This window comes from Candidatus Accumulibacter similis (assembly GCA_013347225.1).
Classification (GTDB): Bacteria; Pseudomonadota; Gammaproteobacteria; order Burkholderiales; family Rhodocyclaceae; genus Accumulibacter; species Accumulibacter similis.
This window is the reverse complement of sequence record CP054595.1, coordinates 1,669,624-2,592,369: the sequence shown is the minus strand read 5'-3', so window position 1 is coordinate 2,592,369 and position 922,746 is coordinate 1,669,624. Positions and strand designations below refer to the sequence as shown.

General features: G+C 66.5%; 774 protein-coding genes, 9 tRNA genes, 27 pseudogenes and 2 riboswitches (2 of these 812 cut by a window edge). Of the genes and pseudogenes, 408 read left to right on the top strand and 402 right to left on the bottom strand.

Annotation, left to right across the window (positions count from 1 at the left end; genetic code table 11):
* From HT579_11755 to HT579_11730, 6 genes are all read left to right on the top strand, one after another.
* A protein-coding gene (locus HT579_11755) for an FHA domain-containing protein (protein QKS29520.1) crosses the window boundary here: on the top strand, window positions 1-54 show its 3' portion. Its footprint begins 1,182 nt before the window's first position; the window shows 54 of its 1,236 coding nt (coding positions 1,183-1,236); its start codon lies beyond the left edge, outside the window; it ends in the stop codon at window positions 52-54.
* 270 nt (window positions 55-324) lie between these two features.
* On the top strand, window positions 325-909 hold the full coding sequence (locus tag HT579_11750; GenBank protein ID QKS29519.1) for a Uma2 family endonuclease: 585 nt from the start codon (window positions 325-327) through the stop codon (window positions 907-909).
* A 49-nt stretch (window positions 910-958) separates the two neighbouring features.
* Window positions 959-1,399 (top strand): hypothetical protein, encoded by a 441-nt coding sequence (locus HT579_11745; GenBank protein QKS29518.1) that lies wholly within the window; start codon window positions 959-961, stop codon window positions 1,397-1,399.
* A 675-nt stretch (window positions 1,400-2,074) separates the two neighbouring features.
* A complete protein-coding gene (locus tag HT579_11740; protein ID QKS31623.1) occupies window positions 2,075-2,575 on the top strand; it encodes an MAPEG family protein in 501 nt (166 codons plus the stop codon).
* A 266-nt stretch (window positions 2,576-2,841) separates the two neighbouring features.
* Window positions 2,842-3,642: a methyltransferase domain-containing protein gene (locus HT579_11735; protein ID QKS29517.1), complete on the top strand. Its 801-nt coding sequence runs from the start codon at window positions 2,842-2,844 to the stop codon at window positions 3,640-3,642.
* A 16-nt stretch (window positions 3,643-3,658) separates the two neighbouring features.
* Window positions 3,659-4,768, top strand: coding sequence for a carotenoid 1,2-hydratase (locus HT579_11730; GenBank protein ID QKS29516.1), 1,110 nt, complete (start codon window positions 3,659-3,661; stop codon window positions 4,766-4,768).
* A 21-nt stretch (window positions 4,769-4,789) separates the two neighbouring features.
* On the opposite strand, the gene HT579_11725 is transcribed toward HT579_11730, so the two are convergent.
* Window positions 4,790-6,316, bottom strand: coding sequence for a mechanosensitive ion channel (locus HT579_11725; GenBank protein QKS29515.1), 1,527 nt, complete (start codon window positions 6,314-6,316; stop codon window positions 4,790-4,792).
* Between the two features lie 83 nt (window positions 6,317-6,399).
* A complete protein-coding gene (locus HT579_11720) occupies window positions 6,400-7,683 on the bottom strand; it encodes a molybdopterin molybdotransferase MoeA (protein QKS29514.1) in 1,284 nt (427 codons plus the stop codon).
* Between HT579_11720 and HT579_11715 the strand changes: the two genes are divergently transcribed.
* Window positions 7,682-7,819 (top strand): hypothetical protein, encoded by a 138-nt coding sequence (locus HT579_11715; GenBank protein QKS29513.1) that lies wholly within the window; start codon window positions 7,682-7,684, stop codon window positions 7,817-7,819. The genes HT579_11720 and HT579_11715 overlap by 2 nt on opposite strands.
* Here HT579_11715 and moaA read toward each other — a convergent pair.
* From moaA to HT579_11700, 3 genes are all read right to left on the bottom strand, one after another.
* Window positions 7,797-8,888 carry a GTP 3',8-cyclase MoaA gene (gene moaA / locus HT579_11710; GenBank protein QKS29512.1) on the bottom strand — a complete coding sequence of 364 codons (1,092 nt, stop codon included), beginning with the start codon at window positions 8,886-8,888 and terminating at the stop codon, window positions 7,797-7,799. The genes HT579_11715 and moaA overlap by 23 nt on opposite strands.
* A gap of 112 nt (window positions 8,889-9,000) precedes the next feature.
* On the bottom strand, window positions 9,001-9,654 hold the full coding sequence (locus tag HT579_11705; protein ID QKS29511.1) for a TIGR04282 family arsenosugar biosynthesis glycosyltransferase: 654 nt from the start codon (window positions 9,652-9,654) through the stop codon (window positions 9,001-9,003).
* Window positions 9,629-10,336, bottom strand: coding sequence for a TIGR04283 family arsenosugar biosynthesis glycosyltransferase (locus tag HT579_11700; protein QKS31622.1), 708 nt, complete (start codon window positions 10,334-10,336; stop codon window positions 9,629-9,631). The genes HT579_11705 and HT579_11700 overlap by 26 nt, the downstream gene beginning before the upstream one ends.
* A gap of 345 nt (window positions 10,337-10,681) precedes the next feature.
* On the opposite strand from HT579_11700, the gene HT579_11695 reads away from it, so the two are divergent.
* Both HT579_11695 and HT579_11690 read left to right on the top strand, forming a co-directional pair.
* Window positions 10,682-11,509 carry a formylglycine-generating enzyme family protein gene (locus HT579_11695; protein ID QKS31621.1) on the top strand — a complete coding sequence of 276 codons (828 nt, stop codon included), beginning with the start codon at window positions 10,682-10,684 and terminating at the stop codon, window positions 11,507-11,509.
* A gap of 377 nt (window positions 11,510-11,886) precedes the next feature.
* Window positions 11,887-16,503, top strand: coding sequence for an EAL domain-containing protein (locus tag HT579_11690; protein ID QKS29510.1), 4,617 nt, complete (start codon window positions 11,887-11,889; stop codon window positions 16,501-16,503).
* A gap of 711 nt (window positions 16,504-17,214) precedes the next feature.
* Here the strand turns inward: HT579_11690 and HT579_11685 are convergent.
* The gene (locus tag HT579_11685) at window positions 17,215-17,745 is read right to left on the bottom strand and encodes a low molecular weight phosphotyrosine protein phosphatase (GenBank protein ID QKS29509.1); all 531 of its coding nucleotides are present in this window, start codon (window positions 17,743-17,745) and stop codon (window positions 17,215-17,217) included.
* A 104-nt stretch (window positions 17,746-17,849) separates the two neighbouring features.
* On the opposite strand from HT579_11685, the gene HT579_11680 reads away from it, so the two are divergent.
* Window positions 17,850-18,122, top strand: a complete 273-nt coding sequence (locus tag HT579_11680) for a hypothetical protein (GenBank protein QKS29508.1) — start codon at window positions 17,850-17,852, stop codon at window positions 18,120-18,122.
* A gap of 39 nt (window positions 18,123-18,161) precedes the next feature.
* Here the strand turns inward: HT579_11680 and der are convergent, their stop codons facing one another.
* From der to HT579_11620, 12 genes are all read right to left on the bottom strand, one after another.
* Window positions 18,162-19,610: a ribosome biogenesis GTPase Der gene (der, locus tag HT579_11675; GenBank protein ID QKS29507.1), complete on the bottom strand. Its 1,449-nt coding sequence runs from the start codon at window positions 19,608-19,610 to the stop codon at window positions 18,162-18,164.
* Window positions 19,607-20,743: an outer membrane protein assembly factor BamB gene (gene bamB / locus HT579_11670; protein ID QKS31620.1), complete on the bottom strand. Its 1,137-nt coding sequence runs from the start codon at window positions 20,741-20,743 to the stop codon at window positions 19,607-19,609. Before bamB ends, der begins: the two co-directional genes overlap by 4 nt.
* A gap of 2 nt (window positions 20,744-20,745) precedes the next feature.
* Window positions 20,746-21,429, bottom strand: a complete 684-nt coding sequence (locus tag HT579_11665; protein QKS29506.1) for a tetratricopeptide repeat protein — start codon at window positions 21,427-21,429, stop codon at window positions 20,746-20,748.
* A complete protein-coding gene (gene hisS / locus HT579_11660) occupies window positions 21,429-22,727 on the bottom strand; it encodes a histidine--tRNA ligase (protein QKS29505.1) in 1,299 nt (432 codons plus the stop codon). The genes HT579_11665 and hisS overlap by 1 nt, the downstream gene beginning before the upstream one ends.
* Window positions 22,724-23,968, bottom strand: a complete 1,245-nt coding sequence (gene ispG / locus HT579_11655; protein QKS29504.1) for a flavodoxin-dependent (E)-4-hydroxy-3-methylbut-2-enyl-diphosphate synthase — start codon at window positions 23,966-23,968, stop codon at window positions 22,724-22,726. Before ispG ends, hisS begins: the two co-directional genes overlap by 4 nt.
* A 25-nt stretch (window positions 23,969-23,993) precedes the next feature.
* Window positions 23,994-24,911 (bottom strand): helix-turn-helix domain-containing protein, encoded by a 918-nt coding sequence (locus HT579_11650; protein QKS29503.1) that lies wholly within the window; start codon window positions 24,909-24,911, stop codon window positions 23,994-23,996.
* On the bottom strand, window positions 24,908-25,708 hold the full coding sequence (pilW, locus tag HT579_11645) for a type IV pilus biogenesis/stability protein PilW (GenBank protein ID QKS29502.1): 801 nt from the start codon (window positions 25,706-25,708) through the stop codon (window positions 24,908-24,910). The genes HT579_11650 and pilW overlap by 4 nt, the downstream gene beginning before the upstream one ends.
* Window positions 25,705-26,820 carry a 23S rRNA (adenine(2503)-C(2))-methyltransferase RlmN gene (gene rlmN / locus HT579_11640; protein QKS29501.1) on the bottom strand — a complete coding sequence of 372 codons (1,116 nt, stop codon included), beginning with the start codon at window positions 26,818-26,820 and terminating at the stop codon, window positions 25,705-25,707. Before rlmN ends, pilW begins: the two co-directional genes overlap by 4 nt.
* A 28-nt stretch (window positions 26,821-26,848) precedes the next feature.
* Entirely contained in the window at window positions 26,849-27,277 is a 429-nt protein-coding gene (gene ndk / locus HT579_11635) for a nucleoside-diphosphate kinase (protein QKS29500.1), read from the bottom strand.
* Between the two features lie 363 nt (window positions 27,278-27,640).
* The gene (locus tag HT579_11630) at window positions 27,641-28,924 is read right to left on the bottom strand and encodes a TRAP transporter large permease subunit (GenBank protein ID QKS29499.1); all 1,284 of its coding nucleotides are present in this window, start codon (window positions 28,922-28,924) and stop codon (window positions 27,641-27,643) included.
* A complete protein-coding gene (locus HT579_11625) occupies window positions 28,921-29,619 on the bottom strand; it encodes a TRAP transporter small permease (GenBank protein ID QKS29498.1) in 699 nt (232 codons plus the stop codon). The genes HT579_11630 and HT579_11625 overlap by 4 nt, the downstream gene beginning before the upstream one ends.
* An 83-nt stretch (window positions 29,620-29,702) precedes the next feature.
* Entirely contained in the window at window positions 29,703-30,716 is a 1,014-nt protein-coding gene (locus HT579_11620; protein ID QKS29497.1) for a TRAP transporter substrate-binding protein, read from the bottom strand.
* Window positions 30,717-30,897: 181 nt separating this feature from the next.
* Here HT579_11620 and HT579_11615 point away from each other — a divergent pair, with 181 nt between their 5' ends.
* Entirely contained in the window at window positions 30,898-32,889 is a 1,992-nt protein-coding gene (locus HT579_11615) for a PAS domain S-box protein (GenBank protein QKS29496.1), read from the top strand.
* Window positions 32,886-33,485 carry a response regulator transcription factor gene (locus tag HT579_11610; protein ID QKS29495.1) on the top strand — a complete coding sequence of 200 codons (600 nt, stop codon included), beginning with the start codon at window positions 32,886-32,888 and terminating at the stop codon, window positions 33,483-33,485. The genes HT579_11615 and HT579_11610 overlap by 4 nt, the downstream gene beginning before the upstream one ends.
* A 61-nt stretch (window positions 33,486-33,546) precedes the next feature.
* Here HT579_11610 and scpB read toward each other — a convergent pair whose 3' ends face one another.
* The 5 genes from scpB to HT579_11585 all read right to left on the bottom strand — a co-directional run bounded on the left by scpB (window position 33,547) and on the right by HT579_11585 (window position 41,354).
* Entirely contained in the window at window positions 33,547-34,326 is a 780-nt protein-coding gene (gene scpB, locus HT579_11605) for a methylmalonyl-CoA decarboxylase (protein QKS29494.1), read from the bottom strand.
* A 35-nt stretch (window positions 34,327-34,361) separates the two neighbouring features.
* The gene (locus HT579_11600; protein ID QKS29493.1) at window positions 34,362-36,263 is read right to left on the bottom strand and encodes a potassium transporter Kup; all 1,902 of its coding nucleotides are present in this window, start codon (window positions 36,261-36,263) and stop codon (window positions 34,362-34,364) included.
* Between the two features lie 257 nt (window positions 36,264-36,520).
* Window positions 36,521-37,879 (bottom strand): tRNA lysidine(34) synthetase TilS, encoded by a 1,359-nt coding sequence (tilS, locus tag HT579_11595; GenBank protein ID QKS31619.1) that lies wholly within the window; start codon window positions 37,877-37,879, stop codon window positions 36,521-36,523.
* A gap of 106 nt (window positions 37,880-37,985) precedes the next feature.
* Window positions 37,986-38,954 (bottom strand): acetyl-CoA carboxylase carboxyltransferase subunit alpha, encoded by a 969-nt coding sequence (locus tag HT579_11590; GenBank protein ID QKS29492.1) that lies wholly within the window; start codon window positions 38,952-38,954, stop codon window positions 37,986-37,988.
* Window positions 38,955-39,149: 195 nt separating this feature from the next.
* Window positions 39,150-41,354: an SLC26A/SulP transporter family protein gene (locus tag HT579_11585; protein ID QKS31618.1), complete on the bottom strand. Its 2,205-nt coding sequence runs from the start codon at window positions 41,352-41,354 to the stop codon at window positions 39,150-39,152.
* Window positions 41,355-41,664: 310 nt separating this feature from the next.
* On the opposite strand from HT579_11585, the gene HT579_11580 reads away from it, so the two are divergent.
* Together HT579_11580 and HT579_11575 are read left to right on the top strand one after the other, a co-directional pair.
* The gene (locus tag HT579_11580) at window positions 41,665-42,762 is read left to right on the top strand and encodes a toll/interleukin-1 receptor domain-containing protein (GenBank protein QKS29491.1); all 1,098 of its coding nucleotides are present in this window, start codon (window positions 41,665-41,667) and stop codon (window positions 42,760-42,762) included.
* Window positions 42,759-44,003 carry an OmpA family protein gene (locus HT579_11575; GenBank protein QKS29490.1) on the top strand — a complete coding sequence of 415 codons (1,245 nt, stop codon included), beginning with the start codon at window positions 42,759-42,761 and terminating at the stop codon, window positions 44,001-44,003. The genes HT579_11580 and HT579_11575 overlap by 4 nt, the downstream gene beginning before the upstream one ends.
* A gap of 24 nt (window positions 44,004-44,027) precedes the next feature.
* Here the strand turns inward: HT579_11575 and HT579_11570 are convergent, their stop codons facing one another.
* The gene (locus tag HT579_11570) at window positions 44,028-44,618 is read right to left on the bottom strand and encodes a CHRD domain-containing protein (GenBank protein QKS29489.1); all 591 of its coding nucleotides are present in this window, start codon (window positions 44,616-44,618) and stop codon (window positions 44,028-44,030) included.
* A gap of 585 nt (window positions 44,619-45,203) precedes the next feature.
* Between HT579_11570 and ppc the strand changes: the two genes are divergently transcribed.
* Entirely contained in the window at window positions 45,204-47,957 is a 2,754-nt protein-coding gene (gene ppc / locus HT579_11565; GenBank protein ID QKS29488.1) for a phosphoenolpyruvate carboxylase, read from the top strand.
* Between the two features lie 77 nt (window positions 47,958-48,034).
* On the opposite strand, the gene HT579_11560 is transcribed toward ppc, so the two are convergent.
* From HT579_11560 to HT579_11505, 12 genes are all read right to left on the bottom strand, one after another.
* Entirely contained in the window at window positions 48,035-48,652 is a 618-nt protein-coding gene (locus HT579_11560) for a DNA-3-methyladenine glycosylase 2 family protein (protein QKS31617.1), read from the bottom strand.
* Window positions 48,653-48,770: 118 nt separating this feature from the next.
* Window positions 48,771-49,277 carry a universal stress protein gene (locus HT579_11555; protein ID QKS29487.1) on the bottom strand — a complete coding sequence of 169 codons (507 nt, stop codon included), beginning with the start codon at window positions 49,275-49,277 and terminating at the stop codon, window positions 48,771-48,773.
* Between the two features lie 206 nt (window positions 49,278-49,483).
* Window positions 49,484-51,628, bottom strand: coding sequence for an SLC26A/SulP transporter family protein (locus HT579_11550; protein QKS31616.1), 2,145 nt, complete (start codon window positions 51,626-51,628; stop codon window positions 49,484-49,486).
* A 225-nt stretch (window positions 51,629-51,853) separates the two neighbouring features.
* Window positions 51,854-52,570: a hypothetical protein gene (locus HT579_11545; GenBank protein ID QKS29486.1), complete on the bottom strand. Its 717-nt coding sequence runs from the start codon at window positions 52,568-52,570 to the stop codon at window positions 51,854-51,856.
* Between the two features lie 123 nt (window positions 52,571-52,693).
* Window positions 52,694-53,455, bottom strand: a complete 762-nt coding sequence (locus tag HT579_11540) for a hypothetical protein (protein ID QKS29485.1) — start codon at window positions 53,453-53,455, stop codon at window positions 52,694-52,696.
* A 128-nt stretch (window positions 53,456-53,583) separates the two neighbouring features.
* A complete protein-coding gene (locus tag HT579_11535) occupies window positions 53,584-55,065 on the bottom strand; it encodes a CHAD domain-containing protein (GenBank protein QKS29484.1) in 1,482 nt (493 codons plus the stop codon).
* 501 nt (window positions 55,066-55,566) lie between these two features.
* Entirely contained in the window at window positions 55,567-56,226 is a 660-nt protein-coding gene (locus tag HT579_11530; protein QKS29483.1) for a DUF47 family protein, read from the bottom strand.
* A gap of 2 nt (window positions 56,227-56,228) precedes the next feature.
* A complete protein-coding gene (locus HT579_11525) occupies window positions 56,229-57,269 on the bottom strand; it encodes an inorganic phosphate transporter (GenBank protein QKS29482.1) in 1,041 nt (346 codons plus the stop codon).
* 422 nt (window positions 57,270-57,691) lie between these two features.
* On the bottom strand, window positions 57,692-59,122 hold the full coding sequence (locus tag HT579_11520; protein QKS29481.1) for a sigma-54-dependent Fis family transcriptional regulator: 1,431 nt from the start codon (window positions 59,120-59,122) through the stop codon (window positions 57,692-57,694).
* The gene (locus tag HT579_11515; GenBank protein QKS29480.1) at window positions 59,123-61,690 is read right to left on the bottom strand and encodes a CHASE domain-containing protein; all 2,568 of its coding nucleotides are present in this window, start codon (window positions 61,688-61,690) and stop codon (window positions 59,123-59,125) included.
* 505 nt (window positions 61,691-62,195) lie between these two features.
* On the bottom strand, window positions 62,196-66,551 hold the full coding sequence (locus HT579_11510; protein QKS29479.1) for a PAS domain S-box protein: 4,356 nt from the start codon (window positions 66,549-66,551) through the stop codon (window positions 62,196-62,198).
* A gap of 8 nt (window positions 66,552-66,559) precedes the next feature.
* Complete coding sequence (locus HT579_11505; GenBank protein QKS31615.1) at window positions 66,560-67,705, bottom strand: ABC transporter substrate-binding protein; 1,146 nt, start codon at window positions 67,703-67,705, stop codon at window positions 66,560-66,562.
* A 232-nt stretch (window positions 67,706-67,937) separates the two neighbouring features.
* Between HT579_11505 and HT579_11500 the strand changes: the two genes are divergently transcribed.
* Window positions 67,938-68,873 carry a DMT family transporter gene (locus HT579_11500; GenBank protein ID QKS29478.1) on the top strand — a complete coding sequence of 312 codons (936 nt, stop codon included), beginning with the start codon at window positions 67,938-67,940 and terminating at the stop codon, window positions 68,871-68,873.
* On the opposite strand, the gene HT579_11495 is transcribed toward HT579_11500, so the two are convergent.
* The gene (locus tag HT579_11495) at window positions 68,834-69,880 is read right to left on the bottom strand and encodes a hypothetical protein (GenBank protein QKS29477.1); all 1,047 of its coding nucleotides are present in this window, start codon (window positions 69,878-69,880) and stop codon (window positions 68,834-68,836) included. The genes HT579_11500 and HT579_11495 overlap by 40 nt on opposite strands.
* Window positions 69,881-69,939: 59 nt before the next feature.
* Window positions 69,940-70,302, bottom strand: coding sequence for a DUF2917 domain-containing protein (locus tag HT579_11490; GenBank protein ID QKS29476.1), 363 nt, complete (start codon window positions 70,300-70,302; stop codon window positions 69,940-69,942).
* A gap of 292 nt (window positions 70,303-70,594) precedes the next feature.
* Here HT579_11490 and HT579_11485 point away from each other — a divergent pair, with 292 nt between their 5' ends.
* A complete protein-coding gene (locus tag HT579_11485; protein QKS29475.1) occupies window positions 70,595-72,013 on the top strand; it encodes a PLP-dependent aminotransferase family protein in 1,419 nt (472 codons plus the stop codon).
* A 16-nt stretch (window positions 72,014-72,029) separates the two neighbouring features.
* On the opposite strand, the gene HT579_11480 is transcribed toward HT579_11485, so the two are convergent.
* From HT579_11480 to HT579_11455, 6 genes are all read right to left on the bottom strand, one after another.
* Window positions 72,030-72,899 carry a hypothetical protein gene (locus tag HT579_11480; protein ID QKS31614.1) on the bottom strand — a complete coding sequence of 290 codons (870 nt, stop codon included), beginning with the start codon at window positions 72,897-72,899 and terminating at the stop codon, window positions 72,030-72,032.
* 366 nt (window positions 72,900-73,265) lie between these two features.
* The gene (locus HT579_11475; GenBank protein QKS29474.1) at window positions 73,266-75,065 is read right to left on the bottom strand and encodes an ATP-binding cassette domain-containing protein; all 1,800 of its coding nucleotides are present in this window, start codon (window positions 75,063-75,065) and stop codon (window positions 73,266-73,268) included.
* A gap of 14 nt (window positions 75,066-75,079) precedes the next feature.
* On the bottom strand, window positions 75,080-75,475 hold the full coding sequence (locus HT579_11470; GenBank protein ID QKS29473.1) for an MAPEG family protein: 396 nt from the start codon (window positions 75,473-75,475) through the stop codon (window positions 75,080-75,082).
* A 928-nt stretch (window positions 75,476-76,403) separates the two neighbouring features.
* Window positions 76,404-77,114: an RDD family protein gene (locus HT579_11465; GenBank protein QKS29472.1), complete on the bottom strand. Its 711-nt coding sequence runs from the start codon at window positions 77,112-77,114 to the stop codon at window positions 76,404-76,406.
* Window positions 77,111-77,890: a hypothetical protein gene (locus tag HT579_11460; GenBank protein ID QKS29471.1), complete on the bottom strand. Its 780-nt coding sequence runs from the start codon at window positions 77,888-77,890 to the stop codon at window positions 77,111-77,113. The genes HT579_11465 and HT579_11460 overlap by 4 nt, the downstream gene beginning before the upstream one ends.
* Before the next feature lie 73 nt (window positions 77,891-77,963).
* A complete protein-coding gene (locus HT579_11455) occupies window positions 77,964-79,274 on the bottom strand; it encodes a DUF58 domain-containing protein (GenBank protein QKS29470.1) in 1,311 nt (436 codons plus the stop codon).
* 209 nt (window positions 79,275-79,483) lie between these two features.
* Here HT579_11455 and HT579_11450 point away from each other — a divergent pair, with 209 nt between their 5' ends.
* Window positions 79,484-80,704 carry an MFS transporter gene (locus HT579_11450; GenBank protein ID QKS29469.1) on the top strand — a complete coding sequence of 407 codons (1,221 nt, stop codon included), beginning with the start codon at window positions 79,484-79,486 and terminating at the stop codon, window positions 80,702-80,704.
* 49 nt (window positions 80,705-80,753) lie between these two features.
* Here the strand turns inward: HT579_11450 and HT579_11445 are convergent, their stop codons facing one another.
* The 5 genes from HT579_11445 to HT579_11425 form a co-directional block, all read right to left on the bottom strand.
* Window positions 80,754-81,743 carry a MoxR family ATPase gene (locus HT579_11445; GenBank protein QKS29468.1) on the bottom strand — a complete coding sequence of 330 codons (990 nt, stop codon included), beginning with the start codon at window positions 81,741-81,743 and terminating at the stop codon, window positions 80,754-80,756.
* 10 nt (window positions 81,744-81,753) lie between these two features.
* Window positions 81,754-82,887, bottom strand: coding sequence for a DUF4350 domain-containing protein (locus HT579_11440; protein ID QKS29467.1), 1,134 nt, complete (start codon window positions 82,885-82,887; stop codon window positions 81,754-81,756).
* The gene (locus tag HT579_11435) at window positions 82,884-84,395 is read right to left on the bottom strand and encodes a DUF4129 domain-containing protein (GenBank protein QKS29466.1); all 1,512 of its coding nucleotides are present in this window, start codon (window positions 84,393-84,395) and stop codon (window positions 82,884-82,886) included. The genes HT579_11440 and HT579_11435 overlap by 4 nt, the downstream gene beginning before the upstream one ends.
* Window positions 84,385-85,368: a stage II sporulation protein M gene (locus HT579_11430; protein QKS29465.1), complete on the bottom strand. Its 984-nt coding sequence runs from the start codon at window positions 85,366-85,368 to the stop codon at window positions 84,385-84,387. The genes HT579_11435 and HT579_11430 overlap by 11 nt, the downstream gene beginning before the upstream one ends.
* Window positions 85,369-85,450: 82 nt before the next feature.
* On the bottom strand, window positions 85,451-86,182 hold the full coding sequence (locus tag HT579_11425) for a trypsin-like peptidase domain-containing protein (protein QKS29464.1): 732 nt from the start codon (window positions 86,180-86,182) through the stop codon (window positions 85,451-85,453).
* Between the two features lie 320 nt (window positions 86,183-86,502).
* Here HT579_11425 and HT579_11420 point away from each other — a divergent pair, with 320 nt between their 5' ends.
* Window positions 86,503-87,294 (top strand): caspase family protein, encoded by a 792-nt coding sequence (locus HT579_11420; protein ID QKS29463.1) that lies wholly within the window; start codon window positions 86,503-86,505, stop codon window positions 87,292-87,294.
* A 124-nt stretch (window positions 87,295-87,418) separates the two neighbouring features.
* Here the strand turns inward: HT579_11420 and nagZ are convergent, their stop codons facing one another.
* From nagZ to HT579_11365, 11 genes are all read right to left on the bottom strand, one after another.
* Complete coding sequence (gene nagZ, locus HT579_11415; GenBank protein QKS29462.1) at window positions 87,419-88,447, bottom strand: beta-N-acetylhexosaminidase; 1,029 nt, start codon at window positions 88,445-88,447, stop codon at window positions 87,419-87,421.
* Window positions 88,444-88,821, bottom strand: coding sequence for a holo-ACP synthase (locus HT579_11410; protein QKS29461.1), 378 nt, complete (start codon window positions 88,819-88,821; stop codon window positions 88,444-88,446). Before HT579_11410 ends, nagZ begins: the two co-directional genes overlap by 4 nt.
* The gene (locus HT579_11405; protein ID QKS29460.1) at window positions 88,818-89,573 is read right to left on the bottom strand and encodes a pyridoxine 5'-phosphate synthase; all 756 of its coding nucleotides are present in this window, start codon (window positions 89,571-89,573) and stop codon (window positions 88,818-88,820) included. Before HT579_11405 ends, HT579_11410 begins: the two co-directional genes overlap by 4 nt.
* Window positions 89,570-90,286, bottom strand: a complete 717-nt coding sequence (gene recO, locus HT579_11400) for a DNA repair protein RecO (GenBank protein QKS29459.1) — start codon at window positions 90,284-90,286, stop codon at window positions 89,570-89,572. The genes HT579_11405 and recO overlap by 4 nt, the downstream gene beginning before the upstream one ends.
* A 38-nt stretch (window positions 90,287-90,324) precedes the next feature.
* Window positions 90,325-91,209, bottom strand: a complete 885-nt coding sequence (gene era, locus HT579_11395) for a GTPase Era (protein ID QKS29458.1) — start codon at window positions 91,207-91,209, stop codon at window positions 90,325-90,327.
* Window positions 91,206-91,877: a ribonuclease III gene (gene rnc / locus HT579_11390; GenBank protein QKS29457.1), complete on the bottom strand. Its 672-nt coding sequence runs from the start codon at window positions 91,875-91,877 to the stop codon at window positions 91,206-91,208. Before rnc ends, era begins: the two co-directional genes overlap by 4 nt.
* Window positions 91,874-92,245 (bottom strand): DUF4845 domain-containing protein, encoded by a 372-nt coding sequence (locus tag HT579_11385; protein ID QKS29456.1) that lies wholly within the window; start codon window positions 92,243-92,245, stop codon window positions 91,874-91,876. Before HT579_11385 ends, rnc begins: the two co-directional genes overlap by 4 nt.
* 12 nt (window positions 92,246-92,257) lie before the next feature.
* On the bottom strand, window positions 92,258-93,046 hold the full coding sequence (gene lepB, locus HT579_11380; GenBank protein QKS29455.1) for a signal peptidase I: 789 nt from the start codon (window positions 93,044-93,046) through the stop codon (window positions 92,258-92,260).
* 12 nt (window positions 93,047-93,058) lie between these two features.
* Window positions 93,059-94,849 carry an elongation factor 4 gene (gene lepA, locus HT579_11375; GenBank protein ID QKS29454.1) on the bottom strand — a complete coding sequence of 597 codons (1,791 nt, stop codon included), beginning with the start codon at window positions 94,847-94,849 and terminating at the stop codon, window positions 93,059-93,061.
* Window positions 94,850-95,262: 413 nt separating this feature from the next.
* Window positions 95,263-96,291 (bottom strand): hypothetical protein, encoded by a 1,029-nt coding sequence (locus HT579_11370; GenBank protein ID QKS29453.1) that lies wholly within the window; start codon window positions 96,289-96,291, stop codon window positions 95,263-95,265.
* A gap of 92 nt (window positions 96,292-96,383) precedes the next feature.
* Window positions 96,384-96,671: a hypothetical protein gene (locus HT579_11365; protein QKS29452.1), complete on the bottom strand. Its 288-nt coding sequence runs from the start codon at window positions 96,669-96,671 to the stop codon at window positions 96,384-96,386.
* A 317-nt stretch (window positions 96,672-96,988) separates the two neighbouring features.
* Here HT579_11365 and fabI (HT579_11360) point away from each other — a divergent pair, with 317 nt between their 5' ends.
* The 5 genes from fabI (HT579_11360) (at window position 96,989) to HT579_11340 (ending at window position 106,049) form a co-directional block, all read left to right on the top strand.
* Window positions 96,989-97,822 carry an enoyl-ACP reductase FabI gene (gene fabI / locus HT579_11360; protein ID QKS29451.1) on the top strand — a complete coding sequence of 278 codons (834 nt, stop codon included), beginning with the start codon at window positions 96,989-96,991 and terminating at the stop codon, window positions 97,820-97,822.
* A gap of 144 nt (window positions 97,823-97,966) precedes the next feature.
* Window positions 97,967-100,846 carry a M10 family metallopeptidase C-terminal domain-containing protein gene (locus HT579_11355; protein ID QKS29450.1) on the top strand — a complete coding sequence of 960 codons (2,880 nt, stop codon included), beginning with the start codon at window positions 97,967-97,969 and terminating at the stop codon, window positions 100,844-100,846.
* Between the two features lie 271 nt (window positions 100,847-101,117).
* Complete coding sequence (locus tag HT579_11350; GenBank protein ID QKS29449.1) at window positions 101,118-104,420, top strand: hypothetical protein; 3,303 nt, start codon at window positions 101,118-101,120, stop codon at window positions 104,418-104,420.
* An 83-nt stretch (window positions 104,421-104,503) separates the two neighbouring features.
* On the top strand, window positions 104,504-104,653 hold the full coding sequence (locus HT579_11345; protein ID QKS29448.1) for a hypothetical protein: 150 nt from the start codon (window positions 104,504-104,506) through the stop codon (window positions 104,651-104,653).
* Window positions 104,654-104,993: 340 nt separating this feature from the next.
* On the top strand, window positions 104,994-106,049 hold the full coding sequence (locus HT579_11340) for a hypothetical protein (protein ID QKS29447.1): 1,056 nt from the start codon (window positions 104,994-104,996) through the stop codon (window positions 106,047-106,049).
* 32 nt (window positions 106,050-106,081) lie between these two features.
* On the opposite strand, the gene HT579_11335 is transcribed toward HT579_11340, so the two are convergent.
* The 6 genes from HT579_11335 to rpoE form a co-directional block, all read right to left on the bottom strand.
* Window positions 106,082-107,266, bottom strand: coding sequence for an acetate/propionate family kinase (locus HT579_11335; GenBank protein QKS29446.1), 1,185 nt, complete (start codon window positions 107,264-107,266; stop codon window positions 106,082-106,084).
* A 1-nt stretch (window position 107,267) separates the two neighbouring features.
* Window positions 107,268-108,680 carry a bifunctional enoyl-CoA hydratase/phosphate acetyltransferase gene (locus HT579_11330; GenBank protein ID QKS29445.1) on the bottom strand — a complete coding sequence of 471 codons (1,413 nt, stop codon included), beginning with the start codon at window positions 108,678-108,680 and terminating at the stop codon, window positions 107,268-107,270.
* A 32-nt stretch (window positions 108,681-108,712) separates the two neighbouring features.
* The gene (locus HT579_11325) at window positions 108,713-108,973 is read right to left on the bottom strand and encodes a glutaredoxin family protein (GenBank protein QKS31613.1); all 261 of its coding nucleotides are present in this window, start codon (window positions 108,971-108,973) and stop codon (window positions 108,713-108,715) included.
* Window positions 108,973-110,418 carry a DegQ family serine endoprotease gene (locus tag HT579_11320; protein QKS29444.1) on the bottom strand — a complete coding sequence of 482 codons (1,446 nt, stop codon included), beginning with the start codon at window positions 110,416-110,418 and terminating at the stop codon, window positions 108,973-108,975. Before HT579_11320 ends, HT579_11325 begins: the two co-directional genes overlap by 1 nt.
* A 91-nt stretch (window positions 110,419-110,509) precedes the next feature.
* Window positions 110,510-110,923: a SoxR reducing system RseC family protein gene (locus HT579_11315; protein QKS29443.1), complete on the bottom strand. Its 414-nt coding sequence runs from the start codon at window positions 110,921-110,923 to the stop codon at window positions 110,510-110,512.
* Between the two features lie 80 nt (window positions 110,924-111,003).
* A complete protein-coding gene (gene rpoE, locus HT579_11310; GenBank protein QKS29442.1) occupies window positions 111,004-111,603 on the bottom strand; it encodes an RNA polymerase sigma factor RpoE in 600 nt (199 codons plus the stop codon).
* A gap of 218 nt (window positions 111,604-111,821) precedes the next feature.
* On the opposite strand from rpoE, the gene HT579_11305 reads away from it, so the two are divergent.
* From HT579_11305 to HT579_11270, 8 genes and pseudogenes are all read left to right on the top strand, one after another.
* A complete protein-coding gene (locus HT579_11305; protein QKS29441.1) occupies window positions 111,822-113,042 on the top strand; it encodes an efflux RND transporter periplasmic adaptor subunit in 1,221 nt (406 codons plus the stop codon).
* A gap of 6 nt (window positions 113,043-113,048) precedes the next feature.
* On the top strand, window positions 113,049-116,240 hold the full coding sequence (locus HT579_11300; GenBank protein ID QKS29440.1) for a multidrug efflux RND transporter permease subunit: 3,192 nt from the start codon (window positions 113,049-113,051) through the stop codon (window positions 116,238-116,240).
* Window positions 116,233-117,669 (top strand): efflux transporter outer membrane subunit, encoded by a 1,437-nt coding sequence (locus HT579_11295; protein QKS29439.1) that lies wholly within the window; start codon window positions 116,233-116,235, stop codon window positions 117,667-117,669. Before HT579_11300 ends, HT579_11295 begins: the two co-directional genes overlap by 8 nt.
* Before the next feature lie 138 nt (window positions 117,670-117,807).
* Window positions 117,808-118,707: a polyphosphate kinase 2 gene (gene ppk2, locus HT579_11290; protein ID QKS29438.1), complete on the top strand. Its 900-nt coding sequence runs from the start codon at window positions 117,808-117,810 to the stop codon at window positions 118,705-118,707.
* A 57-nt stretch (window positions 118,708-118,764) separates the two neighbouring features.
* Entirely contained in the window at window positions 118,765-119,130 is a 366-nt protein-coding gene (locus tag HT579_11285; protein QKS29437.1) for a hypothetical protein, read from the top strand.
* Window positions 119,131-119,183: 53 nt separating this feature from the next.
* Window positions 119,184-119,471, top strand: coding sequence for a hypothetical protein (locus HT579_11280; GenBank protein ID QKS29436.1), 288 nt, complete (start codon window positions 119,184-119,186; stop codon window positions 119,469-119,471).
* 40 nt (window positions 119,472-119,511) lie between these two features.
* Complete coding sequence (locus tag HT579_11275; protein ID QKS29435.1) at window positions 119,512-120,936, top strand: DUF2252 domain-containing protein; 1,425 nt, start codon at window positions 119,512-119,514, stop codon at window positions 120,934-120,936.
* Window positions 120,933-122,317, top strand: a pseudogene (locus tag HT579_11270) (SulP family inorganic anion transporter). Before HT579_11275 ends, HT579_11270 begins: the two are co-directional and overlap by 4 nt.
* Here HT579_11270 and HT579_11265 read toward each other — a convergent pair.
* Entirely contained in the window at window positions 122,307-123,479 is a 1,173-nt protein-coding gene (locus tag HT579_11265; GenBank protein QKS31612.1) for an RtcB family protein, read from the bottom strand. The pseudogene HT579_11270 and the gene HT579_11265 sit on opposite strands and share 11 nt — an antisense overlap.
* A 404-nt stretch (window positions 123,480-123,883) precedes the next feature.
* Here HT579_11265 and HT579_11260 point away from each other — a divergent pair, with 404 nt between their 5' ends.
* Window positions 123,884-124,576 (top strand): DUF2461 domain-containing protein, encoded by a 693-nt coding sequence (locus HT579_11260; GenBank protein ID QKS29434.1) that lies wholly within the window; start codon window positions 123,884-123,886, stop codon window positions 124,574-124,576.
* A 183-nt stretch (window positions 124,577-124,759) separates the two neighbouring features.
* On the opposite strand, the gene HT579_11255 is transcribed toward HT579_11260, so the two are convergent.
* The gene (locus HT579_11255) at window positions 124,760-126,289 is read right to left on the bottom strand and encodes an AMP-binding protein (GenBank protein ID QKS29433.1); all 1,530 of its coding nucleotides are present in this window, start codon (window positions 126,287-126,289) and stop codon (window positions 124,760-124,762) included.
* Window positions 126,290-126,861: 572 nt separating this feature from the next.
* Between HT579_11255 and HT579_11250 the strand changes: the two genes are divergently transcribed.
* Both HT579_11250 and HT579_11245 read left to right on the top strand, forming a co-directional pair.
* Window positions 126,862-128,328: a metal transporter gene (locus tag HT579_11250; GenBank protein ID QKS29432.1), complete on the top strand. Its 1,467-nt coding sequence runs from the start codon at window positions 126,862-126,864 to the stop codon at window positions 128,326-128,328.
* A 139-nt stretch (window positions 128,329-128,467) separates the two neighbouring features.
* Window positions 128,468-129,244, top strand: a complete 777-nt coding sequence (locus HT579_11245) for an enoyl-CoA hydratase (GenBank protein QKS29431.1) — start codon at window positions 128,468-128,470, stop codon at window positions 129,242-129,244.
* 212 nt (window positions 129,245-129,456) lie between these two features.
* On the opposite strand, the gene HT579_11240 is transcribed toward HT579_11245, so the two are convergent.
* A complete protein-coding gene (locus HT579_11240) occupies window positions 129,457-132,045 on the bottom strand; it encodes a PHB depolymerase family esterase (GenBank protein ID QKS29430.1) in 2,589 nt (862 codons plus the stop codon).
* Between the two features lie 268 nt (window positions 132,046-132,313).
* Between HT579_11240 and HT579_11235 the strand changes: the two genes are divergently transcribed.
* The 6 genes from HT579_11235 (at window position 132,314) to HT579_11210 (ending at window position 137,356) form a co-directional block, all read left to right on the top strand.
* Complete coding sequence (locus tag HT579_11235; protein QKS31611.1) at window positions 132,314-133,021, top strand: glutathione S-transferase N-terminal domain-containing protein; 708 nt, start codon at window positions 132,314-132,316, stop codon at window positions 133,019-133,021.
* 72 nt (window positions 133,022-133,093) lie between these two features.
* The gene (locus HT579_11230) at window positions 133,094-133,714 is read left to right on the top strand and encodes a glutathione S-transferase family protein (GenBank protein QKS29429.1); all 621 of its coding nucleotides are present in this window, start codon (window positions 133,094-133,096) and stop codon (window positions 133,712-133,714) included.
* Between the two features lie 95 nt (window positions 133,715-133,809).
* Complete coding sequence (locus HT579_11225) at window positions 133,810-134,661, top strand: alpha/beta fold hydrolase (protein ID QKS29428.1); 852 nt, start codon at window positions 133,810-133,812, stop codon at window positions 134,659-134,661.
* A gap of 70 nt (window positions 134,662-134,731) precedes the next feature.
* Window positions 134,732-135,280: an inorganic diphosphatase gene (ppa, locus tag HT579_11220; protein ID QKS29427.1), complete on the top strand. Its 549-nt coding sequence runs from the start codon at window positions 134,732-134,734 to the stop codon at window positions 135,278-135,280.
* A 65-nt stretch (window positions 135,281-135,345) separates the two neighbouring features.
* Window positions 135,346-136,956 (top strand): NAD+ synthase, encoded by a 1,611-nt coding sequence (locus tag HT579_11215; protein ID QKS29426.1) that lies wholly within the window; start codon window positions 135,346-135,348, stop codon window positions 136,954-136,956.
* 61 nt (window positions 136,957-137,017) lie between these two features.
* On the top strand, window positions 137,018-137,356 hold the full coding sequence (locus tag HT579_11210; protein QKS29425.1) for a P-II family nitrogen regulator: 339 nt from the start codon (window positions 137,018-137,020) through the stop codon (window positions 137,354-137,356).
* Between the two features lie 95 nt (window positions 137,357-137,451).
* Here the strand turns inward: HT579_11210 and HT579_11205 are convergent, their stop codons facing one another.
* Window positions 137,452-138,021 (bottom strand): Smr/MutS family protein, encoded by a 570-nt coding sequence (locus tag HT579_11205; GenBank protein ID QKS29424.1) that lies wholly within the window; start codon window positions 138,019-138,021, stop codon window positions 137,452-137,454.
* A 68-nt stretch (window positions 138,022-138,089) separates the two neighbouring features.
* A complete protein-coding gene (gene trxB / locus HT579_11200) occupies window positions 138,090-139,055 on the bottom strand; it encodes a thioredoxin-disulfide reductase (GenBank protein ID QKS29423.1) in 966 nt (321 codons plus the stop codon).
* A 163-nt stretch (window positions 139,056-139,218) separates the two neighbouring features.
* On the opposite strand from trxB, the gene HT579_11195 reads away from it, so the two are divergent.
* From HT579_11195 to HT579_11160, 8 genes are all read left to right on the top strand, one after another.
* Complete coding sequence (locus tag HT579_11195; protein ID QKS29422.1) at window positions 139,219-139,926, top strand: Crp/Fnr family transcriptional regulator; 708 nt, start codon at window positions 139,219-139,221, stop codon at window positions 139,924-139,926.
* A gap of 23 nt (window positions 139,927-139,949) precedes the next feature.
* Window positions 139,950-142,484, top strand: coding sequence for a DNA translocase FtsK 4TM domain-containing protein (locus tag HT579_11190; protein ID QKS29421.1), 2,535 nt, complete (start codon window positions 139,950-139,952; stop codon window positions 142,482-142,484).
* Window positions 142,481-143,101: an outer membrane lipoprotein chaperone LolA gene (gene lolA / locus HT579_11185; GenBank protein QKS29420.1), complete on the top strand. Its 621-nt coding sequence runs from the start codon at window positions 142,481-142,483 to the stop codon at window positions 143,099-143,101. Before HT579_11190 ends, lolA begins: the two co-directional genes overlap by 4 nt.
* An 87-nt stretch (window positions 143,102-143,188) precedes the next feature.
* Window positions 143,189-143,265, top strand: a tRNA-Val gene (locus HT579_11180).
* A 308-nt stretch (window positions 143,266-143,573) separates the two neighbouring features.
* Window positions 143,574-144,002 (top strand): RNA polymerase-binding protein DksA, encoded by a 429-nt coding sequence (gene dksA / locus HT579_11175; GenBank protein ID QKS29419.1) that lies wholly within the window; start codon window positions 143,574-143,576, stop codon window positions 144,000-144,002.
* Window positions 144,003-144,036: 34 nt separating this feature from the next.
* Complete coding sequence (locus HT579_11170) at window positions 144,037-144,993, top strand: adenylate/guanylate cyclase domain-containing protein (protein QKS29418.1); 957 nt, start codon at window positions 144,037-144,039, stop codon at window positions 144,991-144,993.
* 120 nt (window positions 144,994-145,113) lie between these two features.
* A tRNA-Asp gene (locus HT579_11165) sits at window positions 145,114-145,190 on the top strand.
* 265 nt (window positions 145,191-145,455) lie between these two features.
* Window positions 145,456-147,558, top strand: a complete 2,103-nt coding sequence (locus HT579_11160; protein ID QKS29417.1) for a LysM peptidoglycan-binding domain-containing protein — start codon at window positions 145,456-145,458, stop codon at window positions 147,556-147,558.
* 68 nt (window positions 147,559-147,626) lie between these two features.
* On the opposite strand, the gene HT579_11155 is transcribed toward HT579_11160, so the two are convergent.
* The 4 genes from HT579_11155 to HT579_11140 all read right to left on the bottom strand — a co-directional run bounded on the left by HT579_11155 (window position 147,627) and on the right by HT579_11140 (window position 154,337).
* On the bottom strand, window positions 147,627-149,681 hold the full coding sequence (locus tag HT579_11155) for an ABC transporter ATP-binding protein (GenBank protein QKS29416.1): 2,055 nt from the start codon (window positions 149,679-149,681) through the stop codon (window positions 147,627-147,629).
* Window positions 149,678-151,117 (bottom strand): ABC transporter permease, encoded by a 1,440-nt coding sequence (locus HT579_11150; protein QKS29415.1) that lies wholly within the window; start codon window positions 151,115-151,117, stop codon window positions 149,678-149,680. Before HT579_11150 ends, HT579_11155 begins: the two co-directional genes overlap by 4 nt.
* A complete protein-coding gene (locus HT579_11145) occupies window positions 151,117-152,094 on the bottom strand; it encodes an ABC transporter permease (GenBank protein ID QKS29414.1) in 978 nt (325 codons plus the stop codon). Before HT579_11145 ends, HT579_11150 begins: the two co-directional genes overlap by 1 nt.
* Window positions 152,095-152,171: 77 nt before the next feature.
* Window positions 152,172-154,337 carry an ABC transporter substrate-binding protein gene (locus HT579_11140; protein QKS29413.1) on the bottom strand — a complete coding sequence of 722 codons (2,166 nt, stop codon included), beginning with the start codon at window positions 154,335-154,337 and terminating at the stop codon, window positions 152,172-152,174.
* Between the two features lie 191 nt (window positions 154,338-154,528).
* Between HT579_11140 and fabI (HT579_11135) the strand changes: the two genes are divergently transcribed.
* The 3 genes from fabI (HT579_11135) to HT579_11125 all read left to right on the top strand — a co-directional run bounded on the left by fabI (HT579_11135) (window position 154,529) and on the right by HT579_11125 (window position 158,105).
* On the top strand, window positions 154,529-155,329 hold the full coding sequence (fabI, locus tag HT579_11135; GenBank protein QKS29412.1) for an enoyl-ACP reductase FabI: 801 nt from the start codon (window positions 154,529-154,531) through the stop codon (window positions 155,327-155,329).
* A 193-nt stretch (window positions 155,330-155,522) separates the two neighbouring features.
* A complete protein-coding gene (locus HT579_11130) occupies window positions 155,523-157,517 on the top strand; it encodes a nicotinate phosphoribosyltransferase (GenBank protein QKS29411.1) in 1,995 nt (664 codons plus the stop codon).
* A 36-nt stretch (window positions 157,518-157,553) separates the two neighbouring features.
* Window positions 157,554-158,105 carry a phosphoribosyltransferase gene (locus HT579_11125; GenBank protein QKS29410.1) on the top strand — a complete coding sequence of 184 codons (552 nt, stop codon included), beginning with the start codon at window positions 157,554-157,556 and terminating at the stop codon, window positions 158,103-158,105.
* Between the two features lie 40 nt (window positions 158,106-158,145).
* Here HT579_11125 and HT579_11120 read toward each other — a convergent pair whose 3' ends face one another.
* Complete coding sequence (locus HT579_11120) at window positions 158,146-158,979, bottom strand: class I SAM-dependent methyltransferase (protein QKS29409.1); 834 nt, start codon at window positions 158,977-158,979, stop codon at window positions 158,146-158,148.
* Between the two features lie 444 nt (window positions 158,980-159,423).
* Here HT579_11120 and HT579_11115 point away from each other — a divergent pair, with 444 nt between their 5' ends.
* From HT579_11115 to HT579_11070, 10 genes are all read left to right on the top strand, one after another.
* Window positions 159,424-160,398: an amidohydrolase family protein gene (locus HT579_11115; protein ID QKS29408.1), complete on the top strand. Its 975-nt coding sequence runs from the start codon at window positions 159,424-159,426 to the stop codon at window positions 160,396-160,398.
* 111 nt (window positions 160,399-160,509) lie between these two features.
* Complete coding sequence (locus HT579_11110) at window positions 160,510-161,553, top strand: hypothetical protein (protein ID QKS29407.1); 1,044 nt, start codon at window positions 160,510-160,512, stop codon at window positions 161,551-161,553.
* Between the two features lie 9 nt (window positions 161,554-161,562).
* Window positions 161,563-164,448, top strand: a complete 2,886-nt coding sequence (locus HT579_11105) for an SUMF1/EgtB/PvdO family nonheme iron enzyme (GenBank protein QKS29406.1) — start codon at window positions 161,563-161,565, stop codon at window positions 164,446-164,448.
* Between the two features lie 289 nt (window positions 164,449-164,737).
* Window positions 164,738-165,430: a hypothetical protein gene (locus tag HT579_11100; GenBank protein ID QKS29405.1), complete on the top strand. Its 693-nt coding sequence runs from the start codon at window positions 164,738-164,740 to the stop codon at window positions 165,428-165,430.
* Window positions 165,431-165,645: 215 nt separating this feature from the next.
* The gene (locus HT579_11095; protein QKS29404.1) at window positions 165,646-166,197 is read left to right on the top strand and encodes an N-acetyltransferase; all 552 of its coding nucleotides are present in this window, start codon (window positions 165,646-165,648) and stop codon (window positions 166,195-166,197) included.
* 400 nt (window positions 166,198-166,597) lie between these two features.
* Window positions 166,598-168,259 carry a DUF262 domain-containing protein gene (locus tag HT579_11090; protein QKS29403.1) on the top strand — a complete coding sequence of 554 codons (1,662 nt, stop codon included), beginning with the start codon at window positions 166,598-166,600 and terminating at the stop codon, window positions 168,257-168,259.
* Window positions 168,260-169,465 carry a type II toxin-antitoxin system HipA family toxin gene (locus tag HT579_11085; GenBank protein ID QKS29402.1) on the top strand — a complete coding sequence of 402 codons (1,206 nt, stop codon included), beginning with the start codon at window positions 168,260-168,262 and terminating at the stop codon, window positions 169,463-169,465. It abuts the gene before it with no gap.
* A gap of 148 nt (window positions 169,466-169,613) precedes the next feature.
* Entirely contained in the window at window positions 169,614-170,402 is a 789-nt protein-coding gene (locus HT579_11080) for a hypothetical protein (GenBank protein QKS29401.1), read from the top strand.
* The gene (locus HT579_11075) at window positions 170,338-170,586 is read left to right on the top strand and encodes a type II toxin-antitoxin system prevent-host-death family antitoxin (protein QKS29400.1); all 249 of its coding nucleotides are present in this window, start codon (window positions 170,338-170,340) and stop codon (window positions 170,584-170,586) included. The genes HT579_11080 and HT579_11075 overlap by 65 nt, the downstream gene beginning before the upstream one ends.
* Window positions 170,586-170,840, top strand: coding sequence for a Txe/YoeB family addiction module toxin (locus HT579_11070; GenBank protein ID QKS29399.1), 255 nt, complete (start codon window positions 170,586-170,588; stop codon window positions 170,838-170,840). The genes HT579_11075 and HT579_11070 overlap by 1 nt, the downstream gene beginning before the upstream one ends.
* A 127-nt stretch (window positions 170,841-170,967) precedes the next feature.
* Here the strand turns inward: HT579_11070 and HT579_11065 are convergent, their stop codons facing one another.
* From HT579_11065 to HT579_11030, 8 genes and pseudogenes are all read right to left on the bottom strand, one after another.
* Complete coding sequence (locus HT579_11065; protein ID QKS29398.1) at window positions 170,968-173,910, bottom strand: SUMF1/EgtB/PvdO family nonheme iron enzyme; 2,943 nt, start codon at window positions 173,908-173,910, stop codon at window positions 170,968-170,970.
* A 157-nt stretch (window positions 173,911-174,067) separates the two neighbouring features.
* Window positions 174,068-174,403: pseudogene (locus HT579_11060) on the bottom strand (nucleotidyl transferase AbiEii/AbiGii toxin family protein).
* Between the two features lie 32 nt (window positions 174,404-174,435).
* Window positions 174,436-175,164: a type IV toxin-antitoxin system AbiEi family antitoxin domain-containing protein gene (locus HT579_11055; protein QKS29397.1), complete on the bottom strand. Its 729-nt coding sequence runs from the start codon at window positions 175,162-175,164 to the stop codon at window positions 174,436-174,438.
* A 202-nt stretch (window positions 175,165-175,366) separates the two neighbouring features.
* Window positions 175,367-176,512 (bottom strand): acyl-CoA dehydrogenase family protein, encoded by a 1,146-nt coding sequence (locus HT579_11050; protein QKS29396.1) that lies wholly within the window; start codon window positions 176,510-176,512, stop codon window positions 175,367-175,369.
* Window positions 176,513-176,526: 14 nt separating this feature from the next.
* Entirely contained in the window at window positions 176,527-177,351 is an 825-nt protein-coding gene (locus tag HT579_11045) for an SDR family oxidoreductase (GenBank protein ID QKS29395.1), read from the bottom strand.
* 99 nt (window positions 177,352-177,450) lie between these two features.
* The gene (locus HT579_11040; protein ID QKS29394.1) at window positions 177,451-178,638 is read right to left on the bottom strand and encodes a lipid-transfer protein; all 1,188 of its coding nucleotides are present in this window, start codon (window positions 178,636-178,638) and stop codon (window positions 177,451-177,453) included.
* 31 nt (window positions 178,639-178,669) lie between these two features.
* On the bottom strand, window positions 178,670-179,500 hold the full coding sequence (locus tag HT579_11035; GenBank protein ID QKS29393.1) for a DUF3313 domain-containing protein: 831 nt from the start codon (window positions 179,498-179,500) through the stop codon (window positions 178,670-178,672).
* Window positions 179,501-179,729: 229 nt separating this feature from the next.
* Window positions 179,730-180,578 (bottom strand): lytic transglycosylase domain-containing protein, encoded by an 849-nt coding sequence (locus HT579_11030; GenBank protein QKS29392.1) that lies wholly within the window; start codon window positions 180,576-180,578, stop codon window positions 179,730-179,732.
* Between the two features lie 276 nt (window positions 180,579-180,854).
* Here HT579_11030 and ettA point away from each other — a divergent pair, with 276 nt between their 5' ends.
* From ettA to HT579_10935, 19 genes and pseudogenes are all read left to right on the top strand, one after another.
* A complete protein-coding gene (gene ettA, locus HT579_11025) occupies window positions 180,855-182,519 on the top strand; it encodes an energy-dependent translational throttle protein EttA (protein QKS29391.1) in 1,665 nt (554 codons plus the stop codon).
* Between the two features lie 428 nt (window positions 182,520-182,947).
* Window positions 182,948-183,283 carry a hypothetical protein gene (locus HT579_11020; protein QKS29390.1) on the top strand — a complete coding sequence of 112 codons (336 nt, stop codon included), beginning with the start codon at window positions 182,948-182,950 and terminating at the stop codon, window positions 183,281-183,283.
* Between the two features lie 13 nt (window positions 183,284-183,296).
* Window positions 183,297-183,599 carry a hypothetical protein gene (locus tag HT579_11015; GenBank protein QKS29389.1) on the top strand — a complete coding sequence of 101 codons (303 nt, stop codon included), beginning with the start codon at window positions 183,297-183,299 and terminating at the stop codon, window positions 183,597-183,599.
* A gap of 53 nt (window positions 183,600-183,652) precedes the next feature.
* On the top strand, window positions 183,653-183,955 hold the full coding sequence (locus HT579_11010; protein QKS29388.1) for a hypothetical protein: 303 nt from the start codon (window positions 183,653-183,655) through the stop codon (window positions 183,953-183,955).
* On the top strand, window positions 183,952-185,223 hold the full coding sequence (locus HT579_11005) for a hypothetical protein (protein ID QKS29387.1): 1,272 nt from the start codon (window positions 183,952-183,954) through the stop codon (window positions 185,221-185,223). The genes HT579_11010 and HT579_11005 overlap by 4 nt, the downstream gene beginning before the upstream one ends.
* A 127-nt stretch (window positions 185,224-185,350) precedes the next feature.
* Window positions 185,351-186,028 carry a hypothetical protein gene (locus HT579_11000; protein QKS29386.1) on the top strand — a complete coding sequence of 226 codons (678 nt, stop codon included), beginning with the start codon at window positions 185,351-185,353 and terminating at the stop codon, window positions 186,026-186,028.
* 104 nt (window positions 186,029-186,132) lie between these two features.
* Window positions 186,133-187,620, top strand: coding sequence for an AAA family ATPase (locus HT579_10995; protein QKS29385.1), 1,488 nt, complete (start codon window positions 186,133-186,135; stop codon window positions 187,618-187,620).
* 89 nt (window positions 187,621-187,709) lie between these two features.
* Window positions 187,710-188,408, top strand: a complete 699-nt coding sequence (locus HT579_10990) for a hypothetical protein (GenBank protein ID QKS29384.1) — start codon at window positions 187,710-187,712, stop codon at window positions 188,406-188,408.
* Window positions 188,409-188,611: 203 nt separating this feature from the next.
* A complete protein-coding gene (locus HT579_10985) occupies window positions 188,612-191,341 on the top strand; it encodes a DEAD/DEAH box helicase (GenBank protein QKS29383.1) in 2,730 nt (909 codons plus the stop codon).
* A 275-nt stretch (window positions 191,342-191,616) separates the two neighbouring features.
* A pseudogene (locus HT579_10980) lies at window positions 191,617-192,465 on the top strand (site-specific integrase).
* 10 nt (window positions 192,466-192,475) lie between these two features.
* Window positions 192,476-193,633 carry an IS91 family transposase gene (locus HT579_10975; GenBank protein QKS29382.1) on the top strand — a complete coding sequence of 386 codons (1,158 nt, stop codon included), beginning with the start codon at window positions 192,476-192,478 and terminating at the stop codon, window positions 193,631-193,633.
* 364 nt (window positions 193,634-193,997) lie between these two features.
* Window positions 193,998-194,714 (top strand): hypothetical protein, encoded by a 717-nt coding sequence (locus tag HT579_10970; GenBank protein QKS29381.1) that lies wholly within the window; start codon window positions 193,998-194,000, stop codon window positions 194,712-194,714.
* 300 nt (window positions 194,715-195,014) lie between these two features.
* Complete coding sequence (locus HT579_10965; GenBank protein ID QKS31610.1) at window positions 195,015-195,989, top strand: c-type cytochrome; 975 nt, start codon at window positions 195,015-195,017, stop codon at window positions 195,987-195,989.
* Between the two features lie 351 nt (window positions 195,990-196,340).
* Entirely contained in the window at window positions 196,341-197,579 is a 1,239-nt protein-coding gene (locus HT579_10960; protein ID QKS29380.1) for an L-serine ammonia-lyase, read from the top strand.
* 566 nt (window positions 197,580-198,145) lie between these two features.
* A complete protein-coding gene (locus tag HT579_10955; protein QKS29379.1) occupies window positions 198,146-198,544 on the top strand; it encodes a GFA family protein in 399 nt (132 codons plus the stop codon).
* 166 nt (window positions 198,545-198,710) lie between these two features.
* Window positions 198,711-200,306, top strand: a complete 1,596-nt coding sequence (locus tag HT579_10950) for a hypothetical protein (GenBank protein ID QKS29378.1) — start codon at window positions 198,711-198,713, stop codon at window positions 200,304-200,306.
* A gap of 274 nt (window positions 200,307-200,580) precedes the next feature.
* Entirely contained in the window at window positions 200,581-202,776 is a 2,196-nt protein-coding gene (gene katG, locus HT579_10945; protein QKS29377.1) for a catalase/peroxidase HPI, read from the top strand.
* Window positions 202,777-202,963: 187 nt separating this feature from the next.
* A complete protein-coding gene (locus HT579_10940; protein QKS29376.1) occupies window positions 202,964-203,173 on the top strand; it encodes a hypothetical protein in 210 nt (69 codons plus the stop codon).
* A 150-nt stretch (window positions 203,174-203,323) separates the two neighbouring features.
* Window positions 203,324-203,767, top strand: coding sequence for a hypothetical protein (locus HT579_10935; GenBank protein QKS29375.1), 444 nt, complete (start codon window positions 203,324-203,326; stop codon window positions 203,765-203,767).
* 265 nt (window positions 203,768-204,032) lie between these two features.
* Here HT579_10935 and HT579_10930 read toward each other — a convergent pair whose 3' ends face one another.
* Window positions 204,033-204,290: a hypothetical protein gene (locus tag HT579_10930; GenBank protein QKS29374.1), complete on the bottom strand. Its 258-nt coding sequence runs from the start codon at window positions 204,288-204,290 to the stop codon at window positions 204,033-204,035.
* A gap of 413 nt (window positions 204,291-204,703) precedes the next feature.
* Window positions 204,704-205,960, bottom strand: coding sequence for a D-amino acid dehydrogenase (locus HT579_10925; protein ID QKS29373.1), 1,257 nt, complete (start codon window positions 205,958-205,960; stop codon window positions 204,704-204,706).
* A gap of 514 nt (window positions 205,961-206,474) precedes the next feature.
* Between HT579_10925 and HT579_10920 the strand changes: the two genes are divergently transcribed.
* The 3 genes from HT579_10920 (at window position 206,475) to HT579_10910 (ending at window position 208,111) form a co-directional block, all read left to right on the top strand.
* Window positions 206,475-207,065, top strand: a complete 591-nt coding sequence (locus HT579_10920) for an SCO family protein (GenBank protein QKS29372.1) — start codon at window positions 206,475-206,477, stop codon at window positions 207,063-207,065.
* Window positions 207,066-207,083: 18 nt separating this feature from the next.
* Window positions 207,084-207,506: a DUF1318 domain-containing protein gene (locus tag HT579_10915; protein QKS29371.1), complete on the top strand. Its 423-nt coding sequence runs from the start codon at window positions 207,084-207,086 to the stop codon at window positions 207,504-207,506.
* A gap of 146 nt (window positions 207,507-207,652) precedes the next feature.
* The gene (locus HT579_10910; GenBank protein ID QKS31609.1) at window positions 207,653-208,111 is read left to right on the top strand and encodes a copper chaperone PCu(A)C; all 459 of its coding nucleotides are present in this window, start codon (window positions 207,653-207,655) and stop codon (window positions 208,109-208,111) included.
* Between the two features lie 11 nt (window positions 208,112-208,122).
* Here HT579_10910 and HT579_10905 read toward each other — a convergent pair whose 3' ends face one another.
* Window positions 208,123-208,740, bottom strand: coding sequence for a hemolysin III family protein (locus HT579_10905; GenBank protein ID QKS29370.1), 618 nt, complete (start codon window positions 208,738-208,740; stop codon window positions 208,123-208,125).
* A gap of 328 nt (window positions 208,741-209,068) precedes the next feature.
* Between HT579_10905 and HT579_10900 the strand changes: the two genes are divergently transcribed.
* Together HT579_10900 and HT579_10895 are read left to right on the top strand one after the other, a co-directional pair.
* Window positions 209,069-210,550 carry a DUF2868 domain-containing protein gene (locus HT579_10900; GenBank protein QKS29369.1) on the top strand — a complete coding sequence of 494 codons (1,482 nt, stop codon included), beginning with the start codon at window positions 209,069-209,071 and terminating at the stop codon, window positions 210,548-210,550.
* Complete coding sequence (locus tag HT579_10895; protein ID QKS29368.1) at window positions 210,547-212,037, top strand: GTPase domain-containing protein; 1,491 nt, start codon at window positions 210,547-210,549, stop codon at window positions 212,035-212,037. Before HT579_10900 ends, HT579_10895 begins: the two co-directional genes overlap by 4 nt.
* 71 nt (window positions 212,038-212,108) lie before the next feature.
* Here HT579_10895 and HT579_10890 read toward each other — a convergent pair whose 3' ends face one another.
* Both HT579_10890 and HT579_10885 read right to left on the bottom strand, forming a co-directional pair.
* Entirely contained in the window at window positions 212,109-212,966 is an 858-nt protein-coding gene (locus tag HT579_10890) for an amino acid ABC transporter substrate-binding protein (protein ID QKS29367.1), read from the bottom strand.
* A 357-nt stretch (window positions 212,967-213,323) separates the two neighbouring features.
* Window positions 213,324-213,959 carry a DUF937 domain-containing protein gene (locus HT579_10885; GenBank protein QKS29366.1) on the bottom strand — a complete coding sequence of 212 codons (636 nt, stop codon included), beginning with the start codon at window positions 213,957-213,959 and terminating at the stop codon, window positions 213,324-213,326.
* Window positions 213,960-214,507: 548 nt separating this feature from the next.
* On the opposite strand from HT579_10885, the gene HT579_10880 reads away from it, so the two are divergent.
* The 4 genes from HT579_10880 to HT579_10865 all read left to right on the top strand — a co-directional run bounded on the left by HT579_10880 (window position 214,508) and on the right by HT579_10865 (window position 219,688).
* The gene (locus tag HT579_10880) at window positions 214,508-214,744 is read left to right on the top strand and encodes a GlsB/YeaQ/YmgE family stress response membrane protein (GenBank protein QKS29365.1); all 237 of its coding nucleotides are present in this window, start codon (window positions 214,508-214,510) and stop codon (window positions 214,742-214,744) included.
* A 301-nt stretch (window positions 214,745-215,045) separates the two neighbouring features.
* The gene (locus HT579_10875; protein ID QKS29364.1) at window positions 215,046-215,306 is read left to right on the top strand and encodes a hypothetical protein; all 261 of its coding nucleotides are present in this window, start codon (window positions 215,046-215,048) and stop codon (window positions 215,304-215,306) included.
* 412 nt (window positions 215,307-215,718) lie between these two features.
* Window positions 215,719-217,032, top strand: coding sequence for an ATP-binding protein (locus HT579_10870; protein ID QKS29363.1), 1,314 nt, complete (start codon window positions 215,719-215,721; stop codon window positions 217,030-217,032).
* On the top strand, window positions 217,010-219,688 hold the full coding sequence (locus HT579_10865; protein QKS29362.1) for a tetratricopeptide repeat protein: 2,679 nt from the start codon (window positions 217,010-217,012) through the stop codon (window positions 219,686-219,688). Before HT579_10870 ends, HT579_10865 begins: the two co-directional genes overlap by 23 nt.
* A gap of 226 nt (window positions 219,689-219,914) precedes the next feature.
* On the opposite strand, the gene HT579_10860 is transcribed toward HT579_10865, so the two are convergent.
* From HT579_10860 to HT579_10810, 11 genes are all read right to left on the bottom strand, one after another.
* Window positions 219,915-220,661 carry a DUF2894 domain-containing protein gene (locus HT579_10860; protein ID QKS29361.1) on the bottom strand — a complete coding sequence of 249 codons (747 nt, stop codon included), beginning with the start codon at window positions 220,659-220,661 and terminating at the stop codon, window positions 219,915-219,917.
* Window positions 220,654-221,298, bottom strand: a complete 645-nt coding sequence (locus tag HT579_10855) for an OmpA family protein (protein ID QKS29360.1) — start codon at window positions 221,296-221,298, stop codon at window positions 220,654-220,656. Before HT579_10855 ends, HT579_10860 begins: the two co-directional genes overlap by 8 nt.
* On the bottom strand, window positions 221,298-223,469 hold the full coding sequence (locus HT579_10850; GenBank protein QKS31608.1) for a DUF802 domain-containing protein: 2,172 nt from the start codon (window positions 223,467-223,469) through the stop codon (window positions 221,298-221,300). Before HT579_10850 ends, HT579_10855 begins: the two co-directional genes overlap by 1 nt.
* Window positions 223,469-224,248, bottom strand: a complete 780-nt coding sequence (locus tag HT579_10845; GenBank protein QKS31607.1) for a DUF3348 domain-containing protein — start codon at window positions 224,246-224,248, stop codon at window positions 223,469-223,471. Before HT579_10845 ends, HT579_10850 begins: the two co-directional genes overlap by 1 nt.
* 241 nt (window positions 224,249-224,489) lie before the next feature.
* Entirely contained in the window at window positions 224,490-225,965 is a 1,476-nt protein-coding gene (locus HT579_10840) for a hypothetical protein (GenBank protein ID QKS29359.1), read from the bottom strand.
* 10 nt (window positions 225,966-225,975) lie between these two features.
* Window positions 225,976-227,496 (bottom strand): cytochrome c, encoded by a 1,521-nt coding sequence (locus HT579_10835; protein QKS29358.1) that lies wholly within the window; start codon window positions 227,494-227,496, stop codon window positions 225,976-225,978.
* Between the two features lie 36 nt (window positions 227,497-227,532).
* Window positions 227,533-229,686, bottom strand: coding sequence for a hypothetical protein (locus tag HT579_10830; protein ID QKS29357.1), 2,154 nt, complete (start codon window positions 229,684-229,686; stop codon window positions 227,533-227,535).
* Window positions 229,687-229,724: 38 nt separating this feature from the next.
* Complete coding sequence (locus tag HT579_10825) at window positions 229,725-230,570, bottom strand: hypothetical protein (GenBank protein ID QKS31606.1); 846 nt, start codon at window positions 230,568-230,570, stop codon at window positions 229,725-229,727.
* Between the two features lie 64 nt (window positions 230,571-230,634).
* Window positions 230,635-233,247, bottom strand: coding sequence for a cytochrome c (locus HT579_10820; GenBank protein QKS29356.1), 2,613 nt, complete (start codon window positions 233,245-233,247; stop codon window positions 230,635-230,637).
* A 399-nt stretch (window positions 233,248-233,646) separates the two neighbouring features.
* Complete coding sequence (locus tag HT579_10815; GenBank protein QKS29355.1) at window positions 233,647-234,075, bottom strand: hypothetical protein; 429 nt, start codon at window positions 234,073-234,075, stop codon at window positions 233,647-233,649.
* A 196-nt stretch (window positions 234,076-234,271) separates the two neighbouring features.
* Window positions 234,272-234,343 carry a hypothetical protein gene (locus HT579_10810; protein QKS31605.1) on the bottom strand — a complete coding sequence of 24 codons (72 nt, stop codon included), beginning with the start codon at window positions 234,341-234,343 and terminating at the stop codon, window positions 234,272-234,274.
* Window positions 234,344-234,381: 38 nt separating this feature from the next.
* Here HT579_10810 and HT579_10805 point away from each other — a divergent pair.
* Window positions 234,382-234,978, top strand: a pseudogene (locus HT579_10805) (transposase).
* 5 nt (window positions 234,979-234,983) lie between these two features.
* On the opposite strand, the gene HT579_10800 reads toward HT579_10805, so the two are convergent.
* Window positions 234,984-235,418: a hypothetical protein gene (locus HT579_10800; GenBank protein ID QKS29354.1), complete on the bottom strand. Its 435-nt coding sequence runs from the start codon at window positions 235,416-235,418 to the stop codon at window positions 234,984-234,986.
* 364 nt (window positions 235,419-235,782) lie between these two features.
* On the opposite strand from HT579_10800, the gene HT579_10795 reads away from it, so the two are divergent.
* The 8 genes from HT579_10795 (at window position 235,783) to HT579_10760 (ending at window position 243,118) form a co-directional block, all read left to right on the top strand.
* On the top strand, window positions 235,783-237,228 hold the full coding sequence (locus tag HT579_10795; GenBank protein ID QKS29353.1) for a permease: 1,446 nt from the start codon (window positions 235,783-235,785) through the stop codon (window positions 237,226-237,228).
* Window positions 237,222-237,455 carry a TM0996/MTH895 family glutaredoxin-like protein gene (locus HT579_10790; GenBank protein QKS29352.1) on the top strand — a complete coding sequence of 78 codons (234 nt, stop codon included), beginning with the start codon at window positions 237,222-237,224 and terminating at the stop codon, window positions 237,453-237,455. The genes HT579_10795 and HT579_10790 overlap by 7 nt, the downstream gene beginning before the upstream one ends.
* Window positions 237,456-237,537: 82 nt before the next feature.
* Window positions 237,538-238,437 (top strand): glycine--tRNA ligase subunit alpha, encoded by a 900-nt coding sequence (gene glyQ, locus HT579_10785; protein ID QKS29351.1) that lies wholly within the window; start codon window positions 237,538-237,540, stop codon window positions 238,435-238,437.
* Between the two features lies 1 nt (window position 238,438).
* On the top strand, window positions 238,439-240,511 hold the full coding sequence (locus HT579_10780) for a glycine--tRNA ligase subunit beta (GenBank protein QKS29350.1): 2,073 nt from the start codon (window positions 238,439-238,441) through the stop codon (window positions 240,509-240,511).
* On the top strand, window positions 240,508-241,044 hold the full coding sequence (gene gmhB / locus HT579_10775) for a D-glycero-beta-D-manno-heptose 1,7-bisphosphate 7-phosphatase (GenBank protein QKS29349.1): 537 nt from the start codon (window positions 240,508-240,510) through the stop codon (window positions 241,042-241,044). Before HT579_10780 ends, gmhB begins: the two co-directional genes overlap by 4 nt.
* A complete protein-coding gene (locus HT579_10770) occupies window positions 241,044-241,787 on the top strand; it encodes a 1-acyl-sn-glycerol-3-phosphate acyltransferase (GenBank protein ID QKS29348.1) in 744 nt (247 codons plus the stop codon). The genes gmhB and HT579_10770 overlap by 1 nt, the downstream gene beginning before the upstream one ends.
* Window positions 241,771-242,535 (top strand): M48 family metallopeptidase, encoded by a 765-nt coding sequence (locus HT579_10765; protein QKS29347.1) that lies wholly within the window; start codon window positions 241,771-241,773, stop codon window positions 242,533-242,535. Before HT579_10770 ends, HT579_10765 begins: the two co-directional genes overlap by 17 nt.
* Window positions 242,536-242,635: 100 nt before the next feature.
* On the top strand, window positions 242,636-243,118 hold the full coding sequence (locus tag HT579_10760) for a phosphate-starvation-inducible PsiE family protein (GenBank protein QKS29346.1): 483 nt from the start codon (window positions 242,636-242,638) through the stop codon (window positions 243,116-243,118).
* A gap of 730 nt (window positions 243,119-243,848) precedes the next feature.
* Here the strand turns inward: HT579_10760 and HT579_10755 are convergent.
* From HT579_10755 to HT579_10740, 4 genes are all read right to left on the bottom strand, one after another.
* Window positions 243,849-246,824, bottom strand: a complete 2,976-nt coding sequence (locus tag HT579_10755) for a response regulator (protein QKS29345.1) — start codon at window positions 246,822-246,824, stop codon at window positions 243,849-243,851.
* A 90-nt stretch (window positions 246,825-246,914) separates the two neighbouring features.
* Window positions 246,915-247,577, bottom strand: a complete 663-nt coding sequence (locus HT579_10750) for a response regulator transcription factor (GenBank protein QKS29344.1) — start codon at window positions 247,575-247,577, stop codon at window positions 246,915-246,917.
* Window positions 247,574-248,086 (bottom strand): HAMP domain-containing histidine kinase, encoded by a 513-nt coding sequence (locus HT579_10745; GenBank protein QKS29343.1) that lies wholly within the window; start codon window positions 248,084-248,086, stop codon window positions 247,574-247,576. Before HT579_10745 ends, HT579_10750 begins: the two co-directional genes overlap by 4 nt.
* A complete protein-coding gene (locus HT579_10740) occupies window positions 248,087-249,481 on the bottom strand; it encodes a PAS domain S-box protein (GenBank protein QKS29342.1) in 1,395 nt (464 codons plus the stop codon).
* Between the two features lie 662 nt (window positions 249,482-250,143).
* Here HT579_10740 and gloA point away from each other — a divergent pair.
* From gloA to HT579_10670, 14 genes are all read left to right on the top strand, one after another.
* A complete protein-coding gene (gene gloA, locus HT579_10735) occupies window positions 250,144-250,530 on the top strand; it encodes a lactoylglutathione lyase (GenBank protein QKS29341.1) in 387 nt (128 codons plus the stop codon).
* A 4-nt stretch (window positions 250,531-250,534) separates the two neighbouring features.
* Window positions 250,535-251,137, top strand: a complete 603-nt coding sequence (locus HT579_10730) for a hypothetical protein (protein ID QKS29340.1) — start codon at window positions 250,535-250,537, stop codon at window positions 251,135-251,137.
* A gap of 229 nt (window positions 251,138-251,366) precedes the next feature.
* Window positions 251,367-252,278: a beta-propeller fold lactonase family protein gene (locus HT579_10725; protein QKS31604.1), complete on the top strand. Its 912-nt coding sequence runs from the start codon at window positions 251,367-251,369 to the stop codon at window positions 252,276-252,278.
* A 2-nt stretch (window positions 252,279-252,280) separates the two neighbouring features.
* Window positions 252,281-253,030: a polysaccharide deacetylase family protein gene (locus HT579_10720; GenBank protein QKS29339.1), complete on the top strand. Its 750-nt coding sequence runs from the start codon at window positions 252,281-252,283 to the stop codon at window positions 253,028-253,030.
* Window positions 253,027-254,028 carry a sterol desaturase family protein gene (locus HT579_10715; GenBank protein QKS29338.1) on the top strand — a complete coding sequence of 334 codons (1,002 nt, stop codon included), beginning with the start codon at window positions 253,027-253,029 and terminating at the stop codon, window positions 254,026-254,028. The genes HT579_10720 and HT579_10715 overlap by 4 nt, the downstream gene beginning before the upstream one ends.
* Window positions 254,018-254,533 (top strand): bifunctional (p)ppGpp synthetase/guanosine-3',5'-bis(diphosphate) 3'-pyrophosphohydrolase, encoded by a 516-nt coding sequence (locus tag HT579_10710; GenBank protein QKS29337.1) that lies wholly within the window; start codon window positions 254,018-254,020, stop codon window positions 254,531-254,533. Before HT579_10715 ends, HT579_10710 begins: the two co-directional genes overlap by 11 nt.
* A 105-nt stretch (window positions 254,534-254,638) precedes the next feature.
* Window positions 254,639-254,986: a hypothetical protein gene (locus HT579_10705; protein QKS29336.1), complete on the top strand. Its 348-nt coding sequence runs from the start codon at window positions 254,639-254,641 to the stop codon at window positions 254,984-254,986.
* Window positions 254,987-255,514: 528 nt separating this feature from the next.
* On the top strand, window positions 255,515-256,060 hold the full coding sequence (locus HT579_10700) for a hypothetical protein (GenBank protein ID QKS29335.1): 546 nt from the start codon (window positions 255,515-255,517) through the stop codon (window positions 256,058-256,060).
* The gene (locus tag HT579_10695; protein QKS29334.1) at window positions 256,057-257,469 is read left to right on the top strand and encodes a DASS family sodium-coupled anion symporter; all 1,413 of its coding nucleotides are present in this window, start codon (window positions 256,057-256,059) and stop codon (window positions 257,467-257,469) included. Before HT579_10700 ends, HT579_10695 begins: the two co-directional genes overlap by 4 nt.
* A gap of 211 nt (window positions 257,470-257,680) precedes the next feature.
* Window positions 257,681-260,491: an ornithine decarboxylase gene (locus tag HT579_10690; GenBank protein QKS29333.1), complete on the top strand. Its 2,811-nt coding sequence runs from the start codon at window positions 257,681-257,683 to the stop codon at window positions 260,489-260,491.
* A 66-nt stretch (window positions 260,492-260,557) separates the two neighbouring features.
* Entirely contained in the window at window positions 260,558-262,015 is a 1,458-nt protein-coding gene (locus tag HT579_10685) for a biotin carboxylase (protein QKS29332.1), read from the top strand.
* 16 nt (window positions 262,016-262,031) lie between these two features.
* Window positions 262,032-263,033 carry a hypothetical protein gene (locus HT579_10680; protein ID QKS31603.1) on the top strand — a complete coding sequence of 334 codons (1,002 nt, stop codon included), beginning with the start codon at window positions 262,032-262,034 and terminating at the stop codon, window positions 263,031-263,033.
* Window positions 263,034-263,059: 26 nt separating this feature from the next.
* Complete coding sequence (locus HT579_10675; GenBank protein ID QKS29331.1) at window positions 263,060-263,965, top strand: glutamate/aspartate ABC transporter substrate-binding protein; 906 nt, start codon at window positions 263,060-263,062, stop codon at window positions 263,963-263,965.
* A gap of 125 nt (window positions 263,966-264,090) precedes the next feature.
* Window positions 264,091-264,615, top strand: a complete 525-nt coding sequence (locus tag HT579_10670; GenBank protein QKS29330.1) for a hypothetical protein — start codon at window positions 264,091-264,093, stop codon at window positions 264,613-264,615.
* A 135-nt stretch (window positions 264,616-264,750) separates the two neighbouring features.
* Here the strand turns inward: HT579_10670 and HT579_10665 are convergent, their stop codons facing one another.
* The 3 genes from HT579_10665 to HT579_10655 all read right to left on the bottom strand — a co-directional run bounded on the left by HT579_10665 (window position 264,751) and on the right by HT579_10655 (window position 268,731).
* Complete coding sequence (locus HT579_10665; protein ID QKS29329.1) at window positions 264,751-265,746, bottom strand: carbon-nitrogen hydrolase family protein; 996 nt, start codon at window positions 265,744-265,746, stop codon at window positions 264,751-264,753.
* Between the two features lie 186 nt (window positions 265,747-265,932).
* Window positions 265,933-267,240 carry a 4-aminobutyrate--2-oxoglutarate transaminase gene (gene gabT, locus HT579_10660; protein QKS29328.1) on the bottom strand — a complete coding sequence of 436 codons (1,308 nt, stop codon included), beginning with the start codon at window positions 267,238-267,240 and terminating at the stop codon, window positions 265,933-265,935.
* 36 nt (window positions 267,241-267,276) lie between these two features.
* Complete coding sequence (locus tag HT579_10655) at window positions 267,277-268,731, bottom strand: NAD-dependent succinate-semialdehyde dehydrogenase (protein QKS29327.1); 1,455 nt, start codon at window positions 268,729-268,731, stop codon at window positions 267,277-267,279.
* Between the two features lie 163 nt (window positions 268,732-268,894).
* On the opposite strand from HT579_10655, the gene HT579_10650 reads away from it, so the two are divergent.
* Complete coding sequence (locus tag HT579_10650; protein ID QKS29326.1) at window positions 268,895-270,406, top strand: PLP-dependent aminotransferase family protein; 1,512 nt, start codon at window positions 268,895-268,897, stop codon at window positions 270,404-270,406.
* Between the two features lie 24 nt (window positions 270,407-270,430).
* On the opposite strand, the gene HT579_10645 is transcribed toward HT579_10650, so the two are convergent.
* On the bottom strand, window positions 270,431-270,874 hold the full coding sequence (locus HT579_10645) for a universal stress protein (protein ID QKS29325.1): 444 nt from the start codon (window positions 270,872-270,874) through the stop codon (window positions 270,431-270,433).
* Between the two features lie 631 nt (window positions 270,875-271,505).
* On the opposite strand from HT579_10645, the gene HT579_10640 reads away from it, so the two are divergent.
* Window positions 271,506-273,128 carry an ABC-F family ATPase gene (locus HT579_10640; protein ID QKS29324.1) on the top strand — a complete coding sequence of 541 codons (1,623 nt, stop codon included), beginning with the start codon at window positions 271,506-271,508 and terminating at the stop codon, window positions 273,126-273,128.
* Window positions 273,129-273,154: 26 nt separating this feature from the next.
* Here the strand turns inward: HT579_10640 and mnmA are convergent, their stop codons facing one another.
* From mnmA to HT579_10625, 3 genes are read right to left on the bottom strand one after another with little or no spacing between them, the layout of a single operon-like run.
* On the bottom strand, window positions 273,155-274,255 hold the full coding sequence (gene mnmA, locus HT579_10635) for a tRNA 2-thiouridine(34) synthase MnmA (GenBank protein ID QKS29323.1): 1,101 nt from the start codon (window positions 274,253-274,255) through the stop codon (window positions 273,155-273,157).
* A gap of 24 nt (window positions 274,256-274,279) precedes the next feature.
* On the bottom strand, window positions 274,280-274,909 hold the full coding sequence (locus HT579_10630) for a hypothetical protein (protein ID QKS29322.1): 630 nt from the start codon (window positions 274,907-274,909) through the stop codon (window positions 274,280-274,282).
* On the bottom strand, window positions 274,897-275,352 hold the full coding sequence (locus HT579_10625) for an NUDIX hydrolase (protein ID QKS29321.1): 456 nt from the start codon (window positions 275,350-275,352) through the stop codon (window positions 274,897-274,899). Before HT579_10625 ends, HT579_10630 begins: the two co-directional genes overlap by 13 nt.
* A 107-nt stretch (window positions 275,353-275,459) precedes the next feature.
* Here HT579_10625 and HT579_10620 point away from each other — a divergent pair, with 107 nt between their 5' ends.
* From HT579_10620 to HT579_10590, 7 genes are read left to right on the top strand one after another with little or no spacing between them, the layout of a single operon-like run.
* Window positions 275,460-276,380: a branched-chain amino acid transaminase gene (locus tag HT579_10620; GenBank protein ID QKS29320.1), complete on the top strand. Its 921-nt coding sequence runs from the start codon at window positions 275,460-275,462 to the stop codon at window positions 276,378-276,380.
* 26 nt (window positions 276,381-276,406) lie between these two features.
* Window positions 276,407-276,604 (top strand): zinc-finger domain-containing protein, encoded by a 198-nt coding sequence (locus tag HT579_10615; GenBank protein ID QKS29319.1) that lies wholly within the window; start codon window positions 276,407-276,409, stop codon window positions 276,602-276,604.
* Between the two features lie 43 nt (window positions 276,605-276,647).
* A complete protein-coding gene (gene waaF / locus HT579_10610) occupies window positions 276,648-277,664 on the top strand; it encodes a lipopolysaccharide heptosyltransferase II (GenBank protein QKS29318.1) in 1,017 nt (338 codons plus the stop codon).
* A complete protein-coding gene (locus HT579_10605; GenBank protein QKS29317.1) occupies window positions 277,661-278,104 on the top strand; it encodes a nuclear transport factor 2 family protein in 444 nt (147 codons plus the stop codon). Before waaF ends, HT579_10605 begins: the two co-directional genes overlap by 4 nt.
* Window positions 278,101-279,075 carry a hydrolase gene (locus HT579_10600; protein ID QKS29316.1) on the top strand — a complete coding sequence of 325 codons (975 nt, stop codon included), beginning with the start codon at window positions 278,101-278,103 and terminating at the stop codon, window positions 279,073-279,075. Before HT579_10605 ends, HT579_10600 begins: the two co-directional genes overlap by 4 nt.
* A 1-nt stretch (window position 279,076) precedes the next feature.
* On the top strand, window positions 279,077-280,456 hold the full coding sequence (locus HT579_10595; protein QKS29315.1) for a phosphomannomutase/phosphoglucomutase: 1,380 nt from the start codon (window positions 279,077-279,079) through the stop codon (window positions 280,454-280,456).
* A 42-nt stretch (window positions 280,457-280,498) separates the two neighbouring features.
* Window positions 280,499-281,755 carry an EAL domain-containing protein gene (locus tag HT579_10590; protein ID QKS29314.1) on the top strand — a complete coding sequence of 419 codons (1,257 nt, stop codon included), beginning with the start codon at window positions 280,499-280,501 and terminating at the stop codon, window positions 281,753-281,755.
* Window positions 281,756-281,792: 37 nt separating this feature from the next.
* Here the strand turns inward: HT579_10590 and HT579_10585 are convergent, their stop codons facing one another.
* The 7 genes from HT579_10585 to HT579_10555 all read right to left on the bottom strand — a co-directional run bounded on the left by HT579_10585 (window position 281,793) and on the right by HT579_10555 (window position 293,273).
* On the bottom strand, window positions 281,793-283,094 hold the full coding sequence (locus HT579_10585) for an outer membrane protein transport protein (protein QKS29313.1): 1,302 nt from the start codon (window positions 283,092-283,094) through the stop codon (window positions 281,793-281,795).
* 89 nt (window positions 283,095-283,183) lie between these two features.
* Entirely contained in the window at window positions 283,184-285,286 is a 2,103-nt protein-coding gene (locus tag HT579_10580; GenBank protein QKS29312.1) for an MBL fold metallo-hydrolase, read from the bottom strand.
* Window positions 285,287-285,535: 249 nt separating this feature from the next.
* Window positions 285,536-287,035 carry a lytic transglycosylase domain-containing protein gene (locus HT579_10575; protein ID QKS29311.1) on the bottom strand — a complete coding sequence of 500 codons (1,500 nt, stop codon included), beginning with the start codon at window positions 287,033-287,035 and terminating at the stop codon, window positions 285,536-285,538.
* Entirely contained in the window at window positions 287,032-287,517 is a 486-nt protein-coding gene (locus tag HT579_10570; GenBank protein ID QKS29310.1) for an NUDIX domain-containing protein, read from the bottom strand. The genes HT579_10575 and HT579_10570 overlap by 4 nt, the downstream gene beginning before the upstream one ends.
* Window positions 287,514-288,548, bottom strand: coding sequence for a low specificity L-threonine aldolase (locus HT579_10565; GenBank protein QKS29309.1), 1,035 nt, complete (start codon window positions 288,546-288,548; stop codon window positions 287,514-287,516). Before HT579_10565 ends, HT579_10570 begins: the two co-directional genes overlap by 4 nt.
* Window positions 288,549-288,638: 90 nt before the next feature.
* Window positions 288,639-291,254, bottom strand: coding sequence for an alanine--tRNA ligase (alaS, locus tag HT579_10560; GenBank protein ID QKS29308.1), 2,616 nt, complete (start codon window positions 291,252-291,254; stop codon window positions 288,639-288,641).
* Between the two features lie 93 nt (window positions 291,255-291,347).
* On the bottom strand, window positions 291,348-293,273 hold the full coding sequence (locus HT579_10555) for a beta-propeller domain-containing protein (protein QKS29307.1): 1,926 nt from the start codon (window positions 293,271-293,273) through the stop codon (window positions 291,348-291,350).
* Window positions 293,274-293,578: 305 nt separating this feature from the next.
* Between HT579_10555 and HT579_10550 the strand changes: the two genes are divergently transcribed.
* Together HT579_10550 and HT579_10545 are read left to right on the top strand one after the other, a co-directional pair.
* On the top strand, window positions 293,579-294,325 hold the full coding sequence (locus HT579_10550; protein QKS29306.1) for a hypothetical protein: 747 nt from the start codon (window positions 293,579-293,581) through the stop codon (window positions 294,323-294,325).
* On the top strand, window positions 294,322-294,882 hold the full coding sequence (locus HT579_10545; GenBank protein QKS29305.1) for a hypothetical protein: 561 nt from the start codon (window positions 294,322-294,324) through the stop codon (window positions 294,880-294,882). Before HT579_10550 ends, HT579_10545 begins: the two co-directional genes overlap by 4 nt.
* A 38-nt stretch (window positions 294,883-294,920) precedes the next feature.
* On the opposite strand, the gene HT579_10540 is transcribed toward HT579_10545, so the two are convergent.
* Genes HT579_10540 through HT579_10530 form a run of 3 tightly spaced genes read right to left on the bottom strand, consistent with a single transcriptional unit; the run spans window position 294,921 to window position 297,384 of the window.
* On the bottom strand, window positions 294,921-296,312 hold the full coding sequence (locus HT579_10540; GenBank protein QKS31602.1) for a sensor histidine kinase: 1,392 nt from the start codon (window positions 296,310-296,312) through the stop codon (window positions 294,921-294,923).
* A 2-nt stretch (window positions 296,313-296,314) separates the two neighbouring features.
* Entirely contained in the window at window positions 296,315-296,977 is a 663-nt protein-coding gene (locus HT579_10535) for a response regulator transcription factor (GenBank protein QKS29304.1), read from the bottom strand.
* Complete coding sequence (locus HT579_10530) at window positions 296,977-297,384, bottom strand: PepSY domain-containing protein (GenBank protein ID QKS29303.1); 408 nt, start codon at window positions 297,382-297,384, stop codon at window positions 296,977-296,979. Before HT579_10530 ends, HT579_10535 begins: the two co-directional genes overlap by 1 nt.
* Before the next feature lie 110 nt (window positions 297,385-297,494).
* Between HT579_10530 and HT579_10525 the strand changes: the two genes are divergently transcribed.
* The 3 genes from HT579_10525 (at window position 297,495) to HT579_10515 (ending at window position 300,009) form a co-directional block, all read left to right on the top strand.
* Complete coding sequence (locus HT579_10525) at window positions 297,495-297,917, top strand: DUF1924 domain-containing protein (protein ID QKS29302.1); 423 nt, start codon at window positions 297,495-297,497, stop codon at window positions 297,915-297,917.
* Window positions 297,918-298,075: 158 nt separating this feature from the next.
* Complete coding sequence (locus tag HT579_10520) at window positions 298,076-298,567, top strand: diheme cytochrome c (protein QKS29301.1); 492 nt, start codon at window positions 298,076-298,078, stop codon at window positions 298,565-298,567.
* 143 nt (window positions 298,568-298,710) lie between these two features.
* Window positions 298,711-300,009 carry a ferric reductase-like transmembrane domain-containing protein gene (locus HT579_10515; GenBank protein ID QKS29300.1) on the top strand — a complete coding sequence of 433 codons (1,299 nt, stop codon included), beginning with the start codon at window positions 298,711-298,713 and terminating at the stop codon, window positions 300,007-300,009.
* Window positions 300,010-300,142: 133 nt separating this feature from the next.
* Here HT579_10515 and HT579_10510 read toward each other — a convergent pair whose 3' ends face one another.
* Together HT579_10510 and HT579_10505 are read right to left on the bottom strand one after the other, a co-directional pair.
* Window positions 300,143-300,412 carry a hypothetical protein gene (locus HT579_10510; GenBank protein QKS29299.1) on the bottom strand — a complete coding sequence of 90 codons (270 nt, stop codon included), beginning with the start codon at window positions 300,410-300,412 and terminating at the stop codon, window positions 300,143-300,145.
* Between the two features lie 255 nt (window positions 300,413-300,667).
* Window positions 300,668-302,833 (bottom strand): fatty acid cis/trans isomerase, encoded by a 2,166-nt coding sequence (locus HT579_10505; GenBank protein ID QKS29298.1) that lies wholly within the window; start codon window positions 302,831-302,833, stop codon window positions 300,668-300,670.
* 160 nt (window positions 302,834-302,993) lie between these two features.
* On the opposite strand from HT579_10505, the gene HT579_10500 reads away from it, so the two are divergent.
* Window positions 302,994-305,033 (top strand): hypothetical protein, encoded by a 2,040-nt coding sequence (locus HT579_10500; protein ID QKS29297.1) that lies wholly within the window; start codon window positions 302,994-302,996, stop codon window positions 305,031-305,033.
* A gap of 150 nt (window positions 305,034-305,183) precedes the next feature.
* Here the strand turns inward: HT579_10500 and HT579_10495 are convergent, their stop codons facing one another.
* Window positions 305,184-306,386, bottom strand: coding sequence for an aspartate/tyrosine/aromatic aminotransferase (locus HT579_10495; GenBank protein QKS29296.1), 1,203 nt, complete (start codon window positions 306,384-306,386; stop codon window positions 305,184-305,186).
* A 174-nt stretch (window positions 306,387-306,560) separates the two neighbouring features.
* On the opposite strand from HT579_10495, the gene uvrB reads away from it, so the two are divergent.
* On the top strand, window positions 306,561-308,645 hold the full coding sequence (gene uvrB, locus HT579_10490; protein ID QKS29295.1) for an excinuclease ABC subunit UvrB: 2,085 nt from the start codon (window positions 306,561-306,563) through the stop codon (window positions 308,643-308,645).
* 24 nt (window positions 308,646-308,669) lie between these two features.
* On the opposite strand, the gene HT579_10485 is transcribed toward uvrB, so the two are convergent.
* Both HT579_10485 and HT579_10480 read right to left on the bottom strand, forming a co-directional pair.
* Entirely contained in the window at window positions 308,670-309,227 is a 558-nt protein-coding gene (locus HT579_10485; GenBank protein QKS29294.1) for a hypothetical protein, read from the bottom strand.
* Between the two features lie 35 nt (window positions 309,228-309,262).
* The gene (locus tag HT579_10480) at window positions 309,263-309,805 is read right to left on the bottom strand and encodes a hydrolase (GenBank protein QKS29293.1); all 543 of its coding nucleotides are present in this window, start codon (window positions 309,803-309,805) and stop codon (window positions 309,263-309,265) included.
* A gap of 295 nt (window positions 309,806-310,100) precedes the next feature.
* Here HT579_10480 and HT579_10475 point away from each other — a divergent pair, with 295 nt between their 5' ends.
* Window positions 310,101-310,631: a hypothetical protein gene (locus tag HT579_10475; GenBank protein QKS29292.1), complete on the top strand. Its 531-nt coding sequence runs from the start codon at window positions 310,101-310,103 to the stop codon at window positions 310,629-310,631.
* A gap of 167 nt (window positions 310,632-310,798) precedes the next feature.
* Here the strand turns inward: HT579_10475 and acnA are convergent, their stop codons facing one another.
* Window positions 310,799-313,504, bottom strand: coding sequence for an aconitate hydratase AcnA (gene acnA / locus HT579_10470; protein QKS29291.1), 2,706 nt, complete (start codon window positions 313,502-313,504; stop codon window positions 310,799-310,801).
* A gap of 377 nt (window positions 313,505-313,881) precedes the next feature.
* Here acnA and HT579_10465 point away from each other — a divergent pair, with 377 nt between their 5' ends.
* Together HT579_10465 and HT579_10460 are read left to right on the top strand one after the other, a co-directional pair.
* The gene (locus HT579_10465; protein ID QKS29290.1) at window positions 313,882-314,607 is read left to right on the top strand and encodes a PEP-CTERM sorting domain-containing protein; all 726 of its coding nucleotides are present in this window, start codon (window positions 313,882-313,884) and stop codon (window positions 314,605-314,607) included.
* A gap of 22 nt (window positions 314,608-314,629) precedes the next feature.
* The gene (locus HT579_10460; protein ID QKS29289.1) at window positions 314,630-316,072 is read left to right on the top strand and encodes an HDOD domain-containing protein; all 1,443 of its coding nucleotides are present in this window, start codon (window positions 314,630-314,632) and stop codon (window positions 316,070-316,072) included.
* A 220-nt stretch (window positions 316,073-316,292) separates the two neighbouring features.
* Here HT579_10460 and HT579_10455 read toward each other — a convergent pair whose 3' ends face one another.
* The gene (locus HT579_10455) at window positions 316,293-317,189 is read right to left on the bottom strand and encodes a LysR family transcriptional regulator ArgP (protein QKS29288.1); all 897 of its coding nucleotides are present in this window, start codon (window positions 317,187-317,189) and stop codon (window positions 316,293-316,295) included.
* A gap of 98 nt (window positions 317,190-317,287) precedes the next feature.
* Between HT579_10455 and HT579_10450 the strand changes: the two genes are divergently transcribed.
* Window positions 317,288-317,911 carry an amino acid transporter gene (locus tag HT579_10450; protein ID QKS29287.1) on the top strand — a complete coding sequence of 208 codons (624 nt, stop codon included), beginning with the start codon at window positions 317,288-317,290 and terminating at the stop codon, window positions 317,909-317,911.
* Window positions 317,912-318,064: 153 nt separating this feature from the next.
* Here the strand turns inward: HT579_10450 and HT579_10445 are convergent, their stop codons facing one another.
* The 3 genes from HT579_10445 to HT579_10435 form a co-directional block, all read right to left on the bottom strand.
* Window positions 318,065-318,472, bottom strand: coding sequence for a hypothetical protein (locus HT579_10445; protein ID QKS29286.1), 408 nt, complete (start codon window positions 318,470-318,472; stop codon window positions 318,065-318,067).
* 7 nt (window positions 318,473-318,479) lie between these two features.
* A complete protein-coding gene (locus tag HT579_10440) occupies window positions 318,480-318,638 on the bottom strand; it encodes a hypothetical protein (protein ID QKS29285.1) in 159 nt (52 codons plus the stop codon).
* Between the two features lie 239 nt (window positions 318,639-318,877).
* Entirely contained in the window at window positions 318,878-319,348 is a 471-nt protein-coding gene (locus HT579_10435; GenBank protein ID QKS29284.1) for a hypothetical protein, read from the bottom strand.
* Window positions 319,349-319,519: 171 nt separating this feature from the next.
* Here HT579_10435 and HT579_10430 point away from each other — a divergent pair.
* From HT579_10430 to HT579_10415, 4 genes and pseudogenes are all read left to right on the top strand, one after another.
* A pseudogene (locus tag HT579_10430) lies at window positions 319,520-320,009 on the top strand (hypothetical protein).
* Between the two features lie 52 nt (window positions 320,010-320,061).
* A complete protein-coding gene (gene mutS, locus HT579_10425; protein QKS29283.1) occupies window positions 320,062-322,611 on the top strand; it encodes a DNA mismatch repair protein MutS in 2,550 nt (849 codons plus the stop codon).
* The gene (locus tag HT579_10420) at window positions 322,608-323,552 is read left to right on the top strand and encodes a metallophosphoesterase (GenBank protein QKS29282.1); all 945 of its coding nucleotides are present in this window, start codon (window positions 322,608-322,610) and stop codon (window positions 323,550-323,552) included. Before mutS ends, HT579_10420 begins: the two co-directional genes overlap by 4 nt.
* Window positions 323,553-323,763: 211 nt before the next feature.
* Window positions 323,764-324,897: an ABC transporter substrate-binding protein gene (locus HT579_10415; GenBank protein ID QKS29281.1), complete on the top strand. Its 1,134-nt coding sequence runs from the start codon at window positions 323,764-323,766 to the stop codon at window positions 324,895-324,897.
* Between the two features lie 16 nt (window positions 324,898-324,913).
* Here the strand turns inward: HT579_10415 and HT579_10410 are convergent, their stop codons facing one another.
* From HT579_10410 to HT579_10400, 3 genes are all read right to left on the bottom strand, one after another.
* Complete coding sequence (locus HT579_10410) at window positions 324,914-326,962, bottom strand: ferrous iron transporter B (GenBank protein QKS29280.1); 2,049 nt, start codon at window positions 326,960-326,962, stop codon at window positions 324,914-324,916.
* A gap of 157 nt (window positions 326,963-327,119) precedes the next feature.
* Complete coding sequence (locus tag HT579_10405; protein QKS31601.1) at window positions 327,120-327,617, bottom strand: peptidylprolyl isomerase; 498 nt, start codon at window positions 327,615-327,617, stop codon at window positions 327,120-327,122.
* Window positions 327,618-327,619: 2 nt separating this feature from the next.
* The gene (locus HT579_10400) at window positions 327,620-328,090 is read right to left on the bottom strand and encodes a peroxiredoxin (protein ID QKS29279.1); all 471 of its coding nucleotides are present in this window, start codon (window positions 328,088-328,090) and stop codon (window positions 327,620-327,622) included.
* A 218-nt stretch (window positions 328,091-328,308) separates the two neighbouring features.
* Here HT579_10400 and HT579_10395 point away from each other — a divergent pair, with 218 nt between their 5' ends.
* On the top strand, window positions 328,309-329,019 hold the full coding sequence (locus HT579_10395; GenBank protein QKS29278.1) for an SIMPL domain-containing protein: 711 nt from the start codon (window positions 328,309-328,311) through the stop codon (window positions 329,017-329,019).
* A 50-nt stretch (window positions 329,020-329,069) separates the two neighbouring features.
* On the opposite strand, the gene ftsB is transcribed toward HT579_10395, so the two are convergent.
* The 5 genes from ftsB to HT579_10370 are packed head-to-tail and all read right to left on the bottom strand — an operon-like array spanning window position 329,070 to window position 333,597.
* A complete protein-coding gene (gene ftsB / locus HT579_10390) occupies window positions 329,070-329,489 on the bottom strand; it encodes a cell division protein FtsB (protein ID QKS29277.1) in 420 nt (139 codons plus the stop codon).
* A 23-nt stretch (window positions 329,490-329,512) separates the two neighbouring features.
* Window positions 329,513-330,796 carry a phosphopyruvate hydratase gene (gene eno, locus HT579_10385; protein ID QKS29276.1) on the bottom strand — a complete coding sequence of 428 codons (1,284 nt, stop codon included), beginning with the start codon at window positions 330,794-330,796 and terminating at the stop codon, window positions 329,513-329,515.
* A gap of 28 nt (window positions 330,797-330,824) precedes the next feature.
* Window positions 330,825-331,121, bottom strand: a complete 297-nt coding sequence (locus HT579_10380; GenBank protein ID QKS29275.1) for a DUF1330 domain-containing protein — start codon at window positions 331,119-331,121, stop codon at window positions 330,825-330,827.
* Complete coding sequence (gene kdsA, locus HT579_10375) at window positions 331,118-331,957, bottom strand: 3-deoxy-8-phosphooctulonate synthase (GenBank protein QKS29274.1); 840 nt, start codon at window positions 331,955-331,957, stop codon at window positions 331,118-331,120. Before kdsA ends, HT579_10380 begins: the two co-directional genes overlap by 4 nt.
* Entirely contained in the window at window positions 331,954-333,597 is a 1,644-nt protein-coding gene (locus HT579_10370) for a CTP synthase (GenBank protein QKS29273.1), read from the bottom strand. Before HT579_10370 ends, kdsA begins: the two co-directional genes overlap by 4 nt.
* A 246-nt stretch (window positions 333,598-333,843) precedes the next feature.
* Between HT579_10370 and HT579_10365 the strand changes: the two genes are divergently transcribed.
* Both HT579_10365 and dmeF read left to right on the top strand, forming a co-directional pair.
* Window positions 333,844-334,113, top strand: coding sequence for a metal-sensing transcriptional repressor (locus tag HT579_10365; GenBank protein QKS29272.1), 270 nt, complete (start codon window positions 333,844-333,846; stop codon window positions 334,111-334,113).
* Window positions 334,114-334,133: 20 nt separating this feature from the next.
* Complete coding sequence (dmeF, locus tag HT579_10360; protein ID QKS29271.1) at window positions 334,134-335,216, top strand: CDF family Co(II)/Ni(II) efflux transporter DmeF; 1,083 nt, start codon at window positions 334,134-334,136, stop codon at window positions 335,214-335,216.
* A gap of 303 nt (window positions 335,217-335,519) precedes the next feature.
* Here dmeF and HT579_10355 read toward each other — a convergent pair whose 3' ends face one another.
* A complete protein-coding gene (locus tag HT579_10355; protein ID QKS29270.1) occupies window positions 335,520-336,329 on the bottom strand; it encodes a PEP-CTERM sorting domain-containing protein in 810 nt (269 codons plus the stop codon).
* Between the two features lie 404 nt (window positions 336,330-336,733).
* The gene (locus tag HT579_10350; GenBank protein QKS31600.1) at window positions 336,734-337,057 is read right to left on the bottom strand and encodes a cytochrome c; all 324 of its coding nucleotides are present in this window, start codon (window positions 337,055-337,057) and stop codon (window positions 336,734-336,736) included.
* 122 nt (window positions 337,058-337,179) lie between these two features.
* Here HT579_10350 and HT579_10345 point away from each other — a divergent pair, with 122 nt between their 5' ends.
* From HT579_10345 to HT579_10320, 6 genes and pseudogenes are all read left to right on the top strand, one after another.
* On the top strand, window positions 337,180-337,365 hold the full coding sequence (locus tag HT579_10345; GenBank protein QKS29269.1) for a hypothetical protein: 186 nt from the start codon (window positions 337,180-337,182) through the stop codon (window positions 337,363-337,365).
* The gene (locus HT579_10340) at window positions 337,349-338,449 is read left to right on the top strand and encodes an FtsX-like permease family protein (protein ID QKS31599.1); all 1,101 of its coding nucleotides are present in this window, start codon (window positions 337,349-337,351) and stop codon (window positions 338,447-338,449) included. The genes HT579_10345 and HT579_10340 overlap by 17 nt, the downstream gene beginning before the upstream one ends.
* 7 nt (window positions 338,450-338,456) lie before the next feature.
* Window positions 338,457-339,235: pseudogene (locus HT579_10335) on the top strand (HAD-IC family P-type ATPase).
* Window positions 339,148-339,746 (top strand): annotated as a pseudogene (locus tag HT579_10330) (sulfite exporter TauE/SafE family protein). The pseudogenes HT579_10335 and HT579_10330 overlap by 88 nt, the downstream one beginning before the upstream one ends.
* Before the next feature lie 253 nt (window positions 339,747-339,999).
* Window positions 340,000-340,598: pseudogene (locus HT579_10325) on the top strand (nitrous oxide reductase accessory protein NosL).
* A gap of 74 nt (window positions 340,599-340,672) precedes the next feature.
* Window positions 340,673-341,104: pseudogene (locus HT579_10320) on the top strand (nitrous oxide reductase accessory protein NosL).
* Window positions 341,105-341,145: 41 nt separating this feature from the next.
* Here HT579_10320 and HT579_10315 read toward each other — a convergent pair.
* Both HT579_10315 and HT579_10310 read right to left on the bottom strand, forming a co-directional pair.
* Window positions 341,146-341,472 carry a cytochrome C gene (locus HT579_10315; GenBank protein ID QKS29268.1) on the bottom strand — a complete coding sequence of 109 codons (327 nt, stop codon included), beginning with the start codon at window positions 341,470-341,472 and terminating at the stop codon, window positions 341,146-341,148.
* A 100-nt stretch (window positions 341,473-341,572) separates the two neighbouring features.
* Entirely contained in the window at window positions 341,573-343,252 is a 1,680-nt protein-coding gene (locus HT579_10310) for a c-type cytochrome (protein ID QKS29267.1), read from the bottom strand.
* A gap of 208 nt (window positions 343,253-343,460) precedes the next feature.
* Between HT579_10310 and cobA the strand changes: the two genes are divergently transcribed.
* Window positions 343,461-344,249: a uroporphyrinogen-III C-methyltransferase gene (gene cobA, locus HT579_10305; GenBank protein QKS29266.1), complete on the top strand. Its 789-nt coding sequence runs from the start codon at window positions 343,461-343,463 to the stop codon at window positions 344,247-344,249.
* Here the strand turns inward: cobA and menA are convergent.
* The 11 genes from menA to HT579_10250 form a co-directional block, all read right to left on the bottom strand.
* Window positions 344,246-345,136, bottom strand: coding sequence for a 1,4-dihydroxy-2-naphthoate octaprenyltransferase (gene menA / locus HT579_10300; protein ID QKS31598.1), 891 nt, complete (start codon window positions 345,134-345,136; stop codon window positions 344,246-344,248). The two genes, cobA and menA, sit on opposite strands and share 4 nt — an antisense overlap.
* 272 nt (window positions 345,137-345,408) lie before the next feature.
* Window positions 345,409-345,494 (bottom strand) — tRNA-Leu (locus HT579_10295).
* 358 nt (window positions 345,495-345,852) lie between these two features.
* On the bottom strand, window positions 345,853-347,133 hold the full coding sequence (locus HT579_10290) for a phage major capsid protein (GenBank protein ID QKS29265.1): 1,281 nt from the start codon (window positions 347,131-347,133) through the stop codon (window positions 345,853-345,855).
* Window positions 347,102-347,707, bottom strand: a complete 606-nt coding sequence (locus tag HT579_10285) for a hypothetical protein (GenBank protein QKS29264.1) — start codon at window positions 347,705-347,707, stop codon at window positions 347,102-347,104. The genes HT579_10290 and HT579_10285 overlap by 32 nt, the downstream gene beginning before the upstream one ends.
* A 213-nt stretch (window positions 347,708-347,920) precedes the next feature.
* Window positions 347,921-348,364: a transposase gene (locus HT579_10280; protein ID QKS29263.1), complete on the bottom strand. Its 444-nt coding sequence runs from the start codon at window positions 348,362-348,364 to the stop codon at window positions 347,921-347,923.
* Between the two features lie 454 nt (window positions 348,365-348,818).
* Window positions 348,819-350,390 carry an AAA family ATPase gene (locus HT579_10275; protein ID QKS29262.1) on the bottom strand — a complete coding sequence of 524 codons (1,572 nt, stop codon included), beginning with the start codon at window positions 350,388-350,390 and terminating at the stop codon, window positions 348,819-348,821.
* Window positions 350,387-350,671, bottom strand: coding sequence for a hypothetical protein (locus HT579_10270; GenBank protein QKS29261.1), 285 nt, complete (start codon window positions 350,669-350,671; stop codon window positions 350,387-350,389). Before HT579_10270 ends, HT579_10275 begins: the two co-directional genes overlap by 4 nt.
* Window positions 350,672-350,924: 253 nt before the next feature.
* A complete protein-coding gene (locus HT579_10265) occupies window positions 350,925-351,554 on the bottom strand; it encodes a hypothetical protein (protein ID QKS29260.1) in 630 nt (209 codons plus the stop codon).
* On the bottom strand, window positions 351,554-351,817 hold the full coding sequence (locus HT579_10260) for a hypothetical protein (GenBank protein ID QKS29259.1): 264 nt from the start codon (window positions 351,815-351,817) through the stop codon (window positions 351,554-351,556). Before HT579_10260 ends, HT579_10265 begins: the two co-directional genes overlap by 1 nt.
* 79 nt (window positions 351,818-351,896) lie before the next feature.
* A complete protein-coding gene (locus HT579_10255; protein QKS29258.1) occupies window positions 351,897-353,012 on the bottom strand; it encodes a site-specific integrase in 1,116 nt (371 codons plus the stop codon).
* A gap of 386 nt (window positions 353,013-353,398) precedes the next feature.
* Window positions 353,399-353,483: transfer RNA gene (locus HT579_10250), tRNA-Leu, on the bottom strand.
* Between the two features lie 124 nt (window positions 353,484-353,607).
* On the opposite strand from HT579_10250, the gene queA reads away from it, so the two are divergent.
* From queA to HT579_10230, 4 genes are all read left to right on the top strand, one after another.
* Window positions 353,608-354,639 (top strand): tRNA preQ1(34) S-adenosylmethionine ribosyltransferase-isomerase QueA, encoded by a 1,032-nt coding sequence (gene queA / locus HT579_10245; GenBank protein ID QKS29257.1) that lies wholly within the window; start codon window positions 353,608-353,610, stop codon window positions 354,637-354,639.
* Between the two features lie 1,315 nt (window positions 354,640-355,954).
* Entirely contained in the window at window positions 355,955-358,888 is a 2,934-nt protein-coding gene (locus HT579_10240; GenBank protein QKS31597.1) for a DEAD/DEAH box helicase, read from the top strand.
* Window positions 358,889-359,136: 248 nt separating this feature from the next.
* Window positions 359,137-360,579: an ATP-binding protein gene (locus HT579_10235; protein ID QKS29256.1), complete on the top strand. Its 1,443-nt coding sequence runs from the start codon at window positions 359,137-359,139 to the stop codon at window positions 360,577-360,579.
* On the top strand, window positions 360,576-361,163 hold the full coding sequence (locus HT579_10230; GenBank protein QKS29255.1) for an RloB domain-containing protein: 588 nt from the start codon (window positions 360,576-360,578) through the stop codon (window positions 361,161-361,163). Before HT579_10235 ends, HT579_10230 begins: the two co-directional genes overlap by 4 nt.
* 107 nt (window positions 361,164-361,270) lie before the next feature.
* Here HT579_10230 and HT579_10225 read toward each other — a convergent pair whose 3' ends face one another.
* The 9 genes from HT579_10225 to HT579_10185 form a co-directional block, all read right to left on the bottom strand.
* Window positions 361,271-362,131, bottom strand: coding sequence for an acyl-CoA dehydrogenase (locus HT579_10225; GenBank protein QKS29254.1), 861 nt, complete (start codon window positions 362,129-362,131; stop codon window positions 361,271-361,273).
* A 1-nt stretch (window position 362,132) separates the two neighbouring features.
* Window positions 362,133-362,582 (bottom strand): MaoC family dehydratase, encoded by a 450-nt coding sequence (locus HT579_10220; protein ID QKS29253.1) that lies wholly within the window; start codon window positions 362,580-362,582, stop codon window positions 362,133-362,135.
* Window positions 362,583-362,809: 227 nt separating this feature from the next.
* A complete protein-coding gene (locus tag HT579_10215) occupies window positions 362,810-363,787 on the bottom strand; it encodes an NADPH:quinone oxidoreductase family protein (protein QKS29252.1) in 978 nt (325 codons plus the stop codon).
* Between the two features lie 152 nt (window positions 363,788-363,939).
* Window positions 363,940-365,694 (bottom strand): crotonyl-CoA carboxylase/reductase, encoded by a 1,755-nt coding sequence (gene ccrA / locus HT579_10210; GenBank protein ID QKS29251.1) that lies wholly within the window; start codon window positions 365,692-365,694, stop codon window positions 363,940-363,942.
* Window positions 365,695-365,706: 12 nt separating this feature from the next.
* The gene (locus HT579_10205) at window positions 365,707-366,723 is read right to left on the bottom strand and encodes a methylmalonyl Co-A mutase-associated GTPase MeaB (protein QKS29250.1); all 1,017 of its coding nucleotides are present in this window, start codon (window positions 366,721-366,723) and stop codon (window positions 365,707-365,709) included.
* Window positions 366,724-366,730: 7 nt separating this feature from the next.
* On the bottom strand, window positions 366,731-368,749 hold the full coding sequence (locus HT579_10200) for a protein meaA (GenBank protein ID QKS29249.1): 2,019 nt from the start codon (window positions 368,747-368,749) through the stop codon (window positions 366,731-366,733).
* Between the two features lie 2 nt (window positions 368,750-368,751).
* Complete coding sequence (locus HT579_10195; GenBank protein QKS29248.1) at window positions 368,752-369,939, bottom strand: MaoC family dehydratase N-terminal domain-containing protein; 1,188 nt, start codon at window positions 369,937-369,939, stop codon at window positions 368,752-368,754.
* A gap of 42 nt (window positions 369,940-369,981) precedes the next feature.
* A complete protein-coding gene (locus tag HT579_10190; protein QKS29247.1) occupies window positions 369,982-371,661 on the bottom strand; it encodes an acyl-CoA/acyl-ACP dehydrogenase in 1,680 nt (559 codons plus the stop codon).
* Between the two features lie 39 nt (window positions 371,662-371,700).
* The gene (locus HT579_10185; GenBank protein QKS29246.1) at window positions 371,701-373,143 is read right to left on the bottom strand and encodes a phosphoenolpyruvate kinase; all 1,443 of its coding nucleotides are present in this window, start codon (window positions 373,141-373,143) and stop codon (window positions 371,701-371,703) included.
* Between the two features lie 1,131 nt (window positions 373,144-374,274).
* Here HT579_10185 and HT579_10180 point away from each other — a divergent pair.
* The 13 genes from HT579_10180 to HT579_10120 all read left to right on the top strand — a co-directional run bounded on the left by HT579_10180 (window position 374,275) and on the right by HT579_10120 (window position 391,019).
* Window positions 374,275-375,495 (top strand): 2-methylfumaryl-CoA isomerase, encoded by a 1,221-nt coding sequence (locus tag HT579_10180; protein ID QKS29245.1) that lies wholly within the window; start codon window positions 374,275-374,277, stop codon window positions 375,493-375,495.
* Window positions 375,496-375,561: 66 nt separating this feature from the next.
* Window positions 375,562-376,605 carry a CoA ester lyase gene (locus HT579_10175; protein QKS29244.1) on the top strand — a complete coding sequence of 348 codons (1,044 nt, stop codon included), beginning with the start codon at window positions 375,562-375,564 and terminating at the stop codon, window positions 376,603-376,605.
* 33 nt (window positions 376,606-376,638) lie between these two features.
* Window positions 376,639-377,697, top strand: a complete 1,059-nt coding sequence (locus HT579_10170) for a MaoC family dehydratase (protein QKS29243.1) — start codon at window positions 376,639-376,641, stop codon at window positions 377,695-377,697.
* Window positions 377,698-378,327: 630 nt separating this feature from the next.
* Window positions 378,328-378,924 carry a 2-oxoacid:acceptor oxidoreductase family protein gene (locus HT579_10165; GenBank protein ID QKS29242.1) on the top strand — a complete coding sequence of 199 codons (597 nt, stop codon included), beginning with the start codon at window positions 378,328-378,330 and terminating at the stop codon, window positions 378,922-378,924.
* Window positions 378,917-380,170 carry a pyruvate ferredoxin oxidoreductase gene (porA, locus tag HT579_10160; protein ID QKS29241.1) on the top strand — a complete coding sequence of 418 codons (1,254 nt, stop codon included), beginning with the start codon at window positions 378,917-378,919 and terminating at the stop codon, window positions 380,168-380,170. Before HT579_10165 ends, porA begins: the two co-directional genes overlap by 8 nt.
* An 11-nt stretch (window positions 380,171-380,181) precedes the next feature.
* A complete protein-coding gene (locus tag HT579_10155) occupies window positions 380,182-381,195 on the top strand; it encodes a pyruvate ferredoxin oxidoreductase (protein QKS29240.1) in 1,014 nt (337 codons plus the stop codon).
* Window positions 381,195-382,817: an NAD(P)-binding protein gene (locus HT579_10150; GenBank protein ID QKS29239.1), complete on the top strand. Its 1,623-nt coding sequence runs from the start codon at window positions 381,195-381,197 to the stop codon at window positions 382,815-382,817. Before HT579_10155 ends, HT579_10150 begins: the two co-directional genes overlap by 1 nt.
* A 163-nt stretch (window positions 382,818-382,980) precedes the next feature.
* Complete coding sequence (locus HT579_10145) at window positions 382,981-385,713, top strand: pyruvate, phosphate dikinase (GenBank protein QKS29238.1); 2,733 nt, start codon at window positions 382,981-382,983, stop codon at window positions 385,711-385,713.
* Window positions 385,714-385,892: 179 nt separating this feature from the next.
* Window positions 385,893-387,008: a tRNA guanosine(34) transglycosylase Tgt gene (gene tgt, locus HT579_10140; GenBank protein ID QKS29237.1), complete on the top strand. Its 1,116-nt coding sequence runs from the start codon at window positions 385,893-385,895 to the stop codon at window positions 387,006-387,008.
* A gap of 52 nt (window positions 387,009-387,060) precedes the next feature.
* A complete protein-coding gene (gene yajC / locus HT579_10135) occupies window positions 387,061-387,387 on the top strand; it encodes a preprotein translocase subunit YajC (protein QKS29236.1) in 327 nt (108 codons plus the stop codon).
* A 60-nt stretch (window positions 387,388-387,447) separates the two neighbouring features.
* Complete coding sequence (gene secD, locus HT579_10130; GenBank protein QKS29235.1) at window positions 387,448-389,325, top strand: protein translocase subunit SecD; 1,878 nt, start codon at window positions 387,448-387,450, stop codon at window positions 389,323-389,325.
* Window positions 389,326-389,337: 12 nt separating this feature from the next.
* Complete coding sequence (gene secF / locus HT579_10125; GenBank protein ID QKS29234.1) at window positions 389,338-390,282, top strand: protein translocase subunit SecF; 945 nt, start codon at window positions 389,338-389,340, stop codon at window positions 390,280-390,282.
* 44 nt (window positions 390,283-390,326) lie between these two features.
* Window positions 390,327-391,019, top strand: coding sequence for a cytochrome b/b6 domain-containing protein (locus tag HT579_10120; protein QKS29233.1), 693 nt, complete (start codon window positions 390,327-390,329; stop codon window positions 391,017-391,019).
* 71 nt (window positions 391,020-391,090) lie between these two features.
* On the opposite strand, the gene HT579_10115 is transcribed toward HT579_10120, so the two are convergent.
* The 4 genes from HT579_10115 to purB form a co-directional block, all read right to left on the bottom strand.
* Window positions 391,091-391,546, bottom strand: coding sequence for a cytochrome c (locus HT579_10115; GenBank protein QKS29232.1), 456 nt, complete (start codon window positions 391,544-391,546; stop codon window positions 391,091-391,093).
* A gap of 242 nt (window positions 391,547-391,788) precedes the next feature.
* The gene (locus HT579_10110; protein QKS29231.1) at window positions 391,789-392,109 is read right to left on the bottom strand and encodes a DUF2322 family protein; all 321 of its coding nucleotides are present in this window, start codon (window positions 392,107-392,109) and stop codon (window positions 391,789-391,791) included.
* A gap of 3 nt (window positions 392,110-392,112) precedes the next feature.
* Window positions 392,113-392,442: a hypothetical protein gene (locus tag HT579_10105; protein ID QKS29230.1), complete on the bottom strand. Its 330-nt coding sequence runs from the start codon at window positions 392,440-392,442 to the stop codon at window positions 392,113-392,115.
* Entirely contained in the window at window positions 392,442-393,809 is a 1,368-nt protein-coding gene (gene purB, locus HT579_10100) for an adenylosuccinate lyase (GenBank protein QKS29229.1), read from the bottom strand. Before purB ends, HT579_10105 begins: the two co-directional genes overlap by 1 nt.
* Window positions 393,810-393,933: 124 nt before the next feature.
* Between purB and HT579_10095 the strand changes: the two genes are divergently transcribed.
* Window positions 393,934-394,542 (top strand): glutathione S-transferase, encoded by a 609-nt coding sequence (locus HT579_10095; protein QKS29228.1) that lies wholly within the window; start codon window positions 393,934-393,936, stop codon window positions 394,540-394,542.
* Between the two features lie 121 nt (window positions 394,543-394,663).
* Here the strand turns inward: HT579_10095 and motB are convergent, their stop codons facing one another.
* Together motB and motA are read right to left on the bottom strand one after the other, a co-directional pair.
* A complete protein-coding gene (gene motB / locus HT579_10090) occupies window positions 394,664-395,620 on the bottom strand; it encodes a flagellar motor protein MotB (GenBank protein QKS29227.1) in 957 nt (318 codons plus the stop codon).
* Between the two features lie 32 nt (window positions 395,621-395,652).
* Entirely contained in the window at window positions 395,653-396,510 is an 858-nt protein-coding gene (gene motA, locus HT579_10085) for a flagellar motor stator protein MotA (protein QKS29226.1), read from the bottom strand.
* A 246-nt stretch (window positions 396,511-396,756) separates the two neighbouring features.
* On the opposite strand from motA, the gene HT579_10080 reads away from it, so the two are divergent.
* A complete protein-coding gene (locus HT579_10080) occupies window positions 396,757-397,302 on the top strand; it encodes an NUDIX hydrolase (GenBank protein QKS29225.1) in 546 nt (181 codons plus the stop codon).
* Here HT579_10080 and HT579_10075 read toward each other — a convergent pair.
* The 10 genes from HT579_10075 to HT579_10030 form a co-directional block, all read right to left on the bottom strand.
* Entirely contained in the window at window positions 397,299-397,724 is a 426-nt protein-coding gene (locus tag HT579_10075) for an energy transducer TonB (protein ID QKS29224.1), read from the bottom strand. The genes HT579_10080 and HT579_10075 overlap by 4 nt on opposite strands.
* Before the next feature lie 584 nt (window positions 397,725-398,308).
* Window positions 398,309-398,449 carry a DUF3149 domain-containing protein gene (locus tag HT579_10070; GenBank protein QKS29223.1) on the bottom strand — a complete coding sequence of 47 codons (141 nt, stop codon included), beginning with the start codon at window positions 398,447-398,449 and terminating at the stop codon, window positions 398,309-398,311.
* 15 nt (window positions 398,450-398,464) lie between these two features.
* Entirely contained in the window at window positions 398,465-399,004 is a 540-nt protein-coding gene (locus HT579_10065) for a FixH family protein (GenBank protein QKS29222.1), read from the bottom strand.
* Window positions 399,001-400,416, bottom strand: coding sequence for a cytochrome c oxidase accessory protein CcoG (gene ccoG, locus HT579_10060; GenBank protein ID QKS29221.1), 1,416 nt, complete (start codon window positions 400,414-400,416; stop codon window positions 399,001-399,003). Before ccoG ends, HT579_10065 begins: the two co-directional genes overlap by 4 nt.
* Before the next feature lie 299 nt (window positions 400,417-400,715).
* The gene (ccoP, locus tag HT579_10055; protein QKS29220.1) at window positions 400,716-401,621 is read right to left on the bottom strand and encodes a cytochrome-c oxidase, cbb3-type subunit III; all 906 of its coding nucleotides are present in this window, start codon (window positions 401,619-401,621) and stop codon (window positions 400,716-400,718) included.
* Complete coding sequence (locus HT579_10050; protein QKS29219.1) at window positions 401,618-401,812, bottom strand: cbb3-type cytochrome c oxidase subunit 3; 195 nt, start codon at window positions 401,810-401,812, stop codon at window positions 401,618-401,620. The genes ccoP and HT579_10050 overlap by 4 nt, the downstream gene beginning before the upstream one ends.
* Window positions 401,813-401,816: 4 nt before the next feature.
* Window positions 401,817-402,431, bottom strand: coding sequence for a cytochrome-c oxidase, cbb3-type subunit II (ccoO, locus tag HT579_10045; protein QKS29218.1), 615 nt, complete (start codon window positions 402,429-402,431; stop codon window positions 401,817-401,819).
* Window positions 402,432-402,444: 13 nt separating this feature from the next.
* Entirely contained in the window at window positions 402,445-403,872 is a 1,428-nt protein-coding gene (gene ccoN / locus HT579_10040) for a cytochrome-c oxidase, cbb3-type subunit I (GenBank protein QKS29217.1), read from the bottom strand.
* 291 nt (window positions 403,873-404,163) lie between these two features.
* Window positions 404,164-404,376 carry a cbb3-type cytochrome oxidase assembly protein CcoS gene (gene ccoS / locus HT579_10035; GenBank protein QKS29216.1) on the bottom strand — a complete coding sequence of 71 codons (213 nt, stop codon included), beginning with the start codon at window positions 404,374-404,376 and terminating at the stop codon, window positions 404,164-404,166.
* 6 nt (window positions 404,377-404,382) lie between these two features.
* On the bottom strand, window positions 404,383-406,839 hold the full coding sequence (locus HT579_10030) for a heavy metal translocating P-type ATPase (protein ID QKS29215.1): 2,457 nt from the start codon (window positions 406,837-406,839) through the stop codon (window positions 404,383-404,385).
* Window positions 406,840-406,933: 94 nt separating this feature from the next.
* On the opposite strand from HT579_10030, the gene HT579_10025 reads away from it, so the two are divergent.
* From HT579_10025 to ispH, 5 genes are read left to right on the top strand one after another with little or no spacing between them, the layout of a single operon-like run.
* On the top strand, window positions 406,934-407,857 hold the full coding sequence (locus tag HT579_10025) for a bifunctional riboflavin kinase/FAD synthetase (GenBank protein ID QKS31596.1): 924 nt from the start codon (window positions 406,934-406,936) through the stop codon (window positions 407,855-407,857).
* 8 nt (window positions 407,858-407,865) lie between these two features.
* Window positions 407,866-410,694, top strand: a complete 2,829-nt coding sequence (ileS, locus tag HT579_10020; protein QKS29214.1) for an isoleucine--tRNA ligase — start codon at window positions 407,866-407,868, stop codon at window positions 410,692-410,694.
* Window positions 410,681-411,175 (top strand): lipoprotein signal peptidase, encoded by a 495-nt coding sequence (locus tag HT579_10015; GenBank protein QKS29213.1) that lies wholly within the window; start codon window positions 410,681-410,683, stop codon window positions 411,173-411,175. Before ileS ends, HT579_10015 begins: the two co-directional genes overlap by 14 nt.
* 53 nt (window positions 411,176-411,228) lie before the next feature.
* Entirely contained in the window at window positions 411,229-411,687 is a 459-nt protein-coding gene (locus tag HT579_10010) for an FKBP-type peptidyl-prolyl cis-trans isomerase (protein QKS29212.1), read from the top strand.
* Window positions 411,688-411,697: 10 nt separating this feature from the next.
* A complete protein-coding gene (gene ispH / locus HT579_10005) occupies window positions 411,698-412,621 on the top strand; it encodes a 4-hydroxy-3-methylbut-2-enyl diphosphate reductase (GenBank protein QKS29211.1) in 924 nt (307 codons plus the stop codon).
* A gap of 18 nt (window positions 412,622-412,639) precedes the next feature.
* Here the strand turns inward: ispH and HT579_10000 are convergent, their stop codons facing one another.
* Complete coding sequence (locus tag HT579_10000; protein QKS29210.1) at window positions 412,640-413,464, bottom strand: TonB family protein; 825 nt, start codon at window positions 413,462-413,464, stop codon at window positions 412,640-412,642.
* A gap of 200 nt (window positions 413,465-413,664) precedes the next feature.
* On the opposite strand from HT579_10000, the gene HT579_09995 reads away from it, so the two are divergent.
* From HT579_09995 to HT579_09955, 9 genes are all read left to right on the top strand, one after another.
* The gene (locus tag HT579_09995; protein ID QKS29209.1) at window positions 413,665-414,123 is read left to right on the top strand and encodes a prepilin-type N-terminal cleavage/methylation domain-containing protein; all 459 of its coding nucleotides are present in this window, start codon (window positions 413,665-413,667) and stop codon (window positions 414,121-414,123) included.
* The gene (locus tag HT579_09990) at window positions 414,120-414,701 is read left to right on the top strand and encodes a type II transport protein GspH (GenBank protein ID QKS29208.1); all 582 of its coding nucleotides are present in this window, start codon (window positions 414,120-414,122) and stop codon (window positions 414,699-414,701) included. Before HT579_09995 ends, HT579_09990 begins: the two co-directional genes overlap by 4 nt.
* A complete protein-coding gene (gene pilV, locus HT579_09985; protein ID QKS29207.1) occupies window positions 414,701-415,171 on the top strand; it encodes a type IV pilus modification protein PilV in 471 nt (156 codons plus the stop codon). Before HT579_09990 ends, pilV begins: the two co-directional genes overlap by 1 nt.
* Before the next feature lie 6 nt (window positions 415,172-415,177).
* Window positions 415,178-416,254 (top strand): PilW family protein, encoded by a 1,077-nt coding sequence (locus tag HT579_09980; GenBank protein QKS29206.1) that lies wholly within the window; start codon window positions 415,178-415,180, stop codon window positions 416,252-416,254.
* Window positions 416,248-416,898 carry a hypothetical protein gene (locus tag HT579_09975; protein ID QKS29205.1) on the top strand — a complete coding sequence of 217 codons (651 nt, stop codon included), beginning with the start codon at window positions 416,248-416,250 and terminating at the stop codon, window positions 416,896-416,898. The genes HT579_09980 and HT579_09975 overlap by 7 nt, the downstream gene beginning before the upstream one ends.
* 29 nt (window positions 416,899-416,927) lie before the next feature.
* On the top strand, window positions 416,928-423,047 hold the full coding sequence (locus tag HT579_09970) for a PQQ-binding-like beta-propeller repeat protein (protein QKS29204.1): 6,120 nt from the start codon (window positions 416,928-416,930) through the stop codon (window positions 423,045-423,047).
* Between the two features lie 352 nt (window positions 423,048-423,399).
* The gene (locus HT579_09965) at window positions 423,400-424,116 is read left to right on the top strand and encodes a DUF1194 domain-containing protein (GenBank protein ID QKS29203.1); all 717 of its coding nucleotides are present in this window, start codon (window positions 423,400-423,402) and stop codon (window positions 424,114-424,116) included.
* A gap of 604 nt (window positions 424,117-424,720) precedes the next feature.
* Window positions 424,721-425,224, top strand: coding sequence for a TlpA family protein disulfide reductase (locus HT579_09960; protein ID QKS31595.1), 504 nt, complete (start codon window positions 424,721-424,723; stop codon window positions 425,222-425,224).
* A gap of 210 nt (window positions 425,225-425,434) precedes the next feature.
* Complete coding sequence (locus HT579_09955; protein ID QKS29202.1) at window positions 425,435-426,535, top strand: transglutaminase domain-containing protein; 1,101 nt, start codon at window positions 425,435-425,437, stop codon at window positions 426,533-426,535.
* A 44-nt stretch (window positions 426,536-426,579) separates the two neighbouring features.
* On the opposite strand, the pseudogene HT579_09950 reads toward HT579_09955, so the two are convergent.
* From HT579_09950 to leuC, 7 genes and pseudogenes are all read right to left on the bottom strand, one after another.
* Window positions 426,580-429,644: pseudogene (locus HT579_09950) on the bottom strand (DUF4145 domain-containing protein).
* Between the two features lie 61 nt (window positions 429,645-429,705).
* Window positions 429,706-430,866 carry a Fic family protein gene (locus HT579_09945; GenBank protein QKS29201.1) on the bottom strand — a complete coding sequence of 387 codons (1,161 nt, stop codon included), beginning with the start codon at window positions 430,864-430,866 and terminating at the stop codon, window positions 429,706-429,708.
* Window positions 430,867-430,984: 118 nt separating this feature from the next.
* A pseudogene (locus tag HT579_09940) lies at window positions 430,985-431,482 on the bottom strand (SAM-dependent DNA methyltransferase).
* Window positions 431,483-431,558: 76 nt separating this feature from the next.
* Entirely contained in the window at window positions 431,559-432,620 is a 1,062-nt protein-coding gene (gene leuB / locus HT579_09935; GenBank protein ID QKS29200.1) for a 3-isopropylmalate dehydrogenase, read from the bottom strand.
* A gap of 67 nt (window positions 432,621-432,687) precedes the next feature.
* Window positions 432,688-434,247, bottom strand: a complete 1,560-nt coding sequence (locus HT579_09930; GenBank protein QKS29199.1) for a citramalate synthase — start codon at window positions 434,245-434,247, stop codon at window positions 432,688-432,690.
* A gap of 4 nt (window positions 434,248-434,251) precedes the next feature.
* Window positions 434,252-434,833, bottom strand: a complete 582-nt coding sequence (leuD, locus tag HT579_09925; GenBank protein ID QKS29198.1) for a 3-isopropylmalate dehydratase small subunit — start codon at window positions 434,831-434,833, stop codon at window positions 434,252-434,254.
* 1 nt (window position 434,834) lies between these two features.
* Window positions 434,835-436,244, bottom strand: coding sequence for a 3-isopropylmalate dehydratase large subunit (gene leuC, locus HT579_09920; protein QKS29197.1), 1,410 nt, complete (start codon window positions 436,242-436,244; stop codon window positions 434,835-434,837).
* Window positions 436,245-436,752: 508 nt separating this feature from the next.
* Here leuC and HT579_09915 point away from each other — a divergent pair.
* The 5 genes and pseudogenes from HT579_09915 to HT579_09895 all read left to right on the top strand — a co-directional run bounded on the left by HT579_09915 (window position 436,753) and on the right by HT579_09895 (window position 441,940).
* Window positions 436,753-437,985 carry a hypothetical protein gene (locus tag HT579_09915; protein QKS29196.1) on the top strand — a complete coding sequence of 411 codons (1,233 nt, stop codon included), beginning with the start codon at window positions 436,753-436,755 and terminating at the stop codon, window positions 437,983-437,985.
* A gap of 155 nt (window positions 437,986-438,140) precedes the next feature.
* On the top strand, window positions 438,141-438,884 hold the full coding sequence (locus HT579_09910; protein ID QKS29195.1) for an alpha/beta fold hydrolase: 744 nt from the start codon (window positions 438,141-438,143) through the stop codon (window positions 438,882-438,884).
* Window positions 438,868-440,010: an aminopeptidase gene (locus tag HT579_09905; GenBank protein QKS29194.1), complete on the top strand. Its 1,143-nt coding sequence runs from the start codon at window positions 438,868-438,870 to the stop codon at window positions 440,008-440,010. The genes HT579_09910 and HT579_09905 overlap by 17 nt, the downstream gene beginning before the upstream one ends.
* 240 nt (window positions 440,011-440,250) lie before the next feature.
* Window positions 440,251-441,149 (top strand): annotated as a pseudogene (locus tag HT579_09900) (energy-coupling factor ABC transporter permease).
* Complete coding sequence (locus HT579_09895; protein ID QKS31594.1) at window positions 441,146-441,940, top strand: ABC transporter ATP-binding protein; 795 nt, start codon at window positions 441,146-441,148, stop codon at window positions 441,938-441,940. Before HT579_09900 ends, HT579_09895 begins: the two are co-directional and overlap by 4 nt.
* 148 nt (window positions 441,941-442,088) lie before the next feature.
* Here the strand turns inward: HT579_09895 and HT579_09890 are convergent, their stop codons facing one another.
* Genes HT579_09890 through HT579_09875 form a run of 4 tightly spaced genes read right to left on the bottom strand, consistent with a single transcriptional unit; the run spans window position 442,089 to window position 444,593 of the window.
* A complete protein-coding gene (locus tag HT579_09890) occupies window positions 442,089-442,952 on the bottom strand; it encodes a hypothetical protein (protein ID QKS29193.1) in 864 nt (287 codons plus the stop codon).
* Window positions 442,953-442,986: 34 nt separating this feature from the next.
* The gene (locus HT579_09885) at window positions 442,987-443,445 is read right to left on the bottom strand and encodes a hypothetical protein (protein QKS29192.1); all 459 of its coding nucleotides are present in this window, start codon (window positions 443,443-443,445) and stop codon (window positions 442,987-442,989) included.
* A 59-nt stretch (window positions 443,446-443,504) separates the two neighbouring features.
* Window positions 443,505-444,128 carry a hypothetical protein gene (locus HT579_09880; protein QKS29191.1) on the bottom strand — a complete coding sequence of 208 codons (624 nt, stop codon included), beginning with the start codon at window positions 444,126-444,128 and terminating at the stop codon, window positions 443,505-443,507.
* A gap of 36 nt (window positions 444,129-444,164) precedes the next feature.
* Window positions 444,165-444,593, bottom strand: coding sequence for a hypothetical protein (locus HT579_09875; protein QKS29190.1), 429 nt, complete (start codon window positions 444,591-444,593; stop codon window positions 444,165-444,167).
* A 367-nt stretch (window positions 444,594-444,960) separates the two neighbouring features.
* On the opposite strand from HT579_09875, the gene HT579_09870 reads away from it, so the two are divergent.
* The 6 genes from HT579_09870 (at window position 444,961) to HT579_09845 (ending at window position 450,319) form a co-directional block, all read left to right on the top strand.
* A complete protein-coding gene (locus tag HT579_09870) occupies window positions 444,961-445,368 on the top strand; it encodes an NUDIX domain-containing protein (protein ID QKS29189.1) in 408 nt (135 codons plus the stop codon).
* A 309-nt stretch (window positions 445,369-445,677) separates the two neighbouring features.
* Window positions 445,678-445,881, top strand: a complete 204-nt coding sequence (locus HT579_09865; protein ID QKS27483.1) for a peptide chain release factor 2 — start codon at window positions 445,678-445,680, stop codon at window positions 445,879-445,881.
* A protein-coding gene (prfB, locus tag HT579_09860) for a peptide chain release factor 2 (GenBank protein QKS29188.1) occupies window positions 445,798-446,902 on the top strand; the annotation gives its coding sequence in 2 pieces (ribosomal slippage) (window positions 445,798-445,878 and window positions 445,880-446,902; 1,104 coding nt in all). The genes HT579_09865 and prfB overlap by 84 nt, the downstream gene beginning before the upstream one ends.
* Before the next feature lie 89 nt (window positions 446,903-446,991).
* Window positions 446,992-448,515 (top strand): lysine--tRNA ligase, encoded by a 1,524-nt coding sequence (gene lysS, locus HT579_09855; protein QKS29187.1) that lies wholly within the window; start codon window positions 446,992-446,994, stop codon window positions 448,513-448,515.
* Between the two features lie 33 nt (window positions 448,516-448,548).
* Window positions 448,549-449,793 (top strand): FAD-dependent 5-carboxymethylaminomethyl-2-thiouridine(34) oxidoreductase MnmC, encoded by a 1,245-nt coding sequence (gene mnmC, locus HT579_09850; protein ID QKS29186.1) that lies wholly within the window; start codon window positions 448,549-448,551, stop codon window positions 449,791-449,793.
* Entirely contained in the window at window positions 449,786-450,319 is a 534-nt protein-coding gene (locus HT579_09845) for a hypothetical protein (protein ID QKS29185.1), read from the top strand. Before mnmC ends, HT579_09845 begins: the two co-directional genes overlap by 8 nt.
* A 76-nt stretch (window positions 450,320-450,395) precedes the next feature.
* Here the strand turns inward: HT579_09845 and nhaR are convergent, their stop codons facing one another.
* The gene (gene nhaR, locus HT579_09840) at window positions 450,396-451,307 is read right to left on the bottom strand and encodes a transcriptional activator NhaR (GenBank protein QKS29184.1); all 912 of its coding nucleotides are present in this window, start codon (window positions 451,305-451,307) and stop codon (window positions 450,396-450,398) included.
* Between the two features lie 116 nt (window positions 451,308-451,423).
* Here nhaR and HT579_09835 point away from each other — a divergent pair, with 116 nt between their 5' ends.
* The 9 genes from HT579_09835 to HT579_09795 all read left to right on the top strand — a co-directional run bounded on the left by HT579_09835 (window position 451,424) and on the right by HT579_09795 (window position 459,202).
* The gene (locus HT579_09835; GenBank protein ID QKS29183.1) at window positions 451,424-451,780 is read left to right on the top strand and encodes an HPF/RaiA family ribosome-associated protein; all 357 of its coding nucleotides are present in this window, start codon (window positions 451,424-451,426) and stop codon (window positions 451,778-451,780) included.
* Entirely contained in the window at window positions 451,777-451,974 is a 198-nt protein-coding gene (locus HT579_09830; GenBank protein QKS29182.1) for a hypothetical protein, read from the top strand. Before HT579_09835 ends, HT579_09830 begins: the two co-directional genes overlap by 4 nt.
* Window positions 451,971-452,954, top strand: coding sequence for a TerC family protein (locus tag HT579_09825; GenBank protein ID QKS29181.1), 984 nt, complete (start codon window positions 451,971-451,973; stop codon window positions 452,952-452,954). Before HT579_09830 ends, HT579_09825 begins: the two co-directional genes overlap by 4 nt.
* On the top strand, window positions 452,951-453,457 hold the full coding sequence (locus HT579_09820; protein ID QKS29180.1) for a universal stress protein: 507 nt from the start codon (window positions 452,951-452,953) through the stop codon (window positions 453,455-453,457). The genes HT579_09825 and HT579_09820 overlap by 4 nt, the downstream gene beginning before the upstream one ends.
* Before the next feature lie 181 nt (window positions 453,458-453,638).
* The gene (locus tag HT579_09815; protein QKS29179.1) at window positions 453,639-454,298 is read left to right on the top strand and encodes an ion transporter; all 660 of its coding nucleotides are present in this window, start codon (window positions 453,639-453,641) and stop codon (window positions 454,296-454,298) included.
* Window positions 454,299-454,351: 53 nt separating this feature from the next.
* Window positions 454,352-457,090, top strand: a complete 2,739-nt coding sequence (locus HT579_09810; GenBank protein ID QKS29178.1) for an HAD-IC family P-type ATPase — start codon at window positions 454,352-454,354, stop codon at window positions 457,088-457,090.
* A gap of 81 nt (window positions 457,091-457,171) precedes the next feature.
* Window positions 457,172-457,477 (top strand): type II toxin-antitoxin system HigB family toxin, encoded by a 306-nt coding sequence (locus HT579_09805; GenBank protein ID QKS29177.1) that lies wholly within the window; start codon window positions 457,172-457,174, stop codon window positions 457,475-457,477.
* 1 nt (window position 457,478) lies between these two features.
* Complete coding sequence (locus tag HT579_09800; protein QKS29176.1) at window positions 457,479-457,859, top strand: transcriptional regulator; 381 nt, start codon at window positions 457,479-457,481, stop codon at window positions 457,857-457,859.
* Between the two features lie 446 nt (window positions 457,860-458,305).
* The gene (locus tag HT579_09795) at window positions 458,306-459,202 is read left to right on the top strand and encodes a hypothetical protein (GenBank protein QKS29175.1); all 897 of its coding nucleotides are present in this window, start codon (window positions 458,306-458,308) and stop codon (window positions 459,200-459,202) included.
* A gap of 393 nt (window positions 459,203-459,595) precedes the next feature.
* Here the strand turns inward: HT579_09795 and HT579_09790 are convergent, their stop codons facing one another.
* The 4 genes from HT579_09790 to HT579_09775 all read right to left on the bottom strand — a co-directional run bounded on the left by HT579_09790 (window position 459,596) and on the right by HT579_09775 (window position 462,359).
* A complete protein-coding gene (locus HT579_09790; GenBank protein QKS29174.1) occupies window positions 459,596-460,033 on the bottom strand; it encodes a hypothetical protein in 438 nt (145 codons plus the stop codon).
* A 13-nt stretch (window positions 460,034-460,046) separates the two neighbouring features.
* Entirely contained in the window at window positions 460,047-460,442 is a 396-nt protein-coding gene (locus tag HT579_09785) for a CBS domain-containing protein (GenBank protein ID QKS29173.1), read from the bottom strand.
* Between the two features lie 64 nt (window positions 460,443-460,506).
* Entirely contained in the window at window positions 460,507-460,854 is a 348-nt protein-coding gene (locus HT579_09780; protein QKS29172.1) for a transcriptional regulator, read from the bottom strand.
* 5 nt (window positions 460,855-460,859) lie between these two features.
* Window positions 460,860-462,359 (bottom strand): DUF1538 domain-containing protein, encoded by a 1,500-nt coding sequence (locus HT579_09775; GenBank protein ID QKS29171.1) that lies wholly within the window; start codon window positions 462,357-462,359, stop codon window positions 460,860-460,862.
* Window positions 462,360-462,796: 437 nt separating this feature from the next.
* Here HT579_09775 and HT579_09770 point away from each other — a divergent pair, with 437 nt between their 5' ends.
* Window positions 462,797-464,257: a TrkH family potassium uptake protein gene (locus HT579_09770; protein ID QKS29170.1), complete on the top strand. Its 1,461-nt coding sequence runs from the start codon at window positions 462,797-462,799 to the stop codon at window positions 464,255-464,257.
* Between the two features lie 56 nt (window positions 464,258-464,313).
* Here HT579_09770 and HT579_09765 read toward each other — a convergent pair whose 3' ends face one another.
* Window positions 464,314-465,561, bottom strand: a complete 1,248-nt coding sequence (locus HT579_09765; GenBank protein ID QKS29169.1) for an HlyC/CorC family transporter — start codon at window positions 465,559-465,561, stop codon at window positions 464,314-464,316.
* Complete coding sequence (locus tag HT579_09760; protein ID QKS29168.1) at window positions 465,562-466,962, bottom strand: HlyC/CorC family transporter; 1,401 nt, start codon at window positions 466,960-466,962, stop codon at window positions 465,562-465,564.
* A gap of 670 nt (window positions 466,963-467,632) precedes the next feature.
* On the opposite strand from HT579_09760, the gene HT579_09755 reads away from it, so the two are divergent.
* Window positions 467,633-468,952: an HlyC/CorC family transporter gene (locus tag HT579_09755; protein QKS29167.1), complete on the top strand. Its 1,320-nt coding sequence runs from the start codon at window positions 467,633-467,635 to the stop codon at window positions 468,950-468,952.
* A gap of 65 nt (window positions 468,953-469,017) precedes the next feature.
* On the opposite strand, the gene HT579_09750 is transcribed toward HT579_09755, so the two are convergent.
* On the bottom strand, window positions 469,018-470,757 hold the full coding sequence (locus HT579_09750; protein ID QKS31593.1) for a Na/Pi cotransporter family protein: 1,740 nt from the start codon (window positions 470,755-470,757) through the stop codon (window positions 469,018-469,020).
* An 84-nt stretch (window positions 470,758-470,841) separates the two neighbouring features.
* Window positions 470,842-471,315 carry a universal stress protein gene (locus tag HT579_09745; GenBank protein ID QKS31592.1) on the bottom strand — a complete coding sequence of 158 codons (474 nt, stop codon included), beginning with the start codon at window positions 471,313-471,315 and terminating at the stop codon, window positions 470,842-470,844.
* A gap of 511 nt (window positions 471,316-471,826) precedes the next feature.
* Here HT579_09745 and HT579_09740 point away from each other — a divergent pair.
* Window positions 471,827-473,350: an HlyC/CorC family transporter gene (locus HT579_09740; GenBank protein QKS29166.1), complete on the top strand. Its 1,524-nt coding sequence runs from the start codon at window positions 471,827-471,829 to the stop codon at window positions 473,348-473,350.
* Between the two features lie 15 nt (window positions 473,351-473,365).
* Window positions 473,366-474,622, top strand: a complete 1,257-nt coding sequence (locus tag HT579_09735) for an HlyC/CorC family transporter (GenBank protein QKS29165.1) — start codon at window positions 473,366-473,368, stop codon at window positions 474,620-474,622.
* A gap of 104 nt (window positions 474,623-474,726) precedes the next feature.
* Here HT579_09735 and HT579_09730 read toward each other — a convergent pair whose 3' ends face one another.
* Both HT579_09730 and HT579_09725 read right to left on the bottom strand, forming a co-directional pair.
* Window positions 474,727-475,383: a zeta toxin family protein gene (locus HT579_09730; GenBank protein QKS29164.1), complete on the bottom strand. Its 657-nt coding sequence runs from the start codon at window positions 475,381-475,383 to the stop codon at window positions 474,727-474,729.
* Window positions 475,380-475,565, bottom strand: coding sequence for a hypothetical protein (locus HT579_09725; GenBank protein ID QKS29163.1), 186 nt, complete (start codon window positions 475,563-475,565; stop codon window positions 475,380-475,382). The genes HT579_09730 and HT579_09725 overlap by 4 nt, the downstream gene beginning before the upstream one ends.
* A gap of 512 nt (window positions 475,566-476,077) precedes the next feature.
* Between HT579_09725 and HT579_09720 the strand changes: the two genes are divergently transcribed.
* Entirely contained in the window at window positions 476,078-476,875 is a 798-nt protein-coding gene (locus HT579_09720) for an alpha/beta fold hydrolase (protein QKS29162.1), read from the top strand.
* A 139-nt stretch (window positions 476,876-477,014) separates the two neighbouring features.
* Window positions 477,015-478,661, top strand: a complete 1,647-nt coding sequence (locus HT579_09715; protein QKS29161.1) for a PAS domain S-box protein — start codon at window positions 477,015-477,017, stop codon at window positions 478,659-478,661.
* Between the two features lie 25 nt (window positions 478,662-478,686).
* Here the strand turns inward: HT579_09715 and HT579_09710 are convergent, their stop codons facing one another.
* Complete coding sequence (locus HT579_09710) at window positions 478,687-479,373, bottom strand: HAD-IA family hydrolase (GenBank protein QKS29160.1); 687 nt, start codon at window positions 479,371-479,373, stop codon at window positions 478,687-478,689.
* Window positions 479,374-479,448: 75 nt separating this feature from the next.
* Complete coding sequence (locus HT579_09705) at window positions 479,449-479,901, bottom strand: pyridoxamine 5'-phosphate oxidase family protein (GenBank protein QKS29159.1); 453 nt, start codon at window positions 479,899-479,901, stop codon at window positions 479,449-479,451.
* Between the two features lie 269 nt (window positions 479,902-480,170).
* Here HT579_09705 and HT579_09700 point away from each other — a divergent pair, with 269 nt between their 5' ends.
* Both HT579_09700 and HT579_09695 read left to right on the top strand, forming a co-directional pair.
* Window positions 480,171-480,560 carry a hypothetical protein gene (locus tag HT579_09700; GenBank protein ID QKS31591.1) on the top strand — a complete coding sequence of 130 codons (390 nt, stop codon included), beginning with the start codon at window positions 480,171-480,173 and terminating at the stop codon, window positions 480,558-480,560.
* The gene (locus HT579_09695; protein ID QKS29158.1) at window positions 480,557-481,543 is read left to right on the top strand and encodes a CapA family protein; all 987 of its coding nucleotides are present in this window, start codon (window positions 480,557-480,559) and stop codon (window positions 481,541-481,543) included. The genes HT579_09700 and HT579_09695 overlap by 4 nt, the downstream gene beginning before the upstream one ends.
* A gap of 10 nt (window positions 481,544-481,553) precedes the next feature.
* Here the strand turns inward: HT579_09695 and HT579_09690 are convergent, their stop codons facing one another.
* Window positions 481,554-482,459: a cobalamin biosynthesis protein gene (locus HT579_09690; GenBank protein QKS31590.1), complete on the bottom strand. Its 906-nt coding sequence runs from the start codon at window positions 482,457-482,459 to the stop codon at window positions 481,554-481,556.
* A 304-nt stretch (window positions 482,460-482,763) separates the two neighbouring features.
* Here HT579_09690 and HT579_09685 point away from each other — a divergent pair, with 304 nt between their 5' ends.
* Window positions 482,764-483,690, top strand: a complete 927-nt coding sequence (locus HT579_09685; protein QKS29157.1) for a hypothetical protein — start codon at window positions 482,764-482,766, stop codon at window positions 483,688-483,690.
* Between the two features lie 30 nt (window positions 483,691-483,720).
* Here HT579_09685 and HT579_09680 read toward each other — a convergent pair whose 3' ends face one another.
* Both HT579_09680 and HT579_09675 read right to left on the bottom strand, forming a co-directional pair.
* A complete protein-coding gene (locus tag HT579_09680; protein QKS29156.1) occupies window positions 483,721-484,377 on the bottom strand; it encodes a hypothetical protein in 657 nt (218 codons plus the stop codon).
* Between the two features lie 22 nt (window positions 484,378-484,399).
* A complete protein-coding gene (locus HT579_09675) occupies window positions 484,400-485,851 on the bottom strand; it encodes an NAD-dependent succinate-semialdehyde dehydrogenase (protein ID QKS29155.1) in 1,452 nt (483 codons plus the stop codon).
* Window positions 485,852-486,236: 385 nt separating this feature from the next.
* On the opposite strand from HT579_09675, the gene HT579_09670 reads away from it, so the two are divergent.
* Window positions 486,237-486,731: a C40 family peptidase gene (locus tag HT579_09670; GenBank protein ID QKS29154.1), complete on the top strand. Its 495-nt coding sequence runs from the start codon at window positions 486,237-486,239 to the stop codon at window positions 486,729-486,731.
* 123 nt (window positions 486,732-486,854) lie between these two features.
* On the opposite strand, the gene HT579_09665 is transcribed toward HT579_09670, so the two are convergent.
* The 4 genes from HT579_09665 to HT579_09650 form a co-directional block, all read right to left on the bottom strand.
* Window positions 486,855-487,376 carry a hypothetical protein gene (locus HT579_09665; protein QKS29153.1) on the bottom strand — a complete coding sequence of 174 codons (522 nt, stop codon included), beginning with the start codon at window positions 487,374-487,376 and terminating at the stop codon, window positions 486,855-486,857.
* Complete coding sequence (locus HT579_09660) at window positions 487,345-487,566, bottom strand: hypothetical protein (GenBank protein ID QKS29152.1); 222 nt, start codon at window positions 487,564-487,566, stop codon at window positions 487,345-487,347. The genes HT579_09665 and HT579_09660 overlap by 32 nt, the downstream gene beginning before the upstream one ends.
* A 137-nt stretch (window positions 487,567-487,703) precedes the next feature.
* On the bottom strand, window positions 487,704-488,090 hold the full coding sequence (locus HT579_09655; GenBank protein ID QKS29151.1) for a hypothetical protein: 387 nt from the start codon (window positions 488,088-488,090) through the stop codon (window positions 487,704-487,706).
* A 207-nt stretch (window positions 488,091-488,297) separates the two neighbouring features.
* Window positions 488,298-488,600, bottom strand: a complete 303-nt coding sequence (locus HT579_09650) for an excalibur calcium-binding domain-containing protein (protein QKS29150.1) — start codon at window positions 488,598-488,600, stop codon at window positions 488,298-488,300.
* A gap of 430 nt (window positions 488,601-489,030) precedes the next feature.
* Here HT579_09650 and HT579_09645 point away from each other — a divergent pair, with 430 nt between their 5' ends.
* The 8 genes from HT579_09645 to HT579_09610 all read left to right on the top strand — a co-directional run bounded on the left by HT579_09645 (window position 489,031) and on the right by HT579_09610 (window position 497,206).
* Window positions 489,031-489,387 carry a hypothetical protein gene (locus tag HT579_09645; GenBank protein ID QKS29149.1) on the top strand — a complete coding sequence of 119 codons (357 nt, stop codon included), beginning with the start codon at window positions 489,031-489,033 and terminating at the stop codon, window positions 489,385-489,387.
* A 100-nt stretch (window positions 489,388-489,487) separates the two neighbouring features.
* On the top strand, window positions 489,488-490,717 hold the full coding sequence (locus HT579_09640; protein ID QKS29148.1) for a TolC family protein: 1,230 nt from the start codon (window positions 489,488-489,490) through the stop codon (window positions 490,715-490,717).
* Window positions 490,714-491,214 (top strand): hypothetical protein, encoded by a 501-nt coding sequence (locus HT579_09635; GenBank protein ID QKS29147.1) that lies wholly within the window; start codon window positions 490,714-490,716, stop codon window positions 491,212-491,214. Before HT579_09640 ends, HT579_09635 begins: the two co-directional genes overlap by 4 nt.
* Window positions 491,211-492,338, top strand: a complete 1,128-nt coding sequence (locus HT579_09630) for an HlyD family efflux transporter periplasmic adaptor subunit (GenBank protein ID QKS29146.1) — start codon at window positions 491,211-491,213, stop codon at window positions 492,336-492,338. Before HT579_09635 ends, HT579_09630 begins: the two co-directional genes overlap by 4 nt.
* Window positions 492,339-492,345: 7 nt before the next feature.
* Complete coding sequence (locus tag HT579_09625; protein ID QKS29145.1) at window positions 492,346-495,483, top strand: efflux RND transporter permease subunit; 3,138 nt, start codon at window positions 492,346-492,348, stop codon at window positions 495,481-495,483.
* Window positions 495,484-495,518: 35 nt separating this feature from the next.
* The gene (locus HT579_09620; protein QKS29144.1) at window positions 495,519-495,908 is read left to right on the top strand and encodes a hypothetical protein; all 390 of its coding nucleotides are present in this window, start codon (window positions 495,519-495,521) and stop codon (window positions 495,906-495,908) included.
* Window positions 495,886-496,356 (top strand): DUF411 domain-containing protein, encoded by a 471-nt coding sequence (locus HT579_09615; protein ID QKS29143.1) that lies wholly within the window; start codon window positions 495,886-495,888, stop codon window positions 496,354-496,356. Before HT579_09620 ends, HT579_09615 begins: the two co-directional genes overlap by 23 nt.
* 211 nt (window positions 496,357-496,567) lie before the next feature.
* The gene (locus tag HT579_09610; GenBank protein ID QKS29142.1) at window positions 496,568-497,206 is read left to right on the top strand and encodes a hypothetical protein; all 639 of its coding nucleotides are present in this window, start codon (window positions 496,568-496,570) and stop codon (window positions 497,204-497,206) included.
* 778 nt (window positions 497,207-497,984) lie between these two features.
* Here the strand turns inward: HT579_09610 and HT579_09605 are convergent.
* The 7 genes from HT579_09605 to HT579_09575 all read right to left on the bottom strand — a co-directional run bounded on the left by HT579_09605 (window position 497,985) and on the right by HT579_09575 (window position 506,523).
* Window positions 497,985-498,341, bottom strand: coding sequence for a cupin domain-containing protein (locus HT579_09605; GenBank protein ID QKS31589.1), 357 nt, complete (start codon window positions 498,339-498,341; stop codon window positions 497,985-497,987).
* A gap of 271 nt (window positions 498,342-498,612) precedes the next feature.
* Window positions 498,613-499,863 (bottom strand): cupin domain-containing protein, encoded by a 1,251-nt coding sequence (locus HT579_09600; GenBank protein ID QKS29141.1) that lies wholly within the window; start codon window positions 499,861-499,863, stop codon window positions 498,613-498,615.
* Between the two features lie 9 nt (window positions 499,864-499,872).
* On the bottom strand, window positions 499,873-501,006 hold the full coding sequence (locus tag HT579_09595; GenBank protein ID QKS29140.1) for a cupin domain-containing protein: 1,134 nt from the start codon (window positions 501,004-501,006) through the stop codon (window positions 499,873-499,875).
* A gap of 10 nt (window positions 501,007-501,016) precedes the next feature.
* Window positions 501,017-502,825, bottom strand: coding sequence for a GMC family oxidoreductase (locus tag HT579_09590; GenBank protein ID QKS29139.1), 1,809 nt, complete (start codon window positions 502,823-502,825; stop codon window positions 501,017-501,019).
* Between the two features lies 1 nt (window position 502,826).
* Entirely contained in the window at window positions 502,827-503,867 is a 1,041-nt protein-coding gene (locus HT579_09585; GenBank protein ID QKS29138.1) for a gluconate 2-dehydrogenase subunit 3 family protein, read from the bottom strand.
* Window positions 503,868-503,991: 124 nt separating this feature from the next.
* Entirely contained in the window at window positions 503,992-505,902 is a 1,911-nt protein-coding gene (locus tag HT579_09580) for an alpha amylase C-terminal domain-containing protein (GenBank protein ID QKS29137.1), read from the bottom strand.
* A gap of 192 nt (window positions 505,903-506,094) precedes the next feature.
* Window positions 506,095-506,523, bottom strand: coding sequence for a hypothetical protein (locus tag HT579_09575; protein ID QKS29136.1), 429 nt, complete (start codon window positions 506,521-506,523; stop codon window positions 506,095-506,097).
* A gap of 265 nt (window positions 506,524-506,788) precedes the next feature.
* On the opposite strand from HT579_09575, the gene HT579_09570 reads away from it, so the two are divergent.
* Both HT579_09570 and HT579_09565 read left to right on the top strand, forming a co-directional pair.
* Window positions 506,789-506,876: transfer RNA gene (locus HT579_09570), tRNA-Ser, on the top strand.
* A gap of 241 nt (window positions 506,877-507,117) precedes the next feature.
* Window positions 507,118-507,627, top strand: a complete 510-nt coding sequence (locus HT579_09565) for a hypothetical protein (GenBank protein QKS29135.1) — start codon at window positions 507,118-507,120, stop codon at window positions 507,625-507,627.
* Window positions 507,628-507,703: 76 nt separating this feature from the next.
* Here the strand turns inward: HT579_09565 and HT579_09560 are convergent, their stop codons facing one another.
* Together HT579_09560 and HT579_09555 are read right to left on the bottom strand one after the other, a co-directional pair.
* Window positions 507,704-508,342, bottom strand: coding sequence for a hypothetical protein (locus HT579_09560; protein ID QKS29134.1), 639 nt, complete (start codon window positions 508,340-508,342; stop codon window positions 507,704-507,706).
* A gap of 117 nt (window positions 508,343-508,459) precedes the next feature.
* Window positions 508,460-509,242 (bottom strand): hypothetical protein, encoded by a 783-nt coding sequence (locus HT579_09555; GenBank protein QKS31588.1) that lies wholly within the window; start codon window positions 509,240-509,242, stop codon window positions 508,460-508,462.
* A 631-nt stretch (window positions 509,243-509,873) separates the two neighbouring features.
* Between HT579_09555 and HT579_09550 the strand changes: the two genes are divergently transcribed.
* Entirely contained in the window at window positions 509,874-514,463 is a 4,590-nt protein-coding gene (locus HT579_09550; protein QKS29133.1) for a hypothetical protein, read from the top strand.
* A 177-nt stretch (window positions 514,464-514,640) separates the two neighbouring features.
* Here HT579_09550 and HT579_09545 read toward each other — a convergent pair whose 3' ends face one another.
* The 4 genes from HT579_09545 to HT579_09530 form a co-directional block, all read right to left on the bottom strand.
* Window positions 514,641-515,021 (bottom strand): hypothetical protein, encoded by a 381-nt coding sequence (locus HT579_09545; GenBank protein ID QKS29132.1) that lies wholly within the window; start codon window positions 515,019-515,021, stop codon window positions 514,641-514,643.
* Complete coding sequence (locus tag HT579_09540; protein ID QKS29131.1) at window positions 515,018-517,612, bottom strand: hypothetical protein; 2,595 nt, start codon at window positions 517,610-517,612, stop codon at window positions 515,018-515,020. Before HT579_09540 ends, HT579_09545 begins: the two co-directional genes overlap by 4 nt.
* A 12-nt stretch (window positions 517,613-517,624) precedes the next feature.
* The gene (locus HT579_09535; GenBank protein QKS29130.1) at window positions 517,625-517,876 is read right to left on the bottom strand and encodes an AlpA family phage regulatory protein; all 252 of its coding nucleotides are present in this window, start codon (window positions 517,874-517,876) and stop codon (window positions 517,625-517,627) included.
* A 201-nt stretch (window positions 517,877-518,077) separates the two neighbouring features.
* Window positions 518,078-519,244 (bottom strand): hypothetical protein, encoded by a 1,167-nt coding sequence (locus tag HT579_09530; GenBank protein ID QKS29129.1) that lies wholly within the window; start codon window positions 519,242-519,244, stop codon window positions 518,078-518,080.
* A gap of 328 nt (window positions 519,245-519,572) precedes the next feature.
* Between HT579_09530 and HT579_09525 the strand changes: the two genes are divergently transcribed.
* From HT579_09525 to HT579_09510, 4 genes are all read left to right on the top strand, one after another.
* Window positions 519,573-522,797, top strand: a complete 3,225-nt coding sequence (locus tag HT579_09525; GenBank protein ID QKS31587.1) for a DEAD/DEAH box helicase family protein — start codon at window positions 519,573-519,575, stop codon at window positions 522,795-522,797.
* Entirely contained in the window at window positions 522,794-527,890 is a 5,097-nt protein-coding gene (locus tag HT579_09520) for a hypothetical protein (GenBank protein QKS29128.1), read from the top strand. The genes HT579_09525 and HT579_09520 overlap by 4 nt, the downstream gene beginning before the upstream one ends.
* Window positions 527,890-533,844, top strand: coding sequence for a DEAD/DEAH box helicase (locus tag HT579_09515; GenBank protein ID QKS29127.1), 5,955 nt, complete (start codon window positions 527,890-527,892; stop codon window positions 533,842-533,844). The genes HT579_09520 and HT579_09515 overlap by 1 nt, the downstream gene beginning before the upstream one ends.
* A 156-nt stretch (window positions 533,845-534,000) precedes the next feature.
* Window positions 534,001-535,281, top strand: coding sequence for a hypothetical protein (locus HT579_09510; GenBank protein QKS29126.1), 1,281 nt, complete (start codon window positions 534,001-534,003; stop codon window positions 535,279-535,281).
* 68 nt (window positions 535,282-535,349) lie between these two features.
* Here HT579_09510 and HT579_09505 read toward each other — a convergent pair.
* The 6 genes and pseudogenes from HT579_09505 to HT579_09480 form a co-directional block, all read right to left on the bottom strand.
* Window positions 535,350-535,526, bottom strand: a pseudogene (locus HT579_09505) (integrase).
* 91 nt (window positions 535,527-535,617) lie between these two features.
* Window positions 535,618-536,874, bottom strand: a complete 1,257-nt coding sequence (locus HT579_09500; protein QKS29125.1) for an integrase arm-type DNA-binding domain-containing protein — start codon at window positions 536,872-536,874, stop codon at window positions 535,618-535,620.
* Window positions 536,875-537,370: 496 nt separating this feature from the next.
* Window positions 537,371-538,714 (bottom strand): fused MFS/spermidine synthase, encoded by a 1,344-nt coding sequence (locus tag HT579_09495; GenBank protein QKS29124.1) that lies wholly within the window; start codon window positions 538,712-538,714, stop codon window positions 537,371-537,373.
* A 36-nt stretch (window positions 538,715-538,750) separates the two neighbouring features.
* On the bottom strand, window positions 538,751-539,626 hold the full coding sequence (locus HT579_09490) for an HDOD domain-containing protein (GenBank protein QKS29123.1): 876 nt from the start codon (window positions 539,624-539,626) through the stop codon (window positions 538,751-538,753).
* Between the two features lie 135 nt (window positions 539,627-539,761).
* Window positions 539,762-541,102, bottom strand: a complete 1,341-nt coding sequence (locus HT579_09485; GenBank protein QKS29122.1) for a pseudouridine synthase — start codon at window positions 541,100-541,102, stop codon at window positions 539,762-539,764.
* 64 nt (window positions 541,103-541,166) lie between these two features.
* Window positions 541,167-541,751 (bottom strand): hypothetical protein, encoded by a 585-nt coding sequence (locus HT579_09480; GenBank protein ID QKS29121.1) that lies wholly within the window; start codon window positions 541,749-541,751, stop codon window positions 541,167-541,169.
* Between the two features lie 366 nt (window positions 541,752-542,117).
* On the opposite strand from HT579_09480, the gene HT579_09475 reads away from it, so the two are divergent.
* Window positions 542,118-544,019 carry a DUF342 domain-containing protein gene (locus HT579_09475; GenBank protein QKS29120.1) on the top strand — a complete coding sequence of 634 codons (1,902 nt, stop codon included), beginning with the start codon at window positions 542,118-542,120 and terminating at the stop codon, window positions 544,017-544,019.
* 39 nt (window positions 544,020-544,058) lie between these two features.
* On the opposite strand, the gene cphA (HT579_09470) is transcribed toward HT579_09475, so the two are convergent.
* From cphA (HT579_09470) to HT579_09445, 6 genes are all read right to left on the bottom strand, one after another.
* On the bottom strand, window positions 544,059-546,641 hold the full coding sequence (gene cphA, locus HT579_09470; GenBank protein QKS29119.1) for a cyanophycin synthetase: 2,583 nt from the start codon (window positions 546,639-546,641) through the stop codon (window positions 544,059-544,061).
* Between the two features lie 78 nt (window positions 546,642-546,719).
* Window positions 546,720-548,891 carry a cyanophycin synthetase gene (gene cphA, locus HT579_09465; protein QKS29118.1) on the bottom strand — a complete coding sequence of 724 codons (2,172 nt, stop codon included), beginning with the start codon at window positions 548,889-548,891 and terminating at the stop codon, window positions 546,720-546,722.
* 163 nt (window positions 548,892-549,054) lie between these two features.
* A complete protein-coding gene (locus HT579_09460; GenBank protein ID QKS29117.1) occupies window positions 549,055-549,528 on the bottom strand; it encodes a DUF1854 domain-containing protein in 474 nt (157 codons plus the stop codon).
* Window positions 549,525-551,849 carry an ABC transporter ATP-binding protein gene (locus tag HT579_09455; protein QKS29116.1) on the bottom strand — a complete coding sequence of 775 codons (2,325 nt, stop codon included), beginning with the start codon at window positions 551,847-551,849 and terminating at the stop codon, window positions 549,525-549,527. Before HT579_09455 ends, HT579_09460 begins: the two co-directional genes overlap by 4 nt.
* A 79-nt stretch (window positions 551,850-551,928) precedes the next feature.
* The gene (locus tag HT579_09450) at window positions 551,929-552,684 is read right to left on the bottom strand and encodes a fused MFS/spermidine synthase (protein QKS29115.1); all 756 of its coding nucleotides are present in this window, start codon (window positions 552,682-552,684) and stop codon (window positions 551,929-551,931) included.
* 82 nt (window positions 552,685-552,766) lie between these two features.
* The gene (locus tag HT579_09445; protein QKS29114.1) at window positions 552,767-553,753 is read right to left on the bottom strand and encodes a helix-turn-helix transcriptional regulator; all 987 of its coding nucleotides are present in this window, start codon (window positions 553,751-553,753) and stop codon (window positions 552,767-552,769) included.
* 307 nt (window positions 553,754-554,060) lie between these two features.
* Between HT579_09445 and HT579_09440 the strand changes: the two genes are divergently transcribed.
* The 5 genes from HT579_09440 to HT579_09420 all read left to right on the top strand — a co-directional run bounded on the left by HT579_09440 (window position 554,061) and on the right by HT579_09420 (window position 562,811).
* Entirely contained in the window at window positions 554,061-559,838 is a 5,778-nt protein-coding gene (locus HT579_09440; GenBank protein ID QKS29113.1) for a choice-of-anchor D domain-containing protein, read from the top strand.
* A 67-nt stretch (window positions 559,839-559,905) separates the two neighbouring features.
* Window positions 559,906-560,187 (top strand): hypothetical protein, encoded by a 282-nt coding sequence (locus HT579_09435; GenBank protein ID QKS29112.1) that lies wholly within the window; start codon window positions 559,906-559,908, stop codon window positions 560,185-560,187.
* Window positions 560,188-560,192: 5 nt separating this feature from the next.
* Window positions 560,193-560,510 carry a hypothetical protein gene (locus tag HT579_09430; GenBank protein ID QKS29111.1) on the top strand — a complete coding sequence of 106 codons (318 nt, stop codon included), beginning with the start codon at window positions 560,193-560,195 and terminating at the stop codon, window positions 560,508-560,510.
* A 110-nt stretch (window positions 560,511-560,620) separates the two neighbouring features.
* Window positions 560,621-562,159: a murein biosynthesis integral membrane protein MurJ gene (gene murJ / locus HT579_09425; GenBank protein ID QKS29110.1), complete on the top strand. Its 1,539-nt coding sequence runs from the start codon at window positions 560,621-560,623 to the stop codon at window positions 562,157-562,159.
* A 22-nt stretch (window positions 562,160-562,181) separates the two neighbouring features.
* The gene (locus HT579_09420; protein ID QKS29109.1) at window positions 562,182-562,811 is read left to right on the top strand and encodes a YbhB/YbcL family Raf kinase inhibitor-like protein; all 630 of its coding nucleotides are present in this window, start codon (window positions 562,182-562,184) and stop codon (window positions 562,809-562,811) included.
* Between the two features lie 117 nt (window positions 562,812-562,928).
* Here the strand turns inward: HT579_09420 and HT579_09415 are convergent, their stop codons facing one another.
* The 7 genes from HT579_09415 to HT579_09385 form a co-directional block, all read right to left on the bottom strand.
* Window positions 562,929-565,352: a sodium-translocating pyrophosphatase gene (locus HT579_09415; GenBank protein ID QKS29108.1), complete on the bottom strand. Its 2,424-nt coding sequence runs from the start codon at window positions 565,350-565,352 to the stop codon at window positions 562,929-562,931.
* 275 nt (window positions 565,353-565,627) lie between these two features.
* Complete coding sequence (gene adk, locus HT579_09410) at window positions 565,628-566,281, bottom strand: adenylate kinase (protein QKS29107.1); 654 nt, start codon at window positions 566,279-566,281, stop codon at window positions 565,628-565,630.
* A 131-nt stretch (window positions 566,282-566,412) separates the two neighbouring features.
* Window positions 566,413-567,177, bottom strand: coding sequence for a 3-deoxy-manno-octulosonate cytidylyltransferase (gene kdsB / locus HT579_09405; protein ID QKS29106.1), 765 nt, complete (start codon window positions 567,175-567,177; stop codon window positions 566,413-566,415).
* Window positions 567,178-567,200: 23 nt separating this feature from the next.
* The gene (locus HT579_09400) at window positions 567,201-567,377 is read right to left on the bottom strand and encodes a Trm112 family protein (protein ID QKS29105.1); all 177 of its coding nucleotides are present in this window, start codon (window positions 567,375-567,377) and stop codon (window positions 567,201-567,203) included.
* Window positions 567,358-568,404: a tetraacyldisaccharide 4'-kinase gene (locus tag HT579_09395; GenBank protein ID QKS29104.1), complete on the bottom strand. Its 1,047-nt coding sequence runs from the start codon at window positions 568,402-568,404 to the stop codon at window positions 567,358-567,360. Before HT579_09395 ends, HT579_09400 begins: the two co-directional genes overlap by 20 nt.
* Window positions 568,404-568,820 carry a biopolymer transporter ExbD gene (locus tag HT579_09390; protein QKS29103.1) on the bottom strand — a complete coding sequence of 139 codons (417 nt, stop codon included), beginning with the start codon at window positions 568,818-568,820 and terminating at the stop codon, window positions 568,404-568,406. The genes HT579_09395 and HT579_09390 overlap by 1 nt, the downstream gene beginning before the upstream one ends.
* 15 nt (window positions 568,821-568,835) lie before the next feature.
* On the bottom strand, window positions 568,836-569,444 hold the full coding sequence (locus HT579_09385) for a MotA/TolQ/ExbB proton channel family protein (GenBank protein QKS29102.1): 609 nt from the start codon (window positions 569,442-569,444) through the stop codon (window positions 568,836-568,838).
* A 303-nt stretch (window positions 569,445-569,747) separates the two neighbouring features.
* On the opposite strand from HT579_09385, the gene HT579_09380 reads away from it, so the two are divergent.
* Together HT579_09380 and HT579_09375 are read left to right on the top strand one after the other, a co-directional pair.
* On the top strand, window positions 569,748-571,118 hold the full coding sequence (locus HT579_09380; protein QKS29101.1) for an exodeoxyribonuclease VII large subunit: 1,371 nt from the start codon (window positions 569,748-569,750) through the stop codon (window positions 571,116-571,118).
* Between the two features lie 250 nt (window positions 571,119-571,368).
* The gene (locus tag HT579_09375) at window positions 571,369-571,956 is read left to right on the top strand and encodes a superoxide dismutase [Fe] (GenBank protein QKS29100.1); all 588 of its coding nucleotides are present in this window, start codon (window positions 571,369-571,371) and stop codon (window positions 571,954-571,956) included.
* Window positions 571,957-572,176: 220 nt separating this feature from the next.
* On the opposite strand, the gene ssb is transcribed toward HT579_09375, so the two are convergent.
* Both ssb and HT579_09365 read right to left on the bottom strand, forming a co-directional pair.
* Window positions 572,177-572,656, bottom strand: coding sequence for a single-stranded DNA-binding protein (ssb, locus tag HT579_09370; GenBank protein QKS29099.1), 480 nt, complete (start codon window positions 572,654-572,656; stop codon window positions 572,177-572,179).
* A 49-nt stretch (window positions 572,657-572,705) separates the two neighbouring features.
* A complete protein-coding gene (locus tag HT579_09365) occupies window positions 572,706-573,911 on the bottom strand; it encodes an MFS transporter (GenBank protein ID QKS29098.1) in 1,206 nt (401 codons plus the stop codon).
* 71 nt (window positions 573,912-573,982) lie between these two features.
* Here HT579_09365 and uvrA point away from each other — a divergent pair, with 71 nt between their 5' ends.
* The 4 genes from uvrA (at window position 573,983) to HT579_09345 (ending at window position 578,296) form a co-directional block, all read left to right on the top strand.
* Complete coding sequence (gene uvrA / locus HT579_09360; protein ID QKS31586.1) at window positions 573,983-576,886, top strand: excinuclease ABC subunit UvrA; 2,904 nt, start codon at window positions 573,983-573,985, stop codon at window positions 576,884-576,886.
* Window positions 576,887-577,123: 237 nt separating this feature from the next.
* A complete protein-coding gene (locus tag HT579_09355) occupies window positions 577,124-577,408 on the top strand; it encodes an HU family DNA-binding protein (GenBank protein QKS29097.1) in 285 nt (94 codons plus the stop codon).
* A 223-nt stretch (window positions 577,409-577,631) separates the two neighbouring features.
* Complete coding sequence (locus tag HT579_09350; protein ID QKS29096.1) at window positions 577,632-578,147, top strand: hypothetical protein; 516 nt, start codon at window positions 577,632-577,634, stop codon at window positions 578,145-578,147.
* A gap of 73 nt (window positions 578,148-578,220) precedes the next feature.
* Window positions 578,221-578,296: transfer RNA gene (locus HT579_09345), tRNA-Ala, on the top strand.
* A 379-nt stretch (window positions 578,297-578,675) separates the two neighbouring features.
* Here HT579_09345 and HT579_09340 read toward each other — a convergent pair.
* Genes HT579_09340 through mtnA form a run of 3 tightly spaced genes read right to left on the bottom strand, consistent with a single transcriptional unit; the run spans window position 578,676 to window position 582,064 of the window.
* On the bottom strand, window positions 578,676-580,304 hold the full coding sequence (locus HT579_09340) for an NAD(P)/FAD-dependent oxidoreductase (protein ID QKS29095.1): 1,629 nt from the start codon (window positions 580,302-580,304) through the stop codon (window positions 578,676-578,678).
* Window positions 580,305-580,344: 40 nt separating this feature from the next.
* The gene (locus HT579_09335; GenBank protein ID QKS29094.1) at window positions 580,345-580,992 is read right to left on the bottom strand and encodes a class II aldolase/adducin family protein; all 648 of its coding nucleotides are present in this window, start codon (window positions 580,990-580,992) and stop codon (window positions 580,345-580,347) included.
* Complete coding sequence (gene mtnA / locus HT579_09330) at window positions 580,985-582,064, bottom strand: S-methyl-5-thioribose-1-phosphate isomerase (GenBank protein ID QKS29093.1); 1,080 nt, start codon at window positions 582,062-582,064, stop codon at window positions 580,985-580,987. Before mtnA ends, HT579_09335 begins: the two co-directional genes overlap by 8 nt.
* 339 nt (window positions 582,065-582,403) lie before the next feature.
* On the opposite strand from mtnA, the gene HT579_09325 reads away from it, so the two are divergent.
* The 6 genes from HT579_09325 to HT579_09300 all read left to right on the top strand — a co-directional run bounded on the left by HT579_09325 (window position 582,404) and on the right by HT579_09300 (window position 590,404).
* Window positions 582,404-583,567, top strand: a complete 1,164-nt coding sequence (locus HT579_09325; GenBank protein ID QKS29092.1) for a patatin-like phospholipase family protein — start codon at window positions 582,404-582,406, stop codon at window positions 583,565-583,567.
* Between the two features lie 298 nt (window positions 583,568-583,865).
* Window positions 583,866-585,542 (top strand): AMP-binding protein, encoded by a 1,677-nt coding sequence (locus HT579_09320; GenBank protein QKS29091.1) that lies wholly within the window; start codon window positions 583,866-583,868, stop codon window positions 585,540-585,542.
* A 101-nt stretch (window positions 585,543-585,643) separates the two neighbouring features.
* The gene (locus HT579_09315) at window positions 585,644-586,267 is read left to right on the top strand and encodes a CDP-alcohol phosphatidyltransferase family protein (protein ID QKS31585.1); all 624 of its coding nucleotides are present in this window, start codon (window positions 585,644-585,646) and stop codon (window positions 586,265-586,267) included.
* A gap of 24 nt (window positions 586,268-586,291) precedes the next feature.
* A complete protein-coding gene (locus HT579_09310; protein QKS29090.1) occupies window positions 586,292-588,040 on the top strand; it encodes an alpha/beta fold hydrolase in 1,749 nt (582 codons plus the stop codon).
* Window positions 588,037-589,410, top strand: coding sequence for a phosphatase PAP2/dual specificity phosphatase family protein (locus tag HT579_09305; GenBank protein QKS29089.1), 1,374 nt, complete (start codon window positions 588,037-588,039; stop codon window positions 589,408-589,410). The genes HT579_09310 and HT579_09305 overlap by 4 nt, the downstream gene beginning before the upstream one ends.
* A gap of 19 nt (window positions 589,411-589,429) precedes the next feature.
* Entirely contained in the window at window positions 589,430-590,404 is a 975-nt protein-coding gene (locus HT579_09300; protein QKS29088.1) for a phosphatidate cytidylyltransferase, read from the top strand.
* A gap of 13 nt (window positions 590,405-590,417) precedes the next feature.
* Here the strand turns inward: HT579_09300 and HT579_09295 are convergent, their stop codons facing one another.
* Together HT579_09295 and HT579_09290 are read right to left on the bottom strand one after the other, a co-directional pair.
* The gene (locus tag HT579_09295) at window positions 590,418-591,014 is read right to left on the bottom strand and encodes a nuclear transport factor 2 family protein (protein ID QKS29087.1); all 597 of its coding nucleotides are present in this window, start codon (window positions 591,012-591,014) and stop codon (window positions 590,418-590,420) included.
* A gap of 148 nt (window positions 591,015-591,162) precedes the next feature.
* Complete coding sequence (locus tag HT579_09290) at window positions 591,163-591,540, bottom strand: cupin domain-containing protein (GenBank protein ID QKS29086.1); 378 nt, start codon at window positions 591,538-591,540, stop codon at window positions 591,163-591,165.
* Between the two features lie 162 nt (window positions 591,541-591,702).
* Between HT579_09290 and HT579_09285 the strand changes: the two genes are divergently transcribed.
* The 5 genes from HT579_09285 to HT579_09265 all read left to right on the top strand — a co-directional run bounded on the left by HT579_09285 (window position 591,703) and on the right by HT579_09265 (window position 597,184).
* Window positions 591,703-592,623 carry a LysR family transcriptional regulator gene (locus HT579_09285; GenBank protein ID QKS29085.1) on the top strand — a complete coding sequence of 307 codons (921 nt, stop codon included), beginning with the start codon at window positions 591,703-591,705 and terminating at the stop codon, window positions 592,621-592,623.
* A 197-nt stretch (window positions 592,624-592,820) separates the two neighbouring features.
* The gene (locus HT579_09280) at window positions 592,821-595,148 is read left to right on the top strand and encodes a TonB-dependent receptor (GenBank protein QKS29084.1); all 2,328 of its coding nucleotides are present in this window, start codon (window positions 592,821-592,823) and stop codon (window positions 595,146-595,148) included.
* Window positions 595,149-595,255: 107 nt separating this feature from the next.
* Window positions 595,256-595,888: an energy transducer TonB gene (locus HT579_09275; protein ID QKS29083.1), complete on the top strand. Its 633-nt coding sequence runs from the start codon at window positions 595,256-595,258 to the stop codon at window positions 595,886-595,888.
* Between the two features lie 151 nt (window positions 595,889-596,039).
* The gene (locus HT579_09270) at window positions 596,040-596,759 is read left to right on the top strand and encodes a MotA/TolQ/ExbB proton channel family protein (GenBank protein QKS29082.1); all 720 of its coding nucleotides are present in this window, start codon (window positions 596,040-596,042) and stop codon (window positions 596,757-596,759) included.
* A complete protein-coding gene (locus HT579_09265; GenBank protein QKS29081.1) occupies window positions 596,756-597,184 on the top strand; it encodes a biopolymer transporter ExbD in 429 nt (142 codons plus the stop codon). The genes HT579_09270 and HT579_09265 overlap by 4 nt, the downstream gene beginning before the upstream one ends.
* An 83-nt stretch (window positions 597,185-597,267) precedes the next feature.
* Here HT579_09265 and HT579_09260 read toward each other — a convergent pair whose 3' ends face one another.
* From HT579_09260 to nifH, 7 genes are all read right to left on the bottom strand, one after another.
* The gene (locus tag HT579_09260; protein ID QKS29080.1) at window positions 597,268-598,242 is read right to left on the bottom strand and encodes a hypothetical protein; all 975 of its coding nucleotides are present in this window, start codon (window positions 598,240-598,242) and stop codon (window positions 597,268-597,270) included.
* Window positions 598,243-598,254: 12 nt separating this feature from the next.
* Window positions 598,255-598,980: a dinitrogenase iron-molybdenum cofactor biosynthesis protein gene (locus tag HT579_09255; protein QKS29079.1), complete on the bottom strand. Its 726-nt coding sequence runs from the start codon at window positions 598,978-598,980 to the stop codon at window positions 598,255-598,257.
* Between the two features lie 17 nt (window positions 598,981-598,997).
* Window positions 598,998-599,195 carry a 4Fe-4S dicluster domain-containing protein gene (locus HT579_09250; GenBank protein ID QKS29078.1) on the bottom strand — a complete coding sequence of 66 codons (198 nt, stop codon included), beginning with the start codon at window positions 599,193-599,195 and terminating at the stop codon, window positions 598,998-599,000.
* 23 nt (window positions 599,196-599,218) lie between these two features.
* A complete protein-coding gene (gene nifT, locus HT579_09245) occupies window positions 599,219-599,443 on the bottom strand; it encodes a putative nitrogen fixation protein NifT (GenBank protein ID QKS29077.1) in 225 nt (74 codons plus the stop codon).
* 64 nt (window positions 599,444-599,507) lie between these two features.
* Complete coding sequence (nifK, locus tag HT579_09240) at window positions 599,508-601,076, bottom strand: nitrogenase molybdenum-iron protein subunit beta (GenBank protein QKS29076.1); 1,569 nt, start codon at window positions 601,074-601,076, stop codon at window positions 599,508-599,510.
* A 62-nt stretch (window positions 601,077-601,138) separates the two neighbouring features.
* The gene (gene nifD, locus HT579_09235; protein ID QKS29075.1) at window positions 601,139-602,641 is read right to left on the bottom strand and encodes a nitrogenase molybdenum-iron protein alpha chain; all 1,503 of its coding nucleotides are present in this window, start codon (window positions 602,639-602,641) and stop codon (window positions 601,139-601,141) included.
* Window positions 602,642-602,722: 81 nt separating this feature from the next.
* Complete coding sequence (nifH, locus tag HT579_09230; protein QKS29074.1) at window positions 602,723-603,631, bottom strand: nitrogenase iron protein; 909 nt, start codon at window positions 603,629-603,631, stop codon at window positions 602,723-602,725.
* A 644-nt stretch (window positions 603,632-604,275) separates the two neighbouring features.
* Here nifH and HT579_09225 point away from each other — a divergent pair.
* Window positions 604,276-604,440 (top strand): hypothetical protein, encoded by a 165-nt coding sequence (locus HT579_09225; protein ID QKS29073.1) that lies wholly within the window; start codon window positions 604,276-604,278, stop codon window positions 604,438-604,440.
* A gap of 199 nt (window positions 604,441-604,639) precedes the next feature.
* On the opposite strand, the gene HT579_09220 is transcribed toward HT579_09225, so the two are convergent.
* From HT579_09220 to nifL, 8 genes are all read right to left on the bottom strand, one after another.
* A complete protein-coding gene (locus tag HT579_09220) occupies window positions 604,640-605,014 on the bottom strand; it encodes a (2Fe-2S)-binding protein (GenBank protein QKS29072.1) in 375 nt (124 codons plus the stop codon).
* A gap of 39 nt (window positions 605,015-605,053) precedes the next feature.
* On the bottom strand, window positions 605,054-605,341 hold the full coding sequence (locus HT579_09215) for a (2Fe-2S)-binding protein (protein ID QKS29071.1): 288 nt from the start codon (window positions 605,339-605,341) through the stop codon (window positions 605,054-605,056).
* Between the two features lie 31 nt (window positions 605,342-605,372).
* A complete protein-coding gene (locus HT579_09210) occupies window positions 605,373-606,689 on the bottom strand; it encodes an FprA family A-type flavoprotein (protein QKS29070.1) in 1,317 nt (438 codons plus the stop codon).
* Complete coding sequence (locus HT579_09205) at window positions 606,625-607,116, bottom strand: hypothetical protein (GenBank protein QKS29069.1); 492 nt, start codon at window positions 607,114-607,116, stop codon at window positions 606,625-606,627. The genes HT579_09210 and HT579_09205 overlap by 65 nt, the downstream gene beginning before the upstream one ends.
* Before the next feature lie 3 nt (window positions 607,117-607,119).
* Window positions 607,120-607,398: a 4Fe-4S dicluster domain-containing protein gene (locus HT579_09200; protein QKS29068.1), complete on the bottom strand. Its 279-nt coding sequence runs from the start codon at window positions 607,396-607,398 to the stop codon at window positions 607,120-607,122.
* A gap of 10 nt (window positions 607,399-607,408) precedes the next feature.
* Window positions 607,409-608,941 (bottom strand): nitrogenase cofactor biosynthesis protein NifB, encoded by a 1,533-nt coding sequence (nifB, locus tag HT579_09195; GenBank protein QKS29067.1) that lies wholly within the window; start codon window positions 608,939-608,941, stop codon window positions 607,409-607,411.
* A gap of 284 nt (window positions 608,942-609,225) precedes the next feature.
* Window positions 609,226-610,836, bottom strand: a complete 1,611-nt coding sequence (gene nifA / locus HT579_09190) for a nif-specific transcriptional activator NifA (protein QKS29066.1) — start codon at window positions 610,834-610,836, stop codon at window positions 609,226-609,228.
* Window positions 610,833-612,392, bottom strand: coding sequence for a nitrogen fixation negative regulator NifL (nifL, locus tag HT579_09185; protein ID QKS29065.1), 1,560 nt, complete (start codon window positions 612,390-612,392; stop codon window positions 610,833-610,835). Before nifL ends, nifA begins: the two co-directional genes overlap by 4 nt.
* Before the next feature lie 266 nt (window positions 612,393-612,658).
* Between nifL and rsxA the strand changes: the two genes are divergently transcribed.
* Genes rsxA through HT579_09150 form a run of 7 tightly spaced genes read left to right on the top strand, consistent with a single transcriptional unit; the run spans window position 612,659 to window position 618,052 of the window.
* Entirely contained in the window at window positions 612,659-613,276 is a 618-nt protein-coding gene (gene rsxA, locus HT579_09180) for an electron transport complex subunit RsxA (protein ID QKS29064.1), read from the top strand.
* Window positions 613,252-613,797: an RnfABCDGE type electron transport complex subunit B gene (locus HT579_09175; GenBank protein QKS29063.1), complete on the top strand. Its 546-nt coding sequence runs from the start codon at window positions 613,252-613,254 to the stop codon at window positions 613,795-613,797. Before rsxA ends, HT579_09175 begins: the two co-directional genes overlap by 25 nt.
* A gap of 39 nt (window positions 613,798-613,836) precedes the next feature.
* Complete coding sequence (gene rsxC / locus HT579_09170) at window positions 613,837-615,366, top strand: electron transport complex subunit RsxC (protein ID QKS29062.1); 1,530 nt, start codon at window positions 613,837-613,839, stop codon at window positions 615,364-615,366.
* A complete protein-coding gene (locus HT579_09165) occupies window positions 615,363-616,445 on the top strand; it encodes an RnfABCDGE type electron transport complex subunit D (GenBank protein ID QKS29061.1) in 1,083 nt (360 codons plus the stop codon). Before rsxC ends, HT579_09165 begins: the two co-directional genes overlap by 4 nt.
* Entirely contained in the window at window positions 616,442-617,071 is a 630-nt protein-coding gene (gene rsxG, locus HT579_09160) for an electron transport complex subunit RsxG (protein ID QKS29060.1), read from the top strand. Before HT579_09165 ends, rsxG begins: the two co-directional genes overlap by 4 nt.
* Window positions 617,068-617,742 (top strand): electron transport complex subunit E, encoded by a 675-nt coding sequence (locus HT579_09155; GenBank protein ID QKS29059.1) that lies wholly within the window; start codon window positions 617,068-617,070, stop codon window positions 617,740-617,742. The genes rsxG and HT579_09155 overlap by 4 nt, the downstream gene beginning before the upstream one ends.
* A 31-nt stretch (window positions 617,743-617,773) precedes the next feature.
* Complete coding sequence (locus tag HT579_09150) at window positions 617,774-618,052, top strand: RnfH family protein (GenBank protein ID QKS29058.1); 279 nt, start codon at window positions 617,774-617,776, stop codon at window positions 618,050-618,052.
* Between the two features lie 277 nt (window positions 618,053-618,329).
* On the opposite strand, the gene HT579_09145 is transcribed toward HT579_09150, so the two are convergent.
* From HT579_09145 to HT579_09135, 3 genes are all read right to left on the bottom strand, one after another.
* A complete protein-coding gene (locus tag HT579_09145) occupies window positions 618,330-618,995 on the bottom strand; it encodes a DNA-3-methyladenine glycosylase I (protein QKS29057.1) in 666 nt (221 codons plus the stop codon).
* A gap of 7 nt (window positions 618,996-619,002) precedes the next feature.
* Window positions 619,003-621,201, bottom strand: a complete 2,199-nt coding sequence (locus HT579_09140) for a thioredoxin domain-containing protein (protein QKS29056.1) — start codon at window positions 621,199-621,201, stop codon at window positions 619,003-619,005.
* A 282-nt stretch (window positions 621,202-621,483) separates the two neighbouring features.
* Entirely contained in the window at window positions 621,484-622,350 is an 867-nt protein-coding gene (locus tag HT579_09135; protein ID QKS29055.1) for a YicC family protein, read from the bottom strand.
* A gap of 103 nt (window positions 622,351-622,453) precedes the next feature.
* Between HT579_09135 and HT579_09130 the strand changes: the two genes are divergently transcribed.
* The 5 genes from HT579_09130 to HT579_09110 are packed head-to-tail and all read left to right on the top strand — an operon-like array spanning window position 622,454 to window position 626,892.
* Window positions 622,454-623,413, top strand: coding sequence for a serine/threonine protein kinase (locus HT579_09130; GenBank protein ID QKS31584.1), 960 nt, complete (start codon window positions 622,454-622,456; stop codon window positions 623,411-623,413).
* Entirely contained in the window at window positions 623,410-624,333 is a 924-nt protein-coding gene (locus tag HT579_09125) for a serine/threonine-protein phosphatase (protein QKS29054.1), read from the top strand. The genes HT579_09130 and HT579_09125 overlap by 4 nt, the downstream gene beginning before the upstream one ends.
* Before the next feature lie 8 nt (window positions 624,334-624,341).
* Entirely contained in the window at window positions 624,342-625,070 is a 729-nt protein-coding gene (rph, locus tag HT579_09120) for a ribonuclease PH (protein QKS29053.1), read from the top strand.
* A complete protein-coding gene (gene rdgB / locus HT579_09115; protein QKS29052.1) occupies window positions 625,067-625,654 on the top strand; it encodes an RdgB/HAM1 family non-canonical purine NTP pyrophosphatase in 588 nt (195 codons plus the stop codon). The genes rph and rdgB overlap by 4 nt, the downstream gene beginning before the upstream one ends.
* Window positions 625,654-626,892 carry an oxygen-independent coproporphyrinogen III oxidase-like protein gene (locus HT579_09110; GenBank protein QKS29051.1) on the top strand — a complete coding sequence of 413 codons (1,239 nt, stop codon included), beginning with the start codon at window positions 625,654-625,656 and terminating at the stop codon, window positions 626,890-626,892. Before rdgB ends, HT579_09110 begins: the two co-directional genes overlap by 1 nt.
* Window positions 626,893-626,930: 38 nt before the next feature.
* On the opposite strand, the gene HT579_09105 is transcribed toward HT579_09110, so the two are convergent.
* Window positions 626,931-628,082, bottom strand: a complete 1,152-nt coding sequence (locus HT579_09105; protein ID QKS29050.1) for an ankyrin repeat domain-containing protein — start codon at window positions 628,080-628,082, stop codon at window positions 626,931-626,933.
* 89 nt (window positions 628,083-628,171) lie between these two features.
* Between HT579_09105 and HT579_09100 the strand changes: the two genes are divergently transcribed.
* Window positions 628,172-628,693 (top strand): energy transducer TonB, encoded by a 522-nt coding sequence (locus HT579_09100; protein ID QKS29049.1) that lies wholly within the window; start codon window positions 628,172-628,174, stop codon window positions 628,691-628,693.
* Here HT579_09100 and trmB read toward each other — a convergent pair.
* Genes trmB through thiS form a run of 3 tightly spaced genes read right to left on the bottom strand, consistent with a single transcriptional unit; the run spans window position 628,652 to window position 630,417 of the window.
* Window positions 628,652-629,395, bottom strand: coding sequence for a tRNA (guanosine(46)-N7)-methyltransferase TrmB (gene trmB, locus HT579_09095; GenBank protein QKS29048.1), 744 nt, complete (start codon window positions 629,393-629,395; stop codon window positions 628,652-628,654). The genes HT579_09100 and trmB overlap by 42 nt on opposite strands.
* A 2-nt stretch (window positions 629,396-629,397) precedes the next feature.
* Window positions 629,398-630,192 (bottom strand): thiazole synthase, encoded by a 795-nt coding sequence (locus HT579_09090; protein QKS29047.1) that lies wholly within the window; start codon window positions 630,190-630,192, stop codon window positions 629,398-629,400.
* Between the two features lie 24 nt (window positions 630,193-630,216).
* Complete coding sequence (thiS, locus tag HT579_09085; GenBank protein QKS29046.1) at window positions 630,217-630,417, bottom strand: sulfur carrier protein ThiS; 201 nt, start codon at window positions 630,415-630,417, stop codon at window positions 630,217-630,219.
* A 154-nt stretch (window positions 630,418-630,571) separates the two neighbouring features.
* On the opposite strand from thiS, the gene HT579_09080 reads away from it, so the two are divergent.
* Window positions 630,572-631,096, top strand: a complete 525-nt coding sequence (locus HT579_09080) for a lipocalin family protein (GenBank protein ID QKS31583.1) — start codon at window positions 630,572-630,574, stop codon at window positions 631,094-631,096.
* A 173-nt stretch (window positions 631,097-631,269) separates the two neighbouring features.
* Here the strand turns inward: HT579_09080 and HT579_09075 are convergent, their stop codons facing one another.
* Entirely contained in the window at window positions 631,270-633,564 is a 2,295-nt protein-coding gene (locus HT579_09075; protein ID QKS29045.1) for an SUMF1/EgtB/PvdO family nonheme iron enzyme, read from the bottom strand.
* A 225-nt stretch (window positions 633,565-633,789) separates the two neighbouring features.
* Between HT579_09075 and HT579_09070 the strand changes: the two genes are divergently transcribed.
* Entirely contained in the window at window positions 633,790-634,032 is a 243-nt protein-coding gene (locus tag HT579_09070; protein QKS29044.1) for a hypothetical protein, read from the top strand.
* Between the two features lie 37 nt (window positions 634,033-634,069).
* Here the strand turns inward: HT579_09070 and HT579_09065 are convergent, their stop codons facing one another.
* Window positions 634,070-635,221 (bottom strand): alanine--glyoxylate aminotransferase family protein, encoded by a 1,152-nt coding sequence (locus HT579_09065; GenBank protein QKS29043.1) that lies wholly within the window; start codon window positions 635,219-635,221, stop codon window positions 634,070-634,072.
* 187 nt (window positions 635,222-635,408) lie between these two features.
* Here HT579_09065 and HT579_09060 point away from each other — a divergent pair, with 187 nt between their 5' ends.
* Window positions 635,409-636,365 (top strand): DUF808 domain-containing protein, encoded by a 957-nt coding sequence (locus HT579_09060; protein QKS29042.1) that lies wholly within the window; start codon window positions 635,409-635,411, stop codon window positions 636,363-636,365.
* A 6-nt stretch (window positions 636,366-636,371) separates the two neighbouring features.
* Here the strand turns inward: HT579_09060 and HT579_09055 are convergent, their stop codons facing one another.
* The gene (locus HT579_09055) at window positions 636,372-636,950 is read right to left on the bottom strand and encodes a peroxidase-related enzyme (protein ID QKS29041.1); all 579 of its coding nucleotides are present in this window, start codon (window positions 636,948-636,950) and stop codon (window positions 636,372-636,374) included.
* Between the two features lie 293 nt (window positions 636,951-637,243).
* Between HT579_09055 and HT579_09050 the strand changes: the two genes are divergently transcribed.
* The gene (locus HT579_09050) at window positions 637,244-638,716 is read left to right on the top strand and encodes a patatin-like phospholipase family protein (protein ID QKS29040.1); all 1,473 of its coding nucleotides are present in this window, start codon (window positions 637,244-637,246) and stop codon (window positions 638,714-638,716) included.
* A 142-nt stretch (window positions 638,717-638,858) separates the two neighbouring features.
* Here HT579_09050 and HT579_09045 read toward each other — a convergent pair whose 3' ends face one another.
* Window positions 638,859-639,740 (bottom strand): DMT family transporter, encoded by an 882-nt coding sequence (locus tag HT579_09045; GenBank protein ID QKS29039.1) that lies wholly within the window; start codon window positions 639,738-639,740, stop codon window positions 638,859-638,861.
* Window positions 639,741-640,560: 820 nt separating this feature from the next.
* Here HT579_09045 and HT579_09040 point away from each other — a divergent pair.
* Window positions 640,561-641,169, top strand: coding sequence for a hypothetical protein (locus HT579_09040; GenBank protein QKS29038.1), 609 nt, complete (start codon window positions 640,561-640,563; stop codon window positions 641,167-641,169).
* Window positions 641,170-641,260: 91 nt separating this feature from the next.
* On the opposite strand, the gene HT579_09035 is transcribed toward HT579_09040, so the two are convergent.
* Complete coding sequence (locus tag HT579_09035; GenBank protein QKS29037.1) at window positions 641,261-641,791, bottom strand: DUF2062 domain-containing protein; 531 nt, start codon at window positions 641,789-641,791, stop codon at window positions 641,261-641,263.
* A 175-nt stretch (window positions 641,792-641,966) separates the two neighbouring features.
* Between HT579_09035 and HT579_09030 the strand changes: the two genes are divergently transcribed.
* From HT579_09030 to HT579_09015, 4 genes are all read left to right on the top strand, one after another.
* Window positions 641,967-642,269, top strand: coding sequence for a DUF2249 domain-containing protein (locus tag HT579_09030; protein QKS29036.1), 303 nt, complete (start codon window positions 641,967-641,969; stop codon window positions 642,267-642,269).
* Between the two features lie 66 nt (window positions 642,270-642,335).
* Entirely contained in the window at window positions 642,336-643,454 is a 1,119-nt protein-coding gene (locus tag HT579_09025) for a hypothetical protein (GenBank protein QKS29035.1), read from the top strand.
* 286 nt (window positions 643,455-643,740) lie between these two features.
* On the top strand, window positions 643,741-644,328 hold the full coding sequence (locus HT579_09020; GenBank protein ID QKS29034.1) for a GGDEF domain-containing protein: 588 nt from the start codon (window positions 643,741-643,743) through the stop codon (window positions 644,326-644,328).
* 99 nt (window positions 644,329-644,427) lie between these two features.
* Window positions 644,428-645,912 (top strand): threonine synthase, encoded by a 1,485-nt coding sequence (locus HT579_09015; GenBank protein QKS29033.1) that lies wholly within the window; start codon window positions 644,428-644,430, stop codon window positions 645,910-645,912.
* 19 nt (window positions 645,913-645,931) lie between these two features.
* Here the strand turns inward: HT579_09015 and HT579_09010 are convergent, their stop codons facing one another.
* Together HT579_09010 and HT579_09005 are read right to left on the bottom strand one after the other, a co-directional pair.
* Window positions 645,932-646,069 carry a hypothetical protein gene (locus tag HT579_09010; GenBank protein ID QKS29032.1) on the bottom strand — a complete coding sequence of 46 codons (138 nt, stop codon included), beginning with the start codon at window positions 646,067-646,069 and terminating at the stop codon, window positions 645,932-645,934.
* Window positions 646,070-646,230: 161 nt separating this feature from the next.
* Window positions 646,231-647,088 carry a carboxylating nicotinate-nucleotide diphosphorylase gene (locus HT579_09005; protein QKS29031.1) on the bottom strand — a complete coding sequence of 286 codons (858 nt, stop codon included), beginning with the start codon at window positions 647,086-647,088 and terminating at the stop codon, window positions 646,231-646,233.
* A 58-nt stretch (window positions 647,089-647,146) separates the two neighbouring features.
* On the opposite strand from HT579_09005, the gene HT579_09000 reads away from it, so the two are divergent.
* On the top strand, window positions 647,147-648,625 hold the full coding sequence (locus tag HT579_09000; GenBank protein ID QKS29030.1) for an FMN-binding glutamate synthase family protein: 1,479 nt from the start codon (window positions 647,147-647,149) through the stop codon (window positions 648,623-648,625).
* 123 nt (window positions 648,626-648,748) lie between these two features.
* Here the strand turns inward: HT579_09000 and HT579_08995 are convergent, their stop codons facing one another.
* On the bottom strand, window positions 648,749-649,306 hold the full coding sequence (locus HT579_08995) for a hypothetical protein (protein ID QKS29029.1): 558 nt from the start codon (window positions 649,304-649,306) through the stop codon (window positions 648,749-648,751).
* Window positions 649,307-649,356: 50 nt separating this feature from the next.
* Window positions 649,357-649,917: a cob(I)yrinic acid a,c-diamide adenosyltransferase gene (locus HT579_08990; GenBank protein QKS29028.1), complete on the bottom strand. Its 561-nt coding sequence runs from the start codon at window positions 649,915-649,917 to the stop codon at window positions 649,357-649,359.
* 49 nt (window positions 649,918-649,966) lie between these two features.
* Between HT579_08990 and hyi the strand changes: the two genes are divergently transcribed.
* Window positions 649,967-650,821 carry a hydroxypyruvate isomerase gene (gene hyi, locus HT579_08985; GenBank protein QKS29027.1) on the top strand — a complete coding sequence of 285 codons (855 nt, stop codon included), beginning with the start codon at window positions 649,967-649,969 and terminating at the stop codon, window positions 650,819-650,821.
* 41 nt (window positions 650,822-650,862) lie between these two features.
* Here hyi and aceK read toward each other — a convergent pair whose 3' ends face one another.
* Window positions 650,863-652,614 (bottom strand): bifunctional isocitrate dehydrogenase kinase/phosphatase, encoded by a 1,752-nt coding sequence (gene aceK / locus HT579_08980; protein ID QKS29026.1) that lies wholly within the window; start codon window positions 652,612-652,614, stop codon window positions 650,863-650,865.
* A 357-nt stretch (window positions 652,615-652,971) separates the two neighbouring features.
* On the opposite strand from aceK, the gene icd reads away from it, so the two are divergent.
* From icd to HT579_08965, 3 genes are all read left to right on the top strand, one after another.
* On the top strand, window positions 652,972-654,201 hold the full coding sequence (icd, locus tag HT579_08975; GenBank protein ID QKS29025.1) for an NADP-dependent isocitrate dehydrogenase: 1,230 nt from the start codon (window positions 652,972-652,974) through the stop codon (window positions 654,199-654,201).
* A gap of 397 nt (window positions 654,202-654,598) precedes the next feature.
* Window positions 654,599-655,498, top strand: a complete 900-nt coding sequence (locus HT579_08970) for a DUF4399 domain-containing protein (GenBank protein ID QKS29024.1) — start codon at window positions 654,599-654,601, stop codon at window positions 655,496-655,498.
* 302 nt (window positions 655,499-655,800) lie between these two features.
* Window positions 655,801-656,418, top strand: a complete 618-nt coding sequence (locus HT579_08965; GenBank protein ID QKS29023.1) for an ankyrin repeat domain-containing protein — start codon at window positions 655,801-655,803, stop codon at window positions 656,416-656,418.
* A gap of 324 nt (window positions 656,419-656,742) precedes the next feature.
* Here the strand turns inward: HT579_08965 and fadD are convergent, their stop codons facing one another.
* Complete coding sequence (gene fadD / locus HT579_08960) at window positions 656,743-658,419, bottom strand: long-chain-fatty-acid--CoA ligase FadD (protein ID QKS29022.1); 1,677 nt, start codon at window positions 658,417-658,419, stop codon at window positions 656,743-656,745.
* Window positions 658,420-658,691: 272 nt separating this feature from the next.
* Window positions 658,692-659,015, bottom strand: a complete 324-nt coding sequence (locus HT579_08955; GenBank protein QKS29021.1) for a ferredoxin family protein — start codon at window positions 659,013-659,015, stop codon at window positions 658,692-658,694.
* Between the two features lie 195 nt (window positions 659,016-659,210).
* On the opposite strand from HT579_08955, the gene trxA reads away from it, so the two are divergent.
* From trxA to HT579_08935, 4 genes are all read left to right on the top strand, one after another.
* Window positions 659,211-659,537, top strand: coding sequence for a thioredoxin TrxA (gene trxA, locus HT579_08950; protein ID QKS29020.1), 327 nt, complete (start codon window positions 659,211-659,213; stop codon window positions 659,535-659,537).
* Window positions 659,538-659,734: 197 nt separating this feature from the next.
* A complete protein-coding gene (gene rho / locus HT579_08945; GenBank protein ID QKS29019.1) occupies window positions 659,735-660,991 on the top strand; it encodes a transcription termination factor Rho in 1,257 nt (418 codons plus the stop codon).
* Window positions 660,992-661,203: 212 nt separating this feature from the next.
* Window positions 661,204-661,419 carry a 50S ribosomal protein L31 gene (gene rpmE / locus HT579_08940; protein QKS29018.1) on the top strand — a complete coding sequence of 72 codons (216 nt, stop codon included), beginning with the start codon at window positions 661,204-661,206 and terminating at the stop codon, window positions 661,417-661,419.
* Between the two features lie 87 nt (window positions 661,420-661,506).
* Window positions 661,507-663,171, top strand: coding sequence for a glycosyltransferase family 39 protein (locus HT579_08935; protein QKS29017.1), 1,665 nt, complete (start codon window positions 661,507-661,509; stop codon window positions 663,169-663,171).
* A 31-nt stretch (window positions 663,172-663,202) separates the two neighbouring features.
* On the opposite strand, the gene orn is transcribed toward HT579_08935, so the two are convergent.
* Window positions 663,203-663,748 carry an oligoribonuclease gene (gene orn, locus HT579_08930; GenBank protein ID QKS29016.1) on the bottom strand — a complete coding sequence of 182 codons (546 nt, stop codon included), beginning with the start codon at window positions 663,746-663,748 and terminating at the stop codon, window positions 663,203-663,205.
* A 44-nt stretch (window positions 663,749-663,792) separates the two neighbouring features.
* Here orn and HT579_08925 point away from each other — a divergent pair, with 44 nt between their 5' ends.
* From HT579_08925 to HT579_08910, 4 genes are read left to right on the top strand one after another with little or no spacing between them, the layout of a single operon-like run.
* Window positions 663,793-665,031 (top strand): M48 family metallopeptidase, encoded by a 1,239-nt coding sequence (locus tag HT579_08925; protein QKS29015.1) that lies wholly within the window; start codon window positions 663,793-663,795, stop codon window positions 665,029-665,031.
* A complete protein-coding gene (locus HT579_08920) occupies window positions 664,979-665,401 on the top strand; it encodes a 4a-hydroxytetrahydrobiopterin dehydratase (protein QKS29014.1) in 423 nt (140 codons plus the stop codon). The genes HT579_08925 and HT579_08920 overlap by 53 nt, the downstream gene beginning before the upstream one ends.
* Entirely contained in the window at window positions 665,398-666,264 is an 867-nt protein-coding gene (gene rsgA / locus HT579_08915) for a ribosome small subunit-dependent GTPase A (protein ID QKS29013.1), read from the top strand. The genes HT579_08920 and rsgA overlap by 4 nt, the downstream gene beginning before the upstream one ends.
* A 22-nt stretch (window positions 666,265-666,286) precedes the next feature.
* Window positions 666,287-666,565: a polyhydroxyalkanoic acid system family protein gene (locus HT579_08910; GenBank protein QKS29012.1), complete on the top strand. Its 279-nt coding sequence runs from the start codon at window positions 666,287-666,289 to the stop codon at window positions 666,563-666,565.
* 33 nt (window positions 666,566-666,598) lie between these two features.
* Here the strand turns inward: HT579_08910 and HT579_08905 are convergent, their stop codons facing one another.
* The gene (locus tag HT579_08905; GenBank protein ID QKS29011.1) at window positions 666,599-666,859 is read right to left on the bottom strand and encodes an acyl-CoA-binding protein; all 261 of its coding nucleotides are present in this window, start codon (window positions 666,857-666,859) and stop codon (window positions 666,599-666,601) included.
* Between the two features lie 17 nt (window positions 666,860-666,876).
* On the opposite strand from HT579_08905, the gene HT579_08900 reads away from it, so the two are divergent.
* Window positions 666,877-668,448 (top strand): wax ester/triacylglycerol synthase family O-acyltransferase, encoded by a 1,572-nt coding sequence (locus HT579_08900; protein ID QKS29010.1) that lies wholly within the window; start codon window positions 666,877-666,879, stop codon window positions 668,446-668,448.
* A 219-nt stretch (window positions 668,449-668,667) separates the two neighbouring features.
* On the opposite strand, the gene HT579_08895 is transcribed toward HT579_08900, so the two are convergent.
* The 4 genes from HT579_08895 to HT579_08880 form a co-directional block, all read right to left on the bottom strand.
* On the bottom strand, window positions 668,668-669,441 hold the full coding sequence (locus HT579_08895) for a hypothetical protein (GenBank protein ID QKS29009.1): 774 nt from the start codon (window positions 669,439-669,441) through the stop codon (window positions 668,668-668,670).
* A 49-nt stretch (window positions 669,442-669,490) separates the two neighbouring features.
* Window positions 669,491-670,138, bottom strand: coding sequence for a TetR family transcriptional regulator (locus HT579_08890; GenBank protein ID QKS29008.1), 648 nt, complete (start codon window positions 670,136-670,138; stop codon window positions 669,491-669,493).
* 108 nt (window positions 670,139-670,246) lie between these two features.
* Window positions 670,247-671,464, bottom strand: a complete 1,218-nt coding sequence (locus HT579_08885; protein ID QKS29007.1) for a patatin-like phospholipase family protein — start codon at window positions 671,462-671,464, stop codon at window positions 670,247-670,249.
* A gap of 212 nt (window positions 671,465-671,676) precedes the next feature.
* Window positions 671,677-672,270 carry a phasin family protein gene (locus HT579_08880; protein QKS29006.1) on the bottom strand — a complete coding sequence of 198 codons (594 nt, stop codon included), beginning with the start codon at window positions 672,268-672,270 and terminating at the stop codon, window positions 671,677-671,679.
* A gap of 177 nt (window positions 672,271-672,447) precedes the next feature.
* Here HT579_08880 and HT579_08875 point away from each other — a divergent pair, with 177 nt between their 5' ends.
* From HT579_08875 to dacB, 18 genes are all read left to right on the top strand, one after another.
* Complete coding sequence (locus tag HT579_08875) at window positions 672,448-674,433, top strand: SDR family oxidoreductase (GenBank protein ID QKS29005.1); 1,986 nt, start codon at window positions 672,448-672,450, stop codon at window positions 674,431-674,433.
* Window positions 674,434-674,584: 151 nt separating this feature from the next.
* Window positions 674,585-675,004, top strand: a complete 420-nt coding sequence (locus HT579_08870) for a ProQ/FinO family protein (protein QKS29004.1) — start codon at window positions 674,585-674,587, stop codon at window positions 675,002-675,004.
* Between the two features lie 101 nt (window positions 675,005-675,105).
* Window positions 675,106-675,666, top strand: a complete 561-nt coding sequence (locus HT579_08865; GenBank protein ID QKS29003.1) for a hypothetical protein — start codon at window positions 675,106-675,108, stop codon at window positions 675,664-675,666.
* A gap of 520 nt (window positions 675,667-676,186) precedes the next feature.
* Entirely contained in the window at window positions 676,187-677,170 is a 984-nt protein-coding gene (locus tag HT579_08860; protein ID QKS31582.1) for a glycosyltransferase family 2 protein, read from the top strand.
* 100 nt (window positions 677,171-677,270) lie between these two features.
* Window positions 677,271-677,894 (top strand): acyltransferase, encoded by a 624-nt coding sequence (locus tag HT579_08855; protein ID QKS29002.1) that lies wholly within the window; start codon window positions 677,271-677,273, stop codon window positions 677,892-677,894.
* A 163-nt stretch (window positions 677,895-678,057) separates the two neighbouring features.
* A complete protein-coding gene (locus tag HT579_08850; protein ID QKS29001.1) occupies window positions 678,058-678,789 on the top strand; it encodes a WbqC family protein in 732 nt (243 codons plus the stop codon).
* 17 nt (window positions 678,790-678,806) lie between these two features.
* Complete coding sequence (locus HT579_08845) at window positions 678,807-680,024, top strand: ATP-grasp domain-containing protein (protein QKS29000.1); 1,218 nt, start codon at window positions 678,807-678,809, stop codon at window positions 680,022-680,024.
* Between the two features lie 20 nt (window positions 680,025-680,044).
* Window positions 680,045-680,839, top strand: a complete 795-nt coding sequence (locus HT579_08840) for an amidohydrolase family protein (GenBank protein QKS28999.1) — start codon at window positions 680,045-680,047, stop codon at window positions 680,837-680,839.
* Window positions 680,836-682,494: a glycosyltransferase family 39 protein gene (locus tag HT579_08835; GenBank protein ID QKS28998.1), complete on the top strand. Its 1,659-nt coding sequence runs from the start codon at window positions 680,836-680,838 to the stop codon at window positions 682,492-682,494. The genes HT579_08840 and HT579_08835 overlap by 4 nt, the downstream gene beginning before the upstream one ends.
* Before the next feature lie 240 nt (window positions 682,495-682,734).
* Entirely contained in the window at window positions 682,735-683,115 is a 381-nt protein-coding gene (locus tag HT579_08830; GenBank protein QKS28997.1) for an EamA family transporter, read from the top strand.
* A gap of 69 nt (window positions 683,116-683,184) precedes the next feature.
* Window positions 683,185-684,309, top strand: coding sequence for a dTDP-4-amino-4,6-dideoxygalactose transaminase (rffA, locus tag HT579_08825; protein QKS28996.1), 1,125 nt, complete (start codon window positions 683,185-683,187; stop codon window positions 684,307-684,309).
* Between the two features lie 240 nt (window positions 684,310-684,549).
* On the top strand, window positions 684,550-685,329 hold the full coding sequence (locus HT579_08820) for a tetratricopeptide repeat protein (GenBank protein QKS28995.1): 780 nt from the start codon (window positions 684,550-684,552) through the stop codon (window positions 685,327-685,329).
* Between the two features lie 148 nt (window positions 685,330-685,477).
* Window positions 685,478-685,554 (top strand) — tRNA-Arg (locus HT579_08815).
* A 328-nt stretch (window positions 685,555-685,882) separates the two neighbouring features.
* Entirely contained in the window at window positions 685,883-686,779 is an 897-nt protein-coding gene (rfbD, locus tag HT579_08810; GenBank protein ID QKS28994.1) for a dTDP-4-dehydrorhamnose reductase, read from the top strand.
* Window positions 686,780-686,812: 33 nt separating this feature from the next.
* A complete protein-coding gene (rfbC, locus tag HT579_08805; GenBank protein ID QKS28993.1) occupies window positions 686,813-687,361 on the top strand; it encodes a dTDP-4-dehydrorhamnose 3,5-epimerase in 549 nt (182 codons plus the stop codon).
* A 161-nt stretch (window positions 687,362-687,522) separates the two neighbouring features.
* Window positions 687,523-688,215 (top strand): Crp/Fnr family transcriptional regulator, encoded by a 693-nt coding sequence (locus HT579_08800; protein ID QKS28992.1) that lies wholly within the window; start codon window positions 687,523-687,525, stop codon window positions 688,213-688,215.
* A 41-nt stretch (window positions 688,216-688,256) separates the two neighbouring features.
* Window positions 688,257-689,735 carry a CHAD domain-containing protein gene (locus tag HT579_08795; protein QKS28991.1) on the top strand — a complete coding sequence of 493 codons (1,479 nt, stop codon included), beginning with the start codon at window positions 688,257-688,259 and terminating at the stop codon, window positions 689,733-689,735.
* Between the two features lie 170 nt (window positions 689,736-689,905).
* Window positions 689,906-691,231: a D-alanyl-D-alanine carboxypeptidase/D-alanyl-D-alanine-endopeptidase gene (dacB, locus tag HT579_08790; GenBank protein QKS31581.1), complete on the top strand. Its 1,326-nt coding sequence runs from the start codon at window positions 689,906-689,908 to the stop codon at window positions 691,229-691,231.
* Window positions 691,232-691,237: 6 nt separating this feature from the next.
* On the opposite strand, the gene HT579_08785 is transcribed toward dacB, so the two are convergent.
* Genes HT579_08785 through HT579_08740 form a run of 10 tightly spaced genes read right to left on the bottom strand, consistent with a single transcriptional unit; the run spans window position 691,238 to window position 702,644 of the window.
* Complete coding sequence (locus HT579_08785; GenBank protein ID QKS28990.1) at window positions 691,238-692,230, bottom strand: HupU protein; 993 nt, start codon at window positions 692,228-692,230, stop codon at window positions 691,238-691,240.
* Window positions 692,227-693,687: a sigma-54-dependent Fis family transcriptional regulator gene (locus HT579_08780; GenBank protein QKS28989.1), complete on the bottom strand. Its 1,461-nt coding sequence runs from the start codon at window positions 693,685-693,687 to the stop codon at window positions 692,227-692,229. Before HT579_08780 ends, HT579_08785 begins: the two co-directional genes overlap by 4 nt.
* Window positions 693,684-695,414 (bottom strand): hydrogenase maturation protein, encoded by a 1,731-nt coding sequence (locus HT579_08775; protein ID QKS28988.1) that lies wholly within the window; start codon window positions 695,412-695,414, stop codon window positions 693,684-693,686. The genes HT579_08780 and HT579_08775 overlap by 4 nt, the downstream gene beginning before the upstream one ends.
* Before the next feature lie 13 nt (window positions 695,415-695,427).
* Window positions 695,428-696,417 carry a hydrogenase expression/formation protein HypE gene (gene hypE / locus HT579_08770; GenBank protein ID QKS31580.1) on the bottom strand — a complete coding sequence of 330 codons (990 nt, stop codon included), beginning with the start codon at window positions 696,415-696,417 and terminating at the stop codon, window positions 695,428-695,430.
* 56 nt (window positions 696,418-696,473) lie between these two features.
* Entirely contained in the window at window positions 696,474-697,619 is a 1,146-nt protein-coding gene (gene hypD / locus HT579_08765; GenBank protein QKS28987.1) for a hydrogenase formation protein HypD, read from the bottom strand.
* Window positions 697,620-697,677: 58 nt separating this feature from the next.
* A complete protein-coding gene (locus tag HT579_08760) occupies window positions 697,678-697,926 on the bottom strand; it encodes a HypC/HybG/HupF family hydrogenase formation chaperone (GenBank protein QKS28986.1) in 249 nt (82 codons plus the stop codon).
* Window positions 697,927-697,939: 13 nt separating this feature from the next.
* A complete protein-coding gene (gene hypF / locus HT579_08755; GenBank protein QKS28985.1) occupies window positions 697,940-700,240 on the bottom strand; it encodes a carbamoyltransferase HypF in 2,301 nt (766 codons plus the stop codon).
* A 1-nt stretch (window position 700,241) separates the two neighbouring features.
* The gene (gene hypB, locus HT579_08750; protein QKS28984.1) at window positions 700,242-701,288 is read right to left on the bottom strand and encodes a hydrogenase nickel incorporation protein HypB; all 1,047 of its coding nucleotides are present in this window, start codon (window positions 701,286-701,288) and stop codon (window positions 700,242-700,244) included.
* Window positions 701,289-701,305: 17 nt separating this feature from the next.
* Entirely contained in the window at window positions 701,306-701,647 is a 342-nt protein-coding gene (hypA, locus tag HT579_08745) for a hydrogenase maturation nickel metallochaperone HypA (protein QKS28983.1), read from the bottom strand.
* Window positions 701,640-702,644, bottom strand: a complete 1,005-nt coding sequence (locus HT579_08740) for a nickel-dependent hydrogenase large subunit (GenBank protein QKS28982.1) — start codon at window positions 702,642-702,644, stop codon at window positions 701,640-701,642. Before HT579_08740 ends, hypA begins: the two co-directional genes overlap by 8 nt.
* 138 nt (window positions 702,645-702,782) lie before the next feature.
* Between HT579_08740 and ccmA the strand changes: the two genes are divergently transcribed.
* The 11 genes and pseudogenes from ccmA to HT579_08685 all read left to right on the top strand — a co-directional run bounded on the left by ccmA (window position 702,783) and on the right by HT579_08685 (window position 711,662).
* Complete coding sequence (gene ccmA, locus HT579_08735; protein QKS28981.1) at window positions 702,783-703,424, top strand: cytochrome c biogenesis heme-transporting ATPase CcmA; 642 nt, start codon at window positions 702,783-702,785, stop codon at window positions 703,422-703,424.
* Window positions 703,425-703,432: 8 nt separating this feature from the next.
* Window positions 703,433-704,101 carry a heme exporter protein CcmB gene (ccmB, locus tag HT579_08730; GenBank protein QKS28980.1) on the top strand — a complete coding sequence of 223 codons (669 nt, stop codon included), beginning with the start codon at window positions 703,433-703,435 and terminating at the stop codon, window positions 704,099-704,101.
* Window positions 704,102-704,851: a cytochrome c biogenesis protein CcsA gene (gene ccsA, locus HT579_08725; protein QKS28979.1), complete on the top strand. Its 750-nt coding sequence runs from the start codon at window positions 704,102-704,104 to the stop codon at window positions 704,849-704,851.
* Window positions 704,852-704,855: 4 nt separating this feature from the next.
* Window positions 704,856-705,083, top strand: coding sequence for a heme exporter protein CcmD (gene ccmD / locus HT579_08720; protein ID QKS31579.1), 228 nt, complete (start codon window positions 704,856-704,858; stop codon window positions 705,081-705,083).
* Entirely contained in the window at window positions 705,080-705,559 is a 480-nt protein-coding gene (ccmE, locus tag HT579_08715) for a cytochrome c maturation protein CcmE (GenBank protein QKS28978.1), read from the top strand. Before ccmD ends, ccmE begins: the two co-directional genes overlap by 4 nt.
* Window positions 705,560-705,575: 16 nt before the next feature.
* Window positions 705,576-707,579 carry a heme lyase CcmF/NrfE family subunit gene (locus HT579_08710; protein ID QKS28977.1) on the top strand — a complete coding sequence of 668 codons (2,004 nt, stop codon included), beginning with the start codon at window positions 705,576-705,578 and terminating at the stop codon, window positions 707,577-707,579.
* 13 nt (window positions 707,580-707,592) lie between these two features.
* Window positions 707,593-708,177, top strand: coding sequence for a DsbE family thiol:disulfide interchange protein (locus tag HT579_08705; GenBank protein QKS28976.1), 585 nt, complete (start codon window positions 707,593-707,595; stop codon window positions 708,175-708,177).
* On the top strand, window positions 708,174-708,659 hold the full coding sequence (locus HT579_08700) for a cytochrome c-type biogenesis protein CcmH (GenBank protein ID QKS28975.1): 486 nt from the start codon (window positions 708,174-708,176) through the stop codon (window positions 708,657-708,659). Before HT579_08705 ends, HT579_08700 begins: the two co-directional genes overlap by 4 nt.
* Before the next feature lie 120 nt (window positions 708,660-708,779).
* Window positions 708,780-709,994, top strand: a complete 1,215-nt coding sequence (gene ccmI / locus HT579_08695) for a c-type cytochrome biogenesis protein CcmI (protein ID QKS28974.1) — start codon at window positions 708,780-708,782, stop codon at window positions 709,992-709,994.
* 142 nt (window positions 709,995-710,136) lie between these two features.
* A pseudogene (locus HT579_08690) lies at window positions 710,137-710,721 on the top strand (NapC/NirT family cytochrome c).
* A gap of 101 nt (window positions 710,722-710,822) precedes the next feature.
* The gene (locus tag HT579_08685; GenBank protein QKS28973.1) at window positions 710,823-711,662 is read left to right on the top strand and encodes a hypothetical protein; all 840 of its coding nucleotides are present in this window, start codon (window positions 710,823-710,825) and stop codon (window positions 711,660-711,662) included.
* 122 nt (window positions 711,663-711,784) lie between these two features.
* Here the strand turns inward: HT579_08685 and HT579_08680 are convergent, their stop codons facing one another.
* Window positions 711,785-712,609 (bottom strand): DNRLRE domain-containing protein, encoded by an 825-nt coding sequence (locus HT579_08680; GenBank protein QKS28972.1) that lies wholly within the window; start codon window positions 712,607-712,609, stop codon window positions 711,785-711,787.
* Window positions 712,610-713,126: 517 nt separating this feature from the next.
* Between HT579_08680 and HT579_08675 the strand changes: the two genes are divergently transcribed.
* The 4 genes from HT579_08675 to cobO all read left to right on the top strand — a co-directional run bounded on the left by HT579_08675 (window position 713,127) and on the right by cobO (window position 716,865).
* Window positions 713,127-713,942 (top strand): PEP-CTERM sorting domain-containing protein, encoded by an 816-nt coding sequence (locus tag HT579_08675; GenBank protein ID QKS28971.1) that lies wholly within the window; start codon window positions 713,127-713,129, stop codon window positions 713,940-713,942.
* 269 nt (window positions 713,943-714,211) lie between these two features.
* Window positions 714,212-714,398: riboswitch (cobalamin riboswitch) on the top strand.
* Window positions 714,399-714,440: 42 nt separating this feature from the next.
* The gene (gene bluB / locus HT579_08670) at window positions 714,441-715,199 is read left to right on the top strand and encodes a 5,6-dimethylbenzimidazole synthase (GenBank protein ID QKS28970.1); all 759 of its coding nucleotides are present in this window, start codon (window positions 714,441-714,443) and stop codon (window positions 715,197-715,199) included.
* A 63-nt stretch (window positions 715,200-715,262) separates the two neighbouring features.
* Window positions 715,263-716,291, top strand: coding sequence for a threonine-phosphate decarboxylase (locus HT579_08665; GenBank protein QKS28969.1), 1,029 nt, complete (start codon window positions 715,263-715,265; stop codon window positions 716,289-716,291).
* Entirely contained in the window at window positions 716,278-716,865 is a 588-nt protein-coding gene (gene cobO / locus HT579_08660; protein ID QKS28968.1) for a cob(I)yrinic acid a,c-diamide adenosyltransferase, read from the top strand. Before HT579_08665 ends, cobO begins: the two co-directional genes overlap by 14 nt.
* A 27-nt stretch (window positions 716,866-716,892) precedes the next feature.
* Here cobO and HT579_08655 read toward each other — a convergent pair whose 3' ends face one another.
* The 10 genes and pseudogenes from HT579_08655 to HT579_08610 form a co-directional block, all read right to left on the bottom strand.
* A complete protein-coding gene (locus HT579_08655; GenBank protein QKS31578.1) occupies window positions 716,893-717,969 on the bottom strand; it encodes an IS630 family transposase in 1,077 nt (358 codons plus the stop codon).
* A 152-nt stretch (window positions 717,970-718,121) separates the two neighbouring features.
* Window positions 718,122-719,204 carry an HNH endonuclease gene (locus tag HT579_08650; protein QKS28967.1) on the bottom strand — a complete coding sequence of 361 codons (1,083 nt, stop codon included), beginning with the start codon at window positions 719,202-719,204 and terminating at the stop codon, window positions 718,122-718,124.
* Window positions 719,185-721,110 (bottom strand): AAA family ATPase, encoded by a 1,926-nt coding sequence (locus tag HT579_08645; protein ID QKS28966.1) that lies wholly within the window; start codon window positions 721,108-721,110, stop codon window positions 719,185-719,187. The genes HT579_08650 and HT579_08645 overlap by 20 nt, the downstream gene beginning before the upstream one ends.
* Window positions 721,111-721,160: 50 nt before the next feature.
* Entirely contained in the window at window positions 721,161-722,777 is a 1,617-nt protein-coding gene (locus HT579_08640; protein QKS28965.1) for a restriction endonuclease subunit S, read from the bottom strand.
* A 35-nt stretch (window positions 722,778-722,812) separates the two neighbouring features.
* On the bottom strand, window positions 722,813-725,308 hold the full coding sequence (locus HT579_08635; protein ID QKS28964.1) for an N-6 DNA methylase: 2,496 nt from the start codon (window positions 725,306-725,308) through the stop codon (window positions 722,813-722,815).
* Window positions 725,309-725,317: 9 nt separating this feature from the next.
* The gene (locus HT579_08630; GenBank protein ID QKS28963.1) at window positions 725,318-728,071 is read right to left on the bottom strand and encodes a DEAD/DEAH box helicase family protein; all 2,754 of its coding nucleotides are present in this window, start codon (window positions 728,069-728,071) and stop codon (window positions 725,318-725,320) included.
* A gap of 54 nt (window positions 728,072-728,125) precedes the next feature.
* A complete protein-coding gene (locus tag HT579_08625) occupies window positions 728,126-728,713 on the bottom strand; it encodes a hypothetical protein (protein QKS28962.1) in 588 nt (195 codons plus the stop codon).
* 25 nt (window positions 728,714-728,738) lie between these two features.
* Window positions 728,739-730,019 carry an AAA family ATPase gene (locus HT579_08620; GenBank protein ID QKS31577.1) on the bottom strand — a complete coding sequence of 427 codons (1,281 nt, stop codon included), beginning with the start codon at window positions 730,017-730,019 and terminating at the stop codon, window positions 728,739-728,741.
* Between the two features lie 78 nt (window positions 730,020-730,097).
* A pseudogene (locus HT579_08615) lies at window positions 730,098-730,859 on the bottom strand (formylglycine-generating enzyme family protein).
* A gap of 812 nt (window positions 730,860-731,671) precedes the next feature.
* On the bottom strand, window positions 731,672-733,273 hold the full coding sequence (locus HT579_08610) for a DUF4062 domain-containing protein (protein QKS28961.1): 1,602 nt from the start codon (window positions 733,271-733,273) through the stop codon (window positions 731,672-731,674).
* Window positions 733,274-733,556: 283 nt separating this feature from the next.
* Between HT579_08610 and HT579_08605 the strand changes: the two genes are divergently transcribed.
* Complete coding sequence (locus tag HT579_08605; GenBank protein ID QKS28960.1) at window positions 733,557-734,108, top strand: YaeQ family protein; 552 nt, start codon at window positions 733,557-733,559, stop codon at window positions 734,106-734,108.
* 690 nt (window positions 734,109-734,798) lie between these two features.
* Here HT579_08605 and HT579_08600 read toward each other — a convergent pair.
* On the bottom strand, window positions 734,799-735,152 hold the full coding sequence (locus tag HT579_08600; GenBank protein QKS31576.1) for a hypothetical protein: 354 nt from the start codon (window positions 735,150-735,152) through the stop codon (window positions 734,799-734,801).
* 306 nt (window positions 735,153-735,458) lie between these two features.
* On the opposite strand from HT579_08600, the gene HT579_08595 reads away from it, so the two are divergent.
* Together HT579_08595 and HT579_08590 are read left to right on the top strand one after the other, a co-directional pair.
* Window positions 735,459-735,896, top strand: coding sequence for a DUF2384 domain-containing protein (locus HT579_08595; GenBank protein QKS28959.1), 438 nt, complete (start codon window positions 735,459-735,461; stop codon window positions 735,894-735,896).
* Window positions 735,893-736,603, top strand: coding sequence for an RES family NAD+ phosphorylase (locus tag HT579_08590; protein ID QKS28958.1), 711 nt, complete (start codon window positions 735,893-735,895; stop codon window positions 736,601-736,603). The genes HT579_08595 and HT579_08590 overlap by 4 nt, the downstream gene beginning before the upstream one ends.
* A gap of 411 nt (window positions 736,604-737,014) precedes the next feature.
* Here HT579_08590 and HT579_08585 read toward each other — a convergent pair whose 3' ends face one another.
* The 3 genes from HT579_08585 to HT579_08575 all read right to left on the bottom strand — a co-directional run bounded on the left by HT579_08585 (window position 737,015) and on the right by HT579_08575 (window position 740,553).
* Window positions 737,015-737,713, bottom strand: a complete 699-nt coding sequence (locus HT579_08585) for a DUF4239 domain-containing protein (GenBank protein ID QKS28957.1) — start codon at window positions 737,711-737,713, stop codon at window positions 737,015-737,017.
* A 622-nt stretch (window positions 737,714-738,335) separates the two neighbouring features.
* Window positions 738,336-739,691, bottom strand: a complete 1,356-nt coding sequence (locus HT579_08580) for an APC family permease (protein QKS28956.1) — start codon at window positions 739,689-739,691, stop codon at window positions 738,336-738,338.
* A gap of 10 nt (window positions 739,692-739,701) precedes the next feature.
* Entirely contained in the window at window positions 739,702-740,553 is an 852-nt protein-coding gene (locus tag HT579_08575) for a methyltransferase domain-containing protein (GenBank protein ID QKS28955.1), read from the bottom strand.
* A gap of 634 nt (window positions 740,554-741,187) precedes the next feature.
* Between HT579_08575 and HT579_08570 the strand changes: the two genes are divergently transcribed.
* The 4 genes from HT579_08570 to HT579_08555 all read left to right on the top strand — a co-directional run bounded on the left by HT579_08570 (window position 741,188) and on the right by HT579_08555 (window position 744,955).
* On the top strand, window positions 741,188-742,207 hold the full coding sequence (locus HT579_08570) for a hypothetical protein (protein QKS28954.1): 1,020 nt from the start codon (window positions 741,188-741,190) through the stop codon (window positions 742,205-742,207).
* Between the two features lie 125 nt (window positions 742,208-742,332).
* The gene (gene pgaB / locus HT579_08565) at window positions 742,333-743,583 is read left to right on the top strand and encodes a poly-beta-1,6-N-acetyl-D-glucosamine N-deacetylase PgaB (GenBank protein QKS28953.1); all 1,251 of its coding nucleotides are present in this window, start codon (window positions 742,333-742,335) and stop codon (window positions 743,581-743,583) included.
* Window positions 743,580-744,530, top strand: coding sequence for a glycosyltransferase (locus HT579_08560; GenBank protein ID QKS28952.1), 951 nt, complete (start codon window positions 743,580-743,582; stop codon window positions 744,528-744,530). The genes pgaB and HT579_08560 overlap by 4 nt, the downstream gene beginning before the upstream one ends.
* A gap of 197 nt (window positions 744,531-744,727) precedes the next feature.
* A complete protein-coding gene (locus HT579_08555; protein ID QKS28951.1) occupies window positions 744,728-744,955 on the top strand; it encodes a hypothetical protein in 228 nt (75 codons plus the stop codon).
* A gap of 241 nt (window positions 744,956-745,196) precedes the next feature.
* Here the strand turns inward: HT579_08555 and HT579_08550 are convergent, their stop codons facing one another.
* Both HT579_08550 and HT579_08545 read right to left on the bottom strand, forming a co-directional pair.
* Window positions 745,197-746,084, bottom strand: coding sequence for a DUF2950 domain-containing protein (locus tag HT579_08550; GenBank protein ID QKS31575.1), 888 nt, complete (start codon window positions 746,082-746,084; stop codon window positions 745,197-745,199).
* A gap of 32 nt (window positions 746,085-746,116) precedes the next feature.
* Window positions 746,117-747,751, bottom strand: a complete 1,635-nt coding sequence (locus tag HT579_08545; GenBank protein ID QKS28950.1) for a DUF3300 domain-containing protein — start codon at window positions 747,749-747,751, stop codon at window positions 746,117-746,119.
* A gap of 273 nt (window positions 747,752-748,024) precedes the next feature.
* Here HT579_08545 and HT579_08540 point away from each other — a divergent pair.
* From HT579_08540 to HT579_08530, 3 genes and pseudogenes are all read left to right on the top strand, one after another.
* A pseudogene (locus HT579_08540) lies at window positions 748,025-748,132 on the top strand (IS110 family transposase).
* Window positions 748,133-748,273: 141 nt separating this feature from the next.
* Window positions 748,274-748,504: a type II toxin-antitoxin system Phd/YefM family antitoxin gene (locus HT579_08535; GenBank protein ID QKS31574.1), complete on the top strand. Its 231-nt coding sequence runs from the start codon at window positions 748,274-748,276 to the stop codon at window positions 748,502-748,504.
* The gene (locus tag HT579_08530) at window positions 748,501-748,902 is read left to right on the top strand and encodes a type II toxin-antitoxin system VapC family toxin (GenBank protein QKS28949.1); all 402 of its coding nucleotides are present in this window, start codon (window positions 748,501-748,503) and stop codon (window positions 748,900-748,902) included. The genes HT579_08535 and HT579_08530 overlap by 4 nt, the downstream gene beginning before the upstream one ends.
* Before the next feature lie 138 nt (window positions 748,903-749,040).
* Here HT579_08530 and HT579_08525 read toward each other — a convergent pair whose 3' ends face one another.
* Both HT579_08525 and HT579_08520 read right to left on the bottom strand, forming a co-directional pair.
* Complete coding sequence (locus tag HT579_08525) at window positions 749,041-749,439, bottom strand: hypothetical protein (protein QKS28948.1); 399 nt, start codon at window positions 749,437-749,439, stop codon at window positions 749,041-749,043.
* A gap of 14 nt (window positions 749,440-749,453) precedes the next feature.
* On the bottom strand, window positions 749,454-751,115 hold the full coding sequence (locus HT579_08520) for a DUF4157 domain-containing protein (protein QKS28947.1): 1,662 nt from the start codon (window positions 751,113-751,115) through the stop codon (window positions 749,454-749,456).
* Window positions 751,116-751,465: 350 nt separating this feature from the next.
* Here HT579_08520 and HT579_08515 point away from each other — a divergent pair, with 350 nt between their 5' ends.
* The 15 genes from HT579_08515 (at window position 751,466) to HT579_08445 (ending at window position 767,152) form a co-directional block, all read left to right on the top strand.
* Complete coding sequence (locus HT579_08515) at window positions 751,466-752,752, top strand: cobyrinate a,c-diamide synthase (GenBank protein QKS28946.1); 1,287 nt, start codon at window positions 751,466-751,468, stop codon at window positions 752,750-752,752.
* Between the two features lie 36 nt (window positions 752,753-752,788).
* Window positions 752,789-753,008, top strand: a riboswitch (cobalamin riboswitch).
* A 114-nt stretch (window positions 753,009-753,122) separates the two neighbouring features.
* On the top strand, window positions 753,123-753,800 hold the full coding sequence (locus HT579_08510) for an energy-coupling factor ABC transporter permease (GenBank protein ID QKS28945.1): 678 nt from the start codon (window positions 753,123-753,125) through the stop codon (window positions 753,798-753,800).
* Window positions 753,797-754,138, top strand: a complete 342-nt coding sequence (locus HT579_08505) for an energy-coupling factor ABC transporter substrate-binding protein (GenBank protein QKS28944.1) — start codon at window positions 753,797-753,799, stop codon at window positions 754,136-754,138. Before HT579_08510 ends, HT579_08505 begins: the two co-directional genes overlap by 4 nt.
* Window positions 754,128-754,868, top strand: a complete 741-nt coding sequence (gene cbiQ / locus HT579_08500; GenBank protein QKS28943.1) for a cobalt ECF transporter T component CbiQ — start codon at window positions 754,128-754,130, stop codon at window positions 754,866-754,868. The genes HT579_08505 and cbiQ overlap by 11 nt, the downstream gene beginning before the upstream one ends.
* Entirely contained in the window at window positions 754,868-755,761 is an 894-nt protein-coding gene (locus HT579_08495) for an ABC transporter ATP-binding protein (protein ID QKS28942.1), read from the top strand. The genes cbiQ and HT579_08495 overlap by 1 nt, the downstream gene beginning before the upstream one ends.
* Entirely contained in the window at window positions 755,761-756,549 is a 789-nt protein-coding gene (cobM, locus tag HT579_08490; protein QKS28941.1) for a precorrin-4 C(11)-methyltransferase, read from the top strand. The genes HT579_08495 and cobM overlap by 1 nt, the downstream gene beginning before the upstream one ends.
* Window positions 756,546-757,475: a sirohydrochlorin chelatase gene (locus HT579_08485; GenBank protein ID QKS28940.1), complete on the top strand. Its 930-nt coding sequence runs from the start codon at window positions 756,546-756,548 to the stop codon at window positions 757,473-757,475. The genes cobM and HT579_08485 overlap by 4 nt, the downstream gene beginning before the upstream one ends.
* A gap of 17 nt (window positions 757,476-757,492) precedes the next feature.
* Window positions 757,493-758,170 carry a precorrin-8X methylmutase gene (locus tag HT579_08480; protein ID QKS28939.1) on the top strand — a complete coding sequence of 226 codons (678 nt, stop codon included), beginning with the start codon at window positions 757,493-757,495 and terminating at the stop codon, window positions 758,168-758,170.
* The gene (locus HT579_08475; GenBank protein ID QKS28938.1) at window positions 758,167-759,309 is read left to right on the top strand and encodes a cobalt-precorrin-5B (C(1))-methyltransferase; all 1,143 of its coding nucleotides are present in this window, start codon (window positions 758,167-758,169) and stop codon (window positions 759,307-759,309) included. The genes HT579_08480 and HT579_08475 overlap by 4 nt, the downstream gene beginning before the upstream one ends.
* On the top strand, window positions 759,296-760,606 hold the full coding sequence (cbiE, locus tag HT579_08470; protein QKS28937.1) for a precorrin-6y C5,15-methyltransferase (decarboxylating) subunit CbiE: 1,311 nt from the start codon (window positions 759,296-759,298) through the stop codon (window positions 760,604-760,606). Before HT579_08475 ends, cbiE begins: the two co-directional genes overlap by 14 nt.
* Window positions 760,603-761,400, top strand: a complete 798-nt coding sequence (gene cobI / locus HT579_08465) for a precorrin-2 C(20)-methyltransferase (protein ID QKS28936.1) — start codon at window positions 760,603-760,605, stop codon at window positions 761,398-761,400. The genes cbiE and cobI overlap by 4 nt, the downstream gene beginning before the upstream one ends.
* A 25-nt stretch (window positions 761,401-761,425) precedes the next feature.
* Entirely contained in the window at window positions 761,426-762,580 is a 1,155-nt protein-coding gene (locus tag HT579_08460) for a cobalamin biosynthesis protein (GenBank protein QKS28935.1), read from the top strand.
* Window positions 762,577-763,554 (top strand): precorrin-3B C(17)-methyltransferase, encoded by a 978-nt coding sequence (cobJ, locus tag HT579_08455; protein QKS28934.1) that lies wholly within the window; start codon window positions 762,577-762,579, stop codon window positions 763,552-763,554. Before HT579_08460 ends, cobJ begins: the two co-directional genes overlap by 4 nt.
* Window positions 763,555-763,708: 154 nt before the next feature.
* Entirely contained in the window at window positions 763,709-765,901 is a 2,193-nt protein-coding gene (locus tag HT579_08450) for a DNA polymerase III subunit epsilon (GenBank protein ID QKS28933.1), read from the top strand.
* Between the two features lie 351 nt (window positions 765,902-766,252).
* Entirely contained in the window at window positions 766,253-767,152 is a 900-nt protein-coding gene (locus HT579_08445) for a LysR family transcriptional regulator (protein QKS28932.1), read from the top strand.
* 98 nt (window positions 767,153-767,250) lie between these two features.
* Here HT579_08445 and HT579_08440 read toward each other — a convergent pair whose 3' ends face one another.
* From HT579_08440 to HT579_08425, 4 genes and pseudogenes are all read right to left on the bottom strand, one after another.
* Window positions 767,251-768,690, bottom strand: a complete 1,440-nt coding sequence (locus HT579_08440) for a dihydrolipoyl dehydrogenase (GenBank protein ID QKS31573.1) — start codon at window positions 768,688-768,690, stop codon at window positions 767,251-767,253.
* Window positions 768,691-768,760: 70 nt separating this feature from the next.
* Window positions 768,761-770,830 carry a pyridoxamine 5'-phosphate oxidase family protein gene (locus tag HT579_08435; GenBank protein ID QKS28931.1) on the bottom strand — a complete coding sequence of 690 codons (2,070 nt, stop codon included), beginning with the start codon at window positions 770,828-770,830 and terminating at the stop codon, window positions 768,761-768,763.
* A gap of 25 nt (window positions 770,831-770,855) precedes the next feature.
* Window positions 770,856-771,491: a glutathione S-transferase family protein gene (locus HT579_08430; protein ID QKS28930.1), complete on the bottom strand. Its 636-nt coding sequence runs from the start codon at window positions 771,489-771,491 to the stop codon at window positions 770,856-770,858.
* Window positions 771,492-771,904: 413 nt separating this feature from the next.
* Window positions 771,905-772,210, bottom strand: a pseudogene (locus HT579_08425) (type II toxin-antitoxin system VapC family toxin).
* A 4-nt stretch (window positions 772,211-772,214) separates the two neighbouring features.
* Here HT579_08425 and HT579_08420 point away from each other — a divergent pair.
* Complete coding sequence (locus HT579_08420) at window positions 772,215-772,553, top strand: transposase (GenBank protein ID QKS28929.1); 339 nt, start codon at window positions 772,215-772,217, stop codon at window positions 772,551-772,553.
* Window positions 772,554-772,615: 62 nt separating this feature from the next.
* Here the strand turns inward: HT579_08420 and HT579_08415 are convergent, their stop codons facing one another.
* Together HT579_08415 and HT579_08410 are read right to left on the bottom strand one after the other, a co-directional pair.
* Entirely contained in the window at window positions 772,616-773,095 is a 480-nt protein-coding gene (locus HT579_08415) for a VOC family protein (GenBank protein QKS28928.1), read from the bottom strand.
* 103 nt (window positions 773,096-773,198) lie between these two features.
* Window positions 773,199-773,396 carry a hypothetical protein gene (locus tag HT579_08410; GenBank protein QKS28927.1) on the bottom strand — a complete coding sequence of 66 codons (198 nt, stop codon included), beginning with the start codon at window positions 773,394-773,396 and terminating at the stop codon, window positions 773,199-773,201.
* An 806-nt stretch (window positions 773,397-774,202) separates the two neighbouring features.
* Between HT579_08410 and hyfB the strand changes: the two genes are divergently transcribed.
* Genes hyfB through HT579_08380 form a run of 6 tightly spaced genes read left to right on the top strand, consistent with a single transcriptional unit; the run spans window position 774,203 to window position 781,424 of the window.
* On the top strand, window positions 774,203-776,233 hold the full coding sequence (gene hyfB, locus HT579_08405; GenBank protein ID QKS31572.1) for a hydrogenase 4 subunit B: 2,031 nt from the start codon (window positions 774,203-774,205) through the stop codon (window positions 776,231-776,233).
* Window positions 776,230-777,177, top strand: coding sequence for an NADH-quinone oxidoreductase subunit H (locus HT579_08400; GenBank protein QKS28926.1), 948 nt, complete (start codon window positions 776,230-776,232; stop codon window positions 777,175-777,177). Before hyfB ends, HT579_08400 begins: the two co-directional genes overlap by 4 nt.
* Before the next feature lie 10 nt (window positions 777,178-777,187).
* On the top strand, window positions 777,188-777,847 hold the full coding sequence (locus HT579_08395) for a formate hydrogenlyase (protein QKS28925.1): 660 nt from the start codon (window positions 777,188-777,190) through the stop codon (window positions 777,845-777,847).
* A gap of 1 nt (window position 777,848) precedes the next feature.
* The gene (locus tag HT579_08390; protein QKS28924.1) at window positions 777,849-779,303 is read left to right on the top strand and encodes a hydrogenase 4 subunit F; all 1,455 of its coding nucleotides are present in this window, start codon (window positions 777,849-777,851) and stop codon (window positions 779,301-779,303) included.
* Window positions 779,304-779,307: 4 nt separating this feature from the next.
* Complete coding sequence (locus HT579_08385; protein QKS31571.1) at window positions 779,308-780,900, top strand: NADH-quinone oxidoreductase subunit C; 1,593 nt, start codon at window positions 779,308-779,310, stop codon at window positions 780,898-780,900.
* Window positions 780,900-781,424, top strand: a complete 525-nt coding sequence (locus tag HT579_08380; protein QKS28923.1) for a formate hydrogenlyase — start codon at window positions 780,900-780,902, stop codon at window positions 781,422-781,424. The genes HT579_08385 and HT579_08380 overlap by 1 nt, the downstream gene beginning before the upstream one ends.
* A gap of 659 nt (window positions 781,425-782,083) precedes the next feature.
* Here HT579_08380 and HT579_08375 read toward each other — a convergent pair.
* The 4 genes from HT579_08375 to tsaE all read right to left on the bottom strand — a co-directional run bounded on the left by HT579_08375 (window position 782,084) and on the right by tsaE (window position 785,290).
* Window positions 782,084-782,746, bottom strand: coding sequence for an SDR family oxidoreductase (locus HT579_08375; GenBank protein QKS28922.1), 663 nt, complete (start codon window positions 782,744-782,746; stop codon window positions 782,084-782,086).
* A 509-nt stretch (window positions 782,747-783,255) separates the two neighbouring features.
* Window positions 783,256-783,331: transfer RNA gene (locus tag HT579_08370), tRNA-Thr, on the bottom strand.
* 130 nt (window positions 783,332-783,461) lie between these two features.
* The gene (locus HT579_08365) at window positions 783,462-784,832 is read right to left on the bottom strand and encodes an N-acetylmuramoyl-L-alanine amidase (GenBank protein ID QKS28921.1); all 1,371 of its coding nucleotides are present in this window, start codon (window positions 784,830-784,832) and stop codon (window positions 783,462-783,464) included.
* Window positions 784,787-785,290: a tRNA (adenosine(37)-N6)-threonylcarbamoyltransferase complex ATPase subunit type 1 TsaE gene (gene tsaE / locus HT579_08360; GenBank protein QKS28920.1), complete on the bottom strand. Its 504-nt coding sequence runs from the start codon at window positions 785,288-785,290 to the stop codon at window positions 784,787-784,789. The genes HT579_08365 and tsaE overlap by 46 nt, the downstream gene beginning before the upstream one ends.
* Between tsaE and queG the strand changes: the two genes are divergently transcribed.
* Entirely contained in the window at window positions 785,285-786,412 is a 1,128-nt protein-coding gene (gene queG / locus HT579_08355) for a tRNA epoxyqueuosine(34) reductase QueG (GenBank protein QKS28919.1), read from the top strand. The two genes, tsaE and queG, sit on opposite strands and share 6 nt — an antisense overlap.
* 45 nt (window positions 786,413-786,457) lie before the next feature.
* Here queG and HT579_08350 read toward each other — a convergent pair whose 3' ends face one another.
* The 4 genes from HT579_08350 to phoU form a co-directional block, all read right to left on the bottom strand.
* Window positions 786,458-788,098: an electron transfer flavoprotein-ubiquinone oxidoreductase gene (locus HT579_08350; GenBank protein QKS28918.1), complete on the bottom strand. Its 1,641-nt coding sequence runs from the start codon at window positions 788,096-788,098 to the stop codon at window positions 786,458-786,460.
* A 126-nt stretch (window positions 788,099-788,224) separates the two neighbouring features.
* Window positions 788,225-789,583: a phosphate regulon sensor histidine kinase PhoR gene (gene phoR, locus HT579_08345; protein ID QKS28917.1), complete on the bottom strand. Its 1,359-nt coding sequence runs from the start codon at window positions 789,581-789,583 to the stop codon at window positions 788,225-788,227.
* Window positions 789,580-790,305: a phosphate regulon transcriptional regulator PhoB gene (gene phoB, locus HT579_08340; GenBank protein QKS28916.1), complete on the bottom strand. Its 726-nt coding sequence runs from the start codon at window positions 790,303-790,305 to the stop codon at window positions 789,580-789,582. The genes phoR and phoB overlap by 4 nt, the downstream gene beginning before the upstream one ends.
* Complete coding sequence (phoU, locus tag HT579_08335) at window positions 790,302-791,000, bottom strand: phosphate signaling complex protein PhoU (GenBank protein QKS28915.1); 699 nt, start codon at window positions 790,998-791,000, stop codon at window positions 790,302-790,304. Before phoU ends, phoB begins: the two co-directional genes overlap by 4 nt.
* A gap of 331 nt (window positions 791,001-791,331) precedes the next feature.
* Between phoU and HT579_08330 the strand changes: the two genes are divergently transcribed.
* The 7 genes and pseudogenes from HT579_08330 to HT579_08300 all read left to right on the top strand — a co-directional run bounded on the left by HT579_08330 (window position 791,332) and on the right by HT579_08300 (window position 798,791).
* The gene (locus HT579_08330; protein QKS31570.1) at window positions 791,332-794,124 is read left to right on the top strand and encodes a monovalent cation/H+ antiporter subunit A; all 2,793 of its coding nucleotides are present in this window, start codon (window positions 791,332-791,334) and stop codon (window positions 794,122-794,124) included.
* Window positions 794,124-794,450 carry a Na+/H+ antiporter subunit C gene (locus HT579_08325; GenBank protein ID QKS28914.1) on the top strand — a complete coding sequence of 109 codons (327 nt, stop codon included), beginning with the start codon at window positions 794,124-794,126 and terminating at the stop codon, window positions 794,448-794,450. Before HT579_08330 ends, HT579_08325 begins: the two co-directional genes overlap by 1 nt.
* On the top strand, window positions 794,450-795,961 hold the full coding sequence (locus HT579_08320) for a monovalent cation/H+ antiporter subunit D (protein QKS31569.1): 1,512 nt from the start codon (window positions 794,450-794,452) through the stop codon (window positions 795,959-795,961). Before HT579_08325 ends, HT579_08320 begins: the two co-directional genes overlap by 1 nt.
* Entirely contained in the window at window positions 795,961-796,452 is a 492-nt protein-coding gene (locus tag HT579_08315) for a Na+/H+ antiporter subunit E (protein QKS31568.1), read from the top strand. Before HT579_08320 ends, HT579_08315 begins: the two co-directional genes overlap by 1 nt.
* Window positions 796,446-796,715 (top strand): K+/H+ antiporter subunit F, encoded by a 270-nt coding sequence (locus HT579_08310; GenBank protein ID QKS28913.1) that lies wholly within the window; start codon window positions 796,446-796,448, stop codon window positions 796,713-796,715. Before HT579_08315 ends, HT579_08310 begins: the two co-directional genes overlap by 7 nt.
* Window positions 796,712-797,152 (top strand): Na+/H+ antiporter subunit G, encoded by a 441-nt coding sequence (locus HT579_08305; protein ID QKS28912.1) that lies wholly within the window; start codon window positions 796,712-796,714, stop codon window positions 797,150-797,152. Before HT579_08310 ends, HT579_08305 begins: the two co-directional genes overlap by 4 nt.
* A 188-nt stretch (window positions 797,153-797,340) precedes the next feature.
* Window positions 797,341-798,791: pseudogene (locus tag HT579_08300) on the top strand (CBS domain-containing protein).
* 23 nt (window positions 798,792-798,814) lie between these two features.
* On the opposite strand, the gene HT579_08295 reads toward HT579_08300, so the two are convergent.
* Window positions 798,815-799,090: an ArsR family transcriptional regulator gene (locus HT579_08295; GenBank protein ID QKS28911.1), complete on the bottom strand. Its 276-nt coding sequence runs from the start codon at window positions 799,088-799,090 to the stop codon at window positions 798,815-798,817.
* Window positions 799,091-799,470: 380 nt separating this feature from the next.
* Here HT579_08295 and HT579_08290 point away from each other — a divergent pair, with 380 nt between their 5' ends.
* The 4 genes from HT579_08290 (at window position 799,471) to HT579_08275 (ending at window position 804,541) form a co-directional block, all read left to right on the top strand.
* A complete protein-coding gene (locus HT579_08290) occupies window positions 799,471-799,869 on the top strand; it encodes a group II truncated hemoglobin (GenBank protein ID QKS28910.1) in 399 nt (132 codons plus the stop codon).
* Between the two features lie 85 nt (window positions 799,870-799,954).
* A complete protein-coding gene (gene typA / locus HT579_08285) occupies window positions 799,955-801,796 on the top strand; it encodes a translational GTPase TypA (protein ID QKS28909.1) in 1,842 nt (613 codons plus the stop codon).
* 60 nt (window positions 801,797-801,856) lie between these two features.
* On the top strand, window positions 801,857-803,500 hold the full coding sequence (locus tag HT579_08280) for a 4-hydroxyphenylacetate 3-hydroxylase (GenBank protein ID QKS28908.1): 1,644 nt from the start codon (window positions 801,857-801,859) through the stop codon (window positions 803,498-803,500).
* 144 nt (window positions 803,501-803,644) lie between these two features.
* On the top strand, window positions 803,645-804,541 hold the full coding sequence (locus HT579_08275; GenBank protein QKS28907.1) for a transporter: 897 nt from the start codon (window positions 803,645-803,647) through the stop codon (window positions 804,539-804,541).
* A 109-nt stretch (window positions 804,542-804,650) separates the two neighbouring features.
* On the opposite strand, the gene HT579_08270 is transcribed toward HT579_08275, so the two are convergent.
* The 4 genes from HT579_08270 to HT579_08255 all read right to left on the bottom strand — a co-directional run bounded on the left by HT579_08270 (window position 804,651) and on the right by HT579_08255 (window position 807,695).
* Window positions 804,651-805,049: a DUF3301 domain-containing protein gene (locus tag HT579_08270; protein ID QKS31567.1), complete on the bottom strand. Its 399-nt coding sequence runs from the start codon at window positions 805,047-805,049 to the stop codon at window positions 804,651-804,653.
* A gap of 94 nt (window positions 805,050-805,143) precedes the next feature.
* Window positions 805,144-805,941, bottom strand: coding sequence for a GAF domain-containing protein (locus tag HT579_08265; protein QKS28906.1), 798 nt, complete (start codon window positions 805,939-805,941; stop codon window positions 805,144-805,146).
* Between the two features lie 70 nt (window positions 805,942-806,011).
* Window positions 806,012-806,788: a PEP-CTERM/exosortase system-associated acyltransferase gene (locus HT579_08260; GenBank protein ID QKS31566.1), complete on the bottom strand. Its 777-nt coding sequence runs from the start codon at window positions 806,786-806,788 to the stop codon at window positions 806,012-806,014.
* 112 nt (window positions 806,789-806,900) lie between these two features.
* Window positions 806,901-807,695 (bottom strand): long-chain N-acyl amino acid synthase, encoded by a 795-nt coding sequence (locus HT579_08255; GenBank protein QKS28905.1) that lies wholly within the window; start codon window positions 807,693-807,695, stop codon window positions 806,901-806,903.
* A 629-nt stretch (window positions 807,696-808,324) separates the two neighbouring features.
* Between HT579_08255 and HT579_08250 the strand changes: the two genes are divergently transcribed.
* On the top strand, window positions 808,325-809,134 hold the full coding sequence (locus tag HT579_08250; GenBank protein QKS28904.1) for a PEP-CTERM sorting domain-containing protein: 810 nt from the start codon (window positions 808,325-808,327) through the stop codon (window positions 809,132-809,134).
* Window positions 809,135-809,255: 121 nt separating this feature from the next.
* Here the strand turns inward: HT579_08250 and HT579_08245 are convergent, their stop codons facing one another.
* From HT579_08245 to HT579_08235, 3 genes are read right to left on the bottom strand one after another with little or no spacing between them, the layout of a single operon-like run.
* Window positions 809,256-810,125 (bottom strand): ThiF family adenylyltransferase, encoded by an 870-nt coding sequence (locus HT579_08245; GenBank protein ID QKS28903.1) that lies wholly within the window; start codon window positions 810,123-810,125, stop codon window positions 809,256-809,258.
* Window positions 810,126-810,151: 26 nt separating this feature from the next.
* Window positions 810,152-811,192, bottom strand: coding sequence for a methyltransferase domain-containing protein (locus tag HT579_08240; GenBank protein QKS28902.1), 1,041 nt, complete (start codon window positions 811,190-811,192; stop codon window positions 810,152-810,154).
* Between the two features lie 13 nt (window positions 811,193-811,205).
* Entirely contained in the window at window positions 811,206-812,279 is a 1,074-nt protein-coding gene (locus tag HT579_08235) for a hypothetical protein (GenBank protein QKS28901.1), read from the bottom strand.
* Between the two features lie 170 nt (window positions 812,280-812,449).
* On the opposite strand from HT579_08235, the gene HT579_08230 reads away from it, so the two are divergent.
* Together HT579_08230 and HT579_08225 are read left to right on the top strand one after the other, a co-directional pair.
* Window positions 812,450-813,685 carry an ABC transporter permease gene (locus tag HT579_08230; GenBank protein ID QKS28900.1) on the top strand — a complete coding sequence of 412 codons (1,236 nt, stop codon included), beginning with the start codon at window positions 812,450-812,452 and terminating at the stop codon, window positions 813,683-813,685.
* A gap of 32 nt (window positions 813,686-813,717) precedes the next feature.
* The gene (locus HT579_08225; GenBank protein QKS28899.1) at window positions 813,718-814,929 is read left to right on the top strand and encodes an ABC transporter permease; all 1,212 of its coding nucleotides are present in this window, start codon (window positions 813,718-813,720) and stop codon (window positions 814,927-814,929) included.
* Window positions 814,930-814,990: 61 nt separating this feature from the next.
* On the opposite strand, the gene HT579_08220 is transcribed toward HT579_08225, so the two are convergent.
* The 3 genes from HT579_08220 to HT579_08210 all read right to left on the bottom strand — a co-directional run bounded on the left by HT579_08220 (window position 814,991) and on the right by HT579_08210 (window position 819,737).
* Window positions 814,991-816,460 (bottom strand): nickel-dependent hydrogenase large subunit, encoded by a 1,470-nt coding sequence (locus HT579_08220; protein ID QKS28898.1) that lies wholly within the window; start codon window positions 816,458-816,460, stop codon window positions 814,991-814,993.
* 340 nt (window positions 816,461-816,800) lie between these two features.
* Window positions 816,801-817,556, bottom strand: a complete 756-nt coding sequence (locus HT579_08215) for an ankyrin repeat domain-containing protein (protein QKS28897.1) — start codon at window positions 817,554-817,556, stop codon at window positions 816,801-816,803.
* A 321-nt stretch (window positions 817,557-817,877) separates the two neighbouring features.
* On the bottom strand, window positions 817,878-819,737 hold the full coding sequence (locus tag HT579_08210; GenBank protein ID QKS28896.1) for an EAL domain-containing protein: 1,860 nt from the start codon (window positions 819,735-819,737) through the stop codon (window positions 817,878-817,880).
* A gap of 205 nt (window positions 819,738-819,942) precedes the next feature.
* Between HT579_08210 and HT579_08205 the strand changes: the two genes are divergently transcribed.
* Window positions 819,943-821,760, top strand: a complete 1,818-nt coding sequence (locus HT579_08205) for a PAS domain-containing protein (GenBank protein ID QKS28895.1) — start codon at window positions 819,943-819,945, stop codon at window positions 821,758-821,760.
* Between the two features lie 439 nt (window positions 821,761-822,199).
* Here the strand turns inward: HT579_08205 and HT579_08200 are convergent, their stop codons facing one another.
* From HT579_08200 to HT579_08190, 3 genes are all read right to left on the bottom strand, one after another.
* Window positions 822,200-824,908 (bottom strand): EAL domain-containing protein, encoded by a 2,709-nt coding sequence (locus tag HT579_08200; GenBank protein ID QKS28894.1) that lies wholly within the window; start codon window positions 824,906-824,908, stop codon window positions 822,200-822,202.
* Window positions 824,909-825,233: 325 nt separating this feature from the next.
* The gene (locus HT579_08195; protein ID QKS28893.1) at window positions 825,234-825,905 is read right to left on the bottom strand and encodes a response regulator transcription factor; all 672 of its coding nucleotides are present in this window, start codon (window positions 825,903-825,905) and stop codon (window positions 825,234-825,236) included.
* Window positions 825,906-825,910: 5 nt separating this feature from the next.
* Complete coding sequence (locus HT579_08190; protein QKS31565.1) at window positions 825,911-826,075, bottom strand: EAL domain-containing protein; 165 nt, start codon at window positions 826,073-826,075, stop codon at window positions 825,911-825,913.
* Window positions 826,076-826,240: 165 nt separating this feature from the next.
* Between HT579_08190 and HT579_08185 the strand changes: the two genes are divergently transcribed.
* Window positions 826,241-828,079, top strand: coding sequence for an IS1634 family transposase (locus HT579_08185; protein ID QKS28892.1), 1,839 nt, complete (start codon window positions 826,241-826,243; stop codon window positions 828,077-828,079).
* A 93-nt stretch (window positions 828,080-828,172) separates the two neighbouring features.
* Here the strand turns inward: HT579_08185 and HT579_08180 are convergent.
* The 7 genes and pseudogenes from HT579_08180 to HT579_08150 form a co-directional block, all read right to left on the bottom strand.
* Window positions 828,173-830,002, bottom strand: a pseudogene (locus tag HT579_08180) (EAL domain-containing protein).
* A 153-nt stretch (window positions 830,003-830,155) separates the two neighbouring features.
* Window positions 830,156-830,599: pseudogene (locus HT579_08175) on the bottom strand (GAF domain-containing protein).
* A gap of 42 nt (window positions 830,600-830,641) precedes the next feature.
* Window positions 830,642-831,118 (bottom strand): annotated as a pseudogene (locus HT579_08170) (PAS domain-containing protein).
* Window positions 831,113-831,868: pseudogene (locus HT579_08165) on the bottom strand (transporter substrate-binding domain-containing protein). The pseudogenes HT579_08170 and HT579_08165 overlap by 6 nt, the downstream one beginning before the upstream one ends.
* A 169-nt stretch (window positions 831,869-832,037) precedes the next feature.
* Window positions 832,038-832,436, bottom strand: a complete 399-nt coding sequence (locus HT579_08160; GenBank protein QKS28891.1) for a hypothetical protein — start codon at window positions 832,434-832,436, stop codon at window positions 832,038-832,040.
* Window positions 832,437-832,515: 79 nt separating this feature from the next.
* Window positions 832,516-833,979: a 4-hydroxy-3-polyprenylbenzoate decarboxylase gene (gene ubiD / locus HT579_08155; protein ID QKS28890.1), complete on the bottom strand. Its 1,464-nt coding sequence runs from the start codon at window positions 833,977-833,979 to the stop codon at window positions 832,516-832,518.
* Window positions 833,980-834,080: 101 nt separating this feature from the next.
* Complete coding sequence (locus tag HT579_08150) at window positions 834,081-834,683, bottom strand: hypothetical protein (protein QKS28889.1); 603 nt, start codon at window positions 834,681-834,683, stop codon at window positions 834,081-834,083.
* 275 nt (window positions 834,684-834,958) lie between these two features.
* Here HT579_08150 and thrH point away from each other — a divergent pair, with 275 nt between their 5' ends.
* From thrH to HT579_08110, 8 genes are all read left to right on the top strand, one after another.
* Window positions 834,959-835,585, top strand: coding sequence for a bifunctional phosphoserine phosphatase/homoserine phosphotransferase ThrH (thrH, locus tag HT579_08145; GenBank protein ID QKS28888.1), 627 nt, complete (start codon window positions 834,959-834,961; stop codon window positions 835,583-835,585).
* Between the two features lie 8 nt (window positions 835,586-835,593).
* Window positions 835,594-836,466, top strand: a complete 873-nt coding sequence (purU, locus tag HT579_08140; protein QKS28887.1) for a formyltetrahydrofolate deformylase — start codon at window positions 835,594-835,596, stop codon at window positions 836,464-836,466.
* Between the two features lie 49 nt (window positions 836,467-836,515).
* Complete coding sequence (locus HT579_08135) at window positions 836,516-838,465, top strand: ATP-binding cassette domain-containing protein (GenBank protein QKS28886.1); 1,950 nt, start codon at window positions 836,516-836,518, stop codon at window positions 838,463-838,465.
* A gap of 36 nt (window positions 838,466-838,501) precedes the next feature.
* On the top strand, window positions 838,502-838,915 hold the full coding sequence (locus tag HT579_08130) for a hemerythrin family protein (GenBank protein QKS28885.1): 414 nt from the start codon (window positions 838,502-838,504) through the stop codon (window positions 838,913-838,915).
* Between the two features lie 213 nt (window positions 838,916-839,128).
* Window positions 839,129-840,904, top strand: coding sequence for a diguanylate cyclase (locus tag HT579_08125; GenBank protein ID QKS28884.1), 1,776 nt, complete (start codon window positions 839,129-839,131; stop codon window positions 840,902-840,904).
* A 110-nt stretch (window positions 840,905-841,014) separates the two neighbouring features.
* On the top strand, window positions 841,015-841,215 hold the full coding sequence (locus tag HT579_08120) for a hypothetical protein (protein ID QKS28883.1): 201 nt from the start codon (window positions 841,015-841,017) through the stop codon (window positions 841,213-841,215).
* Between the two features lie 13 nt (window positions 841,216-841,228).
* Window positions 841,229-841,561, top strand: coding sequence for a cell division protein ZapA (locus HT579_08115; protein QKS28882.1), 333 nt, complete (start codon window positions 841,229-841,231; stop codon window positions 841,559-841,561).
* A 1,033-nt stretch (window positions 841,562-842,594) separates the two neighbouring features.
* Window positions 842,595-843,920 carry an SIR2 family protein gene (locus HT579_08110; GenBank protein QKS28881.1) on the top strand — a complete coding sequence of 442 codons (1,326 nt, stop codon included), beginning with the start codon at window positions 842,595-842,597 and terminating at the stop codon, window positions 843,918-843,920.
* 224 nt (window positions 843,921-844,144) lie between these two features.
* On the opposite strand, the pseudogene HT579_08105 reads toward HT579_08110, so the two are convergent.
* The 7 genes and pseudogenes from HT579_08105 to HT579_08075 all read right to left on the bottom strand — a co-directional run bounded on the left by HT579_08105 (window position 844,145) and on the right by HT579_08075 (window position 849,463).
* Window positions 844,145-844,556: pseudogene (locus tag HT579_08105) on the bottom strand (SDR family oxidoreductase).
* Between the two features lie 189 nt (window positions 844,557-844,745).
* The gene (locus tag HT579_08100) at window positions 844,746-845,678 is read right to left on the bottom strand and encodes an alpha/beta hydrolase (protein ID QKS31564.1); all 933 of its coding nucleotides are present in this window, start codon (window positions 845,676-845,678) and stop codon (window positions 844,746-844,748) included.
* Between the two features lie 140 nt (window positions 845,679-845,818).
* Window positions 845,819-846,430: a cytochrome b/b6 domain-containing protein gene (locus HT579_08095; GenBank protein QKS28880.1), complete on the bottom strand. Its 612-nt coding sequence runs from the start codon at window positions 846,428-846,430 to the stop codon at window positions 845,819-845,821.
* Window positions 846,431-846,511: 81 nt separating this feature from the next.
* On the bottom strand, window positions 846,512-846,838 hold the full coding sequence (locus HT579_08090; protein ID QKS28879.1) for a PepSY domain-containing protein: 327 nt from the start codon (window positions 846,836-846,838) through the stop codon (window positions 846,512-846,514).
* Window positions 846,839-846,999: 161 nt separating this feature from the next.
* Window positions 847,000-848,127 carry a trypsin-like peptidase domain-containing protein gene (locus HT579_08085; protein QKS28878.1) on the bottom strand — a complete coding sequence of 376 codons (1,128 nt, stop codon included), beginning with the start codon at window positions 848,125-848,127 and terminating at the stop codon, window positions 847,000-847,002.
* Between the two features lie 67 nt (window positions 848,128-848,194).
* A complete protein-coding gene (locus HT579_08080) occupies window positions 848,195-848,497 on the bottom strand; it encodes a MerR family transcriptional regulator (protein QKS28877.1) in 303 nt (100 codons plus the stop codon).
* Window positions 848,498-848,500: 3 nt separating this feature from the next.
* Window positions 848,501-849,463: a DnaJ domain-containing protein gene (locus tag HT579_08075; protein ID QKS28876.1), complete on the bottom strand. Its 963-nt coding sequence runs from the start codon at window positions 849,461-849,463 to the stop codon at window positions 848,501-848,503.
* 154 nt (window positions 849,464-849,617) lie between these two features.
* On the opposite strand from HT579_08075, the gene HT579_08070 reads away from it, so the two are divergent.
* From HT579_08070 to eno (HT579_08060), 3 genes are all read left to right on the top strand, one after another.
* A complete protein-coding gene (locus HT579_08070) occupies window positions 849,618-850,052 on the top strand; it encodes an Hsp20/alpha crystallin family protein (GenBank protein ID QKS28875.1) in 435 nt (144 codons plus the stop codon).
* Window positions 850,053-850,064: 12 nt separating this feature from the next.
* Entirely contained in the window at window positions 850,065-850,439 is a 375-nt protein-coding gene (locus HT579_08065; protein QKS28874.1) for an Hsp20/alpha crystallin family protein, read from the top strand.
* A gap of 614 nt (window positions 850,440-851,053) precedes the next feature.
* Window positions 851,054-852,352 (top strand): phosphopyruvate hydratase, encoded by a 1,299-nt coding sequence (gene eno, locus HT579_08060; GenBank protein QKS31563.1) that lies wholly within the window; start codon window positions 851,054-851,056, stop codon window positions 852,350-852,352.
* 366 nt (window positions 852,353-852,718) lie between these two features.
* Here eno (HT579_08060) and arsJ read toward each other — a convergent pair whose 3' ends face one another.
* Window positions 852,719-854,017, bottom strand: a complete 1,299-nt coding sequence (arsJ, locus tag HT579_08055; protein ID QKS28873.1) for an organoarsenical effux MFS transporter ArsJ — start codon at window positions 854,015-854,017, stop codon at window positions 852,719-852,721.
* Window positions 854,018-854,114: 97 nt separating this feature from the next.
* Window positions 854,115-855,125 carry an ArsJ-associated glyceraldehyde-3-phosphate dehydrogenase gene (locus HT579_08050; GenBank protein QKS28872.1) on the bottom strand — a complete coding sequence of 337 codons (1,011 nt, stop codon included), beginning with the start codon at window positions 855,123-855,125 and terminating at the stop codon, window positions 854,115-854,117.
* A gap of 252 nt (window positions 855,126-855,377) precedes the next feature.
* On the opposite strand from HT579_08050, the gene HT579_08045 reads away from it, so the two are divergent.
* The 3 genes from HT579_08045 (at window position 855,378) to sigZ (ending at window position 857,752) form a co-directional block, all read left to right on the top strand.
* Window positions 855,378-855,713, top strand: coding sequence for a helix-turn-helix transcriptional regulator (locus HT579_08045; protein QKS28871.1), 336 nt, complete (start codon window positions 855,378-855,380; stop codon window positions 855,711-855,713).
* Between the two features lie 235 nt (window positions 855,714-855,948).
* Window positions 855,949-857,190: an ACR3 family arsenite efflux transporter gene (gene arsB, locus HT579_08040; GenBank protein ID QKS28870.1), complete on the top strand. Its 1,242-nt coding sequence runs from the start codon at window positions 855,949-855,951 to the stop codon at window positions 857,188-857,190.
* Between the two features lie 19 nt (window positions 857,191-857,209).
* Window positions 857,210-857,752, top strand: coding sequence for an RNA polymerase sigma factor SigZ (gene sigZ / locus HT579_08035; protein QKS28869.1), 543 nt, complete (start codon window positions 857,210-857,212; stop codon window positions 857,750-857,752).
* A 166-nt stretch (window positions 857,753-857,918) separates the two neighbouring features.
* Here the strand turns inward: sigZ and HT579_08030 are convergent, their stop codons facing one another.
* Window positions 857,919-858,287, bottom strand: a complete 369-nt coding sequence (locus HT579_08030; GenBank protein QKS28868.1) for a VOC family protein — start codon at window positions 858,285-858,287, stop codon at window positions 857,919-857,921.
* A gap of 271 nt (window positions 858,288-858,558) precedes the next feature.
* On the opposite strand from HT579_08030, the pseudogene HT579_08025 reads away from it, so the two are divergent.
* Window positions 858,559-859,416 (top strand): annotated as a pseudogene (locus tag HT579_08025) (permease).
* 65 nt (window positions 859,417-859,481) lie between these two features.
* A complete protein-coding gene (locus tag HT579_08020) occupies window positions 859,482-860,732 on the top strand; it encodes a thioredoxin family protein (GenBank protein QKS31562.1) in 1,251 nt (416 codons plus the stop codon).
* Window positions 860,733-861,114: 382 nt separating this feature from the next.
* Here the strand turns inward: HT579_08020 and HT579_08015 are convergent, their stop codons facing one another.
* The 3 genes from HT579_08015 to HT579_08005 all read right to left on the bottom strand — a co-directional run bounded on the left by HT579_08015 (window position 861,115) and on the right by HT579_08005 (window position 862,712).
* Window positions 861,115-861,816, bottom strand: a complete 702-nt coding sequence (locus HT579_08015; protein ID QKS28867.1) for a hypothetical protein — start codon at window positions 861,814-861,816, stop codon at window positions 861,115-861,117.
* A gap of 76 nt (window positions 861,817-861,892) precedes the next feature.
* A complete protein-coding gene (locus HT579_08010; GenBank protein QKS28866.1) occupies window positions 861,893-862,270 on the bottom strand; it encodes a hypothetical protein in 378 nt (125 codons plus the stop codon).
* An 85-nt stretch (window positions 862,271-862,355) separates the two neighbouring features.
* Complete coding sequence (locus HT579_08005; protein QKS28865.1) at window positions 862,356-862,712, bottom strand: hypothetical protein; 357 nt, start codon at window positions 862,710-862,712, stop codon at window positions 862,356-862,358.
* Window positions 862,713-862,863: 151 nt separating this feature from the next.
* On the opposite strand from HT579_08005, the gene HT579_08000 reads away from it, so the two are divergent.
* The gene (locus HT579_08000) at window positions 862,864-863,004 is read left to right on the top strand and encodes a hypothetical protein (GenBank protein QKS28864.1); all 141 of its coding nucleotides are present in this window, start codon (window positions 862,864-862,866) and stop codon (window positions 863,002-863,004) included.
* Between the two features lie 30 nt (window positions 863,005-863,034).
* On the opposite strand, the gene HT579_07995 is transcribed toward HT579_08000, so the two are convergent.
* The 4 genes from HT579_07995 to HT579_07980 form a co-directional block, all read right to left on the bottom strand.
* A complete protein-coding gene (locus tag HT579_07995; protein ID QKS28863.1) occupies window positions 863,035-863,718 on the bottom strand; it encodes a hypothetical protein in 684 nt (227 codons plus the stop codon).
* Window positions 863,719-864,444: 726 nt separating this feature from the next.
* Window positions 864,445-865,431, bottom strand: a complete 987-nt coding sequence (locus HT579_07990) for an IS5 family transposase (GenBank protein QKS28862.1) — start codon at window positions 865,429-865,431, stop codon at window positions 864,445-864,447.
* Window positions 865,432-865,823: 392 nt separating this feature from the next.
* Complete coding sequence (locus HT579_07985) at window positions 865,824-866,444, bottom strand: HNH endonuclease (protein ID QKS31561.1); 621 nt, start codon at window positions 866,442-866,444, stop codon at window positions 865,824-865,826.
* 1,186 nt (window positions 866,445-867,630) lie between these two features.
* The gene (locus HT579_07980) at window positions 867,631-869,736 is read right to left on the bottom strand and encodes a DEAD/DEAH box helicase (protein ID QKS28861.1); all 2,106 of its coding nucleotides are present in this window, start codon (window positions 869,734-869,736) and stop codon (window positions 867,631-867,633) included.
* On the opposite strand from HT579_07980, the pseudogene HT579_07975 reads away from it, so the two are divergent.
* Both HT579_07975 and HT579_07970 read left to right on the top strand, forming a co-directional pair.
* Window positions 869,657-870,346, top strand: a pseudogene (locus HT579_07975) (IS5 family transposase). The gene HT579_07980 and the pseudogene HT579_07975 overlap by 80 nt on opposite strands.
* 55 nt (window positions 870,347-870,401) lie before the next feature.
* A pseudogene (locus HT579_07970) lies at window positions 870,402-871,555 on the top strand (IS3 family transposase).
* A 490-nt stretch (window positions 871,556-872,045) separates the two neighbouring features.
* Here HT579_07970 and HT579_07965 read toward each other — a convergent pair.
* Window positions 872,046-872,121, bottom strand: a tRNA-Asn gene (locus HT579_07965).
* Between the two features lie 430 nt (window positions 872,122-872,551).
* Between HT579_07965 and HT579_07960 the strand changes: the two genes are divergently transcribed.
* Window positions 872,552-873,694: an HD domain-containing protein gene (locus tag HT579_07960; GenBank protein ID QKS28860.1), complete on the top strand. Its 1,143-nt coding sequence runs from the start codon at window positions 872,552-872,554 to the stop codon at window positions 873,692-873,694.
* A gap of 126 nt (window positions 873,695-873,820) precedes the next feature.
* The gene (aroG, locus tag HT579_07955; protein ID QKS28859.1) at window positions 873,821-874,900 is read left to right on the top strand and encodes a 3-deoxy-7-phosphoheptulonate synthase AroG; all 1,080 of its coding nucleotides are present in this window, start codon (window positions 873,821-873,823) and stop codon (window positions 874,898-874,900) included.
* Between the two features lie 136 nt (window positions 874,901-875,036).
* Here aroG and rpmG read toward each other — a convergent pair whose 3' ends face one another.
* From rpmG to radC, 3 genes are all read right to left on the bottom strand, one after another.
* Window positions 875,037-875,192, bottom strand: a complete 156-nt coding sequence (gene rpmG / locus HT579_07950) for a 50S ribosomal protein L33 (protein QKS28858.1) — start codon at window positions 875,190-875,192, stop codon at window positions 875,037-875,039.
* A 14-nt stretch (window positions 875,193-875,206) separates the two neighbouring features.
* Window positions 875,207-875,440 carry a 50S ribosomal protein L28 gene (rpmB, locus tag HT579_07945; GenBank protein QKS28857.1) on the bottom strand — a complete coding sequence of 78 codons (234 nt, stop codon included), beginning with the start codon at window positions 875,438-875,440 and terminating at the stop codon, window positions 875,207-875,209.
* A gap of 87 nt (window positions 875,441-875,527) precedes the next feature.
* Entirely contained in the window at window positions 875,528-876,205 is a 678-nt protein-coding gene (gene radC, locus HT579_07940; protein ID QKS28856.1) for a DNA repair protein RadC, read from the bottom strand.
* A gap of 177 nt (window positions 876,206-876,382) precedes the next feature.
* Between radC and coaBC the strand changes: the two genes are divergently transcribed.
* A complete protein-coding gene (coaBC, locus tag HT579_07935) occupies window positions 876,383-877,576 on the top strand; it encodes a bifunctional phosphopantothenoylcysteine decarboxylase/phosphopantothenate--cysteine ligase CoaBC (protein QKS28855.1) in 1,194 nt (397 codons plus the stop codon).
* A complete protein-coding gene (dut, locus tag HT579_07930; protein ID QKS28854.1) occupies window positions 877,576-878,037 on the top strand; it encodes a dUTP diphosphatase in 462 nt (153 codons plus the stop codon). Before coaBC ends, dut begins: the two co-directional genes overlap by 1 nt.
* 26 nt (window positions 878,038-878,063) lie before the next feature.
* Here dut and HT579_07925 read toward each other — a convergent pair whose 3' ends face one another.
* Both HT579_07925 and HT579_07920 read right to left on the bottom strand, forming a co-directional pair.
* Window positions 878,064-878,537 (bottom strand): disulfide bond formation protein B, encoded by a 474-nt coding sequence (locus tag HT579_07925; protein QKS31560.1) that lies wholly within the window; start codon window positions 878,535-878,537, stop codon window positions 878,064-878,066.
* A 27-nt stretch (window positions 878,538-878,564) separates the two neighbouring features.
* Window positions 878,565-879,728, bottom strand: coding sequence for a fatty acid desaturase (locus HT579_07920; protein ID QKS28853.1), 1,164 nt, complete (start codon window positions 879,726-879,728; stop codon window positions 878,565-878,567).
* 166 nt (window positions 879,729-879,894) lie between these two features.
* Here HT579_07920 and HT579_07915 point away from each other — a divergent pair, with 166 nt between their 5' ends.
* The gene (locus HT579_07915; GenBank protein ID QKS28852.1) at window positions 879,895-880,617 is read left to right on the top strand and encodes a winged helix-turn-helix domain-containing protein; all 723 of its coding nucleotides are present in this window, start codon (window positions 879,895-879,897) and stop codon (window positions 880,615-880,617) included.
* The gene (locus HT579_07910) at window positions 880,604-882,016 is read left to right on the top strand and encodes an ATP-binding protein (protein ID QKS28851.1); all 1,413 of its coding nucleotides are present in this window, start codon (window positions 880,604-880,606) and stop codon (window positions 882,014-882,016) included. The genes HT579_07915 and HT579_07910 overlap by 14 nt, the downstream gene beginning before the upstream one ends.
* Before the next feature lie 66 nt (window positions 882,017-882,082).
* On the opposite strand, the gene HT579_07905 is transcribed toward HT579_07910, so the two are convergent.
* Complete coding sequence (locus HT579_07905; GenBank protein QKS28850.1) at window positions 882,083-882,241, bottom strand: hypothetical protein; 159 nt, start codon at window positions 882,239-882,241, stop codon at window positions 882,083-882,085.
* 8 nt (window positions 882,242-882,249) lie between these two features.
* Here HT579_07905 and HT579_07900 point away from each other — a divergent pair, with 8 nt between their 5' ends.
* The gene (locus tag HT579_07900; protein ID QKS28849.1) at window positions 882,250-882,447 is read left to right on the top strand and encodes a hypothetical protein; all 198 of its coding nucleotides are present in this window, start codon (window positions 882,250-882,252) and stop codon (window positions 882,445-882,447) included.
* Window positions 882,448-882,626: 179 nt separating this feature from the next.
* Here HT579_07900 and HT579_07895 read toward each other — a convergent pair whose 3' ends face one another.
* From HT579_07895 to HT579_07875, 5 genes are all read right to left on the bottom strand, one after another.
* Window positions 882,627-883,943, bottom strand: a complete 1,317-nt coding sequence (locus tag HT579_07895; GenBank protein ID QKS28848.1) for a mechanosensitive ion channel — start codon at window positions 883,941-883,943, stop codon at window positions 882,627-882,629.
* Window positions 883,940-885,199, bottom strand: coding sequence for an RsmB/NOP family class I SAM-dependent RNA methyltransferase (locus HT579_07890; protein ID QKS28847.1), 1,260 nt, complete (start codon window positions 885,197-885,199; stop codon window positions 883,940-883,942). Before HT579_07890 ends, HT579_07895 begins: the two co-directional genes overlap by 4 nt.
* Before the next feature lie 2 nt (window positions 885,200-885,201).
* Window positions 885,202-886,239, bottom strand: coding sequence for a DUF3108 domain-containing protein (locus HT579_07885; protein QKS28846.1), 1,038 nt, complete (start codon window positions 886,237-886,239; stop codon window positions 885,202-885,204).
* On the bottom strand, window positions 886,224-886,886 hold the full coding sequence (locus HT579_07880) for a phosphoribosylglycinamide formyltransferase (GenBank protein QKS28845.1): 663 nt from the start codon (window positions 886,884-886,886) through the stop codon (window positions 886,224-886,226). The genes HT579_07885 and HT579_07880 overlap by 16 nt, the downstream gene beginning before the upstream one ends.
* Before the next feature lie 116 nt (window positions 886,887-887,002).
* The gene (locus tag HT579_07875; protein QKS28844.1) at window positions 887,003-887,638 is read right to left on the bottom strand and encodes a DedA family protein; all 636 of its coding nucleotides are present in this window, start codon (window positions 887,636-887,638) and stop codon (window positions 887,003-887,005) included.
* 1,203 nt (window positions 887,639-888,841) lie between these two features.
* Between HT579_07875 and miaA the strand changes: the two genes are divergently transcribed.
* Window positions 888,842-890,524: a tRNA (adenosine(37)-N6)-dimethylallyltransferase MiaA gene (miaA, locus tag HT579_07870; protein QKS31559.1), complete on the top strand. Its 1,683-nt coding sequence runs from the start codon at window positions 888,842-888,844 to the stop codon at window positions 890,522-890,524.
* 3 nt (window positions 890,525-890,527) lie between these two features.
* Here the strand turns inward: miaA and fetB are convergent, their stop codons facing one another.
* The 3 genes from fetB to ppk2 (HT579_07855) all read right to left on the bottom strand — a co-directional run bounded on the left by fetB (window position 890,528) and on the right by ppk2 (HT579_07855) (window position 893,280).
* Window positions 890,528-891,331, bottom strand: a complete 804-nt coding sequence (gene fetB / locus HT579_07865; protein QKS28843.1) for an iron export ABC transporter permease subunit FetB — start codon at window positions 891,329-891,331, stop codon at window positions 890,528-890,530.
* Window positions 891,328-891,933 carry an ATP-binding cassette domain-containing protein gene (locus tag HT579_07860; protein ID QKS28842.1) on the bottom strand — a complete coding sequence of 202 codons (606 nt, stop codon included), beginning with the start codon at window positions 891,931-891,933 and terminating at the stop codon, window positions 891,328-891,330. Before HT579_07860 ends, fetB begins: the two co-directional genes overlap by 4 nt.
* 87 nt (window positions 891,934-892,020) lie before the next feature.
* The gene (ppk2, locus tag HT579_07855) at window positions 892,021-893,280 is read right to left on the bottom strand and encodes a polyphosphate kinase 2 (protein QKS28841.1); all 1,260 of its coding nucleotides are present in this window, start codon (window positions 893,278-893,280) and stop codon (window positions 892,021-892,023) included.
* Window positions 893,281-893,580: 300 nt separating this feature from the next.
* Between ppk2 (HT579_07855) and HT579_07850 the strand changes: the two genes are divergently transcribed.
* Entirely contained in the window at window positions 893,581-894,768 is a 1,188-nt protein-coding gene (locus HT579_07850) for an ABC transporter substrate-binding protein (protein ID QKS28840.1), read from the top strand.
* Window positions 894,769-894,919: 151 nt separating this feature from the next.
* Window positions 894,920-898,585, top strand: a complete 3,666-nt coding sequence (locus HT579_07845) for an EAL domain-containing protein (GenBank protein ID QKS28839.1) — start codon at window positions 894,920-894,922, stop codon at window positions 898,583-898,585.
* Window positions 898,586-898,646: 61 nt separating this feature from the next.
* On the opposite strand, the gene HT579_07840 is transcribed toward HT579_07845, so the two are convergent.
* Both HT579_07840 and HT579_07835 read right to left on the bottom strand, forming a co-directional pair.
* The gene (locus HT579_07840) at window positions 898,647-899,972 is read right to left on the bottom strand and encodes an anaerobic C4-dicarboxylate transporter (protein ID QKS28838.1); all 1,326 of its coding nucleotides are present in this window, start codon (window positions 899,970-899,972) and stop codon (window positions 898,647-898,649) included.
* A gap of 102 nt (window positions 899,973-900,074) precedes the next feature.
* Entirely contained in the window at window positions 900,075-901,472 is a 1,398-nt protein-coding gene (locus HT579_07835) for an aspartate ammonia-lyase (GenBank protein QKS28837.1), read from the bottom strand.
* Window positions 901,473-901,844: 372 nt separating this feature from the next.
* Here HT579_07835 and HT579_07830 point away from each other — a divergent pair, with 372 nt between their 5' ends.
* The 6 genes and pseudogenes from HT579_07830 (at window position 901,845) to HT579_07805 (ending at window position 906,195) form a co-directional block, all read left to right on the top strand.
* Window positions 901,845-902,123, top strand: a complete 279-nt coding sequence (locus HT579_07830) for a hypothetical protein (protein QKS28836.1) — start codon at window positions 901,845-901,847, stop codon at window positions 902,121-902,123.
* Between the two features lie 24 nt (window positions 902,124-902,147).
* Window positions 902,148-902,710: pseudogene (locus HT579_07825) on the top strand (transposase).
* Window positions 902,711-902,873: 163 nt separating this feature from the next.
* The gene (locus HT579_07820; GenBank protein ID QKS28835.1) at window positions 902,874-903,548 is read left to right on the top strand and encodes a two pore domain potassium channel family protein; all 675 of its coding nucleotides are present in this window, start codon (window positions 902,874-902,876) and stop codon (window positions 903,546-903,548) included.
* Between the two features lie 303 nt (window positions 903,549-903,851).
* Window positions 903,852-904,514, top strand: a complete 663-nt coding sequence (locus tag HT579_07815) for a sigma-70 family RNA polymerase sigma factor (GenBank protein QKS28834.1) — start codon at window positions 903,852-903,854, stop codon at window positions 904,512-904,514.
* Window positions 904,511-905,353 carry a cupin domain-containing protein gene (locus HT579_07810; protein QKS28833.1) on the top strand — a complete coding sequence of 281 codons (843 nt, stop codon included), beginning with the start codon at window positions 904,511-904,513 and terminating at the stop codon, window positions 905,351-905,353. The genes HT579_07815 and HT579_07810 overlap by 4 nt, the downstream gene beginning before the upstream one ends.
* Window positions 905,354-905,745: 392 nt before the next feature.
* Entirely contained in the window at window positions 905,746-906,195 is a 450-nt protein-coding gene (locus HT579_07805; protein ID QKS31558.1) for a hemerythrin family protein, read from the top strand.
* A gap of 126 nt (window positions 906,196-906,321) precedes the next feature.
* On the opposite strand, the gene HT579_07800 is transcribed toward HT579_07805, so the two are convergent.
* Window positions 906,322-906,618, bottom strand: coding sequence for a DUF2502 domain-containing protein (locus tag HT579_07800; GenBank protein ID QKS28832.1), 297 nt, complete (start codon window positions 906,616-906,618; stop codon window positions 906,322-906,324).
* A gap of 61 nt (window positions 906,619-906,679) precedes the next feature.
* The gene (locus HT579_07795; GenBank protein ID QKS28831.1) at window positions 906,680-907,195 is read right to left on the bottom strand and encodes a dual specificity protein phosphatase family protein; all 516 of its coding nucleotides are present in this window, start codon (window positions 907,193-907,195) and stop codon (window positions 906,680-906,682) included.
* 293 nt (window positions 907,196-907,488) lie between these two features.
* On the opposite strand from HT579_07795, the gene HT579_07790 reads away from it, so the two are divergent.
* The 3 genes from HT579_07790 to HT579_07780 all read left to right on the top strand — a co-directional run bounded on the left by HT579_07790 (window position 907,489) and on the right by HT579_07780 (window position 909,981).
* Window positions 907,489-908,571, top strand: a complete 1,083-nt coding sequence (locus tag HT579_07790; protein QKS31557.1) for a PQQ-dependent sugar dehydrogenase — start codon at window positions 907,489-907,491, stop codon at window positions 908,569-908,571.
* Entirely contained in the window at window positions 908,571-909,044 is a 474-nt protein-coding gene (locus HT579_07785; GenBank protein QKS28830.1) for a YkgJ family cysteine cluster protein, read from the top strand. The genes HT579_07790 and HT579_07785 overlap by 1 nt, the downstream gene beginning before the upstream one ends.
* A gap of 130 nt (window positions 909,045-909,174) precedes the next feature.
* Window positions 909,175-909,981 (top strand): protein-L-isoaspartate(D-aspartate) O-methyltransferase, encoded by an 807-nt coding sequence (locus tag HT579_07780; GenBank protein QKS28829.1) that lies wholly within the window; start codon window positions 909,175-909,177, stop codon window positions 909,979-909,981.
* A gap of 48 nt (window positions 909,982-910,029) precedes the next feature.
* On the opposite strand, the gene HT579_07775 is transcribed toward HT579_07780, so the two are convergent.
* The 3 genes from HT579_07775 to HT579_07765 all read right to left on the bottom strand — a co-directional run bounded on the left by HT579_07775 (window position 910,030) and on the right by HT579_07765 (window position 914,265).
* Window positions 910,030-913,050 (bottom strand): ankyrin repeat domain-containing protein, encoded by a 3,021-nt coding sequence (locus HT579_07775; protein QKS28828.1) that lies wholly within the window; start codon window positions 913,048-913,050, stop codon window positions 910,030-910,032.
* A 301-nt stretch (window positions 913,051-913,351) separates the two neighbouring features.
* Complete coding sequence (locus tag HT579_07770; GenBank protein QKS28827.1) at window positions 913,352-913,933, bottom strand: plasmid pRiA4b ORF-3 family protein; 582 nt, start codon at window positions 913,931-913,933, stop codon at window positions 913,352-913,354.
* Window positions 913,930-914,265 (bottom strand): hypothetical protein, encoded by a 336-nt coding sequence (locus tag HT579_07765; protein QKS28826.1) that lies wholly within the window; start codon window positions 914,263-914,265, stop codon window positions 913,930-913,932. The genes HT579_07770 and HT579_07765 overlap by 4 nt, the downstream gene beginning before the upstream one ends.
* A gap of 124 nt (window positions 914,266-914,389) precedes the next feature.
* Between HT579_07765 and HT579_07760 the strand changes: the two genes are divergently transcribed.
* From HT579_07760 to HT579_07750, 3 genes are all read left to right on the top strand, one after another.
* Window positions 914,390-914,977: a malonic semialdehyde reductase gene (locus HT579_07760; protein QKS28825.1), complete on the top strand. Its 588-nt coding sequence runs from the start codon at window positions 914,390-914,392 to the stop codon at window positions 914,975-914,977.
* A gap of 288 nt (window positions 914,978-915,265) precedes the next feature.
* Entirely contained in the window at window positions 915,266-915,838 is a 573-nt protein-coding gene (locus tag HT579_07755) for a PEP-CTERM sorting domain-containing protein (GenBank protein ID QKS28824.1), read from the top strand.
* A 323-nt stretch (window positions 915,839-916,161) separates the two neighbouring features.
* On the top strand, window positions 916,162-916,650 hold the full coding sequence (locus HT579_07750; protein ID QKS28823.1) for a DUF1499 domain-containing protein: 489 nt from the start codon (window positions 916,162-916,164) through the stop codon (window positions 916,648-916,650).
* A gap of 93 nt (window positions 916,651-916,743) precedes the next feature.
* Here HT579_07750 and HT579_07745 read toward each other — a convergent pair whose 3' ends face one another.
* The 8 genes from HT579_07745 to HT579_07710 form a co-directional block, all read right to left on the bottom strand.
* Window positions 916,744-917,496 (bottom strand): amino acid ABC transporter ATP-binding protein, encoded by a 753-nt coding sequence (locus HT579_07745; GenBank protein QKS31556.1) that lies wholly within the window; start codon window positions 917,494-917,496, stop codon window positions 916,744-916,746.
* A gap of 4 nt (window positions 917,497-917,500) precedes the next feature.
* Window positions 917,501-918,154 carry an amino acid ABC transporter permease gene (locus tag HT579_07740; protein ID QKS28822.1) on the bottom strand — a complete coding sequence of 218 codons (654 nt, stop codon included), beginning with the start codon at window positions 918,152-918,154 and terminating at the stop codon, window positions 917,501-917,503.
* Between the two features lie 6 nt (window positions 918,155-918,160).
* Window positions 918,161-918,964: an amino acid ABC transporter substrate-binding protein gene (locus tag HT579_07735; protein QKS28821.1), complete on the bottom strand. Its 804-nt coding sequence runs from the start codon at window positions 918,962-918,964 to the stop codon at window positions 918,161-918,163.
* A 222-nt stretch (window positions 918,965-919,186) separates the two neighbouring features.
* Window positions 919,187-919,993, bottom strand: coding sequence for a phosphate ABC transporter ATP-binding protein (locus HT579_07730; protein QKS28820.1), 807 nt, complete (start codon window positions 919,991-919,993; stop codon window positions 919,187-919,189).
* 89 nt (window positions 919,994-920,082) lie between these two features.
* Window positions 920,083-920,898 (bottom strand): phosphate ABC transporter ATP-binding protein, encoded by an 816-nt coding sequence (locus HT579_07725; GenBank protein QKS28819.1) that lies wholly within the window; start codon window positions 920,896-920,898, stop codon window positions 920,083-920,085.
* Window positions 920,892-921,782 carry a phosphate ABC transporter permease PstA gene (gene pstA / locus HT579_07720; GenBank protein QKS28818.1) on the bottom strand — a complete coding sequence of 297 codons (891 nt, stop codon included), beginning with the start codon at window positions 921,780-921,782 and terminating at the stop codon, window positions 920,892-920,894. Before pstA ends, HT579_07725 begins: the two co-directional genes overlap by 7 nt.
* A 3-nt stretch (window positions 921,783-921,785) precedes the next feature.
* Entirely contained in the window at window positions 921,786-922,736 is a 951-nt protein-coding gene (pstC, locus tag HT579_07715) for a phosphate ABC transporter permease subunit PstC (protein ID QKS28817.1), read from the bottom strand.
* On the bottom strand, window positions 922,736-922,746 hold the end of the coding sequence (locus HT579_07710; GenBank protein QKS28816.1) for a hypothetical protein. 1,051 nt of this gene lie beyond the right edge of the window; the window shows 11 of its 1,062 coding nt (coding positions 1,052-1,062); its start codon lies beyond the right edge, outside the window; the stop codon is at window positions 922,736-922,738. The genes pstC and HT579_07710 overlap by 1 nt, the downstream gene beginning before the upstream one ends.

Here is a 922,746-nt window from a genome sequence, read left to right as displayed (position 1 = left end):
GGCGATGTCGTGCGCATCGCCGACTGCGACGAGTTCCGCTTTCTCGAACTCTAGGCTTCCTACACGGCCGGCCCCGACGGACGACGATGACGATCGAGCGGTGCCCGGGGCGATCGCCGCCAGCGCTGCAAGCGTCCGAAGCGCGTGTGTTTCTCCATGCCCGTCCGCCGCGGCGCTGGCAGACGGGAAGACTTTTCCGGGGCGCCGGCAGCGGGCTGGCGGATTGACACCCCTTTGCGCGGTCCCTACACTCGTCCTGCTGCGCCTGGATTGGTCATCCGTCCGCGCGAGCCAAGCGCAAACTGCTTCGCAGGGGAGGCCTGCATGGGTTACATGAGCCAGCTGATGGACCGGGCGCGACACCGCATCAGCGTCGGCGACTATCACAGGATGGCCGAAGCCGGTGTGTTCGGGCACCAGGACAGGGTGGAACTCATCGAGGGAGAGGTCTTCGACATGGCCCCGATCGGCAGCCAACACGCCTATGTCGTCAACCAACTGGCGCGCCTGTTCACGCTCGCCGCCGGCCAGGACTGCCTGGTCAGCACGCAGAATCCGATCCTCCTCGGTGATCGCTCTGAACCGCAGCCCGACCTGGCCCTGCTCAAACCCGGCGACTACATGGCGCGCCTCCCCGGCCCAGCGGATGTCCTGTTGGTCGTCGAGATCGCCAGCTCTTCCATCGACTACGATCGGGGCGTGAAACTCGAGCTGTACGCGCGTCACGGCATACCCGAAGTGTGGCTGCTTGACCTGACAGGCAACGAATTGCTCGTTTTTCGAGACCCGGACGGCGGAACGTATCGGTCGAGCGAAGCACCGCGCGCGGGGGATCCTGTCAGGCCGCTGCTGTTGCCGGGGATTGAGTGGAGGCTGGGCGAGGGGAAGACGTGGGCCGTTCCCTTTTGACCACTCAGCACCTCGCGACAGGAATGAATGCCAAGCAAAGGAGCCGTACATGCAACCGCAACCCCAACGCCCGACCGGAGCCTTCATCGGCGCATCGTGGGCTGCCCTCCTCGTGGGTGCCATTGCCTACCTGACGGGCCTCTGGAACGCCAGCATGGCGCTCAACGAGAAGGGCTACTATTTCACGGTTCTCATGTACGGCCTGTTCTCGGCCGTTTCGCTGCAGAAGTCGGTGCGCGACCGGCTCGAAAGCATCCCTGTGACCGCCATCTACTACGGCCTGTGCTGGGTCTCCCTGCTGCTGGCGGTGCTCCTGCTCACCATCGGGCTGTGGAATGCCACACTGCTGGCGTCCGAGAAGGGCTTCTACGCGATGTCCTTCCTGCTCAGCCTGTTTGGCGCCGTCGCCGTGCAGAAGAACATCCGCGACCTGGCCCACTGCAAGGAAGAACCGGCCCCCCAAAGCCCGGCGACGCTGCCGGAGGAGTGAGGCCGAGTCGTGCGAAGGCAGCGGTCCTGGTCGAGCGGGTGTCGGAGGCAGCCCTGCCGTGGCCATCGCCAGCCGCAGGGTGAGGCCCATCGTTCCCACGCTCAGCACCGACAAGCGCTGTACTTCTTTCGCCGTGAGGGCGACCGGCAAGCGCCTGAAAGCGTTGCCCACACGGCATCGTCGAGCGACGGAAGCTCGCTGCCAAGCACTTCCTTGTGCAGCAACGGCAACGCACGCTTCGCCCGGTTCTGCGCCGACGCCGCGACGCCCCCTGTGATCACAAGGCGCATGCGGAGGGCTTCGACTTGCCGGGCGCCCCTCTTCACGCGGATGTCGCTTGTCGTGAAAGACCATGCCGTGACGGACCCGTGGCAGCAGGCCTGCTCGGTCGGCATGCTCCATATCAAGGGACTGTTCCCCGCTCGAAGATGACGACGCCGAACCCATCGGTTCAGGGGACCGCCGGCAAGCTGCGCTTGCCGGTTCCCTCCGCCCTACGTGCTCCGGCGGCCCCTGAACTCAAACGTTCAGTCCAACGAGGTTCATCTGCCACGGACGTACCAGCGGCAAGGCCGGACGCTTTCGGCGCGGCAGATGAACGCCATTCGCTGGCAGCACGACATGGCACACAGGAGTCGCCACTTGAATAGCGAGCAACGCGGCGTGGCAATTGGCATGGCATCGGCCTTGTTGATGGCGTTGGTCTTCTTCACCCTTGCTGCAATCTTTGGAGAGGCCCGCATTGCCCCGGGCGCATCCGTCGAGTTCCGCCTGGAACTCCTTGCCGTATCTCTGATGGCACCTGCGGTCTCACTGTTCATCTGTATCGCCCGATTGGCCAAGCATCGTTTCTTCACGCCCGAAGACATCAATGGCAGCGCCCTTACCGAGGGAACCACACGTGCCAGGCTACTTCAAGCGCTTCTGCAAAACACCCTGGAGCAAGTGGCGCTCGCATTGTCCGTGTATTCTGCTTGCTCATTCACATTGCCAGGTCACCTCCTCGGTCTCATTCCGGCGGCGGCCGCGATGTTCGTCGTTGGTCGGGTTCTGTTCTACATCGGCTACTCGGGCGGCGCACCTTCAAGAGCGTTTGGCTTCGCTTTCACCTTTTACCCAACGATTCTTCTAGGGGGTATCGCCGTCTACTTTCTGGGGGTCCGCTTTGCTGCCTGACAAGCTCGGTTTCAAGGACGGCGAAACAAGGCGCGTGCCCCATTTGCCGTTCTCCGTGAGTAGATGTCACATGCGCTACCGGGCGTTTGAGGCTTCGATCGAGGGGACGTGTCCCACCTAGCACTTCATTCTCGTGGTGCGTCGGCAGGTGGCCCCGCCCGGCCCTCGAACCCTCCGCCGACATGGATCGGGGGACGGCAGCAGCGGACCACGATCTGGTCTCGCCGGGACGTCTACCCAGTCCCCTTTGCCAAGAGGAGCCGAAAGTGAAGGCTGACGATGAGATCCGCCGTTCCCCCGCGAACGGCCGGCTGTGGGGCGCGCGGGCCCGCGACTGGGCGGAAGTGCAGGAGGGACAGTGCAGAGCTGCCTATGAGGCAGTGCTTGACGAGCTTGCCCTTCGTCCGGGAAGCAGTTACTGCGATGTCGGTTGCGGCGCCGGGATGGCCGCCCTGCTGGCTGCACGTCGCGGCGCAGAGGTTGCAGGCGTCGATGCCGCTGAAGGCCTCCTCGCAATCGCCCGTGAACGCGTTGCCGTCGCGGATTTTCGCCTTGGCGACCTGGAACAACTGCCATTCGCAGACGGCAGCTTCGACTTCGTCACTGGCTTCAACGCCTTTCAGTTTGCCGCCAATCCGCTTGCCGCCCTCGTCGAAGCCAGGCGGGTTGCGAAGCCAACTGGCCGGGTCGTCGTCCTGACATGGGGCGACCCGCAAGGAATGGACGCGGCAGCACTGCTCACGGCGCTCAAGCCACTGTTGCCGTCGCCAGCGGCTGCAGCACCGGGCCCCTTTGCCCTGTCCGACGAGGGTGCCTTGATGACCCTTGCCGAGTCTGCCGGCCTGACGGTCCTGAAGCTTGCGGAGTTCGCCTGCGAGTGGCGTTACCGGGATCTGCACACCGCGCTGCGCGGACTGGGCTCTTCGGGCGTCGCAGCAAGGGCGGCGGAACACAGCAGCGTCGAGGCCGTCGATGCGGCGCATGCAGCGGCATTGGCGCCCTTCCGGTGCGATGATGGCAGCTATCGCCTGGGCGCCTCGTTCCGCTGGCTCCTCGCTGCCCCCTGACTGAAACGGCCACGCCATGCGCCGCCGCAGCTTCCTCGCCACTCCCCTGCTGTTGCCGAGCCTGACGGGCACCGCGGCGGCGGCCGCCAGCGCCGTCGACTACCCGGCGGTGAAGGCCGGCGTCGAGCTGGTCTTCCCGCGCGATCATGGCGCCCACCCGGACTTTCGCACCGAATGGTGGTACGTCACCGGCGCCCTCGACGCGCCACAGCCTGATGTCGGCTTCCAGTTCACCTTCTTCCGCAGCCGGCCGGGAATCGCCGAAGGACTGCGCTCACCGCTCGCCGCACGCCAGATCGTCTTCGCGCACGCCGCCCTGACGATTCCCGGCGAGGGCCTGCTGCACGCCGAACGCGCTGCCCGCGCCAACCTCGGCGCCCGCTTCTCCAGCCACGACCTGGACGTCGGCATCGGCGCCTGGCGGATGTTCCGGCAGGAGATCGGTGGCCGCGAGTCGTTGCAGTTGCGCATGCAGGGCCCGCAGTTTTCCTGGGAGCTGTCGCTGAACCCATCGCAACCGCTGCTGCTGCAGGGCGATGCGGGCCATTCGCGCAAGGGACATACGCCGGATTTGGCGAGCCACTACGTCAGTTGGCCGCAATTGCGGGTCGCCGGGACGCTGCTGCGGCAGGGCCGGCGACACGCAGTCGACGGCCGCGCCTGGTTCGACCACGAATGGTCGACCACGCTGCTCGGCGGTGGCGCCGTCGGCTGGGACTGGCTGGGAATCAACCTGGGCGATGGCGGCGCGCTGATGGCTTTCCGCATGCGCGACGCCGCCGGCTCGACGCTCTACGCGCACGCCGCCTGGCGCGATGCCGACGGCCGCCTGCAGCAGTTCGCCAGCGAGCAGGTTCACTTCACGCCGTTGCGCCACTGGCAATCGCCGCGCAACGGCGCCCGCTACCCGGTGGAGATCGAAGTCCGCTTCGGCGAACACAGCATCCGCACGCGCCCGGCCGTCGACGACCAGGAGTTGTCGACCACCCTGCCGACGCCGGTGAGCTACTGGGAAGGCCTGGTGCGCGTCGAGGGCAGCCTGAGCGGTCGCGGTTACCTCGAAATGACCGGCTATGCGGGCCGCCTGCGCGTCGGCGGCGCCGCTGGCCACCGCCTGCCGGCCTGAGGAAGGCGGCAGCGCCCGCCGTCAGAGCCCGAGGAAGGCGCGAATCCTGTCCAGCATGCCGATCTCGGGCTTCGTCCCGCCCGTCGTCTCCGCGACGTAACGGTGCGAAAAGTCGTTCATCTCCTGCTCGCGGCGGGCGAGGATGCCGGCGAACGCTTCAGCAATCGCCGGCCGCGACTGGATCAACTGCTGCACCGTCGCCTGGTCGAGACGATAGCAGACGAGATCGCTGCGGGCGATGACCGTGTCGCGGCGCAGTTCGCCGGTGAGGACGCCGCGCTCGCCGAAGGTGCTGCCGGCCTCGATGGTGCGGAACAGCTGCCGCGGCTGCTCCGGGAACTGCAGCCACACGTCCGCCTCGCCGGCGGTCAACAGATACAGCCAGTGGGCGACGTCACCCTGCCGGTAGATCACGTCACCGCTGACGAAGGGCGCATGGATGAGGTGCGCGCTGATGGTCAGCAGTTCGTCTTCCTGCAGGCTCGAGAAGATCTCGAAGCGGCGCAGGTCGGCCAGCCGCCGTTCGCGTTCGCGCCGCTGGATCGACTTGCGATGCGCCTCGTTCTCCTTCGTCACCAGCAGCGATTGCTCCGGCACGGCCAGTTCCATGCCGCCGCGCTGCAGGGCGGCGAGCAGGTGCACGCGCACCGCCGAGTCGGTCGGATCGTCGGCCTGCGGGTCGATCATCCAGTAGCGCAACGCATAGCGCGCGTAACCCGGACCGAACTCCATCAGGACGCAGGATGGCCGGGGATCGTCGGCAACGTTCGGAATCTCGGCGACGCTGATCGCCGTCTCGACGGCAGCGATCACCTGCGTCGGCGGTGAATCGTAGGTCAGGTTGAACCACACCCAGCGCCGCCACGGCCAGCTTGCAACTTCCTCGCGGCCATAGACCGTGAAGCGGCCACGCATCAACTGGCTGTTGGGCACCACCACCACCTCGCCGTTGCGTGTCCGGATCGTCGTCTGCCGCCAGCGCACCTGCGCCACCCGGCCGTTGATGTCGTCGATGCGGATCCAGTCACCGGTGCGCAACGAGTTGTCGAGCTGCAGCGCCACGCCGGCGAGGATGTTGCCGAGGGTATCCTGCATGGCGAATGCGAGCACGGCGGTGATCACCGCCGAGGTGGTCAGCAGGCTCGACGGATCGAGGCCGACGAAATGCAGCCGGGCGAGGATGAACACGGCGTATACCAGCAGGACGCTGATGTCCTCGGCGATGCGTGCGACGACGATCCCGACGCGCGGCAGGATCGCCCGGAAGACGAAGATCGCGACGAGCCGGAACAGCGCCATTCCCGAACCGATGACGAAGATCTCGTGCAGCATCACCGCCAGCCGCGAGTAGTCGAGCGCTTCGAGAACGGCACCAAAAAGCTGGCCGATCAGGCAGAGGAGAAAGACGACGAAGGTCGCCGCCACCCGCCGGCGTTCCTTCTCCAGCATTCGCAACGACAGCAGCGTCACGCCGACGGCAGCAACGATGACGTACTTCGTCTCCGGCAGCCAGAAGTAGGCCCAGATCTTCTGCAGCATCAGGTCCATCGCTCACCACCCCAAATGCCAGGTCGCCACGTTGCCCCCTTGCGCGGCCGCCATGACCGGCGCCGCCACCGGCTGGCAGGAACTCAGATCAGCCCGTCGAAGAGCTGCACCTCGACGACATCGCCGGCAGCGACCGGGCCGCGCTCGTGACCGAGGACGATGAAGCAGTTCGCCTCGACCATCGAGCGCAGGATCCCCGAGCCCTGGGCAGCGGCGGGCCGGACGCGCCAGCCGCCGGCGGTCTGGCTGAGGATGCCGCGCTGGTACTCGCTGCGCCCCGGCAGCTTCTTCAGGCTGTGCTCGCACACCGCCGGCAGCAGCGGCACGACGGGCGGCGGATCGGCACCCATCAGCCGGTAAAGGGCCTCGCGGACGAACTGGTAGAAGGTCACCATCACCGCCACCGGGTTTCCCGGCAGCCCGAACAGCCAGGCACCGCCATCGGCATTGCCGGCAGCGCCGCCGATGCGGCCAAAGGCCAGAGGCCGCCCGGGCTTCATGGCGATCTTCCAGAACAGGACTTCGCCCAGTTCGGCCATCAGCGGCCTGACGAAATCCGCCTCGCCGACCGACACGCCGCCGCTGCTGATCACCACGTCGGCCGCCGCAGCCGCCTGGCGGAAGACATCGGCGAGCAGTGGCGGATCGTCGGCGACGACGCCCAGGTCGAGCAACTCGCAGCCCATCCGGCTGAGCATGCCGAACAGGGTGTAACGGTTGCTGTCGTAGACCTCGCCGTCGGCCAGCGGCGTGCCGATCGAGCACAGCTCGTCGCCGGTCGAGAAGAAGGCAACGCGCAGGCGCCGGAAGACGCTCACCTCGGCGAAACCGAGCGAAGCCATCAGCCCCAGCTCGGCCGGCCAGATCAGCCGGCCGGCAGTCAGCGCCGGCCGGCCGAGCGCCAGATCCTCACCCGCCAGGCGGATGTTCTGACCCCGGCGCTGGCCGCCCGGGATGACGATGCGTTCACCATCGACGCGCACGACTTCCTGCATCACGACCGTATCGCAACCGGACGGCGGCACCGCGCCGGTCATGATGCGCACGCAATCGCCGGCTGCCACGACGCCGGCGTAGGGGCGGCCGGCCATGGCGCTGCCAACGAGGCGCAGCGACGTCTCGCCGGCAGCATCGAGGTCGGCGTGCCGCAGCGCGTAGCCGTCCATCGCCGAGTTGTCGGCAGCGGGAACGTTGCACGGGGCGATCAGGTCACGCGCAAGCACGCGGCCGAGCGCGCTGCGCAGCGCGACGCGCTCGCAGGCAAGCCGCGGGCGCAACTGGCTGTGGATGTAAGCGCGCGCCTGCTCGACGGCGAGCGCTTCGGGATCGTGATCGTCGAGGCAACTGAAACGGGAGGAAAGGCTCATGGCAAACTCACTGACGGCTGACGGGCGGGTCTCGGTGGAGCAGTGGGCGGCGCTCGCCGTGGCTGCGCGGCAGGACGCCGCTGCGCCGGGCGGCGACGATCTGCTGCAACCGCTCAGCCGCCGGTCATCGACATGAAGCGCAGCACCTGCGGCACCGCCATCTGGTTGCCGAAATCGTGCCCCTTGGCCTTGATTCCCATGCCGTCGATGATCGCCGCGCGCAGCGGTTGCTGCTCGATCGGATGCGCCCGCAGGATCGGCAGCAGTGGCACGGCGCCGTTGCTGCCGAGACAGGGGTAGAGTTCGCCACGGGCGGTGATGCGGACCCGGTTGCAACTGTCGCAAAAATTGTGGCTGTGCGGCGAGATGAAGCCGACGCGCGTCGCGCTGCCCGGAATCCGCCAGTAGCGCGCCGGGCCGCCACTGCTTTCGGCGGAAGGCACGAGTACGTGGCGCGTCTGCAGGCGGGCCAACGCCTCGTCGCTGCCGAAGAAGCGGTTGTCGCGCGCATGGCCGACGTCGCCCAGCGGCATCTGCTCGATGAACGAGATGTCGATGCCCCGCCCGACGGCGAAGTCGACGAGATCGATCAGTTCGTCGTCGTTCACGTTGCGGATCATCACCGTATTGATCTTCAGGCGGTCGAAGCCGGCCGCCTGCGCCGCATCGAGGCCGCGCAGGACCTTCGCCAGGTCGCCGACGCGGGTGATCTGGCGGAAGCGCTCGGGTTGCAGGGTGTCTAGGCTGATGTTGATCCGCCGGACGCCGGCCGCCCGCAACTCCGGCGCAAAGCGTTCGAGCTGCGAGCCGTTGCTGGTCATCACCAGTTCGCGCAGACCCGGCAGGCGCGCGATCCGCTGCAGCAACCAGACGACGTTGTGCCGCACCAGCGGTTCGCCGCCAGTGATCCGCACCTTGGTGACGCCGAGTTCGACAAAGGTACTGGCGACGCGCAGGCACTCCTCGAGCGTCAGCACCTGCGCGCGCGGCAGGAACTCCATCTCCTCGGCCATGCAGTAGTTGCAGCGGAAGTCGCAGCGGTCGGTGACCGACAGCCTGATGTAGCTCACCTGCCGCCCGTAGCGGTCGATGAGGGGCGCCGGCGGCTGCCGCTGATCGGTGGGCAAGCGCTCCGGTGACGGCAGAGTCGCACCGCCGGCCGGCGGATCGGCAACGTCGTCTGGCGGCAGTGATTCAATGCGCATCGGCGAGACTCCTGCGGACGTGCCGTGGAGAAGAAAACGGAGGGCACCGTGGCGGCGGATTATAGCCCACTTCCACCGACCACCGGCCGCCGCGACGAGCGCCGACGGGGAATCATCCGCTCCATGCGGCAAACCCCTCGCAGCCGGCAAGGCGCCGCAGATCGCCGGGCCGATCGACATCCCACAGCGCAGGCAGCTCCAGCCAGCGCAGCCCGGCGCCGGCCAGGCGCGCGCGCGTCTGCGCCATCACCCGCTCGCTGCCCCAGTCGATGCCGGCAAACAGCGACGGTTGCGGGCGGCGCAGCCCGACGAGGACATAGCCGCCGTCCTCGGCCGGGATGAAGACCGCGTCATGCCGGCCCGCCGCCTCGTCGCGCAACGCGGCGGCAGCCGCAAGCAGATCGGCCGGCTGCAGGGCCGGACAGTCGCAGCCGATCAGCAACAGCGGACCGGAGTGGGCGGCAAAGGCGGCCACCATTCGCTCGCCGAGATCGCCGGCTGCCTGCGACCACAGTTCGACTCCGCAGCACCGCTGCAGGGCGCGGAAGAAGCGCTGCCGGGCATCCGGTGCCGCCCAGACGCAGACCCTGCCGATCGCCGCCTGCCGCGCGACTGCCAGCGCGTGCAGGGTCAGGCGGCGTTGCAGCCGCGCTGCGGCGACCGCGCCGAGCGCCGGAATCAGCCGTGTCTTCGTCGCGCCCGGCAGCGGCGCGCGGCTGAAGACGGCGATCGCCAACTCTTCAGTCCTGTCGCGGCGAGTAGCCATAGCGTACCGCCAGACGCCGCGGATCGGCGCCGAAGAAATAGCTGGCGCGCAGACGCCACATCAGCAGGATCGTGCGCAGCACGCCGTGCTTCTGCCAGCGGCGCGCCGAGGTCAGAACCGGCTGGCGCAGGCACGCCGGTCGCCCCACCCGCTTCAGGCGCTTCGCCAGCGCGATGTCCTCCATCAGCGGCAGGTCGGGAAAGCCGCCAAGCCGCTCGAAGACCTCACGGCGAACGAAGACGGCCTGATCGCCGGTGGCGATTCCGGTCAGCCGCGAGCGCCAGTTCATCATCCGCTCGACGACGCGCAGCAACGGCTGCGGACCGTCGATGCGCACGTCGAAGCGGCCCCAGGCGGCGCCGGCCGCCAGCGCCGCGCGGATCAACCCGGCAGCCGCCGGCGGCAGGCGGGTGTCGGCATGCAGGAAAAGCAGCACCTCGCCCCGGCTGGCGGCGGCGCCGACGTTCATCTGCGCCGCCCGGCCGCGCACCGAGTCCAGCACCCGGTCAGCGAGCGCGCGCGCGCGCCGCGCGGTGCCGTCGGCACTGCCGCCGTCGACCACCAGCAGTTCCGCTCCTTGCCGCCGCAGCGCAACCAGCTCGCCCAGTTGCGCCGCGATCGTCGCCGCTTCGTCGAGCACCGGCACGATCACGGATAGCCACGGATCGCCCTGCGGGCTCATCGCGAACTGCGGCGAGACAGGCTGCTCGGCGCTCGCTGCCGCCTTCGTCGCACGCGGACAGGTCATTGATTCATCCTCCACGGGCTGCATCTTAACGCAGCGTCGACCGTGCGGACACGGCCGCCGGCAGGGCAGCCAGCAGGTGCGGCGACGGCTGGCCAGACGACCGCCTGCGTCGGTGCACGGTGGCTGGCGCCCGGGTATCGCCGCCGTGCGCAGCGCCAAGGCGCCCGGCGTGAGAAAAGCCCGCTCCGCCCGGCATTGCTTCAGGGTATAGTGCTCCGTGCGGGCCGGCGACCGCTCCCTGACGAGTCGGCACAACCGCCCATCGCAGCGATGCCCATGATGAACTCCCCTGACCTTCCCAGAGCAAGCCGGCCAGACGCAGCCGGCATTCCTTTCGCTGTCCCCGGCGCTGAAAGGCAAGCCGATGACGCCGTCGGGCCCTGCCTGACGCTCAGCATCGGCAACGCCTGGCAAGGCTTCCGCTGGATTCCGCCCGGCTGCTTCGTGATGGGATCGCCGGTCGACGAAGCCGAGCGGGGCAGTGCCGAAGTCCTGCACGAGGTGCGGCTGAGCCGCGGCTTCTGGCTCGCCGACACGGCCTGCACGCAGGCACTGTGGATGGCCGTATGGCCGGTCAACCCAAGCCATTTCGCGGATGATGCGCGCAATCCGGTGGAGAACGTCGCCTGGCATGACGCGCAGCGCTTCATCGGCGAACTCAACCGCCGCCTGCCGGGTTTGCAGGCGCGCTTGCCGACCGAGGCGGAATGGGAGTATGCCTGCCGCGCCGGTACGACGACACCCTTTTCCTTCGGCACGACGGTTTCGACCGACGAGGTCAACTACCACGGCGGCTTCCCCTATCCGGGCGGCGAACCGGGCCCCTATCGCCAGCGCACGCTGCCGGTCGGGTCGCTGCCGCCCAACGCTTGGGGACTTTACGAGATGCACGGCAACGTCTGGGAATGGTGCGAGGACTGGTACGCCGATTACCCGACGGAGCCGCAGATCGATCCGCGTGGCCCGACCTTCGGCAAGATGCGCGTCCTCCGCGGCGGCACCTGGAGTGACCCCGCACGCTACGCCCGCTCCGCCACCCGCAGTCGCATCGAACCAGCCTATCGTCCGCGCAGTACCGGCTTCCGGCTCGTCCTTGGAGCGCGCTGAGCGGTTGCGGACGAATAGTCACCGGCGGTCGCCGCTCGCCTGCCGCTTGCGTGGGAGCCGCGACACCTTGCCCGGCAGGGGGGCGGCGGGGCACCCCCGCGTCACTGCCGGCAGGCCGTGCGGACAGTGGCTTCAGGACCGCCACCCCTGCCCCGGGGGCCGTCGCCCGTCGCCGCGGTGGCGCTGGCTTGCCGACGGCCCGCAGATGCTCGAGAGCCCGACTGCGCGGTACAATCGCCGCCACGGCAAGCACGCAGCGCGACGCCCTGGCACGCGCAGCGCCGCAGCGGCGGGGAACCGGCAACGTGCGGCACCTGTCAATGGGCCAGTTCGACAGCGCTTCAGCACCCACAACCATACGACTGAAAGAAGAACTGATGAACATCCCCAGCGCGGAGGAACCGAAGAAGAGGCGCGCGACCGTTCGCCGTCCGGCGGCGGTCGCCAACGCCGCCGGCACCGACGGCCAGCACGCACGCGCCGACGAGCGGCCGTTCATCATCGGCATCGGCGCCTCGGCCGGCGGCCTCGAGGCGCTGAGCCTGCTGCTGCCGGGCCTGCCGAAGAACCTTGGCCTCACCTATGTCGTCGTCCAGCACCTGTCCCCCACCTATCGCAGCATGATGTCGCAGTTGCTCGGTCGCGAGACGACGATGCCGGTCCGCGATATCGAGGATGGCATGTCGCCGGAGCCCAACACCGTCTACATCACGCCGCCGAATCGCAACCTGACGCTGACCGGTGGCCACTTCCGGCTCGTCGAGCCGGCGCGCGAGTCGATGCCGAAGCCCTCGGTCAACCGCTTCTTCGCCTCGCTGGCGGAGGAGATCGGCGAGTCGACGATCGGCATCATCCTCTCCGGAACCGGTTCCGACGGCGCTGCCGGCATCCATGCGATCAAGGCGGCGGGTGGCTTCACCTTCGCGCAGGATCCCGAGACCGCCAAGTACAGCGGCATGCCGCAGTCGGCGATCGACACCGGCAGCGTCGACTGGATCCTGCCGCCCGAGAACATGGGTGCCGAGATCAGCCTGATCGTCCTCAACCGTGGCCTGATCCCGGTCGCGACGCAGGCGGCGAGTGCTCCGGCGACGCTGAAGACGCTGCTCGGCAAGGTGCGCAGCCGGACCAAGGTCGATTTCTCGCAGTACAAGGAGCCCACCCTGTGGCGGCGAATCGAGCGGCGGATGGCAGCCAACCATGTCAGCACGCTGCATGACTATCTGCAGGTGGTCGACCAGACGCCGGTCGAACTCGACAAGCTGTGCAAGGACATCCTGATTTCGGTCACCGCCTTCTTCCGCGACACCGATGCCTTTGCCCGCCTCGACAAGGTGGTTGCCGAGATTCTTGGCGGCAAGCAACCCGGCGACGACATCCGCGTCTGGGTTGCCGGCTGCGCCACCGGCGAGGAAGCCTATTCGCTGGCCATCCTGTTTTCCGAGCGCCTCGGCGCTGCCTTCGACCAGTATCGGCTGCAGATCTTCGCCACCGACATCGATCTCGATGCGATGGCGCTCGCCCGCCGCGGCGTCTTTGCCGCATCGAGCCTGGCGCACATGGACCGTGGCCGCATCCGCGCCCACTTCACGCCGCACGGCGATCGCTACGAGATCAACAAGAACCTGCGCGACGTGGTCATCTTCGCCCGCCAGGATCTGGTGCAGGATCCGCCGTTTCTGCGGCTCGACCTGGTGAGCTGTCGCAACGTCCTGATCTACTTCCAGAGCGAGCTGCAGGCGCGGTTGCTGTCGGTGTTCCATTACGCGCTAAACCCCGGCGGCTATCTCTTTCTCGGCAAGTCGGAGGGAATCTTCCAGCAGGAAGCGCTGTTCGGGGTGGTGGACAAGGATGGGCGCCTGTACCGGCGGCATGGCGTAAGCACGCGGTTGCCGTTGCTGCGCACCGAGATGCAACCGCCGGCAGCCGGTCTCAACCAGCACCAGCGGGTCGGCAAGCCGGCGACGCCACCGGCTTTCGAGAACATCCTGCTCGAGGCCGCCGGGCGTTACTTCATCCCGACCAGCATCCTGATCAACGGCAAGTTCGAGATCCGCCACATCCACGGCGACGCCAGCCGGCTGCTCAACGTCTCGCCCGGCAAGCCGGCCTTCGACCTGATCTCGCTCATTCGGCGCGAACTGCGCACCGAAGTGCAGGTGCTGATGCGCCAGGCGCAGGTGAAGCAGGCGGTCGCCTACGGACGTCCGCGCCACATCAAGGCGCTCGACCCCACGCGCGGCGTTCGCCTGTCGGTGCACCCGCTGCCGGCGATGGGCAGCGAAGCACTGTTCATGGTCTGCATCGAATGGATCCAGCCGGCGGCGGGCAGGAGCGCCATCGAGGACACCAACAACAACAGCACCGACAAGGAACTGGAGGATGAACTCGCGGCGACCCGCGAGCACCTGCAAACGGTCGTCGAGGAACTCGAGACCTCGAACGAGGAGATGCAGGCGCTGAACGAGGAAATCCAGGCGTCGAACGAGGAGATGCAGGCCTCGAACGAGGAACTCGAAGCATCGAACGAGGAACTGCAGTCGACCAACGAGGAGCTGGCGACGGTCAACGAGGAACTGCAGATCAAGACCGCCGAGACGCAGGAACTCAACATCGAGCTGGAATGCATCCAGAACAGCGTCGACTACCCGCTGCTGGTGCTCGACCGCAACCTCGGCCTGCAGCGTTTCAACAGCGCCGCGGCGCGGCTTTTCAAGCTGGGTGCGGCACAGAGCGGCCGTCACCTGCGCGACCTGCCGCTGCCGCCAGGCATGCCCGATCTGGTTGCGAACAGCCAGCAGGTGATCGAGTCGCAGACAGCTCTCGACTGCCAGATCGTAAACGCCGACCGCCGGCACTATGCGTTGCACATCGTGCCGCTGTTGCGCGACACACAGCGCATCGCCGGCGTCATCCTGCTGTTTGCCGACAACACCAACCTCTACGAGATCGAGCGCTCGGCGCGCGAGACGCAGGTGCGGCTGCTCGCCGTGATCAACAACTCGGTTTCGCTGATGGCCGTCAAGGACGCCTCCGGGCGCTACCAGTTCGCCAATCCGAAGTTCGAGGCGACCTTCGATTTCGCCGGCGGCGAGGTCATTGGCAAGACCGACCTGCAGCTCTTCCCGGCCGAGGTCTGCGCGGTCTTCCGCGAGAGTGAACTCGAAGCGATGCGCCTGCGGCAGGGAATCGAACGCGAGGAAGCGCTGCCGCTGCCGGGCGGGCCGCGTCATTTCCTGGCCGTGCGCTTCCCGCTGCTGGATGACGATGGCGCGATCACCGGCCTGTGTTTCCAGGCCACCGACATCACCGCACGCAAGGAGGCCGAAGACAGCCTGCGCTTGGCGGCGATGGTCTTCGACCGCGCGTCCGAAGGAGTGATGGTCACCGACACCGAGCAGCGCATCCTGACGGTCAATGATGCCTTCACCGTCCTCACCGGATTCACCCGTGAGGAAGTCATCGGCGAGAAGCCAAGCCTGCTGCGCTCCAACCTGACACCGCCCGAGCTCTATCAGGACATGTGGGAGCGCATCAACCGGCTCGGTGTCTGGCAGGGCGAGATCTGGAACCGGCGCAAGAACGGCGAGCCGTTCCTCGAGTGGCTGTCGATCAACACGGTCAAGGACAAGAACGGCAAGGTGGTGAACTATGTCGGCATGTTCAGCGACATCACCAAGGTGCGCGAGTCGCAGCAGCGCATCGAGTACCTGGCGACGCACGACGAGCTGACCGGACTGCCCAACCGGGCGCTGTTCAACGACCGCCTGCATCTCGCCCTGGCGCGCGCCGAGCGCTCGCACGAGAGCATGGGCGTCGTCTTCATCGACCTCGACAACTTCAAGGTCGTCAACGACACCCTTGGTCACGTCACCGGCGACCGCCTGCTCAAACAGGCGGCGATGCGGCTGCTCGACTGTGTCCGTTCCGAAGACACGGTGGCGAGGCTCGGTGGCGACGAGTTCGTCGTCCTGCTCGAGACAACCGACCGCAGGGAAGCGACGCGAACCGCCGAACGCCTGCTCAGTGCGCTGAGTGCCAGCTACCATTTCGAAGAACACGAATGCTTCGTCAGTGCCAGCATCGGCCTCAGCATGTTCCCCGAGGACGCCGCCGATGCCGGCGCGCTGATGCGCAATGCCGATTCGGCGATGTATCGCGCCAAGGACCACGGCAAGAACGCGTTCCGCTTCTTCACCGCCGATCTCGCCCGGCATGCCGCGCGCCGACTCACCCTCGAGGCGGGCTTGCGGCGGGCGATCGAGGCTGGAGAGCTGACCGTCTGCTACCAGCCACAGGTCATCCTCGACAGCCAGCAGCTGATCGGCGCCGAGGCACTGGTACGCTGGCAGTATAACGGCGAAACGATCGAGCCAGTGGAGTTCATCCCGGTCGCCGAGCAGAGCAACCTGATCGTCGCACTCGACGAGTGGGTTCTTGGCGAGGTCTGTCGGCAGATCGCGCTCTGGGAGCAGATGGGGTTGGCGAAGGTGCGCATCAGCGTCAACATCTCGGCCCGACATTTCCGCAAGGAAGGCATGGCCAGCGACCTGATGCGGATCGTCAGCACGCACGGCGTCGCGCCGCAGCGACTGTGCATCGAGATCACCGAAGGCGTCCTGATGGACTTTGACCGCGCGCAAAGAATGCTCGCCGAACTGGTGGCCTGCGGCCTGACGATCAGCATCGACGACTTCGGCACCGGCTTCTCGTCGCTCTCGTACCTCAAGCGCTTCCCGATCCACGAACTGAAGATCGCCCGCAGCTTCGTCGACGGCATCTCGACCAGCGCCGACGACCGCGCGATCGGCTCGGCAATCATCGCCCTGGCGCGCAATCTGGGGATGAGTGTCGTCGCCGAGGGAGTCGAGGATGCAGACCAGCACGCCGAACTCGACGCGTCGGGCTGCCACCACGGCCAGGGCTTTCTCTACTCCAGGCCACTGACAGCCGACGATTTCGCGCGGTGGCTGCAGGCGCGGCAAGCGAACTGATTGCGGACCCGGCGAACGGCGGCACGCGCGGCAACGCTCCCAACGAACTGCCGGCGACGGCGCGGCTGCGCTATACGCTCGACGCGACGGATTCGATCGTCGCGGTGGCGGGTGATTGGGATCGCTTTGCGCTGGCCAATGGCGGCGAATCGATCCTGGCTGCACGGGTCATCGGCCGCCGGCTGGACGATTTCATCAGCGGCGACGTCACGCGGATGTTCGTCCGCGCCATGTTGATGTCCGCCAGGACGCTCAAACGCGAAGTGCAGCGGTCGTATCGTTGCGACTCGGCACGGATGAAGCGGCTGATGCAGATGACCATCATGCCGCGCGAGGGCAATTGGCTCGACGTCTGTCATCACCAGCTTCACCAGGAACCCTGGCAGCAGCCGCCGCCCATCGTCACCGCAGCGAGCGGTGGCGCTGCGACTTTCGTCAAGCGCTGCAGCATGTGCAACCGGATTCGCGTTCGCCAGGAGTGGAGAGTGGACCGAGCTCGATCACCACCTGCAAACCGCTTTCCCGACGCCAGTGGTCAGCCTGACGGTGGTGTTGGGGTACGGGTTCTGTCCGGATTGCCTGCGGGGAGTCGTGCTGCGATTGCCGCCAGCGACAGCGGCGATCCGCGATGGCAAACCTGCCCCGCCGGCAGGGAAGGCACCCGGCTGATGCCAGGCGCCCGGCACCGTCCAGCGCGCAGGCAGCCCGCCTTCAGTCGCTCTGGCGGTCCGGGCTTTCTGCGTTGGCGGGCAGTTCGGAAACGGCGCCGTCGAGCAGTTGCTGCTCGATGCTCTCGACCAGCCCCTGCGCAGCATCCTCGATCATGTCAAGGACAAGGTCGAAACCATGGCCAAGGCCGTAGTAGGGATCAGGCACTTCGTCGTCGTCGAAGCTCTTCGAGTAGCTCATCAGCAAGCCAAGCCGGTCGTGCTTGTCCGGTTGACAGATTCGCTTGAGGACTTCCAGGTTGTTGCGGTCCATGGCAAGGATCTGGTCGAAATACGTCAAATCCTGCGATGCGACCTTGCGCGCCCGCATCTCGGAGAGGTCATAGCCGCGCACCGCAGCCGCCCGCTGCGTCCTCTGATCCGGTGCCTCACCGGCATGGTAGCCATGGGTTCCTGCCGAATCGACCTCGACCCGGTCCTGCAGGTTCTTCGCTCGCAAGAAATGGCGGAAAACGCCTTCTGCCGTTGGCGATCGGCAGATGTTTCCCATGCAGACGAACAGAACCTTGATCACCTTCAGTTTTCCGGATACCGTGAAGCCCGCCTCGGGTCGCTGCGACCCGGACGGCAGCAGCAGCGAGACGCACGCCGGGCCCAGGCGCGACTGGCCAAGGCGCTATGATCGGTGGAAACGCTCGCGAGCGCAACAGCAAAACCCGAATCCGCGATCGCGCCGGGCCCGGCCTGGCGGTCAGTGGCAAGGAACTCGGCGCGACGCTGATCGGCGAGGCGAGCGAGTTGCTCGACAAGTCGCGGGCGGCTCTTGCCCGGGCGGGCGACAGCATCGTCGGCGACGGCTCCGACGGCAGCCCCGCCAGTTCGGACGGCAGCAGCGGCGACATTGGCAGCGATGCCGGCAACCCGACCGGCGAAGCCCCCGACAAGGGCTGAGCGCCGCGGTCGCGGCGGTCGCCGGCCGGTCGGGACACTTCAGCTTCGGCCCGGAACCTTCCGTTTGACCGCCAACCGCGCCGCCGGCGCCGGTCTTGCGGGGCCAGCCGCAGCCGCCTTTCCCCGCACGACCGGCGCTGCGCTGCGGCGGTTCTGCTCGGCCGCCGGCCTGTCGGCAAAGGGATTGCTGCTGACGTTGAACTGGATCTGCAGCGGCGTCCCCTGCAACTTGAAGACATCTCGGAAGGCGCGCTCGAGGTAGCGGCGATACGACTCTGGCACCTTGTCGAGTGCGTTGCCGTGGATCACGATCAGCGGCGGGTTGCGGCCGCCCTGGTGGGCGTAGCGCAGCTTCGGCCGGAACTGACCGCTGCGCGGCGGTGCCTGCCGGGCGACGGCATCGATCAGCGCACGGGTCAGTTGCGGTGTCGGCAGGTTGACGGTGGCGGCCTGGTGCGCGGCATCGACCGAGCGGAAGAGCGTTTCAAGGCCCTGCCCCCGAAGCGCCGAGACGTAGTGAAAGCGCGCAAAGTCGATGAACGACAGTTGGCTTTCGAGAGCGACCTTGATCTGCTCGCGGAGGTAGGGATCGAGCCCGTCCCACTTGTTCACCGCGACGACCAGCGCGCGCCCGGATTCGCGAATGAAGGCCGCAATGTGCGCATCCTGGTCGGAAATATCCTGCCGCGCGTCGAGCACGAGGACCACCACCTGCGCTCCTTCGATCGCCTGCAGCGTCTTGATCACCGAGAACTTTTCGATCGTCTCGAAGACCTTGCCGCGGCGCCGCAGACCGGCGGTGTCGATCAGGCTGTAGCGACGGCCAGCACGCTCGAACTCGACTTCGATCGCATCGCGGGTCGTCCCCGGCTGGTCAAAGGCGATCACCCGCTCCTCACCGATGAGGGCGTTGATCATCGTGCTCTTGCCGACGTTCGGCCGGCCGACGATCGCCACCCGGATGGAATCGGCCGCGCCCGCCTCCGGCGGCGGCTCAGGCAAGGGCTGCAGCGCCAGTTCCATGAGTGCCCGCACGCCTTCGCCATGCGCCGCCGAAATCGCGACCGGTTCCCCGAGACCCAGCTCATGGAAATCGGCAGCGACGACCCCGGGACTGAGACCTTCCGCCTTGTTGACCGCAACCAGGACGGGGCGAGCCGACCGCCGCAGGCGATTGGCGATTTCCTTGTCGAGCGCGGTGACGCCACTGCGGCCATCGACGAGGAAGAGGATGGCATCGGCCTCGTCGATCGCCTGCTCGGTCTGTCGCGCCATCTGGTGGACGATGCCATCGCGGGCAAGCGGTTCGAAGCCACCGGTGTCGACGACCAGGTAGGGTTTGCTGCCCAGCCGCCCGTGCCCGTAGTGGCGGTCACGCGTGAGGCCCGGGATGTCGGCCACCAGCGCGTCGCGCGTCCGCGTCAGGCGGTTGAAGAGCGTCGACTTGCCGACGTTGGGTCGCCCGACGAGGACGATGCTCGGTTTCATTGCGCTTCGATCGCGAGCACACTGCCCTTGCTCGTCTGCGCCAGCAGACTGTTCCCGAGGCGCTGCAGCGGCGCCCGGATCGGGCTGCCATCGCTCTCCAGGCGAGCGACGAAGGAGCCATCGTCGCGGCTCAGGAAATGGACCACGCCCTTCGCATCGCCGACCACGACCATGCTGCGCAGCGGCTGCGGGGCGGTCAGTCGGCGCAGGAAGAGCTTGTCCTGCTTCCAGAGACTGGCGCCACTCGCCTTGTCGAGGGCATGCACCGCACCCTTGTCGTCTGAGACGTAGACGTAACGGCTGTCGACCCCGAGGCCGGCAGCACTCGAGATCTCGCGCGACCAGATCAGGCTGCCGTTACCGAGATCGAAACAGGCGATGCGCCCCTGGAAGGCAGCGGCACAGATCATCCGGCCGTCGATCACCGGCGCACTGGTGACGTCGGCGACGCGATCGAGCTCGGTGGCTCCCTTCGGCAGCGCGACGGTGCCCTCCCAGAGCGGCGCGCCGTTGTCGAGGCTGACGGCCATCAATTTGCCGCCGGGAAAGCCGACGAAGACGTACTTCTCGACGATCAGTGGCGCTGCGGTGACCCGCAGCGACAAGGGTGTACTCGGCCGCTGGTACAGCCACCGGCGCTTGCCGTCGCTGGCATCGTAGGCCGCCAGACGATGGTCGACGGTGCGCACGATCACGACGTTCGAACTCAGCGCCGGTGGCGCCACCACCTCGCTGCTGGCCTTCGCCTTCCACAGCGGGCTGCCGTCGAAGGCCGAAAAGGCGAGCACCTCGCCCTTCGCGGTACCGACGACGAGCATGCGCGCGTCGGCACCGACGCCGCCCGAGAGCGGCACCTCGGCCTTGATCCGCCACGCCGGCTGCCCGTCGTCAAGGCGAACGATCGTCCCGTCGCGGGCCGCGGCATAGACGGTCGAGCCGACGATCGCCGGCACGAGCGTGTAGTCCTCGCTCCTGCCGACGCCATCCGACCACAGGACGCGTGCCTCGACGCTGGCCTGGATCGGCTGCAGCTCGGCCATTTTCGGCCCGCTGCTGCTGAACGGATTCAGCGCATCGAGCGTCGAACACCCGGCAACGGTTGCCGCAAGCGCCGCGGCCAGCAGTGGTCGCATCATCAACCCCGCTCCCCAAGTGCATCGAGCTTGAGCTGCAGCGATTCGCGATAGGCGGCGTTGGCCTGGCCATCCTGCAGCGAGTTCCTTCCCTTGCCACCGCCGTCGACTGCGTCGAGTGCGGCCAGGGCCGCCTGGTACGCCGCCCGCGCCTCGCCAGCCTTGCCCTGTGCGGCCAGGACATCGCCACGGGCGTCGGCGAAGCGCGCCGCGAATCCGGCAGCCGGAGCGCCCTCGAGCAGCTTCAGCGCCTCGTCGTAAGCCTTCTCGTCGAGCATCAGGGCCGCCAGCCGCAAGCGCGCCACATCGCGCAGTCCATCCTTGCCATGGTCGACCACCCAGGCGAGTTGCACCCGCGCCGTCTTGACATCGCCGGCATCGACCAACACGCGCGCGGTCTTCAGCGCAGCCAGTGACGCATAGGCCGTGCCGCCGTACTTGTCCGCCAGTTCGCCACTCGCCGCCTTGATGCGCTGCGCATCGTTGCTGGCGATCGCTTTCTGCAGGCTCGAAAAAACCACCGCCGCCTGCGCCGACTGCTGCCGCTCGTACCAGTTCCAGCCCTGCCAGGCGAGAGCCGCGAGCGCCGCAGCGGTGATGATGCCGGTCACCAGACTGCCGTACTGCTTCCACCATGCCTTCAGCTCGGCGATCTGTTCCTGTTCTTCGAGGTCGTAGGTAGCCATCAAGCTTCTTCCCAATCAACTATTGCATCGATGATCTCGTCGGCCAGGCGGTCAACGCCGACGCGTCGCTGTTCGTTCGACTGCCCGTCCGCGGCGCGCAACGGCTTCAGGCTCGCCTCGCCGGCGCTTGCCTCGTCGTCGCCGATGATGACGGCGAAAGCGGCGCCCGAGGTGTCGGCCTTCTTCATCTGCGACTTGAAACCGCCCCCGCCGCAATGAAAGAGGACATCGATGCCGCGATCGCGCAGCGACTCGGCGACCCGCGCCGCCAGCCGCGACGCCGCCACACCCTGGTGCACGACATAGACGTCCACCGGCTGCGACCCGGCAGCGCCACCAGCCTCACGGATCAGCGTCGTCAGCCGCTCGACGCCCATGGCGAAACCGCAGGCAGGCGACGCCCTGCCGCCGAGTTGCTCGACCAGCCCGTCGTAGCGACCGCCGGCGCAGACCGTTCCCTGCGCCCCAAGGCGATCGGTCACCCATTCGAAGACCGTCAGATTGTAATAGTCGAGGCCACGCACCAGACGCGGGTTGATCGCGAACGGCTGCCCGGCATCGCGCAGCACCTGCTGCACGCCTTCGAAGTGTGCCAGCGATTCGTCGCCGAGATGATCGAGCAGCCGCGGCGCGCCGACAATCACCTCCTGCAGCGACGGGTTCTTGCTGTCGAGAATGCGCAGCGGGTTGCTGTAGAGGCGCCGCCGGCTGTCCTCGTCGAGCAGCGCACTGTGCCGTTCGAGGTAGGCAATCAGCTCGGCGCGATGGCGTGCGCGCTCGGCCGGCTGCCCGAGCGTGTTGAGCTGCAGGACGATCCCTTCGAGCCCGAGGTCATCCCACAGGCGGGCACCCATGAGGATCTGCTCGGCGTCGATGTCGGGTCCGGGAAAACCAAGCGCCTCGACGCCGACCTGGTGGAATTGGCGATAGCGCCCCTTCTGCGGCCGCTCATGGCGGAACATCTGGCCCGTGTAGTAGAGCCTCTGCGGCTGCTGCGCCACCAGGTTGTGCTGGATCACCGCCCGCACGCAACCGGCCGTCCCTTCAGGGCGCAGCGTCAGCTGCTCACCGTTGAGGCTGTCGACGAAGGAGTACATCTCCTTCTCGACGATGTCGGTCACTTCGCCGATGGCACGCTTGAACAGCGGCGTCGGCTCGACGATCGGCAGGCGAATCGGTCGGTAACCGTAACTGCGCAGCCAGGAACGGACCGCTTCATCGAAACGGTCCCAGAACTCCGCCTCGTCGGGCAGGATGTCGCTCATCCCGCGCAGCGACTGGATCTTGCTCGTGCTCATCGAACGACAGACTTTCTCTGGTAGGTGCGCGCCACGTACGCATCGACGATGGCGGTGAATTCCTCGGCGATGTGCTCGCCGCGCAGCGTCACCGTCTTCACGCCATCCTCGAACACCGGCGCCGCCGGCACCTCGCCGGTACCCGGCAGGCTGATGCCGATGTTGGCGTGCTTGCTTTCCCCGGGCCCATTGACGACGCAGCCCATCACCGCCAGCGTCATGTTCTCGACGCCGTCGTGCTCGATCCGCCATTGCGGCATCCGGCGCCGGACATGCTCCTGGATCGACTGCGCCAGTTCCTGGAAAAAGGTGCTGGTCGTCCGGCCGCAGCCCGGACAGGCGACGACCATCGGCGTGAAGGCGCGCAGCCCCATCGTCTGCAGCATCTCCTGCGCGACGACCACCTCCTGGGTCCGTGCCCCGTCGGGCTCGGGAGTCAGCGAGACACGGATGGTGTCGCCGATCCCCTCCTGCAGCAGCACCGCCATCGCTGCCGTCGACGCAACGATGCCTTTCGACCCCATGCCGGCCTCGGTCAGCCCCAGATGCAGGGCGTAATCGCAGCGCCGCGACAACTCGCGGTAGATGGCGATCAGGTCCTGCACGCCCGAGACCTTGCATGACAGGACGATGCGCTCGCCCGGCATGCCGAGCGCCTCGGCGCGCGCTGCCGACTCGAGTGCCGAGACGACCATCGCCTCGCGCATCACGGCGACGGCAACCTGCGGCACCGCTCGCCGCGCGTTCTCGTCCATGATGCGTGCCAGCAGATCCTGATCGAGGCTGCCCCAGTTGACACCGATGCGCACCGGCTTCTCGTAGCGACAGGCGATTTCGATCATCTGCGCGAACTGCTCGTCCCGCTTGCGGCCATGACCGACATTGCCCGGATTGATGCGGTACTTGGCAAGTCCCTCGGCACACTCCGGATGGTCGGCAAGCAGGCGGTGTCCGTTGTAATGGAAGTCGCCGATCAGCGGCACATCGACTCCCATCCGGGCGAGTTGCTCGCGGATCGGCGCCACCGCGGCAGCGGCTTGCGGCGTATTGACCGTCACCCGCACCAGTTCCGATCCGGCGCGTGCCAGCTCGGCACACTGGATCGCCGTGCGGACGATGTCGGCGGTGTCCGTGTTGGTCATCGACTGGACGACCACCGGCGCCGCACCACCGATCGTCACCTGCCCAACCCGAACCGGCCGCGTCGGCCGGCGCGGCGTGCCCTCGGCTGCTGCGCTCACGCTCCGCTCACCACTTGCCGCCGACTCATTCGACCGTCAGCCGGGCCACATCACCCTTGCTGTGCGGCGCCAGGTCGATCAAGCGGCCGCGATACTGCACCGTCACCTGCGTCGCGTTGCCGATCACCAGCGAGAAAGGCGCCTGCCCCACAATCTCGCGCTGACTCGCCGCAGGCATCATCCCGGAAACGATCATTTGACCCATGGCATCGCGCACTTCAACCCACGCCGACTGGGCGAACGAGAGTCGAAGCTCGCCGCCGCCAGCGGCCGCCGCGCTTGCTGACGACGAGGCTGCCGCCAGCACCGTTGCGTTCGGAGCATTGACGGTGGTCACTGATTCGGCAGCGGCAGCACGCGTCGTCGACTCGACGGCTGCCGGGGGCGCCGGCTCTGGCTGCGCGCGCTCCGCCCGCGGTGCCGCCGACCGGCTCTCGATCAGCTCGCCCATCCGCAGCTGCCACTGATCCAGAGGGGCGAAGAAGTAGACCAGAACCGCCAGCCCGAGCAGCAGCAGGCCGGCAAGAGCGGCCAGGTAATCCCGCCGCTCGGCCCGTCGCCCCGAGGGCGGTGGCAGGTGGGCGCTGGTTCCGGCCGACGCGGCGAGCTGTGGCTTCTGCTGCAGTTCGGCGGCATCGAGACCGCGCATCAGTTGCTCGACGTCCAGACTGAACAGACGCGCGTAGTTGCGCACGAAACCGCGGATCATCGTGTTGCCCGGCAGGACTTGCCATTCCTCGTTCTCGAGCGCTGCCACCTGCCCCTGTCCCAGCTTGAGCGACTGCGCCACCTCGGCCAGGCTCAGCCCGCGTGCCTCGCGCGCCGCGCGCAGTTGTTGCCCGACGCCGCCGGCGACGGCTGGCACTGCGCCTGCCGCCACCCCTGCCGCGGCGTCAGCCGGGCGCTCTTCCGGCGGCAGCGGGAGAATGCCCTGCTCACTCATTCCGGTTTTCCCTTCAGCAATTCCTGCGCCTCGGGCGAGAGCGGGAACTTTCGCCGCAACTGGCTGGTGTAGCGGGCTTCGGCCGAACGGTTGCCCAGCGCCCGTTCGATTCGCACGCCGAGCCACAACGCCTCGGCGTTTGGCTCGTTGTGGCGCAGGAGATCGCCGAGTTCCTGGCGCGCCAGCTCGAGGTCGCCCTTGCGATAGTTGATGTTCGCCAGTTCGAGCAGCGCCTGCGGGTTCCCCGGCAGGATGCGCAGGCTCTGCTGCACGTAACCCTCGGCAGTGGCGAGGTCACCGATCCTGGCATAACAGCTGCCGGCATTGAGGTACGCCTTCTCCGGCGTCTTGTAGAGCGGGTTCGTCATTGCCGCCTGAATATGGCCGAGTGCTTCCTTTTCGCGCCCCACCTGGCAGAGGAACCAGCCGTAATTGTTGTTGATCTCCGGATCCTTGCCGTCGATGCTGAGCGCACGGCGAAAATCCTGGTCGGCCAGTTGCAGCTCGCGGATGCGGTACGCCGCCAGTCCGCGCATGCTGTAGGCGGTCGCATAATCGGGATCGGTGAGGATGGCGATGCTCAGCTCCTCGAGCGCGACCGTCAGGTTGCCGGCCTGCAGATACATTGCGCCGAGTTCGGTATGCAGCTTGGCGCGTGTGCGCGGATCGCGCGGTTTCGTCGGCGGCCGTGAATCCACCTCGTCTTCGGCGGGCTTCTTCGCCACCGGCGACACCGATCCCGAGGAACAGGCAGCAAGGCCCAGGCAGACGACCAGACAGAGGAACGCCCGTCTCATGCGCGCGCCCCTCGCGGCAACAACTCGAGAACGAAGCTGCGGCTGCTCCGCTGCGTCCGGTCGCGCACCTGCCCGGCCAGTTGACCGCAGGCGGCGGCGATGTCGTCGCCGCGCGTCCTGCGCGTCGTCGTGACGATGCCGCCGGCGAGCAGGATTTCCGCGAAGCGACGCACCCGTAGCGCCGGCGAGCGCCGATACGGCGAGCCCGGGAAGGGGTTGAAAGGAATCAGGTTGAACTTGCACGGCACCTCACGCGTCAGCGCCAGCAGCGTACCGGCCTGCGCATCCGAGTCATTGACGCCGTCGAGCATGACGTACTCGAAAGTGATGAAATCGCGCGGCGCCCGGTCGAGATAGCGCTGGCAGGCGGCCAGCAGCGCGCGCAAGGGATACTTGCGATTGATCGGCACCAGTTCGTCACGCAGCCGGTCGTCCGGAGCGTGCAGCGAAACTGCCAGCGCCACCGGGCACTCGTCGCGCAGACGATCCATCGCCGGCACCAGACCGGATGTCGACACCGTGACGCGGCGACGCGAGAGCCCGTAGGCGTTGTCGTCGAGCATCAGCCGCAGTGCCCGCACGGTATTGTCGAGATTCGCCAGCGGTTCGCCCATGCCCATCAGGACGACGTTGCTGATCAGTCGCTCGCCATTCGCCGGATGTTCGCGCCAGGCACCCAGCGCATGCCGCACCTGCCAGAGCTGGCCGATGATCTCCGCCACCGTCAGGTTGCGGTTGAAACCCTGCTTGCCCGTTGCGCAGAAGGAACAGTCGAGCGCACAGCCGGCCTGCGTCGATATGCACAGCGTGCCGCGTTCCTCCTCGGGGATGAAGACGGACTCGACGGCATTGCCGCCGCCGACGTCGAACAGGAACTTGCGCGTACCGTCGTCGGCCAGCCGGTCAGCGATGACCGGCGGTGGCTGGACGACCGCCAGCAGCTCGAGCTTCTCGCGCAGGCTGCGGGCGATGTCGGTCATCGCCGAAAAGTCCGCCTGGCCGCAGCGATGCAGCCAGCGCAGCACCTGCCGCGCACGAAACGGCTTCTCGCCCTGGTCGGCGAAGAAAGCCGCCAGTGCGGCGGCATCGAAATCGAGCAGGTTGACTGCCATGACGACCGACGCGACGCGTCCGCAGAGGCTAGCGACCGGCGTAGACGCTCATCTCGGGAAAGAAGAACGCGATTTCGACCTTCGCCGTCTCCGGCCCGTCGGAGCCGTGCACAGCATTGGCGTCGATCGACTCGGCGAAGTCGGCGCGAATCGTTCCCGGCTCGGCCTTCTTCGGATCGGTCGCGCCCATCAGTTCACGGTTCTTGGCGATCGCATCGTCGCCCTCGAGCACCTGGATCATGACCGGGCCCGAGGTCATGAAATCAACCAGATCCTTGTAGAACGGACGCTCCTTGTGCACGGCGTAGAAGGCACCGGCCTCCTGCGGTGACAGCCAGGCCATCTTCGCCGCAATCAGCTTCAGCCCGTTGGTTTCGAAACGGGAATAGATTTTGCCGATGACGTTCTTCGCAACGGCGTCTGGCTTGATGATGGAAAGGGTGCGTTCGCTGGCCATGGATCACTCTCCGGATGGGGTGGAAGAAGAAAAACGACACGAAATCATATTGCTAGACACATAACTTGAGGATTATACCAAGACTCGGGCACGAATGCCGGCGGCGATGCAAATTGGGCCTCAATGAAGGCCGGCGGTTCCGGCCGGCAGCGGCCCCGCGCCGGCGACAGCGGCCTTGCCACGGCATCCCGAGCGCCGGTCCGGGCCTGCCCCGGTGAGACGGTACGGCAAGGAACCACGCCAGCCCCGCGCTGGCGCGCCCGCAACCCCCCCCACGCGCGCCTCGCGACCGCCACGGAAAACGGGGCGCACACGGTTTCCGCGCGCGCCCCGACGGAGCCAGCCTCGATCGGCGAACGCCTCCTACATCATGCCGAGCGTCTTCGGCAGCCAGAGCGACATGATCGGCACGTAGGTGACGACGACCAGGAAGACGAGCATCGACAGCAGCCACGGCCAGACGGCGACGGTCAGTTCGGTGATGCCCATCTTGGTGATGCCGGAAGCGACGTAGAGATTGAGCCCAACCGGCGGATGGCACATGCCGACCTCCATGTTCACCACCATCAGGATGCCGAAGTGCACCGGATCGATGCCCAGCTTGATCGCCACCGGGAACAGGATGGGCGCGAAGATCAGCACGATCGACGACGGTTCCATGAAGTTGCCGGCGAGGAGCAGGATGATGTTCACCGCCAGCAGGAAGGCGATCATTCCCAGTCCGTGCCCGAGCATCCAGTCCGCGAGCGCCTGCGGGATGTTCTCGTTGGTCATGATGAACGAGAAGAGGACGGCATTGGTGATGATGTAGAGCAGCATCGCCGACATGTTCGCCGAGTTGAGCAGCACCCTCGGCACGTCCTTCATCGTCAGATCCTTGTATACGAAGACGGCGACGACGAAGGCGTAGACCGCGCTCATCGCCGCTGCCTCGGTCGGCGTGAACATGCCGCTGTAGATGCCGCCCATGACGACGACGATCAGGAACAGGCCCCATGCCGACTCGCGGAACGACTTCAGGCGCTGCGCGAAGGAGGCCTTCGGCATGCGCGGGTAGTCGAACTTCCTTGCCCGGTACCAGGTGACGCCGCCCAGGGTCATCGCCAGCAGGATGCCCGGGATGACGCCGGCCATGAACAGCGCGCCGACCGAGGTGTTGGTCGCCACCGAGTACATGACCATGACGATCGACGGCGGAATCAGGATGCCGAGTGCACCCGAGGTGGTGATGACGCCGGCGCCGAAGCGGTTCGGGAAGCCCGCCCGGACCATCGCCGGCATCAGGATCGAGCCGATGGCGACGACCGTTGCCGGCGACGAGCCCGACACCGCGGCGAACAGTGCGCACGCCATCACCCCGGCAAGCCCGAGGCCACCGTACCAGTGGCCGACGACATCGGTCGCGAACTTGATCATCCGTCGCGCGACGCCGCCGTGTGTCAGGAAGTTGCCGGCGAGGATGAAGAACGGAATCGCCATGATCTCGAACTTCTCGATGCCGGTGAAGAGCTTCAGGGCGACCGATTCGAGCGGCACCTGGGTGAACATGAAGAGGAAGCTGAGTACCGTCAGGCCGAGCGAAATCGAGATCGGCATGCCGGTCAGCATCAGGACCAGCAGGATGACAAAGATGATGATGGCGTTCATTTCTTCTCTCCTCCCTGACCGGAGCGGTCTTCCGGATGGTGTTGCGGATACTTCAGGTCATGCGGGTGCAGGTTGTCCTCGAGCCGGAAGGTCTCGGCAACGTCGGGATTCTCCTCGAGGCCGTCGACGTGGCCATGATCGTGGTGCGGCAGTTCGCCGGTGCGGATGAAGCTCCAGGTCACCTGCAGGAAGCGGAAGCACATCAGCGACGAACCGAGCGGAATGGCACTGTAGACGATCCACGTCGGCCACTCGAGGTCGGGCGTCGTCGGCCCTTCGGGTACGTCACCGACGTCCCAGCCAAGCAAGGTGTAGGAGGCATAGTGGAAGCCGTTCTCCCAGACGAAGTGCGCCCCGAGCGTGCCGACGATGCCGGTGAACAGCGCACCGGCGAGCAGGCCGAAAATGACGAACTTGCCGCGCGTCTGCTCGTTCATGCGGTTGATCAGCACATCGACCCCGACGTGGATGCCGGTTCGCACGCCGTAGGCGGCGCCGAACTTCGCCATCCAGACGAACATGATGATGCACAGCTCCTGCGCCCAGCCGAAATTCAGCGACAGCAGCCAGTCCTGCAGGCCGGGAATCGACATTCCCGAGAGATAGCGATGCACGACCGACAGGAAGATGATCGTCGTTGCCGCCCCCATGAGGAAGGTGATCAGCCACTCCTCGAGGTGGTCCAGTAGCTTCATAGAGAATGTCTCCTCCGACTGCCTGAAAAAAGGCCCGCTGGGTCAGGCATCCCAACGGGCCGTTTCCCTCCTCCCGGCCGCGATCAGAACTTGGTCGGATCGAAGCCCGTCTCCTTGTAGACCGATTGCAGCAGATCCTTGCCGATGCGCGATTCCATCTTCACATGCACCGGTGCCAGCACCTTCTTGAAGGCGGTCTTCTCGTCGGCGGTCAGCGTGTACACCTGCGTCTTGCCGCTCTTCCTCACACCTTCCAGATCCTTGTCGTTCTGCTCCTTGGCGATCTTGTTGGCGTAGACGGTCGATTCCTTCATCGCCTGCTCGAGCTGGCCGCGAACGTCAGCCGGCAGACCCTCCCAGAACTTCTTGTTGGCGATCACCGCGTAGCCGAGATAGCCGTGATCGGTCAGCGCGAGATGTTTCTGCACTTCGTACATCTTCTGCGTGTAGAGGTTGGAGATCGGGTTCTCGGTGCCATCGACGACACCGGTCTGCAACGCCTGGTAGACCTCCGAGAAAGCCATCACCTGCGGCAGCGCGCTCAGCGCGCGGATCTGTTCCTCGAGCACCTTCGACGACTGGATGCGCAACTTCTTGCCCTTCAGGTCGGCCGGCATCTTGATCGGCGTGTTGGCCGAGAACGACTTGAAGCCGTTGTCCCAGAACGCCAGCCCGACGACTCCCTTCGGCTCGAGCTTCTTCAGCAGGCTCTGGCCAACCGGGCCCTGCGTCACCTTGTGCAGTTCCTCGTAGTTGTCGAAGATGTACGGCAGGTCGAACAGTTCGAATTCCTTGACGCCGAGCGGGCCGAACTTGGCCAGCGAGGGGGCGAGCATCTGCACCGCGCCGAGCTGCAGCGCCTCCATCTCTTCCTTGTCCTTGTACAGCGTCGAGTTGGCGTAGACCTCGACCTTGACCTTGCCCTTCGTCAGCTCGCCTGCCCGCTTGGCGAAGTACTCGGCGGCAAGTCCCTTCGGCGTATCGTGCGCCACGACGTGGCTGAACTTGATGACGATCGGCTGCTGGGCGACGGCGGTGAAAGGGGTCGCGGCCAGCGTGCAGGCAGCCAGACCGAAGAACAGCTTGGCAAGTCTCATGTCTTCTCCTCCTTGGGAATGATTTCGGATTGGTGACAACCGGTACTGCAGCGACGACTATCACAGAAAAGCATGCCGGCGAACATTGTGGAAATCCGCAATGCGCTGACGATGGTGACCGGGCGGCGCCCGCCGGCGGGCGCCGCCCGACCGCTGAGGAAGTTCGGTAAGATGTCCGCCGATGAGGCAGACACACCTTCCCTACCAGTACGACCGGCGCCGACCGCCGCCACTCAGATGGTCGACCTGGTATCTCTTCGCCCTGAAGCTGGCGACGGGACTGCTGCTGGTCCTGCTGATTGCCCTGCTCTGGCTGCTGCACCGCAACGAAATCGACGAACAGCGCTCGACTCTGATCGCCGATGTCCTCTGGCTCGAGCAGACGCTGCGCTTCCACCTCGAAGGGAACGCCGACCAGCTGCAGCAACTGGCGCTCGACCTGACGCGAGCGGCCAGTCCGGCAGAGTTGTTCGACCTGCGCGCCCGCCACCTCCTGAGGAACAGTCCCGAATTGCGACAGCTGCTGTGGCTTGACCGGGCCGCGAAGGTGGTGCACGGCATGCCGACCTTGACCCTGCCACGCGACGGGGACTCCGCGTTCGGCGACAACCCGGTCAGCCGCTCGCTCGAACTCGCCCGCCTCGGCAAGCCGATCTACAGCGATGCCTTCCGCACCATCGAGGCAGCCCAGTTCGAGGTCTATGTGCCGATCTTCGATGACGGCGTGTATCGCGGTGCACTGCTTGCGGTGTACTCGCTGAACGGGCTGCTGAAACACCAGATCCCGTGGTGGTTTGCCGAAAAGTATCAGGTACGGGCGGTGGATGGCAACGGCAGCCTGCTCGCCAGCAAGTCGCGCATCGACGCTTCGCCGACGACGCTGACGCACCCGATCAGCCTCGACCCGCCGGGCTATGGCATGGTTCTGCAGGTGACCGCCTACCGCAGCCCGGGCAATCTGGCGCAGACTCTGATCGCCACCCTGGTCATCGTCCTGGCGGCGGCGGTGTTCTGGAGCCTGTGGGCGGTGCGCGGGCTGATCCAGCGGCGGCTTTTGGCGGAACAGGCGCTGCGCTCGGAGTACGCCTTCCGCAAGGCGATGGAGGATTCGCTGATGGTCGGCATGCGGGCGCGTGATCTCGAGGGCCGCGTCACCTACGTCAATCCCTCGTTCCTGCGCATGGTCGGCTTCACGGCCGACGAGCTGATCGGCAGGGCACCACCGATGCCCTATTGGGCACCCGAGGAAATGGAACGGACGCTGCAGGTGCACAACAAGATCCTGCAGGGCGACGCGCCGCACGAGGGCTTCGAGATCCGCCTGATGCGCAAGGACGGCAGCCGCTTCGACGCGCTCATCTACGAAGCGCCGCTGATCGACGCGGACGGCCGGCAGAGCGGCTGGATGGGGTCGATCATCGACGTCACGGCGCGCAAGCAGGCCGAGGAAGTCGCCCGCCAGCAGCAGGAAAAGCTGCAGGTCACCGCCCGCCTGGTGACCATGGGCGAGATGGCCTCGACGCTGGCACACGAACTGAACCAGCCGCTGGCGGCGATCACCAGCTACAACGCCGGCTGCCTGAACAAGCTCGACTCCGGCAACTTCAGTCGGCAGCAGATCCGGGACGCACTCGGCAAGCTGGCGGTGCAGGCGCAACGCGCCGGCCAGATCATCCGGCGCGTGCATGATTTCGTGCGCAAGAGCGAACCGAAGCTCGCTCCCTGCGACCTCGCCGAGGTGATCGATGACAGCGTCGGATTCATCGAGGCGGCGGCGAGGAATCGCGGCGTGCGCATCGTGCGCGAGATCCAGGGCATGCGGCCGGAACTGCTGGCCGACCCGGTGATGCTCGAGCAGGTGCTGCTCAACCTGATGCGCAACGGCATCGAGGCAATGGCCGGGCTGCCGGCGGAGCGCCGGCGACTGACGATCAAGCTCGGCCAGTTCGACACGCAGATGGAAATCCGGGTCGTCGACCGCGGCCCCGGCATCCCGCCCGAACTGCTGGAGAAACTGTTCACCCCGCTCTTCTCGACCAAGGCCGACGGCATGGGAATGGGTCTCAACATCTGCCGCTCGATCATCGAGTTCCACCACGGCCGCCTGTGGGTCGAAGCCAACCCTGAAGGCGGTTCGATCTTCGTCATCACCCTGCCGATCAACCGACAATGACTCCCTGCGCCCATCTGATCGACGACGACGACGCCATCCGCGACTCGCTGGCCTGGCTGCTCGAGTCCTGCGGCGTCGCCTGCCTCAGCTACCCGTCGGCGGAGGACTTCCTCGCCGACTGGCTTCCTTCGTTCTCCGGCTGCATCCTGCTCGACATCCGCATGGGCGGCATGAGCGGGCCCGAACTCTTCGAGGTCCTCTGCGAGCGCGGCTGCCGCATGCCGGTGATCTTCCTCACCGGCCACGGTGACGTGCCGATGGCAGTGGCAGCGCTGAAGAAGGGAGCCTTCGACTTCGTCGAGAAGCCGTTCAACGACAACGAACTGGTCGACCGGGTCGTCGAGGCGCTGAAGCTCGACGCGACGCAGCGTCTCGCCGCCTCCGACGCCGACTCGCTCAGCGCCCGCCTCGGCCGTCTGACGACCCGCGAGCGCGAGGTCATGGAACTGGTCCTCGCCGGCAAGCTCAACAAGCTGATCGCCGACGAACTGCAGATCAGCATGCGCACGGTAGAGGTCCACCGCGCGAATCTCTTCGAGAAGATGGGCGTGCGCACCGCCGTCGAACTCGCGCAACTGCTCGCCGGCAAGCGCTGACGCTGGCGGTCTGCGCCGGCGCTGCAGGCCGTGGCGGCCGACAACCGGACCGGCGCGGAGGTCAGCGGCCGAGAAAGCGGGGCTTGCGCTTCTCGGCAAAGGCTGCCAGTCCCTCCTGATAATCGTGGCTGTCGTAGACCTCGCGCCGCAGCCCCTGGATTCTTTCGAACAACTCCGGCGTCACCGAGCGGGCGCTCGACAGGAGGCGCAGTTCCTCCTTCATGACCGCGATGCTCAGGGGTGAATTGGCGACGATCTTCTCGGCCAGGCTGTAAACGAAGGGCTCGATCTCGTCGGCCGGGCGTACGTAGTTCACCACGCCGAGGTTCAGTGCCTGCGCAACGGGAATCGGCTGGGCGGTGAACAGCATTTCCTTGGCCACCGGCAGCGGAATCATGTTCAACACGGTCAGCAGACCGCCGAGGTTGTAGGGAACACCGAGCTTGGCCGGCGTGATCGCGAAGCTTGCGTCCGGGGTCGCCACCAGAATGTCGCACGCCATCGCCACTTCGCAGGCACCACCCCAGACGCCGCCCTCGATGAGGGCCACAACCGGCGCCGGGTATTCCTGGATCGCCCGGATGAGAACCCGCAACGGGTCGCTCCAGCCGAGCGGATCGCGACCACCGGTGGGCAGCTCGCTGACATCGTGCCCGGCCGACCAGACCTTGCTGCCGGCGGGAGCGCGCAGCACGATCGCCCGCATCGCCTGCTCCCGGAAAGCGCCGAGCGCCGTCGTGATCTCGACGATCAGCGCCTCGCTGAGCGCGTTGCGCCGCGCCAGGTGATTCATGACGATGGTGCCGACCGCGTCCCGGGTTTCCGTAATGATCAGTGCCACAGCATCCCCCAAAGCGCCTGCCGAACAGGCGAGAATTACGACAACTCCACCTGTGCGCCGAGTTCGACGACCCTGTTCGGAGGAATCTTGAAGAAGGCTGTGGCGGTATCGGCATTGCGGAACATCCAGGTGAACAGGATCTGCCGCCAGTACGCCATCCGCGCACGCCCGGAGATCGGCATCGTGACAACCGTCTCGCGGCCCAGGAAGAACGAGGTTTCCATCATCTCGAACGGCAGTCCCAACGCACCGCATTCCTCCAGCACCTTGGGTACATCGGGATCGTCCTTGAAGCCGTAGCGGACAAAGACACGGTAGAAACCGGCGGGCAGCGGTTCGATGCGGATGTTCTGGTCCTCGACATGCGGCACGTCCTCGGTCACGACATTGAGCAGCACCACGCGCTCGTGCAGGACCTTGTTGTGATAGAGGTTGTGCAGCAATGCCCGCGGAACACCATGTGGCTCGGCAGTCATGAAGACCCCGGTACCGTCGACGCGATGTGGTCCGCCCGCGGCGAGGCTGCCGATGAAGGCGTTGAGCGGGACCGAATCCTTCTGCAAGCGTTCGTAGAGGAGCTTGCGACCCAGCCGCCAGGTCGACAGCAGCGCGAACACGGTGCAGCCGAGCGCCAGCGGGAACCAGCCGCCATCGAGGATCTTGATCACGTTGGCGGAGAAGAAAGCGAAGTCGATGATGATGAAGCAGACCAGGAAGAGCGCCGCGCGCGGCCAGTTCCATTGCCACAGCGCGCGCACGACGACGAAGGCGAGGACGGTGTCGATCATCATCGTCAGCGTGACAGCGATGCCGTAGGCCGACGCCAGGTTGGACGACGAACGGAAGCCCAGGACGACGATGATCACCGTCAGCAGGAGCAGCCAATTGATGTTCGGCACGTAAATCTGCCCCTTCTCGCGTTCCGAGGTGAACTTCACCTGGATGCGCGGACAGTAGCCGAGTTGCATCGCCTGGCTGGTGAGCGAGAAGGCGCCCGAAATCACTGCCTGCGAGGCGATCACGGTGGCCGTCGTGGCGAGGATGACGAGCGGGATGAGCAGCAGTTCGTCCGGGGCGAGCAGGAAGAAGGGACTCTCGATCGCCTTCGGGTCAGCGAGGATCAGCGCGCCCTGGCCGAGATAATTGAGGTAGAGCAGCGGAAAGACGAAGGCGAACCAGGCCCACTTGATCGCCCGCCGGCCGAAGTGTCCCATGTCGGCGTACAGCGCCTCGCCACCGGTGATCGCCAGCACCACCGAGCCGAGCGCCAGGAAGGCCATGCCGACATGCTCGATGCAGAACGACAGCGCGTACCAAGGGTTGATTGCGACCAGCACCGACGGATGTTGAACCACGTTCCAGAACCCGAGGACACCGAGCGTGGCAAACCAGAACATCATCACCGGACCGAACAGGGCGCCCACCGCGGCCGTGCCATGCCGTTGGAAGACGAACAGCACCACCAGAATGGTGATGGTGATCGGCAAGACGTAGGGCTTGAGCATCGGTGTCGCCACTTCCAGCCCCTCGACCGCCGACAGGACGGACATCGCCGGGGTGATCACCGCATCGCCGTAGAACAGCGCGGCGCCGAAGATCCCCAGCGCCGACACCAGCCAGAGAACCCGCGGCGCGGCGTTCGCCGTTCGCAGCGCCAGCGCCGTCAGCGCCATGATGCCGCCCTCGCCCTTGTTGTCGGCGCGCATGATGAACAGCACGTACTTCAGCGAGACGGTGATCGTCAGCGCCCAGAACACCAGCGACAGGATCCCGAGGACATTGGCCTGGGTGACCGCCAGCGGATGGTGGCCGCCGAACACCTCCTTCATCGTGTACAGCGGGCTGGTGCCGATGTCGCCAAAGACGACTCCCATCGCCGCCAGCGCGGTCGTCGCCAGTCCCGTCGTCTCGCCGTGCGGCGCGGCCTCTGCAGTCATGTGCCTCCCAGAAACAATGTCGTCAGGGCAAAACCCTTTCCCGGCTGGGCCTCCCCAGCCAGCCGGGTCATTCCCTGATCCGTTCCTCGTCCAGCCCGCGTGCGGGCCCGCTGTTGCGATGCAGCATCAGCGCTGATTATAGGGCGCCCGGCAACCCTCAGCAATGCTCTCTTGCCGACCTTCGGTGTCCACGGGATACCGTTCTGCCCCCAGCGCCGGTGCGCCGCTGCACCCGCAAGTCGACCGAGCGAGCCACCTCAACCGGGTTCCCGCGGCAATGCCAGCGCAACCGCGGGCGGACGCTCCTCCCGTCGCTGCACCGTGATGGCGATGCCGCCTTCCCCGGGCGCGCAGGCGAACGCGACGTCGACACCGAGGCCGGCCACCCAGGCGACGCGTTCGCCGCAGCACAGCAGTGGCAGACGCTCGCGCTCCCAGGGCGGCACCCCGGTTTCCTGCAACAGCTTGCGCAGGGCGCGGCGCGGCCGCCGCGGGTCGGGCTGCAGCTCTTCGCCGCCCATCCTCGTCCGCAGGCAGACGGCGGCGTCGCCGAGCAGCCGACGGCTGATGCCGGCGCCAACCGTCGCCACGAAGGACAGCCGATCGGCACCCCAGGCCAGTTCCGGCTCGCCGCGCCATGCCAGGGGCACGGCAGGGACCGGCCGCCGCCTGCCAACGATGTACAGCTCGCCGCGATAGACCCGCAGTTCGCCATCGACGGTGCCGACACAGGTCGCCGACGCCGCCTCGACGCTCGCCAGTTGTCGCAGCGCTTCGTCGAGCCAGCGGCTGTCAGGCGCCCGCAAGCCGGCGCCATGCAGCTCGTGACGCAACAGGTTGCGCGCCCGCGCGGCACTCAGGCGATTGAAGCGCGGCAGATCGATGCGGCCCTCCCTGCCGGCGACCAGCGAACGATCGATCACCGCAAGTTCATCGAGCAGTTGCGCCGCCTCGGCAAAGTGGCCGGCGGCGCGCGTCAGCGACTGCGCGGCGGCCGGAAACTGCTGCTCGATGCACGGCAGGACCGCGTGCCGCAGGTGGTTGCGGCGATGACGACGATCGGCGTTGCTCTCGTCCTCGACCCAGGTCAGCCCCTGCTCGGCCGCATGGGTTGCGATCGTCGCGCGCGGCACGCCGAGCAGCGGCCGGATCAGCCGCGGACCGGCAGCCAGTCTTCTCTCGGCGGGCATGCCGGCGGCGCCGCGCACGCCAGCGCCGCGCAAGAGCCGGAAGAGGACGGTCTCCGCCTGGTCGTCGCGATGGTGTGCGAGCGCCAGCCAGTCCGCCGGGCAGAGCGCGAAGACCTCCTGTCGTTGCCGCCGTGCCGCCGCCTCGAGCCCCTCGGCAGTGGCCAGCGACACCTGCACCCGCTCGACCGCCAGCGCCACGTCGAGCCGTTCGCAGAGCTGCCGGCAGAAGTCCGCCCAGGCGTCGGCATGCGGACTCAGACCGTGATGGACATGCACCGCCGACAGTTCGCAAGCCAGCCCCGCCGTGCGCAGAAGGCTAAGGCCGTGCAGCAGCACGACCGAGTCGAGACCACCGGAGAGCGCGACGCAGACGCGTCGGCGACGCGCCAGACGCGGCTCGAGAAAACGCCGGAGAATCGTCGCCAGCGCGGGTTCGGCCGTACCGCTCACCTGCCCTGACGGAGTCGATGAATCGTCTGCGCGACCGGTCGGCAACCTCGCCGGCTCCCCGAGAACTCTCCCGTGCGCCGGCTCAGCCGGGCTGCAGTTCCCTGACCGCTCCGTACGACAGGATTCGGTCAAGGCGTTGCCGCAGGAGTTCGGCCAACGGCACCCCCCGGAGCTGCTGCAGCGACGCGCGCAGGGCCTGCTGCAGGCTCGCCGCCATCGCCTCGTGGTCGCGGTGCGCGCCGCCGACGGGCTCGGCGACGATGCGGTCGACCAGCCCGAGCGATTGCAGCCGCTGCGCGGTGATGCCCATGATCTCGGCCGCCTCGCTCGCCTTCTCGGCACTCTTCCAGAGAATCGAGGCGCAGCCCTCGGGCGAGATCACCGAGTAGGTCGCGTACTGCAGCATCTGCAGGACATCACCAACACCGATCGCCAGCGCGCCACCCGAACCGCCTTCACCGATCACCGTGACGATGATCGGCACCTGCAGTTCGGCCATCACGTAGAGGTTGCGCCCGATTGCCTCCGACTGGCCGCGCTCCTCGGCGTCGATGCCGGGATAGGCACCGGGCGTGTCGATGAAGGTCAGCACCGGAATGCCGAACTTCTCGGCCAAGCGCATCAGGCGCAGCGCCTTGCGGTAACCTTCCGGCCGCGGCATGCCGAAGTTGCGGAACAGCTTCTCCTTGGTATCCCGCCCCTTCTGGTGACCGATGACCATCACCGACTCGCCGTCGAGCCGCGCCAGACCGCCGACGATCGCATGATCGTCGGCAAACGCCCGATCGCCGTGCAGTTCCTCGAAGTCGGTGAAGATCAGGTTGAGGTAGTCGAGCGTGTACGGACGCTGCGAATGGCGCGCCACCTGACAGACCTGCCACGGCGTCAGCCGCGAATAGATGTCACGGGTGAGGATGCGGCTCTTGTCTTCGAGGCGGCCGATCTCTTCCGAAATATCGACCGCCGACTTCTCCTGGGCGAAGCGCAGCGCTTCGATCTTGCTCTCCAGGTCGGCAACCGGTTGTTCAAAGTCGAGGAAGCTGGTTTTCATCGGGCCCCGCCGGGATGGCGCGTCAGTGGGTTGCGAAGCGCGCAATTGTAACCTGAAAGCCACTGGCCTCGCTGCCGGCGCAGGCGGCGGCGAGGCGCCGAATCGAAGCCCGGCGACGACCGGCGACCGATCCGGATGCGATCGCCGGCGCGCCATCCCAAGCCACGTCAGCAGCGGGAGCGACGAAGACCGGAATCATTCCTGCATCGCCAGCAGTTCCCTGTCGGCATAGCCAAGGCGGAACGCGAGCACGCGCGCCACCCCCTCGATGAGCTGGAAGGCGAGTCGCCGATGCTGCTCACGCAGCATCTCGAAGTCCTCGCGCCGCAGCACGTAGACTTCGCTGTCCTCGGTGGCCGTGGCATCGCTGCTGAAGCGCGCGGCGTGCGTGATGAAGGACATGCCGCCGACGAAGTCGCCACGACCGTAGGTCAGGCGATGCCGGGTGAGGTTGGTCCCCGGAACCGGTACCGAGATGCGCACGGCGCCCTTGCGGATGAGGAAAAGCTGATCGGCGGCATCGCCAGCCGAGAATACCCTCTCGTCGCGCGCCACCACACGTCGCTCCAGGCATTCGACCAGCGCCACCAGTGCATCCTCCTTGACGTCCTTGAAGATTTCCATCTCCCACACCTCCAGCGGCGGCAGTTCGGCGCTGCGCTGGGCGCTTTCGCCAAGCACCTGGTCCTCGATCCACTCGACGGCGTCGTCCATTTCCTGGAAGACCCTGACCTGCGGGCTGTCATTGGTCAGGTCCATCTGCGTGAAGAGGTCGGCGATGTTGCGCCCGTTCGGCAGGGTGTGCGTCAGGCTGCTGAAGATGAGGAAGGCACCACGTTCGCTCAGAGAGTCGCGAATCTGGCTCAACAGATGCACGGCCGTGACGTCGACCGACTGCACCCGGCGCATGTCGAGCAGGACGTACTGGCGCTTGCCGAGCTCCGGCTCGAGCGCGCTGAACAACTGGTCCTTGGTACCGAAGAACAGGCTGCCCTGCAATTCGAGCATGATCGTCTGCTCGCTCCGCCGCTCGAGCAGTTCCATCTCGTGCCCGAGGCGGACCCGCTTCGAGAAGCGGCTGCCACCATCGACCTTGTTGCGAATGACCGTGCTGCCCAGTTGCTCGCGAATGAAAAGGAACATCGCCAGCGCGATGCCGACGGCCGAAGCGGCGATCAGGCTGTAGGCCAGGGCGACGATGACGACGACGACGATCACGACGAAGTCGAGAATCGTCCATGGCGACTGCAGCAGGTGCAGGCTGTGGCGGTCGATCATCCGTACGCCGACGACCAGCAGGATGCCGGCCAGCGCCGCTACCGGGATCCAGGCGATGAATGCGCCGAGCGCGAGAAAGGCGAGCAGCGCCAGTACCCCTTCGGCGATCCCCGAGACGCGCGTCTGGCCGCCGCTCGCCAGGTTGACCAGCGTCGCCCCCATCTGGCCGGCACCGGGCATGCCGCCGGCGCACGCCGAAACCACGTTCGCCGCACCCTGCGCCACCAACTCGCGGTTGGAATCATGCCGGCTGCGGGTCAGCGCGTCGAGCACCACCGCCGTCTTCAACGTGTCGATCGACAGCAGGACGGCGAGCGTCAGCGCCGTGCCCATCAGGCCGCCGATCTGGCTCAGCTTGAGTTCGCCGATGTCACGCCAGCGTCCGGTGATCGCCTCGAGCATGCTCGACGCCGAACCGCCGAGAGGGCCGATGATCATCTTGTTGCCCTCGAGCACGAGCAGCGATTCGTCGACGAAGTGCGCCAGCCCGAAATAGGTCGCGATGCCGGCCAGCAGGCCGAGAATCGCTGCCGGCACGGCCCGCGTCAGCAGTGGCGCGCCGACCATCACCGCCGCCGTGACGCCGCCGATCAGCGCGCTCTGCCATTGCCAGTTCTCGGGCGAGATCAGCGTCCGCCACAGTGGAACATTGCCGAAGACGCCGAGGAACTTGGGGATCTGACTGCCGATGATGATCAGGCCGACGCCGGTGAGGTAACCGCTGACAACCGGAAACGGGATGTACTTGATCAGGCTGCCGATCCCCATGAAGCCCAGGAGGAGCTGGATCACTCCGGCCACGAGACCCAGTGCCGTCAGCATGAGAACGATGAAAAGCGGGTCGACGTCCTGCCGCACGAGTTCGATGGCGAACGCAGACAGCACTGCCGCCGCCGGCGCACACGGCGCCGTGATCAAGCGGTTGGTGCCGCCGAGAGCCGGCGCGACGAGCCCGAGTGCGGTCGCGCCGAGAATTCCGGCGAGGGCACCGAGGCCAGCGTAGGCGGGGCCAATCGAGGCGTAGATGGTGACGCCGAAAGCGATCGCCGAAGGCAGTGCGACCAGCATCGCCGCCAGCCCGCCCCAGAAATCGCCGACCAGCTTGTCGTTCTTGACCGTCATCGACAGTTCCATGACCCGCCCCCTTCATCAGACATCTTGCGCGCTCCAGGCAAGCTTGCTGCCGTCTCCCGCCGCCCCGTGGCGGACGGCGATTTCCGACAGAACCACTCAGGAATTCGTGATTCTAGCACGATCAACACCGATTTTCCCCGAACGGCGCACGCAACCCGCATTATTTGGTCTGGATGCACATGTTTCGTTCGTCGCTACGGGACCGGGCGCGATGCGGGAAAATCCCGCAGACCGGCCATGCTGCCGAACGAGGGCTGCTGTAACATGGTCTGAATGGACTCATGCGGGGGAACGGCAGGTGGCAGACATCTTTCTCAGCTATGCCAGCGAAGACCGGGCGACGGCCGGCCAAGTGGCATGCCAGCTCGAGGCGGTCGGCTTCAGCGTCTGGTGGGACCGCCAGATCCCGGCCGGAATGACCTGGCGGCAGGTGATCGAGTCGGCATTGAACGACATGGGCTGCATGGTGGTTCTCTGGTCGACGGATTCGCTCGCCAGCACCTGGGTCAGTGAGGAAGCCGAGGAGGGCCGCATGCGCGGCAAGCTGGTACCGGCACTCCTCGAGCCCGTCCTGCCACCGCTGGGTTTCCGCGGCATCCAGGCAGCCGATCTGGTGGACTGGGACGGTTCCGCCGAAGCGGCCGGCTTCCGTCACCTGGTGGCGGGCATCGAAGCGCTCCTCGCACCCCGAAGAGGCGTCAGACCGGTCGCCGCGACGGCGAGCGCCAGGGCGCCCGGCGGCGGCGGCCGCGCGCGCCTGCTGGCCGTCGCTGCTGCCTGCCTGCTCCTCCTCCTGCTGACCGCCGGCACCTGGTACTGGCTCGGCCAGAGCGAGCCGGACGCAGCATCCCCGGCACGCAGCGGCGACGCAACCGTGTCGGGCAAGGACGCCTCGCCATGGCCCGGCACGGCGGCACCGGCGACGACGGCAGCAGGCGGGTTGCGGTCCCGCGCTGGAGGCAGCGGAGCGGACAGCGCACCGACGCCGAAGCAGGACCAGACAATCGCCGCCGCGGAGACCGCCCGCGCCCCCGGGGCAGGCGACTCGCCACCCCCAGCCAACTCGGGCGGTCGCGCCAGCATGCCCGGGCCGGCCAGCACGGGCGGCTTCGAGTCCGGGCGCGACAGTCAAGCCGCCGGCAAGGTGGCGACGAGTTCGGGCGCAGCGCCCGTCGCCGGCAGCCAGGCGAAACCGGCCAGCGACCCGACACCGACGCCACCGGCTGCCGCGGTGGCCGACGCCGGCGGCGCCAGCAGCATCAGCAGGCCCGCCAGGCGGGCAGCCGAGCCCGCCGCGCGCCCCGCCCGCTGCCGCGACCTCCTCGAGCGCCAGAGCCTGGGCGACCCCTTGGGTGCCGACGAGCGGGCCTACTTTCAGAAGGAGTGCAGAACATGAACCCTCACTGTCGGATCACCGGTCAGCCGCGCTGGCTCGGCCGCTGGCTGCTGCCCGCAGTCGCCAGCCTGGGGCTGATCGCCTGCCAGGTGCCACCGCAACGTGACGTCGCGCAAACGGCGGTGCCGCCAGCCGCCGCGCCTGCGCCGATCGCCTTCGACAACGCCGTACTCAAGGCTGCCAATGAGCTGTTGAGCAGGGTGCCACTGCCGCCGACCAGCGGCCAACGGCTGGCACTGCTGATCGACCCGCTGGTGGACGGCGTGACCGGCAGCCAGTCGCTCGCCACCCGGTCGATGGAACAGAGGATCGTCGACCTGGTGCGTCGTGACTACCCGCAACTCGAGGTCCAGGCCTTCAGCAGCAGCAACCTCGCCGGCCAGCCGCTGGTGCTTGTCGGCACCTTTACGCCGATCAACAACGCCGCCGGCCAGCCGACCGGCGACCGCGATGCCTTCCGCATCTGCCTCGCGCTTGCCGACCTGAAGACCGGCAAGGTCATCAGCAAGGGCGTCGCCCGCGCCAGCCCCGACGGAGTGAAGACGACGCCATTGCCCTTCGACGCCGACAGCCCCGCCTGGACCCGCGACGCGGCGATCGACGGTTACATCAGGACCTGTCAGGGCAGCAAGGCGGGCGACCCGATCAATCCGGTCTATGCCGCACGGATCATGGTGGCAGCGCTGCTCAACGACGCCGGCAACGCCTACAACGGCCGTCGCTACCACGAATCGCTCGAGCTTTACCGGCGCGCCCTCAACACCGCCGGTGGTGATCAACTGCGCGCGCACAACGGCGCATACCTGGCGGCCTGGAAGCTGAAACGACGTGACGAAGCGACCCTGGCCTTTGCCCGGCTGGTGGACTACGGTCTCGCCAATCGCCAGCTCGCCTTGAAGTTGCTCTTTCGCCCGGGTTCGACCCAGTTCATCGCCGATGCACAGATCAGCGGCCCCTACCCCCTGTGGCTCAACCAGATCGCACGGCGCAGCGCACAGAACAGGGCCTGCCTCGAGATCGTCGGCCACACCAGCCGCAGCGGCCCCGAGCCGATCAACCAGAGGTTGTCGGTCCTGCGGGCGCAGGCGATCAAGGACCGTCTCGACAGTGCCGAGCCGCTGCTCGTCAAACGCACGGTTGCCAGCGGCGTCGGCTCACGTGAGAACCTCGTCGGCACCGGCAGTGACGATGCCGGCGACGCCCTCGACCGTCGCGTCGAGTTCCGGGTGATCGACTGCTGAGGCCGCCCCCGGCTGCGCGTGCCCTCAGAGGCGGCGCCGCCCGCAGCGGGTCAGCACCAGCGCTCCGATGCCCATGGCGCCGAGGAGCAGCGAAGCGGGCTCTGGGACGCGCTCGGGGAAGGCGCGGATCTCGCCACCCGGGAAAGCGTTGGTGTGGATGTTGAAGTACGCCGTGCCGGCATCGAGGCCGGCAAACAGCGCAGTGCGCGCGCCGGCAACGGTCCCGCCACCGAAGTTGTTGACGAACGCGGCGGTGAAGCTGGTCGCCAGGTCGAGGTCGATCAGCGCCGAGTAGGCTCCCGCCGATACGCCCCCAGGAAAGCCGGGCAGCGTCCCCGGGGTCACTGCCACGCCGACCGTCCCAGTGCCTGCCGCAGCCGTACAGCAGTGGATGTGCGCGACCGTCGTGACACCCGAAAGACCGGCAAAGCCGGCGTAGATCGACAGATCGTTGGTCGCATCGTCGAACTTCAGCTTGACGATGCCTGAACCGGTGGCGCCCGGGGCTTCCGGACCGAGATCCGCGGCGTAGGTGTATACGGTGGCCGAGGCCAGGGTGGAAGCCAGGCTCAGGGTTGCCGCCAGAAAACAGGATTGCCATGAACGTGTGCGCATCGGGTAGTCTCCTCTGTCAGGCTGGTTGTCCGCATGGCTTGCCTCACGGCCGCCGCGTGCTCGGGTCGAGCGGACGCGCGACCAACCCACCGGCACCTTCGCGCGAGTCGGGCACCCCGCCCCCCTCCAGAACGGAGCAAGATCTGCGCCATCGGTTGCAAGGCATTGTTTGCATGAGCTTGCAGCCTGCGTGCACGGTGCCGCTGTAAAAAAATCCGACAGAATCACTCGGAGAATCGTCGCTACAGCCGGATGCGCGCAACCGGCCGCCGGATAACGGCACCAGCTCACGCGCGATCGACAGTCCGAGCCCGGTCCGACCGAGGCACCGGGTCGTCCGCTGATCGGCCTGCGCGCAGGCTCCGAAGGTCGGCGCCTGCTTCTCCGCTGCAAGGCCGATGGACCGTTGATAGGGGCTGCCAGGTACCGTAAAGTCGCACCCTGGATGCTCCGCGGCGCCCGTCGGCCGCCGTTCAGCAGCGAAAGGATGTGCCTGTCGTCGGTGTCCGGCCCCTCCCCTTCCGTCACGGTGAGGTGCTTCGGTCGCCGACAGCGCGAGCACGGAAACCACCACAGGAGAAGAAGATGCCCGAGGACCCCAACATCGACAAGGATGTTCCGCTGCGCGACGACATCCGGCTGCTCGGCCGCATCCTTGGCGACACGCTGCGCGCGCAGGAGGGCGAGGCGAACTTCGAGCTGGTCGAACGCATCCGCGTCAGCGCCATCCGCTTCCATCGTGACGATGACAGCAGCGCTCGCCAGGAGCTGACGGCAATTCTCGACAGCCTCTCGCGCCAGCAGACGCAGACCATCGTCCGCGCGTTCAGCTATTTCTCGCACCTGGCGAACATCGCCGAGGACCAGCATCACATCCGTCGTTCACGCGCCCACCTGATCGCCCAATCGCCAGCGCACGAGGGCAGCCTCGCGCACGCGCTGCAACGTGCCGAAATGGCAGGCATCGATGCGGCACGGCTGCGCAGCTTCTTCGATGCGGCGTCGATCGTGCCGGTGCTCACCGCGCACCCGACCGAGGTGCAGCGCAAGAGCACGCTAAACGCCCAGCGCGAGATCGCCGACCTGCTGCAACAGCGAGACCGCTGCCAACCCACCCCCGAGGAACAGGACGCACTCGACGAGGGACTGCGGCGCGCCGTTCTCGGACTCTGGCAGACGCGCATGCTGCGCAACACGCGCTTGCTGGTCCTCGACGAAGTGATCAACGGACTGTCGTACTACGACTACACATTCCTGCGCCAGTTGCCGCGCCTCTATGACTGGCTCGAGGATCATCTGGCGACAACGCACGCCGGACTGCGCAACGCCGAACTGCCGGCATTCATGCGCCTGGGAAGCTGGATCGGCGGCGACCGTGACGGCAATCCCTTCGTCACGGCAGAGGTGACGCGCGAAACGCTGCGTCTGCAATCGGTGCGCGCGCTGCGCTTCCATCTCGACGAGGTGCACGCCCTCGGCGCCGAGCTGTCGCTCGCCGACGGCCTGATCAGCGTCTCCGAAGCGCTGCAGGGACTGGCCGCGCGCTCGCCGGACTCTTCCGTCGCCCGCGCCGACGAACCGTACCGACGCGCGCTGACCGGTGTCTATGCACGCCTGGCGGCGACGGCGCGCCGCCTCGACGGCGTCGAGCCGGAGCGACACGCGGTTGGCGAAGCGGCGCCCTACGCCGACGCCGACGAATACGCCGGCGAGCTCGACATCCTCCACCGCTCGCTGGTCGCCAACGGTTCGGCGCTGCTGGCACGCGGCCGCCTGCGCGAGTTGCGGCGTGCGGCGCGAGTCTTCGGCTTCCACCTGGCGTCGCTCGATCTGCGGCAGAACTCGGAGGTGCACGAACGCGTCGTCGGCGAACTGCTGGAAACGGCGATGCCGGGCACCGCCTACCGCGAACGTGACGAAGCCGGGCGCGTCGCTCTGCTGCTGGCGGAGATCGGCTCGGCACGGCCGCTCGCCTCGGCACACCTGGAGTACTCCGAGGAGACGCGCGATGAACTCGAGATCTTCCGTACCGCCGCGGCCGCGCAGCAGGCCTACGGTGCCGAGGCGATCGAGAACTACATCATCGCCAAGACCGACGGCGTCTCCGACCTGCTGGAAGTGGCCCTGCTGCTGAAGGAATGCGGCCTGCTGCTGCCGTCAGCACAGACCCTGGCGGTGAACATCGTTCCCTTGTTCGAGACCATTCCGGATCTGCGCAACTGCCCGCGTATCATGGACGAACTGCTGTCGCTGCCCACCTACCGCCAGTTGCTGCGCAGCCGCGGCGACCTGCAGGAGATCATGCTCGGCTACTCCGACAGCAACAAGGATGGCGGCTTCCTGACCTCGGGATGGGAACTGTACAAGGCAGAGATCGCCCTCGTCGAGGTCTTCGCGCGGCACGGGGTCAAGCTGCGCCTTTTCCATGGCCGCGGCGGCTCGGTGGGCCGCGGCGGCGGCCCGAGTTACCAGGCCATCCTCGCCCAGCCCGGCGGCGCCGTGCAGGGCCGGCTGCGGGTCACCGAACAGGGTGAGGTGATCGCCAGCAAGTACTCGAATCCCGAGCTCGGCCGGCGCAACCTGGAGATCGTCGCCGCCGCCGTTCTCGAAGCCACCCTGCTCGCCCCGCCCGACGCCGCGCCACGCGCGCACTATCTCGAGACGATGGAAGCGCTGTCGCAGTCGGCGCACCGCGCCTATCGCTCACTGGTCTACGAGACCGCAGGCTTCGAACGCTACTTCTGGGAATCGACGGTGATCTCCGAGATCGCGCATCTGAACCTCGGCAGCCGGCCGGCCTCGCGCCGGAAGTCGACCGCCATCGAGGATCTGCGGGCGATCCCGTGGGTTTTCAGTTGGGCGCAGTGCCGCTTGCTGCCCGGCTGGTACGGCTTCGGCAGCGCGCTGCGCGACTTCCTCGCGGCGCATGCGGATGGCCTGCAGGTGCTGCAGCAGATGTATCGCGAGTGGCCCTTCTTCCGCACCCTGCTGTCGAACATGGACATGGTGCTGGCCAAGAGCGACCTCGCGATCGCCGCGCGCTACGCCGAGCTGGTCGGCGACCCGGCCCTGCGCGCGGCCATCTTCCCCCGCCTGCAGGCCGAGTGGCAGGCCACGGTCGACGGATTGCTGGCGATCAGCGGGCAAAGCCGACTGCTCGCCGACAACCCCTTGCTCGCGCGCTCGATCCGCCACCGCTTCCCCTACCTCGATCCGCTGAATCACCTGCAGATCGAGTTGATCAAGCGCCTGCGCGCCGGCAGCGAGGACGAACACGTCAAGCGGGCGATTCACCTGACGATCAACGGCATCGCCGCCGGCCTGCGCAACAGTGGTTGAAGCGTTGCCAGCGCTGCACGCCTGCCGGCCGCCGGGGAAGCTGCCGCCGCTGCGGCCAGCCGGCCGATGGCGGCGCCTCAGTACTCGACCGGCAGCGGGTCGAGGCTGCGCCAGAGATACCAGGTGGCGACCGAGCGCCACGGACGCCAGCGCTCGCCATGCTCGACGAGCACCCGCCGCGGCGGCCGTTCGCCGGCGTAATAGTGGATCGCCACCGCGCGCTGCAGTCCGAGATCGTCGAGCGGCAGGACATCCGGTCGCAACTGGTTGAAGATCAGGAACATCTCGGCGGTCCATACGCCGATGCCGCGAACCCTCGTCAGCTCGGCCACCAGTTCGCCGTCGCCCATCCGCGACCACTGGCTGACGTCGATCTGCCCGCTGGCGAAGTGCCGGGCAAGGTCGATGACGTACTCGGCCTTGCGCGCCGACAGGCCGCAGCCGCGCAAGCCGTCGCGCGTGCTGGCGAGAACGCTTTCCGGCGTTAGTTCCGGCACCGCCGCCTGCAGGCGCGCCCAGACGCTGTCGGCCGCCTTGACCGAGATCTGCTGGCCGACGATCGAGCGCAGCAGCGTGACGAAGGGATCACCGCGCGAAACCAGTGCCATGCCGGCGAAGCGCTCGACGAGACTGCCGAGAACCGGATCGGCCAGCGCCAGCTCGGCGGACGCCTGCTGCCAGTAAAGGGGGGTCAGCACGGATTTGCCCGGGCAGCGCGCCTGCTGGCGGCGCGCCGGAACTTCTCCGCAGACTCGGCGGCGCCGCTCCCTGGCAGTTCCCGAAAACGGCGGCCGGACCCGGCTGCCGCTCCGATCAGGCCCTTTTCCGTTCCTTCTCCCGGGCCTTCTCCTTGGCCTTGCGGCGGCTCGCGTCGACCTCGGGCGGGCGGTAGACCAGAACCGGAATGCTCGAATGGGTCAGCACGCGGTAGGTCTCGCTGCCGAGCAACAGCGATGTCAGGCCACCGCGGCCATGCTTGGACATGAATATCAGGTCGCAATCGTTGTCCTCGGCGACGTTGACGATCGCCTCCCAGGGCGAGTCGCTGGCCACCGAAAGCGTCGTGCATTCGACCCCCGCCTCCTTGCACAGCTTCCTGATGAAGCCGAGATACTCCTTCGACTTGCCGTCGGAACCCGCCACCAGGTGATCGAGGACGGCTGGCTCCACCAGGTCACCGATGTTGTCGGTGTTGCCCAGTGGCTTGGCATAGAGGGCGGTGATCGTTGCATTGGCCGCCTTGGCAAAAGACACCGCGCGTTCAGCGGTGTCGCGTGACAGTTGACTGCCGTCAGTCGGCAGCAGGATATGCTGGAACATTCATTCTCTCCCAGGGGGTGGCCGCCATCCCGTCCCCGCGGCGCGCGCCTGATGATACCCGAAATCGACCACCGATCGCCGATTCCGGAGCGATAGCAGCACTTCGCCGCGGCGGGCCCGCGCGGCAGCGGACCCGCGCCGGCATCCCGCCGACGGGATCGTCGGTACGGCAGCAGCCGCAGGACGATCTCCGGCACACCCCGGAGCTACTCCTGCATGGCCATCAGTTCCTTGTCCGAGTAGCGCAGGCGCAGGGCCAGAACCTTGGCAACCGCCTCCACCAGATGGCAGGCCAGGCGCTTGTGCTCTTCCCGCAGCTTCTCGAACTGTTCGCGCTGCAATACGAAGAGCTCGGTCTCCTCGAGCGCAGTGGCGTCGTTGAAGCGGGTCATCTGCGACAGGAACGCCATGCCGCCGAAGAAGTCGCCACGGCCATAGGTCAGCGCGTGGTGACCCGACGCCTCGCCGTTGGCCGGCAGCGTGATGCGAACCGCACCCCTGCGGATGAGGTAGAGCTCGTTGCCCGGATCGCCAAAGGCGTACACCTTGCCACCCTTGTCGATCGTCCGCCGTTCGAGACAGGCCTCGAGATCGATCAGCGTCTCTTCCTTGTGGTCGCGGAAGAGTTCGAGGTCGTTGAGTTCCAGCGCCGCCACGGTCGGATCCTGCGCCGGACTCTGGCCGAGGATCTGGTCTTCGATCCACTCGATCGCGTCGTCGAGTTCGGGGAACACCTTGACATGCTCGGTCATCCGGGTGAGCTCCATCTGGTCGAAGAACTCGGCGATGTTGCGTCCGTTCGGCAGGACGTGCGACAGGCTGCTGAAAATCAGGAAGGCATCGCGTTCGATCAGCGAGTCACGAATCTGGCTCAGCAGGTGCACGGCGGTCACATCGACCGACTGCACCCGGCGCATGTCGAGAACGACGAAGCGACGCCGGGCAAGCTCGGGCTCGAGCGCCGTGTACAACTGATCCTTGGTGCCAAAGAACAGGCTGCCCTGCAACTCGAGGATAGCCGTCTGATGCCCCTGGGCTTCGAGCAACTCCATTTCGTGACGCAGGCGCACCCGCTTCGAGTAGCGGCTGCCGCCATCGAGCTTGCGACGGATCACCGTACTGCTCAGCTGCTCGCGGATGAAGAGGAACATCGCCAGGGCAATGCCGACGCCCGAGGCGGCGATCAGGCTGTAGCCGACGGCGACCACGACCACGGCAACGATCACCATGAAGTCGAGCAGCGTCCATGGCGACTCGAGCAGGTGCAGGCTATGCCGATCGATCATCCGGATGCCGACGACGATCAGGATGCCCGCCAGCGCTCCCACCGGGATCCAGGCGATGAAACTCCCGAGAGCGAGAAAGGCGACCAGTGACAGGACACCTTCGACGACGCCCGACACCCGGGTCCGGCCACCACTCGCCAGATTGACCAGCGTCGCGCCCATCTGCCCGGCGCCCGGCATGCCACCGGCGCACGCCGAGGCAACGTTGCCGAGGCCCTGCGCCACCAGTTCCCGGTTGGAGTCGTGGCGACCCCGCGTCAGGGCATCGAGAACGACAGCCGTCTTCAGTGTGTCGATCGACAGCAGTACCGCGAGCGTGAAGGCTGTCCCGAGCAGGCTGCCGATCTGGCTCAGCTTGAGCTCGCCGATTTCCTGCCAGCGGCCGGTGATCGCCTCGAGCATGCTCGAGGCCGTGCCACCGAGCGGACCGATGATCATCTTGTTGCCTTCCATCAGCAGCAGCGATTCGTCCATCGAGGCCAGGCCGAAATAGCTCAGCACACCGGCCAGCAGCCCGAGGATCGCCGCCGGCACGACGCGCGTGAGCAGCGGCGCACCGAGCATCACCCCTGCCGTGACGAGCCCGATCAGTGCGCTCTGCCACTGCCAGAGCTCGGGCGAGATCAACGTCCGCCACCACGAGGTGCCACTGGGCGCGCCCAGGAACTTCGGAATCTGGCTGCCAATGATGATCAGTCCGACGCCGGTCAGGTAGCCGCTGACGACCGGGAAGGGGATGTACTTGATCAGGCTACCGATGCCCATGAAGCCGAGAAGCAACTGCACGACCCCGGACACGAGGCCAAGGGCGGTCAGCATGAGGACGATCGACGGCGCCGCGACACCGTGCTGCACGAGTTCGATGGCAAAGGCCGACAGAACTGCCGCTGCCGGTGCGCATGGCGCCGTGATCAGCCGGTTGGTGCCGCCGAAGGCCGGCGCCACCAGCCCCAGGGCGGTCGCCCCGAGGATCCCCGCCAGCGCGCCCAGGCCAGCGTAGCTCGGACCGATGGCAGCGTAGATGGTGACCCCGAAGGCGATCGCCGATGGCAGCGCGACCAGCATTGCCGCCAGTCCGCCCCAGAAGTCGCCGACCAGCTTGTCGTTCCTGAGTGCGAGCGTCAATTCCACAGGCTCACGCCCCCTTCTGCATGGTGTTGGAGTACCACCGAGCAGTCTGTTCGCTGCCGCATCGCCCAGCCGGGCTGCCGGCTGCGGTCACGCAACGGAACGGCAACGCCGATGGCGGTGGGCCGAGTGCCCGCGCCCACGCGAGCAGCGAGCGACGCATCAATGCGCATGCGCGACAGCAGCGGCGCTGCCACTCCCATCCATGCTGCGGAGCGCAAGCGCGCTGGCCACGCCCTCGGCCTGATCGGCGAGTCGATCGATCTCCTCGACGAACTGCGCGAGCAGAAGCCGCGCCTTGACGTCGAGCGCCTCGTCGGCAAGTATCCGGCGCAAGAGGGCTGAGGACAGGCGGTCCGCCCGCGCTTCATGCCAGCCCACAGTGCGGCTGTCCGCATCCGCCACTGGCTGCGGCCAGCCCTGCGGGCCGGAGCGGCTGGCCTCGACCAGGACGTCGATGGCGGCGCAGACCTCGTCGGTCAGTTCCTGCACGTCGGCAATCAGAGGTGACGGCACACGCCGGCCGCAACGGGTAAACCCGCACTCGATGGCGAAACCGGTGATCTGACGTTTCATGTCCTTCAACAGGCGGCTCAGGCCGGTCAGCGGCTCGGTCATGGCTGAACCGACACTGCGTGGCGACTGCGCAGCGTGACGCATCTCCAGCGTCTGCTGCATGTCGTCGAGCGTGCGCACGATATCGGCAATCCGTCGCGCGAGCTGCCAGCAGGCTCTCTCGGAACCCTCACGCAGGTAGGCGTCTACCGCTGACCTGAAGATCATGCTCGCATCGGCTACGCCGTCGAGATAACCGTCAAGAGTGGTTCCGATCGACGTCGAGACGGCGGACCGCCCTGCCACTCGAACCTGAGTCTCCATGATTACTTCTCCTGAACAAAAAAATGAAGCTGCTTGTACGTGATCTGCGTCTGCCTGCCTGAGGTGGTCGCTGGCACCTGCGGAGAGGATGGCGCTGCGCTCAGACCGCGGCAGAAGCCGGGTTCACGACCGAGCCAGGCCCGCGTCGCCGAGCCTGAAGCCGGTGCCTCCGTCGGCCAGTCGCTGCGAAAGGCGCAACAGAATTTCCGCGGCGCCAGCCAGCTCGCGAACGACGTCGCTCAGCGCCGCATGCATCGGCGTGAGCCAGGATGCGCCCGCGCCGACGTGTGGCCCGTGCATCGGCAGCGGTTGTTCCGCCGGCGCGGACGGCGCACCTGCGGCCGCCGGCGACAGCAGTTCCAGCAAAGCCAGCCCGCGATAGCTGCCAAGGGGATTCCTGCTGCCCTGGGCATCGTCGGCATCGAACTGCGCGGACGGCCAGCCGCGCGCGAGCCCGGCGTAGCCTTCCTGCAGAGTCTCGCCTTCGCGCCGGATCTGACGCAGCATCCGGGCCAGCAACCCGTCGCCGCCGGGCTGGCCGGCGTGGCGAACCGTGGCGCTGCGAAACAGCCCAGCGGCAGCGCGGTCGAGACTTTCCATCGTCCAGGCGACGTCCTCAAGGCCGTGCCACTGGTCGGCAAGCGCAGCGATGGCACTGCGACTGCGATACCAGAGCTCCTCGCGGCGCTGATCGAGCTCGAACAGCCGCAGCGAGTGCGCAGACTCCCGTCCGTGCAGGACGTCCTCCGCCGCTCCGGCCAGCCTGACCACCGTCAGCGCCTGTTGCTCGATCGTGCTGAACAGACCGGACAGTTTCCGGCCGGGGGAACTCGGTCTCGCTCTGCGCACCACCGCCGTCATTTCGATCATCGTCACTGAATTCACCTGTCTCTTCTTGCCTTCGGGATGCCAGGGCAGCCTGCCAACTCCGGTCACCCGCAGCGCCTGCGCTCCATACTCACGACACCGTGCTCCACAGAGCGGGGGACTTGCCCCCGCCGCCCTGCCACCGGTCAGGAATGCGGTTGCCAGGGAACCCGCTGCCCGTAGAACTCACCAAGCAGCCCCTCGAGCTGCGGCAGCAGACCATCACTGCGCGTCTCCAGCCAGCACCGGATGCGATCCCCCGGATCGCCGGGGAGCGCCTCATCGATCAGCTCACGCGCCACCGCCAGATCGTTGAGCTGGCCGAGCATCTCCTGCAGACCGCTGGCCGAGAGGTGGTAGTTGCGCAGCAGCTCGCCGGGAAACAGCGGCGCGAAGAACTCGAGCGCATAGCGCAGTCGCTTGTACGCCACACGCAGACGATGACGCGCGGTCGCGTCGCTGGTCAGCGCTTCCTGCGCGAGTTGCCAGACTTTCCGCGCCCTCTTGTCCAGGCACCTGGGAGCAAAGACTTCCAGCCGGCGACCTTCGCGCTCGGGCAATGCGAGAACGGCTGCGGTGAAGTCGAGCAGGAGGCGCGAATACTCGCCCGAACCCAGCGTGCTGGCCGCAACCTGACGACTGACTGCACAGCGGCGGCCGGCGTAGTGCGCCAGCTCGGCGGCCTGCGGGCATGCAGGGAACGCTGCAACGATCGTCGGCAGGGTCTCGGCAAGAAAGACGTCCCAGTTTCGCGTTTCGCCGAGCTGCCTCGCCAGCGCCTGCCAGAGCGGATCGAAGTCGGCCACGAAAGCCATCGGCAGTCGTGGCTTCCAGACGCGAATGGCCGAACGCAGCCGACGGATGGCAACCCGCGCCTGGTGGACGAACTCCGGGTTGTCGCTCTCGCAGACACCCTTCTCGTTGCTCTGCAGGTGCTTGAGGCAAGCCAGCGCGATCGTGCGAAAGCCGGCGGTCACGGTCATGGCGGCGTCGGTCTCCACTGGCGCTGCCTTGACGACCTGCAACTCCTGGTCGGCAAGCACGCCGTAACCCCGCTGGAACTTGCTCGCTGGCTCCGGATGCAGCGCAAGCTCGGCCTGCAGCTCGCCGGCGGTCGAGAAGAGGTCGGCAACACCGCCCGCAAGCAGTTCGAGGCCAACCTCACAGATCGGCTGCCGCCGGCCCTCCGCCTCGATCCAGCCGCGATCGAGTGCCAGTTCGATGCGCACGCCGTCGCGCGGCTCGAGCACCCACGCGCTGCGTGTGAAGCTCGTCGTGAACGCGGGTCGCAGTTCTTCGCGCAAGGACTCGAGCCATTCGCGCAGCGAGCCATCGTCTACATGCGAGAAGTCCAGGTCGCCGAGGCTGCCGCTCGTCACCCAATGGCGACGTCCGGCGCTCAGCCCTTCCGCTGGACTCACGCGTTTCACCGACGACAGCCATTGGCGCCCCTGCTTGCGGTAGCCAACGACCACCCGCTCCCGGCGCAGACGCTGGTCGGGGGTGTCGTAGTAGGTCTTGACCACCCGCTCACGAATCGGCTTGGCATCGGTCAGCAGACGATGTCGGGCGAGGCGGCTGGCAACGCCGGGCGTCAGTGAAAGATTGAGTTCGGTTTCCATGCCCATCTTCAAGCTCCTGAGAAATGAACTGGCATTGCAGCCACGGCAGCACGAGGTGCACCCGCTGCTTTCGCTGGGTGGCGCTGCAAGGTCTCGTCAAGCTGATGAAGCACAAGCCGTGCCAGGCAGTACAGCACACACAGAAACGCGAAAAAACAGGCTCTCCGGTGTCGCTCGCAGCCTTCCCGACGAGTTCTACCCGGTGCAACAAAATGAGCGACAGAACTCCCATCTGGACTCGACGGCAGTCGATTTCCGTTGCCAAATCAGATTCTTGGTGAACCGCCTCGGGGGTCGGCGATGACTGCAAAGGTTACACCTCCGGCAGAGCGCCGAGCGGTCATGGCGGGCACGACCGAAGCCGCGCGCACCGGACAGGCGAACGCAGGAGAGGAATGTCCGGAGACGCGGAGCGGAGCCAGGCGGATCACCGCGCCTGGCTGCGTGTGGCGGAGCGCGCACGGTGCTGCCTGCTCCGTGCGCGTCCAGGTGAGGCGTTGGCGGGGATCAGCAGAGCTTGACGACGATGTCGAGCAGCGTGCTGTTGCAGATGTTGAGACGATCTCCGGCGCGCAGCAGCTGATTGTAGATTTCCTTGCGACGGAAGATGTTGCGGAAGTCGTCGTCGTTGAACAGTTCGGCGAGAGCACGACGGTGGGTGCGCGTCAGACTGCGAACCGCCCTGTCGGATTTCTCGGCATCGGCGCGGCCCGCCTTCGGGTCGCTCGCCAGGCGGCCGTAGCCCGCCGCCACGGCCTCGGCGCCATCCTTCAGGCAGACTGCCATCTCCAGGCAATACTTGTCGGCCTTCAGCGCCAGAACGTCCGAGTCCATCTCGACGACGATCGTCTTGCAGCTGTTGATGATCTCGTCGAGGTTGATGATCGCCCGGTGCAGATCCTCGCGGTCGATCGGTGTCGAGAAAGCCTCGTTGAGCAGTGTCAGGTTGCGCACCTTGAGTCGATCCCCCTCGTACTCGGCATCGACGATCCGCTTTGCGACTTCGGAGGTGCCGGAGCCCATGTAGTCCACGAGCAGAGCTGCGCTGTGGCCCACCTGCGCACTCTGTTCGGCGAGCAGCGCAAAGAAGTTGGGTACCTTCGGAAAGACACGGTGCAGGATGCGGCGGGTGAGCGAGGTTGAGGCGGTAGCGGCGGCGTTGGACATGTTCAGGCCTTTAGGAGAAAGAGGTTGACGATGGCGAAAGTCTGGATGGCAACCAGGGCCGAGCCCGGAATCGTGATCAGCCAGGTGATGCCGATATCCTTGGCCTTCTTCCAGCGAACTGCTTTCGGTCGCTCCGACGCACCAATGCCCATGATCGACGTCGAGACGACGTGCGTCGTGGACACCGGTGCCCCGATCACCGATGCGGTGAGGATCACGACCGCCGAGGTCAGTTGCGAGCTCAGCGCGTGAATCGGGCGTACGCGATAGATGGCAAAGCCGAGGGTGCGAACGATCCGCCAGCCACCGGAGAGGATGCCGAGAGTGATCGCGACGGCGCAAGCCAGCATCACCCAGAACGGCACCTCGAAGCTCGGGATGAAGCCGCCCAGCAGCAGCGCCAGGGTCAGCATTCCCATGCTCTTCTGTGCGTCGTTGGCACCGTGCGAGAAGGCGAGCCCGGCGGCGGTGACAAACTGCGCGTAACGCAGACCCTTGTTGGCCGATGGCGTGGCGGTGAACAGAAGGATGTTCAGCAGGCGCAACATCAGGAATCCCGCCCAGAAGCCGATGATCGGCGACAGGACCAGGCTGGCGAGCACCTTCATGATGCCCGTCAGCTGACCATGCATCATCTGCGAGAATCCCCAGACGACGTTGTCGACTCCTGCCGAGACGACAACGGCGCCGATCAGGCCGCCGACGAGTGCGTGCGAGGAAGAGGAAGGGATGCCGAAGTACCACGTACCAAGGTTCCAGACGATGGCGCCGACCAGTCCGCTGATCAGGATGGCCAACGACAGAACGGCCTGCACGTCCCCGAGGGTGACGAACTTGCCGATCGTGTTGGCAACCGCGGTCCCGCCCAGCAGCGGGCCGAGAAACTCGAAGGTACCGACGATGATGACCGCCTGGATCGGCGTCATGGCGCGCGATGCGATGATCGTCGCGACGATGTTCGCCGCATCATGAAAGCCGTTGGTGTAGTCAAAGAAGAGGACGATGGCGACCGTCAAGATCGTCAGGATCAGCAATGTGCTCATGCAGCGGCCCTATGTAATTGTTGTCTTGGATTCCCTCGCACCCGACAGGCGCCGAGTCTCTGCGAAAGCACGATCCATGCCAATCCGGGAAAGGCGCGCGGTTTTCCATTAAACCATATCGTTAGATGATATCCCGGGTATTCCGCGGGCTCGCCCAGGGGGTGTAACGGAATGCACGGCCATTCACTCGCATGGCATCATCCTGGAGGGTTTATCGTTTTCTTCCAGAAAGTTGCGCAACCGTGCAAAAAGATGTTCGCAATGTCGACAGCGCACACCCCCCCGGCGGCAGCCGGACACGCGGACGCCATCGCCGGTTGGCTGCGGATTGGCTGCCGCGGGCGCCGCACCGGCAATGCGAAGCGCTCGCATGCGCCGGTGTCACCTGGGGAAGTCGCCCGTCGGCAGACGCCGACGGGCGTTCAGGACTCGACTCGCGTCGCGCGCCGGGCCAGGCGCCGGTTGAGCGCCGGCCGGGAAAGGCCGAGCAGGGTCGCGGCAACCCCCTGGTTTCCCTTCGCCCGCTTGAGCGCTTCCGCGACCAGTGCCTCCTCGACTTCGTCGAGCGTCGGAAAGCGGCCGGGAATGACGATCGGCATTTCGCTCGCGGCGTCACTCGGCGGATTCTCGGCGCCAGCCTTCTGCTGCTTCTGGATGGCTTGACGGAAGCTGTCCATCGCCAGGATCGGTCCACCGCGATGCAGGGCCATCGCATTGAAGACCATCGCCCGCAGCTCGCGGACATTGCCGGGAAAATGATGGTTCGAAAGCAGCGTGATGAGCTCGTTCGACGGTTCCGGAGCAGGCTTGCGGATCAGTGCCGCCGCCTCGTCGAGGAAGTGCTGCAGCAGCAAGGGGATGTCTTCCTTGCGCTGCCGCAGCGGCGGCACCTCGACCTGATGCACCGAGAGGCGGAAGAAGAGATCCGAGCGAAAGCGGTTCTGGCGCATCATCTGTGCCAGGTTGCAGTTGGTGGCGCAGACCACGCGCGCGTCGCTCGGCCGTGCGACGTCCGAGCCGAGCGGGAAGTACATGTGCTCCTGCAGCAGTCGCAACAACTTCACCTGCGACGCCATCGACAGGTCGCCAATCTCGTCGAGGAACAGCGTCCCGCCGGCAGCCTGGGCGATGAGTCCGGCGCGCGACTGGTCGGCGCCGGTGAAGGCGCCCTTCCGGTGACCGAACAGTGTGTCCGAGAACAGGGTATCGTCGAGACCGGCCACGTTGACCTGTACGAACTGGCCGCCAAGGCCGCTGAGCTTGTGCAGTGCGTGCGCGAACATCTCCTTGCCGGCACCGGTCTCGCCGCAAATCAGCACCGGCTCCGCGGTCCCGGCGACCGCCTCGAGGTACTGGAAGAGCGCCCTCATCTTGCGGCTGTTGGTGACGATGCCGGCGAACGCTTCGTTGTTCTGCAGGCAGTCCGAAAGCAGGTAGCGTTTGAGCACCCCCATCTGCCGACGCAGCGAGTGCACTTCCAGGGCATGCCGCACGCTCGCCACCAGCCGGCTTTCCTCGACCGGCTTGACGAGGTAGTCGAACGCTCCCTCCTTCATGCTGCTGACCGCAGTCTCGACATCCAGCGCGGCAGTCATGACGATCACCGGGACCTCGGGGTAGAGGTGCACGATATCCGGCAGCAGCTTGCTGCCGCTGACATGCGGCATCGAGAGATCGAGCAGTACGGCGCTCGCCGGCTGCACCTCGAGGGCCGGCAGCAATTCGCGGCTGTCGCCCACCATCTCGACCCGGGTCACGCCAGCACTGCGCAGGACGGCGGCGGTGGCGTGCAGGACGGACTCCTCGTCATCGACGAGGAAGACCGGCAGGCTGGCAAACGGTTTCTCCTTCATTCATTCCTCCCTGGCAATCGGCAGATCGACGCTCACCGTCGTCCCGAGGTCGGTGTTCGACTCGAATCGCAGCCCACCCCCATGCTTCTCGACGATCGACGACGAGATCGACAGTCCGAGACCGGTGCCGCCACTCTCCGCCTTGGTGGTGAAGAAAGGCTCGCCGAGCTGCGCCATCACATCCTCGGGAATTCCCTTCCCCTGGTCCGCCACCTCGACGATCAGCCGGCCTTCGGCCGGGTTGGCCGTCGCCGAGACCCGGACCGCACGGCTGCGATCCGGCAGCGACTCGAGCGCATTGACGATGATGTTGATGAACACCTGTTCGAGTTGCTGTACGTTCCCTCGCACCAGCGGCAACGGATCCGGCAGGTCCAGGGTGAAGCAGTCGGTACATTTCCTGATCCGCGTATCGAGGAGAGTCGCGACGGCTTGCAGGATCCTGCCGACGTCCGCCAGTTCGTCCATGTGGCCGCGATCCTGCTTGCCCAGATGCTTGAGATTGTCGACGATCTTCTGGATCCGCTTGGCGTTCTCGGCGATGTCGTTCATGCCGCGGGTGATCGTCTGCCGTGCCTGGGCAAAGCCGAGCCCGGCGAGCAGGAAGTCTCCCTGCTCCTCCTCATACTCGTCGAGAATCGGCAAGGCATCGTTCCAGATGCGTGCCAGCAACCCGGCATTGGCCAGGATCGCATGATTGGGATTGTTGATCTCGTGTGCGATGCCGGCCGACAGCACGCCCAGTGAAGCCAGCCGCGAGCTGCGGATCGCCTGCCACTGCAGCTTGCGGTTTTCGGTGATGTCGCTGATCACCACCATCGCTGCCTTCACCGTCGTCGCCGAGCTGATCGGGACCATCCGGACCTCCCACCACGTATCGCCGCTGGAGCGATACTGCAGGTGCTCGATCCGTCCGCTGGCAAAGACGTGCCGCAGTCGCTGCAGATAGCCAGGACGCACCTCGGGCGGCAGGATCAGCGGCGAGCGCTTCTCACCCGCGGCGCCTGCGGGGTGGGGCCAGGGCCGGTTGCTGAGCAGGATGTTGGCCTCGCCGTCGACGGTGAAGATGAGGTCGGGCGAGTGGTTGAAGAGCGTGCGCAACCTGGCCTCCGAGTCGCGCAGCGCATCCTCGGCCAGCTTGTGCTCGGTGATGTCCTCGAGAAAGCCGACGATGCGGACCAACTCGACACCTGGCTCACACACCGGAAATCCACAGACACGCAGCCAGCGCAATGCATGATCGCCACCCGTGAGCGGCAACACGATGCTGAAATGCCCTCCCTCGCGCCGCAACTGGCTGATCGCGTCGACCAGCCTGGCACGATCGTCGGGAGCGAAGACGTCGAACAGGACTGCCGCGGCGGGATCGTCGAGTCTCGCTTCCGGACCGGCAATCTTCCTGAACGCCGGACCGATGTACTCCAGTCGTGCCGCGTCGGGGCTGATCGCCCAGAAGACGACATCCACCGTCTCCGCAAGCTGGCGGAAGAGTTCCTCGCGCTCGTAGATCGTCTGCGTCAGCTGGATCCGGTTGTCGAGCTCGCGGCGACTGCGCACCAGGTAGAGGCCGAGCAGTGCCGTACACACCAGACCGCCGACCAGGACCGACCAGTGCGCCTTGGTGAAGGCCTCGGCACTGCGGAAGGTATGCGTGGCAACGCAGGTCACCGTCCACTTGCGATCACCAACGGGAATCGTCACCACCATTCGCGGTTGTTCCTCGTCCGCTTCCGGCAGCAGCCCGCTGGCGGCAGCGACCGCGCGCGGCTCCAGCCGGCTGGCATAGAAATGGAGAAACTGTGCTTCGCCCTCGGCCGAAGCGTCACGCACCAGCACCTCGACTCCGCGCGGCTCGAGCAGACTGATCGCGACATGCACCAGTTCCTCGATGTCGTACACACCGATGACGAAGCCCAGCGGATCGGCCGGCTCGGCAGCACGCCGCGGCTGACCCGGCGCATAGACCGGCAGGGCGGCGTAGATGACGTGCGCCACCTTCTCGCCCGGGCGCTCCAGCCGCATGCGGCCGCTCACCGCCACCTGGCCGCTCGCCCGCGCCCGCCGGAAAAGCTCGGCCAGCTCGCCCTTCTCGTTGAGGTCAACCCCTGGCGTCGCTATCGGCGCCTTGCGCGAAGCCGACAACAGAACCGGCAGGCGCAGTTGCTCGATGGGCACGGGCGACGCTGCCGCGCTGTCCGCACCCCGTGCCGACCTCGCACCCGGCGCCGTCGCCGGCAGCGGCTGCCGCGACGAGGTCAGCAGCGGCGCCCAGAGAAGCCCCTCGATGTACGAGTGCCGCTTGAGCACCGAATCAGTGAACAGCAGGAACTCCTTTTCATCGATACCGTGTGCCGCATAGAACAGCCCGCGTATTTCGAGCAGGGCGTCCAGCGCCTGTTCGGCGACCGCCCGCACCGACTGGATGCGGTCTCCGGCCGCCCATTCGAACTCCTTGAAGTGGCTGGCCTGCAGTTCCTGCCGAACGTTCCACGACGAGAGACAGGTCAGGAAAAGCCCACCGGCCGCCACCAGGTAGGCAGCGACATACTTTCTCAGATTGTTGAACATCGCTACCGATCGCAGGGTTCCTCACCTGGGCGTCGCCGACGGAATGCTCGGCAACCCCACCGCTTCACTCCTTCGAGCTTAACAGAAACGAGCACCGGCCCACATTGCCGTCACCCGCCGCCAAGCGCCGCCGCAGCTGCGCTGCGGCAAGGCCGGCCAGCGCAAGAGCCGCTTGACACTTCTCGGCGGGAGCGCCGGAAAGGAGCGAACATTCTTCCGCCGAACCCGCTCGCCAGCCACCGGCGCGGCCGCGCGCGACGCAGCCGCCCTGCTCTCGGGCGCCGTCGCGCCGGCGCCCGAGAGCTGTCACGCAAAACGCGCCGCCAGTGCGCTGCGACGGAAAGCTGGCAGCATCGGCAGCAACGGATCAGGCTGCGACAAGAGCACCGTGCCTATGACGTGAATGCCGCCGACGCTGTGCCGGCGGCGACCAGGCGGGGACAAGGCCGCAACCGGTGGGCGCGGCACCACCGCGCAGCCAGCGCTGCCCGCGCTGCTCACCGTCTCACTCGGCCACCCCCCGCTCAGGGGCTCTGCGTGGCAGATTGAGCGTAAAACTGCTGCCCACGCCGGGCGTGCTTTCCACCTCGATCGTTCCGCCGAGGACGCCGGTGACCAGATTGTAGGCGATGTACAGTCCAAGGCCACTGCCACCCTGGCCGAGCCGTGTCGTGAAGAAGGGTTCGAAGATACGCTTCAGCGTCGCTGACGGCATGCCGACGCCGTCGTCGCGACAGCACAGCAGCACCTGCGTCTCGCCGACGGCAGTCGCCTGCAGCAGGATCCGCCCGCCCGCGATGTCGGCCAGGCCATGGCTGACCGCGTTGCTGACGAGGTTGGCGATCACCTGCTCGAGCGGCCCCGGGTAGCTGTCCAGCAGCAGTCCGGCGGGGATATCGACATCGATCCGGTGCGGGCTGTGCTTGAAGCTCAGGCGCAGCGCGCTCAGCATTTCCTCGACCGTCTGCCGCAGATCGAAGACCCGGCGGCGGGCGCTGCTCTGGTCCACCGCCACCTGCTTGAAGTGACCGATCAGATCGGCGGCGCGGGCGCTGTTGCGCTCCAGGAGCTCGACGGCCTCGCGACCTCGGCCGAGAAAGCGGTCGACCTGCGAGCGGCGCAGGCTGCCCGAGTCGACCGCCGCGGCGAAGCCCCGCAACTCCTCGGCCAGCAGGCTGGCAACGACGCGACTGTTGCCCAGCGGCGTGTTCAGTTCGTGCGCAACGCCGGCCACCAGATTGCCCAGGGCCGCCAGCTTCTCGGTCTGCAGGAGTTGTTCCATCGCCTGGCGCAGCTCGCGCGTCCGTTCGCTGACCAACTCCTCGAGGTGCTCCCGATGACGCTGCAGCTCTTCTTCGGCCCGCTTGCGGTCGGTGATGTCGAAGATCAACGACAGCAGAACATCCTGCTCGCCAAGGCGGATGATCTCCCCCGAATAAAGCGCTTCGCGGATATCGCCGGTCTGTGTGCGAAAACGCGTCGGCAACTCGCGGCAGGCACCCTGCGCACGCAACTGCGCGACCATCTGCTCGCGTGCCCCGGCATCCGCCCAGATTCCCAGTTCCACCGAACTGCTGCCAATCAGCTCCGCTCGCGAGTAGCACAGCATGCGCTGCAGTTGCTCGTTCACGTCGTGGTAGCGGCCCGTGTCGATGGCACTGATCGCCATCGGCGCCGGACTCGAGTGGAACGCTTTGGCGAAACGCTCCTCACTCTCGCGAACTGCCGCCTCGGCCCTCTTCTGCTCGGTGACGTCGGTACCGACACTGAAGACCTCGACCACCTGTCCCCAGTCGTTGAACACGGCCCGGTTCGTCCAGGAAACCCAGACCCGCTCGCCGTTGCGGCGCATGTTCTCGTTGACGTTGTGGGCGAACGCCTCCGGCCGCTGGCAGATGCGCTCCATCATCGGCAGCAGTTCCTCGCCATCAAGCGCGGCCACCGGGACGATCGTGCCGACGACATGGTGCCCGATCAGTTCGTCCTCGGTATAGCCGAAGAACTGCAGCCCGTACTCATTGATGAAGGTGATCTCGCCCGCTGGATTCCAGCGCAGGATGATGCTGTTCGCGTTCTCGACCAGCTCGCGGTATTTCATCTCGCTGGCCAGCAGCGCACGCTCCGATCGCCGGCGCTCGGTGATGTCGTTGGCCAGCACGAGTTCAGCCCGCCGCCCCTCGTAGGACAGGGCGTGCGACACGATCTCGACATCGATCAGTTCGCCATTCTTGCGCCGGTGGCGCCAGAAGCCGGTGTAGTCACCGACCTCCTCGACGGCGACGATGTCCTCGGCAAGCAGCGGCGTCCGCTCGTCGGCACCGAGGTCGAGAATGCTCATGTTGAGGAATTCGGCGCGCGAGTAACCATAGGCCGCGATCGCCGCCTGGTTGACGGTCAGGAAAGCCAGGGTTTCGGTGTCGAACACCCACATCGGGTGCGGATTGCTGTCGAAAAGCAGGCGGTAGCGCGCCTCGCTGTCACGCAGCGCGGCATCGGCCCGATCACGCTCGCCACGTGTGCGCAGCACCGAGATGCCGAACGACAGGTCGCCCGCCAGTTCGCCGAGCAGCGCAACTTCCGCTGCGTCGAATGCGCCGACGACCGCAGCGTAGATGATCAGCGAGCCGAAGTCCTCGCCGCCGGCATGCAACGGCAGCGCACACAGGGCGGCATAGCCACGCTCGCGCGCCTGCTCCCGCCAGGGCGCGAACCGCGGATCGCTCGCCAGGTCCTTGATGACCAGAGCCTCACCATCAGGCCTGAGGTGTCCCGCGGCGCCTGGTCCAGCCTCGCCAGCGGCGCAATTCACAGTTCCTTGCTCGAGATGGCCCACTTCGTGGCCGGCCCAGGCCAGCGGCCGCAGCGGCTGCACTGCGTCGGGCTCCGCACGACCGACCCACGCCATCCGGTAGCCACCGATGTTCACGACGATCGCGCAGAGCGTATCCAACAAGTCCTTCTCGTCGCTGGCGCGAATCAGCGCCTGGTTGCAGTCGCTGATCATCCGCAGTTGTCGGTTCAGCCTGTGCAGTTCTTCCTCGGCACGCTTGCGTTCGCTGATATCGATGACGATTCCCTGGTAATGGCCAATTTCACCGTCTTCGTTGCGTTCGGCCGCCGTCCGGTCATCAACCCAGTGGATCGAACCGTTCCGGGCGACGATGCGGTATTCCTGGCTGAAGTGATCGCAGCCTTGTCGCTCATGTTCCGCCAGTTCCCGGGTGACGCGCTCGACATCGTCGCGATGGATCAGCATTGCGAAAGGTATCGATCCATCGAGCAGATCGGCGGCCGTATAGCCGAACTGCCTGACGTTGTCGGAAACGAAGACGGTCGGCCAACCGGCTTCCGCTCGCCAGCGAAAGACGACCGCCGGGCTGTTCTCGACCACGAGGTTGGCCTGCCGCACGGCCTCGTCCGCCCGGTTGCGCTGCGTGATGTCGCGCGCCGTCCCACGATAGCCGACGAAGCGCCCGGCGTCGTCGAACAGCGGCTGCCCATTGACCGAAAACCAATGCCACGACCCGGATTCGGAGCGCAGTCGGTACTCGAAGTCGCGAAACGGCTGATGTGCCTCAAGGAGAGCCCGATGTTCCTGCCATTCCGACGCCATCAGGCCGCTCGGCAGCTCCCAGCGCGTCCTGCCAAGAGCCTGCCGCAGGTTGATCCCGGTCCGCTCGAGCGCCGACATCGCGGTGCCGAAGGACAGGTAGGTGAAGCGGAACTGCTCGTCCTGCTCCCAGAACCAGTCGGAAGCCAGTTGCGAAAGGTCGCGGAAGCGTGCCTCACTGGCGCGCAACTCCAGCTCGCGCTGGCGGATCGCCTGCGACATGCGATCGAGATCGGCAGCCAGACGGTCGAGCTCCCTGATCTTCAGCAGCGGCCAGGGGCGACCGTAATCGCCGTCGGCAATGGCGTGTGTCTGGTCGGTGTAGCGACCGATGCGCTGCGCGCTGCGGCGGGCAAGCAGCAGGCTGGCGCCGCTGGCCAGCAGCAGCGCCAGCAACACGCCGGCGGCGAGCATCCAGAGGCTGGCCCGGAACGGTCGCAGGGCATCGGTCCGTGGTTGCGCCACGAGCACTGTCCACCCCAGTCTCGGTATGCTGACCAGAGCCGCCATGAATTGTTCGCCGTCGAGTTCGAGATCGTGCCGCTCGAAGCGTCCACGCAGCGCTTCGTCGACGATCGGCAGGTGACCGAGATTGACCTGCTGACCGCCGAGACGGCTCTGTGAATGCGCAATGATCTGGCCGCGACGATCGAGAACCATGGTCAGCATGCCCGTTTCCGTCGGCAGGCCGCCGAGAAACTCCGAGAGGCGGTCGATCGCCACTTCACCGATCAACACGTGGTCACCGACCGGGATCGCCAGGCTGACCGCCAGCCGTGCGCTGACCACCGAGAGGAAGACCTCTGACCAGACCTGTGCCTGCCGGCTGCGTGCCTCGTGCAGGACGCTCCAGCGCGAGAGGTCGACGCCGACCAGATCGTCGCGCTGCACCTGTTGCCGAGGCGGTAGGGCAACGGCCAGCACGGAATCGTCGGCGGCAGCGACGTAAAGCGCCTCGAAAACGGCGCCGGAGCTGCCGTGGGCATCGAGAAGCGCCTGCAACCGCTGTCGCTGCGGCCAGCCGCCCGATCCGACATGAGCTGCCAGGGCGGACATTTCCCGCGCGGCACCGCGCAGGTACTCCTCGACCTGGCCGGCGATGGCGCGGGCAAGAACCTCATGCCGCGCCTCGATCCCGGCGATCACCTGCGGCAGGAGGACCTGCAGCAGCAGCGCGGCAACCAGTAGCAGCGGCAGCACGCCGGCGACGATGAAGCGCCACGCCAGCCATTGCCAGAGAGGTCGCGCCACGCCTGCTCCTAGTCCACGACCGCCAGACGCCCGTCGCGCACCACGGTCATGAACACGCCCAACTGCACGTCGCCGAAATCGTCGAAAACAATCGGCGCCTGCAGACCGTCAAAGCGGCGGACACTCAACAGCGCCTCCTTGACGCTCTGTTCGCCCTGGCGTCGCGCCAGCGCCTCGAGCAGCACATTGGCGGCGTCGAAGGCGAGCGTACCGCCGAAGCCCGGCTCGCGGTGGAAACGTTCGCTGTAGGCTTCGCGAAAAGCCAGGTAGCGCGGCTCCTCGCTGCTGCGGTTGAAGTTCTGGCCAACCATCAGCCCCTCGACAGCCCTGCCGCCAAGTTCCAGCAGGCGCTCGGTGGCGGCCCATTCGGCGGCAAGGATCGGCAGGCCGCTGCCCAGCTTGCGGATCTGCTGGCACAACAGGGCCGTGTCGACCGAATTGGCGACGATCAGGATGCCGTCGGCGCCACTGCTCAACAGCTCCTCGGCGAGCTGCCGCAACGACTTCTCGCCACCCGATTCGAAAGCGATCGTCTTCAGCAACTGCCCGCCACCGCCCTCGAAGGTGGCCCGGAAGCCGCCGAGCCAGGTCTCGCTGTAGGCCCGGTTACCGACGTCGTAGGCCACCGCCATGCGCCGCTGGCCCGGCTTGCGCTGCAGATGGCGACGCGCGACTTCGGCGGCATTGGCATGATTCGACGAACCGACGCGGAAGAAGTAGTCGTCGCGACCGCTGAGGTCTTCGGTCGAGACCGTCGGGCTGATCATCAACAGCTTCGCCTCGTTGGCAATCGGCACCGTCGCCATCGCCATGGCACTGGTCATCGGCCCGACGACCGCGACGACACCCTGATCGATCAGCTCGCGCAGGGCACGTGCCGCCGCCTCGGGATTCTGCTCGTCGTCCCGGACCAGCAGCCGCACCGCCCGCCCGCCGACGCCACCCTCCTGGTTGCGTAGATCCACGGCCAGCTGCACCCCGTCACGACCGGCAATGCCGAGATCGGCCACGCGCCCGGAGCTGCCACCGATGAAGCCGATGCTGATCGGTTCGGGTGGTGGCGCACAACCGGCCAGCAGCAGTGCCAGAACAGCGACAAGCACCGTTGTCCGACGCCCACTTCGCCCCCGATGCATCCACGCGTTCTTCCCCATCGCCCGCACCGTCGCCCCCTTCACCGCGAAAAGGCCCACTTTACCGGTATTTCCCGCCCGCCGGTACCGCCGGCACGCGCGGCACAAGGCTTCGCCGCTGCCGCCTGGCGGCGGCCCGCCCGCCAGCGCCGTCGCCGACGACCGACGGGGCAACCGGAATCGCCCGTATGCAACCCGCGGCAAGCCCGCTTTGGCAGTAGAATCCAGCCTCCGTTCGCGCCCGGACACGTCGATGCAATCGCTCTGGATGGTCGTCGCCAGCCTCCTCTTCGCCTGCATGGGGGTCTGCGTCAAACTGGCAGCGGCGAGCCACTCGGCAGAGGAGATCGTCTTCTACCGCAGCATCCTGTCGCTGCTCGTCATGTTCGTGCTGGTCCGCCTGCGCCGGGTGCCACTGCGGACGCCCCACTGGCGCTGGCAGATCAGCCGCGGAGCGGTCGGCTTCGCGGCCCTGATCGCCTACTTCTGGGCGATCACCTTGCTGCCGCTGGCCACTGCCGTCACCCTGAACTACAGCTCTGCGATCTTCCTGGCGCTTTATCTGGCAGTCGCCGGGCAGCGACCGACTGGCGGCGCCTTCGGCGCACTGGCGCTCGGCCTCGCCGGTGTCAGCCTGCTGTTGCGGCCGAGCTGGAGTGCCGACCAGATGCTCGGCGGTCTCCTCGGCCTGGCTTCCGGGGTGCTGGCAGGGCTGGCCTATTTCAGCGTTCGTGAACTGGGTCACCGGGGCGAGCCCGAGACCCGGACCGTCTTCTACTTCTCGCTCGTGTCGTCGGTTGGCGCCACCTGCTGGCTGGTTTGGTCAGAGCTGCATCCGGTCGACCTGCGCAGCGGCAGCCTGCTGTTCGGAGTGGCTGCCTTCGCCACCGCCGCTCAACTGGCCATGACGCGCGCCTATGCCGCCAGCCGCACCCTGCTGACGGCGGCTCTGGCCTACAGTACGGTCATTTTCGCCAGTTTCTTCGGCATCGTCCTCTGGCATGAAACCCTCGACCGCTGGTCCTGGATGGCGATCGGGCTGATCGTCCTGTCGGGCGTCGCCACGACCCACTTCTCGCCGCCGGCTCCGCGGCGGCAAACGGTGCCCCAGGCCGCGCCAGCGGCGGCACGCGACCCACAACCATCCGCTCAGCGCATCGGGAAGGCGCGCGCCAGCAAGCTCTCGTAGATCGTCTGTGCCGCTTCGCAGCAACGCCCGTTGCCGGTCGCCAGCAGGTCGGCGTAGACCAGTGCCGGTGCCACCGTCTGCGGTGCCGCGGCCACGGTTGCGCCCCAGAACGGCTTGCGCAGTTCCAGCAGTCCCTGGTAGGCGGCCGGACCAGCCGGGGCAAGATGCCCGTCCCCAACGAGTCGCGCCGGCAGCCTGTCGCCGTAAATGGTCAGGACCCCCGGCTGCAGATCGCACCCGAGCAGCTTCGCCGCCGGCTCTCCTCCCCAGCGCACATGTGCCGGATGCAGATGCCAGTCGGGCCAGCCGGCAAAGTTCCCGGCCACGTAACGGCCGCTCAGGGTCCGCCCACGCAGACCGACGGCGTAGGCCTGCGCCCATTCGTCGAGCAGGCGCTTGCTTGCGTTCAGACGCCGCTGTCTATTCTGCACCAGCAGCGACTCATCGCGCTGCAGCTCGGCAACCACCGCTGGCAACGACCCGAGCGCGACGTTGGCCGCCGCGGCGATCGTCCGGTACGGTGCGGCCGCCAGTTGCGGGTCGCAGATCAGCGCGAAGAGCACCTTCAGCCGGCTGTTGCTGAAACCCCGGCTCGCGCGCAGTGCGATCTGCTTCGCATCCGGCTTGCGGCCCTTCACCAGGACCAAGAAGGCGGCTGTCTCCAGGTAGGCGTTGCCGGCTGCATCGGCAAACTGCTGCTGGCTCTCCTGCAGGCGATCGGCCAGGGGCAGGCTGACATGGTCGGTGATCAGCAACGCCGGTGGCTGGCCCGCATCGACCGGTTGCCGCAGTTGCGCCAGCACGGCGCCCAGGCTACCCTGCGTCAGCCGCCTCTTGACGACGGCCGAGTAGGTGCTGCTGCCCCGCCCTCGGGCAACACGCACCCAGGTTCCAGCCTTCTCTTCCGGCCGCGCCGGGACATCAGCCTTTACTGACACCGCCAGACTGTGCGCGCGCAACGCCTGCACTGTCCGTTCGAGAACGACGCCTGCTTCTGCCGTCTTCATCGCGCCTCGCCACATGCTGAATGAACAGGCGCAGATTATGAACGACAATCCGCCGGCGCTCAAGCTCCACCGGCGTTGACTGATCGCCCGCGCCACCCCAGCAGCGGACGCCAGTCGAGCGCCAGCAGCGTGAGCGAGCGGTGGCGCCAGCGGCCAGGGACGTGCCACCACAGAGTCGGCCAGCGACGCGCCGGCGGCTCAAGCCGGACGCGTGCCGTGCCGATGGCCTCGAGCAGGGCCAGGCCGTTGCTGCGCACCCGGTGGCTCTCGCCCGCCGTGAGGAGGATGTCGCCCGCTTCGCCAGCGACCGTCAACCAGGCGACACCGGCGGTACAGGTGACGCGAACGCCGCGCGCCGAGCGCAGCCGCAGTGGCCTGTTGTCAGAGAGGCAGAGCTGACTGTTGCACGGATCGAGGTTCATGGCATGTCTCCTTGTCTTGCGTTGAAGGTCGTGTCGCCAACCGGGATGACCGGCTGCTCCGCGCGCCTGCGGACAATCCCGTACGCCGGTGCGCGGCGGGCCGTCGACGGCAGGCAGCTCGCGATGACATCGGCCGCCCTGGCGGGGTGCCTTGATGACGATCGGACAGCAGCAGTGTATGGCGATCGCCAGACGTGGTACAGTCACAAACTGGATGAATTGTTAGCAACACAGTTGGCTTATTTTTTGACTGTGCCTGTCGTCATCGCGGACAACTGTACTGGAGAGATGAATGGAGACCGAACCGCTGCGCTACGAGAGACTGGCCGAGGATCTGCGCGGCATCATCGCCGCCGGCAACCTGCAGCCCGGCGAGCGGCTGCCGTCGGTACGACGCCTTTCGCGCGAGCGCCGCCTGTCGGTATCGACCGTGCTGCAGGCGTTGCACCAGCTCGAGGATCGCGGACTCGTCGAGGCGCGGCCGCAGTCGGGCTACTTCGTCCGCCATCCCGGTGTCCGGCGCGCGCAGCCCGACAGCCGGTCGACGCCGGAGACGCCGGTGGTGGTCGATGTCAGCCAGCGCCTGATGCGCGTCCTGCAGGCCGGAGTGGCGCCGGGCATGGCGCCGTTGGCAGCGGCCCTGCCGGCTCCCGGCCTGCTGCCGCTGCCCTCGCTGCAGCGGCTCTACGCCGGCGTCGTCCGGCGCCATCCACGTCTCCTCGCCGGCGGCAGCCACATCAACATGGACGAACCGGCTCTCGTGCGCCAGTTGCTGCTGCGCTCGGTCAGTTGGGCCGGCCCACTGGCTGCCGGCGAGTTCATCATCACCAATTCCTGCACCGAAGCGCTCGCGTTGTGCCTGCGGGCGGTGACCCGTCCCGGTGACACGGTGGCCGTCGAATCGCCGGGCTACTATCTGATGCTGCAGCTGCTCGAAACGCTCGGTCTCAAGGCGCTCGAGATACCGACCGACCCCGGCCGCGGGCTGTCGATCGAGGCCCTCGAGCTGGCGACACGCGATGGCCGGGTCGCCGCCTGCCTGCTGGTTCCAAATGCCAGCAATCCACTCGGCAGCATCATGCCCGACGAGAACAAGCGACGGCTGGCCAGACTGGCCGCAGAACGCGGCCTCGCGGTGATCGAGGACGACATCTACGGCGACCTCCATTTCGCCAACGAACGCCCGCGGCCGATCAAGGCCTTCGACGAGAGCGGCCAGGTGATGCTCTGTTCGTCCTTCTCGAAGTGTCTCTCGCCGGCGCTGCGGATCGGCTTCGTCGCCGGCGGGCGTTACCGGTCGCAGATCGCCCTGCAGAAGACGATCGGCAGCGGCGCCACGAATCCGGTCACGCAACTGGTGCTCGCCGAGTATCTCGCTTCAGGTGCCTGCGAGCGTCACCTGCGCACCCTGCGGCGCGCCTACCAGCGGCAGGTCGATGCCATGCGCGCGGCAGTGGGCAAGTATTTCCCGGCAGAGACCCGGATCACCGAGCCGCAAGGGGGCTTCGTGCTGTGGGTCGAACTGCCGGCGGAAATCGATGCCAGTGCACGCTTCGAGCGGGCGATCGCCGCCGGCGTCGCCTACGTACCGGGCGAACTCTTTTCCGCCAGCGGCATGTACCGCAACTGCCTGCGCCTGAACTGCGGCAACCCGCACACAGCGGAGATCGACGACGCCGTCCGCCGTCTCGGCGAACTGCTGAGCCGCTGACCACGGCACGCCGGCTTCAGTGCGCCTGTGCCGCCCGACGTTCGACGAGCAGCACGCGCCCACGGCCCTGTTCGGCGACCAGAAGACGCCCCGGCGCCAAGGCCAGAACGGTCTGTGCCGAGCGCAGACCGCGCAGAATGACGTGCAACCGACCGGAGCGGTCGAGCAGCAACAAGCGCGCCCGATGCGTCGCGTCCTCGCTGATCCACAGCCCTTCTTCATCGCACATCAGGAAGCCCGGCGCGTTCAGCTCGTCAAGCAGTACCGGATCGCTGCCGTCAGCCAGCCAGCGCCGGACGCTGCCGGCTCCCCTGCCCTTTCCCTTCAGCGTATAGAAGAGGTCGCCATTGCCACAGATCGCCACCCCCTCGGCCTCGGCCAGACCGCTGCGCATGACGCTGAGCTGCTTGCTGAGCGGATCAAAGCGCAGCAGTCGCCCATCCTCCGCCAGGTCCTCGATGGCATAGAGGGCCTGGCCGTCGCTCGCAAGCCCTTCAACACGCTGGCCGACGAACAGGTCTGTGCTCCGCCCCTCATGGAACCAGATGACCGGCAGGTCGCCGCCCTCTTGGCTGACCACGAGGCCACCGCGAAACGAGAGCAACCCATCGGGTTTTGAGAGCCCCCCGCGCACTTCTGCGACTTTGCCCTCCGGGCTCCGCCGGAACAGCGACCCACGGCCGTTGTCGAGTTCCTTCGTCCACAAAAGCGACCCATCGCGATCGATGGCCAGGGCACTGACCTGCGGCAGTTCATCAAGGTGGACCCGATACGCCCAGCCGTCGGCCGCCATCACCGGATGGAAACGTTGCCAGGCGAGGAACGACAGTCCCCCCGCCAGCGCGGCGGCACCGGTTGCCAGCAGCAAGCGTCGCCAGGCAGCCATCGATACGGGCAGCAATCCGTTGCCGGTCAAGAACATTCTCCTCGAAAAGCAGGAACCCCGGGGAAAGCCGAGCTTCTCCCGCCTGCGACGGCCGCATCCTGAACCCGACTCCTGAAGGCGGGCTTAAGTGTCCATGGCGCCGACGATCGTCCGGCACCATCGCTCCACCTGCAAGTCCTTGGCTGCGGCCCGGGCGACACGCCAGCGATGCAGCCTGCCGGCGCAGTGGCGGTGGAGCATGCGGCTGAATGGCTGCCCTGCCTTGCTGCCCGAAGCCGTGCTCGCCGCTCACCGGCCCGCGGCCGCATCCTGGACTCCGGCCCACCCTGCATCCCGGCCCGCCGGCAAACACTGCTGCAGCTCCGCTCAGGCAGCAAACTGCAGCGCCGCCAGCCTCGCGTACAGACCACCGCTCGCCACCAGCAGTGCGTGCGTTCCGTCCTCGACCACCCGGCCATGATCGACAACGATGATGCGCTCGGCGCGCTGCACCGTCGCCAGGCGGTGGGCGACGATGATCGTCGTGCGGCCGGCCATTGCGACCTCGAGGGCCGCCTGCACGGCGCGCTCGCTTTCCGCGTCGAGGCTGCTGGTCGCTTCGTCGAGCAACAGCAACGGCGCGTTCTTCAACATCGCCCGCGCGATCGCGATGCGCTGCCGCTGCCCGCCCGAGAGGCGCAGGCCGCGTTCACCGACGACGGTGTCGTAGCCCTCGGGCAGACGCCGGACGAAGTCGTCGACGAAGGCGGCGCTGGCGGCCGCCCGGATCTCGTCGGGCGCAGCGCCCGCTCTGCCATAGGCAATGTTGTCGGCAATGCTGCCGGAGAAGATCACCGCCTCCTGCGGCACGACCGCGATCCGCCGCCGAAGCTCGGCGAGTGACAGTCGCCGCAGGTCCACGCCGTCGACCAGAATGGCGCCGCCAGCGACGTCGTAGAAACGCTGCACGAGCTGCAAGATTGTCGTCTTGCCGGCTCCCGACGGCCCGACCAGCGCCACCGTCTGCCCGGTCGGGATGCTGAGCTCGAGCCCGTTCAGAACCTGTGCCGTCGGCCGCGACGGATAGGCGAACTGCACCTGGCTGAAGCGCAGCGGCAGGCCCCCGGCTGGCTCCGCCAGGCTGACCGACTGCGCCGGCTCGGCGATCGGGGAATGCGCGGCGAGCAGTTCCATCAGGCGCTCGGTGGCGCCGGCAGCGCGCAGCAGATCGCCCCAGACCTCGGCCAGCACGGCAACGCTGCCGGCAACGACCATCACGTAGAGCGCCGTCTGGCTCAACTGGCCGGCACTCATTTCGCCCGCCAGCACCGCCCGGACGCCACCGTACATCCCGTAGAGCAGCGAGGCGAAGACGCCGATGATGACAAATCCGGTCAATGCCGAGCGCGTGCCGGTCCGCCGCATCGACGCGACAAAGGCCTCTTCGTTGGCGCGGCCGAAGCGCTCGGCTTCGGCCGTCTCGCGACCGTAGCTCTGCACAACCGGGACCGCGTTCAGCACCTCGCCGGCGATGCCGCCGGTGTCGGCCAGCCGATCCTGGCTGGCGCGCGAGAGCTTGCGCACGCGCCGCGCGATCAGCACCGCCGGCAAGACGACGAGGACGATGATGCCGGCTACCGACAGCATCAGCCGCGGCGTCGTCGTCAGCAGCATCGTCAGGCCGCCGAGCAGCAGTACGAGGTTGCGCAGCCCCATGCTGACGCTGGAGCCAACCGCATGGTGAATGACCGTCGTATCCGCACTCAGGCGCGAGAGGACTTCGCCGGTCTTCAGCGTCTCGAAGAATTGCGGACTCTGTCGCAGCACGTGCGCATAGACCGCCTGGCGCAGGTCGGTGGTGACGCGCTCGCCGATCCAGCTCACCATGTAATAGCGGGCAGCGGTTGCCAGCCCGAGGAGCAGCGAGACGGCGAAGAGGAGCAGAAAATGCTCGCGAATCGTTGCCAGTTGCTCCTCCGGCGCGCCCCCGGGCGGCCTCGCCAGGGCACCGTCGACCAGCAGCTTGACGGCGTAAGGAAGCGCCAGCGTCGCCCCGGCAGCCAGCAGCAGGAACAACAGGGCCAACCCGACCCGCCCGCGGTAGCGGGCGACATGGGGCAACAGGTCGCGCAGCGGCTGCAAGCGGCGGGTCACTGCCTGCGACCCGCCGACCTCACCGGCAAGCACCGCCGCGCCCCGGCTCAGACGAGCATTCCGCGCAGGACGCCGTAGGCACCGCCGATGCCCAGGGCGCCGAAACAGAGCATCGAGACCAGGAAACCAGCGCCGCGCGTCGTCGGCTGGCGCGCGTAGGCGATCGCGTACCAGACCCGCGCCGCCAGCCAGACTCCGCCGAGCACCGTCGCCCAGGGACTCGAGACGCTGCTGGCAAACACCCACAGCACCGGCAGGAAGGCAAGGCTGTTCTCGACGGTGTTGGCCTGGATGCGGTAGGCGATCTCGAACTGCGGGTGGCCGCTGGTTGCCGGCGCCTTGATGCCGAAGCGGATGCGACAGCGACCGACGTAGGCGGCGCAGGCAAAGAGCAGAAAGGAGGTGGCGAGGGTCACCAAGGTTGGGCCGGGGTAGTCGTTCATGGCAGCGATCCGCGCAGGGAGTGAGTGCGCACAGACAACGAAACGGCCGGGAAATTCAGCCCGCCAACCTGCCGAGCGGGGAGCTGCCTCTGCGGGCGAAGCGTTCCCGCCTCGCCGTCGACGCCACCGAGCGGCGGACCGGCAGCGGCAGGCCTTCCCCGCCAGCAGCGGTCTGCGCGTCGCCCCGGCTCGGCCTGCCGGACGTCTACCCACTGCCGGGCAGACCGAAGACAATGGAGGACAAAGTGCGTTCGTCCGCTCGGGAAACCGGATCGCAAGCAACAGCTTGTCATGGACCATCGTGCGCGCGAGCCGCGGGCTTCGGATGCCCGGAAGCGCGCAGGCGGCGGCGCAGCCGTCCTGGCGCCAGGACCGCCCTGACCTGCTGCAGCGAGCCCCGCCGCCCGGCGGCATTCGAGCAGCGCTGGCATGGCGCCGCGTCGCCGACCAGCACCGGTAGAGGACCCTTGCCGTGAGCAGCACCGCGTTATCCACCGTCGGCCGGTTTCCGGTTCGTCGCAAGCGACCGAACCGGCCGGCCGTGGATAACGCTCCTCGCCTTTTGGCGTCCACTAAACGGATACCGGTCCAACTCCAGTCACCGGCATTGCCGGACGAAGCCCGGGTCACGACGAAGCCACCGTTGTAGGTCGCCACGCTCGGCTGGTACTGGGTCGAGGAGACGGCCGTGTTGATCCGCGACTCGCCACCGAGGGCGACGCCGCTGGCGCTGTAGCGCCGGGCGTAGATGCCCCAGCCGCTGCCATCCGCGCCACCATCGTCGGCCCAGACGATGACGAAGCTGCCATCGGACAGCGCGGCGAAACGCGCATCGGTCTGATTGTTGCCGCTGGTGATATTGACCCGGAACTCGGGGCCGATCCGGGCGCGGCGCCAGTGGGCCTGGGCAGTGAAAGTGAAGGGAAACTCAGGCCGTCGGTCTGCCGAGCAGGAAGTTGCCGATGCGCCGCAGTCGAAGCTCTGCCGCCGAGCCGTCGACGCCGCCGAGCAGCGGGCCGGCGGCGGCAGCCAGTTCGACTACCCGCTCCGGCGTCAGCAGGGGCGCCCGCTGGCTGAACTCGATCAGCACGAGTTGCTCCTCGCGGCTGAGGGCGAACAGTGGCGGCTCGCTGCCTACATCGACGCTGCTGACCACCGCCGGCCGGCGGCCACTCTCGACGTACACCACCAGCGTCCCGGCGGCGAGATCGCCGAGCCGTTTGCCGTCGGCGTTGAGGAGGCTGCAGACGAAACCCGTGGCATAGAGCAGCGGCAGGAAGTCGACGGCGCGCAGTGTGTTGCGGATGAACGCGGCGTTGCTGCCGACCGGCCGCCCGTCGTCGTGCACCACCGCCAACCCGCACGCCCTCTTTCCCGGTGTCTGCCCGCGGAACCAGACCTCGAAGACGACCGGATAGAACCATTCGAGCACGAAGGCTCCGAGCAGAAGCAGACCGGCCCCGAAATCGCCGAGCCTCACCGCGAGGATGACGAGCAACAACCAGACGGCGAAACGGATGAGGAAATCGATCAGCCAGGCGCGCGCGCGCACCACCGGACCGGCGAGCCGCAGGTCGATGACGCAACCCTCGGGGGTCGCCAACCGGCGAACGGTATCCAGACGCACCGCCGCCGTCATTCGTCGAAGAAGATGTCGCGATAGGCAGCGTACAACGAAGCGTACAGCACCGGCAGCAGCAGCAGCCAGCCGAGCAACAGCGGCAGGCTGGCGCATACCGCCAGCAGCAGGACGAGCACGCCGTAGACCATGAACGGCGGGAAGTTGCGCAAGGCGACACGCAGACTGGTCCAGATCGCCTGGCTGGCCGAGAAATCGTGCAGCATGACGAGCGGCGGCGCCAGCCAGACGGCCATCGCCAGTGGCGTGAACACCAGGATCATCACCCCGACCGAAAGCAGGAAGGTCCACACCGCCGCCTCCTCGTCCGCACCGGCCGCCGTTCCCAGCGCCACCGCACCGGTCAGGGCGGCGAACACGCCAATGATGATGGCCATGGCCAGCAGGCCGAGGAGATAGAGCAGGCCAACCATCAGCAGCGTGCCCGGACGACGCGAGAAGCCGGCAAAGAGGTGCGAGAAGCGGATACCGTCGCCGTCCTCGATGGCGCGGCAGCCGATGCTGAGCCCGCCGATGAACACCGGTGCCAACAGGTTCACGGCGACGTTCAGCAGCGGGATGCTGCCGAGGATGAGCAACACGGCCATGCAGGCGAGCGCGATGCCGATCCAGGTGCCCGGGGCCGTGCGAAAGATCGCCCAGCCGCGCTGCAGCCAACGGTAGCCGTGGCTGAGCGGCACCAGGCGTCCCTCGGCCCGGAAGTCGTCGGCGGCCAGGTCGCCATGGTCCTGCAGCCGCGCCACCGGCGCCTGAAACGGATTGTCCTGCATGCTCATAGCGCCCCCCGCGCCGCCCCCATCGTCACCATCGTCACCGGGGCGCTGCCGCGCCGCCGCCCGCAGGCGCGTACTATAGCGTGCCCGCGCGCTTTCTGGCCCGGTAATGGTTGATCAGGGCAACCGGCAACTCGCCGGCACTCACGTCCAGGATCTCGACGCCGCCGTGACGCAGCAGGGCCAGCTGCCGCTGGCGTGCCTGCAGGTACTCGAGACCGGCAGCACGCATCAGCGCGGCGGCGAAGTCCTCGACCGGCGCCTCGAGGACTTCGTCGAGAACCGGTTCACGCAGGCTGGCGACGCTCACCGCGTGCCGGCGGCGCAACTGCCGTACTGCCGGCAGCAGCGTATCGTCGTCCTCGTCGCGCAGGTTGGTGACCAGAATCACCAGCGCCCGCTTGCGCAGATGATGGCTCAGCGTCTCGCTGGCAGCGAGATAGTCCGGTACCTGCAGCGACGGTTCCAGATCGTACACCGCGTTCATCAGCGTGTTGACCGTCGCCACCGTCTTGCCCGGCAGCAGAACGCGCGGCCGCGCATGACCGAACGTGGAGAGGCCGACTGCATCCCCCTGGCGCAGAGCCACCCAGGCGAGCAGAAGGAGTGCGTTGAGAGTATGGTCGAAGTGCGACAGATCGCCGTCGCGGGCGCGCATGCGGCCGCTGCAGTCGAGCAGGAAGACGATCTGCTGGTCACGCTCGTCGGCGTACTCACGCGAGATCAGGCGGCCAACGCGCGAACTCGCCTTCCAGTCGATCTGCCGCGGCGAATCGTCCTGGCGGTAGTCGCGCAACTGCTGGAACTCCAGCCCCTGACCGCGCCGCCGCCGCTGCAGGATGCCGATCTGCGACAGCCGGTTGTCGGTTGCCAGCAGTGTGTAGTGGGCAATGCGCGCGAAATTCGGGTACACCCGCACCTCATCGCGAACAGCCAGCCGCTCCTGCAGCTGCCACAGGCGCAGTGGCGACGAGCGCCGCAGCGTGATGCCGTCGAAACACTGTCGGCCGCGCTCGCTGACCGCCACGCGGTAGCTCAGGGACAGCCAGCGTCCGCGCGCGACCGCGAAACGCAAGGGCAAGCCGTCGCTGGCAAACGCCGCCGGGTGGCCGTCACTCAGCCAGCCGTCGGCATCGCCGCCATCACAGCGCAGACGCAGCGCGACGGTCTGCCACGTACCCACCGGCATCGCGTGTGCCAGTTGCCGCCGTACGCTGACATCGCCACGCCTGCTGCGGGCAGCCAGTGCATCGGCCGCCGCCAGCGCAGCCAGAGCGACGCCGGCGACCTGCCACAGCAGCAGCCACGCGGGCACGACGACAGCGGCCACCGCCAGCAACAGCCAGCAGCCGGCGGCAAGCATCAGCGGACGGTCGGGCAGCAGCATGCGGCATTTCACTCCGTCAGGGAGATCAGTCTCGTGAACACCAATCAGCGAAGCGCACAGCAGGGTCCGCCGTCGTCTGCAAGCCCATCTGTCACTCCTTCGTCGACCCGATGACGGCAATTATGGGCTTCCTGTTTTCAGATTCGCCGACTACCGGCTATATTGTCCGGAAATTTCCGCCCCGCCGGCTGCCCACCGAAAGTCTCGCCATGTTCCGCACCCTCACCCGACCCGATGTCCTCGGCACCACGCTGGCAGCCGCCGCCATCCTGATGGTCACCATGGGCACGCGCCAGTCGCTCGGGCTCTTCGTCAGTCCCTTGAACAGTTCGACCGGCCTCGGCATCGCCACCATCAGCCTGGCCCTGGCGGTCGGGCAATTCACGTGGGGCGCCATCCAGCCACTGGCCGGCGCCGTCGCCGACCGCTACGGCCCCCGCGCCGTGCTGATCGCGGGCCTGCTGCTGCTCGCACTCGGCAGTGCAGGCACCCCGTTCATGAGTTCCGGTTTCGGCCTCATCGTCTCCCTCGGTCTGCTCTCGGCCATCGGTTCGGGCGCGGGCAGCTTCTCGGTGCTGATCGGCGCGGCGGCGCAGCGCCTGCCGATCGAATCGCGCGCTGCCGCATCGGGCGTCATCAACGCCGGCGGCTCGTTCGGCCAGTTCGTCTTCGCTCCGATCCTGCAGAAGCTGATCCAGAGCATTGGCTGGATGGGAGCGATGTGGTCGATGGCGTTGATCGCACTCGCCGCGCTGCCGCTGGTCGGCCGGCTGTCCCGGCCGATGCAGAAGCCTGCGCAGCATCACGCCGAAGCCGACAACGGCCTGCGGCACGCGCTCGGCGAAGCCCTGTGCGACCGCAGCTACCTGCTGCTGCACCTCGGCTTCTTCACCTGCGGCTTCCACATCGCCTTCCTGGTCACCCACCTGCCCGGCGAGGTCGACCTGTGCGGACTGCCGCCAAGTGTCGCCAGCTGGTCGCTGGCCATCATCGGCCTGGCCAACATCTTCGGCAGCCTATACGCCGGATCGTGCGTCGCCAAGTACCGCAGCAAGTACGTCCTGGCGGCCATGTATGGCTCGCGCGCCTTGCTGATCGCCTGGTACCTGCTGATGCCCCGCACCGACGTGACCTTCTACATTTTCGCCGCCGGCCTGGGATTCACCTGGCTGGCCACCGTGCCGCCGACCGCCGCCATCGTCGGCAAGCTGTTCGGTGTCCGCTATCTCGCCACGCTGTTCGGGCTGACCCTGCTCTCGCACCAGATCGGCGGTTTCCTCGGCGCGTGGCTGGGCGGCCTGGCGATCAGCCGCATGGGCGACTACACATGGATGTGGTACGCCGACATGGCGCTCGCCGCATTCGCCGCGTTCGTCAACCTGCCGATCCGCGAAGCCCCGGTAGCTGGGGTTGCGGTGGCTGCCCGCTGAAGAAGCTTGCACGACGGGAACCCTGGAACAGCTGAGGAACCGCCCGACCCTAGAGGCGTGGCGCCGGCACGCGCTCGAGCAGCGACTGCAGGAGGTCATCGGCGGTCATTCCTTCGATCTCGGCCTCGGCGCTCGGCGTCACGCGATGGCGCAGAGCCGGCAGGGCCACCGCCTTGACGTCGTCGGGGGTGGCGAAGCCACGACCGCCGATCAGCGCCCGCGCCCGCGCCGCGCGCACCAGCGCGATCGGGCCGCGCGGCCCGGCACCGCTGGCCAGGCCGGGTGTATCGCGACTGCCGCGCACGATCGCCACGGCGTAGGCGAGGACGCGATCGTCGAGCGCCACATGCGCTGCCCACCGTTGCAGCCCGACGACCGTTTCCGGCTGCACCAGCGTCGCCACCGCCTCGACGTCGAGATCGGCACCCGTCTTGGCGCTGGTCACCTGGCGCGTGAGGGCGATCTCTTCGCCCTCGCTCGGGTAATCGATGCGGATCTTCAGCAGGAAGCGGTCGAGCTGCGCTTCCGGCAGCGGATAGGTTCCCTCCTGCTCGATCGGATTCTGCGTCGCCAGGACCATGAACGGCTGCGGCAGGCGCGACGTGTTGCCTTCCAGCGTCACTTGCTTCTCCTGCATCGCTTCGAGCAGCGCCGACTGCGTCTTGGCCGGTGCCCGGTTGATCTCGTCGGCCAGCAGCAGGTGCGTGAACACCGGGCCCTGCCGGGTGACGAAGCGGGCCGTCGCCGCATCGAACAGCGTATGCCCGACAACGTCGGAAGGCATCAGGTCGGGTGTGAACTGGATGCGCCGCGTGTCGCCGGCGAAGGTCCTCGCCAAAGCCTTGACCAGCAGTGTCTTGCCGAGGCCCGGCACGCCCTCGATCAGTACATGTGCATCGGCAAGGAGAGCGATCAGCACCTCGTCGATGACCGCCTGCTGGCCGATCACCGCTTTCGCCATCTCGCCGCGCAACGCCGCGAGCAACTGTGCGGCCTGCTGCAACTGGTCTGCGGAGAGGGGGACGACCGGGCTGTTCATGGCGGATATCTCAAAGGACACGTTCGAGCTCGCGCAGCGTGCGCAGGGCATCGGTGAAGGTGTGCGGGCTGTCGGCGGGACCAGCCAGCGCTGCGGCGATGCGCGCCACCGGCACGCCCGAGAGCGCTGCCAGCTGGCTGGCCTGCGCCGCCGGCGGCCGGCCAGCGATTCCTGGCCGGCGCTGCGCGAGGCGGCTGCGGAAATGCTCCCGGGCGGCCGGCAGCAATGCCGCCAGCTGGCCGCAACGCCACAGGTAGCGACCGACCGCCGCCAGGTGCTCGCGCAGCTCGCGGCGTTCCGGCGCCGCCTCGGGCTGCAGGCTGCCGAAGCGGGGAACGATGCGCCACAGCCACAGCAGCACCAGGAGCAGCGTCGCGACCGCCGCCGCGCGGGCGTTCTCGGCGATCCATTCGAACAGCGTCGGCATCTGCAGCCGCGACAGCAGCAGGACCTGCGGCGGCGATGCGCCCTGGTTGCGGCTGATCAGCGTCCAGTAGAACTCGGCGTGGTCCAGTTCGCCGATCTGCCGGTTGCCGAGCTGCTGGTCGAGTTCGCTGGCCACCGTCAGCCACCCCTGACCGATGCGGAACTGCAGCATCTGCGCTCCCTGGTCGCCCTCACCAGCCGACCAGACCGGCTGCCGCTCACCGGTGGTCAGGACCTGCCAGCTGGCGGCGACCTGCAACGGACGACCGCCGCCAGGCGGCAGCACCGCGATCGACGCTGGGCGGCGACGCAGGTCTTCCGCTCGCTCCGTCCGACGGCCCACGCCGACACTGTCGAGCAAGGGATCGGCGAGCTGCGGCGCTTCCGCCACCGCGATCAGGTGCCCCCCCGCCTCGACCCAGGCCAGCAGTCGACGCAGACGCTCCGGCGGCAACAGGTGGCCGCGCCGGCGATCGAGAAAGAGGGTGCTTCCCGCTGGCGGCTGGTCAAGCACGCGCGCATCCGACCGCCGGGTCAGCTTGCCGCCCATGCCGGCGGTCAGGCGCTCGAGTGCCAGATACGGATTGCGCCGCGCCTCGACATGCGGCGCCTCGCGTACCGACACCGGTACCCGCTCGAGACGATTGAGGAGCCAGCCTGCGAGCAGCCCCGTGGCCAGCAGCGCCAGCAGTGCTGCCGCCAGCCATCGTTTTCTCATCGCTGGCCACCACCGCTGCTGCCGAAATGCCGTTGCCAGGCCGCCAGCAGTTCCTCGCCGCGCCGACCAGGCAGTGGCCTGCCGCCATACGCGACCAGGCGCCAGGCCTCGATGACCTCGGCAAAGCACCTCTCCACCGCCACCGGCACCTGCCCGGCAACCCGCTGCAGGCAGTCTTCCTCGGTGTCGCCGGCAGCGAAGCCGATCTGCCTCTGCGCGATCAGGCTGCGCAGCGCACCGCGGTAGAGCAGGCTCAGCGCCTCGACGGCGGCGCCTCGGGCCAGCGCCGCAGCCGCCACCGGCGCCACCTCGACGGGCAACGACTCGGGCCGCAGGTCTACACCGGCGACGAACTCGGGCTGCCGCTGCGGGCCCGTCGGCGCCGACCGCCGCCGGTAACGCACGAGCAGCAGGACCAGCACCGCCAGGGCCAGCCCGGTGAACAGCCACAACAGTCCGCGCAGGAACTCCGCCAGGCTCTCGGCGAGCCCCGCCAGCACCGCCAACCAGCTGTGCCCCGGCTCGCCGGACGGGCTCTCGTGTCGCCGCCAGTGCCAGCGCCAGTCGTGACGGAGCTGCCCGAAGACCGGATCGGCGAGAACCGCATCGATCACCGCCCGCGCCGCTGCCGGCGGCTTGGCCGGCAGCGGCGCGGGCGCGGCGACGCCGGCTGGTGGCGCAGTGGCCGCCAGCGCCGGTACCGGCACCAGCCAGCACGTGCCGGCTACAAGCAGAACCAGCAACGGTGGTGCGCTGACGACGCCGGCAGCGAGTCGCTGCGCCAGCCGCCGCAGACCAAGCTCGATGTCCCAGCCCTCGAGTTCGCTGCGCCGGTTGAGGTAGAGCGAAAAGCCGGAAGCAACGTAGAGCGGCTCGACGATCGTCTCGGCGAGCATGAAGCCAAGAGTTCCGACCAGATGGCGCGCCGGCGATTCCTCATCGCTGAACCAGTCCCACAGTGACCAGTCCGGATGCTCGCCGGGAACGAGGGCAAGCAACAGGAGCAGCAGCGACAGCAGCAGGACCGACGACATGTTGGCGCAAAAGAAGGTCAGCCAGACCGCATGGCCGCGGCAGCGCCGGCCGAGCAGCGCGAAGCGGGCACGGGCCGCGGCGTCGCGCTGTTCCTCGAGCTGCCACACCGGCAGCAGCAGCGAGCGCGCGAGGCTGAAGCGGCGCAGGCTGAGTCCCGAGATCAGCCCGGGCGCGCGCAGCAGACGCGGCAGCCCGCGCAGCACATCGCGGACGCTGCAGGCTTCGCCAAAGAGTAAACGGCTGCAGACGTGCAGCAGCACGCGGTCGAACAGCGGCTCCAGCCACCACAGCAACGGGATCACGTACTCCGGCCAGGGCCAGAAAGCGAGGAGCAGCAGGCCGGCCAGCCAGTAGGTCGCGAACCAGGTGCCGTAGATGCGCGGAGCCCACTGCCGCAGCATGACCTGTCCGAGGTCGATCGCCTCCCAGGCGCTGCGCCGGCGCAGGCCGACGGCGATGTCCTCAAGCCGCACGGACCCGCCCAGCGAACAGCAGGTAAGCCCAGGTCAGCACCCACAGCGCGCCGCCGACCGCGACCTTGGAGGCAAGCGGGATATCGGGCCGGGGTGACCAGAAGGCTTCGATGAAGGCAGCGAGCAAGGTCAGCGCGGCCGCACCGTAGAGCAGCTTCACCGCCACGCGCGCGTGCTGCCGCAGTGCCGCCAGCCGCGTCTGCCGCCCGGGAGCGACCAGCGCCGTGCCGAGCTTCAGCCCGGCCGCGCCGGCCAGCACGGCACCAGTCAGTTCGAAAGCGCTGTGGCCGGCAACGAATCCCCAGAAAGTGGACACGTAACCGATCTGCGTCAGGTGACCGGCGATGGCACCGATGTGCAGCCCGTTGTACACCAGGTAAAAGACCGTCCCGAGACCGAACGCGACGCCACCGGCAAAGGCCTGGAAGTCGATGCGCACGTTGTTGGCAATGTAGAAGCCCCACATCGCCCACTCGCTGCTGGCCGCGCGCGGCCGTCCGAGGTGATGCGCCACCGGCGAATACATGTCCTCGATCTCGCCCACCGCCTCCGGGGAAAGCAAGAGGAAGGCGGCGTCCGGCCAGCCCTGGATCAGCAGCAGGAAGCCCAGCAGCGGTACGCAGAGCAGCAGGCCGGCAGCGAGCACAAGCCGCCACTCGCGCCGCACGAGTGCCGGCAGGTCGCCGCCGAAGAAACGTCTCCAGGCGTGGCCCTGCGGCTCGCCGGCACCGTAGATGCGCTGATGCGCCGCCAGCACGCGACGATGCAGATCCGCCGCCAGCGCCGCCGAGTAATTGCGATCGAGCACCAGCGCCAAGTCGTGGCACAGCCGCCGAAAGCGCTGCGGCAGTCCGGCCGCGCCGGCGGCATCGCCATCCGGCGCGGCCGTGCGCGGCCTCCCCGCTGCTGCCAGCCAGCGGTCCCAGGCCTCCCATTCCGCCGCTCGTCGGGCAATGTATTGGCGTTCCTTCACGATGCCCTCCAGATGATGCGGCCGATGATGAGGGATACGCCGGCAAAGGGCAAGGGTCGGCAGCGGACCCCGGCGCGGCCTCTCAGCCAGCGGTCAGCGTCATCAGGATGTCGGCGTACCAGACACAGTTGAGACCGAGCGCCTCGTCCAGTTCGAGGTCGCGCGAACCCACGTCGAGTCGTGCCGAGTGCACGCCCAGCAGCAGCCATGGCAGCCAGGCACGGCCCGCATCGCCGGCTGCCATGCGCATCACCACCGGCGCACCACTGGTGCCGCGATGCGTTCGCGCGTCGGTCAGGAAGTAGCCCTCGCCCTTGAAGCGCAGCCCCCAGGGCGAGGCCAGCACCGCCTGGCGAACGACCGGCATGTGGTGCAGGGTGTCGTGAAAACCGAGCGGGAAACCGACCACCAGCAGCGAGCCGCCGATCTCGACGTGATGCCAGCGGCCCGGCAGGTTCCCGGGGCCGAAGGCGGCGAGCAGGGTTCGCACCGGCAGGGCGCTGCGCTCGATCTCGATCACCGCCACGTCGATGTCGCCGGCGGAATCGCTGCCCTGCCGCCAGAGGCTGCGGCCGTTGCGGTACAGGGGAATCGAGAAGCTGATCGACTCGGCCAGATTGGCCGGGTCGACATGCAGCTCGATCTCGATGCGGTCGGGAAAATGCCGGCTCGGCCTGTCGATCAGCACGTGCCGGCTGCTGACCAGGAACAGCCGCTCGTCGCGGGCGAAAAAGAAGCCGCTGGCATTGGTCAGTGGTTGCTGCTGCACGAACGTGCTGATGCGCGTCGCAGCAAGAAGGATGGAGTCGATCATCGGCGAGGGGACGCGAAAGCGGTCGGGGGGTCCAGCTTACCCCCGAAACGGGCAAGTCGGCGAATACCCGGCCGCAGCGCACAGGCTGTCGTGCGCACGAACCGTGCTCCTGCAGCCAGACGGCCAGCCTGGTGCGCCCGCCGGGTGCACGCCGGCGACCCTGGCACGAACCGCAGCCGCGTTGCCGCGACGGACGATGAAAAGGCCTCGACGAGCGGCCGATATCGACTATCCTTCAGTCGTTGCAGGCAAGGCAACGCCGCGGAATCGACCGGCAGCGTCGCTGCCGGCGCTTCCCAACTCGACACAGGAGAGTCCCGATGAGCAAGCACGCCCTATGTATCGGCATCAACGACTACCCCGGCACGCAGAACGATCTCTCTGGCTGCGTCAATGACGCCAATGACTGGGCTGCGGCACTCGCCGCGCGCAGTTTCGACGTTCTCAAGCTGCTCGATTCCCAGGCCACCAAGGCGGCCATGGTCGCCGCCATTGAGGGCCTCGTCGGCAAGGCGGTCAGCGGTGATACGGTCGTCATCACCTATTCCGGTCATGGCACCTGGGTGCCCGATCGCGATGGTGACGAACCGGATCAGCGTGACGAAGCGCTCTGCCCATGGGACATCGGCCAGGGCAAGGTGCTGCTCGACGACGAGTTGCACCTGCTGCTGGCGAAGCGCGCCACTGGCGTTCGCATCGTCCTGATGTCGGACAGCTGCCACTCCGGGTCCGTCACCCGTGGCGACAGCTCGGAACTCGATCCCGGCATGCCGCGCGCCCGCTTCCTGCCGCCGCAAGCATGGCTGCGCGATGTCGAGTTGCCGACCGCAACCCCGCGGCGGCTGGCCGGTGGCATCGCCCGCTCGGGTGGCGACCTGCTGATGGCGGGCTGCCTCGACAGCCAGTTCAGCTGGGATACGCGCTTCAATGGACGACCGAACGGTGCGTTCACCTACTACGCCCTGAAGACACTGGCGAAGCTTGACGCCGGCGCCTCCTACGCCCAGTGGTTCAAGGCCATCACGCCGGCCTACCTGCCGACCAACCAGTTGCCGCAGAACCCGCAGCTGTTCGGCTCGGCTACCGCCCGCAAGTGGAAAGTCTTCAGCTAGCCAGTCCGTAAACGGAAGTCCGTTCCTCGTCACACCGGGCAAGTGCCGCCGGCGCCAGTGCTTCGGCGGCCTGATCCACCGGACCGACGGGTCCTGCCCGCCGGCGGCAGGGCGGCGGCTGCCCTCAGGTGGCGAGCGAGCTGGCGGCCGCGACGCCGGCAAGGTACTCGGCGTCGTCCTGCAGAGCGGCCCGGTCGACGACGGCGGTCGACGGCGACAGTCGCTCGACCCGCCGCGCCCGCCGCGGATCGGCCGGCGGCCGCCATTCGGCAAGCAGTTCGCCGACCGCATCCGGCGAGTTGCAGACCAGCAGCAGGTCGCAACCCGCCTGCCAGGCGGCCGTGCAGCGGCCGACGATGCCGCCGGCGAAGCTGGCGCCGGCCATTGACAGGTCATCGCTGAAGATCACCCCGTCGAAAGCCAGTTCAGTACGCAGCATGTCGATCCAGAAGGGCGAGAAGCCCGCCGGACGGGCGTCAAGCAGCCGATAGATGACGTGCGCCGGCATCACGGCGTCGAGCTGCAGCCGGCGGTAGGGCTCGAGGTCGGCCGCCATCTCTGGCAGTGGGCGCTCGTCCATCGGCAGGTCGACATGCGAGTCGGCGGCGACCCAGCCGTGGCCGGGGAAATGCTTGCCGCAGGCGGCCATGCCGGCGCGGTGCAGGCCATCGACCAGCGCCCCGGCAAGTTCGCTGACCGCCCGCGGATCGCCGTGGAAGGCACGATCACCGATGACCGTACTCCGCCCCCAGTCGAGATCGAGCACCGGCGTGAACGACAGGTCGACACCGCAGGCGCGCAGTTCGGCCGCCAGCACGTAACCGATGCGCCGCGCCGCCAGCCGCGCCGCCTCGGGCTGCCGGTCCCACAGCTCGCCGAGACGACGCATCGGCGGCAGCCGGCTGAAGCCACTGCGGCAGCGCTGTACCCTGCCCCCCTCGTGGTCGATGCCGATCAGCAGCGGCGGCGAGCGCAGCGAATGCACTTCGGCGGTCAGTTGCGCGAGTTGCTGGGGCGACTCGTAGTTGCGCGCAAAGAGGATCAGGCCACCGACCAGCGGGTGCCGCAGGCGCTCCCTTTCCAGCTCGGAAAGGTGGCAGCCGGCAAGGTCGATCATCAGCGGGCCGGGTGCAAGCAGGGGAATGGTGCTCATGACTGCTCCATGACGACGAAGGCGACCGCGTAGTCGGTCTCGTCGCTGATCGACAGGTGGGCGACGAGCCGGCGTTGCTCGATGTGCGCGGCCAGCGCGGGCGCGTAGGTGAAGACCGGCCGGCCGCGCGCATCGTGCGCAATGCCGATGTTCGGCAGCGTCGCCGGCGCGACGAGGCCGATGCCGAGTGCCTTGCCCAGCGCTTCCTTGGCGGCGAAGCGCTTGGCGAGAAAACGCGCCGGATCGCGCACACCGGCAAACTCGGCGCACTCCTCCGGCGACAGGATGCGGCGCAGCGCACGCTCGCCATGGCGCGCGTGCAGGCTGCCGAGGCGGGCGACGGCGACGATGTCGGTGCCGACACCGACGATCATCGGACGCGCGCCTGCGCTTCACGCAGCAGGCGCTTCATTTCGCGCACGGCCTCGCGCAGGCCGACGAAGACCGCCCGGCTGATGATCGCATGGCCGATGTGCAACTCGCGGATGCCGCAAAGCTGCGCGACCGGCTGCACATTGAAGTAGTTGAGCGCATGGCCGGCGTTGAAGCGCATGCCGAGCTGGCGAATGGCCTCGCCGGCGCCACGGATCTGCTCGAGTTCGGCGAGTACCGGCGGGCTTTCCGGATCGCGCCCCTGGGTATAGAACGCATGCGCGTAGGGGCCGGTGTGGATTTCGCAGACGCGCGCGCCGATGCGCGCTGCCGCCTCGACCTGCGCCAGGTCGGCGTTGATGAAGACGCTGCTGACGATGCCGGCATCGGCGAGGCGGCTCACCACCTGGCGCAGCCGGGTCTCCTGCGCGACGACATCGAGGCCGCCCTCGGTCGTCACCTCGTGCCGCCCCTCGGGTACCAGCATCGCCATCTGCGGCTTGATCCGGCAGGCGATGGCGATCATCTCGTCGGTCGCCGCCATTTCCAGGTTGAGTTTGATCTGCGCCAGCGCGTGCAGCTTCTCGACGTCGGCATCCTGGATGTGACGGCGGTCCTCGCGCAGGTGGATGGTGATGCCATCGGCGCCACCGAGGTGCGCTTCGACTGCGGCCCAGACCGGGTCGGGCTCGTAGGTGCAACGCGCCTGCCGGATCGTCGCCACGTGGTCGATATTGACGCCAAGTTCGATCATAGTTCCTGTAGCTCCCTGAAAATCCGGCGGCTGACGAGACTCCGGCCGCCGGTGTAGTGCCCGATCAGCGTCCGCATCAGTTGCTTGGCCTCGGCCAGCGAACGCGGATCGGAAAAATCCTCGCGTGCCAGATCGAGCAGCGTGCGCCCGCTCAGCGTCAGCGGCGATGCCAGCGGAGCGGGCAGGCGTACCGGGCCGCGTTCGATCTCGTAAGCGTAATTGGCATCGGCCTCGACCGCGGCGCCGGCGACATCGGCCTCGAGGGTCGGCCCGTAGCCGAGTTCGCGCAGCAGGGCCCGCTCGAAACGGCGCAGATCGGCCTCCTGCGCGCCATCGGCAAAGCGGCGCAAGGTTGCGGCGTAGACTGCGAACAGGGCGGCATGGGCGTCGGCGCGCGGCAGCAGGTGCATCAGCAGTTCATTGAGATAGTAGGCGCAGAACAGTGCCTTGCCCGCCAGCAGCGGCTGCCCGCCCTGCCACTCGGCCCGGACCAGTGTCTGCACCTCGCCGCGGCCGGCCCAGGCCAGCTCGAGCGGCTGAAAGGCGAGCAGCACCCCGCGCAGGAGCGAACGCGGCCGCCGCGCACCACGCGCCAGCAGGGCGACCCGCCCGTGGTCGCGCGAGAAGACGTCGACGATCAGGCTGGTCTCGCTGTACGGGTAGGCATGCAGGACGAAAGCCGGCTGCCCATCGACCCTGTGCCGCTGGTTCACCCGCCGACTCGTTCGCCAGTCATCGGTGACACTGGGGCCTAATCGTAACCAAGGGTCTTCAGCATGCGCTCGTCGTCGGCCCAGCCCGACTTCAGCTTGACGAAGACTTCGAGGAAGACCGGCCCGCCGAACAGCCGCTCCATGTCGTGTCGCGCCTCCGTGGCGATGCGCTTGACGACCTCGCCTCCCCGGCCGACGACGATCGGCTTGTGTCCCTCGCGATCGACGAGGATGGCCGCGCTGATGCGGCGCAGGCCGCCGTCGACGACGAAGCGCTCGATCTCCACCGCCACGGCGTACGGGAGTTCGTCGCCGATCAGGCGAAACACCTTCTCGCGAATGTACTCGGCAGCCAGGAAGCGTTCGCTGCGATCGGTCAGATCGTCCTCGGCAAACAGCAGGCCCTCGTTCGGCAGGTGCTTGCGGGCCTCGGTCAGCAGCACCTCGAGCTGGTCGCCGCGCGTCGCGCTGACCGGAATGATCGCCGTGAACTCGCCCTCGCCCGCCAGGCGGGCGAGAAAGGGCAACAGCCGGGTCCTGTCGGGCAACTGGTCGATCTTGCTGACGACGATGATCAGCGGCCGGTCGGCCGGCACCAGCCTGCGGACCTGGCGGTCGCGCTCGTCGAAGCGGCCGGCCTCGACGACGAGAAAGACGACATCGACCTCAGCCAGCGCCTGCCGCACGCCACGGTTCATGGCGCGATTGAGCGCGTTGCCGTGGCGCGTCTGGAAGCCCGGCGTGTCGACGAAGACGTACTGCGCGTCGGCGCGGGTGAGAACGCCGATGATGCGATGCCGCGTCGTCTGCGCGCGCCGCGAAACGATGCTCAGCTTCTCGCCGACCAGCGCATTGAGCAGCGTCGACTTGCCGACGTTCGGCCGGCCGACGATGGCAATCTGCCCCGAGCAGCGCTCGCTCATCGGCTGTCCAGCGCCGCCAGCGCCCGCTCGGCCGCCATCTGCTCGGCAGCCCGCCGGCTGGCACCGCGTCCCTCGGTGCGGATGCCGAGGCTGTCGATGACGCAGGCGACACGGAACTGCTGCGCGTGCGCCTCGCCTTCGGTCCCGGCCAGCCGGTACTGCGGCAGGGCCAGCCGGATTCCCTGCAGGTGTTCCTGCAGGCGCGTCTTCGCGTCCTTTCCCCCCTGCCCCGGTGTCAGCCGTCCGAGGACCGAGTCATAACGGCGGACAATGACCGCGCTCGCCGCATCGAAGCCGGCGTCCAGCCAGAGGGCTCCGAACAGCGCCTCGAGGGCATCGGCAAGGATCGACGGCCGCTGCTGTCCACCGCTCTTCTGCTCGCCTTCGCCAAGGCGCAGGCAATCGCCAAGCGACAGGGCCAGTGCCTGCTGGTGCAGGCTGTCCTGGCGAACCAGGCTGGCGCGCAAGCGCGACAGATCACCTTCGGGCAGATCCGGAAAGCGCATGAACAGGCTGCGGGCAATCACGGCATTGAGAATCGCGTCACCAAGGAACTCCAGCCGCTCGTTGTGCGGCGAGCAATAACTGCGATGGGTGAGCGCGGTTTGCAGCAGCTCCTGATCCCTGAAGACGTAGCCGAGCGCCCGCTGCAGCCGGGCGACGGTCACGGGCCGTAACCGCGACCCGACGTCGAGCTGCGGAACTCGATCAGGAGGCTGACGTTGCCGACGAGATGAACCTTGCGGTTGTAGGCAAAGGCGATCACCACCTGATTCTCTTCCTTGAAGATGTCGAGGTCCGCCGGCCCGATCGTCTTGATGTGCTCGACTTCGGCGTACTTGCTGAAAGCCTGCCTGACCTCGGGCACGGTCTTGCCCGCAGACTCCGAGGCGACCGCCTTGACCACCCGCTTGATCTTGTAATAGTCGATGACCTCGGGCAGGACGCGAATCCCGACGATGGCGACGAGCGAGATCACCACGCCCCACAGAATCAGGGCCGAGAGCGCCAGGCCGCGCTGACGATTGCCATTCATGATGCCAGCTCCTTACCTGAACGAGCCGATCCTCGACAGGTCGCTGAAGTTCAACCAGATGAAGAATGCCTTGCCGACGATGTTCTGCTCCGGGACGAAGCCCCAGAAGCGGCTGTCCTTGCTGTTGTCGCGGTTGTCGCCCATGACGAAATAGTGGCCCGGTGGTACCTTGCACACGACACCGGCAGTATTGTAGGAACAATCCTGGCGGTTGGGAAACGGCGACGGCGCCGGAATGTAGGGTGGCGCATCGGCATCGTTGAGGGTCCGGTACTCGGCCCCATCGAGTCTTTCGATGAACTGGCGCGAGTAGTAGAGCCGCTCCGTGTGCAGGTAATCGTCGATGCGCTGCGTCGCCACCGCCTCGCCATTCACCGTCAAGCGCTTGTTCTGGTAGGCGACGGTGTCGCCCGGCAGGCCGACGACGCGCTTGATGTAGTCGAGCGAGGGATCTTCGGGGTAGCGAAAGACGATCACGTCGCCACGCTGCGGGCTGTTGATGTCGATGATCTTCCAGTTCGCCACCGGCAGGCGGATGCCATATGTGTACTTGTTGACGAGAATGAAATCACCGACCTGCAGGGTGGGAATCATCGAACCGGAGGGAATCTTGAACGGTTCGACGAGAAAGGAGCGCAGCACGAAGACGACCAGGATCACGGGAAAGAAGCTGGCCCCATACTCGACCCACCACGGGTCCTTGGCGTCGGCTGGCCGCCGCTTGCGCAGGACCAGGGTATCGGCCAGCCAGACGGCCCCGGTGAGCAGCAGCAGGATCAACAGGATCAATGCGAAATTCACTTGCCCTCTCCTCTACTTGCCGACCCGCAACACGGCGAGGAAGGCTTCCTGTGGAATCTCGACCGAGCCCACCTGCTTCATTCGTTTCTTGCCCGCCTTCTGTTTCTCGAGCAGCTTCTTCTTGCGCGTGATGTCACCGCCGTAACACTTGGCGAGGACGTCCTTGCGCATCGCCTTGACGTTCTCGCGGGCGATGATGTTGGCGCCGATCGCCGCCTGGATCGCGACATCGTACATCTGGCGCGGGATCAGCTCGCGCATCCTGGCGGCCAGTTCACGCCCGCGATGAACCGAATTCGCCCGGTGCAGGATGATCGACAGCGCATCGACGCGCTCGCCGTTGATCAGCACGTCGAGCTTGACGACGTCGGCGGCGCGATATTCCTTGAAGTCGTAGTCGAGCGAGGCGTAACCGCGCGAAACCGATTTCAAGCGGTCGAAGAAGTCCATCACCACCTCGGCCATCGGCATCTCGTAGACCAGTTGCACCTGCCGGCCGTGATAGTGCATGTCGATCTGGTTGCCGCGCTTCTGGTTGCACAGGGTGATGACGTTGCCGAGATAATCCTGCGGCACGAAGACCGTGGTGGTGATGATCGGCTCGCGGATCTCCTCGATCCTGCCCGGATCCGGCAGCTTGGCCGGGTTCTCGACGCTGATCAGGCTGCCATCGCGCAGCAGGACTTCATAGACGACGGTCGGCGCGGTGGTGATCAGGTCCTGGTCGAACTCACGCTCCAGCCGCTCCTGCACGATTTCCATGTGCAGCAGGCCGAGGAAGCCGCAACGGAAACCGAAGCCGAGCGCCTGCGACACTTCCGGCTCGTAACGCAGCGAAGCATCGTTGAGCTTCAGCTTCTCCAGCGACTCGCGCAACGCATCGTACTGATTCGACTCGACCGGATAGAGGCCGGCGAAGACCTGCGACTTGATTTCCTTGAACCCCGGCAGCGCCGCGGCTGCCGGCCGGTCGATCAGGGTCAGCGTGTCGCCGACCTTGGCCGCCTGCAGCTCCTTGATCCCCGAGATGACGTAGCCGACCTCGCCGGCACGCAGTGCATCGCGTGCCACCGCCTTCGGCGTGAACACGCCGACCTGTTCGCAGAGGTGGGTCGAGCCGGTCGCCATCAGGCGGATGCGGTCCTTGCTGCGCAGACTGCCGTCCACCACCCGCACCAGCATCACGACGCCGACGTAGTTGTCGAACCAGGCGTCCACCAGCAGGGCCTTCAGCGGCGCCGCGGGATCGCCCTGGGGTGCCGGGATGCGCTCGATGATCGCCTCGAGGATCTCCTCGACGCCGACCCCGGTCTTCGCCGAGGCGAGAATCGCTTCCGAGGCATCGATCCCGATGACGTCCTCGATCTCCTGCCGCGCCTTGTCAGGCGTTGCCGACGGCAGATCGATCTTGTTCAGTACCGGCACGACGTCGACGCCGAGTTCGATCGCCGTATAGCAGTTGGCGACGGTCTGCGCTTCGACGCCCTGCGAGGCGTCGACGACCAGCAGAGCGCCTTCGCAGGCGGAGAGCGAACGCGACACCTCGTACGAGAAATCGACGTGCCCGGGCGTGTCGATCAGGTTCAGGTTGTACACCTGGCCACTGCGCGAGCGGTACTGCAGGGACGCGGTCTGTGCCTTGATGGTGATCCCGCGCTCGCGCTCGATGTCCATCGAGTCGAGCACCTGCGCCTCCATCTCGCGGTCCGAGAGACCACCGCAGAGGTGGATGATGCGATCCGCGAGCGTCGACTTGCCGTGATCGATGTGCGCGATGATGGAGAAGTTACGAATGTGCTGCATCTGCATTAGGCTTGCATCAAGCGATCCCGAACGACCTCGTTAGACTTCCAGTTGCCTGACCTGCCGGCCCCTCATGGCCAGCCTCCTGCACTTCTCCCCCGAACCTCCGGGGAAGCGGCAGCTCCTCCACAGCGACGGGCAATGGCTTGCGCGAACTCGCAGAATCTCTCCTGATGCCGGTCGGGCACGCGTCCAGTTGCACCTGTCGGCAGCGACCCGCAACGCCCCAGCGCCCGACCACTGAACGGCGAGCTGGCTGCGCGAGCGAGCCGGGCTCCCGGGTGGCGGCGGATTATACCTTGAAGTCGCCTGCCGACGCGGCAAGCTTTGCTGCCGCCGGTCGTCGACCCGGCCAATATCGGCTGCGAAGGGCGGCAGGGCGACGCGACGGGAGCGCTCAGCCGCGAGCCTCGTCAGAGGTAGCGCGAGGCATCGGCGAAGTTGATCTGCCGCGGCGCCGGCAGGTCGCTGCGCGCCACCCGCGCGATGACGAAGGCGCGGCGCATCGGCGGCGTTCCGCTCAACGTGGCGACGGCGAAATCGACCTCGGCAGCCGGCTCGCTGCTGCCCGACCCGAGGACGACGTTCATCGGACTGAGCCGCAACCGCTGCGGCTCGATCCGCAGGCAGGCCTGCGGCTTCGCCAGCACGTTCTGCAGGCATTCGAGTTCGGCCTGCAGCGCCGACTCACCACCACCGATGGCTGCCAGCTGTCGCTCGTTCTCGAGCAGTTCCGCCTCCAGCCGGGACTGCTCGGCAGCCGCCGCCGGCGCCTCGCCGAACATCGATCCGAGACCCGGTCCGTGCTGCTGCAGCAGGCGCAGGCGGGCCCGGATCAGCGAGCGATTGCCCTGCAGTTCCTGCCGCTCACTCCGCTCTTCGCCGATCTGTGCCAGGGCGTGGGCGACCAGATACTCGAACACCTGGACGCCAATGGCACGGCGCAGCAGCGCCTCGTCACGGTCGCAGATGCGCGTCCGGTGATCGCTGAAGCTGACGCTGGTCTGGGCGACATCGCGCTGCACGACGTCGCCTTGCAGCGCCATCCCGAACACCCGCTGCTCCGTGAAAGCCATGCCGAGAACGAGGTACGCCTCATCGAGTTCGGGAGAGCCTGCGAACAGCGCCCGCAGGTTGTCCGCCTGGCCAAGGAGCGACGCGACATCCGTCGGCGCGACGAAGAACGCACGCAATGCGGGATCGGCAGACCATGCCGACTGCGACAGCGGTCGTACCGCAGGCAGTGCCGGGATCTGGGTGCGCAGGAAGGCGATCATCGTCTCGACCGCCGGCGCCAGGCGCCTGTGGTGATCGGGGAGCAGCTTCAGGCGCGGGTTGGTGAGTTCGATCGCCTTGTCGACAGCCCAGCGAACCGTCTCGTCGGACACCCGCTCGGCGTCCAGCTGCGCCGTCCGGTTTCTGAACCAGTCGACAATTCCCATTTCCTCTTCCTCCACCCGACCGCACAGGCCGGCCCGACGACCGCGGGCGATCGCTGCCGCACACCGCGGCGGTCGAGGCGGCGCGTCGTCAATTACTTCTTCGGCGCCTGCGACTTGCCCACCTGCACACCCTGCTCGTAAGCGCGCTGCTCCTTCTGTTTCTGCTGGTCGTAAAGATAGCCACCGGCAGCGCCGATCGCCGCGCCGCCCGCGGCCCAGCCCCAATCGCCGGTGACCGCCCCCACTGCAGCACCGACGCCAGTACCGATCGCCGCCCCGCTGAGGGTGCGCTGCTCGGTCGTGCTCATCCCGGCGCAACCTGTCAACGCCAGCGCACACGCCACTGCCGGAACGATTGCCAGTCTTCTGTTCATCACCATGGTTCCTCGAGTTCGTTGCACATGCCTTCACCAGCGGTCCAAGTCCTGCAGCGGCCATGGGCGCCGGCCCAGGCCGCTTCGTCATCGGCACCGCTGCACACTCTACGCCCGCGCCGGGTCTCCTGCAACAGCGGCGATCGGCCTCGACCCGGGGCCGCTGCGCTACAATGTCGATGCTGACATCCGCGGTTTCGCGGCCGCCTCTTGCCGCAGCGGCGGCCGCCCGGCGCAGCCATCGGACTGGCCGTGAAGCCGGGCGCGCAACGCCGCACCGTCTACCGGCAAGCCCTGCCCATCACCACTACGGAGACCCGACCATGACCCACCTGAACCCGACCGAGGAGTTCTTTCGCGAACTCGCCGAGAAGGTGAAGGGCCCCGGCGGCGCACTCGAAGGCAAGAAGGCGTTGGTCCTCGGCATCGCCAACAACGAGTCGATCGCGTATGGCTGCGCGCTCGCTTTTCGCGCGATGGGCGCCAGTGTGGCGATGACCTACGTCAACGAAAAGTCGCGGCAGTATACGCAGGCGCTCGCCGACCACCTCGGCGTCGACCCGGCGCTCTATCTCCCCTGCGACGTCCGCATCCCCGGGCAGCTCGAAGCCGCTTTCGCGGCCATCGAGAAGACCTGGGGACGGCTCGACATCGGCCTGCACTCGATTGCCTTCGCGCCACGCGAGGATCTGCACGGCCGCGTCACCGACTGTTCGCGCGACGGCTTCCTGATGGCGATGGACGTCTCGTGCCACTCGTTCATACGCATGGCGAAGCTCGCCGAACCGCTGATGAAGAACGGCGGCGCGTTGTTCACGATGAGTTACTACGGTGCCGAGAAGGTGGTCGACCGCTACAACCTGATGGGGCCGGTGAAAGCGGCGCTCGAGGCATCGGCGCGCTACCTCGCCGCCGAGCTGGGACCGAAGGGGATTCGCGTGCACCCGATCTCGCCCGGACCGATCCGCACCCGCGCGGCCAGCGGCATCGACCGCTTCGACGAACTGATGGAGATCGCCGTGAAGCGCGCTCCGAGCCACATGCTCGTCAGCATCGAGGATGTCGGCATGGCAACCGCTTTCCTCGCATCGGACTACGCGAAACTGATCACCGGCGAGACGATGCACATCGACGGCGGCTACCATGTCGTCGGCTGAGGCATCGAGGTTGGCTGGCCCCCCGCGCTCTCTGCCGGCCAGCGTCGCCGCCGGCGGGCGCGCACCGTCGCCTCGGCCGCCTGGCGTCGTGGCACGACGACCGCGTAGCGGCAGCCCGCCGCCGACCGCAGAGAGACTCCGCGAGTGACCAGTCCGACGTCCACCATGCCGGCCAGCGCCGTTGCCAACTCCGGGGACATGTTGGTCGATGCGTTGCTCGGCGGGATGAAGTGGGGGAACGCCGGCGCTGGCGTTGGTGCAACGATCGGTTACAGCTTCCCCGGCGCCGGCGGGAACGCCGTCTGGGCGGCGCCGGCGGCGTACGGATCGCCGCACAATGAACCCGCCACCGCCTCGGCCCTCAGTCCGGCAAACCAGGCTGCGACACGCCTGGCGATGCAGGCGTGGGCAAACCTCGCCAACCTGAGCCTGGTAGAAGTCGGCGAAAGCGCGACGGACGTCGGCGACATCCGTCTCGCCCACACGGCCGACCCCGCCATCGCGCCCTACTGGGGGTGGTCGCTGTATCCGAACGATTACTGGCCGGCTGGCGGCGACATCTGGATCAATGTCTCCCAAGCCACCACGGACTGGTCGTCCGGCACGAATGATTTCTCGTCGCTGCTGCACGAGATCGGACACAGCCTCGGTCTGAAGCATCCCTTCGACGACCAGCCGGTCCTGCCGCCGAGCCTGGACAACGAGCAGTACACGCTGATGGCCTACGAAAGCCATCCCCACGGTCTGTTTCGCGATGTCGTCGATCATGGTGGCGGGTCCTATTCCTGGACCTACTTCACCGTCACGCCGCGAACGCCGATGCTCTACGACATCGCCGCCATCCAGTATCTGTACGGCGCGAATACGAGCTACCACTCCGGCGACGACGTCTATGGCTTCGACCCCGAGTCGCCTTTCTTCATGACGATCTGGGACGCCGGCGGGATCGACACGCTGTCGGTGGCCAATTTCTCGCGCGCCTGTACGCTCGACCTGCGCGCCGGCCACTTCTCGCGCATCGCCATCGAGTCGGACCCACTGCCGGCCGGCGCATCGGGGCCCGTGGCCACCTACGACGGCACCGACAACCTGGCGATCGCTTTCGGCGTGCTCATCGAGACCGCCATCGGTGGTTCCGGTGGCGACCTGCTCATCGGCAATTCCGCGGCAAACCTCCTCGATGGAGGTGACGGCAACGATACGCTCGACGGCGCCGAGGGTGGCGACACCCTGAAGGGCGGCGGCGGCGTCGATTCGATGAGCGGCGGCGACGGCAACGACTTCTACTATGTCGACCACGCCGGCGACGTCGTCAGCGAGACCAGCGGCGCCGCTGGCGGCATCGACCTCGTGTTCACCACCGTCGCCAGCTACACGCTCGGCGCGCACGTCGAGAACGCCCGCATCCTCGCCACCGGCGCCGCCAACCTCACCGGCAACGCCCTCGACAACCTCCTCTACGCCGGCATCGGGAACAACGTCCTCGACGGCGGCACCGGCAGCGACACCGTCACGTGGATCTCCGGCGTCAGCGGCGCCAGCGGCGTCACCGCCAGCCTCGCCAGCGGCAGCGCCAGCGGCTCCGGCAACGACACCCTGATCGGCATCGAGCACCTGATCGGCTCGTCGAACGCCGACCGCCTCACCGGTAACGGCAACGCCAACAGACTCAGCGGCGGCCTCGGCAACGACACCCTGGACGGCGGCGCCGGTGCCGATTCGATGACCGGCGGCGACGGCAACGACTTCTACTATGTCGACCACGCCGGCGACGTCGTCAGCGAGACCAGCGCCGCCGCTGCTGGTGGCATCGACCTCGTGTTCACCACCGTCGCCAGCTACACCCTGGGCGCGCACGTCGAGAACGCCCGCATCCTCGCCACCGGCGCCGCCAACCTCACCGGAAACGCCCTCGACAACCTCCTCTACGCCGGCATCGGCAACAACGTCCTCGACGGCGGCACCGGCAGCGACACCGTCACCTGGGTCTCTGGCGTCAGCGGCGCCAGCGGCGTCACCGCGAGCCTCGCCAGCGGCAGCGCCAGCGGTTCCGGCAACGACACCCTGATCGGCATCGAGCACCTGATCGGCTCGTCGAACGGCGACCGCCTCACCGGTAACGGCAACGCCAACAGACTCAGCGGCGGCCTCGGCAACGACACCCTCGACGGCGGCGCCGGCGCCGATTCGATGACCGGCGGCGACGGCAACGACTTCTACTATGTCGACCACGCCGGCGACGTCGTCAGCGAGACCAGCGCCGCCGCTGGCGGCATCGACCTCGTGTTCACCACCATCGCCAGCTACACCCTGGGCGCGCACGTAGAGAACGCCCGCATCCTTGCCACCGGCGCCGCCAACCTGACGGGCAATGCCCTCGACAACCTCCTCTACGCCGGCATCGGCAACAACGTCCTCGACGGCGGCACCGGCAGCGACACCGTCACCTGGGTCTCCGGCGCCAGCGGCGCCAGCGGCGTCACCGCCAGCCTCGCCAGCGGCAGCGCCAGCGGCTCCGGCAACGACACCCTGATCGGCATCGAGCACCTGATCGGCTCGTCGAACGCCGACCGCCTCACCGGTAACGGCAACGCCAACAAACTCAGCGGCGGCCTCGGCAACGACACCCTCGACGGCGGTGGCGGTGCCGATCGTCTGCTTGGCGGGCTTGGCAACGACAGCCTCATCGGAGGCAGTGGGTCCGATGTCTTCCGCTTCGACACCCTGCCGGATGCCGCCAGCAACCGCGACACGATCAGCGACTTCAGCGTCCCCGACGACACCATCGAACTCGAGAACGCCGTCTTCGGCTCGCTCGCCGCCACCGGCACCCTCGCCGCCGGCTCGTTCCGCTCCGGCGCCGGCTTCAGCAGCGCCGCCGACGCCGACGACTTCGTCATCTACGACAGCAGCAGCGGCGCTCTGTCCTACGACGCCAACGGCAACGCCGGCCCTGCCCCGGTGCAGATCGCCACCCTCGCCGCGGGTCTCGCGTTGAGCCACCTCGACTTCGTCGTCACTTGAAGTCGGCAGCCTCTGCCGCCGCTTGCCGGCGGCAGAGGCGCCATCGCGTCGCGACGCAACCAGCGCAGACCTCACGGAACGACGCCCTGCCCGCGCCCACTGCTTCCCGAACCCCCATCGGCACCCCTGCCAACCCGGCTGCCGCTTGTCCCGCCAGCAAAAGCACGGTAGCCTTGCCGCCGCGAATCGCCGGCCAGCGCGCCGGCGTCGCACATCCTGCGACGCATCACGAGCGCCCGCAAGCGGCGCCAACAGGGGGAGGCAACGACGCTTGGGAAAGTTCTCATCGCCGCGGCTGCCGCGGGTGCATGGCCGTGAGCGCCTGTTCCGGCTGATCGACGACGGGCTGCAGGCAGCCGCCGTGTGGATCACCGGTTGCGCCGGCGCGGGCAAGACCACCCTCATCGGCAGCTACCTCGACAGCCGGCAACGCACCGCGTTCTGGTATCAGGTCGATCGCGGCGACGTCGATGCCGCCGGCTGCTGCCACTTCCTGCGGCAGGCGACCGCGAGCACGACTGCGGCCGCCGCCGGCAGCATGCTGCCGCTCGATGCACTCGCCAGCGCCGATCGGCGGGCCTTCTTCCGGCGCTACTTCGCCGACCTCTACGGCGGATTGTCCGCTCCCGCAACGCTGGTCTTCGACAACGCGCAGGAAGCGCTCGCCGCGCCGACCTTCCGCGCGCTGCTCGTGGCCGCGATCCACGAGGCCCCGGCCACCGTCCGCCTGCTGGTCGCCAGCCGGGTACGACCGCCGCCAGAATTCGCGCGCTTGCTCGCCCATGGCGAACTGGTAATGCTCGACCCGGACGAACTCCCCTTCACCGAAGACGAATCGCTCGCCGTGCAGCGATTGGCGCGGCCGCTCGCCGGCACCCGGTCGCTGAGCCACATGAGCCGACTGCACCAGCTCAGCCGCGGCTGGCCGGCCGGACTGAAGTTGCTGCTGCAGTTGCCGCAGGCGCAGGCCAGCGAACTGGACGCCGGCACCACCGCCAACCAGGAAGCGCTCTTCACCTACCTGGCGGGCGAGATCTTCGAGCAGCAACCGGCCGCCGTGCGGCACATCCTGCTCGAACTCGCGCACTTGCCACGCATGAGCGCCCGGATGGCCGAGGAGTTGTGCGGCAGCGCGCAGGCGGCCGAGATCCTCGCGGCGATGCATCACGACAGCGTCCTCACCACCCTGCACGGCACGGCCGAACGGGTGCAGTACGAATTCCACCCGCTGCTGCGCGAGTTCCTGCGCCGCCGCGCCCTGGCGCAACTCGCCGGCGACGAGCAGGCACGCCTGCGCCGCCGCGCCGCCGCCCTCCTGGTCGGGTCTGGCGACCTCGAGTCCGCCGCCCGACTCCTGGTCGACGATCAGCACTGGGACGAGCTGCGCGAGCTGGTCGGCAACGCCGCCGCATCGCTGCTGCGCATGGGAGCCCACCGCACCCTCGCCGACTGGCTGCAGGCGCTGCCACGCGGACTGCGCGACGATCACCCGTGGTTGTGCTACTGGTACGGCGAGGCCGAACTGCACTTCGATCCGCCGCTGGCACAGGAGCGCTTCGCGCAGGCCTACCGGCTGTTCCGCGAGCAGGGGGACGGCGACGGCGCCTATCTCGCCTGGTCGGCGAGCGTCGACCTGATCTGCCTCGAGTGGGCCGACTTCAGTCAGCTCGACTACTGGCTGGATGAGGTCGCGTCGCTGCGCGCGTGTTTCGGCGAACCTCCGGCTGCGCTGCACGAACGCTTCACGGCAAGCATGTTCAGCGCGCTGATGTTCCGCCGGCCGCAGGACCCCGACATCCACGCCGTTGAACAGCGCCTGCTGGGGCTGGTCGAGCAGTGCACCGACCCTGGCCGGCGCCTGCTTCTCGGCTGCAACCTGCATATCTACTACGCCGCCTGCGTCGGCCGCCACGGCGAACTCGAGCGGCTGATGAACGCCCTGCGGCCGCCCGACGCAACCGCGCTGCCGCCGGTCTTCGCCGTCCTCTGGGAAGCGCTGCAGGCGATGCACGACTGGCGCCATGGGCGTTGCGCGCAGACGATCAGCACGGTTACGCGGGCGGTTCGCCTGGCGCGCGAGCACGGCTTGCGCATGTGGGACTTCCTGCTCGCCGCACTCGAGGTGTATGGATGGATCAACGATGGCTTCGCCGACCGCGCACAGTTGGCGTTGCAGCGCTTCGAGCGGACGATCGAACCCCGGCGCAAGGTCGATCTGGCGCACTTCGACTACCTGAAGACGCTGGCACGACTCGTCGCCGGCGACGGCGTCGGCGCGCTCGCCGCCGCCGACTCGGCAAACGCGATCGCCGATCGCTACGGCGGCACACATCAGCACGCGCTGGGTCGTCTGTCACTGGCGCAGGCGCTGCACGCCTGCGGGCGGGCCGGCGAAGCCTGGCGGGTCCTCGAGAGTGCCCGCCGCTACGGCGATCTGATGCAGGGCGAGATCATCCGCTACGAGATCAACCTGTGTGAAGCGACTTTCGCCCTCGCTGCCGGCGACGAGGCGCGCTGCGCCGGCGCGCTGCAGCGCGCCTTCAGCGTCGGCGCGCGACAGGATTACCGCAACCACCACCACTTCTTCCCCGCCGAGATGGCCCGCCTCTGCGCCTTCGCCCTCGAACACGACATCGTCCCCGACTTCGCCCGCCGCCTGGTCGGCATCCGGCGCCTCAAGCCGCCGCGCATCGATCTGCCGCAGTGGCCGTGGCAGGTGCGCATACACACGCTCGGCCGCTTCAGCCTGGTCGTCGCCGGACAGCCGGTCAGCGCGGCCGACGGCCTGCAGCAGAAGCCGCTCGAACTGCTGCGCGTCCTGATCGCGCTGGGCGGCCGGGCGATCCGGATCAGCGACGTGATTCGCGAGATCTGGCCGGCGGACGCAACGATCGACGGCGAGAACCCCGCACCGACGAGGCGGAGCCGGCGTCCGCAGTTGGTCGCGGGCGAGGCGGCGGTCGGCAGGCGCGAGCGTGGCGCTTTCGACAGCGCCCTCTCGCGCCTGCGGCGCATCCTCGGCGGCGACGGCGAGCCCGATGACCTGGTGCTGGTCGAGGACGGCCTGCTGCGGCTCAATTCCGACTTCTGCTGGGTCGATCTCTGGTGTTGCCAGCGGCTGCTGGGAAACGTCCGCGCGCTGCTCGATGCGCCCGATCCGCCGCCGGCGGTCGAGCTGCTGGCACCCGCGCGCGAGCTTCTGCGCCACTACCAGGGCGATTTCCTGGCCCGCGAAGCGCCGCTGCCGTGCATCACCCGCCTGCGCGACGACCTGCGCCAGCACGTGGTCACCACGCTTGCCGATCTCGCAAGCGTTCTCTGTCGCGGCAGCCTGCACGACGAGGCAGCCAGGCTGTTTGAGCGGGCGACGGCTATCGACCCCTGCCGCGAGCGGCTCTACCGCGACTGGATGATCTGCCTGCAGCAGCAGGGCGAATTTGCTGAAGGACTGCGTGTCTACCGGCGCTGCCGCGAGCTGCTCGCCGATCGCCTCGACAGCCGCCCGTCGGAGGCCACCGAGGCGCTGCATCGTGCACTCCGGGAAGCGTCCGCCAGCGCCGGCGCGCCGGACTGAGACGCAGAGCGGTCGCTCGCCAGCCAACATGGCCATCGACTGCAGGTACGTCCAACCGCCGTGTCATCGGCTGGATTGATTCCTTGCGGATCCGGCAAGCGGACCCAGAGACCAGCAGCCGTGGTCTCTTCGCTTTCATGGCGGGCAACGACAGTGTCGCCGATGAAGTCGGGCTGGTCGACCCGCATGGCGATGCGGCGCCGCCTGCCGTCACCGCCTGGCATGCCTTGTAAGGTCTCGGCGGCGGTCAGGACGGTAACCGGATGGTTTGGCTGGACGAGGAGTTCACCAACCTGGCGGCAGCGGCGTGGTAGCGGGCAGACACGCGGATCGGACGCCGGACCGCGTCCGGAGGACCTGCGTGATGCCAGCGAGGCATCCCGGAAGGTGCCCCGGAGCCCGCGATGCATGCTGCACGTAAGAAGAAGATCGCCCGCCACGGCCCTTTGTCATCTGCTACTTTCAGCGGTGAGAAACCACCGTCTGCAAGCCCTGGTGGCGTGATCGTGCCGGCCTGCGAACACTTCACACAGCTCCCGCATGGGTCATGCCACCGTTTTTCCTGGAGCGCACATGTCTCGCGTCATCTCGGTCGACGACATCATCATCAGCAAGGCCGCTACCCATGTGGTGTTCAGAGTGCGCCTGTCCGAAGCCGATCCACGGGCTCCGGTGACGCTGCGGTGGACGCTCATCGGGCTGACTGCAGCAAGCGGCCACGAGCGTGACGATGCGTTCGGGATACTGACTTTCGCCCCGGGAATCGTCGACCGGACCATCAGCGTCCCGATGGCGAACAGACGGGTATCGGCAGGGACGGAGACACTCGCGCTGATCATCTCGTCACCGAGCGCAAATGCCGTCATCGGCAACACCGTGGCGATCGCGACGATCATCGACTACGAGGCGGCGGTGGGCACGCCCATGGTGAGGATCGCCGACTGCGTGGTGGACGGCTCGATGCGGGAAGCGACCTTCATCGTGACCCTTGACCGACCATCGACTGGCGTCGTATCGATGCGTTACGCGACGCAGGACGCTGGCGCGGTGGCCGGGTGCGACTACGCCGCGACCAGCGGCAGCCTGAACTTTGCGCCTGGCGAAACGGCGAAGAGGGTCAAGGTGACCCTGCTCGGCATCACGATCGCCGAGTCGCTGGAAGCGTTCAGCCTCGTCCTGTCGGCGTTGACCGGCGCGACGACGCTCGACCCGGTGGGAACGGCGATCATCGCCAGCCACGACGCCCCGCAGTTGACGACGCCAAGCATCGCAGCGGGCGACATCGTCATCGGCAGAGGCGGGACACCCGGCTACGCTCGCGGGCCAGTCCACAGACAGAACGGCGACACGCCGGCGACGGATCACGGCACCGCCAACGGCGGCGCTGACGCTGATTTCGTGGATGGGTCCGGCTGCCTGACTCCTGGCCCCGGCGAAATGCTCAGGACGATGCGGCTGACACTGATCAGCGACAGCACCGACGAGCCGGGCCACCGACGAGCGTCACCGGGTTGTCTCTTTGCGGCGCGAGCGCGGCAGCGACGATCGCTCGCCAGCAGGCAACGGCGGCGATCTGCAACGAAGATGCGGCGCCCCGGACGCCGGAGGTACGGGTTGGCGATGCCGTAGAAAACAAGGACCCGCTCCGGCGCCCGCGCCGTTCAGAGCGCCAGCAACTGCCGCGTGTGACGGGCGATCATCAGTTCCTCGTTGGTCGGCAATACCCATGCCGAGGCCTCGCGACCGCCGCGGCTGATGCACGGGCCTCCCGCCTCATTCGCTTCGCGATCGATCTCGATTCCGAGCCAGGCCGCCTTCTCGCAGACGAGTTCGCGAATGCGGGCACTGTTCTCACCGATACCGGCAGTGAACACCAGCGCATCGAGCCCGCCGAGGACGGCGGCGAGCGCGCCGAGTTCACGACCGATGCGGTACACGAAGTGCTCGATCGCCAGCCTGGCCCGCGCTTCCTCGCTCGCCAGCAGAACCCGCATGTCGTTGCCGATCCCCGACAGGCCGAGCAGACCCGAGTGCTTGTAGAGCAGATCCTCGATCTGTTTGGCGCTCATTCCCTCCTGCTGCATCAGGTAAAGGACGATGCCGGGATCCATGTTGCCCGGCCGCGTACCCATCAGCAGGCCGTCGAGCGCGGTGAAACCCATCGAGCTGCCGACGCTGCGGCCGTCGCGCATCGCGCACATGCTGGCACCGCTGCCGAGGTGGGCGACGACTACCCGGCCGCCGGCGATCGCCGGCGCGACGCCTGGCAGGGCGCCGGCGATGTACTCGTAGGACAGTCCGTGAAAGCCGTAGCGGCGCACCCCGCGCTCGAAGTACTCGTAAGGCAACCCATAGAACTGCGCGACCCTCTCCTGTGTCTGGTGGAAGGCGGTGTCGAAACAGGCGACCTGCGGCAGATCGGGCTGCACCTCCTGCACGGCGCGGATCGCCGCCAGATTGTGCGGCTGGTGCAGCGGCGCCAGCGGGATGAAGTCCTCGAGGCGGCGCATCGACGCGGGCGTTACCAGCAGGGGCGCCGCGTAATCGGGGCCGCCATGCACCACGCGGTGACCGACACCGGCCAGCACGCTGCCCTGGAAGCGTGCGCGAAGCAGCCCGGCGATCCGCTGCAGTGCCTGCGCATGGCCGCCCACCTCGCTCTTGTCCCATTTTTCTTCAGCGATCGGCTTGCCGGCGCCATCCTTGACCTTCAGCCGCGGTGCGGTGCCCAGTCCCTCGATCTGGCCGACCGCGACGGCTTGCAACTCACCTGCCCCAGGGATGGCGAACAGCGAGAACTTGAGGCTCGAGGAGCCGGCATTGAGAACCAGAATCAGCTTGTCCATGTCAGGTTCCTGCCTTGATCGTCGCCTGGCCGGCCGCGGCGCTGGCCATCAGGACGGCAACCGCACACGACGCGAGCTTGGTGCGCCGGTTGTCGGCGCGACTGGTGAGGATGATCGGCACGCGCGCGCCGAGGACGACGCCAGCGCCGTCGGCATTGCTCATGAAGGTGAGCTGCTTGGCCAGGATGTTGCCGGCAGCAAGGTCGGGAACGACGACGATGTCCGGATCACCGGCAACCGGCGAATCGATCTTCTTGATGCGGGCCGCTTCCTTGCTGATTGCGTTGTCGAGAGCCAGCGGTCCATCGAGGATCGCACCGCTGATTTGGCCGCGGTCCGCCATCTTGCACAGCGAGGCGGCATCGGTGGTGCAGGCCATGCGTGAATTGATCGACTCGACGGCACAGATGATCGCCACCTTCGGCCGTTCGATGCCGAGAACATGCGCCAGGTCGATCGCGTTCTGGCAGATGTCGCGCTTGGTGTCGAGATCGGGGGCGATGTTGATCGCCGCGTCGGTCACGATCAGCGGCTTGTGATAGGTCGGGACGTCCATCAGGAAGGCGTGCGTGATGCGCCGCTCGGTGCGCAGGCCGGTGGTCTTGCTGACCACCTCGGCCATCAGCTCGTCGGTATGCAGGCTGCCCTTCATCAATGCCGCAGCCTGCCCGAGGCGCACCAGTTCGACCGCCCGGAAGGCGGCAGCGTGGCTGTGCGGCACGTCCTCGACCTGCACGCCGGCGAGGTCGAGGCCGGCCTGCTCCGCCACCGCACGCAGGCGCGCGACGGGCGCGACGAGGATCGGCTCGATCAACCCCTCGCGTTTCGCCTGCAGTGCCGCGCCGAGCGACGACTCGTCACACGGATGGGCAACGGCGACCGATACCGGCGGCAGTTGCTGACAGCGCTCGACGAAGCGTCCGAAGTTGTCGTGGCTCTGGATCGAGATTTTGGCCGCGTCCGGACGTTCCATGCGCACCTTGAGCTGCGGCGCGATCACCCGCGCGGTGCCGGTCATGATCGTCTCGCCGCGGCCGTTGATGCCAAGGCAGGCAAAGCGGACTTGCCGGCTGGCCGGATCCCTGGCCGTGGCGGTGATCGAGATCGTCACCTGCTCACCGATCGCCAGCGGTGCCAGGAACTCGAGATCCTGTCCCGAGTGCACCGTCCCCGGACCGGGAAGCTGCCTGCCGAGCAGACCGGAGACCTGCGCGCCGAGCCACATGCTCTGCGCGCCGAGGTCGCCCGGCCCGATCTGCCGGTCGAGTTCGCTGTCGAGCCGGGTCGGGCTGAGGTCGCCGGAGACGGCGGCGAACAGCTGCACGTCATCCAGGCTCAGGGTGTGGGTGATGCTGGCGCTGTCGCCGATGCTGATTTCGTCGAAACAGCGATTCTCAAGAATCTCTGAAGTCATGGTCCGCTCGCTTGAGATGGTGGCAATGGCTGTCATTCGCCGGGAAAGCCGATCCCGCGCAGGCAATCACGCACCCTGCCCGCGTCAAGGAAATAGTGACACAGCTCGACACCATTGTGCAGCAGAAGCGGCACCAGTTCATCGTAACGTTCCACCAGCGCCGGATCGTCGTCGACGTCGAGCACTTCGACCTCGGCGCCGAACTCGGCGGCAAGCGGCGCAAGCGCTGCCTCCATGTCGGAACAGAGATGGCAGAAGGAGCGCGAAATGAGCGTCAGCTTGATCGCCCGCATCACTCGCCGCGCTTCTCCGGAATTGCCTTGAGGGTGACGAAGGTCTGCAGCTCGCCGCGCCGGACCAGCAGGGTGACGCTGGCCGACTTGTCGAACTGTCCGAGCAGGCGGTTGAACTGCTCGACACTCTTCAGCTCGATGCTCTCGCCGCGCGCGATCAGCGCCAGCAGGATGTCGCCCGGTCGCAGTTCGGCCCTGGCTGCCATGTTGCGCACATCCTCCACCAGCAGGCCGGCATCCACCTTGAGTTCACGCTTCTGCTCCGCCGTCAGTTCCGACACCACCAGCCCGAGGCGATTGGCCGCCCTTTCGGCCGGCTTGACGCTGCGGCTGCTGCGGCTGGCAGTCTTCTCCTCGACCGGAATCTCGGCGACGACGACCACGAGATCGCGTGTCGCGCCCTTGCGCCAGACCTGCATCGTCGCCTTGCTGCCCGGCTTGGTGGCACCGACGATGCGCGGCAGGTCGCCCGAACTGGCGATCGGCTTGCCGTCGAACCGCAGAATCACGTCGCCGGGCTCGACTCCGCCCCTGTCCGCCGGTCCGCCCTTTTCGACCGCGTTCACCACTGCTCCCTGCGCCTTGGCGAGGCCAAAGGACTCGGCCAGCTCCTTGGTCACCTCCTGGATGACGACACCGATGCGACCCCGGCTGACCTTGCCGGTGGCCCGCAACTGCCCCTGCACCTCCATCGCGACATCGATTGGAATGGCGAAGGAAATGCCCATGAAGCCACCCGAGCGACTGTAGATCTGCGAGTTGATGCCGACCACCTCGCCCTTCATGTTGAACAGCGGTCCGCCCGAATTGCCGGGATTGACGGCGACGTCGGTCTGGATGAAGGGCACGTAGTTTTCCTGCGGCAAAGAACGGCCCTTGGCGCTGACGATGCCGGCGGTCACGCTGTTGTCGAAGCCAAATGGCGAACCGATCGCCACCACCCACTCACCGACCTTGAGAACACCCGGGTCACCGAGGCGCACCGTTGGCAGACCGGCAGCATCGATCTTGATCAGTGCCACGTCGGTGCGTTTGTCGGTGCCGATGACGCGCGCCTTGAACTCGCGCTTGTCGGTCAGGCGAACGAGGATCTCGTCCGCCGAGTCGACGACGTGCGCATTGGTCAGGATGTAGCCGTCGGCGCTGATGACGAAGCCCGAACCCAGCGACCGGCTCTCGAACTCGCGCGGCACTCCGGGAAATCCGGGCATCCCCGGCTGGCGGGGAATGAAGCGGCGGAAGAATTCGTACATCGGGTCGTTCTCGTCGAACGGGAAGGGCTGCGCTCCCTTGCCGCCGCTGCGTTGCGTCTGCGTGGTGCTGATGTTCACCACGGCCGGCCCCTGTTTCTCGACGAGTTCGGTGAAATCGGGCAATCCCCGGTTCTGTGGCAGTGCCGGCAGCGAGACGAGCACGAAGAAGAAGGCAAGAAGGAATCGTTTCATGGCTCCCGCGGTCTCCTGGTTCAGGTCTGGGGTGACTCGACTGGCACCCAGAATGGACGACTGGACGTCAATGGGGATCCCGGCCGGAAAATCAAGGCCGGATCGATGGCTGCAGCCCACGGTCGTTGCGCCAGCGCCACTGCGCCCGCCGCAGCAACAGCCAGCCGAGCAGCAGGCCGGCAAGCGCGCCGCCGATCGCTCCCGCTTCGCCCGCGATCGCCGAACCGCCAAGCGCTCCGGCAAGCAGTGCCAGCAGCGGCTGCACGTAGGCATGCAGCGCGCTGCGACCGAGCGAACCGCCCGCCAGGACGATCTGCACGCGCTCGCCAGGCTGCCGGTGGTCGGGGTTCGGCACGCTGAAGGTACGCGGCACATGACAGAAGAGCCCGCCTTGATGGCCTCCGCAGCCACCCGGTTGCCGACAGCGACCGCAACCCGTGTCGTCCATGCGGATCGTCGCCTCCTCGCCAGAGATCGCCACCACCGTTCCCCAGGCTTCATTCATCGCCGGTTCCTGCCCGTCCGCCGGCACTCGCGGGGCAATGCGGGCTGGCTGCGACCACACCAGGCGCTCCCTGCCCATCTCTACCAGCGGCGATCAGCGGAGATGTCGAGCAGCGGCCGCAACTTCTCGGCGACCGCTTCGCGCGCCCGGAAAATGCGCGAACGGACGGTGCCGATCGGGCAGTTCATCGTGCTGGCGATCTCTTCATAGCTCAGGCCGTCGATCTCGCGCAGGACGATCGCGTGGCGCAACTCTTCCGGCAGCGCCTCCATCGCAGCGTTCACCGTCTCGCCGATCTGCCGCGTGAGCAACAGGCTCTCCGGCGTGTTGATGTCGCGCAACTGGCTCGCGTCCTCGAACACCTCGGCCTCCTCGGCGTCGAACTCGGTCCAGGTCGGTGCCCGGCGTCCCTGGGCGACAAGGTAGTTCTTGGCGGTATTGATCGAGATGCGGTAGAGCCAGGTGTAGAAGGCGCTGTCGCCGCGAAACGACGGCAGTGCGCGGTAGGCCTTGATGAAGGTTTCCTGCGACACATCCTCGACCTCGACCGGATCACGCACGAAGCGCGAAAGCAGGCGCGCGACCTTGCGCTGGTACTTCGCGAACAGCACCTCGAAAGCGCGCTCGTCCCCCGCCTGCGCACGTTCCACCAGGAGCTGGTCAGTTTCGCGTTCGCTCATGCTCTGCGGCCTTCCTGTGCCATGTCGATGCCGAATGAGCGACGAGTATAGCGCATGCATTGAGGCCGGTTCGTAACAGCGCATGACCGGCGTGGCCGGGCCACTGGCTGCCGGCAGCAGCATGCCAGGGAAATTGAACCTCTGGATTCGCCCGCCGTGATGACCCATAATCTCAGTCCTCGCCCCAGTGCCTCAACCCAGCGCCCGCAGGAGCCGCCATGAATTTCCCCCATTTGCCCCTCCCGTGCCGCCCTCTAGGCCTTGCTGCCGCCCTTGCCGGCCTGCTGCTCGTCGCTGCTGCCGGCTGCAGCGAGAAGAAGGCCGCGACGCCGGCAGTGCCGGTTGTAGACGTCGTCAAGGTGGTGCAGAAGGACGTGCCGATCTACATGGAGTGGATCGGCTCGCTCGACGGCAACGTCAATGCCGTCATCCGGCCGCAGGTGACGGGCTACCTGGTGAAACAGAACTACCGCGAAGGCGACCTCGTCAAACAGGGGCAGCCGCTGTTCGAGATCGACCCGCGCACCTTCGAGGCCGCGGTCGATGAGGCCAAGGGACTGCGCGCGCAGCAGGCCGCCCGGTATGAGACGACCAAGGCGAACCTCGCCCGCATCAAGCCGCTGGCGGCGCTCAATGCGGTCAGCCAGAAGGATCTCGATGACGCCACCGGTGCCGACCTTTCCGCCAAGGCGGCACTCGAGGCGGCCGACGCTTCGCTCAAGACGGCCAGAATCAACCTCGGGTTCACCAGGATCACCTCGCCGGTCACCGGCATCGCCGGCATCGCCAAGGCGCAGATCGGCGACCTGCTGAGTCCGAGCATGCCGACCGAGCTGACGACGGTGTCCACCGTGGACCCGATCAAGGTCTATTTCAACATCAGCGAGCGCGAGTATCTCAAGGTGGCGACCGCCGCCACCGCCCGGGGAACGAAGAACGAACACGTACCGCTGGAACTCTTCCTCGTCGATGGTTCGCTTTACCCGCATCCCGGCAAGTTCTATGTGCTCAACCGGCAGGTCGACCCGAGCACCGGCACTTTCAAGGCGGCAGCCCTGTTCCCCAACCCGAACAGTCTCCTGCGCCCCGGGCAGTACGGCAAGGTGCGGGCAACGATGTCCGTCGAGAAGGGCGCGCTGCTCGTGCCGCAACGCGCGGTCACCGAGATTCAGGGCAAGTACCTGCTGGCCGTCGTCGGCACCGACAACAAGGTCGACATCCGGCCGGTAAGCGTCGGCGAGCGAATCGGCAGCGACTGGCTCATCAGCAACGGCCTGCAGCCCGGCGAGACGGTGATCGCCCAGGGGACGCAGAAGGTGCGTCCGGGGATGGTGGTCGAGCCCAGGCCCTTCGTTGCCGAAGCGACCGCCGCAGGCACACCGGCGGGCAAGACCTCGCCAGAAGCAGCCGACAAGCCGGCAGCGGCGAGCAAGGGGTAAAGGGCCATGTCGAAGTTTTTCATCAACCGGCCGATCGTGGCCATGGTCATCTCGATCCTGATGACCATCGTCGGTCTCGTCGCCATGTCCGGATTGCCGACCGCCCAGTTTCCGGACATCGTGCCGCCGGAGATCAAGGTCACCAGTACCTACACCGGCGCCGACGCGCTGACCGTCGAACAGGCGGTGTCCACCCCGATCGAGCAGCAGATGTCGGGCGTCGACAACATGAACTACATGTACTCGATCAACGCCAACAACGGCCAGTCGACGCTGACCGTGAACTTCGCGCTCGGCACCGACGCCAACACCGACCAGTTGCTCGCCCAGATGCGCGAAGGCCAAGCCGAGTCGCAACTGCCCTCGGACGTGCGCAACTACGGTGTCACCGTGGCGAAGTCGACCTCGTCGCCGTTGATCATGTTCAGCCTCTACTCGCCGAACGGCACCTACGACAACGTATTCCTCGCCAACTACGCCTACATCAACATCAACGACCAGATGACGCGGGTCAGGGGCATCGCCAGCGTCACCGTGTTCGGTGCCGGCCAGTACGCGATGCGCCTGTGGGTACGGCCCGACCAGCTGGCGAAGCTGAACATCACGATTCCGGAAATCGTCAACGCGGTCAATGCGCAGAATGCCGTCAATCCAGCCGGAACGATCGGTGCCGAGCCGGTCCCGCCGGGCCAGGAGTACACCTACGCGGTGCGCGCCCAGGGCCGGCTGGAGAATGTCGAGGATTTCGGCAAGATCGTGCTGCGCGCCAACCCCGACGGCTCGATCGTGCGTGTCGAGGATGTGGCGCGCATCGAGCTCGGTGCGCAGACCTACAGCCAGCAGGGGCGGCTCAACGGCAAGCCGGCGGCGCTGATCGCCCTCTACCTGATGCCGGGCGCGAACGCCCTCGATGCAGCCGATGGCGCCAAGAAGCTGATGGAGAAGATCAAGCAGAGCTTCCCACCCGACCTCGACTATGTCGTTTCCCTCGACACGACGCTGTCGGTCACCGAGGGCATCAAGGAGATCCAGCACACCCTGCTCGAGGCTCTGGTGCTGGTGATGATCGTCGTCTTCCTCTTCCTGCAGGGCTGGCGGGCAACGCTGATCCCGCTGCTGGCGGTGCCGGTGTCGCTCGTCGGAACCTTCATGCTCTTCCCGCTGTTCGGTTTCTCGATCAACACGTTGTCGCTGTTCGGCTTGGTGCTGGCGATCGGTCTGGTGGTCGACGACGCCATCGTCGTCGTCGAAGCCGTCGAGCACCACATCGAGCACGGCATGACGCCGAAGGATGCAACCATCCGGGCAATGGAGGAGGTCACGGGACCGGTAATCGCCATCGCCGTCATCCTCGCCGCCGTCTTCGTGCCGACCGCCTTCATCCCTGGGATCACCGGCCAGCTCTACCAGCAGTTCGCGGTGACGATCGCCATCTCGGTGATCATCTCGGCGTTCAACGCGCTGACGCTCAGCCCGGCTCTCTGCGCGATGCTGCTCAGGCCCAAGGTCAAGGGCAGCGGCCCGCTGCAGAGGTTCTACGACGGCTTCAACCGGGTCTTCGGCCGCGTTACCGACGGCTACGTCGGTATCTGTCGCATCGCCATCCGCCGCAGCCTGATCAGCCTCATCTTTCTGGCCGCCGTCGCCGGGGGAGCAGGCTTCTTCGGCAAGATCCTGCCGGCCGGCTTCCTTCCGGACGAGGATCAGGGTTACGTCTTCGCCGGCGTCCAGCTCCCCGATGCCTCGTCGCTGCAACGGACGTCGGAAATCGCGGCCCAGGCCGAGGAACTGATCATGTCCACGCCGGGAGTGAAGTACGTGACCACCGTCGTCGGCTACAGCATGCTGAGCCAGGTCACGAACACCTACAGCGCCTTCTTCTTCATCACCCTCGATGAATGGTCGGCGCGCAAGAAACCCGACGAACAGTACGAGGCGATCAAGGCCGAATTGACGAGGAAGCTCTCCGGGATCTCCGGTGCCATCGCCTTCGCCTTCCCTCCGCCCGCAATCCAGGGAGTCGGTACATCGGGTGGGGCGACCTTCATTCTCGAGGACCGTGCCGGCAAGGACATTGCCTTCCTCGCCGAAAACACCAACCGGTTCGTCGAGGCGGCAAAGAAGCGCCCGGAACTGGCCAGCGTTTCCACTACCTTCCGGCCGACGGTGCCGCAGCTGTTCATCGACGTGGACCAGGACAAGGTGCTCAAGCAGGGCGTCAGCCTCAGCGACGTCTACAAGACGTTGCAGAGTTTCCTCGGCAGCGGCTTCATCAACTACTTCAACCGCTTCGGCCGCCAGTGGCAGGTCTACGTTCAGGCCGAGGGCGACTACCGAACCGACATCGAAAACGTCGGCCAGTTCTACGTGCGCAACAACAAGGGCGAGGCGGTGCCGCTGTCGGCGCTGACGTCGGTGCGCAACATTTCCGGGCCGGAGTTCACGATGCGCTACAACCTGTACCGCAGCGCGCAGATCAACGCCTCGGCAGCGCCCGGCTACAGTTCGGCGCAGGTCATGCGGGCCCTCGAGGAAGTCTTCGCCGAAACGATGCCGACCGAGATGGGCTTCGACTACATGGGCATGTCGTATCAGGAACAGAAGGCACAGCAGGGCGTTTCGCCGGTCGCCATCTTCGCCTTTTCGCTGCTCTGCGTCTTCCTCATCCTCGCCGCCCAGTACGAGAGCTGGTCGCTGCCGTTCTCGGTGCTGCTCGGCACCCCGATCGCCGTCGCCGGGGCGTTCATCGCGCTGCTGTGGCGCGGCCAGGAACTCAACGTCTACGCGCAGATCGGCTTGGTGATGCTGATCGGCCTGGCGGCAAAGAATGCGATCCTGATCGTCGAGTTCGCCAAGATGGAGTATGAAAAGGGCGAACTGTCGCTCGTCGAAGCAACGCTCAAGGGCGCCCAGCTCCGCCTGCGGCCGATCCTGATGACCTCCTTCGCCTTCATCCTCGGTTGCGTGCCGCTGGCAATCGCCAGCGGTGCCGGCGCCCTCTCACGACAGGTGATGGGCAGCGCCGTCATCGGCGGCATGCTGGCGGCGACCGGCATCGCCATCTTCCTGATTCCGGTGACTTTCTACGTCGTCGAGAGGATATCGCACAAGGGCGACACCGGCGTCGCGCACGACGCCGGAACGGCCACCAGCGCACCGGCGACCGCGAGCGACAAGGAGGAGGAGCGCCATGGGTAAGCCACTGTTCGTCGCCCTGCTGGCACTGCTCGCCAGCGGCTGCATGGTCGGCCCCGATTACGTCCGCCCGCCGCTCGACGCACCGGCCGGCTGGCGCCTCAGCGACCAGGACGCGCGCGCCCTCGCCAACACCGCCTGGTGGGAACAATTCGCCGATCCGGTGCTCAACGACCTGGTGGCGACGGCACTGCGCGAGAACAGGGACCTGATGATCGCCAGCGCCCGCGTCGAGCAGTTCGCCGGCAACTACGGCTTCGTTCGTTCCGGCCTCTTCCCGCAGCTTGGCGCCAGCGCCGACGCGCGCCGGCAGCGGGATGTCGGAGCGGTGGTACTCGGCGCCGGGCAGGACAATACGTTCAGCACCTACAACGTCGTGCTCAACGCCAGTTGGGAGATCGACATCTGGGGCCGCATCCGGCGCCAGACCGAAGCCGCGCGCGCGCAGCTGCTGGCGAGCGAGGAAGGCCGGCGCGGCGTCATCCTGTCGCTGGTCGGCAGCGTCGCCGGTGCCTACGTCAACCTGCGCGACCTCGACCGGCAACTCGAGATCGCCCGCGCAACCGCCAAGAGCCGCGGCGAGTCGTACGAACTCTTCAAGCTGCGCTTCGCAGGCGGCCTCATCTCGGTGCTCGAACTGAGCCAGAACCGGTCGCAGTACGAGGAAGCGCTGGCGACGATTCCACCGCTCGAGAAAGCCATCGCGCAGCAGGAGAACGGGCTCAGCGTCCTGCTCGGACGCAACCCCGGGGCGATCCCGCGCGGGAAGAGCATCGATCAGCTCACACTGCCGGCCATCCCGGCCGGACTGCCGTCCGAACTCCTCGAGCGGCGACCCGACCTGCGCCGCGCCGAACAGGATTTGATCGCCGCCAATGCCCTGATCGGCGCCGCCAAGGCGGCGTACTTTCCGACGATCTCGCTCACCGGCCTCTTCGGCTACTCGAGCACCAGCCTGGGCAACCTCTTCCAGGGCGAGAACAAGGTGTGGAACTACGGCCTGCCGATCAGCATGCCGATCTTCACCGCCGGCGCGCTGGCAGGGCAGTTGCAGTCTGCCGAGGCGGCGCAGCAGCAAGCGCTGTTCGCCTACCAGAAAGCGATTCAGGAGGCCTTCCGCGAGGTCAACGATGCGCTCATCAACCAGGACCGCACGCGCGAACAGTTGCACGCGCAGCGGCGTCAGGTTGAAGCGCTGCGACAGTACGCCGCCACCGCCCACCTGCGCTACGACAACGGCTACACGAGCTACATCGAGGTGCTCGACGCCGAGCGCAGTCTGTTCAATGTTCAACTACAATATACACAGACGCAGCAGGCGGAATTCCAGGCGATGATCAATCTCTACCTGGCCATGGGCGGCGGCTGGGTGAATGAAGCGGACCAGCTTGCCAGAACGGCGAACGATGCCGCAGCGGCGAAGGAACGATGAGCGCGGCAGATTCCGGGCGGTGACCGAGTCCCCTGCCCGGCCCGCCACGAGCGGCGCCGGATTGCCTGCCCCGGACTGATACCGGGCCGGCGCTGCCCCGTATTGCAGCGCCAGGATGTAGCCTCAGAGGAGAGAAGCATGGGCAAGAAGGGCAAGTCGGCGAAGAAGGAAAAGGTCGGGAAGGCCGGCAGCAGCAGCGTTCAGACGGCAGCGGCGGCAGCGGCGGCAGCGGCGGCAGGGGAAGCAGCGGAGCAGCCGCCGCGCAAGATGTCGTCGAAGGAATACTACAAGGAGCTCGAGAAGCTCGAGGCTGAACTCGCGCATCTGCAGAGCTGGGTGATCGAAAAGGGACTCAAGGTGGTGATCGTCTTCGAAGGTCGTGACGGCGCCGGCAAGGGCGGTACGATCAAGGCGATCACCGGCCGCGTCAGCCCGCGCGTCTTCCGCGTCGTCGCCTTGCCGGCGCCGACCGAGCGCGAGAAGACGCAGATGTACGTGCAGCGTTACCTGCCACACCTGCCGGCAGCGGGCGAAGTGGTGATCTTCGACCGCAGCTGGTACAACCGCGCCGGCGTCGAACGGGTGATGGGTTTCGCCAGCGACGAGCAGGTGCAGGGATTCCTGCGTCTGGCACCGCTGTTCGAGAAGCTGATGGTCGATGGCAACCAGATCATCCTCCGCAAGTACTGGCTCGAAGTCGACATGGACGAGCAGACCCGCCGCCTCGAGGCCCGCATCACCGACCCGCGCAAGCAGTGGAAGCTGTCGCCGATGGATCTCAAGTCGTACAGTCGCTGGTACGACTACTCGCGTGCCCGCGACGACATGTTCAGGGCCACCGACACCGACTGGGCACCCTGGTTCGTCGCGCGTTCCGACGACAAGAAGCGCGTTCGCCTCAACATCATCAAGCACCTCCTGGGCAGCATTCCCTACGAGACCGTCAAGCAGCCGAAGATCAGCCTTCCCAAGCGGCAGAAGCCGGGCGACTACGAGGACCCCGGACTGCCGCTGAAGTACGTTCCCGAAGTCTACTGAACACCCTTGCAACTGCCGGCGGTCCGACGGTCGCCGGCACCACCGGAGGTCCCCAACATGCGTATCGTTCTTCTTGCCGCCGCCACCGCGCTCGCCGCCACCGCGCACGCCGTGCCGCCCGACCAGTACCGCATCCACAACGCCGGCGAACTGGTGAAGGTCTGCAGCGTGCCGGTCTCGGATCCCGACCATGCGACCGCGCTGGCCTTCTGCCATGGCGTGCTGGCAGGCGCCTATGGCTACTACGATGCATCGACGCAGGAGGCCGATCGCTTCGTCTGCGTTCCCGATCCGAGCCCCAAGCGCTCGCAGGTGGCGAGTGACTTCGTCGCCTGGGCCAACGCCCGGCCGCAGTTGATGAACTCGGGAGCGATCGACACCCTCTTCCGCTTCGCCGGCGAGAAGTTCCCTTGCCGCAAGTAGCGCGCCGCGGCGAGAGGCCGCGTGGACAGACCACAGACATGAGGAGCAGGACGATGAAACACGGATTGATCGGCGTCCCGCTGCTGGCGGGCATGCTCGCCATCGGCGGCTGTGCCAACATGAGTTCGACCGAGCAGCGTACGCTGAGCGGGGCAGCGATCGGCACCGGCGTCGGCGCCGTGATCGGCGCGGCGACCGGCGAGTGGGCGTGGGCGGCGGGCGGCGCAGCGATCGGAGCTGCCGGCGGCTATCTCTACGACCAACAGCGGCAGAGGGAGCAGCGCGCCTACCAGCAGGGCGTGCAGGCAGGCAAAGCGAAGGCACCACCGGCGAAGCAGTGATCCCGCGGGTGTTTTCTTCTCAACAGGGAGGATGGTCGAGATGCCGAAGATTGGGTTCGCTGAAAGGCAGGAAGGCGGCACCGAACACGGCAGAACGGCGGCCCTCTCGCCGCAGGAACGTCGTGCGCAGGGAAGTGCGCTGCGCGAGGCGGTGCCGCGCGAGGCCCATGGCGGCTGGAAGGCGCCGCGGAAACGACGCGATCCGATCGAGGCACTGGTGGCATCGAACGAGGGGCGAATGCCCGAACTGGTGCCGATCCGCTTTGGCCGGATGCTGCAGTCGCCGTTTACCTTCTATCGTGGGTCGGCGGCGATCATGGCCGCCGATCTGGCGTCCACGCCCAACTCCGGTCTGCGGGTGCAGGCCTGCGGTGACGCGCATCTGCTGAACTTTGGCGGCTTTGCGACACCCGAGCGGCAGGTGGTCTTTGACGTCAATGACCTCGACGAGACGCTGCCGGCGCCCTGGGAGTGGGATCTAAAACGCCTGGCGGCGAGCGTCGTCATCGCCGCGCAGTATCTGCGCCTGCACGAAAGCGAGGCGGCACGCGCGGCGACAGCGACGGTGCGCGCATATCGCGAACGGATGGCCGACTATTCGTCGATGCGCGCGCTCGATGTCTGGTACGACACCATTCCGCTCGCACGCGCCATGGCCGAGATGAGCGGCAGCGACGCCAGGCTCAGGAAGCTGGTCGCGAGACGGCTCGCCAAGGCGCGTCAGCAAAGCGCTGCCGAGAACGTCTTCCTCAAGCTCGCCGAGCATCACGGGTCGCTGCCGAAGATCCGGGACAACCCGCCACTGGTCTTTCATCCCAGCGAGGAACAGGCGCCGGGAATGCGGACGCAGTACCGCGAAGCCCTGACGCTCTACCGCGATTCGTTGCCGGAGCACGTGCGCGTTCTCTTCGACCGCTTCCAGTTGTGCGACGTCGCGATCAAGGTCGTCGGCGTCGGCAGCGTCGGCACCCAGTGCCTCGTGGCGCTGTTCATGGCCGCCGACAATGACCCGCTGTTCCTGCAGATCAAGGAGGCCCGGGAATCGGTACTCGAGCCGCATGCGGGTCCGAGCCTGCATGCCAATCACGGCCAGCGCGTGGTTGCCGGCCAGCGCCTGATGCAGGGGGCGAGCGACATGTTCCTGGGCTGGACGACTGGAAGCAACGGCCGCCACTACTACTTCAGGCAGTTGCGCGACGTCAAGATCAGTGCCATCGTCGAAGGATGGGACGCCGACCTTCTCACCACCTACGGCCGGCTCTGCGCCCGCGCCCTGGCACGCGCGCACGCGCGCTCGGGCGACGCGGCACTGATCGCCGGCTACATGGGTTCGAGCGCCACCTTCGACGACGCGATCTGCGAGTTCGCCGTCGAGTACAGTGACCAGAATCAACGCGACTATCGCGCCTTCGTGAAGGCAGTCCGCGAAGGACGACTCGAAGCGCTGGTCGAAGAGAGCGCTTGAGTCCGGCGCCGGTCACCGACTCATCGCGATCCGCGACCGCGCACGCAGGCCAAGCCCCGCTTGGCCGCTGGCGCGCGGCGTTTCCACCGGCGCAGTGGCTGGCTGCGTATCACAAGGAGTGGCTGGCCAACGATGCGATCGCCGGCGTGACGCTGGCAGCCTACGGCATCCCGGTGTCGCTCGCTTACGCCTCGCTCGCCGGGCTGCCGCCGCAATGCGGCATCTACTGCTATCTGGTCGGCGGGCTGTTCTACGCGCTGTTCGGCTCGTCGCGGCAGCTGGCGATCGGTCCCACCTCGGCGATCTCGATGCTCGTCGGCGTCACGGTCGCCGGCATGGCGCAGGGCGATCCGGATCGCTGGGCCTCGATCGCCGCACTGACGGCGCTGGTCATCGCCGCGATGTGCTTGCTGGCTTGGCTGTTTCGCCTGAGTTCGCTGGTCAACTTCATCAGCGAGACGATTCTCCTGGGCTTCAAGGCCGGTGCGGCGCTGACGATCGCCATGACCCAGTTGCCCAAGCTTTTCGGGGTCGAGGGTGGCGGGCACGGCTTCTTCGGGTCGGTCGCCGTCCTCGCCGGCCAGCTCCCAAATACCAACCTGGCCGTTCTCGCTTTCGGTCTGGCCGCTCTGGCGGTGCTGCTGCTCGGTGAAAGATTCCTGCCCGGGCGCCCGGTGGCGCTGTTCGTCGTGGTCGCCGCGATCCTCCTGCTGTCGCTGACGCCGCTCGGCGAGCTCGGCTTCAAGGTCGTCGGCGGCTTGCCGCAGGGCCTACCAGACTTTCATCTGCCTGAGTTGCGCGTGCGTGACGTCGACGGGGTGATCCCGCTGGCCTTTGCCTGTCTGCTGCTGGCCTACGTCGAAAGCGTGTCGGCTGCCCGCGCACTGGCGCAGGCACGCGGCTACGAGATCGATGTCCGGCAGGAACTCCTCGGTCTCGGCGCGGCGAACCTGGCTGCAGGACTCTTCCAGGCCTACCCGGTGGCCGGCGGCCTGTCGCAATCATCATGGAGCGCAACCCGGACAACGCGGTCGTCCCGGGGGCGCTGCTCTTCCGCGTCGAGGCCGCCCTGCTCTACTTCAACGTCGAGCATGTGCGCGATGCCATCTGGCAGCGCATCCGCTCGACCCCCGAGACCCTGACGCTGGCGGTATTCGATCTGTCTACTTCGCCAACCGTCGATCTCGCCGGCGCACGCATGCTGGCCAAGCTGCACACGGAGCTGCAGGCGGCGGGAATCCGCTTGCGGCTGGTGGCTGCGCACGCGGCGGCGCGCGACATCCTGCGCGCGGAAGGGCTCGAGGAAAGGATCGGCGACCTCGGCCGCAGGACCAGCGTCGCCGATGTCGTCGATGAATTCCAGGCGCGCCTCAGCCCTTGACGCACACCACCTGCCGCAGCGTATGCACGACCTCGACCAGCGAGCGCTGTGCGTGCATCACGGCGTCAATGTCCTTGTAGGCCATCGGTATTTCGTCGATCACGTCCTTGTCCTTGCGGCACTCGACGTGCGCGGTGGCACGTTCCTGGTCGGCGACGGTGAAGCGGCGGCGCGCCTCGTTGCGGCTCATGATGCGGCCGGCACCGTGGCTGCACGAGCAGAACGATTCCGGATTGCCGAGGCCACGGACGATGTAGCTGCGCGCCCCCATCGAGCCGGGAATGATGCCGAGCTCGCCGCGCCGGGCCGACACCGCGCCCTTGCGGGTGACGAAGACCTCGGCGCCGAAGTGTGTCTCCTTCTGCACGTAGTTGTGGTGACAGTTCACCGCCTCGACGTCGACGGCGAACGGTTTGGCGATCACCAGCCGCGTGGCGGCGATCAGGTTCGCCATCATCGCTGCACGGTTGTGACGTGCGTAATCCTGTGCCCAGTCGACCGCCTCGACGTAGTCGGCAAAGTGGGCACTGCCTTCCTCGAGGTACGCAAGATCGCGATCGGGAAGGTTGGCGAGATGCTGCCGCATGTCAGCCTGTGCCAGCGCGATGAAGGTGCTGCCGATGGCATTCCCGACGCCACGCGACCCCGAGTGCAGCATCAACCAGACCCGGTCGGCTTCGTCGAGGCAGACCTCGATGAAGTGGTTGCCCGTTCCCAGCGTTCCCAGGTGGTTGTGGTTGTTGGTGTTCTTCAGGCTCGGGTACTTCTCGACCAGCCGCCGGAAGCGCGGCAGCAGTTCCATCCAGAGTGCGTTGACCAGCGGCGGCGGGTTGTCCCAGCTGCCTTCGTCGCGCCGTCCGCGACCGACAGTGCGGCCATGCGGTATCGCGCGCTCGATGGCGCTGCGCAGTCCGTGCAGGCTGTCGGGCAGGTCGACAGCGGCCAGCGTCGTGCGCGTGGCGATCATGCCGCAGCCGATGTCGACGCCGACCGCGGCCGGAATGATCGCACCGCGCGTCGGGATGACACTGCCGATCGTCGACCCCTTGCCGAGATGCACGTCCGGCATGACAGCCAGGTGGCGGAAGATGAAGGGCAGGCGCGCAGTGTTGATCAACTGCTGACGTGCCTCGTCCTCGACCGGCACGCCCTCGGTCCACATCCTGATGGGCGCTGCGCCGGGAACGCGTACGGTCTCGACCGCCTCATCGCCGCGAACGATCGCCTGCATGCAATGCTCCTCGTGTCTGCCACCTGCGCCGCGATCTTACGACAATGCTGCCGTCGCCGCCCACCGCCTGTTGCTGCCCGTCGTCGCTGCCTGCCGCGCGCAGCCGAACGGCCGCGCGCACGGGGCATGGCTATCTGCCAGAGGGCTGCGCCGCCCGCGCTCCGGCGCGGCAATCGCCGGCAGCAGCGGCGGTCCATGCCTGTACAACGGCATCGACCGGCAACCTGACGGGCTGCGGCAATGCGGATGGTCTTTACCGGCCGTGCGGCACGCGCAACAATGCGGGCGCAGAGCGCCCGCTCCCCCAACCACCTTGCCAGCGAGGAGGGATTGCCATGTTCAGCCAGGCCACGTTCAACTTCCTTGACGAACTTGCGGCCAACAACGAGCGTTCGTGGTTCACCACCAACCGGGAGCGCTACGAAGCAGTGGTCCGCGCGCCCGCGCTCGACTTCATCGCCGCGATGGCGCCCGAGTTGCAGGCATTCGCCCCGCATTTCCGCGCCGATCCACGGCCGACCGGCGGCTCGCTGATGCGGATTCACCGCGACACGCGCTTCAGCCTCGACAAGCGTCCCTACAAGACCAACGTCGGCATCCAGTTCCGACACGAACTCGGCAAGGACGTCCACTCAGCGGGCTTCTACATGCACCTCGCGAGCGACGGCTGCTTTTTCGGCGCCGGTTGCTGGCATCCCGATCCCGCCGCGCTCGCCGGCATCCGCGCCCGCATCGCCGATCACCCGCAGCGCTGGTTTGCCGTGCGCGACGACCCGCAATTCAGCGCGCACTGGGTGCTGGCAGGCGACAGCCTGAGCCGGCCGCCGCGCGGTCATGCCGCGGACCACCCGGCGATCGACGACATCCGACGCAAGGACTTCATCGGACTGGCACCCCTGTCGTTCGCCGAAGCCACAGGCGAGGGTCTGGTCAGCCTTGCCGCGCAACGCTTCGCTGCCGCGATGCCGCTTCTGGACTTCCTCTGCCAGCCCGATGCGAACTCCGGCAGCAGCAACCCGGCCGCGTGAGCGATCAGCGGACGGCCTCCAGCAGGCATTCATCCGCGCCCGCGTGGCGGCTGCGTCCGGCCGCGGCACCGACCTTTGCTTGGCAGTTGGCCCGGGGGTTCAGCTGCACCGACATCGCGCCACCCCGGCCAGCAAGACTGCCGGGGCAAACCGGCCGGCGAGCCGTCCGCGAGGCAATCGAGTCTACTGTCCCCGTGCTTGGTAGGCGTCGCGCATCTCGCGCTTGAGCGTCTTGCCGGCAGCGTTGCGCGGGAAGTCGTCCATGATCTCGACGGCGTGCAGCCGCTGGTAGCGCGCGCCGACGCGGTCGTTGATCCAGTCGCGCAGTTCCCTGGCGGTGGCATTGGCGCCGGCGTGCAGCAGGACGGCGGCGACCGGCGTCTCGCCCCATTTCTCGTGCGCGACCCCGAACACGGCGACTTCACGGATCGCCGGGTGACGCGCTGCGACTTCCTCGATGTCCTTCGGGTAGACCTTGACGCCGCCACTGTCGATCATGTCCTTCTTGCGGTCGACAAGGTAGAGGTAGCCCTCACCATCGGCGTAGCCGAGATCGCCGGTATGGAGCCAGCCATCGCGGATCGCCTGGTCGGTGAGGTCGGGCCGGCCGTGGTAGCCGAGCATCAGTGACGGGCCGCGGCCGACGATCTCGCCGACCTCGCCGGCTTCGGCGTCGCTGCCGTCCTCGCGCACGATGCGCATCTCGTAGAAACAGGGCGGCGAGCCGACCGACCCCGCCTTGCGCAGCGACTGCGTGCGGTCGAGAATCGTCCAGAAGCCTTCGGTCAGTCCGTAGAGTTCGTAGAAGCGGTCCGGCAGGAGGCGGTTGAGCTGATCCTTGTGCTCCTGGTGGAGCGGCGCGCCGAGCGAGAGGATCATTTCCAGCGAGGCGAGCTTTGCCGGCGAGAAGTTCGGCGCATTGAGCACGGCGATGATCTGTGCCGGCACCATCATCGTGTGCGTGACGCGTTCGCGGGCGATGATCTCGATCGCCTCGGTGGCGTCGAACTGGCGCTGCAGGACGTAGCGCGCGCCGAGATAGAAGCAGGGCATCAGGGTGACGAAGGCACCGTTGAAGACGATCGCGCCGGTGTGCAGAACGACCGACTCCGGCCGCATCCGCCACGCCGCCGCGAACAGCGTGCAGTACATCGAGCGCACGAAATGGCTGTGCATGATGCCCTTCGGCAAGCCGGTGGTGCCACTGGTGTACATGATGTTGAACAGTTCGTCCTGGGCCACTTCCACCGTGCTGTGGCCGCCTTCCGGGCAACTGTTGAGCAGCGCCCGGTAATCCGGGAAATCACCACTGGCCCCGTCCACCAGCAGGATGCGGTCGGCGCGCAGTTGCGGCAGTTCGTCGCGGACCTGCTGCAGCATCGGCGCCAGCGCGCGCTGCGTGATCAGGCAGACGGCACCCGCGTCGCGCACCAGGCTGGCCAGACCGGAGGCCATCAGCAGCGGGCTCAGCGGCACGAGAACGGCACCGATCGCCGGAACCGCCCAGTAGATCTCGAGCAACTCCCGGCAGTTGGCAAGAACCGTCGCAACTCGCTCGCCGCGGCGCACGCCAAGCCACTGCAACAGGCTGGCGCAACGGTCGACACGGGCAGCGAAGTCACGCCAGTTCAAGCGCTCCTGTTCGAAGACGACTGCCACCTCAGCGGGCCGATAGGCCGCGTGGTGACTGATCAGTGTCGCTAGTTGCAGCATCGTGTCCTCCCTCCGGCGAAGCCGCGGCGGGCCCATCTGTCGACCTCCGGCATCGCCGGCTGAGTCCCATCGCAGCGCAACAGAAGCGTAGCATACATCGCCTGCCAGGCGACTGGAACGGCTGCCGCCAGGGCATCCTGCAAACGGCTCGAGAGGACCGCGCGGAGACCCGTCGCGAGGACACTGCAAGCCAGAATTGACGGCCCTGCAGCGTCGTTCGCGCGGCCCCGGTCGGCCCCCTGCATGCAGGCGCGAAAGCGCGTGAACAAATCCCGCGCAGAGGAGTAGAATGTATTGTGCGCTGCGCAATCGAGCGTGGCCGAGCGGATCGCGCGGGCATGTCGCTGGTACTCGAACGCGTTGCAAAAACGAAGCCGATGGCGGTGTTGGCCGACCATCGGTGCGAGAGTTTGCCAGGCCCGGGAGTCGGCGCCCGTGTAGCGACGGAAACGGATTCGGTGAATCGTCGGTGTCCGCCCTGGCGGCGGCACCAGGGTAAGCGCGGGTGGCCCCACTGCGGGCCGACCTTTTTTTGACTCAGGTATCACGTCTAATTGCTGGAGGTTGGAAAAATGAATGCACTGCTAAGGGAAATGCCCGATTTCACCACAAGCTGGTGGAGGTATACGCTGGCGATGATGCGCGCTTCGAACCGTGAGGTCAGCGAGTTCAACGACAACCTGTTCATTGCCGCACACATCGCGATGACCGCCGCCCGCGACAATCCGCTGAGCATGCTGGAGACCTTCGAAATCCTCGAGCACAACGTCGGCATGGCGCGCAAGGGCCTCGCCGGAATGCAGGACAAGATGGCCGACTACGCCTTTGACCAGATGGAGGAAGCAACCCGCGCCTTCCTCAACACGGTGATGAACGCGGAAGGCGAGAAGCTCGGCGGCTACATGCGGCGTGAAGCCGAAGTGATGGAGGCGGTATCCAACTTCAACGAACAGATCGAGGCGATCGCCGATGAGTTCGGCTTCCACTTCAATACCTCGAACTACCGGCTGGTGCACGAGACCGACGCCTTCGAGCTCTATCAGGTTCTGCCGCTGAAGAAAGGCGTCGAGGTTCGCAGCGATCTCAAGCCGGTGATCCTCGTGCCGCCGTACATGCTCGGCGTGCATATCCTCTCCTTCCTGCCCTACGAGAACAAGAGCTACAGCCACTCCTTCGCCAACGAGGGCATCCCGACCTACGTCCGCGTCGTCAAGGACATCATGACGAACGAGAAGGTCCAGACGATGACTCCGGAACAGGACTGCGAGCAGACGCGCGAACTCTGCGCCAAGGTCATGGAGCTCAACGGCGGCAAGAAGGTGACCCTCAACGGCACCTGCCAGGGCGGCTACATCTGCCTGATGAACGTACTCTCGGGCAAGCTGCAGGACGTCTGCGACGCGCTGATCACCAACGTGACGCCGGTCGACGGCACCTACAGCGATGCCATCAGCGGCATGCCGACGATGCACCATGACTTCATCACGACGACGCTGCCAAGCGGCAACAAGGTGGCCAATGGCTATCTGCTGAGCCTCGGCATGCGTTTCGTCGCCATCGACCGCGAGTCGCCGCTGGTCAAGGTCCTCGACCAGGCCTCGCTGCAGCGCGCCACCGACCTCAACCCGGGCAAGACGCCGGCGGCCCTCTTCCGCTGGCTGCTCAAGGAGCGCGTACACCTGCCGCTGGCGATCGCCAACATGAGCTCGCACACCTTCCAGGATGCGATCGCCGACGATGGCACGCTGCCCGTGAAACTGTTCGACAAGCCCCTCAACATCAAGGGCCTGATCGACCTCAAGGTGCCGTGGTACCAGAACTACGCGATCAAGGATGACCTCGTCACACCGCCCTGCGCCACGGCAGGCAACAAGTTCCTCGAAGGCTGGGACGGTCTCGAGTCGGTCGCCTTCTTTGGCGGCCACGTCGCCATCCTGACCAGCCCGTACGGCAAGAAGTCGCCGGTCAATGGCTCCTTCAAGGACGCCAACGGCAAGGAAGTGCGCGGCCCGGTCAAGTTCCAGATGGACCTCGCCTGACCCTGTCCTGGCAATCGCTGTCGGCCCCCCGCACTGAACACACCGGGGGGCCGCACACCGCGTGCGCTCCCGTCCCGACTCCGGGTTGACGGGAGCCGCGCTCCCCTATCGAAACTTCCATCACAGGAGTTCTCTGCTCATGACCTACGTCAACATCATCACCGAAGTGCGCGGCAAAGTCGGCCTGATCACGCTCAACCGCCCGAAGCAGCTCAACGCGCTGAACGATGACCTGATGGACGAACTGGGCGACGCACTCGGCGGCTTCGAGGCCGACGAGAACATCGGCGCCATCGTCATCACCGGTTCGGAAAAGGCATTCGCCGCCGGTGCCGACATCACGGTGATGCAATCACTGTCGTACATGCAGGCCTACAAGGGTGACTTCATCACCCGCAACTGGGACACGCTGAAGAGCTGCCGCAAACCGGTCATCGCTGCCGTCGCCGGTTATGCGCTCGGGGGTGGCTGCGAACTGGCGATGATGTGCGACATCATCCTCGCTGCCGATACAGCGCAGTTCGGGCAGCCGGAGGTCCGCCTCGGCATCCTGCCGGGTGCCGGCGGCACGCAGCGCCTGCCGCGCGCGATCTCGAAGGCGAAGGCGATGGAAATGTGCCTCGCTTCGCGCAACATCGACGCCGTCGAGGCCGAACGCGCCGGTCTGGTCTCGCGCGTCGTTCCCGCCGACAAGCTGCTCGACGAGGCGATGGCGACCGCCAGCAAGATCGCCGGCTTTTCGCTGCCAGTGGTGCTGATGATCAAGGAGTGCATCAACCGGTCATACGAGAGTTCGCTCGCCGAGGGGCTGCTCTTCGAGCGCCGCACCTTCCACTCGGCGTTTGCCCTCGACGACCAGAAAGAGGGCATGGCAGCCTTCGTCGAGAAGCGCAAGCCCGTGTTCACCAACCGCTGACCGCCACAGTCAAGCGCCGCCAGCAACCCGCAGACCGGCATTGTCCGGCCGGGCGGGCGGCGCCCCGCGCCGGGGTCGCGCAACGAACCCCGGCGCCAGCGCCCTCACCTGCACTCGCCCGCTGATCGGCCGACCCAGCAGGCACCTGCCTCCGTTGCTTGTGCCCCGCACGTTCGATCGCCGCCGCTTCGCCGCCATCCCTGGACGACGGCTCAGCAGGGAGCCAGATCGACAGCGTTCTCGATCAACACCTGGTCTACCCAGACGCTGGCATGCACCGAGCTGTAGATGTTCGAATAGGCGGCGACCTCGAGCGTCAGCGTCACCGTCCGATTGGCAAAGCGCGCCAGGTCGATGCCTGACTGGCGCAGCCACTCACTCTCCTGGTGCAGCATGCCGATCGCCGTCACCTCATCGACGACGATGCCATCGATCAGTATCCGGAAGCTGGCGCTGGTGTAGTCATTCACCGCGGCGCTGAGATCGAGTCGCCGCAGGTAGCTCAACTCCGGCCGTGGGCCGAGTTCGATGCGCCGCGAGATCGAATGCGCATGCGGCCCGAGCGCCCCCCGCTCGCCTGACGAAGCGTGGCCGTAGAGCATCGAGCCGCCGCCCAACGCGCGCGGGTCGTCCAGCAACATCTCCCAGCCGCTTCCTTCCCAGCCCGCAGCCTGTAACCTGGCTGCGGGCGTCGACGCCGCCGCAGAACGCTGGCTGACCGCCTTCAGTGCGCCAGCCGCCTCGAGCGCGGTCGAGATGATTCCCGGCACATCGATGCCAAGCGGTGCACCGCTGGTCGGGCGGCTGGCCGTGGCACCACTCTTGAGCAGACCGGCTGCCTCCAGCGAAGCGGATATGATGCCGTGCACGTCGAGACCGAAAGGCCGCCGGCTGCCGCTGCCCTGCTCCGCATCGGCAGGACGGCGGCTGGCCCCGGACGCGGACGGCGCCTCCTGCTGCTGCGCATCGCCACCATTGGCCAACGGCTTCGCCCGCGCCTGCCCCGCCGCCGTGGCACCCGCCGGCGCATCGCCGCTCGGTGGCACCGCGGCTGTTGCCGCGGTCTCGTGCGCCGCCTGTGCCGGTTGTTCGGCGAGCAGCCCCCAGAAGTCGGCTATGCGATGCGTCGAGGAAATGCCGACAGCGTTGAAGAACGGCGCCGCGGTGCCGCACTGATGCGGCGCCGGTCCGGGATCGAGCGGCGCGCCGTGCGCCATGCCGGTGACGGTGTAGGACTCGATGACCTCCTCACCCGTGGTCGACAGCCAGACCCGTCGCGGATAGCCGCTCACCGTCATCTCGAGCGTCGGCTGCAGTGGCACTGCGTGCAGGTCGCTCCACTGCTTGATCAGCTCTTCGGCGTTGACCGGCTTGACTGCCGTATCGGCGTCGCCATGCCAGACCGACAGTTTCGGCCACGGTCCCTGGTGCGGCGAGGCCGCACGCACGCGCCCACCCCATTCGGCCGGAGCCAGGTTGCGGCCCTGGAAGATCGTCTCCAGCCCCTCCTGCATGCCTTTCGCTGCCCGATACGGGACGCCGGCGATCACCGCACCGCCGGCGAAGAGCTCCGGATGGGTCGCCAGCATGACGGCTGTCATGGCACCGCCGGAAGACGTGCCGGTAACGTAGATCCGACGGCGGTCGAGCGAGTGCGCGCCCAGCATGTGCTCGACCATCTGCCGGATCGACTCCGGTTCCCCTTGGTTGCGCTCGATGTCTTCCGGCTTGAACCAGTTGAAACAGCGCAGCGGATTGTTGTTCCATTGCTGCTGCGGCAGCAGGAGCGCAAAGCCGTGACGATCGGCGAGCGTAGACCAGCCGCTGCCCTTGTTGTACGAAGCCGCGCTCTGGGTGCAACCGTGCAGGACGACGACCAAGGGCGCCTGCGCCGGCAGCTCCGCCGGAACGTACTCGTACATGCGCAGTTCGCCGGGATTGGCGCCGAAACCGGTGACTTCGCGCAGCCGACTCTCCTGCCGGTCGACCTGTTCCGACCACGCCTGTACGGCGGCCAGTGCCGTCAGGAGTTTCTCCCAGCGGCTGCCATGCGGCGTCTTCGCCGCCAGTTGTGCCATCTTGGCAATCGAGGCCACCTTGTGGCCCAGTTTGTTCAGCATCGGATTGCTCCTGTTGTCGGTTACGGTGGTAAGCACGCCGATCTCGATCAGTTTTCGGACCGGCAGGAAGACGGCGTGGAAGAGACCCGGATCGGCAGTCCCGCCGCGTTGTGGATCGAGCCAGGCCGGCGGCGGCGAGTCGCCGCCGAGACCGTAGTTGTGGCTGATCACTGCGCGCCGGCCCTGCCACCAGGTGCTGAACTGCAGCGAGGCCACCGGGCAACCACGGTTGACCCAGACGCCGAACAGCTCGCTGGCAACCAGGGCGCGCGTATCTTCGCCACTGGCAAGTTCGAGCAGGCCCGCCAGGGCGTCGGCAAATGACAGGCCCTCCAGCGCCAGCCAGCACACCGGCTGCTGCTCGGCGCCGCTGGCGGGCAGAGCCGGCCCGAAGAGCACCCGTGGCGTGCTGCCACCCGGCGCCACCGTCGTTGGCCGCAGGTCGGCATAACAGCGGATGGCTTCGATGGTCTGTGACTGCTGCGGCGCGGCCATCGCCCCAAGCAGCAACTGCGCGGCGTACTGCGGCGTCGCTGCCGGCGAGCCCCTGCCCCGCGGTCCGGGAGGCACCAGCCCGCCGGTGACCATCAACGTCACGCGAAAGCGCAGGTCACGACGTGACTCGCCGAGGATGTCGGCCAGCCGCTCGCTGAATTCATATCGTGCAAGTCCATTCACCATGTGACAACGATAGCACGCTCCGCGAACGATTGCACGCATTTTTTAAGTAAGTGATGTCTTTTAATTTTCTGCCCGCTTCTGCTCATCGCCTGCCATACAGGCAGCGCCGACGACGGGCATTCGCGCCGGATCGCAGCCGCTGCACCGCCAGCCACGACACGATGGCCGGCACCTGCCGGGGCGATGATTCTGCTACGATGACGGCACCCATGCGCGCAACGCCGGTCGGCGGCAGCAATTGCCCCGATCCAACCAGCGAACCCTGACGATGATCGATCTCTACACTGCTGCAACGCCGAACGGCCACAAGATCTCGATCGCCCTCGAGGAACTGGCGCTGCCGTACACGGTGCACACGCTCGATCTGGCGCAACGCGAGCAGAAGCAGCCCTGGTTCCTGGCGATCAACCCGAATGGCAGGATTCCGGCGATCGTCGATCGGGCGGCGGCCGACTTCGCGGTCTTCGAGTCCGGCGCCATCCTCATCTACCTTGCCGAGATGACCGGCCGCCTGCTGCCGCGGGATGCGCGCGGACGCTCGTGCGTCCTGCAGTGGCTGATGTTCCAGATGGGTGGCATTGGCCCGATGATGGGCCAGGCGAACGTCTTCTACCGCTACCTGCCGGAGAAGATCCAGCCGGCGATCGACCGCTACCAGGGCGAATGCCGCCGGCTGTTCCAGGTTCTCGACGGCCGCCTGCGCGACAACGAGTTCCTTGCCGACGACTACTCTATCGCCGACATCGCCAACTGGGCCTGGGTGCGAACGCATCGCTGGTCGGGTATCGAGATCGACGACCTGCCGCACCTGCAGCGCTGGCTCAAACAGATTCGCGCGCGACCGGCGGTGCAGCAGGGCATCGCCACCCCGCCGTCGGCGCTCGACCGTGACGCCAGCGACGACGAGGCGCGCAAGTTCGTCGAGGGAGCCCGCCAGATGGTCGAGATGGGCCAGTCGCCACGGGCTGGCGGCTGATGCCGCGCGAACATCCTGCCACCAGGAACCGACTTCCCCCACCACCGTTTCAACACATTTTGCGAGGCACACATGAAGCTCTTCGTCTCACCGCGGGCACCCAACCCGCGCCGCGTCCTGATGTTCATTGCCGAGAAGCGACTGCAGGGAATCGAGACGGAAATCGTCGACCTGTCGCGGGGCGAGCATCGCGAAGCTGCCTTCCGTGCCCGCAGCCCCCTGTCCAAGGTACCTGCCCTGGAACTCGACGACGGCCGCACGCTCGGCGAGTCGCGGGCGATCTGCACCTACCTCGAGGGCCTGGCGCCCGAACCGAACCTGATGGGAAACGATTTCGCCGAGCGAGCCTTCATCGAGATGGCTGACCGGCGCGTCGAACTGTACCTGTTCGGCTGCATCGCCAACTGGATCCGCCACTGCCATCCCGGCCTGGCACCGCTCGAGCAGCCGCAGTTTCCCGACTTTGGACGTTCGCAGGGCGAGAAGCTGCGGCAGATTGCGGGCTGGCTCGATGCCGAACTCGAGCGCCAGCCCTTCGTTGCCGGCGGCCGATTCACCATCGCCGACATCACCGCCTTCTGCGCCATCGAGTTTGCGCGCGGCCTGATGCGCTTCCAGCCTGGCCACGAGGGTCTGCACCACCTGCAGACCTGGCGTGACCGCATCGCCGAACGACCAAGCGCCAGCGCCTGAACGACACCCGCGCACCAACCACGGCCCGCTCGGCGGCTTGCGTGGCGACGCAGCCCTTCCCGTGACGGTCAGCGCGCACCCCTCGGACAACACCAATGGCTCGACGCACGATACACCTCCTCCGGCATGCAACGGCCACACCATCCCGCTGGCCGCCGCTGCTGTTCCTGCATGGCGGCTACGTGGACTCGAGATGCTGGCTACCGAACTTCCTTCCCTACTTCGCCAGCCGTGGCTACGACTGCCATGCCGCCGACCTGCCGGGGCACGGCCGCAGCGAGGGGCGCGAGTGCCTCGACCGGCTCGGCCTCGACGACTACCTCGCCGACATCACGCCGGTGGTCGAAGGACTGGACAGCAGGCCGGTGGTCATCGGCCACTCGATGGGCGCCCTCCTCGCCGAACGACTGCTCGAGCGATCCCTTGCCGAAGCTGCGGTCCTGATATCACCGGTACCGCCAAACGGGACGCTGGAGTCGTCGCTGAGCCTCTTCCTGCGCCACCCGGAGTTCATCGGTGCCGTGGCCCGCATGAGCAGCGGTGTCTTCGACGACGATGGAATGCGCCTCCTGCGCGACGTCTACTTCACGCCGGCAACGGATCCCGACGAACTCCAGCGACTGGTGCGGATCGTGCAGCCGGAATCTGCCCGCGCCATCGCCGACATGGCCATGCTTGGCTGGCGCTGGCCTTTGCCACCACGCCGGCGACCGGTACTGGTGCTCGGCGGCGAACTGGACGTGGTCTTTCCGCCTCATCAGGTCCGCCGCGTCGCCCGCCGCTGGCAAGCCGACCTCCAGATCATCCCCGCCGCCGGCCACGCGATGATCCTCGATCACCACTGGCAGAGCTGTGCCGCGCGCATCCTCGGCTGGTTGCACCAAACCCGTTCGGCTGCTCCGATGGCGGCAACCGACGGTGGCCGGACGGGCATGGCATCACGGTAGAAGATGACGCGCAGGCGTGGGGTAGCGGCGTATAATCGAGACTCCGACCAACAGCAGAGAGAACACGAACATGGGCCTCGATCGCGTGCCCTCCGGCAAGTCGCTTCCGAACGATTTCAACGTCATCGTCGAGATTCCGATGCATGCCGATCCGGTCAAGTACGAAGTGGACAAGGACAGTGGTGCGGTCTTCGTCGACCGCTTCATGTCCACCGCCATGCACTACCCCTGCAACTATGGCTACATTCCGCACACCATCGCCGGCGACGGTGACCCGGTCGACGTTCTGGTGGTGACGCAGTTTGCCCTGCCGCCGGGGGTCGTCGTGCGCTGCCGGCCAATCGGTCTGCTGGCGATGGAGGACGAGGCCGGACCCGACGGCAAGCTGCTCGCCGTTCCGGTGGACAGCCTGACGCCGATGTATCGCGACATCGAGTCGCCACGCGATTTTCCGCAGATGGTCCTCGACCAGATCGCCCACTTCTTTGCCCATTACAAGGATCTCGAGCGTGGCAAGTTCGTCAAGGTGATCGGCTGGCTGGGCACTGACGAGGCGAAGAAGGAGATCATGGAGGGCGTGCGGGCGTATGCCGAGGCGAAGGAAAAGCCGGCCTTCTAGACTTCCCACTCCGACTGTTCGCTGGAGGGGCGCGCGAGCGCCCCTTTTTGCCGGGAGCCAGCCAGATGTCAGTACGAATCGCCATTGCCCAGATCAACGCCACGGTCGGCGACTTCAGCGGCAACCGCGCGCGCATCGTCGACTTCGCCCGCCGCGCCCGGCAGCAGAACGCCGAACTGCTGCTGACGCCGGAACTGGCACTCTGCGGCTACCCTCCCGAAGACCTCCTGCTGCGCGACGACTTCTGCAGCGCCTGCGAGAGCGAGCTGGAGGTGCTCGCCGGCGAGTTGCCCGACATCGCCGTCCTCGTCGGCCACCCCGAGCAGCGCGACGGGCGCCGCTACAACGCCGCGACGCTGCTCAGCGGCGGCCGTCGTGTCGCGACCTACCACAAGCAGCGATTGCCCAGCTACGAGGTCTTTGACGAGGAGCGCTACTTCGATTCCGGTGCTGCACCCTGCATTCTGACGCTCAACGGGCTGCGCTGCGGGGTCAACATCTGCGCCGACGTCTGGGAAGCCGGCGCTGCCGACCTCGCCCGCGAGGCAGGCGCCGACGTGCTGCTGGTGCTCAATGCCTCGCCCTACCACATCGGCAAGCGCGAGCGACGCACCGAGGTCCTGCGGCAAAGGATCAGCAGCACCGGCCTGCCGGTGGTCTACGCCAACCTCGCCGGTGGCCAGGATGAACTCGTCTTCGACGGCGGCTCGTTTGTCCTCGACTCGCGCGGGACGCTCCGCTGCCAGCTGCCGCAGTTCGAGGAGGCGCTGGGGATCGTCGACTTCGTTGACGGTGAGCCGCAGCCGACGACCATCGTCGACCCACCCTGCCAGGAAGCGGAGATCTATCAGGCACTGGTCCTCGGCGTTCGCGACTATCTGGGCAAGAATGGCTTCCCCGGGGCGATCATCGGTCTCTCGGGCGGCATCGATTCGGCGTTGACCCTCTGCGTGGCGGTCGACGCGCTCGGTGCGGACAAGGTGCGGGCGGTAATGATGCCTTCCCCCTATACGGCCGAGCTGAGCCTCAGCGAAGCACGCGAGATGGTGCGTCTGCTCGGCGTCCGCTATGACGAGATCGCCATCGCACCGGCTATGGAGACCCTCGCCGGCATGCTCGAGGGACAGTTCGCCGGCCTGCCGGCGGATACGACCGAAGAGAACCTGCAGGCACGCATACGCGGCATGATCCTGATGGCCCTGTCGAACAAGACCGGCTCGCTGGTTCTGACGACCGGCAACAAGTCGGAAATGGCAGTCGGCTACTGCACCCTCTATGGCGACATGGCGGGCGGCTTCGCCGTCATCAAGGACATCGTCAAGACCCTCGTGTACCGCATCTCGCGCTGGCGCAACACCTGTTCGCATGTCATTCCCGAACGCATCATCAGCCGCCCACCGTCGGCCGAGCTGAAACCGGACCAGACCGACCAGGACAACCTGCCGCCCTACGCGGTGCTCGACGCGATCGTCGAGGCCTACATGGAGAAGGACCTCAGCCCGCGCCAGATCATTGCCGAGGGCTTTGCCGCCGCCGACGTGCGGCGTGTCGTCCATCTGCTGAAGATCAGCGAGTACAAGCGTCGCCAGGCGCCGGTCGGAATCCGGGTCACGCAACGCGGTTTCGGCAAGGACTGGCGCTATCCGATCACCAACCGCTACCGTGACCCATACTGATCGTTTGTCGGTGCGCGATTTCTGATAGGATTTCCTTGTGATCTTTCCAGGAGCCGAGACCATGAAAAAAATTGAAGCGATCATCAAGCCGTTCAAGCTCGACGAGGTGCGTGAAGCGCTGTCCGAAATCGGCGTCACCGGCCTGACCGTCACCGAGGTCAAGGGCTTCGGTCGCCAGAAGGGCCACACCGAACTCTATCGCGGAGCCGAGTATGTGGTCGACTTTCTGCCCAAGGTGAAGATCGAGATCGTCGTCACGGATTCCGCCACCGAGGGGGCGATCGACGCCATCGTCAAGGCCGCACGTACCGGCAAGATCGGCGACGGCAAGATTTTCGTCAGCAGCGTCGAGCAGGTCGTGCGCATCCGTACCGGCGAACTCGACGAGTCGGCGATCTAGACGGCGCCAGGGCTCTCGCCGGGGCAGCCGCGGCGGCGAGACGGTCTACGGCAGCGCAGGCAGCCAGCGACGACGGTCGTCGCCGGAACTCTCCGTCAGGGCAGCCGGCGCGGCTGGACGCCCGACTTCAGCAGCACCCAGAGGGCACCGTCGCCACCATCGTTCGGCGGGGCGTGACAGAAGGCCAGCACCTCCCGGTGACGACCCAGCCAGACCTTGACCAACTGCCGCAGGATCGCTTCACGCCCCGGCGATCCGTGGCCGCGGCCATGCACGATGCGCAGGCAGCGCTTGCCGGCGCTGAGCGCCGCGGCGACGAACTGGGCCACTTGGGAGTGCGCCTGCTGCCGGTTCAGTCCGTGCAGGTCGATGTGGCCCTGAATGCTCCAGCGGCCCCGACGCAGGTCGCGCAGCACGCTGCGCGGCACGCCGCCACGCAGGAAGGAGTCGGCGCCACCCAGGTCGAGCCAGTCATCGATGGCCAACGAGCCGTGCAGCAGCTCGGCAAGGACCGCCGCTTCGTCGATCTCGCTCTGCCGCGGCCGCGGACTTGGCTTCGGCCCGTCGAGGCTGACGCGGTCGGGCTGGCGCAGAGGTCGCGCACCGTCAACGGCAGCGAGGAAGGCAGCCCGATCCTCCGGGCTGTGACGACTGAACTGACTCATCGCCGGCGTCGCTTCTGATGCCCCTGGCCAACCTACGTTCGGCACCTGGCAGCGCCACGGGCGGGCTCTCAGCCCGCCAGGCCGAGACTGTCCAGGTAGCGCTCGGCATCGAGCGCCGCCATGCAACCACTGCCGGCAGAGGTGCACGCCTGGCGATAGATGTGGTCCTGCACGTCGCCGGCGGCAAAGACGCCGGCGACCGATGTCGCGGTGGCGTTGCCCTGATGGCCGCCATGCGTCAACAGGTAACCGCCTTCCATCGCCAGCTGACCGGCAAAGAGCTCCGTGTTCGGCCGGTGGCCGATGGCGATGAAGACTCCCATCACCGGAAGGTCTTCGGTCTCGTTCGTCAGCTTGCTGCGAATACGGATCCCGGTTACCCCGGACTGGTCGCCGAGAACCTCGTCGAGGGTGCAGTTCCAGCGAATCGTCACCTTGCCCGAGCTTTCCCGGGCGAACAGCTTGTCCTGCAGGATCTTCTCGCTGCGCAGTTTGTCGCGCCGATGCACCAGCGTCACGTGACTGGCGATGTTGGCGAGGTACAGCGCTTCCTCGACCGCAGTGTTGCCGCCACCGATGACTGCCACCGGCTGTTCGCGGTAGAAGAAGCCGTCGCAGGTGGCGCAGGCCGACACCCCGCGCCCGGCAAACGCGTCCTCGGACGGCAGGCCCAGGTACTGCGCCGACGCACCGGTGGCGATGATCAACGCATCGCAGGTGTAGGTGGCCATGTCGCCAACCAGCGTGAAAGGCCTCTGGGTGACCTGTGCCGTGTGGATGTGGTCGAAGATGATCTCGGTTTCGAAGCGCCGCGCGTGCTCCTCGAAGCGCTGCATCAGTTCGGGCCCCTGTACGCCCTGCGCGTCGGCCGGCCAGTTGTCGACGTCGGTGGTGGTCATCAACTGGCCGCCCTGTGCCATGCCGGTGACCAGCACGGGCTTCAGGTTGGCACGTGCAGCATAGACGGCGGCAGTGTAGCCGGCGGGGCCCGATCCGAGGATCAGCAGGCGGCAATGGCGGGTTGCTTGGCTCATGTTCAGTCACTCTCCGGGTGGGTCAGCGGAAAATTATAACCGTCATCGCTGGCCTGCCTGCTCCAGCCGCTACCACCGGTTAACGTCGAAAACCTGCAAAGTGCCTTATAATCGGCGCGCAAGCCCTTGATAGAAATCATTTCACTTGACGGAAGAACCGCCCATGAACACTCAGGTCGAACAACCCAGAAGAGGCCCCAGCCTGACCCTGCTGCACAGCATCCCGATCTTTGCCGGCGTTCCCGATACGCAGCTCGAACAGATCGCCAAGGTCGCCTTTCACCGTCGGGTCGCTCGCCAGACGACGATCGTTCGCGCCGGCGACAGCACCGACTCGCTCTACGTCCTGATCAGTGGCGGCGCCAAGGTGCTCAACAGCGACGAAGAGGGCCGTGAAGTGATTCTGACCCTGCTCGGCCCCGGGGAGTTCTTCGGCGAAATGGGACTGATCGATGGCAGCCCGCGTTCGGCCGATGTCGTCGCCACCGAAGCCTGCGAACTGCTCGTGATCACCAAGGGCGATTTCAAACGCTGCCTGGCGGAGAACTTCGACCTCTGCCTGAACATCATGAAGAGCCTGGTGCAGCGGTTGCGCGAAGCCGACCGCAACATCGAGAGCCTGGCACTGCTCGACGTTTACGGCCGCGTCGCCAAGCTGCTGCTCGATTTCTCGGAAGAAGAGCGCGGCCAGCGCGTCATCCGCAAACGGGTGACGAAACAGGACATCGCGAAGATGATCGGCGCCTCACGCGAAATGGTCAGTCGCGTCATGAAGGATCTCGAGAACCGTGGCTACTTCCGTGTCGAGGAGGGTCGCACGGTGATTCTCGACAAGCGAGCGCCCTCTTCGGTGAGCGCCGAGCGCTCCTGACCAAAATTTTTCAGAACCCGCCAATGGCATTGTTGAGCAAACTCGGCAGCAGGATCCCCTACCCGTCCCGACCATCGAGCCCGCTGCCGGAGAAGATCGCCGTGCTGCTGCGCGAGTCCCGCTGGCTCGTCCTGATCGTTGTCGTCAGCTTCCTTGCGCTCTCGCTCTGGGGTTACGACCGCGCCGATCCCGGCTGGTCGCATGCCGTGCACAGCAGCATGCTGCACAACCCGGCAGGGCGCAGCGGCGCCTGGCTGGCCGATGTCCTGCTCTACCTCTTCGGCCTCTCCGCATGGTGGTGGATCCTGCTCCTGCTGGTCACCGTTGGCTGGGGCTACCGGCGGCTCGAGGGACAGCATGCCGGCGACAGACGGCCGCTGTTGATCTCGCTCGCCGGTTTCGTCGTCCTCATCATTGCCAGCAGCGCACTCGAGACGCTGCGCTTCTACACCATCAAGGCCAGCCTGCCGGTCGGCCCCGGTGGCGTCACCGGCATCGAGTTGGGTGCCTTCGCGGTCCGCTACCTCGGCTATACGGGCGCCACACTGGCACTCGTGGCGATGCTGCTGCTCGGCTGGAGCATCTTCACCGGCATGTCGTGGATCACCGCGGCGGAACGGATCGGCACGCTGTTCGAGCGCGTGCTGCTGGCAATAGGCGGCCTCTACGGACGCTGGCAGGATCGGCGCATCGGTCGCGAGGTGGCGCGCGAACGCGAAGCCGTGGTCGAACTCGAGAAGAAGCGTGGCGACGGCCACGAACCGGCGCCGGCGGAGATGCCGCCGACGGCCGCCCGGACGGCTTCGCGACCGGCACGGAGCGGCAGTCGCGACGCTGCGGTCGAGCCGACCCTGAACCGCGAGGTGGGGGCCGATTCGGGCAATGCCAGGGAGCCAGCCGAGCCCTTCCTCGGCGACGCGGCGAGCACGCCCCTGCCGGGTGACGAAGCCGACGGAACCGCCACCGGACGCGAACCGGAAGCACCCGCCGCACGCGTCCTGCCGGCGAAGGTGGAGAAGCGGATCGACCGCGAAAGGCAACCGCCGCTGTTCCCGGAGGCCGTCGAGGGCGGCATGCTGCCACCGCTGCACCTGCTGGAACCGGCGCCACCGCAGAGTGCCCGCGTCAGCCCGGAGACCGTCGAATACACCTCGCGGCTGATCGAACGCAAGCTGGCCGATTTCGGCGTCCAGGTCGCAGTCACCGCTGCCTACCCCGGGCCGGTCGTCACACGCTACGAAATCGAGCCGGCGGTCGGCGTCAAGGGCGCCCAGATCCTCAATCTGGCCAAGGATCTGGCGCGCTCGCTGTCGCTGGTCTCGGTGCGCGTGGTGGAGACGGTTCCCGGCAAATCGTCGATGGCACTCGAACTGCCGAACCCGAAGCGACAGACGGTTCGCCTGCTGGAGATCATTGCCAGCAAGGAATACAGCGACATGAACTCGCCGCTGACGATGAGCCTCGGCAAGGACATCGGTGGTCAGCCGCTGGTCGTCGACCTGGCCAGGATGCCGCACCTGCTGGTGGCCGGAACGACCGGCTCCGGCAAGTCGGTGGGCATCAACGCGATGATCCTGTCGCTGCTCTACAAGTCGGAGCCCGACCAGGTGCGGCTCATCCTGGTCGACCCCAAGATGCTCGAACTGTCGATCTACGAGGGCATCCCGCACCTGCTGGCGCCAGTCGTCGTTGACATGAAACAGGCAGCCAACGCGCTCAACTGGTGCGTCGGCGAGATGGACAAGCGCTACAAGCTGATGTCGGCCATGGGGGTGCGCAACATCGCCGGCCTCAACCAGCGCATCCGCGATGCTGCGCGAAATGGTGAGAAGATCGCCAATCCGGTGTCGCTGACGCCGACTTCACCCGAGCCACTGAGCACCCTGCCCTACATCGTCGTCGTCATCGACGAGCTGGCGGACCTGATGATGGTCGCCGGCAAGACGGTCGAACAGCTCATCGCCCGCCTCGCCCAAAAGGCCCGCGCCTCGGGAATCCACCTGATTCTCGCCACGCAGCGACCATCGGTCGATGTCATCACCGGCCTGATCAAGGCCAACATCCCGACCCGCATCTCGTTCCAGGTCTCGTCGAAGATCGACTCACGCACGATCCTCGACCAGATGGGCGCCGAGACCCTGCTCGGCCAGGGTGACATGCTCTATCTGGCTCCGGGCACCGGCTACCCGACGCGTGTCCATGGAGCCTTCGTCGCCGACGACGAGGTGCACCGGGTGGTCGACCACCTGAAGAAGACCGGCGCGCCGGATTACGTCGACGCGGTCCTGGTCGGCTCCGCCGGCGACGAGGACGCCGATGCCGGCAGCGCCGACAACGGCGGCCCCGACACCGATGGTGAGGCTGATCCCGTCTACGACCAGGCCGTCGAGGTGGTGCTGAAGAACCGCCGCGCTTCGATCTCGCTCGTGCAGCGACACCTGCGGATCGGCTACAACCGTTCCGCCCGTCTCATCGAGGCGATGGAGAAGGCCGGCCTGGTTTCTGCCATGGATGCGCGCGGCGGTCGCGAGGTTCTCGCGCGCAAGGAAGACGAATGAACTGGCGCCTGCCGCTCGGCCTGACGCTGTGCGTCCTCGTTGCGAGCAACCCGGCTCGTGCCGCGGCCATCGACAAACTGCAGCACTTTCTCGACACGACGCGAACGCTGCGCGCCGATTTCGCCCAGACCGTCGTCGCGCGCAACGGTCGGCTGCCGCAGAAATCGAGCGGGGTCATGATGTTCTGGCGTCCGGGCAAGTTCCGCTGGCAGATCGACAAGCCTTACAGTCAACTGGTGATCGGCGATGGCGAGAAGATCTCGATCCATGACCCGGACCTGCGCCAGGTGACCGTCCGCAAGGCCGGCGCCGCGCTCGGCGGCACGCCGGCCTCGCTGCTCGCCGGCGAACGCACTATCGACCGCGACTTCAGCCTGCGCGAAGCGGGCGAACGGGACGGGCTCGAGTGGCTCGAGGCAACCCCCAGAGCCGCCGACAGCGGCTTCGCAAAGGTACGCGTCGGCTTCTCCGGCAGCGAACTGCGGGCGATGGAACTGCTCGACACCCTTGGCCAGACGACGATGCTCGTCTTTTCGCGAGTCGAGATCAACCCCCGCTTGCCGCCATCACTGTTCCGCTTCACGCCCCCGGCCAACACCGACGTGATCGGCGACTGAGAACTCGTACGATCATGCTTGACTTGAAGGTGCCGCCCCGTATAATGCGCACTTCCCTGAAATCACGTGCAGCTTGGGCGTTGATGAAGGCGCGTAGCTCAGCTGGTTAGAGCACCACCTTGACATGGTGGGGGTCGTTGGTTCGAGTCCAATCGCGCCTACCAGGCGTTTCCGGTTCCAGGTCGCTGGCAGCACGCCCTGCGCGGCCACGGATCGCACTGAAATGTAGTCACACCGCCTGCCGGCGGTTTTTTTTGTCTGTGCCGAAGGCGGACAATGCGCTACCATCAGCTGTCGTCAGCGCGCCTTTGCGGCACCGTCGCCTGACGGCGCCGGTCGGCCAACGCCACGGTGCATCGAGCGGGGCGATGGCAGCTCGTTGCCGCGTCGGCCGCCATGACTCTGTGATCGGGGAGGCTGGACTCCCCGGTCCCATCGTCGGTGATCTGTCAGCAAGTAAAGGAGTCACAACATGGACGAGTCGACTGCGCAAGCGAACGAACTGACCGAGACGGCGCTGCTGTCAGCGCCTGAGGATCAGTACATGTCTCCCGGGCAGATCGCCTTCTTCCGCCGCCGGCTGCTTGCCGAAGAGCAGGCGCTGCTGTCGGCCGTCAAGGAGACGGCGGGCCACCTGCAGGAAGCCGAGATCAGTTCGGACTGGAACGACCGCGCCAGCGCCGAGGAAGAGCACACGCTCGAGCTGCGTGTCAGGGATCGCGAGAGAAAGCTGCTGCGAAAGATCCGCGACGCGCTGAAGCGCATTGACGAGGGCAACTACGGCTGGTGCGAGGAGACCGGCGAGCCGATCGGCATCGCCCGCCTGCTCGCCCGGCCGACGGCCGCCTTGTGCCTCGAAGCGCAGGAACGTCGCGAGCAGTACAAGCGCCGCTTCGGCTGACCGGCCTGCTCGTCGAGGAAGGAAAAGGCGGGTCATGAAACTGCGCAGTCCGAAAGTTCCTGCGCCGGACCGCCCGTCGGCGGCATCTGCTCCGGAGTCGGTGTCGGCGACGGTTCTTTTTGCCGACATCTGCGGCAGCAGCCGGCTGTTTGAAGACTACGGCGACTGGCAGGCCCGCCAGATCGAGAGTCGCGTGCTCGATACCCTCAAGGAGAAGACCGGCGAATTCGACGGTACGGTCATCAAGACGATCGGCGACGAGATCATGAGCCGCTTCCCGGACGCCGAACGTGCAGTCAACGCGGCCTGCGAAATGCATCGGGCACTGCGGGACGACCTCTCGCTGCTGGACTTCAACATCGCCGTCAAGATCGGGCTGCAACACGGACCGCTGCTCGTCGAGCCGGACGACCTCTTCGGCGACGCGGTGAATGTCGCGGCCCGCATGGTCTCGCTGGCGCGGGCCGACCAGATCATCACCACCCTCGACACCACGCGCCGGCTACCGGATGAACTGCAGCAGATGACGCGCAGCCTCGGTCTGTCGCGCGTCCGCGGTCGCCGGCGTGAGGTCGAGATCGTCGAGATGATCTGGCAGGAGCCCGGCACCGTCACCCAGCTCGTCGGCCCGGGGCCGCAGAAGGAACTGCGCCAGTCGCTGTGCTCCCGCCTGCTTCTCGCATACCGCGGTACCCGCTTCGAAGTGCGCGACGACTCGCCGCCATTCACCATCGGCCGCGGCGACCGCAACCTGCTGGTCGTCGACCAGGAACAGGTATCCCGCTACCATGCCGACATCCACTTTCGTCAGGGCAGGTTCATCCTCGTCGACGGCAGCACCAATGGCACCTACCTGCGTCTCGACAACGGCGAGCGCTTCTTCGTCCAGCGCGAGGAGTTCGTTCTGCATGACCAGGGCGACATCTCGCTCGGCGAAGCCGTACGCGATGGTGACCCCTGCCTGATCCGCTTCGAGTGTCTTGCCGCCTGATGCGCCCTGCCGCAGCTCTTGCTTGCCGGCAGGAATCCGCTATAATGCGCAGCTCGAACGGCGGGCAGCCATTGGGGCCGCCGGACCCGGATGCCCGACACGGGCAGTCCGATGCAGCAAGGAGTGGTAGTTCAGTTGGTCAGAATACCGGCCTGTCACGCCGGGGGTCGCGGGTTCGAGCCCCGTCCACTCCGCCAGAATCGAGTACCCAAGAGCCCAGCCAGCCTGGGCTCTTTCTTTTTGCGGCCGGCGCACCCAAGCGCGTCGCCGGACCGGCCGCCGCGGCCGCGGAACGCGGCCAGCCGCTGCACCACCGGCAGCGAACTTTTCGCCGCGCCACTTGTCCACTCGCACCTTCGCTTTGGTCTATAATCATGCGCTTGCAGTTTCACCATTCGACCAGGTGATCCCACTGAGCGGGGATGAACTGGCGCCCGCCCGAAAAGAGAACAGGAAGTACGGATGACGCCACGAATCGCATTTGCTCTTGCTCTTGCCCTGTCTTCCGGCGCTGCTGCGGCCGGCGATTCAACCGACCAGGGCACCCAGGCAACCGATCGGCCGACGGCCAGCAGCGCGTCCCAGCGGACACCGGGCCTGCTTCCTGACAGCCAGACGGAGGCGGCCGAGGCGCTGCCGGTGGTCGAACTCGTCGCTCCGGGGCAACTCGCCGAGACCATCGATCTGACCGCCGAGCCGGACGAACTGTTCCAGCGCATCCGGCGCGGCTTTGCGATGCCGAACATCAACAACTCGCTTGTCCTGCACCACCAGCAATGGTTCACCAATCGTCCCGAGTCACTGCGCCGCATGGTCGAGCGCAGCAGCCGCTACCTGCATCACATCGTCGAGGAACTCGAAAGGCGCGGCATGCCGATGGAGCTTGCGCTGCTGCCGATGGTAGAAAGCGCCTACAACCCGACGGCGTATTCGCGCAGCCATGCGTCGGGCCTCTGGCAGTTCGTCCCGGCGACCGGCAGGCAGTACAAGCTGGAACAGAACTGGTGGGTGGACGAACGCCGCGACATCGTCGCCTCGACGGCCGCCGCGCTAGAGTACCTGCAGTACATCTATGATCTCCACGGTGACTGGCACCTCGCGCTTGCCTCCTACAACTGGGGCGAAGGTGCCGTCGGCAAGGCGATCAACAGGAACCGCGCCAACGGCCTGCCGACCGATTACCTCAGCCTGACGATGCCCGAGGAAACCCGCCACTACGTCCCCAAGCTGCAGGCCCTGAAGAACATCTTCAGCAACCCGAACGCGCTCGCCAGCCTCAACCTCCGCGGGGTTCCCAACCGCCCCTACTTCGCCACCGTCACCAAGTCGGCCGACATCGACGTCGAGCTGGCAGCCCGCCTTGCCGAGATGCCGGTACGCGAGTTCGTCGCCCTCAATCCGGCGCACAACCGCCCGGTGATCAAGTCCGACAAGCCGCTGGTCATCCCGGCACACAAGCTTGACACCTTCGTCAGCAACCTCGAGGCACACGAGGAGAGTGAAAAGCCGTTGTCGTCATGGCAGGCCTACACGCTCCGCGCCGGCGAGAAGCTCGAACAGGTCGCACCGCGCTTCGGCCTCACGGTCGCCAACCTGAAAGCGGTCAACGGCATCAACGGCAGCATCAGGGTGACGGCGGGACACACCCTGCTCGTGCCGGCACAGGAAGGTGTCAGCGCCGGCGAGCAACTGGCGAGCCTGCCGACCGAGGCGGCACCGCCGCTGGCGAGCGAACAGCCGCGGCCGCCCGCAGCCGTCGCGCAGGCGCCGCGCCTGCCGCAGCCGGAGGTCGCGCCGCCGGCCGTCGCCAGCCGCACGCACGTCGTCCGCAAGGGCGAGACGCTGCATGCCCTGGCCCAGCGCTATGGCATGACGATGGCCGAACTGCGGCAGATCAACAAGCTGCGCGCCGACCAGGTGAACGTCGGCAGCAAGCTGCTGGTCGCCGCCGCCGAGCCGGCAGCGAAGCCGGCGGCGCAGCGCGGCACGGTGAGCGAGACGGAATCGCGGCCAGCCGCAGAAACTGCAGCAGCGGGCCGCACCTCCAGCAGCAGCCACCTCGTCCGCAAGGGTGAAACACTCAGCGAGGTGGCCAGTCGCTACGACATGAGCGTGGCCGAACTGAAGCAGCTCAACAAGCTGCGCGCGAACCAGGTCAATGCCGGCACCCGCCTGCTGGTCGCGGCCGCCGAGCCAGCCAGGGCACCGTCCGGCAAGGCGCGCAACGAGCCGGCCGACAGCCGCCAGGAAGCGAGCGGCGGCAAAGCCGCCAGCGCGGCGGCGGCGAAGGCGTCCGAGCGCACGACGAACAAGGCCGACGACGGCAGGCAACAACTGGCGGCCAAGGAAGAGAAAACCGGCAGGCGGGCCGACAAGGGCGCGGAAACGGCCCGCAAGCCGCTCAAGCTCGCCCAGTACACGATCCGCCGCGGCGACACGCTGGGCTCGATCGCCAAGCAGTTCCGCGTCGAGAAGGATGACCTCCTGCGCTGGAACCGCATCCAGACCAACGACATCAAACCCGGACAGCGGCTGACGATCCAGCTCGTGCAGAACACCTACTGATCGCCGCCCCCGGTCGCCACCCCGCAGCGCCGCCGCCAGGCGGCGTTGTCACGTCTGCAGCAGCGACTTCAATCCGCTTCGCCCGCCGGCGGATAGAGGTGGCAATGCACCACATGCGTTGCCGACAGCCGGCTCGGCGGCGGATAGTCCTGACGGCACAGCTCGCTCGCCTGCCGGCAACGGGGATGGAAATGGCAGCCGGCCGGTGGCGCCGCCGGTGAGGGAATCTCGCCCGGCAGGCGGATGTACTCGTTCGCCACGTCGAGGCGCGGGCTCGGCACTGCCGACAGCAGTGCGCGCGTGTACGGATGCCGCGGCGAGCGCAGCACCTCGTCGACGCGGCCATTCTCGACGATGCGGCCGAGGTACATGACCGCCACTTCATGCGCCAGATGATCGACGACGGCAAAGTTGTGGGTGATGAAGAGATAGGCCAGCCCGAGTTCGTCCTGCAACGTCGCCAGCAGGTTGAGAATCTGCGCCTGCACCGAGACATCCAGCGCCGACGTCGGCTCGTCACAGATCACCAGATCCGGTTGCACGGCCAACGCCCGGGCGATCGCGATGCGCTGCCGCTGGCCGCCCGAGAACTCGTGCGGGTAGCGCCCGGCGGCTTCCGCCGGCAGGCCGACCTGCTGCAGAACGGCGGCGATCGCCGCCGCGTTCGTCGCCCGCCGGCCCGCTGCCGGCCCGCCGGCTGCCAACGTGCGCATGCCTTCGGCGATGATCTCGCCGACCGACAGGCGTGGATTGAGCGAGGCGAAGGGATCCTGGAAGATCATCTGCATGTGCCGCCGCAACGCCCGCCGTGGGCTGCTGGCAGCACCGCCGAGTTGCTCGCCGAGCAGGCGCACGCTGCCGCCACTGGCCGGCAGCAGTTGCAGGATCGCCTTGCCGACCGTCGTCTTGCCGCAGCCCGACTCGCCGACCAGCGCCAGCGTGCGGCCACGGGCAAGCGCCAGCGAGACGCCGTCCACCGCCCGCACGTGCCCGACGGTGCGCTGCAGGATGCCGCGCCGGATCGGGAAATGCACCCGCAGATCATCCACCGCCAGCAGCGCCGGTGCCGCCGCGACGACCGCGAGTGCTTCGCCAGCGGCGGCGACTCCGCCACCGTCTCGCCCGCGCGACGCCAACCCATCCTCGAGGTGGCAGCGCACGCGATGATCGACCGCCACCTGCCGCCACTGCGGCGACTGTTGCCGGCACAACTCCCAGGCATGCTCGCAGCGGGCGGCAAAACGGCAGCCGGCCGGCATCGCCGACAGCGGCGGCACCTGGCCGGGAATCGTCTGCAACTGGCCGCCGCGGCGCGCCAGGTCGGGCAGCGCGGCGAACAGCTTCTGCGTATAGGGATGTCGCGGGGCGGAGAAGAAGGCCCCGCGCGGCGCTTCCTCGACGATCTCGCCGGCATACATGACGCCGACGCGCGTCGCCATCTGCGCGACGACGCCGAGGTCGTGCGTGATCAGCAGCATGCCCATCGCCCGCTCCGCCTGCAGCCGGCGCAGCAGCTCGAGAATCTGTGCCTGGATCGTCACGTCGAGCGCCGTCGTCGGCTCGTCGGCGATCAGCAGGCGCGGCTCGCCGGCCAGTGCCATGGCGATCATCACCCGCTGCTTCATGCCGCCGGAGAGCTGGAACGGGTACTCGACCAGCCGCCGCGGCGCGTCGGCGATGCCCACCGCCAGCAGCAGGTCGAGCGCCGTCGCCTGCGCCGCCGCGCCGCTCAGCGCGCGATGCCGCGCCAGCACCTCGGCAAGTTGCCGACCGACCGTGAGAACCGGGTTGAGGCTCGTCGCCGGCTCCTGGAAGATCATCGCCATGCCGCCACCGCGCACCGCGCGCATCTCCGACTCCGGCAGCCGCAACAGGTCACGGCCGCCGAAGCGCACCTCGCCGGCGACGATCCGGCCGGCGGCCGGCAACAGGCGCAGCAGCGCCAGCGCCGTCGCCGACTTGCCGCAGCCGGACTCGCCGAGCAGCGCCAGCGTCTCGCCGGCAGCCAGTCGCAGGTCGATGCCATCGACCGCCGCCAGCATCGAGCGCCCATGCGCGAAGGCGACGCGCAACTGCCTGACCGCCAGCAGTTCTTCCCCTCGCGGGCTCTGCGGCGCGCTCATGGCGCACCCGCGAGACGCGGGTCGAAGGCGTCGCGCACGGCATCGGCGAAGAGGTTCGCCGCCAGCACGAGCGAAAACATGAAGCAGAACGCCGCCGACAGCGACCACCAGACCATCGGCTCGCGCGCCAGTTCGAGGCGGGCATTGTTGATCATCGTGCCGAAGCTGATCATCGTCGGGTCGACGCCGATGCCGACGTAGGAAAGCACCGCCTCGGCCAGCACCAGGCTGGAAAAATCCATCACCAGCGCGATGGTGACGATGTGCATGAGGTTCGGCACGATATGCCGGCCGATGATGCGCAGGCTGGAAACGCCGAAGGCCTGCGCCGCCTGGATGTACTCGAGTTCGCGCAGCTTCAGCGTCTCGCCGCGCAGCAGACGGCAAAGCCCGGTCCAGCTGGTGACGCCGAGAATGAAGCAGAGGGCCAGCAGACGCAGGTCGGCGCGTTCGGCGGCGGTGGCGAACCACTGGGGATGGGTGTCGATCAGCACCTGCATCATCAGCACGGCAGCGGCGATCAGCAGCACGCCGGGAATCGAGCTCAGCGTCGTATACAGGTACTGGATGAGGTCGTCGACCCAGCCACGGAAGTAGCCGGCCAGGACGCCGAGCAGGACCGACAGCGGCAGCATCACCAGCGTCGTCACGAGGCCGATGACGAGCGCCGTGCGGACGCTCTTCAGCACCTGATAGAGGACGTCCTGACCGACCTTGTCGGTGCCGAAGACATGGTAGTCGGTCGCCAGCAGCGCCACCGGCATCGCCAGCAGCAGCAGCGCGGCGAGCGCCGCCAGGACCGCGCTCCAGGCGAAATCGCCGTCGCTGCGCCAGAGTCGCCGCCATGCCTGCCGCCAACCACTGCCCTGCGCGCGCGCGACGCCACCGCAGACGGCGACCGCGACCGCCGCCCAGGCGAGCAGCGCCAGGCCCAGCGCCCGCAGCACACGCCCGGCGACATCGGCATCACGCCGTTCCTCGTCCGCCCCGAGGTGGGCACCGCCGTAGCGCAGCCGGGGATGGTCGCGCGTCTGCTGCAGGCGGCCGTCGCTGCCGCGCACCTCGATCGTTTCCTTGGCGTGCGCGCGCGTCGCCAGCGGCTCCGAGTAAGTCTTCTCGTTGCGCGTGCGCAGCGGCGTCAGCAGCGCGTCGAGCAGCGACAGCACCTCGACCGCGTATGCCGCCGGCTGCGCCGGCGCCCGCTGCCCGTCGTCAGCCGCCAGGCGCGGTCGATAATGCAGCGAATCGAGCAGGCCGACGACCGCGAAGGCGAGCAGCAGCGTCGCCGACGCCATTCCCGCCCGGCTGCGGCCAACGCGCTGCCAGGCCGTGCGCCACAACGGATTGCGCCCCGACAGCCAGCCGAGCCCGGCGGCCAGCAGCAGCAGCGACCAGATCAGCACATCGGACCAGAGGATGACGGGCAGGAAGGACATCAGTTGAAGCGTATCCGCGGATCGACGAAGGTGTAGGAAAGGTCGGTGAGAATCAGCCCGACGATGTAGAGCAGCGAACCGATGAAGACCATCGCCCGGACGACGGCGAAATCCTGCGCGTTGATCGCGTCGATGGTGTAACTTCCGAGACCCGGAATGCCGAAGAACGACTCGGTCAGCAGCGAGCCCATGAAGAGCAGCGGGATGACGACGACGACGCCGGTGAGGATCGGGATCAGCGCGTTGCGCAGTACGTGCCGGAACAGCACGGCGGCCTCGGCCAGCCCCTTGGCGCGCGCCGTGCGCACGTAGTCGCGGGCGATCTCCTCGATGAAGATCGTCCGGTACCAGCGCGTCGACGAACCGATTCCCGAGACGACGCCGATCAGCACCGGCAGGATGACGAACTTCCAGGCGTCGAGACCGCCGCCGTAACCCGAGATCGGCACCAGCTTCCACAGCTTGCTGACCAGGTACTGGCCGCCGATGATGTAGAACAGACCGGAGATCGACATCATCGCGACGCACAGCACGACGCCCCAGAAGTCGAGGTAGGTGGCGCGGAAAAAGGTCAGCAGCAGGGCAAAGGAGACGCTCACCAGCAGGCCGATGATGAAGGTCGGCAGGGCGATGGCCAGCGACGGGCCCATGCGCGTGACGATCTCGCGCGCGATGTCGCGGCCGTCCTCGGCGCGACCGAAGTCGCCGACAAACATGCGCACCGACTTGCTGAAGAAGATCGTCTCGCTCAGCATCGCGCTGCCGCTTGCCTCGTCGTTGAAGAACAACGGCTTGTCGTAGCCCCGTTCCGCCTTCCAGCGGTCGATCGCCTCGGGCGTCACGCGCTTGACGCCGAGTTGCATGCGCGCCATGTCATCCGGGGTATTGACGACGAAGAACAGGGCAAAGGTGATCAGGTTCACCCCGATGAGGATCGGCAGCGCATAGAGCAGGCGACGGATGATGTAGGCGAGCATGGTCGATGCCTATGGCGCAGGCCGCCGCCGGCGGTTGCCGTCAGCGGCACGGCGGCAGGGTGGCAGCGCGTGCCGCATCAGCGGGCCGTCCCGCGTTCGCGGCGGCGATAGCCGATCGCCGCCGGCAGCACCAGCGCCAGCAGCAACGCGGCGAGCAGCGCCAGCGGCCAGAGTACCGGCCGGTTCCACTCCTGCCGCAGGCGCTGCCGCTCGGCGACATCGATGCGCTGGTACTTGAGGATGTTGTTGCCGACATCGGTCGGCTTGCGGTTGCGCAGCCAGACCTGGCCGAGCGTGTAGCTCTTCGGATGGAAGCCGTAGATCCAGGGCGCGTCATGCTGCAGCAGCGCGATCGCCTGGCGGATGATCGCCAGCCGCTCGGCAGCGCGGGGTCCATCGCTCTCGAGATTCTTCATCTGTTCGAAGAGGCGGTCGAACTCCGGGTTGGCGTAGTTCGAAGCGTTCTCGCCGGCCTTCGCCAACTTGCCCTCGCTGCCGGCGAGCAGGAAGAGGAAGTTCTCCGGATCCGGGTAGTCGGCGTTCCAGCCGAGGTAGTAGAGCTGAACCGCGCCCTTGCGGATCTTCTCCTGGAAGCGGTTGAAGTCGGTCGAACGAACGACGAGCTGGATGTCGAGCCGGGCGAACTGCCGTGTCAGCCAGTCGAGGCGCGACTTCTCGCCCATGCCGCCGGTCGTCGTGTCGAGGTTGAGCACCAGCGGTTCGCCGCTGCCGGCGTGGCGCCCGTTCGGCCAGCCGGCCTCGGCCAGCAGCCGCCTCGCTTCCGCCAGCGGCTTGCGCTGCGCGCGCCCGTCGACCCAGTCGTAGACCACCGGATTGATCCCCTCGCGGCCCTCGACGTAACCGAAGATGCCCGGCGGCAGCGGGCTCGTCGCCGGGATGCCGCGGCCGTTCATGAAGATCGAGATGAACTCCTCCTGGTCGATGGCGATCGACAGCGCCTGCCGCAGCTTCGTCGCCTCTTCGCCAAGGCCACCGACGACCGGGTCGAGCATGTTGAAACCCATGTAGAAGATCGACGCGCGCACGCTCGTCAGCAGACTGATCCCCTTGTCGCGCATCTCGTCGGTCAACTGCACGTCACCGCCGACCGCCAGCCGCACCGCCTGGTCGAAGCTGTCGGAGGAAATCCCGGAGGCATCGTAATAGCCCTGCAGGAACTTGTTCCAGTACGGGATGCTCTCCTTCTCGCGCGAATACACCGCCTGCTCGATGAACGGCAGCGGCCTGCCGCAGTCGGCGAGCAGCCCCGCCGCCGCGTCGCCCGGCTCGCCCTCGCAGGGATAGGTCTCGCCGTGGAAGTTCGGGTTGCGCTCGAGCACCATGCGGCTGTTCGGGTTGTTCCGCGTCAGCATGAACGGCCCCGTACCGACCGGATACCAGTCGAGCGTGAGGTTCTTCTCCGCCATTCCCGGCTGGTGGTAAAAACGGTCGACCTCGCGCGGCACCGGGGCAAAGAAGGGCATCGCCAGCCAATATACGAACTGCGGATACTTGCCGTGCAGACTGATGCGGTAGGTGTGCCGGTCGACGCGGCTGACGCCGGTGAGCGGAAAGCGGTCGAGGTCGATCCAGGCGCCGGCCGGCAGCTTCTTCGCCTCCTCCTGCAGCGCCGCCCCCAGCTCGCGCAGGCCGACGATGCGCTCGGCCATCATGCTGAAGATCGGCGAATGCAGCCGCGGGTGTGCCAGCCGCTTGATCTCGTAGATGTAGTCGTCGGCGGTCAGCTCGCGGCTGCCGCTGTGCGCGAAGTCGCCCAGCCTGTCGATGCCGCGCAGCTGCTCGCGATCGCTGGCGCGGTACAGGGGCTCGCCGGCGGCATCCAGCGCGAAAGCCGGATGCGGCTGGTAGCGGATTCCCGGGCGGATGCGGATCTCGTAGACGCTGACGGCGATCGCCGCCGCCGGCGCGTCGGCCGGCAGCTCGCGGCCGCTGGCGTCGAAGTAGCGCGGCACCGGCACCGCCTCGCTGGTCAGCGGAATCAGCGTATACGGCCGCTTCAGGTAGTGGTACTGCAATGGCGGCTCGTAGATCTGCGCCGTGAACGTGATCTCGTCCTCGGTGTAGGACTGCACCGGATCGAGATGCTTGGGACGCTCGGTGAACGCGGCGTAGAGGATGTTCCGGCCGCGCTCGGCGCGTGGGTACGGATCGTTCTGCTCGCTGCCGCAGGCACACAGCAGCAGTGCGACGATCGACAGCAGGGCACGACGAAAACGGGGCATGGGCGGCAGTTTATCGCGAACCGGCTGCGCATGGGTCGCCGCGACCCACCGCCGCAAGGTCCCCGCGGTGACGGCGGCTGCCGCAGCGACGACAGTCCTCCGGGTGCCGCGTGGAATCCTTTATAATCGCGCGGTCAACAAGATTCGAACAACGAGCTGAGCGGCCAGCCAATTTTCGTTACGGAGAACACATGGGATTCCTCGCAGACAAGCGCATCCTGATCACCGGCGTGCTGTCGAAACACTCGATCGCCTACGGTATCGCCAGGGCCTGCCATCGGGAAGGTGCGCGGCTGGCTTTCACCTACCAGAACGAGCGCTTCAAGGATCGCCTGACGAAGTTCGCCGCCGAGTTCGGCAGCAACCTGATCTACCCCTGCGACGTCAGCGAAGACGCCGAGATCGAGCAGCTGTTCGCTGACCTGGGGCAGCAGTGGGATGGGCTCGACGGCCTCGTGCACTCGATCGCCTACGCCCCCGGTGAAGCGATCGAAGGCGACTTCCTCGACGGCATCACCCGTGACGCCTTCCGCATCGCGCACGACGTCTCCTCGTACAGCTACCCGGCGCTTGCCAAGGCCGCGCGGCCGCTGCTGTTGCGGGGCCACAACCCGGCCCTGCTCGCCCTCTCCTACCTCGGCGCCGAGCGCACCCTGCCCAATTACAACACCATGGGCCTCGCCAAGGCGAGCCTCGAGGCCGCCACGCGCTACCTCGCCTTCTGCCTCGGACCGCAGGGAATCCGCGCCAACGCCATCTCGGCCGGCCCGATCAAGACCCTCGCTGCCTCGGGCATCGGCAGCTTCTCCCGCCTGCTCGCCTACAACGCGCACAACGCCCCACTGCGGCGCAACATCACCATCGACGAGGTCGGCAACGCGGCCGCCTTCATGCTGTCCGATCTCGCCAGCGGCATCACCGGCGAGATCATGTACGTCGACGGCGGCCTCAACACCACCGCCCTCGGCAACCCGGAGCCGCTGCCCGCCTGAACTCCAGGCCGGGATCGTGGTGCAGGAGGCATTCCGCCTGCCGTTTGACCCATTCGGCGCGGCCGGAAGCGTCGCCAGGACCAGTGGTCCCGCGCCCACGGGGCGATGAACCGCTGCTCCGCGGCAGGCGACGATCGGACACGCGAGGGTGTATGCTCTCGCTCATGGACGGTGCCGGCCGCCGGGCGAAACGATGGCGGCGCCGGCACGAGGCGGGAAGCAAGGGCGATGGAGGATTCCGCGGCATGGCAGTCAGTGCGACCGGCGATCTGGGGCTGCGGGCCGGCGACGCGCTGATCGTCGTCGACCTGCAGAACGACTTCCTGCCCGGCGGCAGTCTCGGCGTTCCGCATGGCGACGAGGTCGTGCAGGTGCTCGGCGAGTGCGTTCGGCGCTTCCTCGCGCGCGGTCTGCCCGTACTTGCCACGCGCGACTGGCATCCGGTCGATCACTGCTCGTTCCGCGCGCAGGGCGGCCCGTGGCCACCGCACTGCATTGCCGGCACAGCGGGAGCCGAGTTTGCCCGCGACCTCTGGCTGCCGCCAGCCGTCGGCGTCGTCTCGAAGGCGACCGAGCGCGATCGCGAGGCGTACTCGGCATTTGCCGGCACCGACCTTGCGCAGCGTCTGCGCCGGGCTGGCTGCAAGCGCCTTTTCGTCGGTGGGCTGGCGACCGAATACTGCGTCCTGAGTACCGTTCGCGACGCCATCGGCGAAGGCCTGGCCGTCGTGGTGCTGCTCGACGCCGTGCGCGCGGTGAACGTGCAGGAGGACGACGGTGCGCGCGCACTGGCCCAGATGTCGGCGCTGGGCGCACGCATGGCCGTTTTCGAGGAGTTGCCCGAGTGAATCCGGAAAGCCTGCTGCTGACCGACCTCTACCAGTTCACCATGTTGCAGGCCTATTTCGCGCGCGCCATGAACGAGACGGCGGTATTCGAGTTCTTCGTCCGCAAGCTGCCGGAACAGCGCAACTTTCTCGTCGCCGCCGGCCTCGAACAGGTGCTCGACCATCTCGAGAACGCCCGTTTCTCGGCCGACGAACTGGACTGGCTGCGCGACTGCGGGCGTTTTCGCCCGGATTTCGTCGCTTCGCTCGCCGACTGGCACTTCAGCGGCGACGTCGATGCGCTGCCCGAAGGCACGCTGTGCTTCGCCGACGAGCCCCTGCTGCGCGTCATTGCGCCGACTCGCGAGGCGCAGCTCGTCGAAACGCGGATCATCAACCTCCTGCAATTCCAGACGATGATCGCAGCCAAGGCGGTCCGCTGTGTCCTCGCCGCCGCCGGCCGCACGCTCGTCGATTTCGGCCTGCGCCGATCGCATGGCGCCGAAGCCGGCCTCCTCTCAGCCCGCGCCAGCCATCTCGCCGGTTTCACCGGCACCGCGACGGTCCTCGCCGGGAAGCGCTGGGGAATTCCGCTCTTCGGTACGATGGCCCACTCGTACATCGAGGCGCATGACAGCGAAAGCGAGTCGTTCGAGCATTTTGCCCGCTCGCAACCCGCCGGCTCGACCTTGCTGATCGACACCTATGACACCGAGCAGGCGGCGCGCAAGCTCCTCACACTGCTCCCGAAGCTGGCGGCCGAAGGGCGGCAGGTCAACGCGGTCCGCATCGACAGCGGCGATCTCGGCGAACACGCACGGCGCGTGCGCGCCATCCTCGATGCTGGTGGACAGGCACAGGTGCGGATTCTGGCGAGCGGCAACCTCGACGAATACGGCATTCGCGACCTGCTGCAGGCGGGCGCACCGATCGACGGCTTCGGTGTCGGCACGCGCATGAACACCTCCGCCGACAAACCCTATCTCGACTGCGCCTACAAGCTGCAGGAGTATGCCGGGACACCACGCCGCAAGCGATCGGAAGGCAAGCTGACCTGGCCCGGTCGCAAGCGGATCTGCCGCCGCTACCATGCCGACGGGACGATGGCGGGCGACACCCTGACGGTCGTCGGCGACCAGCAGGCGGCGGGCGATCTCCTGCTGCCGGTGATGCGCAACGGGCGGCGACTCGCTCCCTCGCCCCCGCTCAGCGCCGTGCGCGCGCACTTGCGCGACGAACTCGCCCGCCTGCCCGAACCGCTGCAACGCCTGGCAGCCGCACCACCCTATCCGGTGACCGTCGCGCCTGCCCTGAAGCAGCTCGCCGAAGCTGCCGACCGCGCGACTGGCCTGCAACCCTGAGCTGCAGACTCCGCCACCCCTGCGAAATGCCAGACGATGAACCAGAATACCCGCTTCTGCATCTACGACGAACGGCAGCTCGAACCGGTACTGGACAGCATGGCGGCCCGCCTCGCCGCCTTGCTGGGCAACGACGACGACATCGTCCTCGTCGGCATCCGGCGCCGCGGCGCGCCGCTGGCCGAACGGCTTGCCGAACGTCTGGCCAGACGTGGTGTGCAGCCGGCGCTACGACTCGAGCTGGCCGTCAAACGCTACGGCGACGATCTGAGCCTGCTCTATCCGCAGACCCGGCTCAGCGAAGACACGGCATCGACCGTCGCCGATCTCGACGGACGGAACGTGCTCGTCGTCGATGACGTGCTCTACCGCGGTCATTCGCTGCTTCGTGTCGTCCAGCACCTGGTCCAACGCGGCGCCGCGCGGATCGTCAGCGCAGTCCTCGTCGATCGCGGTGTCAGCCTGCTGCCGATCCATGCCGACGTCGCCGGCCTGCGACTCGACATGCCCGCGGGCTCGATCGTCGAAGTTCACGTGCCACCCTACGAGGCCGACTTCTCGATCGAACTGGTGCGTCCGGGCGCCTAGCGCCGGAGCAGCGCCCGCTGCCTGGCCGCCGCCACCGTCTTCATTCGCGGACGAGGCACATCGTCACGTGCAGGCAGCCGAACAACGGTGGTGCGATGCGGTTGCATTCCGCCAGATCGCGAAGGTGCGCCCGGCGGCCGCGGCGAATCGCCCACCGCGGGTTGAGCGCGAGCAGCGGGAAAGCCCATTTCGAGCGGCCGAGCGTCCCCTGCACCGCCTCGATGCGAAACCGCCTGCCGATCAGCTCGAAGTTCCTGCGCTCGAACGGCCACTCCCAGGCGGCGTCGTTCTGGAACGGCCGGAAAATCGCCCGCAGCAGCCGTGACGCCCAGAAGGTGTTCAGCGGATCGTAGGTGATCATCCTGCCGCCGGGCTTCAGCCGCTGCTGCGCGGTCGCCAGGAACAGGTCGAAATCCTCGAAATGGTGGGCGACCCCGAGCGCGTAGATGATGTCGAAGTCCCGCTCGGCGAAGTCGTCGGCAAGGAAGTCGGCGCGATACGAACGCGCATGCTGCAGACCCTCCGCCAGCAGTGCCTGCTGGAAGCTCGCCGCCAGCCGCTCGCTGAGGTCGATCGCGTGGTACTCGCGACAGCGCCGGGCGATATCGATCGACAGCGCGTTGCCGCAACCGACGCCGAGGTCGAGGACCTTGCTGCCCGCCAGGTCGCCGAGCCACACCTGGTGCAGATCGTCCGCCGCACTGCCGATTCCGGTTTCCTGGCGGAAGCGGTGCAGGCTGTCGCGCACCGCGCCCCAGATGCGCACCGGCAGGCTCTGCCGGTCGCGCTGCACGTACAGGTCGTGCTCGTAGAACTCGGCCTGCTGGCGATTGATCTCGAGCAGCCGCTGCCGTGACGATTCTTCGTTGTTCATCGATGACGCATTCGATCGGGTGCCCGCGCAACGCGAGCGTGGCGGCCGCAGCCGGAGGCCGCCGATTATCGCACCGTTCACCGTGGCGCACGCGGTCGGCGCGGCTCGCTCCCGCTTCCCGGGCATCGCCGCCGCAAGCACTCCTCGAGCTCTCGTCCGGACGATCGACCAGCCGCCTGCCGCGTTCTCGCCTCTGCGCCTTCGTCGCCTTTTCCGCCTGCTGCCGCGCGGCCCATGCAGGAACCGTCGACGACGACCTGCGTCCGGCGGCCCGGCTGCACAGGGCCGGCGGCCCGGCGGCTGCCTGCGGCCAGGGTGCGGGATTTGCATACCGCCACGGCGTTTCCTATCCTGATTGTGACATCCCCGATGCAAAGGGCGGCGCCAGCGTCGCACGACGCGACGCGGCGAGACCGCCCTCCTGTCAATGTGTGAGGAGCGACAATGGAATCCGCCTCATTCCTTCCCTTGCGGCGTCTCCGCCGCTGGACCACCTCCCTCTGGCTCGTTGCCGCCTTCGCGCCACCACTGGCAGCAAATCCGGCCGCCGCTGCCGAGGCTGTCCTCGGCGTCGACGGTGCCGGCAGGCTGCCGATCATCGACAGCCACTACCACGTCGTCCAGGGTTTCGACGGCGCCGATCTGCTGGCGGTGATGGACCGCAACGGCGTGCGCCTGACCGGCGGCGCCGGCGGCAACAACATGCCCGCGATGATGGCGCTGGGCCAGCGCTTCATCAGACCCGCGGGCCAGCATCCGTGGAAGAGTACGCACCGCAACCTCGACGCGACGGAGTTCGCCAGCCCCGACACCCCCGCCGTGCAGCAGATGCTGACCACCATCGAAGGCGAACTGCGTGACCGCGGCGCACGCGTCATCGGCGAGATCCACGTCAATGCGCTGACCACTGCCGCCGACCCGACCAGCCGCTTCAAGGTGGTGGCAGACAGCGGCACGCTGCAGGCGCTGTTCGCCCTCGCTGCCCGCTACGGCCGGCCACTCAACATCCATGCCCAATGGAACCACCCGGACACCGTCCGGCAGGTGGGCGCGCTGGCCGCGTCCAGCCCGCAGGCGCGGCTGATCGTGTCGCATTGCGGCAGCGTCTCTTCGGCAGCCGACATGCGCCGCTTTTTCGAGCAATACCCGAACACCGCCTGCGATCTCTCGGCGCGCGGCTGGCCGCTGCAGAAGAACCGCTACACCGTCTACGACGACCGCACGCTCGAGCGCGACTGGCAGCAACTGATCGAGGACCACCCCGACCGCTTCGTCGTCGGTGTCGACCTGGCCGGGAACCCGCAGGACTACGAGGCCAGCGTGCAGGCGATCCGCAACGGGCTGCTCGCCAACCTGACGCCGGCGACGGCCGAGAAGGTCGCGCACGGCAACGCCGAAGCCTGGTTCGGGCTGCGCTGAAGGCACGCCCGCGGGCAGACGCGGCCCGCCGCCTCTGCCCGCGCGACCGCTTGCCTTTGGTCCTGGTGCAGTGTAGGGTTTCGGCGACGCCAACTCGCCGGAGCCTGCAGGATGCCGACCACCGCAATCACCACCCGCAGGATCTTCCTCGCCTCGTCGGCCGAACTCGCCGACCATCGGCGCGAGTTCGAGATGGCCGTCAGGCGCAGGAACGACCTCTGGATCGAACAGGGAGCCTACCTCCGCCCGATCGTCTGGGAGGACTTCCTCGACGCGCTGTCGAAGACCCGCCTGCAGGACGAGTACAACCGTGAAATCCGCCGGTGCGACGTCTTCGTGATGCTCTACCGCAGCAAGGTCGGCCGCTATACCGAGGAAGAGTTCGCGACCGCCGTCGGTCAGTTCCAGGCGACGAGCAGGCCGTTCATCTTCACCTACTTCTGCGATTCGCCCGACGACCGTGCAACCGCCAGCGCCGGCGATCTGCAGAGCCTGCACTCGTTCCAGCAGAAGCTCAGGGAGCTCGGCCACTTCCAGACCGTCTACAGCAACACCGACCAGCTCTGCCGCCACTTCGGCGATCAACTCGAGAAGCTCGCGGCCAACGGTTTCGTGAGGTTCGAGCGCGATCGCGAAGCGGGCGACGGAGCCGACCACATCCGCCAAGCCGTCGTGCACGGCAACGGTGCCATCGCGCAGGGCGACGGACCGGCGCTCGCTGCCGGCGCCGTCTTCATCGCCGGCAACCACCGCGGGCCGATCCACACCGGCCCGCGCATCGAAACCGGCGGCGGTGCCTACGTCGGCGGCAACGTCAAGGCCGGCGGCGATTTCGTCGGCCGTGACCGCATCGTCACGCAGGGCGTCCCGGCGAGCGAGATCGGGGCGCTCTTCGCGCCGCTGCTCAGCGCGGTCAGCGAACACGCGGAGCCGCGCAGCCAGGCCGAGGCGCGGCAGCGACTCGCCGAGATCGAGGCCGAAGTGGCAAGGGGCGAGCAAGCCGACGACAGCCGCCTCGCCCGGCTGCTCGATGCTCTGGCCGCGCTGGTACCCGGCGCGGTGGCTTCGCTCGTGAGCACTTTCGCCTCACCGCCACTCGCTGCCGCCGTCGGCCCGGTGACGAGGTTCGTGCTCGGCAAATTGCAGGCACCCTGAGGCGACGCAATGGCCAGCGAACCCACCACGCCGGGCAGCGCCGACGACATCTTCCGGCTGCAGCGCCAGATCGCCGAACTGCAGGCGCAACTCGCGGCGCGGCAGCAGGGCGACGCAGACCACCCCGCGCAGGCGATCGACACCGGCGGCGGCGCAGCCGTCGCCGGCGCGGTCAACGCCGGCGGGCATTTCATCGGTCGCGACTTCGTCCAGGTCATCAACCGGATCGTCCACCACGGTGAAGACCCGGCCGAGGCCAAGGCGGTCATCGCGCATTATCTCGCCGCGCTCGCCGGCGAGCTTGCGGGCCTCAGGCTCGGCGAGATCGACCTCAGCGCCAGCGACGGCCGGCGCGAGCCGCTGCAGCTCGCCGACGTCTACGTGCCGCTGGCGACGCAACTGCACATCCCGCAGGAGATGACTCTGGCGCAGTGGCTGCAGCGCAGCCGCAGCGCGGTGCGCAACGCGCGTGCGGAAATGGAGGAGAAACGCGCGACGCGCGCCGTGCCGGCGCTCGAGGCGCTGGCGGAACACCGCGAGCTGACGCTGCTCGGCGCCGCCGGCAGCGGCAAGAGCACCTTCGGCGCCAGCGTCCTGCTGGCGCTGGCGCAGGCCTGGCAGGGGCACGACGAGGTGCTCGCCAGCCTCGGCGAGCAGTGGCGCCACGGTGCGCTGCTGCCGATCCGCGTCGTCCTGCGCCGCTTCGCCGAGCAGCTCCCCGCCGGCGCGGCGGCACACGCCGGCGACCTCTGGGATTTCATCGGCCGCGACCTCGACGCCAGCGGCTACGGCCTCTCGCCCGAGACCAAGAGGTTCGTGCAGCGGATCGCCCGCGACCACGGCGCGCTGATCGTCCTCGACGGCCTCGACGAATGCGGCGACGACGCCAGCCGGCAGCGCGTCGTCGGCGCCGTCAGGCAGTTGATGCGCGGTGCCGGCGATCGCTGCCGCTTCCTGTTCACCGCCCGCCCCTACGCCTGGCCCGCCGGCGCGGACCCGGCGCAGGGCGTCTACGCGCTCGCCGATTTCGACGACGGGCAGATCGAGCGCTTCATCCGCGGCTGGTACGCGACCCTCGTCCGGCGGCAGTGGCTGTCGCCCGGCGACGCCGAACGCAAGTGCGACGACCTGCTCACCGCCCGCCATCGCCCGGACCTCAAGCCGCTGGCGCGCAACCCGCTGCTGCTGACGCTGATGGCCTCGCTGCACGCCAGCCGCGGCCGCCTGCCCGACGACCGCGCCGATCTGTACAACGACTCGGTCGACCTGCTGCTGCTGCGCTGGAACCGGCAGATCGGCGCCGACAGGGCACTGCTCGATGCCCTCGAGATGCCGACGCTGAAGCTCGCCGACCTGCGGGAGACCCTCGAGGAACTGGCGTTCACGGTGCATGCCGAGAGCGTCGTCGCCGACCGCGACCTCGGCGCCGCCAGGGCTGGCCCGGGCGACGCCGGCGGCACCGCCGACATCGCTGAAAGCCGTCTGCTGCTCGCCTTCCGGCCGCTGCTCGGCGGCAGTTGGGACAAGGCCGCCATCGTCGTCGACTACATCGAGAAGCGCGCCGGGCTGCTGCTCGGCCAGGGCGAACGCCACGGCGAGCGGCAGTTCGCCTTCCCGCATCGCACCTTCCAGGAGTTTCTCGCCGCCTGCCATCTCGCGGCACGACCGGAATTCGCCGCCGACTGCGCGCGCCTGGCGCGCGAGGCGCCGGGACACTGGCAGATCGTCCTGACGCTGGCGGCACGAGTCGCCAGGTCCGAGCGCGGCGCGACCGCCGCCGACGAGCTGATCGGCGGCACGAGCATCGACGACTTTCGCCGCGAGAAGACTCCGACGGCCGCCGACTGGAGCTGCGCGCTGCTCGCCGGCATGCAGTTGCTCGAGATCGGCGTCGACGCCGTCCGCCAGCGTGACCGCACGCGCGCGATCGCCACCCGCGTCGCCGGCTGGCTCGCCGCCTCGCTGCCGGTGCCGCCGGCCGACGGCGGCGTCGCCGCCCGGCAGCGCGCGCTCGCCGGCGACGTGCTGGCGCGGCTCGGCGATCCGCGCCGGCATCTGCTCGAAGTCGACGCGATGCGCTTCGCGCAGGTTCCTGCTGGCGCCTTCTGGATGGGAGAGCCAGATGACAGGGATGCGCCGCTGCACCCCAATGAGACGCTCGACTACGACTACTGGATCGCCGAGGCACCGGTGAGCGTCGCGCAGTTCGCCGCGTTCGTCACGGCCGGCGCCTACTCGGAGCATGACGCGGCCGCGCTGCGCGCGCCGGCGAACCGGCCGGTCGTGAACGTCAATTGGCACGATGCGCGTGCCTTCTGCGCCTGGCTGACCGAGCTCTGGCTCGAGCGGCTGCCGGCCGGCTGGGCCGTCTCTCTGCCGTCGGAACCCGAATGGGAAAAGGCGGCTCGAGGCGGACTGCAGATCCCGCGTGCGATCCGGCTGGAGAGCATCGCCCAGGGATTCGCAGCCAGCGACGCGCCGCTTCGGGACAACCCGTTGCCAAGACGCAGCTACCCCTGGGGCGACGACTGGGGCGGCGAGTGGGCCAATGCGGAGATGAGCATCGGCGACACGAGTACCCCGGGCATCTTCACGGGCGGCCAGAGCCCGTATGGCTGCGAGGACCTCGGCGGCAACGTCTGGGAGTGGACGCGAAGCCTCTGGGGTACCGATTGGCAGAAGCCGGACTTCGTCTACCCGTATGACGCCAACGATCGGCTACGCGAGGATCCGGGGGCACCGGACGACGTGTGGCGGGTCGTGCGCGGTGGCTCGTGGGTCGGTCTCCGGGCCGATGCGCGCTGTGGCATCCGCAGCAGGTATCCCCCGGACGACCGCTTTGGCCACTTCGGTTTTCGCGTGGTGTTGCGTTCTTCCCCTGTTCTTCCGCTCTGATCTCTGCTCCCTCTGTACTCTGTCACTCCGGGATCTCCGACTCTGGAGGGGGTGCGGGGGAGACTTCCCCCGCCGCGCGCAGCGCGGCCCGTCTGTTTCTTTGCCAGCTCGCGCAGCCGGCAGCCGCAGCCACCCAGAGCCGCGCCCTGCCCGTCCGATGGCAAAGATTCGAGCGAGGAAGCGGGGACGCTGAACCGAGCACTGAGCACGGCTTTCCTGCCCGAAACGCAACTCATGAGGCGCAGACTCCACCTTGAAACCTGGTTCATCAGTGAGACGATCACTCCATATGCTCCGCCAACTCGCCCATTTGCCGCATGCCCTCGCCGCGGTCTTCGTGCTCTTGCCAACGGCCGGTCATTCAGGCGAGCCGCTCCCCGATCCCGTGCACGCTGCACTTCTGCAACATATTCCCGATGCGATCGCCGTTGAATGGAAAAGTGGATTCCTCAACGCAGACAAAGAAGACGATGTCGTAGCCATTGTCCGCACCAATGAGGCATCAACCGACGGCCTGCGCGCCGAAGTTCTGGTCGTCTTGTACGGCAGCCCCGGTGGCACTTTCAGTCTGGTGGCCAGGTCCCTCCCATGGATTCCCCATGAAAGGAACTGGTACGACTTGAGCATGGGCAAGAGATCGACGTTTCTCAGGTATGGCTGCAATGCTCTCTGTGGAAACTCCGTAACGGAGGGGCACTTCCAGTTCAAGGATGTGAACGGTACCTTTTCGCTGATTGCAGAGAGGAGAAGAACGTTCACGAATCCCACGGTCAATGACGATAGCTACGGGGAAAGCGTGAATTACCTGGGCCAACGCGCCATTCTCTGGCGGGTTTCCGGCAAGGAGCGCAGAGACGTCCGGATCGATCTCAAGAAGTCAAGGCTTCCTTCGTTGGAGGCATTCGACCCATCGAATGATGACCATCGGCCAAGAGAGATTCGACGCCATCTCGATGAGAGATTCAAGCATGTCCGGCCTTGAGCGGCAACGCGGTGGAGATCTGAATGGCGGTCGATGCAGCACGCAGGTGTTCCTGGCGAGCGCGTCCGGGCAAGCGGCTGCGCCTCCCCCGAGAGAGCCAGGGCGGCTACCGGGAGCGTCATCGCGGCCGTTGGAGAGCAGAGGGCTGCAGGTTGAAGACACCTTCCGCTCAGCCACCGGCAACGAGTCGAGCATGGAGGGGATGGTGAACCGTCATGCGGATTGAACTGCGGCAGGCGGCTGCGGCCGATTTCCAGGCGATCGCGGACCTTGCGCTGGCCGCGTTCGGCGCTGCGGAAGGGCCGCAGATCGTTCGTCTGATTGGCGACCTGTCGGCAGACCCGACGGCCCGGCCCGTGCTGTCGCTGGTTGCCGCCGCCAGTGGAAAGATCGTCGGCCACGTGCTGTTCAGCAAGGTCGGGATCGGTCCACCTGGCCCGGACGTTGCGGCGGCAATCCTTGCTCCTCTTGCCGTCCATTCAGACTTCCAGTCGCGGCAAATCGGCGGCCGACTTGTCGCAGCGGGGCTGCGGCAGCTTGCCGACGCCGGGATTGCCCTTGTCTTCGTTCTCGGTCATCCGTCCTATTACCCGCGCGCCGGATTTTCAGCGGCCGGGCGCAAGGGTTTCCAGGCACCCTACCCGATCCCGCCCGGGAACGCCGACGCCTGGATGGTCAAGGAACTGCGTCCCGGGACGATCGGCAACACGCGTGGCCAGGTCATCTGCGCCGATGCGCTCGCTGATCCGGGATACTGGCGCGAATGACTCTCGACCACCAGCCGGCGCTGCGCACGAGCGCCGCCGGCAACAAGGTCCGCTCGCTGCCGGCGCGACGGCGATGACGGCCCGCGGCCAGGGCTCACACTCCGGAATCTCCGACTCTGGCGGGGGTATGGGGGAGAATCCTCCCGCCGCGGAGCGCGGCCCGGATCTTCTTGCCAGCTCGTGCTGCCGGCAGCCGCAGCGGACCAGAGCCGCGCCCTGCCCGGGCGACGACAAAGGCCTGAAGGCCCCGGCACACCGAACCGTCACCCTCCCGTCACCGCCGCCGGTGCGCGCCACCGCCCACCCCCGATCGCCAGCCCCAGATCGCCAGCAACCGGCGCCGTGCGCGAACGCGGGGCATGTGAAACAATGCCGCCGTATGCCAACCACGATACCCGCGATGGCCGCCAACAACCGCAGCCCCGGCACGCCACTCGACCGACGCCCCGAGGCGCGCACCTTCAGCGTCCAGGACCTGCTCGAGGCGGTCGCCCGTGGCCGGATTCGCATTCCGAGTTTCCAGCGCGGCCTCAAGTGGGACCGCGCGGATGCCAGGCTTCTGCTCGAAAGCCTCCATCGCGGCTACCCGGTCGGCACGCTGCTGCTCTGGGAAGCCACAGCGCCAGCGGGAGAAGGCCGCATCGGATCGCTCACCCTTCCCGCACCGGCAATGGAGAACGCCCTCTGGGTCGTCGATGGCCAGCAACGGATCGTCTCGCTCGCCCGCGTGCTGCTCGCTGCCGAGCCGGACCAGGACGCGTTCGCCCTCTACTTCGATCTCGACCGCAGCGACTTCGTCATTCCTCCCGCCGCCGGCAGGCGCCGTGCCGACCCTTCGCGCTGGCTGCCGCTGACCGTCGTGCTCGATTCGGAAAGGCTGATGCACTGGCTGCTCGAGCACGCCGCTGGCGCCGACAGTCGCCCACGGCGTGACACGGCAGTCCAGTTGGGACGGCGCCTGCGCGAGTACGAGATTCCCGCCTACGTTGTCCGCAGCGACGACGAAAGCATCCTGCGCGACATCTTCAAGCGGATCAATTCGGCGGGCAGGTCGCTCGACGATGCAGACGTCTTCGACGCCCTCAATGGCTCGCGTTCCCGCAGCCGTCCATCGACGGTCGCCGAGATCTCGTCCGAGCTGGAAGAACTGGGCTTCGGGCACATCGAAGAGCGGATTCTGCACCGGCTGCTGCGCGTCCTGATCGGGCTGCCGGTCGTCGAAGGTGCACGCGACGAGCCGCCTCGCCTGGCTGACGCAGAGGCCGCGGAGGCGTACCGGCTCACCGCGGCCACCGCCAGCCGGATCATCCTCTTCCTCAGGAACGATGCCGGTATCGCGCACTACGAACTGCTGCCCTACAAGCAGGCCTTCGTGACCCTGGGCCGATTCTTCCACCTCCATCCGCAGCCGTCGCGTCGCTCGTGCCAGCGGCTGGCGCGCTGGATCTGGCGCGGCGCGCTCAGCGGTGCGCACCAGGGGGACACGGTCTCGACGCGCAAGGTCCTGGCGCGCATCCTCCGGGACAGCGAGGATCGATCGGTCGATGGCATGCTGGAGATGATCGGCCCACCGCCGTCGCTGCTTCCCGACGTCAGCGACCGCTTCAACTTCCGCTTCGCCACCGGCAAGCTGCTGACGCTGGCGCTGCTCAGCCTCGAACCACGCGATCTGACGACGGGAGAACGGCTGACTGCCGGACAACTCCTGCGCCGCGGGCAGGCGGCGCACGATCCGTCGGCGCTGTTGCAGATCCTGCCGCGGCGTCCCGGCCGCAACGACGAAGCGCTGCAATCGGCGGCGAACCGGCTCCTCCATCCGCCGGCTCCGGGCGGAGTGCGCCGCTTGCTGGCCGGCACCACCGATGAAGCCATGCTGGCCTCGCATGGCATCAGCGAAGCGGCGCGCGAGCGCCTCGTCGACAGCGATGGCGCGGCTTTCCTGAAACTGCGCGCAGAATGGCTGCGACCGCGGGTACAGGCCTTCTTCGATCGCCGCGCCGGCTGGGGCGAGCCAGACCGGCCGAGCATTGCGTCGCTGATCATCGACGACGAGGAGGCCTGAGTGGCGCAGCATCTCGCCGTCTGGCTGAACGATTCCCACGTCGGCCAACTGCTGCTGACGCGCAACGATGGTTGCGAGTTCAGGCTGCTCGAGTCGTACCGGAGCGCGTATCCGCGGCCCGTCCTCGGCCAGCAGTTCGTCGACGATCCGGAGCACGTGCATTCCTCGCGGCAGCGAACGCCAGCGTGGTTTTCCAACCTGCTGCCGGAAGGTCCGCTGCGCGAGTTGATCGCCCGGCAGGCCGGCGTCGCGGTCCATCGCGAGTTCTTCCTGCTGCAGCACCTCGGCGAGGATCTGCCCGGCGCCGTGCGCATCGTCGCCGACGATCCGCTCGCGCAAGGCGAAGACGCCGCCGCGCCGGAGGCTCCCGCCATCCCGCGCGAGGACCACTGGCATTTCTCGCTGGCGGGCGTGCAACTCAAGTTCTCGGCGCTGCAGGCTGGACGCGGGCTGACCATCCCGGTCAGTGGTACCGGTGGCGACTGGATCGTCAAGCTGCCGGATGCGCGTTTTCCGGGTGTACCGGAGAACGAACACGCGACGATGCGCTGGGCACAAGCCAGCGGCATCACGATCCCGGAAATCCACCTGGTGCCGGTGGCGGAGATTTCCGGCCTGCCAACGGCAGCCACCGCCTTCGCCGGGCAGGCGGCTCTGGCCGTCCGCCGCTTCGACCGCCCCGCGACAGGCAAGCGTGTGCACATCGAGGACTTCGCGCAGGTTCTTGGCCTCTACCCCGAGCAGAAGTACGCCCAGTTCAACTACGAAACGCTGGCCAACGTCGTCTATCGCCTCGCCGGAGAGGCCGATCTCGACGAATTCATCAGGCGGCTGGTTTTCGTTGTCGCCGCCGGCAACGGCGATGCGCACCTCAAGAACTGGAGCCTGATCTACCCCGACGGCATCAACGCCAGGCTTGCGCCCGCTTATGACCTGGTGTCGACCATCGCGTACAGGGCCGACGACCAACTGGCGCTCAACCTCGCACGCTCGAAGCGCTGGCAGGACGTCACGCGCGAATCCTTCCTGCGTCTCGCGCGCCGGATTGGCGACGACGAGACGCGGATGGCCAACCGTCTCGAGCGCGCGCGGGCAAGCATCCTGGCGGCATGGCACGACGCCGGCGACGACTGGGGCTACACGAAGCAGGCGCGCGACCGGATTGCGTCGCAGCTTGCGCGCGTACCGCTGTTTGCCGTCGGCTGAAGCCGGCGCACGCGCCTCGGGCCTGCCGGTTTGCCGACACAACGATCCGGAGCACGACTGGCGCGCCGGATCGCACTGCGGCAACGCTTGCCGATCACCTCCGCGCAGTGTAGGGTTTCGCCGACTTCACCCCGCCGGAGCCTGCCGCATGCCGACCACCGGGACCACCATCCGGAAGATCTTCCTCGCCTCGTCGGCGGAACTCGCCGACCATCGCCGCGAGTTCGAGATCGCCATCAACCGCAAGAACAGGCTCTGGATCGCCGAGGGCATTTTCCTCGACCTCGCCATCTGGGAAGACTTCCTCGACGCGCTTTCGAAGACCCGCCTGCAGGACGAGTACAACCGTGAAATCCGCCAGTGCGACGTTTTCGTGATGCTCTACCGCAGCAAGGTCGGCCGCTACGCCGAGGAAGAGTTCGAAAACGCAGTCGGGCAGTTCCAGGCGACGAGCAAACCGTTCATCTACACCTACTTCTGCGATTCGCCCGACGACCGGGCAACCGCCAGCGCCGAGGATCTGCGGAGCCTGCACTCGTTCAGGGCGAAGCTGAACACGCTCGGCCATTTCGAGACCCGGTACGCCACCACCGCCGAACTCTGCGCCCACTTCGTCAGGCAGCTCGACAAGCTCGCGGCGAACGGCTTCGTCGAGTTCGTTCGCGATGCCGAAACGACCGGCAGCGTCGTCGACAACAACCGCGGAGCGATCAGCACCGGCAGGCGGATCGATGCGCGGCCAGGACGGGATGCGCGTGGCGACCGCTGCGCGGAGTCCAGGATTCCCTTCAGGACACGGGCACGCCATCGGGCATTGAGCAGTCCACGCCGCTTGCGTACAATGAACCGTACAACAACACCGGAATCCCGTGATGGACGCCATCAGCTACAGCGCCGCGCGCGCCAACCTCGCCCGGACGATGGAGCGGGTCTGTGACGACCACGAGCCGCTGATCATCACCCGCAACGGCGAGCCCTCGGTCGTCATGCTCTCGCTCGAGGACTACCGGGCGCTCGAAGAAACGGCCTACTTGCTGCGCAGCCCAGCAAACGCGAGGCGGCTGCTCGACGCGGCAGCGCAACTGGCTGAAGGAAAGGGTAGCGAGCGGGAACTGCTCTGATGCGACTGGTGTTCGCCGACACGGCCTGGGACGACTACCTCCACTGGCAGAAGCACGACCGCAAGATGGCCGAGCGGATCAACAGGCTGATCCAGGATGTGATGCGCGAACCCTTTGCCGGCGTCGGCAAGCCCGAGCCGCTGCGACACGCGTTGTCGGGTTTCTGGTCACGCCGGATCACCGACGAGCACCGCATGGTGTACCGTGTCGACGGTGAAGATCTACTGATCGCGCAGCTTCGCTACCACTACTGAGCTTCGCGGCCCATCCGATCCCGCGGCGCAGCGGCTGAACCCGCGCTGCGCGCGGCGGGGGAAGTCTCCCCCGCACCCCATCCAGAGTCGGAGATCCCGGAGTGACCGAGCGCAGAGCGAGCAGAGATCAGAGCGGAACAGGGGAAAAACGCAACACCACGCGAAAACCGATGCGGTCATTGCGGAAATCCGGGGGTCCCCTGCGGCGGAGGCCACAGCACGCACCGTCCCGGAGATTGCCCCACGAGCCGCCGCGCACGACCCGCAGCACCTCATCGCCAGCCCGGAGATCCTCCCGCCCGGGCTCATCGACCAGGTCCGCATAGGCGAAATCCGGCATCCCGGGATCGGTACCCCAAAGGCTGCGCGTCCACTCCCAGACGTTGCCCGCCATGTCGTACAGGCCAAAACCGTTGGCAGCGAAGCAGCCGACCACCGACGTGTCGCCGATCGCCGAACCTTCATGATTCGCGCGCCGGCCGTCGCCGTCATCGGCATCGTCACCCCACGGAAACACCGCGCCACGCAAGCCACCGCGCGCCGCTTTCTCCCATTCCAGTTCGCTCGGCAGCGCCACCCGCCAGCCCTGCTCGCGCACCAGCGCGGCGACGCGGCTGCCGGCGAGAGCCGGTGACGTCGCGAGCATCCCGTTGAGCCAGTCGCACCAGGCCAAGGCCTCGTGCCAGCTCACCAACCGCACAGGACGGCTGTCGGGGTCGGCAAGTGCATCCGCGTCGCCGATCGCATGACCCGTCGCCGCGACGAACGCACGGAACTGCGCGACGGTCACCGCGTAGCGGGCGATGTGGAACTCGCGCGTCGGAGTCGGCAGCTCGTTGATCTCGTCGTCGTACACCTCGCCGCCGGCAATGCGCGCGACCCGTTCGCGATCGGCGCTGCTGGTGCCGATGACGAAGTCCGGGTCGGCGGCGATGCGGACGAAACCGAGCATCTCGTCGGCCGGCAGGAAGAAGCGCTGCGGATCGAAGCGCGGATCGCCGAGCTGCGACAACCGGTCGCCGGCGCGCGCGCGCAGCACCGCCCGCGCGCCGGCGAGGGCGTCGGCGTCGTCGAGCAGCGTGACGATCCGTCGCGCGCAGTCGGCGCGCAGCGGCTCGCCACTCTCGCGCCACTCGCTGGCCGCCGTCGCCGCCAGTTCGGCGGCGGCGATACGCGCGTCGGCATCATCCCCGGCGACGGCCAGCGCGCGCAACAGCTCGCGCGCCGAACGCGCCGCGTGCGTCGCCTGATGGCCGGCGAGCAGCAGGATCGGCTCGCGCCACCACGGGTCAGTCAGCCGGCCGGCGACAAAATCGAGCATCCGCTCGCGCGACTCGCGACCGATGACTTCGCTGAGGTAGCGGGCGACGAGGAATTCCTGCAGCGCGAGGTGCAGGAAGCGATACGCGCCGTCGCGCTCCTCGAGGACGCTGCCGCGCTGCCGTGCCTGGCGCAGGAAGTCGTCGATTCGTGGCAGGAACTCGGCTTCGCCGCGCAGGATCGCGCGCAGCGCCGGCTCCTCGATCTCGCGCCCCTGGTCGGCGCCCTGCTGGTGCATGTGAAAGGCGAGATGCTGCGCCATGTCGCGGTACAGCATCCAGTCGAGCGACAGTTCGCGCTTGTCGGTCTCGTCATGACCGTAATCGACCTGCAGCAGCGCGTTGATCGCCTTGTCGAAGAGGTCGGCGCGCTGCTCGGGCAGCGTGCGGTTGTTGAGGTGCACGATCAGCAGCAGGCGCACCAGCAGCGGGCTGTCGACGAGCCGCGGCGCGCCCTCGCCGAGGCGCCGCCGGCGGTCGGCCTCGAGCCGGACGATGCCGGCGAGGAGATCCGCGCTGCGCTCGTTGCGGCGCACGCTGTCCTGCGGGTGGATGCAGGCGTAGGCCTGGCGCACCATCGGCACGACGTGTTCGTCGTGATCGAGCGGCTGCACGTCGATCTGCCGGAAGTCGCCGCCGAGCGCGGTGCCGCCGCTGCGCCAGGCGATCGTGCGGCAGGTGACGATGACGCGCATCGCCCGCCGACCGCCGACGAGGTTCTCGACCGACTGGCGGACTTCGGCGCGCTCGCCCTCGTTCGCCACTTCGTCGAGCCCGTCGAGCAACAGCAGGACGTTGTTCCCTTCGTTGAGCAGGCGGACGAAGAAGTCGTCCGGCAGCTCGAACGGCGCTTCGCGGCTGATCAGGTGATGCGAGATGAAGTGCGCCAGGGTGCGTTCGCGCGCTGGCGCGCCGGCCGGCAGGTGGCGCCGATGGCGGGCGAAGGACGCGAGCGGGACGAAGATCGGCAGCAGCAGGTCGGCCGGCGCCAGCCGCAGGCCGAGCCGCGAGCGCGCCGGCTCGGCTTCGCCGGCGAGCAGCGACGAAGCGAGTGCCCAGGCGATGTGCAGCAGGACGGTCGTCTTGCCGCAGCCCGGACCGCCGATGATCGCCAGGCGATTGCCGAGGGCAAGCACCTCGCTCAGCGCGAGGTCGCTCGCGTCGCCGGTCGACGGGTCGCCACCGCTTTCGTCGTCCACCTCGCCCGCCACGTGCCGGCGGGACTGGCGCATGCGGGCATCGCCGCCGCTTTCGTCCGGCGGGCGCAGCGAGCGCGCGCGCAGCGGCACGTAGGCGGTATCGAGCGGCAGGGCGACGACCGGCGACGCTCCCGAGCGCTCGATCCCGCGCAGCTCGATGCTCTGCGTGCGCTCCTGCAGCCAGGCGAGATAGGCACCCACCTGGCTGGCGAGCAGGCGCTTGCCGGCCGCATCGCTGCCGGCAGCGCCGCAGTAGTTGCTGACGATCTGCGTCTGGATGATCGTTCCGCTGTGGTCGCCGCCGATCTTCACCGCGCCGGCGCCGAGCGCGTCGCCCGTTCCCTGCGCGACGGCGCCGTCACGGCCGACCGCGGCCTGCCGCGCGCCGGGGGCAAGCGACTCCGCCGGCAGCGATGGCCCGCCGCCACACCCGGCCGCGCTCGCTCCGGCGGCGATCGCCCCGACGGCGGCCTCGAAGGTTGCCGCGTCGATGAACCCGGCGGCCAGCGCCTGCCGCAGCCCGTCGATCGCCGGCTGGTCGTTGTCGCTCACCTCTGGTCCTCCCGTGCCGGGTGTGTGGGCGCATCAAAGGACATCGAAACCGGCCTGGCGAGATCCAGGGGACCGTCTGCCGACTGTCCACGCCCCTGGGCGCCCGGCCCCGACTGTGGCCCCCACCCGCAGCGCGTCGAACGCGCCTTCAGCGAATTCAGCATACTGTTCCCAGGATTGCGAAAGAATCAGCCAGCGACTTCGGGGGGCCAAAGAGCACTTCATGAGGTGGTCGATTGTGTGCGGCAAGGTAGGCGACGAAACCGCGTCGGACCGACAGCGTGATGCCTTCCTCCTTGAGCAGGAGCATGACGTCAAACCAGTCACGTGGATGATTTCGATCGAGGGCCGCCACCAGTTTGCCGCCGTATAGCTCCTCGGGAGCCAGAAACGGGAGACGAAGATCGGCCTTCAGATGATCCCGCGCAGCCGTCACCATGCGCATCGTGACAACAGGATGAATCGTGCCGCGCAATACCTGATTGATCTCAACCAGTAGACGGACGACATCGAGATACTCTTTCTTCATTTCAATACCAGCCATCCTTCGGGGGTCTTGCTCACCCAGGCGCCTTTTCCTTTGGCCGGCAGGTCTGCTGCGAACAGTGCGTCTGCAAACGGTAGCCTCAACTCTCTGCTCAGCAGCAGACAGAGCCGCACTGTCTTGACGCTCGTACAGTGCTCAAGGAGGGTCAGCAGGACCTCGGCACGCATTCCGTAAGCGCCTTCCATGATGGCGCGCGCCTCGACAAGGCTCTGGCGGGGTCCGACTTCGCTCAACATTTCCAGCAGCCCGCGCTCTGGATCGGAAGCAAGAGGTGCCATCTTCGCGTCGCCAAATCCGCCAACAGCCACAAGCGACTCGGGAATCTCATCGAACAGCCGCTTGCGGCGATAGACGGCCGCAAACGGTTTGGCAAACCAATCAGGCAGGCGCGCGGAATCCCATCCGAAGAGTTCCAGAGGCGATTCTGGGCGGACAAAGTGCTGGATTCCATGCCATGCCAGGGCAGTTCGCCCTCCCACGTGGCAGCCGGGGAGGCGCGCTTCAAGGATCTTCAGGCTCGCATGCAGATCCAGCGGACCAGGTCGAGCGTAAAGACCTTGCGCGACACGCGTCAACCAACCCGAGCGCGCGTAGTGGCCTGCCAGATCTTCGGATACGCCCAGGTCTCTGAGGTGGGCGAGCGTTACCGGATACCCGGCGGGCAACAGGGTGACTTCATTTAGATAGTTGCCAGATTTCTTATCCACGCTACGATTCTATAGACTTTTCTATATCGCGCAAGCGGGTTGTCCATTCATCTGGTTCGGCTCCAGCATGTCGGGGTTTTGCATGGAGGCACGCTCGTCACCGAGCGCGCCCGCCACCCATCCCCTGCGCCCACAGCGGCGGCGCGCCGAACGCTGGCCGCCCTCGCCGGTCGCCCGCACCGACCGCCCCGCACCCACCGCCTCACGGCAACTGCCGGGCGATCAGCTCCTTCATGATTTCGTTGCTGCCGCCGTAGATGCGCGCGGCGCGGGCGTCGGTCCAGGCGCGGGCGATCGGGTAGTCGAGCATGCAGCCGTTGCCGCCGTGCAGTTGCAGGCAGGCGTCGAGCACCTTGCACTGCAGGTCGGTGCACCAGTACTTGGCCATCGACGCCGCCGTCGCGTCGAGTTCGCCGCGGACGAAGAGTTCGATGCAGCGGTCGACGAAGACGCGCGCCACCTGCACCTCGGTCAGCGCCTCGGCGAGTGTGAAGCGGGTGTTCTGGAACTGCATGATCGGCTGCCCGAAGGCCTGGCGTTCGCGGCAGTAGCGGCTGGTCCATTCGATCGCCGCTTCCGCCTGCGCGACGGCGGTGATCGCGATCTGCAGCCGCTCCCACGGCAGCTCGTTCATCAGGTGGGCGAAGCCGCCGTTCTCGTCGCCGAGCAGGTGGTCGAGCGGCACCCGCACGTCGTCGAAGAAGAGTTCGCCGGTGTCCTGCGCGCGCATGCCGATCTTCTTCAGCCGCCGCCCGCGACTGCAGCCGGGCCAGCGCATGTCGACCAGCAGCAGGCTGATCCCCTTGCCGGCAGCGGCCGGATCGGTCTTGGCGACGACGACGACGAGGTCGCAGAGCGAGCCGTTGGTGATGAAGGTCTTGGCACCGCTGAGGACGTAGTGCGCGCCGTCGCGCAGCGCCGTCGTGCGCAGCCCCTGCAGGTCGGAACCGGCGCCGGGCTCGGTCATGGCGATGGCGCCGACCAGCTCGCCGCTCGCCATTGGCGGCAGGTACTGCTGGCGGATCGCCTCGCTGCCGTAGTGCAGCAGGTAGGGGGCGACGATCTCCGAATGCAGCCCCCAACCGAGCAGGTTCTGCACCGCGTTGCGCGCCAGTTGCTCGAAGAGGACGACGCTGTACAGCTTGTCGGCGCCGGCGCCGCCGTACTCCTCGGGCAGCGACGAGCAGAGGAAGCCGGCGGCGGCGGCGCGCAGCCAGAGTTCGCGGTCGACGCAGCCCTGCTCCTCATAGCGCTCGTAATGCGGCGCCACTTCGACCGCGATGAAGCGGTCGAGCGCCGCCGCGTACTGCCGGTGACCGTCGTCGAAGAGCGTGCGGGCGATCGTCATCGGGTCGCCCCCGCCTAGATGCGGAAGCCACCGCCGCAGACGAGCAGTTCGCCCGAGACGTAGTTGGCTTCCGGATAGCAGAGCATGACGATGGCGCCCGCCGCCTCCTCCGGCGTGCCGCCCCGGCCGAGCGGAATCATCGCCGCCATCTGTTTCAGCAGGTCGGGGTTGACGCCGGCCTTGATCTGCCGGCCCTCGATGTCGAGCACCGCGTCGCCGGCGGCGGCACTCGTCAGCCGCGTGTTGATCAGGCCGAAGGCGACGCAATTCACGTTCACGCGGTAGCGCCCCCACTCCTTCGCCAGCGTGCGCGTCAGGCCGACGATGCCGGCCTTGGCGGCGGCGTAGTTGGCCTGCCCGGCGTTGCCGCCAACACCGGCGATCGACGACACATTGACCACCTTGCGGAAGATTTCCTGGCCGCTGTCGCTCTCGCTCTTCGCGGTGGCGCGGAAGAAGTCGGCCGCCGCGCGCAGGATGCGGAAGGGCGCCGTCAGATGGACGTCGAGCATCGCCTGCCATTGCTCGTCGCTCATCTTCTGGACGACGTTGTCCCAGGTGTAACCGGCGTTGTTGATGATGATGTCGAGGCCGCCGAACTGGCTGAGCGCCGTCTGCACGAAGCGCTCGGCGAAATCGGCGGTGGTGACGCTGCCGACGCAGGCGACCGCCTGGCCGCCGGCCGCGACGATGTCGCTGACGGTCTCTGCCGCCGGTGCGGTGTCGACATCATTGACCACCACATGCGCGCCCTCCGCCGCCAGCTTGAGCGCCACCGCGCGACCGATGCCGCGGCCGGAGCCGCTGACGATCGCCACCTTGCCTGCGAGTTTTGCCATGAATTGCTCCCTGTCGATTGAAATCGCATCCGGCGACGGCCACCGCCGGCGTTCGCCGCGGCCCGCCACCGGGCTGCCGCGTCGTTGCCCGGCGACGGCTCAGGCGGCGCGCTGGTAGAGCGTCACGACGCAGGCGCCGCCGAGCCCGAGGTTGTGCTGCAGCGCGATGCGCGCGCCCGCCACCTGCCGTTCGCCGGCTTCGCCGCGCAACTGCTCGACCAGTTCGGCGCACTGCGCGAGCCCGGTGGCGCCGAGCGGATGCCCCTTGCACAGCAGGCCGCCCGAGGGGTTGGTCACCACCCTGCCGCCGTAGGTGTTGTCGCCGTCGGCGACGAACTGCTCGGCGCCGCCCTCGGGGCACAGGCGCAGCGCCTCGTAGCTGATGACCTCGTTCTGGGCGAAGCAGTCGTGCAACTCGACGACGTCGATGTCGCCGGGACCGATCCCCGCCTGCTCGTAGACGAGGTCGGCCGCCTCGCGGCTCATGTCGGCGCCGACCAGCGCCAGCATGCTGCGCTTGTCGAAGGTTCCCGGACGGTCGGTGGTCATCGCCTGTGCGGCGATCAGCACGCGCCGGTCGAGATTGCGGCGCGCGGCAAATGCGGGCGAGACGATGATCGCCGCCGCCGCGCCGCAGGTCGGCGGGCAGGCCATCAGCCGCGTCATGCCGGCCTCGGCACAGATCAGCGGCGCCGCCAGGACCTCTTCCTCGGTCACCACCTTGCGCAGCAGCGCGCCGGGGTTGTGCGCGGCGTGCCGGCTGGCCTTGGCGCGCACGCGCGCGAAAAGCCTCGCCGTCGCGCCGTGGCGCTGCATGTATTCGACGCCGGCACCACCGAAGTAGCGCAGCGCCAGCGGCACCGGGTAGGGGGCGATCGCGGCGCAGAGCTCGTCGAAACGCGCGAAGGGCGACGGCCGGTCGCTCCAGTGCTCGGTCAGCGCGCCGGGCCGCATCTGCTCGAAGCCGAGCGCCAGCACGCAGTCGACCGCGCCGGACTCGACCAGTTGCCGTGCCAGGAAGAGCGCGGTCGATCCGGTCGAACAGTTGTTGTTCACGTTGACGATCGGGATGCCGCTCATGCCGACACCGTAGAGCGCGCGCTGGCCGGAGGTCGAATCGCCATAGACGTAGCCGACGATCGCCTGCTGCACGTCTTCATAATCCAGGCCGGCATCGGCGAGCGCCCGCCGCGTCGCCGCCGCGGCCATCAGATCATAGCTCTCGGTCGCCCCCGGCTTGCCGAAGGGTATCGCGCCGACACCCGCCACCACCGCCTTTCCCTGCATCGCCTGCTCCTTCCCGATTCCTGCGGCGCGGCTATTTCGCCGGCCTGACGCCACGCAGCACGGCGAAGCGATCGGCGATCAGCTTCGCCCACTTGTCGAAGGCGTTCTGCGCGTAGGCCCAGGCCTGGAACGAGTTCATGTAACCCTTGACCCAGGTGTCGGTCGCACCCTCGGCGCCCTCCTCGACCGCCGCCGCATACTTGCGGCCGATCTGCGCGTCGGCGCATTCGGCGAGAATCCGGTTCGTCGCGCCGTCGGTGAACTGGATCTCCATGCCGGTCTCGCCGAGGTACGGCGTCGACCCGGCGGGCCTGCCGCTGGCCGGACCGGAGGCCAGTTCGGCGGTGAACGCGTAGGGGATCGCCGTTCCCATCAGGCTGCGGCTGACCTGCGTCGGTACCAGGTTGGTCACTGCGATGCGCAGCACGATGACCCCCGGACCCGGCTGCTCGACGACCTGCATCTGCGGCTTCAGCGCCTTCACCAGCGAGGCGTGGAAGTAATCGACGAGCGCCTTCAGTTCGGTCGGATCGATCCCCTGTTGCTGGTCGGCCTTGAGGGTGACGACGATACGGTTGATCAGCACCTTGTCGTAGGCCTTGAGATCGAGCCCGGGCTGCCGCCAGCAGAGGGTGCCGTCAGCCCCCGGCGACGGCGCCAGCGCCTTGTAGTCGGTGAGGAAGCCGCTGCGCGTGATGCGTGCCGGGTCGCTGACCGTGACGTTGGTCGCCGGACCGGCGCAGCCGGCGAGCAGCAGCGTTGCCGCCAGGCAGTGAACGGTGCCGCGCACGCGGCGGTCCGCGCGCCGGCACGAAGAATTGCCCGGGGCGACGGCGGGATGAAGTCGATGCTCGGCGGTCATGATCGTTCCTCTGGTTGCAATATGGACATTGTACCGCCGCAGCACGCCGTTCCGGCAGACGACGACCTCGACGCCCGCAACGCCCGGCGTTGACCGGCGTTCGCTCGCTTGCGATGGCACTGGTTCATGCGCCGGCAGATGCCGGCGGCGGCCTGAACGCGCAGGCGACGCATCGTCGGACGCAGGCCGGCTGGATCGCTGACGGCGCCGCGGCGACGGCAGGCCGGCATCAGCGCGCCGGAGCCGTTTCGGGGACGTCGCGCCGCCCGGGCAGCTTCATGTAGATGCGCTGGCCGCCGGCCGCCGAACGGGTGAAGATCGATGGCGGTGCCGCCTTCCGAGTCAGCGTGCTGCCCTGGTAGAGCTGATGGAACTGCGTCACGAGCTGGACGTAGCTCATCGTTTCCGGGTATGGCGGCACCTGGTTGCGGTGCTGCTGCACGGCTCCCTGACCGGCGTTGTAGGCGGCCAGAACCAGTTGCGGATCGTTCGGGAACAGCTTGCCGAGGTCGCGCAGGTAACGCGCGCCGATGCGGATGTTGGTCTTCGGATCGGCCAGCTTTTCCTCCAGGCTCTGCTGCCGATCCGCCTGCAGGCCGTACTGCCCGGCGGTCGCCGGCATTACCTGCATCAGTCCGATGGCGCCCTTGGGTGATACGGCATCTGGGTTGAAGGCGGATTCGGCAGCCATCACCGCCTTCAGCAGCGCGGCATCGACGGCGAACTCGTCGCTCGCGCGCTTGATCAGCGGTTCGAACTTCTTCAGGTTGGGATGCTGCGACAGGTAGCGCAGCAGCTCCGGCTTGCCTGGCCCGCTCAGTGCCGACAGCGACGTGCGCGCGGCGTCGCCCTGCAGGAAGAGCTTGTAACGCGAATCGAGCTGTTCGGTCGCGAAGTGCGCGATCCCCTGCTCGTCGACGTAGCCCCAGATGCTGGCGGCGGCGCCTGCCGGCAACAAGCCATGCAGCAGCACCAACAACACGCCACAGAGCGCAGCCCGCCAGCGCAGGTGCCGGCGACCGGCGGCGCGGACTCGGCCCGCGATTGCGACTGCCGGCGGATGGAAAATGGATGTCATGCGGGACTTGCCTTCAGCGCTGCCGCCTCGCCGGCCTGCAGGACACTGCGGCTGGCAAGCGGCGGCGAGATCGCCGGCCGTCGATGCCCGGATCGGCGCGACAGCTTGAGTATGCCCGGCGGCTGCGAGCGCTGTCAATCGCCCTGCCGGGCAGCAGCGCGGCAGGGCAATCCATCGCCTGCAACGCGCAGCGGCAGACTCGGGTAAACTCGCGCCTTCGCCGCCGGCACTGCCGCCGGTCTCCCGCAACCCGTTCCCGACTTCCGATCGACAGCCATGGCTCAATATGTATTCACGATGAACCGGGTGGGCAAGATCGTCCCGCCCAAGCGCCAGATCATCAAGGACATCTCGCTCTCCTTCTTCCCCGGTGCCAAGATCGGCCTGCTCGGCCTCAACGGTTCGGGCAAGTCGACGGTGCTGCGCATCATGGCCGGCGTCGACCGCGACATCATCGGCGAGGCGACGCCGATGCCCGGGCTGAAGATCGGCTACCTGCCGCAGGAACCGCAGCTCGACCCGGGCAAGACCGTCCGTCAGGAGGTCGAATCGGGTCTCGGCGAGGCCTTCGCCGCGCAGGCGATGCTCGACGCCGTCTACGCCGCCTACGCCGAACCCGACGCCGACTTCGACAGGCTCGCCGAAGAGCAGGCGCGGCTCGAGGCGATCATCGCCAGCAGCGGCGCCGACCTCGACAACCAGCTCGAACTCGCCGCCGACGCGCTGCGCCTGCCGCCGTGGGAGGCACTGATCGGCAATCTCTCGGGTGGCGAAAAGCGCCGCGTCGCGCTCTGCAAGCTGCTGCTCTCGAAGCCCGACATGCTGCTGCTCGACGAGCCGACCAACCACCTCGATGCGGAATCGGTCGAGTGGCTCGAGCAGTTCCTCGTCCGCTTTCCCGGCACGGTCGTCGCCGTGACGCATGACCGCTACTTCCTCGACAACGCCGCCGAGTGGATCCTCGAACTCGACCGTGGCCAGGGAATCCCGTGGAAGGGCAACTACTCGAGTTGGCTCGAGCAGAAGGAGGCACGCCTGGAGACCGAATCGCGCCAGGAGGCCGGACGCATCAAGGCGATGAAGCAGGAACTCGAATGGGTGCGACAGAACCCGAAGGCACGGCAGGCGAAGAGCAAGGCGCGGCTGGCGCGCTTCGAGGAGCTGTCGAGCGTCGAATACCAGAAGCGCAACGAGACACAGGAGATCTTCATCCCGGTCGGCGAGCGCCTCGGCAGCAAGGTGATCGAGTTCCGCAACGTCAGCAAGTCGTTCGGCGACCGCCTGCTGCTCGACCGGATCAGCTTCAGCGTGCCGCCGGGAGCGATCGTCGGCATCATCGGCCCGAACGGCGCCGGCAAGTCGACGCTGTTCCGCATGCTCACCGGCAGCGAGCAGCCCGATTCGGGCGAGATCGAGATCGGCGAGACCGTCCGCCTCGCCTACGTGGACCAGAGCCGCGACTGCCTCGACGGCAACAGGACGGTCTTCGAGGAGGTCTCGGGCGGCGCCGACACCCTCACGGTCGGCAAGTACGAAACCTCGGCGCGCGCCTACATCGGCCGCTTCAACTTCAAGGGCGCCGACCAGCAGAAACACGTCGGCCAGCTTTCGGGCGGCGAACGCGGCCGCCTGCACATGGCGAAGACGCTGATCGCCGGCGGCAACGTCCTGCTGCTCGACGAGCCGTCGAACGACCTCGACGTCGAGACGCTGCGCGCGCTCGAGGATGCGCTGCTCGAGTTCGCCGGCTGCGTCCTCGTCATCTCGCACGACCGCTGGTTCCTCGACCGCATCTGCTCGCACATCCTCGCCTGCGAGGGCGATTCGCAATGGACCTTCTTCAACGGCAACTATCACGAATACGAGGAAGACAAGCGACGCCGCCTCGGCGACGAGGCCGCCCGCCCGAAACGGATCCGCTACCGGCCGATCACGCGCTGAGGCGCTGCGGTGGGCTACGGTCCGGGTCGTTACGGGAATGGAAGCACCCGACGACCGGGCGCGCCATTCTCTATGGCGCGTAGACCGCTGGGGCAAGTGCTCCGCGCCAACGGCTCGAGTCTCTGGACAACCCGCGCCCCGGTGACCAAGCTGGCGTCAGCAAAGAGGTTTTCCGTCGACGGGTGCTGGCTCCACCGCGACTGCGAGGGGTCGTCCCCGGTCGAGTCTGGTGCATATTCCGCTGACCGTGGTGTCTACCGCGCACCGTCTCGGGGTGTTGATGGAAGAAAGTCGTTGTTCATCAGACCGTTGCGCTGGAGACTCGCGGTTATGCACCGGCTTGCGGCGCAGGCTGCACCAGCGAACGCCCCTCGGGTCGGCGGGATCTGCACCGGATTTGGTGTTCACTAAACGTTAGGGGTTCAAAAATGTCTATCCGAAAAATAGCAGCCGCACTGTTGTACTTACCATCCATGTTCGGCATGTCGCTGATGATGATCAGCGCTGGAATCTTCCACTTTTTTACAGCCATCGTTGCATATGGCCTTGCAGGTCCTGGATTGTGGGGCTTTGTGGCTGCAGGTGCCGCTTTTTCTTTTCCAATCGTCGCCGAAATCGTGGTTTTTATCAGTGTCTGGAATGTTACTGGCGAAATGGTAAATAAGTATTCCATTTGGCTGTATATGTGGCTGGCATTCCTTCTTATTCTTGTCGCACTAATGGCTATAAGCGTTTGGCTTTTCGGCAAAGAGAAGAACAATTAAATACAGGTGACCTATGACCAATGACTCGCTGTTGCTCATCGCCATATTCTTACTTGGTGTAGTTGTTCTGGTCGGCATCTTGGTAACCAAGAAGCCTGGGTTTGGAAAATTCACCACGAGCACTTTGCTTCTCGCCATGGTGTTTATTTCAGCTGCTCTGTTTTTCGCAGCAGGCAAAATTGATTCACCCCTATTTGGGCAAATTGCATTTGCCGTACTTGGTTTTGCTGGCGGCCTGCTTGCCAATAAAGAGACCGCCCCTAACCCGGCGCTCCAGAGGGACGCTCCGCCGGCAACGCCGGCTCCGCGCCCCTGAGCTCTACGTTGGGCATCAAAGAGGTACCTTGTCTCGATCCAGAAGGAGTAAAAATGATCATCATCGAACCCCGAGAGGGCACTGCGACGGAACTTCTTGAGCTTGCCGATCAGTTCCCTGGACTTGTAACTAAGGCTTCAAATCGCGCAATCGATGGATCTGCTACCGGGATAACTATATTGATCTCAGCGGCAGCACTTGCAATACCTGAGATCAGGAAAGTCGCAATCGAGATCATTCGCGCACGCGCCAGTCGAAGCATCACGTATAAAGGCGTAAAGCTTCAGGGCTACAGTGCTGAAGAAGCTGAAAAGATTGTCAGCCAACTTTCAACAGAGCGGAAACAGCAATCATGATTTCAGCTTACCTCGAAGCGACGAGGATCCTTTACCATGACGTGGACCCACGTTTAAAAACGGCGTACCGAACGCTCTACGAAAAAACCATCAAAGCAAGTAGCCTGCGCCTTAAAGATCACGCCCCAAAATTTCACGTGGTACACAGCCTAAACAAGCAGGCCGAGGTCGCAACGGTCGGCGGCGATGTGTATCTTGTATATGATCAGTACCTTGGGCAAACCATTAGTGAATTGTCGAGAATATTTTATTCTGCCGAAGATCCATGCGACGCTCGAGCGTTTGCTTTCCGAATTTATGCGGAAGCCTATGTCACCGCAGGCAACGCAGATATGGCAATATTCTCCGCATACCTGCATTCAATCAAATACAACCAGTCGCACAAATATAAAACACTGGAGACAATTGAAACCAAAGAAAGGCGAGCGCAATCTGTAATCGTTCAAGAAGCATTTATTATTGCTCATGAGTTTGCACACTATCTGTGGTCGATGCGCCAAGTGAACGAGGGCGATCTGGATTGCCTGAGAGATCGAATTGCCGAGGATGCAAAACCCATAACCAATCGCGAGAAAATAATAGAAAGTCACTTGGACGATCTATCATTTCAGTATCACGGAAAGAATATTCCGCACAGTGAAAATATTCTGACAGATGAGGATCGGGAGCGCGACAGAGTGCTACGAGCAGAATTGCATGCAGACTTTGACAAAATTGATGCTGAACGCATGAGGATGGCAATTGAGCTTAAGCAGAATGAAGCCTTTCTCGAAGAACTTTGGTCGGATTGGTCGGCGGCGCAGGCATGCTTAGATATATTTTATGACGAACTCGCGCCAGAGATTCTCATTGAAGCCGTTCATCTAGCATTGGAGAACTTAACTACCGTCACTGTGGCAACGAAATATGCCCTTTCACTAACTAATACTGACGGAGACGTGGCGGATGAAGAAGATTCCAGTGCGCATGTCAAGGCTGTGGCGCTCAGGAAACGTATTCTTCGAAAAGAGATTGGAGAATGGGCTGCCGAGCACTTCCAAGATGGTCTCGCGATCACACATAACATACTTCGGCAGGCAAACGAAAGATACATGCGGTATGTCAGAGATCCCATTACATTAGACGTTCCAGCTCGATTTAATCGCGCGTCACAGCTCAGTCCTGAATCACTTAGAAAATTCTGCGAGACGCTTGCGAGCGTCGCCCCCAATCAATGCGACGTGATGACGATTCTTCACACTTGCCCATTCGCCGAAGCCGCCGAATGAGATTAGGTGCGCGAAGTTGAAGCAATTGGCGTCGCACTTCAAGTTGGAGCCGGCCATGCCCAACCCATCCTTCAAGCGGACCTGCCTACGGCAGGCCGCTTAAGTCAAACGTTAGCCGTTCTATCCCATGCGTACTCGACCGCTAGACGGAGAGGAATTTCAGGCCCTGCTGAGAGCCTTCGGTTCGCACAAGGTCAGATACCCGCTTTGGGACTTCATCCGCATTGCAACCTTCATTTCCGTACCGCTATTTCTCCTTTTCGCTTCCGTGTCGATTCTGGCCGAGAATCGAACGGTTCAGGATGCGTTATGGCGAGGTGTCCCGGTCTTGTTGTTTGGGCCCATTTTTCTCCTGATTCAGCGAGTAGCCCGTGGACACAACCGCCCCTCTGACCCGTTCGCACGGGCGCACGAAGACATGAGGGCGGGCATTTGCCAGATTCGCGAGTTTCATATCTGCCGCGCATGGTCACTCATCGACCAAGGCAACGACGACAACCCGGACTACCTCGCCGAGACCGACGGCGGCAAGTATGTCGCCCTTTCCGCTCACTACATTAGACAGCAACTTCCGCTTCGACGCCGACTCGAAATCCATGAACTGCCGAAATCCAGGGCGACCGTTGCAATCACGTTTTCCGGGGAAGAAGTGCCGCTCGATTCGACAGTTATCAGGACTGACTGCGTTTGGCGCAACGACGATCTTCCGTGGGAACGACCAATTGCCGCGAAACGCCTTCCTGAAAAAGCTCAGAAGGCTGTTCTCTCGTCCACTAAATCGAATGACAACACACGCAACGGCTAACCCGCCGGTCGAGAGGGACCGCCGGCAAGCTGCGCTTGCCGGTCCCCTCCGCTTCGCTCCGGCGGCCCCTAACCTAGCACGTTATGCGTCACAAGGAATCGTCCATGAAACTAAGAATGAAGATTCATAAGATCAAGTCGATATCGGATCTCGAAATCGAATTCCCTGTGGATAAAGGGCTGTATGCCATAACGGGGCAAAACGGCTCCGGCAAGAGTACCGTAGTTACCTGTGCATCCACAGTTTTCTTCAACATAAGCATGAAGGATTACCTTGGCGCAACTGATTCGGACGCTTCGATTAATTTCGAATTAAACGGGGCGACACGAACTTGGAATAAAAATGACAAGGGCCGATGGGTCAAAAACTCAACAGGTGGGATGAGCATAAAGGGCTTCTACGAAGGAAGCATAATCTTTGGAACCCGATTCAGAAACACCAGCTACCACATATTAAAGAAACTTGACAGACTTGACAGTCAACAACTCAAACCTGCCGATGAGTTCATCAGAGAGAATCTCGGAAAAATACTTCATAACAACAAAAACTTCTACGAGAAACTCTTTCGGATTAGCAACTCAGACACCAGCGATGACATTCAATTTAGCGGGGATATCTTCTATTACGAAAAAGGCGGTCGCCGAGTCAGTCAGTTTCACATGTCAACGGGCGAAAATCTTCTTGTCAGCATATTGCACTCCATAAACCTAAGAAACAACGACAGAGCCAGCCTTGACAAACCATGTATTTTGTTTTTGGACGAAGTGGAACTGGCTTTACACCCGTCATCCCTAAAAAGACTAGTTAATTTCCTTAAGGAAATGTCAATCACCTACAACTACGCGATTTACTTTTCAACCCATTCGATTGAATTGATTGGCGGAATTAAACCTGAAAACATTTTTTTCCTAGAAAGACACAGCGATGGATCTATAGAAATTTTAAATCCGTGCTATCCAGCATACGCTACAAGAATACTCTATGACCACTCTGGCTATGACTACATATTCTTAGTGGAGGATGATCTCGCCAAAGAGGTAACCTCTAGACTTTTGAGAGACAACAACCTCTTGTCTAGCAAACTGGTGCACGTATTGCCATGCGGCGGCTACACAAACGTAATTGATTTGGCAAAAGAGGTCGTTAGCAGCAATTTGGTTGGCAAGAACTCAAAAATATCGGTAATACTTGATGGAGACATCAAGGCAGAGGCCCAGAAATACATAGCAAAACATGGAATTAGCAACAACATACCGATTAGTTATTTGCCGATTGAGAGTCTTGAAAAGTTCCTAAAGAGCACGCTTCACGATAATGTAGATCACTCTCTTTTTAGGCTTTTGAACGATTTTGTATTTCATCAAGTCAGCCTAACGGAAATTATTGACAACTATCGGTCGGAGGTTGATTCAACTCATGACAAAGGCGGGAAAAAACTGTACTCCAGGATTGACAGCGAACTAAGAAATCGAAATAAGAGCAGATCAGACTTGGTTGAAATGGTTGTCAATTTTCTAGTTACCAAGAACGACCATGAGCTTCAGAAGATCGTGGAATTCCTGTCGCGGCAACTTTCGGCCAGTGCCGCATAACCCTGCAGTCGAGCGGGACAGCCACAAGCTGCGCTTGTGGTTCCCTCCGCTTCGCTCCGGCTGCCCCTCACTTCCACGTTAGGCGTCTCATGCGCGATGTACAGGCTCACCTCTCCGACCTAAGACAATCGCACTGCCACGAGATTGACGTCGGCGGACTCTTCACTCGTAACGCTGTCGTCCATAAGTGGAAGGCCCCATGGCGGCTTTTGCTCCTGCGCGAAGCGGCGTCTTGGCGACTGTGCGAATTGGCCCAGCAATCACTGGACCTCTCCCGCGCCGGAAGCACACTCGGGGCGAGAATCTTGCTCCGGTCTGCGTTCGAGACACTTGCTTTGCTTATCTTCTCCGCTCAGTCCATGCGCTCCGTTGTGAGTGGCGCACTGTCTTTCAACGAGTTCTCCAAGAAGACCTCAAACCTACTGCAGGGCTCGCGAGATAAGTCAACACCTTTTGAATCCATCAACATCCTTGCAGCCTTGAAAGTGGCAGACAAGCGATACCCTGGCCTAGAGTCTTGGTACGCTGACCTATGCGAGACTGCTCACCCAAACTTTCAAGGAATGATCCACGGCTATTCAACATCTGACCCAAAGGAGTACGTTACCCAGTTCAAGAGTCGCTGGACCGAGTTATACGGCGCACTTCATGAGAGTGCACTTCAAGCATGCCTGGTAGTTTTCGAAGCCGAGTACAACCAAGAATGGGTCGCAGCTTTTGAGGCACTCGAGCGCTGGATCGAGGAGAACGATGAAGAACTTGAGGCCAACAGGTCGAGAGACGCCTAACCCCTCGCTCAAGCTGACCCGCTACGGCAGGCACTGTAAGCCCGGCCTGAGCCACTTGTACTATCGTCTCAGGCCGGGCTTACAGTACCTGCCTCCGCGGGCAGCTTAGCTCGAACGTTATGTGGCATAGAAATCGTGTGCGCCCATAAAATCCATGCAGATAAAGCGCGGCATTCTGCTGCGGGTCTCTTAGAGAGAAAACAGTGAAAATATCCGACCTGGATGAATTCGGCGTAGATGGGTGGTTGCGCCACCGGCTGAAGAGTTGGGGGATAGAATCCTTGACTGAAATTCAGCAGCGGTCATTTTCCGCTGGCGTTGCTGCTGGGCGCAGCTTAGTTGTCAGTGCGCCCACATCGTCAGGTAAGACGTTGGTGGGTGAAGTTGCCGTTTTGTGTGCACTGAGATCTGGTGTCAGGGCAATTTACCTAGTTTCCCACAAAGCGCTCGCAGATCAGAAATACCTCGATTTTGTTGCGCGCTTCGGTGAGGGTTCCGCAGAACCAATAGCTTCAGTTGGTCTAAATACAGGAGATCGTACAGAGGGAGACATTGATTCGCTGTTAATGGTTGCTACCTATGAAAAGGCTCTGGGCTTGTTCTTGAGCGGGCAGTTGAAGCCTAACAATGCGCTGGTTGTTGCGGATGAGTTGCAGATTCTTGCAGAGTCTGGGCGTGGCCCAGATATTGAATCGCTTTGTTCAGCCTTGCGGCAGCGTGGAGTTAAGCAATTCGTAGCGCTTACTGCGACGGTCGACAATCCCGAAGACATTGCGGGATGGATGGGGTGTGATCTTGTTCGGAGCACACGTCGAGATGTGCCTCTATATCAGGAAATCTGGTACGGCGGCCGCGTGCACCAGACTAGGTTTGGTGATGAAGATGGCCAAGAACTACGCGGTGAGACGGTCGCAACGAATGACGTTGGGGCAGTGGTCAATCATGTACTTAGGCTTGGTCGTGGCCCTGTTCTGGTATTTACCGAAAGCCGTCGCGAAGCGTCGACTTTTGCTACTGAATTCGGCCAGAGTCGGCCTCGCGTAGGAATCGGCATGGCCATGGCCCAACAACTGGATTTCTTCTCGGAACCAACAGAGTCATCAGATCAACTTCGTGAGAATGCGGAGCGTCGTGTTGCGTTCCACACGGCGGATCTTTCTCCGCAGGAGCGCCAAGTTATCGAGAGTGGCTTTACGGATGGTAAGTTTGAGGTTTGTTTCGCCACATCGACGCTCGCGGCCGGGGTCAATTTCCCATTTCGGACAATTGTATTCTCGAAGCTTACCTATCGGTGGGGAGATCGAGCGGGAACCCACATTGTTAGGTCTGACTACCGCAATATGTCTGGGCGGGCAGGCAGACTTGGCATGCACCCTGACGGATTCGCTGTATTGCTTCCTCAAAACAGTGTCGAACTCGCACATGCAAATATGCTGGTGCGCCCCGACAACGATCGACTTGAATCGCAGTTGGTGAATCTCAGCCTGCGAAAATCCATTCTGATGCTGATTGCGTCTGGGCTGGCTAGCAGTTTTACTGAGGTTATGGCGTTCTTCGAGAACACGCTTTACTGGTATCAAACCCTGAACCGGAATCCGCAAAAACTGACAGCACTTGCTACTGAAAGCCGTGCTGTGGTCGAGTGGCTACATTCCAACGGGCTAGTCCGTGATCAGGCCGGCACCTTGTTCATAACCCCTTTGGGGAATGCTGCCGCAATGTCCGGTCTGCTCCCAGCCACGGCAGTCAAACTTGCTGCAATGCTGCGACTAGTCGGGCCAAGCCTCGCAACGAATTTCGACGAGTGGATTCCCGGATTGATATATGCGGCATGTGCAAGTGACGAATTCACAGCGGAACGGCCATCGCGGTTTTTTCCCTATCCGGCACCCATGACTTACGAGTCCGTAACATTTTGGGGAACGAAGCGCTTACCCGTAGAGTTGGATCGTAATAATCTGAAACTGGCGCACTGTGCTCACGCAGTCGCGCTCTACGCCGAGGGATTAGCGGATCGCAAGATAGCGCACATCACCCACGTGCCGGGCGGGATGATTCACCGGCTCGCTTTGGATGTGGCTTGGGTCCTTGATGGCATGCATAAGCTTTCAACTACTCCTGAGCTTGGCTGCCCCCAAGCAGTCAGCAATCAAATTGCAATGTTGGCTCGCAGGGTTAGGTGGGGGGCCCCTACGGAAGCTCTGGACGTCTTGCGGGTCGCAGAGCGGCACGGAGTACCTGGCTTTGGCCGGCAACGTGTTATGGGCCTTATCGCGCAGGGGATTGCGACACTTCACGATGTATTGGGAACCGCAAAAGATAAGCTCACGCAATTGCTGAGGAGCGAACCGCGAGCACAAGCCCTTATTGATGCTGTATGCAGTACTGTTGGTTTGGGGCCAAGCAGGCTTGCTGCGGCGCACCACAGAACTGGGCAGGAGTTGGGTATCGAGCGGAAAGTGAAGGAATGCAACGATAGCCTTGGTACGGCCTATGAAGCAGCAATTGCCGCACTTATGCAAGTTGAGGCTGCATGGGCTGTAACTGTGCTTGATGACGGTACGCGACAAAACGTACCCGACCTACTTATCGAGTTGGGAACACAAAGAATCCTGCTGGAGTGTAAGACGTGCACAAAGTCTCCTGCGCTTATCAAAAAGGAAGAAGCATGGGCTGTTATACAAAAGGCAGCTGATTTTGATGCTGATATGCGACGAGTTACTTTGGGGAAGCCGGCGTTCGACGAGACATCCAAGAAGAAAGCTGCAGCTTCGGACGGAATAACGCTGGTCGAGCATGGTGTGTTCACGGAGGGTCTCTTGCGGGTGCACAGCGGCACGCTGACACCGGCCGAATTCTTGACCTGGCTGGGCACTCCTGGGGTAGCTGAGATTGAACGGCTTGGCGGGGATCCAACTTATCTTGATAAATAGAGGTTGTGGTTGAGGCGAAACTCAGTATTCGTGTGCGCTGCCGCATAACAATTCGCTGCAGGCGCGACGGCCCTGACGGGCCGCGGCCTGAGCTCAAACGTTGAACTAAAGCGCTGCGCGCTGGAGTAGGCCCCCGGCGCGTCGGTCTCCTCCCTCTTTCGCTTCCAGCTTTCGTTCTCGCGGTCGAGGGCTCGACGCCCCTTTCCCAACTCACTCGTTAATCCTCGATCCTCCTCGCTGCGGGGGACGTCCCCGCAGCAATCGAGGAGATGGTCATGAGTGAGCTGCGTGAACGGATGAGCAACGCGATGTGCCTGCGGGGAATGGCGCCACGGACGCAGGAAGCCCATATCGGCGCGGTGGCCGATCTGGCGATGTTCTACCACCGATCGCCGGCCGAGTTGCAGGTCGAGGAGGTGCAGGCCTACCTGCTGCACCTGATTCGCGACCGCAAGCTTGCCTACGCCAGTGTCAACCAAGTCTCGTGTGCGCTGCGCTTCCTTTATCGGCGGGTGCTCGGTCGTCCGGAAGCTGGGTTCGACATCCCGATGGCGAAGGTGCCCAAACGGCTGCCGCAGATCCTCTCGCGCGAGGAGGTCGCGCGCCTGATCGACGCCGCGCGGACCCTGCGCGGGCGAACGCTGCTGATGACCCCCTACGCCGCCGGCCTGCGGGTGTCCGAAGTGTGCCGCCTGCAGGTCGGGGACATCGAGAGCGCCGCCGATCGCATGTGCCTCAAGGTCCGCCACGGCAAGGGCGGCAAGGATCGCTACACGCTGCCGTCGCCGCGTCTGCTCGCAGCCCTGCGGATCTACTGGCGCGACACCCGGCCGCAGCGGTGGCTGTTCAGCAACCGCACCGGCAGCGGCCCGATGGAGATCCAGACCGCGTAGCGGATCTACTACGCGGCGCGCAACGCCGCCGGCATCGCCCCTGAAGGCGGCATCCACGGTCTGCGCCACGCCTTCGCCACGCACCTGCTCGAAGGCGGCGTCGATCTCTACAGCATCGGCCGCCTCCTCGGCCATGATCATCTGTCGACGACCGCGCGCTATCTGCATCTGGCGCGCGCGAAGCTGACCGGCAACACCTCGCCCCTGGAACTGCTCGACCCGCCCACTTGAGTCGGCGCCGGTGACGCTGGCCGAGGTCTTCCGCCGGTACGGGCCGGCCTATCTCGCCAGCCACGTCCTGTCGTCGGCCAGGGCGAAGGTCTGGCGGGCGATCGTCGCGTGTCGCACGGCCGTTCTCGGCGGCCACGTCGAGACCTGCGACTGCTGCGGGGCGACGCGACACGTCCATCACTCGTGCCGCAACCGCCACTGCCCGCAGTACCAGACCCGCGCCAGGGAGGAGTGGCTGGCGAAACGGCGCCAGGAGCTGTTGCCGGTGCCGTACTTCCATCTGGTGTTCACCCTGCCGCATGCGCTGCACGCGCTGATCGGTCAGCGCTCGCGGGTGATCTACGAGATCCTCTTCGGCGCGGCATCGGCCACCCTCGGCGAGTTCGGCGCCAATCCGCGCTGGCTGGGCGGCAAGCTGGCGTTCTCGCTGGTGCTGCATACCTGGAAGCAGGACCTCGGGCGGCACGTGCATGTGCACGCCCTGGTCGCCGGCGGGGCGCTGACCCCCGCCGGGGAATGGAAGTCGCCGAAGCGCGGCTTCCTGTTTCCGGTCAAGGCGCTGTCGCGGGTCTTCCGCGGCCAGTTCATCGCGGCGCTGGGCGAGGCCCGAGGCGCCGGCCAGCCGTTGGCCGAAGCGCTCGCCGACGAGAAGGTCTGGCGCGCCCTGCGCCAGCAGTTGCTGCGGCACGACTGGGTGGTCTACGCGAAACAGCCGCTCGGTGGGCCGGAGCAGGTGCTCGAGTACCTCGCTCGCTACACGCATCGCGTGGCGATCTCGAACGAGCGTCTCGTCGGCATGGACGAGACCGCAGTGCGCTTCCGGGTGCGCGCAACGCCGGGGAAACGCGTGCTCCGGTTGCCGCCCGCGGAGTTCATCGAGCGCTTCCTGCTGCACGTGTTGCCGGGCGGTCTCAAGCGGATTCGGCACTACGGCCTGCTGGCGCCGGCGGCGAAGGCGACGAAGCTGGCGCTGGCGCGGCAGGCCTTGTCGGTGCCGGCACCCGATCCGCTGGTCACGGCGACGGTGGAGGAGTTCCTGCAGCGCGTCGGACGCGCCGCGTGGGCGCGCTGTCCGCACTGCGGCGCGGGTCGGTTCGTGCCGACGGCGGCGATTCTGCCGCTGCGCCAGCCGACGCCGCTGGGCGTCTCGGTTCACGGCCCGCCATGAGAAGCACCAAGGCGTGGCAAGGGACTTGCTGTGGGCGATGGCGGTGCCGACTGCCAGGGGGTGGCGCGTCACCGGCTCGTCGAAGGCTCCATTTCCGCGCTGCTCGCCGTCGGTGGGAGTGGCTGGTTCGCTCCAGTCACCTGCTCGCGAGCGGCGGTACGCCGGCCGTCTGCCTCGGGCCCAGCCGTCTGGGTCTTGCCCGTGACTTGACCGGCGGCACGGGACGCTTACAATCCCCATAAGTACCGCCGTCGAGGCGCTTCAGTCCAACGAGGTTTATCTGCCGCGGATGCGCCAGCGGCAAGGCCGGACGCTTTCGGCGCGGCAGATAAACGCTATTCGTTTAGGGCACACGGGAGGAAGTGTGGCAAGCATCGTATGGGGAAGGCATCCGCAAGAGGCCTATGACAATCCGTACGAATATGAGGCTCAGGAGCAATTCCTGAGAGAGGCGACGGCGTTGCTAGGCGACCTCAATATTCGTTTAGATCGCCATACGATGGAGTTTCACAAAAACGATGTATCGCTCGCGAAGGCGACTTGGATGCTTGCTCTAGATCTAGTTGACTCACTCTTAGAATGCGCAAAATTACTTGGCGAGAAGAGGCATCGCGCTGCGGCCAGGCTGTTCCGAGACTCGGTAGAAACAATCGATCTACTTCGCGTCTTAAACTCCAATACTCCAAGAAGCGCCAAGGCCCTTGAGCAGTGGTATAGAAATGAATCCATACCACATCGCGAGTCGAGAAAGTATCTGGAGGAGACTGAGGGCCCTGAAGCAGCCAAGCGGCGCAGGGCTTTCTATGATGAACTGTCCAAGTTTACGCATCGAACCTACAGGGCATTGGCTGATAGTTATTCGCTTGGACAAGGCGACATGATGGTTCACGATAGCCATTCAATGTCTGTTCTTGTATTGCCACAAACTATCGCCGCTTACCTTGCGGTACTTGCTGATCTTATTCAACAGGCGGCAGGATGCCTCTCGGAGGTCGGGGCCTTGCCTGAACAAGAAGTTACGTATGCTTGGCTCACTTCGCTTGAAACACACACAGTGCCGCGTCGCTTTGCAATGAATTAGGTTGGTGTGAGTGTGCCCTCTCAAGTAAGTCATCTCAAGTGATTGATTTGTATACACCTCGCAATGACTTACTTCGGGACGATTTGCGGCCGCGGCCCGATTACTTCGCTAACCATTCGCTGCAGGCGCGACGGCCCTGACGGGCCGCGGCCTGAGCTCAAACGTTGCGCGTCATCGGGTGTGGTGACCTGAGTGCCTTGACGCATTGAGACTGTGTCGCGTGCAAGAATGCGATTCGACGAAACAACCTGCGCAAGGGGTGCCCAGATGAGGATTGGCAAGGCAATCTCTGTATCTGCAATGTTCTTCACGCTCGCCCTGACCAACCTTCCGACCTCCGCAGAAGGGCGCGGTGGCGTCTCGGGCACCCCCACCGCCGCGGACACGGCGTTTCCCGCATGGGCCTATCCTTGGGATCCGAATGTCGAGCTGCCTCCCGGAGATGATGAGCCGCGGCGGGTGCCAGGCAGCTCGGCAACTTTCTCGATGGCGCAGGCGCGGGATCTGTATTTCGCACCCGACTGGCATCCGGATGATCACCCTCCAATGCCGGAAATCGTGGCGCGCGGTCGAAAGCCCGCTGTCCGTGCTTGCGGGTCGTGTCACCGTACAGAGGGGACCGGTGGGCCTGAAAACGCGAGCCTCGCTGGACTGCCGGCCGCCTATATCCTGCAGCAGCTTGCGGACTTCAAGAGCGGCGCCAGGAAGGCGTCCGGTCCAGCCAGGGGTCCGGTTCTGCTGATGCTGGCAAACGCGAAAGCGCTCACGGAAGAAGAGATGCAAGTGGCAGCCGACTATTTTTCCCGGTTGAAGCCCAAAGCACTCATCACGGTCATTGAAACTGATGTTGTGCCGATGACCCGTCTGAATCGAAACCACTATGTCGCGTTGACCTCTGGCGAGAAAGAGCCGATCGGTCAGCGCATCGTCGAGGTACCGGTAGATCCGGAGCGATTCGAACTTCGTGATGCACATTCGCCATTCATCGCGTACGCCCCGGCTGGAAGCATTGCACGAGGCGAGGCGCTGGCGAGGACCGGTGGTAACGGCAAGACCGTCGCGTGTGCCACCTGTCACGGTCCCGAGCTCAAAGGCGTCGGACCAATACCCTCGATTGCCGGCCGATCGCCGAGCTACGTGGTGCGGCAACTCCATGACTTCAAGGCAGGCACGCGGGCGGGTAGCCTGAGCGCTCTGATGCGGCCCACGGTCGCGCAGTTGACCGCCGAGGACATGGTCGCGCTGGCGGCCTATCTCGCATCATTGGCGCCGTGAGCCATCTTCTGCATCAGACGGTTTCTCGGACCGGACCAAAAGTGAGGCATGGTGCTGACCATGGCGCCGACGCAACGGTGGGCAATCCGTAGTGCCAGGGCGAGCCGCCCAGCCGGATTCCTCGCACCGCTTGAACTTCCAGCCGTGCGCAGGGACACACTGGTGGGGACTGGCGGTGGAGGCAGGCGTACCCCGACTGCGACCCACGGCGACAGTCGCCATGAACCGGGGGATCGACGAACTCCAGGCGGACGCAGGGCACGGCGGCGAGCACGGCCAGCGGCAGGCAGCACTTTGCTGGTCGGGAGCCATTGACGATTTCGCAGGACTCGGGAGAAGCGGAGCAAGCCGATGAAATCCCTGCACGAGCTCTTTCGCATCGGCCTCGGCCCCTCGAGCAGCCACACCATGGGGCCGCGCTTTGCCGCCACGGCGTTCAAGGCCGCCAACCCGACGGCGGCACGCGTGCGCGTCACGCTCTACGGCACGCTTGCCGCCACCGGCCGGGGCCACCTGACCGATCTGGCGGTCAGCGCGCCGTTCTCGCCGACGCCGGTCGACATCGTCTGGCTGCCCGCCCTGTCGTTGCCGCGTCACCCCAACGGGATGCAGTTCGAGGCACTCGACGCCGGCGGCGGCGTGCTGGCGGCGCGCGTCGTGTACTCCGTTGGCGGCGGCGCCCTGCTCGACGAGGACGGGCAGCCCGACGGCAGCGGCGAGATCTATCCGCATGCCGGCATGGACGCGGTTCTTGACGAAACCGAACGCGAAGGCCTGTGCATCTGGGAGATCGTCGACCGCCACGAAGGGCCGGCGATCTGGTCCCACCTGGCCAGCGTCTGGGAGAGCATGCAGCGGACGATGGCGACCGGCCTCAACGCCGAAGGGCGTTTGCCCGGGACACTGCACGTACCGCGCAAGGCTTCGGCCTATCACGCCCGCGCGCAGAGCCTCGCGGGCTACTTCGGCCAGACCGCTCTGCAGTTCGCCTACGCACTGGCGGTGTCGGAAGAGAATGCCGCCGGCGGCGAGGTGGTGACGGCGCCGACCTGCGGTGCCTGCGGCGTGTTGCCCGCGGTCCTCTTCTTCCTGCAACGGAATGCGCGGCTGCCGGACGGGAAGATTCACCGCGCGCTGGCGACGGCCGGGATGATCGGCAACATCGTCAAGCGCAACGCGTCGATCTCGGGGGCCGAAGTCGGCTGCCAGGGCGAAGTCGGAACGGCCTGCGCGATGGCCGCCGGCGCCGCCGCGCAACTCCTGGGGGGTTCGGTACGGCAGATCGAGTATGCGGCGGAGATGGGACTGGAACATCATCTCGGGCTGACCTGCGACCCGATCGGCGGCTATGTGCAGATTCCCTGCATCGAACGCAATGCCATCGCCGCCGTCCGCGCTGTCGATTGCGCGACCTACGCCCTGCTCTCGGACGGCCACCACATCGTCTCTTTCGACGAGGTGGTCCGGACGATGTGGGAGACGGGCCGCGACCTCAAGGCTGGTTACCGCGAGACCGCGCGCGCTGGCCTGGCGCGGGTCCACGCCCTGCGCAGGAAGGACGCCAGGAGTTTCCACGGCATGGGCAGTTGAGCGCTGCGACCGCAGTGCGGCCGGCGAGCATCGCCGCTCGCCAATCGCCGCTCGCCTGGCCATTGGGCGGCCGGCCCGGACGACCCGGGCGCGCCGCACCGCGAGCGCGGCCGGCTTCGGCACGGCACCCTGCAGCCGGCAGCGGCCCGGCCAAGGTCCAATGCAACAACGCGTTCTTGCGACGCAATGACGCCTTCTTCCGGGCCCATCCGCAAGCGCCGGCATCGAGCGGGGCACCCGGCACACGCAGGAACAGCTTCAGTTTCGGCCAGTGATTCTGCCTGTACGGGATCGCCGATCGTCTGCCCGATGGAAGGACCCGCAACCGCGCAGGGCAACGCATCGGCTTCCTCGCTGCCGATTGACGCAAGGCCCGTGAGGCTTACAATGTGCCCAACGCCACCTCGCGGCGCTGGTATCCAACGAGGTGCGTCTGTCGCCGCAGCCCAACTCCATTCTCCTGGCCTCACGGCGTACGTTCCATTCGCAGTCGATCCGGGTTCGTTGACCTTTGCACCTTGGCCGATGCTGCGTGACCAGGGTGCCGATTCAGAGGAGATTCTTCCATGACCCTTTCCGGACGGTGCCTGTGTGGCGCCATTCGCTATCAGCTTTCGGGTACGCCCAGGGTCGTCGCCTTGTGTCATTGTCGCGACTGCCGGCGAAGCGCGGGCGCGCCGGTGGTGGCTTGGGCAATGTTTCCCGAGAACGCCCTGACCATGACGCAAGGACAGCCGAAAACGATCAACTCATCCGGCACGGCGATGCGCAGCTTCTGCGCCGACTGCGGGACCGGGTTGTTCTACCGGAATGCGGCGGTTCTTCCTGGAATCGTCGACGTACAGTCGGCAACACTGGACGATCCCGAAGCGCTGCCGCCAACCGTGCAGGTTCAGACCGCCGAACGGCTCGACTGGATGCAGCACGTTCATGAGCTTCCTGGGTTCGAGAGATTTCCGTCTTGAACGCAAGCTCCGGATCCACCCGCATGCCAGCGAATCGGGCAGGCGGAGCCCGCCCTGCCCTCGCGCCCCAGACCGCCACCAACCGTACGGTTCCGCAGTAGACGGTCTGCGAGTTGGCGCTCTCGACGACGGTGCCGGATGACAACAACCATCACGGAGACACCACATGCCCCTGATCAATCGCAGTTCGATGTCGATCCACTGGCGGATCTTCACGCCCGATGACCGGACGCGCGCGTTCGGCATCGCCCCGGCCTATGAAGGGACGATCGCCGCTGGCGGTCAGGCCGGCATCGGCTACAGCGCTTCCCGCTTTCAGCTCGAGATTCGTGATCGGCCGCCGCTCTCGGTGATTCCACCCAGCCGCATTCTCGTGCCCGCCGGGCCGCCGGGAATCGTCGGTGAACTCTATCGCTCGAGCGACATGCTCGAGTACCTCGGTGGCTCCGAGTTGCGACTGACGACCCACGAGGTCGTCGATGTGCCCGGCTTCCTGCCGAGCACGCACGGCTTTCGCTTTGCCAACAGCTTCCCGGCCAATACGGCGCACGTCAGCGTTCGCGTCGGCAGCGTCGACATGGCGATCGGCGACGCCGCGAACGGACTGTGCGGTGGCATGGTGTACGCGGTGCGCGACCATTTCCACGCCGGCATGCCGCTTCCGGCGCACAAGGCGGGGCCCGTCTCGGGTGTGCTGTATGAGTACCTCGTCGGTCGGCTGTACGACAGTTTCGACGGCCTCGGCTGGACCGAGTACCTGCGGCTGATGAGCCCGGGATGCAGCGCCGGCGAACGGGCACGAACGGCGTATTTCACCGCGCTGCCGAGCATCGAAAGCGATATCCGGAACGGCGCGCCGTCGCCGATCGGCCTCGTGCAGGTGAATACCGACGATCCCTTCAAGGTGGGCAACAATCACCAGGTGCTGGTCTACGGCTTCGAGCGGAACGGACGCCGCGTGCGTTTGCGGATCTACGACCCGAACCACCCCGACCGCGACGACATCACGCTGGATTTCGACACCAGCGTGACACCGCCGGTCTTCTCCTACACCGTGCCTCCCGGCGGCGACGGCCGGATCTACAGCTTCTTTTGCCACCGCTATCAACAGCGGCAGCCGCCGCCGGCGGATCAGATTCCGCCCTGGATCGACTTTCCGTTTCCCAACCCGCTGGCGGAAGGGGCGAACGACATCATCGTCGCCAATGGCTGGTTGGGTCTGCTGCGGATCGAGCGGGTGTTCGGCAACCGCTTCAACGGCACGATCTATGGCCAGCGGATGGAAGGCGAGTGGAATCCCGCTACGCGCGCCATTCGCTTCACCCGTTTTCTCGGCCCAGGCTACGAGCAGCTCTATACGGGCGTTCTCGAGCTCGACCCCGAGACACGCAACCTGACGGGGCGCCTGTCGGGGTCCTTCCAGGAAATTCACGGCGACGTGACCGGGCAGGCCTCGTATGACTGGCGTGCCGCACCACGCCTGCTGGTCGACGGCAACGGCTGGCAGACGGAACTGCGCCTGCACCGCCTTGACGGCGACGGCAGCGTTGCCGGCGAGATGTACGGTGACGCGGTCGACGGACGCTGGGACCACGCTGCGCAGCGACTGCACCTGACGCGCCGCTCCGCCGATGCGAACTACGCGCAGGAATGGACGGGCCGCCGTACCGACGGCCTGACCTTCGCAGGTGACTTCCAGGAGATCGTCCGCGGTGTTCGCCAGGCGCGACAGTATCGCTGGATGGCCTTCGATCGGCGCTGAGCGTGGCGAGCGAGCAACAGCGTGATCGGGCCGTTTGCTTTCTGCCGATGGTGTCGCCCGCGGCAGACGACAGGCAGCGGCGTGGCGACGAGCAGAAGCGATCGTCGAGATCGGGGCCTGCCTCGACTCGGCGCTGCCGCAGCAGCGGATCGATGAGAACGAAGACCCGGCGAGCTGACGCCCAAGGCGGCGCTGCGAGGAGCGCGCCGCAGGCGTCGCGCGCCGGACCTTCACCCCTGGCGCGGCAACGCGCACCCCGCAAAGGAGAACGAAGATGAGTGAGAACGGCAAGTGCCCGATGACAGGAAGATCCGCTGCAGCAACCGCGGGCAGAGGCACATCGAATCGACAGTGGTGGCCCGGGCAGCTCAACCTCGGCATCCTGCACCAGCACGCCCCGGCCTCGAACCCGCTCGGTGCCGATTTCAACTACGCCGAGGAGTTCCGAAAGCTCGATTTCGCGGCGCTGAAGCAGGATCTGTACGCGCTGATGACCGACTCACAGGACTGGTGGCCGGCCGACTGGGGCCATTACGGCGGCCTCTTCATCCGCATGGCGTGGCACAGCGCCGGCACCTACCGCACCGCAGACGGACGTGGCGGCGCCGGCACCGGCAACCAGCGTTTTGCACCGGTCAACAGCTGGCCCGACAACGGCAACCTGGACAAGGCACGCCGCCTGCTCTGGCCGATCAAGCAGAAGTACGGCAACCGGATCTCCTGGGCCGACCTGATGATTCTCGCCGGCAACTGCGCGCTGGAGTCGATGGGCTTCAGGACCTTCGGTTTCGCTGCTGGCCGTCCCGACATCTGGCAGCCCGAGGAAGACATCTACTGGGGCCGGGAAGAAACGTGGCTGGGCAATGCCCGCTACGAGGGCGAACGCGATCTGGAAAAGCCGCTGGCCGCGGTGCAGATGGGCCTGATCTATGTGAACCCGGAAGGACCCGACGGCAACCCGGACCCCGTAGCCTCGGGCCGCGACGTGCGCGAGACCTTCGCCCGCATGGCGATGAACGACGAGGAGACCGTTGCCCTCGTCGCCGGCGGCCACACCTTCGGCAAAGCGCACGGCGCTGGCGACCCGGCGCTGGTCGGGCCGGAACCGGAGGCAGCGCCCATCGAGGAGCAGGGCCTCGGCTGGATCAACCGTTTCGGCACCGGCAAGGGAGCGGACACGACCACGAGTGGCATCGAAGGCGCATGGAAGCCCAACCCGACGAGATGGGACAACGGCTACTTCGAGATGCTCTTCGGCTACGAGTGGGAGCTGGTGAAGAGCCCGGCCGGCGCCTGGCAGTGGCTGGCGCGGGATGTCAGGGAAGAACACATGATTCCCGACGCCCACGATCCGACGAAGAACCACCGGCCGATGATGACCACCGCCGACCTGTCATTGCGTTTCGATCCCATCTATGAACCGATCGCCCGCCGCTTCCGCGAGGATCCACAGGCTTTCGCCGATGCGTTCGCCCGCGCCTGGTTCAAGCTGACCCACCGCGACATGGGTCCCAAGGCGCGCTACCTGGGCCCCGAGGTGCCGGCCGAAGACCTCATCTGGCAGGATCCGCTGCCCGCCGTCGATCACCCACTGATTGACTCCGGCGACATCGCCGCGATCAAGGCCAGGGTGCTGGCCTCGGGCCTGTCGGTAGCCGAACTGGTGTCGACCGCCTGGGCCTCGGCCTCCACCTTCCGCGGCTCGGACATGCGCGGCGGTGCCAACGGCGCGCGGATTCGCCTGGCGCCGCAGAAGGACTGGGAAGCCAATCAGCCGGCGCAACTGGCCAGGGTGCTGGGCATCCTCGAAGCCATCCGGCAGGACTTCAACGGCACCCGGACGAACGGCCGGCGCGTCTCGCTGGCGGACCTGATCGTCCTCGCCGGCTGCGCCGCCGTCGAAGCGGCGGCCGCCGCTGCCGGACACGCTGTCGACGTGCCCTTCATCCCGGGCCGCAGCGACGCCTCGCAGGAACAGACCGATGTGGAATCGTTCGCCGTGCTCGAGCCCGAGGCCGACGGTTTCCGCAATTACCAGAAGAAGGCCTCGTCCGTTCCTGCCGAGGAACTGCTGCTGGACAGGGCGCAGCTGCTGACCCTCAGCGCCCCCGAAATGACGGTGCTCGTCGGCGGCCTGCGCGTGCTGGGTGCCAACGTCGGCGGTTCGTCGCATGGCGTCTTCACGACACGCTGCGGCAGCCTGAGCAACGACTTCTTCGTGAACCTGCTCGACATGGGCACGGTGTGGAAGCCCATGTCCGCTGCCGCGGACACGTTCGCAGGATGCGACCGCAGGACAGGCGCGCAGCGGTGGACCGGCACCCGCGTGGACCTGGTTTTCGGCTCCAACTCCCAACTGCGGGCGCTGGCCGAAGTCTACGCGCAGGACGACGCCCAGGACCGGTTCGTGCGCGATTTCGTCGCGGCCTGGAACAAGGTCATGAACCTGGACCGCTTCGATGTCACCTGATCAAGGTGTGGGGGTGGACACCGGCTCCTGACCGAGCGCGGGAGCGCGCCAGCGTTCAGCCGCTAGCGGCTGAACGCGACCGGTGCAGCGAGCTGCCGCGGCCAGTGGCGGCTGCACCTCTGACCCCGGCAGCTGGCGACGCTGGCAGGCGCGCGGGGCGCGTGCCCTGCCACCACCTAGAACTGCCATGAATGGAGCACCCGACGACGGCGGCTGGAAGGAGGTCCATCGGCGCTACGTCGCGCTGGAACGTACGTGGTCGATGGCCGATGCAGCGGAACCCGTGGCTCGCCAGTTCTTCCGGCGCATCGTCCACGGTCACCGCAGCAAGTCGGCGATCGAGCGCGAATTCCACGAGTTTGGCTTGCAGCCGCCGTCGCCCGCCGTCCTCGAGTAGGCGTTCTGCCTGCAACGCCTGCTGTGCCCGACCGATCGCGACCGTCCTGGCGGACGGCATCCGGTACTCTTCGACCAGTACGTAGCAGACACGGTATGGTTCAGGCAGCAGACGGGGCTGCGCTTCGAGGATCCCGATGCGGACTTTCCGGTGACCGCTGCATCGATCTATCCGTCGCTCGATCCGGTTCTCGCTGCCCTCATCGGCACGCCGCCGTCAAGCTCCGGCGTGCTGCGCAGCACGCCGGCCGGCGACGCTCGCGAGCCGCTGCACGGCGATGACTACTGGGAGATCGCGCAATCATGGTGTCGCCGCGAAGGACTCCTGGTGGATGCCTACCACGCGGACAGCTTGCGGGTGGTCTGCGATGTGCACGCCCGCCTGCAGGAACAGCCCGATCAATTCGCACTCCCCGAGCGGAGTCTGGCGCGCCTGCAGGATGCGGTCGACCTGGTCATGCAGGCGCCGCGCAGCGGCAGGTTCATCACCGCGCAGGAAGCGCTGCGCTGGAGCCTGTCCCGCCTGCCACCACCCAGACGGGTCGTTCTGCAGGACATCATTGCTGCTTGCGCCCATGCGAGGGATTCATGCTGACCTCACCGACACACCTGCGGGACACCCTCGTCGAGCACGACTCGCACGCTGCCGTGGTCGCCCAGGAATCAGCGGCGCAACTTCGGTACCAGGCTGGGCAATTCCGAACTGCGCCGAGCCGCAGCGCTCCATGCAATCCAGCGCGCGGGCAACCTGGCAGGAAACGCCTGCCCGCCACCAACTCCGAGGACGATATTTCGTTGCCGGCCGAGTGCCTCGGCGAACGCCCACGCGGGACACGGGCGAACTCGCGTCGGCTGCAGGGTCAGCAAGCTCGCGCCGATGGCCCGCGCCCTCGCCTGCTCGCCGCCTGGGCCTGCCACTGCTGGCGGTAGTCGCCGGCATGCGCCTCGATCCATGCCAGGGCGCGGAGATCGCGCTGCTCGCCGGGAAAGCGCTGCAGATAGGCCTCGATCACGGCCAGTTGCGTCTGCAGGAACTCCGTCTCCGGCGATTGCGCGTCCGCAAAGCTGTCTGCAGGACCGGGAAGAGACCAGTTGGCCGGGTCATCGGGCATGTCCATGCTCTACTCCCAACAACGCGAGTGGCCGTTGCAGCGGCAGCCCGGAGCACGCACTGGCAGCTGCCGATTGACGACGTCTCGTCAATCGACGATCCTGACAGCGGGCGCAAACTCGCCGGAGAAAATAGTTACAATCAGATTTAACTGCACCGCCTAACTTACTGTAGCGTTGGATTATTGTCGCATCGCCGAGCAGTGGCTTGTCAATGGCGGCGGGCCGCTGACGGCGGTCTTTCGTCGTCAACGATGCAAATCCGCGACACGAGCCAGGTGCCGCGCCGCCACTCCAGCGTGCAGTCATGAACTGCCGGCACTCTCCGGCTCGGCGAGCGCATGCACGTCGCCCCGATCCTCGGCCCTCCTGCCGCGCATGCGAGACGTGCGAGTCGCACGCGCAACCGTCCACTGCAGGCTCAGGCGCTGGCGAGGAGGAACGGGGCCGGATCGATGCAGCATTGGCGGCCGCTGAGGCAATCTGCCAGCAGGTCGGCGCTGCCTGCGGCCAGCGTCAGGCCGAGGGCACCGTGGCCGATGTTCACATACAGGTTGTCATGGCCAATGCGGTCGATCAGCGGCCGCCCGGAAGGGGTCGCCGGCCGCAGGCCTGCCCACGGCGTCGCCTGCTCGTAGTCGCCCGCCTGCGGAAAGACCTCGCGCGCCTGGCGAATGAGCGTCGCCAGCCGGCGCGCCGGAATGTCGGTGCGCTCGTTGCCCATGTCGACCATCCCGGCGACGCGCAGGCGGTCGCCGAGGCGGGCGAAGACGATCTTGTTCCGGCTGTCGGTGATCGACAGCGCGGGCGCCACGCCGCGAGCGCAGTCGAGCGTCAGCGAGTAGCCCTTGAGGCCGAGCAGCGGGACCCGCAGCCCCATGCCGGCGAGCAGATCGCGGCTCTCGAGACCACCGGTGAGAACGAAGTGGTCGGCAACGATCTCCGCATCGGGCACCAGCAATGCCGCGATGCGTCTCCCCGCCAACCGCCGCCCGCGTACCGGGGCTCCGTAACGGATTTCGCCGCCGCCACTGCCGATCAGCGCCGCGAGGTGCACGCACAGCGCGTGGCTGTCGATGACGTCCTCGGATGGTGTGTGGATGCCGCCGGCGAGCCGCTCCTCCAGTCCTGCCAGCGCCGGCTCGACGGCAGCACATTCGGCGGCGTCAAGGGCGAACTGCTCGCAGCCGAACTGCGCCTGCAGGCTGAGTTGCCTCTGTGCGGCGTGATAGGCGTCGGCATCGCGATACACGACGAGCTTGCCGTTCTGCCGATAGTGCAGCGCCGCTGCGGGCGACTCGTGCAGCAGTGCGTGCAGGCAGCGGCGCGACAGGAAGCCCAGCGCCAGCAATTGGCGCGTCGTCTGCCGCGCGCGCGCCGTCGTGCAGTGGGCCGCGAAGCGGCAGCACCAGTGCCAGAAGCGGGGCGACAGCGACGGCCGGAAGCAGAGCGGTGCGCTGGCGTCGAGCAGGTAGCCTGGAAAGCGGCCGAGGGCTGCCGGTTCGGCCAGCGGCGCGACGTAGCTGTACGACAACTGTGCGCCGTTGGCGAAACTCGTCGCCAGGCCGGGGCCGTCGCGGCTCTCGAGCAGCGTCACGCGATAACCCTCGCGCAGAAGTCGCCAGGCGGAAAACAGCCCGACGATGCCAGCACCGACGATACAGACATGTTGGCTCATCGGCCCGCCGTCACCTCGCCACAGCCCTGCCGGGCATCGACACACGCCGTGTGCACTGCCTGACGCCGCCATGCCGCCGCGCGACCCACGCCAGCCGCCTGGCGGCAGCGCGCCGATGGGGCGGCGGCGGAGAACCCGGTCTGCATGGCGACTGTCCTTCCTGATGGGTGAAAACAGGGATGGCTGTGCCGGCATCGTGGACAGTCATCGGCAGGCTCTCGCGGGCAGCAATCGCCAGCAACGAAGGATAGCGAAGATCATCCGGCTGCGGCAGCAAACCGATCAGCAAGGGACCGCTTGCCCGCGCGCAACCGGTCGGCACGGGCTGCAGGGCAGCCGGCTGCCGGCGCGCGTGCTCTCCGCGCGGGCGGCCTGACGGCGAAAAGAGCGACGAAAACGGGACAACCTGCGCGCCAGACCTTGCCCGGAAGCCTTTCGCGAACGACAATGGCAACCCGCACGACGATCCCGCTGGCGTTCCCGCCGCGACCTGCCGTGCCGCAACCCGAAGACGATGAAGACATTGCCGACCCTCGCCCGCCTGCTCCTGCTCCTCAACCTCTTGCTCGCCGCCTGCTCGGGGCCGCCGGGCTTCAAGTCGACCGACATCTCCGGCGTCGACTGGGGCAAGGAACTGGCGCTCACCGACCACCACGGCCAACCGCGCCGGCTGGCCGACTTCAAGGGCAAGGCGGTGATCGTCTTCTTCGGCTACACGCAATGTCCGGATGTCTGCCCGACGACGCTGCTGTCGATGCGCGACGTGGTCGATCGTCTCGGCAGCGACGGCCAACGCGTGCAGGTTCTCTTCGTCACGCTTGACCCGGCGCGTGACACGCAGCAGTTGCTCGCCGAATACGTGACCGCATTCAACCCGGGTTTCATCGGCCTGCGCGGCGACGAGGCGACAACCGCGGCGGCGGCGCGGGAATTCAAGGTCTTCCATGCGAGGCAACCGGGCAGTACCCCTGACAGCTACAGCATCGATCACTCGACCGGCAGTTACGCTTTCGACCCGCAGGGCCGCCTGCGGCTGCTCGTCCGTCACGGCGAGGCACCCGAGAATGTCGCCGCCGACCTGCGGCTGCTGCTTGCCGGCAAGTGATCACCCAGGAGTCCCGACATGAAACGCCTTCTGCTGCTGCTCGCCTTTCTCGCCCTGCCGGCTGCCGCGGCGCCGAGCCCCGACCAGGTCAATCTCGATCTCGGGACGCCACCGGTGGTGATCGTCAAACACAGCCTCGCGCAGCGCGCCTCGCGCCTCGTCCGCTTCTACGATGCCGGCATCATCGGTCTCGGTGCCGACGGCATGGTGAAGCTGCGCGATGCGAGCCGGCTCAACCTGGCGCAACGCCAGATCGCCGAGAAGCTGATCGACAACGAGAACCCCGACCGCAACTCGCTGATCTACGCGCTCGCCGAGGGGCATGGTGGACAGGGCTGGGAGCCGGCGGTGCGCGCTGCGCAGATCCAGCGCTGGAAGGCGCAATGGCACTCCGGGTGGTGGGTCGAGGACGCGCAGGGCCGGTGGTCGATCAAGCCCTGAGCATGGCAGCCATCGCCAGTCCCCGCAGCCTGGCCCGGTGACCGGCTGCCCGCGGCTGCGACACCTTGCCGCAGAACGATGCGCAAGTAGCAGTTTATAATCGATTTCCCTGAAAAAGAACGGAGGCTGGCGTGAACAAGAGGCAAATGATTTCCGCGTCGCTGCTGCTTTTCGGCCTTGGCTCGGCCGCGGCACTGGCCGCCGATGTCGAAGTGCGCAACGCCTGGGTGCGTGGTACCGTCGCCGGCCAGCAGGCCACCGGCGCGTTCATGGACATCAGCAGCAAGTCCGGCGCGACGCTGGTCGGCGCCAGCAGCCCCGCCGCCGCCGTGACCGAGATCCACGAAATGAAGATGGACGGCCAGGTGATGCGGATGCGCGCCGTTCCGCGCCTCGAGCTGCCGGCCGGCAAGACGGTGCAGCTCGGCCCGAGCGGCTACCACGTGATGTTGATCCGGCTCAAGCAGCCGTTGCAGAAGGGCGAATCGGTACCGCTGGCGCTGCAGGTCGAAGGCAAGGACCGCAAGGTCGAGACGATCGAGGTCAAGGCCGAGGTGCGCGACCTCACCGCCGCTGCTTCGCCGGCGGGCGAACACAGCCACTGAGCGCCGACAGCTCAGAGCACGTAGAGCAGGATGGCGACGTACTGGGCAGCGCTGCCGGCGAGAACGAAAAGGTGCCAGATGCCGTGCGCGTGCGGCAACCGCGAGTCGAGCGCGTAGAAAATGATTCCCACCGTGTAGGCCACGCCACCGACTGCCAGCCAGACGAAGCCGGCGGTGCCGAGCGCCCGCAGCAGGGGCAGCAGCGCCGCCAGCACCGCCCAGCCCATGACGACATAGATCACCACCGACAGCACGCGCGCCTCGCTCTTCAGCCAGAATTCCTGCACCGAGCCGACGACCGCCAGACCCCAGACGACGGCGAGCAGCGACCAGCCCCAGGGGCCGCGCAGGGTGACGAGGCAGAAAGGCGTGTAGCTGCCGGCGATCAGCAGATAGATGCTCTGGTGGTCGAGCTTCTGGAAGATCTCCTTGGCACGGCCACGAAAGCTGTGGTACAGGGTCGAGAAGCTGTAGAGGAGGACGAGGGTCGCCCCGTAGATCGAAACGCTGACGATCTTCCACGGGTCGCCGGTCCGCGCCGCGAGCACGATCAGGACGACCCCGCCGACCAGCGCCAGCACCGCCCCGAGCAGATGCGTCCAAGCATTGAGTTTTTCACCATGGTACATGCGCCCCCGCCCCAACCTGGAGAATTCCCGGCGCGCCCCGCAGTCGGGCGCTGCCCGGACAGCCGGCTGAACGGCCATGCAGGCCATTGTCGGGGATTGCCTCTGCACCGGTCAATGCAATCGATGGTTCAGTGACAGAATGTCGAATTGAACGATGGTAGACGGATCGCCGCGACTGCCCGGCCTCGCGATTGATCGCGCGGCCGCGCCGAGGCCGGCCATTCGGTGACGACGGCGATTCACTGACCGTATACTGGATTCCTCGACAACGCTGCGGCGGCCAGGCTCCCTTCCCGGCAGCCCCCTCTGCCTTCCTCCACCCGACAAGATGCGGCCCATCAAGTATTCCGTCCCTGAATCGGAAGCGATCGAGATCGTTGCGGTGCGGGCTTTCGAGACGGCCGACGGTTCGCATGCGCTGTGGTCCGATGCCGACCGCGCCTGGGCCAGCCGGGCCGCCGCCGAGGCCGTCGGCGAAGGAGCAGCGGACGCGGAGTTCCTCGCCGAGCGCGCGCGGCTGGCGCTCGGGCGCATCGGCGAGCGGTTCCCGGTCATCCTGCGCGCCGTGCGCGCGCTGCGCTGGCGGCCCTGGCTGCCCGGCACGATTGCCGTCTTCGCCTTCCTCGGCGGCCTGCTGGTCGACCGCATCGGCGGTGGCCAGCGAATCAACGTGCTGATGCCGCCGGTGCTGGCACTGCTCGCCTGGAACCTCGTCGTCTACCTGCTGCTGTTGGTGCGCCTGTGCCTGCGCCGCCCCGGCGATTCGCTGCCGCAACCGTGGCGCAGAGCCATTGGCCGGATCGCGACGGGGCTGCGGCAGCCGCATCCAGGAGCCGAACTCGGGGTTGCCGTCGGCCGCCTGAGCGGCGACTGGAGCCGCCTCTCGGCAGCACTGCACGGCGCCCGCGCCGCGCGCACCCTGCACCTGGCGGCGGCGCTGCTGGCGGCCGGCGTGCTCGCCGGCTGCTACCTGCGCGGCATCGCCCTCGCCTACCAGGCGGACTGGGAGAGCACCTTTCTCGCTGCCGCCGACGTGCATCGGCTGCTCGCCATCGCGCTCGCGCCCGGCGCCGCGCTGAGCGGGATTCCCGTGCCGACGGCGGGCGAGATCGAAGCCATCCGCGCGCCCGCCAGCGAGAACGCCGCGCGCTGGCTGCACCTGCTGGGGGCAACAGTCGTCGCTGTCGTCATCGTCCCGCGCCTCGTGCTGGCGCTGCTCGCCTGGCTCGTCGAGCGCCGCCGTTCGGCCGGCCTGCCGATCGACTTCGCTGAACCGTACTTCGATCGCCTCCTGCGTGACTACCGCGGCGGGCCGCTGCGACTGCGTGTCGTACCCTACAGCTACACGCTGCCGCCCGCCGCGGCAAACGGCCTCGAACGGGTCGTCGCCCGCGCGCTCGGCGGCAACACCCTGCTGACGATCGCCCCGCCGGTGCGCTACGGTGACGAGGATGCGCTGCTCGATGCCGGCACGCGCAACGGCAGCGGCGACCTCGTCGCCCTGTTCAATGCCACGGCGACGCCGGAACGCGAGGCGCACGGCGCTTTCCTGCAGGCGCTCGGCCAGCACAGCGGCGCCAACGGACGCCTCGTCGCGCTGGTCGACGAGGGCAGCTTTCTCGCCCGTGGCCGCGAGACGGTGCGAGTCGAGGCACGCCGCGCTGCCTGGCGCGAACTGTGCGCGACGCTGCGGATCGGCTGCGTCTTCGCCGACCTGGCAACGATCGCCACCGCCGGCAGCAGCGGCGCCGCCAGCCTCGGCGAAGCGGCCAGCGCGCTCGCCGACAGCCTCGGGGGGCACAGCCGATGAGCGCCGACGCCCGCGCCGTCGCCCTGTCGCTGATCTCGCACACCAATGCCGGCAAGACGACGCTGGCGCGCACCTTGCTCGGGCGCGACGTCGGCGAGGTGCGCGACGCCGCACACGTCACCACCGAGGCGACCCCCTACCCGCTGATCGACACCGCCGAGGGCGATGCACTGCTGCTCTGGGATACCCCCGGTTTTGGCGACAGTGCGCGCCTGGCACGACGGCTGGCACAGCAGGGGAATCCGATCGGCTGGTTCCTGTCGCAAGTCTGGGACCGTTTTCGCGACCAGCCCTTCTACCTCTCGCAACAGGCGGTGCGCAACGTTCGCGACGAGGCCGATGTCGTCCTCTACCTGGTGAACGCCGCCGAGTCCCCCGCCGACGCCGGCTACCTGGCGCCCGAGCTCGACGTGCTGGCGTGGATCGGCCGGCCGGTCGTCGTCCTGCTCAACCAGACCGGACCGCCCCGGCCACGCACGGAGGAGCAGGCGGACGTCGAACGCTGGCACGCGGCGCTCGGGGACCGACCCTTCGTCCGCCAAGTGCTGGCGCTGGACGCCTTCGCCCGTTGCTGGGTGCAGGAGATCGTCCTCCTGCGGGCACTCGCATCGGCGATCGCTGCCGACAAGGCTGCCGCCTACCAGCGTCTGGTCGCCGCCTGGACGAGCCGGCGCGAGCGGCAGTTCGCGCAGGCGATGGCGGCCCTGGCGACGGCAATCGCCGGCGCCGCCTGCGACAGCGAAACGCTCGCCACCCCGCGCCTGCGCGACCAGCTGCGCACGGCGCTGCGCTCGGTGATCGCCGGTGACGACGAAGACGTCGAGCGGCAGCGCGCCGCGCACGCGCTGGCCAGCCGCCTCGACGACCGCCTGCGTGCCAGCACCGATCGCCTGCTCGTCATCCACGGCCTCGCCGGCCACGCCGCCGACGCAGTCCGTGCGCGCATCAGCGAGCACCTGCGGACGCAGGCACCGCTGCACACCGGCAAGGCCGCTGCGGTTGGTGGCGTCGTCTCCGGTGCCCTCTCCGGGCTGGCAGCCGACCTCGCCGCCGGCGGCCTGACCTTCGGCGCCGGCACGCTGCTCGGTGCGCTCGCCGGCGCCGCCGGCGGTGCCGGTGTGGCGCGCGGCGTCAACGCGCTGCGCGGCCGCAGCGCGACACGGCTCGGCTGGGACGACGAACTGCTCGAGCGCCTGGTCGTCTCGGCCTTGCTGCGCTATCTGGCGATTGCCCACTTCGGCCGCGGCCGCGGCGAGTGGTCGGAAAGCGAATACCCGCCGTTCTGGCGCGAACTGGTCGAGGAACTGGTCGCCGCCCGCCGCCCGGCCCTGGCCGCTCTCTGGGAGCAGCGGCCGCCCGCCGGCAAGGCGACGAGCACCAGCGAGGACATGCTCGCGGCAAGCCTGTGCCGACTGCTCGCCGACACCGCGCGCGCGGTGCTCGAACGGCTCTACCCGGGCGCGATCAGCGGCGCGGCAAGCGATTGAGCAGCCGCTTTCCGACCGCTGCGGCCAAGCTGCCGGCGCGAGCGCGGGGCTCGGCGCCGGCCGCCGTTTCCTTACTCGGGCAGGCCGTTGAGCAGGAACATGGCCTGCAACGCATCGCCCGGCTTGCCGAAGGGCTCGAACCAGCGCTTGACGATCGGGCCGATCTCGCCCGAGCGATAGAGGCGGGCCAGCGTCCGGTCCACCGCCAGCCGGAGATCGTCATCGCGGCGCATCATCAGGCCGTAGGGCTCGTAGCTGAACTGCATCTCGGCCAGCGCGAACGGCTGCCCCTTGCCACGAATCAGCGCCGTCGTGACGAGGACGGTGCGATCGGCAGCGTAGGCAGTCGCAGTCTTGTCGGTCAGCGCCCTGATCGCCGCGTCGTGGTCCGGCACCCGGATCAGCAGCATGCCGAGCTTGCCCGCCTTGATCATCTGGTCGAGCGTCTTCTCGGTCGTCGTGTCGGCGACGACCGCCACCCGCTGGCCTTTCAGCGATTCGACCGTGGTCGGCACCTCGCCCTCGCGGAAAAGCAGGCCGGCACCGTCGACGAAGGTCATCAGGCTGAAATCGAAGTCGGCCCGACGCGAAATGGTCTGTGTCGTGTTGCCGCATTCGAGGTCGATCTCGCCGTTCTTCAGCGCCGTGAAGCGGCTGTGGGCCGTCACCGGCACCCAGCGAACGTCGAGCTTCGGCAGGTTCAACTGCTTGCCGATGTCGTCGGCGACGAGGCGGCAGAGGTCGACGCTGTAGCCACGCGGCTGTTTGTCGTCGCCGGTGAACGAGAAGGGGACCGAGTTTTCGCGGTAGCCGAGCTTCAGCGTGCCGCTCTGCTTGATCCGCGAGAGGGCCGATTCCGACGCGCTGACCGGCGCGGCAAGGGCAAGACTCGCGGCAAGACCGGCAAGCAGCAGGGTTCTTTTCAGCATGATGGGTTGTCCTTGATGTGGGTTGGGGGTGACGATCCGCGCGGCAGGCCTGCCGCCGGCGCGGCAAGTATGCCGAAGAAGGGGGTTTCTTTCCACCTCTGCGGGGGTATCGCCCGCCACCGCGCTACGCCAGGCGGTGGCGATGGGAGAGGTTGAGGACGAAAACACTGCGCGGGGGATCGCCGGCGTCGTTCGCTCTCCCGGACCGAGAGGCGCTTGTCCTCACTCCGGGCAGCCGCGCAAGGGATGCGGCGCGCAAGCCCGCGCCGGCCCTCGCCAGCCCGGCTACGACGTCCGGCCCGTCGCTCGCGCACGCCGGCAATACGGGCCGGCGCGCGACGGGTCATTCACTACCGCTCAGCCGCCGCCGAACTGCCGCGTCAGGTTGGCGACGCTGGCGACGAGTTGGTCGAGATCGGGCACCTGGCCGTCCGGCGTGACGCGGTCGATGACGTCCGGCAGGAGTCGTGCCAGTCCGGCGCCGGCCTCGGCTTCGCTGACGCCCGCCTGACGGGCGATCTGCGCCAGCATGTCTGCGCCGAGCACCTGGCCGACCGCCTCCGGTGGCAGCGGCAGGTTGGCGCCGGTAGACACCCACGAACTTGCCTGCTCGCCAAGACCCGCCCGCTGGAACTGCTCGAGCAGCGCCCCCAGGCCACCGGCACCACCTGCACCACCTGCGAGCACGCCGCCGAGCACCGACCCCAGCCCACCTGCACCCGCGCCGCCTCCAGTCCCGCCGAGCATGCCGCCGAGAACGTCGCCCAGACCACCCCCCTGGCGGCCGCCGCCGAGCAGACCGCCGAGCGCATCACCGAGGCCACCGCCGCCACTGGCCGACGCTGCGCCGCCCTGCCTGTTCAGCAGCATCCCGAGCACCACCGGCAACAGCGCCGTCAGCAGCTGGCTGCCCCCGCCCGCCTGGCCGTCGGCCGGCGAAGCGCCGCCGCTGTTCCCGAGTACGCCGCCAAGTATTCCGTCCAGCAATCCCATGTTGCATCCCTTCGAGATGTCCGATCAAGCCGCCGCGCGACGGGAGGAACCCCGCCACATCCACGCCCACCTCTCCTGCCACCCCGCCGGCAACCGTTCGCGAGGCCGGCGCGGATGCCGTCAGGCCGTGGAATCCGCCGTACCGCCGCGCAGCACCGCGGGCCAGGATGGAGGCGGCCCACATGATGACAGACTCGATGCCGCAAGCAAACAGCCATGCTCCGGGCGCTGCCGACGACAGTGCTGACGACCATGCAAGGCCGGGAGCCAGACACGCCAGTCGGCGACCTTGCCATCGTTCACAACGCGGGGCAGAATGATGAGCAGTCTGCCTGTCGGCAAGGCCGCGGCCCAAGCCTGAACTTCCCGCCAAACCGACCGGCGACGGGAAGGCGGCGACCGAGGGCAGGTTTGACCACGCTGGCGCAGCCATCGGCGAGGTCGCCACGAGCCTCAAGGACAAGCTCCCGGGCAAGAGCTGAGCCACTTGACAACGGCCGTCCCGTCCGCGGCAGGACGGTCGGCCCCCTACCCTGCAGGACAAGAGAATGGACCTCATCGTTACCCTGATCGTCGGCCTCGTCGTCGGCGCCATCGCCAAGTTGCTCATGCCCGGCCGCGACCCGGGCGGAGTCATCGTCACCACGCTCCTCGGCATCGCCGGCGCCTTCGTCGGCAATTTCGTCGCTCGGGGCCTGGGACTGCACGCGCCGGTCGGCTGGATCGGCTCGATCCTCGGCGCCATGCTGATCCTCTTCGTCTACCGCCTGCTGAAGAGGCGCTGAACCCGGCGGGCATCCGCCCGCGCGCAGCGCTGTGACCCAACCACAACGGCGGATTCCTGTATCGCGCCGTAACCGACCGGCAACGGCAGGCCGGGAGTGCAGGCTCACGGCAACCGGCACGGCACTCGCGGCGTCAATGGCACAACAGCCAGCGGCCGGCGCATCGGTGACGGCGGGGCGCCGCCGACCCGGTCCTGGCGAGCTGTCGTTGACGCCCAAAGAGACTCCGAAGGCCTGGAGGATAGCCGCCCCCTGGCGCACAATCAGGGCGCGCCAGCAGATTCCCCGGAAGCCGTGAGCGATGCCAGAACGCCCCGTTCCACAAGAATCTTGCGTCGCCTTGTCGCTCGCCGGCGACCAGCGCGAGCTCGTGCAGGCCATCGCGCAGGCGGTCGAGGATCGACTGGGTCGTGGCCGCGTCTTTCTCGAGGAGTGGTTCGAGCACTACATTGCTGGCGACGACGCGGACCTGAAGCTGCAGGAGATCTACGCCCGCAGGTGCCAGTTGCCGGTCGTGTGCGTCTCCCGGCAACACCTATGGGCAGCAGGGACATCCCGCTGACAGAGATCCTGAACATGTGGCCGCCGCGCTCTCGTATCAGCGACGCACGCGGAAGGCCGTGCGGTCCTGACTCAGTGCGAGCGGCCTGCGCATCAGGCTGGCGCTGCAACCGGCATCCGCCTCTCGGTCTTTCGCTCCGATCAGAAAAAGCGCCAGTCTTTCAGGCGCTTGTCGGACCAGGGCGGTGGCGACGCTCCTTTCGCTTGCGCGGCCTGTTGCAGGACCGCAGACGATCGATGGCTTGCCGTTGACAGGGTACGAGCGACCGAAGATACTGCCTCGCGTGCTGCCGAAACTCCCGTGCCTTGCGTTTGCCCAGGGCACCCCTGGGTCGATGGCTCAGGTTGCAGGGCTGCAGTGGCTGTGCGACGCCCGCTCCTCGGCCTTGGTCCGACGCCACGGAGACTGATCGATGCCCCTTAGCGCCCAAACTCGCGAACAACTCAAGACGCTGTACAACGCACTTGCCGATCGTGTGCTCGAACCCGGTGATCCGGTCTATGTGGCGCAGGTGAACTGCCAGGGCTTCAGCGATGCGATCGAGGAGATCGCCACCGAGATCGAATGGCAGGACGGCGGTGGCGTGTGCCTGTTTACCGGCCAGCGCGGTACCGGCAAGAGCACCGAGCTCAAGCGCCTCAAGAAGCGCCTCGAGGATGGCGGCACGGTGGTCTTCTACGCCGACCTGTCGGAGTTCCTGTTGCTCACCAAGGAGGTCGAGATCAGCGATTTCCTGGTCTCGGTGGCAGGCGCGATGTCGGAGAGGGTGCAGGCGGTCTACGGTGCGTCGCCGGGAAATCGCAGCTACTGGGACCGCTTCCGTGAGTTCATGCAGACCAAAGTCGAGATCAGGGAATTCGCCGCCCGATTGCCCGGCGTGGACATCAAGGCAGCGCTGAAGAGCGATCCGGATTTCAAGCACCGCGTGCAGGAAGCGGCACGCGGTCATGTGGCGCAACTGGCGCGCGAAGCGCACGACTTCCTTGCCGAGGCGGTGCTTTTCGTTCGCGAGAGAGAGTCTGACCCGGCGCGCAAGGTGGTCCTGCTGATCGATTCGGTCGAGCGGATTCGCGGCGTCGGCAGCGAGGCCATGGCCGTCTACGAGAGCGTCCGCAATCTCTTCTTCGGCCACGCCGAACTCTTGCGCGTGCCCTTGCTGCACATCGTCTATACGATTCCACCTTACCTGTCGGTACTCGGCCCCGGCGCCGGGGCTCTGATGGGCGGTGCGGTGCCGCGCCGGCTGGTCAGCACGCACGTCTTCAGGGACCGCAGCCGCGAACCCGATCCCGACGGGTTGGCGGTGCTGCGCACCGTCGTCGAAAGGCGCCATCCCGATTGGTCACGGCTGTTTGAGCAGAAGGCACTAGACCAACTGGCGATCAGCTCCGGCGGTGACCTGCGCGAATTCTTCCGCCTGATCCGGCTTTGTCTGCCGGCGGTGCGCGACGAGTCGCAACTGCCGCTGTCACCCAGTGCCGTCAAAGGGGCCGAGAACGCGGCGCGCAGCGAGATGCTGCCGATCCCGGGCGAGCACCTGCTCTGGTTGCAGCGCATCGCCCGAACCCACGACACCTGTCTCGAGAAGGACAGCGAGTTGCCGACACTGGCGCACTTCCTCGACAACCGCCTGGTGCTGAACTACCGCAACGGCAGTGACTGGTACGACGTGCATCCGCTGTTGCGCGAACTGGTCGACGCCCATGTCGCCCGCACTGGCGCTTGACGCGCCGACCGAACGCGTTGCCGTCACTCTGCTGCGTCACCTCGAGTGGCAGCACGATGGCTTCTCGCTGGTGTTCGTGTTCGCCGACGTCGGTCCCTCGCTGCAACTCGCCGACTGGCTGGATCAGCGTCTGGCGATGCAGGGCCGGGCGCTGCGTCGGCACGAAGCGAAGGACAGCTTCGTGCATGACCCGGAGGCGGCGGTCGACGCGCTGGTCGGCCGTCTTGCCGAACTCTCGGCGCAGCCGGGCGGTGTGTGGTATGCGATTCAGCGCCATCCCGGCGACGCGCAGTGGAACCGCGCCCGCACGCTGTTCCTGGCGCGCCTCAACGAACGCCGCTTCCTCCTCGAGCGCGACCTGAAGCGGCCGCTGGTACTGGTCCTGCCGGCGCATTTCCGTGCCGAGACGCGCGCCATGGCCCCGGACATCTGGCACAAGCGGGACCTCAGCGAGGAGTTGCGCTGGCTGCGCGACGCCGTGCCGACGTCTGTACCGGTTACCGTGGAGCCGTTGGCAACGCGTGTGGCAGCGGACGGTTCCCTGCCGGCATTTGCCGAATGGCAACGGATGGCGTCAGCATCGGCGGCCGAGCAGGCCTTCCTGCCGACGGCCTGGTCAGCCAGCAACGAACTGCTCGCCGCCGGACGGCCCGGCGACGCCGAGCACGTTGCCCGCGGCGCACTGTCGCTGGCCAGGCGCCGTGCCCAGGCGAGACCCGATGGGTCGAGCGACCGCGACCTGTCGGTGTCGCTCAGCAACCTCGGCCGCGTGGCAGAGGCGCAGGGCGACTGGACGCAGGCCGACGCGGTGTACCGCGAAAGCCTGGCGCTCAGTCGCCAGCTCGTCGAGCGGCTGGGCGGCACGCCGGAGTCGCTGCGCGACCTGTCGGTGTCGCTCGACAACCTCGGCAGCGTCGCACAGGCGCAGGGCGACTGGACGCAGGCCGACGCGGTGTACCGCGAAAGCCTGGCGCTCAGTCGCCAGCTCGTCGAGCGGCTGGGCGGCACGCCGGAGTCGCTGCGCGACCTGTCGGTGTCGCTCGACAACCTCGGCCGCGTGGCACAGGCGCAGGGCGACTGGACGCAGGCCGACGCGGTGTACCGCGAAAGCCTGGCGCTCAGACGCCAGCTCGTCGAGCGGCTGGGCGGCACGCCCGAGTCGCTGCGCGACCTGTCGGTGTCGCTCAACAACCTCGGCCGCGTGGCACAGGCGCAGGGCGACTGGACGCAGGCCGACGCGCTGTACCGCGAAAGCCTGGCGCTCAGACGCCAGCTCGTCGAGCGGCTGGGCGGCACGCCCGAGTCGCTGCGCGACCTGTCAATCTCGCTCGACAACCTCGGCCGCGTCGCACAGGCGCAGGGCGACTGGACGCAGGCCGACGCGCTGTACCGCGAAAGCCTGGCGCTCAGTCGCCAGCTCGTCGAGCGGCTGGGCGGCACGCCCGAGTCGCTGCGCGACCTGTCGGTGTCGCTCAACAACCTCGGCCGTGTGGCACAGGCGCAGGGCGACTGGACGCAGGCCGACGCGCTGTACCGCGAAAGCCTGGCGCTCAGTCGCCAGCTCGTCGAGCGGCTGGGCGGCACGCCCGAGTCGCTGCGCGACCTGTCGGTGTCGCTCAACAACCTCGGCAGCGTCGCACAGGCGCAGGGCGACTGGACGCAGGCCGACGCGGTATACCGCGAAAGCCTGGCGCTCAGACGCCAGCTCGTCGAGCGGCTGGGCGGCACGCCCGAGTCGCTGCGCGACCTGTCGGTGTCGCTCGACAACCTCGGCCGCGTCGCACAGGCGCAGGGCGACTGGACGCAGGCCGACGCGCTGTACCGCGAAAGCCTGGCGCTCAGTCGCCAGCTCGTCGAGCGGCTGGGCGGCACGCCCGAGTCGCTGCGCGACCTGTCGGTGTCGCTCAACAACCTCGGCCGTGTGGCACAGGCGCAGGGCGACTGGACGCAGGCCGACGCGCTGTACCGCGAAAGCCTGGCGCTCAGTCGCCAGCTCGTCGAGCGGCTGGGCGGCACGCCCGAGTCGCTGCGCGACCTGTCGGTGTCGCTCAACAACCTCGGCAGCGTCGCACAGGCGCAGGGCGACTGGACGCAGGCCGACGCGGTATACCGCGAAAGCCTGGCGCTCAGACGCCAGCTCGTCGAGCGGCTGGGCGGCACGCCCGAGTCGCTGCGCGACCTGTCGGTGTCGCTCGACAACCTCGGCCGTGTGGCACAGGCGCAGGGCGACTGGACGCAGGCCGACGCGCTGTACCGCGAAAGCCTGGCGCTCAGACGCCAGCTCGTCGAGCGGCTGGGCGGCACGCCCGAGTCGCTGCGCGACCTGTCAATCTCGCTCGACAACCTCGGCCGCGTCGCACAGGCGCAGGGCGACTGGACGCAGGCCGACGCGCTGTACCGCGAAAGCCTGGCGCTCAGTCGCCAGCTCGTCGAGCGGCTGGGCGGCACGCCCGAGTCGCTGGATGATCTGGCGGTGTCGCTGCTCAACGCCAGCGCAATTCCTCCCGGCGATGCTGCGGCGCGCGCCGAGGCGGTCGATATCTACCGTCGGCTCTGCACACGGTTTCCCGACACGGTGCGCTATGCGCAGCGCCTGCAGGCGCTGTCGGGTGAGAATGGTGCGCCCCTGGGAAGCGGGACCATGCCTACGAGTTGACGGCGGAAACAGCGGCGTTCGCGACGCAGCCGATCTGCCAGAAATGCTGGTCTTCCCGGCCGGGAGCTTCCTGACGGGCTCGCCGACGAGCGAGGCGGGGCGAAGCGCGGGCGAAGAGCAGCGGCGCCAATGCCCACCGTCCTCGCCACGACGGGCGCCCACGCCGCGCATCGACCGACCGTGATGCTGGCACTTCCGCGGGCGCGAGCACCGTCGCCCGCGCCGCTCATTTCCTCTTCGCGCCTGTCGTCAACGGCGTCGTTCCCGCCCCGCGCCTGCCTTTCCGGCTGCCCTCGTCGAGCCGCAGCAGGGTGTCGGCATGGGACACGAAACGCTTGAGGTAGCCGGGCGACAGGTCGCGCATCGACGACAGCGCGCTGAGCACGAGCATGTGCGAATTGAGCGGCCCGGCGTTCGCGGGGGCCCGAGCGATGGCTTGCACCGCCTGCCGCTCGGCGCTGCGCTGCGCCCAGGTGCTGCGGAACAGACGCAGGCTTTTCAGCTCGCCAGGCGCTCCGTCCTCGCCGTTCGGGCCCGCGGCATCCTCCTGCGCCGATGGTCGCGCGCCGCAACGCGCCAGCTCGGCCAGCGGCGAACGACGCTCGTCGCCTTCGAGCCCGGCGACGCGACGTGCGACGCCGGCGAAATCCGCCGCCACGAACAGTCGTTGCAGCTCATCGGCAGCGTCGGGATGCCGCCGGACGGCGCGCTCGATCGTCTGCCCGGCCTCGTCGCGCGTGCGTCGAACGCGCCCGCTGCAGGCCGCCAGCGCCTCGCCCAGCCGGCCTTCGAGAATTCGCCTGACCTCGCCTTCGTGCGTGCGCAGCCGCCGCGCCAGCGCCTCGATGAAATGGAAACGCAGCGGATCGATTCGCCCGGCGCCGCTGCTGCGCAAGGCCGCGATTTCCGCTTCGCGATCGTCTGCCCGACTGGCGCCCGTGTGCCCGATCTCACCCTGCCCCGGCTCAGCCATCGGCCGGTTTTCCCGGGTTGGCGGAGCGCGGCACCGGCGCCATCTCGACTCGCCGGTTGCGCGACCGCCCACGGTCGTCGGCGTTGGAAGCCACCGGCTGCTCGGCGCCGAAAGCCGCCGCGAAGACCAGCGACGACGGCATCCCTTCGTCGATCAGTGCGCGGGTGACGGTCAGTGCCCGCTGCGCCGACAGTTCCCAGTTGTCGGCGAAGCGGGTGCTGCCCTGATGGATCGGCACATCGTCGGTGAAACCGCTGACCATCAGCAGTTCGTTGCGCTCGCCGAGGTAGACGCGCAGCGGCGCGACCAGGCTCTTCAGCAGCAGTCGGCCCTCGGGCTGCAACTGCGCCGAGTTGAAGAGGAAGAGGACGCTGCCGCTGATGCCGATGCGGCCGTCGTTGAGGCTCACCCGACCGGCCGTGATCGGGATCGCCAGTGCCTTCTCCAGCGCCATGCGGCGCTGCTCCTCCTGCTTGCGCTTCTGCACCTCACTCTCGAGGTGGGTCGCCAGTTCGAGCTGGACGCCGAGGACGCCGATCAGGATCAGCACGAAAGCGCCCAGCAGCCCGGACATCAGGTCGCCGAAGACGGTCCATACGGGAGCGATCTGCTCGACGCCGGCGTCGCTGTCGTCCATCAGTCGGGCCGCTCGCCGTGCGATGGCGCCTTGTCGCCAAGCTGGCGCAACTCGGCGACGACCTTCTCCTGCGCCATGAGCGAGAGATCGATGAGTTCGCGCGCCTGCGCAACGTAGTACGCGAGTTGCTCGTCGCTCCTCGCCGTCGATTGGTCGAGCGCCACCTCGATCCGCTGCAGGCTGGCGATCAGCTTCTCGTTGCCGGCGGCGAACGACTGGACTGCGAGAGCGAAGGCTTCGCCGAGGCTGGCGACTTCGGCGGCGCTGCCGCCGAGTTGCGCGGCGACTTCGGCAAGCCGCGCCGATCCCGCGTCGACCTCGTCGGCGAAGCGGCTGCCGGCGGTGCCGAGCAGCGCCGCCGACGAAGTGACCAGCGAGTCGATCGTCGTCCGCTGTTCGCTCGCCGCACGGTCGATCGCCGCCAGCAGCGAATCGAGCGTCTGCATGGTGCGGGCGCGCTCGTCGAGAAGCCTGTTGTCCCGTTCCAGGCTGCTGCTCATCTCCTGGCGCAACTGCGCGATGAGTTCGGCAGCGGCACGCGGCGCCTCCGACGCGCTGGCGATCAGACGTTGCAGCGGCTCTTCGAGCGCCGCACCAAGCGTCTGCAGGTGCAACGCCAGTGCCGCCTGCAGTTCGCCCAGCCGTTCGACCGCGGCGTCGCCGCGGCGGGCCTCGGCATCGCGCAGGGCCCCAAGTTCGCTACGCCAGAGCCCCGCCATCTGGTCCATGCGCTCGCCGTGGCCAGCGATCCAGTCGGCTTCGCCAGCGATGCGCGAGCGGACGAGGTCTTCGGCGCAGGTGAGGAGCCGCGCCGTCTCCTCCAGCGTCCGGGCGGCATGGGCCTGCGCCTGCTCGCTGACCGCCTGCGCGGTCTTCTCGAGCGTCGCGCAGAGTTGCTGCTGCCGGGCCAGCATCTGCGCTTCCGCCGCCTGCCAGTCACTGCGCGCCGCCGCCGCCAGATCTGCCAGCGATCCGGTCCACGCTGCGAAGCGTTGTCTCTCGGCGGCGGCCTGGTTCGCCAGCGAGGTGGACAAGGTCTCGCCGACCGCTGCCAGCAGCGCCTGCGAACGCTGCTCGAGGCGCGCGTCGAATGCCGCCAGCGAGTGCTCGATGCCGGCCAGCAGGCGATCACTGGTGCCGCGCTGCGTTTCCAGCACCTCGGTCCACGTCTGCGCGACACTCTGCGCGGTCTCGCCAAAGCGCGCAGCCAGCCCGCCGAGCTGTATCCCTGTCGACTCGATCACCCTTTCGTGCGCCAACCTCGTTTCACGGGCAATCGCCGCCATCGCACCTTCGACCGCCGGCCTGATGTTCTCGCCGGCGACACGGGCGCTCGCGCGCAGGCTGTCGTCGAGTGCTGCGGCGACCGAGCGGGCGAGGCCGTCATAGGCAGCCTGGACCTCGCCGTGGAAGCGCTCCTGGCCGGCGACGAGGCTCTCGCCCAACTGCGTCTGGCGGCGCTCCATCTGCTCCATCAGGGCCTGCAGCCTGTCGACCACGGCCGGCATCGCCTGCGCCTGCAACTGCAGTGCCCGGAATCCTTCCTGGCGCTGCTGGCTGAACGAGAAGGCGTGCAGGGGGCCGGTGGCGATCCGCGCATCGAGCAGTTGCGCCGCCAGAGCCCTGTCGCGGCGGCTCAGCGCCGAGATCAGTCCGAGCATTGCCGACGCCGCAACACCCGCCACCGAGGTGCCGAAAGCCAGCCCCAGGCCCCTGATCGGCGTCGCCAGCTCGGCGCGCATGGCCTGCAGGTCGGTGGTCCCGTGCAGCGCCGCGACCACTCCGTCGAGGGTGACCACCATGCCAAGGAAGGTGCCGAGCATCCCGAGCATCACCAGCAGCCCAACCAAGTACGGGGTCAGCGCCGGACCGGGCAAGCCGATCCGCTCGCCCTCGATGCGCAGGCGAACCGGGTTCTGCAGCGATGGATGCAGCCGGCCAAGCCAGTCGGCGAGACTCGCAAGCTGCTCGGGAATCGCCGCCAGCGCCTGCGCCAGCGACGCGGTGGCGCGACGAAAGTCGAGAAGCTCGAGCGCGCCGAGGAGGTAGACGACGGCGATGACCAGCGTCATCAGCAACGCCAGCGGATTCGCCGCGACGAAACCGGCACCGACCCAGGCGACGACCGCGGCGCCCGACAGGAAGGCGAGAGCGCAGATGCTTCTGTTGATCAACGCCGGCCCGCCTCGTCGTGCCATGCTTCAACGAGCCCGAGCGCCGGCTGCAGGCGCAGATCCAGCTCGGCGATCAGCACCGACTGCAGTTCGTCGCGAAAGGTCGCCAGCCAGCCGCCGGGCTGCATCCACAGGCCCGGATCATCGGCCTGCTCGTCGTCGTTCAGTCTCTGCCGATGCGCCGCCAGCAATTGCCCGAATCGCTTCTCGAGCAGCGCCGGCAGCGTCGTCGCCAGCAATTGGCGCTCGCGGGCGGCGAGGACTCGGTCGAGCGCCTCGTCCAGGATCGCGAGCCGCCGCAGTCTTGCCGAGGCCGGCGCCAGCGCGCGTCGAAGGCTGCCGCGCAACGCTCGCACCCCAGCTTCCATCTCGGTCTGCAGGGCCAGGTGAAAGCGACGATACGGTCCGTAGGCAGCGGCGATTTCCGGCTCGACGCCGGGTTTCGGCGATGGCAGCCGGATGCGGCTGCCCCTGCTGCCGACAGGCGAACAACTCGCGGTGATCAGGTCAACCAGCGCGGCGCGCACGCGCGCATAGTTGTCGGCGGCGGCGACTCCGGCGGCGGGCTGCAGCGCCGGTGGCGCCGGCACCATCGCCGACCCTGCGCTCTGCGCGCCATGGAGCGTGATCGCGTCGGCAACGCCCAGCCACTGACCGAGTCTCTCGGCAGGAAACTGCCTCGACCCGCTTGCTTCGACGAGCGACAGTCCAGCGAGCAGATGGATCAGCCGCGAACGGTTGAAATCTGTCCGCGGCAAGGCTTGCGTCGTACCGATCTGCGTGCTCCTGATGGGACTGGAAGGAGCGGTAGCGTACTACATCTTCAAGACCGGACCAACCGGGCGGGGCGACACAGGACGACGCAGGACGATTGGCAGCGGCCGCCCGGGCCAGGCGGTGGAACGGCCCGGCTACCCTGCTGCCGCTCCGGCGCGGCCAGGTGCCGCTCCCGCGCAGTAGCACCCAGCCACGATCCGGCACAGTCCGTCCACCTCGTTCCGGCCCCCCCGGCCCACCTCACAAGGTCTTCAGGTATTCCAGCAGCGCCTCCTTCTCGGTCGCCGACAGTTGGGTGCCGAACTCGTGCCCCTGATTGCCACCACCCCGAGTCTGCGTATCCAGCCTCGTGCCAACGCGCTGCGCGGCCTCGCCGTCGCTGACAAAGCCGACCTTCTTCTGGTCATAGACGTCGTAGCCGCGCCAGAATACCGGCGGGCGCCTGGCGACGGGTTCGAGCAGGTCGTGCAGCGTCGGCACCGAACCATTGTGCAGGTAGGGCGCCTTCAGCCAGATGCCGTCGAGGAAGGCTGCGACATAGCCCTGCGGGTCGGCCTCGACGAGTCCGCGGCGTTCGAGACCCATTTCCCTGACGACCTGGTTTGCCTTGATTGCCGCCGCCTTGTTCCAGGAATCGATGCGGCCCCGGTCCGTACCGACCTCGGCCAGTGGCAGCGGCCGGCCGGTCAGTTCGCTGTCATGGCAGCGGGCGCAGTGGGCGACGAACAGCGGCTTGCCGGCGGCCGCCCTGGCGGCGTCGATCGCGAAGGGGTACTTCGGCGCCGGCAGCTGCGCGAGGTAGCCGTGCAGCCATTTCACCTGCTCGACGAACTCGTCCCGGTTCGCCGGTGCGGCGCCGAGCAGGCCCAGTGCCGAGTCCATGATCACCGACCAGGCGTCGTGGCTGTCGCCAGCGTAGTTCATGCGGTGCCCCTGATCCCAACGGTACTTGCCGAGGTTCCACACCGAAGGCATGTCGGTGGGACCAAAAGTGTCGTCCATCGGCGCGCGGATCATGAAGTACTTGGTCAGGTTCATCGCATCGTCGCGACCGCGACCCCATTCAGGGAAATCGGCGCGGTAGATCCAGGCAAACTGCGCCTCGCGTTCGAGCAGGCGCTTCTTGGTGATCGGAATGATGAAGAAGCGGTAGAGCAACCTGTCGATGACGTCCAGTTCGGTGACGCGATTGATCTCGGCCATCAGGATGTCGGCGTTGAAACGCGGATCCTTGGCGCAGTCGATCAGGTAACGGAAGAAGGCCTCGACGTTGGTGGTGTGCGCCGGGCCGGCGACGACGAAGGTCGGGTTGGCATCCGCGGCGGCGCGGATGCTGGTCGTGTGGCAGACGGCGCAGTTGTTGGCGACGCGGGGAAAGCCGATGGTTTTCTTCGTGAAACCGATCGGCAGTTCCTGCCCCAGTTCCCACGGCACGCCGAGCGCGGCGTAGCCGCCGGGAGCGATGCGGCCATCCTGCCGCAGCTTCTCGGGGAAGACACGCGGCAGGACGTAGAAGATCCAGTACGGCACGCCGGCGTCGTGCTCGGCGCCGATCGATCCGTACTTGAAGCGCATTTCGGGCGTCGCGCCGACCCAGTCGGGTTGCGGATGCTCGCGGAAGCCGCGGTCGTAGCCGATCATGGCGCCGAGGATGCCGACGACGACGGCCAGGATGGCGATTGCCCGGACCCAGGGCTTGCAGGCGCAGATGCTCATCGTGACGTCCTCAGAAGGTTTTCAGGAATTCGACCAGCGCCGCCTTGTCGGCAGCCGACAGTTCGGTGCCGTAGGCCCGCCCTTCATGGCCGGTGTTGGCGTTGCCCGGCAGCCGCGTGTCGAAGCGGAACAACGACCGGCCGTCGACCTCCGACCGGTCGGAAACGAAGCCGACCCGCACCGGGTCGTAGAGGTCGTTGCCGCGGTAGAAGACCGGCGGCCGCTTCGCCGCCGGCTCGAGCAGGTCGCGCAGGCTGGGGACCGATCCGTTGTGCAGGTACGGCGCCCGCAGCCAGAGACCGTCGAGCGGCATGTTGGCGTAGCCGTGCGTCTTCTGGAAGTGCGTGAAGCGCCACGGATAGCCGGCGTAGAGCGTCGCCTGGTTTACCGCCAGGGTGTAGGTGTACGAATCGAGGCGTCGGCGGTCGGTGCCGATCTCGGCCACCGGCACCACCTTGCCGACATGCTCGCCGCTGAAATCGCTGCCTGAGGCACCGTGACAGGCGGAGCAGTACTGCTGGTAGAGCGGCGCGCCACGCGCCGCGAGTTGACGGTCGATGGCGAAGAAGCCGTCGAAGGCTGGCGGCGTGGCGTCCAGGAGCCAGTCCTCGACGCGCCGGATGCGCGCCAGGTCGATCGTCGGCGGCGTCGTCCCGGTGCCGAAGGCAGCGCTCTTGTTGCGCTCCTCGACGGTGGTGTTGTTGCCGTCCCAGTGCAGTTGCATCTCGCGCGGCTGCTTGCGCTGGCGCTGCCGCCAGATCGACGGGAAGTCCGCCGGCGCGTCGAGCTCCCGCGGGTCGAGGTGCGCCATCGGGAAATTGAAGATGACCTTCGCCGAGTTGAAGGTGTCGACGCGCCCCGGGCCCCATTCGTGCTGCCTGAAGACCCAGTCGAATCGTCCGGCAAGCGCCAGCACCCGGTCGCGCATGATGGCGATCGCCACCGGATAGACGAGCATCCGGTCGAGGAGATCGAGCTGGCCACCCTGGCGCTCGATTTCGGGCAGGATGTATTCCTTGGCGAACCTGGGGTCGGCGGCGCAGCGGAAGAAGAACTCCTCGAAACCCTTCATGTTGAAGGTGGCCGCCGGCATGCCGAGAATGATCTGCGGCGGCTCATCGGCAGCGGTGCGCACGGTGCTCGTATGGCAGACGGCGCAATTGACGAAGACGCGGTCGATCCCCTGGTAGCGGCGGCGCGAGGTGCCGACCGGAACGTCGCGCTCGCTGCCGTCGGCATTCTTCTCGAAGACCATGCCGAGCGACTGGTAGCCCCGGCCCGGCAGGTACTGCGGACAGATCTCGGGCAGCGCGCGCCAGATCCAGTAGGGGAAGCCCATCTCGTGCTCGCCGCCGGTCGAACCGTACTTGAAGTGCTCGACGACGCTTTCATGATCCACCGGCACGTCGTCGCCGAAGCGCCGCAACAGCCACAGCGCGACGAGCAGCGGAATGATCACGGTGACGACGAAGAGGATGATGAAGCGCCTCCTCCAGGGGTTCTCCACCGGCTGTGTCTGGTTGTCATGCATCTTCTTCTCTCCGGATCGTCGGTCGTTCGGGGTCGTTCAATGCACCGGCAGGCATGGCCGCAAGGCTTCGTAGCCGCCGGCGAGCAGGCGCTCGAGTTGCGCTGGCTGCCCGCTCTCGGCGCGCAGCCAGCCATCGACCTGTGCGAGCAGCGCCTTGCGCGCCGGACTGTTGCGCCAGCCGTCGCTGTCAGTGCCAAAGACCGGCAACAGGCTCTCCGGCGGCATGGGCGTCTTCTGCCGCCGCGCCGGCGGCTCGTCGGCCATGGCCAGGCGCACGTAGAGGCGCGGCGCGCAGTGACGCAGTCTGGCCGCGACCTCGTCGGCGTTGCCCTGGAGGAAGTTCGGCGGGAAGGTCTCGGCGCTCTGGTGGCAGGCGGCGCAGTAGGGCTGGAAGCTGCGGCTGGCCGGATCGCTGCCGGCAACTCCCGGCGCGGCGGCGGCAAGCTCGAGGCGCGCCGGTGGCAGCAGGGCTGCTGCCTGGCAGCAGACGGCCGGTGCGTGCGCACCGAGTTCGGCAAACAACGCCTGGAACAGCGGCTGCCGCGGGAAGACCGTCGCGCCGAAGAGCGCGGCAGCTGCCGGACCGGCGAGCAGCCGGTCGATCGCCCGCTGCGCGACGGCGAAATCGTGGCGCAGGCGGATGCCGACCTCACCGCTGACGCGGTCCGCGCCCTGCCTCAGATCGAGGCCGACGATGGCATCACCGGCGGCGCTGCGCGGCACCTCGCCGGCACCGCCGCTGCGCGGCTGCAGGGTCGCCCGCGTCGCCGTCGGCTTGCCGCTGGCGATCAGCTCGATGCCCGTCAACGCCGTGCCGCCGGGCAGCATCAGGCGCGTCAGCACGCCAGCCAGCGGCCGCCCGCCGCGCAGCTCCAGGCGGCCTTCAACGACGCCCTCGCCCGGACCACCGCAACGAAGCTCGCGGCGGCTGCCGGCAGCGTTGTCTTCGAAACGGCACGGCAGCCTGATCTCGCTGCCGGCAACCTTCACCGCGCCAGCGAGGGCCGCCGCCAGCCGCTGCCGGTCGGGAGCGGCGACGAACTCGCCGAGGCCGGCCGTGGCGCGTCGCAGCGCGTCGGGCGAGTCCGGCAGCCAGACCTCGGCCGCGTTGCGTGGCAGCAGCGGGTCGAAGGCGGCGGCGACATGCGACAGGGCGACGCGGCGCTCCGGATCGGCCGGCAACCCGGCGACGCCCGACAGCGGGTCGCGGTTCGGCAGATCGGGGTTGCCGACGGCGAGACCCTGCGGCCAACGGCGACGTGCTTCGTTCCTCAGCGGTGTGGCGACGGCGTCGGCAAAGGCCGCGTCGCCCGCCCAGACCTGGCTGCCCGACAGCGCGTGGCGCAGGCTGGCGGCGAACAGTCCGGCGCGACAGCGCTGCGCGGCCGGCTCGTCGCCGCCGCAGCCCTGGCGCCAGAGAAGCTGCGTCAGGGCGAAGCCGTTGGCGCGATCGCTGGCGTTGTCGATGGCGTAAGGCAGGTCGACGCCGCGCCTGGCGGCGATGCCGTGGAAGTTGCCGCCACTGGCCAGCAACTCGCTGGCGACGCGCGGATTGGCGTTGGTTTCATCCCACAGCGCGCGGGCAAAGATCGGTGCGCCGTTCTGATGGCAGGCGAAGCACAGCAGGCGGTTGGCGTGGAAGACGCGCGGCCTGCCGCCGGCGCGGTAGTCCTTGACGAGCTGGAACTCGAAGCGCCCCTCCTCCTCGTTGTAGCTGATCACTTCGAGGACTGCCGAGCGCTCCTGATAGCCAATGTAGAGTCGGTCCTTGAGCAGCAGCGCCGCCGCGTTCGCCGGCTGGCCGTCGACGGCGGCGACGACACGCGGAAAGGCGAAGTGGTCGGGAGCGGCCGCCGTACGCTGCAGCGAGCGGCCGAGCGGAATGAGGACAGTCTTCACCGCCGGCAAGGAGCCGTCGGCCGCCCGCTGCAGTTGCGCCTCGATTCGCGCCAGCAGGGCCGAGAACGGGAACGGCAGCTCGATCTCCGCCTGCGCGCCGCGACCGACGGCAAACAGACGGTCGAACAGCGAACGCCCGCGGCGCGGCAGGTTGTCGCCCGGACGCGTCGGGTCGACCACCCACACGGGCGCAGCGTGCTCAGCCGCCGGACTGGCGTTTGCACTCGTCAGCGAGCACGCCAGTCCGAGCAGCGCTGCCGGGAAGAGACGCCGCAACCGCCGCCGGCTCATCGGGTACCTTCACTTTCTTCAGCCAGCTCTGGCGGCGATCAGGAGGGGGCAGCGGCAAGCGTCCGCACCTGGGTTCCCGGCCAGCACTCCTGCTGCACCTTGCCGGTGCGGACGAACTCCTCGCGCAGCCGGTCGTCGGTGGCCTTGTCGTAGAGCGTGAAGTTGAGCGCGAAGCCACGGTCGAGGTAGGCACGCCCGAGGTAGAAGCCGGGACGGAGCATGCGGATCTCATCGCGCACGCGCAGGCCGCGACGGCCGGCGAGATAGTCCGGCTTCTCCTGGTAACCAGCGATCTCGTCGCTGAAGAAGTAGTCGATGATGATCGATTCGCGACGGGCGTCGAGCAGGCTCTGACCACAGTACAACCTGGCGGGAAAGAGAAGCCACGTTTCCTTGCCGCCGTAGCTCATCTTTGCCGGTTCGCCTTCGACCAGCCCGGCCTTCTTCAGGAGCGAGAGATCCTCGATGCGGTTGCGCAGCACCCGTTCATCGCGGTAGAAGACCTTGCCGCGCCACAGGGTCTCGCCGACATCTTCGACCACCAGCCCCTTCAGATGCAGCACGCTGCCGGCAAAGCCGCCGACGATCTCCGACAGGCGGAACTTGCCGCTCTCACCACGCGGCAGCAGGATGCGGCCGTCGAAGGCGCCATCGGGGATCGGTCCGGCCGGCAGGCGGGCGTAGATCTGGTCAAGCTGCTCCTGGTCGAGCGTCGCCAGGTATTCCGGCGTGACCCGGGCCAGCTCGGCCGGCGCGATCGGGAACTTGTGGTCGACCTGTGCCAGGTCCATTTTCGAGTGTTGGCTCTGGTCGTAGGGAGCAAAGGCAATCTTCGGCGGTTCCGGCTTGCCGCAGGCGGCGAGCGCCAGGACGACGCAGGCGATGGCGAAGCGGCCGAGGCTGGCGGCGGCGATGTGCTGAGTGTTCATCTGCTGACCCTCCCGTTGGCTAGAGCGTCGCCAGGAAGGCGGTGAGCGCCATCTTGTCGGCCGGCGAGAGATCCTCGCCAAAGCGATGCCCCTCGTTCTCGATTTCCTGCGTGCAGGTCTGGTAGTTGGCGCTGATGAAATCACGCTGCTCGCGCAGGATATCGACGAAGCGCGCCGGGTTCTTGACGATGTCGTCAGCCATTGCCTGCAGAGTCGGCACGAGTTGCTTCTTGCCGGCTGCCTCGAGCTTGGCCGGGTCGCGCTTGGCGAGGAAGAGGTCGCCGACCAGTTGCTTGTGCGTCAACCCGTTGAGGAAACCAGCGCTGGTGCCCGCCGGGATCTGCACCTGGCCAAAACCGAGCAGTGGCTTCTCGATCGTGCCGTCGAGCGGCCGCACGCCGACGTCGATCAGCAGGTCGGCGTTGGTCAGCGTCCGCTTGCGGCCGCGCTCCTGCGGATTCAGGAGGTCGTGCATCGAGCGCCGATAGAGCGTGAAGCGGCCCTCGACGCTCGGGTCGTAGCGCAGGCAGTCGGGCTGCTCCGGCAGCAGCTTGCCGCCCGCATCGACGTAGCGGGCACGATGAAAATCGTTCGCCTTGTTCGCCGGCTTGCCGCAGATTTCGGGACCGATGGCGTTGTTGTGCATGAACGGCGCACTCGCCCAGACATTGACCAGCGAGATGTTGCGATAGAAGCCGCGGCCGCCGTCCTTCAGTTCGTCGCGCTCGGGAATGTCGGCGACGAGCGGCTGCCGGCGCAGCGTCTCGGAGCCATACTCCATGTACAGGTGGCCGGCCTTGTGGTTCGAATGCAGTGCCCGGCAACGGAAGGTACCGACCTCGGTCACCGCCGTCGGCCGGTCGTTGCCCAGGAAGTCGGCACGTACCTTGCGTGGATGCTCTTCGTTGGCGGCGGCGAAGTCGCGATTGCGGAACGGGCCGCCGACACTTTCCGGGATGCTGGAGTGGCAGCGGGCGCAGTTGTCGGCGAAGACGAGCTGGCCACGGCTGACGGCCCCCTTGCCGAATTCCTTCTCGAGATCGGCAATGAAATCCGTCCGCGTATAGGTGGCTGCCGGGTTGGCCGCCTTGCGCGCCCGCGCGCGCGCGGCCTCGAGGTCGGTCTGGTCGGATTCGGCGGAAGCGAAGAAGTCGAGCAGATTCTGCAGGCGATCCTCGATCGCCCTGAACTCGGGGCAATCGCGCCGGCACTGGCCGATGTTGAACGGTGTCTGGGCAAAGCCGCGCTGCGCCGGGTCGACCTGGCGCATGTCGGCGAAGTGGTTGACCCAGCACTGCTCGGAACACGAGCCGATGTTGAAGTAGACGCGCTGGATCGCTTCCAGGGCGCCGATCGAGTCCTCGCCGCCCTTCAGGATGTGGTGTACGCCCGGCAGCACGACTTTCCGGCCGCCGAGATTGACCGGCGTCGTGTCGTCGTCACGCGTGCTCTTCAGCCAGCACTTGCCGCTGCGACCCGGCTCGCACCAGCACTTGTCGTCGTCCTTCTCGGCGCCGCAGGAGGCGGTCTTGCGCCACTTGCTGACCACCTCGCCCTGGAACACCGGCCGCTGGGCGACATTGACGAGGGCGTTGATCGTCCCCGGATTGTTGATCTGGTCGTGCGAAATCGCCGAGGTATCGGTCACCCCCGGGCGGGCGTGCGCGAACATCTGGTATTCGAGGCTGCTGATCGGCATCCCCGAACCGAGGAGTTCGGACATGCGCGTGTACTGGTTGCCGACCAGCCCCTTGATGTTCTCCCATTTCGGTTTCGCCGGATCGGCCGGTGGGTTGAGCGGATCGAAGGCGATGTGGCACGAGCCACACGAGGTGCCGATCAGGAACGGGGGTTCGATCGACGCATCTGCCAGCCTGCTTACCCGCTGGTCCGATTCGATGCCGGTCTTCACCGCCAGCGGTCGCGAATAGCCGCTCCAGTCCGCCATGCTGCCGTTGAGCTGCTGCCAGCGGGCGGCGTCGAAGCGTGGATTGGGAAACTTGCGAATTCCAAGGGCACCGGTCGAGGTGCCAAATTTGAGGTCGCAGGCCGAGTGTCGCTGGTCGAGCTTGCCGCCCTGGCTGTGTGGATCGTCGGCGTCGAGCGCGGCGTCCTTGAGGCCGCAGGCGGGGTCGACGTAGCCGCTCCTGCCGACGTACTTGAGCAGCACGTCGTCCCCCGGGCACCAGTCGAAGCCGTAGGTCTCGTCGAGCGACTTCGCCGGACAATCGGCTTCGCCCGGCCGGCAGCAGGCGGGGTCGTTGATGATTCCCCAGGCCCAGAAGCGATCGTCGCGCTGGTCCGCGCGCAGCACGCGGAACCAGTCGACGAGGACACCGATTCGCTGCTGGAAGGTGTACGTGTGGAAGCGGTCGTTGCCCGCCGTTGCCTTGAACCAGATCAGCCGCCCGACGCATTCCGACTCGCTGAGCCCCTCACGGGCGCAGGCCTCGCGGTACGGTGCATCCTGATCCACGACCGATGCCTCCGGCGACGCAGGCGTCGCCGCGGCAACCAGCGCGGCCGGCGCATTCTGTGCCTGCGCAACCCCCACGGTTCGCTGCTGCGAAAGGCCGAAGCCGGCGCCGACGATGACGATGGCCGCAATCGCGGCGATCAGAACACGTTTCATGCTGTCCCTCCTGATAGGCATGCTGTTGGGCAGGCGACTGGTTCAGCGTTGTTGTTGTCGCCACGACTCCGTTCGGGTCATTTGCCCATTGACGTTCGTACCGGCGTCGCTGCTGGAGGTTCCATAGAGTTGTCAAATGACCATGGAGGTCATCGGCAAACCGGATAAGCGAGGTGCTGGGCACACGGACGCCGAATGCCGAGCCGCCACGACAGCCGGGCACAGGCCGACAGCACGATGAGCGTTGGCGCGACGGTGAAAAGGAAAACACCGCGGGAAGAGCGGGGCTGGTGCGCGAAACGCGGAGTAAGTCGCCTCAATGCCCTGGTGCTTACGCACGACTCGGCCAGAACTGGCCGCCGCGGCCGTCGACACGGCCACTGCCGCCTGTCCGTCCAGTCAGTGGGTCTGCTGTGCAGCCGCACCCTCCGCTGACGGCGCCGCGCCTTGTGCGGCCTGGGCCTGCGCCGCAGCAGCGCTGCGCAACAACTGGTTCAACTGATTGGCCAGGTTGGCGACGGTGTCGATGCTCAATGCCATGCGGCATGCGAGTGTGCCGCCGATGGCTTCCGGTACGGTCACACCAGGCTGCCCAAGCCGAGCCAGATTCGCGATCGTTTGCGGTTCGAGAAAGCCAAAGTCGATGAATACGACACCGGTCCCGGCTTGAACGGTCGTGAAATTGGAAAATACCGGTTGTTGGGAGTGCTCGACCGGCTGCAGGCGCACCGCCACCGTAACCGCCTGCGGGACGGCTGGGGCCGGCTTGGCGACATCGGCATCAGGCAGGGCCTGAGCATCGGTCGGGGATTCCTTGTTGCTCTTCATGGGGATTTCTCTCGTCTCTTAAGGGGTTGGGAAAGCACGCATCTACCGGCGACGCTGTCGCTCGGTGAGAGGGGCTGCGCAGCGCACCTTCCGCAGCGACACGGCGGAGGCGGCTGCCGGCAAAGCGAATTTGACACCATCTTGTCCCAGGCGATCCGTGCGTTACTCCCTCCCCGCCGCCGCACCTTCCTGTCGCTTACCGCCCTGCGGGCTTCATCCTGCGCATCGACGACCCAAGACCGGCGACGGCAAGCCCGAGCAGAGCCAGAGAACCCGGCTCCGGAACACCTCTGAAATCGCGGCATCTCGGTCACATCCGGGACGATCTTCGCCTTCCACAAGCTGCCCCTGCGGCTGTACCTCGCGGCGGCGATCCTGTTCACCAACGCCGTCAAGGGCATTTCTGCCCTGCAGGTGGGCCGCGACCTGCGGGTATCGCACAAGACCGCCTACGTTCTGCTGCACAAGATTCGCGAGAGCCTGCTGGTGGGCCGGGACGAATGCGCCCTGTCGGGTGCGGTTCATGTGGACGGGGCGTACGTGGGCGGGAAGGTCCGGCCGGAGAACAGGAAGGAAGACCGGGTAGACCGCCGCCTGGCCGAGAATCAAGACGCGGACAAGCGCTGCATCCTGGTGATGCGTCAGGTGCACGGCGAGGCGGAAGTGGCGGCCGGCAACGCCGGCGCCAGGAAGACGCTGACCTTCAGCCAGATCCACAAGATGGCGCCGAAGTATCTCGACAACTACGCCAACGAGATGGCCTACCGGGAAGACGCCCGGCGCTGGAGCAACGGCGACATCTTCCGCGATAGCTTCGGCAAGTGCGCCCGGGCCCTGGTGAGCCGGGACTGGTGCGGGTACTGGCAGGGCAACCACCGCCAGGGGGAAAGCCTGGCGGTGTGAAGCGGTCAGGCGACGGCCCAGGTGGCACCGTGCCCGTCACCGCCGGCAAGGATCAGGGTTCCGGTACGCTCCGGGCGACGCACCACGTCAATGGCGTTCTTCCGCATCTGCTCGATCGTGACGGTGGTCGCTTCCAGTCCCCGGCGGGCCGTCAGCGCTTCGCCGATCTGGCGGCTGCTCAGCGCCGCGCCTTCGGCCTCGCGGAAGATGTCGAGAACCATGCGCTGGCATTCGCCCGGCCGGAAGAAGCGGTTCCGCACCCTATGGCCCTTGGCCCGGATCGTCCCCAGGTCGATTTCCGGGGAAAACAGCTTGAGGGTCGCGTCGAGGTGGGCCAGATCGTCCGCCAGGCGTCCCATCTCCTTCCGGTGATGCTCGATCAGCCCCGCCAGCTCCGCGCGCTTGGTGATCAGGGCCGCAACGACGTGGCTCTCAGCCATGAGAAATGCTCCCGTTCAGTGAAAACGAAAGCATTCTCGTCGAGCAGGCGGCCGGGTGCCGGGGGTGGTTGCTCCATAATGCCGTGAAATCGTCGAGGAAGAGTTCCGCATCGTAGTAGTAGTCGCCGCCGCCGCTCACCACGCCAGAACCAATCGTCTAGTGACCGGTTGCTGGCAGGGTGTACAGGAAGTTGCCGCACCCTGAGGTGGCCGACGCTCCCGCGCCAAGCGCCCCTGGGAAGCAGCCGCCGCCTGTCGTGCATCCGCCCCGGCCTGCGTCCTTTGCCGGGTTGCCGCGTCTACACGGGAAGGAAAACTGGCGCACAATGCTGTCTGCGTCGCGCTGCCAGGAGGGATACCGGCAATGGAATTCGTGTTCAACGCACTGCAGGGTGGCGTGGCCAGTCTGGCCGCCTATCTCGCGGCGCACGTCCTTCTCTGTCTGGTGCCGGCTTTCTTCATCGCCGGCGCGCTTTCGGCTCTGGTGCCGCAGCAGTCGATCATCCGCTTTCTTGGCCCGGCGGCGCCGAAAGGTGTGTCCTACGCGGCCGCTGCCGGCGCCGGCAGCCTGCTCGCGGTGTGTTCCTGCACCATCCAGCCGCTGTTCGCCGGCATCTACCGCAAGGGCGCTGGACTCGGGCCGGCGATCACCTTCCTCTTCTTCGCTCCGGCGGCCAACGTCCTCGCGCTCTCGTATACCGGGGTCGCTCTCGGCGCCGAGTTTGCCATCGCGCGCATCGTCCTCGCGCTGGCTTTCGGTGTCGGCATCGGCATGATCATGGCGGTGCTCTTCCGCGACAGCTCCCCCACCCCCGCCGCACCGGATGCGGTCTTCGCCGGCGGCGATGGCATCCCGCGGCACGTTCTGCACTTCCTCGGCACGCTGCTGGCGCTGCTGCTGGCGGGAACGCTGCAGCTGGACTCCCTCGCCACCGTCGTCTGGCAAGGGGAGTGGCGTTGGTCGCTCGCGCCGCTGATGCAGGCGACGCTCGATCGCTGGGTGCCGATCAACGAGGCGATCGGAGCCGAAGGGTTGAGCCTGCAGGGAACCGTGCTGATCGGGCTGCTCGCGCTCATCGGCGGCAGCGCCTGGCGCGGGCTGGGACAGGCGGACCGTGGCTGCAACCAGCTCACCTGGGTGACGCTGGCGCTGGTCGGCCTGACCCTGGTCTTCGCCGCCAGCGGCGTCCGCGTCACCGGCAGCGGACTGACGCTCAGCCTCAACGCTCGCAGCCTCGTCGTCTGCCTGCTCTGCCTGCTGCTGCTGCCGCAGGCCCGCCGCTTCGAAGCCTGGGAGATGCAGCAATGGCTGTGGGAAAGCTGGCGCTTCGTGAAGCAGATTTTCCCCCTGCTGGTCGTCGGCGTCTTCCTGGTCGGCGTCATTCGTGTCTTCATCCAGCCACAATGGATTCAGGCGGTTGCCGGCAGCAACACCGTCCTCGCCAACCTCGCCGGCGTCACTTTCGGCGTCTTCATGTACTTCCCGACGCTCGTCGAGGTGCCGATCGCCAGAATGTTCCTGTCGCTGGGAATGCACCCCGGACCGCTTATCGCCTACCTGATGTCCGACCCCGAACTGTCGCTGCAGAGCATCCTCATCACCTCGGCGATCATCGGCCGTCTGCGCGCGTGGACCTACGTCGGGCTCGTCGCCGTCTTCTCGACGCTTGCCGGGCTGAGTTTCGGTGCCTGGACCGATGGCACGCCCCTCGGGCTGCTGGCCCTCCTCCTCCTTTCCTTCATCGCCGCCTTGGTCACCATCCTTCGCCGGATCGACCGGCGGCAACACCCTGGAGTACCCCCATGCTGATCAAGATCCTCGGTAGCGGCTGCGCCAAGTGCGAGCGCCTCGAACAACTCGCTCGCGAAGTAGTCGCCGAGCGCGGGCTGACGGCGACTTTCGAGCACGTCCGGGAGATGGACCGGATCATGGCCTATCCGGTCATGACGACGCCGGCGCTGGTCGTCGACGAAGTCGTCAAGGTTTCCGGCCGGCTGCCGAGCAAGGCGGAACTTGCCGGCTGGCTGCAGGGCTGAACGCCCGGCGGAAAATCGTCGTCAGCAGGGCAGGACGAAAGGAAGTAAAATCCCGCCTTCTCGTCCTGCCCGCCAATCTCTCATGCCTACCTTCCAGGAAGTCATTCTGCGTCTCCAGGGTTTCTGGGACAAGCAGGGCTGTGCACTGCTGCAGCCCTACGATATCGAAGTCGGTGCCGGTACCTTCCACACTGCGACCTTCCTCCGCGCCGTCGGGCCCGAGCCGTGGAACGCAGCCTACGTGCAGCCGTCGCGGCGACCGAAGGACGGGCGCTACGGCGAAAACCCGAACCGCCTGCAGCACTACTACCAGTACCAGGTGGTGCTGAAGCCCTCCCCCACCAACATCCAGGATCTCTACCTCGAATCGCTGCGCGCACTCGGCATCGACACCGCGCAGCACGACATCCGCTTCGTCGAGGATGACTGGGAAAGCCCGACGCTGGGCGCCTGGGGACTCGGCTGGGAGGTCTGGCTCGACGGCATGGAAGTCACCCAGTTCACCTATTTCCAGGAGGTCGGCTCGCTGCCCTGCCGGCCCGTGCTTGGCGAGATCACCTACGGCATCGAGCGGCTGGCCATGTATCTGCAGGGCGTCGAGAACGTCTTCGACCTGGTCTGGGCCGAGGGCCCGGGCTACCGCGTGACCTACGGCGACGTCTACCACCAGAACGAGGTCGAGCAATCGAAGTACAACTTCGAGCAGGCGAACGTCGAGCTGCTGTTCCGCCACTTCGGCGAGCACGAATCCGAGGCGCGCCGTCTGATCGCCGCCGGCCTCGCGCTGCCTGGCTACGAGATGGTCATGAAGTGCTCGCACACCTTCAACCTGCTCGATGCCCGCGGCGCCATCTCGGTCACCGAACGGGCCGCCTACATCGGCCGCGTGCGCGCACTGGCGCGCGAAGTCGCGCAGGCCTACCACGACTCGCGGCAGGCGCTCGGCTTCCCGATGTGCCACAGCAGCGGCGGAGCGCAATGAGATGAACGACACGATCCTGATCGAGCTGCGCACCGAAGAGCTGCCGCCGAAATCGCTCAAGCTGCTGTCGGACGCCTTTGCCGAGGCGGTCTTCGCCGCCCTCAGGGCGCAGGACTTCGCGACTGCCGACAGTGTCTGCACACCCTACGCGACGCCCCGCAGGCTGGCGCTGACGATCACCGAGGTCGCCAAACGCCAGCCCGACCGCGTACTGGAGAAGAAGGGGCCGGCCGTGGCCGGCGCCGTCGACGCCGCCGGCAAGCCGACCCGGGCACTCGAGGGCTTCATGCGCGCCGCCGGCGTCAGCTTTGCGCAACTGCACCGGACCACCGACGCCAGGGGCGAGTACTTCGTCGCCCGGCGCGAGCAGAAGGGCGAAGATCTGTCGGTACACCTCGCCGCGATCGTCGCCCAGGCCGTCAGGAAACTGCCGATCCCGAAAGTGATGCGCTGGGGCGATTCCGATCACCAGTTCGTGCGACCGGTGCACAGCCTTGTTCTCCTGCATGGCAGCCACGTCGTCGCGGGCGAGGTTCTCGGACTGGGCAGTGGCCGGACAACGATGGGGCACCGCTTCCTGTCCGCCGGCGAGATCAGCATCGAGCGGGCGGATGACTACCCGGCGCGGCTCGCCGCCGGCAAGGTCATCGCCTCCTTCGACGAGCGCCGCGCGCTGATCGCGACGCAGCTCGAAGCGGCAGCGGCCAGGCTCGGCGCCCGCATCAACCCGGCGGCGGCGCTGCTCGACGAAGTGACGGCATTGGTCGAATGGCCCGCCGTCTATGTCGGCGAGTTCGAGGCCGAGTTCCTCGAGGTACCGCAGGAGTGCCTGGTCCTGACCATGCAGCAGAACCAGAAGTACTTCCCGCTGCTCGACCCGGCAGGCAGGTTGCTGAACCGCTTCCTGATCGTCGCCAACATGCAGGTCGACGACCCGAGCCACATCATACGCGGCAATGAGCGCGTCGTTCGGCCGCGACTGGCGGACGCACGCTTCTTCTTCAACCAGGACCGCAAGGCGGGTTTCGCCAACCGCGTCATGCGACTGGGCGCCGTCGTCTATCACAACCGCCTCGGCTCGCTCGGTGATCGCGCGCAGCGTGTCGGCCGCGTCGCGCGGGCGATCGCCGAGAAGCTTGGCGCCGACGGCAATCTCGCCGAGCGCGCGGGAATGTTCGCCAAGATCGACCTGCTCACCGACATGGTCGGCGAGTTCCCCGAACTGCAGGGAATCATGGGCCGCTACTACCTGCTGCACGAAGGCGGCCTGCCCGTGGTGGCCGACGCCATCGAGCAGCACTACCGGCCACGCTTTGCGGGCGACTCGCTGCCGCATGGCAACATCGCCTGCGCCGCCGCACTCGCCGACAAGCTCGACGCGCTCGTCGGCTTCTTCGGCATCGGCGTGGTGCCGACCGGCGACAAGGATCCCTTCGGCCTGCGGCGCGCCGCCCTCGGGGTCCTGCGCATCCTCATGGAAACGCCACTGCCGCTCGACCTCGGTGCGCTGATCGCCGACGCCCGCGACGCGCTGCTGAGCCAGGGAATCGAGCTCGCGGCGGTCGATGAAAGCCTGCTGGCATTCATGCTCGACCGGCTGCGCGGCATGCTGCGCGATGCGGGTCATGCCGTCGACATCGTCGAGGCAGTACTGGCACAACGGCCGTCGCGGATCGACCTGGTTCCCGCCCGACTGGCCGCGGTGCGCGAGTTCCAGGCGCTCCCCGAAGCGCTGGCGCTGGCCGCCGCCAACAAACGTATCGGCAACATCCTCAAGAAAGCGGACGAGGATCTGCCTGAACCGGACATCGCTCTGCTCGAGGAGCAGGCGGAGAAAGCCCTCTTCGAGCGAGTCGTCCTGCTGACCCCGCTGGTCCGCTCGCACGTCGCCAACGAGGACTACGCCGACGCGCTGAAGGTACTCGCCGCGGTGCGCAGCGAGGTCGACCGCTTCTTCGACGAAGTGATGGTCAACGTCGATGAGCCGCTGCTGCGCGGCAACCGTCTCGGCCTCCTGAAAGCGCTCTACGAGCAGCTCAACGCCGTCGCCGACATCTCGAAGCTGGCCGTATGAAGCTGGTCATCCTCGATCGCGACGGCGTCATCAACCACGACTCGAAGCAGTTCATCAAGTCGCCGGCTGAGTGGCGCCCGATCCCCGGCAGCCTCGAGGCGATCGCCCGCCTCAACCAGGCCGGCTATCGGGTGGTGGTGGCGACCAACCAGTCGGGCATCGGCCGCGGCCTCTTCGACATGGATACGCTCAACGCCATCCACGACAAGATGCACCGGGCGGTGCTGGCAGCCGGCGGACGCATCGACGCGATCTTCTACTGCCCACACGCGATCGACGCCGGGTGCCACTGCCGCAAACCGGCGACCGGCATGTTCGAGCGCATCGCCGGCTGCTTCAACATCGACCTGCCCGGGACACCGGCGGTTGGCGATTCGCTGCGCGACCTGCAGGCAGCCGTCGCCGTTGGCGCGCTGCCGCTGCTGGTGCTGACCGGCAAGGGAGCGCAGACGCAGATCGACGGCGGTCTGCCGGACGGCACCCTGGTCTTCGCCGATCTGGCGGCTGCCACCGACCACATCCTGCTCCTCTGATGGCCACCGTGCGCACGGCGCTCTTCATGGTGCTGGTCGGTCTGTGGACGATCCCCTTCGGGATCCTCGTCACGCTGGCGATCGCCCTGCCGATGGCCAGCCGCTACCGCGTCATCGAGATCTGGCGCAAGGGGTTCATGGCGCTCTGCCGCCGCCTCCTCGGGCTGCGTTACCGCGTCCTCGGGCGCGAGAACCTGCCCGCGACGCCGGCGGTGGTGATGGCCAAGCACCAATCGGCCTGGGAGACGGTGGGACTGCAGGATATCCTGCCTCCCTTGGTGTTCGTCCTCAAGAAGGAGTTGCTGCGGATCCCGTTCTTCGGCTGGGGACTGGCGGCGATGAAGATGATCTCGATCGATCGCGCGGCGGCCAAGGACGCGCTGAAGCAGGTCTTCGAGCAGGGCAAGGAGCGACTCGCTGCCGGCTACTGGGTGGTGATCTTCCCCGAAGGCACCCGCGTCGAACCCGGCGAGACCGCGCGCTACAAGCCCGGCGGCGCCCATCTCGCGCTGCGCGGCGGCAGCCTGGTCGTCCCGGTGGCGCACGATGCGGGCGAGTTCTGGCGCAAGAGCGTCTTCGCGGTCTCCCCCGGCACCATCACCGTCAGCATCGGGCCGCCGATCGATCCCGCCGGCAAGTCGGCGGCGCGCATCAACGCCCTCGCCGCAGCCTGGATCGAGGCCGAGATGCGGCGCATTTCGCCACACCGTTATCCGGCTGCCGCCGATGCCGTGGCTGCCTGAGAAGGCAAGCGCCGGTGGCCGGCTGCCGGCTGCCAGCGAGACCCAGCGGACGATCGAACTCGGCGAGCGGACGGTCGCCTATGTCCTGCGCCGCAGCCGGCGGCGCACGATCGGCCTGTCGATCGATCATCGCGGCCTGCGCGTCGGCGCCCCGCCACGCGCCCCAGTGCATGAAGTCGAGTCCATCCTCCTGCGGCACGGCGAATGGATCGGCCGCAAGCTCGACGAGTGGCACGCGCGGCGACCGGCACGACCGCAGGCCATCAACGATGGCCTGCGGTTGCCCTTCCTCGGTCAGGCGCTGGACATCCGCCTGGCGATTGGCGGCAATCGCTGCCTGTGGAGCCTGCACGCGGGCGGAGCGACGCTGACCCTCTGCCTGCGCACACCTGCAGACGCGCAGCGGGTCCTCGAGCGGGCACTGCGCGCAAGGGCGCGCGAACTCTTCGCCGAACGGCTGGCGCATTACGCACCGTTGCTGGCAGTCGTGCCACCGCCACTGAGCCTGTCCGCCGCACGCACCCGCTGGGGCAGTTGCAGCACCCGCAGCGGCATCCGTCTGAACTGGCGACTGCTGCATTTTCCGTTGCCGGTGATCGACTATGTCGTCGTGCACGAGCTGGCACACCTGCGCGAGATGAACCACAGCCCGCGTTTCTGGGCGATCGTCTCTGGTGTCTGCCCCAACTGGCAAGCGTTGCGGGTCGAACTGCGGGTACTCGGCAAGACGCTTCCGGGCCTCGCGTAGGGCCGCTGCACGGACCGCGCCACCTTCGGCGATGGGTCATGACGATCGACGAGGCCGCGGCTCGCCGGCATGGACGTTCCTCGAATCATGGGAGGCAGCAATGAAGGATCTGCAAACGGAAACCGACACGCCATACCAAGCCTTTCCCGATGAGCCGCTGATACGCCGCCTCCGCGGCAGCATCCGCCATGCGGCACGCGTACTGGCGGTGCTGATGGTCCTGGTGATCTGGTGGGGTGTCGCCGACGTGGTCTATGTGCTCTACAGCCGGGTCATAGTGCACCCCTATTTTTTGCTCGAGATCAGCGATATTCTCGCCACCTTCGGCGCCTTCATGGCCGTACTGATCGCCATCGAAGTGTTCGTCAACATTGTGAGCTACCTGCAGGAAGACGGACTGCACCTCGACATCGTTCTGGCAACCGCCTACATGGCCGTTCTGCGCAAGATCGTCATCCTCGATTACAAGGAAATCAGTCCGGACTACGTCTACGCCACTGCCGCACTCGCCCTGGCATTGTCGGTGGGCTACTACCTGACCAGATCGCTGCACCGAACGCAGGCGAATCCGAATGGACCGTGACTGAAGCCGGTGAGCTTGTGCATGGAGTTCCTGCTGGTGAGGTTGGGATTGGCACTCACCAGGGACCTCGGCTTGGCGTCCTGCCATGTCCATCAACGGAGCTTGCCGCGCTGGCGTTGACGCGGTGCGACACTCACGTGCGCAGACGCCTGCGGCAACCCGAGCCGGCGACGTCGGGCCGCTCGTCTTCCAGTTCGCAATGGCCAACGCGTGGACGCTGGAGTCCCTGCCGCAAGCGCGCGATTCGCGAATCGCCCTGCGCTCGTGCGCGCCGGGCGAGTGGAGCAAGCTGCTGGGTCTGGATCGGGTTCCTGAAGTGCGCACCCTGTGCGAGGAGATCGGGCTCCTGCTTCAGGGCGCTCGGACCGGGAAAGGGAGCGCCGACCTGCGTTGGCGCCGAATGGCGCTGATCGGCTGCGCCGGTGCGGACCACCGCTTGCCGGGTCACCCGCTTCAATGCCCGTGCGTGTGGGCAGCATGTTCGACGGACTGATCCTCGTCGATCGGGAAGCTCAAGGCGCTGCGAAGCCTCTTGCCATGACGCAGCCAGCCGCGCCCATTTGCCATGATCCCGCCGGTGACGAAGCGGCCCTGGCTGTCTTCGGTGCCGAAACCGGCGTTGTGTGCTGGCAGGCCTGGCTGACCGTCGCAGGGCGTGTGCTGCCCCCCGCCACCGCGACCAAGCCGCCACTCGGCAACCGGTGTCGCCCGCGACCGGCGAGTGGGAATCTCAGGCGGGCAGGACGGTAGACGCCAAGCCCCGCGACAATTCGGCGAGCGCTTGCGCCAGCGCCCACAACTCGTCGTCAAGGTGACCGGAGGAAAGCTCGGACGGACTCCTGTCGCTCAGCTGAAGCTCGATCCGGCTGGCGGTCGACCGGATCGCGTCCGCGCCGAGCGTCGCCGCAGCTCCCTTGAGCGAATGTGCCAGGCGACGCGCCTCGACGAAACAACCGGCGCGGAGGTTCTCCCGGATCGCCACCGGATCGTGCACGTGATCCTGCACCAACCGTTCGAGCAGTTGCCGGTAGCGGGCACGCTTGCCCCGCAGGCAGGTCAAGCCCGCGGCGATGTCGAGGCCCGCCATCACCGGGAAATCGGCCTCCTCCTCCGGAAGGGTCGGCGGAGGCGCCCCGGCGCGGTCGGGCGTCCTGGATGGCTGGGGCACGCCGACCGGCAGCGGCAACCATTGGCGCAGGGCCGTATACAGGCGTTCCGGGACGACCGGCTTGCCCAAGTGACCGTTCATGCCTGCCTTGAGGCAGCGCTGGCGATCCGACTCGAAGGCATTGGCCGTCATGGCGAGGATCGGCGTCTTCTGGTAACCCGCCAAGCGTCGTATCGCCCGCGTCGCTTCAAGCCCGCCCATCACCGGCATCTGCATGTCCATCAGGATCAGGTCGTAGTGCCGTTCGAGAGCCATGCTCAGCGCCACCCGGCCGTCCTCCGCCACGTCCGCCTGCAACCCCGCAGCCGTCAGCACATCGAGCATCACCTCCTGATTGAGGGTATTGTCCTCGACCAGCAGGAGCTTGCATCGGGCATAGAGCGACAGGTCGCTCGCCGAACCCTTCCCGGTGCCGGCTGTAGCGCCATCCGTGGTGTCCGCGGGCAAGCCGGCGAGCAATCCCCGCAGCACCTCGACCAGATAATCTGCGTCGGCGGGCAGCGGCACGATGGCATCGAAGAAACCTGACTTCTCCTCGGGTTGATCCGCAGGCAAGTTGCCAACGCCAAACGCCCAGACCCGGTGGGGCCGCACCGTCTGGCCGCCAGATCCCAAGAGCGGCGTGGCGGTTGCTGCTTCCAGCAGCTCATCGAGGAAGGCCCCGTACCCGACGCAGACAATGAAATCGTAGGGCCGGCCGGCCCTGGCCGCTACGTCGATGCGCGTCAGCAATTGATGCACCGCATCCGCTTGCTGGACATGGATGCCTTGCCGAGCCAGGATGTGGCGGATCTGCTCGAGATCCCCGGTCTCGGCACTGATCAACATCGCGCGCCGGCCATTGAGCTTCGCCCGGCTGGCCAGGAATGGCTGAGGGACGGCCTCTGGCAGCGTCGTTTCGAACCAGAACGTGCTGCCGCGTCCGGGTTCGGTCTCTGCGCCGACTGCTCCGGCCATCAGGCCGGCAAGCTGGCGACAAATCGCCAAGCCCAGTCCACAGCCGCCATGCTTGCGTGTCGTCGAACCGTCCTCCTGTACGAAGGGCCGAAAGATGCGGTCTGCCTTGGCTGGATCGAAGCCGCAGCCGGTATCGCGCACGGCGAAGCGGATGCGGTGCCCGGCCACATCTTCCCCCACCCGGTGCACGGTCAGGGCGACCTCGCCCCGGTCGGTGAACTTCACGGCATTGCCAGCAAAGTTGACCAGAATTTGCCCGAGCCGCAAAGGATCACCCAGCACGCGCTCCGGAACCCCGGGGCCGATCTCCACCAGCCACGCAATCCCCTTGTCGCGCAAGCGTTCTTCAACCTGGCTCGAAACCGTATCAAGGACGCTCGCCAGCATGAACGGCGTCCTCTCGATTTCGATCTTGCCTGCCTCGATCTTGGCGAGGTCGAGGATGCTGCTGATGAGGGCCAGCAAGTGCTGCGAAGACGACACGATCCGCTGCAGCCGCCTGCGCTGGCCAGGCTCACGAATGTCCTTGAGCATCAGCAGCGACGACGCGACGACCGCGTTCAATGGCGTGCGAATCTCATGGCTCATGTTGGAGAGAAATTCGGTCTTGGCCTGCGCGGCCTTCTCGGCCGTCGCCAGGGCATCGGCCAGTTGCCTTGCCATCGCGATGCTGTCGCTGACATCACGATTCGACGCGCGGCGGCCCTGGAATTGGCCATCGTCGTCGAACACCGGTTGGCAGACATGCTCCAGCCAGCGCCAGTTGCCCCCGGGGTCCCGGATGCGGAATGTCATCTCATGCCAACCGGCGTCGGCAGACCCGCCGCAGAGATGCTTGCCCACCACCGCTGCATCGTCCGGGTGGGTGATCGACAGCAGCAGGCCCGGGTTGTCGAAAAACGCCTTGGCGTCATGACCGGTGATGCGCAGGCACGAGGGTGAACAGTAGCGCATCTCGCCGTCGGGAGCGGTCCAGGTTTCCCAATCGCAGGTATAGTCCGCGATGAGCCTGTTCCGCAGTTCCAACTCGCCGACCAGGGTCTCGTGATGCTCCGCCATCTCGCTGAAATGCGCGTACATGTCGATCAGCGCATGGCTCAGGGCCAGCCGGGCCGGGTCCATCGCGCAGCTTCCGATGCTTTCGAAGGCGGCGTGCGGCGCCATGCCATCGCCGATGCCGTGCAACTGCCGAGCCAGATCCTGGTCCTCGCCGAGGATGTGGAACACGACCCAGTGGGTGATGAATCCCAGCAGCTTGCGCCCGCTGGCACCACCGCGGCTCAGGCAGGCGGCCGCCATTTCCTCGACTTCGGCGGCGAAGCGCCGGTGTGCCTCGTGGTGCTTGGCGATGTGCCGCGGGTCGACGCCCTGGCTGCTCATCAGTTCTTCTTCGCTGGCGAAATGCCGGTCGGCATAATCACGCAACTGGTCGAACAGCTCGGCGATTCCGTCCGGCACCTGGTCGCCAGCCGTGGCCAGCAATGGGGCCAACTCGTTGACGCGCTCGACCAGCCAGCGATGCTGGCTGTCCACCGATTCGATACCGGTTTCGAAGTGCGAATTCCAACCCAGAAGGGACATGGCTCCGTCAAGGTGCGCGCGTGCCCAGTGGGCACATCTCATGCAGCGATACTAGGCTCCCATGCGTTTCAGGGCTAGGGGTGCCATCCCTTAGGTGGAGACCCTTAACGAAGCAAGCAGTTCGATGAGCCTTGCCGTCGGCAGCCCGCCCTGTTCACAACAACGCTGCCAGTCCTGGACCGAAGCGGCCTCTAGCTTGAGCAGCAGTCGCGAACGATGGGCCTCGATGGTTCTCAGGCTCAAGCCCAGGATCTTGGCAATGGCCCAGTTGCGAATCCCCTGCAGCGCAAAGCCCAGAATCTCACGCTCACGCCCGGTCAGGCGTTGCAGGACGCAGAGCACTTGTTCTTGAAGTTGCCAAGCCTGGAAACGAGCAGTCTCCTCCTGCCAACAGGCGGCAAGCCTGCGCAGCAGCAACCTGCCATCGGCCGGCTTGAGCAGGAAGTCGACCGCGCCGGCCCGCAACGCGACCAGCGCATCCGGCAATTCGCCATGGCCCGTCAGGAAGAGGATCGGGATCGTGCCGCCTGCCTCGACGAGGCGACGCTGCAAGGCCAGGCCATCCAGCCCCGGCATGCGAAGATCGAGAATCACGCAGCCGGCAAGCGCCGCAATGCTTTCCGCGACGGCATCAAGAAAAAACTCTGCACTCGCAAACCCTTGCGTTGGATAACCGGCCGATTCCAGCAGCGACACCAGCGCGTTGCGGACATCTGCGTCGTCATCGACGACGTACACCAGCAGGCTCCTCATGCACGCGGTCCACCGGCAATCTCTTCGATGGCCGGCAGCGTGAGGCGGAAGCGCGCTCCGCCGCCCGGCGGAACCTCGTAGGCCAGCGCGCCGCCGAGCGACCGGGCCAGGGAGTGGCTGATCGCCAGCCCCATGCCGAGACCGCCCGGCTTGCTGCTGACAAAAGGCTGGAACAGGCGCGGAACCAGTTCTGCCGGCACCCCGGGACCATTGTCGTCGACCTGGAGGCAGACGCTGCGTGCCACCTCGAACACCTCGATGACGATCCTGCACAACCTGCCTGGAGTGTGAACCGATTGGCAGGCCTCCACCGCATTGCGCAACAGGTTGAGCACGATCTTCTCGATCTGCAGGGCATTGCCCGCAACCTGGGGCAAATCGCCGGGCAAACGCACCTCGATCTCGCCGGCGAACGGCCGACCGGCCTGACATTGCACGACGACTTCTTGCAGGAGCGCAGCCAGATCGAAGGCTTCCGGCGTGCGCTCGGCCTGGCGGAGGAAGCCCATCTATTCATGCACGACACGGCCCGCGCGCTGCGCGCCTTGGGCGATGCCCTCGAGTGCACTTGCCACCGGTACCACCGGAACCGGATCGCAGCCGTGCAACTGTTGGCGAGCGGCCTCGGCCAACGTGGTGATGGCGTTCAGCGGCTGGTTCAATTCATGTGCGATGCCGGCGACGGTCTGATGTGCCACCTGGAGAGCCAGCGTCCGCTCCATCTCTTCCCGATGCTGCCGCACCAACGCTTCGGCCTGCTTGCGCGGCGTCGCGTCGCGCATCATGACATGGACGGCGCGGCGCCCCTGGTATTCGATGGCCGCCGAAACGCCGTCGACGGGCAATGGCGTGCCATCGCAGCGATTGATCTCGACCTCAGCAATGGGGCTCACCCCTCCCGGCTTCAGGGCACGCCCGATCCGCCCTCGCAGCATTGGGTGCGACCGCGGGCTGGTCAGAGACCAGACATCCCGGCCGAGCAATTCCTGTTCGGAGGACGCCAGAAACAGTCGGACGCTGGCCGGATTGGCCATGACGACACGCTGGTCGAAAAAGATCAGGATGGCATCGGGCGCCGACTCGACGACCGTGCGGTAACGCGCTTCGCTTTCCTGCAATGCCAGTTCGGCCTGCTTGCGGGCGGTGATATCCAGTAGCGTACCGGCGATCCGGATCGGCTGTCCCTGCGCATCGGTGCTGAAGACCCGCCCGCGGTCATGCAGCCACACCCAGCTGCCATCCCTGTGACGCAGACGGTACTCGATGTCGACATGTCGCAGGTCGCCTGTGACAATGCGATCGTAGTGCGACTGTATGCGCGGCAGGTCTTCCAGGTTGACGCGATCCATCCAGGCCGCCACCGACATCGCGAGTTCCCCGGGGGCATACCCCAGCAGAGCCAGGTACCGGTCATTGACCTCGGCGCGGCCGCTCGGCAGGTGCGCATCGTAGGTGCCCAGGCTGGCACCGACCAGCGCGAGTTCAAGCTCTTCATGAGCTTCAGACAGTTGTGCCTCGATACGCCTGCGGTCGGTGATGTCCTCGAAACAGGCAAACGCACCGACAAGCTTGCTCTTGACCCGCAACGGACTGGCATGAACCCGGAGCCAGCGCCGTTCTCGTCTGGCCCGGCTCGTTACGCCCATGATGACATCCCTGACCGGCGCCCCGGTTTCCAGGCAGATCATCACCGGGTGCTGTTTGCCGGGAAATGGACCGCCGTCTGCGCTCACTGCCCGCCATTCCGCGTCCATGGCGGTCTCGCCGGTGATCTCGGCAAGGCTCAGCCCGAGAATTTCCGGCGCCGTTTCGTTCGCAGCAACGACGCGGCCAGCATGATCATAGACGACAACCCCCTCCAGCAGGGAATCGAACAAGGCCGTGAGCAGGGCTTGATCCAGCAAGTACGCAGTATCGGGCGAGCTTTTCACGAGGATGGACGGGTCGGCGGATGAACCCGAATTATGACGGCTTGTCGGGACCCTGCACTACCGTAGCGACACGTAAACCCGCGGCAAACCAGCAACGCCCGCTGGCAACGGCGTACCATCGCCGCTGAGGAACCCGCGTTGCGCGCAAGCGGGTGAGTCAGCAGGGCGGCCGCCGGTGCCTTGACAAATCAATGACCCGCAACCCAGACAAAACAGGAGGCTGCAACGAAGCGCAACGACGTGACCGGAATGGTCGTCGGCACCGGGATCCAGAAGGGCATCAAGTGGCGCAACCTAACCAGCAAGCTCGGATTGTCCAGGGAATCGCTGACGGCCAGCTGCCTCGGCGAGATGAGCTTCGACAAGAACCACGCGACCACCATCGGCCGGATCTTCAGCCTGCCTTCCGCAGCAGTGGCTCTGCTGCAGGCGGTGCCCTGCAATGCGAGCCCAACGCGGCCGGCGACCGGGTTAATATCGTGGTGTCCGGCAAGTTCCTGTCCTGCAAGACGTACTGATCAGTCGTTCCCCTTGCCACCCTTCGATTTGCTATCCTCCCATGCGTGCCACGCGCCGCATCAATCGGCAGTTGCGGCGTGCCCTGGCACTCAAGTCCAATCCGGTGAGGAACTGCCATGAGAATCCTGCATACCATGCTGCGCGTCGGCGATCTCGATCGCTCGATCGCCTTTTACACCGAGATCCTTGGCATGCGCGAGTTGCGCCGCCAGGACTATCCGGGCGGGCGCTTCACCCTCGCCTTTGTCGGCTACGGCCCCGAGTCGGAGGGAGCCGTCCTCGAACTGACGCACAACTGGGATACCGCTGCGTACGAGATCGGCAACGGCTTCGGCCATGTGGCGATCGAGGTCAACGACGCCTACGCAGCCTGCGAGCAGATCCGGGCGCGCGGCGGCAAGGTCGTTCGCGAGGCCGGGCCGATGAAGCATGGCACGACGGTGATCGCCTTCGTCGAGGATCCGGACGGCTACCGCATCGAGCTGATCCAGAGAAGGGGTTGAGGCCGTGACATTCCCGGCCTTCTTCGCACAGGTGCCATCGATCACACTGCGCGACCGCCTCGCCGACTTCCTCGGTGCCGCTGCCGGCGGGCTGATCGAGTACCGCTATGCCGACGCCGTCCGCCTCGCCGGTCACTCGTGCCCGACCGTCGCCGGCAGCTACCTGTTGAGCCACCGTGCGCTGCGCGCCCTCTACGGCGACGAGCCACCGCTGCGCGGCGAGATCGCCGTTGACTTCCGCGAGGCCGCGGAGGCCGGTGTCAGCGGCGTCATGGCGGCGGTCGTCGGCCTGCTCACCGGCGCAGCCGGAGCCGGCGGCTTCAAGGGTCTGGCCGGACGATTCGTCCGCCGCGACCTGCTGCGTTTCGCGCAGGAGCTGCCCGGCGGGATCCGCTTCCGGCGCCTTGACAGCGGGCAGAGCGTCACGGCAACGCTGCAGCTCGCGCAGGTCCCCGCCGATCCCCGTCTGCCATCGTTGCTGCAGCGGCTGCTCGCCGGTGACGACGACCCGGCGACCAGCGAGCTGTTCGCCAACCTGTGGCAGGATCGGGTGCGCCGCATCCTGCTCGATCATTTCGACGATCCGCGACTGCTGGTTCTGGCGTAAGCGGCGAGTTTCCTTCAGAATCACGCTCCGGACGAGGCGTCTCCGGCACCCCGACGGCGACTGCTGCAACTCGCCGGCTGCAGCCCGTTCGCTGCGACGGCGCGAGGTTCGCCGACAATATCGTGTCCCCAACCGGAGTCTGCCTGACGTGATTCGCCGCCATCCCGCATGCCGCCGTCGTCGGCTGGCCCGAGCGCTGGCGCTCGTCCTGCTGGTCTGCGGCAGCCCGATGACGGCGCATGCCGGCCTGGCGATCGCCCTCAATTCGGCTGACGGCACGATCAGCCTGATCGATACAGACAGCTACAAGGTCACCGGCAAGATCAACGTCTGCAAGGAGCCGCATCATCTGATGCCGACTCCCGACGACAAGTCGCTGATCGTCGCCTGCGCCGCATCCAACCAGCTCGTCTTCTTTGACCCCGTGACCGGCAAGGAGCAACGGCGCGTGCGCGACATCTCCGACCCCTACCAGCTCGGCTATTCGCCGAACCGCAAGTGGTTCGTCGCCACCTCGCTCCGCCTCGACCGCGTCGACATCTACGACCCTGCCGACTTCCGCCTGATCGCCCGCCTGCCGGCACCGAAGACACCGTCGCACATGGCCTTCGACGATGCCAGTCAGTTCGTCTTCGTCACCCTGCAGGACTCGAACGAGGTGATGGCAATCAGCCTGCCGACGCAGAAGATCGCCTGGGTGATGCCGGTCGCGGCGACGCCGGCGGGTATCGTCATGTCGCCGGACAATCGCCACCTGCTCGTCGCCAGCATGGGCGAGGGGGTGGTCGAGGTGATCGAGTGGCGGACACGCAAGAGCGTGCGCAGGATCGCCACCGCGACGGCGGCGCACAACCTGCAACCGAAGGGTGACGGACGCCATTTCTACGTCTCCAACCGCAGCATCGACGGCAGCATCTCGCTGCTCGACACGCAGACGATGAGCGTCGTCGAGAAGTACGACGTCCCCGGTGGCCCCGACGACATGATGGTCCGCGCCGACGGCAAGGAACTGTGGGCGACCGCCCGCTTCGCGCGCAAGGTGCAGGTCGTCGATCTGGTGAGCAAGCAGCTCAAGCTGTCGATCCCGGTCGGCAGTTCGCCGCACGGGGTCTTCTTCCTCAACCACGCCGGGCTGAGGTGAGGATGTTGCGGCTTCATTCCGTCCTCGCCGTGGCAATCGGACTGGCAACGGCAGGCGTGACCATCGCCGGCACGCCGCCGTCGCCTGAATGCAAGGGAACGCTCTACCTGACCTTCGACACCGGCAACATGCGCGACGCCGAACTGATCGCCGACACGCTGGCGCGACATGGCGTCAAGGCAACATTCTTTCTTGCGCAGGAGAAGACGACGCGCGGCGACAGCGCCCTCGATGCCGGCTGGGCACCCTACTGGCGAGCGCGCGTCGCCGAAGGCCACGCCTTCGGCAGCCACACCTGGCGGCATGGCAGTTTTCGTGCCGACAGCGGTGCGCTGGTGCGCTACCGGCTGCAGGACGGCAACAGCGAGACGCTCGACGCAGCCGGAGTCTGTGCCGAGTTGCAGCGGCCGGACACGCGCTTCCAGGAACTCACCGGCCGCCGCCTCGACCCCCTCTGGCGAGCGCCCGGAGGACGCACGACGCCCAACACGCTGGCCGCGGCCCAGGCCTGCGGCTACCGCCATGTCGGCTGGGCGGCAGCCGGCTTCCTCGGCGACGAGCTGCCGTCGGAAACCCACCCCAATGCGATGTTGCTGCAGCGCGCTCTCGAGCGTCTTCGCGACGGCGACATCGTCATGGCGCATCTCGGCATCTGGTCACGCAAGGATCCGTTCGCGCCGATGTTCGAGCCGCTGATCGCCGGCCTGAAGGCCAGAGGCTTCTGTTTCGCCACCCGGCGAGGCCAGACATGATCGACGCGCTGACCGAGGCCTTCGTGCGCGTCCAGGGCTGGATGTTCGATCGGCTGGTACAGCCACCGCTGCTCGCCCTCGGGCTCGGCAGCCATCTCGAAATGGCGTTCGACGGCATCCAGTTCTTCCTCGCCGGCGTGCTGCAGATCGGTGTCGCCTACCTGCTGCTGCGGCCGCTCGAGGCCTGGCGCCCGGTCGAGGTGTGGCCGGACCGCCGGGCGGTGCGCGTCGATGTGCTCTACTCGCTGCTCGATCGCCTGGGAATCATTCCGCTGGCGGTGTTTGCGCTGCTGGCACCGCTCTTCGCCGCCATCGATGGCTGGCTGCGCCTGCACGACATCATCCCGCCGCAGCTCGAAGACTTCTTGCCGGCACTTGAGACGAGGCCACTGCTCTGTTTTCTCGTCTATCTCCTTGTTCTCGACTTCGCCGAATACTGGCGCCATCGGCTGTCGCATGTCCTGCGCTGGTGGTGGGCGCTGCACGCGATCCATCACAGCCAGCGGCGGATGACCCTGTGGACCGACAGCCGCAACCATCTGCTCGAGGACCTGATCGGTGGCTTCTGGTTCGCCAGCATCGCCCTGCTGATCGGTGTGCCGCCCGGGCAGTTCATCGGCCTGCTGCTCGTCGTCAAGACGGTCGAGAATCTCGCCCACGTCAATGCCCGCCTCTCGTTCGGCAGCCGTGGCGAAAGGCTGCTGGTCAGCCCGCGCTACCACCGCTGGCACCACGCGCTGGAGCTACCGGCGGGCGACCGGTACCGTCATGGCTGCAACTTCGCCGTCCTGCTGCCGGTCTGGGACCAGCTCTTCGGCACTCAGTACCGTGGGCAGGAGCTGCCGCGCTGCGGCCTCGCCGGCGACCCGCTGCCACCTGACGCCGCCAGCAGTGGCTTCTGGCGACAGCAGCGGCAAGGACTGCAGGCCTTCGCTGCCGCCCTGTGGTCGCGCGACAGCGCGGCGGACGGGCAACGGGAAGGCACGCATGCTCGATGAAGCCCGCGCCTTCGCCTTCCGCGCGCACAGCGGCCAGATGTACGGCACCCGCCCCTATTCCTGGCATCTCGAGGCTGTCGCCGAATTGCTCGCTCCCTACGGCGTGCAGGCGCAGGTCATCGGCTACCTGCACGATGTCGTCGAGGACACGGTGGTCAGCGAGGACGACGTGCACGCCCGCTTCGGGCCCTTCATCGGCGAATGCGTCGGCCTGCTCACCGACGCGCCCGCCCCAACTCGCGCCGAGCGCAAGGCACGGACGCATGCCCGTCTGGCGCGCGTCGGCAGCGGCCCGGCGGAACTGGCACTGGTGGTCAAGGCTGCCGACCGCCTGGCGAACGTCCGCAGTTGCGTCGCCGACGACCGGCAGGTTCTCTGGCACACCTATCGCCGCGAGCATCCGGCCTTCCGTGAGGCCGTCTACCGCGCCGGCCTCTGCGACCCCCTGTGGCGCGAACTCGACATGCTGCTGGCTCCCGCACAGCTGGCGACGAGCGATGACTGAGGCAAGTCGCAGCACGCTGCCGCCGCAACCCGCGTCGCCGGTCAACCGGGCGCAGCCCGGGTCCACCCCGCAGCCGCTCGGCCGGCGAGCTCGGCGCAAGAGCCCATGATGGCAACCCAGCGTCGCGCACTGATTGCCCTTTGCGTACTCCTCGCGGCCTGCACGCCAGGCCCCGAGAAGGCAGGGGAACTCACCCGCGTCTCGATGCAGGAGTATTTTCGCTACGAGCCGCAGTTCAGGGATCAGGGTATCGAAGTCCTCGCGGTCCGCGTCACCGGCGGGCAGGACAGGCAGTTCGAAGGCGTGGCGACCATCCGACACGCCGGCAAGAGCCACGAGGTACCGGTGATCATCGTCCTCGATGCCGTCAACCTGGCCTGGTTTGCCCAGCCAGGCGGACTCGCCTTCTTGGCCGGTCAACGGCCCGACGGCGCGCAGCAAGTCCCGCGATAGGCTGCCATTGCCGGCGCCGAACTGCACCACAATCAGGAGAGCCGTCGTTACCGGCGAGGGCGCGACCTGCCGGCAGCCGACATCCGGGAACAGGCAGGTTTCACCTCGCCGCTTGGTCCGGAACTGGGGCGACCACTCGCCACCAGGTCGCCGCTTGCTGTGCGCCACGGCAGAGACAGGCAACTTCGGCCCAGGCGCAATCCATATGGCAAGTCTCTGGGTGATTCCTGGCAATTGAGCCTCCGAGATCAACGGAAATCTTCCTAGCGGCCAGTTGCTTGCCCATCAGCTACGACATTGGCAATTGACCGGGTGGCGCGCTGCGCAATGAGAAAGTCATTGACCGTCTATAATTCAAAGTGCTAGCCTGATTTTCATCACGGTTGGGGACGCCGAGAAAGAACACGCTGGCGAACCGGACGCTCGTTGGTTTACCGCTTCTCTCTGCACAGGAGGCATGCCATGCGTTGGTCAAGCAACTCATCCAGATCCCTTGGCTCGCGAAGTATCGCTGTCGTCGGCGTTCTCATGATGACCGCCTGCGGCCAGCCCGCGAGCCCACCGGCGAGCCAGACGGCGAGTCAGGCGGCGAGTGCGCCGGCGACGAGCGCAGCGGACGACGTCCGCAGCTTCAGCGGCAACTGGACCGTCACCGGTAATCGCCGCGTCATGAACCTCCTGCCGGGACAACAGGCGGTCATCTTCCAGGTCAGCGGTTCGATGATGCTGAGCGGCAAGCAGCGACTAAATCGCGCTTTCCAGTCAGAGGCAATGGGCTTCTCCGACACCACCACCGGCCTGCAAGGGCGGAGCGTGTGGACGGATGAGCATGGCGACAAGGTCTTCAGCGAGTTGAGCGGCGAAGGCTTCGGCCCCAGCCAGTTGATCGAAGGCAAGTTCACCGGCGGCACGGGTCGGTACACAGGCATCAGCGGCGAATACAGCTTCAAGTGGCAGCGCCTCGGCGCCATCGAAGGCGACGAACTCGCGGGCCGGGTCGTCGGTCTCCAAGGGTCGGCGCGCCTCGGCTCGCCGAATGTGAATTCGCCCACCGCCGCAGGAGGTTCAAGATGAGTACGACTGCTTTCGGAGCGAAAGGAATCCTGAAATTGGTGGCCCTCCTGGCCCTGTTCCTCGGTCTCTGGTTCACGCCCGTTCCCGAGGGACTGACGCGTGAGTCCTGGCATCTCTTTGCGATCTTCGCCTCCGCCATCTTCTCGGTGGTGATCAATGTCTTTCCGCTGTTCACCTCGGCGCTGATAGCGGTCGCGGTCGTCGTGCTCACGGAGACCCTGACTCCGGCCAAGGCCTATGGCGCCTTTGCCAACGCGATCGTGCTGCTGGTGGTGACCGCCTTTCTGGTCTCGCAGTCAGTGGTCAAGAGCGGACTCGGCAAGCGGATCAGCCTGTACGTGGTTTCGTTGTTCGGGAAATCGACGCTCGGCCTGGCGTACAGCATCTTCATCACCGACACCCTGATCGCACCCGGCTTCCCGAGCAATACCGCGCGCGGTGGCGTACTCTTCCCGGTCATCCTGGCGCTGGCGAACAACGGCGGCTCGACACCCGACGACGAGAAGACGCGGCGGTTTGGCGGCTACCTGATGTTTTGCGGCATGGCCAGCCTGGCCATCACTTCGGCGCTGTGGTTCACCGCCACCTCGGGCAACCCAGTCGGAGCGTCGCTGGCCGCCGAACAGGGACTGAAGGTGGATTTCGCGTCCTGGCTGCTCGCCTCCTGCGTTCCGTGTCTGGTGGTGATCGCATTGCTGCCGGCGCTGCTCTATCGGCTCTATCCACCCGGGATCACCGCGACTCCGGAGGCACCGGAGCGCGCCCGCCAGGAATTGCGCAAGATGGGGCCGATGTCGCGCGACGAGTGGATCACGGCGATCACTTTCATCCTCATGATCACCGGCTGGGTGCTGGCCGCGCCCTTCAAACTCAACCTGACGGCGATCGCCTTCGCCGGCTTCGCCGTGCTGATGATCTCCGGCGTCCTGACGTTGGAGGACATGCACCAGCAGGGTGGCACACTGGTCACTTTCATCTGGCTGGCGGTGCTCTTTGGCATGAGCGGGCAGCTCAACGAAATGGGGTTCATGGGCTACGTTGGAGAGCGGCTGGCTGTCGGCCTCAAAGGCCTCGCCTGGCCAGCGGCCTATGTCGCCTTGCTGACGATCTACGTGTTCCTCCACTTCGGTTTCGTCAGTCAGAACGCTCAGGTCCTGGCGCTGCTCGGGGTGTTTCTTGACGTCGGGGTGAAATCGGGCGTTCCGGTTCACTTGATGGCCTATGCGCTGCTCTTCGCCAGCAGCTATTTCTCGGTCATCACGCCTCAGGGCGGCAGCCAGAACATCATCTTCGTCGCCAGCGGCTATCTCAAGCAGGGAGAACTGTACCGCTTGGGAATGCTGACGACTCTCTTCTGCCTGCTCGTCTTTCTCGTCATCGGCACGCCCTGGATACTCTGGGTTGGATGACCCATCCTGCCTGTTGCCATGCGAACGGCAGCCACGGTATCGACCGGCTTCACTTCACCCATCCCGCCTTGGCACGAGACGATGACGAGGCGGGCACACGCCCTGGGCGGGGCCGCGCAGCGTGAACCAACGCGGCGCGGGCGGCTGCAGCGCCATCAGCATCGCTACACGACCGGCGGCGAAGCACCGCCGACGCCTTTGGAGACAAGTCATGAATACACCTTCTTCCGCCGGCAGCAAAGCTTCTGCACCCCTGAGTCGCCACCGCAGCGTCTGGGAAGTGCGGACGGAGAGCTGGATCGATCTGGTCGATGAGCTGTCGCAACTCGCCAACCCGACCGGCGAGAAGAGGGATCGCGACGCACGGCTGGCGCATGTGCACGAATTGACCGACATCCTGGCGCCGATCGAAGTCTGCTGGGCGTATCCAGGCCGCCTTGCCTTCGCCGAACTGTGCGGCTTCATCAAACGCGGCGAGCTGGCGCATGCGGCAATCCTCGCTCGCCGCCACCACCGCATCCTGGCCTCGCTGACCTATCGCCACGGTAGCCCCGGATCCACCAGCGACGCCGACCTGCCGACGCAGATGGAAACCGAAAGGGAGTTCCAGACACAGATGCGATGCCCCTACTTCGAGGTCCTGTGGGTCGATGACCTGCCGGCTGACGAAGAGGAGTCGCTGCGCCGCCGTGTGCGCAGCCGGCGTCGCCTCGACGACGATTTCATCTTCGACATCGTCGTCGTGCCGACCTTCGAGGATGCCCTCGTCGCGTCGATGGTGAACTTCAACCTGCAGGCCGTGGTAATCGGCTACGGCTTTCCCTACCGCTCGCTCTACGTTCCGGAAATCGTGACGCGTCGCTTCTTTGAAGGCCTCGAAGTCAGTGGCGAAAACATGCCGGAATCCGAGCGCGCCCAGTTGCTCGGCCAGCAGATTGCCAGGCTGCGGCCTGCGCTCGATCTCTACCTGGTGACGGACGCCAGGGTCGAAGATGTCGCCGCCAAGGCGGCAGCGACCTTCAAACGCATCTTCTTCGGCGAGGAAGATCAGCTTGAACTGTATTACTCGATCCTCAAGGGTGTTGCCGAGCGCTACGAGGCACCGTTCTTCAATGCGCTGCGCGAGTACGCCAAGCAGCCTACCGGCGTTTTCCACGCGCTGCCACTGGCACGCGGCAAGTCGATCATGAATTCGAACTGGATTGGTGACCTGGGCGAGTTCTATGGCATGAACCTGTTCATGGCCGAAACCTCGGCGACCGCCGGCGGCCTCGATTCACTGCTCGAGCCCACGAGTTCGCTGAAGCTGGCGCAGGAGTACGCCGCGCGTGCCTTCGGCGCGCGCCGCACCTTTCTCGCCACCAATGGCACCTCGACGGCCAACAAGATCGTCGTCCAGGCGATGGTCCGGCCCGATGACATCGTCCTGGTGGACCGCAACTGCCACAAGTCGCACCATTACGGCATGGTGCTGGCGGGCGCGCAGATCACCTACCTCGAGGCCTATCCGCTGCACGAGTACTCGATGTACGGCGCGGTGCCGATCCGCCACATCAAGGAAACGCTGCTCGAAATGCGCCGTGCCGGAACGCTCAACCGGGTGCGCATGGTTCTGCTTACGAATTGCACCTTCGACGGCATCGTCTACGACGTCGAGCGGCTGATGCTGGAATGCCTGGCGATCAAGCCCGATCTGGTATTCCTCTGGGACGAGGCGTGGTTTGCCTTTGCTCGCTTCCACCCGGTATACCGGCAGCGCACCGGCATGGCGGCGGCCGCCAAGCTGACCGAAATGTTCCAGAGCGAGGCCTATGCCCAGCGCTACGCCGAATTCGCCAGCAGTTTTGACGCCGATGCCTGGGCCGATGACGAACGGGTGCTCAACACGCGCCTGCTGCCCGACCCGAACAAGGCGAGGGTGCGGGTCTACGCCACGCAGTCCACGCACAAGACACTGACGGCGCTGCGCCAGGGTTCGATGATCCATGTCTGGGATGTGGACTTCAAGGACAAGGCCGAGGAGGCCTTCCACGAAGCCTACATGACGCACACCTCGACCTCCCCCAACTACCAGATCCTCGCCACCCTCGACGTCGGCCGCCGGCAGATGGAACTCGAAGGCTACGAACTGGTGCAGCGCCAGCTCGAACTGGCCATGAATCTGCGGGAGCAGGTCAAGGCGCATCCACTCCTGCAACGCTATTTCCGCTTCCTGACGGTGGTTGATCTGGTACCCGAGGAGTTTCGCGAGTCCCATGTCGAGTCGCTGTACAACGTCGAGACCGGCTGGGTTAACCTGTTCAAGGCCTGGCACACCGACGAGTTCGCGCTCGACCCGAGCCGGGCGACGCTGGCCATCGGCCTGTCGGGGATGGATGGCGACACGATGAAGAACAAGTACCTGGCGGACAAGTACGACATCCAGATCAACAAGACCTCGCGCAACACGGTGCTCTTCATGACCAACATCGGCAGCACTCGCTCGACGATCGCCTACCTGATCGAGGTCCTGGTGAACATCGCCCGCGACATCGACGAGCGGGTCGCCGACATGAGCACACTCGAACGTCGGATCCACGAAAGGCGCGTGCGTTCGCTGACTGTCGAGCTGCCGCCGCTACCCAATTTCTCATGTTTCCACACCGCCTTCCGCGGCCGCAGCGTAGACGGTGGCACCGAGACCCGCGATGGCGACATCCGCAGTGCATTTTTCCTGGGTTACGACGAGGGGAACTGTGAATACCTCCTCATGGACGAGACCGACAAGGCAATCAAGGGCGGACGCAAATGCGTTTCCGCCCAGTTCGTCATCCCCTATCCGCCCGGTTTCCCGATCCTGGTGCCGGGACAGGTGATCAGTCCGGAGATCCTGACCTTCATGCAGGCGCTCGATGTGCGGGAGATCCACGGCTTCCGGCCCGAGCTGGGTTTTCGCATCTACACCGAGGCCGCGCTGCAACGTTCCGCTCGGGCGAATGCGGTATGGACGGCGCAGATCAATGCGCAGGCCGAACCCGGTTGAATCGGCCGGCGGCGGTCAGCGCCAACAAAGCAGTTTCATGGCAGTCACCATCACGAGGAGAAGACAATGGCCCACACCGTCAAGAATGTTGCCGACCTGCTGCTGCTGTTCCACCGCAACGAGCGCCCGATCTACTTCATCAGCGCCACCAACTTCAACCTGCTGGGAATGGATCGCTGGGTCAACCGCTTCCGTTACATCAGCTACATCGATTGCTTCGATGGCCGGCATCCGAATGTGTTCGTGCCACCGGAGTCGCCGCACGCCGAGTTCGAATCCATCGAGGACATCAACAACTATCTGCTGCAGCACAAGGACGTGGTCGACCTGATCGAGCGCCGCGGTGGCAATCCGGTAGCGACCTTCCTGATGTTCGACGAGAAGACCGAGTCACTGGCCAAGGAACTCGGCATGGAAGTCTGGTTTCCGCCAGCCAAGCTGCGCCAGCGCCTGGACAACAAGATGGAAACCGTGCGCATCGGCAACAAGGTTGGTGTCCTGTCGGTGCCCAATGCCCTCGAGAAGGTGAGCAGCTACGCCAGCCTCAGGGAGACTTGCGAGCGCAACGGCCTGGGGCATGACCTGGTGATCCAGTCGGCCTATGGCGACTCTGGCCACACTACCTTCTTCATTGCGTCCGAAGAGGATTTCAACAAGTACAAGGACGAAATCATCAACGACCCCGAGGTCAAGATCATGAAGCGCATCAACTGCCGTGGCGCGACGCTCGAAGCCTGCGCCACCCAGTCGGGCACGCTGGTCGGTCCACTGCTGACGGAAGTGGTCGGTGCCCGCGAACTGACGCCCTACAAGGGTGGCTGGTGTGGCAACGAGGTGTTTCCCGGCGCCTTTACCGAAGATGTGCGTGCGAAGTGCCGCGACATGGCGGAGCGCTTCGGCAACCAGTTGCTGGAGGAGGGTTACCGGGGTTATTTCGACCTCGATTTCCTGATCGACCAGGACACCGGCGAGGTCTACCTCGGCGAACTGAACCCGCGCGTGTGTGGCGCCAGCCCGATGACCAACCATGCAGCGCATGCCTATGCCGATGCGCCGCTGTTCCTGTTCCACCTGCTCGAGTTCTCCGGCGTGCCGTTCGACCTGAACGTGCGTGAAATCAACGATCGTTGGGCGCAACCGCACTTCATCGATTCCTGGTCGCAGGTGGTGATGAAATATACCGAGAATCACGTCGACCAGGTCACGCACGCGCCCGCCACCGGCATCTATCGCATGGGCGAAGACGGCGGGGTCAGCTACCAGCGCTTCGACTACAACCGCAGGGCCATCGATACCGAGCGCGAAGCCTTCTTCCTGCGCATCACCGGCCCGGGGGACTATCGTTACGAGGGCGCCGACCTGGGTATCCTCATCACCCGCGGCCGCGCCATGGACGACAACTTCAAGCTCAACCTGCGCGCCCGCGACTGGATCCGCGGCATCAAGAACTACTACGCCGGCAAGCCCATCATCACCACCCAGCATGAGGCCGCACCAGAGCCGGGTGCGTTCAAGATTCTCTGACGTGCTCCATTCCGACATGCCCATCCATCAGCGCTTCGCGGCGCTGGTGGAGGACCGGCCCGGCGAGGGGTGGCAGGCGCTGTTCGAGCGCTGCTGGTCGGGATACCGTGACTGGTACCTGCGCAGCGGCGTCTTCGAACGACCCAGCTATCTGGACTGTCGGCGCGCGCTGCGTCAGCACATGCCGGAACTGGTGCCTGTCTGGGAGCGCCTGGTCGACTTGGCTGGCGCTGGTGACATCGAGGCCCGTGTTCTCTCGCTTTGGTGTCCGCCGGCCTACATTGCCGGCTGCTCGCAAGGGATCTGGATCGACCCCAGCCATCAGCAAGGACCGGCCCTCCTGCGCAACTATGACTATTCTCCCGCGCTGCTGGAGGGCAACTGGCTGGCTACACGCTGGTGCGGTCACCAGGTTCTGGCCATGGGGGATTGCCTGTGGGGTGCGCTGGACGGAATGAACGAAGCGGGCCTGGCCGCGTCACTGAGCTTTGGTGGCAGGAATCAGGCGGGCAAGGGCTTTGGGATCCCTCTGGTCGTCCGCTACCTGCTCGAAGTGTCGAGTACCGTGGAAGAGGCTTGCGCTGTCCTCAAGCGCGTTCCCGTACACATGTCGTACACCATCACCCTGCTGGACGGTGCGGCCCATTGGGCAACCGTGTTCGTGGGGCCGGACATCGCCACCTATGTCACGCGTCGCCGGGCCATCAGCAACTTCCAGCACCAGGTGGATTGGCCCCAGCACGCCAAGGCCACCTTTGCAGTGGAACGTCTGGTCGCCATGCAGCAGTTGGTGGAGCGGCCTGGAACCTTGTCCGAAGCAACGGCCGCACTGCTGCAACCGCCGCTGTTCCAGACCAGTTACCGGCGCGGCTACGGCACGCTGTACAGCGCGGTGTACCAGCCGGCAATCCACAGTGTCGTGCTGTTTTGGCAAGACCAGCGCTGGCAGCAGTCGCTGCTCGCGCCGCTCGCCGGCGAGCGCGAGATCGTGTTTCCGACTGGCCCTGCCACACCCTGAAGCAATTTGAAAAGGAGACAGGCACAATGTTCACAATCTCACGGCGCTTCGCCATTGCTGCAACGCTCGCCACTGCGCTTGCTTCGGCGCCAGCCCTGGCGCAGGAACTGACCGGTACGTTGAAGAAGATCAAGGAGACCGGGGTCATCACGCTGGGACATCGCGAGTCGTCGATCCCATTCTCGTACTACGACGACAAGCAGCAGGTCGTCGGCTACTCGCAGGAAATGATGCTCAAGGCGGTGGATGCGATCAAGGCCGAACTGAAGCTTGCCAAGCTCGATGTCAAGCTCGTTCCCGTCACTTCCGAGAATCGCATCGCGCTCGTCCAGAACGGAACCGTTGACCTGGAATGCGGTTCGACGACCAACACCCTCGAGCGTCAGAAACAGGCCACCTTCTCGAACACCATCTTCGTCGTCGGCAACCGCCTCATGGTCAAGGCCAAATCGGGGATCAAGGACTTTTCCGACCTGGCCGGCAAGACCGTGGTGACGACCGCCGGCACCACCTCCGAGCGTCTGCTGCGCAAGATGAACGACGGCAGCAACAGCAAGATGAAGATCATCAGCGCCAAGGATCATGGCGAAGCGTTCCTGACCCTGGAAAGCGGCCGTGCGGCGGCCTTCGTGATGGATGAAGTGTTGCTCTACGGCGAACTGGCAAAAGCCAAGAACGCCAGCGAGTGGGCGGTGGTCGGTACGCCGCAGTTGTATCAGGCCTATGCCTGCATGATGCGCAAGGATGACCTGGCGTTGAAGAAGATCGTCGATGGCGCGCTCGCCAAAGTGATGACCTCAGGCGAAGCCGACACGATATACGCCAAGTGGTTCCTGCAGCCGATCCCGCCGAAGGGCCTGAACCTCAACTTCCAGATGTCGTACGCCCTGAAGAAACTCTACAAATCACCCAACGACAAGGCCTACGACTAGGTTTCGCGTTGGCGACGAAGCTTCCTCCGGCGCCCTGCAGCGCCGCAGGAACCAACGCTGAAACACCACGGCAAGCGAGGCGACAACGACTCAGGAGCAGAGGCCGACGCCAGCCCCGTTGATCGATGGCGCGGAAGGAAGCGAGAAGGCCGTGGAGCGCAAGAAGTCGACCAGCAGGATATCCAAATGCGGCCTGCCTCAAGGACCTCGGGAAGCTGCAGGCGCTACTCGTTCATCTCCAGTCCTGGCTGATCGCAAAGGGCCTCAAGGTCATCCTGGTCTTCGAAGGCCGCGGTGCGGCCGGCGACAGCGGCACGATCAAGGCGATGACCGCGCGCGTCTTCCGCATGGTCGCGCTGCCGACGCCGAGCGAACGCCAGAAGAACCAGCTGTACTCACAGCGCCACATCGAGCAGTTCCCGGCAGCCGGCGAAGTGATCATCTTCGACCACAGCCGGTACAACCGCATCGGAGTCGAATCGGTGATGGGCTTCGTTCGTGATGGTCAGGTGGAGCCTCTCCTCAGCATGACGCCGATGCTCGAAAAGGCAGCCGTGAAGGAAAAGGGCATCATCCTGTACAGGTACTGGCTGGACGTGTACATGGCCGAGCAGACGCGGCGCCTCGAGCACATCCCGGAAGTACATTGAGCGCGCAGCCAGCCGCCAGTCGGTACCGTGGATGGCCGCCGCAGGAAGACCGCGGCAGCCACCGGCTGCCGGGCCGTGGGGCTGCCGCCGCGCCGGGTGCGAGTACTGGCCGCCGCCGGTGCAGCGCCGGTCGGATCAGATGTGGGCGTGCAGCAAGGGCATCGCCTCAGCCGATGCGAGCGTCGTGCCGGCATCGCCGGCAATGCCGCCCAGCCCGGCGATGCAGCCGGCACCTGCCGCAGTCGCTCGCTCAGGCGGCAGTGCGCGATCGGACCGTGAGCCGCGCGATGGCTTGATCAGCGGCCCCAGGCTGTCGAGGTAGTCGGTCCTGCCCAGATGCTTCTGGTAGACGGGAAACTCGATCGGCCGGTCACGGAAGCTCTTAAGCGTCTGGCCGAGGCCGCGGATGCCCACCTCGCGCTCGCGGCGAACCCGCGACAGGTCGATTTCGACTGGCATGGTCTCTTCGCCTCCCCCTGCTTCGTGAATGACGTAGCCGGAGGGGCCGACGATGATCGACCTCCCCGTGCCGCAATCGCCGACCCCGTTGACATCGAAGAAGTAGCACTGGTTGATCGTTGCGCTGGCGCGCGCGATCGGCAGTTCGACATCACGGTCGATGGTGTCGGTCATCGTCGGATGGAGGATGCACTCGGCGCCCATCGACACCAGGGTCCGCGTAGTCTCCGGGAACCACATGTCGTAACAGATCGAAACACCAAAGCGCCCGACATCCGGCACGTCGAAAACACAGAACTCGGTCCCGGGCCTGATTCCCATTTCGTAGGGCAGGAAGGGGAACATCTTGCGGTAGCGCGCCACCACATGGCCATTCGGATCGATCACCGGGGCTGTGTTGTAGATATCGTCACCCACCCGCTCGAACAGCGAGCCCGGAAGCAACCAGAGTCCGTGCCTTGCCGCCATCTGGCAGAAAGCCAGTTCGGCCGGTCCACCGGTGGGCTGGGCGTGGCGCGGCGCCGGGCCGAACGGCGCCAGTTCGCTGAACACCACCATCTGCACCCAGGGGAAACGTGCCACCAACACATCCAGCTTGTGCCCCATGGCATCGATGTTGGCGTGCTCCATCGAGATGTTCATCTGGATTCCGGCAATTGAGAAAGGAACCATCACTGAGCGTCTCCTTGCGCCTGAACTGATTGTACGAGCGGCAACAGTCGGAAGCGGCGCCGGGCGCAGTCATCGGCGTCGCCTTCGCTGCCGATGGTAGCACGCACCTGCCTGCGCCGCCCGGCTTTGACGGGCAGCGGCGCAGGCGGCCACGAACCAGCGTCGGCCTGCGCCGCGAGCGGATCATCAGGCGCCGACTTCCCGCAGGGACGCCTCGATGATGTCCAGTCCCTCGTCGAGAACGGCATGCGGGATGGTCAGCGGCACCATCACCCTCAGGACGTTGCCATGCGGCCCGCAGAGCAGGAGCAGCAGACCGCGTTTCGCCGCTTCGTTCTTCAACGCGGTGGCGATGTCCGCCGCCGGCCGCTGCGGGTCGCCATTGTGACAGAACTCCACCGCGGTCATCGCGCCGAGTCCGCGGACCTCGACGATCGACGGAAAGCGCGCCATCATGGACCCGAAGCGCGCACGCATCCGCTCCCCGAGCGCCATCGAGCGCGCGCAGAGCCGCTCTTCCTCGACGGCGTCGAGCACCGCCAGCGCGCCGGCTACCGCTACCGGGTTGCCGGCATAGGTCGAACCCAGGCCACCAACGTCCGCCGCGTCCATGATCTCCGCCTTGCCGACCACGGCGGCGACGGGAAGGCCACCACCGAGGCCCTTGGCCATGGTGATGATGTCGGGCTCGACGCCGTAGTGTTCGCTGGCGAACATCTTGCCACAGCGGGCAATCCCGGTCTGCACTTCATCGGCAACGAGAAGGATGCCATGGCGGTCGCACAGGGCCCGCAGCCGGCGCAGGAAGCCCAGCGGAGCCGGAACATAGCCACCCTCTCCCTGCACCGGCTCGATGAAGATCGCAGCGACCCGCGAAGCCTCGATACTGGTGGCGAACAGTCGCTCGATGGCCGCGATCGAATCATCTTCCGAAACCCCTTGCAGGGCGTTCGGGAACGGGACATGGAAAATCTCGCCAGGGAATGGGCCGAACTTGATCTTGTACGGTGCAACCTTGCCGGTCAGCGCCATGCCGAACATCGTCCGGCCATGGAAGCCACCGCCAAAGGCGATCAGGCCAGAGCGGCCGGTTGCCGCGCGAGCGATCTTGACCGCGTTCTCGACGGCCTCGGCACCGGTGTTGACGAGGAAGGACTTCTTCGGTGTGCTGCCCGGAGCGGCAACATTCAGCCGCTCACAGAGTTCGACGTAAGCTTCGTAGGCAACCACCTGGAAGCAGGTGTGGGTGAAGGACTGCAACTGCTGACGCGCGGCTTCCATGACCCGCGGATGGCAGTGGCCGGTATTGACGACGGCGATTCCAGCGCAGAAGTCGATCCAGCGCCGCCCCTCGACATCCCAGATTTCGGCATTCTCCGCCCGCTCGGCGAACAGCGCGTGCCCCTGGCCGACGCCTCGTGGCAACGCCGCTGCGCGGCGGCTCATCAGGTCGCCGTTGGTTTTCAGGGGCAGTTTCTCGTTCGGTGCATTCATGTTGATCTCCTGTGAGGATTGAATCGGATAGACGGCTCAGTTGATGCCACCGATACAGAGGTACTTGATTTCGACGTAGTCCTCGATGCCGTACCGGGAACCTTCGCGGCCGAGTCCGGACGACTTCATGCCACCGAACGGCGCCACCTCGGTCGAGATGAGCCCGGTGTTGATGCCAACCATGCCGTACTCCAGGGCACTGGCGACGCGCAGGCTGCGCGCCAGGTTCTCGGTGTAGAAGTAGGACGCCAGTCCGTATTCGGTGTCATTGGCCATCGCCACCGCCTCGGCCTCGGTGGTGAAGCGGAACACCGGGGCCACCGGCCCGAACACTTCTTCGCTGGCGAGCCGCATTTCGCGGGTCACGCCGGCGAGGATGGTCGGCTCGTAGTAGGTTCCACCGAGACCGTGGCGCCGGCCCCCACAGACGACACGGGCGCCCAGGGAACAGGCGTCGGCGACCAGTTCCTCGACCTTGAGGATGGCCGCGTCATCGATCAGCGGCCCCTGTGTCACGCCATCGTCGATGCCATTGCCGACGCGCAGCGCGGCCACGGCAGTCGCGAGCCTGGCGACGAAGGCATCGTGGACACCGTCCTGGACCAGCAGGCGGTTGGCGCAGACGCAGGTCTGGCCCGTGTTGCGATACTTGGAGAGCATCGCTCCCTGTACCGCAGCGTCGAGGTCCGCGTCGTCGAAGACGATGAACGGCGCGTTGCCTCCCAACTCGAGCGAAAGCTTCTTGATCGTCGGCGCACACTGCTGCATGAGAATCCGCCCGACTTCGGTCGATCCGGTGAAGCTGAGCTTGCGCACGGTCGGGTTGGCGCACAGTTCGCCACCGATGGCGACTGGATCGCCGGTCAGTACATTGAATACGCCCGCCGGGATGCCGGCCCGCTCGGCCAGTTCGGCCAGCGCCAGTGCCGACAGCGGGGTCGCCTCGGCCGGCTTCAGGACGATCGTGCAGCCCGCGGCGAGCGCCGGTCCGACCTTGCGCGTGATCATCGCGGCCGGGAAGTTCCACGGCGTGATCGCAGCGCAGACGCCGATCGGCTCCTTGCTGACGAGGACGCGCTTGTCGGCGTGATGCGCCGGAATCACATCGCCGTAGAGGCGCTTGCCTTCTTCGGCGAACCACTCGATGAACGAGGCAGCATAGACGATCTCGCCGCGCGCTTCGGCAAGCGGTTTGCCCTGCTCGGCCGTCATCAGCCGCGCCAGATCTTCCTGATTGGCAAGCAGCAGTTCATGCCAGCGGCGCAGGAGCCTGGCCCTCTCGCCGGCCGTCCTGGCACGCCACCCGGGCTGCGCCACGCGCGCCGCCTCGATGGCGCGACGGGTCTCGATCACGCCCGCGTCGGGAACACTCGCCAGTTGCTCCCCGGTCGCCGGGTTGCTGACGGCGAAGGTCCGCGCACTGTCGGCGCCGACCCACTGCCCATCGATGTAGCACGCCTGCCTGAGCAGTGATCTGTCGCTGAGTTCCAATGGCTTGTCTCCTTGTGGCTGGTGCAAACGGCAAGAAACGTCCACCCGCTGAGCAGGCTGTCCGTGTCGCCCGCTGCGGATTGGCCAGACTGTACCGGTGCAAATGGTCCCTGGAAGAACCAATTGCTGCGACAATGACGATACCAATTTGGTGAGACCACGGATGGACAAGTCGCTCAGCGCCGAACTGATCCGCACGCGGCTCGAGAGCCTGACCAGCGAATCCGGTTCACAGGCCAGCCTCTACCTCGCGATTCGCCGCCTGATCCTCGATGGCGAACTGCCGCCGGGCACACCGCTGCCTCCCAGCCGCGTTCTATCGGCCGACGTCGGTCTCAGCCGCAGCACCGTGGTCAGGGCCTACGAGAAGCTGCGCGTCGAGGGCTATCTGCAGAGCTGCGGCGGCTCCGCCACACTCGTGTCGGAGGCACTGGCACTGGCCCCACCGGGCCGAGTGCGGCGGGATCGCCCCTGGCGCCAGGGCAGGCCGCTGTCAAGACGGGGTGCAGAGATCGCGCGCCACGCAACGAGCAGCCCGATCCAGAGTGGCGCCTTCGTTCCCGGAGTGCCCGACGTCGGCCTCTTCCCCTTCGCCACCTGGCGACGGCTGCTGGCCAAGTATACGAACTTCGAACACCGCCACCTGGCCCGTTACGGGCACGGCGGCCATGGACCGCTGAAGGCGGCTCTCGCCGAGTACCTGCGGGCGTCACGGATGATGTCGTGCTCGCCGCGCCAGATCCTGATCGTAAACGGTTCGCACCAGGCCATCGACCTCTGTGCGCGCATGCTGTGCGATGAGAAGGATCGTGTCTGGATGGAGGATCCGGGGTACTGGGGCGCCAGCAACGTCCTGCGGGCGAGCGGACTGCAGCTCGAGCCCATCCCGGTCGATGAGCAGGGAATGGCACCGCCGGCGGCGCCGGTGTCACCGCCGCGGCTGATCTTCGTCTCGCCGTCAAGCCAGTACCCGAGCGGCGTCGTGATGTCGTTGAACAGGCGAATCAAGCTGCTCGAACTGGCCGAGGAACACAACGCGTGGATCATCGAAGACGACTACGACAACGAGATCCGCTTTCATCCTTACGCCATCGGCTCGCTTTTCGGCCAGGCGCGGTCGCAGCGGGTCATTTATCTGGGCACGTTCAGCAAGACGATGTTCCCGGGGCTGCGACTGGCCTACCTGGTGGTTCCCGAGGACCTCGCCGAATCCTTCGCCACCGGCAATGCGGAACTCTATCGGGAAGGACGCATGATCGAACAGGCCGCCCTCGCCGAGTTCATTGACGGCGGCCACCTCGGCGCGCACCTGCGGCGGGTTCGCAACATCTATCAGGAGCGCCGCAACGTCCTGCGCAAGGCAATCGAATCCCGCCTCGGCAACCTGGTGAGCACGACCGGTGGACTGGCCGGCCTGCACCTTCCCTACTTCTTCAGGCAGCCGATCGACGACGTGTCCCTGGCCCGCGAGATGCTCGAAGCGGGGATCGTCGTGCGCCCGTTGTCGATGTACTACGCCGATTCCGGTCAGCAGCGCTCGGGGATGATCCTCGGTTTCGCGGCGGTCGACTCCGGGGTCATCGAGGCTGCCGCACCACGCCTCTGCGCCGCGGTCGAGCGGCGAAGCCAGGACGGTGGATCATGCCCCGAGCCATCGGCCACGGGGCACGGCTGATCGCCGGCAACCGCAGACGGTGGGCTAGCGGTAGACGATCACCGGCACCCGTGCGTGCGACAGCACCTTCTGCGTCACGCTGCCGAGCAGCAGCTTCTTGACCTCGCTGCGCCCGCGCGACGCCATGAAGATGGCATCGCAACGCTTCTTCTTCGCGGCATCGATGATTCCTTCGTAGGTGATCACCGGCTTGGTGATCAGCCCGACATACTCGACACCAGCCTCCTTGGCGGCCTGGTCGATCTCGTCGAGATACTTCTGTCCGGTCGTACGCGCCAAACGGTCGAGCTTGGTCACCATTTCCTTGTTCATCAATTCGCCGTCACCGAAGGCGGCGGGCTGCAGGAAAGGTATGGCGTAGTAACCCGTCACCTTCGCCCCCAGCGACTGCGCCAGTTTGACACCGGCCTTGATCGCCTTGCGCGACACTTCCGAGCCATCGGTCGGAATGAGGATGTTCTTCAACATATGGCTTGCTCCCGGTAGGCCTCGCGTTGACACGGGCGCAGCCCCCGCATTCCCCCACGCCGGACGGCAAGTACGGGTTGCAGGCACCGTGTCGCTGGCCAGTGGTTGCTGAAGGGCGGGAACAGCCGGAGTCGCCCCCCCCGCTGCCCATCCCACCTCTCCTCCCCGGCCGACTTGGCGTAAACGGGAAGAAGGAAGCAAGACGACACGGCAGTATAGGCCGGCTCGAAAAACAGAGTCAATCGCGCACCGCGGGGCGTGGCAGGAACCGGCAGCGGCGGCTGAACCGGCCAAGTCGGCAACCCGCGCCAGCCCTGAAGCATGACCGGCGAAGCCCAGTGGCAGCAAGGCCTGGCAGCAACCGCGAAACAAAACCTTCGCCAAGGGTGGCCCCGCGCCAGTCGCTTTTTCGGTTGCACCCCCCCGGCGCCCATCATGCCGGTGGGCAGCTCGAGCCTGCGGTACAATTGCCTGCTTTCGCCGGACGATGGGCGTTGCCTGGCGCCGCCCCGGTGGCGACCCGGCTGGCGGCAGGTCGCCGCGGCTGGACGCCGCGCCGTTGCCCACCCGCGGTCCATCGCCATCCTTTCTCGCCCGACTTTCGCGCATCCGATCTTCCAGAGGTTCCTTCGTGCTCATAGCCAACAACATCACCATGCAGTTCGGGGCCCGCCCCCTGTTCGAGAACGTCTCCCTCAAGTTCGGCGAGGGCTATCGCTATGGACTGATCGGCGCCAACGGCTCGGGCAAATCGACCTTCATGAAGATCCTGGCACGCGAACTCGAGCCGACTGCCGGCAACGTCACCAAGGACGTCCACGAACGCCTGGCCTACCTGCGCCAGGACCAGTTCGCCTTCGAGGAGCAGCGGGTGATCGACGTCGTCATGATGGGACATGAGGAAATGTGGACCTGCATGCTCGAGAAGGACGCCATCTACGCCAACCCGGATGCCACCGAGGCCGACTACATGCACGCCGCCGACCTCGAAGCCCGTTTTGCCGAGTACGGTGGCTACAGCGCCGAGTCGCGCGCCGGCGAACTGCTGCTCGGCGTCGGCATTCCGGCAGCGCAGCACCATGGCCCGATGAGTGATGTCGCACCCGGCTGGAAACTGCGCGTCCTGCTGATCCAGGCGCTGTTCGCCGACCCGGACATCCTGCTCCTCGACGAGCCGACCAACAACCTCGACATCGGCACGATCCGCTGGCTGGAAAACGTGATCAACGAGCGCAACAGCACGATGGTCATCATCTCGCACGATCGCCACTTCCTCAACCAGGTCTGCACGCACATGGCGGACCTCGATTACGGCAAGATCACCGTCTACCCAGGCAACTACGACGACTTCATGGAGGCCTCGACGCAGGCCCGGCAACGACAGCAGAGCGCCAACGCCAAGGCGAAGGAGCGGATCGCCGAACTGCAGAGCTTCGTCCGCCGCTTCTCGGCGAACGCATCGAAGGCCAAACAGGCCACCTCGCGCCTGAAGCTGATCGACAAACTGAAACCCGAGGACGTCAAACCGTCGTCGCGCCAGTATCCGTGGATCCGCTTCGAGTTCGACGACAAGGAGAAGCTGCACCGGCAGGCGGTCGAGATCCAGAATCTCGGATTCGCCTATCACGGTGCCGAGCGGCCAATCTTCAGCAAGCTCGACCTCAGCCTCAACGGAGGTGAGCGTCTGGCGATCATCGGCGAGAACGGCGTCGGCAAGACGACTCTGCTGAAGCTGCTGCTGGGCGAACTGCAGCCGCAGCGCGGCAGCATCAAGTGGGCCGAGAAGGCGCGCCCGGGCTACTACGCGCAGGACCACGCGCTGGACTTCGACAGCGATCTCAGCCTGACCGACTGGATCGCCGGCTACGCCCGCGGCAGCGCCGACGAGGGCGACGATCTGGCGACGCTGATCCGCGGCACCCTCGGCCGCCTGCTGTTCTCGGGCAACGAGGTGCAGAAGCCGGTACGCGTCATCTCCGGTGGCGAGCAGGGGCGGATGATCTTCGGCAGGCTGATGCTGCAGCGGCCGAACGTGCTGGTGATGGACGAACCGACCAACCACCTCGACATGGAATCGATCGAGTCGCTCAATACCGCGCTCGAGAAGTTCAAGGGAACGCTGATCTTCGTCTCGCACGACCGCGAGTTCGTCTCATCACTGGCGACACGGGTGCTCGAGATCCGCCCCGACGGCACGCTCGTAAACTACCTCGGCAACTACGAGGACTACCTCGCCAGCCAGGGTCTCGCCTGAAGCGACGCGCCGCTTCGCGGCAACCCTCAGGCGATGACGCCGCCACCGAGGCAGACCCGGCTCTCGTACACCACCACCGACTGCCCCGGAGTCACCGCCCACTGCGGCTCGGCGAAGCGGATCCGGCAGGCATCCGCCGCCACCCACTCGATCTCACACGGCGCGTCGGCCTGCCGGTAGCGCGTCTTCGCCGTATACACCCAGTGCGCGTGCGGCGGCTGAGCGGACACCCAGGACAGATCGCGGGCCGTCAGCTCTTCGCTGAGCAGCGCTGGGTGATGATGGCCCTGCACGACATGCAGCACGTTGTTGACGATGTCCTTGCCGGCGACGAACCAGGCGTCGTGGTCGCCGCTCGCGCCACCCCTGCCGCCCTTGACGCCGCCGATGTGCAGCCCCTTGCGCTGGCCGATCGTGTGGTAGGCGACGCCGTCGTGCTCACCGAGGACGCGGTCGTCGTCGAGGCAGCGAATCTCGCCCTTCTGCGGCGGCAGGTAGCGCATCAGGAATTCCTTGAAGGGTCGCTCGCCGATGAAGCAGATGCCGGTCGAGTCCTTCTTGAGCGCGACATGCAGGCCGGCATCGGCGGCGATCCGGCGCACCTCGCGCTTGTACAGACCGGCGAGCGGGAACAGCGTCCGCGCCAGATGCTCCTGCTGCAGCCGATGCAGGAAATAGCTCTGGTCCTTGGTGCCATCCTCGGCCTTGAGCAACTGCCAGGCGCCCTCGAACTCGCGCACGCCGGCGTAGTGACCGGTGGCGATGCAGTCGGCGCCGATCGTCGCAGCGTGCTCGAGGAAGGCCTTGAACTTGATCTCGGAATTGCAGAGGACGTCCGGGTTCGGCGTCCGTCCCGCCTCGTGCTCGCGCAGGAAATGTGCGAAGACGCGCTCGCGGTACTCGGCGGCGAAGTTCATCACCTCGACGTCGATGCCCAGCGTATCGGCGACACTCATCACATCGACCAGATCCTGCCGCGACGCGCAGTGCTCGTCGGTATCGTCGTCTTCCCAGTTCTTCATGAACAGACCGACCACCCGCCAGCCCTGCTGCTTGAGCAGCAGCGCGGCCACCGCCGAATCGACGCCGCCGGAAAGGCCGACGACCACTGTACTTCCTTCGTTCATCTCTGTGTCCCTGCAGCCATCGGCTCACGGGCCGGCAGCCGGCGCCCCGCTGGCCAGCGAGGCCATCGCGGCCAGCGAACTCTCTTCCTCGCCGCCGCCGGCGAGCCATTCCGGCAGCGGCATCACCACCGCCGGCCGGCCATTGTCGCGAAACCAGCTATCGACGACATAGTGCCCCGGTGCGCCGGCAGCCTCGTCCGGCGTCGCTGCTTCTGGCCGCTGCCCGATCTGTGCCGAGAAGTGTGCAGCAACAAGATAGCGGGTCCGCTGCACCGGTTCGAGCACCTCATGGAAGCGCAACCAGCCACGACGCTCGAGCAGGCGCAGCAGTCGGGTGGTCGTCGTCGAGTGGTCGATGCAGTCCATGCGGCCGTCGATCCCGTCGTCGGCAACATTGCCGCCACGGTCAGCGGCGATCGCCGTCTGCTCACCCGCCCAGGCGAGCAGCCAGCCGATCACCAGTGACAACCGGTCGCGTTCGTCGGCAGCGTCGCCGGCCGCCAGGAGAAAGGCCCCCACGAGCGCGAGCTGCCGTTCAGTGTAGCGCACCTCAGCATCCTGCAGGCAACCGTAGTTGTAGCAGACCCACAGCGTGTCGTCGCCCGCAGCCGTCTGCGCCAATGTCGCCAACAGCAGTGCGATCAGCCAGCGCATGGGAAATGGTTGAGAAGCTGCAGTGGGTAACGCCTGCCGGCCAGCCAGTCGTCGATGCAGCGCAGGACCATCGGACTGCGGTGCTGCGCCTGCCGCGCCCGGATTTCGTCAACCGTCAGCCAGTGTGCCGCCAGGATGCCGGCGTCGAGCTGCCGCGCGGGATCATGGTCGACGATCTCGCCGGCGAAGGCAAAACGCAGATAGGCGAGATCGCCGGCGCCGGTGGGATAAAGGTAGATGCCGACCAGCGAGTCGGGGCGCATCGTGTACGCAGTCTCCTCGAGGGTCTCGCGAACGGCCGCGTCGAGCAGCGACTCGCCCCGGTCGAGATGGCCTGCGGGCTGGTTGAAGCGGATGCCGTACTCCGTTTCCTCTTCGACAAGCAGGAAGCGGCCATCGCGTTCGAGCACCGAGGCGACGGTGACGTTCGGTTTCCAGATCATGTCGGGAGCCCAGCGGGGGTCGGCGAAGCCGCCATTTTACCGCCAACCGGGGGGCGAAATCGGCTAGAATTTCCGCTTCAGGTTTACCGGCACGAGGGGAGAAGAGGATGTCCATGGCGGATCGCGACGGCTTCATCTGGTACGATGGCAAGCTGGTCCCATGGCGCGAGGCCACGACCCACGTGCTGACCCATACCCTGCACTATGGCATGGGCGTCTTCGAGGGTATCCGCGCCTACAGGGCGGCCAGAGGCACGGCGATCTTCCGCCTCGCAGAGCATACAGAGCGCCTGTTCAACTCCGCCTACATCTTCCAGATGAAGATGCCCTACGACCGTGAGACCCTGCTCGAAGCCCAGAAGGAAGTGGTGCGCGCGAATGGCCTCGAGTCGTGCTACATCCGGCCGATCGTCTTCTACGGCTCGGAAGCGATGGGCATCGCCGCCACCGCGATCAGCACGCATGTCGCCATCGCCGCCTGGCCGTGGGGCGCGTACCTCGGTGCCGAAGGAATGGAGAAGGGCATCCGCGTCAAGACCTCGTCCTTCACCCGCCATCACGTGAACATCAACATGTGCCGCTCGAAGTCGGTCGGCACGTACACCAACTCGATCCTCGCCCACCAGGAGGTGGCGCACGACGGTTACGACGAGGCGCTGCTGCTCGACGTCGACGGCTACGTCGCCGAAGGTGCCGGCGAGAATGTCTTCATCGTCAAGAAGGGCAAGCTGTACACACCCGACCTGACGTCGTGCCTCGAGGGAATCACGCGCGCCTCGGTACTCGAACTCGCCGACGAACTCGGCATTCCGGTAATCGAGAAGCGCATCACGCGTGATGAGGTCTATTGTGCCGACGAGGCCTTCTTCACGGGTACAGCCGCCGAAGTCACGCCCATCCGCGAACTCGACAATCGCCAGATCGGCGCCGGCCACCGCGGCCCGATCACGACGAAAATCCAGAGCCTGTTCTTCGACTGCGTCAACGGCCGCGTGCCGGCGCACGAAGACTGGCTTGCCTACGTCTAACCGCTGCCTGCAAGGTTACCAGGAAGATGTCCCAGAACGACCAACCGAAGCCCATCGCGGTCACCGCTCACGACCTGCCGCTGCACTGCCCGACGAAGGATGCGCCGCTCTGGGCCCGGCACCCGCGCGTCTTCCTCGACATCACCCAGAGCGGCGAGGTCACCTGCCCCTATTGCAGCGCCCACTACGTGCTGCAGGGCGGCCTCCCGAAAGGCCACCACTGAGCCTCCGCTACCCGAACACGGGTAGCGCACCGCACAGGCAGCGATGAAAGCTCTCGTCGTCGCACCTTCGTGGATTGGTGACTCGGTGCTGGCGCAGCCGCTGTTCATCCGGCTGCACGAACGCATCCCCGGCCTGCAGATCGACGCCCTGGCACCGCGCTGGGTGGCGCCGGTCCTCGAACGGATGCCGCAGATCGACCGCATCATCGACAGCCCGTTCGCGCATGGTGAACTGTCGCTGCGGACACGCCACCGCGTCGCCCGGGAGCTGGCACGCCGCGGCTACCAGCGCGCCTATGTCCTGCCCAACTCGCTCAAGTCGGCCCTGATCCCGTTCCTTGCCGACATCCCCGAACGCATCGGCTTCGTCGGCGAAACCCGCTATGGGCTGATCAACCACCGGCACACGCTGGACAAGAAGCTGCTGCCGCAAATGGCGGAGCGCTTCGCCCAGCTCGCCGAAGCGCCGGGAGCGCCATTGCCGCGCCCGCTGCCGCTGCCGTGCCTGCGCACCAGCCCGGCGCAGCGCATCGAGACGCTGGCAGCGCTCGGAGTCAACCTGCCAGCGAAGCTGGCGGTCTTCTGTCCCGGCGCCGAGTACGGGCCAGCGAAGCGCTGGCCGGCCAGGCATTTTGCTGCCCTGGCAGCCGCCCTGGCGCGGCACGGCTACGCCGTCTGGCTGCTCGGGTCGGCCAAGGACAGGCCGGTCGGCGAGGAGATTCTCGACCATGCCAGCCCCGGCAGCCTGCCGCTCAATCTGTGCGGCACGACGACCCTGGCGCAGGCGATCGACCTGCTCGGCGCCGCCTCGCTGGTAGTCTGCAATGATTCCGGCCTGATGCACGTGGCGGCGGCCCTCGGCCGCCGCGTGGTCGCGGTTTACGGCTCGTCGTCGCCCGGCTTCACGCCGCCCCTCTCGGACCAGGCGACCATCATCAGTCTCAATCTCGCGTGCAGCCCCTGCTTCAAACGGCAGTGTCCGCTTGGCCACCTCGACTGCCTGCAGCAGCTCACACCGCAGCGTGTGCTCGCAGCCTGCCTCGGCGGAGCCGCCGCATGATGGTCATCTTCGCCACGCCCGAGGATGTCGAGGCCGCCTTCTACGAAGCCATCGCCCGCGCCGACCTGGGCGCCCTGATGAGCGTCTGGGCCGAAGACGAGGAGATCGTCTGCATTCACCCGACGGGCCAGCGCCTCGTCGGCGCCGACGCGATCCGCGACAGCTGGCGCAGCATCTTCGCCAACAACCCCCGCCTGTCGGTGCGACTGAGCCGCGGCGTCCGCTGGAGCGGCATGCTGCTGTCGGTGCACACGGTCGTCGAGATGCTGTACATCGGCGATGACCGCACAGCGCACGGCCCGATGCTCGCCACCAACGTCTTCCAGCGTGGCGCCAGCGGCTGGCGACTGCTGGCGCATCACTCATCGACCGCAGCCGAGCGCGAAGCCGCCGAGGGCGACGGCAGCGGCGACCGCAACACCCCACGGACGCTGCATTGATCCCGTATCGCGCCCCTGGCTGGCTGCCCGGCGGCCACCTGCAGACCATCCACCCACTGCTCATCCGCCCCGACGCGCTGCCTTACGACCGCCAGCGCTGGGAGACGCCGGACGGCGACTTCATCGACCTCGACTGGCTGGCCGCCCCCGGCGGCGCGTCGGCGCAGCACGATGCGCCGACGCTGCTGGTGGTCTTTCACGGTCTCGAAGGCAGTTCGAACAGTCACTACGTGCTGACGCTGCTGGCCGCTGCGGCAGCGATCGGCTGGGCGGCGGTGGCAGTCAACTTTCGTGGCTGTTCTGGCGAGAGCAATCGGCTGCCGCGCGCCTACCATTCGGGCGACAGCGAGGAGATCGACTGGATCCTGCGCCGTCTGCGGGCAGCCTTCCCGGCGCGCCGGCACTACGCCGTCGGCGTTTCGCTCGGCGGCAACGCGCTGCTCAAGTGGCTGGGCGAACGCGGAACCGCGGCGAGCACTTGCCTGCACGCGGCGGCCGCCGTCAGCGCCCCGGTCGATCTCGCCGCGTGTGGTCATCATCTCGCGCGCGGCTGCAACCGTATCTACACCTGGCACTTCCTGCACAGCCTGAAGCGCAACGCCGCCAGCAAGCTGCGACGCTACCCGGGCCTTTTCGACGAGCGACGGATGCGCGCGGCCAGAAACCTGTACGAATTCGACGATGTCGTCACCGCACCGCTGCATGGTTTCGCCGGCGCCGACGACTACTGGCGACGGGCGTCGAGCAAGCAGTGGCTCGCCGGGATCCGGCTGCCAACGCTGCTGCTGCATGCCGTCAACGACCCCTTTCTGCCGCCGCAGGCGCTGCCCGCCCCCGGCCAGGTCGGCGGCAGTGTCCGCATCGACTTCCCGCGCCAGGGTGGCCACGTCGGCTTCGTCACCGGCAGTCCGCCGGGGCAGCTGGTGTGGTTGCCCCAACGAATCCTGCACTACTTCCAGCACGAGGTGTGAAATGAACGCTTCCCTGCCACAGGAAATCTTCAAGGCTTACGACATCCGCGGCATTGTCGGCCAGACGCTGACGCCGGCCATCGTCAGCCGCATCGGGCATGGACTTGGTTCGCTGGCGGTCGAGCGTGGCCAGCGCGCGATCGCGGTTGGCCGCGACGGACGGCTGTCGGGCCCGGAGTTGGCGGAAGCATTGATGGCCGGCATCCGCATGGCCGGCATCGACACCATCGACGTCGGCTGCGTGCCAACACCGGTCGTCTACTTCGCGGCGCACGAACTCGGCTGCCACAGCTGCGTCGCCGTCACCGGCAGCCACAACCCGCCCGACTACAACGGACTGAAGATGGTCATCGGCGGCGAGACCCTGGCCGGGGAGACGATCCAGGGCATCCGGCTGCGCGTCGACGCCGACCGCCTGCAGCACGGCGCGGGCCAGGCAAGCAGCGCCGCAGTGCAGCCGGCGTACCTGGCGCGGATCACCGGCGACGTCCGCCTGGCGCGGCCGATGAGGATCGCCATCGATTGCGGCAACGGGGTCGCCGGCGGCATCGCGCCGCAACTCTTCCGGGCACTCGGTTGCGAACTCGTCGAACTGTTCTGCGAAGTCGATGGCAGCTTCCCCAACCACCACCCCGATCCGTCGAAGCCCGAGAACCTGCAGGACCTGATCCGGGCGCTGCGCAACGGTGAGGCGGAAATCGGACTCGCCTTCGATGGTGACGGCGACCGTCTCGGAGTCGTCACCCGGGACGGCGGAATCATCTATCCCGATCGCCAGTTGATGCTCTTTGCCGCCGACGTCCTGCGCCGCTGTCCCGGCCAGCCGATCATCTACGATGTCAAGTGCACCCGTCTGCTGGCGCCATGGATCCGGCAGCACGGCGGCGAGCCCCTGATGTGGAAGACCGGTCATGCGCTGGTCAAGGCGAAGCTGAAGGAAACCGGATCACCGCTGGCGGGCGAAATGAGTGGCCACGTCTTCTTCAAGGAACGCTGGTTCGGCTTTGACGACGGCCTCTATGCCGGCGCCCGCCTGCTCGAGATCGTCTCGCAGGCGGCCGACGCCAACGCCGTCCTGCATTCGCTGCCCGACAGCAGCTCGACACCCGAACTCAACATCAGCATGCGCGAGGGCGAACCGTTCGCACTGATCGAGGAGTTGCAGCGCCAGGCGCACTTCGCGGGCGCACGCGAGATCATCGGCATCGACGGTCTGCGCGTCGAGTACGCCGACGGTTTCGGCCTCGCCCGCCCGTCCAACACGACGCCGGTCGTCGTCCTGCGCTTCGAGGCCGACTCGGCCGCCGCGCTGGCGCGCATCCAGGCGGACTTTCGCCGCGTCTTCCACGAGGCGCGGCCCGATCTGCATCTGCCCTTCTGACCCGTCGTCAGCCACCCGGGATACCGCCAAGGACGAGCCACCGTGATCACCGAGCAGTCCCTGCAGAAATCCTTTCTCTTCCGCCAGCCGATCGTCAGCCGGCAGCAGGAGCTCGCCGGCTATCAGCTCCTGCTGCGCAGGGCAGAAGGCGACGGCGACGAACAGCAGCAGACCCTGACCACGGCCGCGCTCTGCGCCGCCTACCTGGAACTGGGAATGCAGAGCGCTCTCGGCAACAGCTCTGCCTACCTCGGGATCACCCCCGACTTCCTGGAGCAGGAGGCGCTCGAGCTGCTGCCGGCAGCCGGCGTAGTGCTCGAACTGCTGCTCGATCGCCCGCCGGACAAGACGGTCCAGACCCGCTGCCGCTGCCTGCGTGACCGCGGCTATGTGCTGGCACTCGGTGACTACCGCGGCATCGATGATCGCAGCCGGCCGCTGCTGCCGATGGTCGATGTCATCAAGATCGACGCCCGCGCGACGGACGAGCGCACGCTGGCCAACCTCGCCGGCTCGTTGCGCAACCTGCCGATAAAGCTGCTGGCGCAGGGTGTGGACAGCCGCGAATTGCTGGAGCGTTGCAGCAACCTCGGCTTCGCGCTGTTTCAGGGCCGCCATTTCGCGCAGGCCGAGATCGTCAGCGGCCGCCGCCTGTCGGCTTCGCAGGCGGCACTGATTCGCCTGATCAACCTCGTCGGGCGCGACGTCGATGTGGCGTTGATCGAGGACGCCTTCAAGCACGAGCCGGCGCTGACGCTCAACCTGCTGCGTGTCGTCAACTCGGTCGGGCACCGCGGCAACCGCCTCTCGCAACCGGTGACCTCGCTGCGGCATGCGATCAACCTCTTCGGCCGACGGCACCTGCAACGCTGGCTGTCGCTGTTGCTGCTCGCACCGGGCAGCAACAGCAGCGACCCGGCGCAGTCACCGCTGCTGCAGGTGGCGGCGCTGCGCGGACGAATGATGGAGCTGCTGATCGCCGTCGACCCGTCCGGCGAGAATGGCAGGCTGGCCGACCTGGCCTTCATGACCGGCATCCTGTCGATGATGCCGGCAGCGCTCGGACTGCCGATCGACGAGATTCTCGGCCAGATCGCCGTCGAGGACGAGGTTCGCGCCGCGCTCTGTGAGCACACCGGCTTGCTGGGGGGCATCCTCGCTCTGCTCGAGCATTTCGACAGCGACGATGCACGCGGCTGCGACCTGCTGCTCGGGCAATTGCCGGGGCACCTGGATCGTCAGACGCTCAACACCTGCCTCAGCGTCGCGCTGCGCTGGCTGAACGGCAACGGCGGGTAGGCGCACCCAGCAGGGTGACAGGCCGTGAGCGGCCAAGTCAAAACTTGTAGCTGACGCTGGCTGCGAGGAAGAGAATGCCCGCTGGCTGGTCATAGGAGCCGGCCAGGTTGCCGCGGCCGCCAGCAACGACGGGCTGCCCCGTCAGACTGGTCTTGAGCGATCCGGCATAGAGATACTCCAGGCTCACGCCCCAATTGAAGTTTCTGGATTCCACCACCTGCGCGCCCAGCCCGAAACGCCAGGCGTCATTGGCCGGGATGGCGGGGGGAATATCGTTGCTGTCCTGGAACTCGCTGTCGTAGGCGATGCCGCCCATGAGCATGACCCGTTCGCTGGCTCGATATTGAGCCCCGCCGGCCAGGTGCCACGTGTCCTTGTAATTGCGGTCGGCGGTGAGCGCAACCGGGTTGTTGGCGTCGATGCCGACGTCGACTTCGCCGAACCTCGACCATTGCTGCCATCCGACACTGCCGAGCAGCGACCATCTGGGGTTGACCTCATGGTAGAGGCCGGCATTGACGCCCTGCGGTACGGTGATGCCGAGGTCGACCCTGGCGTTCTGCAACCCGGTCGCGCCCAGCACAGCTCCGAGGAGAGGACCGGTGCCGGACCACTTCGGCCGTGTCGAGAAATCGAGCTTGACCGGGGAGTTGTAGGTGAGCCCGACGCGGGTCCCGGGGTCGAATTCATAGAGCAGTCCGAGATTGCCACCGAAACCCCAGACGTTGTCGTCGAGTTCGAGCTGGCCGTCTGGGCCGAAGATGTTGTTGACGCCAACTTTGGTCTTGAACATGCCGCGCATCGCGTTGACCGACGCGCCGATGGAGAGTTGTTCATTGACACGGTAGGCCACGGCCGGCACGAAGGAGACGCCGATCAGCGTCGACTCCTGAGTGCGGTAGCGCCCGGCCCAGGAGTCGCTGTACTTGATCGACAGCCCGAAGTTGCCGGTCAGCGCCATGCCAACCTTGAGATCGGGCGAGATGCTGTGGGAGTAGAAAACGCCGCCGCCGGGGAACCAGCCGATGGCGTTGCCGCCACCGTCGGTGCCCAGCCGGGGCGAGGTAGCCGCCGGGTCGACCGAGAAGTTGGCGCGCCCGTACAGCGCCTGCAAACCCAGCGTGACCTGCTCGCCCTCCAGGCGCGTCATGCCCGCCGGGTTGGTGAAAACCGTCGCCGCATCCTGCGCACGGGCAGCATAGCCGGCCGAAGCGAGGCCGACATCGGCGGTCCCGATCTCGTAGAGCAGCAGGCCGCCGGCCTGGGCGGACGCGCTGGCCAGCACGGACGCGGCGCAGATCCCCAAGGTGATGAAATGCCTCGAAATGTTTCTTTTCATGTCACAGCATTCCTGCAAATCCGTTGAATTGCCTCATGCCCCGCCCCTCGTGCGCCTGACGGCACACCTGCGGGGCATTCTGGCGCGGATCAGTCGTGGTCGTCGAAAACCACAATCTCGAACGGCTTGGGTGCCTTGGCCGGCGTCTTTGGCGCAGTGCCCGGCATGATCTCGAAATCCGGCGTAAAGGCCACGAGGATGGCGCGCAGCTGGTCGAAGCCGGTGCGGTCGCCGTCAAATCTTGCCTTGCCGGCGGCGATCAGGTCGTCGAACGACGCAACGCCCATCATCACGCGGTTGAGGTCGGCGCGATTCACCGTCACGGTCAGGTCCGGTTTCGGCGCCTGGAAACCCTTGATCGTCGTGAGCGTCGCATTACTCATTTCGACGACGAATTTCTCGCCGTTGTCGGGCGTCATCAGGTTGATCGTGAAGCGCAGTCCATCGGCCCGCTTTGGATCCATGCTGATGCCGAGGAAGTCGAGCCATTGCTCGGTCGACATGGCTCGAATCGTGTCCGGCCCGGTCGACCTTGGCGCGGCACCGCCCGGCTGGCCGTGGCGCAGTTCGAAGGCGCCCTGCAGGAAATTGTTGCGCACGCTGGTGCTCTCCGCTTGGTAGCCCAGTTGCTCGAAGGCGTCCGCGAGCAAGCGGCGTGCCTCCTGGTTGCGCGGCTCGGCAAAGGCAAGTTTATTGAGGATTTCCGTGGCGTGCAGGTACTTGCCCTGCGCGATCAGGGCGTTGCCTTTGGCGATGATCTTTGCCGATCCCCCCATCATCTCGACATAGAGCGGCGCCGAGTCCTTCGGCGAGAGCGGAATCAGGTTGGTCGGGTTGCCGTCGAAGTGGCCGAGGAAGCGGTTGACCACGCCGCGCACGTTGTTCTGCACGTCGCCGTGGTAGCTGCGTACCGACCATTGCTGCTGCAGGCTCTTCGGCACTTCGTAGACGTTGTGGATCTCGTTGATCGTGACGCCGCGATTGGCATGATGCAGCGTCTGGTTGTTCAGGTTGGCGTAGGCGTCACGCTGGGCACGCATCACTTCCTGTATGCGGTCGTTGCCCCAGCGCGGCCAGCTGTGCGAGGCGAACATCACCTCGGCCTCGCCACCGAACTGGTAGAGCGCCGCGTTGATGTGCTTCTGCCAGTTGTGCGCGTTGCGCACCGCCGCGCCACGGATCGTGTAGATGTTGTGCACCGTGCCGCTAATGTTTTCCGCCGCCCAAAACGCCTTGAACTGCGGGAAATAGGTATTCATCTCAACCGGCGCCTCGGTGTCCGGCGTATTCTGGAATACCATCTTCACGCCGTCGAGGGTGATTTCCTCGAAGTCCTTGCTGACGATCCGGTTCGGTGCGATGAGGCCGACATTGCCGATGGCAATGTTCTTGCCGATGGCCTGGTCGACGTGGCCGTGCGGGTCACGAGGCAGGAGCATGGAATACTGCCATTGCAGGCGCCGCGACATCGCGTTGCCGGCGAAGACGTTTTCGGCGATCGCCGCCTCGAGGAAACGCTCGGGCGCGATGACCACCACCTTGCCGCTCGCGACATCGGCTTCCTCAACGACGCCACGCACGCCGCCGAAGTGGTCACCGTGGGAGTGCGAATAGACGACACCGACCACCGGCCGTTTGCCGAGCTTTTCGTTGATGAACTCGAGCGCCGCACGGGCCGTCTCCTTCGCCGTCAATGGATCAAAGATGATCCAGCCGGTGTCGCCCTTGATGAAGCTGATGTTGGCGAGGTCGTAGCCGCGCACCTGGTAGATGCGGCCGGGCAGCACTTCGTACAGCCCGTAGGCCATGTTGAGCACGGCCTGGCGTTGCAGCGACGGATGGATGGTCTCGAAGTCCTTGCCACTCAGCAGCCAGCCGTAACTGCCCATGTCCCAGGCGACGTGGCCGGCATCGGCCATGATCCTGGTGTAGGTCGGCTCGGCGATGAAGCCCTTCCTGGCTTCGTCGAAATCGCGCTTGTCGGCGAAGGGCAGCGATGCCTTCTGGCCATTGCGCAGTTCCAGCGTGAATCGAGACGCCGGTTTCCCGAGGGTATCGAAGTGGGTAGTCGCGCTTGCCCGCTGCTCCACCGCCTTCAGCCCGGCACCCGGTGTCTGGGCCAGGGCGATGGCCGGCAGCAGGCCGGCGAGCAGGAAGCTCAGTTTGCGGGGTGCGTCGAGGATGGTGGTCATGGGGTCTCCTTGTGTTTGACTCGAGCCGGCGCCGCGTCGGGCGACCAACCCTCGGAGCCCGCAGTATGGGATATCCAGCACAACCTGCACAAGTGTTCACGGCTCCGACAGGCCCTGCGCTGCCCGGGCAACAAGCATGATTCGAGGACAGCGCGCCGACATCGGTGGTCTGCTTCTTGGCACACGAACCCGCCTGACGCCGCCGCCGGGTAGCCGGCCACCGCCGCCTGCCGCAACACCGGACGCCGATCATCGTGCCGGATCAGCACCGCTGAAACACTTGCCCACTTCGAGCTCCTTGCCTGCCTTCACGGCCAGGTATTTCTGCAGGAAGGAACTGTCGATCTCGCGCAGGCCGGCGCGCTGCGTGGGCTGCCGGTAGCGGTTGAGGTGCCCGGGCCCGCCGTTGTAGACGGCGTAGGTGGCACGGGCGAGATCATCGGCATCGCCAGCCGCCGCGGCCTCGCTCCGCGCCAGCGCATAGTCACGCAGATAGTGGTGCAGGATCTCGGCGCCAGCGCGGCCGTTGTAAGCAACGTCGCCATGCAGCCCCGCGACATCGTAGAAGCCGCGCCAGACACGCGGGTACACCTGCATCAGGCCGACTGCGCCGATCCCCGATTGAATCGGCTGCACCTTCCCCTTGCGGCGAACGAACTGCCGCCAGCAACTTTCCTGCCACGCAGTCGCGAGCACCAGGTCGCGGTAGAGTTCGTTGAAGCGAGGCTCGATTGCCCGTCCGGCACCTTCCCGCTGTTGCCAGGTGGCATCGGCAATGCGCTGCAGCAACGTCCGCATCGCCGGCAGATAGTCGGGCAGGTCGCTGCGTGTCGGCAGCCAGTCGTTCAGGCGCCGGGCCAGCGCCGCCGTCTCCGGGTCGATCGCCAGCTGCGCCGGCGCTGGCGCGGCGAAGGCACTGGCAATGAACCAGCGCGCGTTGTCGGCTGTTGCCGCCGGCAGGCTCGAGCGGAGCAGCCGGCTCGGCTGCGCGGCCGGCAGCGGCGGCCCGAAACCGAAGAGCAGCCGCAGATCCGGGTCGAGCGCCAGATCGTAGGCCAGCGGATCGCCGGCGCTCTCCGGAAGCACCAGGCGGGCGAGTTCGCGCAGCGCCTGCGGTGTCACCCGCAGGCCAATCGCGTCGCCGAGCGCCTGCGCCGCCCGCAGCGCATCACCGGCCTCGAGGAGGGCGCGCAGCGACTTCGCCGCCTGGCTGTCGAGTTCCTGCACCAATTGTCGCAGCTCCGGCGCCAGGCGATCCCAACTGAGGAGGAAGAGCTCGCGCAACGGCTCGGGAACGGGCACGTCGCTCGCCAGCAGTGCCACCCCGTCGTGGCGGCCACTGAGCAGGACCAACAGGAACCGCTGCCGGCGAGCGGCGTCGTCCGACTCGCCAGCGGTGTGCTTGACCAGCCGCGTCAGCACGGCATCCCAAAGCTCGGCAGCCTCGACCTTCGACACCGCCGGCCGCGGCCGGCGGAGATCGGCGGCGGGTTTTCCACTCTGGCGCAGGACTTCGCCAACCACCTCCCACGGATTGGGGCCGGAATCGCGTGCCAGCGCCGGCATCGCCATGCCGGCCAGCAGAAGCGGCAGCAGCGTGCAGGATCGCGTCATCGCCGACTGCAGCTTGCGCCCTCCCGGACCCCGTCCGAGGAGAATCCTGCCAGCGGCCGTGGCACGACCGACGAGCGAGCGGACCGCACCGGCAACACGAACACGCACAGCCGTGGCAGCGCCGAGGGCTGTCATCGACGCCGTCCCTGCAGCCAGTCCCTGACCGCCAGCCCGGTCCCGAAATCCCAGGGCTTGAGTTTATCCGGAGCGATCAGCCGGAACTCGGCGAGTTCCTCGTTGAGCCGGATCTCGCCGTGCGCGCGCAGATGGTAGGCGATGACCACCTCGTGCCTGCGGGCGAAGGGATAGACGCCGATCAGCGTCGCCCTGCCGGCAGTGAGCCCCAGTTCCTCGCGCACTTCGCGCGCGACGCCGGCGGCCGGATCCTCACCGCGTTCGAGGAAGCCGGTGATCAGGCCGAAGGCACCGGGCGCCCAGGCGTGGTTGCGGGCGAGCAGGATGCGGCCCTCATACTCGACCAGCGCCGCCAGCACCGGCGCCGGATTGTCCCAGTGGACGAAACCGCAGCGCGCCGCGCAGACGAGCCGCTCGCGGCCGCCTTCCTCGCCGGCGACGAGGAAGGCGGCGCAACGCGGGCAGAAACGCCAGTCGCTCATTCGCCGCCGGCCGCCAGCTCGCGGATGTCGGCCAGCAGTCGATCGACCGTCTCCGGCGCGGTGTCCCAGCCGCACATGAAGCGGCTACCGCCGGCGGCGATGAAGTTGTAGAACAGCCAGCCGCGCGCGCGCAGGCCGGCGTCGATGCGCTCGGGCAGGTGCACGAAGACGCCGTTCGCCTGCACCGGAAAGATCGCCGGCCAGCCGGTCGCCTCGGCCAACCCGCCGGCCAGCCGCCGCGCCATCGCGTTGGCGTGCGCGGCATGGCGCAGCCAGGCGCCGTCGTCAAGAATGCCGAGCCACGGTGCCGAGAGGAAGCGCATCTTCGACGCCAGCTGTCCGGCCTGCTTGCAGCGGTAGGCGAAATCCTCGGCCAGGCGGCGGTCGAAGAACAGCACGGCCTCGCCGACCGGCAATCCCATCTTGGTGCCGCCGAAACAGAGGACATCGACGCCGGCGCGCCAGGTGACGTCGGCCGGGCTGACGCCGAGACCGGCAACGGCGTTGGCAAAGCGCGCACCATCCATGTGCACGCGCAGGCCATGTTCGCGCGCCGTGTCGGCGATGGCGCGCAGTTCGTCCGGCCGGTAGACGGTGCCGACCTCTGTCGCCTGCGTGAGCGTCACCACCTTCGGCTTCGGATAGTGGATGTCGCTGCGCCGCGTGACCGCCTCGACGATCGTCGCCGGCGTCAGTTTGCCCTGCTCGCCGGCGACCGGCAGCAGCTTGGCACCGTTGGAGAAGAACTCCGGCGCCCCGCACTCGTCGGTGGCGACGTGCGCCAGCTGGTGGCAGATGACGCTGTGGTAGGACTGGCAGAGAGCCGCCAGCGCCAGCGAATTGGCCGCCGTGCCATTGAAGACGAAATAGACGTCGCAATCGGTTTCGAATACCGCCCGCAGGCGCTCGGCGACGCGCAGAGTCCACTCGTCGTCACCGTAGGAACGGGCGTGGCCGTCGTTCGCCGCCAGCAGGGCGCTCAGTGCCTCCGGACAGACGCCGGCGTAGTTGTCACTGGCGAAGTGCTGCATCGCCGTGCCTCGTCCCGCAACGCGCTCGCCGGTTGGCACTCCGGCCCGGCGCTCGGGCGCCACATCGCCGCGCGCCGCCGTCGCGACGGCTCAAAGCCGCTGCTCGACCCAGGCACGCACCGACGCCAGCGCTGCCGGCAGCTTCGCCGGTTCGCTGCCGCCGGCCTGCGCCATGTCGGGACGGCCGCCGCCCTTGCCTCCGACCTGCTGCGCGACCATGTTGACCAGCTCGCCGGCACGCACCTTGCCGGTCAGGTCGGCGCTGACGCCGGCGATCAGCGTGATCCGCCCGCCACTGACCGACGCCAGGACAACGGCAGCGCTCTTCAGCTTGTCGCGCAGCGTGTCGATCGTCGAGCGCAGGGTGTTGACGTCGGCGCCTTCGACGACCGCCGCGACGACATGCGCGCCCTTGACGGCGACCGACTGCGCCAGCAGATCGTCGCCCTGCGACGACGCCAGCTTCTGCTTCAGGCGGGCGAGCTCGCGCTCGAGCGAACGGACGTTGTCGAGCACCTGCGCCAGCTTGGCCGGCATCTCTGCCGGCGGCGCCTTGATCGCTGCCGCAGCTTCGGCGAGCAGCGCCTGCTGCTCCTGCACCAGCGCCAGCGCACCATCGCCGGTGACCGCCTCGACGCGCCGGACGCCGGCGGCAACGCCGCTTTCGGCGACGATCTTGAACAGACCGATGTCCCCGCTGCGCTGCACATGCACGCCGCCACAGAGCTCCTTCGACGAGCCGATGGTCACCACGCGCACCTCGTCGCCGTACTTTTCGCCGAAGAGCATCATCGCGCCTGCCCGCCTGGCCTCGTCGATCGGCAGCACCGCCGCCTCGCGCGCGGCGTTGGCGAGGATCTCTTCATTGACCAGGATCTCGACGCGGCGAATCTGCTCGGCAGTCATCGGCGCGTTGTGCGCGAAATCGAAACGGGTCCGCTCGGCATCGACCAGCGAGCCCTTCTGCTGCACGTGCGCGCCGAGCACCTCGCGCAACGCCTTGTGCATCAGGTGCGTCGCCGAATGGTTGCGCACCGTGCGGGCGCGCGCGACGACGTCAACCCGCGCCGCGACCCGGTCACCGACGCTGATGCGGCCGGTCCGGACGACTCCCTGGTGGCCGAAGACGGCGGCCTGGATTTTCTGCGTATCCTCGACGGCGAAGATCCCCTGCGGGCCCTGCAGCGCGCCACGGTCGCCGACCTGGCCGCCGGACTCGGCATAGAAGGGGGTGTCGTCGAGGACGACGACGCCCAGCTCGCCCTCGTTGAGCTGCTCGACGGCGCTGCCATCGCGGTACAGAGCGAGTACGCTGCCGTTGCACTCGAGCGCCTCGTAGCCATGGAAGGCGGTTTCCGGGCCGCTGTATTCGAGTGCCGCCGCCATGCGGAACTTGCCGGCCGCGCGCGCCTGCTCCTTCTGCTGTGCCATCGCCGCGTCGAAGGTGGCGACATCGACCCGCACGCCACGCTCGCGGCAGACGTCGGCCGTCAGGTCGAGCGGGAAACCGAAGGTATCGTGCAGCTTGAACGCGGTCTGCCCGTTGAAGACGCCGTTGCCAGCCAGCGCCGCGAGTTCGCCCTCGAGGATTCCCATGCCGTGCTCGATGGTCTCGAAGAAGCGCACCTCCTCCTGCCGCAGCACCTCGACCACGCGTGCCTGGCTGCTCAACAGCTCGGGATATGCTCCACCCATCTCGACGACCAGGTCGGGCACCAGTCGATGGAAGAACGGCGCGCGCGCGCCGAGCTTGTAGCCGTGCCGGATGGCGCGCCGGATGATCCGCCGCAGGACGTAACCGCGCCCCTCGTTGCCGGGAATGACGCCATCGGCGATCAGGAACGAGCAGGCGCGGATGTGGTCGGCGAGGACGCGCAGCGAGGGGCTGTCGAGGTCGGTCGCCGCCGTTTCGCGCGCGGCGGCGGCGATGAGGTTGACGAAGAGGTCGATCTCGTAGTTGCTGTGCACGTGCTGCAGGACCGCCGCTGTCCGCTCGAGCCCCATGCCGGTATCGACCGATGGCTTCGGCAGCGGGTGCATGACGCCCGCCTCGTCGCGGTTGAACTGCATGAAGACGTTGTTCCAGATCTCGATGTAGCGGTCGCCCTCCTCGTCCGGCGATCCAGGCGGCCCGCCCGGAATTCCCTCGCCGTGGTCGTAGAAGATCTCGGTGCATGGCCCGCAGGGACCGGTATCGCCCATCATCCAGAAGTTGTCCGAGGCGTAGCGCGCACCCTTGTTGTCGCCGATCCGCACCACCCGCTCGGGCGGCACGCCGATGTCGCGCGTCCACAGGTCGTAGGCTTCGTCGTCCTCGGCATAGACGCTCACCCAGAGTCGCTCGGGCGGCAGCCTGTAGACGTCGACCAGCAGTTCCCAGGCGTAGCGGATCGCGTCGCGCTTGAAGTAGTCGCCGAAGGAGAAGTTGCCGAGCATCTCGAAGAAGGTGTGGTGACGCGCCGTGTAGCCGACGTTCTCGAGGTCATTGTGCTTGCCGCCGGCACGGACGCACTTTTGCGAGGTCGTCGCGCGCAGGTAGGGCCGCTTGTCGAAGCCGAGGAAGACGTCCTTGAACTGGTTCATGCCGGCATTGGTGAACAGCAGCGTCGGATCGTCGTGCGGCACGAGCGAACTCGAGGCAACGATCTGGTGGCCTTTGGATTCGAAGAACCTGAGGAACTTCTCGCGGATTTCAGCACTCTTCATTGTCGTCGTCAGGGGGTGGGGCGCGTTCAGGGAGTTGCGATTCTAACTTGAAAGTCGCGCCGACGACCGCTTTCGCCGACCGCAAGGGGCCGGCTAGGGCGCCACCTGCTGTACGACCGGCGCGAAATCGAGCCGCCGCCTCTCGACGATCCGCTGCGGCCCGACCCGGCCTTCGACGATCTCGTAACCGATCAGCGCGAAGACGCGCGAGCCGATGAAGAGCGGTCGCGAGTTGCCGTACCAATCCACGCACGAGGCCCGGCAACCGTCGCCGCGCTCAGCCGCCGCGCGCCGACCGTCGAGCGTGCCGAGTTCGCTCAGCGCCAGGCCCCGGTTGCGCAGGAACAGCACCGCCGCCGATGCCTGGCGCAGCTGCCGGCCGGCAGCCTCGCCGCCGCCGCTGATCGGCAGGCCGAGGAATCCATCGTCCTCGCCGACCGGCTTGTAGAAGAAGCCATGGCTGCGCGTCTCGCCCTGCGCCGCGTCCCCGCGTGTGTACCGGTCGACGGTCACCGGCAGGCGTCCGAGACGGACGCTGCTGAACTGCAGGTCGCGACCGTCGCTGCCGACGACCAGCGCGTTGCTGCCCAGCGCTTCGATCCGGTCGACCGCGTGCGGCAGCGGCAGCTCGTAGACCCTGCCCTCGGCATGGCGCACCACGTAGAGCCCGGCCCGCTGCGTGGCCCGCGGCGCCCGCCAGCCACTGCCGCCGCCATAGAGCAGGAAGGGACCAACGAAGCGGTTCTGCAGGGCCTTGTCCGCGACCGGCGGCAGCCGGCGATAGGCGGCTGCCGGTGCCGCCTCGCGGCCGTCGGAAAAACTCGCCAGCGGCACGCGCAACAGCGCCAGATCGCCGCCACCCCGTTCGACTTCCCACATGCCGTCACCGCCACCGTCCGCCCGCAACAGGACGTTCAGCATGCCCCCCGCGTCCTCGTGGAAGGAGAACTGGTCGATCGGGCTGCCGCTGGCCTTCAGCGCACTCGGCGGCGAACCGTCGAGCGGAATGCGGAACACCGCCGACGCCGGCTGGCCGGCGTCGCCACCGCGCCGCGGTTGCGTCGCCCACACGAAGACCGAACGCGGCGAGACGTGGAAGACGCGCCCCGGCGGGCCAAGGACGGCGGTACTCTGGCAGTCGACCTGCGGCGCCGCCAGCTCGCAGATCGTCACGCTGTGCAGCGCCACGCCGGCGAAGGGATCGAGCGGCTCGTCGCTGCGGTAGATCCGCGTTGCCGGCGCGATGCGCCGGAAGTCGGCCGGCGACGCCCCCGGCCGCCACCGGCGCAGCGCCGGGAAGGCGGCATGCGGATCACCCCAGGGATTGAGGAAGTGTGGCGAATAGATCACCAGCCGGCTGCCGATCAGCCGGCTGGCGTAGTTGCGCGACGAATAATAGTCGTTCGAGCGCAGGTGCAGGGTGCTGCGGTGGGCGATCCGGCCGGCGCGCGAAATGTCGAAGACACCGATCTCGGTACCGCCGCGTGCGTAACTGAAACCGATGACGACGATGGTGTCGCCCGCAATCAGCATTTCGTCGTACCAGGCGCCAGCGGGATCGATTCCCTGCCCCCAGGCATCGACCACCGCCACCGGCCGCAGTTCGTCGTCACCGACACGCACCGTGAACAGGCGCCCGCGCCGCAGGATGACGAGATGATCGCCATGCAGCTTGACGATGCCGCCCTCATCGACGCCGGCGTGCTGCACGTTGGTCAGCGAATCGGCGGTCGCCGCGGCCACCTCCTTGGCAAGGGCAGCCGGTGCTGCCGCCGGGGCAGCCTGCGCCAGCGCCGCCGACCCACCGGCGCTCTGCCGGGCGCGCTGCTCGCCGCGTCGGCGCTCGGCCTCGTCGACCCACCGCCGAAAGAGCGCCGCGAGTTCGGGCTCGCCGCTGAAGGGCCTGAGCGTTCGCTGCGGCGCCGTCGGGTCGGAGGCAGGGGTCGCCGCTGCCACCGGCAGCGCAATGACGGCCGCGACGATGGCGGCCCGGAGGGACTTGCGGAGATGGCGTTTCATGGTCGACCTTTCGAGGTGGATGCAGGGGCGTAAACGAGCGCCGCCGGCAAACGGGGTCAAGTCCCCGCGCGCGCGCCGACCCGCTTGCCGGCGGCAACTCGTCTGCTGGCAAGGGAAATCAGGTCGCCTGCTGCAGACGCCCCTCTCGCCCATCGTGGCACCCGTTGGTCCCATGTTCATGTTCCATGGCGCGGTGGCGGCTGTTTCGGCCACGGGCGCAGCGGAGAAAACGCCTTGCCGGGCGGGCAAAATGGATGCGCGGGCAGACATTTGGTCCTAAACTGCGACCGTCTGCAAGAAAACCAATGGAGGACATCATGGAGGGTCTGGGCAGGGTGCGACCAACGGCACGGGTCGCGTCGATCATCATTGGCGCCGCCGCGCTCGCGTCCTGCGTGACGCCGCCGTACAGCGAAACACCCCTGGCAACCAACTTCCCGACGTCGGAACAACCCAAGCTGCAGGCCGCGGCCCACTGGACGAGCGTTGCCGATGGCGCTGCCGAAGCGCTCGTCGCCTCGCTCGGCCTTGGTGCCTCCTGCGCCGCCGCCCCCGCCCCGTGCCCGCCCGTCTTCGTCCGCCCGCCGGCACAGCAGACCGCCTTCGCGAAGGGCTTCCACTCCGCCTTGATCACCGCGCTGGTGCGGCAGAAGGCCGCCGTCAGCCACGCACCCGCCGGTGCGATCAGCCTCGACATCGACATACAGACCGTTCGCTTCTCGCCCAACCGGCGAGACGGACGCTTCCTGCCGCTGAGCATACCCTACGCCGGCGGCTGGGCGGCCTACGGCCTGGCGAAGCATGCCGCGCCGGCAGTTGCCGGCGCCGCTGGCGCCGTTGTCATTGGCGGCCTCGACATCTATCGCTGGAACATTTCCGATTGGGCCAGCGGCCCGACGCCGCAAACGGAGGTCATCGTCACCGTTTCCGCCAGCGACGCCACGCGCTACCTCGGCCGCGTCAGCAACGTCTATTACGTCGCCGACGGCGATGCTTCGCTCTACGTCGGCCCACCGCAGCTCTACAGCGTCCCCGTCGGAGGCGACCGATGAAAGCACCCGCTCTCGCCGCCGCGCTCGTCGCCTGCCTCGCCGCCGGCTGCGCCACCGAAACCTCCCGCCAGCGCGTACCCGAACCCACTTACGCCGCGGCGGCGAACAGCGAACTCGTCGCCACCAACTATCGCGCCGCCGACGCCCTCATGGCGCACTTCGGCGGCACTCCCGCCAGCGGTCCGCTGATCGTCGCCACCGTCGTCAACATCGATGCCCTCGAGTTGTCCTCGACGCTCGGCCGCATGATCTCCGAACAGGTTTCCGCGCGCTTCTCGCAACGGGGCTGGCTGATGGTCGAAATGAAGCTGCGCGGATCGATCTACATGCGGCGCGGCGAAGGCGAACTGATCCTGACACGCGAGATCAGCGACATCGCGCGCACCAACCAGGCGCAGGCGGTCATCGTCGGCAGCTATGCCGTCGGCGCCACCGCCGTCTATGTCAATCTCAAGATCGTCCAGCCCGTCAGCAACGCCGTCCTGTCCGCCTACGACTACGTCCTGCCGGCGAATCAGGAGATCCGCACCATGCTTGGCCGCAACATCGGTCGCTGAGGGCGTCGAAACGGGGTCAGGACGGGCGCTTTCCCGGCTCAGGCAGCGGCCGGCAGGGTCAGGGTGACACGCAGGCCGCGCAGCGGCGAGACCGCCAGGTCGACGCTGCCACCGTAGAGACGAGCGAGTTCGTCGACGATGGCCAGACCGAGGCCCGAACCCGGCGTCCGCTCGTCCGCCCGCACGCCCCGGCCGAGAACCGCGTCGCGCTGCGCCGCGGTCAGTCCGCTGCCGTCGTCGTCGATCGTGATGCGCAGCACCTCGCCGTCCCGCTGCGCCGCCAGCTCGACGCGCTGCGCCGCCCACTTGCAGGCGTTGTCGAGCAGGTTGCCGAGCATCTCCTGCAGATCCTGCACTTCGCCGCGAAAGGCCAGTGTCTCCGGGATCACCGACACCTGCAGCGCGAGTGGACGCTCGGCATGAATCCTGCGCATCGTCCGCAGCAGGCCGGCAACCACCGGCGCCAGCAGCGTCCGTACCGCCGCGCCATGCGTCGCGGCCGCGGCCTGCGCCCTGGCGAGGTGGTAGTCGACCTGTCTCCGGGCCAGCGCCACCTGTTCGGCGATCATCCTCGACTGCTCATCCTGCCTGCCGTGGGCAGCGTTGGCGAGAACGCTCAACGGCGTCTTCAGGGCGTGTGCGAGGTTGCCGGCCTGGGTGCGGGCGCGCTCGACGATCTCGCCGTTGCGCGCGAGGACGCCATTGAAATCCTCGACGAGCGGCATCAGCTCGGCAGGAAAGCTTCCTTCGAGACGCTCCGCGGCACCCTCGCGCACCCGTCCGAGCGCGACACGCAGCCGGCGCAGGGGTGCCAGACCAACTGCCACCTGCACGACAACCGCCAACCCCAGCCCGCTGCCGAGCAGCCCGAGCGACAGCCAGAGCGCGCCGCTGAAACGGGCCACCGGCTCGGCGATCAGGCGCTCGTCCGCGGCGACGATCAGCCGCCAGCGGGCCGCGCTGGCGGCTGCCGCGGCCTCGAAACGCACGCTGCGTTCGACCAGCCCGAGCGTCGAACCGACGGGCCCGGCCAGCCGGTGCCGGTGCATCTCGCCATCGGCAAGGCCGTCGGCCGGCAGGGCGAGGACGCTGTCCCACAGCGAGCGTGAACGCAGGACGCCAGTCGCCACCGCGCTGCCGTCGCCGGCGAGGTGATCGATCTGCCAGTACAGGCCGCCGTAGGGCCTGCTCAACCGCGGGTCGCTCAACGCCATCGCGAGCGCGGCCCGCCCCTGCTCGTCAACGGTGAAGCTGGCAGTGAGCTGGTCGAGATGGCTCTGCAGGCTGGCGTGGAACTGCTCGGCAACATGGTCGCGAAACAGCCTGTCGAGACTCAGGCCGGCAACCACGAGTGAAGCCGCGACCCAGAACAGGGTGCCCACCAGCAGGCGGACACGCAGCGAGCCGCGCAAGGCGGCGACGCGGGCCATCTTCACGGTCGCTCGAGCAAGCGATACCCGAGGCCGCGCACGGTTTCGATCAGGCCGGGCGGCAGCTTCTTGCGCAGGCGGGCGATGAACACCTCGACGGTATTCGAATCGCGATCGAAATCCTGCGCGTAGATGTGCTCGATCAGCTCGCTGCGCGACACCAGTTCGCCGGCGTGGTGGATCAGGTAGGCCAGTACGCGGTACTCGTGGGCGGTCAGCGCGAGCACCTGTCCACCCACCATCACCCGACCGTTGCGCGTGTCCAGCAGCAGCGGTCCGCAGGCGATCTCGGCACTGGCATGTCCGCCGGCACGGCGGATCAGTGCGCGCAGGCGGGCGAGCAGTTCCTCCATGTGGAAGGGCTTGGTCAGGTAATCGTCGGCACCGGCGTCGATGCCGGTGACCTTCTCGTGCCAGCCGTCGCGGGCCGTGAGGATCAGCACCGGCATCGTCCGGCCACCGGCGCGCCATTTGCGCAGAACCGTCAGGCCATCCATCCGCGGCAGGCCCAGGTCGAGCACGACGGCGTCGAAGGCTTCGCTGTCGCCCATGAAACGCGCGTCGACCCCGTTGTCAGTGCAGTCGACGACATAGCCCGCGGCGCGCAGGCTGCTGACGAGCTGTGCATTGAGGGTCGGCTCGTCTTCGACGACGAGAATGCGCATCAGTGACGGTCTCCGTCTCGTTCCCGCTGCCGGAGGTCGATCAGGCTGCCGTCACGGGCATCGACCTGCAGTCTGTTCAGCGCCCCACCACGACGCAGGAGCTTGATCTCGTACACCCAGCGGCCGTCCTTGCGCTCCAGCTCGACCTCCATGACCTGCCCGGGGTGGTTTCGTTCGAGGCGATCGAGGATCGTCCGCAAGGGCAGGATCTCGCCCGCCTCCAGAGCCTGGCGCGCGCGGTCGTGGTCGTGATCCTCGCCACGCCGGTCGCCGCCGGCGACGGCCGCTCCGGCGCCGAGGACAAGCAGCAGCGCTGCACCGGCGAGGGCGGCATCGCCGCCGCGGCGGCACGATCTTCGATTCCCTTCCACGGCAAGCTGGCCCCCTGATTGCACGGTGTCCTCCATTCCCTTTCTACCTTCACCGGGGTGAACGCAGGATGAACGGCGAATTCACCTTGCGTTCATTTCGCTGCCCGTATCCTGCGCCTCATCCCGACCAGACAACGGAGACCCGCATGAACCGCAGGAAAACCCTTGGCGCGCTGGCCGCAATGCTGGCGCTCAGCCTGTCGTCTGCCGCCACCGCCGCGGCACACACCGAAGTGCTGGCCCAGCATGCCGCCGCCGCGAAAGCTGCCAACCCGGCCTTCGCCGGCTTCTCCGTCGAACGTGGCCGGCTGCTGCATGCCCGTTCCTTCGCTGGCGGCAAGCCGGAAACGCCGGCCTGCACCTCGTGTCACGGCAACGACCCGCGTGCCGCCGGTCGAACACCCAGCGGCAAGAACATCGACCCGCTCGCCATCTCCGTCTCACCGGCACGCTACACCGACCCGGCGAAGGTCGACAAGTGGTTCCGGCGCAACTGCATCGAGGTCCTCGGCCGCGAGTGCAGCGCGCTCGAAAAAGGCGACTGGCTGAGCTACGTCCTCAGCCAGTAGGCTGCCAACCCGCCATCCCGCCAACGGCCATGAACCGTCGACACACCCCGGGGCAAGCATGCCATGCCGCTGCCCCTCGTCCCCGGCCCTGCTGTCGCGGCCGAGCAAGGGAAGGCGCGTGCCTTGCTGGCTTCCCTTTCACGTCAAGGAGTTCCCCAATGAACGCTGCCGCCCGGCCGCTCGCCATCGGCCTGCTCGTCCTCGCCTTCTCCGCCATCGTCCTCGGCCGCGCGCAAGCCGGCGGTGGGCACTACTTCCCGCCGGTCGCCGAGCCGCTGGTCAGGGAAGAGTGCGGCAGCTGCCACCTCGCCTTCGCACCGTCGATGCTACCCGCTCGATCCTGGACACGCCTGCTGGCCGACCTGCAGAACCATTTCGGTGACGACGCCAGCGTCGACGCCGCCACCGCCGCGCGCATCGGCGACTACCTGACTGCCAACGCCGCCGACAGCGGCGGCCGTCGCCACGGCGAGAAACTGCTGCGCGGCGTCGGCGCCGCCAGTTCGCCGCTGCGCATCACCGAGCTGCCGAAGTGGGTCAAGGAGCATCGCGAGATTCGCGACGCCGAATGGCGGCGCCGCGAGATCGGCAGCCGGGCCAATTGCACCGCCTGTCACCGCGACGCCGAACGCGGCTACTACGACGACTGAGAGATGCTGCGGAAGACAACGTGCGCGGGCCGCGATCTGCGACCCGCGGCAGCAACCCGGCAATGCCGCCGGGCGGTTGATGAGCAAGCGCTCGCCTCGCGCTCCCGGCGGCAATCAGGTATCGACTCCCTGCAGGAATCATCATGAAGAAACTTCTCGTTCTTCTCGTTGCGCTGGCCACACTCGCCTGGAGCTACGATGTCGCACTCTCCACCAGTCCGCCGGGGGCGCACCCCCTCTGGGTCCTGCGGCAGGAGGCACTCCATCTCAGCGGCCTGCTGTCGGTCTCCCTGATGTCGCTGGCGATGTTTCTGGCAACCCGGCCAGCCTGGCTCGAAGGGCCGCTGGGCGGCATGGACCAGGTCTACCGTGCGCACAAATGGGCCGGCATCCTGGCGGTCGCTTTCGCTGCAATGCACTGGCTGATCGAGCTCGCGGGCGACCTTCTGAAAACCGCAATCGGCCGCGCCGGACGCCTGCCGAAAGTGAAGTACGAGGGACTTCTCGAAGTCCTGCGCGACCTCGCCGAGGACATGGGCGAATGGGCGATCTACGGCGTTCTGCTGATGCTGGCGATCACTCTCTGGCAACGCTTCCCCTACCGGCCGTGGCGCTGCGTGCACCGCGCGATGCCGGTGCTCTATCTGATGCTCGCCCTGCATGCCGCCCTGCTGGCTCCGCCCGACTACTGGCTGCAGCCGGTGGGTGCGCTGCTCGCCGTGCTGCTCGCGGCCGGCATCCATGGCGCCGTGCGCTCGCTTGCCGGCCTGATCGGCCGCGAGCGAACGGTGGGCGGCGAGATCATCGAGGTCGAGCGACCGGCAGCCGATGTACTGCGCCTGCGCTGCCGTCTCGACGCCCGCTGGCGCGGGCACCGTGCGGGTCAGTTCGCCTTCGTCACCTTCGATGAGCGCGAAGGCGCGCACCCATTCACCATCGCCAGTGCCGATCGCGGCGACCGCGTGGTCAGCTTCGCGATCAAGGCGCTCGGCGACCATACCGCGCGCCTTGCCGACGACCTGCATCCGGGCCAGCCGTTGCGCCTCGAAGGACCCTACGGCCGCTTCGAGCTCAGCCGCTGCGACCGGCGTGCGCAACAGATCTGGATCGCCGGCGGCATCGGCATCACACCCTTCCTTGCCTGGCTCGAATCGCTGCAGGGCGCCCCGGAGACCGCACCGGCCGCCGAACTGCACTACTGTATCCGGGATCACCGCACCGACGCCTTCGTCACCCGCCTGCACGAGCTGTGCGCCCGCCTGCCGTCCGTGCGCCTGCAGGTGCACGACAGCGGCCGCGGCGACGGCCTGACCAGCTGGAATCCGGGCGACGTGCGTAGCGCGGAAGTCTGGTTCTGCGGCCCGGCCGGCCTCGCGCAGACGATCAGGAAGATCCTCCCGCGCCGCCTCCGTTTTCATCAGGAAGCCTTCGCGATCCGTTGAGGGACCGGCGTGCCGAGGGTCGCAGCGCCAGCGCCGGTCTCGAAACGCCGCGACGAGCTCATCGGCCTGCCCCGCCTTTGCCCTGATGGCCATCGTCCCACAACAAACGGCAAGCAGACCGCCGCCTACGCCTCTAGTCGCGGTGGTGCATCCGGCTCGGTGAAGCCGGCGGACGCACGAAGCCTCGGTAAGCGCCGCAGCGATCCCAGTAGCCGTTTTCCTGGTAAGAGTCCGACCAGTACCAGCACAGTCCGGGCGTCGGCGGCTGCGGCGTACTGCCGCGTGCGGCGGCGGCGATCACCACGCCTGCGACGATCTCGCCCGTGCGGTCGCGATTGCGATCCCAGCGGCCATAGCGCACCTCGGGCAAGCCGAGGATCGATGAACGTCGGCGCCCCGACATGATGGAGTCTAGAGTTTCCTGACGTTCTTCTGAAATGTCAAAGATTGGCCTCCAGTCCCCGCGACAAGGCGGAGGATTTCCCATTCCCGGTCGATCGGCATTCACGGGTGCCTGTACTCAGGACGCGGCATCTGTTCTCCGGGACAATTCGCAATCCGGTGACAGTATTGCGAATCAGGCGGATGAATCAGCCCTCATGTCGCCCGACTGTGCGCAGTGTCTTGCCCCGACACCGACGCGGTCATCGGCAGCGGCTCAACGGTTCTCGAGCCGGTTGTAGTCCAGCAGCCCGGCAGTCGCCGGCGCCAGCTGGAGGTGCGTCGCCTGCAGTTCGTCGCTGTACTGCCAGAAGGCGGGATCGCTGCGGCGAACGGCGAAGCGGTCGGCGAGCGCGCGGTAGTCGTCCTCGCTGGCCAGCTGCCCGATCGCGCCGGCCAGATCACCGATCTCCGATCGCTGCACGCGGTAGATGGCGTTCGGATAGGCGCCGACGAAGCCACGGGCAATGGTCAGCGTGTTCTCTTCAGGCAGCAGTTCGCGTCCCTCGCGCAGCAGGCTCGAGACGTTGCTGTGGCCCGTGTTGCGCAGCAGGGTCAGGTAGCGCGGTGCGCGCGCTCCATCCTCGATGCGCAGGATCACCAGTTCCGGCATCCACGACAGCGCCGGGCCGCGCACTGCGGCGAGCAGTGCGAGATCAGCCTGCAGCGCGGCATCGCCGAGTCCGGCAAGCTCGTACCGGCGGTCGGCGGCCGGCGCCAGACGCTGCTGCAGCAGGCCGAAGAACTCGCGCCGGGAATCGCCACCCCGGAACGTGATCCCGGTCTCGACATCGAAGCGTGCCAGGCTGCCATAGACGTGCTCCTTGACGTCGTCGCTGGCGCCACGGTACCAGTAATCGCGCACCGCCGGCCGCTGTGCCAGCGGCAGGAAGCCAAGAAAGTTGAACTCACCCTCCATGCGCATGAAATCCATGTACAGGCGCGAGAGCAGCTGGTGGCCGACGTTGCCGTAGACGTCGAAGCCGGCCACGAGCAGATAATGAATGCGTTCGAGCAGTGGGTAGCCGATCACCCAGCCGGTCTTCGGCACATCGCCGACCAGACCCCTGACGACCGAGGCGCTGTCAAAGTGGCGAAAGACCGTCAGCGCGGCGTTCGGGTTGCTGCCGTCCCCATCCCAGATCCAGCTCAGCGCGGGCCGGCCCCGCTGGTCCGCGAGAGCCCCGAGATGATCCGACTTGTCCTGCAGGTACCGCTGCTCCTTCTTCGCGTACTCGCGCCACGGTCCGATGATTGCCGCATCGCTGCCCTGCGCCGTGGGCAATTCGAGGAACCGCGACTCGCGAGCGAGAAACTCGTCGGCAGCCTGCCCGGAGCCATCGTTGGCAAGAAAGAAGACCCAGAAGCGATCCTCGATCACGTTCAACGCCACCTGCCCGCGACAGACCGGCCCCTTGATGAAGCCCATGATGCTGAACTCCGCCTCGTCGAGCATGAACTGGTAGCGCGCCCTGACCGGCAAATCCCGAAAGGTGACGAAGGGGTTGGCGCCGGCGGCGAGCGAGTATGGCGGCAGCTCGCCTACCGCGTAGACAGGCTGCAGGAAGAGTTCGCGCCAGCGCGCCAGGCGCTTCGCGCCGAGGGCGTAGGGCATGTGCGTCTTGTCGACGATGCTCTCCTTCTCGCGCTCGAGGCGGTAGTGGAAGCGCTCGCCGCCGGGGTCGTCATACGGCCGGCGGCTGGCGATCGGGTCGATCGGCTGCCCCGGCGGCGTGCGCGACCGGACGAGGCGGAAGAAGTGCTGCTGCGGATCGCCGTCGAAGTACAGGTGGGCGAGGAAAAGGTGCTCGTAGATGTAGCGACTGACCAGCCGCTCCTTGCGCGAACCACCGTTGAAGAAGCGTTCCCATTCGGCCACCTGTCGCTCGACAGCCGCCGGCAACGGCGGCAGCCCTTCGAAGGGCGCACCCTGCTCGAGCCAGGCGCGCAGAGTGGCGAACTCGCCGTCGCTCACCGCGGGCAGCCCAAAGGGCATTCCCCACAGCGGCTTGGCGGCAGCGAACGAGTCGTACTCCTCGATCCGCGGGCACTGCTGCGCACGGTCGAGCGAGAAATCGAAGGTCGGCGGCAGCACCGCGGTCTCCGGCAGCGGGTGGCTGTGCTTGAGCTGCAGCGCGCGGTAGATGACGCTCGCCGCGAGGTTGGCCGCCGGCGTCGGCGCACGCTCGTTGAGGACCGGAAAGAAACCCTGCGTCCGCCACTCGGACGCCTTGCCGGCGTCAACGAACAGGCGCGACGGTGCCGGCGGGACATCGAAGCGCTGCGGGTCGGCAGGCCCGTACTGCTGGTCGAGCGTGTGCCGGGTGATGACGGCACAGCCGCTGAGGACGGCGATCGACAGCAACAGAAGCCTCTTGTCCATGGTCGTAGCGCAATATGTGGACGGGAGAACGGCCCGTGCTCGCAAACGGGCGATTCCTGACGAGGAACGAAGGATAGCGAATCCGGCACCAACTGCGCCAGCCCGGAGTGGGGAGGAAGAATGGCGGAAGAAGGCGCGACGCCAAAACAGGCGAAAACCCGTGTTTGCCGCGCGCCGGAACACGGTTTCCACGATAATAGCGACGGGAGGAAAGCGAACATGCGGGATTCCGAACAAGCCCACCAACTGCTCCGATGACCCGGCCGGAAGAATGACATCTGAACCGCTCGACCCAACTCTGGTCTTTGCCAGGACCGCTGCCGGCGAGGAAGCCATGGCGCAGCGGACGCGGGTCGTCCAGCGCAACAATCGCATGGTGCTCATTCTCGTCGACGGCAACGCGACGGTTGCCGACCTGTGCGAGAAGACGGGCAACGTGCAACTCACCGAGAATGCGCTGATCGAGCTGGAAGGCGATGGCTTCATCGAGCGCCGCGCCGAGACGAAGTCGGTCTGGCGGTTCACCGGCAACGTGGGCAGCCGCAAGCAACCGCAGGCACCACGGCCGCACTCGGAATTCTCGACCTTCGGCCCGAGCGGGGTGTCGACACCGGCCAGCTCGGGCCTTTCGGGCACGCCGGAAACGCAGATCATTCCCTTCCCGAACGTGCGGCCCGGCAGACCAGCACCGCCGGCGGCCGCGCCGGCAGCGAGCGGGCCGGCACCGAGCACGCTGACACCGGGCACCCTGACGCCGAGCACGCTTGGCCCGGGCTCGTCGACGCTGGGCACCAGCAACGCGTCGATCGTCGCGGACGAACTGGCCGCTGAATCGGTCATGCCAGCAACGCCCGCGACCGGCGACCGCCCGCCGCTCCTGACGCGCCTGCGAACGTGGCTGGCACGTGGGCGGGAGGAGGCAGGGCCGGACTTGAGGCCAATTCGCCGGGGCCGCCGGCGCTGGACGCTGACCTGGCCGATGGCCACCATGCTCGGACTGGTGCTGCTCGGTGCGGCATTGCTGGTCGGCGCTCTGCTCTTCCCCTACGCCAGCTATCTGCCCGAGGTCGAAGCGGCCCTGGCCCAGAGCAGCGGTCGCCCGGCGCGGATCGGTGCCATGCGCATCAGCATCTATCCCCGACCAGGACTGCTGCTCGAAGAGGTGCGCCTGGGTGACGACGGCGCGGCCGATCAGCTCAGCATGGCTTCGTTGCGCCTGCGGCCGCAAGTGGCCACGTTGCTGTCGCCCCAAGTGGTCTTTCGCGAGGCCGAGCTGATCGGCATCACGCTGTCGGCCGCGACCTTCGACGGCCTGGCGCAGGCCCTCGCCGCGTCGGCCACGGGATCGGCACGTGCCAGCGTCATCCAGGTCTCGCTGTCCGACGCCGCGATCACGTTTGGCGACCTTGCGGTTGCCGGCCTCGCTGGCCAGTTGCAGCTCACCGCCGATCATCTGCTGGAATCCGCTTCGCTGCACTCGGCCAGCAAGAACCTGCAGGTCGAACTGAAACCCATGACCGGCGGCGGCGTGACCGTCAAACTCGAGGGGATCGCCTGGCGGCCTGCCCCGAAGTCTCCCTATCTCTTCGACTCACTGGAGCTGCAGGGACGGATCTCGGGACCCGAGTTCATGATCGACCGCCTCGAAGGACGGATCTTCGACGGCGTGCTGCGCGGCAGCAGCATCCTGCGGATCGGCAACAAGGCCGCGGTGACCGGAGACATCGCCTTCGAGCGGATCAACACCGCAGCGCTGGTGGCGGCCCTCGGTTTCAACGGCCGCATTGGCGGCGAAGCCAAGGGCAAGCTGAGCTTCTCGAGCAGCGCCGACAGCCTGCCGGACGCGATCGCCCGGTCGCAAGCCGGCGGCAGCTTCACCATCCACCGCGGACACCTGGGCGGCCTCGATCTGGCCGAGGCGGTACGCCGCTTCTCGGTGGTACCGCTGACGCTCGGCGGAGCGACCCGCTTCGAGGAATTGTCGGGCGTTGTCACCCTGACGCCCGGGGCGCTGCGCTTGTCGCGTCTCAACCTGAGCGCCGGACTGATGCACGCGACGGGGCAGATCGAGGTCAGCCGCGAACTGCAACTGCGCGGGCGGATGGACGTCATGATGACGCGTCGCCGCGCCGACTACACGGCGATGCCGGTGCTGATCAGCGGTGCCCTGGCGTCGCCGCTGACCCAGACGGCGCACTGACCGGCATCGTCAGCCGCCGGCCCGCTACGGGCATACGCCAGCCGCGCGATCTGCTGCGGCCGCCGGTGCGCTGCCGCAGCGACGCCACGAACCCGCGCAGCAGATGCGGCCGGACAGCCACCTGGCACGGCGAGCTGCCGCACGCGCGCCTTACAGCACCGTCGCGATCGCCTCGGCGACGTAATCGACGTTGCGCGTGTTGAGCGCCGCCAGGCAGATGCGGCCGGTACTGACCGCGTAGATGCCGAACTCGTCACGCAGGCGGTCGACCTGCGCCGCGGTCAGGCCGGTGTAAGAGAACATGCCGCGCTGCCGGTTGATGAACGAGAAATCGGCGCTGACACCGACGCCGTGCAGACGCTCGACGAGGCCGAGTCGCATGTCGAGAATGCGCTGGCGCATCTGCGCCAGTTCGTCTTCCCACAGCCGGCGCAGTTCGGCACTGGCGAGAACCGCTGCCACGACGGCGCCGCCGTGGGTCGGCGGGTTCGAGTAGTTGGTGCGCACCAGGCGCTTGATCTGCGACAGCACGCGAGCCGTCTCGTCATGACTGGCGGTGACCACCGACAGCGCACCGACCCGCTCGCCGTAGAGCGAGAACGACTTCGAGAAGGAACTGGCGATGAGGAACTGCAGGCCCGAGGCAGCGAACAGATCAAGGGCAACGGCATCCTCCCGGATGCCGTCGGCGAAACCCTGGTAGGCGATGTCGATGAAGGGCACCAGCCCGCGCGCAGCGACAACGTCGATGACTTCGCGCCACTGCGCGGCAGCGAGATCGGCGCCGGTCGGATTGTGGCAACAGGCGTGCAGGACGACGATCGATCCTGCCGGCAGCGCGTTCAACCCCGCCTTCATCGCCGCGAAATCGACGCCACGCGTCAGCGCATCGTAGTAGGGGTAGGAGTCGACGCGGAAACCGGCAAACTCGAACAGTGCGCGGTGATTCTCCCAGCTCGGGTCGCTGATGTAGACCGTCGCCTCGGGCAGCAACCGGCGCAGGTAATCGGCACCCACCTTGAGACCGCCGGTGCCACCGAGCGCCTCGATGGTCAATACGCGACCGTCGGCGAGCAGCGGCGACTGCTCACCGAAGAGCAGCTTCTGCACCGCCTGGTTGTAGGCGGGCATACCGTCGATCGGCTGGTAGCCGCGTGGCGGCATCGCCTCCAGACGCGCCTTCTCGGCGAGCTTCACCGCCGCCAGCAACGGCACCTTGCCACCGTCGTCGAGGTAGACGCCGACGCCCAGATTGACCTTCGTCGCCCGGTTGTCGGCATTGAACGCCTCGGTCAGGCCAAGGATGGGATCCCGTGGAGCCATCTCCACGGCAGCAAAGATCGAAGCGGTCATGGTCTGTTCGTCCTGTAAACGGTGAGCAAGCGGGCGGTGGGCCACTGGCAGGCGATCCGCCGATTCGGGCAAGCACGCACAACGAGCACCGGCAACGCCATCCTGCCTGACAGGGAATCTGCCTGCCGGCTCGCCGCGCCGACCAGTGCTCGCAAAAAAACGTAGAATTCTAGCATGGCCAAACAAGCACACACTGACGGGAGGCCCCCTTCGCTGACCTTCGAGGGCAGCCCGTTCCGGCTCTACCAGCCATTCCAGCCGGCCGGCGACCAGCCGCAGGCGATCGAACGGTTGCTCGCCGGCCTGCGCGACGGTCTCGCCTTCCAGACCCTGCTCGGCGTCACCGGCTCGGGCAAGACCTACACCATGGCCAACGTCATCGCCCGCAGCGGCCGCCCGGCGCTCGTCCTGGCACCGAACAAGACGCTGGCGGCACAGCTCTACGCCGAGTTCCGCGAGTTCTTCCCCGACAACGCCGTCGAGTATTTCGTCTCCTACTACGACTACTACCAGCCCGAGGCCTACGTGCCGTCACGCGACCTGTACATCGAGAAGGACTCGTCGATCAACGAGCACATCGAACAGATGCGCCTCTCGGCCACCAAGAGCCTGCTCGAACGGCGCGACTGCGTGCTGGTGGCAACGGTGTCGTGCATCTACGGCATCGGCGACCGCGACGAATACCACCGCATGATCCTCACCATGCGCGTCGGTGACCGGCTGGGGCAGCGCGAGATCATCAAGCGACTGACGGCGATGCAGTACGAGCGCAACGAGACCGATTTCCGCCGCGGCAGCTTCCGCGTCCGCGGCGACGTCGTCGACGTCTTTCCGGCCGAGCACGCCGAGCAGGCGATCCGCATCTCGCTCTTCGACGACGAGATCGACGGCCTGCAGCTCTTCGACCCGCTGACCGGCCACCTGCAGAGCCGCCTCCTGCGTTTCACCGTCTTTCCGTCGTCGCACTACGTGACCCCGCGCGAGACGGTCTTGCGGGCAATCGAAGCGATCAAGGTCGAGTTGTCCGAACGGGTTGCCGGCTTCCAGGCCACTGGCCGCCTCGTCGAGGCGCAGCGGATCGAACAGCGCACCCGCTTCGATCTCGAGATGCTCGACCAGGTCGGCTTCTGCAAGGGCATCGAGAACTACTCCCGCCATCTCTCGGGACGCCAGCCCGGGCAGCCGCCGCCAACGCTGATCGACTATCTCGCCGCCGATGCCCTGCTGTTCATCGACGAGTCGCATGTCGCGATATCGCAGGTCGGCGGCATGTACAAGGGCGACCGATCACGCAAGGAGAACCTCGTCGAGTACGGCTTCCGCCTGCCCTCGGCGCTCGACAACCGGCCGCTGCAGTTCGCCGAGTTCGAGGCGCTGCTGCGGCAGACGATCTTCGTCTCGGCAACGCCGGGCGACTACGAGGCGGCGCACCAGGGACAGGTCGTCGAACAGCTCGTGCGCCCGACCGGGCTGGTCGACCCGATGCTGCTCGTGCGCCCGGCCTCGACGCAGGTCGACGACCTGCTGTCCGAAATCCGGCGCCGTGCCGAAGCCGGCGAGCGCGTCCTGGTGACCACCCTGACCAAGCGGATGGCGGAGGACCTGACCGACTTCCTCAGCGACCACGAAGTGCGCGTCCGCTATCTGCATTCCGACATCGATACCGTCGAGCGCGTCGAGATCATCCGCGACCTGCGCCTCGGCAAGTTCGACGTCCTCGTCGGCATCAACCTGTTGCGCGAGGGCCTCGACATCCCCGAAGTGTCGCTGGTCGCCATCCTCGATGCCGACAAGGAAGGCTTCCTGCGCTCCGAGCGATCGCTGATCCAGACCATCGGCCGTGCCGCCCGCCATCTGCACGGGACCGCCATCCTCTATGCCGACCGGGTGACCGGATCGATGCAGCGGGCGATCGCCGAAACCGAACGGCGCCGGCAACGGCAGCTTGCCTTCAACGACAGCCACGGCATCGTTCCGACCGGCATCAGCAAGCGGATCATCGACATCATCGACGGCGTCTACGACAGCGACAGCGCGCACAAGGAACTCAAGGCCGCGCAGCGCCAGGCCAGCTACGAGGCGATGAGCGAGAAGGAACTGGCGCGCGAACTGCGCCGCCTGGAAAAGGAGATGCTCGACTGCGCCCGCAACCTCGAGTTCGAGAAGGCCGCCGCCGCACGGGACGAACTCTTCCGCATCCGCCGCCAGGTTTTCGGCATCAGCGGCGAGGAAAGCGCCCCAACCGCACCCCCGGCGTAGGCGGTGACGGCACGCCGCGCGGGCTCATGGGCGAGCCGCCGCGCCATCGGCAGCGGCGGCGAAGCCAGCGATCGCGAGTTGCTCGCCGGCGATCGCCTGCGAGTCGACGACGCGATGCAGGAGCGCGCAGGCGACCCGCCAGCGAGCCCGTCCACAGAGCAGCGTCACCGTCTTGTCGTTCAAACGCAGCACCGTTCCGCTGCGCTCCTGCTGATCGCGATCGATGAAGACGAGGACGTCGCCGACCGCCACCTCGTTGCGGCCAAGGCCGCGCCGGACCTGCTCGCGAATCTGCACGTCGGCATTGTCGACATTGATCGACGCATAGTGCATCAGCCACCGCTTCTGGCTCTCGAGGTCGAGTACCAGCACCTGCTTGCGTCGCAGTTCGAGCACCTGCGCCTTGCGGCCGGCATTGAGTTGCCCGTCGAAGTACTCGACGATCTGCCCGACGCGAAGCCGCGAGCGAATCGCCTCGATCCATTGCGGCTGATCGATGACGCGGTCGATGGCGGCGCGCATGCGGTACAGCTCGAACGCCGAGGCCTGATTCATGGCCTGCAGCACCTCCGAAAAATCCATCCCTCGATTCCCTTCCGGTGCAGGCTGGAGCCGGTTCAGCGGATGAACTCGCGGCTGAGCGAGCGAAAGAGGTCGCTCCCCGCCTGCCGCAGCCACTCGAAGACGACCATCTCGCGCGACACGATGTCGGCGCCGTGGCGGCGCATGCGCTCGACCGCCAGCGCCTTGTCGCTGGCACGCCGCGAGCCGATCGCCTCATCGACGACGAAGACGTTGCGGCCGGCTGCCAGCAGGTCGAGAACCGTCTGCTGCACGCAGACATGCGCCTCGGTGCCGGCGACGATGAACTGCGGCCGATCGCCACCGGCAAGCTGCAGGAGCCTGCCGTCAGCAAGCGCCGAGAAGTGCATCTTTTCGATCACGCACTCGTCCGGCAGCAGGCGGCGCAGGTCGGACATCGTCGGCCCGAGGCCTTTCACATACTGCTCGGTACAGATCACCGGCACCTGCAGGCGCTGCGCGACGCGCGTCAGCCAGATGCTGGCCGCAAGCACCGAAGCGGCATCATGGATCGCCGGCTGCAGCCGCTCCTGCAGATCGACGAGCAGGAGAACGGAACGATCAACGGACATCAACATCGACAAGCCCTCCCGTGAGTCAGGACACCGCGGCGCGAAGCCGCACGGCCACCGGACGGCACGCCGGCAGATGGCAGGGGAGAAAGGCCCCGACCGCCGGCGCGGCGCGCCGTGGCGAGTCGGGTGCGATGGCGCAGCCTGCACTGCGCGGCATCGGCAGCGATGTTAATCGTTGTTCCGACCTGGCGCCAAGGACTGGCGGTTAGCGAAGCCAAAAAAGAATTGCTGCGGCGCAACACAAGTACTATATTTCTTCTTGGCGGAATCCTTCCGCCAACGGTTGTACGAGAAACTGATGTATATCGTTGATGATCCCACCCTGGCGCTGATCTCCCGCTTCGTCGGTGACAGAGAACGCCCGGAACTGTCGGACGAGGACTTCTTCCGGAGGCAGCTGGCAACCGTCGAAGCGTACGTTGCCGCCTTTCCGGAAGCCGAGCGCGAGGAACGGGCGCTGTCCTGGATCGAAGACAACGCCCGCCTCTATCGGCAGCAATGGCAGAAGCAGGCCGCCGTCGCCATGCTGCAGGCGGCTCGCTGCCCGGACTGCCCGCTGAACGGCAGCGAACGGCAGACGCCCTGCACCATCCACGAGCGCTGGCTGGAATTGCTGCGCCGCTACGCCGGCAACCAGCTCAGCTCGCACGACTACGTCGAACAGAGTCTGGCGCTGCTCGCCCGGCACAAGGCTGGGCTGCGCGCCGGCCGCGCGCGCTGCGCGGCACCCGCTGCGGAGCTGATGCCCGACGCCGGCGCCGGCGGCAACCGCCAGCGCTGCACCGACGACGCCCAGCCGACGCCTGCCGGCTCCGCAGTGCCTTCCTGACGCGACCGGCACCGGCCCCGACGCCTCATGCATGAGGCATTGTGCTGCGCAACACGCCCGGGTTGCCGCCGCGCCCCGTTGTCGGCCGGCCAGCGCCACCGCGAACAGCGACCCAGACGGTGACCGCCAAGCCACACCGGCCCAGCCGACATGCCGGCGGCAGCGCCTCACGGCCCGGCAAGCAACTGGCCAAGCACGAAGGGCAGGATGCCACCGGCACGGTAATAGCTCACCTCGATCGGCGTATCGATGCGGCAGAGCAGCGCACACTCGCGTCGCTCGCCGTCGGCCCGCGTGATCACCAGTGCGACCGTCTGCATCGGCGACAGCCCGCTGGCCAGCCCGGTGATGTCAAAGCGCTCGTCGCCGCGCAGGCCGAGCGAGGCGGCCGACTCGTCGCCGATGAACTGCAACGGCAGGACGCCCATGCCGACCAGGTTGGCGCGGTGGATCCGCTCGTAGCTGCGGGCGATCACCGCGCGCACGCCGAGCAGTCGTGTTCCCTTGGCGGCCCAGTCGCGCGACGAGCCGGTACCATACTCCTCGCCGGCGACGACGATGCTGGGTATCCCCCGCTCCAGGTAGCTCATCGCCGCATCAAAGACCGTCGTCGCCTGCCCGTCGAGCAGCGTGTAACCGCCCTCTCGCCGACGGCCATCGGCATCGGGCGGCAGCATCAGGTTGCGAATCCGGACATTGGCAAAGGTGCCGCGCATCATCACCTCATGATGGCCGCGGCGGGAACCGTAGGAGTTGAAATCGGCGCGCTCGACCCCCTGTGCGCGCAGCCACTGCCCCGCCGGCGTCGCCTCGCCGAACGAGCCGGCCGGCGAGATGTGGTCGGTGGTCACGGAATCGCCGAGCAGCAGCAGCGCGCGGGCACCGCGGATGTCGCCGGTCGCCTGTGGCGGCAGCTCGAAGAACGGCGGCCGGGCGATGTAGCTCGACGCCGGCCAGTCGTAGACCTCACCGCCGGGCGCCGGGATCGCCTGCCACAGATCCTGGTCGGCGCTGACATCGGCGTAGCGCCGACGGAACGTCTGTGGATCGAGTGCCAGCGGCAGCACGGCGCCGATTTCGTCCGAACTCGGCCAGATGTCCCGCAGATACACCGGCTGGCCATCGGCGCCTGTTCCCAGAGGCTCGTTCTCGAGATCGATGTTGACCCGGCCGGCAATCGCGAACGCCACCACCAGCGGCGGTGATGCCAGATAGTTGGCCCGCAGACCGGGGTGGATGCGCGCCTCGAAGTTGCGGTTGCCCGAGAGCACCGCCGCAGCGATCAACTGCTGTTCGGCGATCGTCCTGTTGAACGCCGGATCGAGATCGCCGGCGTTGCCGATGCAGGTCGTGCAGCCATAGCCGACGAGCGCGAAGCCCAGTTCCGCCAGCGGCGCCAGCAGCCCGGCCCGCTCGAGATAATCGGTCACCACCCGCGACCCGGGAGCCAGCGAAGTCTTGATGTGTTGCCTGACCCGCAGCCCCTTCGCCACCGCCTTCCTCGCCAGCAGGCCGGCAGCGATCATCACCGCCGGATTGCTGGTGTTGGTGCACGAGGTGATCGCCGCGATCAGGACGTCACCATGACCGAGGTCGATGCCCGGCAGCCCGGTCGGGTGGCGCTGCGCCAGGCTCGCCGCCGGCCGCCCGAAGCCGTCCGCCGACTCCGCGGCAGTCAACAGGGTGTTGAAGCGGCTGGCCATGTCGGGCAACGCGATCCGGTCCTGTGGTCGCTTCGGGCCGGCGAGCGACGGAACGATCGTCGACAGGTCGAGGTACACGCGCCGCGAGTAGTCGACCTCACCGGCACGCGGGATGCCGAACAGCCCCTGGGCACGAAAATAGGCTTCGAAGAGCACGCAGTCCTCTTCGCTGCGACCACTGCTGCGCATGTAGTCGACCGTTTTCTCGTCGACCGGGAAGAAACCCATCGTCGCGCCGTACTCGGGCGCCATGTTGGCCAGCGTTGCGCGATCGGTCACCGACAGCGTGCTCGCGCCGTCGCCGAAATACTCGACGAAGGTGCCGACCACTTTCTCGCGCCGCAGCAGCTCGGTCACCGTCAGCACCAGATCGGTCGCCGTGACGCCTTCGCGCAGGCGACCGCCCAGTTCGACCCCGACCACGTCGGGCGTCAGGAAATAGACCGGCTGGCCGAGCATCGCCGCCTCGGCCTCGATACCGCCGACACCCCAGCCGACGACGCCGACGGCATTGATCATCGTCGTGTGCGAATCGGTACCGACCAGCGTGTCGGGAAAGCACAGCGTACCGTCAGCCGTCTCCTGCTGCCGCACGCCGCGGAACAGGTACTCGAGGTTGACCTGGTGGACGATGCCGACTCCGGGCGGCACGACGCGAAAGGTGTCGAAAGCCTGCATGCCCCACTTCATGAACTGATAGCGTTCGCCATTGCGCGCGAACTCGCGGCGCATGTTCTGCTGCAGCGCCTCCGGTGTCCCGTAGTGATCGACCTGGATCGAGTGGTCGACGACCAGATCGACCGGCACCAGCGGCTCGATGCGTCGTGGATCGAGCCCACGCTCGGCCGCCACCTGGCGCATCGCCGCCAGGTCGCAGAGCAGCGGCACGCCGGTGAAGTCCTGCAGGACGACACGCGCAACGACGAAGGGAATCTCCTCGCTGCGCTCCGCCCGGGGCTGCCACTGCGCCAGCTCGACGATGTGCTTCTCGCTCACCCGCAGCCCGTCGCAGTGACGCAGCAGCGCCTCGAGGACGATTCGCAGCGACACCGGCAGGCGATCGACATGGCCGATACCGGCTCTGGCGAGTGCCGGCAGCGAGTAATACAGAGCCTCCGGCTGGCCGGGAGGGCTGAAGCGGGACAGGGTGTTGAATGGCGAGTGGCGCATGCGGGTTCTCCGGAAGGGTGCCTGTTGCGAGCGGTGCCCGCAGTCAACATGACAGTGGCTGGCGGCGGCCGTTCAACCGGCGCCGCGGCAGCGGCCCGCACAGCGACATGCTTGCGCGCCGGGGACGAATGCTCCAGACTTGCCGCAGCGGTCGTAGCCGGGCGCAGACCTGTTGCGGGGGGCCTGTCCGGCGCCGGCGGCGGTCGTGCCGCGTGTTGCCGCGCATGCGGGCAGCCTCCTCGCCGCCGGCGCGGGCCGGCTCGTCAGCCGCCGGCTGCAGGGACGTGACGCGCGCGTCGCGGTCGCGACCGTCGCCGCCGGCAAGCGCCCCGGCGGTGGGTGACTGGCCGAGAGCAACACTTTCCTGGAGAAGCGAGATGAAGAAGAACCTGGTTGCAGCAGTCACTGCGGCGGTCCTCAGCCTTGCCCTGACGAGCGCGTCGGCCGCCGTCGTCCGCTCCGACTTCAACTTCGACGCAGAGGGCTGGGGAACCGGCAAGATCAGCCTGTCCGGCCTGCTGCCGGCGGTCGACGACAGCTTCACCGGCCCTGTCGGTCATGACCCGACCGCCGGCACACTGCGAACCGGTGACCTCTATCCGTGGACCACCTTCCGCTCGTCGGCAGCCTACAGCGGGGACAAGAGTGCCTTCTTCGGCGGCTCGATCAGCTACGACCTGCAGGACAGCCAGAACGATGGCAACTCCTTCCCCAACATCGCGATTCTCGGCGACGCGGGCCGCATGATCTTCATTGCGACCGCACCACCGGGAACCGCCAGCCTGACGCACTACGACTTCGCCCTCGACACAACGGCCGGCTGGCTGACGAACAACCCGTTCGCACTGGTGGCAAGCGACGCCTACATCCAGGCCGTCCTCGCCAACGTGCATGGCATCTGGATCAATGCCGACTGGAAGACCGGCGACGACCAGGGCAACGACGATTCCCGGCTCGACAACGTCTGCCTGCGCGACGCCCGCTCGTCGTGCGCCGTCGGCCGCATCCCGGAACCTGCCGCGCTGACCCTGTTCGGCCTCGCGATCGGTCTCCTCGGGCTGTCCAGGAGCGACCGCCGACCAGCGGCCCAGCGGCAGCGCTGAACAGCTGCAACGGCAGCGGGACATGCGGCAGATGGAACTCGGGACACCCGGCCTCGGCGATGCCGCGCTGATCGACACCACCTTCCTGTTTACCGACATCGAAGGGTCGACGAGCCTCTGGGAAATCGAGTCGCAGGCGATGCGGCTCGCGCTGCAGCGGCACAACACGCTCCTCTCGGCGGCGATCGAGCGCCACGGGGGACTGGTCTTCAAGACCGTCGGCGACGCCTACTGCGTCACCTTCGATGACGCTGCAGCGGCGCTGCGGGCCGCCAGCCAGATCCAGACGGGCCTCGCCGGTGAACAGTGGCCGACGCGCAGCCCGCTGCGCGTGCGCATTGCACTGCACAGCGGGCCGGCCTACCTGAGCGGCGGCGACTACTTCGGTCGCACGCTCAATCGCGTTGCCCGCCTGCTGGCGGTGACCCACGGCGGCCAGACCCTGCTCAGCTCGGCGACCGAGGCGCTGGTGCGCAGCACCCTGCCCGCCGGCAGCAGCCTGCACGATGTCGGCATGCTCCGCCTGCGCGACCTGCCGCAGCCGATCCACGCCTTCCAGCTCGTCCATCCCGGGCTGCCGACCCGGCTCCTCGAAGCGAACGACGGCCTCGACGGCAACAAGCTGACGGCCGAGCCACTGGCCCGCTTCCGGCCGATCGACGTCTATGAGGTGCCGACCCTGCCGGCAGTGGTCATGCAGGCGCTGCGAGTGATGCAGGATCCCGCCAGCGATGCGCGCGCCGTCGAGCAGGTGATCATTCACGACCCGGCGATCTCGGCGAAGATCCTGCGTGTTGCCAACTCGGCGTTCTTCGGCCTCAGCCGCCGCGTCGGTACGATTGCCGATGCCGTCCGCGTCCTCGGTTTCACCAACGTCCAGGGCATGCTGATCTCGGTCGGCGCCTTCGATTCCTTTCGCACCGAGAGACTGAATCTGGTTGCGTTCTGGAAACACTCGATCGCCGCCGCGACGGCAGCCCGCTTCCTCGCGGCCGCCATCCGCTACCCTGGCGACGAGGCTTTCATGGCCGGGCTGCTGCACGACATCGGCAAGCTCATCTTCGCCGTCCAGGCCGAGTCGAGCTACCGCCATGTGCTCGAGCTGGAACGCAATTCGGCGCTCGGCAGTCTCGACGCCGAGCGCACGCTGTTCGAGTTCACCCACCCGGAAGTCGGCCAGATGGTTGCCGAACGCTGGGACCTGCCGGCACGCTACATCGCCGCAATTGCCCACCACCACGACCCCGACGCCAGCGGTGACGAGTACCGCTTCTGCGCCCTGGTCGGCCTCGCCAACCGGGCCGCGCACGCTGCCCTCGACGGTTTCGTCGAGACAATCGCCAGCGACCAGGATGCCGCGCAACTGCGACGCCTCGGGCTGCGCCCCGCGCTCTGGGACGACTGCCTGGCGCACCTGCACGCAGCGCGGCCAACGATCGAAGGCTTCGTCGGCGCGATCCGCTGAACGATCTACTCCTCTGGCGCCCTGCAGGGCCTTGCGCAGGGCTGGAGGCAGCACCCCCTCGCTTCAACGAGGCTCCACTTGTCCTGAACAGTTGCGGGACGCCCGGTTTGCCGAGCGGCACATCGATGCCGGCCACCTCGACGAACGCTTCATCGATGGACTGAACGCGCACCAAGCGAGCGCGCACACACCCTGCGCTTGCCGGCAGCCGGGCAGCCGTTCAGGGCGGGATCAGTGCAGTTCGGCCGGCCGCCAGAACCTGCCGGGTCAATCCATCAAGCAATGCCGATGATGCTCTTGCGTGCTGCCAATACAGCGGCACGTCAAACGCCGTATCCGGCACCAGTTCGACGAGCGAGCCATCGTCGAGCTGAGGAGCGATCAGCGCCTGCGGATGCAGTCCCCACCCCATGCCCGCCAATGTCGCGATCACGAATGCTTGCGTCGACGGCAACGTGTGGTGAGGCAATTCGACATGCCGCTGGCAGAGTCGAAACACCCAGCGCGTCTGCAGCTCGTCCTTGGCATTGAAGGCGAGACTCGGTGCGCGCGCCAGACTGCCCGCGCCAACCCCGTCACTGAAATGAAGTTGCATGAAGGACGGACTGCAAGCCGCCAGATAGCGCATCGCACCCAGCGGCTGGCTATTGCAGCCGACCGCCGGACGTGCTGAGCCAGTCACGGCGGCGAGGACGATGCCGCTGCGCAACCACTCGGCGGTGTGGTCCTGGTCGTCCACCGCGACCTCCAGCAGCACCGGAGCTTCGGCGGCGAAAGTGGCGAGCGCCGGTGCGAACCAGGTGGCCAGGCTGTCGGCATTGACCGCGATGGGCAGCGGCACCCTGAAGTCGCCTGTCGGTGCAAGCGTCGGCAATGCTTCGTGCAACTCCTGCTCCAGAAGACGAACCCGGTCGACATGCTGGCAAAGACGGCGACCCATTGCCGTCGCCTGGCAGGGCTGTCCGCGTACCACGAGTGCGCAACCGACACGATCCTCCAACAGCCGAATCCGCTGCGAAATGGCTGACGGCGTCACCTTGAGCGCGCGAGCGGCACGCTCGAAGCTGCCCTCGCGGACGATGGCCGCCAGCGCAGCCAGTGAAGCATAGTCGAGCATGGTTCAGTTTTTCTGAATGCAGGTTAGCAAAGACAGTTTGCCTTCATGGCGGCGAGCTGACAAGCTGGCGATCCATTCGATCAACAGGCGCACCACCGATGTTCTTCGCGGCATTCGTTCAGGGACTCGCGCTGGGCCTTGGACTCATCGTCGCCATCGGCGCGCAGAACGCCTTCGTGTTGCGTCAGGGCCTGCGCCGGGAGCATGTCGGCAGCGTCATCGCGTTCTGTGCCCTGACGGACGCGCTGTTGATCGCCGCCGGCGTCATGGGAATGGCGCAAGCGCTCGCCGAAAGCGCCGGCGTCGCACGCGTCCTGGCTCTGGCAGGCGCTGCCTTCCTGAGCTTCTACGGGTTCCAGGCCCTGCGCCGTGCGCGCCGTTCGCACCAGCTGCAGGCAGCACCAGGCGGTGCGGCGCTGAGCCACAGGACGGCCGTTGCTCAGGCTGCGGCGTTCTCGCTGCTCAACCCCCACGTCTACCTCGATACGGTGCTCCTGGTGGGCAGCATCGGCGCCCGGCAGCCCGCCGACTCGCGCTGGTGCTTCGTCCTCGGGGCAAGCACGGCCAGCCTCCTCTGGTTTGGGCTGCTTGGACTCGGCGCTCGCTGGCTGGCGCCCTGGTTTGCCCGACCACGCGCCTGGCAGGTGCTCGACGTGCTGACCGGCTTGACCATGTGTGCCTTGGCCGGCCTGCTCCTGCGGCACCTCGGCAATGGTTCTTGAGGATGGCGGAACCGAGGAGGGAACGACCTTTACGGCTCGCTACGCTCCGCAGGCGACAATGCCAAGCTGGCCGCCGGGGCACACGCAGCGCGCGGGCGCAGCCCGCAGCCCCCTCGAGCGGGCCGCACGTTGCCTGTCGGCCGCTGGCGCATCTCAGCCCGTACCTGGTGTGTGGCGGCGCATGGTCTGGAGCACCGGGAACAGCGCAAAGGCAAGCTGCCCGGCCAGCCCCAGCCGATGCGCGGTCTCGGAGTAGAGCGCCAGGTGCGCCGCAAGGCTCCGGTTGGCAAGCAGCATGGAGATCGACAGCTCTGCCGTCAGCAGCAATGCAAGGGCAGAAGCGCCCATGACGACCGCTGCCACCCGCCACAGCGATGCCTGCTGCAGGATGCGGCCGCAGATCAGCCAGGACGCTCCGAGAATGACCGGCAGCTCGATGAGCACTGCCACGACTTCGCCGACGCGAGGCACGAGCACCAAGGTCCGCGGTACGCCAAGCAGGAAGCCGACGGCGAACACCCCGGCGAAATAGCGACAGCCCGCCTGCGATGCCTTCAACATGGAGAACTCACGCCGCGATGATCACCTCCCTGACCGGGCGGCGCAGGGAACGGGGCATCGGCGCAGCGTGGCCGTAACGGACCAGCAGGTCGACAAGACGATCACCCACCCCCAGCAGCGCGCCAAGATGCCGGCGCAGGGACGCGATCTCCAGTAAGATGCGCATGGCGGATACCGAGCGCGGTCGCCTGCAGGGCGAGGCGCTGATGCCTCCGTCCGGCCTGAACCCAGTGCGCCCTGTCGTCGCGTGCCGAAACGAAGAGAGCCAGCCCGGAACTGGAGCGTACCTGCCGGGCATGGCGCTGGCTCTCTGCCGCCGGCTTGAAGCAGGCGGCGAACAGCATCGATCCCAGCCAGGTGGGCATCGCCGGATTGCCGGAACAGGCGACACGCAGGCCGTCACCACTAACGACTGCCGCGGCGGCATTGAAACGCAGCCACGATCGCAGCTCCGCCACGAAAGCCGGGTCGGCAGCCTGCATCGTCGTCGCCGCCACGATCAGCTCGAGCACCTGTTCGATCCGGCTGCGATCCTCGATCAGCAGCAACTCGCATCAGGTTTTCGGCGGCGCAGCCGAGCGAGGCGTAGAGCTGATGGTTGTCGGCGTCGGCCACGGGCAGCGAGCGATCGAAGTCCGGCGATATCGCGACCCCCGTGGGCGTCGGCCGGAAATGCCAGGCCTGGGCGTTGTGGCTGTTCGCCGCCATGGTCGCGCAGTGCACCCGATCGGCGAACTCGGCGCCGCTGGCGGACGCGCGATGCCGCCACAAGAGGGCCGCCGCTGCGTCATAATCCCGACTGCGCGCCAGCCAATGCACGCCTGCGCCTGCAGCAGCCGCGACGCCGGCACCGACGAGGAAGATCTGCCGCTGCATGCTGATCACCTCCGGGTGAGATCCACTGGGCAGCCGCAGAATAGGCGCCTTCCCGGGGGTCGGTGTTGACGCCCGTCAGTGTCTCGGTGAATCGTCGCATCCGCAAACCCTGATCGCCGCAATGGCGACCGCCCCCCTCTCGGCGACATCCGCCATCGACCCGCAGCCACGATGCCCGACACGAACTCCCGTCGCGATCCTTTTTCCCTGCCCATGAACGGCCTCGCCAACGCCCGGACGCTCGTGCGCGCGATCGCAGCCTGGGCTCAGCCAGCGGAGCCTCAACCTGCGCCCTCCGCCGCGTGTGCCGGACACCTGCCGTCGTCGGGGCTGCAACGGTTGTGTCTGGCAGCGATACTGCGCCGCGCTGGTTGACGCCCAGACTTCCCAAGCGGCCCCAGAATCCGGAAGTCCGGGAGTCCGAGCACTGGTAAGATGCGGGCCTCGTTGCAGGAGCTTGATTTCACTCGCGCCGAACCCCATGCCGCCCCTCAGTATAGGTTGTTCCACTCTGCCGAAGGGTCAGTATGGCTTCTGCCGAATACACCAAGAAACCTGTACTGCAAAGCCAGGGGTAGACGGGAGCAGAAGACCGTACTGGGGCCTCAAGCATCCGCTCACACTACCGCCTCACCGCGCCAAATCAATGGGTTGTCTGTAACATGCAGAAAAATCAAGGGCTGAAGAGCGGACCAGAATCGGCCCACACGCCAATGATGCAGCAGTACCTGCGGCTGAAGGCGGAGCATCCTGGCCTGCTGCTCTTCTACCGCATGGGCGACTTCTACGAGTTGTTCCATGAAGACGCCGAAAAGGCCGCGCGCCTGCTCGACATCACGTTGACGACGCGCGGACAGTCGGCCGGGCAGCCGATCCGGATGGCCGGCGTGCCTTACCACGCGCTCGAGCAATATCTCGCGAAGCTGGTGAAGCTCGGCGAATCGGTGGTCATCTGCGAGCAGGTGGGCGACCCGGCGACCAGCAAGGGGCCGGTCGAACGAGCCGTGTCGCGCATCGTCACCCCCGGCACGCTCACCGACGCGGCGCTGCTCGACGAGAAGCGCGACACGCTGCTGCTGGCGATCCATTTCACCCGCCAGCTCGCGGGACTCGCCTGGATCAACCTGGCGAGCGGCGAGTTCCGCGTCTGCGAGGTCGCTCCCGGCCGGGTCACTGGCACCCTCGAACGGATCCGGCCGGCCGAGATCGTCGTCGCCGAGACGCTGACACCCGCTTTCACCACCGATGCACCGCTGACCCGGCAGCCGGACTGGCATTTCGACGTCGAGGCCGGTGGCCGCGAGCTGTGCGCGCACTTCGGCACGAGTTCGCTCGCCGGCTTTGGCGCCGATGGCCTGCGGCCGGCGATTGCCGCTGCCGGCGCGCTGCTGCGCTATGCGCGGGCGACGCAGACGCGCGCCCTGCCGCACCTGCGGGCGCTGACCGTCGAGCGCGACGCCACCTTTCTCGGACTCGACACCGCCACCCGGCGCAACCTCGAACTCACCGAAACCCTGCGCGGGCAGCCGGCACCGACGCTGTACAGCCTGCTCGACTCATGCGTCTGTGCCATGGGCTCGCGGCTCCTGCGGCACGCGCTGCATCATCCCTGGCGCGATCCGGCGATCCCGGCGGCGCGGCACGCGGCGATCGCCATGCTGCTCGACGACGGGGGCCGCAGCCTGCGCGCGCTGCGCCAGGCGCTGCGCGGCTTCGCCGACATCGAGCGGATCGCCGGCCGCATCGGCCTTGCCAGCGCCCGCCCGCGCGACCTGTCGAGCTTGCGCGACAGCCTGCGACGACTGGCCGACCTGCGCGCGCCGCTGCAGGCGATCAGCGGCGCACCCCTGCTGGCCGAACTGCTGCTGCAACTGGCGACGCCGACGACCACCCTCGACCTGCTGCAGCGCGCGATCCAGCCCGAGCCGGCGGCGCTGGTCCGCGACGGTGGTGTCATCGCCACCGGTTTCGACGCCGAACTCGACGAACTGCGCGCGCTGAACGAGAACTGCGGAGCGTTCCTCGTCGAACTCGAGGCACGCGAGCGCGAGCGGACGGGAATCGCCAACCTGAAGGTGGAATACAACCGCGTGCATGGGTTCTACATCGAAGTCAGCCATGCCAACGCCAGCCGCGTGCCCGACGACTACCGCCGGCGGCAGACGCTGAAGAACGCCGAGCGCTACCTGACACCGGAGCTGAAGGCCTTCGAGGACAAGGCGCTGTCGGCGCAGGATCGGGCGCTGGCGCGCGAGCGGCTGCTCTACGACGGCGTCCTGGCGACCCTGCAGCCAGAGCTGCCGGAGCTGCAGCGGGTGGCGCAGGCAGTCGCCGCCAGCGACCTGCTGGCGAGTCTTGCCGACACGGCGCAGCGGCGCAACTACTGCCGACCGGTGTTCAGCAACGAACCCGGACTGCTGATCGAGGGCGGCCGCCACCCGGTCGTCGAGGAGCAGCTCGCCGGCGGCGAGAGCTTCATCGCCAACGATACCCGCCTGAGCGACGAGCGGCGGCTACTGCTGATCACCGGCCCGAACATGGGCGGCAAGTCGACCTACATGCGGCAGACGGCGCTGATCGCGCTGCTCGCCCACATCGGCAGCTATGTGCCGGCAACCCGCGCCGTGCTCGGCCCGCTCGACCAGATCTTCACCCGCATCGGCGCCGCCGACGATCTGGCAGGTGGACGTTCGACCTTCATGGTCGAGATGACCGAATCGGCCGCCATCCTGCACCACGCCGGCGAGCAGAGCCTGGTGCTTATGGACGAGGTCGGGCGCGGCACCTCGACCTTCGACGGCATGGCGCTGGCTTTCGCCATCTGCCGGCAGCTGATCGAGAAGAATCGCTGCCTGACGCTCTTCGCCACGCATTACTTCGAGCTGACCCTGCTCGCCAACGAATACGCCGAACTGGCGAACGTGCACCTGGACGCGATCGAGCATGGGCAGCGCATCGTCTTCCTGCATGCCGTCGAGGAGGGGCCGGCGAACCAGAGCTACGGCATCCAGGTGGCAGCGCTGGCCGGCATCCCGACTGCGGTGCTGAAGGCAGCGCGGCGGCAGTTGCGCGAGTTCGAGCAGCGGGCGTCGATCAACCCGTTGCAGCCCGACCTCTTTGCCAGCGCGCTGTCGACGGCCGCCGAAGCCGGCGAACCGGCCACCCACCCGGCGATCGAGCGGCTGCAAGCCATCGATCCCGACCGGCTGACGCCGCGCGAGGCGCTCGATGCGCTCTACGAACTGCGGGCGCTGCTGCAATGAAGCGGGCCAGAACGGGCCGGCAACTGCTCGCCGGGCTCGGCGGCCTGCTGCTGGCGTGCACGCTGCAGGCGGCGACCTGGCGCTTCGCGGCGATCGGCGACACCCCGTACAGCGGCCACGAACTGCGCGAACTGCCGCGGATGTTCGCCGACATCGCCGCCGAGCATCCGGCCTTCATCGTGCACGTCGGCGACATCAAGGACAGTCGCGAGGTCTGCAGTGACGCACTGCTCGACGCTCGCCGCGATCTCCTCGACGCCTCGCCGGTACCGCTGATCTACGTTCCCGGTGACAACGAGTGGACCGACTGCCGCCATCTCCCGGCCGGGAAGTTCGATCCGCTCGAGCGTCTGCAGAAGCTGCGGCAGTTGTTCTTTGCCGCGCCGCGCTCGCTCGGCCAATCGCCTCTGCCGCTCGAGCGGCAGCCGGGAGACTACCCGGAACATCTGCGCTGGCGGCTCGGCCCGGTACTCTTCATCTCGCTCAACGTTCCCGGGCCGAACAACAACTTCGGTCTGGGCCTCGAGCCATCCGGCGAGTTCGTCGCCCGCAACCCGGTCGTCATCGACTGGCTGCGGCAGGGCTTTGCCGTTGCTCGGCACGAGGGGTTCGCCGGCATCGTCATCGTCATGCAGGGGAACCCGGCGTTCCGCCACCACGCCGCCGGCCTGCCGCATGCCGGCTATCGCACGCTGCTCGACACCCTGAGCCGGGAAAGCGTCGCCTTCGCCGGGCAGGTGCTGCTGATCCACGGCGACTCGCACTGGCAACGCATCGACCAGCCGTTGCGCGATCCGCTGACGAAGCGGCCGATCGGCAACGTCACCCGTCTCGAGACCTTCGGTTACCCGTTCATGGGCTGGATGAAGGTCATCATCGACGATCAGCAGCCGCAGTTGTTCCGCTTCGAGGTTCACCCGCATCCGCGTCGCCTGCCCTGAGGACGCAGAAGCCAGTCGACAGCGGCCGTCACAGGCTCTAGACTTGCTTCGCGAATCGTCCGCTTCGCGATGGCGAGCAGACCCGCCCTGCCGGCTGCACGGATGGGGTGGCGGGCGATGGCAAGTGATCGGGCCGGCCCGCCCGCGGGCTTGATCCCGGCCAGGACAGCTTGATCGTCACGGCTTCTTGTCGCCTCGGGAGGGAAGGATCATGAGACTATCCGCCTGGCTGCGCGCTGCGCTCGCTTCACTGCTTGCGTTCCTGGCTGCGAGTGCCGGCGCCGACATCGTCATCGGCCAGGTGGCAGCGTTCAGCGGCCCGCTTGCTCCCACCGGCACACACATGCGTGCAGGCGCACAGCTCCTGTTCGACGCCGTAAACGCCGAGGGCGGGATACACGGGGCGCGGATTCGGCTGGTTTCGGCCGACGACGGCTACAAGACCGACGAGACAGTCCGTCTCGCGCGCGAAATGCTCCGGCACGAGCAGCCGCTGGCTTTCATCGGCTTCGTCGGCACCGGCAACGTCGAGGCGATGCTCGACCACAAGGTGCTCGCCGAAGCCGGCATTCCGCTCATCGCCGTCCGCTCGGGCGCGGAAACGCTGGTCCGCCGCAACGACCCCTTCCTGTTCATGACGCGCGCCAGCTACGCGGAGGAGATCGACAGGATCACCGACCAGTACGCGACCACCGGCTACAAACGCTTTGCCGTCCTCTACCAGGACGACGCCTTCGGCAAGGGCGCCTTGGCGAGTGCCGAGCAGTCGATCCAGAAGGCCGGCGGCACCCTCGTCGCCAAGGGAGCATACGAGAAGAACACGACCAACGTCGGCGCCGCCGTGCAGACCATCGCTGCCGCGCAGCCGCAGGCCGTCATCCTGATCGCCAACACGGCCGCCAGCGCCGAGTTTCTGCTGCAGTCACGCGCCGCCGGCAACCTGGCGCAGTATGTCGCGCTGTCGGTGACCGACGCCGCGCAGGTGGTGCAGAAGATCGGCGCCGAGAAGGCTGCGGGGCTGGCATTGACGCAGGTGGTGCCCGATCCGAACAGCCACACGATTCCCCTGATCAAGGAGATTCAGGACAACTTCAGGAAGTTCAAACCAAAGGACGTGACCCTCAATCACACGTTCGTCGAGGGCTACCTGGGTGCCAAGGTGCTGGTCGAGGCGCTCCGCCGGGCGGGCCCCGAACCAACGCGACGCAGGCTGCGCGACGCGCTCGAAGCGCTCCCGAACCACGACGTCGGCGGCGTCTTCATCAGCTTTTCGCCACGGCGGCACGCCGGGTCGCGCTTCGTCGACATCACCATCCTCAACCGCAGCGGCAAGCTGCTGCGCTGATCGGGCAGACGCGACATCAGCCGAAGAGCAGCCGCCAGACCTCGAGCAAGAGGCGGACGCCGCCGGCGATGAACAACGCCACGGCCACCGACAGGACAACCGAGAAGCCGGCCTGCCGCGGGCCGATCGTCCGCAGCATGAGGGCAAAGGTCGACACACAGGGAACGTAGAAGGTGATGAAGACGAGAAAGGTGGCGATCTGCACGTGGTCGAGCAGCGGCACGATCTCGATCGTGCCCAGCGCCTGATAGACCATCAGCAGCGACAGTTCCTTGCGCAGGATGCCAAACAGGATCGGCACGCCGAGCAGGACGGGCAGGCCCAGCCACCAGTGTGTGACCGGCGACAGCGCCAGGTTGATCCACTCGTCGGCGCCGAAGTGGCCGAGCAGCGCCAGCAGGATGCTGCCCGCCACCAGCAGCGGCGTGACGATGGTCACGATGTCGCGGCAGCGCTCCCAGGTCCGGGACAGCAAGGGGCGCCAGCGCGGCAGCGCATAGGGCGGAATCTCCTGGATCAGCCCGACGGCGACGTGCGCATAGTGCCGTGCGAGCAGGCTCCCGAGCAGGGTCAGGACGACGAAGGTGAGGGCGAAGATGGCGAACACGCCGAGTCCGCCAAGGTACTTGCCGCCCATCGCGAGGATGATCGCCGAGCGCGCCGAACACGGGACGAAGGCGAGCAGCAGCGTCGCGACGAGCCGCTCCTTGCCGCTGCTGCCTGCCGCCACCATCGAGATGGCCGGCACATTGCAGCCGAGTCCGACGAGGAACGGCGCGGCTACTCCGCCGTGCAGACCGATGCGGTGGAAGCCGCGATCGACGACGAAGGCGACGCGGTGCATGATCCCGGATTCCTCGAGTGCCACCAGCAGCAGCACCAGCGGCAGCATGTAGGGGACGACGATGGCGACCAGACCGATCAGGCCGTCGACCACCGCCCGGCCGACGACGCCGGTGGTCGAAGCGGGCTGCCACTGCTGCGCCCAGTCGACGAGCGGTGCCGCCGTCCACGCGTCGATCGTGCTGCTGACCTTGAACACCACCAGCAGGACCAACGCAAAGACCAGCGTGCTGCCGACCAGGCCCCAGCGCGGATGCAGAAAGAAGCCGTCGAGCAGGCGCTGCCAGCGACCGGCAGTGGCCGTGCCGCCGTAGCGGCTGACGTTCTCGAAGAGAGTCGCCGCCTGATGGTGGCGGTCGGCGTGCAACTCGTCCGGCAGTGGTCGCGGCAAACGCCGCGCGGCGGCTTCGCGCGCCGCCAGCACCTGCGGCAACAATTGCGGCAGGTGGCAGGCCAACTCGTGCAGGAAGTAATCGTTGTTCTCCGCCACTTGCATGCACAGGAAAGGCAGAGGAACGTCAAAGTTCTGCGCCACCGCCGGCTGCGCGAGCAGCGCACGCAGCGGCTCGAGGGCGGCGGCGATGTGCGGACTCGGTGCCGGGACGGGCGGCAGCCGCTTCGCGCGCGCGACCTCCAGCGCCGCGGCAAAGAGTTCACTGACGCCAATCCCCATGTGCGCCACGGTCGGCAGCACCGGCACGCCGAGCAGCTCCGCCAGGGCGCCGATATTCAGGTATACGCCCTTGCGCCGCGCCTCGTCGACGCGGTTCAGAGCGATCAGCAGCGGTTTGCCGAGCAGACACAGTTCGCGGCTGAGTTCGAGATCGCGTTGCAGCGCCGTCGCGTCGACGACCTGGATGAGGACGTCGGGCGCGTCGAAGGGATCTGCCGGCAGATCGTCTTCGTGCGCCGCCACCGGTGGCCAGCGGTCGCCCCACAGCAGGTACTTCAGCAACAGGACGTCACGCGCCCCGGGCAGATGCAGCGAGTCGACCGCCGGCAGGTCGACGAGCGAGATCTGCTCGAGCCCGATATCGACCACGCACTCGGCGTAGACATCGCCCGCGCGCGGCAGCCGCCGCTGCTGCGGCGATGCACTCGAGGCAGCCAGAAACAGGCTGCTCCTGCCGCTGCGCTGGCGACCGACCAGGGCCACGCGTGGGCGGCGCCTGCCGCGCAGCAAGGGCTGCGGCAGGACGACGCTGGCGCTGCCTGCGTTCACCCTGCGCCCAGAGCGCGCGCCCTGACCACCGGCCAGCCGCCGCGCCGCCGCTCAGGACGGACGCCTGCCGCCGGCGGCAAGCGGCAGCCGTGAATCACCGGTCCGGTCGCCGTCGGCAAGCAGGTCGCCGCGCGCAAACGATTGCATCGGCCGCCGATCAGTCCTCATCGTCAAGATCGTCGTCGTGCGTGTGGCCATGCCTGATTTCATCGGCCGTCGCCGGACGAACGTCGGTCACCGTGCAGGTGAAGATCAGCGACATCCCGGCCAGCGGGTGGTTGCCATCGAGCACCACCTTGTCGGCGGCAATCTCGGTCACGCGGTAGATCAGGACATCCTCTTCGTCGTCCTCATCGCCGCCCTCTGGAATGCCCTCGAACTGCATTCCCACCTGCAGTTCGTCGGGAAACTGGCTGCGCGGCTCGAGTTGTACGAGCGTCGCATCGTACTCGCCAAACGCATCGTCCGGCTGCATCTTGACGACCACCGATTCGCCGACGCGCTTGCCGTGGACGGCTTCCTCGATCAGCGGAAAGATGTCGTCGTAGCCGCCGTGCAGATAGACCAGCGGTTCCTGGCCGGCATCGACCAACTCGCCCTCGAAATCGGTGACGCTGTAATCGAGGGTGACGACGGTATTCTTGGCAACTTGCATGTTCATGAATTGAGTTCCTTCACCGCCCGCAGCATGGCGAGCGCGTGGCCCTTGGCGTTGACTCCGTACTCCGCGAGCCGAAGGACGCCCTGTTTGTCGATGATGAAAGTCGAGCGGACGATGCCGGACTTCCGGACACCATTCACCTCCCGTTCCTGCCAGACACCGTACTGCCTGCACGCCATGCCGTCTTCGTCGGACAGCAGGCAGACGGAGATACCGTGCTCGTCCCGGAACTCGGCGTGCTTCAGACAGTCGTCGGGACTGATGCCGAAGATCTGGCAATCGAACCGCGCGAACTCGTCCTCGTGATCCGAGAAGTCGGTTGCCTGCAGGGTACAGCACGGTGCGCCATCTCTTGGGTAGAAGAAGAGGATGACATTGCTTCTGCCCTGAAAGTGGGCGATATCGATGAGTTCCATGTCCGCATCGGGGAGGACGAACATCGGCGCTGCCTGTCCTGCTTTCAGCATGCTACCCCCTCAAAGACCCCAACCGCGCACAAGAAGCGCGCGAGCGGAACAGATTCTAACCAAGCTTCCCGGATCTGACTACCGGAAAGACAAGCGGCAATGCGGCTAGAATGACTCCCTCCGCCGGCCGCTGGTGCGCCCACGAAGCAGCGCGGCGCCTGCAGCGCGGCGGCCCGGCGACCCCTCATCGCCACCTGGCGTCCGAACTGGAGAGAAAGATGAAAGCACTCGCGGCACTGCGCAACGCCCTGCCCCTCCTCGCCCTGCCCTTCCTCGGCCTGCTGCCTGTTCCGCCGGCGCTGGCGGCCACCGCAGAGCGCACGACGACTGTCGACCTGGCCGCAGAAGCCAGCCGGCCGGCGGCCAACGACCTGGCACGCGCGACGGTCTTCGCCGAAGCCAGCGGTGCGACACCGGGCGAACTGGGCAGACGGGTCAACGGCCTGGTCGCCGACGGGCTGAGGATCGCCAGGTCCTACGGCAACGTCCGCGTGCAGAGTGGTGCCACGCACACGCAGCCCATGTACGGCAAGGGCAACCGGATCGAAGGTTGGCGCATGCGATCCGACCTGACACTCGAGTCCACCGACCCGGCGGCACTCTCGGAACTTCTCGGCAAGCTGCAGGCCTCGCTCGGCGTTGCCAGCCTGAACATGCTGCCAGCGGCCGAAACGCGCCGCAGGGCGGAGACCGAAGCGACCATCGCTGCGCTGGCTGCCTTCCGCGAGCGCGCCAAGGTGATCGCCGACGCGCTCGGAAAGCCCTTCCGGATCCGGCACCTGACGGTCAACAGCAGTGGCCGCCCGCCCGTGATGCCGCTCATGCGTTCGCCGGCGATGGCTGCCGACGCAGCGCCGCCGATGCCGTTGGAGGCTGGCGAGAGCCTGGTCAGCACGACGGTCTCGGGACAGATCGAGTTGCTCGAATAGCCCATCCGGCGGCTGGCCGCAGGATGCTGCGGGCCGCCACGACCGGAGCGCTACGGCGGCGCCGCCTTTGCCGGCTGCAGCGACGCTGCGCCCGGCTTCGCCGCTGCCGCCACCTTGGCCGGAGCCGCCGCTACCGCCTTGGCGGCGGGCGCCGCTGGCGCTTTCCCGGGGATCACTGCGGCCGCTGGTTCTGCCGCTGCCCGTTCGGGAATCTGGACGAACACCTCACCCTGCTTGACCATCCCCAGCTCGAAGCGGGCACGCTCCTCGATCGCGTCGTAACCCTGCTTGAGGTCACGCACCTCGGCATCGAGCCCGGCATTGCGCAGTTCGAGGACATGATTGATCTCCTTCTGCTCCGCCAGTTGCCGGTCGACTTCCCAGACCCGCAGCCAGCCGCCCTTGCCCAGCCACAGCGGGTGCTGCAGCAGGACGATGACCACCACCAGGGCGATAGCCAGCCAGCGCACCTTGCCTCAACCGCGCCGGTTTGTCAGATGAGATTGTAGAAGGCGTCGCGACCGGGGTAACCCGCCGTATCGCCGAGATCCTCCTCGATGCGCAGCAACTGGTTGTACTTGGCGATGCGGTCGGAACGCGACAGCGAACCGGTCTTGATCTGCAGCGCGTTCATGCCGACCGCGATGTCGGCGATGGTGCTGTCCTCGGTCTCGCCCGAACGGTGCGAGATGACCGCCGTGTAGCCGGCACGCTTGGCCATCTCGATGGCGGCGAAGGTTTCGGAAAGGGTGCCGATCTGGTTGATCTTGATCAGGATCGAGTTGCCGATTCCCTGCCTGATGCCTTCCTTGAAAATGCGCGTGTTGGTGACGAAGACGTCGTCACCGACGATCTGCACCCCCTTGCCGAGACGGCTGGTGAGGAGCTTCCAGCCATCCCAGTCGCCTTCGGCCATGCCGTCCTCGATCGAGACGATCGGGAAGCGATCGGCGAGGCTGGCCAGGTAATCGACCAGTTCGGGCGGGCTCAGTTGCAGGTGCTCGCCGGCCAGGTGGTAGCGACCGTCGCGGTACAGTTCCGAGGCTGCGCAATCGAGACCGATCAGCACGTCTTCACCGGCCCCGTAGCCGGCGTTCTCGATCGCCTGCATGATGAGTTGCAGCGCCTCGGCATGACTGCCGAGGTTGGGCGCGAAGCCACCCTCATCGCCGACCGCGGTCGAGAAACCCTTCTTGTGCAACAGCTTCTTCAGGGCGTGGAAGACCTCGGCGCCGCAGCGCAGCGCCTCCCGGAACGACGTCTGACTGACCGGGAGAATCATGAACTCCTGGAAATCGAGGCTGTTGTTGGCGTGCTCGCCACCGTTGATGATGTTCATCATCGGCACCGGCATCTGCATCGGGCCCGAGCCGCCGAAGTAGCGGTAGAGCGGCAGACCGGACTCCTCGGCGGCCGCCTTGGCAACTGCCATCGACACCGCGAGCATCGCGTTCGCCCCGAGGCGCGCCTTGTTGTCGGTGCCATCGAGATGAATCAGCGTCTGGTCGATGAACGCCTGCTCCTGCGCATCGAGACCGACGATCGCCTCGGAAATCTCGGTGTTGACGTTCTCGACCGCCTGCAGGACACCCTTGCCGAGATAGCGGGCGGCATCACCGTCGCGCAGCTCGATCGCCTCCCGCGACCCGGTCGAGGCGCCCGACGGAACCGCAGCCCGGCCCATCACCCCCGACTCGAGAAGGACGTCGCATTCGACGGTTGGGTTGCCACGCGAATCCAGCACCTCGCGGGCGACGACATCAACGACTGAGCTCATGGTCTTTCCTTTGCAAGTCTCAAGATGATCAAAGCGGCAATCCTTCGACGACCAGCACGTTCATGGCCGCCGCATCGCCGCGTGCGGCTCGTGCCTGCTGGTACTCGGGCGAATCATAAAACCTCTTCGCCTGCTGCAGCGAATCGAATTCGACGATCAGCAAGCGGCCGGGCGCCCGCCAGTTCCCCTCCAGCACCTCGCTGCGGCCGCCACTTGCCAACAGGCGGCCACCGTGGCAGGCGATGGCCGCCTCGGCCAGCACCTCGCAGGCGGCAGCGGCCGGCGCCTCGGCAAACTGCGCCTCGGCCAGCAGATAGGCCGTCACAACCCGATCTCCGCCAGACCGGCCGTCTTGACCAGGCGATCAATGGCGACGAGGGTCGTCAGCAGGCTTTCCATGCGAGCCAGCGGCCAACTGTTGGGACCGTCCGACAGTGCGATCTCCGGACGTGGATGGGTTTCCATGAACAGCCCGGCAATGCCGGCGGCAACCGCAGCCCGCGCCAGCACCGGAATGACCTCGCGCTGGCCACCGGAAACCGTTCCCTGGCCGCCGGGCAACTGCACCGAATGGGTGGCGTCGAAGACCACCGGGCAGCCGCTGTCGCGCATGATCGCCAGACTGCGCATGTCGGCGACGAGATTGTTGTAGCCAAAGGAGACGCCCCGCTCGCAGACCATGATGGTATCGGCGCCAGCGGCGGCGCTGCGCGCCTTGTCGACGACGTTGCGCATGTCGGCAGGCGCCAGGAACTGCCCCTTCTTGATGTTGACCGGTTTGCCCGAGGCGGCGACGGCCTCGATGAAGTCGGTCTGTCGACAGAGGAAGGCCGGCGTCTGCAGGACGTCGACGACGGCTGCGACAGCGGCGATGTCCTGCTCGCGATGGACGTCGGTGAGGACCGGGACAGCGATCTGCCGCCGCACCTCGGCCAGGATGCGCAGACCCTCGTCGATCCCCGGTCCACGCGGCGACCGACCGGAACTGCGGTTGGCCTTGTCGTAGGAGGCCTTGAAGATGTACGGCAAACCAAGGCGGGCACAGACCTGCTGCAGCTGCCCGGCGACCTCGAGGCAGAGGCCGAGCGACTCGGCGGTGCACGGGCCGGCGATCAGGAAGAGCGGTTGCGCGAGTCCCGCCTCGAAGTTGCAGAGCCTCATGCCGCGCCCCGGCGAGCCGCCGCTGCCTGCACGAAGGAAGTGAACAGTGGATGGCCCCGGCGCGGCGAGGAGGTGAACTCGGGATGGAACTGGCAGCCGAGGAACCAGGGATGGGCATTGGCCCCCTCCTTCGGCAACTCGACGATCTCGCACAGCTCGGTAACCGGCGCCCGCCCGGAAACCACCAGCCCGACCCGCTCGAGTTCTCCGAGCAGCGTGTTGTTGACCTCGTAGCGGTGCCGATGCCGTTCGACGATTTCCGCCCGACCGTAGATCGCCCGCGCCATCGTCCCCTCGGCCAGCCGGCAAAGCTGGCCGCCAAGGCGCATCGTGCCGCCGAGATCCGAATTCTCGTCGCGCGTCTCGACGCGTCCCGACGCATCCCGCCACTCGGTGATCAGACCGACGACCGGATAGGGCGTGTCCTGGTCGAACTCGCTGCTGTGCGCGCCGGCCATGCCGGCGACGTCACGGGCGAACTCGACGACCGCCAGCTGCATGCCGAGGCAGATGCCGAGGAAGGGAACCCGGTTCTCGCGCGCGTGCCGGATCGCGGCAATCTTGCCCTCGGTGCCCCGCCGGCCGAAGCCGCCCGGCACCAGGATCGCATCCATTTTCTGCAGGGCGTCGCAGCCGTTGCGTTCGATCTCCTCGGAATCGATGTAGCTGATGCGGACCTTGCTGCGGGTGGCAATGCCGGCGTGCACCAGGGCTTCGGTGAGCGACTTGTACGATTCCGTGAGGTCCACGTACTTGCCGACGAAAGCGACGTCGAGCACCCGTTCGGGATTCTCCAGCGCGTGCACGATGCTCTTCCAGACTCCGAGATCGGCCGCCCGGGCGAGTATGCCGAGCTTGTGGCAGACGATCTCGTCGAGCATCTGGTCGTGCAGCATCGCCGGGATCTTGTAGATCGAATCGGCATCGCGCGCCTCGATCACCGCTTCGCGCTGGACGTTGCAGAACAGCGCCATCTTGCGCTTGTCATCCTCGGGAATCGGCCGGTCGGTGCGGCAAAGGAGGATGTCCGGCTGGATGCCGATCTCGCGCAGTTCCTTGACCGAATGCTGCGTCGGCTTGGTCTTCAGTTCGCCGGCCGTGGCGATGTACGGCACCAGCGTCAAGTGCATGTAACAGGCGTTGGTGCGTCCTTCCTGCAGTGCCATCTGGCGAATCGCCTCGAGGAAGGGGAGCGATTCGATGTCGCCAACCGTCCCGCCGACCTCGACGATCGCCAGGTCGGCGCCCTCGGCGCCACGCCGTATGTGTGCCTTGATCTCGTCGGTGATGTGCGGAATCACCTGCACCGTCTTGCCGAGATACTCGCCGCGCCGCTCCTTGCGGATGACCGAATCGTAGATCTGCCCGGTGGTGAAGTTGTTGCGCCGCTCCATGCGGGCGTTGGTGAAACGCTCGTAGTGCCCGAGGTCGAGGTCGGTCTCCGCACCATCCTCGGTGACGAAGACCTCGCCATGCTGGAACGGGCTCATCGTGCCCGGATCGACGTTGATGTAGGGATCGAGCTTGAGATGGGTGACCCTGATTCCGCGCGATTCGAGGATCGCTCCGAGTGAGGCGGCGGCGATTCCCTTGCCGAGGGACGAAACGACTCCACCGGTGACGAAAACGTATTTGATCATGGAGATGGCTGCGGCGGGAAAGCCCGATTGTAGCCGATAAACCATGCTCTCTCCAACCGGCGCCCGGAGTTGGCGAGCGACGACCGGCGTTGCCGGCGGGTGGCGGGCGGCGACCCGGCGCGAGCGACAACGCAATCGCCGGACGCTGGACCCGGGCTCGAGCACGGCTCCATCACCGCCGCACCTCCCCTTCCGCTTTCCCCCCGACTCGTTGACCTATCCTGTCCAGGAGGATAGGATTCAGCCGTGAACACGCACGCCGCGCACCCGGAGATCATCAAGCGCCTGAAGCGGGCGGAGGGCCACTTGCGCAGCATCGTCGCCATGCTTGAGGACAACCGTGGCTGCCTCGAGGTCGCGCAGCAACTGCAGGCCGTCGAACGCGCCATCGCCAGCGCCAAGAAGACGCTGGTACACGACCACATCGACCACTGTCTCGATCAGGCCACCGGCGACGGGCCACGCAGTGCGAACGACGCCATCCGCGAGTTCAAGGAAATCTGCAAGTACCTCTGACGCTGCAAAGGATCCGCCCCATGCAACAAGCCGAGACATCCCCCTGGAGCCACACGCACGTCTTCGACGAAGGCAACCTGGCGGCTGAAAAGGGCACCCGGTTGGTGATGCTGATCACCGCGACGATGATGTTGGTCGAGATCGTCGCCGGCTGGTGGTTCAACTCGATGGCGCTGCTTGCCGATGGCTGGCACATGAGTTCCCATGCGGTGGCGATCGGCCTCTCGGCCCTCGCCTACAGCGCCGCCAGGCGCTACGCGAACGATCGGAGTTTTGCCTTCGGCACCTGGAAGATCGAGGTTCTCGCCGGCTTCGCCAGTGCCATATTCCTGCTCGGCGTGGCGCTGCTGATGCTCAGCGGCTCGCTCGAACGTCTGCTGTCACCACAGCCGATCCAGTTCACCGAGGCAATCGTCGTCGCCACGCTCGGACTGGCGGTCAACATCGCCTGCGCGCTGATCCTGCATGCGGCGCACGGCCCGGGACACGCCCACCACCACGGCCACGCGCACGACCATCACGATCACCACGACCATCACGATCACCACGCCCAGCACGATTCCCACGCCGATGAGCAGCCGCTTGGCGACGGGCGGCCGCACACGCACGCGAAGCCCGACCAGCGCAGCGATCCCGACCTCAATCTGCGCGCCGCCTACCTGCACGTCGTCGCCGATGCCGCGACCTCCATGCTGGCGATCGTTGCTCTGCTCGGCGGCATGGTCTACGGCTGGAACTGGCTCGATCCGCTCATGGGAATCGTCGGCGGCATCCTCGTCGCGCGCTGGGCGTGGGGACTGATCGGCGACACCGGCCGCGTGCTCCTGGACCGGGAAATGGACCATCCGGTGGTCGACAGGGTGCGACAGACTCTCGCCGGCAACACCGGTTGGCAATCGCCACCGCTGATCGACGACCTGCACGTCTGGCGCGTCGGCCGCGAGAAGTTCGCAGTCATCGCCAGCCTGGTGAGCGACGATCCGGCGCTCACCCCCACGGCCGTGCGCGAGGAACTCTCCCGCCACGCCGAACTCGCGCACATCTCCGTCGAGGTCAATCGAACCGGCGATCTGCGCGCGCTGCGGCCGCCGGCCGCAACCTGATCCGCTCTCCACCATGACGCTCCTGCTGCGAGGCCGGCAAGCGCGCCGCTGACACAGCCTTCCGGCGCCGCCGCCGCTGCGCCGGGAACCTTGCCACGGCGACCGCCACCGCTGCCGGCCTGGGTCAACAGCAGCGACCGGCAGGGTGCAGATGCCGTCCTGTCGGCAAGCCTGCAGTCAGGGCAAGCTGCCGCTGGTCGGACGGGCGGGACAGCAAAAAGCCCGCCTGGTTGGCACCAGACGGGCTTCCGTTCTTGCGGGCCCGGGCCGCCGGATGGCCCCGGCGGCCCGGCCGGTCGTTGCTCAGGCTGCCTTGCGGCGACGGATGCCAGCCATGCCGAGAAGAGCAAGGCCCATCACGCTCAGCGTTGCCGGTTCCGGCAGCGCGACACCGCGGATGTCGATGCTGCCGCTGGCGGCATAGCCGGCGGTGGCAGAACCGCTGTTGAAGCTGCTGCCAAGCGCTGCATCGCTGCCACCCGGGAAGGCGTTGGTGTCGAGGTAGAGCTGCGCAGGACCGCCGGTGAAGTTCAGCAGGCCGTTGCCCGCGCCACTGCCGATCGAGCCCAGGCTGCCGCTGAGGATGAACGAGTCGAGGGCGATCGGGGTGCCGACACCATCGAGGCAGGCGTCGGCAGCGGTGCAAAGCCGCGTCGTGGCGCCGGTGGCGTCAACCCAGAGGTTGCCGGCCGATATGGTCGCCTTATCGGCTGCGAAGCTGCCGGTCGGCACGAACTCGGTCGCCGAGGTGTAGAAGTGGATCGACCCGCCGGAGAACAGGACGTTGAATGGGGGCGTCGCCGGAACAGCAGAATTGATCGCCTGCGTCTTGTAGCCGTCGAACCAGTAGCTCAGGAAGACGCCGTTCTGGCCGCGCGACCAGGTGACGTTGCCCTGCGAATCCTTGAAGTTGTCGATGCGCCCAACACCGGCCAGAATCTGCCCCGGCGCCGTGATGGCGAGCTTGCCGTCGGAAGCGAGCGTGCCCTCATAGACGTCACCGACCTCGAAATAGGCGCCCCCAGCGAACGAAACCCCGTTGACCGTTGCCGCGCCTGCCGCACTCGCACCCATGGCAAGGGCGATGGCAAGAGCGATGCCAGTTTTGTTCATGATTGATACTCCTTATAGTAGAAAGACCCCAGGTTTTCTCGCACCTGGGTGCGCAGCGAGATATAAGCAACATGCGTGCCAGAAAACTGGCAAAGCCCCAACAAGCTGTTTTTATGAATGATTGTTCGTGGAGCGGAGGTGGCCATGCGCCAACGGCGGCAGCAAGTGTAAAAAAAACTGACGCCTGCAGGGCTGCCCGGCCTCGTCTCGCCAAGGCGCCCGCCGGCGGCGGGCGCGGAACGCACGGCAGCGACGGCTGGCGCTGACGGCATCGCGCGAGCGCCAGCGCTGCCCGCACGGCACTGGCCGGCCATCCATCTGGGCTGCGGACGCGAGCAACTGCCCCGCCCGCAAGGCCGCGGAATCAGTAGCGGGGCGAAGCGCCTGTGCGGTCCGGCTGCCTTCTACCGTTCCTGCGGAAAGCCGGCGAGCAGTTGCTCGACGATCCAGCGTGCCTCTGCTTCGCTGAGAAAGCGGTGCCAGGGCGGCATGGGCGTTCCCGGGCGCCCGCCGTGGATCGTCGCGACCAGCGAGTCGACGGGCTTGTCGTGCAGGGCTTCGGGCTGCAGCGATGGGCCAAGCCCCCCCTGCAGCGTCATGCCGTGGCACGAGCCACAGTCCTGTCGCACGAGATGGACCAGTTCGCGCTGCCTGGCTGCCGATGGCAGGGGCTCTGCCGGCAGCGGCGTACCGACCAGGAAAAGCCCAAGGGCAATGACAAGGCGCATGTGTTGTCGGGCGGACCAGACGCCGCTGCGACGCAATGCCGCATGCGACGAGGTGGCGAAGAACACCAGGATTCCCTATTCTAGCTCTAGCCGAACCGCAGAACCAGCCAAGGGAGACGACGATGCAGGATAACGATCAACCGCACCGCGACGAGAACGAAGGCGAACTGGCGTCACTGCTTCTCGGCGCGGGCTTCGCCCTGGCATCGCTGATCATCCTGCCGGCGATCGCCCAGCGCGTCGGCATCGGCAGCAGCCTGACGATCGCCCTGCGCGGCGCCCTGATGCGCGCTGCCAACAGCGTCTGACAGCTGGCTCGCGGCAGCGCCACAGGCGGCTGGCTGCGGCCGCTGCCGACCGCGCAGGCTGGCGGCGCAGCGACAACCGAAGCGAGCCCGAGGACCCGCCGAGCAATGCCTGCCACGCGCCCGAGCCACCTCGCCCTGTGCCTCCTCTGCTGCGGCGGCGCCCTCTTCGCCGCGAGCTTGGCCGACGCCGCCCGGATACCTGGAGCGGATCGGCCGCGTTCGCGGCGTCCAGGAAAAGCCGGGGCGCCTCTGGGGTTACCACTACGACCCGGTGGTCAAGGCCAACTACACCTTCATGGTCGCCGACGACCGCGTGCTGGCGCCCGGCAAGCTGGTCGTCGGCGCCGGACTCGCCCGCACGCGCGGCGTCGCGCCGGGCAATCACATTTCCTTCCACGCCTATTCGGGCAAGCTGTTCACCTTCGGCATCGCCGACATCCTGCCGGCGAAGTCCGAACTCGTCAGAGCCGACCTGGTGCTGCTGAGCAAGGCCGACTACCGAGCCTTCTTCGACATCCCGCCGGGCCATTGCACCGACATCACGCTGCGCGTCGCCAACCCGCTCGAAGTGCGCAGCGTCGCCAGCAAGCTGGCGCAACAGTTCCCCGACTCGCGGCCGATCCTGCGCGAAGAGATCCTGCGCACCTACGAGTCGATCTTCAGTTGGCGGGAAGGCATCGTCCTCGCCCTCGCCACGCTCGCCTTCGCCATCCTCGCCTGGGAGAAGGCGTCCGGGCTGTCGGCCGACGAGCGGCGCGAGATCGGCATCCTGAAGGCGATCGACTGGGAGACCGGTGACGTCCTGCGGATGAAGTTCTGGGAAGGCGCTTTGCTGTCGCTGAGCGCTTTCCTCATCGGCTACCTCGCCGCCTATGTGCACGTCTTACACTTCGCGGCATCGCTCCTGGCGCGGGTTCTGAAGGGCTGGGCGGTGCTCTATCCGCGCTTCGAACTCGGCCCGGTGATCGACGACCTGCAGGTGACGACGCTGTTCGTCTTCACCGTCTTCCCCTACGCGGCGGCGACGCTGGTGCCCATCTGGCGCGTCGCGATCACCGACCCGGACGCGGTGATGCGCGGCTGAACAGGCGATGATCGAACTCATCGTCCGCCTGCTAGATCAGGCGCAGGGCAGCAAGCTGCCGGTGCAGAAGCTCTGCCGACAACATCGCCGAGCGCTTCGTTCCTGCCGTCGGCGGCGTCGCCGGGCTGACCTTCGGCGGCTGGCTGCTCGCCGGCAGCCCGCCGGCGACGGCACTGGCAGGCGCCATCGCCGTCCTGCTCATTGCCTGCCCGTGTGCACTCGGGCTGGCGACGCCGACAGCGATCATGGTCGGCACCGGCCAAGCGGCGCGGCATCTACATCCGCAACGGCGAGGCACTGGAAGGCGCTGCCGGGCTGAACGTGGTCGTCTTCGACAAGACCGGTACGATCACCGAAGGTCGACCCGTGGTCACCGACTTCCTCCCCGCCGCCAACGTCGACCGGAGCAGGCTGCTGGCGATCATTGCCGCTGCGGAGGCCGGCTCCGAACACCTCCTCGGCCGGGCGATCGCGGCCTGGTGCACGGCGCAGGCGATCGTAGCGGCAGAGTGCAGCGCGTTCACGGCGATACCCGGGCGAGACGTGCGTGCCATCTGCGAGCACCAGACGGTGCTGATCGGCAACTCGGCGCTGCTCGCGGCAGCAGGCATCACCCTCGTCGGCGGCGACGTCGGCGGCGTCGCGGCGACCATCGAGCTGTCCCGGCGAACGATGCGCATCGTCCGTCAGAACCTCTTCTGGGCACTCGGCTACAACGTCGTCGCGATTCCGGTGGCCGCCGCCGGTCGCCTCAGCCCGATGATCGCCTCGGCGGCTATGCGCTGATCGGCCTGCTGGCCGCGGCGCTCGGCGCGGTCCTCGTGGAAACCGGCGCCTTCGGCAGACTGCAGGGACCACTGCAGATCGTCGCCGGCGCTGTCGTCATCCTGCTCGGTCTCGACCTGCTCGGCGTCTCGCCGCGGCGCAACACGCTCGCCTTCGCGCCGATCGACTGGCTGCGCCGCCAGTTCGTGGGTGCCAGCGCGCGCGGTGTGCTGCCGGGAGCGATGATCGGCGGCGCGATCAACGGCCTCATGCCGTGCTGAATGACCATGGCGATGGCGATCAAGGCGACGACCGCGCCTTCGGTCGTCGAAGTCGGCCTGTTGCTGCTCGCGCCTTCGGCGCCGGCACTCTGCCGTCGATGCTCTCGGCGAGCTTCCTCTTCGGCCGGCTCGGCGTGCGCACGCGCGGCTGGCTCTTGCGCGGCGCCGCGCTGTTCGTCATCGTCCTCGGTCTGACGACCATCTGGCAAGGCATCCGCTATGACCTCGTGATGCAGCGGCTGCTCGGCTGAGCGACGGCCATGTCGACATTCTCGGCATACCGGCGGCGCGACCGTGGCAGCGCCTGCTGGCGGCCGAATTCGCCTGCGGCGACGGCCCCGGGGCTGCCGCAGCAGGCGCCGCTCCGCCGGCAGTGCCAGCGCACCGGAGGCTTCGCGGCCGCTGCGACGATTTGCCGGCAGCTCAGGGTCCGGCAAGGGCCCTACCATGCGCCGTGATGCCACCCCGCGCGGCACCATTTCACCCTTGGCCAAGAGTATGACCGTGAACCGCCGTGATCTGCTGAAAATGTCGCTTGCCTCGACCGGCCTTGTTGCTACCACCGCACATGCGCAACCATCCTGTGCCACCGACGGCACGCCGGCCCAGTTCATCCCGAAGAAGGCGGCCGATCCCCGACCCGCCGAGAACGACCTCGAGAGATTCCCGAAATGCCCGTACTGCGGCATGGATCGCCGCCCGTTTCACCACTCGCGCATGCTGCTGCAGTACAGCGATGACCTGCCCGACGGCGTTTGTTCGCTGCATTGCGCAGCGATCAGCCTGGCGGTCAACGTCGACCGCGAGCCGAAGAGCATCTGGGTCGCCGACAACGCGTCAAACGCCGGGATCAAACCGCTGATCGGAGTCGACCGGGCCACCTTCCTGATCGGCAGCCGCATCAAGGGGTGGTGAGCAGACACAGCAAGGTCGCTTACGGCAGCGAAGCGGCAGCCCGGACGGCCATGGCGGAGAACGGCGGCGACCTCGGCAGTTTCGAGCAGGCGCTGCTCGCCGCCTACACCGATATGTCGCAGGATGTCGCGATGATTCGCAGGAGTCGTGAAGAGCGGCGGCAGCGGGCAGCGCGACCTCAGGGGTGAACGCCGCCGTGTCGCCGTCGCGACCGCCGCAGTGGCTCGCTGCCGGCGTCTTCTGGCTGGCTGCCAGCCTCGCAATGGCCGGCCCGCTGCGACCAACGCCGGGCGAGCGGGATCTCTGCCCGGTTTGCGGCATGCTCGTCTCGCGTTACCCACACTAGGTCGCCGTGGTCGCCTACCGTGACGGTCAGGCGCATTTCTTCGATGGCGCCAGGGATCTGTTCAAGTACCTCGGCAACCTGCCGCGCCATGCGCCTGGCAGGAGCGCCGGCGAAATCGCCAGCATCTGGGTCACCGAGTACGACGGACTCACCCGAATCGACGCCCGCCTTGTCTTCTACGTCATCGGTTCCCACACGCCGGGACCGATGGGACACGAGTTGGTTGCCTTTGCCACGCGCGCCGACGCGGAAGAGTTCCTCAAGGAACATCCCGGTCGGCGCATCCTCGCCTTTGGCAAGGTGACTGCGGAACTCGCGGCACGGCTCGACAAAGGACTGTTCGACTGAAGCAGCCGCGACCTCAGTGACCCCGGTCGCAGCCCGCCGGTTCAGGGCAGAGTCAGGATCCAGCGCACGAGGATGCGGATGTTGTCCATGCCGGCACGCTTGTTGGCCGACATGTAGTCATTCCCCCAGGCACCGCCACCACCCTCAAACACCTTCTTGACGAGAATCTCCTCGACTTCCGGCTTGCCGCGGTAGCGCCTGGCGACGTCGCGCCAGGCAGGGCCGCGCAGCGTTTCATCGACATCGTGACAGGTCAGGCAGCGGCTCTGGTCAGCCAGTTCGAGCATCGCCGGATCGACCGGTGGCGGCGCTGCCCGCGTCACTGATGGGAACAGCGCGAGACAGAGAATCAGGGCCTTCGCTTTCATCGCTTCTCCTGCCGGCAGACGGCCACCTGCTGCCTCGTCCGCCGCACCATGAAAAGACGGGGGGCCGCAGCCCCCCGTTCGCTTCGACTGCGGTCTTGGCTCAGTAGATGTCGTGCTGCGTGTTGTACACGTTGAACTTGCCGGTCGGCGTCACGAGACGAGGATCCTTGATCACGTTCTTGACGGTCCGTGTCTTGTCATCGACGACGACGATCGCCGACGGCTCGGTCTTGTTGCCGGTCCAGACGGAGAACCAGATCTCGTCGCCCTTCTCGTTGTACTCGCCATGCACGACGCGCTGGATGCCCTTCGTCTTGCCGAGATCAGCGGCAGCGGCGAGGTCGAGCACCTGCGGCTTGGGATCCGGATTGCCGAGGTCGGCGATGCTGTAGACGGTCACTGAACCGGCCAGTTTCGGATCCGGGTTCAGCGGCGCATCCGCCCACAGGTTCTTCGACTTCGGATGCGTCTTGACGAAGAGCGAGTTGGCGCCATGGTTCTTCACTTCCTGCACCACCTTCCAGGCGTGCTGCGGATTCTTCGCCGGGTCGGTACCGATGATGCTGATCACGTCGGCACCCAAATGCGAGGTGGCCCAGACGGGACCATACTTGGGATGGATGAAGTTGGCACCGCGGCCCGGATGCGGGATCTTGGCCGTGTCGACCAATGCTGCCAGCTTGCCTTCCTTGGTATCGACGACGGCCACCTTGTTGGAGGCGTTGGCGGCGACGAGGAAGTAGCGCTTTGAGGCATCCCAGCCACCGTCGTGCAGGAACTTGGCCGAGTTGACGGTGACTTCCTTCAGGTTGTTGATGTCCGAGTAGTCGACCAGCTTGATCATGCCGGTTTCCTTGATGTTGATCACCCACTCGGGCTTGTCGTGCGAAGAGACGATCGAGGCGACACGCGGCTCCGGATGGTACTCGCCGTCGACGGTGACGCCACGGGTCGAGATGAGCTTCAGCGGCTCGAGCGTCTCACCGTCGAGAATCGCGTATTGCGGCGGCCAGTACGAGCCGACGACGGCATACTTGTCCTCGAAACCCTTGTATTTCGAGGTATCGACCGAGCGCGCCTCGTAGCCCGCCTTCATCGTCGCGACGATCGTCGGCTTCTCGTACCACATGTCGATGAGGTCGTAACGACCGTCACGACCGATCACGTGCACATAGCGCCCGGAGGCGGAGAGGCGCGAGATATGCACCGCGTACCCGGTCTTGACGATGCCCCAGATCTTCTTCGTGTCGCCGTCGATCAGCGCCACCTCGCCGGAATCGCGCAGCGTGACGGCGAAGACGTTCTTCAGGTTGATGTCGTTCATCTGCTTCGTCGGCCGCTGCGCGACCGGCACGTGCAGCTTCCAGCTCGCCTTCATGTCCTTCATGCCCCACTCCGGCGGGGCTTCGGCAGGCATCTGGATGTAGGCCGCCATGTTGGCGATCTCCTTCTTCGACAGGATGTCGTCGAAGTTGGGCATGCCGCCTTCGGTACCGTAGGACATGATCTTCTCGAGGCGCGAGCTGCCGAGCTTGGCGGTGTTCGCCGGCTCCAGGTTCTTGCCCGTGGCGCCCTTGCGCAGCATGCCGTGGCAGCCGGCGCAGCGCTCGAAGTAGGTCTTGCCGGCCGCCGCCTTGTCTTCCGCGGAAAGCGTCGGCGCTGCAGCTGGTGCGGCACTGGCGGCTGGCGCAGCGGCCTTTTCGGCCGGTGCGGCAAACGCCAGGTTCATGGCCAGCGGCAGGCTTGCCAGCATCAGTACGTTACGGATTCGCTTCTGCATTGTTCGATTCCTCTCCTCTTGAAGTTGCTTGTTCGGCGCTCGCGGTCAGACCCTTGTCAGACTGCTCTCAGGATGACACGCCGGCCCGTGGTGATTCCTTGACCTTCATCAAATCGCCCAGCGTCGTTGGCAGGCGGTCGCGGATCAGTTGAACATGCCGGCGCGGACGCTTATGCTTGCGCCTCAGCGAAAAATCGGAAACCGTGCAATGAGTCAGTCGCCTCCGTCAGCAACCTGCGGCACCGTCTACATCGTCGGCAGCGGGCCCGGAAATCTCGACCTGCTGACGCTGCGCGCCGCGCGCCTGATCGGCGAGGCGGATGCGATCGTCTATGACCACCTGATCGCCGAGGGCGCACTGGAACTGGCGCGGCCGGGCGCCGAGAAGATCTACGCCGGCAAGGAAAGCTCGAAGCATAGCGTGCCACAGGCCGATCTCAACCGGATGCTCGTGCGCCTGGCGCGCAGTGGCAGGACCGTGGTCCGCCTGAAGGGCGGTGACCCCTTCGTTTTCGGGCGTGGTGGCGAGGAGATCGAAGCCCTGGTCGACTCGGGAGTCCCCTTCGAGGTCGTCCCGGGGGTGACGGCCGCCGCCGGTTGTTCCGCCTACGCCGGCATCCCGCTCACCCACCGCGATCACGCACAGGCGGTCGCCTTCGCCACCGGGCACCTGAAGGACGGCACGATCAACCTCGACTGGCAGTCGCTGGCGCGGCCGCGGCAGACCGTCGTCTTCTACATGGGAGTCGGCGGACTGGCCGAAATCTGCCGGCAGATGATGGCTCATGGCCTGCCCGCCGAGCACCCGGCGGCCATCGTGCAGAATGGCACGACGCGCCGGCAGCGGGTGCTGACAGCCGACCTCGCGACCCTGCCGACGAAGGTGGTAGCCGCCGGCATCAGGTCACCGGCGCTGATCATCATCGGCACGGTCGTTCGCCTGCAATCGACGCTCGCCTGGTTTCCCGACCCGAAGACCGCCAGGACGGAGGCTTAGGGCACCCCGGCCAGCAGCCCGCCCGCGAGCAGGAGAGCAAAGAGCAACTGCAGTCGGGCCGTGTCGGCAAGCAGTTCATTGTAAGCGGCCCCGGCCGCGTGCCGGAAGCGCGCGATCTGCCGCAGGCAGAGCGGCAGCGCCAGGCTCGGCAGCGCAAGCCAGAAGCCGCGGCCACTCAGCATCGCCAGCCAGAGCAGAAGAACGAACGGCAGCAGCAGTTCGCCTGCGTAGATGCCGCAGGCGGCCCGCCGCCCGCAGAGAACCGCCAGCGTTCGCCGTCCGACACGGGCGTCGCTTTCGCGGTCGCGGGTGTTGTTGACGGTGATGACGGCAGCGGCGGGAAGGCCGACGATGGCGCCGGCAAGCACGGCGGCCGGCGCCAGCGAGAGCGTCTGCAGGTAGTAGCTGCCGCTGACCGCGACCACGCCGAAGAAGAGCAGCACGAAGGACTCGCCGAAAGCGGTGCCGGCGATCGGCCGCGACCCGCCGCTGTACGCCCAGCCGGCAGCCAGCGACGCCAGGCCGATGACGACGATCGGCCAGCCGCCGTGATGGACGAGATAGACTCCGAGATTGAATGCCAAGGCAAAGGCGATCCACGCTCCGCGCCGCACCGCCGTCGCCGCCAGCCAGCCCATCGCCGTCGCGCGCGGCGGCCCGAGTCGCTGCGGCCCATCCGCTCCGCGCTCGAAGTCGGCGACGTCGTTGTGCAGGTTGGTTCCGACCTGGATCAGCAGCGCGGCGAGCAACGCAACCAGCGCCGGCAGCCAGAGGACGGCCGCCTGCTGCGACCACGCCAGCGAAGTGCCGACGAGCACAGGCACCACTGACACGCTGAGCGTCTTCGGACGAATCGCGAGCCACCAGGCATAGCCGCGGCGCGGCATCGCACCCCCCCGCATCACTGCCGCTGCCTGACTGGCATCGTCTGCGGCGAGCGGCCTTTCGGCGGTTGCCAACGATTCGACTGTGCGGCCGTCCGGCGTTGCCCGCCTGCCCGCCTGGCGCCTGCTCAGCGGCATTTGGTCGCCGTTCGCTCCTTCTTGCCTTGCATCCCGCGGCCTGCCCGCGATGGTTCGATCACCACCCACCTGCCCGCAACGCGCCGGGTGAGGCTGCTATAATCCGCGGCTTTGCGGGCTCGGGTAGTCTTTGTGTGTGGTGCCGAGAGGGGGAATCGAACCCCCACGCCTTGCGGCGGCGGATTTTGAGTCTCGAGACTTTCAACGATCGGCAGCAACAGGCAACAACATAACGCAGTCGAATCAGACACTTGAAGCACCCCCCTTTGTTGTGCTTGATTGTGGATAACTGGCGCTTTTTCGTGCGCACTGTCCCAGATTTGTCCCATGACGTTGCAATACCGGCGTTACGGCGCGCCGTCGCCGCGCGCTGCAGGATAGCAGGATTCAGCCGAAGGGGAAGCAGAAGGGAAGGTTGGCGGCTTCCACCCGCTCGCGCGGGGTCGCCAGCCGCCGGCCAGCGCGGTCTTTCCGAGACTTGGCGCCGGCGCTGCGTGCACGCCCATGTGTAAGGAGCTGCCGGCCGGCGCTATGGGCGGCTCTCTCGCGCCGGCAGGGGTTCCCCGGCCAGGGGTTCAAAATCAGGTCAGCTTGGCGTCTTCCATCACGGCGAAAGCGGCCGGCCGGATGACGGTCATTCCTGCGTGCAAGGCGGCGGTGATCCTCACTTGGCCCACGGAAGCCAAAGTAACCTTGTCGATCGTCAAATCGATGCCGGCGCCGTAAATCCCGAGGACGAGGCTTGACCAGTCGGAAGAGTAGACCAGCGCCGAGCAGACGTTGCCGGATGCGCCCTTGGCGAGATTGGCCGGCAAGCAGGCCGTGATGCCGGCGCGATGCTGCATCAGCGGCCGGTCGCCGCCTTCCCACATGAAATCGAGATAGGTTGATCTCAGCGTCTTGCGCAAGAATTTCGCCGTTGCCGGGTTCAGGGCCCAGCCGGAAAGCTCCGTCACTGGCGCATTGGCCAGGCCAGGCGCGGCTTCCAGGTCGGCGAGGTGCGCCCAGCTCAGCAACGCTCCATCGACGCCGCCGGCAACAGAGCTGACGCCGGCCGTCGCGCGGATGCCGGTCGGCGCGTTGCTCGTGCCGTCTCCCGTGAAGATTCCTACCTCGAGCTGCTCAAAACACGCCTGCGTCAAATGTCGCGCGATGACGGCATCAACCTGCGGCTGCGCAGCAATCACGGCTTGCCGGCTCAGAGTCAGTGTCGCGGCGCAGCGAACGGGCGTCAGGTCGTGACCGCCAGTGGTCTCGGCGATGCTCGTTGCCGCTCCGATCTCGCCGGGCCAGGTCAAGCTCGTCGAGCTGCTGAAGGCCGGCAGGTTCAGCGGATCCCGCAGGCCGGTAATCACGGTCGCACCCAAGGCGGCGGCCACTGAGCAGCGGCGCAGCGGGTCGGCCGTCAGCGATCCGGCCGCGTCGCGGGCGGCGCCGATCAGCGCGCCAGCCTGGGTCGCCGAACCCAGATTGAAGTCGCGGGACTCCAGACTCCGGGCGGCAATTTGCAACGGAAGCCAGACCCCGTTTGGCACCGTGCCCGTGCGGTTTGCGACGAGCGCGCTAACATCGGCCTCCAGCCGCCCATTGCGAGAGTTCTCCTCCAGCATCGTGCGGCAGGCTCGCAAGACGGAAAACCCAGAGGCTTCGCGCTGCTCCTCGACGCCGAGCAGGCTGTCGGCCGCGCGCGCGAGCTGGCGGTCCTGGGCGGAAGCGCGCAGGCGGCGCAGGAACTCAGTTTTCTTGTCGCGGACGCCCGATCGCGAAACCTGCAGGGCGAGCAGTTGGCCGCCGTACTCGGCAGTTAATGCGCCCAAGGCGTGGAGTTCGTCATCGGGGCGCAGCGGGTAAATCTCGTTCATCTCGGGTTCCTTCCGGGGTTGTGTCATGGAGAGTCGCCATCGTGCCGCGGTCGGCCGTGCCGCTGCTATCGGATAGCGGCGCGTCAGCAGCCATGATTTCCCACAGGCGCCGCTGGCTCGTCGCGCCCTCCCGCTGCCGCCGGATCTGCTCAACGATCTGCCCGAGTTCGCCGAAAGCGGCCGCGCGACCTTGCAGCAGGTCGCTCAGCCTGCCGGCCGCTTCCCACGTCGTCCCGATGATCTGGCCAGCAGCTCGCACCAAGGCGTATCGCCGCGCGGTGCGGACCGCACGCGGGGTCTTGCGCTCGTGCGCGGCGCGCAGGGCAGCCAGAATCGCGCGCTGCCCGGCCTCGATCGCTTGCAAGCGGGCCTCGATCGCCTGCAAGCGGGATTCAGGCGACGCTGGCATCTGGAGCGCGCCGCGGTGGCACGCGGTCAGCAAGGAAAGTGCGGCGCCGGCAGAGCTCAGCGACGAATAACGCTGCGGCCCGGCAGCGATGCGCGACCAGCGCCATGTCTCCAGCGGCAGCAGGCCACGCGCGGCAGGCGAGTGCGCGCGGGTCGGCCTCGCCAACGCCGAGGATGCGCCGCCAGGATGTCTCCAACACGTCAGTGTGTGACAACTCGAGAGCGTCGCAGACTCCGAGCAGCTCGCCGAACCATCTGCCGGCTGCGAAGGCCGCAGCCACTCCGTCTCCCGGTCGGGCGCTCTGTCGCCCGAGAAGCACGCGCGGGCCGGGTATGGCGCCGACAACAACCGGCGCGGGGTCTCTCGGGCCGCTCGTCGTCATTGGCGCGGCCCGTGCCAGCGGGGTTCGCGAATCTCGCCGGGCGTCAGCACGACGCCGCGCGCTGCCAGGTCCTTCTCGATCGCATTCGGTATCCGGCCGTCCAAGCCCAGCGCCTCAAGCCTTCGCCGAAAGTTGGCGACCGTCTCGCTATCCGGCGGTCGCCCCTGGCTGTCGTCGAGCCCGCAGAACCGGCAAGCCGCCGGGCTGTCGATCAGCAAGTCCTCGATCTGCCGCTCGTTGGCACTGAAGACCCAGGCCAGCGCGCAGATCCGAATCATTGCGGCCAGCGGCACGGGCTGCCTACCGCGGCCGGGCTTCGGAAAGTGCTCCTCGAGCGCCCGCGCGATCGCAAGCCAGTCGACCGAACGATCGAGATCTGCCAGCAGCGTCTGCAGGCGGCTCGCGCGGGCCTTTGGCCAGCGCATTTCGGAAAACGCCATTTGACTCATCGGATTTCTTGAAAATGACTCGCGCAACACCCCGAAAAAGAAAGTGTTGCGCTTGATTTTGAGCCGTTGCCTGGCGGACCGCCGCGGCTCGCATTACCCGAGAGCAGGCGAGCAGGAAGGACCCACGAAACCCTTGCCACAAGGGGCTTCTGGCGGTGGGCGTTGCCGATCCTCGCAGGCTCATGGTACGCAGGAGGGCGTGCATCCGGCGCATCCTCGCAGGTCCGCCCGGATGGCGGCGCGCCGGTTCCTGCAAGGGACAAACCGTACTTGCTTAAAGGACAGCGACGGGACAACGAAGGGACAGCGGCGGCCGGAAGAGGACAACGAAGGGACAAAACGCAAGGCGACGCGGCGCCACATGCGCGCGAAGGGACAAGGGACACACACATATTAATATGTGTGTCCCTTGTCCCTTCGCTGTAGCGGCCTCGCCAATGGCTTCTCACCGCCCTGCTCCTTCGGCTCCAGAGGCAGGAACATAGACGCCGCGGCCGGTGCCTTGCTCAATGCTGCCAGCATCGAGTAGCATCTTGACGAGGCGCTGCATGGCTTTCTTGCCGGCTTCGCCGTCAGCCGATCGGATGGCGCCACCTGCGGCGCACGCATGCCGCCAGGCCTCGAGCTTCGGGACCGCGGTAGCACATAGCTCGCGCAGAATCGCCAGCGCCTTCAGGGCGTCGTCGCTGACGGCTCGTGTCGTCTTCTCGATGTCAGCAGGAAACAGCGCGCCCCTTTCGCCGCGACGGAGCCAGATCGGGGCATACGAACCTGACGGCAGCTCGTTGCCTTTCGTCGCCGCCAGCTGGACATACCGCCGGCGCTCCTCAACGGACGAGATGCCGAACGCAGTGGCTTCGCGCGCCGTCATCGTCCGCAGCGCGTGCTCTGACCGCAGGGCGTCGGTGATGGCGCCGCCTCCACGGCTCATGTGCGAGGATAGCTCGTCAGAACCAGAACTCCCTTTCGCGGCATGGGTGATCAGCACGACCGCGGCGCCAGTGCGAACAGCCAAGCTGTCGGCCAGCGCGCCGAGTGCCCGCTGATGAGCTTGGTCAACCTCCTGTCCGTCGGTCAGTGCCACGGCCGGATCAAGCCCGACAAGAACGACGTCGCCCAGGCTCTCGACGAGTCGCCGCAGGCCATCAAAGAGGTTCGTGTAGAGCGGGATACCGGACCGGTCGATCGTCAGCAGCTTCACGGTTTGCCCAGCCAGCGGAAACACCACGAGGCGGTCGGCAACCAGCTCGCGCTCATCTGCCGACAGCCGCATCGCATCGGCCGTCGCGTGCACATGCCGGTGCGTGTCGCCCGGAGTGTCTTCGGTCAAGACGAGCAGCACGCGGCCGGTGCGGGCGATCTCCCACTCCTTCCACGGCATGCGCCCAACCGCTGCGCCTACGCCGAGCGTCCGCAGTAGCGTAGTCTTCGAACTGCCGCCGGTGCCAGTGAACCCGTGCCCGCGGCCAAGCTGTACCCGGTTGCGCACCAACCACTCGATCGTGGGCGGCGGTGTGAGTAGGCAATGCCGAACGTCGATGCGCTCGTACGGCCAGTCGTCGCTTGATTCCTGCGGCGGGGGCGACGTATCGCCGTCACGGCCGGCCAGCGGGTCGGGGTCCAGGCACTCGGCCATCGCGAGGTCGCGCCAGTTCTCCGGCGGGGGGTCGGGGTCGATCGGCGGCGGGTCTACGTACGGCGGGTCTACGTACGGTGCGTCCTCTCCCGGCCGCGGCGCGCGCTCGTCGCGCCAAGCTTCGATCTCAGCCTCGTCGTCCTGGCAGATCTGCCCGTACAGACCGCGGTAAGGGCTGAAGTGAATCTCTTCCGGCGCGAAGCCTTGGCTCAACAGCGCCGCCACGTCGTTCGCGCGCCAAGCATGCGGGCCGGGCGCTTCGGCAAAGATCCTGTCGAGCAACACCTGGCGGTCGCCGTGCGTATAGCGCCCAAGAACGTGCGCAATGGCGCGGTGATCGCCAGTCAGAAGCCTCTCAATCGCAGCGGCGGGGGCGCTCATTGCTGCGTGCGCAGCGAGTCCAGCCACGCCCCATAACGGTCGACGTCGATGAGCACCTTCCGGCCGACACGAATGATGGCACCCGCGCGGCCAAGTCCGTTACCGGGCAGCAGCTCGCCGCGCGAGTTTCGCCGGTCGTCAGCGCGAAAAATCTGATTGCGAACTGCCGCCGGGGTCAGGCGAGCGTGCGGGAAGAATTCCGGGAGTGAATCCACCGCGCAGAGGCGCGGCAGAGGGGAAGCGGGCGCAGCTTCCGGGAAGCGGGAAGATTCACGTTGCATCGTCTCTGTCTCATGTCGTCAAGTTTCGCCGTGCGCTTTGGGTTGCGCTTGCGGCTTGCCGACATTGTGAAACGACACAGGGCTGCGGTTTTTTCCCGCGGCCACAATGGGATTCCCGCGGGAGACTTTTACACGATGCGCCCGGCCGTGCGAAGCTCTGACCGGTCGTCGTGCCGGAGTTGAAGTCCCGCTTCCGATGCGCCCGGCCGTGCGAAGCTCTGACCGGTCGTCGTGCCGGAGTTGAAGTCCCGCTTCAGATGCGCCCGGCCGTGCGAAGCTCTGACAGGCGACTTTCGACGGTGTGGCGCTTCACTTGGCCACCGCCGGCCAGCCGTAGAACATCGTTCGACAAGGGGGCTTGCGTGTCGAAAACATCCGGGCGCCCATGCTTTTGTAGCCATCGCATGACATCGATGGCGCGCGGCTTCGGTTTGCCGGATGCCTCGATGATGCTCGGCCAGCTCTGCACGATCGCCTCCTGCCAGGGTACGGGGTCTTTGGCGAGCGCTTGCCTTTCCACTCCCGCCAGCCAAGCAACCACCATCGCGGCCGGGCGGTCGACGGCCAGCCACTCGCGCGCGGATTCTCGGTCGACGTACCACGCGCGGCCGGTGCGATGGGGCATTGGCGCGACCGCGCGATGAAGGACCGAACCGATGCGGCGGGGGCTTGGCAGCGGCACGTCGCGCGCGCTCGCCCGCAGCTCGCCGCGCTCGATCGATACCAGCACGGCGCCCAGCCAGTCTCGGGCTCGTTTGCGGTCTCCATCCGCCAGGAGCGCGGCCAAGCCGTCAACAGGCAGCGTGTCCGGCCACCCGTCCAGCGGGTCGAAGCCAGCCAGACGGGCAGCCTGCGCAAGCAAGCGGGTTGCGCCAGCGGCCATCAGTCGCCGATTTCCTGATACCAACCGCAGCGGCAGTCGCCGAGTGCCTCCTGCGCGTCATCCAAGCAGCGCGCCGCGTCGCGCGCCATCGCGGCAACGCCGTAGGCCACGGCTGCGGCGATTTCTTCGTCGAACCCGTCGTCGATCCAGCGCTCAATCAAACCGTGGAGAGCGTGAATCGTCGCACCCGCGCGCCCAAGGTGGCCAACGGCGAGATGTGCGTCAATTTTGCGAGCAGTTGCGGTAGAGTTTGGGGTAGCCATGAGTGAAGGTCCTTTCACATGTGGTTAGGGCAGAGCTGGCGTTGCTGCGCCTCCCCTGCCCGATTTGCCTGAAAACCGTTCAGGCGGCGGGCTTGCGGCCGGCAAGCGAGAGCTTTTCCGCGAGTGTGTCGCCCATCGCCACAACATGCGAGGGATCGAGGTGCGAATAGCGCGCCACCATCGCAAGCGTGCGGTGCCCCAGGACTTTCGCGATCTCCACCTGCGATCGCCCGCTCATCGCCAGATAGCTCGCTGCAGTGTGGCGCAGGTCATGCCAGCGAAAATCCTCAATGCCGGCTGCCAGCAGTGCGCGCCGCCACCCTTCGCGCAGGCTCCGGCTCTGCCCCTTCAGCGTTACGGGCGGAAACACGCGGTCATCGTGCAGGCTGCGAACCTTGGCGCGCTCGCGCAGCAGCTCGCCGGCTTCGCCGGAAATCGGCAGCGCGCGGGCGTCACCGTTCTTCGTCGCACCTTGGCGAAGCGTGATCAGGCGGCGCGACAAGTCGAGTTGCGGCCAGCGCAAGCCCATGATTTCCGCTTGCCGGGCGCCAGTCGTCAGGCTCAGGACGACGGCGAGATACAGATCAGGCGATGGGCGACAGGCGTCCAGCAGTCTCGGGATCTCGGATTCGGTCAGGAACCGCACGCGACCGGGGTTCTCTCGGTTCTTCGCCGTGCGCTCGCAAGGATTACGTTCGAGCCAGCCAAGCGTCTTCACTGCAAAGCTCAAGCAGGCGCTCAGCGTCGCCAGGTAGCGGTTCACGGTCGGCCCGCTCCGGGTTCCCATGACTCGGGCAGCGTCCTTGTTTGGGTCGCCGGTCGCACGGCTCTTGTAGCGCGTCGAGCCGGCCAGCAGCCGGTCGCGGGCCAGCGCGATTCGCTGTGGTGTGATCTCGTTGAGCAGCGCTGCGCCGAACTCGGCGCGCCAGTGCATAAGGTGCCGCCGGCGGTCGGGAAACGACTTCAGGTCATGCGCGGCGCGCTCGTACTCGTCAGCCAGGGCGTTGAAAGTGTGGAGCCGTGCGGAACCGAAGAATCGGCCGGCGCGCATGTCTGACTCAGTGCGCGTCGCCCATTCCCGTGCATCCGTCAGGCGGTCGAACGTCGCAGACTCAGGCGGATAGCCCTTGACGCGAATCTTTACCCGGTAGGACGGCTTACCGTCACTGCCCACCCGCTTCTCGATTGTCGCCATGCTCGCGCCCCATGCCAGAACAACAAGTAACAGTGTAGCGCATCGGGCAGCAGATAGCAACAGCGGATAGCAAATCCGCCGTCTGCGAAACGCAAAGATCTGTTTCTATGCGCTTCCTGTGGAACATGGGACAACACGAGGGACAGTCTGGATCCGGGTTGATGCGCTCGGCCAGGCTCATTCCGGGATGGTTCGCGAGTAGAATGCAGCGGCCGACAAACTGTCCCGATCGGGACAGCATTATCTGGCAGGATGGACAGGGGAAACGATGAGGATCCGCGCTTACATGGGACAGTTTTCCGGCACTGTCCCAAATTTGCCCCATGAACGGCCTTTGGAGCTGGCCGCAGCAGGCTTGAATGACGGAAAACCTCAATAATTCAATGTGGTGCCGAGAGGGGGAATCGAACCCCCACGCCTTGCGGCGGCGGATTTTGAGTCCGCTGCGTCTACCGATTCCGCCATCTCGGCCTGTGCGCGCGAGCTGTGCGCGGCAGGAGGCGGCGATTATCGCGCATTCTGCGGCAGCGAACAAGCCGACGCCCGCCGTCCGTCGCCGCCCTTCAGTTGCTGCCGCATTCTTCCGGGCCCTGCGATGCTGACTCTCGACGACTTCGACTTCGACCTGCCGGCCGAACTGATCGCCCAGGAGCCGGCTGCCGAGCGCAGCGGCAGCCGGCTCCTGCAGGTGTGCGGCAGCGGCATCAGCGACCACCGCTTCAACGAACTGCCGGCGTTGCTCAGCGCCGGTGATCTGCTGGTGTTCAACGACACGCGCGTGATCCGCGCCCGCCTGCTCGGTCGCAAGGCGAGCGGCGGGCGTATCGAGGTCCTGGTCGAGCGCATCGTCGATGCCCGCCACGCCGTCGCCCAGATCCGCGCCAGCAAGTCGCCACGGCCCGGCAGCCTGATCCTGCTCGAGGACGCGATCCCCTTGCGCGTTTGCGGTCGCAGCGGCGAGCAGGGCGAGTTCTTCGCCCTGGAACTCGCCGGCGACGGTGACCTGTGGCGCCTGGTCGAGCGCCACGGGCGGCTGCCGCTGCCGCCATACATCACGCACGCTGCCGCGGATGCCGACGAGGAGCGCTACCAGACCGTCTTTGCCCGCTCGCCGGGCGCCGTGGCGGCGCCAACAGCCGGCCTGCACTTCGACGCCGCGCTGCTGCAGCGACTCGCCGGGCATGCTGTCGGCGCCGCCTGGCTGACCCTGCACGTCGGTGCCGGTACCTTCCAACCGGTGCGCGTCCGCAATCTCGCCGAGCACCGGATGCACAGTGAGCGTTTCGCGATTCCCGCCGCGACGGTGGACGCCATCGCCCGGACACGCAGCGGTGGCGGTCGCGTCGTCGCCGTCGGCACGACCAGCCTGCGAGCACTCGAAGCGGCAGCACAGTCCGGCGAGCTGCGCGCCGGTGCCGGCGAAACCGATCTCTTCATCACGCCGGGCTACGAGTTCCGGATCGTGGACCGGCTGCTGACCAACTTCCACCTGCCGAAGTCGACGCTGCTGATGCTGGTCTCGGCTTTCGCCGGGCGGGAGCCCGTCCGCCGCGCCTACGAACACGCGATTCGCCAGCGCTACCGCTTTTTCAGCTACGGTGATGCGATGCTGCTGGCTCGCCAGTGATCGTCACCTCCGGCCCAACGATGGCCATTGCCAGGAACCCATGCTCAAGAACCCGCTGAACGGTGCCGCCATCGACCGGCTCGACACCCTCGGCCTGACTCCCGACACGCACCGGGTGGCGCTGGCCTGCGCGCTGCTGTGGACGGCACGCTCGCCAGTCGACGTGCATCGATTGCTCGTCGTCAGCCGCCTTCAGGACAGCGGCGGCACCGCCTTCAGCCTCAACGACGTCCGGCACGCCTGGCACGAGCTGACGGGAAGGAATCTGCTGCTCGAGGATCCGTTGCGTCGCGGTGCCTTTCAGTTGCTCGACGGCCTGCGCGCCCCCCTTTACCGGCAGTGGCTCGAGACGACCCCGGGCAGCACGCTGCTTCAGCTGATCTGTGAAGCCACCCATTTCGACCCGGGCCGATCGGGTTACTACTGGGGCGCCGGCAGCCTGGCAACGACGGTTGCCTACGTTCGCGCCAAGTACCTGAGCGGAGCGCCCGCGGCCGAGTTGCGGGCGCTCCGGAGCAGCGTCTCGCAGGTGCTCAACTGGGATACCGTCGTCCTCAGAGCGATCTTCGAGGCCTTCGATGGCCCCACCTTTGCCCGCATCGATGCACCCGAACGCTGGTCACTCGCCTGTCAGGCCGTCGCCGGCGTCTGCCTGCTGCACTGTGCGCCCGACTACCTGGCAATCGCCGACTGGGCCGCTGCACAGCTCGCTGAGCACGCCGCCACGCTGCCCGAAAGCCTGCGCCTGCTACTCGCCGACCTGGCGTTGCTGCGCGGCGATGCCGGGCTGCTGCAGAGCGCCCTGGCCGGCGTCGACAACGGCTGGGCCGCCGGCGTCCGGGCGGCACTGCTGGTGCTCGACGGTCACTGGGCTGCCGGACAGGCCGCCTTCGAAGCCGCCTTCAAGCAACGCCGCGGCGAGATCGGCGGCAGCAAGCACTTCCTGCCCGACAGCATTGCCTGGTTCTACCCGCTTTCGCTGCTCGCCCAGGCAACGCCTCGCCACCTCGAACTGGCGCGCAAGTTCTGTGCCGCCGAATCCGGCCGACGCCAGCCTGACCCGGAAGCGAGCTGGGGACGCTGGGTGCACGCGATCGACGTCCGCCTCGGCAGGGTCGCGCTCGTCCGCAGCGCGTTCCTGCCCCCGCACCCCTCCGCCGACCGCTGGTACGGGCCGCCACTCGACTCGCTGTGGGCGATCCTGCTCGCCGCCTGGCTGGGCAGCGAGGCGATCGCCGACGGCGGCGAGCGCGATCCGCGGCGGGAATGGCCACCGACCATCGCCCTGCTGCGCAGCAGGCTGAACGCCTGCCGCATGCAGTCACTGCTGCACCAGCTCGACAGTGCCGCAGCCGTGCTCGATGGTCGTGAGCCGCCGGCCGCCTTCTTCATCGCGGGCGACGGCGAACACTGGCGCGAGATCCTGCTCGCCCTGCAGTCGCTCGGCGGCGCAGCCGGCACTGCCGAGGCTGCCGGTGACGCGAGCAGGCTGCTGTGGGAAGTGGCGATCGGCCAGGACGGCCGCCTCGCTGGCATCCGGCCGCTCGAGCAGAAGCGGGGCCCGCGCGGCTGGGGCCGGCCGCGCCCCATCAGCCTGGCGCGCATCGCCGCCAATCAGCAGCTCGCGGCAGCGGACGGCAAGGTCGCGCGTGCCATCCGCCCCGAGCCCCGTTACAACAGCCGCTTTCACCTCGACCTCGCAGCGGCGATCGTCGCCCTCGTCGGGCATCCGGCGGTCATCCTGGCCGACGCGCCGGAACAGTTCGTCGATCTGACGGAAAGCGCGCCAGCGCTCGAACTGGTTCGCGAGGGCGACCGCTACCTGATGCGCATCGACCCGCCGCTGCGGACGAATGCCAGCAACGAGGCATACTACATGGATGCCGAACAGCAGCGCGAAGCCGCAGCGCTGCGCCTGATCACGCTCATCCGGGACGGCCCGCAGCGACTGCGGCTGGTGCGCTTCTCGGCCGAGCAGCAGCAGGCGGCGCAGCTGGTCAGCGGCCGCTTTGCCATTCCGGCCAGCGCTCCCGGTGTGCAGGAGGAGGTCGAGAAGACGCTGCGCGCACTTGCCACCCGTTTCCAGGTTCACGCCGACTCGGCGCAGGCGGCGCGACAGGTCGTCAGCGACTCACGCCTGCGCGCCGAGCTGGCGCCGGCCGGCGACCAGCTCTCGCTGCGTCTGGTGGTGACGCCACTCGGCAGCGACGGGCCGCGACTGACACCAGCGAGCGGCCGCCGACGGTTGCTCGCAGTCGTCGACGGCGAAACGGTCGGCACCGAGCGCGATCTGGCGAGTGAGGAGCGGCACCTCGAGACGATCCTCGACGCCCTGCCCTTCCTTGACAGCAGCGAGCGCAGTTGCGAATGGCTGATCGAGGATGCGGAAGACGCCCTGGCTGCCGTCGAGAAGCTGCCGACCCTGTCCGATCTGGCTGCCGTCGAGTGGCCGAAGGGCAAGACTGTGCGTGTCGTCACCCTCAGCACGCGGCAACTAGGCGTGCGCGTCAGTCGTGAGCGGGACTGGTTCCGCCTCGCCGGCGAGGCGAAGCTCGACGAGGGACTGGTGCTGCAGCTATCGACCCTGCTCGGCGCCGCCCGCGACCGATCGCGCTTCGTACCGATGGGCAACGGCGTCTACGCGGCACTGACGCGCTCGCTGAAGCAGAAGCTTGCCGATCTCGCGGCGGTGCTCGAGCCCGACCGGGATGGCGGCAAGGCACCGCTGGTCGCCGCTGCCTGGCTCGACGAGGTGCTCGACGGCACCGAGCTCAGCGCCGGCCGGGATTTCCGCCAGGCGATCGAGCGCCTGCGCCATGCCCAAGTGCTCGCGCCGCAGTTGCCGAGGCTGCTGCAGGCCAGCCTGCGGCCGTATCAGGAGGACGGCTACCAGTGGGCGATGCGCCTCGCGACCGCCGGCATGGGCGGCTGCCTGGCCGACGACATGGGTCTCGGAAAGACCCTGCAGGCCCTCGCCGCACTGCTCGAACGGGCCGCGGGCGGAGCGGCGCTGGTGATCGCACCGACCTCGGTCTGCGGCAACTGGCTCGCCGAATGCCGCCGTTTCGCACCGACACTCAACGCCCGCATCTACAGCGAGGCGGGCGACAGCGAACGCGAGGCGCTGGTCAGCAACGCCGGACCACAGGACCTGCTGATCGTCTCCTACACGTTGCTGCAACTGGCGCAGGAGCGCTTTGCCGGTCGCTCCTGGCACACGCTCGTCGCCGATGAAGCGCAGGCGATCAAGAACGCCGCCACCAAGCGCTCGCAGGCGGTATTCGAGCTGCAGGCCGACTTCCGCCTGGCGCTCACCGGAACGCCGGTGGAGAACCGCCTCGCCGACCTCTGGTCGATCATGCGCTTTGCCAACCCTGGTCTGCTGGGCAGCAGCAACCGCTTCAACGAGCGCTTCGCCGGGCCGATCGAACGTAACCGCGACCGCGAAGCGCAGCATGTCCTGAAGCGTCTGGTGGGTCCATTCGTCCTCAGACGGACGAAGTCCGAGGTGCTGCAGGATCTGCCAGCGCGTACCGAGCTGATCCTCAGCGTCGCCCCCGAAGCCGCCGAAGCGGCGCATTACGAGGCCCTGCGCCGCGAGGCGGCGCGCGAGATTGACGCCACCCTCGAAGACGCCCCCGCAGCGCAGGCGCGCTTCAACATCCTCGCGCAACTGACCCGCCTGCGCCGCGCCGCCTGCGACCCGCGCCTCTGCAGTCCGGAGTTCGGCATCGCCGGCGCCAAGATGCAGGCCTTCGCCGACCTCGCTGGCGAATTGATCGCCAACGGCCACAAGGCCCTCGTCTTCAGCCAGTTCGTCGACTTCCTGCAGATCCTGCGTGCGCCGCTCGACGAGGCGGGGATCAGCTACCAGTACCTCGACGGCGCCACGCCTGCCGCCGAACGCAGCCGCCGCGTCGCCGCCTTCCAGGCCGGCGACGGCGACCTCTTCCTGATCAGCCTGAAGGCCGGCGGCTTCGGCCTCAACCTCACCGCCGCCGATTACGTGGTCATCACCGACCCGTGGTGGAACCCGGCGGCCGAGGACCAGGCGATGGGCCGCGCGCACCGCATCGGTCAGTTGCGGCCGGTGACCGTCTACCGTCTGGTCACCCGCGGCACCGTCGAGGAACGGATCGTCGACCTGCACCACGAGAAACGTGCCCTCGCCGACAGCATCCTCGCCGATGGCGACGCCAGCGCGCTGCCGTCGACCGACGATCTGGTGGCGCTGATCCGCGGCGAGTGACAGCCGGACCGGCGGGCCACGTTGCGACTACTGGTGCCGGTACACGGCGACCCCGTCGGCTTCGCCCGGATTGCCTTGCCGCTCACCCCCGCAGCACCCGCGGGAGCAGACGACGTGCGGAGATCGACACGGAGCACCCCCGGTTCGCAGGCAGCAGGAGTATTCTATGAGATTTAGGAGAAACGGTCTCTCAAAGCCTCATCTTTTTGTTAGTATCAACCGAAAACTGTTTCTTACAGGTGAAAAGAATGCTTCTACGCTTCTCCGCGGCTAACTTCCTGTCGATTGACGGCGAGCTTGAATTGTCTCTCGTAGCGACGCGAGAAACGCAACACGGCAAGCGCTTGGCGGAGACCAAAGCCGTCGCGCATCGGCTACTACAGGCAGCAGCGATCTGGGGCGGTAACGCGGCCGGCAAGTCGAACCTGTGCAAAGTGCTCGAGTTTGCGCAACGACTGATCGTGAAGGGAACTCGCCCCGATGCGTCGACCGGGCGCATCCCGTTTCGTCTGCGCGAGAACGCTGGCAAGGAGCCAACGCGCCTGTCTTTCGACATCCTGCTCGAGATCGACGGCAAGGAACGTGCGTTTCGTTATGCGTTCGCCGTCGGCAGCCGCGAAGTGGTCGAGGAGGCGCTGACGGAAATCCGCCCGTCGTCCGAACGCGTCTACTTCACGCGCTCGGCGGGCACGGGAGGCAGGCCCGACTTCTCACTCGACGCCTGGGCGCGGCCTGGGGTCGCGGATGATGACCGGCAGTTTGCCCGCTTCGTCGCCAAGGGTACAGCACCGAATCAGCTCTTTCTGCACGAGGCCATGGACCGCAACCTCGGCCTGCTGGCGCCGGTTTTCCGCTGGTTCCGCGACCAGCTGATCGTTCTCGAGCCAGGCGCGCCGTATCTCCCCCTCGAACTGGAAGGATCGAATCGGCAGGACTTGCGTGACTACACGGTCGATCTCCTCAGCCGTGCCGGCACCGGCGTCACCGGTGTCGAGCCGCGGGAGCAGCCACTCGCGAACAGCGGTATAGGCGCCGAGATGGCCAAGGAACTGGGTAGCCTGCTCGCCGACGACGACACGGGCATCATGCTGCGCGGGCCGCGGGGAGAACGCGTCTCGGTCTTTCGCAAGGAAGGCGAACTGGTCGCCTCGCGGATTGTCACCCGCCGGCTTACCGATGAAGGAAGGGAGGTGCATTTCGAGACGGTCGACGAGAGCGACGGCACGCTGCGGCTGCTCGACTTGGCGCCGATCCTGCACGACCTCGAACGCCCCGGCGCGCGACGCACGTACGTCATCGACGAACTCGATCGCTCGATGCACAACCAACTCACCGAAGCCCTGCTGCAGCACTACCTGACGACGCGCAGCAGCGCAACGCGCACGCAACTCGTGTTCACCACGCACGATTTGCAGCTGATGGATCAGCGCCTGCTGCGCCGCGACGAGATCTGGCTCATCGAGCGCGGCCCGCACGGCGAGACGCTGTTGGAGAGCCTGGCCGACTATCAGGGACTGCGCGCCGACAGAGACATTCGAAAAGCCTATCTGGACGGTCGCTTTTCGGGCATCCCGCACCTAGCGCCGCTCCGGGCGCGTGGCCGCCGCGCCTCAATAGCCGCGGTCGAGGGCGAGACGCAGCCTTCCGGTGATCCGGTCGCTGTGTCAACCGATACCAGAGGCGGCACTTGATCTCCCGGCGCAGCGCTTTCAAAAAGACCAAGCGCCTATTCGTTATTGCCGCCGAGGGCGATGCGACGGAACCGTCGTACTTCGCCGCTTTTCACCCTGGACGTCACGGGACCTTTCGGTTGAAAGTCCTGGACAACCCAAGGCACAAGACCAGCCCGCTCAAGGTCGTTGAGCGCCTCACCGACTACGAGCGCCTGTGCCAGCCCGGTCCAGACACCGAATATTGGGCGGTCGTCGATCGCGACACTTGGAGTGAGGGCGAACTCGCCGCCGCTTGGGCGCTAATCGGCAAGCAAAAAAACCGCTACCACCTAGCACTGAGCAATCCGTGTTTCGAGCTCTGGCTGTGGTTGCATGTCTTGCCGAACCGCCCGTTCGCCGACCGGCATGACTGTTATCGCTCTTTGGCCCGCGAATGGCCGGGATTTCGTACCAAGAGCGATTTCGACGTGGCTGCGCTCGTAACCACCCCGCGCCTCGCGGATGCCTGCAGGCGTGCGCGTGAACTCGATACCGACCCGAGCACACCTTGGCCACGCGACCAGGCGACACGCATCTATCATCTCGTCGAAAGCCTCCGCTAACGGCCAGGATCTGCGGCAGCAACCCTGCTCATGATGGCCTTGACCACTGGCCGACCACAGTCCGCCGTCGACGGTTATGGCCATGGCGTCGCCGCCGCTGGTTTCGACTAGCGGGCCGCCTCGGCAAGCTCTGCCCTGGCGCTCATCGCCAGCGTGCCGTCGGGTCCCTGTGCCGCAAGCGCATAGCCGCCCTCCTCCGGGGTGCACACCAGCCGGAAGGGCGCCAGGTCGAAGAGCGGTGCCAGACCGCGAAAACTGTACTCCTTCACCGGCCGTGTCACCTGCCGCCGCAGCAGTTCCATCAGCAGCACCGCAGTCAGCGGGCCATGCACGACGAGGCCGGGATAGCCTTCCTCGTCGATCGCGTACGGGCGATCGTAATGAATCCGGTGCGCGTTGAAGGTCAGCGCCGAGAAGCGGAAGAGCAGTCGCGGATCGGGCGTGACGACACGCGCGCTGGCGGCCGCCGGCAACGGCGGCCAGTCGAGAACGGGCGGTGCAGGCAGCGCCGGACCGGGTTCGCGGTAGACGATGTCCTGTTCTTCGTCGATGCAGAGGCGATCGTCCTGATAATATCCATGATGCAGCGAGACGAAGGCGAGGGAGCCGGAACGTCCGCTCTTCAACCGGACATCGCGAATGGTGGCGACGCGCCGCGCCGGCTGGCCGATCAGCAACGGCGCGTGAAAGCGCAGCCGGGCGCCGGCGAACATCCGTCGCGGGAAGGGAATCGGCGGCATGAAGCCACCGCGCTGCGGATGCCCGTCGACGCCGAGGCTCGCCTGCGGCACTCGCGGCAGGAAGTAGAACCAGTGCCAGAGCGGCGGCAGCGCTCGGCCGCCAGCGATGCTCGTCGAACTGTCGTCGAGCGTCGCCGCGGCTGTCAGCGCGGCCGCCAGCGCGAGATCGTCGTCAGTGCTTTCCTGACGACCGACCCAGGCACTGAAGTCGGTACCGAGGTCGGCCATCCTACTTCCCAGCGGCCTCGCGCTTCTTGCGCGAGGTGGGCATCAGCGTCGCTTCACCGTCGATGACCACCTTGTCACCAACGGTGCAAACGGTATCGAGGACGACCCGGCCCTTTTCGGCAATCACTTCCTTGACGGTCACCCTGGCGCGAACCGTGTCGCCGGGACGAACCGGAGCGCGAAAGCGCAGCGACTGATTCATGTAGATCGTTCCCGGTCCGGGCAGGCGATTTCCCAACACCGCCGAGATCAGGCTGGCCGACAACATGCCGTGTGCGATGCGGCCACCGAACATCGTCGTGCGACCGAACTCTTCGTCCATATGAACCGCATTGACGTCCGTCGACACGCCCGCGAAGAGCACGAGGTCGGCATCCGTGATGGTCTTGGCGGTTTCCGCACTCATTCCGACCGACAAATCTTCAATGTCGTAACCGTTTTGTGGATTCATGACAGTCCTTTCTGTTGAACGTCGGCGCGGCATTGGCCGCGCCCTGGAAAAAGGCGCTCGCGATTGCCAGCGCCAGTCGGATCATCCGGCAGGTCCTGCCGTGCGCCTGGTCTCGCCCCAGGACGACGAACACGACCGCGGGAAGCAAAGCATTCTCGCGACGGATACCTCGGTGGGCAGGCTACAGCCGCCACCGCGTGACCGCCGATGGACGCATCCTGCCATTGCTAGTTCATCACAATCAAGACCTTACCCGTCGACTTGCGGCTCAGCACCTGATTCAGCGCCTCGACCGCCCGTGCGAGTGGATAGGTCGCAGAAACATGCGGCTTGATCGCGCCGTCGACCACCCACTGCAGCAGCCTCCGGAAGCTCGCGCTCATCACCTGCGGATGCATTTCGGCGTAAGCGGGCCAGTTGACGCCGATCACGTCAACGTTCTTGACGAGCAGGTGATTGGCGGGGATCTGCGGGACGCCGCCACCTGCGAAACCAATCACCAGGATCCGGCCTTCAAAGGCCATGCTGCGCAGCGAAGCGGTGAACAAGTCGCCGCCGACCGGATCGTAGACGACGTCGGCACCGTGGCCGCCGGTGAGTTCCTTGATCCGCAGACGGACATCTTCCACGCTGGTGTCAATCAGGTGATCGGCACCGTTTGCACGCGCCACCTGCAGCTTCGCCTGCCCGTTGGCGGTGGCAATGACCCTGGCCTGCAACAGCTTGCCGATGACGACGGCAGTCAGGCCGACGCCGCCGGCCGCGCCATGCACGACCAACGTCTCTCCGGCGCGCAGGCGCGCCCGATGCCACAACGCAACATGCGAGGTTCCGAAGACTACCGGAAACGCGGCTCCGTCCTCCCACGACATCTCTGCCGGCATCGCGACACAGCGGGTCGCCTCGGCGACCAGCTGCTCGGCGTAGCCCCCGTGCGGAGTCAGGGCAATCACCCGATCGCCGACGGCAAGGCCCTGCACGTCGGCACCGAGTTCGAGAACCTCGCCGGCAGCCTCAAAACCCGGGCTGAACGGCGGCTGCGGTTGCTTCTGGTACTGGCCACGGGTGATCAGGCTGTCGGCAAAATTGACCCCACAGGCGCGGACGCGAATGCGCACCTGGCCAGGACCGGGACGAGGCTCGGCGACGTCCTCGAGACACAACGAATCGGGCCCGGTGAGCGCACGGCAGACGATGGCTTTCATGGCTGTGGTTCAGGCGGTCGAGAAGAAGTCTCGCTTCCCTGCTGCGACGGCAGGGAAGCGATCCGAAGAACGTCGTGGCAATTCGTGCTCATTCCCCTCCCCGGAAAAGGGAGGGGAAGGCACGACAGCGGATCAACTCGCGCAAGCGGAACTCATTCGCCGATGATCTTGCGCACGACGTCGGTCATCGAGATGACGCCGACCGGCTGCTCGTTCTCGGTGACCACCAAGCGATGCATGCGGCGCGCCGTCAGCAGGCTGACGGCGTCGCTCAGCAGCATGTCCGCATCGCAGGTTGCGCAGCCGGGAGTCATGACCTCCCGGGCCAGCATCGTCCGAGCCTGCTCCGGAGTCCGGCCCTGCCGCGCCAGCACCATGTCGGTCTGCGACACGACACCGACCGCCCTGCCGTCGGCGTCCATCACGACGACCGCGTGGATCTCCTTGTCCACCATGATCTTGGCGACCGTGCCGACATTGTCGTCCGGGGTGCAGGAGATGATGCCGCGATGCATCAGGTCGCGCACGCGGGTGCCATCGTCGGCGATCGTGATCGGTTCGCCTTCGGCGATGCTCGGCAGCGGAACCGACATCGGGTATGGGGCCGGCGTCGTATGGACGTCGCCCTTGGGCAGGGTCGGATGAACGATCGTCACCGGCGCCTTGCCGCTGACGCCGAGACCGAAGCCGGTGGCCCCGATCAGTACCGACATGTTGCCGTGCGGATGTTTGTTGTCGTGCATCAGTTGATGGGCTACCGGCAGTTCCTCGTAAGCGAAGGCGCGCGACATGCAGGGATCGAGCTGGCCACGCAGCGCCAACTGGTTCATTTCGTTGGACTGCACCGCATTGGCGAAATGCGAGCCCTGCAGCCGCTTCTGCCGCATCCAGAGATAGCGCAGATCGACCGTCGCATTGTAGCCGGTCGTGCCGGCGCAGACCACCACCATGCCACCCGTTTCACAGACGAAGATCGATGTCGGGATCGTCGTTTCGCCGGGATGCTCGAACACGACGTTCGGCGCCCGCCGCTCACCCAGAATGTCCCAGATCTTCGAGCCGAAGGCGCGCACTCCCTTGAGCCACTTGGCGTAGCCGGCGTTGTCCTTCCAGTGTGGCAGCATTCCCCAATGATCGAACTCGTTGCGATTGATGCAGCCCTTGGCGCCGAGCTTCATGCAGTAGTCGTACTTGTCCTCGCCGGAGACGACGGCGACCGAAGTGGCGCCAACCGCCTTGGCAATCTGGATCGCCATCGATCCGAGACCGCCGGCCCCTCCCCAGATCAGTGCCACATCGCCCTTCTTGATCGAGCTCGCACCCCAGCCGTGCAGCATCCGCCAGGCGGTCGCCGCCACGAGCGTATAGGCTGCCGACTCTTCCCACGTCATGTGTTTTGGTTTCGGCATGCACTGGTGACCCTGCACCCGGGTGAACTGGGCAAAGCTGCCGAAGTTGGTCTCGTAGCCCCAGATGCGGAAGCTGGGCGAGTACATCGGATCGCCACCGTTCTTCACCCAGTCGCAGTTGCGGCTCCACTGGCCACAGTGCATGACCACTTCATCGCCGACCTTGACATTGGTGACGTCCTTGCCGACCTTGTACACGATGCCGGAAGCGTCGCTGCCGCCAATGTGGAAATCTTCCGGTTCGCCGCCCTTGTTGCGCGCGGCGATGACGTTGACCGGGATGCCGAGCGCCGCCCAGACGTTGTTGTAGTTGATGCCGGCGGCCATCACCAGGACCAGCACTTCGTCATCGGCAATCGACGGCGTGTTGACGACCTCCTGCTGAAATGCATCGGTCGGCTTGCCAAAGCGCTCCGGGCGAATCAGCCAGGCATGCATCTTTTCCGGAACTTCGCCCAAGGGGGGCATTTCGCCAAGTGCATACAGTTGCTTGCTCATCAGATGCTCCTTTTATGGTGAAAGGGTCGGTTGATTGACCGACAGCAAACGGGAAAGAATATGCTCTCGCATACGTTCGTACTCCTCAAACTGGCTCGACCGATACTCGCCCAGACGCTTCTCGATGGCGGCGCGGCCGCCGACCAGCTCGAGGCCGAAAGTGCCGAATTCCTCCTTCAGCAGCCGCAGCACCCAGGCACTCTGATGCTGGCTGCGCTGCCGCGCGAGGAGACCGGCCGCGACGAGGAAGCGGCGGTGTCGATCGAAGTGCGCGTGAAACTCCTTGATCCCCGTCTGCATGGTCGCGCTCAGTAGGCAGACCGGGTAATCCCATCCCTCGCGGCGATCCTGCCGCGGGGCGCTGCGGCCGATCTCGCTCGCCGTCTTGCGCGCCGCGGCGCCGAGATCGGCCTTGTTGACGGCGAAGATGTCCGGAATCTCGATGATGCCGGACTTGAGATACTGGATCGTGTCACCGGACGCCGGTTGTGCCACATAGCAGACGGTGTCGCCGATCTCGGCGATGTCGATTTCCGTCTGGCCGACGCCGACGGTCTCGATGACGACGATGTCGAAGCAGGCCAGCATCAGCCAGCTCATCGGCCAGACCTCGGCGGTAACCCCACCGAGCTGGTTGCGATTGGCGAGCGAACGGATGAAGAGTCCATCATCCTGCGCCGCGGTCTTGATCCGGATGCGGTCGCCGAGGAGCGCACCACCGCCCAGTTCGGGCCGGCTGGACGGGTCGACCGCCAGCACGCCGACCGTCGTGCCGGCCAGTCGCCATTCGCGTATCATCGCCGAAACCAGCGACGACTTGCCTGCACCGGGTGGTCCGGTCACCCCGATCAAATGGCCAGCGGTCAGCCAGCGCTCGCCGGAGAGGCACGCCAGCAGCCGCACGGCGCGGCCGCGCGCTGCCGGCAGCCGGTTGTCGAGCAAGTTGAGGCCGCTGGCAACGGCTGCCCGCTCACCGCGCAGGATGCGCGCCGCGAGCTGTTCGGGATCGGGAAGGCCGAGGTTCGTCATCTACCTCTCAAGACAGCGAGCCGAGTCGCTCGAGGCCGTTGTTTTCCCGCACGACGTCGACGATGTCGCCCATGATCGAGTTCAGGTTGAAGTCCTTCGGCGTATAGATGGCACGTACCCCAAGCGACCGCAGACGCTCGGCATCCGCTGGCGGGATGATTCCGCCGGCAACCACCGGCAGCGCCGCCAAGTCGCGGGCACGCAGTTCCTGCAGCACCGACCCGACCAGCTCCATGTGGCTTCCCGAGAGGATCGACAGCCCGACGACATGCACCCCTTCCTCCTGCGCCGCCTGGGCGATCTGCTGCGGCGTCAGGCGGATGCCGTCGTAGACGACCTCGAAACCGACATCCCTTGCCTTGACCGCCACCTGCTCGGCGCCGTTCGAATGGCCATCGAGCCCTGGCTTGCCGACGAGAATCTTCAGCGGCCGACCCAGCGCGTTGCCGGTGCGGCCGACCCGCTCCCTGAGTTCGCTCACATGGTCCTTCCTGCCCAGCACCTCACGGCTGTCGATGGCGATGTCGACCCCGGTGGGCGGACGGAACTCGCCGAAGACGGCGCGCAGCAAGTCACCCCACTCGCCGGTGGTGACACCGGCGAGTGCGCAGCGGATCGAGCTGGGCATGATGTTGTCGCCGCCCTTCGCCGCATCGCTGAGCCCCTGCAGGGCCGCCCGCACGTCGGCGTCGTTGCGCTGCCGGCGGTGCTGCTGCAAGCGTTCGATCTGTTGCCGCTCGGCCTCCGGATCGGACTTCATGATGGCGCCGTCGCTGCCAGTCGTCAGCGGCGAGTCGGCCGTCTCCTGGAAGCAGTTGACGCCGATGATCTTCAGCTCGCCCGATTCGATCGCGCGCAGGCGGCTCATGTGGCTGCCGACGAGTTCGCGCTTGATGTAGCCGGATTCGATTGCGGCAATGATCCCGCCCTGTGCCTCGACGTTGTCGATCTCGCGCCTGGCACCGGCGATCAATTCGTTGACCTTGGCGGCAATCACCGGCGATCCGTCGAGGATGTCCTCGTACTCGAGCAGGTCGGTCTCGAAGGCCATCACCTGCTGCATCCGCAGCGCCCACTGCTGATCCCACGGGCGCGGCAGCCCCATTGCCTCGTTCCAGGCGGGAAGCTGGATGGCGCGCGCCCGGGCGCGCTTCGACAACGCCACGGCGAGCATTTCGAGGACGATCCGCTGCACGTTGTTCTCCGGCTGCGCCTCGGTCAGCCCGAGCGAGTTCACCTGCACACCGTAGCGGAAGCGGCGCAGCTTGGGATCTGCCACCTGGTAGCGGGTCAGCGTCAGCTCGTCCCACATCTCGCCGAAGGCCCGCAGCTTGCAGCACTCCTCGATGAAGCGGATGCCGGCATTGACGAAGAACGAGATGCGCTCGACGACTTGCGGGAACTCCGCCGGTGGCACTTCACCCGAAGCCTTGACCCGATCGAGGACCGCCATCGCCGTGCACAGGGCGTAGGCGAGTTCCTGCACCGGCGTCGCTCCCGCTTCCTGCAGGTGGTAGCTGCAGATGTTGGTCGGGTTCCACTTCGGTACGTTCTTCACCGTGTAGTTGATCGTGTCGGCGATCAGGCGCATCGACGGGCCCGGCGGATAGATGTAGGTGCCGCGCGAGAGGTACTCCTTGATGATGTCGTTCTGGGTCGTGCCGCTGAGTTTGCGCGGGTCGATCCCGCGTCGCTGCGCCAGGCCGATGTACAGGGACAGCAACCAGGCCGCGGTGGCGTTGATCGTCATCGAGGTGTTCATCTGGTCGAGCGGGATCTGGTCGAACAGCTGATCCATGTCCTCGATGTGCGAGATCGGCACACCGACCTTGCCGACCTCGCCGCGCGCCAGCGGACTGTCGGCGTCGTAGCCGGTCTGCGTCGGCAGGTCGAAGGCGACCGACAACCCGGTCTGCCCCTTGGCGAGGTTGGTTCGATAGAGGGCATTGGACGCCCTGGCCGAGCTGTGACCGCTGTAGGTCCGCATCAACCAGGGCTGATCGCGATTCTTGCGCGGGGCAACCATGACTATCTCCTCTTTCTGATCAAGAGGCGCCTCTCGATCTCAAAAATCTTCTCGTCGATCTTTTCCTTGCCGAGATCCTTCTTGTCGTTCTCCTTGATGAACAGGTCGGCGCCATGCTTCGCCAGCGCCGCGGCGGCGCTGACGTTCTTGACGCCGATGAGCTGGAAGCTGACGATCCCGAAGCGGGCAGCAAGTTCGCCCGGAGCGTCTTCGCTCGCCAGTACCCGCGACAGCGCCGCGACGGTGTCGCCGGCGATCGACGGCTGCGTGTGGTAGCCCTCGGTGAAACCGAGTTCCCAGACGCTGTTGTCGCTGACATCGCGACTGGCGAGTCCTTCGAGCCAGGCGAAGACGAGACCGCCATAGACGATCGGGTCACCGCTCATCTTGCCAGACAGGCCGGAGCTGAAGACGCGGTCGAAGTGCAGCGGATGGGTGTTGCCCACCGCATAGGTCAGCGGCAGATGCTCGTCGGTGATGGTGCGGCCGTTGGCATGGACGATGATCTCGCCGACCGTGAAATCCTCGCAGCAGGAACTCGGGCCGGTGAGCCCGGCGGGCAGGACATCCGGAAAACGCGGCAGGAAGACCTCGGCCTCATCGACCCACGGAAAGGCTGGCATCCGCCCGTCCGCCGACGGCGGCAATGGTGTCGTCGGCGGCCGCCCGCCCTGCCCGGCGACCATGATCTTGCGCTGGTACTGCAGCACGACCTCGTCGTGCTGGTTGATTCCCAGCGTGCGGATGGTGACGATCCCCGGCTTGCCGGCGCCGCGCTCCTTGCGGTCGATGACCTTGGTCAGCGAGCGGATCGTATCCTGCGCATGCACGGGCCGCAGATACTGCGCATCGTAGTAGCCAAGGTTGGCCATCGCCTTCTCCGAATCGTTCTGCACGCCCAGCGAGAGAACGACGTTGAAGACCATCTGCGGCGACGCCGGCAAAGCGGCGAAACCGCTCGCCCGCGCGAACTCCTCGTTCAGGTAGAGCGGATTGCACTGCATGTAGGTCCGCGCGAACGCTTCCATCTGCGCCCGGAAGAAGGTGAAACCACGCGGGTGAACGAAAACCTGTCCGGGCTCGAACTCCTCGAGATAGCGGCCATAGTGCGGATGGCGGACCTTGCCGACGTCCACCCCGACCGTCCGTGCGAGTTCGACCTGCGGTCGGAAACGAATTGCCTGCGACATTGAAAGCTCCTCTTGCGAAACGCGCCGTGGCGGCTGCAGCCCCTACTGGACGGCGTCGATCAATGAACGGGCAATGACTTTCAGGGCCAGGGTTTCCTCCGCGCCCTCGAAGATCGACAGCACCCGCGCATCCAGGAAGTAGCGGCTGACGGCCGTCTCCTCGGCATAACCCATGCCGCCGTGAATCTGCATCGCCTCGCGTGTCAGCCACTCGGCGGTGCGGCAGGTAAACAGCTTGACCATGCTCGCTTCCATCTGCCCCTGACCCTGGTCCATCAGCCGACCGACGGCATAGGTGAATTGACGCGAGACGGTCAGCAGCGTCGCCATGCGCGCCAGCTTGACGCGCGTCAGCTGAAAGTCGCCGATCGGCTTGCCGAATGCCTTGCGCTCCTGGGCGTAGGAAACCGCCTTCTCGAACGCTGCCTGCATGACGCCAATGGCCCGCGCAGCGGTCTGGATGCGACCACCGGCAAAGCCGGCCATGGTGAAGTAGAAACCCTTGCCCTCGCCCTCCGGCCCCCCGACCAGGTTTTCGTCGGGCACGAAGACGTGGTCGAAGAAGACCTCGTAGGAATGCATTCCGCGGTAGCCGATGGTGGCGATCGCGCGGCCGCTGAGAACGCCTCCTCCGGGCTGGCGGTACTCGAAGTCGTGACCCGCGTACGAATCCTTCTCGACCAGGAACATGCTGAGCCCCTTGTGGCCCAGCGAGCGGTCGGGGTTGGAGCGGGCGAGGACGAGCAGGACGCCGGCCTTGCCGGCCATCGTGCACCAGGTCTTGACCCCGTCGAGGATCCAGCCGCCCTCGCACTTGCTGGCCTTGAGGCGCATGGCGGCGACGTCCGAACCGGTATCCGGCTCGGTGACGGCGATGGCGCACAGCGGATCGCCCATCGCCACCCGTGGCAGCCACTTCTCGCGCTGCGCCTCGGTGCCGCCCTTGAGCAGCGACCGGCTGAGTATCTCCGGTCGCGTGATCAGGCTGCCGGCGCCACCGAGCGAGCCCCGCGACAGTTCTTCGGTGACGACGATCATCCCCATGTTGTCTTCATGATCGTCGCTCTGGATGCCGCCGTAGCGCTCGGGGATCGACAGGCCGAAACAGCCCATCTCGGTCAGCGGCTCGAGAATCTCCTGCGGGATGATCCGGTCGTGGCGATGGATTTCCTCGGCCAGCGGCATCACCACGTTCGTCGCCAGCTTGCGGAACGAATCCTGCATCATGGTCGCATCATCGCTGAGCATGTAGGCGCCGCTGGCCCCATTCAGCGCCATGACGTCACGGCCGAGCGCTTCGAGGTGAGCGGCGTCGAGCTGCAACTGGCAGAAACGGCTGAGGCCGGAGGAAGCCAGCGCGGCGACATCCGCCTCGCTCAGACCGAAACTCTGCGGTCTCGCCCACAACCGGTTGTGAATGTTCTGCAGTGCCTCGGCGCAGAACGCCAGCGCCATCCGCTCCTCGAGGCAGACGCCGCCGCCCTGCTGGCCGGCAGCCACCACCCTGGCGGCGTAGTCCGCGGCAAAACGCGCCGCGGTCGCTTCGGCGGCACACCAGGCCAGATCGAAACTGGCCATCTGGTGCTCGTCGAGTTTCTCGTTCGACACGCCCTTGCTGCCCATGCACCGCTGCTTCATCCAGCCCAGCGCTTTCCCGATCGCCGCATCGGCTGCATCGAGATACGGCAACCCCCCCTGGATCCCGCAGTTGACCTCAGTCATCACTCATTCCTTTCTGCTTGCGTGGTTCCGGAGCGGTGTCTATTGCCGTGTCCGGTTATTGACGATGCGGACAAACGAACGCGAGCGCAGTTCGTCCAGAGTGATCCCCGTTGCCAGCACTTCCTGCTCCGTGATGGCACCGCAGGCCATGCCGCGCAGGAAGAAGTTCAGCAGCCCCTGACCGGTGGCCGCGTCGTCGAAAGTGTTGCCCACCAGCGTCGCCTGTGCTGCCTTGTTCAGGAAGGCATTCAGCCGCGCCGAGGCATCCTGCAGCCCGCTGAGGAAAAAGGTGTCGACCGCCGCATAGCGCACCGGCAGCTGCCCGGGGTTGAGGTCCCATCCCTGATAGTAGGCATGCTGCAGCGAGTGCATGATGTTGTCGTAATGCAGCTTCCAGGCGCCGTGCACGACGGCGCGGTTCTCGTCCAGCTGCTGTGGCGAAAGGGCGGACCCCGCGGAGGCCTTGTGCGGCCCGATCGGCATGCTGGTGGTCGCGCCATCGCTGATCGTGATGCCGGTACCGGCGAGGCTGACCTGCAGCACGTGGCGGGCGAAGTCGCACGAGGGGTGGGTGTGGCTCTGGTGCGCGGCCGTGATGTTGCACGAGGCGGTGTAATCGTATGTGCCGAAGATCGCCGACCGGCAGCGGCCGGCAGCGGCTGCAACGAGCAGCGGCACCGTGTTCTCGCCGCGGTGGTTGATGATCGACTGGGTCGTCTCGATCATGATCTCCATGCGCAGCGAGTCCTTCGGATAACCCAGCCGCGCCTCGAGCCTTGCCAGAATGCCGGCACAGGCCGACACCTGCTCCGGAGTCGTCACCTTGGGCAGGGTGACGATGAAGTTCTCCGGCAAGCGGCTGCCGGTCTTCTGTGCCAGCCGTGTGAGGAAGATGTCGAGCGTGCGGATCGAGCGCACCTTGCACTCGTCGGAGAAGGTCTTGATGCGAATGCCGATGAACGGCGAGAGGACGCTCTCGCTCATCCCCTTGGCGACCTCGTCCGCTGCGGCGACGGCATGACCATCCTCCTCGTCGTCCGGCCGATTGCCGTAGCCATCCTCGAAGTCGATGCGGTTGTCCTCGATGGGCTCGGTCCGCAGCTTCTTGACGACCCGGTTATAGACGGTGAATGCCAGCCAGGCAGCCTGCTTGATCTCGCGCACCTGCTCCGGGTTGCTTTCCAGCGCCCGGGTCAGGCTGTCGATTTCGACCGGGTTGCTGGGCAGGGTCTCCGCACCCGGCAAACCGAGAACGCGGGCGAAAACGTGATAGTTCGGCGCATAGGTGTCGAGGGTCTTCAGCGCCACCTCGCCGAGTTTGCCGGCAAACCCGGCCTTGAACAGATTGGCCCCGCCGTAAACCGTGTGTACCGGCTGCCTCTCGGAGGAATCCGCGGGGTAATGCCCCTTGAAGGCTGCATTCGCCTCGTGCAGCTCGCCATAGCAGGCGTTGAGTTCGTCAGGGGTCAGCGTGAGCTTCATGTGTTGCCTCCGTAATCGTTTCTGAGGTCAGGGGAATACGTCATTCGCGTGCCAGTCGCGCCAGCGACGCACGACCAATCCCTCGCCCGCAATCGGCAGAGGGGTCGGGGATAGGGAAAGGATGGCTGCCGGATCGCAGCCCGCCACGCCGAAAGGGGCGGGCAAGCTGCCGCCCGCTGCGGCCCGCGACCTCTGCCGGCCGGCGCGAGCGATTCCAGGACGGCCATCGCCGCCGCGTGCTGGCGTCGCCCTGAATGCGCCGGCCACGTCCCCGGGACGGGGAGGAGGAAGCGCCGCCAGCGACTTGGCCGTACACGGCGCTGCCGGCAACCGGCAACGGCATCGGCTGGCGACCCAGGCTGGCGAACGGTCGCCGGCAGAAGCCCGGGCTGGCGCGCGACGGCATCCGGCGAGGTCGGAACGGAAACGAGGACAAGCCGCTCCCGCCCGCCAACGACAGGCTGCTCCCTGGCTCCTTCTTCGCCGGTCAGGTTCCACCTTCGACTCGCAAGTATTGCTGTCCGGCAAGCGGCGTCCTCGCCGGGCCACCTGCAGCCCCGGACTTCGCTCGCCCCCCCCAAATGCCATTGCCGGCGCCCGAGACGCCTGCGACTGCCAAGCCAACGCCGTTGCGACTCGTGCCTGCGTACTGCGTGACCGCCCGCCAGGGCCCTTCGCGCAGCAGCCGACTGCCGCCTCTGCAGGTTCCACGGTGGCTTCGCGCCGACACGACGATGGACTGCCCGACCGTTCCCGCAAGACTGGAACCACTATAGACCATGCCTGACCACTTTTCCAGGCGGGTTTCGGATCTCCCGCTCATGCCGGCGCCGATGCTGCTGACGCCTCGCGCCAGGCCCATCCGAGTGCACGCAGGACGGCCCCAGGCCACCGACGCGCCCCCGATGCCCGCACCCTTGCGGGTCGCGTCCATTGCCAAGGCGTCGCCACTTATACCGGCGACCGCCTTTTGAAACTATACTGCGAGGCTTGCTTTGGCGCCGGGTGGCACACGCCAATCGATCGGCCTGCCGGCCGTGCCCGGCGTGCGGCGATCGCTGCAGGCCCACCGGCGGCCGAGGAGCGGCCGGGCAATGCCGGCGCTATCTGAAACGGGGGGTCAAGCCGGCAATGCAGGGAATACTCAAGGGTTTGCGAGTCGTCGAGGGATCGGCCTTCGTCGCCGCACCACTCGGCGGGATGACGCTCGCGCAACTCGGTGCCGAGGTCATCCGCTTCGACCCGCCTGGCGGTGGCCTCGACCAGGGTCGCTGGCCACTGACCCTCGATGGCCGGCACAGCCTGTTCTGGGCCGGTCTGAACAAGGGCAAGCGGTCGATCGTCGTCGATTTCCGCTTCCCGCGCGGACAGGAGCTGCTGACACAGCTGATCTGCGCGCCGGGCGAGCACGCCGGCCTGTTCAGCACCAACTTCCCGGCCAGGGGCTGGTTGGCTTACGAGGTGCTGCAGGCACACCGCCAGGACCTCATCATGGTCAACCTCAGCGGACGCCGTGACGGCAGCTCGGAGGTGGACTACACGCTGAACCCGCAGGTCGGCCTGCCGATGATGACCGGACCGATCAGTTCGCCGGAAATGGTCAATCACGTCTTCCCCGCCTGGGATTTCATCAGCGGCCAGATGATCGCCGTCGGCCTGCTGGCCGCCGAGCGGCATCGGCGCCTGAGCGGTGAAGGACAACTCGTCCGCTTGGCGCTGAAGGACGTGGCGCTGGCCATGCTCGGCAATTTCGGCATGCTGGCCGAGGTGATGGTCAATGACAGCGACCGGCCGCGGCAGGGCAACTATCTGTATGGCGCTTTCGGCCGCGACTTCGCAACGCTCGACGGCAAGCGGGTGATGATCGTCGGTCTGACGGCCATGCAATGGCACCGCCTGCTGAAGGCCACCGGTCTGCGCGAGGCAATCGCCACCCTCGCTGCCCGCCTCGGCCTCGACCTCGAGAATGAAGGCAACCGCTATCGGGCGCGGCAACAGATCGCTGCCCTGCTCGACCCGTGGTTTCATGCCCGCACGCTCGCCGAGGCGGCGCAGACCCTCGATGCGCATGGCGTCACCTGGGGTCCGTACCGGAGCGTGCGTGAAGCGATCGCGCTCGACCCGGACTGTTCGACCGACAACCCGATGTTTTCGCTGGTCGACCAGCCGGGCGTCGGCTCCTACCTGATGCCAGCGACACCGCTGGACTTCAGCCGCGTACCGCGCCTGCCGGCGATGCCGGCGCCGAGGCTCGGCGAGCACACCGACGAGATTCTGCTCGACATTCTCGGCTTGAGCGAGGCCGAGGTGGGCCGCCTGCACGACGCGCGCATCGTTGCCGGACCGGCCTGACACCACCGCTGCAGGACACTTCCTGCCGCCGCACCCATCCGCTTTCTTGCTACCAGGGGAAACGCCATGAAACTGCCCGTCCATTTCTACAAACCGCTCGCCATCGGTGCGCCGCAACCCCTGCGTGAACTGCCGGTACGACCCGAAAGGATGATCCACTTCTTTCCGCCGCACATCGAGAAGATTCGCGCCAAGGCGCCGGAGACCGCCCGGCAGTGCGACGTCCTGTGCGGCAACCTCGAGGACGCGATCCCGATCGACGCCAAGGAAGCGGCGCGTTCCGGCTTCATCGAACTGTTGCGCCAGCACGATTTCGGCGACACCGCGATGTGGGTGCGCGTCAATGCGCTGAACAGCCCATGGGTTCTCGATGACCTTGAACAGATCATCCGCCATGTCGGCAACAAACTCGACGTGATCATGATTCCCAAGGTCGAGGGACCGTGGGACATCCATTTCGTCGATCAGTACGTCGCGCTACTGGAAGCGAAGTACGCGGTGCGCAAGCCGATCCTGCTGCACGCACTGCTGGAGACGGCGCAGGGTGTCACCAACGTCGAGGCGATCTGCGGCGCCAGCCCGCGCATGCATGGCCTCAGCCTGGGCCCGGCCGATCTGGCGGCTTCCCGCGGCATGAAGACGACGCGCGTCGGCGGCGGCCATCCGGGCTACGGCGTCCTCGCCGACCCCGAGGCGGGCCAGGCGCAGCGCCCCTTCTTCCAGCAGGACCTCTGGCATTACACGGTCGCGCGCATGGTCGACGCAGCCGTCGCACATGGTCTGCGCTCGTTCTACGGGCCGTTTGGCGACCTCAAGGACGAAGCCGCCTGCGAGGCGCAGTTCCGCAATGCCTTCCTGATGGGCTGCTCGGGTGCCTGGTCGCTGGCACCGAACCAGATAGCCATCGCCAAGCGCGTTTTCAGCCCCGAGATCAAGGAAGTCCTCTTCGCCAAGCGTATCCTCGAGGCGATGCCTGACGGCAGCGGCGTGGCGACGATCGACGGCAAGATGCAGGACGATGCCACCTGGAAACAGGCGAAGGTCATTGTCGACCTGGCGCGGCTGGTCGCCCGACGCGACCCCGAGCTCGCCGCCGCCTATGGCCTGTAGGAAACCCGATCAACGGCAGAGGGAGGACATTCAGTGAGAGCGAAGAACAGACTCGGCAACTTCTTTGAGGATTTCCAGGTTGGCCAGAAGATCGCCCATGCGCCGCCGCGAACGATCACCGAAGGCGACGTTGCGCTGTACACGGCCCTGACCGGATCGCGCTTCGCGACCACCTCCGCCGATACCTTCGCCCACAGTCTCGGCTTCCCGCGCGCGCCGGTCGACGACCTGCTCGCGCTCAACATGGTGTTCGGGCGCACGGTGCAGGACATCTCGCTCAACGCCGTTGCCAACCTGGGCTACGCGGCCGGCCGTTTCGGCCACCCGGTCTATCCGGGCGACACGCTGAGCGCCGACTCGACGGTGATCGGGCTCAAGGAGAACAGCGACGGCAGGTCCGGCATCGTCCACGTCCGTTCTTGCGGCGTCAACCAGCGCGGCCAGATCGCCCTCGAATACTGCCGCTGGGTGATGGTGCACAAGCGCGATCCGCAGTCGCCGGCCCCGCCGACCTGTGTCCCCGAGTTGCCCGAGGCGATCGATGTGAGCGAACTGGTCGTGCCGGCGGGAATCCGCCTCAGCCAGTACGACGGCTCGCTGGCCGGCAGCGACGAACTGTGGGAAGACTATGCTGCCGGCGAGCGCATCGACCACGTCGACGGGATGACGATCGAAGAGAGCGAACACATGCTGGCCACCCGCCTCTACCAGAACGCCTCGCGTGTGCATTTCAACCAGCAGAGCGAGCGCGGCGGCCGTTTTGGGCGGCGCGTGGTCTATGGCGGGCACATCGTCAGCCTGGCACGGGCGCTGTCGTTCAACGGGCTCGCCAATGCCTTCAGCATCGCCGCCATCAATGGCGGGCGGCACGTCAGCCCCGCCTTCGCCGGCGACACCATCTACGCGTGGACGGAAGTCATCGAGCCGCTGGCACTACCCGGGCGCAGCGACGTCGGCGCACTGCGGCTGCGTACCGTGGCTACCAAGGACCTGCCGTGTGCCAACTTCCCGTACCGGACCGCAGACGGAGCCTACGAGACGGGTGTACTGCTCGATTTCGACTACACCGTGCTGATCCCCCGCCGGGCGTAGCAACGCGGGCGCCGCACGGATCGCGCTTCGCCGCGCGCCGCCAGGGATGGCGAACAAGGCTTCCGGGCGCAGATCGTGCCGATCGACACCCGCCACGGGCTGCGGCGGGTCGCCTGCCCGTGCCGACCAGCGGAAGAGCATGAAGCTGCCGTCGTCGCTGGGCGGAGCGGCGACGATCAGGCAGGACGACCCCGTCAGTTCAATGCTGCGGAACCGGCGGCCAGCGAGGTCGATTTCGCTCGCCACGCGAGATTCTGTGGGCGGCCCCGCCGGCCACCACCGCTGCGGAGCTGAGCAGGAGGACCAATAGCGCCCGCTACCGAGGCAACGGGGTTGCGCGCCCGATCAGCAGATTGTCGACTTCATCATCCGGCGAGACGCCGAGGAAACGCGTCCTGTCGACGGCCCGACGGACAGCGGCCGGCCTCGCCAGCAGCCCCAGCTGACGACCGTCGCCCGGCGACCGCGCGGTCAGCGTCGCCTTCTGTCCTGGCGCGCCGATCCTGAGCGGACTCTTCACATCGTGGCGGGAACCTTCACCATACGCCGCGGTATCGTTGTTTTCATCGGAGTTGAACTCGGCTATGCTGCGCGAACGTCGAAAGAACGATGTAAAACAATGGAGGAAATATGTTCCAGGTCCGAATACACGGTCGCGGCGGCCAAGGCGTGGTGACGGCTGCCGAGATGCTGTCGATTGCTGCTTTTGAGGAGGGCCGCCACGCTCAGGCCTTCCCGAGTTTCGGTTCGGAACGGACCGGTGCCCCTGTCGTCGCCTTCTGCCGCATCGCCGACAAGGAGATCCGGCTGCGCGAACCGATCATGGAACCGGACGCACTGATCATCCAGGATCCCACCCTGCTCTATCAGGTCGATGTCTTCAGCGGCCTGAAGAAGAACGGCTACATCCTGATCAACACCAGCCGCAGCTTCGACGAACTGGGCCTCGGCGATTATGTCCGCGACTGGCCGAAGGAGCGCCTGTGCACGGTGCCGGCCACCGACCTCAGCCGCAAGCATGTCGGCCGGCCGATGCCGAACGTGCCGCTGCTGGCCGGTTTTGCCGCCGCCTCGGGGATCATTCGCCTGGAATCGGTGATCCAGGCGATCAACGCCAAGTTCTCCGACAAGGTGGCGAGCAGCAACGTCGCCGCCGCCAGCGAGGCTTTCCAGTTCGTCGTCGATGAGATCGCGGGCGCGCGGCACGAGGAGACTGCACATGCTTAAACAGACCGAGGGTTCACACGCCGTCGCCGAAGCGGTCGCACTCTGTCGGCCGGAGGTGATCTGCGCCTATCCGATCTCGCCGCAGACGCACATCGTCGAAGGCCTTGGCGAAATGGTCAAGGCGGGTGAGGTTGCCAACTGCGAGTTCATCAACGTCGAGTCCGAGTTCGCCGCCATGAGCGTCGCCATCGGCTCGTCGGCTACCGGCGCCCGGACGTACACGGCCACTGCCTCGCAGGGCTTGCTGTTCATGGTCGAGGCCGTCTACAACGCTTCCGGACTCGGACTGCCGATCGTCATGACGGTCGCCAACCGCGCCATCGGTGCGCCGATCAACATCTGGAACGACCACTCCGACTCGCTGTCGCAGCGCGACTGCGGCTGGATCCAGCTGTTTGCCGAAACCAACCAGGAGGCGCTCGACCTGCACATCCAGGCCTTCAAGCTGGCCGAAGAGGTCAGCCTGCCGGTGATGGTGTGCATGGACGGCTTCATCCTGACGCACGCCTACGAGCGCGTCGACGTCCCGACGCAGGAGCAGGTCGACGCCTTCCTGCCGCCGTACGAGCCCCGCCAGGTGCTCGATCCGAAGGAGCCGGTGTCGATCGGCGCGATGGTCGGTCCGGAAGCCTTTTCCGAGGTCCGTTACCTGGCGCACGCGAAGCAGATGCAGGCGCTCGAGCGGATTCCACAGCTGGCCGAGCAGTTCAAGGCGGTCTTCGGCCGCGATTCCGGTGGCCTGACCCACAGTTACCTGGTTGACGATGCCGACATCGTCGTCGTCGCCATGGGCTCGGTCCTCGGCACGATCAAGGACACCGTCGACGAGATGCGCCAGGAGGGCCAGCGGATCGGCGTCCTCGGCATCACCTCGTACCGTCCGTTCCCGCTCGACAACGTCCGTGCCGCGCTGCAGAACGCGCAGCGTGTGGTGGTCCTCGAGAAGAGCCTGGCGGTCGGCATCGGCGGCATTCTGTCGACCGACGTGCGCATGGCGATGTCCGGGTTGCAGTTGCACGGCCATACCGTGGTCGCCGGACTCGGCGGCCGCGCCATCACGCGCAAGTCGCTGCGCGGACTGTTCAGCAAGGCGATCAGTGGCGAGCTCGGCCACCTCACGTTCCTCGATCTCGACTGGAAGGTCGTCAACAAGCAGCTCGAACGTGAGCGCACCACGCGCCGTTCGGGTCCGGCAGCCGAGAGCATGCTGCGCGATATCGGCGTCGTTGCCGCCCGCATCGGCTGAGGAGAACGATCATGAGCTTCCAACCCGTTCATTTCTACCAGACCGGCACCTTCACGGTCGGCAACCGCCTGCTCTCCGCCGAGGAGCGCAGCGTCCAGGCCAACGTCGAGCGCACCAATTCACTCAACTCGGGACACCGCGCCTGTCAGGGCTGCGGCGAGGCGCTTGGCGCCCGCTACGCGATCGATGCGGCGATGAATGCCGCCCGCGGACGCCTGATCGCTGCCAACGCCACCGGCTGCCTCGAGGTCTTCTCGACCCCTTACCCGGAAACCTCCTGGCAAATCCCGTGGATTCACTCGCTGTTCGGCAACACGGCGGCAATCGGTACCGGCATCGCCGCGGCGATCAAGGTCAAGCGGCAGAAGGGCCAGATGGATGACGTCCGCGTCGTCGCCCAGGGCGGTGACGGCGGCACGACCGACATCGGTTTCGGCTGTCTGTCCGGGATGTTCGAGCGCAACGACGATGTGCTCTACATCTGCTACGACAACGGCGGCTACATGAACACCGGCGTCCAGCGCAGTTCGGCGACGCCACCGGCAGCCCGCACGGCGACCACCATGCCGGTCGGGCCGGAGCCGGGCAACAATTTCGGCCAAGGCAAGTTCGTGCCGGCGATCGCCATGGCACACGAGATCCCCTACGTCGCAACGGCGACCGTCGCCGACCTGCGCGACCTCGAGTACAAGGTCACCAAGGCGATGGGTCTGCGTGGCGCCCGCTACATCCACATTCTCGTGCCCTGCCCGCTCGGCTGGGGCGCGGCGTCACAGGACACCATCAAGCTGGCGCGACTGGCGAAGGAAACCGGCATCTTCCCGGTGTTCGAGGCCGAAAATGGCGAGGTCACGGGGGTTCTCAAGATCCGCCGGCCGCAACCCGTCGAGGAATACCTCAAGTTGCAGAAGCGCTATGCACACCTGTTCGGCAAGAAGCCGGCAGTGGAGACGATCGCGCGCCTGCAGGCGGCTGCAGACAAGAACATTCGCAAGTACGGACTGCTCGACCAGGAGGCGAACTGATGGACAAACCCTTTGCGATCACACTGGATCCCGGCTCATCGCTGGCCAACCGCACCGGCTCCTGGCGCACCTCGCGGCCGGTCTATCTCGACCGCCTGCCACCGTGCAACAAGCAGTGCCCGGCCGGCGAGGACATCCAGGGCTGGTTGTTCCACGCCGAATCGGGCGACTACGAAAGCGCCTGGCGACACCTGACGAAAGACAACCCGTTCCCGGCGATCATGGGGCGGGTCTGCTATCACACCTGCGAGGGCGCCTGCAACCGCGGCCAGCTCGATGCGCCGGTGGGCATCAATTCGGTCGAACGCTTCCTCGGCGACGAGGCGCTCAAGCGCGGCTGGAAACTGACGGCGCCTGCCAGCGAGTCGGGCAAGCGCGTCCTGATAGTCGGCGCCGGACCATCGGGAATGTCGGCCGCCTACCACCTGCGCCGCCTCGGCCACCAGGTCACGGTGCAGGAAGCCGGGCCACTGCTCGGCGGCATGATGCGCTTCGGCATTCCCAAATACCGCCTGCCGCGCGACGTGCTGGAAGCCGAGATGCAGCGGGTCGTCGACCTCGGTGTCACTGTGAAGCTCGGCAGCAAGGTCGAGAACATCCTCGCGACGATGCAGGATGGTGGCTTCGACGCGGCCTTCCTCGCGGTCGGCGCACACATCGGCAAGCGGGCAATGATTCCCGCCGGTGACGCGGCGAAGATCATCGATGCCATCTCGTTGCTGCGCAGCATGGAGGGAGAGGACAAGCCGCTGCTCGGCCGCCGCGTAGTCGTCTATGGTGGCGGCAACACGGCCATCGACGTTGCCCGCACGGCCAAGCGCATGGGGGCCGAACCACTGATCGTCTATCGCCGCACGCGTGAGAAGATGCCGGCGCACGACTTCGAAGTCGAAGAGGCGCTGCAGGAAGGCATCATGGTCAAGTGGCTGTCGACGATCAAGCAGGCGCACGAATCCTCGCTGACGATCGAGAAGATGGCACTCGACAGCAAGGGCTTCCCGCAACCGACGGGCGAGTACGAGACCATCGAGGCCGACTCGCTGGTGCTGGCTCTGGGTCAGGATGTCGATCTCGGGCTGCTCGAGGGAGTGCCCGGACTCCAGGTCAGCGACGGTGTGGTGCAGGTCAACGCCAACATGATGACCGGTCACGCCGGAATCTTTGCCGGCGGCGACATGGTGCCGGCCGAGCGCAACGTCACGGTCGCGATCGGTCACGGCAAGAAGGCGGCGCGGAACATCGATGCCTGGCTGCGGGGCGAAGAGTATGTGGCACCACCCAAGCATGAGGTGGCGACCTTCGAAAACCTCAACACCTGGTATTACGCCGATGCACCGAAGACGGTGCGACCGATGCTCGACATCATTCGCCGCCAGTCGACCTTCGAAGAGGTGCAGGGTGGGCTGGACGAGAGCAACGCCCTCTTCGAGGCGCGGCGCTGCCTGTCTTGTGGCAACTGCTTCGAATGCGACAACTGCTATGGCGTCTGCCCCGACAATGCGGTGATCAAGCTCGGCCCCGGCAAGCGCTTCGAGTTCAATTACGACTACTGCAAGGGTTGCGGCATGTGCGTTGCCGAATGCCCCTGCGGCGCGATCAAGATGGAGGCGGAAGAGATATAGTCCCGTCCGCCTTGCCCGGGCTTTGGCGCCCCTGACCGGCAGCATCGGCAGCGGCGCAGCAACACCGTGATCCGGCGCAGGCGCCCGGATCACCGACTCTCGGGGCACTGCGAACGTGCCGTTCGAAGTGCCCTTTTCTTCTTTCCTCACGAGTGGGGTTTTTATGACGACTGCAAGCAAGAACGTATACGTATTCGGTTCCGCGCGAACCGACGGCGACGCCAAGATGAAGAATCTGCTCGGCGGCAAGGGCGCCAACCTGGCTGAGATGTGCCGCCTGGGAATCGCCGTCCCGCCCGGATTCACGATCAGCACCGAGGTGTGCACGGTATATACCGAACAGGGTCAGGATGCGGTCCTGAAGCTGATCGATGCCGAGGTCCGCGCCGGCGTCGCCTATGTCGAGCAGGAGATGGGCAAGAAGTTCGGTGATGCGGCGGACCCGCTTCTGCTGTCGGTACGTTCGGGCTCGCGCGCCTCGATGCCGGGAATGATGGACACCATCCTCAACCTCGGGCTCAACGACGAGGCGGTCGAAGGCCTGGCCCGGAAGGCGAAGAATGAGCGCTTTGCCTGGGACTCGTATCGCCGCTTCATCCAGATGTACGGCGACGTCGTCATGGGCCTCAAGCCGGTTTCGAAAGAGGATCACGATCCGTTCGAAGTCGTTATCGACATGGTCAAGGAAAAGAAGGGGGTCCAGCTCGATACCGACCTCGACACCGAGGATCTGAAGGAACTCGTGACGCGCTTCAAGGGGCTGATTCGCGCGCGCGTCGGCCGCGAATTCCCGAGCGATCCGTGGGAACAGCTCTGGGGATCGGTGATGGCCGTCTTCCAGAGCTGGAACAATGACCGCGCGAAGGTATACCGCGAACTGAACGATATCCCGGACACCTGGGGAACGGCGGTCAACGTGCAGGCGATGGTCTTCGGAAACCTCGGCGACAACAGCGGCACCGGTGTCGCGTTCACTCGCGACGCGAGCACCGGCGAGGACCTCTTCAACGGCGAGTTCCTGATCAATGCCCAGGGCGAGGACGTCGTCGCCGGCATCCGGACGCCGCAACAGGTGACGCTCGAGGGCTCGCGCCGCTGGGCGCAACTGGCCATGGTCAGCGAAGACGAACGGCGGGCGCGCTTCCCATCGCTCGAGGAGTTGATGCCGGACATCTACCAGCAGCTCCTGCAGGCAGAGACCAAGCTCGAGCGGCACTATGCCGACATGCAGGACGTCGAGTTCACCATCCAGGAGGGCCGCCTGTGGATGCTGCAGACGCGAAACGGCAAGCGGACTGGCGCAGCGATGGTGCGCATCGCCATGGAAATGCTGCGGCAGGGCATCATCGACGAGAAGGAAGCGCTGCGCCGGGTCAACCCCGAGCGACTGAACGAGCTGCTGCACCCGGTCTTCGACCCGCAGGCGATCCGCAAGGCGCGCGTCATCGCGCATGGCCTGCCGGCTTCGCCCGGTGCGGCGACCGGCCAGATCGTCTTCTTTGCCGATGAGGCCGAAGACTGGGTGCGCAAGGGCAAGACCGTCATCCTCGTGCGCCAGGAAACCTCACCGGAAGACCTGCGCGGCATGAGTGTCGCCAAGGGCATCCTCACCGCCCGCGGCGGCATGACCTCGCACGCGGCGGTGGTCGCACGCGGCATGGGCAAGTGCTGTGTTTCCGGCGCCGGGGCGGTGCACGTCGACTACCATGCGCGCACCATGTCGGTCGGCGGCGAGACTTGGAAGGAAGGCGAGTGGCTGTCACTCGACGGTTCGACCGGCGACGTCTTCCTCGGCCAGGTGCCGACCAAGGAAGCCGAGCTGACCGGTGACTTCGGTACCCTGATGGAACTGGCCGACCGCCATCGGCGGCTTGGGGTGCGTGCCAATGCCGATACGCCGGAAGATGCCAAGGTGGCACGCAACTTCGGTGCCAAGGGCATCGGGCTGTGCCGGACGGAACACATGTTCTTCGAGGGCGACCGCATCAAGGCGGTGCGCGAGATGATCCTCGCCGAAGACGAGACGGGTCGCCGCAAGGCGCTGGCGAAACTGCTGCCGATGCAGCGCGGCGACTTCGAGGGCCTGTTCCGCGAGATGAACGGTCTGGCGGTCACCATCCGTCTGCTCGATCCGCCGTTGCACGAGTTCGTTCCGCACGACGAGGAGAACCAGCGCGTGATGGCGCACGAGATGAACTTGCCGCTGGCGGTGATCAAGATGCGGGTCGACGATCTGCACGAGTTCAACCCGATGATGGGTCATCGCGGTTGTCGTCTCGGCATCACCTACCCGGAAATCACCGAGATGCAGACGCGCGCCATCCTCGAGGCCGGCCTCAACATGAAGGCCAAGGGAATCGAGGTCAAGGCGGAAATCATGATTCCGCTGGTCGGCACGGTGCGTGAATTCAACGCGCAGGCGAAGGTGATCCGGGCAACGGCGGCAGCCGTCTTCGCCGAGCGCGGCGAGAAGCTCGACTACCTGCTGGGCACCATGATCGAGACGCCGCGTGCCGCGCTGATCGCCGACAGCATCGGCCATCAGGCGGAGTTCTTCTCCTTCGGCACCAACGACCTGACGCAGATGACCATGGGCTTCTCGCGCGACGATGCCGGCAAGTTCCTGCCGAGCTACCTCAAGAATGGCATGTACGAGAGCGATCCCTTCCAGTCGATCGACCAGAAGGGAGTCGGCCTGCTGGTCCGGATGGCGGTCGAGAAGGGCCGTTCGGTCCGCCCGGGAATCAAGCTCGGCGTCTGCGGCGAGCACGGCGGTGATCCGGCCTCGGTCGATTTCTTCCATCGCGTCGGCCTCGACTACGTCAGCTGCTCGCCGTTCCGTGTGCCGATCGCCCGTCTGGCAGCAGCCCAGGCAGCGATCGACAATCCCGCCTGAGGCGCCACTGCGTGCCCTGCTGCCCGCCTGGTCGGGCAGCAGGCCGTGTCGCCCGACCGGTCACCGCCGGTCGGGCTTTTCGTTTCCGCCGGCACCCCGGGGCGCCGGCGACGCTGCCGACCGTTACCGTGATGCAGCCATGCTGGCCGGCGGTGCGGCCTTGATCACCTCCAACGCCAATGAGATTCGAGCTCCTTGCCAGCGACGGCGCAGCACGCCGCGGTCGTCTCCACCTCCGCCACGGCACCGTCGACACACCCGCCTTCATGCCGGTAGGCACCTATGGCACGGTGAAGGCGATGAGCCCGCGTGACCTGCTGGCCACCGGCAGCCAGATCTGTCTCGGCAACACCTTCCATCTCTGGCTGCGTCCGGGCCTCGAAGTGATCGCGGCGCATTCCGGACTGCACCGGTTCATGTCCTGGGAACGGCCGATCCTCACCGACTCGGGCGGCTTTCAGGTGTTCTCGCTCGGCGCCCTGCGCCGCATCACCGAGGAGGGCGTGCGCTTCCAGTCGCCGGTCAACGGCGACCGCCTCTTCCTGACGCCCGAGGAATCGATGCGCATCCAGCACGTGCTCGACTCGGACATCGTCATGATCCTCGACGAATGCACGCCGTACCCTGCCAGCCGCGCCGAGGCTGCCAGCTCGATGCGCCTGTCGCTGCGCTGGGCCAGCCGCTCGCGCGCGACTCACGACCGGCTGCAGAACCGCAACGCCCTGTTCGGTATCGTCCAGGGTGGCATGCACGAAGACCTGCGCGACGAATCACTCGCCGGGCTGCTGGAAATCGGCTTCGACGGCTTCGCCATCGGCGGTCTCTCGGTCGGCGAGCCGAAGGACGACATGGCGCGCATCCTCGCGCACACCGCACCACGGCTGCCGCTGCAGCAGCCGCGCTATCTGATGGGCGTCGGCACGCCGGAGGACCTCGTCGCTGCCGTCGCGGCGGGGATCGACATGTTCGACTGCGTGTTGCCGACACGCAACGCGCGCAACGGTCACCTGTTCACCCGCCACGGCGACGTCCGCATCCGCAACGCGCGCCACCGCAACGACCTGCGGCCCGTCGACGCGAGCTGCACCTGCTACACCTGCCAGAATTTCTCGCGCGCCTATCTGCATCACCTCAACCGCAGCGGCGAGATCCTGGGCGCGCAACTGGCGACGATGCACAACCTCCACTACTATCAGGACCTGATGCGCGACCTGCGGCAGGCGATCGGCTCCGGCACGCTGCAGACCATGATGGCGTCTTTCCATCTGGCGCGTGCGCAGCACGGCGAAGGCTAGTGGTACAATCGCCGGCTCAATTCCAACGCCTCTGTCTTGACAGGAGAACGATGTGCTGATCAGCACCGCCCATGCCCAACAGGCTGCCTCTTCCGACCCGACCGGCGGCTTCATGCAGTTGCTGCCGATCATTCTGATGTTCGTCGTCCTCTATTTCCTGATGATCCGGCCACAAATGAAACGCGCCAAGGAACACAAGGCGCTGGTCGAAGCACTCGCCAAGGGCGATGAAGTCATCGCCGGTGGTGGCATCGCCGGCCGCATCACCAAGGTCGGCGAGCAGTTCGTCAGTCTCGAAGTGGCCGAAGGCGTCGAGATCCAGGTACAGAAGCCGGCCGTGCAGTTGGTTCTGCCCAAGGGCTCGCTGAAGGCGCTCTAACCAGCCCGCCCGTTGCCTGCCCTGCGGGCAGCCGGCGCACACAACTGACGGCAAGCATTCATGAATCGTTATCCGCTCTGGAAGTACGTCATCGTCGGCCTCGCACTGCTCTTCGGCCTGATCTACACACTGCCGAACTTTTTCGGCGAATCGCCGGCCGTGCAGGTTTCCAGCGCCAAGGCGACGATCAAGATCGACGACCGGGCCCGTGAGCGTGTCGCCAGCGCCTTGCAAGCCGCCGCCATCGCCGACAGCGGCATCTTCCTCGACAGCAACGGCGTCAAGGTGCGGCTGGCAACGACCGACCAGCAACTGCAGGCGAAGGACGTACTGGAAAGGCAGTTCAACCCGGACCCGTCTGACCCGCAGTACGTCGTCGCACTCAACCTGCTGTCGAGTTCGCCGCAGTGGCTGACCCGACTGCGCGCGCTGCCGATGTATCTCGGCCTCGACCTGCGCGGCGGCGTGCACTTCCTGCTGCAGGTGGACATGAAGGGCGCCGTCACCAAGCGCCTCGATGCCCTCGGCGGTGACCTGCGCAGCCTCCTGCGCGACAAGAACATCCGCCATGCGGGCATCAGTCGCGAAGGCGAGCGGATGGTGATCCGCTTCCGCGACGGCGAGACGCGCAACAAGGCGCGCATCGCCATCGAGGACAACCAGTCCGAACTGCTCCTCGCCGACCAGGGCGAAGGCGACGATCTGCGTCTGGTCGGTACGCTGAGGCCGGAAGCGATCAAGCGGATCCAGGAATTCGCGATCAAGCAGAACATGACGACGCTGCACAACCGGATCAACGAGCTCGGCGTCGCCGAACCGGTGATCGCGCAGCAGGGGGCCGACCGGATCGTCGTCCAGTTGCCGGGAGTCCAGGACACGGCCAAGGCGAAGGACATTCTCGGCCGCACGGCGACGCTGGAAATCCGCATGGTCGAGGAGACGCCGGGCGCGATCGACGCCGCCCTCGCCGGGCAGGTGCCCTTCGGCACCGAGCTCTACGTCGAACGTGGCGGCATGCCGCTGCTGGTGAAGAAGCAGGTCGTGCTGACCGGTGACCGGCTGACCGACGCACAGCCCGGATTCGACAATCAGACGACCGAGCCGGCGGTGCACCTGACGCTCGACTCCGCCGGCGCGCGCATCTTCAAGGACGTCACGCGCGACAACGTCGGCAAGCGCATGGCGATCGTGCTCATCGAGAAGGGCAAAGGGGAAGTGATCACGGCACCGGTGATCCGGGCCGAGATCGCCGGCGGACGTGTCCAGATTTCTGGCCGCATGAGCACCGTCGAGGCCAACGACACGGCCCTGCTGCTGCGCGCAGGATCACTCGCTGCACCGATGGAGATCATCGAGGAACGGACCATCGGCCCCAGCCTCGGCGCCGAAAACATCAGCAAGGGCTTCCATTCGACGATGTGGGGCTTCGCCGCGATCGCCGTCTTCATGATCTCCTACTACATGCTCTTCGGACTGGTGTCGGTCCTCGCGTTGGCGGCCAACCTGCTCTTTCTCGTCGCCCTCCTCTCGCTGCTGCAGGCCACCCTGACGCTGCCGGGAATCGCCGCCATCGCGCTGACGCTGGGCATGGCGATCGACGCCAACGTCCTGATCAACGAGCGCATCCGCGAGGAACTGCGCAATGGCTCGACACCCCAGGCGGCGATTCACTCCGGTTACGAGCGGGCGTTCGGCACCATCCTCGACTCCAACATCACTACCCTGATCGCCGGCGTCGCTCTGCTGATCTTCGGTTCCGGACCGGTTCGCGGCTTCGCCGTCGTGCACTGTCTCGGCATCCTGACCTCGCTGTTTTCCGCCGTTGTCGTCTCGCGCGCGATGATCAACCTGATTTACGGCCGCCGCCGCAAGCTCGAGTCGCTGGCCATCGGCCAGGTCTGGAAGCCGACCGATACCGGCGCCGCGACAGCCAGATAAGGAAACGGAAAGATGGAATTCTTCCGCATCAGAAGAGACATCCCGTTCATGCGCCATGCGGTCGCGTTCAACGTCATCTCGCTGCTGACGTTTCTGCTGGCGGTCTTCTTCCTTTTCAGTCGCGGACTGCACCTGTCGGTCGAGTTCACCGGCGGCACGCTGATCGAGATCAACTACGCGCAGGCGGCGGATCTCGAGAAGGTTCGCGAGGGGCTCGGCAAGGCCGGCTACAGCGACTTCTCGGTACAGAACTTCGGCTCCAGCCGCGATGTCCTGATCCGCCTGCCACTCAAGGCGGAGCAGAACACCGCCCGGATCGGCGAATCGGTGATGCAGGCCCTGACTGCCGACGCCCCTGGTGCCAGCCTGCGGCGGGTCGAGTTCGTTGGCCCGCAGGTGGGCAGGGAACTGGCGGAAAACGGTGCGCTGGCGCTGCTGCTGGTGATCGTCGGCATCGTGCTCTATCTCGCCTTCCGCTTCGAGTGGCGTTTCTCGGTCTCGGCGATCATCGCCAACCTGCACGATGTGATCATCATCCTTGGCTTTTTCGCTTTCTTCCAGTGGGAGTTCTCCCTCTCCGTCCTGGCCGCCGTGCTGGCCGTCCTCGGCTATTCGGTCAACGAGTCGGTGGTCGTCTTCGACCGCGTGCGCGAGACCTTCAAGAAGACGCGCGGCCTGACGACCCCGCAGGTGCTCGATCACGCGATCACCAGCACGATTTCGCGCACCATCATCACGCATGGTTCGACGCAGATGATGGTCCTGTCGATGCTCATCTTCGGTGGCGAGACGCTCTACTATTTCTCGCTGGCCCTGACCATCGGCATCTGCTTCGGCATCTACTCGTCCGTCCTCGTCGCCAGCCCGCTGGTGATGTGGCTTGGGGTGTCGCGCGAACAGTTCGTCACGCCAAAACGGCAGATCGAAGGCGCCAACGAGGAAGGTGCAGTCGTCTGACAGGCATATCCGGAACCGCTTCTGGTACGGCACGAGGACTAGACATGAGCACGCAGCGCATCCGCCTCTGGGATCTGCCCACCCGGGTCTTCCACTGGGCTCTGGTGCTGCTCGTAGTTGCCTCCTTCGTCAGCGGCAAGATCGGCGGCAACGCGATGGTCTGGCACGGCCGCTTCGGTCTCGCCATCCTCGGGCTGTTGAGCTTTCGCCTGCTGTGGGGAGTGATCGGCTCGACCTACGCCCGTTTTCTCACCTTCCTGCCGACACCCGCCGCGGTCGTCACCTACCTGCGCGGCCAGTGGCGCGGACTCGGACACAATCCGCTCGGCGCGCTCTCCGTTTACGGCCTGCTCGGGCTCCTTGCCTTCCAGGTCGGCAGCGGTCTCTTCGCCAATGACGACATCGCCTTCCGCGGCCCGCTGTATGCCCTGGTCAGCAGCGGACTCAGCGAGCGCCTCACCGGCTGGCACAAGCTGTCGGTCAACCTGCTGCTGCTGCTGGTGATGCTGCACCTGGCGGCGATCGCCTTCTATGCGCACGTCAAGAAGGAGAACCTGGTCGGAGCGATGCTGACCGGCTGGAAGGAGGTCGCCGACGACCAAGGGCCGCCGGCAACGGGTGGCGGTCCGCTGGCGTTCATCGTCGCGCTGGCGTTTGCCGTCGCCGCCGTCTACGCCGGCAGCGGCGCGTGGCTGCCGCCGCCAGCCGCAGCACCAGTCTCTGCCCCCGCCTGGTAGGCGGCGGGCGGCAGACGGAACGCGCGCTGCCGGCCGCGACTGGGCGACCGACGGCGACGCGCGGACAGCAATCAATCCTTGCGGTACTTGTCGTGGCAGGCCTTGCAGCTCTCGCCGGTCTTGCCGAACTGCACCTTCACCGCCGCCGCGTCGCCCGTGGCAGCCACCTTCTGCAACTCGTTGGCTTCCTTGATGTACGCCATCGCCAGTTCCTTGACCTTGTCCTGTTCCTTGAAGAACTCCGGCTTGACGCGCGTCTTCTCGCTGCCGGCGTCCTTGTCGGTACCCGCTCCAAACAGTGCCCCCATGCCGGAATTGGCCGTCGCGGCCACCACATTGGCGGCAGCAACCACCTGCTCCTTGTTGTAGGTGCCCTCGAGATTGGCCTTGATCTTGCCCATGTTCCACGCCATGAAGCTGTAACCGGCCTTTCGGTACTTGATCATCTCTTCCGGTTTCAGTGCCTGCTGCGCGAAGACAGCCCCGGCACAGGTGGTCAGCAAGAGCGCTACGACAACTTTCTTCATTCCTTCTCTCCGCTATGGTTGATAAGAAAGCTTACGGGAAGCCCCGGAAAGCGTTGCTCCCATGTACTGGCCCGGTCGATCGCCACGCTGCCGCTGGGCGAGACCCTCGCCACAGCGAAACATCCCCGGCGGTCGGCCGCGGCAGGCGGACGTCGCCAGCCGCGGGGGATTGTGCCACATTGCGCGGCATCGGGTCTGTAACCGCAGTCACGTGGACAGCCCGAACGGCCCGCCGAGATGATTCAGAGCGCGAAGACGTGCTTCGTACGCAGGGTCCGCTGCTCGCTGACGAGCAGAAGCAGACGATCGATGTTGGGATGCCTGCCGGGATTGGCCCGCGCCTCATCGACGTGTTCGGCAAAGAGTTCCAGGCCCTTGGCCGCCGCCTCGGGAGTGATCGCGCCATAGGTCTGCGCCAGGTGATTGTAGACCGCCAGCGCACCCTGACTTCCCGCCCGGTTCTCGATGCTCGCGGCCAACTCGCCCGCCGCATCCAGCAGGCGGATCGCCTGCAGATGCGATATCCCCGGCAACTTGCGCAGATTCTCGGCAAAGGTGGGCACGGTTTACCGTCGCCAGTTGACGATCATGCCGATGATGACCCCCGCTGCGGCACAGCCGAAGGTCGTCATCAGCACCGGTGTCCAGGTCGTCTGCTCGGGGCCGACGTACGACGACCAGGCGGCGCTCGCCAGCCCGCCGGTCAGGAAACCGAACAGCCAGCCCAGCATGGCGCCGCGCATCAGCGCGCCACGCCGGCCGTCCGCACCGCAGCAGTACGGGCAATACGGCGAGCCAACGGGCACCAGCTGCGAGCAACTCGGGCAGGCGATCATCGCCGGTGCCGGTTCGCCACTCGGGTCCGCCGTCGCCGGCAAACGCTGATCGGCACCCATCAGATTCTCCTCGCGAGCTCAGCCGCCAGACCGGTGTAGGTCCACGGCGTCATGCTCATCAGTTCGGCCGTGACCGCCTCGGGCAGCCCCAGCGATTCGACGAAAGAGCGCATCTCGGCGCGTGAAACCCGCTTGCCACGCGTCAGCTCCTTCAGTTTCTCATAGGGATTCGCGACGCCATGGCGCCGCATGACGGTCTGTATCGGTTCGGCCAGCAGTTCCCAATTGGCATCGAGATCCGCTTGCATGCGTTCGCCATCGGCTTCCAGCTTGCCCAGGCCGCGCAGCAGCGAGTCGTAGGCGAGCAGCGTGTACCCGAGCGCCACGCCCATGTTGCGCAGGACCGTCGAATCGCTGAGGTCGCGTTGCCAGCGTGAGATCGGCAACTTGTCTGCGAGATGGCGCAGGAGCGCATTCGCCAGGCCGAGGTTGCCCTCCGAATTCTCGAAGTCGATCGGGTTGACCTTGTGTGGCATCGTTGACGAACCGATCTCGCCGACCTTGAGCTTTTGTCGGAAGAAACCCAGCGAGATGTAGCCCCAGATGTCGCGGTTGAGATCGATGAGGATCAGGTTGGCACGCGCGAAGGCATCGAACAGTTCCGCCATCGAGTCATGCGGTTCGATCTGGATGGTGTAGGGATTGAACTCGAGCCCGAGCGATTCGACGAAGCGGCGGGCAAAGCTCTCCCAGTCGTGGTCCGGGTACGCAGCCAGATGCGCGTTGTAGTTGCCGACCGCACCATTCATCTTGCCCAGCAGACGGACGCCGGCGATCGCCGAGCGCGCGCGCCGCAGACGAAAGGCGACGTTCGCCATTTCCTTGCCGAGCGTCGTCGGGGTAGCCGGTTGCCCATGCGTACGCGACATCATCGGCAGATCGGCAAACGCATGCGCCAGTTCCCGTAGACGCTCGACGATGCCGTCCAGCATCGGCAGCATGGTGTCGGCTCGCGCGCCCTGCAACATCAGCGCATGCGCCAGGTTGTTGATGTCCTCCGACGTGCAGGCAAAATGGATGAACCCGGCGACGCGCATGACCTCGGCGTCGTCCGCCAGTCGCTTGCGGATCCAGTACTCCAGTGCCTTGACGTCGTGATTGGTGACCGCCTCGATCTCCTTGACCTCAGCCGCCGCAGCGGGACCGAAGTCGGCCACCAGGGCATCGAGCCGGCACAGCGTAGCGGCCGAGAAGGGCGGTACCTCGCGCAGATGCGGATCGGCAGCGAGCGCCTGCAGCCAAGCCACCTCGACCTGCAGGCGGCGCCTGATGAGCCCGCATTCCGAAAACTGCGGGCGCAGCGGATCCAGCTTGCCGGCGTAGCGGCCGTCGAGAGGAGAAAGCGCAGTGAGCGGTGAAGGCAGCATGCAGGGTGGTCCTTGAAGGGTCGATGGCACGGCCCCGTATTCTACCCGTCCCAGACCTGCAGCCGATACCGGGATGCGTGCCCAATGCTATAATCGCGCGCAGTTTTCTACCATCGGGAATCAGATGAAGCTCATCGGATCACTAACCAGTCCGTACGTCCGCAAGACGCGGGTCGTCCTGGCCGAGAAGAAGATCGATTACGACTTCGAGATCGACTCGCCATGGGCGCCGGAAAACGAGGTGACCAACGTCAATCCGCTGGGCAAAATCCCGGTGCTGGTCCTCGACGACAACACCGCGCTGTTTGATTCGCGAGTCATCGTCGAGTACCTCGACAACTCCGCGCCCAACAACAAGCTGATGCCCGCGCCAAACCGCGAACGTTCCGAGGTGAAGCGCTGGGAGGCGCTCGCCGACGGGATCTGTGACGCCGCGGCTCTGATCTTTCTCGAGAGGAAGCGCCAGGCAGCCCAGCAGAGCCCGGACTGGATCGCTCGCCAGCAGGCCAAGATCATCAGCAGTCTCGGCTACATGTCGAGCGAGCTTGGCGACAGTAGCTGGTGCATGGGCACGCACTTCTCGCTCGCCGACGTCGCCAGTGGCTGTGCGCTCGGCTACCTCGTTTTCCGCTTTCCGGAGATCGACTGGCGTGGCAAGCACCCCAATCTCGCTCGCCTGTATGAGAAGCTCATGCTGCGCCCGGCGTTCATCGAAACCGTCCCGCAGGGCTGAGGCTCCGGTACGGCGAGAGCGCGAGGCCTTTGCTGCCTCGGCGAGTCGTCTCGGCAGTCACTCAGCGATCGCCCTCGCGAGGTCATGCGCCGCAGCTGGCGGGTAGGCTTCTGCGCGAGGCTCATTTCCCCGGAGCCGCCGGCGCGGCGACGGCAGCCGGATCCAGTCCCTGTGCCCCGACTTCAACCGCGTCCACCTTGCCGTCTTCCTGCAGCAACGCCTCTTCCGCCTTCCGGTTCAGCACGACGATGCTGATGCGGCGATTGATCGAACTCAGCGGGTCGTTGCGATCGAAGAGGACCGTCGACGCCAGACCGACGACCCGCAGGACCTTGTGCTCGTCCATGCCGCCGGCGATCAGTTCGCGCCGCGACGCGTTCGCCCGGTTCGCGGACAGCTCCCAGTTCGAGAACCCCTTGTCGCCACCGCCAAACTGCGCCGCGTCGGTATGGCCGGAAAGGCTCAGCTTGTTGGGCACTGCGTTCAGCGCCTTGCCGATCTCGCGCAGGATCACCCGTGTATGGGGCTTCAGCTCGGCGCTGCTGGTATCGAACATCGGCCGGTTCTGCTCGTCGACGATCTGAATGCGCAGCCCCTCGCTGGTCACGTCCACCAACAGCTGGTTCTTGAACTGCCGGAGCGCGGGGTTGCTTTCGATCAGTTTCTCGATGTTCTGCTTCAGTTCGCCGAGCATCAGTTTCTCGCGCTCCTCGAATTCCCTGCGCACCTGCTCGGCGTTGGTTTCCTTCAGGTTGACGGTCCTATTCTTGGCGTCGATGTCACCACCCTTGACCTGGCCCGCCGTGCGCGTCAGATCCTTGCCGCCACCCTTGAGCACGCTCGAACTGTCGCCCGTTCCCGACCCGCCCTGCGACGCGATCTTGAGCGGGTTCTGGAAGTAGTCGGCAATGCCCTTGAGATCGCCGCTGGCGGTCGATCCCAGCAGCCACATCAGGAGGAAAAAGGCCATCATCGCCGTCACGAAGTCGGCATAGGCAATCTTCCAGGCACCGCCATGGTGGCCGCCGGCAACCTTCCTGATGCGCTTGACGACTATCGGGCGCAGATCATCGCTCATTCATTCTCCCCAATCGGTCGCCAGAGCAGGGCTTACTTGCCCTTGCGGTTCTTGAGTTCCTCTTCCAGCTCGCGGAAACTCGGGCGGACATCGGCGGCCAGGGCCTTGCGTCCGAACTCGACGGCCACCTGCGGCGCATAACCCGACATCGACGCCAGCAGGACGACCTTGATCACCTGGTAGATCTTCGAGCCCTCGCGCGCCTTCTGCTCGAGCAGGCTGGCGACCGGCGAAACGAAGCCGTAGGCGATGAGGATGCCGAGGAAGGTTCCGACCAGCGCACCGCCGATCATCTTCCCGAGGACGGCTGGCGGCTCGCCCACCGACCCCATGACGTTGACCACCCCCATCACGGCGACGACGATACCGAAGGCGGGCACCGCATCGCCCACCTTCGACATCACGTGACCAGGGGTCTCGACCTCGTGGTGGTGCGTTTCGATCTCGATGTCCATCAGGCTCTCGATCTCGATTGCGTTGAGGTTGCCGCCGACCATCATCCGCAGATAATCCGTAATGAATTCGATCACATGGTGGTCGCCGGCCAGCGCCGGGTACTTGCTGAAGATCGGGCTTGCCTCCGGATTCTCGACATCGCTCTCGATCGACATCAGCCCCTCCTTGCGGACCTTCGCCAGCACCTCGAAGAGCATCGCCAGCAGGTCAATGTAGAGCACGCGGGAATAGCGCGAGCCCTTGAACAGGCTCGGTAGCGCACCGATCGTCGCCTTGATGATCTTGATGTCGTTGGATGCAACGAAGCCGCCAATCGTCAGGCCGACGATCGCCACATACTCGAGTGGAACCCACAATGCGGCCAGGCTACCGTGAACCGCATAGGTTCCCAGCGCCGAAGCCAGAATGATGACATAGCCAACAATCAGAAACATCCGCCCCCCTTTCATGGCGCGCCCATACGGCCTGGCTGCTCGAACCCGACCATGATCGCGCATTGTAGCCACATTGAGCCGCATCGGCATCGGCCAATCGTCCTTAAGTTCGGGCAGGACCGCGGCGTTCCGGCCGCGTTCGGGCTGTCTCCAGGCCGCAGCGGCAGAAGACCCTGCCCCGCCCCCTGACGGACAAATGGTTTACACTTGCCGCGTCCGCAGTCAGCTCCCGAGGCAAGCAGGGGAATGAAATTTTGCAGCGCATGTGGCGCAACGGTCGAATTGGCGATCCCGGCGGGTGACAGCCTGCCGCGGCACGTCTGCCCGCAATGCGGAACGATTCATTACCAGAATCCGAAACTGGTGGTCGGCTGCATCGCCGAGTGGCACGACCGGATCCTGCTCTGCCGGCGCTCGATCGAGCCACGTTACGGACTGTGGACCCTGCCAGCCGGGTTCATGGAGAACGGCGAGTCAACGGCGCAGGCGGCGATCCGGGAAACGCTTGAGGAAGCCTGTGCACGGGTCGAGATCGAGCAACTTTTCTCGCTCGTCAATGTGCCGCACATCAACCAGGTGCACCTCTTCTATCGCGCCCGCCTGCTCGACATCGGCTTCGCCGCCGGCCTCGAGACACTCGAGACGCAACTGTTTGCCGAGGACTGCGTGCCTTGGCAATCGCTTGCCTTCCAGACTGTCGCCCTGTGCCTGCAGGCGTACTTTGCGGATCGGCGCAGGGGCCGATTCGGGCTGCACGAGGACTGCATCGAACGCCGCGGCAAGCAAGCCTAGCGGGTATCGTCCAGCGTGAACTCGATCGGCAACAGGATGCGGAAGTCGCGCCCCTTGAGCCCCGCAGGCAGAGCCGTGTCCGCAGAAGCCTGCTCGAGCATCGCCACCGCCTGCTGATCGAGAGCGGCGTGCCCGCTCGAACGAACTAGCGACAATTGTGGACGTGACTGCCAAGCGCTGACACTGACCGCCACCTCGACACGCCCCTCCCAGCCGCGCTCGCGCGCCAGCGCAGGGTAGCGCTTGAAGCGGCGCGAGGCAATCGCCAGATTGACCCGATACTGCCGCAGATCATCGGCACTGATCGCCGGGTCCGGAGTCGCCGCCCGCGAACCGGAGTCTGCCGCGACCACTTCGCGCGCCGCCGATCCGCCCTCCACGGTCGTCGTCGCACTGCCTGCCGGCAAGGCGCCGGCAGGCACCGATCGTGCCGGCCCAGGCTGTGCCAGCCGAGGATCGCGCGACGACGAGGCTGACTGCGCGCGCACTGCTCGGGTTGCCGGCGTGCGCGGCGCTGCAGGCGTGGCTGCCATGGACGGCTCGCGCGCTCCCGGGCCGGATGCCGGAAAATCCGGCCCGGCCCCAATTTCTGCAGCAACTTCGGTAGACACAGACGGCCGGTCAACGAGCTTGGCGACGACCGGACCGGCTGCCGTCACGAGCGGCCGCTGCGGTAGATGATGGGCCGGCGTCAGCAGGCCTGCGTGCGCCAGGAGCGAAGCCAGCAGCGCCAGCAGGAGCCGCCGGCGCGACGATTCAGCCATGACTCATCGCGCCAGCTCGCAGAGCCGTACTCACGTCGGCGCCCCCGCAGCCACGGTGTGCGGGCCGCTGCCGCTCGGCCCGCAGCCGCTGGCGTTGCCGGCGGCCCGCCGCTGGTCGCGGTTTCGGTGCGGCGCCGCCGGCAGACGGCGGCGACAAGTCGCGGCAGACCCGCGTTGCCAGCCGCGTGTACGTCTCGACCCGGCACCCCGCCAAGCGGCGTCGATCGCCGCAGCGTGCCCCTCTACTTGCCGAACCGCGCTTGGTCCTCACGCATCTTCGTGCTGAAAAAGCGCGCGAACCAGACTCCCATGCCGATCACGAAGACGATGACGAACAGACTGAACAGACCATAATCCGTCGACAACAGCAGATCCCAAGCCATCTCCAAGTTCCTCTCTCATTTGCCTTGCACCACGGGCTTCGGCGGGCGCCGAGCCCACAATTTCAACACCCCCTCGGGCTCCGCGACCCAGTCACCGATCAGACGCCACTCCTGCCCCTCGTCTTCGAGGATGATGTGCCACCGCCCCTGCAGCGGCCGCAGTGTGCCACCGTAGACCGACCCGCCCTCGGAGCGCAGCAACAGCTTCTGGTCGAACCCCGGACGCGTCGGATGCGCGACGCGCATGATCAGCGACTCGGGGAGGCGGACGCCCTCATTGGCCTGCAGAAGGGCGCGAATCCGCTCACCGTTGCCACCGAGGACCAACTCGGCGACGATCCCGAGGTCGGCGGCGCGCTGATCACGCGCCGTTCGCTGATTGATCCCCAGCCCCTCCTTGTAGTAGTCATCGACGACCAGGCCATCGTTGCTGACCACTGCCAGGTAGGCAGTGACCAGACCCGCAACGACGACGATCAACGGTCCGAGCATCAGCAGCCATGGCCAGGGTTCCCGATACCACGGCGTTGCCGGCAAGTGGGCAGGCTTGCTCATGGCAGGTAGAAACTCGTCTTCTCGCGCACGGCGATCTCAGGATCGTTCTCGGCGCGAATGTCGAAGTGGACAACGTTCGAACCCTTCTTGCCGACGCCCGGGTCCACGCGCGCCGCCAGCAGGAAGGTCTTCGACGACGCTGCGGGCACCTCGACGCTGCGGTCGCCGACGATTTCGACCCCCTCCAGCCCGCTGACACTGACGACGAAACGGTGCGCGGATTCGCCGGTGTTCGAAATGTGCAGGCTGAACACGTTCTCTATGCGCCCGTCGTCCGCCTCGCGCGACAGCGTCGAACGGTCGCGCAGCACGTCAACCTTCAGCGGCACCCGATGCGCCAGACTCCATACGGTCGCCAGGATGATTGCCAGCAGGATGCTCGTGTACAGCAGGGTGCGTGGCCGCAGCAGGTGCGCCGCCATCTGCCGCGGTGAATAATGCTGCGCCAAGGCGTTTTCGGTCGAGTAGCGGATCAGGCCGCGCGGCGAGCCCACCTTGTCCATCACCTGATCACAGGCATCGATGCAGGCGGCGCAGGCGATGCACTCGAGCTGCAGTCCGTTGCGGATGTCGATACCGGTCGGACATACCTGCACGCAGATGCTGCAGTCCACGCAGTCGCCAAGCGGTGCCGATTTCGCCGCCGCAGCCTTGCGGCGCGCACCCCGCGGCTCCCCGCGCTCGGGGTCGTAGCTGATGATCAGCGTGTCGGGGTCGAACATCACGCCCTGGAAGCGCGCATACGGGCACATGTACTTGCAGACCTGCTCACGCAGGAAGCCGGCCATCATGTAGAGGAAGGCGGCATAGAAGAAGATCCAGAAAGCCTCCCACGGCCCGAGGGCGAAGGATGCGATGGCGGGCAGCAACTCCTTGATCGGCGTGAAGTAGCCGACGAAGGTGATGCCGGTCCACAGTGCGACGAGCAGCCACAGGGCGTGCTTGACGAACTTGAGGCGGAACTTGCGCGCGTTCATCGGCTGCGCGTCGAGCTTCATTCGTGCCGGCCGCTCGCCCTCGATCCTGCGCTCGATCCACATCAGGATCTCCGTATACACTGTCTGCGGGCAGGCGTAGCCGCAGAAGAGGCGACCGCCGACGGCGGTGACGAGAAACAGTCCATAAGCGGAGATGACCAGCAGGACCGCCAGGTAGATCACATCCTGCGGCCAGAAGACCATGCCGAAGATGTAGAAACGACGCTCCTCGATGTGGAACAGCACCGCCTGTCGGCCACCCCAATCGAGCCAGCAAAGCCCGTAGAACAGCGCCTGCGTCAGGAAGACCATCGCCCAGCGCCAGTTGTTGAACAGGCCCGTGGTGCTGCGCGCATAGACGGTCCGGTGCTTCTCGTACAGCCCGTCCACGTTGATGGGAATTGCCTTGGCCTTGCTCGCGACCGCCTGGTCCATGATCTCAGCTCCGATCCATTTGAGAATTACACCAAAATCTAATATTAGCTTCTGGCTCGAGAGCGAACTTGATCTGAATCAGCCGCGGCTGCATCGTGAACCAGCCGGCGGCGCGGGCAACGCGCGCCGCCGGCCGGTCCCCGCAATCGCCCCGCAAATGGCGAACGCGGGCTGCGCTCGCCGAGGCAGTTGTGGTCAACGAGGCGCATCGGGAAGGTTCCCCGCCGCTGCATCTGGCGTGTGGCCCCGGCACGGGGAGAACAACGGAGCGGGCGACCCGCTCCGTTCGTGAGGGACGATTACTTGCCGCCTGCGGCCGGGCCGAGGCTAAGGACGTAGGCTGCCAGGACATGTACCTTCTCGTCACCGAGAAACTCCTTCCACGCCGGCATCTGGTTGTTGCGGCCCTTGGTGATGGTCTCGATGATCGTCGCCTCGGAACTGCCATACAGCCAGACCTTGTCAGTCAGGTTGGGTGCGCCGAGGGCCTGCATGCCCTTGGCATCGGGGCCGTGGCAGCCCGCGCAGCCCGCACTGTTGAACGCCTCCTGTCCCTTGCCGGCACGCACCGAATCGGCGGGCAGACCCGACAGCGAACGGACGTAGTTCGCCAGGTCCTTGATCGTCTCGGCGCCAAGCTGGGTATGCGGCGGCATCACGCCGTTGCGCCCGATGGCGATCGTCTCGACGATCTGGGCAGGTTCACCGCCCCACTGCCAGTCAGCGTCCGTCAGATTCGGGAAGCCCTTCGATCCCTTGGCATCCGCACCGTGACACTGGACGCAATAGGTCAGGTACAGCCGCTTGCCCGTCTCCATCGCGACGTTGTCGCCCGCCAGCGCCCTGAGATCCGTCTGCATGTACTTCGTGTAGAGCGGTCTGGTCTGCTCGGCGACCCTGGCTTTCTCCTTCTCCAACTGTCCGACCGACGACCAACCAAGAATCCCCGGGAAGCTGCCCAGCGTCGGATAGAGTGCGCTGTAGACCAGAGCGAAGACCACCGTGATGTAGAACAGCCACATCCACCACTTCGGCAGCGGGTGGTTGTACTCCTCGAGGTTCTCGTCCCAGACGTGACCGGTCGTGTCGAGCTTCGCCGGTGGCGGTGTACTCTGCACCCAAAGCAGCACGGCGCAGGCAATGATGCTCCCCAGTACGAGCAGAATGACATACCAGTTCCAAAACTGATTCACAAAATCGTTCATGATGCTTTCCTTTGTCCGTTGCGATCCTGGCCAAGTTCGGCCCGATCCGCTTCCTCATCGGTGAATGGCAGCATCGCTGCTTCTTCGAAGCGCTTCTTGTTGCCCTTGACGCCGTACGCCCACCAGACGATCCCGAGGAAGGTCAGCAGGGAAACGACGGTGACGATGGACCGCAGATCGTTGATGTCCATGCGCTTACCTGGCGCTCTTCATTTCCAGGCCCATCCCCTGCAGGTAGGCGATGAGGGCGTCTAGCTCGCTCTTGCCTTCGAGCTGCTTCTTCGCACCGGCGATCTCCTCGTCGGCGTAGGGAACGCCAACCTTGCGCAGAGCGCGCATCTTCGTTTCGATGGTGCTGGCATCGGCCGGCGCCTTCTCGAGGAAGGCGAAAGCAGGCATGTTCGAGTCGGGAACCACATCGCGCGGGTTGATCAGGTGCACGCGGTGCCACTCGTCGGAGTACCGTCCGCCCACACGGGCCAGATCGGGACCGGTCCGCTTCGAACCCCACTGGAACGGATGGTCGTAGACGAACTCGCCGGCGACCGAAAAATGGCCGTAGCGCTCGGTCTCGGCACGGAAGGGACGAATCATCTGCGAGTGACAGAGAAAACACCCCTCGCGGATATAGACGTCGCGGCCCGTAAGCCGCAGCGGATCGTACGGCTTGAGCCCGGTCACCGGTTCGGTGGTCGACTTCTGGAAGAACTGCGGTACGATTTCCACCAGGCCGCCGACGCTGACCACCAGCAGGGTCAGCACGATCATCAGCGGCACACTGCGTTCAACTGCTTCTTGCGTGATCTTCATTGCTTCTTCCTCGTCATGCGTGGTGAGCGGCAGGCATCAGGACGCGTGCGTCATCGACCGAGCGCCCGCCAGCGATCGTCTTGAACATGTTGTAGGCCATCACCAGCATGCCTGCCAGGAACAGAACGCCACCCAGGAAGCGGATCGCCCAGAAGGGATACGAGGCCTTGACCGATTCGACGAAGCTGTAGGTCAGCGTGCCGTCGGCATTGACCGCCCGCCACATGAGACCTTGCATCACACCGGCGATCCACATCGACGCAATGTAGAGCACGACGCCGATCGTTGCCACCCAGAAGTGCACGGTGATCAGCTTGACGCTGAACATCTCGCTCTTGCCGAACAGCCGCGGCAGCAGGTAGTAGATCGCACCAATGGAAACCATCGCCACCCAGCCGAGAGCACCCGAGTGCACGTGACCGACGGTCCAGTCAGTGTAATGCGATAGCGCATTGACCGTCTTGATCGACATCATCGGGCCTTCGAAGGTCGACATGCCGTAGAAGGAAAGCGAGGTGATGAGGAACTTGAGGATCGGATCGTCGCGCAGCTTGTGCCAAGCACCCGAAAGGGTCATGACGCCGTTGATCATGCCGCCCCACGAAGGCGCCAGGAGGATCAACGAGAACAACATCCCGACCGACTGCGTCCAGTCGGGAAGTGCCGTGTAGTGCAGGTGGTGGGGGCCGGCCCACATGTAGGTGAAGATCAGCGCCCAGAAGTGCACCACCGACAGCCGGTACGAGTACACAGGCCGCTCGGCCTGCTTCGGGACGAAGTAGTACATCATGCCGAGGAAGCCCGCCGTCAGGAAGAAACCGACCGCGTTGTGGCCATACCACCACTGGATCATCGCGTCCTGCACGCCGGCGTAGGCCGAGTACGATTTGGTCAGGCTGACCGGAATCGCAGCACTGTTGACCACGTGCAGCAGCGCGACGGCCAGGATGAAACCACCGTAGAACCAGTTGGCGACGTAGATGTGGGTCACCTTGCGCTTGGCGAGGGTGCCAAAGAAGACGACCGCGTAAGCCACCCAGACGAGCGTGATCAGGATGTCGATGGGCCACTCCAGTTCGGCGTATTCCTTGCCCGAAGTCACACCAAGCGGCAGCGTCACCGCAGCGAGAACGATGATCAGCTGCCAGCCCCAGAAGGTGAAGGCTGCCAGCCCATCGGAAAACAGCCGTGTGTGGCATGTCCGCTGGACGACGTAGTACGAAGTGGCGAACAGCGCGCAGCCGCCGAAGGCGAAGATCACGGCATTGGTGTGCAGCGGACGCAGGCGCCCGAAGTGCAGGAAGCCGAGATTCAGATCAGGCCAGACCAGTTGGGCGGCGATGATCACCCCCACCAGCATCCCGACAATCCCCCAGATGACGGTCATTACGGCAAACTGCCGCACTACCTTGTAGTTGTATGTTGACTGAGTTTCCGACATGGACTCACCTCATTCCTGATCAAGAAAACCGGCTTTCACCGCCCTGAATGCCCTTGTCCCGGGCACTGAATAAACGGATGCTATTCTAACCCCACGGCGCCAAATTTGACGCAGATCAACCTCCATGCTCGACCTGGCTGGCGCCCGCGGACAAAAAAATGGGTGCGCCTGGGCGCACCCGAAACCCCAACAGAGAAACATCCCTGGACGCCTCAGGAGGCAAATGCCTTAACACTCCCGCCGGCGACCCGCGCATTGTCGCCGCCCCGCGGAAAGCGGTCTTGACCTGCGTCAAGAGTCGCGCAGATCGGCCGGCGGCGCGCCGTCCTGGCGGTCGTCGCCGGAGTTGGCCGCCGGCGACGACCGGTCGTCATCCATCAGGATCCGGTAGGCTGGCCCCTCCATGTCGTCAAACTGGCCGCTGCGCAGTGACCACCAGAAAGCGAGCGCGATCAGGAAGACCAGCACGACGGAAATCGGGATCAGCAGGTAGAGGGTTTCCATCAGGGATCAGCTTCCGGCGGCCTTCTGCAAACGCAGCGAATTCGCCACCACCAGCAGCGAACTGCCTGACATGCCGATGCCGGCCATCCATGGAGTGATGAAACCGGCAACGGCCAGCGGCAGGACGACGAAATTATAGGCGAACGACCACCACAGATTCTGCCGAATGACGCGCAGCGCGCGGCGCGACACCCGGATGCCACGCCGCAGATGCTCGAGGTTCTCCGACAGCAGCACCAGATCCGCCTGTGTGCGCGCCAGTTGCGAACCGCCGCCCATTGCCACCGACACCTGCGCCTGGGCGAGAACAGGAGCGTCGTTGACCCCGTCGCCAACCATCGCGACGACCGCGCCCGCCGCCTGCAGGCGCCGCACATGATCGTGCTTCGCCTGCGGCGAAGCGTCTGCCACCACCTCGTCGATCGCCAGCCCCTGCGCGACGCGACGGGCGACCGGCGGACAGTCTCCGGTCAGCAGCACCACCCGCCTGCCGGCGGCACGGAGATCGGCGAGCAGCGCCGCGGCTTCCGGCCGCACGTCGTCGCCGAGGCGAAAGAGCGCGATCCAGCCGGCCTCGTCGCCCAGGGCGATCACCGTGTCGCTGCTGGCCAGCACGACCTCGGCCGCCACCGGCGTCGCCCGGCCATGCAGCGAACGCACGTAGTCCGGCCTGCCGAGGCGCAGGCGCCTGCCGCCAGAGACGGCCGTCACGCCACAACCCGGCTCGTTGCCGGACCCTTCGACTGCCGGCAGGGGGCGGCCGGCCGCTGCCTCGCGCAGAGCTCGCCCGAGCGGATGCTCCGAACTCTGTTCGAGCGCCGCCGCCAGTTCCAGGCAATCGTCGGCGCTCAGCCCGGCCAGCGGCAGCACCTCGAGCACCCGCATCTCGCCGGTCGTCAGGGTGCCCGTCTTGTCGAAGACGAAGTGGCTGGCCCGCGCCAGCGTCTCGACCGCATGACTGCGCGTCACCAGCAGGCCGGCACGGGCCATGGCGCCGCTGGCCACGGTCAGCGCCACCGGCGTTGCAAGCGACAGCGCGCAGGGACAGGTGACGACCAGCACCGAAACCGTGATCCACAGCGCCTGCCGCGGATCGATGAACCACCAGGCGAGCGCCACCGCCGCCGCCAGCAAGAGCAGCGCGATGATGAAATGGCCGGCGATGCGATCGGCCATCTCGACGAGCCGCGGCTTCTCGGTTGCCGCCCTCTCCATCAGGCGGACGATGGCCGACAGCCGAGTGGCGTCACCCACCTGTTGCACCTCGACCAGCAGCGGGCTCCCGATGTTGACCGCGCCCCCGGTCACCGCCGACCCCGGGCGCTTGTCGACTGGCGCGCTCTCGCCGGTGAGGAGCGATTCATTGACGCTGCTTTCGCCGTCGAGAACCTGGCCGTCGGCCGGGATCGTCTCGCCGGCGCGCACGAGCACCACCTCGCCCGGCCGCAGGTCGGCCACGAGAACCTGCTCCTGCCCGCTCTGCGCCGGGTAACCCGGCAGCCGGGTGGCGACCGCCGGCATCAGCCGCGCCAGCGCCTCGGTCGTGCTGACGGCCCGCTGGCGCGCCGTCATCTCGAGAAAGCGTCCACTGAGCAGGAAGAAGACGAACATCGTCACCGAGTCGAAATAGACCTCGCCGCTGGCCGTCAGGGTTGCCCAGACGCTCGCCAGAAAGGCCGCGCCGATGCCCAGCGCGACTGGCACGTCCATGCCCGCACGCCGCAGCCGCAGGTCGCGCCAGGCGCTGCCGAAGAAGGGTGCAGCCGAATAGAGGACCACCGGCAGCGTCAACGTCAGGCTCGCCCAGCGCATCAACTGTTCGACCGCTGGCGTCATCTCGCCTTCGCCCGCCAGATAAACCGGGACGGCGTACATCATTACCTGCATCATCCCGAAACCGGCGACGAACACCCGCCACAGCGCGCGGCGCCGCTCCTGCCGCGCCATCTCCTCGCTCTTCGCCGGATCGTAGGGATAGGCACGGTAGCCAATGGCGGCGATCGCCGCCAGGATCCCCGACAGGCGGATTCGCCGCTCGTCCCAGCGCACACGCGCCCGTCGCGTGGCGTAATTGATCTCCACCGATGTGACGCCTGCGAGTCGCGACAGGTGCTGCTCGTTGAGCCAGATGCACGCCGAGCAGGTGATCCCCTCGAGGATCAGTGAGGCTTCGCGTTCGCCCTGGCCGGCCTCATCCGACAGGACGCGCACGAAGCTCTTCTGGAAATCGGCATGGTCGTAAAGCTGCAGCCCCTCGACGATCGCCGGCATCGCCTCGCGCGGCGCGTCGGGCAGCGAATCGCGAGTGCGGTAGTAGTCGCCGAGGCCGTTGTCGACAATCGCCTGCGATACCGCCTGGCAACCGCCACAGCACATGGGGCGCGGCTGTCCATCGATGCGCGTACGCAGCTCGACGCCCGCCGGGATGGGCTGACCACAATGGTAGCAATTGCCGATGTTCATCACCGCAACAGACGAGGAAAAAGGCGCCAGCGCCGGTCGGCGTGGCGGCAAGCCGGGTATAATCGCACGTTTTGTCCGCCCCCACTCGCGCCCGATGCTCGTCTATCGCGGTTTTTCACAGACAGCGCCCAGCGCCACCGTCCTCACCATAGGCAACTTCGATGGCGTGCATCTCGGCCATCGCGCCCTCCTCGCCCGTCTGACGGCGGCTGCCGCCAGCGCTGGCCTGCCGGCCGCGGTCCTCACCTTCGAGCCGCATCCGCGCGAGTTCTTCGCCCCGCAGGACGCTCCGCCGCGCTTGTCGACACTGCGCGAGAAGCTCGAACTGCTCGCCGACGACGGCGTCGACCTGGTGCACGTCTGCCACTTCAACGCCGCCTTCGCCGCCCAGAGCGCAACCGCCTTCATCGAGCGGATCCTGCTCGGCGCACTGCGTGTGCGACTGCTGCTCGTCGGTGACGATTTCCGCTTCGGCGCCGGGCGCAGCGGCGACTTCGCCCTCCTCTGCGCCGCCGGCACCCGGCTCGGCTTCCGCGTCGAGGCCATGGAGAGCATCACGCTCGATGGCGAACGCGTCTCCAGTTCGGCCGTCCGCGACGCGCTGCAGGCGGGGCGGATCGAACACGCGGCACGCCTGCTCGGCCGCCCGTACACGATCGACGGCCGCGTCGTCCGTGGCGACGGGGTCGGGCGCCAGCTCGGTTTCCACACCGCCAACATCCGCATCAAGCACGAGCGGCCGCCGCTGCGCGGCGTCTTCGCCGTCGAGGTCCACGGGCTGCCCGGCGGACCGCACCGGGGCGCCGCCAACCTGGGCTACCGTCCGAGCGCCAACCAGGTGGCGCGACCACTGCTCGAAGTCCACCTGCTCGATTTCAGCGCTGACATCTATGGCGCGCACCTCAGCGTCCGCTTCCTGCACAAGCTGCGCGACGAAATGAAATTCCCCGACTTCGACGCGCTGTGCACACAGATCGGCAGCGACGTTGCCGCCGTCAAGGCCTATTTCCAGTTGTGAGAACCATCATGGCCGACTACAGGAAGACCCTCAACCTCACAGACACCCCGTTTCCGATGCGCGGCGACCTAGCCCGACGCGAGCCGCAGTGGGTTGCCGACTGGCAGAAGTCCGGTCTCTACGAGCGCATCCGCGAGGTGTCGCAGGGGCGCCCGCGCTTCGTCCTGCACGACGGACCGCCCTACGCAAATGGCGACATCCACATCGGCCACGCGGTGAACAAGATTCTCAAGGACATCATCGTGCGTGCGCGAACACTCGCCGGCTTCGATGCGCCCTACGTCCCGGGCTGGGACTGTCATGGCTTGCCGATCGAACACCAGATCGAAAAGCTGCACGGCAAGCACCTCCCCGCCGACCGTGTGCGTGCCCTGTGCCGCGCCTTCGCAAGCGAGCAGATCGAGCGGCAGAAGAAGGACTTCATCCGCCTCGGCGTCCTCGGCGCCTGGCAACAGCCCTACCTGACGATGGACTTCAAGACCGAGGCCGACGAGATCCGCACCCTCGGTCGCATCCTCGACAGGGGTTACCTCTATCAGGGTCTGAAGCCTGTGAACTGGTGCCTCGACTGCGGTTCCGCCCTCGCCGAAGCCGAGGTGGAGTATGAAGACAAGAGCTCGGCGGCGATCGATGTCGCCTTCGAAGTGCATCCCAACCACGCCGCCAAGCTGGCGCGCGCCTGCGGCCTGACGCACCTGCGCGGTCCGGCCTTCGCCGTCATCTGGACCACCACACCGTGGACGCTGCCCGCCAACGAGGCGGTCTGCGCCCACCCGGATTTCGTCTACGACCTGATCGAGACCGCCAAGGGAGCCCTGCTCCTGGTGCGCGAACTCGCGCCGGCCTGTCTGCAACGCTACGGCCTGGACGGCACGGTGATCGGCTCGGCGACCGGCAGCGCACTCGAACAGCTGTTGCTCAGGCACCCCTTCCAGGCGCGCGACGTGGCGCTGATCTGCGGCCGCCACGTCACCCTCGAGGCCGGCACCGGACTGGTCCACACGGCGCCGGCACACGGCACCGACGACTACCTGATCGGCAAGGTCTACGGCCTGCCGATGAACAATCCGGTCGCTGACGACGGCCGTTTCGTTGCCGGTACGCCGGCCCTCGCTGGCGGCGAACTCGCCGGTCGATCGGTCTGGGAAGCCAACCCGCTGGTCCTGCAGGAACTCGCCGCTGGTGGCCGCCTGCTGCACTCGGAGACCATCCGCCACAGCTATCCGCACTGCTGGCGCCACAAGACACCGATCATCTTTCGTGCGACGACGCAGTGGTTCATCGGCATGGAGCACCGTCCGCCCCCCCCGCCGTCGTCGCCGACGCACACCGGAGACGAGGAAGCGACGCTGCGCTGGCGGGCCGAACGGGCGGTCGACGAAACGCAGTTCTTCCCGAGCTGGGGACGCGCGCGCCTCGAGGCGATGATGCGCACGCGCCCCGACTGGTGCGTCTCGCGGCAGCGCAACTGGGGCGTGCCGCTGCCCTTCTTCCTGCATCGCGAGAGCGGCGAGCTGCATCCGCGCACCGCCGAACTGATCGAAGCGGTCGCGCAACGGGTAGAGCAGGCCGGCATCGAAGCCTGGTTCGCCCTCGACCCGGCCGAGCTTCTCGGCAGCGAAGCCGCCGACTACCACAAGATGAGCGACACGCTCGACGTCTGGTTCGACTCCGGATCGACCCACGCCAGCGTCCTGCGCGGCTCGCACCGTGACGACCTGGCCTATCCGGCCGATCTCTATCTTGAAGGCTCCGACCAGCACCGCGGCTGGTTCCAGAGCTCGCTGCTGATCGGCTGCGCGACCGATGGCCGCGCACCGTACAGGGCGCTGCTGACGCACGGCTTCGTCGTCGATGGCAAGGGCCTCAAGATGTCGAAGTCGAAAGGCAACGTCATCGCGCCGCAGAAGATCGCCGATACCCTCGGCGCCGAGATCCTGCGGCTGTGGGTGGCAGCGACCGACTATTCGGGCGAGTTGTCGATCTCCGACGAAATCCTCAAGCGCGTCGTCGAAAGCTACCGCCGCATCCGCAACACCCTGCGCTTCCTGCTCGCCAACACCGCCGACTTCGACCCCACGCACGACATGCCGGCGATCGAACGATGGCTGGAGATCGACCGCTATGCACTGGCGATGACGCGGCAACTGCAGGCACAGTGCGAAGCCGACTACGACCGCTTCGAGTTCCATCGCGTCGTGCAGGCGCTGCAGACCTTCTGCTCCGAGGATCTCGGCGGCTTCTACCTCGACATCCTCAAGGACCGCCTGTATACCACGGCTGCGGCTTCGCATGCCCGCCGTTCGGCGCAGGGCGCCCTGTGGCACATCCTGCAGTGTCTGCTCAAGCTGATGGCGCCGGTTCTCTGTTTCACTGCCGAGGAAATCTGGCAACTGCAGAGCGCTGACCGCCAGGACTCCGTGATGCTGCATACCTGGCAGCCGCTGCCGGCACCGGCGGACGAAGCAGCACTGGTCGATAAATGGCGCCGCCTGCGGGGCTACCGCGCCGAGGTCATGCGCGCGCTCGAGGAATTGCGCATTGCCGGCCGCATTGGCTCCTCGCTGCAGGCCGAGGTATGCATCCACTGCGACGGCGAGAAGTACGACACCCTCGCCGCCCTCGGCGACGACCTGCGCTTCGTCCTCCTCTGCTCGCAGACGACGCTCGTCCGCGACAGCCGGGAAGAGCTGCGCTGTGCGCCGCTGCCGCACGCCAAGTGCGAACGCTGCTGGCACGTTCGCGCCGACGTCGGCAGCCATCCCGAGCACCCGGGACTCTGTGGTCGCTGTCTCGACAACCTCTTCGGTGCGGGCGAAGAACGTGCCTTCGCCTAATGTCGACCGCTGGTTGTGGCTGGCGGGGATCGTCGTCGTCCTCGACCAGCTCAGCAAGTGGCTGGTGCTCGGCTGGCTGCGGCCCGGCGAAAGCGTGTACGTCGCCCCCTTCTTCAACTGGGTGCTGGTATTCAACCCGGGCGCCGCGTTCAGCTTCCTCTCCGATGCCGGCGGCTGGCAGCGCTGGTTCTTCACCGCGCTGGCGATCGGCATCGCGGCCTGGATCGTCAGCATCCTGCCGCGCCACAGTGGCGAGTTCCGGCTATCGTTGGCGCTGACCATGATCCTCGGCGGCGCCGTCGGCAACGTCATCGACCGCCTGCGCTTCGGCGCCGTCGTCGACTTCATCCAGTGGCACGCGGCCGGCTTCTACTGGCCGGCTTTCAACCTCGCCGACGCGGCAATCTGTCTCGGTGCAGCACTGATGATCTGGGACCAGTTCGCCGGCGGCAGCGCCAGGCGCGACTGCCGCCAGCCATAGCAGCCAACCGCCGTGCCACAGCAGTTCCGTCGCCAATAAGCACAGGGAAGCGCATGCAGCCAACCGCCATACCCCCAGCAGCCCGCAGCGTCGGTCGCGACAGCTACCTGACGCTGCACTACAGCCTCGCCGACCTCGATGGCAACGAATACGTCAGCACCTTCGGGCTGTCGCCCGCGACGCTGCAGATGGGTAGCGGTCAACTTGCCGAGACCCTCGAGAACTGCCTCCTCGGTCTCGCCGCCGGCGAACGCCACGTCTTCGAACTGGCTGCGAGCGACGCCTTTGGCGAGCACAATCCACGCCTGCTCGAACGGATCGCGCGCAGTGCCCTGCCGCCGGACATCGAACTGCGGCCCAATTCGCTGATCGAATTCACTTCGGCCGATGGCGGCGCGAGTTTTGCCGGCCTCCTTTGCGAAATCGACGACGACAGCGCGCTGTTCGACTTCAACCATCCGCTCGCCGGCAAGCCGATCCGCTTCGAGATCGAGCTCGTCGCCATTCTCTGAGATTCAACGCATGCGCATCCTGCTCGCCAACCCCCGCGGTTTCTGCGCCGGCGTCGACCGCGCCATCGCCATCGTCGAACGGGCGATCGAGAAGTTCGGCGCGCCGATCTACGTCCGCCACGAAGTCGTCCACAACCGCTTCGTCTGCGACAACCTGCGCGCCAAGGGCGCCGTCTTCGTCGACCACCTCGCCGACGTGCCCGCCGGCAGCATCGTCATCTTCAGCGCCCACGGCGTCTCGAAGGCGGTCATCGACGAGGCCGCCGGGCGTGGTCTGAGGGTTTTCGACGCCACCTGCCCGCTGGTCACGAAGGTCCATATCGAGGTCGCCAGGATGCGTCGCGAGGGACGCGAGATCGTCATGATCGGCCACAAGGGGCACCCCGAGGTCGAGGGAACGATGGGCCAGAGTGCCGACGGCATGTACCTCGTCGAAACCGTCAGCGATGTGCACGCACTCGTCGTCGAGACTCCTGCCCGCCTCGCCTACGTCACGCAGACGACACTCTCGGTCGACGACGCGGCGCAGGTCGTGGCGGCGCTCAGGGAGCGCTTCCCGGAAATCGTCGGCCCGAAGAAGGACGACATCTGCTACGCGACGCAGAACCGCCAGGACGCCGTCAAGCAATTGGCGCGCCAGAGTGAGGTGGTGCTTGTCGTCGGCAGCCCGTCGAGTTCGAACTCGAACCGGCTGCGCGAGGTCGCCGAACTCGTCGGCGCCCGCGCCTATCTCGTCGATCAGGCCGAGCAGATCGACCCCGACTGGCTCGCCGGCGCCAGCAGCGTCGGCGTCACCGCCGGCGCCTCGGCACCGGAAGTCCTCGTCGACCGCGTCGTTGACCGCCTCGCTGCCGGCGACCGCGACCTCGTCAGCCAGCTTGCCGGCAACGAGGAGAACGTCACCTTCGCCCTGCCGCGCGAGTTGCAGCCCTGAAGGGCCACCGGCAACCGCTCAGCGCCGGGCGGCGGCAGGCGGCGGCGCCGGGCTGCCGCGCGGGCGCGGCGCGTCGATGCCGACCCGGTCACTGACATGGCTGCTGCCGGCAGCAGCCTCGTCGAAGTCGACGGTGAAGCGCGCCTCACTGCTCACCGCAACGCCCTCGATCTCGCCCGGACGAAAACGCAGGCCGGCGAAAGCGGCCACCGCCGCGTCGCTGTAGCCGGCCGGCACGCTGCTGGCGAGCACTTCGACGCGATCGACTGCACCGTCGGCGGCGACCAGCACCCGCAGCAGGACGCGCCCGCCGCGCCCGGGGCTGCTGTCGGCCGGCGGCCGCAGCAGGGGCTCGTCCTGCAGCACGGGCGGCAGCGTCAGCTCCCGGCGCGGGAAATACCAGGTATCGGCCGCCGGCGGCAACGCCAGCACCGACGCCAGATAGGGCGGAAGCTCCGCCGCCAGCCGGCGCTCGCCGAGGGCGGCGAGCACTGCCGGAGCCAGCGCCGGAACTTGGCGTTCGACCGATGAAGAAGCCGCCGCGTCACCCGCCGCGTCCGCCGCCGGCTGCTCGACCGCGATGGCCGGCACCTCCGGCAGCGTGGGTGACGCCGCTGCCGCCTCGGCTGTCGGTGCGGCAGCCGGCGCCGGTGCCACGCGCAGAGTCGCCAGCACCCCCGTCGCTGGCTCCGCTCCGCGCCTGCCGGCCGCGGCCGGCAAGGCTTCGAGCAGGCACGCGAGCAGCAGATGCAGCAGCAGCGAAGCGATCAGCGCCCAGCGCAGGCGGCTGCGTTGCTCCTGCTGCAGCACACTGCCGGGAATGGCTGGGGTCGACAGAGGCACAGGCAGGAAGGAGGATGCCGGAGCCGGCGGAAGCTGGATTCTACCGCCCGTCGCGTCGCCACCACCGCCACTCGTCCGCCAGGACGTGCCGCACGTCGGTCGCAGCTTGTCCCGTCGCCGGCGCGAGCTATCATCTCGACATACGTGCTGCCGGCTGCGCTGCCGCGTCGCCCGCGCGATCCGCAAGGGAGTTCAATGCCGTGAAAAGACCAGATGGCTTCACCCTGATCGAGGTCATGATCGTCGTCGCGATCATCAGCATCCTTGCCGCCATCGCCATTCCCAACTACAACGACTACCTGATCCGCTCGCGCATCACGCATGCCACCTCGCAGCTCGCCGAGCGCCGCGTCCGCCTCGAGCAGTTCTTCCAGGACAACCATCTCTACTATCAGGCGGCGTCCGGCGGCAATCCGGCGATCATGTCGCCCGCCTGCGACCCGAACAACGCCGACACGACGACCAGTCCGTATTTCGACTTCAGTTGCCCGGGCCCGACCGCCACCACCTATGTGCTCACCGCCACCGGCAAGAGTTCGATGACCGGCTTCACGTACACCGTCAACCAGGCCAACCAGCGGCAGACCACCGCCGTCATCACAGGTTGGGGAACCGCGCCGGTCAACTGCTGGGTGACCAGCAAGGGAGGCGGCTGTTGAACGCCCAGCGCGGCTTCAGCCTGATCGAACTGCTCGTCGGCATCGTCATCCTCGGCGTGCTGATGGCGATGGCCGTTCCCCGCTTCAGCGACTGGCTGCGCAACGCCCGCATCCGCACCTCCGCCGAGGCGATCCAGAACGGTCTGCAGCTCGCCCGGGCCGAGGCCGTCCGGCGCAACGCGACGGTCCGCTTCCAGCTCGTCAACACCATCGACGACAGCTGCGCCCTCGACACCGCCGGTCCGCACTGGGTCGTCAGCATGGACAACCCGGCCGGCCAGTGCGCGTCGGCGCCCTCCGACACGGCGGCGCCGCGCATCATCCAGGTCCGCAACCGGGCCGAAGGCTCGGTACAGACGCTGGTTGCCGCCGGCCAGTCGGCCTTCGTCTTCAATGGCCTCGGCCGGCTGACGCCGGTGCCAGCGGGCAACGTCGCGATCGACGTCTCGAGCACCACCGGCGGCACCTGCGTCGCCAGCGGCGGTTCGGTACGTTGTCTGCGCCTGGTGGTTTCGGTCGGCGGCCAGATCCGAATGTGTGATCCGGCTTTGCCGGCGGGCGACGCGCAGGCCTGCTGATGAAGACGACGAACAGCCCGGTTGCCACCAGCCAAGCCGGCGTCATGCTCCTCGAGGCGCTGATCGCCATCCTCGTCTTCTCGCTCGGCATCCTCTCGCTGGTCGCGCTGCAGGCGACGACCGTCCAGCTCACCAGCGACGCCAAGTACCGGACCGACGCGACGCTGCTCGCCAACCGGTTGATCGGCCAGATGTGGACCAGTAGCGGCAGCCTAGCCCCTTTCCAGACCGGCGGCACGGCCTACAATGCCTGGCTCGCCGACGTCTCCGGCAGGGACGGGCTCCCCGGCGTCGTCGCCGCGTCAACCGGCGTCGTCTCGACCCTGCCGACGGTGGCGGTCACCATCAACCCCGGAGCCGCGGACGACGGCCAAGTGGTCATCACCCTCCGCTGGCGCACGCCAGAGATGCCGCTGAACGCTGCTGGACACCAGCATATCGTCGTCTCACAAGTTTCGCGCAACCCCTGATCCCGCATGAAGACGTTCGCGCCCCCGCTGCACCACGCCACTGCCCGCGGTTTCACCCTCGTCGAGGTGATGGTCGCGATGGTCATCGGCATGATCGGCATGATCATCATGCTGCAGGTCTTCTCGGCCGCCGAAGGACAGCGACGTTCGACCACCGGAACCGGCGACGCCCAGGGCAGCGGCGCGATGGCCCTGTACACGCTGCAACGCGACATCCGCCAGGCCGGCTTCGGCTTCAACGCGCTGAATGCGCTCGGCTGCCCACTCACCCTTCCGGCACCGGCGAGCCGCACGCTGGCGCAGCTCGCGCCGGTGGTGATCAACCCGCCGACGACTGACGTCCCCGCTGGCGACGCCAACAGCGACACGCTGCTGATCGCCTTTGGCAGCGGCAACGGCTCGCCCGAAGGCGATGTCGTCACTGCCGTCCTGGGGCTGCAGCTCGGCCTGCAGAGTGCCGGTTCCTTCGCCACCGGCGACCGGGTGATCGCCGGCCCTTCGGCGCCGACTGTCGGGTGTGCTCTGACCCTGGCGACGGTGACGGCGGTGACGCCGCCCGTCATCACCGTGCCGAGCAGCGGTGCCGTCGATGGCGGGACGCTGTTCAACCTCGGCCCGAACCCGCGCATCCTCGCCTACGCCATCCGCGCCGGCAATCTCACGGTCTGCAACTACATGGCGGCCAATTGCGGCGCCGCCTGTACCGCCACCGACGGCACCTGCAGCGCCAACTGGGTGCCGATCGTCAACAACATCGCCGCACTGCGCGCGCAGTATGGACACGCCTCGACCGCCACCAGTGGGGTCGACACCTGGGACCAGGCGACACCACAGCAGCCCAGCCCACCAAATCAGGACACCCTGGCCTGCAGTTGGGCGAGAACGTCGGCCGTCCGCATCGTCGTCGTCGCCCGCAACAGCCAGGTCGATCGCGATCAGGTCACCCAGCAGGCACCGGCGTGGGCAGGCAGCGGCGCCGCCGCGATCAACCTCAGCGCGCGCGCCAACTGGCAGAACTACCGTTACCGGACTTTCGAGACCGTGATCCCGATTCGCAACCTGCCCTGGATGGCCACATGTTGAGGCCCGTCGATCGGCCGCGCCATGGCTTGGCGACGGCCAGCAACAACCGGCAGCAGGGCGTCGTCCTGCTCGTCGCGCTGATCGTCCTCGTCGCGCTGACGCTCGCCGGCGTCGCCCTCGTGCGGTCGGTCGATACCGCCAACCTCGTCGCCGGCAACATGTCCTTCCACCAGTCGGCGGTCCAGGCCGGCGAGCGCAGCACCGAGCTGGCGCTCAACAACTGGCTGCAACCCAACAACACCCTGGGCAACACGACCCTGCACACCAACATCATTAATAACACCGCCTCCCCTCAGGGGCCGTTCTACATCGCCGCAGGCATCGCCCAGTCGCCGGCCACCGGCCAGTCCTGGGATGCCTACTGGGCGGCCCTGAAAGCCGGCGGCGTGGCGCCGATGGCCGCTGGCGGCACCGACGCCGCCGGCAACACCGTCCAGTACGTCATCCACCGCCTGTGCGCAACGACCGGTGCGCCGCATCTCGCCAACTGCGCGCGCGAACCGGCCAGCACCAACACCGGCGGCAGCCAGACCGCCGGCGGCATCGCACCGATCGGCAACAACCGCGTCTACTACCGCGTCACGACGCGCATCGAGGGACCGCGCCGCACGGTCGCCTACATCCAGACCATTGTTGCCCTGTAGTCCGCAGCGGGTTTCACGAGGAGCTTGCCATGACCACCAACATTCGCACCATCCGCTCGATCGTCCTGCTGAGCCTGCTGATGCTGGGCGGCAACGTCCTGGCAGCGCCAACGCAACTGGCCAACTCGCCGATCTCCGGCGCCTCGTCGGTCGAGATCGCGCCAAACATCCTCTTCGTCCTCGACGACTCGGGCAGCATGGACTGGGACTACCTGCCCGACTGGGCCGGCCTCGCGGCCGGCCTCCACCAGTCGAAGAACGCCGGCTTCAACGGCCTCGCCTACAACCCGGCAGTCACCTATCTGGCGCCGAAGTACTTCGACGCCAGCGGCGCGCCCGACACGACGACCTACCCCAGCCAGAACTCCGCCGCCACCACCGCCTGGACCTCGGTCAAGGACGACGGCTACGGCGTCCAGAGCGCCGGCCGCAGCAACCTGATCGGCAACGCCTACTACTACACGACGGTTGCCGGCGAGTACTGCACCAACCAGAGCATGAAGACCTGCGTCGCCGCGACTGCCCCAAGCGCCACCTACCCGGTCGCGGCGCGGTTGCGCTGGTGCCGGACGGCCGCCGATGCCGTCGCCGCGACGCCCGGCAGCGGCGCCTGCCAGGCGACGCAGATCGACCCCAACCCGGGGCCACCGGCGACACCGACCAACATCCCGTTCAACTACCCGCGCATGCCGGCGCCGCGAGCCAGCGTCCTCACCATCAGCGGCAGCAGCACGACCTCGGTCAGCAGCATCACCGTCGGTGGCCAGCAGATCCTCTCGGCGGCAACGCCGACGACCAGCAGCCCGGCGGTGCTCGCCGGCTACATCGAGAGCGCCATCAACGCCTGCAGCTTCACCCTCGTGTCTCCGTGCCAGGTCGTCGGCTACCGCGCCGTCGCCGTCGGCGACACCGTGACGATCAGCGCGCCGGGCCTAACCACCGCGACCCCGGTGCTCACCCAGACTGGAACGATGACGCTGACGGCAACTGCCTTCGGTCGGCCGGCGAACAATCTCGCTCCCGGCGAGAACCTGCTGACGGTCATCACCCCCAGCGTCACGCTGCCGGCCAAGGCGGCGACGCGCAGCGACTGCGCCGCCGACCCGTGCACCAACGCCGAGGAAATGACCAACTACGCCAACTGGTGGGCCTACTACCGAACCCGCATGCAGTCGATGAAGACCGCCACCAGCCTCTCGTTCCAGCCGATCGGCAGTTCCTACCGTATCGGCTACATGAGCATCAACAACAATACGACGCAGGACTTCCAGAACATCGACAGCTTCAGTGCGACGCAGAAGAAAGCCTGGTACGACAAGATCTTCGCCGCCGTCCCGAACCAGAACACACCGCTGCGCGTGGCGCTGTCGAATGCCGGCCGCCTCTACGCCGGGCGCCTCAACGGCGGCACCCTGAACGGCGTCAGCGTCGTCGATCCGGTGCAGTTCTACTGCCAGCCGAACGTCACGCTGCTGTCCACCGACGGCTACTGGAACCAGGGTGCCGGTTTCCAGTGGGACGGCACGACCGCCGTCGGCGACCAGGACGGCCCGGGGCTCGAGGTACGACCACAACTCGACGGCGGCCCCTGGAAGCAGCAGAAGATCACGACCCAGATCACCGAGACGCAGACGCCGACGCAGGCCACCCAGGCGCAGGTCACCTCCAGCCAGTTGCAGAGCCTGGATGCGCTCGTCGAGGAGCGGACCTTCACGCAGCCGCAGGAAAGCACCTCCAGGCTGCAGCGCCTGGACGGCCAGTGGCAGACCAGGACCTCGGAACTTCTTGGCCGCACCTACACGCAGGCGCAGACCAGCACGCTGACGCAACTGCAACGGCGACGGATGTTGCTGCAGAGCCGCAGCGGCCCGCTGCAGCAGAGAAGCGGCACCCTGCAGACACGCACGCAGACGCAGACGCAGGAACGGACAGCGCAACTGCAGAGCATGACGGCGCAGGTGCAGAGCAAGACCTACCAGTTGCAGCAGCGGCTGACGCAGGTGCAGCAGCGTACCTCGACCAACGCCGGCACGACCTGGAGTGCCTGGACCGACACGACCTCCTGTTCGCAACTCACGAAGGGCGCTACCGGCACCAATCGCACCGAGTGCCGGGTACTGGCGCAGACCGCGTGGACGGACGTTTCGAGCTGCTCGGTCGCCGCCGGCGGAGCAGTGCTCGTCAACCCCGGTCTCGACAGCGAAGCGACGCTCTACACCACCGACTCGCAGTGTCAATACACCTCCCCGGCCTGGGTCAACACCTCGAGCTGCACGGCGGTCGCCAAGTCCCCCGGGCCGACCAACTATACGGTCGGAACGGCGGTCGACTGTCAGACGACTTGGCCGAACCCGTGGGTGAACGCATCCTCCTGCACCCGCTCACCGACCGTCGATTGCCGTTACGACAGCTGGACGGCCTACAGCAACGTCAGCTCGTGTACCGCGCAGCCGCAGTCTTCGGGACCGAACTACACCGTCGGCCTCGCCCGCGAGTGCCTGACCAACCAGTGGACTCCGTGGGCGAACGCCAGCGGAACCTGCACCAGCTCGGCGACCGTCGAATGCCAGTACGCCTGGAACAACTGGAGCAACGTCAGCAGTTGTACCGCCAACCCCGCCTCCGCCTCGTCGCCTTACAGCGTCACGAGCCCGGTCGAATGTCAGGTCGCCTACAGTTCGTGGACGACGCTTTCGTCGAGCGCAACCTGCACCGAGGTCACCACCGGCGCCACCCGCACACAGTGCCAGTACACCGGCACGTGGCAAGGCGGTAACCCCGGCTGGTCGAACGTTGCGAGCTGCAGCGCAGTGCCCCCATCGACGGGCCCGACCTACAGCACGGTGCAGGAGTGCCAGACGGTCTGGACGGGCTATACCAACACCCCCAGTTGCACCACCAACGCGACGACCCAATGTCGGACGACCTGGACCGGGTGGAACCCGGTCGCCTCGTGCACCGTTTCATCGACCCAGCAATGCGGCTACGGCTCGTGGTCAGGCTGGAGCAACGTCGCCTCGTGCACGATCGTGAACAAGTCGCCCGGCCCCACGAACTACACGGTGGCGCTCGCCCGCGACTGCCAAGCGACCTGGCCGAATGCCTGGGTTGACGCGCCTTCGTGCACCGTCGCCTCCACCTCGTCTCTCCTCACGCAGTGTCAATACACACCATGGAGCGGCTACACCGACACCGCCTCGTGTGCCCCGGTGGCGCAGTCGACGGGCCCGACCAATTTCACGGTCGACGTGGCCCGCCAGTGCCAGACCACCTGGACCGCCTGGTCGCCGGTCGCATCCTGCACGCCGGCCACCGGCACCCGCGAGTGCCAGACGAGCTGGCCCAACCCATGGGCGAATGCGAGCACCTGCACCGTCAGCGCGACGCAGGACTGCCGCTCGCTGCCGGTCATCGGCAGCTGGACCAACGTCGCCTCCTGCAGCCCCGGCACCGTCGGCGGTCTGACGACCAACTGCCAGTACGTCGTGCCACCGCCGACCTCGCAGTTCGTCGCCAGTTGCACGCCGGGAACCTCCGGCACCGGCGTCGTCACGAGCTGCAGCACCGACACCCAGGGCCCGGTCGACGTCGCCTCCTGTACCCCCGAGCCCGCGACTGCCGCGAACAACTATCTCGAGACGACCTGCCCGATCGTCTCGCTCGGCGCCACTCCGGATACCCTCGCCGACGTCGCCGAGTACTACTGGAAGACCGACCTGCGCGACCCGTCACAGACCCCCGATCGCTGCACCGGCGGACCGGTCGTCGCGGGCGGGGTGACGACGCAGAACAACGTCTGTACCAACGATACCAAGTACCCGCGGCAGTACATGAGCACCTACACCCTCGGCCTCGGCGCCTCCGGCCTGATGCAGTACCAGGCGGACTATCTGACTGCGGCCAGCGGCGACTTCAACACCGTCAAGCTCGGCCTCGTCGCCGACCCGAGCGCCGGCGTCTGCCCATGGCAGACCATCGGCGAGTGCAACTGGCCGAAGCCGGAGAGCAACACGCAGAGCAACATCGACGACCTCTGGCATGCGGCGGTCAATGGCCGCGGCACCTACTTCAGCGCCACCGACCCGTCGTCGCTCGCCGCCGGCATCAGCGGCGCGCTGCAGACGGTCACCGTCCGCGACGGTGCCTTGGCCGCGGTGACGGTCACCAGCCCGAATCTGGCGGCCGGCAGCAACGAGCTTTTCGAGGTCTCGTTCCGCGTCGGCGAGTGGTCGGGCGACATCGTCAAGCGCACGATCGACGGCACGACCGGCGCCATCTCGGCCACCGCCGCCTGGTCGGCGCAGGCACGGCTCGACGCCAAGGTCTCGTCGGGAACCCACACCGCACGCACGATCTACCTCTTCGAATCCGGCGGCAGCAGTTCCGGCAGCGGGGTCGACAACCTCAAGCTCTTCCTCTGGGCGAACCTCAGCACCAGCCAGAAGAACAACTTCCTCTCGCCGCAGATCGATACCCTGACCCAGTTCTGCAGCATCGGCACGACCTGCCTGACGGCCACGTCAAAAACCAATGCCGAAGGCGAGAACCTGCTCAACTTCATCCGCGGCGACAAGAGCAACGAGGGGCCGCTCGCCGACCTCGGCAAGTACTACCGGCAACGGGCGCACATCCTCGGCGACATCGTCGGTTCGGAAGCGGTGTACGTCAAGGGATCGCCGTGGAACTACGTCGACTACAACTACGCCGGCTTCAAGATCGCCAACCAGACGCGCACCGCGATGGTCTATGTCGGCGCCAACGACGGCATGCTGCACGCCTTCGACGCCAGCACCGGCGAGGAGGCCTGGGCCTACGTACCGGGCGTGGTCCTCTCGCGCCTGTTCAAGCTCGCAGACAAGAACTACGGTGCGCAGAACATGCACCAGTTCACCGTCGATGGCACGCCGGTGGTCGGCGACGTCTGCGTCAGTGACTGCGCCACGCCGGCATCCGGATCGCTGCCGACCGTCTGGAAGACGATTCTCGTCGGCGGCCTGAACAATGGCGGCCGCGGCTACTACGCGCTCGACATCACCGACCCGGCAGCACCGAAGGGCTTGTGGGAATTCACCCACAACGACCTTGGCTACAGCTACGGCAACCCGGTGATCACCAAGCTCAAGGACGGCACCTGGGTGGTCATCGTCACCTCGGGATACAACAACATCTCGCCGGGTGACGGCGGCGGCCACCTGTTCATCATCAGGGCGAGCGACGGCACCCTGCTGCGAACCATCTCGACCGGTGCCGGCGACACCACCACCCCCAGCGGCCTGTCGCGGATCTCGGCCTGGGCCAACTTCCCCGACGCCAACAACACCGCGCAGCGCGTCTACGGTGGCGACCAGCTCGGCAACCTCTGGCGTTTCGACGTCAATGGCGACATCCCGCTGCCCGCCGTCCCGCCCGCGACGCCGGTATACGACGCACAGCGCCTCGCCACGCTGAAGGATCCGTCGGGTGTCGCACAGCCGATCACGACCCGGCCCGAGCTCGGCAAGGTCGGCCCGCACGCCGTCGTGTACGTCGGCACCGGGCAACTGCTCGGCACCGACGACCTGGCAACCAGCCAGACGCAGACGATCTACGGCATCAAGGACCGCCTGCTCGACGTCGACTACGGCAGCCCGCGCCCGCTCAGCCCGCCGCAGACGACGCCGACGCCCGGCGACTTCGTCGAGCAGACGCTGACCTCGGCTACCTGCCAGGCGGGCAACCCGTTCTGCACCGTCGGCCAGGCAATCGTCACGGGCACCAGCAACCCCGTGGACTTCGACGTCGACGACGGCTGGTACGCGGATTTCCCGGTCGCCGGCGAGCGTGTCAACACCGAACTGCGACTGCAACTCGGAACGCTGGCGCTGAACACAAACACGCCGACGCTCGGCGCCTGTGTTCCGGTCGGCGTCAGTTTCGCCTACTTCTTCGACTTCGACTGCGGCTGCCCGGTCGACGGTACCAACGGTCTCTCCGGCATACGACTCGGCGATTACCTGAGCAGTGCACCGAGCGTCATTCGCCTGACTGACGGCACGATCAAGGAGCTGATCCGCACCGACGCACCCGGCACCATCAGCTCGCCGGTACCGACAGCCCCGTCGCCACTCGATACCCGCCGCGTCTCGTGGCGCGAACTGGTCACCGAGTAGGAGGACAGGCTCCCGCAGGACCAAGAAAGCCGCGCCAGCGGCTTTCTTTTTTTGGTTCGCCGCACCGCCCAGCCGAAGAACCACAGCGCCGCGCCGAAGGCCAAACCCCCGGCAGGTGTCGAGAATTTTTACACTGGCCATCCACAGCGACTCCGCAGGACCCCGGCCGACAACCGAACAGCACCTTAAATCAACCCGTTGGTGATCCGAGAGAAAGTCTGGCACGGTTACTGCTTTATGTTGGTTGCGGGACGAATCGTTCTTCCCCGAACTGACCAACTGAAGAGAGGACAACATGAAAAAACTCAGCAAGGCACTGGCCGTCGCGGCCGTTGCAGTAAGCGCAGCCTACATGCCGGCCGCCAGCGCCGCCCCCGTCAAACTCGAGCTCGCACTTCTTGTCGATACGTCAGGCAGCGTTAATGACCAGGAGTACGCTCTGCAGAAGGGCGGCTATGTCAATGCGTTCCAGAGCGCGGCCATCCACAACCTGATCGCCGGTGCCGCCGGCGGCATCGCCGTCACCTACATCGAATGGTCGGGCGGCAGCGAGCAGTCACAGCGGGTTGGCTGGACCCACCTGACGAACGCCGCCGAATCCAACGCCTTCGCCGCCGCAATCTCCGGCCTCGTTGGCCGCCCCTTCAGTGGCTTGACTGCCCCGGGCAGCGCGATCAACTTTGCAGCCCCGCTGTTCACCAATAACAATTTCGAGGGCGGTCGTTTGGTCATCGACGTTTCGGGCGATGGTGCCCAGAACGACGGCGCTAATACGGCGGTCGCTCGTGACGACGCGCTCGCTGGGATTCCTGGAACGCAAGACGCCATCAACGCAATCAACGGTCTGCCGATCCTTGGCGAAGCCGGACTGCTCTCCTTCTATCAGAACAACATCCAGGGTGGTCTCAACTCCTTCACCCTGCCTGCCAACACTTTCGCAGAATTCGGAGCATCCGTCGAAACGAAGATCGGCCGCGAGATCAACCCGACCCCGGAGCCGGGTTCGCTGGCCCTCGCCGGCCTCGCCTTGGCTGGTGTCGCTGGCCTGCGCCGCAAGCAGCGCTCCTGATCGTCGTTCCACCCGAAAGGCCGGCACCCTTGGGCTGCCGGCCTTTTTCTTGGTACGGCACGGCAAGCGGCGCAACCCCGGGCTTTGGTATACCGGAGCCGCACGACCGTCACATCCTCACCCCGGAACAGCCGTTGCCGCTCGAGACCGGAACAAGCACGACCCTGGCCGCGCCGTTCGGGCCGCCGGGCCGCCAGCCAGGCGTCCTCTGCTCGCAGCCAAGCCATCGCCAGTCGACCATGCCCAGCCGGTGCTCGACCCGCCGTGGGCTGAAGCGGCAGACCGAGCCCCGCCGCCACTCCTGACGAGGCGACGCTCACCTTGCCCGGCATGCACCGGCACAAGCGACGCCAAACCGGCACGCGCCGGCATACGGCAGCGCTCGCCCGCGCTGCCGCGCATGCGATAATCCGCCCTTGGCGGTCTGCGTTACCGCCAACATTCGCGCCGACGAACAGTCGGCCACCAGCAGCACCGTAAGTCGCGGGGGCTTCCGCCTCGCGACGGATGATGAAATCGGGAGAAGTCGATCGCCGCTGCAGCGCCCCTGATGCGCCGCGCCGTGCTGTCGCCCGCGCGGCGACTGGCCGGGCGCGTCTGCCGCATGCTCCTGCTGCTCGCCTGTGCGCTGTCACCGGCCGCAGCCGCCGCCGAACTGCGCGACGTGTCGGCACGCCGGCTGTCCGGCACCGCCGGGACGCCGCTCGACTCGCTGCTGGCACCGCTTGCCGGCCGCCCGGTGATCATCAACTTCTGGGCCTCGTGGTGCGAACCCTGCCGCGACGAGATGCCGGCGCTGCAGCAGCTCGGCACCCGCTGGCGCGAGCAGCGGCTGGCGGTGTTGACCGTCGCCGTCGCCGATCAGCGGGCACGGCTCGACTCGTTCCTGACGGCGCACGCCATCGAACTGCCGGTGATCGACGATCGCGAGCAGCAACTCAGCCGCGCATTGGGCGTCCGCCTGCTGCCGACCACCCTCGTCCTCGACCGCCACCACCGCACCCGCCTGCGCGCCGAGGGCGCCATCGACTGGCATTCGGCGACCGTCAGCAAGCGCTTGCGGGCCGTTCTCGAGCTGCCCGCCAGATTGGAGCGGCCGGCACGATGAAGCGCGCTCGCTGGCAAGACGACCGGCCACCGGCGCGTGGACGAAGTCCGTGGGCACCGCACGGCAGCGGCAGATCAATCGGCACCGGCGCATCGGCCAAGCCGCGCCAACCCGCAACTTCGCCCGACGGCGGCCGGCTCGTCAGAGACCGCCAGATTCCCCCTGCGTCGCCGCTGCGACCGTACCGTTCACCCACTCAGGAGCCCCACCATGGATCGTCGTGATTTCCTCAAGACCACCGCCCTCTTCAGCATCGCCGGCTCTGCCGCCTGGCGGCCGGCGCGCGCCGAGCCACAGTCCTTCGACCCCAACCCGGCCAACGGCTGGCGAGTCTTCGAAGTCAGCATGCGCGCCGAAGTCCTCCGTGGCGGCAGCGAGACGCGCGTCTGGCTGCCGTTGCCCTCGCTCGATGAAGCCGCCTGGATCAGACCGATGGGCAACCTCTGGCAGGGCAACGCGGCGAACATGCAGATCGCGCGCGACCCGGTTTATGGTGCGCAGATGCTGGTCGCCACCTGGAGCGCCGAAGCCGCCGCTCCCGTCGTCGAAGTCACCAGCCGCATCGCCACCCGCGACCGGGCGATCGACTTCGGCCAGCCCGGCTCGGTGAAGGCGCTCGACAGGGCGAGCTTCAAGCTCTACACCGGGCCAACCGAACTGTTGCCGACCGACGGCATCGTCCGCCGCACGGCGAGCGAGATCACGCGTGGCGCGCGCAGCGACCTCGACAAGGCACGCGCCATCTACGAGTGGGTCGTCGACCATACGGCGCGCAACCCGAAGACACGCGGCTGCGGCGTCGGCGACATTCGCGCGATGCTCGAAAGCGGCGACCTCTCCGGCAAGTGCGCCGACCTCAACGCGCTCTACGTCGGTCTCGCGCGTGCCGCCGGGCTGCCGGCGCGCGACGTCTACGGCATCCGCATCGCCGATTCGCGCTTCGGCTACAGGAGCCTCGGCAAATCCGGCGAGATCAGCAAGGCGCAGCATTGCCGGGCGGAAGTATGGCTCGCCGGATTCGGCTGGGTCCCGGTCGATCCCGCCGACGTGCGCAAGGTGGTGCTCGAGGAGAAGCCGGGGCTGAAGCTGCAGGACGAGGTGGTCGTCGTCGTCCGCAACCGGCTCTTCGGCAGTTGGGAGATGAACTGGCTGGCCTACAACGCCGCGCACGACATCAGCCTGCCTGGCTCGAGCGGGCCGAAGATTCCCTTCCTGATGTATCCGCAGGGGGAAAACGCCGGCGGCCGCTTCGACAGCCTCGACCCGGAAAGCTTCCGTTACCGCATCAGCTCGCGTGAGGTGAGCGCCTGAGGTGGCAGCGGGCCGGCGTCGCCAACATCATGCCGATCGGCGCGTCAGGCCGCAATCGCCATCGCGCGGATGCTGTCCAGGATTCTCACCAACTCATCAACCTGTCCCGAACTGAACATCCCGTCGGGGCCGCGCGGCGTCAGGTCGGTGAAAGGGGATTCGTACAGCCGTGCTGCGTCCATCACGCCATGCTCGGTGAGGTGGTCCACGATCAGGTTCACGAAATCGATCTGGTTGGCGGCCAGCGCCTTCCCTGCCAGAAACCCGGACAGGGCCTCCTTCGCCGCCTGACGATCGAGCCCGACCAGCGAGCGGACCAGAAGGCCCATCCCCTGCGACTGCGCAGCGGCACGCTGGAGGTCTGCCGCCGCGCCGACCCCACTCTCCACGAGCATGCGCTGCAGCTCGGCAAGATCGGCGGTGGTCAACGGCCTGTTCATCCTCAACTTGTGAATCGCGATGTGGTCCTGGTGCGCGCGCAGGAAGGCCTGCGCCTTGGCGCGGAACCTCCCGTAGTCGGTGCCCTCGCCGAAACCGGGCAGCTCGACCGCCGTCTCGCCGCCGATCTCGTCCTCGAAGTCGGTGTAGATGGGCTTGCGCTTCTGCTTCTCGATGAGCTTGATCAGGTCACGCAGGCGCCGGCGCATCTCCTCGAGCATCGGGACGGTCACGTCCTGCCACCACTCGTCGGTCTGCACGTCCTGGATCAGCGCCATCCGGTCGCGCACCATCGGAATCGCCGACTTCTCTTCCAGCAGACCGGCAAGCGCCTTGACCTGATCGCGCAGGCGAGCGAAGCCTGGCTCTGACCGCAGCATCGCGAGTTGGAGGTTCAGTACCAGCAGGTCGAAGCGCTTCGCCTCCTCGTTTTCCGGGTCGAGTTCCGACGGCAGACCCGCGACCTGATGCGACAGGTCCGAGAGCGCTTCCGGAGACAAGACAGCCCATGCTTCGGGCTTGGCGTACTTCTCGACGATGCGCCGCCGTGGCCGCACGACGAAGTTGTCAAGGTTCATGCTGGCCACTTCCCTTTGCAGCAGCGCTGCGACCTGCGCGCGCACCTCGTCATCCGATGCCGGGTGCCCATGCGGCGGCGCCCGTGTCTCGCGCGCCGTTTGGCGGGCGGCTTCGGCCAACTTCTTGTCCAGTTCGCCGATCAGCTCCAGCCGGGCATCGAACAGCCGCTTGCCCAGCGATCCAGCGACTGCGCCCTCGGTGGCGGGGATGTTCTGGCTGAAGTACTCCAGGTTCTGGCAGTAGTCGAAGACGCAGAAGTACTCTTTGTGCTTGCCCGGCCCGAACAGGTCCGCGCAAAGGCGCGTGCCCCGACCGAGCATCTGCCAGAACTTGGTCTTCGAGCGCACCAGCTTGAAGAAGACCAGGTTCACGACCTCGGGAATGTCGATTCCGGTGTCGAGCATGTCCACCGAGATGGCGATGTGGGGTTCCTTGTCCTTGGCCGAGAAGTTGTCGATCAGGCACTGCGCGTACTCGGTCTTGAATGTGATCACGCGCGCGAACTCGCCCTTGTGGTGCGGGTAGTTGGCGTTGAAGCGCTCCGCGATGAACTCGGCGTGCTGCTGGTTCCTGGCGAACAGGATGGTCTTGCCGAGCCGATCGCCGCCGGCCACCGTCAGGCCCCTCGTCATGAGGTGTTCCAGGACCTTGTCCACGGTGTCCTTGTTGAACAGCCACTTGTTGACCGCCTCGGCCTCCACGCGATTGGGGACGTTGCCGTCTTCGTCCCACTCCAGCGCGTCCCACCGATCCTTGTCCTCTTCGGACAGCTCGTCGTAGTTGATCCCTTCGCGCTGGAACTTCAGCGGCACCGACACGGCCTTGGGCGGCACGAGAAAACCCTCGCGCACGGCTTCGTCGAGTCCGTAGGCGTCGGTCGGCACGCCGTTCTCCAGGTCGAAGAGGCTGGACGTGTTGCGGTCCACTTCGTCCTTGGGCGTGGCCGTGAGCCCAACCAGCAGCGAGTCGAAGTAGTCGAAGATGGCGCGGTACTTCCGGAACACCGAGCGATGCGCCGTATGCCGCGCGTCTGGTAGTAGCGCTCGACGATGGCGGGATTGATCTCGCCCGCCGCCAGAGGCTTGCGCGTACTGCGCCGCTGGATCGCAAGCTCCAGCTCCGCCTTCTTGTAGAAGCCCTGCACCGCGCGCGGCGGGTAGCGGGTGTCGTCCCAAATCCACTGCTCGTAGCCATTGGAGTAGAAGATCAGCGGGCGCTGCCCGAACTGGCGCTCCAGGCAGTCCGCGTACAGCTTGGCCTGCTGCTGGCCGACGCGCGCATCGCGCCGGGTGCGCTTGGCTTCCACGAGCCCGAGTGGCTTGCCGTCGTCGCCCCAGAGCACGTAATCGACGAAGCCCTTGCCCCGGTTGTTGGGCATGCCGGCGACTTCGAACTCCCGGTCCCGCGGCTGGTCGAGCCGCCAGCCAGCTTCCTTCAGCAGCAGGTCGATGAAATAGTCGCGGGTCTCTGCCTCGGAGTAGTCGTGAGTGTCCGGCTGTGCCGCTGCCGCCTGCTTGGCCGCCGCCACTTCAGCGCGCAGGCGCTTCAGCTCCTCGCCCAGCGTGGTCTTGTCGGCCAGCAAGGCGGCGAGCTTCTCGTCGCGCTCGCGCAGACCCGCTTCGAGCTGTTGCAACTGCTCGGCGCTCTGCCCGCGAACCGGTGCCGCCTTCGGCAGCGCGCCCGCGTCGAAGGCCAGGCCCGGCGCCGGTCGCGCTGCGCGACCGTAGGTGCGGGCGAGCCAGTACGCCACGTGGAACAGCTCGCGCACCGCGACCATCGCGTCGTCGAGCGGGCTCGCCCGATGCCCGTGCACGGCACGGTTGCCCAGCGTGTTGATGACCCGCGCCTTGCTGAACACCGCCTCGCCTGCGGCTTCCTTGAAGCTGGGGTCGTGGATCAGCGCCGACAGGTTGTCCTGGTACGGCAGCTTCAGCGACGCATCGTGTCTGTACGCCCAGCTCACTGCCAGTTCGAGCGCGCGGCGCGCGTAGAAGCAAGCCGTGCGTGGATCGGCGTGCACGGCCGTCTCGGCCCGCGCAGCGGACTCGAACACTGCCGCCCACTCACCCTGCAGGAAGGCGAACTGGCTCACTGGACTACCCTCCGCGCTGACGCGCTGCGCGGCTGTTCGCCCTTGGGGCGGCCCTTCGGGCTCACGCGGGCTCCTCCAGTTCGGCGGCCAGTTCCTCGACGTACCTGCGATAGCTGAACACGCGGCCACGCTGCCGGTTCGTGACTTCACCCACGATGCCGATGCGCTCCAGATGCGCCAGCGACTTGTTGACCGTGGCCGGGGTAAGCCCGGTGGCCTTGACCAGCGCGGCCGAGGTGGCGATCGGCTGGCGCTGCAGCGCCTGTTGTACCGCCAACGCTGACGCTGCCGCGCGGCCCAGGCCGGCGATGCGGTCGCGATCCGCGTTGACCAGCGCGAGCAACGCATTCGCCGTCGCCACGCCCTGCGTCGCGCTCGCCTCGATGCCCTCCGCAAAGAAGTCGAGCCAGCGCTCCCAATCCCCGCGCAGGCGCACCTCGTTGAGCAGCTCGTAGTACAGCGCCCGATGGGTCTTGAAGAACAGGCTGGGATAGAGCATCGGCTCGCGCAGCACGCCGTCGGCCACCAGCTGCAGCACGATCAGCAGCCGCCCGAGGCGCCCGTTGCCGTCGAGAAACGGATGGATGGTCTCGAACTGCACGTGCACGAGCGCCGCCTTGATCAGCGGCGGCACGGGCTCGTCGTTGAGGAAGCGCTCGAGCGACGTCAGGCACTCCGGGACCGCATCAGCCGGCGGCGGAACGAAGGCCGCGTTGCCGGGCCGGGTGCCGCCGATCCACACCGGCGTGCGGCGCACTTCACCGGGCGTCTTGCCCCGGCCGCCGGGATGCGTCAGCAGCACCTTGTGCATCTCGCACAGCAGGCGGGTGCACAGCGGCAGCCCGCCGCGCAGCTTCTTCAGGCCGCGTTCGAGCGCGGCCACGCAGCGGCTGACCTCGCGCGCATCGTCCACCGGCACGCCCGGCTGCTCGTCGATCTCGTACAGCAGCAGGTCCGCCAGTGAGGACTGCGTGCCCTCGATCTGCGAGGACAGCACCGCCTCCTTGCGCACGAAGCTGTAGAGCAGCAGCGCCGCGTTGGGCAGCAGCGCGGTGACCGCGTCCAGCCGCCCCAGGGCGACCAGTGCCGCGTCGAAGCGCCGCCGCAGTGCGGCCGACCACACGATCGGCGGCTCCGGCGGCAGCGGCACTGGCACGAAGGACTGGAACGGTTCTCCGGCCGTCGTGACGGTGACGTAGCGGCCGGGAGCGGGTCGGTGCATCGGATGGGGAACCTATAACAAGACTCGGCATAATTTTAGGTTAGGCTGCGAACGTAAATCAATGGTCGAGCTTGTTGTAGGGTGGGGCGATCACCGGCGTGGCAGCGGCAAGCTGCGGCAGCTCGGTCGTCTTCGTCTTGACAATCTGCAGCAGGTCCTTGGCGGTGTTCTCGTAGTCCAGACTGCCGGCAAAGGGCGGATTGGCCAGCACCAGCGTGTACTTCTCCTCCTCGCCGGCGTGGTCCTGCGCCAGCGAGTCGCGGTAGCGGATGTCCGGGTTCTCCACGCCGTGCAGCAGCATGTTCATGCTGCCGATGCGCAGCATGGTGTTGTCGAAGTCGAAGCCGTGGAACATGCGGTGGTGGAAGTGCGCTCGCAGCCTGGCGTCGTGCAGGATGGTCGGGTGGCGCTCGCGCAGGTGCTCCCCCGCGGCGACAAGAAAGCCCGCCGTGCCGCAGGCCGGATCGCAGATCACGTCGCCGGGCTGCGGCGCGGTCAGCTCCACCATCAGCCGGATGATGTGGCGCGGCGTGCCGAATTGGCCGTTCTGCCCGGCGCTGGCGATCTTGCCGAGCATGTACTCGTAGACGTCGCCCTTGGTGTCGCGGTCCTCCAGGTGAGTCGTGCTCAGGGGCTCCGCAGCCAGGATCTCCATACCCGGCTGTCACGGTGGCGTGAGGCCCGGAATACGGTCACCGCAACCGGGCGATGATCTCGTCCGCCATGCCGGTCGTGCCCAGGCTGCCGCCGAGATCGGCGGTGCGGGCACCGGCGGTGATGGTGGCGTCTACCGCCTGCTCGATGGCGGCGGCTTCGGCCTCGAGTCCCAGCGAGTGGCGCAGCAGCATGGCCGTGGACAGGATCATGCCGACCGGGTTGGCGATGCCCTTGCCGGCGATGTCCGGGGCGGAGCCGTGGATCGGCTCGTAGAGGCCGACGCGGCCCTGGCCGAGACTGGCGGAGGGCAGCATGCCCATCGAGCCGGCGAGCACCGACGCCTCGTCGGTCAGGATGTCGCCGAACATGTTTTCCGTCACCACGACGTCCATCGAGGCGGGACCGGTTATCAGGCGCATGGCGGCGGTATCGACGAGGACGTGCTCGAGCGCGATCTCCGGGTTCGCCACGCCGATCGCGCTCGCGATCTGGCGCCACAGGCGCGACGACTCGAGCACGTTGGCCTTGTCGACCGAGGTGACCTTGCGCTGCCGGCCCTTGGCGAGTTCGAAGGCCAGCTCCACGACGCGGCGAATCTCGTAGTCGTAATACTCGAGGGTGTCGACGGCGCGCTCACGGCCATCCTTGACGTCACGGCCCTTCGGCCAGCCGAAGTAGAGGCCGCCGGTCAGCTCGCGGATGACGAGGATGTCGACGCCACGCAGCTTTTCCGCCTTCAACGGCGAGGAATCGATCAGCGCCGGGTGCACCTTGACCGGCCGCAGGTTGGCGAACACGCCAAGCCCCTTGCGCAGTGCGAGGAGACCGCGTTCGGGCCGATCCCTGGCGTTCGGATCATCCCATTTCGGCCCGCCGACGGCACCGAGCAGGACGGCATCGGCCTCCTGGCAGGCGGCCAGCGTCTCGTCGGTCAGCGACGAGCCGAAGCGGTCGATCGAACAGCCGCCCATCAGGCATTCCTGGTATTCCCACTGGTGCCGGTGGCTGTTGGCAACCGCATCGAGAACGCGAACGGCCTCACGGACGACTTCCGGACCGATTCCGTCACCGGGGAGCAAGACGATTTTTGCTTTCATGATTCTTCCATTTCACGAAGGCACAGCAGCGCTGCGCCGGGACACGACCGTTCTGCCGGCAGCGCGCTCATTGCGCCACGGACAGCCCGTACTCGACTGCATCGACCAGCGCCTGCCACGACGCCTCGATGATGTTGGCGCTGGCGCCGACGGTACTCCATACCTTGTCGGCGCTGCGCGTGTCGATCAGCACGCGGGTGATCGCCTGCGTGCCGTCACGGCCATCGAGGATGCGCACCTTGTAATCCGCGAGGTGAAAGGCGGCGATCTCCGGATAGTGCCCCAGCAGCGCCTTGCGCAGGGCGATGTCGAGGGCGTTCACCGGACCGTTGCCCTCGGCGGCGGTATGCAGCACCTCGCCCTTGACCTTCACCTTGACCATCGCTTCGGCGAAGATGCCGCGCCCCTGGCGGTGCTCGACATTCACCAGGAAATCGACCAGCTCGAACGGCGGCGCGTAATCCGGCTGCTGCCGCTTGAGCATCATGGCGACCGACGCCTCGGCCGCCTCGAAGGAGAAACCGCGCGCCTCGAGTTCCTTGACATCGTTGAGCACCCCGACCACGTCGGCGACGCTGCCGACATCGACACCGTGCTCCTCGGCCTTGCTGAGGATGTTGGCGCGCCCCGACAGCGCCGAGACGACCACCCGCATGCGGTTGCCGACGCGCTCCGGGGCAACGTGCTGGTACGACTGCTCCGAGCGCCGCATCGCCGCCACGTGCACGCCGCCCTTGTGCGCGAAGGCGCTCCGGCCGACATAGGGCAGGTGGTCGTTTGGCGTGATGTTGGCCACTTCGTCGACCACGTGCGACAGCTCGTACAGCTTCTGCAGGCGGCCCTCCGGCAGGCAGCGGCGCCCCATCTTGAGCTCGAGGTTGGCCATCACCGAGCACAGGTTGGCGTTGCCGCAGCGCTCGCCGACGCCATTGATCGTCCCCTGCACCTGCACCGCACCCTGCCGCACCGCGACCAGCGCGTTGATCACCGCGCAGTCGCCGTCGTTGTGGGTGTGGATGCCGAACGGGTGAGCGATCGACTCGCGCATCTCGCTGATCGTCCTCTCGACCTCCCACGGCATGCTGCCGCCGTTGGTATCGCACAGGACCACCGTCTCGGCGCCGCCACGAATGGCCGCCTGCAGCGTGGCCAGAGCGTACAGCGGATCCGCCCGGTAACCGTCGAAGAAGTGCTCGGCGTCGTAGATGACGCGGCGGCCGGCAGCGCGCAGGTAGGCGACCGACTGCTCGATGATGCGCAGGTTGTCATCCAGGGTGGTGAGCAGGACGTCGGTGACGTGCAGCGTCCACGTCTTGCCGAAGATCGTGCACACCTCGGTGCGCGCGTCGAGCAGGGCGCGGATGTTGGCGTCCTCATCGGGGCCGCCCTTCACCCGGCAGGTCGAGCCGAAGGCCGTGATCAGCGCGCTCTGCCACTCGATGTCGCGGGCGCGCTCGAAGAACTCGGCATCCTCGGGGTTGGAGCCGGGCCAGCCGCCTTCGATGAAAGCCACCCCGAGATCGTCGAGCCGCTGCGCGAGGCGGATCTTGCTGTGGCCGGAAAGGGAGAAACCCTCGCTCTGGGTGCCATCGCGCAGGGTGGTGTCGTAGATCTGGACGGCAGGCATCGGTCTAGCTCCGCGCCTCGAAGGCGGCAATCTCGTCCTCGAAGCTCAGGATGTAACCGAGCTCGTCGACGCCGTTGAGGAGACATGTCTTGCTGAACGGGTCGATCGGAAAGCGCACCGACCCGCCCGGGAACGACAGCGTCTGCGACGCCAGGTCGAGGGCGAGTTCGACCTCCGGCTGCGCACGCAGCAGCGCCAGCAGCGATGCGTGCGTCTGCGCATCGACGACGATCGGCAGCAGGCCGTTCTTCAGCGCGTTGCTGCGGAAGATGTCGGCGAACGAGGTGCTGATGACGGCGCGAAAACCGAAGCCGGTCAGCGCCCACGGCGCGTGCTCGCGCGACGAACCGCAACCGAAGTTGTCGCCGGCGAGCAGGATGCGACAGCCCGCCGCCTGCGGCTGGTTGAGGACGAAATCGGGCTGCGGCGAGCCGTCGCCCTGGTAGCGCCAGTCGGCGAAGAGGTTGTCGCCCATTCCCGCCTTGTCGGTCGCCTTCAGGAAACGGGCGGGGATGATCTGGTCGGTGTCGATGTCGTTGACCGGCAGCGCGACGACCCGCGAGGTGAGCGAAGTGAACTGGGCCATCCTAGCGGTCTCCTGCGAAACGGCGCGGGTCGGCGACGGCACCGGCGACCGCGCTGGCGGCGGCAGTGAGCGGCGAGGCGAGGAAGGTGCGCCCACCCTGCCCCTGGCGGCCCTCGAAATTGCGGTTGCTGGTACTGACGGCGTACTGGCCGGGCTGCAGTTGGTCGCCGTTCATGGCGATGCACATGCTGCATCCGGGCTCGCGCCATTCGGCGCCGGCCAACCGGAAGACCTCGTCGAGCCCCTCCGCCTCGGCCTGCTGCTTGATCACCTGCGAACCCGGCACGACCAGCAGCCGGACGTTGCCGGCGACCTTGCGGCCGCGCAGCAGCGACGCCGCCTCGCGCAGGTCGGAGATGCGCGAGTTGGTGCAACTGCCGATGAAGACGACATCGACCTTCTGCCCCAGCAGCGCCTGACCGGGCTGCAGCCCCATGTAGCGCAGCGCCTTGTCGAGCGCCGATCGCTGGTTGGCGTCGGCGACGCTGGCGGGATCGGGGATGCGATCGCCGATCGCCATTCCCATTCCGGGATTGGTGCCGAAGGTGATCATCGGTTCGAGCGTCGAGGCGTCGAGGCCGAGGTGATGATCGTAGACCGCATCCGCGTCGCTGGCGAGCGCTCGCCAGCGCGCGACCGCCCGATCCCACGCCGCCCCGCGCGGGGCGTGCTCGCGCCCGGCAAGATAGTCGAAGGTGGTGTCGTCGGGAGCGATCATGCCGGCGCGCGCGCCGGCCTCGATCGACATGTTGCACACCGTCATCCGCTGTTCCATCGTCAGCCCGCGGATGGCGGCGCCGGTATACTCGAAGACGTGGCCGGTGCCACCGCCGACGCCGATGCGCGCGATCAGTGCCAGGATCAGGTCCTTCGCCGAAACACCGGCGGACAGGCGACCATCGACGCGCACCTCGCAGGTTCGCGGCCGTGTCTGCAGCAGGCACTGGCTGGCGAGGACATGCTCGACCTCGCTCGTGCCGATGCCGAAGGCGAGCGCGCCGAAAGCGCCGTGCGTCGCGGTATGGCTGTCGCCACAGACGATCGTCATGCCAGGCTGCGTCAGCCCGAGTTCCGGTCCGATCACATGGACGATGCCGCGATGGGCGCTGGCCATGCCGTGCAGGGTGATGCCGAACTCGGCGGCATTCGCCTCCATCTGCCGGATCTGCGCCGCTGCCAGCGGGTCGGCGATCGGCACGTGCAGCGGCGTCGTCGGGATCGAGTGATCCATCGTCGCGACGGTCCGCTCGGGACGACGCACCTGCAGCCCGCGCTGGCGAAGTCCGCTGAACGCCTGTGGCGAGGTCACCTCGTGCACGAGGTGCAGGTCGATGTAGAGGATGGCCGGTGAATCGGGTCGTTCGGCAACGACGTGCGACTCCCAGACCTTTTCGAAGAGTGTTCTTGACATGAGCAGTCGGTGACAGTGGGGTGAACCCTGATTTCCGGCAGGTGGTCGGAAACCATGGCGAGAGCGTCGACCGTCTTCGGGCTGGTCGCTGCTGCACCAGCGCGCGTGTCGGCGCGGATGCGGATTTTCCCATGCTTTGCCGATTGGCGATAGCCGGCAGTGCGGCCGGCAGTGCGGCCCGCAACCGCGGCCGATGAGCCGGGGGCCGGCTCCGCCGGCGGGCAGCGGGCGCTTGCACCGCCGCGGCGCCCCGCTTGCGAATCGCAGGCAGTGGCACCGGGCCGGCGATCGGGGTGGTGCCAGACCGCTGGCGGCCCGCGGCGGAACGCAAGGCGCAGCATGGTCGTCCAAGTGGTGATGGCAGAGACTGACTTCGCCGAGCCGTCCGCCAGAGTTCACGGGCGCCGCGAAACGGCCCCCGTGCGGCGTCAGGCCTGCCCGCGTGGGGTCGCCGCAGGTGCGAACCTGCAGTCGGCTCTCGTCGTTTCATCGATGAAGGAGAAGAACCATGACCACCGCCCTCAGTGGCATCGCCATCGACGCCGCCTGCCGGCTGACCGCCGGCAAGGCCCAGTACCAGACACCGACCGTGGTGACCTCACCGCAATCACCACACGTCGGCCCAGACTTCGCCGGCCCCTTCTCGACGCCCGAACCGGGGCCCAATCCGACCATCGAAGTCAAGCAGGAGTGGACGGCGATGCGCATCGACGCCAGACGCGACCTGCTCGCGGATGTGGCGATCGCAGTCCTCGACACGGTCGCCAGCTTCAACCCACGCACCGCGAGTGGCGCGCGCGAGGCGTTGGCAGCGATCATCGCCTTCAAGGATCGGCTGATCGGCCTGCTCGAGGAAGGCACCTGGACGATCAGCCAGGACTGGTCCTTCGACTTCAAGATCGAGGGCAGCCATTGCTGCGTCGTGCAGCCGACGCTGATGGCGCGCGCCTGGAAGAACGATACCTACTTCAGGTGGGACGTTCGCCTCGAAACACGGCTCAACGGCGCCTCGGCCGTGGCCGAGGACCATTCCCGCGACGAGACGCGCGCCCTCAGCGTCATCGGTCTCGCCCCCGAACCGGTCTTCGCGACCACGGCGCAACCCGGCATCAACACCGTCACCCAGTCGATCACCGCCAACGTCCGCTTCCAGGGATACATGGACGAGTTCCGCGACACCCTGGCGGCACTGGATCGTGCGGTGTCGTTCCTTGGCGAGCAGATCCAGGCGATCTGGGACTGGTTTACCGAGCGCCTCGATGAGATCATGTCCGACGACAGCAAGACGGACGAGGAGAAGGAGGAGGCGGAGCGGCGCGCCGAGCAGGAAAGGGTGCGCCGCGAGCGCCGCGCCGCCGAGCGCGGTGCCGATCTCGCCGAGCAGGCGAAGCCGTCGGCGACTTCGGCCATCAATCGACTGCGCACCCACATCGCGTATCTCGACATCGATTACAGCCGCGTCCGGGTAACCGGGGTCAGCGGCAGCGTCGAGCAGAACCAGGGCATCATCGATCGCAACCAGCGCAGCGCGAACGACGACAGCCGCGTCAGGGACGGCCAGCGGCAGATGCGTGACGCGCTCGAGCTGCAGCCGATCGGCAAGCACGGCGAGCTGCCGTTGCCCACCGTGGACGAGAGCCTGCGCCAGGAGCTTGCCGTTTGGGCGAACAAGGAACTCCTGCGTCACCGTCTGGAAATCCGCCGCCTCGCCTTCGAGCGGCTGCCGCGTGGCGACGGCTGAAGTCTCGACCAGCGCGCGAGATCCCGATCGGCGGCGCCGGCGGCACCACGACAGACGCGGCAGGAGGCGGCGGGCAGGCAAGCGTTCGGCTTGCGGCCGCAGCCGCGGTGTTACCATTGCCCGTCGCGAGCATGCCGTCTGTTCGGAATCCCGAAATGTTCCCTGTCGCCAATGACCGCAATCCGCCTTCGCACGCAGAAGTCATCAGCGCCGGCCGCGATCGGCGGCCGCTTGCGCCGACGCTGCTGCGGCCGTCAACGGCGACGGTCATCCTGGTGCACGGTCTGTGGACCCCGGCGGTGGTCTGCAGCCTGCATGCCCACTGGCTGGCACAACGGGGCTACGGCACGCTGCGCTTCGGCTACCCGAGCGTGCGGCGGACGCTGGTGGAGAACGCCGAGAACCTGCGTCGCTTCGTCGCTGCGAGCGGCGCGGGCGACATCCACCTCGTCGGCCACAGCCTCGGCGGCCTGCTGATCCTCGAGATGCTGGCGCAGGCGGACGAGCCACGATTGCGGCGGGTCGTGCTGCTCGGCACCCCGTGCCGGGGCAGCCACTGTGCGCAGCGGCTGGCGGCAGTGAAGGGAATGCCGGCGCTGCTCGGGCGTTCGATCATGCAGTGGCTGGCGCGGCCGGGCGATGCGGCCGCACGGCTGCCGACGACGGTCGCCGTCGGCGTCATCGCCGGCACGCGCAGCGTCGGCCTCGGCCGGGTCGTGCCGGGATTGCCGCGACCCAACGACGGCGTCGTGACGCTGGCGGAAACGCAGCTGCCCGGCGCCGCCGATTTCCTCGCGCTGCCGTTGGCGCACTCGCAACTGCTCGCGTCACGATCGTGTGCGCTGCAGATCGCCTCCTTCCTGGACAGCGGTCGTTTCCAGCATGCGCTGGCGCGGTAGGGCCGTCCGCCGGCAGCGCGCAGCGGCCCTCGTGCTGGCTGCCGGCGTCGCCGCCGGCCTCGCTGGCTGCAGCCAGGTCGGCTACTACGGCCAGGCGGTCGGCGGCCATCTCGAGCTGATGCGGGCGCGGGTACCGATCGACGAACTGCTGCACGCGCCGGCAACCGATGCCGATCTCAGGCGCCGGCTGGCCGAGGTGCAGGCGATCCGCGACTTCGCCAGCCGCGAACTCGGACTGCCGGACAACGGCAGCTACCGCAGCTACGTCGACCTCGGTCGCCCCTACGTCGTCTGGAACGTCTTCGCCGCGCCGGAACTTTCGCTGCAGGCGAAGAGCTGGTGCCTGCTGGTCGTCGGCTGCGTCAACTATCGCGGCTACTACGACCGGCACGCCGCCGAGCAGCTCGCCGCCGCGTTGCGCGCGCAGGGGTACGACACCTACGTCGGCGGCGTTCCGGCGTATTCGACCCTCGGCCACTTCGACGACCCGGTGCTGAACACCTTCCTGCGCCTGGGAACGCTGACGGTCGCCCGGACGCTGTTCCATGAACTGGCGCACCAGCTCGTCTTCGTGCCGGGCGATACGCCGTTCAACGAGTCGTTCGCGACGGCGGTCGAGCGAGACGGGCTGCGGCGCTGGCTGCGCGAGCACGGCAGCAGCGAGCTGCAGGCCGCCGACGCCGCGCAGCGGCAACGCCGGGCAGCCTTCACGGCACTCCTGCAGAGCTATCGCGAGCGCTTCGTGGCGCTCTATGCCAGCGAGTTGCCAGTCGCCGAGAAGCGCGCCGCCAAGGCCGCCCTGTTCGCCGGACTGCGCAACGCTCATGCCGGGCTGCGGCCGGCGTGCGGTGTCCTGGCCGGCGATGCTCGGCAGGTTGACGAAGATCCGAACAACGCCTGGCTCGCCTCGCTCGCCCTCTACAGTGAGCTGCTACCGGCCTTCGAACTGCTCCTCGCGAGCCACGATCACGACCTGCCGCGCTTCTACCGTGAAGTCGCCGGCCTGGCGGCGCTCCCCACGAGTGAACGGCACGCGGCGCTGCGCTCGCTGCTCTCTGCGGCAGCAGGCGGCGAACGGCGGGACGCTGTCATCGCCAGCGGGGGTGGCGACAGCTGCCGACGGTGATCCCCGGCGGCGACCTGCTGGCCGGCGCACCGCCGCAGCGCGTAGACGCGGCGCCTTCGGGCTGCTGCCGGGAGCGCATGGGCGACGACAGGTTGCCAGGCCGGTAAGCAATATCCTAGAATCTTCTTACGCGCCGCCCCGGCGATGCTGCTGCCGGGAACGCCGGGCGGGGTGGCTCGTGCCAGGTCGAGTTCCGTTCACCGCAGCCTGCGACAGGGCCTGACACACGGAGGAGTTGCGATGCACATGGCCGATGCACTGATCTCGCCGCTGGTCGGTGGTGTGATGTGGGGAGTGACCGCCGCAGTCACCGCCTGCATCGCGAGGAAGATCAAGGCAGGCACCGACGACGGCGTGGTGCCGCTGATGGGGGTACTCGGAGCCTTCATCTTCGCTGCGCAGATGATCATTTCAGCATCCCGGGCACCGGCTCGAGCGGCCACCTCGGCGGCGGCATGATCCTCAGCATCCTGCTCGGCCCGCACGCCGCCTTCCTGACGATGGCGTCGGTACTCACCGTGCAGGCGCTGTTCTTCGCCGATGGCGGTCTGCTCGCGCTCGGCTGCAACATCTTCAATCTCGCCTTCCTGCCGTGCTTCGTCGCCTACCCGCTGATCTACCGGACGATCGTCGGCGCGCACCCCAGCGAGCAGCGCGTCCGCGTGGCGTCGATCATCGCCGCGGTCGTCGGCCTGCAGCTCGGCGCGCTCGCGGTCGTTCTCGCAACCTTCTTCTCGGGGGTCTCGGAACTGCCATTCACCACTTTCCTGCTGCTGATGCTGCCGATCCATTTGGCGATCGGCATGGTCGAAGGACTGCTGACGGCCGCCGTCGCCACTTGCGTCGGCAAGGCGCGTCCCGGCGTGTTGGCAACGTCTGCGGCGCCTCCCCTGGCGCCGCAGCCCGGCAGCAGCAGACTCCTGGCGCGATGGCTGCTGCTGGCGGCGATCACCGGCGGTCTGCTTTCCTGGTTCGCATCGACCCGGCTCGACGGCGAGCTGCGGCTGCTGCGCCCGCTGCGCATCGGCATGACCGATGTCGCCTTCCTGATCGGCTGCACGACCGCCCTGCTCGGCCTGCGCTTCGCCGACCAGGCGCCGGCGCTCGGCCACGCGATCGGCGGACTGCTGTCGTGGTGACGCGTCCGCTCGTCGCCGTCAGCGACCTCCGTCATGCCTACGCCGATGGCAACGCGGCGCTGCGCGGCATCGCGTTCGCCGTCGGCGGCGGCGAACGACTGGCGATCGTCGGCGCCAACGGCGCCGGCAAGTCGACCACCCTGCTGCACCTCGCCGGATGCCTGCTGCCGCAGGCGGGCAGCGTGCGCATCGGCGACCTCCTCCTCTGCCGCGACAACCTGCCGCAGCTGCGCCGCAGCGTCGGCCTGCTCTTCCAGAACCCCGACGATCAGCTCTTCATGCCACGGGTTTTCGACGACGTCGCCTTCGGTCCGGTGAACCTCGGGTTGCCGGCAGACGAGGTGAACGCGCGGGTGATGCACGCACTTGCCGTCGTCGGCGCCACGCATCTGGCGCAACGCCAGCCGCACCGGCTCTCCGGCGGCGAGAAGCGCGCCGTCGCCATCGCTTCGGTCCTGGCGCTATCGCCCACCATCCTGCTCATGGATGAACCGACCGCCAGTCTCGATCCCGCGTCGCGGCGGCAATTCATCGACCTTCTGCTGACCCTCGACCAGACCCTGATCATCGCCACGCACGACCTCGACCTGGTCCTCGATCTCTGCCCGCGGACGCTGGTCCTCCGCGAAGGGACGATCATCGCCGACGGCGCCAGTGCGGTCGTCCTGCAGAATGCGGATCTGCTGGCGGCGGCTCGTCTCGAGAAGCCGCTGCGGTTGCAGGCCTGCCCGGTTTGCAGCGGCGCGAGCGGGCGGGAAGCGCCTCAATTCCCCGCTTGGACCCGCGTGTAGGAAGCGTCGGTCCCGCACTGGCGGGCATGGCGGCGGGCAGGCGGAGTCGACACGAATGCCGGCGGCACGCATGATCAGGCGCACACACCGAACCTGACCGGAACGGCTGGAAGCGGCCAGGGCAGCATCCACGCCACCAGAGCAGGAATCAGGGCTGGCCGACGCCCGTGCTGCCCGTCAAGCCCGCAGTCAGCCGTTCCCAAGGCCTCTCGTGCGGCAAGTCCACCGCCGCGATGAGCGATCCATCACGGGCGGTGTAGGTCTCGGCAAAGGCGGCCGGCGAGACGGAGCGAACCCTGCGCTCGCCGGTCTCCGGGTTGACCGAGACGAGGAGGAAGACGCCACCTTCAGCGCCGAGATGCAGGTCGCCGACCGATGCCGGACCGGGCACGAATACGGCTTGAACCATCTCGTTGGCACGCAGGTGAAGGCCGAAACAGGGCATACCGGTCGCCGCATCCGCAACCACCGTCAGCGATCTGGCCGCATAGGCGCGAGTCGAGTCGTAGCGGTCGTCGAGACCAATGCGCTGCGCACGCTCGAGCAGCAGCAGCACACGCTCCACCGAGTCGAGCGCGGACGGGCCGCCCATGTCCGCAACGAAGGTCTGCAGCGCCTGCGCCTGCGCCTGCGCGGCTGTCGGGCGGTTGAAGATGACGATCCCGTCACCCGCACTGCTGACTCCCTGAAAGGTAGCGTCCTCGTAGTTGAAGAAGACGACCCCCCTGGGTACCAATCCGTCCGCTCCGACAATCGGCCGGCAGTGCCAGTCCTCAAGGGGGTATCCGGCCTTCGGGTGCGGCAGCCCGGCCAAGGGGTGCCGCGATCCATCCCGCTGCCGCATGTCCGGCGGATAACGCGCCGGATAGCGCAAATCCTCGCCCGTGAAAGCAGGGATCGGCACCACGAAGCGCGACGCCTTGTGCCGATCATGGCTGGGCAACACCATGGCCGCCGCATCGAACCGGATCGCCTCGATGGAAAAGCACGGTGCGGTTGCGTCGATGTTCATTGAAACTGGTCTCCCTCGTGTCCTGGGCGGACTGTCAAGATGGCTCCACCTGGCTACAGGCGTCTTCGCGGTAGATCTCGTGCCGTCGGACGTAGTCCGCCACTTTCGCCGTCAGCCCGGCGGCGGGCCGGCCGTCGCGAAGCGCCTCGCGAATGGCGGTCGACGACAGACCACGATCGAGGTCGTCGATCGTGGGCACCGGTTGTCCGTCGACTGACGACGGCAGCGGTGGTCCGTCATGCCGGTCGTTCACAAGGATCTGGACCCCCCGTGGCCGCTGGCCCGGCGTCAAGCCGGCATACCAGCGCAGGGCGTCACTGCCCAGAATGACAAAGACCGTAGCCGCCCGGTGCAGTTGCCGCACACCTTCGAGCAGCTCCCACAGTTCGCCCCCACCGAAGCGATCGTCGGCGTTGGCCTGCACCACACGGATGCCTTCCACGCCATCGAAAAGGAGGCTGGTCATTGCCACCCGGTGCTCGAGCGGCTGCATGCATTTGATCAGCCGCCAGTGCCGAAGCCCCGCCTTCACCGACGGCGCCGGGCGCGCGGTCAACCAGGAAATACGGCATGCCCAGTTGCGCTGCGTGGTCGATGCGCTGCGTGGTCGATTCCCTCTCCGACGATGCTGCCGCCGCCGACGAATACGGCATAGCCGCCGTGCGCCTCGGCAACGGTCAGCGCGGCCAGCAGGGGCGCCGACCAATCCTGATGGGCTCCGGCAAGCACCACCATCTCCACCATGCCGATCTCGGCCGCAATCGCACCTTGCTGGATGAAGCCGAAGACGTCGTAGCCCCTTGCTCGGATGCCACCGTGCGCATCGATGGTGATCGTCGAGTGGGCACCGGCGCGTCGATGCGATGTATCCGCCATCAGCCTCAGGAAGCCTTCTGCCTTCAGCGGACCCGGTACGTCGCCAAAGGGCGAATGGCCGACGATCTCGGTGTCGATCCCAGCGGCGCGCAGATAGGCGATCGCCTGCTCGTCGGGCGCGCGGAAGTTGCCGCGCTCGCGCTGACGGAACGGATAGATCAGGCTCACATCATTCATGAACAGCGCACCCGAGCCCGCGCGAGCACTCGCGTCCCAGATGGCGTCCGCGTAGCGGATGAATCCGTCGGGGAAGCTGGCCTCCCGACCCTGCGAGCGGACTGCCCGTTCGATCAGTTCCATCTGCTCACGCCCATAGGCGTTCAGCGCCGTGATCCACTACCGCGCGTCCGCGATGCGGCTCGTGGCGCCGGGAACGAAACCAATGTTCGACCGCGAGACGCCGCCGTGATCGATGAGGACGTTGCCGTGCAGGATGGCAACCTGCCCGAGGCGCAGAAATTCGAACATTGTCCCGCCCGGCTGCAGCCGAGCGACGTAGTCCCCGGCGGCCTCCAGGCTGGTCACGAGATGTCCACGAATCTCACCGAGCTCCTGCTGGTGAAATTCGAAAGCCCGCGAAGCGCCCTGCCGCATCAGCCAGTGGGCGATGCGCCGGTCGAGCGTGTCGCGCCCGACCCCGCGCGCACGCGCCGCACTGCCGTCGACCAGCGGTACCCCGTCTGCGGACCCGGTGTCGGTCTGGCGGTACAGCCAGGCTTCGTAATCCGGCGACCCGCGCGCGAGCAGCGGCAGATCGCGCAGCAATACATGGGCTCTCCGGCCTCGGGCGGCCGGAACACGCGGGCACGGATTGCTCGGCGCGCTGCCTGGCATGGGCGGCGGGTACATGACGTCGAAGGCTTCGCTGGCTCGGGATCCGGTTGCACCCTGCTACCGATGCGTGCACCAAGGACAGCAGGCGCGGGCGAACCCTGCTCAGGACATGAGTCGTGATTCCTTGACCGAAGCCAGACATGGCCGCTGACGAGCGATGCCGTCCCTGGCAATGTGCCGGGCGGGACGCTCCGAGCGCTACACGTGCCGGCGAAAATGCGCTACCGTTCGGGGCTTGCGCGGCGGACGGGCAGCCGGACCAGTCGCCCGGGCAAACAGAGAGGACATGCAGACAGACGTGAAAAGACAGCGCGCCACGATCATCGTCGAGCTTGACGGCCGCATCCTGCTGGTCGAGAACCGCGGCGGACTCGTCCTGCTGCCGGGCGGCGGGGTGCATGCCGACGAGTCGCGCCTGCAGGCGGCCGCCCGCGAGCTCGCCGAGGAAACGCGCCTGGTGGCGCAGTCGCTGCTCTTCCTCTTCGACCACGAGTCGCCAACCAACCGCCATGCCGTATTCTGGGCGGCAGCATCGGGGGTTGCGCTTGCCGGCGATGACGCGACGGCACTGCACCTGTTCGCTGCCGGCGACACGGCGCTGGGCGAGCGCATGTCGGCGGCCAGCCGCCAGATCATCGAGCGTTTCCTCGACCTGCCGCGCGACGCCGCCGGTGTTCCCCGGCTACCCGCCAGCGCGCTCGAATGAGTCCCGAAACTGCCCGGCAACCGGCAGCACCTGCGCTTCACCGGCAAACCGGCGTCGGCGATGATGGCGTGCCGGGAAGGCACCATGCAGCAGGCGGCGGCTCGACGACGATCGGCTCGAGCTGCGCACGGCCGGCGGCGCGCTGGCGGTGAGCCTTGCGGCAGGGAAAGCTGTGGCTGCCGGAGGTCGATCTCGAGGTAGACGCAGCCGCGGCGCAGGGCTGGCGCCGCCCCCCCGGCTCGCCAGGCTCGGCCTGCAGGCCACCCTGGCCGGGAAGCGGTGAGGCTCCTCCGTCGCCAGGAATGCCAGATGGCGGATGGAGCTGGTCGGCGAACGGCCGCAGCGATGCCGCCCGGTCGCCAGGCGGTCACGACCAGGCGCGGCAGCGGGTATAATGCGAAGCTCTTTGACCCAGCGAGCGACGCCACCATGGAAGCCGAACAACTCAACAGCATCGAGAACCGCATCGCCGATGTCGCCGAGCGAGGCAACGAGCTGCGGAGGTATCTTTGACTACGATCAGAAGGCAGATCAGTTAAGGGCCGTCGCGCGCGAACTGGAGGACCCGAAGGTCTGGGACAACGCCGAGCGCGCGCAGGAACTCGGCCGCCAGAAGCGCTCGCTGGAAAACGTCGTGCTGACGCTGGACCGCGTCGCCGATGGCCTGCGTGACGCCGGCGAGCTGTTCGCCATGGCCCGCGATGAAGGCGACGACGACACGCTGCAGGCGGTCCTCGCCGACATCGACGGCATCGAGAAGGAGGTCGCCGCGCTCGAGTTCCGGCGCATGTTCAACAACCCGGCCGACCCGCTCAACTGCTTCCTCGACATCCAGGCAGGCGCCGGCGGCACCGAGGCGCAGGACTGGGCGGCGATGCTGCTGCGCATGTACCTGCGCTACGCCGAGCGCAAGGGTTACGCGGTCGAGGTGCTCGAGGAATCCGAAGGCGAGGTCGCCGGCATCAAGACGGCGAGCATCCGCATCTCCGGCGACTACGCCTACGGCATGCTGCGCTCGGAAACCGGCATCCACCGTCTGGTGCGCAAGTCGCCGTTCGACTCGAACGCCCGTCGCCATACGAGCTTCTGCTCGGTGTCGGCCTACCCCGAGATCGACGATTCCTTCGCCGTCGAGATCAACCCGGCAGACCTGCGCATCGACACCTACCGCGCTTCCGGCGCCGGCGGCCAGCACATCAACAAGACCGATTCGGCGGTCCGCATCACGCACCTGCCGACCAACATCGTCGTCCAGTGCCAGAACGACCGCTCGCAGCACCGCAACCGCGCCGAAGCCATGGCGATGCTGAAGTCGCGCCTCTACGAGGCCGAGATGCGCAAGCGGCAGGCCGAGCAGCAGAAGCTCGAGGACGCCAAGTCCGACATCGGCTGGGGCCACCAGATCCGCTCCTACGTCCTCGACCAGTCACGAATCAAGGACCTGCGCACCAACGTCGAGGTCGGCAACACGCAGGGCGTGCTCGATGGCGACCTCGACCAGTTCATCGAAGCCAGCCTGAAGCAGGGAGTCTGAGCCGTGCCACCCGGTCTGCCGCGACGCGCGGGCAGAGGCGGCGCGGCGACCTGCACCACATCCCACTGATCGCGAGAAAGCCGCACACCATGTCCCAGCTCGACCAGCCGCAGCAGAACCCGCCCGACGCCCCGGCACAGGACGAAAACCACATCATCGCCGAACGCCGCGCCAAGCTCGCCGAGCTGCGCCAGCTCGGCCCGGCCTACCCGAACGACTTCGCGCGCGAGAACACGGCCGGCAAGATCAACGAGCTCTACGACGGCAAGCGCAGCGAAGAGCTGGCGGAGACGCCGGTCGAGGTACGCGTCGCCGGCCGCATCATGCTCAAGCGGGTGATGGGCAAGGCGTCGTTCGTCACGCTGCAGGATCTCTCGGGCCGCATCCAGGCCTACGTCAGCCGTGACGACATCGGCGAGGAAGCCTACTCGGCTTTCAGGCGCTGGGACATGGGCGACATCGTCGGCGTCGTCGGCACCCTCTTTCGCACGCGCACCGGCGAACTGACGATCCGCAGCACGGCGATCCGCCTGCTGACGAAGTCGCTGCGGCCGCTGCCGGAGAAGTTCCACGGCCTCACGGACCAGGAACAGAAGTACCGCATGCGCTATGTCGACCTAATCACCAGCGAGCAGTCGCGCTTCACCTTCGCCGTCCGCAGCCGCATCGTGCAGTCGATCCGCGGCTACATGGTGCATCATGGCTTCCTCGAGGTGGAAACGCCGATGATGCACCCGATCCCCGGTGGCGCGACGGCACGGCCTTTCCAGACGCACCACAACACGCTCGACATGGATCTCTTCCTGCGCATCGCGCCCGAGCTCTATCTCAAGCGACTGGTCGTCGGTGGCCTGGAGAGGGTTTTCGAGATCAACCGCAACTTCCGCAACGAGGGCATCAGCCCGCGCCACAACCCCGAGTTCACGATGATGGAGTTCTATGAGGCCTACTCGGAGTACCGGCAGCTGATGAACTTCACCGAAGGGCTGCTGCGCCAGAGCGCGCGCGAGGCGCTCGGCTGCGAGGTCTTCGAATACCAGGGCCGCACACTCGATTTCGCGCGCCCCTTCGCCCGCCTGACGATCGTCGAGGCGATCCGCCAGAGCCATCCCGGCTTCAGCGTCGAGCAACTGGGCGACGCCGCTTGGCTGCGCGACCGGCTGCGGGCGATGAAGGTCGACTGCCCACCCAGCGCCGGCCTCGGCGCGCTGCAACTGCAGCTCTTCGAGGAGACGACCGAAGCCGACCTCTGGCAGCCGACCTTCATCATCGACTACCCGGCCGAGGTCAGCCCGCTGGCCCGCCGCAGTGACCGCAACCCGGAGATCGCCGAGCGCTTCGAACTGTTCATCGCCGGGCGCGAGATCGCCAACGGCTTCTCCGAACTCAACGACCCGGAAGACCAGGCGGCCCGCCTCCTCGAGCAGGCACGCGCGAAGGAGGCAGGTGACGAGGAGGCGATGTACTACGACGCCGATTACGTGCGGGCGCTCGAGTACGGTCTGCCGCCGACCGCCGGCTGTGGCGTCGGCATCGACCGCCTGGTGATGCTGCTCACCGACGCGGCGAACATCCGCGACGTCATCCTCTTCCCGCAGATGCGCCCGGAATAGGAGCGCAGCCGGCACGCACCGACGCGACAGCCGATGGACCGCCACGCGATCGTCATCGGGGCCGGCCTCGCCGGCAGCAGTGCCGCCGAACGCCTGGCGGCGCGCGGCTGGCGGATCAGCCTGGTCGAGCGCGCGGCGGCCCCCGGCGCGGGCGCCTCGGGCAATCTCGCCGGCGTCCTGCGGCCACTGCCGTCACTCGACGACAACCGCCTGGCGCGGCTGACACGTGCCGCTTTCGAATACGCCCTCGCCCACTTGCAGGCGCTCACTGCTGCCGGCCTGCCGCTGCGCTGGGGACAGACCGGAGTCCTGCACCTGGCACGCGACGAGCGCCACGCAGCCAGCCAGCAACGCGTCGTCGCCGAGCAGGCACCGGCCGCCGGCTACCTGCGCTGGGTCGCGCGCGAGACCGCCAGCGAACTCGCCGGCTGGCCGGTGGCCGGTGGCGGCTGGTGGTTTGCCGGAGGCGGCTGGGTCGATCCGGCCTCGCTGTGCCGCGCCAACCTCGCCCGCCACGGCGCCGCGGTGATGCCGCACTACGGGCTTGCGGTCGAGCGCGTCGAGTACGCTGCGGGCTGCTGGCGATGCTTCGCCAGCAGCGGCGAAATCATCGCCGCGGCGCCGATCCTGGTCCTCGCCAACGCCGGCGACGCCCGCCGTTTCGCTGCCACCAGCCACCTGCCGCTGCGCACCGCGCGCGGGCAGGTGTCGCACCTGCCCGCCGCCGCCGGCTCGGCGCCGGGAGTCGTCGTCTGCCGCCTCGGCTACGTGACGCCGGCGATCGACGGCCTGCGCTGCGCCGGCGCCACCTTCGCGGTAGACGACGACGAAGCCGGGCTGCGCGGGGCCGATCACGCCGACAACCTGGCGCGGCTCGAATTCATCCTGCCCGGCTACAGCCGGCACATCGACGCCGCAGAACTCGGCGGTCGCGTCGGCTTCCGCCCGCTGTCACCCGACCGCCTGCCGATGATCGGCGCCGTCGCCGATGCGGCAGCCTTCGCCGCCGGCAGCGCTGCCGCCACCCTCGCCGACCTGCGCCGCGTCCCCGGCCTGTTCCTGGTCAACGGCTTCGGCGCCCGCGGCATCGTCTGGTCGGCACTCGCCGGCGAACTGCTCGCCTGCCTGATCGAGCGCCGCACGCCGCCGCTCGCCGCCGACCTCGTAGCCGCCGTCGACCCCGGCCGTTTCCTGCTCCGTCGCCAGCGGCAGCACCGGCACTCCGGCGTCGGGCAGCGGCAAGGCGGTGGCGGGCCGCTGGCATGCGGCAATGGCTGACGGACGCGAACCGGCAGCGATGGGCTTCAGCTTCCATTACAGCGAGAGCGAGGATCGCATCGCCCTGCATGCTCCGACCGAGGACGACGAAACCGTCGTCTGGCTGACGCGCCGGATGACCGCCGGCCTGCTGGTGGCGCTGGCGACACTGCTCGCGCGCAGCAACCCGAACGCCTTGCGGGCGCCCGAGCACGCCGCCGAGATCCTCGGCTTCGAGCACCAGAATGCGCTCGTCGTCGCCAGCGGTGGCCAGGGACTCAGGCTGCAGGCGAGCAGCTTGCCACGGACGCTGCCGGCGCGCCTCGTCGAGCATATCGAACTCACGGCGCTGACGAACGGTCGTGGGCGCATCGCGCTGCGCGCCGGCGACAGTCGCCTCAGCCTCGAGCTGCCGCGCGAGAACCTGCACCTGCTCTACGATCAGGTGATCGGCCTGGCGAAGCATGCGCACTGGAATCTCGAACTCGGTGAACCGTGGGCGGCCTCTCCCGCGACCGCGGACAGCGAGCCGCGCATCACGCACTGAGGGCGATGGCCGCCGCCGGCCATGAACCGCGGCGCCAGCGGTGGGCGCGGCGGCAGTCCCCACGCATCAACATGCTTCAGCCGCCCGCAGGCAGCGCGGCGAAAACGCCGGCCCGCGCGTTCTCGCTGACCGCTCGCGCAGCCGGATGGGTCAACCGCCGTTCGGCTGAAATGAGGAAGAATCGCTCGCGCAGTTCCTCCGTCTCGCCCAGCTTGACGACCCGGTAGTGCGTGGTCACGTCCGGCACGCTCGCCGCGGGCGTCGGAAAGACCCCCGCGCCGGCCTCGCCGAAAGCCTTCAGCAGAGCGCTGTCGTCGAATTCGCCGACGATGCGCAGCCGCTTCCCGTGCCGTTCCAGCCAGCGGGGCAGGGTTCCGTGCAGTGCGCTGTCGCGTCCCGGCAGGAGCAGGGGCGCGCCATCCAGACAATCCGGGAAGCCGCCGCTCAGTCGCGCAGCGAGCGCCGGTGCGGCCATGAAGGCCACCCCCGATTCGCCGAGCGGATGGCTGTAGCCCTTGATCTCGGTGCCCGGCGGCAGCGGACGGTCGGCCAGCACCATGTCGAGGCGGTGGATCGCCAGATCGGCCAACAGACGTTCCAGCCGGTCCTCCTGGCAGATCAGGCGCACCGCGGCCGGAAGTTCGAGCACCGGCGCCAGCAGGCGATGGGCAATGAACTTCGGCACGACGTCGGCGATGCCGACGCGGAAGGTGATGAAACGCCCGTCGCTGCCATTCTTCAGCAGGTCTTCCAGCTCCGCCCCGGTCTGGAAGATCTCCTCGGCGTAGGAGAGCGCCAGCTTGCCGGTCTCGGTCAGTTCCAGGCGGCGCCCGACGCGCCGGAACAGCGCCACGCCGAGCCGTTCCTCGAACTGGGTGATCTGCCCGGAGAGCGTCTGGGGCGTCAGGTGCAGTCGCTCCGCCGCGCGGCTGACGCCGCCCGAGCGGGCGACAGTGACGAAGTAGTGCAGATGCCTGTAGTTGATCACGCGGCTTCCTTGATTTCGATTTTTTCGATCATATCGCATCTTTATATCTGTTTGTGTCGAACATTGAACGTCCCCATAATCGGCCTGTCTTCTTCCCACCCTGACCGAGGAATGCCATGAACCTGCAAATCCAGGCCAACGACTTCGCCCTGACCGATGGGCTGCGACAACATGTGGCGACGCGCCTCGCCTGCGCCCTGAATCATGGCCAGGAGGTCGTCACGCGCGTCGTCGTGCGTCTCGCCGACGTCAATGGCCCGCGCGGTGGCGAGGACAAGTGCTGCAGCATCGAAGTGCGCCTCAAGGGTGCTCCTGCCCTGCTCGTCGAGGATACCCAGAGCGACCTTTACGTCGCCGTCGATCGCGCGGCCGGGCGCATCGGCCGCACCCTCGACCGCCACCTCGCCCGCCGGCGCGCTGCTGCCGTGGCAGCGGGCAGCCAGCAGCCACCGCCCAGCGAGGAGATGCCATGACCGTGCGGTTCGGGGCGTCACTGATGGGGCCCTGTCGTGGCACCCGGCTGTCGTTGGCCGTGGCAGCGCCGGATATCGTCGTCGTGCGCATCGGCGCTGCGGTGCCGGGCTCCGGCTGCCGGCACGGGGCTGCGACACGCGCCTGCGGCCAACGCATCGCGCTGACGCGCGGCAACACGCGGAGTCGTGCATGACCACCGGTGTCGACAGTTTCGCCAGCGGCCCGATGTGGGCCGGCTTCATCGCCTTCGTGCTCGGCATGCTGGCGCTCGACCTGTTCGTCTTCGGGGGCCGCAAGGCGCACCGCGTATCGGTCAGGGAGGCGCTGGCCTGGGTGATCGCCTGGGTCTGCCTTGCGCTCGCCTTTGCCGGCCTGCTCTGGTGGCATCTGCACGGCACCCAGGGGGCCGAGGTGGCGCAGCGCAAGACGCTCGAGTTCCTCGCCGGCTACCTGATCGAACAATCGCTGTCGATCGACAACATGTTCGTCTTCGTCATGATCTTCAGCTACTTCGCGGTGCCGCCGGAACTGCAGCGCCGCGTGCTGCTGTATGGCGTTCTCGGCGCCATCGTCATGCGCGCCGGCATGATCCTCGCCGGCGTCTGGCTGGTATCGGAGTTCGCCTGGGTGCTGTACGTCTTTGGCGCCTTCCTGGTGATCACCGGCATCAAGATGCTGATCTTCGCCGATCATGAACCCGACCTCGAGAAGAACCCGCTGCTGCGCTGGCTGCGGCGGCATTTGCGCATCACGCCGGGGTTCCACGGCGAATCCTTCTTCGTCCGCCAGGACGGCGTCCTGTGGGCGACGCCGATGTTTCTCGTGCTGATCCTGATCGAGGCCAGCGACCTGGTGTTCGCGGTCGACAGCATCCCGGCGATCTTCGCCGTCACCACCGATCCATTCATCGTGTTCACTTCGAACATCTTCGCCATCATGGGCCTGCGCGCGCTGTATTTCCTGCTTGCCGACATGGCGGACCGCTTCCACCTGCTGAAGTACGGCCTCGCCCTGGTGCTGGTCTTCATCGGCGGCAAGATGCTGGCGGCGCCGTGGTTCCACACGCCCATCCAGTGGTCGCTGGCGATCGTTGCCACGACCATCCTGATTTCGGTGGTGGCCAGCCTGGCCCTTTCGAAACCCCAGGCGACAGCAACGGGAGAAGCACCATGAGCCAACCGAGCGACGTTCCCGCGGCTGCGGGTTGCGAGCGCGACGCCGATGGCCGTCTCGTCGGCCTGGTTTTCGACAGCGCACCACCGCTGCCGGCGCCAAACGACAATCCCTGGCTGCTCGCCGTCGACGGTTCGGACAACGCGTTGCGCGCCGTCGCCCATGCCGTCCGGCAGGCCGGAGCGATGACCGCCTGCGCGCTGCACCTCGTCAGCGTTCAGCCCTGGCTCAGCCGGGAAGCGGCGGCAGCCGAACTCGCGCTGCGGGCCTGGCACACCACCGCGCGCGCACGTTCGCTGCTCGATGCGCACGGCCAGCCGTGGCGGCTGCATGTGGCGATGGGCGAGGCCGCCGAACAGATCGCTGCCCTGGCCGCGCGCCTCGGTTGTTCGGTCATCGTCATCGGCGGTCGTGGGCTGGGTTTCGGCGAAAGCCTGCTGCGCGCTGCGGTGGCCAACAAGCTGGTGCACCTCTGTCCGTGCCCGCTGCTGCTGGTACCTTGAGCACACCGTCCGGGCAGGCGCCGGATCCGGCAACAGCTCCGTCGAACGACCTGGCGACCCGACGACGTGTCACGCGCCAACCTGGCCTGCGCAGCGCAGCATGCCCGCAGCTGGCTATCGACCGCGCGCCGGGCCGCCGTGGCGCCACCGGCACGTCGCCGAAATCGCCATGACGGCGGCCATGAACACGTTCCCTGACGGCAAGAGACGCCAGCGCGTCCGCGCCTGGGTCGAGCAGCCGCGCGTCCAGAACGGCATCATCGGCCTCATTCTGGTCAATGCCGCGCTGCTCGGCCTGGAAACCTCGAGCAGCGCGATGGCAGCGGCGGGCGGCCTGATCGTCCTGCTCGACCGAGCCATCCTGGCCGTTTTCGTCGGCGAGATCGCCCTGCGCCTCTACGCCCACCGCGCGGCGTTCTGGCGCGACCCCTGGAGCGTCTTCGACTTCGCCGTGGTCGCCATCGCGCTGCTCCCGGCAACCGGGCCACTAGCCGTCCTGCGCGCGTTGCGCGTGTTGCGGGTGCTGCGCCTGCTGACGATGGTGCCTTCGATGCGGCGGGTGGTCGGTGCCTTGCTGGCGGCGATTCCGGGGCTCGGGTCGATCGCCATGGTGCTGCTGATCGCCTACATCATCGTCAACGCCATGCAGAGCTACACCGAGGCGGAGCAGCGCGACACGAAACGGGCCGTGGAGGCGGCGCGCGAGCACATCGAGGCCGACCTGCACGCCGAGATGCGCAGCCTGCGCGACGAGATCCGCGTCCTGAAATCGTTGCTGTCCGGCAACGCCAGCAACCCGCCCGCGCTGGCGCCGGACCGCACCGCCAGCGAAAGGCGATGAAACAGGGAGCGCAACCCCTTCTTTTTCCTCACTCGGAGACCACGCCGGTGACCATGCCTGAGCCCACATCGCGTTCCCATCCCGACGACGAGTTGCCCTGGCACGCCCGCGCCGCGGCGGCCGCGGCCAGCGACCTGGGTGTCGAGCCTGCGGCCGGCCTGAGTGCCACTGAAGCTGCCGCCAGGCTCGCCCGCCACGGTCCCAACCAGCTTGCCAGCAAGGCACCGCGCGCGGCGTGGAAGAAGTTCCTCGACCAGTTCCGCAATTTCCTCGTCATCGTGCTGCTCGGCGCTGCCGTGCTGGCCGCAGTGGTGGGCGATCTCAAGGACGCACTGGTCATCGCCATCGTCGTGATCCTCAACGCGACGCTGGGTTTCTTTCAGGAACACCGGGCCGAAGCGGCGCTGACGGCGCTGAAGAACATGCTGGCACCGATCGCACGTGTCCGCCGTGACGGGCAGATGGTGCAGATCGCTGCGGTCGACCTCGTGCCGGGCGACATCCTGCTCCTCGAAGCCGGCGACCGCATCCCGGCCGATGCGCGCGTGCTCGATGCCCATGCGGCCGAGGTGGCGGAAGCCGCGCTCACTGGCGAATCGCAAGCGGTGGCGAAGAGTCCCGAGGAGGTCGCGGCAGGTTCAGCGCTGGCTGAACGGCGCAGCATGATCTTCATGAACACCGTGGTGACGCGCGGCCGCCTGGAGGCCGTCGTCACCGCCACCGGCATGCGCAGCGAAATGGGCAGGATCGCGGGCATGCTCGCCGACTGCGCCGACGCCGCGACGCCCTTGCAGGTGCAGCTCGACAGGCTCGGCAAACGGCTGGCAGCGATCGCCGGCGTCGTCGTCACGCTGATCCTGGTCCTCGGCATCGTGCGCGGCGACGCCCTCCTGGAGACCGCGATGACCGCAATCGCCCTGGCCGTCGCGGCAATTCCCGAAGGCTTGCCAGCGGTGGTGACGGTGACTCTTGCGCTCGGCATGCACCGCATGGCCAGGCGCCACGCGATCGTCAAGAAACTGGCGGCGGTTGAGACGCTGGGCTGTACGACGGCGATCTGCTCCGACAAGACCGGCACGCTTACGCTGAACCAGATGACGGCTCGCCGCCTCTATTGCCTCGGTCGCCGCTTCGCCGTCGACGGCGCAGGCTACGGCGGTACCGGCAGCATCCGGCCGGAGGACGGCCAGGGTACGCCCGACTGGGTACCGCTGCTGGCGCCAGCCGCGCTGTGTTCCGACAGCCGCATTCACGACGGCGAACTGGTCGGTGACCCGACCGAGGGTGCGCTGCTGGCGTTGGCGGCAAAGGGTGGGTTGGACCTCGAGGAACTCGCCCGACGCAACCCGCGCGTCGCCGAAATCCCGTTCGACTCGGCGCACAAGTTCATGGCCACTTTTCACCACGACGGCGCCGTCGTGCGCATGTGGATCAAGGGCGCGCCCGACGTGCTACTCGCACGCGCTCGACGCCATCTCGCCGCGACCGGCGAGATGGCCATCGACAGCGCCGCCGGCGCCGCCTTCGCGTCCGAGAACGCCGCCCTCGCCGAGAGCGCGATGCGCGTGCTGGCCCTTGCCGGAAGGACCATTCCGGCGACCGACTTCGACCCCGCCGGCGACCTGATGCGCTGGACCGACGATCTGACCCTGATCGCTCTGGTCGGCATCATCGACCCGCCGCGCCCGGAGGCGAAGGAAGCCATCCGGGTCTGCCAGGCCGCCGGCATCGCGGTGAAGATGATCACGGGCGACCACCCCGCAACCGCCGCTGCCATTGCGCGCGACCTCGGCCTGAGCGGCGTGGCGCGCGAAGGCCGCGAGATCGAGGGCCTTGGCGGTGCGGCGCTGAGCGAGATGGTCGAAGCTACGGCCGTCTTCGCCCGCGTCGCGCCCGAGCACAAGTTGCGCATCGTCGAGGCACTGCAGGCGCGCGGCCATGTCGTCGCCATGACCGGCGACGGCGTCAATGATGCACCGGCACTGAAGGCTGCCGACATCGGCGTCGCCATGGGCATCACCGGTACCCACGTCACCCGGGAAGCCGCCACCATGGTGCTCACGGACGACAATTTCGCCAGCATCGTCCGTGCGATCGAAGAGGGACGCACCATTTACGACAACATCGTCAAGTTCGTGCGCTTCCAGCTATCCACCAACAGCGGCGCCATCCTCACCGTGCTCGGCGCACCGCTGTTCGGCATGCCCATACCGTTCACCGCAATCCAGATCCTTTGGGTCAATATCATCATGGACGGCCCGCCGGCGATGACGCTCGGCATCGAGCCGCCGCGGCCCGGCATCATGCACGACGCGCCCCGCGCAGCCGAAGCCCACATCCTGAGTGGCCCGCGCCTCTGGCGCCTGGGCCTCTACGGCCTGACCATGGCGGTCGGTACGCTGGCCGCCTACGCCTGGGGCGCACACGCAGGAAAGGGCGATGGCAGCGGCCAGGCCCATGCCGTGACGCTGGCCTTCACCACTTTCGTCCTGTTCCAGTTCTTCAACATCTTCAATGCCCGCGCCGAGTTCGGCAGCGCCTTCAATCGCCAGTTCTTCACCAACGGCAAGCTCTGGCTGGCACTCGCCGGCGTCGTCGCCCTGCAGGTGGTCGCCGTGCATTGGGGGCCGGCACAGGCGGTATTCGACACCGTCGACCTGAGCCTCGACGACTGGCTGCTGGCGACGGCGATCGCGTCGACGACGCTGCTGCTGGAAGAGGCACGCAAGCTGTTGATCGTGCTCGGCAGTGCTCTTTCGGCGAAGCTGAAGAGCGCACTCGGCCGGACGTAGGCCCGAAGTTCGGATCTCCAGCCACGGATCCTTTCGTGACAGGCTCTTGCCACCGATCCCGATTCGGGACTATGCTGACGCATGCGAATCATTGCCCTCAGCTACCTGCGATCATTCTGGGAGAGCAATCCGGATGCGGAGCAGCACTTGAAATCGTGGGCAGATGAGGCCAGGAAGGCCAGTTGGAGGCAGCCGGCGGACATCAAGGCTCAGTACCGAAACGCCAGCATCCTCAGGAATCGCCGGGTCGTGTTCAACATCAAGGGCAATGACTATCGCCTGGTGGCCTCGGTAGCGTATCGCTACCAGGCTGTCTACGTGAAATTCGTCGGCACACACGCCGAGTACGACTTGATTGACGCCGAAACCGTCGAAATGGATCGCTGACATGGACATCCGCCCGATTCACACCGATACCGACTACAAGGCTGCCCTGCGCGAGCTATCGGCATATTTTGATGACGAACCGGAACCGGGCACACCGGATGGAGATCGGTTCGAGGTGCTGTTGACGTTGGTCGAAGCCTACGAAGCCAGACACTTCCCCATCGACCTTCCCGATCCGGTGGAAGCCATCAAGTTCCGCATGGAGCAGGCCGGGCTGACAGCGAAGGATCTGGTTCCAGCCATTGGTCGCTTGAACCGGGTCTATGAAATCCTCGCCCGCAAGCGTCCTTTGACGCTCAACATGATCTGGCGGCTGCACGACAGATTCGGCATTCCTGCCGAGAGCCTGATTCGTCCGTCCAAGCCATCTGCTGCCGCCTGACCGGCGGGGACCGCCAGGATGCTGCCGGTTCGCATCCTGACGATCGGATGGCAGCGGCAGCGAGGGCGCGCAGCCGACGCTCTTCCGCGCATCGCTGACACCGCTCCGACAGAAGGAGAGCGGTGACATCCGGCCGGCCGCTGTCCAGCCAGCGACCGCCGACGAGAGCCTTTTCCTGCGGCCACTTGGCACGGCACTGGCGGCTGCAGCCACGGCTGCACCGCGTGAGGCGGCGGCCTTCCGGCAAACCGCTTCGACGAGCGGGGGCTCGCTGTCCATCGCCGCCGCAAAGTCTGCCTTCGCTTGCTGCAGCCGTCACTGGCGGCACCGGCTCCAAACGGTTCAACCGGGAATCGTCGGGCCGACCTTTACCGCCAGCCGCATACGCCCCATAATCGGTGGCGTCTGCCGCAGCCATCCAACAGCAATCACTGAAGGAACATGACATGAAGACAGCAGGAACTGCCCTCGTCGTCGCCACCGCCTTGGCTGCCCTTGGCTTGCAGCCGGCTTGTGCGGCAGCCCCCGACTGGGGCCAGGTTCCGAAGCGCGACATCCAGGTATTCCATCCGGGCACGGTATCGCACCAATGGATCATGAAGAAATCCAGCCATAGCGGGCGCACCGGCCTGACCAAGGGGGAAAGCTGCGTTGCCTGCCACGAAACCAGGAATGGTCTCGATCTCGACCTCAAGCGCCTGGCCAGCGCGGAGCTCGAACCATTGGGCGCACCGAAGACCATGATCTTTCCGGTTGCCGTCCAGGCCGCGTTCGACAACGAGAACCTCTACCTGCGCCTGACTTTCAAGGCGCCGGCCGATGAAGCGGTCGATGCGCCGCGCGAGGAAGCCCCGCCAAGGCACGAGGTCAAGGTGGCAATCATGTTCGCCAGCCCGCAGATCGAACACGCCATGCAGCACGGCTGCTGGCTGGCTTGCCATGCGGACGTGCGCTCGATGCCGGGTGCCGACCCGAAGAAGAAGAAATACGTCGAGCACGGCGACCTTCCGGGCGGCGTTTTCTACGACTACATCCAGTGGAAAAGCGGTGAGGCGGGCCAGGGCGCGACGCAGGTCGACGGCCATGTCGCGGGCGAACGCGTCAACAAGGGAGGCAAGGCACTGACCAAGGCCGAAGGCGAACTCCGGGACGGCATCTACACCGTTACTTTCACACGCCGTCTGAGCGGTGGCGAGGGCGATCTGACGCTCACTCCCGGGCAGACGATCCCCTTCGGCATCGCCGTTCACACCGACCGGACGGTATGGCGTTTCCATCATGTTTCGCTGGGCTACACGCTTGGGCTGCGGGCGCCCGGCGACATCAAGGCGATCAAGCAATAGCCCGTGCAAGGCACGCGAGGAGGCGGCCTTCCGGCAAACCGCTTCGACAAGCGGGGGGGGCTCGCTGTCGATGGCCGCCGAAAGGCCTGCCTTCGCTTGCTGCAGCCGCCAGTGACGACACGGTCTGCCGACGGTTCCGGCGGGAACGGTCGGGTCGGGCCGGGCCACATCCGCAGCCTAGGCTGGCGGCCCGATCCCGCACGGGGCCGAGACACCGACTGTAGGCGGCGAACAGCTTGAGTGACTCCAAAGCACGATCCGTGCCCAATGAAAAACAACCATTAAAGCAGGATCGCTGGTTTTCGATCGGCAGTACCGTGTAAAAAAGGCCGACAGCCGGCTGGCGACGGCCAGCCTCGCCGCCCGGGTCGCCCAGCCGGCGCATTCCCCATGCTACTCGCTGACGACCACCGTCAGCGGATCCATCTCCCGATACAGCAGCCCCAGCGGCGGCTTGCTGGAAACGGTGATGATCCGCGTTCCCGGGGGGTAGATCAGGTGATAGGTGAGGAACATGTGCGCCTCGTCGCAGCCGAGCAGCAGCGCACGCAGGGCCGCGTAGCCGTCGGTCGCCAGCACCTCGACCTCGTCGTAAGGGCGCCGGTTGAGACGGATCGAACGCGGATGGAACTCGACCTCGGGATGCCTTTCCGCCAGCAGCTGGCGCATCAGCCAGTGCCGCACCTCGGGCAGGACGATGACGCCGACGCTGTCGGCACCCACCACCCACTCGACGGCGCGGGCCTCGCCGAAAGGATCGGGAACGTGGTCGCCGAAGGCCTGGCACCAGCGCGGGAAAAAGGCCGAGTAGCGGCGCAGGAGCTTCTTCATGGTGCGTCGCAGGCTAGCGCCCGCCGACGGCGCGGTCGATCAGGCTGCCGACGACGTCGGTATCCGAGACATAGCCCTCGAGCTCGTTGTTGTCGATCACCAGCACGCTCTTGACCGAATACTGGATCATCAGGCGCGCCAGGTAACGCACCTCGAGGTGCTGCGACACCTGCAGCGCCGGTTTCTGCGCGATGTCGTAGACGTTGAGCAGGTCGATGTCGCCGTCGTCGGCGATCACCGCCCGCGCCACGTCGCGATACGAGATCAGCCCGTAGGCATCGCCCGGGTGGCGCTTCTCGACGACCAGCGACTTGACGCCGCGGTCCTTCATCATCATCAACGCCTCGCGGACGGTCGCCAGCGGGCTGATGGTGACGACTTTCTTCTTCATGATTCCGGCAACCAACATGGCAAGGACTCCTTCGGTCAATGAGCGGATGGGCAGTGAAGCGGGAAGACGGGCGCCGGGCGGCTCACAGTTCCTCCTCGACTTCGCGCCGGAAGGCCTGCATCTGCGCCAGGCCGATGCCGACGACGCTGCCCAGCGGCAGCGAGAAGGCCAGCCCACCGCCGGGCAGGTCCATCTTCATCTGCATCTTGACCGCCCGCAGGATGCGCATCGCGAGCTGCTTCTCGACGACGCACAGCAGCAGCGACTCCTTGCGCTCGAGGCCGAGGCCGAGGAAGGTCTTGCGCTCGTTGTGCCGCAGCCCCTTGCCCTTGAGAATGGTGATGCCGGTCGCTCCGGCTTCCTTGAGGATGTCGACCGCGCGGTTCTCGTCCTCCTCCGGAACGATCAATACGACGGCGGAAAACTTCATCGGCTTTACTCCTTGGCGGGTTTCCTGGCGCGCAGCAACCAGGTGGCAAGCATGCCATAAGACATGACGATGATCATCGGCAGCAGCGAGGCGAAGGCGATCAGGCCGAAGCCGTCGATCATCGGGTCGCGGCCGGGTGTGCGCGTGGCCAGCCCGACGCCGAGCGCGGTGACCAACGGCACGGTCACCGTCGAGGTCGTCACGCCGCCGCAGTCATAGGCGATCGGGACGATGAAGCGCGGCGCAAAGCGGGTCATCAGCAACACCAACAGGTAGCCGGGAATCAGCCAGTAGGCGATGTTCGTGCCAGCGACGATGCGCGCACAGCCGATGACGATGCCGATGCCGACACCGATCGACACCAGCGTGCGCAACCAGAAGCCCTTCAACTGCCCGAGGCTGACCTCGTCGGCCTTGATCGACAGCGCGATCAAGGCGGGTTCGGCCATCGTCGTCGCAAAACCGATCAGGAAGCCGTAGAGGTAGAGCACCCACATCGCCACCCCGTCGCGCATCAGGCCGTTGGTCATTTCGTCGCCGAGCGGGAAGAGCCCGACCTGCAGACCCTCGTCGAACATGAACAGGCCGATCGCCACCAGCACCATTCCCACCGCCAGACCCCGCGGGTCGGCAAGCGGCCGGCGCAGGATGACGAAACTCGAGAACAGTACGACGGCGATGATCGGCAGCAGGTTCCTGACCATGATCAGGAAGTCGAGCAGCAACTCGAGCGCGGCGTACTTGTGCTGGTCGTCGCTCGGAATCAGCAGCACCGCGGTGCCCGCCTCGGCGGGGACGAAGAAGACGATGCCGTAGAGCTGGATGATGATCATCGGCGCCAGGGCGCCGAAGGCGATCAGCCCGAAGCCGTCGAGCATCGGGTTGCGACCGCGGATGCTGGTCGCCAGGCCGACGCCGAGAGCGGTCAGCAGCGGCGCGGTGACGGTCGAGGCGACGACCCCGCCGGAATCGAACGCCAGACCGACCAGTTGCGGCGGCGAGAAGATCGTCAGCACGATGACGATCAGATAACCGGGAATCAGGTAGTTGCCGATCGAGTGGCCGAGGACGATGCGCCAGACGCCGACGACGACCGCCAGGCCGACGCCGAGCGCCGCCACCATGCGCAGCGTCAGCGCGCCCATGCTGCCGCCCGACACCGCCTCCGCCTTGTAGGCAACCGCCATCAGCGCCGGCTCGGCGGCCACCGACGCGAAGCTGACGCAGAAGGCGAAGAACATCAGCCAGAGAAAGGAGCCGCGCCGCGCGAAATCGAAAGCCATCGTCTCGCCGGCGGGAAAGATCGCCGCGTCCAGCCCCTTGACGAACAGCGCCAGCCCGAGCAGGACGACGGCAAAACCACCGATCAGCGCCGCCGGGCTGTCGGGCATGCTCTGGATGAAGAAGACCTGGAAGATGACGACGACGATCAGCGTCGGCGCGAGATCGCGCGCCGCTTCGTGCAGCAGCTCGCGGATGACGCGGATGAGCGAACCGAGACGCACCCTAGGCCTCCACCGCCGTCAGCGAGCGGCGGCGGGCCTGGAAAACGGCGAAGCGGCGACGGTGAAAATATGCTGCAGGAAACGGGTCGGGATCAGTCGTCTTCGCCATGGGCCGGAATCATGCCCGAGATCGTCGGCGGAGACAAGACTTGCAGGTCAAATCCCCATGGCATGGCCGCGCGCCGCCGTCCTGGTTCGCGGAAGGCCACTGCAGAATGTCGGCAGCGGCGATCGTGATTGACGGCTGCGGCCACGAAAGGCCATACTCATGTCCGCATCATCGACCGGCCCAGGGCGCCGGGGCCTGCGGCAAAGAGCGCCATGCGGAGGGTCGGCGCGACGTGCCGCCGACGGCCGCGCGCCCGGATCCGGTCGCCAAGCCGCCGATCCCGCGCCCCACACTTGGATCGGTTTTTCGCCGCCGGCAGGGCCCGCAGATGATCGACCGCTTCGCACCCGTAATCTACATTCTCGGTATCCTGATCGTCGGCTTCGGCGGGCTGATGCTGGTACCGCTCAGCCTCTCCTGGCTGAGCGACGACGGCGCGCACAGCGCCTACGACGAAGCCGTCCTGATCACCGTCGCCGTCGGCGCCGCGCTGACCTTCTCGGTGCGCCACCGGCGGCGCGAGATGCGCGTGCGCGAGAGCTTCCTGCTGGTGGCGCTGATCTGGTCGCTGCTGCCGGCCTTCGGCGCGCTGCCGCTCTACCTGCACATCGACGGGCTGTCGTGGACCGACGCCTATTTCGAAGCCGTCTCGGGACTGACGGCGACCGGGGCGACGGTTCTTTCGGGGCTCGACCACCTGCCGCTGTCGATCAATTTCTGGCGCACCTTCATGCACTGGATCGGCGGCCTCGGCGTCGTCGTCCTCGCCGTGGCGATCCTGCCGCTGCTCGGCTTCGGCGGCCGCAGCATGCTCAAGGCGGAAACGCCCGGCCCGATGAAGGATTCGAAGATCACGCCGCGGTTGACCGAAACCGCCAAGGGGCTGTGGGTGGTGTATGTGATCCTGACGGTCGCCTGCGGACTCTGCCTCCACCATGCCGGGATGACGCCGTGGGACGCGCTGCTGCACGCCTTCTCGATCATGGGCCTCGGCGGCTTCTCGACCAAGGATGCCAGCCTCGGCCACTTCGACAGCCTCGAGATCGAACTCGTCGTCCTCTTCTTCGCGCTGCTCGCCGGCATCAATTACAGCACCCACTTCCTCGCCCTGGCGAAGCGTTCGTTGCGCCCCTACCGCCTTGACGTCGAAGCACACTATTTCCTCGGCTTTCTCGCCCTGAGCAGCCTGGCGCTGACCGTCTATCTGCTGCCGGATGGCATCTACGACGATTTTCTGACCACTTTCCGTTATGTCGCCTTCCACTCGGTATCGCTCGCCACCTCGCTCGGCTTTGCCACCACCGATTATGCCCAATGGCCGCTGTTCGCGCAGTTGTGGATCCTCTTCCTCGGCAGCTTCGTCGCCTGCTCGGGATCGGCCGGCGGCGGCATCAAGATGATCCGGGCGGTGATCCTCTACAAGCAGGTGTTCCGCGAACTGATGCGGGCGATGCACCCGCGCGGCCTGCAGAGCGTGCGCTTCGGGACCAGCGTCGTCCCCGACCACGTGCTGCACGCGATCCTCGGCTTCCTCTTCATCTACGTCGTGTCGATCGTCTCGCTGACGCTGCTGCTGGTCGCCACACGGCTCGACGTGATCACCGCCTTTTCGGCCGTCGTCGCCTGCATCAACAACACCGGCCCCGGTCTCAACCTCGTCGGCCCGGCGACCACCTACGCCGTGCTCACCGACTTCCAGACCTGGGTATGCACCTGGGCCATGCTGCTCGGCCGCCTCGAGATCTTCACGCTGCTGGTCCTGCTGATGCCGGCTTTCTGGCGGCGCTAGCTCCACCGGGAAGCCGGCGCCGGCGGAACATGGTCCCGCGACGGCGCCGGCGCCTTCTACCAGCGGATCTGGACTTCCTGGATGACCTGCGGTGTCGCGCGCTGAATCGTGAACTTGATTCCTGCGACCTCGATCGTCGTTCCCGGCTTGGGAATCTCGCGCGCAAACTCGAGCAGGAAGCCGGACAGCGTATCGTAGCTGCCCTCGCCCGGCAGTTTCAGGCCGAGCTTCTCGAGCAGCAGCGTCGGGTTGGCACGCGCACTGACGAGGTAGTCGTGATGGCCGATCTTGCGGAACCATTCGGCCGGCTTCTCCTGGCGGTCGTACTCGTCCTCGATGTCCTCGACCACTTCCTCGATGATGTCCTCGATCGTGACGATGCCCTCGGCGCCGCCGAATTCGTCCATCACCACCGCCATCGCGTCGCCATCCTTGCGCAGCTCGACGAGCATCGACTCGGCGCTCTTGCTCGTCGGCACATAGCGCGTCGGTCCGATGAATCCCTCGATCGGCGTCGCCGGGTCGACACCGAGCAGGTCCATCGTATTGAGCACGCCGATGACGCGGTCGATCCGCCCGTCGTAGACCGGCAGGCGGACGTGCGAACACTGCACCGCCAGACGCACCGCCTCACCGACGGTGCAGCGCCGGTCGACGGCGTTGACGTCGATCAGCGGCACCATCACCTTGTAGACCGTGGTCTCCGAGAAGTTGAACATGCGGCGGATCATCGTCTTCTCGATCTGCTGGATGTCGCCGCCCTCCTGCGGCGGCATCTGCACCATGCTCTGGATCTGTTCGCGCAGCGTGAACGGGTTGTGCTCGGCGCCCGCGCCGGCGAGGCGCGAGAGGAACTTCGACAGGGTGACGAAGAAGATCAGGATCGGCGCAAAGACGATCGAGAAGAAGCGCAGGATGTAGATGACGTAGGGCGTGATCACGTCGGCGCGCTGCTGGAAGACGCTCTTCGGCACGATCTCGCCGAACACCCAGATCAGCGGCGCGACGAGGACGACCGCGAGCCAGCTGCCGGCCTCGCCGAAGAGCTGGATCATCAGCGCGGTGGCGATCGTCGAGTTGGCGACGACGGCGATGTTGGTCCCGACGAGCGTCGTCGACAGCAGCCACTCGGGCCGCTTCTCGAGCATTTCGAGCGCCATCCGCGCGCCGCGCGATCCCTTGGCCGCGTCGTGGCGCAGCTTCATGCGGTCGGCGCTGACAACGCCCAGCTCGGAGCCGGAAAAGAAGGCCTCGGCCAGCAGGCAGACGACCATCAGCAGGGCCGTGAGCAGAATGTCAGGCATTCAGGCACCCTCCCTCTTGTTGTCCGATTTGGCCTCGTTCGACGCTGCGGCCGCATCCACCGCGGCGGCCGCCGGCGACGTTTCGTTGCCGGCAGCGGCGTCAGCGCCGTCAGCCGCCGCCGGCGCGCTCGGTGCCGGCAGGCGTTCGACGAGAACGCGCGTGATGCGGTTGTGTTCCAGGTCTTCGACCGTGAACCTGAGACCACAGAGTTCGATCGTCGCGCCGCTCGCCGGCAGCTCGCCGAAGGCCTGCAGCAGCGCCCCGGCGACGGTTTCGACTTCCTCGCTCTCGATCCGCACGCCGAACTCCTGGCTGAAGTCGTCGAGCGGCATGCTGGTGTCGATCAGGCGGCGGCCGTCCGCCAGGTCGCTCATCAGGTGCCGTGGCACGACGTCGCTGTCGGAGGGACTGGCGATCTCGCCGAAGACGCATTCGAGCAGGTCCTCCATCGTCACCAGGCCGGTGACGCCGCCGTACTCGTCGACGATCAGCGCGAACGACAGCTTGCGCTGGCGGAAGGTGTGGAACAGCTCGACGGCCGGTTTCGATTCCGGGAAGAAGTTCGGCTGCCGCAGCAGCTTGCGGATTCCCTGCGGGTCGCGCTCTAGCCTGGCGAGATCGACCCCGAGCAGGTCGCGCGTATAGAGGATGCCGAGGATCGTGTCACGATGCCCCTTGAAGACCGGATAGCGCGACTGCCGCGTCGCCCGGATCTGCGCCAGCAGCTCGCTCACCGGCAGGTCGGCCGAAAGGAACTGGATGTCCGAGCGCGGTCGCATGATGTCGCTCAGCGACTTGTTGCCGAAGTCGAAAATCTTCTCGATGTACTGGGCTTCCTGGCTGTCGAGCGCGCCCTCGCCGACGGCATCATGCACCAGCGTGCGGATCATGTCCTCGGTGACCAGATTGCCCTCCGAGCGCTGCTTGCCGACGATCAGCGTGATGAAGAAATCGGCGATGTGCCGGATGACCTCGCGCAGCGGCGTGATCAGCCGGGCAAAGAGGGCAATCGGACGACACTCCGCGCTGGCAAAGGCAACGTTGTTGCGGATCGCCAGGACCTTCGGCGTGATCTCGCCGAAGAGCAGCAGGATCGGCACCATCACCAGCAGGTTGATCATCTCGTTCTCGGCGCCGAAGAGGTGGATGATCATCGCTGCCGAGATCACCGATGCCGAAACATTGACGAATTCGTTGCCGATCAGGATGGTGACGATCAGCCGCCGCGGTTCGCTGCGCAGACGTTCAATGAGTTCGATGCGCGGATTCTTCGCCGCGCGCATCTGGTCGAGCTGGAACTGGCTGAGCGAGAACAGCGACGTTTCAGTGCTCGAGAAGAAGCCCGAGAAACCGAGCAGGACGACAAAGACAATCAGTTCGATCCATAGGGCAGGATCCATGGTTCACACCTTCCTCCAGTAAGAGACCACAATGAGACATCATCCGCCTTTCGGCGGCCAAGGGATTGCGCAACAGGCCGGCGGCAGCCGCACTGACACCGGTACCGGCCAACCGGGCAGTCGATCGCCAGCCGACATCCGTCGGCGACGGTCACAACAGAATGCAGGATGGGAACTGTCTTTGGCACCGGCGGATGCTCGCGCAACGACCGGTCTTCGTGCCACGAAACGAATGTCCGCCGGCAGGCGGGGGAGGAGAGACACGTCGCCGGCAGCATCGCTGCGGCGAGAGGGCAGACGTAAAATGGGGAATCAACCCGCGAACGACATGGGGGCAGATTGTGCGGCAGCTTGATGCCAGAGTCAAGGACGATGCGACTGCCTGGCCATCGTTGACAGCAAGGGCAATTCGCCGCCAAGTCTGGGGGCAGCCCGTCGCAAGTGGTTTCTGGAGCGTCGCCTCGACAACTCCCGCGCCTGGGACGTGCGCCCGTCGTCGACAGCTCTCATGACGAACGACTGGCCGCAGCCGGCGCCCAGGCAGCGAGGCTTCGTCGCCCGCTTACGCAACGGCGAGCGCTTGTTGTCCGGAGGCAGGTTCTCGTGTAAATAGGCGATTCGTCCCCCCATTCCACCCAGCCAGGACTCCGCCTGCTGCAAACGGTCGCCGATGCTCGAAGCCTTCGTCCTCTTCATCCTGCTGGTTTTCTCGGCCTTCTTCTCCGGCTCCGAAACGGCGATCACGTCGCTCTCGCGAGCACGTGTCGAGGCGCTGCTGGCCGAGCGGCGCTTCGGCGCGAAGGCGCTGCACCGGATGAAGGGCAATCTCAACCGCACGCTGGTGATCATCCTGATCGGCAACAACCTGGTGAACACCGCCGCCGCAACCCTCGCCACCGTCGTCGCAACCGAGCATTTCGGGCATCTCGGCCCCGGTCTCGCGGTCGGCGTGATCACCCTGCTGCTGCTGATGTTCGGCGAGATCACGCCGAAGACCTTCGGATCGCGCTACGCGATCGCCGTCGCGCTGCTGGCGGCCGGCCCACTCGAACTGCTCGGCAGGCTGATGCTGCCACTGGTGTGGGCGCTCGAGGGCTTCATCAGCTGGATGCACAGCCTGACCAGCCCGCCGAAGGATCCGACGGTGACCGAAAGCGAACTGATCGCGATGGCCGAGCACGGCACGCAGGAGGGATCGATCGAGGCCGGCGAGCACCAGATGATTCGCCGCATCTTCGACTTCAGCACGCTGCGTGCCGGCGACATCATGGTTCACCGCCACCAGATCTTCTCGCTCGACGGCCAACGGACGATCGGCGACGCGCTGGCCGAGATCGCCAGTCAGTCGCACTACCGGATTCCACTCTATGCTGGCAACCCCGAAGAGATCAGCCACGTCGTGACGCTGCCGGAGATCCTCAGGGAAGTCGCGCGGGGCAACCTGCACAGGACCCTCGCGGAAGCCGGCAGCGAGCCGATGTTCGTCCCGCCGAACCAGCCGGTCGACCGGCTGCTCGACGTGCTGCGGGCGAACAAGGACCAGTTGATCGTCGTCGTCAACGAGTTCGGCGGCCTGCTCGGCATCTTCACGCTCGAGGACATTCTCGAGGAACTCGTCGGCGAAATTTACGACGACCAGGAAGCGCCGCCGGACGAACAGGTCCTGCTGATGAAACCGGACGGCAGCGAACTGGTGGTGGACGGAACGACCGAGTTGCGCATCATGGAGGCGCATTTCGAACAGGATTTCGCCGGCAAACCGTACGACTCGGTGAATCTCTGGATCATCCGCAGTCTCGAACGGATCCCGGGCCCCGGGGAGAGCTTCCAGATCGAGGGTCTCGAGGTGAAGATCGAGCGCGCCTCGCGGCGCCGCATCCATGAGGTACGCATCAGGCGCCCCTCTGCCAGGGTAGCGGCGGCGGCTGACACCGCCGCCGACCGTCCGCCTGGCAGGATGGAAGGCGACGGCAATGCTTCGCAGCAGTAGCGCGATGGCACCCGCAGGCGGCACGCGAGCTCTGCCGCGCCCGCCGCCCCCCGCCGCCCCCCGCCTCACTCGCGCTGCAGGATCGCCGCGGGCAGCACCGTCCGGGCCATCCGCTTGGCAAAGTAGTAGATCCGCTTCTGCTTCTCGATGATGTCGATCTCCATCGTGTAGGCCGGGATGCGGTTCGGTTCCTCGGCGACGAGGCGGCGCGCCTCGTGCAGCGCCGCTGAATCGGCGATCTCGTTGATCTCCTCCTTCATCCCGGTGACCACCTGCGCCGCACGCTGGTTGCGTTGGGCAACCGCCTGCACGGCCGCCGTCACCGCCCGTGTGATCGCCTGCTGGAAGCCGTTGAGCACGTCCTGCGTCGCCTCGCTGATCTCGACCTTGTCCCTGATGCGATCGTATCCCAGCACCACCAGGTTGGTTTCGACGATGTCGCCGATGTTCTCGAGGTTGCTCACCGCTTCCATCAACTGCAGGAGTTCGCGCGTCTGCTCGTCGCTGAGTTGCTGCTTGCTGATGCGGCCGAGGTAGTCGATGATCCCCGCGTGCAGGATGTCGACGGTGTCGTCCATCTGCCGGATCTCCTCGAGCGCCGAGCGGTCGCCGCGGATGATCGCCGGCATGATCCGCTGCAGCATGGTATTGACCGTCTCGCCCATGTGCATCACCTCCATCCGCACCTGGTCGAGCGCCAGCGACGGCGTTCCCAACAGTTCCTCCTGCAGGAACCTGGTGCGCACGATGATCGCTTCCTCCTCGAGCGCCTTGTCGGGCACCAGCCATTCGACGAGGCGCGCGATCTGCGTCGTGAACCAGATGAAGATCAGCGTGTTGGCGACGTTGAAGAAGGTGTGTGCGTTGGCGATCTGGCGCGGCGTTTCGGCCGCCAGCCGGGCGGCTCCGGAGAGATCCGGGTACGACGGCGAGATGGCGGTGACCAGATTGGCGATGAAGCCGATGAAGGGCAACCAGATGAGCACGCCGCCGACGTTGAAGAAGAGGTGCACCAGCGCCGCACGGACTGCCTCGCGCGGCTTGCCGATGACCGCCAGCAGCGCCGTCGCGCAGGTGCCGATGTTGGCGCCGAAAGCCAGCGCGATGCCCGCCTGCAGGCTGATGAACCCCTGGCTGGCCATGACGATGACGATGCCGGTCGAGGCCGACGACGACTGGATCAGCGCGGTGAAGGCAGTGGCGATCAGGACGCCGACGAGCGGGTTGTCCATCGTCTTCATCAGGTCGAGGAAGGGCTGGAAGCTGCGCAGCGGTTCCATCGCCTCGCTCATCACGTGCATGCCGAAGAAGACCATGCCGAGGCCCATCAGCATCTCGCCGTAGTGCTTGGTCCTGTCGCTCTTGGCGATGAACAGCATCGCGAAACCGACGGCGATCATCCCCAGCGCGGCCTTGGTGATCTTGAAGGCGACGATCTGGGCGGTGATCGTCGTGCCGATGTTGGCTCCCATGATGACGCCGACCGACTGCGACAGCGACATCAGGCCGGCCGAAATGAAGCCGACGACGAGCACGGTGGTGACCGACGACGACTGGATCACCGCCGTCACCAGCGCGCCGGTGCCGACGCCCATGAAGCGATTGACCGTCAGCTTGGCGAGGATGCCCTTCATCCTTTCGCCGGCAACCGCCTTCAGCCCCTCCTCCATCTGCATCATGCCGAAGAGGAAGATCGCCAGGCCGCCGAGCAGTTCGACGGTCATCATCAACCAGTCGGGATCGCTGGCAGCGCCATCGGCGGCCAGCGCCGACCGCGCCAGCAGGCCGAGCGCCACGGCGAGCATGCCGACCGCGAGCTGCAGCACGAGCGGCTGCCGGCGGTGCAACTGTTCGAGATTCATGTTGTTGTCTCCTCGTGTGGGTAGAAATCAGCTCTTCGGCAGATCCTTGACGATGGTCACCGGCAGCCTGGCCAGGCTGACGACCTGCTCGGCCACCGAACCGAGCAGCAGGTGCCGCAGGCCAGTCGCTCCCTTGCTGCCCAGTACCAGCATGCCTGCCTTCTCCTTCTGCGCCACCTGCAGGATGCGCGTCACCGGGATTCCCTTGACCAGCAGCAGCTCAGCCTTCTGCAGCGCCTGCCGCTGCGGGTGCTTCTTCTTCGCTTCGGCGACGAAGGCGTCGAGCATCTCGCCGGCGATGTCCTCCATCCGCGTCAGCGTCTTCTTGCGCGCCATGCGCGCGTAGTAGCCGGGCATGTTCAGCGGATCGTGAACGACGTGCAGCACCAGCAGCCGCACGCCGAGGCCGTCGGCGAGATCGCCGGCGAGCAGCAGTGCGCTCTCCGAGTGCGGCGAGAAATCGACCGCCGCCAGGATCGGCCCCCGTGCTGCCGCTGTCATCCGGGCGTCGTCATGCTTGTCTTCAGCCATCTGCAGGTACTCCTCCGAAAAAGGAACAAGTCGCTCGACCGTCGGCCGACCTTCAGCGGCAGCAGCGTCCGCTCATCACGGCAACCACCGCCGGACACCCCGCGCGGCGGCACTGGTTTGCCCGTGAAGCGGCACTCAAACCGCCATTTTTTGCCAAAGCTGCCACGGCAGTCGATAAAAATACAACAGATTCCCTGCGCATAGAAGACTTGCTCGCCGCCTGACGGACTTCGACGATGCCGTCGCGGCAGCCGCGAGAGGCTTGCCAGCCGCCGTCACGGCGACCGCGGCGGGCCGGCAAAAGTGCTTGTTTCGATGTCGGAATGCGCCTATCCTTCTCGCCTGCGCGTCACCGCCGCGAAGGCGCGGCCGAATGCCTGCCGGTGACGCAGGACCGGGCCGGCGGCAAGCGCCCACGACATCGCGGCGACTCGCGGATCAAGAGGATTTCCTGAGGGGAAAGTGGATGGAGGGATGGAGCATGTCCGGCGCCCTGGGCAGCCTGGCGGCGGTCAACTGGGAACTGGTGATCCGCATCCTGGTGCAATGCTGCCTGTTCTCGATGTCGGCCTTCTTTTCCGGATCGGAAACCGCCCTCTTCTCGCTCAGCCGGATTGATCTGCAGAAACTGCGGAATTCACGCAACCCTCATTCGGAGAGCATCCACGCGATGCTCGACGAGCCGCGACGGCTGATCGTCTCGCTGCTCTGCGGCAACGAACTCGTCAACATCGCCGCCGCAGCGAACATGACGATGATCCTCATCACCGCCTTCGGCGAGGACGATGCCGGCTGGATCAACGTCCTCGTGATGGTGCCGCTGCTGCTGCTCTTCGGTGAGGTGACGCCAAAGACGATCGCCGTCAACTTCCCGGTGAAGTTCGCCACCCTGCTGTCGGCGCGCTTCCTGCCGAAATGGATCTTCATCGTCACGCCGCTGCGCAACGTCGTGCGGCTGGTCGCCGACCGCGTCACCACTTTCGTCGTCGGCGAGCACGTCGGTCGCGAGAACATCCTGAAGCCGGACGAACTGCGCACGCTGATGGCCGACAGCGAGGAAACCGGCGTCATCCAGGCCGCCGAGCGGGTGCTGATCGACAAGGTCCTCGAAGCGGCGGAAACCGACGTCGCACGCATCATGACCCCGGGGCCACGCATCCGCTTTCTCGACGGCGACCTGCCGGTCGACGAACTGATCGAGCGCTTCCGCAGCTATCGCCATCCGCGGGTTCCGGTGTATCGCGGGCATTGGGACAACGTCATCGGCTTCCTGCAGGCCGAGGATTTGCTGCGCCGCGTCCGCGGTGGTGGCGGCAGGATCGAGCTCAAGGAGATCCTGCGGCCGGCGCATTTCGTGCCGCCGACGAAGAAGGTCGACGAGATGCTGGAGTACTTCCAGCGCTTCAACACGCGCGCCGCGGTGGTCATCGGCGAGTACGGCGAGGTGCTCGGCATCGTCACGATGAAGGACGTGCTGAGTTTCATCTTCGGCGAGATCTCGGGCAAGCTGCGCGGCCAGGAGCACTTCCAGGAGGAGGACAACGACAGCTATACGGTGCCGGGCTACATGCGGCTGGCGGACCTGCGCACGCTGACCAATTTCGACATCGACGACCCACTGATGAACACCATCGGCGGTGTCACGCTGGTCCTCTTCGGGCGCCTGCCACGGGTCGGCGAGAAGGTCTTCTACGCCGACTACGAGATCACCGTGCGCGAGGTCGTCGGCATGCGCATCACCAAGGTACGCGTGACGCGCGGTCGTACCCCCGACGAACCGGAGGAGACCAGCGAGGAACCGGAAGAGATGGAGAGCATCGCGGCGCCGTTGCCCGGCATCTCGGCCGAGGATCAGCAGCAGCAGGCACAGGAGGAGTACGAGGAAGCCGACCTGCTGCATGAGTCGTCGCCTGAGGAGCAGGAAAAGTTGCCCGCGGACGAAGCCACCGCCGAAGCGACGGCGGTCGGCGCGGCGTCGGACAGGGCGGCTGCGGCCGCAGGCTAGATACGGAGACGAACGATGGACCTGATTCTGCAGTTGCTGGTGATCCTGATCTTTCTGCTGCTCAAGGGATTCTTCTCCGGTTCCGAACTGGCGATGGTCAATTCGGACAAGATCCACCTGCGCCACGAGGCGCGGATGGGCAACCAGGGAGCCAAGCTGGTTCTCACCCTGTTCCGCACTCCCGACGTGATGCTTGGCACGACGCTGGTCGGCACCAACATCGCGACGGTGACGATCACCACCCTCGGCACGCTGATCTTCGTCCGTCTCTTCGGCGACGCCGGCGATATCCTATCGGTCCTGGTGTTCACCCCATTCCTGCTGATCTTCGGCGAGATCGTTCCGAAGAGCATCTTCCAGCAGAAGGCCGACACGATCGTCACCCGCATCATCTATGGGCTGCGCTTCTTCTCCTACGTCTTCTACCCGGTGATCTTCGTCTTCAGCCGCGTCGCCCGTTTCGCCGCGCGGCTCTTCGGCGGCGCCGGTTCGGCGTCGAGCGGCTTCATCAGCAAGGACGAACTGCGCGTCCTGATCGACCTGTCCGAAACCGCTTCCGACAGCGCGGCGACCAGCAAGCAGCGCATCCGGCGCATCTTCCGCTTCGCCGACACCACCGTCGGCGAGGTGATGACGCCGCTGGCCGAGGTCATCGGCTTCAACGAGACACGCGAGATGGCGGAAGCGGTGCGCCGCGTCTGGTCTTCCGGCTTCAACCGCCTGCCGGTGTTTCGCGGCAACATCACCAACGTCACCGGCGTCATGACGCTGAGCACCTGGGATCTGCTGCTGCCGGACATCGAGCAACGGCCGGTGAGCGACTTCGTCAAGCCGGCGCTCTATCTTTCGCCGCGGCAGAGCCTCGACCAGGTCCTGCCGCTGCTGCGCTCGCGCGCTGACCACATGGCGGTGGTCGTCGATGAGTTCGGCTCGGCGATCGGCATCCTGACGATGGAAGACATCTTCGAGGAGGTCGTCGGCCCGGTCGATTCGGGCTTCGACTTCGACGGCATGAAGACCCGTCGCATCAGCATCGAGGCGATCAACGACGATACGCACCTGATCAGCGGCCGGGCGCCGATTTCCGAACTCAACGATTCGCTCAAGCTCGGCCTGCCGGTGGGCGAGGCGCATACCATCGCCGGCTTCCTGATCAACCGCCTGCGGCGCATTCCGCAGGTGGGCGACACGGTGGTGGAACAGACCTACCGCTATACGGTGATCGAAGCCGATGCGCGCACCGCAACCAGGGTGCGCGCGGAGCGCATCTGAAGCGGATGGCGGCGGCGAGCACTGCCCGCCGCAGGAATGTGGCAAATCGACGCACCCCGGCGCGCTGCCGCTTGCGATCGACGGCCGCCAGGGAAGCCCCGCGTTCAGCCCGCAGGGAAGACGCCCGCGGGCGGCACCGGCAGCTCGTCCGACACGGCCGGCAGGAGCCTTTGCGCGATTTCCCGCGCCCACGGGTTGATCTCGCCGTAGGTCTTGACGATGCGGCCCTCCGAGGCGCGAAACAGCAGCCGCGCACGCGCGTTGTCGATCGAGTTGTCGTAGAGGTAGGTCCGGTCGGCAAGCCAGGCGACGAAATAGCAGTAGGCCAGCGACCGGGTGTAGCGGGCGATGATCTTCGGAATCGGCACGTCGTGGCCGCCCTCCATGACGCGCATCGCGACCCGCTTGGCGTTGATCGACGGATCGTCCGTGCCGACGAAAAAGAGGCGGATGAAGAAGCCGGCATCGCGTGCGCGGCGGATGTAATCGAGCTTGTCGGCTGCCGAGAGGACCGTTTCGAAAGCCAGGCTGACGCCCCGCTCGAGGCACTGTTCGCGAATCTCGGTTGCCCGCTGCGCCGCCTGGATCACCGCCGCCGGCGAGTTCCAGTCACCGAATTCGTCGCGCGCAATGAAATCCGGATTGACGTACACGCAGCCGCCCATCCACTCGTGCATCAGGAGTTGCTGCGTGATCGAGGTCTTGCCGGAACCATTCGGCCCGGCGACGATGATCAACCGGGGTCTCGCCCCGGGGGTCATGCCTCGCGGCGGAAAGGGAGATTGATCGCCGAGATCTCGGCCTGCAGACGAAGCATCAGTTGCGCCCGTGCGGCGTCGGCGTGCCGGCGCGCCGCGGCGGCGACCTCCTCCATCAAGTCATCGAGTTGCTCGTCGGAGGGTTCGTGGAGGATGTCATTCAGATCGAATGGTTGCAGTTGCATCGCTTTCTCCAGACTTTCCAGACTTGCTCGACTGTGGCGGAACCTCGCCCAGTTGCGTTCCGGGCACGGTCGATTCTACCGCAGAAACCGCCGCTTCAGGGCACTTGCACCGGTGCGCTGGTGGCGGGGCCCATCAAGGCAGCGATCTCGGCCCGCAAGTCGGACCCGTTGCACCGGCGCGCGCAGCCAGCCGCGGCAGGCACGCGCGCCTTCGCGCGCCGCATCGCCGGCGCCGTGCCGCGTGCAGGTGCAGGGCGCGCAGCGTGTCCGGCCTGGTCTGGTCGCAAGCCAGGCAGACGAGGATGGGTGGTTGAAACGGCAGGCACGGGCCTGTCGCGGCCGGCGAAGATGCGATTCTGCTCTTCTTTGTCGCGCGCAACGCCCGCCTTGCGTCGATCGCTGCCGCTCGCCTTGTCGACTGCGGGTACAGCCTGCGATACTGTAGCCAGTCGTGTCATCGCCCTGCAACCGGCGTGTCTGACGCAAACTGCCATGCACTGCTGCCGGCAACCATGAAACTCCGACGAATCCATACCCTGCACCAGCCGGCTGTCGGCCGCCCGCGCCTGCCGCCGCTGCTTTTCGTCCATGGCGGCTACGCCACCGCCGCCTGCTGGGGCGAGTACTTCCTCCCCTGGTTCAGCCGCCGTGGCTTCGACTGCCATGCCCTAGACCTGTCGGGTCATGGCCGCAGCGAAGGCCGCGAGAGCCTGCACGGCTTCGGCGTCGATGACTACGCCGACGACCTGGCGCAGGTGGTGCACGAACTCGGCCAGCCACCCGTTCTGGTCGGCCACTCGATGGGCTGCGTCGTCGTCGAGCGGCACCTCGAACGTGCAGCGGCCCCGGCAGCGGTCCTGATGGCACCGGTACCGCCAGGCGGAATCCTTGGTGCGACGATGAAGATCGCCCTGACCAGGCCCGCTTTCTTCGACCAGCAGGCGCGCAGCACCCGCGGCGAGTACGCGGCGGAGAACCTGCGCACGCTGCGCGAGGTCTATTATTCGGCCGATACGGGCAGCGACGATCTGCTGCGCTTCGCGCCGCTGTTCCAGGACGAGTCACGCCGCGCACTGCTCGATCTCAGCCTGCTGGCGATGCGCTTCGGCCGTCGGCTGCCGCCATTGCCGGTCCTCGTCGTTGGCGGCGAAGCGGACGCGGTGTTTCCGCCGGCGGTCCTCGGCTTCACCGCCGCCCGCTGGAAGGCCGACGTGGCCGTGATTCCGCGCGCCGGCCATACGCTGATGCTCGACGCACACTGGCGGGCAGCCGCCGAACGGATTGCCGGGTGGCTCGAGCGGCAAGGCTGAGCGGCATGTGCCGGGCGGCCAGGCCCGCCGCCGACCAGCGACGACCGCACGCGGCGCCACGAGCGGGCTGGCAACGCATGCGGCAGCCGCATGCACCCGTGCGGCGGCACGTTCCGGGCAGATCGCCGGCAGACGGCAGATGAAGGAGCCCGTTGCCCGATCCGCTCGCTCCGACGGCGCCCTGCGCGCCAGCGAGGAGCGCCTGCGGCTGGTCATGGAAGCTACCAGCGACGGCATCTGGGACTGGCAACTGGCCACCGACGAGCTGTACTTCAGCGACCGCTGGTACACCATGCTCGGCTACGCCCCGGGCGAGTTCCCGGCCAGTTACGCGGCCTGGCGCGACCGCGTCCACCCGGACGACCTGCCGGCAGCCGAAGCGGCGATCGCGGCCCACCTTGCAGGCCGCAGCAGCGGTTTCAGCATCGAGTTCCGCATGCGCACCAGCGGCGGTGACTGGAAATGGATCAACGGCCGCGGCAAGGTCAGCCTGCGCGACGCCGCGCAGCGGGCACTGCGGGTGGTCGGCACGCATGTCGACATCCACGACCGCAAGCTTGCTGAAGAAGAGCTGCAACTCACCCGCTTCGCCATCGATCATGCTTCGGTCGCAATCGCCTGGGCAAGGGCCGACGGCCGCTACCTCTACGCCAATCGGGAAATGTGCCGCATCCTCGGTTACGGTCGCGAGGAGCTCCTGCAGATGCGCGTGGTCGACGTCGATCCGCGGCCCGACCCGGAGACGCGCTGGCAGGCGCACTGGCAAGCGCTGCAGGCGACTGGCTCGCTGACCAGCGAGAGCGAGCGCCGCCGCAAGGACGGCTCAACCTTCCCGGTCGAACTGTCGGCAAGCCATTTCGAGTACTGCGGCGAGGCCTACAGCATCGCCTTCGTACGCGACATCAGTGACCGCAAGCGGGTCGAAGCCGAGTTGCAGAAGCATCGGCAGGACCTCGAGACTCTGGTAGGCGAGCGCACCGCCGAGTTGCGACAGGCCATGCGCCAACTGGTGCAGAGTGAGAAGCTGGCGGCCCTCGGCCACCTGGTCGCCGGCGTCGCGCACGAGCTCAACACCCCGCTCGGCAATGCCCGGCTGGTTGCGGGCTCGCTGGCGGAACAGGTGGAGGACTTCGCCCGCGCCTGCGCAGCCGGCTCGCTGTATCGCTCGCAACTCGCCGCCTTCGTCGGCCGTTGCCAGGAGGCCGCCCGCCTGCTCGACCGCAACACCGCGCGCGCGGCCGAGCTGATCAGCCAGTTCAAACAGGTGGCAATCGATCAGGCGAGCATCCGCCGCCGCACCTTCGACCTGCGGCAGACGGTCGAGGAGTTGTTCGCCAGCCTGCGCCCGCAGTTCAAGGGCCACCAGCATCGCGTCGAGCTGGACGTTCCCGCCGGGCTGCAGCTCGACAGCTATCCCGGCCCGCTCGAGCAGGTGATAGTCAATCTGGTCAGCAACTCGCTGCTGCACGGCTTTGACGGCGTCGATCACGGCCTGATCAGGCTCGCCGCCGGCGAGATCGACCCTGACCACATCCGGCTCTGCTACAGCGACAACGGCAAGGGAATCGCCGACAGCATCCGCGACCGCATCTTCGATCCCTTCTTCACCACACGGCTGGGCAGCGGCGGCAGCGGCCTCGGGCTGTACATCAGTCATAACCTGGTCAGCAGCGTCCTCGGTGGCACGCTCGCCGTCGACGGCCAGCCGGGACAGGGGGTTCGCTTCGACATCGTCCTGCCGAAAGTGGCGCCCACCGCCAACGCTCCCGGCGGCGCCAACCACTGACTCGGCCGCCGCCGGACCGGTACCCTCAGTCCCCCGCCGGCGCCGGGCTGGCCAGCAGGCCGGGCAGCTCGCACAGGCGGCTGAAGACCCGTGTCGCGCCTGTCGCCTGCAGCGCCGCAGCGGAATCCGGGCGCGCATGGCCGCCGCCATGGAAGCCGAAGACGCACATGCCGGCGGCGCGTGCCGCGCGCACGCCGGCGAGACTGTCTTCGATGACGACGCAACGCGCCGGCGGCACGGCCATCATCGCCGCCGCATGAAGGAACAGATCGGGTGCCGGCTTGCCACGCGCCACCATCGTGGCGCTGAACAGGTGCGGCTCGAGATACTGCAGCAGGCCGGTGCGAGAGAGGTTGCCGCGGATCTTCGCGATCGTTCCCGACGATGCAACGCAGCGCGGCAGCCCGAGACCGGCCAGCATCTCGGCCGCCCCGCTGACCGGCTGCAGTTCCGCGGCAAAGGCTGCCCGGTCGCGTTCGCCGAGCAGGGCGGCGAAATCGGCCGGCAGTCGCCGCCCCCATTCGGCCTCGACCAGCGCCAGGACCGCGCCGAGGCTGATTCCCGTGTAACGATCGATCGCCTGCTGCGCCGTCAGCGGAAAGCCGAGCTCACTGAGTGCTTCGGCGAGGACCCGACTGGCGATCGGCTCGCTATCGACCAGCACGCCATCGCAGTCGAAGATGACGAGAAGTGGCAGGCGCGCGTCGCTCAAGCGGCCCCTCCAGCAAGCGCTGGCGACTCCGAAACCAGCGCGGGCGCGACGCGCGGCAGGCGATGGCGGTTGCCCTCAGTCACCGGGACGCCACTCCAGAACCTCCTCGAAGCGGCGCACGACGACATAGGAGCTGAGCCGGACGCGCACGACCGCACACGAGGCGGAACCGGCGAAGGACTCGAGGTAGGGATGACGGCTGAGGTAGCCGCTGCGCAGGCGCACCTCCTCCTCGCCCGCAACCTCCTCTGCCTCGCCGAGAGCGGTCACCGCGACTGCGTCACGGGTGTCCGCGCCAACGTTCTCGCGGTTGTCGATGAACAGGGCGACGCGCGGATTCGAGCGCAGATTGGCGTACTTGTGGGTGCTGCGCTCGGTCATCAGCGTCAACTGGCGCAGATCGTCGCTGATGACAAAGGCCATCAGGCTGGCATAGGGCTGACCGGCGCTGTCGGTCGCGAGGACTGCATAGCGCTGGCTCGCGAGCAGCCGCTGCAGCACTTCCTGAACGCTTTCCACCTGGCTCATCGTCGCTGCTCTCCCGAACCGCTGCAAATGACGGACTGTCTGACGGCGCCGGAACGGCGCCACCGGCACGATGACCACCCGCAGGCGCACCAAGCGTGCCGGCCGGCCGGCCGGCAGCAATATAGCAGGCCGCGAGCAGCGCCGGAAGCGCGTTGACCACTGCGCAGCGGACCGCGATACTGGCGCCTGTCCCTTTCGCCAGGCATCCGTTTCCGCCCATGTTGCAGCACCGCTTCGCTTCCGCCGGCAGCCGCCGCTACGGGCGCTGCCTGCTCGCCGCGACGCTGCTCTGCGCCCGGCCCGTTGCCGCCGAGACGCTGCTCTGTCACGTCAGCTATGGCGGCGAGACGCAGATCCTGCACGCTGAACCCGTCGCTTCACCCTACGCGGTGCCGGTGCAGGCGATCGGCTCGTACTTCCTCTTCCGCATGGTCTGGCAGAAGGAGCCGGCCGACCTCGCGGCGATCAAGCTCTATGTCCTGGCCGCCAGCGACGGCGGCGCCGTGCCGATCCAGCAGCTCACCCACCTCTACCCGCCGCCGGCGCTCAGCCGTCCGGAATACGGCTTCACCGGCCTGAACAGCGTCTACGAGCCGGTTCGCGACGGCGAGTTGCAGTATTGGTGCGAGTTGTCGGCGGTCGCCGGACGCGCGCCATGAGCGGCGCCCGCCGTCGGCACTGCCTGCGCTGCCTGCTCGTCGCGTTCTGCTGCGCGCTCGGCGGGGCCGTCGCCGCCGAGCCGCTGCGCCTGCTGTTCGTCGGCGACATCATGCTCGACGACGGACCCGGACGCCTGGTCGCCGCCGGTGCCGATCCGCTGGCACCCTTCGCCGCGCTGCTTCGGGATGCCGACTACCGCATCGGCAACCTCGAGTGTCCGGTCGCCACCACCGGCACGCCGCTGGCGAACAAGATCGCCACCTTCCGCGCCCACCCGCGAGTCCTGCCGCTGCTCGCGGGACGCTTCGACGCGCTCGCCGTCGCCAACAACCATTCCGGCGACTACGGGCGCGAGGCCTTCGTCGAGACCCTCGACCTCCTGGCGAGCCAGGGGATCACCGCCTTCGGCGGCGGCCGCAACCTCGAGCAGGCCCACCGACCGCTGTGGATCGAGCGACGTGGCCTGCGCATCGCCGTCCTCGCCTACAACGAATTCAAGCCGCGTTCGTTCGAGGCCGGGCCAGACTGGCCGGGGATCGCCTGGAGCGAGGACAGCCACGTCGTCGCCGACATTCGCGCGGCGCGCGCCGCCGGCGCCGATCTCGTCATCCCCTTCATGCACTGGGGCTGGGAACGCGAACCGCAGGCCAGCGCGCGACAGCGGCAACTGGCGCGGCTGATGATCGATGCCGGTGCCGACCTGGTCGTCGGCGGCCACGCGCACGTCACGCAGGGAGTCGAGTACTACCGCGGCCGTTTGATCGTCTACAGCCTCGGCAACTTCGTCTTCGACGGTTTCGACTACGCGGCCGCGAGGAGCGGCTGGGTGCTGCGCCTGACGCTCGACGGCAGCGGCCTGCTGGCCTGGGATACGGTGACCGCACGCATCGACGATGACGGCACGCCGCAGCCGCTTGCCGGCAGCACCGCACCCTGCGGTCGCCGCGGCGACCCGCTCATCCGTGACTGCCGCTGGCCCTGATGTCGACGCTTCAGTACCACAGCCAGCCGGCGACCAGCGGCAGCGCGAGCCACAACAGCAGGCTGCGGCGGACCAGGAGCCGCGCACGCGCGATGTCGGCAGCCGTCGCCGGGCGGCCCTCGCCAAGCGGCGGCCGCTGCTGCTGCCGGCCATCGTAGGTGGCCGCGCCGCCGAGCACCAGGCCGAGGCTGCCGGCGCCGGCGGCCATCACCGGCCCGGCGTTCGGGCTCTTCCAGCGCGCACCCTGCCGCCAGCAGCAGCGCAGGGCGGTACGCGTATCGCCGACGAGCGCGTAGGAGATCGCCGTCAGGCGGGCCGGAACGAGGTTCAGCAGGTCGTCGATGCGCGCCGCGGCGCAGCCGAAGGCGGCGAAACGCTGGTTGCGGTAACCCCACATCGCATCGAGCGTGTTGCCGAGGCGAAAGAGGATCGCGCCGGCACCACCGAGCAGGGCGAACCAGAACAGCGCGCCGAAGATGGCGTCGTTGCCGTTCTCGAGCGTCGATTCGATGCAGGCGCTGGCAACCGCGTCGGCATCGAGTTCGGCCGTCTGCCGCGACACCATCCAGCCGACATGCTCGCGCGCCGCGCCGAGATCGCCCGCCGCGAGATCGTCGGCGACGCGTCGTGCATGCTCGTCGAGGCTGCGGGCACCGAGCGCCAGGTAGAGCAGCAGCGCGTCGACGATCGCGCCCGGCAGCCCGCCGGGGATCGCCCACAGCGCCAGCCCGGCAAACGGCAGCACGAGCAGCGCCCACGCCAGCAGACCACGCAGGCGACGTCCGCGGCCCGCGTTCAGCACCCGCTCGCAGCCGTTTGCCAGCGCGCCGAAGGCGACCAGCGGGTGTCCGCGCCGCGGCTCGCCGAAAAGACGGTCGAGCAGCACGCCGGCGACCGCCGCCAGCGGCAGCAGCAGCACGGTCGGGCCTTCGGCGGAGGGAAACCATGGGAGGGGCACGGCAGGCGGGCAACGGTCGGTGGCGGCAAAGGCGGGATTCTACGCTGAACGTCGCGCCGCCCGCAGCCGGATGCGGAACGGTCGCGACACCGCGGCGACCGGCCGACGGCGTGCACGCGGCGAGCCTGCAAGTGCCGCCGCGCAGGTGCAGGTGCCACCGGCGCCCACCGCCTGCGTCCACTTGCCTGGCCGTCGTGACTATACTGCTGGTGGCGGCGGCATCTCCGACCGACCCGCCACCACTCTCGCGAAAGGACAACCCATGCGCAAGGCGATCCTGGCGTTTCTCGTCTGCCTCGGCAGCTCGCTGGCCTCGGCGGCGGTCATCAACGTCGAGTTCAAGTTCACCCCCTTCGTCGGCGACCCGCAGAAGAACGAGCAGGTGACGACCGTCGCCGGCAAGGCGCGGCTGTACATCAACAACATCTTTTTCGCCGAGCAGGAAGTACGCCAGGGCAGCGTGCCGGTGCTCTTCGAGGCGCGCGAGGTCGGCCCCGCGGTGTGGCTGCCCGTGGCTTCCGCCGGACCGGCGGTGCGCAGGGGCCGCAATACGCTGCGCATCGAATTCGAACCCGCCGATACGCAGGCCAGCTACCGCGCGCAGTTGCGCTGGGCCGAGGTCAACGACCAGGTGACCGAGGAGCGCAGCGGCGGACAGTTCCGGTCGACCAACCAGAGCGGTGAAGGCGTCGAGGAAAGGGCCGCCACCGGCAGGCTGCGAATCGAGCGCCCGTTCGATGCGCCCTTCGCCAGCGAACATCCTTGGCATCGCGCCGCGGCGGTGACCTCGCTCAGCGACGCCGACCGACAGGAACTCGCGAAGCTGGTCAGGGCACGCGCCGACAGCTTCAAACCGAACTTCGACGGCATCTACACGGCGCTGCAGGGCAACCCGCAGATCCGGGTCGACGACATCCGGAAGATGAAGTGTCTCGACAAGGCCTGGGCGGCAGGCGTGCGCATCGACGCACCGGCTGCCGACCAGCTCGAGGCAACGCTGACCGGCAACGCCGAGGTAGTGCTGCGACGGACGGGCGGCGAGCTCTTCCGTCCCGCCGATCCGGCGAAGTTCGAGAAGATCAAGGGCGAGGACGCCCGCGCCTGCGCCGGCTTTGCGCTGTTTGCCGCCTTCCCGCCGCGAATGGTCGTCGTGCGCGCCGCGGACGGCGGCTGGCAGGCGGTCTACTAGCCGCCTGGTCGCCCGCCGCGACCAGCGGCCTCAATCGCCGCCACAACCACCGCCGCCGCAGCCGTCGCCCGACGACGAGTCGCCGTCGCCCGTACTGCCGCTGCAGCCGCCGCCGCAACCGATGTGGCCGGCGCAGTAGCTGCTGGCGGCGCCGGCCTGCGCTGCCGCGAGGCAGTCGAGCTGGTAGGTGAAACCGCCGGCGATGCCGAGCATGGCGTCGAGGGCGAAGAGCAGCGGCAGCGACTGCGGTGCGCGCGGGTCGATGCCGTCGCGCCGGCAGGCCAGCCGCCAGGCGCGCTTGATTCCCTCCTGCGCGTCGGTCGGCGAGCGCATCGCCTCGGCCGGCGTGTGGTGCAGGAAGCGACCGAGCCCGCGCTGGCAGAACTGCTGGTACTGGCGGGTAAACAGGATGAACTCGTGCCAGGCGTCATCGACGACCTGTGACGGCATCGCCACCAGCCGTTTCTTCGCCTGGTAGCAGAGCTGGAAGTAGTCGCGCAGCGCCCCGAAGACCAGTGTACGCTGCGCCGCGCTGAGTTCCGGCCGGCGCGCCGCCAGGCGCGCGTCGAGGAACTTCGCGTAGGGGTAGTTCTCGATGAAATCGGCGCGGTGACGGCGCAGGGCACGCCACCAGAGGACCATCGCGGCGACCAGACCGACGAACAGCAGGCCGACGAGCAGCTTCATCCCGCTTCCTCCACTGACCGGATCAGACGGCGCTGAAGCACAGATACTTGATCTCGAGATACTCGTCGATGCCGTGCTTCGATCCCTCGCGGCCGATGCCCGATTGCTTGACGCCGCCGAAGGGTGCCACTTCGTTCGAGATCAGCCCGGTGTTGATGCCGACCATGCCGTACTCGAGCGCTTCACCGACCCGCAGGCAGCGCGCGACATCGCGCGAATAGAAGTAGGCGGCAAGACCGGACTCGGTGTCGTTGGCCATCGCCACCGCCTGCGCCTCGTCGCTGAAGCGGAAGACAGGCGCCACCGGGCCGAAGGTCTCTTCGCAGGCGACACGCATCGCCGGCGTCACATCGGCGAGAACCGTCGGCTCGAAGAAGGTGCCGCCGCGCGCATGCCGGCGGCCGCCGGTGACCACCCGCGCGCCGCGTGCCAGCGCGTCGGCGACATGCTCCTCGACCTTGGCCAGCGCTGCGGCGTCGATCAGTGGCCCCTGCGTGACGCCCTCCTCGCTGCCTGCCCCGACCCGCAGCGAGCGCACGCGCTCGGCGAGCAACTCGACGAAGCGATCGTAGACCGCGTCCTGCACCAGCAGCCGGTTGGCACAGACGCAGGTCTGGCCGGTATTGCGATACTTGGCGATGATCGCCCCGTCCACCGCCGCCGCGACATCGGCGTCGTCGAAGACGATGAACGGCGCGTTGCCGCCGAGTTCGAGCGAGATCTTCTTGATCGTCGCCGCGCACTGCGCCATCAGCAGGCGGCCGACCTCGGTCGATCCGGTGAACGACAGCTTGCGCACCAGCGGGCTGGCGGTCAGCGCGCCGCCGATCGCCAGCGGATCGCCGGTCAGCACGTTGAATACGCCCGCCGGCAAGCCCGCATCGTGCGCCAGCAGCGCCAGCGCCAACGCCGTCAGCGGCGTCTGCTCGGCCGGCTTGACGACCACCGTGCAGCCGGCGGCGAGCGCCGGCGCGACCTTGCGCGTGATCATCGCCAGCGGGAAGTTCCACGGCGTGATCGCCGCACAGACGCCGACCGGCTGGCGGATCGTCAGCAGGCGACGATCGCTCGCCGGCGACGGGATCGACTCGCCGTAGACCCGCTTGCCCTCCTCGGCGAACCATTCGACGAAGGAGGCACCATACGCGACTTCGCCAACCGCCTCGGCCAGCGGCTTGCCACACTCGGCGGTGATCAGTTGCGCCAGGTCGCCGCCATTGGCGACGATCAGATCGTGCCAGCGGCGCAGGACGGCGGCCCGCTCCTTGGCCGTCTTCCCCCGCCAGGCTGGCAGCGCGGCAGCGGCGGCGGCGATCGCCCGCCCGCTCTCGACGGCGCCCATCAGCGGCACCTCACCGATGACGAGCGCGCTCGCCGGATCGCTGACCGCGAGCGTGCGACCGTCATCGGCCGCCTGCCAGCAACCGTCGACGTAGCATTCGGCGCGCAGCAGGCGCGAATCTGCCAGTTGCATGGTCTTCCCCCCGAAATCCCGAAAGCTGCAGTCTACTCGGAATGAAATACGCTTGCGTGCGTGACGAACATTCGGGAGCCAAGTGTGGCTGCACGCTTGCTTCAGGATGAACCCCGCGTGCCTGAGCGATGAGCTCTACCGGGATCATCAAGACAGTCTTGCCCAACTGCAGGCAACATGGCGCCCGGCTGCCGGCCCGCGGCCACCGCGGGGACCGAGAAGATGCCTGGCTCAGGCCGCTCCCGGCAGCATGTGAACATACCTGGCGACGACGCACTCCCAACCGCCGGGTCGCCTGACAGGAGCACGCAGCAGCCGGAGCGAATCATGCAGATGCCTGATTCGCCCGCAGAAATTCCGCGAACTGCAGTTTATACTGTGCACCATGCGCGTCCGGACCCTGCTCGCCTGTCTCGTCCCGCTGCTGCTGCTGGCCTGCAGCAGCACGCCGCCAGCGCCCGGGCGGACGGCACAGCAGCCAGCGGCGCGGCCGGCGAGCAGCGACAGGGCGCACGATGTGGTGATGTTCGCCCTTGGCCTGATCGACACCGGTTACCGCTTCGGCGGCAAGAACCCCGACGCCGGTCTCGACTGCAGCGGCATGGTTTCGTATATCTACGACCGGGCCGCCGGCATCCGGGTGAGCGGCAGTGCCGCCGACATCGCCCGCCGCGGACGCGAGGTCGACCGCTCGGGCCTGCGCCCCGGCGATCTGGTCTTCTTCAACACGCGCAACGCACCCTTCTCGCACGTCGGCATCTATATCGGTGATGAGCGCTTCGTGCACGCGCCCTCGGGCAGCGGCCGCGTGCGCATCGACCAGCTCGGCGCCCGTTACTACGCACAGCGCTTCGAGACTGCGCGCACCTACTTCGACTGACCGCCTGTACGGCGGCGAGCAGAGCGGGAAGCGGTGCTCGCCGCCGGATCCTGCGGGCTGCCGTTCGCGCCGTCGCGAACGCGGCGGCAAAGCCGGCCGCCGCCGGTCGACTCGAGCGCGGGTTCAGGCAGCAGCTGGCGCGCGGGCCGGTCGATCTGCCCGATGGAAGAGCCAGATGCTGCCGAGCAGCACCGCGACGCAGGGGCACAGGAACAGCAGGTGGCCGGATTCGAGCGGCCCGGCGTGCAGCAGGACGATCGTCAGAAGACTCGAGCCCGACAGGAGCGCGAGGCTCAGAGCAGCGACCCGGCGCAGCCTCGAGCAGAAGCCAGCGGTGGCAAGCGAGAGAGCGGCCAGGGGAATGAGGTAGACGCCCCAGCCGACAAACCACGCAGCGTGGGCAAAGAGGGCATCGACGGCCGCCCACAAACCACGTGCCCGAGCCAGTTCGCCAACCATCGCGAACCACGCCGCAAGCAGCGCGTATGGCAGCGCGATTGCCGTCGCTATGGCGTGCAGGGCACCGTGCATCGTCGCCGCTTGCTGCTGCCGCAGATGGAGGTCTTCGCGCTCACGGGCCGGCTCGTCCCGGGCGCCGTGTTGGCCGCCATCGTCATGGCGGCAGAACGCTGCCGTCGAGTTCAAGCAGTCGTCCGTTCCGCAGCCGTGCGCCGAGAGTGTGTTCTTCGTCCCACGCCACTCGGTAGCCGATCTCGACACTCGACTCGCCATCGAGGGTGACGACCGCAACGAATTCGACCGAGGCGTGCTGCCAGACCTGGTCTGGCTGGGCGATGCGCGGCAGATCTTCTGCCGAACCCTCGGGCTCACCCATGGCAAGGGCTTCTGCGTACGGAGCGTAATGCTCGAACAGCGATGCCGCGATGCGCCGGCGCCAGCCCGGATAGTCGGTCGGAAGGCAGTGCCGGCACGCCGCTTCGGGACGCTGCCAGCGCCCCGTCATGCGCTTGGCTATCGCGATGCTGCCGCACGACGCGTCTCGAGGAACGTGATGGATGAACACAGATCAGGCTGTGGGTCATCGCTGAGCTGTTTGAGGTATGCAATGGCGTCGGCCAGATCGTCGGCCGTGGCGCCGCTGGCTTGCAGTTGCGATGAAATCTCCTCTGCCAGGATCGTCAGCGAAGCAAGCGCCAGCCCTTCCATTGGGTTGCGGCGGCGAACATACGGCTTCCTGAGAACTGCCAAGCCGCTCCGGGCGAGCACCAGTGCCGCCTCCAGCTTGCCGCGTGCCTGCAACCGATGCGCACGAACCATCGCGGAGTTGGCACGCAGAACCGCGACCATGCTCCGGGCGGAGTCGACGAGGCGCATGATCGGGAGGGGAAAGAGGCTCACGGCGCGCCACCCCCGCGCCACCGTGCGGACGGTTCAGGTACGCGGCGGTTCGACCGATCGGGCCGGCAATTCGAGTCGCCCCGGTTCTGCAGCCGCTTCAGGTGTGGCGGCACGCAAACGGAAGACTGGTCGCGCGCAGCCGCCAGCCGGCGGTCCACTCGAGCCACCGATGGGAACACGACATCAGGCCACGACAGTCCTGGACCACTACTTGCACCACTGCTGCTCGCATGGAACACCATCATTGTTTCCATCCATCTTGGTGCCGGGGCAGTTCCTCAAAAAGTAGGTTGCCTCCGCGCATGATGTCATCTGGGAGCAGTGCGTCCGACCATCACACCTGAACTGGGCGGAAGACGTTGTGCCAGAGCTGGACGCAGCCGGCACGGCTCGCGAACCAATGGCGGTTGTGCTGTCGGCAGGGGCCGCGTGGACCCGGGCGCTCTGAAACTTGGCATAACCTTGCCAGCCAATGACAGCGACAATGGCGAGTAGAACGATCCGCTTCATTTGCGCCTCCGACGGGCCACGCCCTCCAATGAACACCGTTGATCTGCCGCGCCGCAGGTGCTTGGTCGAACCGCTGGTGTGGCGCGGCAGTCCCTCAAGGGGATTGTAAGCGTCCAGCGGCCCGGGTCAAGCCTTCGACGCGTACTTTCGGCTGCTGGACCAGCGCTACGGCCTGCGTCTGTCGACCAAAGGGACGCCGGTCGGCAAGCCGGCAAGCGCGCTACTGCCGCACACCCACTGCCACGCACCCGCATGGCGCCCGGCCGCTGCTTCAGGGCACGCTACGGCAGGGCGCGACAAGCCGTGGTCTGTGCCCTTTGCCCGCTTCCCGACTGCTGCCGATGGAACAGGACGCCGAACGCGGTTGACGCCTGACACAGAGCGGCTCTAAAGTCCGTACCTCGACCACCGTATCGGCCCCCATAGTGCCATGCTTCGTTTCGTTGCCATCCTGCTGATCGCCCTTCTGCCGCTCCAGGCGGCATCGGCGCTCGTCGGCACGGTGGCCGACCCGCTACTGCCGCGCGTCGCGGCCAACCCGGACCAGCACGACCACCACTCCGACGAGGCGTGTGCCGGCCTGGCGAAAGCCGCCGACCACGGCCAATGCCAGGAGTTCGAGGACCGCTGCAGCTGCTGCCATGGCGGCTGCTGCGCACCACTCGGGCCCGTGCCCCTGCCGACGATCGCCCAACTCGGCGACGCCATCGTCCTCGCCGCCGCACGCGGCAAGCCCTCCCCCACTCTCGCCCGGCCTGAACGGCCGAAATGGACCGGCTTCGCCTGACCGGCGGGGCCTTCCGGACTGACTCACCACCGTCGCCGTACGCACGACGGCTGCTTCCCAGCGCTCCGCCGGATTTTTCCATGCACCAACGGAGAATCCGATGCACGACACCCTAGCGACGCAGTCACCGCTGTTCACCGCCCTCCTGTTCGTCACCGCCAGTCTGAGCGGTCCGGCAGCGATCGCCGAAACCCTGACGCTCGGCCAGGCTTTCGCCGCCGCCTGGGAGCGCCACCCGGCGGCTCGCACCGCGGCTGCCCGCCACCACGAGTTCGCGGCCCGCCGCGATTCGGCCGGCAGCTTCCTGTCCGGCGCACCGACGGCGACTCTGTCCAACCGCAACGACCGCCTGCAACGCGATGCCGGCCAGAGCGAATGGGAGGCCGGCATCGCTCTTCCGCTCTGGCTGCCCGGCTATCAGGAACGAACCCTCGCACTGATCGAGCGCGAGCAGTCCACCTACACGGCGCTGGTCGAGCAGGCGCGCTGGAAGCTCGCCGGCGAGGTGCGTGAGAGCTGGTGGCAGGCCATGCTCGCCGGCAACGAACGCGCCGTCGCCGAAGCGCGCGGCGATGCCGCCCGGCATCTGGCGAACGACGTCGAGCGCCGCGTGCGGGCCGGCGAGTTGCCACGCATGGACGCCCACCAGGCGCGCGCCGCCGAAGCCGCAGCGACGGCGGCGATCGCCGAGGCGGACGGGCGCGCCCACCGCGCCGAGCGGAGCTTCCTCGCGCTGACCGGCTTGCCGTTGCTGCCGGCTCCGAGCGGAATGAACGAGCAGCGCCGGCAGGCTCCGACGACCCCTCACCCGCAGCTTGCAGCGCTCGAAGCGGCCATCGCCACCGCCCGTGCGAGGCTTGACGTGGCGGCCAGGAATTCGCGTGACCTGCCGGAGATCATGCTTGGCATGCGTCGCGAACGGCCTGTTGCCGAGGCCGACTGGGAGAACTCGACGATTGTCGGCGTCCGCATTCCACTCGCCACCGACGCGCGCAATAGCCCGCGGGTTGCCGCAGCAAACGCCGAACTCGTCGAGGCCGAGGCGCTGCTGTCCTACGAGCGGCAGCGCGTGGACGCGGAACGCGATGCCGCCGGGCGCGAACTGCAGCGGGCCGACGAAGCACTCGCCCGCGCCGAAACCAGGCGTACGCTCGCCAGCGAAGTGCGCCGCGAGTACGCCCGCGCCTTCGCGCTCGGCAACATCGACCTGCCGCAGCGTCTGCGTGTCGATGCGGATGCCTTCGCTGCCGAACTCGCCGCCGCGCGCGCCCGCCTCGAAGCCGCACGCGCCGTCTCGCGCTACAACCAGGCCATCGGAGTCCTGCCATGAACCCCCTGCGACACGCCATCGCCGCCTCCGTCTGCGCGGCCGCACTGTTCCTCCCGTCGCCGCCGGCATCAGCCACCGAGGCGGCTCGCCCCTCCTTCGAGGCACACAGCGAGTTGTTCGAACTGGTCGGCCGCATCGATGGCGGTCGCCTGACGCTGACGCTCGACGACTGGGCGAGCAACGAGCCCATCACCGGCGCGCGGATCGAGATCGACTTCGCCGGCCACATCCGCATTGCCGAGGCCCAGGCCGACGGAACGTACACGCTCGACGCCACCCCTTTCGCCGCAGCGGCCACCTACCCACTGACGATCACCGTCACCGCTGGCGAGCAAAGCGACCTGCTCGCGACCGACCTCGTCGTCGGCGATTCCGCCGCGACCGGCGCCATAGCGGCCGGAATCGGCATCAAGGAGATCGGCATCGCCGCGACATTGACGCTGCTCGGCGCCGTCGTGGCCGTCCGGCTGCGCCGGCGCAAGGGAGAAGCCGCATGAACGCCACGACACTTCTGCAACGCACGCTCCAGCCACTGCTCTTCGCCGCCGGCCTGGTCGCCAGCGCCGGTCTGGCGCACGAGGGCCACGTTCACGGTGACGAGCCGGCGCCCGCGCTGACCCGCGGCGACGGCCCGCAACGACTTGCCGACGGCAACGTCTTCCTGCCCAAGACGACCCAGCGCCAGCTCGCACTGCGCACGCAGCTCACCCGGAGCGGCGAGCATCCCGTGACCGTCGAACTCGCCGGCAAGGTGGTGCTCGATCCGGGTAGCGGCGGCCGTGTGCAAGCGATGAACACCGGCCGCGTCGAAGCGCCGGCCGGAGGCATTCCGTCGCTCGGCAAGGCAGTGAAGAAGGGAGAGCTGCTCGCCCGCGTCCATCCGGCCGTCTCTCCCCTCGAACTGGGCGGGCAGAGGGCGCAGGCCGCCGAACTGCGCGCGGCGCTCGGCGTCGCCGAAAGGCGGCTGGCACGACTGCGCGAGCTGGAAGCGACCGTTGCGCGCAAGGATGTCGATGTCGCCGAGGCCGACGTGCAGAGCCTGCGCGAGCGCCTCGCCGCCATCGCCAGGAGCCTCTCGCAGCCCGAGGATCTGCGAGCGCCAGTTGCTGGCGTCGTCGCCTCGGCCAGCGTGGTTGCCGGTCAGGTGGTCGAGGCGCGGGAACTGCTGTTCGAGATCGTCGACCCGGCCAACCTGCGCGTCGAGGCGCTGGCCTACGACCCGCGGCTCGCCGCCGAGATTGCCGGCGCCTACGGGAGTGCCGGACCGGGTCAGGAGGTGCTGCTGACCTTCGTCGGCGCCGGCCGCTCGCTGCGCGAGCAGGCGATCCCGCTGCTCTTCCGTGTCGACGGCGGCACGGCAACGCTGGCACTGAACCAGCCACTGCGGGTGATCGCCCAGACGCGCTCGCCGATTCAGGGCGTGCCGCTGCCGGCTGCGGCGGTCGTGAAGAACTCCGCCAACCAGGAAATCGTCTGGGTGAAGACGAGCGCCGAACGCTTCGCACCGCGCCCGGTACGCACGCAGCCGCTCGACGGGACGCGCGTCGCCGTCGTCGGCGGGCTCGAGGCCGGCGTGCGCGTCGTCGTCCAGGGCGCGGCCCTGCTCAATCAGGTGCGCTGAGAACGCCATGTTCAGGACCATCGTCGAAAAGAGCCTGTCGCAACGCCTGCTGGTACTGGCGGCGGCCATCGTCCTCATCCTCTATGGCGCGCTGGTCGTGCAGAAGACGCCGGTCGACGTCTTCCCCGACCTGAACAAGCCGACCGTCACGCTGATGACCGAAGCAGGCGGCATGGCGCCGGAGGAAGTCGAGGCACTGATAACCTTCCCGATCGAGACGGCAATGAACGGCATGGCCGGCGTCGCCGCGGTGCGCTCGGTGTCGTCGGCCGGGCTGTCGATCGTCTACGTGCAGTTCGACTGGGAGGTCGAGATCTACCTTGCGCGGCAGATGATCACCGAGCGCCTGTCGCTGATTCAGTCGCAGTTGCCGCCAGGCGTGGTGCCGCACATGGGGCCGGTGGCGTCGATCATGGGCGAGATCCTGCTCATCGCGATCCCCATCACTGCGCCTACCGCGGCAGCGATCGAGCCCGCGGCAGGTGCCGCGCAGCGGCCGGCGATGGCGGCTCGCGAGTACGCCGACTGGGTGCTGCGTCCGCGCCTCCTGACGATCCCCGGCGTCGCCCAGGTCATCCCGATCGGCGGCGAGGTGCGCCAGTTCCAGGTGCAGCCGGACACCGTGCGCATGGCCGCGCTCGGCATCACGCTCGACCAGGTCGATGAGGCGCTGCGCGGCTTCGCGGCAAACACCAGCGGCGGTTTCCTCGAACTCAACTCGCGCGAATACCTGATCCGCAACCTCGGCCGTACCAGCCGGCTGGAAGACCTGCAGCGCCTGCCGCTGACGGCCAGGAACGGCCAGCCGATCCTGCTCGCGCAGGTGGCGTCGGTCGGCTTCGCGCCGGCGATCAGACGCGGCGACGCGGGCCTCAACGGCCAGCCGGCGGTGATCCTCTCGGTGCAGAAACAGCCGGCCGCCGACACCGTCGCGTTGACGCGGCAGGTTGAAGCGGCGCTCGCCGAGCTGAAGGGCGGATTGCCGGTTGGCATGGCGGCGCCGCGCGTCACCTTCCGCCAGGCCGACTTCATCGAGGCCAGCATCCGCAACCTCGAGTTGAAGCTGGCCGCCGCCGCCGTCTTCGTCGCCGCCGTGCTCCATCTCTTCCTCGGCAACCTGCGCGCGACACTGATCTCGCTGACCGCGATCCCCGTCTCGATCCTCACCGCGGCGCTGGTGTTCCGCTACTTCGGGCTGTCGATCAATACGATGACGCTCGGCGGGCTGGCCATCGCCATCGGTGAACTGGTCGACGACGCGGTCGTCGACCTCGAGAACATCATCCGCCGCTTGCGCCAGAACCGCCAGAAGCCGGCACCGGAACCCCCGCTGCGGGTGATCGTCAACGCCTCGAACGAGGTGCGCTCGGGAATCGTCGTGTCGACGCTGATCATCGCCCTCGTCTTCGTGCCGCTCTTCGCCCTGCCCGGACTCGAGGGCCGCTTCTTCATCCCGCTCGGCGTCGCCTACCTGACGGCGATCCTCGCCAGCCTCGTCGTCTCGATCACGCTGACACCGGTGCTGGCCTGGTACCTGCTGCGCCATGGCGAGGCGTCGATGCATGGCGATACGCGCTTCGTCGCCTGGCTGAAGTCGCACTACCGACGCTGGCTGGAAACGGCGCTGGCGCAGCGCAAGCGGGTCATCGGTACCGCTGCCGTCGCTGCCCTGCTGGCGGCGGCGAGCGTCCCCTTCTTCGCCACCACCTTCCTGCCCCCCTTCAACGAGGGCGCCGCCTTCGTCGGCCTGCGCCTCAACCCGGGCATCACGCTCGCCGAATCGGTGAAGATCGGCACGCTCGCCGAGCGGCTCGCGCGCGAGGTGCCGGAAGTGACCTACGTCGGACGCCGCTCGGGCCGCGCCGAACTCGACGAGCACGCCGAGGGCGTACACGTCTCCGAGCTCGACATGCGCCTCAAGCCCGGCCGTCCGCCATCGCAGATCCACGCCGACCTGCGCGCGCGGCTCGCTTCGTTGCCGGCTACGGTCAGCATCGGCCAGCCGATCTCGCACCGCATCGACCACATGCTCTCCGGAGTGCGGGCGCAGATCGCCATCCGCATCGTCGGCGACGATCTCGACGTGCTGCGCGGCGAAGGCGCAGCGCTGCGCGACCGGCTGGCGACGATCCCGGGGCTCGCCGACCTCGAGCTGGAAAAGCAGGTACTGGCGCCGCAGATCAAGGTGCGCATCGACTACGCGCGCGCCGAACAGTACGGTGTATCGCCTTCCGCCCTGCTGCGACAACTGCAGACGCTGATCGGTGGCGAGCAGCTCGGCCAGGTGATCGAGGGCGCGCGCCGCTTCGCGCTGGTGCTGCGTCTGCCCGAAGAGGCGCGCGCGCTCTCGGGACTCGCCAACCTGATGATCGAGACGCCGAACGGCCGCGTGCCGCTCGCGCGCGTGACGACCATCGAGGACGGCGACGGGCCGAACCAGATCAGCCGCGACAACGGCCGCAGGCGCATCGTCGTCTCGGCCAACGCGCAGGGCCGCCCGCTCTCCGACGTGGTCGACGACGTGCGCCGCGTCATCGTCGAGACGAAGCTGCCGTCGGGCTACTTCATCACCATCGACGGGCAGTTCCGCGCGCAGGAAGAGGCGGCGCGCATCATCGGCGTGCTGGCGCTGATCTCGCTCGGCCTGATCTTCATCGTCCTCTACAGCCGCTACCGCTCGGCCATCCTCGCCGCACTGGTGATCGCCAACGTGCCACTGGCACTGATCGGCAGCGTCATCGGCCTGTGGCTCTCGGGCCAGCCACTTTCCATCGCAACGCTGATCGGCTTCATCACGCTCGCCGGCATCGCCACCCGCAACGGCATCCTCAAGCTCTCGCACTACGCCAACCTGGTTCGCTTCGAAGGCGAGACCTTCGGCCTCCAGCTGGTCATCCGGGGCTCGCTGGAGCGCCTGACGCCGGTGCTGATGACGGCGCTGGTCGCCGCCTTCGCGCTGGCGCCGCTGCTCTTCGAGGCCGAGGCGCCGGGCACCGAGATCCTCCACCCGGTGGCCGTCGTCATCTTCTCCGGCCTGATTTCCTCCACCCTGCTCGACGCCTTCGTGACGCCGGCGCTGTTCCTCGCCTTCGGCGAGAAGCCGCTCGGCCAGCTGCTCGAATCGCATCAGGGCGAAACATTGTGAAAGCCTGCGAACTTCCCGACGAAAGGAGCCTCACCATGAAGATACCGCTTGCCATCGCCTTCGCCGCGCTTGTCGCGGCCACCGCCACGGTCGCCCACGAGGACCATGGCAAGCCACGCTTCGGCGGCGTCGTCGCCGATGCCGGGCACTACCAGGCAGAACTCGTCGCCCGCAGTGACACCCTGACCATCCATGTCACCGAACACGGCACCCCGCTGTCGACGGCTGCCGGATCGGCCAGGCTGACGCTGCTCGCCGGCGGCAAGAAGACCGAGGTCGCACTCGCACCGGCCGGCAACAACCGTTTCGAGGCGAAGGGTACCTTCGACCTCAAGGGCGCCAAGGTGGTCGCCGCACTCAACATCCCGGGGAAGCCGCCGAAGACGCTGCGCTTCGCACTCGATGACACCCCTGCGCAGCGCTGAGGAATCCACGATGAAAGCAATCCTTGCCGCCCTGCTCGCCACCGCCACCCTCGCAAGCACGCCCCTCGGCGCCGCCGATCTGCCCGAAGTCGAGGTCTACAAGAGCCCGTATTGCAGCTGTTGCACGGAATGGGAAAAGCACATGACCGACAACGGCTTCCGGGTGAAATCGATCAACGTCGAGGACGTACCGACGACCCGCGCCAGGCTCGGCATGCCCGAGCGCTACGGCTCATGCCACACGGCGAAGGTCGGCAACTACCTGATCGAAGGTCATGTGCCGGCCACCGACGTGCAGCGCCTGCTGCGGGAGAAGCCGAAGGCCGTCGGCCTTGCTGCGCCCGGCATGCCCGGTGGTTCACCCGGCATGGAGAGCGCGCGGAAGGAACCGTACGATGTGCTCCTGGTCGGCAGCGACGGCAAGGCGAAGGTGTTTGCCCGTCACTGAGCCGCGGGCGGTTGGCCACGCTCGGTGAACACCCGGTCGCGCTGCCGCTGCCGCGACGCTGCGCGCAACACCAACCATACTGTCTGAGGGCGGGTTGGATTTCCCATCCTTCGGAGAGAGGGCAAGGTTCGGGCAGTACAGACGCGCAAACCAAGCGTGAGGATTTGCTACACTTGCAAACACCATTCGCTGATCGTAGAAGGCCAACCCCATGCCGTCCTCGCTGAAACCACCGACTCGCCTTGAGGAGGCGGCCGCGCACCCGATCGTCGAAAGCGCGCTGACAGCCATTGGTGCATTTGGAGGACTCCCGGGGCTGCTCCTGCCAATCCTCTCGAATACTCTGGCAAGTCAACGCCATCACCGGCGGATCAACGATGCATTCGCCAGCATCGACGCAACGTTGCGACAACACGCGGACGCCCTTCACGCTCTTACGGACTCGCAGTACAAACTGATCAGTGAGGCAATCCTGGCTCTCCTGCACACCACCAGTGAGAAGAAGATTGCATACCTCCGCCGTTCAATCGCCAACGGGGTCCGAACCGCCACGACCGCAACTGAGGACGCGACGGCTCTCGGGCGCGTGTTGCGTGATGTTTCGGCCGAAGAGGCGGAATTCCTGCTCAAGACCGCCCGTTATGGCCACATTGGAATTGGCGACGCAAGCTGCCAAGACGAAGACACCTTGTGGATCGCCCTGCACTCGGCGGAGGGAGTGATCGCCGGTGGTCTGGTGTCATTGGGCCTGCTGCTGCCCGAGACCGATACGTATGGCGGACATCCGATCCTCGCCTGGTCTCCACTGGCGAGCGATCTGCTTGCTCTGCTCCAAGACATTGATTCCTAGCGTCCTTTCAGCAAATCTGTAGGTACCGCGGTGACAGGGAGTGCGGCGCGGCACCCGCCACCGACAGAACGCCAGGAGGGCATTCGTCCCGCGCGAGCGAGCAGCGAGAGCCGTTTGCAAAGCGACTCCGTTCGGCTGCGCTTGCGTCTCGCTGGCGAAGGGTCGGCACGAATCCGGGCCTCGGTATGGTTGCATGGCATCCACCAAAGCGCGCAGGCGCGCGCTCGGCGCGATCAAGACCGTCTCTGCCACAGGCTGTGGGTGATCCCGGCGCTGTCCCTGCTCGCCACTTGCGGCAGCTCGATCCCAGCGCGTGCCCGTGTCGGTGAGACAGGCGGAGGCTGAAAGGGGGTGGGGCGAGCGGCGGACCGGCGTTGAGTTCGACGAAGCCCGCAGGATGCGGTGTGCTGCGCGCCCTTTTGGCCGGGCCGCTGGCGCTGGCGGCCAGCCGGCGCTTCCGGCTGGTGTGTGGTCGAGCCGCAGGCCGACCGGCGCCGAGGCGATGGCGCACCGCCAGGCAAGTTCGGTCGCTCGCGACCACCGGTCGTCCGGAAGGCCGGCACTGCACGGGCTGCCCCTCCGCCCATCGGGCAAAGGCGACGACGGTGTCCGCCAGTTGCGCGTCGACAATGGCAAGGAAGATGGCATCGGCGGGGCTCCGGAGCCAGATGGACGAGCACCACAAGCTGTCAGACGGCCGCGCGGGATTTAACTCGGGGTTGCCGAAAGGACAGCGCCAGTCCGAAAGCCCGACCCCGGAGCAAGCACGGCCCGGACATCAGAGCAGCTCGGTGTCGGCATGCGCGTACGCGGGCGAGCAGCAGCAGAGCAGGACCAGCGCGCCACTGGTCGATGCGCGGACGCGGTGCGGTGTTCCGGGCGCGATGCAGATGGTGTCGCCGGGGCCGATGCGGAACGACTCGGCGCCCAGGATCATCTCGCCCTCGCCGGCCGTGACGTGGTAGATCTCCTCGGTCCGCAGATGCCGGTGCAGCAGGGTGGCGGCGCCGGCGGCAACGGTGGCCTCGGCCAGGCTCTGCCTGCGGTTGCCGTGAACTGCCGGGTGCATCAGCTCGCGGATCAGCGAGCCATCGGCGGTGACGTAGGGCTGGACGGTCGCGTACGGCTGCTGCAGCCGCCTGACCGGGAAGACCTTCTCGATCTCCGCGATCGTCTGCCGGCCGAAACCGGGCAGCCGCTGCAAGTCCCGGCTGCGATGACGGGCCATCACCTCCTCTGCGGTCGACAGACCGGCCCGCAGCAGGAGGTTGCGCGTGCGCCGGCTGATCCGCTCGAAAGGCTCATCGGTGCCAGGCTGCATTCGTTGCTCCCGGTCACGGACACGATTCACGATGCGGCGACAGAGCATGGCCGGCGGCCGTCGACTACCGACGAGGCCGCGCCGGTCAATCGTAGCCGCCGAACATGAACAGCGAGATGTCCTCCTCGCCCGGGTTCATCAGCCCGTGCAACTGGCCGCCCTTGAGCATCGCGAAGTGGCCGGCGCGCAGGGTGCGCAGTTCGAAGGCGCGTTCGCGCCACGGGCGCCGCGTCCAGTCGCCGACGATCATGTAGGCGCGCCCCTGCATCATCAGGAACACCTCCTGGTTGTCGCGGTGGCGATGCAGGCCGATTCCGCACTCGGGCTTGAGGATGTGCAGGTCCATGTAATCGACGGCGAAGAAGTTCTCGCGGCCAGCGGCGTGGTTCTTGTTGCCGTGGGCGTTGAAGTTCCAAGCGTCGAAATCGCGCCCGAGCTCGTTGCGGCCGGCGTAACGTCCGTAGTTCGAGAGCAGGTTGCGGTACTCGAGGAAACCGACGCCGCCATGCGGGTTGGGGCTGATGCCGGCGGCGAGGAAGTTCTCCCAGCCGCGGACGATCATGCTGAACTCGTAGTGGTGATTGCTGCCGCCGCGCGAATCCCAGAAGGTGCCGCTGGCGTCGGCCCAGGCACATTCGACGTGCAGAGGCAGGACCGGATGCAGCGCATGGTTCGGTGCCACCTCGACCAGGTAGCGGTCGTTGAGCCCGTCGCGCGCGAAATCGTCGCGCGTACCCTGGATCAGGTCGTTGCGAACGACGAGTTCGCCGCGGTCGATCGCGTCGCGCCCACGGCCGTCGACTTGCTGCCGCAGGTTGCCCGCCGGAAAGCTCCAGAGCTCGAGCGCATAGCGCTCGCTCGCCGGATCGTAGGGGACGTCGAGGACCTGGCCGACGGGATTCGTGCCGACCCGCAGATAGAGCTTGAGATGGCTGCCGAGACGATCGCCCGACAGCCGGGAGAGCAGCGAATCGGGACCGGCGCGGTAGCTGATGCGCAGGAAGGGGACGACCTGCCCGCCCGCTGCCGCATAGCCGCGGCAGAGGACGACATCGCCGAGGCGGAAGTCGCGCAGGTTCTGCTTCTGGAAGTCGAGCTTGCTGTCCTGGCGGCGGACGTCGAGCTGGTCGGCGTCGCCCCCCGCCGGACCGTAGAGTTCGAGGAAGTCGAAGGGAAAGAGGTACTCCAGCGTCTCGCTCAGGTACTGTTCGCGGCCGCAGGCCAGGCGCTGCCTTTCGAGGATGCCCAGCAGGCGGATCAGGGTGTTGCCGCGGTTGTAGTCGGGCTGGCTGCCGGCAGCGACCCGGAAGACCTGGTCAGAGTGGATCAGTTCCATGGGCCGTCCTCACGCACTGTGGTAGAGGAAGGCAACAAAGCGCAGCGGCTTCGTGCCCGGATTGCGGATGCCGTGGATGCCGCCGCTCTTGGTGTAGATGACGTGCCCGGGCGAAACCGGCAGCTCGCGGCAGCGCTTGGCGCCGATGCCGAAGATCGAGCGCTCGACGACCGGATACGACGCCAGCGACGGATCGTCGTTCTCGCCCATGTAGGCGATGCCTTCGCCCTCGACGATGTAGTACAGCTCCTCGCTGCCAATGTGGCGGTGAGTGCCTTCGACCTTGCCCGGCGGGATCAGGACCTCGTGGAAGAAGACCAGGTTCGAGCCCAGTTCGCGCTGCAGCAGCCAGCGCATCTCGATCACGTTGTCGTCGTGACGATCGGGATCGCCGTCCTCCATCAACGGGTTGCGATAGCGGACCGGAGTGACGTCGGCGCTGCGCAGGTACCAGCCGCGCTGGAAGTTGATCAGGTAGTTGAAGGTGGCGACGGTGTTCGCCGGTGAACTCGGCTCAGTGGTGTTGGCAACCTGGTGGCTGCGCATGTAGTTGTTGTCCCACTGCGGGTTGCCGATGCGGTAGCCGAACGGCAGGTCGCGATCGTTCTCGCGACAGGCGATCTCGACCCGGCGGATGGCGCGGATGTCGGCGAGCGCGGCGGCGAACTCGGGAATGCGGGTGATCTCGCGCTGCCAGCCCATCAGGTCGAGAACGGTGAAATCGTGCGGGCTGGCGTCGGGGCCTTCGAGCGTGCTCCACAGTTCGACGACGTAGGCGTCGACCGGTCGCGAATGATGCAGGCGCAGCGTCGCTTCGGCGGCGGCGGCGCCGTCCGGCAGCAACCGGACGAAGGCGAGGATCTCGCCGGCCGGCAGGCGACCCTGTTCGCGCGCCAGTTCGGTCAGGCGATGCGCCCGGTACTCGATGCGCAGGAAGTTGCCGAGCAGCAGTTCGTCGCGGTAGACCTCACCCTTCATGACGGTGATGTCGGCCTGCGTGCGCACCTCCATGACGTTGTAGCGGTAGCGCGGACTGCGCGTCGCCTCGAGGTGCTGCGCGTGGTAGATGCGATCGGGATAGAAGACGACGCGGAAGATGTTGTTTTCCGGCAGGTCGAGGATGTCGTTGAAGCGGCTGTCCATGGGTCGTTCCTCAGAGGCGGGCGAGCAACTGGTCGGCGACCCGCAGGGCGTTGGCCTGGATGGTGAGGGTCGGGTTGGCGCCGCCGGAAGTCGGCATGAACGCGCCGTCGGTGACGTAGAGGTTGTCGAACTGCCACGCCCGGCAGTTCGGGTCGAGGACCGAATCCGCCGCGTCGCTGCCGAAGCGCATGCCGCCGAGGATGTGGTTGGCGATGCGGGCCCGCGCGTTGGCCGCCATGTAGATGGCGCCGAATTCGCTGACCGGGAACTGCCCCTTGCCGCCATCGCCACCGAAGGCGAGAATCCGTCGGCACTGCTCGGCGAAGACGTTCATCAGGTGCACGTCGTGGCTGTGCCAGGTCTTGCGGATGTAGGCGACGCGACGCCCCCACTTGTCGCGGATGCTCGGGTGCAGCTCGATCCGGTTGTCGAACAGCGGCACCTGGTTGGCCATGAAGCTGACCGAGAGACGGGTGCCGAAGTTGGCGTCGAAGAAGGCGTTGAGTGCGTCGCCCGTGAGCGCGGTATCGTCGACGAAGGTCTGCCAGATGGTGTCCATGTCCTGGCTGCCGTGCGTGCGCGCGAGCGAGATCGGCAGCGCCTGGTCCGAGGTGTTGTTGTAGATGGCGCCGCCGGCCCAGAGTCCCTGGCTGCGAATGAAGGCTTCGCTGGCGCAGGCATCGGTCGCCCAGTCGGAATCGAGCGAGACGCTCTTGTCGAAGCGACCCGGCATGATCGCCTCGGCACCGCCGAAACAGTGGGTCAGGAAATAGCGTCCGAGGAGGCCATTGCCGTTGAGTCGCGCGGCGAACGCCGGATCGCGCTCGCCCGAGAGCAGCAGCAGGCGAACCGACTCGATCGCCGAACAGGCGACGATGACCAGCCCGCCCGCCACCTCGACCGGCCGCCCGGCCACATCGCGATAGACCACCTTGCCGATGCGGTCGCCCGCCATCTCGAGGTGGGTGACGACACAGTTCGCCCGCAGCGTGAAGTTGGCCATGCCGGAGAGTGGCCGCAGCAGCGCCACCCAGGTGTTCGACTTGAGGCCGAGCGGATCGCCGTAACGGTTGACGTAGCCGGTCTTCGCCGCTTCGGCAGCTGCGGGAACGGTGCGGCCGGAGGGTGCGTGATCCTCGGTGATCACCGCCAGCGGCGTCCGGTAGCGCGGCAGGCCGAGCGCGTCCATGCCGGTGGCGACGTAGGCGCTGATCGGGTTCGGCGCATACGGCGTCTGGTAGTGGTCGGCCGAGAACGGTTTGCCCTGGTTGGCGCGCGTACCGTTGATGCCGATCAACCGCTCCGCCTCGCAGTAGTAGGGTTCGAGCGTCGCGTAGTCGATCGGCCAGTCGCGCGCCTCGCGGCGGACATCGCCGTTCGGGTCACCGACGAGGTCGTTGCGACCGGCGTTGAAGCTGCCGAGACGCAGATCGAGTTCCGAGAAACGCAGCGACACCGCGCCGTAGAGCTGCGTGCCGCCGCCGACCACCTGTGCCGTGTAGCCTTCGATGGTCGCGCGGTCGAGGCCGTCGGCCCCCTCGTAGATGTGCGGCTCGTCATTGAGGTCGGGCTCGACGTGGCTGCTGTAGAACGAGTCGAAACGGTTGGCGACGCCGCTCAGCGTCAGCCGCTTCTCGGCGCCGGTGGCGAACAGCTCATCCCGCTTGAAGTCCGAAACGCCGAGCGGATGCTCTTCCTGCGTGCGCAGCAACGGCCCCTTCTCGAGCACCAGTACCGAGTGTCCGGCGCGCGCGAGACGGGCGGCGATCGGTGCGCCGCCGGCGCCGCTGCCGATGATGACTACGTCGAATCGCTCCATCTCACCCCCTGTAGGCGGAATTGCGCCCGAGCGGCGCTTCGATTGCACGGCCCCAGTCGAAGAGCGTCGCGCCGCTGGCATCACGGTAGCGCTCTTCGAGGTACTTCCAGCCCAGGGTCATGGCATTGCCGCCGTAACGCGGATGCGAGAACACCCCGGTCAGCGTGTGCCGGCACAGCAACTGCAGGAAGTAACGCGGATTGCCATAGCGGCCGTAGTTCCAGCCGGCTACGCTGGCAGTCGCCATCTCCCGGTAGAGTCCCGCAAACACCTCGCGCGGCAGCTTCCAGGGCTCGATCACCGGATTGCGCTGGCGCAGCAGGCCGTCGATCAGCTCGAGGCAGATCTGGTAATCGACCAGGTGATGGGCCTCCTCGCGGGCGAGCAGCTTGTCGATGAAATTGACCGCACCGGCACTCTCGTCGAGGCGATAGGCATGCGGCGCGCGATTCGCCGGGCCCTGCGCGTCATGCACGCGCTTGAAGAAGGTTTCGCCGTCGGCCGTGTGGAACGGCAGGATGTGGCTGCACAGCCGCTGCAGCAGGCGCGACTCCCAGCGCTCGAGAACCAGCCGCCGCGTCGCGCCCCAGGTGAAGAAGCGCGACCACTCGACGCCGTTGTCGAGCATCATCCGCTGCGGGTTGATCGGGTCGACCTGCCAGACGCCGTCGATGCGCAGGCGGTAGTGATGCACCTCTCCCTTGCGGATCCGCAGCGTCAGCGTCGCGTAGTGGGTGTCGGCCAGCGGCAGCAGCGGCAGCGGCGTGTGCAGGTCGGCAAAGCTGCCGGCGACCTGCACCGCATGCCCGGGCTGGCGGTCGACCGCCGCGTGCACGAAGGTGACCGCATTGTAGGGTTGCGCCGCATCGTCGCCATCGTACACGGCGTCGACCCAGGGAAAGCGCCACGGCTCGAGGATCCCGGCGCGCGGGTCGGCACCGAGGTGGCCGTAGTCGTGGCGCGGCCGCGCATCGTCGCGCGCCAGGAACTTGCCGATGAGGCCGAACAGATACTCGTTGTCGACCGCCAGAACTGGCACCATGACTCCCTCCTCAGAGCGGATCCGACAGCCCGACGGCTGGCGGGTTGATGCGTTGAAGCACAACGCTGCACCATCAAAAACCACCGCGGCAGCAGGATGGCGCCGCCGCCACGGCGAGTCCCGTTCAGCGGGCGAAGACGAGAATGCTGTTGGCCGGCAGCAGCAGGGACGCCGAGAAGGCGAAGCCGTGCAGGCCCCACGGCTCGGCATCGATCGCGCCGCCGTTGCCGACGACGCCCGGATTGACCCAGTTTTCGTAGACGTCGCTGTTGAAGACCTCACGCCAGCGGCCGCCGCCCGGAAAGCCGATGCGGTAGCCGACGCGGTTGAAGTTGCCGAGGTGCGCGACGACGAGGACATCGTCGCCCTGCCCGACCACCCAGCGATGGAAGGCGAGCACACGGTCGCCGTCGTCGGCATGCACCACCCGCAGGCCCTCGCCGCGCAGGCCCGGAAAGCGCCAGCGCAGCGCGATCAGCTCGCGCATGCAGCGCAGGTGATCGAGCATCTGCCGGTCGCCGCCGGCGAGCCCGGCCCAGTGCAGCAGCAATTGCGGTTGCGATTCGAGATCATCCGACCACTGCTTGTCCTCGAGGAACTCCTGCCCCATGAACAGCATCGGGATTCCCGGCGCGGTCAGACTGATGCCGTTGGCGACGCGCGTCCGGCTGCGCGCGTACCACGATCGCGGATCGTTCGGCTGCGCCAGGCGCGCGATGCGCAGCTCGCGGCCGGCGAAGACGATGTCGTGGTTCTCCGGCCCCTGGACGAACTGCCACGAGGCGTCGAAGCCCGCCGGCCAGAGGCTCGCCGCGAGGCGCGACATCGGCAGCGGCCGCTCGTCGGGCTGGCTGGCTTTGCCGATGACCTCGCGCAGCGCGATGCGCAGCCCGTCCGTCAGGGTGGTGTCGAATCCGGCGCCCTGCGGGCGCGCGCGGACGATCCACGGGTTGACGTTCCAGTATTCGGCAAGGTTGAGGGCACCCGGCCGGATGTGGTCGAGGGTCGCCGTCAGGTCCTGGCAGAAGCTCCAGCCATGCGGCGCGCCGTCGTGGTCGATGACGCTGACCTGGTCGTAGCGAAACCCGTCGACGCGGTACTCCTCGAGGAAGAAGCGGGCGTTCTGGATCAGGAAATCGCGCACCTCCGGCTTGCCGAAATCGAACACCAGCCCGCCCGCATGTCCGCGATCGCTGAAGTAGAGCGAGTTGCGATGCCCGCCGGCGACCGCCTGGCGATCGAGGAAGTACATGCTCTGGTCGCCGAAGTCGCCACCGGCGTGGTTGTAGACCACGTCCAGGATCACCGCCAACCCATGCACGTGGCAGAGGTCGATCAGCGCCTTCAACTGGTTCATCTCGCCGCGCAGCTCGGCCACCTGATAGGGCCTCAGCTGCCGCGCGTCGAGCAGTCTGTTGAGCGCGGCGACATAGGGCGCCAGTTCGGCATCGCCGACGGCGAAATCCATCTCCGGCGAGAAGTAGTCGGTACCGTTGTAGCCCTGGCTGAAGCGGGTCTGGAACTCCTGGATCGGCAGCAACTGGATCGCCGTCACCCCGAGTTCGGCGATGTAGGGGACAAGCCGCGCGACATCGAGGAAGGTGCCGCCCTGACGCGGCAGGCGCGGCGCATGGAAGGTGCCGACGTGCAGCTGGTAGATGACGAAATCGTGGAAGCGCGGCGTCACGTAGCCCGTCTCGTGCCACGGAAAATCGCTGCTGCGAACGACGCACTCGCCGGGATACGGCACCTCCAGCTCGCGTGCGAAGGGGTCCCTCTTCGGACCCTCGCTGCCCGTGCCGACAATGTGGTAGAGGTAGCGGTCGCGATCGCGCACACCGGGAATGAAGCCGCGCCAGTGCCCATTCGCATCGCGACTGAGCAGGCTCGCGTCGTCACAGCGGCGGTCGTTGAAGTCGCCGGTCACGTAGACGGCCAGCGCGCCCGGCGCCCAGAGGCGAAAAGTCGCGCCGTCGGCGATCAGGTTGGCGCCCATCGGCGTCCCGGGATGAATGTGCGCAAGCGATGCCGGCATGTTCTTCGCGCCTCCGCTGTCGGGCAGGACCGATGCGAATGATTGCCGTTTGCGGGGACCGCTGTCAAGCGCTTTCTGAAGCGACGGCCGCGGCTGGCGGCGAGCCGCAGCCGCGGCACGGGAATCCGCCCGGCGACCGGCGACCGGCGACCGGCGATCGTCGCTCGGCGCGCCAGCGCTGCCGGCAGCCAGTCAGTCGCTGCGCAACTCGACGCGCCCTTCGACGACCCGCACCCGGTCGCCCCTGCGGACCGTCGGCTCGTCGTGCTGTTCGATGAAGGCGTAGGTGCCATCCTCGTAGCGCACCGTGACGACGTAGCTGAGCAACGGCTCGTTTGCCTGCCGCGCATCCTCGACGACGGTGCCGGTGCCGACGATCGGCGCTGTCACCAGGCTGGGAGCGATTGCCGGTGCCGGCGGGCGCTGCCGTGGCCCTTCGCGCGTCTGCTGGCGGATCGCCGTCACGACACCGCAGCGCTCGCATGGCCCGCCGCGCGGCTCCTCGATCAATTCGCGGAAATCCTCGTCGCTGCTTGGCAGCTTCAGGCTGGTCTGCGCCAGCGACCACGGGGCAACGACGACGGCCAGCACGATGGCGGCCAGGGCTCTTGAGTACGGCATCGCTTGAACTCCTTTCGCTCGCTCCCGGCGGGCAAGCGACACGCGCCCAGCCCGCGGGCAGGTGCCGATCCTAATGCGAAAACACCGCGCCAGAAAGGCGGACGGTGCCCCGCCAGCTCCGACGCACGACCCTGATGAGAACTGCTGCTGCCGACGCAGCGGCTGCCACCAGGCTGCGGCGTGCTATGATCCGCTTCGCCAGTGACGCACGGCGGCAACCCCAGCATTGCCAGGGCTGACCGGCAGTGCCCCGAAGCGTCCGCCAGGAAGCGTGGCAGAGTGGTCGATTGCACCGGTCTTGAAAACCGGCAACGGGCAACCGTTCGTGAGTTCGAATCTCACCGCTTCCGCCAGAAACAACCACCAACACATTGTTTATTAAACGTAATTCCATTCAGCCCCGGGAACGACTATCGAATCGACTATCAACGTTGTCGTTGATTGGTTGGTCGCTCCCCTGTCATTTCAGTGTCACCAGTCTGCCGCCCGTCGTTGGCCTCCATTCCGCCGCCGACCCGTACCGCCCACCAATGACCCAGCGCCTCCGCCCCGCGAAGCGTTGGCGCTGCACTTGGATGACACACCGGAGCGAGCATGCCACTAGCTGACTACGCCAATGAGATCCTCGAATTCCTCGCGAATCGTCGAGACGAGGTGGATCGCATAGCACCCATTTTCAACCGTGACCTGCTTGTTGCAACCGGCAAAAATCCTTCAGGTTACGCAGTACTCTACGGGCAAGCGAATTCGCTGCTCGACCTCGCCTGCCTCGAAGCCGGGCAGCCGTTGATAGGCAGGCTGGTTCTCTTTGATCACCGTGATCCCCGAGATGGTCCCTGGGCGAACTGGGTTCCCTTTGAAAGTCTCCTGTATACCAGTTCGCCACGGCTCAAGCTTTGGCATGACGACGATCTCGAGGCAATAAGGGGTGGCCTCGTGGAGGGTAGGCCGTCAGATCTATGGCGCGCCAGAGAGTGCCGGAGCGAGGAACTGTTGACGAGCGCCTTGGAAGTCGCACAGCGGGTGATCGAGCGTCACGTACTTGAGATGATCGCGCCCAACCCGCCCGACCTTGGAAACATTCGGCAACGGGCGGGCGGCTGAGCTTGACCATGTGGGCTGGGCGTGGTGTGCGGCCACGATCCAATCAGTTCCTTGGCCGTTTTGCGAAACAGATTCATCACCAGCCGTCGCCGCCATCGTACACACGGCGTTGCCGCCTCTTCATCGACAGCAGCCACTTCACCACCCCCGCCAGCGATGCCTCGGCGCACGCATCGTGGACCGCAGTCAGACGCTCGAACGTGCGCCAGTGCATCCCCTTGGGTTTCCCGCCGTCGCGGTTGGCAATGCCCGCCGGCCAGCCCAGACGCCGCCTGATCTTCTCCGCCCGCCGCCGCGCACGATCGTCCTCGGCTTCCCGCTGGCTCGCATAGACCAGACGGTAGCAGTGCCGACAGGCGAAGATCGAACCGCCATACAGAATCGCCACGCGCCTCCCGCATCCGGTTGCCGGGCAGCGGAACCACGCGCGCCGACTGCCAAGATGGCAGGGTGTCCATTCCAGATAGACGGGGTACTCCATCGGTTGCCATTCGCCGCCGTTGTTCCGGCTGCGATAGCTGAGCATCACACGGTCGACTTCCGTGCGGATCTGGATCGACGCCACCTCCTCGCCGTTGCCTGTCCATTGCCAGCCGAAGGCCCGACCCGGTTGTAGCAGGCCATCGCGTTGCAGCCGCCGGACATCAAGCGTCCGCATGTCGTTTGTCGTGGCCTTGCCGCCTTGGTATCCCCGCCCGCTTCCGCTGCCGCCCATTCTCTTGCACTCCGATTTTGCCGAAATCATGTGGCAAGTTTGCATCGTGCCCTTTGGTGAATCAGCGCGAATCCCTTGCCACATCAAGCATTGCGCCGTTCTCGCTGGTGTTCGGTCTCATGCGCCGCGCAGCTCTTTCAGCTTCAGGAGCATGGCCAATGTCCGCTCGAATTTGCGGTCGAGGTGCGTTTCGTAGCGGTTCAGGTTTTCCAATCGATGCGCTTGCAACCCGGAGCCCAGAGTCTGCGCCTTGATCGCCGCAACATGCCGCACCTGCTGCACCATACCGACGCACAGCGGTTCGAGCGATTCACGAATGAACTCCGCCAAGCCTTCGACGGTGCTCGGGTACTCCTCCTCACTGACCTGAACGTCCCACCAATCGCGCGACCCGGGAAGCAGCGCCCGCCGAGCCTTCTCGTAGCCATTCGGACCACCCTTGGCGAGGATCGCTGCCGCCTTGCGGGTTGCCGCCAAGTCCAACTCGGCCTCCTGCTGAAGTTCCGCGATTCGCTCGGCCGTCGCGTTCAGCAATCTGGGCAAGTCGACATGCTCTCCCGACAGTTCCGATTGGAAAGGTGCGGCGGCCGGTATCAGTGTCGTCGTGCTGCGCAGGACGCTCTTCAACCCGTCGTTGATCCTTGCCCCTTCTGCGAGCAAGACCCGTCGCTTGCGCCAGATGATTGCCGCGAGTTCCTCGACCAGATGCTGCTCGGTCATTCCCGCCGGTTGATGTTCATCGACGAGTGCGACCAACAGGCCGCCGAACTCATCATGATCCTCGTGTGCGAGCACCGCCAGTTTCGAGAGGATGCCGTGCTTCGTGGCGTTGTACCGAACCGCATCGTAGCCACCCCTACGCTGCGCCTGCACAGCGCCGTCTGTCGTCTTGAAAGGGATTTCCTGAGAATTGCACAGTGTGCTGCCTTCGATCACTTCCATGGCCTTGCCTCATTCCGTGATGGTCACGAAGCCGTATCTCCGGCCGATCTCGACCCAGGCACGTTGTGCCGACAGCCTTGCTGGTTCCGAAGCATCAACTCGCCCCAGGATCGCCAGCAGCACCCGAAGTGGTGCGTTCTGCTCATCGCCGATTGCGTCTATCGCTGCCCGACTATCCCGCTGGCGCTGCGCGCGTTTGCGTTCAGTAGCATTCAGCGCTCGCTCGCCGTTGGAAGGCCTGCCTCGTTTCGTGACTGTCAGAGCACGGCTGGACATCGTTTCCTAGTATTTCCCGTGACTGTCACGATATTAGCACATGGCCCGACATTCGGCACACGGATCGCCAGGAGATTTTCTCGGTGGTCGATCCACAATAACGTTGAACACGGAGACGTTGGCGCCAAGCCAGTCCTAATCCAGATGCTTCAAACGACCAAGGGGCAGATCACGCGCTGCCGGTTCAGGCAAGTGTGGAACCCGCAACCATATCCTTGTCGTCAGAGTTGACTGCCTTGCGACCGCGCCGTAGCCTATGCTCAAAAATCTTGGCGCCCGGCTCCGGAGCGCTGCCATCTAGGGGGGCGTCATCTTGACTATTTTCGTTGACATCGCGCCGGTCTGCGCACAAGAAGCGCGCGGCAACGCGCAGTTGGACTCCGTCCAGAGCATTGCGCAGAAGATCGAGCGGCAGCAGAGCATCGCCAATCTCGACAAGCACCTACCGTCTCCAATCGTGAAGAAGGTTGTCGGCAAGACCTTCCGGCTGTACGGGATCGAACAGATCCAGGAGTGCAGCGGGCATCGGGTAATTCGCTTCGCGAGATTCCTCGTCAAGGGACAGAACGAGGATTTCCACCGTCGTCTTGAGGAGGGGACATTCCGCAACAAGTTCTTACACGAGGCCACCCTCGGCGAGGCCGCGCTCGATGCATTCATCCAAGACCGTATCCGCGCCGGAGTCAAAGGAACACCGCCGCTCAAGGAGCACGAAGCTGCCTACCTCGACATCGCCTTGGCAACGCTCTACGAGGACGTGCCGAGCATTTACGAAACCTTGGACTGGGTAGATTTGCTCAAGTCTTCCAAGATGGCCGAATTCCGGTGGTCGATTGCCGCCCTCCTACAGGGACTTGTCGTCCTGACCGCGAAGGAGGACCGCGCCTTACTGACGCGCTTCCCGGCGGACCGCAACCAGCGCGGGATCCTCTATCGTCAGTTCCAGAACGGGTTGCTGCTCGTCGCCCCGGTGGGGTTCCCGGAAGGTCCGCGCGAGGATGAACTGCGCATCCGCTACGCAGACGTCTTTGGCGTCGACGAGGCGCTGGCGGAAGAAGAACTGCGCAAATTCTCGATACGCACTTACCCGGAGTTCGTGGTTGTTGATGAGACTCTCTGGGTGGATCTGCAGAAGGCCGGCAAAGAGGCGAATCTGTCGCTGTCACCAGAGGAACTCGCATTGCTACAGACCCTGCTGACACCCGGCGAAACCCGCAAGCCATATCCGTTGTTCATCAACGGTCGTCCGGGTTCGGGCAAGACGACCATACTGCACTACCTGTTCGCTGAACACCTCCATCACCACCTCAACGCGCCGCAGCCACTGGATGATCCCCCGCTCTACCTGACCTACAGTCCGGCGCTCACGCATCGGGCCAAGGAGACGGTGTCGACGATCTTGGCGTGCGACTACCGGCGACTGGAGGATCCTCCCGACATCGACAGCCCCGAGGCACAGGCGACCATCAACCGGGCGTTCTCTGCATTCCGGGATATGCAGCTGTCGCTCCTCGACGCGGAAGCACGGGTTCGATTCGATATGGCGCGATACGTCGATTTTCCGGAGTTCCGAAAGCTGTGGATCAAGAGCGTTGCACAGGACAGAACGCGCCCAGCGGAACTGCGCAACTCGCCCGAGTTGGCGTGGCACGCCATCCGCACCTTCATCAAGGGGCGCCGCCCGGCGGACGGAGAGGAGGATGACTTCGGGCCGGACTCCTATGCCGAACTGTCAAAGCGCCAGAAGTCCATTGACGACGACCTCTACCGCCAGATCTACGAGAGCATCTGGAAACGCTGGTACAAGCCGCGTTGCGAACAGAACAGCCTGTGGGACGACCAAGACTTGGCGCTAGAGGTTCTGCGACGGGAGGACGATCTGGCGCGCTATCCGGCAATCATCTGCGACGAAGCACAGGACTTCACTTCGAATGAACTGGCGGTGATTCTCCGACTGTCGCTGTTTTCCGCGAGGGAAGTGCCACACTATCTGCTCGGGCGCATTCCGTTCGCTTTCGCCGGCGATCCCTTTCAGACGCTTAATCCCACCGGCTTTGACTGGAACGCCCTCTCCGACAGCTTTCGCGAGAACCTACTACGAGAACTGGATCCGGCCGGGCGCCAACAGCTGCAGGTAAATTTCCGCGAGCTTGAATTTAACTACCGTTCCGCAGAGCCGATCGTTCGCCTGTGCAACCTAGTTCAGTTGCTCCGCGGCATCCTCTTCGAAGTGAGCGGGCTCAAGCCTCAGCAGACTTGGCGCAACGAGGGGGCGCAAGAGCCTGCACTTTTCGACATCGCGGAGTCGGCAACGCGCGACGCGCTGCGCCGGGCGGACGATGTGGTTTTCATCGTCCCAAGTCAAGAGGAACCGGAGCTCGAATACGTTCAGGCTGACGAGCTACTTTCGCACATCGCCCTTTCGGATGGCAAGCTGTCGCGCGACGTCTTCAACCCGATGCGGGCCAAGGGGATGGAATTCGGGCGCGTAGTCATCTATAAGTTCGGCCACTACTGCTTAAAGCAAATCCCCGACCTGCCGGCGCTGCTGGCGAAGCCGGAGCCCCAATCAAAGAGGAACCGCGATCGGCTGGCCTACGAATACTTCCTGAACCGGCTCTACGTGGCGTTGTCGCGCGCGCGCGGCAGCCTGCTGATCGTCGATACCGGCGAGGCCATCGAGAAGTTCTGGCGCTTTGCCCGTGGTCAGGGCTACGAGGACCTGATCGGGCAGTACAAGTCGTCGGGAGGGGTTTGGGGCTTGTCCAACCTCGGGTTGGCTATCGAGGGGGAACCAGGGGCCTGGCAGGAAGATGCGCTAGACGATAACGCCGATATTGGACGACAGTTCTTCGACAGAGGTTACGAGAACCGAGATCCGTACCTGCTAGAGCGCGCAGCCAGCCGCTTCGACCGCGTCGGAGATGAGTCGAATGCACTCAGGGCACGGGCATGGGCATGCCATTTCCGCGAAGAATACCCGCAGGCAGGACGGATGTTTGGCCGCATCCCCGACGTGCCGCTTGCCCTCGACAACTTCTGGCTGGCGGGCGAGTATAAAGATTTTGTCAATCTGGCGCGCAACAAGGGGGTCGCCGGCGATCCGCGTTTCCACGCAGCACGGTACATGGTAAGCCACCGCAGTGAGGAAGATGCGCGGGCATTATTCGCAGCCCTGAACGGAGCAAAGTTGGAGAACAACAGGGCAGCCGGCGCGGCCGGCGAGCGCATGCGCGAAGCGCTGGACGCGGCCTTCGGAATGCTCCTCGCACGCCTCGACGCGGCGCCGGACGACAAGCGCGCGCAGCTTGCTGCGTGCAGCGATCACGCCCACGTGGCCTTGGTTTCGGTGCGTCTTGACTGGACACCGCATCCATCCGTCGGTCATGCAGTCTTGATGGCACTCGGTGGGGCAGCCAACGACGCAGCGACGGCGTGGAGGTCACTGCGGCGGTTGGATGCGGACGCCCCTGAAGCGCTAGTTCCAGCACTAGCGAACGCGACTCCATTTCCGGAAAACCTGCCATACCTGAGACGCTTAGGCGATTTCGACCGCATCCTGGCGGAGACGCGCGCTGGGGACGGGGCAAAGGTGCCGACGAAAGTTGTGGCGGCGATTGCGGCGGACCTGCGTAGGGCCGGCGATGGCAAGCGCTTCGAAGAGTTCGCCTTAGTGCTGCCACGGACGAAGGCGTTTGCCGTGTTCGACGATATCCCGGTTGACGAGCTTAAGGAGGACAAACGTGCAAGGGCCATTCTGGCTAACCTGATCGGCCGCTTGGCGGAAACAGGGGATTTGAAGGCATTTCTCGACTGCGTAGTCGCGCACTTGGTCCCGGACATGGCCAAGGACAAGCAGGTCTGGCTGCGTATGGTCGTAAGCGATGCGCCGGGCGTCCACCGTAACGCCATTCGAGCACTGGCAACCTCGAACGTCAATCGCGATCGACTGGACATCCAGCTAAAAGACCGCATAGAACAGTACTTCGATGGCCTCCTTCGAGCCAACAACGCGGAGCTGAACACCGTTTCGCCGTTCGAGGTGGGAGCGGTGATCGAGCTTTCCGGAAAGTTCCGGTTGATGCAGCAATACTACGAAATGGTGCTCAAGGCGCGCACCCGGGATATGGACCCTGCAATTGTGGGGTTCGCGCAGGAACGGCTGGTCTTCGCGCTGGCCGGCCTTGCTAACGTGCAGAAGGATGCGAAGGCTCGCCGGCGCATTGAGGATGAATACAAGCGGTCGGCGCGAGATTGGTCGGTTAACCTGGGACGGCTGCCGCCCACCATCAGCCTTCACGGCTATCGCGAGGCGATCGAGCGCTTCTACGAAGAGAGCCAGGTTCACCCGGCCGCGCCGCCAGCGACGAGTTCTCCAGAGATCCCAGTCTTGCCGCGGACGAGTGAGGCGGCGACTGGGCAGAAACCTGCGGGAGGAGTTCCCATCCCGAAGAAGCCCATCGCCGAAGCGCTGGGAGGCGGTGAGCGCAAGCCCGACACAGTGGAAATCAAGGCGGCACCAGCAGGGGGCGGGCACGGTGTAGGTGCTGTCGAACCGACAGGAGCGGGGACGAATCCTGATTCACCCGTAGGCGCTAGCCCCGGCGAGGTCGACACGGTAACGGTTCTAGCCAGCAAGGTCTCGCTCGACGTGACCTGCGACTACGGATTTCGGCGAATCGACATTCGCAATCGCAAGACAGGCGATACAGTGGTGGTGAAGGTGAAGAACGGGATACCGGCCGTCAGAAGCGCGGATCTCGACGTCAGCCGCGCCGAGCACGGGACATATCGCTTGGGCGATTGGCCGGTGACGGTTACGGTTCCGGAAGCCAAGGGTGGCGATGTCATTGCTGAGGTGCAGGTTCTGAGCAGCGGTCTTGGCGTCAGGTTTCGTTTGTGACGTAGGTGAAGGCTCACTGATTCGTCATTGCTGCGCTCAAGCATTCATCAAAATCACCCGCAGCCTCGCAACCCGACCTGCAACGCCTCGTTGGCATGCTCGATCTTGAAAACGAAGATGGCGAGAGAGGTGCTCCCAGATCTGAACAACTAGAGCTACATCACAACCGGACCCCGTTCACGCATCTCCGCCCACGCCCGCAGAATGCTGTTCAAGCAGTTCCAACAGCACCAGCGCGTCGTAGTATTTGAGCGGGATCTCCAACTCGAAAGTCGCGACCTCGCGAATCCCCACGGCAACGGCGACCGGGTCCGTAGAAGCGTCATCCACAACCACCGCATAACGCAGACGAGGGTCATCTCCGAGCATCGCCAAGGTCTTCGTGCGCCTGCGCTCCCGCTGCAGCGCGCGAAGAATCCCAGACTTGTTGTCACGAATGATCGGCAGCCAGCCGTCGACGACCGACTGCTCGCCGGTCGCGGTAATGGTGCCGTCAGGACTGAGCGCGAGGATCACCCCTTGCGCCTTGGCGTTCTCGACCAACTGCGCAGCGCTCATACTTCCCTCACGACCACATTCGTCGCGTTCGCAGCGACAGTTTTCGTAACCGGCGCTGGGAAAGGCGGCAAAGGCGTTAAAGGAGGTGATTTCACGGCTACCACACGCCAGGCCGTACGCCCGTCGGCCTCCGCTTGTTGAAACTCAAGCCCGCCGACAATCCGGTTCGCATGTTTTTTCAACAGCCAGCCCAGCTTCGAGCGATTGATCTCGCCGCGTTCTTCGACCGGGAACTCGCGTATCGCATCGAGCAGATTAGGGTGGTTGCACGATGCTGCCTCTACGGCCTTGCGTACCGTCGTCGGGGTCGATCCAAATGCAACATGCCATTCGGTCATCAACCCGCTGAGTGCATCACCATCGGGATCATGACGCACCTGATCGAGCAACGCCGTGGCGGGGTCAGGCTGTCCCAGCCACATCAACGGATAGCGGCAATAGTCCGACCACGCGCCCCCGAAGGTGACGATGCTGTCTGCCGCCGCGCGAGGCATTCCGGCCTTGCGCCATGCCTGGATAATGGTCAGCACCGCTGCGACATAGACCCCTCGGCGCTGGCGCACTTTCCCGACCGGACAGCCCTGGTAGGTTATCGTTGCCGGCGTCGCACAGCGCGGATCGATATGAATCGTCAGCACACGTCGCAACAGGTCGCGTATCGGCCCGACGTTATTGCCCGAACCGAGGAACAACGTGCGCGTGCTCACCGTCGCCGTCTTGCTCACGCCCAGAATCCGGTCGGTGATCTGCTCCGCCGTCAGCATCCGCTTGATCGTGCCGTGCGGTAGCCAGTCGGTATCCATGTCATCGAACTCGATGACGGCGGGGCTGGTCAGCAGCAAGGACAGAATCACCTTGGTGGCTTCCTCCGAGGTCATTGGATAGCTCACCTTGGCATTTCCCGCCGGCCCACCGAAGGCGCCGATCAGCTCGCACAAATAGGTCTTGCCGCTACCGGCTACGGGCGCTCGGACATGAAAGGCCGGCGCATGCGGCAGCGATGGGCGTACCGCGGCGGTGAGGATCGCGGACAGCGCAGCGGCCTTGTCCGAAGGCGCGACGAAGTGGAACTCGGCGAGCAGGTCTTCCAGCACGCGCAGCGCTGCTCGTGCGGCGTCCGGTGTCGGGTCAGGAATGACGAACTGCCGAGCATCGAACACGCCGAAGCGTTGCGTCGACTTGTCGTAACCGGCCTGCGTGATGAGTTCACCGTCCGACTCGCGAAAGTACGGCTGTCTCGCCACCCCAGCCAGCGGTGGCAGGTAGCGAAAGGTCTGCGCGTCATAGAGAACGGCCACGTGCCGCGCCGGCGGATCGCAACGCACCCAGTCGCCTGCACGCCGGTCGAATTTTTCCCAGCTCGCCGCGACCGATAGCTCCCGTGTCAGCGCTGGGGCGCTGGTTGGCACGATGGAGGGATCGCCGCTGGTCGGGTCAGTCGAGATCGAGACGATCAGGCCTCCCGCTTGATAGTGCCGCCCGCGGGTGGTCAATTCCCTCTCTGCCGCATCGACGACGAGGTGCAAATCGCCGGCGACCACGCGGATCACCGGCTTGTGGCGTGCTTCGGAGCTGCGTACCCCGAGAAAATCGAGCAATGCGCGGATGCGGTACTGGTCGCGGTGCGAGTGCTGACAACAGAAGCCACCCAGGGGATAGAGTTCATCCGGCTCGAAGTAGGCCGCGCCGGTATCCAGTGCGTCGGTGTGCTCCTCGACCCACGGGCACGTGATGTCGTGTTTTCCCGAACCCAGCGGCGTCTTGTATAACCCGCGCACCTTGAGCGCCGCAACGACCGGGTTCTCCGCCGCTTTGGGTGTGAGCACATCGTCGGCATAGTTGCCGATGCTGGACGAGATGTCGTCCCCCCCGGTAACGCGCGCAGAGGATCTAGCCGTCTTCTTCGGTCGTCCGGCCGGAGCAAGTTCCAATTGCAGGCGATCCACAATCTCTTCTGGCGTATAGCGGGCGTCCGGTCGCCATTCGAGCAGGCGACATTGAAAGGGCGCTCCGTCGTCGCTGGCATATTTGGGCTTGCCGTTGATGGCCACCGGCAGCCGCGCCCAGCGACTCAATGGCCCCGTCGCGCCCGCATCGCACAGCCCTGATTCGATCACCGCGTTGAGCAGTCGCACGGCGGCCGAACCATCGGTCATCGGTTCGGAGAGGAGGATCCCGCCCTGATGGTTACCGGGGCTGGTCTCGATCAGCCAGGACAACTGGAACCCGGCCAGCCGCTCGATCGGCACCTTGGTGCCCAAGTCATCGAGCATCAGGAAATGGCAGGCGGCAAACTGCGCCTTGCGCGCCCTGAATGAACCATCATCACCAGGGTAAAAGCTCGCACAAGAGACGTAGTTGTTGTTCGCGGCAAAAAGTGCGGCCGCGAACTGATCGGCGCGAAGGGCTGGCCATCCGCCCACACCGGGGTCGCCGCTCTTGGAGCACACTGCCGCGAAGGCGCGTTCGGGGAAGACTGGAAACACCGCCGCCACAAAATCGGCATTGCTTAGCTGAAAATCACCGCCTTCGCCGCCTATACCGGCTTCCAGGGGCTCGGTTACGGAATCTGTCAGCACATTGGGAGCCATGGCCGCTGCTCCTCAGGAGGCCGCTTTGCGGGCAGCTTCGAGGCGGGCAACCAGCTCCCGGATCTCGGCATCCGACTTGCCGGCGATACGCGCCGCCTGCCAAGCCGCGATGGACGCAGAATCCCACGCGACGGCTCGCGCGCTCAATGGGATCGGCGCGGGGAACTCGCCTCGCCGGATCGCCTCGTAAGTCCAGCTACGAGACATGCCGGTGACGGTCTTGACTTGCTTGAGACGGAGAAACGATCGGAGTTGCTCAGCCATGTTCATTTCCTTACGAACAAGGCCGGGTGCTCCGCGTTGCTAGGTGGCCTTGTCCGTGCAATTGAGGATTGCAGCGGATCACCTGGCAAGTATTCTGCGCGGGCAAAAAAACAGGCGAAAGCCGAAGGACTCCGCCTTAAATCATTGAAAAACAAAGGGTTTGAAGGGCAAAAGAAGGCAGTCGGGCAGTCGTCCCGACAATCACCACCTCTTGCGGATCCGCCGCGTAACGGTGCCCACGTCCATGGCCTCCTGTCGGGCCAGAATGCTCGCCACCCTATCGCGCGTAACAATAGCGCGACGATTATTCTTCAGCATGTCCTGAGCAATCGCATTGGCCTTCGCCTGCAAAACGGGGTCATGGTTCAAGTGGCCAGCAGGTTTGGCATCGGGCACCGGCGGCGTGCCGATTCCAAAATCCTCCGCTTCGATCGCCTTCACCTGCGAGAGCGCGAACAAACCACTCTCCAAAGGAGGAAATTCTTCCCGCTCCGGCCACGTCGCTCGCGTTCCCCCATAATTGGGGTGTATGTCGAGCAACCGCGACTCCTCTATCTTCGCCAGCACGAAGGCTTTGGGCTCGATGTGCGGTTCGTTGCCCCATCGTTCAATCAATGTCTTGCCGGTGATGTAGCGCTCGTCTGGCTCGAACGCTTCAATGTCGTCGCGCCGAAACCAGCAGGCCATCAACGGGGATATGTAGTCGTCGCCCATCGTGTAGAAGAATGCAAACTTCGGCGGCGGATCCAGCTCGTTCGCATTGGTATACGCGACCAAACCGCCTTGAGTCTCGCCCCAGAACACCCACGCAGCCACTTCTTCCCGCGTGGCGCCCAAGCGTTCGCGCAGTCGCTTCATGGCCCGCGGGTACGCGATGTACGGGAAATCCTCGTCTGTTCTCGCCGACTCGTCTGGACGATCGCCTCGCCGCACTTTTTCACTGCGCTCTTTGCCGGACATGTGCTTCTCCGCCAGATCGATCTTCGTGATCTCTTCTCTCAGCTCTGCCAGTCGCGCCTCTTTCGTAGCCAGTTCCGTTGCCGTCCCTGCGCAAGTGTGTTCCCACTCTCTCATCTTGCCTTCCACCTCCAGCCTCCGGGCAACCAAGTCCCACGCGGCTTGGCGCTCCGGCTCCGTGGCTGGATCGTTCTTGTAATCCCACTGCTGTGTAAAGTCGCGACGTTGCTCGGGGCTCAAGAGGTCCCACGTGAATGGCAAGAACTCGTGCTCCACTCGCTGCCGCAGGGCTTCCGGCAGATCGGTCAGCGGACGTTCAAACCATTCCTCCAGAGCCTCGCTCAGACTCTCAAACCGCCCTTCCGTCACGACAGCAGATGCGCTCTCGCGCCTGCCTGCAGAAACCGACATCAGTCATCCCTCATCAAGGTGTCTTCCACTTTGGCTTATGCTGGACACTCGGGTACATTATCGCACTTGCACCATAGAAACCCTGAGCACGGCCAAGCAAGGCATGCGTCAAGATCGACACGCTCCCCTTTCGTCTCGAACCACGTCGAAGCTGGCCCGGACGGCACACCAGCGGCCAAGTCGCCTCGTACAACGAGTGCGTCGCCAAAGCAGGTGGTCGAAGCATGGTGCGGGGACTCCCGTCACAACCAATCAGAACAAAGACATGAATGCTGAGAAGCTGATGACCCTGACCCATGCACCCCCGGCAGCGTTGCCTCGCGTAGGCATGCTGGCGACGGTACGCAATCGCCGGGGTGTGATTTCTGCGGTAGATCCTTTCGCCGCCCGTCATGACGCCCAGTTGCTGCACATGGTCACCATCGAATTCAGTGACTCGGATGGCGAGGCGGAAGAAACCCTGTTGTGGGAGCGAGAGCGAGAGCCCGTGCTGCTGGAGCCCAACGCACTGCCTCGCATAGCCCTTGATGCACCGATGCGCATGCGCGACTTCCTAGCTTTGCAGCGGGCTACGCGATGGACGGCCGTCACGCCCTTTCTGTCGGCTCGATCGCCCCAAACGCGCGCCGAGCTAGTTCCCACCGCGCCGGTCTATGGCGCCGTCAGCGCCGATGACTTCCAACTCGTCCCGTTGGCGCGCGCCATGCGCATGCCTCGCGTCTCGTTGCTGCTGGCCGACGACGTCGGCCTGGGCAAGACCGTCGAGGCGGGCCTGATCCTGGCCGAACTGGTGCGCAAGCGCCGCATCCGGCGCGTTCTGATCCTGACGCCCGCTTCACTGCGCACCCAGTGGCAGCAGGAAATGGAAGACAAGTTCTCCCTCGGCTTCGACATCGTCGACAAGGCGGCCACCCACAAGCTGCAGAAGGACATGGGCCTGGACGCCAACCCCTGGCGCGCGCTGCCCAGGATCATCACCTCGTACCACTACCTCCGGCAGCCCGACGTGCTGGAGCAGTTCATCGCCAACTGCCGCTCCACCCAGTCCCACCAAGGTGCGCAGCTGCCCTGGGATTTACTGATCGTCGATGAGGCGCACAACCTCATGCCGTCGAATTTCGGCCAGGACAGCGATCTGTCCGACATGCTGCGAATGCTGACGCCATGGTTTGAGCATCGGCTGTTCCTGACGGCCACGCCTCACAACGGGCACACCCGATGCTTTTCGGGCCTGTTGGAGCAGCTGGACCCGGTCCGCTTCACGCGCACGCCAGAATTCACCGAAAAAGAGCGCCAGATGATTGGCGACGTGCTGATCCGCCGGCTGAAGAGTGAGATCAACGGGCAGGACAAAGAGGCTGGGCGCCCGCCGCGCTTTGCCACGCGCTATCTCGAACCGCTGCCCCTGTACTTGCCCAAGGCCGAAAAGGAACTGGCCACGGCAGTGCGAGCTTTCTGTGTCGCCCTGAAGCGCCAGATCATCGCTGCACCTGAAGCACGGACCGTCCTCAACTTCGCCATTGAAGTGCTGCGCAAGCGTTTGCTCTCCAGCTCCGTCACCTTCGCCGACAGCTGGCTCCGCTTCAAGGCCGGCCTGGCGGAACGGGAAGCCACGCAGGCCAGCGAAGTGCTGGCGGCCAAGCGGGCATTGCAGGAGGACATCGACGACGACCAGGAACGTGAAAGCCGCAACCTGCACGCGACCCATGTCGTCGGTGCCTGGATGCATCCCTACCTGGGCAACCTCACCGCAGAAATCGCGGCGGTCGACACGGCGCTTCACGCCTTGAAGCTGGATCAACTTCCCGTCGTCAACAAGGTGCCGACGGTCGATGCCCGCTTCGACCGCCTGAAAGACCTGGTGAAGCAGCGCCTGCGCAACGCCGAAGCCTGGAACGGTGACGAGCGGCTGATCGTCTTCACCGAATACAAGACGACCCTGGACTATGTTGTTCAGCGCCTGGAGCGCGAGTTCGGTGCCGACAGCGGCGCGATCATCAAGCTCTACGGTGGCATGAGCGACGAAGACCGTGAGCGCATCAAGCTCGCCTTCAACGACCCCGATTCGCCGGTGCAGATTCTGGTGGCAACCGATGCAGCATCAGAAGGCTTGAACCTCCAGCACACGGCCCGACTGTTGATGCACTTCGAGATTCCCTGGAGCCCTTCGCGTCTTGAACAGCGCAACGGCCGCATTGACCGCCATGGCCAATCACGCGATGTGACCATCTACCACTTCGCCAGCGACGACGATGCCGACCTGGCTTTTGTCGCCCGCGTTCTGGAAAAGGTCAATGGCATCCGCGAAGACCTGGGATCCGTCGGCGAACTCTTCGATGCGGCCTTCCAGCGCCGCATGATGGAGTTCAACGACGACAAGTTCGTGTTCTCCGAGCTTGAGCGCGAAATCAAGAAGCGCCAGTCAGAGTCAGACGATGCCCGCGTGCAAACCCAGGAGAGGGGAACCGAAGACCGTGCCCGGTTCGAACAGTTGCTGGCCGATCTGGACCTCAGCCCGGTGACGCTTCAAGAGACCTTGCGCATCGCCTTGGGCCTGGGCTCTGCGCAAGAACCGATGGACGGGCCCGACGCCCGGGGCCGCATGCGGCTGCGGTCGCCCTTGCCATCGCGCTGGCAGGCGGTGGTGGACGACAGCTTGCGGCTGCGTGCGAACAAGGGCGTCGCCGGTGCGATGCCCTGGCTGGTGTTCGACAACCAGCACTTCATCCACACGATCAACGGCCGACCCGTCTTCCGCCCGTCGATGGACACAGTGCTGCTGCACCTCGGGCACCCGGTCATGCGGCAGGCGCTGGCGTCCTTCGCACGCCTGCGCTTCCCCGGCGGCCAGAGCGAGTTCACGCCGCCCAGCCGCTGGGTGGTCACCCGCGGCCCAGTGCCTGCTGGTGCGGACGCACTGCTGCTGGTGACCGTGGAAGAGATGGCCGTCAACGAGCTGCGCGAAACCTTTCACCACTGGGTGCGCACAGTTGTTTTGCCGATAAAGGGCTGCGTGCTTGGCGATGCAGTGGCCTACGCCGGGCCCCATGGCGCTGCGCAGCCGGGGGTCGAAGATCCCGGCGGTACGGCGAGGGCTCGGGAGATCTGGGACGGCGTGGATGACGAGGTTCGGACCTGGATCAACAACTACCGGACCCAATTGACCACGACGATCAGCGCCGAACTGAAAGCGGCTGGTGCCGAGGCCACGGCGTTCGAGAAGGAGGCCTTCGAGCGTCGAATCCGGGAGGTGTCCGCGCTACAGCGTACCGCCAGCATCGAGAAGATCAAGCGAGAGATCGAGGAGCAGCGCACCGCAGCCTTGCAATATTCGCTGCTGGAAGACGCCAACGCTTTGGCGGAACAGAAGCTGCGCGGCCTGCAGGACGAGTTGAAGCGCCGCCAAGGCCAGTACGGCGATCTGCAGGAACGGCTCGTCCAGGAGCGGGATCGGGTCGTTAACCACGTCTTGCCTGCGCGGTTCAGCCTGCGGTCGACGGCGCAGGTCTTCCCGGTCACGGTCGAGATCCGGATCCCGGGGGCTGCGGCATGAACCACAACATCGCTTGGTGGAGCAGCCTGAACCACGGTGGTCTGCTGATTTCGCCAGACAAGATCTCCACGGCCTTTGCCGCCGAATTGCCCGCACTGTCGACCTTGCATGCCGACAAGCTGCGCCGCGCCCTCACGGCCTTTGATGGCACCAATGAGCGCCTGAGCGCCTTGCTCGACTTCATGCTGCAGGATCTGTCAGCCTTGCCTGAAGCTGAGTGGCAGAAGGCGCAAGGCGTCGATGCGCGCTGGGCGCTGCGCAGCTTCACCGGCGCACTGATCAAGGCGCGGCGTGTCTGGCAAGGACTGCAAGGAGAAGTGCTGCCGGTATTCGTGCCGGACGAGGGCGCGTCCCGCCAGTTCGCCGGCCGCCTGGGTGTCGGTCGTTCGCGCCAGTTGCTGAGCCGCGTGGTGGAGTGGCTGCGTCAGAAGCAGCAGCCCCTGGCGCTGGTCACCAACGGGCGCCAATGGCGCCTCGTGCATGCCGGCCAGGACTATGATGCCTGGTGCGAGTGGGACATCGACTTGTGGTTTGTCGAAGGTCTGCCGGGGCCGCAGGTCATGGCGTGGCGGCACCTGCTGTCCCGCGACGCCTTGGCGGCACCAACCGAGAAGGCCGAAAGCCCCTTGCTCGGCGCCATCCTGGCCTCGCGCAAGGGTCAGGCCGATCTGTCGGCCGTACTGGGCGAGCGCGTCCGCCAGGGCGTGGAAGAGCTGATCACGGCCTCGCATAGCGCCATCGAGCAGGCCCAGCAAGCGGGCACTGCACCGGCCTTTGCCGACCTCTACGTGGCCGGCTCGCGCATCGTCATGCGCTGCATCATCACGCTGTTCGCCGAAGCCCGGAACCTGCTGCCCGTCGACAACCCGATCTACCAGCGCGCCTACAGCCTGGAGGGCCTGCGGCAGAGCCTGGACCGTCGCGCCAGCGGCCGGGGCAACGAACGACTGGCTCAGGGCCGCAGCGCCTGGCCGCGGCTGATGGCGCTGTTCGGCCTGGTATATCACGGCTCTTCGCACGAGGCACTGCCGGTGCCCCAGTACAGCGGCGGCCTGTTCGAGCCGGGTGATCCGCAATCCGGGGACGGCATTTCGCGCGCCCTTGCGCTGCTGGAAAGTCCGGGCAACGCCATTACCGACCGCCAGGTTCAGCACATGCTGCGCCTGCTGACACGAACGCGCTTGCGGCTGCGCCAAGGCCGAAAGAACACGCTGGTGGACGCGCCGGTAGACTTCTCGGCACTGTCGTCCGAGTACATCGGCGTCCTGTACGAAGGCCTGCTGGACTTCGAGCTGAAGCAGGCCGCAGCCGACGACCCGGTAGTGTTCCTGGCGGTGGGCAACGAGCCTGCCCTGACCCTGTCGCAACTGGAGGGAATGGACGACGCCACCATCAAGCAGCTTTTCGAGGCGCTGAAGAAGAAGGACAAACCCGACGCCGGCGAGGACGATTCAGGAGGCGACGAATCTGAAGAGCCGGAGCCGCCAGACGAGCCGATCGACGCGGACGCGGCGGATGAGCCTCCTGAACCCGAGGCCGAGGCGGAGCCCGAGGTCGTCGAATCGGACGACGAACTGGTTCTCAGCGCCGACCACCTCGCACGTGCCCAGACCTGGCTGGAAAAGGCGGCGGTGCTAGCCGGCCTGGTCAAGAAGCCGCGCGGCCGCAAACCTGCCGGCAGCGTCGAAGACACCGAAGCCTTGGCGAAGGCCGCGAGGCAACTGTGCGCCCGACTGGTGGCACCGGGACAGTTCTTCCTGGTGCGCTGGGGCGGTACGCGCAAAGGCGCCGGCACATTCTATACCCGGCCGCAACTGGCGGCGCCCACCGTGCGCCGGACGCTACAGCCGCTCGCCTACGACGCCGTCAGTACCGAGGTGGATGAGCGCACCGGCCTCGACACGGTGGTGGAGTGGGTGCCCAAGCGGCCCGAGGCCATCCTGGCCCTGAAGGTCTGCGACCCCGCGATGGGCTCGGGCTCCTTCCTGGCCGGCGCGCTGCGCTACCTGACCGACGCGCTGGTGGCCTCGCTACACCACCACAAGCTGATCGAGCGCGCCGAAGATGGTGGTGTGCCGCGCATGGCCGACGGCCAAATCTCCGAGGTGCTGAGCGACGAGCTGTTGAAGCTCAACCCCTCGCATGAAGGCTTCGAGGAAGCGCTGCGCGCCCAGCTAAAGCGCCACATTGTCGAGCGCTGCCTATACGGCGTGGATCTGGATCCGCTGGCGGTCGAGCTTGGGCGAATGGCGCTGTGGGTCGAGACCATGGACCGGGATCTTCCCTTCGGGTTCCTGGACCATAAGCTGAAGGTCGGCAATTCGCTGGTCGGCGCCTGGTTCGATACCTACCGCGACTATCCCGCAATGGCCTGGGCGCGCGAAGGCGGCGACAAGGACTACCACAAGGACAAACCCGGCAACCTGGTCAACCACTTCTACGTGAACGCCAAGGGCAAGAAGCAGGGCGACAAGTTCACGGCGGCCATCAACAACCAGGGCAAGGCCGTGCCCGAGCAACTGCGCGCACAGTTGGCGGGCCAGATGAACCTTGGCTCGGCGACCGAAGCCAGCGACGTGCATGACGAACTGCTGAAAGTCTTCCGCGCGCTGCACCGCCTGCCAGTGCATGACAGTGACAAGCGCGCCACCATGTACCGCGACAAGGTATTGAATAACCCGCACTACCACGCACTCAAGGCCCGGATGGACCTGTGGTGCACGCTGTGGTTCTGGCCCGGCGAACAGATCGATTTGGCGCCGCTTCCGTTCGATTTTGTGCTACCCGGAGAGGCAGCGCTCGCGCTGGCCCGAGACGAGGCACGCCGGCGCCGCTTCTTCCACTGGGAGCTGGAGTTCCCGGATGTGTTCACGGCCAGCCAGCCCGGCTTTGACGCCATGCTGGGCAACCCACCGTGGGAGATCCAGAAGCCCAATTCCAAGGAGTTCTTCTCCAACCACGACCCGCTCTACCGCGCCTACGGCAAGCAGGAGGCGCTGGCCAAACAATTGGACTACTTCAAGAGCCTGCCAACGCTAGAACACCAATGGATTGCCTACAACGCCGGCATCAAGGGCATGTCCAACTGGGTGAAGTGTGTGGGGCAGCCATTCGGTGACCGCGTCACCACCGACAAGGACGGCAAGAAGAAGCACGACCTGAACCTGGGTGGCCGAGGCCAGAACGGCTTTGCCGAGTCAACCCGGCTGCATGCGAAGTGGAAGGCGCAGCGCAGCAAGCGCAAGGGCTTTGCAGACCCGGCACACCCCTTCGTGCACCAGGGCTCGGCGGACCTGAACACCTACAAGATGTTCCTGGAGCTCTGCCATGCGCTGCTGCGGTCCCAGGGGCGCATGGGCATGATCGTGCCCAGCGGTATTTACGCGGACAAAGGCACCTTGCAGCTGCGTGAGATGTTTCTGGATCATTGTGATTGGCAGTGGGTATTTGGATTTGAGAATCGGGAAGCTGTTTTCGACATTCACCGATCCTTCAAGTTCTGTGCGGTCATCATACAGAAGGGTGGCCGGACAGCGGTAATTCGATCCGGTTTCATGCACCGCAACGTGGACGATTGGGCTCAGGCTGATAAATACGCCCTCTCATATCCGAGAGAGCGCGTCATTCAACTCTCGCCGTATTCGAAAGCATTGCTAGAGATTCGCAGCGAGCGGGACGTTCGCGTGCTTGAGAAGATTTACGCGAATGGTGTATTGCTAGGCGACCCTAGCGAACGCGGTTGGGGCGCCAACTACGCTACCGAGTTTGACATGACCAGTGATTCAAAGTTGTTCTCGCCAACGTGGAAATGGGAGACCCAGGGCTACCAAGCAGATGAATATGGACACTGGTTGAAAGGGCCATGGGCCAACTATGTGGGACCGAGAAATGTCCTTGAGCGGGAAGTGGACTTGGTCTTGTCAAGAGATGGGATTCATGCGCTCAGTGTGAATCAGATTGAAAGTGTGGCGCTTCCATTATTCCAAGGCGCCATGGTCAATCAATACGAATGGTGCGGATCAGCCTACTCAGGCGGTGCGGGGCAGAGAATATCCTGGCGTCGGCTTCACCCAAGTCAAGAACGGGTTATTGCCCCCCAGTTCTTGATGGACGCCCAAGTTTTTTCGCAGCGTGGCAAGAGAATTACTCCGTATAGATTTGGATTCAGAGGTATTTCAAACACAACAAATGCCCGTACGTTTATCGGCGCATCTATCCCCGCGCTGCCGTCGAGCAATATGCTTCCGATACTGTTTATGCGCAATTGTGTCGCTGTTTGTAAGATCAACGCAGTAGTCAACTCCTTTGCGGTCGACTACTTTGCACGGGTGCGAATCTCCACAGGAACTGGGGCTGTCGCCATGACCTACAGTTCTATTGCCGAGATCCCATTAGTCAAAGAGGTTGGAGAGGTAGCCGAGGAAGCAATCGTTTTGCATTCTGCCGCGCTCAACTGGACTGGGCCTTTATTCAGTAGAAATTGGATTGAATTGCGCCTCGTTTATCCCTCGATCGGGAATGTTAGCCTGATGAAATTAATGTCTATAACATATCATGATAGGTTGCGGCGGCGGGTCATTCTTGATGCTCTTGTGGCCTACTGCCAAGGACTGAGTTTCGATGACTTACGTTTTGTGCTTGAAGACTGCGACAAACCTTTGGCGACACAGGGAGTTGCCCCATCAAACCCAAAAGGACTTTGGCGAGTGGACAAAGACAAACACCCCGAGCTACGTCACACGGTATTGTCACTTATTGCATTCAAGGACTTGGAGCAGAAAGGGCTAAACGGATTCTTGACGCAGAATGAGGGCGATGGTTGGTTGGTGCCAGAGACCCTGCGCCTGGCCGAATTCAGCATGGGTCAAGACGACCGGGCCCAGGAGCCGCAGCCCGTGGCGTCGCGGCTTGGACCGAGGTTCCTGGATTGGCAGCTAGGCCAGGATGTCACTCGCTCTTGGGAAGAATGCGCAGCGCATGCCACGCTGATCCGCCGCATCGTTCCACCGCAGTATCCGACTGACGACGCCAGCAGCACCGCACTGCTGGCCGCAGAGGAACCGGCTGCCTACAAGCAGGGAGGCTTGTTCTGATGTTGAACCCCATCACCTACACCGAGCAGGTGGTCGGCGACTTTCTGCGCTACCAGCTCAGCACCTACGCGTTTGCGGATGCGGGCCTGTACCAGCAGATGCGAGCATTGCTGAACCTGGAGCAGACACGCAACACGCCGTTGATGAAAGGCCCCTTCATTTCGCTGTCGCGCACCTTCCAGCAGGGGGCCTCGCTGGAGCAACTGGTGAAGGATGCGATACTGCACCCGCACCTGCGCCAGTTGTCGCCTTATCCGTCGGCCTATCTGCATCAGGAGCAGGCGATCCGCGCGATCCATGCTGGCCAACCGACGCTGGTGGCCACGGGCACTGGCTCGGGCAAGACCGAGTGCTTCCTGCTGCCGATCATCAGCCGCTGCCTGCAACTGCGTGACCAGGCGGCGCCGGCAGGTATCACCGCCGTGATCGTCTATCCGATGAATGCGTTGGCTGAAGATCAGTTGCAGCGCATGCGAGCCCTACTCGCTGGCACGGGCGTCAGCTTCGGGATGTACGTTGGCAAAACGCCGCGTACCGAGGCTGATGTGACCGGAGTGCGCCTGCCGCCGGGCAGCACGGCGACCGACTACAAGGCCAAGCTGGCCATCATGCAGCTTCAGAATCAGGACCGCGCGCTCCATCCTGCGGAAGAGCGTGCCAGCCGCGAGGCGATGCGCAAGCCGGGTGACCAGCCGCGCATCCTGCTGACCAACGTGAAGCAGTTGGAACTGCTGCTGACCCGCCAGCAGGATCTGGATCTGTTCGATAACGCGCCGCTCGAATTTCTGGTGTTCGACGAGGCACACACTTTCACCGGCGCACAGGGCGGCGAGACCGCCTGCCTGATCCGGCGTTTGCGTGCCTACTGCGGCAAGGACGAAGCCAGCACGACCTGTATCGCCACGTCCGCGACGATCGCCGACCCGGTGAACGGGCTGGAAGCCGGACGCGACTTTGCCAGTCGCTTTTTCGGGGTCGATGGCAGCAAGGTGGCGCTGGTCGGCGAGTCCTACGAGAATGATCTGTGGGGCACCCCACGCAAGGCCAGCCCACCGTTGAACGGCAACCAGGCGCTACAGCTACAGACCTTGCTGGAGGTGTTGAGTCAGGTGGACCGCGACGATGCCGGCGAAGCGGCGGTGCAGTCGCTGCGCGTGTGGTTTCAATCGGCTACCGGCGACCGCCTGCCGGCGGGCAACTGGCGCGAGGCGATGTGCCAGTGGCTGAGTCACAACGAAGTCGTATTCCAGATTGCCGAGGCGCTGCGCAAACCACGCAAGCTGCAAGACCTTCTGACCAGCTTAGGTGACACCCTCGGGCGGCCGATTTCGCAGGAAGAGATTCTGGTGTGGCTGGCCCTGGGCGCTGCTTCGCGCCAGGGCGGGCGACCGCTGTTGCGTCCGGTGGTTCACGGCTTTGTCCGCGGCGTGAGTGGTGCAGTGGTGACCTTCCCCGAACTGAGCAAGGAAGCCCGCTTGTGGTTGTCAGCCGAAGACGCGTTGGCGGATGATGCCGACTTGCATCGCTTCCCGTTGCTGAGTTGCACCACTTGCGGTCAGCACTACTTCGAGCATGGCCTTGAAGACTTCAACTTCACCGGCCCGAAGCCGGGCGGCGGCAGTGCGGAGGGCTCAGGACGGGTCTGGCGCGGCACCGAGATCAATCTGGGCGGCCTTCGGGCCTTGTCGCTGGACCACCAGGTGGGCGCGGAGACCGAAGACGACCCCGTGCGTACCGAGACGCTGTTTGCCTGCCGCTACTGCGGCACTGTGCATGACAGCAATGTTACCGAGTGTGTCGGCTGCGGCCGCGACAAGGTGTTGAAGCCGCTGTACTTCGTCCAGCAGAAGGAAGATAACCCGGGCAAGCTAACCCGGTGTGTGTCCTGCGGTGCGACCGGTCGCCGATTCAGCGGCAGTTACCGCGAGCCCGCCCGCCCGGTACGAGCTACGACGGTGGCCGACGTGCACGTCCTGGCGCAAAGCATGATCCACCGCGCCGAGCGCCGACGCCTACTGGTCTTCGCCGACAACCGTCAGGACGCGGCGTTTCAGGCGGGCTGGATGCAGGATCGCTCGCGCCGGTTTCGCTTGCGCGAACTAATCTTCCAGAAACTGCGGCAGGCGCCGATTTCGGTGAGCGACCTGACCTTGTGGCTGGATGTAACGCTGGATGCCGATGACGAGTTATCGAGGGCCTTGATACCCGAGGTTTGGCGGGCGGAGCCGAAGTCCGAGGCGGGCCAGGCGCACGGGCAGGAACGCAAGTGGTTCTTGCGTGTGCAGATACTGCGGGAACTGTCGGTGGGGGGGCGGCAGCGCGTCGGCCTGGAGCCGATGGGGCGCCTGAAGATCGACTACCTGGGGCTCAAAGACGATCACCCAGTGCTGCTGCGTTGGGCCAAGCGCCTCGGGTGCAAGGTCGAGGCATTGGTCGACGGCGTAGCTTCCTTACTGGATGCGGCGCGCTCACGTCGCATGTTGTTCGACAGCGTGACGAAGGTGTACTCGAAGTTCTGGCTCGACGGTGAGGTCCAGATGCTGCGCGGCTATCTGCCTTCGATGAAGGGGGTTCCTTCTGCGCTCAAGTTCCAGCGCGACACGCAGGACGACGATGGCCGCATCAAGCAGTGGTACAGCAGCTACGGAACTGTGGCCAAGCAGGCGGCGGCGGCATGGGGTGTCGTGCCGGACGAGGTTCAGCCATTTCTTGATGAAATGTGGAAGCTGGTCAGCGAAGACCTTCAGTTGTTGGCGCCGGTACAGTTGCTGGGGGCACGAGGCAGGTTGCTGCCGGGCTGCGCGGGCGCGCATCAGGTCGATGTCAACCGGCTGATGTTGCGCCCGGACACGGGCATGTACCGCTGCCAAACCTGCCGCCGGCTGCATGCGCGCAGCAACCCCGGCATGACCTGCATGGCATGGCGCTGCAGCGGTACGCTAGTGTTCGAGCCGGAGAATCTGGACAACTACGATCTGCTGATGCTCGACCAGGAATTCGCGATGCTGAGGGCGAAGGAGCACTCGGCACAGATTCCGGGGGCCGAGCGCGAACGTATCGAGAATGCCTTCAAGAGCGACGGCGAACGCATCAACACGCTGGTGTGCACGCCGACCCTGGAGATGGGGGTGAACATCGGGTCGCTGGACGCGGTGCTGATGCGCAATGTGCCACCGCTGCCCGCCAACTATTGGCAGCGGGCAGGGCGGGCGGGCCGCCAGTTCCGCATGGCGCTGGACATCACCTATGCACGGGCGGCCAGCCATGACCGGGCCTATTTCAACGAGCCGCTGAAAATGCTGGAAGGGCTGGTCGAGCCGCCCAGCTTCAATCTGCGCAACCCGGTTATGGTGGCCAAGCATGTTCATGCCGCAGTGCTGACTTCCTTGTTCAGTATGCTGCGAGCAAAGGCTTTGCCGGAGGGCCAACTCGAGGCATTGCAGAACGCCATGCGTACCTGCCTGCCGCAGCAGATCAAGTCGTTCTTGTTCACGCCGGAGGGTTTGGTGCGACCGGCGCCGATGACCGTCGATGCGCTCGCGGATGTGATACGCCAGCATCGGGCCAGCCTGATGCTTGCGGTGCAGGCCGCGTTCCAGCAGGGGTGGCCGGAAACCGATGCCGAGGTCGTCAACCCGATACGCTTGCAGAACATCATCGATCGGGTGACTGCTGAATTGCAGGTCGTGGTCGACCGGCTGTTCCAGCGGCTGCAATGGGCTTTGGGGCAGTTGCAGCGACTGCGCAAGGTCGCTGCAGCCAAGGGCTCGATGGACCCGGATGAAGAAGCGCTGCGCAGCCGCTGCGAGCGGCTGGTCAAGAAATTGAAGGGCGAAGCCCGGCGCCGCGCCAATCAGGCAGAAGGCATTGACGACACCAATACTTATGGTGTGCTCGCCGCGGAAGGCTTTCTGCCGGGCTACGGGCTCGACACGGGCACTGTCAGCATCACGCACGTGGCACCACGCTTCGGCTCGGATATCTCGGATTGGGAGTTGCGGCGTAATAGCGCCCTGGCCGTGCGCGAATACGTGCCCGGCAACCTGATCTATGCCAACGCCCACAAGTTCGTGCCGCGCACCTTTCACTTGGTGCCGGAAGAGCCGATCGTCTTTGCGGTCGATCTGGCGAATGAGTCCATCGAGGAAACCGGTGGGTTGGGCCGCGTGGCGGCGCCGACGCAGGCGGGGGCCATCGGCGTGACCAGCATCTTCGGCGTCCAGGTCTGCGACGTTGACGCACCGCATCACTCGTACATCTCGGACGATGAGGACTACCGTTTCCAGATGCCGGTGGCGGTGTTCGGCCAAGATCAGGGCCGGCATTCCGGCGGGCCCGCCTACGAATGGGGGGCGGCCACACTGCATCTGAAACATGGCCTGCACATGCGGCTGGTCAACGTCGGCGCTGCGGCTCAGGTGAAGTCGCGCGGCGACCTGGGCTATCCCGTCTGTCTGGTATGTGGTCAGAGTCGCTCGCCGATGAGCACACAGAGAGAGTTGGACGCTTTCAACGAGCATCACATCGAGCGCTGCGGGCGCCCGATCCAGAAGATCGCCTTCTATGCCGAGGTGGTGGCCGATTCATTGGTGTTGCCCGACTGCGCCTCCAAGGAAGCGGCGTACAGCCTGATGGAGTCACTGCGCCAAGGCGCCGCCGAGGTGCTGGACATGGAGATTTCCGACCTCCAGGTGCAGGTGTTGGGCAAACCCGGGACAGAAAAATACGACGCACTGCTGTATGACCCGATGCCCGGCGGATCGGGCCTGCTGGAGCAGATGCTTGCCCACTGGCCCGCAGTGGTCGAGCACACCTTAGCCCTGGTCGAGGATTGCCCGTCGGCCTGTGAAACCTCGTGTGTGGACTGCCTGCAGCACTTCCGCAATTCGTTCTACCACGCCGAACTGAATCGCCATACCGCGCAGGCATATCTGCGTGAGTGGGGGGCGGAAGTTCGTTTCAGCCACGTGATCCCGGCGGTCTTGCCCGACGAAACACGGTTACAGAAACCTGGCAATCCACCGGAGCAGCAACTCGCGGCGATGCTCAGGGCCGCCGGCCTGGTCAACTTCGAGACTGAGAAACCGATCGCGCTGAGCGGTGGAATCACCACCCGGCCGGACGTCTATTTCCATGCGCCCAACGATCAGTATGAGGGCGTTTGCGTGTACCTGGACGGCATGAGCGAGCACCTGCACGGCAACGCGGTAACAGCGACCAAAGACCGGCAGATTCGTGATGAGTTGCTGAACACTGAATACGAGGTGGTGGCGATTCAGTACCAGGATCTGTATGACAAGACCGTTATGCGGACCCACATGCGCCGTATCGCCAGGGCGGTTGTGGGAAGAATCAAGGCCAGGGAAGTGGAGGCTTCTGATGACTGGTTCGTCGATCAGAAGCCGGGCTCTCCCTCTGTGCCGAGCGACGCGACGGTCAATGTCAGCGCGACGATCTACCCGTTTCCGGCCATCCATCCGTCAGCACCGAATTTCATGCCCTATGAAAACTGCGTACCCCTCAGCACGCTGAAGGCGGCAGCCGGTCTGTGGAGCGAAGAGCAATCCGCCCTGGCCGGACTTGCCGATCAAACCGAGGAATGGGCGGTGCTGGAGGAGTTCAAGCTGGTGAAGGGCATGTTCGTGGCGCAGGTCATTGGACATTCGATGGAACCTCTGGTGCCTTCCGGCAGTTATTGCCTCTTCCGGCCCGTGCCTGGCGGCACGAAAGAAGGCCGCAAGCTGCTCGTCTGGCATGCCGGGGTCACAGACGAGGAAACCAGTGGTCAGTACACGCTCAAGGTCTACCACAGCGAGAAGGCGGCTGATGGCGATGCCGTGCTCAATGAGCGGGTTGTCCTCAAACCGATCAATCCCGACTTCAGTGCTATTGTGCTGAAGCCAGCCGCCGAGGGGGATGTTCGCGCCGTCGCCGAGTTGGTGCGGGTACTTTGACGCGAGGCGTGAGGGGCTAGAGAGTGGTGAGTGAGTCACGAGTTGCCTTGCTGGGCAGGCGTGAGAGCGCACATTTCCTGACAGTAGAGGACGGCTACCCGCCGACGTTGGGAGCACCCTTGGCACATCGTCGGTACACCTGCACAGAGAATTCCCATGAGTACAGATGCGCTGTTCTGTTCGCTTTCTTCACAACGTATCGCTGAACTGATTCGCGCTGCCCGACAGTCAGTTTGCTACGCCGCGCCGGGCATTCAGTCTGACGAGGCACTGGCGATGGTCGAGACGGGTGGCCGATTGGGGTCGGAAATGCTCACCGTTTGCCTGGATTTCGACGAGCGCGTGATGCGCATGGGCTATGGGGAGATTAGCGCAGTCAAACTGCTGCGCGATGCCGGCGTCAGCGTCCGCAGCGCCCCCGGCCTACGCACTGCGCTGGTGATCGTTGACGACACTGGCTTTGTTTTCACCCCGACCGCCCTGTATCTCGAAGCTGAACCCACCGGTAGTGTGGCACCCAACGCCATACGCATGTCTGGCGAGCAGATGGCCGAAGCTTTGGCTCGTCTCTCACCAGCCGCCAAGGCGATTGCCGTAGCGCAAGCGAAAACTCCCGAAGAGAAGCTGCGCATCGAAGCCTTGCCGTTGGACGTAGGGTCGGCGCAGGTAACGGATGACCAATTCGCCAAGGTCGGTATCAACCTGAAAGAAGCTCCGCCGGTCCGCTTCGATCTTGCGCGGCAGGTTCGGGTATTCGAGCCGTATCTACAATATGTGGAATTAAGCCTCACCGGTGCCGCCATTCAGCGCCATCGACTGGCGATTCCACCCAGCATCCAGAAGCTGGGGAGCAGTAAGGATCTGGAAAACAGGTTGCGCACGACCTTCGAACTGATCGAAAAGGGCAGCAAACTTTCGTCCAAACCACTCGAAGACGCGCTCAACGATATTCGCAAGAACTTCACGCCGTCGCTGGGCAAGGATCATGGACGAGTGGTGCTGAAGGCGGCCAAATCTCATTTGATCGAACGACTGACCACGTTCCGCGAGAAGTTGAAGAAACACCAGGCTGACGTAGCGGCAGAATTGCAGAAGCATCTGGACGAATCGCGCGAGCAGATCATCGCCTACTACCTGCCGCGCGTGATCGAAACCCCACCGGACGCCTTGCTTGGTCAATTGCTCAGCGGCAAACCATCGGATGACGATGCCCGATACTGGCTCAAAGAGGAGCTTGACCTTGTTTTTCCCAGCGCCGAATCACTCATCCAAGAAATGAAACTGAACGAGCGCTTCAAGGATGTGACATTCGAGACCTTGAACCGCAAAGACTTTCTTGAGTCAGTCAAAGTTGCGTTTCCGAAGGTCAATTGGGATACGGCATACGATGAATTCAGGGCCGTGGGCGAGCGTGACGGGAAGAAAGGCACAGAATGAGCAAGGCCCGAAGCCCCTGAGCGCCGTCCCGCCGGCACCAACTTGGTCAGCCCAAGCGCAGGAAGCGATCAACCCGCTTTCCCGTTCAACGGAATCACCTCGGCCCCTACCTTCAGCTTGCCGAGGTAGTCCGCCCATTGCTGCATCATGGCCTGGCGCTCTTTCAGGAACTTGGTCCGGTTGTAGGCGGTGCCAAGGGCATCAGGAACCTGATGCGCGAGCTGATGCTGGATGACGTTCGGTTTGCCACTGCGCAGTTCTCCGAGGTGAAGGAACAACAGCCCTCTGCGCGACTGGCTGCCCGTTGCCCGTCGTATCACTGGTAAGAACGATCGCTCACGCGATGGCACGAATCGGCTTGACGACCGCATCAGGCATCACCGTCATGCAGCACGCGGCCCAATCCGCCATCAGCGCAGCACGCTTGGTGAACTGCGAACCTCTCTGATACGCACGCTCGACGGCATCCGGCAACTGGTGCGCCAGCGCGTGCTCGGCGACTTCGCGCGGATAGTTCGTCGTCTCCGCCGCCCACATCCGAAAGGTGCTGCGGAAACCGTGCACGGTCACACCGTCGCCGTTGGCATCCACCCACACCGGCTTGTCATCGCCGTTCATGCGACGGATCACGGCAGTCAGCGACATATCCGACAGCGGTTGCCCCTTCATGCCGGCAAAGACGGTCTCGCCATCCCTTGGCATCGACTCCAGCAACGCCAACGCGGCATCGCTCAAAGGAACCTCATGCTCGCGCCGCGCCTTCATGCGCTCGGCGGGTATCGTCCACACCTTGCCCGCGAGATCGAACTCGGCCCATCGCGCCCCGCGAACCTCTCCCGAGCGGCACGCCGTCAGAATGCAGAACTCCACCGCTCGCGCCGACACCCCCTCTCGTGCGCGCAGAACGGCCATGAAGGCAGCGATGCGCTGCCACGGCAGCGACGGATGGTTGCGCGTCCGACTGGACCTGCTGATGGTGGCCAGCAGGTTCTCCAGATGCCCTTTCCAGCGGGCAGGATTTTCGCCGCTGCGGTAACCACTGGTGGTCGCCCAGTCCAGCACGGACTCGATACGGCCGCGCAGGCGGCTGGCCGTTTCGGTTTTGCTCTCCCAGATGGCTGCCAGGCACTTCACGACCAGACCCGTGTCGACATCGGCTACCGGCAGATGGCCCAGCACCGGGCTGGCGTACGTCTTGAGGGTGTTGGTCCACTGGTCCGCGTGCTTCGCGTTCTTCCAGCCCGCCTTGTGCGTCTGGATATACGCCTCGGCACACTGATCGAAAGTCATCATCTTGGCGGCGGCCAGCGCGTCGGCGATCTTCTTCTGCTTCTTGGCGACCAAAGGATTGATGCCGTCGACAAGCAGCTTCCGTGCGTCCGCCGCTTTCTGCCGCGCCTCAGCCAGACTCACGGTATGCGTCGGTCCCAGCCCCATTCCGTACGGCTTGCCGGCCACCATGTAGCGAAACAGCCACGACTTGGCGCCCGTGGCGGTGATCTGGAGCGTCAAACCGCCACCGTCGCCATACAGCCCAGGCTTGGTGAGCTTGCTGACCTGCAGTGCAGAAAGTCGTTGCTGTTGGCGTGCCATACCATCCGTCCCACTATCAAAACGACTATCAAAATGTAGCTGGATTTGGCGGGATTGTACAGGACTATCCTGGACGCGTCCATTCTGTAGGTTATTGTTATGTATCGCATTTTGCGTACTTCATGGGATCATTCTGGACTGCTAACAGGCGGACACCGCTTCCGCCAGACAGTACAGTAACCGATTGTTTTCCGGCATCATGGAGCAGCGGCCCCTGCCCACGGTCGGCCTCCGCGCCGGCGATGGCCTTTTCTGTCGGGCTCGTTCTGTACGCCTGCGGAGCCCTGCACTGATCCTCATGACCCACCACCATGGGCCAGTGCGATGAGGCCCCGCATGGCAAGCCTGAACGCGCCGACATCGACGCTGATGACCAAGGGGTCGATGTGCAAGGCTGGTAGCGACAGGAAAGGTTGAGCTCGTCGCCCGAGCCCGCTGTTGCCGGCGCCGGCAAGGAACGGCCGGCCTGCGGCCAATGCCTTTCTGCCAACGCGGCTCAGCGGGACCGCGCCTGATCGAAGTCGGCGCGGTTGTGCTCATCGGTAAACAGGCGCGCCGCTTCCGGCTGCTCACCATTGCGACAGGTGACGATGACATTGGCCAGCACCTGCCGCTTCTGCAGCACTTCGACCGCGCAGCGGCCGTAGACGCTCTCGATCGTTGCCAGGAGGTTGCGCGAATAGGGGGTGGCGAGCGCGCTGTCGAGAATCAGGTTGGCAATCAGCAGGCCCTGCCGGTCGAGTACGCGGCGCGTTGCCTGCCAGAACTCGCGTGTCACCAGATGCCCCGGAATCGACGAGTGGGCGCCGTAGACGTCGACGAGGACGGCGGCGAAGCGTTGCTCGCTGCGGATGACGAAACGGCGGGCGTCGTCGGCGACGAAATCGCCGCTCGCCGTCTCGTGCAGGAAGTGCTTCTCGGCAATCCCGCGCACCGCCGGGTCAATATCGACGTAGGTGTAGTGGTTCTCCGGCTCGCGGTGCGAGACGGTGAAGCCGCCGGCGCCGAGGACCAGGATGTGGCGCCCGCGAAACTGCAGCTCATCGAGGAGCATGCCGCGAATGTGCCTGATGTAGCGCGCGTAGCGTGGCGGGTCGGATTCGTCGATGAGCGAAGCGAAAGAGTTGTTGTTGCGCATCGCTCGGCCGTTGATGGCGCCCTCGTAGGCGGCCGGTTCCACCAGATAGCTGGCGTAGGCGGTCTCGATCTGCGGCCGCAGCCAGGCATTGGCGGTCACCGTCGCGACAGCGACTGCCACCGCGACGAGCGCAGCCGACCAGGCGCGTGGGCGCAGCAGCGCGTGGCCGGCGAGCAGCAGCAGCGCGCAGAATCCGACCGCAGCCGAGACGCCGAGCCATTGCATCAGCAGCAGCGATAGCGAGAGCGAGCCGAGAAAAGAGCCGAGTGTCGAGTAGTACAGCGCCTCGCCACTGGCCTCGCCAACCCGCTCGTGCTGCAACAGGTTGCTCAGGATCGGCACGGTCTGCCCGAGCAGCCAGGCAACCGGACAGAGCACGCAGCCGATCAGCAAAAGATAGGCGATCTCCGGCGGGTTGATCGCCGTGAAGACGAGATCGACGCCAACGCCCGACAGCCCGACGCCGATCAGCAGCGCGGCAAGCAGGAAGTTCCTAGCGACGACCGCGACGTAATCCGCGGCCACCCTGGCGCCGGCGTGGTACCCGAGCGCCAGCGCCAGCAGGAAGAAGCCGATCGTCGGCGCCGTGACGACGATCGAACTGCCCATGTGCGGAATGATCTGGCGCAAGGCGATGACCTCGGCGCCGAGCGAGCAGAAGCCCTCGATGAAGACAACGGCAAACAGCAGGAAGCGGGCCATCGGCAACTCGGGCCGTTGCCCGACGGTCGTCGCCAACTAGAGACCCGCCCCGCTTCGCCCGCGGTCGTCTTCGAGGAAGCGCGGCACCAGCTCCGGCGGTACCTGCAGGCGATCGAGCAGCGTCTCGCGGTTGATGTGCAGCAGGCCCTGCACTGCGCTCAGGTCATCGGTGATCGCCGGGTCGGTCCAGCCGTCGGCAGTGTGGCGGGCAAGATCAACCGCCAGCTTGACGTTGCGTACGCGCGGCAACTGCGCGTTGCCGTCATCCATCATGGTGACCAACAACTCCGGCAGGTGCCAGGCATGACAGAGGGCCAATTGCAGTTCGGCCAGCGGAAAACCCAGGACTGCCTGCTGCACCACGCCGCTGCGCAGGCTGCGGTCGGCATGCTGGCGCTGGCGCATCTCCAGCGCCAGCTCCGGTGCCGTGCACCAGACGAGGATTTCCGCCGTATCGTGCAGCAGTGCGGCGAGGGCGACCTCCTCGACATTCATGTCGTGGCGTGCGAAGGCCCATTCGTGCGCGTAGCGTGCCGCACGCTGCGTCCTCAGGACAACCTGCAGTACGCCGAGCAGTGCGGCCGGCTGCGGCCCGAGCCTGCCCTCGAGCGTCTGCGGGCGGTCGAAGGCGCGAAAGAACGGCTCGACGCCGAGCATCATCACCGCACCGGCAATGTTCGTGATGTCGCCGCGCAAGCGCCGGCTACCCACCGACTGGATGTACGCGAGGACACGCACTGCCAGCAGCGGATCCTGCAGTACGATGTCGGTGATCTGACGACCGCCGACGCGGTCGATGTTCTGTCGCGCCTCGTCAAGACGGCGAACCGTCTGCCGCAGGACCGGAATCTCCTCGCTGGTGATCTGGCTCAGCCAGGCTGCGAGGTCACGGGGTGGGCGCTTGTCGAGCATGCTTACTGACTCCAAGTCCTGAGGACCTGCTGCGAAGCGGTGGGGCCGACCGGGAGACGGCACGATCGCCCGGATGGTAGCCGCAGCCGCCGCGGCTCGCAAGCGCGGCGGCGCCGGGAATCGTCGGCGGACCGCTCAGAACCGCTCGTCGGCGCGCAGGTAGCGCCACTCGCCTTGCGGCAGCCTGCCGAGCGACACGCTGCCGATGCGCACGCAACGGAACTCGCGCACGTGCAAGCCCTCCAGCGCGCACATGCGCGGAATCTGCTGTTTCAGGCTCTGGCGCAGAACGATGCGCAGACGCTGCTCGCCGAGCCAAGAGACGTCGGCCGGCGGCAGCCGGATACCGTCCAGAACCGGTCCGTGCCGCAGTCGCGCCAGCCCATCGGCTGCCAGAACACCATCGACCAGGACGTGGTACTCCTTCTCCAGACGAGCGTCGCCACCCGCCAGCCGTCGCGCCACACTGCCCTCCTGGGTGAACACCAGCATCCCGCCAGCAGCCGCATCGAGCGCACCCGCGGGCGCCAATCCGCGCAGGTGAGCGAGCACGAAACGCTTCGCGGAGCCATCTTCGGTCCATCGGTTGTCGGCACGAATGCGGGCCGCCGGATTCTCGCGCCCCGTGGCCTCCGCCACATCGGCGGCAGGAGGAGGCTTGTGGAACAGGATGGTGACGCTCTCGCTGCGGTGCTTGCTCGTCGCATCCCTGATTTCTATCCTCGCCTTCGGGTTGACGCGCGCGCCGAGACGGTTGATGACGACGCCATCGACGCTGACCCAGCCGTTCTCGATCCACTCGTCGGCCTCGCGGCGCGAACACGCCGCCAGTTCGCTGACCAGTCTGGACAGCCGTGGCGGCTCTTTCGCCATACCGGGTCTGCCCGAGGCGGCCGCGGGCGGGTTCGCCGGCGGTTCGGCGGCAAGCTCTGGCAACCTCGGCCCAGCTTCAGCAACGCCACTGCCGAGAACCGCCACACCATCGGCGACCCGCACCGGCGGGCAGGCGCGGGCACCAGTGCTGCGTGCGACGCCGCGTGCCGGATGCTGCTTCTTCGGCGTACCGGGCTGCCGTGCGGCCGGACGTACGCCGCCTGCCGCGTCAACGCCTGCCGCACCGTCGGTCGTCGCGCGAGCGTCGCGCCCTTTCTGCCGCGGCGCACCGGAGCCCCGTCCGGTGCCTGCCGGCAGGAGGCGTGAGCCACGCTCGTCACCGGCAACCGCTCGCTCGAGACCGGCATCCGGGCGACCGTCGTTCGCCACCGCCGGCCGCGCCGGCGCCGCGACCGCGGATCGCTCCTGCCGTGGCGGCTTGCCGGCTGCCGCAACCGGGGCATCGTCCTCGGTACGGCGCCGGCCGACATGCTTGGTCGCCGCCGGTTGGCCACGGATCGGGCGGCGGGGGCGGCCGCTCCGTTCGCCGGCAGCGGCATCGGCGGCAGTCTTTGCGGGCAGTTTGAGGGTCGGGCGCGACATGGCTGGGGCTTTCGTGGCAACGAGTGCCCAGTTTACGCCAGAAGTCGACCAGCGTCTTGCGCGTTCACCGTGCCGGTGGTGGCGGTGGCGCCCCAAGCGGCGGTGGCGGCACCGCCGGCGGCAGCGGCGGTGGTGGTGGTGGCACCCCATGCGGTGGGGGCGGTGGCGGCGGCAGCGCCACCCCTGCCGCCGCAGCGCCATCGCCGCTTCGCAGAGGGTAGCCGCCGATGACCGGCACCTTGTGGCCACGCCCGTACATGCACTGCACGTAACTCTGGTCGTAACGCTGCTGCAGGGCGTAACCCGAGGCATTTCCGGCCGCGGCACCGCTGACGCTGCCGGCCAGGAGGCCGAACCCGGCACCAACCGCAGCGCCGCTGGAGCCATCGACTGCCGCACCCACCGCGGCGCCGATTGCGGTTCCCAGGACGGCGCTGGTGGCCGCCGAATCGACCACCGCGCCTGCAGGCGTCTGCGGGCCGATCGAGCGCCCGGCGTAGGCCCGGCAGACCTGGTCGTCGAAGCGGAACTGTTCGAAAGTCCGCCCCGATCCCGGCAGGGCCATGACCGCCGGCCCTTCCGGCGGCAGGCTGACACAGGCGCAGAGCGGCAGGGTTGCAAGCAGCGGCGCGTAACGATGGCGGGGCATGAATGGCGGCATGGTATTGGTGACACGGGTGGCGATACGCTTTTGCCCGCACCGACACTGCCCGGTGCACGCTCGACAGGATTCATAACGCAGGCCGCCGGCAACGGCTGACACACTTCGCCAGGCGTGATTGCCGAGTCTGCTGTGCGCAAACAGCGTTGCAAGCGGATGGCATGTGTCGTCACAGCCTGTTTCTGGTACGCTAGCGACGATGGTGCAGACAACATGGAGCCAACCAATCCTGTCCTGCACAGCCTTCGGCACTGACGGGCGGCGTGCAGGAACGCGGCGCCGGCCGGAAACTTGCCGAGAGGAGGCGGCGCCGGCGTTGCGGCGCAGCGAACTCACCGGGATCTGACTGCGAGCATGCCACAACATCCGGAAAGTGCCATCGGTAACCTCGCCGACCTGGAAGCAGGACAGATCGCGCTCTCGCGCTTCATCGTCCAGCGCGCGGACGGGCTTCATGTGCAGCCGGCGCGACTCGAATCGGCAACGGACTTTGCCGACTTCGTCAATCGCGTCTTCAACACCGGCCTCTATTTCCGCGGGCTGGACTACGCGCGCTTCATCGCGCTGCTCTACGGTAGCGCCGCAGGTGGTGGCGATGGCGCAGCGGAGGAGGTGCCGCTGGCTGCCGACATCACCTTTTTCCGACCCGAGCGCCAGGCGCTGTACAAGGAATTCCTGATCGACGGTGATGAGGCTACGTACCTCTTCGAGCCACTCTACCTCGAGGCGGCCGACGGTGAACTGGCAGCGGAGACCCGCGTGCGGCTCGACATCGACGAGTTCATCGCCAGCGCCTGGGCGCAAGGGGTGCGTTTCGGAATCGACGTCGCCGCGGTGTGCGCAGGATTCGAGGTCGACAGGGTCGAGCGCCGGGTCATCGCCCGCACCCTGCCCTTCGTACCCGGCAAGGACGCCGAGGTGTGCGAACTGGCGCCTGGACTGCATCGCAACAACGCGCCCCGCCGCCTGCTCGGAGACCGTGTCGATCTGCGCCAGTTCGAGACGCGCTACCCGCAGGTCGCCGCCGGCCTGCGCCTGGTGCGGAAGAACCCGCGCACTCCGGGCGTCGATGGGTGGACCCTTGGCGGCCAGGCAGTGCCGGCACCGCTGCCGAAGGACTTCGACCTCGCGAGCCTGGCCGGCCCCGGCACCCGCACCAGCCGCGAGGACGGTGTCGAGTACCTGCTGGCGACGGTCTGCGGCTTCCTCAGCATTGACCGCCAGAGCAACCAGTTTTCGGTGACGGACAAGATCGTCAGCCATGAAGGCGTCAGCGTCCGAACCACCGGCGACCTGCTGCTGACCGGTGAGGAGTACGAGCAACACGGAGAGATCCAGGAGAAGCGCGTCGTCCAGTGTCGCAGCATCACCGCCTACGCCGACGTTTACGGCAGGATCGTCTCCACCGGCGGCGTCGTGCGACTCAAGCGCAACCTCGTCGGCGGCAGCGCGAGCAACGAGGAAGGCGACATCATCGTCGACGGAATGGCTTCCGGCGCCACCCTGACCGCTCTCGCGGGCTGCATCACCGTCAAGCGGGCGGACAACTGTGTCCTCGTTGCTCGCCAGGTGGTCGTCGACCAAGCCACGAACTGCAACATCGTCGCCGAAGAACTGACGATCGAGGTCGCCGAGGCCTGCGCGCTGGCGACACGGACGACCCGCCTTGGCAGCACGCGGGCGCGACGGGAACTCGACACCGTGCTGCTGCTGCTGCTGCCCGACCTCAGCGCCTACGACGCCAGGGTGAGTGCCCTGCGTGGCAAGCGGGTGGCGACCGAGAAGGCGATCGCCACCCACCGCGCCCGCATCGACGTCTTGCGCAGCGACAAGGAGGTCGCCAGCTACCTGGCGCTCGCGCAGCGGCTGCGCAATCACGAAGCGACGCTGCGTGCCGACCAGCAGGTCGGCTGGCGCAGGCTGTCGGCGCTCGTCGCGCCAACCCTGCGCTCGCTGTCGCAGTTGTCCGAACTGGTGAAGGAACTGGCGGCGGAGTCGGCGGCATTCGGCCAACAGATCGATGCCGTTCTGGCCGCCCGGGAAGAGGCGTGCAGCAAGGTCAACTGCGACATTGCCCGGGTCGAGGGAGAAACGCGGGTCAGTGCGCTGCTGCCACGACCCGCCGAGCTGCCACTGCACGCGCTGCCGCCGAAGGAGCTGAAAGCGCGCATGCGCCGCACCGATGCCGCCACCCGGCTGCTGTTCGCCGGCGACGCTGGCCAGTTCTCGTGGAGCTACCGCAGCCGACCCGCCTGACGCGCTGCGTGCCTCTGCCGCCGGCGCAGCGCGCCGCTGTCAGCCTTCGCGCAGTCGGCGATCGATGTGCTCGAGTGCTTCTTCGATCTGGTCGATCAGGATCAGGCACAGATCACCGGCGGCCAGCTCGGCCAGCGCGCTGTCGATCGCCAGGAACTCGCCATGAATCTCCCGGATCTCCTTCGTTCGCATCGCGTGCTGCAGTCCGTCCCGCAGGAGCGCCAGCACTTCACCGTCGGCACGCCCGCGCTGGCACTGATCCTGATAAAGAATGACGCGATCGAAGGCTCCGCCGAGAATCTCCGTCTGCTGGCGAATGTCGTCGTCGCGCCGGTCACCGGCGCCGCTGATGACGACGGAACGCTTGCTGCCCGGCGCTGACGGCATGTTCTCGACGGCATCGACGAGGGCCTGGATGGCATCCGGATTGTGCCCGTAGTCGGCGATCAGCTTCGCCCCGCGATAGTCGAAGACGTTGAAGCGGCCAGGCGCCGTCTGCACATCGCTGACGAAGCTCGCCAGGCCACGCTCGATCGTCTGCCAGTCGAGGCCCAGCCCCCAGGCAGCGGCGATTGCCGCCATCGCGTTCTGCACCTGGAAGCCGATGGCGCCGTCCCGCGTCAGCGGAATTCCAGCCAGCGCGATGCGATGTTCCAGGCCGCCACCCGAGGCAACCAGTGAAGCACCGTCACGGTAGACCACGCGCTTGCGCTGTGCGCGGTGCATCGCCATGACCGGATGATTGCGTTCGGTGGCGAAGAAGCTCACGTTGCCCGGGCATGCGTCGGCCATTCGCGCCACCAGCGGGTCGGCAGCGTTGAGTACCGCGACCCCGCGCCCCGGTCTGACGTTCTGCACGATCACCCGCTTGACGACCGACAGTTCCTCGACGCTGCTGATGTAGGCAAGCCCGAGGTGATCGCCCAGGCCGATGTTCGTGACGACCGCCACGTCGCAGCGATCGAAGCCGAGGCCCTCGCGCAGCACACCGCCACGGGCGGTTTCGAGCACTGCCGCATCGACGCGCGGATGGAAGAGCACGTTGCGTGCGCTCTTCGGACCAGAGCAGTCGCCGGTATCGATCCGCCGCCCCTCGACGTAGACGCCGTCGGTCGTCGTCATGCCGATGCGCAGACCCTGCTGCGCGAGGATGTGGGCGATCAGGCGGACGGTGGTCGTCTTGCCGTTGGTGCCGGCGACTGCGACCACGGGAATGCGCCCGTCTTCACCGGGCGCGAACATGTTGGCGATGATCGCCTCACCGACCGGACGTCCCTTGCCGAAGGATGGCTGCAGGTGCATGCGCAGGCCGGGCGCCGCGTTGACTTCGACGATGCCGCCGCCCTGCTCCTCGAGCGGCCGCAGCACGCTGTCGCAGACGACGTCGACGCCGGCAATGTCGAGGCCGATGGTCTGTGCCGCGGCGACCGCCTGCGCGGCAAACTCGGGGTGCACGTCGTCCGTGACGTCGGTTGCCGTGCCACCGGTGGACAGGTTGGCGTTGTTGCGCAGGACGACCCGCTTGCCACGCGGTGGCACCGATTCGGGAGTCAACCCAGCCTTTGTCAGGCGGGCGATCGCCAGATCGTCGAGACGGATTCGCGTCAGGGACGTCGCGTGGCCATCGCTGCGACGCGGATCGCTGTTGACCCGGTCGACCAACTGCCGCACAGTGTGCACGCCGTCGCCGATGACCAGCGGCGGATCGCGTCGGGCAGCGGCGACCATCCTGTCGCCGACCACCAGCAGGCGGTAGTCGTGGCCTGGAAGGAAGCGCTCGACGAGCACTTCCTCGCTGATCCCGCAGGCAATCTCGTAGGCAGCCTCGATCTCGTCGCGGCGCGTCAGGTTGACCGCCACGCCCTTGCCCTGGTTGCCATCCTGCGGCTTGACGACGACCGGCCCGCCGATCTCGCAGGCGGCAGCCCAGGCATCCTCGGCGCTGAGAACCGGTCGGCCAACGGGTACCGGCACGCCGGCGGCATGCAAAAGGACCTTGCTCAGCTCCTTGTCCTGGGCAATCGATTCGGCAACGGCACTGGTCAGGTCGGTTTCCGCCGCCTGAATCCGGCGCTGCCGGCTGCCCCAGCCGAACTGCACCATGCTGCCGTCGGTGAGCCGGCGGTAGGGTATGTTGCGTGCTGCGGCCGCGTAGACGATGGCGCCGGTGCTCGGTCCCAACCGCACGTCCTCGTCGAGTTCGCGCAGCCGCTCCAACGCGGTGTCGAGCGCGAAGGGACGGTCATCGACGGCGGCGCGGCAGAGTTCCTCGGCCAGCTCGAAGGCCAGGCGGCCAACGGCTTCCTCACTGTACTCGACGACGACCCGGTAGGTGCCGAGTTCGACGGTCTCGGCCGTCCGGCTGAAGGTGACCGGGCAGCCCGCCTGCGCCTGCAGGCCGAGGGCGGCAAACTCGAGCGCCTGCGCCATCGATACCGCCTCGTCATGCCCCAGCGGCCGCAGCATGTCCAGCTCGGGAAAGCGCTCGCGCAGGCGGTTCTCGAAAGCCGGCATGTCGTCGATGTCGCGCTCGCTTTCGGCGCAATGAACGACCGCCTCGATCGCCGTGTGCCGGCTCCACAGGTTGGGACCGCGCAGGGCGCGGAGACGCGAGACTTCCATGAATGATTCCCTTCGAGAATATGCCTGTCAAAGCCGCCGTCGCGGCGTGGCGGCCTCCTGCCCTGCTACAGCCGTTGCTCAATCATTGGCCGCAGTCTCGAGAGCGGTGCGGACGATCTCGGGACCGATGCCGAGAGCCCAGGCAGCAGCCGCAGCCGCCAGGGCGTTGTCCACCTGCGCCGCGATGCGCCCACCATCGGTAAACGGAATCGCCCGCAGGCTGGTGATCACCGTATCGCGCTCACGGCTGCCGAAAACCACCTCGCCATCGCGCACGAACACCGCCCTGCCGCCCCGCCCTCGATGATCGACGACGGCCGGCAGCTCGCCGTCGGCGGCAAAGAAGATCACTTCCCCGTCACACAGAGGCGCCATATCGACGAGCATCGGCTGGCTGGCGTTGAGAACCGCCGCCCCGCCCGGCAGGACGACGTCCACCTGCGTGCGGAAGACGGTGAATAGCTGCTCGGCGGTGCTCAGGTCGTGAAGCCCGAAGTGCCGCTCGGCCTCGACGTTGGTGAGGATGCCGATCTGGCAGCGATCGTAGGCGAGGCCTTCGGTGAGGATGCTGTCACAGCCGTTCTCGACAATGGCGGTTTCCACGGTCCGGTTCATCAGGATGCGGTTGGCCGAGCCCCAGTTGGCGGAATCGCCGGCATCGATGCGGCGACGGCCGACGAACAGGCCACTGCTGCACGCCAGCCCGGTGTTCCTGCCGCTGAGGCCGACGATGCTGGCGAGCAGGCGGGCAACGGTGGTCTTGCCGCGGCTGCCGCTGATACCGACGACGGGGATGCGACCGTCGTCGCCGTCGGGAAACAGTTCGTCGACGATGGCCCGCCCAACCGGGCGCGGCTGGCCATTCGCCGGCTTGAGATGCATCAGCAGACCGGGACCGGCATTGACCTCGACGATGGCGCCACGCTGCTCGTCCAGCGGGCGCGAAATGTCCTCGCAGACGAGGTCGACGCCACAGATGTCGAGGCCGACGATGCCTGCGGCGAGGGCGACGGTCGCCGCCGTCTCGGGGTGGACGAGGTCGGTGACGTCGTCGGTATGGTTGCCGCTGCGCACGATCAGCACTTCGCGCCCGGCCTCCGGCACCGAGTCGGGAGCGAAGCCCTGGCGCGCCACCTCGAGGCGGGCAACCGGGTTCTCGGCGAGCAGGATGACATCGAGCGGAAACTCCTCGGCGGCGCCGCGCCGTGGATCGGAGTTGATCTGCAGGTCGATCAGTTGGTCGATCGTCGAGCGGCCGTCGCCGACCACCGTTGCCGTCTCGCCACGTGCCGCGGCGGCAAGCTTGCCGCCGATCACCAGCAGGCGATGCTCGGAGCCGCGCACGTAGCGTTCGACGATGACTCCGCTGCCCTCCTCGACGGCGGCCGCATAGGCCGACTCGACTTCCGCGCGCGTCATCAGGTTGGTGAACACGCCGCGCGCGTGGTTGCCGTCGGACGGCTTGACGACCACCGGCAGACCGATGTCCTCGGCGGCATCCCAGGCGTCGCCGGCATCCTCCACCAGACGGCCTTCGGGGACCGGCACGCCACAGGACGCGAGCAGGGTCTTCGCCAGGTCCTTGTCACGCGAGATGCCCTCGGCAATGGCGCTCGTCCGGTCGCTCTCGGCCGTCCAGATGCGCCGGCTGCGGGCGCCATAGCCGAGCTGCACCAGGTTGCCCGTCGGCAACAGGCGGATGAAGGGTATGCGCCTGTCCTTGGCGGTTGCCGCCTCGACAATGCAGCCGGTGCTCGGGCCGAGCAGGCGGCGCTCGGCGAGATCGGCCAGGCGCTCGACGGTGCCGGCGACATCGAAGGCTTCGTCGCGGATCGCCGCCAGCAGCAGGTCGCGGCCGGCGTAGAGACAACTGCGCGTCACCTCCTCATGCCAGGCGCGGACGACCACCTTGTACACGCCGCGGCTCGAGGTCTCCCGCGCCTTGCCGAAGCCGCCCGGCATGCCGGCCAGATTCTGCAGCTCGAGCGTCACGTGCTCGAGGATGTGGGCCGGCCAGGTGCCTTCCTGCAGCCGCCGCAGGAAGCCGCCCGGCTCACCGTAGCTGCAGCGGTGCTCGGCCAGCGAGGGCAGAAAGGCGGCCAGCCGCTCCGTGAAGCCGGGGATCGTGTTGGAGGGAAAGTCCTCCAGATCGCCGATGTCGACCAGCGCTTCGATCACCGGGCGGTAGGTCCAGATGTTCGGCCCGCGCAGGTAGCGGATTTCCAGAAACTTGATGTCTTTGCTTTTCATGACCTCGGCCCACGGAGGGAAGGGTTGGCGCGCTCTGGCGCGCAAGGAACGGCAGGCAGGAGCGCCCGACTGCCGCGTCGGTACGATCCGTCGCACACGGCCGCATTAACGCGGCACGCAGCAATCGGCTGACCCATGGCGCCGGCAACTGGCGTCCGCCGGCTCACAGGAAGCGGTCGAGAATCCGTCGGCTGTGCTGGTCGAGCGCATTGCGGTCGCGGATCAGGAACTGGATGCCGTGACTGTCGGCGATCAGCAGAGCCGGAGAGGCCAGGCGGCGGATGTCCTCCTCGCCCTTGAGGACGAAGCTCGTGCGGCCACGATCGGTGTCCACCTCCCACGTGCTCGGCGTCGCAAAACTGCCGACGCCGACGATGCGCTCGATCACCGGCATGAATTCACGCCCGGCCAGCTCGTCCTCGAGCAACTGCCGCAGCTCGTCCGGCAGGGTGTCGAGGCGGTCGATCCAGGCCAGTTCGTGGCCGTAGGGATCGACCAGGGCAAGGCCATCGTCGGGGGCGGTGATCGGAAAGGCACGCACCGGCACCACGCCATCATGGGTTTCGCCATCGGCGTCGGTCAGCTCGAGCCGGCCGAAGGAATTGCGGCGCAGTTGGTAATCCGGGCGGACCTTCATTCGCGATCTCCCTCGTCCCGGCGGTCAAGCTCGAGTCGCCGCAGTTCGTCTTCGGTATCGACATTGCGCGCCTGCGCCTGATAGAGGCGGTAATAGTGCCCCTCGCAGGCCATCAGCTCGTCATGGCTGCCAACCTCGACGACGCTGCCGCGATCGAGCACCACCAGGCGGTTCGCATCGCGCAGCGTCGACAGGCGGTGCGCGATGGCGATCGTCGTCCGGCCCCGGACCAGGTTGTCGAGCGCCTTCTGGATCTCCTTCTCGGTCGTCGTGTCGACCGACGACGTCGCCTCGTCGAGGATCAGGATGCGCGGGTCGATGAGCAGCGCACGGGCGATCGAGATCCGCTGCCGTTCGCCGCCGGAGAGCGCCTGCCCGCGTTCGCCGACGAGCGAGTCGTAACCGTGCTGCAGGCGCAGGATGAACTCATGCGCGTGTGCGGCGCGGGCGGCGGCAACGATCTCGGCGTGCGTCGCCTCGGGCTTGCCGTAGGCGATGTTCTCGGCAATCGTGCCAAAGAAGAGGAACGGCTCCTGCAGCACCAGGCCGATGTGCCGGCGGTACTCGGCGACCGGCAGCGAGCGGATGTCGACGCCGTCGATCAGGATCGCCCCCTCGCTGACGTCGTAGAAACGGCAGATGAGGTTGACCAGCGTGCTCTTGCCGGAGCCACTGTGGCCGACGAGACCGACCATCTCGCCGGGCTCGATGACGATGTTGATGTCGCGGGTGACGCTGCGCGTGCCGTAGCGGAAGCCGACGCTGCGCAGCTCGATGCGCCCGGACACCTGCGGCAGGTGCACCGGATGGGTCGGCTCGGGAACGCTCGAGACATGATCGAGGATGTCGAAGATTCGCTTGGCGCCCGCGGCAGCCTTTTGCGTCACCGAAACGATGCGACTCATCGAGTCCAGGCGCAGGTAGAAACGGCTGATGTAGGCGAGGAAGGCCGTCAGCACGCCGACCGTGATCTGGTCGCCGGCAATCTGCCAGATGCCGAACGCCCAGACGATCAGCAGGCCGAATTCGGTCAGCAGGGTGACGGTTGGTGAGAACACCGACCAGACGCGGTTGACGCGGTCGTTGACATCCAGGTTGCGGACGTTGGCGGCCCGGAAACGCGCCGCCTCGCGCGCCTCCTGGGCGAAAGCCTTGACCACGCGGATGCCGGGAATCGTGTCGGCAAGGACGTTGGTGACTTCCGCCCAGACGCGGTCGACGCGCTCGAAACCCGTGCGCAGCCGCTCGCGAACGACGTGGATCAGCCAGGCGATCACGGGCAGCGGCAGCAGCGTCACTGCCGCCAGCCACGGGTCGATCGACACCAGGATCACCGTCGTCATAGCGATCATCAGCACGTCGGTGGCGAAGTCGAGCAGATGCAGCGAGAGGAAGATGTTGATGCGGTCGGTCTCCGAGCCGATGCGTGCCATCAGGTCGCCGGTGCGCTTGCCGCCGAAGTACTCCTGCGACAACTTCAGCAGGTGCTCGTAAGTGGCCGTACGCAGGTCGGAACCGATGCGTTCGGAGACCAGCGCCAGGATGTAGGTGCGTCCCCAGCCGAGAACCCAGGCGAGCAGCGACGATCCGAGCAAACCCGAAAGATAGAGCAGCACCAGTCCGGGATCGATCGGCTGTCCGTTCTGGTAGGGGATCAGGACCTTGTCCATCAGCGGCATGGTCAGGTACGGTGCGACCAGCGTTGCAGCCGTGGTCAGCAACGACAGGATGAAACCGCCCAGCAGCTGCTTGCGGTACGGGCGGGCGAAGCGGCCGAGGCGGAGCAGTGTCCAGGTCGACGGCGGCTCGTGGATCTCCCTGCTGCATGCGGGGCACTCCTCCTGCCCGGCGAGGAGCGGTGTCTCGCACTTCGGACAGAGGGCGACACTCGCCGGCGGCGGCATCGTGCCCGTCAGCCGCAAGCTGAGCTGGCGCGTGAAGCGGTCGACCAGCCGGCCGGCGGCGACGTCGCTGCCGAGCGTGTAACGCCAGTGCGCGATCTGCCGCGCGGCATCGCACAACTCCAGTGTCCCGACGCCGGAATGGTCGCGCCGTGACAGCAGCAGACCCGGCCGGTAGGCCCAGCCTTGCCAGTCCCGCTCGCCGGCCGGCATGACCAGCAGACGCTCGCTGCTGACGACGACCAGACCGCGGGCAAAACGCAAGGCGGCGTCGAGATCGATCTCCAGCCAGGCCAGCACCTGCTCGCCGTCGGTCAGCTGCGGCGCGAGGCGCTCCGACCAGACGGCTGGCAGAACGGGCCCCGACGGGCCAGCGGGCGACGTGGCGTCGACAAGAATCTGGGAACTGGCTGCGGACATGGCAAGAACCGGCGTTGTTTTCAGCCCGGGAGCGGGCAAGGGCGCAAGTATAGCGCCCTTGCCCGCTCCCGGGCCGCGCTCAGAGCAGCAGTCGATCGTGCGGCAGGCAGCCGGCCTGACGCAAACGGGCAACCGTCGGCAGCAGGTTGAGGCCACTCGCCAGACGCCAGCGATCGGCGCGGCTGACGAGTTCGCCGCCGGCGACGTCGACCGCCTCGCCGGCGCTGGCGAAGGCGATCCTGTTGCCCCGGTCGCAGGAGGGGAAGACCAGCGAGCGGCCAGTGAAAGCCTGGCTGATGCGCTCGACACTGGCGGCGAAACCGCGGTCACGGCCAAGCAGGTTGACCGCCAGCAAACCGCTCTCGCTCAGACGCGCGCGGCATGCCTCGTAGAACGGCAGGGTGTCGAGAGCGCCGGCGCGGCCCTGACCATCGAAACCATCGACCAGGATGCAATCGTGCCGGCTGTCGCCCTGCAGCATGTAGTCGGCGCCGTCGGCAATCAGCACGCGCAGTCGGCGCGGGTCATCCGGCAATCCGAAATGCAGCCGGGCGACCCTCTCGACCTGCGGATCGATTTCGACGGCCGTGATCCGCGTCGCCGGCAGTTGATGGTAGATGAACTTGGCCAGTGATCCGGCGCCGAGACCGATCAGCAGGGCATCGCGCGGCCACGGTGTGGCGCGCAGCAACAGCCCGGCCATCATCTCGCGCGTGTAGGACAGTTCGAGGGCGTTCGGGCGCTGCAGGCGCATCGCCCCCTGCACCCAGGCGGAGGAGAAGTGGAGGTAGCGTACCCCCGCCCTCTCGCTGACTTCGATCGACTGGCGCGCCATCAACAGCCGCGACCCGGCCGCCGGCGGGCGCCTCGGGGCCGGGGCGCGCGCGGCACGATGGCGGGCGCCGTCCGCCCATCGCTCATTCCGCCACTCCCGTCGGCAGCCGCGGCGCTCCAGCCTCGAGCCGCAGTGACAGTTCCACCTTGTTGGCGACGCCGAGTTTGCGAAAGCTATGCGCGACGTGATTGCGCACTGTCGCCGGCGACAGCGACAGTGCGCGGGCAATCGCCGAATGCGTCTCGCCGCTGGCGTAGCGCAGGGCAATCTCGCGCTCGCGTGCGGACAGTTGCGCCAGCGCGCCGGTCGAGCGGGCGAGGACGAAGCGATACTCGCCGCAGTCACTGACGTCGAAGCGCCACGTGCCGGCGACATGCGACTGCCCCGCCTGCACAGTCGCCGCCAGCGGTGCGGGCAGGTGGCCGCCGCTCCAGTCTGGCCAGTGCTGGTGCAGCGAGGCCATGAAGGACGGTGACGCTTCGCGCAGCAGGCCGCGCCGGTCAACCACCGCCCACGCCTGGCTGAGGTGGCCCGGCCGGCGCAGGAAATGCCGCAGCCAGGCGGCACGATGGGTCGCCGCCAGATGCGGCATCAGGAGTTCCTTGAGCTGGCGCTCGGTCTCGGAAAACGGCAGCCAGGGATCGTGCCGCCAGAGCGTCAGGAACTCGTGGAGCGAAGTCGTGCGATCGAGGAGCACCGTCCCGAGCGCCCACTCGACCTTGAAGCGCCGCCCGAACCTGCGATAGAGCGTGCTGCGCAGATAGGTCTCGCGCGTCACGAGATCACCGAGGCTGATCGCCGTTCCCGGATCGGCGATCAGCGCGGCACGGAAGAAGTCGTGCTTGCTGCAGCGAACGTACGCCTCGACGATGCCGTGTTCGCAGTTGTGCAGATGCATCTCGTGCAGTGCCGGCGGTTCTGCCGAGGCGCTTCCCCAGCACGCCGAATCGAAGCCGACCACCGAAGCGACCTGCTCCAGCGCCCAGGCGCGATAGCGGCCGAGCGGCACCTCCCGACCTTCCCGATAAAGGGAAAGGATCACCCCGTTCAGCGCGCGCGCGTCAGCCATCTCCATGTTGCCCATTGTGCATGAGCCACGGCCCTGCCGCCAGTAGCGGCCGGTCACGGCGGGGCATGGTGCAGATGCACCACGTCGCGCCTTTACAGATCGGTTCCGGCAACTTCGCCGAACGGTGCAACGGCCCCAACCGAAGTCGGCCACGGCCAGCCATCCCGCTCATTTAACAAACTCTGAAACCAGCTCCGGATGGCCTCGTACCGGTCAGGCATGAAACGTGCTTATGGCATCCATCAGTAGAGCTGTTGAGTCCGGCACGCCGCCGCAGCGTCCCCTGCCATTGCAAGAGGAGAGGAACATGGCCACAAAAGCACCCCACTTCGTCATCAAGCCCAGCCTTCTGGCCATTCTGCTCGCCTTCCCGGCGCAACAGGCGCTGGCTGCCAACTGCAACTGGACCCCGGCCAGCGGCAACTGGGCGACCGCCGCCGACTGGAGCTGCGGCATCGTGCCCGGTGCTGCCGACAACGCGACGATCGCGGTGGGCAAGACCGTCACCGTCAACGCCGCACAGTCGATCCTCAACCTCAACAACGCCGGCAGTGTCAACCTAGATGCCTTCCTGCTGACGCTGGCAGGCGGCGGCGGCACCAGCAACACCGGCACACTCAACGTCGGCGCCGGTGCGATCCCGAACAATGCCGCGCTGCAGGTGGCGGGCGGGCACAACATCAGCAACGCCGGCGGCGTGATCAACGTCAGCGCCGACAGCGTGATCAACCAGTTCGGCAGCACGATCACCGGGGGTACGATCAGCACCACCGGTAGCGGCAAGCTGGTCGCGTTCAACAGCGGCAGCAACGTCCTCTCCGGCGTCACGCTCAACGGCACGCTCGATCTCGCCTCGGGCACTGGCATCGAGCGCGTCGTCAACGGCCTGACTCTGAACGGCACGATCAACATCGGCAACAACAGCATTTTCGCGCCGCAGGGCAACCAGACCATCGGCGGCACCGGCAGCATCAACTTCGTCGATGCCGGTGGCAGCAACCGCCTCAACGTCGAAGCAGGCAATCTCACGCTGAGCTCGGGCGTCACCGTGCGCGGCGGCAATGGCTTCATCGGCCAGCAGTCCTTCGTTGGTGGCGGCGCCACGCTGACCAACCAGGGCGTGATCTCCGCCGACGTGTCCGCCCGCACGATCACGCTGGGCGTCAACGGCCAGGTCGTCAACCAGGGCACGATGCGGGCGCAGAGCGGCGGCACGCTGCAGTTGAATACCGGCGGCGGCTACGACAACACTGCCGGCGTGATCCTCGCCGACAGCGGCAGCACGGTGTTCCTCAACGGCGCCACCGTCACCGGCGGTCAATTGAACTCCAACGGCACGGGCGTCTTCAGGGCTGCCAACAGTGGCAGCAACTTCCTCAATGGCGTGACGCTCAACGGCGCGCTCGACCTGGCCGCCGCCACGTCGGTCGAGCGCATCGGCGCCGGCGGCATGGTCCTGAACGGCACGATACACATCGGCAACGGCAGCGTGCTCGCGCCGCAGGGCGATCAGACGATCAGTGGCAGCGGCACGATCGTCTTTGCCGACGGCAGCGGCTCCAACCGGCTGAACATCGAAGCCGGCAATCTCGTCATCGGCTCCGGCGTCACCGTCCGCGGCCAGACCGGCGTCATCGGCCAGCAGGCCTTCGTCGGCGGCGGCGCCACACTCACCAACAACGGCACGATCCAGGCCGACGTCGCGGGCGGTACGGTCATCCTGACGGTCAACGGCCTGACCACCAACAACGGCACGCTGGCGGCTCTCAACGGCGGCACACTGCGACTCGACTCGGCAGTTGCCGGTGGTGCCGGCAGCCAGATTCTCGCCGGAGCGGGCAGCACCGTGGTGCAGAACGGTGTGACGGTCAGCGGTATCGTCAACACGGCCGGCAGCGGATCGTTCCGCGCCAGCAACAGCGGGTCGAACTTCTTCGCCGGCGTCACCCTCGCCGGCACGATGGACCTGGCGTCAGCCACAGGCATCGAGCGCCTCACGGGCGGACTGACACTCGCTGGCAGCACGATCAACATCGGTAGCGGCAGTGTCCTCGCCCCGCAGGGCAACCAGACGATCACTGGCAGCGGCACGATCGTCTTTGCCGACGGCAGCGCCTCGAACCGTCTGAACGTCGAGGCCGGCAATCTCGTCATCGCCTCCGGCGTGACCGTCCGCGGCCACACCGGCGTCATCGGCCAGCAGTCCTTCGTCGGTGGTGGCGCGACGCTCACCAACAACGGCACCGTCCAGGCGGACGTCGCTGGCGGAACGGTCAGCCTGGCGGTCAACGGTCTGACGACCAACAACGGCACCCTGGCGGCGCTCAATGGCGGCACGCTGAACCTGAACAGCGCCGTGCAGGGCAACAGCGGAAGCCAGATCCTCGCCGGCGCCGGCAGCGTGGTGAACCAGAACGGGGTCACCATCAGCGGCGACATGAACCTGACTGGTGCCGGCTCGTTCCGGGCCAACAACAGCGGCAACAACTTCCTTTCCGGAGTGACGCTCGCCGGTACACTCGACCTCGCTTCCGCGACTGGCGTCGAGCGCGTCGCCGGGGGGCTGACGCTCAATGGCGCCACGATCGACATCGGCAACGGCAGTGTCCTCGCCCCGCAGGGCAACCAGACCATCGGCGGCACCGGCAGCATCAACTTCGTGGATGCCGGTGGCAGCAACCGCCTCAACGTCGAAGCAGGCAATCTCACGCTGAGCTCGGGCGTCACCGTGCGCGGCGGCAATGGCTTCATCGGCCAGCAGTCCTTCGTTGGTGGCGGCGCCACGCTGACCAACCAGGGCGTGATCTCCGCCGACGTGTCCGCCCGCACGATCACGCTGGGCGTCAACGGCCAGGTCGTCAACCAGGGCACGATGCGGGCGCAGAGCGGCGGCACGCTGCAGTTGAATACCGGCGGCGGCTACGACAACACTGCCGGCGTGATCCTCGCCGACAGCGGCAGCACGGTGTTCCTCAACGGCGCCACCGTCACCGGCGGTCAATTGAACTCCAACGGCACGGGCGTCTTCAGGGCTGCCAACAGTGGCAGCAACTTCCTCAATGGCGTGACGCTCAACGGCGCGCTCGACCTGGCCGCCGCCACGTCGGTCGAGCGCATCGGCGCCGGCGGCATGGTCCTGAACGGCACGATACACATCGGCAACGGCAGCGTGCTCGCGCCGCAGGGCGATCAGACGATCAGTGGCAGCGGCACGATCGTCTTTGCCGACGGCAGCGGCTCCAACCGGCTGAACATCGAAGCCGGCAATCTCGTCATCGGCTCCGGCGTCACCGTCCGCGGCCAGACCGGCGTCATCGGCCAGCAGGCCTTCGTCGGCGGCGGCGCCACACTCACCAACAACGGCACGATCAACGCCGACGCCGGTGGCACGATCAGCGTCACGCCGAACGGCGCACTGACCAACAACGGCCTGTTCCGGGCGCAGGATGGCACCCTCAACGTCGGGCGCAACGTCAACGGCACCGGCACGTTGCAGGTAGACCACGCCGGCGTGATGACGCTGGCCAACGGCGGCAACACGCAAGGCCGTCTGGTGATGGGCGCAGCGGGCTCGGCCATCAACATCGGCACGGGCAACCTCATCATCAACAACGACTACACCAATGCCGGCGCCGGCACGGGCAACAGCTTCAACCGGCGCGCCGGCGTCACCGGCACCGGACAGGTCCGCGCCGGCGGCGACGTGGCGCAGGTGATCAGCGGCGCCGGCGTCACCGGCGGCAACACGACAAATGCGACCCTGACGATCGGCAATGTGCGCGTCGGCAGCAACACCTTCAATTACCAGATCGGCAACTCCGGCAGCACCGGGCCGACTCTGCGTGGCGCCGTCCAGACCGCTGCCAACGGTGGCAACATCAGCGACGCACGCCTCTCGGGTAGCGGCGTCACGGCCGCCAACTACAACGCCGGTGCCCCCGGAGCCAACAGCGGCGACCTCGCTGTGGTCTTCAACGCCGCCAGTGCCGGCGCGCTGGCACCGCTCGCCGGACAGGTCCTGAATCTGCGCAGCAATTTCGAGAACATCGCCGACCAGAAGCTCAACATCGTGCTTGCCGGTGGTGCGGCGGCCTACAACGCCGCCATCGGCAACGCCGGCACACCGGTCACCGTAGCCAACCAGCGTGTTGGTGGCAGCAACACCGCCGCCATCACGGTCAGCAACACTGCCGCAGCCGGCCCGTTCAGCGAAGACCTGAACGCCAGTTTCTCCGGCTCGAGCGGCCAGGCCGCGATCAGCGGTGGCAACATCGTCGGTCTGCTGGCCGGACAGGGCAACAGCACGACCATGGGCGCACGCGTCGACACCAGCTCGGCTGGTGACAAGACGGGCACAGTGTCCCTCGCCTACGAGACCGCCGGCAAGGTCAACGGCGTCAGCAATGGCCTCGGCACTGCGAGTGCCGGCAGCCAGGTCGTCGCCGTCAGCGGCAAGGTGTACCAGTTGGCTGCCGGCTCGCTGCAGACCGGGCCGCTGAACTTCGGCACGCTGCAAGTCGGGCAGCAGGTCAGCCAGAGCCTCGTGGTGCGCAACACCGCCAGCGGAGCGGCGGGTTACGTCGAGGATCTCAACGCCTCGTTCGGCGCCTCGGGCAACAGCCAGATCAGCGGCAGCGGCGCCCTCAACGGCATCCTCGCCGGCACCGACAGCACTGCCACGAATGGCGCGATGACCGTCACCGTCACCGGTGCGACGGCCGGCGCCCTGAACAGCTCGATTGCCGTCAATTACTTCAGCGCCGGTGCAGTGAACAACGTCAGCAACGGGCTCGGCGTGCTGGCAGTGGGGAGTGAGAACTTCGCGGTCAATGGCAGCATCACGACCACGGGGACTGTGATCAACCAGGCCAGCCCGCAGATCAACACCCCAGCGGTCACGGTCGCGGCCCGCCGCGTCGGCGATGCGGCGGCGACGGCGACCGTCAGTGTCACCAACGTGGCGGGAGCGCCGCCGCAGGCGGCATTGAACGCCAGCATCAGCAGCGGCGGTGCACCGGTCACGGCCAGCGGCAGCTTCAACCTGCTCGACCCGGGCGCCACCAGCAGCGCGCTGACGGTTGGGCTGAACACGGCCGTCGCCGGCAACTACACTGGTGCCAACGCTGGCAGCGCGACCATCGCGCTGGTGTCCGACGCCAGCAACGTCGGCAACTGCGCGCCGAACTGCCAGCTCAACCTCGCCCCGCAGACGATCAGCGTATCCGGCAAGGTTTACACGGCGGCGGTCGGGCAGTCGACGACACCGGTGGTCGACTTCGGCATCGTCCGCGTCGGTGACAGCGTCGCCGACAGGAACGTCACGGTACACAACGCTGCCGCCGTCAGCGGCCTGAACGACACCCTGCGCGCCAGCCTGAACGGCGTCAGCGGGCCTTTCGCCGCCGGCGCTGCCGCCAGCGGCATCGTCGCCCAGGGCAGCGGCCAGATCGCCGTCGCCCTGTCAACGGCAACGGCCGGCGTCTTCAGCGAGAACGCCAGCATCGCCTTCATCAGCCAGAACCCCGACATGGCTGACATCAGCGCCGGTGCCGATGCGCCGGCTCTCCTCAAGGCGCAGGTGAACAACATCGCCAACGCAGCGCTCGCCAAGTTCTCCGGCCTCGGTACGCTGAGCGTCACTGGCAACGACTACACGCTCGATCTGGGCAACGTCGTGCTCGGCACACTGGGCATCACTGGCTCGCTGCAACTGGCCAACGCGATCAGCGGACCGGCCGACTTCCTGAGCGGGGCGTTCGACCTCAGCGCCACGGGCGACGCCGACGGCTTCAGCTTCACCGGCTGGAACCCCTTCAGCGGACTGGCAGCCGGCCAGAGCATCGGCGGCCTCGACTACAGCTTCGACGCCACGACCCTCGGCGTGCTTGACGACCTGATCAGGCTCGATGCGCTCAGCCAGAACGGCTCCGGTCCCGACCTCGGGCAGCAGCGGACGCTGCGCATCGTCGCCAACGTCATCGACCAGCAGGGCGGCGGCCCGGTCCCCGAGCCGGCGACGATGATGTTGCTGACGATCGCCCTCGCCAGTCTGCTGCTGCAGCGCCGGCGCAGCATGGTACACTGACGCCCCGGTGGTCGCTGCGAAGAGAGGCCGCCCAATCGAGCAGCCCTCTTCGCGGGAGAAGACGCGTGTGAACACCTTACAATATCGCATCCTGATGCTGCTGGGCGTGCTGGCCCTGGTGCTGTCGGTGATCAACGCACTGCTGTTCAGCAGCAACCGGGAAGCACAGAATGAGGTGAGCGCACGCGCTCAGTACATCCAGCAGAGTCTGCAGCTCGAGCCGCTCTACCAGTCGCTGGTCAAGTCGCTCGCCGATCTCGCAGCCAGGGACGGCGACACGCAACTGGGTGAGTTGCTGGCGGCGCAGGGGATCAGCTTCAGCGCCGCGCCAGCCACCCCGAGCCGATGACCGACATGAACGACAGCAACGACGTGAACGAGCAACAGTCCAGCAACGTCTTCGTGCCGATCTGCCTGCTGGCTGTCGCGATGGTCGTCTGGTCAGGCTTCCAGGCGAGCCAGCTCTACCAGGAGCGAAGCAGCCTGGCCAACCTGCGCAGCAATCAGGAGACGACATTCCGCAACGCCGAAAAGATGCGGGCGCAACTCGAGGCACTCGCCAGCGGCACGCAGAAACTTGCCACCGCCGGCAACCGGAATGCGCAGGCGGTAGTCGGCGCCCTGCAGCAGCGTGGCATCACGATCAATCCGGACGCGAAGAACCCGCAGTAACCGACCGTTTGCCGGCGATGGCTGCCAGCCAGGCGGGCTGACGACCTTGCCCCTCCAGCTTGGCTGACCGGGCCGCTTGCGCCGCACTCCGGCACCCTCGCGAAGCGACCATGAATCTTCTGAAGACCCTCGCCACCGTCAGCAGCATGACCATGTTGTCGCGGATTCTCGGCTTCGTCCGTGACTTCGTCGTCGCCCGCACCTTTGGTGCCGGCATGCTGACCGACGCCTTCTTCGTCGCCTTCAAGCTGCCGAACCTGCTGCGCCGGCTGTTTGCCGAGGGGGCTTTTTCACAGGCCTTCGTGCCGGTCCTCGGCGAGTACCGCAACAGGCGCGGAAATGAGGCAACCCGGCAGCTCGTCGACCGCGTCGCCAGCCTGCTCTTCCTGATCGTCCTGCTGGTCACCCTGCTCGGCATGGCGGGAGCACCGCTGCTCGTCTACCTGTCGGCACCAGGCTTCACCGACGACCCGGCGAAGTTCGCGTTGACCGTCGACCTGACGCGCATCACCTTCCCCTACATCCTCTTCATGTCGCTGGTGGCCTTCGCCGGCGCCGTCCTCAACACCTGGAGCCGCTTTGCGATTCCGGCGTTCACGCCGGTGCTGCTGAACGTCTCGTTCATCCTCATGGCGCTCTTTGCCACCCCCCACTTCGCGCCGCCGGTGATGGCGCTGGCCTGGGCGGTGTTCATCGGCGGCGCGCTGCAGCTCGCCCTGCAGATTCCCCACCTCAAACGCATCGGCATGCTGCCGCGTTTTTCACTGTCGCTGCGCGACGAAGGGGTACGGCGCATCTTCCGCCTGATGGCACCGGCAATCCTCGGTGTTTCGGTGGCGCAGGTGAGCCTCCTTCTGAACAACATCTTCGCCTCCTTTCTTGCCACCGGCAGCGTCTCCTGGCTCTACTACGCCGATCGCCTGATGGAGTTCCCTGCCGGCCTGCTCGGCGCCGCGCTCGGCACCATCCTACTGCCCTCACTGGCGCGCTGCCATGCGGCTGGCCAGACCGACGAATACTCGCGACTGCTCGACTGGGGACTGCGCCTGGCCTTCCTGCTCGCTGCTCCGGCAGCGGTGGCGCTCGCCATCCTGGCCGTGCCGCTGATCAGCAGCCTGTTCCACTACGGTGCCTTCACCAGCCACGATGTCCTGCAGACGCGTGACGCACTCGTCGCCTACAGCCTCGGCCTGCTCGCGCTGATCCTCGTCAAGATCCTGGCACCCGGCTTCTACGCCCGACAGAATGTTCGGACGCCGGTGCGCATCGCCATCCTGACCCTCTGCGTGACGCAGCTCCTCAACCTGGTATTCGTCGGCTGGCTCGCCCATGCCGGGCTGGCGCTGGCAATCGGACTGGCAGCCAGCCTGAACGCCGGCCTGCTCTACCGTGGATTGCGCCAGCATGGCGTGTATACCCCGCAGCCAGGCTGGCCGCTGTTCTACACCCGGCTCAGCTGTGCCCTGGCAACGATGGGCACCGCACTCTGGTTCGCAGGCGGGAACGCCACGGACTGGCTGCAGTGGGGGCTTGGCCAACGCCTGTGGCGCCTTTCCCTGATCGTGTGCTTCGGCGCCGCCGTCTATTTCGCTACACTATGGGTTGCCGGCTTTCGCCTGCGTGACTTCAGACGCAGCGCGGCAGAATAACCCTTCAGGAGGACCAGACATCATGCAATTGACCAGCACCAGTTTCAGCGACGGTGAACGGATCCCGGGCGAGTTCGCCTTCTGCATCCCCGATCCCGCGCACCACGTGTGTCTCGGCAGCAACCGGAATCCGCAGCTCGCGTGGAGCGACGTGCCGGCAGGCACGCGCTCCTTCGCCCTCATCTGCCACGACCCGGACGTCCCGAGCAAGGGCGACGACGTCAATCAGGAGGGCCGTACGGTCCCGGCATCTCTGCCACGGGTGGATTTCTTCCACTGGCTGCTGATCGATCTTCCGGCTGACCTGCGGCAGATCGGCGAAGGCGAGTTCTCCAGCGACGTGACGCCGCGCGGCAAGGCCGGTCCGCACACGGCGCACGGCGCGCGGCAGGGGATCAACGACTACACGGCATGGTTTGCCGGCGACAATGACATGCGCGGCGACTACTACGGCTATGACGGCCCCTGCCCACCCTGGAACGACGAGATCGTCCACCACTACGTCTTCACGCTCTTTGCTCTCGATGTCGAGCGTCTCGATGTGGATGGCAAACTTGGGGGGCCGCAGGTGCGCGCCGCATTGCTGGGGCACGTGCTGGCCGAGGCACATCTCACCGGCACCTACTCTCTGAATCCCGCGGTCGGCGCCTGAAGCAGCGTAGCCGCGTCTCACCGACAAACGGCGAGGCCGCCCGTGGGCGGCCTCGCCGTTTCTTGTGCGACGCAGCCGCTGCAGCGGCTGCGCGCGTGCTGTTACTGCGTTAGCCGCTCACTGCACGCTGACCTCGACACGACGCGCCTCGGCCGGATCACCGCTACCGGACGTCACGACCGGCTTGCGCAACTCGATGCGCTCCTCGCCGATGCCGACGTTCTTGAGCGCATCACGCACGGCGACGGCGCGGTTCTTTGCCACTTCCTCGTTGGTTGCCTGGCTGCCGCTCGGATCGTGGTATCCCGAGATGGCGAGGCGCGCGCCGGGGTTGGACTTGGCATGGGCGACGACCGCCGCCAGCGTCTGCGCCAGGTCGGCCGGAACTTCTGCCGAATTCACCGCGAAGAACACCTTGGCCACCGGCACGGCGACCACGACCGCCATCGGCGCCGGCGCCGCGGCTGCCGGCTTGGCAACCGGGGTCGTCGGGGCCATCAGCGGCACGATCATCAGGGCGACGATGTTGATGATCTTGATCAGCGGGTTGACCGCAGGGCCTGCCGTATCCTTGTAGGGATCGCCGACGGTGTCGCCGGTGACCGCCGACTTGTGGGCATCGGAACCCTTGCCGCCGAAATGGCCGTCTTCGATGTACTTCTTGGCATTGTCCCAGGCGCCACCACCCGTGGTCATCGATATGGCGACGAAGAGGCCGGTGATGATCGTTCCCATCAGCAGGCCGCCGAGTGCCTTCGGACCGAGCAGGAGGCCGACGAGGACCGGCACCAGGACCGGCAGCAGCGACGGCACGATCATCTCCTTGATCGCTGCCGCGGTCAGCATGCCGACGGCGCGCGAGTAGTCGGGCTTCGCCTTGCCCTCCATGATGCCCTTGATCTCCTTGAACTGCCGGCGCACCTCGATCACCACCGAGCCTGCGGCGCGGCCGACCGCCTCCATCGCCATGGCGGCAAAGAGGTAGGGGATGAGGCCGCCGAGGAAGAGACCGATGATCACCATGTGATCCGACAGGTCGAAGCGCAGGCTGCCGGCAAAATTCGCTTCCAGGGCGTGCGTATAGTCAGCGAAGAGGACCAGCGCAGCCAGGCCGGCGGAACCGATCGCGTAACCCTTGGTCACCGCCTTGGTCGTGTTGCCGACGGCGTCGAGCGGATCGGTGACATCGCGCACCGACTTCGGCAGCCCGGACATCTCGGCGATACCGCCGGCGTTGTCGGTGATCGGACCATAAGCGTCGAGGGCGACGATGATGCCGGTCATCGACAGCATCGACGTGGCGGCGATGGCGATCCCGTACAGGCCGGCAAGCGCGTAGGTGATGTAGATCGACGCGCAGACGGCGATCACCGGCAGGGCGCAGGCCTTCATCGAAACCGCCAGGCCGGCGATGATGTTGGTGCCGTGACCGGTGGTCGAGGCCTCGGCGACGCGCTTGACCGGCGAGAAGTCGGTGCCGGTGTAGTATTCGGTGATCCAGACGAGAACGCCGGTGAGAGCGAGACCGATTGCCGCACACCAGAAGATGCTCATCGAGGAGATCAGGCTGCCGTCAGCCAGGGTGACGCCAGAACCGAGCATCATCGTGGTGATCGGATAGTAGGCGACGAGTGCCAGGATGCCGGCGACCGCCAGACCGCGGTAGAGGGCATTCATGATCTTGCCGCCGTCGTTCGACTTGACGAAGAAGCAGCCGATGATCGAGGCGATGATCGACACGCCGCCGAGAACCAGCGGGTAGACGACGAGGTTGTCATTGGCACCGACGACGCCCTTGAGCATCATCGCGCTGAGCACCATCGTCGCCACCACGGTCACGGCATAGGTCTCGAACAGGTCCGCCGCCATGCCGGCACAGTCGCCGACGTTGTCACCGACGTTGTCGGCAATGACCGCCGGGTTGCGCGGATCATCCTCCGGAATGCCCGCCTCGACCTTGCCCACCAGGTCGGCACCGACATCCGCACCCTTGGTGAAGATGCCGCCCCCGAGACGGGCAAAGATCGAGATCAGCGAGCCACCGAAGGCCAGTCCGACGAGCGGCTCGACCGTATGCTGCAGGTCCGCGCCGGAGCCTTTGAGAACGGCGTAGTAGCCCGCCACGCCGAGCAGGCCGAGGCCGACGACCAGCATGCCGGTGATGGCGCCGCCCTTGAAGGCGACGTTCAGCGCGGCAGAAATGCCGTTGCGCGCCGCTTCGGCAGTCCGTACGTTGGCACGTACCGAGACGTTCATGCCGATGAAGCCGGTCGCCCCCGAGAGCACCGCACCAATCAGAAAACCCATGGCCATGAGCTTGCCGAGGGCGATCCAGATCAGCACGAACAGCACCGCACCGACCACCGCGATCGTCGTGTACTGCTTGGCGAGATAGGCTGAGGCCCCTTCCTGAATCGCCTTGGCGATTTCCTGCATGCGCGGGTTGCCGGCCGGCAACGCAAGAATCCACTTCGTCATTGCTGCGCCGTAGAGCACTGCAAGGACCGCGCATACCAGCGCGAACATCAATCCTGTCGACATGAACTACCTCCCTCTGTAGATTACCCTGCCCGCAGCACGAACCCCCGCGGGCCCAACTTCCCCACACGGCAAGAAAAGAAATAAACGCGAGCCTGAAGCCGCCCTACGTGCATTCGAGCCAACAGCGCGATACCGGCGCGCACGCCGCCACCAGCACGGGCCAGTTGCGGCAGCCACCGCCGGTAGCAGCCGCGACGACTGGTACAACAGTGGCAAGCGAGCCTCCTGCGCGTGCTTGCCAATCCGGCCGCTGCTGCACGATCATCGCCCGACGCCTATTGCAGTGCCTCGAAAGCCGCCCGCCGGATGTCCTCGACACTGCCCACACCGGCGATCCTGCGGCATCGCGGTGCCTTCGGGTCGCCGCTGGCGGCCCAGGCATGGTAATAGGCCAGCAGAGGCTTGGTCTGCGAATGGTAGACCTCGAGCCGCCGCCGGACCGTCTCCTCCTGGTCGTCGTCGCGCTGGATGAGATCCTCGCCGCTGAGGTCGTCCTTGCCGGCTACACGCGGCGGGTTGAACCGAACATGGTAGGTGCGGCCCGACGCCGGGTGCACCCGGCGACCACTCATCCGCTCGATGATTTCGGAATCGGCAACATCGATCTCGAGAACGTAATCGATCGCCACGTCAGCGAGCTTCATCGCTTCGGCCTGCGGCAGCGTCCGCGGAAAGCCGTCGAACAGGTAGCCGGCGCGGCAGTCATCCTGGCGCAGACGATCGGTGACCAGACCGATGATGATCTCATCCGACACCAGCCCACCGGCATCCATGACTTTCTTCGCCTCGACACCCAGCGGTGTCCCCGCCTTCACCGCTGCGCGCAGCATGTCGCCGGTGGAGATCTGCGGGATACCGAACTGCTCCCGGATGAACTGGGCCTGGGTGCCCTTGCCGGCACCCGGCGCGCCCAGCAGGATGAGTTTCATGGTTCGCCTTCCTAGCCTAAACAAACGGTGACTTGATGCTTTACTTCAATCACTTGCATCATGACAAGCGGGCCGCTGCAACACGTTGTCGTGACCGACAGGCGGAAACTTACCTGCAAACGGGCGCAGGGTCAAACCTTTTTGAACCATTCCTGCATGCGGCGGGCGTCCTCCGCCGTATCGACGCCGGCCGCTGGCAGGTGATCGACAATCGCCACGCTGATGCGAAAGCCGTGCCAGAGTGCGCGCAACTGCTCGAGCGCTTCGATGCTCTCCAGTGGCGACGGAGCCAACCGGCTGTAGGTACGCAGGAAGTGCACCCGGTACGCATAGAGGCCGATGTGACGATAGGCCACCATGGCGCGTGGCAGCGTTTCGCCCCCGGCCTCGCGGGCAAAGTGATCCCTGGCATAGGGGATCGGCGCGCGCGAGAAATAGAGGGCATCGCCGCGCGCCGAGACGACCACCTTGACGATGTTGGGATTGAAGAAGTCTGCCGCGTCGGCGACCGGATGGGCAACGGTGGCAATGTCGGCACCGCTGGCAGCCAGGCACGACGCCGTGCGGACGATCAGTTCCGGGTCGATCAGCGGCTCGTCGCCCTGGACATTGACGACCAGTTCGTCTTCATTCCAGCCGGACAGGGTGACCACCTCCGCCAGGCGATCCGTGCCGCTGGCGTGGTCCGGACTGGTCAGCAGCGCGCGCAGGCCATGCCGCCGGACGACCTCGAGAACCTGCGGGTGGTCGGTGGCGACCACCACCTCGTCGGCGCCCGCGAGGAGCGCGCGTTCGGCGACCCGCACGACCATCGGCTTGCCACCGAGATCGAGCAGCGGCTTGCCGGGCAGTCGGCTGGAAGCGTAACGGGCCGGAATGACGACCTTGAACCGCATCGTGACCTCGCCCGGCGGAGCCTTCACACCTCGTCGCTGGGCAGCGGCCGCGCTTCGTCGGCGAGCATGATCGGAATGCCATCGCGCACCGGGAACGCCAGTCGACAAGGTTTGCAGAGCAGTTCCGCCGCCGCCTTGCGATACTCGAGATTGGCCTTGCAGACGGGGCAGACCAGAATGTCAAGCAGGCGCGCGTCCATTGAGTTTCTCCAGAATTTTCTCGAGCAGACCAGGCTGACCCGGGCCGGCGCTCAGCACCGCCTCGACGGGCAGCGCCCAGGCCTCACCCGGCACCAGCCCGGCACATTTTACCGCATCTTTCTCGGTCATCAGCAGCACGCCATCGGCGGCGAAGGACAGGTCCGCTGCGCGGTAGCGGTGGTGATCGGGGAACGGATGTTCCTCGAAGTCGAGATCGAGAGCCCGCAGCTGCGCGAAGAAGCGTCGCGGATCGCCGATGCCGGCAATCGCGTACAGCCGTCGTCCGCGCAGCGAATCGGCGCCGCAAGTGCGCGCCTCGCCAGCGACGGCGACGAAACGCTGACCGGCGAGGCGCATCGACACCTGCGGCAAGGCCGCTGCGAGTTCCTCGATGCGGTGCTCCCGGCTGCCATTCCAGACGACTGCGTCCGCTTCGCGCAGGCGCTGCACAGGCTCGCGCAGGGGACCCGCCGGCAGCAGCCGGCCGTTGCCCGCGCCGCGCCCATCGAAGACCACCACTTCCAGCGATCGCTGCAGGCGATAGTGCTGCAGACCATCGTCGGAGACGATCACATCGCAGTCCGGATGCGCTGCAAGCAAGGCATGCCCGGCGGCAACCCGATCGGTGCCGACGAACACTGGCACGCCGCTGCGCCGCGCCAGCAGAAGCGGCTCATCGCCGACTACTGCCGGTTGCGAATCGGCGGCAACCGGGTGTACCGACCCCGCCGAACCGCCATGTCCGCGACTGATGATCCCCGGCCGCCAGCCGGCCTCGCGCAGGTGGCGAACGATCCAGAGGACCAGAGGGGTCTTGCCGCTGCCACCGACGGTCAGGTTGCCGACGACCACCACCGGCACCGGCAGGCAGGCGGCTGCCAGCAGGCCGGTGCGGTAGAGCCGCCGCCGCAGCCCGACCAGCGCGCCGAACAGCCAGGAAAACGGCAGCAGCGGCCAGAGAGCGGACACCAGGCGGCGCTCATACCAGCAGTCGGGCAGCCGCCGCCGCACGCCCGCGGCGGCCATCAGTGCGGCGACTGGGTGGCGAACGATATGCGCGGATAACCCGCCGTCTGCGCCGCCTGCATGATGTCGACGACGCTCTGGTAGTTGGCCTTGGCGTCGGCGTTGATGACCACCACCGGTTCGCGGAGGTCGCCGGCAGCGCGCCGCAGCGCCTCACTGATCGACTGCACACTGGCCGACGCCAACGGCGCCTTGTTGACCAGCACCTGCCCGGCCGCGGTCAGGACCACAGTGATCTCCTTCGGCGGCTCATCCGGCTTGCTCGCGTCGGCCGTCGGCAGGTTGATCTCGAGCCCGGAAAACTTGGAGTAGGTAGTGGTCAACATCAGGAAGATGATGATCACCAGCAGGACGTCGATCAAGGGAATCAGGTTGATCTCGGGAACGTCGCTGGTGCGCCCACGTCGGAAGTTCATCGCCAGCCCCTCCCGTCAAGCCTTGCGTTCGCCGTGCAGGACCTCGACCAGACGAACCGCCTGCTGCTGCATCTCGACGACGTAGCCGTCCACCAGTGCCCGGAAATGGCGCCAGAAGATCATACCCGGAATGGCAATCAGCAGCCCGAAACCGGTGTTGTAGAGCGCAATCGAAATCCCGTGCGCAAGCTGGATCGGGTTGTTGCCACCGGGCGCCTGCGAGCCGAAGATCTCGATCATGCCGACGACGGTCCCGAAGAGGCCCATCAACGGACTGATCGAGGCAATCGTGCCGAGCGTCGTCAGGTAGCGCTCCAGATCATGCAGTACGACCGCACCGGTTTCCTCGATCGCTTCGCGCATCACCTCGCGCGAGCTGCCGACGTTGCGCAGGCCGGCGCCGAGGACCCGACCAAGCGGGGAATGCGCCTCGAGATTGCTGACCAGTGCCGCCGTCGCACCATTCTGCCGGTACTCGGCGATGACTCTCTGCAGCAGCCCGGCAGGGACGACCTTGCTGCGCCGCAGCGCCGCCAGGCGCTCGATGATCAGTGCCACGGCAATGATTGAAGCCAGCAGCAAGGGCCAGATCGGCCAGCCAGCAGCCTGAATGATGGAAAACACCGTTTGCTCCGCAAGATTGGGACAGGCGGGCACTTTAGCCTGCGCCGACGCCTGCGGCAAGCCCCGTCCGCGGCAGCGAACGGCAAAGGCGACTCGCGGCGCGGCGGGATTGTCCCCATCATCTGTGGACAAGTCACCGCACAGCCTGTTGGTGAGGACGACAAGTGCCGAATGCGGATGATTTTTCCCGTCTGCCGGAAAAGCGGGCAACTGGCGACGACAGCGCCGCGGCTGCCGCTGGCGGGATCGTTGCGGCACACCGGCGGCGAGCGCGGGCAGGATGCAGCGATGTAGAATCCCGTCATGGAAGATTCCTTGCCTGTCGCCGCCACCTTCGACCCGACACCGCCGGTGATCCCGGTGTCCGTGCTCAACCGCCTGGCCCGGGAACGTCTCGAGGCCGCCTTCCCGCTCTGCTGGGTCGCCGGCGAAGTATCGAACCTGAGCCACGCCGCTTCGGGACACGTGTATTTCTCGCTCAAGGACAGCGCGGCGCAGGTCCGCTGCGTGATGTTCCGCAACCGCGCGCAGTTGCTCGGCTGGCGCCTCGAGAGCGGCCAGCACATCGAGGCACGCGTGCTGGTCACCCTCTACGAAGCGCGCGGCGATTTCCAGCTCAACATCGAGGCGGCTCGCCGCGCCGGCATGGGCAACCTCTACGAGAGCTTCCTTCGCCTGAAGGAAAAGCTCGAACGCGAGGGCCTTTTCGCCAGCGCGATCAAGCGCCCCCTGCCGGCCTTTCCGCGGCGTATCGGCGTCGTCACCTCGCCACAGGCAGCTGCCCTGCGCGACGTACTGAGCACGCTCGGCCGACGTGCCGGCCAGGTGGGGATCATCGTCTATCCGACGCCCGTCCAGGGCGACGGCGCTGCCGCCCTGATCGCCGACGCCATTCGCCGTGCCGGCGAGCGCGCCGAGTGCGAGTTGCTGATCCTCTGCCGCGGCGGCGGCAGCCTGGAAGACCTGCGGGCGTTCAACGACGAAGCGGTGGCGCGCGCCATCCGCGCCTGTCCGTTGCCGGTCGTCAGCGGCATCGGCCACGAGACCGACTTCACGATTGCCGACCTTGCCGCCGATCAACGCGCGCCGACGCCGACCGCGGCGGCCGAGCTGGCCGCCCCGGAGCGCAGCGCGCTGTACGCGCGCCTCGTCGCCGATCGACTCGCCCTGCAGCGCCGGGCCGCACAGCTCGTCAACCAGCGCGCACAGCAACTCGACTGGCTGGCGCGCCGCCTGCAGCACCCGGGGCAATTGCTCGCGCGCCAGCAGGAGGGGCTGCGAAACCTGCAGCGCCGCCTCGACGCCGGCCTGCTGCTGTGCAGCACACGGGCGCGCGGAACGCTGGCCAACCTCGGGCATCGGCTGCGACAGCAGCGCCCCGCTGTGGCGCGGCAGACGCTCCATCTGCAGTCGCTGGCGCCGCGACTTGAGCGGGCGGCGCGGCGGACGCTCGATGGCAGGGCGGCCGACCTGGGCCGCCTGGCTGCCAGCCTGTCGCACCTCGACCCGCGGGCGGTGCTGGCGCGCGGCTACAGCATCGTCACCAACCGCCAGCAGCAGATCGTCCATGCCGGCTCGATGCTGGAACCTGGCGAGGAAATCGCTGTCTTCTTCCACCGTGGACGGGCGGACGCTGCGGTGCTGACCGTTTCTGCCGACGACGGCCGGCTCTGACCACGCGGCACCGAGCCCGGCAGCCAGCGCAACGCAACAGCGCCTGCTCACCATCGACCCGTCCCGCATGCGGGCGAACCGGCGTTTCGCGATGCCGGGCTGCGAAGCCTGGTGCAACGGTGCCGGGGCGCAATTGCCAGCAAGGCAGGGCAAGAATAGAATCCCGGCGGAGCACGTGCTTTGACGGGGACTGCACAGCGGTCCTGCCCGCAACCCCTCTTGCTTCAGACAATACTTACGGAGAACACGCATGGAACACAAGTTGCCGCCACTGCCTTTTGCCATGAATGCACTGGCACCGCACATGTCGCAGGAAACCCTCGAGTATCACTACGGCAAGCACCATCAGGCCTATGTCACCAACCTCAACAACCTGATCAAGGGAACCGAGTACGAAGAACTCGACCTCGAAGCGATCGTCCGCAAGGCGCCGGCAGGCGGCATCTACAACAACTCGGCCCAGGTCTGGAACCACAGCTTCTTCTGGAACTGCCTGCGGCCAGACGGAGGTGGCGCCCCGGGCGGTGCTCTGGCAGCGGCGATCGACGCCCGCTGGGGCTCCTTCGCGGAGTTTGCGAAGGCCTTTCAGGCGTCGGCAGTGGGCAACTTCGGGTCGGCATGGACCTGGCTGGTGCGCAAGCCGGACGGCACGGTCGATATCGTCAACATGGGCGCCGCCGGCACCCCGCTGACGACCGCCGACAAGGCGCTGCTCTGCATCGACGTCTGGGAGCATGCCTACTACATCGATTACCGCAACCTGCGACCGAAGTTCGTCGAGGCATTCCTCGGCAGCCTCGTCAACTGGAGTTTCGCCGAGCAGAACTTCGCCTCCTGAACGCAGCAGGGCGTCGTTCGGCGCCCCGCATCGGCAGCAGGAAAAGGGGTCCGCAATGCGGACCCCTTTTCCTGTCCGGCAGTTGCACGCCCCGCCTGCCGCCCGCATGGCGACGAGCCACAGGCCACGATCCCGCCTCGCGGCACGAATCGGTCACGGTTTTCGCGGGGCGGCCGGCGTGCAGCGCTGAAGCAGGCCGAGACGCTGCCCGGCCGGTCAATCAGAACGGGATGTCGTCATCCATGTCCTCGAAGCCGGGCGTCTTCCTGGCTGGCGCGTTGCGCGCCGCGCCAGCGGCGGAACTCGCCGTCGAGGGCATGCTGCCCCCGTACTCGGCCTCGCCGGCGGCGGGCGCCCCCATGCCCTCGCGACTCCCCAGCATCTTCATCTCGTTGGCGACGATTTCGGTCGTGTAGCGCTCGTTTCCTTCCTTGTCCTGCCACTTGTTGGTGCGGATGCGCCCTTCGACATACACCTGACGCCCCTTCTTCAGGTACTGCCCGGCCGTTTCCGCCAGCTTGCCGAAAAAGACCACGCGATGCCACTCGGTGTACTCCTTCAGTTCGCCCGACACCTTGTCGCGCGTACGATCGGTGGTCGCCATCCGGATGTTGCAGACGGCGTCGCCACTGGGTAGGTAACGGGTTTCCGGATCGGCTCCGAGATTGCCCACGAGGATCACTTTGTTGACCGAAGCCATGTCGCCTCCCTGAACGGTATTGGAAAAATCGCAACGATGATGGGAACTTTCAGGCTGCCGCCGGCCGCTGGCGCACTGCCGGCATGACCATCGTCAGGCCGAGCATCAGCCACACCAGTGTCAGCAACGCACCGCCCGCCCAGACGGCACCGGGACCGGCGTACTGGGCGAGAACACCACCAAGCACCCCGCCGAGGAACAGCCCAAGCGCCTGGGTCGTATTGTAAACCCCGAGTGCCGCCCCCTTGGCGTGTGGCGGCGCGATGCGCGAAATCAGCGACGGCTGCGTGGCTTCGAGAATGTTGAACGAGACGAAGAACAGCATCAGCCAGAAGGCAAGGCCGTAGAGGCCGCCGGCAAAGAGCCCGAAACCCGCCTGCACGCAGAGCAACAGGACAATCGCGCCGTTGAAGATCAGCTTCATGCGGGCGAATCGCTCGGCGGCGATGATCGCCGGCACCATGATGAGGAAGGAGATCAGCAGGGCCGGCAGGTAGACCTTCCAGTGCTCGGCAACCGGCAGACCGCCCGTCCTGACCAGTTCGGCCGGCAGCAGCACCCACATCGCGGTCAGCATCAGGTGCAGGGCGAAGACACCAAAATTGAGTCGCAGCAACTGCCGGTGCGACAGCACTTCGACGAAGCTCGGCCATGCCGGCTGGCGCGGCATCATCGGCGCCGCCGGGACCACCCGCAGAACGACGAAGATTGCCAGCAGGGCCAGCCCGCCGGTGAGCGAGAAGATGCCGGGCATACCGATCGCCGCATAGAGCAACGGCGCGCCGACCATCGACACGGCAAACACCAGGCCGATCGACGAGCCGATCATTGCCATCACCTTGGTCAGGTGTTGCTCGCGCGTGAGGTCGGCGGCCAGTGCCGTGACCGCCGCCGAAATGGCACCCGCACCCTGCAGCACGCGACCGGCGATGACGACGTAGATGTCGTCGGCGCAGGCAGCGACGAAGCTGCCGATGACGAACAACAGCAAGCCGAAGACGATCACCGGCTTGCGGCCGAAATGGTCGGAGGCCGCGCCGTAGGCAATCTGCAGGCAGGCCTGGGTCAACCCGTAGGCCCCGAGCGCCACACCGACGAGCGCCATGTCCTTGCCCGACGGCAGGTCGCTGGCGTAGAGCGCAAAGACCGGCAGGATCAGGAACAGGCCGAGCATGCGCAACGCGAAAACCGCCGCCAGGCTGATGCCGGCGCGCCTTTCTGTGCTGCTCATGCGGTCGGTGCTCGAGGCGGACATGGGATTTGCTGCCGAACTGCGGAATTGCGTATATTAGCAGGTTTGCCCCGGCGCCTGAGGCCAGCTCCCCGATGGACGATACCAGCCACAACCACAGCCAGCTGCGAATTCGTGGTGCGCGCACGCACAACCTGAAGAACATCAGCCTCGACCTGCCGCGCAACCGCCTGATCGTCATCACCGGCCTGTCGGGATCCGGCAAGTCGTCACTCGCCTTCGACACCCTCTACGCCGAGGGGCAGCGGCGCTACGTCGAGTCGTTGTCGGCCTACGCCCGACAGTTCCTGCAGCGCATGGAAAAGCCCGACGTCGACCTCATCGAGGGGCTTTCACCGGCGATTTCGATCGAACAGAAGGCGACCAGCCACAATCCGCGCTCGACTGTCGGCACGGTCACCGAGATTCACGACTACCTGCGGCTGCTCTTCGCCCGCGCCGGCACGCCCTACTGCGCCGAGCACCAGTTGCCGCTCGACGCGCAGACAGTCTCGCAGATGGTCGACCATGTGCTGGCCCTGCCGGAAGGCAGCCGGCTGATGATCCTCGCGCCGGTGGTAGCCAACCGCAAGGGCGAGCAGGCCGAGCTCTTCGCCGAGTTGCGCGCGCAGGGCTTTGCCAGGCTGCGCGTGGACGGACAGATTCACGAGATCGACGCCCTCCCCCGGCTCACCCGGACGCACAAGCATTCGATCGATGTCGTGGTCGACCGGTTGAAGGTGCGCGAGGACATCCGCCAGCGCCTGGCCGAATCCTTCGAAACGGCGCTGCGCTGCGCCGATGGCCGCGCCATCGCCTGCGAGATGGACAACGGGCGCGAGCATTTCTTCTCGGCCCGGTTCGCCTGCCCGGTCTGCTCCTACTCGATCCAGGAACTCGAGCCGCGGATCTTCTCCTTCAACAGCCCGATGGGCGCCTGCCCGAAGTGCGACGGGCTCGGCGTCATCCAGTTCTTCGATCCGCAGCGCATCGTCGCCCGTCCCGATCTGTCGCTCGCTGCCGGCGCCATCCGCGGCTGGGACAAGCGCAACCCCTTCTACCACCAGATGCTCAGCTCGCTGGCCGAACACTACGGCTTCGAGCTCGACACCGCCTTCCGGGATCTGCCTGACCACCTGCGGCAGATCATCCTTTACGGCTCCGGCCGCGAAGCGCTGCCGTTCGGCTACCTCAACGAGCGCGGGCGAATGACCATCCGCCAGCACCCGTTCGAAGGCATCATCGTCAACCTCGAGCGGCGCTACAGGGAGACCGACTCGCTGGCGGTGCGCGAGGAACTGGCACGCCTGATCAGCAACCGCAGTTGCCCGGCCTGCCAGGGGAGTCGTCTGCGCGAAGAGGCGCGCAACGTGCGCATCGGCAGCAGCGACGGTGCGCGCACGCTGCACGAGATCAATCGCCAGCCCCTCGCGGCGGCGCGGGACTACTTCGTTTCGCTGCAGCTTCCCGGGAACAAGGCGCAGGTGGCGGAAAAGGTGCTCAAGGAGATCGTCAGCCGCCTGCAGTTCCTGATCAACGTCGGCCTCGACTACCTGTCACTGGACCGCTCTGCGGAGACCCTGTCCGGCGGCGAGGCACAGCGCATCCGTCTGGCTTCGCAGATCGGCTCCGGTCTGACGGGCGTCCTGTACGTCCTCGACGAACCGTCGATCGGTCTGCACCAGCGCGACAACGAGCGCCTGTTGCAGACGCTGCGGCAACTGCGCGACATCGGCAATACGGTGATCGTCGTCGAGCACGACGAGGAAGCCATCCGCAGCGCCGATCACGTCGTCGACCTCGGCCCGGGCGCCGGAATCCACGGCGGCTTCATCGTCGCCGAAGGACCGCCGGCAAAGATCGCCGGCAATCCAGCCTCGCTCACCGGCGACTATCTTGCCGGACGCCGCCGTATCGGCATGCATGCCGTGCGCCGGCAGCCGGATCCCGCGCGCATGCTGCGCATCACCGGCGCCCGCGGCAACAACCTCAGGAACATCACGGCCGCGATCCCGGTCGGCCTGCTCACCTGCATCACCGGCGTCTCCGGTTCCGGCAAGTCGACGCTGATAAACGACACGCTCTACCTGGCGGCAGCGAGGCAGATCTACGGCTCGACGACGGAACCCGCCGAGCACGACCTGATCGTCGGTCTGGACCATTTCGACAAGGTGATCAACGTCGACCAGAGTCCGATCGGTCGCACCCCGCGCTCCAATCCGGCAACCTACACCGGTCTCCTGACACCGATCCGCGAGCTGTTTGCCGGCGTCCCCGAGGCCCGTGCGCGCGGTTATGGGCCCGGCCGTTTCTCGTTCAACGTCAAGGGCGGACGCTGCGAAGCCTGTCAGGGTGACGGCGTCATCAAGGTCGAGATGCATTTTCTGCCAGACGTCTACGTCGTCTGCGACGTCTGCCGCGGCAAGCGCTACAATCGCGAGACGCTGGAGGTGCTGTACAAGGGCAGGAACATCCATGAAGTCCTGCAGATGACCGTCGAGATCGCGCGCGGGTTCTTCGACCCGGTTCCGGTCGTCGCGCGCAAGCTGCAGACGCTGGTCGATGTCGGTCTGAGCTACATCACCCTCGGCCAGTCGGCAACCACCCTCTCCGGCGGCGAGGCGCAGCGGGTCAAGCTGGCCCTCGAACTGTCCAAGCGCGATACCGGCCGTACCCTCTACATTCTCGACGAACCCACCACCGGCCTGCACTTCCACGACATCGAACTGCTGCTCGGCGTACTCCATCGGCTCGCCGACCACGGCAATACGGTGGTGGTGATCGAGCACAACCTCGATGTGATCAAGACGGCCGACTGGCTGATCGACCTGGGCCCGGAAGGTGGCGCCGGTGGCGGCCAGATCATCGGCACGGGAACGCCGGAACAGCTTGCGGACGTCGCCGTCAGTCACAGCGGACGTTTTCTGCGCACCCTGCTGGCCCGACACCACGCTGGCAGGCAGGACGGACCGGCAACGGCAGCCGCGTGCGTGCGCTAGCGACGGGCTGTGGCAAGAGTGGTTTACCTTGTCGGAACCCCCGCCCGGCAGGCAGTCGGCAGGACGCTGCCGGCAAGGAAGGACCCGCCTGCAGCGGGCAAAAAAACTTGCTTGCGGGAGGCAATTCCATGCCAGAATTACCGCCTTTGATTTTCTGCCAGGATCGCCTGGCGCAGTCATGGTAGATGATAGCAGGCCTGCCCGAGAAGGACCCTTCCAACCACCAGAGGAGCCAATATGAACAAATCTGAAATGATCGATGCCATCGCCGCCCGCAGCGAGCTCTCCAAGGCCGCATCGGCGAAAGCCCTCGACGCCGTCCTCGAGACGATCATCGAGGCCGTTGCCCACGGGGATACGGTGACGCTGGTCGGTTTCGGCTCCTTCAAGGCAAGCGAACGCGCTGCCCGCGAAGGCAAGAACCCGAAATCCGGTGCGAAGATCACCATCCCGCAGACGACCGTCCCGAAGTTCGCTGCCGGCGCAGGTTTCAAGGCACGCGTCGCCAACCGCGGCGAGTGAGCGATCCGGCTGCCTGAACCACCACCTCTGCAGTACTGCGCGAGCCCTGCCCCGCGCGGGCCCGTAGCCCAGTCGTTGCCCCTCGATTGATTCCCTTGCTTCCGGAGTACTTCATGCGCATCCGTCACGCCATCGCTACCGCGGCATTGGTTCTGTTCCCACTCGCCGTCGCCGCACAACAACAGCCACCCAGCCAGGCGCCCAGCCAGCCATCGCCCAGGCCATGACCGCCGTCGGTCCCGGCAAGTTCGCTGGCGTCCTGGAGGCCAAGGTCACCCTCACCGTCGAGGCAATCGACAAGGTTGGGCGTACGATCGTCCTGAAGGACGACAAGGGCGAACAATCGAAGTTCGTGGTCGGCGACCAGGCGAAGAACTTCGACCAGATCAAGGTCGGCGACCTGGTCGTGATCAGCTACACGCAGGAACTGCTGATGACGCTCGTGAAGGGTGGTGGCCAACTGCGTGAGCGCATCGACAGCGGACAACAGGGCACGGCCGCGCCGGGCCAGATGCCGGGTGCCTTCGAGTCGAAGGAAGTGGCTTTCGTCGCCGACGTCCAGCAGGTCGACCGCAGGAAGGGCACCGTCACGCTGCGCGGAGCGCTGCGGACCGTCACGCTGAAGATCAAGGATCCACAGCAACTGAAGCTGATCAACAAGGGCGACCAGGTCGAGGGCGTGTTCTCGGAGGCCATGGCGATCGCCGTCGTCCCCGCCGGCGCCAAGGCGCGGAAATAGCAGCGGCAACCGGTGCGCGTGCGGCGGCGGCGTTGACGCTTCCCGGCACGACGCATAGAATGCGCGGCTTATTGGGGGCATAGCTCAGCTGGGAGAGCGTCTGGTTCGCAATCAGAAGGTCGGCGGTTCGATCCCGCCTGTCTCCACCAAGAAATCGATCACTTGGGCCAGCCGGTTTGGGCTGGCCTTTGTTTTGTCAGCCTTGTGCAGGCGCCAAGCGGGTCTTTTCATGGCGCCTACCTGCGGTGACTGAGCGCCGTCCCATGACAAGACGGTTCCAGTTCCTGGTGACGACAAACCACATCTCGATCCGGCCAACGCCCCGCAACTTCTCGACATCGACGCTCTGCAGCACGCGCACACGCTGGCAGTCGAGGAAACCATCGATCTGGTCCAGTCACCACCAGTTGCCCGGCAACACGCAGCACCCCCGGAGAAACGGATGGCGCAGGGTCGGTTCCCGGCTCCCGGCTTGCAGCCCACCGCCGAGCATCGCCCGTAACGCCTGGCACAGCGCTGCGGCCTTGCTCATCGGTCAGCTCTGGCGCGTCCCTCCCCCACCCCGAGCAGATCGCGCGTCACCGCCTCGGCGACGCGGATGCCGTCGATGGCTGCCGAGAGGATGCCGCCGGCGTAGCCGGCACCTTCGCCGGCCGGGTAGAGTCCGCGCAGATTGACGCTCTGGCAGTCGTCGCCGCGGGTGATGCGCAGCGGCGACGAGGTGCGTGTCTCGACCCCGGTGAGAACGGCGTCGGGCATCGCGAAGCCCCGGATCTGGCGATCGAATGCCGGCAGCGCCTCGCGGATCGCGGCGATCGCGTACTCGGGCAGCGCGCTGCCGAGGTCGGTCAGGCGGACACCCGGCTGATACGATGGGATCACCCCGCCGAGCCGGGTCGATGGCCGGCCGGCGAGGAAGTCGCCGACGAGCTGTGCCGGCGCTTCGTAGCTGCCGCCGCCGAGTTCGAAGGCGCGCGCCTCGAGCTGCCGCTGCAGTTCGATGCCGGCTAGGGGCCCGCCGGGATAGTCGGCGGGTGTGATGCCGACGACGATGCCGGAGTTGGCGTTCCGCTCGTTGCGCGAGTACTGGCTCATGCCGTTGGTGACGACCCGCCCGGCCTCGGAAGTCGCCGCGACGACGGTGCCGCCGGGACACATGCAGAAGCTGTATACCGAACGGCCGTTGCGGCAGTGGTGGACGAGCTTGTAGTCGGCGGCCCCGAGCAGCGGGTGGCCGGCGTGCGGCCCAAGGCGCGCGCGGTCGATCAGCGACTGCGGGTGCTCGATGCGAAAGCCGATCGAGAACGGCTTCGCCTCCAGCCGCACGCCAGCGGCGTGCAGCATGGCGAAGGTGTCGCGGGCGCTGTGCCCGAGCGCGAGGATGACGTGCGCGGCGCGCACTTCACCACCGTCGGCGGTCGTCACGCCGCGCAGGCGCCCGTCGTCGATCTGCAGGCCACTGACCCGCTGCCGGAAACGCACCTCGCCGCCGAGGCTCTCGATCTCGCGCCGGATGCGTTCGACCATGCCGACGAGGCGGAAGGTGCCGATGTGCGGCTTGTTGACGTAGAGGATCTCCGCCGGTGCGCCGGCCTTGACGAACTCCTCGAGCACCTTGCGTCCATAGTGCCGCGGGTCGCGGATCTGGCTGTAGAGCTTGCCGTCGGAGAAGGTGCCGGCGCCGCCCTCGCCGAACTGGACGTTCGACTCGGGGTCGAGCCGCCTGCCGCGCCACAGCCCCCAGGTGTCCTGCGTGCGCTCGCGCACCGCCTTGCCGCGTTCGAGGACGATCGGGCGGAAGCCGGCCTGCGCCAGAATCAACGCGGCGAAGATCCCGGCCGGGCCGAAGCCGACGACCAGCGGCCGTTCGCCGGGCACAGCGGGGGCGCGACCGACGAAGCGATAGCGCATGTCGGGCGTCGGCTGCAGGTGGCGGTCACCGGCGAGGCGGGCAAGCACCGCCGCCTCGTCCGCCAGCTCGACATCGACGCTGTAGATGAAGGCGGGCGCGCTGTTGCGGCGCGCGTCGTGGCTGCGCCGGAAGATGCTCAGCGAGCGGATTTCGGCCGGCTCGACGCCGAGGCGGGCGGCGACCGCCGCCGGCAGAGCGGCAGCATCATGCTCGATCGGCAGGCGGATTTCGCTGACTCGCAACATCGAGATGGGCGCTGGTCGTGGTGAGCCTGAACGCCGCCGCTCAGGACTGCTGCCCGTAGCCGGCGAACTTCGCCAGCACGCGCGCCATCTCCGCGCTGTCGAGCAGTACCGGCGGCGCCAGCTGGCAGGCGCGCCAGTACTGCTCGCAGAGCGCCTCGAGTTCGACGCCGAGCGCCAGCGCCTGCGGCAGGTCGCGTCCGAATACGAGCATGCCGTGATTTGCCAGCAGGCAGCCGCAGCGCCCGTCGATCGCCCGCAGCACGGCCGCCGACAGCTCCTGCGTGCCAAAGGTCGCATAGTCGCTGCAGCGCAGGCTGTCGCCGCCGAAGCGCGCGATCATGTAGTGGAAGGCCGGGATGTCGCGGCGCAGGCAGGCGAGGCTGGTGGCGAAGGGCGAATGCGCGTGCAGGATGGCGCCGGCGTCGGCGCGGCGGGCGTAGAGGTCGCGGTGGAAGCGCCACTCGGACGACGGCTGGCGGCAACCGCTGGCGACGCCGTCGGGGCGGACGTGCACGATGTCGCCGGCCTGCAGCGCGTCGTAGGCCATGCCGCTCGGCGTGATCAGGAAGCCTCCTGGCTCACCGGCCGCAGGCGCGCGCACGCTGAGGTTGCCGGCGGTGCCGCGGTTGAGACCGAGATCGCCCATGCGCCGCGCGCAGTCGATCAACCGCTGCCGCAGTTCAACCATCCGCTGCCTCCGGATGGAGCGACTGCAGGCGATCGGCGGTGCAGCAGCCGCGTTCGCTGACGATGTGGTCGACGAGGCTCGCCGGCGTGATGTCGAACGCCGGGTTGGCGACAGCGGCAGTGGCCGGCAGTTGCCGCAGCTCGCCGGCGACGCCGGCGGAGTCGCAGCCGTGCAGCAGCCGCAATTCGTCGCCGGCGCGCTCTTCGATCGGGATCGCCGCGCCGTTGGCACACGCGAAGTCGATCGTCGACCGCGGCGCGGCGACGATGAACGGCACGCCGGCGGCGCGCGCCGCCAGCGCCTTGAGGCAGGTGCCGATCTTGTTGGCGACGTCGCCGTTGGCGGCGATGCGGTCGGCGCCGACGAGCACGGCGTCGATGCCGCCGCGCGCGAGCAGCAGCCCGGCCGCGTTGTCGGCGACGACGGTGTGCGGCACGCCGTGCTGCCGCAGTTCCCAGGCGGTGAGCAGGCCCTGGTTGCGCGGGCGGGTCTCGGAAACCCAGACGTGGATGTCGATGCCGGCGTCGAAGGCGGCGTAGACCGGCGCCAGCGCCGTGCCATGATCGACCGTCGCCAGCCAGCCCGCGTTGCAATGGGTCATGATCTCGAGTCGCCCCTCGCCACGCCGACCGGCGAGCAGGAGTTGCAGGCCGTGAATGCCGATCCGCCGGCACTGGTCGACGTCCTCGTCGGCGATCGTCGCCGCCTCGGCCCAGGCGGCGTCGATACGCGTGGCAGGTGGCAGCGGCAACAGGCGGGACTGCATCCGCGCCAGCGCCCAGTGCAGGTTGACCGCCGTTGGCCGCGTCGCCGCCAACAGCCGCGCCGCCGCCAGCAGCGTGTCGTCGTCGGCACGGGAAGCGAGGGCGAGGGCCAGTCCATGGGCGGCAGTGACGCCGATCAGCGGCGCGCCGCGCACCTGCATGCTGCGGATCGCCTGCGCTGCGTCTTCGACGCTGTGCAGACGGCGGACGCTGAAGGCGTGCGGCAACGCCGTCTGGTCGATGATGTCGACGGCACGCACGCCGTCGACCGGCCAGATCGTTCGCCACGGGGTGCCATTGACTCGCATGGGCCGGCATTCTAGCAGCCGCCGACCCGGCTGCCGAACGGCAACCGCCGCCCACCCCCGGCAGGCGGCCGGTCCGGCGCCGGAGAAATGGCGCGACGATTGCCGGTGACCACCCACCGCCACCGCTGCAATGCCCTTAGAATGGTCGTCTGCAGGCAGGGTTCAGCAAGGCTCGGCCGGGCAGCGGCGCCGGGCAGCCGGCGGCTCCCTGGCTGACCAACAGGGAAGCCGTCGGCCCACCAGCCTCCGCACCGGGCCGCGGCGCTGCGCCGCAACGGCGCCCCAACCCTCGCTGCAGCATTCTGCAACCAGTGCATCACAGCCGTGAGGACTGCAATCATGAACCGACCCAATCGCGACGAGCATCTGTTCAGCCCCGGACCGAAACGAATCCTGGCCCTCGACGGCGGAGGAATCCGCGGCGTCCTCACCGTCCAGGTCCTGAAACGCATCGAAAGCCTGTTGCGTGCCCGTGCCGGCGGTGACGCGGCGTTCCGCCTCTGCGACTACTTCGACCTCATCGGCGGCACGTCCACCGGCGCCATCCTCGCCGCCGGCCTGGCGACCGGGATGTCGGCCGACGAACTCGAGAGCCTCTACCATGAGCTGGGCGACGCGATCTTCGAACCCGACGTGCTGCGCTGGGGACTGCTGCGCGCCAAGTTTTCGAAAGCGCCGCTCGAGAAGGCGCTCAAGCGCCAGTTCGGCGACATCACGCTCGGCGACCCGACGCGCATCCGCACCGGTCTGGCAATCATGCTCAAGCGCTTCGATACCGGCAGCCCGTGGGTGGTGCACAACAACCCGCGCGGCCGCTACTTCAGTCCGCGCCCGGGTGGCAAGGCGCTCGCCAACAGCGAGTTCCGGCTCTGGCAGATCGTCCGCGCGAGCACCGCGGCGCCGCACTACTTCGATCCCGAGAAGCTGATCGTTGGCCGCGATGCGGCCGGCAAGGAGCAGGCCGGGGTCTTTGTCGACGGCGGCGTCAGCCCACACAACAACCCCTCGCTGCAGTTGCTGATGCTCGCCTGGCTGCGCGGCTATGCGCTGCAATGGCCGGCCGGCGCCGACAGGCTGTTGCTCGTCTCCTGCGGCACCGGCATCAACGAGACGGCCCTCGATCCCGGCCGGACGGCGCCGGCAGCAGCCGACGCGATCATCGGGCTGGCATCGCTGATGGACGACGCGCTGGCACTCAACGAGCAGATGCTGCAGTGGATGTCGGTCAGCCCGACGGCCCGGGTGATCGATCGCGAGGTCGGCGATCTGGCAACCGATCATCCGGCCGGCGGGCCGCCCCTGCTCACCTACCTGCGCTACAACGCCCACCTCGACGGCGACTGGTTGCGCGCCAACGTGCGGCCGGACTACAGCGATGCCGAAGCCGCGGCGCTGCGCGAGATGGACAAGCCGAAGAACATGCCGAGGCTGGTCGAGATCGGCCAGGCGGTCGCACGCAAGGTCGAGGAGAACCATTTCCCGCCGGTCTTCGACATCCGCTAGGCAGCACGGCGACGCCGCTGGCAGGCTGCTCCGGCGAGCCCCGGTGCCGTGCCATGAGCATGCTGCCGGAACGATGGCGGCGAAGGTGACAAGTCACTTACAATGCGGGGCTGCAAGGCATGGCAGGGACGGGCCGGCGGCAGACGACAGGCAGACTGCGCGCGCCGCCGCTGGCGGCTCTGCCCTTGCTGCTGACGAGCACCCGTCGGGGAGAGACGCCGGCACGCCCGGACGCCCACGCAGTGGGCGCGGCGGCGATCGGCGCCAGAGCGGTTTCATCAACAAGAAAGGAGCAGAGATGTCTTATTCGGCCTTCGTGCAGGCCCGCGATTTCCTCCAGGCCCACCGTACCGATTACGAAACGGCGTATCGTGACTTCAAGTGGCCGGTCCTGGACGACTTCAACTGGGCACTCGATTACTTCGATGTGATGGCCGCCGGCAATGACAAGCCGGCACTGTGGGTAGTGAACGAGGATGGTTCGGAGCAGAAGATGTCCTTTGCCGAGATGTCGCGGCGCTCGAACCAGGTCGCCAACTGGCTGCGGCAGCAGGGCGTCCGCCGCGGCGACCGCATCCTGATGATGCTCGGCAACGAGGTGCCGTTGTGGGACACGATGCTGGCATCGATCAAGCTCGGTGCCGTGTTGTCTCCGGCAACCACCCTGCTGGCGCCGGATGATCTGCGCGACCGCATCGACCGCGGCCAGATCCGGCACGTGATCATCGGCCACACGCACGCCGACAAGTTCAACGGTCTGCCCGGCGACTACACGCGGGTCACCGTCGGCGGTGCGGTCGCCGGCTGGCAGCAACTCGAGCAGGCCTACAGCGGGGCGGGCGACTTCCTGCCCGACGGCCCGACCAAGGCGACCGACCCGCAGCTCCTCTACTTCACCTCCGGCACGACGTCGAAGCCGAAGCTCGTCCTGCACAGCCAGCAGAGCTACCCGGTCGCGCACCTGTCGACGATGTACTGGCTCGGGCTGCAGCCGGGCGACGTGCATTGGAACATCAGCTCGGCCGGCTGGGCGAAGCACGCCTGGAGCTGCTTCTTCGCACCGTGGAACGCCGGCGCGACGATCTTCATCTACAACTACGCCCGCTTTGCCGCCGCGGCGATCCTCGAGACGCTCGTCCGCTGTTCGGTGACGACGCTCTGCGCGCCGCCGACCGTCTGGCGGATGCTGATCCAGGAAGACCTGAAGAAGTACCCGGTCAAGGTTCGCGAACTGATCGGTGCGGGCGAGCCGCTCAACCCGGAAGTCATCGACCAGGTCCGCGAAGCCTGGGGAATCACGCTGCGCGACGGTTTCGGCCAGACCGAAACGACGGCGCAGGTCGGCAATTCGCCCGGCCAGGTCGTCAAGCTCGGCTCGATGGGCCGGCCGATGCCCGGATATCAGGTGCGCCTGGTCGACATCGACGGGCATGTCGCCGAAGAGGGCGAGATCTGCCTCGATCTCTCACAGCGCCCGGTCGGACTGATGATCGCCTACGACGATGATCCGGAGAAGACCGCCGAAGTGATGCGCGACGGTTTCTATCACACCGGCGACACGGCAGCGGTCGATGCCGACGGCTACATCACCTATGTCGGCCGCGCCGATGACGTCTTCAAGGCGTCCGACTACCGCATCAGCCCCTTCGAACTCGAGAGCGTCCTGATCGAGCACGACGCGGTTGCCGAAGCGGCCGTCGTTCCGAGCCCCGACCCGCTGCGGCTGGCGGTGCCGAAGGCATTCCTGACGCTGCGCGCCGGCCATGAGCCGAGCCGCGAACTGGCGCGCGACATCTTCGTGTTCCTGCGCAGCCGCCTGTCGCCGTACAAGCGGGTACGGCGGCTCGAGTTCGGCGAGCTGCCGAAGACGATCTCCGGCAAGATACGCCGCGTCGAACTGCGCAAGGGCGAACAGGAGCGTGGCGCCGCTGCCCGTGGTCCGCTGGAGTTCTACGAGGAGGACTTCGAGTTCTAGCGGACGCGCACGGAGCCCCGGCAGCGGGGCGCCGGCTGCCACCGATGCCGCCTGCGGGCGGCATGCTGTTTGCTGGGCCACCCTTTCTTCCGTCACCGTCGATGACCCTCTACGCGCTGAAACCGCGCTTCCAGGCGCTGCTGCGACCGGTCGCGCGGCGCCTGCATGCGGGCGGCGTCACCGCCAACCAGGTGACCATCGGCACCGCCGCCGCATCGCTGCTGCTCGGCGTCGGGCTGGCGCTGGCGGCGGCCGCTGGCGAGTCGATCTGGTTCCTGCTGTTGCCCGGCTGGCTGCTGGCACGCATGGCGTTGAACGCGATCGACGGTCTGCTCGCGCGCGAATTCGGCCAGGCCTCAAGGCTCGGTGCGTGCCTCAACGAACTCGCCGACCTGCTCGCCGATGCCGCGTTGTATCTGCCGTTCGCGCTGCTGCCCGCGACCGGCAGCGCGCTGGCGGTGCTCGTCGTCGTGCTGGCGAACGTTGCCGAACTGGCTGCCGTGGTCGCCACCGCTGACGGCAGCGGGCGGCGCAACGACGGGCCGATGGGCAAGAGCGATCGCGCGCTGGTTTTCGGGGCACTCGGCCTGCTGCTCGGCTGCGGCATCCCGCCCGGTCCGTGGCTTGCCGGGGTGCTGGCGACGATCGCCGTCCTGCTGCTGCCGACGATCGGCAACCGGGTCCGGCGCGGCATCGCCGGCGAAGACCGGGGCGGACAGCCATGACGGCGGACAACGGAGGACACTGAGATGCGCCGGGCGCAGGAAAGACAATTCACGACACACGATGGCAGCAGCCTCTTCTATCGCCATTGGCCGCCGCTGCAGGCCGGCGGCGAGGCGCGCGCGCTGCTCCTCCTGCATCGCGGCCACGAACATTCGGGACGACTGCAGCATGTGGTCGACGAACTCGGCCTCGATGGCTTCGCGATGTTCGCCTGGGACGCCCGCGGCCACGGGCGCTCGCCCGGTGTACGTGGCGACAGTCCGGGCTTTGCCGCCCTGGTCCGGGATCTCGAGGCCTTCGTCACGCACGTCGGCGACGCCTACGGCATCGCTCCGCAGGATATCGCACTGATCGGCCAGAGCGTCGGCGCAGTCATCGCCGCCACCTGGGTGCACGATTACGCGCCGCGCTTGCGCTGCCTGGTCCTGACGGCACCGGCCTTCCAGGTCCGCCTCTACGTCCCCCTGGCGCGTCCGGGACTGGCGCTGATGCGGCGGCTGTTCGGCAACTTCTTCATCACCTCGTACGTCAAGGCGCGCTTCCTCACCCATGATCCGGAGCGGGTCGCCTCCTATGACACGGACCCGCTGATCACCCGCAGCATCTCGGCCCGCGTCCTCCTCGAACTCGCCGATGCCGCTGACCGGGTGGTCGCCGATGCGCAGGCGATCCGCGTGCCGTTGCAGTTGCTGATCTCGGGCAATGACTGGGTCGTTCATCGCCAGCCGCAGGAGCGCTTCTTTGAACGCCTCGGATCGCCAGTCCGGGAGTGCCACCTGCTGCCGGGATTCCTGCACGACACCCTGGGCGAGCGCGAGCGCAAGCCGGCGCTCGACGCCATCCGCGCCTTCATCGAACGGATGTTCTCCGCGCCCCCGGCTGCCGACTCGCTGCTGCAGGCCGATCGCAGCGGCCACACGCGCGACGAGGAACTGCGCCTCGGACAGCCGCTGCGGCGTCTCTCGCCGCGCCGCTGGAGCTTTGCCGCCACCCGCCTCGCGATGCGCACGCTCGGCCGGCTCGGCGAAGGGATTGCCATCGGCCTCCGGAGCGGCTTCGACTCCGGCAGCAGCCTCGATCACGTCTACCGCAACCAGGCGCGTGGCCGCCTGCTGCTCGGCAGGCTGATCGATCGCGGCTATCTCGGCTCGATCGGCTGGCGCGGCGTGCGTGTCCGCCGCGAACACCTGCTGGCGGCGATCGCCAGCGCCGCCGAACGGCTGCGTGTCGCCGGCCAGCCGCTGCGCGTCTTCGACCCCGCCGCCGGGCATGGGCGCTATCTGGTCGAGGCGCTGCAGGCGTTGCCCGAGCGCCCGCAGTCGCTGCTGCTGCGCGACCTCGACCCGGCCAACGTTGCGCAGGCGCAGGTGCTGCTCGACGCCGCCGGGCTTGCCGACATCGCCCGCTGCGAGACCGGCAACGCCTTCGCCGAGGCCGAACTCGCGGCGCTCAGCCCGCGCCCCAACCTGGTGACCGTTTCCGGCCTCTATGAGCTGTTTTCCGACAACGAGGTGGTCGCTGCCTCGCTGCGCGGGCTGGCGAAGGCCAGCGAACGCGGCGGCTACCTCATCTACACCGGCCAGCCATGGCATCCACAGCTCGAGCTGATCGCACGCACCTTGACCAGCCACCGCGGACACCAGCCGTGGATCATGCGCCGGCGAACGCAGGCGGAGATCGACGAACTGGTGCGGATCGCCGGCTTCAGCAAGCTGGCGCAGTGGATCGACGACTGGGGAATGTTCAGCGTCTCGCTGGCCCGGCGCGATTGAACTCCGCGCAGGCGTCGCCCTTGCGTGCCGACGCTGCCGGCGCCGCCGGGCGCCGTCCGTGGCGACGGGCGATCGCCTGGCTCCTGCTGCTCGGGCCGTTTTTCTTCGCCAGCTACGGCTTCGCCACCTGGGTCAGCGGCCAGCGCGGCGATGTCGGCTTCATCCGTTTCGACTGGGAGCGACACATCCCGCTGCTGCCCTGGACGATCGTCCCCTACTGGCTGATCGACCTGCTCTACGGCCTCTCGCTGCTGCTCTGCCGGACGCGCCGCGAACTCGACACGCACGCCTGCCGCCTGCTGGCGACGCAGGTGATCGCGATCGGCTGCTTTCTCGTCTTCCCGCTGCGCGTGACCTTCGACCGCGGAGCCGTCGACGGTGCCTTCGGCTGGCTGTTCGATCTGCTGACGAGCTTCGACCAGCCGTACAACCAGGCGCCGTCGCTGCACATCGCCCTGCTCGTCGTCCTCCTGGCGCCGTATCTGCGGGTCGTCCCGCGGCGGTGGCATGGCGCCGTCCATGGCATCGCGCTGCTCATCGGAGTCTCGGTGCTGACCACCTGGCAGCATCACTTCTTCGATATCCCGACCGGGCTCTGGCTCGGCTGCCTCGCCATCTGGCTGTTTCCGGACGCGGGTGGCTCGCCGCTCCGACATCTGCGACCCAGCCGCGATCGGCGGCGACGCCGGCTGTCGCTGGCCTACGCCGCCGCGGTGCTCGCCCTCGGCAGCGTCGCCGCGCTGGCCGGCGGCGGCTGGCTCTGGCTGCTCTGGCCGGCGGCGTCGCTGGCGATGGTGGCAGCGATCTACCTGCTGCTCGATGGCCGGGCCTTCGGCAAGCGCGACGACGGCTCGATGCCCGTCGCCGTGCGCTGCCTGCTCGGCCCCTACCTGGTCGGCGCCTGGCTCAACCGCTGCTGGTGGACGCGCCGGCTCGCCGTGGCCGATGTCGTTGTCCCCGGAGTCCTGCTCGGTCGGTTGCCCAGTGCTGCGGATCTGCGCGTCCTGCCGGTGACGACGGTCGTCGATGTGTGCGCCGAGCTGCCCTGCAGCAGCCCCGGCGTGGCGCACGCCAGCGTGCCGATGCTCGACCTGGTGACGCCCGACGACGACCAGATCGACGACGCGCTGACACACCTGCAGCGCGCGCTCGCCAGCGGTCCGGTCCTCGTCTGCTGCGCGCTCGGCCTGGCACGCAGCGCGCTCGTCGTCGCTGCCTGGCTGTTGCGCAGCGGCCAGGCCGCCAACGCCGGCGAAGCCGTCGCCCTGGTGCAACGCGCGCGACCGGCGATAGTCCTCGGCGCCCCGGAAATCGCTGCCCTCGCCGACTGGCAGCGGCGGCAGCCGCCGGCAGCCATGGCGGGCGATTGACGCAACGCGGCAAGCGCACATGGACTGGCCCGACGCCCACCTGCTGCCGCAGCTGCCTGACGCCGCCTGGCGAATGACTGGCGGCATCGTCGGCGTCCTGCTGCTGGCCACGCTGGTTGCCCGCCTGCTCCGGCTGCGGCTGGCCCGCCGGCAGCCACATGCGCTGCTCGACAATCTCAACCGGCGCATCGACGGCTGGTGGCTGATCGCCATCGCCGTCGGCCTGGCGCTGCTCGCCGGACGGCCGGGCGTCATCCTGCTGTTTGCCCTCGCCTCCCTGGTCGCGTTGCGCGAGTTCCTCGCCGGCGAAACCGGTGCCGCGCTGCCGCGAGGGCTGCGCTGGCTGAGCCTCGGCATCGTCGTGCCGCTGCAGTATCTGCTGCTCTTCGGTGCTCCCGGCCCGCTGTGGGGCAGCCTGATCCCGCTCTGCGTCCTGCTCGTCCTGCCGCTCTGCGAACGGCTGCGCCGCGCCACCGGCAAGCCGCCGGCAGGCATCGGGCCGCTGCAGGCCGGCCTGCTGTTCTGCGTCTACGGCATCTCGCACGTTCCGGCACTGCTGACGCTGCCCGGCGGCGCCGAGGGCGGGGAACGCAATGCGTGGCTGCTCGTCTTCCTGCTGCTCGTCGTGCAGGTCGGCGACGTCCTGCAGTACCTCTGGGGCAAGCTGCTCGGACGGCATCCGATCGCTCCCCGCCTGTCGCCGGCGAAGACCGTCGAGGGCACCGTCGGCGGCCTCCTCAGCGCCTGCGCGCTCGGCGCCTGGCTGGCGCCGCTGACACCGTTCACCCCGGCCGGCGCGGCACTCGCCTCGCTGCTGCTCGGCGTCCTCGGTTTCGTCGGCGGATTGCTGCTCTCGGTGCAGAAGCGGCAGCGCGGCATCAAGGACTGGGGGACGCTGATTCCCGGTCACGGCGGCATGCTCGACCGGCTCGACTCGCTCTGCCTGTCGGCACCGGCCTTCTACTACCTGCTGCGCTGCGGTTGGAGCCCCTGAACGGGGAGCCGCGCTAGCGCCGTCGCCGACGACCGAGCAGCCAGCCGAGCAGCAGACCGCCGACGCCGGCGCCCGCCCCGACATACCAGATCGCCCGCTCCGCCTCGGCGAGCAGCGAGTTGGTGAACACGTTTGCCGACAGGTGCAGCGAAACCACCTGCCAACGGTCACCCACCTTCGCCGAGGTCGAAGTCCAGTTGGAGTCGAGCGAGAACGGTCCACGGGCGACGGGAAAGAACTGGTCCACCATCGTCCCGTCGGCCACCGCCACCTCGCCGTTGCCGAAGAAGCGCGCCGGGTTGCCGAGCCTGGCGGTCGTCAGGTAGCGGTCGAGAATCCGCTTCTCGCCCTTGACCATCTTGTGGTAGTAGGCGCGCACCTCGTCATGGCCGCGCGACACCTCGCCGTTGAGCCAGGTGACCGTCACCTGCGGGTGCATCTGGGCGACCATCCGTTCGACATCCTGCGCGTTGATCGCCGCCTCCATCTCGCGGAACAGCTTGATCAGCGCCTGCCGGTCGGCGGCATGCGGGTCGCCGTCGGCTGCGACGGCGACCGGTGCGAAGATGAGGAGGAAGAGGCTGAACAGTATCCGGAGCAATGGCTGCATGGCACGTCCTGTCGATGACTGAGGATCTGGCGAGGAATCAATGATAAGCCCGCAGCGGGCCTGATCGCCAGCAGGAGGCGGCCGGACCGCCTTCGCCTCCTGTCTGCTGCGCCACCTGAGTCGTCCGGGAGCCGATCGCTGGCGTCGGTCAACTGGGCCACGGCAGTTCGAGGAGCTGCTCGTCGGGAAGGAACACCGCGACCGGCGACGCGGCCAGCACGGCAATGATCTCCAGTGGCTCTGCGCCGACGGCCTCAATCCGGTGCGGGGCGTCGCGCGGCACGGTGATCGTCTGCCCGGCGACGAACTGGTGTACCGCTCCGGCAATGAGCAGTTCGCCGCTACCGGACAGGCAGAGGACGATCTCGTCGCAGTCGTGCCGGTGCGGCGGCGTGGCACACCCGGGCGCAATGCTCTGCCGCCAGAGACTGAGCTGCGTCAGGCCCTGCGCGCGGCCGGCCCAGGTGCTGTGGGCGATGCCGGGAATCGGGGTGGCGGTTGGTGGGGTCTGCGGGTGAACATGCATGAGTCTTCTCCTGATCGATGGACGAGAACCTTGGTTCATTCGACACCTTGCGGCCCGCGGCGCGAGCGTGCGACGAAGCATGCGCGCAAATGCATCGGAACGGAATCATCCGGAATGCCGTAACATTGGAGACAAAACATCCTCAATTCACGGGTTCCCGCCATGCACGGTCTGCAGCAGCTGATCGCCTTCGCCGAAACGGTCAAGCACGGCAGCTTCGCCGCTGCCGCGCGCAAGCTGGGAACCGCTCCGTCGACCCTGGCCAAGGCCGTTGTCCGACTCGAGGACTCACTGGGCGTCAAGCTCTTTCATCGGACGACCCGACAGGTGCGCCCGACTGCCGACGGCGAGCGCCTGTTCGAGCGCTGCCGGCGCGTCCTCGAAGAGGTCGAGGCACTGCAGTCCGAAGCCGCCGGCACGCGCACGGCACCCGCTGGACTGCTGCGCGTCGATCTGCCGATCGTTTACGGCCGTCGTGTGCTGCTGCCCGTGCTTGCGCGGCTGCTCGAGCGTTACCCGGCACTGCAGCTCGACCTGCGATTGCACGACAGCTACACCGATCTGATCCGGGACGGCATTGACCTGGCGGTGCGTGTCGGCGCGCTCAGCGACTCACGACTGGTTGCTCGGCGTTTCAGCGAACAGGCGCTGCTCCTTTGCGCCAGCCCGGGCTACCTGCGCGAGCACGGCGTCCCGCGGACGATCGACGATCTCGCACGACACCAGGCGGTCGTGCACCGGCTGCCGACGAGTGGTCGCTTGCGCAGCTGGGTTTTCGCCAGCGGCGGCACACGCCGCGAACTCGACCCGCGATCGCGGGTGCAGGTCAACGACGGGGAAGGCACTGTCCACGGCGCCTGCCTCGGCCTCGGCCTCGTGCAGGTACCCGACTACATGGTCGCCGACGAGATCGCCAGTGGCCGTCTCGTCGAGGTGCTGTCCTCGTGCCGGGCACCGGCGGAGCCGATCAGCGTCGTCTACCCGTCGGGCCGGCTCGTGCCGCCGCGCGTCCGGGTAGTGATCGACGCGCTGCTGACACTCGGAGACACCGCCGCGAGCCTGTCCCCGGCACCCGGGCAGTGAGCGGGCGGGCAGGCAGGGCAACGCCTGGCCGGCGGGACGTCGCGCCGGCCCGCTGCCGCCGCCCCCCAACGTGGTAGTTGGCCGCTGCGCCCGCGGCGGCCGTCCGGCACGATCCGCGACAATGTGTCGCATTCCGTGCCCCACCCGCTTCTGCCAGAATCCGGCGCCGATGGACGTCCATCGGGAGGAGTGGGGAAATGAAGTTCCGGATCAGTCGTATGGCCTCGTTGATCGCTGCTTTCGGAGCCAGCGGCATGCTGCCCGCAGCCGCCGCCGACGGGGCGGGCGCTGCCGCCGGCGCCGAGCGGCCGGCACAGCTCGCACCGGTGGTCGTCGAGGAGAGCCGCCCCCAGCCGCTGCCGGTCGCGAGCCGCGTCGACGAAGAAGCGATGCGCGCCCTGCGCCCGGCGACCAGCGACACCGCGAGCCTGCTGCGCGATGTCCCTGGCGTCCAGTTGCAGGGCGCCGGCGGGGTGTCGAGCCTGCCGGTGATCCGCGGCCTCGCCGACGACCGCAACCGCATCCTCGTCGACGGAATGGACCTGATCGCCTCGTGTCCGAACCACATGAACCCGCCGCTCTCGTATCTCGACCCGAACGGCGTCAGCAAGCTGCGCGTCATTCCCGGCGTCACGCCGGTCAGCCTCGGCGGCGACAGCATCGGCGGTACGATCATCGCCGAATCGCTGGCACCACGTTTCGCGGCAGCAGGCCAGAGCCCGCTGCTCGGCGGCGAGGTCGGAGGGTTCTACCGCAGCAACGGCAATGCCTGGGGTGGGAACCTGTCGGCCGTCGTCGCCAACGAGAACCTCAGCGCCAACTTCAGTGCCACGACCGCGAAGGCGGACAACTACACCGCCGGTGGCAACTTCAGGAACTTCACCGCGACCGGCAATCCGGGACGCACGCTGGCGCGTGACGAGGTCGGCTCGACGGCCTACGAGACGCACAACTACCAGTTCGGGCTCGCCTACCGGCAGAGCGACCACCTCGTGGAGTTCAAGTATGCGTACCAGGACATTCCGGAGCAGTTGTTCCCGAACCAGCGGATGGACATGCTGGGCAACACTCAGAACCGCTTCAACCTGCACTATCGCGGGCAGTTCGACTGGGGTCAACTCGACGCCCGTGCTTACTACGAGACGGTCGACCATCTGATGGATTTCGGTCCCGACAAGCGCTTCTACTACGGCATGGCTTCACCAACGGGCCTGCCATGCTCGCCGATCAGCGCAACCTGCGCTGCCGGCATGCCGATGAAGACCGACAGCAACACCAGCGGTGTCACCCTGCGTGCCGACATCAATCTTGGCGCCAACGACCTGCTGCGTACCGGCGGCCTCTACCAGCACTACCGCCTCGACGATTACTGGCCGGCGTCCGGAAGCGCGATGTGGCCGCTGACCTTCGACAACATCAACGATGGTACGCGCGACCGCTTCGGCATCTTCGGTGAATGGGAATCGCGACTCGACGCGCAGTGGACGACCCTGGTCGGCGTCCGCTACGAGCGCGTCACGACGGATGCCGGTTCGGTGCAGGGCTACAACCCGAACATCAACTTCACGACCATGATGATGGGCATGATGCCGATGCGGATATACAGCAACCAGCAGGCCGATGCCGCTGCGTTCAACGCGCAGGATCGCAAGCGGAGCGACAACAACTGGGATCTCACCGCCCTCGCCCGCTACGTGCTCGACGCCCAGACCGACCTCGAAGTCGGTGTCGCGCGCAAGACGCGCTCGCCGAACCTGTACGAGCGCTACACCTGGTCGACCTGGTCGATGGCGGCGGTGATGAACAACTTCGCCGGCGACGGCAACGGCTACTACGGCGACATCGACCTCGATCCGGAGGTCGCGTACACGGTCTCGGCATCGGTCGACTGGCATGCGAGCGACCGCAGCTGGCAACTGCGGGCGACGCCGTACTACACGCGGGTCAAGGACTACATCGACGCGATCCGCTGCAACAACAACACCACCTGTCAGCCGCCGAACGCGACGACGACCAACCAGTTCGTCGTCCTGCAGTACGCGAACCAGTCGGCCGAGCTCTACGGCATCGACCTCTCCGGCGAGTTGCCGCTGGCCAGCTCGAGCTACGGCAACTTCGGGCTGAACGGAGTCGTCTCCTACACCTACGGCAAGAACCGCGACACCGGCGACGGCCTGTACAACATCATGCCGTTCAACGCCCGACTGACGCTTACTCACCGTCTTGGCGGCTGGGACAACGCGCTCGAGTTCGTCGGTGCGACGTCGAAGGACCACCTGTCCGACGTGCGCAACGAGATCGGCACACCAGGCTACGGCCTGCTCAACCTGCGCGCCAGCTACTCGTGGAAGCAGGCACGTCTCGACTTCGGCATCGACAACGTCTTCGACAAGCTCTACTACCTGCCGCTCGGCGGCGCCTACACCGGCCAGGGAACGACGATGATGATCAACGCGATACCCTGGGGCATCGCGGTTCCCGGAATGGGCCGTTCGGTCTATACCGGCGTCAGCTTCAAGCTGTAGGTGGCGGCGCGTCGCCGCATCGACCATCGCCCGTGATGGCGGTGTCCGCGACTGGCTGGCGGCCGGGTTCACCCGCTGCCGGCCCGCGTCGGAGGCCTCGCGAAGCGATGCTCGCGCTCGGCGTCGTCGCCGTCATCCACGTCGCGGCAGCCTATGGCCTGTGGACGCACCGTCTCCTCGCGGCACACGCCGAAGTGAGGATGCTGCAGGTCGACTTCGTTGCGCCGACGTTGACGCCGCCGCGCGTTCCGCTGCCGGCCGAGCCGCATCGTCCGCAGCCGCCGGGCAAGCCCGCGACGCCACGCCAGCGACCGCCGCCACGCCAGACGCTGCTGGTGACGCCGCCGCAGGCGAGCGCAGCGGCGGTCATGGCAGCCACCGCCGAGCAACACCCCGTGGTCGTCGACGCGCCGGCAGCGGCTGCGGCAGCGACGCCTCCGGTGCAACGGGGACCGGTGGCCCTGGGGTCCGAGTTGTCGGTCGTCTGTCACCACCGGCCAGCCCCCGCCTATCCGCCGCTGTCGCGGCGGCTGGAGGAGACCGGCGAAGTCATCGTGCGGGTCGAACTCGGCGAGGACGGCAGCGTCGCCGCGGCGCGGGTCGAACACGGCAGCGGCCATCAACGGCTCGACGACGCCGCGCTGGCAGCGGTCAGGAGCTGGCGCTGCAGTGTGCCGCCGGGCTTCGGTCGTGGCGCGCGCGCCGTTGCGCTGCAGCCTTTCCGCTTTGTCCTGCAGTGACGTCAGGCACCGACGACCGCGGCCCGACACGCCCGGCGGGGCGTTGCGCGGCCACGTCGCGGCACGCCTCCGCGGTTGGAATGCGGCCCTCCCGCCTCCTTCGTCGCGCTTCCCCTGCCGCAGGCAGACAACCTTTCCTGGATTCCGAATCGTGCAGTCACAGTTCGTTGATGGCTTCGGTGTGGCCCATTTCCTCTCGCAGGCCGACCTCGTCGGCCGGCTGGTCCTGCTCGTCCTGCTGCTCCTGTCGCTGGCAAGCTGGTATCTGATCATCAGCCGCTCGCTGGCCAGCCATTTCGCGCAGCGACGGGCGAAGGCCTTTCTTGCGCGCTTCTGGAGCAGCCGCAGCGAAGACCTGCGACGCCGCCTGCAGGACGAGGCGTGCGATCACGCCTTCGCGCGCCTGGCTGCCGAGGGGCTCGACGCGCTCGCCGACAGCGGCGACGTCAGCTTGGCGGCGGCAGGCGGCTTCGCCGAATACCTCAGCCGGCGGCTCGGCCACGTCATCGACGACGAGGCGGCTGCCGCCGAGTATGGCCTGACGATGCTCGCCTCCGCCGCCTCGGCGGCGCCGTACATCGGGCTGTTCGGTACCGTCTGGGGGATCTACCATGCGCTCGTGCAGATCGGGCTGTCGGGCCAGGGAACGCTCGACAAGGTCGCCGGACCGGTCGGCGAGGCGCTGATCATGACCGCGCTCGGCCTGGCGGTGGCGATTCCGGCGGTGCTTGCCCACAACGCCTTCAACCGCCGCAACCGCCTGTGGCTGGCGCGCCTCGAAGGCTTTGCGCACGAGCTCTACGTGCTGCTGACGGTGAAGGGCATCGCCGCCGATGCCGCTGCCGCGCAGGCGCCCGCTGCCGGTCCATGAGCGACTGCCGCTTCCGCCGCCAGCGCCAGGCGGCGCCACGCGCCGACATGAACGTCGTGCCGCTGGTCGACGTGATGCTGGTACTGCTGGTGATCTTCATCGTCACCGCGCCGCTGCTGACGCATGCGGTGAAGATCGACCTGCCGCAGGCGTCGAGCCAGGTCAACGTGACCCGCGACGAGCGCGTCGAGCTGGCGGTGCGCGAGGACGGCGCGCTGTACTGGAACGGCGAGCCGCTGACGCTCGAACAACTGACCGAACGCTGTGATGCCGCCGGCCGGCAGGCGCCGCAGCCCGAATTCCACCTGCACGCCGACCGCCACGTGCACTACGAGCGCGTCGCGCGGGTGCTGGCGATCGCCGTCCGTTCCGGCCTGCAGCGTGTCGGTTTCGTCTCGCTGCCGGAGGAGCGGGCGACACGGTAGCGGCCCACCCGCCGCCTCACCGTCTTCCGGCCATCGATCCGGATTTCCTGCCGCAAGGCGCAGTTCCGTTGACGGCAGCGCCATCAGCAGGTGTAGGGCTGGCAGAGCCACTGCTTGACGACCTGTATGTCGCGACTTGGAAGGTAGTGGAAACCGGCCTCGACGTCGTTGATCACGGCATTGGCCAGAGCGTAGGGCGCGCTGCGGACGGTCAGCATGTGGAAGAACCAGGCCATCGGGAAACCTGCGGCCCTGTCGTAGCGGGCCATCGCCCGATGCAATGCCAGCCCCTGCATGCCGAAGGTGGCGGCGAACCTGGGTGCCGCACCGTTCAGTGCGGCCACCGGCGTGGCGTGCAGTACGGCCTGCCGGTAATGGTCGAGATGCTCGCGTACGGCAATCACCCAGTGGTTGGAAAACTGCGTCGCCGCGCTGGCGCTGCTGGCTTCCCATGCCTCGACGAAACGATGAATCGGCTGCGCTTCGGGCTTCTGCGCACGCATGCGGGCAAGAAAGGCGGCGACCGGCGTCAGCCGGCGCAGGACCAGGAACGGTGAGCCGATCGGTTCGGTGCCGGCACAGCAGGTGACGTCGGCGCCGCGCGGATCGATCAGTTCCTCGATTCCCGATGGCAGGTTCTCGGCCGCGTACAGTGGATGACAGACGACCTCCTGCAGTTCCTCGATTTCGATCTGAACGAAATCAGTGGCGCCGCTGCCGGTCGCGGCGACAAAGTAACGCGTGCGCCCGGTGAGTCGTGTCGCCCGCAGACCGCGTTCGGCGCAGTCGTCGCAGAGGGCACCCATGTCGTCGTCGTGGGCCGCCAGTTGCTGCTCGGCCCAGGTTTCGAGATTGTCCGAAAGGCGGACATGGTTCGCGTCAACGACACCACCCAGGCGGTACCAGCCGCCGCGCGACAGGACCTGGCGAAAGGTCAGCCCGGGAGCCAGTACCGCCAGGTCCCTGGCCAGCATCTCGGGCCCGGCGGTGGCAGGCGTTCGTACGCACAGCTCGGCGACCCGGCGAGACAGTTCCTGCCAGTCCGGGGTGCTATTCATTCCCGGTGGCTTTCATGCGTCCTCGACAACGAGGTCCGCCACGAAGCGGGCCAGCGAACCGGCTTCGACGCCCATGATCCGGGCCAGCCACGGCGGTGGATGTCGCAGTGCCCGCTGCAGTTGAGCAAGCGCCTGCAGGGCGTCGCCGCCTGCGTTCCCGCGACTCGCCACCTTGACCGGGTGGATGCCGGTGCGGACGACCTTGGCCGTCGCCGGGCCACCGATCGACTGCACATAGACGATCTGGCAATCATTGATCAGCGCGGTACGCGCGACGTTGCGATCCGCGGCGTGATCCGCGGCCACCGTCGGCCGCACGGCAATCAGCCGCACCTCGTCCGGGGAGACCTGATAGACCAGAAAGCGCTCGCACGAGCCAAAGTGCCCGTCGAGCAACTGCCCGCGGTTCGACGCGCAGGCGACGCGGATCGATCCCGGCATGTCGCCGGCGGCGTAGCTCGCCACCGGCGGCAGGTCGCTGTCGACGATGTCCTCGCCCCACAGCATGCGCACGGCCTGCTTCAGTTGCTCCCGCGCCACGTCGGTCACGATCACTTCATCCCCCTGCAGCATCAGCTGCAGATCAGCCACCGTGACGGTGGCGAGTTTGGCCTCGGTCAACGGCAACTCCAGTCGCTCAGCCAACGCCGAGACCAGTTCCCTGGCCGACACGATGCCCAGCTCGCGAGCAGCGAGCGCGACGCGTAGAGCCGCTTCACGGCCAATCGACTGCGCCATCGGAGCCTCCCTCGAGCCTAGGCGAAGACGATGCAGGATTCGCCTGCCGGACAGGCATCGAGACACCGAGGCGAGTCGAACTGGTCGTCGCACTCGGTGCACGTGTCGGCATTGATCCGGTACATGCCGCCCTTGCTGGTGATCGAGTTCGTCGGGCAGACCGGCTTGCAGTCGCCGCACGAGGTGCACTCGGCCTGGATGATCTTCATTGCCATGATGTCACTCTCCGTTGAATGGCCTACTCCGCTGCATCCAGTCGCCTGGCGCGCAGCGAGATCGGGAAGCGTGCAGGCAGCGCCTGCGGTTCAATGTAGTAGGTGCCGCCGTTGTTGAGCCGGATCTCGCCACCCCACTTGTCGGAGCTGTCGAACTCCATCGCGACGATGGCGTCCTCGAGATCACGCTTCGGCAGGTAGAACGAATAGGTACCGACAGCCGTCTTGCGGACCATGATGTTGGCCATGAAACTTCCTCTTGCAGTTGGCGACGGGAACGGCGAACGTCCCCGTCGGGCTGGTTCAGCGCACTCAGCGCACCAGATCGAAGTTGTAGTCGGTGGTACCCATGCCCATCGTCTCCTGGTCGAGCCGCTCGAGCACCGCATTGACCAGTGTCGTGACCACCTGCATCGCCCCCTCGTAGCCCATGGTCGTCTGGCGATGCAGATGATGACGGTCGAACAGCGGAAAGCCGATGCGAATCAACGGCACCTCGAATTCCCTGCCCTTGTGCAGCGTGTCGCGCTGGATGAACTTGCCGTAGCTGTTGCCGATCAGGAAATCCGGCCTGTCGGTGAAGCAGAGCGAGCGCAGGTGCCACAGGTCGATGCCGGTCCAGGCCTTGGCGTTGACCCCGAACGGGCTTTCCGAGAACATTTTCTCCATCGTCTTCAGCCAGCGCTTGCTGCCGTTGTGGCTGACGACGTGCGTCGGTTCGGCACCGCACTCGAAGAGGATCTTGACCATCCCCATGACGAAGTCCGGGTCGCCGTAGAGAGCGAATCGCCTGCCATGCAGCCAGGCGTGCGAATCGGACATCAGGTCGACCAGACGGCCGCGTTCCTTGGCCAGCGATTCCGGGATCGGCTTGCCGGTCAGTTCGGAGACCTTCATCAGAAAGTCGTCGGTCCAGTCGACACCCATCGGGATGTTGAGCATGGGCACCTCGTGGTTCCAGGTGTTCTCGACCAGCTTCTTCGTCTTGTCCAACTGGAATGGTTGCAGCAGGACGGTGCTGATGGCGTTCGGCGCGTCCTTGATCTCATCCTGCGTCGTGCCGCCGGCGTACATCCGGAACTCGCCGTCGGCGGGCGTGTCGAGCACCTCGGTCGGGTCGGAGAGCAGCGTCGCCTCGACGTCCATCTCGGCCATCATTCGCTTGATGACCCGGAAGTTGCCGAGATAGGTCTCGAAGCCGGGAACGAAGTTGAGCTTGCCGTTCTTGCCTGGCGCCTTGTCGGCCATGTGGTTCAGCGTGAACGAGCGCATGATGCCTTCGAACATGTTGTCCCAGCCGGTGACGTGCGAGCCGACGAAAGACGGCGTGTGCGCAAAGGGGACCGGGAAGTCGTCCGGCACGTGCCCTTCCTTCCTGGCGTTGTTGATGAAGGCATTGAGGTCGTCACCGATGACTTCCGCCATGCAGGTGGTCGATACCGCGATCATTTCCGGCTTGTAGATCGCACGGGCATTCTCGAGGCCGTCGAACATGTTCTTCTGGCCGCCAAATACCGCGGCATCTTCGGTCATCGAATCCGAGACGCAGCAAATCGGCTCCTTGAAGTGACGATTGAAATAGGTGCGGAAGTAGGAGACGCACCCCTGCGAGCCATGGACGTAGGGCAGCGTCTTCTCGAAACCCAGCGCACAGAGGACGGCGCCGAGCGGCTGGCAGGCCTTGGCCGGATCGACGGTCAGCGCCTCGCGCTTGAAGTTCAGCTCCTGATATTCCGCGCTGGTGGTCCACAGGAAGATCTCCTGCACCTTCTCCGGGGGATGGCGCTCTTCGCAGCCGTCCCGCTTGTTCTTCAACGAGGCCTGATAGTCCGCTTCGCCGAAAAGCGGGTAGCAGGGCTTGATATCGTCTACAGCTTGCATCTTCATCTCCTTTGGCCGCGCCACCCATCTGTGGACGCGGACACCACTTGAGGGAAATTCTTTCAGGCGACCTTCTTCAACTCGCCTGCTTCACTCGGTGCGGCCGAATCGCCCGACTCCGGCTGCTTCTTCCACGGTGGCGTCTGCTTGCTCCAGCACGGGTTGGAAATCGCCATGTCCATGTCGCGGGCGAAGATGGCGAAGCCGTCGTAACCGTGGTACGGACCCGAGTAGTCCCACGAGTGCATCTGGCGCAGCGGGATGCCCATTTTCTGGAAGACGTACTTCTCCTTGATGCCGGAACCGACCAGGTCGGGCTTCATCCGCTTGATGAACTCTTCCAGTTCGAAGCCGGTGGCATCGTCGTAGAGCAGCGTCGCGTTGCCCATTTCCTTGATCGTGCGGTCATAATCGTCGTTGTGCGCGAACTCGTAGCCGGTGCCGATGACCTGCATGCCCAGGTCCTCGTAGGCGCCAATGACGTGCCGTGGTCGCAGGCCACCGACGTAGAGCATCACCGTCTTGCCCTGCAGGCGCGGCTTGTAGTGGGCGATCACCGCCTCCATAGTCGGCTGGTACCTGGCGATCACGCGCTCGGCGCCTTCCTTGATGTGATCATCGAAGTGGGCGGCAATGGCCCGCAGCGACTCGGCAATCTTGGTCGGACCGAAGAAGTTGTATTCCAGCCAGGGAATACCGTACTTCTCCTCCATGTGGCGGCTGATGTAATTCATCGAGCGGTAGCAGTGCAGAAGGTTGAGCTTGACCTTCGGCGTCATTTCGATCTCCGCCAGCGTACCGTCGCCAGCCCACTGCGAGACCACGCGCAGGCCCATCTCCTCGAGCAGGATGCGCGACGCCCAGGCATCGCCGCCGATGTTGTAGTCGCCAATGATGGAAACATCGTAGGGGGTGGCTGCGAACGGCTGGCCATCGCGCTTGTCGAGGACCCAGTCGCGGATCGAATCGTTGGCGATGTGGTGCCCGAGAGACTGCGAGACGCCACGGAAGCCTTCACAGCGCACCGGAACGATCGGCTTGTCGATTTCCTTGGCGGCTTTCTTCGAGACCGCCTCGATATCGTCGCCGATCAGGCCGATCGGGCACTCGGATTGCACCGAAATGCCCTTGTGCAGGGGAAACAGCGTCTCGATCTCGCTGATCAGCCTGGCCAGCTTCTTGTCGCCACCGAAGACGATGTCCTTCTCCTGGAAGTCGGAGGTGAAATTCATGGTGCCGAAGGTGTCGACGCCGGTGGTGCCGACGTAATAGTTGCGGCGGCCGGCACGCGAATACTGGCCGCAGCCGATGGGACCGTGCGAGACGTGGATCATGTCCTTGATCGGACCCCAGACCACCCCCTTGGAACCGGCGTAGGCACAGCCGCGCACGGTCATCACACCGGGCAGCGACTTGCGGTTGGACGTGATGCATTTCTTCGATTGTTCGATCGACTGGTCGTTGACCGCGAGGTGCTTCGCGCGGTCCTTCCTGGCCTTGTCGGGGTAAACCTCGAGTACCTCCTGAATCAGGGCCTCGGTTTCTTCACGGGTCAACTCAGACATCCTGCTTCTCCTTTTGCGCTGCCGGCACTCATCTGTGCGCGGCAGCCGCGGGTTGAGACGGTATGGCGCAATCCAGGCGGCTCAGGCAGCGGCGAGCGCTTCAGCCTGCTCGGCCGCCAGCTGGGCAGCGGTCTTGCCGATGATCGACTCGTCGTCCGCCTGCAGGATGCCGAACTCCATCAGCAGTTCCTCGAGTTCGTCCATCGTCACCGGCGTCGGGATGACGAAGTTCCTGTTGTCGACGATCTTCCTCGCCAGCGTGCGGTACTCCTCGGCCTGCGGCGCCGTCGGGTCGTACTCGATCACCGTCATGCGGCGGATCTCGGCGTGCTGGACGATGTTGTGACGCGGGATGAAGTGGATCATCTGGGTGCCCAGCTTGGCGGCCAGCGCCATGATCAGCTCGTCCTCGCGGTCGGTGTTGCGGCTGTTGCAGATCAGGCCGGCGAGGCGCACGCCGCCGGAGTTGGCGTACTTCACGATGCCCTTGGCGATGTTGTTGGCGGCGTACATGGCCATCATCTCGCCCGAGCAGACGATGTAGATTTCCTGCGCCTTGTTCTCGCGGATCGGCATCGCGAAGCCGCCGCAGACGACGTCGCCGAGCACATCGTAGAAGACGAACTCGAGGTCCTCGTCGTAGGCACCCTCCTCCTCGAGGAAATTGATCGCCGTGATCACGCCGCGACCGGCACAGCCGACGCCCGGTTCGGGGCCGCCGGATTCGACGCACTTGATGCCGCCGTAACCGACCGACATCACATCCTCGAGTTCGAGGTCCTCAACCGACCCGGCCTCGGCGGCCAGGCCCATGACCGAGTTCTGCGCCTTGCTGTGCAGGATCAGCCGCGTCGAGTCGGCCTTCGGGTCGCAGCCGACGATCATCACCTTCTTGCCGATCTCGGCCAGCGCGGCGACCAGGTTCTGGGTCGTCGTGGACTTGCCGATCCCGCCCTTGCCGTAAATGGCGGCCTGACGAAGTTTTGCCATGATGCAATCTCCTTGTTGAAGTCCTGCGTTGAAATCCGCTGAAGCAAGGAAGAATCCCGCGCTCCTGACAAGGCTTGTGCACAGAGCGTGCCAGTTCGCGGCGGGGCCGCTGAAACCTTGACGTGGCAAGGCCTGCAGCGATTCTGGAGCGGGCCGGGGAAACGCCGATGTCGGACATTCCCGCGAATCTTTGTCGCGCTCCCGACAAGGACGGCGGGATCTCGCCGCCGCTGCCGCGCCCTGCCCGGCCGGCGATCACGCGCTGATCCCGTCGCCCCATTCGCTCGCTGCAGCCGGCGCACGGTCGTCAGCCTGCTCGCTGGTCCGGCTCGCTGCTTGATTGGAACGGCTGCCTTGACGCGGCGAACGGTCCATGCGGACCATCCCCTCAAGCGCTCTCCTGGCCTACTGGCGATCCGGCCTCGCCGCCGTCGGCATCATCCCCTGCCTCGGGCCGGGCGTTCTCGCCGATGTGAGCTCGCTCGTCGGCGGCCGTGCCATCCCCGCCACCGGCGAGCAACTGCTCCTGGCCATGCATGGTGGACGGCCAATGCTGCCGAAGCTGAGGAACGGGTTCTCTCGCGTCGCGATGAATGTCGGACTCACGGCGTTGCGTCGCCTTCACCGCCGACTAGGTGGATTGCATGACCGGGCTGATGGGTGGCTTTGCCGTGCGCCTGTTCGTCAAGGCGCACCGCCGCGGCAGGCGCCATCTCCTGCTCGGCGTGCGCCTCGATCGTGATGCCGAGCGCATGATCCTGTCCGACCCGCCGCACGACGCGGCAGTCGGACCGCTGGTTCGGCCCTGATCGCTGGAGCGAACGGCAGGGAACGGCGTCTCTGCCGGCGCAGGTGCTCCGTGATCGTCAAGGCGGCTGCGCTGGCGCCGCTGGCCGTGCCGCAGCCAGCTGAGTCGCCGGCGCAACCGTCCGACGGCGATCGGCATACGAGGACCGGCCTGCTCGCGACAATGCGCGCGACCGGTCGACCAGCCGACCGGTGACAGGGTCAGCGGCTCGGGTATTCGACCAGGATGTCCTCGTCGCGGACGATGTACTGGCAAGCGAGACGCCATTCTGTCGGCGGCAGGTCATCGACGTACATCTGCTCGATCTGCGACTGCTTGATCTTGCCCAGTTCCCTGAGGACTGCGACCTCGCGGGCGTTGAGCGGACCGCCCATATGGCCGTACTTGTTGTGGCTGGCCTTGTCGACGCTGCTGACCTTGACGAGGCAGGTCCCGCACTCGCCATCACCACAGCAGAAATCGATCGGGACATGATTGTCCCTGGCAAGCTTCAGAATGGTCTGGGTATGGCTGCCGGCGACGGCGTAGACCGTCTTGTCCCGATGCAGCGGACTGGAGAAGGTGATGTTGGGCATGGCAGGCTCCTGATGGGTGTTGAAGGGTGCGACGAAAGCTCAAGCGGGCTGGACGACCAGGCAACCGCCCAGCACCTGCGCCTGACAGGCCAGGCGGTGGCGGCGCGGCGCCAGGTTGTCCCTGAGCACCTGCTGCTCGAGGACCGAGGGGGCAGCGAGGTTTTCATGACCGGAAACGATCCTGGTCAGGCAGGTACAGCACTCTCCCTCGCGGCAGCCGTAAACGATGCCTGCGCCAACTTTTTCCGACACCTCGATCAGGCGGGTGCCCGCGGGCACGGTGACGGTGACGCCGATATCCTGAAAGGTGATGCTGGCTTTGGGCATGTGGTGTTTCTCCGCTGGATGGAATGGGGAATCAGGAGATCTGTGCGAGATCGAAAGTACGTGGCGTCGGGCGACCGAGCAGCTGAAGCGAAATCTCGCGGCCAAGATCATGGCAAGCGGCAAAGTCGTTGCCGGTCGGCGCCAGGCGCGCCCGGACACCCGGCAGCGGAACGCGCAGCTTCAGGCGGCGCAGGCGCTCTTCGATCATCGGTACCGCCTCGCCGCTCCAGCCATACGAGCCAAAGGCCGCGCCCAGCTTGCCCTTGAGATCCACGACGGTCAGCGAGGAGAGAAGATCCCACACCGGTTTCACCGCATCGCCGTTGATCGTCGGACTGCCGAAAACGAGTGCATCGGCTTCCTCGATGAGGTCGACGAAGGCTGCTGCTTCGCCACCTTCCAGGTCATGCAGCGAGATGCGAACTTCGCCGGCAGCAGTCGACGCGGACTCGGCTCCGGCCACGACGGCTTCCGCCATGCGGCGCGTGGCACCGTAGGCCGAGACATAGAAGACCGCCAGGGTTTTGGTCGCAGCTCCGTACACGGTGCGAGCGGCAAGCGCACGGTAGCGGGCGACGTACTCGAGCGGATCGCGCCGCAGAATCGGGCCGTGCGCGGGAGCGACGACGCGCAACGGCAACGCTTCGATCAGGTCCAGCGCGTCGCGCACGTAGCTGCCGAACGGGCGCATGATGTGTCGGTAGTAGTAGTCGAAGGAGAAGCGGAAATCGCCGACCGCGTCGTTGAACAAACGGCTGTCACAATAGTGGCAACCCAGGAAGTCGGCCGAGAACAGGATCCCTTCGGCCGCCAGCCAGGTGCATTGGGTATCCGGCCAGTGCAGGTACGGCGTGTTGAGGAACTGCAGTTGTCGATCGCCGAGATCGGCGCGGTCGCCGCTGCCGACGAAGGCGACCCGGCCCGCCAGATCTGCCGGGTCGAAAAGCCCGTTCAGCATCAGACGCGCCTGCGGCGAGACCAGCAGTGTCGCGCGCCGGGCGCGCCGCAGCAGTTCCGGCAGGGCGCCGGAGTGATCCGGCTCAAGGTGATTGAGAACGACGGTGGTGATTTCGTCGTAGTCGGCGATTGACTCCAGACGGCCAAAGAAGGCTTCCGAGAAGTCGATCTTGACCGTATCGATGATGGCCACGCCCTGGCTGCCGCGCACCGCATAGGCGTTGTAGCTGGTGCCGTTGGCGGTGCGCAGGATGATGTCGAAGCGCCGCAGGTCGGGATCGAGCGCACCGATCCAGTGCACTCGCGGGGCGACGGGCACGGCGCCGTCAGGGGTGGCCGGGACTGTCATCGGTCGCTGGCTCGACCCGGCAGCAAGCAGCTTTGCCGCCATTGGCCGCTGGCACGGCAGAGCGGTCCTCCGCGAATCGGCGCAAACGGCAGCCTTCAAGCTCATCCGGCGGCACTTGCCGCAGGCCGATCCAGCTGTCGATCGCTGCCGCGTCGAAACCGACCCGGCGTTCGTCCCCGACCTGCAGCAGCGGCCTGCGAATCAGCAGCGGATTGTTGCGCAGGAGGACGAGCGCAGTCGCCTCGTCCAGCTCCTGCGGCACGATCACCCCCGACCGCACGGCCGGTGCTGCCGGGTTGAACCACTGCGCCACTGGCAGGTCGCCGAGGAACTCGAGCAGGCGGAGATTGCTCCAGTAGTGGCGGCGCAGATCGCGAACGTCCAGCTCGTGACCGGCGGCGAGCAGCAGGGCCTTCTGGCGCGCGTTGGCGGCGCAACCGCTCTTCTCGAAGAAAGTCACCCGAGCCATGGCTCAGCGCGCCGCGATCTCGGCCTGCGCCAGTGCCCAGCGTTCGGGGAGAACGCCGGTCAGCGACCCCGGCGGATTCAGTGCCTTGCCGAGGTCGTCGATGATCGCCCCTTCGATCGGACAGATGCTGGCGCACTGCGCTGCGGCAAAGTCGCCGACGCACTCGGTACAGCGCTCGGCCTTGATGACGAAATGCGGCTGCTCGGCCTGAATCGCCTGATTTGGGCAAAGCGGCACGCAGGCCCAGCAATTGATGCAACTGGCGACGATGGTGAAGGCCATGCCCTGCTCCTCAGGCGCGCCTGGCGCCGGTTCTGGCGACGGTCAGCTTGCCGGCAGCAAGCATCTGCTGCCAGACGGCCATCACCGCCTCCTCGACCGCCTGCATGGCATGCTCGCCATTCGGCTGGATGCCGGCCGCTGCGAGCTGCCCCCAGGGTTCGTAGCCGATGCGCGCGCACAACAGCACCTCGCAGTCGACCAGAAGCTCGATCGTTCGCGCCAGCACCGACTCGGCTTCACCGCAGCTCTCCGCACCCGCGCAGTAGGGCTCCACCCTGCGGTGGCCGATCAGGCGGCAGCCGGCAGCCGAGCCCTCGTAGATCAGGAACTCGCGGGCGTGGCCGAAATGACCGGCGACGAGGCCACTTCTCGCCGCCACAGCCATCAGCACCGGTCGGCCGGCAGGGGCCGCGGGCTTCGTTGCGCGGGGATGGAAGTGGACGACCTGCGGGTTCGCCCGTGACACAGCCGGTGACACAGCCGGCGTCGGGCCCCTCGCGCGCTTTGCCGCCAGCCTGGCGGCAATCTCCGCGCGCACCTCACGGCGGACGACCATCGCTGCCTCGTAATCGATGTCCATGGTCTCGATCCTGTCGAGCGTGAACTCGGCGCCACGATCCTCGCCGAGCAGGCCGACCGCATCCGCGCGGCACTGGCGACAGTGGCGCATCATGTTCATGTCGCCGGAGCAGGCATCCTGGACGGCCTGGAGTTCGGCCGGCTGCGGACTCCTCTGGCCCATCACGCCATAGAACGTGCCGTGCTCGGGGCGGGCGATCAACGGCATGACATTGTGCAGGAAGGCCCCCTTGGCCTTGACGATCCGCGATACTTCCGGCAGGTGCGCATCATTGACGCCGGGGATCAGCACCGAGTTCACCTTCACCAGGATGCCGCGCGCACTGAGCATCTCCAGACCGAGTTGCTGTTGCTCGACGAGAATCGCCGCCGCCCGTCGTCCGCGGACGCGCCGGTTCTGCCAGAAGATCCACGGATGAATCCGGGCACCGACATCCGGGTCGACGCAGTTGATGGTGATCGTGACGTGGTCGATGTGGTAGCGGCACAGGTCCTCGACATGCCTGGGCAGCATCAGGCCGTTGGTGGAAACGCAGAGCTTGATGTCGGGCGCCTTCTGCGCCAACTGGCGGAAGGTTTCAAAGGTTCGCTCCGGATTGGCCAGCGGATCGCCGGGACCGGCGATGCCCAGCACGCTCATCTGGGGAATCCTGGTTGCTACCGCCAGGGTCTTGCAGACCGCCTGGTCCGGGGTCAGCACTTCGGAAACGACACCGGGCCGCGACTCGTTCGCACAATCGTACTTGCGATTGCAGTAGTGGCACTGGATGTTGCAGGCGGGTGCGACTGCGACATGCATGCGCGCGAAATGATGGTGGGCATCCTCCGAATAGCACGGATGATCCTCGATCCTCGCCCGGATGGCGTCCGTCAGACCGCCGATCTGCCCGGGTCTGGCGCTGCAACCGCCGGTGCCACCACCGGCTGCGACGCGCGACGACGATTCATTCACAGGCAGGTCCATGGCAAGCGATTCCTTAAACGCGGGAGGCAGCAGCTATGCAGCAACTGTCGTGCCAGCCCCTGGATTGGCTCAAGCCATTGACCAATAGACGTTTTCTTACTTTGTCGGTGATGTCGCAAAGGCGACAAATACCGATTGACCGGCACACGCAAGCGCCCTCGGCGCGACCGCGGCAGCCCGCGACCCGCCGCAACCGGTCCCGGTGCTGGACGATCCACCGCTGCACGTGCTCCTCGCGCTCGTTCCCGCTTGTCTGGAGCAGGCCCGGGAGCGTCGGCGGGAGATCAGATTCGCTTCATCGGGATGTTCAGGATCTGCACCCGGTAGGCGATCTGCCGCGGCGTCATGCCGAGCAGACGGGCAGCCCGCGCCTGCACCCAACCGGCGCGCTCGAGGGCAGCGATCACCCGCTGCCGTTCGCCTTGTTCGGCCGCCGGCTCGCCGTCGCCGGCGCCCACGGCGGCACTTGCGGCCCGGGCACCGGGCGGCGCGGTGGCGGCGACCGACGAGCCAGGCAGGGCGCTCGGGGCGACGCCTGGCTGGCGCTTGCTGCCCCGTTCGCGCACCCTGTCGATATGGATCAGCTCGGCGTCGATTTCGCCGCTTTCCGACATCACTGCCGCACGCTCGAGGCAGTTCTCCAGCTCGCGCACGTTGCCTGGCCAGTGGTGCTGCACCAGACGCCGCTGCGCACCGGCGGTGAGACGCAGCGGCCGGCGCTGCAGGCCGCCAAGACGGTCGAGCAGGTGCCTGGCGATCCGCGGCACGTCCTCGAGCCGTTCGCGCAGCGGCGGCAACAGGATGGGCATCACGTTCAGGCGATAGTACAGGTCCTCGCGGAAGTCACCGCTATCGACCGCCGCTTCGAGGTCGCGATGCGTGGCGGCGAGCAGTCGCACGTCGAGCTTCAGTGTGCGACCGCCGCCGACCCGCTCGAGTTCGCCCTCCTGCAGCACGCGCAACAGCTTTGCCTGGAAGGCCGGTGAGACGTCGCCGATCTCGTCGAGAAACAGCGTGCCACCATCGGCCATCTCGAAGCGCCCCTTGCGCGAACTCACGGCGCCGGTGAAGGCACCCTTCTCATGCCCGAAAAGTTCCGACTCCAGCAGGTTCTCGGGCAGGGAGGCACAGTTGAGCCGCACGTAGGGGCCGCGTGCCCGTGGTGAGTTGTAGTGGATGGCGTTGGCGATCAGTTCCTTGCCTGTACCGGTCTCGCCGCGGATCAGGACCGTCGTCGACCACTTGGCAACCATGCGCACCTGGTCGAAGACGCGCATCATGACCGGCGAATGGCCAACGAGGTTGGCGAAGCCGGGACGATGACCCAGGGCACGGCGCTGCGCGTCACGCTCCGCGTCGAGCGGACGGCCAGCCTCCTGTCTGAGGTCGAGCGACAGCCGGACGCTCTGGGCGATCAGATCGGCGAGCAACTCGACAAAGCGGACCCGCTCGTCGAGCAGACCGTCGTCGGGCGCATCGGGCTGTACCGCCAGCACGCCCTGCAGCGTCCCGCCGAGACGGATCGGGACGGCAATGAACGGCAGCTCTCGTTCGTACAGGCCAAGCCGGTTGAGGAAACACGGATCGTCACCGACCTGAGCAATCGCGCACGACCTGCCGCTCTCGACGATGCGACCCAGCAGACCCTCGCCCGCCCGGTAGCAGACGGCCTGGAAATCATCGTGATCGAGACCATGCACCGCGTGCACACTCAGGTCGCCACTTTCCGGATGGGCGATGGCGATCAGGCCGCGACTCAAGTGCCCACTGATCTCCAGTGTGCGCAGCACTTCACGCAGGGTCTGTGGCGCATCGAGCGCGCGCGCCAGCAACTGTCCGACGCGCGCGAGAACCGCAAACTGCGATTGCAGCAGCGATGCGGAACGATCGTTCATGGTCGTCGGTGCAGCGGCAGCAACACGCGCACACAGCAGCCGCGGCTCGTCGTCGGCTTGATCTCGAGGAAGCCGCCATGCTCGGCGGCAACCTGCTGCGCTGCCGACAGGCCCGTGCCGAGATGACCACCTCCGCGTTTGGTGGTGTGGAAGGGCTCGAAGACTTTCAACAACTGGGCGCTGTCGATACCTGGTCCACTGTCGGCGATATCCACTTCAATGCCACCCAGACGCGCCCGGCTGGTCACCGTCAGCTCACGCTCACGGCAGCCTCGGGTGTTCATCGCCTCGATGGCGTTGTCGATCAGCGCCTTGAAGAGCGAGCGCAGCTTGTTCGGCGCCCCCAGCAGCGCCGGCAACGTCGTCTGCGGTTGCCAGATCACCGTGATGCCGGCGGCGAGCAGGCGGCCGGTGGACAGGTCGAGCACGTCGCGCAGCAGTTCGTTGAGGTTGACCGCGCCAATCGGTTCCCGAGTCTTGGCGGGGATCATCGAACGGAGGTCCGCGAGCACCTGCTGACCAGTGGCAATGGCCTCCGCGAGAGCGGCCGACATCGGGTCCGTCTCGCCCTGGCGCCGCGCCAGCATGCCGACCACCGAAGCCATCATGTTGAGCGGCCCCTCGAGGCGGAAGACCGCCGCCGCGAGGCTCTCGCGCAAACCCGACGCGCGATCCTCGTCGGCCATCACGGCCTGCAGTGCGGCCACGCGCACCTTTTCCTGCTGGGTGCGCAGGCTCGTGATCTCCTTCGCCACCAGCAGCAGGTAGTCGCGCCCCTGACCAGCGAGGAAGGCATCGGCGGAGGCGTCGTCCTCGCGGACGCGGCTGCCCGAGCACGAGAACCAGCGCGGGGAGCGACCACCGGGAGGATCGAGCCGCACCTCGTGATCGAGAAAGAGGTAGCCGGACGGGCGCCGGCCACGTCCCGTCTCGGGTTCGAGGCTGGCGCGCACGGCCGACATGAGCAGCAGTGCCGGCTCTGCCATTCCCAGGTCGGCCTGAAGCTTCTTGTACTCGTGGTTGTCGAGGACGACGCGGTCGTCGGCGTCGAGCAGCGCAATGACCATCGGTGCGGCATCGACAACCGACTCGATCAGCGCCTTCTGATTCCGTACCTGGGACTCCAGGCGGTGGAGATCGGTGATGTCGCGATGCATGCCGAGATGGTTCAGGACCTCGCCGCTGGCATTCACCACGGGCGAGATGCTCAGTTCGGCAAGATACCTGCTTCCGTCCTTGCGCCGATTGACCAGGTGCCCCCTCCAGGGTTCGCCATGCGAGATCGTCTGCCAAAGGGCGCGATAGAAATCGCGCGGCATGCTGTGGTCGGAGACGATCGACTGGTTCTGGCCCACGGCCTCCTCGCTCGCGTAGCCTGTGACGCGGGTGAAGGCTGGATTGACGTACAGGATGTTGCCCTGCGCATCGGTGATCGAGATCGCCATGTCGGCCTGATTGACCGTCTGCTGGAAGACCTGTGGATGGACGCTGGGCGGCAGCACCTCGGCCACCCGCGTTGCGCCGTCGGTCGCTGCCTGGAGCTGCTTGCTGGTCATCGCGCGCCTCCCTTTCGAAGTGTTTGGCCAATACCGAGCACGTTTCGTGCCGCCGTTGATTCGGCGGGCCTTTCTCGTTGTATTCGTGGCGATTTGTCGGGTTTCCGACAATGCTGGCGGCTACCGCGCGCAGCTCGCCGGGGCTCGCACGAGACCGGAAAACGCCATGCTGGTGCGCACTTGGCAACGCCGGCACGGCTGTGGTGTGCCGCGTCGCAAGCAGTGGCACGGTTCGTGCGTGACGATTGCCAAGGAGCTTGCCGACAATGACCGCCTATTTCCTGCTGCTGCTCACGACCGCCCTGGTCAACAACGTGGTGCTGGTCAAGTTTCTCGGACTGTGTCCCTTCATGGGCGTCTCGCGAAGCATGGACAGCGCGCTGGGGATGGGGCTCGCCACGACGTTCGTCATCACCCTGGCCTGCGCCGCCACCTGGATGCTCGAGCACTGGCTGCTGATGCCCTTCGACCTCGGCTACCTGCGCATTCTGACCTTCATCCTGGTCATCGCGGCGGCCGTCCAGTTCGTCGAGATGGTCGTCAGGAGATCGGCGCCGGCGCTGTATCAGGCACTGGGCATCTACCTGCCGCTGATCACGACCAACTGCGCGGTGCTGGGCGTGGCGCTGCTCACCGCCCAGGAACGGATGGGCTTCCTGCAGAGCCTCGTTTACGGCTTTGGATCGGCCCTCGGTTTCACCGTGGTGCTGGTGGTCTTTGCCGGCCTGCGTGAGCGCCTGGCGCTGGCGCCGGTACCGGCCGCCTTTGCCGGCGCGCCCGTGAGTTTCATCCTCGCCAGCCTGCTGTCACTTGCATTCATGGGCTTTGCCGGCCTCAGTTTTTCACAGGAGACCTCGTCATGTGGCTCGCCATTCTGTCCCTGACCGTTCTGGGCACCCTGCTTGGCCTCGCCCTCGGCGTGGCGGCGAAGTACTTGCACGTCGACGGCAACTCGCTGGTCGCCGAGATCGAGGCCCTGATGCCCGGTTCGAACTGCGGTCAGTGCGGCTTTGCCGGCTGCCCGCGCGCGGCGGCGGCGATCGCCGAGGGAAGTGCACCGGTGACGCTCTGTCCACCGGGCGGCAAGGCGTTGGCGAAGGCCCTGGCGGCGAAGCTTGGGATCAGCATCGACCTCGAAGCCGTCGTCGACCACGGGCCGCAGATTGCCCACGTCGCCGAAGAGATCTGCATCGGCTGTTGCCGCTGCAGCAAGGTCTGCCCGACGGATGCCATCGTCGGTGCGGCAAAGCAGATCCACAACGTGATCCGCGAAGCCTGCACCGGCTGCGGCAGCTGCATCGACCGCTGCCCGACCGAGGCGCTGCTGCTGCAGACACTGCCGGTCACCGTGCAGCACTGGGTCTGGCCGAAGCCGGCAACGACACCAGCGGCGCTCGCTGCGTAGCCGGCAATCGACTGTCACCGACCGACAACGAGGCTCGACGTGCGCATCCTGGAAAAGATTCTCGGCCGCCACCCGCATTGGGGTGTCCATCCCGAAGACCACAAGCGACCTGCGGCAGACGCGCCGCTGCGCTCGCTGCCGTTGCCGGAAGTACTCCGCGTGCCGCTGCAGCAGCACGTGGGAAGTCCGGCGCGACCGGTGGTACTGGTCGGAGAGCGTGTCTTGAAGGGCGATCTGATCGCCGAGCCGAACGGCAACATCTCGGCGCCGGTGCATGCGCCGACCTCGGGCTGGATCAGCGCGATCGGCGAGATCACCGCACCACATCCTTCCGGCCTCCCGCAACTGGCGATCACGATCACCGCCGACGGCGCCGACACCTGGTGCGAACGCCTGCCGGTGGCCGACCCGTTCGCGCTGGCACCCGAGGAAATCTCCCGGCGAACGGCGGCGGCGGGTGTCGTCGGGCTCGGTGGCGCCACCTTCCCGGCGGCGGTCAAGTTCAACCTCGGCCGCCGCCTGCGGGTCGGCACGCTGATCGTCAACGGCGGCGAATGCGAGCCTTACCTGTCATCGGACGATCGCATCATGCGCGACCGTGCCACCGAAGTGGTCGACGGTCTGCGCATCGTGATGCACGCCATCGGCGCCCGCGAAGCCCTGGTTGGCATCGAGGACAACAAGCCGCAGGCGATCACCGCCATGCGGGCGGCCGCCGCCGCTTTCGGCCACGTGCAGGTGCGGGTGGTGCCAGCGCGCTATCCGATGGGATCGGACAAGCAATTGATCCAGACCCTGACGGGCAAGGAGGTCCCGGCCGATGCGCGTGCCGCCGAGGTCGGCGTGCTGGTGCACAACGTGTCGACCTGTGCCGCGGTGCACCGCGCGCTGCGCCGCGGCGAGCCGCTCGTCGAGCGCATCGTCACGCTGAACGGCGGCGCCCTGACGCGACCCGGCAATGTGCTGGCACCGATCGGCACGCCGGTGGTCGACCTCCTGCGCTGTGCCGGCATCCGCGAGCGGCCGGCGCGGCTGATACTGGGCGGACCGATGATGGGCATCGTCCTGCCGCACGCCCGGGTACCCATCGTCAAGGGGGCGTCGGGCGTCCTCGCCTTCGACGCGGCCGAGGCGCGGACCCCGGCTGCCGGACCCTGCATCCGTTGCGGCAGTTGCACACGGGCGTGCCCGATGGGCCTCTTGCCGCTGGAGATGGCCAGCCGTATCCGCGCCGATGATCTCGACGGCGCTGCGGGCTTCGGCCTGTCGGACTGTATCGGCTGCGGCTGCTGTACCTACGTCTGTCCCTCGCACATTCCGCTGGTGCAGTATTTCAGCTACGCCAAGGGCGAATTGTCGGCGCGCGAGCGGAGCAGGCTGCGCGACGCCGCGACGCGCCGCCTCGCCGAAGAGCGGGCCGCGCGGCTGCAGCGCGAGGCGCGCGAGAAGGCCGCGGCCGCCGCCCGACGCAAGGCGGAGCGCGACGCCGCCAAGGCCGCCGCCGGCGGCGGTGTGCCGCCGCTGCGGGAGCGCGTCGTCGTCAGGCCCACCAGCGAGACGGCGACATGATCACGCCGCGCCACGTCGCTCCGGTCGCGGCGCCGCATGCCGCCGGCGCCAACTGCGTCGCCCGGGTCATGCTGTGGGTCGCTGCCGCCCTGCTCCCGGCGACGCTCTTCGGTTTCTGGCTGTACGGCTGGCCGGCCCTGCACCTGTGGTGGATCACCACCGCTTCGGCGATCCTCGGCGAGGCGTTCTGCCTGCGCCTGCGACGACAACCGGTCCGGCCATCGCTGCGCGATGCTTCCGCCCTGCTCACCGGCTGGTTGCTGGCGCTCTCGCTGCCGCCCTGGGCACCGTGGTGGGTGGGCGCGGTCGGTGGCCTGTTCGCCACCGTGATCGGCAAGCAGGTCTTTGGTGGCCTGGGGCAGAACCTCTTCAATCCGGCGATGGTGGCAAGGGTGATGCTGCTGATCTCCTTCCCGGTGCCGATGACCCTGTGGACGGCGCCGATCCCGCTGCTCTCCGCAAACGCCCCGGGATTCGTCGATGGTCTGCGGATCACCTTCGGTGCACTGCCGACAGCGCTCGACGCGATGAGCAGCGCGACCCTTTTCGGTTACGCCCGCAGCGAACTGTCGCGTGGCGTAGATCTGTTGCAGTCGCTGGCTGCGACGCAGGCACCAACGCTCAGCCTCGTCGGCGAGCGCGCCGGCAGCCTGGGCGAAACGGCGTCACTGCTGATTGCTGCCGGCGGCCTGCTGTTGCTCGGCTTGCGCCTCATCTCCTGGCACATCCCGTTCGCCATGTTGGCGACGCTCGCCCTGTTCGCCTCGCTGATGCACGGCAGCGACCCGGCTCGCTACCTGTCGGCCGGCACCCACCTGCTGTCCGGCGGAGCCATGCTGGGGGCCTTCTTCATTGCCACCGACTACGTGACCTCGCCAAACACGCCGCTCGGCCAGCTCATCTTCGGCGCCGGCGTCGGCTTCCTGACCTACGTCATTCGTACCTGGGGCGGCTACCCGGAAGGCGTCGCCTTCGCCGTGCTGCTGATGAATGCGCTGACACCGGTCATCGACCGCTATGTCAAGCCGCGCATCTATGGCCGTGACCGGCGCGGCGCGCCACTGGAGATCGAGCCGTGAAGCTCGCCATCGACGCACTGCGCGACCGCCTGGCCTATCAGGGGGTTTCGCTCGGCGTGATCGCGCTGGTCGCCAGCGCGGCCCTGGCCTTCGCCGTCAGCGGCACGCGTGAGCGGATCGTCGCCGCCGAGGCGCGCGATCTCCAGGCATCCCTGGCGCAGGTGCTGCCGGACGGATTCGCCGACAACGACCTGCTGGCCGACACGCTGGAGATCGGCAACAGCGACGGGACCAGCAAGCGGGTCTACCTCGCGCGCCGCCAGGGCGAGATCGCCGCGGCCATCTTCCAGACCTCGGCACGCGGCTACGCCGGCGATGTGCTGGTGCTGGTCGGCATCGATCGTGCCGGCATGCTGCTCGGCGCGCGCGTTCTCAAGCACGCCGAAACCCCGGGCCTGGGCGACAAGATCGACCTGGCGAAGTCACCGTGGATTCTGTCGTTCAACGGCCTGTCGCTGGCGACTCTGCCGGCCGAGAAGTGGGCGGTCAAGAAGGACGGCGGCGTCTTCGACCAGATGGCCGGCGCCACCATCACGCCGCGCGCCGTCGTCAAGGCGGTCAAGGAAGGACTCGACTTTTTTGCCGCGCACCGCGCGGAAATCCTGCGTGGAGGCCGGACCCCATGAAACGACTCGTTCAGACCCTGAAGGACGGTCTGTGGCTGCAGAACGTCGTCTTTGCCCAGATGCTCGCGCTCTGCCCGGCAATGGCCGTCACCACCAGCGGCACCAACGGCCTGGGCATGGGCCTGGCGACGACGGTGGTACTGGTCACGTCCAATGTTCTGGTGGCGTCGATCCGCTCGCTGGTGAGCCCGCAGGTACGCATCCCGGTCTTCGTCGTCCTGATCGCGACGCTGGTGACCCTCGTCGATCTCGGGCTCAACGCCTGGTTGCACGATCTGTACAAGGTGCTCGGCCTGTTCATCGCCCTGATCGTGGTGAACTGCGCCATCCTGGGGCGCGCGGAAGCCTTTGCCTCGAAGAACAGCGTCGCCGCATCGGCCGCCGACGGTCTGGCCATGGGCCTCGGCTTCAGCGGCGCCCTGACATTGATCGGCCTGATCCGCGAGTTTCTCGGCAGCGGTACCGTCTTCGCACAGGCGAGCCTGCTGCTGGGACCCACGTTCCGCGCCATCGAACTGACCGTGATTCCCGGCTACGACGGCTTTCTGCTGATGGTCCTGCCGCCGGGCGGCTTTCTCGTCCTCGGCCTGTTGCTGGCCGGCAAGCGGGCGTGCGAGTTGCGCACGCGGAATGCGAAGGTTGGCGCGGTGCCGGCTCCGGCGCTCGCCTGAGTCGGTTGCCAGCAGCGAAAGGAGTTTTGTCATGCAGGTGGGCGTCGCGTACTCCGAGGCCGGTCAGCAGATCTGGATGACCATCGAGGTGCCTGACGAGTCGACCGTTCGTCAGGCGATCGACTGCTCCGGGATCCTCCGGTCCTTTCCCGGCATTGACCTGCAGACGCAGAAGGTGGGCGTCTTCGGCCGACTGGTGAAGCTCGACACGGCCCTTCGGCCGGGCGACCGGGTCGAGATCTACCGCGCCATCACCTGTGACCCCCAAACGGTCCCCCGCCGCGATGGCGACAGCGACGATGATGAGTAGGCTGGCTCGCTGCCCTCGGACTGCAGCATCAGCAGCAGCATCAGGAGCTGGTTCTCGCCGACCTCAGGCACCTCTTCTCGCCCACTCCCCTGGCACCCGCCCACCGGCTGCCACCTGCGGCCGCGGCATGCTGGCAGTTCTCGCCCATCCGCCTGGCGCGCGACGCGGACGCGGTCGAACCTGGCGCCTGACGGGCAGCGACGATGGCAGAGCGGACCAGGCGCAGTTGCTCGACCGTCAGCGGGCGGGTAGCCGCGAGGCACCGGCTGGCCGATCATCAGGACGCGCCGAGCGGTTGCTGCCTTGCCTGACGCGCTGCCCGCAACACCTGGCCGACCGCGCAATCGGACTCATGATCGTTCACCAGACCCATCGCCTGCATGAAGGCATAGACCGTGGTCGGACCAACGAACTTCCAGCCCCTCTGCCGCAGGTCTCTGGCGAGAGCCTCCGACTCGGGGCTCTGGGTGAGCGTTTGCAGGTACTCCCGGGTCAGGTTCTGCGACCTGCCGGCGACGTCGACCTCGAACCGCCAGAAGTACGCCGACAGGCTGCCAAACTCGTCCTGCAGCGCCAGTGCTCGCCCGGCGTTGTTGATCGTCGCGAGAATCTTGCCACGATGGCGGACGATCGCCTCGTTGCGCAGGAGCTGCGCCACCTCCGGTTCGCCGAATGCGGCCACACCCTGCGGGTCGAAACCCGCGAAGGCCTGACGAAACGACTCGCGCTTCCGGAGTATCGTCAACCAGCTCAGGCCGGACTGGAAAGCCTCGAGGCAGATCTTCTCGAAGAGCCGGCGATCGTCGGTGACGGGCTGGCCCCATTCGTGGTCGTGATAGTCGATCAGGAGTGCCGACTGCTGGCACCAGGAGCAGCGCACGGGTTGCTTCCCCGACGGCTCCGCCGCACCCGCCGGCAACCCATCCTGTCCCGGCTGCGGCATGGCCCGCTCAGGCAACCCGGCGCAGCAGCGCTGCCAGGGCTGTGGGATCGGTCAGCGGCAGGTCGCAGCTGCCCTGCTGGCAGACATACACGGTCGCGCGATTCCCCTGGGCACGCCTGCCGCGCACGAAGGGGACACGGTCGGCGAGCGAATCGATCGCCGACTCGGCACCGCCGGCAAGCGCGTGCGCCGGCAGAAAGGTTCGCCGCAGGATGTCGAGCAGCGGAGCCGCCGTGGCCGCCGCGCCATCCGGCCAGACGACCACGATCTCGAGCACCGTGGCGGCGTGGAACTCGACCGCGAGCAGCGCCTCGCCCATGCTGAACGGCCGCTCCGTGAGAACCGCCGCATGGGCGAGCAAGGCACGTTCGGCGATCCGCCGCCAGTGACCGGCGCCGGTGAAGGTTGCCAGTCGCAGCACATTCATGAGGGCAACCGATGTGCCTGACGGCTCGGCGCCATCGTGGGCAGGCTTCTCGCGCGCGATCAGGGTCTCGTGGTCGTGACTGGTCATGAACCAGCCGCCGGCCGGATCGGCGAACAGGACCTCGGTGGCGTCGGCAAGCAGCAGCGCCTCGCGCAGGTAGCGCGGATCGAAGCTCGCCTCGTAGAGATCGATGAGGCCAGCGACGAGAAAGGCGTGGTCGTCGAGGAAGGCATCCTGTCGCGCCTGCCCGTCCTTGTAGCAGCGCTGCAGCCGCCCGCCCGGAGCGCGCAGCCCGGTCAGCGCAAAATCCGCCGCCCGAGCTGCGGCGAGCACGTAGGGGTGGTGGTCGAGAATCCGCCCCGCCAGCGCCAGCGCCGAGATCATCAGGCCGTTCCAGGAAGCCAGAACCTTGTCGTCACGCAGGGGCTGAACACGCCTGGCACGCACCTCTCGCAGCCGCGCACGGGCACCGGCGAGAGCTGCCCAGGCCTGCTCGTCGGGCTGCGGAACGTGCAGGATGTTGCTCCCCTCCCAGTTGCCGCCACGACGAACACCGTAATGCGCGAGGAACCGGCGGGTCGTCGCCTCCCCAAGGGAAGCGAGTTCGTGACGGATCTCGCTCTCGCTCCAGACGAAGAAACGTCCCTCGACGCCTTCCGAATCGGCGTCGGTTGCGCTGTGGAAGCCGCCGCCGGCATCGCTCATCTCGCGCAGCACGTAGTCGCAGGTTTCCCGTACGACGCGGGCGAAATCCGCGCGACCCGTGAGCTGGAAGGCCTCGGCGTAGGCGACGACGAGCAGGGCATTGTCGTAGAGCATCTTCTCGAAGTGCGGCAGCAGCCACTCGCCGTCGGTCGAATAGCGGTGAAAACCACCGGCCAGCTGATCGTAGAGGCCACCCGCCGCCATCCTCTCCAGGGTGAGCACCGCCATGCGCAGCGATCCGGCATCGCCGCTGCGCCGGTGGTGCCGCAGGAGCAGCCGCAACGGGAGATGGGAAGGAAACTTGGGCAACCGGCGCAGACCACCGTGGACCTCGTCGAAAAGCGGGCGGAAATGCTCAACCGTCGCGTCGACCAGATCGCGGCCCGGCAACGGCGGCTCCCCGGCCGCCGCCGGCGAAGCGGGACTGCCGTGCAGGTCGAGACGAATCGCCTGCACCATGGCGGTGCACGCCAGGCGCACGCGCTGCGGATCGCGCTGGAAGATGTCGGACAGGGCCTGCAGGAGTGACAGGAAGCCAAGCCGCGCGCCACGCTCGCCATCGCGCGGCGGGAAGTAGGTTCCACCGTAGAAGGGCTCGCGTGCGGCGCTCAGCCAGACGCTCATCGGCCAGCCACCGGAGCCGGCAAGTTGCTGCACGGCGCTCATGTACACTGCGTCGATGTCCGGCCGCTCTTCGCGATCGACCTTGACCGCGACGTAGTGACTGTTCAGGAAGCCAGCGATTTCTTCGTCCTCGAACGACTCGCTCTCCATGACGTGGCACCAGTGACAGGTCGAATAGCCGATCGACAGGAATACCGGTCGACCGAGACGCGCCGCTTCAGCAAAGGCCTCGTCGCCCCACGGAAACCAGTTCACCGGATTGTGCGCGTGCTGCAACAGGTACGGGCTGCTCTCCAGCAGCAACCGGTTGCTGAAGCGGGGCCGGCCCTGCTCGTCGCGGTGCTGCGTGCGCGGCGCACGCGCCGGGTCGATGCCGGCCAACGCGCGTGCCAGCCTCTGCTGCAGAGGCAGCGCAAAGGGTTCGCTTCCGGGCAGCACGGCAGCTTGCATGAGGCTCTCCAGATCAGGCGCCAGACCCCTGCGCACGGCCGGATGTCCGGGCCCGCAGGAGCGGTGTCGAAAGCCGTTGGCGGGACCCTCGTCGGCCGCTGACAACGGGCGGGCACAACTGCGGTCGCCGGTCCTGGCGAGCGATTTGTCGCGCCACGCCCGCATCGGGCTGCCGCTGCGCCCGCTGCAGCAAGAGCAACTGGCGCCAGCGCGACGGGCAAGCGGCCACCGGCCGCTTGCCCGCCGCCGGCGAAAGCCGATTCGCGCTGCCGAAGCGAGAGTTCACTCGAGGTTCTGTACCTGCTCCCGCATCTGCTCGATCAGCAGCTTGAACTCGATGGCCGTCTGCGACACCTCCGCCACCAGCGACTTCGAACCGAGGGTGTTCGCCTCGCGATTGAGTTCCTGCATCAGGAAATCGAGGCGCTTGCCGGTCGCTCCGCCGGCCGCGAGGACCCGTTCGACTTCGTCGAGGTGAGTCGCCAGTCGGGCGAGTTCCTCGGCAACGTCGATGCGAGCGGCAAACACGGCGACTTCCTGCCGGATTCGTTCGTCGTCGACGACCTGCACCGCGTCGAGCAGACGCTGTCGCAGCTTGTCGTTGAATGCTGCCTGCGCGGCCGGGATGCGCGGCGCCACCTCGTGCACCAGCAGGCGCATGCGGGCCAGCCGCTCGCGGATCACCGCCGCCAGTTTCTCCCCCTCGCGCGCCCGGCTGGCTGCGAAATCGTCAAGCGACTCGGCCGCGAGTGCCAGGCACGCCGGCATCAGGGTCGCCAGGTCGATCACGTCTTCGCCGAATATCCCGGGCCAGCGCAGGACATCGCTCACGCTCAGTGGCGCTGCCAGCGGCAGGCTTCGGCGCACCTGCTCGTCGAAACACCTGAGGCGTTCAAGCACCTCGTTGTTGAGCCCGAGCTGCTGCCCACCGCCGGCAGCCGAGACGAAACTGACACGGCACTCGACCTTGCCACGACTGATGCGGTTGGCCAACAACTCGCGCAATGCCGCCTCGGCGACACGCAACTCGTCGCTGACGCGGAAGACGACGTCCAGGTAGCGCGAGTTGACGCTCTTCAGCTCGAAGTGCAGGGTGCCCCCCTTGACGGATCTGGTCCTGGCGGCGTAGCCGGTCATGCTGTAGATCATGCGAATCCTGGCATACAGACGGTGATCAATCGGTGGGCAGCTTTACAGCGCACCCCCAAAACCCGGAAAATGGCCGGAAACTCCAATGATAGCCCCGACACGGATGGCGCAACAAGCGAACCAACCTCTTCCCGCCGGTTTCAAGATCGACGAATACTGCATCGAACACCAGCTCTCGATGGGCGGCTTTTCGATCGTTTACGTCGCTGCGGACCGTGAACAGAAGCGCGTCGCGATCAAGGAGTACCTGCCGAACACTCTGGCCCTGCGCAGCGAGGGACAAACGGCACCGATAATTTCGGAGGAGCATCTACCCGCCTTCCGCTACGGCATGAAGTGCTTCTTCGAGGAAGGACGGGCACTGGCCGGCCTCTCTCATCCCAACGTCATCAGGGTGCTCAATTTTTTCCGTGCCAATGATACCGTCTATATGGTCATGGAGTACGAACACGGGCGCACACTGCAGGACCTGATCCAGAAGAATCGGGCGGTGGTGACGGAGAATTTCATGCGCAACGTGTTCACCAAGATGCTCAACGGCCTGCGCGAGGTGCATTCGCACCGCCTGCTGCACCTCGACCTGAAGCCGTCGAACATCTACATGCGCAACAGCCACACCCCGGTGCTGATCGACTTCGGCGCCGCCAGACAGACCCTCGCCTCCGACACACCGATGCTGAAGCCCATGTACACACCCGGCTTCGCCTCGCCCGAGCACTACAACCGCCGCGAACTCCTCGGTCCGTGGAGCGACATCTACAGCGTCGGCGCATCGATGTATGCCTGCATCTCGGGCAGCACGCCGCAACCGGCCGACGAGCGCATGGAGAAGGATCGCCTGGTCCCTGCCATGGTTCGCTGGCAGGGCCTGTTTTCGGATCAGTTGCTCGAGACGATCGACTGGTGCCTGAGCCTCAACCACGGCTACCGTCCGCAAAGCGTTTTCGCGCTGCAGAAAGCACTCACCGAACCCGTCATCGCGCCCGAACGGACCTCCGTGCAGCAGAAGGACAGTCTGCTGCGGCAGGTCGTGGGCAAGCTGAGGAAGACAAGGGACCAATGAAATTCACCATCTACCAGGATTCACGGACGGGCAAGCGCGCCAACAACGAGGATCGAGTGGCCTACTGCTATTCGCGCGAAGCCCTGCTGATGGTCGTCGCAGACGGCATGGGAGGCCACTATTACGGCGAGGTGGCGGCGCAGATCGCCGTGCAGACGATGACCGAAGCCTTCCCGGGAGAGTTCAAGCCGCGCGCCCGCGACCCCTTCATGTTTCTCCAGAAGGGCATGCAGAATGCCCATCACGCGATTCTGGATTTTGCCGGCAAGCACCACCTGCTCGACTCGCCGCGCACCACCTGCGTCGCCTGCATCGTCCAGAACAACGTCGCCTACTGGGCACACTCGGGGGACTCACGGCTCTACCTGATCCGCAACGGCAAGGTTCTGGCGCAGACCCGGGACCATTCGCGCGTCCGCATGCTGGTCGACCAGGGAGTCATCAGCGAAACGGAAATGATCGCCCATCCCGAACGAAACAAGATTTATGGCTGCCTGGGGGGCAAGCAGACACCGGAGATCGAATACTCCCGCAAGGCCACCCTCGAGGCTGGTGACGTGCTCGTCCTATGCACCGACGGCGTCTGGAGCGCTTTTCCGGGAGACATGCTGGCGGTTGCGCTGAAGTCCGCAGACCTGATGCGGACGGTACCGACGCTGCTCAACCAGGCCGAGACGCGAGGCGGTCCGACTACCGACAATCTCTCGATCATTGCCGTACGTTGGGGCGATACCTACAGCGAAGACAGCGGTCTTGGCAGCAGTGGCCTGGTGTCGACCAAGACGATGCCGCGCGATACCGTGACCACCCGGCTGGACGAGTTCGGGCGCCACCCGAACCGCAAGACGGACCTCAGCGACGAGGAGATCGAGCGCGCCATCGAAGAAATCCGTTCGACCATCCAGAAGTACTCGAAATAGGAGCCTGCATGCGCCCCAGCCAGCGACAGCCGTCACAACTCCGTCCGGTGCGAATTGCCCGCAGTTTCACCTGTCACGCCGAGGGGTCGGTGCTGATCGAGATCGGCGCGACGCGAGTCCTGTGCACCGCCAGCGTCGAGGACAGTGTGCCGCCATTCCTGCGCGGCAGCGGCCAGGGCTGGGTAACGGCCGAATACGGGATGTTGCCGCGTTCGACCCACACACGTACCGGGCGCGAGGCGGCCAGGGGCAAGCAGAGTGGCCGCACGCAGGAGATCCAGCGGCTGGTCGGCCGCGCACTGCGCGCGGTGACCGATCTGCGGGCGCTTGGCGAACGCCAGATCACCCTCGATTGCGATGTCCTGCAGGCCGACGGCGGCACCCGCTGCGCAGCGATCACCGGTGCCTGGCTGGCCCTCAACGATGCCTGTGAGCAATTGCTCGCTCGCGGCCGGATCGCCGTCAATCCACTCCTTGATCACGTCGCAGCGGTATCGGTGGGGATCTACCGCGGCGTACCGGTGCTCGATCTCGACTACGCCGAAGACGCCAACTGCGAGACCGACATGAACGTCGTGATGACCGGCAGGCGAGGCCTGGTCGAGGTTCAGGGAACCGCCGAGGGCAACCCCTTCTCGCGCGACGAGATGAACCAGTTGCTCGACCTCGCCGAAAGGGGCATCGTCGAGCTTGTTGCCCAGCAGAAGGCTGCTCTCGACCAGCGGGAACTGCCATGAAGCTTGTCCTCGCCTCGAACAACAACAAGAAACTCGCCGAGCTCGACGCGATCCTCGCGCCGCTCGGCTGGGAACTCGTGCCACAGGGGCAGCTTGGCGTTGCCGAAACCGCGGAGCCACACTGCACCTTCGTCGAGAATGCCCTCGCCAAGGCCCGCCACGCCTCGCGGATGACCGGCCTGCCGGCGCTCGCCGACGACTCCGGACTGTGCGTGGACGCCTTCGGCGGGGCTCCCGGTGTGCACTCCGCACGCTTTGCCGGCGAGCCGCGATCGGATGCACGCAACAACCAGAAGCTCCTCGCCGAACTCGGCGACAACGCTCAGCGCAGCGCGCGCTTCGTCTCGGTGATCGTCTTCGTTCGCCACGCCGACGACCCACAACCGATCATTGCCGAGGGCGAATGGGCGGGCGAGATTCTGTCGCAGGCACGGGGCGACGATGGCTTCGGCTATGACCCGGTGTTCTACCTGCGCGAACTCGAGCGCACCGCCGCCGAACTCGACGCGGCCGAAAAGAACCGCCGGTCGCACCGGGGCCAGGCTCTGGCCCGCCTCGTCGAGCGCCTGCAGAACCGGCGCTGATGCCCGCCACGCGCGAGCGCACCGTCATTCCCGTGCTCGCCGTCGGTCACGGCCAGCAGGCGTTTCGCCGCCAGCCGCCGCTGTCGCTCTACGTCCATATTCCGTGGTGCGTGCAGAAATGCCCGTACTGCGATTTCAACTCGCATGCGCTGTCGGCCACCGGCGGGACGGCGGCGGCGCCCGCGACGCTGCCGCAGGACGACTATCTGGCAGCCCTGATCGTCGATCTCGAGTCGGCCCTGCCACTGGTCTGGGATCGCCGCGTCGACAGCATCTTCATCGGCGGCGGCACGCCCAGCCTGCTCTCGGGCGAGGCGATCGACGAGTTGCTGGCAGCCGTGCGCAGTCGCCTGCCGCTGTTGCCCGGTGCCGAGATCACGCTCGAGGCGAATCCCGGAACGATGGAAAGCAGCAAGTTCGCGGCCTTCAGGGCAGCCGGGGTCAACCGCCTTTCGCTCGGCATCCAGAGTTTCAATCGGCAGCACCTGCAGGCGCTCGGCCGCATCCACGACGAGCGCCAGGCACGGCAGGCGATCGAGGTGGCGGCCCGTCACTTCGACAATCTGAACCTCGACCTGATGTACGGGCTGCCCGGGCAGGACCTCGAACAGGCGCTGGCGGACATCGAGACGGCATTGTCGTTCGCACCGGCCCACCTCTCGTGCTATCAACTGAGCATCGAAGCCAATACCGCCTTCGCCGCCAGCCCGCCGGCGCTGCCGGCGGACGATCTGTGCGCGGACATGCAGGACGCGATCGAAGCCAGACTGGCGACAGCCGGTTACCGGCATTACGAGACCTCGGCCTTTGCGCAACCGGGCCGCCAGTGCCAGCACAACCTCAACTACTGGCACTTCGGTGACTATCTGGGCATCGGCGCCGGCGCGCACGGCAAGCTGACCCTGCCCGACCGTATCCTGCGACAGATGCGCTGGAGGCGACCGGAGCAGTATCTCGCGCAGGCCGCTGCCGGCACGCCGGTGCAGCACGAGTCCGCCGTCGCCACCGCCGACCTGCCCTTCGAATTCATGCTCAATGCGCTGCGCCTGATCGAAGGCTTCGACGTACCCCTCTTCGAGTCGCGCTGCGCCCTGCCGCTGCGCCACATCGAGCCGCAACTGCTGCAGGCCGAGCGCGAAGGACTGCTTGCACGACACGGGCAACGGGTCGCCCCCACCGATCGCGGTCGACGCTTTCTCAATCCGCTGCTCGAACGTTTCCTCGTTGACCGGGATTGATCATCGCCGCCCGCCGGCGCAGCGAAGGACCGGAGCGGCTACGGCTTCATCGCCTCGACCGCCTGCTGCAGTTGCTGTTGCAGCTCGTCGACCGGCAATCCCTGCACCTCGCGCAGGCGGATCTGCCGCGACAGATCGGCAACCCGGGCCGCCGCCAGGCTGCGCTCGCGCGCGACCGCAGCCCCGCCTGCCAGCCTCCCGCCGACCGCAGGCGACGTGCTCGCCGCTGCGGCCGGCGCACCATCGACCACCACCTGGACGCGTTCTGCGGCCGGCTGCGAACGCCGCGCCGTGATGACCATCGAACGCGGCTGGTAGGGGCGTGGCATCGGCCGCTGCACCAGCGGCTGCGGACTGGCTCGCCGCAGCTCGCTTACCGCGGCCCGCAACCGCGCGTGCAGTTCCTCGCTCGGCCGCCCCTCGGCTTCGGCCGCCCTGATCTCGCGCATGATCGCTTCGACCGTCGGCGGCAGCGCCGCCGAACGGCTGGCCTCGCCAAAGCTCTCGGGTGGCGCCTTGACCGCCACGGCGAACTCCTCCGGCGAGGCAATCATCTTCGCCAGCCGCAGGTGGTTGTAGCGCATCGCCATCGTCAGTGCGTTGTCGCCCCAGTCGCTCTGCAGGCTCGCGTTGGCCCCTGCTTCGAGCAGTTCCCGCGCCAGGTCGAGGTGGCCTTCGCGCGCTGCCATCATCAGCGGCGTCGCCCCGTTCGGGGCCCGCGCGTTGATGTTCGCACCCCGCGACATGAGGTCCCGGACGACCTTGCCATGGCCGTTGAACACGGCATAGTGCAGCGCGCTCCACTGGTTCCCCTGGCGATCGAGCGGAGCGCCACGGTCGAGCAGCCACTGCACCGCGTCGAGATGGCCGCCCCACGCCGCCAGTTGCAACGGCTGCTCACCATGACGATTGACGCGCCGCACATCGGCGCCGCGCTCGACGAACAGCGCCATCATCTCGATGTTGCCGTACCAGGCAGCAACCATCAGTCCGGTACCGATGTGCGCCGCCTCGTATTCGGGATTCAGTCCCTGCTCAAGCCAGCGCCGGACCGTCCGCAGGTCGCCCCGCTCGACCGCAAACTCGAAGCTGACCGGATCGGGTGTCGGCACCTGCGCCGCGACCGGTGCAGCCAGCAGGCAGCAAATCAGCAGCAGACAGGCACCCGGCCTGCCGATGAGCTCACGCACGTTCCATTCCTCCACTCGATCTCGATCACGCCAGGCAGCCGCATCTCGCGGTGTCGCCAGCGGCAATTTTGGTTCACAATGTCAGGCTCATGTCGTTTCAGCTGCTTGCCGCCCTTGCCATCTCGCTCCTCCTGCACGCCGCCGTGCTGTGGTGGAACGTCGTCGAATTCAGGCCACCGCCGACACCGCGGCTGCAGGCTTGGCTGCCGCCGCTCACCCGGGCGGGACCCGCCAGCGACGAGCCGCTGCTGAAGAACACGCTGTCCAGCGAGCCGTCGCCGACGGCAGCCACGCCACCACCGCGGCCGGCCACGGCCGCGGCAGCGGCCACGGCGAGGACGGTGGCCCGACGTCAGATCGAGGCAGCGCAACGCAGACTCTCGCAGCACCTCTACTATCCACCCGAAGCCGTCGCTCGTGGCATCGAGGGTGAGGTCCGCGTGCTCCTGCGGCTGGCCGACGATGGCAGCATCGTCGACGTCCAGATTGCTGCCAGCAGTGGCCACGCCATCCTCGACCAGGCGGCGGTGAAGGCGGCGTACGCCATGGGTCGGGCCAACTGGGCGCAGTCACGCGAGTTGATCCTGCCGGTGATCTTCCGCCTGCAGTGAATCCTGCCGCCGGCGGAACAGCAGATCCCACACGCCATGCCCGAGACGCAGGCCACGCTCCTCGAACCGGGTCGGTTGACGATGGGCGGGACGCGGCGCGAAACCGGCAGCGGTATTCTCCAGCAGGCTCTCGGCCGACAGGACGGCCAGCATCTGCTGCGCGTAGTCCTCCCAATCGGTGGCGCAGTGGATGTAGGCGCCGGGACGCAGGCGACTGACGAGCAGCGCCACGAACGGCGGCTGCAGCAGACGCCGCTTGTGATGGCGCGTCTTCGGCCAGGGATCCGGGAAGAAGATGTGTGCCCCGTCCAGCGAGGCCGGCGGAAGCATGTCGCGCAGCACCTCGACCGCGTCGTGCTGGACGATGCGCAGGTTCGTCAGCCCCATCTCGGCGACCAGCTTGCACAGGCTGCCGACTCCCGGCGTATGGACCTCGACGCCGAGATAGTCGGTTTCCGGATGCGCTGCGGCAATCGCCGCCGAGGTTTCGCCCATGCCGAAGCCGATCTCGAGGATGCGGGCGGCCTGCCGCCCGAACAGCAGGTCAAGGTCGACCGCGGTCGCACGATAGGGAACGCCGATGCGCGTCATCATCTGCTCATGGTAGCGCTGCTGGGCATTCGACAGCCGTCCCTGCCGCCGCACGAAACTGCGGATGTGCGCCGCGCCGCCGGCGCGACCCACCGTCTCGCCACCAGCCATGGCTAGGAGCCGATCAGCCCGGTCGTCGGTGACGAGGGATCCGCCGAGTAGTACTTGCGGGCCATGCGTCCGGCAAGGAAAGCCTCTCGCCCGGCCTCGACCGCCTTCTTCATGGCACTCGCCATCAGCACCGGGTCACGCGCATGGGCAATGGCGGTGTTCATCAGCACGCCGTCACAGCCGAGTTCCATGGCGATCGCCGCATCCGATGCGGTACCGACGCCGGCATCGACCAGCACGGGAACCTGCGCATTGTCGATGATCAGCCTCAGGTTCCAGGGATTGACGATCCCCATGCCGGACCCGATCAACGACGCCAGTGGCATCACTGCGACGCAACCGATGTCCTCGAGCATGCGCGCCTGGATCGGATCGTCGGCACAGTAGACCATCACCTCGAAGCCCTCGCTGACGAGCGTCCGTGCGGCCTGCAGCGTCTCCGGCATGTTCGGGAAGAGACTCGCCGGATCACCCAGGACCTCGAGCTTGCACAGCGCGTGCCCATCGAGCAGTTCGCGCGCGAGGCGCAGGGTCCGCACCGCATCAGCCGCCGTGTAGCAACCGGCAGTATTCGGCAGGATGGTGAAACGCGACGGCGGCAGCACGTCGAGCAGGTTCGGCTCACCGGCATTCTGGCCGATGTTGGTGCGGCGGATGGCGACGGTGATGATCTCGGCGCCGGCGGCGTCGATCGCTGCCCGCGTCTCGGCAAAATCCTTGTACTTGCCGGTACCGACGAGCAGACGCGAGCGGTAGGTCCGGCCAGCGATCGTCAGGCTGTGGGGTGAAGGGTGCATGGGTCTTTCGCTTGTTGATGAGACTCAGCCGCCGCCGACGGCCACCACGATCTCGATCCGGTCGCCATCGGCAAGCGCTGTTTCGGCATGCAGGCCGCGCGGAACGATCTCCCCGTTGCGCTCGACAGCAATCCGCTTGCCACCGTGCGCGAGTGCAAGGACGAGTTCGGCGACCGTCAGCGACGCGGGAAAGCTGCGGCTTTCGCCGTTGATCAGAAGTTCCATAGGGGGCGAATTCTAGCACGCCGCCGGCGCGGAACCGCCGTGACCCACGGTCGACCGGGGCCGGCGAACGCCGCCAGCCGATGACCGTCCTGAACCATCGCCGGCACCCGCTGTCTGGCTGCCATCATCTTTCAGGGACGACATCGTGCACCTCCTGCGCCTCCTGCTTCTCTGTTGTGGGCTGCTGCTCGGCGGCTGCACCGGCATCCCGGACGGCATCGCGCCGGTGAGCAACTTCCAGCTCGATCGCTACCTCGGCAAGTGGTACGAGATCGCCCGCCTCGACCATTCGTTCGAACGCGGCCTGAGCGACGTGTCGGCACAGTACCGTCTGCTGCCCGACGGCCGTATCGAGGTGCTCAATCGCGGCTACAGCGCCGAGCAGCGCGGCTGGAAGGAGGCGATCGGCAGGGCGCTGCCGCTTGGCGACGCCAGCGTCGGCTCGCTCAAGGTCTCGTTCTTCGGACCCTTCTACGGCGGCTACCACATCGTCGCCCTCGACGAGCGTGACTACCGCTGGTCGCTGGTCGTCGGCCCGAGCCGCGAGTATCTCTGGATCCTGTCGCGCGAGCGCGAGTTGCCGCCGGCGCTCCGCCAGCGGCTGATCGAGCAGGCAAGCGATCTCGGCTTTGACACCAGTCGTCTGATCTGGGTTGGCCAGGAGCGGCCGGACGCTTGACATGCTCCAGCCACCGGCGGCGGCGGTCAGACTGCGCGTGCCTTTCGACTGCCCGGCCGGCGTTGCCTGCCGCTCGCCGCTCGACGACGGAGAGATGACGCGCATCCGCCGTCCCGACCGGCCGATCGCCCACCGACAGGCCGGAGACCGCCGGGCGAGCGCGGTCAGCGGCGCTAGGCTGGCTCAAACGGTTGCGCCAGCACGATCCGGAAGCCGATGTCGCCGTCGCGTTCGTCGGGTGGGAAGGACTCTCGCCTGCCGCAGCGCAGATCGCCCGGGAAATCGAGCCATGATCCGCCACGCAGGGCGCGTGGCCGATTGCCGCCGACCTGCGTGTCGCTCGGCACGTCATACTCGTTCAGGCACCATTCCCAAACGTTGCCGGCAAGATCGTCGACACCGCCGGCCGCGGCACCGAGCGGATACATGCCGACGGCTATGGTACGGCCGATACCGCTCTCGTGGCTGTTCGCCCGCGCCGACTGCCAGTCGTCGCCCCACGGGTAGCGGTGGTGACTGGCACCGCCCTGGGCAATCCACTGCCACTCCCACTCGGTCGGCAGGCGCACCACCAGCGCTCCCCCCAGGCACCAGCGCGCGTTGAGCCAGCGACAGAAAGCGATCGCGTCGGCCCAGCAGACGTTGATCGCCGGGTGGTTGTTGCCAGACCAACGCGCCTCGCCGGGCTGCTTGCGCTGCACGAGCCGGTGCCACCAGCGCCGGTCATGATAGCCGTCGGCGGCCGTGATGAAGGCGCCGTACTGCTGCCAAGTGACCGGGTAGCGCGCCACGCTCAGGCGGTCGACCGCAAAGCGGTGCTGCACCAGCCTTTCGATCTCGACCTCGCCGGCAGCGACATCGACCCAGGCGATGTCGGGTAGACCGTCGGCGGCAAGGCCGACACCGCGCCGCGGATCGCCCATCTGGTTCAGGCGCAGGCCGATTTCCTCACGGCGCTCATGCGTCGTGCCGTCGACCGCCAACTCGTCGAGGAGCATCAGCGGTTCCGGCCGCAGGAAGGCGTGCAGGTACTTCTCCATGCCACCGGCGAGTCCGCGCCAGACGGCGATGCCGGTATCACGAAAGTCGGCGTCGGCTGGCGGCAGCGGACGATGGGCAAGCTCGTGCAGAGCCAGCAGGGCTGGTCGCTGCTGTTCCCAGCGCCAGCGCCCGGCGCTGCCCTCGAGGCTGCCGCCGGCGGCCTGCTCGCCGTCGCTCTGCTCGGCGGTCCGGCGCCATTCGCGTGCGGCCTGCTTGACCTGCCGCCGCAGCACCAGGCTGTCGCGATAGCGCGCACACCACTGGCGCAGGTGCGGCCAGTGGCTGAGCAGCGTCTCGTGCGCCAGCTCGATGTGGCGGTCATCGCCATCGACGACGAAACCCCGCCGGCGCAGCAGTTCGACCAGGCGCGCCAGTGGCGGATCGTCACCCAGCGCGGCGACGTCGAAGATGCGGCGGGTGGGCACCTGGTCGATCACCGTCGCCAGCTCGGCGAACAGCCGCGGGCACGCCGCGCCCAGCTCGCCGTCCTCCTCGATCAGTCTGTCGATGTCGGCGGCGACACTGCCGATGGCGCTCGCCAAGCCGCCGATTCGCTGATAGGCGTCAAGCGTCAGTCCCTGTTCAGCGTCGCGCTGCTCGTAGAGCCGCTCGAGGGTCAGAGCGATCAGGGGCAGGGCTCCCCGGGCAGCGATTGCCGCCGGCAGCAGTGCTGCCAGCAGATCCGGCTGCACCGGCACGCCCAGCGCGGCCGCCGGGCCAGTGATGATCGCCCGCAGCGCCGTCTCGCTGGTGATCGGACCGAGGACCAGCAGCGACGCACGCAGAAGGTCCTCGCCAAGCCAGTCCAGCAGGCGCGCCGTGAACTCGCTGCGCAGGGTCAGCACGATGTGCAGGGTGTCAATGGCCAGCAGCGAATCGAGCAGAACGCGAAGACGACGTGCACTCGCCGGCGGGGTGCAGGTAAACACTTGCTCGAACTGGTCGAGCAGCAACAGAGCCGGCTGCGGCATCTGCCGCAACGCCACCGTGATCGCCCGCTCCAGAGGCTCCTCATTGGCGTCCGCCAGTTCGTGCTCGAGCAGCGCGGCCCGCAACTCGACGCGAGCCGCCAGTGGCCCCGAGCGCACGAGCAGTTCCGCCAGTTGCCGGCACGGGTTCGACTGCGGCTCGCATGGCAGGTAAGCGAGACCACCTGGCCGCTCGGCCAGCCTGGCGACGACACCGGCGGCAACCAGGGAAGACTTGCCCGCACCCGAGCTGCCGACGATACTGACCAGACGGCTCGCAGCCAGCCGCTCGAGCACGCGCTCCGTGTCGCGCTCGCGACCGAAAAAGAAGCGGTGCCCCTCGGGCCTGAAAGCGGCCAGACCCGGATAGGGATTGACGACGCCATCCGCCGCAGGCCCGCCACTGACGGCAGGGCCCCCGCCGGCCACCCCGCCCCGCGTCTCCCGCTCGGCGCTCATCGCAGCGCCCGCTGGCCAGGCTGCGATTCGATCCCCTGCTGCCCGCTCATCCCATTTCACCTGCTGCTCGAACACTCCGGCACCATTCTACGGAGGTCGGCCACGGCTGGCCAGCCCCGGCGGACGCCAATCGCCGCCACGGTACGCACCCTCCCGAAGCTGCCCGCGCGGGGAATGTGGAAAATGTCCTTCGCTGCGCCGGCAGGCCGTCGCTAGAATCGCTGCATGTCCAGACAGATTCCGCCCGCCACACCTGAAATCAACCGCCTGCGTGCCGCAGCCGCGCTCATCCCGATCATCGAGCAAGGACTGGAGGCGTCCCGCTTCTCTGTCGAACGAGCGGCGCTGATGGCATCCTTCTGCGAATGGACGGCACACAGGCCGTACGATGATCCGGAAGCCATCCGCCTGGCGGAACGAGTGCGCCACGGATTGCAGCGCATCAAGCTGCCGCTCGCTGCACGCTGAGCACGGTCGACCGACAGCGACCTCTGTCGGTCGACCGTCAGGCCACCGCTGTCGGTTCCGGACGAGTCAGCAGTTCGAGGGCATCGGCAAGATTGCGTACCGTGCGGTCGGGGTTGTGCAGCTTCTCAAGCCCGAAGAGGCCGATGCGGAAAGTGCTGAAATCGGCCGGCTCGTCGCACTGCAGCGGCACGCCGGCCGCAATCTGCAGACCGATGGCCGCAAAGCGGCGGCCGGACTGGATCTCGGGATCGTCGGCGTAGCTGACGACGACACCAGGCGCCTGGAAGCCCTCGGCGGCAACGCTCGCGAACCCCTTGCCGGCAAGCAGCGCGCGAACCCGCAGGCCGACCTCCTGTTGCTCCTGGCGGACGCGCTCGAAACCGTAGTTCTCCGTCTCGCGCATGACGTCGCGCAGCGCCGCCAGAGCGTCCGTCGGCATCGTGGCGTGGTAGGCGTGGCCACCATTCTCGTAGGTCTCCATGATCTGCATCCACTTCTTCAGGTCACAGGCGAAGCTGCTGCTGCTCGTGGCGTCGATGCGCGCGCGCGCGCGCTCGCCGAGCACGACCAGGGCACAGCAGGGGATGCCGCTCCAGCCCTTTTGCGGCGCGCTGATCAGGATGTCGACGTGGTGCGCGACCATGTCAACCCAGATCGCACCGGAAGCCACGCAATCAAGCACGAACAGGCCGTCGACGGCGCGCACCGCCTCGCCGACCGCGCGCAGGTAGTCGCCCGGAAGGATCATTCCCGACGCGGTTTCGACATGCGGCGCGAAGACGAGGTCCGGCTTCTCTTCCAGAATGCGCGCGACGACCTCATCGATCGGCGGCGGAACGAACGGCGCGTGCCTTTCCTCGCCGACGCGCCGTGCCTTGAGCACGATGCTCGCCGAGGGAATCTGCCCGATGTCGAGAATCTGCGTCCAGCGGAAGCTGAACCAGCCATTGCGGATGATCAGGCACTTGCGACCGGTGGCAAACTGGCGCGCGACGGCCTCCATGCCGAAGGTTCCGCTGCCGGGCACGACGACCGCGGTCGTGCCGTTGTAGACCGTCTTGAGGATCCGCGCGATATCGCGCATGACCCCCTGGAAACGCTGCGACATGTGGTTCAGGGAGCGATCGGTATAGACCACCGAGTATTCGAGCAGACCCTCTGGATCGGGTTGGGGCAGCAGTGCGGGCACGATTGTCTCCAGTTCTCTGGTTGGGTTTGTCGGTTGCAGTTGACGAAGGAGCGCGAGCATAACGCCAAGTCCGTCCGCGGCGCTAGTCACCGCCCGCGGGCACCCCGGGCAATCGCAAATCCTCTAGAATTCGCCCAGCGCCGCTGCCGCCAGAGCAACGGCCCAGCCAACCACACCGGAAACGCCCATGGCCGGAGCCAGCCTGCTCGCCCTGATCGATGACATTGCCAGCGTCCTCGACGATGTCGCCCTGATGACCAAGGTGGCAGCGAAGAAAACCGCCGGTGTTCTCGGCGACGACCTGGCGCTGAACGCGCAGCAGGTTTCCGGAGTACGTGCCGAGCGCGAACTGCCGGTGGTCTGGGCAGTTGCCGTCGGTTCCCTGAAGAACAAGCTGATCCTGGTGCCAGCCGCCCTGGCGATCAGCCGCTTCCTGCCGTGGGCGGTTACGCCGCTGCTCATGCTGGGCGGTCTGTACCTGTGTCTCGAAGGAGTCGAGAAACTGGCGCACAAATGGTTGCACAAGGCGTCGGAGGACGATGCCCGCGCCGCCGAACTGGCGGCGCTCGCCGACGGCGAGACCGACCTGCAGGTTGTCGAGGCAGACCGGATCAAGGGCGCCATACGTACGGACTTCGTCCTCTCCGCCGAGATCGTCGTCATCGCCCTCGGCACCGTCGCCGAACAGCCGTTCGCCACACAGGTCGCAGTGCTGTCGGGAATCGGACTGCTGATGACCGTCGGCGTCTACGGCATCGTCGCCGGCATCGTCAAACTGGACGACCTCGGCTTGCACCTGCTCAAGCGACCTGGCGTGCTGGCGCAGACGATCGGCAAGGGCCTGCTGCTGGCAGCGCCGCGGCTGATGCGCGCACTGACGGTGATCGGCACGGCGGCGATGTTCCTTGTCGGCGGCGGCATCCTGACGCACGGCATCGCGCAGCTGCATCACGCGATCGAGCATGCAGCCGCGCTGGTGGGTGAAGTCGCGCTGGTCGGCGGCATACTCAAGCGGCTGACGCCGGCCCTGCTCGACGCCCTCGTCGGCATCTGCGGCGGCAGCCTGGCGTTGCTCGGGCTGAAAACCCTCGCCGCCGCGCGGACGGCGATCGCCCGTGCCGGCAGGATGCCGCCGCCCGCCTGAACCCGGCTAGCCTTTGGGCAACCGGCCCATGAGGAAGAACTCCTCGTTCGGCCGCATCGAGCTCATGTTGGCCAAACGATTGGACATCGCGAAGAACGCTGCGACCGCGCCGACATCCCAGATGTCCTGGTCTGAAAAACCGTGCTCGCGCAACGCCGCGAAGTCTGCATCGCCGATTTCGGCCGAGTGCAACGCCACTTTCAGCGAAAACTCGAGCATCGCCCGTTGCCGCGGCGTGATGTCTGCCTTGCGGTAATTCACCGCCACCTGGTCGGCCAGCAACGGATTCCGCGCACGCACCCGCAGGATCGCGCCATGCGCGACCACGCAATACTGGCACTGGTTGGCACCGCTGGTGGCGACGACGATCATCTCGCGCTCGGCCTTGCTGAGCCCGCTCTCCTTTTCCATCAGCGCGTCGTGGTAGGCGAAGAAGGCGCGGAACTCATCGGGGCGATGTGCCAGCGTGAGAAAGACGTTCGGAACGAAACCGGCCTTCTCCTGTACCTCCAGGATGCGGCTGCGCACATCCGCCGGCATTTCATCGAGCGCGGGAACGGGGAAGCGACTGATCGACGAGTTCATGGCCATCTCCACGGTGAGGGGGTCGAATCGCCACATGATACACAAAGGCCACCGCCGTCAGGTGACACAGGACGGCCAGGAAGACTGCGTCAGCGCCTGGCCGCGTCGGCCAGCCAAGGCCCGGCGGCCGAGCACGGTTCGCTGCAACCGCTCGCCCCCGGCACACGCTGGCTGGCCTTGGCCGCCCGGCCAGGCCGGCAACCGCGGCACGTATCGGCGACCCGAAAATGGCCTTGCGGCGGCTGCGGAACAGGTTAGACTGCCGTCCTTGTGCAAACAGCCGGGCCGAACCGATGACTCCGTCACCCATGCGATCCCTTGTCCTGCTCTTCATGCTTCTGGCGCTCGGCGGTTGTGCCAGCCGCCCGGTGAATCCGCCGCTTGCCGAGGCGGACCCGGATACGGGATACCGTTTCCAGGTGCGGCACGCGCAGCAGACAAAGGGAAAGGAGAACCTGGTCATTCTCGCCTTCTCGGGTGGCGGCACCCGTGCCGCGGCGTTTTCCTACGGCGTCCTCGAGTTCCTTCGCCGTACCGAAGTGGCGGGACCGGGGGGCCGGACTGTGCGCCTGCTCGATACCGTGGACGTCATCACCGGCGTCTCGGGCGGCAGCTTCACGGCGCTCGCCTACGGCCTCTACGGCGACAGGCTGTTCGCCGAGTACGAACAGAGCTTTCTGAAGCGCGACGTGCAGGGCGAGATCGTCGCCCGGACCTTCAGCCCGAAGAATTGGGGCAACCTCTGGTCACTGGGCTGGGGTCGTTCCGAGTTGGCGGCCGAACTGTACGACGAGATCCTGTTCCATGGAGCCACCTTCGGCGATCTGGACCGCGGCCGCGGGCCGTTGATCCTGGCTTCAGCGACCGACATCTCGACCGGTGCCCGTTTCGTCTTCAACCAGAACACCTTTGACGTCATCTGCTCGGAACTCAATGCCGTGCCCTTGTCGCGCGCCGCCGCCGCATCATCGGCCGTACCGGTGGTCCTCTCGCCGGTGACGATCAACAACTACGGCGGCAGCTGTCATACGCGCCTGCCGCCCTGGGTGAAACTGTTCACCGACGCCGCCGACCCGCCGCGACCGGCGGCGCGGGCGATCCGCTCGCTGCGTGACCTGCAGGCCTTCGGCGACGGCGTCCATCGGCCCTACCTGCATCTCGTCGACGGCGGCGTCTCCGACAACGTCGGCATGCGCGCCGTCCTCGACACGCTCGAGATCTCGCAGGCGCTGCATGAGGCGGGCGCGCCAACGCCGCTCGATGGCATCCGCCGGGTCATCGTCTTCATCGTGAACTCGCTCTCCTCGCCGCCGACGCACTGGGACGAATCCGAAAGCCCGCCCGGCACCGTGAGCATCCTGCTCAAGTCGGCCGGAGTACCGATAGACCGCTACTCCTATGAAGCCGTCGAGCTGTTGCGGGACATGGCGGCGCGCTGGAATACCTTGCGCCTGATCGGCAAGTCGTCGGCCATGGCGGCCAACAAGGATCCCGCGGTGGCCGCCGCGCTGCGCGTTCCGGATGCCGAGATCTATGCCATCGACGTGTCCTTTCCCGAACTGCGGGACAAGGAGGAACTGGCTTATCTCAACGCCCAGCCGACTTCGTTCGTTCTGCCCGACGAGGCCGTCGACCGTCTGCGCGCAGCGGCGGGGCGGATCATCATGGACTCGCCGGAATTCCAGCGCCTGCTGCGCGACGTCGGCGCGCGAATCGTAGCGGACCCGCAGCGGCCGCAGGCATCGGCGGCAACGAGCGCGAAGTAGGACTGCTCGCGGGTGCGCCCCGGGGCGTCGCGCAACGGCGCCGAGGAGTACGCGCAACCACTGCCGGTCGCGGCCGTGATGCCAGCGGTGGTGCAAGACCGACAGCTGCCGGCAAGTCCGGGCGCCGACATCGCATGTCCGGTCACGCCCGGCGACGGGACGGCCAGCGCAGCACCCCCGTTGCCAGCGCCGTCCCCAGCACGACGATGGCGCCACCGACCAGCATCCCGGCGTCGAGGCGTTCGCCGAGAATGATGTTGCCCCAGAGGACGCCAAAGAGCGGGATGAGGAAGGTGACGGTCACCGCACGCGCGGCGCCGACATTGGCGATCAGGCGGAAGAAGATGAGAAAGGCGAGAGCCGTACAGCCAACACCGAGCGTGATGGCCGCCGACCACGCCAGGTGACCGGGCGATTCCGCCGGCCAGGACCAGAGCGCGAGGGGGGTCATGACGATCGCGGCGGCGATCTGCGAGCCGGCGGCACTGACCAGCGCCGGCACCTCGCCAAGAAGGCGTCGCGTCAGATGGGCGGCAAGGCCGTACGACAATGTCGCCAGCAGCATGGCCAGGATCGCCCAGCCGCTGCCGCCAGGCTTGAAGTCGGCTTGGCCGGCAGCGAGCATGAGAACGCCGACGAAACCGACGACCAGACCGGCAGCGCGCGTCGTGCCGAGGCGCTCGCGCAACCACACGGCGCCGATCAGCGCGGTGAAGATCGGTACCGTCGCATTGAGAATCGACGCCAGGCCGGCGGTGATCGACAGCATCGCCCAGGCAATCAGCGCAAAGGGTAGCGCCGAACTGAAGACCCCGACGACCACGATGCCAAACGCGTGCTCGCGCAGCACCCCGACCTGCCGCCGCAACATCAGCAAGGGCGTCAGGCAGGCCGCTGCCACCGCCACACGCAGCCAGATCAGCGGCAGCGGGCCAAAGGCCGGCGCCGCGTAGCGCATGAACAGGAAGGAGCCGCCCCAGAGAGCGGCCAGCAGGACAAGGTCGCACAGGTCGCGCATGCGCATCAGTTCGCTCTCTCCACAGACACCCCGTTGCCTTCGCCGCGACCGACCACTCGCATCGGCCTGCCGCCAAACGCTGGCGCAACAGGCAAAAGCAGCCCTGACCGCATCCGGGCGAAGCGCGACGGCGCTCGGCACGCCCTGACCAGGTTCGCCTTCGGCGACGCTCACGACCTCGCGACGGGGCCAGCCCCAAGGGACGAAAAGGCGCGAGCGTACGGCATGCCGCTGCCCGCTGTCCAGCAAATCCCGCTGCCTCACCCGCCGCGACGACGCCAGCGGGGAGACACCCGACTCACCTCCCTGCCGCGGGGGACATCGATCATCGAGCCATCGCGCATGCCCCTGTGCACGGTTGCGAACTGCCGGCAGCGGTCACCGCGGCAACGATGGCCGCGGCTGTCACCGAAGACTGGTGGCCCCGGCACGGCGTCCGCCACGGCGCGAACACCCGCCTGCCATCATGCCCGCATGCTGGAATTCCCAGGGGTTTGCGGCTTTGCTTCCGGCGGTCGGCAATGACCCCGGCGGCAGGCAGCCGCACCACCACACGCCGCCTACGGCTGCGGCGCACCTGCTGGCGTTGCGGGCGTCTGGTCAGCAATGGGTAAACCGTCGGATGCCTGCTATCCTGCGCCCTTGCGGTATTCTTGCCGGCCCGCGAGCCAACCCCGTTCGACCGCAGCGACCCGGCTTGACCACCAGCAGTTGCCGGCGTTGCCAATGGCCGGCCGCAACACGGGGCCTGCCACCCGACACGACCGGCCGCGACAGCCGAATGCCGCCAGCACGCGGCGCCCGCCACCAGTCGAAGCGAGAACGAATGAGTTATACCTTTGCCTCCGCCACCATCCTGCTGATCCTCATCACCGACCCGATCGGCAACATTCCCATCTTCGCCAACGCGCTGCGGCACGTGGCGCCGGCCCGGCGGCCATTGGTCATCCTGCGCGAGGTTCTCATCGCTTTCGTCCTCCTGTTGACCTTCATGTTCGTCGGCGAGGCTTTCCTGCGCCTGATGAATCTCAGCGAGATCTCGCTGCAGATCGGCGGCGGCGTGATCCTCTTCCTGATCGCGCTGCGCATGATCTTTCCACCGCCGGGGTCCGATGCCGTCGACCCGGCAGGGGAACCCCTGATCGTGCCGCTCGCCGTTCCGGCGATCGCCGGCCCGTCGGCGCTCGCGACCGTTCTGCTGCTGGTGTCGCAGGCACCCGATCGCCGGCTGGAATGGATCGGCGCCCTGTGCATCACGATGGCGGTCAGCGCGATCATCCTCGTACTCGCCGAGCGCATTCAGCGCGTCGCCGGCGACCGCATCGTGATCGCGCTGGAACGGCTCATGGGTCTGGTACTCGTGGCGATGGCAATCGAGATGATCCTGCGCGGCGTCAAGACCTTTGCCCTGCAGATCTCGCAGGCTCACCCGTGATGCACTGCCGCTTACGCCGGCGTCGCGGGTCGGGCGCAGCAATGGCCCGGCACAGAGCATCCGGCATGGCGACGATACACGCGCGCCAGCTTCAGGAAGGACGCCGCCGCCGCCATGCACGGATCAGATACAGACGCCAGGCGGCGCTGGTAACCACGAAGCCCAGCGCCGAGAGGCTGCTGGCGAGCGCAATCAGACCGACCGCCAGCGGCTTGGCAACGGCCAGCATCCACACCTGCATCGCCTCCGCCCAGCCAGTGAAGGCGCCAACACTGAACGCTGGGGGGGCGACGAAACCGCCGCTGTCGCCGATCAGCAGACGACCGAGCTGGTAAGCCGCCAGGTACAGGGGCACGATGGTGAACGGGTTGGTGTAGAGCGTCACCACCAGTGCGAGCGGCAGGTTGACGCGCAGGACCAAGGCGCTGGCCGCCGCCCCGATCATCTGCAACGGACCGGGAATCAGGCCGCAGAACATGCCGACGGCAACCGCACCGGCAGCCGAGTGACGGTTGAGGTGCCACAGCCGCGGATGCAGCAGCCACGACTCGAACGGACGCAACCAGCGATTGTTGCGGATCGATTCGTGGTCAGGAAGGTACTTTTTCAGCAAGCGACGCATACCCGGCATTATCGCAGGCTGTACCCGGCGATGGCACGCCGCGCGGATGCGGGGCGGCCAGCGGCGACTGCCCGCGACAGACCGGGCGGACTCGTTTGCCGGCCCAGATCAAAGACTGGGGCGGACTGCGGGCGGAGAATCGCAGGCCATTCCCCCATCACCGACGGAAAGCACCATGCACGCCTGCGAGCAACCCCGTATCGATGCCATCCACGCCTTCGACGCTCGCGGCGTCGCGAAACGTTTTCGCCACGCCGCGATCTTCGGCGCTCTCGACGTCCTGACGCCGGGAGAAAGCATGCGCTTCTGCAACGACCATGACCCCCTGCCGCTGCTCGCGCAACTCCAGATCCGCTATGGTGATGCGTTGCAGATCAGCTACGTGCAGCGGGAACCCGGAGCTGTCGTCGTCGACTTCCGCCGCACAGCCCGAGGACGCCCGTCATCTGCCAACGGGCGCCTGGCTGCCGGGCGCTGAACTTGCAGGCGAAGGGGACAGCGTGCCCGGCCACCGCTCTGCCGCCCGGCTACGCAGGATAGGCGCTTGCTGATCTACCTCGGCCTCTCGGCCCTGGCGACCTTCGTCACCGCGCTGGTGTGGCTGCCTCTCGGCCTGCCATCGCTGCCGGCAGTCGCGCACTTGCTGCTGACGGTCGGCCTCATGCCGCTGATCTTCGGCGTCATCACCCATTTCGTAGCCGTCCTGACGCGTAGCGGTGGGGCACCACGAAACCTGCTGCTGGCGCCGATCCTGTTGCAGCTTGCCGGCGGCCTCGCCTTTCTCGGCTTCATTGGCGAAGCGCCGGCGGCCGCCTTGTCGGCCGCTGCCAGCGGCACGCTGGTGCTAGCAGCGGCTCTCGCCGGCTGGATGATCCTGCGCGCGCGGCGCGCACTCGGCACGCCGCACCCGTGCTGGCGCTGGTACCTGACAGCGATCAGCCTGCTCTGCATCGCTTTGCTGCTGGTGCCGGCGATGGCCTGCTGGCCGCAGGCGCGCAACGCACTGCGCCTGCTCCATCTGCACCTCAATGTGCTCGGCTTCGTTGGCCTGACCGCGCTCGGCACGCTGCCGGTCCTGCTGCCGACGGTGATGAACAGCGCCGACGCCACCGCCGCGTCACGCTTGCGGAGAAACCTGCCGCCCGCCGTTGGCGGCGTCCTGATGATCGCTGTCGGCGCTGCCGTCTGGGTGCCTCTGGCTCTGGCTGGCGCCCTTCTGCTGGCAGCCGTCGTCCTCAGCCTGGCGCACGCCAGCCTCGCTCGTCATGGCTGGCGCCGGCTGTTCGGCGATGGTGCGGCGAGCGCCCTGTCCGGCGCCGTGGCCGGGTTTCTGCTGCTCCTTGGCTTGGGAGCCGGACACGCTGTGGGAGCGCTCGACGGCCGCGACAGCCTCGTCGCCTTCATCGCCGGCTTTCTCCTGCCCCTGGTCACCGGTGCCCTGACACATCTGCTCCCGGTCTGGCTGCTGCGCGGCAAGCGGACGCCGCGACGAGACCGGCTGCACGTCGCGTTACGCCGCGGCGGCGTGCAGCGGGCGCTGCTTTTTCTTGCCGCCGGGGCGTTGCTCGGCAACGGCGTCGGCGCCGGCGTGTGGCCCGCGTTGCTGGGACTGCTGCATTTCCTCGGCACTTTGCTGCAGGCCCTCTGGGTACACCGCGAGTGACCACCCGAAATGGCATGTTTACTGCATTAAAACAACGTTCTCGAATGTATTTGTGAAAAAAGTCTCAAGATCTGCGAAATGCGTCCGTTGGCAGGGATATGATCCACACGGTGAAGAATCTGTGACGGAGCGAGCGATGTTCAAGCACGACCACCTTTCTCGACTGTATCCATCCCGCCAGGCATCACGGCGACTGCACCGCCGCCCGGCCTTGCCCGCCGATCATCAGACGGCCCACGTGCATGCCTTCAGCACCGTCGGAGACGGCGGGGCGCAACACAGGCGGATGCGTCGCAACAGAATGGCTGCACCGCAGGCGACGATGCTCGAGTTGCTGGCGGCCGAAGCGCGCATCGCGGACCTCGAACACGCGTTGCGCACGGCACAGGCAGCAGCGGTTACCGATACGCTGACCGGCGCCCTGAATCGCCGCGGCTTTGACCAGGCGCACGACCGCGAGGCTGCCCGCAGCCGCCGCAGCGGTAGCCCGCTCGCGCTGGCCCTGATCGACCTCGACGATTTCAAGCATCTGAACGACACGCTGGGTCATCAGGCGGGTGACGAGGCACTGATTCATCTCGTCCGTACCCTGCGCTCCGCGCTGCGACCGTCCGACATCCTTGGCCGTTTCGGTGGCGAGGAGTTCGTCCTGATGCTGCCTGACACCGGACTCGAAGAAGCGGTGACCGCCCTCACCCGCTTTCAGCGCCAGCTCGCAGACGCCCGCGTCAGCGGCAGTGGCGTCACCCTGAGTTTCAGTGCCGGCGTCGTCGTGCAGGCGTCCGGCGAGTCGTTCCGGGAGGCGATCGAGCGTGCCGATGCGGCGACCTATGCCGCCAAACGGGCAGGCAAGAACCGCGTCTTCAGCGGCTGACGCCGCGGCAACACCGAGCGCCCACGGAGCCAGGGCGATGGTCGGCATGTTAGACTGCGCACTCTCTTAGCTGCCCGCATCCCGCCGACTCTCATCACCATGCGCTACATCTCGACTCGTGCCCGGCCCACCGGCACCGTGGGTTCATCGAAGCCGACGTTCTCGGAAATCCTCCTTGGCGGCCTCGCTCCCGACGGAGGTCTCTATCTCCCGGAAACCTATCCCCGGATCGACCAGTCCGAGCTTGCGCGTTGGCGTCGCCTGTCCTATGCCGATCTCGCCTGCGCCGTGCTGGCCCGCTTCATCGATGACATTCCGCCAGACGATCTGCGCACCCTGACCCACAGGACCTACACGGCTGCCATCTACAGCAACGGGCGCAACGATTCGGTCGCCAGTGAGATCACGCCGCTGCGCTGGCTTGACCCACCGGCGCCGGAACGTGGTGAGGGCGGGCTGGCGATTCTCGAACTGTCCAATGGGCCGACACTGGCCTTCAAGGACATGGCCATGCAGTTGCTCGGCCATCTTTTCGAGTACGTTCTGACGCGCAACGGCGAGGAGATCAACATTCTCGGCGCCACCTCGGGCGATACCGGTTCGTCTGCCGAGTACGCGATGCGCGGCAAGCGCGGCGTGCGGGTGTTCATGCTCTCGCCGCACCAGCGAATGAGTGCCTTCCAGCGCGCCCAGATGTACTCGCTGCAGGATCCCAACATCTACAACATCGCCGTCCGCGGCACCTTCGACGACGCCCAGGACATCGTCAAGGCGGTGTCGAACGACCACGCGTTCAAGACCCGCTACCGCATCGGTGCAGTCAATTCGATCAACTGGGCACGCGTCGCCGCGCAGGTAGTGTACTATTTCAAGGGGTACTTCGCGGCCACCGGCGGGGCCGGCGGCAATGAAGGGCAACAGGTTGCCTTCGCCGTCCCGTCGGGCAACTTCGGCAACATCTGCGCTGGCCACATCGCGCGCATGATGGGGCTGCCCATCGGCAGGCTGATCCTGGCAACGAACGAGAACGACGTCCTCGACGAGTTCTTCCGCAGCGGCGTCTACCGCCCGCGCGCCACCAGCGAGACCGCAGCCACCTCGAGCCCTTCGATGGACATTTCGAAGGCTTCGAACTTCGAGCGCTTCGCCTTCGACCTGGTTGGCCGTGATCCGGAGGTCATCCGCCGGTTATGGTCGGCGGTCGATCGCGGCGACAGTTTCGACCTGTCGGCAGAACGCTGCTTCGCCCGTCTGCCCGACTTCGGCTTCGTTTCCGGTCGCAGCACGCACGCCGACCGCCTCGAGACCATCCGCCGAACCCATGATCGCTACGGTCTGATCATCGATCCGCACACCGCTGACGGGCTCAAGGTCGGCAGCGAGCGGCGCACGGCGGAGATGCCGATGGTGGTACTGGAGACCGCGCTGCCGGCCAAGTTCGAGGAAACGATCGTCGAAGCGCTGGGGCGCACACCCGACCGACCCGCCACAATGGAAGGCCTGGAGAAGCTGCCGCAGCGCGTTGAGATCATGGACGTCAGTGTTGATCAGGTGCAGCGCTTCATCGTGCAACACGTGCCGTGAACTGCCGCCCATCGTGGCTTCAAAGGTAAATGACGGCCGGGAAGACGGCCGCAGCCAGGACCAGTACCAGCCATTCGAGATTGTGTCGCGCCAGGAACCCCGTGAAGTGCATGATCAATATCGTGATCGCCAGTACGTAGAACAGCGCAAATAGCATCAGACCACCCTCTCCCTGTTGGCGGAAGCCAAAACGCCCGGCCTGCCTCGCATCGACCGGATGATATCATCGCCGTAGCCCCGGTTTGCACTGCGGCATGCCCATTTGGCGCCGCGCGAGCCACCGCCCGCATGCTGCTACCGCTCGTCAGCGCCGGCCGGCTAGTCCTGAAAACGCAGCGAAAGATCGAGAGCCCGGACATCCTTGGTCAGGCTACCGATCGATATCCGGTCCACGCCGGTCTCGGCGATCGCGCGGACGGTTTCGAGGCTGACGTTGCCCGATGCCTCGAGCACTGCGCCGCCAGCAGCGATCGCCACCGCCGCGCGCAACTGATCGAGGCTCATGTTGTCAAGCAGGACCATCTGCGCACCACAGGCGAGCGCCTGGCGCAACTCGTCGAGATTCTCGACCTCGATCTGCACGAACTCGCAGACTCCGCCAGTGGCAGCGGCCACCTGCTTCGCCGCCGCCAGCGCACCGGCGATGCCGCCGGCGGCAACGATGTGGTTCTCCTTGATCAGGATTCCGTCGTAGAGGCCGAGCCGATGATTGCCGCCACCACCGCAGCGGACGGCATACTTCTGTGCCAATCGCAGTCCGGGAATCGTCTTGCGCGTGTCGACCACCTGCGCCCGCGTTCCCGCCACCTGATCGGCGTACTGCCGGGCCTTCGTCGCAACGCCGGAAAGCAACTGCAGGAAGTTGAGCGCGCTTCGCTCGCCGGTCAGCAGCGCACGCGCTGGCCCCTCGATCTCGCACAGCAACTGGCCCGGCCCGATGCGTGCGCCATCACGCACCTGCCAAGCGACGCGAACCGTCGTGTCGAGCTGCCGGAAACAGGCAGCGAACCAGGCAGAACCGCAGAGGATGGCGTCCTCGCGCGCGATCACGGTCGCCCGCGCGCGCGCCGCAGCCGGCACCAGTTGCGCCGTCAGGTCGCCGCTGCCGACGTCCTCGGCCAACGCTGCGGCAACGTTGCGTTCGACTTCGCCCGCGAGCATGGCTGCAAAGGTCATGAGGATTCCCGTACACTAGCGTCAACTGATGGGATTTTATCACCAATGGGAGGCATCAATGATCGACCTGCTGCTCGTCACGGCGGGCGTCCTGCTCGCACTGGCTTTCGCCGGAGGCCTGGTCTACCTCTACGTACAGGACGTGACGCAGGAAAGGCATGCCGTCCTGCGCAACTTCCCACTCGTCGGCCACCTGCGCTACCTGTTCGAAAGCCTGGGCGAGTACTTCCGGCAGTATTTCTTCCTTGGCGACCGTGACGAGATGCCCTTTGACCGGGCAACGCGGAGCTGGGTCTATCGCATGGCGAAGAACCAGGGCGGGATCATTGGCTTTGGCTCGACCTACCGGATCCACGAGCCAGGCGCGCTGGTATTCGTCAACGCACCCTTCCCGGTTCTCGAAGAGGAACAGCGTCCGACGCCGCCGCTGCCGATCGGCGAAGGCTACTGCCCGACCCCGTTCTGCGGCCGCTCGCTGGTCAACGTCAGCGCCATGAGTTTCGGTGCCATTTCCAGACCGGCCGTGCAGGCGTTGTCGCGCGGCGCGGCCGCCGCCGGCTGCTGGCTGGATACTGGCGAAGGTGGCCTGTCACCCTATCATCTCGAAGGGGGCTGCGACATCATCTTCCAGATCGGCACCGCCAAGTATGGCGTCCGCGATGGCAACGGACAGCTGTCCGACCAGCGCCTGCGCGAGCTGGCAGCACACGAAAGCGTCCGCGCCTTCGAGATCAAGCTGTCGCAGGGCGCCAAGCCGGGCAAGGGGGGAGTCCTGCCGAGCAACAAGGTGACCCCCGAGATCGCCGAGATTCGCGGCATCCCGCTGGGCAAGGACTCGCTGAGCCCGAACCGTCACCGCGATGTCGCCGACATCGACCAGTTGCTCGACCAGGTCGAGCACGTTCGTGCGATGACCGGCAAGCCGGTCGGTGTCAAGACCGCGATCGGCGGCAGGGCGTTCATGGACGAGCTCACGGCGGCCGTCGCGCGTCGCGGGCTGCACGCCGCGCCCGACTTCCTGACCATCGATGGTGGCGAGGGCGGCAGCGGTGCGGCGCCACAGGCCTTGGCCGACCACATGGCCCTGTCGATCGACGAAGCGCTGCCGCTGGTGGCCGACGCACTGATGGCCAGCGGCCTCACGCAACGGATTCGCCTGATCGCAGCCGGCAAGCTGGTGACGCCGGCGCGGGTTGCGTGGGCACTCGCAGCCGGTGCCGATTTCGTCAACACCGCACGCGGCTTCATGTTTTCGCTCGGCTGCATCCAGGCTCTGCGCTGTCACACCAACACCTGCCCGACCGGGGTCACCACACATGACCCCCGCCTGCAACGCGGCCTGGTCGTCGAAGACAAGGCAGAACGGGTTGCCGCCTACTGCCGCAACATGAACAGGGAGATCGAGATGATCGCCCACTCCTGTGGTCTCGCGCACGCCCGCGGACTGCGCCGCGAGCACGTCCGCATCGTCCAGCCCTCCGGGCGCAGCATCCCTCTCGACGCCCTCCATCCCTATCCCGGCACGGCGACGAATTGAGTAACGGGACGTGGCGGCAGCGCAGGCACTCGCAGGTGGCGCCGGACACGGCCCTCGGCCACCCTTGCCGGGATCAGCTGCCGTGCGCTGCCCGGTCGGGCAGCCCCGGTGAACGCCTGACGGTCAGAGTGCCTCGGCGAGCCAGGCATCACTCGGCAGATCGGGTACCCCGGGGTTGATGAGGAAGCGCGTCATCGCGCGCGGATTCATCAGGCCGATACCCCCTTGGGCCAGACGATAGTGGAGCGCCGGCCGTTCGAACAGGCCGGTCAGATTCATGAGCCGTTCGGCGAGCGCCGGCTTGCGGACGCCTGCAGCGGCCATGTACAGCGCGTGGCCGCCGGTGAAGAAGAACTCGATCCGCACGCTGAAATGATCGCCGTCCAGGCCACCGACAAAGGGCTCGGCGCGCTGCTCCGGCGTCAGCGCGGTCAGGCTCAGATTGTGCTGGCTGGGCAGATGCTCCTCAAGGTCGCGTGCGGTCTCGATCTCGATGCAGGCGATCGCCGCAGCGGCAAAAACCTCGGTCTGCGCGCCCGCCCCGATGATCAGTGGCTTGCCGCTGAACAGGTGCCCGCCGCGCCGCAGGCTGTCGATGATGGTCTCGAGACTGCTTTCGTCGGTGGGGACGAAACGCCGCGCACGATTCGCGGTGGTGATCACGGTGATCTTGCTGGTCATCCTGGCACTCCATCGTTAGGAAGCATGGCACGCTTCCGCCACAGGCGTTCTCAACCACCGGCACGGTGCTTCCCCTGTACCCACAGCACGTCGCCACAACCGGCGGCGCGGTTCAGCGCACGGCCCAGGACGAACAGCAGGTCGGACAGGCGGTTGAGATACTTGCGCGCGAAGTCGGAGACCGTCTCGCTGTGTGACAGGTGCACCACATGGCGCTCGGCGCGACGGCATACCGTCCGGGCAAGATGTGCCAAGGCGGCGGCCCGGCTGCCGCCGGGGAGAATGAAGTCCTTCAGCGGCGGCAGGTCGTCGTTGAAGCGCTCGACGAGGTCCTCGAGGCGGCCCACCTGCGCATCGCTGATCATGCTCATTCCGGGAATGCACAGTTCCCCGCCGAGATCGAAAAGGTCGTGCTGAACTCCGGTCAGTGCCTGCCGGATGTCGTCCGGAATCTCCTCGGTCAACAGCACGCCGATCGTCGAATTGAGTTCGTCGACCTGGCCGATCGTCTCGATGCGCAGACTGTCCTTGGCCACGCGCGTGCCATCACCGAGGCCGGTGGTACCGGCATCACCGGTCCGCGTGACGATTTTCGACAAACGATTGCCCATGAGGATTTTCCTGATCAGAATATAGACGATTATAGACGAAGGAGCGTTCGTGACCCGCCCCGCGCTGCAACTGAGTGCCAACCTCAGTTTCCTGTTCACCGAGTATGAATTCGGCGAGCGTTTCGAACGCGCCGCACGCGCAGGCTTTCGCGGCGTGGAATACATGTTTCCCTACGCCTGCGATCGCGACGAGTTGCGCGCGCTGCTGCGCGAAAACGGCCTGCAGCAGGTTCTGCACAACCTGCCGGCGGGCGACTGGGCGGCAGGCGAACGAGGAATCGCCTGTCTGCCGGGACGCGAAGCCGAGTTCCGCGAATCGGTCGCGCTGGGAATCGACTTCGCACGCACGCTTGGCTGCCGGCAGCTCAACTGCTTGGCCGGAATCGCGCCGACCGGCATTGTCGACGAAGAGTTGCACGCAACCCTGACGGGCAATCTGCGCTACGCCGGCGAGCAGCTTGCACGGCATGGCATCCGGCTGCTGATCGAACCGATCAACAGCCGCGTCGACATGCCCGGCTTCTGGCTCGACACGCCAGCCAAGGCTCTGGCGTTGATCGCCGAACTGGCAATCCCGAACCTCTGGCTGCAGTATGACGTCTACCATGCCCAGGTGATGGCGGGAGACTTGGCGCAGACGATCGAAAGCCACATCGACCGCATCGCGCACATCCAGCTGGCCGACAACCCGGGCCGCAACGAACCCGGCAGCGGCGAAATCAACTACCCCTTTCTCTTCGACCTGCTTCGCCGCATCGGCTACGACGGCTGGCTGGGCTGCGAGTACCGGCCAACGTTGGCAAATACGGAAAGGAGCCTCGGCTGGGCGCGCGAATGGCTGGCCCCCCTGCCGCCGGCGCGTGCTGACGGAACGGAGCCGCCGCCACCCCCGCAGCGGCATTGACCATCCCTGGCCAGTTGCCCTGGTCACCACAGGACTCGGGATCAACCGTCGGCATAGACCTTGCAGAAGCGCAGTTCCTCGGAGTACGGGAAGAAATCCTCGACGTGGCCGGCGCGGATTCTCTCCTGTGTCGTCTGCCAGAACTTGACGTTCAACAGGGCCCGATGGTACTTCAGGAAGGCCGAGCGGACCTTCGCCGAGCCGAGCAGGAAGCTGGCGAACTCCTCCGGGAAGACGTCGTACCGACCGACCGAGTACCAAGGCTCGCCAGACATCTCCATCTCGGGGTACGGTGGCTCCGGGATGGCGCGGAAGTTGATGTCGGTCATGTACTCGATCTCGTCGTAGTCGTAGAAGACCACACGTTTGTAGCTCGTCACGCCGAAGTTCTTCCACAGCATGTCGCCCGGGAAGATGTTGGCGATCGCCAGTTCCCTGATGGCGTTGCCATACTCCAGGACAGCCTGGTCGATCTCCGCGGGTGTCGCCGCGTCGAGGTAGAGGTTGAGCGGCGTCAGGCGACGTTCGATATAGAGGTGCTTGATCACCAGATTGTCACCCTCTTCCTCAAGCAACGATGGTGCCAGCGTGCGCAAGGCTTCGAGGAGTTCGACCGAGAAGCGCTTCTTCGGCAGCAGCACCTGCGAGAACTCGAGGGTATCGGCCATCCGGCCGACTCGGTCCACCTGCTTGACCATCAGATACTTGCGCTTGACCGTCTCGCGGTCCATCTCCTTGCTCGGTCCAAACACATCCTTGATCAGCTTGAAGACATAGGGGTATGAAGGCAGGGTGAACACCAGCATCACCAGGCCGGCAATTCCCGGTGCGATGACGAACTGGTCCTGCGAATGCCGCAGATGGTGCTTCAAATCCCGGAAGAAGAGAATCTTGCCCTGCTTGCCAAGGCCGAGCATCGTGTAGATCTCCGACGGTGGCTTGTGCGGCATGATGCTGCGCAGGAACTGCACGTAGCCCGACGGGACCTCCATGTCTACCATGAAGTAGGCGCGCGACAGTGAGAACAGGATGCTGATCTGCGCGCTGTCGAGCAGGATGGTGTCGACCACCAGTTCGCCGGCCGGCGAATGCACGACGGCAACGGCGAACGGGAATTCGGCATGGCCGTTGATTCCCTTGCCGAAAATGTAGGCACCCTTGTTGCGATAGAAGGCGGAATGCAGGACCTCGATCTGTGCGTTGGCCTCGGCCGCGGGCCACTCATCCAACCGCCTCCTCAGGGTCCGCATGATGTAGTCGACGTCGCGGTCGAGATTCTCGAAAGGGCGCTGCCAATCGAAATCCGTGATGATCTGGCGGACGGTGCGGCGCAAGCCGCGGTGGGCCGGATAGTAGCTGCGATAGACTGGCGGGTATGACTGGATGTACTCCGTCGACACCGCCGGCCGGGCGAAGATGTAATCGTTGTTGAAGTAGGTCCGATGCAGAATCTTGGTGCACACCGAGTTGAAGAAGGTCTCGGCAAGCTCGGGCTGCTTGTGGTTGATGAGATGACCGATATAGAAGAGCTTGAGCTGCTGCCAAGTCGCGTCATCGAGCGCCGCAGCACCGTAGTTGGCACACAGCAGGTCGGCGGTCTCGCTGACGCGATCATCGTAGGAGCGGATACGCTCGCGCACCGCGTCATGAACGCCTTTCCAGTCTGCCGCTTCGAAGAGCAGCTTGGCCTGCTGACCGTAGTGGCGAATGATTCGGTAGTGCCGGTTGAAACCATCGATCATCGCCTCGGCGATACGCCGTGGGAGCAGGTTTTCGATGCTGGGGAGATCCATGACAGCCACTCGCGAGTCCAACACGGCGGCATTGTAGCACCGCGCCTGCTGCGCCGCACCAAAGGTGCGGAGGCGCCCTCCGCGGGAGCGCCGCCAGTGGCCTGAGAAACCCGCCCGGAGCCCGTCGGCAGCTCATGGCGGACCTTCCGGCGGGACGTGAAGCACTGGCAAATCGTCGGCATTTGCTACATAATCGCGCGTGGCGCCGCTGGATGGTTTTGCTTCTGACAGAGTCCCTCGTGCCCACAAGACAGCAATGCGGTCGGGCCGGTTCGCAGGCAGTGAACGCTGGCCCGATGCAGCGATGCTGGTACCCGAACCGGATGATTCACCCACACGACACTACACGGAGTAGGCATGAGCGCAAGTCTGATCAAAGTCCCACAAGGTGGCCAGAAAATCGTTCCGGGACAGGCTGTCCCGGACAACCCGATCATCCCGTTCATCGAGGGCGATGGCATCGGCATCGACATCACGCCGGTGATGATCAAGGTGGTGGACGCCGCGGTGGCCAAGGCCTATGGTGGGGCCAAGAAGATCTTCTGGATGGAGGTCTACGCGGGCGAAAAGTCGACGCAGATGTACGGCTCCGACGTCTGGTTGTCGCCCGAGACTCTCGACGCACTGAAGGAGTTTTCGGTATCGATCAAGGGTCCGATGACGACGCCGGTCGGTGGCGGCATCCGCTCACTGAACGTTGCCCTGCGCCAGGAACTCGATCTCTACCAGTGCGTTCGCCCGGTGCGCTACTTCCGCGGCGTACCCTCGCCACTCAAGGACCCGGCCAAGACGAACATGGTCATCTTCCGCGAGAACACCGAGGACATCTACGCCGGCATCGAATGGGAAGCCAATTCCGAGGGCTGCCGGAAGGTCATCAAGTTCCTGCAGGACGAGATGGGCGTGAAGAAGATCCGCTTCCCGGCCAGCTCCGGCATTGGCATCAAGCCGGTATCGCAGGAGGGGACGGAGCGCCTCGTTCGCGCAGCCATCAAGTACGCGATCACCAACAAGCGCAAGTCGGTGACGATCGTCCACAAGGGCAACATCATGAAGTTCACCGAGGGTGCGTTCCGTGACTGGGCCTACGCTCTGGCCAAGAAGGAATTCGGTGGCGTCGAAATCGACGGCGGGCCGTGGCTCAAGCTGCCCAGTGGCATCGTCATCAAGGATTCGATCGCCGATGCCTTCCTGCAGCAGATTCTGCTGCGCCCAGCCGAGTACGACGTGATCTGCACGACGAACCTGAACGGCGACTACATCTCGGATGCGCTCGCCGCCCAGGTCGGTGGTATCGGCATCGCCCCCGGCGCCAACATCTCGGACGCCTACGCCTGCTTCGAGGCGACGCACGGCACGGCGCCCAAGTATGCCGGCCTGGACAAGGTCAACCCGGGTTCGCTGATCCTTTCGGCAGAGATGATGCTGCGCCACCTCGGCTGGTTCGAAGCCGCAGACCTGATCATCGCCGCGATGGAAGCGGCGATCGGCGACAAGGTCGTCACCTACGACTTCGCGCGCCTGATGGAAGGCGCCACCGAGGTCTCCTGCTCCGAATTCGGCGACGCCATGATCGCCCGCATGTAGGGGCTTGCCGGCACAAGCCCGTGCCTGCCGCACCATCAGGGCCCCCGCGAGGGGGCCCTGCACCTTTCGGATGCACCGGCCACTGCATGGGCAGGCGCCCGCTGGCCTGAAAGCACGGCCGCATCCCGGGCACCTGCCTGCCAAATGGCGAGCCACCAGGCAGCCGCTTGTCCAGCCGGGCAAACGATGCTGTAGAATCGGCGGCGACTTCTGGAGCCGAAAGGCGCGCCACCGCTCTGACTAGGCGCTGCCAGCCGGCAGCGCACACCTCGCCGATGGCGCTGCCTGACAGCCCCGGCCGGGGTGCGGCGGTTTCCTGATGCCGATCGGCGGCGACCAGCGCGCACCGCTACCGCAGTCCGTCGCTCACCACCTGCTGCCCGGAGGGAGGCCACCGATGAACCACCGGCTGAGTTTTTCCGTGATCGCGCCGCTCCTGTGCTCCTTCGCCGTCGCCAGACCGCTGCCCGATGATCCGCTCGAACGCCGCTGCTGGCTGCAGTTCACCGCCGACCGGACGGCCGTCAGCCTGTTCGCCGACTCGACGCCGGTCACGTTCTCCAACCTGCGCGATGGTTTCGAGGTCCGCAGCCCGCTGTGGGTAGAATTCGGCATCCGCGGCATGGGCGTCATGCCCGCCGGCAACAAGCGCGAGAAGACGGGCCATCACCACTTGCTGATCGACACCCCGCTGCCCGCCTCTGTTGCCGAACCGATTCCCTTCTCAGACAAGCACCGGCACTTTGGCAAGGGACAGACCGCAGTCGCACTCGAGCTGTCGCCCGGCCAGCACAGTCTGCGACTGCTGTTTGCCGATCACGAACATCGGCCGTATTACGTCTTCAGCCGCAAGATCAACATCATGGTAACCGGTGGCCGAAAGGTCTTGCCGAAGCCGAAGATCGACCCGGCACGCTTTGCCGACACTTGCCAGGCGTGGTACCAGGACGAGGTCACGACACCACCAGAGGCCGACAGACTCGTCTACGTGAAGAATCTCCGTGACGGCGAGACGGTCGTCAGCCCGTTCCTGCTCAAACTGGGTGTAGTCGGCCTTGGCGTCGCAGCAGAGAAGTCAGCGATCCCCGATACCGGATTCTTCCAGATCGACGTCAGGCAGAATCGTGCGCCACTGCGCAACCTCCGTCTGAGCGACGGCCAGACCGAGGCGGTCCTGGATCTGGACGCAGGGGATTACGAGGTGGACCTCAGCTTCCTGGCCAGCAACGGTAAGCCGCTGCTGCGCAGTCAGTTGCAGGTGACCGTCGCCAGGCGCCAGATGGTGGCCCGCCAGTGAGGGACGAATGCTCGCCAGGACCGGGGCACGGAGATGAACGAAGCCGGGCACCGCTTCTCCAGATCTGCCCGGACAGCGGCTGCGGCGCTCCGTCGGCGATGCCCCCGGGAAGCACGCCCCGGACTGGCGACAGGCGCGGCCGGCACGGCGATGGTAAGATTCGCGGCACCGATTGCGAACCCGTGAACGGTGACGGACTTGTGCCGTCCCGCCCGGACACGTCAGCCGGCTCCTGCAGAAGACAGCGCTGCAGGCGGGATCGCCGGCAGAGGTGCGTTTGAACCGGGCTGGAACCTTGTGAGATGAAGATAGCCTTTCCCCACACCGCCGTATCGCTGATCTGCGTGCTCCTCGTCGCCACGGCTGGCTGCAATCGCGAGCCCGAGGGCAGCACCCCAACGCCACCACCGGCCATCAGCGTCGAGGAGCCGCCAACGGCGGCAGCCCCGCTGGCCGCAGCCGCAGCTCGTGGTGACTTGGGAGCGATCAGGGCACAGCTCGAGGCAGGTGCCGAGATCGACGACAGCGACGCTCTGGGCAGGACAGCCCTGCACATGGCGGCCTTCTACGGCCGCACGAAAGCCAGCGAACTGCTGCTCGCCAAGGGTGCGAATATCGAAGCCCGCGACCGCATCGGCATGACACCGCTGCATGCAGCGGTCGTCGCCGGCGGCAGACTCGAAGTTGAACTGTTGCTGTCCAGAAAGGCTGACGCCAATGCGCGCACCGAGACCGGTCAGACGCCGCTCCACCTGGCGGCGGCAACCGGCCAACCCAGGGTCGCGCGCCTGCTGATCGACAGCGGCGCGGACACGAAGAGCAAGGACAGGAGCGGCAACACGCCGCTGTTCTACGCCTCGCGGAACAAGCACCCGATCACCGCGGAAGTGCTCCGGCAGCAGCAATCGGCAAAGGATTGACCGGGGGCCGAACAGCCGGCGCTGGCGACAAGACTCGCCGCACAGCCAAGCGGCACAGCACGGCCCGTCCGCCGCCAACTCTCATCACCCGCGGACGCTCGACCCCACTCGGCGTGCAGCAGCAGCCACGCGCACCGTCCATCGCGGCACGCTGACGTCGGCTTGCCTGCACGGCTTGGCCGACAACCCCCGGCGCGCCGACGCTGCAGGCCGCGAACTGCCCCTGCGCCCTCGCGTCCGTCCGCCGGACAAGGGTGACGTGTCCCGTCGTCCGCCTGCGCCGCCTGCCTGCTGGCGTGCTCGTGACGACTTCTTCGCAACGAGTCAGGACTTCTTGATCGCTTCGTCGCGCAACTCGCGGCGCAGGATCTTGCCGACGTTGGTCTTTGGCAGCTCGCTGCGAAACTCGACCTGACCCGGAACCTTGTAGCCGGTGAGATGCTCGCGGCAATGGGCGATCAGCACCTCCGCGGTCAGCGCCGGATCCTTCTTGACCACGAAGACCTTCACCACCTCGCCGGACTTCTCATGCGGCACCCCGACTGCGGCCACCTCAAGTACTCCAGGGTGCAGCGCCACCACGTCCTCGACCTCGTTTGGGTAAACATTGAATCCGGAGACAAGAATCATGTCCTTCTTGCGGTCAACAATGCGCACGAAGCCTTTTTCGTCCATCACGGCGATGTCACCGGTGAGGAGGAAGCCGTCCGGCATGATCACCTTCGCGGTTTCTTCCGGACGGTTGTAGTAGCCCTTCATCACCTGCGGCCCACGGATGCACAGTTCGCCACGCTCGCCGAGTGGCACGTCCATGCCCGCATCGTTGCGAATGGCCACCTCGGTCGACGAGATGGGAACACCAATGGCACCGGTGTACGCCGGCATGTCGAGTGGATTGATCGTTGCTGCCGGGGAGGTTTCGGTGAGCCCGTAAGCCTCGATCAGCGGCTTGCCGGTAACCTGCTTCCATCGTTCCGCCACCGCCTTCTGCACCGCCATGCCACCGCCGAGAGTGACTTTGAGGTGGCCGAAGTCGAGCGCGCAAAAGGCATCGTTGTTCAGCAGCGCATTGAACAGCGTGTTGACACCAGTAATGACGGTAAAGGGATGCTTGGCGAGTTCGCCGACAAAGCCGGGAATGTCGCGCGGGTTGGCAATCAGCAGGTTGCTGGCGCCGATCTTGAAAAAGGTGAAGCAGTTTGCCGTCAGAGCAAAGATGTGATAAAGGGGCAGTGCCGTAACGACCATGTGCTGTTCGTCGCCAAGCGCCGGCTTGATCCAGGCGTGCGCCTGCGCCAGGTTCGCCAGGATGTTTCGATGCATCAGCATCGCCCCTTTCGAAACGCCCGTGGTGCCCCCCGTATATTGCAGGAAGGCCAGATCCTCCTGCTGCACGGTAACCGATTTCAGTTCGGCGGACGCGCCCTTGCCGAGTGACGTACGAAAATTCACTGCCCGCGTCAGCGTCCAGGCGGGGACCATCTTCTTGACATACTTGACGACGAAGTTGACGACGGCCCCCTTGGGGAAGGGCAACATGTCACCGAGACGAGCGACGACGATGTGCTTCAGTGGCGTCCGGGCCACCACCTGCTCCAGCGTCACGGCGAAGTTCTCGAGAATGACGATCACCTCGGCGCCTGAGTCCTTCAACTGGTGTTCGAGTTCGCGCGGCGTATACAGCGGGTTGACATTGACCACGACGTAGCCAGCGCGCAGCGCGCCGAAGATGCAGATCGGATACTGCAGGACATTCGGCATCATCAGCGCGACGCGCGCGCCCTGGGGCAGCTTGAGAACCGACTGCAGATAGGCGGCAAAATCCCGCGACAGCTTGTCGAGTTCGCCGTAGGTCATCTGTGCACCCATGCTGATGTAGGCGACGCGATCGCGGTACTGGCCGACGCTCTTCTCGAACAACTCGCCAAGCGACTGGAACTCGCTCAGGTCCACCTCGGCCGGCACACCCTTCTGATAGCTCTGCAGCCAGATCTTTTCCACTGTTCTCCTCCTTTGATTATCGCTTCTGTATTGGGACTGCCGCCATGCCGGCCACCAGATGTCCTGCCACTCCTGCCTGCCTGCCAGACACGAGCGCCCCGATGAACGCAGCCGCGGACAATTCTAAAGGATTTTGAGGTGGCGGCGCTGCCTGCGTCCCGGTCATCGGCTGCCGCGGCGGACCGGCGACGGATCCGTTGACGGCGCGCCTGGTCAGCGTCAATTGCCGATACGCACGAGCCCGCCGGCATCCGCCGCGAGCGGCAGCCCGTTCAGCGTTCGAGGTGCTGCAACTTGTCCGGCTTGTTGTTCCACTCGTCGGCATCCGGCAAGGCTTCCCGACGCTCGGCAATGACCGGCCAGACTTGCGACAGTTCGGCATTCAGCGCAATGAACCCGCGCTGCGCCTGCGGCACATCGTCTTCGGCGAAGATCGCCTCAGCCGGACACTCCGGGACGCACAAGGTGCAATCGATGCACTCCTCGGGATCGATCACCAGGAAGTTCGGCCCTTCATGAAAGCAGTCAACCGGACAAACGTCGACGCAATCCGTGAATTTGCACTTGATACAGTTCTCGGTAACAACGTACGCCATGGTCGCGCTTCTGGAGATATGAGACGATGGGGACTATAGCGTAATTGCAGCCGTCGGGGCAGATGCACGGCTTCCCTTGACGAGATTTTTTCGCTAGCATTGCCAAGCTCGCCGACCGGAGTCGAGTTCTCTCCCAGGGCAGCCCTGCCGCCGCTCCCCCAAGCTCCCGATCCAAGATCCCGCAAGAGGCTTTCAATGAACGAACACATCCATCATGTCACGGACGACAGCTTCACTGCCGACGTGTTGCAGTCGACAGAACCGGTTCTGGTTGATTACTGGGCAGAATGGTGCGGCCCGTGCAAGATGATTGCGCCGCTGCTCGACGACATCGCCACCGACTATGCGGGCCGCCTGAAAGTCGTCAAGCTGAACATCGATGACAATCAGAAGACACCGGCCAGCTATGGCATCCGCGGCATCCCGACGCTGATGCTGTTCAAGAACGGCAACGTCGAGGCGACGAAAGTGGGCGCTCTGTCGCGCGCGCAGTTGGTCACGTTCATTGACAGCAACCTCTGAAGCCGCTACCCTCGCGGCCTGAAGGATCCGGGGGCAGACACGAGTCTCCCGCTCAGAGCCCCCCGCCCAACCCAGGGCCTTCAGGACTTCTCCTTTTTCAAGCAATCCCAGCCGCCCTCTCTCGGCCTCTTGCGCATATCTCGGGTTGATCTGCGTGCGAGCGGCCGCTCGGTCATTCCCTCCTCTCTCGTCAGCACATGCAACTATCCGAACTCAAAGCACTACATGTCAGCCAACTGCTCGAGATGGCGGTCAACAACAGCATCGAGGGCGCCAACCGCTTGCGCAAGCACGAGTTGATCTTTGCTCTGCTGAAGAACCAGGCCCGCAAGGGCGAAAGCATCTTTGGCGACGGCACGCTCGAAACCCTTTCCGACGGTTTCGGCTTCCTCCGCTCGCCGGACACCTCGTACCTCGCCAGTACGGACGACATCTACGTCAGCCCGAGCCAGATCAGGCGCTTCAATCTGCACACCGGCGACACCATCGAAGGGGAGATTCGCACGCCGAAGGAAGGTGAGCGTTACTTCGCCCTGGTCAAGGTCGACCGAATCAATGGCGAAGCGCCGGAGGCGTCGAAGAACAAGATTCTCTTCGAGAACCTGACGCCACTGCATCCGGCCGAGCACCTTGAGCTGGAGCGTGACATGCGCGGCGAGGAGAACGTCACCAGCCGCATCATCGACATCATTGCGCCGATCGGCAAGGGGCAGCGGGGCCTGCTGGTGGCCAGCCCGAAGAGCGGCAAGACGGTGATGATGCAGCACATTGCGCACGCCATCACCAGCAATCACCCGGATGTCACGCTGATCGTCCTGTTGATCGACGAACGCCCCGAAGAGGTCACCGAAATGACCCGCTCGGTGCGCGGGGAGGTCGTCGCGTCGACCTTCGACGAGCCGGCAACGCGCCATGTACAGGTTGCCGAGATGGTCATCGAGAAGGCCAAGCGTCTGGTCGAACACAAGCGCGACGTCGTCATCCTGCTGGATTCGATCACCCGTCTGGCGCGCGCCTACAATACCGTCCAGCCGGCCTCCGGCAAGGTCCTGACCGGTGGTGTCGACGCCAATGCGCTGCAGAAGCCCAAGCGATTCTTCGGCGCCGCGCGCAACATCGAGGAAGGCGGCTCGCTGACGATCATCGCCACGGCGCTGATCGATACCGGCAGCCGCATGGACGACGTGATCTACGAGGAGTTCAAGGGCACGGGCAACATGGAAATCCATCTCGACCGGCGAATGGCGGAGAAGCGTGTCTATCCGGCCATCAACGTCAATCGATCGGGAACGCGCCGCGAAGAGCTGCTGCTGAAGCCGGACGTGCTGCAGAAGATGTGGATCCTGCGCAAACTGCTCTACAACATGGATGATCTCGAAGCGATGGAGTTCCTGCTCGACAAGATCAAGGCAACCCGAAGCAACGCCGAGTTCTTTGACTCGATGCGCCGCTGACCATCTGCCACAGCGGACAGCGGCGGGATTCTCCTCTGCCGTACAGGGGTGATGCACCGCAGCGTCCGGATGTGCAGTTGCGCAGAGTTGCAGCAGCAGATTGCAGATCGGGGAAAAATCGCTGATAATCCCGCCTCTCGGAGAACCCCGACCTCCCGGGCAGCGTCCATTCGTGATGACCCGCCAGTTCCAACGTACCGGAAGAACAACAGATGAAAGACAAGATCCACCCTGCATACAACGAGATCACGGTGACCTGCTCCTGCGGCAACGTCTTCACCACCCGATCGACGATGAAAAAGGCACTGCACGTCGAGGTCTGTTCGGCCTGCCATCCCTTCTATACCGGCAAGCAGAAGATCATCGATACTGCGGGTCGGGTCGAGAAGTTCAATCAGAAGTACGGCGCCATGCGCAAGACGGCCTAGGTCGAACGGCGGGGTCGACCAGTAAGGCAGCCCCCCGGCTGCCTTTTTCGTTTCCGCCAGGCGCACGCCTTCGGCCATAGCTCCCAGATGCTGGAACATGCGAAGCCGGCTCGTTTCCGGGGCCTCACCCTGCCGCCAAGCGGCTGGAGCCTCGCCCTCCTGCTCGCCCTTTACGTCCTGCCTGGCCTGATCGGCCACGACCCGTGGAAGAACGACGACGCCGTGACCATCGGCGTCGTACACGAGATGTTGTCGAGCGGCAACTGGCTGACACCGGGACTCGCCGGCCGTCCGTATCCTGACGCTCCCCTGTACTACTGGCTGGCAGCGAGCAGCGGCTACCTGTCATCCTGGCTGCTGCCGCTGCATGATGGCGCCCGCCTCGCCAGCGGCGTGTGCACCCTGCTGGCGCTTGCCTTCATTCTGCTCGCAGCCCGCGAACTGCACGGCCGCGGCGAGGCCCCAGCAGCGCCGCTGCTGCTGGCCGGCAGTATCGGCTTCCTCTTCCATGCGCACGAGGCGCAACCGATGCTGGCGACGCTGGCAGCGCATGCGGCCGCCTACTGGGGGCTGACACAGCTCGATCGGCGGCCACGCCGTGGCGCCATCGTCTTCGCCACGGCCCTCGGCCTCGGCCTGCTGACCAACGGCCTGGCGGCAATGCTGCCCCTGCTGCCGGTCGCAGCCCTCGTCGCCTGGCGCGCCGAGAACCGGCAACATGCAGTGATCCTGCTGGCGGCCTCCCTGCTGCTGGCCACCCTTCCTGCCGCCGCCTGGCTCCTTGCCCTGTCACTCCGCGACCCGGCATATCTGGCTGCCTTCGGTCTCGCGGAGTTGAGCCAGCTCGGCGGCACGGCGCAACCCTGGTCACGGCTGCTGCGCCTCCTGCTCATGTTGCCCTGGTACGCATGGCCGGCTTTCCCGCTCGCCGCCTGGGCTCTGTGGGCAAGACGTCGGCACCTGCGCAGGACACCCCTTGCTCTGCCGATCTTCGCCCTGCTGTTCGCCCTGCCGACGATCAGCTTCTGGCTGGATGGCCGCAGCGCATCGGCGCTGCTGCTGCTACCGCCGCTGGTGCTGCTGGCAGTGCCGGGAGTCAGCTCGCTTCGACGCGGCGCCGCCAACGCGTTCGACTGGTTCGGCATGATCACCTTCAGTATCCTGGCGCTGCTCGCCTGGCTCGGCTGGTGCGCCATCGTCTTCGGCTGGCCGGCAAGCCTGGGCCGGCAGTCGCTGCGGCTGGCGCCGGGTTTCATCGCCCACTTCAGTCTCATCGCTGCCGGCTTCGCACTGCTGGCGACAGCCGCGTGGTGCTGGCTGATCGTCACCACGGCCCGCTCCCCGATGCGCGGCATCATGCACTGGATGGCCGGCCTGACGCTCTTCTGGCTGCTGGTGGCAGCGCTCTGGATGCCATGGATCGACCACATCAAGACCTATCGACAACCGGCCGCGTCACTCGCCAGAAACCTGCCAACGAGCTACGGGTGTATCGCGAGCGTCAACGTGGGGGATCCCGTGCTCGCCTCGCTCGACTACTTCGAGGGGATACGCACGCTGCCGGCGGCATCGCCTGCCGCCAGAAACTGCGAGCTGCGCCTGACGCATGGTTCGCCCCGGGACGGCGGCCTGACGACGGGAAGCGGCTGGCGCAAGATATGGCAGGGCGGGCGTCCAACCGATCGCCGCGAGAGCGAGAAGTTGCAGCTCTACCTGCGCGGCAGCAACCGGGCCGCCGCAGGCGCCTCCTGATGCGGCACGAGGCAACCGCGATCTCCTTTGGTTACGACCGGATGAAATGCTCGCGGTAGTACTGCAGTTCGCCAATTGATTCACGGATGTCGGCCAGCGCAGTGTGATCGGCCTTCTTGACAAAACCCCTGGCGAGATCCGGTTTCCAGCGTCGGCAAAGCTCCTTCAGCGTGCTGACGTCGAGGTTGCGATAGTGGAACCATGCCTCCAGCTGCGGCATGTAGCGCAACATGAAGCGCCGATCCTGGCCCACCGAGTTGCCGCACATCGGACTCGCCCCCTGCGCCACGTGCGCGCGCAGAAAATCCAGCGCGGCCGCCTCGACCGCCGCCTCGTCAAGCAACGACGCCCTGACCCGCTCGATCAACCCCGAACGACCGTGCGTCTTGCGGTTCCACTCGTCCATCGCGCCGAGACAGGCGTCGCTCTGGTGCACCGCCCACACCGGCGACTCGGCAATCGTCACCAGTTGATCGTCGGTCAGGACCATCGCCAGCTCGATGATGCGGTCCCGCTCGGGCTCGAGCCCGGTCATCTCCATGTCCAGCCAGACGAGGCGATTTTCGGCCTGTGCCATATAATCCCACCTGAACCGCGAAAGCGCCATTGTGTCACAATCGCATGCCAAACGCCTTGTCCCTTTCCTTCATCGCCGCCCTGCTGCTGGTGTGTGGCTGCCGACTCTGGCTGGCGCGACGCCAGGCTGCCTGCGTCATGGCACACCGTGCGGCGGTCCCCGCCGGCTTTGCCGGTCGGATCGGACTGCCGGCGCATCAAAAGGCCGCCGACTACACTTTGGCGCGTGGCCGCTTCGGCCGGGTCTGCCTGGTCGTCGAGGTTTGCCTCGTGCTGCTGCTCACTTTCGGCGGCGGCCTGCAAGCGATCCACGACTTCTGGTCAGCACGCCTCGACGGCTTGGCCTATGGCGTTGCCCTGATCTTCAGCGTTGTCCTGATCTCGGCCTTGGCGGACCTGCCGCTGACGCTCTACCGGCAGTTCGTCATCGAAGAACGCTTTGGCTTCAACCGGATGACGGCGACCCTCTTTCTCGCCGACCTGGCCAGACAGGCCGCGCTCGCACTGGTCATCGGCACCCCCGCGCTCCTCGCGGTGCTCTGGCTGATGGAACGGATGGGGCAGTGGTGGTGGTTCCACGTCTGGCTGTTCTGGTGCGCATTCAATCTCTTTCTGCTGTTTGTGTACCCGACCTGGATTGCGCCTCTGTTCAACAGGTTCTCGCCCCTCGACGACACCCGTCTCCGGACGCGCATCGAGGCACTTCTCGCGCGTTGCGGCTTCGCCAGTTCCGGGCTCTTCGTCATGGACGGCTCGAAGCGATCCAGCCACGGCAACGCCTACTTCACCGGTTTTGGCCGCAGCAAGCGGATCGTCTTTTTCGACACCCTGCTCAACCGTCTGCAACCGGGCGAGGTCGAAGCCGTGCTGGCACACGAACTCGGACATTACCGGCACCGCCATGTGGCCAAGCGGATGATCATGCTGTTTGCCGTCTCGCTCGCCATGCTTGCCGTTCTCGGCCAACTGATCGACGCCGAATGGTTCTTTCGCGGGCTTGGCCTGCGCGACGAGAACACGGCCCTGGGACTGCTGCTCTTCTTTCTCGTCGGCCCGGTCTTCACTTTCCTGCTGACACCCTTGCTCAGCCTGCTGTCACGCCGCGACGAGTACGAGGCCGATCGCTTCGCCGCGGCCAACGCGTCGGCCAGCGAGCTGGTCGCGGCACTGGTGAAGCTCTACGAAGACAATGCGGCCACCTTGACCCCGGACCCGTTACACTCGCTCTTCTATGACTCACATCCACCCGCTGCGCTGCGCATCGCGCGCCTGCAGCGAACATGAACACGACCGGCGAAGAGGAGACGGTGTGAAATCAGGCGAACAGGATCTCGCAGCGGAACACTGCCACCCGCTGCGCGGCAGGCAACACGCAATCGACCCGCCGCAGGCGGCGGCGTTGCTCGACCAGCTTCCGGGCTGGCAGATTGACGCGACGGGCGTTCTGCGAAAGGAGTTCGGCTTCAGCAGCTACACCGCCGCAGTCCTTTTCGTCAATGTGGTCGCCGGACTGGCGGAGCGCGAGAACCACCACCCCGACCTTGAGGTCGGCTATGGCCGCGTCATCGTCCGCTACAGCACGCACGACGTCGGCGGGCTGTCGCGCAATGATTTCGTCTGCGCGGCCAAGGTCGAGGCGCTGGCAAGAATTTGACGGTAAGCGGAACGGTTGTCGCCGCCCACGGGCGACAGTATCGCGTCGAGCTGGCCGATGGAACAACCGTGCTCTGCGTGCCGCGTGGCAAGAAGAGCGAGCTGGTCTGCGGCGACGGCGTATTGATCGAGCAGCTCGACTCGGAACAGGGAGTGATCGAGTCGCTCACACCGAGACAAAGCCTGCTCTATAGATCGGACCCGGGCCGCGAGAAACTCATCGCGGCGAACGTGACGCAGATCGTCATCGTCGTCGCGACCGACCCGCCATTCTCGGACGAGTTGATCACCCGTTGCATCGTCGCCGCCGAAAGCCAAGGCATCGCCGTCCTGATCGTCCTCAACAAGTGCGATCTCGCAGACCGCCTGGCGGCAGCGGCAGCCATCCTCGCGCCGTACGAGAGACTCGGCTACCGTGTGCTCAGGCTTGCGGCACGCCACGATGCCAGCCCACTGGCGGCGCACCTGTCGCATCACCTCAGCCTGCTGATCGGGCAATCCGGCATGGGCAAGTCAACGCTGATCAATGCCCTGATCCCAGCAGCCCGCGCCCGCACCAGAGAGATTTCACACGCACTGCACGGCGGCAAGCACACGACGACGCACGCACGCCTCTACCGCCCCAGCCCACAAGCGGCACTCATCGACTCGCCCGGACTGACCGCTTTCGGGCTGCACCACCTGTCGGCCAGCGAGATCGCCGAAGCCTTCGTCGAGCTGCGCCCGCTGCTCGGCAGTTGCCGCTTCCGGAACTGCCGCCACGACCGTGAACCCGATTGCAGCGTACAGGCCGCACTGTCGCGCGGGGAAATCGACCCTCGCCGCTTCGCCGCCTTTCGCACACTCTGTACCGACATCGACTGACCCGCCACAAGGAAGCCTTCGCATGAGCGACATCATGATCCGCCGCCGCCACGGCAAGAGCCTCACCGAGGCACGCGCCTCGGCCGAGCACATGGCGGCCGAGTTGAAAGACGAATTCGACCTCAACTATTCGTGGAGCGGTGACGTCATGCGCTTCAAGCGGCCCGGTGTCGCGGGAGATCTGGCGGTCGACGAGCGCGAGGTCACCCTCAACATCCGCCTGGGATTCCTGCTCTTTGCCCTCAAACCGACGATCGAGCGCGAGATTCACCGCTTCTTCGACGAGAACTTCCCCGCCTGAAGCAGCGCTGAAACTGCTCGCGCGGGCAGTGGCTCAGCCTGCCCGCAACTGCTCGACCAGCGCGATGTACTGTTGCATCGCATCTTCGCCCGTCGTGCCCTTCAGCGCCGCCCAGGCATCGAACTTGGCACGACCGACCATGTCGGTGAAGCCCGGGCGCCTGCCGGTGACGTCACCCTCGCTGGCCTGCTTGTAGAGCGCATACAGCTTCAACAGGGTGGCGTTGCCGGGACGCTCGGGCAGCTTCTTGGAACTGGCCACGGCGGCCTCGAACTGGGCTGTCAGGTCACTCACGCTGGGTTCTCCGGTTGATGATCGGTTGCAACGGCTTGCTATTATATGGCTTCGAATTTTTCCCTGGGGCCCCTGCAATGACCGCGCGCGAAAGAGTCTCCAGCGTCGACACGGCCTGGCTGCGAATGGATCGTCCGGAGAACCTGATGCAGATCCTGGGCATCATCGTCTGCAGTGGCCGCATCAATGACGAGCGACTGAAGCGGACGGTTGCCGGGCGCCTGCTGCGCTACCGGCGCTTTCGCCAGATCATCACCGAAGACGCCGATGGCCCGTGCTGGGTTGACGATGCGGACTTTGCGATCGAAGCACATGTTCGCCGTTCGCTCTTGCCGCCGCCCGGCGGCAAACATGAACTGCAGACTTTCGTCGCCGAGATGGCGAGCACGCCGCTCAACCCGGCACGGCCACGCTGGGAGTTCAACGTCGTGGACACGGCTGACGGCAACTCGACCATCGTCATCCGCATCCACCACGCCATCGCCGACGGAATCGCCCTCATCGGCGTCATCGACTCGCTGACCGACGACCGGGCCGACGCACCGACGAACGGTGGGCAGCCGGCGACCGTGCCAGCCGAACGGCCGGCGCGCCGGCAACGCGACGCCAGCGGCGACAGCGGCAGCGGTTTCTGGCGCGCGGTGATCGATCCACTCGCCGATGTGGCGCAGGCTTCGCTGAGTCTCGGTGGCAATCTCTGGGGCCAATACCAGGGGCTGCGCCGTGATCCGGCCAGTCTGCTCGACTACGCCAGTGTTGTCCGGGCCGTTGCCGAGGAGATTGGCAGGCTCGCCCTGATGCCCGATGACACACATACCCGTTTCAAGGGAAAGGCGGGCACCGTCAAGCGCGTCGCCTGGTCTGAACCGCTGCCGCTGGCGGAGATCAAGGCCGTCGGACAGGCGCTTTCGTGCTCGGTCAATGACCTGCTGCTCGCCTCGGTCGCCGGCGCCATGCGCAGCTATCTGGTGAACAAGGGTGATGCCGTGGAAGGGGTCGAGATTCGCGCCATGGTGCCGGTCAACCTGCGGCAACCGGGTGACAGCGAGGAACTTGGCAACCACTTCGGTCTGGTCGCGCTCGAGTTGCCGCTTGCCAGCGACAACCCGCTCGCGCGCCTCTACGCAACGCGCGCCAGAATGGCGGCATTGAAGTCGTCGTATCAGGCGATGCTGACCTTTGCCCTGCTTGGCGCCGCCGGCATGGCTCCGAGGTTCGTCGAGGAGCAGATGCTCAAACTGCTGACCAGCAAGACGACGGCGGTGATGACCAATGTACCGGGGTCACCCGCGGCGCGCTTCCTCGCCGGCTGCAGGATCGAGCAGCAACTGGCATGGGTGCCGCAGGCCGGCGACATCGGCATCGGCGTCAGCATCCTGTCGTACCATGGCTGCGTGCGGTTCGGCCTCATCAGCGACCGGAACATGGTCGACGATCCGCAGCGAATCACCGAACAGTTCGGCCGCGAATTCGAGAAGCTCCTGTGGCTGGCACTGCTCGAGACCCCGGATCGCCTGGCCGACCCTCTGCTCGTGGCGCACGATGTGCTCACCCTGAGCAGCATGAGCCGCGGTCACGAATCTGCCTGAGCCAACCGCGGACGTTGTGCATGGGTCGGCTGCGCCAGTCTGTGGCGTTGCTCGCCCGCTCGTGGCCCCGCTTTGCCTGGCGCGGACGGGGCGCACCGCCGGTGGCCAACAGGTTGCACACGACCCCGCCGACTCCCGCACCGACCGACTCGATCCGTCGCGTCGCTCGCTTGCGCCTCCAATCCTGGCCGCAGCGCAACGATCACCCGGTAGAACGACTCAGTCGGCGAGTTCAGCCTTCGCAGCCTCGACGTCGAGCCGCTCCATGGCGTCCAGGGGCACGCACGTTGCCGCTTCCTCGTACAGCCGCTCGGCCTCCTTCATCTTCGTCTTGCCGAACATGAGGAGCAGCGCGTTGGCGTACTCGATGCGGGTGATCGCCGAGTCGGGGTTGAGTTTCATCGCCGTCTCGAGGAGTTCCTTGCCCACGTCCTTTCTTACACCGTAGGTAATGCCACCGACCAACGCTCCAACCTTGTCGATCACTTCGGCGTGATAGGCACCCAGAGCAATATGCGCGTCGGCGTGCGCCGGCTGCAGGGTGAGAGCCTGCGTCAGGCTGTGCTTGATCTTGCCACCCAGCCCCTGCGCCAGTGCCTTGACGACCGAGATGCTCTGGCTGTAGCGACCCAGGGCGAAGGCATGCAGATACCAGGCGTTGGCATCGTCCGGCGTCTTCTCCTGCTGCTCCTCGCAACGCTGCGCCACCTCGTTCAGCAGACTGAGCTTGCGCTCGTCATCGGTCTCGAGGTAGCTGGCATAGATCGTCGCTGCCTTGTTGGCAACGTTGTAACCGGCGATGCCGCAGTCCAGTCCGGCAGCGACCGCCTGTTCGAAATCACCGGCGTGATAGCTGCGCCATGCATCCTGCAGCTTCGCATCGGCGGGAAAAGGTTCGCAGTCGCCGCGATGCAGGCGTGCCCAGTTCTTCTGCAGGGCAGCGCCGGCATGGCCGTACGCCTTGTCGGGATAGGGAAACTTGTTCCAGGCCATGGCATCCTCCTCGATAGGTTGGGAAAGCTCTCTTGTCACCGGCACCCTCTCAGGGCGCCAGGTATTCCTTGGACAGCCGGTCGAGCAGGCCCTTCGATTCGCCGACCAGAAATGGTGACAGCATCGCCATCACCTGATAGACGCCGCGTCCAATACGACCGCTTTCGAGCTTGCCACGTGGATCACAGGCATACTCGTAGGACAGCCAATAGGTGGCGATGACCGTCATGTTCGTTGCCAGCGCCCGCAACTCATCGCTGCTGGCACGCATGGCGCCCGCCAGAACCAGACCCTCGCAGAGGGTCGTCGCGGTCCGCACCTTGTGCGCGAGGATCTGTCGGAAATGGATTTCCAGCAGACGATTGCGCGTCAGCAGGTCATTCAGGTCGCGGTAGAAGAAGCGGTACTTCCAGATCTGCTCGAAAAGCAGATGCAGGAACAGCCAGATGTCTTCCACGTCTGCAGGCCGTCGGGTTGGCGCGGCGAGCGTGTCCTCGATCTCCCGCTCGAAGACGGCAAAGATCGACTCCAGGATTTCATCCTTGTTGTGAAAATGATAGTAGAGGTTGCCCGGGCTGATGTTCATTTCGTCCGCAATGACCGTCGTCGTCACGTTCGGCTCGCCAAAATCGTTGAACAGCCGCAGGCTCGTTTCAATGATGCGCTCGCGCGTACGCCGCTTCGGTTTCCTGTCCATCAGCTCTCCGTGATGATCTGTCGGCAGAAAGCAGAATAGCACCCTGCGGGGCGCCGGTGAATCCTCGTCGGCATCAACACGCACGCGCGCTGGGTCAATGCGGGCAGATCAGGCCTGCTGCATCCGCAACCAGCGTTCGAGGTCCAGCAGCGAGGCGTCCAGTGCACTCGCGCTCGTCGCCAGGTCGGGACGGCGCTTGCGCGGCAGTAGCGACCGGCTGTGATCCTTGAGTACCCCGAGATTGAGCTCGATGCCGTGTCTGGCAAGAATTGGCCGCAACTCGTGCCGCCGCCGGTAGAGATCGCTGCGCGTCCGCTGATAGGCGTGCTCGCAGAGCCGGCTGCGCCCACGATAGCTGAAGACGTTGGTGAAGAACATGTCGGCGTCGTCGCGGGTCGGTTCGAACAGGACGACGTCCCGCCCCTTGAATTCGTGCCGATAGCGATCCATTCCGGTGCGCATCCGCGAATGGATGATGGCGCGGAAGGTCTGCGACAGGACCACCGGCAAACCGCCGTCGACCAGGTGCTCCGGGGCATGCGGCAGATTCCCGTGCAACGGTCGCTGTGCCGCCAGGCGCGAGTCGAACGGTACCAGCGGGTTGATGCAGATCAGCAGTTCGGCGCCGGCCTGCAGTGCCACCGAAGCGTGCAGGGTCTTGATCAGGGCGCCATCGACGAAATAGCGGTCGCCGATGCGCACCGGTGGAAACAGGCCCGGCAGCGCGGCGCTCGCCTGGACCGCGACCGAAATCGGCACGTCAGCGTATGCGGGCGAGCCAAAGGCGACCGACTCACCAGTGTCAAGGTCGGTCGCGACGATGAACAGGCGGTGCTTCAGTTGCCGGAAGTCGTTTGTGCGGCCACCGCTGGAGAAGAGCCGGCGGAGCAGTTGATCGATGCCGGCGCTGTTGAAGACCCCGGCGGGAATCGCATGACTCAGGCTCTGGAAGGCCTCGATCAGGCGCAGATGCCAGGGATCCGACAGGTACTGGCGAAGCGAGGACCAGAACAGGACCGGCACTGCCAAGGCACGCCGCACGTACTCGCCAAAGGCCGGTCGCAGCAGCATCTCGGGATCGAAGACCTCGTCCGCGTCGTTCTCGACCAGCATCCGTGCCAACTTGTCAGGCCCGAGCCCGTTGGCAACCGCGGCCGAGATGAAGGCTCCCGAACTGACACCGACGTAGATTCCGAAGGCGGTGAAGTCGACGCCGTCGAGCGCTTCCGCCAGAGCCGCCATGGCGCCGACCTCGTAGATGCCCCCAACCGGGCCACCACCGGCAAGCGCCAAGCCGATCGTCGGATGCGTCGTCGCAGCGTTCATCAAGGTCGTCCTTTCACGATGGGGAAGCGGGCGGTGGCAGCCGCTCGCCCGCAGGTTTGTGGGCAACGCTCTCGTCGGCGCCCGCACCGACGACAGACAGCCGCGGCAACACGGCAACCGCCTCGCGTGCGAGGTGGCCCGCGCCATCGGCCGTCGGTCCGACCGGACTCAGGAAGATGGCTGCGGGGCCTGCTGGCCCCGCACGCAGCGGCTTACTCGCCTGTCTGCGGAAGCGTATTAAGCACGTCAGCCGGCGTCACCGGCGGCATCGCCTTGACGGCAGCCGGCCTGGCAGCGGCACGCCGGACCGCCGGCCGCGCCGTAGCCGGCTTGTTCGCAGGAGCCTTCTCCGCAGGCTCGGCGCCAGTGCTGGCGGCCTCCTGCGTCGCCGGTTTGGCGGCTCTCGCAGCCGCCTTCGGCGGCGCCTTCCCTTCGGTCAGCGCCTGTACGGCTGCACTCAGCTCAACGACGCGTCGCGAGAGACGTTCGATATCCTGCTTGCTCGGAACACCGAGGCTGCCCAGCGCGCGCGCAACCCGGTCCTCGAAGACCTGCTCCAGCCGGTCCCAAGTACCAGCAGCCTTGCCGGCCACCTGCGCGATCCGCTCATCAGTCATCTTCCGTGTCCTCGACTGGATGCTCTCGCCTTCCTTGACCAGCGCCTCAAACACCTTGCCGCCTTCTTCCTGCGCCTTGGCAAAGGCGCCAAGCCCGGCCAGCCAGATCTGCTGCGCCGACTCCTTGACGGTCGACGCCAGTTGGTTCTCGCCCACGCCACCAGCCAGTTCCTTGAGTTTCCTGCCCATTTCGGTCTCCTTAAAGACGATAATCAAAAGGTCAACAAGTTTTTTGCTTGCCCTGGAAAGAGAGTCTAGTGACAATATCTAGAGGACGCACACTAAAGGCCTGCACAGTCTCCTCCAACCAGGAACGCAGGACAGGCACGCAACATGATTACAGGCTACCAACATGGGGAGGATGGGATGATCTACTTTGTCACCGGCGCCACCGGTTTCATCGGCAAGAGGCTGGTCGCCAAGTTGCTTGCGCGTCCCGAGGCCACGGTCTACTTTTTGACGCGAGCCGTCGAGCAGCCCCGCCTGCAGGAATGGTACGACTACTGGGGCTGCGACGAATGCCGGGCCATCCCGGTTGTCGGCGACCTGACTCAGCCCGAACTGGGCGTCGCCAAGGCCGATGTGCGCAAGCTGAAGGGCCGCGTTGACCACTTCTTCCACCTGGCCGCAATCTACGATCTCAAGGCGAGCGCCGAAGACCAGCAGCGAGCCAATGTCGACGGCACGCGCAACACCGTCAGGCTGGCCGAGGAACTCGAGGCCAGGCACTTTCACCTGGTCAGCTCGATTGCCTCCGCGGGACTCTTCGAGGGACTCTTTCGCGAGGACATGTTCGAAGAGGCGGAGAACCTCGAGAATCCGTACTTCCGGACCAAGCATGATTCCGAGGGTATCGTGCGCCAGGAGTGCAAGGTCCCCTGGCGCATCTTCCGGCCGGCCATCGTCGTCGGTGATTCGCGCACCGGCGAAATGGACAAGATCGACGGTCCCTACTACTTCTTCAAGCTGATCCAGAAGATGCGCCGGATGTTTCCGTCCTGGATGCCGACGATCGGCATCGAGGGCGGACGCATCAATGTCGTGCCGGTCGACTTCGTCGTCGCCGCGATGGACCACATTGCGCACCTCGAGAACGAGGATGGCCAATGCTTCCATCTCACGGACCCGACGCCGATGCGCGTCGGCGACCTCCTCAACACCTTCGCCCGCGCCGCCCATGCGCCGGAAATGGCGATGCGCATCAATGCCGCGCTGCTCGGCTTCATCCCGCGCTCGATGCGCAAGGCGATGTTCGCGCTGACCCCGGTGCGGCGGATCCGCACCGCGGTGATGAAGGATCTGGGGCTGCCCGACGACATTCTCGACTTCGTCAACTACCCGACGCGTTTCGACTGCCGCGAGACACAGCGCGCGCTCAAGGGTAGCGGCATAGCGGTGCCACCGCTCGACAGCTACGCCTGGCGCCTGTGGGACTACTGGGAGCGCCATCTCGACCCTGACCTGTTCGTCGATCGGACGCTGCGCGGGCAGGTCGAAGGCAAGGTGGTGCTGGTGACCGGCGGCTCGTCGGGAATCGGCAAGGCGACGATCCGCAAGATGGCCGAAGCGGGCGCGATCGCCGTCACCATCGCCCGCGACGCGAAAGCGCTCGATGAAGTCCGCAAGGAGTTCGAGGATGCCGGGCTGCGCCTGATCACGCACGCGGTCGACGTCGCCGACCCGCAGCAGTGCGAGGCATTCGTCAAGTTCATGAACGAGGAGCATGGCGGCATCGACATCCTGGTCAACAATGCCGGCCGATCGATCCGCCGCGGCATCGAGAACTCCTTCGACCGCTTCCACGACTTTGAGCGGACGATGGAGGTCAACTACTTCGGCGCCTTGCGGCTGACCATGGGTTTCCTGCCGGCGATGATCGCCAAGCGCAGGGGCCACGTGATCAACATCTCGTCGATCGGCGTCCTCACCAACGCGCCGCGCTTCTCCGCCTACGTCGCCTCGAAGGCAGCGATGGACGCCTGGGCGCGCTGCGCGGCGTCGGAGTTTGCCGATCGAGGCATCGAGTTCACCACCATCAACATGCCGCTGGTGAAGACGCCGATGATCGCCCCGACCAAACTCTACGACCAGGTGCCGACGCTGACACCGGACGAGGCCGCCGACATGGTCGTCGAGGCGATCATCCACAAGCCGGTCCGCATTGCCACGCGGCTGGGCATCTTCGGCGCCCTGCTGCACTCGCTGCTGCCGAAAGTGGCACAGGTCGTCATGAACACCAGCTTCCGCATGTTCCCCGACTCCAGCGCCGCCGCGCACAAGCCGAATGAGCCGGCGCCACAGACAGCGGATCAGGTCGCCTTCTCGCAGATCATGCGCGGTATCCATTTCTGAACAGCGGCGGGCGAAAATCGTCCTGGCGCAACGCCGCGGGCATGGGCGGTCCGCCGGACGATCGCTGCCCGGCGCCGGCAGAGCGATCTGCCGGCGCGTTGCGCCTCTGTTCTTGCCACCACCCCACGCCCGTTCTGCGACACCGATAATCATGACAACGCCGACGACGAACCCCGGGCCAGAGCCCAACCCCCGTCAGCTCCTGAAGGAACTGCAGGAACGCTTCGCGGTCTTCCGCGATTGCCAGCCGCTGGCAATCGGCATCGACAAGCAGCTCCAGGCGCGTGTGCCGGGCCTCGATCGCAAGACGCTGCGCGTCGCCCTGGCGATGCACACGCACGCGCTGCGCTATCTGAAGACGATGTCGGGAGCCACGGACCGCTTCGATCTCGATGGACAGCCGAGCGGCGAGGTCACCGAGGCGCACCGCAGCCATGCCGCGGAGATGGTGAAGGAACGGCGGCGCAAACAGGCGGACGAGCGCAAGCTGCAACGGGAAGCGGAGGAGCAGGCCCGGCGGACCAGCGAAAAACTCGGCCGTCTGGTCGACAAGTTCGGCCGCAAGCCTTAGCCACGCTGTGGCGGGCTCGCGGTCTCACCGCAACGCCCCCTGGCGCCGGCGGCGCGAGGCGCGACACGGCAAGCTTCGGCACATCAGTGCGGCAGGAAATCATGGATCACTTGCTGAAGGACAGTACGACGCTCGAGCTCTACGCCTGGCTTGACGACGATGCCGAACTGCCGGGCTGGGACATCCTGGTCGGCAATCCGTTTGGCCGGTCGTTGCCGGAAGACCAGTTCACGACGGTCCAGAACTACTTCGCCGAGTACCACCTGGAGTACTTCCGGCAACGCCTGTACCGCCAGTTCCCGAGCCGCCTGCACGCCCTGCTGCTCTTCGCCACCCGCATCGACGCCGAAACCTTTCGCCACAAGCACCCGGCCCGCGTCTTCGGCAAGGCACTGGTGCGCGCGCGCAGCCGGGGAGCCTACCTCTGCTCGTTCCACGACGCGAGCTGGCTCGACTACCTGCGGCTGCCGCACAGCCTCAGCCTGTCGGCTCTCGACGAGATCGCCAACCATTACTGGCGCGGAGCCTTGGTCGAAGAGGTCGGACTGACCTTCCTCAATGAGCGCTGGCGCGAACCGCCGGTCATCGAGGCCCTCTTCCAGGGCACGCTCGAGGCCGCCACCGGCAACACGGAGAGTGGCTGGCTGCCGGGTTTTGCCTGAAACGGCAGCCAGCGATCCGCCGTCACTGCGGGCCCGCTCGGGGCATGCGACCACCTGCCGTCTGCGCGCATACCCGTGAGAACAGATGGCTTCGGCCACGTTGCCGTAAGGTCGCAGAGAGCGAGCAACGCAACAGCCCTCTCCTACGGTGCATGGAAGGCGGCAACTTCATCCAGCCCTTCGTCAGCACCGACGATGGCATCGTCCCCGTCGGCACGCTGGTCCTCGAGTGCACTGTTGGCGGCTGAGGCTACGTGCAGGTGGAGCTCCCTGCCGCGGAATCTTCGCGCTGTCGCTTGCGCACCCTGCTGCAGCGAAAGGGCGGGCGCAGGGTCAACCAAGCCGCAGCACGCGTCTTCCACCCTCTGCCAAGAGCGTGATTTATTTGGCTGGATTCGTGCGCACCACGAGTTATCATTGGCGGCCTCTGGATCCGCGAACCGCAGCTGCAATCCCGCTCCAGCCGATATCCGGTCGCCACGGATGTGCCATCGACGCCATAGGGGAACCGCCTCCGATGATGCCCACCACAGTGCAGGTGCTGCCTCAGGGCCAGCCGCCGCAGGTCCTGGAGCCGGCACGACCAAAGATCAGCATCGTTTCGACCCTGTACCGTTCCCGCCCGTTCCTCGAGGACTTCCTCGCCGGCTGCCTCGAGGCTCTGCACCGGCTCGCCATCAGCGACTTCGAGATCGTCCTGGTCAACGACGGCTCCCCTGACGATTCGCTCGACTATGTGCTGGCACGCCGTCACGATGTGCCGGAGCTGGTAGTGGTGGACCTGTCACGCAATTTTGGCCACCACCATGCCATGCAGGCAGGACTGAGGCACGCCCGTGGCGATTTGGTCTTCCTGATCGACTGCGATCTCGAGGTCTCGCCGCTGAGCCTGTGTTCGTTCCACGACAAGCTGCACGAAACCGGCTGCGACATGGTCTTCGGCTATCAGGAGAAAAGGAAGGGGGGCTGGTTCGAGCAGATCAGCGGTGGCCTCTTCTGGAAAGGCTTCAACCTGCTGAGCGAAACCAGGATTCCCGAGAACATCGTCACCGAGCGCCTGATGAAACGCCGTTTCGTCGACGCACTGCTGCAGCTGGGCGATCACAATCTGTTCCTCGGCGGGATGATGAGCTGGACCGGCTTCCAGCAGATCGGCCTCGCAGTGGCCAAGAGCCAGCGCGCCGGGGCGAGCACCTACACGCTCTTCAAACGCGTCAACCTGATGATCAACGCCGTCAGTTCTTTCTCGGCGCAACCCTTGGTCTGGCTGTTCAACTTTGGCGGCCTGGTCACCTTGGCCAGCTTTTCTTACGCCATCTACCTCGTGATCAGAAAGCTGCTGTTTGGCGATTCCCTGCTCGGCTTCACCTCGGTCATGGGGCTGATTGCGCTCAGCCTGGGAATTCTGACGATGGCCATCGGGCTCGTTGGCATCTATCTGGGCAAGGTCTTCACCCAAGTCCAGAACCGGCCGACCTATATCGTGAAGGACGTTCACCGCTGAGCATCCGCTGCCGGCGGACCGCCTCGCATGCGCAAGACCCCCTTGGCAACGACCGGCGGCCCTGGACGCACCGTTTGATCACACAGCGAAAGGAAGATCGATGACGTCGGAACAGAACACACGCTATTTCTCGCGGCGGGAGCTCGAATCGATGCGCTTCCGCCACCTTGGACGAGACGTCCTCATCAGCCGCACCACGCGCATCTACGAACCGGAATACGTCGCCATCGCTGATCACTCGATCGTCGATGATTTCTGCGTCCTGTCCGGCAACCTGCAGATCGGCCGCAACGTCCACATCGCCCACGGATGTCGCGTGACCGCCGGCCGCGAAGGCGTGCTCATGGACGATTTCTCGGGACTCGCCTTCGGCGTGACGATCTTCGCGCAGTCGGACGACTACACGGGAGAGGCACTGACCAACCCGACCGTACCCATGCCATACCGAAAGATCACCAGGGCCAGCGTCGAGCTGGACCGGCACGTCATCATTGGTGCCGGCAGCGTCGTCTTTCCGGGGGTGATCTTCGGGGAGGGGTCCTCGGTCGGCGCCTGCAGCATGGTGACGAAGTCCACCGATGCGTGTGCCGTCTACGTGGGAGCACCAGCGAAGAAGATGAGGGAGCGGAGCCGCCGCATGCTGCAACTGGAGAACGAGTACCTCCGGCAAGCCGGCGGCGACGCTCCTGTTCCGGCCGCATCGGTCGCGCTGCAAGCCGCATGAGTATTCATCCCTCCCGCTCTGACGGCGCCGGCGGGCCGCGCTGCAGCGGCGCTGTGCTGCGCTGCAGTTGGTCGCCGGCAAGCGACGGACAGCCGCGCCTGCGGCGCCGGGCGCTCGCACCCAGAGGCGCAGGAAGGTATCGGCGAGTGGAGGAATCCAGAACATGACATCCCGCAGCCTCGCCATCCTCCAGTCCAACTACCTGCCCTGGAAGGGCTACTTCGACATCATCCACGATGTCGACCTGTTCGTCTTCTACGATGATCTGCAGTACACCAAGAATGACTGGCGCAACCGCAACCGCATCAAGACCGGCAACGGAGCCGAATGGATCAGCATCCCGGCAGGAGAGGACAGCAACCGGCTGGTCTGCGAGGTTACGATCGCCAACCCGCTCTGGCAGACGAAACACTGGAAGACCCTGCAGCAGAACTATGGCAGATCCCCGCACTTCAGCCGTTACGCACCGTTCTTCCAGGAGTTCTATCTCGGTCGCGAGTGGAAGAGTCTCTCGCAACTCAACCACTACCTGATCCGCGAGATTGCGCGCGAATTCCTCGGGATCACGACCGAGTTCAGGGACTCGCGCGAGTACGCTGCCAAGGGTCACAAGCTCGAGCGACTTCTCGACCTGGTGCGGATGACCGGAGCCGATCGCTATGTCTCGGGACCGGCCGCAAAGAGCTACGTCGATCCGCACCGATTCTCCCAGATCGGCGTCGAGCTGGTATGGAAGGACTACTCGGGCTATCCGGAATATCCGCAGCGCTACCCGCCCTTCGAGCATCGCGTATCGATCGTTGACCTGCTGTTCAACGTTGGCCCGGAAGCGCCCTGGTACATCTGGGGCTGGCGTGGCGACCCGCGCAACCCGGCAGCACCGACGCCGGCCTGAGGAGCGGGCAACGCACGATGAAACCGAAATTGCTGCATGTCCTTGGTGGCGGGCCGTGGCAGTTGCCGACGGTACGTCTCGCCAAGGCGCTTGGGCACCGGGTGCTGGTCAGCGACATGTATCGCGAGCGACCGGCCTACGCCTGGGCGGACGAGCACGAGGTGGTCGATATCACCGACTGCGAAGGAACGCTGAAACTTGCCTCGCGCTGCCGCATCGATGGCATCATCTGCGACACCACCGACGTCGGCGTCGCGACCGCCGCCTTCGTCGCCGAGCGGCTCGGGTTGCCGGGAATCGGCTACGAAACCGCGCGCAACTTCACCGACAAGGGACGCATGCGTCGGCTGACCGACGCCGCCGGCATGGTGGTTCCGCGTTACCGCCTGCTGTCGTCGGCCGCCGGTCTGGCGGCGGCAGCAGCAGACATCGCCTACCCGTTGATCGTCAAGCCGGTGGACAGCCAGTCGGGACGAGGCGTCAGCAGACTGGCGACGGCCGAGGCACTGCCGGCAGCCTTTCGCCTGGCGCAGGCCTGCTCGCGTTCGGGCGAGGTGCTGATCGAAAGCTGCGTCGAAGGCAGCGAGATCATTGTCGACGGCTTTGTCGTTGCCGACAACATTGAGATCCTGGGAATCGCCCGGAAGGTGCCGTTTTCAGATTCGCTCACCGTCTCGTCACGGATCCATTATCCGGGAGCGCTGCCAAGGGCCGAGTTCGAGCGCATCCGGGCAGCGGTCTGCGCCACCCTGTCGGCACTCGGCCTCGCGGACGGCGTGTTCCACGCCGAGTTCATGCTCAGCGGCGAGCACGTGGTGCCGATCGACATCGCGGCACGTGGCGGTGGCGTCATGATCTACACCCACGTGCTGCCACACATCTCGGGGGTCAACGTGAACCGGGCGATGATCGAATGGGCACTCGGTGAGCCGGTCCGCATCAGACCGCTGGCGGTTCCACGAGCCGCCAATGTCGAGTTCTTCAGCATGCCGCGGGGCACGATCGCGGAAATCAGCGGGGCTGAGGCCGCTGCCGCGGTTCCCGGTGTCGCCGCAATCCATTTCAACCTGCAGGCCGGTGATGAAGTCGGTCCGCTCGAGCACAAGGATCGCCGCCCCGGCTATGTGGTCAGCCTCGCCGACGACCCCGACGAGGTCATCGAGATCGCCATGCGCGCCATTTCCCTGCTGCGGGTACGCATGGCTGGCGACACCGGATTCACCAGCATCGGCTGATTGACTGAAAGGAAACCAGGATGAAGCTTTTCGACTCGCTGACCCATGTGACCCGTGACGGCAGCTGGTGCGGCGAGCGGCGCTACGACGCATCGCTCGCCAAGCTGCTGCAGGACATGGAGGAAGGCAACGTGTACCGCGCCTGCCTGGTCGCCATCGCGGATTACGTTGACAACGAGATCATCATCGAGTCGGCGCGCACGCACCCAGAGCGGTTCGTCCCCATCGCCGGCCTCAACCCGCGCAGCCTGCCGACCCTGCGCCGCGTCGAGGCGGTCGTGGCCGAACTGGCAGCACAGGGTTTCGCCGGCATCAAGCTCCATCCGCGCATGAACGGCTACGATCCGCTCGACGCGAAGTGCATCGCCGTCTTCGATGCCGCGGCCGAGCACGGGCTGGTGATCATGCTCGACACGCTGTTCCGGCGTCGCGGACTGGCGACGACGAACGCCCCCGACACGATCGACTACATCGCCAACGCCTGCCCGGACACGCGCATCCTGCTGCTGCACGCCGCCGGCCCGTCGATGCTCGACCTGTTCGAGATCGTTCGCGCCAACCCGAACCTGATGCTCGACTTCTCCTTCACACTGATGCGCTACGCCGGCAGCCGCCTCGACGACGACATGCGCTACCTGTTCTCGACGACGGACCAGTTAATCACCATCGGCTCCGACTTTCCCGAATACCCGCCGGCGACGATCCGCGAACGTTTCGCCATGCTCAGCCAGGGCATCGAACCGCACCGCATCGAGAACATCATGTACCGCAACCTCGAGCGTCTGTTTGCCGGCTATCAGGTGCCAGCCCGATGAACGGCGAGCAGCAGGCCGGCGTCTTTGTCGCCCTGCCCGGCCAGACTCAGGCGGGTGCGACCGCCTCCCGCGACGGCACGCCCTGGTTGCTCCCCGCCCTGCTCGTCGCTGCCCTCGCCCTGCGCCTGGCGTTCTTCACCGGCTGCTTCGGTTCGGACGAGGTCACCTACACCGAGCAGGCGCTGAAGATTGCTCAAGGACAGTGGGCCCGCGCCGACTACATCGGCGCCGTTCGCCTGGGAATCAGCCTGCCGGTCGGATTCCTGGTCTGGCTGTTCGGCCGCAGCGAGTTCGTCGCCAACCTCTGGTCACTGCTCTGTTCGCTCGGCGAAATTGCCCTCGTGTATCTGATCGCACGGCGATTCTGGGGCGAGCGGGCCGGCCTTCTGTCGGGGCTCGTCCTCGCTTTCACCCCCCTGCACGCCCACTACGCCGGCCGCCTGATGGCCGACGCGCCGCTCGCCTTCTTCGTCAGCCTGAGCTTCTTCGCCCTCTTCGAGGGGGATCGCAGTGGCCGGCGCGCGTACTACCTCTGCGCCGGGCTGGCAGCCGGTTTCGTCTGGTGGATCAAGAGCTCGGTCGCGCTCGTCTACGTCCTCGTCTTTGCCCTCTACCTCATTCGCGAAAAGCGCTTGCACAGCAAGTGGCTGCTCATGGCCACGGGCTTCCTCGCGATGCTCCTGCTGAACGGGCTGCTCTTCCTCGGCATGGAGGGCGACTTCTGGAAGATCTGGCGGATGACGACCTCGGGCGCAGCCGAGTACGTCCAGAAAGTGAGCGCGAGCAACGACCCGACGTTCTACCTGCGCCTCCTCATGCTCGACATCAAGCACACGTGGCTGCTCGGGCCGCTGGCAGCGGCGGGGCTCCTCCTCTGGCTGACGCGACAGCGGCACGATGACGGTCTGACCCGCGTGGCGCTCTGGTGCCTCGGACTGATCGGCGTCTTCAGCCTCTTCATCGTCTCGTTCAAGCCGCTGCTGCTGATCACCAAGCAGGTCAACTACGCGATCGTGTTCCTCGCTCCGCTGGCGTTGCTCGCGGGCTACGCGCTGTCGCGCCTCGGCAATCGCCTGTCGATCCTTGTCGCCGTGACAGTGATCATTCCTCTCGGCATCATCGGCAGCGCGCTGGAACAACAGGTGATCCAGTCCTTCGTCGCCAACAGCAAGGCGGCGCTCCGCTTCGCCAGCGAGCGTCCGGCAAGCGTCGTCTTTGGCATGACGAGCGCCATTCGCACCGGCAACTACGCGCGACTCTTCGCGGGTTCGCCCCGCGAAGTGCCGCAGATCGCCGATATCCAGTTGCTGGCCACAGGGGCCCCGGGCATCGCCCTGGACAAGGACGCCGACGGCTTTGTCGCCTACGCGATCTTCGATCGTCAGACTGCGGACTGGGGCCAGCAGGGCCCGTATTCCCGCCTGGAGGGCTTGCCCCGCTGCTGGATCCGACTCGGCGAACTCGAGCCGACCGGCATGGGGCTCGGGTCACGGATCGTCGACGGGCTGCGGTCAGTGGCAGCGGTCCTGCCTGCCACGGTCGGCCAGAAAGTGGCGGGCCAGCTCGATCCGCTCGCACGCCCCCTGCCGGCGACGATCTACGGCATCGGCGCGGACTGCCTCATGCGCGACGCCAGTGGCGAAACCGCACGCTGAGGATGGTACGGTGGCGGCGGGAATCTGCGCCCGATTGGTCATTCGATCACGGTCTCACGTTTGTCCGCGAGCTATCGTTCGCCTCGCCGCGGACCCGGCGCGACCGGCTCGCGATCGGAGCCCAGCGATGGCGCAAGGCATCGCTGCCAGACACGGATCGCCGGGCCATCAGGCCAGTCCCCCGGCGACTAACCGCGGGCAGCCCAGGCGGCCGGCCTTTCTTGACGAGGAGCAAGCCCGATGCAGGCGCGATTTGACATTCCCGGACACGTATATATTGCGCTCACGCTGCTGTTCACGGTGTATGGCCAACTCGTCCTGAAGTGGCAGATGAGCGACGTCGGCCCACTGCCCGAGGGCGCGTTCAGCAAGCTGCAATTCCTGTTGCTGCAGTTTCTCAACCCGTGGATCATGACCGGTCTGGCTTCCGCCTTTCTCGCATCGCTGGCGTGGATGGCAGCCATGACACGCCTCGACCTGAACTACGCCTACCCGTTCATGAGCCTCGCTTTCCTCATCGTCATGGCCTTTTCGGTACTCTTCCTAAATGAGGCTCTCTCGCTGCAGCGGATTCTCGGCACACTGCTGGTGGTCACCGGGCTGGTGATCATGACTCGCTGAGCGTCGCGCAACCTTTCCCACGCTACCTCGCTTCTGCGACACATTGACCTCTCGTCAGGACCCACACCGATGATCCCGTTCAACAAGCCGTACATGACCGGCAAGGAACTCTGGTACATCTCACAAGCACATGCCGCCGGACACCTCGCCGGCGACGGACAGTTCACCCGGCATTGCAGCAACTGGCTGGAAAGCCGCATCGGCTGCCGCAAGGCCCTGCTCACCCACTCCTGCACCGCAGCGCTGGAGATGGCGGCGATCCTGGCTGACATCAAGGAGGGTGACGAGGTGATCATGCCTTCCTACACCTTCGTCTCGACCGCCAACGCCTTCGCCCTCCGTGGTGCGGTCCCGGTCTTCGTCGACATCCGGGCCGATACGCTCAACATCGACGAAACACGCATAGAGGAAGCCATCACGCCGCGCACCAGGGCCATCGTCCCTGTGCACTACGCCGGCGTCGCCTGCGAGATGGACAGCATCATGGACATCGCCCGACGCTACGGGTTGCTGGTCATCGAGGATGCGGCGCAGGGAATCATGGCCACCTACAAGGGCAGGCCACTGGGCAGCATCGGCCACTTGGCAGCGTTGTCGTTTCATGAAACGAAGAACATCATCTCCGGTGAGGGTGGTGCACTGCTGATCAACGATGCCAGCCTGGTGAACAGGGCGGAGATCGTTCGCGAGAAGGGCACCAACCGCAGTCAGTTCTTTCGCGGGCAAGTCGACAAATATACCTGGGTCGATATCGGGTCTTCATATCTCCCCGGAGAAATCATCGCCGCCTTCCTCTGGGCGCAGATGGAAGAAGCCGACGCCATCAACAAACGCCGGCTCGCCCTCTGGTCGACCTACCATCAGTGGTTCCGACGGGTCGAGGAGAACGGCGCCTGCAGGCGGCCGCACGTTCCGCGTGACTGCTCGCACAATGCGCACATGTATTACCTGCTGCTACCCGACCTCGAACGGCGAACCCGGTTCATCGAACAGATGAGGGCGCACGCCATCGGCGCGGTGTTCCACTACGTCCCGCTGCACAGCGCGCCGATGGGCCAACGGCTGGGACGCATCTGCGGCAGCATGAGCCAGACCGATTCCCTGTCGGAACGTCTCGTCCGCATGCCCCTGTGGCTTGGCCTCGAGGACGAGCAGGCACGCATCATCCAGGAAGCGACCAACGCTCTTGCCTGACGGCGACCTCGCCGGCAGCGCAGTCCGGCTGCGGCGCGCATGCTGCCATGTTCCGCGGAGTGCCGCTAGAATGCGAAGTGCGCCCGATCCTGCCGACGGCGCTGCAAGACTGTCGCCGGATGGATGCGCTGCCCCCGCGCGGCCAGGACGGCACAAACCCGAACGGGACGCGCTGCGCAACGAGCCACCGGCGCTTCCCCCGACCTCCCACCACCGCACCTGAGAACAGGAAAGCCGAGCATGTTCAGTGATGCCAACCGGTCCCGCCACCTCCCTGACCATCCAGTCGTACGCCTTGCCTGCGTCATCGCCCTGTGGGGCCTGACCGGGGTCGCCAGTGCGCAGGTGAAGAACGTGACGGCTGCCGAGATGGCCGCGGTGCCACGCTACTGCCCCTTTACACACGCCTTCGGCCGCAGCGGAACAACGGACAACCCTTCCCCAGAAGCCAAACCCTGGGTCGCGATCATGGGTCCCACATTCTGGCACATGCACCATTACTGCTGGGGGAAATTGAACCTGCTGCGCGCAATGCGCAGCACCGCCACTGAGCAGGAACGGGCCCACCTTCTCGGCAGCGTCGTGGCCGACTACTGGTATGTCGCCCAACGGGCACCGCGCGACTTCATCCTGCTCCCCGAGATCTACGTCGGGATGGGCGAGATCGAGCTGCGTCGCGCTCGCCCGCAGGAGGCGAACAAGGCTTTCGCCGAAGCCAGGGCGCTGAAGCCCGACTACTGGCCGGGCTATTCGCACTGGGCCGACTTCCTGATGCGCTCGGGACAGAAGGCCGAGGCGAAGCAGCTGGTCAGGAGTGGCCTGGAACACAATCCGGACGCAAAGACTCTGCGCGAGCAGTATCGCCTGCTCGGCGGCAACCCGTCGGAGATCGTCTCCCGGGTGAAGGAGGGCAAGCTGACGGACCCGATTGACGATGGCGAATCACTCATGCTCTTCGAAGAATCCGAACCCGGGCAGGCAACCGCCGGTGCTGCGCATCGCGGCGCCGTGACACAGTGATGCAGGCACCGGCCCGCGGCCCCGCAAGGCGGCGGCGCGTTCCGGCGTGTCGCGAGACGCGCGCCGTCTGGTTTCCGGCAGCCGGGTGCAAAAAGTGCTTGAGCACGGGGAAGCCGGCCGGTATAATCCGCCGCTCAAACACGGCAAGGCGCCCGTAGCTCAGCTGGATAGAGTACTTGGCTACGAACCAAGGGGTCGGGCGTTCGAATCGCTCCGGGCGTGCCAACAGCAGCAAGCACTCAAGCCACCGTCGCGGTGGCTTTTTTGTCGTCTCCCGGCGGCCGGCCACCGGACAGCCCGAACGTATGAAACCGAGTGTACGGCGAAACCGCGCGCCTCTTCGCAAGACAGGAGTCAGCATCCAGGAGCGACTGTACCGATCCGGCGCGATGGCCCGGGCGAGTGGCCCGCTGGCCGGTCTTGTACAGGCCGTGGCGGGTGCAGAGGCTCCGAATCCCGATCATGAACAGCTGGGCGGCCGGGTTGTCCGGACGCTTCAAGCCGACGGCATCAGCCGCCGCCAGGCACTTGGACCTTGTTGCGGAGGCCCGGCTTGAGAATCCTGCTCACGGGCAAGAACGGGCAGGTTGGCTTCGAACTGCAGCGCGCCCTCGCGCCGCTGGGCGAGGTCGTCGCGGTCGGCCACGGGGAATGCGAGCTGGCCGAGCCGGACGCCATCCGCCGACTGGTCCGCACCGTTCGCCCGGCGGTCATCGTCAACCCGGCCGCCTACACCGCCGTCGACAGGGCGGAGACCGATCGCGAACCGGCTTTCGCGGTCAACGCAACGGCGCCGCGAATCCTCGGCGAGGAAGCTTCGCGACTCGGTGCATTCGTCGTCCACTACTCGACCGACTATGTCTTCGACGGCATGAAGGGCGGACTCTACGACGAAACGGACGCGACCCGGCCATGCAGCGCCTACGGCCAAAGCAAGCGCGAAGGCGAACTCGCCCTGCAGGACGCCACCCGGCACCACCTGATCCTGCGTACCGCGTGGGTTGCCGGCGCACACGGCGCCAGCTTCGCCAAGACCATGCTCCGGCTGGCGAGCGAGCGCGACAGCCTCAATGTCGTCGCCGACCAGTGGGGAACGCCGACTTCGGCCGCGCTGCTGGCCGACATCACCGCTCATCTCGTTCGCCAGCAGCAGCGGGGGCACGATCCGGAAGCCTTCCCCTACGGCATCTACCATTGTGTTGCCGACGGCGCGACCAACTGGTGCGACTACGCCCGCTTCGTCGTTGGCGAGGCCATCCGCTCAGGCAGAAAGCTCCGGGCGGACCCGGCCGCGATCAGAGCGATCACGACTGCGGAATATCCGACCGCTGCCCGCCGCCCGCGCAATTCCCGCCTCGACACGGGCAAGCTGCGCCATGCCTTTGGCTTCGAGCTGCCGCACTGGCAGACCTGCATGCAGCACGTCCTGCAGCAGATCCTCAGCGCCTGAACCACCAACCAGAAGACAGCAACAGGACCACCGATGATCGTCACCGCCACCGCCATCCCGGACGTGCTGCTCATCGAACCCAAGGTGTTCGGAGACGAGCGCGGATACTTCTTCGAGAGCTTCAATGCACGTTCGTTCGCCCGTGCCACGGGCCTCAACCTCGCGTTCGTGCAGGACAACCACTCCCGGTCGGCGCAACACGTTCTGCGCGGACTGCATTACCAGCTGCCGCCAAAGGCCCAGGGCAAGCTGGTGCTGGTCGTGCAGGGCAGCGTCTTCGACGTCGCGGTTGACCTGCGCCGGCACTCGCCAAGCTTTGGCCGCTGGGTTGGCCATGGGCTCAGTGCGGACAACAAGAGGCAACTGTGGATTCCGCCCGGCTTCGCCCATGGCTTCCTGGTGCTGTCGGAAAGCGCCGACTTCCTCTACAAGACAACCGACTACTACTCGCCGGAGCACGAGCGGAACCTGCTCTGGAACGATCCGGAGATCGGCATCGACTGGCCACTCGACTGTCCGCCGATCCTCGCCCGCAAGGACGCAGCCGCACCGCCGCTGGCGGCGGCCGACCTCTTCCCTTGAAAGCGTCGTCGCGAGTTGGTGATCCACACCCCGGCAGCGACTGCAGCCACGGCGGCAGATCGTCAACGCCGATCAGCCAGCGACAGCTTGCCCCGGGAGATGACACATGCGAAGATTAGCGACCGTCCAATCCATCGCTGACCGAATTGATCAGACAACACGTGCATCCACACCAACACGGCATCAACATCGAAGCGCTGCTGGCGCACGTACCGCTGTTCAACGGACTGGAAGCCGACGAAATTGCCCGCCTCGCCCGCGGCTCGCGTGAAATCACTGCCACCCGGGGCGACATCCTGTTCCACAAGGGAGACACGCCCACCGGGTTCCATCTGATCGTCTACGGGCAGATCAAGCTGGCATTCACCTCGCCGCAAGGTGGCGAGAAGGTCGTCGACATCGTCGGCCAGGGGCAGACCTTCGGCGAAGCGGTGATGTTCATGGACAAGCCGTTCATGGTCTATGCCCAGGCACTCGCCGACTCGCTGCTGCTGCACATCTCGAAGAACGCGATCTTCGACGAACTGGACAAGGACCCGAAACTGGGCCGCAAGATGATTGCCGGACTGTCGATGCGCCTGCACCACCTGATCAACGATGTCGAGTCGTATTCGTTGCACTCGGGCCGGCAGCGAATCATTGGCTATCTGTTGCGCGAGTACCCGAACGGCGGTGAGCGGTCGGTCACCGTGACGCTGCCGACGAACAAGGGCGTCATCGCCTCCCGTCTCAACCTGACGCAGGAACACTTCTCACGCATCCTGCACGAGCTCTCGGAAAAAGGATTGATCGTCGTGGAGGGGCGGAAGATTCACATTCCCGACGTCGAGAAGCTGCGCCTCCATGATCACTGAGTCCGGCGGCACCCATACCAACCAAGAGGAGACAATGCAGAATGGCACTGGAAACCGAGATCAAGCTTAGTCTGCCGGCAACTGCCGTGCGCCGGCTGCCGGCGCATCCGCTGCTGGCCGCGAGCAAGCCGCTGCGACAGAAACTGGTCAATACCTATTACGACACCCCCGACCGGCGCCTGCAACGCAAACGCCTCGCCGTCCGCTACCGGCAGAAGGGCCAGGAATGGCTGCTCACCGTCAAGAGCGACGCGCCCGCGCCCGGCGGCCTGGCACAACGCAGCGAGTGGGAAGTGCCCGGCGAACCCGGAACATTCAACTTTGCCCACGTCGACAACCCCAAGCTGCGGCGCTTCCTCGAAGAGGCCACGCCCGAACTCGTGCCGGTCTTCACCACCGACTTCACGCGCAGCCTGTGGCTGCTGACGCCACGCGAGGGCAGCCGCATCGAGGTCGCCCTCGACCGCGGAACGATCAATGCCGGTGAACGCAAGGAAAGCATCTGTGAACTCGAACTCGAACTGCTGGAGGGAGACGCCGCCGACCTCTTCACCACCGCGCTTGCCCTGCAGGCCGACTTGCCACTGCACCCCGAAAGCCCCAGCAAGGCCGAGCGCGGCTATCGCCTGGCAAACGACGCCAAACTGGCACCAGCCAAGGCGGGACCGGTGCCGCTGACCATGGGAATGACCAGCATCGGCGTCTTCCGCAGCACCGCCTTCTCCTGTCTCTCCCAACTGCAGGGCAACGAGCGCGGCGTCCGTGAAACCGATGCGCCCGAGTTCATCCACCAGGCGCGCGTCTCGATCCGTCGCCTGCGCTCGGCGATCCGCTTGTGGCGACCACTGCTGCCCGAGGACTACGTCAGCAACTTCGACCCGCGTTGGCGAACACTGGCCAACCAACTCGGCGACACGCGCAACTGGGACGTCTTCATCACCGAGATCCTGCCGCCGATCGTCAAGGCCTTCCCGGATCACGGCGACGTCCAGCGACTGTCGTCGCAGGCGCGAAACCACCTGGTGTCCTGCCGCAAGGCGGCGCAGGCGGCGATCAAGGCGGATACCTACTCGCGACTGCTACTCGAGTTCACCGCCGCGACGCTGGCCCTGCCGGAAAGCAGGAAACCGCCCATCACCGTCTTTGCGCCTCGCTCGCTGAACAAGCGCGCAAAACGTGTCGCCGCGCTCGCAGCCGAAACCCGCGATTCGAACCCGGAGGCCCGGCATGCCCTGCGGGTCGCGCTGAAACGCCTGCGCTACGCGCTCGAGTTCTTCGCACCGCTGTTCCCGGCGAAGCGACTGCAGCGCTATCACCAGGGAGCCGCCGGCCTGCTCGACCTGCTCGGACGAATGAACGACGCTGCCGTCGCCGAACAACTCGTCGTGCAGGCCGTTCCAGGGCAACACAGCGACCTCGTGCGCGCCTGGCTGGCGGGCCGCAACGACCTCATGCTGGCGCAACTCGAGCCGCTGCTGGCCGAGTTCCTCAGCCACCCGGCACCTTGGGAGCATGGCTGACCGGGTTGCCGGCGGCCCCGGACACTGAACTGGCACCGATGAGCCTGCCGGGCGACGTTGGCTGTCGACCGGCGACCACCATCCGCGTCGGCAGGCCGGGCAGGGCCTTGATTCGCTCCGCATGCCTGCTCCTGCTGGCGGGCTGGGTGAGCACCGTCGGAGCCGCCGAGCTGCCGCCCGCCGTCAGCCGCGCACTCGAGCAGGCGGGAATCCCAGCCCGCTCGGTCGGCATAGTCGTGCAGGCGGTCGACGGCGGGACGCCGCTGCTCGCGCACAACGCGCGGCAGCCGCTCAACCCGGCGTCGGCGATGAAGCTGCTGACGACCTATGCAGGCCTCGAGCTCCTCGGACCGGCCCACACCTGGCGCACCGAGGCACTCGGCGAGGCTGCGGCCCGCGACGGCCGGCTGGATGGCAACCTCTACCTGCGCGGCAGCGGCGATCCGCGGCTCGGCCTGGAACAGTTCTGGCTGCTGCTGCGGCAGATTCGTCTGCGCGGCGTCGGCGAGATCAGGGGCGACGTGGTGCTCGACCGCAGCGCCTTTGCCGTCGGCGAACACGATCCGGGCGCCTTCGACGGCCAGCCGCTGCGCCCCTACAACGCGGGTCCCGACGCGCTGCTGGTCAACCTCGCGAGCATCCGGCTGACGCTGCAGGCAGACCCGTCACACGCGGCGGTCCGGGTGATTGCCGAAACGCCGAGCGATGGCCTGCGCGTCAGCAATCGCCTCAGCCTCGGCCGCGAAGCCTGCGGCGACTGGCGCGAGCAGATCAGGCCCACGGTCAGCGGCCAGACGATCGAACTTGCCGGCAGCTTTCCGGCGAGCTGCGGCGAGAAGGCGCTGCATCTCATGCCGTGGACCGCGGATGCACAGGTTGAGGGGCTCTTCCGCGCACTCTGGAACGAGCTTGGCGGCAGCTTCAGCGGGCGTGTGCGCGCCGGGCGGACACCCGCGACGGCCAGCGTCGTCGCCATCCAGGAATCACCGCCACTCGCCGAGGTGGTACGCGAGATCAACAAGTACAGCAACAACGTCATGGCCCGCCAACTGTTCCTCAGCCTCGATGGCGAGCGTCCCGCCACCGCCGAGGGTGCGCGCCGGCAGGTCGGCTCCTGGCTGCAGGCGAAGGGCCTGAAGATGCCCGAACTGGTGCTCGACAACGGTTCGGGGCTGTCGCGCAGCGAGCGCATCTCGGCCGACTCGCTGGCGCAGCTGCTGCGCGTCGCCTGGCAGAGCCCCGTCATGCCCGAGTTCGTCGCCTCGCTGCCGCTTGCCGGAGTGGACGGCACGCTGCGCAAGCGCCTCAACGGCAGTGCCGCCGTCGGCAGGGCGCATCTCAAGACCGGCTACCTCGAGGGCGTGCGCGCAGTCGCCGGCTACCTGCTCGATCAGGGCGGCAGGCGCTGGATCGTCGTCTGCCTCATCAACGACCCGAAAGCAAGGCTTGGCAAACCGGTGATCGACGCCCTGCTGCAGTGGCTGGCGGAGCGCTGACCGCCCTCACTTGCCACCGCGCTTGCGGACTGCCGGCGCGATCAGCGGGTGATCGGAACGCGAATTCTCGCGCACCCGTTTCGGCGTCGCCGACTTGGAGAGCGCTGCCAGCGCGACGAACCAGGCTTTCGGCATGTCCACCGGCAACCCGGTCGGGATGCCGGCGACCTTGGCGGTCTCCATGAACGGATGACCGGGTTCCTCGAACCCTGGCTCGGTGCATGAAATGCAGGCAAAACCGCCGCGCAGGCAGGAGCCGACGCCGTGCCACGGCCGCAGGTTGCAGTCGGCGTTGGCCTGTGTCCCCTTGCAGCCCAGGTTCTCCATCAGACAGCCGAGGTCCGAGGGCTTCTGGGCGCTGGCCTTGAACTCGTAGTACTCGTTGCGCGGACAGCCGTGATGCACCAGTTGCTCGGTGTAGAAGCGCGGTCGCCGCCAGGCATCGAGGTCGGCTGCAGCTAGCGCATCGAGCGCCAGGGCGAGCAGCGTGTCGACCACCCAGCCGGGATGCGTCGGACAGCCTGCGACGTTGATCACCGGCAAACCCGAACGCGAACGGAAGTCGACGCCAAGCAGACCCCCCTGCTGGTCGCCGTCGAACTGCAGTCCACACGCCTCGCTGCGGTTCTCGCCCGCCGCAATGATGCCGCCGTAAGCGCTGCAGGTACCGATCGCCAGCACATGCCGAGCACGCGGCGCGAGCGCCTGCACCCACTCGATCAGCGGCCGGCGGGCCAGCGTCTGGAAGCGACCGCTGCCATTCGGACCACGCAGGAGCGCGCCTTCGATGCACAGCAGGTCGAACGGCAGGTCGCCAGCGACAGCGGCGCCGAGCAGCGCCAGCGTCTCGTTGCCGCTCGCCTCCGACAGCCCGGGGTGAAAACACAGCTCGATGCCGCTGTCCGCCAGTAGCGCCAGGACACCGCTGCGGCCGTCGCCACCGAGCAGCGACTGCGTGCAGCCCCCGCAGCCTGCCGCCTGCAGCCAGATGAGCTTCATCCGCGCGCCAGCCCGTAACGCACGAGCTTGCTGCGCAGGCCGACGCGCGACAGGCCGAGCTCACTCGCCGCCCGCGACTTGTTCCAGCGGTGGCGAATCAGCGTCTCCTTGAGGACACGCGCCTCGAGCGCCTCCATGCGCTCCCTGATGCCACCCGTCAGCGGCATCAGCTCGAGCAGAGCGTCTTCCTGCTGATTCACCGACGGCGTGCGCAGGATTCGCGGCGCCAGCAGGTCGGCGCCGAGTTGCGGCGTATCGGCGAGGGCGAGCATGCGCAGGATCTCGTTCTGCAGTTCGCGCACGTTGCCCGGCCACGGGTAGGCGGCCAGGCAGGCCAGCGCTTCGGTGCTGAAACCGGCAACCTTCTTGCCCAGGAACTTCTGACTGGCATCGAGCAGGCGGTCGGCGAGCAGCGGGATGTCCATCGCGCGCTCCCGTAGCGGCGGCACGCGCAGCGTCACGGTCGCCAGCCGATAGTAGAGATCCTCGCGGAATGTACCGGCACGCACCTCGGCCTCGAGATCGTGGTGCGTCGCAGCGACGACGCGCACATCGACCGACTGCGGCCGCGCCGCACCGAGTGGCCGGAACTCTCCCTCCTGCAGCACGCGCAGCAGCTTGACCTGGAAAACCGGGCTGGTATCGCCGATCTCGTCGAGGAAGATGGTGCCGCCATCGGCCTGCTGGAAGCGACCACTGCGATCCTCGTAGGCGCCGGTGAAGGCGCCACGCTTGTAGCCGAAGAGTTCGGCCTCGAGCAACTGGTCCGGCAGTGCACCGCAGTGCTCGACGACGAACGCCCTGTCGGCGCGCCGGCTGCGGTAGTGGATGGCGCGCGCAAGCATCTCCTTGCCGGTTCCCGATTCGCCGCTGATCAGCACCGACAGGTCGAAGGGCGCGATGCGCTCGACGAGCTCACAGACGGCGTTCAGCGGGCTCTGCGGGCTGCGGATCAGACCGTCGAGAGCGAACTCGCGGCGAGCACGTTCCTGCCTGCTGTCGACCCGCCGCGCCAGCACCGGCTCCGCCGTCCGCAGTTCGAGCGACAGGCGCTGATTTTCCTGCTGCAGGCGGTGAACGTTGGCCGCGGTCTGCAGCGTCAGCAGCAGTTGTTCGGGCTGCCAGGGCTTGAGCAGGTACTGGTAAATGCCGGCCTCATTGACACCGGCAATGATGTCCTCGGCATCGGTGTAACCCGAGAGGATGATGCGCAGGGTGTCCGGCCACTGGCTGCGCACCCGCCGCAGGAACTCGACGCCGCTCGTCCCGGGCATGCGCTGGTCGCAGACGATGATCTGCACCCACTCGCTTTCCATGATGCGCTGCGCTTCATCGGCGTTCGCCGCGGTGAAGACCTCGAAGTCCTCGTCGAGCGTGCGCCGCAGCGCTTCCTGCGAGCGCAGCTCGTCGTCGACGACGAGCACGGTCGGCAGGCGCGGTCTCGGATTGCCGGTCATGGCGCAGGCGTCCAGCCCAGCTCGCGGTGGACCGCCAGATGGCGCGGCGTCCAGGAGTGCGGCGTCTTGTGCACGAAATGGTGACGGGCGATGTGGTAGCTCGGGTCGAAACCGTAGAAGTTGCGCTCCATTTCCGCCAGTTCGGCGGCACGGTAACTGGCCAGCGGCCGCTGCAGCTCGTCGGCCTGGCGGCACGCGCGCTTCGCCCGCAGGCGGCTCGGAAGATCGGCTGCCAGCGAGAGTTCGCGCGCGCGGCGGGCGACGTCGATGCGAAAGGCGTCGGGATCGCCGCCCAGGCAGGCATCGAGCAGGCCGGCCGCGACACCGGCGCCGGCGCTCAGCGGCAGCCGTTGCTGCATGATCGCTTCTGCCGCCGCGGCGCCAACCCGTGCCGGCAGCAGGTACGTCCAGTACTCCGAGCCGTAGAGATTGCCCATGTTGCGATAGTGCGGGTTGAGGATCACGCCCGCGCGAGCCCAGACGAGGTCGGCGGCGCGCGCCAGAAAACAGCCGCCGGCAGCGCAGTTGCCCTGCAGGGCGGCGATCGTCAGCCTGTCGTCGGTACGGATGATCGCCTCGGCGAGATCATCGATGGCGTTGATGTTCGCCCATGACTCGTCGGCAGGCGATTCGGCGGCCTCGATCTGCTGCAGGTGGATGCCGTTCGACCAGTGATCGCGCCCGCCCATGAGGACGATGACCTGCAGTGGCCGCTGCCTGACCCAGTGATAGGCAGCCAGCAGGCGCCGGCACTGGCGGCTGCTCATCGCCCCGTTGTAGAACTCGAAATGCAGGAAGCCGACGGCATCGGCCTCCTCATAACGGATGTCCTGCCAGGTGCGGTGCGGCGCCGCCCAGCAGGCGGCGGGCGAGCCGGCCAGCGGCGCTTCGCCGACGCCCGCCAGTTGCGCGGCAAACACTTCGGTCGCCGGCAGCTTCAGCGAATCCGCCGGCGTGCAGCGGCGGACATGGCCGATCCACACCGCGCCATCGACGGTGGCGCGCAGGATCGCCGTCTCGCGCCAGGCGATCACGGCGCCGGGCGGGCCACCGCGCAGAAGGTCTTCCGGCCAGGCATCGAAGAGCAGGCACGGCTCGCCGAAAAGCTCGTCGGCAACCCCCGGGAAACCATCGGCAGCATGCAGACGAGCGAGAACGCGCGAGCTGTCGTCGCGCTGCCAGTCGATCGCCCGCTCGCGCTGCCGCAGGAGCGGGCGCAGTTCGCTGCCGGCAGCCGTCGCCCCCTGTGCCAGCGGCGCCGGCACGAAATCACCGGCCACGAAACGCTCGACCGCGCGCAGCACCGCCTGCGTCGCCGCTTCGCTCACCTCGTGGCGATAGATGCTCGACTTGCGGCCGAGGCGCATCGGGAAGACCGCCGACGCCCAGACCGGACCGGCATCCATCTCGCCGGTAGCCTGCAGCACCGTCACACCCCATTCGCGCTCGCCATCCTGGATCGCCCGGTCGAGCGCTGACGGCCCGCGGTCGCCAACGATTCCCGGATGGACGACGAGGCAGCAGTGCCGGCGCCAGATGGTTGCCGGAATCGCCCGCCGCAGGTAAGGCGCGATGATCAGGTCCGGGCGGAAGAGCGCCACCGCCTCCTCGGCCACCGCATCGGCGATGTCGTACTCGACCGACAGCGCGTGGCCATGCCCGGCCAGCTCGCAGTAAAGGCGCTGGCTGAGGCTGTTGAAAGCATGACAGAGCAGCAGGATGCGCATCTTCGCTGGCGGTTCAGCAGATGCGCGGCAACTGGTCGCCGCTCAGCCAGTCGACGATTCGCCGTCCGCCAAGGCTCGTGCTCATCTGCACGAAGCAGTGCGCATCGTCGTGCACACTGCCGATCAGGGCGGCGTGGCGCCCTAGCGGATGCGCGCGCATCGCCGCCAGGAGGCGTTCGGCATCGCCAGCGGCAACGATCGCCAGCAGCTTGCCCTCGTTGGCGACATAGAGCGGATCGAGGCCAAGGAACTCGCAGGCAGCCGCCACCTGCGGCTGCAGCGGCACGGCGTTTTCCTGCAGCATCATGCCGACCCGCGACTGCCGCGCAATCTCGTTCAAGGTGGTGGCGACACCGCCGCGCGTCGGGTCGCGCAGGACGTGAATGTCGGCTCCGCTGGCGCGCATGGCGGCAATCAGACCATGCAGCGGCGCCGTGTCGGAGACGATGTCGGCGGCGAAGCCGATGCTTTCGCGCTGCGCCATGATCGCCATGCCGTGCTCGCCAATGCCGCCCGAGACGATGATGCGGTCGCCCGGCCGCGCGCGGTCGCCGGACCAGTCCTCGCCGTCGGCGACGACGCCGACGCCGGTGGTAGTGATGTAGACGCCGTCGCCCCTGCCCCGCTGCACGACCTTGGTGTCGCCGGCAACCACCGGCACGCCGGCGGCAGTCGCGGCCTGCGCCATCGAGTCGACGATGCGCGCCAGGTCGGCGAGCGGGAAACCTTCCTCGAGGATGAAGCCGGCAGCCAGATAGAGCGGCGTCGCGCCCATGACCGCAACATCATTGATCGTCCCGTTCACCGACAGGCAACCGATGTCGCCGCCAGGGAAGAACAACGGCGAGACGACATGCGAGTCGGTGGACACGACCAGCCGGCCCACCGCCGCCGGCAACACGGCAGCGTCGTTGCCGCGCCCGGGATAGGGGTTGTCCAGACGGCTGGCGAAGAGCTCATCGATCAGTTGCGCCATCGCCCGGCCACCGCTGCCGTGCATCATTTCGACCCGGCCCTGGCGAAGGTCGAGTGGTCGCCCGTAAGCCTTGCGCAGCGGCTTCACGGCGCCACCGCTGCGTCGGCGAAACGGCCAAACGAGTAGTGCGCGGCACAGGCGCCTTCCGATGACACCATGCACGAGCCGATCGGGTTCTCCGGCGTGCACACGCTACCGAAGATGCGGCAGTCCTGCGGCCTCCTCGCACCGCGCAGCACCGCGCCGCACTCGCACGCCGGATGGTCCGGCACCGCCTGATAGCTGATCGGAAAGCGGCGCTCGGCGTCGAAGTCGGCGAAATCGCTGCGGATGCGCAGCGCGCTGTACGGCAACTCGCCGAGGCCGCGCCAGGCGAAGGAGCGCCGCAACTCGAAGACCTCGGCAACGAGTTGCTGCGCCTTGCGGTTGCCGTCGCGCGTCACGGCACGGGCAAACTCGTTCTCGACCACCGCCCTGCCGGCATTGACCTGCGCGATCAGCATCAGGACCGCCTGCATCACGTCGAGCGGCTCGAAGCCGGCGATGACGACCGGCTTGCGGTACTCGGCGGCGAAGAACTCATACGGCCGGCTGCCGATGATCGTCGACACGTGTGCCGGGCCGATGAAGCCATCGAGCCGGACACTGCCCCACTGGCGCACTTCCGGTGACTCGAGGATGCTGGCGATCGCCGCCGGCGTCAGCACATGGCAGCAAAGCACCGAGAAGTTCTTCAACCCGAGCGCTTGCGCCTGCCTGATGGCGACGGCCGTCGGCGGCGTCGTCGTCTCGAAGCCGATGGCGAAGAAGACCACCTGGCGCTGCGGGTTCTCCTGTGCCAGACGCAGCGCGTCGGCGCAGGAATAGATCATCCGGATTTCGCCGCCACCACCCAGCGCGGCCTTCGCCCGCAGCAGCGACAGGCCGCCGGAAGCCGGCACGCGCAGCGGGTCGCCATAGCTGCAGAGGATGACGCCCTCGTCCGTCGCCAGGCGGATCGCCATGTCGATGCGGCCGATCGGCAGCACGCAGACCGGGCAACCGGGACCGTGGACCATGCGCACGTTCGCCGGCAGCAGGTCGCTGACGCCGTAACGGGCAATCGCATGTGTGTGGCCGCCGCAGAACTCCATGAAGTGATAGTCGCGCCGCGGCTGCGCCGCCTGGCGGATCGCCGACGCCAGCCCGCGAGCCAGATCCCGGTCGCGGAATTCGTCGATGAACTTCATCTGGCGGCAGCAGCGGCCCGCGACACCCGCATTGCGCGATCTCCCTGCCCGAAAGCCCTCAGGCGGTCCAGGCTGTCGGCTCCTGCACGGCCGCCACGCCCAACTCGGCAAACAGCGCCAGGGTTTTCCCGGCTTCGTCCGGATCGAGGCGGGTCAGCGCGTAGCCGACATGCACGATCACGTAATCTCCGACAGCGACGTCGTCGACGAGTGCCAGCGAGACCTCCTTGCCGACGCCGCCGATGTCGACCATCGCCTGCTCGCCGGGCAGCAGCTGGACCACTCGACAGGGCAGTGCGAGACACATGGCGCCGTTGCTCCTACTGACTCGCGAGGTGCTGCAGCGCGACCCAGGCCTGACCGACCGACAGGCCACCATCGTTGGGTGGAACCTGGCGCGCCTCGACGAGCTGCATGCCCTTCGCTCCCAGCCGGGCACGCAGTCCGCGCATCAACACCTGGTTGAGGAAGCAGCCGCCGCTGCCGACCACCGTCCGTGCCTCGGGCGCCAGCACGCGCAGCCAGTCGGCGAGGGCGGCCGCCAGTGTCGCATGGAACAGCGCCGCACCGCGCTCGGCGTCCTTCTCGTCGGCGAGAACGCCGAGCATCGGCAGCAGATCGAGCCTGCCGTCGCTGATCGTCCAGCACTGGTCGAGCGGCAGCACGTCGCCGTAGCGCTGCGCCATGCTCTCGAGCAGCATTGCCGCCTGGCCCTCGTAGGCCATCACCGCCTTGATGCCGAGCAGCCCGGCAGCCGCATCGAACATCCGTCCCATGCTCGAAGTCGGCGGGCAATGGATGTCACCGGCGAGCATCTGTGCCACCGCCTGCGCTGCCTGCTGCTCGGCGAAGCGTTCGCAGATCTCCGCATTGCGGCCCAGACGATGCAGCACGGCCGCCGCCATTCGCCAGGGTTCAGTGGCGGCGCGGTCGCCTCCCGCCAGCGCCAGCGGCTGCAGGTGCCCAACGCGCTCGAAGCGGGCGCCGTCCACCTGCAGCAGTTCGCCACCCCAGGCCGCCCCGTCGGTCCCCATGCCAACGCCGTCGAGCGACAGGGCCAGCGTGCAGCCCTCGATGCCGTGTTCCGCCAGTACGGCGGCGACATGGGCGTGGTGGTGCTGCACGCCGAGCAACGGCAGGCGCAGTTGCTGCGCAAACTCGGCGGCAAAGCGCGTCGAATGAAAATCCGGGTGCAGATCGTGCGCGACGATAGCCGGTTCGACGCCGAGCAGCCGGATCATCTGCGCCACGGTCTCGTCGAGGAAGTCGCAGGCGGCGGCGTTGTCGAGGTCGCCGACATGTTGCGAGACGAACGCCTCGTCACCACGGGTGACGCAGATCGTGTTCTTGAACCAGCCCCCCAGCGCCAGCACCGACGGTCCCGAGCGTGGCAGCTTGATCGCCCGCGGCGTGTAGCCGCGCGCGCGCCGGATGAACTGCAGACCGTTGCTGGTGATGCGCGCGACGCTGTCGTCGCAACGCGTGACGATGTCACGGTCGTGCATCAGGAAGGCATCGGCGATGCCGTAGAGCCGCAGCAGCGCTTCGCTGTTGCCGATCACCAGCGGCTCGCCACCGGGATTGGCACTGGTCATCACCAGCGCCATGTCCTGCGCCCGCTCGAGCCAGCCGAGTCCTGCCGGGCGCCTTGCCGCTTCGTGGAAGAGCAGGAAGTGCAGCGGTGTGTACGGCAGCATGACGCCGAGCCAGGCGAGCCCGGGCGCGACGCCCGGCAACGCGGCGTCGCAACCGCTGCGCTTCCTGATCAGGATCGCTGGCCGGGTCGGCAGTGTCAGCAGGCCCGGCTCGCCGATGCCCATCTGGACGAAGGCGGCCGCCGAGGCCGGATTGGCGACCATCACCACGAACGGCTTCTGCTCGCGCTGCTTGCGTTCGCGCAGGAGCGACACGGCGACGGCATTGCGCGCGTCGCAGACGAGATGAAAACCGCCGAGACCCTTGATGGCGACGATGCGGCCCTCGCGCAGCAGGTCCAGCGTCATCGCGAGCGGATCGCCGGCGAGCCGGTGTCCCTCGCTGTCGAGCAGGAAGAGTTGTGGCCCGCACTTCGGACAGCAGTTGGCCTCGGCATGGAAGCGCCTGTCGTCGGGACGACGGTACTCTGCCTGGCAGCGCGCGCACATCGGGAAGGGCTTGAGGCTGGTGCGTGAGCGGTCGTAGGGCAGGCCGCGGCTGATCGTGTAGCGCGGCCCACAGTTGGTGCAGTTGGTGAAGGCATGTCGCCAGCGGCGGCTGCCGGGATCGAACATCTCGGCCAGGCAGTCGCGGCAGACGGCCGTGTCATGGCCGATCATCGTCGCCGCCCGACCGCTGCGGCTGTCGATGATGACGAAGCCCTCGCCGGCCCGCGCCGGTGACGTATCGCGCGCCACCACCGAATTGATCCGTGCCAGTGGCGGCGCCTCCCGCTGCAGACGCTCGACCAGCGACATCACCTGCTCCGCGGCGCCACGCACTTCGATCTCGACGCCACGCGAATCGTTGCGCACCCAGCCGGCAAGGCCCAGTTCCCTCGCCAGACGCCAGACGAAGGGGCGAAAACCGACTCCCTGGACGACACCGCTGACGCGGATGTTCCGGCAAACCATCGCCTCTGACATGTCAGCACCTCGCGCCGCTGGACAGCAGGGTCTCGCCTTCGGCGACACGACGACGCAGCGCCTCGACCGTCGTCTTCCGGCGCCGTTGCGCCGCGGCACAACCCGCGTCGAGCCACGCCAGCCAGTCGTCGAAGCCCTCGCCGGTGGTCGCCGCGAGTCGGATCACCTGCAGCGCCGGATTGACCTGCCGCGCGTAGGCAATCGCCAGCTCGACATCGAACGACAGGTGCGGCAGCAGATCGATCTTGTTGAGCAGCATCAGCGACGCCGCGGCAAACATGTGCGGGTACTTGAGCGGCTTGTCCTCACCCTCGGTGACGGAAAGGATCACCACCTTGTGCGCCTCGCCGAGATCGAAGGCCGCCGGGCAGACGAGGTTACCGACGTTCTCGATCAGCAGCAGCGAATCGTCGGCCGGCGACAACCGCTGCAGGGCGTGCCCGACCATGTGCGCGTCGAGGTGGCAGCCCTTGCCGGTATTGATCTGCAATGCGGGAACCCCGGTCGCGCGAATTCGCTCGGCATCGCGACTGGTCTGCTGGTCGCCCTCGACGACGGCCAGCGGCAACCTGGCCTGCAGCAGTTCGATGGTGCGGCAGAGCAGCGAGGTCTTCCCCGATCCGGGACTCGAAACCAGGTTGAGCGCGAAGATCCCCTGCTCCTCGAAGCGCCGGCGGTTCGCCGCCGCGTAGGCATCGTTGCTGGCAAGAATGTCACGCTCGATCTGCACCAGTCGCGCCGGAGTCGCGCTCACCGGCTCTGCGTCATGACCGTGGTGCTGGTGGTGCTGGTCGTGGTGCTGGTCGTGGTGGTGATACTGATGGCCGGTGCGCGGGTGATGCCGGTGCCGGCCACCGTCGTTGGTCGCCACTCGACCGTGCACAAGCGCCGCAGCGGGCATCGGCTCCGGCGGTTCCGGATGCGCGTGCGCCACGAGCGGCGAGTCGGTTGCCAATTGCGCCGCCCGGGTATCGGCAGTGCCTGCCGCAGGCACGGGCTCGCCGACGACGCGCGCCTGCCCGGCACCACAGCCACAAGTCGTACACATATTGCTGTCTCCTGTTGTTATTCGACCTCCAGCTCCTTGACCCGCATCTCGGTACCACCGGTCGCCTGAACCGGGTGACCGCCGCAGGCTGGGCAGGGGTCGTACAGCGCCGCAAGCGGCACCGTCTGATGACAATTAAAGCATAAACCTCGACCGTCCACGTGGACGATTTGCAGGCGCGCACCTTCGGCCAGCGTGCCCCGCGTCACGGCGGAAAAACAGAAGCCGATTGCCTCCGCCTCCACCGCCGCCAGCCTGCCAATCTCGACTTCCACCGTCATCACCCGCCGGAACTTCTGCACCCTGGCAGCCTCCTCGATGATCTCCAGGATGCCGACGGCAAGCGACATCTCATGCATCGATCAACCGGCAGCTGAAGGCGACGCAGGGGTCCAGCGACAGCGCCAGACGCTCGCCGGCGAGTTGCGCCGCCCGCCGGCTGGACGCCGGGCAGCCGCTGATCTCGCGCACGAAGGCGCCCTGCGGATGGAAGTTCCATTCGGTGGGGGCGACGATCTGGTAGTGTGCGACGCCATCGCCGGCAAGCTCGAGGCGATGGAGGAGGCTGCCACGTGCCGTTTCGACCCGCGCCAGGCCGGCGCCGACACGCACCGCGCAGGCATCGAGCAGCGACGACAGACGCGGCGGCTCGGCCAGCGCCGCCGCCAGCCAGCGCAACTCGAGCAGACGTGCCAGCAGCCTTGCGTCGAGCCGCCTGCCAGCGGCGAGGAGGCCGGCGATCCTCGCATCGTCCGCCTGCCGCGCCAGCGCACCGGTCTCGGCCACCTCGCCGCCGAGAGTGGGCCGCAGCGCGAAGTTCTCGACCGCTGCCACGGTCTCCCATTCGGCTGCCGTCAGCCGCGGCAGCAGCGGTGCCGTCGCAGCGGCTGGCGGCTGCTCGTCCAGTGGCGGCAGGTCGGCTTCATCGAGCCAGTCCACCAGCGCGGCGGCGACGGTTGCCGCCGACTGCCGGTCGGTGGCAGCCCGCAGGCGGCGACGCCAGTCGCCGCAGGCAGCGACCCGGGGTGGCTGCCGTGGATCGGCGAGCAAGGTCGGCCAGGCAATCAGCAGGTGGCCGAGGTGCTCCGAAATCGTCTCGATTGCCACCGGCAGCGCCAGTTCGTCGAGCGCCACAGCCGCCAGTCGTTCACCGCGGGCCGCCCGGACGCACAGCCCGGCAGCAGCGGCCTGCGCCTGGCGGCAGATGCCGAACAGGCGGCAGACGACGTCGCCCAGCGCTGCGGCCGGCAAGCCGAGGAGCACCGACGCCACCTGCGGCCGGGCCGAACCGACGTCGGCCACGACGATCTCACTCCCGTCCCACGTCAGCGCCAGATCCAGAGAACCCTGATTCACCGCCACGCTCCCGGAAAATACTCGCACACAATACTAGAGGCCATTGAATCCATTTTGATTTCGGTCAATCCGGGGCTAAACTGCCGCGTTCACAATACGCCCTCGCCGGCACTGACCCCGACCCGGACCCCCTCTGGCATGCTTGAAGCTTCAAATCTCGAATGTGTGCGCGGCGAACGCCGCCTGTTCGCCGGCGTCAGCTTCCGCCTCGAGGGTGGCGAAATGCTCGCCCTGCAGGGCAGGAACGGCTCCGGCAAGACGAGCCTGCTGCGCATGCTGTGCGGCCTTACGCCAGCGGCCAGCGGCGAGATCCGCTGGTGCGGCCGGCCGATCGCGCAACTCGGCGACGAATTCCGCAGCGAACTGTGTTTTCTCGGCCACCAGAACGCGATCAAGGAGGAACTGACTCCGCTCGAGAACATCCTGTCGACGGCGCGACTGGCGCAGGAACCGCTCGATGAGGACGCGGCACTCGCCGCGCTCGAACTGGTCGGGCTGCTGGGCCGCGAAGACCTGGCCTGCCGCTACCTGTCGCAGGGGCAGAAGCGACGCGCCGCGCTCGCCCGCCTGGTGCACGAGAAGCGCGCGCTGTGGGTGCTCGACGAGCCTTATGTCGCGCTCGACAGGGCGGCCACCGAACTCGTCGCCGGGCTCGTCGGTGCCCACCTGCAGCGTGGCGGGCTGGCGGTGCTGACCACCCACCAGGCGGTCGCGGTACCCGCCGGCAACGTCCGCGAGCTGACGCTCGGCGACGACGTTGCGTGGCAGCAACGATTGTAGGCGGGCAGGTGCTATCATTGATCCGTGCCGTCATCGGCCGCGACCTGCGACTGGCGATGCGGCGACAGGCCGACATCGTCGCCGCGATGTTCTTCTTCATCATCGTCGTCAGCCTGTTCCCGCTCGGCGTCGGGCCGGAACCGGATCAGTTGCGCCGACTGGCGCCGGGCGTCCTGTGGGTCGCCGCGCTGCTGGCGACGATGCTGTCGCTGCCGCGTCTGTTCGCCGACGACCATCGCGATGGAACGCTCGAGCAACTGGCACTCGCACCGCAACCGCTGGCGCTGATCGTCCTCGGCAAGGTGATCGCGCACTGGCTGGTCGCGGGGCTGCCGCTGGTCCTGCTGGCGCCGGTGCTGGGAGTCCAGTTCGACCTGGCGGGCGATGCGCTGGCGGTGCTGACGCTGTCGCTGCTGATCGGCACGCCGGCGCTGTCCGGGATCGGCGCCATCGGCGCCGCGCTGACGCTCGGCGTGCGCGGTGGCGGCGTGTTGCTGTCGCTGCTCGTGTTGCCGCTGTACATCCCGGTGCTGATCTTCGGCGCCGGTGCCGTCGACGCGACGGTCACCGGCCTCGGAGCGCAGGCCCACCTGTCGCTGCTCGGCGCCCTGGCGCTCGGCGGTGTGTTCTTTGCGCCGTGGCCAACCGCGGCTGCCTTGAGAGTCGCCCTGGAATAGATGCGCAACAAGCTGATCAACTGGTTCCGGTATGCCAGCCCGCAGACCTTCTACCCGCTCGCCGGCCGGATGATTCCATGGTTCTGGGGACTCGCCGCGATCTTCGGCGTCGCCGGCCTGTTCATCGGCTTCCTGCTGGCGCCGACCGACGCGCAGCAGGGCGAGGGCTACCGCATCATCTTCCTGCACGTGCCGGCATCGTGGATGTCGATGTTCATCTACCTGGTGATGGCTTTCTGGGCGGCGACCGGACTCGCCTTCAACACCCGCCTGTCGGGAATGATGGCCTCGGCGCTGGCGCCGACCGGCGCCCTCTTCGCCTTTCTCTCGCTGTGGACCGGAGCACTCTGGGGCAAGCCGATGTGGGGCACGTGGTGGGTCTGGGACGCCCGCCTGACCTCCGAGCTGATCCTGCTCTTCCTCTACATCGGCTTCATCGCCCTGCAGGCGGCGATCGACGACCCGCGCCGCGCCGACAAGGCGGGCGCGATCCTGGCACTGGTCGGGGTGGTCAATATCCCGATCATCTATTTCTCGGTCCAGTGGTGGAACACGCTGCATCAGGGCGCTTCGGTCAGCCTGACCAGGGCACCCAGCATGGCGGCGATGATGCTCTGGGGAATGCTCCTGTGCGCGCTCGCCTGCTGGATGTACAGCATCGCCGTGGCGCTGATGCGCGTGCGCGTCATCATGCTCGAACGTGAGCGGCACACCGACTGGGTGCGCGCGCTGCTGCGCGGGAAGGAATAGGATGATTCACTGGAACAGCCTCGCCGAGTTCCTGGCGATGGGCCGACATGGCCCCTACGTCTGGGGATCGCTGCTGGTGATGGCGCTGCTGATGGTGGCGGAACCGATGCTGCTGCTGCAGGGTCGGAAGAGGTTGATCGCCCGCCTCAGGCGGCAGCATCGGGCGGAAGCCGCGGAACGCGGGCAAGCCAGCGCCGGCGACCGGAGCACGGCAAACGGGAGCAACGATTGAAACCTCGTCACAAACGCATCGCGCTGATCCTCGGCGGCCTGGCGATCCTCGCCGTCGCCGCAACGCTGGTGCTCAACGCCTTCCGCAGCAATCTGGTCTTCTTCTTCTCGCCGACCCAGGTGGCCGCCGGCGAGGCGCCGCAGGGCAAGAGCTTCCGCATCGGCGGCATGGTCAAGGAGGGCTCGCTGCAGCGCCAGCCCGACGGCGTGACATTGCGCTTTGTCGTCACCGATACCGAGAAGGACATGACCGTCGCCTACAAGGGAATCCTGCCCGACCTCTTCCAGGAAGGCAAGGGGGTCGTCGCGCAGGGCAAGCTCGCCGCCGACGGCGTCTTCACCGCCAGCGAGGTCCTCGCCAAGCACGACGAGAACTACATGCCGCCGGAAGCCGCCAAGGCAGTCGGCGATGCGCACGAGCGGGCGGCAGCCAACAAGGCGGCGGCCGCCGCGGCCGCCCGTACCATCAAACAGTGACGCCAGCGAGACGCCCATGATCCCGGAAGTCGGCACCTTTGCCCTCATTCTCGCGCTCTGCGTCGCCGTGACCCAGGGCATGCTGCCGCTGCTCGGCGCCCACTCCGGGCAGCGGCAGTGGATTGCCCTCGCCCGCCCGGCGGCGATCGTCCAGGCGCTGCTGCTGGCGGTCGCCTTCGCCTGCCTGACCGCCGCCTTCGTGCAGAACGATTTCTCGGTGCTCTACGTCGCACAGCACTCGAATACCCTGCTGCCGCTGCCGTATCGGGTCGCCGCCGTCTGGGGCGGGCACGAGGGATCGCTGCTGCTGTGGGTCCTGATGCTCGTCATGTGGGCGCTGGCAGTGGCACTGCTGTCGCGGCAGTTGCCCGATCACATGGTGGCACGGGTCCTCGGCGTCCTCGGGCTGGTCAGCGCCGGCTTCCTGCTCTTCATCCTGCTCACTTCGAACCCCTTCGAGCGCCTGCTGCCGGGGGCCGAGGAAGGGCGCGACCTCAACCCGCTGCTGCAGGATCCCGGCCTGATCTTTCATCCGCCGATGCTCTACATGGGCTATGTCGGCTTCTCGGTGGCCTTCGCATTCGCCATCGCCGCGCTGCTCTCGGGCCAGCTCGACGCCGCCTGGGCACGCTGGTCGCGACCGTGGACGACGGCCGCCTGGATCTTCCTGACACTCGGAATCGCCCTCGGCTCGTGGTGGGCCTACTACGAACTCGGCTGGGGCGGCTGGTGGTTCTGGGATCCGGTCGAGAACGCTTCGTTCATGCCCTGGCTGGTCGGCACCGCCCTGGTGCACTCGCTGGCGGTGACCGAAAAGCGCGGCAGTTTCAAGAACTGGACGGTACTGCTGGCCATCTCGGCGTTCTCGCTGTCGCTGCTCGGCACCTTCCTCGTCCGCTCCGGCGTCCTGACCTCGGTACATGCCTTCGCCACCGACCCGCGGCGCGGCATCTTCATCCTCGTCTTCCTGGTCGCCGTCATCGGCAGCTCGCTGGCCCTGTTCGCCTGGCGCGCACCGAAGGTCGGCCTCGGCGGCCGCTTCGCCCTGCTCTCGCGCGAATCGCTGCTGCTGACGAACAACGTGCTGCTGGTCGTCGCCTGCGCATCGGTGCTGCTCGGCACGCTCTATCCGCTGCTGATCGATGCGCTGGGTGCCGGCAAGCTGTCCGTCGGGCCGCCGTATTTCGATTCCGTGTTCGTACCGCTGATGCTGCCGGCGGTGTTCCTGATGGGCGTCGCACCCTTCGTCCGCTGGAAGCAGGCGAACCTCGGCGAGCTGGCGAGAACGCTGCGCTGGGCCTTCCTGGCGGCGGCACTGGTCGGCGTCGCGGCGCCTTTCGTGGCCGGCGAGTGGAAGCCGCTGGTCGCGCTGAGCCTGCTGCTGGCGGCATGGATCGTCTGCAGCACGCTGCTCAACGTCGGCGAGCGTGTGCGCGCGACGCGTGCCGGACAGGCGCTGCTGCCGACGCTCGGCCGGCAGCCACGCAGTTTCTACGGCATGCACCTGGCACATCTCGGAATCGCCGTCTTCATCGTCGGTGTCGCCATGGTCGGCGGTTACCAGACCGAGAAGGATGTCCGCATGGACATCGGCGACACCGTCAGCGTCGGTGGCTACGTCTTTCGCTTCAACGGCGTCCGCCAGCAGCAGGGGCCCAACTACCGCGCCCTGGTCGGTGACGTCGATCTGATCCGCGACGGCCGCACGCTGCGCAAGATGTTCCCCGAGAAGCGCTTCTACGTCGCGTCGTCGATGCCGATGACCGAGGCGGCGATCGATACCGGCCTCACGCGCGACGTCTATGTCTCGCTCGGCGAGCCGATCGACAAGTCGCGGCCCGAAGCCGCCTGGGCGGTGCGCGTCTATCACAAGCCATTCGTGGACTGGATCTGGGGTGGCTGCGTCCTGATGGCCATCGGCGGGCTGGTCGCCATGAGTGATCGCCGCTATCGCATCAAGGCGCGCGTGTCGTCCGGGCAGCCGTCGGCGGCTGCCGCGCCGCTGGCGCAGAACACCTGAGGAATCATTGCGCATGAACCGGTTTCTCTGGCCGCTGATCGGCTTTGGCGTCCTCGTCGTCCTGCTTGCCGTCGGCCTCAACCTCAACCCGCGTGACGTGCCCTCGCCGCTGGTCGGCAAACCGGCACCGGCGTTCGCGCTGGCGCGCCTGGACGCACCGGAACGGCAGTTCTCGCCAAAGGAAATGCTCGGCAAGGTCTGGCTGCTAAACGTCTGGGCCTCGTGGTGCGTCTCCTGCCGCCAGGAACACCCGGTGCTGGTTGAACTCGCCAAGCGCCAGAGCGTGCCGCTGGTCGGCCTCAATTACAAGGAAGTGCGCGGCGACGGCGCGATCGACAGCAGCAAGCTCGACGCCGCGAGCGAGAAGAGGATGGTCATCGAGCGCGCGGGCGGCTGGCTGGCCCGGCATGGCGATCCCTATGCCCTCTCGGTGCTCGACATCGACGGCCGCGTCGGTATCGACTACGGCGTCTATGGCGTCCCCGAAACCTACGTCATCGACAAGGCCGGCATCATCCGCATGAAACACACCGGTCCGGTCACGCCGGACATCCTTGCCGGCAAGATCCTGCCGCTGCTGGGCGAGCTGGACCGATGAGGCGCTGGCTGCCCATCCTGCTGCTGGCCCTCGCCGGCATCGCCGCCAACGGCCTGCAGGCGCGGGAAGCAGCGCCCCTGGCAGCCGACGAGGCAACCGAAAGGCGCCTGGTGGCGATCTCCTCCGAGTTGCGCTGCCTGGTCTGCCAGAACGAGTCGCTGTCCGGCTCGAACGCGGAACTGGCGAACGATCTGCGCCGCGAGATCCGCAGCCTGATCCGCGAAGGCCGCAGCGACGCCGAGATCATGGAGTTCATGGTCAGCCGCTACGGCGATTTCGTCCGCTACCGGCCGCCGCTGAAAGGAACGACGCTGCTGCTGTGGTTCGGACCCGGCCTGCTGTTCGTCGCTGGCCTGGGCGGGCTGCTGCTCTACCTGCGGCGACGCCAGCGCGCGCTCGGCGACCAGCACCCACTGAGTGCCGACGAGACGCGGCGCGCCGAGGCCCTGCTGCACGATCGGGAGGCACCGCCGCAGCCATGACTTCCGCCGACACGACCGCGCACGCGGGTCATCGCCGCATCCATCACCCGCGATCGCTGCCGCGGCGGCGGCCGCCAGGGAACGCGCGAATCGCCGCCGCAACGATCAGCTAGGACGACCATGACTGCCTTCATCATCGTTGCGGCGCTTCTGCTTGCCGCCGCACTGGCCATCCTGCTGCCGCCACTGTGGCGGGCGCCGCCGCCATCCGCCGGCGCCGACCGGCGCGAAGCCAACCTGGCGGTCTTCCGCGACCAGCTCGCCGAACTCGACCGCGAGCGCGATGACGGCACGCTCGGCGCCGCCGACGCCGAACAGGCACGCGCCGAACTGCAGCGCCGCCTGCTCGACGAAGTCGAGGCGCAGCCGGCGACGCCGGCGACCCGCGGCGGTGGCCGGCGGACGGCGCTGTTCCTGCTGCTCGCCATCCCGCTGGCCGCCGCTGCCGGCTACGTCCTGCTCGGCAACCCGCTCGCCCTCGATCCGCTGCAGCGACAGGCGCGAATTACGCCCGAGCAGATCGACGCGATGATCGGCGGCCTGGCGGAAAGGCTGAAGAAGAACCCCGGCGACGGCAAGGGCTGGGTGATGCTGGCGCGCTCGTACAAGGTTCTCGAACGTTACCCCGAGGCGGCCGACGCCTACGCCCGCGCCGGCAGCCTCGTCGATCAGGATGCCGGCCTGCTCGCCGACTACGCGGAAGTGCTCAGCCAGTTGCACGGCGGCAGTCTGCAGGGCAAGGCCGGCGAACTCATCGCCCGCGCACTGCAGATCGACCCGAACGAACCGCAGGCGCTGCTGCTGGCCGGCGCGGCAGCGCGCGAGCGGCAGGACTTCGTCGCGGCCGCAGAGTACTGGTCACGCCTGCTGCCGCAGCTCGAACCCGGCAGCGACGAGGCGAAGACGGTTGCCGCGGCGATCGACGAGGCACGCGGCATCGCCACCGCCCGCGCCGCTGGCGGCGCGCCGGCCGGGGCGACGGCTGCCGGCGCCGGCCAGCTCGCCGGCGAGGTGACGCTGAGCGGCAAGCTCGCCGGCCGCGTGCAGCCGGACGACGTCGTGTTCGTCTTTGCCCGTGCCGAGGAAGGACCGCGCATGCCGCTGGCGGCGATGCGCGCGACGGTCGCCGACCTGCCACTGAATTTCCGCCTCGACGACTCGATGGCGCTGGCCGGCGGCCGCAGGATTTCCGATTTCGCCAGCGTCAGCGTCGAGGCGCGCATCACCCGCGCCGGCAACGCCAGCACCTCCTCCGGCGACCTGTTCGGCCGCATCGCCGGCGTCAAGCCCGGCAACCGCAGGCTGCGCCTGGTGATCGATCAGGTGCAGCCCTGAGCTGCGGCCAGCGGCGCCGACGAGGGCCGCCCTTTCCAGCATTTGTTAACCTAGATCAAACCGTCGCCGCCGCCCCATCCGCTAGACTTCGGGCAGCCTCGGCAGGTGACCGGTGGCATGACAATGACAGGGAGGTAGCAGCGTGACCGACAACAGCCCAGGGTTCTGGACCCGCCTCAAACGCCCCAGTACCAAGTACTCGCTGCTTGCGCTCCTGTCGGTCGGCTTCGTCGCCGGCGTCTTCTTCTGGGGTGGCTTCAACACGGCGATGGAAGCGACCAACACACTCGAGTTCTGCATCGGCTGTCACGAGATGAGGGACAACGTATACCAGGAGTACAAGAAGACGATTCACTACAGCAACCGCACCGGCGTCCGCGCCTAATGCTCCGACTGCCACGTGCCGAAGGACTGGGGGCACAAGATGATGCGCAAGATTGCCGCCAGCAAGGAACTCTACGGCAAGGTCATGGGCACCATTTCGACGCCCGAGAAGTTCGAGGCCAAGCGGCTCGAGCTGGCCACCAACGAGTGGAACCGGATGAAGGCAGGCGATTCGCGCGAATGCCGCAACTGCCACTCGTTCGCGGCGATGGACATCGAAAAGCAGAAGGCACGCGCGTCGAAGATGCACAAGATCGGTCAGGAGGACAAGCAGACCTGCATCGACTGCCACAAGGGAATCGCGCATTCGAAACCGCAGAACATGCCGGAAGACGACGAGTGACGCACGTCGCCAGCGACCCGCAGCGCGGCCACGGGAAAACAATCGACGTCCCCTGGTCGCTGACACGTACCAACCGCATCAACACTTGAGTGGAGTCTGAAATGAAAAGAACGAGCGTTTCCCTGGCCCTCTTCGGCGCCCTGCTGGCCTTCGGTCCGCAACTCGCGCAGGCTGCCGCTCCCGACTGGAGCAAGGTTCCCAAGCGCGACATTCAGGTGTTTCACGCCGGCGTCACGCCGATCGAATGGATCATGAAGAAGTCCGACCACAGCGGTCGCACGGGCCTCAACAAGGGCGAGAGCTGCGTCGGCTGCCATGAGGAGAAAGGCGGCCTCAACTTCGACATGAAGCGCCTCGCCGGCAAGGATCTGGAGCCCAAGGGTGCACCGAAGACGATGAATTTCCCGGTCGCCGTGCAGACCGCCTACGACAAGGACAACCTCTACGTCCGACTGACTTTCAAGGCCCCCGGCGGCGGCGTCGATCCCGCCGACAAGGAGAACGAGGTCAAGGCGACGGTCCTCTTCGCCAACGACAAGGTCAGCCAGGGCGCGCAGGTAGGCTGCTGGGCGAGCTGCCACGCCGACGCGCGGACGATGCCCGGCGCCGACGACAAGAAGACCAAGTACACCAAGGACGGCGCCTACGAGCTGATGCAGTGGAAGAGCGCCAAGGGCGCCAAGGCGGCTGACGGCTCGGTGACCGACAAGCGCAACATGGAAGGTGGCAGCGCCGGCGTCAAGGCCGAGGGCAGCAAGAGCGGCGACACCTACACCGTGACCTTCACGCGCAAGCTCAACGGCACGCTCGCCGAAGGCAAGGCAACGCCGATCGGCGTCGCCATCCACAGCGACCACGCGATCGGCCGCTTCCACCACGTCTCGATGGGCTACACGCTCGGCGTCGGCGCCGACGGCGACATCAAGGCGGCCAAGCAGTAAGCGCACGGCCGCCACACGGGAGCTTTCCGGACGACGGGCAGAGCCGCGGCTCTGCCCGTTTCATTCCCCCCGCCGCAGCCGGCAGGGTGAACGCGACGACCAGATACCGCGCGCCGACCGCTTCAGGCCATTTGCCGACGCCGTCGCACCCAGCCAAACAGACCCAGCCCGCCCGCCAGCAGCGCCGCGGTGGGCGGCTCCGGGATCGCCGAGATCTCGAGCATCGGCCGCAATCCGGCGTCGGCCCACGCGGACGACGCGTAGAGCGAGGCGAGCGGCTTGCCTGAAGCGGCGATGACGATATCCGGCTGCCGCAGCTCGACACCGAAGTTGCCTGCCGGATCGGCCAGCCAGTCACGAACCAGCGCGGTGACGTCGAAGGAAACCCACTGGTTCACGCCGTCCTGCGTCACCGAAGTCACTGGCCCGGATACCGCCGGCTGCGTCTCCCAGGTGACGCCGGTCTCGCTCCAGCTTTCGGTCACGCGGTGCAGAGCGGTGGTGATCGCTTGCGCCGGCGTCGGATTGTCGAACGGCGGCAGACCCGGCAGCGCGAAGAGCCTGAGGCTGGCGCTGACCACCTGCCCGGCGGCGATGCCCAGCGCGCCCGGATCGAAGCGCAGCAGCGAGCGCGTATCGTGCGCCCGGCTCTCGCCCTGCGCACCGATCAGCGGCACGGTGTTGCTGCTGCCGAGGAAATTGCCAAAGGGTACCGCCGGCAGCGGGCTGAGGCTGTTCAGCGTCTGGCTGTCGAGGTTGGTCACGCGCGCGGCGGTGGCGATGCCGAAAGCGCCGGGAATCGCGAACTCATAGACGAAGACATCCTGGCTGGCGGCTTCGTCCGGCTGCAGCGTCAGGGTCGTTGCCGCCTGCGCCGGCTGCGCCAGCGCGGCGAGGAGCAGGAGCGGGGCGAGTGTGACGGCTTTCGCTCGGTCGGTGTACGACATGGTTGAATCCTCCGGTTGGTCTGTTTGCTGACGGCAACGCCGTGTGCGTGGCCGCTGCACAAGCTGATACGCGTGTGGGTGGCGTCCGGATGCAGACGACGGGAGCAACCGGAAGCGGCGACGGGCCATCGGCCACGCCGCGCCATCGCCGCCACCTCATTCCGCTGCGTACCGTGCACAGCTTCCAGACCATCTGGGTCGCCGGCGTCCACCTGCGCTCGTTCGCGCACACGCCCACCGTGGCCGCCCAACGCTGCCATGGCGCACGCGGTGCCTTGCGGGACCCCATCGGCGCCGGTGAGCATGTGTCGCGAGCCTCCTGCCGCTGAGCAAACCCCACACGACGGATCGTTTCGCTGAACGCCGTGCTGCCGCAGGTTCCGCCATCGGTCCGCGCCGGACCTGCTACCATTCCGGGCGCGGCCGATTCCCCCTGCTGCATGGGATCATGCAGATCGCTGTCGGGGCGCATGCCAAGCCGGCTACAGCCCACGACTTTCTTCCCGGAGACAGGAACATGAGAACGCTCTTCCGCTGCATGTTGGCGCCTGCCTTGGCAATCGCCTGCACCTCCGCCACCGCTGCCTTCGTCATCGACGGACGACAGACCCTGTTGCAGGTGTCGACACAGTTCGGCTTTGTCGGCAGCATCAACTCCGCGACGGACTCGCGGCAGTACACCAGCCTGACGTCCGACCTGCAGACGCAACTGGCCGGCAGTGACAGTGGCAGCGGGGCGGTCGGAGACGGTTCGTGGATCGCCAACTACCAGTACCAGCTCGATCAGTCGATCGACCATCTGCCGGCCGGCGGCTTCGCCGCGAGTGCCTCGGTGACCCTCTTTGCCTTCGCCGCAGACCAGGGCGTCGCTGCGGTCGACGCACATTCGGGAAACCGCCTGGAGTTGAGCTTCCACCTGAACACCGACGAGTCGTATGTGTTCACCGGCATCACCACCGACCTCGCCAGCGTGATGCTCGAGGAACTCACCGGCAGCGGCATCTGGACTCCACTGGCCACGCCAGCTGCGGGCGCCTTCCACTACCACCTGCGGCTGGCCGCCGGGCAGTATCGCTTTGCTGCCATCAGCAGTGGCTACCACGACTCTTCCCAGGGAGCCGGGTCTTCCTGGTCGGTGCAGTTGATGACGGTACCCGAACCGGGGTCCCTGCTGCTGCTGGGAACGGCCGCGGGCATCGGCATCGTCACTGGTCGCCGCCAGCGGCGGTACGCACAGCAGGCGCCAGAGGCCGTGATCGCTGCAGCCATGCCGAGCTGCTGCCAGCCACAGCCACCCCGTGGCCGCCAGGATCTGCCAGCTCGGCGGTGGTGACGGCGGGCGTTGTCAGCGCCAACGACGGCTGGACCTGAACCCCGACGGGCGAGCAGCGTGTGTCCCCGCGCCCCCGACTGCCTGCTCGGCACCAAGCTCCGCAGCTCCGCTGCTGAGCGTGATCCGTTCGATCGCAGCCTGTCCATGCCGGCGCTCGTCTGCCAGACCAGGACGCGAGCGTCGTCGGCTGCAAGGTGATCGCTGTTTCCAGTTCCTCCACGGATGAAAAAACCCGGCAGTTGTGGCACCATCGCAGTCGCCCGGCTTGTTCCGGGCGGGAGTCTCCGGGTGCCGCCCGACAACGCCGGGCGGAGAATCGGGAAGGCGGTGCAAGTCCGCCACGTGCCCAGCGCTGTGAGGAGGACGGGCGATGCATTGGCCACTGACGCGAGTCGGGAAGGCGCATCGCGCGGGTGAATCCGAGTCAGAAGACCGGCCAGGAGACGAACGGACGCTGCCCGGCCAGGCAGCCGCACAGTCTTTCCAGAAGGGGAATCGATGGAAAACCCGGGCGCGCCTGCGGCGCACGCCTTCTCCGACACCGACCGCGCAGCCGTCTATCAGGCGATCTACAGCCGCCGCGACGTGCGCGGCCAGTTTCTTCCCGACCCGGTCGCCGACGACGTCCTCGGTCGCGTCCTGCTGGCGGCGCACCACGCGCCGTCGGTCGGCTTCATGCAGCCGTGGAACTTCCTCGTCGTCCGCTCGCCGGCGGTCAAGCAGCGCGTGCACGACGTCTTTCGCGCCGCCAATGCCGAGGCCGAAAGGCTCTTCCCGGACGAGAAGCGCGCGCTCTACAGCCGCATGAAGCTGCAGGGAATCCTCGAATCGCCGATCAACCTGTGCATCACCTGCGACCGCTCGCGCAGCGGGCCGGTCGTCCTCGGCCGCACGCACATGCTCAGCATGGACCTCTACAGCAGCGTCTGCGCCGTGCAGAACCTGTGGCTCGCGGCGCGCGCCGAAGGTCTCGGCGTCGGCTGGGTGAGCATCTTCGAGCAGCAGGCGCTGCAGGACGCCCTCGGCATCCCGCACGACATCGTGCCGATCGCCTACCTGTGCATCGGCTGGGTCAGCCACTTCAACGACCGGCCGGAACTCGAGACCTGCGGCTGGCTGCCGCGCCTGCCGCTCGCCGAACTCCTCCACTACGAGCAGTGGGGCAGCACCACGGGGACGCCGCCCGACGAGGCCCTGACGGCAACCGTCAGCAACCTGCAGGACGGCCTGCAACGGCTGCAGCGGCAGGCGGCATGAAGCGGCGCCGGACTGGGTATGGACACGCCGGCGACCCGGCCCGCGCGCGCGCCGGCGGCGCCGATGCTTGAGCACGGCGGCCGCCTGCGCGCCGCGGCGGCGCACTACGGCATTCCAGCGGCGGCGTGGATCGACCTGTCGACCGGCATCAACCCCGACCCCTGGCCGGTCCCGCCGCTGCCGGCAAGCGTCTGGCAGCGGCTGCCGGAAGACGACGACGGACTCGAGGCCGCCGCCGCCAGCCTCTACGGAAACCCCGGCCTGCTGCCGGTCGCCGGCTCGCAGGCGGCGATCCAGCTCCTGCCGGCACTGCTGCCACGCGCTGCCGTCGCCTGCCTGTCGCCGCTCTACGCCGAACATCCGCACTCCTGGCGGAACGCCGGCCACCGCGTGCGCCTGCTCGGGGGCAGCCTGCCGCGGGCGCTCACGGCCGCCACCCCCTACGTCCTGCTGTGCAACCCGAACAACCCGACCGCGACGACCCACACGCGCGCGGCGCTGCTCGACGCGGCCGGCGAACTGAACCGACGCGGTGGCTGGCTGATCGTCGACGAGGCCTTCATCGACCCGACTCCCGCCGACAGCGTCACCGATCTCGCCGGCACGGCGGCGGCGCCGCGGCTGATCGTCCTGCGCTCACTCGGCAAGTTCTTCGGTCTCGCCGGCGCGCGCGTCGGCTTCGTCTTCGCGGCAGCCGACCTGCTGCGACGCATGCGCGCCGAACTCGGCCCGTGGACCGTTTCCGGCCCGGCGCGGAGCGTCGCGCGCCGGGCGCTGGCCGACCTCGACTGGCAGCAGGCGGCGCGTCACCGCCTGCTCGCCGCCGGCGAGCGCCTGCGCGGGCTGCTGGCAGCGCATGGCGAGGTCCTCGGCACGGCGCTCTTCGCAACACTGTGCCGCGCCGACAGCGCGCAGATCCATGACCACCTGGCACGCCGCGGCATCCTGACGCGGCTGTTCCCCGAGCACGGCCTGCTGCGCTTCGGACTGCCGGGCAGCGAGGACGACTGGCAGCGGCTGCACGCCGCGCTGCAGTCGCTGCCGCAGCAGGCCGCCGTGACCCGGCCGGGAGCGATGCATGCCGACGCATGAGGAACGGATGCAGAAGAAGCAGGCCGTGGTGCGCGGCCGGATCGAATCGGCACGGCACGAGCGCGGCATCCTGCTGCTCAACACCGGCAACGGCAAGGGCAAGTCGAGTGCCGCCTTCGGCGTCCTCGCGCGCGCGCTCGGCCACGGCCTGCGCGCCGCCGTCGTCCAGTTCGTCAAGGGCCGATCGGACACCGGCGAGGAAGCCTTCTTCCGCGGCCACGCCAGCGTTGCCTGGCACGTCGGCGGCGAGGGCTTCACCTGGGAGACGCAGGATCGCGAACGCGACGCGCGTGCCGCCGCTGCCGCCTGGCAGGTCGCCCGCACGCACCTCGACGACCCCGGCATCGACCTCGTCATCCTCGACGAACTGACCTACGCCTTCAAGTACGACTGGCTGCCGCTGCCGGAAGTCATCGCCGCGCTGCGGGCGCGCCCGCCGCTGCAGCACGTGATCGTCACCGGCCGCGGCGCGCCGCCGGCGCTGCGCGAGATCGCCGACACGGTGACCGAGATGAACATGGAGAAGCATGCATTCCGGGCGGGAATCCGGGCAATGCCGGGGGTGGAATACTAGTGTGCTGTCTCTAAAATGTCTAAGCATCTAAGCTGGGGCTGACTGGCTCATCATCGCCTCGCGGGTGCGCTGAATCTTGCGCAGGATGTCCTCGCCTGTGGCCCGCCAGACGTATCGCTTGGGTTGAGCGTTTCTCTCGGCCAGGAAGGCGATGATGGTGTTGGCGAGTTCCTTGACCGAATAGAAGCTCCCCTGCGTGATGCGTTGCGAAACATCACGGAAGAAGCGCTCCACCAGATTGAGCCAAGAGGACGAAGTCGGCGTGAAATGCATATGGAAGCGGGGATGCTTGTGGAGCCAGTCCTTGACCTCGGCGTGCTTGTGGGTGGCGTAGTTGTCGGCAATCAGATGGATGGCCAGGTCCTTGGGGGTCTCCTGGTCGATCTTCTGGAGAAAGGCCAGCCACTCGACATGACTGTGCTTTTCGGCGATGGTCGTGATCAGCTTGCCTTCCAGATAGTCGAGAGCGGCGAACAGGGTGAGGGTTCCGTGACGGATGTAGTCATGGGTGGCGGTCTTGATGTGGCCGATACCCAGGGGCAACCCGGGTTGCGTACGCTCCAGCGCCTGGCATTGGGACTTTTCATCACAGCACAGCACCAAAGCCTTCTCGGGAGGATCGAGATACAAGCCGATCACGTCCCAGAACTTCTCTTCGAAGCGCGCATCCTTCGAGACTTTGAAGGTGCGGGTCAAGTGCGGCTTGATGTCGTTCGCCGCCCACAGGCGCTGCACGCTCGCCGGCGAGACGCCGGCTGCCCTCGCCATGCTGCGACAACTCCAGCGGCCGACCGTCTCCGGTGGCCGAGCGACCGTATCCAGGATCCTTTGCACCGCCGCAGTCGGCAACGTCGATTTGCGGCCTCGCCCCGAGGCATCCGCCAATCCCGCCAGGCGCTTGCATGCAAAACGTCGGCACCAGTGATTCACCGTCACCCGCGTCACGCCCACTACCGCGCCAATGGCTTCCTGGGTCCGCCCCTCCGCTGCCAGCAGGATGATCTGCGCGCGCTGCCGGTCGCGCACGGCCACCGTGCTGGCGCGCATCCTTCTCTGCAGTTCACTCACTTCTTCCGGCTCCAGCACGATGGGCGTCCTGCGCATCCGTCTCTCCTCCACGTAACTAATGCTTGAAGGATACACAAATCAACAGAAATGTAAATGCAATATAGAGACACTACACTAGGCACGTGGACCGGCTGCCATCGCGGCCCTTCTCGCCTCCATTACGTGGCGTTCTTGTTTGTCCACCAACTCTAGGCCAAAGTCACAGGATTCGAGTCGCTCAACTCCTCAAAGTAGCCGGTTCGGCGATCGAGCACGGCTTGGCAGACCGCCGCGCGGATCAATGAGGAAGGCTCTCTCCCACGTTGCGCCAAGAAGTCGTCCAGCCGCTCACTGACCAAGACATCGGCCGTTCGCCCTGCGGTGCTCCTTCGCTGCACTTCATTGACGAGACCGTCGAAGAAAGCACTGGCCCGTTTCGTCCACCGATCGGTGAGCGTATGGATTAGCGCGCTGTGATTGTTCAGCCGATTCTGTTCCGCCGCACTGGGCGAATAAAGGCTCGGAATTGAAGCGTTGGGAGCACCACTCAAACGGATCTCCACCGCTGCCGAAGCGGCGCGGAAGAAAGGGTGCAGCCAGTCGATCATCGGATTCGGGGAGCCGTGCGTCACCGCAAGGCGATCGCCCTTGGCGCCCAGTTCGTTGCACGAAGAGCAAACGGGCACCAGATTCCAGGGAGAGCAGGCAAGCAAGGGAAAGTGGTTCTTGCAGAGATAGTGATCGAGCTTTGGAGTGCCGATTTCGCCGTCGCAATACGGGCAAACGGCACTGGTCGGCGGGGTGGACGTGAAATCCTTCTTGTAGGAGCGGTTCGAAATCAATCGGCTTCCAGGAAACTGGTAACCGGGCCATTGCTTCGCATCGTCGTGGCTCAAGCGCTCGTAGCAACGCTTGAAGAAGTCCCTGGCTGCGTCAGCAAGCTCCGGATCCATGTCGTTGAGTGTGCGAATGTCGCGAAAGTCGCCGCCGGCATGAAAAGTTCTTCCCACTCGGTTCTGCCTGCAGAATTCTTCGTACAAGGCCCGTCGGGCGGTCAGCGGCGATCCGGTCATGGCTACGAGCGGTTGCAAAGGGGACTTCTGGCCACCGAGGCAGAAGCGGCGCACCCACTCCGGGTCCACCTTCCGCCAGACGCCCTGCAACCAAACGAGATCAATGGTTGCCGCTTTCAGCGTCGGCTCGCAGAGTGCCTTCAGCAGCTTCTTCTGGAGGACGACAACCCGGAAGAGATGCGCTGCACTCCTTGGCAACCTAACCGGGTGCAGCGCCATCGCCCTGGTTTCGCAGGTGTTTCAGAATCGCTCGCAGCTCCGCGCGGTGGAAACTGCTGCCAAGCACTTTCAGGATTTCGTCCAGTTCCTTCTCACGGCCTTGCCAGTCGGCCCACAGGAGTTGATCGAGCAGGGCAAGGGCGCGGCTTCCTACACTGCTTTCCGACCGGAACAGGTTCATCGCCACCTCGCCGGGATCGGTGCCGAACAGGCCGCCTGCGACGCCTCGCGCGGTGGTCTCGCCGTCGTTCGTGTCGAGGACCGTCACTTCTGCGGCGAACGCATCGGTGAGCACGATGCTGGTGTGCGTGGCGACCAGCACCTGCGCTTCGGTCGAGTTCAGCAGTCCACGGTCGATCATGTCCACGATCTCGCGCTTCCAGACGTCGTTGAAGTGCGTTTCCGGCTCGTCGAGCAGCAGCAGCGACCCGTCCTGACCACGCAGGAGGAACAGCAGGCCGATTCGACCGAGCAGCATCTGCTCGCCGTCGCTTAGCTGATCGTAGGTCACGACGACGTCGTCGGCTTCGCCGTCAGGCGACTGCGGACGATGAAGCCGTTTCACGGTCAACGTGATGTCTTCGAGCAAACCCGTGCGCTCCCAGTCGCGCAAGCGAGAGAAAACGTCCATCGGCGTCGAGTCGATCTCACTGTCGGCACTGAAGATCCTGAGCACGGCCTCTGCGCCGGTCCTGCAGGCGTCCACACGTTCGGCGATAAATTCGATGTCTCTGCTCGGGATGCCGAAAGGGAAGGCATCCTTCAATCGCGTGCTGAGATCGATGTTCTCCGACGGCCCGAGGGAAATCACCGCGCGCTGCCTGCCGCCGGGCTGCGCGATGACTTTGTCCGCCAGCGCAACCAGGCCCAGGAGTTCCTGGTGCTGGCGCGCGCTGACGCGGTCGTCAGCGTCGCGGTAGGTGACGCTCAGGTGCGTGGGCCAGAACCAGTCGATCTCGTTCAACACCCCGCGCGCATCGCTTGGCTCTGGGTCGGATCGGTGCCGGATCATCAGCTCGCGCCGCAATTCTTCCCGCGCTTGCTCCTGGTTACGACCCGACAGGTCCCTGGCGGCTTGCCACAGCGCCAGCGTCAGGCCGGCAAAGCGCAGATGCCGAGGCTCGATGCGGAAGTACGACTCATCCAGGCGTTCGCTGCGTGCTACCCGGTTGCTGAACAATTTCTGCCGAATGGCTTCGAGGGGTGCGAGTTCCGCACTCAATTGCTCCGCGGTGTCCTGGCTGAAGTGTCCGACCTGGCCACAGCCAACAAGCGTTTCGAGCGTACCACTCGCTCTTAGCGCGTAGCGTGTCATCACCGTAGAGAGGCGGATCGGTTGCTCCTCTTCCCACTCCCGATCCATGTTCCAGCCCTGCGGGCGCTCGTCGTCGACCTGGTAGCGCCCTTGGTCTTCGTCTCGGGCGTGAAACTCTGGCTGCTCGAGTCGCGCCCATAGGTCGTGCGCGCCCGAAGTGTAGGCGATCAGCCGTTTCGGCAACCGGGCAAAGAGCAGCGAGCTTGCGATGGCCTCGGGTCCGGTCATCAGATCGAGGGTCTGAGCCAGAGGATGGGGTTGCTTCTTGCCCAGCGCCTCGGTGATCTCCTGCCAGTCGCCCAGCCTCGCGGTAACGGGTACCTGCGTCATCGTCGTGAAGAACGGCGTGGCATCCAGCGAAGGGCTCCAGTGCAGCAGTGCGGTGACCAGTTCTCCGCTTGCTGCCCGATCCCAGGCGAGCGTCACCGGCAATTCGGGCCACTGACCGAGGTTGAGGGAACGAAAGATGCGATAGAGCGCCCGCAGTAGCGAGGACTTGCCCGTGCCGTTGACGCCCACCAGGAAGTTCAGCGAGCCCTTGCGCGGCAGATCCAATGCCCTGGCGACGAGGTCCTCACGGTCGAAAACCACGCAGGTATCCGTCAAGGGGCCGCAGCGCGGGAGATGGAGGTAGCGCAATCTCACGGCAGCAGACGCTCCCTTTCGAGCAGCGCCGCCAGGCGGTCCAGCTCGCGCAGCCGGGATGAATCGCCGGCAACCACCTCGCCGCTGACACCCTCGGCGGGTTCGTAATGCATCAGGGGCAGGCGATAAGCGTTGCCAAACACAAATTCGCCCGTGTCTTCGGTCTGCTCTTCGCGGCTGACAGGAATGATCAGGCCGCGCGCTGCCAAAACGGCCAGATGCCCCTCGATCAGGTGCGGGTTCCGGCGTAGCGGCCCGTGGGCCAGAGAGTATCCACCAAGCTGCCGGGCGGAGAAGTACCGTGCATACAAAACGCCGCCGACCATGCGCTCTATGTCGCGCAGGAGTTGCCGTTGTTCGCGGTTAAGTTCGGCGTAGATGCCCTCGGTGGGAAGTTGAAGAAATCTGTCCCAGTCCTCAATAGTTTCAGACTGGAGACGTGGCAACGCCGCCCCAGCTTGCCGAAGGCAGGCGTCACGTTCGCCGGCTTCCAGCGTAAGCTGGTCCCGATGCCCTTTTCGCCAAGCCGTGGTGATCTGGCCGGAGAAGATGTGGGCCAAGAGGGACGCTGACGTCAGCGACTGCAATCGGTTTCCAGCGAGAGCGGCCGTCCCCAAGGCCCTAATCTCTTCGCATGCGCTTGCAAACCGCTGCATCGAAGGAGTTGCGGGATCCGGTACCGTCAACGACCTGAGCGCCTCCAGGGTAAGCCCTTCCGTATTTGCTCCCCGTGCGCGCGACAAGATCCGCCGAGCCTGTGCTTGCAGGGCATGCACTATGAATTCAGGTGTAACGCCGGGATTCGGAATGAGTCCCTTGAGGTCTTGCCCGAAGCACATGGGAACATCAGTGATCGCCATCGGCAGCGAGTGGGCCAGTATCTTGCTTTTCACAACGACCAGTACGGTCTTGGCTGGAACGATGTTTGTTGCACTCGATTGAACTGCTTCCTCGGTCACATGATCCTCGGTGTCGTCAAGGTACCGTTTCTTGATGTCTTTGGAAGTTGCCCAAGGAATAGCGCCTGAATAGAAGTGCTCGACACTCTTGCTCGGCGTCCCACCGCCAACGATTCGAACGAGGTCACCGAGCCTTGGCCCCCCCTTCCAGGCTGACGGCGAACAGAAGATGTCGTCGAATATAGCGGACGAGAGAGCCGCGGTTGCGGTCTCGGCTTCGGCGCGCAGACGACGGATCTGCTCGGCCTCGTGCAGAATCTCCACTATTCGGCGCTGCTCCGTTAAGGGCGGCATTGGGAATTGAAATCTTTCCAAGTCACTTCGAGTGATTCCCGGCACGCCAACCACGATCTTGTACCGATCGAGGCCAAAATACTTCAAAACGGCCGCGAGGAACCGAAGGTCCAGGTAGGGCGAGACGTCATCAAGGAAGAAAACTGTATCAATAGGCCAAAACGGAACTGCCACGTAAGTCACTGACCCAACGGACCCCTTTCGTCCTATGACGATTGAGGGTTTATGGTGGTACGCAAGATCATGAAACCCAGACTCCCCTGCAGAGCCAATTACAGGAATGTCGCCTTTCTCGTTACGCAAGCGTTCAGGAAGTGCATTACCGTAACGCACAGTCGATACGTCCTTGAGATGGACCAATGGCCAAGTGGAAGGTAGGCAATACACGTGACTTATCATTGCCCACCTGCCACCATCGTCAGCAATCTTCCAAGCCGCTCCTTCACCTCCGCGTGAATCGCCTGCAGCTCACCGATCAACTCGGCCGGAGGTCGGTGCTGCCCGGCGTCGAAGACGAATGGTTTGTGACGCCCGGCCGAAAGGTTGAAGTCCAGCGCTTCGAGGCAGTCCGGGTCGAGGCGGTCGAGGTGCTCTTTCCGAACGGTGGCGTCATCGTCGAAAACCTTCAGCACATCGCGCAGCCAGGCGAGGTATTCGGGGTCGAGCGATTCGTCCTGGTGCGTGGGTCTGGCGATGACTTCTCCCGTCTCCGGATCCTCACCCCAGCTCTCCAGCTCGGCCCACTGGCGCACTGGGACGATCCAGCTCGACAGCGTCGGCTGCCGTGTCGGTTCGCCGGCATCGGAAGGCGCCAGCTTGCCTTCGCGATGCCTGGCGTCGATGCCCTTGCGCCAGACGTTGTAACCATCGAGTTTGGCAAACTCCACCAGCAGCGGCGCGAGGGTCTCAACGACCTGGTCGACCTCGGGTTCGGCGATGGATTCCCGGGTCTGTCCGTCGGGAAGGGCAATCGCCGCGACCCAGCCCGCGACCTTGACGGACAGCTCCTTGAACACCGTCTTCAGTGCGTTCTGCCCGAACTGATCGAACTCCCGGTCGAGGATTGCGCCGTCACGGACGCGTTTGGTGAGCTGATTGGCAACGGCTCTGACGTTCTTATCGGCCGTTGCCAAGGCCTTTTCGACCTCCGGCTGCCGGGCGGTGGCGTAAGCGTGCTTGACGGTCTGCTCGACGAGTCGCTGACAGACATCCTCGAAGCGCGGCCGGACGCGGGCGAGCACCACGTCGTCGTACTGACGCGCTCCCCGCCGGTCGCTCGGGTCGAAGGGAAAGTCCTCTGGCCACAGTTCGTGCAATGGCCAGGTGCGGCCCTTCTCGCCGGCCTTGTCGGGGAAAACCTTCAGGAACTCGTCGTCCACGCTGCGCCACCGTTCCTCCCAGTAGTCGGGCTGATGGTAGTCGGTCGCGGTGGCGGCGGCTCGCAGGGCGACAAGGGTGTCGCCGGTGTTGTCCTCGGCCTCTCCCTTGCGATAGCGGGACCATGCACGGAATTTCACCAGCGCGTCCCAGAGATCGTTGTCCTGGCCGTAAAGCGCCTTGCGCTTCTGATCGAGAGAGAAGGCCTCGTCGGCGACCTCGTAGAACCAGACCTCGCGCGTGCGCGGTTCGGCGCTCGGCGACACCGTTTCTCCGGCCTTCTGGAAAACGAGGATGGAGGTCTTGACGCCCGAGTAGGGTTGGAACATGTTGGCCGGCAGCGAGACAACGGCCTCGAGCGTGTTCTCGAACAGCAGTTGCCGGCGCAGTGCGCGGTGGGCGTTGGTCGAGCCGAAGAGCACCCCGTCGGGAACGATCACCGCGACGCGACCGCCGATCTTCAGCAGATCGAGCATCAGCCAGACGAAGAGCAGCTCGCTCTTGGTCGTGATCGCCGACTTGCCCTTGCCATCACGCGGAAAACGCTGGCGGTTCTCGCTGAGATCCCCTTCGTCAACGCTGCCAGTGAACGGTGGATTGGCCAGGATGTAGTCGTAGGTGCCACTCTCGGTATCGGGCAGGCGCTTGCTCAGCGAGTCGAGCTGATGCACCTCGGGCGACTCGAGAGCGTGCAGGATGAGGTTCATCCAGGCGATCCGGACCATCGTGCGGTCGTTGTCGTAGCCGCGGAACAGCGGACTGAAATCGAAGTCGGCGCCGTCCGGCCAGACCGGAAGAACGTCATGCGGCGTGCCGTCCCATTCGAGGCGTAACACCTCGCGATCCGTGTGCTCAGCCTTCCAGTGCAGAATGGTGTTGAGCAGGAAGCCGCCGGAACCGCAGGCCGGATCGAGAACGGTCTTGCCCGGATCGGGGTCGAGCAGTTCGACCATGAAACGGATGAGATGCCGCGGCGTGCGGAACTGGCCGTTCTTTCCAGACTCCTTGACCTCTTCGAGCAGGTACTCAAAGATATCGCCCATGATGTCTGAGTTGGCCGAACGCGTGTCCAGGTGCTTGAACAACTCGTCGATCAGGCTGACGGCACGCTTGAGGGTGTCGGTCTTGTTGACGTCGAGGACGAAGTAGGCATCGCCGAGTCGGCCCGAGATTTTGCCCAGCGTTGTGTCGCCATTCAGCGCCTGGCCCACGCGCTGTTCCAGGCGGCGCAGCCAGGGAAAGACGCTGTCGTTGAGCAGCGGAAATGAGGGGGTCTGTCGGATGTACGACCACCGACATTTCTCGTAGTCGACATCTTCCTGCGGATCGGCAGCGCAGCGCGCGTAGATCGAGGTCTTGCCGGCGCCGACACGGTCGCGATCGAGTCCCTCCAGCTGGCGGATGAAGAGCAGATAAGTGATCTGCTCGATGGCGACCAGCGGGTTGGAAAGCCCCGAAGACCAGAAAAGCGACCAGAGGTCGTGCACCTTGCGGCGCAGCTGCGGAGAAAGCATCAGGGTTCCTTAGGCGGCGATGGCGTCGACGAGAGCGAAGAGTTCGTTCAGCTCCGCCTCTGGGAAAAGTGTAGCCGGATCGCCAATGGCCGAAAACGGCGGCTTGCGCAGGGCGTCCAGCGAAGAGACTCTGGCTTTCTGCAGGACGGCCTTGCGCACGGTGCGGATGAACATGAGTTGCGTCGCGGAGAGGCGGGGATGTTCGCGGACCCAGTCGTCGAAGGCACTGGCGATCGTTTCCTCCCGGCTGGGCAGCATCGAGACTTTCAGGATGTGGCGCAGGAAGTCCACCAGCGAAGCCCTGGGCTGGCCGTAGGCTTCGCGCAGTCGATCTTCGGTAATGAACAGGTCCGGCCCTTCCAGTGCCGCGGCGATGGCGGCATAGTCATCGGGCGTCAGCTCCTGTCCCTTCTTCAGTCGTTGCAGTGCGGGGTTGTCGCCGGCGAGGTCCTTGACGAGCGCTTCGACCTGCGCCCGGTAGGTCTCGGCAAAAGCGCCCTCGCCGGACGGGCCGAAGAGAATCCAGTGTCGCCTTTGAATCGCATCGGGCAGCGAAAGCCGAACCATCGTCCCGGGCGGCCGGCGGTTGCGGAAGCGCATCAGCGGCGCGAAGGTCTGCTGCAATTCCATGATGCCTGTAAACGAGAGCTTCGCCCAGAAGGCGTCGCTGCGCGTGGCGGTCAGGGCGGCGAGGTGTGCCCGAACTTCCGGGATCTCGGTCGGCAACAGGGCAAGGTTCTCGCTGATGTTCACCCGCAGTCTCTGCACCTCGCCGGCGTCTGCACGCAGATGGGCAAGGGCAAGTTGCTCGGTCTGGTTCTCGAATTGCAGTTCGGCGTAGGAGCCGGCGACAGAAAAGCGTAGCAGCGGCGCGATCGTCTGCGACAGGTGCGTCACGCGCTCGTCGGTCAGCTCGCGCCACGGCGCTTCTGTCGTGGCCAGGGCGCGAATCTCGTCCGCGTGTGGGGCGACGTTGATGTTCTCCAGCGGCAAGGTGCCGACGAGATCCTGCAACTGCTTGCGTGTAAAGGAAACCGGCTCGGTTTCGGAGCGCCCGGCCAGGATCTGGAGCTTTTCCAGCCGCAGGCGGAAGAGTCGTGTCGGCAAAGGTTCTGAGACTGATGCCGCGCTGCCGTCCTTGTTCACCTGGAAGTAGTCGAAATTGTCCCAGTGGTCGATGACCAGGAAATCCTCTTTCTTCAGCCCGTTCAAGGGGTCGGTCCAGGGGCGGGTGCCACGGCCGAGCATCTGCCAGAACTTGACCTTGCTGAATACCGGCTTGGCAAAGACCAGGTTGCGGATGGGCGGCACATCGATTCCGGTGTCGAGCATGTCGACCGAGATGGCGACACGCGGGAAGCCCCGGTTCTTGAAATCGTCCAGCGTCTTGTCGGCGCGCTCCATCTGACTGTCGATCACTCTTGCCAACCCTCTGCGTTGCAGGTCCGGGTAGAGTCGATTGAAGCTCTTGTAGATCTCGAGGGCATGCTTGTGGGAGACGGCAAAGATGATCGACTTGGCGGGCAGCGTGCCGACCGCGTCCTTGATCGCGTTGTCCATGAACTCGCGGACGATGGCGTCGTTGGTGCCACTATTCGTCACGCAGCGTTCGAGGTCCGAGCCCTCGAATGAGAACTGATCTGGGTCGATGCCTTGTTCGCGAACCTGCTGCTTGACTTCCTCGGGCAGGTCGCCGGGCTGCAACCCTTCGACCTGAAAAGTCGTGCGCGCGACGTGCACCGGCCGGTAGGGAACCAGGCAGCGGTCACGAACCGCCTCGTCGTAGCCGTAATAGAAGCTCGGCGAGTCATCGCGACAGTCGAACAGATCGAAGGTGTTGTGGTCGAGAAAGTCCGTGGGTGTGGCGGTCAGGCCGAGGGTGATGGCGTCGAAATGGTCGAGGATTGACTTGTAGCGACTGTAGATCGAACGGTGGCTTTCGTCTGCGACGATCAGGTCGTAGTAGCCGGGCGACAACTGCTGGTAGAGCGACATCATGCCGGGATAGGTGGCGAAATGAATCTGGGCGTCCCTGTCAATGGTGCCGCCCTCGATCCAGGCGCGCGGCGCGCCGGGCAGATGCTCCTTGAAGGCGCCGAGCGCCTGCTTGACGAGTTCGCGTCGATCGGCGAGGAACAGGACGCGCTGAATGCGCTCGCGTCGCTGCAGCAACTCGATGAGCGCGACTGCGACACGGGTCTTGCCCGTTCCGGTCGCCAAGACCATCAGAAAGCGGCGGCGCGCCTGCTCGATCCCCTCGGCGATCGTCTTGACCGCTTCGATTTGGTACGAGCGATCGATGATTCGTGTCGACGGCATCTGGCCGGCAAGCGGAGTGCCAAAGCGGTCGAGATGGGCCAGACGAAGGAGATCGTCTTCGGTGAAGAAGCCGCTCACCTTGCGGGGTGGATAGAGCTTGCGATGCCAGAACCAGATTTCGTTGCCATTGGCCAGAAACACGAACGGATCGCTCCCGGACTTCTGGCGAATGGCTTCGGCGTAGTCGGCTGCCTGCCGCTCGCCCTCCAGCGGGTCGCGGCTGGAACGCTTGGCTTCAACGATTGCCAGGGGCCGGCCCAAGCGATCGAGCAGGGCATAGTCAGCGAACTCGACGGTTCGGCGCTCGCCGGCGCCGGGCTCGCGGATGCCGGACGGCATCGGGACAAGGAATTCGGTGATCAAACGACGGCTGCCGAACGCCCATCCGGCGCGCCCCAGTTGGCGGTCGATCTGTTCCTGGCGGGTTTGGCGCTCGGTTTGCATTGGTGAATGGCGATCAGAGGTGAGCGGACAGACTAACACCAAGGCCGGTTGAAATCAGTGCCCGAACCAGGTAACGAGTTGCCTCCGCAAGCGTTGGAACGTCGGATCGGTGCAATGCTGAAGGCTGATACGACCGGTGATCTTTTCGTAGATGGCCGAAGAGCGGGGCAGCCTTTGCTTGCGGCAAACCGCTTCCATCGCCTCTTTCGGTTGCCGCGGCTTGCCTTGGGCATCGAAATCAAAGCCCTGGGCATGCAGCCAGTCGCGAATTGAGGTGGCCTTCTGCCATTGAAAAACCTCGTGCAGTGCGTTGTCGGCTCCCCACAGCCAGATATCGACTTCCGGTGAGATCGCGATCGCTTTGGCGCGCGCGCCCCAGACCCGCTGCAGTTGCTCGTCCAGCCTGGCTTCCAGAGTCAGTGGGGTCTCGTGTTCCTGCCCACAGCCTTGAAAATCCAGCATCATCAGTGCGTGCCGAAAACGGCCGGCATCGCAGGCCAGCACGTCTGCGCCGGTGGTCCGGACACCCCCGTCGCGCCCCATGTGTGGGCGAATGGCGTACGTCAAGGAGCGAATGCCCAGGGCCTGCGGACGAGCCAGGGCACCCTGCAGAGCAAACTGCATGTTCTTGTCGGCCACCAACGCTACGAGGTCCTGCAACGCGGACTCAGCTCAGAATACCGGCAGCAAACAGCACACCGAGGTCCGGCTGCCCCTGCTTCCATTGCTGCAGGGCCGGATGACGGTCGCCGGCAACGATATCCGTCGCTCCCGACCGGTCCTTGGCGAAGCAAAGGACCTGTGCCGGGTCGAGCATGTTCAGTGCGACAGGACTGTGCGTGGCAATCAGCACCTGGCCATCGTAGATCGACGATAGTGACTGGATGACGGTCTCGATGGCGCGCGGGTGTATGCCGTTTTCCGGTTCTTCGATCAGGAAGACGCCATCGAGATCCTTCAGGTACGCTGGAATCGTCAAGGCCAAGAGCCGCAGCGTACCGTCGGAAGCCAGCCACGAAGGGACCTCCGCACCATTGGCGTACTTGATGACCAGGTAGCGGTGCCGATCCTCTTGGCGCTCGACCGTATCGATGTCGGCAATGTCTTCGAGCGCCGTACGTACGTGATCCAACCAATCCGCAAAGCGCTGCGGCTCGCGGCGCAGTTCGGCGATCACCCATGGCAGGTTGGAGCCGTTGGTCTGGAACTCCAGGCCCAGTCCTGGTGGGCTCGGTTGACGAATGATCTGGCTGTTGAGCACCATCTTGCGCACGCCGGTTTCAAGCAGATCCCGAAACCAGGAACTGACTGGAAAGCTCGCCTCGTCAGCCGGAATGTGCGCCAGAGCCAGTTTGCTGCGCCCCAGCCGAAACGAGGGTGCGTAGGACTTCGCTCCTTCCGTGTAATAGTTGTCGTTGCCTCCGGGCGTCTTCTTCATCACCACTTTGCACCCCGGTCGCCCTTTGGCCACGAGAATCGTCGGCGCGTCGACGGGCACCAGCGGAAACATGTCCCGCTGCAGCGGCCGCCGCTCTTCGTCGGGTGTGCGCAACCAGAGGGTCTCGTGGTTGAGCCCCAGTTCATTGTTTGCCACGTCCAGCCCAATCTCCAACTCGTACCGTACCAGCGTATACCGCAGCTTGTCCTCGGCCATGCGAAGACGAACGGCAGCGGGTATGGGCGCCTCGACAGCAAGCTGGAAGGCTGCGCGTTGCCGCGAGTCCTCGCCCGGCCCCTGCCAGATCAATTGGTGAAAGCTGGCACTGCGCGACAGAATGGTCTCACGGACGTCGCCTCGGCGACGGACCAGATCGCTGAGCAAGCCGATGACATCGAGAAACGTCGTCTTGCCGCTGGCGTTCGGGCCAACCAATGCCTGCATCGGGCCCAGTCGTTGATCGACGGCCTTGAGGCTGCGGAAATGACGCGTCTGAATGTGCGAGAACATCGAGGCGTGACCAAGGCCAGAGGACAAGGGGGAGTGCCGAAAGTATATGAGGCTTTGCAGTTTCGAGCCACAGCGATTGCGCCGGACGGCGGAACGCACGCTCCCGCCGAAGTCGAGCCACGAGCCGCCGCGCAACACGCGCTCGCCACCTGCCCGCGGACCACGCGGATCGATCTGTTCGCCAGCTGGGTACGGACCGTACCAATCGGCGCACCACTCCCGGACGTTTCCGTGCATCTCGTCGAGACCCCACGGGTTCGGCGGCAGCAAGCCGACCGGGACGGTACGTTGCCGATAGAGCCCCTTCTTGCCCCCGGCGTAAGGGTAACCGCCATCGTAGTTGACCTGCTTGGGCCAGATGTTCTCGCCAAACGAAAAAGGCGTCGTCGTCCCGGCGCGACACGCGCATTCCCATTCGGCTTCGCTCGGCAGCCGCGCGTGCAACCCGGGAATGCGGCGGTTGAGTGACACGATGAACGACTGCACGTCCTGCCCACTGACGTTCGCGACCGGATTGCGCGGATCATCGGCGCACGTGCTGGGATTGCCGCCCATCACCGCCTGCCACAACGCCTGCGTGCAGGCCGTATCGGCAAGCCAGAAGCCACGGGTCAGCGTGACCCGGTGCTGCACCTCGTCATCGAAGCGCTGCGCCTCGCTGCCCGGCGACCCCATCACGAAACTCCCCGGCGCGATCCAGCGGAAGCGCTGGCGGACGCCGGCAACGTCGATCTCGGCCCAGCGCCCGTACTCGTCGCTGCCGGTCGCGCTCGCCCACGGAACATCGGTGCCCCCGTCGCCGCCCGCCCATTCCTCGACGGCCGCTTCGCCCTTCCTCATCGGCGGACGCAGCGTCGGCAGGGCGAGGTAGACCGAGCTGTCGACTGCGCCGGTCGCCAGGCCGGAGCGGAAACCTGCCGGATCGGCAATGCCTCGAGACGTGTCCAGCGGCTCGAAACGGACCATCGGCAGCGACCAGGATCGTCCGCGCCGGGCAGAGACCGAAGCGGATACCCAATGCCAGGAAGACATCCTCGAGCCGGCAGGACAGGTCGGCGATCACCACTTCCGCTTCGTGCAGCAGCCGGAACATCGAGCCGTCGATGACTCGCGACTCGCCGGTGTCGAAGCGCAGGCACTCGAGACCAAGGCTGGCGACCGCCTCTGCGATGATCGGGTACGACTCGTCAAGCCCGTAGGTCCGCGCGGTGCGCCATGCGGAGAACCGCCCGAAAGCCTGCACGACGAGGCATCGCCCGCGCGGCCCCTTGATCCGCTCGATTTCGGCGCCGGCGCTGCCGGCGACCACGGCACCCGAGTCCGCTGGCCCGGGCGGCAGCAGCGAACCATCGGCATGGACCTCGCTGCGCAGGTAGCGAACATCACCCTCGCCGTCGATCGACCGCAGCCGATCGACGAAGCGTGCGCGCGCAGCGCCGGCGATTCCGTCATCCTGCGGCTGGTAGCGCAACAGCCGCTCGGCGAGGTTGCCGACGGTTGCGCGGTAAGCGTGCTCGGCGATCACCAGCGTACCCGACGGCCGCAGCGCCCACCAGACGCCAATCAGGCAGGCAATGCCCGGGTCGCTCGCCGACAGGTCGCAGACGACGAGATCGGCGGCGAGCAGGTTTTCGTAGAGCGCGCGTACCCGTTCACCGGCGACGACAAGCGGGTCGAGCCGCAGGCAGTCCAATCCAAGCTCGCCGAGGGCATCGCGGATCATCGCGAAGACCAGATCGAGCCGCCCCGGCACTCCGCGCTCGACTTCGCCGTCGGGCTTCCTGGCAGCAAGCAGCACGCCGCAAGTCCTGCGCGGCTGCGCTGGCGCGGCCGCGCCCGCAGCCGGCTCCGGCTCCTGCGCTCGCTCGTCGTCGCCACTGACAAGCGCGTCCATCGCCCTGGCGTGGGCGAGCAGCGTCTGCTCGCTGGCGAGCGGCATTTCGATCGCCGAGGTCAGCCCGCCGAGGCGCAGGAGCGCGGCTGCCGGCGCGTCGCCGGCCTGGCAGAGCGCGTCGGCGAAAGCCTGCGCGGCGCTCGCCGGTTCGAGAAAGGCGAGCGCGACCCAGAGCTGGATGACGAGGAACTCGGCGAGCCGCAGGTCGCCGGCGCAGCTGGCGCGGCGCTCCATCGCCTGCACGCAGAGCCAGAGCAGCTCTGCGTCGCGACCGGCGCTGCGCTGGACGAAAACCAGCGAGCCACACTCCTCGAAACGCGCGGCGAGCACCTCGGCCAACGCGTCGATGCTCGCGTTGCCGAGCAGAGGCTGCTGCAACTGCCCGCAGGTCCAGCAGATCAGCGAGGCGACGTTGTCGAGCTCGGCCGGCTGCCCGCACAGCGGCGGTGCGCAGTCGTCCCACTCGTCGCAGCGGCAGAGGAACTCGGCGAACTCGCGCTGGCCATCCGAGGCGTCCGAGTTCGTCCGCCGGAATGTCGCCGGCCGCTCGGCGGCGGCCCGCCAGCGCCTGGCGGAGCAGATCCATGGTCCAGTTCTGGATCGTCGACAGCGCCTTGCCTTCGAGCTGCCGCCGGTTGCCGTAGAAGGTCAGCATGCGGCCGTCGGCCGCCCAGTCGCCGACCGACTTCAGGATGGCCAGTTGCGCCTGGTCGTGCCGGCAGCGCGCCGCGTCGTCCGAACACTCCTGCTCAATGTACGGCGCCGCCCAATCGTGCAACTGCCTGTCCGCCTCGCTGCCTTTTTCCGGCAATAGGATGAAGATCGGCGCCACGCGCTGCGGCCATCGCTCGCGCGCCCAGAGAAACTCGAGTTCGGTGATCGAGCGCGTGTAACCGGGCGGCTGCCAGCCGTAGCGGTGGCCGAACAGCCCCATGTACGCGTCGCAGGTCCGCACCCGTTGCCGGCAGACATCGACCACGAACTGCCCTCCTTCGGCCCAGTTCTCCTGCAGGAAGACCTTGCCCTGCGGCACGTTGTCCTGCACGACGTCGCGCACCGCTTCACGGTACTGGCGGCAGTCCTGCGCAGTCGCGCTGAGGAAGACCTGCTTGACCTCGGCGATTTCGCTTTCGTGCGGCATCGGCTGCGAGAGTGGTTCGGGTAGCTGTCGGGCGGTTCGTAATGATGGCCGCTGATCGAGGTCCGCTCCAAGCCACTGCCGAAAGGCGCAGGAAGCAGGCCAGGGGTCCGGGTTGGCAGCACATGATCCGTCGGCTTGCTCGTGGCCCACGAGATGAGCGGGCGCTGCCGGGTGAGGTAGCCACACAGTCCTGCCTGCAGGGGAATCGATGAAGAGCACGCGCCCGTGGCCGTGGAACGCCGGCTGAAACCCTTCCCGCTCCGTGGCAGCGCCGATGCTTGAGCGCGGAGGTTCTCTGTGCGCGGCGGCGGCGAGTGCTCCAGTTTGGAGCGGCAGGGTCGTGAGCGCGGCGCTCATGCCGCCGCCGCGCCACTACGCAGGCGCGTCACAGCCCGAGATCGCCGAGAATCGCCCGTACGCGATGGCCGTGGATTCGATGATCAGGCGCCACCTGCCCGAATCCCGCCGGCGTGCGATACTCCGGACTTTGGCGGGCTCTCGCATGGCCATCAAATCGACCATCTTCAAGGCCGAGCTACAGCTTGCCGACCTGGATCGAGGACACTTTTCAGACTATGGCTTGACGCTCGCCCGCCACCCGTCCGAGACCGACGAGCGGATGATGATCCGGCTTCTGGCTTTCATCCTGCACGCTTCGCCAACGCTGATCTTCGGGCGTGGCCTGTATACCGACGATGAGGCAGACCTCTGGGATATCGATGCGACGGGCCATGTGGAGTGCTGGATCGACGTCGGGTTACCGACTGAAAGGGCGATCCGCCGCGCCTGCAACAGCGCTCGAAAGGTGGTTGTCGTCAGCTACGGTGGGAGGGCTGCCGACCTCTGGTGGCGACAGAACTGCGCGAAGTTGGTGACACTGAGCAACCTGCGGGTACTCTCGCTCGGTGCCGGTGACAGCCAGGTCCTGGCGCGCCTGGCGGAACGCAACATGCACCTGGAGTGCACCGTTCAGGAAGGTGTGGTCTGGTTGGGCAATGAAAGACAGCAGATCGAACTGACGCCGATGGTCTTGTTCTCGGCCAGTCCACGGTAGGCTGCAGCGGCCGCACCGCTCCCATCCCGGCCGCAACCGACAGACCGCGCATCGCCAGCGCCGCGTCCGCGTACCGAGAGCAGCCTAACGCCGCAACTGCAATTCGCTGCCCGGTAGCCCACGGCGATCATGCCGGCAAGCATGTGCGGTCGGCCACCCTGCTGGCGCCACCGTGCGACGAACGAAGACAATGGTCTCTCCCGGCGCGGCGATCGCCGGCTCCGGGCTCGAGGCAGCCGCGCATGCAAGTGGAGAACAACGGTTCGACACCGATTGCGGGGAACGCGCAGGGTCGTGTCGAGGCCCGGTCGACGCTTCGGCAACGATTCCCCATCGCCCGGCGACTAAGCGCCACCGATGTCGCGGAGACCCGCGTGCCACGATCCATCGCTCTTGCTCTGCTGCTGCTCTCCGCCCTCGCTCCCGCGGCTGCCGCGCACGCCGCCCCGCCGGCTGCCTGCGAGAGCTGGGGCCGGCCGCATACGGCGGCGCTGGTCGAACTCTGCGCGGAGGGCTGCAGCCGTTGTCCGCCGGCCGACCGCTGGCTGAGGACCGACGGCGCGCTACGGCCGCGACCGGATCGTCGCGCTGCCGCCGCACGTGGCCTCCTCCAATGGCGAAGCGGCGAGACCAGATCCTGCCGCGCATCCGGCGACGGCTGCAGCGGCCGGATCGAATCCGCTTCCGGATTCATTTCCATGTGCCACGCTCCATCAGCAGGATCTTGCTACCCGTTCGGACTTCCAGCGTGCCTTGCTCGCCGTCCCCGTCTTCCCAGACGAAGTAGTGGGTCTTGCCATTGGGGAAGCGGTAGCCGAGAAAGCGACAGGGCGTCACCCCGTCGCGACAGATGGTATGCATCGTTTCGCCGCGCAACTCGAGCGCCGCGCCGGTCTTCCTGTCAATGCCCCTGTAACCGACCCGCGCACACCTAACCTCGCCCTGCGGACAATGAACGGTGATCTCGACGAGGTGGTTCTCGGTCTCCAGGATGTGCTTGCGGAAGGCATCCGCGGCCTGCACGACCGTGCTCAGGAAAAACAACGCGAGCAAGCGGGACGGAGTTTTCATCGAAGTCATCCTTGCGCGGCGATTCGCGCGACGTGTCCAGGCTCCGTCGGCGCCCTTCCCCGCATGACGACTGTCATCAGGGCGTGCCAGAGCGGGAACGGTTGCGCAAGTCGCGTTGCGCCATCGCCAGACGTTCTTCTACCACCTTTCGTCGCCGCACGGCCAGCCCCGGCCCGCGACGATCACGGATACCGGCGGCGCTGCGGCACCCCGGCAGCCACCAATTCGCCTTGCAATCACGAAACCGGAGTGTAAACTGTCCGGAAAAGGAGTCGTCTGATGAACCTCGCCTATGCCTACCCCGCCAGCCGCTTCGAACCGGCGGCTCTCGTCGATCTCAATTCGCGCGCCGAGCGCGAGCGTCTGTCGAAGTCGGCGCTGCAGGGCTTCTTCAATCTGGCCGCTGCCTGGCGGCTGCGCGACGACGACGCGCGCGAGCTGCTCGGCGGCCTGTCGAGCAGTGCCTTCTACGAGTGGAAGAAGAACCCCGACCGGCTGCTCGAAGTCGATCGGATCACGCGCATCTCCTACCTGATCGGCATCTACAAGTCCCTGCACATCCTCTACGGCGACAAGCTGGCCGACGAGTGGGTCAGCCTGCCGAACGGCAACCGGATCTTTGCCGGCCGCTCGCCGCTCGCTTTCATGCTGGGCGGCGGCCTGCTGGCGATGCAGATGGTTCGCAAACTGCTCGAAGCGCGGCGCGGCGGCATATGAGCCCGCCCGAGCCGCCCCTGGCGCGCCTGCGCCGGATCGATGCGGTCCGGCTGATTCCTTCGCGCTTTGCCGAGCGCGAGGATTCGGTGCTGAGCGCAATCGCCGACAACCTCGACCACCTGCGCGACCTGTTCGAACTCGACAACGCCACCAACGAGAGACTGATCGGCGAGCGTGGCGGGCTGCCGGGAATCGGCGTCGACGAACTGGTTTTCGGGGTGCCGAACTTCCGCATCGTCAATGCCGCCTTCACCTACCCGCGCCCCGAGGGCAGCCGCTTCAACGACGGCGAGCGCGGCGCCTGGTATTGCGCTTTCGAACGGGAAACGGCCCTCGCCGAGATCATTTTCCACAAGACCGTCGAGTACGAGGAAATCGGCCGCTTCGACGACAGTGTCAACTACCAGGAACTGCTCGCCGACTTCAGCAGCGAGTTCCACGACTTGCGCGACGCGCCGGCTTTTTCCGCCTGCCTCGACCCCGGCAGCTATGTCGCTTCGCAGAGTCTCGCGGCGCGACTGCTCGACGCCGGCTCGCTGGGAATCATCTACCCGAGCGTACGCCGCGCCGGCGGCACCAACCTCGCCTGCTTCCGGCCGGCGCTGGTCGGCAACCCGCGCCGCGCCGCGTCTTTTCGCCTGATCTGGGCGGGCAGCCGGCAACCCCGGGTGGAGAGGCTGGACGGCCAGGAAACACGAGACTCGTGAAACATTCGACCCGGGATGTCAACCCGGCCACGGCCTGAGAGCCGCCGCCAACCACACGACCAACGCTGCTCGACAGGCACCGATTCAGCCTGGCGATCGGCCTTGCCCAGGCTGGCGCCCTGCATCTCCCGGAGCGGGGGCGCACGCGTTCTCGCCAACCAGGCATGCACCTGATGACTCGGTGAACGACCGGTTACACCGGCGCCACCAGCCTCGGCTGTGGCGCGAGCAGCAGGCGCAGCTGGATCGGTAGCGTCAGCGCCCACTGGCACGCCGAGATTTGGTACATGCCGACGTTCGTGGCGAGTATTGGAAAAGAACCGCGTACACGCGGATCCCCACGCCCCGGGCAAGCGGCACGGCGAGCGCGCGTTCTCGACCCGCGGTCGCTGCCCCGTACGCGCGCCGGGCCTACCTGTTCATGTGCGAGAGCGCGTAATCCATCGGCGCCGACGACACCGAGATCAGGCCGTCGAAGGGCGAACTCATCTCCAGCACGAGGAAGATGGCCCCCGAGACCGACAGCGAGCAGACGAAAAGCACGAGCAAGATGGTCCGGCTGCGCGGCGCGAGCATGCCGAAGGTGGTGAACGTCACCGTCAGCCAGACCACGAGCACAGTCAGGAAAACAACGGGAACCGGCGCGGCAGTCCCCGCGACGACGACCCAGCGCGCGTCGAGCAGGGACTCCGCCGCGGCCACGGCGCGCGTCTTCAGCGCCCGCTGCTCGTCGGTCGCGGGCGCGAGCCGGTGTATCTCGCTGGAGATGTGCTCGATCGCCTGCATCGAGTGCGAGGGGTCGACTGCGCCCTTGCCCGAACGCCCCGCCTGCCAGACGCTGTCGACCCGCTGCGCCACCGCCTCCTGCAGTTGCCGGCGGATCTCCGTGGCCTCAGGGCCGTAGCGCGCGAGGGTGCGGTCGAGCGACAGCAAGCCGGCCGCCGCATGCTTGACGTTCGCATCCATGGCATCGAAGTTGCTCTTGGCCGACGCCGTGAGCAGTCCCAGCACCAGCGCGGTCACCGTCGCCACCAGGCCGATGCCCAGCTTGATGGTGTCGCGGGCGTCCCCGGACAGATGCTGGTCGGGCAGTCTGCTGCGCAACCGCATGCCGAGCTGGACGCCAGCGAAGGTAAAGGCCAGGACGACAATGCCGATGACGGACGGATGCATGCGGGACTCCTCTCGGTTGCAGCGCTCCAGAAACGCGATCCGCCTGCACGCCGGGGCGACCGACGCGATCGTCGGTCGTCAGGCCCTCCAGCGGATGCGGCGACCGGCCCTCGGTGATCGGGATGCCGGCGAAAGTGACGCACTGCCCCAGCGCCGGGTTGCTGACGCCGAAGACGAATGCCTTCGGCGCGAGCTTCTTCCGGTTGCTGTCGTAGAACGCCCAGCCGGTTGCGCTGCCGCCCTTGGCGGTCGGAAAAAGACACGGCCTGTCGACGATGCCCGCACTTTCCAGCTTGCGCCCCGGCCTGGTGATCACGCCGGGGCAGCGGTCGAGGCCGAAGGACTGGAAGTTCGACGGCACCAAGCAAAGTATATGAGCCCCCAACAAGCACCGTCAATGGCTGAGTCAAGGTGGAACTGGGACCCGGGAGCCCCTGCAAAGTCCTCCGACTTCGGCCCGCCCAGTGCCTCCAGTGATGACGGCGCTGATTCGCATCTCGCCTGCGCCGTGTGGAAAGACGAGCGGAAAGACCTCATGGATCCGCGCGAGCAGCAGTGCTCAGGGGTGGCGGGCGAGGCGCTCGTGCAGCAGCAGCCCGCCGAGGACGACGAGACCGGCCAGCATCACCAGGAGCGATACGTGCACCGCCGCCCTGCTCGCGGCGTAGCTGACGCTCGACCATGCCAGCCAGGCGCAGGCGGCGCAGAACAGCAGCGGCGTCAGCGGGTAGAGCGGCACGCGGAACGGGCGCGCAACGCCGGGGTGGCGCCGGCGCAGCCGGAAGACGGCCAGCCCGACCATGAACAGGAAGGTCCAGAAGACCGGCGCCGTGAACTCCACCATCGCCTCGAAGCCATCGGCCTGGAAGGCGCCGAAGACGACCAGCGCGAGGCTGATGGCCATCTGCACGACATGGCCGTTCACCGGCGTGCCCCGTCCGGCCTGCCAGCGGCCGAGGTGACGCAGCGGCGCCCAGTCGCGACCGAGCGCATAGTTGCTGCGGGCGCCGACGATCATCGTCGAATGGATGCTGGTCAGGGCGGCAAGCGCGACGAGCACGCCGAGCAGGCGCTCGCCCCAGGCGCCGAAATGCCGGCCGAGCACCTCGGCGCCGGCGGCCTTGCTGGTGGCCAGTCCGGCAAGGCCGAGGGCGTGCAGCAACGCGAGATTGGCGAGCAGGTAGAGGGCCGTGATGAGGCTCAGGCTGAGCATCAGGACGCGGACGACGGCGCGTGGACCGCCACGTACCTCGGCAGAGAGGTAGGCTGCCTCGTTCCAGCCGCCGAAGGTGAGCAGCACGAAGACCATCGCCAGCCCGAGCATGCCGGCCGACGGTGTGCTGGCGAACCAGGTCGGCGCCGGATGCGATGTCAGCCCAGCGGCTGGCGCGGCGAAGCCGGCGACGACGACGGCCGCCAGCCCGCCGACGAGCAGCAGCACCATCGCCGTCTGCAGGCGGGCGGCGATGGTCAGCCCGAGGATGTTGGTGCCGGTGAGCACGATGATGATGGCCACCGCCCAGAGCGCCGAAGAATGCGCGCCGAGATCGACGACGCGCGTCATGTAGTCACCGAAGGCGTAGGCGAGCAGGGCGATCGAGCCGGTGTTGATCACCATCGCCTTCGACCATGCGTAGAGGAAAGCGAGGCGCTTGCCCCAGGCGCGGCTGAGGAAGTGGTACTCGCCGCCGGCATGCGGGTGTGCCGCGCACAGTTCGGCATAGCACAGCGCGCCGGCGAGCGAGACGAGCGCGCCGGCCAGCCAGACGGCGATCAGCCAGCCGTGGTCCTGCGTGATGCCGGCGACCATGGCCGGCGTCTTGAAGATGCCGGCACCGACGACGATGCCGACGACGATGGCGACCGCACCCGTCGTGTGCAGCAAGTGGCGGGGATCGTCGGTGCGGGCGTCCATGGCGGTAGCCTCAGCGGCGCTCGCCGCGCACGCTGCCGGGGGCCTGCGGGTGCTTCTGCTGGCCGACGAGGCGCCGGCCGTCGGCGGTAGCGGTGGCGGTGACGGTTGCCGTCGTGCCGTCCGGCCGGGCGTAGTCGAAATGCAGCGTGGCACCAGCGAGCCGGCCCGCGACGGCAACGCTCCGCTCGCCGAGCGTCAGGGTGCCGGAGACCTGCTGGTAGGCCTGCTGCAATTGCAGGCGGGTCGGCGCGGCCTCGCCCGGCAGGCGCAACGACCAGTCGCCCGCCACCTGCGCCGGAACGATCCAGAAGAAGCCCTCTGCGTTCTCCGTCGCGATCTTCGCGTCGGGTTGCCAGTCGCCCATGTCGAAGGCGTGCGAGACGATGCGCGTACCCGGCTTCATCTGCAGCAGCAGCGGCCGCAGCTTGTGGTTGAGGACAGGTGTCAGGAACATCGTCACCACCGTCGCCGCGGAAAAATCCTCGACGAAGATGTCGCCGACAACGATCGCCACCCGCCCCTCGAGCCCGGCGCGCTTGACGTTGCGCCGCGCCAGCGCGGCGATCTCCGGCGAGTATTCGATGCCGACCGCACGGGCACCGAACGCACGTGCCGCGGCGATCGGAATCCGCCCGTCGCCGGCGCCGAGGTCATGGACGATGTCCGCCGGCGTCACCTTTGCCGTCTGCAGCATCAGCGTCACCATGGCATCCGGCGTCGGCGCCCAGAAGACATCCTTGCCGTCGTGCCCGTGTTCGAGGCGGAATTCCTCGTCGCCGTAGTTCCTGGCGGAACGGACGGGGTGCGCCAGCCCAAGGACCAGGGCGCAGGTGACAAGGACGCGGAGGGGCTGTGCTGGCATGGTCGGCAGGCGTGTCGGATACGGCAGGGCGCGCAGGATTCGCTGGAGTATAGCCGCAGGCGCCGCTGGTCCGCCTGCGCCTGGATCGATGAACGCCCGATGGAGCATCGGGCGCTCCGGCCTGGACTGGCCGCGCCCGGGATGGCAGGAACGGGTGACTGTCACTATCCTCATCCTGCGCGAGCAGCGCGGCAACCTGGTGTTCCACCGTGCGAATCCGGACGCCGCCGTCCGTCACGAGCTGGTCGGCCTTGTTGCCAAGTCGTTCGGCATGGATCAGCAACTGCGCGGTTTCATCGCGGCGCTGGCCGATCGTATCCGGTACGCGGCCGTCCATGGCTCGGTGGCGCGGGGAGAGCACCGCCGACGGCGAAGTCGACCCGCTGCCCGTCGGCGACGCGCGCCCGTCCGAACCGGCGATCCCGCTGCACGGTGCAGAAGCCGCGCTCGGCATGAAAGTCTCGCCTGTCGTGCTCACCTGCGATGCCGCGCGCGCTCGCCTTTCCGGCGGTCCGCGCCAACGGCTACCGTCCTGACGCCAGGGCAACTGCTACCCAGCGACTCTGGCAGGCGCGGTCCGCAACGGTCGCCGGAGCGCCGACGCCTTGCCCCGAAAACGCCACAATCCGTCGCCATGAATCGTTTGCGCCTCGCCTTGCCGCTTTGCCTCACCCTTGCCACGCTGACGGCGGGCGCCGGCGAGGAGTGGGTCATGCCGCCAAAGGCCAGGCATTCCGCCCCGGCGCCGGCCGCAGGCGTCGGCGGCGAGGACTGGGCGCCGGAGCTGGGCCGCCAGCTCGCCATCCTCCGGGCCCAGCCGGACGACGTCGAGGCGCGCAAGGCTGCCTGGGTGGCCGCCATGCGCCTCGACCTCTTCACGCAGGCCGCCGAGCTCGATGCGCCGCTTTCCGAAGCCGATCGGCGGGCAATGGAGGGCGACATCATCGCCCTCGACATCCGCTACGGCATCGTCGACCGCAACACCCTGCGCGGACCGGAACGCTTTGTGCGCCTCGACATCGCGCTGACCGCAACCGACGCCCTCGCCGCCGGGTTCTTCACCGGCAAGCTGCCGGACGCCGCCACCGGACACATCGACCGCTACGCCGCCCGCCTTCCGGACCGCCGCCATCTCGGCTGGCGGGTGACCGGCGAGGTCAACGGCGGCAGCGGGGTCAAGGACGGCTTCACCGGCACCGTGCGCTGGAAGCCCGACGACCATTGGACCGTCTACGGCGCCGGCGAGAGCGTGACCAACCAGATCCCCCTGCGCGCCGTCGCCGACGGCATCCACGCCAGCCGCGTCAGCCTCGGCGTCGACTGGCGCCAGCCCGAGTCGCGCAAGCTCGGGGGCGCGGCGTACTACAGCGATTCTTCCGACGGCAACCTGCGCAGCGGCGTCAACGCCTTGTGGTTCGAGCGCTGGCTGAGCGGCCCGAAGTGGACGTTCGAGACGACGCTCGGCGCCGACGCCTCGCGCAACTCGCTCAATGCCAGCGTCAATTACTTCAACCCGAAAAGCGATCGTTCGCTGTGGTTGACGGCAGCCGTCGAGCACCTCGGCTGGCGCAGCTACGACCATTCCCTGCGCCAGCGTCTCGCGCTGACCGGCGGCACCTACTGGCAGGAATTCTACGGTTCCGGGGCGATCTAGGCCAGCGAATACGGCCACCGCTCGGAAGTCGACCGCGACCTCTCGCTGCGCTACGGCATCGGCCGCCTGCTGCGCCCCTACGACGGCGCGCGCGAAGGCCGCACTTTCGCCAATCTGGTGCTGCTATGGCGTTTCTGATCCGCACCCTCCTCGGCGTCCTGCTGGCGCTTGCGGCCGCGCCGGCGCCGGCCGCCGACGCCCGCTTCATGGCGCTGAGCTACCACGAGGTCCTTGCCGACAACGAGCCGCTGACCCCGACCGCTGTCCGCGCCAGCGATCTGGCCCGGCAGTTCGCCTGGATGCGGGCCAACGACTTGCACCCGGCCAGCGTCGACCAGATCCTCGCCGCCCGCGCCGGCGGCCGGCCGTTGCCGCGCAATGCCATCCTGCTGACCTTCGACGAGGGCTTCAAGGATGCCTACACGCGCATCTTTCCGCTGCTCAACTTGTTCAACTACGCGGCGGTCATCGCCCTGGTCGGCCAGTGGATGGACGTCCCCGCAGGCCAGATGGTCGACTACGACGGCAAGGCGGCGGCGCGCAGCAAGTTCCTGAGCTGGGAGCAGGTTCGTGAAATGCAGGCCTCCGGGCTGGTCGAAGTCGCCTCGCATTCCTACGGCCTGCATCGCGGCATACTCGCCAACCCGCAGGGCAACACGCGCCCGGCGACGATCACCCGCCTGTACGCCAACGGCCGTTACGAGGACGATGCCGCCTACCTCGCCCGCCTGCGCCATGATCTTCGCGACAGCATCAGCCAGCACACCGGCAAGGCACCGCGGATCATCGTCTGGCCATACGGTCGCAGCAACCAGGCCGCCCAGGAAGTCGCCAGCGACCTCGGCATGCCAATCGGCCTGACGCTGGTCGATGGCTTCAACGATGCCGGCACTACGAAGTCCGTCGGGAAACGCCAGTTGATCGAGAACAGCCAGTCGCTGCAGGCCTTCGCCGAAATGCTGCGCGTCACCTGGGATGCCAACCCGGCACGCAGCGTCGAGGTCGACCCCGGCACCTGGCCGCCGGGAGAAGACGGCCTCTCGCCGACCCTCGACCGCCTGCTGACGCTGAGCCCGAACATCGCCTTCGTCAAGCCCGCAGTCGAGCGCGACGGGCGCGAGATGGCGCTGTTCCCGACCGCATTGCGTCCGGTCGCCGACGACCAGCTCAACCACATCGCCGCCGTTCCCACGGAAATGGCCCGGCATGTCCTCTTCGAGTTCGACCCCTCGCTGCCGCCGGAAGCCATCGCCCGCCACATGCGGCACCGTGAAGCCGACGGCTTCCGCCAGTTTGGCGTCGGCGGCTTGCCGGAGAGCCTGATGGGGCCGCTCTTCCCTTCCCTCTCGCTGCGCTGGCAGCCGCAACTGCCATGACCCCGCTGCCGGTCCTGCTTGGCGATTTCTGGAGCGCCATCCTCGCCTACGTCTTTTTCTACCCGGTGCTGATGTCGGTCGTCTGGATGATCGGCGGCATCGACGGCGATGCTCGCCTCGATCCCTGCGCGCTGAACTGGCTGGTGCGCCATTTCGACGAGCCCGACGTCGCCGCCGTCACCGGCAACCCGCGCGTGCGCAACCGGTCGACCCTGCTCGGCCGCATCCAGGTCGGTGAATTCTCGTCGATCGTCGGTCTGATCAAGCGCGCCCAGCGCTCGGTCGGACTGATCTTCACCGTTGCCGGGGTGATCGCCGCCTTCCGCCGCAGCGCGCTGCACGAGGTCGGCTACTGGAGCCCGGAAAAGCTGACCGAGGATGTCGACATTTCCTGGAAGCTGCAACTGGCCGGCTGGGAGGTTCGCTTCGAGCCGCGCGCCCTGTGCTGGATCCTCATGCCGGAAACCCTGCGCGGGCTGTGGAAGCAGCGTCTGCGCTGGTCGATGGGCGGCACCCAGGTGCTGCTCGACTACACGCCGCAACTGCTGTCACCGAAGAACGCCGCAATGTGGCCACTCTGCGTCGAATACGGAATGAGCATCACCTGGGCCTACCTGTTCACGCTGCTCGCCGCCTACCGTGTCATCGACCTGCTGGTCTACCGGATCGACCTGCAAAGCGCGCCGATCCTGCTGCTGGGGTGGGCCGGACTGTTGATCGCAACGACCTGCCTGCTGCAGATCATGCCGAGCCTGGTCCTCGACCGGCCTTACGACCGGGGGCTGCTCAAGAACTATTTCTGGATGATCTGGTATCCGATCATCTACTGGGCCATCACGGCCGCCACCTCGGTGGTGGCCGTGCCGAAGATCCTTTTTCGTGACAGCGAGAAACGCGCCCGATGGACGAGTCCCGACCGCGGCATCAAGCCCGACGCCTCCCGCTGATCATCGAGCGGCCCGACCTGGCGCACCCGCTGCGGCGGATGTCGGCTGTCGTCATCACTTCGCGCGCCTGGCTTCTCTGGCTGGCCATGTAGGTCCCTTTTCTTTTCGCCCTCGGCCGGCATTTCGGCTACGACCTGCCGGAAATCGTCTTCCCGAGTCAGATCAGCCTCACCACGTTTCTCGCACTGCTGGAGGTGATGCCCTACGTCGTCGGCGTCGCCGTTCTCGTGTGTCTCGTCGGCGCGCTGCGCGCAAGGCTGAAGGCGCGCATCGGCACCGCCGACGAGCGCTGGCGGCCCGTCGGCCTCGACCGCCTCGCAACCGGCGCCGCCCTAGTCCCGCAGAAGCTTGCGGCATGGCAGAAGGCGCAGATTCTCTACGTCGAACACGGCCCTCGCGGCCGCGTCACCAACGCCCAGGAATGAGAGGTCGAACGGTACCGCCGGGAGTGCATGAGCCCGCAGCAGCTCGTTCCGCGCCATCCCGCGCAGCGACGGCAACCTGCCGGAGCGTCATCCGGGCGCCGACAAAGCCATGTGCGCGCATCCCGGGACAGACCTCTCTCGCGGTACGGCGACGCGCGGTCAACCCGTGAAAACGCCCAAAAGATGACCCGTTCGCCTGTGGCGGCGTCCGGAACAGCCGGATTCCTCTCCTGTCCCTGCCTCAGCGCGCGGGCAGTGCTGCCCACGAAGCGTCGGGGTCGAAGCGCGTCATCGCGCCAGCAATGGCGGCGGTATCGGGACCCAGGTACTTCTGGTAAACGACGCCGTCCTGATTGACGATGAAGGTCATCAAGCCCGTCTCGTTGTAGCGGGCCGGCCAGCCGACCAGCGCGAAACCCTCGGTCATGCGCCCGTCCTTCACATAGCTGCGCGCACCGCCCGGCGCCGCCTTGCCCTGTGCCTTGAGAATCCTGAAGCGGTAGCCGTGGTAGCCGTCCTTCAGGTCACTGGTCTCGAGCAGCGGACCCAACGGGCTTTCCGGCTCGCCGTCTGCAGTCGGCCAGTAGAGGCCGTCCTGCCTGCCCGGCGAGCTCAGGATTTTCTGGGCAAACTCGCGGATGCCGTCACCGTTGCGGTCCTGCTCGGCATATTCCTGCTGCGCCTCGACGTAGGCGCGCATCGTCTCTATCGCCGACAGTTCGTTGCGGCCGATGCGGCGAAGGCGCACTTCGGCCTTGCCGGCCTGGGTGTCGAAAACCCAGCCCTGACTGGTGCGTACCAGGGGGATCGGCAGGGTCCAGCCGGTGCTGAGCTCGAGGCGAGCCCCCTTGTCGCCATCCTCCAGGATGCGATGACCCTGCGCCCAGGCGGCGAGAAAGGCCAGGCGATCGTCCAGGGAAACGCTGTCGAGCGGCACCAGCTTTTCCGACTGGATCCCGAGAATGGAGCGCACCTCGGCCCCGTCGTTGCGCGCCACGCCATCCACCAGCGCCGTCACCGCCAGTTCCGGCGAGGCAAACGTCCTTTGCACACCGGCAGCGGCTACCTGCCCCGACAGCGCCAGCGCACACAGCAGCGCGGGGATCCCCGGCCACCAGCGATTCTTCATCATGCGATCTCCCATCATCGGGCCCGTCCCGATCAATTGCGCAGCCGCTGGGCGGCGGCGCCGCCACCGCCCGCCGGGCGGGCGATGTGGCCTTGCCGGTTGCCGGCGCCCTGGCGCTGGGCGCCCTGGCGCTGCGCAGCTTGGCGCTGGGCGGCCTGGCTGGCGTTGCCACGGTCGATCTGCTGTCGCGTCTGGCGACCGTCGTTCGCGCCGCGCAAGGCGTTGTCGCGATTGGTTCGCGCGGCGCTGTCGCTGCGACTCGGCACCTGACCGCGATCAATGTTGGCTGCCCGGTTCTGGACCTGACCGCGATCGATGTTGGCTGCGCGGTCACGGGCCTGGCTGCGATCGACATTCGCTGCCCGATCCCGAACCTGGCTGCGGTCGATGTTGCTCGCGCGACCCTGGGCCTGCGTGCGATCCCTGTTGGCGGCCCGATCCTGCAGCTGGCTGCGGTCGATGTTTCCCGCGCGGTCCTGAACCTGGCTGCGGTCGATGTTGGCGGCACGGTCCTGGACCCGGCTGCGGTCGATGCCGGCTGCCCGCTCCTGCAACTGCCCGCGATCGATGCCGGCCGCGCGGTCGCGCGCGCCCGTGCCGGACCCGGCCGCCGGCCGCTGCGGGATCTGGCTGCGGTCGATGTCACGCAGCGCATTGCGATCCAGGTTCTCGGCACCGATGCGATCGCCCAGTGCCGCGCGCGCCTGCGCACGCTGGTCCTCACGCCCGCGATAGTCCTGACGTCCGCCGCGTTCGCCGATTCGGGTCTGCTGCAAGCGATCGCGTGTCGCTGCATCCCGATAAGGGATGCCCCGCCGGTTGCCGGGGTTGTGGTTCCAGTTCACGTTCCGGTCGTTGGACGTGATGCGGTTATTGACGTTGATGTTGTTCCAGCGATTGACGTTGATGTTGACGTCGCGCCGGCCCCAGTTGACGCCGCCCCACAGCGCATTGGCGACGCCGATGCCGACCCCCCACCAGATGGCCGTGGCGACCGGGTTCCAGCCGAATCCCCAGACCGGCGGCGGCGGGAAGAAGAAGGGGGGGAACAGCGGGTGCCACCACGGGCCGAAGACGTGAACCGGGTTGTAGATGGGAACGAAGACGACCTGCGGGTTGGCCGGGGCGATGGTGATGATCTGCGCCGGCGGTGGCGGCGCATTGGCCACGATCGCCTGGGGCCGCGGTGGCGCCGCCTCGACGGTGACGATCTGCTGTTCGTTGCTGCTCAGGTTGCCGACATCCTTGGCCCTGGCGCGAAGGAATTGCACCGAGTCCATGACCTCCTTCGGCTGGCCGAGGAAGGCGTCGCCGAGGTCGTTCACCCACTCGGGCTTTTCGCCGAGCATGGCGAGCACCTGCGGGAAGGCGACCAGCGACTGCACGCTGGGGTCCCAGGGCTTGTCCTGCACCGCCTTGACCGCATCGTCGCCCTTCAGGCTGCGGTTGGCGAGCGCCCATTGGACGGCTTCGGCGACATCCTTCGGGTAGGTGGTCGCCATCAGCACCTGCGCCAGCAACGCATCGGGAAAGAGGGCGATGGGCGCCAGCATCTGGTCAAGTTGCTCGACGGTGAACTTCGCAGGGTCGGCGGCTCGCACCTGTGCGGCAAACAGCAGGAGCATGGCGACAATAAGCGCGGCGATGCCACGCAGGATCGAAGGCATTTCTATGGCCCCTCCACGACAAGACGTGACATGACCCAGTGGAGTCTCATTCTGCGGTTGGCAGGACGGGAATCCAACGGCACCGAGCACCGGCGGGTGTGAATGACGGCACCGGGGCGAGTATATGAGCCTTCACGAGGAAGGGTCAATGTCGAATTCTTGCCCGGAAGCCGCAGAAGAATCGTAACGGATGAACGCCCCCACCCGCAGCGGCATCCATGTGCCAAAGTGGCGGATTGATGGCAGGCACTTGAACCGAGAGAGGGGTCGAGAATGGAGATTGCGACGACTGGGCTCGATTTCGCCAAGAATGTGTTGCAGGTGCATGGTGTGGATGAGCGAGGCAAGACGGTGCTGAAGAAGCAGTTGAAGCGTAACCAGGTAGGTGTTCTTCGCCGGTTTCACGTGGTGCGACTGGCGGAGAATCCTTGCTGGCGAGGATCGAAAAAGCCGTGGCGCCCCTTGACGGTGACCACTTTGAAGACTATGGTCAGAAATGTGGTTAATTCATTGGAGTGTGCCATGCCGACCATTCAAGCTTCCGAGTTCAAAGCCAAGTGCCTTGCCTTGATGGACGAGGTCGCCAGCAAGGGCGAGATCTGGGTGGTGACAAAGAACGGCCGCCCGATCGCCGAGTTGCATCCGTACAGCGGTGGACGTTCCACGTCACCATTCGGCTTGCACCCCAAACTCGAGATATCCGGCGACATTGTCGAACCACTCGATGAGGTCGAGTGGAAGGCGCTGGCGTGATCGTTCTCGATACCCACACCCTGCTCTGGATGGATCGCGATGACCCAGCTCTCGGCGCTGTCGCGCGATGCCTGATCGAAGATGCCTGGCGCGCCGGCCAAGTTGCCGTGAGCGCCATCAGTTTCTGGGAGGCGGCCATGCTCGCGCAGCGCGGGCGTATCGTGCTGCCCCTTCCGGCGGCGGAATGGCGTTCCGAGCTGCTCCACGCTGGCCTTCGGGAAATTGCGCTGGATGGCCGCATCGGCATCCTCGCCACCCAGCTGGAAAACATGCACCGTGACCCCGCCGACCGCTTCATCCTGGCCACTTCGTTGCAACACCAGGCAACGCTGATCACAGCCGACGTGAGCCTGCTGGCGTGGGCATCGCAGTTGCCGCGACAGGATGCGCGCCTGTGATGACCGGAGCACATCCTTGGCACGCGCATCGGGCGCTGTGCGCCTGCAAACACAGCGCTGCCGCCACCAGCGGCATCGTTCAGCAACCATTTCCCCGATTTTGACTGCTCGTGCCCGCCCGGTTGACTGCAGCGGAATTCACTCCTCGAGGCGCAGGCCGGTGGGGTCCTGCAATACCGGACCGGGTCTCGGCACCGCGCAACGATGCGTCGAAGCCGCCTCGGGACAAAGCACGATGCGACCTTCGACCGCGACGCGGCGATCGTTGAGCCGAACGATCTCCTCGCTCGACCGCGCTTCGCTGCCGAGTCCGATGCGGGCCGGCATGTCGCCGGCCGCCGGATCGTAGTCCGAGGCACTGCCAGCGATCTGAATGACGACCTCGCCCAGGTCCACGTACTCGGGCGGCCGGCCCGGACGGGGCATCCTCTTCAGGCTGGGGACGGACAGGTACGTCCCCACGAGGCGGACCCGCTGGCCATCGAACTGCCCCAGTTGCTCGGCCCGATCAAGGCGCGGCGGCAACTCGCAGCGCACTGCCCCCGCTTCGGTCACTGGTCGGTCCTGACCGCGATGGACGTCGCATGCGAACCATGGGTCTTGCTGGCCAGGTGCTCCTGGTGGAACGTCTGGCTCTTGTCCACCGTGCCATACATGGCGAAATTCCACTGGCGGTCGATGAAGTCATACTGGTCGACCCCCTTGCTGGCCGCGTACTTCTCGGTGACGGCATAGTTCTCGAGCGTGATGTTGTCGCTACCATCCTTCATCACGACGCCGGCCCAGTGGTAATTCCATGTATCCACGCCGGGGTACGACTTGAAACCCGGCATGTCGCCCTCGGTCGCCATCGAGTAGGACTCGCCGATCTCCGGATTGGCATGGAAGTTGATTCCCGCCTCCTTGTCGAACTTGTCCATGCCGGCGCTGCCGAGCGCCAGGTACATCGCCTTGGCTTCGGCAATGGTGGCGGGCTTGCGAAAGGCCTTGCTGCGCGCCTGCGAACCGATGATCGCGCCGCCGATTGCGCCTGCCACGCCGCCGATGACTGCCCCGGGAGCCGCACCCAGGCCGCCGACGAAACTGCCGATCAGCGCACCGAGCCCCGCACCGACGGCGGCACCCGCGAGGGCGCCCGTCGCCGTGTTGCTCTTCATATCGTAGTGCACGCCCTCGACGACGAACGCCGCGTTGTCCGAGCGTTCGATGAAGCGGGGCAGCAGATCCATGTAGACCTGGTTCGCCATCTGGTTCGGCTCGCCCTTGAGCCAGTCCGAAACCGTCGAGTCATCGACGCCCTTGCCGAGTTTGGCGACGCCATTGTCGAAATAGACCACGCTGCGGTCGCCGCCGCCGGAGGAACCCGTCACCGCCGCCGACGAGCGGCCGCAATCGGTCCACAGCGCCATGGGTCCATTGGCCGTTCCTTCGGTGTCCATGCCACCCGGCGCATTGGCCTTCTCCACGCCCGAGTGCGGGCTCCCCGGCTTGGCGAGGAATTCCGGCTGGACACCGGTCAGGGCGTTGCCATCGACGTTGACCGAGCCGCCGGCGGCCTTCAGCTCGATGTACGAGCCATGTTTGCCCGCTGCCTGAAGCTTGGAGTTCGCTCCGCTGATGAGTCCCGACGTCGCATAGAGCGTCTGCGACCCGAACAGCGCGGTCTGCTTGGTCTCGCCAACCTGCGCACGTCCTGCTCCGAGCGTTTCGATCGTATAGCGTTGAACCGCCGCCGCGCCGCCCGGGGCCCGGCCCTCACCGCGCGGCAGCAGATCCTTCGCCGACTTTCCGGCCACCACCCGATCGGCCACCGCGCTCGCCGCCCGCTCGTGGCGGTCACCTGGCGAGTCGAGCCCGGCGGGCGGCCCCTCTCCATGGCGCTGCTGGATGACGTGCGCCGCCTCGTGCGCAGCCAGCCACAGGTCGGGGTCGGAGCGAAACGCGATCGCTGAGCCGGTCGCAAACGCGGCAGCGCCGAGCCGGTCGCAGGCTTCGGTCGACTTCCTGCCGACGTGCATGCGCACCGAGGACAGATCATGCCGCGATCCAAACGAATGCTGGATGCGCTCCCCGTGCGGCAGCGCCCGGCCGGGGCCCTGCGTGCCGTCGCGCGCGACATCGTTCGCCGATTGCCGCGCCGAGCCGATCCCCAGAAACCTCGGCATTCCCTGCAGTGAAGGCATGGCACCCCGCTCGGAGACCTTCGGGGTCATGCGAGATTCGTCTTGGCGCCGCTGCAACGCCATCCTCGTATGGACCATGACGCTCCTCCCCAGACGCCGGACTTCCGGGAAGCGTCAAGACAGCCCTTCCCAGCCGGCAAGCAACTCAGGATAGAGGACCGGACACCACTTCCGCAAGCATTGGCCACTTCGAGATTCCAGCAACGCTGGCGCTGCAGCGTCGCGCGGTCAACGGCGGCGATCCGTACGGGCGCGTGCTATCCTCACCGCCTGTCACCGGTCGGCCCACCCCCGCATCTCCGGAGGGAAACCATGCCGCCCGCCAGCGCTCGCGCACGCCGCGGAAAGGAAGCAACCATGCCCGACGGGGATTCTTCGTAATGCCGCACTGCCCGGCGATGCTGATTGCCGCTGCCGCGTCCGGCCAGGGCAAGACGACGGTGACGGCGGCGCTGGCCCGCCTGCACGCGCGCCAGGGACGACGCGTCACCGTCTTCAAGTGCGGCCCCGACTTCCTCGACCCGCAGATCCACGCCGTCGCCAGCGGACGCCCATGCTACAACCTCGACCTCGGCATGTGCGGCGAGGACGACGCGCGCATCCGCCTGGCACGCGCCGCCGCCGATTCCGACCTGATCCTGATCGAGGGCGTCATGGGGCTGTTCGACGGCGAGCCGTCGGCGGCCGACATCGCCTGCCTGTTCGGCATTCCGGTGCTGGCACTGATCGACGCGCGGGCGATGGCGCAGACCTTCGGCGCCGTCGCGCACGGCCTCGCGACCTACCGGCCCGGGCTGCCGTTTGCCGGCGTGCTGGCGAACCGCAGCGGCAGCAGCCGCCACACCGAGCTGCTGCGCGACAGCCTGCCAGCGGGAATGGGGTGGTTCGGCGCCGTCCCGCGCAGCGACGACAGCCTGCCGGAGCGTCATCTCGGGCTGTTGCAGGCGGCCGAGATCGCCGACCTGGCCGACCGCCTAGACCGACTTGCCGACGCGCTGGCGGCGACGGCGAGCGTCGGCCTGCCACCGCCGGTACACTTCGCCGCGGCGGCGAAAGCGCCGCTTGCAGCCCTGCTCGCCGGCCGCCGCATCGCCATCGCGCGCGACGCCGCCTATGGCTTCATCTACCCGGCCAATGTCGACACGCTGCGCGAACTGGGCGCCGAGGTCCACTTCTTCTCGCCGCTCGCCGGCGACGCGTTGCCCACCTGCGATGCGATCTGGTTGCCCGGCGGCTACCCCGAGCTGCATGCGGCGACGCTGGCGGCGCGGTGTGACCTCTGGCAGTCGCTGACAGTACACGTCGTTGCCGGCAGACCCTTGCTTGCCGAGTGCGGCGGCATGATGAGCCTGTTCGAGGAGTTGGTCGACCGCGAAGGGGAGCGGCATGCGCTGGCCGGCATGCTGCCCGGGCGGGCGGTGATGCAGCGGCGTCTGGCGGCGCTCGGCATGCAGGTCGCCGACCTGCCCGAGGGAACGCTCTCCGGCCACACCTTCCATTACTCGCAGAGCGACACGCCACTGCCGCCGCTGTGTCGCGCGCGGCGCCCGACAGGCGGCGACGGCGAGGCGATCTACCGCCACGGCCCGATCACCGCTTCCTACGTGCACTTCTACTTCCCCGGCAACCCGCTGGCGGTCGCCCGCCTCTTCGGCGGCGACGACTGATCGTTGCAGTCGCTTTTCGGCACGCTCTTTCGACGTATAATCAACCCCGTTTCGGGTGCCTTGCCTCGTGGTCACGGGGCGGGTGAAACGGGAAGCCGGTGCACGGCGGCGTCGCCAACGACGCCAGTCCATTCCGGCGCAGCCCCCGCTGCTGTAAGCCTGACGACTCCGCAATCCGCCACTATGCCCAGGCACGGGAAGGCGCGGGGAAGGTCGACGGCGAGCCAGAAGACCGGCCCGAAACCGGATTGCATCATTCCCCGGGGTGACGGGAAGGCGTCTCTGGTCGCGCGCAGGTCGCTTCCAGGCCACCTTCCATCATCGGGGACGATCCGCTGATGCTTCGTCTGTCGTCGAAGGGAGGGTCGCTGTGCACATCATGGAAGGTTTTCTGCCGCTCGCGCACACCGTCGGCTGGACGCTGGCGTCGGCGCCCTTCGTCGTCCTCGGCGTGCGCTCGCTGCGCCGGCGGCTGCAGCAGCAGCCGGAACAGCGCATGCTGCTCGGCGTCGCCGCCGCCTTTTCCTTCGTCCTCTCGGCGCTCAAGTTGCCGTCGGTGACCGGCAGCTGTTCGCACCCGACCGGCGTCGGGCTCGGCGCGCTGCTCTTCGGGCCGACGGCGATGGTGCCGGTCGGCCTCGTCGTCCTCCTCTTCCAGGCGCTGCTGCTGGCGCACGGCGGGCTGACGACCCTCGGCGCCAACCTCTTCTCGATGGCCATCGTCGGTTCCTTCGTCGCCGCCGGGCTGTTCCGCGCCGGCCGCCTGTTGCAGTTGCCGCTGGCCGCCTGCGTCTTCGTCGCCACCTGCTGCGCCGACCTCGCCACCTATCTGACGACCTCGCTGCAGCTCGCCTGGGCCTTTCCCGATCCGGTCGGCGGCTTCGCCGCCTCGTTCGCCAAGTTCGCCGGCATCTTCGCCGTCACGCAGATTCCGCTGGCGATCAGCGAGGGCCTGCTGAGCGTGCTCGTGGTCAATGCGCTGCTGCGCTTCAACGGCGACGAACTGAAGGGCATGCCGCTGTTTGCCGGTCGTGAGGTGCGCGCATGAAGAGCCGGAGCTGGTTGCTGATCGCCGCCGTGATGCTCCTGACGGCGTTGCCGCTGTGGCTGGCACCGCGGCCGGCGCCCGGCCCGGACGGCCAGCCGGGCGAGGTGTTCGCCGGCACCGACAGCCAGGCGCAGAAGGCGATCGCCGAGATCGCCCCCGACTACCGTCCGTGGTTCACGCCGCTCCTGGAACCGGCGAGCGGCGAGATCGCCTCGCTCCTCTTCGCCCTGCAGGCGGCCATCGGTGCCGGCATCATCGGTTACTGGCTGGGAGCCGCCGTCACCCGCGACAGGATGCGCCGGGCAGCCGAGCGCGCAGGCTGCGACCGTGCTGATTGAACAGGCGGCCTACGGCAGCCGCTGGCGACGCGTCAGTCCGGCGGCCAAGGCCAGCCTGGCGCTGGCCGGTCTGCTGGCGGCATTCGTCGCCGCGACGCCGGCTGCGGCGGCGGCCGTCGCCCTGCTGCTGGCTCTGGCGACGGTCGTCGGCGCGGGCGTCGCGGTCGGCCTCTACCTGCGGGTGGCGGCACCGGCAGTCGGCTTTCTCGCCCTCGGCAGCCTGTCGCTGCTCGTCGCCGTCGGCACCGATGCCGCCGGCCATCTCGCGTGGGGGCTGGCGCCCGACGCCGCGCCACGCATCGCCGCCGTCGCCGGCCGCTCGCTGGCCTCGCTGGCAGCCCTGCTGCTGCTCGTGCTGACGACGCCGCTGCCCGACCTGATCGGTCTGCTGCGTCGCCTGCGCGTGCCGGAAGTCCTGCTCGACCTGATGGTCCTCTGCTACCGCATGCTCTTCGTCCTCGCGTCCGCCATGCGCGACACGCTGACCGCGCAGTCCGCCCGCCTCGGCTACGCTTCGCTGCGCCACGGCCGGCGCTCGCTCGGCCTGCTGGTCGCCAACCTCGCGCTGCAGACCTGGCAGCGGGCGCAGGCGCTGCACCAGGCGGCCATGGCGCGCAACGGCGGCGGAACCTTGCGCTTCCTGTCGCCGGATTTCGCCAACGCCGGCCGCGACACGCTGCTCGCCGCCGCCGCCGGCAGCGCGCTGGTCGTGCTGGCGGGCCTCGCCTGATGGCGGCCGACGTGCTGCTCGAGGTGCAGGCCGTCGGACACGTCTATGCCGACGACAGCCACGGACTCGCCGACTGTTCGCTGGCCATCCGCCGCGGCAGCCGCAACGCACTGCTCGGCGCCAACGGCTCCGGCAAGACGACGCTGCTGCTGCACCTCAACGGCCTGCTGCAGCCATCGTCGGGCTGCATCCGCATCGACGGCCAACCGCTCGACTACAGCCGCGGCGGACTGACTGCCCTGCGCCGGCGCGTCGGTCTGGTTTTCCAGAACCCCGACCGGCAGCTCTTCTCGGCCAACGTCTTCGAGGACGTGTCGTTCGGCCCGCTCAACCTTGGCCTGGACGAAGCCAGCGTGCGTGCGCGGGTCGCGCAGGCGCTGGCGGCGGTCGGCATGACCGGGCAGGCGGAGCGGCCAGTGCATCACCTGAGCTTCGGCCAGAAGAAGCGCGTCTGCATTGCCGGCGTGCTCGCCATGCAGCCCGAGCTGCTGCTGCTCGACGAGCCGATGGCCGGCCTCGACCCCGGCATGCAGGACGATCTGCTGCGCGTTCTCGACGACCTCGCGGCGCGCGGCATCAGCATCGTTCTCGCCACGCACGACGTCGATTTCGCCTACGGCTGGGCCGACGACATCCACCTGCTGGCCGCCGGTCGCTGCACCGCGTCCTTCGCGGCGGCCCAACTGCCGCTGCAGGAGGCGGCGCTGCGTGCAGCCGGACAGCCACTGCCGGCGGTCGTCACCCTGCACCAGGCGCTGGTCGCCCACGGCGCGCTGCCGGCCGGACCGGTTCCACGCGGCATGCCGCAGTTGCTGGCCCTGCTCGCCATGCCGGCGGCCGCGGAAGACGGCATGAACGAGACGGCACGCGCCTCGCAACGGAGCGCCGCCTGATGGCCGGCAAGGTCTGGTTCGTCGGCGCCGGCCCGGGCGACCCCGACCTCATCACGGTCAAGGGCCGCAAGCTGCTCGAGGAAGCCGGCGCCATCCTCTACGCCGGCTCGCTGGTCGACCAGGCGGCGACACTCTTCGCCCCCACCGGCTGCGCGATCCGCGATTCGAAGGACATGACGCTGGCCGAGATGACCGACTGGCTGCTCGAACAGGCGGCGCGACACGCCACCGTCGTCCGCCTGCAGACCGGCGACCCTGGCCTCTACGGCGCACTGATCGAGATGACGCGGCCGCTGACCGCTGCCGGAATCGGCTGGGCGGTGGTCCCCGGCGTGTCGTCGGCACTGGCGGCCGCCGCCGCCGCCGGCGAAACGCTGACCCTGCCCGAAGTGACGCAGACGGTGATCCTCACCCGTGTCGCCGGCCGCACGCCGATGCCGGCCGGCGAGGAACTCGCGGCGCTCGCCGCGCACCGCACGACGCTCTGCATCTTTCTCTCGATCACCCTGCTGCACCGCGTCCAGGAAGCGTTGCGCGCCGCCGGCTGGGCCGAGGACGCGCCGATCCTGGTCGTGCAGAAGGCGAGCTGGCCGGGCGAGGAGAGGATCGTCCGCGGCACCCTCGCCGACATCAAGCAGAAGTGCCAGGCGGAACGGATCGCCGCGCAGGCGATGATCATCGCCTCGCCGACGCTGGGTGCCGCCGACTGGCCCGACCTCGCCCGTTCCAAGCTCTACGACCCCGCCTTCTCCCACCGCTTCCGCAAAGCCAGCGAGCCCAAGCCATGATATCGGACACCAGCATCCTCCTCGTCGGCCACGGTTCGCGCAACCGCGACGGCAACCGTGAAACGCTGCATTTCGCCGCCCAGTGGCGCGAGCAGCATCCCGACTGGCGTATCGAGGTGTGCTTCATCGAGCACGCCGACGTGCTGCTCGACGAGGGACTCGATCGCGCCGCCCGCGACACCCGGCGCGTCCTCCTCATCCCCTTCATCCTGAATGCCGCCGGCCACGTCAAGATGGAGCTGCCGGCGGCACTCAACCGCGCCCGCCTGCGCCACCCGCAGGTCGAGTTCGCAGTCACCCCACACCTCGGCATGGGGCGACCGATCTTCGCTGTCCTGCAGGCGCAGCTCGAGCGGCTGATGAAGCAGCTGGCGGTGCCCGATCCACGCAGCACCGGCGTCATCCTGCTCGGCCGCGGCTCGTCGGACGCCGGCGCCAACGGCGAGCTGGCGAAGATGGCGCGCTGGATTTTCGAGGCCAGCGAGCACGACCTCGTCGATCTGGCGTTCACCGGCATCACCTGGCCACGACTGGAAACCGCGGTACAGCGCCAGACGCGGCTGGGGATGATGCAGATCTGCATCGTCCCGGTGTATCTGTTCACCGGCGTCCTGATCGAGCGCATCAAGCTGCAGGTCGAGCGCCTGCAGCGGCAGTACCCGCCGATCGCCTTCGCCCTCGGCACGCACTTCGGTTTCGAGCCCGGCATCTTCGAGCTGCTCGACGCCAAGGTCGAAGGACAGGGACTGCCCGAATGCCGCATGCTCGAGTGCGACGGCTGCAAGTATCGCGAACTCGCCGAGGACGGACACCTGCCCGACCACAGCCACACCGCGACCGGCGGCGGGCAGCACGACCATGATCGGGATCATGGACAGCCAGCGGCAGACACGCATCATCACGGCTGTTCGCACAAACCCGCCTGAAAACCCGGAGACACGCCATGACCAGCAACGCCATCACCGAACAGCTCACCGCCGCCGGCCGCGCCATCGAGCACGACTCCTTCGCGATCATCGACGCCGAGGTCGGTCCGCACGGTTACAGCGAGGAGCAGTGGCCGCTCGTGCGCCGCATGATCCACGCCAACGCCGACTTCGAGTTCAACGGCCTCGCCGCCTTCCACCCCGATGCCATGCGCGCCGGCCTCGACGCCGTCCTCAACGGTCCGCGGGCGATCGTCGCCGATGTCGAGATGATCTGCGTCGGCCTCTCGGCGCCCCGCCTGCAGCACTTCGGACTGAGCCCGCGGCACTACATTTCCGACGCCGACGTCATCGAGCGGGCGCGCGCCGGGAACACGACCCGCGCCGTGCAGGCGATGCGCAAGGCGTGGCGGCTGGGCGAACTCGACGGCGCGATCGTCGGCATCGGCAACGCGCCGACGGCGCTGATCGAGGTCGTGCGACTGATCCGCGAACACGACGTGCGGCCGGCGCTGGTCATCGGCATGCCGGTCGGTTTCGTCTCGGCGGCCGAGTCGAAGGATCTCCTGCACACACTCGGCGAAGTGCCCTGGATCACGGTCAAGGGACGCAAGGGTGGGTCGACGCTGGTCGTCGCCGCCATCCATGCGCTGCTGTCGCTCGCCGAGGCGACGCAGAGACAACGGGCGGCATGAGCGGAAAGGTCCGCAAGGGCGACACCCGGCGCAAGCGCGGCAACCGGACCGGCTTCACCACCGGCGCCTGCTCGGCGGCGGCGGCGCGCGCCGCGACCTGCGGGCTGCTCGACGGTGAAGTGCCGGCGAGCGTCGTCTGCCGGCTGCCGAACGGTCGTGAGGTGATCTTTGCGGTCATCGACGGCCGCGTCGACGGCGAAGGCAGCGACCGCGTCGCCCATGCGGCCGTCGTCAAGGATGCTGGCGACGACCCGGACGCGACGCACGGCGCCCACCTCACCGCCGACGTCCGCCGGCTGCCGCAGCGCGCCGGCGAGATCAGCCTGTGCGGCGGACCCGGCGTCGGCGTCGTCACGCGCGAGGGGCTCGGTCTGGCAGTCGGCGGGCCGGCGATCAACCCCGTGCCGCAGCGGAACATCCGCGACAACGTCCGCGCGGTCGCCGCCGAAATCCTGGCCGTCGATGGCATCGAGGTGCGCATCTCGGTGCCCGGCGGCGAGCAGATGGCGAAGAAGACGCTGAACGCCCGCCTGGGGATCCTCGACGGCATCTCGATCCTCGGCACCACCGGCATCGTCCGGCCCTACTCGACCGCCGCATTTCGCGCCAGCGTCGTGCAGGCGATCGATGTCGCCGCCGCGCAGGGGCAGAGCAGCGTCGTCCTCACCACCGGCGGTCGCAGCGAGAAGTTCGCCATGCGCCAGTTGCCGGCCCTTGACGAGGCCTGCTTCGTGCAGATGGGCGATTTCGTCAAGGCCGCCTTCACCACCGCCATCAGGCGCCACATGCGCGAAGTCCATGTCGGCGCCATGGTCGGCAAGCTGACCAAGATGAGCCAGGGGCTGGCGGTGACCCACGCCTGGCGGGCCGAAGTGGACCGCGAGATCCTGGCCGACGCGGCGCGCGCCGTTGCCGCCCCGGCCGACCTGATCGCCGCCATCCGGGCCGCCGAGACCGCCCGTTTCGCCGCCGAGAAGCTCGCCATCCTCGGACTGACGGTTCCCTTCCACCGCGAGCTGGCGAGCCGGGCGATCCGCAGCCTCAAGCGCCAGTACCCCGGCGACTACCGGCTGTCGATACTCGTCTGCGACTTCGACGGCCGCTTCATCTGCCGGGTCGATGAACATGAAGCCCTCTGAGCCGGCACCGCAACCGACCTGTACCGTCGTCGGCATCCTCGACGACGGCTGGGACGGCCTCTCCGGCAGCGCGCGTGACTGCCTGCGCGCTGCCGCGCTGGTGATCGGCGTCGAGCGGACGCTGCAGCTCGTGCGGCATGAACTGGCAGCGAGCAGCGAACTGCGCCCGCTCGACGGCGCCCTCGCGCTGTGCGCGGGCTGGATTCGCGACGCCCTCGCCGCCGGCCGCAGAGTCGCCGTGCTGGCGACCGGCGATCCGCTCTGCCACGGCATCGGCAGCACGCTGATCGACCGCCTGCCCGGACTGCAGGTCGCCGTGCTGCCGGCGCCATCGACGCTGCAGATCGCCTGCGCGCGTTTCGGCAAGGCCTGGCAGGACATGACGATCGCCTCGTGCCACAGCCTGGATGCCGGCGAATGGACCGTCGGCGCGACCCCGGACCACGGCCTCTATCCGGTGCTGCGGGCGATCGCGCTGCACCGCCGCGTCTTCGTCTTCACCAGTCCGGCCAACGGCCCGGCGCGGCTGGCGCGCGCGCTGCTCGCCGCCGGCCATGGCGACGGGCTACGCCTGTCGGTCGCCAGCCGCCTGCTGCTGCCGGATGAGACGCTGCATGCGCAACTCTCGGCAGCGACAGCGGCGACGATGCACTTCGCCGAGCCGAGCGTCGTCCTCGTCGAACGCGATGAACCGGTGGCCGGCCCGGCGTTCGGCCGCGAGGACGACGAGTACCTGCAGCGCACGCCGGCCAACGGGCTGATCACCAAGCTCGAGGCGCGTGCCGTATCGCTCGCCAAGCTGCGCCTGACGGCAGCGGCAACCGTCTGGGACATCGGCGCCGGCTCCGGAGCGGTCGGCCTCGAATGCGCGCGACTGGCGCCGCAGGGCCACGTCTGGGCGATCGAGAAGAACGCCGCCGATGCCGCCATCGCACGCGCCAACGCCGCCCGCCTGCGCATCGGCAACTACACGCTGATCGCGGGGCGGGCGCCCGCCGGCCTCGCCGACTGGCCCGACCCCGACGCGGTGTTCATTGGCGGCTCCGGCGGCGAACTCGGCGAACTGGTCCGCCTCATCCTCGGCCGCCTGCGAGCGGGCGGCCGGCTGGTGATGAACTTCGTGACCCTCGAGAACCTGGCCACCGCGACCAGCAGCCTGCAGGCTGCCGGCGCCGCCTGGGAGGTCGTCCAGCTGCAGGCCAGCCGCAGCCAGCCAATCCTCGGCCTGCACCGGCTGGCGGCGCAGAACCCGGTCTGGATCGTCACCGCCCGCAACCCTGAAAAGGAAGAAGCATGAACGCAGCCCCCCGTTTCGGCAAGCTGATCGGCGCCTCGCTCGGCCCCGGCGACCCGCAGATGATCACCCGCCGCGCCTGGACGGCGCTGCAGTCCAACGCCCGCTGGCTGTACCCGGTGAAGAAGGCCGAGGAGTCGTCGTACGCGCTGGCGATCGTCGAGCGCGGCGGCCTCAGCATTCCGGCCGACGCCGAGCAGCTCGTCTTCCCGATGACCCGCGACCCGGAGATCCTCGGCAAGGCCTGGGCACGCGCAGCGGTGCGCACCGTCGAGCTGCTCGCCGAGGGCCGCGACCTGCTGTTCCTGGTCGAAGGCGACGCATCGACCTTCTCGACCTTCGGCCACCTTGCCCGCGTCGTCCGCGAACTGGCGCCGCAGGTCGAGGTGGAGACGATTCCGGGCGTCTCGTCGTTCGCCGCCGCCGCCGCAGCGACCGGCACGACGCTCGCCGAGGAGGACGAGACCTTCGCCATCATTCCCGCCGCCTACGGCGTCGCGGTCATCGACCGGTTGCTCGACGAGTTCGACACGTTGGCGCTGCTGAAGGTCAAACCGCTGCTCGACGAGATCATCGAACTGCTCGCGCGCCGCGATCTGCTCACCACCTCCTGCTTCATCGAGAAGGTCGGTGCGCCCGACGAACGGGTCGTGCGCGACCTCGACAGCCTCCGTGGCAGCAAGGCCAACTACCTGTCGCTGCTGCTGGTGCAGAACCCGAAACGGCAGCGCGGCGAACTGCGACGCGGCTGCCGCAGCCACCAGGAGGCGGCGGCAGCCGCCGCTGCCGGCAACTGATGGCCGCCAGCCGGAGCGTGCGGCCATGAGGATCGCCATCGTCGCCATCACGCGCCACGGCATCGCGCTCGCCGGACGCGTCGTCGCCGCCCTGCCCGGCGCCCAGCTCTTCGCCCCCGACAAGTTCCGCGCCGAGGCCGAGAACGCCGCCGCCGGCGCCGCGCACTGCTATGCGGGCAAGGTCGGCGACCAGGTGCCGGCGCTCTTCGCCGCCTTCGACGGCATCGTCGCCATCGTCTCGCTCGGCGCCGTCGTCCGCCTGATCGCGCCGCACCTGCGCAGCAAGGAGAGCGACCCGGCGGTAGTCGTCGTCGACGAGGCCGGCCGGTTCACGATTCCCGTGCTCTCCGGCCACCTCGGCGGTGCCAATGCGCTCGCCGGACACCTGGCGACGGCCCTCGCGGCGACACCGGTGGTGACCACCGCGTCGGACGCCCGCGCGACGATCGCCGTCGATCTGCTCGGACGCGAGCTCGGCTGGGAACTGCAGGCGAGCCATGCGGAACTGGTCCACTGCAGCGCCGCGATGGTCAACGACGAGCCGGTGGCGCTAGTCCAGGAAGCCGGCAGCACGGACTGGTGGACGCGGCACGCCAACGGTCGCGGCGGTCCGCTGCCGGCCAACGTCGTCCGCTTCGCCCGGCTCGAGGACGTCGCCATCGACGACTTCGCCGCCGTCCTCTGGATCAGCCGCCGGACCATGCCCGCCGACCCCGACGCCCGCCTGGCCGGCCGCTGCGTCCGCTACCGGCCGCCGCCGCAGCCCACCGGCGCGGTGCCGGCAACAGCGCTGGCACTCGGCATCGGCTGCGACCGCGGCACTCCCGCCAGCACCATCGCGCAGGCGATCGGCGAAGCGCTCGCCGCCTGCGGGGGCACGATCGAGGATGTGCGCGCCGTCGCCTCGATCGACCTCAAGGCCGACGAGCCGGGACTCGCCGAAGTGGCGCGCGCGAACGGCTGGACCGTCGCCTTCTATCGGGCTGCCGAACTGGCGGTGATCGACGTGCCCAATCCATCGCCAACCGTGCAGCGCCACACCGGCACGCCGTCGGTCTCTGAGGCGGCGGCCCTGCTCGCCGCGGGCACCGACCACCGCCACCTGCTCATCGAAAAACACCGGCTGCGCGGCCCCGACGGGCGCAACGCCACCGTCTCCATCGCCAGGATCCCTGCATGACGCCAGACACCCGCACAGCACCCGCCACGCCGACCGGCAAGATCATGCTCGTCGGCCTCGGACCCGGCAGCCTCGGCCACCTGACCGGGCGTGCGCGCGCGGCGATCGCCGAGGCCGACACGGTGATCGGCTACGCCACCTACATCCGCCTCGTCGCCGACCTGCTGGTCGGCAAGGAGGTGATCAGGAAGTCGATGACCGAGGAGCTCGACCGCGCCGTCGAGGCGCTCGCGCGAGCGCGCCAGGGCCGCAAGGTGGCGATCGTCTCCTCCGGCGACGCCGGCGTCTACGGCATGGCCGGGCCGACCTTCGAGGTGCTCTTCGACGCCGGCTGGACCCCCGAATCGGCGATCGAGGTCGAGATCGTTCCCGGTGCCTCGGCCCTCAACACCTGTGCCGCGCTCGTCGGCGCGCCGCTGACGCACGATTTCTGCGCCATCTCGCTGTCCGACCTGCTCACCCCCTGGCCGACGATCGCCCGCCGTCTCGACGCCGTCGCCTACGCCGACTTCGTCGTTGCCCTGTACAACCCGAAGAGCGGGCGGCGCACGCGGCAGATCGCCGAGGCGCAGCGCATCTTCCTGCGCCACCGCGATCCGCAGACGCCGGTGGCGATCGTCAAGTCCGCCTACCGCCCGAAGCAGCGGGTCGAGTTCAGTACCCTCGAGACCATGGGCGACGCCGACATCGGCATGCTGACGACGGTGCTGATCGGCAACTCGAGCACCTTCGTCCGCGACGGACTGATGGTCACGCCACGCGGCTACGCCAACAAGTACGCCGTCGCCGACGGCGAGCGCGCCACCCGTGGCGGCGAGCAGGCCGGCCGCTCTCTGTCGACCGGACTCGACGGCTGGATCGCCACCGTCCAGCAGAGCGGCCGCTCGGCCGCCGAACTGGCACGCGAATACCGCCTGCCGGCCGACTACATCCAGTCAGTGCTCGATGCGCCGCTGGCGGCTGCGGTAGACTGAGACCACCGGCGCCGGCCAGTCGTCGGCTACCACCAGCACCGCAAGTCGCGCCGGCTTCCGCCGCGCGGCGGTCGATGAAATCGGGAGATGTCGATCACCATTGCAGCGCCCCCGATGCGCCGCGTCGTCCTGCACAGACGGAGGAATACAAAGGATGCGACCGACGCAACCGACGCGCAAACGCCTGCTGGCAGGGCTGGCGGTATTCCTGTTCATGCTCGCGGTGGTAGCTTGCGCAGTTGCCCTGCTGCTCGCCGGCGAGCCCACCGGCGGGACTTTCGCGGACAGAGTGGTCAAGCTGATACCGGTGGTCCTCGTGGCCTCGGGAACGGCGTGCTGGGTGTTGTTCAGACTCGATGCGCTTTATGTTCAGGCGACGTTGCGCATGGCCGAACAACTTGCCGCAGCACTGGCGCACAGCGACCTGAGAGTTGGCCGCTATCAGGCTCCCGAACTCGAGCAGTTGGCAAAGACGGCCAATCAACTGCTCGCCCAGCGCGAAGCAGACCGTGACGATGTCGCCGAGCGCTTCCGCGCAACACAGGCATCGCTCGAGGAAGAACGCAGCCGATTGAGCGCGTTGATGGCTGACCTGAGCCAGAGTGTCGTCGTCTGCAACCTGGATGGTCGTGTGCTGCTCTACAACCAACGGGCAAAGCAGGAACTCTCGACGGGGCCGAAAGGCGAGAAGACCGAGTTGCTTGGCCTTGGCCGTTCGATCTATGCGGTCCTGGATCGCGCAGTCATCGGCTACGCGATTGCCCGCCTGCAGCAAGCCAGTGCTGCAGCGGGTTCCCGGCACGCAGGGAGAGTCGTCGGCTCCACCGACTTTGTCACCGGAACTGCCACCGGTCGTTTGCTGCGTGCGCACATGTCGCCGGTCCTGAGCGATGCGGGTCGGCGTCATTCCGAGGGCGAAGCGACATCGATTACCGGTTTCGTCCTCGTTCTCGATGACGTGACGACAACCAGCGAGCGCCACACGCGGCGGGACGCGGTGATCCAGTCACTGATCGAAGGATGCCGCGGGCCGCTGGGCAGTGTTCGCGCGGCAGCCGAGATGCTCTGCGATTTCCCGGACATGTTGAGCGAAGAGAAGGACCGTTTCATGCGCGTGATTCGCGACGAAGCAACCGCGCTGTCGTCGCAGTTCGAGAAGGCTGCGCGCGCGTTTTCGAGTGACCTGCGCGAGCGCTGGGTGCTCGAGGAGATCAGTGGTGCGGAAATCCTGCTGGCGACGGCCGGCGGCATTCAAGAGAAACGCGGCGGCGGGCGGCCTCCACTAGCCGTCAAGACCGAGCATGTGGAAAAGGGTCTGTGGCTGCGCGTGGACAGTTTCGCCTTGCTGCAGGCACTGCGTTATCTAGCCCTTCGCCTGCAGGACGAGTACCGGATCCCTGAAGTGCGCCTGTCGCTGACCCGCAGCGGACACCTGGCGCAACTCGACCTGTCGTGGCCCGGCACCTTCATGAACAACGAAACGGCGATGAGCTGGTTGCAGGATCCGATGAACGTCCCCGGCAAGTCAGCTTCGTTGAGTGTGACCGATGTCATCGAGCGCTGCAACGGCGACATCTGGTTTCAGCGCGAACGGGTGTCCCATCGTGCCTTTTTCAGGACCGTGTTGCCACTGACCGCGGCACCCGGGAATCTGCCCATGCCGATGATCGCGGCAACGGCGGGAGAGCGTCCGGAGTTCTACGATTTCGATCTGTTTGATTGGTCGGCAGGCAGTCACGAACTCGATGATCTGCCACTCAGCGAACTCGCCTACACGGTTTTCGATACCGAGACGACCGGTCTGCAACCGTCGCAAGGCGACGAGATCATCCAGATCGGAGCGACGCGCGTCGTCAACAGTCGCCTCCTGCGGCACGAGTGCTTCGATCAGCTGGTCAAGCCACAGGTACGCCTGTCACCGGGATCCATCGCGGTGCACGGCCTTACGCGCGAACTGCTGGCTGGCCAGCCGAGCATCGATGCCGTCTTGCCGAGGTTCCACGCCTTTTGTGCCGATACCGTACTGGTCGGCCACAACGCGGCTTTCGACCTGCGCTTCATGCAACTCCAGGAGAAGCGAACCGGGGTGCATTTCGAGCAACCGGTGCTCGATACCCTGTTGCTCTCCTCCGTCCTTCACCCGAATCAGGCAACGCACCAACTCGAAGCGATCGCCGAACGGATGGGGGTGCCGGTGATGGGACGGCACACGGCGCTCGGCGACGCGTTGGTGACCGCCGAGATCTTCCTCAAGATGCTGCCGCTACTCGCCGAGATGGGAGTCAAGACACTGCGTCAGGCGCGCGAGGCAAGCCAGAGAAGCTACCTAGCACGGGTCAGGTACTGAGACCCTGACCGCTGTCGACGCCGTCGGTGGGCCCCGACGATGCCCTCGGGGTGAAGAACGATGATCACGTCAATCCGGAGCGGCAGCACGCCAGGAATCTCCGGGAGGAACGGCCCGCCGTGCCGGCCACGACGGCATCACCATTGCGGGCGCCGATGCCGGGCAGGGCAAGGAACATCTGGCACATCGGCTAGAATGGTCCAGGCATGATCCGTGGAATCCTCCTGCGCAGCGTCGCCGGAATGGAGGCAAACCACGAGCGGAAATGCCGGGCAGGTGGATTTCCGACCACAGGGACAGCCGACAGCCAACCGCCCCTTCGGGGCTTGGCGCAACGGAGTGCGCGACAGAATGGACAGACTTCATCACATGCAGGTACTGGTGGCCGTGGTTGATGCCAACGGCTTCGCCGGCGCGGCGCGCAAGCTGAACCTGTCACCATCGGCGGTGACGCGAGCCATCAACGAACTCGAACGGCAGCTGGGCGTTCGTCTGCTGGCGCGCAGCACGCGCATCGTCCGGGTGACTGACGCCGGCGCACGCTATGCCGATGACTGTCGGCGCATTCTGGCGGACGTCGCCGAGGCGGACGAGTCGGTCGGCGGCACGCACAGGGCACTGCGCGGACGCCTGACGCTGACTGCACCGGTGCTGTTCGGTGCCCAGTTCGTCACTCCCATCGTCAGCGAATACCTGTTGCGCTATCCCGAGGTCAGCGCCGTCTGCCTGTTTCTCGATCGTGTGATCAACATGCTCGACGAAGGTGTCGATGTCGCGGTGCGCATCGGCGAACTGGCCGACTCCTCGCTGCAGGCCTTGCCGGTTGGACGCGTGCGCCGGGTCATTTGCGCCGCCCCGGCCTATCTTCGCCAGTGCGGCGAGCCGCGTACGCCCGATGATCTGGTCGGCCACCGGATCGTCTCGGCGGCGGGCGTCACGCCGACGCCGGAATGGCGGCTGATCGAGGACGGTTCACCACGCGTGGTCAAGCTGCAGGCGCGGATGACCACCACCAGCAACGACTCGGCGGTGGCGGCCGCCTTGGGCGGTTTGGGCCTGACCCGTCTGCTCTCCTACCAGGTCGCTGAACACTTGCGCAGCGGCCGGCTGCAAGCCGTGCTCAGCGACTTCGAGCCACCCGCGCTGCCCGTGCACGTGCTGCACCGCGAGGGACGGCATGCCTCAAAGAGGGTACGCGCGTTTCTTGATCTGGCGGTCGAACGTTTGCGGGCGGATCCGGCGCTGAACTGAGTCGGCGTTCGCTCGCGGCCTGAACCCGGTCGGTGAGCCGACGGTTTGTGGCTGCCCGGGCGCCTTTGTTCTGTATTGGACGCTCTCCGGGCCATGGTTCACGCGCCGGGACCACAGTCCAGGCAACGCTCGACGGGCGGCGGCCCCATGCGCAGGGCGCGCTGCAGCCCGCGCAGCGCCGTTCGCAGACCCTCTTCGATGACCGGGTGGTAGAAGGGACTGTCGAGCATCTCCTGTACGCTGTCGCCTCGCTGCACCGACCAGGCGAGCAGATGCCCCAGATGCTCCGCCGCCGGACCGAGCATTTCGGCACCCAGCAGGCGACCACTGCGCCGCTCGGCATAGAGATGCAGGGCACCCCGATTCTTCAGCATGACGCGGCTGCGCCCTTGATCCTCGAACGAGACCGCACCGACGACAAAGTCCACCCCCGAGCGCAGCAACTGCGCGTGGCTCCGCCCGGCGAGCATGATCTGCGGATCGGAGAACACCACCGACAGCGGGGCGCGACGCGGGCGCACGCGCACGTCCGGGAAGCGGCCGGCATTGTCACCGGCGATGCGGCCCTCGTCCGCCGCCTCGTGCAGGATCTCCCGCTCATGCGTCGCGTCGCCGGCGATGAAGACGTGGCTGTCGGCAATCTGGCCGGTACTGGGATCGAAGAGGGGCACGCCGCGCGTATCCAGCGGCAGTCCACCATTCTGCAAGTCCAGTGCGTGCAGATTCGGACGGCGGCCGCTCGCCGCCAGTATCCACTCGTAACGCTGCTCAACTCCCGGATCCTCTTCACCGACGCGAATGGCGACCTCGTTGCCGACACGCCGGAGGTGCCAGTCGGACGCACCCAGGCGCATCGGCAGTTCCTGAGCGAAGAGCTTGCGCGCCTCGGCCTGCAGGACGGGGTCGGTGAGCGGGCCGACGCGCTCGCTGCGGCCATAGAGACCGACGCGCACGCCCAATCGATGCAAGGCCTGCGCCAACTCCAGGGCAATCACCCCGGTACCGAGCACGGCGACGGACTGCGGCAGCGATTGCCAGGCAAAGACGTCGTCGTTGACGATCAGCCGGTCGCCGGCGGCCTCGCGCCAATCTGCCGGCACGTTCGGGTGCGAGCCGGTGGCGATGACGATGCGTCCCGCCGTGACGCGCGTGTGCTCGCCCACCTGCAACGTGTGGCGGTCAAGAAAACGGGCGTGGCCGCGCAGGCGATGCTCGGCCGGCCAATGTTCCACCGCCTCGGTGACGAAGCCGACAAAGCGGTCGCGTTCGTCACGAACGCGCTGCATGACGGCGGCGCCATCGATGCGCAGCGAATCGACGACGACGCCGAAGGCATCGGCGTGCCTTGCCGCATGTGCCGCCTCGGCGGCGGCAATCAGCAGTTTGCTGGGCATGCAACCGACCCGGGCGCAGGTCGTCCCGTACGGCCCTCCCTCGATCACCACGACGCTGCGGGTGTGCGCCAGCGCGGCGCGGTACGCGGACATTCCGGCAGTGCCGGCGCCGATGATGGCAACATCAACTTCCAGTGTATTCACGGACAAGCCCCTTTTCCTCGAATCAGTCTTTGCCGATGCCCGCCGCCGGCGATGGACGGGCAGCGACACGTTACAGGTCCAGCACCAGGCCCGCCGCATTGCCGGCACCCGCTGCCGGCACCGAGCAGCAAATCAGAATCTCGTCGGTCCCCAGGGCGACGGCCGGCAGCGACGTATAGCTGACCTGGCCGGCGATTACCCGGGTCTTGCAGGTGCCGCACGAACCGCCCCGGCAACTGAATTCCGGCGTCAGCCCGCGCGCTTCCGCCAGCTCGAGCAGGCTGCCGCCTCCCGGCTGCCAGCGGGCCTCCTTGGCCGACCGCGCAAACACGACCGCGACGGAAGTTTCGGCTGCCGGCAGGGTGGGCCGGGGGGTTTCCGTGACTGCTTCCGTCACCCGTCGGCGCAGCGACGAGGGGCCAAACTGCTCGACGTGGATTCGCTCGTCGGCAATCTGCATCGCCCGCAAGCCGTCGTACAGGTCCTGGGCGAACGCCGCCGGACCGCAGAGGTAGAAATCGAAATCGTCGAAGGGCAGGATGCCCTTCAGCAAGGGCAGGTCGATGCGGCCGTGAACGTCATGGTCGCTGCCGAGAACGGCAGCCGGTTCGGGCTGGCTGAGAATGCGCACTGCGTCGACCGCACCATCGGCACGCTCGACCAGTTCCTGCAGTTCGCGGTCGAAGGCCCGCTCGGCCAGGGTGCGCGACGCATGCACGAAGAATGTCCGGCGTACGCGGCGGGTACGCACCCCTTCGTACACCACCTCGCGCAGCATGGCGAGCATGGGGGTGATTCCCACCCCTGCCGAGAGGAGGACGAGCGGGCGGCGTTCATGCGCATCCACGACGAAATTGCCGAGCGGCGCACGCGCTTCGAGTTCATCGCCGACGGCGACGTGCTCATGCAGGAACCGCGAAACCCGTCCTGCGCGTTTGACGCTGATGCGGTAGTAGCCATCCGACGGCGCCACCGACAGGGTGTAGGTACGAATGAGCGGGGCAGCTCCCGGGGCGACGGCCAGCCGGATGGGCAGGTGCTGCCCGGCCCTGAAGAGCGGCAATCCGGCGCCGTCGGCGGCTTCGAGATGGAAGGACTTGATGGTCGAGCTTTCGTTGATGATGCATGCAATGCGAAAACGCCGCCACTGGTTGCGCAGCGCTTGTGCCTGCTGGCGAGCCAGAGCCTCTTCCCACGATCCGGTCATCAAGCAGTTGGGCGAGATTTCCTCAAGCCGCCAGCGCAGTTTCAGCACGCGGCGACGGCGCACCGCCTTGTCGACATGCAGACGCCAGAGCCGCTCGGCCCCCAGGAAACTGCCCACTTCGTCACCCGCCAGGACGAGTTCGGTACGACCGGCAAGCTGCAACAGATCGCCGGTGGCGAAGTCGATGAAGAGCAGGCCTGCCCGCGGATTGACCTGCAGATTGCCGAGCGTGTTGAAATGCAGGTTGCCGGCGAAATCGGGGATGGTCAGCACATCAGCGTCGACACGGACGAAGCCGGGCTTGCCACCGCGATGCGAGGCGTCTACCTGCCGCCTGCCTGCATCCCCATCCGGATCCACATAGCTGGCGACGAAAAAGGTATCGGCAGCCCGGATCATGGCACTCGCCTCGGCGTCGAGTGTCGACAGGACTTCGCTGCGACCACAGAAAGGCTCGGCGGGATCACCGGCAAAGCTGAAGTTCCTTGCCTGGATGTATTGTGGGCAGTTGCCGAAGGCATGCTCGACCTGCAGCGTCAGTTGGCGGTCGTCGCGTGCGACCACCCTGCCATTGACGCGATTGCGGCGACGCGTCTGCAGCTCGATACCGAGCACGCCGATGCCGTCTCCCGGCCGCAACGCGTCGCCAGCGGGATCCCCCTGGCCCGGCAGGGCGTTGATCTGCAGGTGCCGCGCATCGGGTGACTGCGTCAGGCCGGCGCGCGCCTCGACGAGCGTCGCCCAGGGATCGCCCGCCGGGTCGACGGCGGCGATCACCAGGAACGGCAGCTGCCGGTAGAAGGTGCGATGCTGCTCCGGCATGAAGTCGCGGATGACCTGGCGACCAAAGACCTCCATGCGTTCGGCGACACCGACGCTCTGTTGCAGCTCACGCTCGCCGCGGTGCCAGGGGGAAGTGGCTGCAGCGCTCATCCTTGCCAGCTCCGGGTGCCGGTGATCACGCTGCCAGTCCGACGGCGGTCTTCTGCATGCCGACAAAGCCGGGCATGCCCTCGATTCTCGCCAGCCAGTCGCGCACCTTCGGGTAGTCGTCCAGGGACACGTTGCCCTCGGGCGCATGCGCGAGGTAGGTATAGGCAGCCACATCGGCGATGGTCATCCCGTCGCCGACGAGGAAGTGGTGCCGCGACAGCTCGCTCTCGATGACGGTCAGGACCGCGTGCGCAAGGGCAATCGCTGCGGCCGCATCCTTCTTCGCTCCGAAGACCGTCACCAGGCGCGCCACCGCCGGCCCGAAGGCAATCTGACCGGCGGCCACCGACAGCCACCTTTGCACCGCGGCTTCGCCGACGGCGTCGCTCGGCAGCCAACGTTCACCTCCGTACTGGCGTGCCAGGTAGACGAGAATCGCGTTGGAATCGGCAACGATCGTTCCGTTGTCGTCGATCACGGGGACCTGGCCGAACGGGTTCAGGGCCAGGAACTCGGGCTCCTTGTGCGCTCCGTGCATCAGGTCGACGTCGACGAGTTGAGTCGGCAGATCGAGCAGTGACAGCATCAGTTGGGCGCGATGGGCGTGGCCGGACAAGGGGTGACGATACAGTTTGATGGCGGTGGCGGGGGTGGCCGACATGATGATTCTCCAGAGAGTGGGGGACGAGGTGAAGACGCGGGGAGTTGCCGGGAGGCCCATGCGAGCGCCAGTCACGGGTAGACATGGTCGGCGCGAAATCGTCTGAGGGGAATCATCGTGCGGCGCAAATCACCATTCCGGTTTCTGCAATGATCCGGCGAGTCGTGTATGCCTCGGCCCTTGGCGCGGTCGTCCCGAGCTGCGCGCCGGACATGCGCCAGGCGGGGAGTGGCTGCCGCATGCCCCTGCTGCTCGCCGCCGCACTGGCACAGCCCGCCATCGCCGAGCGCATCCGCCCTACTCCTCGCAAGCGTCGAGTCCTGACATCCCTGATGGAATTGCGCATTCAAACCGCATGGCATGGATACTCGATCGCTACCCCTGTCGGGAAACGCCGGCTTCCCGGCGGCGCCTCACAAGAGGCGCGCAGAGGGCCCCTGCGCCGCGAGCAGCGCAACCGCCTTCCTGTCGAAGGACATGAAGGTTTCTCCGCCAAGCCACTTCCCTTCGTGGACAATGACGTCATCAGCAAAATCGCCACCTGCTTCGAGCACCGACAGGCCCGCTTCCACGGCTGGCCGGTTCGCCTGCACGCTTGCCGTAGCCAGCAAGGCGTGAATTGCGGCGGCGACATCGGCCGGCTGGAAGCCATAGACCCGGCGCAGCACCCACGCGAACTCGCACAAACACGGCAACGCGACGGCGATCAATTGACGATTGGCTGTGAACCGGGATGACCTGGCGCGATTCATCGTCGAGACGGTCGATCAGCTGGACCTGTCGAACTGGTCGCGCCGGAATCCTGGCCGAGGATCGGAAGCGTACGATCCGGCGACCCTGCTGGCGATTGTGGTCCATGGCTACACCACGGGTATTTTCTCCAGCCGGAAGCTGGACCGGGCAACCTACGATTCAATGGCCGTCCGCCATCTTGCCGCTGGCAGCCATTCCGATCGCGACAGCCTGGCGACGGTCCGCCAGCGCGTTCCTGACGAACTGAGCGTCAAGGCCGGTGGCTGGTGGCGGCTGCGAACAGGCGCACAACGCCCAGGCCGGGGTTGATGCGACGAGAGCCACATCGCCGGACATCGACGAATCCCGCGCCATCGCACGATCGATGCGCATCACCCCCGCCGGGCCGCTTCGATCGCAGCGATGTCGATCTTTCCCATCTGCATCATCGCCGCGAAAGCGCGCTTGGCTGCTGCCCGATCAGGATCGGCAATCGCAGCGGTAAGGGCGCGCGGGGTGATCTGCCACGACAGGCCCCACTTGTCCTTGCACCAGCCGCAGGCGCTTTCCTGGCCGCCGTTGCTCACAATCGCGTTCCACAAGCGGTCGGTTTCGGCCTGGTCGTCGGTCGCCACCTGGAACGAGAACGCCTCGCTGTGCTTGAACTCCGGCCCCCCGTTCAGGCCAAGACAAGGGATGCCCATCACGGTGAACTCGACCACCAGGACGTCGCCCTCCTGCCCGGAGGGATAGTCATCGGGCGCCCGATGGATCGTTCCCACCGCGCTGTCCGGAAACGTCTTGGCGTAGAAATGTGCGGCTTCGACTGCGCTGCCGTCGAACCAGAGGCAAATCGTGTTCTTGCTGAGCATTTTGCTTCTCCTATGGGTGAGGTAGCCGGCGGACGCCGGCGCCGTCGGTGGTGGTTCCCGGCCGACGCCGGCACTGCAAGCTCAGACAGCAGCCCGCAGCGGGTCACTCCGCGCCAGGGTCGATCCTTTCAACTTGGGTGCCGATTTCAGCAGAAAGCGAGTTTTTCAACAGCATCAGTCTGATCCGGCCGGTGATGCCTGGCGTCGGCGGTTTCCCATTGAGCTGGCCGCTCCAGGACCACAAGCGGTCACTGAGTTTTCGTGGTTGGCTGACGGCAAACGACCCGTAGCGGGCATCCAACCCCACGCGACCTCAGCAGCAGATTTCTGGGTCGAGCGGCCATTAATGCCGCGCCGCCTGGCTTATGCACCACCAGCTGATGCGAACGATTGAACAGCGGGAATCCCCTTCCTTGAAGCCCAGGGTAAGCCGTTCAATTCGGAACTGCACCTTGAGCGGCCTCGGGTGCTGTTTGCCACTATGTTCGACGCCGAGCAGATCGACCGCCGGTCGCCGATGCAGCGCAGGGATGTCGCACGGACACCGGTGCAATCCCCGCCTCTTGCACCGCGTCCTGCCGGCTAGGACGAACCGCTTCGGTCCGGTAGCGAATGCCCCTTCAGCCAGTCCGGCAATTCCCGGTCACCCGCGTTCTCGAGGATGTATTGACGGATTAGCTTTCTGACGACCTGGGAAGGTGTCAAATCGTGCGCCGCGCACAGTTCCTCGAATATCTGCTTCTTTCGGGGGTCGATAAGAACGGTTAGACGGGCAGTGCGGCTTTCCATATAAGCACATCCAATGTTAATTAGGTTACAATTGCAATTGTAACAAAAGCGAATACAATTGTTTTTGGATTCGCACAAGAACAGAACTGCAGTCGACCTGTCCAGTCTGGACGAGGTCAGAACGTTGTGCAAGCGCCCCGCTCAGTGACTTTCGTGCGGGCTCTCGGAGGTCTGAACCGTATGCTGTTGCCAACCGGTGGTGGTCGAGACCAGCCGTCCTACACTGAACGAGTAGTCATTGTCACTGGTCCAGTGGGCACCCATCGTGCGTATCTGTAAGTCAGTGAAACGTGACGCGGAGCGCCGCGGCCAGTGATCATCACGCACGGAGGCCTCGTCGATCCGACCCGTTGGTTGCATCTTGACTGGATCCTGCTGGTCATTGTCGCGTGGCTGCTGATTGGTGTTGCCGGTGTCTTCGCCTTGCGCCGCCTGACCTTGGTCGCGAGGGTTCTGTTTCCCGCTGGCGGCGCTTTCGGGTTATTGCTGTTCGGCGTCGCCCTGAATTCTGTCTGGAGCTCGCCCGCGGTCGCGGTACTGCCGATCGGGCTGCCGAGTCTGCCGTTCCATTTTCGCCTTGACAGCCTGTCGGCCTTCTTTCTGCTGATCATTGGCGGCGTCTCGGCGGGGGTGTCAGCCTTCGCCGCCGGCTATTTCCGCAAGGGCGAAGGCACGCCGCCCGGTTTGCTGGCGCTCGAATACCACGTTTTTCTCGCCAGCATGGCGCTGGTGGTTCTCGCCGACGACGCCTACGCGTTCATGGTTATGTGGGAGACGATGGCCTTGTCATCGTTCTTCCTCGTTACCGCCAATCATCGAATCGTCGAGATCCAGCGTGCCGGCTACCTCTATCTGCTGGTAGCGCATATTGGTGCCATCGGAATTCTGTTGTGCTTCGGTGTCCTGCAGGCGAATACCGGCGATTACACCTTCGCGAACATGCGTGCCCAGAAACTGTCCCCGTTCTGGGCGTCAGTCGCGTTCCTGCTCGCCTTGTTCGGTTTCGGGGCCAAGGCCGGCATCGTGCCGTTGCACGTTTGGCTTCCCGAAGCCCATCCGGCCGCCCCCTCGCCGGTCTCCGCGCTGATGAGCGGCGTCATGCTGAAGACCGCCATCTACGGCGTGCTGCGCGTTTTTTTCGACTTGCTGCACACGCCGCTCTGGTGGTGGGGTTTGTTGCTGCTGGCGGTTGGTCTGGCGACCGCACTATTCGGTGTCGTGTTCGCCGCCGTGCAGGTCGATATGAAGCGCCTGCTGGCCTACTCGTCGATCGAGAACATTGGACTGCTGTTCGCAGGCATCGGCCTGACGGTGCTGTTCTCCACCTACGGCATGCAGCCGATGGCGGCGTTGGCCTTGACGGCGGTCCTCTATCATGTGGCGAGCCATGCGTTCTTCAAGAGCCTGCTCTTTGTCGGCACCGGTGCGGTGCTGCACGCCACCGGCGAGCGCAACCTCGGGAAGCTCGGTGGCTTGATCCGCAGCATGCCCTGGGTGGCCTGGGTGACACTGGTTGGCGTGTTGGCGAGTGCCGGTCTGCCGCCGCTCGGTGGCTTCGTTTCCGAGTGGTTGCTGCTGCAAAGCTTTCTCTTCGCTCCCGGTTTGCCGAGTTCCGTGCTCGACATGCTGATCCCGGTGGTGGCGGCGCTAATTGCCTTGGTCGGGGCGCTTGCCGGCTATACGATGGTCAAGTTCTTCGGCGTCATCTTCCTCGGCCAGCCGCGCGAGGAGAAGCTTGTGCAGGCCCGTGACGCAGGCGGCTGGGAGCGGCTTGGCATGGGCTGGCTGGTCGGCGGCTGCCTCGCGCTCGGGCTGTTTCCCGTCCAGTTCATTGCCTTGATCGATCCGGTGACCAAGGCACTGGTCGGCACGGGTCTTGGCGAGACCGTCGACGACAGCGGCTGGCTCCTGGTACCGGTGGCGATCGAACGCGCGAGCTACGGCCCGGCGATCTTCCTGCTGGGCGTGGCTGCCAGTTTCGCGCTCGCCTTCCTGCTGGTGCGTGTGCTTTACCACGGCCGCCTGCGCCGTGCCGCGCCCTGGGATTGTGGCTACCCGTGGCAGAACGCGCGCATGCAGGATACAGCCGAGGGCTTTGGACAACCGATTCGGCAGATTTTCGAACCCTTTTTCCGGATGGAACGTGAGTTGCCGACGCCGTTCGACGCCGAGCCCCGCTATCGGGTGAGCGTTGCTGACCACTTCTGGCACTGGCTCTACCTGCCGCTGGCGCGCGCGATCGAGCGTCTGGCCAGCTTGATCGGCCTGCTCCAGCAGGGGCGGATTTCCGTCTATCTCCTCTACAGTTTCGTGACGCTTATTGCGGTACTGGTAGTGGTGAAGCAATGACCTGGCTAGGTGTTTTCTCACAACTGCTCGAAATCGTCATGGCGCTGCTGCTGGCCCCCTTGCTCGGGGGTTGGGTCAATCAGTGCCGTGCCTGGCTGCAGAACAAGTCAGCACCAGGCGTGCTGCAGCCATACAGGATGTTGCACAAGCTGTTCAACAAGGAATCGGTGCTTGCCGAGCACGCGTCACCACTGTTTCGCGGAGCGCCTTACATCGTTTTCGGCTGCATGGCGCTGGCTTGCGCGATCATTCCGACGCTCTCCACCGACCTGCCGCTGTCGCCGGCGGCCGACGCCATTGCCCTGGTTGGCCTGCTCGCGTTTGCCCGGGTGTTCATTTCGCTGGCGGCGATGGATGTCGGCACCTCGTTCGGCACGCTCGGTGCTCGGCGCGAGATGCTGATCGGCTTTCTCGCCGAACCGGCGCTCCTGATGGTGCTCTTCTCGGCCTCGCTGATCTCGAAGTCGACCTCGCTGACGACGATCGTCGAAACGCTGGCGCATCGCGAGCTGACCATCTACCCAAGCCTGGCCTTTGCCGGGGTCGCCTTCACGATGGTCTCGCTGGCCGAAAATGCGCGTGTGCCGGTGGACAACCCGACCACCCACCTCGAGCTGACGATGATCCACGAGGCACTGATCCTCGAGTATTCGGGCCGCCACCTGGCCCTGCTCGAGTGGGCCGCCAATCTGAAGCTCTTTGCCTATTCGTGCATTGGCCTGGCGCTGTTCTTCCCGTGGGGAATCGCCGAGGCGCAGGCGCCGGTGGCGCTGCTGCTGGCGATTCCGGTGCTGCTCCTGAAGCTGGCGATCGGCGGCGGGCTGCTCGCCGTGCTCGAGACGCTCAGTGCCAAGATGCGCATCTTTCGCGTGCCCGAATTTCTCGCGACGGCTTTCCTGCTGGCGGTGATCGGCATGCTGGTCCATATCCTGGTGCGCGCCTGACATGAGCGCCATGACGGAACTGGTCGGCCAACTGATCAATCTCCTGGCCTCGATCCTCTTGATGCTGGCATTTGCGATGATCTCGCAGCGGCGGATTCTGTCGCTGATTCACCTGTTCACCGCGCAGGGCGTCGCGCTGGTCGCGGCAACGTTGGTCGTCGGCTACGCCACGCAGCAGCCGCATCTGTACCTGTCGGCCGGCATTACCCTGGTGCTCAAGGTCATCCTGATTCCCTTGCTCCTGCATCGGGTGATTGCTCGTCTCGACGTGCGCTGGGACATCGAGACGCTGATCAACATTCCCACGACCATGATTATCGGCATCGCGCTGGTCATTTTCGCTTTCGACCTAGCGCTGCCAATCTCCAAACTGTCGGTCAGCGTCGCCCGGGCCACACTCGGTATTGCGCTCGCCTGTGTGCTGCTCTCGTTCCTGATGATGATCACCCGCTCGAAGGCAGTGCCACAGGTCATCGGCTTCCTGTCGATGGAAAATGGCCTGTTTTTCGCCGCCACCTCGGCCACCCATGGGATGCCGATGGTCGTGGAACTCGGCATCGCCCTCGACGTACTCGTCGGCATCCTGATTCTCGGCGTGTTCATGTTCCATATTCGCGAACAGTTCGACAGTCTCGACATCAGGCACCTTGAAAAGCTCAGGGAGGACTGATTTGACTACGCTGTACTTCGTCCTCGGCATCCCGCTCTTCGGCAGCATGGTGCTGGTGTTCACCGGGCAACGCGAGGCTGCACGCGAGATCAACGTTGCCTTCAGCTTCGGGACTTTTGTCGCCACTTGCCTGCTGACTGTTGAGGTGATCTCAAACGGGCCGCTGTTTGCCTGGAACCGCGAGTTCTACATCGACCCGCTGAACGTGTTTCTCGTGACACTGACCAGCTTCGTCGGCCTCACCACCGCCATCTTCTCGCGGCCCTACATGCGCATCGAGCGCGACCACGGCAAGATGACGCCGCGGCGGCTGCGCGTCTACCACAGCATGTATCAGTTGTTCAGTTTCACGATGCTGCTGGCGCTCACCACCAACAACATGGGCATCCTGTGGGTGGCCATGGAAGCCGCGACGCTGACCACCGTCCTGCTGGTGAGCGTGTACCGGACTGCGGCGAGCCTGGAAGCGGCGTGGAAATACTTCATCCTCTGCGGCGTCGGCATCGCTCAGGCACTCTTCGGCACGGTGCTGCTGTACATGGCCGCCGAGAAGGTGATCGGCACCGAGGGCGGCGCCCTGTTGTGGACCAATCTCGACACGGTCAAGGCGCTGCTCGATCCCGGCATCATTACGCTGGCCTTCGCTTTCCTGTTCATCGGCTATGGTACCAAGGTCGGCCTGGTACCGATGCACAACTGGTTGCCGGATGCGCACGCCGAAGGGCCGACGCCGGTATCGGCGGTACTCTCGGGTCTGCTGCTGAACATAGCCGTGTACGCCCTGCTACGCTGCAAGGTGCTGACCGACGGGGCGCTGGGAAGCCCGCTCGCGGGTCACCTGATGATGGGCTTCGGCCTGCTGTCGGTGGTCGTGGCGGCGTTCTTCCTGTCGCGCCAAAAGGATATCAAGCGAATGTTCGCCTATTCGTCGATCGAACACATGGGACTAATCACCTTCGCCTTCGGCATGGGCGGGCCGATCGCCAACTACGCCGGCCTGCTGCACATGACCGTGCATTCGTTGATCAAGTCGGCGATTTTTTTTGCTGTCGGCCATGCGACGCAGAAGGCCGGGACGCAGAGCATGGCCGACATCCGCGGCCTGATCAAGGTCAGCCCAACGGTCGGTTGGGGCATGATGCTCGGCTCGCTGGCGATCCTCGGTATGCCGCCCTTCGGCGTCTTTGCCAGTGAATTCCTGATCCTCACCACTGCCATGCGCGACCAGCCGTGGGCGACGCCCGTCCTGCTGCTGGCCCTCGGCGTCGCCTTCGCCGCGGTCTTCGGCCGGGTGCAGCCAATGGTTTTCGGCGAAACCTCGGTCAAGGCTCTGCGCCATCCGCCGGCGCTGGTACCGGTCTTCGCCCATCTTGGTCTCGGGCTCATGCTCGGTCTGTACATCCCGCCCTATCTGGACGCTTGGTATCGCCAGGCGGCCAGGATGATTGGCGGCTGAAACGATGCTGATCAACGGCTTCGGTCTCGATTGCGAACGCCTGCCGGCCGCGCTGCCGATCTGGCGCGCAACAGTGCGCTCTGAGACGTGGACAGTGGTCGCCCGCGGGGTGGCGGCAACGGGTGGCCGGCTGCTTGCGTTGTGGGGCTCCGATCGTACGCAAGGCGCCGCGGGCAGTCTGGTCGTCTCGGTCGCCTATGTGGTTTGCGATGGGCTGCTCTGGCTTGATCTGCCGCTCAGCGAGCGGGCTGCCACTTACCCCGATCTGACTCCATTCTTTTCCTGCGCCGGGCGTATGCAGCGTGCCGCGGCCGACCTCCTTGGTGTGGTGGCCGAAGGTGCGACCGATCAGCGGCCGTGGCTAGCCCATGGCGGCTGGCCAGAGGCATACCTTCCACTGCGCCGCGACACTTCGGCAAAGGCTTCCGGGGTAGCAGGAGAGCTCACCGACTATCCCTTTGTTCGCGTCGCAGGCGATGGTGTGCATGAGATCCCGGTCGGCCCGGTGCATGCGGGAATCATCGAGCCGGGGCACTTTCGCTTTTCGGTCGTCGGCGAGAAAGTGCTGCGTCTCGAACAGCGCCTCGGCTACAAGCACAAAGGGATCGAACAGCGCTTCGCCGGCTTGCCACCACTCGACGGCTATCGCCTGGCCGGGCGGGTTTCGGGCGATTCGACGGTCGCTTACGCCTGGGCGTACTGCATGGCGCTCGAGTCGGTCGCCGGCTGCGCGGTCCCGGTGCGCGCCCTCTGGCTGCGGGCGCTCCTGCTCGAACGCGAGCGCATTGCCAATCACCTTGGTGACCTGGGCGCGCTTGGCAACGACGCGGCCTTCGCCTTCGGACTGGCCCAGTTTTCGCGGCTCAGGGAAGAGTGGCTTCGTCTCTCGAAAGAAGCGTTCGGTCATCGCCTTATGATGGATTGCATCGTCCCGGGTGGTGTGTCGTCGGACATCGAGCACGCGATCGCCGACCGCCTGCTACACCAGTGCGACAGCATCGCGCATGAAGTGCAGACTCTGCGCCAGGTGTACGATGAACATTCCGGCTTACAGGATCGCTTCATGACCACCGGCCAGGTGCTGCCGGAGCTCGCCGCCCGTCTCGGGCTGACCGGTCTTGCGGGGCGTGCCAGCGGCCAGGCCGCCGATCTGCGTTGCGACCGGCCATGGGTGCCTTATGACCAGCTCGCGGTGCGGATTGCCACTCAGAGCAAGGGTGATGTCGCTGCGCGGGTTGCGGTACGTTTCGACGAGGTCTTTGAATCGCTGCGCCTAATCCGCGCGATCCTGTTGCAGCTGGGCGAGAGGGCCGGCGGCAGTGTACCCTGGGGTGGGAGCGGCATTCGTTGCGAGTTGCAGTTGCCAGCGACGACTGCGCTTGGCGCAGGTTGGGTCGAAGGCTGGCGCGGCGAAGTCTTTGTCGCCCTTGAATGGGACGGCGAGCAGGGCGCCAGCTGCCTCCGTCGCTGCCACTGCCACGACCCCTCCTGGCAGAACTGGCCAGTGCTCGAGCACGCAGTCATCGGCAATATCGTTCCGGACTTCCCGCTGATCAACAAGTCCTTCAACCTCAGCTACGCGGGGCACGACCTCTGATGTGGCGCATCCTCAAACAGATCGCAGGCCAGGGCATCCGCAGCGAAGCGGCGCCCGAGTTCAGCGCCGCGCTGGGCGTCGAAGGCGAGGGCATTCAGCACCAACTGCTTGCCATTCTCGGCCAGGCGCTGACCATCCGGCAGGTCGATGCCGGTTCGTGCAACGGCTGCGAACTCGAGATCAACGCGCTGAACAACCCCTACTACAACATTGAAGGGCTCGGCATCAAGTTCGTTGCCAGCCCGCGCCATGCCGACATGCTGCTGGTCACCGGACCGGTTTCGCGGAACATGGAGGAGGCCCTGCGCCGAACCTACGAGGCCACGCCGGCGCCCAAGCTGGTAGTTGCCGTCGGCGATTGCGGTTGCGACGGAGGACTCTTCGGCGAGAGCTACGCGAGCAGCGGACGCGTCGCCAACGTCATTCCGGTCGACGTCGCCGTGCCCGGCTGCCCGCCACCGCCGATCGAGATCCTGCGCGGGATTCTGGCGGCGGTCCGACGATGTCGAAACTCGCGGGGATAGAGATGACCTAGCCGATCCTGACGAGGGACGCTGCCCGTACCGGGAAAGCCCCCGGCTCTGCCGGGGGATGGTTGCTTTTTGAGTTCTTGTTCGTAGGTTCCATGATCTTTCTTCAGAAAGAATTTGACTTCGCCAAGATGTGCGCCGTGGCCAGCCTCCAGTTAACAATTGAAGCTTGCCAAGCGCAAGCCCTCGCAAAGCCCAGGTTTCTTGCCTTTCGGCCCCAAGCATTGGGGGGGACAAGCGTGTTTGCTGTTGGGAAATCTTCTAGGTCTGAATCGCAGCGGCCTCCATAGACAGTCTCGAAGGGCCGTTTGGCAGAGCAAGCCGGCTGCACGCACTGACCGTGGTCGATGGTCGGTTAAGCCGAGTTGTTCGCGTAGGCCGTCTGGCGGGTTGTGAAGTGGAACAGTCCTTCAAATGGCAGCTCTTTCGACGTGTCGAATTTCCGCTTCTGGCCGGCTGCCGACCGACGCCATCCTAACTCACCGGCGGCTTCCCGAGGCATAGCGGTCGGTCAGGCCAGGAAATCGACATCCTCGGTCGGATGGCTGCTTGCGCTCTGAACGGCCCGGTCAACGTCGCCTTTCGAGAAAAGCCTCCACCGCCTGGTTGTGGCCGTCAGCGGACCATGACCGCCGTGGGACCAGGGGACTACTTCACCACGGCAGGATTTCGCCATTCTGGTGCAGGAATCTTCCAGTGGTCTCGATCTTGAGTTCGTCGATGCGCTGCAGGAGCCCGCGAACGGACTCGTCCGGATCGATCTGGCCGTGGCCGCCGGTCATCTTGGTGCGCACAAAGCCTGGGTGCAGGATGACCACAGCGACCCCTCGCGGCTTGAGGTCGTGGGCGAGGGAGACACCGGCCGCATTGAGCGCAGCCTTGCTCATACGGTAGCCATAGCATGCTCCGGAGGTGTTGTCGCCCATGGAGCCCATGCGACTGGTGATGAGCGCGACCTTCGAGCCCGGATGCAGGCGGGACGAGAGGGCCCTCGTGAGAAAGAGTGGCGCCATGGCGTTCACTTCGAACTGCGCGCGAACTTGGTCGGCAGCGACCTCTTCGAGGGAGTCGGCAACGAGCAATCCTGCGTTGTGAATCAGGAGGTCAATCTCGTCGTGTGCGAGCCGTTCGGCGAGCTTGGGCCACGCCAGAGGGTCGGTCAGGTTGATCGGACTTTCGACGCGCACCCCGAGCGCGTCAAGCCCCGGCGAGTGCTGGCGACAGACCGCAACCACGCTCGCTCCGCGTGCCTTGAGCTGTCGCGCGAACTCAAGGCCGATTCCACGATTGGCACCTGTGACGACTGATACGCCCATACCGCTCCTCCTCTTCGATCCGTCTCGAACCCCGCGCTTCGGTGCCCATGCCTTGCCGCCATAGGCGTCACAATCCCATCAGCGGCGACGTGCAGATCATACCAAGGGCATCGTCCACGGGGGCTATCGAATCAGTGCTTCCCCAACGAATTGCGTTTGCGTCCATCTGCCGCGCCGAAAGCGACGAGGCCAACCGCTGGTGCATCCGCCGCAGCTAAACCTCGTTGCGTAATGAAGTCCCTCGACGGCGGTACCAATGCGGATTGCAAGGGTCTTGCGCCCCTGGTCAAGCCACGGGCACCCGGCGCCAGGCGCTACTGCGTAACGGCGAAGGGTCGTCAAGGGCAACGCGATGCTGCTGGCGGTGGCGGTCAAGAAGCGCCAACTGGGCCGGAAACGGGATCCGGTACGGCGGGCAAAACCACGAAGCAAAAACGGCAAATGTAACCCCGGCGTAACCCCGCAAAAAAGCCCCGGCTTGCGACCGAGGCCAAGTGCTTGATTCTTTGTGGTGCCGCTGCCCGGAATCGAACTGGGGACCTACGCATTACGAATGCGCTGCTCTACCGACTGAGCTACAGCGGCACGGCGATGGCTACCACCCATGCAGGAGCGCGATTCTAGCAGTGCCTGCGGGCTTTTGGAACCCCTTGTTCCTGTCTGCTGGCACGAACCGCCCCTTGGCGACCGGCGCCGCAGCCTGCGCACCGCCGCGTCAGTCGAGCCTCGCCAGCCTCGACTTGGCCAGCGGCGGGTTCTTGGCAAAATACTTGCGGATCCCCGAGAGGATCGCCTCGGCCATCCTGTCCTGATAGGCGTCGTCGTTCAGCTTCTTCTCCTCCTCGGGGTTCGAGATGAACGCCGTCTCGATCAGGATCGACGGGATGTCGGGCGCCTTGAGGACGGCAAATCCCGCCTGCTCGACGTTCGCCTTGTGCAGGCGGTTGATGCCGCCGATCTCACCGAGCACGGCCTTGCCGAGCTTGAGACTGTCGTTGATCGTCGCCGTCTGCGAGAGGTCGAGCAGCGTCCGCGCCAGCACTGGATCCTTGACATCGATGTTCACCCCGCCGATCAGGTCGGCGGCGTTTTCCTTCTGTGCCAGATAACGCGCGGCCGAACTCGAGGCGCCGCTCTCCGAGAGGACGAAGACCGACGAACCGTTGGCATCCGGCCGGACGAACGCGTCGGCATGGATCGAGACGAAAAGGTCCGACTGGATCCGGCGCGCCTTCTGCACGCGCGCCTGCAGCGGCACCAAGTAGTCGGCGTCACGGGTGAGGACCGCGCGCATGTTCGGCTCTGCCTCGATCTTCGCCTTCAGCCGCCGTGCAACGGCCAGCGTCACGTTCTTCTCGTAGCTGCCACCGCTGCCGACTGCGCCCGGATCCTCGCCGCCGTGCCCGGGATCGAGGGTGATGGTCACCAGGCGATCGACCACCGGCCGGCCCTGACTCCTGCCTGCTGTCTTCTGTTCGGCGGGCGCCTGCTCACTCTTCAATGCTCGCCGGTTCTCGGCCACGGCCTCAACCCGCGCCTCGCTGCGGCTTTCCGGCCGGCTGGCGGTCCTGCTCTCGACCATCGCCGGCGACGCCTCGCTGCGGTCGAGCAACGAGAGCAGCGGATCGGGTGGATTCAACGGATAGACATCGAGCACCAGCCGGTGCCCGTAGCTGCCGACTGGCGACAGCTCGAAGACCTGCGGGTTGGCCTCTCCCTTGAGTTCCATCACCACGCGAACGACGCCCGGCTTGTGACGCCCGGCGCGCAGCAGGCGGATGTTGGGGTCATCGGCGGCGACCTTGCCCGCCAGCCCGTCGAGGACGCCGTTGAACTCGACGCCCTCGAGGTCCACCACCAGACGATCGGGATCCCTGACCAGGAAATGGGTGTATTTCAGCGGCGCGCTGTGCTCGATCGTCACCCGGGTGTAGTCGGCTGCCGGCCAGACGCGCACCGCCATGATGCTGGCCGCGCGGCCGGACGCCGCCTGCGACAGCGGGCTCACCGTCAACAGCAGTGACGCCCCGGTAAACTTGATCAGCCGGCGGCGGGCGACCAGCCGCTCCTCAGCGCCATCAGACATTCTCGACCCTCCTCGCTGCCGGCGACGATCTCCAGTTCCCTTGCCCGCTGCGCGAAGTGCAGGCGCAACACGAGGTCTGCCGTGGGCATGTACCCGGCCGCATTCTGCGGCCATTCGACCAGGCAAACGGCATCGTCGCGGAAATACTCGCCAAGCCCAGCATCCAGAAACTCTTCCGGAAAGTTGAAACGATAGAAATCAAAGTGATAGAAGTATATCCTCGAAATCACATAAATTTCAACCAGCGCATACGTAGGGCTTTTGACGGGACCGCGGTGGCCGCAGGCGCGCAGCAACGCGCGCACCAGGGTGGTCTTGCCGGCGCCGAGGTCGCCGTCCAGCGCAACGACCATTCCCGGCTTGAGCAACGGCGCCAGGGCACCGCCGACGCGCGCGGTGGCGGCTGCGTCCGGCAGGTGCAGGCGCAGTGCGGACTGGTTATCATCCGGACTATGCACGAAGAGAACTCCGAAACAGGTGATCAGCAAGCAGCAGGCGGCGCGTTGCCGGAGACCGCCAGCGACGTGGCCGGGCTGCCGCGCCGGATCAGGGCCTGGGCAACTGAACTCGGCTTCGCCGCCATCGGCATCAGCGGCATCGACCTGTCGGCAGCGGCACCAGGGCTGCTGCGCTGGCTCGCACTGGGGCGGCACGGGGCGATGGATTATATGGCCAAACATGCGCCGCTGCGCCTGGCACCGCAGGCACTGCTGCCCGGCGTGCGGACGGTGATCTCGGCCCGCCTGCCGTACCTCCCGGAGGCAGCCGCCGATGCCGCGGCGGTGCTGGCCGACGACCGGCTCGGCTACGTCTCGCGCTATGCCCTCGGCCGCGACTACCACAGGACGGTGCGCGGCCGCCTGCAGAAGCTCGCCGCACGCCTGCAGGAAGCCGCCGCAGCGCTCGGCCAGCCCTGCCGCTGCCGCGTCTTCTCGGACTCGGCACCGGTGCTCGAGACCGAGTTCGCGCGCCAGTCGGGAGTCGGCTGGCGCGGCAAGCATACCCTCTCACTGACGCGCGAGGGCTCGTGGCATTTTCTCGGCGAGATCTACTGCACCCTGCCACTGGCCGCCGACCCGCCCGCTGTTGATCATTGTGGTGACTGTCGCCGCTGCCTCGACGTCTGCCCGACGGCGGCGATCGTCGCCCCCTACGAGGTCGACGCCCGCCTGTGCATCTCGTACCTGACGATCGAACTGCGCGGCGCCATCCCGCTGCCGCTGCGTCCGCTGATCGGGAACCGCATCTACGGTTGCGACGACTGCCAGCTCGGCTGCCCGTGGAACCGCTTTGCCCACCTCGGCGACGCCGATTTCGCCGTCCGCAACGGCCTCGACGCGACGCCACTGGCAACGCTCTTCGCGTGGACTGCAAGCGAATTCGACAGTCGCCTGGCGGGCAGCGCCATCCGCCGCATCGGTCACGAGCGCTGGCTGCGCAACGTGGCCGTCGCCCTCGGCAACTCCCGCCGCGGCACCCCCGGGATCGTCGCCGCGCTCCGCTCGCGGCTCGACCACCCGTCGGCGCTGGTGCGCGAGCACGTCAGCTGGGCCCTGGCCCGCCACGGCGAGGCGGGCTGACGGCCAGGCCCTGCAGGCGGACGCCAGGCCGCCGGCGAGGCGGACTCACATGTTGGGATAGTTCGGACCGCCGCCCCCTTCCGGAGCGACCCAGCGGATGTTCTGTGTCGGATCCTTGATGTCGCAGGTCTTGCAGTGCAGGCAATTCGAAGCGTTGATCTGCAGACGTGGGCCGGCCTCTTCCTCGACGATCTCGTACACCCCGGCCGGACAGTAGCGCTGCTCCGGCGACGCGTATTCGCGGTAGTTGATGGCGATCGCCTTGCTGCTGTCGAGCAGTTGCAGATGGACCGGTTGCTCTTCCTCGTGCGCGGTGTTCGACATGAACACCGAAGACAGCCGGTCGAAGGTCAGCTTGCCGTCCGGCCGTTCGTACTCGATCGGCTGGAATCGGGAGGCGGGCGCCAGTTGCCCGTGGTCACTGCTGCGATCCTTCAGCGTGAAGAACATGCGGCCGCCACAGAGGTTGTGCTGGATCCAGTTGAAGGCACCACCGAGGAAGGTGCCGAACTTGTGCAGCGCCGGTCCGAAGTTGCGCGCCTGGTGGAGTTCGCTGTACAGCCACGACTCGCGAAAAGCCGCGGCATACCCGACGAGATCGCTGCGCCCCTGGTCACCCGCCTGCAGCGCGGCAGCGACCGTTTCGGCAGCGAGCATTCCCGACTTCATCGCCGTGTGGATGCCCTTGATCTTGGCGAAGTTGAGCGTGCCGGCATCGCAACCGAGCAGCAGGCCGCCGGGGAAGCTCTGTTTCGGCAGGCTGTTGAACCCCCCCTTGGTGATCGCCCGCGCTCCGTAGCACAGCCGCTTGCCGCCATCGAGGTATTTCCTGATCTCGGACTGCCGCTTGAAACGCTGGAACTCCTCGAACGGCGACAGGTACGGGTTGGCATAGTTGAGGTCGGCGATCAGCCCGACGACCACCTGCCGGTCATCGAGATGGTAGAGGAAGGAGCCGCCGGTGGCGCCGTGTTCGCTCAGCGGCCAGCCGGCGCCATGCACGACCAGCCCGGGCCGGTGCTTCGCGGGGTCGATCTCCCACAGTTCCTTGATGCCGAGACCATAGTGCTGGGCGGTCGCAGCGGCAGCGAGATCGTAATGGGCGATCAGCTCCTTGCCCAGTTGCCCGCGCGAACCTTCGGCAAGGAGCGTGTAGCGGGCGTGCAGTTCGAGCCCCGGCTGGAAGCTGTCCTTTGGCTCGCCATGCTTGTCGCGTCCCATGTCGCCGGTTGCCACCCCCTTCAGCGAACCGTCGTCGTGGTAGAGCAGTTCGGCAGCAGCAAAGCCCGGGAAGATCTCGACGCCCAGAGCCTCCGCCTGCTCGGCCAGCCAGCGACAGAGCGAGCCGAGGCTGATGACCCAGTTGCCATCGTTGTGCATCGGCGCCGGAACGGCAAAACCCGGCAGGCGGACGGCCGAGGTCTCGCTGCGATAGAGAAAGACCTGATCCTCGCACACCGGTGTCGTCACCGGCGCACCGCGGGTCTGCCAGTCGGGCAGCAACTCGTCGAGCGCCCGGGCCTCGAAAAGCGCACCGGAGAGGATGTGGGCCCCCACCTCGGAACCCTTTTCCAGCACCATCACCGACCATTCCGGATTCAACTGCTTGAGGCGGATGGCGGCGCTCAGTCCCGCCGGACCGGCTCCGACAACCACCACGTCATACTCCATAGCTTCCCGTTCCATCACCGCTCCCCTTGGTTTCTCGATCGAGTCGGCAGCCCCCCGCGGGCCCGCAGCGGAGCCTCGCCGGACAAGGCCACAGCCGGCGGACTACCCAGATTCGTCGTATACCGCAGTCCGGGAACTCGGTCAACGACCGGCCGGCACCTCAGCCTCGCCGTCCGCCTGCGCCGCGGTCGACAGTTGCGGCCGCAGCCGCCACTCGGGGAACTCGGCGCGAAAATTGCTGCCCGCACCGGGTTCCGAATCAATGACCAGTGCCGCCTGATGGCGCAGCAGGATGTGCTTGACGATGGCCAGCCCGAGACCGGTACCGCCGGTGTCGCGCGAGCGACCGCGATCGACGCGGTAGAAGCGCTCGGTCAGGCGAGGAAGGTGTTCGGCGGCGATGCCGACGCCCGAGTCGCGAACCGAGAAGACGCCGACACCGGAGCGCAGCTTCCACCTGACGCGGATTTCGCCGCCGGCCGGCGTGTAGCGGATGGCGTTCGACACCAGATTGCCGAAGGCGCTGTGGAGTTCATTGCGGTTGCCGCGCAAGCCGGGCCCCCTGCAACTGACCTGCAGGCAATGGCGGCCGGCGCTGAGGCTCTCTGCCTCGGCACGGAGTTGTGCCAGCAGGTCGGCCATGTCGATGTCTTCCTCGCTGGCGGGCGCGTCTTCCGCCTCGAGGCGCGACAGCGTCAGCAGGTCGTCTACCAGGCTCAGCATGCGCCGTGTCTGCTCGCTCATCAGGCGGGCAAAGTGTTGCCGTTCCTCGGCGCTCATCGCGCTTTCGTCGCCGAAGTGCTCGAGGAAACCGCTGACCACCGTCAGCGGCGTGCGCAGCTCGTGCGAGACGTTGGCGACGAAGGTGCTGCGCATCGCCTCGACGCGCCTGGCGTCGGTGACGTCGAGGCTGACCAGCAGGGTATTGCATTCGCCCAGCGGCACCGCGCGCAGCGAATACACCCGGCTGCGCGCCGCCGCCGACTGCAGGATGAAGGGGGACTGCCCGGCCGGACTGCCGAGGTATTCGGCAAAGCCCGGCGCGCGCACGAGTTGCTCGATGATCGCCCCGCGATCACGCGGCAGCCGGATTCCCAGGTGCTCGCCGGCAGCGCGATTGGCCCACTGCACCTGATGATCGTCGGTAAGCACCACGAGTCCATCGGGGACGGCGTCCATGGCCTCGCTGAACGAGCGCAGGCTGGCCTCGACCTCGGCCAGTGCGCGTGCGTCCAAACGAAGCTTGCGCGCCAGCTTGCGGAACACCTCGCCCCAGGCACCGCCCGAGTCGGGCACCTCGGCTGGCTGCGGGCCGTCGATCCAGACCGCGAGCAATGCCAGCCGGCGTGTCTGCAGCATGACGACGAGCATGAAGCCGACGGCTGCCACCGCCCAGCCCCAGGTGACACCATGGATCGCCGCTACCAGCAGAGCGAGGCCGACCACCGGCAGTACACCGGTGAGAACGATGCGCGTGCACCAGCGACCGGCTCCAGTCATGCCGCGCCCGGCGGTGACCCTGGCTGGGCGCTGAGCTTGTAGCCTGCACCGCGCACCGTCTCCACCAGATGTTCGGCAGCCGGCCCGAGCGCGACACGCAGGCGGCGGATGTGGATGTCCACCGTGCGGTCCTCGATATACACATGGTCGCCCCAAACGCTGTCAAGCAGTTGCTGGCGCGAGTAGACGCGTCCGGGATTGGCCATCAGGAATCGCAACAGGCGGAATTCGGTCGGCGTCAGGTTGATCCGCTGGCCCGCGACGCGCGCCTCGTAGGCCACGGTATCGAGCGCGAGTTGCCCGACCGTCATCGTTCCGGCCGCGAACTCGGGCGCACAGCGGCGCAGTACCGACTGGACGCGCGCCATCAGTTCCTTCGGGCTGAACGGTTTGACGATGTAGTCGTCGGCACCGCCTTCGAGCCCGGCAACGCGATCGGCCTCCTCGCCGCGCGCGGTCAGGATGATGATCGGCAGCCGCCGCGTCCGCCGCTCGCCACGCAGCTTGCGCGTCAGCACCAGGCCCGACTTGCCGGGCAGCATCCAGTCTATCAGTGCCAGGTCCGGCAGCGTCCCGGCAAGCTGGATCTCCGCCTGCTCGGCCGTGTCCACGCAGACCGGCTGGTAGCCGCCGCAGACGAGCGTGAAGCGCAGCAGTTCCTGGATTCCCTTGTCGTCCTCGACGACAAGAACCTGCGCCCGAGCGGCTTCGCTGCGCGTCATGCTTCGTCCGTCTTGCTGGCGGCGACCGCGCTGTGCCGGATGTCGATGCCACTGACGATGTAGATCACGTTCTCGGCGATGTTCGTCGCGTGGTCGCCGACGCGCTCGATCGCCTTGGCGATCCAGATGATGTCGAGCGCCTCGCTGATGGTTCGCGGATCCTCCATCATGTAGGTGATCAACTGCCGCAGGATGGCGTTGAAAGCGGCGTCGATCGCCTTGTCGGCGCCGATCACCCGGCGGGCGGCGTCCACGTCCATGCGTGCCAGCGAATCGAGCGAGCCCTGCAACATGTCGCTCGCCAGCCGCCCGCAGTGATGCACGTCGGACAGCCGCGGAATGCGCTGCGCGCCCGACTGATGCAGCTTCTGCGACATGCGGGCAATCTTCGACGCCTTGTCGCCCACGCGCTCGAGATCGGTAACGATGCGCGAGATCGCCATCACCAGCCGCAGATCACGCGCCGTCGGCTGCCGCCGGGCGATCAGCAGCGTGCAGTCCTCGTCGATGCCCACCTCGAGCGCATCGACCTCGCGATCGTTGCCGATGACCTGCTGCATTTCGTCGAGGTTGCCGCTGCTGAAGGCATCCACCGCCGCCAGCACCTGCCTTTCGACGAGGCCGCCCATCTGCAGGATGCGGGTCCGGATGTTCTCGAGTTCGAGATCGAATTGTTTGCTCAGGTGATCGCTCATGGTGCATGGACTCGCTTCGGGTTGCGGAAAGGAGGCTCGACCGGCGCAGCTTAGGCCCCCAATGTTACGGGACAATGACGGGCGAGCAGGCCCGCCTCCCGGCTGGCGCGCAACGGCGCCCGACGCGCAGGCGGGTGCTGCTGCAGGAATCGTCGCCAGCAGACCGGGACGCAACGCGCGCGATCGGCTGCTGCGACTGTGCACCGGCAGGAGCGGCGACGATCCACGCCAGAACGGCGAGTGGCCGCTTCTGCCCACAATGACCCCTATAATGGCGCTTCCGACATCCTCGACTGGCGCTTCGGCAATGGAGCTTCCCCGCGATTCGAGCCTGCTGCTCGCGGCCATTCCGGCTCTCGCCTTCGCCGGCTGCCTGTTGCCGCTGCTGCTGCAGCGCTACGGCAGGGCGGTCGCGGCACTCGCAGCTGCCGCGGTCATGGCGGGCTGTCTCGGGCTGCTGCTGCGTCTGGCCGCCGCCGCCTTCGCCGACCAGACGCAGATCTTCCGGGTCGCCTGGCTGCCGGCCTGGGGACTCGACTTCAGCCTGCGGCTCGACGGCCTCGGTCTGCTCTTCTGCCTGCTGATTCTCGGCATCGGCATGCTCGTCGTCCTGTATGCCGCCTGGTACCTGCCGGAGACGGACCGGCTCGGGCGTTTCTACTCGATCCTGCTGCTGTTCATGGCCGCCATGCTCGGCGTCGTGCTGGCCGAGAACCTGCTGCTGCTGCTCGTCTTCTGGGAGGTCACGAGCCTCTCCTCGTTTCTCCTCGTCGCCTACCGCAGCGACAAGCACGAGTCACGCATCAGCGCGCGCATGGCGCTGGCGGTCACCGGCGGCGGTGGTCTGACGCTCTTCGCCGGCGTTCTGCTGCTCGGCGAGATCGTCGGCAGCTACGAACTGTCGGTGGTCCTCGAGGCCGGTGCGCGGATTCGCTCCGACCCGCTGTACGCGCCGGCGCTGATCCTGATCCTGCTCGGCGCGTTCACCAAGTCGGCGCAGTTTCCCTTCCACTTCTGGCTGCCGAATGCCATGGCAGCACCGACGCCGGTGTCGGCCTACCTGCATTCGGCGACGATGGTCAAGGCCGGGGTCTTCCTCCTCGCCCGCCTCTACCCAGCCCTCGGCAGCAGCGATCTGTGGTTCTGGCTGGTCGGCGGCACCGGTGCGGTGACCCTCGTCTATGCCGCGGCGATCGCGCTCTTCCGCAATGACATCAAGGGCCTGCTCGCCTATTCGACCATCAGCCACCTCGGTCTGATCACCCTGCTCTTCGGCCTCGACACGCCGCTGTCGGTGATTGCGGGCATCTTCCACATCATCAACCACGCCATCTTCAAGGCCTCGCTGTTCATGGCCGCCGGCATCGTCGATCACGAATGCGGCACGCGCGACATGCGCCGGGTCAACGGCATGTTCCGCTACATGCCGATCACCGCCACGCTGGCGATCATCGCCGCCGGCTCGATGGCCGGCGTGCCGCTGCTCAACGGCTTCCTGAGCAAGGAGATGTTCTTCGCCGAGACCGTCCGCTACGCCGAACCGATCAGTTGGGCGCTGCCGCTGCTGGCAACGGTCGCCGGCATGCTCGCCGTCGCCTACTCGGCGCGTTTTGTGCACGACGTGTTCTTCAACGGCGAGCCGATCGATCTGCCCCGCCAGCCGCACGAGCCACCACGCTGGATGCGCGCACCGATCGAACTGCTGGTGCTGCTGTGCCTGCTGGTCGGCGTCCTGCCGGCGTGGACGGTGGCGCCCCTGCTCGACGCGGCGGCCGGCGCGACGCTGCAGGGACCGCTGCCTGACTTCCACCTGGCACTCTGGCACGGGTTCAACCAGCCACTGCTGATGAGCCTGCTGGCACTCGCCGGCGGCGTCCTCATCTACTCCCTGCGCCGGCCGCTGTTCGCCTGGCAGGAGCAGTTGCCGCGCATGCACGCGCGCACCGCTTTCGAGCGTTTCTACCGCTTCCTCAGTCTCAGCGCCGGGCGCGGCGTCGCGCTGCTGGACAACGGTTCGCTGCAGCGCTACGCGGCGCTGCTCTTCGCCTTCGTCGTCCTGCTTGGAACCTGGGGATATGTCTCCGGGCCGGCCGGCGGCGGCATTCGTGTGCCGGGGCTGGTCGCCGACGAAGCCGCGGTCGCCGCCCTCTGCGTCCTTCTGCTCGGTGCCGTCGGTGCGACGGCACTCTACCGCGAGCGGCTGCTGGCGGTGATTCTGGTCAGCCTCGTCGGTCTCGCGGTGACGCTGACCTTCATCCGCCTGTCGGCGCCGGACCTGGCACTGACGCAGTTGGCGGTCGAGATGGGGACGATCATCCTGATGCTCCTCGTGCTCTACTATCTGCCGCCACGCAGCGCGCCGAAGAGCAGCGCGCCGCGGCTGGTTCGCGACCTCGTTCTGGCGCTGTTGGCGGGTTCTGGCATGGGGCTGCTGACGCTGCTGATGCTCAGCGCGCCGTTGGCCTCGATCTCCGGCTTCTACCTGCAGCAGTCGGTTCCGGGAGGCGGCGGCGCCAACGTGGTCAATGTCATCCTGGTCGATTTCCGCGGCTTCGACACCCTCGGCGAGATCACCGTCCTGGCGATGGTCGCGCTCGCCTCGCAGGCGCTGCTCGACCGGCTGACGCTGCGAGCGCCGGCGCACGACGCGGAAGGTCGCCGCTGGGCAAGTGACGTGCATCCGCTGTTTCTCGCCATGCTGATGCGCCCGCTGCTGCCACTGGCGCTGACCGTCTCGGTATACATCTTCCTGCGCGGCCACAACGTGCCCGGCGGCGGCTTCGTCGCCGGCCTGATCACCAGCGTCGCGCTGATCCTGCAGTATCTCGCCAACGGCATCGATTTCGCCCAGCCACGCCTGCCGCAGAAGCCGCCAGCGCTGCTCGCGCTGGGCCTGCTGCTGGCGGCCGGCATCGGCGTCGCGAGCTGGCCGTTCGGCCGCCCCTTCCTGACCAGCGCACACGGGCACGTTCACCTGCCGCTGCTCGGCGACATCGAACTGGCGACGGCGATGGTCTTCGACCTCGGCGTCTATGTCGTCGTCGTCACCGTCGTGGTCACCATCCTCTCGGGACTGGGCCGCCTGTCGCTGCGCGCACACACCGGCAGCGAGGGACAGGCCTGATGGAAGCGCTGCTGGCGACCGCCATCGCGGTCCTCACCGCCTGTGGCGTCTTTCTGATCCTGCGCGCGCGGACCTTTCCGGTGCTGCTCGGTCTCACCCTCCTCTCCTACGCCGTGAACCTCTTCCTGTTCGCCAGCGGCCGCCTGCAGCTCGACGCGCCACCGCTGATCCGTGCCGGCGCCAGCTATACCGATCCGCTGCCGCAGGCACTGGTACTGACGGCGATCGTCATCGGCTTCGGCATGACGGGCTACCTGGCGATGCTCGCCCTGCGCGCACTGGCGGAATCGGGCGACGACCATGTCGACCCCGGCAGGAACTCATGATGCGCGCCCACCTGCCGATCCTGCCGATCCTCATCCCCTTTGCCGCCGCCCTGCTGCAGATGGCATGGAACCGCCTCGCCTGGCAGCGCGCCATCGGACTCTGCGCCAGCGTTCTCCTGCTGTTCGCCAGCGCCTGGCTGACCGCGCTCAGCGACGACGGTCTGCTGCGTGTCTACGCGCTTGGCGACTGGCCGGCACCCTATGGCATCGTCCTCGTCGTCGATCGCCTGGCGGCGATGATGACCCTCCTCTGCGCCATCCTCGGCCTGGCGACCCTGCTCTATGCCAGCGCCGGCTTCGACGAGCGCGGGCAGCACTTCCACCCCCTCTTCCAGTTGCAGCTCGTCGGTCTTTGCGGCGCCTTCCTGACCGGCGATCTGTTCAACCTCTTCGTCTTCTTCGAGGTCATGCTGCTTGCCTCGTACACACTGCTGGCACATGGCGGCGGCATGGCGCGGACGCGCGCCGGCATCAGCTACGTCGTCCTCAACCTCATCGGCTCGGCGCTGTTCCTGATTGCCCTCGGGCTGCTCTACGGCACGCTCGGCACCCTCAACCTGGCGGACATGGCGAGTCGCCTGACGCAGACCGGACACGACGCTGCGCTCCCGCGCCTCGCCTTTGCCCTGCTGCTCGCCGTCTTCGCCCTCAAGGCCGGCCTGCTGCCGCTGTCCTTCTGGCTGCCGCCGACCTATGGCGCGGCCGGGGCGCCGGTTGCAGCGCTGTTTGCGATCATGACGAAGGTCGGCATCGTCGCCATCCTGCGCGTGCAGGCGGTGGCGCTGGCGCCGGCCATGCCCGATCTCCTCGCCGGCTGGCTGACGACCCTGGCGCTGGCGACCATCGTCTTCGCTGCGCTCGGCGCGCTCACTGCCGACCGCCTGCGGGCAATGGCCGCCTGGCTGGTGCTGCTCTCGGCCGGCAGCCTGCTGCTGGTGCCGGCCGCCACCGACGAGCGGGCCGTCGCGGCGGCGATCTATTATCTGCTGCAATCGACGCTGACCGGCGCCGCCTTCTTCCTCATCGCCGGAATCGTCGCCGTGCAGCGCGGCGACTGCGGCGACGATTTCCGCGCCGGCCCACCGACCGCCACCTGGGTGAAACTGGCTTTTCTCGTCGTCGCCGCTAGCAGTGCCGGGTTGCCCCCGTTCGCCGGCTTCGTCGGCAAGCTGATGCTGCTGAGCGCGCTGCGCCAGACCGCGGCAGGCGCCGTCACCTGGATCGTTCTCCTCGGCGCCGGTTTCCTGGTGATGGCGGCGCTCGCCCGCCAGGGCTGCATCCTGCTCTGGAAACGGCCACTCGAACGTCCACCGCAACCGACAGCGGCGGTCAACTGGCAGCGGGCAACCGCCACCCTGCTGCTGGTCGCTGCGGCACCATTGCTGGCGATCCTTGCCGGCCCGCTGAGCGACTACGCGCAACGCACCGCCAGCCAGCTGCAGACGCCGGGCGCCTACGTCGCTGGCGTCCTCGGAGCGAGGGCAGCTGCGACCGGCCACGGAGCGCGATGATGAAGCACCGGCTGCTGCCGCGACCGCTGCTCTCGCTCGCCGTCTTTCTCGTCTGGGTGCTGATCACCAACGCGGCGTCGCTCGCCCTGCTCGTCCTCGGCGGCGTGTTGGCGCTCGTCGTGCCGCGGCTGACGGCGCCGTTCTGGCCGCAGCCACCGCGGCTCGTCCGACCGCTGCCGGCCCTGCGTTTCCTCGCCGTCTTTGCCTGCGACATCGTCACCGCCAACTGGCGTGTGGCACGCCAGGTCATCGGCCCGCTGCACCGCCTGTCGCCGGCCCTCGTCGAAGTGCCGCTCGAGCTGCGTGACCCCTTCGTCGCGACGCTGCTGGCCAGCGTCGTCTCGCTGACCCCGGGTACGGTCGCCATCGACATCGACCGGAGCAACTGGATCCTGCTCGTCCATGCCCTCGATGCAGCCGATCCGCAGGCGCTGATCGACGAGATCAGGGAGCGCTACGAGCGGCCACTCCGGGAGATCTTCGCATGCTGAACGCGGCCCTCGAAATCGCCTTCGTGCTCATCGCAGCGGCGCAGGCGCTGAACCTCTACCGCCTGCTGCGCGGACCTGACCTCTGCGACCGCATCCTGGCGCTCGACACGCTCGGCATCAGCGCCATCGCCCTGCTGCTGCTGTTCGGCATCCGCAGCGCCAGCACCGCCTACTTCGAGGCCGCGCTGCTGCTGGCACTGCTCGGTTTCGTCGGCACCGTTGCGCTGTGCAAGTTCCTGTTGCGCGGCGACATCATCGAATGAGCCCGCTCAGCGAAATGGTCGTCGCGGCGCTGATCGTGCTCGGCGCCCTCTTCGTCTTTCTCGGCTCGTTCGGACTCGCACGCCTGCCCGATTTCCTGACCCGGCTGCACGGACCGACCAAGGCGACCACCATCGGCGTCGGAGCGATCCTGCTCGCCTCGGCGATCTTCTTCTCCGGCAGCGAGTCGACGCCGGTCAGCCTGCATGAACTGGCGATTCTCCTGTTCCTCTTCATCACCGCGCCGATCACCGCCCATTTGCTCGCGAAGGCGGCGTTGCACCGGCAGGTGCGCCGCGAGATGCGCGCGGCAGGCGATGACGCAGCGGCAGGCGATGACGAAGCGGCAGACCGGGCGAAAAACAGGGAAGCAGCGCCAAACAAACCGGACGTCGGATGCCAGCTAGCGAACGACGAGAGTGCGCCGGCGGATCGGTGAGGACGCCGGCAGCCTGGCGCGCGGTCGGTGCAGGCACAGGTTCCGGTCTGCCGGCAACCATCGCTTCGACCGCGGTCCGCGGATGATAGAATCCGGCCCGCGGGCAGGCGCCGCACCCAGCCCGTGCGGCTCATCCGGAACGGCATCGCGGGCAAACAACAATCGCACAACAGGGAGGACTCTGCCCGATGTCTGAGGAAGGCCATTTCTTTCGCCCGGTGAAGGACTTTTGCCAGCGCGAGGTCGTCACCTGCGCGCCCGACGACCGGCTCGTCGATGTCGCCGGAATCATGCGCGAGAAGAACATCTCCAGCGTGATCGTCCTCGAGAACCAGCTGCCGCAGGGCATCATGACCGACCGCGATCTGCGCAACAAGGTCGTCGCCGCCGGCGTCGACCCGTCTACGCTCGACGTGCGGACGATCATGAACAGCCCGCTGTCGGTCATCCGCGAAAGCGCCCTGCTCTACGAGGCACTCTACCGCATGTCGCGCCAGCGCATCCACCGCCTGGCGGTGGTCGATGGCAAGGGCAAGCTGTCGGGAATCATCACCGACAGCGACATCATCCGGCTGCAGTCAAACACACCGCACCAGCTCGTCCTCGACATCGAGCGGGCGAGCAGCCTCGAGGAGCTCAGGACCGTCTTCGAGCGCATCCAGGGGCTGGTGCTGCACATCAGCGATGGCGGAGCGGGAACACGCAGCGTGCGCGACCTGGTGCGCATGATCGCGCATCTCAACGACCAGGTGCTGCTGCGCCTGATCGCCCTGCTGCGCCAGGACCGCTTCGCCGACCTGCCGGCGCGCTTCGCCCTCGTCGTCCTCGGCAGCGAAGGCCGCGGCGAACAGACGCTGCTCACCGACCAGGACAACGCGATCGTCTACGGAGACGAACTCGGCGCCGCCGAGATCGGCCGCATCGAGGACTTTGCGCAGCAACTGATCGACTCGCTGACCGCCATCGGCATCCCGCCCTGCCCCGGCGGCATCATGGCCAGCAACAAGGAGTGGCGGCGCAGCCCCTCGGCAAGTGGCGCGACCAGCTCGCCCGCTGGCTGCAGACGCCAACGCCGAAACATGTCCTGAGCTGCGGCACCTTCGTCGACATCCGCACCATCTTCGGTGACCCTTCGTTCGAGCAGGAACTGAAGGACCAGCTCTATACGCACGTCCGGCGCGACAAGCTGTTCCTCATGCGCATGGTCGAGAACACCCTGCGTTTCGCGCCGCCGATCGGCTGGTTCGGCCGCATCAAGGCGGAAAGCGGCGGCGAGCATTCAGGCATGCTCGAAATCAAGAAAGCCGGTATATTCGCCATCTCCGAAGGGGTCAAGGCGCTGGCGATCCAGGCCGGAAAGCTCGAAGGCAGCACGCACCAGCGGCTCGAATCGCTGGTCCGGGACAAGGTGATCAACCGCAAGATGGCAGCGACCATCTCCGAGAGCTTTGATTTCCTGGTGCTGATGCGCCTGCGCGCACAGGTCGAGGCAGTGCGCGAGGGACGCCAGCCAGACAACTACATCGCCCTCGAACGGCTCAACACGATGGAGCTGGGTCGACTGCAACTGGCACTCAAGGGTGTCGAGAACTTCCAGGAATTCATCAAGCGTCACTTCGCCCTGCATCTGCTGCGCTGACCCGCAGCCACCATGCCCAACCTTCAGAAGGTGCCGGCGTCGACATCATCGTCCTTCTTGACGCCCGGCTTGCGTCCGCGTGCCGGAGTCGGCGGATCGCACGACAGGCGACAACTGATCCCTTCGATCTTGCGGCCCTCGATGAAGCGGGTGACCCGACAGCAGATCACGTCTCCCGAAGCCGCCAGCTGGGCGATCTGGTCGCGCAGTTCGGCGAGCGGGATATGCAGTGCCTCCGCCATATCGACATCGAGCTGCTCGGCATTGGCTCGCAGGTAAGCAACAATCGTTTCGGTCATGTGACACCCCCAAAAAATACATCGGCCGATGCGGGAAAACTGCAGTGTGCGCCACCGACGGCGATCTGGCAATTCCTGCCGCGGCCGCCAGGATCGCGCTGTCGGTCGCCGACACGAGGCGCTCGCCACGCCGGCCGCACTCGCCGCCCCGACGTCCGGAATGTCGCCGCGGTCATCGTTGCCGGCGGCGGCCGCCTGGTTGCGGCTGCCGGAGCTGACGAACAGCGGCGCCCGCCACTCGCCGGCCAACGACAGCAGGCGCGTGGCGAGGGCTGGATTCTAGCGATTGCCGGCCGCCTGTCAATTCCGTTGCTGCGCCGCGGCAAGAGCAGTCGTCGGGGGTACAATCCGCTCTCGTCGGCAAACAACGAACAACTGCAATGCAGGAACAGAGCCTCTACATCCTGCTTGGTGGCGAGACGACCGTCACTAGGCTGTGCGACCGCTTCTACGAACTGATGGAGCAGGTGCCACAGTTCGCCACCATTCGCGCGCTGCACCCGGCGAACCTGCAGTCATCGCGGGACAAGCTGTTCATGTTCCTCTCCGGCTGGCTCGGTGGTCCCGACCTCTACGTCAAGCACATCGGCCAGCCGATGCTCCGCCGCCGGCACATGCCCTTTGCCATCGGCGAGGAGGAGCGTGACCAATGGGTCGCCTGCATGCTGCTGGCGATGGAGTCGACCGGCATCGAGCAGCCGCTGCGCGAAAGGCTGCTGGCCGCATTCTTCAGCACCGCCGATTTCATGCGCAACCAGCCTGGCACAACCCAACGCTAGCCCGCATCACGGCTTTTTTTGCCAAACCGGCAGCCGCGGGTGGCCGTGCTAGAATGTCGCCCCTTCTCCAGAGGCCGCAGCCCACATGTCCCGCGCCGTTCGCAACATCGCCATCATCGCCCACGTCGACCATGGCAAGACCACTCTTGTGGACAAGCTCCTGGTGCAAGCCGGCAGCTTCGCCGCCCACCAGCACATCACCGAGCGCATGATGGACTCGAACGAGCTGGAGAAGGAGCGCGGCATCACCATCCTGGCCAAGAACCTGGCCGTCGACTATGCGGGAATCCACATCAACATCGTCGACACCCCGGGCCACGCCGACTTCGGCGGCGAGGTCGAGCGGGTGCTGTCGATGGTCGATGGCGTCCTGCTGCTGGTCGATGCGGTCGAAGGACCAATGCCGCAGACGCGATTCGTGACCAAGAAGGCGCTCGCCCTCGGCCTGAAGCCGATCGTCGTCGTGAACAAGATCGACCGCGACGGCGCCCGCCCGGACTGGGTCGTGGACCATACCTTCGACCTCTTCGACAAACTGGGCGCCAACGACGAGCAGCTGGATTTTCCAGTGATCTATGCTTCGGCGATCAACGGTCATGCCACGCTCGACCTCGCGAAGCCGTCGCCGGACATGCGACCGCTGTTCGATGCCATCCTCCATCATGTGCCGCCACCGGCGGCGGCTGGGATCGACGGCGCATTGCAGCTGCAGATTTCGGCGCTTGACTACTCGAGCTACATCGGCCGCATCGGCATCGGCCGCCTGCAGCGGGGCCGTCTGAAGCCGGCGCAGCAGGTGACGGTGATGTACGGCCAGGCAGACGCGGCGGGCCGCTTCGAGCACGGCGCACCGAAGAACGCCAGGGTCGGTCAGGTCTTCGGCTTCCGCGGCATGGAACGGGTACCGATGGAGGAAGCGGTGGCGGGGGACATCGTTCTCGTCACCGGCATCGAGGATCTGTCGATCGGCTGCACGATCACCGACAGCGAGAGACCCGAGGCGCTGCCGATGCTGAAGATCGACGAACCGACCCTGAACATGACCTTCATGGTCAACAACTCGCCACTGGCCGGCAGCGAGGGCAAGTACGTCACCAGCCGGCAGATCGGCGAGCGGCTGCGCAAGGAGCTGTTGACCAACATGGCGCTGCGGGTAGAGGAGACCACCGACACCGACAGCTTCCTCGTCTCGGGCCGCGGCGAGCTGCACCTGACGATCCTCCTCGAAACCATGCGCCGCGAGGGCTATGAGCTCGCGGTCGGGCGCCCGCGAGTGATTCTCAAGGAGATCGAGGGCGAAGTCTGCGAACCCTACGAAATGCTGACGCTCGACGTCGACGAGTCGCATCAGGGAGCGGTGATGGAAGCGCTCGGCTACCGCCGTGGCGACCTGCAGGACATGTCGGCCGACGGTCGTGGCCGAGTCCGCCTCGAATACCGGATTCCCGCCCGCGGCCTGATCGGATTCCAGGGTGAATTCATGAACATCACCCGCGGCACCGGACTGATCAGCCATGTCTTCGACGAGTACGCACCGGTCAAGGGTGACATCGCGGGACGACGCAACGGCGTCCTGATCTCCGCCGAAAAGGGCGAAGCGGTCGCCTACGCCCTGTGGAAGCTGCAGGATCGCGGCCGGATGTTCGCCGTTCCCGGCGACAAGCTCTACGAGGGCATGATCATCGGCATCCACAGCCGCGAGAACGATCTGGTGGTGAACCCGATCAAGGGCAAGCAGCTGACCAACATCCGCGCCTCGGGAACCGACGAAGCGGTCCGGCTCGTGCCCGCCGTCGCACTGACGCTGGAATCGGCGGTCGAATTCATCGACGACGACGAACTGGTCGAGATCACGCCGAAGAGCATCCGCATCCGCAAGCGCCTGCTCACCGACAACGACCGCCGGCGTGCGGCACGCGAGGGCTAGGCGCAGCCGACGTCGCGACTGTGACGGCCCAGCCGGGATGCGCGGCCGGCAGGAGGACGAATGAACGCAAGCCAATCTGCCACACCGCCGAGCCATGGGCTGATGAGCGGCAACGACTACCGCGAGTCCCTGCGGCGCTACCGGCCGACGGTCCATCTCGACGGCCGTCTGCTCGAGTCGGTCGCCGACAGTCGCGAGCTGCAACCGGGAATCAACGCCCTGGCGGTCACCTACGACTTTGCCCGCGATCCGCGGAAGGCGCCGTTGATGACCGCGCTGCAGACGAGCCGCGGGCAGACGGTCAATCGCATGCTGCACATCGATGAATCGGCCGCTGATCTGCTGAACAAACTCGAGGCGGTGCGTCTGCTGTGCCAGGAAACCGGCTGCGCGCAACGCTACCTGGCGCACGACGCGCTGAATGCGATCAACCAGCTCTGCGCACGTGTCGACGCCGAAATCGGCAGCAACGAGCGGCGGGCGCGCTTCGCCGCTTACCTCGAACACGTCCAGGACAGCGACCTGGCGCTCGGAATCGCCATGACCGACGCCAAGGGCGACCGCTCGCAGCGCCCGCACCAGCAGGTGAACCGCAACAGCCACGTGCACATCGTCGAGCGCCTCGCTAACGGAATCGTCATTGCCGGCACCAAGGCCATCGTCACCGGCGCGCCGTACATGCACGAGATACTCGTCATGCCGAGCCGCAACATGGGTCCGGCCGACGCCGATTTTGCCGTCTGCTGCGCGCTGCCCGTCGATGCACCAGGACTGACGATGGTCGCCCGCCCGGCAGGACGACCCGGCGAGAAGCTCGAACACGGGGCCGCACTGTTTTCGCGCCGCTACGGCCAATCGACCGCCGTGCTCGTCTTCGACCGGGTCTTCGTCCCTTGGGACAGGGTGTTCCTGGCCGGCGAGTGGGAGCATTCGGCGTCACTGACCTACCATTACGCCACACACCACCGGCATAGCTGCATCGCTGCGCGTGCCGGTTTTGGTGACCTGCTGATCGGCGCCGGCGCCCTGATGTGCGAGGCGAACGGCTTCGACCCGGGCCGCAAGGCCAGCCTGCGCGAACCGATGGTCGAGCTGATCAAGATCACCGAGGGCTTCTTTGCCTGCGGAGTCGCGGCCAGCGTATATGGCACGCCCGACCCGCACAGCGGCAGCTTCATGCCCGAGCCAGTCTTCGCCAACATCGGCAAGCTCCTGCTCGCCACCCAGATCTACGACATGCACCGGCTGGCGCACGAAGTCTCCGGCGGGCTGATCGTCGCCCTCCCTGGGCCGGACGAAGACCACAACCCGGCGACGGCGGCGACGCTGGCCGAGGTTCTGCGCGCCAGTCCGGATGTTCCCTACGACAAGCGGATCGAAGTCGCCCGCTTCGTCGAGGACCTGACGGCGTCTTACCAGGGCGGCTGGTACTCGGTGATCAGCCTGCACGGTGGCGGCTCGCCGGCAGCGATGAAGCAGGAAATCTGGCGCAACTACCCGCTCGGGAGCAAGGTCGAGCTGGTCGAGCGGCTTCTCGAGCGCGGCGTGCTGCACGATGAATCACGACCGATCACGCGTAACCGGCAACCCGGACGCTGTTGCGACGCCGGCTGCTCGACCCCCGGGCAGGCGATGATGGTACCCCTGCCGGCAACCGCCGGCTGCCGCTCCATTGCCGGTGGCGAGGAGCCGCCCGCGGCGTAGGGAAGCCCGACCTTGTCGGCAGCACGACAACCATGTGCGCGAGGTGGTAACATGCAGGCCGCGTCACGCGCGGGGCGCGCCGCCGGCGGAACGATCCGGCGCTCGCCGGAGCAGGCACCGACATCAGCAAGGGAGATCAAGACGATGCACAAAGCGCACACGCTGCTGCTCCTGGCAGCGCCGGTCGTGCTCGCCGCCACCGCGGCAGTGGCCAAGGAGGGGCCCGACCAGTACCCCAACGGCTCCGAAAACTTCATGGCCGGAGCCCTGCCGCCACCGGGCAACTACTTCATCAACTACCTGGGCTACTACGAGGGGGACTACCGTGACAACGAGGGCAACAGGGTTCCCGGCCTGAGCGTCAACGCCACCTTCGATGCCCTGCGCTTCATTCACGTCACTGGACAGAAGATCCTCGGCGGCGACTGGGCGGTGCATGCTATCGTACCGGTCGCATACCAGCGGCTGCACACGCCGATTCCCGGCATCGGCACCGGCAGCACCTTTGGCCTCGGCGACATCGTCATCGACCCGATCATCATTGGCTGGCATTTCCCGCCCGACTGGCACCTGACCGTCGGCCTCGACATCTATCTGCCGACCGGCAAGTACGACGCCAATGATCCGACGCAGAGCATCGGCGCCAATTACTACAGCTTCGAACCGATCATCGCCTTCACCTACCTCAACCAGGGCGGTTTCGAGGCGTCGGCGAAGCTGATGTACAACATCAAGACGAAGAACAACGAGACCGACTACAAGTCCGGCCAGGACTTCCACATGGACTACCTGGTCGGCCAGCACTTCGGCCCGTGGGCGGTCGGGCTCGCCGGCTACTATCTGACGCAGACCACCGACGACGAAGTCAACGGCCGCAGGGCGGTGCCGGACGGCCGTCGCGGCAAGGTTTTCGCCTACGGCCCGGCGGTCCAGTACAACTACAAGGGAACGAGTTTCGTCGGTAGCTGGAACCACGAAACCGGCGTCGAGAACCGCTTCCAGGGCAACAAGTTCTTTCTCAAGCTTGTCACCGGCTTCTAGGTCTGGTGCGGCTGCCGGCTGGCTCGCCGGCCAGCAGCGCCCGCCGAGGATGATCCCCGCCGGCCGCTGCGCCACTCCCGCAGCACGAGCACAGGCTGCGCCGGACACATCACGACCAGCGACGCGGTGGTTGGGCAACCGAGGTCTGGCCGTCAGCGGCCGCTCCGCCACCATCAGCCACCTGCAGGCGCGGCCCGGAGGCCGCAGCCTTCGTCAGCCGCAGCAGCAGCAGTTCGTCGCCGAGCAGCGTCAGCTGGGCAGTACAGCGATTGTCGCCGGTGTCGCTGTACTCGAAATCATAGGTCCGTCGCAGGCGCAGCCTGCCCTCGTCGTCACGCCCCAGGCGCACGCTCGCCAGCGCCACCGTGTCATCGAGCAGCAACAGCCCGTCCGCCGCGCAGGCAGCGCGCGCCGCGTGCATCGCCGCCGCGCGTGACTGGAAACCGTCGAACCAGAACCAGCCGACGAGCAACAGCATGATCAGGCCGATGCTTTCCAGCCAGGGCATCATCGGCGGCGCGGCCGCGGACCGCCAGCAGGCAAACGATGCTCGCGGCGACCGCGATTGCCCGAACGCCGGCAGCCCTCCCTTTGGCAGCCCATCACACGTGCGGCGGCGTCAACCCGGCAACCGCCGCATCGGCCGCATCGGCCGCATCCGGCGCCTCCCGGTCCAGCCGCCGGCTGTGGCGAACGAGGCTGCTGCTCAGTTGCTCGATGATCTCGGAAGCGGCGTTGACGATCTGCCGCGGCCCGAGGCCGACACGATTCATCTCCTTGTAGAACGAGCGGGCGACGATGCGTGCCACCTGATCCGGGTTTGGCAGTGCCTGTCCGAGATCCTTCTCGGCCAGTTCCAGCAGTGCCAGTTGGGCGAAACGGGAGTTGAGCAGGCCCTGCAACTGGCGTATCTGGATCGCCTTGCCAACAAGCAGGGAAACCACCTCCAGCAGCTGCAGGTCATCCATGTCGAAGACACGCCCGGCGCGGTGTGCGCTGACGTTGAGAATGCCGATGACCGCGCCCGCGTGGCGAACGGGTGCCGAGAGCAGGCTCTTGCGCGGGTCGTCGGCCCGCCGGGCGCAACCGACGAACTCGGAGCGCTCGATGTCGGGGACAAGCAGCGCCTCGCCACTGGCGGCGACGCGCCCAGCGATCCCTTCGCCCGCCCTGACCTCCTCCAGAAAAGCACGCTCCGGCAGTGGGCCAAAGCTGGCACAGACCCGCCAGCGAAGTTGCGAATGCTCATCCTCGCTGCGCAGCATCAGCGAACAGCGCTCGCTGTCCAGTATCCGGGCGGTCGTTTCAGCCAGTCGTTGCAGTCCGTCTTCGCCGCCTGCCTCGTCGAGCAAGCCGGCAAACTGTTTCAGCCGCAGCAGTGGTGTCTCGGTCACAGCCATGGCAAATCCATCTCGATGACGCCGCCGGGGCAAGCGGCGGCCCGGCCTTGCAGCGTTTGTACCGGAGAGCTCACGGGCACGAGTCCGGGCTGCCGGCAGCGCTGGCGGCGGCGCGATAGCCGGCTGCGATCTCGCCGGCGACAACGTCGAAGATGCCACGCAACCGCGGATTGAGGTTGGCAATCACCTGCAGCACGTCGATCATGGCCGGAACACGCAAACCCCTGTGCTCGGCTGCGCCGCCGATCTGCCGGTTGACGATGCCGAGGTGATTGAGGTGTCGGGACAGCCGCGGCTCGACGAGAAGGAAGAGCGTATCCAGTTGGTGCCGCTCGGCAACGACAAACACCGCCATGTAGAGCCCCACCAGCAGATAGGGAAAACGCGGCTGCTCGGCCGTACCGAAACTCGAATCGAGCAGGGTGCCGGGAGAACTCTCCTCGCCACGCCGTCGTCGATAGTCACGGACAATGGCGAGGCGCGACACCTCGGCGATCCGCTGCCGACTGCCGGCAAGGCGATCCAGCAGCACCCGGTCCAGCGTATCGGCACAGGTCAGCTCGAACGGCAAGGGGTGACTCGGCTCGTTCGCGCGGGTGAGCACCAGGCGCACGCAACCGGCGAGATTGCCGGACTGCCTGCTGCGAGCCAGACAGTGCAGCGAATGCGCGTCGTACTCGTCTGTTTCCAACGCATCGGTCCGCCGTTCCTCCCACCCGAGGTCCTCGCAATATACCTGGTGGCGCAGGCGATAGGTCTGCTCCTGCTCTTCCCTGCTCAGCGCGGGCAGCATCTCGAAGTACCTGCTGAACCCCGCGCCGGTATCGACCGTGTCGGGCAGGTCCATCATCGCCGATCGCCGTCGCAGAAAACCGTCACCGGTGGGTCTCCGGGAAACGATCGCCAGGGGTCGAGCCGGCAATCGGCCGCCAGGGCTGCACTGTTGTGGTGGTCACTGCTCACGGCCGTTCCCCTTGTTGATCCAGCGGCGTCTGTTCGGGCAGCAAGCGGTCCGACAATGCCTCCTGATCGTCACCCACCAGAAAATACCGGTAGAGGCTCCTGCCGGCCGCCGGATCGTTCTTCCTGCCACCGTAGAGTGCGATCTGTTGGGCAGCCACCTCGTAGTCGAGACGCAACAGGACCGCAGGCGCGTTGACGCGCGGGCAATGCCTCTCTTCGCCGATACAGACGAAGTTGGCCCGGCTGACGTAGTAATCCACATGCCGCGGATTCACCTCGATGATCGCATCGGTGAAGCCCTCAGCGGTGGCGCAGGTGTAAAAGACATTCATCAACGCGGCGACGACCTTCCTCGAATCCACGAAGCCACGATCGATCGCCAGCCTGCTGTACTCGACAAGCCGCCTTCCTTCCTTGCGGAGCTTGTTCAGTTCGGCAGGATAAAGTTCGTCCGCCAGCAGTCCTCCCGGGCCGTCGAAACGCAGGGTTGCTGTGCCGACCGGCTCGCCCTGATGTCCATAGACCAGGCCGGTGATCGTCAGCGCTCCCTCGCGACGGGCCAGGGCGGCATCGCCGCTAAGCTTGTAGCCACGCCAGCCGTACATCTTCTCGACCAACACCGTCGCCGATCGGCGACGCTCCGGACTGCTGCCCGCCAACCGCAACTTGAAGCGCTCGCGCTCGACCCGGGAAACATGATCGGCCGCCAGTGCTGGACGCTCGAACGACATCGGCCGCGTCCGGTCCATGACGGAGAACTCCATGACGGTCTTCTGGATGTCGCTGGGCATGGGGGCACTGGCGGGCGCCTCGGGGCGTCCGATTCCCAACGTTTCACCCAGTCGTCGAAACCACTTCACGCCTTGCTGCCTCCTCCGGTCACGGGGATCGGATGCGCACCCGCCGGGAAAGCGGCGCCACAGCCCTGGCAGTGCGCGGTCATCAGCGCGCCATGGACAGGGCACATCGTACCACCGGCAACCCGCACCGCGCGGTGCCGACGACGCCTGCGCAGTGGCGTCGGCACCGCCGGCCGGGAACAGGGGCCCGATCGGACATGAGCGATGCGCCGACGTCATGAACAACTTTGGCACAAAAGCCCCCTCCAGACAAGCCCGCAGCCGTAGCTTCCGGGCACCGATCCGCCTCGTCGCACCGACGATCGGCGGCCGCCCACTGACGATCTCCCGCCGCCTGCGCTCGCCAACGCTGCCACAGGCTCGCGAGCGCCCAAGAGTGTCGGATTTTTTTACACCTGAATTCCCGCAAGACCCACCATTTTTCGGACCAAGAGATTTTTTTACTCTAAAGCAGCCACTTGCGAAACTCCCCTCTAACTGGCACACATATTGCTCCTGTTTCGCTGCGCACCCAGGTGCGGGGAAACTTTGGGTCATCTTCTAGAAGAGGAGTAGCAATCATGAGGAAAACTGGCATCGCTCTTGCCATCGCCTTGGCCATGGGTGCGGGTGCGGCAAGCGCGGCAAACGTCAATGGCGTCACCTTTGCCGGCGGCGCATATTTCGAAGTGGGCGACGTCTATGAGGGCAGCCTTGCCTCCAACGGCACGGTGCCGATTCTGGCCCCAGGCGACATCCTGGCCGGCGTCGGTCGCATCGACACCATCAAGGACTCGCAGGGCAACGTGACTTGGTCGCGTGGCCAGAACGGCGTTTACCTGAGCTACTGGTTCGACAGCTACAAGACGCAGGCGATCAACTCGGCCGTTCCGGCGACTCCGCCATTCAACGTCATCTTCTCCGGCGGATCGATCCACTTCTACACCTCGGCGGCCGAGTTCGTCCCGACCGGCAGCTTTGCGGCGGACAAGGCGACCATCTCGGCCGGCAATCTCTGGGTTGACGCCGCCGGCGCCACGACGCGGCTTTGCACCGCTGCCGACGCCTGCCTCGACGGCGTCGGCACCCCGATCGCCCTCGACTCGTTCATCCTCAGCGGCAGCCTCGGCTCGATCGGCAGTGGCGCGGGTAACGGCCTGCTGAGCTTCACCGGCGGTCCTGCGCAGGTCTACCTCGACACCAACGCCTTCCCGGGCGGCAGCGATGCAGCGCTTGGCAGCTCGTTCAACAGCGGTTCGGCCACCGCCGGCTATGCCGCCAGCGGCAGCATCGACATCCGAGGCATTGCGCTGCCCGAACCGGCAACGCTCAGCGTGATGGGTGTTGCCCTTCTCGGAATGGCGGGAATCCGCCGCCGCAAGGCAGCCTGATCAGCAGCAGACAGTGATCGCAGCGGGTTCTTGCGCCCGCTGCGTGACGCGCTCTACGGACACCCAGCCTGGCGTCGCGCCACGCGGGGTGTCCTTTCTTGCGAGGCGCGAGCGCGGCCTCTCAGTGCGGCAACTTGCGGCGCAGCAGGGCAATCTTCAGCCGCTGGATCGGCCCGCGCATCCCCCAGCGGTAACGCGCCCGGCGAAAGCGGCGCAGAAGGGCGTCGAACTGGATCAGTTCGGGCACGGCAATGCTTGGTTGCCGGCGGGTGAGCAGGTTCATCACCTCGGTGGCAATGACCCCGGCGATCATGAACGGTGCAGCACCGACCGACGGCAGGCGGTGACCCGCCGGATCAAGCCCACCCTGAGTCTGGTACTGCATCAGCCAGGGTCGCGGCGCAATGCCCGCGATCAGTGACACGCTCAGTTCGAATTCGCTCATTCCCTCCTCGAAGGCAAAGTAGTCCTCGAAGGACATTCCCTTGGGATCGAAGACCAGAAGCGTGAAGCCGAAGCCGAGAGGCGGCGAGGTGATGACCCAGATGCCTCGCTCGCGCGCGCTGCGGTAAAGCAGGAAGCGCTCCTTGAAGCAGTAGAAGTCGAGCGAGTCCACCACCACGTCGACGCCATCGAGAAACTGCGCGATGTTCTCCGGACTGACGCCGGTCGCGAACAGTCGGACATCCGCTTCGGGGTTGATCGACTGCACGAGTTCCGCCATCACGGCGGTCTTGGCACGTCCGATCGAGTTCATCGTTGCGCCGATCTGGCGATTGAAATTGACGAGCTCGAAGACATCCGGGTCAGCCAGATTGAAGGCCCCGATTCCCATGCGGCAGAGGGCATGCACCTGTGCACCGCCGGTGCCACCAAGGCCGGCAATCGCGACTCGCGCATGGCGCAGTTTTTCCTGTTCCTGCCGGGTCAGAAAGCCGAGGTTGCGCTGGAAAGCGGTGAAATAGTCGAAAACGGGTGTTGGCAGTTCCATCGGATTCGGAGACCTTGGCGAGTTCGTCAGTTCTTGTGGGCGACCAGCATGCCATGGTTCAGCGGCAGGCCACTGACCTCGACCACGCGCGTGAATCCAGCCTCGAGCATGGCCTGCTGGTAATCCTTGCGCGCGTGCAGCATGCCCTCACCGGTCGCGATCGCCAGGAAATAGGGCGACCCGAGCGCGGTGCCGATCGGGCCCGTATCGTCGTCGTTGCCCATCATGTTGAAAACCACGACGGCGCCGGCAGCGGGCAGCGACCGCCAGCACTTGCGCAGGAGGTCGAGATTGCGCTCCATTGACCAGATGGTGAGAATATGGCAGAAGAGGATCGCATCGACCCCGGCCGGGAATGGGTCCTGCAGGAAGTTGCCGACGCAGGTGGAAACGCGATCGGCCAAACCCGCGGCGGCGATCTTCTCGCTGGCGATGTGGCATACCGACTCCGAATCGTAAACCGTGACCCGCAGCGACGGATAGCGTCGGGCGAGCGCGATGGCATTGGTTCCGTCGCCGCCGCCGGCATCGACGACATGGGTGAAACTGCCAAAGTCGAAGGCATCGACGATGAGCCGGTTGGCCTGACGGGAAAGCGCGCTCATCGCGTCCTGGAATACCTGCTCGAGTTCCGGATGGCTGACGAGACGCTCGTAGAGCGTCTCGCCACTGCCGGGAAAACGACTCAGGCCCAGGTTTCGCCCGGCGCGCAGCGACGGCAGGAAGTCCTGCAATCCGGGATAGACGATCTCCGCCTGCCAGCCGAGGACGGGCGCCATCGAGTCCGGCTTGTCGCCGACCAGCAGTCTCTCGGCGACGGCCGAATTGCGATACCGTCCATCGACCTTGACGATCAGGCCGAGCGCGGCAAGCCCCGTCAACAGCACCCGGCAGGGATAGGCCTGCAGTTCCAGGCTCTCGCCGAGTTGCGCAGCGGTAGACTCGGGATGGCGCGAAAGCGCGTCAAACAAACCCAGCTGAACGCCCGACCACAGCAACTGGAAAGCACTGTGACCCTGGGCGACCAGGAGGAACCCGTCCATGTCGATCTCTCTGGCCTGACTCATCCTTCCCTCCTTGTCATTGCGAAACCATCACCGAGAAGCTCCGTTCCAGCGGCAAGCGCCTGGAGCGTACCGGATCCGCGACCCGTGGCGCCCCAACACGCAGCAGCATGAGAACCGTCTCGGCACGCGAAGCCAGCATTTCGCCGACACCGGCCTCGATCCGGCGCACCTTGCGCACGAACTCGGGCGCGACGCGTCCGGCTCGCAAACGATACAGCTGGTCCGGAAGAACGAAGTACGGATGGACAGCGACCCCCGCCTCGTTCAAGGCAATCCAGACCCGCTGCAGCAGCCGGCCAGCCGCGACCTCGACACCGATGCCCGACGGCGGACCAATGATCGCGACCAGGGCCGCACAGTTCTTGAGCATGGCAGCTTCCAGCAGGGCAAACAGCTTGCAGCCGCCGAACCGGTTGAGCAGCGCCATTCGTCGCCAGTCGAGCGACAGCCTGAGCAGTGACTCGCCACCGGGAGGCAGCAGCAGACTCGCGACATCGAGGCCGTCGCCGCGCGCGACCTCTGCCGGCGTGAAGCGCAGGCTGCCGGCCAGCCAGCGATGGATCTCCTCGGTCTGAAAGCGCAGTTCGGATGCCTGACGGAGCAGCCCGGACCAGCGCTCGCGCTGCTGCAGCTCCGTGATGATGGCGACCCGCACCGGCCCATGCTGCAGGGCTGCCACATCGGCCAGCAATTCCGGGTCGAGCGCAGTCGTCGCAAAGGGGCCACGATTCGTGTGCCGCTCCTGCACGCCCGCCGGCAGGGCGCCAGGCGGCTCCGAGCGCGGCTGCTCCCAAGTGACGCGCGCCATGCATCCGGCACCCGTCGCGTCAACCGTCTGCAGGGCGTCGGGCGGCATCGCCAATGCGCTGGCTGCCTGCGCCAGATTCTCGATGACCGATCCCAGCGCCATCAGGTTCGCCGGATGGTCGGTCCCCAGACCTCCCTTGCCCCGCTCCTCATGCATGAAGAGCTCGAGGGTGCGACCGTCCCAGACGAACCGCCAAGGCTGCGAGTTGTCGGCAGAAGGCGCGTGCAGGCCGGCACGTACCAGGTAGCTCACCCAGTCAGGAGTTCCCTCCGCACTCATCACGAATCACCTCGCAAACCGATCTCGCGACCGACCCAACAACGCTTCCCGACGGTAGTTTCCCACACTCGCAGCGGTAGCGGGAGACGAGATCGTGCTTTTTTTGCCCGCCGCTGGCGCTTGCCGCGACGAATCGACAGACGGCAAAGGCGTGCGCTATCATTCTCCAGATGGCGAACAATCCCCTGCTCGGCGAACTGGCAATCGCGTTTCGCAACGTCGTCCGCCAACGTCGGCGCTCGGCCATGGCGGTTGTCGCGGTTGCCTTCGGCGTCATCTCGCTGCTCCTCGCCGGCGGCTTCATCGAGTGGATCTACCAGGCAATGCGCGAGGACACGATCCACTCGCACCTCGGACACATCCAGATCGTCAGGCCACGCTACCTCGATTCCGGAATTGCCGACCCCTTCGCCTACCTGCTGCCGGAGCAGTCACGGGCAAGACAACTCGCCGAGCAGGCGCCGCATGTCAGGCTGCTTGCCCCACGCCTGGGTTTCAGCGGCCTGATCAGCCGCGGTGATTCGACGATCTCCTTCGTCGCTGATGGAGTCGATCCGGAGAAGGAAGCGCTGCTCAGCAGAACCCTCCTGATTTCCGCGGGCGAGGGTCTGTCGAGTACCGAGCCGAAGGGAATCATTCTTGGCGACGGGCTGGCGGCCAATCTCGGCGCGCGGGTCGGCGACACCGTCGTCCTGCTCGCCAACACCGCCTCCGGCGGGCTCAACGCAGTCGAGTGTCGGGTGCGCGGACTCTTCTCGACGGTGACCAAGGCCTACGATGACGCCGCCTTGCGCCTGCCCCTGCCATTGGCGCAGGAACTCGTGCGCAGCAAGGGGGCGCATCGCTGGCTGCTCCTGCTCGACGACACATCGGCGACCGAGTCCGTGCTCACGCGACTGCGGCAGCAGCTCCCGGAAAGGGAACTCGAGGTGGTGCCGTGGTACGCGCTGGCCGATTTCTACAACAAGACGGTCGCCCTGTTCAAGAAACAGGTGGGGGTGATGAAACTGATCATTGCGGTGATCATCGTTCTGAGCATATCGAACACGCTGACCATGGGCATCATGGAACGAACCGGTGAAATCGGCACGGTAATGGCGCTCGGTTTCAGGCGCCGCTCCATCCTGCGGGTCTTCGTCAGCGAAGCGGCGATTCTCGGCCTGATCGGCGGCGTGACCGGCCTCGCTGTCGGCCTCCTGCTGGCGCAGGGAATTTCCCACGTCGGCATCCCGATGCCGCCGCCCCCCGGAATGGCCCGCGGCTTCACCGGTGAGATCAGGGTCACCTTCGCGCTGGCCGCGGACGCCGTCGTGCTGGCTCTGGTGACAACCCTCCTCGCCAGCCTGTACCCAGCCTGGAAGGCATCCCGCATGGAGATCGTCAATGCCCTGCGCCACAACCGCTGAGATCCGCCAGGCCAGCCCCGGGAAACGCGCCAATGCTTAGCCTCGCTTTGCGCAACATCCTCCGGCACAAGATCAGAACGGCAATGACGGTCGGCGCAATCGTCTTCGGCGTGGTCGGCCTGATCGTCACCGGCGGCTTCGTGCAGGACATTCTCTTCCAGCTCAGCGAGGCCACGATCCACTCGCAATCGGGCCACCTGCAGGTGTACCGAAAGGGTTTCTATGAGTTCGGCTCGCGCTCGCCCGACAAGTACCTGATCGACGAGCCGCGGGTCCTCCAGCAACGGGTAGAAGCCCTGCCGGCCACGGCTGAAACAATGGCGCGCATCAGCTTTACCGGACTGCTGAGCAACGGGCGCAGCGACATCTCGATCGTCGGCGAAGGCGTCGAGGCCGACAAGGAAGCACGCCTGGGAAGTTATCTGAAGATCAGTGCCGGGCGACAGCTGACGGACGGCGACCGGTACGGCATCCTGCTCGGCGATGGCGTCGCGACCAGCATGCAGCTCAAGCCCGGCGATCCGGTCACCCTGCTGGTGGCCACGGCCGCCGGCGCGACCAACACACTGGACTTCGAAGTGGTCGGAGCGTTTCAGACCTTTTCGAAGGAGTTCGACGCGCGAGCAGTGAGGATTCCGCTTGCTGCATCGCAGGAGTTGTTCGGTTCGAGCGGCGCCAACAGCATTGTCGTCTCGCTGCGCAGGACTGACGAAACCGAGGCCACGGCGGCCAGCCTCGGCACCCAACTCGACACGCAGCAATATGAGATCAGGACCTGGCGGGAACTCAACGACTTCTACCAGAAGGCAGTCGATCTCTACGACCGCCAGTTCGGCGTGCTGCGCCTGATAGTCCTGTTGATGGTCCTGCTGACCGTCGCGAACACTGTCAACATGAGCGTCTTCGAGCGCGTCGGCGAGTTCGGCACGCTCCTGGCATTGGGCAATCGCAGCCGCGACATCTTCCGCCTGGTCATCCTCGAGAACGCCCTGATCGGGCTGATCGGAGCCGCCACCGGTGCCGCAACGGGCCTCCTGGCCGCGGCCGCAGTGACCGCCCTGGCCGTCGAGATGCCGCCGCTGCCCAACGCCAATACGGGCTACGTGGTCGCCATACGAGTCCTGCCATCGGCAGTCGTATCAGCCTTTGTCATCGGGCTCGCCGCCACCGTACTTGCCGCCATCCTGCCAGCGATACGCGTCAGCAGGAACCCCATCGCGGAATCGCTGCGCCAGAACTACTGACCGCTGGCAGCACGGCGGACCGCTGTTCCTGTGGCTGGCATGAAAGGGACGCGATCAGGTTTCAGTGCACGGTGCACACCATGCACGGGTCAAAGGACCTGACGACGTGCTGCACGAGCAGCGGCACATCTTCGCCATCGCCGACCGGCAGTCCAGCCAGCGCCTGCTCGAGAGCGCCCGGAGCGTCGTTCGCGTCGCGGGGCGAGAAGTTCCAGGTGGTTGGCGCGATGATCTGGTAGCCGGCAATGCGCCCGCTTTCTATGCGCAACCAGTGGCCGAGTCCGCCACGGGCCGCTTCGACCAAGCCGACGGCGTTCGCCTCGTCGGGAAACGGCGCCTGCGTGCAGAACGCTTCGCCGGGGACCAGGGCATGCACCCAGCGCTCCATCGCCGGCAGCACGAGCGCCAGCTCCAGCAGACGGGCGCTGACCCGCGCCAGGACACTACCGCCACTCGCCGCGATGAGCGCCCGCAGCAACGGCTGTCCGGCGACTACCTGACGGGCGAGCGCCCCCATTTCGGCAACTTCGCCGTCGTAGCGTGGCGCCTTGCACCACGTGTACGCGGCAGCCTTGTCGGCAAAGTCGCCCGTAAGCGGTCGCGTCTCGCCAACTGCCGGATGCAGCGCCTGCTCGCCGAACAGCCAGGCATGCGCAACGTCCTCGCTGATCAACTGCTCGACGAATGGCCGGTCAGCGCCGTGCCAGATGCCACGGGCGAAGAGGTGTCCGGCGGCGCCCGAACCGTCGGCAGCGGCAGCATAGGCACCGTAGCTCAGGAAGCGGTCGCTCGCCCGTCCGACGCAGTCGAGGCCGAGATCGACGGCAATCTCGACGAAACGCGCGAAGTCGGCCGGCCGACCGCGGGCCCAGGCAGCAAGTTCGTCGAGATTGCCGATCGTGCCGAGGCTCTCGAGCGAATCGCCGAAGACGACCCGACTCAGGAAGCCACGAAAATCGCGCAGCACCGAGAGCAACCGGATCTTCTCGGTTGCCGCCACCGCCCGCGTCGTGCCGCCCGGCTGCAGCGCCAGGCTGTGCGGCCACTTCCCCGCCAGGTGGCCCATGAGCCGCAGCAGATCGGCGCGTGCCGGCAGGACTTCACGCAGCGCTTCGCCGACAGTTGCCCTGAAGCGCCGCTCGGCTGCTGCGTGCCACGACCGACCGCGATAGGCTGCGCGCGCGAAGTCAGGCATGAAGAACAGGTAGAAGTGGGTCAGATGATCGGCCAGGTTCTCGCAGGCGAGGATCAGGTTGCTCGCCAGTCGGCCGTTCGCCGGCATCTCCAGTCCCGCAGCGTCAGCCAGGGCAGCAGCAGCAGCAGCCGACTGCGATACCGAACAGATGCCGCAGATGCGCGGCACGATCACCAGTGCGTCGAGCGGGTGCTTGCCGATCAGGACGTGCTCGAAACCTCGGTAAAGTGACGAGCTGACACGTGCGGCAGCGACGCGCCCAGCCGCCACCTCGAGCGTCACTTCGAGGTCGCCCTCGACCCGGTTGAAGGGGCCGATCGTCAGTCGCCGGCTCACTCTTCGCCCCTGTGCCCTCGCGGGAGCACTGGCGGGCGCGCTTCCGACGACGGATCAGTGCCGCGCCGCGGCACGCTTGCCGATGGCCGCAAGCCGATCGAGTGCGGGCGGCCGGCCCCGGCTTCGCCGAGCGGACCACGGCTGATGACAGATTGCCCGCGGCTCATTCATTGGCTCCCCTTCGCGCGCAGGCGGATGACCCGACTGCCGAGCGCCCACTATAGCAGACGATGCGAAAGCTACGCCGCTGGCCGCCAGCGCTACCGCTGCCGATACCGATATCGATGCCGTGCCCGGATCCGCGGCAGCGGCGCGCCCTGCCGGCTGTATCGCGCCTCAGTCAGCGGCCAACCCCGCAGCCGGCAGAACGCTCCTGTCCGCCTGCAGCACCGTCCCCGCGGCGCCGTCTCGGCGCGGCACCGACGGCGGCCCACTCACCCGCCGCCGGCGGCATCCCGGCTTCCGCCCGCTGACGCAGTTCGGCCAGCCGCAGTGCACCGCGTTCGCGCAGCAGTCGCAGGTGCTCCGGGCGCCGTCTACCGTAGCTGACGGCAAGGCGATCGACATCATCCAGCCAGGCCTCCTCGCCCTTGCCGTCGGTGGTGCCCGCGTCCGCGGGCAATCTGCCGCGCCACACCTCGTAGCAGTAGGCGAACCTGGCCCAATCGTACAGCGACTGCTCGCATCGGCGGTCGCCACCAGCCTGAGGAGAGCCGCCAGCGGCGCCGGCGAGGATGCGCAGCATGGCGTTTGGATCGGCGCCGGCATCGAGCAGAATGCGCAGCACGCCGCTGTCCATGTTCATCGCTGCCTGGAACAGCGGGCTGGCGCCATCCCGGCCGACTGCGCCCGGGTCGGCGCCCAGGCGCAACATCTCGCTCACCACCTGTTGGCGCCGCAACGCGGGGCTGAACTCGAGCGCCGCGATCACGTGCTGCAGGATGGTGTCACCAAGTTCGTCGTAGCCATTGACGTCGAAGCCGCGGGCCACCTGTACCCGCATCGCCGACGTGTCGCCGGCACGCGCGCTGGCCACGAAGGCCAGCAACGGATCCTGAAGATCAGGCAGCTCATGTCTACAATGCTCCATTCGCAACCCCTTTCCCGCTCGGCCGTGCGCTGCCCCCGTCCGGCAGCACGCGCACCACCCCCTCCGACGCGATCCCGCCCGCGTCACCCCCGGCCGCTGGCCGCCAACCCGATCCTCGCGCTGATTGTCCATGCGGCAGCAGCCAGAGAGCCGTCCCGTTTGTGCATGGTCGCAAGCGGCGCCGAGCATCCCTCACGCCCTGTGGCTCGACTGGTGCAACGGCGATTCCGTGCATCCATTGTCTCCCTTGACCGTCATGGTCAGTCGTGAAGAAAGTCACGCAGACCGGGAAAAAGCCCATCGGGCCGCCCCCTGCTGCGATGGCGCTCAGCGATGCCGTCCGGCAAGCGACAGGTGCCCGCCGCTGGCAGCAGCATGCGCGTCCTGACCGAACTGTTGCACGCAGGCCGCGAAGCGCCCGGGCGGCAGCGCCTTGCTGAACAGATGGCCCTGTGCCTGCCGGCAGCCACGACGACGCACGAACGCCTGTTGCGCATCGGTCTCCACACCCACGGCCAGGGCCTGCAGACCGATTTCGTTCGCCATGCCGATCGTTGCTGCGACGACGGCCGCGTCGTCCGGGTCGGTAGCCACACCGGCAAGCAGGCAACGGTCGATCTTCACCTGATGCACGCGCAGGCGCCTGAGGCAACTGAGCGAGGAAAGCCCACTGCCAAACCCGTCGATCGACAGCCTTACCCCCAGCGCGCGCAGGCTGTCGATCGTCGTCAGCGCCGCTGGCAGTCGGTCCATTGCCGTCTGCTCGCTGATCTCGATCTCCAGAAACTGCGGTGACAATCCCTCCTGCGCGAGAATCTGAGCCACCCGATCGACCAGACCTGACTGACGGAACTCGACTGCCGACAGGTTGACCGTCACGCGCATCGGCGGCAGACCAGCCTGCCGCCAGAGCCGCAGTTGCCGTACCGCGGCGCGCAGCACCCAGTCACCGAGCTGCAGCATGAGGCCGCAGTCCTCGGCGATGGGGATCAACTCCGCGGGCGGCACCGCTCCGAGCACAGGATGCTGCCAGCGCAGGAGCGCCTCAGCGGCGCAGACGCGCCCGTCAGCGAGGGCAATCTGCGGCTGGAAGTGCAGGCACAGCTTGCCGTTGTCCAACGCCGGGCGCAATCCGTTCTCGATTGCCCTGGCGCGCACCGCGCGTTGCTGCATATCGGCCGTAAAGAAGCGATAGTCGTGCGCCCCGCCCCGCTTGGCGCGGTACATCGCGGCATCCGCACACATCGACAGGCTCTCGAAACTCTCTCCGTCCGCCGGATACATGGCGATGCCCAGCGACATCGTGCACAGCAGTTCATGCCGCCCGATGCGATGGATCAGTGTCGCCGCCTCCAGCAGCTTCGCTGCCACACGCGCGGCTCCATCGGCGTCGGTGTTGGGCAGGACAACGATGAACTCGTCGCCACCAAGCCGCGCGACCGTATCGCCATCCCGCATGGCGCTCTGCAGGCGCTTGGCCACCTGAACCAGGAGCGCATCGCCGACCCGGTGGCCGAGCACGTCATTGACGCTCTTGAAGCGGTCGAGATCGATGAACATCAGGGCCAGCGACTCGCGGTCACGCTGAGCGCGAGCGAGGTCATGCCTGACCCGTTCCGCCAGCAGGCTGCGGTTGGCCAGACCAGTAAGCGGATCACTGTGCGCCAGATGCAGCAACCGCGCCTCGGTCTCCTTGTGCCGGGTGATGTCGACGAAGCTGGCGATATGATGCGTCGGCATGCCATCGCCGTCGACGCGGCTGATCGCCAACCATTGTGGATACAGGCTGCCGTCCCTGCGCCGGTTCCACACCTCGCCCTGCCAGTACCCGAGAGATCCGATCGACGACCGGACACTGCGCTGAATGCCCGCCTCGTCGGGCACCGGAAACAGCAGGTGAGCGTCGCGACCGAGCGTATGCACCGCGCTGTAGCCGGTAATCCGGGTAAAGGACTGGTTGATCCGGACGATCCGCCAGCTACCGTCGATGATCGCGATGCCCTTGGCTGCGTGGGCGAAGAGGCGGCCGGTCAGATCGAACTCGTCCCCCACGGGTGCGGGCGTGCCGCGCTGCGCCATGGTGCCGGAGCAACCGTCCGCTGTCGCCGCGGCAAGGTCCATTGCCAGTTCGCCCGGTGCCCCTATGGAGCCCTGCTCCTTCCTGCATGCTTCAACCTTGCCGCTCATCCATGTCTCCTCCGCCTCGACGGCTTGGCGCGCCCGGCACGCAGACAGCCACCACCCATCACGCATGGTGACCCGGGAGCGAGACCGCGCCAAGAGCCAGGACTCCCGGACAACGCGGGAAATTTTCCCGGCCGCCGTCGCCACGGATGGCCATCGGCAGCTCTGGCGGCTCGACGTTGCACCCCGTTTGCGCAATAATCCCTCCATGAACAGGACGCTGCAGCCCGCCAGCCCGGTTCTCGAAGGCTTTGCCGATTCGATCGCCGTGCTCGACGAGCGCGGGGTGATCCTCAGCGTCAACCAGGGCTGGCGGGACTTCGCCCGTGTCAACGGCGGCAGCGCCGAACTGGCGGACGGTCGTGGCATCGACTACCTCGCGGCCATTCGGCAGGCGGCAGCGAGCGACGTGCTGGCCGCCGCCGCCTTGCAGGGCCTGGAAGAGGTGCTGACGGGGCAACAGGCGTGGTTCACCCTCGAGTACCCTTGTCACACACCTGACAGCGAACGCTGGTGTGAGTGCCACGCAGCGCCGTTGGCGGCTTCCGGCTGTGGGGCGCTGGTCCGTCATCGGCAGATCAGGCGGCACGAACGGGGCGAGGCCGCCGTCGGGCGCCACCATCGCCTGCAGCCCGACTTGGCGACGCTGCTGGACCGCCTGCCGTCGATGATCGGCTACTGGGACTGCCGACTGCGCAACCGCTTCGCGAACCATGCGTACCGCGACTGGTTCGGCCTCGATCCGGCGACGATCCCGGGCAAGCACATCCGGGAAGTGATCGGCGAAGAGCGATACCGCCTCAACCTGCCCTATATCGAGGCTGTGCTGCGCGGCAGTGCACAGCAGTTCGAACGTGCCATCCCTTCGCCCGATGGACACTCGCTGCGCCATGCGCTGGCGCGTTACATCCCGGACGTGGTCAATGGCGAGGTACAGGGCTTCGTTGTCGAGGTCATGGACGTCACATCGATCAAGGTCGGCGAGCAGGCCTTGCAGCGCGCCCAGGAGGTGGGCCGCCTGGGAAGTTACACCATCGACTTCGGTTCCGGACAGTGGCTGGGCAGCCCGATGCTCGAGCGAATACTCGGTCTTGGCCCGGAGCACGAGCACACTACAGACGCCTGGCTGCAGATCGTGCATGCGGACGATCGCCAGACGGTCGCCGACCAGTTCCGGATGGCAGTTGGCGAAGCAGGCGTTTTCGACTGCGAGTACCGTATCGTTCGCCCAAGTGACGGTGCCATCCGCTGGCTGCACGGCCTCGGTGAACTCGAGAGCTCGGCGGCTGGCCAGCCGCTTCGCATGATCGGCACGGTACAGGACATCACCGAGCGAAAGGGGGCCGAACGAGCGACCCAGGCGCTCCTCGACGAAAACACGCGCCTCGTGCGACGACTGATCGCGCTGCAGGAACGTGAGCGAGCCGATCTCGCGCGCGAGTTGCACGATGAATTGTCACAGCACCTGACGGCGATCCGTGCCTTTGCCGGTGCGCTGCAGCGCAACGAAAGCGGCAACCCCGAGGCGATCCGGCGCCACGCCGCGGCAATTGACGATTCGGCACGTGCGATCTACAAGGTCTCACACCGACTGATGGAAGGTCTGCATCCGAGTGTTCTCGATTCTGCCGGAATTGCCGAGGCACTGGCCAGCCTGCTCGAGAACTGGGGGCTGCAGCATCCGGAAATCGAGTGGCGGGCATCTCTTCCTCAGGACCTGGTCTGCGAAGGGAAGCAGCTCACGGTGACCTTGTATCGCATCGCCCAGGAGTGCCTGAGCAACGTTGCCCGCCATGCCGAGGCACGCCGCTTGCGACTGATACTGGGCACCAGGCAGTCGGCGCATGGCGAACTGCTGCGCCTCGTGATCCGCGACGATGGCGTGGGCATGGACATGGATGCTGCGCACGCCGGCTTTGGTCTGCTCGGCATGCGCGAGCGCGTCCTTGCTCGCGGCGGTACGCTGCAGGTCAGCAGCCGCAAAGGCGGCGGCACACGAGTACGGGTGATCCTCCCGAACGCCTGAAGGATTCGACAGAAGTCGTCACGAGCATTGCAGCACGCAGGCTACGCGTGGCGACGCGACCATGCCAGGCCGCGGTGGCGGGAGCGCGCGCGCAGCGCCACCGATCGGCGATGCTGCAGAGTAATGCAGTGGTCAAGCATTTTCGGACACCGGGATAGGTTGTTTTTCTGCCATGTGCGGTTCATGGGCATTCGGCGGTGATGTCCGGGACCCAGGCGCAATTCGCCGTGGCCGGTTCGAACTGCCGGCTGAGCAGCTTGCCGGCGATCGGCAGGGTCGATGAACTTGCGCTTCCAGACCGGTCGTAGGCCAACGATTCGCATCAGCGATCGCACTCGGCATCACCCGATCGACCATCCGTCCTTGAGCACGGGCTGCTGCAAATGCCGGCCGCCATGGCTTCGCCCGGATGCCGCAAAGGCGGCTTGCCGAGTCGTGGTCAACCGGCCAGCACCAACGCGTCGAAATCCTCTACCGCCAGCGGCGGGCTGAACAAGTAGCCTTGATAGGCGTCGCAGCCGACGCTGGCGAGAAAGTCCCGCTGCGCCGCCGTGTCCACCCCTTCGGCGATGACACCCAGTCCCAGGCTGTGCGCCAGGGCCACGATGCCCCTGGCAATCGCCGCGTCGTTGCGGTCGCTGACCACATCGCGCACGAAAGACCGGTCGATCTTCAACTGATCCAGCGGCAGGCGCTGCAGGTAAGACAGCGAGGAATAGGCGGTGCCGAAATCGTCGAGCACGAAACCGACACCGCCGGTCTTGAGCCTGGAGACCTTTGCGATCAGGTCGTCGAGATCGTGCACCAGCAGGCTCTCGGTCAGTTCGAGCTTCAGTCTCTGCGGATTGGCGCCGCTCGCGTCGATGATCGCGAGCACTCTGGCCGCAAAATCAGGCTCACGAAACTGGTGCGCGCTGACGTTCACTGCCAACGTCAGATGGGCCAGTTCCACTCGTGCCGCCCACGTTGCCAGCTGCCTGCAAGCAGCTTCCATGACCCAATAGCCCAAGGCCAGGATGAGGCCGGTTTGTTCGGCCAGAGGGATGAACTCGGCGGGAGCCACGGCACCGTGTTCTGGATGTCGCCAGCGCAGCAGCGCTTCACTGCCGGTGACTTCGCCGTCGCCGGTCACTTGGGCCTGATAGTGCAGCGCCAGCTGATTGGCGCTCAGCGCCCCAGGCAGGCTCGCCTCGAGTTGGGCACGTCTGAGCACCAGTGTATGCATCGCGGGATCGAAGAAATGCAGCCTGTTGCGCCCCGCCTCCTTCGCTCTGTACATGGCCAGGTCAGCCTGCTTGAGGACATTGTCGATCGGTGTTTCGTGCCCCCGGAGCAAGGTGGCGCCAATGCTGGCACTGCTGCGATGATCGACCGCTCCCAGCAGATAGGGCCGAGCCAGCGCGGCGAGAAGCTTCTCGCCGACGATCTCGGTCTGGGTCGCCGCGGCGTCGAGGTTCGCGCTCAGGTGCTCCAGCAACACGACGAACTCGTCTCCGCCCAGGCGAGCCACCGTGTCCCCCTCGCGCACATGCGATACGAGGCGTTGTGCCACGGCTTGCAGCAGGAGGTCGCCTGTGTCATGGCCGAGGCTGTCGTTGAGCATCTTGAAGCGATCAAGGTCAATGAACAACGCGGCGCTGGTCGTATTGTTGCGCCCGTTGGCGGTCATCGCTCGTTGCAGGTGTTCGAGCAGGAGCGCACGGTTCGGAACGCCGGTAAGGACGTCGAAAAAAGCCAATTCGGCGATCCTCTGGTCCGCCTTCTTGCGTTCAGTGATGTCGTGATACGTCACGACGTAGTGGCTGACACCACCGCTCTCATCCGTCACCGGCGAAAGGGTGAGCCAGGTCGGATAGACCTCGCCGTCCTTGCGCCGGTCGAAGACTTCTCCCTGCCAGCCGCCGCCGCTGTCGACGGCTTGCCAGATCGCACGAAAGAGATCGGCGCTGTGCAAGGCAGAAGTCAGAATGCCGGGGGGCTTGCCGATGACTTCCTCGGCGCTGTAGCCGGTGGTGCGCGTGAACGCCTGATTGACCCGCAGAATCAGTCGATGCGCGTCGGTGACGATCATGCTGTAGGGTGACTCGAATGCGACGGCAGCGATGCGCAGATCGGCCTCGGTCTGTTTGCGCTCGCTGATGTCAGTGATCACAATGCGCAGCGCGTTCACGCCATCGGCGTCCTGCGCGATGACCGACTCCAGGTGCGCCCAGAACACGGTGCCGTCACATTTCAGCATGCGCAGGTCGCAGCGTTGTGGCTGGCCACCGGCAACGACCTCCCGGCGGTGCAGGTAGAAGGTATTCTGGTCCACCCTGGCGATGAAGGTGCTCAGGGGCCGACGGGCAAGGGCGCCACGCGCGACTCCCAGCAGCGTCGCAGCCGTGAGATTGGCCTCCACGATCAGCCCGGTCTGGCTTACCGTGCAGTAGCCGACTGGCGCCAGGTCGTAGATTTCAAAATAGCGTGCCCGCGCCACTTCCAGTTGCACTTGCGCCCGGCGCAACTCGTCGTTCTGCATCTCCAGTTCGACCTTGTGCAACCGCAAGTCGAGCAATGCCGCACGGACGGCTTCAGGCGACAGGAATTCGGCGGTCTCGAGCAAATCAGCGTCGCTCTGCCGGAACGTCGCGTCGGCACCCTGGCGAACCATCGGCTCCGCGCTCGCAGAGTCCCTGCCCCTACCAGCCGCGTGCGCGGCCGGATGCCGATCGGTGGCGCTCATCTCCTCATCCCCTGGCGACGTCCACGGCTGACTCGCTGGCTCGCTCGGTGGTCGCCACCGCATACCAGCCACCGACGAAGTCGCTGCGACGCCGCCGTGCCACGCGCGCCATGGCGCGGCGGGCGGCCGCCGGCGCGTCCGATTGCGCCGAGGCGGCCGCGTGCAGGGCGCGGATGGCCTGCGGGTAACGGCGCAGACGGAACTGCACCAGCCCGAGGTGGTACCAGGCGCCGGCCAACTCCGACCCACTGCGGCATGCCGCACGCAGACACTGCAGCGAAGCGCTGAGGGGTCGCTCCGCCGGGTGTATCCGATCCAGCGCGCGGGCCGCGCGATCGGCGACGACGAAAGCCCGCAGGGCATCGTCGCGGCGCCCGGTCCGATAAAGGACCAGGCCGAGAAGGTGCACGGCGACGGCGTCATCCGGAACCGCCCGCATGATGTTCAGGGCGACCCGCTCGGCGCTGACGAAATCGCCGCCCTCGTAGAACCTGGCAAACAGACCGAAGAGCGCATCGATCATCGATGCTTCCCGGCAACCGGCAAGGTGCCGTGCGACAGCAGGCGGTGAACGTAGGGCAGGAACTCCATGACCGGATTCTGCCCCACCGCCACCGCGACGGCCAGTGGCGCAACTCCCGATCAGGGCAGGAAACTTTCCCGGGTGCCTTGACGCACGGCAACTTCGGCCGCAACCCGCCGCCGCCTTGGCAACCGCCGCGACCGCAACGGTCGTGTCAAACCTCCGTCAGGGCTCCACCAGTCCATGCTTGATCGCCAGTCGCGCCATTTCTGCGGGACTCGTGACGCCAAGCTTGGCCCTGATCTGGGTGAAATGGTTGCTCACCGTCTTGCTGCTCAGGTGCAGGAGGCGCGCGCACTCAGCCAGCGAGTGGCCCTCGCTGAGCAGTCTGAAGACCTGAAACTCGCGCTGCGTCAGCCTGCCGAACGGGCCGCACTCCGGCGAGCCCAGCCGCTGCATGATCAACGGTACCATGTCGGGGCTGACGAAGGGCTGACCCCCGACCACCGTGTGGATGCCCAGCAACAGACTGTCAACGTTGCTGCCCTTGGTGACGAAGCCCATCGCCCCAGCCTCAAACGCACGCTCGAGCAGCACGCGTGAGTCATGCACGCTGTACACCAGGATCGCAGCCAGTGGATCCAGGCTCCGGATGCGTCGAATGGCCTCGATGCCGCCGAAGCCGTCCATGCTCAGATCCATGACGACCACGTCGGGGCGCTGCGCCCGGTACTCGCCGTAAGCCGCCTCGCCACTCGCGACATCGACCAACACCCGCAGACCGGCGTCGGACTCGATGAGGCTCCGCAATCCGGCACGCAGCGCCGGATGATCGTCGACCACCATCACCGAAATGGCGCTCGCCGCCGTACCCAAGGAAGATCGTCTTTCACCCATCGCCGTCATCCTCCCGTCGATGTCGCGCCGGCGGGCCGAGCGACCAGGACCGCGAACTCACTGGCAGGCAGCGGCCGGCTGAAGAGATACCCCTGCGCCTGATCGCAACCCTTGGCGCGCAGGAACTCCAGTTGCGCCTCACTTTCGACGCCCTCGGCGATGGTCTGCAGCCCAACCGGTTGTTAACACCCCATACGCATATTCCGCACTTTTCAGGCAGGAGCCAATCGTAACCTGTTGATTTGCTGAAGGGTAAGTTTTTCTGGCGTTTTGTAGTGCCATAATATTTTGACCAGGCCCGCTGGACCTCTTGCTTTTGTTGTACGATCGTGTGCATGTTCATACGACAGACGAGAACGAGCAACAAGGCGACAGGCGAAGGCTACGTCACCTACCGGCTGGTACGCACCGAGCGCATCGGGGGCAAGGTCCGTCAGATCACGGTGTTGAACCTCGGCCGCCATTTTTCGATCAAGTCGGAAGACTGGCCGCTTCTCTGCAGCCGCCTCGAGCAGTTGCTCAATCCGCAGGCGCTGATCATGCCCTTGGAATGTTCCGAGGCGATCGAGCGCGCGGCGCAGCGTTACCATGCGCAGCTGGTTGCCCGTGCCCCGACGATCGCGTCGGCGGAGGGTACGCCCGGATCGCCCAATGAAACTCCCCCGCCGGCGGACTTCCAGGAAGTCGATGTGGACTCCCTGCAGATGACGCAACCGCGGTCGGTGGGAGTGGAGTACGTGGGTCTGCACGCGGCCCGCGAGCTGGGGTTGATCGAGACGCTGAACGAACTGGGCGTCAATGGGGTGGTGCAGGCATCGATCCTCGGCAACCTGATCGGGAGAATGGGCCAGCCGGGGTCGGAACGGGCGACCTGGAACTGGCTGCAGCAGCACAGCGCCCTGGGCGAGTTGATCGACGTCGACTTCGGGTCGATGTCGCACATGAGCCTATACCGCGCCTCGGATGTGCTGATGAAACATCGGGAGGGGATCGAGACGCGTTTGTTCCGCACCGCCAAGACACTCCTTGATCTGCAGGAGACGGTCACCCTGTACGACCTGAGCAACACGTATTTTGAAGGCGAAGCCGAGCGGAATGGCAAGGCCAGGCGCGGGCGTTCGAAGGAGAAGCGCAGCGACTGCCCACTGGTGACGCTGGGTCTGGTGCTCGATGGCAGCGGCTTCGTCAGGCGCTCGGAGACCTTCGCCGGCAACGTCTCCGAGCCGGGAACACTGGCGTCCATGCTGACCGGGCTGGGAACTCCAGAGGGAGCGCTGGTGGTCATGGATGCCGGCATTGCGACCGACGCCAACGTCGCCTGGCTGGTCGAGCACGGCTACCGCTATCTGGTGGTGCGTCGCGGCGGGATGCGCCAGTTCGATGCGACACGCTCGGTGAGCATCGAGACGGCCGGTGAGGAGTGGCTGCATCTCCAGAAGGAGCTGAGCCCGGATGGCCAGGAACTCTGTCTGTATTGCCATTCGCCGAGCCGGCAACTCAAGGAAGAGGCGATGCTCGCGCAGTCCTGCGGGCGTTTCGAGGCCGGCCTGCAGCAACTGCGCGATGGGTTGCAAAAGCCCCGCAGCGAAAAGCGTCACGACAAGCTACTGGAACGTCTCGGCCGACTCAAGCAGAAGAGCCGCGGCGCCAGCCAACACTACCAGATCACTCTGGTCACCGAGGAGACCGGCAAGACAGTGACGGCGATCACTTGGCAGAAAGTGCCGGTTCCCGGCACGATGGCCACGCATCCCGGCGTCTATTGCCTGCGCACCAACGAACTCGCCTGGGACGAGGAGCGCCTCTGGCGCACCTATACGATGCTGACCGACCTGGAGAGTGTGTTTCGCAGTCTGAAAGGCGAGCTCGGCTTGCGACCCATCTACCACCACAAGGAAGGGCGCTCGGACGGCCACTTGTTCATCACCGTGCTCGCTTACCAGTGCGTCCAGTTCCTGCGCGTGAAACTCAAGGCGGCGGGAATTACCGACAGTTGGGCGACCCTGCGCGACACCCTCTCGGTACAGCGTCGGGTCACCGCCACCTTTGGTCAGCGCGACGGGCGCTCCCTGCATGTGCGCAAAGCCACCGTCGCCGAACCGGATCTGCTGGCGATCTATCGCGCGCTGGGCATCAGCGCCACACCAGGAGGTACCCGAAAACTGATCAGCTGAATCGCCAAATACGGGCTTGTAGTGCCACTCGGAATTCTTTTTCCCGCAAATGATTGATTCAGCAAGATGTTTTTTGGGAGTCGTTAAACTTGGGCCAAGGTTCTTTGCCAGGCCGATGGTCGCGGCGACGATCGCTTCGTCATCCGGGTCAGAGGCCAGGTCGGCGACGAACGAGCGGTCGATCTTCAGCTTGTGCACCGGGAAACGTTTGAGATAGCTCATCGACGAGTAGCCGGTGCCGAAATCGTCGATCGACATCCGCACGCCGAGCGCCCGCAGCCGGTCCATGGTGGCGATCGCCGCCAGCGGCTGGTGCATCGCCACACTCTCGGTGAGTTCGAGTTCGAGGAAGCGCGCCGGCAACCCCTCGCTCTCGAGAATCTCCGCCACGAGACCGGTCAGGCCCGCCTGGCGAAACTGTACCGCCGACAGATTGACCGCCACACTCAGCGTCGGCAATCCGCGCCCGTGCCAGATGCGCATCTGCCGCACCGCCATCCGCAATGCCCATTCGCCAATCGGCAGGATCAGGCCGCAGTCCTCGGCGATCGGGATGAACTCAGCCGGCGAGACCATTCCGAGTTCGGGATGCTGCCAGCGCAGCAGCGCCTCGGCGCCGAGCAGACGCCGATCGTCGAGCGCAAACTGCGGCTGGAAGTGCAGACTCAGTTGCGCGAGATCGATCGCCCGCCGCAGTTCGTTCTCGATCTGCAGCGTGCGCGACGAACGCTCCTGCATCTCGGCCGTGAAAAAGCAGTAGGCATTGCGGCCGACCTGCTTGGCACGATACATCGCCGTGTCGGCACACATCGACAGGCTCTCGAAACTGTCGCCATCGGCCGGGTACATCGCGATACCGGCCGACATCGTGCTGCTCAGTTCGTGCTGAGCAACGCGGTAGGCCGGCGTCGTCACCTCCAGCAGCTTCGCCGCGACATGCGCCGCACCGTCGGCATCGGTGTTCGGCAGGACGACAATGAATTCGTCGCCGCCGAGCCGCGCTACCGTGTCGTCATCGCGCACCGCCCCCTGCAGGCGCCGCGCCACCTGCATCAGCAACTCGTCACCGACCTGGTGCCCGAGCGAGTCGTTGACGTTCTTGAAACGGTCGAGATCGAGGAACATCAGCGCCAGCGGCTCGCTGGCGCGATGCGCGCGCGCCAGGTCATGCCTGACCCGCTCGGCCAAGAGGCTGCGGTTCGGGAGACCAGTCAGCGCGTCGAAATGGGCCAGCCGCTGAATGCTCTCCTCCGCCTCCTTGTGCCGGGTGAGGTCGATGAAGCTGCCCAGATAGTGGGTGGTCAGTCCATCGCTCTCGACACGGCTGATCGACAGCCACTCCGGATAGACGCTCCCATCCTTGCGCCGGTTCCAAATCTCGCCCTGCCAGGCCCCCTCGGCCTCGATCGCCTCCCACATGCTGCGGAAGAAGGCGGCATCGTGCCGCCCCGAGGCGAGCATGCTGGGGTTGCGCCCAAGGACGTCACCAGCGCTGTAACCGGTGATGCGGGTAAACGCGTGGTTGATCATGACGATGCGGCCGGCGGCATCGGTAATGGCAATCCCCTCACCACCGCGTTCGAATACCTTGGCGGCCAGGTTGAGTTCCGCAGCAGCCCGCTTCTGCGCACTGACATCGACGATCGTCGCGAGATAGCCCTTGAGCTGCCCATCCTCAGCGCGCATGACGGTGACCGCCAGGCGCACGGCAATGCGGCAGCCGTCCTTGCGGATGCAGCTCATCTCACGCTCGTCGGCCTCACCGCTGAGCCGTGCCTTCGCGACCAGCGCATCGAAGCCGGGTTCGATCGCGGTGCCAAGCGTCCTCGTGAGCGCCGCTGCTGCGACCGCCACTTCGTCGGCATCGTGCCACAGCATCGGCGTCGCCCGCCCGAGCACTTCGTCAGCGCGGTAGCCGAACATCGCTTCCGCGCCGGGATTGAAGAGCGTGATCAGGCCCTGCGGATCGGTCGCCACGATGCCACAGGCGGCGCTGGCCAGAACCAGTGCCTGCTGCGCCTCGCTCTCGCGCAATGCCACCTCCACCCGCCGACGTTCGGCCAGCAGGGCGGTGTTCTCCAGCGCCACCGCCGCACTCGCCGCCAGCCCCTGCAGCACGCTCGCATCAGCGGCGTCGAAACCGCCGGGCTTGTCATGAATCTCGAAGCAACCGAGCAGCTCGCCGTCGCGGCCGATGATCGGCATGTCCAGCAGGTTGTCGAAACCGATCGCCTGCCGGATCGCCGGGACGACCCAGGGATCGTTCGCGGCATCGTTGCTGAGGTAGGGCTGACGCGTCTGCAGGACCCGTCCCGGAACGCCATGGCCGGCAGGAAAACGATAGTCGATCGGCACCCATTCGCCGGCTCGGCAGTATTCGCGGAACACCATCCGTTCTTCCTCCAGACGTGCCGCCGCGCCACCGACAGCACCGACCAGTCTGAGCGCCGCGACGACGAGCTGGCGCAGGATCACCGGCATGTCGAGTCGGCTGTTGATTTCCTGACTGACGCGCGACATCAATTCGAGTTGTTCGCTGCGCCGCAGCAGCTCTGCCTCGACCCGCTGGCGCTCGCTGACGTCGCGCACCAGGACGATGAAGCGCGGCTGGCGGCCGCTCGCTGTCGCCTTGCGAGCAACCGACAGCTCGAACCAGAAACGGCCTTGCGGCAGATCGAGCGCCAGCAGGCGGCCCGCCGAGTAGCCGCCTGCATCTGCCTCGCGCAGTGCATCGAGACAGGTGGCGGCGGCGGCCGGGTCGAGGAACTCCGACACCCGTCGGCCGACCAGATCGGCGGAGCGGGCAGGCAACAGTCCCGTGCGCAGCGTATGGGCTTCATGGCAGGTGCCATCGAGACCCACTTCGAACATCGGGTCAGGAACGGCGTTCAGCGTTGCCGCCAGCTTTTCCGTCCGCTGGCGAACGACCCGGCGCAGGGTGATCACCCAGACCAGCAGCGCGCCACCGACGAGCGAACCGACGAGCAGGGCATAGGCGAGATGGCGCGCGCGTGGCGAGGCGAGGAGTGGCGTACCCATCCACTTCGCCCTCAGGTTTCGCTCTTCGGCTGGGGTGATGGCGGCAAAGCCGCGTTGCAGCAACGCCAGGCTGGCTGCGTCTCCCTTGTGTACCGCCCGGTGAAAGTCACCGGCGTAGAGCGTGAACGCCTTGTTGAAGAGTTCCTCGGCGTCGTTGCGGTAGAGCAGGTAGTTGGCCGGCGGCTCGTCGAGGCAGAACACCCGCACCCTGCCGTCGATCGCCGCCTGCACCAGCGCCTGGTAGCTGGCGTAGGGCTGCACATCGCCGATGCCGGCCGCCGCCAGGTGCTCGACACAGGCATCGCCGGCCTTCACCCCGACCAGGAAACCCTGCAGGGTGGTGGCATCGACGATACCGCCGATGCTGGCATGGGAATAGATCGCCACCTGGACCGTTTCGTAGGGCGGCGAGAAATCGAGGCTGCGCTCGCGTTCGGGCGTCCTGAAGGCAGTGTCGAGAACCTCGCCCTGACGATCTGCCATTCGCCGCTGCGCCGTTTCCCAGTCGCTGGCCCGCAGCTCGGCCCTGACGCCGGTCTTCTCCTCCCACAAACGCCAGAGATCGACCAGGTAGCCGGTGAGCGTACCGCCGGCATCGCGAAAGACGTAGGGCGGGTAGTTGTCATCGATCAACACGCGCAACACCTCGGGTGAACGCGGACCGACAGCATCTTCCGCGACCGCGGGGCACGGAGCGCAGCATGCAGCGAGGAACAGGAACAGGAGCCAGCAGGTGCGCAGATGATTCATTGAGCCGACTCGTATTCTTCTACTTGGCCACCACTCAATGATAGACGACAAACCATGGGACCGACAGGGGCAGCGGCCCGGCGCCGCCCATCTCCTGCGCCGGAAGGTCTGCCGCGAGTGCCGCCTGGCGCGGCACCCGCGGCAAGCGGTGGCGGCAGGCGAAAGCCGCTCAATCGCCGATCGGCCGCTGATCGGCGAGAGCAAGCCAGCCGCGGATGACCCGATAGGCAACCCAGATGCCGAGAACGACGATCAGCAGCCAGGCGACGGGGATACCGATGATGGTGACGATCAGCAGGCCATAGACCAGTAGCCACAGCAGGGTGAACCAGAAGGTGCGGATCTGCCAGCGGTAGTGGCTGTCGAGCCAGGTGCCGGCGACCTCGCCGCGCTTGATCCAGTTGAGCACGACGGCAAGCAGCGACGGCACACCGAAAACGAAGGCACCGGCGATGCTTGCGGCGCCACTGACGCCGACAACCACCGCCAGCGCGTGCAGTCCGTAAATGACATGACACCAGGCCCGCGGGCCATCGAGGTCGGCATGCGGAATCAACTCGTTGCCCATGACATTCTCCAGAATCGCCGACGCCGCCCAGCGGCAACCCTGGCAGCGACGAACCCGTTCGGCATCGCCATGCCGCCGGTCACAGGCCGAGCTGCTGCCACATTTCGTCGACGCGCCGCTTCACTGCGGCCTCCATGGCGATCGGCCGGCCCCACTCGCGACCGGTCTCACCCGGCCACTTGTTGGTGGCGTCGATCCCCATCTTGCTGCCGAGACCGGCGACCGGACTGGCGAAATCGAGGTAGTCGATCGGCGTGTTCTCGGCGATCAGCGTGTCGCGTGCAGCATCGACGCGGGTGGTCATGGCCCAGATGACTTCCTTCCAGTCGCGGATATCGACGTCCTCATCGACGACGATGATGAACTTCGTATACATGAACTGGCGCAGGAAGCTCCAGATGCCGAACATGACGCGCTTGGCGTGCCCCGGGTACTGTTTGCGCATGCTCACCGTCGCCAGACGGTACGAGCAACCCTCGGGCGGCAGGTAGAAGTCGATGATCTCCGGAAACTGCTTCTGCAACAGCGGCACGAAGACCTCGTTGAGTGCGACGCCGAGCATCGCCGGTTCGTCTGGAGGCTTGCCGGTGTAGGTGCTGTGGTAGATCGGCTGCTGCCGCATGCTCAGACGCCCGACGGTGAACACCGGGAAACGGGCCTGCTCGTTGTAGTAGCCTGTATGGTCTCCGTAGGGCCCTTCGAGCGCGCTCTCCTGCGGGTCGATGAAGCCCTCCAGAACGATCTCGGCCGAGGCGGGCACCTGCAGGTCCGATCCGAGACATTTCACCACTTCGGTCTTGCTGCCACGCAACAGACCGGCGAACTGATACTCGGAGAGGCTGTCGGGAACCGGCGTCACCGCCGCGAGAATCGTCGCCGGATCAGCCCCAAGGGCAACCGCGACCGGGAACGGCTGGCCGGGATGCTGCAGGCAGTGCTCGCGGAAGTCGAGTGCGCCACCGCGATGCGCCAGCCAGCGCATGATCAGCTTGTTCGGCCCCAGCACCTGCTGGCGATAAATGCCGAGGTTCTGGCGTGCCTTGTGCGGCCCGCGCGTCACCGTCAGGCCCCAGGTGATCAGCGGCGCCACGTCGCCCGGCCAGCACCACTGGATCGGCAGGCGGCCGAGGTCGACATCGCTGCCCTCGCAAACGATCTCCTGGCATGGCGCCGACGAACGCACGCGCGGCGCCATGTTGAGCACCTGCCGCAACACCGGCAGCTTGTCCCAGGCGTCCCGGAGACCCCGCGGTGGCTCCGGTTCCTTGAGGTAGGCGAGCAGCTTGCCCACTTCGCGCAGCGCCAGCACCGACTCCTGCCCCATCCCCAGCGCCACGCGGCGGGGCGTACCGAAGAGGTTCGCCAGAACGGGCATCCGGTAGCCGGTCGGCTGCTCGAAGAGCAGTGCCGGCCCGCCGGCACGCAGCACGCGATCGCAGATTTCGGTCATCTCGAGCCGCGGGTCGACAGCGACGGCGATCCGCCTGAGCTCGCCCATCGTTTCCAGTTGCGCCATGAAATCGCGCAGGTCATGATACTTCATCGGCAACAGATCCGTGCGTCGTCCAACGGGCGATTATAGCTGCCACGACCACCGCCCAGCCGCTTGCCATGCGCCAGCCAGGCGGTGCACCGGGCAGCGACTCAGTTGCCGGCGGCGGCGGCTGGCTTGCCACCCTCACGGGCTGCTTTCCGTGCCGCCCGTTCAGCGTCGTCGCGCGCCCGCTGCTCCTGTTTGGCCTGCCTGCGCGCCTGCTCCTCGGCCGCCTTCTGCCGGCCCGCGGCGGCCTGCCGCTGCTTTTCCGCGAGCTTGCGCTCGCGCGCCGCGGTCTTCTCCGCCTGCTCGGCCCGATGTCGTTCGCTGTCCTGCAGTTGCTCGGCTTCGCGTTGCGGCTGTTCGAGGCGCCGCTGCTCTTCCTTGTCGACGACTTCCCGGCGGCGCGCCGCCCGTTCGAAGTCGCGTGCCGGCTGGTCGATGGCGCGCGACTCGATGATCGCAGCGGTACGCCGTTTCTTCGCCTGTTCAAGACAGTCATTGACGAGAAAGCGGGTGTAGCAGCGATCCTGCTCGGCCTTGTAGTCGCGCTCCGCCTGCTCGCGCATCGCCTCGGCGCGTCGCCTTTGCTGCTGCGCCTCGTCGAGGGTCTGCGGCACGGGCACCCCTGCCTCCGGCGATGCCGCGGCGGTAGCGGCAGCGGCGGGCAGCAAGAGTGACAGCAACAGCAGCGAAGCAACCCCAATCTGCATCCTTCTTCCTCCTTCGTCCTTCGTCCTTCGTCCTTCGTCCTTCGACGACCCGCGGGTTGCTCGTACGGCCGGCGGCCACCAGCCGGCCGCCAAGCGCTGCCGGCGGACTACACCGACACTATAAACCCGGACGCCAGCGCACAGCCGATCCGGCACTGCACGCCGACACACGACGCCATGGCAGCCACGCTGGCCAAGCCGGGCGGGCGGCCCAGCATCGGCGGATTTGGTAGAATCGCGCCTTGACTCGATCCGTGGTCCTCTGGGAGCCTGCCGTGCAAATCGTCTGCCTCGATCTAGAAGGCGTTCTCGTCCCTGAAATATGGATCGAGTTCGCCACCCGCACCGGCATTCCGGAGCTGCGTCGCACGACCCGCGACGAGCCGGACTACGACAGGCTGATGAAGTACCGCCTCGCGATCCTTGCCGAACACCGGCTGGGTCTGCCCGACATCCAGCAGGTGATCGCCGCCATGGGTCCGCTCGACGGCGCCCGCGCCTTCGTCGACGGGCTGCGCGAGGACTACCAGCTGATCATCCTCTCCGACACCTTCTACGAGTTCGCCCACCCACTGATGCGACAACTGGGCTGGCCCACCCTCTTCTGCCACAGCCTCGAGGCCGGCGCCGACGGCATGCTGGTCCGCTACCACCTGCGCATGCCCGACCAGAAACGCGAGGCGGTGCGCCGCCTGAAGGAACTGCGCTTCACGGTCGTGGCCGCCGGCGATTCGTACAACGATACGGCGATGCTCGCCGAGGCGCACGCCGGCATCCTCTTTCACCCGCCCGAGAACGTCATCCGCGAATTCCCGCAGTTCCCCGTCACACGCTCCTTTGCCGAGTTGCGACACGAGATCGACAAGGCCTTCAGCGCCTGCGGCACGCGGCAGCAGGTCTGAGCGGCAATATGTACCCACGGCGCTTCTATACCCTCTCCGGCTCGTGCCCCGATCAGGTCGGCATCATCGCCCGCGTCTCGGGCTTCATCGCCCAGCACTCGGGCTGGATCCTCGAATCCAGCTACCATGCCGACGACGGCAGCGGCGACAGCGCCAGCCGCTACTTCATGCGCATGGAGGTGAAGGCCGATTCGCTGCCCTTCCACCTGGCGGAGTTCCGTGAGCGCTTCCGGCCACTCGCGGAGGAACTGGCGATGGACTGGAAGATCAGCGATTCTGCCGTCAAACGGCGGGTCGTGATCATGGTCAGCAAGCAGGAGCACTGCCTCTACGACCTCCTCTCGCGCTGGCAGTCACGCGAGCTCGACATCGAGATCCCCTGCGTCATCGCGAATCACGACACCTTCAAGGCCTTCGTCGAATGGCACGGCATCCCCTTCCACTACGTGCCTGTGAACGCCGACAACCGGCTGGCGGCAAACGCGGAAATCCGCCGCATCTACGAGGAGGTGCGGGCCGACACAATGGTCCTCGCCCGCTACATGCAGATCCTGCCGGCTGATTTCTGCGACAGCTTTCCGGGACAGATCATCAACATCCACCACTCCTTCCTGCCCAGTTTCGTCGGCGCCCGTCCCTACCATCAGGCGTACCGGCGGGGCGTCAAGCTGATCGGTGCCACCTGCCATTACGTCACCCGCGACCTCGACCAGGGTCCGATCATCGAGCAGGACGTCATTCGCATCGACCACTCGGACTCGGTCGAGGACATGGTGCGCTACGGCAAGGACATCGAGAAGGCCGTCTTGGCACGCGGGCTGCGCTACCATCTCGAGGACCGCGTGCTGGTGCACGCCAACAAGACCGTGATTTTCCGTTGAAGCCCTCGGTCAGCAGTACGCGGCCGGTCACCAGCGGCCGCTCCGCCGGATGATCGCGCTCAGGAACCTGGGCCTGCGCCGCGGCAGCAAGGTCCTGCTCGACAATGCCTCGGTGACGATCAGTGCCGGCGAGCGGGTCGGCCTGGTCGGCCGCAACGGCGCCGGCAAGTCGAGCGTCTTTGCGCTCCTCGACGGCAGCCTGCACGAGGACAGTGGTGAACTGTCGCTGCCCGCAGGCTGGCGCCTGGCGCAGGTGGCGCAGGAGATGCCGGCGACCCAGGAGAGCGCCACCGCCTTCGTCATCGCCGGTGACAGCCGCCTGCTCGCCGCCCGCCGGGAGGTTCAGCTGGCCGAAGGCGACGGCAACGGCGAGCACCTGGCACACGCCTACATGGCTTTGCACGACGCCGGCGAGAACGACGCGCAGGCGCGGGCGCAGGCGCTGATCCTCGGACTGGGTTTCCAGACGAGCGAAGTCGAGCGGCCGGTCGACAGCTTCTCGGGAGGCTGGCGGATGCGCCTGCAACTGGCACGGGCACTGATGTGCCCGTCCGACCTCCTGTTGCTCGACGAACCAACCAACCACCTCGATCTGGACGCCCTGGTCTGGCTCGAAAGCTGGCTCAAACGCTACGAAGGCACGCTGCTGGTGATCAGCCATGACCGCGACTTTCTCGACGCGGTGACCACCGTCACCCTGCATCTGGAAAACGCCAGGCTGACCCGCTACGGCGGTAACTACAGCACCTTCGAAGAAACGCGGGCGCAGCAGATCGAGCTGCAGCAGAACGCCTACCTCAAGCAGCAGGAAAGGATCGCCCACCTGCAGAGCTTCATATCGCGCTTCAAGGCCAAGGCAACGAAGGCGCGGCAGGCGCAGAGCCGGGTCAAGGCACTGGAAAGAATGGAGCGTCTCGCGCCCGTGCTGACCAGCGCCGACTTCGGCTTCGAGTTCGGCGAGCCGGCCGGCCTGCCGAACCCCATGCTGGTGATGACGCACGCCAGCTTCGGTTACCCGCCGCCGGCCGAAGCCGCCGCCGGCACGCCGGCACGCATAGTCGTCGACGACGTCAATCGCTCGGTCATGGCCGGGCAACGGATCGGCATCCTCGGCGCCAACGGACAGGGCAAGTCGACACTGGTGAAGACCATCGCCGGAGTCCTCGAATGTGTCGGCGGCAGCGTCACCGCGGGCCGTGGACTCAACGTCGGCTATTTCGCGCAGCAGGAACTGGAAGTGCTGCGTCCTGCCGCCACACCACTGCAGCACATGCTCCGCCTGGCCCGGGAGAGCCCGGCGTCCGGCCGGAGCGAGCGCGAGCAGGATCTGCGCAGTTTTCTCGGCGGCTTCAACTTCACGGGCGAGATCGTCAACCAGGCAGTCGGCACCCTCAGCGGCGGCGAGAAGGCGCGCCTGCTGCTGTGCATGATCGTCTGGCAGCGACCAAACCTGCTCCTGCTCGACGAGCCCACCAACCACCTCGATCTCGCCACCCGCGAAGCGCTCGCGCTCGCGCTCAACGAGTTCGAAGGAACGGTGGTGCTGGTCAGCCATGATCGTTCGCTGCTGCGCTCGGTTTGCGACGAGTTCTGGCTGGTCGCCCGCGGCACCGTGACCGACTTTGCCGGCGACCTCGACGACTACCAGCGCTACCTGCTCGAAGAGGCGCGGAAGCGGCGCGACAGCTTCCGGGAACTCGCCCGAGGTGTCCGGGAGCGGGCTGGCCGCGAGTTGCCGGGGGCCAATCCGGGGAAAAAGGCGGCCGCCGACCTGCGGGCGCTGCAGCGCGAACTGGAACGGGTCGAGCAGCAGATGCTCGCCCTGCAGGGCGAACAGCGTGCGCTGGAAGCGAGCCTGTGCGTACCCGCAGGGGCCAGGGAGCTGGCAGAACTCGGCCGACGGCTGAACGAGATCGCCGGCGAACTGTCTCCCCTTGAAGACCGCTGGCTCAGCCTCAGCGAACGAATTGACGGGTCGGGCCGTGCGCTGTCACCGTGACGCGGGTCGAGCATTCAACTGTGGATGGAGCAGGAAATGAGTTTTGAGTTGGCCGAATGGTCGCCAAAGATCGAGGTGGGCCTGCCGATGATCGATTCGCAGCATCGGCAGTTGTTCGATCTGGCTGCCACGTTCAGAGGTGACGGCGACCAGATCAGGATTCTGAAATCGCTGGTGATGTTGACCGATTACGTCAAGGTGCACTTTCGCGAGGAGGAGGAGCTGATGGCCGCCTGCAACTATCCGGAGTTGGAGGCGCATCGGCGACTGCACGGTGAATTTCGCCGCATGCTCTACGATCTGCTGGAGAACGCCAAGCAGATGACCCTCGACGAGATCGCCGACGAGGTCAATTATCTGATCAACGGCTGGTTCTACAACCACATCCTGGTCGCCGACTTCCAGTACGTTCCCAGCGTCCGGGCCGCCAACCTGCAACACGACGAGTGATTGGACAGGCGCTGCGGCAGCCCGTGTCACCGGACTGCAGACCCGCGCCGTGACATCGGTCACCGGTACCGGTCGTCAGCAGTCCGGAGATGCCCGTGCTCAAGCTTCGCCAACGTCGGCGGCGCGGATGCGAAGGAAACCGATCGCCGCCACCGCATTCCTCGCCGGCCAGCCATCGCCCGCTTCGCACACTGCCGCTGAGGATGCGCGTCGATGAAGCTGCTGCAATTCCTGTCACTGCGCCAGATGCTGACGCTGCCGTATGTGCTCCTGGTACTGCTGCTGGCGGCGACGATCGGCAGCCTCTCCTACGCCGCGGGTCGGGTCGCTGTCGATACGCTGTCGAAGCAGTTGCTTTCCGAGATGGTGTACCGTATCGCGCAGGCCGCCGAGCGACACGTCTCGGGGTCGAGCGCCGTCCTCGAAACCGCGTTTCCAGCCGACGTCGCCGCCCCTGACAATGTCGCAGACGACCTCGACAATCTGCGCACGCGTTTCTGGCTCGCGACCTCGGTGCACCGTGAGCCCAACAACTACGCCTACTACGGCGATCGCAACGGCCAATTCTTCGGGCTCTGGCGACATTCCGCGAGCGAGGCCGAACTGCGCCTGCGCACGCGCGGCGAGGGCCCACGAACGATCCACCGCTTCACTGGCATCAGCGGCGAGCTGCGCGACCCGGTGCGCGAGACGCGCATCTTCGAACCGCGCGAGCGGCCCTGGTTCAAGTCTGGCCAGCACGCACCCCTGCACACCTGGACGGCGGTCTATATCGACTTCAAGACCGAGGAGCTCGTCGCGACTCGCGCCCGCCGAGTCAGCAACGCGCGCGACGAGTTTCAGGGCGTTGTCGCCACTGATCTCTCGCTGCAACACGTCAACGACTTCCTGCGCTCGCTCAAGCTGAGTCCAAACGGCATCGCCTACGTCGTCGAGACCGATGGCAACCTGATCGGCACGTCGCGTGGACCGCACCTGCGGCGGGACGCGAGCGGCGGCAACGCGCGGCTCAACGCCAGCGACAGCGACGACCCGCTGATCGTCGCCACGCATCGCGCGATCGACAAGCTGGTGCGCGATGCTGGCGACGGGGCGCAACCGCGTACCGCGGTCTTCGCCGGTGCCGACGGGCAGCAGATCGAGGCCGCCTACGCGCGCATCCGCGACACGGCCGGCCTCGACTGGATCATCGTCACCGCCGTGCCACGTGCAGATTTCCTCGGCGAGGTGACGAAGAACTTCGAACGGATGGCGATCGTTGCCCTGTTCGCCTCGCTGCTGACCGTCGCCCTCGGCTTCATGGTGCTCTCGGTGGTGGCCCACGATCTCCGGCAGTTGGCCCTCGCGGCACGCCGGATCGGCGATGGTGACCTCAACACTGCTTTCGACGTCACCCGCAGCGACGAGATCGGTGATCTGGCCAAGAGCTTTCGCCTGATGCAGACCAGATTGCTCAGCGACCGCCTGACCGGCCTAGCCAACCGCGAGGCCTTCCTGCGCCGGGTGGACGAGCGGCTGGCGCGGCAGAAAGAGCGACCTGAACCGCGCCCATTTGCCATCCTGTTCGTCGACCTCAACGACTTCAAGCACATCAACGACCGCTTCGGTCACGACGTCGGCGACAAGGTACTGCAGGAAATGGCACGCCGCATGCGCGCCGGGCTGCGCAGCCGCGACCTCGTCGGACGCTACGCCGGTGACGAGTTCGTGGTCATGCTCGACGCCGTACACAGTCGCGACGACGCCGAAAGCGCCCGCGCCAACCTCGAAGAGATTCTCAGCGCACCACTGCTGGCCATCGACCCGACGGCAGCGGCACCCGGAACCGGCGCCTCGGTCGGGCTGGCGATGTATCCGGATGATGGCAACGACGTCGAGTCGCTCGTCCAGCAGTCGGACGCCGACATGTACCGTCGCAAGCAGGCCCGCCAGCGGTCAGAGACGAATCCCGCCAGACCTGCGGCGGCCTCATCGCAGCCGCCCAGCTGAGCGGCGGTTGCAGCCCGGACTGCATGCGGCGCACCCGCAACCCTGTCCGGAACATGGCGCCCCGATCTGCGCCTTGACCGGACGCGCCTCTTGAATCTATAGTCCGGGCCATGCTGAATGAACTCAACGCACTCGAGAGCAAGGTGGCCCAGGTGATCGCGCTCTGCCGCAACCTGCGCAGTGAGAACGAACAGCTGCGCGAGCAGCTCACCGCCGCGGAGAACGACAGGAACCGTCTTGCCGAGCGCATGGCGGCGGCCGCGGTCCGCCTGGAAGAGCTCGCCGCGCAACTGCCCGAAGGCCAGAGCTGAAAGACCCGCAACGATGCCCAACGAAGCCAGTTTTCTCGACATCACCCTGCTCGGGAAGGAGTACCGGGTCGCCTGCCCGCCCGACCAGCGGAGCGCGCTGCTCAAGGCCGCCAGCTATGTCGACGGCAAGATGCGGGACATCGCCGAAAAGACGCGGAGCAACATCGCCGAAAGAATCGCCGTCATGGCTGCCCTCAACATCGCCCACGAACACCTCGGACTCGATCAGGGATTCGTTGCCGACCATCAGAAAATTGAATCTGAAATAGGTCTGGACATGGAAACGCTTAGGCGTAGAATTTCCTTCATGGAGACCGAGCTCGACGCGGTTCTGAAGTCGGAGTGAGTGCCGGTTCTGGGCTCCAGCAGAGTTCCCTGCGGTGTTCGTTAAGGTCATAGATTCCTTGAACCAATGCAAATTGGCATTGGTCGCGGACCATGGAAACCGCTGTTGTGTGCGCCCCAAATGTCGGGCGTACCTGATGCGGAAGGGAAGTGACCTAACTGAACCCAGGTTCAGGATGCCGGCCTGACGGCACTCGCGGGGACAACATTCAACAACGCGGAACCATCGGTTCCGCGTTTTTTTTTTGCTCCCGCGCGGCAGCGTGCACCGCCTTCGCGAAAAGCCCTGCACGTGGGACGACCGCTCCTTTCCGCCAGCAGCAGGGCCCCCTGCTCACCCGCGACGAACCGGCAACGACACATCATCGCCTGCCTTCGCTCGCCACATCGTATGATCCCGGCGCAGCAGCTGCCGGCGAGCGCCGCAGTGATCATCTTCTCCCGCGCCAGGACAGGCGAGGCGCAATAAGGACCAATATGATCCCATGGCAGCAACACTGTTCAATTCTTCTGGACACTGCGACAACATGGGCAAGACTCTCCTTTCTGCGGTTTGCTTGTGGCTTGTGGATTGGCGTCACCAATCTTTCCAGCAGTACTGCAACGTGGCTGACCAGGATACGACCGGACAGTGAGACGTTGATATGTGGTCGGTTGGCACGCCCTGCAACTTCTGACCGGCGGCCGCAAGAGGACGCGTCAAAGCGGCTCTGGATGTCCGCGGGGAAGCTTGGCCGCCTTGAATGTGCAAGGGGGGATCGCCGGGCTTTCGCCAGGGGCCAGCGAGGAGCTTTTCAGGAGGACTGGTGTCGTAGCGAGCGGGCGGGAAAGCGACAGGTCAACAGGGTCAGGGTGCCGACACCCGGCGTCAGCCATGAGAATTCCGCGCGGCGAAGCTGGCCCGGACGATTCCGTCGGCCCGCATCGTGCGGCGTCACCGATTGCGATTGACCACCGAACCAGCACCGCTGCCGCCTGCCGGGAGCGGCGACTCGCTGCCTGGCCACCCCTTTTGGCTGTCGGGAGAACGCGAAATGATCGTCGGACCATCGAAACGTCGCCGCGACTGGGTCAGCTTCTTTGCCTCGCGGCACTGGCAGCCGGAAGCGTTTGCCCGCCTCGTTGAAGCCGACGAGATCGGGTCGGCTTTCTTCGAAGTCGAAACGCAGATCAACGGCCTGTACCGCGCCCGGCAACTGGCACACGCCAGACAGCGCCAAGCCGGGCCGCCGGTCGATGGCGAACACTTGGGAGAAGGGGCAGTCAAGGCGCGCTGGCTGACCGCTTCTTTCGAGCCATTTCGCGCTGCACTGGGTCCCCGGCAGAGGGATCTCGACCTCGGGCTGATGCGCTGGATACGCCGCGCATCGTGCCTGTCGGTGGTCATCGGCGCCGGGGCGACGATGGACGCCGGAGGCCCTTCCTGGGCGGAGCTGGTGCGGCGGTTGCTGGCGCACCTCGCGGAGCATGGCCGGGACATCTGCGAGATGCGGCTGACCCCGGAAAGCACGCCGGACAACCTGGAGTACCGACGGGTGGTTACGGGTCGCGAGCGCCTGCCGGCAGACGCCGCGTCGCGCGCGCGGGCAGTGCTGGCACTGATCGACGCCGGCACGGCGGACATCGAAACACTCATGGAAGGCGCACAGATCTGTCACGAGTTCCTCGGCCAGGCGCTCTTCACCGACCTGACCGGGATTCTCTACGAGGGGCAGCGTCGCCCCGGCGCCATCCACCGGGCCATTGCCGAACTCGCCGCACCGATCGAGGTAACCGACCGAGGCGGACTGTTTCCGGGCTGGGACGCGATCATCACCTACAATTTCGACGACCTGATGGGTGAAGCCCTCGATGAGGCCGGCGTGGCACGTGCTGCCTACGCCATGCGCGGCGATCAGGTCGCCGGCGACCCCAATCAACTCGCTCGCGAGAGGGGTCCGCATGGCCTCCACCAGCCGATCTATCACCTGCACGGCTATACGCCGCGGCGGCTGTTCCTGATCGCCAAAGTACAGTTCGTGTTCGCCACCTCGCAGTACACGAGGACGTACGGCGGCAGCCCGGCAGGGATCGTCGGCGAGGTGTTCGCCAGATGCCTGGCGAATCCCGTCCGTCACGCGCTCTACGTTGGCTGTTCATTCGATGACGAAGCTATGAATGAACTGCTGCGCCAGGCTGCGCGCGCCCTGCCGGGCCGCTACCATTACGCGCTCCTGCGCTGGCCCGGTGACGGTCGGTTCGCGGCCGCCACAGCCGACGAGGTCGCCCTCGCAGCGGCGAGGTACGTGTCAATGGGCGTACGCCCCATCTGGTTCGACGACTTCGGCGAAATCCCGGGCCTGATACGCTGCCTGGCGTAATCGCCCGACGGTGGCTGGGCGGGACCGGCCCAGCCCGACGTGCCACGTCGCATGGCTGCCGCCGAGGTGCCGACAGCCGCACACTGTGTGCATCAGCCCACTGCGCGCCCGACGTGTTGCGCTGCCCGGTCGCTCACGCGTCGCCCATCCACCTGCAGTGTCGCGTCGTTCGCGTCATCGCGCCGCACACCTCGGCCCGCGCGCGACGATTTCCTCACGACCGTTCAGGCAAAACGTGCCGACGGGCCGCCATCGACCAGCAACTCGGTGGCGGTGATGTACTTCGCCTCGTCCGAGGCGAGAAACAGTGCCGCGCAAGCGGTATCCCAGGCGTCGCCCATGCGGCCCAGCGGACACTGCGCGTCCCGCCGGCGAAACAGGTTGTCGATATCGCCTTCCTCGCCATGGACCCTGGTCAGCGCCGCATGCACCAGCGGCGTGTTCATCGGGCCGGGCAGGACGCAGCTCTATGAGCTCCTGCGTGGCCGCCGCAGCCGCGGCGTCGATATCGACCCCCACCACGCGCGCACCCTCGCGGGCAAAAAGCACCGACATCGCCTTGCCATTGCCCCAACCCGGCCCCACCGAGCCGCTGCCGGTGATGATCGCCACCTTGTCCTGCAGTCGTCCGCCCATTCCCGGTTCTCCCCTGGCTCGGTGCACTGCCACCGCAACCCGGTCTTCAGCGCCTTCCCGAGCAGATGGCGTGCCCTCCAACCAAGCAGTGCCGGTCGCTCGGGGAAGACCCCGGCGGTACGCGCCAGCAGATGCGCCAGGTTCACTTTTCGCAAGGCGCGCAGCACACGGTCGCGCGCGGCTGGTCGCTCAGCCCTGCCCGGCGAGCAGGAAGTCCTGGACGATCCGCACCTGCAGTTCGTCGAGGAACATCGGGGCATGCCCGACGCCCGCCACCTCGACCAACTGCGCCCGCGGCCCGCGCGTCGTCATCTCGACGGCCGTGTCATGCAGCAGGATGTCCGACTGCGCGCCGCGCAGGACCAGGGTCGGGCAGCCGATGGCGTCGTAGAGTGGCCACAGGTTGATGTCCTTGGCCTCGAGATAGGCCTTCTGGTAAGGCTGCGCAATCGCCCGATCGTAGTTCATCTCGAGGCTGCCGTCGGCCTTGCGCCGCGTTCCGACGGCTGCCATGTAACGCCACTGCGCATCCGTGAGATTGCCGAAGGGCGCACAGACAACTCGCACGTAGGCTTCGGCGGCGGCGAGGTCGGGAAAATCGGGCGCCTTGCCGAGGTATTCGCCGATTCGCTGCAGGGCATCCATGGCGATCACCGGACCGACGTCGTTGAGTACCATGCGTCTGATCGGCGACCCCGGCAGGCTCGACAGGAACATGCCGATCAGTCCACCCATCGAGGTCCCGAGCCAGTCCACCGCATCGACGCCGAGGCGGGCGATCAGCGTCATGACGTCGTTGGCGTACACCGGCAGCGCATAGTCGTCGGCAAAGGGCAGGCGATCGCTGCGCCCGCGGCCAACGATGTCAGGACAGACGACACGGTAGTCGTTGGCCAGCGCGTTCGCCAAGACATCGAAATCGCTGCCGTTGCGGGTCAGCCCATGAACGCAGACGAGGACCCGCGGATTGGCGGCATCGCCCCATTCACTGTAGGCCATGCGGTGCAGACCGTGCGGACCGAGACACTGTACCGCGCCCTCGCGCATCTCATTGACCACTTCGCACGCCTGCCCGGGCCGCGAACTCACCAGCAGTTCGCCGAATTCCTTGAGTATTGCCATCATCGCACCCCGACGTCGTTGAGAAAGCCAGCTTCGCTGACGAGAGTATCCACGCATCCGGCGAACGAAGTCAATCGCCGCTGGCGAGCGACGGGCTGGGGGCTCCGCGCCCGGCCCCGCAGCCACCCGGAGAGCCGGATTCAGACGCGCTTGCGACCGGTGATCATCGCCCGTACCAGGTTCTCGCGATGCAACAGGCTCTCCCAGACGACGCCGAGAAGGTGCCCGGCGATCAGCAGCAACGTCACATCGGTGGCGACTTCGTGCGTCTCCTTGATGCCATCGATGAGCGCCTCGCTGCTGTCGACGAAGAATGCCGCCAGAGGTCCCAGGCCCTTGTCGGCAGCATACAGGGCGAGGCCGCTGACGACAGTTGCCAGCAGCCCCAGCAGCATGGCAACGATCATCGCGCCGCCGGCAGGATTGTGCCCCAAGTAACGGCGTGCGCGCAGCGTCAGCACATCGCGCAGGTAGGCGAGGACGATACGCGGACTGAAGACGAAGTCGCTGAAGCGGGCATGCCGTGGACCGACGAAGCCCCACAGCAGGCGCCACAGCAACAGGCCGGCGATGGTGTAACCGGCCCACGCATGCAGCAGCTGCATCAGCTCGCCGTCAAAGCGGTCGGCGAGGGATTCGAAGGCCTCGCCCTCGGAAAACCAGGCGAGACAGAAGCTGAACAGCAGGGTCCAGTGGAAGAGACGCAACAACCGGTCCCAGACGGGAACAGTGTCGGCATCGGTGGCGGCCATGGACATTCTCCGAAAGTGCTTCCCTGTCCGCAAACGGACAGGGAAGGCAGCGCCTGCATCAAGCAGCAGGCGGGATGGGAATTACTTGCCTTCCTCGGAGACCAGCGCACCGGTCTTGATTTCGTAGTGCACTTCCCACTTCTTGCCGTCGGTGCCGTTGATCTTCACTTCCCAGGTCTGCTTGCCCTTCTTGCTGTCCTGGTAGGCCTTGGTGACTTCGCCCGGATGGGCCTTGAGGGCCATCTCGACGGCCTGCTCCTTGGTGATTTCACGTGCCGGCGCGGCAGCGGCGGGCGCCGCTGGTGCAGCGGCAGCAGCGGGCTTACTGTCGTAGGCGAGCGTGCTGCCACTCAGGCTGGTGGCAAGGATCAGGAGGGCGGCGGAGCAGTATGCGGCAGGCTTGTTCATTCGATGGGTCTCACGGTCAGGTTGCAGATTGAGGAGGAATCGCGGCTCGGCGTGCTGCCCGCATCGCGGACAGCCACTGCAAGCACGGATGCGACTGTACGGCGGCTTCCTTAAAACACGCTTAGGGCACGCCGCGCCCACCCCGCCCCTGGGCGCAATCCTCACACCCCCGGCTCGAGCACCACCGCCACTTCGATGCGGCGACCTTGCCGCAGGACGCCGAGCTGGACCGTTTCGCCAACGCGGTGGTCGTCGAGGCGCCCCAGCAGCCTGGCGACCGTCTCCACCGGCTTGCCGTCGACTGCCGTCACGACGTCGCCGGCGACGATGCTGCCATCGGCGGCCAGCGTCGCGCCGCGCAAACCTGCCGCTGCTGCAGCCGACCCCGGAACAACGCGCAGGATGAACACCCCTGTGGCGCCCAGCGCGCGCTGCAGACGCTGGTTGAGGCTCTCGTCGATCTCGATGCCGAGCGTCGGCCGCACATAACGGCCACCACTGATGATCTGCGGCACGACGCGGGTGACCGTATCCACGGGAACCGCAAAGCCGATCCCGGCGCTCGTTCCGCTCGGACTGTAGATGGCGGTATTGATGCCGATCAGGCGACCGGCCGAGTCGAGCAGCGGGCCACCCGAACTGCCCGGATTGATCGCCGCGTCGGTCTGGATCAGATGTTCGATGCTCACTCCCTTGTCGCTGCTCAGCGAGCGGTCGAGCGCCGAAACGATGCCGCTGGTCAGCGTCCAGTCGAGTCCGAAGGGGTTGCCGATGGCAAAGACCTTCTGCCCGACCCGCAGGTCGCCACTCGTTCCGAGGGGTACCGGCGGCGGCCGCCGAAAAGCGACGCCGATGCGCAGGACGGCGATGTCGTGCGCCGGCGAGGCACCGACCACGACGGCCCGATAGCTGCGGCCGTCGGACAGTTTCACCGCGGCTTCGCTGGCGCCCTCGATGACGTGGACGTTGGTGATGACGTGGCCGGCGTCGTCCCAGATGAAGCCCGAACCGGTGCCGCGCGGCGCGGTGAACACGTTGCGCGTCCACAGGTCGCGCACCTGTCTGCTGGTCGTGATGTAAACGACCGAATCGCGCGCATTCTCGAACAACTCGATGATCGCCTTCTCGTCCGCCGCCAAGTCACCACGCGCGCTGACGGTACGCGGTGCCACCTGCTTCGGCGCCAGCCAGTCCTCGATCAGCGGCAGGCTGCGCCAGGCGACGAGCAGCAGCAGGAAAGCGAGCGCCCACGACAGAAGGCGCAGGGGCAAGCGGTTTGCGGTGGGCATCGTTCTCCGTACGCTCCGAAGCGGTCGCGTGAATCAGTGGCGTGGCGGCTGCGGCTGCACCTGGTGCTCAGCGTGCGGCAGCGACGCGGGCACGCAGTTCGTCCAGTTCCTCGAGCAGGTCGGCCATCAACGCAGCGAGTTCAGGGACTGCATCGAAGTCCCGTTCGAGCTGCCGCATGCGCCGTGCGCGCCGCAGACTGGTACTCGAGAAACACCAGACGCCGGCAACGCTCTCGGCATGCGGAAACAGGCCCTCCTCGATGTGGCGCAGCAGCCATTGCGGGTCGACGGTGCAGGCGGCGGCCACCTGCTCGAGCGTCAGCCAGCTGTCTTCCATCAGGCTGCCGACGAGGATTTCGTCTTCACGCATGGCTCACACCCTCCCTTCCTGACGCGGGTCGAAAGCCAGTTCACGCGCCATTAGTTCGTAGAACTCCCGCGCTTGCGGCGTCTTCGCCGGCGGCAGGACGACCTGGATGTCCAGCAGAAGGTCGCCGGCGGATCCGGTCTGCGCCGCCGGAATTCCCTTGCCGCGCACGCGCAACTGGCGGCCGCTCTGTGCCCCCTCAGGAATCCGCAGCCTGACGCTGCCGCCCGGCAGCTCGACGCTGACGACGGCACCCAGGGCGGCTTCCCATGGCGCCACCGGCAGCGTCAGATGGAGGTCGCGGCCATGCGCGCGCAAATGCGGATGCGGCCGGAATTGAACCTCGAGCAGCAGGTCGCCGGCAGCAGAACCGCCGACCCCTGGCCCACCCTGACCGGCCAGGCGAATCACCTGGCCGGCGTGCACCCCCTGCGGGATCTTCACGTTCAGCGTCCGCTCAACCAGCGTCAGCCGCCCCTGCGCGTCGCTGCGCGGCGCGCGCAGGCTGATCTGGCGGGTGACACCGGTGAACGCGTCCTCGATGTCGAGGAGCACCTTGGCGTGATGATCCTCGCCGCGCGCCTCGAAGCGCCCCCGCGACGCAGCCCCAGAACCCGGCCGCGAACCCATGCCGCCGAACAGCTCGGCGAAGAAATCGGAGAAGTCCGCCGCCTCTCCGGGAGAGAATCCGCGGCCGGAAAACTCGAAACCGGCATCCCAGTCGGGCGGCGGCCGGAACTCCTGCCCCGGCTGATAACCGCGGCCCAGCTGGTCGTAGGCGGCACGCTTTTCGGGGTCCGAGAGTACCGCGTTGGCCTCGTTCAGTTCCTTCATGCGTGCCTCGGCGTTCGCCTCCTTCGACACGTCCGGGTGATACCTGCGCGCCAGCTTGCGGAAAGCCTTCTTGATGTCATCGGCCGTAGCGTCACGCGCAACGCCCAGAATCTGGTAGTAGTCCTTGTATTCCATGCACCATCCTCGAGTGGGCAGCGGCCACCGCCGCTTCGGGATTAATAGTCCCCTTTGCGGCGGAAATCAAGATATTGAAGTTTCCTCCGCCGCCCCCACCTTGGTCTTCAAGCGCCACTTCCGGCGCTCCCGACCAACCGATGGAGGATTCAAGATGATCTATCGCTCCCTGTTCCCCCGCGACGTCCTGTCCGAACTGGACCGGCTGCAACGTGAGCTGCAGCAGACCTTCCACTTCTCGCCGAGCATACGCGGCATCGCCCGCGGCGGTTTCCCGGCGATGAACGTCGGCGGCACACCGCAGTCCGTCGAAATCTACGCCTTCGCCCCTGGCATCGACCCGGCAACACTCGAGGTGCAGATCGAGAAGGGCGTGCTCACCGTCGCCGGCGAACGCAAGCTGCCAGTGGCTGCCGAAGCCGCCACGGTGCACATCGACGAGCGTTTTGCCGGTCGCTTCCGGCGCGTCGTGACGCTACCCGACGATGTCGACGCCAATGCCGTGGATGCCAGGTACCGCGACGGCGTCCTGCGCATCAGCATCGCCCGCAAGCAGTCGGCGCAGCCTCGCCGCATCACCATTCAGTAAGGAGGATCGAACATGTCAGACAACACTCCCGTCAAGAAGCAGTCCGTCGCCGACGAGGCCGCGTTGTTGCCGCCGGTGGACGTCATCGAGGACGCCGCGGGAATCACCCTCTATGCCGACCTTCCCGGCGTTCCGAAGGACAGGCTGCACCTGCAGATCGAGGCCGAGACGCTGACCATCGAAGGCGAGATCGACCTTGAAATGCCCGGCGGCATGGAGGCCAGCCATGCCGAGGTCAACCTGCCGCGTTATCGGCGTGTCTTCACCCTGTCGAAGGAACTCGACGCCGGCAAGGTGGCGGCCGAGTTCAACCAGGGTGTGCTCAAGCTGTCGATCCCGAAAGCCGAGCACGCGCAACCGCGCAAGGTCGAGGTCAGGATCGCCTAGTCACCCGAGCCGCTGGCGGCGTCCGTCCCATGGCGGGCGCCGCCGGTGCTGAACGACGAGGCCGCGAAGCGGACGATGCGGGCCCCTGCCGCGGCCCCTGTCCTGGGGGCACCTGCACCGACACCGCTGTCCACCGACAACCCGAGGGCGGCGAGGGCCCGCCAGGCGCGTGATCGCCAGCAGCCGCAGCAGGCTTCCGTACCCCCGGCGCCGGCTCCGCGAACCGGTGGGCAGGCGCCGCCAACGGCGGATGATGCTCCGCACCACCCGTCCCGGCTGCTGATCCGTCAGCGCCTCGACGCGACGATCGAATCCATGGACCTGCGGCCACGCCGAAGCAGCGTTCGCGGGGCCGGCGCGGCGCACGACAGCCGCTGCACCATCCGCGAGCCCGCTGCGGCCCGAGTTTGATAACAAAAGACATTTTCCCCGACACAAGCATTGCGCCGCTTCATCCGAATTCGGTATGATCGGTGCCAGTGCCGTTCCGCGAACTTTCCACCAAACCACTCCTATGGAGCTCGATCATGGCAAAAGCCGACAAAGTCAAGAAAGCGAAAGAAGTCGAACAGGCAGTAGAAACAGAAGCCGTTGCCACCCCGGAATTCGTCAAGATCACCAAGGTTGTCGGTCGGCAGATTCTCGATTCACGCGGCAACCCGACCGTCGAAGTCGACATCAGCCTCGACAACGGTTTTCTCGCGCGCGCCGCCGTTCCATCGGGTGCTTCGACCGGCGAGTTCGAAGCCTGCGAACTGCGTGACGGCGACAAGAAGGTCTATCTCGGCAAGGGCGTGCTGAAGGCGGTCGAAGCCGTCAACACGCGCATCGCCAAGCTCCTCAAGGGCAAGAACCCGCTCAATCAGCGCGAACTCGACGAGGCGATGATCGCCCTCGACGGCACGCCCAACAAGTCGAACCTCGGCGCCAACGCGATCCTCGGTGCATCGATGGCGATCACCATGGCCGGCGCCAACGTCAGCAAGATGCCGTTGTGGAAGTACATCGGCAAGATCCACAAGAATCGCAGCTTCGTCCTGCCGACGCCAATGGCCAACATCATCAACGGCGGCAAGCATGCCGACAACCTGATCGACTTCCAGGAGTTCATGATCATGCCGGTCGGTGCCGAGAGCTTCTCGCAGGGCCTGCAGTGGATCACCGAAGTCTTCCACGCACTGAAGACCATCCTCAAGAAGGGCGGCCATGTCACCGCCGTCGGCGATGAGGGCGGCTTCGCTCCCAACCTGTCGAACGACGAAGCGCTGGAGGTCGTCATGCAGGCGATCACCGCCGCCGGCTACAAGCCCGGCAAGCAGATCGCCATCGCCCTCGACTGCGCGTCCTCCGAGCTTTTCGACGAGGGCGGCCGGCAGGGCTACAAGTTCTGGAAGTCGAATCCGGACAAGCTGTTCACCGACGACGACATGATCGCCAAGTACACCGAGTGGTGCAAGAAATACCCGATCGTCTCGATCGAGGACGGTCTCGACCAGAGCGACTGGGAAGGCTACGTCAAGTTCACCAAGGCCCTCGGCGACAAGGTGCAGATCGTTGGTGACGATTTCTTCGTCACCAACCCGACGCGCCTGAAGCAGGGAATCGACATGAAGGCCGCGAACGCCATCCTGATCAAGGTCAACCAGATCGGCACCGTCACCGAAACCCTCGACGCCATCCGCATGGCGCAAAAGGCAGGCTACGGCGTCATCTCGTCGCATCGTTCGGGCGAGACGGAAGACTCCTTCATCGCCGACCTTGCCGTCGGCACCGGCGCCGGGCAGATCAAGACCGGCTCGCTGTCACGCACCGACCGTGTCTGCAAGTACAACCAGTTGCTGCGCATCGAGGAGCAACTCGGCAGCAAGGCCGTCTACAAGGGTCTGAAGTCGATCAGGGGCGCCGGGTTCTAGGCTGCTCGCAGGCAGTCAGCGAAAGGCATCGCCACGGCGGTGCCTTTTTTTCGCCCTGGCGCAGCAGCACGCGAGCACCTGCAGGATGTACTCGTGCCAAGATCACGCAGCAATGCCACGACGTCACCGGCACCCTCCCTGTCGGCCGTGCAGTTCCCTCGCCGAGTGCCGTTCCTGGGCTGCAACGCCTTTTCGGCGGCCGGGCGCGCGACACCAGGCAGCTGATCCCACGGGCGATGGACTGGGCCCATCCGGGGTTGCCACGGAAGTCGCATCGGCGGCAACGACCCGCCGTTTCGCACGCATGCACGGCCATGCGGAGCAAGGCCGCGAGCGCACGATCGCGGGATCGTGCGCTCGCGCAGATCACTCGCCGAGATCGCCAAGCTTGATCGGCTTCGTCTGCGGGCCGGGGGTTCGCGGCAGCAGCAGCGACAGCAGGCCGGCGACGAGGACGAAGGCCGACGACGCCCAGAGGCAGGCGATCAGCCCGTCGCTCGGCCCGCTCTGCAGCCCCCACTGGTAGAGTGCGCCCGACAGCACCGTGCCGGCGAGGCGACCGGCAGCGTTTGCCATGTAATAGAAGCCGACGTTCATCGCCACCTTGTCGCTGTCGGTGTAGGCGAGAATCAGGTACGAATGCACCGCCGAGTTGAGCGCAAAGACGGCGCCGAAGACGATCAGCCCGACGACTACCACCACTGCCGGCGCGATGCCTGCCGCCAGAGCCAGCGCGATCGCTGCCGGCAGCGCGGCGAGAACGAAAGCGAGGATCGTCGCCGTCCGGCCGTCCGGCTCGTGCCGCTCCTCGACGCGGCTGCGCAGCAGGCCGGGCGTGCTCGCCTGGACGATGCCATAACCAATCACCCACACCGCGAGGAAGCCGCCGGACTGCCAGAAGGTCCAGCCGAGAACGCTGGACAGGAAGACCGGCAGGCCGACGACGAACCAAACGTCGCGCGCGCCGAACAGGAAGATGCGCGCCGCTGCGAGCTTGTTGACGGCACCGTTGCGCGAGAACATCTGGCCGAATTTGGCCTTCCTGTTCGCCTCGCCAAGGCCGCCGCGCATCAGCAGCGCGGCAGCGATCAGGGTTGTGGCGACGAGTGCGGCGAGAAGCTGCAGCGCCGTCTGAAAACCGAGCAGCGTCAGCAGCAGACCGCCGAGGAAGAAACCGACGCCCTTGAGCGCGTTCTTCGAGCCGGTGAGGATCGACACCCAGCGGTACAGGGTTGCCGAAGCGTCCTCCGGGACGATGAGCTTGACGGCGCTCTTCGAACTCATCTTGGTCATGTCCTTGGCGATGCCGCTCAACGCCTGCGAAACCATCACCCAGGCAACGACGAGCCACGCCTGCGGCGCGAAGGCGAGCATCGACAGCGCCGCGAGCTGCGTGCCGAGGCCGACGAACAGGGTCGTCTTGAGGCCGAAGCGCGCACCGATGTAACCACCGAAGAGGTTGGTCAGGATGCCGAAGACTTCGTAGAAGATGAACAGCGAAGCGACGGCGAACGGCGTGTAGCCGAGGCCGTAGAAGTAGAACAGAACCAACATGCGCACCGCGCCGTCGGTCACCGTGTCCGCCCAGTAGGCGCCGGTGACGAGCACGTAGTTGCGCAGACCGGCGCGTGCCGTGCCGCTCTTGCCTGCCGCTGGGTCGCTCATCGTGCCTCTCCAGTTTGCGCCGCCGTCGCAGCGGCGCATTCGCCCGTGCACGGGCCTGGCTGCCGCCACCGGGACGACAGCTTCGATCGATACGCGTCTACAGCGACGCCGCCACCTTCGCCGCCAGTTCGACATAGCGGTTGGCATAGCCCCACTCGTTGTCGTACCAGGCGTAGATCTTGACCAGCGTACCGTTGATCACCAGGGTGTGCGCTGCATCGATGATCGACGAGCGCGGATCGGTCGCGTAGTCCATCGACACCAGTGGCCGCTCCTCGTAGCCGAGAATCCCCTGCAGCGCACCGTGCGCCGCCGCCTTCAGCAGCCCATTGACCTCGTCGACGCTCGTCGGCCGCTGCATCTCGAAGACGCAGTCGGTGAGCGAGGCGTTGAGCAGGGGGACGCGGACCGCATGGCCGTCGAGCTTGCCCTTGAGTTCCGGGAAGATCAGCGCGATCGCCGTCGCCGAACCGGTCGTCGTTGGCACCAGCGACAGGCTGGAAGCGCGCGCCCGACGCAGGTCCTTGTGCATCTGGTCGTGTACGCTCTGCGTGTTGGTCGAACTGTGGATGGTGGTGATCATTCCGTGCGAGATGCCAATCGCCTCATGCACGACCTTGACCACCGGCGCGAGGCAGTTCGTCGTGCAGGAAGCGGCCGTGACGATGTGATCCTTCGACGGATCGTAGAGCCGATCGTTGATTCCCATGACGATGTTGAGCACATCGCCATCCTTGACCGGCGCAGCGACGATCACCTTCTTCACACCAGCCGCAAGGTAGGGCGAGAGCTGCTCGACCGTGCGCCACTTGCCGCTCGCCTCGAGGACGATATCGACGCCGGCCTCGCGCCATGGGCCGCTGGCGACATCCTTTGCCGTACTGTAACCGATCGACCGGCCCTCGATCACCATGCGGCCGTTGCTGACACCGACCTCGTGCTGCCAGCGGCGATGCACCGAGTCGAATTCGAGCAGGTGTGCGGCGGCTTCGACGGGCCCGTTCGCTTCGTTGATGTGCACAAACTCGAGCTGCGGATTGTTCCACGCGGCGCGCAGCGCCAGCCTGCCGATGCGACCGAAACCATTGATGCCGACCTTGACCGTCATTGCTCGTTCCTCCGATGGGTGGATGATGCTCCGCTGGACCCCAGGGAGCTGCCGAACCGACCGCCGCACGCGGCGTTCGCTCCAGTAACGTTTCTATATTGCTAGAATTCTGGAAACATGTAAAGCCTGATCTGCAATCGCTCCGAAGCCGGCTGCGCAGGTGGTCGCGGCGCCGCGGAGCCGCTCGGCGCAGCCCGCCGTCGCGCCGCTTTGCCTTTGCGGAGTGGCGAGTATTTCGGTATCGTTGGAACGATGAACAATTCCGATGCCGTCACCACGCTGGCTGCTCTGGCCCAGGAAAGTCGCCTGGCCATCTTCCGCCTGCTGGTACACCATGCGCCGACCGGCCTGACCGTCGGCCTGATCGCCGAGCAACTCGAACTGCCCGCGCCAACGCTCTCCTTCCACCTGAAGACGCTGGTCCACGCCGGCCTCGTGCACACCGTCCAGGAAGGCCGCTTCGTTCGTGCTCATGCCTGCATGGAGAGAATCGATGGGCTGGTCGGCTTCCTGACGGAGAACTGCTGCAACGGTCGCCCCGAAATCTGCCGACCACAGTTGCGGCCGGCGGTGGATCCGCCCGCTTGACGTCTGTCAGGGTGGGGAGAAGTCGTGCCAGCCCCGCGGGTGCGGGCCGTTGCTCAGGCCCGCCACATGATGTGTAGGGGATGCACGATGTCGACCGCCGGCAGCGGGCTGGGGCGGAGCGCCAGTGAACCGGCCTGCCTTTCTCGCGAACGCAGATTCTATGTTTCCAGAAACTTAAAATTCTGCTAGTGTTCGTTCCTCGATGACTTGATGGCCAGCAGGTGCCAGGACCGACATGAGCATTGCCTCCCCAGCCTGCGGCAACGGCGGCCAGGACGCCGAGCCGCGCAGGATGAACAGCGTCTTCGAGCGCTACCTGAGCCTCTGGGTCCTGCTCTGCATCGCCGGCGGCATCGCCCTCGGCAAGCTCGCCCCGGGCGTCGCCCAGGAACTCGATCGCATGTCGCTCGACGTCGCCGGCGCGCCGGTGGTTTCCATTCCGATCGCCGTTTGCCTGTTCTTCATGATGTACCCGATCATGGTCAAGATCGATTTCGCCTCGGTGATCCGGGCCGGCCGCAGCGGCCGGCCGGTGCTGCTGACGCTCTTCGTTAACTGGGCGGTGAAGCCCTTCACCATGTATGCCATCGCCTTCCTGTTCCTCGGCGTGCTGCTGCGGACGCTGATCGGCGAGGATGCCGTCGATCTGGTGAAGATGCCCTTCGCGCTCGACCTGCCTGTCGGTGCTGCGCACGGAGCCGGCGTCGTCGTCCTGCACGAAGGCATCCGAATGCTCGAGGTGCCCCTCTGGCGCAGCTATCTCGCCGGCTGCATCCTGCTCGGCATCGCTCCCTGCACGGCGATGGTCCTCGTCTGGGGTTACCTGGCACGCGGCAACGACGGGCTGACGCTGGTCATGGTGGCGATCAATTCGCTGACCATGCTGCTGCTCTACGGCGTTCTCGGCGGTTTTCTGCTCGGCGTCGGTCGCCTGCCGGTGCCTTGGCAGGCGCTGCTGCTGTCGATCGGCATCTACGTTGCGCTGCCACTGGTCGCTGGCTACCTGTCGCGCCGCTGGATCATCGGCCGCAAGGGCGAGGTCTGGTTCAAGGAACGCTTTCTGCAAGTCCTCACGCCGATCACCATTGTCGCCCTGCTGATCACGCTGGTGCTGCTGTTCTCGTTCAAGGGCGAGGTCATCCTTGCCAACCCACTGACCATCGTCTGGATAGCCATCCCGCTGTTCCTGCAGACGGTGCTGATCTTCGCTCTCGGCTATGCCCTGGCGCTGTGGCTGCGTCTGCCCTACCGGGACGCCGCTCCGGCAGCGATGATCGGCGCATCCAACCACTTCGAAGTCGCGATCGCCACCGCCGTGATGCTCTTCGGCCTCTCCTCGGGCGCGGCGCTGGCGACCGTCGTCGGTGTACTGATCGAGGTGCCGGTCATGCTGGCCCTGGTCGAGATCTGCCGGCGCACGGCGCACTGGTTTCCGTCGCCGCCGGAGGGCATCGCGGCTGCCACAGACGGGCGATGACGCGCCACCGCTTGCGGGCATGAATGGCCCCCCCTGCCTGCTCGCCGCCTGGTCGAGCTGCGAAGCCGAGCTGCGGCGCTTCCTGCGGCGCCGGCTGGAACAGGCCGACGATGCCGATGAACTGCTGCAGGAAGTGTTCATCAAGGCGTGGCAGCAGGAAGAACGCTTCTGCACGATCGACGACCGGCGCGCCTGGCTGTTTCGCGTCACGCGCAACGCTCTCGCCGATCGCCTGCGCGCTTCGCGCGAGCAGGTCGCAGTGCCCGACGATCTGGCGGCACCGGCGATCGAGCCTGCGCCAGCCGTCGATGAACTGAGTCAGTGCCTGCCACGAGTGCTTTCCGAACTGTCGCCGGCGGATCGCCTCGCGATCACCCTCTGCGATATCGGCGGCGCATCACAACGGCAACTTGCCGACCAGCTCGGCATCTCGCTCAGCGGTGCCAAATCGCGCATCCAGCGCGCCCGCCGGCGACTGCGGGAAGCGCTGACCAAGGGCTGCCGGGTCCGCTTCGACGACGACGGGAGGGTCTGCGGCTTCACGCCGCGCGCGACCCTCTAGCGGTGCCCGCATGCTCCGCCCGCCGCAACGACCGATGGGGAACGGCTTTACCTTGCCGGTCTGCACCTAGTGGCCGCTGTCGCAGTTGCGGCTGAAGAGCGCTCCCGATCTCGCCGGCGCTCCCCACCCGGGCCCCGGAACCACGCCTGCCCGCTGACGCCAGCTTCTAGCCGAAGCAGAAGACGGCGAGCTTGTTGCCGTCGAGATCGCGGAAGTATCCGGCGAAGAAGCCGTCACCGCGCGGACCGACCGCCCCTTCATCTGTGCCGCCGAGTTCGAGCGCCCTGGCATGGACGCGCCCGACCTGCTCGCGCGAACCGGCTGCCAGCGCCACCATGACACCGTTGCCGACGGTCGCCGGGCGTTCGTCGAAGGGGGTCATGAGACACAGGCTTGGTTTGTCCTCGGCCACACCCCAGGCAATTCCGCGCGGGAACTCCCACAGCCGCCGCGCGCCGACGTCCTTCAGCAGCTCGTCATAGAACGCCGCGGCCCTGGGCAGATCGTTGGTCCCGAGTGTCACATAGCCAATCATCTTGCTTCTCCTTCAGAGTTCAGGAGACGCCAGTCTACGCGACTTGCGCGCATCCGGGAGCGGCGATTGGCGGCGGCCTGCGCCCCGAACGCCCTGCGATCGCCGGCCCTCGCCCGCTCCCATCTGCGCGCAGATCTCGCCACCTTGATCGAGCAGCGCAGCGACTTGGCCCAAGCGTGCGCCCTTTCTGTCATTCTGTCGCCTACGCGCGGAGAAGCCGCCAGTGACGCACGTCGGCAACGCGATCAACGAAGTGACCTGGAGCCACCACATGGAGGACATGCCGGGCATCGCCACGAGCCGCAACGCCACGCTCGCCTGCTGGCTGACTGGACTGACCACGGGCGCTGCGCTCTCGCCGGCTGCCTGGAATCACCTCACCGCCGTTCCCGACGCGCCAATCGCCGTCGCCGAACTCTCGCGGGCGAGGCGCTTCGGCGAAGCGTTGCATTTCTTCTTCTACGATACGCCGAAGGTCCTGTTGCTCCTGACCGGAGTTGTCTTCGTGGAGGGCGTCGCCCAGAATCTCTTCTCGCCTCGCCGGAGAGAACGCGGACACGGCTCGCCGGCAGGCGCGAAGGCATCGGCAACGTGCTGGCGCCCACACTCGGCATCGTCACACCGTTCCGTTCATGCTCGGCGGTGCCACGGTTCATCGGTTTTCTCGCCGCCAGCGTGCCGCTCCGTTTCACCTTTGCCTTCCTGATCTCGGCACCGATGGTCAATGAAATCGCCCTGGTACGCCTCTTCGGCGTGTTCGGCTGGCAGGTTGCCTCCCTCGACGTCGGGCTCGGGCTGCTGGTAGCGATCCTCACCGGGCTGCTGATCGGCGGGCTGCGGATGGAAGCGCTGCTCGATGACTGGGTACCGGCAATGCTCGCCCGCCCGGCCGGGCCAGCGAACGGTGTACCGCTCTCCTGGCTGCAGCGCCTGCACGCCGGTGGCGCGCGCGTGCGCGAAATCGTCGGCAAGGTCTGGCCCTACGTCCTCGCTGGCAGTGATCGCGCTGTCTGCACCGGAGATGATCATCCTGCGCAAGGCGCTCAAAGCGAAGCTGATCACCACCTTTTCCGGTGTCGCGGCAAGCGGCATCCTGCTCGTGCGCTACGTCTTCAACGGGATGCTCTGACACGCATGCCGACCTGCCAGCGCTTCCGCTTCCTCACCCGCTGCCGGCGCTGGCAGCTGATCTGCCTGCTGGCACTCGCCGCCCTCGCCTCGCAGGTCGCAGCGGCCGCGTCGCCGACGTGGATCGACAGCGACGCTGCCGGCGAGCGACGCGTTCACCTGTACTTCTTCTGGACCAGCAGTTGCCCCCACTGCCAGGCCGCACGCCCCTTCGTCGAAGCGCTGCCGACGCACCATCCCTGGCTGCTGCTGCACAGCCGCAACCTCTCGACCGACCGGGACGCGGTTGCGGACTACATCGCGTTCGCCGAATCCCTCGGACAGGAAGCGAGCAGCGTTCCCGCCTTCCTCTTTTGCGGGCGGATGGAAGTCGGTTTCGAGCGGCCTGAAACCACCGGGCGCGCACTCGAGGAAGCGTTGCAGTCATGCCGCGAGGAAGGCGGCGAGCCGGCCGGGGCCGCTGCCGCGGCAAGCGCTCCGACGCGCGCAATCGATGTGCCCCTGCTCGGCAGAATGGCGCCGGACCAGCTCTCGCTGCCGGTGTTCACCATCCTCATCGCCGGCCTCGATGCCTTCAATCCCTGTGCCTTCTTCGTCCTCCTGTTCCTGCTGTCGCTGCTCATCCATGCCGGCAGCCGTGCGCGCATGCTGTTCATCGGCAGTGTCTTCCTCTTCTTCTCGGGTCTCATCTACTTCCTGTTCATGGCAGCATGGCTCAATGTCTTTCGCTGGCTGGGCGAGATCAGCCTTGTGACGACTGCGGCCGGCGTCCTCGCAATCGTCATCGCACTGCTCAACATCAAGGATTACTTCTGGTTCAGGAAAGGGGTCTCGCTGAGCATTCCCGAAAACGCCAAGCCCGGACTCTACCGGCGGATGCGCGAGCTACTGCGGGCCGAAAGCATGCCCGCGCTGACGCTCGGAACCGTTGCCCTGGCCATGGCCGCCAATGCCTACGAACTGCTGTGCACCGCCGGCTTTCCGATGGTCTACACCCGCTTGCTGACGCTGTCCGACCTGCCGCCGTGGCAACACTACGCCTACCTGGCGTTCTACAACCTCGTCTACGTCACCCCGCTGCTGCTGATCACCCTCGTCTTCACCTGCACCCTCGGCTCGCGCAAGCTGTCCGCAGCGGAGGGACGACTGCTCAAGCTGCTGTCCGGCGTGATGATGCTGGGACTCGGCGGACTGCTCGTCGTGGCACCGGCAGCGCTCAACGACCTCCGCGTCGCCCTGGCACTGCTCGGCGGCGCGATCAGCGTTTCCTGGCTGGTGCATCGGCTGCTGCCACCGGGCGGCGATGCTGCCGGCTGAAGCGAGCCCGTGCATCGACCATCGTGGTCTCGAGCCATGCGACAGCAGTCCAGGCAGGGCGCTGCCCCAAGGAGCGAGGAGCGATGAGCAAGGTGAAGTGACGAACCTTGATAAAACCATCTCGCGTGTACTGATTCGGAAAGGAAATGAACGATGGCCTCCTTGGAGTGAAAAATTGAAATGCTCAAGACGGTGAAACCCTTGCGTGGCCAGGCAGAGACTGAGCACCCACGGCCGCGTCGCGGTCGGTATAGGGTCGGTATTGCGCGGCTGCTCGGTGACGCCTCGGAGAAAGCCTTACGTTTCTTCGAGTTACGGACGCTCGCCGCGAGGAACCCCCGGACTACAACTCGAACGAACGGAGCACTCAGTCATCGCTAGGTCAGTCAGCGGTATCCCCGCTTCCTTCTGTCTCTGCCTCGGTCGCCACTTCGGTCGCTGTATCGGCAGCCTGCTTCTTCGGCCTGGATGTCGCCGGTTTCGCTGCTGCATCGACCGCAGACGCCATCAGCCGCTCGATCTCCGCCAGAAACCTCGCGTCCTTCGTCGCTTCATAGCAGCGGCCCTTGACCGTCGAAGGCTTCACCACGCCTTCCGCCTTCAGCACCGCCATCAGAAACCCCGGACTGTTGAGCGACTTTCCACGGAACAGCGCGTGCAGCACCTGCGATGTGAACGTGCTTTCGCCTGACTGCGGCTTGAGCCTCTCCTGAATCGCCGTCCAGGGAATCCAATCCTGGTTGAAAAAGCCGTTGCCGCTGTTGGCATACAGACGAATCTGGATGGCCGATTCGGCGGTGCAGCCAACGTGATACGTCAGGGTTGATTTCCCGGATACCGTCGGGCAGCGGCCGACCTTCAGGATGCGCAGGGATGGAACGACTGGCTTGACTGCTCTGACTGCCTTGGGGGTTGCTGCTTTGGTGGTCGCTGGCTTGGCGGTGACGGCTTTGGCGGTGACTGCCTTGGCGATTGCTTCCCCCGGCGTTGCCTCGGTGATTGCTTCCTCGGCGGCTGCTTGCTCCGGGGTTCCAACGTCGGCGGTGACTTCCGGTGCTGATGCTTTCTGAACGGGCTTCTTCATTGCGTGACTCCTTTACGTGGTGGGTGAATCAGAGGGGCGGATGGCTTCATCCATATAAGATGGTCGGTTTGGCGCATCAGCCGAGCGTGCCGAGGACTGCGACGCCGCCGTACTGCTCCTCGACGACGTCAGCGGGGGCGAAGACGGCGACGTCCCTGCCCCCGATGTCCGCCAGGTAAGCGCGGGCAAAGGCCAGGTCGGTGGTCAGCAGCCATTCGGTGCCGCCGTCGAGTTCTATCTGCAGGACTTGAAGACCTTGCGCGGCGCGCAGCACCTCCAGAAGTGCGAGGCATTCGGCGTGGGCACGGGGCAGTTGGCCGTCGTACTCGATGATGGCGGCGCGTTCCTCGAAGGCTTCGCGATCGTCGGCACCGAGGCGGTCCACCATCTCGATCACGATGGCGTCCTTCGGGGTGGGGTAGTTCGGCTTGGGGTGGTTGGGGTGGTCTTGCATAACGGGCTCCATAAATGAAAAAAGCCACCGAGACCGTGAAGGCCAAGGTGGCTTGAGGGGGTGGCAGAGAGAGTGAGGTCGGGCTTCAGGGTGCCGGGACGGCATACTCGGCGCACACGGCCAGAAGGTCGGGATCGATGCCTTCGAGCTTGGGGATGAAGATCACGATGCCGAAATCGCCGTCGCCGGGGACGAAGACCATTTCGTAGCAGCTGTCCAGTTCCTCCAGGACTTCGAAGCATGGATCAGCAAGCAGAGGGCAACCGCTCTCTTCCTCCAGGTCCCGAACGCTGTCGCCAGCTTCGACGACGATCATGTAGCCGTGCACGTCGGGCTCGTAGGGTTCTTCGGCGCAGATATCCAGGAAGCGTTGCTCGACCAGTTGGCGTATCTCCGGGGCGACGATCCTGCGGGTGGCCTCGGGATCACGAAGAACGAGCATGGGTCACCTCGAGGGTAGGCAGGGAACGCGGGTGATGCCTGTTGCGGCTTCGGTTGTGTTGCTCAGCGGGAAGCTGATCGGTGACGCTTGATGACATGTGCAACTCCTTTCGTGGACAAAAAAATGCCCGACTCCTGGGAAAGGGCCGGGCATGGTGGGTGAAACTGGTCAGTGCCTGATGGTGCTTGGCTGCTTGGTGGTGCTGGACTTGTTGGTGCTGCTTGGCTGCTTGCTGATGCTCGACGCGATGGTGCTTGGCTTGATGGTGCTTGGCCTGACTGTGCTCAGCTAGCGATGGAACGGTGGCTCAGCGCCGGCATTTCTAGCGATACGCGAAGGTGATCGTCGGGACGGACCGAACATTCGGCTGCTTCGAGAGGAAGTCGCGCAGGAATTCGCCGAGTTTCCGCTCGCACAGGGCGATGACGGCTTCTTCCTTCTTGATGGCGTCGCCCTGCTTCTCCGCGATGCTGGTCAGTCGCTGCTGCAGAGCGATCACGTGCTCCTTCTCATCGATGAGCAGCCCCTTGCTGGCGATCTCATGGGAAATTGCCCCGATGGCCGGCGACGCAACGAGTTCCGGTCTCTTCAACGTCACGGTGATGCCGCTGACGTCTCCGGCAACGCTGAAACTGTCGGGGCTCAGGTCGTAGCCGACGGAATACTCCACGGTGTACTTCAGGATGATGGTGGCGTCCGACTGGATGCCCAACGCTGACCTGTTGATGTGCTCGACATGGACGTAATCCCGGTCGATTCTTGCCGCCAGGAATCTGGTCTGACCGGTGATGGCTTTCTTGGTGACCTCCAGATATTGGGTGAAAGTGGTATAGCCGAGGAGTTCGCTCTTGGTCTCGGACAGTGTCTGCTCCACGACGTGTAGCTTGGATAGAAGATCGGCTTGGTGACGCTGCGCCGAGAACCGAACGTATTGATAGGTTGCGGCGGCGGCGAGAACGGTGGTGAGAACGGCGGTGACAGCTGTGGCGATGACGGGTCTCTTCAAGGGCAGCTCCTGAGCAGGGATCGGGGAATTGGGAGTCGGGAATTGCGGTCGTGGAGCCGGCGAGCCTTACACTTCGGTTGGCTGACGGTGATCCCTGGCATCCCCGATGGATCCGGCGGGGGCGCCGGTTCGTCAAGGCGAGGACAACGTGGGTGGGTGAGCTGCCGGCTTGGCGGGTGGCGGTCAGTGCGCGTAAGATGACGCCGGTCGGCCATCGGCTAAGCGATCCGCCATACAAGCTCAATCTCGGCACTACCCCAGGCTCAGATATAGAGTCGGAAAACGGCCGCGTCGCCGCAGAGGTGTTCGCGGCGATGAATACCACAAACAACCGCAAGCTTGCCAAAGACATAGCAAGAGTCACAGCAACGTCGGCTGACGCCAAGTACGTGTTTTTATGTGCCCAGGTATCTCTCAAGGGCGCCAGAAGGGTTTGGACACAACCTCTGAAGTCAGGGTATGGTCGGTTGGGCCAGAGCCATGAGTTCCCACGAGGCTTATCTGCCGCGGATGCACCAGCGGCAAGGCCGGATGCTTTCGGCGCGGACGGTGAACGCTACACGTTTAGGGAACCACTGATCAATGGACCTGAACACGCGCCAAAACCGCTCTCGGCCGGGAAGCAGAGCGCGCGCGGTCAGGCGTCGCGTCATTTCGGCCGATTTCTCGCGGGTTCAAAGCCGCGTCTTGGCCTTTGCTGCTCCTTTTCGGGGCCCTTCGCCGTGCTCAGGACGCACCTTGGCTGTGAAGGGCCAGAAGCTGTCGCTTTGCGATAACCAGATTGGCCAGCGCAAAGAGGATGTGCAACTGGGCGGTGTTCTTCTTCAGCCCCCTGTAGCGGACCTTGCGATGGCTGAAGAGATTCTTCACGATGTGGAAGGGGTGCTCGACCTTCGCGCGGATGCTCGCCTTGATCGATTCCAGGCGACGCAGCAGTGGGCCAAGCTTGCTCTCCTTCGGGATCGCCTTCAGCTTGCTGCGCTTGGTCGCCACTTGCCAGTCGATGTCCCGGTCTTTCAGATCTTCGCGCTTCTCGACGCCGGTGTAACCGGCATCCAGATACACGGTCTTCTCTTCGCCGTGCAGCACTTCGGCGGTCTGCGTCACGTCGGCGACGTTCGCCGCCGTTCCCACCACCGTATGCACCAGACCGCTCTCAGCATCGACCCCGATGTGCGCCTTCATCCCGAAGTGCCACTGGTTGCCCTTCTTCGTCTGGTGCATCTCCGGATCGCGGGCCTTCGCTTCGTTCTTCACCGACGGCGGTGCGGCAAGGATCGTCGCGTCGGCAATCGTTCCCTCACGCATCATCAGCCCCTTGGCCGTCAGTTGCGCGTTGATCGCCGCGAAGATGGCCTTCGACAGGTCCTTCTCTTCCAGCAAGTGGCGAAACTGCAGCAGCGTCGTCGCATCCGGCGCCGCCTCTCGCGACAGATCGATCCGCACGAATCCCCGCAACGCTTGGCTGTCGGTTATCGCATCCTCTACCCCCTCGTCCGACAGGCCGTACCATTGCTGGACCAGGTACACCCGCAGCATACGTTCCAGCCCGATTGGCGGCCGGCCGCGCTTCCCTTTCGGGTAGTACGGTTCCATGATCGCCAGCACGTCTTGCCAAGGGATCACCTGTTCCATGTCGGCAAGAAAGCGCTCGCGTCTGGTCAGCCGCCTCTTCCCGGCAAACTCGGCTTCCGAAAAGCTGATCTGCTTCACTGGCACAATTCCATCATCGGCGACGTGCGCATTATACCAGAGGCATCGTCCGCCGGGACGATTAAATCAGTGCTTCCTTAGGTACCTATGCAAACAACACTAGTCGCATTGGCTATGGCCTAGTGAACTCACTCCCCGTCGTGAGCGAGTCAGCATATAACAAATTGTTCAAAGCCGCCGTAGTGGCCAGCGTTTGCGCCGCCAACCATTGACCGTGATTGCCAGTTTCAACAGCGATGCGGGCTTCCCAACCTTGTGTTCACTCTCGGCCTGTGACCAAGTTAAGCAGCAAGCACACTGCGCGATTGAGCCCGAAAGCGCAAGAGAAAATCGGGCGCAATGTTTTATTTAGTAGAAACATACGGCTTTATGGGCGGGCTTCGATCACTTGGCTACTCTCCTATCAAGCGCGATACCGTCTTATATAGGTGAATCACAAGTTCACTTTTCTTCGCGCCAAAATGTAGCTCTCGATGGCAGTTCGGGCATAGCGAAACAGCATTCGAAACCGTATCTGATCCTCCTTCGCGCAGTGGTTTGACGTGATGCACTTCGAGATATGGCAATCCGTCTAAAGAGAAGAATGGTGCCTGCCTTTTGCAGCATTCACACACCCCCCTTGCATTTTCTAAAACCCATGTTTTTACTGACGCAACACGTTTGAATCTAGTCACAGCCACGGCGCTGACATCGGGGCTCCTACTTCCATCTGGCTTCTCAACGTTCAGGAGTGGTACATTAAATGCCGTGACAATATCACCACTAGGCGGCTGGCCACTAATTTCTGCCGGTGGCGGCGCTTTCTTTCGTGCCTTCTTAATCTTTAAAATGAACTCTGTCTCGGTCTCATTTTTCTTTAAAGAAGGGGGCGATGCAGCCGCACCTCCCGGGACGGCAGCTGCCACAGGCACCGGAACTGGCACCGACAAAGGAGTAGCCAACGGCTGCGGCTCAGACTCCGTCGATTTGACTTGCGATATACTTGTTTCTCGGCCAGTCTGAAGCGCCGACATAGGAATGGGCCTTCGTTTTGCTGTATCGGGGATCTGCTTTCCCCTTGCGCGCAACGCGGCTTCATACTCAGGTGTAAGCGGTACGGGTTTTCCTAAGTCCGGCGCAGTGGGACGAGGGCGTCGGGGTGAGAATATTCGTTCTTCGTCAGTAATTCTCTTTGGCATTGCCAAATTGTGTCGAGGCTTCTCCGTCATGGATTTTGCCGTATCGGCCGCCGCTGGGTCTTGTGTTGGGCTGGATTTTCCCGGCTCGAACTGACCGGCCTTCAACTCTTCAGGAGATGTTTGCCAACGCCTCTCATCCAATAGACCTAGCCATTTCTTCCCGCCGGGAAATCTGTCCATAGCGGTTCGGAGTTCAGCGCGTTGAAAATCCTCCAACTCAAGCCAGCGCTCAAATGTCATCCATCGTTGAGGCCTGCCAGTGCACGGGCCCTGTAAACGACTGATCTCGTCAAATGCGAACGGACTCAGCTCACCCCATAGCGCCAAATTTTGCCGTTCTGTACGCGAGAGTGGTTTGGGCTTGGGTGGCCTTTGGACGTATTCTCTTGGGAAGTGAGACCGTTGAACTGTGGTTTGCCCATTTCTGAATCCTTTCGGCTTTTTTTCGGAAAAGGCAATGACCCTGTCATCGAGCCGCTCGGGGTTTGCCCAATTCGGAATACCTTGGGCTTTTTGTGTTTTGACGTAGTTGGTGTCAATTTCATGATTCGTCCCCGTCGATGTCATGTGGATGCAATGCTACCTCAAGCCTAAGACTATACAAACTTTCATCTGTCCAGATCACTCGAGTTCGACAAAAATGCGGCTAACTCATTGTTTTTCCGCAATTCACCGGTTCGGAATTGGCACTACAGGCGGCACTACAGGCGTCTGGCGGAGGGCTGGGGCAGGGCGAGGGTCTCGAACAACTCCTTCTGTTGGGGGGCTAAACTGGGGGCGGTCAGTGGGCGTAGGATGGCGTCGGTCGGCTACGGCCATTAACCGGCCATAGCAGCGCAATCGACCTACCCAAACGACAGTTGCCTCATCAGATACCGACCCTTTGTGCCTGTCCGTGGCCGGCCCGTTCCTCGCGTAAGGTGGCCGTTATCCCAAAACACGCGAACGCGCTGAGGCAGCCAGAGAAGACCATCAGTATTCATCAATCAAGAACAGACTCATTCAGAATGGCCCATTAAGACTACTGTCGAGTAATACCCTCGTAGAAATAATGGAGGACATACCTATCAAATCTGTCCAAGCCCTCAACTTCAGCCAGCACTTCTGGACGCATCTGAAGTAGCTTATCGATCGCCGAATGCAGCGTAAGGTTCACGTCCTCGAAGTCGATGAGTCCCGCAGCATGAATTCTCTTCGCCAGCATCCGAGGCAACCCGTACTCCTCAAGTTCGATGACACATGAAGGAAGGAAGGCCTTTGAAAGCCGCGCGATGAACGGCGAGATGTCGACGTGCTGCTCGGGCATAATCTCCTTCTGGATAACGTTGATGTCGCTTAACAACGCCGTCAACTTAAACGTTGCATTCCGCTCCATCTTGAAGAAATCCTCGATCGCCACATCCTGTTCGTCCAATTGATCCAAGAGCTCAGGTATGGAACTCCTCCAATTGCTCGACAGCGCCCTCACGAATTCGACGAATTTTGTGTAGGGGACATCCCATCCGCCTGGCACCAACCTGAGGACCTTGTGAAGTATCCAACCCCAATATTCGGTCGACGGCGAGTTCAGGATCGCGAGCCCTCGCCACCTACTCCGATTCTGGCTGATTTCCAACGCGATATCGGTTATGAGCGTAGTATCGCCTGACATCAGAGCACCGTCGCGCCTAAGACGGTCAAAGACCTCCTGCCCTAGAACGCCTGACATCCGCTCCTTATAGAGTAGAATCTTGGCTATCTGCTCCTTAGACAACTGCTGCTTGAATTCGTCCTCGTCGACGTCGGCGAGCAACTCGTCAGGAAAGGTCAAATTCAGTTGCGTATCAGCGGGCAATGGCGGCTCTTCGAGAATGTAAATGTTTCCGATGAAATGCTTGAACATCCGCCCGCCGCGTCCGATGATGTTCTTGTAAGTGAAATCATTGAGCTTCAGGGTCCCGTTCTTGTTGCTCCAAACAATGACGTTTTGCGCCGACGTATTCACCCCTTCGATTATGGATGAGGTCGACACGATGGTGTTAAGCCCGTCCTCCTCTTCGAACAGTCGCACCTGCACTTGACTCAGTGACCTGTGAAGCTGTCCCGTATGAATACCGGTCCCACGCTTGACGAGCGCGGTCAACATCCAGTTCGGGTCGTAGTTTTTCGCGAGCCACGTCGAGAATGCGGTCAACAAGTCGCTTCCGACCTCCCCTGTCTTTTCGAGGAGCAGATTCGAGACACGTTCAACGTTCGAATACGTGCCAGCATAGATGAGCGACTTGGACTTACTCTGCCCAAGTGTCTCGATAAGGACATCGCTCTTCTTCTGCGCATCCTTCCTGATGTCCTTGTAAAGTTCGTGCTTTTCGAGGAATACCGTGTTGAAGTCTAGGCGCAGGAACAGCATGTCCTTTGTGAACGGATTGTCGTTCAGCTGCGAGATGTTCGGTGCTAAGTAGTATTTCTGGGTAGCCATAGCACCAAGCTTCATCATCGCCTTCAAAAGGGCTGGAGAGCGCTCCTCGTCAAAATCCCGGCTTGCCTTGTAGAACTCATCGACCACAAGCAAATCCAGTTTCTTCAGTTTGTCACAGTAGTGAATTGCCCTCTCCTGCGGGAAGATGAGAATGTTCCTTTCCCCAAGCTCGACGTCTGCCGTCGTCACGATTTTATATTGAGCGGAAAACTTCCTGCTCAACCGTCGCCTGGTCTCATCCGTCAAAGCAATGGTTGGAACGAGAATGACCACGTTGGTTGGCTTCCGGATGACGATGTATGCATCGATGATCAAGCTCTTGCCGAAGCTGGTCGGCGCGCTGACGGCGAGGTTTGTTCCATCCAACAGATGCTTGAGGAGCACCGACTGTTCGCTGTGCAAAGTAACAGGAGCCTCCTGCCCAATGTCCACCTTGAACGATTCGTAGACGAACCTGTCCTGCCAACTCGATGTCTCTGGGTCTAGATACGGGAAAAGCCCCGAGTCCCTAAGGAAGCACTGATTTAATCGTCCCGGCGGACGATGCCTCTGGTATAATGCGCACGTCGCCGATGATGGAATTGTGCCAGTGAAGCAGATCAGCTTTTCGGAAGCCGAGTTTGCCGGGAAGAGGCGGCTGACCAGACGCGAGCGCTTTCTTGCCGACATGGAACAGGTGATCCCTTGGCAAGACGTGCTGGCGATCATGGAACCGTACTACCCGAAAGGGAAGCGCGGCCGGCCGCCAATCGGGCTGGAACGTATGCTGCGGGTGTACCTGGTCCAGCAATGGTACGGCCTGTCGGACGAGGGGGTAGAGGATGCGATAACCGACAGCCAAGCGTTGCGGGGATTCGTGCGGATCGATCTGTCGCGAGAGGCGGCGCCGGATGCGACGACGCTGCTGCAGTTTCGCCACTTGCTGGAAGAGAAGGACCTGTCGAAGGCCATCTTCGCGGCGATCAACGCGCAACTGACGGCCAAGGGGCTGATGATGCGTGAGGGAACGATTGCCGACGCGACGATCCTTGCCGCACCGCCGTCGGTGAAGAACGAAGCGAAGGCCCGCGATCCGGAGATGCACCAGACGAAGAAGGGCAACCAGTGGCACTTCGGGATGAAGGCGCACATCGGGGTCGATGCTGAGAGCGGTCTGGTGCATACGGTGGTGGGAACGGCGGCGAACGTCGCCGACGTGACGCAGACCGCCGAAGTGCTGCACGGCGAAGAGAAGACCGTGTATCTGGATGCCGGTTACACCGGCGTCGAGAAGCGCGAAGTGGAGTTGACCCTTTTCGGTGGACACCTGATGCTTACGCAACAAGGAGTCCAAGATGCCGAAAAGCAGACCACCGTACCCGGCGGAGTTTCGCCAACAGATCATCGAACTGGCGCAGGCTGGCCGAAGTCCGCAAGAGTTGTCTCGGGAGTTCGGGCCGACCAGCCAGACCATTGTCAATTGGCTGGCGCAAGCAGCCCGCGACGCCGGCAAGCCCTTGCCTGGCAAGGAGGGCTTGAGCAGTACCGAGCGGGCTGAACTGGCCAAGCTGCGCCGGGAGAACCGGCAGCTGAAGATGGAGCGCGACATCTTGGCAAAGGCTACGGCCTGGTTCGCCAGAAGGAGCGAAGGTTCCACCTCGAACTCTTCGAACTCGTGATGGCGCGCCAGGCCGACTTCCCCGTGCGTACCCTGTGCCGCGTGCTGCGTGTCTCGGTCAGCGGCTTCTATGCTTGGCGACAGCGGGCGCCCAGCCCGCGCGCCGTGGCGAATGCCGTGCTGACCGAGCGTATCCGGCTGATCCACAAGGAATCCGGCGGGAGCTACGGCCGCCCCCGGGTTCGGGCCGAACTGCTGGAGCAAGGCGAGACCGTCAGCCAGAAGCGCGTCGCCCGCCTGATGCGCCTGGCGGGCTTGCAGGGCGTGAGCCGCCGCCGTGGCTACGTGGTCACCACCCGGCGTGATCCGGACCGTGATCCGGCGCCCGATCTGGTAAAGCGCCAGTTCGTGGCGGACGCACCCAATCGCCTTTGGGTGGCCGACATGACCTACGTGCCGACCTGGCAGGGCTTCATCTATTTGGCCATGGTTCTGGACGTGTTCAGCCGGCGGGTCGTCGGTTGGTCCATCGGCGAGCATATGCGCACGGAACTCGTGCTTTCGGCGCTCAACATGGCCGTGGCCACGCGCAAACCCCACGGGGTGATCCACCACAGCGACCAAGGCAGCCAGTATTCCGCCCTGGCCTTCGGCAAGCGCTCCCGGGAAATGGGCATCCAGCCGTCCATGGGCACCGTAGGCGATGCCTACGACAACGCCATGGCGGAGAGTTTCTTTGCCAGTCTGGAATGCGAACTGCTGGACCGCAACACCTTCCGCACCAAAACCGAGGCTCGCCTGGCCGTGTTCACCTGGATCGAAGGCTGGTACAACCCGCGCCGGCGCCATTCCGCGCTCGGCTATCTGTCACCCATGAACTACGAAAAGAAACACCACCACTCTGTGCAGTCAGCCAGCCCCGAACCCGGGTTATCCACCGCGCCGCTCGCCTCTGGCCTGAGAGGGGCCAGCGGCGGCGCCGTGGATAACCCTACGCCCGAGGAGGCTCAACCCGCTTGAAAACCAAGCGCTAACCTGTCCACCCGATAGGGGCAACTCCAGTCCGGCCCAAGCGCTGGCGTCTTCGCAGCAGATAAACCTCGTTGGACTGAAGCGCCTCGACGGCGGTACTTATGGGGATTGTAAGCGTCCCGCGCCACGGGTCAAGCCGCGGGTAGCGGGGCGCCGGGCGTTACTGCGTAACGGCCAAGGGTCGATCAAGCGCAACGCGATGTTGCTGGCGGTGGCGGTCAAGAAGCCCCACCCCACCCCGCCCCGCCCCGCCCCACCCTCCGGTCGGTATAGGCCAGGACGCCATCCAGAACGCAAAAAGCCCGACCTCAACGGACGGGCTAAGCGCTTGTACGGCAAGAAATTTCTTTGGCTCCCCGACCTGGGCTCGAACCAGGGACCTACGGATTAACAGTCCGACGCTCTACCGACTGAGCTATCGAGGAACACGCGAGGCAGGATTCTAGCCATTCACCGGTTGCCCGTCAAGACTGCCTGAACCTGGCGCGACCGGGCGGGGAGGGGCTGATGCCCATCGGCGGCAGCTCCCCGGGCGACCGCAGCGCCTTCGCCAGGCGTTCGCAACCGGCTCGCCCGCCGGCCCGGTCAAGCCTGCGCGGCGCCGGCGGCCGCCTGGCATCGTGATGCGCGTGGATGGCTGATGGACATACCTTGCAGCACTGCCGCACGATGCCGATGCTGGCCCCGTGCCTCACCAGTCCCGTGCGACATCACCCGCCTGCTGAAGCCGTTGCGAGCCAGGTGAGCACGACCCTGACCGAACAGGGTGGCGAGTGTGCCGACCACTCGTTCGTTGCCGCATGGCTCCGGTGCGATAATGATGCTGGGCTCTACCCCACCACCCCTTGGGAACGCATGGCAAGCATACTCATCATCGACGACCGGCCCGAGGACTTGGCCGCCCTTAAGAGCGCGCTTGGTGCACAGCACCGGCTGCAGGCCGCCGGTTCGCTGCAGGAAGCACTGCAGGTGACGGCTGGTGACCCAGGCCCTGACCTGATCCTGCTCGATGCGACGATTGTGGCGATTGATCACGGCCAGTTCCCCGGTCGCCTGCTGCGGGGCGCGACCGGGGGCAGCACTCCAGTCATCGTGATCAGCGCACGTGAAGGCGGAGACGACGAACAAGCCTGGCTCGAGCAGGGAGCCGACGACTACCTGCCGCGGCCCCTGCGACCGGCGATCGTCGCTGCGCGCGTCCGCATTCAGCTCGAACTGCAGGCCGCTCGCGCGCGGCTGCTGGACCAGAATCGCAACCTGGCGGCCGAGGTTGCCCGGCAGATGGCGGACAACCTGATGATCCAGGATGTCAGCATTCGCGCCCTCGCCCGGCTGGCAGAGGTTCGCGATCCGGAGACCGGTGACCACCTGCGTCGCACGCAGGGCTACGTCCGCACGCTGGCCGAGAAACTGAGCACCCATCCGCGTTTTGCTGCCTTTTTGACCGCGGGGAACATCGAGCTCCTTGGCAAGTCGGCACCGCTGCACGACATCGGGAAGGTCGGCATTCGGGATGAGATCCTTCTCAAGGCGGGCCGGCTGACCGCAGAGGAGCGCGAGATCATGAAGGCACACAGCCTGCTCGGCTTTCAGGCGATCCAGCAGGCCGAGCAGGACGGCGAGCAGCCGCTCGACTTCCTGCGCATGGCCAGGGAGATCACCCGTTGGCACCACGAAAAGTGGGATGGTTCCGGCTATCCCGACGGTCTGGCTGGCGATGCGATTCCGATTGCCGCGCGCCTGATGGCGCTTGCCGACGTCTACGATGCGCTGATCGCCGAGCGCGTCTACAAGCGCGCCTTCCCGGTCGAGCAGGCCGGGCGGATCATCCGCGAAGGCCGCGGCAGCCACTTCGACCCGGATATCGTCGACGCCTTCGTCGCGCGCGAAGCGGACTTCATTGCCATTGCCAAGGAGCACGCGAAGGCCAAACAGCCAGTCGCCGACGAAGGCGCGGCGACTGACGCGCCAGCGCGCGAACGGAACGGCCGTCCATAGACGGGCAAGCCCGGCGCGCCTGCGCAGGGGTAGCGCTGCCACGGCCCAACCACGTCACCGAGGTCGGGTTTCGATTAGAATCCAGCCTTTTTTCGCAGCGCAGCCAGCAGTCAGGAGAAACCCGAGATGACCTTGCAGAGCAAGCCCAATACCGACGACGTCCGCATCAGGGAGATCAAGGAACTGGTCCCGCCGGCCCATGTCTTCCGCGAATTCCCGGTCGGGGTGCGCGCGGCGCTGACGACCTACAATACCCGCCAGAGCATCCACCGCATCCTGCACGGGGCAGACACGCGCCTGCTGGTGGTCGTCGGCCCATGTTCGATCCACGCCGTCGACTCGGCGATCGAATACGCACAACGGCTGCAGGCGGAGGTTGCGCGCTTCCAGGACGATCTGCTGCTCGTCATGCGGGTGTATTTCGAGAAGCCGCGCACCACCGTCGGCTGGAAAGGGCTGATCAATGACCCGCGCCTCGACAACAGTTTCCGGATCAACGAGGGGCTGCGCCTGGCGCGTGGTCTGCTCCTCGAAATCAACGACATGGGACTGCCCTGCGCCACCGAGTTCCTGGACACGATCACGCCGCAGTACACGGCCGACCTGATCGCCTGGGGAGCGATCGGCGCCCGCACGACCGAATCGCAGGTGCACCGGGAACTGGCCTCCGGCCTGTCGTGCCCGGTCGGTTTCAAGAACGGCACCGACGGCAACATCCGCATCGCCATCGACGCCATCCGCGCCGCACAGTCACCGCATCACTTCCTGTCGGTGACCAAGGCCGGCCATTCGGCGATCGTTTCGACCGGCGGCAACGAGGATTGCCACGTCATCCTGCGCGGTGGCCGCGAACCGAACCACGACGCCACGCACGTGGACGCCGCCTGCCGGGAGATTGCCGCTGCCGGCCTGGCGGCCAGGTTGATGATCGACGCCTCGCACGCCAACAGCAACAAGCGTTTCAAGCAGCAGATCGAGGTCGCGCGGGATGTCGCCAGTCAGGTGGCGGCGGGTGACGAGCGCATCATCGGCATGATGCTCGAGTCCCACCTCGTCGAAGGGCGGCAGGATCTGGTTCCGGGACAGCCGCTCGAGTACGGCAAGAGCATCACCGATGCCTGCCTCGGCTGGGAAGATTCGCTGGCGGTACTCGAGGTCCTGGCCAAGGCGGTACGCGACCGCCGTCTCGTGGAGGCCGCGCAGTAGGGTACGGCGACGCGCCGTACCGGCGACGCGCGCGCCAGGCAACGCCGGCGGAGGGTGGCCGAAGTGCAGGAACAGGATGAAATGCCGCGCAGGGCGGCCGGTTCGGCGCTGCGCGCCGAACCGCTGGAAGCCGCTGCTAGCGGAGCTTCATTTCCTTGTACGTCACGTGCTTGCGAGCCTTGGGATCGTATTTCTTGATCTCCATCTTGCCGGGCATCGTCTTCTTGTTCTTGGTCGTGGTGTAGAAGTGACCGGTACCGGCTGTAGACTCGAGTTTGATCTTGTCACGCATGCCTGCTCTCCTTGTCAGATTTCGCCACGGGCACGCAACTCGGCGAGCACGACGTCGATACCGTTCTTGTCAATGGTCCGCAAACCGGCGTTCGATACGCGCAGGCGCACCCAGCGGTTCTCGCTCTCGATCCAGAAGCGGCGATACTGCAGATTCGGCAGGAAGCGGCGCTTCGTTCTATTGTTGGCGTGGGAAACGTTGTTCCCCGCCATCGGGCCTTTGCCCGTAACCTGGCAGACACGCGCCATGATCGTTGCTCCAATTGTTTCAGGAAGAAAGCCCGCGATTCTAGCCGATGCAGGCAGTTGTTTTCAAGCCATTTCCACCGCACCCCGCTAGAGGAGCCCGCGTTCGGCAAAGGACAGCGGCGCGGCCTGCGCGGCGACGATGAAATGATCGAGCACCCGCACCTCGACGAGCGCCAGCACCTGCTTCAACTCGCTGGTCAACAACTCGTCGGCGCGCGAGGGTTCGGCGACGCCGGACGGGTGGTTGTGCGCCAGCACCACGGCTGCGGCATTGTGCCACAACGCCCGCTTGACGACCTCGCGCGGATAGACACTGGTCTGCGTCAGCGTGCCACGGAAGAGTTCTTCAGCGGCGATCAGCCGATTCTGTGCGTCCAGCCAGAGGGCCACGAACACCTCGTGCTCGAGGCCGGCAAACTGCAGCCGCAGATAGTCACGCACGGCGCCGGGCGAGGCAAAGGTGCTGCGCTGCTTCATTTCCTCGGCCAGTGCCCGCCGCGCCATCTCGAGGACAGCCTGCAACTGGGCATACTTGGCCGGCCCCACCCCCGGCACCTCCGAGAACTCGTTGCGGCCGGCGGCGAACAGTTGGTTCAGGCTGCCGAAACGACCGATCAGGTCGCGCGCCAGGTCAACGGCGCTCCTTCCCCGGCTGCCAACGCGGAGGAAGATCGCCAGCAGTTCCGCATCGGAGAGCGACGCGGCGCCACGGGCGAGCAGGCGTTCGCGCGGTCGCTCGTTTTCCGGCCAGTCGGTGATCGCCATCTCCGCCCCCCTTCCCGCGCCGTGTCGGTGGCCGTCATTGTAGCGGTGTCATCCATCCTGGTGAAGGTGTGTTGGCGTCCGCTGGACCGCGGCGGCACCGACGGCTACCGCCGGCACCGCCGCATCTCAAGTAGAATGTGCCGCCTGGGATTGTGAACGGTTGGACGGGCTTTGCGCATGGAACTGGCTGGAAGACGCATCCTTCTCGGAATCACTGGCGGCATCGCCGCCTACAAGGCGGCCGAACTGCTCCGCCTGCTGACCCGCGAAGGCGCCTCGGTGCAGGTGGTGATGAGCGAAGCCGCCACACGCTTCGTCACGCCGGTCACCTTTCAGGCGCTTTCCGGACAGCCGGTATTCAGCGACCAGTGGGATCCACGGGTGGCGAACAACATGGCGCACATCGACCTGTCACGTGCCGCCGATGCCGTGCTCGTCGCCCCGGCCTCAGCCGACTTCATCGCCAAGGTGGCGAACGGACTCGCCGACGACCTGCTGACGACCCTGGTGCTCGCCCGCGACTGCCCGCTGCTGCTGGCACCGGCGATGAACCGGCAGATGTGGGAGAACCCGGCGACGATGCGCAACGTGGCGACGCTGCGTGCCGACGGCATCGCCGTTCTGGGTCCGGGCTGTGGCGACCAGGCGTGCGGCGAAAGCGGCCTCGGGCGGATGCTCGAAGCCGAGGAAATCCTTGACGAACTGGTTGCCCACTTCCAGCCCCGGCTGCTGCCGGATGTCGGCGTCCTCCTGACGGCCGGTCCGACCTTCGAGGCGATCGATCCGGTGCGCGGCATCACCAACCTGTCGACCGGCAGGATGGGCTACGCCCTGGCGCGTGCTGCGCGCGAGGCGGGCGCGCGAGTGACCCTGGTTTCGGGACCGGTCAGCCTGCCGTGCCCGACCGGCGTCAACCGCATCGACGTCACCAGTGCGCGCGACATGCGCGCCGAGGTCATGGCGCGGGTGGCCGGCCACGAGGTATTCGTCGCCGTGGCCGCGGTGGCGGATTACCGCCCGGCCCGGACGATCGCGCAGAAGATCAAGAAGGGCGCGCAGGCAGCGCCGCCGGTGATCGAACTGGTGCTGAATCCCGACATCCTCGCCGAAGTCGCCGCCCTGCCCGAACCACCGCTGTGCGTCGGCTTCGCCGCCGAGAGCGAGAATCTCGCCGCCTACGCCGAGCACAAGCGCCGCAGCAAGGGCATCCCGCTGATCGTCGGCAACCTGATCCAGGATGGCTTCGGCGGCGACGACAACCGCTTGATCCTTTTCGACGATGCGGGCGAGCACCCGCTGGCACCGGCAGCCAAGATCGTCCTCGCCCGGCAACTGGTGGCGCACATCGCCGGTCTGCTCGAGAAACGCTGATGCGCGACCGCAGCCAGCGGGTGGACATCAAGCTGCTCGACGCGCGCCTGCGCGAGCAGCCACCGCACTACGCGACTCCCGGCTCGGCCGGCCTCGACCTGCGCGCGTGCATCGACCAGCCGGTGGTCATCGCACCCGGTGAGACGCACCTGGTTCCGACCGGCGTCGCGATTCACCTGGGCGACCCCGGTCTGGCGGCGATGATCCTGCCGCGCTCCGGCCTCGGCCACAGGCATGGCATCGTTCTGGGCAATCTGGTCGGCCTGATCGACTCGGACTATCAGGGTGAGATCATGGTGTCGACCTGGAACCGCGGGCACGAGCCCTTCACCCTGCGGCCGCTCGACAGACTGGCGCAACTGGTGGTGGTACCGGTGCTGCAGATGTCGTTCAACGTCGTCGATGACTTCGCCGCCAGCGCCCGTGGCGATGGCGGTTTCGGCAGCACGGGGCACGACTGACGCCGACCGTGCCGGCGGGAATCCGGTCAGTCGCCCCGTCGCCGCAGGATCATGGCGGCTGCGACCAGGAAACCGACGAAGCAGAGTGCCGACCAGTTGGCCATCGACAGACCGAGCAGGATCCAGTCCTTGCTCGAACAGAAACCGGTGGCGAGGAACATCTGCGGCCACAGGGTGCCGAACCAGTCGACGATCCGCTCGATCAGCGTCGGCTCGCCAAAGCCGCACTCCATGCCCGCCTGCGGCAGGTATTGCAGCCAGCTCTGGTAAGCCGCGGTCGCCACGCCACCGGCGGCGGCGAGGGCAAGCAGGATGCTCGACACGCGCGAGGCAGCGGGCAGCAGCGCGCCGGTCAGAGCGAGCGCGGCGATCAGCAGGAACAACAGGCGCTGGAAGATGCACAGCGGGCATGGCTGCAGGCGCATGATTTCGCCGATCGCCCAGCCCGCCAACGTCAGGCCGGTCGCCGCCAGCGCCAGCAGAAAAAGAATGGTGCGCAGCGACCGCCGGGCGATCCGCGTCACCGCTCAGGCCAGTGCATAGCTGCGCACGCGCAGCGACAACTCGCGCAACTGCCGCACACCCGAGTTCTCGGCGCGCTCGCACCAGTCCTGCAGCGCCTTGAGCAGGTGCTCGCCCGAGACGTTCGAACGTTCCCAGAGCGCCATCAGTTCATCGCGCATGGCGTAAGCCGTCTGCAGCGCACGGCTTTCACCGAGCAGCAGTTCAAGCCTGCCGCGCGCATCCTGCGGGATCGTCCGCGAATCTGCGGCCAGCCAGCGCTTCAGCCCGCGGAAGCGCTCGCCATCCTGCAATGCGGCGAGTTCCTCGCGATACACCTGCTTCAGCGAGCGCGCATACTGGGACAGGAGGTCGTAGCGGTTGACGATCACCGCCTGCAGGGTATCGGAGTCAACCACCGGTCGCAGCCCGCCGAGGCGCGGTCGGGGCGCCACCCGCTTGACCTGCGCCAGACGCAGTGCGGTCAGGATGCGGATGTAGAGCCAGCCGACGTCGAACTCGTACCATTTGATCGACAACCTCGCCGAGGTGGGAAAGGTGTGATGGTTGTTGTGCAGTTCTTCGCCGCCAATCAGGATTCCCCAGGGCCAGATGTTGGTACTCGCGTCGGCCGGGCTGAAGTTGCGGTAGCCCCAGAAATGCCCGAGGCCGTTGATGACACCGGCGGCCCAGAAGGGAATCCAGGCCACCTGCGCCAGCCAGATCAGCGGTCCGGCGACGATGCCGAAGATCGCCACGTCGCAGGCCAGCATGATGAGGACGCCGAGCTTGTGCCACCGCGAGTACACATGCCTCTCGATCCAGTCGCTCGGCGTCCCGTGACCATAGCGCTGCAGGGTGTCGAGGTTGCGCGCCTCCCGGACGTAGAGGAAGACCCCCGTCCACAGCACGCGATGAATGCCATGGACCTGCGGACTGTGCGGATCTTCTGCCGTCTCGCAGCGGGCGTGATGCTTGCGGTGGATTGCCGCCCATTCCCTGGTCACCATGCCGGTGGTCAGCCACAACCAGAGGCGGAAGAAATGTGCGACCAGCGGGTGCAGTTCGAGCGCACGATGGGCCTGCTGCCGATGCAGGAAGATGGTCACCGCCGCTATCGTCACGTGCGTCAGACCCAGGGTGACCAGGACGTAGCCCCACCAGGGCCAATCGACAATACCAGCGTACATGCAGAGCAATCCCGAGAAAGACACGAGCCGGCGATTCTAAGGCAATCGGGCGCCACCACCAAACGCCGGCGACGCCGTGCTGCCGCAGCGCCCCGCCAGCCGCCGCTGCGCCGTCGTGCAAGCGGCAAACGTTCCTCGCGCAGGCACAAGCCGTTATCATTGAGCCATGAAGACACGAATCCTGCTCGTCGAGGATGATGCGCGCCTCGCTGAACTGACCGCCGAATACCTGCGCAAGAACGACTTCGACGTGTTGATCGAGCCCCATGGCACGCGGGCCGAGGCGCGCATCCTCGACGAATGCCCCGATCTCGTGATTCTCGACGTGATGCTGCCGGGCAAGGACGGTTTCGAGGTCTGCCGGGCGGTGCGCGCACAGTACGCCGGGGTGATCCTGATGCTCACCGCCCGCGACGAGGACTTCGACCAGATCCTCGGCCTCGAGTTGGGCGCCGACGACTACATCGCCAAGCCGGTCCAGCCGCGCCTGCTGCTGGCGCGCATCAAGGCCCTGCTGCGGCGCGCGCCGACAACGCCCGGCAGCGCTGGTGTCGATGGCAGCGACGCCGGCGAACCGGTCGAGCTGACGTTCGGCCGATTTCGCATCAGCCAGGCGACCCGCAGCACGTCGCTCGGTGACGACCGGATCGACCTGACGACCGCCGAGTTCGATCTGCTCTGGCTGCTCGCACGCCACGCCGGCAGCATCCTGTCGCGCGACGACCTGCTGCAGGAACTGCGCGGCATTGGTTTCGACGGTCTGGACCGCTCGATCGATGCCCGCATTTCACGCCTGCGCCGCAAGCTCGGCGACGACCCGGAGAACCCGACGCGAATCAAGACGGTGCGCGGCAAGGGCTACCTCTTCAGCAAACATGACTGGCAATAGCGGCAACAACAAGCTGCTCGCCATCCTTGGAACTTACAAGCCGGCACCCTGGCGCGGCCGCTACAGCCTGTCACGGCTGTTCTTCAACTTCTACCTGCTGGTCATGGGTTCGTTCGTGGCCATCGCGATCTTTGCCGACTTCGTCATCTCGACCGCGGTGAAGGGAATCACCGATGATTACACCAGCCGTTTCATGCGCGGCACGGTGTTGCTGATCGAGGAAGAACTGTTCCGCCGACCACGCTCGGAGTGGACGCGAACGATCAAGGCCCTCGACCAGAAGTTCGCCTATCGACTCGACATCGTCGACCGCTGGACGCTGACGCTGCCCCCGAAGGAGGCCGAGAAGCTCGACAGCGGCGAACTGGCGATCGACGTGCAGGGGGACATCATCTACCACCGCCTGAAGCAGACCCCGCAGATACTCGTCGTTGGACCGATTTCCCCGGAACGGAATCCGGAGTATCAGCGCGGGATGCCGCTCGATCTGCGCATCAGCCTGCTGACCTGGAGCCTGATCGGCGTCTGCCTGGCGATCGTCGTCTGGCTCTGGGTGCACCCCGTCTGGCGGGATCTGGAAGCGATGCGCCAGACCGCGCGTTCGCTCGGCGAAGGACTCTTCGCGGCACGCGCGCCAGGGATGCGCAGCAGCGCCTTCAGGCCGCTCGCCGAAACGCTGAACGGCATGGCCGAACGCATCCAGCGGCTGATCGCGACGCAGAAGGAGCTGTCGAGCGCCATCTCGCACGAACTGCGGACGCCGATCGCTCGTCTGCGCTTCGCGCTCGAGATGCTCGCCGCCACCGACGAGAGAAGCGAACGCGAACGCCTGGCGGGAGCCATGGAGGGTGACCTCGATGAACTGGACGGACTGATCGACTCGAGCCTGACCTACGCCCGCTTCGAGCGCGAGCAACCCGAGCTGCACCTGACCGAGGTCGAATTCGCACCGTGGCTCGATGAGCAGGTGGAAGCCGTCCGCGTCCTCGCTCGCAAGCTCGACCTGCAGGTGGACAGCAGCCCCCTGCCAGCGGTGCTGCACGTCGAACTCGACCGCAAGAGCATGCCCTACGCCATTGGCAATCTGCTGCGCAACGCCATCCGCTACGCCCGTACCAGGGTCCGTGTCAGCGCCGAGGTGACCGACGGCGAGATCCGGGTGCATGTCGACGACGACGGCATCGGCATCCCGGTGGAGGAGCGTGATCGCGTCTTCTCCGCTTTCACCCGGCTGGACCGTTCGCGCGACCGCTCGACCGGTGGCTACGGCCTTGGCCTGGCGATCGCCCGTCTGGTTCTGGAGCAGCACAACGGTCGCGCCAGCGCTGCCGAGTCGCCGCTCGGCGGCGCCCGTCTGACGCTGAGCTGGCCGCTGTCACAGAACGTCACCGAAAGCTGACGCAATCACTGCAGACCCGGAAGACACCTGCCGACTATCATCCATCCCTGTCGAAGAGGCAATGAATCAGGAGACGAGATGAGCGAGTTCAAAATCAATTGCGAGCAATTCCTTGCTGCCGCCCGGCAGCACTTGTTCTCTGCCGAGCCGGCGGCCGATGGCTTTGCCGAGTCTCGTGAAGACGAGCAGGCCGGCCATTGCGGCCGTGCCGAGCACCGTTGTCATGGCGGCTGATGAGTACGCTGGCTGTGCCGTCGGAGCGGTTCCCGATCAGCGAGGGTGTCGGCCTGTTCGTCGGCATCGTCGCCTGGGATGTGCTCAGCGCCGGTGAGATGAACCTGCTCGAGTCCGCGCTGATCGCCGCCGCCGTTGCGCTCGCCTGGTACGCTGTCCGCTGCTGGCGGGCAGCGAGCCGTGACAAGCGTCGCTGAATCCGCTTCGCTTGGTGGTTGCTGCATCATGTAGTGTCTGTAGCTGTAGTCTGCGTGTTTCTGCTGTACTTGGTTGACCCTCCCTTCCGCCCGTCCGAACGACGGACTTTCGACCCGCGCCAACGTTGCGCGGGTTTTTTTTGTCCGTCGGCCGCTGCGCCGCTGCCGACAGGAAGCGCTCAGCCCGCTGCCGGCGGGGTCGCGGCCGGCGGACTGCCGATCAGCCGCACTTCGCGCTGCGGGAAGGGGATCTCGATGCCGTTCTCACGAAACGAGCGCCAGATCATCATGTTGATCGCCGAGCGAACGCCGCCGGTGCCTTCCTGCGGGTCGCCGATCCAGAAGCCAAGGTCGAGGCTGATGCCGCTGTCGGCAAAGGCCGTCAGCAGAACCTGCGGCGCCGGCTCGGGCAGCACCCGTGGCTGTGCCCGCGCCGCCTCGTTCATCAGCCGCATCGCCAGTTCCAGGTCGGTGCCATAGCTCACCTGCAGCGAGACGACGACGCGCACCTGCGAGTCACTGTATGACTCGTTGCGGACGATATTGGAAACCAGGTACTCGTTCGGAATGATGACCTCGGTGCCGGTGAGCGTGCGCAGCACGGTGTAGCGGGCGGTGATCTGGCTCACCACCCCCGAAGTCGTGGGGTCTATCGCCACGAGGTGGCCGAGACGAATCGAGCGGTCGAGCAGGATGATGAAGCCGCTGACATAATTGCTGGCGATCTTCTGCAGACCGAGCCCGAGGCCGACGGCGAGTGCGCCGCTGAACACCGACAGCGCCGTGATGTCGATGCCGACGATCGACAGCCCGAGCAGCAGGGCGATCACCGACAGAACGGCCTTGACCAGGCGGCCAAGCACGACCCGCATGTTCGAGTCGATCGTCTCGCTGGCCAGCAATCGCGACTCGATCTCGCGCGACAGCCACAGCGCCAGCAGCACGGTCAACACCACCGTCACCAACCCGCTGAGCAAGGTCCACAGGTCGAGCCTCTGTCGGCCGGCGGGGAAACTCACCTGCTGCAGCAACTCGATCAGCGGGTCGGCGAGGCCGGTCAGGTGCAAGGCGAAGCCAAGCCAGACGACGGTGGCGATCAGGCGCTCGGAAGTCGCCACCCAGCCGCTCGGCGGAAAGGCGTGACGCAGGACGTAGACCGCCGCCCGCACGAGAGCCATCGACAACAGCAAGGGCACCGCCAGGTCGAGCAGGCTGACCGGTCCGAGATGCCAGTGGCGAAAGGCGCGCCGGGCGATGAGCACCAGCAGCAGCGCCAGCAGCGGGAATGAAACCCGCTTCAGACTGCCGCTGCCGAAGGCGCGCAGGGCACCGTACGGCGCAGCCGCAACCGCAGTCTCGCGCCGCTGCCACAAGCGCGTCGCACCCCAGGCGATGAGCAGGCTGAGCAGCAGGGCAGACACCTGCCAGAGAAAGCCGGGGTCCTGCAGATCGCGCCAGAGTTCCAACAACAGGGCAAACATCTCCTTCTCGCTCATTGCCTCCTCTCCATTGCCGTCGCAAAAAAACCGTCGGTCGCGTGCCGATGCGGCAGCAGCCGCAGCCGCTCGCCGGTATCCAGAGCGATGTCCTGCTGTTGCAGGATCTGCCCCGCCGGGCAGGCGACGAACTGCGGGTGCTCTGCCAGGAAGCCGTCGACGATGCGGTCGTTCTCCGCCTCGAGCAGGCTGCAGGTCGCGTACACAAGCCGCCCGCCAGGCTTCACGAGGCTGGCGGCAGCAGCGAGAATCGCTCCCTGCTTGGTCGTCAGCTCGACAACGCTCGCCGGGCTCTGCCGCCACTTGAGGTCGGGGTTGCGCCGCAGCGTCCCCAGACCCGAGCACGGCGCGTCCACCAGGACGCGATCGAGCTTGCCGGCAAGACGGCCGACACGGACGTCACGCTCCGACTCGATGCGCACCGGGTGCACGTTCGACAGGCCGGAGCGCGCCAGGCGCGGCTTCAACTTCGCCAGCCGGCGATCGGCGACATCGAAGGCATAGAGCCGGCCCTGCGAGCGCATCAGTGCCCCGAGCAGCAGGGTCTTGCCGCCGGCGCCGGCGCAGAAGTCGGCCACCATCTGGCCACGCCGCGGCTGCAGCAGGAAGCCGAGCAACTGGCTGCCTTCGTCCTGCACCTCGACGCAGCCATCGAGGAACAGGGGATGTCCCGCCAGCGCCGGCTTGCCCGCGAGGCGGATGCCCAGCGGCGAATACGGACACGGACTGGCTGCCAGGCCGCTTTCGAGCAACTTCTGCAGCACTTCGTCGCGCCCGGCCTTGAGCGGGTTGACGCGCAGGTCGAGCGGCGCCGGCTGATTCAGCGCGGCTGCCAGGCGCTCGAGTTCATCGGCGGCGAAGCCGGCCAGCAACTCGCCGTACAGCCAGTCCGGCAGATCGAGCCGCACTGCAGGCGACAGATCCTCGAGGCGCACCGCCTTTGCCTGCGCCAGCCACTTGCTCTCCGACTCGCTCAACACCTCCGCCAGCTGCCGCCGGTTCATTCCCTGCACGCAGGCCAGTGCCGCCAGCAGCAGGCGGCGCGAACTCAGGTCACCGGCGCAGCGTGCCGACAGCGAGCGCTTGCGCCGCAGAACCGCAAACACCAGTTCGGCAACGAAGCCGCGCTCGCCATGCCCCAAGTCGCGATGTTGCCTGAAGTAGGCGGCAACCACCCGGTCGGCGGCGAAGACCGAGCGCAGGAGTTCACCAAGCAGCGCTTGCGCATGCTGAAGCAGCGGCGGTGTCACACGCATGCTCAGGGCTCCTCGCCGACTTCGATGGCAGTGGCCACCTGGACATAGAGGTTGCCCCTGCGGTCGACGTAGCGAATCTTCACCGGCAGCAGCCTGCGCTCGCGGGCCAGCCAGAGTTCGGTCGACGCCACACCGGGAACCCGCAGGTGCACGCTCCTGAAGGTTCCGGCGGGTGTCTCGACCTCCTCGTCGGGAAGGACCTCGAGCCGGTAGCGCGCATACTTCCGGCCGGTGACGACCGACAGCTCGTGACCGGTCGCGAGGTCACCAAGCAAGCCGAGCTGGTAATTCAGCGACAGCAGATCCTGCGCTCCGGCGCTGAGCGTCTGCGTCGACCGATCGGACAGGTGCACCTCCATCTGCTGCCAGTCGAAGTCGGCCTGCTCGTTCCTCTCGCGTCCCGTCTGGCGAGTGACGAAGCGTTCCGGCTGCAGCCCGGCGCTGCTCAGCCGGCCGCGGCTCTCGACTTCGACCCGCAGCGGACGGAAGAAGCCGACCAGCCCGCTCGTCTCGGTGACGGCGGTGATGCGATAGAAACCGTCCTCGGCTTCCCACGAGTGCGTCGCGCGACCGACCTGAAAGCCCGGATCGCCGCTCTCGACGGAATAGCGGATGACGCCGCGTGCTGGCAACGAGGCGACGGCCACAGCCAGCGCGTCTGCCGCCGCGCCGGCGCCCTGCTGCTCCACCGTCGCTGGATCGGCGATCGCCGCGGCTGCAGCCGCTCCGTCTTCGGCGTCTGCAGCCGCGCCTGGCGGCGGTGCCGGCGCTTCTGCCGGAACCTCCGTCAAGGCCGCCCGCGTCGACGGCGCCTGCTTGCCCGCCGCCGGCGGCCGCCGCTTGCGAACGGGATGGGGTGGCGCCGCGACCGGCGCTGCAGGTTCCGTGGCGCGCGGCGGCGGAACCGCGACCGGTGGCTTCAGTTCGGCCGACAGCGGCGGCGGCTCGGCAGGAAAGGACAGATCGACCTCCGGAACGAACAGTACGACAGTATGCAGGCCAAGCGACGCGGCAAGGGCGAAGATCAGCAGGGCGGGCATGGGTCGGGCAGCGGCGCGATCAGGACGCCCGCACCATCCGGCGCAGACTCGAGCAGAACGCGGCCGGCATGAACCCGCAGGCGCCCCTCGGCAAACCAGCGCACGGCCTGCGGATAGATGACATGTTCCTGCGCCAGCACCCGGGCCGCGAGCAGGTCCTCGTCGTCGCCATCGAGCACCGGTACCGCCGCCTGGATGATCACCGGCCCGTGGTCGAGATCGGCAGTGACGAAATGCACCGTGCAGCCATGAATCCGTACCCCCTCGGCCAGAGCGCGGCGATGCGTGTGCAGGCCGGGAAAGGCCGGCAGCAGCGACGGGTGAATATTGATCAGACGGCCGTCAAAGCGGCGCACGAAGTCGGCGCCGAGGATTCGCATGAAACCGGCGAGGACGACGAGGTCGGGCGCAAAGACCTCGATCGCCGCGGCGAGCGCGCTGTCGAACTGCTCGCGCTCGGCAAACAGGCGATGATCGACGACGCCGGTCGCCACGCCCCGCGCGGCGGCAGTGAGCAGACCCTGTGCGTCGGGACGGTTGGCGATGACGGCGACGATCTTCGCCGGCAGCGCACCGGAATCGCTCGCTGCCAGCAGCGATGCCATGTTGCTGCCGCGGCCCGAGATCAGGATGACGACCCGGGTCATTTCCCCTCCGCCACCAACGGGGACAGCCGCAGCCGGCGAGCGCCGCAACGCCGCTCAAGGCAACCACCGGCCACGGCGGCAGTTGGCGGAAAGGGCCCGCTGCGACGCGGCATGTCTCAGGCCCGCCGGTGCTGGAGCCAGCCAACCATCACCGGCACCAGGGAAATGGCGATGATCGCCAGGATCACCAGCGACAGGTTCTTCTGAATCCAGGGCAGATTGCCGAACCAGTAACCCGCCAGAGTCAGCGAGCCGACCCAACCCAGCCCGCCGACCAGGTTGAAGAAGGTGAAGCGGGCGTAGCTCATCGCACCGATACCGGCGACAAAGGGCGCAAAGGTACGAAACAGCGGCAGGAAACGCGAGATCACCAGGGTCTTGCCACCGTGCCTCTCGTAGAAGGCGTGTGTCTTCTCGAGCGCGGTCTTGTTGAAGAAGCGCGACTGCTCCCACTGGAAGACCCGCGGCCCGAGGAAACGGCCGATCTGATAGTTCACCATGTTGCCCAGAACCGCCGCCGCACCGAGGACGGCCAGCAGGACGGCAATGTCCATGCCACCGAGCGCGGCCAGTGCGCCGGCGACGAAGAGCAGCGAATCGCCTGGCAGGAAGGGGGTGACGACGAAGCCGGTCTCGCTGAAGATGATGACGAAGAGGATGGCGTAGATCCACTGCCCGTACTGCTGCACCAGCACCGCCAGGTGCTTGTCGAGGTGCAGGATGATGTCGATGAAGCTGGCGAGATATTCCATCGGCGGCACGGTGTGGGCTGTCGGCAAGCCGCGATTCTACCGGAAGCCGCCCCGGTATAATCCGGCAATGCTCGAAACACCGCGAATCCAAGTCCTCCCCGACCTGCTGATCAGCCAGATCGCCGCTGGCGAAGTGGTGGACCGGCCTGCCTCCGTCCTCAAGGAACTGCTCGAGAACGCCCTCGATGCCGGCAGCTCGACGATCCAGGTCCAGCTCGAGGAGGGCGGCGTCAAGCTGATGCGGGTCAGCGACGACGGCAGTGGCATCGCCATCGATGAACTGCCGCTGGCGCTCGTGCGCCACGCGACGTCGAAGATCGCTTCACTCGGCGACCTCGAATGCGTCGGCACGCTGGGCTTCCGCGGTGAAGCGCTGGCTTCGGTCGCTGCCGTCTCCCGGCTGACAATCACCAGTCGTGCGAAGACCAGCGGCGGTTCGGCCGGCCCGCATGCCTGGCGGCTGGGCGGCGAAGCCGGCGCGACACCTGCGCCGGCCGCGCTCGCCATCGGCACCGTCGTCGAGATGCGCGACCTGTACTACAACACGCCGGCGCGGCGAAAGTTCCTCAAGTCGGAGGGCACCGAGTTCGCGCATTGCTCCGAAACGCTCCGGCGCATCGCGCTGGCACATCCGGAGGTGGCTTTCACCCTCACCCACAACGGCCGCGTCAGCCTGCACCTGGCGCGCAGCGATGCGCGCGCGCGCACCGCGGCGATTCTCGGCGAGGATTTCCTCGCCGAATCGCGCAGCCTCGATGCCAGTGCCGGGCCGCTCCGCCTCGCCGGCTACTGTGCGCTGCCGGCCTACTCACGTGCGCGCGGCGACGCCCAGTACTGCTACGTCAACGGCCGTTTCGTGCGCGACCGGCTGCTGATGCACGCCCTGCGCGAGGCCTACCAGGATTTGCTGCACGGCAGCCGCTACCCGGCCTACTGCCTCTTCCTCGAAGTCGACCCGGCGACGGTCGACGTCAATGTCCACCCGCAGAAGACCGAAGTCCGCTTTCGCGACTCGCGGGCGGTCCACCAGTTCGTCTTCCACGCCGCCCAGCGCTGCCTCGCCGGACCAACGGCACCGCCGGCATCGACGGCGGTCGGCACCGACGCCGCGCCGGCTTGCCCCACCTCGCCGGCACTGCAGCCGCTGCCGGCGGCGACGACCGGCGCGCCCGGACAGCGCTTCGCGGCCGCCAACCGCCCGCCATGGCAGGGTTCGCTCGGCGTCGGCGAGGCGACCCGCAGCGCTGCCTACGAGGCCTTCGCCGCGGCGGCCCGCATGCCGCTGGCGCCGTCACCGCCGGGCGAGTCGCTGCCCGGCGAGTCGCTGCCGGCGACGGGCAACGACGCCGCGCCACCGCTGGGTTACGCGCTGGCGCAACTGCACGGGGTCTACATCCTGGCGCAGAACGCTGCCGGCCTGGTGGTCGTCGACATGCACGCAGCACACGAGCGCATCCTCTACGAGAAGCTCAAGCGCGCGCTCGAGCAGCAGCGACTGGCATCGCAGGCGCTGCTGATTCCGGCCGTCTTCAACGCCGACGAGATCGACGTCGCCGCCGCCGAAGAGCATGCGACGACGCTGCAGCGGCTCGGCTTCGACCTGGCGCCGGTCGGTCCGCGGCAACTGGCGGTGCGCAGCGTCCCCGCGCTGCTGCTCGCCGCCGATCCGGCCGCGCTGGCACGGTCGCTGTTGGCCGAACTGCGCGAGCACGGAGAGACCCAACTGGCGACGGCGCAACGCAACGAGTTCCTCGCCAGCATGGCCTGCCAGGGAGCGGTGCGCGCGCGGCGACTGCTCTCGGTCGCCGAGATGAACGCACTCCTGCGGCAGATGGAGGAGACCGAGCGCTCCGACCACTGCAACCACGGCCGGCCGACCTGGATGCAGCTCAGCATGACCGATCTCGATCGCCACTTCCTGCGCGGCCGGTGAACGCGTCCGCCGAACCCGCCGCGCAGCTGCCGCCGGCGATCCTGCTGCTCGGACCGACCGCCAGCGGCAAGACGACGGCGGCCATCGAGATCGCCCGCCGCTTTCCGGTCGAGTTGATCAGTGTCGACTCGGCACAGGTCTTTCGGGGCATGGACATCGGCACCGCCAAGCCGGACGCCGCAACGCTGGCCGAGTTTCCGCACCACCTGATCGACCTGATCAGCCCCGAGGAGAGCTACTCGGCAGCCCGTTTCCGGGTTGACGCGCTGGCGGCGATGGCCGCGGCGACGATGCGGGGACGGGTGCCGCTGCTGGTGGGGGGGACGATGCTCTACTTCAAGGCGCTCTGCGAAGGTCTGGCCGAGCTGCCGCCAGCCGACCCGGCAATGCGGGCGAGCATCGATGACGAGGCGGCAGCCCGCGGCTGGCCGGCGCTGCACGCCGAACTCGCCGCCATCGACCCGGTGACGGCGGCACGCCTGCACAGCACCGACGCGCAGCGCATCCAGCGCGCGCTCGAGGTCTTTCGTCTCAGCGGCCAGCCGCTGTCGAGCCTGCTCGCCGCCGGCCGCCAGGTGGCACCGCCGTACCGCCTGCTGGCCATCGGCCTCGTCCCGGGCGAGCGCGCTGTCCTGCATCGGCGCATCGCCGAGCGTTTCGATGCCATGCTGGCCGCCGGGCTCGAGGGCGAGGTCGAGTCGCTGCGCGCCCGCTACCGGCTGCACGGCGGCTTGCCGTCGATGCGCTGCGTCGGCTACCGTCAGGTGTGGGAAGTCCTGAACGGCCTCGCACCACGCAGCGAACTGCGCGACCGCAGCATCTACGCCAGCCGCCAGCTCGCCAAGCGGCAGATCACCTGGCTCGGCAACAGCCTGCGGCCACAACTGATCGATTGCCTGGCGGCGGACCTGCGGGGCGCGCTCGACCGCCTGCTCGGTCCGTTCCTCGACTGAAGATCAGGCGCCCGGCTGCCGCAAACGGTCGAGCCGCAGCCGCTGCCGTTCGTCGAACAGGCGCCGGGCAGCCAGGCTGACCGCCACCATGGTGCCGAAACCGGTTCCGGCGGCAATCAGGAACATCACCAGGATCTGGTACTTGACCGCTTCCACCGGTGGCGTCCCGGCGAGGATCTGGCCGGTCATCATTCCCGGCAGGCTGACGATACCGGCAGCCGCCATGGCGTTGACGATCGGAATCATGCCGACGCGGATCGCCTCGCGGCGGCTGTCGGCGATCGCCCGTCGCCAGTCATGACCGAGCGCCAGCCGGCTGTCGATGATCTGCCGCTTGTCGGCCGCATCCTGCGTCAACCGGTCGAGCCCGAGCGCGATGCCGTTCATCGTGTTGCCGAGAATCATGCCGAGCAGCGGGATGGCGTACTGCGGCGCGTACCAGGGGTCGGTGCCGATGATCAGGAGCAACGCCAGCACCGTCACCGAGAAGGACGAGACGAACATCGACAGGGCGCCGACGGCGAATCCCCAGGCGCCGACGAAACGGTGCTTCTGGCGAACCATCACTTCACGGCCGGCGACCACCAGCATCAACGCCGCCAGCAGCCCGACCCAGAGTGGATGCGCATTGGCAAAGAGAAGCTTGAGGACGAGGCCGATGAGGAGCAGTTGCACCGTACTGCGCACTGCCGCAACCAGCAGTTGTCGCTCGCTGCCGATCCGCAGTTGGTGCGACAGGCCGGCAAGCGCCAGGATGAGCAGCGCGGCCAGCGCGAGGTCGAACGGCGAGAGCACGATGACGTTCATCGCCGCCCGTTCGCGTGCAGTTGGCCGTTGTCGAGGGTGAAGCGGCGTTGCGCAACCCGTTCGATCTGCCGTGCGTCGTGGCTGACCCAGAGCAGCGCCGCCTGCCGCTGCAGCCGGTAGTCGGCAAGCAGCGATTCGACCCGCAGCGTGTTCTCCTGATCGAGGTTGCCGGTCGGCTCGTCGAGCAGGAGAACCGCCGGCGCCTGCATCAGGGTGCGCAGCAAGGCCAGTCGCTGCCGCTCGCCGGTCGAGCAGCGGGCCACCTGCCAGGTCATGGCAGCGGCCGGCAGGTCAAGCCGCGCCAGCCAGCCGGCATCGACCCCATGGTCGAAATGATCGCCAACGAGCTGCGACCACCACTGGCTCTCAGCCACCACCAAGGCCACCGAACGTCGCCACGCCGGCGCTGGCATCGCCGAGCAGGCAGCTTCGTCACAATAGGCTTCCCCCAGATGCGGGTCGAGGTCGGCGATCGCTCGCAGCAGCAGGGTCTTGCCGCTGCCCGAGACACCCTCGAGACCGACGCACTCGCTGGCGGCGACGGACAGCGCCAGCGGACCGACGTGCCGGGCGACAAAGTGGTGCAGACGCAGGCTGGCCACGTGCGTGTTCTCACAGGAAGAGCGCAGGAGCAGGGCAAAAAAGGGGCGCCAGCGGCGCCCCTTGCTCGCGATGCTCGTGCCGGCAGCTCAGAGGATCGGCTGGTGGTCGACCGACGGTGCCGATCCACTGGGCTCATAGACCACGTGCGGCCGACCGACCAGCAGTGGATCGATCGGACCAATGGCCTCGATGTCCTTGCCCGTATAGTTGAGCTTGTGCAGCACGTAGCGCATCGCATTCAGCCGCGCGCGCTTCTTGCAGTCGGACTTGACCACCGTCCAGGGCGTTTCGGCGGTGTCGGTGTGGAAGAACATCGCCTCCTTGGCTTTCGTGTAGTCGTCCCACTTGTCGAGCGAGGCGAGATCGATCGGCGACAGCTTCCACTGCTTCAGCGGGTGCACTTCGCGCTCCTTGAAGCGCCGGCGCTGCTCCTTGCGACTGACCGAGAACCAGAACTTGATCAGGTGGATGCCGCTGCGCACCAGCGTCCGTTCGACCTCGGGCGTCTGCCGCATGAACTCGTTGTACTCCTCGTCGGTACAGAAACCCATGACCCTTTCAACACCGGCCCGGTTGTACCACGAGCGGTCGCAGAAGACGATCTCGCCGGCCGTCGGCAGGTGACGCACATAACGTTGGAAATACCACTGCCCACGCTCCTCCTGCGTCGGCTTCTCGAGCGCCATCACCCGCCCACCACGTGGGTTGAGGTTCTCGGTGAAGCGCTTTATCGATCCTCCCTTGCCCGCTGCGTCACGACCCTCGAAGATGATCACGACGCGCTGGCCGGTATCCTTGACCCAGTTCTGCATCTTGATCAGCTCGACCTGCAGGCGGTACTTCTGCTTCTCGTACGCCTTGCGCGACATCAGGTTCCGGTAGGGATAGGAGTTGTTGTCGCGCCAGCCGCTGGCAAGTTCGTCGTCCGGGCTGGTCGCCGGCTTCGCCGCCGGCTGCTCCTTGCCGAGCAGCGCCTTGCGCAGGGCCACCGCATCATCGGGCGACGAGCCCGTCATGATCGCTTCCAGCGTCTTCGCCAGCGACGCCGTGTCACCCACCTTGGCGTGCGCGATGATGTCCTGCAGGGCAACCTTTTTCTGCTCGATCGCCGAACTGGCGGCCTCGGCAACATCGTAGGCTGCCATGCCGCTCGCCGTCTGCGCCGGCGCCACGTCACCGGCGGCTACCCTGCGCGGTTGCGCGGCCCGCGTCGACGCGGAAGCGCGCGCCCTCGGTGCTCGTCCCGCCGGCTTGACCGCGGCAGCTTCGGGGTTGCCGGCTGCCGTGCTCACTTCGGTCGCGCTGCTGTCGGTGCCATCGGCGGCTGGCGACGTTCTTTTCTCCATCTATATCTCTCCAGTGGAAGGTGTTCTGCAACATGAAGACGCGTCGGATACCTGTTCGGCGTCAGTCGTGATGATAGCTCCGATATGTCAGACAGTTCAATCGCTTGAAGGCTGGCGAGAGACTCTTTTGCAGACTTCTGCCGCGGCGCGCCGGTACGTCGGCGAAAGTCGTGCTCGACCGCGGTAGCCGCTGCCAACGCGACCACTGCCGACGACCGCGAACGGCCTGGTGACGGCCGTCCGATCAGATCGCCAGGAGCGCATTCGTCGCCTATACTGCAACCCTGACCCGGGCGCCCGATGGCCTGCCCGCCCAACCCGACGGATCGCAAGGCGGAACTTCGCATGCAAACGCAAACGCTCACTCGCTGCCCGGCGCAGGGAGGCAGCTGCTGGCGGCCGTTGCTGCTCATTGCCGCCAGCTTGCTGGGGACGCTCTCCTGTGCACCGCCTGAGCCGGTGCGGGTCGGCTTCATCGGCGGCCTCTCGGGCCGCGTCGCCGACCTCGGCATCGGCGGTCGCAACGGCGCCATTCTGGCGGTCGAGCAGCGCAACCGGAGCGGCGGCATCAACGGTCGTCCCATCGAGCTGATTGCCGAAGACGACCAGCAAGACACGGAGATCGCGAAACAGGCGGTCGCCCGCCTGCTCGCCCGCCAGGTCGAGGTGATCATCGGCCCGATGACCAGCGCCATGGCCATCGCCGTGGTGCCGCAGATCAACGCGACGACGGTACCGCTGATCTCGCCCACGGTCACGACCAACGCGCTCACCGGCATCGACGACCAGTTCTTCCGTGTCGTCGCGCCGACCGCCCGGCACGTCTTCAAGTCGGCCGAATACCATTATCGGCAACTCGGGCTGCGGCGCGTGGTGCTGGTCTGCGATCTGCGCAACAAGGCGTACACCGAGAGCTGGGCAGGAGACTTCCGCCAAGCTTTCGTGGCTCTCGGCGGCAAGGTCGTCGGTGAGATCGGTTTCGCCGAAGACGACGCGCTGTCGACGCTCGCAGCGCGCGCCCTCGCCAGCGGGCCGGACGGGGTACTGATCATCGCCAACTCGGTAGACACCGGCCTGCTCGTGCAGCAGATCCGGTTGCGTGATCGCAAGGTTCAGCTCGCCACCGCCGAATGGGCAGCGACCGAACGCCTGATCGAGCTCGGCGGCCAGGCCGTCGAAGGCGTCGTCGTCGCACAGTACGTCGATCGGCAGAACGACCGGCCGGCCTACCTCGCCTTTCTGCAGGCGTATCGCGAGCGCTTCGCCCACGAACCGGGTTTCGCCGGCCTGACCGCTTTCGACGCCACCAATGTGGCGCTGGACGCCCTCGCCGGCATGCAGAAGCAACAGACGCTGAAGCAGGCGCTGCTCGCACGTGGCGAGTTCGTCGGCGCACAATCGCTGATCCGCTTCGACACCAACGGCGATACCGAGCGCGACACCTTTCTTTCCCGCATCCACGACGGCGAGTTCCGCTCCCTGCCGTAGACCGCCAGCCGCAGGCTGCCGGAATTGGGCCCGGCCCGCGTCACCGCGCCTGGCGGACCACAGTGGCATCGCAGCGACCCGTCCGTGCCCGCACCGGTCCGCTGGCATGAAAGCGGCGGACAACCGCGCCGAGCGGGTTTAACATGCGGACATGGTTCGTTCCCTTCGTTTCTGGCTGGCGCTGGCGCTGGCGGCCGTCGTCGTCACCGCCACCGTCGCCGTCGTCGTCGTGCTCGTCGTTGTCCTCCTTCCCCGCCTCAACGATCAGATGGAAAGCAGCAACCGCGCGCTGGGCATTTCGCTCGCGGGGCAGGTGGACGATTTCCTGCGCGATTCGGCCGAGGTGGTGACCCGCCTCGCCAGCGAGATCGAGAGCGGCCCGCGTGCAGCGGCCGACCACCTCCGCGTTCTCCTCGACACGCTGGCGCAGGCGCACCCGCCGCTGGACGCGCTCTACCTGCTGGATGCACGCGGGCGGGTTATCGAAGTCGGCCTGCCGCGCGAGCGGCGGGGGCAGCGTCGCGAGTTGGTCGGTCTCGACTTCTCGGCGCGTGCCTTTGTCGCCGCCGCAAGACCTGCCGGCAGCGCGTTGTGGTCGGACAGCTACCTGTCGCAGAGCGGCCGCATCGTCGTTGCCGTCTCCGTGCCGCTGCGCCCGGCCGCTGCTCGCGCCCATGACGCACACTGGTCGCTCGTCGGCGAACTCGACCTCGAGAGCCTCTCCGACCACATCGCCGAGCTGGGCGAGGGCGGCAGCCTGCTGACGATCATCGTCGATCGCCTCGGCCAAGTGGTGGCGCACCCCGATCCCGCTTTCGCCACACGCCAGGAGAACCTGGCGCAACTGCCGCTGGTCAAGGCAGGCCTCGCCGGTCGCTTCAACACCGAGTGCTTTTCGCTCGCGGGCAAGGAATACATCGGCACGGTGACGCCAGTGGGCAACTCCGGCTGGCTGACGCTGGTCGCGCAGCCGGAAGAGCAAGCCTTCGCCACCATGCGTACGACCTTGCTCGGCGTCGCTGCCGGATCAGCCATCGCACTCGCGCTGGCTGTGCTCGCCGCCTCGATTTACGGCGAGCGACTGGTGCGGCGGATTGCCGCCTTCAACCGGCACCTGCAGGCGATCGCCGACGGCGACTACAGCGCCAGCCTGCCTGCGTCGCGGGCCCTCGAGCTGGCGAGCCTGGCGAGCAACCTGCAGCGGATGGCGAGCGCCGTCCTCGAACGAGAGGCGGCGATCATCGCCTCCGAAGAGCGCTATCGCGCCCTCTTCAGCGACGCACCGTTGGCTTACCAGTCGGTGGACGTCAGCAGCCTGCGACTGGTCGCGGTGAACGACGCCTGGCTCAGCCTGCTGGGCTACGGCAACGCCGAGGTGGTCGGCCGACCGGTCACCGATTTCCTGACCGAGGAGTCGAAGGAACGCCTGAGCGAGGTCCTGCCCGCTTTCGTCGCCAGCGAGCGCATCAGCGACCTCGGCTGCGACTTCCACCACAAGGATGGCCGAACCATCACGACGCTGATCAACGGGCGCATCCACCGGGGCCCGAATGGCCGGGCGCGGACCCATTGCATCCTCACCGACGTCAGCGAGCGCAGGCGAAGCGAGGAAGCGCGGCAACGTGCGGCATCGTTGCTTGAACATCAGGCGGCACGTACGCTGGCGATGCTCGATCTGCCAAAGGCAGCCGAAACGATGTCCGAGAACGAGTTCATCGAGCACGGCCTGGCCGAGGTCGAGAGACTGACCGGCAGCCAGCTCGCCTTCGTCTATTTGATCGCCGACGAACCACCGGCCGCGGCTGCAATCACCTGGTCGAAAGCCACCCGTGGCAGCCGCGTGCCGGCGATCAGCGAAAGACTGTGCGCCGGTACGCTGGCCGGGATCTGGAAGGAAGCGCTGCAGCGGCGTGCGCCGGTACTCTACCAGGACCGTCAGGCCGTCCTCGCCGCCAGCCCGCCGGCGGCCAGCGCCGGCCTGGAGCGGCTGATCAGCGTGCCGGTGATCGAAGGCGGCGTTGGCCGCATGATGCTCGGTGTCGGCAACAAGGCCGAGGCCTACAGCGAGCACGAGATCGAGACCGCCCGTCTGCTCAGCCAGGACATCTGGCGCATCGTCAATCAGCACCGCACCGAGCAGGCGCAGCGGCTCGCGGCAACCGTGTTCTCGGCCAGCAATTCGGGTATCTGCGTCACCGATGCCGGGCAGCGAATCGTCTCCATCAACCCGGCGCTGACGACGATCACCGGCTACAGCAGCGACGAGATCATCGGCCGCACGCCGCGGCTGTTCTCCTCGGGCCGGCAGCAGGTCGGTTTCTACCGCGAGATGTGGAGCGGCATCGAAAGCGCCGGCGCCTGGAGCGGCGAGATCTGGAATCGGCGCAAGAACGGCGAGATCTTCCCGGCGTGGCTGACGGTCACCGCCGTCACCGGTGTCGAGGGCAAGGTCACGCACTACATCGGCAGTTTCTACGACATCACCGAGCGGAAGCGCTCGCAAGACCACACCCATTTCCTCGCGCACCACGATGCACTGACCCGGCTGCCGAACCGCCGCCTGCTCGACGAACGCATCCGCGACGCGATCAGCTGTTCGCGCCGCGAGAAACTGCGGACGGCGGTGATGCTCCTCGACCTAGACCGCTTCAAGCTGATCAACGACACCCTTGGGCACGACGTCGGCGACCGCCTGTTGAGCCGTGTGGCGGAGATCCTCAGCAGCGTTCTCGGCGAGCGCGATACCGTCGCGCGGCTGGGCGGCGACGAGTTCGTCATCGTCGTTCCCGGACTGGCCGACGTGACGCGCGCAGCATCGCTGGCGAGCAGGCTGATCGAGGTGGTTTCGGCACCACAGCTGATCGACGAGCTGCCATTCCAGGTCACGCCGAGCATCGGCATCAGCGTGTACCCTGACGACGGCGAGGATGGCCCGACCCTGCTGCGCAACGCCGACACGGCGATGTATCACGCCAAGGAACGTGGGCGGAACAACTTCCAGTTCTTCACCCCGGCAATGAACGAGGCGCTGCGCGAGCGGGTGGCGATCGAACAGGACCTGCGCCTGGCGATCGAACGTGACCAGTTCGAGCTCTTCTACCAGCCGCAGGTTGACAGCCGCAACGGTCGCGTGGTGGGCTGCGAGGCGCTCCTGCGCTGGCACCATCCGCAGCTCGGCCTGGTGGCGCCGGGCCGTTTCATCGCTGTCGCCGAGGAGACCGGGCTGATCGTCACGATCGGCGCCTGGGTTCTGCAGCAGGCTTGCCGCCAGGCACGCGCCTGGTGCGATGCCGGTCACGGCGGCATGCGCATCAGCGTCAACCTCTCGCCACGGCAACTGCAGCAGGCCGACCTTGCCGAACGCATCGCGGCGACGCTCGAAGCCTGGCGGCTGCCCGCCAGCAGCCTCGAGATCGAGCTTACCGAGAGCATGCTGATGGCCGACCCGGTGAGCGCCAGCACGCTGCTGCACCGCCTCGCAAAGCTCGGCGTCCGCCTGGCGATCGACGACTTCGGTACCGGCTACTCCAGCCTCGCCTATCTCAAGCGCTTTCCCGTCGCACGGCTGAAGATCGACCGCTCGTTCGTGCGCGACCTGACGACCGATGCCAATGATGCCGCGATCATCGCCGCCGTCGTTGCCATGGCGGCAAGCCTGAACATCGAGGCTGTCGCCGAGGGCGTCGAGTCGGTCGAGCAACTGCGCTTCCTCGAGGCGCACGGTTGCTTCGTGATCCAGGGTCATCTCTTCAGCCGGCCACGCCCGGCCGCCGATTTCGCCAGCTTTCACTTCCCGCTGCCCGCTGCGACCGGCTGAAACGCAGCCCGCGCAGGCAGCCGCGGCGCGTGCGCCGCCGCGAGGCCGCGACGGCGCGCGCTCAGAACATCAGGCGGGCCAGCAGCAGGCCGGTGGTGACGGCAACCGCCGTGGCCACCAGGCCGGGGATCATGAACGAGTGGTTGAGGACGTACTTGCCGATCCTCGTCGTCCGGGAAAGGTCGAAGTTGATCGCGGCGATCAGCGAGCCGTAGGTCGGGATGAAGAAATAGCCATTGACCGACGGGAACATCGCAATCAGGAACTGCGGCGGTATGCCGAGCGCGATGCCGAGCGGCATCAGCGCCCGGGTCGTCGCCGCCTGGCTGTAGAGCAGCACCGACGCGAAGAACAGGCCGAAGGCGAAGGTCCAGGGCGCCGCTTCGGCCCAGTGCCCGATCGCCGGCACGATGACGTCCTTGTTGGCGGCGATGAAGCTGTCACCCAGCCAGGCCAGCCCGAAGATGCCGATCACCGCGACGACACCGGCGCGCAGTGTGGCGGTCTTCGGCACCTCATCGACGTTCACCCGGGTGAGCATCAGCATGATCGCCGCCACCGCCATCATGACGATCTCGATGACGACCGGCATGCCGAGCGGGCCCTTCGCCCCAGGCAACTGACGCAACTGGGGAAAGAAGCCGAAGAGGACGACGAGTGCGACGCCGGCGAGAAAGAGGAAGGCCGACAGCTTCGCTGCCGGCTTCAGCGGCGGCCGCTCGGCCGCCGTCTGCGGCACCGGGATCAGGCCCGCCTGCAAGCGGGCCTGGTACTCGGCATCGTCGCGCAGATCCTTGCCGACGAACATCGAGACGATCGCCGCCGCGACGACGCCGGTCAACGTCGCCGGCACACAGATCATCAGGATCTGCGGCAACCCCCACTGGCTCATTCCCTTCTCGGCAAAGAGACCGATCATCGCCGCCGTCGCCGCCGCCACCGGGCTGGCGGTTATCGCCTGCTGCGAGGCAATGGTCGCGATCGCCATCGGTCGCTCCGGGCGAATGCCGTTCTGGTGTGCCGTTTCGTAGATCACCGGCAGCAGCGGATAGACGATGTGTCCGGTGCCGGCGACGAAGCTGAAGCTCCAGGTGGTCAACGGCGCGACGATGGTCACGTACTTCGGGTTGGCGCGAATGATGCGCTCGGCCACCCGCACCAGATAGTCGATGCCGCCGGCGGCATCCATCACCGACGCCGCCATGATCACGGCGAGGATGATCAGCATGACGTCGATCGGCGGCGAAGTCGGGGTGACGCCGAAGCCGACGACCAGCAGCAACAGTCCGACAGCTCCCCAGAGACCGAGTCCGACTCCGCTGTAGCGGGCCCCCATCCAGATCGCCGCGAGGACGACGACGAACTGCAGGGCGATGCTGATGCTCATGATCCATTCTCCAGTCTGCCGCCACGGCGGCGTCGATCACGGCCGCCGCTGCCGATGCAGCGGCGCCGGGCCTGCGGCATGACGAGCCTGCTGCCGCCGGGATTACTCGCTTTGCGGACTGATCAGGTTCTCGAAGGAGAAGATCTCGTCCCACTGCTCCTGGCTCAACAGCTTGCGCTCGCCGACGACGATCTGCTGCAAAGACTTGCCGGTCTCGTAGCCCTCACGGGCGATCTCGGCGCACTGTTTGTAACCGAGGGTCGGCTTCAGAACGGTGACGATGCCAAGCGAATTGAGCACCATCTGTCGAGTGTGCTCGCTGTTGGCGCTGATCCCGTCGACGCAGTTCACGCGCAGGCTGGTGACCGCGTTCTCCATCGTGAAGATCGAGGTGAACAGGGCGAAGGTGATCACCGGCTCCATCACGTTGAGCTGCAACTGGCCGGCCGACGCCGCCAGGGTCACCGTCAGGTCGAGCCCGATCACCAGGAAGCTGGTCTGGTTGACCACTTCCGGGATGACCGGATTGACCTTGCCCGGCATGATCGACGACCCCGGCTGCATCTGCGGCAGGTTGATCTCGTTCAGACCGCAGCGCGGACCCGAGGCGAGCATGCGGATGTCGTTGCAGATCTTGGTCAGCTTGGCGGCGGTGCGCTTGAGTACACCCGAGAGCTGAACGTAGGCGCCGGTGTCGGACGTCGCCTCGACGAGGTCGCCAGCGAGAATGAAGCTGGTCCCGGTCAGCTCGGACAGATGTCGCGTCGCCAGTTCCGGATAACCGGGAGCTGCCGTCACCGAGGTGCCGATCGCCGTCGCCCCGAGGTTGATCTCGTGCAGCAGTTGCCGCACCTCGGCGAGGCGGCTCACTTCCTCGCCGATCGTCGTCGCCCAGCCATTGAACTCCTGTCCGAGCGACATCGGCACGGCGTCCTGCAGGTGTGTACGCCCCATCTTCAGCACGCGCTCGAACTCGTCGGCCTTGCGGCGGAATGCTTCCTGCAACCGCCGCAGGGCGTCCATGTAGCTCGCCAGGCGCAGAATCAGCGCCAGCCTGAACGCGGTCGGATAGACGTCGTTGGTCGACTGGCCGTAATTGACGTGATCATTCGGATTGAGATACTGATACTCGCCCTTGCGATGCCCGAGGCTCTCCAGCGCCAGATTGGCGATGACCTCGTTGGCATTCATGTTGGTCGAGGTACCGGCACCGCCCTGGATGAAGTCGGTGACGAACTGATCGCACAGTTCGCCGGCGATCAGGCGGTCACAGGCGCCGGCAATGGCATCGGCGAGACGCGCATCGAGCACGCCGAGGTCGCGGTTGGCCAGCGCTGCCGCCTTCTTGACATAGCCGAAAGCCTTGACGAAATACGGCTCGGCCGACATCGGGATGCCGGTAATGTGGAAGTTCTCCTTGCCGCGCAGCGTCTGCACACCGTAGTAGGCGTCGTCCGGCAGTTCCTTCTCGCCCAGAAAGTCCTTCTCGATTCGTGCCATGGCGACTCCTTTCAGTTGATCGGGCTGCTTGTCGATGCGACCCCCTCATTCTAGTCGATCAGCCACTCCGTGTTCGACACCCTTCACGTGCCAAACGCATGAACGGGGTCAGGTGGCAAATGAAACCAATGGGTTGGCGCGCGGCGAAGGATTTCCTGCCGTGCCACCCGCGGTCCAGCAAGCCATTGGGATCATGACCATACCTGGATACGGCAGCGACATGTTCGCAAGAATCACCACGTCCGGCCCGAGGCACAGTGCGTCGAGCCTGTCGAATCGTACCGGGACACCGCCGGGTACGTCGCCAACGGGTCATCGCCACCCCCGGGCGCATCGAGGCGGTGCGATCGGGCGAGGCCGACTCGCTGCTCAATGGGTGCTGCGGGCGTTGCGGAAGCCCGCCTGGAAGAGGGTACCGGCGAGGTCACCTTTGCGCCTGCGCCTTCCGTCGGCGACACCTGGCTGCTGACCGCCTTGTGGAAGAAGTTGGGCTCCGCCGATGCCTTTCGCCGATTGCTGCGCAACCGGCACCAGTCCAACGCCGATCGCCGGCTGCGCAATCGCTCACTCCCCCTTAGGAAAAGCTGCGAGCATGATGATTTGTATGGCATAGTTGCGGAACTTGCTGACGACCTGACGGACGCCACATGATGCACCTGAGCAAAGATGAACTGTTCAAACCGCTTGCGCTGCCGGCCACAGCTGCTGCGCAAGCTGCGAGGGCTGGCCGAATCGAGCGCTGCGCGAGTCACCCGGGATAGGGGAAGAGATGGAAGGCATCATGAAGACGCTGATGGCCGCCATGCACGCGGCGCGCATCGATCCGCCGCCGGAAGGACTCCCGGCCCGTTGCGCGAACGCGATGGCGCGACGGCGGCAGCTGTGCGGAGCGCATCGGATCGATGAGCACTCGGTGCTGCATGCCGTCGTCAGCGAGTTCCTCTGCGAGTGGAACGTGATCCGGCGTCCGGTCGCCGAACCCCACCTGTCGCTCTCCAGCCACGGCGCGGAACAGGCGCTGCGACACTGGGTGATTGCGCGCACCACCAGCCACGGCGCGCGCGCTGAGGAGGGATCCCGTGTGTGTCTTGGCTTTCCGCGCCTGCCTCATCGAAACCAGTCGCCGTCGCGGAGCATCCGCCTGGCAGGACCTCGGCACCGCCATCGCCGCCGCGCGCAACGGCTTGCAGTTCCCCGCGATCCCCGCCATCCCGGCAACCGTGCAGGGGAGTGAATGACTACCGCCTTGCTGCCGTTGGTTTTCCCATCCTTCGGCTGGGGGCGCAGGGACGCCCCCAGCCACGGGCCGCTCGTGTCTCAGCCAACCACGGGGCTTCGTGCGACTGCCCTGGGGGTGCATTCGCGCGGCCCGATTTCCGAAGACTCCCGCTCCCTTGCGCCATGCGAAATCTGATCAGAAATCTCCAGTCTTACTGGCTGGCGGACGCCAGTTTCCTCACCTTGCTGATCATGCTCCTCACCGCAGTGTTCGTACTTCCGGTGATCATGGAACATAGTGTCCACGGTGTCCGGCTGTTCAACATACTCCTGCTCAGCGTGTTCTTTTCAGGGATATTCTCGACACGCAGCATGGGGCTCATAGCCGTCTCCTCGACTCTGTTCGGCATTCACCTGGCGCTCCGACTGATCCGCTTCGGAGAAAATCCGTACTCATTCTTTGTCCTGGAGAATTTGATAGGCATCGCCAATACTTTGGTTTTCATTTTCATCAACCTCCAGTTGCTCTTTCGCGACCAGATCGTGAACGCTTACCGGATAGTCGGAGCGGTCAATGTCTATCTCCTGCTGGCACTCATGGGAGCGCTGACCCTGGAGGTCATTCATGTCGCTACCGGCGTTTCCATCGGCGGCAATGTCGTGCTGAGTGGTACGGACAATGACTACGTTCACTTCATTTATTTCAGCCTGGCTTCGCTGACTACCGTGGGCTACGGCGACGTCTATGCCGTCAGCACTTCCGCCAAGATGCTGGCCGTCTTCCTATCCACTCTGGGCGTCATGTTTCCGGCGATAGTCATCGCCCGCATGGTCGGACTGGCTTCCAGCCCCAGTTGATCGGCATGCGCCGGACCAATTGGGGCCAACCTGTTGGGACCCACTGGCTGGACACCCAGGTACTCACCTGCTGCGGTGGTCGTTCCCGTCCTTGCCTGCGGATCGACGCCGCAGCCGCGGGTGGCGAAGGTCTTGAGCCTGGCCTTGCATCCAATGCCGCTGATCAGGCGTATTCAGGACAGGCGGCTGCAGACGGGCCGCCCCAAGCGCCGCCCGGACGCACAGGGCAGGGTGCTCGACACTTGGCCTGGCTGGCGGCAGCCGGCAGAATGCCGCTGGCGGGAACGATGGAGTGAGCAGCCGATGGACTACACCGACAACCTGGCCGCCGAGCCACGGGCTGCCAGCGAGGCGCCAACAGCGCTCGCCACCACCGGCTGCCCACGGCTGCCGGTGGCCGACGATCCGCGACTTCTGGACGCGGTCGGCCGCGTCGTCCGCCAGGACGAGCAGGCACTGGCCGAACTCTACGACGCTTTCGCCGGGCGCGTCTATGGCCTCGCACTGCGCATCGTGCGCCAGGTGCAGACGGCCGAAGAAGTCACCGAGGATACCTTCTGGCAGGTCTGGCGACAGGCACCGCGCTTCGATCCGCAGCGCGGCAGCGTGGCGGCCTGGGTGCTGACGATCGCCCGCAGTCGCGCGCTCGACGCCGTGCGCCGCCTCGATCCGGCAGAGCCGCTCGACGAAGAGAGTCTGGCGGCCGTCGCCGGCGACAGCGACCCGCAGGATCTCCTGCACGCGGTGCAGCAGGAACACCGCCTGCACGCGGCACTCCGCACGCTCGACGCCGTGCCGCGGCAGCTGCTGGCACTGGCGTTCTTCCGCGGCCTGTCGCACGAAGAGATCGCCAGCCAGATGAGCATGCCGCTCGGCACCGTCAAGTCGCACATTCGCCGCGCCCTGCTCCGCCTCCGCGATCTTCTCGGCAGCGATGATCCCCGTTTTCCGATGGTGACCCCATGAACCGCGAGCCCACCAGCCCCAACAGCCAGACAAACGACCACGACGAGCAGGAAGCGCTGCAGCGAATGATCTGCGAAGGTCTGGCGCCGATCGCGCTGCCAGCCGCCGACGCCGCCGGCCTGCGCAGCCGCCTGCTGCAGCGTGTCGGCCGCAGCGCCCGCCGGCACGCCGGCCTGATCACCGTTCGCGTCGGCGACGGCAGCTGGCGCAGGCTCATCAAGGGCGTCCGCAGCAAGCTGTTGCACGCTGGCGTCGACGGCGCGTCGGTGCTGATCGAACTGGCGGCCGGCGCGACGCTGCCGGTGCACCGCCACCAGCATCTCGAGGAGGGCATCGTCCTGCGCGGGACACTGCAACTCGGCGAGCTGAATCTGCTCCCGGGCGACTACCACGCCTCGCCTCCGGGCAGCCGCCACGGGCGCATCTCGTCCCGTTCGGGCGGCCTGGCATACCTCCGCGGCAGTTCGCTCGGAAACACCCGCGCCGCTCTCGGTGAACTCATCAGCGGACTGCTGCCACATGCCGGGCCGGCGGCGCACACCGTCCTCGCCGCCGGCGGCGGCTGGGAACCGATCGCCGACGGCGTCGAGCAGAAGATCCTCTGGCGCGCCGGCGACGTGGTGTCGCGCTTCTACCGCCTGGCTGCCGGCAGCCGCCTGCCGGCGCATGCGCACGACTGCGACGAGGAATGGATGATGTTCAGTGGCGACGCCTACCTCGGCGACCTGCTGCTGCAGGCGGGCGAGTTCCACGTCGCGCCGGCGGGCAGCGCTCACGGGGAGATCAGCAGCGAACATGGCGCTCTCGCCTTCGTCCGCGGTCACGCCATCGTGCCATGAGCCGGCCGGGAGTGAGCCGGCGCTTCGTCATGATCAGTCGCTGGCGACTCGAGACGACCGCCGAGCGGCTTTGGCACCTGCTGACGCAGCCGACGCAGTGGCCCGCCTGGTGGCCTTGCCTGCGCCGCGTCAGCGAGCTGGCCAGCGGCGACAGCGAGGGCATCGGCGCGCGCCATGCCTTCGTCTGGAGCAGTGGTCTCGGCTACCGCTTGCACAACATGGCCGGCACCACCAGGGCTGACTGCCGTCGCCGCTGCGCCGGCGGCCAGGATCGGCACCGATTGCGGCACTATTTGGCTGAATTAACTCTGATTCCCCTGGCCTTTCCCGGGTCTTCTTCCTATACTGGCGGGACAAGAAGAGCATTCGAACCATTCTGCGAGGAGACACTCATGAAGATCTGCCTTCCGGGATTGCTGCCAGAGCAGCTGTTGGTCGATCTGCCGGAGATCGACGCCCAGCACGAAGAAATCTTTTGCCGCATCGAGGCGCTGAAGACGGCCTGTTTCGAGAGCAGTCATGTGCCGGTTGACGAGTTCGAGGCGCTGCTCGAATACTTCGCAATGCACTTCGCCACCGAAGAGCGGATGGCTGACGAGGCCGGGCTCGATTTCGTCGACCACGCACGCATCCACGAGGACACGCTGCGCCTGCTCGGCCGGGCACTGGGCGAAGTGATTCGTGGTGGCAGGGACGCGCATTCGTTCCTGCGCTACTGCGAGTACTGGTTCGAGCGTCACATCAGCGAAGACGACCGTCTCTTCATCAGCAACCTGCAATCATCGAACTTCATGCCCTCACCCGGCTTCTGGCAGAACGGCGACCTGCAGGCCAGCGCCTGAGTCCGCCCGGCCGCCTGACAACGACTGGCAAGCCACATTCGCGACAGGCATCCCCGACTCTCCCTGCCGCGTCACCCCGAAGCGCCCGCGAGCCGGACGGTGGCACACGGAGTTCCGTCGCCGCGCTCAGCGGTAGGGCGTTGCTGACGGCGGCGAACAGTTGCCCTTCTTCGCCTGACCCGGAGGGCAGTGAACCCCCTCCCCCTGCCCCTGCGCTTTCCCCTTGCCGTGGTGCTTTTGCCAATAGACCGGGTCTCGCCACTGCTTGCCGTCCCAGTAATAGCCGCGCCGGTCGCGGTCACCGAAGCGGATCGTCGCGCCGCCGGTCTGTATCTCCACGCTACCGACGTTGATCTGGACGTCCGCCGCCGGGGCCATGACGGGCAGGACCGCCAGCATCGCACAACACAGGATCCTTCTCATCGAGGCAATCTCCATCGCGTCAAGGTGTGCGGCATCATGCGTGCCGCTGCAGGTGCCGCCACTAGGGTTCCGAGCGGGTGACGGCCGCCAGCTGCGCGAGGTAGTCCTGGTGCACCGGCAGGCTCAACGCGTTGGGCCGCAAGGCCTTGACGGCAGCGACGGCAGCCTCCTTCGACCAGCCCCGCTCGAGCAGGATCTGGGCCGCCATCAGCCCGGTGCGACCGGAACCACCCTTGCAATGGATGGCGACCCGCTTGCCGGCATCGAGCAGTCGGTGCACCGCCTCCCGCTGCGCCTGCCAGGCGGCAGCAAAATCAGCCGCCGGCGCGTGATCGTCCTCGATGGGCAGGTGAAACCACCGCAGCCCACACGTTGCGCACAGGTCGCCAAGTGTGCTCACCCCGTTGCTCGCCATTTCGTCGCTCGGCATCAGGGTCAGCACGGCCGCAGCGCCGGCAGCCTGCAGCTGCTCGACTGCCCCCGCAGCGTCGACGCCGCGCGTTCCCGGACATGGGGTGAGGATGAAGCCGGCGCCGCCCTGGTCCAGGGGCAGCAGGTCGGAAGGATGCGTGTTCATGGCGTTGGCTGTCGGTGAGGGTTGGCGGGCGGACCACCGGCAAAGCGCGATGCGCGTGGCGGCGGTGGCCGAGGAAAGAGGCACCGGTCGGTCACCCGCCATGCCGCTGCCGATTCTACCCGACTTGAAGCGCCGTGGTCAGTACCGGATACTTGCTTGCAGCCACTGCCGCTCATCAGGAGCGCCACCTTCGACAAGGAAGACCAATGCCGGGACATTTCCTGCCACAGGCACCGCGACCGATCCGTTGCCGGGCGCCGCTGCTGCCAGCCCTGCTCCTGCTGTTCGTTGCGATGTCGCCACTCGCCGCGTCAGCGGAGGTCTTCGCCAGCGAACTGCAGCGCTTCCGGCTGCGCATCGTCAGCGAAGGGCTCGAGCATCCGTGGGGACTCGCCTTCCTGCCCGACGGCCGGATGCTGGTCAGTGAACGTCCCGGGCGCCTGCGGCTGATCGATGCCAGCGGCAGGGTCGACCCCGAGCCCGTTCGCGGGCTGCCGCCGATAGCGGCATTCGGCCAGGGCGGACTGCTCGACGTCGCGCTGCATCCCCGCTACCGTGACAATGGCTGGATCTATCTCTCCTACGTCGGCGAGGGGCCGGGCGGCTACGGCACCGAGGTTCTGCGCGGCCGGCTGCAGGGCAAGACGCTGCACGCCGTGCAGATCCTTTTCCGCATGCGTCCCAAGTCGGGTGGCGGGCAGCATTTCGGCTCACGTCTGGTCTTCGATCGACAGGGATTCCTCTTCATCACGCTCGGCGATCGTGGCGAGATGCAGCGGGCGCAGCGGCTCGACGATCACGCCGGTTCGGTCATCCGCCTGCACGACGACGGCAGGGTGCCGGCGGACAATCCCTTCGTCGCCCGGGCCGGTGCGCTGCCCGAGAAATTCACCCTCGGCAACCGCAACATCCAGGGCGCTGCGCTGCACCCCGACAGCGGTGAAATGTGGGCACACGAGCACGGGCCGCAAGGCGGCGACGAGATCAACCTGATCCGTGCCGGCCGCAACTACGGCTGGCCGGTCATCACCTACGGCAGGAACTACGGCAGCGGAACGCCGATCGGCGAAGGGACCGCCAGACCCGGCATCGAGCCGCCGCTGCATCAGTGGACGCCGTCGATCGCCCCCTCGGGAATGGCTTTCTATACCGGCGAGCGCTTCCCGCACTGGCGCGGCAACCTCTTCGTCGGCGCCTTGCGTGACCAGATGCTGCTGCGCCTGCAGCTCGACGGCCCGCGCGTCGTGCATCAGGAGCCGCTGTTGAAGAACGCCATCGGCCGCATCCGCGACGTTCGCAACGGCCCCGACGGCTTCATCTACGTACTCACCGACAGTGCGCGCGGCGTCCTCGCGCGTCTCGAGCCGCTGCCCTGATGAGCCGCTCCGGTGATCCGCGGGCCGCCGCTGCAGCCTCGTTGCTGCAGCTCGCCAGCGATGGCAAGTCATCGCGACCCGACCCGACAGCCGTCCCGGACCGGGCAGATCCCGCCGCGACGGCGGCGACCCGCGGCTTCGACTGCCGCAGTTGCGGCGCCTGCTGCGCGGCATTCCGAGTCTCGTTCTACTGGGCCGAAGCCACCGTCCTGGCGCTGCCCGACGAACTGGTCGAGCAGCTTTCGCCCTGGCATGCCTGCCTCGCCGGCAGCAACTCCGCCGCTCCCCGCTGCCGGGCGTTGCAGGGCGAAATCGGCAGCCGCGTCTGCTGCACCGTCTACACACGACGACCGTCGCCCTGCCGCGAGCTGCAACCCGGCGACGACCGCTGCCGCCGCGCCCGGCAGCGCCACGGACTGCCGCTCAGCGGGCTGCCGCCAGCCGCCGCATCGCCGCTCGCCAACGATCACTGAGCAGCCTGCTGCCGCGCCGACATCCCTGCTTCCCGACGATCGATGGCGAACGGCTTGGCGGCATCCTATACTGGAAGGCCGACGAGCGACTACCGTCCGTCACCGACCGCAACGACTGCCGGAGACACCGATGCCCGCTGCCAGCGATCCCCCGCCAGATGCCGCCGATGTCGGCACGCCGCCGGCAGCGCGACCGCGGGGCCGTCTGCGACTGGCGATGCGTTTTCTGCCGGCGCTGCTCGGCGCCGCCATCGCCGACGCGTCGCCCGCTGCCGACGGAGCCGCCACCGCCTACGCCGCCGCCCGCCAGCGTATGGTCGACCAGCAGTTGATCGCCGACTGGCGTGGCATCAGCAATCCGCAGGTGCTGCGGGCGATGGCAACGGTACCGCGGCACGAGTTCGTGCCGCCGGAGATGCGGCAGAGCGCCTACGAGGACCACCCGCTGCCGATCGGTCACGGACAGACGATCTCGCAACCCTACATCGTCGCCTTCATGACCGAGCAACTGGCACCGCAGGCGAGCGACCGAGTCCTCGAGATCGGCACCGGATCCGGCTATCAGGCGGCGATCCTGGCCGGCCTCGTGCGCGAGGTCTACAGCATCGAGATCGTGGAGCCGCTGGCGAAACGCGCCGCCGGCGATCTGGCGCGGCTCGGCTACCACAACGTGCGGGTGCGCCACGGCGACGGTTACCTCGGCTGGCCCGAGGCGGCCCCGTTCGACTCGATCATCGTCACCTGCGCCCCGGACCACGTGCCGCAACCGCTCGTCGACCAGCTCCGCGAAGGCGGCCGCATGGTCATCCCGGTCGGCGATTTCGGCAACCAGAACCTCTTCCTGCTCAGGAAGCAGGGCGGCCGGCTCGAACGTGAACGCATCCTGCCGGTTCGCTTCGTGCCGATGACCGGTACCGCCGAGAGCCACCGGCGGTGACCGCCGCCGGTAACGGCCGCTGACACAGCCGTACCGGCGGAGCGTCGTTCAGCCTTTCCGGCGCGCCTCGATCAACTGCCGGATGCGTTCGATCTCCAGGCGCTTGGCCTCGGGCGAACCCCAGGGAATCGCCCGCTGCGCGCCGGCGCCCGCCGCCGCGCTTTCTGCCTGCAGCGCCCTCGTTGCGGCGAGGCGCGCCTCGTCGCGCGCGCGCTCGACCGCCAACAGGCGCTCGGCGGCGATCGGCGGGCTGCGTGCCGGCAGGCCGGCGAGTGCGAGGAGGCGGTCGATGGCCTTCTGCACACTGTCCCATTCGCCGTGATCCCAGTGCGAGACCTCGCTGATCAGCGGCAGATTGAGAGCGGAGACGACCGGCAGCCAGACCTCTTCCTCGCCTTCGCGGCGACGCACCGAGAGGCCGGGATCGAACTGGTACCAGCCCTGCTGCAGGCGCCGGAACAGCCCCCGGTTGTAGGCGTAGTCGCGGTCGATCTCGTTGCGCGCCAGCACCGAGGAAAGGTACTGCCGCCGCCGGCGGTCGGGGCGGACGATGTTGGCCGGCAGGTGCTGCCAGGCGTCGAGAATGTCGCTCGCCTCGAAAGCCCCCATGCGGCGACGCTGCGGGTGGGTGAAGCGCGACTTGAAGAGCACCCAGAGCGTCTGGAAGAGCGAATACTCGGCCAGGTGACGGTCGAGGCGGACCAGCCGGTCACCGGTACGCAGGTCGATGCTGGCCGGTGCGAGCCGCTCGTAGAGCGCGGCGAGCGGACCGGTCGCAAAGGCCGGATCGCGGAAGCCCTCGCGCAGGGCCCAGTGCAGTGCGTTGTAGCCGTATTGGTCGACGGCATCGCGGGCGGCACCGCGTTCGAGCAGGGCGTCGACGAGCGGCAGGTTGCCCGCCGCCGCCGCCGCCATCAGCGGCGTCTGGTTCATCGGCAGCCGATGCTCGATGCCGTACTGCTCACACTGCTTGAGGATGTCCTTGAAGTGCGACGCAAAATACGGCACGAAGGTCTTGCGGCCGAAGGTCGCGCGCTGCTTCGTGTAGTTCGTCGCCTGCTCGAAGCGCGCCTCGGCGGCCAGCCAGACGGCCAGCTGTGGCTCGTCGTGGCAGGTCGCGTACTCGTAGAGTTGCTGTTTCATCTTGGCGCCCGGCGCCCGTTCGCGGAACACCTTGTGCAGCAGCTCGACGAGCTTCTCGCCGTTGAGCACCGGCCAGGGCACCGGCGCCTGCTTCAGGATCGTCCGCCGGATCGCTTCCGCCTGCTCCTGCTTGCCCTGCAGTTCGAGCTTGCGCGCCTCCTTCTGCCAGTCCTCGAGCGTCGATTTCTGCGCCACGACGCTGAGCTGGCCGACGCTCAGGCCGAGCAGGCCGACGAGCGGATGCGCGCTGTCCGACTCGATCACATAGACGTTGCGGATCGCCCGCGTCAGCGCGACATAGAGCGCATTGACGAAGAACTTGTAGACCTCGAGCGACTTGTCGCTCTTGTCCTTCGCCCGCCGGTAGTCGAGCGTCTCGACCTCGAGATCGGCGGCGGCAACGCCATCGACGATCTCGCCGAACTCGGCGCGGTGATCGGAAATGAAGCGGTAGAGGACGATGTTCTCGTACTCGAGGCCTTTCGCCTCGTGGATCGAGAACAGCAGCGGCGTCGCGAAATGCCGGCGCGCCTCGACCTTGTCCTCGTCGCGCATGACCAGCACGGCGAACTGCGTCGACTGGCGGATGTTCTGGTCGAGTTCGCGCTTCGTCGCCTCCCGGTCGGGGACCAGTGCCACCTGCCCCGCCTCGCCGCCGACCGCCTGGACGAGGAAGTTGCTCTCGCGGTCGATCGAGCCGAAACGCCGGTGCTTGATCTTCAGCAACTGGTTGGCGACGCGCGTCGCCTCGAGCCCGTTGCGGAAGTTGGCGCTGAGGACGCGCAACTGCTGCCGCTCGGCGAGCTTCGGATCCTTCCAGAACAGGCTCTTGACCTGGCTCCAGGAGAAGAAGTTGGGGTGGACGATCTGGTTCGAATCGCCGCAGAGCAGGAAGTGGCCGGGCTTCTTCAGCGTCTTCAGGACCAGTGCCAGTTGCACGGTGGTGATGTCCTGCACCTCGTCGATGACGACGAAGTCGTAGCGCGGCGCCGCCAGCGCCTGCCAGTCCTGGGCGACGAGGTTGAGGTCGTAGAGCTTCGCCTCGGCCAGCCAGGCGCGATACCTGTCGAACAGTTCGTAGAGCCGGTCGCGCTGCTCGACGGCAAAGATCGACTGCCGGACCCCGAGCGCCAGGTAGTCCTCGCGGCTCAGGATGCCGCCGGCACCGGCCGCCAGGACACCGCGAATCTCCTCGAACACCTGGTGCCCGTCGAACTCGCGGAACGTCTGCCGCATGCGCGCGAACCAGCCGGCGAAGTCGCGCCAGGTCGCCTCGCGGCCGACCGGCACGCGGATCGACTCGACGAACTCGCGATACGACAGGAAGACCGCTTCCTGCCCCGTGTGCTCGAAGCCGTGGGCGTAATAGAGGTCGCGGGCGCTCTGCGCGAGGTAGCTCGAGTGCGTGACGTAGAGCACCTCGCCTTCGGCGTGCTTGAGCTTCTCCAGGGTCAGCGCCGTCTTGCCGCTGCCGGCGCTGCCGACGACGATCAGCGGCGCCGGCTGGCGGTAGATCGCCTCCTGCGTGTCGTCGAAGGAGATCGGCTTGTCGAGCAGATGGATCGCCGTCCGTTCCGGGTGCAGGTAGCGCAGCGGTTCGGCTTCGCCGACCGCCGTCGCGGCGTCAATGTCGGCGACCCGGCTCTCGTCGATCGCCGCGCCGCGCAGGAAGCGCGACTTGTCGTAATCGTGGTTGGCGATCACCTCGAGCATCAGCGCGCACACCTCGTCGCCGTGGCGGACGAGCGAGAAGAGCAGCCGGTCGGCATCGTCGAGGCGGGCGCGGTAGAACTTGCCGTGCCTCAGATTGACGAGCTTCTTCACCTGCGCGGCGCGAAAATCGCCGCGCGCGATGGCCTCCGCCACCTTCCTGTAGCTCGCCCGGACGCGCGTGGTGTCCAGGCCCGAGTATTCGAGAATCTTCACGACTGCTTCCGGCGTGGTGGATGGGAAAGCTGTGCAGTGTCGCCGACGCGCCCGAACCGGGCGGGCCCGGCGAACGACGACCGCTGGACCATCGGTGGCCCCGGTCGCCGACAGGGATCGCCATTGTAGCGCAGGCCCGCGACCGTTCTCCCCGGCGGCAGCCGGTGGCGGATCCTCATCACTGAGAGGGCAAAGTACCGGCGCGCGCTCTGGCACCGGATGAAGTCCCCTTCCGGGTGCGATCCGGCACAGCCCTGACCCCTGTTGGCATGGACCGTTGCCCCGCTGGCGCCGGCCGGTCTCAGCGCGCGATGACGTAGCCGACTCGCCGGGCATGCTCGACCAGGTCGAACGCGTTCGGGTCGAAATCGTCGCCGAGCCACTCCCGGACGCTCGCGTGGTCCTCGGCCGCCGGGTCGCTCCAGGTGGCGATGAGGTCGGCGTAGCCGCACACGCCACCGCAGTCCTCGGGCGGACACGCCCCCTTGCCGGCGAGCAGCACGGCGCGCGGCGCCACCGGATCGACCGGCAATCGCTTCTCGATGGCGATCCCGTGCCACCAGTCGTCACCGAAGTCGTACCGGTAGCGGAACTTCCGCTGACCCGAAAGCCATGCGCCGAGCATTGCGGTGCCTTCGGGAAGAGCCGGCCCGTCGCCGAACATGCCGTCCGAGTCAACCGGCGTTGCTATCCGCAGATCGGCGACGCGAAATTCGTGCAGGTGGGCATCGTCCCAGCCCATCGCCACCTGGATGACCCGGTGCAACTCCCCGAAACTGAGGTCGTCGTCGACCTCGACGCGGCGCCAGATCGCCGGCCGGAAGCGTTCGAGGGTGATCTTCAGGCGCAGGCGCTCGCGCGGCGTGGTAGTTGGCGTGTTCATGGTTGCAGTACCTTGGTCGATTCCTCGCCGAACTGGCTGACGACGCGCACCGCCACACGCCTGCCGGCCCGGGAAGGAATGGGAGGGGAAACGAAGCCGTACGGGCGGTCGAAGGCTTCGTCGTCGATCTCGATCGTCAGGGTGTTCGCGAGTTTCCTGCGGGTGCGCAGCTTCGCCAAGTCGGACAGGCCGCGCTGCCACTTGCCGGACTCGCGCCGGTCGCCGCCACAGGAGGAATGAGGAATTCTAACAGCCACAGGGGGTGCCGCCCGTGCCGTGCGGCGAAGGCGGTCGACGCGCAGCCGCCCTCGTTGCCGCTGGGCGGCGGACATGAACTCCTGCCGCGCATCGCCGTCGAAGCGCTGCGAGCAGCCAGCTGCCGGCCAGGACGACGATCGTGCTGCCGCCGGGGACGCTGCCCACCCATCCCCCCAAACCCGATCCGAAGGACACTCCATGCCAGCCCTCTCCACGGAAGCACTCGAGCAGCTTTTCATCAACGCCCGCACGCACAACGCCTTCCGGCCCGAACCGATCCCCACGGCCACCCTGCGGCAGCTCTACGACCTGATGAAGTGGGGGCCGACGTCGATGAACTGCCAGCCGGCACGACTGGTCTTCGTCACCAGCCCGGAAGGCAAGGCGCTGCTGGCGCCGGCTCTGTCACCCGGCAACCTGGAGAAGACACTGGCGGCGCCGGTTACAGTGATCATCGCCACCGACAGCCTGTTCCACGAACACCTGCCGACGATGTTTCCCGCCTACGACGCGCGACCGATGTTCGCCGCCAACGCCGAACTGGCCGCCAGCACCGCCTTTCGCAACGGCACGCTGCAGGGCGCCTACCTGATCCTGGCAGCGCGCGCACTCGGCCTCGACTGCGGCCCGATGTCCGGCTTCGACGCCGGCAAGCTCAACGCCGCCTTCTTCGCCGACGGGCGCCACCAGGCCAACTTCCTCTGCAACCTCGGCATCGGCGACCCCGCCGGCGTACATCCGCGCGGTCCCCGGCTCGCCTTCGACGAAGCCTGTCGCATCGTCTGAGGAGCCCTGCGGGCGGGCCAGCACGTGCCAGCAGCGAACGCGGGGCTGTACGCCCAAGCGGCCCGACCGACCGGCAAGCGGCTCACGGTGGTCGGTGGTGTCGGATTCCTTTACAGCAGCCGCCTTCGGGCCTCACCAGGAATTGCCTGGAGTCATTTGAAACAGCGACTTACACGCGCCATCGATTTGTGGCACGATACTTGCTTAATGGAGACTGCGGCACCCCGATGGGTTGCCAAGCCAAAAAGCAATCGAGCACCAGCAGCACACGACTTGGAGATAGCAGGAATGAACAAGAAGCTTTTGACGGCAGCGATGGCGCTGGCTTTCGTCGCGGGATCCGCGCAAGCGGGTTTGGTATCCCCGGTCACGCCGACGGCGGCTGAACTGGTCACGACTGGCGGCGAAGTGGTGATCTACTTTGCTGGCCAGACTGCCGGGTACGACAGCGTCCTCAACCTGATCGAGCCAGCGGGCTTTGCCGGCAATCCGTTCTTCCACAACCATCAGACCGCTGTGGGTACGGCCCTGAGCCTCGGCACCTACGCGGCAGGTACCGTGCTGCGTTTCCGCATGGACGTCCTGAACACTGGCGACAAGTTCTTCACCGGCCCCGGTGCAGGCAATCCGGACGGTCTGGTGCACGTCGGCCACGCAAACTGGGCTGCCGACGCGGTCATTCCGGTCGCCGGCCTGTGGGTCGGCTTCGAGGATCTCCTTGGCGGCGGCGACGGTGACTACGACGACAACCAGTTTGTCTTCACCAACGTCCGCTCCGACGTTCCCGAGCCGGGCTCGCTGGCCCTCCTGGGAGGCGCCGCGCTGGCTGCAGCCGGTCTTCGGCGGCGGCTAATCCGGTAGACGACAGCAGTCGGTCGGTCGCGGCAGCCCCGACGCACCGGGGCTGGGCGGATCAGTGGCCGCTGGCAGACCTTCCTGCCAGCGGCCACGGTCATTCTTTCCGGCCGCAGTGGACGGGCGCCGCTGGAAACGGTCATGATGCGTCGGCAACGCGTGCAGGACGCAGACGCCTGCCGGGTATGAGACCGGCGGCGGCGTTGCGGCGTGCATCAGGATGCCGACAGCCGGTTCACCTTGCGGCCGCCGCGCAGGACGCCCGCTGTTCCGCCCATCATGCCGCTCTCAGGCACGTTTCAGAGTGCGTTGTCGACCGGAGGTGCAGCATGCGGATCGTCAGGTGGACCGGAAGCGGTATCGTCGCCACGCTGCTGCTGGCGGTTCTCGCCGGCCAGATGGGGCTGTTCAGCGGCACGCCTCCCGACGACCTCGGGGTGCACGCGGGCCGGCTCAAGCCGCCGTCGGAGACCGCCAACAGCGTCAGCAGCCAGGCGTCCCTGTGGGCGGGACACGCGCAGCGGGAGCGGGCGCAGATCGCCCCGCTGGCGCTGCGCGGCGATGGACCGGCGACGATCGCCAGGCTGCAGGCACTGCTGCAGGGGCAGCCCGGCGTCACCATCGTCGACCGCCGCGCCGACTATCTCTACGTCCGCTGCGAAACGCGGCTGATGAAATTCGTCGACGACGTCGAGTTCTGGTTCGACCCCGGCAGCGGGGTGATCCAGGTGCGCTCGGCGTCGCGCGTCGGGCGCAGCGATTTCGGGCTCAATCGCCGGCGCATCGAGGAACTGCGGGCCCGGCTCGCGGCTTCCTGAAGCGGAGCCGACAGCCGCGCGGCGATGACATCCGCGCCCGCCGGCTTGCAGCCGCCCGCTGCGGCCTGACTGCCGACCCCGCGCTGCGGCACGCTACAGCATGTTCTCGAGAAAGGCACGGGTGCGCGGGTGTTCGGGGGCGGCAAACAGCTCGCGTGCCGGACGGGCTTCGAGGATCTCGCCAGCGTCCATGAAGACGACGCGGCTCGCCACCTCGCGCGCGAAAGCCATTTCGTGCGTCACCACCAGCATCGTCATGTGTTCTTCGGCCAGTTCGCGGATGGTGCGCAGGACTTCGCCGGTGAGTTCCGGGTCGAGCGCGGACGTCGGCTCGTCGAAGAGCATGATGTCCGGCTCCATGGCCAGCGCGCGGGCAATCGCGACGCGCTGTTTCTGGCCGCCGGAAAGCCGCGACGGATGACTCGCCTGCCTGTCGAGCAGGCCGACCTTGCGCAGCAGTTCCTCGGCTCGCGGGACGATCTCGTCGCGCCGCAGCCCCTTGACGGTGATCGGCGCCTCGATGACGTTCTGCAGCACCGTCAGATGCGGAAACAGGTTGAAGTGCTGGAACACCATTCCCATCCGGCGACAGATGCGGCGGATGTCGGCGTCGGGTGCATAGCGGCAGACGCCATCGGCCGTGGTGGCGACCAGTGTCTCGCCCTCGATGTCGATGCTGCCGCGGTTGATCGTCTCGAGATGGTTGAGGCAACGCAGGAAGGTGCTCTTGCCGGACCCCGACGGGCCGATGACGGCAACCACTTCGCCCTGATCGACCGCCAGCGACACGCCCCTGAGCACTTCGACCGCGGCAAAGCGCTTGTGAACGCCGCGCGCATCGATCATCGGCCTAGCCATCGTAGACCGCGTGCTTCCTTTCCAGGTACTGGAAACCGAGCGTCAGGACCAGCGTCATCAGCAGGTAGAACGCCGCCGCGACGACGAAGGGCATCGTCGTGAAATCGCGCTGGACGATGCCGCGCGCGGCGCGCAGCAGGTCATTCATCGCCAGCACGTAGATCAGCGACGTGTCCTTGACGAGCGTGATCGTCTCGTTGCTCAGCGGCGGCAGGATGCGCTTGAAGACCTGCGGCAGGATGATCCGTCGCATCGTCTGCGCGTAGCTCAGCCCGAGGACGCGCGCACCTTCGTACTGGCCGCGATCGATCGACTGGATGCCGGCCCGGAAGATCTCGGCGAAGTACGCGGCGTAGTTGAGGACGAAGGCGACGATGGCGGCCGGAAAATCCGGCAGGCGGACACCGACAAAGGGCACGAAGGGCAGAGCGAAATAGATGAACAGCATCTGCAGCATCAGCGGCGTGCCGCGCATCAGCCAGATGTAGCCATTGACCAGGCCGCTGACGAAGACGAAGCGCGAAACCCGGACGAGGGCCAGGGCGAGGCCGAGCGGCACCGAGAGGACGAAGCTGATGAGGAAGACCTGCAGCGTAACCCCCGTGCCCTCGAGCAGGGGGCCGATGATGCGGAGCAGATAGTCCATCCGGGACTATTTCTTGATGATGTCCTTGCCGAACCATTTCGTCGATATCGCAGCGGCCGAACCGTCGTTCTTCATCTCGTCGAGCGCCTTCTGCAGACGCGCCATCAGTTCGACGTCGTCCTTGCGCGTACCGACACCGTAGTCCTCGGTGCCGAAGTTTTCGTCGAGGACGCGGTACTCCCCCGGCTTCCTGGCGGTGTAGTAGCGGCCGACGACCTCGTCGACGACCAGCGCGTCGAGCCGGCCGGCGCGCACATCCATCAGCGCGGTGACGTTGTCGCCGAACTTCTTCAGTTCCTTGAGTGACTTCGCGGTGGCCGCGTCGCGCTCGATGGCCTCGATCGCGCTGCTGCCCTCCTGCACGCCGACAACCTTGCCGGCAAGGTCAGCCTTGGTCCTGAGTGGCGACGCTTCCGGGACGACGATGATCTGGCGGTTCTCCAGATAGGGCGTGGTGAACAGGATCTTCTCCTTGCGCGCCTCGGTGATCGTCAGGCCGTTCCACAACACGTCAACCCGCTTGCCGTTCAGTTCGGCTTCCTTGGCATTCCAGTCGATCGGCTTGAAGCGGACCTCGGCGCCGAGCCGCCTGGCGGCTTCCCGGGCGAGATCGATGTCGAAGCCGACGAGGGTGTTCTGTTCGTCGCGAAAGCCCATCGGCGGGAAGTTGTCGTCCAGTCCGACGACGATGGCGACGGCCGGCGCCGGTGCTGCAGCCGGCTTCGCGGCAGCATCCTCCTTCCTGCCGCAGGCCGCGAGCAGCGCGGTGGACAGGAGGACGATCGACAGAACTGCGGTTCCTTTCTTCATTTTTCTTTCCTGTGACGGTGGCGATGGCGGTAACGGAAGCGTCATGCCCGGGTGACGGGTGCGACGAGGGCGTCAGTATACCCAAGTCGCGCCGGGCTCCCGGGCTGAATCGTCGCCGCGCCGGGTCGCGTCACCCGTCCCGCAAGTGACGCGCCGGCGCGGATTTCCCGCACCGGCCGGACAGGCTCCTCGCCAGCGGCGATGACCGACCGGCGCCGCCGCTCAGCCGTAACGTCCTTCGATGTAGTCGGCCGTCTCCGGGTGCGCCGGGGTGACGAACATCTCGTCGGTTCGTCCATGCTCGACGACCCTGCCCATCAGCATGAAGATGCACTCCTCACTGGCGCGCCGCGCCTGCGCCATGTTGTGGGTGACGATCAGGATGGTGTACTGCCCGCGCAGTTCCCAGAGCAGTTCCTCGACCGCTGCGGTTCCTTTGGGGTCGAGCGCCGAGCAGGGTTCGTCCATCAACAGGACCTTCGGCTTGACCGGCAGCAGGCGGGCGATGCACAGCTTCTGCTGTTCCTCGAGCGACAGATCGGTCGCCTTGCGCCGCAGGCGGTCCTTCACCTGGTCCCAGAGCAGGACCTGCCGCAACGACTGCTCGACGATTTCGTCCGGCGTTCCCTGCGCCACCTCGCCGCCCCCCCTGGCGTGCAGGCGGTGGCTGAAGAGGATGTTGTCGCGGATCGAGATCGGCAGAGGATTCGGACGCTGGAAGACCATTCCGACCTGCTTGCGCACCTGCACCAGTTCGACATGCGGGTCGTAGATGTTCTCGTTCATGACGTGCACGCTGCCTTCGATGCGCACGTAACCGAGACGCTCGTTGATGCGGTTGACGCTGCGCAGGAAAGTGCTCTTGCCACAGCCCGAGGGACCGATCATCGAGGTGATCAGTCCTTCGCGGATGCGCAGGTCGACGTCGTAGAGCGCCTGGAAGGTGCCGTACCAGAGGTTGAGCTTCTCGCTGGCGATGGCATGGCTGGGAATTGGCTGCATCAGTGCAGCGGTCTGTTCGTTGTTCATCGTAGGTCGTATCCGTGTCCGTGATGGGGCGGCACCGGCGTCACCGGCGATCGCTCGCCGCGCCGCCGCGGCGGGCCGGCGCCTGGTGGCTAGCCGAAGCGGCCCTCGACGTAGTCGCGCGTTCGCTGATCCTTCACCTCGCCGGTGAACAGGTCCTCGGTGACGCCGATCTCGACGCACTCGCCGCCGAGGAAGAAGGCCGTGCGGTCGGCGAGACGCCGTGCCTGCTGCACGAGATTGGTGACGAGGATGATCGTCACTTCCTGGCGCAACTCCTTCAGCACGTCCTCGATGCGCATCGTCGTCACCGGGTCGACGGCGATCGAGAACTCGTCGAGCATCAGCAGGTCCGGTTCCTGCGACAGCGCACGGGCGATCGTCAGGCGCTGCTGCTGGCCGCCGGAGAGCAGGCTGCCGAGCGCGTCCAGGCGGTCCTTGACTTCGTCCCAGAGCGCGGCGCGGGTCAGGCAGCGCTGGACGATGACGTCGAGTTCGGCCTTCTCCGTGACGCCACGCAGGCGCGGCGACAGCGCGACGTTGTCGTAGACCGTCATCGGCAGTCCCACCGGCAGCGGAAAGACGACGCCGATGCGGCTGCGCAGGGCATAGACGTTGTTCAGCCGGCGTGTGTCGCGGCCGGCGAAGTGGATCTCGCCGTCCACCCGCATGCCGCTGGTAAACACGTCCATGCGGTTGATCGCCTTCAGGAACGACGTCTTGCCGGCGTTCGCCGGGCCGATGATGCCGAAGATCTCGTGCTCGCGGATCGACAGGCTGACGTCGCGCAGCGCCACCGCGCTGCCGTAGCGGATCGTCAGATTGCGCACCTCGAGCTTGTTCGGAAAGGCGGCGACCGCCCGCTGGCTGGCACCGGTGACCGGCGCCGGGGCTGCGACATCTACCATTTCTTCTTCCCCCTGAGCCACATGCGAAAGGCGATCGAGACGCTGTTCATCGTCAGTACCAGACCGATCAGAACCAGCGCGACGCCGAAGGGAACCTGCTCCTCGATGCCCGGCACCTGCGTCGCGGTGACGAAGAGGTGCAGCGACAGCGCCATTGTCTGGTCGAAGACACTCTGCGGCAGGAATGGCGTGAAGAATACGGCGCCGGTGAACATGATCGGCGCCGTCTCGCCGGCGGTGCGCGAGACTTCGAGGATGACGCCGGTGAGGATGCCGGTGATCGAGTTCGGCAGGACGACGCGGCGGATCGTCTGCCAGCGCGTCGCACCCATGTTCCAGCACGCCTCGCGGAAGGCCTGCGGCACCGCCTGCAGCGACTCGCGCGTGGCGACGATGACCACCGGCATGGTCATCACCGCCAGCGTCAGGCTGGCGGCGAGGATGCTGGTGCCGAACTTGAAGAAGAGGACGAAGGCGCCAAGCCCGAACAGCGCATGGACGATCGACGGCACGCCGGCGAGATTGATGATCGCCAGGTTGATGATGCGGGTGAACCAGTTGTCGCCGGCGTACTCGCTGAGGTAGATGGCGGCGAAGATGCCGATCGGCACCGACAGCAGCAGGGCGACGGTCACCAGCCAGACGGTACCGAGCAACGCCGGAAAGACGCCGCCGCTGCGCATGCCGTCGGTCGGCGCGGTGAACAGGAACTCCCACGAGATCGCCCCGCCGCCCTTCGCCACCAGCGTGCCGAGGATCAGCAGCACCGGCGTGATCAGGAGCAGGGTCATGAGCCCGAAGAGCAGGCGGTAGCGTCGCTGTACGCGCGCGTTGTGCCGGTTCAGGTCGCTGGCCTGAAACAGCGCGGGATTGGCAGTGGTCATGGCTCAGCCCTTGCGTATGCCGCGCACGATCAGATCGGCGCAGAGGTTGATGATGAAGGTGACGAGGAAGAGGAAGATGCCGATGGTGAACAGCACCTGGTAGTGCTCGCCGCCGACGACCGCTTCGCCGAGTTCGGCGGCGATCGTCGCCGTCAGCGCGCGCACCGAGTCGAAGATGCTGTCGGGTATGTTCACCGCATGGCCGGTGGCCATCAGCACCGCCATCGTCTCGCCGAAGCCGCGGCCGACGCCGAGCAGGACGCCACCGAGGAGGCCGTTCTTCGCTGCCGGCAGCACCACCTTGTAGATCACCTGCCAGCGTGTCGCGCCCATCGCCTCGGCTGCCTCGCGGTAGCGGTCGGGAACGGCCTTCAGGGCATCCTCGGCGATCGAGGTCATGATCGGCGCCGCCATCAGGCCGAGGATGATGCCGGCGTTGAGGACGCAGAGGCCGACCGGAATGTCGAACCACTTGATCAGCAGCGGATTCATGATCACCAGGCCGATGAATCCCCAGACCACCGACGGAATCGCGGCCAGCAGTTCGACCAGCACCTTCAGGGCCTCGCGCGTCTTGCCGGTGGCAAACTCGGCGATGTAGATCGCCGCACCGAGCGAGAACGGCACCGCGACCAGCATCGCCAGCCCGGTAACGCTGGCCGTTCCGGCCATCAGCGCGAGAATGCCGTACTCCGGGTCCTCGGCATCGCTCGGCGACCAGTACGGTGTGAGCAGGAACTCGCGAAAATCCATCTTCTCGAAAACGAAGCCGATTCCCTCCTTGGTGACGAAGAAGAAGATGCCGAGCACGAAGAGGATGGCCGAGATGCCGCAGACGAAGACGACGCCGGCGATCAGCTTGTCGACGTACCAGTCGGTGTTGCGGCGGTCGAAGTTCTCGGCCACGCGTGCGTTGGTGGCGCGGTTGCTCAGCGCCTGCGTACCGGTGCCCATCAGCTGCCCT

What these genes read in the sequence shown, in the direction of transcription:
- rpmB (QKS28857.1), bottom strand. Translation starts at nt 875,440, where the DNA reads ATGGCGCGTGTCTGCCAGGTTACGGGCAAAGGCCCGATGGCGGGGAAC.
- HT579_10485 (QKS29294.1), bottom strand. Translation starts at nt 309,227, where the DNA reads ATGGATTTTTCGGAGGTGCTGCAGGCCATGAATCAGGCCTCGGCGTTC.
- HT579_09060 (QKS29042.1), top strand. Translation starts at nt 635,409, where the DNA reads ATGGCCGGAGCCAGCCTGCTCGCCCTGATCGATGACATTGCCAGCGTC.
- phoB (QKS28916.1), bottom strand. Translation starts at nt 790,305, where the DNA reads ATGACGCGCAGCGAAGCCGCTCGGGCGCAGGTTCTTGTCGTCGAGGAC.
- HT579_11665 (QKS29506.1), bottom strand. Translation starts at nt 21,429, where the DNA reads ATGGCTACCTACGACCTCGAAGAACAGGAACAGATCGCCGAGCTGAAG.
- HT579_10010 (QKS29212.1), top strand. Translation starts at nt 411,229, where the DNA reads ATGCAGCCAACCGCCATACCCCCAGCAGCCCGCAGCGTCGGTCGCGAC.
- HT579_10415 (QKS29281.1), top strand. Translation starts at nt 323,764, where the DNA reads ATGAGACTATCCGCCTGGCTGCGCGCTGCGCTCGCTTCACTGCTTGCG.
- HT579_10290 (QKS29265.1), bottom strand. Translation starts at nt 347,133, where the DNA reads ATGAACGAGATTTACCCGCTGCGCCCCGATGACGAACTCCACGCCTTG.
- HT579_08880 (QKS29006.1), bottom strand. Translation starts at nt 672,270, where the DNA reads ATGGGCAGGAAACTCAAGGAACTGGCTGGTGGCGTGGGCGAGAACCAA.
- HT579_07725 (QKS28819.1), bottom strand. Translation starts at nt 920,898, where the DNA reads ATGGTAGATGTCGCAGCCCCGGCGCCGGTCACCGGTGCCAGCCAGCGG.
- HT579_10315 (QKS29268.1), bottom strand. Translation starts at nt 341,472, where the DNA reads ATGAAAGCGAAGGCCCTGATTCTCTGTCTCGCGCTGTTCCCATCAGTG.
- pstC (QKS28817.1), bottom strand. Translation starts at nt 922,736, where the DNA reads ATGGGCACCGGTACGCAGGCGCTGAGCAACCGCGCCACCAACGCACGC.
- HT579_09005 (QKS29031.1), bottom strand. Translation starts at nt 647,088, where the DNA reads ATGACCTTTGCAGCCATGCTCGCGGGCGAAGTCGAACGCAACGTTGCC.
- trmB (QKS29048.1), bottom strand. Translation starts at nt 629,395, where the DNA reads ATGGCTGGTGGCGAGACGGTGGGTCGCGCCGGCGGCGCGGCGCACATC.
- HT579_08415 (QKS28928.1), bottom strand. Translation starts at nt 773,095, where the DNA reads ATGCTCAGCAAGAACACGATTTGCCTCTGGTTCGACGGCAGCGCAGTC.
- ubiD (QKS28890.1), bottom strand. Translation starts at nt 833,979, where the DNA reads ATGAAGTATCATGACCTGCGCGATTTCATGGCGCAACTGGAAACGATG.
- HT579_08375 (QKS28922.1), bottom strand. Translation starts at nt 782,746, where the DNA reads ATGGGCGTATCAGTCGTCACAGGTGCCAATCGTGGAATCGGCCTTGAG.
- HT579_07760 (QKS28825.1), top strand. Translation starts at nt 914,390, where the DNA reads ATGCCAGCCCTCTCCACGGAAGCACTCGAGCAGCTTTTCATCAACGCC.
- HT579_11425 (QKS29464.1), bottom strand. Translation starts at nt 86,182, where the DNA reads ATGATCGACTCCATCCTTCTTGCTGCGACGCGCATCAGCACGTTCGTG.
- HT579_07845 (QKS28839.1), top strand. Translation starts at nt 894,920, where the DNA reads ATGGTTCGTTCCCTTCGTTTCTGGCTGGCGCTGGCGCTGGCGGCCGTC.
- HT579_10900 (QKS29369.1), top strand. Translation starts at nt 209,069, where the DNA reads ATGCGGCCCATCAAGTATTCCGTCCCTGAATCGGAAGCGATCGAGATC.
- cphA (QKS29119.1), bottom strand. Translation starts at nt 546,641, where the DNA reads ATGGAAGTCTCGCGTCTCCGCGCCCTGCGCGGTCCCAACCTGTGGAGC.
- HT579_11515 (QKS29480.1), bottom strand. Translation starts at nt 61,690, where the DNA reads ATGTTCAACAATCTGAGAAAGTATGTCGCTGCCTACCTGGTGGCGGCC.
- HT579_08350 (QKS28918.1), bottom strand. Translation starts at nt 788,098, where the DNA reads ATGGAACGGGAAGCTATGGAGTATGACGTGGTGGTTGTCGGAGCCGGT.
- HT579_10520 (QKS29301.1), top strand. Translation starts at nt 298,076, where the DNA reads ATGAACGCTGCCGCCCGGCCGCTCGCCATCGGCCTGCTCGTCCTCGCC.
- HT579_10265 (QKS29260.1), bottom strand. Translation starts at nt 351,554, where the DNA reads ATGGCCGCTGGCGCAACCCGCTTGCTTGCGCAGGCTGCCCGTCTGGCT.
- HT579_11230 (QKS29429.1), top strand. Translation starts at nt 133,094, where the DNA reads ATGAAGCTCTTCGTCTCACCGCGGGCACCCAACCCGCGCCGCGTCCTG.
- eno (QKS29276.1), bottom strand. Translation starts at nt 330,796, where the DNA reads ATGAGCTCAGTCGTTGATGTCGTCGCCCGCGAGGTGCTGGATTCGCGT.
- HT579_08325 (QKS28914.1), top strand. Translation starts at nt 794,124, where the DNA reads ATGGAAGCGCTGCTGGCGACCGCCATCGCGGTCCTCACCGCCTGTGGC.
- HT579_11620 (QKS29497.1), bottom strand. Translation starts at nt 30,716, where the DNA reads ATGAGACTTGCCAAGCTGTTCTTCGGTCTGGCTGCCTGCACGCTGGCC.
- der (QKS29507.1), bottom strand. Translation starts at nt 19,610, where the DNA reads ATGAAACCGAGCATCGTCCTCGTCGGGCGACCCAACGTCGGCAAGTCG.
- ssb (QKS29099.1), bottom strand. Translation starts at nt 572,656, where the DNA reads ATGGCTTCGGTCAACAAAGTGATCCTCGTGGGCAATCTCGGAGCCGAT.
- HT579_08085 (QKS28878.1), bottom strand. Translation starts at nt 848,127, where the DNA reads ATGCCCACCGCAAACCGCTTGCCCCTGCGCCTTCTGTCGTGGGCGCTC.
- HT579_08120 (QKS28883.1), top strand. Translation starts at nt 841,015, where the DNA reads ATGCTGAATGAACTCAACGCACTCGAGAGCAAGGTGGCCCAGGTGATC.
- HT579_11225 (QKS29428.1), top strand. Translation starts at nt 133,810, where the DNA reads ATGGCTCGACGCACGATACACCTCCTCCGGCATGCAACGGCCACACCA.
- HT579_11630 (QKS29499.1), bottom strand. Translation starts at nt 28,924, where the DNA reads ATGAACGCCATCATCATCTTTGTCATCCTGCTGGTCCTGATGCTGACC.
- HT579_10435 (QKS29284.1), bottom strand. Translation starts at nt 319,348, where the DNA reads ATGCAGCGGCAGATCTTCCTCGTCGGTGCCGGCGTCGCGGCTGCTGCA.
- HT579_10080 (QKS29225.1), top strand. Translation starts at nt 396,757, where the DNA reads ATGAAATTTTGCAGCGCATGTGGCGCAACGGTCGAATTGGCGATCCCG.
- ccoS (QKS29216.1), bottom strand. Translation starts at nt 404,376, where the DNA reads ATGGAAACCCTCTACCTGCTGATCCCGATTTCCGTCGTGCTGGTCTTC.
- HT579_10585 (QKS29313.1), bottom strand. Translation starts at nt 283,094, where the DNA reads ATGAAAAGAAACATTTCGAGGCATTTCATCACCTTGGGGATCTGCGCC.
- HT579_08505 (QKS28944.1), top strand. Translation starts at nt 753,797, where the DNA reads ATGAAGAGCCGGAGCTGGTTGCTGATCGCCGCCGTGATGCTCCTGACG.
- HT579_11410 (QKS29461.1), bottom strand. Translation starts at nt 88,821, where the DNA reads ATGATCGTCGGTGTCGGCACCGACATCGTCGCCGTCGCCCGCCTCGGC.
- HT579_08485 (QKS28940.1), top strand. Translation starts at nt 756,546, where the DNA reads ATGATATCGGACACCAGCATCCTCCTCGTCGGCCACGGTTCGCGCAAC.
- HT579_10570 (QKS29310.1), bottom strand. Translation starts at nt 287,517, where the DNA reads ATGAGCGACTGGCGTTTCTGCCCGCGTTGCGCCGCCTTCCTCGTCGCC.
- HT579_08925 (QKS29015.1), top strand. Translation starts at nt 663,793, where the DNA reads ATGCCAAACGCCTTGTCCCTTTCCTTCATCGCCGCCCTGCTGCTGGTG.
- HT579_07770 (QKS28827.1), bottom strand. Translation starts at nt 913,933, where the DNA reads ATGAACACGCCAACTACCACGCCGCGCGAGCGCCTGCGCCTGAAGATC.
- HT579_08195 (QKS28893.1), bottom strand. Translation starts at nt 825,905, where the DNA reads ATGGGTGAAAGACGATCTTCCTTGGGTACGGCGGCGAGCGCCATTTCG.
- HT579_08965 (QKS29023.1), top strand. Translation starts at nt 655,801, where the DNA reads ATGAAGATAGCCTTTCCCCACACCGCCGTATCGCTGATCTGCGTGCTC.
- HT579_09915 (QKS29196.1), top strand. Translation starts at nt 436,753, where the DNA reads ATGACCACCGCCCTCAGTGGCATCGCCATCGACGCCGCCTGCCGGCTG.
- HT579_07890 (QKS28847.1), bottom strand. Translation starts at nt 885,199, where the DNA reads ATGCGTGTGACACCGCCGCTGCTTCAGCATGCGCAAGCGCTGCTTGGT.
- mtnA (QKS29093.1), bottom strand. Translation starts at nt 582,064, where the DNA reads ATGCGAGTCAATGGCACCCCGTGGCGAACGATCTGGCCGGTCGACGGC.
- HT579_11125 (QKS29410.1), top strand. Translation starts at nt 157,554, where the DNA reads ATGAACCAGAATACCCGCTTCTGCATCTACGACGAACGGCAGCTCGAA.
- HT579_11695 (QKS31621.1), top strand. Translation starts at nt 10,682, where the DNA reads ATGAACTCCCCTGACCTTCCCAGAGCAAGCCGGCCAGACGCAGCCGGC.
- leuC (QKS29197.1), bottom strand. Translation starts at nt 436,244, where the DNA reads ATGTCAAGAACACTCTTCGAAAAGGTCTGGGAGTCGCACGTCGTTGCC.
- HT579_10905 (QKS29370.1), bottom strand. Translation starts at nt 208,740, where the DNA reads ATGTACCATGGTGAAAAACTCAATGCTTGGACGCATCTGCTCGGGGCG.
- HT579_10755 (QKS29345.1), bottom strand. Translation starts at nt 246,824, where the DNA reads ATGTCCCTTCTGGGTTGGAATTCGCACTTCGAAACCGGTATCGAATCG.
- HT579_11370 (QKS29453.1), bottom strand. Translation starts at nt 96,291, where the DNA reads ATGGGAATTGTCGACTGGTTCAGAAACCGGACGGCGCAGCTGGACGCC.
- HT579_08875 (QKS29005.1), top strand. Translation starts at nt 672,448, where the DNA reads ATGATCTACTTTGTCACCGGCGCCACCGGTTTCATCGGCAAGAGGCTG.
- HT579_07900 (QKS28849.1), top strand. Translation starts at nt 882,250, where the DNA reads ATGAGTACGCTGGCTGTGCCGTCGGAGCGGTTCCCGATCAGCGAGGGT.
- HT579_10175 (QKS29244.1), top strand. Translation starts at nt 375,562, where the DNA reads ATGAAACTGCCCGTCCATTTCTACAAACCGCTCGCCATCGGTGCGCCG.
- HT579_10595 (QKS29315.1), top strand. Translation starts at nt 279,077, where the DNA reads ATGAACGCTTCCCTGCCACAGGAAATCTTCAAGGCTTACGACATCCGC.
- HT579_11615 (QKS29496.1), top strand. Translation starts at nt 30,898, where the DNA reads ATGAGGCAGACACACCTTCCCTACCAGTACGACCGGCGCCGACCGCCG.
- HT579_10605 (QKS29317.1), top strand. Translation starts at nt 277,661, where the DNA reads ATGATGGTCATCTTCGCCACGCCCGAGGATGTCGAGGCCGCCTTCTAC.
- HT579_08885 (QKS29007.1), bottom strand. Translation starts at nt 671,464, where the DNA reads ATGAACGCTGCGACGACGCATCCGACGATCGGCTTGGCGCTTGCCGGT.
- HT579_09580 (QKS29137.1), bottom strand. Translation starts at nt 505,902, where the DNA reads ATGCCGGCATCGCTTGCGCACATTCATCCCGGGACGCCGATGGGCGCC.
- HT579_09075 (QKS29045.1), bottom strand. Translation starts at nt 633,564, where the DNA reads ATGAGCGCCGAGCGGGAGACGCGGGGCGGGGTGGCCGGCGGGGGCCCT.
- rfbC (QKS28993.1), top strand. Translation starts at nt 686,813, where the DNA reads ATGATCGTCACCGCCACCGCCATCCCGGACGTGCTGCTCATCGAACCC.
- HT579_09715 (QKS29161.1), top strand. Translation starts at nt 477,015, where the DNA reads ATGAAGGAGCCCGTTGCCCGATCCGCTCGCTCCGACGGCGCCCTGCGC.
- aroG (QKS28859.1), top strand. Translation starts at nt 873,821, where the DNA reads ATGACCTTGCAGAGCAAGCCCAATACCGACGACGTCCGCATCAGGGAG.
- hypA (QKS28983.1), bottom strand. Translation starts at nt 701,647, where the DNA reads ATGCATGAGATGTCGCTTGCCGTCGGCATCCTGGAGATCATCGAGGAG.
- HT579_09315 (QKS31585.1), top strand. Translation starts at nt 585,644, where the DNA reads ATGACCCTCTACGCGCTGAAACCGCGCTTCCAGGCGCTGCTGCGACCG.
- HT579_07895 (QKS28848.1), bottom strand. Translation starts at nt 883,943, where the DNA reads ATGAGCGAGAAGGAGATGTTTGCCCTGTTGTTGGAACTCTGGCGCGAT.
- thiS (QKS29046.1), bottom strand. Translation starts at nt 630,417, where the DNA reads ATGGAACTTCTGATCAACGGCGAAAGCCGCAGCTTTCCCGCGTCGCTG.
- HT579_08045 (QKS28871.1), top strand. Translation starts at nt 855,378, where the DNA reads ATGAACAATTCCGATGCCGTCACCACGCTGGCTGCTCTGGCCCAGGAA.
- HT579_09965 (QKS29203.1), top strand. Translation starts at nt 423,400, where the DNA reads ATGCCGGCCGCCAGCGCCGCCCCCGTCAAACTCGAGCTCGCACTTCTT.
- HT579_09830 (QKS29182.1), top strand. Translation starts at nt 451,777, where the DNA reads ATGACCGTGCGGTTCGGGGCGTCACTGATGGGGCCCTGTCGTGGCACC.
- HT579_10965 (QKS31610.1), top strand. Translation starts at nt 195,015, where the DNA reads ATGTTCTTCACGCTCGCCCTGACCAACCTTCCGACCTCCGCAGAAGGG.
- HT579_09260 (QKS29080.1), bottom strand. Translation starts at nt 598,242, where the DNA reads ATGAATAGCACCCCGGACTGGCAGGAACTGTCTCGCCGGGTCGCCGAG.
- HT579_11420 (QKS29463.1), top strand. Translation starts at nt 86,503, where the DNA reads ATGAGCAAGCACGCCCTATGTATCGGCATCAACGACTACCCCGGCACG.
- HT579_10725 (QKS31604.1), top strand. Translation starts at nt 251,367, where the DNA reads ATGACGGCGCATGCCGGCCTGGCGATCGCCCTCAATTCGGCTGACGGC.
- HT579_09540 (QKS29131.1), bottom strand. Translation starts at nt 517,612, where the DNA reads ATGGCTCCCAATGTGCTGACAGATTCCGTAACCGAGCCCCTGGAAGCC.
- HT579_10505 (QKS29298.1), bottom strand. Translation starts at nt 302,833, where the DNA reads ATGGACAAGAGGCTTCTGTTGCTGTCGATCGCCGTCCTCAGCGGCTGT.
- HT579_08115 (QKS28882.1), top strand. Translation starts at nt 841,229, where the DNA reads ATGCCCAACGAAGCCAGTTTTCTCGACATCACCCTGCTCGGGAAGGAG.
- HT579_11280 (QKS29436.1), top strand. Translation starts at nt 119,184, where the DNA reads ATGAAACACGGATTGATCGGCGTCCCGCTGCTGGCGGGCATGCTCGCC.
- HT579_10190 (QKS29247.1), bottom strand. Translation starts at nt 371,661, where the DNA reads ATGACTGAGGTCAACTGCGGGATCCAGGGGGGGTTGCCGTATCTCGAT.
- HT579_10870 (QKS29363.1), top strand. Translation starts at nt 215,719, where the DNA reads ATGCCCCTTAGCGCCCAAACTCGCGAACAACTCAAGACGCTGTACAAC.
- HT579_11000 (QKS29386.1), top strand. Translation starts at nt 185,351, where the DNA reads ATGCGTACTCGACCGCTAGACGGAGAGGAATTTCAGGCCCTGCTGAGA.
- HT579_08495 (QKS28942.1), top strand. Translation starts at nt 754,868, where the DNA reads ATGGCGGCCGACGTGCTGCTCGAGGTGCAGGCCGTCGGACACGTCTAT.
- HT579_09200 (QKS29068.1), bottom strand. Translation starts at nt 607,398, where the DNA reads ATGGCCTTCACCATCGTCGCCAGTTGCATCAATTGCTGGGCCTGCGTG.
- HT579_09015 (QKS29033.1), top strand. Translation starts at nt 644,428, where the DNA reads ATGCGCTACATCTCGACTCGTGCCCGGCCCACCGGCACCGTGGGTTCA.
- HT579_11075 (QKS29400.1), top strand. Translation starts at nt 170,338, where the DNA reads ATGGACGCCATCAGCTACAGCGCCGCGCGCGCCAACCTCGCCCGGACG.
- HT579_11505 (QKS31615.1), bottom strand. Translation starts at nt 67,705, where the DNA reads ATGGGGAAGAACGCGTGGATGCATCGGGGGCGAAGTGGGCGTCGGACA.
- ppc (QKS29488.1), top strand. Translation starts at nt 45,204, where the DNA reads ATGCCCGAGGACCCCAACATCGACAAGGATGTTCCGCTGCGCGACGAC.
- mutS (QKS29283.1), top strand. Translation starts at nt 320,062, where the DNA reads ATGATGCAGCAGTACCTGCGGCTGAAGGCGGAGCATCCTGGCCTGCTG.
- HT579_10860 (QKS29361.1), bottom strand. Translation starts at nt 220,661, where the DNA reads ATGGCTGAGCCGGGGCAGGGTGAGATCGGGCACACGGGCGCCAGTCGG.
- HT579_10155 (QKS29240.1), top strand. Translation starts at nt 380,182, where the DNA reads ATGAGCTTCCAACCCGTTCATTTCTACCAGACCGGCACCTTCACGGTC.
- HT579_11140 (QKS29413.1), bottom strand. Translation starts at nt 154,337, where the DNA reads ATGCCCCGTTTTCGTCGTGCCCTGCTGTCGATCGTCGCACTGCTGCTG.
- HT579_10535 (QKS29304.1), bottom strand. Translation starts at nt 296,977, where the DNA reads ATGCGCATTCTCGTCGTCGAAGACGAGCCGACCCTCAATGCACAGCTC.
- HT579_08655 (QKS31578.1), bottom strand. Translation starts at nt 717,969, where the DNA reads ATGCGCAGGACGCCCATCGTGCTGGAGCCGGAAGAAGTGAGTGAACTG.
- HT579_09205 (QKS29069.1), bottom strand. Translation starts at nt 607,116, where the DNA reads ATGGCTCGGGTGACTTTCTTCGAGAAGAGCGGTTGCGCCGCCAACGCG.
- HT579_08990 (QKS29028.1), bottom strand. Translation starts at nt 649,917, where the DNA reads ATGGGCAATCGTTTGTCGAAAATCGTCACGCGGACCGGTGATGCCGGT.
- HT579_10150 (QKS29239.1), top strand. Translation starts at nt 381,195, where the DNA reads ATGGACAAACCCTTTGCGATCACACTGGATCCCGGCTCATCGCTGGCC.
- HT579_09390 (QKS29103.1), bottom strand. Translation starts at nt 568,820, where the DNA reads ATGAACTTCCGACGTGGGCGCACCAGCGACGTTCCCGAGATCAACCTG.
- HT579_09680 (QKS29156.1), bottom strand. Translation starts at nt 484,377, where the DNA reads ATGAAGCTGCTCGTCGGCCTGCTGTTCGTCGGTCTGGTCGCCGCGATG.
- HT579_08995 (QKS29029.1), bottom strand. Translation starts at nt 649,306, where the DNA reads ATGACCAGCAAGATCACCGTGATCACCACCGCGAATCGTGCGCGGCGT.
- HT579_08680 (QKS28972.1), bottom strand. Translation starts at nt 712,609, where the DNA reads ATGTCGTACACCGACCGAGCGAAAGCCGTCACACTCGCCCCGCTCCTG.
- HT579_11440 (QKS29467.1), bottom strand. Translation starts at nt 82,887, where the DNA reads ATGAGAAAACGATGGCTGGCGGCAGCACTGCTGGCGCTGCTGGCCACG.
- icd (QKS29025.1), top strand. Translation starts at nt 652,972, where the DNA reads ATGAGCGCAAGTCTGATCAAAGTCCCACAAGGTGGCCAGAAAATCGTT.
- HT579_08580 (QKS28956.1), bottom strand. Translation starts at nt 739,691, where the DNA reads ATGGACGCCCGCACCGACGATCCCCGCCACTTGCTGCACACGACGGGT.
- HT579_08560 (QKS28952.1), top strand. Translation starts at nt 743,580, where the DNA reads ATGACCCCGCTGCCGGTCCTGCTTGGCGATTTCTGGAGCGCCATCCTC.
- HT579_09090 (QKS29047.1), bottom strand. Translation starts at nt 630,192, where the DNA reads ATGCACCCTTCACCCCACAGCCTGACGATCGCTGGCCGGACCTACCGC.
- HT579_10225 (QKS29254.1), bottom strand. Translation starts at nt 362,131, where the DNA reads ATGGCCGACCTCGGTACCGACTTCAGTGCCTGGGTCGGTCGTCAGGAA.
- trxB (QKS29423.1), bottom strand. Translation starts at nt 139,055, where the DNA reads ATGAGCCAAGCAACCCGCCATTGCCGCCTGCTGATCCTCGGATCGGGC.
- HT579_09525 (QKS31587.1), top strand. Translation starts at nt 519,573, where the DNA reads ATGCTGGCGACGGTACGCAATCGCCGGGGTGTGATTTCTGCGGTAGAT.
- HT579_08075 (QKS28876.1), bottom strand. Translation starts at nt 849,463, where the DNA reads ATGGAATACAAGGACTACTACCAGATTCTGGGCGTTGCGCGTGACGCT.
- HT579_10495 (QKS29296.1), bottom strand. Translation starts at nt 306,386, where the DNA reads ATGACCGCTTCGATCTTTGCTGCCGTGGAGATGGCTCCACGGGATCCC.
- HT579_10720 (QKS29339.1), top strand. Translation starts at nt 252,281, where the DNA reads ATGTTGCGGCTTCATTCCGTCCTCGCCGTGGCAATCGGACTGGCAACG.
- HT579_10200 (QKS29249.1), bottom strand. Translation starts at nt 368,749, where the DNA reads ATGGTTGCCCCGCGCAAGAATCGCGATCAGCCCTGGTTGATGCGGACC.
- HT579_08385 (QKS31571.1), top strand. Translation starts at nt 779,308, where the DNA reads ATGCTGATCAACGGCTTCGGTCTCGATTGCGAACGCCTGCCGGCCGCG.
- HT579_09165 (QKS29061.1), top strand. Translation starts at nt 615,363, where the DNA reads ATGATCACGCCGCGCCACGTCGCTCCGGTCGCGGCGCCGCATGCCGCC.
- bluB (QKS28970.1), top strand. Translation starts at nt 714,441, where the DNA reads ATGGAAAACCCGGGCGCGCCTGCGGCGCACGCCTTCTCCGACACCGAC.
- HT579_10525 (QKS29302.1), top strand. Translation starts at nt 297,495, where the DNA reads ATGAACCGCAGGAAAACCCTTGGCGCGCTGGCCGCAATGCTGGCGCTC.
- HT579_09805 (QKS29177.1), top strand. Translation starts at nt 457,172, where the DNA reads ATGCGAATCATTGCCCTCAGCTACCTGCGATCATTCTGGGAGAGCAAT.
- HT579_09780 (QKS29172.1), bottom strand. Translation starts at nt 460,854, where the DNA reads ATGAAGTTTTCCGCCGTCGTATTGATCGTTCCGGAGGAGGACGAGAAC.
- HT579_08775 (QKS28988.1), bottom strand. Translation starts at nt 695,414, where the DNA reads ATGCGCATCCTGCTGCTCTGTCATGCTTTCAACAGCCTCAGCCAGCGC.
- ccoG (QKS29221.1), bottom strand. Translation starts at nt 400,416, where the DNA reads ATGGACCAGGCGGTCGCGAGCAAGGCCAAGGCAATTCCCATCAACGTG.
- HT579_07765 (QKS28826.1), bottom strand. Translation starts at nt 914,265, where the DNA reads ATGTCCGCCGCCCAGCGGCAACGAGGGCGGCTGCGCGTCGACCGCCTT.
- HT579_09810 (QKS29178.1), top strand. Translation starts at nt 454,352, where the DNA reads ATGCCTGAGCCCACATCGCGTTCCCATCCCGACGACGAGTTGCCCTGG.
- HT579_07980 (QKS28861.1), bottom strand. Translation starts at nt 869,736, where the DNA reads ATGTCGGCAAGAAAGCGCTCGCGTCTGGTCAGCCGCCTCTTCCCGGCA.
- ccoO (QKS29218.1), bottom strand. Translation starts at nt 402,431, where the DNA reads ATGAAGATCACGCAAGAAGCAGTTGAACGCAGTGTGCCGCTGATGATC.
- HT579_09225 (QKS29073.1), top strand. Translation starts at nt 604,276, where the DNA reads ATGACCGGGCTGATGGGTGGCTTTGCCGTGCGCCTGTTCGTCAAGGCG.
- HT579_09290 (QKS29086.1), bottom strand. Translation starts at nt 591,540, where the DNA reads ATGCATGTTCACCCGCAGACCCCACCAACCGCCACCCCGATTCCCGGC.
- HT579_08315 (QKS31568.1), top strand. Translation starts at nt 795,961, where the DNA reads ATGAAGCACCGGCTGCTGCCGCGACCGCTGCTCTCGCTCGCCGTCTTT.
- HT579_09135 (QKS29055.1), bottom strand. Translation starts at nt 622,350, where the DNA reads ATGATCTACAGCATGACCGGCTACGCCGCCAGGACCAGATCCGTCAAG.
- HT579_09520 (QKS29128.1), top strand. Translation starts at nt 522,794, where the DNA reads ATGAACCACAACATCGCTTGGTGGAGCAGCCTGAACCACGGTGGTCTG.
- HT579_09930 (QKS29199.1), bottom strand. Translation starts at nt 434,247, where the DNA reads ATGCCTGCCGTCCAGATCTACGACACCACCCTGCGCGATGGCACCCAG.
- HT579_08860 (QKS31582.1), top strand. Translation starts at nt 676,187, where the DNA reads ATGCCCACCACAGTGCAGGTGCTGCCTCAGGGCCAGCCGCCGCAGGTC.
- ppk2 (QKS29438.1), top strand. Translation starts at nt 117,808, where the DNA reads ATGGGCAAGAAGGGCAAGTCGGCGAAGAAGGAAAAGGTCGGGAAGGCC.
- HT579_11005 (QKS29387.1), top strand. Translation starts at nt 183,952, where the DNA reads ATGATTTCAGCTTACCTCGAAGCGACGAGGATCCTTTACCATGACGTG.
- HT579_09535 (QKS29130.1), bottom strand. Translation starts at nt 517,876, where the DNA reads ATGGCTGAGCAACTCCGATCGTTTCTCCGTCTCAAGCAAGTCAAGACC.
- queA (QKS29257.1), top strand. Translation starts at nt 353,608, where the DNA reads ATGCTGACTCTCGACGACTTCGACTTCGACCTGCCGGCCGAACTGATC.
- HT579_08450 (QKS28933.1), top strand. Translation starts at nt 763,709, where the DNA reads ATGCGACCGACGCAACCGACGCGCAAACGCCTGCTGGCAGGGCTGGCG.
- HT579_07850 (QKS28840.1), top strand. Translation starts at nt 893,581, where the DNA reads ATGGCCTGCCCGCCCAACCCGACGGATCGCAAGGCGGAACTTCGCATG.
- HT579_09575 (QKS29136.1), bottom strand. Translation starts at nt 506,523, where the DNA reads ATGCCGTACTCAAGAGCCCTGGCCGCCATCGTGCTGGCCGTCGTCGTT.
- gabT (QKS29328.1), bottom strand. Translation starts at nt 267,240, where the DNA reads ATGAATGCACCGAACGAGAAACTGCCCCTGAAAACCAACGGCGACCTG.
- HT579_09880 (QKS29191.1), bottom strand. Translation starts at nt 444,128, where the DNA reads ATGGAACTGATCGAACGGGCAGTCCGCTCGCAGGGTCGGGAGGCCAGC.
- acnA (QKS29291.1), bottom strand. Translation starts at nt 313,504, where the DNA reads ATGCGCCACTCGCCATTCAACACCCTGTCCCGCTTCAGCCCTCCCGGC.
- HT579_09250 (QKS29078.1), bottom strand. Translation starts at nt 599,195, where the DNA reads ATGGCAATGAAGATCATCCAGGCCGAGTGCACCTCGTGCGGCGACTGC.
- fabI (QKS29451.1), top strand. Translation starts at nt 96,989, where the DNA reads ATGACCCACCTGAACCCGACCGAGGAGTTCTTTCGCGAACTCGCCGAG.
- HT579_09145 (QKS29057.1), bottom strand. Translation starts at nt 618,995, where the DNA reads ATGCCGCAGCCGGGACAGGATGGGTTGCCGGCGGGTGCGGCGGAGCCG.
- HT579_09725 (QKS29163.1), bottom strand. Translation starts at nt 475,565, where the DNA reads ATGCAACTGCAACCATTCGATCTGAATGACATCCTCCACGAACCCTCC.
- HT579_10450 (QKS29287.1), top strand. Translation starts at nt 317,288, where the DNA reads ATGTTCTTCGCGGCATTCGTTCAGGGACTCGCGCTGGGCCTTGGACTC.
- HT579_11035 (QKS29393.1), bottom strand. Translation starts at nt 179,500, where the DNA reads ATGACCGCCGAGCATCGACTTCATCCCGCCGTCGCCCCGGGCAATTCT.
- HT579_08240 (QKS28902.1), bottom strand. Translation starts at nt 811,192, where the DNA reads ATGAGTCAGGCCAGAGAGATCGACATGGACGGGTTCCTCCTGGTCGCC.
- HT579_09730 (QKS29164.1), bottom strand. Translation starts at nt 475,383, where the DNA reads ATGACCCCCGGGGCGAGACCCCGGTTGATCATCGTCGCCGGGCCGAAT.
- HT579_09825 (QKS29181.1), top strand. Translation starts at nt 451,971, where the DNA reads ATGACCACCGGTGTCGACAGTTTCGCCAGCGGCCCGATGTGGGCCGGC.
- dmeF (QKS29271.1), top strand. Translation starts at nt 334,134, where the DNA reads ATGCAACAAGCCGAGACATCCCCCTGGAGCCACACGCACGTCTTCGAC.
- HT579_10105 (QKS29230.1), bottom strand. Translation starts at nt 392,442, where the DNA reads ATGGGTGCCGATCAGCGTTTGCCGGCGACGGCGGACCCGAGTGGCGAA.
- HT579_11525 (QKS29482.1), bottom strand. Translation starts at nt 57,269, where the DNA reads ATGAGCACATTGCTGATCCTGACGATCTTGACGGTCGCCATCGTCCTC.
- HT579_08585 (QKS28957.1), bottom strand. Translation starts at nt 737,713, where the DNA reads ATGCGGTTGCGCAGCAGACTGCCCGACCAGCATCTGTCCGGGGACGCC.
- HT579_11015 (QKS29389.1), top strand. Translation starts at nt 183,297, where the DNA reads ATGACCAATGACTCGCTGTTGCTCATCGCCATATTCTTACTTGGTGTA.
- hypF (QKS28985.1), bottom strand. Translation starts at nt 700,240, where the DNA reads ATGTCAGAGGCGATGGTTTGCCGGAACATCCGCGTCAGCGGTGTCGTC.
- HT579_09815 (QKS29179.1), top strand. Translation starts at nt 453,639, where the DNA reads ATGAACACGTTCCCTGACGGCAAGAGACGCCAGCGCGTCCGCGCCTGG.
- HT579_10395 (QKS29278.1), top strand. Translation starts at nt 328,309, where the DNA reads ATGAAAGCACTCGCGGCACTGCGCAACGCCCTGCCCCTCCTCGCCCTG.
- ppa (QKS29427.1), top strand. Translation starts at nt 134,732, where the DNA reads ATGGGCCTCGATCGCGTGCCCTCCGGCAAGTCGCTTCCGAACGATTTC.
- HT579_11030 (QKS29392.1), bottom strand. Translation starts at nt 180,578, where the DNA reads ATGACATCCATTTTCCATCCGCCGGCAGTCGCAATCGCGGGCCGAGTC.
- HT579_09460 (QKS29117.1), bottom strand. Translation starts at nt 549,528, where the DNA reads ATGAAGGTCCGCCCGGATTACCAACTGCGCCGCAATTCCTTCGGCCGG.
- HT579_11045 (QKS29395.1), bottom strand. Translation starts at nt 177,351, where the DNA reads ATGGCAAAACTCGCAGGCAAGGTGGCGATCGTCAGCGGCTCCGGCCGC.
- HT579_10240 (QKS31597.1), top strand. Translation starts at nt 355,955, where the DNA reads ATGCAGTCACTGCTGCACCAGCTCGACAGTGCCGCAGCCGTGCTCGAT.
- HT579_09685 (QKS29157.1), top strand. Translation starts at nt 482,764, where the DNA reads ATGCGCAAGGCGATCCTGGCGTTTCTCGTCTGCCTCGGCAGCTCGCTG.
- HT579_08760 (QKS28986.1), bottom strand. Translation starts at nt 697,926, where the DNA reads ATGTGTCTCGCACTGCCCTGTCGAGTGGTCCAGCTGCTGCCCGGCGAG.
- HT579_08665 (QKS28969.1), top strand. Translation starts at nt 715,263, where the DNA reads ATGCTTGAGCACGGCGGCCGCCTGCGCGCCGCGGCGGCGCACTACGGC.
- HT579_08125 (QKS28884.1), top strand. Translation starts at nt 839,129, where the DNA reads ATGAAGCTGCTGCAATTCCTGTCACTGCGCCAGATGCTGACGCTGCCG.
- HT579_08235 (QKS28901.1), bottom strand. Translation starts at nt 812,279, where the DNA reads ATGAGTGCGGAGGGAACTCCTGACTGGGTGAGCTACCTGGTACGTGCC.
- HT579_10565 (QKS29309.1), bottom strand. Translation starts at nt 288,548, where the DNA reads ATGCAGCACTTCGCCAGTGACAACTACGCCGGCGTCTGTCCGGAGGCA.
- HT579_10220 (QKS29253.1), bottom strand. Translation starts at nt 362,582, where the DNA reads ATGAATCCACAAAACGGTTACGACATTGAAGATTTGTCGGTCGGAATG.
- HT579_07985 (QKS31561.1), bottom strand. Translation starts at nt 866,444, where the DNA reads ATGTCGGCGCTTCAGACTGGCCGAGAAACAAGTATATCGCAAGTCAAA.
- ppk2 (QKS28841.1), bottom strand. Translation starts at nt 893,280, where the DNA reads ATGGAGAAAAGAACGTCGCCAGCCGCCGATGGCACCGACAGCAGCGCG.
- HT579_09675 (QKS29155.1), bottom strand. Translation starts at nt 485,851, where the DNA reads ATGCAACTGGCAGATTCGCGCCTGCTGCGCGCCGAATGCTACGTCGAC.
- HT579_08795 (QKS28991.1), top strand. Translation starts at nt 688,257, where the DNA reads ATGGCACTGGAAACCGAGATCAAGCTTAGTCTGCCGGCAACTGCCGTG.
- ccoP (QKS29220.1), bottom strand. Translation starts at nt 401,621, where the DNA reads ATGAACGATTTTGTGAATCAGTTTTGGAACTGGTATGTCATTCTGCTC.
- HT579_11500 (QKS29478.1), top strand. Translation starts at nt 67,938, where the DNA reads ATGCAATCGCTCTGGATGGTCGTCGCCAGCCTCCTCTTCGCCTGCATG.
- HT579_10260 (QKS29259.1), bottom strand. Translation starts at nt 351,817, where the DNA reads ATGGCTACCCCAAACTCTACCGCAACTGCTCGCAAAATTGACGCACAT.
- HT579_09010 (QKS29032.1), bottom strand. Translation starts at nt 646,069, where the DNA reads ATGCTATTTGCGCTGTTCTACGTACTGGCGATCACGATATTGATCATG.
- HT579_10910 (QKS31609.1), top strand. Translation starts at nt 207,653, where the DNA reads ATGATTTCCGCGTCGCTGCTGCTTTTCGGCCTTGGCTCGGCCGCGGCA.
- HT579_07730 (QKS28820.1), bottom strand. Translation starts at nt 919,993, where the DNA reads ATGAACAACGAACAGACCGCTGCACTGATGCAGCCAATTCCCAGCCAT.
- HT579_08150 (QKS28889.1), bottom strand. Translation starts at nt 834,683, where the DNA reads ATGCAGATTGGGGTTGCTTCGCTGCTGTTGCTGTCACTCTTGCTGCCC.
- HT579_10895 (QKS29368.1), top strand. Translation starts at nt 210,547, where the DNA reads ATGAGCGCCGACGCCCGCGCCGTCGCCCTGTCGCTGATCTCGCACACC.
- HT579_08305 (QKS28912.1), top strand. Translation starts at nt 796,712, where the DNA reads ATGAGCCCGCTCAGCGAAATGGTCGTCGCGGCGCTGATCGTGCTCGGC.
- HT579_11245 (QKS29431.1), top strand. Translation starts at nt 128,468, where the DNA reads ATGACCTACGTCAACATCATCACCGAAGTGCGCGGCAAAGTCGGCCTG.
- HT579_08650 (QKS28967.1), bottom strand. Translation starts at nt 719,204, where the DNA reads ATGGCGCTGCACCCGGTTAGGTTGCCAAGGAGTGCAGCGCATCTCTTC.
- HT579_09530 (QKS29129.1), bottom strand. Translation starts at nt 519,244, where the DNA reads ATGTCGGTTTCTGCAGGCAGGCGCGAGAGCGCATCTGCTGTCGTGACG.
- HT579_11250 (QKS29432.1), top strand. Translation starts at nt 126,862, where the DNA reads ATGAATGCACTGCTAAGGGAAATGCCCGATTTCACCACAAGCTGGTGG.
- HT579_09565 (QKS29135.1), top strand. Translation starts at nt 507,118, where the DNA reads ATGCCACTAGCTGACTACGCCAATGAGATCCTCGAATTCCTCGCGAAT.
- HT579_10960 (QKS29380.1), top strand. Translation starts at nt 196,341, where the DNA reads ATGAAATCCCTGCACGAGCTCTTTCGCATCGGCCTCGGCCCCTCGAGC.
- HT579_11305 (QKS29441.1), top strand. Translation starts at nt 111,822, where the DNA reads ATGAATTTCCCCCATTTGCCCCTCCCGTGCCGCCCTCTAGGCCTTGCT.
- HT579_08520 (QKS28947.1), bottom strand. Translation starts at nt 751,115, where the DNA reads ATGACCCCGAAGGTCTCCGAGCGGGGTGCCATGCCTTCACTGCAGGGA.
- HT579_11155 (QKS29416.1), bottom strand. Translation starts at nt 149,681, where the DNA reads ATGAGCGCGCCGCAGAGCCCGCGAGGGGAAGAACTGCTGGCGGTCAGG.
- HT579_11590 (QKS29492.1), bottom strand. Translation starts at nt 38,954, where the DNA reads ATGAAAACCAGCTTCCTCGACTTTGAACAACCGGTTGCCGACCTGGAG.
- HT579_08255 (QKS28905.1), bottom strand. Translation starts at nt 807,695, where the DNA reads ATGCCCAGCGACATCCAGAAGACCGTCATGGAGTTCTCCGTCATGGAC.
- HT579_07830 (QKS28836.1), top strand. Translation starts at nt 901,845, where the DNA reads ATGGGTGCTGCGGGCGTTGCGGAAGCCCGCCTGGAAGAGGGTACCGGC.
- HT579_08130 (QKS28885.1), top strand. Translation starts at nt 838,502, where the DNA reads ATGAGTTTTGAGTTGGCCGAATGGTCGCCAAAGATCGAGGTGGGCCTG.
- HT579_11495 (QKS29477.1), bottom strand. Translation starts at nt 69,880, where the DNA reads ATGAAGACGGCAGAAGCAGGCGTCGTTCTCGAACGGACAGTGCAGGCG.
- HT579_11680 (QKS29508.1), top strand. Translation starts at nt 17,850, where the DNA reads ATGATCGGTGGAAACGCTCGCGAGCGCAACAGCAAAACCCGAATCCGC.
- uvrA (QKS31586.1), top strand. Translation starts at nt 573,983, where the DNA reads ATGGACGATACCAGCCACAACCACAGCCAGCTGCGAATTCGTGGTGCG.
- HT579_07785 (QKS28830.1), top strand. Translation starts at nt 908,571, where the DNA reads ATGAGCCGCTCCGGTGATCCGCGGGCCGCCGCTGCAGCCTCGTTGCTG.
- HT579_09630 (QKS29146.1), top strand. Translation starts at nt 491,211, where the DNA reads ATGAACGCCACGACACTTCTGCAACGCACGCTCCAGCCACTGCTCTTC.
- HT579_11405 (QKS29460.1), bottom strand. Translation starts at nt 89,573, where the DNA reads ATGATCGAACTTGGCGTCAATATCGACCACGTGGCGACGATCCGGCAG.
- HT579_07795 (QKS28831.1), bottom strand. Translation starts at nt 907,195, where the DNA reads ATGAACACGCATCCTTCCGACCTGCTGCCCCTGGACCAGGGCGGCGCC.
- HT579_09660 (QKS29152.1), bottom strand. Translation starts at nt 487,566, where the DNA reads ATGGGTGAGCCCGAGGGTTCGGCAGAAGATCTGCCGCGCATCGCCCAG.
- HT579_11730 (QKS29516.1), top strand. Translation starts at nt 3,659, where the DNA reads ATGCGCCGCCGCAGCTTCCTCGCCACTCCCCTGCTGTTGCCGAGCCTG.
- HT579_10700 (QKS29335.1), top strand. Translation starts at nt 255,515, where the DNA reads ATGATGACCGCCTGCGGCCAGCCCGCGAGCCCACCGGCGAGCCAGACG.
- rsxA (QKS29064.1), top strand. Translation starts at nt 612,659, where the DNA reads ATGACCGCCTATTTCCTGCTGCTGCTCACGACCGCCCTGGTCAACAAC.
- HT579_09795 (QKS29175.1), top strand. Translation starts at nt 458,306, where the DNA reads ATGAAGACAGCAGGAACTGCCCTCGTCGTCGCCACCGCCTTGGCTGCC.
- HT579_11365 (QKS29452.1), bottom strand. Translation starts at nt 96,671, where the DNA reads ATGGTGATGAACAGAAGACTGGCAATCGTTCCGGCAGTGGCGTGTGCG.
- HT579_11445 (QKS29468.1), bottom strand. Translation starts at nt 81,743, where the DNA reads ATGAACAGCCCGGTCGTCCCCCTCTCCGCAGACCAGTTGCAGCAGGCC.
- HT579_09720 (QKS29162.1), top strand. Translation starts at nt 476,078, where the DNA reads ATGAAACTCCGACGAATCCATACCCTGCACCAGCCGGCTGTCGGCCGC.
- HT579_09310 (QKS29090.1), top strand. Translation starts at nt 586,292, where the DNA reads ATGCGCCGGGCGCAGGAAAGACAATTCACGACACACGATGGCAGCAGC.
- HT579_10650 (QKS29326.1), top strand. Translation starts at nt 268,895, where the DNA reads ATGGACAAGTCGCTCAGCGCCGAACTGATCCGCACGCGGCTCGAGAGC.
- cphA (QKS29118.1), bottom strand. Translation starts at nt 548,891, where the DNA reads ATGAAAAGCAAAGACATCAAGTTTCTGGAAATCCGCTACCTGCGCGGG.
- HT579_07840 (QKS28838.1), bottom strand. Translation starts at nt 899,972, where the DNA reads ATGAGCATCAGCATCGCCCTGCAGTTCGTCGTCGTCCTCGCGGCGATC.
- HT579_09045 (QKS29039.1), bottom strand. Translation starts at nt 639,740, where the DNA reads ATGCGCATGCGCGACCTGTGCGACCTTGTCCTGCTGGCCGCTCTCTGG.
- rffA (QKS28996.1), top strand. Translation starts at nt 683,185, where the DNA reads ATGATCCCGTTCAACAAGCCGTACATGACCGGCAAGGAACTCTGGTAC.
- HT579_11170 (QKS29418.1), top strand. Translation starts at nt 144,037, where the DNA reads ATGAAACTGCGCAGTCCGAAAGTTCCTGCGCCGGACCGCCCGTCGGCG.
- ettA (QKS29391.1), top strand. Translation starts at nt 180,855, where the DNA reads ATGGCTCAATATGTATTCACGATGAACCGGGTGGGCAAGATCGTCCCG.
- HT579_09765 (QKS29169.1), bottom strand. Translation starts at nt 465,561, where the DNA reads ATGCCTGACATTCTGCTCACGGCCCTGCTGATGGTCGTCTGCCTGCTG.
- HT579_10345 (QKS29269.1), top strand. Translation starts at nt 337,180, where the DNA reads ATGCAGGATAACGATCAACCGCACCGCGACGAGAACGAAGGCGAACTG.
- HT579_11195 (QKS29422.1), top strand. Translation starts at nt 139,219, where the DNA reads ATGAACACTCAGGTCGAACAACCCAGAAGAGGCCCCAGCCTGACCCTG.
- HT579_08515 (QKS28946.1), top strand. Translation starts at nt 751,466, where the DNA reads ATGCCGCACTGCCCGGCGATGCTGATTGCCGCTGCCGCGTCCGGCCAG.
- HT579_08590 (QKS28958.1), top strand. Translation starts at nt 735,893, where the DNA reads ATGAGCCCGCCCGAGCCGCCCCTGGCGCGCCTGCGCCGGATCGATGCG.
- HT579_11745 (QKS29518.1), top strand. Translation starts at nt 959, where the DNA reads ATGCAACCGCAACCCCAACGCCCGACCGGAGCCTTCATCGGCGCATCG.
- HT579_11465 (QKS29472.1), bottom strand. Translation starts at nt 77,114, where the DNA reads ATGACGGCGGCGGTGCGTCTGGATACCGTTCGCCGGTTGGCGACCCCC.
- hypB (QKS28984.1), bottom strand. Translation starts at nt 701,288, where the DNA reads ATGTGTACGACTTGTGGCTGTGGTGCCGGGCAGGCGCGCGTCGTCGGC.
- HT579_08210 (QKS28896.1), bottom strand. Translation starts at nt 819,737, where the DNA reads ATGAGCGGCAAGGTTGAAGCATGCAGGAAGGAGCAGGGCTCCATAGGG.
- HT579_11120 (QKS29409.1), bottom strand. Translation starts at nt 158,979, where the DNA reads ATGAACAACGAAGAATCGTCACGGCAGCGGCTGCTCGAGATCAATCGC.
- HT579_09975 (QKS29205.1), top strand. Translation starts at nt 416,248, where the DNA reads ATGTTGAGGCCCGTCGATCGGCCGCGCCATGGCTTGGCGACGGCCAGC.
- HT579_08480 (QKS28939.1), top strand. Translation starts at nt 757,493, where the DNA reads ATGACCAGCAACGCCATCACCGAACAGCTCACCGCCGCCGGCCGCGCC.
- HT579_08185 (QKS28892.1), top strand. Translation starts at nt 826,241, where the DNA reads ATGTTCATACGACAGACGAGAACGAGCAACAAGGCGACAGGCGAAGGC.
- HT579_10545 (QKS29305.1), top strand. Translation starts at nt 294,322, where the DNA reads ATGAAAGCACCCGCTCTCGCCGCCGCGCTCGTCGCCTGCCTCGCCGCC.
- HT579_10095 (QKS29228.1), top strand. Translation starts at nt 393,934, where the DNA reads ATGAAGCTCATCGGATCACTAACCAGTCCGTACGTCCGCAAGACGCGG.
- cobJ (QKS28934.1), top strand. Translation starts at nt 762,577, where the DNA reads ATGACGCCAGACACCCGCACAGCACCCGCCACGCCGACCGGCAAGATC.
- lepA (QKS29454.1), bottom strand. Translation starts at nt 94,849, where the DNA reads ATGCAGCACATTCGTAACTTCTCCATCATCGCGCACATCGATCACGGC.
- HT579_10580 (QKS29312.1), bottom strand. Translation starts at nt 285,286, where the DNA reads ATGACCACCATCCTCGACGCACCCCGCAAACTGAGCTTCCTGCTCGCC.
- HT579_07790 (QKS31557.1), top strand. Translation starts at nt 907,489, where the DNA reads ATGTCGCCACTCGCCGCGTCAGCGGAGGTCTTCGCCAGCGAACTGCAG.
- HT579_09905 (QKS29194.1), top strand. Translation starts at nt 438,868, where the DNA reads ATGCGCTGGCGCGGTAGGGCCGTCCGCCGGCAGCGCGCAGCGGCCCTC.
- HT579_10270 (QKS29261.1), bottom strand. Translation starts at nt 350,671, where the DNA reads ATGCAACGTGAATCTTCCCGCTTCCCGGAAGCTGCGCCCGCTTCCCCT.
- HT579_11070 (QKS29399.1), top strand. Translation starts at nt 170,586, where the DNA reads ATGCGACTGGTGTTCGCCGACACGGCCTGGGACGACTACCTCCACTGG.
- HT579_08595 (QKS28959.1), top strand. Translation starts at nt 735,459, where the DNA reads ATGAACCTCGCCTATGCCTACCCCGCCAGCCGCTTCGAACCGGCGGCT.
- HT579_08380 (QKS28923.1), top strand. Translation starts at nt 780,900, where the DNA reads ATGTGGCGCATCCTCAAACAGATCGCAGGCCAGGGCATCCGCAGCGAA.
- HT579_09590 (QKS29139.1), bottom strand. Translation starts at nt 502,825, where the DNA reads ATGGAGCGATTCGACGTAGTCATCATCGGCAGCGGCGCCGGCGGCGCA.
- HT579_09255 (QKS29079.1), bottom strand. Translation starts at nt 598,980, where the DNA reads ATGGCGCAGTCGATTGGCCGTGAAGCGGCTCTACGCGTCGCGCTCGCT.
- HT579_07800 (QKS28832.1), bottom strand. Translation starts at nt 906,618, where the DNA reads ATGAGAAGGATCCTGTGTTGTGCGATGCTGGCGGTCCTGCCCGTCATG.
- HT579_09620 (QKS29144.1), top strand. Translation starts at nt 495,519, where the DNA reads ATGAAGATACCGCTTGCCATCGCCTTCGCCGCGCTTGTCGCGGCCACC.
- HT579_08250 (QKS28904.1), top strand. Translation starts at nt 808,325, where the DNA reads ATGAGGAAAACTGGCATCGCTCTTGCCATCGCCTTGGCCATGGGTGCG.
- radC (QKS28856.1), bottom strand. Translation starts at nt 876,205, where the DNA reads ATGGCGATCACCGACTGGCCGGAAAACGAGCGACCGCGCGAACGCCTG.
- HT579_08275 (QKS28907.1), top strand. Translation starts at nt 803,645, where the DNA reads ATGCACAAAGCGCACACGCTGCTGCTCCTGGCAGCGCCGGTCGTGCTC.
- HT579_09835 (QKS29183.1), top strand. Translation starts at nt 451,424, where the DNA reads ATGAACCTGCAAATCCAGGCCAACGACTTCGCCCTGACCGATGGGCTG.
- HT579_07755 (QKS28824.1), top strand. Translation starts at nt 915,266, where the DNA reads ATGAACAAGAAGCTTTTGACGGCAGCGATGGCGCTGGCTTTCGTCGCG.
- HT579_08865 (QKS29003.1), top strand. Translation starts at nt 675,106, where the DNA reads ATGGATCACTTGCTGAAGGACAGTACGACGCTCGAGCTCTACGCCTGG.
- HT579_08245 (QKS28903.1), bottom strand. Translation starts at nt 810,125, where the DNA reads ATGGAACTGCCAACACCCGTTTTCGACTATTTCACCGCTTTCCAGCGC.
- HT579_09755 (QKS29167.1), top strand. Translation starts at nt 467,633, where the DNA reads ATGCTCGAAGCCTTCGTCCTCTTCATCCTGCTGGTTTTCTCGGCCTTC.
- HT579_08605 (QKS28960.1), top strand. Translation starts at nt 733,557, where the DNA reads ATGGCCATCAAATCGACCATCTTCAAGGCCGAGCTACAGCTTGCCGAC.
- HT579_10880 (QKS29365.1), top strand. Translation starts at nt 214,508, where the DNA reads ATGGACCTCATCGTTACCCTGATCGTCGGCCTCGTCGTCGGCGCCATC.
- HT579_10440 (QKS29285.1), bottom strand. Translation starts at nt 318,638, where the DNA reads ATGCGCATCTTACTGGAGATCGCGTCCCTGCGCCGGCATCTTGGCGCG.
- HT579_08675 (QKS28971.1), top strand. Translation starts at nt 713,127, where the DNA reads ATGAGAACGCTCTTCCGCTGCATGTTGGCGCCTGCCTTGGCAATCGCC.
- HT579_09215 (QKS29071.1), bottom strand. Translation starts at nt 605,341, where the DNA reads ATGCCCAAAGCCAGCATCACCTTTCAGGATATCGGCGTCACCGTCACC.
- porA (QKS29241.1), top strand. Translation starts at nt 378,917, where the DNA reads ATGCTTAAACAGACCGAGGGTTCACACGCCGTCGCCGAAGCGGTCGCA.
- HT579_11555 (QKS29487.1), bottom strand. Translation starts at nt 49,277, where the DNA reads ATGTTCCAGCATATCCTGCTGCCGACTGACGGCAGTCAACTGTCACGC.
- HT579_09035 (QKS29037.1), bottom strand. Translation starts at nt 641,791, where the DNA reads ATGCGTCGCTTGCTGAAAAAGTACCTTCCTGACCACGAATCGATCCGC.
- HT579_07815 (QKS28834.1), top strand. Translation starts at nt 903,852, where the DNA reads ATGGACTACACCGACAACCTGGCCGCCGAGCCACGGGCTGCCAGCGAG.
- HT579_09910 (QKS29195.1), top strand. Translation starts at nt 438,141, where the DNA reads ATGTTCCCTGTCGCCAATGACCGCAATCCGCCTTCGCACGCAGAAGTC.
- HT579_08365 (QKS28921.1), bottom strand. Translation starts at nt 784,832, where the DNA reads ATGTCTGATGGCGCTGAGGAGCGGCTGGTCGCCCGCCGCCGGCTGATC.
- HT579_08090 (QKS28879.1), bottom strand. Translation starts at nt 846,838, where the DNA reads ATGAACAAGCCTGCCGCATACTGCTCCGCCGCCCTCCTGATCCTTGCC.
- lysS (QKS29187.1), top strand. Translation starts at nt 446,992, where the DNA reads ATGTCCCAGCTCGACCAGCCGCAGCAGAACCCGCCCGACGCCCCGGCA.
- HT579_09355 (QKS29097.1), top strand. Translation starts at nt 577,124, where the DNA reads ATGAACAAATCTGAAATGATCGATGCCATCGCCGCCCGCAGCGAGCTC.
- mnmA (QKS29323.1), bottom strand. Translation starts at nt 274,255, where the DNA reads ATGAACGAAGGAAGTACAGTGGTCGTCGGCCTTTCCGGCGGCGTCGAT.
- HT579_09890 (QKS29193.1), bottom strand. Translation starts at nt 442,952, where the DNA reads ATGAACATCGACGCAACCGCACCGTGCTTTTCCATCGAGGCGATCCGG.
- HT579_11700 (QKS31622.1), bottom strand. Translation starts at nt 10,336, where the DNA reads ATGAGCCCGCAGGGCGATCCGTGGCTATCCGTGATCGTGCCGGTGCTC.
- ccsA (QKS28979.1), top strand. Translation starts at nt 704,102, where the DNA reads ATGCGCAACAAGCTGATCAACTGGTTCCGGTATGCCAGCCCGCAGACC.
- HT579_10685 (QKS29332.1), top strand. Translation starts at nt 260,558, where the DNA reads ATGGCCCACACCGTCAAGAATGTTGCCGACCTGCTGCTGCTGTTCCAC.
- motB (QKS29227.1), bottom strand. Translation starts at nt 395,620, where the DNA reads ATGAGCGATGATCTGCGCCCGATAGTCGTCAAGCGCATCAGGAAGGTT.
- purU (QKS28887.1), top strand. Translation starts at nt 835,594, where the DNA reads ATGTACCCACGGCGCTTCTATACCCTCTCCGGCTCGTGCCCCGATCAG.
- HT579_10885 (QKS29366.1), bottom strand. Translation starts at nt 213,959, where the DNA reads ATGGGATTGCTGGACGGAATACTTGGCGGCGTACTCGGGAACAGCGGC.
- HT579_11740 (QKS31623.1), top strand. Translation starts at nt 2,075, where the DNA reads ATGGCATCGGCCTTGTTGATGGCGTTGGTCTTCTTCACCCTTGCTGCA.
- HT579_11205 (QKS29424.1), bottom strand. Translation starts at nt 138,021, where the DNA reads ATGAGTCAGTTCAGTCGTCACAGCCCGGAGGATCGGGCTGCCTTCCTC.
- HT579_10445 (QKS29286.1), bottom strand. Translation starts at nt 318,472, where the DNA reads ATGTTGAAGGCATCGCAGGCGGGCTGTCGCTATTTCGCCGGGGTGTTC.
- HT579_08290 (QKS28910.1), top strand. Translation starts at nt 799,471, where the DNA reads ATGCAGGAACAGAGCCTCTACATCCTGCTTGGTGGCGAGACGACCGTC.
- leuD (QKS29198.1), bottom strand. Translation starts at nt 434,833, where the DNA reads ATGGCCCAGTTCACTTCGCTCACCTCGCGGGTCGTCGCGCTGCCGGTC.
- HT579_09110 (QKS29051.1), top strand. Translation starts at nt 625,654, where the DNA reads ATGCCCGCCACGCGCGAGCGCACCGTCATTCCCGTGCTCGCCGTCGGT.
- nifD (QKS29075.1), bottom strand. Translation starts at nt 602,641, where the DNA reads ATGTCTGAGTTGACCCGTGAAGAAACCGAGGCCCTGATTCAGGAGGTA.
- rph (QKS29053.1), top strand. Translation starts at nt 624,342, where the DNA reads ATGCGCCCCAGCCAGCGACAGCCGTCACAACTCCGTCCGGTGCGAATT.
- ileS (QKS29214.1), top strand. Translation starts at nt 407,866, where the DNA reads ATGGCCGACTACAGGAAGACCCTCAACCTCACAGACACCCCGTTTCCG.
- HT579_07885 (QKS28846.1), bottom strand. Translation starts at nt 886,239, where the DNA reads ATGCCCGCCCTGCTGATCTTCGCCCTTGCCGCGTCGCTTGGCCTGCAT.
- HT579_09600 (QKS29141.1), bottom strand. Translation starts at nt 499,863, where the DNA reads ATGGAACTGATCCACTCTGACCAGGTCTTCCGGGTCGCTGCCGGCAGC.
- HT579_11080 (QKS29401.1), top strand. Translation starts at nt 169,614, where the DNA reads ATGCCGACCACCGGGACCACCATCCGGAAGATCTTCCTCGCCTCGTCG.
- HT579_10855 (QKS29360.1), bottom strand. Translation starts at nt 221,298, where the DNA reads ATGGACGACAGCGACGCCGGCGTCGAGCAGATCGCTCCCGTATGGACC.
- HT579_08430 (QKS28930.1), bottom strand. Translation starts at nt 771,491, where the DNA reads ATGTCGGCCACCCCCGCCACCGCCATCAAACTGTATCGTCACCCCTTG.
- HT579_09070 (QKS29044.1), top strand. Translation starts at nt 633,790, where the DNA reads ATGTCCAGACAGATTCCGCCCGCCACACCTGAAATCAACCGCCTGCGT.
- HT579_11490 (QKS29476.1), bottom strand. Translation starts at nt 70,302, where the DNA reads ATGAACCTCGATCCGTGCAACAGTCAGCTCTGCCTCTCTGACAACAGG.
- HT579_08030 (QKS28868.1), bottom strand. Translation starts at nt 858,287, where the DNA reads ATGATTGGCTATGTGACACTCGGGACCAACGATCTGCCCAGGGCCGCG.
- HT579_10025 (QKS31596.1), top strand. Translation starts at nt 406,934, where the DNA reads ATGCTCGTCTATCGCGGTTTTTCACAGACAGCGCCCAGCGCCACCGTC.
- HT579_10350 (QKS31600.1), bottom strand. Translation starts at nt 337,057, where the DNA reads ATGCGCCTTGTCATTGCCCTTGGGCTTTTCCTGGTCGGTACGCCGCTG.
- trxA (QKS29020.1), top strand. Translation starts at nt 659,211, where the DNA reads ATGAACGAACACATCCATCATGTCACGGACGACAGCTTCACTGCCGAC.
- HT579_10750 (QKS29344.1), bottom strand. Translation starts at nt 247,577, where the DNA reads ATGAGGAGCCTGCTGGTGTACGTCGTCGATGACGACGCAGATGTCCGC.
- HT579_08205 (QKS28895.1), top strand. Translation starts at nt 819,943, where the DNA reads ATGAACAGGACGCTGCAGCCCGCCAGCCCGGTTCTCGAAGGCTTTGCC.
- HT579_11160 (QKS29417.1), top strand. Translation starts at nt 145,456, where the DNA reads ATGACGCCACGAATCGCATTTGCTCTTGCTCTTGCCCTGTCTTCCGGC.
- HT579_10555 (QKS29307.1), bottom strand. Translation starts at nt 293,273, where the DNA reads ATGAAACGCCATCTCCGCAAGTCCCTCCGGGCCGCCATCGTCGCGGCC.
- HT579_08850 (QKS29001.1), top strand. Translation starts at nt 678,058, where the DNA reads ATGACATCCCGCAGCCTCGCCATCCTCCAGTCCAACTACCTGCCCTGG.
- HT579_08820 (QKS28995.1), top strand. Translation starts at nt 684,550, where the DNA reads ATGTTCAGTGATGCCAACCGGTCCCGCCACCTCCCTGACCATCCAGTC.
- HT579_08620 (QKS31577.1), bottom strand. Translation starts at nt 730,019, where the DNA reads ATGTTCTCGCACATTCAGACGCGTCATTTCCGCAGCCTCAAGGCCGTC.
- HT579_08095 (QKS28880.1), bottom strand. Translation starts at nt 846,430, where the DNA reads ATGGCCGCCACCGATGCCGACACTGTTCCCGTCTGGGACCGGTTGTTG.
- HT579_10540 (QKS31602.1), bottom strand. Translation starts at nt 296,312, where the DNA reads ATGGCCCGCGTCGCCGCCTTGCGCGGCTCGCTGCGTGTCCGCCTGCTG.
- HT579_11215 (QKS29426.1), top strand. Translation starts at nt 135,346, where the DNA reads ATGTCAGTACGAATCGCCATTGCCCAGATCAACGCCACGGTCGGCGAC.
- HT579_10620 (QKS29320.1), top strand. Translation starts at nt 275,460, where the DNA reads ATGTCCATGGCGGATCGCGACGGCTTCATCTGGTACGATGGCAAGCTG.
- HT579_09100 (QKS29049.1), top strand. Translation starts at nt 628,172, where the DNA reads ATGTCGTTTCAGCTGCTTGCCGCCCTTGCCATCTCGCTCCTCCTGCAC.
- aceK (QKS29026.1), bottom strand. Translation starts at nt 652,614, where the DNA reads ATGGATCTCCCCAGCATCGAAAACCTGCTCCCACGGCGTATCGCCGAG.
- HT579_10865 (QKS29362.1), top strand. Translation starts at nt 217,010, where the DNA reads ATGTCGCCCGCACTGGCGCTTGACGCGCCGACCGAACGCGTTGCCGTC.
- HT579_10195 (QKS29248.1), bottom strand. Translation starts at nt 369,939, where the DNA reads ATGTCGCAGGCAATTCGTTTCCGACCGCAGGTCGAACTCGCACGGACG.
- HT579_10180 (QKS29245.1), top strand. Translation starts at nt 374,275, where the DNA reads ATGCAGGGAATACTCAAGGGTTTGCGAGTCGTCGAGGGATCGGCCTTC.
- HT579_09640 (QKS29148.1), top strand. Translation starts at nt 489,488, where the DNA reads ATGCACGACACCCTAGCGACGCAGTCACCGCTGTTCACCGCCCTCCTG.
- HT579_08970 (QKS29024.1), top strand. Translation starts at nt 654,599, where the DNA reads ATGAACCACCGGCTGAGTTTTTCCGTGATCGCGCCGCTCCTGTGCTCC.
- HT579_09050 (QKS29040.1), top strand. Translation starts at nt 637,244, where the DNA reads ATGACTCCGTCACCCATGCGATCCCTTGTCCTGCTCTTCATGCTTCTG.
- HT579_08395 (QKS28925.1), top strand. Translation starts at nt 777,188, where the DNA reads ATGACGGAACTGGTCGGCCAACTGATCAATCTCCTGGCCTCGATCCTC.
- HT579_08535 (QKS31574.1), top strand. Translation starts at nt 748,274, where the DNA reads ATGCCGACCATTCAAGCTTCCGAGTTCAAAGCCAAGTGCCTTGCCTTG.
- hypD (QKS28987.1), bottom strand. Translation starts at nt 697,619, where the DNA reads ATGAAGTTCATCGACGAATTCCGCGACCGGGATCTGGCTCGCGGGCTG.
- HT579_09020 (QKS29034.1), top strand. Translation starts at nt 643,741, where the DNA reads ATGCGTCGCAACAGAATGGCTGCACCGCAGGCGACGATGCTCGAGTTG.
- HT579_10710 (QKS29337.1), top strand. Translation starts at nt 254,018, where the DNA reads ATGCTCGATGAAGCCCGCGCCTTCGCCTTCCGCGCGCACAGCGGCCAG.
- HT579_09055 (QKS29041.1), bottom strand. Translation starts at nt 636,950, where the DNA reads ATGAACTCGTCGATCAGTCGCTTCCCCGTTCCCGCGCTCGATGAAATG.
- nifK (QKS29076.1), bottom strand. Translation starts at nt 601,076, where the DNA reads ATGCAAGCTGTAGACGATATCAAGCCCTGCTACCCGCTTTTCGGCGAA.
- HT579_09365 (QKS29098.1), bottom strand. Translation starts at nt 573,911, where the DNA reads ATGTCCGCCTCGAGCACCGACCGCATGAGCAGCACAGAAAGGCGCGCC.
- HT579_10930 (QKS29374.1), bottom strand. Translation starts at nt 204,290, where the DNA reads ATGGACATGCCCGATGACCCGGCCAACTGGTCTCTTCCCGGTCCTGCA.
- HT579_11450 (QKS29469.1), top strand. Translation starts at nt 79,484, where the DNA reads ATGTTCCGCACCCTCACCCGACCCGATGTCCTCGGCACCACGCTGGCA.
- secD (QKS29235.1), top strand. Translation starts at nt 387,448, where the DNA reads ATGAATCGTTATCCGCTCTGGAAGTACGTCATCGTCGGCCTCGCACTG.
- HT579_09350 (QKS29096.1), top strand. Translation starts at nt 577,632, where the DNA reads ATGACCGCCGTCGGTCCCGGCAAGTTCGCTGGCGTCCTGGAGGCCAAG.
- HT579_10215 (QKS29252.1), bottom strand. Translation starts at nt 363,787, where the DNA reads ATGAAAGCCATCGTCTGCCGTGCGCTCACCGGGCCCGATTCGTTGTGT.
- HT579_10070 (QKS29223.1), bottom strand. Translation starts at nt 398,449, where the DNA reads ATGGCTTGGGATCTGCTGTTGTCGACGGATTATGGTCTGTTCAGTCTG.
- HT579_09945 (QKS29201.1), bottom strand. Translation starts at nt 430,866, where the DNA reads ATGCACCGACCCGCTCCCGGCCGCTACGTCACCGTCACGACGGCCGGA.
- HT579_10745 (QKS29343.1), bottom strand. Translation starts at nt 248,086, where the DNA reads ATGGGCTTCCTCCGCCAGGCCGAGCGCACGCCGGAAGCCTTCGATCTG.
- HT579_07750 (QKS28823.1), top strand. Translation starts at nt 916,162, where the DNA reads ATGCGGATCGTCAGGTGGACCGGAAGCGGTATCGTCGCCACGCTGCTG.
- HT579_09325 (QKS29092.1), top strand. Translation starts at nt 582,404, where the DNA reads ATGAACCGACCCAATCGCGACGAGCATCTGTTCAGCCCCGGACCGAAA.
- HT579_07920 (QKS28853.1), bottom strand. Translation starts at nt 879,728, where the DNA reads ATGTACGCTGGTATTGTCGATTGGCCCTGGTGGGGCTACGTCCTGGTC.
- HT579_11550 (QKS31616.1), bottom strand. Translation starts at nt 51,628, where the DNA reads ATGCTGGTCGCGCTGCCATCGGCGATCGCCTTCGGGGTCACCATCTAC.
- HT579_11115 (QKS29408.1), top strand. Translation starts at nt 159,424, where the DNA reads ATGGAATCCGCCTCATTCCTTCCCTTGCGGCGTCTCCGCCGCTGGACC.
- typA (QKS28909.1), top strand. Translation starts at nt 799,955, where the DNA reads ATGTCCCGCGCCGTTCGCAACATCGCCATCATCGCCCACGTCGACCAT.
- HT579_10510 (QKS29299.1), bottom strand. Translation starts at nt 300,412, where the DNA reads ATGTCGGGGCGCCGACGTTCATCGATCCTCGGCTTGCCCGAGGTGCGC.
- orn (QKS29016.1), bottom strand. Translation starts at nt 663,748, where the DNA reads ATGGCACAGGCCGAAAATCGCCTCGTCTGGCTGGACATGGAGATGACC.
- HT579_10695 (QKS29334.1), top strand. Translation starts at nt 256,057, where the DNA reads ATGAGTACGACTGCTTTCGGAGCGAAAGGAATCCTGAAATTGGTGGCC.
- HT579_07915 (QKS28852.1), top strand. Translation starts at nt 879,895, where the DNA reads ATGAAGACACGAATCCTGCTCGTCGAGGATGATGCGCGCCTCGCTGAA.
- phoR (QKS28917.1), bottom strand. Translation starts at nt 789,583, where the DNA reads ATGACTGGAGCCGGTCGCTGGTGCACGCGCATCGTTCTCACCGGTGTA.
- HT579_08070 (QKS28875.1), top strand. Translation starts at nt 849,618, where the DNA reads ATGATCTATCGCTCCCTGTTCCCCCGCGACGTCCTGTCCGAACTGGAC.
- HT579_08320 (QKS31569.1), top strand. Translation starts at nt 794,450, where the DNA reads ATGCGCGCCCACCTGCCGATCCTGCCGATCCTCATCCCCTTTGCCGCC.
- HT579_11010 (QKS29388.1), top strand. Translation starts at nt 183,653, where the DNA reads ATGATCATCATCGAACCCCGAGAGGGCACTGCGACGGAACTTCTTGAG.
- HT579_08460 (QKS28935.1), top strand. Translation starts at nt 761,426, where the DNA reads ATGAGGATCGCCATCGTCGCCATCACGCGCCACGGCATCGCGCTCGCC.
- HT579_09610 (QKS29142.1), top strand. Translation starts at nt 496,568, where the DNA reads ATGCCGTCCTCGCTGAAACCACCGACTCGCCTTGAGGAGGCGGCCGCG.
- ndk (QKS29500.1), bottom strand. Translation starts at nt 27,277, where the DNA reads ATGGCCAGCGAACGCACCCTTTCCATCATCAAGCCAGACGCCGTTGCG.
- HT579_08870 (QKS29004.1), top strand. Translation starts at nt 674,585, where the DNA reads ATGACAACGCCGACGACGAACCCCGGGCCAGAGCCCAACCCCCGTCAG.
- HT579_10575 (QKS29311.1), bottom strand. Translation starts at nt 287,035, where the DNA reads ATGACAGCCCTCGGCGCTGCCACGGCTGTGCGTGTTCGTGTTGCCGGT.
- HT579_07805 (QKS31558.1), top strand. Translation starts at nt 905,746, where the DNA reads ATGAAGATCTGCCTTCCGGGATTGCTGCCAGAGCAGCTGTTGGTCGAT.
- HT579_07910 (QKS28851.1), top strand. Translation starts at nt 880,604, where the DNA reads ATGACTGGCAATAGCGGCAACAACAAGCTGCTCGCCATCCTTGGAACT.
- HT579_09275 (QKS29083.1), top strand. Translation starts at nt 595,256, where the DNA reads ATGCTCGCGCTCGGCGTCGTCGCCGTCATCCACGTCGCGGCAGCCTAT.
- pilW (QKS29502.1), bottom strand. Translation starts at nt 25,708, where the DNA reads ATGAGACGGGCGTTCCTCTGTCTGGTCGTCTGCCTGGGCCTTGCTGCC.
- HT579_10675 (QKS29331.1), top strand. Translation starts at nt 263,060, where the DNA reads ATGTTCACAATCTCACGGCGCTTCGCCATTGCTGCAACGCTCGCCACT.
- HT579_09375 (QKS29100.1), top strand. Translation starts at nt 571,369, where the DNA reads ATGGAACACAAGTTGCCGCCACTGCCTTTTGCCATGAATGCACTGGCA.
- waaF (QKS29318.1), top strand. Translation starts at nt 276,648, where the DNA reads ATGAAAGCTCTCGTCGTCGCACCTTCGTGGATTGGTGACTCGGTGCTG.
- HT579_11520 (QKS29481.1), bottom strand. Translation starts at nt 59,122, where the DNA reads ATGAAGGAGAAACCGTTTGCCAGCCTGCCGGTCTTCCTCGTCGATGAC.
- sigZ (QKS28869.1), top strand. Translation starts at nt 857,210, where the DNA reads ATGAATGGCCCCCCCTGCCTGCTCGCCGCCTGGTCGAGCTGCGAAGCC.
- HT579_10680 (QKS31603.1), top strand. Translation starts at nt 262,032, where the DNA reads ATGCCCATCCATCAGCGCTTCGCGGCGCTGGTGGAGGACCGGCCCGGC.
- HT579_11600 (QKS29493.1), bottom strand. Translation starts at nt 36,263, where the DNA reads ATGACTGCAGAGGCCGCGCCGCACGGCGAGACGACGGGACTGGCGACG.
- HT579_09485 (QKS29122.1), bottom strand. Translation starts at nt 541,102, where the DNA reads ATGTCGCGCCCGACCCTCAAACTGCCCGCAAAGACTGCCGCCGATGCC.
- bamB (QKS31620.1), bottom strand. Translation starts at nt 20,743, where the DNA reads ATGCGACCACTGCTGGCCGCGGCGCTTGCGGCAACCGTTGCCGGGTGT.
- HT579_10875 (QKS29364.1), top strand. Translation starts at nt 215,046, where the DNA reads ATGCCAGAACGCCCCGTTCCACAAGAATCTTGCGTCGCCTTGTCGCTC.
- HT579_11725 (QKS29515.1), bottom strand. Translation starts at nt 6,316, where the DNA reads ATGGACCTGATGCTGCAGAAGATCTGGGCCTACTTCTGGCTGCCGGAG.
- HT579_08840 (QKS28999.1), top strand. Translation starts at nt 680,045, where the DNA reads ATGAAGCTTTTCGACTCGCTGACCCATGTGACCCGTGACGGCAGCTGG.
- HT579_11275 (QKS29435.1), top strand. Translation starts at nt 119,512, where the DNA reads ATGCCGAAGATTGGGTTCGCTGAAAGGCAGGAAGGCGGCACCGAACAC.
- nifB (QKS29067.1), bottom strand. Translation starts at nt 608,941, where the DNA reads ATGGACCTGCCTGTGAATGAATCGTCGTCGCGCGTCGCAGCCGGTGGT.
- HT579_11575 (QKS29490.1), top strand. Translation starts at nt 42,759, where the DNA reads ATGAACCCTCACTGTCGGATCACCGGTCAGCCGCGCTGGCTCGGCCGC.
- HT579_10950 (QKS29378.1), top strand. Translation starts at nt 198,711, where the DNA reads ATGCCCCTGATCAATCGCAGTTCGATGTCGATCCACTGGCGGATCTTC.
- HT579_10280 (QKS29263.1), bottom strand. Translation starts at nt 348,364, where the DNA reads ATGGCGTTTTCCGAAATGCGCTGGCCAAAGGCCCGCGCGAGCCGCCTG.
- murJ (QKS29110.1), top strand. Translation starts at nt 560,621, where the DNA reads ATGAATCTTCTGAAGACCCTCGCCACCGTCAGCAGCATGACCATGTTG.
- HT579_10690 (QKS29333.1), top strand. Translation starts at nt 257,681, where the DNA reads ATGAATACACCTTCTTCCGCCGGCAGCAAAGCTTCTGCACCCCTGAGT.
- HT579_11570 (QKS29489.1), bottom strand. Translation starts at nt 44,618, where the DNA reads ATGCGCACACGTTCATGGCAATCCTGTTTTCTGGCGGCAACCCTGAGC.
- HT579_11255 (QKS29433.1), bottom strand. Translation starts at nt 126,289, where the DNA reads ATGCTGCAACTAGCGACACTGATCAGTCACCACGCGGCCTATCGGCCC.
- HT579_07740 (QKS28822.1), bottom strand. Translation starts at nt 918,154, where the DNA reads ATGGACTATCTGCTCCGCATCATCGGCCCCCTGCTCGAGGGCACGGGG.
- HT579_11295 (QKS29439.1), top strand. Translation starts at nt 116,233, where the DNA reads ATGGGTAAGCCACTGTTCGTCGCCCTGCTGGCACTGCTCGCCAGCGGC.
- HT579_10465 (QKS29290.1), top strand. Translation starts at nt 313,882, where the DNA reads ATGAAGAAGAACCTGGTTGCAGCAGTCACTGCGGCGGTCCTCAGCCTT.
- HT579_09300 (QKS29088.1), top strand. Translation starts at nt 589,430, where the DNA reads ATGGACTGGCCCGACGCCCACCTGCTGCCGCAGCTGCCTGACGCCGCC.
- HT579_09450 (QKS29115.1), bottom strand. Translation starts at nt 552,684, where the DNA reads ATGGCGCGCCAGTCGATCGAAGTCAGCGAGAGGGCGGGGGTACGCTAC.
- HT579_09980 (QKS29206.1), top strand. Translation starts at nt 415,178, where the DNA reads ATGAAGACGTTCGCGCCCCCGCTGCACCACGCCACTGCCCGCGGTTTC.
- HT579_09670 (QKS29154.1), top strand. Translation starts at nt 486,237, where the DNA reads ATGCGCGTCCGGACCCTGCTCGCCTGTCTCGTCCCGCTGCTGCTGCTG.
- HT579_10625 (QKS29321.1), bottom strand. Translation starts at nt 275,352, where the DNA reads ATGATCTGGAAACCGAACGTCACCGTCGCCTCGGTGCTCGAACGCGAT.
- rpmE (QKS29018.1), top strand. Translation starts at nt 661,204, where the DNA reads ATGAAAGACAAGATCCACCCTGCATACAACGAGATCACGGTGACCTGC.
- HT579_09395 (QKS29104.1), bottom strand. Translation starts at nt 568,404, where the DNA reads ATGGCCGCCGCGGGCGTGCGGCGGCGGCTGCCCGACTGCTGGTATGAG.
- HT579_09210 (QKS29070.1), bottom strand. Translation starts at nt 606,689, where the DNA reads ATGGCGGCAAAGCTGCTTGCTGCCGGGTCGAGCCAGCGACCGATGACA.
- HT579_10990 (QKS29384.1), top strand. Translation starts at nt 187,710, where the DNA reads ATGCGCGATGTACAGGCTCACCTCTCCGACCTAAGACAATCGCACTGC.
- HT579_10460 (QKS29289.1), top strand. Translation starts at nt 314,630, where the DNA reads ATGCGGCAGATGGAACTCGGGACACCCGGCCTCGGCGATGCCGCGCTG.
- HT579_10145 (QKS29238.1), top strand. Translation starts at nt 382,981, where the DNA reads ATGACGACTGCAAGCAAGAACGTATACGTATTCGGTTCCGCGCGAACC.
- pgaB (QKS28953.1), top strand. Translation starts at nt 742,333, where the DNA reads ATGGCGTTTCTGATCCGCACCCTCCTCGGCGTCCTGCTGGCGCTTGCG.
- HT579_10165 (QKS29242.1), top strand. Translation starts at nt 378,328, where the DNA reads ATGTTCCAGGTCCGAATACACGGTCGCGGCGGCCAAGGCGTGGTGACG.
- tgt (QKS29237.1), top strand. Translation starts at nt 385,893, where the DNA reads ATGAGATTCGAGCTCCTTGCCAGCGACGGCGCAGCACGCCGCGGTCGT.
- HT579_09340 (QKS29095.1), bottom strand. Translation starts at nt 580,304, where the DNA reads ATGTTGCGAGTCAGCGAAATCCGCCTGCCGATCGAGCATGATGCTGCC.
- rho (QKS29019.1), top strand. Translation starts at nt 659,735, where the DNA reads ATGCAACTATCCGAACTCAAAGCACTACATGTCAGCCAACTGCTCGAG.
- HT579_11610 (QKS29495.1), top strand. Translation starts at nt 32,886, where the DNA reads ATGACTCCCTGCGCCCATCTGATCGACGACGACGACGCCATCCGCGAC.
- HT579_08010 (QKS28866.1), bottom strand. Translation starts at nt 862,270, where the DNA reads ATGCAAGACCACCCCAACCACCCCAAGCCGAACTACCCCACCCCGAAG.
- HT579_10925 (QKS29373.1), bottom strand. Translation starts at nt 205,960, where the DNA reads ATGAGCCAACATGTCTGTATCGTCGGTGCTGGCATCGTCGGGCTGTTT.
- HT579_11585 (QKS31618.1), bottom strand. Translation starts at nt 41,354, where the DNA reads ATGACGGTCAAGAACGACAAGCTGGTCGGCGATTTCTGGGGCGGGCTG.
- HT579_07780 (QKS28829.1), top strand. Translation starts at nt 909,175, where the DNA reads ATGCCCGCTGCCAGCGATCCCCCGCCAGATGCCGCCGATGTCGGCACG.
- nifH (QKS29074.1), bottom strand. Translation starts at nt 603,631, where the DNA reads ATGGCAAAACTTCGTCAGGCCGCCATTTACGGCAAGGGCGGGATCGGC.
- HT579_10185 (QKS29246.1), bottom strand. Translation starts at nt 373,143, where the DNA reads ATGAAGCTCACGCTGACCCCTGACGAACTCAACGCCTGCTATGGCGAG.
- HT579_09030 (QKS29036.1), top strand. Translation starts at nt 641,967, where the DNA reads ATGCACGCCTGCGAGCAACCCCGTATCGATGCCATCCACGCCTTCGAC.
- HT579_07835 (QKS28837.1), bottom strand. Translation starts at nt 901,472, where the DNA reads ATGGCACGAATCGAGAAGGACTTTCTGGGCGAGAAGGAACTGCCGGAC.
- cobA (QKS29266.1), top strand. Translation starts at nt 343,461, where the DNA reads ATGAGTCAGTCGCCTCCGTCAGCAACCTGCGGCACCGTCTACATCGTC.
- HT579_11325 (QKS31613.1), bottom strand. Translation starts at nt 108,973, where the DNA reads ATGCGGGCGATCAAGCTGACGCTCATTTCGCGCTCCTTCTGCCATCTC.
- hypE (QKS31580.1), bottom strand. Translation starts at nt 696,417, where the DNA reads ATGATGCACGGCAGCGGTGGCCGGGCGATGGCGCAACTGATCGATGAG.
- rpoE (QKS29442.1), bottom strand. Translation starts at nt 111,603, where the DNA reads ATGAGCGAACGCGAAACTGACCAGCTCCTGGTGGAACGTGCGCAGGCG.
- hisS (QKS29505.1), bottom strand. Translation starts at nt 22,727, where the DNA reads ATGAGCACGAGCAAGATCCAGTCGCTGCGCGGGATGAGCGACATCCTG.
- HT579_10820 (QKS29356.1), bottom strand. Translation starts at nt 233,247, where the DNA reads ATGAAACGTGTTCTGATCGCCGCGATTGCGGCCATCGTCATCGTCGGC.
- HT579_09430 (QKS29111.1), top strand. Translation starts at nt 560,193, where the DNA reads ATGAACGACAGCAACGACGTGAACGAGCAACAGTCCAGCAACGTCTTC.
- HT579_11530 (QKS29483.1), bottom strand. Translation starts at nt 56,226, where the DNA reads ATGTCCAACGCCGCCGCTACCGCCTCAACCTCGCTCACCCGCCGCATC.
- HT579_10765 (QKS29347.1), top strand. Translation starts at nt 241,771, where the DNA reads ATGCCGTGGCTGCCTGAGAAGGCAAGCGCCGGTGGCCGGCTGCCGGCT.
- HT579_09125 (QKS29054.1), top strand. Translation starts at nt 623,410, where the DNA reads ATGAAATTCACCATCTACCAGGATTCACGGACGGGCAAGCGCGCCAAC.
- HT579_08710 (QKS28977.1), top strand. Translation starts at nt 705,576, where the DNA reads ATGATCCCGGAAGTCGGCACCTTTGCCCTCATTCTCGCGCTCTGCGTC.
- gmhB (QKS29349.1), top strand. Translation starts at nt 240,508, where the DNA reads ATGAAGCTGGTCATCCTCGATCGCGACGGCGTCATCAACCACGACTCG.
- HT579_10920 (QKS29372.1), top strand. Translation starts at nt 206,475, where the DNA reads ATGAAGACATTGCCGACCCTCGCCCGCCTGCTCCTGCTCCTCAACCTC.
- HT579_08260 (QKS31566.1), bottom strand. Translation starts at nt 806,788, where the DNA reads ATGGACCTGCCCGACACGGTCGATACCGGCGCGGGGTTCAGCAGGTAC.
- queG (QKS28919.1), top strand. Translation starts at nt 785,285, where the DNA reads ATGCACGAAGAGAACTCCGAAACAGGTGATCAGCAAGCAGCAGGCGGC.
- HT579_11485 (QKS29475.1), top strand. Translation starts at nt 70,595, where the DNA reads ATGGAGACCGAACCGCTGCGCTACGAGAGACTGGCCGAGGATCTGCGC.
- HT579_09760 (QKS29168.1), bottom strand. Translation starts at nt 466,962, where the DNA reads ATGGATCCTGCCCTATGGATCGAACTGATTGTCTTTGTCGTCCTGCTC.
- HT579_07745 (QKS31556.1), bottom strand. Translation starts at nt 917,496, where the DNA reads ATGATCGATGCGCGCGGCGTTCACAAGCGCTTTGCCGCGGTCGAAGTG.
- HT579_10115 (QKS29232.1), bottom strand. Translation starts at nt 391,546, where the DNA reads ATGAAGAAAGTTGTCGTAGCGCTCTTGCTGACCACCTGTGCCGGGGCT.
- HT579_09175 (QKS29063.1), top strand. Translation starts at nt 613,252, where the DNA reads ATGTGGCTCGCCATTCTGTCCCTGACCGTTCTGGGCACCCTGCTTGGC.
- HT579_08310 (QKS28913.1), top strand. Translation starts at nt 796,446, where the DNA reads ATGCTGAACGCGGCCCTCGAAATCGCCTTCGTGCTCATCGCAGCGGCG.
- HT579_11315 (QKS29443.1), bottom strand. Translation starts at nt 110,923, where the DNA reads ATGAATGAAGCCTGGGGAACGGTGGTGGCGATCTCTGGCGAGGAGGCG.
- HT579_09515 (QKS29127.1), top strand. Translation starts at nt 527,890, where the DNA reads ATGTTGAACCCCATCACCTACACCGAGCAGGTGGTCGGCGACTTTCTG.
- HT579_11260 (QKS29434.1), top strand. Translation starts at nt 123,884, where the DNA reads ATGTTCAGCCAGGCCACGTTCAACTTCCTTGACGAACTTGCGGCCAAC.
- HT579_10760 (QKS29346.1), top strand. Translation starts at nt 242,636, where the DNA reads ATGAAGGATCTGCAAACGGAAACCGACACGCCATACCAAGCCTTTCCC.
- HT579_11240 (QKS29430.1), bottom strand. Translation starts at nt 132,045, where the DNA reads ATGGTGAATGGACTTGCACGATATGAATTCAGCGAGCGGCTGGCCGAC.
- HT579_10780 (QKS29350.1), top strand. Translation starts at nt 238,439, where the DNA reads ATGAACGACACGATCCTGATCGAGCTGCGCACCGAAGAGCTGCCGCCG.
- HT579_10630 (QKS29322.1), bottom strand. Translation starts at nt 274,909, where the DNA reads ATGCGCTGGCTGATCGCACTGCTGTTGGCGACATTGGCGCAGACGGCT.
- HT579_10530 (QKS29303.1), bottom strand. Translation starts at nt 297,384, where the DNA reads ATGGAGGACACCGTGCAATCAGGGGGCCAGCTTGCCGTGGAAGGGAAT.
- HT579_08110 (QKS28881.1), top strand. Translation starts at nt 842,595, where the DNA reads ATGATCGTCGGACCATCGAAACGTCGCCGCGACTGGGTCAGCTTCTTT.
- HT579_11535 (QKS29484.1), bottom strand. Translation starts at nt 55,065, where the DNA reads ATGGGCATGGAAACCGAACTCAATCTTTCACTGACGCCCGGCGTTGCC.
- HT579_08160 (QKS28891.1), bottom strand. Translation starts at nt 832,436, where the DNA reads ATGGGCAACGAGTTGATTCCGCATGCCGACCTCGATGGCCCGCGGGCC.
- HT579_08835 (QKS28998.1), top strand. Translation starts at nt 680,836, where the DNA reads ATGAACGGCGAGCAGCAGGCCGGCGTCTTTGTCGCCCTGCCCGGCCAG.
- HT579_11130 (QKS29411.1), top strand. Translation starts at nt 155,523, where the DNA reads ATGGCGGCGCCGGCACGAGGCGGGAAGCAAGGGCGATGGAGGATTCCG.
- HT579_09625 (QKS29145.1), top strand. Translation starts at nt 492,346, where the DNA reads ATGTTCAGGACCATCGTCGAAAAGAGCCTGTCGCAACGCCTGCTGGTA.
- HT579_11190 (QKS29421.1), top strand. Translation starts at nt 139,950, where the DNA reads ATGGCATTGTTGAGCAAACTCGGCAGCAGGATCCCCTACCCGTCCCGA.
- arsB (QKS28870.1), top strand. Translation starts at nt 855,949, where the DNA reads ATGAGCATTGCCTCCCCAGCCTGCGGCAACGGCGGCCAGGACGCCGAG.
- HT579_09790 (QKS29174.1), bottom strand. Translation starts at nt 460,033, where the DNA reads ATGAAGAAGCTCCTGCGCCGCTACTCGGCCTTTTTCCCGCGCTGGTGC.
- HT579_08005 (QKS28865.1), bottom strand. Translation starts at nt 862,712, where the DNA reads ATGCTCGTTCTTCGTGATCCCGAGGCCACCCGCAGGATCGTCGCCCCG.
- lolA (QKS29420.1), top strand. Translation starts at nt 142,481, where the DNA reads ATGAACTGGCGCCTGCCGCTCGGCCTGACGCTGTGCGTCCTCGTTGCG.
- HT579_10815 (QKS29355.1), bottom strand. Translation starts at nt 234,075, where the DNA reads ATGAAGAGCAACAAGGAATCCCCGACCGATGCTCAGGCCCTGCCTGAT.
- HT579_09445 (QKS29114.1), bottom strand. Translation starts at nt 553,753, where the DNA reads ATGGCTGACGCGCGCGCGCTGAACGGGGTGATCCTTTCCCTTTATCGG.
- HT579_09280 (QKS29084.1), top strand. Translation starts at nt 592,821, where the DNA reads ATGAAGTTCCGGATCAGTCGTATGGCCTCGTTGATCGCTGCTTTCGGA.
- HT579_08705 (QKS28976.1), top strand. Translation starts at nt 707,593, where the DNA reads ATGAACCGGTTTCTCTGGCCGCTGATCGGCTTTGGCGTCCTCGTCGTC.
- HT579_08555 (QKS28951.1), top strand. Translation starts at nt 744,728, where the DNA reads ATGCCCTACGTCGTCGGCGTCGCCGTTCTCGTGTGTCTCGTCGGCGCG.
- HT579_09155 (QKS29059.1), top strand. Translation starts at nt 617,068, where the DNA reads ATGAAACGACTCGTTCAGACCCTGAAGGACGGTCTGTGGCTGCAGAAC.
- HT579_07875 (QKS28844.1), bottom strand. Translation starts at nt 887,638, where the DNA reads ATGGAATATCTCGCCAGCTTCATCGACATCATCCTGCACCTCGACAAG.
- HT579_09595 (QKS29140.1), bottom strand. Translation starts at nt 501,006, where the DNA reads ATGGACAGCCGCTTCAACGACATCCTCGACCTGCCGGAAAACAACATC.
- HT579_09545 (QKS29132.1), bottom strand. Translation starts at nt 515,021, where the DNA reads ATGAGCGCTGCGCAGTTGGTCGAGAACGCCAAGGCGCAAGGGGTGATC.
- HT579_11265 (QKS31612.1), bottom strand. Translation starts at nt 123,479, where the DNA reads ATGTGGACCGAGGGCGTGCCGGTCGAGGACGAGGCACGTCAGCAGTTG.
- HT579_09645 (QKS29149.1), top strand. Translation starts at nt 489,031, where the DNA reads ATGCTTCGTTTCGTTGCCATCCTGCTGATCGCCCTTCTGCCGCTCCAG.
- rlmN (QKS29501.1), bottom strand. Translation starts at nt 26,820, where the DNA reads ATGGCAGTCAACCTGCTCGATTTCGATGCCGCCGCACTGGCGGCTTTC.
- HT579_09495 (QKS29124.1), bottom strand. Translation starts at nt 538,714, where the DNA reads ATGGCCCGCTTCCTGCTGTTTGCCGTTGTCTTCATCGAGGGCTTCTGC.
- HT579_07905 (QKS28850.1), bottom strand. Translation starts at nt 882,241, where the DNA reads ATGACAACGGTGCTCGGCACGGCCGCAATGGCCGGCCTGCTCGTCTTC.
- cobO (QKS28968.1), top strand. Translation starts at nt 716,278, where the DNA reads ATGCCGACGCATGAGGAACGGATGCAGAAGAAGCAGGCCGTGGTGCGC.
- HT579_09820 (QKS29180.1), top strand. Translation starts at nt 452,951, where the DNA reads ATGAGCCAACCGAGCGACGTTCCCGCGGCTGCGGGTTGCGAGCGCGAC.
- HT579_10830 (QKS29357.1), bottom strand. Translation starts at nt 229,686, where the DNA reads ATGAGCCGGCGGCGGTTGCGGCGTCTCTTCCCGGCAGCGCTGCTCGGA.
- HT579_10400 (QKS29279.1), bottom strand. Translation starts at nt 328,090, where the DNA reads ATGCTGAAAGCAGGACAGGCAGCGCCGATGTTCGTCCTCCCCGATGCG.
- HT579_07960 (QKS28860.1), top strand. Translation starts at nt 872,552, where the DNA reads ATGGCAAGCATACTCATCATCGACGACCGGCCCGAGGACTTGGCCGCC.
- HT579_10835 (QKS29358.1), bottom strand. Translation starts at nt 227,496, where the DNA reads ATGCATGACAACCAGACACAGCCGGTGGAGAACCCCTGGAGGAGGCGC.
- HT579_09455 (QKS29116.1), bottom strand. Translation starts at nt 551,849, where the DNA reads ATGTCCGCAGCCAGTTCCCAGATTCTTGTCGACGCCACGTCGCCCGCT.
- HT579_10795 (QKS29353.1), top strand. Translation starts at nt 235,783, where the DNA reads ATGGAATTCGTGTTCAACGCACTGCAGGGTGGCGTGGCCAGTCTGGCC.
- HT579_08295 (QKS28911.1), bottom strand. Translation starts at nt 799,090, where the DNA reads ATGACCGAAACGATTGTTGCTTACCTGCGAGCCAATGCCGAGCAGCTC.
- HT579_11100 (QKS29405.1), top strand. Translation starts at nt 164,738, where the DNA reads ATGCTCCGCCAACTCGCCCATTTGCCGCATGCCCTCGCCGCGGTCTTC.
- purB (QKS29229.1), bottom strand. Translation starts at nt 393,809, where the DNA reads ATGCTGCCTTCACCGCTCACTGCGCTTTCTCCTCTCGACGGCCGCTAC.
- HT579_09480 (QKS29121.1), bottom strand. Translation starts at nt 541,751, where the DNA reads ATGCCCCGCCATCGTTACGCGCCGCTGCTTGCAACCCTGCCGCTCTGC.
- pilV (QKS29207.1), top strand. Translation starts at nt 414,701, where the DNA reads ATGAAGACGACGAACAGCCCGGTTGCCACCAGCCAAGCCGGCGTCATG.
- HT579_10475 (QKS29292.1), top strand. Translation starts at nt 310,101, where the DNA reads ATGTATATCGTTGATGATCCCACCCTGGCGCTGATCTCCCGCTTCGTC.
- HT579_08685 (QKS28973.1), top strand. Translation starts at nt 710,823, where the DNA reads ATGAAAAGAACGAGCGTTTCCCTGGCCCTCTTCGGCGCCCTGCTGGCC.
- HT579_09735 (QKS29165.1), top strand. Translation starts at nt 473,366, where the DNA reads ATGGACCTGATTCTGCAGTTGCTGGTGATCCTGATCTTTCTGCTGCTC.
- gloA (QKS29341.1), top strand. Translation starts at nt 250,144, where the DNA reads ATGAGAATCCTGCATACCATGCTGCGCGTCGGCGATCTCGATCGCTCG.
- HT579_08230 (QKS28900.1), top strand. Translation starts at nt 812,450, where the DNA reads ATGGCGAACAATCCCCTGCTCGGCGAACTGGCAATCGCGTTTCGCAAC.
- HT579_08785 (QKS28990.1), bottom strand. Translation starts at nt 692,230, where the DNA reads ATGAAGCTCATCTGGCTGCAGGCGGCAGGCTGCGGGGGCTGCACGCAG.
- HT579_10275 (QKS29262.1), bottom strand. Translation starts at nt 350,390, where the DNA reads ATGAGCGCCCCCGCCGCTGCGATTGAGAGGCTTCTGACTGGCGATCAC.
- fabI (QKS29412.1), top strand. Translation starts at nt 154,529, where the DNA reads ATGGGATTCCTCGCAGACAAGCGCATCCTGATCACCGGCGTGCTGTCG.
- HT579_10790 (QKS29352.1), top strand. Translation starts at nt 237,222, where the DNA reads ATGCTGATCAAGATCCTCGGTAGCGGCTGCGCCAAGTGCGAGCGCCTC.
- HT579_11210 (QKS29425.1), top strand. Translation starts at nt 137,018, where the DNA reads ATGAAAAAAATTGAAGCGATCATCAAGCCGTTCAAGCTCGACGAGGTG.
- HT579_10665 (QKS29329.1), bottom strand. Translation starts at nt 265,746, where the DNA reads ATGGTTCCTTTCTCAATTGCCGGAATCCAGATGAACATCTCGATGGAG.
- HT579_08015 (QKS28867.1), bottom strand. Translation starts at nt 861,816, where the DNA reads ATGAAGAAGCCCGTTCAGAAAGCATCAGCACCGGAAGTCACCGCCGAC.
- HT579_09220 (QKS29072.1), bottom strand. Translation starts at nt 605,014, where the DNA reads ATGCCCAACATCACCTTCTCCAGTCCGCTGCATCGGGACAAGACGGTC.
- HT579_11340 (QKS29447.1), top strand. Translation starts at nt 104,994, where the DNA reads ATGTCTCGCGTCATCTCGGTCGACGACATCATCATCAGCAAGGCCGCT.
- HT579_08910 (QKS29012.1), top strand. Translation starts at nt 666,287, where the DNA reads ATGAGCGACATCATGATCCGCCGCCGCCACGGCAAGAGCCTCACCGAG.
- HT579_09955 (QKS29202.1), top strand. Translation starts at nt 425,435, where the DNA reads ATGGATCGTCGTGATTTCCTCAAGACCACCGCCCTCTTCAGCATCGCC.
- HT579_09335 (QKS29094.1), bottom strand. Translation starts at nt 580,992, where the DNA reads ATGGTTGAACTGCGGCAGCGGTTGATCGACTGCGCGCGGCGCATGGGC.
- HT579_11625 (QKS29498.1), bottom strand. Translation starts at nt 29,619, where the DNA reads ATGAAGCTACTGGACCACCTCGAGGAGTGGCTGATCACCTTCCTCATG.
- HT579_08780 (QKS28989.1), bottom strand. Translation starts at nt 693,687, where the DNA reads ATGACCGGCAATCCGAGACCGCGCCTGCCGACCGTGCTCGTCGTCGAC.
- menA (QKS31598.1), bottom strand. Translation starts at nt 345,136, where the DNA reads ATGCCGCGCCGCGGCTATGCCTGGTGGCTCGCGATTCGTCCGAAGACG.
- HT579_10050 (QKS29219.1), bottom strand. Translation starts at nt 401,812, where the DNA reads ATGGACATCAACGATCTGCGGTCCATCGTCACCGTCGTTTCCCTGCTG.
- HT579_10645 (QKS29325.1), bottom strand. Translation starts at nt 270,874, where the DNA reads ATGTTGAAGAACATCCTCATTCCGACCGATGGCTCGGAAGTGTCGCGC.
- HT579_10255 (QKS29258.1), bottom strand. Translation starts at nt 353,012, where the DNA reads ATGGCGACAATCGAGAAGCGGGTGGGCAGTGACGGTAAGCCGTCCTAC.
- HT579_08225 (QKS28899.1), top strand. Translation starts at nt 813,718, where the DNA reads ATGCTTAGCCTCGCTTTGCGCAACATCCTCCGGCACAAGATCAGAACG.
- phoU (QKS28915.1), bottom strand. Translation starts at nt 791,000, where the DNA reads ATGAGCGATCACCTGAGCAAACAATTCGATCTCGAACTCGAGAACATC.
- pstA (QKS28818.1), bottom strand. Translation starts at nt 921,782, where the DNA reads ATGACCACTGCCAATCCCGCGCTGTTTCAGGCCAGCGACCTGAACCGG.
- HT579_08135 (QKS28886.1), top strand. Translation starts at nt 836,516, where the DNA reads ATGATCGCGCTCAGGAACCTGGGCCTGCGCCGCGGCAGCAAGGTCCTG.
- ccmI (QKS28974.1), top strand. Translation starts at nt 708,780, where the DNA reads ATGACTGCCTTCATCATCGTTGCGGCGCTTCTGCTTGCCGCCGCACTG.
- HT579_10310 (QKS29267.1), bottom strand. Translation starts at nt 343,252, where the DNA reads ATGCAGAAGCGAATCCGTAACGTACTGATGCTGGCAAGCCTGCCGCTG.
- HT579_08635 (QKS28964.1), bottom strand. Translation starts at nt 725,308, where the DNA reads ATGCTTTCTCCGCAGCTGCGCCGCAAGGTGCACGACCTCTGGTCGCTT.
- HT579_08000 (QKS28864.1), top strand. Translation starts at nt 862,864, where the DNA reads ATGGTGGGTGAAACTGGTCAGTGCCTGATGGTGCTTGGCTGCTTGGTG.
- cbiE (QKS28937.1), top strand. Translation starts at nt 759,296, where the DNA reads ATGAAGCCCTCTGAGCCGGCACCGCAACCGACCTGTACCGTCGTCGGC.
- HT579_10480 (QKS29293.1), bottom strand. Translation starts at nt 309,805, where the DNA reads ATGTTGATGTCCGTTGATCGTTCCGTTCTCCTGCTCGTCGATCTGCAG.
- HT579_11460 (QKS29471.1), bottom strand. Translation starts at nt 77,890, where the DNA reads ATGAGCATGCAGGACAATCCGTTTCAGGCGCCGGTGGCGCGGCTGCAG.
- HT579_11040 (QKS29394.1), bottom strand. Translation starts at nt 178,638, where the DNA reads ATGCAGGGAAAGGCGGTGGTGGCGGGTGTCGGCGCGATACCCTTCGGC.
- ccmA (QKS28981.1), top strand. Translation starts at nt 702,783, where the DNA reads ATGCTTGAAGCTTCAAATCTCGAATGTGTGCGCGGCGAACGCCGCCTG.
- HT579_08065 (QKS28874.1), top strand. Translation starts at nt 850,065, where the DNA reads ATGTCAGACAACACTCCCGTCAAGAAGCAGTCCGTCGCCGACGAGGCC.
- HT579_11020 (QKS29390.1), top strand. Translation starts at nt 182,948, where the DNA reads ATGTCTATCCGAAAAATAGCAGCCGCACTGTTGTACTTACCATCCATG.
- HT579_09865 (QKS27483.1), top strand. Translation starts at nt 445,678, where the DNA reads ATGGCGGATGGAGCTGGTCGGCGAACGGCCGCAGCGATGCCGCCCGGT.
- HT579_09500 (QKS29125.1), bottom strand. Translation starts at nt 536,874, where the DNA reads ATGGCACGCCAACAGCAACGACTTTCTGCACTGCAGGTCAGCAAGCTC.
- coaBC (QKS28855.1), top strand. Translation starts at nt 876,383, where the DNA reads ATGGAACTGGCTGGAAGACGCATCCTTCTCGGAATCACTGGCGGCATC.
- dut (QKS28854.1), top strand. Translation starts at nt 877,576, where the DNA reads ATGCGCGACCGCAGCCAGCGGGTGGACATCAAGCTGCTCGACGCGCGC.
- HT579_11285 (QKS29437.1), top strand. Translation starts at nt 118,765, where the DNA reads ATGCGTATCGTTCTTCTTGCCGCCGCCACCGCGCTCGCCGCCACCGCG.
- HT579_11110 (QKS29407.1), top strand. Translation starts at nt 160,510, where the DNA reads ATGCCGACCACCGCAATCACCACCCGCAGGATCTTCCTCGCCTCGTCG.
- ccoN (QKS29217.1), bottom strand. Translation starts at nt 403,872, where the DNA reads ATGTCGGAAACTCAGTCAACATACAACTACAAGGTAGTGCGGCAGTTT.
- HT579_09705 (QKS29159.1), bottom strand. Translation starts at nt 479,901, where the DNA reads ATGAGCCAGGTGGAAAGCGTTCAGGAAGTGCTGCAGCGGCTGCTCGCG.
- HT579_10515 (QKS29300.1), top strand. Translation starts at nt 298,711, where the DNA reads ATGAAGAAACTTCTCGTTCTTCTCGTTGCGCTGGCCACACTCGCCTGG.
- HT579_09560 (QKS29134.1), bottom strand. Translation starts at nt 508,342, where the DNA reads ATGGGCGGCAGCGGAAGCGGGCGGGGATACCAAGGCGGCAAGGCCACG.
- HT579_11150 (QKS29415.1), bottom strand. Translation starts at nt 151,117, where the DNA reads ATGTCCTTCCTGCCCGTCATCCTCTGGTCCGATGTGCTGATCTGGTCG.
- HT579_09845 (QKS29185.1), top strand. Translation starts at nt 449,786, where the DNA reads ATGGCTGACGGACGCGAACCGGCAGCGATGGGCTTCAGCTTCCATTAC.
- nifT (QKS29077.1), bottom strand. Translation starts at nt 599,443, where the DNA reads ATGGCCAACATCATGGTCCGCAAGACGGCTGTCGGTACCTATTCGTTC.
- HT579_08855 (QKS29002.1), top strand. Translation starts at nt 677,271, where the DNA reads ATGACGTCGGAACAGAACACACGCTATTTCTCGCGGCGGGAGCTCGAA.
- HT579_09420 (QKS29109.1), top strand. Translation starts at nt 562,182, where the DNA reads ATGCAATTGACCAGCACCAGTTTCAGCGACGGTGAACGGATCCCGGGC.
- HT579_08280 (QKS28908.1), top strand. Translation starts at nt 801,857, where the DNA reads ATGAACGCAAGCCAATCTGCCACACCGCCGAGCCATGGGCTGATGAGC.
- HT579_10550 (QKS29306.1), top strand. Translation starts at nt 293,579, where the DNA reads ATGGAGGACATCATGGAGGGTCTGGGCAGGGTGCGACCAACGGCACGG.
- HT579_09265 (QKS29081.1), top strand. Translation starts at nt 596,756, where the DNA reads ATGAGCGACTGCCGCTTCCGCCGCCAGCGCCAGGCGGCGCCACGCGCC.
- HT579_11090 (QKS29403.1), top strand. Translation starts at nt 166,598, where the DNA reads ATGGCCGCCAACAACCGCAGCCCCGGCACGCCACTCGACCGACGCCCC.
- HT579_11470 (QKS29473.1), bottom strand. Translation starts at nt 75,475, where the DNA reads ATGAACGACTACCCCGGCCCAACCTTGGTGACCCTCGCCACCTCCTTT.
- HT579_10715 (QKS29338.1), top strand. Translation starts at nt 253,027, where the DNA reads ATGATCGACGCGCTGACCGAGGCCTTCGTGCGCGTCCAGGGCTGGATG.
- HT579_09130 (QKS31584.1), top strand. Translation starts at nt 622,454, where the DNA reads ATGGCGCAACAAGCGAACCAACCTCTTCCCGCCGGTTTCAAGATCGAC.
- HT579_11235 (QKS31611.1), top strand. Translation starts at nt 132,314, where the DNA reads ATGATCGATCTCTACACTGCTGCAACGCCGAACGGCCACAAGATCTCG.
- HT579_10065 (QKS29222.1), bottom strand. Translation starts at nt 399,004, where the DNA reads ATGAGCAAGCCTGCCCACTTGCCGGCAACGCCGTGGTATCGGGAACCC.
- arsJ (QKS28873.1), bottom strand. Translation starts at nt 854,017, where the DNA reads ATGAGCGACCCAGCGGCAGGCAAGAGCGGCACGGCACGCGCCGGTCTG.
- HT579_10615 (QKS29319.1), top strand. Translation starts at nt 276,407, where the DNA reads ATGTCCCAGAACGACCAACCGAAGCCCATCGCGGTCACCGCTCACGAC.
- cobI (QKS28936.1), top strand. Translation starts at nt 760,603, where the DNA reads ATGAACGCAGCCCCCCGTTTCGGCAAGCTGATCGGCGCCTCGCTCGGC.
- kdsB (QKS29106.1), bottom strand. Translation starts at nt 567,177, where the DNA reads ATGCGGTTCAAGGTCGTCATTCCGGCCCGTTACGCTTCCAGCCGACTG.
- HT579_08845 (QKS29000.1), top strand. Translation starts at nt 678,807, where the DNA reads ATGAAACCGAAATTGCTGCATGTCCTTGGTGGCGGGCCGTGGCAGTTG.
- HT579_08050 (QKS28872.1), bottom strand. Translation starts at nt 855,125, where the DNA reads ATGACGGTCAAGGTCGGCATCAATGGTTTCGGTCGCATCGGCAGGCTG.
- HT579_09960 (QKS31595.1), top strand. Translation starts at nt 424,721, where the DNA reads ATGCTCCTGCTGCTCGCCTGTGCGCTGTCACCGGCCGCAGCCGCCGCC.
- HT579_09750 (QKS31593.1), bottom strand. Translation starts at nt 470,757, where the DNA reads ATGCTCGCCGTGGCGCTCGGCCTGCTGGCGCGGTCGGCGCTGGCCGCC.
- moaA (QKS29512.1), bottom strand. Translation starts at nt 8,888, where the DNA reads ATGCGCATTGAATCACTGCCGCCAGACGACGTTGCCGATCCGCCGGCC.
- HT579_11720 (QKS29514.1), bottom strand. Translation starts at nt 7,683, where the DNA reads ATGAGCCTTTCCTCCCGTTTCAGTTGCCTCGACGATCACGATCCCGAA.
- HT579_08575 (QKS28955.1), bottom strand. Translation starts at nt 740,553, where the DNA reads ATGCCAGCACAGCCCCTCCGCGTCCTTGTCACCTGCGCCCTGGTCCTT.
- HT579_10915 (QKS29371.1), top strand. Translation starts at nt 207,084, where the DNA reads ATGAAACGCCTTCTGCTGCTGCTCGCCTTTCTCGCCCTGCCGGCTGCC.
- HT579_11385 (QKS29456.1), bottom strand. Translation starts at nt 92,245, where the DNA reads ATGAATGGCAATCGTCAGCGCGGCCTGGCGCTCTCGGCCCTGATTCTG.
- HT579_11335 (QKS29446.1), bottom strand. Translation starts at nt 107,266, where the DNA reads ATGGACAAGCTGATTCTGGTTCTCAATGCCGGCTCCTCGAGCCTCAAG.
- HT579_11705 (QKS29511.1), bottom strand. Translation starts at nt 9,654, where the DNA reads ATGGCTACTCGCCGCGACAGGACTGAAGAGTTGGCGATCGCCGTCTTC.
- alaS (QKS29308.1), bottom strand. Translation starts at nt 291,254, where the DNA reads ATGAAGAGTGCTGAAATCCGCGAGAAGTTCCTCAGGTTCTTCGAATCC.
- HT579_08895 (QKS29009.1), bottom strand. Translation starts at nt 669,441, where the DNA reads ATGGCCTGGAACAAGTTTCCCTATCCCGACAAGGCGTACGGCCATGCC.
- HT579_09285 (QKS29085.1), top strand. Translation starts at nt 591,703, where the DNA reads ATGCACGGTCTGCAGCAGCTGATCGCCTTCGCCGAAACGGTCAAGCAC.
- HT579_10995 (QKS29385.1), top strand. Translation starts at nt 186,133, where the DNA reads ATGAAACTAAGAATGAAGATTCATAAGATCAAGTCGATATCGGATCTC.
- nifL (QKS29065.1), bottom strand. Translation starts at nt 612,392, where the DNA reads ATGACCAGCAAGCAGCTCCAGGCAGCGACCGACGGCGCAACGCGGGTG.
- HT579_11050 (QKS29396.1), bottom strand. Translation starts at nt 176,512, where the DNA reads ATGACGATCGCCCGCACGCTCTTCGACGACGGTCACCGGCAGTACGCG.
- HT579_08630 (QKS28963.1), bottom strand. Translation starts at nt 728,071, where the DNA reads ATGCAAACCGAGCGCCAAACCCGCCAGGAACAGATCGACCGCCAACTG.
- HT579_11750 (QKS29519.1), top strand. Translation starts at nt 325, where the DNA reads ATGGGTTACATGAGCCAGCTGATGGACCGGGCGCGACACCGCATCAGC.
- HT579_09150 (QKS29058.1), top strand. Translation starts at nt 617,774, where the DNA reads ATGCAGGTGGGCGTCGCGTACTCCGAGGCCGGTCAGCAGATCTGGATG.
- HT579_08270 (QKS31567.1), bottom strand. Translation starts at nt 805,049, where the DNA reads ATGCCCTGGCTGGAAAGCATCGGCCTGATCATGCTGTTGCTCGTCGGC.
- HT579_11145 (QKS29414.1), bottom strand. Translation starts at nt 152,094, where the DNA reads ATGCTCGCCTACATCATCCGTCGCCTGCTCTATGCGCTGCCGATCCTC.
- motA (QKS29226.1), bottom strand. Translation starts at nt 396,510, where the DNA reads ATGTTTCTGATTGTTGGCTATGTCATCATTCTGGCTTCGGCGCTGGGA.
- adk (QKS29107.1), bottom strand. Translation starts at nt 566,281, where the DNA reads ATGAAACTCATCCTGCTGGGCGCGCCGGGTGCCGGCAAGGGCACCCAG.
- HT579_11480 (QKS31614.1), bottom strand. Translation starts at nt 72,899, where the DNA reads ATGGCTGCCTGGCGACGCTTGCTGCTGGCAACCGGTGCCGCCGCGCTG.
- HT579_10955 (QKS29379.1), top strand. Translation starts at nt 198,146, where the DNA reads ATGACCCTTTCCGGACGGTGCCTGTGTGGCGCCATTCGCTATCAGCTT.
- HT579_08700 (QKS28975.1), top strand. Translation starts at nt 708,174, where the DNA reads ATGAGGCGCTGGCTGCCCATCCTGCTGCTGGCCCTCGCCGGCATCGCC.
- dksA (QKS29419.1), top strand. Translation starts at nt 143,574, where the DNA reads ATGGACGAGTCGACTGCGCAAGCGAACGAACTGACCGAGACGGCGCTG.
- HT579_08545 (QKS28950.1), bottom strand. Translation starts at nt 747,751, where the DNA reads ATGCCTTCGATCCTGCGTGGCATCGCCGCGCTTATTGTCGCCATGCTC.
- HT579_08830 (QKS28997.1), top strand. Translation starts at nt 682,735, where the DNA reads ATGCAGGCGCGATTTGACATTCCCGGACACGTATATATTGCGCTCACG.
- HT579_08200 (QKS28894.1), bottom strand. Translation starts at nt 824,908, where the DNA reads ATGACGCCGTCGCCGTGCACCTTCTCGGCCTGGTCCTTTATCGGACCG.
- HT579_11330 (QKS29445.1), bottom strand. Translation starts at nt 108,680, where the DNA reads ATGACTTCAGAGATTCTTGAGAATCGCTGTTTCGACGAAATCAGCATC.
- leuB (QKS29200.1), bottom strand. Translation starts at nt 432,620, where the DNA reads ATGAAAGCAAAAATCGTCTTGCTCCCCGGTGACGGAATCGGTCCGGAA.
- HT579_08955 (QKS29021.1), bottom strand. Translation starts at nt 659,015, where the DNA reads ATGGCGTACGTTGTTACCGAGAACTGTATCAAGTGCAAATTCACGGAT.
- HT579_11105 (QKS29406.1), top strand. Translation starts at nt 161,563, where the DNA reads ATGGCCAGCGAACCCACCACGCCGGGCAGCGCCGACGACATCTTCCGG.
- ccrA (QKS29251.1), bottom strand. Translation starts at nt 365,694, where the DNA reads ATGAGCAAGCAACTGTATGCACTTGGCGAAATGCCCCCCTTGGGCGAA.
- HT579_08890 (QKS29008.1), bottom strand. Translation starts at nt 670,138, where the DNA reads ATGGACAGGAAACCGAAGCGGCGTACGCGCGAGCGCATCATTGAAACG.
- uvrB (QKS29295.1), top strand. Translation starts at nt 306,561, where the DNA reads ATGGCCAAACAAGCACACACTGACGGGAGGCCCCCTTCGCTGACCTTC.
- HT579_10670 (QKS29330.1), top strand. Translation starts at nt 264,091, where the DNA reads ATGGCGCGGAAGGAAGCGAGAAGGCCGTGGAGCGCAAGAAGTCGACCA.
- HT579_08900 (QKS29010.1), top strand. Translation starts at nt 666,877, where the DNA reads ATGATCGGTTGCAACGGCTTGCTATTATATGGCTTCGAATTTTTCCCT.
- HT579_10355 (QKS29270.1), bottom strand. Translation starts at nt 336,329, where the DNA reads ATGAACAAAACTGGCATCGCTCTTGCCATCGCCCTTGCCATGGGTGCG.
- HT579_10030 (QKS29215.1), bottom strand. Translation starts at nt 406,839, where the DNA reads ATGAACATCGGCAATTGCTACCATTGTGGTCAGCCCATCCCGGCGGGC.
- HT579_09400 (QKS29105.1), bottom strand. Translation starts at nt 567,377, where the DNA reads ATGGACGCGCGCCTGCTTGACATTCTGGTCTGCCCCGTCTGCAAGGCC.
- HT579_09000 (QKS29030.1), top strand. Translation starts at nt 647,147, where the DNA reads ATGATCGACCTGCTGCTCGTCACGGCGGGCGTCCTGCTCGCACTGGCT.
- HT579_11690 (QKS29510.1), top strand. Translation starts at nt 11,887, where the DNA reads ATGAACATCCCCAGCGCGGAGGAACCGAAGAAGAGGCGCGCGACCGTT.
- rpmG (QKS28858.1), bottom strand. Translation starts at nt 875,192, where the DNA reads ATGCGTGACAAGATCAAACTCGAGTCTACAGCCGGTACCGGTCACTTC.
- katG (QKS29377.1), top strand. Translation starts at nt 200,581, where the DNA reads ATGAGTGAGAACGGCAAGTGCCCGATGACAGGAAGATCCGCTGCAGCA.
- HT579_09040 (QKS29038.1), top strand. Translation starts at nt 640,561, where the DNA reads ATGAGTTATACCTTTGCCTCCGCCACCATCCTGCTGATCCTCATCACC.
- HT579_10770 (QKS29348.1), top strand. Translation starts at nt 241,044, where the DNA reads ATGGCCACCGTGCGCACGGCGCTCTTCATGGTGCTGGTCGGTCTGTGG.
- HT579_07880 (QKS28845.1), bottom strand. Translation starts at nt 886,886, where the DNA reads ATGACCCGGGTCGTCATCCTGATCTCGGGCCGCGGCAGCAACATGGCA.
- HT579_07810 (QKS28833.1), top strand. Translation starts at nt 904,511, where the DNA reads ATGAACCGCGAGCCCACCAGCCCCAACAGCCAGACAAACGACCACGAC.
- nagZ (QKS29462.1), bottom strand. Translation starts at nt 88,447, where the DNA reads ATGAGCACCATTCCCCTGCTTGCACCCGGCCCGCTGATGATCGACCTT.
- HT579_08100 (QKS31564.1), bottom strand. Translation starts at nt 845,678, where the DNA reads ATGGCAATACTCAAGGAATTCGGCGAACTGCTGGTGAGTTCGCGGCCC.
- HT579_10800 (QKS29354.1), bottom strand. Translation starts at nt 235,418, where the DNA reads ATGGCTGAGAGCCACGTCGTTGCGGCCCTGATCACCAAGCGCGCGGAG.
- HT579_08080 (QKS28877.1), bottom strand. Translation starts at nt 848,497, where the DNA reads ATGCGTGAAGACGAAATCCTCGTCGGCAGCCTGATGGAAGACAGCTGG.
- cobM (QKS28941.1), top strand. Translation starts at nt 755,761, where the DNA reads ATGGCCGGCAAGGTCTGGTTCGTCGGCGCCGGCCCGGGCGACCCCGAC.
- HT579_08935 (QKS29017.1), top strand. Translation starts at nt 661,507, where the DNA reads ATGCTGGAACATGCGAAGCCGGCTCGTTTCCGGGGCCTCACCCTGCCG.
- kdsA (QKS29274.1), bottom strand. Translation starts at nt 331,957, where the DNA reads ATGAGGCTCTGCAACTTCGAGGCGGGACTCGCGCAACCGCTCTTCCTG.
- HT579_08445 (QKS28932.1), top strand. Translation starts at nt 766,253, where the DNA reads ATGGACAGACTTCATCACATGCAGGTACTGGTGGCCGTGGTTGATGCC.
- HT579_10120 (QKS29233.1), top strand. Translation starts at nt 390,327, where the DNA reads ATGAGCACGCAGCGCATCCGCCTCTGGGATCTGCCCACCCGGGTCTTC.
- HT579_09320 (QKS29091.1), top strand. Translation starts at nt 583,866, where the DNA reads ATGTCTTATTCGGCCTTCGTGCAGGCCCGCGATTTCCTCCAGGCCCAC.
- rdgB (QKS29052.1), top strand. Translation starts at nt 625,067, where the DNA reads ATGAAGCTTGTCCTCGCCTCGAACAACAACAAGAAACTCGCCGAGCTC.
- HT579_08475 (QKS28938.1), top strand. Translation starts at nt 758,167, where the DNA reads ATGAGCGGAAAGGTCCGCAAGGGCGACACCCGGCGCAAGCGCGGCAAC.
- HT579_11300 (QKS29440.1), top strand. Translation starts at nt 113,049, where the DNA reads ATGTCGAAGTTTTTCATCAACCGGCCGATCGTGGCCATGGTCATCTCG.
- HT579_09785 (QKS29173.1), bottom strand. Translation starts at nt 460,442, where the DNA reads ATGTTGGTTGCCGGAATCATGAAGAAGAAAGTCGTCACCATCAGCCCG.
- HT579_10420 (QKS29282.1), top strand. Translation starts at nt 322,608, where the DNA reads ATGAAGCGGGCCAGAACGGGCCGGCAACTGCTCGCCGGGCTCGGCGGC.
- miaA (QKS31559.1), top strand. Translation starts at nt 888,842, where the DNA reads ATGGCAGGGTTCGCTCGGCGTCGGCGAGGCGACCCGCAGCGCTGCCTA.
- mnmC (QKS29186.1), top strand. Translation starts at nt 448,549, where the DNA reads ATGGACCGCCACGCGATCGTCATCGGGGCCGGCCTCGCCGGCAGCAGT.
- HT579_09295 (QKS29087.1), bottom strand. Translation starts at nt 591,014, where the DNA reads ATGCAGCCATTGCTCCGGATACTGTTCAGCCTCTTCCTCCTCATCTTC.
- HT579_09885 (QKS29192.1), bottom strand. Translation starts at nt 443,445, where the DNA reads ATGCAGCCGCTCGAGCACCGGGTGGCAATGACCAGCCTCCTTTTCGAT.
- HT579_10705 (QKS29336.1), top strand. Translation starts at nt 254,639, where the DNA reads ATGATGGCAACCCAGCGTCGCGCACTGATTGCCCTTTGCGTACTCCTC.
- HT579_11455 (QKS29470.1), bottom strand. Translation starts at nt 79,274, where the DNA reads ATGCTGCTGCCCGACCGTCCGCTGATGCTTGCCGCCGGCTGCTGGCTG.
- HT579_10940 (QKS29376.1), top strand. Translation starts at nt 202,964, where the DNA reads ATGAATGGAGCACCCGACGACGGCGGCTGGAAGGAGGTCCATCGGCGC.
- HT579_10405 (QKS31601.1), bottom strand. Translation starts at nt 327,617, where the DNA reads ATGCAAGTTGCCAAGAATACCGTCGTCACCCTCGATTACAGCGTCACC.
- HT579_07820 (QKS28835.1), top strand. Translation starts at nt 902,874, where the DNA reads ATGCGAAATCTGATCAGAAATCTCCAGTCTTACTGGCTGGCGGACGCC.
- HT579_09615 (QKS29143.1), top strand. Translation starts at nt 495,886, where the DNA reads ATGACACCCCTGCGCAGCGCTGAGGAATCCACGATGAAAGCAATCCTT.
- HT579_08920 (QKS29014.1), top strand. Translation starts at nt 664,979, where the DNA reads ATGACTCACATCCACCCGCTGCGCTGCGCATCGCGCGCCTGCAGCGAA.
- glyQ (QKS29351.1), top strand. Translation starts at nt 237,538, where the DNA reads ATGCCTACCTTCCAGGAAGTCATTCTGCGTCTCCAGGGTTTCTGGGAC.
- HT579_09440 (QKS29113.1), top strand. Translation starts at nt 554,061, where the DNA reads ATGGCCACAAAAGCACCCCACTTCGTCATCAAGCCCAGCCTTCTGGCC.
- HT579_09770 (QKS29170.1), top strand. Translation starts at nt 462,797, where the DNA reads ATGATCGACCGCTTCGCACCCGTAATCTACATTCTCGGTATCCTGATC.
- HT579_08550 (QKS31575.1), bottom strand. Translation starts at nt 746,084, where the DNA reads ATGAAGAATCGCTGGTGGCCGGGGATCCCCGCGCTGCTGTGTGCGCTG.
- HT579_10370 (QKS29273.1), bottom strand. Translation starts at nt 333,597, where the DNA reads ATGATCAAATACGTTTTCGTCACCGGTGGAGTCGTTTCGTCCCTCGGC.
- HT579_11095 (QKS29404.1), top strand. Translation starts at nt 165,646, where the DNA reads ATGCGGATTGAACTGCGGCAGGCGGCTGCGGCCGATTTCCAGGCGATC.
- HT579_10890 (QKS29367.1), bottom strand. Translation starts at nt 212,966, where the DNA reads ATGCTGAAAAGAACCCTGCTGCTTGCCGGTCTTGCCGCGAGTCTTGCC.
- ispH (QKS29211.1), top strand. Translation starts at nt 411,698, where the DNA reads ATGCGCATCCTGCTCGCCAACCCCCGCGGTTTCTGCGCCGGCGTCGAC.
- HT579_07735 (QKS28821.1), bottom strand. Translation starts at nt 918,964, where the DNA reads ATGAAGAAAGGAACCGCAGTTCTGTCGATCGTCCTCCTGTCCACCGCG.
- HT579_11650 (QKS29503.1), bottom strand. Translation starts at nt 24,911, where the DNA reads ATGAGTGAGCAGGGCATTCTCCCGCTGCCGCCGGAAGAGCGCCCGGCT.
- HT579_10205 (QKS29250.1), bottom strand. Translation starts at nt 366,723, where the DNA reads ATGACGAACCTCGGCCTTCCCGATCCCGAACAGCTCGCGGCGCGCATC.
- HT579_09695 (QKS29158.1), top strand. Translation starts at nt 480,557, where the DNA reads ATGAGCGGCGCCCGCCGTCGGCACTGCCTGCGCTGCCTGCTCGTCGCG.
- HT579_09380 (QKS29101.1), top strand. Translation starts at nt 569,748, where the DNA reads ATGGAAGATTCCTTGCCTGTCGCCGCCACCTTCGACCCGACACCGCCG.
- HT579_11545 (QKS29486.1), bottom strand. Translation starts at nt 52,570, where the DNA reads ATGGAGACTCAGGTTCGAGTGGCAGGGCGGTCCGCCGTCTCGACGTCG.
- fetB (QKS28843.1), bottom strand. Translation starts at nt 891,331, where the DNA reads ATGAACGTCATCGTGCTCTCGCCGTTCGACCTCGCGCTGGCCGCGCTG.
- HT579_08435 (QKS28931.1), bottom strand. Translation starts at nt 770,830, where the DNA reads ATGAGCGCTGCAGCCACTTCCCCCTGGCACCGCGGCGAGCGTGAGCTG.
- HT579_09415 (QKS29108.1), bottom strand. Translation starts at nt 565,352, where the DNA reads ATGTCGACAGGATTGATGTTCGCGCTGGTATGCGCGGTCCTTGCAGTG.
- HT579_09510 (QKS29126.1), top strand. Translation starts at nt 534,001, where the DNA reads ATGAGTACAGATGCGCTGTTCTGTTCGCTTTCTTCACAACGTATCGCT.
- HT579_09475 (QKS29120.1), top strand. Translation starts at nt 542,118, where the DNA reads ATGCCACAACATCCGGAAAGTGCCATCGGTAACCTCGCCGACCTGGAA.
- HT579_09650 (QKS29150.1), bottom strand. Translation starts at nt 488,600, where the DNA reads ATGAAGCGGATCGTTCTACTCGCCATTGTCGCTGTCATTGGCTGGCAA.
- HT579_11320 (QKS29444.1), bottom strand. Translation starts at nt 110,418, where the DNA reads ATGAAACGATTCCTTCTTGCCTTCTTCTTCGTGCTCGTCTCGCTGCCG.
- nifA (QKS29066.1), bottom strand. Translation starts at nt 610,836, where the DNA reads ATGAACGATCGTTCCGCATCGCTGCTGCAATCGCAGTTTGCGGTTCTC.
- HT579_09585 (QKS29138.1), bottom strand. Translation starts at nt 503,867, where the DNA reads ATGGTGCCAGTTCTGGCGGTCGACAACGAGTATCTGTTCGGCCTCATC.
- HT579_09635 (QKS29147.1), top strand. Translation starts at nt 490,714, where the DNA reads ATGAACCCCCTGCGACACGCCATCGCCGCCTCCGTCTGCGCGGCCGCA.
- HT579_09800 (QKS29176.1), top strand. Translation starts at nt 457,479, where the DNA reads ATGGACATCCGCCCGATTCACACCGATACCGACTACAAGGCTGCCCTG.
- HT579_10235 (QKS29256.1), top strand. Translation starts at nt 359,137, where the DNA reads ATGCTTCTACGCTTCTCCGCGGCTAACTTCCTGTCGATTGACGGCGAG.
- secF (QKS29234.1), top strand. Translation starts at nt 389,338, where the DNA reads ATGGAATTCTTCCGCATCAGAAGAGACATCCCGTTCATGCGCCATGCG.
- HT579_08400 (QKS28926.1), top strand. Translation starts at nt 776,230, where the DNA reads ATGACCTGGCTAGGTGTTTTCTCACAACTGCTCGAAATCGTCATGGCG.
- HT579_09970 (QKS29204.1), top strand. Translation starts at nt 416,928, where the DNA reads ATGACCACCAACATTCGCACCATCCGCTCGATCGTCCTGCTGAGCCTG.
- HT579_08570 (QKS28954.1), top strand. Translation starts at nt 741,188, where the DNA reads ATGAATCGTTTGCGCCTCGCCTTGCCGCTTTGCCTCACCCTTGCCACG.
- HT579_10455 (QKS29288.1), bottom strand. Translation starts at nt 317,189, where the DNA reads ATGCTCGACTATGCTTCACTGGCTGCGCTGGCGGCCATCGTCCGCGAG.
- HT579_08265 (QKS28906.1), bottom strand. Translation starts at nt 805,941, where the DNA reads ATGGCTGTGACCGAGACACCACTGCTGCGGCTGAAACAGTTTGCCGGC.
- HT579_10840 (QKS29359.1), bottom strand. Translation starts at nt 225,965, where the DNA reads ATGAGCATCTGCGCCTGCAAGCCCTGGGTCCGGGCAATCGCCATCCTG.
- HT579_09140 (QKS29056.1), bottom strand. Translation starts at nt 621,201, where the DNA reads ATGCAAGCTGCCGTGCTGCCCGGAAGCGAACCCTTTGCGCTGCCTCTG.
- HT579_09745 (QKS31592.1), bottom strand. Translation starts at nt 471,315, where the DNA reads ATGACAGCGGCAGCACGGGGGCCGATCCTGGCGGCGGTCGATTTCTCG.
- HT579_09740 (QKS29166.1), top strand. Translation starts at nt 471,827, where the DNA reads ATGTCCGGCGCCCTGGGCAGCCTGGCGGCGGTCAACTGGGAACTGGTG.
- HT579_11715 (QKS29513.1), top strand. Translation starts at nt 7,682, where the DNA reads ATGGCAAACTCACTGACGGCTGACGGGCGGGTCTCGGTGGAGCAGTGG.
- HT579_09490 (QKS29123.1), bottom strand. Translation starts at nt 539,626, where the DNA reads ATGCTCGACAAGCGCCCACCCCGTGACCTCGCAGCCTGGCTGAGCCAG.
- era (QKS29458.1), bottom strand. Translation starts at nt 91,209, where the DNA reads ATGAGCGAGCGCTGCTCGGGGCAGATTGCCATCGTCGGCCGGCCGAAC.